Annotated in this window: 903 protein-coding genes, 22 tRNA genes, 1 other RNA gene, 2 pseudogenes and 1 riboswitch (2 of these 929 only partly in view); of the genes and pseudogenes, 543 read left to right on the plus strand and 385 right to left on the minus strand. The window is 45.6% G+C overall.

Annotated elements, in window-relative coordinates; genetic code table 11:
- The 4 genes in view from C2757_RS01215 to hemL are tightly spaced (at most 53 nt apart) and all read left to right on the plus strand, a layout consistent with a single transcriptional unit that may run on beyond the window.
- Positions 1-66 carry the end of a CopD family protein gene (locus C2757_RS01215; RefSeq protein WP_215375084.1) on the plus strand. 360 nt of this gene lie to the left of the window's left edge, so the window shows 66 of its 426 coding nt (coding positions 361-426); the start codon falls outside the window, past its left edge; the stop codon is at positions 64-66.
- A gap of 45 nt (positions 67-111) precedes the next feature.
- The gene (locus C2757_RS01220) at positions 112-1,566 is read left to right on the plus strand and encodes a class I SAM-dependent RNA methyltransferase (RefSeq protein ID WP_215375087.1); all 1,455 of its coding nucleotides are present in this window, start codon (positions 112-114) and stop codon (positions 1,564-1,566) included.
- Between the two features lie 53 nt (positions 1,567-1,619).
- Positions 1,620-1,790, plus strand: coding sequence for a rubredoxin (locus C2757_RS01225; RefSeq protein ID WP_071464595.1), 171 nt, complete (start codon positions 1,620-1,622; stop codon positions 1,788-1,790).
- A 6-nt stretch (positions 1,791-1,796) separates the two neighbouring features.
- Positions 1,797-3,119, plus strand: coding sequence for a glutamate-1-semialdehyde 2,1-aminomutase (gene hemL, locus C2757_RS01230; protein WP_215375089.1), 1,323 nt, complete (start codon positions 1,797-1,799; stop codon positions 3,117-3,119).
- Positions 3,120-3,150: 31 nt separating this feature from the next.
- Here the strand turns inward: hemL and C2757_RS01235 are convergent, their stop codons facing one another.
- Both C2757_RS01235 and C2757_RS01240 read right to left on the minus strand, forming a co-directional pair.
- Positions 3,151-3,990 carry a symmetrical bis(5'-nucleosyl)-tetraphosphatase gene (locus tag C2757_RS01235; RefSeq protein ID WP_215375092.1) on the minus strand — a complete coding sequence of 280 codons (840 nt, stop codon included), beginning with the start codon at positions 3,988-3,990 and terminating at the stop codon, positions 3,151-3,153.
- A gap of 40 nt (positions 3,991-4,030) precedes the next feature.
- The gene (locus C2757_RS01240; protein WP_215375094.1) at positions 4,031-5,503 is read right to left on the minus strand and encodes a deoxyribodipyrimidine photo-lyase; all 1,473 of its coding nucleotides are present in this window, start codon (positions 5,501-5,503) and stop codon (positions 4,031-4,033) included.
- Positions 5,504-5,570: 67 nt separating this feature from the next.
- On the opposite strand from C2757_RS01240, the gene C2757_RS01245 reads away from it, so the two are divergent.
- From C2757_RS01245 to C2757_RS01295, 11 genes are all read left to right on the plus strand, one after another.
- Positions 5,571-6,380 carry a YdcF family protein gene (locus C2757_RS01245; protein WP_215375097.1) on the plus strand — a complete coding sequence of 270 codons (810 nt, stop codon included), beginning with the start codon at positions 5,571-5,573 and terminating at the stop codon, positions 6,378-6,380.
- 127 nt (positions 6,381-6,507) lie between these two features.
- Positions 6,508-7,047, plus strand: coding sequence for a YqgE/AlgH family protein (locus C2757_RS01250; protein ID WP_370623903.1), 540 nt, complete (start codon positions 6,508-6,510; stop codon positions 7,045-7,047).
- Positions 7,040-7,453 carry a Holliday junction resolvase RuvX gene (gene ruvX, locus C2757_RS01255; protein ID WP_215375102.1) on the plus strand — a complete coding sequence of 138 codons (414 nt, stop codon included), beginning with the start codon at positions 7,040-7,042 and terminating at the stop codon, positions 7,451-7,453. Before C2757_RS01250 ends, ruvX begins: the two co-directional genes overlap by 8 nt.
- A 2-nt stretch (positions 7,454-7,455) precedes the next feature.
- Positions 7,456-7,956 (plus strand): bifunctional pyr operon transcriptional regulator/uracil phosphoribosyltransferase PyrR, encoded by a 501-nt coding sequence (gene pyrR, locus C2757_RS01260; RefSeq protein ID WP_215375105.1) that lies wholly within the window; start codon positions 7,456-7,458, stop codon positions 7,954-7,956.
- Complete coding sequence (locus tag C2757_RS01265) at positions 7,956-8,912, plus strand: aspartate carbamoyltransferase catalytic subunit (RefSeq protein WP_215375108.1); 957 nt, start codon at positions 7,956-7,958, stop codon at positions 8,910-8,912. Before pyrR ends, C2757_RS01265 begins: the two co-directional genes overlap by 1 nt.
- 20 nt (positions 8,913-8,932) lie before the next feature.
- Entirely contained in the window at positions 8,933-10,306 is a 1,374-nt protein-coding gene (locus C2757_RS01270) for a glycosyltransferase (protein ID WP_251366764.1), read from the plus strand.
- An 8-nt stretch (positions 10,307-10,314) separates the two neighbouring features.
- Positions 10,315-11,235, plus strand: a complete 921-nt coding sequence (locus C2757_RS01275) for a DUF6492 family protein (RefSeq protein WP_215375111.1) — start codon at positions 10,315-10,317, stop codon at positions 11,233-11,235.
- Positions 11,236-11,259: 24 nt separating this feature from the next.
- Positions 11,260-12,063 (plus strand): DUF5672 family protein, encoded by an 804-nt coding sequence (locus C2757_RS01280; protein ID WP_215375114.1) that lies wholly within the window; start codon positions 11,260-11,262, stop codon positions 12,061-12,063.
- Positions 12,060-13,424 carry an O-antigen ligase family protein gene (locus C2757_RS01285; protein ID WP_215375117.1) on the plus strand — a complete coding sequence of 455 codons (1,365 nt, stop codon included), beginning with the start codon at positions 12,060-12,062 and terminating at the stop codon, positions 13,422-13,424. The genes C2757_RS01280 and C2757_RS01285 overlap by 4 nt, the downstream gene beginning before the upstream one ends.
- Positions 13,421-14,326, plus strand: coding sequence for a hypothetical protein (locus tag C2757_RS01290; protein WP_215375120.1), 906 nt, complete (start codon positions 13,421-13,423; stop codon positions 14,324-14,326). The genes C2757_RS01285 and C2757_RS01290 overlap by 4 nt, the downstream gene beginning before the upstream one ends.
- A 4-nt stretch (positions 14,327-14,330) precedes the next feature.
- Positions 14,331-15,233 carry a glycosyltransferase family 2 protein gene (locus C2757_RS01295; RefSeq protein WP_215375123.1) on the plus strand — a complete coding sequence of 301 codons (903 nt, stop codon included), beginning with the start codon at positions 14,331-14,333 and terminating at the stop codon, positions 15,231-15,233.
- Here the strand turns inward: C2757_RS01295 and C2757_RS01300 are convergent.
- Together C2757_RS01300 and C2757_RS01305 are read right to left on the minus strand one after the other, a co-directional pair.
- Positions 15,220-16,077 (minus strand): hypothetical protein, encoded by an 858-nt coding sequence (locus C2757_RS01300; RefSeq protein ID WP_215375126.1) that lies wholly within the window; start codon positions 16,075-16,077, stop codon positions 15,220-15,222. The genes C2757_RS01295 and C2757_RS01300 overlap by 14 nt on opposite strands.
- Positions 16,074-16,856, minus strand: a complete 783-nt coding sequence (locus C2757_RS01305; RefSeq protein ID WP_215375129.1) for a hypothetical protein — start codon at positions 16,854-16,856, stop codon at positions 16,074-16,076. Before C2757_RS01305 ends, C2757_RS01300 begins: the two co-directional genes overlap by 4 nt.
- 105 nt (positions 16,857-16,961) lie before the next feature.
- Here C2757_RS01305 and rfbB point away from each other — a divergent pair, with 105 nt between their 5' ends.
- Genes rfbB through waaC form a run of 5 tightly spaced genes read left to right on the plus strand, consistent with a single transcriptional unit; the run spans position 16,962 to position 21,553 of the window.
- On the plus strand, positions 16,962-18,020 hold the full coding sequence (gene rfbB / locus C2757_RS01310; protein ID WP_215375132.1) for a dTDP-glucose 4,6-dehydratase: 1,059 nt from the start codon (positions 16,962-16,964) through the stop codon (positions 18,018-18,020).
- A 22-nt stretch (positions 18,021-18,042) separates the two neighbouring features.
- Complete coding sequence (rfbD, locus tag C2757_RS01315; RefSeq protein WP_215375135.1) at positions 18,043-18,993, plus strand: dTDP-4-dehydrorhamnose reductase; 951 nt, start codon at positions 18,043-18,045, stop codon at positions 18,991-18,993.
- Between the two features lie 11 nt (positions 18,994-19,004).
- Positions 19,005-19,934, plus strand: a complete 930-nt coding sequence (gene rfbA / locus C2757_RS01320) for a glucose-1-phosphate thymidylyltransferase RfbA (protein WP_215375138.1) — start codon at positions 19,005-19,007, stop codon at positions 19,932-19,934.
- 2 nt (positions 19,935-19,936) lie between these two features.
- Positions 19,937-20,497 carry a dTDP-4-dehydrorhamnose 3,5-epimerase gene (rfbC, locus tag C2757_RS01325; RefSeq protein WP_215376748.1) on the plus strand — a complete coding sequence of 187 codons (561 nt, stop codon included), beginning with the start codon at positions 19,937-19,939 and terminating at the stop codon, positions 20,495-20,497.
- A gap of 57 nt (positions 20,498-20,554) precedes the next feature.
- A complete protein-coding gene (waaC, locus tag C2757_RS01330; RefSeq protein WP_251366765.1) occupies positions 20,555-21,553 on the plus strand; it encodes a lipopolysaccharide heptosyltransferase I in 999 nt (332 codons plus the stop codon).
- A gap of 1 nt (position 21,554) precedes the next feature.
- Here the strand turns inward: waaC and C2757_RS01335 are convergent, their stop codons facing one another.
- Positions 21,555-23,174 carry a TolC family protein gene (locus tag C2757_RS01335; protein WP_215375144.1) on the minus strand — a complete coding sequence of 540 codons (1,620 nt, stop codon included), beginning with the start codon at positions 23,172-23,174 and terminating at the stop codon, positions 21,555-21,557.
- 118 nt (positions 23,175-23,292) lie between these two features.
- Here C2757_RS01335 and C2757_RS01340 point away from each other — a divergent pair, with 118 nt between their 5' ends.
- The 4 genes from C2757_RS01340 to trmB are packed head-to-tail and all read left to right on the plus strand — an operon-like array spanning position 23,293 to position 26,398.
- The gene (locus C2757_RS01340; RefSeq protein WP_215375147.1) at positions 23,293-24,138 is read left to right on the plus strand and encodes an undecaprenyl-diphosphate phosphatase; all 846 of its coding nucleotides are present in this window, start codon (positions 23,293-23,295) and stop codon (positions 24,136-24,138) included.
- Between the two features lie 22 nt (positions 24,139-24,160).
- Positions 24,161-24,619: a DUF2721 domain-containing protein gene (locus tag C2757_RS01345; RefSeq protein ID WP_251366766.1), complete on the plus strand. Its 459-nt coding sequence runs from the start codon at positions 24,161-24,163 to the stop codon at positions 24,617-24,619.
- 35 nt (positions 24,620-24,654) lie between these two features.
- Positions 24,655-25,590 (plus strand): UDP-glucuronic acid decarboxylase family protein, encoded by a 936-nt coding sequence (locus tag C2757_RS01350; RefSeq protein ID WP_215375150.1) that lies wholly within the window; start codon positions 24,655-24,657, stop codon positions 25,588-25,590.
- Between the two features lies 1 nt (position 25,591).
- Entirely contained in the window at positions 25,592-26,398 is an 807-nt protein-coding gene (trmB, locus tag C2757_RS01355) for a tRNA (guanosine(46)-N7)-methyltransferase TrmB (protein ID WP_215375153.1), read from the plus strand.
- Positions 26,399-26,422: 24 nt separating this feature from the next.
- Here trmB and nusB read toward each other — a convergent pair whose 3' ends face one another.
- Genes nusB through ribBA form a run of 3 tightly spaced genes read right to left on the minus strand, consistent with a single transcriptional unit; the run spans position 26,423 to position 28,629 of the window.
- Positions 26,423-26,935: a transcription antitermination factor NusB gene (nusB, locus tag C2757_RS01360; RefSeq protein ID WP_215375156.1), complete on the minus strand. Its 513-nt coding sequence runs from the start codon at positions 26,933-26,935 to the stop codon at positions 26,423-26,425.
- 8 nt (positions 26,936-26,943) lie between these two features.
- Positions 26,944-27,456: a 6,7-dimethyl-8-ribityllumazine synthase gene (gene ribH, locus C2757_RS01365; RefSeq protein WP_215375159.1), complete on the minus strand. Its 513-nt coding sequence runs from the start codon at positions 27,454-27,456 to the stop codon at positions 26,944-26,946.
- A gap of 33 nt (positions 27,457-27,489) precedes the next feature.
- Positions 27,490-28,629, minus strand: coding sequence for a bifunctional 3,4-dihydroxy-2-butanone-4-phosphate synthase/GTP cyclohydrolase II (gene ribBA / locus C2757_RS01370; RefSeq protein ID WP_215375162.1), 1,140 nt, complete (start codon positions 28,627-28,629; stop codon positions 27,490-27,492).
- Between the two features lie 375 nt (positions 28,630-29,004).
- Between ribBA and C2757_RS01375 the strand changes: the two genes are divergently transcribed.
- The 5 genes from C2757_RS01375 to C2757_RS01395 are packed head-to-tail and all read left to right on the plus strand — an operon-like array spanning position 29,005 to position 32,272.
- The gene (locus tag C2757_RS01375; RefSeq protein ID WP_215375165.1) at positions 29,005-29,631 is read left to right on the plus strand and encodes a hypothetical protein; all 627 of its coding nucleotides are present in this window, start codon (positions 29,005-29,007) and stop codon (positions 29,629-29,631) included.
- Complete coding sequence (locus C2757_RS01380) at positions 29,628-29,957, plus strand: hypothetical protein (protein WP_215375168.1); 330 nt, start codon at positions 29,628-29,630, stop codon at positions 29,955-29,957. Before C2757_RS01375 ends, C2757_RS01380 begins: the two co-directional genes overlap by 4 nt.
- Positions 29,950-30,501, plus strand: a complete 552-nt coding sequence (locus C2757_RS01385) for a GspH/FimT family pseudopilin (protein ID WP_251366767.1) — start codon at positions 29,950-29,952, stop codon at positions 30,499-30,501. The genes C2757_RS01380 and C2757_RS01385 overlap by 8 nt, the downstream gene beginning before the upstream one ends.
- A gap of 16 nt (positions 30,502-30,517) precedes the next feature.
- Positions 30,518-31,633 (plus strand): bifunctional diaminohydroxyphosphoribosylaminopyrimidine deaminase/5-amino-6-(5-phosphoribosylamino)uracil reductase RibD, encoded by a 1,116-nt coding sequence (gene ribD, locus C2757_RS01390; RefSeq protein ID WP_215375174.1) that lies wholly within the window; start codon positions 30,518-30,520, stop codon positions 31,631-31,633.
- A 9-nt stretch (positions 31,634-31,642) separates the two neighbouring features.
- Positions 31,643-32,272, plus strand: a complete 630-nt coding sequence (locus tag C2757_RS01395; RefSeq protein WP_215375177.1) for a riboflavin synthase — start codon at positions 31,643-31,645, stop codon at positions 32,270-32,272.
- 8 nt (positions 32,273-32,280) lie between these two features.
- Here C2757_RS01395 and queC read toward each other — a convergent pair whose 3' ends face one another.
- From queC to tolQ, 7 genes are all read right to left on the minus strand, one after another.
- Positions 32,281-33,024, minus strand: coding sequence for a 7-cyano-7-deazaguanine synthase QueC (gene queC, locus C2757_RS01400; protein ID WP_215375180.1), 744 nt, complete (start codon positions 33,022-33,024; stop codon positions 32,281-32,283).
- 12 nt (positions 33,025-33,036) lie between these two features.
- Positions 33,037-33,768, minus strand: a complete 732-nt coding sequence (gene ybgF / locus C2757_RS01405; protein WP_215375183.1) for a tol-pal system protein YbgF — start codon at positions 33,766-33,768, stop codon at positions 33,037-33,039.
- Positions 33,769-34,275, minus strand: coding sequence for a peptidoglycan-associated lipoprotein Pal (gene pal, locus C2757_RS01410; protein ID WP_215375186.1), 507 nt, complete (start codon positions 34,273-34,275; stop codon positions 33,769-33,771). It abuts the gene before it with no gap.
- Positions 34,276-34,441: 166 nt separating this feature from the next.
- Complete coding sequence (tolB, locus tag C2757_RS01415; protein WP_215375189.1) at positions 34,442-35,752, minus strand: Tol-Pal system beta propeller repeat protein TolB; 1,311 nt, start codon at positions 35,750-35,752, stop codon at positions 34,442-34,444.
- Between the two features lie 3 nt (positions 35,753-35,755).
- Positions 35,756-36,574, minus strand: coding sequence for a cell envelope integrity protein TolA (gene tolA, locus C2757_RS01420; protein WP_215375192.1), 819 nt, complete (start codon positions 36,572-36,574; stop codon positions 35,756-35,758).
- A gap of 15 nt (positions 36,575-36,589) precedes the next feature.
- On the minus strand, positions 36,590-37,009 hold the full coding sequence (gene tolR / locus C2757_RS01425) for a protein TolR (RefSeq protein ID WP_215375194.1): 420 nt from the start codon (positions 37,007-37,009) through the stop codon (positions 36,590-36,592).
- A gap of 6 nt (positions 37,010-37,015) precedes the next feature.
- Positions 37,016-37,672: a protein TolQ gene (tolQ, locus tag C2757_RS01430; RefSeq protein ID WP_215375198.1), complete on the minus strand. Its 657-nt coding sequence runs from the start codon at positions 37,670-37,672 to the stop codon at positions 37,016-37,018.
- A 76-nt stretch (positions 37,673-37,748) separates the two neighbouring features.
- Here tolQ and glyA point away from each other — a divergent pair, with 76 nt between their 5' ends.
- Positions 37,749-38,993, plus strand: a complete 1,245-nt coding sequence (gene glyA / locus C2757_RS01435) for a serine hydroxymethyltransferase (protein WP_215375201.1) — start codon at positions 37,749-37,751, stop codon at positions 38,991-38,993.
- A gap of 31 nt (positions 38,994-39,024) precedes the next feature.
- The gene (gene nrdR, locus C2757_RS01440; protein WP_215375204.1) at positions 39,025-39,471 is read left to right on the plus strand and encodes a transcriptional regulator NrdR; all 447 of its coding nucleotides are present in this window, start codon (positions 39,025-39,027) and stop codon (positions 39,469-39,471) included.
- A 74-nt stretch (positions 39,472-39,545) separates the two neighbouring features.
- On the opposite strand, the gene adk is transcribed toward nrdR, so the two are convergent.
- From adk to C2757_RS01470, 6 genes are all read right to left on the minus strand, one after another.
- On the minus strand, positions 39,546-40,211 hold the full coding sequence (adk, locus tag C2757_RS01445; protein ID WP_215375207.1) for an adenylate kinase: 666 nt from the start codon (positions 40,209-40,211) through the stop codon (positions 39,546-39,548).
- 104 nt (positions 40,212-40,315) lie between these two features.
- Complete coding sequence (gene kdsB / locus C2757_RS01450) at positions 40,316-41,074, minus strand: 3-deoxy-manno-octulosonate cytidylyltransferase (protein ID WP_215375210.1); 759 nt, start codon at positions 41,072-41,074, stop codon at positions 40,316-40,318.
- 23 nt (positions 41,075-41,097) lie between these two features.
- A complete protein-coding gene (locus C2757_RS01455; protein WP_215375213.1) occupies positions 41,098-41,277 on the minus strand; it encodes a Trm112 family protein in 180 nt (59 codons plus the stop codon).
- A gap of 20 nt (positions 41,278-41,297) precedes the next feature.
- Complete coding sequence (gene lpxK / locus C2757_RS01460; RefSeq protein WP_215375215.1) at positions 41,298-42,380, minus strand: tetraacyldisaccharide 4'-kinase; 1,083 nt, start codon at positions 42,378-42,380, stop codon at positions 41,298-41,300.
- A 20-nt stretch (positions 42,381-42,400) separates the two neighbouring features.
- Positions 42,401-42,868 (minus strand): biopolymer transporter ExbD, encoded by a 468-nt coding sequence (locus C2757_RS01465; protein ID WP_215375218.1) that lies wholly within the window; start codon positions 42,866-42,868, stop codon positions 42,401-42,403.
- The gene (locus C2757_RS01470; RefSeq protein ID WP_215375220.1) at positions 42,868-43,500 is read right to left on the minus strand and encodes a MotA/TolQ/ExbB proton channel family protein; all 633 of its coding nucleotides are present in this window, start codon (positions 43,498-43,500) and stop codon (positions 42,868-42,870) included. The genes C2757_RS01465 and C2757_RS01470 overlap by 1 nt, the downstream gene beginning before the upstream one ends.
- Before the next feature lie 313 nt (positions 43,501-43,813).
- Here C2757_RS01470 and xseA point away from each other — a divergent pair, with 313 nt between their 5' ends.
- The 3 genes from xseA to C2757_RS01485 are packed head-to-tail and all read left to right on the plus strand — an operon-like array spanning position 43,814 to position 45,599.
- Positions 43,814-45,040 carry an exodeoxyribonuclease VII large subunit gene (gene xseA / locus C2757_RS01475; RefSeq protein WP_215375223.1) on the plus strand — a complete coding sequence of 409 codons (1,227 nt, stop codon included), beginning with the start codon at positions 43,814-43,816 and terminating at the stop codon, positions 45,038-45,040.
- A 56-nt stretch (positions 45,041-45,096) separates the two neighbouring features.
- The gene (locus tag C2757_RS01480; protein ID WP_215375226.1) at positions 45,097-45,339 is read left to right on the plus strand and encodes a type II toxin-antitoxin system Phd/YefM family antitoxin; all 243 of its coding nucleotides are present in this window, start codon (positions 45,097-45,099) and stop codon (positions 45,337-45,339) included.
- Positions 45,336-45,599 carry a Txe/YoeB family addiction module toxin gene (locus C2757_RS01485; RefSeq protein ID WP_215376754.1) on the plus strand — a complete coding sequence of 88 codons (264 nt, stop codon included), beginning with the start codon at positions 45,336-45,338 and terminating at the stop codon, positions 45,597-45,599. The genes C2757_RS01480 and C2757_RS01485 overlap by 4 nt, the downstream gene beginning before the upstream one ends.
- A gap of 3 nt (positions 45,600-45,602) precedes the next feature.
- On the opposite strand, the gene murB is transcribed toward C2757_RS01485, so the two are convergent.
- Entirely contained in the window at positions 45,603-46,640 is a 1,038-nt protein-coding gene (murB, locus tag C2757_RS01490; protein WP_215375229.1) for a UDP-N-acetylmuramate dehydrogenase, read from the minus strand.
- 90 nt (positions 46,641-46,730) lie between these two features.
- Here murB and C2757_RS01495 point away from each other — a divergent pair, with 90 nt between their 5' ends.
- The 10 genes from C2757_RS01495 to C2757_RS01540 all read left to right on the plus strand — a co-directional run bounded on the left by C2757_RS01495 (position 46,731) and on the right by C2757_RS01540 (position 52,082).
- Positions 46,731-47,216, plus strand: coding sequence for a YajQ family cyclic di-GMP-binding protein (locus tag C2757_RS01495; protein ID WP_215375232.1), 486 nt, complete (start codon positions 46,731-46,733; stop codon positions 47,214-47,216).
- A gap of 67 nt (positions 47,217-47,283) precedes the next feature.
- Complete coding sequence (locus C2757_RS01500) at positions 47,284-47,586, plus strand: BrnT family toxin (protein WP_215375235.1); 303 nt, start codon at positions 47,284-47,286, stop codon at positions 47,584-47,586.
- Positions 47,570-47,842 carry a BrnA antitoxin family protein gene (locus C2757_RS01505; protein WP_215375237.1) on the plus strand — a complete coding sequence of 91 codons (273 nt, stop codon included), beginning with the start codon at positions 47,570-47,572 and terminating at the stop codon, positions 47,840-47,842. The genes C2757_RS01500 and C2757_RS01505 overlap by 17 nt, the downstream gene beginning before the upstream one ends.
- Before the next feature lie 29 nt (positions 47,843-47,871).
- Positions 47,872-48,804 carry a site-specific tyrosine recombinase XerD gene (xerD, locus tag C2757_RS01510; protein ID WP_215375240.1) on the plus strand — a complete coding sequence of 311 codons (933 nt, stop codon included), beginning with the start codon at positions 47,872-47,874 and terminating at the stop codon, positions 48,802-48,804.
- Between the two features lie 40 nt (positions 48,805-48,844).
- Positions 48,845-49,480: a glycerol-3-phosphate 1-O-acyltransferase PlsY gene (gene plsY, locus C2757_RS01515; protein WP_215375243.1), complete on the plus strand. Its 636-nt coding sequence runs from the start codon at positions 48,845-48,847 to the stop codon at positions 49,478-49,480.
- Position 49,481: 1 nt separating this feature from the next.
- On the plus strand, positions 49,482-49,853 hold the full coding sequence (locus tag C2757_RS01520; RefSeq protein WP_215375245.1) for an MAPEG family protein: 372 nt from the start codon (positions 49,482-49,484) through the stop codon (positions 49,851-49,853).
- A 32-nt stretch (positions 49,854-49,885) separates the two neighbouring features.
- The gene (gene folE / locus C2757_RS01525; protein WP_215375247.1) at positions 49,886-50,680 is read left to right on the plus strand and encodes a GTP cyclohydrolase I; all 795 of its coding nucleotides are present in this window, start codon (positions 49,886-49,888) and stop codon (positions 50,678-50,680) included.
- Positions 50,681-50,684: 4 nt separating this feature from the next.
- Positions 50,685-50,900, plus strand: a complete 216-nt coding sequence (locus C2757_RS01530; protein WP_215375251.1) for a hypothetical protein — start codon at positions 50,685-50,687, stop codon at positions 50,898-50,900.
- Between the two features lie 193 nt (positions 50,901-51,093).
- Positions 51,094-51,402 carry a high-potential iron-sulfur protein gene (locus C2757_RS01535; RefSeq protein WP_215375254.1) on the plus strand — a complete coding sequence of 103 codons (309 nt, stop codon included), beginning with the start codon at positions 51,094-51,096 and terminating at the stop codon, positions 51,400-51,402.
- 137 nt (positions 51,403-51,539) lie between these two features.
- The gene (locus C2757_RS01540; protein WP_215375256.1) at positions 51,540-52,082 is read left to right on the plus strand and encodes an HPP family protein; all 543 of its coding nucleotides are present in this window, start codon (positions 51,540-51,542) and stop codon (positions 52,080-52,082) included.
- A 27-nt stretch (positions 52,083-52,109) separates the two neighbouring features.
- Here the strand turns inward: C2757_RS01540 and C2757_RS01545 are convergent, their stop codons facing one another.
- Positions 52,110-52,250 carry a hypothetical protein gene (locus C2757_RS01545; protein ID WP_215375259.1) on the minus strand — a complete coding sequence of 47 codons (141 nt, stop codon included), beginning with the start codon at positions 52,248-52,250 and terminating at the stop codon, positions 52,110-52,112.
- A 190-nt stretch (positions 52,251-52,440) separates the two neighbouring features.
- On the opposite strand from C2757_RS01545, the gene C2757_RS01550 reads away from it, so the two are divergent.
- From C2757_RS01550 to galE, 5 genes are read left to right on the plus strand one after another with little or no spacing between them, the layout of a single operon-like run.
- Positions 52,441-53,928 (plus strand): mannose-1-phosphate guanylyltransferase/mannose-6-phosphate isomerase, encoded by a 1,488-nt coding sequence (locus C2757_RS01550; RefSeq protein ID WP_215375262.1) that lies wholly within the window; start codon positions 52,441-52,443, stop codon positions 53,926-53,928.
- 35 nt (positions 53,929-53,963) lie between these two features.
- Positions 53,964-55,091: a GDP-mannose 4,6-dehydratase gene (gene gmd / locus C2757_RS01555; RefSeq protein WP_215375265.1), complete on the plus strand. Its 1,128-nt coding sequence runs from the start codon at positions 53,964-53,966 to the stop codon at positions 55,089-55,091.
- On the plus strand, positions 55,091-56,065 hold the full coding sequence (locus C2757_RS01560) for a GDP-L-fucose synthase (protein ID WP_215375268.1): 975 nt from the start codon (positions 55,091-55,093) through the stop codon (positions 56,063-56,065). Before gmd ends, C2757_RS01560 begins: the two co-directional genes overlap by 1 nt.
- A gap of 8 nt (positions 56,066-56,073) precedes the next feature.
- The gene (locus tag C2757_RS01565) at positions 56,074-57,129 is read left to right on the plus strand and encodes a hypothetical protein (RefSeq protein ID WP_215375272.1); all 1,056 of its coding nucleotides are present in this window, start codon (positions 56,074-56,076) and stop codon (positions 57,127-57,129) included.
- Between the two features lie 5 nt (positions 57,130-57,134).
- Entirely contained in the window at positions 57,135-58,133 is a 999-nt protein-coding gene (gene galE, locus C2757_RS01570) for a UDP-glucose 4-epimerase GalE (RefSeq protein WP_215375275.1), read from the plus strand.
- Between the two features lie 24 nt (positions 58,134-58,157).
- Here the strand turns inward: galE and C2757_RS01575 are convergent, their stop codons facing one another.
- From C2757_RS01575 to C2757_RS01585, 3 genes are read right to left on the minus strand one after another with little or no spacing between them, the layout of a single operon-like run.
- Positions 58,158-59,324: a glycosyltransferase family 4 protein gene (locus C2757_RS01575; protein WP_256438127.1), complete on the minus strand. Its 1,167-nt coding sequence runs from the start codon at positions 59,322-59,324 to the stop codon at positions 58,158-58,160.
- A complete protein-coding gene (locus C2757_RS01580; protein ID WP_215375281.1) occupies positions 59,299-60,588 on the minus strand; it encodes a lipopolysaccharide biosynthesis protein in 1,290 nt (429 codons plus the stop codon). The genes C2757_RS01575 and C2757_RS01580 overlap by 26 nt, the downstream gene beginning before the upstream one ends.
- A gap of 1 nt (position 60,589) precedes the next feature.
- Positions 60,590-61,588 carry a glycosyltransferase family 2 protein gene (locus C2757_RS01585; RefSeq protein ID WP_215375283.1) on the minus strand — a complete coding sequence of 333 codons (999 nt, stop codon included), beginning with the start codon at positions 61,586-61,588 and terminating at the stop codon, positions 60,590-60,592.
- A gap of 188 nt (positions 61,589-61,776) precedes the next feature.
- Between C2757_RS01585 and C2757_RS01590 the strand changes: the two genes are divergently transcribed.
- Positions 61,777-62,808 (plus strand): glycosyltransferase family 9 protein, encoded by a 1,032-nt coding sequence (locus tag C2757_RS01590; RefSeq protein WP_215375285.1) that lies wholly within the window; start codon positions 61,777-61,779, stop codon positions 62,806-62,808.
- Positions 62,805-63,899 (plus strand): glycosyltransferase, encoded by a 1,095-nt coding sequence (locus C2757_RS01595; RefSeq protein WP_215375287.1) that lies wholly within the window; start codon positions 62,805-62,807, stop codon positions 63,897-63,899. Before C2757_RS01590 ends, C2757_RS01595 begins: the two co-directional genes overlap by 4 nt.
- On the opposite strand, the gene C2757_RS01600 is transcribed toward C2757_RS01595, so the two are convergent.
- Complete coding sequence (locus C2757_RS01600) at positions 63,896-65,203, minus strand: exopolysaccharide biosynthesis polyprenyl glycosylphosphotransferase (protein WP_215375289.1); 1,308 nt, start codon at positions 65,201-65,203, stop codon at positions 63,896-63,898. The two genes, C2757_RS01595 and C2757_RS01600, sit on opposite strands and share 4 nt — an antisense overlap.
- A gap of 311 nt (positions 65,204-65,514) precedes the next feature.
- Here C2757_RS01600 and C2757_RS01605 point away from each other — a divergent pair, with 311 nt between their 5' ends.
- The 5 genes from C2757_RS01605 to C2757_RS09035 all read left to right on the plus strand — a co-directional run bounded on the left by C2757_RS01605 (position 65,515) and on the right by C2757_RS09035 (position 70,098).
- Positions 65,515-66,678, plus strand: a complete 1,164-nt coding sequence (locus C2757_RS01605) for an O-antigen ligase family protein (protein ID WP_215375291.1) — start codon at positions 65,515-65,517, stop codon at positions 66,676-66,678.
- A 173-nt stretch (positions 66,679-66,851) separates the two neighbouring features.
- The gene (locus C2757_RS01610) at positions 66,852-67,718 is read left to right on the plus strand and encodes a Wzz/FepE/Etk N-terminal domain-containing protein (RefSeq protein ID WP_215375293.1); all 867 of its coding nucleotides are present in this window, start codon (positions 66,852-66,854) and stop codon (positions 67,716-67,718) included.
- 114 nt (positions 67,719-67,832) lie between these two features.
- Positions 67,833-68,333 (plus strand): SDR family NAD(P)-dependent oxidoreductase, encoded by a 501-nt coding sequence (locus C2757_RS01615; RefSeq protein WP_251366805.1) that lies wholly within the window; start codon positions 67,833-67,835, stop codon positions 68,331-68,333.
- 188 nt (positions 68,334-68,521) lie between these two features.
- Entirely contained in the window at positions 68,522-69,850 is a 1,329-nt protein-coding gene (locus tag C2757_RS01620) for a flippase (protein WP_215375297.1), read from the plus strand.
- A 125-nt stretch (positions 69,851-69,975) separates the two neighbouring features.
- The gene (locus tag C2757_RS09035; RefSeq protein WP_256438128.1) at positions 69,976-70,098 is read left to right on the plus strand and encodes a hypothetical protein; all 123 of its coding nucleotides are present in this window, start codon (positions 69,976-69,978) and stop codon (positions 70,096-70,098) included.
- A 269-nt stretch (positions 70,099-70,367) separates the two neighbouring features.
- Here C2757_RS09035 and C2757_RS01625 read toward each other — a convergent pair whose 3' ends face one another.
- Positions 70,368-70,868, minus strand: a complete 501-nt coding sequence (locus tag C2757_RS01625) for a class I SAM-dependent methyltransferase (RefSeq protein WP_215375299.1) — start codon at positions 70,866-70,868, stop codon at positions 70,368-70,370.
- Positions 70,793-71,185 (minus strand): hypothetical protein, encoded by a 393-nt coding sequence (locus C2757_RS01630; protein ID WP_215375301.1) that lies wholly within the window; start codon positions 71,183-71,185, stop codon positions 70,793-70,795. The genes C2757_RS01625 and C2757_RS01630 overlap by 76 nt, the downstream gene beginning before the upstream one ends.
- 297 nt (positions 71,186-71,482) lie before the next feature.
- On the opposite strand from C2757_RS01630, the gene C2757_RS01635 reads away from it, so the two are divergent.
- The 11 genes from C2757_RS01635 to C2757_RS01685 are packed head-to-tail and all read left to right on the plus strand — an operon-like array spanning position 71,483 to position 83,542.
- Complete coding sequence (locus C2757_RS01635; protein ID WP_215375303.1) at positions 71,483-72,403, plus strand: glycosyltransferase; 921 nt, start codon at positions 71,483-71,485, stop codon at positions 72,401-72,403.
- On the plus strand, positions 72,400-73,455 hold the full coding sequence (locus tag C2757_RS01640; RefSeq protein ID WP_215375305.1) for a hypothetical protein: 1,056 nt from the start codon (positions 72,400-72,402) through the stop codon (positions 73,453-73,455). Before C2757_RS01635 ends, C2757_RS01640 begins: the two co-directional genes overlap by 4 nt.
- Before the next feature lie 7 nt (positions 73,456-73,462).
- Positions 73,463-74,650, plus strand: a complete 1,188-nt coding sequence (locus C2757_RS01645; RefSeq protein WP_215375307.1) for an EpsG family protein — start codon at positions 73,463-73,465, stop codon at positions 74,648-74,650.
- Positions 74,651-76,207, plus strand: coding sequence for a hypothetical protein (locus tag C2757_RS01650; RefSeq protein ID WP_215375309.1), 1,557 nt, complete (start codon positions 74,651-74,653; stop codon positions 76,205-76,207).
- A 12-nt stretch (positions 76,208-76,219) separates the two neighbouring features.
- The gene (locus C2757_RS01655) at positions 76,220-77,902 is read left to right on the plus strand and encodes a hypothetical protein (RefSeq protein WP_215375311.1); all 1,683 of its coding nucleotides are present in this window, start codon (positions 76,220-76,222) and stop codon (positions 77,900-77,902) included.
- Entirely contained in the window at positions 77,895-78,326 is a 432-nt protein-coding gene (locus tag C2757_RS01660; protein WP_215375313.1) for a GtrA family protein, read from the plus strand. The genes C2757_RS01655 and C2757_RS01660 overlap by 8 nt, the downstream gene beginning before the upstream one ends.
- A 36-nt stretch (positions 78,327-78,362) precedes the next feature.
- Positions 78,363-79,061: a glycosyltransferase family 2 protein gene (locus tag C2757_RS01665; RefSeq protein WP_215375315.1), complete on the plus strand. Its 699-nt coding sequence runs from the start codon at positions 78,363-78,365 to the stop codon at positions 79,059-79,061.
- Positions 79,058-79,681, plus strand: a complete 624-nt coding sequence (locus tag C2757_RS01670; protein ID WP_215375318.1) for a phosphatidylinositol-specific phospholipase C/glycerophosphodiester phosphodiesterase family protein — start codon at positions 79,058-79,060, stop codon at positions 79,679-79,681. The genes C2757_RS01665 and C2757_RS01670 overlap by 4 nt, the downstream gene beginning before the upstream one ends.
- Before the next feature lie 2 nt (positions 79,682-79,683).
- Positions 79,684-81,738 (plus strand): uridine kinase, encoded by a 2,055-nt coding sequence (locus C2757_RS01675; protein WP_215375320.1) that lies wholly within the window; start codon positions 79,684-79,686, stop codon positions 81,736-81,738.
- The gene (locus C2757_RS01680) at positions 81,735-82,490 is read left to right on the plus strand and encodes an HAD family hydrolase (RefSeq protein ID WP_215375323.1); all 756 of its coding nucleotides are present in this window, start codon (positions 81,735-81,737) and stop codon (positions 82,488-82,490) included. The genes C2757_RS01675 and C2757_RS01680 overlap by 4 nt, the downstream gene beginning before the upstream one ends.
- A gap of 17 nt (positions 82,491-82,507) precedes the next feature.
- The gene (locus tag C2757_RS01685) at positions 82,508-83,542 is read left to right on the plus strand and encodes a class II aldolase/adducin family protein (protein ID WP_215375326.1); all 1,035 of its coding nucleotides are present in this window, start codon (positions 82,508-82,510) and stop codon (positions 83,540-83,542) included.
- A 142-nt stretch (positions 83,543-83,684) separates the two neighbouring features.
- On the opposite strand, the gene C2757_RS01690 is transcribed toward C2757_RS01685, so the two are convergent.
- Positions 83,685-85,067, minus strand: a complete 1,383-nt coding sequence (locus C2757_RS01690) for a hypothetical protein (protein WP_215375328.1) — start codon at positions 85,065-85,067, stop codon at positions 83,685-83,687.
- 134 nt (positions 85,068-85,201) lie between these two features.
- Here C2757_RS01690 and C2757_RS01695 point away from each other — a divergent pair, with 134 nt between their 5' ends.
- Genes C2757_RS01695 through C2757_RS01765 form a run of 15 tightly spaced genes read left to right on the plus strand, consistent with a single transcriptional unit; the run spans position 85,202 to position 99,938 of the window.
- On the plus strand, positions 85,202-86,005 hold the full coding sequence (locus tag C2757_RS01695) for a glycosyltransferase family 2 protein (RefSeq protein ID WP_215375331.1): 804 nt from the start codon (positions 85,202-85,204) through the stop codon (positions 86,003-86,005).
- On the plus strand, positions 85,996-87,015 hold the full coding sequence (locus C2757_RS01700) for an NAD(P)-dependent oxidoreductase (protein WP_215375334.1): 1,020 nt from the start codon (positions 85,996-85,998) through the stop codon (positions 87,013-87,015). Before C2757_RS01695 ends, C2757_RS01700 begins: the two co-directional genes overlap by 10 nt.
- On the plus strand, positions 87,012-87,758 hold the full coding sequence (locus tag C2757_RS01705) for a sugar phosphate nucleotidyltransferase (RefSeq protein WP_215375337.1): 747 nt from the start codon (positions 87,012-87,014) through the stop codon (positions 87,756-87,758). Before C2757_RS01700 ends, C2757_RS01705 begins: the two co-directional genes overlap by 4 nt.
- Positions 87,748-89,658 (plus strand): lysylphosphatidylglycerol synthase transmembrane domain-containing protein, encoded by a 1,911-nt coding sequence (locus tag C2757_RS01710; protein ID WP_215375341.1) that lies wholly within the window; start codon positions 87,748-87,750, stop codon positions 89,656-89,658. Before C2757_RS01705 ends, C2757_RS01710 begins: the two co-directional genes overlap by 11 nt.
- Positions 89,645-90,217, plus strand: a complete 573-nt coding sequence (locus tag C2757_RS01715; RefSeq protein WP_215375343.1) for an HAD family phosphatase — start codon at positions 89,645-89,647, stop codon at positions 90,215-90,217. The genes C2757_RS01710 and C2757_RS01715 overlap by 14 nt, the downstream gene beginning before the upstream one ends.
- A gap of 20 nt (positions 90,218-90,237) precedes the next feature.
- The gene (locus C2757_RS01720; RefSeq protein ID WP_215375346.1) at positions 90,238-90,612 is read left to right on the plus strand and encodes a GtrA family protein; all 375 of its coding nucleotides are present in this window, start codon (positions 90,238-90,240) and stop codon (positions 90,610-90,612) included.
- A 7-nt stretch (positions 90,613-90,619) separates the two neighbouring features.
- The gene (locus C2757_RS01725) at positions 90,620-92,338 is read left to right on the plus strand and encodes a hypothetical protein (RefSeq protein WP_215375348.1); all 1,719 of its coding nucleotides are present in this window, start codon (positions 90,620-90,622) and stop codon (positions 92,336-92,338) included.
- Positions 92,339-92,379: 41 nt separating this feature from the next.
- Positions 92,380-93,147: a glycosyltransferase gene (locus tag C2757_RS01730; protein ID WP_215375351.1), complete on the plus strand. Its 768-nt coding sequence runs from the start codon at positions 92,380-92,382 to the stop codon at positions 93,145-93,147.
- Positions 93,148-93,159: 12 nt separating this feature from the next.
- Positions 93,160-94,125, plus strand: a complete 966-nt coding sequence (locus tag C2757_RS01735) for an NAD-dependent epimerase/dehydratase family protein (protein ID WP_215375354.1) — start codon at positions 93,160-93,162, stop codon at positions 94,123-94,125.
- 8 nt (positions 94,126-94,133) lie between these two features.
- A complete protein-coding gene (locus C2757_RS01740) occupies positions 94,134-95,420 on the plus strand; it encodes a nucleotide sugar dehydrogenase (RefSeq protein WP_215375357.1) in 1,287 nt (428 codons plus the stop codon).
- A gap of 7 nt (positions 95,421-95,427) precedes the next feature.
- Positions 95,428-96,303: an SDR family NAD(P)-dependent oxidoreductase gene (locus tag C2757_RS01745; RefSeq protein WP_215375359.1), complete on the plus strand. Its 876-nt coding sequence runs from the start codon at positions 95,428-95,430 to the stop codon at positions 96,301-96,303.
- 34 nt (positions 96,304-96,337) lie between these two features.
- Positions 96,338-97,348 carry a Gfo/Idh/MocA family protein gene (locus C2757_RS01750; RefSeq protein WP_215375362.1) on the plus strand — a complete coding sequence of 337 codons (1,011 nt, stop codon included), beginning with the start codon at positions 96,338-96,340 and terminating at the stop codon, positions 97,346-97,348.
- Positions 97,305-98,315 carry a GHMP kinase gene (locus C2757_RS01755; protein WP_215375364.1) on the plus strand — a complete coding sequence of 337 codons (1,011 nt, stop codon included), beginning with the start codon at positions 97,305-97,307 and terminating at the stop codon, positions 98,313-98,315. Before C2757_RS01750 ends, C2757_RS01755 begins: the two co-directional genes overlap by 44 nt.
- Positions 98,315-99,028: a nucleotidyltransferase family protein gene (locus tag C2757_RS01760; protein WP_215375366.1), complete on the plus strand. Its 714-nt coding sequence runs from the start codon at positions 98,315-98,317 to the stop codon at positions 99,026-99,028. The genes C2757_RS01755 and C2757_RS01760 overlap by 1 nt, the downstream gene beginning before the upstream one ends.
- Complete coding sequence (locus C2757_RS01765; RefSeq protein ID WP_215375370.1) at positions 99,021-99,938, plus strand: glycosyltransferase family 2 protein; 918 nt, start codon at positions 99,021-99,023, stop codon at positions 99,936-99,938. Before C2757_RS01760 ends, C2757_RS01765 begins: the two co-directional genes overlap by 8 nt.
- A 205-nt stretch (positions 99,939-100,143) precedes the next feature.
- On the opposite strand, the gene C2757_RS01770 is transcribed toward C2757_RS01765, so the two are convergent.
- Positions 100,144-101,010, minus strand: a complete 867-nt coding sequence (locus C2757_RS01770) for a formyltransferase family protein (RefSeq protein ID WP_215375373.1) — start codon at positions 101,008-101,010, stop codon at positions 100,144-100,146.
- Positions 101,011-101,269: 259 nt separating this feature from the next.
- Here C2757_RS01770 and rffA point away from each other — a divergent pair, with 259 nt between their 5' ends.
- The 7 genes from rffA (at position 101,270) to C2757_RS01805 (ending at position 108,010) form a co-directional block, all read left to right on the plus strand.
- On the plus strand, positions 101,270-102,400 hold the full coding sequence (rffA, locus tag C2757_RS01775; protein WP_215375376.1) for a dTDP-4-amino-4,6-dideoxygalactose transaminase: 1,131 nt from the start codon (positions 101,270-101,272) through the stop codon (positions 102,398-102,400).
- Positions 102,401-102,489: 89 nt separating this feature from the next.
- On the plus strand, positions 102,490-103,890 hold the full coding sequence (locus C2757_RS01780; protein ID WP_215375379.1) for a DUF2029 domain-containing protein: 1,401 nt from the start codon (positions 102,490-102,492) through the stop codon (positions 103,888-103,890).
- A 238-nt stretch (positions 103,891-104,128) separates the two neighbouring features.
- Positions 104,129-104,728: an SIS domain-containing protein gene (locus C2757_RS01785; RefSeq protein ID WP_215375382.1), complete on the plus strand. Its 600-nt coding sequence runs from the start codon at positions 104,129-104,131 to the stop codon at positions 104,726-104,728.
- Between the two features lie 18 nt (positions 104,729-104,746).
- Complete coding sequence (locus C2757_RS01790; RefSeq protein ID WP_215375384.1) at positions 104,747-105,274, plus strand: HAD-IIIA family hydrolase; 528 nt, start codon at positions 104,747-104,749, stop codon at positions 105,272-105,274.
- On the plus strand, positions 105,275-105,991 hold the full coding sequence (locus tag C2757_RS01795; RefSeq protein WP_215375387.1) for a transaldolase: 717 nt from the start codon (positions 105,275-105,277) through the stop codon (positions 105,989-105,991).
- A gap of 16 nt (positions 105,992-106,007) precedes the next feature.
- Positions 106,008-106,979, plus strand: a complete 972-nt coding sequence (locus C2757_RS01800; RefSeq protein WP_215375390.1) for a glycosyltransferase — start codon at positions 106,008-106,010, stop codon at positions 106,977-106,979.
- Positions 106,980-107,020: 41 nt separating this feature from the next.
- A complete protein-coding gene (locus C2757_RS01805) occupies positions 107,021-108,010 on the plus strand; it encodes an NAD(P)-dependent oxidoreductase (protein ID WP_215375393.1) in 990 nt (329 codons plus the stop codon).
- 42 nt (positions 108,011-108,052) lie between these two features.
- On the opposite strand, the gene C2757_RS01810 is transcribed toward C2757_RS01805, so the two are convergent.
- Complete coding sequence (locus tag C2757_RS01810) at positions 108,053-109,072, minus strand: tyrosine-type recombinase/integrase (RefSeq protein ID WP_215375395.1); 1,020 nt, start codon at positions 109,070-109,072, stop codon at positions 108,053-108,055.
- Between the two features lie 80 nt (positions 109,073-109,152).
- Between C2757_RS01810 and C2757_RS01815 the strand changes: the two genes are divergently transcribed.
- From C2757_RS01815 to C2757_RS01825, 3 genes are all read left to right on the plus strand, one after another.
- Positions 109,153-109,395, plus strand: coding sequence for a hypothetical protein (locus C2757_RS01815; protein ID WP_215375397.1), 243 nt, complete (start codon positions 109,153-109,155; stop codon positions 109,393-109,395).
- The gene (locus C2757_RS01820) at positions 109,392-109,841 is read left to right on the plus strand and encodes a hypothetical protein (protein ID WP_215375399.1); all 450 of its coding nucleotides are present in this window, start codon (positions 109,392-109,394) and stop codon (positions 109,839-109,841) included. The genes C2757_RS01815 and C2757_RS01820 overlap by 4 nt, the downstream gene beginning before the upstream one ends.
- A gap of 109 nt (positions 109,842-109,950) precedes the next feature.
- The gene (locus tag C2757_RS01825; protein WP_215375401.1) at positions 109,951-110,856 is read left to right on the plus strand and encodes a hypothetical protein; all 906 of its coding nucleotides are present in this window, start codon (positions 109,951-109,953) and stop codon (positions 110,854-110,856) included.
- Between the two features lie 145 nt (positions 110,857-111,001).
- Here C2757_RS01825 and C2757_RS01830 read toward each other — a convergent pair whose 3' ends face one another.
- Both C2757_RS01830 and C2757_RS01835 read right to left on the minus strand, forming a co-directional pair.
- Positions 111,002-112,072, minus strand: coding sequence for a glycosyltransferase family 4 protein (locus C2757_RS01830; protein WP_215375403.1), 1,071 nt, complete (start codon positions 112,070-112,072; stop codon positions 111,002-111,004).
- Positions 112,073-112,160: 88 nt separating this feature from the next.
- A complete protein-coding gene (locus tag C2757_RS01835) occupies positions 112,161-113,189 on the minus strand; it encodes a calcium:proton antiporter (protein ID WP_215273721.1) in 1,029 nt (342 codons plus the stop codon).
- 92 nt (positions 113,190-113,281) lie between these two features.
- Between C2757_RS01835 and C2757_RS01840 the strand changes: the two genes are divergently transcribed.
- Positions 113,282-113,674, plus strand: coding sequence for a sirohydrochlorin chelatase (locus tag C2757_RS01840; RefSeq protein ID WP_256438134.1), 393 nt, complete (start codon positions 113,282-113,284; stop codon positions 113,672-113,674).
- Here the strand turns inward: C2757_RS01840 and cobA are convergent.
- The 3 genes from cobA to C2757_RS01855 are packed head-to-tail and all read right to left on the minus strand — an operon-like array spanning position 113,597 to position 116,754.
- Complete coding sequence (gene cobA / locus C2757_RS01845; protein ID WP_251366769.1) at positions 113,597-114,454, minus strand: uroporphyrinogen-III C-methyltransferase; 858 nt, start codon at positions 114,452-114,454, stop codon at positions 113,597-113,599. The two genes, C2757_RS01840 and cobA, sit on opposite strands and share 78 nt — an antisense overlap.
- 9 nt (positions 114,455-114,463) lie before the next feature.
- Positions 114,464-115,051: a DUF934 domain-containing protein gene (locus tag C2757_RS01850; RefSeq protein WP_215375408.1), complete on the minus strand. Its 588-nt coding sequence runs from the start codon at positions 115,049-115,051 to the stop codon at positions 114,464-114,466.
- Positions 115,048-116,754: a nitrite/sulfite reductase gene (locus tag C2757_RS01855; RefSeq protein ID WP_215375410.1), complete on the minus strand. Its 1,707-nt coding sequence runs from the start codon at positions 116,752-116,754 to the stop codon at positions 115,048-115,050. The genes C2757_RS01850 and C2757_RS01855 overlap by 4 nt, the downstream gene beginning before the upstream one ends.
- A gap of 197 nt (positions 116,755-116,951) precedes the next feature.
- On the opposite strand from C2757_RS01855, the gene C2757_RS01860 reads away from it, so the two are divergent.
- Together C2757_RS01860 and C2757_RS01865 are read left to right on the plus strand one after the other, a co-directional pair.
- Positions 116,952-117,230, plus strand: a complete 279-nt coding sequence (locus tag C2757_RS01860; protein ID WP_215375412.1) for a type II toxin-antitoxin system RelE/ParE family toxin — start codon at positions 116,952-116,954, stop codon at positions 117,228-117,230.
- Between the two features lie 7 nt (positions 117,231-117,237).
- The gene (locus C2757_RS01865; protein WP_215375414.1) at positions 117,238-117,543 is read left to right on the plus strand and encodes a HigA family addiction module antitoxin; all 306 of its coding nucleotides are present in this window, start codon (positions 117,238-117,240) and stop codon (positions 117,541-117,543) included.
- Positions 117,544-117,610: 67 nt separating this feature from the next.
- On the opposite strand, the gene C2757_RS01870 is transcribed toward C2757_RS01865, so the two are convergent.
- Both C2757_RS01870 and C2757_RS01875 read right to left on the minus strand, forming a co-directional pair.
- Positions 117,611-117,982 (minus strand): hypothetical protein, encoded by a 372-nt coding sequence (locus C2757_RS01870; RefSeq protein WP_215375415.1) that lies wholly within the window; start codon positions 117,980-117,982, stop codon positions 117,611-117,613.
- A gap of 29 nt (positions 117,983-118,011) precedes the next feature.
- The gene (locus C2757_RS01875; RefSeq protein ID WP_215375417.1) at positions 118,012-118,236 is read right to left on the minus strand and encodes a hypothetical protein; all 225 of its coding nucleotides are present in this window, start codon (positions 118,234-118,236) and stop codon (positions 118,012-118,014) included.
- A gap of 177 nt (positions 118,237-118,413) precedes the next feature.
- On the opposite strand from C2757_RS01875, the gene C2757_RS01880 reads away from it, so the two are divergent.
- The 4 genes from C2757_RS01880 (at position 118,414) to C2757_RS01895 (ending at position 121,107) form a co-directional block, all read left to right on the plus strand.
- Positions 118,414-118,992, plus strand: a complete 579-nt coding sequence (locus C2757_RS01880) for an HdeD family acid-resistance protein (RefSeq protein WP_215375419.1) — start codon at positions 118,414-118,416, stop codon at positions 118,990-118,992.
- A gap of 33 nt (positions 118,993-119,025) precedes the next feature.
- A complete protein-coding gene (locus tag C2757_RS01885) occupies positions 119,026-119,202 on the plus strand; it encodes a hypothetical protein (protein ID WP_215375421.1) in 177 nt (58 codons plus the stop codon).
- Complete coding sequence (locus C2757_RS01890) at positions 119,202-120,281, plus strand: acyltransferase (protein WP_215375424.1); 1,080 nt, start codon at positions 119,202-119,204, stop codon at positions 120,279-120,281. Before C2757_RS01885 ends, C2757_RS01890 begins: the two co-directional genes overlap by 1 nt.
- A gap of 109 nt (positions 120,282-120,390) precedes the next feature.
- Complete coding sequence (locus tag C2757_RS01895; RefSeq protein ID WP_215375427.1) at positions 120,391-121,107, plus strand: NYN domain-containing protein; 717 nt, start codon at positions 120,391-120,393, stop codon at positions 121,105-121,107.
- Between the two features lie 8 nt (positions 121,108-121,115).
- Here the strand turns inward: C2757_RS01895 and yjgA are convergent, their stop codons facing one another.
- Positions 121,116-121,643, minus strand: coding sequence for a ribosome biogenesis factor YjgA (gene yjgA, locus C2757_RS01900; RefSeq protein WP_215375429.1), 528 nt, complete (start codon positions 121,641-121,643; stop codon positions 121,116-121,118).
- Between the two features lie 151 nt (positions 121,644-121,794).
- Here yjgA and C2757_RS01905 point away from each other — a divergent pair, with 151 nt between their 5' ends.
- The 6 genes from C2757_RS01905 (at position 121,795) to C2757_RS01930 (ending at position 129,351) form a co-directional block, all read left to right on the plus strand.
- Positions 121,795-123,420, plus strand: a complete 1,626-nt coding sequence (locus tag C2757_RS01905) for a GMC family oxidoreductase (RefSeq protein ID WP_215375432.1) — start codon at positions 121,795-121,797, stop codon at positions 123,418-123,420.
- Positions 123,413-124,321 (plus strand): EamA family transporter, encoded by a 909-nt coding sequence (locus C2757_RS01910; RefSeq protein WP_215375435.1) that lies wholly within the window; start codon positions 123,413-123,415, stop codon positions 124,319-124,321. Before C2757_RS01905 ends, C2757_RS01910 begins: the two co-directional genes overlap by 8 nt.
- A 134-nt stretch (positions 124,322-124,455) precedes the next feature.
- Complete coding sequence (locus C2757_RS01915) at positions 124,456-125,640, plus strand: ABC transporter substrate-binding protein (RefSeq protein WP_215375438.1); 1,185 nt, start codon at positions 124,456-124,458, stop codon at positions 125,638-125,640.
- A gap of 141 nt (positions 125,641-125,781) precedes the next feature.
- On the plus strand, positions 125,782-126,660 hold the full coding sequence (locus C2757_RS01920; protein ID WP_215375441.1) for a branched-chain amino acid ABC transporter permease: 879 nt from the start codon (positions 125,782-125,784) through the stop codon (positions 126,658-126,660).
- 2 nt (positions 126,661-126,662) lie between these two features.
- Positions 126,663-128,591 carry an ATP-binding cassette domain-containing protein gene (locus C2757_RS01925; RefSeq protein ID WP_215376760.1) on the plus strand — a complete coding sequence of 643 codons (1,929 nt, stop codon included), beginning with the start codon at positions 126,663-126,665 and terminating at the stop codon, positions 128,589-128,591.
- Positions 128,592-128,622: 31 nt separating this feature from the next.
- Complete coding sequence (locus tag C2757_RS01930; protein WP_215375444.1) at positions 128,623-129,351, plus strand: ABC transporter ATP-binding protein; 729 nt, start codon at positions 128,623-128,625, stop codon at positions 129,349-129,351.
- Positions 129,352-129,406: 55 nt separating this feature from the next.
- Here C2757_RS01930 and C2757_RS01935 read toward each other — a convergent pair whose 3' ends face one another.
- From C2757_RS01935 to C2757_RS01950, 4 genes are read right to left on the minus strand one after another with little or no spacing between them, the layout of a single operon-like run.
- Entirely contained in the window at positions 129,407-129,826 is a 420-nt protein-coding gene (locus C2757_RS01935; protein WP_215375446.1) for a hypothetical protein, read from the minus strand.
- Positions 129,823-130,647 (minus strand): FAD:protein FMN transferase, encoded by an 825-nt coding sequence (locus C2757_RS01940; RefSeq protein ID WP_215375449.1) that lies wholly within the window; start codon positions 130,645-130,647, stop codon positions 129,823-129,825. Before C2757_RS01940 ends, C2757_RS01935 begins: the two co-directional genes overlap by 4 nt.
- The gene (locus tag C2757_RS01945) at positions 130,644-131,177 is read right to left on the minus strand and encodes an FMN-binding protein (protein WP_215375452.1); all 534 of its coding nucleotides are present in this window, start codon (positions 131,175-131,177) and stop codon (positions 130,644-130,646) included. Before C2757_RS01945 ends, C2757_RS01940 begins: the two co-directional genes overlap by 4 nt.
- 14 nt (positions 131,178-131,191) lie before the next feature.
- Positions 131,192-132,106 (minus strand): DUF6662 family protein, encoded by a 915-nt coding sequence (locus C2757_RS01950; protein WP_215375456.1) that lies wholly within the window; start codon positions 132,104-132,106, stop codon positions 131,192-131,194.
- Positions 132,107-132,259: 153 nt separating this feature from the next.
- Here C2757_RS01950 and C2757_RS01955 point away from each other — a divergent pair, with 153 nt between their 5' ends.
- On the plus strand, positions 132,260-132,493 hold the full coding sequence (locus C2757_RS01955; RefSeq protein ID WP_215375458.1) for a DUF3820 family protein: 234 nt from the start codon (positions 132,260-132,262) through the stop codon (positions 132,491-132,493).
- On the opposite strand, the gene C2757_RS01960 is transcribed toward C2757_RS01955, so the two are convergent.
- Positions 132,494-133,510 carry a DNA/RNA non-specific endonuclease gene (locus C2757_RS01960; RefSeq protein WP_215375461.1) on the minus strand — a complete coding sequence of 339 codons (1,017 nt, stop codon included), beginning with the start codon at positions 133,508-133,510 and terminating at the stop codon, positions 132,494-132,496. It lies immediately after the preceding gene.
- Positions 133,511-133,945: 435 nt separating this feature from the next.
- Here C2757_RS01960 and C2757_RS01965 point away from each other — a divergent pair, with 435 nt between their 5' ends.
- Entirely contained in the window at positions 133,946-134,938 is a 993-nt protein-coding gene (locus C2757_RS01965; RefSeq protein ID WP_215375464.1) for a transglycosylase SLT domain-containing protein, read from the plus strand.
- A 70-nt stretch (positions 134,939-135,008) separates the two neighbouring features.
- Here the strand turns inward: C2757_RS01965 and C2757_RS01970 are convergent, their stop codons facing one another.
- A complete protein-coding gene (locus tag C2757_RS01970) occupies positions 135,009-135,356 on the minus strand; it encodes an FKBP-type peptidyl-prolyl cis-trans isomerase (RefSeq protein ID WP_215375467.1) in 348 nt (115 codons plus the stop codon).
- Positions 135,357-135,606: 250 nt separating this feature from the next.
- On the opposite strand from C2757_RS01970, the gene C2757_RS01975 reads away from it, so the two are divergent.
- The 5 genes from C2757_RS01975 (at position 135,607) to C2757_RS01995 (ending at position 140,870) form a co-directional block, all read left to right on the plus strand.
- Positions 135,607-137,841 carry an NADP-dependent isocitrate dehydrogenase gene (locus C2757_RS01975; RefSeq protein ID WP_215375469.1) on the plus strand — a complete coding sequence of 745 codons (2,235 nt, stop codon included), beginning with the start codon at positions 135,607-135,609 and terminating at the stop codon, positions 137,839-137,841.
- 74 nt (positions 137,842-137,915) lie between these two features.
- Entirely contained in the window at positions 137,916-138,329 is a 414-nt protein-coding gene (locus C2757_RS01980) for a BLUF domain-containing protein (protein ID WP_215375472.1), read from the plus strand.
- 78 nt (positions 138,330-138,407) lie between these two features.
- The gene (gene msrP, locus C2757_RS01985; RefSeq protein WP_215375475.1) at positions 138,408-139,370 is read left to right on the plus strand and encodes a protein-methionine-sulfoxide reductase catalytic subunit MsrP; all 963 of its coding nucleotides are present in this window, start codon (positions 138,408-138,410) and stop codon (positions 139,368-139,370) included.
- Between the two features lie 2 nt (positions 139,371-139,372).
- Positions 139,373-139,945, plus strand: a complete 573-nt coding sequence (locus tag C2757_RS01990) for a lipocalin family protein (RefSeq protein ID WP_215375478.1) — start codon at positions 139,373-139,375, stop codon at positions 139,943-139,945.
- A 1-nt stretch (position 139,946) separates the two neighbouring features.
- On the plus strand, positions 139,947-140,870 hold the full coding sequence (locus C2757_RS01995) for an MBL fold metallo-hydrolase (RefSeq protein ID WP_251366770.1): 924 nt from the start codon (positions 139,947-139,949) through the stop codon (positions 140,868-140,870).
- Positions 140,871-140,882: 12 nt separating this feature from the next.
- On the opposite strand, the gene C2757_RS02000 is transcribed toward C2757_RS01995, so the two are convergent.
- A complete protein-coding gene (locus C2757_RS02000; RefSeq protein ID WP_251366771.1) occupies positions 140,883-141,737 on the minus strand; it encodes a hypothetical protein in 855 nt (284 codons plus the stop codon).
- On the opposite strand from C2757_RS02000, the gene C2757_RS02005 reads away from it, so the two are divergent.
- The gene (locus tag C2757_RS02005; protein WP_215375480.1) at positions 141,729-142,499 is read left to right on the plus strand and encodes an SDR family oxidoreductase; all 771 of its coding nucleotides are present in this window, start codon (positions 141,729-141,731) and stop codon (positions 142,497-142,499) included. The genes C2757_RS02000 and C2757_RS02005 overlap by 9 nt on opposite strands.
- Positions 142,500-142,507: 8 nt before the next feature.
- Here C2757_RS02005 and C2757_RS02010 read toward each other — a convergent pair whose 3' ends face one another.
- Positions 142,508-143,056, minus strand: coding sequence for a DUF2889 domain-containing protein (locus tag C2757_RS02010; protein WP_371817024.1), 549 nt, complete (start codon positions 143,054-143,056; stop codon positions 142,508-142,510).
- A gap of 98 nt (positions 143,057-143,154) precedes the next feature.
- Between C2757_RS02010 and C2757_RS02015 the strand changes: the two genes are divergently transcribed.
- Both C2757_RS02015 and C2757_RS02020 read left to right on the plus strand, forming a co-directional pair.
- A complete protein-coding gene (locus tag C2757_RS02015; RefSeq protein ID WP_215375483.1) occupies positions 143,155-143,880 on the plus strand; it encodes a pseudouridine synthase in 726 nt (241 codons plus the stop codon).
- Positions 143,881-144,195, plus strand: coding sequence for a 4a-hydroxytetrahydrobiopterin dehydratase (locus C2757_RS02020; protein ID WP_215375486.1), 315 nt, complete (start codon positions 143,881-143,883; stop codon positions 144,193-144,195). It abuts the gene before it with no gap.
- Here C2757_RS02020 and C2757_RS02025 read toward each other — a convergent pair.
- Positions 144,192-144,407: a hypothetical protein gene (locus tag C2757_RS02025; protein ID WP_215375489.1), complete on the minus strand. Its 216-nt coding sequence runs from the start codon at positions 144,405-144,407 to the stop codon at positions 144,192-144,194. The two genes, C2757_RS02020 and C2757_RS02025, sit on opposite strands and share 4 nt — an antisense overlap.
- Before the next feature lie 90 nt (positions 144,408-144,497).
- Between C2757_RS02025 and msrQ the strand changes: the two genes are divergently transcribed.
- The 3 genes from msrQ to C2757_RS02040 are packed head-to-tail and all read left to right on the plus strand — an operon-like array spanning position 144,498 to position 146,347.
- Complete coding sequence (msrQ, locus tag C2757_RS02030; RefSeq protein WP_215375491.1) at positions 144,498-145,100, plus strand: protein-methionine-sulfoxide reductase heme-binding subunit MsrQ; 603 nt, start codon at positions 144,498-144,500, stop codon at positions 145,098-145,100.
- A 25-nt stretch (positions 145,101-145,125) separates the two neighbouring features.
- A complete protein-coding gene (locus tag C2757_RS02035) occupies positions 145,126-145,446 on the plus strand; it encodes a hypothetical protein (RefSeq protein ID WP_251366772.1) in 321 nt (106 codons plus the stop codon).
- A gap of 58 nt (positions 145,447-145,504) precedes the next feature.
- Positions 145,505-146,347 carry a peptidyl-prolyl cis-trans isomerase gene (locus C2757_RS02040; RefSeq protein ID WP_215375493.1) on the plus strand — a complete coding sequence of 281 codons (843 nt, stop codon included), beginning with the start codon at positions 145,505-145,507 and terminating at the stop codon, positions 146,345-146,347.
- 43 nt (positions 146,348-146,390) lie between these two features.
- Here the strand turns inward: C2757_RS02040 and C2757_RS02045 are convergent, their stop codons facing one another.
- Genes C2757_RS02045 through fdxA form a run of 4 tightly spaced genes read right to left on the minus strand, consistent with a single transcriptional unit; the run spans position 146,391 to position 149,114 of the window.
- Positions 146,391-146,879, minus strand: a complete 489-nt coding sequence (locus tag C2757_RS02045) for a dihydrofolate reductase (protein ID WP_215375495.1) — start codon at positions 146,877-146,879, stop codon at positions 146,391-146,393.
- A 19-nt stretch (positions 146,880-146,898) separates the two neighbouring features.
- Positions 146,899-147,693, minus strand: coding sequence for a thymidylate synthase (locus C2757_RS02050; RefSeq protein ID WP_215375498.1), 795 nt, complete (start codon positions 147,691-147,693; stop codon positions 146,899-146,901).
- Positions 147,694-147,730: 37 nt separating this feature from the next.
- On the minus strand, positions 147,731-148,777 hold the full coding sequence (locus tag C2757_RS02055; RefSeq protein WP_215375501.1) for an NAD(P)/FAD-dependent oxidoreductase: 1,047 nt from the start codon (positions 148,775-148,777) through the stop codon (positions 147,731-147,733).
- Between the two features lie 13 nt (positions 148,778-148,790).
- The gene (gene fdxA, locus C2757_RS02060) at positions 148,791-149,114 is read right to left on the minus strand and encodes a ferredoxin FdxA (RefSeq protein ID WP_071464719.1); all 324 of its coding nucleotides are present in this window, start codon (positions 149,112-149,114) and stop codon (positions 148,791-148,793) included.
- A gap of 118 nt (positions 149,115-149,232) precedes the next feature.
- Here fdxA and C2757_RS02065 point away from each other — a divergent pair, with 118 nt between their 5' ends.
- Positions 149,233-150,237 carry a D-glycerate dehydrogenase gene (locus C2757_RS02065; protein ID WP_215375504.1) on the plus strand — a complete coding sequence of 335 codons (1,005 nt, stop codon included), beginning with the start codon at positions 149,233-149,235 and terminating at the stop codon, positions 150,235-150,237.
- Between the two features lie 16 nt (positions 150,238-150,253).
- Here the strand turns inward: C2757_RS02065 and C2757_RS02070 are convergent, their stop codons facing one another.
- The 5 genes from C2757_RS02070 to C2757_RS02090 form a co-directional block, all read right to left on the minus strand.
- Positions 150,254-150,547 (minus strand): hypothetical protein, encoded by a 294-nt coding sequence (locus C2757_RS02070; RefSeq protein ID WP_068322073.1) that lies wholly within the window; start codon positions 150,545-150,547, stop codon positions 150,254-150,256.
- Positions 150,548-150,559: 12 nt separating this feature from the next.
- Entirely contained in the window at positions 150,560-151,876 is a 1,317-nt protein-coding gene (gene glp / locus C2757_RS02075; RefSeq protein ID WP_215375507.1) for a gephyrin-like molybdotransferase Glp, read from the minus strand.
- Positions 151,873-152,478 (minus strand): molybdenum cofactor guanylyltransferase MobA, encoded by a 606-nt coding sequence (gene mobA, locus C2757_RS02080; RefSeq protein ID WP_215375509.1) that lies wholly within the window; start codon positions 152,476-152,478, stop codon positions 151,873-151,875. The genes glp (C2757_RS02075) and mobA overlap by 4 nt, the downstream gene beginning before the upstream one ends.
- Positions 152,478-153,605 carry a GTP 3',8-cyclase MoaA gene (gene moaA, locus C2757_RS02085; RefSeq protein WP_215375512.1) on the minus strand — a complete coding sequence of 376 codons (1,128 nt, stop codon included), beginning with the start codon at positions 153,603-153,605 and terminating at the stop codon, positions 152,478-152,480. The genes mobA and moaA overlap by 1 nt, the downstream gene beginning before the upstream one ends.
- A 92-nt stretch (positions 153,606-153,697) precedes the next feature.
- Positions 153,698-156,322 (minus strand): Rne/Rng family ribonuclease, encoded by a 2,625-nt coding sequence (locus tag C2757_RS02090; RefSeq protein ID WP_215375515.1) that lies wholly within the window; start codon positions 156,320-156,322, stop codon positions 153,698-153,700.
- 464 nt (positions 156,323-156,786) lie between these two features.
- Between C2757_RS02090 and C2757_RS02095 the strand changes: the two genes are divergently transcribed.
- From C2757_RS02095 to sppA, 3 genes are read left to right on the plus strand one after another with little or no spacing between them, the layout of a single operon-like run.
- A complete protein-coding gene (locus tag C2757_RS02095; RefSeq protein WP_215375518.1) occupies positions 156,787-157,797 on the plus strand; it encodes an RluA family pseudouridine synthase in 1,011 nt (336 codons plus the stop codon).
- Positions 157,798-157,832: 35 nt separating this feature from the next.
- On the plus strand, positions 157,833-158,504 hold the full coding sequence (locus tag C2757_RS02100) for an HAD-IA family hydrolase (protein ID WP_215375521.1): 672 nt from the start codon (positions 157,833-157,835) through the stop codon (positions 158,502-158,504).
- Between the two features lie 39 nt (positions 158,505-158,543).
- Positions 158,544-159,491, plus strand: a complete 948-nt coding sequence (gene sppA, locus C2757_RS02105; RefSeq protein ID WP_215375524.1) for a signal peptide peptidase SppA — start codon at positions 158,544-158,546, stop codon at positions 159,489-159,491.
- Positions 159,492-159,511: 20 nt separating this feature from the next.
- Here the strand turns inward: sppA and C2757_RS02110 are convergent, their stop codons facing one another.
- Positions 159,512-160,282: an SAM-dependent methyltransferase gene (locus tag C2757_RS02110; protein WP_215375526.1), complete on the minus strand. Its 771-nt coding sequence runs from the start codon at positions 160,280-160,282 to the stop codon at positions 159,512-159,514.
- Between the two features lie 27 nt (positions 160,283-160,309).
- Positions 160,310-160,918: a Maf family nucleotide pyrophosphatase gene (locus C2757_RS02115; protein WP_215375529.1), complete on the minus strand. Its 609-nt coding sequence runs from the start codon at positions 160,916-160,918 to the stop codon at positions 160,310-160,312.
- Between the two features lie 43 nt (positions 160,919-160,961).
- Here C2757_RS02115 and C2757_RS02120 point away from each other — a divergent pair, with 43 nt between their 5' ends.
- The 18 genes from C2757_RS02120 (at position 160,962) to C2757_RS02205 (ending at position 176,999) form a co-directional block, all read left to right on the plus strand.
- Positions 160,962-161,540: a DUF177 domain-containing protein gene (locus C2757_RS02120; RefSeq protein WP_215375533.1), complete on the plus strand. Its 579-nt coding sequence runs from the start codon at positions 160,962-160,964 to the stop codon at positions 161,538-161,540.
- Positions 161,541-161,642: 102 nt separating this feature from the next.
- A complete protein-coding gene (rpmF, locus tag C2757_RS02125; protein ID WP_011902241.1) occupies positions 161,643-161,822 on the plus strand; it encodes a 50S ribosomal protein L32 in 180 nt (59 codons plus the stop codon).
- A gap of 83 nt (positions 161,823-161,905) precedes the next feature.
- A complete protein-coding gene (gene plsX / locus C2757_RS02130) occupies positions 161,906-162,919 on the plus strand; it encodes a phosphate acyltransferase PlsX (protein WP_215375536.1) in 1,014 nt (337 codons plus the stop codon).
- Positions 162,916-163,902: a beta-ketoacyl-ACP synthase III gene (locus C2757_RS02135; protein WP_215375539.1), complete on the plus strand. Its 987-nt coding sequence runs from the start codon at positions 162,916-162,918 to the stop codon at positions 163,900-163,902. Before plsX ends, C2757_RS02135 begins: the two co-directional genes overlap by 4 nt.
- Positions 163,903-163,926: 24 nt before the next feature.
- Entirely contained in the window at positions 163,927-164,862 is a 936-nt protein-coding gene (gene fabD / locus C2757_RS02140; RefSeq protein ID WP_215375542.1) for an ACP S-malonyltransferase, read from the plus strand.
- A 39-nt stretch (positions 164,863-164,901) separates the two neighbouring features.
- Entirely contained in the window at positions 164,902-165,645 is a 744-nt protein-coding gene (gene fabG, locus C2757_RS02145; RefSeq protein ID WP_215375545.1) for a 3-oxoacyl-ACP reductase FabG, read from the plus strand.
- Positions 165,646-165,747: 102 nt separating this feature from the next.
- Positions 165,748-165,987 (plus strand): acyl carrier protein, encoded by a 240-nt coding sequence (gene acpP, locus C2757_RS02150; protein WP_028819177.1) that lies wholly within the window; start codon positions 165,748-165,750, stop codon positions 165,985-165,987.
- 21 nt (positions 165,988-166,008) lie between these two features.
- On the plus strand, positions 166,009-167,256 hold the full coding sequence (fabF, locus tag C2757_RS02155) for a beta-ketoacyl-ACP synthase II (protein WP_215375548.1): 1,248 nt from the start codon (positions 166,009-166,011) through the stop codon (positions 167,254-167,256).
- Between the two features lie 50 nt (positions 167,257-167,306).
- Entirely contained in the window at positions 167,307-168,755 is a 1,449-nt protein-coding gene (locus C2757_RS02160; protein ID WP_215375551.1) for a DegQ family serine endoprotease, read from the plus strand.
- A gap of 136 nt (positions 168,756-168,891) precedes the next feature.
- A complete protein-coding gene (lepA, locus tag C2757_RS02165) occupies positions 168,892-170,697 on the plus strand; it encodes a translation elongation factor 4 (RefSeq protein WP_215375554.1) in 1,806 nt (601 codons plus the stop codon).
- On the plus strand, positions 170,697-171,503 hold the full coding sequence (lepB, locus tag C2757_RS02170; protein WP_215375557.1) for a signal peptidase I: 807 nt from the start codon (positions 170,697-170,699) through the stop codon (positions 171,501-171,503). Before lepA ends, lepB begins: the two co-directional genes overlap by 1 nt.
- Before the next feature lie 6 nt (positions 171,504-171,509).
- The gene (gene rnc / locus C2757_RS02175; RefSeq protein ID WP_215375560.1) at positions 171,510-172,301 is read left to right on the plus strand and encodes a ribonuclease III; all 792 of its coding nucleotides are present in this window, start codon (positions 171,510-171,512) and stop codon (positions 172,299-172,301) included.
- 44 nt (positions 172,302-172,345) lie between these two features.
- Positions 172,346-173,239: a GTPase Era gene (gene era / locus C2757_RS02180; RefSeq protein WP_216863945.1), complete on the plus strand. Its 894-nt coding sequence runs from the start codon at positions 172,346-172,348 to the stop codon at positions 173,237-173,239.
- Positions 173,240-173,245: 6 nt separating this feature from the next.
- Entirely contained in the window at positions 173,246-173,980 is a 735-nt protein-coding gene (gene recO, locus C2757_RS02185) for a DNA repair protein RecO (RefSeq protein WP_215375566.1), read from the plus strand.
- A gap of 12 nt (positions 173,981-173,992) precedes the next feature.
- Positions 173,993-174,739, plus strand: coding sequence for a pyridoxine 5'-phosphate synthase (locus tag C2757_RS02190; RefSeq protein WP_215375569.1), 747 nt, complete (start codon positions 173,993-173,995; stop codon positions 174,737-174,739).
- Positions 174,736-175,128 carry a holo-ACP synthase gene (acpS, locus tag C2757_RS02195; protein ID WP_215375572.1) on the plus strand — a complete coding sequence of 131 codons (393 nt, stop codon included), beginning with the start codon at positions 174,736-174,738 and terminating at the stop codon, positions 175,126-175,128. Before C2757_RS02190 ends, acpS begins: the two co-directional genes overlap by 4 nt.
- A 31-nt stretch (positions 175,129-175,159) precedes the next feature.
- Positions 175,160-176,233: a beta-N-acetylhexosaminidase gene (nagZ, locus tag C2757_RS02200; RefSeq protein ID WP_215375575.1), complete on the plus strand. Its 1,074-nt coding sequence runs from the start codon at positions 175,160-175,162 to the stop codon at positions 176,231-176,233.
- 28 nt (positions 176,234-176,261) lie between these two features.
- The gene (locus C2757_RS02205; RefSeq protein WP_215375578.1) at positions 176,262-176,999 is read left to right on the plus strand and encodes a carbonic anhydrase; all 738 of its coding nucleotides are present in this window, start codon (positions 176,262-176,264) and stop codon (positions 176,997-176,999) included.
- A gap of 72 nt (positions 177,000-177,071) precedes the next feature.
- Here the strand turns inward: C2757_RS02205 and efp are convergent, their stop codons facing one another.
- Together efp and earP are read right to left on the minus strand one after the other, a co-directional pair.
- On the minus strand, positions 177,072-177,632 hold the full coding sequence (gene efp / locus C2757_RS02210; protein ID WP_114637212.1) for an elongation factor P: 561 nt from the start codon (positions 177,630-177,632) through the stop codon (positions 177,072-177,074).
- 86 nt (positions 177,633-177,718) lie between these two features.
- Positions 177,719-178,789 carry an elongation factor P maturation arginine rhamnosyltransferase EarP gene (gene earP / locus C2757_RS02215; protein ID WP_215375581.1) on the minus strand — a complete coding sequence of 357 codons (1,071 nt, stop codon included), beginning with the start codon at positions 178,787-178,789 and terminating at the stop codon, positions 177,719-177,721.
- Here earP and uvrC point away from each other — a divergent pair.
- The 5 genes from uvrC to C2757_RS02240 all read left to right on the plus strand — a co-directional run bounded on the left by uvrC (position 178,788) and on the right by C2757_RS02240 (position 182,192).
- A complete protein-coding gene (gene uvrC, locus C2757_RS02220) occupies positions 178,788-180,722 on the plus strand; it encodes an excinuclease ABC subunit UvrC (protein ID WP_215375584.1) in 1,935 nt (644 codons plus the stop codon). The genes earP and uvrC overlap by 2 nt on opposite strands.
- A gap of 33 nt (positions 180,723-180,755) precedes the next feature.
- Positions 180,756-181,331 (plus strand): CDP-diacylglycerol--glycerol-3-phosphate 3-phosphatidyltransferase, encoded by a 576-nt coding sequence (pgsA, locus tag C2757_RS02225; RefSeq protein ID WP_215375587.1) that lies wholly within the window; start codon positions 180,756-180,758, stop codon positions 181,329-181,331.
- A gap of 116 nt (positions 181,332-181,447) precedes the next feature.
- Positions 181,448-181,523: transfer RNA gene (locus tag C2757_RS02230), tRNA-Gly, on the plus strand.
- Positions 181,524-181,571: 48 nt separating this feature from the next.
- Positions 181,572-181,645 (plus strand) — tRNA-Cys (locus C2757_RS02235).
- An 85-nt stretch (positions 181,646-181,730) separates the two neighbouring features.
- The gene (locus C2757_RS02240; RefSeq protein WP_215375590.1) at positions 181,731-182,192 is read left to right on the plus strand and encodes a hypothetical protein; all 462 of its coding nucleotides are present in this window, start codon (positions 181,731-181,733) and stop codon (positions 182,190-182,192) included.
- A gap of 60 nt (positions 182,193-182,252) precedes the next feature.
- On the opposite strand, the gene lexA is transcribed toward C2757_RS02240, so the two are convergent.
- Entirely contained in the window at positions 182,253-182,972 is a 720-nt protein-coding gene (lexA, locus tag C2757_RS02245) for a transcriptional repressor LexA (RefSeq protein WP_215375593.1), read from the minus strand.
- 63 nt (positions 182,973-183,035) lie between these two features.
- Between lexA and C2757_RS02250 the strand changes: the two genes are divergently transcribed.
- From C2757_RS02250 to dnaB, 6 genes are all read left to right on the plus strand, one after another.
- A complete protein-coding gene (locus C2757_RS02250) occupies positions 183,036-184,079 on the plus strand; it encodes an asparaginase (RefSeq protein ID WP_215375595.1) in 1,044 nt (347 codons plus the stop codon).
- A 134-nt stretch (positions 184,080-184,213) separates the two neighbouring features.
- Complete coding sequence (gene rpsF, locus C2757_RS02255; RefSeq protein WP_215375598.1) at positions 184,214-184,588, plus strand: 30S ribosomal protein S6; 375 nt, start codon at positions 184,214-184,216, stop codon at positions 184,586-184,588.
- 59 nt (positions 184,589-184,647) lie between these two features.
- Entirely contained in the window at positions 184,648-184,941 is a 294-nt protein-coding gene (priB, locus tag C2757_RS02260) for a primosomal replication protein N (protein WP_215375601.1), read from the plus strand.
- A 13-nt stretch (positions 184,942-184,954) separates the two neighbouring features.
- A complete protein-coding gene (rpsR, locus tag C2757_RS02265) occupies positions 184,955-185,227 on the plus strand; it encodes a 30S ribosomal protein S18 (protein ID WP_028819198.1) in 273 nt (90 codons plus the stop codon).
- Positions 185,228-185,240: 13 nt separating this feature from the next.
- Positions 185,241-185,693 carry a 50S ribosomal protein L9 gene (gene rplI / locus C2757_RS02270; RefSeq protein WP_215375604.1) on the plus strand — a complete coding sequence of 151 codons (453 nt, stop codon included), beginning with the start codon at positions 185,241-185,243 and terminating at the stop codon, positions 185,691-185,693.
- Positions 185,694-185,717: 24 nt separating this feature from the next.
- Entirely contained in the window at positions 185,718-187,157 is a 1,440-nt protein-coding gene (gene dnaB, locus C2757_RS02275; RefSeq protein ID WP_371817025.1) for a replicative DNA helicase, read from the plus strand.
- Between the two features lie 90 nt (positions 187,158-187,247).
- Here dnaB and C2757_RS02280 read toward each other — a convergent pair whose 3' ends face one another.
- From C2757_RS02280 to C2757_RS02330, 11 genes and pseudogenes are all read right to left on the minus strand, one after another.
- A complete protein-coding gene (locus C2757_RS02280; RefSeq protein ID WP_215375607.1) occupies positions 187,248-187,514 on the minus strand; it encodes a hypothetical protein in 267 nt (88 codons plus the stop codon).
- Between the two features lie 93 nt (positions 187,515-187,607).
- Positions 187,608-187,991: pseudogene (locus C2757_RS02285) on the minus strand (C40 family peptidase); the annotation flags it as partial.
- A gap of 124 nt (positions 187,992-188,115) precedes the next feature.
- Positions 188,116-189,762 (minus strand): PhoH family protein, encoded by a 1,647-nt coding sequence (locus C2757_RS02290; protein ID WP_215375613.1) that lies wholly within the window; start codon positions 189,760-189,762, stop codon positions 188,116-188,118.
- 232 nt (positions 189,763-189,994) lie between these two features.
- Positions 189,995-190,462, minus strand: coding sequence for a peroxiredoxin (locus C2757_RS02295; protein ID WP_215375616.1), 468 nt, complete (start codon positions 190,460-190,462; stop codon positions 189,995-189,997).
- A gap of 37 nt (positions 190,463-190,499) precedes the next feature.
- Entirely contained in the window at positions 190,500-191,417 is a 918-nt protein-coding gene (locus tag C2757_RS02300; RefSeq protein ID WP_215375619.1) for a polysaccharide deacetylase family protein, read from the minus strand.
- Positions 191,418-191,429: 12 nt separating this feature from the next.
- Entirely contained in the window at positions 191,430-192,476 is a 1,047-nt protein-coding gene (locus C2757_RS02305) for a bifunctional UDP-4-keto-pentose/UDP-xylose synthase (RefSeq protein WP_215375622.1), read from the minus strand.
- Between the two features lie 38 nt (positions 192,477-192,514).
- Positions 192,515-193,384 carry a formyltransferase gene (locus C2757_RS02310; protein WP_215375625.1) on the minus strand — a complete coding sequence of 290 codons (870 nt, stop codon included), beginning with the start codon at positions 193,382-193,384 and terminating at the stop codon, positions 192,515-192,517.
- The gene (locus C2757_RS02315) at positions 193,385-194,347 is read right to left on the minus strand and encodes a glycosyltransferase (protein WP_215375628.1); all 963 of its coding nucleotides are present in this window, start codon (positions 194,345-194,347) and stop codon (positions 193,385-193,387) included.
- Positions 194,348-194,397: 50 nt separating this feature from the next.
- Positions 194,398-195,561 carry a DegT/DnrJ/EryC1/StrS aminotransferase family protein gene (locus tag C2757_RS02320; protein WP_215375631.1) on the minus strand — a complete coding sequence of 388 codons (1,164 nt, stop codon included), beginning with the start codon at positions 195,559-195,561 and terminating at the stop codon, positions 194,398-194,400.
- A gap of 15 nt (positions 195,562-195,576) precedes the next feature.
- Positions 195,577-197,286 (minus strand): glycosyltransferase family 39 protein, encoded by a 1,710-nt coding sequence (locus C2757_RS02325; protein WP_215375634.1) that lies wholly within the window; start codon positions 197,284-197,286, stop codon positions 195,577-195,579.
- Positions 197,286-197,663, minus strand: a complete 378-nt coding sequence (locus C2757_RS02330; protein ID WP_215375637.1) for an Mth938-like domain-containing protein — start codon at positions 197,661-197,663, stop codon at positions 197,286-197,288. Before C2757_RS02330 ends, C2757_RS02325 begins: the two co-directional genes overlap by 1 nt.
- 79 nt (positions 197,664-197,742) lie before the next feature.
- Between C2757_RS02330 and C2757_RS02335 the strand changes: the two genes are divergently transcribed.
- The 7 genes from C2757_RS02335 to oxlT all read left to right on the plus strand — a co-directional run bounded on the left by C2757_RS02335 (position 197,743) and on the right by oxlT (position 205,220).
- Positions 197,743-198,999: a pyridoxal phosphate-dependent aminotransferase gene (locus C2757_RS02335; protein WP_215375640.1), complete on the plus strand. Its 1,257-nt coding sequence runs from the start codon at positions 197,743-197,745 to the stop codon at positions 198,997-198,999.
- Complete coding sequence (locus tag C2757_RS02340; protein ID WP_215375643.1) at positions 198,996-200,306, plus strand: homoserine dehydrogenase; 1,311 nt, start codon at positions 198,996-198,998, stop codon at positions 200,304-200,306. Before C2757_RS02335 ends, C2757_RS02340 begins: the two co-directional genes overlap by 4 nt.
- A 19-nt stretch (positions 200,307-200,325) precedes the next feature.
- A complete protein-coding gene (gene thrC / locus C2757_RS02345; protein WP_215375646.1) occupies positions 200,326-201,768 on the plus strand; it encodes a threonine synthase in 1,443 nt (480 codons plus the stop codon).
- A 35-nt stretch (positions 201,769-201,803) separates the two neighbouring features.
- Positions 201,804-203,030 (plus strand): gephyrin-like molybdotransferase Glp, encoded by a 1,227-nt coding sequence (glp, locus tag C2757_RS02350; protein ID WP_215376778.1) that lies wholly within the window; start codon positions 201,804-201,806, stop codon positions 203,028-203,030.
- A gap of 18 nt (positions 203,031-203,048) precedes the next feature.
- Positions 203,049-203,306, plus strand: coding sequence for a molybdopterin converting factor subunit 1 (moaD, locus tag C2757_RS02355; protein ID WP_215375649.1), 258 nt, complete (start codon positions 203,049-203,051; stop codon positions 203,304-203,306).
- 1 nt (position 203,307) lies between these two features.
- On the plus strand, positions 203,308-203,769 hold the full coding sequence (gene moaE / locus C2757_RS02360) for a molybdopterin synthase catalytic subunit MoaE (protein ID WP_215375652.1): 462 nt from the start codon (positions 203,308-203,310) through the stop codon (positions 203,767-203,769).
- Between the two features lie 182 nt (positions 203,770-203,951).
- A complete protein-coding gene (gene oxlT, locus C2757_RS02365) occupies positions 203,952-205,220 on the plus strand; it encodes an oxalate/formate MFS antiporter (RefSeq protein ID WP_215375655.1) in 1,269 nt (422 codons plus the stop codon).
- A gap of 74 nt (positions 205,221-205,294) precedes the next feature.
- Here the strand turns inward: oxlT and ggt are convergent, their stop codons facing one another.
- Complete coding sequence (gene ggt / locus C2757_RS02370; protein ID WP_215375658.1) at positions 205,295-206,893, minus strand: gamma-glutamyltransferase; 1,599 nt, start codon at positions 206,891-206,893, stop codon at positions 205,295-205,297.
- Between the two features lie 116 nt (positions 206,894-207,009).
- Positions 207,010-207,252: a GIY-YIG nuclease family protein gene (locus C2757_RS02375; RefSeq protein ID WP_215375661.1), complete on the minus strand. Its 243-nt coding sequence runs from the start codon at positions 207,250-207,252 to the stop codon at positions 207,010-207,012.
- 94 nt (positions 207,253-207,346) lie between these two features.
- On the opposite strand from C2757_RS02375, the gene clpB reads away from it, so the two are divergent.
- The 4 genes from clpB (at position 207,347) to C2757_RS02395 (ending at position 213,389) form a co-directional block, all read left to right on the plus strand.
- Positions 207,347-209,950 (plus strand): ATP-dependent chaperone ClpB, encoded by a 2,604-nt coding sequence (clpB, locus tag C2757_RS02380; RefSeq protein WP_215375664.1) that lies wholly within the window; start codon positions 207,347-207,349, stop codon positions 209,948-209,950.
- A gap of 53 nt (positions 209,951-210,003) precedes the next feature.
- Positions 210,004-211,242, plus strand: a complete 1,239-nt coding sequence (locus tag C2757_RS02385; RefSeq protein WP_215375666.1) for an MFS transporter — start codon at positions 210,004-210,006, stop codon at positions 211,240-211,242.
- A gap of 294 nt (positions 211,243-211,536) precedes the next feature.
- On the plus strand, positions 211,537-212,835 hold the full coding sequence (gene aceA / locus C2757_RS02390; protein WP_215375669.1) for an isocitrate lyase: 1,299 nt from the start codon (positions 211,537-211,539) through the stop codon (positions 212,833-212,835).
- A gap of 113 nt (positions 212,836-212,948) precedes the next feature.
- Positions 212,949-213,389 (plus strand): HIT family protein, encoded by a 441-nt coding sequence (locus C2757_RS02395; RefSeq protein WP_215375671.1) that lies wholly within the window; start codon positions 212,949-212,951, stop codon positions 213,387-213,389.
- On the opposite strand, the gene C2757_RS02400 is transcribed toward C2757_RS02395, so the two are convergent.
- The 5 genes from C2757_RS02400 to C2757_RS02420 are packed head-to-tail and all read right to left on the minus strand — an operon-like array spanning position 213,386 to position 217,738.
- Entirely contained in the window at positions 213,386-213,817 is a 432-nt protein-coding gene (locus C2757_RS02400) for a DUF1841 family protein (protein WP_251366774.1), read from the minus strand. The two genes, C2757_RS02395 and C2757_RS02400, sit on opposite strands and share 4 nt — an antisense overlap.
- Positions 213,804-214,460, minus strand: coding sequence for an endonuclease III (gene nth / locus C2757_RS02405; protein WP_215376781.1), 657 nt, complete (start codon positions 214,458-214,460; stop codon positions 213,804-213,806). Before nth ends, C2757_RS02400 begins: the two co-directional genes overlap by 14 nt.
- A complete protein-coding gene (rsxB, locus tag C2757_RS02410) occupies positions 214,460-215,152 on the minus strand; it encodes an electron transport complex subunit RsxB (RefSeq protein ID WP_215375674.1) in 693 nt (230 codons plus the stop codon). Before rsxB ends, nth begins: the two co-directional genes overlap by 1 nt.
- Positions 215,153-215,205: 53 nt before the next feature.
- Positions 215,206-216,498 carry a polyhydroxyalkanoate depolymerase gene (locus C2757_RS02415; RefSeq protein ID WP_215375677.1) on the minus strand — a complete coding sequence of 431 codons (1,293 nt, stop codon included), beginning with the start codon at positions 216,496-216,498 and terminating at the stop codon, positions 215,206-215,208.
- A gap of 40 nt (positions 216,499-216,538) precedes the next feature.
- Complete coding sequence (locus tag C2757_RS02420; RefSeq protein WP_215375679.1) at positions 216,539-217,738, minus strand: amino acid aminotransferase; 1,200 nt, start codon at positions 217,736-217,738, stop codon at positions 216,539-216,541.
- Positions 217,739-217,970: 232 nt separating this feature from the next.
- Here C2757_RS02420 and uvrB point away from each other — a divergent pair, with 232 nt between their 5' ends.
- The 8 genes from uvrB to fdx all read left to right on the plus strand — a co-directional run bounded on the left by uvrB (position 217,971) and on the right by fdx (position 225,541).
- Positions 217,971-220,052, plus strand: coding sequence for an excinuclease ABC subunit UvrB (gene uvrB / locus C2757_RS02425; RefSeq protein ID WP_215376786.1), 2,082 nt, complete (start codon positions 217,971-217,973; stop codon positions 220,050-220,052).
- A 137-nt stretch (positions 220,053-220,189) separates the two neighbouring features.
- On the plus strand, positions 220,190-220,759 hold the full coding sequence (locus C2757_RS02430; protein WP_215375682.1) for a Fe-S cluster assembly transcription factor: 570 nt from the start codon (positions 220,190-220,192) through the stop codon (positions 220,757-220,759).
- A gap of 27 nt (positions 220,760-220,786) precedes the next feature.
- Positions 220,787-222,046, plus strand: coding sequence for an IscS subfamily cysteine desulfurase (locus tag C2757_RS02435; RefSeq protein ID WP_371817026.1), 1,260 nt, complete (start codon positions 220,787-220,789; stop codon positions 222,044-222,046).
- A gap of 30 nt (positions 222,047-222,076) precedes the next feature.
- Positions 222,077-222,463 (plus strand): Fe-S cluster assembly scaffold IscU, encoded by a 387-nt coding sequence (gene iscU, locus C2757_RS02440; protein WP_215375685.1) that lies wholly within the window; start codon positions 222,077-222,079, stop codon positions 222,461-222,463.
- A gap of 2 nt (positions 222,464-222,465) precedes the next feature.
- Positions 222,466-222,789: an iron-sulfur cluster assembly protein IscA gene (gene iscA, locus C2757_RS02445; protein ID WP_215375688.1), complete on the plus strand. Its 324-nt coding sequence runs from the start codon at positions 222,466-222,468 to the stop codon at positions 222,787-222,789.
- Positions 222,767-223,294, plus strand: coding sequence for a Fe-S protein assembly co-chaperone HscB (hscB, locus tag C2757_RS02450; RefSeq protein ID WP_215375691.1), 528 nt, complete (start codon positions 222,767-222,769; stop codon positions 223,292-223,294). The genes iscA and hscB overlap by 23 nt, the downstream gene beginning before the upstream one ends.
- Before the next feature lie 17 nt (positions 223,295-223,311).
- Complete coding sequence (gene hscA, locus C2757_RS02455; protein ID WP_215375694.1) at positions 223,312-225,177, plus strand: Fe-S protein assembly chaperone HscA; 1,866 nt, start codon at positions 223,312-223,314, stop codon at positions 225,175-225,177.
- Positions 225,178-225,202: 25 nt separating this feature from the next.
- Positions 225,203-225,541, plus strand: a complete 339-nt coding sequence (gene fdx, locus C2757_RS02460) for an ISC system 2Fe-2S type ferredoxin (RefSeq protein ID WP_215375696.1) — start codon at positions 225,203-225,205, stop codon at positions 225,539-225,541.
- 145 nt (positions 225,542-225,686) lie between these two features.
- Here fdx and C2757_RS02465 read toward each other — a convergent pair whose 3' ends face one another.
- From C2757_RS02465 to C2757_RS02490, 6 genes are all read right to left on the minus strand, one after another.
- The gene (locus C2757_RS02465) at positions 225,687-227,030 is read right to left on the minus strand and encodes a sulfate adenylyltransferase subunit 1 (RefSeq protein ID WP_215375699.1); all 1,344 of its coding nucleotides are present in this window, start codon (positions 227,028-227,030) and stop codon (positions 225,687-225,689) included.
- The gene (gene cysD / locus C2757_RS02470) at positions 227,030-227,953 is read right to left on the minus strand and encodes a sulfate adenylyltransferase subunit CysD (protein WP_215375701.1); all 924 of its coding nucleotides are present in this window, start codon (positions 227,951-227,953) and stop codon (positions 227,030-227,032) included. Before cysD ends, C2757_RS02465 begins: the two co-directional genes overlap by 1 nt.
- Before the next feature lie 39 nt (positions 227,954-227,992).
- Positions 227,993-228,721, minus strand: a complete 729-nt coding sequence (locus C2757_RS02475) for a phosphoadenylyl-sulfate reductase (RefSeq protein WP_215375704.1) — start codon at positions 228,719-228,721, stop codon at positions 227,993-227,995.
- Positions 228,718-229,512, minus strand: a complete 795-nt coding sequence (locus C2757_RS02480; RefSeq protein WP_215375706.1) for a sulfite exporter TauE/SafE family protein — start codon at positions 229,510-229,512, stop codon at positions 228,718-228,720. The genes C2757_RS02475 and C2757_RS02480 overlap by 4 nt, the downstream gene beginning before the upstream one ends.
- A gap of 15 nt (positions 229,513-229,527) precedes the next feature.
- Positions 229,528-229,692 (minus strand): hypothetical protein, encoded by a 165-nt coding sequence (locus C2757_RS02485; protein WP_215375708.1) that lies wholly within the window; start codon positions 229,690-229,692, stop codon positions 229,528-229,530.
- Between the two features lie 106 nt (positions 229,693-229,798).
- Positions 229,799-230,575, minus strand: coding sequence for a ferredoxin--NADP reductase (locus tag C2757_RS02490; protein WP_215375711.1), 777 nt, complete (start codon positions 230,573-230,575; stop codon positions 229,799-229,801).
- 168 nt (positions 230,576-230,743) lie between these two features.
- Between C2757_RS02490 and C2757_RS02495 the strand changes: the two genes are divergently transcribed.
- On the plus strand, positions 230,744-231,226 hold the full coding sequence (locus tag C2757_RS02495) for a disulfide bond formation protein B (RefSeq protein ID WP_215375714.1): 483 nt from the start codon (positions 230,744-230,746) through the stop codon (positions 231,224-231,226).
- A gap of 78 nt (positions 231,227-231,304) precedes the next feature.
- Positions 231,305-232,279, plus strand: a complete 975-nt coding sequence (cysK, locus tag C2757_RS02500; RefSeq protein WP_215375717.1) for a cysteine synthase A — start codon at positions 231,305-231,307, stop codon at positions 232,277-232,279.
- A gap of 67 nt (positions 232,280-232,346) precedes the next feature.
- Here the strand turns inward: cysK and lysS are convergent, their stop codons facing one another.
- The 4 genes from lysS to C2757_RS02520 form a co-directional block, all read right to left on the minus strand.
- Positions 232,347-233,897 (minus strand): lysine--tRNA ligase, encoded by a 1,551-nt coding sequence (gene lysS / locus C2757_RS02505; protein ID WP_215375720.1) that lies wholly within the window; start codon positions 233,895-233,897, stop codon positions 232,347-232,349.
- Between the two features lie 12 nt (positions 233,898-233,909).
- Positions 233,910-235,014 (minus strand): peptide chain release factor 2 gene (gene prfB, locus C2757_RS02510; RefSeq protein ID WP_215375723.1). Its coding sequence is split into 2 segments (ribosomal slippage): positions 233,910-234,941 and positions 234,943-235,014, totalling 1,104 coding nucleotides; the frame shifts between segments, so codons are not numbered across the junction.
- Positions 235,015-235,042: 28 nt separating this feature from the next.
- Positions 235,043-236,800 carry a single-stranded-DNA-specific exonuclease RecJ gene (gene recJ / locus C2757_RS02515; RefSeq protein WP_215375726.1) on the minus strand — a complete coding sequence of 586 codons (1,758 nt, stop codon included), beginning with the start codon at positions 236,798-236,800 and terminating at the stop codon, positions 235,043-235,045.
- Positions 236,797-237,765: a hypothetical protein gene (locus tag C2757_RS02520; protein ID WP_251366775.1), complete on the minus strand. Its 969-nt coding sequence runs from the start codon at positions 237,763-237,765 to the stop codon at positions 236,797-236,799. Before C2757_RS02520 ends, recJ begins: the two co-directional genes overlap by 4 nt.
- Positions 237,766-237,832: 67 nt before the next feature.
- On the opposite strand from C2757_RS02520, the gene C2757_RS02525 reads away from it, so the two are divergent.
- The 5 genes from C2757_RS02525 (at position 237,833) to C2757_RS02545 (ending at position 243,764) form a co-directional block, all read left to right on the plus strand.
- Entirely contained in the window at positions 237,833-239,095 is a 1,263-nt protein-coding gene (locus tag C2757_RS02525) for a lipoprotein-releasing ABC transporter permease subunit (protein ID WP_215375731.1), read from the plus strand.
- A complete protein-coding gene (locus C2757_RS02530) occupies positions 239,088-239,783 on the plus strand; it encodes an ABC transporter ATP-binding protein (protein WP_215375734.1) in 696 nt (231 codons plus the stop codon). The genes C2757_RS02525 and C2757_RS02530 overlap by 8 nt, the downstream gene beginning before the upstream one ends.
- A 20-nt stretch (positions 239,784-239,803) precedes the next feature.
- A complete protein-coding gene (locus C2757_RS02535; protein WP_215376792.1) occupies positions 239,804-240,640 on the plus strand; it encodes a TatD family hydrolase in 837 nt (278 codons plus the stop codon).
- A gap of 55 nt (positions 240,641-240,695) precedes the next feature.
- Positions 240,696-243,125: a DNA internalization-related competence protein ComEC/Rec2 gene (locus tag C2757_RS02540; RefSeq protein ID WP_215376795.1), complete on the plus strand. Its 2,430-nt coding sequence runs from the start codon at positions 240,696-240,698 to the stop codon at positions 243,123-243,125.
- Positions 243,126-243,224: 99 nt separating this feature from the next.
- Positions 243,225-243,764 carry a hypothetical protein gene (locus C2757_RS02545; RefSeq protein ID WP_215375736.1) on the plus strand — a complete coding sequence of 180 codons (540 nt, stop codon included), beginning with the start codon at positions 243,225-243,227 and terminating at the stop codon, positions 243,762-243,764.
- 91 nt (positions 243,765-243,855) lie between these two features.
- On the opposite strand, the gene C2757_RS02550 is transcribed toward C2757_RS02545, so the two are convergent.
- Positions 243,856-243,932 (minus strand) — tRNA-Met (locus tag C2757_RS02550).
- A 170-nt stretch (positions 243,933-244,102) separates the two neighbouring features.
- On the opposite strand from C2757_RS02550, the gene C2757_RS02555 reads away from it, so the two are divergent.
- Genes C2757_RS02555 through radA form a run of 3 tightly spaced genes read left to right on the plus strand, consistent with a single transcriptional unit; the run spans position 244,103 to position 247,918 of the window.
- Positions 244,103-246,043 (plus strand): potassium transporter Kup, encoded by a 1,941-nt coding sequence (locus C2757_RS02555; RefSeq protein WP_215375739.1) that lies wholly within the window; start codon positions 244,103-244,105, stop codon positions 246,041-246,043.
- 11 nt (positions 246,044-246,054) lie between these two features.
- Positions 246,055-246,546: a hypothetical protein gene (locus C2757_RS02560; protein WP_215375742.1), complete on the plus strand. Its 492-nt coding sequence runs from the start codon at positions 246,055-246,057 to the stop codon at positions 246,544-246,546.
- 7 nt (positions 246,547-246,553) lie between these two features.
- Positions 246,554-247,918: a DNA repair protein RadA gene (gene radA / locus C2757_RS02565; RefSeq protein WP_215375745.1), complete on the plus strand. Its 1,365-nt coding sequence runs from the start codon at positions 246,554-246,556 to the stop codon at positions 247,916-247,918.
- Between the two features lie 4 nt (positions 247,919-247,922).
- Here the strand turns inward: radA and prmB are convergent, their stop codons facing one another.
- Genes prmB through dapD form a run of 3 tightly spaced genes read right to left on the minus strand, consistent with a single transcriptional unit; the run spans position 247,923 to position 250,820 of the window.
- Complete coding sequence (prmB, locus tag C2757_RS02570; protein WP_215375748.1) at positions 247,923-248,819, minus strand: 50S ribosomal protein L3 N(5)-glutamine methyltransferase; 897 nt, start codon at positions 248,817-248,819, stop codon at positions 247,923-247,925.
- A 16-nt stretch (positions 248,820-248,835) separates the two neighbouring features.
- Positions 248,836-249,987 (minus strand): succinyl-diaminopimelate desuccinylase, encoded by a 1,152-nt coding sequence (dapE, locus tag C2757_RS02575; protein ID WP_215375751.1) that lies wholly within the window; start codon positions 249,985-249,987, stop codon positions 248,836-248,838.
- A gap of 5 nt (positions 249,988-249,992) precedes the next feature.
- Positions 249,993-250,820: a 2,3,4,5-tetrahydropyridine-2,6-dicarboxylate N-succinyltransferase gene (dapD, locus tag C2757_RS02580; RefSeq protein ID WP_215375754.1), complete on the minus strand. Its 828-nt coding sequence runs from the start codon at positions 250,818-250,820 to the stop codon at positions 249,993-249,995.
- A 173-nt stretch (positions 250,821-250,993) separates the two neighbouring features.
- On the opposite strand from dapD, the gene smc reads away from it, so the two are divergent.
- The 3 genes from smc to ligA are packed head-to-tail and all read left to right on the plus strand — an operon-like array spanning position 250,994 to position 257,607.
- Complete coding sequence (smc, locus tag C2757_RS02585; protein WP_215375756.1) at positions 250,994-254,515, plus strand: chromosome segregation protein SMC; 3,522 nt, start codon at positions 250,994-250,996, stop codon at positions 254,513-254,515.
- Positions 254,516-255,583, plus strand: a complete 1,068-nt coding sequence (locus C2757_RS02590; RefSeq protein ID WP_251366776.1) for a cell division protein ZipA C-terminal FtsZ-binding domain-containing protein — start codon at positions 254,516-254,518, stop codon at positions 255,581-255,583.
- 8 nt (positions 255,584-255,591) lie between these two features.
- Positions 255,592-257,607, plus strand: coding sequence for an NAD-dependent DNA ligase LigA (ligA, locus tag C2757_RS02595; RefSeq protein ID WP_215375759.1), 2,016 nt, complete (start codon positions 255,592-255,594; stop codon positions 257,605-257,607).
- Between the two features lie 5 nt (positions 257,608-257,612).
- Here the strand turns inward: ligA and C2757_RS02600 are convergent, their stop codons facing one another.
- Together C2757_RS02600 and map are read right to left on the minus strand one after the other, a co-directional pair.
- Positions 257,613-260,201 (minus strand): [protein-PII] uridylyltransferase, encoded by a 2,589-nt coding sequence (locus C2757_RS02600; RefSeq protein ID WP_215375761.1) that lies wholly within the window; start codon positions 260,199-260,201, stop codon positions 257,613-257,615.
- 4 nt (positions 260,202-260,205) lie between these two features.
- Positions 260,206-261,042 (minus strand): type I methionyl aminopeptidase, encoded by an 837-nt coding sequence (map, locus tag C2757_RS02605; protein WP_215375764.1) that lies wholly within the window; start codon positions 261,040-261,042, stop codon positions 260,206-260,208.
- Between the two features lie 268 nt (positions 261,043-261,310).
- Between map and rpsB the strand changes: the two genes are divergently transcribed.
- From rpsB to C2757_RS02685, 16 genes are all read left to right on the plus strand, one after another.
- On the plus strand, positions 261,311-262,060 hold the full coding sequence (gene rpsB / locus C2757_RS02610; RefSeq protein WP_071467757.1) for a 30S ribosomal protein S2: 750 nt from the start codon (positions 261,311-261,313) through the stop codon (positions 262,058-262,060).
- Entirely contained in the window at positions 262,060-262,944 is an 885-nt protein-coding gene (gene tsf / locus C2757_RS02615) for a translation elongation factor Ts (RefSeq protein WP_215375767.1), read from the plus strand. Before rpsB ends, tsf begins: the two co-directional genes overlap by 1 nt.
- A gap of 186 nt (positions 262,945-263,130) precedes the next feature.
- Positions 263,131-263,841: a UMP kinase gene (pyrH, locus tag C2757_RS02620; protein WP_215375770.1), complete on the plus strand. Its 711-nt coding sequence runs from the start codon at positions 263,131-263,133 to the stop codon at positions 263,839-263,841.
- Positions 263,842-263,852: 11 nt separating this feature from the next.
- Positions 263,853-264,413, plus strand: coding sequence for a ribosome recycling factor (gene frr / locus C2757_RS02625; protein ID WP_215375772.1), 561 nt, complete (start codon positions 263,853-263,855; stop codon positions 264,411-264,413).
- A gap of 26 nt (positions 264,414-264,439) precedes the next feature.
- Complete coding sequence (gene uppS, locus C2757_RS02630) at positions 264,440-265,213, plus strand: polyprenyl diphosphate synthase (RefSeq protein ID WP_215375775.1); 774 nt, start codon at positions 264,440-264,442, stop codon at positions 265,211-265,213.
- Positions 265,214-265,242: 29 nt separating this feature from the next.
- Positions 265,243-266,070, plus strand: coding sequence for a phosphatidate cytidylyltransferase (locus tag C2757_RS02635; protein WP_215375778.1), 828 nt, complete (start codon positions 265,243-265,245; stop codon positions 266,068-266,070).
- 5 nt (positions 266,071-266,075) lie between these two features.
- Complete coding sequence (gene ispC / locus C2757_RS02640; RefSeq protein WP_215376801.1) at positions 266,076-267,266, plus strand: 1-deoxy-D-xylulose-5-phosphate reductoisomerase; 1,191 nt, start codon at positions 266,076-266,078, stop codon at positions 267,264-267,266.
- An 8-nt stretch (positions 267,267-267,274) separates the two neighbouring features.
- Positions 267,275-268,405 (plus strand): RIP metalloprotease, encoded by a 1,131-nt coding sequence (locus C2757_RS02645; RefSeq protein ID WP_215375783.1) that lies wholly within the window; start codon positions 267,275-267,277, stop codon positions 268,403-268,405.
- A 5-nt stretch (positions 268,406-268,410) separates the two neighbouring features.
- Positions 268,411-270,753 (plus strand): outer membrane protein assembly factor BamA, encoded by a 2,343-nt coding sequence (gene bamA / locus C2757_RS02650; protein WP_371817037.1) that lies wholly within the window; start codon positions 268,411-268,413, stop codon positions 270,751-270,753.
- Positions 270,754-270,770: 17 nt separating this feature from the next.
- On the plus strand, positions 270,771-271,298 hold the full coding sequence (locus tag C2757_RS02655; RefSeq protein ID WP_215375785.1) for an OmpH family outer membrane protein: 528 nt from the start codon (positions 270,771-270,773) through the stop codon (positions 271,296-271,298).
- A gap of 5 nt (positions 271,299-271,303) precedes the next feature.
- Positions 271,304-272,362 carry a UDP-3-O-(3-hydroxymyristoyl)glucosamine N-acyltransferase gene (gene lpxD, locus C2757_RS02660; RefSeq protein ID WP_215375788.1) on the plus strand — a complete coding sequence of 353 codons (1,059 nt, stop codon included), beginning with the start codon at positions 271,304-271,306 and terminating at the stop codon, positions 272,360-272,362.
- Positions 272,363-272,410: 48 nt separating this feature from the next.
- A complete protein-coding gene (gene fabZ, locus C2757_RS02665) occupies positions 272,411-272,860 on the plus strand; it encodes a 3-hydroxyacyl-ACP dehydratase FabZ (protein ID WP_215375791.1) in 450 nt (149 codons plus the stop codon).
- Positions 272,860-273,657, plus strand: a complete 798-nt coding sequence (lpxA, locus tag C2757_RS02670) for an acyl-ACP--UDP-N-acetylglucosamine O-acyltransferase (protein ID WP_215376807.1) — start codon at positions 272,860-272,862, stop codon at positions 273,655-273,657. The genes fabZ and lpxA overlap by 1 nt, the downstream gene beginning before the upstream one ends.
- An 8-nt stretch (positions 273,658-273,665) precedes the next feature.
- The gene (gene lpxB, locus C2757_RS02675; RefSeq protein WP_215375793.1) at positions 273,666-274,871 is read left to right on the plus strand and encodes a lipid-A-disaccharide synthase; all 1,206 of its coding nucleotides are present in this window, start codon (positions 273,666-273,668) and stop codon (positions 274,869-274,871) included.
- Positions 274,868-275,461: a ribonuclease HII gene (gene rnhB, locus C2757_RS02680; protein ID WP_215375796.1), complete on the plus strand. Its 594-nt coding sequence runs from the start codon at positions 274,868-274,870 to the stop codon at positions 275,459-275,461. The genes lpxB and rnhB overlap by 4 nt, the downstream gene beginning before the upstream one ends.
- A gap of 3 nt (positions 275,462-275,464) precedes the next feature.
- Positions 275,465-276,289, plus strand: a complete 825-nt coding sequence (locus tag C2757_RS02685) for an RNA methyltransferase (RefSeq protein WP_215375799.1) — start codon at positions 275,465-275,467, stop codon at positions 276,287-276,289.
- A 15-nt stretch (positions 276,290-276,304) separates the two neighbouring features.
- On the opposite strand, the gene C2757_RS02690 is transcribed toward C2757_RS02685, so the two are convergent.
- Complete coding sequence (locus C2757_RS02690; protein WP_215375802.1) at positions 276,305-277,132, minus strand: pyruvate, water dikinase regulatory protein; 828 nt, start codon at positions 277,130-277,132, stop codon at positions 276,305-276,307.
- A gap of 106 nt (positions 277,133-277,238) precedes the next feature.
- On the opposite strand from C2757_RS02690, the gene ppsA reads away from it, so the two are divergent.
- Complete coding sequence (gene ppsA, locus C2757_RS02695) at positions 277,239-279,644, plus strand: phosphoenolpyruvate synthase (RefSeq protein WP_215375805.1); 2,406 nt, start codon at positions 277,239-277,241, stop codon at positions 279,642-279,644.
- A 59-nt stretch (positions 279,645-279,703) separates the two neighbouring features.
- Here the strand turns inward: ppsA and C2757_RS02700 are convergent, their stop codons facing one another.
- The 5 genes from C2757_RS02700 to smpB form a co-directional block, all read right to left on the minus strand.
- A complete protein-coding gene (locus C2757_RS02700) occupies positions 279,704-280,603 on the minus strand; it encodes a peptidase (RefSeq protein WP_215375808.1) in 900 nt (299 codons plus the stop codon).
- Between the two features lie 61 nt (positions 280,604-280,664).
- Positions 280,665-281,465, minus strand: a complete 801-nt coding sequence (locus C2757_RS02705; RefSeq protein WP_215375811.1) for a transglutaminase family protein — start codon at positions 281,463-281,465, stop codon at positions 280,665-280,667.
- 15 nt (positions 281,466-281,480) lie between these two features.
- Positions 281,481-282,458 carry an alpha-E domain-containing protein gene (locus C2757_RS02710; protein WP_215375814.1) on the minus strand — a complete coding sequence of 326 codons (978 nt, stop codon included), beginning with the start codon at positions 282,456-282,458 and terminating at the stop codon, positions 281,481-281,483.
- A gap of 17 nt (positions 282,459-282,475) precedes the next feature.
- Positions 282,476-283,888 (minus strand): circularly permuted type 2 ATP-grasp protein, encoded by a 1,413-nt coding sequence (locus tag C2757_RS02715; RefSeq protein WP_215375817.1) that lies wholly within the window; start codon positions 283,886-283,888, stop codon positions 282,476-282,478.
- A gap of 141 nt (positions 283,889-284,029) precedes the next feature.
- Complete coding sequence (gene smpB / locus C2757_RS02720) at positions 284,030-284,482, minus strand: SsrA-binding protein SmpB (RefSeq protein ID WP_215375820.1); 453 nt, start codon at positions 284,480-284,482, stop codon at positions 284,030-284,032.
- A gap of 25 nt (positions 284,483-284,507) precedes the next feature.
- On the opposite strand from smpB, the gene C2757_RS02725 reads away from it, so the two are divergent.
- The 5 genes from C2757_RS02725 (at position 284,508) to C2757_RS02745 (ending at position 289,822) form a co-directional block, all read left to right on the plus strand.
- Complete coding sequence (locus tag C2757_RS02725) at positions 284,508-284,939, plus strand: type II toxin-antitoxin system RatA family toxin (RefSeq protein WP_215375822.1); 432 nt, start codon at positions 284,508-284,510, stop codon at positions 284,937-284,939.
- Positions 284,932-285,282 (plus strand): RnfH family protein, encoded by a 351-nt coding sequence (locus tag C2757_RS02730; protein ID WP_215375825.1) that lies wholly within the window; start codon positions 284,932-284,934, stop codon positions 285,280-285,282. Before C2757_RS02725 ends, C2757_RS02730 begins: the two co-directional genes overlap by 8 nt.
- Before the next feature lie 26 nt (positions 285,283-285,308).
- Positions 285,309-286,775 carry an IMP dehydrogenase gene (gene guaB, locus C2757_RS02735; protein ID WP_215375828.1) on the plus strand — a complete coding sequence of 489 codons (1,467 nt, stop codon included), beginning with the start codon at positions 285,309-285,311 and terminating at the stop codon, positions 286,773-286,775.
- Between the two features lie 25 nt (positions 286,776-286,800).
- Positions 286,801-288,408 carry a glutamine-hydrolyzing GMP synthase gene (gene guaA / locus C2757_RS02740; protein WP_215375831.1) on the plus strand — a complete coding sequence of 536 codons (1,608 nt, stop codon included), beginning with the start codon at positions 286,801-286,803 and terminating at the stop codon, positions 288,406-288,408.
- A gap of 154 nt (positions 288,409-288,562) precedes the next feature.
- Positions 288,563-289,822, plus strand: coding sequence for a site-specific integrase (locus tag C2757_RS02745; RefSeq protein WP_215375834.1), 1,260 nt, complete (start codon positions 288,563-288,565; stop codon positions 289,820-289,822).
- A 580-nt stretch (positions 289,823-290,402) separates the two neighbouring features.
- Here the strand turns inward: C2757_RS02745 and C2757_RS02750 are convergent.
- Positions 290,403-290,846 carry a DUF6641 family protein gene (locus tag C2757_RS02750; RefSeq protein ID WP_215375836.1) on the minus strand — a complete coding sequence of 148 codons (444 nt, stop codon included), beginning with the start codon at positions 290,844-290,846 and terminating at the stop codon, positions 290,403-290,405.
- 178 nt (positions 290,847-291,024) lie between these two features.
- Here C2757_RS02750 and C2757_RS02755 point away from each other — a divergent pair, with 178 nt between their 5' ends.
- The 3 genes from C2757_RS02755 (at position 291,025) to C2757_RS02765 (ending at position 293,044) form a co-directional block, all read left to right on the plus strand.
- Entirely contained in the window at positions 291,025-291,573 is a 549-nt protein-coding gene (locus C2757_RS02755; RefSeq protein ID WP_215375839.1) for a hypothetical protein, read from the plus strand.
- Between the two features lie 137 nt (positions 291,574-291,710).
- Positions 291,711-292,163 carry a hypothetical protein gene (locus C2757_RS02760; RefSeq protein ID WP_215375842.1) on the plus strand — a complete coding sequence of 151 codons (453 nt, stop codon included), beginning with the start codon at positions 291,711-291,713 and terminating at the stop codon, positions 292,161-292,163.
- Between the two features lie 218 nt (positions 292,164-292,381).
- A complete protein-coding gene (locus C2757_RS02765) occupies positions 292,382-293,044 on the plus strand; it encodes a tyrosine-type recombinase/integrase (protein ID WP_371817027.1) in 663 nt (220 codons plus the stop codon).
- Between the two features lie 2 nt (positions 293,045-293,046).
- On the opposite strand, the gene C2757_RS02770 is transcribed toward C2757_RS02765, so the two are convergent.
- A complete protein-coding gene (locus C2757_RS02770; RefSeq protein WP_215375844.1) occupies positions 293,047-293,583 on the minus strand; it encodes a hypothetical protein in 537 nt (178 codons plus the stop codon).
- 130 nt (positions 293,584-293,713) lie between these two features.
- Here C2757_RS02770 and C2757_RS02775 point away from each other — a divergent pair, with 130 nt between their 5' ends.
- The 10 genes from C2757_RS02775 to C2757_RS02820 all read left to right on the plus strand — a co-directional run bounded on the left by C2757_RS02775 (position 293,714) and on the right by C2757_RS02820 (position 301,296).
- A complete protein-coding gene (locus C2757_RS02775) occupies positions 293,714-294,082 on the plus strand; it encodes a hypothetical protein (RefSeq protein WP_215375847.1) in 369 nt (122 codons plus the stop codon).
- Between the two features lie 67 nt (positions 294,083-294,149).
- Positions 294,150-295,349, plus strand: coding sequence for a class I SAM-dependent methyltransferase (locus C2757_RS02780; RefSeq protein ID WP_215375850.1), 1,200 nt, complete (start codon positions 294,150-294,152; stop codon positions 295,347-295,349).
- Between the two features lie 35 nt (positions 295,350-295,384).
- Entirely contained in the window at positions 295,385-296,368 is a 984-nt protein-coding gene (locus tag C2757_RS02785; RefSeq protein WP_215375853.1) for a hypothetical protein, read from the plus strand.
- 196 nt (positions 296,369-296,564) lie between these two features.
- Positions 296,565-297,362: a ferritin-like domain-containing protein gene (locus tag C2757_RS02790; protein WP_215375856.1), complete on the plus strand. Its 798-nt coding sequence runs from the start codon at positions 296,565-296,567 to the stop codon at positions 297,360-297,362.
- A 27-nt stretch (positions 297,363-297,389) separates the two neighbouring features.
- Positions 297,390-298,097 carry a hypothetical protein gene (locus tag C2757_RS02795; RefSeq protein WP_215375859.1) on the plus strand — a complete coding sequence of 236 codons (708 nt, stop codon included), beginning with the start codon at positions 297,390-297,392 and terminating at the stop codon, positions 298,095-298,097.
- A 28-nt stretch (positions 298,098-298,125) separates the two neighbouring features.
- A complete protein-coding gene (gene queE, locus C2757_RS02800) occupies positions 298,126-298,779 on the plus strand; it encodes a 7-carboxy-7-deazaguanine synthase (RefSeq protein WP_215375861.1) in 654 nt (217 codons plus the stop codon).
- Between the two features lie 16 nt (positions 298,780-298,795).
- Positions 298,796-299,260 carry a 6-carboxytetrahydropterin synthase QueD gene (gene queD, locus C2757_RS02805; RefSeq protein ID WP_215375864.1) on the plus strand — a complete coding sequence of 155 codons (465 nt, stop codon included), beginning with the start codon at positions 298,796-298,798 and terminating at the stop codon, positions 299,258-299,260.
- Positions 299,261-299,719: a tRNA adenosine(34) deaminase TadA gene (gene tadA / locus C2757_RS02810; RefSeq protein ID WP_215375867.1), complete on the plus strand. Its 459-nt coding sequence runs from the start codon at positions 299,261-299,263 to the stop codon at positions 299,717-299,719. It begins immediately after the preceding gene.
- Positions 299,716-300,660: an LD-carboxypeptidase gene (locus C2757_RS02815; protein ID WP_215375870.1), complete on the plus strand. Its 945-nt coding sequence runs from the start codon at positions 299,716-299,718 to the stop codon at positions 300,658-300,660. The genes tadA and C2757_RS02815 overlap by 4 nt, the downstream gene beginning before the upstream one ends.
- A gap of 69 nt (positions 300,661-300,729) precedes the next feature.
- The gene (locus tag C2757_RS02820; RefSeq protein ID WP_215375873.1) at positions 300,730-301,296 is read left to right on the plus strand and encodes a heme-binding protein; all 567 of its coding nucleotides are present in this window, start codon (positions 300,730-300,732) and stop codon (positions 301,294-301,296) included.
- A gap of 11 nt (positions 301,297-301,307) precedes the next feature.
- Here C2757_RS02820 and C2757_RS02825 read toward each other — a convergent pair whose 3' ends face one another.
- From C2757_RS02825 to C2757_RS02845, 5 genes are read right to left on the minus strand one after another with little or no spacing between them, the layout of a single operon-like run.
- Entirely contained in the window at positions 301,308-302,177 is an 870-nt protein-coding gene (locus tag C2757_RS02825; protein ID WP_215375875.1) for a 23S rRNA (adenine(2030)-N(6))-methyltransferase RlmJ, read from the minus strand.
- Between the two features lie 6 nt (positions 302,178-302,183).
- Positions 302,184-302,975 carry a phosphatase PAP2 family protein gene (locus tag C2757_RS02830; protein ID WP_215375878.1) on the minus strand — a complete coding sequence of 264 codons (792 nt, stop codon included), beginning with the start codon at positions 302,973-302,975 and terminating at the stop codon, positions 302,184-302,186.
- A 5-nt stretch (positions 302,976-302,980) separates the two neighbouring features.
- Positions 302,981-304,240, minus strand: coding sequence for a glycosyltransferase family 9 protein (locus tag C2757_RS02835; RefSeq protein WP_215375881.1), 1,260 nt, complete (start codon positions 304,238-304,240; stop codon positions 302,981-302,983).
- Between the two features lie 17 nt (positions 304,241-304,257).
- On the minus strand, positions 304,258-305,301 hold the full coding sequence (locus tag C2757_RS02840; RefSeq protein WP_215375883.1) for a lysylphosphatidylglycerol synthase transmembrane domain-containing protein: 1,044 nt from the start codon (positions 305,299-305,301) through the stop codon (positions 304,258-304,260).
- Positions 305,302-305,350: 49 nt separating this feature from the next.
- A complete protein-coding gene (locus C2757_RS02845) occupies positions 305,351-306,847 on the minus strand; it encodes a glycosyltransferase family 39 protein (protein WP_215375886.1) in 1,497 nt (498 codons plus the stop codon).
- Between the two features lie 47 nt (positions 306,848-306,894).
- On the opposite strand from C2757_RS02845, the gene C2757_RS02850 reads away from it, so the two are divergent.
- The gene (locus C2757_RS02850; RefSeq protein ID WP_215375889.1) at positions 306,895-307,692 is read left to right on the plus strand and encodes a DUF3047 domain-containing protein; all 798 of its coding nucleotides are present in this window, start codon (positions 306,895-306,897) and stop codon (positions 307,690-307,692) included.
- A 12-nt stretch (positions 307,693-307,704) separates the two neighbouring features.
- On the opposite strand, the gene C2757_RS02855 is transcribed toward C2757_RS02850, so the two are convergent.
- Positions 307,705-309,987, minus strand: coding sequence for a cation-translocating P-type ATPase (locus C2757_RS02855; protein ID WP_215375892.1), 2,283 nt, complete (start codon positions 309,985-309,987; stop codon positions 307,705-307,707).
- A 52-nt stretch (positions 309,988-310,039) separates the two neighbouring features.
- On the opposite strand from C2757_RS02855, the gene C2757_RS02860 reads away from it, so the two are divergent.
- The 12 genes from C2757_RS02860 (at position 310,040) to C2757_RS02915 (ending at position 320,941) form a co-directional block, all read left to right on the plus strand.
- Positions 310,040-310,234, plus strand: coding sequence for a heavy-metal-associated domain-containing protein (locus C2757_RS02860; protein ID WP_215375895.1), 195 nt, complete (start codon positions 310,040-310,042; stop codon positions 310,232-310,234).
- A gap of 116 nt (positions 310,235-310,350) precedes the next feature.
- A complete protein-coding gene (gene apbC / locus C2757_RS02865) occupies positions 310,351-311,439 on the plus strand; it encodes an iron-sulfur cluster carrier protein ApbC (protein ID WP_215375897.1) in 1,089 nt (362 codons plus the stop codon).
- A 32-nt stretch (positions 311,440-311,471) separates the two neighbouring features.
- Positions 311,472-311,993 carry a DUF3305 domain-containing protein gene (locus C2757_RS02870; RefSeq protein ID WP_251366777.1) on the plus strand — a complete coding sequence of 174 codons (522 nt, stop codon included), beginning with the start codon at positions 311,472-311,474 and terminating at the stop codon, positions 311,991-311,993.
- Positions 311,990-312,505: a DUF3306 domain-containing protein gene (locus tag C2757_RS02875; RefSeq protein WP_251366778.1), complete on the plus strand. Its 516-nt coding sequence runs from the start codon at positions 311,990-311,992 to the stop codon at positions 312,503-312,505. The genes C2757_RS02870 and C2757_RS02875 overlap by 4 nt, the downstream gene beginning before the upstream one ends.
- Before the next feature lie 11 nt (positions 312,506-312,516).
- Positions 312,517-314,607 (plus strand): 4Fe-4S binding protein, encoded by a 2,091-nt coding sequence (locus C2757_RS02880; protein ID WP_215375902.1) that lies wholly within the window; start codon positions 312,517-312,519, stop codon positions 314,605-314,607.
- Positions 314,604-315,248 carry a molecular chaperone gene (locus C2757_RS02885; protein WP_215375904.1) on the plus strand — a complete coding sequence of 215 codons (645 nt, stop codon included), beginning with the start codon at positions 314,604-314,606 and terminating at the stop codon, positions 315,246-315,248. Before C2757_RS02880 ends, C2757_RS02885 begins: the two co-directional genes overlap by 4 nt.
- Positions 315,249-315,362: 114 nt before the next feature.
- Entirely contained in the window at positions 315,363-315,584 is a 222-nt protein-coding gene (locus C2757_RS02890) for a twin-arginine translocation signal domain-containing protein (RefSeq protein WP_215375907.1), read from the plus strand.
- Between the two features lie 56 nt (positions 315,585-315,640).
- The gene (locus tag C2757_RS02895) at positions 315,641-318,619 is read left to right on the plus strand and encodes a formate dehydrogenase subunit alpha (protein ID WP_215375910.1); all 2,979 of its coding nucleotides are present in this window, start codon (positions 315,641-315,643) and stop codon (positions 318,617-318,619) included.
- Between the two features lie 27 nt (positions 318,620-318,646).
- Complete coding sequence (fdh3B, locus tag C2757_RS02900; protein ID WP_215375912.1) at positions 318,647-319,303, plus strand: formate dehydrogenase FDH3 subunit beta; 657 nt, start codon at positions 318,647-318,649, stop codon at positions 319,301-319,303.
- Positions 319,303-319,542 (plus strand): hypothetical protein, encoded by a 240-nt coding sequence (locus tag C2757_RS02905; protein ID WP_215375915.1) that lies wholly within the window; start codon positions 319,303-319,305, stop codon positions 319,540-319,542. Before fdh3B ends, C2757_RS02905 begins: the two co-directional genes overlap by 1 nt.
- A 43-nt stretch (positions 319,543-319,585) precedes the next feature.
- Positions 319,586-320,641: a formate dehydrogenase subunit gamma gene (locus C2757_RS02910; protein WP_215375917.1), complete on the plus strand. Its 1,056-nt coding sequence runs from the start codon at positions 319,586-319,588 to the stop codon at positions 320,639-320,641.
- Positions 320,642-320,650: 9 nt separating this feature from the next.
- Positions 320,651-320,941: a hypothetical protein gene (locus C2757_RS02915; protein WP_215375919.1), complete on the plus strand. Its 291-nt coding sequence runs from the start codon at positions 320,651-320,653 to the stop codon at positions 320,939-320,941.
- A gap of 8 nt (positions 320,942-320,949) precedes the next feature.
- Here the strand turns inward: C2757_RS02915 and C2757_RS02920 are convergent, their stop codons facing one another.
- Together C2757_RS02920 and C2757_RS02925 are read right to left on the minus strand one after the other, a co-directional pair.
- On the minus strand, positions 320,950-321,657 hold the full coding sequence (locus C2757_RS02920) for an ATP-binding cassette domain-containing protein (RefSeq protein ID WP_215375922.1): 708 nt from the start codon (positions 321,655-321,657) through the stop codon (positions 320,950-320,952).
- A complete protein-coding gene (locus tag C2757_RS02925; protein ID WP_215375924.1) occupies positions 321,650-322,345 on the minus strand; it encodes an ABC transporter permease in 696 nt (231 codons plus the stop codon). Before C2757_RS02925 ends, C2757_RS02920 begins: the two co-directional genes overlap by 8 nt.
- Between C2757_RS02925 and C2757_RS02930 the strand changes: the two genes are divergently transcribed.
- Genes C2757_RS02930 through cls form a run of 3 tightly spaced genes read left to right on the plus strand, consistent with a single transcriptional unit; the run spans position 322,344 to position 324,840 of the window.
- Positions 322,344-322,613 carry a hypothetical protein gene (locus C2757_RS02930; protein WP_215375927.1) on the plus strand — a complete coding sequence of 90 codons (270 nt, stop codon included), beginning with the start codon at positions 322,344-322,346 and terminating at the stop codon, positions 322,611-322,613. The two genes, C2757_RS02925 and C2757_RS02930, sit on opposite strands and share 2 nt — an antisense overlap.
- A complete protein-coding gene (locus C2757_RS02935) occupies positions 322,613-323,365 on the plus strand; it encodes an endonuclease/exonuclease/phosphatase family protein (RefSeq protein ID WP_215375929.1) in 753 nt (250 codons plus the stop codon). The genes C2757_RS02930 and C2757_RS02935 overlap by 1 nt, the downstream gene beginning before the upstream one ends.
- Positions 323,362-324,840 carry a cardiolipin synthase gene (cls, locus tag C2757_RS02940; RefSeq protein ID WP_215375931.1) on the plus strand — a complete coding sequence of 493 codons (1,479 nt, stop codon included), beginning with the start codon at positions 323,362-323,364 and terminating at the stop codon, positions 324,838-324,840. The genes C2757_RS02935 and cls overlap by 4 nt, the downstream gene beginning before the upstream one ends.
- Here the strand turns inward: cls and C2757_RS02945 are convergent.
- On the minus strand, positions 324,837-326,021 hold the full coding sequence (locus tag C2757_RS02945) for a CaiB/BaiF CoA-transferase family protein (RefSeq protein ID WP_215375934.1): 1,185 nt from the start codon (positions 326,019-326,021) through the stop codon (positions 324,837-324,839). The genes cls and C2757_RS02945 overlap by 4 nt on opposite strands.
- Positions 326,022-326,030: 9 nt before the next feature.
- Positions 326,031-327,200, minus strand: a complete 1,170-nt coding sequence (locus tag C2757_RS02950) for an acyl-CoA dehydrogenase family protein (RefSeq protein ID WP_215375942.1) — start codon at positions 327,198-327,200, stop codon at positions 326,031-326,033.
- 205 nt (positions 327,201-327,405) lie between these two features.
- Here C2757_RS02950 and C2757_RS02955 point away from each other — a divergent pair, with 205 nt between their 5' ends.
- From C2757_RS02955 to C2757_RS02965, 3 genes are all read left to right on the plus strand, one after another.
- Positions 327,406-327,909 carry a YqaA family protein gene (locus tag C2757_RS02955; RefSeq protein ID WP_215375944.1) on the plus strand — a complete coding sequence of 168 codons (504 nt, stop codon included), beginning with the start codon at positions 327,406-327,408 and terminating at the stop codon, positions 327,907-327,909.
- 54 nt (positions 327,910-327,963) lie between these two features.
- Positions 327,964-328,740, plus strand: coding sequence for a 3-hydroxybutyrate dehydrogenase (locus tag C2757_RS02960; protein ID WP_215375947.1), 777 nt, complete (start codon positions 327,964-327,966; stop codon positions 328,738-328,740).
- Between the two features lie 107 nt (positions 328,741-328,847).
- Positions 328,848-329,441, plus strand: a complete 594-nt coding sequence (locus tag C2757_RS02965; RefSeq protein WP_215375950.1) for a urate hydroxylase PuuD — start codon at positions 328,848-328,850, stop codon at positions 329,439-329,441.
- Between the two features lie 81 nt (positions 329,442-329,522).
- Here the strand turns inward: C2757_RS02965 and C2757_RS02970 are convergent, their stop codons facing one another.
- Positions 329,523-330,686, minus strand: coding sequence for an NAD(P)/FAD-dependent oxidoreductase (locus C2757_RS02970; RefSeq protein WP_215375953.1), 1,164 nt, complete (start codon positions 330,684-330,686; stop codon positions 329,523-329,525).
- A gap of 54 nt (positions 330,687-330,740) precedes the next feature.
- Positions 330,741-330,908 (minus strand): rubredoxin, encoded by a 168-nt coding sequence (locus tag C2757_RS02975; RefSeq protein WP_215375956.1) that lies wholly within the window; start codon positions 330,906-330,908, stop codon positions 330,741-330,743.
- Between the two features lie 153 nt (positions 330,909-331,061).
- Between C2757_RS02975 and C2757_RS02980 the strand changes: the two genes are divergently transcribed.
- On the plus strand, positions 331,062-332,162 hold the full coding sequence (locus C2757_RS02980; protein ID WP_215375958.1) for an alkene reductase: 1,101 nt from the start codon (positions 331,062-331,064) through the stop codon (positions 332,160-332,162).
- Between the two features lie 45 nt (positions 332,163-332,207).
- Here the strand turns inward: C2757_RS02980 and C2757_RS02985 are convergent, their stop codons facing one another.
- The 5 genes from C2757_RS02985 to C2757_RS03005 all read right to left on the minus strand — a co-directional run bounded on the left by C2757_RS02985 (position 332,208) and on the right by C2757_RS03005 (position 335,179).
- Positions 332,208-332,384 carry a hypothetical protein gene (locus C2757_RS02985; RefSeq protein WP_215375961.1) on the minus strand — a complete coding sequence of 59 codons (177 nt, stop codon included), beginning with the start codon at positions 332,382-332,384 and terminating at the stop codon, positions 332,208-332,210.
- A 13-nt stretch (positions 332,385-332,397) separates the two neighbouring features.
- Positions 332,398-332,940: a cytochrome b gene (locus C2757_RS02990; RefSeq protein ID WP_215375964.1), complete on the minus strand. Its 543-nt coding sequence runs from the start codon at positions 332,938-332,940 to the stop codon at positions 332,398-332,400.
- Positions 332,941-333,023: 83 nt separating this feature from the next.
- Positions 333,024-333,212: a hypothetical protein gene (locus C2757_RS02995; RefSeq protein WP_215375967.1), complete on the minus strand. Its 189-nt coding sequence runs from the start codon at positions 333,210-333,212 to the stop codon at positions 333,024-333,026.
- A 23-nt stretch (positions 333,213-333,235) separates the two neighbouring features.
- Positions 333,236-333,988, minus strand: a complete 753-nt coding sequence (locus tag C2757_RS03000; RefSeq protein WP_216863908.1) for a hypothetical protein — start codon at positions 333,986-333,988, stop codon at positions 333,236-333,238.
- 45 nt (positions 333,989-334,033) lie between these two features.
- Positions 334,034-335,179, minus strand: coding sequence for an alpha-hydroxy acid oxidase (locus C2757_RS03005; RefSeq protein ID WP_215375970.1), 1,146 nt, complete (start codon positions 335,177-335,179; stop codon positions 334,034-334,036).
- Between the two features lie 131 nt (positions 335,180-335,310).
- On the opposite strand from C2757_RS03005, the gene C2757_RS03010 reads away from it, so the two are divergent.
- The 3 genes from C2757_RS03010 to C2757_RS03020 all read left to right on the plus strand — a co-directional run bounded on the left by C2757_RS03010 (position 335,311) and on the right by C2757_RS03020 (position 337,867).
- Complete coding sequence (locus tag C2757_RS03010; RefSeq protein ID WP_215375972.1) at positions 335,311-336,216, plus strand: DMT family transporter; 906 nt, start codon at positions 335,311-335,313, stop codon at positions 336,214-336,216.
- 126 nt (positions 336,217-336,342) lie between these two features.
- A complete protein-coding gene (locus C2757_RS03015; protein ID WP_215375975.1) occupies positions 336,343-337,491 on the plus strand; it encodes an aminotransferase class V-fold PLP-dependent enzyme in 1,149 nt (382 codons plus the stop codon).
- Positions 337,492-337,600: 109 nt separating this feature from the next.
- Positions 337,601-337,867 (plus strand): protein tyrosine phosphatase, encoded by a 267-nt coding sequence (locus C2757_RS03020; RefSeq protein WP_215375978.1) that lies wholly within the window; start codon positions 337,601-337,603, stop codon positions 337,865-337,867.
- A 108-nt stretch (positions 337,868-337,975) separates the two neighbouring features.
- Here C2757_RS03020 and C2757_RS03025 read toward each other — a convergent pair whose 3' ends face one another.
- The 3 genes from C2757_RS03025 to C2757_RS03035 are packed head-to-tail and all read right to left on the minus strand — an operon-like array spanning position 337,976 to position 339,906.
- Positions 337,976-338,866 (minus strand): NAD(P)H-hydrate dehydratase, encoded by an 891-nt coding sequence (locus tag C2757_RS03025; RefSeq protein ID WP_215375980.1) that lies wholly within the window; start codon positions 338,864-338,866, stop codon positions 337,976-337,978.
- Positions 338,867-338,909: 43 nt separating this feature from the next.
- Positions 338,910-339,644: an ABC transporter substrate-binding protein gene (locus tag C2757_RS03030; RefSeq protein ID WP_371817028.1), complete on the minus strand. Its 735-nt coding sequence runs from the start codon at positions 339,642-339,644 to the stop codon at positions 338,910-338,912.
- 58 nt (positions 339,645-339,702) lie between these two features.
- Positions 339,703-339,906: a hypothetical protein gene (locus C2757_RS03035; protein WP_215375983.1), complete on the minus strand. Its 204-nt coding sequence runs from the start codon at positions 339,904-339,906 to the stop codon at positions 339,703-339,705.
- A 208-nt stretch (positions 339,907-340,114) separates the two neighbouring features.
- Between C2757_RS03035 and C2757_RS03040 the strand changes: the two genes are divergently transcribed.
- The 3 genes from C2757_RS03040 to C2757_RS03050 are packed head-to-tail and all read left to right on the plus strand — an operon-like array spanning position 340,115 to position 342,757.
- Positions 340,115-340,972 (plus strand): LOG family protein, encoded by an 858-nt coding sequence (locus C2757_RS03040; protein WP_215375985.1) that lies wholly within the window; start codon positions 340,115-340,117, stop codon positions 340,970-340,972.
- Between the two features lie 40 nt (positions 340,973-341,012).
- Positions 341,013-341,525 carry an ion channel gene (locus tag C2757_RS03045; protein ID WP_215375988.1) on the plus strand — a complete coding sequence of 171 codons (513 nt, stop codon included), beginning with the start codon at positions 341,013-341,015 and terminating at the stop codon, positions 341,523-341,525.
- A 14-nt stretch (positions 341,526-341,539) separates the two neighbouring features.
- A complete protein-coding gene (locus C2757_RS03050; RefSeq protein WP_215375990.1) occupies positions 341,540-342,757 on the plus strand; it encodes an aminoacetone oxidase family FAD-binding enzyme in 1,218 nt (405 codons plus the stop codon).
- Between the two features lie 11 nt (positions 342,758-342,768).
- Here C2757_RS03050 and C2757_RS03055 read toward each other — a convergent pair whose 3' ends face one another.
- Both C2757_RS03055 and C2757_RS03060 read right to left on the minus strand, forming a co-directional pair.
- Positions 342,769-343,539 (minus strand): TerC family protein, encoded by a 771-nt coding sequence (locus C2757_RS03055; protein ID WP_215375993.1) that lies wholly within the window; start codon positions 343,537-343,539, stop codon positions 342,769-342,771.
- Between the two features lie 112 nt (positions 343,540-343,651).
- Positions 343,652-344,047 (minus strand): group II truncated hemoglobin, encoded by a 396-nt coding sequence (locus C2757_RS03060; RefSeq protein WP_215375996.1) that lies wholly within the window; start codon positions 344,045-344,047, stop codon positions 343,652-343,654.
- A gap of 104 nt (positions 344,048-344,151) precedes the next feature.
- Here C2757_RS03060 and C2757_RS03065 point away from each other — a divergent pair, with 104 nt between their 5' ends.
- Entirely contained in the window at positions 344,152-344,694 is a 543-nt protein-coding gene (locus tag C2757_RS03065) for a hypothetical protein (protein WP_215375999.1), read from the plus strand.
- 51 nt (positions 344,695-344,745) lie between these two features.
- Here C2757_RS03065 and C2757_RS03070 read toward each other — a convergent pair whose 3' ends face one another.
- Together C2757_RS03070 and C2757_RS03075 are read right to left on the minus strand one after the other, a co-directional pair.
- Complete coding sequence (locus tag C2757_RS03070; protein ID WP_251366779.1) at positions 344,746-345,003, minus strand: TIGR02450 family Trp-rich protein; 258 nt, start codon at positions 345,001-345,003, stop codon at positions 344,746-344,748.
- The gene (locus C2757_RS03075; RefSeq protein WP_215376002.1) at positions 344,988-345,299 is read right to left on the minus strand and encodes a hypothetical protein; all 312 of its coding nucleotides are present in this window, start codon (positions 345,297-345,299) and stop codon (positions 344,988-344,990) included. The genes C2757_RS03070 and C2757_RS03075 overlap by 16 nt, the downstream gene beginning before the upstream one ends.
- A 136-nt stretch (positions 345,300-345,435) precedes the next feature.
- Between C2757_RS03075 and C2757_RS03080 the strand changes: the two genes are divergently transcribed.
- From C2757_RS03080 to mmsB, 3 genes are all read left to right on the plus strand, one after another.
- On the plus strand, positions 345,436-346,485 hold the full coding sequence (locus tag C2757_RS03080) for a fumarylacetoacetate hydrolase family protein (protein ID WP_215376005.1): 1,050 nt from the start codon (positions 345,436-345,438) through the stop codon (positions 346,483-346,485).
- Between the two features lie 209 nt (positions 346,486-346,694).
- Entirely contained in the window at positions 346,695-346,883 is a 189-nt protein-coding gene (locus C2757_RS03085) for a hypothetical protein (RefSeq protein ID WP_011903187.1), read from the plus strand.
- Between the two features lie 100 nt (positions 346,884-346,983).
- Positions 346,984-347,868 carry a 3-hydroxyisobutyrate dehydrogenase gene (gene mmsB / locus C2757_RS03090; protein ID WP_215376008.1) on the plus strand — a complete coding sequence of 295 codons (885 nt, stop codon included), beginning with the start codon at positions 346,984-346,986 and terminating at the stop codon, positions 347,866-347,868.
- Positions 347,869-347,882: 14 nt separating this feature from the next.
- Here the strand turns inward: mmsB and selD are convergent, their stop codons facing one another.
- From selD to C2757_RS03120, 6 genes are all read right to left on the minus strand, one after another.
- Positions 347,883-348,923: a selenide, water dikinase SelD gene (gene selD, locus C2757_RS03095; protein ID WP_371817029.1), complete on the minus strand. Its 1,041-nt coding sequence runs from the start codon at positions 348,921-348,923 to the stop codon at positions 347,883-347,885.
- 55 nt (positions 348,924-348,978) lie between these two features.
- Positions 348,979-349,521 (minus strand): TlpA disulfide reductase family protein, encoded by a 543-nt coding sequence (locus C2757_RS03100; protein WP_215376013.1) that lies wholly within the window; start codon positions 349,519-349,521, stop codon positions 348,979-348,981.
- A 34-nt stretch (positions 349,522-349,555) separates the two neighbouring features.
- Positions 349,556-350,665 carry a transglutaminase family protein gene (locus C2757_RS03105; RefSeq protein WP_215376017.1) on the minus strand — a complete coding sequence of 370 codons (1,110 nt, stop codon included), beginning with the start codon at positions 350,663-350,665 and terminating at the stop codon, positions 349,556-349,558.
- 78 nt (positions 350,666-350,743) lie between these two features.
- Positions 350,744-352,009: a DEAD/DEAH box helicase gene (locus tag C2757_RS03110; protein ID WP_215376020.1), complete on the minus strand. Its 1,266-nt coding sequence runs from the start codon at positions 352,007-352,009 to the stop codon at positions 350,744-350,746.
- 103 nt (positions 352,010-352,112) lie between these two features.
- Positions 352,113-352,550 (minus strand): YbgC/FadM family acyl-CoA thioesterase, encoded by a 438-nt coding sequence (locus tag C2757_RS03115; protein ID WP_215376023.1) that lies wholly within the window; start codon positions 352,548-352,550, stop codon positions 352,113-352,115.
- Between the two features lie 16 nt (positions 352,551-352,566).
- Positions 352,567-353,004, minus strand: a complete 438-nt coding sequence (locus C2757_RS03120) for a GNAT family N-acetyltransferase (RefSeq protein ID WP_251366780.1) — start codon at positions 353,002-353,004, stop codon at positions 352,567-352,569.
- 163 nt (positions 353,005-353,167) lie between these two features.
- Between C2757_RS03120 and C2757_RS03125 the strand changes: the two genes are divergently transcribed.
- Positions 353,168-353,749, plus strand: a complete 582-nt coding sequence (locus C2757_RS03125) for a hypothetical protein (protein ID WP_251366781.1) — start codon at positions 353,168-353,170, stop codon at positions 353,747-353,749.
- Positions 353,750-353,830: 81 nt separating this feature from the next.
- Here the strand turns inward: C2757_RS03125 and C2757_RS03130 are convergent, their stop codons facing one another.
- Positions 353,831-354,649, minus strand: a complete 819-nt coding sequence (locus C2757_RS03130; RefSeq protein WP_215376026.1) for a substrate-binding domain-containing protein — start codon at positions 354,647-354,649, stop codon at positions 353,831-353,833.
- A gap of 76 nt (positions 354,650-354,725) precedes the next feature.
- On the opposite strand from C2757_RS03130, the gene modA reads away from it, so the two are divergent.
- The 11 genes from modA (at position 354,726) to C2757_RS03185 (ending at position 362,489) form a co-directional block, all read left to right on the plus strand.
- Positions 354,726-355,496: a molybdate ABC transporter substrate-binding protein gene (modA, locus tag C2757_RS03135; protein WP_251366782.1), complete on the plus strand. Its 771-nt coding sequence runs from the start codon at positions 354,726-354,728 to the stop codon at positions 355,494-355,496.
- A gap of 162 nt (positions 355,497-355,658) precedes the next feature.
- A complete protein-coding gene (locus tag C2757_RS03140) occupies positions 355,659-355,904 on the plus strand; it encodes a FeoA family protein (protein ID WP_215376029.1) in 246 nt (81 codons plus the stop codon).
- Positions 355,897-357,810, plus strand: coding sequence for a ferrous iron transporter B (locus C2757_RS03145; RefSeq protein ID WP_215376031.1), 1,914 nt, complete (start codon positions 355,897-355,899; stop codon positions 357,808-357,810). Before C2757_RS03140 ends, C2757_RS03145 begins: the two co-directional genes overlap by 8 nt.
- 42 nt (positions 357,811-357,852) lie before the next feature.
- On the plus strand, positions 357,853-358,650 hold the full coding sequence (locus tag C2757_RS03150; protein ID WP_215376034.1) for a transporter: 798 nt from the start codon (positions 357,853-357,855) through the stop codon (positions 358,648-358,650).
- Positions 358,651-358,670: 20 nt separating this feature from the next.
- Entirely contained in the window at positions 358,671-358,952 is a 282-nt protein-coding gene (locus tag C2757_RS03155) for a SemiSWEET transporter (RefSeq protein ID WP_215376036.1), read from the plus strand.
- A 34-nt stretch (positions 358,953-358,986) separates the two neighbouring features.
- Entirely contained in the window at positions 358,987-359,679 is a 693-nt protein-coding gene (locus C2757_RS03160) for a fumarylacetoacetate hydrolase family protein (RefSeq protein ID WP_215376039.1), read from the plus strand.
- 30 nt (positions 359,680-359,709) lie between these two features.
- Positions 359,710-359,868 carry a DUF5993 family protein gene (locus C2757_RS03165; protein ID WP_215376042.1) on the plus strand — a complete coding sequence of 53 codons (159 nt, stop codon included), beginning with the start codon at positions 359,710-359,712 and terminating at the stop codon, positions 359,866-359,868.
- A complete protein-coding gene (locus tag C2757_RS03170) occupies positions 359,865-360,428 on the plus strand; it encodes a disulfide bond formation protein B (RefSeq protein WP_215376045.1) in 564 nt (187 codons plus the stop codon). The genes C2757_RS03165 and C2757_RS03170 overlap by 4 nt, the downstream gene beginning before the upstream one ends.
- Positions 360,429-360,440: 12 nt before the next feature.
- Positions 360,441-361,439: a tripartite tricarboxylate transporter substrate binding protein gene (locus C2757_RS03175; protein WP_215376048.1), complete on the plus strand. Its 999-nt coding sequence runs from the start codon at positions 360,441-360,443 to the stop codon at positions 361,437-361,439.
- A 100-nt stretch (positions 361,440-361,539) separates the two neighbouring features.
- Positions 361,540-361,998: a hypothetical protein gene (locus C2757_RS03180; protein WP_215376051.1), complete on the plus strand. Its 459-nt coding sequence runs from the start codon at positions 361,540-361,542 to the stop codon at positions 361,996-361,998.
- 26 nt (positions 361,999-362,024) lie between these two features.
- Complete coding sequence (locus C2757_RS03185) at positions 362,025-362,489, plus strand: glycine zipper family protein (RefSeq protein WP_215376054.1); 465 nt, start codon at positions 362,025-362,027, stop codon at positions 362,487-362,489.
- Positions 362,490-362,518: 29 nt separating this feature from the next.
- Here the strand turns inward: C2757_RS03185 and C2757_RS03190 are convergent, their stop codons facing one another.
- The 5 genes from C2757_RS03190 to trxA all read right to left on the minus strand — a co-directional run bounded on the left by C2757_RS03190 (position 362,519) and on the right by trxA (position 368,094).
- A complete protein-coding gene (locus tag C2757_RS03190; RefSeq protein ID WP_215376057.1) occupies positions 362,519-363,910 on the minus strand; it encodes an MATE family efflux transporter in 1,392 nt (463 codons plus the stop codon).
- 3 nt (positions 363,911-363,913) lie between these two features.
- Positions 363,914-365,632 carry a glycosyltransferase family 39 protein gene (locus C2757_RS03195; protein WP_215376060.1) on the minus strand — a complete coding sequence of 573 codons (1,719 nt, stop codon included), beginning with the start codon at positions 365,630-365,632 and terminating at the stop codon, positions 363,914-363,916.
- Positions 365,633-365,721: 89 nt separating this feature from the next.
- A complete protein-coding gene (locus tag C2757_RS03200) occupies positions 365,722-366,069 on the minus strand; it encodes a type B 50S ribosomal protein L31 (RefSeq protein ID WP_114637034.1) in 348 nt (115 codons plus the stop codon).
- Between the two features lie 163 nt (positions 366,070-366,232).
- Positions 366,233-367,495: a transcription termination factor Rho gene (gene rho / locus C2757_RS03205; RefSeq protein WP_215376063.1), complete on the minus strand. Its 1,263-nt coding sequence runs from the start codon at positions 367,493-367,495 to the stop codon at positions 366,233-366,235.
- Between the two features lie 272 nt (positions 367,496-367,767).
- Positions 367,768-368,094 carry a thioredoxin TrxA gene (trxA, locus tag C2757_RS03210; protein WP_068948270.1) on the minus strand — a complete coding sequence of 109 codons (327 nt, stop codon included), beginning with the start codon at positions 368,092-368,094 and terminating at the stop codon, positions 367,768-367,770.
- A 110-nt stretch (positions 368,095-368,204) separates the two neighbouring features.
- On the opposite strand from trxA, the gene C2757_RS03215 reads away from it, so the two are divergent.
- Positions 368,205-371,195 (plus strand): PD-(D/E)XK nuclease family protein, encoded by a 2,991-nt coding sequence (locus C2757_RS03215; RefSeq protein ID WP_215376066.1) that lies wholly within the window; start codon positions 368,205-368,207, stop codon positions 371,193-371,195.
- A complete protein-coding gene (locus C2757_RS03220; RefSeq protein WP_251366783.1) occupies positions 371,192-374,725 on the plus strand; it encodes an exodeoxyribonuclease V subunit beta in 3,534 nt (1,177 codons plus the stop codon). Before C2757_RS03215 ends, C2757_RS03220 begins: the two co-directional genes overlap by 4 nt.
- A 4-nt stretch (positions 374,726-374,729) precedes the next feature.
- On the opposite strand, the gene C2757_RS03225 is transcribed toward C2757_RS03220, so the two are convergent.
- Both C2757_RS03225 and C2757_RS03230 read right to left on the minus strand, forming a co-directional pair.
- The gene (locus C2757_RS03225; protein WP_215376069.1) at positions 374,730-375,077 is read right to left on the minus strand and encodes a BrnA antitoxin family protein; all 348 of its coding nucleotides are present in this window, start codon (positions 375,075-375,077) and stop codon (positions 374,730-374,732) included.
- The gene (locus C2757_RS03230; RefSeq protein ID WP_215376072.1) at positions 375,058-375,330 is read right to left on the minus strand and encodes a BrnT family toxin; all 273 of its coding nucleotides are present in this window, start codon (positions 375,328-375,330) and stop codon (positions 375,058-375,060) included. Before C2757_RS03230 ends, C2757_RS03225 begins: the two co-directional genes overlap by 20 nt.
- Before the next feature lie 384 nt (positions 375,331-375,714).
- On the opposite strand from C2757_RS03230, the gene C2757_RS03235 reads away from it, so the two are divergent.
- The 3 genes from C2757_RS03235 to C2757_RS03245 are packed head-to-tail and all read left to right on the plus strand — an operon-like array spanning position 375,715 to position 377,695.
- Positions 375,715-376,218 carry a LexA family transcriptional regulator gene (locus C2757_RS03235; protein WP_215376074.1) on the plus strand — a complete coding sequence of 168 codons (504 nt, stop codon included), beginning with the start codon at positions 375,715-375,717 and terminating at the stop codon, positions 376,216-376,218.
- Entirely contained in the window at positions 376,215-377,522 is a 1,308-nt protein-coding gene (locus tag C2757_RS03240) for a Y-family DNA polymerase (RefSeq protein WP_215376077.1), read from the plus strand. The genes C2757_RS03235 and C2757_RS03240 overlap by 4 nt, the downstream gene beginning before the upstream one ends.
- 32 nt (positions 377,523-377,554) lie before the next feature.
- Positions 377,555-377,695: a hypothetical protein gene (locus C2757_RS03245; RefSeq protein ID WP_215376080.1), complete on the plus strand. Its 141-nt coding sequence runs from the start codon at positions 377,555-377,557 to the stop codon at positions 377,693-377,695.
- A 362-nt stretch (positions 377,696-378,057) separates the two neighbouring features.
- On the opposite strand, the gene ffs is transcribed toward C2757_RS03245, so the two are convergent.
- Positions 378,058-378,156, minus strand: an RNA gene (gene ffs / locus C2757_RS03250) — signal recognition particle sRNA small type.
- 32 nt (positions 378,157-378,188) lie between these two features.
- On the opposite strand from ffs, the gene dnaX reads away from it, so the two are divergent.
- The 13 genes and pseudogenes from dnaX to C2757_RS09040 all read left to right on the plus strand — a co-directional run bounded on the left by dnaX (position 378,189) and on the right by C2757_RS09040 (position 393,297).
- Positions 378,189-379,856 (plus strand): DNA polymerase III subunit gamma/tau, encoded by a 1,668-nt coding sequence (gene dnaX, locus C2757_RS03255; RefSeq protein ID WP_215376082.1) that lies wholly within the window; start codon positions 378,189-378,191, stop codon positions 379,854-379,856.
- A gap of 67 nt (positions 379,857-379,923) precedes the next feature.
- Entirely contained in the window at positions 379,924-380,244 is a 321-nt protein-coding gene (locus C2757_RS03260) for a YbaB/EbfC family nucleoid-associated protein (protein ID WP_215376085.1), read from the plus strand.
- A 3-nt stretch (positions 380,245-380,247) separates the two neighbouring features.
- Positions 380,248-380,862, plus strand: coding sequence for a recombination mediator RecR (gene recR, locus C2757_RS03265; RefSeq protein ID WP_215376088.1), 615 nt, complete (start codon positions 380,248-380,250; stop codon positions 380,860-380,862).
- 237 nt (positions 380,863-381,099) lie between these two features.
- Entirely contained in the window at positions 381,100-382,527 is a 1,428-nt protein-coding gene (locus C2757_RS03270; RefSeq protein ID WP_215376091.1) for a carbohydrate porin, read from the plus strand.
- Between the two features lie 180 nt (positions 382,528-382,707).
- The gene (locus tag C2757_RS03275) at positions 382,708-384,174 is read left to right on the plus strand and encodes a TolC family protein (RefSeq protein ID WP_251366784.1); all 1,467 of its coding nucleotides are present in this window, start codon (positions 382,708-382,710) and stop codon (positions 384,172-384,174) included.
- A gap of 11 nt (positions 384,175-384,185) precedes the next feature.
- On the plus strand, positions 384,186-385,433 hold the full coding sequence (locus tag C2757_RS03280) for an efflux RND transporter periplasmic adaptor subunit (protein WP_215376094.1): 1,248 nt from the start codon (positions 384,186-384,188) through the stop codon (positions 385,431-385,433).
- Between the two features lie 9 nt (positions 385,434-385,442).
- The gene (locus C2757_RS03285) at positions 385,443-388,496 is read left to right on the plus strand and encodes an efflux RND transporter permease subunit (RefSeq protein ID WP_215376097.1); all 3,054 of its coding nucleotides are present in this window, start codon (positions 385,443-385,445) and stop codon (positions 388,494-388,496) included.
- A 48-nt stretch (positions 388,497-388,544) separates the two neighbouring features.
- A complete protein-coding gene (gene surE / locus C2757_RS03290; protein WP_215376100.1) occupies positions 388,545-389,318 on the plus strand; it encodes a 5'/3'-nucleotidase SurE in 774 nt (257 codons plus the stop codon).
- 29 nt (positions 389,319-389,347) lie between these two features.
- Positions 389,348-389,971, plus strand: a pseudogene (locus C2757_RS03295) (protein-L-isoaspartate(D-aspartate) O-methyltransferase); the annotation flags it as partial.
- 22 nt (positions 389,972-389,993) lie between these two features.
- A complete protein-coding gene (locus C2757_RS03300; protein WP_371817030.1) occupies positions 389,994-390,788 on the plus strand; it encodes a peptidoglycan DD-metalloendopeptidase family protein in 795 nt (264 codons plus the stop codon).
- A gap of 17 nt (positions 390,789-390,805) precedes the next feature.
- Positions 390,806-391,627, plus strand: coding sequence for a 3'-5' exonuclease (locus C2757_RS03305; protein WP_215376106.1), 822 nt, complete (start codon positions 390,806-390,808; stop codon positions 391,625-391,627).
- Positions 391,620-393,050, plus strand: a complete 1,431-nt coding sequence (gene rlmD / locus C2757_RS03310; RefSeq protein WP_215376108.1) for a 23S rRNA (uracil(1939)-C(5))-methyltransferase RlmD — start codon at positions 391,620-391,622, stop codon at positions 393,048-393,050. The genes C2757_RS03305 and rlmD overlap by 8 nt, the downstream gene beginning before the upstream one ends.
- A gap of 124 nt (positions 393,051-393,174) precedes the next feature.
- Positions 393,175-393,297: a hypothetical protein gene (locus C2757_RS09040; RefSeq protein ID WP_255539780.1), complete on the plus strand. Its 123-nt coding sequence runs from the start codon at positions 393,175-393,177 to the stop codon at positions 393,295-393,297.
- Between the two features lie 94 nt (positions 393,298-393,391).
- Here the strand turns inward: C2757_RS09040 and C2757_RS03315 are convergent, their stop codons facing one another.
- Positions 393,392-394,093 (minus strand): Bax inhibitor-1 family protein, encoded by a 702-nt coding sequence (locus C2757_RS03315; protein ID WP_215376111.1) that lies wholly within the window; start codon positions 394,091-394,093, stop codon positions 393,392-393,394.
- 269 nt (positions 394,094-394,362) lie between these two features.
- On the opposite strand from C2757_RS03315, the gene ndk reads away from it, so the two are divergent.
- The 15 genes from ndk (at position 394,363) to C2757_RS03390 (ending at position 411,356) form a co-directional block, all read left to right on the plus strand.
- Complete coding sequence (ndk, locus tag C2757_RS03320) at positions 394,363-394,788, plus strand: nucleoside-diphosphate kinase (RefSeq protein ID WP_215376114.1); 426 nt, start codon at positions 394,363-394,365, stop codon at positions 394,786-394,788.
- A gap of 41 nt (positions 394,789-394,829) precedes the next feature.
- Positions 394,830-396,038 carry a 23S rRNA (adenine(2503)-C(2))-methyltransferase RlmN gene (rlmN, locus tag C2757_RS03325; RefSeq protein WP_215376117.1) on the plus strand — a complete coding sequence of 403 codons (1,209 nt, stop codon included), beginning with the start codon at positions 394,830-394,832 and terminating at the stop codon, positions 396,036-396,038.
- A gap of 27 nt (positions 396,039-396,065) precedes the next feature.
- The gene (ispG, locus tag C2757_RS03330) at positions 396,066-397,334 is read left to right on the plus strand and encodes a flavodoxin-dependent (E)-4-hydroxy-3-methylbut-2-enyl-diphosphate synthase (RefSeq protein WP_215376120.1); all 1,269 of its coding nucleotides are present in this window, start codon (positions 396,066-396,068) and stop codon (positions 397,332-397,334) included.
- Positions 397,335-397,364: 30 nt separating this feature from the next.
- Positions 397,365-398,684, plus strand: coding sequence for a histidine--tRNA ligase (gene hisS, locus C2757_RS03335; protein ID WP_215376123.1), 1,320 nt, complete (start codon positions 397,365-397,367; stop codon positions 398,682-398,684).
- A gap of 60 nt (positions 398,685-398,744) precedes the next feature.
- Positions 398,745-399,404, plus strand: coding sequence for a tetratricopeptide repeat protein (locus C2757_RS03340; protein ID WP_215376125.1), 660 nt, complete (start codon positions 398,745-398,747; stop codon positions 399,402-399,404).
- On the plus strand, positions 399,404-400,558 hold the full coding sequence (gene bamB, locus C2757_RS03345; RefSeq protein WP_215376128.1) for an outer membrane protein assembly factor BamB: 1,155 nt from the start codon (positions 399,404-399,406) through the stop codon (positions 400,556-400,558). The genes C2757_RS03340 and bamB overlap by 1 nt, the downstream gene beginning before the upstream one ends.
- Positions 400,555-401,919: a ribosome biogenesis GTPase Der gene (der, locus tag C2757_RS03350; RefSeq protein WP_215376131.1), complete on the plus strand. Its 1,365-nt coding sequence runs from the start codon at positions 400,555-400,557 to the stop codon at positions 401,917-401,919. Before bamB ends, der begins: the two co-directional genes overlap by 4 nt.
- Positions 401,920-402,063: 144 nt before the next feature.
- On the plus strand, positions 402,064-402,303 hold the full coding sequence (gene hfq / locus C2757_RS03355; protein WP_215376134.1) for an RNA chaperone Hfq: 240 nt from the start codon (positions 402,064-402,066) through the stop codon (positions 402,301-402,303).
- A 25-nt stretch (positions 402,304-402,328) separates the two neighbouring features.
- Positions 402,329-403,537, plus strand: coding sequence for a GTPase HflX (gene hflX, locus C2757_RS03360; protein WP_371817038.1), 1,209 nt, complete (start codon positions 402,329-402,331; stop codon positions 403,535-403,537).
- The gene (gene hflK, locus C2757_RS03365; protein ID WP_215376137.1) at positions 403,527-405,029 is read left to right on the plus strand and encodes an FtsH protease activity modulator HflK; all 1,503 of its coding nucleotides are present in this window, start codon (positions 403,527-403,529) and stop codon (positions 405,027-405,029) included. The genes hflX and hflK overlap by 11 nt, the downstream gene beginning before the upstream one ends.
- On the plus strand, positions 405,029-405,898 hold the full coding sequence (gene hflC, locus C2757_RS03370; protein ID WP_215376140.1) for a protease modulator HflC: 870 nt from the start codon (positions 405,029-405,031) through the stop codon (positions 405,896-405,898). Before hflK ends, hflC begins: the two co-directional genes overlap by 1 nt.
- Before the next feature lie 20 nt (positions 405,899-405,918).
- A complete protein-coding gene (locus C2757_RS03375) occupies positions 405,919-407,079 on the plus strand; it encodes an ATP phosphoribosyltransferase regulatory subunit (RefSeq protein ID WP_215376143.1) in 1,161 nt (386 codons plus the stop codon).
- A gap of 69 nt (positions 407,080-407,148) precedes the next feature.
- Complete coding sequence (locus C2757_RS03380) at positions 407,149-408,489, plus strand: adenylosuccinate synthase (RefSeq protein WP_215376145.1); 1,341 nt, start codon at positions 407,149-407,151, stop codon at positions 408,487-408,489.
- A 58-nt stretch (positions 408,490-408,547) separates the two neighbouring features.
- Positions 408,548-410,764 (plus strand): malate synthase G, encoded by a 2,217-nt coding sequence (locus C2757_RS03385; protein WP_215376148.1) that lies wholly within the window; start codon positions 408,548-408,550, stop codon positions 410,762-410,764.
- Positions 410,765-410,840: 76 nt separating this feature from the next.
- On the plus strand, positions 410,841-411,356 hold the full coding sequence (locus tag C2757_RS03390; protein WP_215376151.1) for a hypothetical protein: 516 nt from the start codon (positions 410,841-410,843) through the stop codon (positions 411,354-411,356).
- Here C2757_RS03390 and C2757_RS03395 read toward each other — a convergent pair.
- Entirely contained in the window at positions 411,322-411,837 is a 516-nt protein-coding gene (locus C2757_RS03395) for a hypothetical protein (RefSeq protein WP_215376154.1), read from the minus strand. The genes C2757_RS03390 and C2757_RS03395 overlap by 35 nt on opposite strands.
- Positions 411,838-411,907: 70 nt before the next feature.
- Here C2757_RS03395 and C2757_RS03400 point away from each other — a divergent pair, with 70 nt between their 5' ends.
- From C2757_RS03400 to C2757_RS03410, 3 genes are read left to right on the plus strand one after another with little or no spacing between them, the layout of a single operon-like run.
- Positions 411,908-413,155, plus strand: coding sequence for an MFS transporter (locus C2757_RS03400; protein ID WP_215376156.1), 1,248 nt, complete (start codon positions 411,908-411,910; stop codon positions 413,153-413,155).
- Positions 413,156-413,178: 23 nt separating this feature from the next.
- Positions 413,179-413,862, plus strand: a complete 684-nt coding sequence (locus C2757_RS03405) for a dienelactone hydrolase family protein (RefSeq protein WP_215376159.1) — start codon at positions 413,179-413,181, stop codon at positions 413,860-413,862.
- 23 nt (positions 413,863-413,885) lie between these two features.
- Positions 413,886-414,383, plus strand: coding sequence for a hypothetical protein (locus C2757_RS03410; RefSeq protein WP_215376162.1), 498 nt, complete (start codon positions 413,886-413,888; stop codon positions 414,381-414,383).
- A gap of 12 nt (positions 414,384-414,395) precedes the next feature.
- Here C2757_RS03410 and C2757_RS03415 read toward each other — a convergent pair whose 3' ends face one another.
- Positions 414,396-415,745 (minus strand): APC family permease, encoded by a 1,350-nt coding sequence (locus C2757_RS03415; protein ID WP_215376165.1) that lies wholly within the window; start codon positions 415,743-415,745, stop codon positions 414,396-414,398.
- 21 nt (positions 415,746-415,766) lie between these two features.
- Positions 415,767-415,853: transfer RNA gene (locus C2757_RS03420), tRNA-Leu, on the minus strand.
- A 157-nt stretch (positions 415,854-416,010) separates the two neighbouring features.
- On the opposite strand from C2757_RS03420, the gene rnr reads away from it, so the two are divergent.
- From rnr to C2757_RS03435, 3 genes are read left to right on the plus strand one after another with little or no spacing between them, the layout of a single operon-like run.
- Complete coding sequence (gene rnr / locus C2757_RS03425) at positions 416,011-418,398, plus strand: ribonuclease R (RefSeq protein WP_215376168.1); 2,388 nt, start codon at positions 416,011-416,013, stop codon at positions 418,396-418,398.
- A 25-nt stretch (positions 418,399-418,423) separates the two neighbouring features.
- Entirely contained in the window at positions 418,424-419,179 is a 756-nt protein-coding gene (gene rlmB, locus C2757_RS03430; RefSeq protein ID WP_215376171.1) for a 23S rRNA (guanosine(2251)-2'-O)-methyltransferase RlmB, read from the plus strand.
- Positions 419,180-419,227: 48 nt separating this feature from the next.
- A complete protein-coding gene (locus tag C2757_RS03435) occupies positions 419,228-419,413 on the plus strand; it encodes a DUF2892 domain-containing protein (RefSeq protein ID WP_215376174.1) in 186 nt (61 codons plus the stop codon).
- Between the two features lie 23 nt (positions 419,414-419,436).
- Here C2757_RS03435 and tal read toward each other — a convergent pair whose 3' ends face one another.
- Complete coding sequence (tal, locus tag C2757_RS03440; protein ID WP_215376177.1) at positions 419,437-420,399, minus strand: transaldolase; 963 nt, start codon at positions 420,397-420,399, stop codon at positions 419,437-419,439.
- Positions 420,400-420,501: 102 nt separating this feature from the next.
- Here tal and rpiA point away from each other — a divergent pair, with 102 nt between their 5' ends.
- Entirely contained in the window at positions 420,502-421,212 is a 711-nt protein-coding gene (rpiA, locus tag C2757_RS03445; RefSeq protein WP_215376180.1) for a ribose-5-phosphate isomerase RpiA, read from the plus strand.
- 214 nt (positions 421,213-421,426) lie between these two features.
- Here rpiA and C2757_RS03450 read toward each other — a convergent pair whose 3' ends face one another.
- Together C2757_RS03450 and argA are read right to left on the minus strand one after the other, a co-directional pair.
- Complete coding sequence (locus C2757_RS03450) at positions 421,427-421,699, minus strand: oxidative damage protection protein (protein WP_062308940.1); 273 nt, start codon at positions 421,697-421,699, stop codon at positions 421,427-421,429.
- A gap of 32 nt (positions 421,700-421,731) precedes the next feature.
- Complete coding sequence (argA, locus tag C2757_RS03455; RefSeq protein WP_215376183.1) at positions 421,732-423,096, minus strand: amino-acid N-acetyltransferase; 1,365 nt, start codon at positions 423,094-423,096, stop codon at positions 421,732-421,734.
- A gap of 53 nt (positions 423,097-423,149) precedes the next feature.
- Here argA and hrpA point away from each other — a divergent pair, with 53 nt between their 5' ends.
- From hrpA to C2757_RS03510, 11 genes are all read left to right on the plus strand, one after another.
- Complete coding sequence (gene hrpA / locus C2757_RS03460) at positions 423,150-427,157, plus strand: ATP-dependent RNA helicase HrpA (RefSeq protein WP_251366786.1); 4,008 nt, start codon at positions 423,150-423,152, stop codon at positions 427,155-427,157.
- Positions 427,158-427,216: 59 nt separating this feature from the next.
- The gene (locus C2757_RS03465) at positions 427,217-428,227 is read left to right on the plus strand and encodes a cytochrome D1 domain-containing protein (RefSeq protein ID WP_215376185.1); all 1,011 of its coding nucleotides are present in this window, start codon (positions 427,217-427,219) and stop codon (positions 428,225-428,227) included.
- A 9-nt stretch (positions 428,228-428,236) separates the two neighbouring features.
- A complete protein-coding gene (locus C2757_RS03470) occupies positions 428,237-429,016 on the plus strand; it encodes a polysaccharide deacetylase family protein (RefSeq protein ID WP_215376188.1) in 780 nt (259 codons plus the stop codon).
- Between the two features lie 24 nt (positions 429,017-429,040).
- The gene (locus tag C2757_RS03475; RefSeq protein ID WP_215376191.1) at positions 429,041-430,012 is read left to right on the plus strand and encodes a sterol desaturase family protein; all 972 of its coding nucleotides are present in this window, start codon (positions 429,041-429,043) and stop codon (positions 430,010-430,012) included.
- 53 nt (positions 430,013-430,065) lie between these two features.
- Entirely contained in the window at positions 430,066-430,935 is an 870-nt protein-coding gene (locus C2757_RS03480; RefSeq protein ID WP_215376194.1) for an EI24 domain-containing protein, read from the plus strand.
- Entirely contained in the window at positions 430,928-431,791 is an 864-nt protein-coding gene (locus tag C2757_RS03485) for a molybdopterin-binding protein (RefSeq protein ID WP_255539782.1), read from the plus strand. The genes C2757_RS03480 and C2757_RS03485 overlap by 8 nt, the downstream gene beginning before the upstream one ends.
- 216 nt (positions 431,792-432,007) lie before the next feature.
- On the plus strand, positions 432,008-433,423 hold the full coding sequence (gene glnA / locus C2757_RS03490) for a type I glutamate--ammonia ligase (protein ID WP_215376196.1): 1,416 nt from the start codon (positions 432,008-432,010) through the stop codon (positions 433,421-433,423).
- A 26-nt stretch (positions 433,424-433,449) separates the two neighbouring features.
- On the plus strand, positions 433,450-434,571 hold the full coding sequence (gene glnL / locus C2757_RS03495; RefSeq protein WP_371817039.1) for a nitrogen regulation protein NR(II): 1,122 nt from the start codon (positions 433,450-433,452) through the stop codon (positions 434,569-434,571).
- Positions 434,568-436,019: a nitrogen regulation protein NR(I) gene (gene ntrC, locus C2757_RS03500; RefSeq protein ID WP_215376199.1), complete on the plus strand. Its 1,452-nt coding sequence runs from the start codon at positions 434,568-434,570 to the stop codon at positions 436,017-436,019. Before glnL ends, ntrC begins: the two co-directional genes overlap by 4 nt.
- Positions 436,012-436,860, plus strand: a complete 849-nt coding sequence (gene xth, locus C2757_RS03505; RefSeq protein WP_215376202.1) for an exodeoxyribonuclease III — start codon at positions 436,012-436,014, stop codon at positions 436,858-436,860. The genes ntrC and xth overlap by 8 nt, the downstream gene beginning before the upstream one ends.
- A gap of 28 nt (positions 436,861-436,888) precedes the next feature.
- Positions 436,889-437,494: a glutathione S-transferase gene (locus tag C2757_RS03510; protein WP_256438137.1), complete on the plus strand. Its 606-nt coding sequence runs from the start codon at positions 436,889-436,891 to the stop codon at positions 437,492-437,494.
- A 15-nt stretch (positions 437,495-437,509) separates the two neighbouring features.
- Here C2757_RS03510 and C2757_RS03515 read toward each other — a convergent pair whose 3' ends face one another.
- Genes C2757_RS03515 through C2757_RS03530 form a run of 4 tightly spaced genes read right to left on the minus strand, consistent with a single transcriptional unit; the run spans position 437,510 to position 443,747 of the window.
- Positions 437,510-439,648 (minus strand): M3 family metallopeptidase, encoded by a 2,139-nt coding sequence (locus C2757_RS03515; RefSeq protein ID WP_215376204.1) that lies wholly within the window; start codon positions 439,646-439,648, stop codon positions 437,510-437,512.
- Between the two features lie 29 nt (positions 439,649-439,677).
- Positions 439,678-440,532 (minus strand): bifunctional methylenetetrahydrofolate dehydrogenase/methenyltetrahydrofolate cyclohydrolase FolD, encoded by an 855-nt coding sequence (folD, locus tag C2757_RS03520; protein ID WP_215376207.1) that lies wholly within the window; start codon positions 440,530-440,532, stop codon positions 439,678-439,680.
- Positions 440,533-440,551: 19 nt separating this feature from the next.
- A complete protein-coding gene (locus tag C2757_RS03525) occupies positions 440,552-441,196 on the minus strand; it encodes a response regulator transcription factor (protein ID WP_215376210.1) in 645 nt (214 codons plus the stop codon).
- 34 nt (positions 441,197-441,230) lie between these two features.
- On the minus strand, positions 441,231-443,747 hold the full coding sequence (locus C2757_RS03530; RefSeq protein ID WP_215376213.1) for a PAS domain-containing sensor histidine kinase: 2,517 nt from the start codon (positions 443,745-443,747) through the stop codon (positions 441,231-441,233).
- Positions 443,748-443,952: 205 nt separating this feature from the next.
- On the opposite strand from C2757_RS03530, the gene aceE reads away from it, so the two are divergent.
- Genes aceE through lpdA (C2757_RS03545) form a run of 3 tightly spaced genes read left to right on the plus strand, consistent with a single transcriptional unit; the run spans position 443,953 to position 450,050 of the window.
- Positions 443,953-446,649 (plus strand): pyruvate dehydrogenase (acetyl-transferring), homodimeric type, encoded by a 2,697-nt coding sequence (gene aceE, locus C2757_RS03535; protein ID WP_215376215.1) that lies wholly within the window; start codon positions 443,953-443,955, stop codon positions 446,647-446,649.
- A 14-nt stretch (positions 446,650-446,663) separates the two neighbouring features.
- Positions 446,664-448,253 carry a dihydrolipoyllysine-residue acetyltransferase gene (gene aceF / locus C2757_RS03540; RefSeq protein ID WP_215376218.1) on the plus strand — a complete coding sequence of 530 codons (1,590 nt, stop codon included), beginning with the start codon at positions 446,664-446,666 and terminating at the stop codon, positions 448,251-448,253.
- 9 nt (positions 448,254-448,262) lie between these two features.
- The gene (lpdA, locus tag C2757_RS03545) at positions 448,263-450,050 is read left to right on the plus strand and encodes a dihydrolipoyl dehydrogenase (RefSeq protein WP_215376221.1); all 1,788 of its coding nucleotides are present in this window, start codon (positions 448,263-448,265) and stop codon (positions 450,048-450,050) included.
- 70 nt (positions 450,051-450,120) lie between these two features.
- On the opposite strand, the gene C2757_RS03550 is transcribed toward lpdA (C2757_RS03545), so the two are convergent.
- On the minus strand, positions 450,121-450,675 hold the full coding sequence (locus C2757_RS03550) for a phasin family protein (protein ID WP_215376224.1): 555 nt from the start codon (positions 450,673-450,675) through the stop codon (positions 450,121-450,123).
- A gap of 207 nt (positions 450,676-450,882) precedes the next feature.
- Between C2757_RS03550 and C2757_RS03555 the strand changes: the two genes are divergently transcribed.
- Together C2757_RS03555 and C2757_RS03560 are read left to right on the plus strand one after the other, a co-directional pair.
- A complete protein-coding gene (locus tag C2757_RS03555) occupies positions 450,883-451,770 on the plus strand; it encodes a DMT family transporter (protein WP_215376226.1) in 888 nt (295 codons plus the stop codon).
- Positions 451,771-451,868: 98 nt separating this feature from the next.
- Positions 451,869-452,888, plus strand: coding sequence for a serine hydrolase (locus tag C2757_RS03560; RefSeq protein ID WP_215376229.1), 1,020 nt, complete (start codon positions 451,869-451,871; stop codon positions 452,886-452,888).
- Position 452,889: 1 nt separating this feature from the next.
- Here the strand turns inward: C2757_RS03560 and C2757_RS03565 are convergent, their stop codons facing one another.
- From C2757_RS03565 to C2757_RS03620, 12 genes are all read right to left on the minus strand, one after another.
- Positions 452,890-453,714 carry an IclR family transcriptional regulator gene (locus C2757_RS03565; protein ID WP_215376232.1) on the minus strand — a complete coding sequence of 275 codons (825 nt, stop codon included), beginning with the start codon at positions 453,712-453,714 and terminating at the stop codon, positions 452,890-452,892.
- A 93-nt stretch (positions 453,715-453,807) separates the two neighbouring features.
- Positions 453,808-454,842: a quinone-dependent dihydroorotate dehydrogenase gene (locus C2757_RS03570; protein ID WP_215376235.1), complete on the minus strand. Its 1,035-nt coding sequence runs from the start codon at positions 454,840-454,842 to the stop codon at positions 453,808-453,810.
- A gap of 9 nt (positions 454,843-454,851) precedes the next feature.
- Positions 454,852-455,598 (minus strand): arginyltransferase, encoded by a 747-nt coding sequence (locus C2757_RS03575; RefSeq protein ID WP_215376238.1) that lies wholly within the window; start codon positions 455,596-455,598, stop codon positions 454,852-454,854.
- Complete coding sequence (gene aat, locus C2757_RS03580; RefSeq protein ID WP_215376241.1) at positions 455,595-456,332, minus strand: leucyl/phenylalanyl-tRNA--protein transferase; 738 nt, start codon at positions 456,330-456,332, stop codon at positions 455,595-455,597. Before aat ends, C2757_RS03575 begins: the two co-directional genes overlap by 4 nt.
- A gap of 10 nt (positions 456,333-456,342) precedes the next feature.
- Positions 456,343-456,903, minus strand: coding sequence for an NUDIX hydrolase (locus tag C2757_RS03585; protein WP_215376243.1), 561 nt, complete (start codon positions 456,901-456,903; stop codon positions 456,343-456,345).
- A 9-nt stretch (positions 456,904-456,912) separates the two neighbouring features.
- Positions 456,913-458,739: a bifunctional anthranilate synthase component I family protein/class IV aminotransferase gene (locus C2757_RS03590; protein WP_215376246.1), complete on the minus strand. Its 1,827-nt coding sequence runs from the start codon at positions 458,737-458,739 to the stop codon at positions 456,913-456,915.
- A gap of 32 nt (positions 458,740-458,771) precedes the next feature.
- Positions 458,772-459,347 (minus strand): peptidylprolyl isomerase, encoded by a 576-nt coding sequence (locus C2757_RS03595; protein WP_215376249.1) that lies wholly within the window; start codon positions 459,345-459,347, stop codon positions 458,772-458,774.
- A 63-nt stretch (positions 459,348-459,410) separates the two neighbouring features.
- The gene (locus C2757_RS03600) at positions 459,411-460,037 is read right to left on the minus strand and encodes a 2-hydroxychromene-2-carboxylate isomerase (RefSeq protein ID WP_215376252.1); all 627 of its coding nucleotides are present in this window, start codon (positions 460,035-460,037) and stop codon (positions 459,411-459,413) included.
- Between the two features lie 5 nt (positions 460,038-460,042).
- Positions 460,043-461,365, minus strand: a complete 1,323-nt coding sequence (locus C2757_RS03605) for a replication-associated recombination protein A (RefSeq protein ID WP_215376254.1) — start codon at positions 461,363-461,365, stop codon at positions 460,043-460,045.
- A gap of 7 nt (positions 461,366-461,372) precedes the next feature.
- The gene (locus C2757_RS03610; RefSeq protein WP_251366788.1) at positions 461,373-461,852 is read right to left on the minus strand and encodes a DUF3429 domain-containing protein; all 480 of its coding nucleotides are present in this window, start codon (positions 461,850-461,852) and stop codon (positions 461,373-461,375) included.
- Positions 461,853-461,879: 27 nt separating this feature from the next.
- A complete protein-coding gene (locus C2757_RS03615; RefSeq protein ID WP_215376256.1) occupies positions 461,880-462,734 on the minus strand; it encodes a 3-hydroxybutyryl-CoA dehydrogenase in 855 nt (284 codons plus the stop codon).
- Position 462,735: 1 nt separating this feature from the next.
- A complete protein-coding gene (locus tag C2757_RS03620) occupies positions 462,736-463,443 on the minus strand; it encodes a glutathione binding-like protein (protein WP_215376855.1) in 708 nt (235 codons plus the stop codon).
- A 104-nt stretch (positions 463,444-463,547) separates the two neighbouring features.
- Between C2757_RS03620 and yaaA the strand changes: the two genes are divergently transcribed.
- Positions 463,548-464,324 carry a peroxide stress protein YaaA gene (gene yaaA, locus C2757_RS03625; protein WP_215376259.1) on the plus strand — a complete coding sequence of 259 codons (777 nt, stop codon included), beginning with the start codon at positions 463,548-463,550 and terminating at the stop codon, positions 464,322-464,324.
- Positions 464,324-465,535 (plus strand): DUF2863 family protein, encoded by a 1,212-nt coding sequence (locus C2757_RS03630; RefSeq protein WP_215376262.1) that lies wholly within the window; start codon positions 464,324-464,326, stop codon positions 465,533-465,535. The genes yaaA and C2757_RS03630 overlap by 1 nt, the downstream gene beginning before the upstream one ends.
- Before the next feature lie 64 nt (positions 465,536-465,599).
- Here the strand turns inward: C2757_RS03630 and C2757_RS03635 are convergent, their stop codons facing one another.
- Complete coding sequence (locus C2757_RS03635; protein WP_215376265.1) at positions 465,600-465,977, minus strand: hypothetical protein; 378 nt, start codon at positions 465,975-465,977, stop codon at positions 465,600-465,602.
- A 13-nt stretch (positions 465,978-465,990) separates the two neighbouring features.
- Complete coding sequence (locus C2757_RS03640; protein WP_215376267.1) at positions 465,991-466,980, minus strand: malate dehydrogenase; 990 nt, start codon at positions 466,978-466,980, stop codon at positions 465,991-465,993.
- Positions 466,981-467,123: 143 nt separating this feature from the next.
- On the opposite strand from C2757_RS03640, the gene C2757_RS03645 reads away from it, so the two are divergent.
- The 24 genes from C2757_RS03645 to C2757_RS03760 all read left to right on the plus strand — a co-directional run bounded on the left by C2757_RS03645 (position 467,124) and on the right by C2757_RS03760 (position 489,524).
- On the plus strand, positions 467,124-467,867 hold the full coding sequence (locus C2757_RS03645) for a GntR family transcriptional regulator (RefSeq protein ID WP_251366789.1): 744 nt from the start codon (positions 467,124-467,126) through the stop codon (positions 467,865-467,867).
- A 132-nt stretch (positions 467,868-467,999) separates the two neighbouring features.
- Positions 468,000-468,419 carry a succinate dehydrogenase, cytochrome b556 subunit gene (gene sdhC, locus C2757_RS03650; protein ID WP_215376273.1) on the plus strand — a complete coding sequence of 140 codons (420 nt, stop codon included), beginning with the start codon at positions 468,000-468,002 and terminating at the stop codon, positions 468,417-468,419.
- A gap of 24 nt (positions 468,420-468,443) precedes the next feature.
- Positions 468,444-468,809 carry a succinate dehydrogenase, hydrophobic membrane anchor protein gene (gene sdhD, locus C2757_RS03655; protein WP_215376276.1) on the plus strand — a complete coding sequence of 122 codons (366 nt, stop codon included), beginning with the start codon at positions 468,444-468,446 and terminating at the stop codon, positions 468,807-468,809.
- Positions 468,810-468,813: 4 nt separating this feature from the next.
- The gene (gene sdhA / locus C2757_RS03660) at positions 468,814-470,592 is read left to right on the plus strand and encodes a succinate dehydrogenase flavoprotein subunit (protein WP_215376278.1); all 1,779 of its coding nucleotides are present in this window, start codon (positions 468,814-468,816) and stop codon (positions 470,590-470,592) included.
- Between the two features lie 16 nt (positions 470,593-470,608).
- Positions 470,609-471,313: a succinate dehydrogenase iron-sulfur subunit gene (locus C2757_RS03665; protein ID WP_215376281.1), complete on the plus strand. Its 705-nt coding sequence runs from the start codon at positions 470,609-470,611 to the stop codon at positions 471,311-471,313.
- Complete coding sequence (locus C2757_RS03670; protein ID WP_215376284.1) at positions 471,310-471,579, plus strand: succinate dehydrogenase assembly factor 2; 270 nt, start codon at positions 471,310-471,312, stop codon at positions 471,577-471,579. Before C2757_RS03665 ends, C2757_RS03670 begins: the two co-directional genes overlap by 4 nt.
- Before the next feature lie 82 nt (positions 471,580-471,661).
- Positions 471,662-472,975, plus strand: a complete 1,314-nt coding sequence (gltA, locus tag C2757_RS03675; protein ID WP_215376287.1) for a citrate synthase — start codon at positions 471,662-471,664, stop codon at positions 472,973-472,975.
- 17 nt (positions 472,976-472,992) lie between these two features.
- On the plus strand, positions 472,993-474,402 hold the full coding sequence (gene leuC, locus C2757_RS03680) for a 3-isopropylmalate dehydratase large subunit (RefSeq protein WP_215376290.1): 1,410 nt from the start codon (positions 472,993-472,995) through the stop codon (positions 474,400-474,402).
- Between the two features lie 10 nt (positions 474,403-474,412).
- Positions 474,413-474,622 (plus strand): hypothetical protein, encoded by a 210-nt coding sequence (locus C2757_RS03685; protein ID WP_215376293.1) that lies wholly within the window; start codon positions 474,413-474,415, stop codon positions 474,620-474,622.
- Positions 474,623-474,646: 24 nt separating this feature from the next.
- Entirely contained in the window at positions 474,647-475,294 is a 648-nt protein-coding gene (gene leuD, locus C2757_RS03690) for a 3-isopropylmalate dehydratase small subunit (RefSeq protein ID WP_215376296.1), read from the plus strand.
- A 21-nt stretch (positions 475,295-475,315) separates the two neighbouring features.
- Complete coding sequence (gene leuB, locus C2757_RS03695; RefSeq protein WP_215376299.1) at positions 475,316-476,386, plus strand: 3-isopropylmalate dehydrogenase; 1,071 nt, start codon at positions 475,316-475,318, stop codon at positions 476,384-476,386.
- 32 nt (positions 476,387-476,418) lie between these two features.
- Positions 476,419-477,576 carry an aspartate-semialdehyde dehydrogenase gene (gene asd / locus C2757_RS03700; RefSeq protein ID WP_215376302.1) on the plus strand — a complete coding sequence of 386 codons (1,158 nt, stop codon included), beginning with the start codon at positions 476,419-476,421 and terminating at the stop codon, positions 477,574-477,576.
- Entirely contained in the window at positions 477,576-478,952 is a 1,377-nt protein-coding gene (locus C2757_RS03705) for a FimV/HubP family polar landmark protein (RefSeq protein ID WP_215376304.1), read from the plus strand. The genes asd and C2757_RS03705 overlap by 1 nt, the downstream gene beginning before the upstream one ends.
- 18 nt (positions 478,953-478,970) lie before the next feature.
- Positions 478,971-479,801: a tRNA pseudouridine(38-40) synthase TruA gene (gene truA / locus C2757_RS03710; RefSeq protein ID WP_215376307.1), complete on the plus strand. Its 831-nt coding sequence runs from the start codon at positions 478,971-478,973 to the stop codon at positions 479,799-479,801.
- A gap of 17 nt (positions 479,802-479,818) precedes the next feature.
- Positions 479,819-480,496 (plus strand): phosphoribosylanthranilate isomerase, encoded by a 678-nt coding sequence (locus tag C2757_RS03715; protein ID WP_215376310.1) that lies wholly within the window; start codon positions 479,819-479,821, stop codon positions 480,494-480,496.
- 30 nt (positions 480,497-480,526) lie between these two features.
- Positions 480,527-481,720, plus strand: coding sequence for a tryptophan synthase subunit beta (gene trpB, locus C2757_RS03720; RefSeq protein ID WP_215376313.1), 1,194 nt, complete (start codon positions 480,527-480,529; stop codon positions 481,718-481,720).
- A 7-nt stretch (positions 481,721-481,727) separates the two neighbouring features.
- On the plus strand, positions 481,728-482,531 hold the full coding sequence (trpA, locus tag C2757_RS03725) for a tryptophan synthase subunit alpha (RefSeq protein ID WP_215376315.1): 804 nt from the start codon (positions 481,728-481,730) through the stop codon (positions 482,529-482,531).
- Positions 482,531-483,418 (plus strand): acetyl-CoA carboxylase, carboxyltransferase subunit beta, encoded by an 888-nt coding sequence (accD, locus tag C2757_RS03730; protein ID WP_215376318.1) that lies wholly within the window; start codon positions 482,531-482,533, stop codon positions 483,416-483,418. The genes trpA and accD overlap by 1 nt, the downstream gene beginning before the upstream one ends.
- 4 nt (positions 483,419-483,422) lie before the next feature.
- On the plus strand, positions 483,423-484,748 hold the full coding sequence (folC, locus tag C2757_RS03735; RefSeq protein WP_215376321.1) for a bifunctional tetrahydrofolate synthase/dihydrofolate synthase: 1,326 nt from the start codon (positions 483,423-483,425) through the stop codon (positions 484,746-484,748).
- Positions 484,749-484,751: 3 nt separating this feature from the next.
- The gene (locus tag C2757_RS03740) at positions 484,752-485,507 is read left to right on the plus strand and encodes an SPOR domain-containing protein (protein ID WP_215376323.1); all 756 of its coding nucleotides are present in this window, start codon (positions 484,752-484,754) and stop codon (positions 485,505-485,507) included.
- Positions 485,507-486,073, plus strand: a complete 567-nt coding sequence (locus C2757_RS03745; protein WP_215376326.1) for a CvpA family protein — start codon at positions 485,507-485,509, stop codon at positions 486,071-486,073. The genes C2757_RS03740 and C2757_RS03745 overlap by 1 nt, the downstream gene beginning before the upstream one ends.
- A 3-nt stretch (positions 486,074-486,076) precedes the next feature.
- On the plus strand, positions 486,077-487,615 hold the full coding sequence (gene purF / locus C2757_RS03750) for an amidophosphoribosyltransferase (protein WP_215376329.1): 1,539 nt from the start codon (positions 486,077-486,079) through the stop codon (positions 487,613-487,615).
- Between the two features lie 60 nt (positions 487,616-487,675).
- A complete protein-coding gene (locus C2757_RS03755; protein WP_215376331.1) occupies positions 487,676-488,884 on the plus strand; it encodes an O-succinylhomoserine sulfhydrylase in 1,209 nt (402 codons plus the stop codon).
- Positions 488,865-489,524 (plus strand): bifunctional 2-polyprenyl-6-hydroxyphenol methylase/3-demethylubiquinol 3-O-methyltransferase UbiG, encoded by a 660-nt coding sequence (locus tag C2757_RS03760; protein WP_251366790.1) that lies wholly within the window; start codon positions 488,865-488,867, stop codon positions 489,522-489,524. Before C2757_RS03755 ends, C2757_RS03760 begins: the two co-directional genes overlap by 20 nt.
- On the opposite strand, the gene C2757_RS03765 is transcribed toward C2757_RS03760, so the two are convergent.
- From C2757_RS03765 to C2757_RS03780, 4 genes are read right to left on the minus strand one after another with little or no spacing between them, the layout of a single operon-like run.
- The gene (locus C2757_RS03765) at positions 489,514-490,620 is read right to left on the minus strand and encodes an ABC transporter ATP-binding protein (RefSeq protein WP_215376334.1); all 1,107 of its coding nucleotides are present in this window, start codon (positions 490,618-490,620) and stop codon (positions 489,514-489,516) included. The two genes, C2757_RS03760 and C2757_RS03765, sit on opposite strands and share 11 nt — an antisense overlap.
- Entirely contained in the window at positions 490,620-491,276 is a 657-nt protein-coding gene (modB, locus tag C2757_RS03770; RefSeq protein WP_371817031.1) for a molybdate ABC transporter permease subunit, read from the minus strand. The genes C2757_RS03765 and modB overlap by 1 nt, the downstream gene beginning before the upstream one ends.
- A 21-nt stretch (positions 491,277-491,297) precedes the next feature.
- Positions 491,298-492,110 carry a sulfite exporter TauE/SafE family protein gene (locus C2757_RS03775; protein ID WP_215376337.1) on the minus strand — a complete coding sequence of 271 codons (813 nt, stop codon included), beginning with the start codon at positions 492,108-492,110 and terminating at the stop codon, positions 491,298-491,300.
- A 3-nt stretch (positions 492,111-492,113) separates the two neighbouring features.
- Positions 492,114-493,355: an FAD/NAD(P)-binding oxidoreductase gene (locus C2757_RS03780; RefSeq protein ID WP_215346930.1), complete on the minus strand. Its 1,242-nt coding sequence runs from the start codon at positions 493,353-493,355 to the stop codon at positions 492,114-492,116.
- Positions 493,356-493,501: 146 nt separating this feature from the next.
- Here C2757_RS03780 and C2757_RS03785 point away from each other — a divergent pair, with 146 nt between their 5' ends.
- The 18 genes from C2757_RS03785 (at position 493,502) to C2757_RS03870 (ending at position 508,797) form a co-directional block, all read left to right on the plus strand.
- Positions 493,502-494,362, plus strand: coding sequence for an MBL fold metallo-hydrolase (locus tag C2757_RS03785; protein WP_112205044.1), 861 nt, complete (start codon positions 493,502-493,504; stop codon positions 494,360-494,362).
- A 50-nt stretch (positions 494,363-494,412) separates the two neighbouring features.
- A complete protein-coding gene (gene soxC / locus C2757_RS03790) occupies positions 494,413-495,768 on the plus strand; it encodes a sulfite dehydrogenase (protein WP_215376340.1) in 1,356 nt (451 codons plus the stop codon).
- Positions 495,752-496,834 (plus strand): c-type cytochrome, encoded by a 1,083-nt coding sequence (locus C2757_RS03795; RefSeq protein ID WP_112205040.1) that lies wholly within the window; start codon positions 495,752-495,754, stop codon positions 496,832-496,834. The genes soxC and C2757_RS03795 overlap by 17 nt, the downstream gene beginning before the upstream one ends.
- Positions 496,835-496,911: 77 nt before the next feature.
- On the plus strand, positions 496,912-497,364 hold the full coding sequence (gene soxY / locus C2757_RS03800; protein ID WP_112205038.1) for a thiosulfate oxidation carrier protein SoxY: 453 nt from the start codon (positions 496,912-496,914) through the stop codon (positions 497,362-497,364).
- 54 nt (positions 497,365-497,418) lie between these two features.
- The gene (gene soxZ, locus C2757_RS03805) at positions 497,419-497,727 is read left to right on the plus strand and encodes a thiosulfate oxidation carrier complex protein SoxZ (RefSeq protein ID WP_112205036.1); all 309 of its coding nucleotides are present in this window, start codon (positions 497,419-497,421) and stop codon (positions 497,725-497,727) included.
- Between the two features lie 44 nt (positions 497,728-497,771).
- A complete protein-coding gene (gene soxA / locus C2757_RS03810; RefSeq protein WP_215376343.1) occupies positions 497,772-498,584 on the plus strand; it encodes a sulfur oxidation c-type cytochrome SoxA in 813 nt (270 codons plus the stop codon).
- A 19-nt stretch (positions 498,585-498,603) separates the two neighbouring features.
- Entirely contained in the window at positions 498,604-499,242 is a 639-nt protein-coding gene (soxX, locus tag C2757_RS03815; protein WP_215326897.1) for a sulfur oxidation c-type cytochrome SoxX, read from the plus strand.
- 45 nt (positions 499,243-499,287) lie between these two features.
- A complete protein-coding gene (gene soxB, locus C2757_RS03820) occupies positions 499,288-501,018 on the plus strand; it encodes a thiosulfohydrolase SoxB (RefSeq protein WP_215376346.1) in 1,731 nt (576 codons plus the stop codon).
- A 22-nt stretch (positions 501,019-501,040) separates the two neighbouring features.
- The gene (locus C2757_RS03825) at positions 501,041-501,478 is read left to right on the plus strand and encodes a DsrE family protein (RefSeq protein ID WP_215326917.1); all 438 of its coding nucleotides are present in this window, start codon (positions 501,041-501,043) and stop codon (positions 501,476-501,478) included.
- Positions 501,479-501,490: 12 nt separating this feature from the next.
- A complete protein-coding gene (locus C2757_RS03830) occupies positions 501,491-502,447 on the plus strand; it encodes an MBL fold metallo-hydrolase (RefSeq protein WP_215346934.1) in 957 nt (318 codons plus the stop codon).
- A gap of 59 nt (positions 502,448-502,506) precedes the next feature.
- Positions 502,507-502,824 (plus strand): hypothetical protein, encoded by a 318-nt coding sequence (locus C2757_RS03835; RefSeq protein ID WP_215326928.1) that lies wholly within the window; start codon positions 502,507-502,509, stop codon positions 502,822-502,824.
- A 20-nt stretch (positions 502,825-502,844) separates the two neighbouring features.
- Positions 502,845-503,966, plus strand: coding sequence for a YeeE/YedE family protein (locus tag C2757_RS03840; RefSeq protein WP_215376349.1), 1,122 nt, complete (start codon positions 502,845-502,847; stop codon positions 503,964-503,966).
- Entirely contained in the window at positions 503,908-504,429 is a 522-nt protein-coding gene (locus tag C2757_RS03845) for a YeeE/YedE family protein (RefSeq protein ID WP_215376352.1), read from the plus strand. Before C2757_RS03840 ends, C2757_RS03845 begins: the two co-directional genes overlap by 59 nt.
- Position 504,430: 1 nt before the next feature.
- Complete coding sequence (locus C2757_RS03850) at positions 504,431-504,877, plus strand: DUF6691 family protein (protein ID WP_215376355.1); 447 nt, start codon at positions 504,431-504,433, stop codon at positions 504,875-504,877.
- Positions 504,878-504,925: 48 nt separating this feature from the next.
- Positions 504,926-505,270 carry a TIGR01244 family sulfur transferase gene (locus C2757_RS03855; RefSeq protein ID WP_215376358.1) on the plus strand — a complete coding sequence of 115 codons (345 nt, stop codon included), beginning with the start codon at positions 504,926-504,928 and terminating at the stop codon, positions 505,268-505,270.
- Between the two features lie 28 nt (positions 505,271-505,298).
- Positions 505,299-506,372: a tRNA 2-selenouridine(34) synthase MnmH gene (gene mnmH, locus C2757_RS03860; RefSeq protein WP_215376361.1), complete on the plus strand. Its 1,074-nt coding sequence runs from the start codon at positions 505,299-505,301 to the stop codon at positions 506,370-506,372.
- Between the two features lie 8 nt (positions 506,373-506,380).
- The gene (locus C2757_RS03865) at positions 506,381-507,091 is read left to right on the plus strand and encodes a queuosine precursor transporter (protein ID WP_215376364.1); all 711 of its coding nucleotides are present in this window, start codon (positions 506,381-506,383) and stop codon (positions 507,089-507,091) included.
- A 98-nt stretch (positions 507,092-507,189) separates the two neighbouring features.
- A complete protein-coding gene (locus C2757_RS03870) occupies positions 507,190-508,797 on the plus strand; it encodes an ABC-F family ATPase (RefSeq protein WP_215376367.1) in 1,608 nt (535 codons plus the stop codon).
- A gap of 26 nt (positions 508,798-508,823) precedes the next feature.
- Here C2757_RS03870 and C2757_RS03875 read toward each other — a convergent pair whose 3' ends face one another.
- The 4 genes from C2757_RS03875 to C2757_RS03890 are packed head-to-tail and all read right to left on the minus strand — an operon-like array spanning position 508,824 to position 512,321.
- Positions 508,824-509,090: a DUF1289 domain-containing protein gene (locus C2757_RS03875; RefSeq protein WP_215376368.1), complete on the minus strand. Its 267-nt coding sequence runs from the start codon at positions 509,088-509,090 to the stop codon at positions 508,824-508,826.
- On the minus strand, positions 509,087-510,262 hold the full coding sequence (locus C2757_RS03880; RefSeq protein ID WP_215376370.1) for a GNAT family N-acetyltransferase: 1,176 nt from the start codon (positions 510,260-510,262) through the stop codon (positions 509,087-509,089). The genes C2757_RS03875 and C2757_RS03880 overlap by 4 nt, the downstream gene beginning before the upstream one ends.
- Entirely contained in the window at positions 510,259-510,648 is a 390-nt protein-coding gene (gene gloA, locus C2757_RS03885; protein WP_215376374.1) for a lactoylglutathione lyase, read from the minus strand. Before gloA ends, C2757_RS03880 begins: the two co-directional genes overlap by 4 nt.
- Before the next feature lie 2 nt (positions 510,649-510,650).
- Positions 510,651-512,321 (minus strand): electron transfer flavoprotein-ubiquinone oxidoreductase, encoded by a 1,671-nt coding sequence (locus tag C2757_RS03890; protein WP_215376377.1) that lies wholly within the window; start codon positions 512,319-512,321, stop codon positions 510,651-510,653.
- Between the two features lie 156 nt (positions 512,322-512,477).
- Here C2757_RS03890 and C2757_RS03895 point away from each other — a divergent pair, with 156 nt between their 5' ends.
- The 18 genes from C2757_RS03895 (at position 512,478) to C2757_RS03980 (ending at position 531,463) form a co-directional block, all read left to right on the plus strand.
- Complete coding sequence (locus C2757_RS03895; RefSeq protein ID WP_215376379.1) at positions 512,478-513,179, plus strand: CoA transferase subunit A; 702 nt, start codon at positions 512,478-512,480, stop codon at positions 513,177-513,179.
- A 46-nt stretch (positions 513,180-513,225) separates the two neighbouring features.
- Positions 513,226-513,876 carry a CoA transferase subunit B gene (locus tag C2757_RS03900; RefSeq protein ID WP_068321494.1) on the plus strand — a complete coding sequence of 217 codons (651 nt, stop codon included), beginning with the start codon at positions 513,226-513,228 and terminating at the stop codon, positions 513,874-513,876.
- A gap of 35 nt (positions 513,877-513,911) precedes the next feature.
- Positions 513,912-515,777 carry an alpha/beta fold hydrolase gene (locus C2757_RS03905; protein ID WP_215376382.1) on the plus strand — a complete coding sequence of 622 codons (1,866 nt, stop codon included), beginning with the start codon at positions 513,912-513,914 and terminating at the stop codon, positions 515,775-515,777.
- Positions 515,778-515,793: 16 nt separating this feature from the next.
- Positions 515,794-517,800, plus strand: a complete 2,007-nt coding sequence (locus tag C2757_RS03910; protein ID WP_215376385.1) for a bifunctional (p)ppGpp synthetase/guanosine-3',5'-bis(diphosphate) 3'-pyrophosphohydrolase — start codon at positions 515,794-515,796, stop codon at positions 517,798-517,800.
- Positions 517,801-517,831: 31 nt separating this feature from the next.
- Positions 517,832-519,085, plus strand: a complete 1,254-nt coding sequence (locus tag C2757_RS03915) for an MFS transporter (protein WP_215376388.1) — start codon at positions 517,832-517,834, stop codon at positions 519,083-519,085.
- A gap of 76 nt (positions 519,086-519,161) precedes the next feature.
- Positions 519,162-519,238, plus strand: a tRNA-Val gene (locus tag C2757_RS03920).
- A 111-nt stretch (positions 519,239-519,349) separates the two neighbouring features.
- Complete coding sequence (thrS, locus tag C2757_RS03925) at positions 519,350-521,272, plus strand: threonine--tRNA ligase (protein WP_215376390.1); 1,923 nt, start codon at positions 519,350-519,352, stop codon at positions 521,270-521,272.
- A 42-nt stretch (positions 521,273-521,314) separates the two neighbouring features.
- The gene (gene infC / locus C2757_RS03930; protein WP_215376865.1) at positions 521,315-521,839 is read left to right on the plus strand and encodes a translation initiation factor IF-3; all 525 of its coding nucleotides are present in this window, start codon (positions 521,315-521,317) and stop codon (positions 521,837-521,839) included.
- 151 nt (positions 521,840-521,990) lie between these two features.
- Entirely contained in the window at positions 521,991-522,188 is a 198-nt protein-coding gene (rpmI, locus tag C2757_RS03935; RefSeq protein ID WP_011902674.1) for a 50S ribosomal protein L35, read from the plus strand.
- 25 nt (positions 522,189-522,213) lie between these two features.
- A complete protein-coding gene (gene rplT / locus C2757_RS03940) occupies positions 522,214-522,579 on the plus strand; it encodes a 50S ribosomal protein L20 (RefSeq protein WP_011902675.1) in 366 nt (121 codons plus the stop codon).
- A 25-nt stretch (positions 522,580-522,604) separates the two neighbouring features.
- Positions 522,605-523,651: a phenylalanine--tRNA ligase subunit alpha gene (gene pheS / locus C2757_RS03945; RefSeq protein WP_215376393.1), complete on the plus strand. Its 1,047-nt coding sequence runs from the start codon at positions 522,605-522,607 to the stop codon at positions 523,649-523,651.
- Between the two features lie 22 nt (positions 523,652-523,673).
- Positions 523,674-526,130: a phenylalanine--tRNA ligase subunit beta gene (pheT, locus tag C2757_RS03950; protein WP_215376396.1), complete on the plus strand. Its 2,457-nt coding sequence runs from the start codon at positions 523,674-523,676 to the stop codon at positions 526,128-526,130.
- A gap of 49 nt (positions 526,131-526,179) precedes the next feature.
- Positions 526,180-526,503, plus strand: a complete 324-nt coding sequence (locus tag C2757_RS03955; RefSeq protein WP_215376399.1) for an integration host factor subunit alpha — start codon at positions 526,180-526,182, stop codon at positions 526,501-526,503.
- Positions 526,481-526,831 carry a MerR family transcriptional regulator gene (locus C2757_RS03960; RefSeq protein ID WP_215376402.1) on the plus strand — a complete coding sequence of 117 codons (351 nt, stop codon included), beginning with the start codon at positions 526,481-526,483 and terminating at the stop codon, positions 526,829-526,831. The genes C2757_RS03955 and C2757_RS03960 overlap by 23 nt, the downstream gene beginning before the upstream one ends.
- 25 nt (positions 526,832-526,856) lie before the next feature.
- A tRNA-Pro gene (locus tag C2757_RS03965) sits at positions 526,857-526,933 on the plus strand.
- Positions 526,934-527,322: 389 nt separating this feature from the next.
- Positions 527,323-529,203, plus strand: a complete 1,881-nt coding sequence (locus C2757_RS03970) for a carbon-nitrogen hydrolase family protein (RefSeq protein ID WP_215376405.1) — start codon at positions 527,323-527,325, stop codon at positions 529,201-529,203.
- Between the two features lie 406 nt (positions 529,204-529,609).
- Complete coding sequence (locus C2757_RS03975) at positions 529,610-530,557, plus strand: alpha/beta fold hydrolase (RefSeq protein WP_215376408.1); 948 nt, start codon at positions 529,610-529,612, stop codon at positions 530,555-530,557.
- Between the two features lie 621 nt (positions 530,558-531,178).
- Positions 531,179-531,463: an H-NS family nucleoid-associated regulatory protein gene (locus tag C2757_RS03980; RefSeq protein ID WP_215376410.1), complete on the plus strand. Its 285-nt coding sequence runs from the start codon at positions 531,179-531,181 to the stop codon at positions 531,461-531,463.
- Positions 531,464-531,545: 82 nt separating this feature from the next.
- Here C2757_RS03980 and C2757_RS03985 read toward each other — a convergent pair whose 3' ends face one another.
- Positions 531,546-532,244: a helix-turn-helix domain-containing protein gene (locus tag C2757_RS03985; protein WP_215376412.1), complete on the minus strand. Its 699-nt coding sequence runs from the start codon at positions 532,242-532,244 to the stop codon at positions 531,546-531,548.
- A 300-nt stretch (positions 532,245-532,544) separates the two neighbouring features.
- Between C2757_RS03985 and C2757_RS03990 the strand changes: the two genes are divergently transcribed.
- From C2757_RS03990 to bamC, 9 genes are all read left to right on the plus strand, one after another.
- Positions 532,545-535,400, plus strand: a complete 2,856-nt coding sequence (locus C2757_RS03990) for a 2-oxoglutarate dehydrogenase E1 component (RefSeq protein ID WP_215376414.1) — start codon at positions 532,545-532,547, stop codon at positions 535,398-535,400.
- Positions 535,401-535,440: 40 nt separating this feature from the next.
- Positions 535,441-536,640, plus strand: coding sequence for a 2-oxoglutarate dehydrogenase complex dihydrolipoyllysine-residue succinyltransferase (gene odhB, locus C2757_RS03995; protein WP_215376416.1), 1,200 nt, complete (start codon positions 535,441-535,443; stop codon positions 536,638-536,640).
- A gap of 12 nt (positions 536,641-536,652) precedes the next feature.
- Entirely contained in the window at positions 536,653-538,089 is a 1,437-nt protein-coding gene (gene lpdA, locus C2757_RS04000; RefSeq protein ID WP_215376418.1) for a dihydrolipoyl dehydrogenase, read from the plus strand.
- Entirely contained in the window at positions 538,090-539,193 is a 1,104-nt protein-coding gene (zapE, locus tag C2757_RS04005) for a cell division protein ZapE (protein ID WP_215376420.1), read from the plus strand.
- Between the two features lie 9 nt (positions 539,194-539,202).
- On the plus strand, positions 539,203-540,054 hold the full coding sequence (locus tag C2757_RS04010) for a 3',5'-nucleoside bisphosphate phosphatase (RefSeq protein WP_215376422.1): 852 nt from the start codon (positions 539,203-539,205) through the stop codon (positions 540,052-540,054).
- Positions 540,055-540,079: 25 nt separating this feature from the next.
- Positions 540,080-541,282 carry a tryptophan--tRNA ligase gene (locus C2757_RS04015; protein ID WP_215376424.1) on the plus strand — a complete coding sequence of 401 codons (1,203 nt, stop codon included), beginning with the start codon at positions 540,080-540,082 and terminating at the stop codon, positions 541,280-541,282.
- 52 nt (positions 541,283-541,334) lie between these two features.
- Positions 541,335-541,856, plus strand: coding sequence for a bifunctional 2-polyprenyl-6-hydroxyphenol methylase/3-demethylubiquinol 3-O-methyltransferase UbiG (locus tag C2757_RS04020; RefSeq protein ID WP_251366792.1), 522 nt, complete (start codon positions 541,335-541,337; stop codon positions 541,854-541,856).
- 76 nt (positions 541,857-541,932) lie between these two features.
- Entirely contained in the window at positions 541,933-542,805 is an 873-nt protein-coding gene (gene dapA, locus C2757_RS04025; protein WP_215376868.1) for a 4-hydroxy-tetrahydrodipicolinate synthase, read from the plus strand.
- Positions 542,802-543,950 (plus strand): outer membrane protein assembly factor BamC, encoded by a 1,149-nt coding sequence (gene bamC, locus C2757_RS04030; protein WP_215376428.1) that lies wholly within the window; start codon positions 542,802-542,804, stop codon positions 543,948-543,950. Before dapA ends, bamC begins: the two co-directional genes overlap by 4 nt.
- Positions 543,951-544,019: 69 nt before the next feature.
- On the opposite strand, the gene C2757_RS04035 is transcribed toward bamC, so the two are convergent.
- A complete protein-coding gene (locus C2757_RS04035) occupies positions 544,020-544,196 on the minus strand; it encodes a hypothetical protein (protein ID WP_215376430.1) in 177 nt (58 codons plus the stop codon).
- Between the two features lie 102 nt (positions 544,197-544,298).
- The gene (locus C2757_RS04040; protein WP_215376433.1) at positions 544,299-545,537 is read right to left on the minus strand and encodes a cupin domain-containing protein; all 1,239 of its coding nucleotides are present in this window, start codon (positions 545,535-545,537) and stop codon (positions 544,299-544,301) included.
- A 52-nt stretch (positions 545,538-545,589) separates the two neighbouring features.
- On the opposite strand from C2757_RS04040, the gene C2757_RS04045 reads away from it, so the two are divergent.
- Positions 545,590-546,195 carry a peptidylprolyl isomerase gene (locus C2757_RS04045; protein WP_215376871.1) on the plus strand — a complete coding sequence of 202 codons (606 nt, stop codon included), beginning with the start codon at positions 545,590-545,592 and terminating at the stop codon, positions 546,193-546,195.
- A gap of 7 nt (positions 546,196-546,202) precedes the next feature.
- Here the strand turns inward: C2757_RS04045 and cysE are convergent, their stop codons facing one another.
- Both cysE and C2757_RS04055 read right to left on the minus strand, forming a co-directional pair.
- The gene (gene cysE / locus C2757_RS04050) at positions 546,203-546,961 is read right to left on the minus strand and encodes a serine O-acetyltransferase (protein WP_215376435.1); all 759 of its coding nucleotides are present in this window, start codon (positions 546,959-546,961) and stop codon (positions 546,203-546,205) included.
- 23 nt (positions 546,962-546,984) lie between these two features.
- Positions 546,985-547,737, minus strand: a complete 753-nt coding sequence (locus C2757_RS04055) for an RNA methyltransferase (RefSeq protein ID WP_215376437.1) — start codon at positions 547,735-547,737, stop codon at positions 546,985-546,987.
- Positions 547,738-547,875: 138 nt separating this feature from the next.
- On the opposite strand from C2757_RS04055, the gene C2757_RS04060 reads away from it, so the two are divergent.
- Positions 547,876-548,664, plus strand: coding sequence for an inositol monophosphatase family protein (locus C2757_RS04060; RefSeq protein ID WP_215376439.1), 789 nt, complete (start codon positions 547,876-547,878; stop codon positions 548,662-548,664).
- Positions 548,665-548,684: 20 nt separating this feature from the next.
- On the opposite strand, the gene C2757_RS04065 is transcribed toward C2757_RS04060, so the two are convergent.
- From C2757_RS04065 to C2757_RS04075, 3 genes are read right to left on the minus strand one after another with little or no spacing between them, the layout of a single operon-like run.
- On the minus strand, positions 548,685-549,473 hold the full coding sequence (locus tag C2757_RS04065) for a UDP-2,3-diacylglucosamine diphosphatase (protein ID WP_215376441.1): 789 nt from the start codon (positions 549,471-549,473) through the stop codon (positions 548,685-548,687).
- Complete coding sequence (locus tag C2757_RS04070; RefSeq protein ID WP_215376443.1) at positions 549,470-549,973, minus strand: peptidylprolyl isomerase; 504 nt, start codon at positions 549,971-549,973, stop codon at positions 549,470-549,472. The genes C2757_RS04065 and C2757_RS04070 overlap by 4 nt, the downstream gene beginning before the upstream one ends.
- Positions 549,973-550,779: a M48 family metallopeptidase gene (locus tag C2757_RS04075; RefSeq protein WP_215376445.1), complete on the minus strand. Its 807-nt coding sequence runs from the start codon at positions 550,777-550,779 to the stop codon at positions 549,973-549,975. The genes C2757_RS04070 and C2757_RS04075 overlap by 1 nt, the downstream gene beginning before the upstream one ends.
- An 87-nt stretch (positions 550,780-550,866) precedes the next feature.
- Here C2757_RS04075 and cysS point away from each other — a divergent pair, with 87 nt between their 5' ends.
- The 22 genes from cysS (at position 550,867) to C2757_RS04185 (ending at position 573,475) form a co-directional block, all read left to right on the plus strand.
- Positions 550,867-552,285 (plus strand): cysteine--tRNA ligase, encoded by a 1,419-nt coding sequence (cysS, locus tag C2757_RS04080; RefSeq protein WP_215376447.1) that lies wholly within the window; start codon positions 550,867-550,869, stop codon positions 552,283-552,285.
- Positions 552,270-552,941 carry a DNA-3-methyladenine glycosylase gene (locus C2757_RS04085; protein WP_215376449.1) on the plus strand — a complete coding sequence of 224 codons (672 nt, stop codon included), beginning with the start codon at positions 552,270-552,272 and terminating at the stop codon, positions 552,939-552,941. The genes cysS and C2757_RS04085 overlap by 16 nt, the downstream gene beginning before the upstream one ends.
- Positions 552,942-552,950: 9 nt before the next feature.
- Positions 552,951-553,922 (plus strand): acetyl-CoA carboxylase carboxyltransferase subunit alpha, encoded by a 972-nt coding sequence (locus C2757_RS04090; RefSeq protein WP_215376451.1) that lies wholly within the window; start codon positions 552,951-552,953, stop codon positions 553,920-553,922.
- Positions 553,888-555,186, plus strand: a complete 1,299-nt coding sequence (gene tilS / locus C2757_RS04095) for a tRNA lysidine(34) synthetase TilS (RefSeq protein ID WP_215376452.1) — start codon at positions 553,888-553,890, stop codon at positions 555,184-555,186. Before C2757_RS04090 ends, tilS begins: the two co-directional genes overlap by 35 nt.
- An 83-nt stretch (positions 555,187-555,269) precedes the next feature.
- Complete coding sequence (locus tag C2757_RS04100) at positions 555,270-556,520, plus strand: aspartate kinase (RefSeq protein WP_215376454.1); 1,251 nt, start codon at positions 555,270-555,272, stop codon at positions 556,518-556,520.
- Between the two features lie 84 nt (positions 556,521-556,604).
- Positions 556,605-556,699 (plus strand) — tRNA-Ser (locus C2757_RS04105).
- Positions 556,700-556,975: 276 nt separating this feature from the next.
- Positions 556,976-558,310 carry an amidohydrolase family protein gene (locus C2757_RS04110; RefSeq protein WP_215376456.1) on the plus strand — a complete coding sequence of 445 codons (1,335 nt, stop codon included), beginning with the start codon at positions 556,976-556,978 and terminating at the stop codon, positions 558,308-558,310.
- Positions 558,311-558,817: 507 nt separating this feature from the next.
- Entirely contained in the window at positions 558,818-559,651 is an 834-nt protein-coding gene (locus tag C2757_RS04115; protein WP_215376458.1) for a hypothetical protein, read from the plus strand.
- Between the two features lie 41 nt (positions 559,652-559,692).
- Complete coding sequence (locus C2757_RS04120) at positions 559,693-560,178, plus strand: ion channel (RefSeq protein WP_215376460.1); 486 nt, start codon at positions 559,693-559,695, stop codon at positions 560,176-560,178.
- Positions 560,179-560,371: 193 nt separating this feature from the next.
- Entirely contained in the window at positions 560,372-561,508 is a 1,137-nt protein-coding gene (locus C2757_RS04125) for a linear amide C-N hydrolase (RefSeq protein WP_215376462.1), read from the plus strand.
- A gap of 318 nt (positions 561,509-561,826) precedes the next feature.
- Entirely contained in the window at positions 561,827-562,585 is a 759-nt protein-coding gene (locus C2757_RS04130) for an enoyl-ACP reductase (RefSeq protein ID WP_215376464.1), read from the plus strand.
- Between the two features lie 2 nt (positions 562,586-562,587).
- Complete coding sequence (locus C2757_RS04135) at positions 562,588-562,902, plus strand: hypothetical protein (RefSeq protein ID WP_215376466.1); 315 nt, start codon at positions 562,588-562,590, stop codon at positions 562,900-562,902.
- Positions 562,903-562,908: 6 nt separating this feature from the next.
- Positions 562,909-563,571 (plus strand): CoA transferase subunit A, encoded by a 663-nt coding sequence (locus tag C2757_RS04140; RefSeq protein WP_215361793.1) that lies wholly within the window; start codon positions 562,909-562,911, stop codon positions 563,569-563,571.
- A gap of 11 nt (positions 563,572-563,582) precedes the next feature.
- Positions 563,583-564,254, plus strand: a complete 672-nt coding sequence (locus tag C2757_RS04145) for a 3-oxoacid CoA-transferase subunit B (protein ID WP_215376469.1) — start codon at positions 563,583-563,585, stop codon at positions 564,252-564,254.
- Between the two features lie 4 nt (positions 564,255-564,258).
- A complete protein-coding gene (locus C2757_RS04150; protein ID WP_215376472.1) occupies positions 564,259-564,813 on the plus strand; it encodes a GNAT family N-acetyltransferase in 555 nt (184 codons plus the stop codon).
- A gap of 222 nt (positions 564,814-565,035) precedes the next feature.
- Positions 565,036-567,294 carry a DUF3141 domain-containing protein gene (locus tag C2757_RS04155; RefSeq protein ID WP_215376475.1) on the plus strand — a complete coding sequence of 753 codons (2,259 nt, stop codon included), beginning with the start codon at positions 565,036-565,038 and terminating at the stop codon, positions 567,292-567,294.
- A 2-nt stretch (positions 567,295-567,296) separates the two neighbouring features.
- A complete protein-coding gene (locus tag C2757_RS04160; protein WP_215376478.1) occupies positions 567,297-568,709 on the plus strand; it encodes a bifunctional enoyl-CoA hydratase/phosphate acetyltransferase in 1,413 nt (470 codons plus the stop codon).
- Positions 568,710-568,736: 27 nt separating this feature from the next.
- Positions 568,737-569,951, plus strand: coding sequence for an acetate/propionate family kinase (locus C2757_RS04165; protein WP_215376481.1), 1,215 nt, complete (start codon positions 568,737-568,739; stop codon positions 569,949-569,951).
- A gap of 61 nt (positions 569,952-570,012) precedes the next feature.
- Positions 570,013-570,168 (plus strand): hypothetical protein, encoded by a 156-nt coding sequence (locus tag C2757_RS04170; RefSeq protein ID WP_215376484.1) that lies wholly within the window; start codon positions 570,013-570,015, stop codon positions 570,166-570,168.
- A 56-nt stretch (positions 570,169-570,224) separates the two neighbouring features.
- Positions 570,225-570,650, plus strand: a complete 426-nt coding sequence (locus C2757_RS04175; RefSeq protein WP_215376487.1) for a histidine phosphatase family protein — start codon at positions 570,225-570,227, stop codon at positions 570,648-570,650.
- A 9-nt stretch (positions 570,651-570,659) separates the two neighbouring features.
- A complete protein-coding gene (locus tag C2757_RS04180; RefSeq protein WP_215376489.1) occupies positions 570,660-572,207 on the plus strand; it encodes a CHAD domain-containing protein in 1,548 nt (515 codons plus the stop codon).
- 266 nt (positions 572,208-572,473) lie between these two features.
- The gene (locus tag C2757_RS04185; protein ID WP_215376492.1) at positions 572,474-573,475 is read left to right on the plus strand and encodes an alpha/beta fold hydrolase; all 1,002 of its coding nucleotides are present in this window, start codon (positions 572,474-572,476) and stop codon (positions 573,473-573,475) included.
- On the opposite strand, the gene C2757_RS04190 is transcribed toward C2757_RS04185, so the two are convergent.
- Complete coding sequence (locus C2757_RS04190) at positions 573,472-573,648, minus strand: hypothetical protein (protein ID WP_215361817.1); 177 nt, start codon at positions 573,646-573,648, stop codon at positions 573,472-573,474. The two genes, C2757_RS04185 and C2757_RS04190, sit on opposite strands and share 4 nt — an antisense overlap.
- 637 nt (positions 573,649-574,285) lie before the next feature.
- On the opposite strand from C2757_RS04190, the gene C2757_RS04195 reads away from it, so the two are divergent.
- The 7 genes from C2757_RS04195 (at position 574,286) to C2757_RS04225 (ending at position 577,022) form a co-directional block, all read left to right on the plus strand.
- Positions 574,286-574,861 carry a phasin family protein gene (locus tag C2757_RS04195; protein ID WP_215376495.1) on the plus strand — a complete coding sequence of 192 codons (576 nt, stop codon included), beginning with the start codon at positions 574,286-574,288 and terminating at the stop codon, positions 574,859-574,861.
- Positions 574,862-575,034: 173 nt separating this feature from the next.
- Entirely contained in the window at positions 575,035-575,214 is a 180-nt protein-coding gene (locus tag C2757_RS04200) for a hypothetical protein (RefSeq protein WP_215376498.1), read from the plus strand.
- 1 nt (position 575,215) lies between these two features.
- Positions 575,216-575,512, plus strand: a complete 297-nt coding sequence (locus tag C2757_RS04205) for a hypothetical protein (protein WP_215376501.1) — start codon at positions 575,216-575,218, stop codon at positions 575,510-575,512.
- A gap of 21 nt (positions 575,513-575,533) precedes the next feature.
- On the plus strand, positions 575,534-575,995 hold the full coding sequence (locus C2757_RS04210) for a Smr/MutS family protein (protein ID WP_215376504.1): 462 nt from the start codon (positions 575,534-575,536) through the stop codon (positions 575,993-575,995).
- Positions 575,996-576,027: 32 nt separating this feature from the next.
- Positions 576,028-576,369: a YqjD family protein gene (locus C2757_RS04215; protein WP_215376507.1), complete on the plus strand. Its 342-nt coding sequence runs from the start codon at positions 576,028-576,030 to the stop codon at positions 576,367-576,369.
- Between the two features lie 6 nt (positions 576,370-576,375).
- The gene (locus C2757_RS04220; protein ID WP_215376510.1) at positions 576,376-576,744 is read left to right on the plus strand and encodes a phage holin family protein; all 369 of its coding nucleotides are present in this window, start codon (positions 576,376-576,378) and stop codon (positions 576,742-576,744) included.
- Positions 576,741-577,022 (plus strand): YqjK-like family protein, encoded by a 282-nt coding sequence (locus tag C2757_RS04225; RefSeq protein ID WP_215376512.1) that lies wholly within the window; start codon positions 576,741-576,743, stop codon positions 577,020-577,022. The genes C2757_RS04220 and C2757_RS04225 overlap by 4 nt, the downstream gene beginning before the upstream one ends.
- 20 nt (positions 577,023-577,042) lie before the next feature.
- Here the strand turns inward: C2757_RS04225 and C2757_RS04230 are convergent, their stop codons facing one another.
- On the minus strand, positions 577,043-577,561 hold the full coding sequence (locus C2757_RS04230; RefSeq protein WP_215376515.1) for an adenine phosphoribosyltransferase: 519 nt from the start codon (positions 577,559-577,561) through the stop codon (positions 577,043-577,045).
- 2 nt (positions 577,562-577,563) lie between these two features.
- On the opposite strand from C2757_RS04230, the gene C2757_RS04235 reads away from it, so the two are divergent.
- Complete coding sequence (locus C2757_RS04235; RefSeq protein ID WP_371817032.1) at positions 577,564-578,130, plus strand: 5'-methylthioadenosine nucleosidase; 567 nt, start codon at positions 577,564-577,566, stop codon at positions 578,128-578,130.
- A gap of 7 nt (positions 578,131-578,137) precedes the next feature.
- Positions 578,138-579,811 (plus strand): AMP-binding protein, encoded by a 1,674-nt coding sequence (locus C2757_RS04240; protein ID WP_251366793.1) that lies wholly within the window; start codon positions 578,138-578,140, stop codon positions 579,809-579,811.
- 9 nt (positions 579,812-579,820) lie between these two features.
- Here the strand turns inward: C2757_RS04240 and C2757_RS04245 are convergent, their stop codons facing one another.
- The 4 genes from C2757_RS04245 to C2757_RS04260 form a co-directional block, all read right to left on the minus strand.
- Positions 579,821-580,684: a transporter gene (locus C2757_RS04245; RefSeq protein ID WP_215376517.1), complete on the minus strand. Its 864-nt coding sequence runs from the start codon at positions 580,682-580,684 to the stop codon at positions 579,821-579,823.
- Positions 580,685-580,709: 25 nt separating this feature from the next.
- A complete protein-coding gene (locus tag C2757_RS04250; RefSeq protein ID WP_215376520.1) occupies positions 580,710-581,249 on the minus strand; it encodes a hypothetical protein in 540 nt (179 codons plus the stop codon).
- Between the two features lie 2 nt (positions 581,250-581,251).
- Positions 581,252-582,568, minus strand: a complete 1,317-nt coding sequence (locus C2757_RS04255) for a U32 family peptidase (protein ID WP_215376523.1) — start codon at positions 582,566-582,568, stop codon at positions 581,252-581,254.
- 98 nt (positions 582,569-582,666) lie between these two features.
- A tRNA-Asn gene (locus C2757_RS04260) sits at positions 582,667-582,742 on the minus strand.
- Between the two features lie 21 nt (positions 582,743-582,763).
- On the opposite strand from C2757_RS04260, the gene thiD reads away from it, so the two are divergent.
- Positions 582,764-583,645 carry a bifunctional hydroxymethylpyrimidine kinase/phosphomethylpyrimidine kinase gene (gene thiD, locus C2757_RS04265; protein WP_215376526.1) on the plus strand — a complete coding sequence of 294 codons (882 nt, stop codon included), beginning with the start codon at positions 582,764-582,766 and terminating at the stop codon, positions 583,643-583,645.
- On the opposite strand, the gene thiE is transcribed toward thiD, so the two are convergent.
- The 9 genes from thiE to C2757_RS04310 all read right to left on the minus strand — a co-directional run bounded on the left by thiE (position 583,642) and on the right by C2757_RS04310 (position 592,674).
- Positions 583,642-584,568 (minus strand): thiamine phosphate synthase, encoded by a 927-nt coding sequence (gene thiE, locus C2757_RS04270; RefSeq protein ID WP_215376528.1) that lies wholly within the window; start codon positions 584,566-584,568, stop codon positions 583,642-583,644. The two genes, thiD and thiE, sit on opposite strands and share 4 nt — an antisense overlap.
- Before the next feature lie 4 nt (positions 584,569-584,572).
- Positions 584,573-585,409 (minus strand): thiazole synthase, encoded by an 837-nt coding sequence (locus C2757_RS04275; protein WP_215376531.1) that lies wholly within the window; start codon positions 585,407-585,409, stop codon positions 584,573-584,575.
- A 3-nt stretch (positions 585,410-585,412) separates the two neighbouring features.
- Entirely contained in the window at positions 585,413-585,610 is a 198-nt protein-coding gene (gene thiS / locus C2757_RS04280; RefSeq protein ID WP_215376534.1) for a sulfur carrier protein ThiS, read from the minus strand.
- A complete protein-coding gene (locus C2757_RS04285; protein ID WP_370623917.1) occupies positions 585,601-586,752 on the minus strand; it encodes an FAD-dependent oxidoreductase in 1,152 nt (383 codons plus the stop codon). The genes thiS and C2757_RS04285 overlap by 10 nt, the downstream gene beginning before the upstream one ends.
- A gap of 11 nt (positions 586,753-586,763) precedes the next feature.
- Entirely contained in the window at positions 586,764-588,674 is a 1,911-nt protein-coding gene (thiC, locus tag C2757_RS04290; RefSeq protein WP_251366794.1) for a phosphomethylpyrimidine synthase ThiC, read from the minus strand.
- Between the two features lie 36 nt (positions 588,675-588,710).
- Positions 588,711-588,819: riboswitch (TPP riboswitch) on the minus strand.
- 84 nt (positions 588,820-588,903) lie between these two features.
- Positions 588,904-589,737 carry an NUDIX hydrolase family protein gene (locus C2757_RS04295; RefSeq protein WP_215376537.1) on the minus strand — a complete coding sequence of 278 codons (834 nt, stop codon included), beginning with the start codon at positions 589,735-589,737 and terminating at the stop codon, positions 588,904-588,906.
- 226 nt (positions 589,738-589,963) lie between these two features.
- Positions 589,964-590,038: transfer RNA gene (locus C2757_RS04300), tRNA-Arg, on the minus strand.
- Between the two features lie 179 nt (positions 590,039-590,217).
- A complete protein-coding gene (locus tag C2757_RS04305) occupies positions 590,218-591,450 on the minus strand; it encodes an MFS transporter (protein WP_215376540.1) in 1,233 nt (410 codons plus the stop codon).
- A gap of 3 nt (positions 591,451-591,453) precedes the next feature.
- A complete protein-coding gene (locus C2757_RS04310) occupies positions 591,454-592,674 on the minus strand; it encodes a CaiB/BaiF CoA-transferase family protein (protein ID WP_215376542.1) in 1,221 nt (406 codons plus the stop codon).
- Between the two features lie 78 nt (positions 592,675-592,752).
- Between C2757_RS04310 and C2757_RS04315 the strand changes: the two genes are divergently transcribed.
- Positions 592,753-594,741: a DNA topoisomerase IV subunit B gene (locus C2757_RS04315; protein WP_215376545.1), complete on the plus strand. Its 1,989-nt coding sequence runs from the start codon at positions 592,753-592,755 to the stop codon at positions 594,739-594,741.
- Positions 594,742-594,908: 167 nt separating this feature from the next.
- Positions 594,909-597,203 (plus strand): DNA topoisomerase IV subunit A, encoded by a 2,295-nt coding sequence (gene parC / locus C2757_RS04320; RefSeq protein ID WP_215376886.1) that lies wholly within the window; start codon positions 594,909-594,911, stop codon positions 597,201-597,203.
- On the opposite strand, the gene C2757_RS04325 is transcribed toward parC, so the two are convergent.
- Positions 597,200-598,159 carry an XdhC family protein gene (locus C2757_RS04325; protein WP_215376548.1) on the minus strand — a complete coding sequence of 320 codons (960 nt, stop codon included), beginning with the start codon at positions 598,157-598,159 and terminating at the stop codon, positions 597,200-597,202. The genes parC and C2757_RS04325 overlap by 4 nt on opposite strands.
- Before the next feature lie 56 nt (positions 598,160-598,215).
- On the opposite strand from C2757_RS04325, the gene C2757_RS04330 reads away from it, so the two are divergent.
- The gene (locus C2757_RS04330) at positions 598,216-598,866 is read left to right on the plus strand and encodes an NTP transferase domain-containing protein (RefSeq protein ID WP_215376551.1); all 651 of its coding nucleotides are present in this window, start codon (positions 598,216-598,218) and stop codon (positions 598,864-598,866) included.
- On the opposite strand, the gene C2757_RS04335 is transcribed toward C2757_RS04330, so the two are convergent.
- Positions 598,863-599,321: a RidA family protein gene (locus C2757_RS04335; protein WP_215376554.1), complete on the minus strand. Its 459-nt coding sequence runs from the start codon at positions 599,319-599,321 to the stop codon at positions 598,863-598,865. The two genes, C2757_RS04330 and C2757_RS04335, sit on opposite strands and share 4 nt — an antisense overlap.
- A 177-nt stretch (positions 599,322-599,498) precedes the next feature.
- Here C2757_RS04335 and C2757_RS04340 point away from each other — a divergent pair, with 177 nt between their 5' ends.
- The gene (locus C2757_RS04340; protein ID WP_215376556.1) at positions 599,499-599,861 is read left to right on the plus strand and encodes a cytochrome c; all 363 of its coding nucleotides are present in this window, start codon (positions 599,499-599,501) and stop codon (positions 599,859-599,861) included.
- A 17-nt stretch (positions 599,862-599,878) separates the two neighbouring features.
- On the plus strand, positions 599,879-600,232 hold the full coding sequence (locus C2757_RS04345; protein WP_215376559.1) for a cytochrome c: 354 nt from the start codon (positions 599,879-599,881) through the stop codon (positions 600,230-600,232).
- A gap of 72 nt (positions 600,233-600,304) precedes the next feature.
- On the opposite strand, the gene C2757_RS04350 is transcribed toward C2757_RS04345, so the two are convergent.
- On the minus strand, positions 600,305-600,943 hold the full coding sequence (locus tag C2757_RS04350; RefSeq protein ID WP_215376562.1) for a GntR family transcriptional regulator: 639 nt from the start codon (positions 600,941-600,943) through the stop codon (positions 600,305-600,307).
- A gap of 94 nt (positions 600,944-601,037) precedes the next feature.
- Here C2757_RS04350 and scpA point away from each other — a divergent pair, with 94 nt between their 5' ends.
- The 8 genes from scpA to C2757_RS04390 are packed head-to-tail and all read left to right on the plus strand — an operon-like array spanning position 601,038 to position 610,118.
- Complete coding sequence (scpA, locus tag C2757_RS04355) at positions 601,038-603,224, plus strand: methylmalonyl-CoA mutase (RefSeq protein WP_215376565.1); 2,187 nt, start codon at positions 601,038-601,040, stop codon at positions 603,222-603,224.
- Positions 603,225-603,240: 16 nt separating this feature from the next.
- Entirely contained in the window at positions 603,241-604,266 is a 1,026-nt protein-coding gene (gene meaB / locus C2757_RS04360) for a methylmalonyl Co-A mutase-associated GTPase MeaB (protein WP_215376567.1), read from the plus strand.
- Positions 604,267-604,276: 10 nt separating this feature from the next.
- Positions 604,277-605,809, plus strand: a complete 1,533-nt coding sequence (locus C2757_RS04365) for an acyl-CoA carboxylase subunit beta (protein ID WP_215376570.1) — start codon at positions 604,277-604,279, stop codon at positions 605,807-605,809.
- A 15-nt stretch (positions 605,810-605,824) separates the two neighbouring features.
- Positions 605,825-607,861: an acetyl-CoA carboxylase biotin carboxylase subunit gene (gene accC / locus C2757_RS04370; protein WP_251366795.1), complete on the plus strand. Its 2,037-nt coding sequence runs from the start codon at positions 605,825-605,827 to the stop codon at positions 607,859-607,861.
- Positions 607,862-607,876: 15 nt separating this feature from the next.
- On the plus strand, positions 607,877-608,344 hold the full coding sequence (locus C2757_RS04375; RefSeq protein WP_215376573.1) for a VOC family protein: 468 nt from the start codon (positions 607,877-607,879) through the stop codon (positions 608,342-608,344).
- Positions 608,345-608,377: 33 nt separating this feature from the next.
- Positions 608,378-609,109, plus strand: a complete 732-nt coding sequence (gene tsaB, locus C2757_RS04380; RefSeq protein WP_251366796.1) for a tRNA (adenosine(37)-N6)-threonylcarbamoyltransferase complex dimerization subunit type 1 TsaB — start codon at positions 608,378-608,380, stop codon at positions 609,107-609,109.
- Positions 609,106-609,621, plus strand: a complete 516-nt coding sequence (rimI, locus tag C2757_RS04385) for a ribosomal protein S18-alanine N-acetyltransferase (RefSeq protein WP_215376576.1) — start codon at positions 609,106-609,108, stop codon at positions 609,619-609,621. Before tsaB ends, rimI begins: the two co-directional genes overlap by 4 nt.
- Positions 609,618-610,118, plus strand: coding sequence for a DNA polymerase III subunit psi (locus C2757_RS04390; protein WP_215376579.1), 501 nt, complete (start codon positions 609,618-609,620; stop codon positions 610,116-610,118). Before rimI ends, C2757_RS04390 begins: the two co-directional genes overlap by 4 nt.
- 15 nt (positions 610,119-610,133) lie before the next feature.
- Here C2757_RS04390 and lplT read toward each other — a convergent pair whose 3' ends face one another.
- Positions 610,134-611,453: a lysophospholipid transporter LplT gene (gene lplT / locus C2757_RS04395; protein WP_215376582.1), complete on the minus strand. Its 1,320-nt coding sequence runs from the start codon at positions 611,451-611,453 to the stop codon at positions 610,134-610,136.
- A gap of 50 nt (positions 611,454-611,503) precedes the next feature.
- On the opposite strand from lplT, the gene alr reads away from it, so the two are divergent.
- A complete protein-coding gene (gene alr, locus C2757_RS04400; protein WP_371817033.1) occupies positions 611,504-612,619 on the plus strand; it encodes an alanine racemase in 1,116 nt (371 codons plus the stop codon).
- 71 nt (positions 612,620-612,690) lie between these two features.
- Here alr and C2757_RS04405 read toward each other — a convergent pair whose 3' ends face one another.
- Positions 612,691-613,578, minus strand: a complete 888-nt coding sequence (locus C2757_RS04405) for an outer membrane protein assembly factor BamD (protein ID WP_251366809.1) — start codon at positions 613,576-613,578, stop codon at positions 612,691-612,693.
- Positions 613,579-613,598: 20 nt separating this feature from the next.
- On the opposite strand from C2757_RS04405, the gene C2757_RS04410 reads away from it, so the two are divergent.
- The 7 genes from C2757_RS04410 to C2757_RS04440 all read left to right on the plus strand — a co-directional run bounded on the left by C2757_RS04410 (position 613,599) and on the right by C2757_RS04440 (position 621,211).
- Positions 613,599-614,639, plus strand: a complete 1,041-nt coding sequence (locus C2757_RS04410) for an RluA family pseudouridine synthase (protein ID WP_371817034.1) — start codon at positions 613,599-613,601, stop codon at positions 614,637-614,639.
- A complete protein-coding gene (gene pgeF / locus C2757_RS04415; protein WP_215376588.1) occupies positions 614,636-615,397 on the plus strand; it encodes a peptidoglycan editing factor PgeF in 762 nt (253 codons plus the stop codon). The genes C2757_RS04410 and pgeF overlap by 4 nt, the downstream gene beginning before the upstream one ends.
- Positions 615,398-615,505: 108 nt before the next feature.
- The gene (phaC, locus tag C2757_RS04420; protein ID WP_215376591.1) at positions 615,506-617,137 is read left to right on the plus strand and encodes a class I poly(R)-hydroxyalkanoic acid synthase; all 1,632 of its coding nucleotides are present in this window, start codon (positions 615,506-615,508) and stop codon (positions 617,135-617,137) included.
- Between the two features lie 41 nt (positions 617,138-617,178).
- Entirely contained in the window at positions 617,179-617,919 is a 741-nt protein-coding gene (locus C2757_RS04425) for a 3-ketoacyl-ACP reductase (protein ID WP_215376594.1), read from the plus strand.
- Positions 617,920-618,036: 117 nt separating this feature from the next.
- Positions 618,037-618,597, plus strand: a complete 561-nt coding sequence (phaR, locus tag C2757_RS04430; RefSeq protein ID WP_215376597.1) for a polyhydroxyalkanoate synthesis repressor PhaR — start codon at positions 618,037-618,039, stop codon at positions 618,595-618,597.
- A gap of 2 nt (positions 618,598-618,599) precedes the next feature.
- Entirely contained in the window at positions 618,600-619,958 is a 1,359-nt protein-coding gene (gene rimO / locus C2757_RS04435; RefSeq protein ID WP_215376600.1) for a 30S ribosomal protein S12 methylthiotransferase RimO, read from the plus strand.
- 68 nt (positions 619,959-620,026) lie between these two features.
- Positions 620,027-621,211 carry an acetyl-CoA C-acyltransferase family protein gene (locus C2757_RS04440; RefSeq protein WP_215376603.1) on the plus strand — a complete coding sequence of 395 codons (1,185 nt, stop codon included), beginning with the start codon at positions 620,027-620,029 and terminating at the stop codon, positions 621,209-621,211.
- Here C2757_RS04440 and serB read toward each other — a convergent pair whose 3' ends face one another.
- Complete coding sequence (gene serB / locus C2757_RS04445) at positions 621,212-622,102, minus strand: phosphoserine phosphatase SerB (protein ID WP_251366797.1); 891 nt, start codon at positions 622,100-622,102, stop codon at positions 621,212-621,214.
- A gap of 11 nt (positions 622,103-622,113) precedes the next feature.
- Complete coding sequence (gene mfd / locus C2757_RS04450) at positions 622,114-625,656, minus strand: transcription-repair coupling factor (protein ID WP_215376605.1); 3,543 nt, start codon at positions 625,654-625,656, stop codon at positions 622,114-622,116.
- 23 nt (positions 625,657-625,679) lie between these two features.
- Between mfd and ispD the strand changes: the two genes are divergently transcribed.
- The 9 genes from ispD (at position 625,680) to C2757_RS04495 (ending at position 634,916) form a co-directional block, all read left to right on the plus strand.
- Positions 625,680-626,429, plus strand: coding sequence for a 2-C-methyl-D-erythritol 4-phosphate cytidylyltransferase (gene ispD / locus C2757_RS04455; protein ID WP_215376608.1), 750 nt, complete (start codon positions 625,680-625,682; stop codon positions 626,427-626,429).
- Positions 626,430-626,446: 17 nt separating this feature from the next.
- A complete protein-coding gene (ispF, locus tag C2757_RS04460) occupies positions 626,447-626,950 on the plus strand; it encodes a 2-C-methyl-D-erythritol 2,4-cyclodiphosphate synthase (protein ID WP_215376611.1) in 504 nt (167 codons plus the stop codon).
- Between the two features lie 79 nt (positions 626,951-627,029).
- Positions 627,030-627,116 (plus strand) — tRNA-Leu (locus C2757_RS04465).
- Positions 627,117-627,178: 62 nt separating this feature from the next.
- Positions 627,179-628,510: a trigger factor gene (gene tig, locus C2757_RS04470; RefSeq protein ID WP_215376614.1), complete on the plus strand. Its 1,332-nt coding sequence runs from the start codon at positions 627,179-627,181 to the stop codon at positions 628,508-628,510.
- Positions 628,511-628,547: 37 nt separating this feature from the next.
- Positions 628,548-629,177, plus strand: a complete 630-nt coding sequence (gene clpP / locus C2757_RS04475) for an ATP-dependent Clp endopeptidase proteolytic subunit ClpP (protein ID WP_215376617.1) — start codon at positions 628,548-628,550, stop codon at positions 629,175-629,177.
- A gap of 17 nt (positions 629,178-629,194) precedes the next feature.
- Positions 629,195-630,556 carry an ATP-dependent Clp protease ATP-binding subunit ClpX gene (clpX, locus tag C2757_RS04480; RefSeq protein WP_215376620.1) on the plus strand — a complete coding sequence of 454 codons (1,362 nt, stop codon included), beginning with the start codon at positions 629,195-629,197 and terminating at the stop codon, positions 630,554-630,556.
- Positions 630,557-630,734: 178 nt separating this feature from the next.
- Positions 630,735-633,167, plus strand: coding sequence for an endopeptidase La (gene lon / locus C2757_RS04485; protein WP_215376623.1), 2,433 nt, complete (start codon positions 630,735-630,737; stop codon positions 633,165-633,167).
- A 106-nt stretch (positions 633,168-633,273) separates the two neighbouring features.
- Positions 633,274-633,349 (plus strand) — tRNA-Val (locus C2757_RS04490).
- A gap of 103 nt (positions 633,350-633,452) precedes the next feature.
- On the plus strand, positions 633,453-634,916 hold the full coding sequence (locus C2757_RS04495) for a peptidylprolyl isomerase (RefSeq protein WP_215376626.1): 1,464 nt from the start codon (positions 633,453-633,455) through the stop codon (positions 634,914-634,916).
- Positions 634,917-634,920: 4 nt separating this feature from the next.
- Here the strand turns inward: C2757_RS04495 and C2757_RS04500 are convergent, their stop codons facing one another.
- Complete coding sequence (locus C2757_RS04500) at positions 634,921-635,577, minus strand: arylesterase (RefSeq protein WP_215376628.1); 657 nt, start codon at positions 635,575-635,577, stop codon at positions 634,921-634,923.
- Between the two features lie 62 nt (positions 635,578-635,639).
- On the opposite strand from C2757_RS04500, the gene C2757_RS04505 reads away from it, so the two are divergent.
- The 3 genes from C2757_RS04505 to C2757_RS04515 are packed head-to-tail and all read left to right on the plus strand — an operon-like array spanning position 635,640 to position 641,133.
- Positions 635,640-636,302, plus strand: a complete 663-nt coding sequence (locus C2757_RS04505) for an ABC transporter ATP-binding protein (RefSeq protein ID WP_251366799.1) — start codon at positions 635,640-635,642, stop codon at positions 636,300-636,302.
- Positions 636,303-636,323: 21 nt separating this feature from the next.
- Positions 636,324-640,358, plus strand: coding sequence for a phosphoribosylformylglycinamidine synthase (gene purL, locus C2757_RS04510; RefSeq protein WP_215376633.1), 4,035 nt, complete (start codon positions 636,324-636,326; stop codon positions 640,356-640,358).
- Complete coding sequence (locus C2757_RS04515) at positions 640,303-641,133, plus strand: spermidine synthase (protein ID WP_251366800.1); 831 nt, start codon at positions 640,303-640,305, stop codon at positions 641,131-641,133. Before purL ends, C2757_RS04515 begins: the two co-directional genes overlap by 56 nt.
- A gap of 59 nt (positions 641,134-641,192) precedes the next feature.
- Here C2757_RS04515 and C2757_RS04520 read toward each other — a convergent pair whose 3' ends face one another.
- Together C2757_RS04520 and C2757_RS04525 are read right to left on the minus strand one after the other, a co-directional pair.
- Positions 641,193-643,778, minus strand: a complete 2,586-nt coding sequence (locus C2757_RS04520; RefSeq protein WP_215376636.1) for a bifunctional aconitate hydratase 2/2-methylisocitrate dehydratase — start codon at positions 643,776-643,778, stop codon at positions 641,193-641,195.
- Positions 643,779-643,923: 145 nt separating this feature from the next.
- Positions 643,924-644,112, minus strand: a complete 189-nt coding sequence (locus C2757_RS04525) for a superinfection immunity protein (RefSeq protein WP_215376639.1) — start codon at positions 644,110-644,112, stop codon at positions 643,924-643,926.
- 122 nt (positions 644,113-644,234) lie between these two features.
- Here C2757_RS04525 and C2757_RS04530 point away from each other — a divergent pair, with 122 nt between their 5' ends.
- The 4 genes from C2757_RS04530 to ftsB are packed head-to-tail and all read left to right on the plus strand — an operon-like array spanning position 644,235 to position 648,432.
- A complete protein-coding gene (locus tag C2757_RS04530) occupies positions 644,235-645,896 on the plus strand; it encodes a CTP synthase (RefSeq protein ID WP_215376642.1) in 1,662 nt (553 codons plus the stop codon).
- A gap of 10 nt (positions 645,897-645,906) precedes the next feature.
- Positions 645,907-646,770, plus strand: a complete 864-nt coding sequence (gene kdsA, locus C2757_RS04535; protein WP_215376645.1) for a 3-deoxy-8-phosphooctulonate synthase — start codon at positions 645,907-645,909, stop codon at positions 646,768-646,770.
- A gap of 30 nt (positions 646,771-646,800) precedes the next feature.
- Complete coding sequence (gene eno, locus C2757_RS04540; protein ID WP_215376648.1) at positions 646,801-648,087, plus strand: phosphopyruvate hydratase; 1,287 nt, start codon at positions 646,801-646,803, stop codon at positions 648,085-648,087.
- Between the two features lie 12 nt (positions 648,088-648,099).
- Positions 648,100-648,432, plus strand: coding sequence for a cell division protein FtsB (ftsB, locus tag C2757_RS04545; protein ID WP_215376651.1), 333 nt, complete (start codon positions 648,100-648,102; stop codon positions 648,430-648,432).
- Between the two features lie 10 nt (positions 648,433-648,442).
- On the opposite strand, the gene C2757_RS04550 is transcribed toward ftsB, so the two are convergent.
- Positions 648,443-649,408 carry an Hsp33 family molecular chaperone HslO gene (locus C2757_RS04550; protein ID WP_215376655.1) on the minus strand — a complete coding sequence of 322 codons (966 nt, stop codon included), beginning with the start codon at positions 649,406-649,408 and terminating at the stop codon, positions 648,443-648,445.
- 55 nt (positions 649,409-649,463) lie between these two features.
- Between C2757_RS04550 and gltX the strand changes: the two genes are divergently transcribed.
- From gltX to C2757_RS04570, 4 genes are all read left to right on the plus strand, one after another.
- Positions 649,464-650,870 carry a glutamate--tRNA ligase gene (gene gltX / locus C2757_RS04555; protein ID WP_215376657.1) on the plus strand — a complete coding sequence of 469 codons (1,407 nt, stop codon included), beginning with the start codon at positions 649,464-649,466 and terminating at the stop codon, positions 650,868-650,870.
- Positions 650,871-650,948: 78 nt separating this feature from the next.
- A tRNA-Ala gene (locus C2757_RS04560) sits at positions 650,949-651,024 on the plus strand.
- 34 nt (positions 651,025-651,058) lie between these two features.
- A tRNA-Glu gene (locus C2757_RS04565) sits at positions 651,059-651,134 on the plus strand.
- A 37-nt stretch (positions 651,135-651,171) separates the two neighbouring features.
- A tRNA-Asp gene (locus C2757_RS04570) sits at positions 651,172-651,248 on the plus strand.
- A 52-nt stretch (positions 651,249-651,300) separates the two neighbouring features.
- Here the strand turns inward: C2757_RS04570 and C2757_RS04575 are convergent.
- Together C2757_RS04575 and C2757_RS04580 are read right to left on the minus strand one after the other, a co-directional pair.
- Positions 651,301-652,008 (minus strand): M48 family metallopeptidase, encoded by a 708-nt coding sequence (locus tag C2757_RS04575; RefSeq protein ID WP_215376660.1) that lies wholly within the window; start codon positions 652,006-652,008, stop codon positions 651,301-651,303.
- A gap of 127 nt (positions 652,009-652,135) precedes the next feature.
- Positions 652,136-652,744, minus strand: coding sequence for a hypothetical protein (locus C2757_RS04580; protein ID WP_215376663.1), 609 nt, complete (start codon positions 652,742-652,744; stop codon positions 652,136-652,138).
- A 150-nt stretch (positions 652,745-652,894) separates the two neighbouring features.
- Between C2757_RS04580 and hyi the strand changes: the two genes are divergently transcribed.
- From hyi to C2757_RS04605, 5 genes are all read left to right on the plus strand, one after another.
- Positions 652,895-653,674: a hydroxypyruvate isomerase gene (gene hyi, locus C2757_RS04585; RefSeq protein WP_215376665.1), complete on the plus strand. Its 780-nt coding sequence runs from the start codon at positions 652,895-652,897 to the stop codon at positions 653,672-653,674.
- A gap of 27 nt (positions 653,675-653,701) precedes the next feature.
- Complete coding sequence (gene glxR, locus C2757_RS04590) at positions 653,702-654,601, plus strand: 2-hydroxy-3-oxopropionate reductase (protein WP_215376669.1); 900 nt, start codon at positions 653,702-653,704, stop codon at positions 654,599-654,601.
- A gap of 6 nt (positions 654,602-654,607) precedes the next feature.
- Positions 654,608-655,195: a YqiA/YcfP family alpha/beta fold hydrolase gene (locus tag C2757_RS04595; protein ID WP_215376672.1), complete on the plus strand. Its 588-nt coding sequence runs from the start codon at positions 654,608-654,610 to the stop codon at positions 655,193-655,195.
- Between the two features lie 79 nt (positions 655,196-655,274).
- Positions 655,275-655,844, plus strand: coding sequence for an HNH endonuclease (locus C2757_RS04600; protein ID WP_215376675.1), 570 nt, complete (start codon positions 655,275-655,277; stop codon positions 655,842-655,844).
- Between the two features lie 92 nt (positions 655,845-655,936).
- Positions 655,937-656,851 (plus strand): DUF3108 domain-containing protein, encoded by a 915-nt coding sequence (locus C2757_RS04605; RefSeq protein WP_251366801.1) that lies wholly within the window; start codon positions 655,937-655,939, stop codon positions 656,849-656,851.
- Here C2757_RS04605 and C2757_RS04610 read toward each other — a convergent pair.
- The 7 genes from C2757_RS04610 to mltG all read right to left on the minus strand — a co-directional run bounded on the left by C2757_RS04610 (position 656,848) and on the right by mltG (position 662,369).
- Entirely contained in the window at positions 656,848-657,375 is a 528-nt protein-coding gene (locus tag C2757_RS04610; RefSeq protein ID WP_215376678.1) for an ion channel, read from the minus strand. The genes C2757_RS04605 and C2757_RS04610 overlap by 4 nt on opposite strands.
- A 33-nt stretch (positions 657,376-657,408) precedes the next feature.
- Positions 657,409-657,921 carry a hypothetical protein gene (locus C2757_RS04615; protein WP_215376681.1) on the minus strand — a complete coding sequence of 171 codons (513 nt, stop codon included), beginning with the start codon at positions 657,919-657,921 and terminating at the stop codon, positions 657,409-657,411.
- A gap of 78 nt (positions 657,922-657,999) precedes the next feature.
- The gene (locus C2757_RS04620; RefSeq protein WP_251366705.1) at positions 658,000-658,692 is read right to left on the minus strand and encodes an ankyrin repeat domain-containing protein; all 693 of its coding nucleotides are present in this window, start codon (positions 658,690-658,692) and stop codon (positions 658,000-658,002) included.
- A gap of 8 nt (positions 658,693-658,700) precedes the next feature.
- Positions 658,701-659,492, minus strand: coding sequence for a TatD family hydrolase (locus tag C2757_RS04625; protein ID WP_215373075.1), 792 nt, complete (start codon positions 659,490-659,492; stop codon positions 658,701-658,703).
- A 31-nt stretch (positions 659,493-659,523) separates the two neighbouring features.
- The gene (locus C2757_RS04630) at positions 659,524-660,663 is read right to left on the minus strand and encodes a DNA polymerase III subunit delta' C-terminal domain-containing protein (RefSeq protein WP_215373078.1); all 1,140 of its coding nucleotides are present in this window, start codon (positions 660,661-660,663) and stop codon (positions 659,524-659,526) included.
- Positions 660,664-661,302 (minus strand): dTMP kinase, encoded by a 639-nt coding sequence (gene tmk / locus C2757_RS04635; protein WP_371817010.1) that lies wholly within the window; start codon positions 661,300-661,302, stop codon positions 660,664-660,666.
- A 5-nt stretch (positions 661,303-661,307) separates the two neighbouring features.
- Positions 661,308-662,369, minus strand: a complete 1,062-nt coding sequence (mltG, locus tag C2757_RS04640) for an endolytic transglycosylase MltG (protein ID WP_215373081.1) — start codon at positions 662,367-662,369, stop codon at positions 661,308-661,310.
- A 143-nt stretch (positions 662,370-662,512) separates the two neighbouring features.
- On the opposite strand from mltG, the gene C2757_RS04645 reads away from it, so the two are divergent.
- Positions 662,513-663,385: a folate-binding protein YgfZ gene (locus C2757_RS04645; RefSeq protein ID WP_251366706.1), complete on the plus strand. Its 873-nt coding sequence runs from the start codon at positions 662,513-662,515 to the stop codon at positions 663,383-663,385.
- Positions 663,386-663,407: 22 nt separating this feature from the next.
- A complete protein-coding gene (locus tag C2757_RS04650) occupies positions 663,408-664,265 on the plus strand; it encodes an NRDE family protein (RefSeq protein ID WP_215373087.1) in 858 nt (285 codons plus the stop codon).
- A 2-nt stretch (positions 664,266-664,267) separates the two neighbouring features.
- On the opposite strand, the gene C2757_RS04655 is transcribed toward C2757_RS04650, so the two are convergent.
- Positions 664,268-664,759, minus strand: coding sequence for a PaaI family thioesterase (locus C2757_RS04655; protein ID WP_215373090.1), 492 nt, complete (start codon positions 664,757-664,759; stop codon positions 664,268-664,270).
- Between the two features lie 55 nt (positions 664,760-664,814).
- Here C2757_RS04655 and C2757_RS04660 point away from each other — a divergent pair, with 55 nt between their 5' ends.
- From C2757_RS04660 to C2757_RS04680, 5 genes are all read left to right on the plus strand, one after another.
- Positions 664,815-666,281 carry a YdiU family protein gene (locus C2757_RS04660; RefSeq protein WP_215373092.1) on the plus strand — a complete coding sequence of 489 codons (1,467 nt, stop codon included), beginning with the start codon at positions 664,815-664,817 and terminating at the stop codon, positions 666,279-666,281.
- Between the two features lie 29 nt (positions 666,282-666,310).
- Positions 666,311-666,733 (plus strand): peptide-methionine (R)-S-oxide reductase MsrB, encoded by a 423-nt coding sequence (gene msrB, locus C2757_RS04665; protein ID WP_215373095.1) that lies wholly within the window; start codon positions 666,311-666,313, stop codon positions 666,731-666,733.
- Between the two features lie 24 nt (positions 666,734-666,757).
- A complete protein-coding gene (locus tag C2757_RS04670; protein WP_215373097.1) occupies positions 666,758-667,306 on the plus strand; it encodes a septation protein A in 549 nt (182 codons plus the stop codon).
- The gene (locus C2757_RS04675) at positions 667,303-667,587 is read left to right on the plus strand and encodes a BolA family transcriptional regulator (protein WP_215373100.1); all 285 of its coding nucleotides are present in this window, start codon (positions 667,303-667,305) and stop codon (positions 667,585-667,587) included. Before C2757_RS04670 ends, C2757_RS04675 begins: the two co-directional genes overlap by 4 nt.
- A 115-nt stretch (positions 667,588-667,702) precedes the next feature.
- A complete protein-coding gene (locus C2757_RS04680) occupies positions 667,703-668,431 on the plus strand; it encodes a peptidylprolyl isomerase (protein ID WP_251366707.1) in 729 nt (242 codons plus the stop codon).
- Between the two features lie 6 nt (positions 668,432-668,437).
- Here the strand turns inward: C2757_RS04680 and C2757_RS04685 are convergent, their stop codons facing one another.
- From C2757_RS04685 to C2757_RS04700, 4 genes are all read right to left on the minus strand, one after another.
- Positions 668,438-669,697, minus strand: coding sequence for an MFS transporter (locus C2757_RS04685; RefSeq protein ID WP_251366708.1), 1,260 nt, complete (start codon positions 669,695-669,697; stop codon positions 668,438-668,440).
- A complete protein-coding gene (gene aroC / locus C2757_RS04690; protein WP_215373105.1) occupies positions 669,609-670,724 on the minus strand; it encodes a chorismate synthase in 1,116 nt (371 codons plus the stop codon). The genes C2757_RS04685 and aroC overlap by 89 nt, the downstream gene beginning before the upstream one ends.
- Before the next feature lie 54 nt (positions 670,725-670,778).
- Positions 670,779-671,234, minus strand: coding sequence for a CBS domain-containing protein (locus C2757_RS04695; RefSeq protein WP_215373108.1), 456 nt, complete (start codon positions 671,232-671,234; stop codon positions 670,779-670,781).
- Between the two features lie 86 nt (positions 671,235-671,320).
- Positions 671,321-672,169: a YhjD/YihY/BrkB family envelope integrity protein gene (locus C2757_RS04700; RefSeq protein WP_215373113.1), complete on the minus strand. Its 849-nt coding sequence runs from the start codon at positions 672,167-672,169 to the stop codon at positions 671,321-671,323.
- Between the two features lie 22 nt (positions 672,170-672,191).
- Here C2757_RS04700 and wrbA point away from each other — a divergent pair, with 22 nt between their 5' ends.
- The 3 genes from wrbA (at position 672,192) to C2757_RS04715 (ending at position 673,485) form a co-directional block, all read left to right on the plus strand.
- Entirely contained in the window at positions 672,192-672,791 is a 600-nt protein-coding gene (gene wrbA / locus C2757_RS04705) for an NAD(P)H:quinone oxidoreductase (RefSeq protein WP_215373116.1), read from the plus strand.
- A gap of 5 nt (positions 672,792-672,796) precedes the next feature.
- Complete coding sequence (locus C2757_RS04710) at positions 672,797-673,186, plus strand: DUF2069 domain-containing protein (protein ID WP_215373119.1); 390 nt, start codon at positions 672,797-672,799, stop codon at positions 673,184-673,186.
- 113 nt (positions 673,187-673,299) lie between these two features.
- Complete coding sequence (locus C2757_RS04715) at positions 673,300-673,485, plus strand: hypothetical protein (protein WP_087909997.1); 186 nt, start codon at positions 673,300-673,302, stop codon at positions 673,483-673,485.
- 50 nt (positions 673,486-673,535) lie between these two features.
- On the opposite strand, the gene C2757_RS04720 is transcribed toward C2757_RS04715, so the two are convergent.
- Positions 673,536-674,717: an MFS transporter gene (locus C2757_RS04720; RefSeq protein WP_215373122.1), complete on the minus strand. Its 1,182-nt coding sequence runs from the start codon at positions 674,715-674,717 to the stop codon at positions 673,536-673,538.
- 137 nt (positions 674,718-674,854) lie between these two features.
- Between C2757_RS04720 and C2757_RS04725 the strand changes: the two genes are divergently transcribed.
- Positions 674,855-675,124 carry a serine/threonine protein kinase gene (locus tag C2757_RS04725; RefSeq protein ID WP_215373124.1) on the plus strand — a complete coding sequence of 90 codons (270 nt, stop codon included), beginning with the start codon at positions 674,855-674,857 and terminating at the stop codon, positions 675,122-675,124.
- Between the two features lie 3 nt (positions 675,125-675,127).
- Positions 675,128-675,907 carry a polyphosphate kinase 2 gene (ppk2, locus tag C2757_RS04730; RefSeq protein ID WP_215373127.1) on the plus strand — a complete coding sequence of 260 codons (780 nt, stop codon included), beginning with the start codon at positions 675,128-675,130 and terminating at the stop codon, positions 675,905-675,907.
- Here ppk2 (C2757_RS04730) and C2757_RS04735 read toward each other — a convergent pair whose 3' ends face one another.
- The 5 genes from C2757_RS04735 to C2757_RS04755 form a co-directional block, all read right to left on the minus strand.
- Entirely contained in the window at positions 675,908-676,810 is a 903-nt protein-coding gene (locus tag C2757_RS04735; RefSeq protein ID WP_215373129.1) for an alpha/beta fold hydrolase, read from the minus strand.
- 47 nt (positions 676,811-676,857) lie between these two features.
- Positions 676,858-679,863: an ABC transporter substrate-binding protein gene (locus tag C2757_RS04740; RefSeq protein ID WP_215373130.1), complete on the minus strand. Its 3,006-nt coding sequence runs from the start codon at positions 679,861-679,863 to the stop codon at positions 676,858-676,860.
- A 74-nt stretch (positions 679,864-679,937) separates the two neighbouring features.
- Positions 679,938-680,435, minus strand: a complete 498-nt coding sequence (locus C2757_RS04745; protein ID WP_215373132.1) for an arsenate reductase ArsC — start codon at positions 680,433-680,435, stop codon at positions 679,938-679,940.
- Positions 680,436-680,620: 185 nt separating this feature from the next.
- On the minus strand, positions 680,621-681,025 hold the full coding sequence (locus C2757_RS04750; protein WP_215373135.1) for an ATP-binding protein: 405 nt from the start codon (positions 681,023-681,025) through the stop codon (positions 680,621-680,623).
- Between the two features lie 26 nt (positions 681,026-681,051).
- Complete coding sequence (locus C2757_RS04755; protein ID WP_215373137.1) at positions 681,052-681,393, minus strand: STAS domain-containing protein; 342 nt, start codon at positions 681,391-681,393, stop codon at positions 681,052-681,054.
- 223 nt (positions 681,394-681,616) lie between these two features.
- Here C2757_RS04755 and C2757_RS04760 point away from each other — a divergent pair, with 223 nt between their 5' ends.
- Positions 681,617-682,924 carry a PP2C family protein-serine/threonine phosphatase gene (locus C2757_RS04760; RefSeq protein ID WP_215373139.1) on the plus strand — a complete coding sequence of 436 codons (1,308 nt, stop codon included), beginning with the start codon at positions 681,617-681,619 and terminating at the stop codon, positions 682,922-682,924.
- Positions 682,925-682,926: 2 nt separating this feature from the next.
- Here the strand turns inward: C2757_RS04760 and C2757_RS04765 are convergent, their stop codons facing one another.
- The 13 genes from C2757_RS04765 to C2757_RS04825 form a co-directional block, all read right to left on the minus strand.
- The gene (locus C2757_RS04765; protein WP_215373141.1) at positions 682,927-683,184 is read right to left on the minus strand and encodes a hypothetical protein; all 258 of its coding nucleotides are present in this window, start codon (positions 683,182-683,184) and stop codon (positions 682,927-682,929) included.
- Positions 683,185-683,205: 21 nt separating this feature from the next.
- Positions 683,206-683,886 carry a DUF3313 domain-containing protein gene (locus tag C2757_RS04770; protein ID WP_215373143.1) on the minus strand — a complete coding sequence of 227 codons (681 nt, stop codon included), beginning with the start codon at positions 683,884-683,886 and terminating at the stop codon, positions 683,206-683,208.
- Between the two features lie 79 nt (positions 683,887-683,965).
- The gene (locus C2757_RS04775; RefSeq protein WP_215373145.1) at positions 683,966-684,355 is read right to left on the minus strand and encodes a hypothetical protein; all 390 of its coding nucleotides are present in this window, start codon (positions 684,353-684,355) and stop codon (positions 683,966-683,968) included.
- 269 nt (positions 684,356-684,624) lie between these two features.
- Positions 684,625-685,419 (minus strand): hypothetical protein, encoded by a 795-nt coding sequence (locus C2757_RS04780; RefSeq protein WP_215373147.1) that lies wholly within the window; start codon positions 685,417-685,419, stop codon positions 684,625-684,627.
- 386 nt (positions 685,420-685,805) lie between these two features.
- Positions 685,806-687,287, minus strand: a complete 1,482-nt coding sequence (locus tag C2757_RS04785) for a DUF1254 domain-containing protein (protein ID WP_215373150.1) — start codon at positions 687,285-687,287, stop codon at positions 685,806-685,808.
- 125 nt (positions 687,288-687,412) lie between these two features.
- Complete coding sequence (locus C2757_RS04790; protein WP_215373152.1) at positions 687,413-688,198, minus strand: hypothetical protein; 786 nt, start codon at positions 688,196-688,198, stop codon at positions 687,413-687,415.
- Positions 688,199-688,639: 441 nt separating this feature from the next.
- A tRNA-Arg gene (locus tag C2757_RS04795) sits at positions 688,640-688,716 on the minus strand.
- A gap of 35 nt (positions 688,717-688,751) precedes the next feature.
- Positions 688,752-688,828, minus strand: a tRNA-Pro gene (locus C2757_RS04800).
- Positions 688,829-688,918: 90 nt separating this feature from the next.
- Entirely contained in the window at positions 688,919-689,443 is a 525-nt protein-coding gene (locus C2757_RS04805) for a chromate transporter (protein ID WP_215373153.1), read from the minus strand.
- On the minus strand, positions 689,440-690,012 hold the full coding sequence (locus tag C2757_RS04810) for a chromate transporter (RefSeq protein ID WP_215373155.1): 573 nt from the start codon (positions 690,010-690,012) through the stop codon (positions 689,440-689,442). The genes C2757_RS04805 and C2757_RS04810 overlap by 4 nt, the downstream gene beginning before the upstream one ends.
- On the minus strand, positions 690,009-690,836 hold the full coding sequence (locus tag C2757_RS04815) for a hypothetical protein (RefSeq protein WP_215373157.1): 828 nt from the start codon (positions 690,834-690,836) through the stop codon (positions 690,009-690,011). Before C2757_RS04815 ends, C2757_RS04810 begins: the two co-directional genes overlap by 4 nt.
- Before the next feature lie 46 nt (positions 690,837-690,882).
- Complete coding sequence (gene ppk2, locus C2757_RS04820) at positions 690,883-691,788, minus strand: polyphosphate kinase 2 (protein WP_215373159.1); 906 nt, start codon at positions 691,786-691,788, stop codon at positions 690,883-690,885.
- Positions 691,789-691,852: 64 nt separating this feature from the next.
- Positions 691,853-692,641, minus strand: a complete 789-nt coding sequence (locus C2757_RS04825) for a 1-acyl-sn-glycerol-3-phosphate acyltransferase (protein ID WP_215373161.1) — start codon at positions 692,639-692,641, stop codon at positions 691,853-691,855.
- A gap of 106 nt (positions 692,642-692,747) precedes the next feature.
- On the opposite strand from C2757_RS04825, the gene C2757_RS04830 reads away from it, so the two are divergent.
- The 4 genes from C2757_RS04830 to C2757_RS04845 are packed head-to-tail and all read left to right on the plus strand — an operon-like array spanning position 692,748 to position 695,965.
- On the plus strand, positions 692,748-693,554 hold the full coding sequence (locus C2757_RS04830) for a UDP-2,3-diacylglucosamine diphosphatase (protein ID WP_215376915.1): 807 nt from the start codon (positions 692,748-692,750) through the stop codon (positions 693,552-693,554).
- On the plus strand, positions 693,551-694,579 hold the full coding sequence (locus C2757_RS04835) for a glycosyltransferase family 1 protein (RefSeq protein WP_215373163.1): 1,029 nt from the start codon (positions 693,551-693,553) through the stop codon (positions 694,577-694,579). Before C2757_RS04830 ends, C2757_RS04835 begins: the two co-directional genes overlap by 4 nt.
- Positions 694,580-694,590: 11 nt before the next feature.
- Entirely contained in the window at positions 694,591-694,995 is a 405-nt protein-coding gene (locus C2757_RS04840) for a diacylglycerol kinase (RefSeq protein ID WP_215373165.1), read from the plus strand.
- A gap of 43 nt (positions 694,996-695,038) precedes the next feature.
- A complete protein-coding gene (locus C2757_RS04845; protein ID WP_251366709.1) occupies positions 695,039-695,965 on the plus strand; it encodes a GNAT family N-acetyltransferase in 927 nt (308 codons plus the stop codon).
- A 39-nt stretch (positions 695,966-696,004) separates the two neighbouring features.
- On the opposite strand, the gene ppx is transcribed toward C2757_RS04845, so the two are convergent.
- The 7 genes from ppx to C2757_RS04880 all read right to left on the minus strand — a co-directional run bounded on the left by ppx (position 696,005) and on the right by C2757_RS04880 (position 702,436).
- Positions 696,005-697,567 (minus strand): exopolyphosphatase, encoded by a 1,563-nt coding sequence (gene ppx, locus C2757_RS04850; RefSeq protein ID WP_256438114.1) that lies wholly within the window; start codon positions 697,565-697,567, stop codon positions 696,005-696,007.
- A gap of 100 nt (positions 697,568-697,667) precedes the next feature.
- Positions 697,668-697,880, minus strand: coding sequence for a GDCCVxC domain-containing (seleno)protein (locus C2757_RS04855; protein WP_251366710.1), 213 nt, complete (start codon positions 697,878-697,880; stop codon positions 697,668-697,670).
- A 50-nt stretch (positions 697,881-697,930) separates the two neighbouring features.
- Complete coding sequence (locus tag C2757_RS04860; RefSeq protein ID WP_215373170.1) at positions 697,931-699,676, minus strand: alkaline phosphatase; 1,746 nt, start codon at positions 699,674-699,676, stop codon at positions 697,931-697,933.
- 89 nt (positions 699,677-699,765) lie between these two features.
- Positions 699,766-701,208, minus strand: a complete 1,443-nt coding sequence (locus C2757_RS04865) for a DUF2252 domain-containing protein (RefSeq protein ID WP_215373173.1) — start codon at positions 701,206-701,208, stop codon at positions 699,766-699,768.
- 63 nt (positions 701,209-701,271) lie between these two features.
- Positions 701,272-701,712 (minus strand): tautomerase family protein, encoded by a 441-nt coding sequence (locus C2757_RS04870; protein ID WP_215373176.1) that lies wholly within the window; start codon positions 701,710-701,712, stop codon positions 701,272-701,274.
- A gap of 21 nt (positions 701,713-701,733) precedes the next feature.
- Positions 701,734-702,234, minus strand: coding sequence for an arsenate reductase ArsC (locus C2757_RS04875; RefSeq protein ID WP_215373179.1), 501 nt, complete (start codon positions 702,232-702,234; stop codon positions 701,734-701,736).
- 25 nt (positions 702,235-702,259) lie between these two features.
- Complete coding sequence (locus C2757_RS04880) at positions 702,260-702,436, minus strand: hypothetical protein (RefSeq protein ID WP_215373180.1); 177 nt, start codon at positions 702,434-702,436, stop codon at positions 702,260-702,262.
- A 418-nt stretch (positions 702,437-702,854) separates the two neighbouring features.
- On the opposite strand from C2757_RS04880, the gene C2757_RS04885 reads away from it, so the two are divergent.
- Positions 702,855-703,349, plus strand: coding sequence for an MgtC/SapB family protein (locus tag C2757_RS04885; RefSeq protein ID WP_251366711.1), 495 nt, complete (start codon positions 702,855-702,857; stop codon positions 703,347-703,349).
- Positions 703,350-703,433: 84 nt separating this feature from the next.
- The gene (locus tag C2757_RS04890; RefSeq protein ID WP_215373182.1) at positions 703,434-703,634 is read left to right on the plus strand and encodes a hypothetical protein; all 201 of its coding nucleotides are present in this window, start codon (positions 703,434-703,436) and stop codon (positions 703,632-703,634) included.
- A gap of 26 nt (positions 703,635-703,660) precedes the next feature.
- Here the strand turns inward: C2757_RS04890 and phoR are convergent, their stop codons facing one another.
- From phoR to C2757_RS04930, 8 genes are all read right to left on the minus strand, one after another.
- On the minus strand, positions 703,661-704,959 hold the full coding sequence (phoR, locus tag C2757_RS04895; protein ID WP_215373184.1) for a phosphate regulon sensor histidine kinase PhoR: 1,299 nt from the start codon (positions 704,957-704,959) through the stop codon (positions 703,661-703,663).
- Between the two features lie 64 nt (positions 704,960-705,023).
- A complete protein-coding gene (gene phoB, locus C2757_RS04900) occupies positions 705,024-705,737 on the minus strand; it encodes a phosphate regulon transcriptional regulator PhoB (protein ID WP_215373186.1) in 714 nt (237 codons plus the stop codon).
- Positions 705,738-705,751: 14 nt separating this feature from the next.
- The gene (gene phoU, locus C2757_RS04905; RefSeq protein WP_215373188.1) at positions 705,752-706,459 is read right to left on the minus strand and encodes a phosphate signaling complex protein PhoU; all 708 of its coding nucleotides are present in this window, start codon (positions 706,457-706,459) and stop codon (positions 705,752-705,754) included.
- Between the two features lie 13 nt (positions 706,460-706,472).
- Positions 706,473-707,309: a phosphate ABC transporter ATP-binding protein PstB gene (gene pstB / locus C2757_RS04910; protein WP_216863957.1), complete on the minus strand. Its 837-nt coding sequence runs from the start codon at positions 707,307-707,309 to the stop codon at positions 706,473-706,475.
- Positions 707,310-707,317: 8 nt separating this feature from the next.
- Entirely contained in the window at positions 707,318-708,184 is an 867-nt protein-coding gene (pstA, locus tag C2757_RS04915) for a phosphate ABC transporter permease PstA (protein WP_215373190.1), read from the minus strand.
- A complete protein-coding gene (pstC, locus tag C2757_RS04920; RefSeq protein ID WP_371817011.1) occupies positions 708,181-709,170 on the minus strand; it encodes a phosphate ABC transporter permease subunit PstC in 990 nt (329 codons plus the stop codon). The genes pstA and pstC overlap by 4 nt, the downstream gene beginning before the upstream one ends.
- Before the next feature lie 85 nt (positions 709,171-709,255).
- Complete coding sequence (pstS, locus tag C2757_RS04925) at positions 709,256-710,278, minus strand: phosphate ABC transporter substrate-binding protein PstS (RefSeq protein WP_215373192.1); 1,023 nt, start codon at positions 710,276-710,278, stop codon at positions 709,256-709,258.
- Positions 710,279-710,422: 144 nt separating this feature from the next.
- Positions 710,423-711,436, minus strand: coding sequence for a CorA family divalent cation transporter (locus C2757_RS04930; RefSeq protein WP_215373194.1), 1,014 nt, complete (start codon positions 711,434-711,436; stop codon positions 710,423-710,425).
- 113 nt (positions 711,437-711,549) lie between these two features.
- On the opposite strand from C2757_RS04930, the gene C2757_RS04935 reads away from it, so the two are divergent.
- Together C2757_RS04935 and C2757_RS04940 are read left to right on the plus strand one after the other, a co-directional pair.
- Positions 711,550-711,969, plus strand: coding sequence for a hypothetical protein (locus C2757_RS04935; RefSeq protein ID WP_215373196.1), 420 nt, complete (start codon positions 711,550-711,552; stop codon positions 711,967-711,969).
- A complete protein-coding gene (locus C2757_RS04940; protein WP_215373198.1) occupies positions 711,966-712,937 on the plus strand; it encodes a hypothetical protein in 972 nt (323 codons plus the stop codon). Before C2757_RS04935 ends, C2757_RS04940 begins: the two co-directional genes overlap by 4 nt.
- On the opposite strand, the gene C2757_RS04945 is transcribed toward C2757_RS04940, so the two are convergent.
- From C2757_RS04945 to C2757_RS04960, 4 genes are all read right to left on the minus strand, one after another.
- On the minus strand, positions 712,927-713,919 hold the full coding sequence (locus C2757_RS04945) for an alpha/beta fold hydrolase (protein ID WP_215373200.1): 993 nt from the start codon (positions 713,917-713,919) through the stop codon (positions 712,927-712,929). The genes C2757_RS04940 and C2757_RS04945 overlap by 11 nt on opposite strands.
- Positions 713,920-714,025: 106 nt before the next feature.
- Positions 714,026-714,508: a histidine phosphatase family protein gene (locus tag C2757_RS04950; RefSeq protein WP_215373202.1), complete on the minus strand. Its 483-nt coding sequence runs from the start codon at positions 714,506-714,508 to the stop codon at positions 714,026-714,028.
- A 38-nt stretch (positions 714,509-714,546) separates the two neighbouring features.
- Entirely contained in the window at positions 714,547-714,723 is a 177-nt protein-coding gene (locus C2757_RS04955; RefSeq protein ID WP_215373204.1) for a hypothetical protein, read from the minus strand.
- Positions 714,724-714,842: 119 nt separating this feature from the next.
- Positions 714,843-715,367, minus strand: coding sequence for a GNAT family N-acetyltransferase (locus C2757_RS04960; protein WP_215373206.1), 525 nt, complete (start codon positions 715,365-715,367; stop codon positions 714,843-714,845).
- Between the two features lie 318 nt (positions 715,368-715,685).
- Here C2757_RS04960 and C2757_RS04965 point away from each other — a divergent pair, with 318 nt between their 5' ends.
- On the plus strand, positions 715,686-715,850 hold the full coding sequence (locus C2757_RS04965; RefSeq protein ID WP_215373208.1) for a hypothetical protein: 165 nt from the start codon (positions 715,686-715,688) through the stop codon (positions 715,848-715,850).
- Between the two features lie 12 nt (positions 715,851-715,862).
- On the opposite strand, the gene glmM is transcribed toward C2757_RS04965, so the two are convergent.
- From glmM to C2757_RS04985, 4 genes are all read right to left on the minus strand, one after another.
- The gene (gene glmM, locus C2757_RS04970) at positions 715,863-717,206 is read right to left on the minus strand and encodes a phosphoglucosamine mutase (protein ID WP_215373209.1); all 1,344 of its coding nucleotides are present in this window, start codon (positions 717,204-717,206) and stop codon (positions 715,863-715,865) included.
- A gap of 31 nt (positions 717,207-717,237) precedes the next feature.
- Positions 717,238-718,104: a dihydropteroate synthase gene (gene folP, locus C2757_RS04975; RefSeq protein ID WP_215373210.1), complete on the minus strand. Its 867-nt coding sequence runs from the start codon at positions 718,102-718,104 to the stop codon at positions 717,238-717,240.
- A 15-nt stretch (positions 718,105-718,119) separates the two neighbouring features.
- Entirely contained in the window at positions 718,120-719,997 is a 1,878-nt protein-coding gene (gene ftsH / locus C2757_RS04980) for an ATP-dependent zinc metalloprotease FtsH (RefSeq protein ID WP_215373212.1), read from the minus strand.
- 166 nt (positions 719,998-720,163) lie between these two features.
- On the minus strand, positions 720,164-720,838 hold the full coding sequence (locus C2757_RS04985; RefSeq protein ID WP_215373214.1) for an RlmE family RNA methyltransferase: 675 nt from the start codon (positions 720,836-720,838) through the stop codon (positions 720,164-720,166).
- A 126-nt stretch (positions 720,839-720,964) separates the two neighbouring features.
- On the opposite strand from C2757_RS04985, the gene C2757_RS04990 reads away from it, so the two are divergent.
- A complete protein-coding gene (locus tag C2757_RS04990; RefSeq protein WP_215373215.1) occupies positions 720,965-721,591 on the plus strand; it encodes a YhbY family RNA-binding protein in 627 nt (208 codons plus the stop codon).
- Positions 721,592-721,620: 29 nt separating this feature from the next.
- Here the strand turns inward: C2757_RS04990 and C2757_RS04995 are convergent, their stop codons facing one another.
- From C2757_RS04995 to gloB, 7 genes are all read right to left on the minus strand, one after another.
- Complete coding sequence (locus C2757_RS04995; RefSeq protein ID WP_215373216.1) at positions 721,621-722,100, minus strand: DUF4149 domain-containing protein; 480 nt, start codon at positions 722,098-722,100, stop codon at positions 721,621-721,623.
- Positions 722,100-722,576, minus strand: coding sequence for a transcription elongation factor GreA (greA, locus tag C2757_RS05000; protein ID WP_215373218.1), 477 nt, complete (start codon positions 722,574-722,576; stop codon positions 722,100-722,102). Before greA ends, C2757_RS04995 begins: the two co-directional genes overlap by 1 nt.
- A gap of 57 nt (positions 722,577-722,633) precedes the next feature.
- Positions 722,634-725,897, minus strand: coding sequence for a carbamoyl-phosphate synthase large subunit (carB, locus tag C2757_RS05005; RefSeq protein WP_215373219.1), 3,264 nt, complete (start codon positions 725,895-725,897; stop codon positions 722,634-722,636).
- Complete coding sequence (carA, locus tag C2757_RS05010; protein ID WP_215376933.1) at positions 725,897-727,084, minus strand: glutamine-hydrolyzing carbamoyl-phosphate synthase small subunit; 1,188 nt, start codon at positions 727,082-727,084, stop codon at positions 725,897-725,899. Before carA ends, carB begins: the two co-directional genes overlap by 1 nt.
- Before the next feature lie 239 nt (positions 727,085-727,323).
- Positions 727,324-729,207, minus strand: coding sequence for a propionate--CoA ligase (locus tag C2757_RS05015; RefSeq protein WP_215373221.1), 1,884 nt, complete (start codon positions 729,205-729,207; stop codon positions 727,324-727,326).
- A gap of 27 nt (positions 729,208-729,234) precedes the next feature.
- The gene (locus C2757_RS05020) at positions 729,235-730,638 is read right to left on the minus strand and encodes a transglycosylase SLT domain-containing protein (RefSeq protein ID WP_215373222.1); all 1,404 of its coding nucleotides are present in this window, start codon (positions 730,636-730,638) and stop codon (positions 729,235-729,237) included.
- Positions 730,638-731,447, minus strand: a complete 810-nt coding sequence (gloB, locus tag C2757_RS05025) for a hydroxyacylglutathione hydrolase (RefSeq protein WP_215373224.1) — start codon at positions 731,445-731,447, stop codon at positions 730,638-730,640. The genes C2757_RS05020 and gloB overlap by 1 nt, the downstream gene beginning before the upstream one ends.
- Positions 731,448-731,483: 36 nt before the next feature.
- Between gloB and C2757_RS05030 the strand changes: the two genes are divergently transcribed.
- The 5 genes from C2757_RS05030 to dnaQ all read left to right on the plus strand — a co-directional run bounded on the left by C2757_RS05030 (position 731,484) and on the right by dnaQ (position 737,946).
- Positions 731,484-732,266, plus strand: coding sequence for a class I SAM-dependent methyltransferase (locus C2757_RS05030; RefSeq protein WP_251366712.1), 783 nt, complete (start codon positions 731,484-731,486; stop codon positions 732,264-732,266).
- Positions 732,267-732,269: 3 nt separating this feature from the next.
- The gene (gene rnhA / locus C2757_RS05035; RefSeq protein WP_215373226.1) at positions 732,270-732,731 is read left to right on the plus strand and encodes a ribonuclease HI; all 462 of its coding nucleotides are present in this window, start codon (positions 732,270-732,272) and stop codon (positions 732,729-732,731) included.
- A 120-nt stretch (positions 732,732-732,851) separates the two neighbouring features.
- Positions 732,852-734,141: an efflux RND transporter periplasmic adaptor subunit gene (locus C2757_RS05040; RefSeq protein WP_215373228.1), complete on the plus strand. Its 1,290-nt coding sequence runs from the start codon at positions 732,852-732,854 to the stop codon at positions 734,139-734,141.
- Positions 734,138-737,236 carry an efflux RND transporter permease subunit gene (locus tag C2757_RS05045; protein ID WP_215373229.1) on the plus strand — a complete coding sequence of 1,033 codons (3,099 nt, stop codon included), beginning with the start codon at positions 734,138-734,140 and terminating at the stop codon, positions 737,234-737,236. Before C2757_RS05040 ends, C2757_RS05045 begins: the two co-directional genes overlap by 4 nt.
- A complete protein-coding gene (dnaQ, locus tag C2757_RS05050) occupies positions 737,236-737,946 on the plus strand; it encodes a DNA polymerase III subunit epsilon (RefSeq protein ID WP_215373231.1) in 711 nt (236 codons plus the stop codon). Before C2757_RS05045 ends, dnaQ begins: the two co-directional genes overlap by 1 nt.
- 13 nt (positions 737,947-737,959) lie before the next feature.
- Here dnaQ and C2757_RS05055 read toward each other — a convergent pair whose 3' ends face one another.
- The 4 genes from C2757_RS05055 to C2757_RS05070 form a co-directional block, all read right to left on the minus strand.
- Positions 737,960-739,051 carry a tartrate dehydrogenase gene (locus C2757_RS05055; RefSeq protein ID WP_305849438.1) on the minus strand — a complete coding sequence of 364 codons (1,092 nt, stop codon included), beginning with the start codon at positions 739,049-739,051 and terminating at the stop codon, positions 737,960-737,962.
- Positions 739,052-739,092: 41 nt separating this feature from the next.
- The gene (locus C2757_RS05060; protein ID WP_215373232.1) at positions 739,093-739,752 is read right to left on the minus strand and encodes a SprT family zinc-dependent metalloprotease; all 660 of its coding nucleotides are present in this window, start codon (positions 739,750-739,752) and stop codon (positions 739,093-739,095) included.
- Positions 739,753-739,830: 78 nt separating this feature from the next.
- A complete protein-coding gene (locus C2757_RS05065; protein WP_371817012.1) occupies positions 739,831-740,808 on the minus strand; it encodes a Bug family tripartite tricarboxylate transporter substrate binding protein in 978 nt (325 codons plus the stop codon).
- Positions 740,809-740,828: 20 nt separating this feature from the next.
- Positions 740,829-741,950: an NADH:flavin oxidoreductase/NADH oxidase gene (locus C2757_RS05070; RefSeq protein ID WP_215373233.1), complete on the minus strand. Its 1,122-nt coding sequence runs from the start codon at positions 741,948-741,950 to the stop codon at positions 740,829-740,831.
- 163 nt (positions 741,951-742,113) lie between these two features.
- Between C2757_RS05070 and C2757_RS05075 the strand changes: the two genes are divergently transcribed.
- Complete coding sequence (locus C2757_RS05075; protein ID WP_215373234.1) at positions 742,114-743,634, plus strand: CoA-acylating methylmalonate-semialdehyde dehydrogenase; 1,521 nt, start codon at positions 742,114-742,116, stop codon at positions 743,632-743,634.
- A gap of 68 nt (positions 743,635-743,702) precedes the next feature.
- Here the strand turns inward: C2757_RS05075 and C2757_RS05080 are convergent, their stop codons facing one another.
- The 22 genes from C2757_RS05080 to rpsO form a co-directional block, all read right to left on the minus strand.
- Positions 743,703-744,188, minus strand: a complete 486-nt coding sequence (locus C2757_RS05080) for a DUF1178 family protein (protein ID WP_215373235.1) — start codon at positions 744,186-744,188, stop codon at positions 743,703-743,705.
- A gap of 65 nt (positions 744,189-744,253) precedes the next feature.
- Positions 744,254-744,853 carry an NUDIX domain-containing protein gene (locus C2757_RS05085; protein ID WP_215373236.1) on the minus strand — a complete coding sequence of 200 codons (600 nt, stop codon included), beginning with the start codon at positions 744,851-744,853 and terminating at the stop codon, positions 744,254-744,256.
- 118 nt (positions 744,854-744,971) lie between these two features.
- Positions 744,972-746,471, minus strand: a complete 1,500-nt coding sequence (gene nuoN / locus C2757_RS05090; RefSeq protein ID WP_215373237.1) for an NADH-quinone oxidoreductase subunit NuoN — start codon at positions 746,469-746,471, stop codon at positions 744,972-744,974.
- A gap of 10 nt (positions 746,472-746,481) precedes the next feature.
- Complete coding sequence (locus C2757_RS05095) at positions 746,482-747,948, minus strand: NADH-quinone oxidoreductase subunit M (protein WP_215373238.1); 1,467 nt, start codon at positions 747,946-747,948, stop codon at positions 746,482-746,484.
- Between the two features lie 24 nt (positions 747,949-747,972).
- Complete coding sequence (nuoL, locus tag C2757_RS05100; RefSeq protein ID WP_215373239.1) at positions 747,973-750,030, minus strand: NADH-quinone oxidoreductase subunit L; 2,058 nt, start codon at positions 750,028-750,030, stop codon at positions 747,973-747,975.
- Between the two features lie 2 nt (positions 750,031-750,032).
- On the minus strand, positions 750,033-750,341 hold the full coding sequence (gene nuoK / locus C2757_RS05105; protein WP_215373240.1) for an NADH-quinone oxidoreductase subunit NuoK: 309 nt from the start codon (positions 750,339-750,341) through the stop codon (positions 750,033-750,035).
- Positions 750,338-750,985: an NADH-quinone oxidoreductase subunit J gene (locus tag C2757_RS05110; RefSeq protein ID WP_215376942.1), complete on the minus strand. Its 648-nt coding sequence runs from the start codon at positions 750,983-750,985 to the stop codon at positions 750,338-750,340. Before C2757_RS05110 ends, nuoK begins: the two co-directional genes overlap by 4 nt.
- Positions 750,986-751,006: 21 nt before the next feature.
- Positions 751,007-751,498 carry an NADH-quinone oxidoreductase subunit NuoI gene (gene nuoI, locus C2757_RS05115; protein WP_215373241.1) on the minus strand — a complete coding sequence of 164 codons (492 nt, stop codon included), beginning with the start codon at positions 751,496-751,498 and terminating at the stop codon, positions 751,007-751,009.
- An 11-nt stretch (positions 751,499-751,509) separates the two neighbouring features.
- On the minus strand, positions 751,510-752,583 hold the full coding sequence (nuoH, locus tag C2757_RS05120; protein WP_215373242.1) for an NADH-quinone oxidoreductase subunit NuoH: 1,074 nt from the start codon (positions 752,581-752,583) through the stop codon (positions 751,510-751,512).
- Between the two features lie 8 nt (positions 752,584-752,591).
- Complete coding sequence (nuoG, locus tag C2757_RS05125; RefSeq protein WP_215373244.1) at positions 752,592-754,907, minus strand: NADH-quinone oxidoreductase subunit NuoG; 2,316 nt, start codon at positions 754,905-754,907, stop codon at positions 752,592-752,594.
- Between the two features lie 31 nt (positions 754,908-754,938).
- Positions 754,939-756,237 carry an NADH-quinone oxidoreductase subunit NuoF gene (nuoF, locus tag C2757_RS05130; RefSeq protein ID WP_215373246.1) on the minus strand — a complete coding sequence of 433 codons (1,299 nt, stop codon included), beginning with the start codon at positions 756,235-756,237 and terminating at the stop codon, positions 754,939-754,941.
- Positions 756,234-756,740, minus strand: a complete 507-nt coding sequence (gene nuoE / locus C2757_RS05135) for an NADH-quinone oxidoreductase subunit NuoE (protein ID WP_215373248.1) — start codon at positions 756,738-756,740, stop codon at positions 756,234-756,236. Before nuoE ends, nuoF begins: the two co-directional genes overlap by 4 nt.
- A gap of 23 nt (positions 756,741-756,763) precedes the next feature.
- On the minus strand, positions 756,764-758,017 hold the full coding sequence (locus tag C2757_RS05140; protein ID WP_215373250.1) for an NADH-quinone oxidoreductase subunit D: 1,254 nt from the start codon (positions 758,015-758,017) through the stop codon (positions 756,764-756,766).
- A gap of 3 nt (positions 758,018-758,020) precedes the next feature.
- Positions 758,021-758,620, minus strand: a complete 600-nt coding sequence (locus C2757_RS05145) for an NADH-quinone oxidoreductase subunit C (RefSeq protein WP_215373252.1) — start codon at positions 758,618-758,620, stop codon at positions 758,021-758,023.
- 3 nt (positions 758,621-758,623) lie between these two features.
- Positions 758,624-759,106, minus strand: coding sequence for an NADH-quinone oxidoreductase subunit B family protein (locus C2757_RS05150; protein ID WP_011902891.1), 483 nt, complete (start codon positions 759,104-759,106; stop codon positions 758,624-758,626).
- 5 nt (positions 759,107-759,111) lie between these two features.
- Positions 759,112-759,471: an NADH-quinone oxidoreductase subunit A gene (locus C2757_RS05155; RefSeq protein ID WP_011902892.1), complete on the minus strand. Its 360-nt coding sequence runs from the start codon at positions 759,469-759,471 to the stop codon at positions 759,112-759,114.
- A 109-nt stretch (positions 759,472-759,580) separates the two neighbouring features.
- Positions 759,581-759,665 (minus strand) — tRNA-Leu (locus C2757_RS05160).
- Between the two features lie 86 nt (positions 759,666-759,751).
- Positions 759,752-760,096, minus strand: a complete 345-nt coding sequence (gene secG / locus C2757_RS05165) for a preprotein translocase subunit SecG (RefSeq protein WP_215373254.1) — start codon at positions 760,094-760,096, stop codon at positions 759,752-759,754.
- 22 nt (positions 760,097-760,118) lie between these two features.
- On the minus strand, positions 760,119-760,877 hold the full coding sequence (tpiA, locus tag C2757_RS05170; protein WP_215373256.1) for a triose-phosphate isomerase: 759 nt from the start codon (positions 760,875-760,877) through the stop codon (positions 760,119-760,121).
- A gap of 15 nt (positions 760,878-760,892) precedes the next feature.
- Positions 760,893-761,891, minus strand: a complete 999-nt coding sequence (locus C2757_RS05175; protein ID WP_215373257.1) for an NAD(P)H-quinone oxidoreductase — start codon at positions 761,889-761,891, stop codon at positions 760,893-760,895.
- Between the two features lie 33 nt (positions 761,892-761,924).
- A complete protein-coding gene (gene pnp / locus C2757_RS05180) occupies positions 761,925-764,105 on the minus strand; it encodes a polyribonucleotide nucleotidyltransferase (RefSeq protein ID WP_215373259.1) in 2,181 nt (726 codons plus the stop codon).
- Between the two features lie 268 nt (positions 764,106-764,373).
- The gene (rpsO, locus tag C2757_RS05185; protein WP_011902897.1) at positions 764,374-764,643 is read right to left on the minus strand and encodes a 30S ribosomal protein S15; all 270 of its coding nucleotides are present in this window, start codon (positions 764,641-764,643) and stop codon (positions 764,374-764,376) included.
- 209 nt (positions 764,644-764,852) lie between these two features.
- On the opposite strand from rpsO, the gene C2757_RS05190 reads away from it, so the two are divergent.
- A complete protein-coding gene (locus C2757_RS05190; protein WP_251366713.1) occupies positions 764,853-765,455 on the plus strand; it encodes a YSC84-related protein in 603 nt (200 codons plus the stop codon).
- 31 nt (positions 765,456-765,486) lie between these two features.
- Here C2757_RS05190 and C2757_RS05195 read toward each other — a convergent pair whose 3' ends face one another.
- From C2757_RS05195 to C2757_RS05220, 6 genes are all read right to left on the minus strand, one after another.
- Positions 765,487-767,034, minus strand: coding sequence for a 2-isopropylmalate synthase (locus tag C2757_RS05195; RefSeq protein WP_215376947.1), 1,548 nt, complete (start codon positions 767,032-767,034; stop codon positions 765,487-765,489).
- Between the two features lie 226 nt (positions 767,035-767,260).
- Entirely contained in the window at positions 767,261-768,121 is an 861-nt protein-coding gene (gene pssA / locus C2757_RS05200; protein WP_215373261.1) for a CDP-diacylglycerol--serine O-phosphatidyltransferase, read from the minus strand.
- Between the two features lie 26 nt (positions 768,122-768,147).
- The gene (locus C2757_RS05205; protein WP_215373262.1) at positions 768,148-768,795 is read right to left on the minus strand and encodes a phosphatidylserine decarboxylase; all 648 of its coding nucleotides are present in this window, start codon (positions 768,793-768,795) and stop codon (positions 768,148-768,150) included.
- A 55-nt stretch (positions 768,796-768,850) separates the two neighbouring features.
- Positions 768,851-769,867, minus strand: coding sequence for a ketol-acid reductoisomerase (gene ilvC / locus C2757_RS05210; RefSeq protein WP_215373264.1), 1,017 nt, complete (start codon positions 769,865-769,867; stop codon positions 768,851-768,853).
- A 52-nt stretch (positions 769,868-769,919) separates the two neighbouring features.
- Entirely contained in the window at positions 769,920-770,411 is a 492-nt protein-coding gene (ilvN, locus tag C2757_RS05215; RefSeq protein WP_011902903.1) for an acetolactate synthase small subunit, read from the minus strand.
- Positions 770,411-772,198: an acetolactate synthase 3 catalytic subunit gene (locus C2757_RS05220; RefSeq protein WP_215373266.1), complete on the minus strand. Its 1,788-nt coding sequence runs from the start codon at positions 772,196-772,198 to the stop codon at positions 770,411-770,413. Before C2757_RS05220 ends, ilvN begins: the two co-directional genes overlap by 1 nt.
- Positions 772,199-772,390: 192 nt before the next feature.
- On the opposite strand from C2757_RS05220, the gene C2757_RS05225 reads away from it, so the two are divergent.
- From C2757_RS05225 to C2757_RS05240, 4 genes are read left to right on the plus strand one after another with little or no spacing between them, the layout of a single operon-like run.
- Positions 772,391-772,960 carry an RNA polymerase sigma factor gene (locus C2757_RS05225; protein WP_215373268.1) on the plus strand — a complete coding sequence of 190 codons (570 nt, stop codon included), beginning with the start codon at positions 772,391-772,393 and terminating at the stop codon, positions 772,958-772,960.
- Positions 772,957-773,418, plus strand: coding sequence for a DUF3619 family protein (locus C2757_RS05230; protein ID WP_215373269.1), 462 nt, complete (start codon positions 772,957-772,959; stop codon positions 773,416-773,418). The genes C2757_RS05225 and C2757_RS05230 overlap by 4 nt, the downstream gene beginning before the upstream one ends.
- A 15-nt stretch (positions 773,419-773,433) precedes the next feature.
- Positions 773,434-774,048, plus strand: coding sequence for a DUF3106 domain-containing protein (locus C2757_RS05235; RefSeq protein ID WP_215373271.1), 615 nt, complete (start codon positions 773,434-773,436; stop codon positions 774,046-774,048).
- Between the two features lie 26 nt (positions 774,049-774,074).
- Complete coding sequence (locus C2757_RS05240; protein WP_215373273.1) at positions 774,075-774,611, plus strand: RDD family protein; 537 nt, start codon at positions 774,075-774,077, stop codon at positions 774,609-774,611.
- Here C2757_RS05240 and C2757_RS05245 read toward each other — a convergent pair.
- From C2757_RS05245 to C2757_RS05270, 6 genes are all read right to left on the minus strand, one after another.
- Positions 774,594-777,092 carry an ABC transporter permease gene (locus tag C2757_RS05245; protein WP_215373274.1) on the minus strand — a complete coding sequence of 833 codons (2,499 nt, stop codon included), beginning with the start codon at positions 777,090-777,092 and terminating at the stop codon, positions 774,594-774,596. The genes C2757_RS05240 and C2757_RS05245 overlap by 18 nt on opposite strands.
- A gap of 66 nt (positions 777,093-777,158) precedes the next feature.
- Positions 777,159-777,797 carry a membrane integrity-associated transporter subunit PqiC gene (locus C2757_RS05250; protein ID WP_215373276.1) on the minus strand — a complete coding sequence of 213 codons (639 nt, stop codon included), beginning with the start codon at positions 777,795-777,797 and terminating at the stop codon, positions 777,159-777,161.
- Positions 777,794-778,726 (minus strand): MlaD family protein, encoded by a 933-nt coding sequence (locus C2757_RS05255; RefSeq protein WP_215373278.1) that lies wholly within the window; start codon positions 778,724-778,726, stop codon positions 777,794-777,796. The genes C2757_RS05250 and C2757_RS05255 overlap by 4 nt, the downstream gene beginning before the upstream one ends.
- A complete protein-coding gene (locus C2757_RS05260; RefSeq protein ID WP_215373280.1) occupies positions 778,723-779,499 on the minus strand; it encodes an ABC transporter ATP-binding protein in 777 nt (258 codons plus the stop codon). The genes C2757_RS05255 and C2757_RS05260 overlap by 4 nt, the downstream gene beginning before the upstream one ends.
- Entirely contained in the window at positions 779,499-780,665 is a 1,167-nt protein-coding gene (locus C2757_RS05265) for an ABC transporter permease (RefSeq protein ID WP_215373282.1), read from the minus strand. The genes C2757_RS05260 and C2757_RS05265 overlap by 1 nt, the downstream gene beginning before the upstream one ends.
- A 180-nt stretch (positions 780,666-780,845) precedes the next feature.
- Positions 780,846-780,922, minus strand: a tRNA-Arg gene (locus tag C2757_RS05270).
- Positions 780,923-780,940: 18 nt separating this feature from the next.
- Here C2757_RS05270 and greB point away from each other — a divergent pair.
- Positions 780,941-781,441, plus strand: a complete 501-nt coding sequence (gene greB, locus C2757_RS05275; protein WP_215373283.1) for a transcription elongation factor GreB — start codon at positions 780,941-780,943, stop codon at positions 781,439-781,441.
- Here the strand turns inward: greB and C2757_RS05280 are convergent.
- Genes C2757_RS05280 through C2757_RS05295 form a run of 4 tightly spaced genes read right to left on the minus strand, consistent with a single transcriptional unit; the run spans position 781,438 to position 785,704 of the window.
- Entirely contained in the window at positions 781,438-783,846 is a 2,409-nt protein-coding gene (locus C2757_RS05280) for a bifunctional (p)ppGpp synthetase/guanosine-3',5'-bis(diphosphate) 3'-pyrophosphohydrolase (protein WP_215373285.1), read from the minus strand. The two genes, greB and C2757_RS05280, sit on opposite strands and share 4 nt — an antisense overlap.
- 15 nt (positions 783,847-783,861) lie before the next feature.
- Complete coding sequence (rpoZ, locus tag C2757_RS05285) at positions 783,862-784,065, minus strand: DNA-directed RNA polymerase subunit omega (RefSeq protein ID WP_011902918.1); 204 nt, start codon at positions 784,063-784,065, stop codon at positions 783,862-783,864.
- Positions 784,066-784,110: 45 nt separating this feature from the next.
- Positions 784,111-784,749 (minus strand): guanylate kinase, encoded by a 639-nt coding sequence (gmk, locus tag C2757_RS05290; protein WP_215373287.1) that lies wholly within the window; start codon positions 784,747-784,749, stop codon positions 784,111-784,113.
- Positions 784,750-784,765: 16 nt separating this feature from the next.
- Positions 784,766-785,704 carry a YicC/YloC family endoribonuclease gene (locus C2757_RS05295; RefSeq protein WP_215373289.1) on the minus strand — a complete coding sequence of 313 codons (939 nt, stop codon included), beginning with the start codon at positions 785,702-785,704 and terminating at the stop codon, positions 784,766-784,768.
- A gap of 52 nt (positions 785,705-785,756) precedes the next feature.
- On the opposite strand from C2757_RS05295, the gene rph reads away from it, so the two are divergent.
- The 3 genes from rph to hemW are packed head-to-tail and all read left to right on the plus strand — an operon-like array spanning position 785,757 to position 788,269.
- Positions 785,757-786,497 carry a ribonuclease PH gene (rph, locus tag C2757_RS05300; protein WP_215373291.1) on the plus strand — a complete coding sequence of 247 codons (741 nt, stop codon included), beginning with the start codon at positions 785,757-785,759 and terminating at the stop codon, positions 786,495-786,497.
- 6 nt (positions 786,498-786,503) lie between these two features.
- On the plus strand, positions 786,504-787,094 hold the full coding sequence (gene rdgB / locus C2757_RS05305; protein ID WP_215373293.1) for an RdgB/HAM1 family non-canonical purine NTP pyrophosphatase: 591 nt from the start codon (positions 786,504-786,506) through the stop codon (positions 787,092-787,094).
- Positions 787,094-788,269, plus strand: coding sequence for a radical SAM family heme chaperone HemW (gene hemW, locus C2757_RS05310; RefSeq protein ID WP_215373294.1), 1,176 nt, complete (start codon positions 787,094-787,096; stop codon positions 788,267-788,269). Before rdgB ends, hemW begins: the two co-directional genes overlap by 1 nt.
- A gap of 58 nt (positions 788,270-788,327) precedes the next feature.
- Here the strand turns inward: hemW and C2757_RS05315 are convergent, their stop codons facing one another.
- Complete coding sequence (locus C2757_RS05315; RefSeq protein ID WP_215373296.1) at positions 788,328-789,134, minus strand: enoyl-CoA hydratase/isomerase family protein; 807 nt, start codon at positions 789,132-789,134, stop codon at positions 788,328-788,330.
- Between the two features lie 9 nt (positions 789,135-789,143).
- Positions 789,144-790,133, minus strand: coding sequence for a tripartite tricarboxylate transporter substrate binding protein (locus tag C2757_RS05320; RefSeq protein ID WP_215373298.1), 990 nt, complete (start codon positions 790,131-790,133; stop codon positions 789,144-789,146).
- Between the two features lie 77 nt (positions 790,134-790,210).
- On the opposite strand from C2757_RS05320, the gene C2757_RS05325 reads away from it, so the two are divergent.
- Positions 790,211-791,446: a CaiB/BaiF CoA-transferase family protein gene (locus tag C2757_RS05325; RefSeq protein ID WP_215373300.1), complete on the plus strand. Its 1,236-nt coding sequence runs from the start codon at positions 790,211-790,213 to the stop codon at positions 791,444-791,446.
- A 10-nt stretch (positions 791,447-791,456) separates the two neighbouring features.
- Here C2757_RS05325 and C2757_RS05330 read toward each other — a convergent pair.
- Positions 791,457-791,546 (minus strand) — tRNA-Ser (locus C2757_RS05330).
- Between the two features lie 124 nt (positions 791,547-791,670).
- On the opposite strand from C2757_RS05330, the gene pgi reads away from it, so the two are divergent.
- Both pgi and C2757_RS05340 read left to right on the plus strand, forming a co-directional pair.
- Positions 791,671-793,170, plus strand: a complete 1,500-nt coding sequence (pgi, locus tag C2757_RS05335; RefSeq protein ID WP_215373301.1) for a glucose-6-phosphate isomerase — start codon at positions 791,671-791,673, stop codon at positions 793,168-793,170.
- Between the two features lie 8 nt (positions 793,171-793,178).
- A complete protein-coding gene (locus C2757_RS05340; RefSeq protein ID WP_215373303.1) occupies positions 793,179-794,576 on the plus strand; it encodes a phosphomannomutase/phosphoglucomutase in 1,398 nt (465 codons plus the stop codon).
- A gap of 19 nt (positions 794,577-794,595) precedes the next feature.
- Here C2757_RS05340 and C2757_RS05345 read toward each other — a convergent pair whose 3' ends face one another.
- Positions 794,596-796,404: a ShlB/FhaC/HecB family hemolysin secretion/activation protein gene (locus tag C2757_RS05345; RefSeq protein ID WP_215373305.1), complete on the minus strand. Its 1,809-nt coding sequence runs from the start codon at positions 796,402-796,404 to the stop codon at positions 794,596-794,598.
- A gap of 54 nt (positions 796,405-796,458) precedes the next feature.
- Between C2757_RS05345 and nadA the strand changes: the two genes are divergently transcribed.
- The 4 genes from nadA (at position 796,459) to C2757_RS05365 (ending at position 799,148) form a co-directional block, all read left to right on the plus strand.
- Positions 796,459-797,586: a quinolinate synthase NadA gene (nadA, locus tag C2757_RS05350; RefSeq protein WP_215373307.1), complete on the plus strand. Its 1,128-nt coding sequence runs from the start codon at positions 796,459-796,461 to the stop codon at positions 797,584-797,586.
- Positions 797,587-797,610: 24 nt separating this feature from the next.
- Positions 797,611-798,465, plus strand: coding sequence for a carboxylating nicotinate-nucleotide diphosphorylase (gene nadC / locus C2757_RS05355; protein WP_215373308.1), 855 nt, complete (start codon positions 797,611-797,613; stop codon positions 798,463-798,465).
- Between the two features lie 75 nt (positions 798,466-798,540).
- On the plus strand, positions 798,541-798,831 hold the full coding sequence (locus C2757_RS05360) for a type II toxin-antitoxin system RelE/ParE family toxin (RefSeq protein ID WP_215373310.1): 291 nt from the start codon (positions 798,541-798,543) through the stop codon (positions 798,829-798,831).
- Between the two features lie 8 nt (positions 798,832-798,839).
- Entirely contained in the window at positions 798,840-799,148 is a 309-nt protein-coding gene (locus tag C2757_RS05365) for an addiction module antidote protein (RefSeq protein ID WP_215373311.1), read from the plus strand.
- Here C2757_RS05365 and nadB read toward each other — a convergent pair.
- The 4 genes from nadB to C2757_RS05385 all read right to left on the minus strand — a co-directional run bounded on the left by nadB (position 799,145) and on the right by C2757_RS05385 (position 805,996).
- The gene (nadB, locus tag C2757_RS05370; RefSeq protein ID WP_215373313.1) at positions 799,145-800,800 is read right to left on the minus strand and encodes an L-aspartate oxidase; all 1,656 of its coding nucleotides are present in this window, start codon (positions 800,798-800,800) and stop codon (positions 799,145-799,147) included. The two genes, C2757_RS05365 and nadB, sit on opposite strands and share 4 nt — an antisense overlap.
- A gap of 92 nt (positions 800,801-800,892) precedes the next feature.
- Positions 800,893-803,787 (minus strand): formate dehydrogenase subunit alpha, encoded by a 2,895-nt coding sequence (fdhF, locus tag C2757_RS05375; protein ID WP_215373315.1) that lies wholly within the window; start codon positions 803,785-803,787, stop codon positions 800,893-800,895.
- A gap of 21 nt (positions 803,788-803,808) precedes the next feature.
- Entirely contained in the window at positions 803,809-805,611 is a 1,803-nt protein-coding gene (locus tag C2757_RS05380; RefSeq protein ID WP_215373316.1) for an NAD(P)H-dependent oxidoreductase subunit E, read from the minus strand.
- 166 nt (positions 805,612-805,777) lie between these two features.
- The gene (locus tag C2757_RS05385; protein WP_215373318.1) at positions 805,778-805,996 is read right to left on the minus strand and encodes a hypothetical protein; all 219 of its coding nucleotides are present in this window, start codon (positions 805,994-805,996) and stop codon (positions 805,778-805,780) included.
- A gap of 140 nt (positions 805,997-806,136) precedes the next feature.
- Between C2757_RS05385 and C2757_RS05390 the strand changes: the two genes are divergently transcribed.
- Positions 806,137-806,730 carry a DUF1080 domain-containing protein gene (locus C2757_RS05390; RefSeq protein ID WP_215373319.1) on the plus strand — a complete coding sequence of 198 codons (594 nt, stop codon included), beginning with the start codon at positions 806,137-806,139 and terminating at the stop codon, positions 806,728-806,730.
- Here the strand turns inward: C2757_RS05390 and C2757_RS05395 are convergent.
- Positions 806,727-807,047 (minus strand): YciI family protein, encoded by a 321-nt coding sequence (locus C2757_RS05395; protein WP_371817013.1) that lies wholly within the window; start codon positions 807,045-807,047, stop codon positions 806,727-806,729. The genes C2757_RS05390 and C2757_RS05395 overlap by 4 nt on opposite strands.
- Before the next feature lie 209 nt (positions 807,048-807,256).
- Here C2757_RS05395 and C2757_RS05400 point away from each other — a divergent pair, with 209 nt between their 5' ends.
- On the plus strand, positions 807,257-807,430 hold the full coding sequence (locus tag C2757_RS05400) for a hypothetical protein (protein ID WP_215373321.1): 174 nt from the start codon (positions 807,257-807,259) through the stop codon (positions 807,428-807,430).
- A 180-nt stretch (positions 807,431-807,610) separates the two neighbouring features.
- Positions 807,611-808,234, plus strand: coding sequence for a hypothetical protein (locus C2757_RS05405; protein ID WP_215373323.1), 624 nt, complete (start codon positions 807,611-807,613; stop codon positions 808,232-808,234).
- A gap of 69 nt (positions 808,235-808,303) precedes the next feature.
- Here the strand turns inward: C2757_RS05405 and C2757_RS05410 are convergent.
- A tRNA-Ser gene (locus C2757_RS05410) sits at positions 808,304-808,394 on the minus strand.
- A gap of 57 nt (positions 808,395-808,451) precedes the next feature.
- Positions 808,452-810,425: an acetate--CoA ligase gene (gene acs, locus C2757_RS05415; protein ID WP_215373325.1), complete on the minus strand. Its 1,974-nt coding sequence runs from the start codon at positions 810,423-810,425 to the stop codon at positions 808,452-808,454.
- A 200-nt stretch (positions 810,426-810,625) separates the two neighbouring features.
- On the opposite strand from acs, the gene C2757_RS05420 reads away from it, so the two are divergent.
- Genes C2757_RS05420 through C2757_RS05440 form a run of 5 tightly spaced genes read left to right on the plus strand, consistent with a single transcriptional unit; the run spans position 810,626 to position 814,787 of the window.
- Positions 810,626-812,149 carry a fumarate hydratase gene (locus tag C2757_RS05420; protein ID WP_215373327.1) on the plus strand — a complete coding sequence of 508 codons (1,524 nt, stop codon included), beginning with the start codon at positions 810,626-810,628 and terminating at the stop codon, positions 812,147-812,149.
- A 31-nt stretch (positions 812,150-812,180) separates the two neighbouring features.
- Entirely contained in the window at positions 812,181-812,987 is an 807-nt protein-coding gene (gene murI / locus C2757_RS05425) for a glutamate racemase (protein WP_215373328.1), read from the plus strand.
- Positions 812,984-813,670, plus strand: a complete 687-nt coding sequence (locus C2757_RS05430) for an energy transducer TonB (RefSeq protein ID WP_215373330.1) — start codon at positions 812,984-812,986, stop codon at positions 813,668-813,670. The genes murI and C2757_RS05430 overlap by 4 nt, the downstream gene beginning before the upstream one ends.
- Positions 813,671-813,678: 8 nt before the next feature.
- Positions 813,679-814,371: a MotA/TolQ/ExbB proton channel family protein gene (locus C2757_RS05435; RefSeq protein WP_215373332.1), complete on the plus strand. Its 693-nt coding sequence runs from the start codon at positions 813,679-813,681 to the stop codon at positions 814,369-814,371.
- A gap of 2 nt (positions 814,372-814,373) precedes the next feature.
- Complete coding sequence (locus C2757_RS05440) at positions 814,374-814,787, plus strand: biopolymer transporter ExbD (RefSeq protein WP_215373334.1); 414 nt, start codon at positions 814,374-814,376, stop codon at positions 814,785-814,787.
- A gap of 9 nt (positions 814,788-814,796) precedes the next feature.
- Here the strand turns inward: C2757_RS05440 and C2757_RS05445 are convergent, their stop codons facing one another.
- The 7 genes from C2757_RS05445 to C2757_RS05475 form a co-directional block, all read right to left on the minus strand.
- Complete coding sequence (locus tag C2757_RS05445; RefSeq protein ID WP_251366714.1) at positions 814,797-815,276, minus strand: hypothetical protein; 480 nt, start codon at positions 815,274-815,276, stop codon at positions 814,797-814,799.
- Between the two features lie 51 nt (positions 815,277-815,327).
- Complete coding sequence (locus C2757_RS05450; RefSeq protein WP_215373336.1) at positions 815,328-816,548, minus strand: TAXI family TRAP transporter solute-binding subunit; 1,221 nt, start codon at positions 816,546-816,548, stop codon at positions 815,328-815,330.
- A 12-nt stretch (positions 816,549-816,560) separates the two neighbouring features.
- Positions 816,561-817,400 carry a phosphate ABC transporter substrate-binding protein gene (locus C2757_RS05455; protein WP_215373338.1) on the minus strand — a complete coding sequence of 280 codons (840 nt, stop codon included), beginning with the start codon at positions 817,398-817,400 and terminating at the stop codon, positions 816,561-816,563.
- The gene (locus tag C2757_RS05460) at positions 817,397-818,185 is read right to left on the minus strand and encodes a phosphate ABC transporter substrate-binding protein (RefSeq protein ID WP_215373340.1); all 789 of its coding nucleotides are present in this window, start codon (positions 818,183-818,185) and stop codon (positions 817,397-817,399) included. The genes C2757_RS05455 and C2757_RS05460 overlap by 4 nt, the downstream gene beginning before the upstream one ends.
- A gap of 2 nt (positions 818,186-818,187) precedes the next feature.
- A complete protein-coding gene (locus tag C2757_RS05465; protein ID WP_215373341.1) occupies positions 818,188-818,961 on the minus strand; it encodes a DUF4239 domain-containing protein in 774 nt (257 codons plus the stop codon).
- Positions 818,962-818,983: 22 nt separating this feature from the next.
- Positions 818,984-822,478 carry a filamentous hemagglutinin N-terminal domain-containing protein gene (locus C2757_RS09055; RefSeq protein WP_215373343.1) on the minus strand — a complete coding sequence of 1,165 codons (3,495 nt, stop codon included), beginning with the start codon at positions 822,476-822,478 and terminating at the stop codon, positions 818,984-818,986.
- A 112-nt stretch (positions 822,479-822,590) separates the two neighbouring features.
- Positions 822,591-822,679, minus strand: a tRNA-Leu gene (locus C2757_RS05475).
- A gap of 132 nt (positions 822,680-822,811) precedes the next feature.
- On the opposite strand from C2757_RS05475, the gene C2757_RS05480 reads away from it, so the two are divergent.
- From C2757_RS05480 to purU, 4 genes are all read left to right on the plus strand, one after another.
- Positions 822,812-825,271, plus strand: a complete 2,460-nt coding sequence (locus tag C2757_RS05480) for a penicillin acylase family protein (RefSeq protein ID WP_215373345.1) — start codon at positions 822,812-822,814, stop codon at positions 825,269-825,271.
- Positions 825,272-825,357: 86 nt separating this feature from the next.
- Complete coding sequence (locus tag C2757_RS05485) at positions 825,358-825,771, plus strand: surface-adhesin E family protein (protein WP_215373347.1); 414 nt, start codon at positions 825,358-825,360, stop codon at positions 825,769-825,771.
- Positions 825,749-826,135 (plus strand): hypothetical protein, encoded by a 387-nt coding sequence (locus C2757_RS05490; RefSeq protein ID WP_215373349.1) that lies wholly within the window; start codon positions 825,749-825,751, stop codon positions 826,133-826,135. The genes C2757_RS05485 and C2757_RS05490 overlap by 23 nt, the downstream gene beginning before the upstream one ends.
- A 58-nt stretch (positions 826,136-826,193) precedes the next feature.
- Positions 826,194-827,048: a formyltetrahydrofolate deformylase gene (gene purU / locus C2757_RS05495; protein WP_215373351.1), complete on the plus strand. Its 855-nt coding sequence runs from the start codon at positions 826,194-826,196 to the stop codon at positions 827,046-827,048.
- A 6-nt stretch (positions 827,049-827,054) separates the two neighbouring features.
- Here purU and soxA (C2757_RS05500) read toward each other — a convergent pair whose 3' ends face one another.
- The 6 genes from soxA (C2757_RS05500) to C2757_RS05525 are packed head-to-tail and all read right to left on the minus strand — an operon-like array spanning position 827,055 to position 831,797.
- Positions 827,055-827,834, minus strand: coding sequence for a sulfur oxidation c-type cytochrome SoxA (soxA, locus tag C2757_RS05500; protein WP_251366715.1), 780 nt, complete (start codon positions 827,832-827,834; stop codon positions 827,055-827,057).
- A 6-nt stretch (positions 827,835-827,840) separates the two neighbouring features.
- Positions 827,841-828,170: a thiosulfate oxidation carrier complex protein SoxZ gene (locus C2757_RS05505; RefSeq protein ID WP_215373353.1), complete on the minus strand. Its 330-nt coding sequence runs from the start codon at positions 828,168-828,170 to the stop codon at positions 827,841-827,843.
- Entirely contained in the window at positions 828,167-828,655 is a 489-nt protein-coding gene (locus C2757_RS05510; protein ID WP_371817014.1) for a SoxY-related AACIE arm protein, read from the minus strand. The genes C2757_RS05505 and C2757_RS05510 overlap by 4 nt, the downstream gene beginning before the upstream one ends.
- The gene (gene soxX / locus C2757_RS05515; RefSeq protein WP_251366717.1) at positions 828,652-829,092 is read right to left on the minus strand and encodes a sulfur oxidation c-type cytochrome SoxX; all 441 of its coding nucleotides are present in this window, start codon (positions 829,090-829,092) and stop codon (positions 828,652-828,654) included. Before soxX (C2757_RS05515) ends, C2757_RS05510 begins: the two co-directional genes overlap by 4 nt.
- A 28-nt stretch (positions 829,093-829,120) precedes the next feature.
- Positions 829,121-831,337, minus strand: coding sequence for a molybdopterin cofactor-binding domain-containing protein (locus tag C2757_RS05520; protein ID WP_215373357.1), 2,217 nt, complete (start codon positions 831,335-831,337; stop codon positions 829,121-829,123).
- A gap of 10 nt (positions 831,338-831,347) precedes the next feature.
- Positions 831,348-831,797, minus strand: coding sequence for a (2Fe-2S)-binding protein (locus C2757_RS05525; protein WP_215373358.1), 450 nt, complete (start codon positions 831,795-831,797; stop codon positions 831,348-831,350).
- Positions 831,798-831,948: 151 nt separating this feature from the next.
- Here C2757_RS05525 and C2757_RS05530 point away from each other — a divergent pair, with 151 nt between their 5' ends.
- Both C2757_RS05530 and C2757_RS05535 read left to right on the plus strand, forming a co-directional pair.
- Positions 831,949-832,296 carry a CidA/LrgA family protein gene (locus C2757_RS05530; RefSeq protein WP_215373359.1) on the plus strand — a complete coding sequence of 116 codons (348 nt, stop codon included), beginning with the start codon at positions 831,949-831,951 and terminating at the stop codon, positions 832,294-832,296.
- Positions 832,289-833,017, plus strand: coding sequence for an LrgB family protein (locus C2757_RS05535; RefSeq protein ID WP_215373361.1), 729 nt, complete (start codon positions 832,289-832,291; stop codon positions 833,015-833,017). Before C2757_RS05530 ends, C2757_RS05535 begins: the two co-directional genes overlap by 8 nt.
- Positions 833,018-833,020: 3 nt before the next feature.
- Here the strand turns inward: C2757_RS05535 and C2757_RS05540 are convergent, their stop codons facing one another.
- From C2757_RS05540 to C2757_RS05560, 5 genes are all read right to left on the minus strand, one after another.
- Entirely contained in the window at positions 833,021-833,335 is a 315-nt protein-coding gene (locus C2757_RS05540; RefSeq protein ID WP_215373362.1) for a HigA family addiction module antitoxin, read from the minus strand.
- Between the two features lie 8 nt (positions 833,336-833,343).
- Positions 833,344-833,622: a type II toxin-antitoxin system RelE/ParE family toxin gene (locus C2757_RS05545; RefSeq protein ID WP_215373364.1), complete on the minus strand. Its 279-nt coding sequence runs from the start codon at positions 833,620-833,622 to the stop codon at positions 833,344-833,346.
- Positions 833,623-833,719: 97 nt separating this feature from the next.
- Positions 833,720-835,051 (minus strand): ATP-dependent RecD-like DNA helicase, encoded by a 1,332-nt coding sequence (locus tag C2757_RS09060; RefSeq protein ID WP_215373365.1) that lies wholly within the window; start codon positions 835,049-835,051, stop codon positions 833,720-833,722.
- A 69-nt stretch (positions 835,052-835,120) separates the two neighbouring features.
- The gene (locus tag C2757_RS05555) at positions 835,121-836,578 is read right to left on the minus strand and encodes a cyclic nucleotide-binding domain-containing protein (RefSeq protein ID WP_215373366.1); all 1,458 of its coding nucleotides are present in this window, start codon (positions 836,576-836,578) and stop codon (positions 835,121-835,123) included.
- Positions 836,579-836,656: 78 nt separating this feature from the next.
- Positions 836,657-838,327 carry a GGDEF domain-containing protein gene (locus tag C2757_RS05560; RefSeq protein ID WP_215373368.1) on the minus strand — a complete coding sequence of 557 codons (1,671 nt, stop codon included), beginning with the start codon at positions 838,325-838,327 and terminating at the stop codon, positions 836,657-836,659.
- A 136-nt stretch (positions 838,328-838,463) separates the two neighbouring features.
- On the opposite strand from C2757_RS05560, the gene C2757_RS05565 reads away from it, so the two are divergent.
- The gene (locus C2757_RS05565; protein ID WP_215373369.1) at positions 838,464-839,189 is read left to right on the plus strand and encodes a response regulator transcription factor; all 726 of its coding nucleotides are present in this window, start codon (positions 838,464-838,466) and stop codon (positions 839,187-839,189) included.
- A 182-nt stretch (positions 839,190-839,371) separates the two neighbouring features.
- Positions 839,372-839,674 carry a PilZ domain-containing protein gene (locus tag C2757_RS05570; RefSeq protein ID WP_215373370.1) on the plus strand — a complete coding sequence of 101 codons (303 nt, stop codon included), beginning with the start codon at positions 839,372-839,374 and terminating at the stop codon, positions 839,672-839,674.
- 15 nt (positions 839,675-839,689) lie between these two features.
- On the opposite strand, the gene C2757_RS05575 is transcribed toward C2757_RS05570, so the two are convergent.
- The 6 genes from C2757_RS05575 to C2757_RS05600 all read right to left on the minus strand — a co-directional run bounded on the left by C2757_RS05575 (position 839,690) and on the right by C2757_RS05600 (position 849,399).
- Positions 839,690-841,084, minus strand: coding sequence for a TolC family outer membrane protein (locus C2757_RS05575; protein WP_215373372.1), 1,395 nt, complete (start codon positions 841,082-841,084; stop codon positions 839,690-839,692).
- On the minus strand, positions 841,084-842,310 hold the full coding sequence (locus C2757_RS05580) for an HlyD family efflux transporter periplasmic adaptor subunit (RefSeq protein ID WP_251366718.1): 1,227 nt from the start codon (positions 842,308-842,310) through the stop codon (positions 841,084-841,086). The genes C2757_RS05575 and C2757_RS05580 overlap by 1 nt, the downstream gene beginning before the upstream one ends.
- Positions 842,310-844,217, minus strand: coding sequence for a type I secretion system permease/ATPase (locus C2757_RS05585; protein ID WP_215373374.1), 1,908 nt, complete (start codon positions 844,215-844,217; stop codon positions 842,310-842,312). Before C2757_RS05585 ends, C2757_RS05580 begins: the two co-directional genes overlap by 1 nt.
- A gap of 102 nt (positions 844,218-844,319) precedes the next feature.
- Complete coding sequence (locus C2757_RS05590; protein WP_215373375.1) at positions 844,320-847,892, minus strand: Ig-like domain-containing protein; 3,573 nt, start codon at positions 847,890-847,892, stop codon at positions 844,320-844,322.
- A 58-nt stretch (positions 847,893-847,950) separates the two neighbouring features.
- Positions 847,951-848,265, minus strand: coding sequence for a PilZ domain-containing protein (locus C2757_RS05595; protein ID WP_215373377.1), 315 nt, complete (start codon positions 848,263-848,265; stop codon positions 847,951-847,953).
- Positions 848,266-848,457: 192 nt separating this feature from the next.
- Positions 848,458-849,399, minus strand: coding sequence for a tetratricopeptide repeat protein (locus C2757_RS05600; RefSeq protein ID WP_215373378.1), 942 nt, complete (start codon positions 849,397-849,399; stop codon positions 848,458-848,460).
- A 208-nt stretch (positions 849,400-849,607) separates the two neighbouring features.
- On the opposite strand from C2757_RS05600, the gene C2757_RS05605 reads away from it, so the two are divergent.
- Positions 849,608-851,884: a CHASE2 domain-containing protein gene (locus C2757_RS05605; protein ID WP_215373380.1), complete on the plus strand. Its 2,277-nt coding sequence runs from the start codon at positions 849,608-849,610 to the stop codon at positions 851,882-851,884.
- Positions 851,885-851,915: 31 nt separating this feature from the next.
- Positions 851,916-852,707 (plus strand): 3',5'-cyclic-nucleotide phosphodiesterase, encoded by a 792-nt coding sequence (locus C2757_RS05610; RefSeq protein ID WP_215373382.1) that lies wholly within the window; start codon positions 851,916-851,918, stop codon positions 852,705-852,707.
- Positions 852,708-852,756: 49 nt separating this feature from the next.
- Here the strand turns inward: C2757_RS05610 and C2757_RS05615 are convergent, their stop codons facing one another.
- The 8 genes from C2757_RS05615 to C2757_RS05650 all read right to left on the minus strand — a co-directional run bounded on the left by C2757_RS05615 (position 852,757) and on the right by C2757_RS05650 (position 878,887).
- Complete coding sequence (locus C2757_RS05615; RefSeq protein ID WP_215373383.1) at positions 852,757-865,059, minus strand: VCBS domain-containing protein; 12,303 nt, start codon at positions 865,057-865,059, stop codon at positions 852,757-852,759.
- 126 nt (positions 865,060-865,185) lie between these two features.
- On the minus strand, positions 865,186-867,009 hold the full coding sequence (locus tag C2757_RS05620; RefSeq protein ID WP_215373385.1) for a FecR domain-containing protein: 1,824 nt from the start codon (positions 867,007-867,009) through the stop codon (positions 865,186-865,188).
- Positions 866,999-868,918 (minus strand): tetratricopeptide repeat protein, encoded by a 1,920-nt coding sequence (locus C2757_RS05625; RefSeq protein ID WP_215373386.1) that lies wholly within the window; start codon positions 868,916-868,918, stop codon positions 866,999-867,001. The genes C2757_RS05620 and C2757_RS05625 overlap by 11 nt, the downstream gene beginning before the upstream one ends.
- A gap of 3 nt (positions 868,919-868,921) precedes the next feature.
- Positions 868,922-869,815: an ATP-dependent Clp protease proteolytic subunit gene (locus tag C2757_RS05630; RefSeq protein WP_215373388.1), complete on the minus strand. Its 894-nt coding sequence runs from the start codon at positions 869,813-869,815 to the stop codon at positions 868,922-868,924.
- A complete protein-coding gene (locus tag C2757_RS05635) occupies positions 869,815-871,539 on the minus strand; it encodes a LuxR C-terminal-related transcriptional regulator (protein ID WP_215373390.1) in 1,725 nt (574 codons plus the stop codon). The genes C2757_RS05630 and C2757_RS05635 overlap by 1 nt, the downstream gene beginning before the upstream one ends.
- 37 nt (positions 871,540-871,576) lie before the next feature.
- A complete protein-coding gene (locus tag C2757_RS05640; protein ID WP_215373392.1) occupies positions 871,577-872,794 on the minus strand; it encodes an HlyD family efflux transporter periplasmic adaptor subunit in 1,218 nt (405 codons plus the stop codon).
- Between the two features lie 32 nt (positions 872,795-872,826).
- Positions 872,827-877,131, minus strand: a complete 4,305-nt coding sequence (locus tag C2757_RS05645) for a peptidase domain-containing ABC transporter (protein ID WP_215373394.1) — start codon at positions 877,129-877,131, stop codon at positions 872,827-872,829.
- Positions 877,132-877,153: 22 nt separating this feature from the next.
- Positions 877,154-878,887: an efflux transporter outer membrane subunit gene (locus C2757_RS05650; protein WP_215373396.1), complete on the minus strand. Its 1,734-nt coding sequence runs from the start codon at positions 878,885-878,887 to the stop codon at positions 877,154-877,156.
- A gap of 178 nt (positions 878,888-879,065) precedes the next feature.
- Here C2757_RS05650 and C2757_RS05655 point away from each other — a divergent pair, with 178 nt between their 5' ends.
- Entirely contained in the window at positions 879,066-880,685 is a 1,620-nt protein-coding gene (locus C2757_RS05655) for an HD domain-containing phosphohydrolase (RefSeq protein ID WP_215373397.1), read from the plus strand.
- An 18-nt stretch (positions 880,686-880,703) separates the two neighbouring features.
- Here the strand turns inward: C2757_RS05655 and C2757_RS05660 are convergent, their stop codons facing one another.
- From C2757_RS05660 to C2757_RS05690, 7 genes are all read right to left on the minus strand, one after another.
- Positions 880,704-882,281 carry an adenylate/guanylate cyclase domain-containing protein gene (locus C2757_RS05660; protein WP_215373399.1) on the minus strand — a complete coding sequence of 526 codons (1,578 nt, stop codon included), beginning with the start codon at positions 882,279-882,281 and terminating at the stop codon, positions 880,704-880,706.
- A 185-nt stretch (positions 882,282-882,466) separates the two neighbouring features.
- Positions 882,467-885,442, minus strand: coding sequence for an EAL domain-containing protein (locus tag C2757_RS05665; RefSeq protein WP_215373401.1), 2,976 nt, complete (start codon positions 885,440-885,442; stop codon positions 882,467-882,469).
- Positions 885,443-885,614: 172 nt separating this feature from the next.
- Positions 885,615-886,391 carry an SUMF1/EgtB/PvdO family nonheme iron enzyme gene (locus tag C2757_RS05670; RefSeq protein WP_215373402.1) on the minus strand — a complete coding sequence of 259 codons (777 nt, stop codon included), beginning with the start codon at positions 886,389-886,391 and terminating at the stop codon, positions 885,615-885,617.
- Positions 886,392-886,443: 52 nt separating this feature from the next.
- Positions 886,444-886,519, minus strand: a tRNA-His gene (locus C2757_RS05675).
- Between the two features lie 52 nt (positions 886,520-886,571).
- On the minus strand, positions 886,572-887,669 hold the full coding sequence (dusA, locus tag C2757_RS05680; protein WP_251366720.1) for a tRNA dihydrouridine(20/20a) synthase DusA: 1,098 nt from the start codon (positions 887,667-887,669) through the stop codon (positions 886,572-886,574).
- A 100-nt stretch (positions 887,670-887,769) separates the two neighbouring features.
- Complete coding sequence (locus C2757_RS05685) at positions 887,770-888,030, minus strand: hypothetical protein (protein WP_215373404.1); 261 nt, start codon at positions 888,028-888,030, stop codon at positions 887,770-887,772.
- Between the two features lie 21 nt (positions 888,031-888,051).
- Complete coding sequence (locus C2757_RS05690) at positions 888,052-888,435, minus strand: translational machinery protein (RefSeq protein ID WP_215373405.1); 384 nt, start codon at positions 888,433-888,435, stop codon at positions 888,052-888,054.
- A 169-nt stretch (positions 888,436-888,604) separates the two neighbouring features.
- Here C2757_RS05690 and C2757_RS05695 point away from each other — a divergent pair, with 169 nt between their 5' ends.
- Positions 888,605-890,233: an FMN-binding glutamate synthase family protein gene (locus C2757_RS05695; RefSeq protein WP_215373407.1), complete on the plus strand. Its 1,629-nt coding sequence runs from the start codon at positions 888,605-888,607 to the stop codon at positions 890,231-890,233.
- Between the two features lie 13 nt (positions 890,234-890,246).
- On the opposite strand, the gene C2757_RS05700 is transcribed toward C2757_RS05695, so the two are convergent.
- The 10 genes from C2757_RS05700 to scpB all read right to left on the minus strand — a co-directional run bounded on the left by C2757_RS05700 (position 890,247) and on the right by scpB (position 902,966).
- Positions 890,247-891,143, minus strand: a complete 897-nt coding sequence (locus C2757_RS05700; protein ID WP_215373409.1) for a pseudouridine synthase — start codon at positions 891,141-891,143, stop codon at positions 890,247-890,249.
- A 123-nt stretch (positions 891,144-891,266) separates the two neighbouring features.
- Positions 891,267-892,259, minus strand: a complete 993-nt coding sequence (locus tag C2757_RS05705) for a tripartite tricarboxylate transporter substrate-binding protein (RefSeq protein WP_215373411.1) — start codon at positions 892,257-892,259, stop codon at positions 891,267-891,269.
- Positions 892,260-892,405: 146 nt separating this feature from the next.
- Positions 892,406-894,223 (minus strand): translational GTPase TypA, encoded by a 1,818-nt coding sequence (gene typA / locus C2757_RS05710; RefSeq protein ID WP_215373413.1) that lies wholly within the window; start codon positions 894,221-894,223, stop codon positions 892,406-892,408.
- A 77-nt stretch (positions 894,224-894,300) separates the two neighbouring features.
- Positions 894,301-895,212 (minus strand): tRNA pseudouridine(55) synthase TruB, encoded by a 912-nt coding sequence (gene truB / locus C2757_RS05715; RefSeq protein WP_215373414.1) that lies wholly within the window; start codon positions 895,210-895,212, stop codon positions 894,301-894,303.
- A gap of 4 nt (positions 895,213-895,216) precedes the next feature.
- Positions 895,217-895,597: a 30S ribosome-binding factor RbfA gene (gene rbfA / locus C2757_RS05720; protein WP_215373416.1), complete on the minus strand. Its 381-nt coding sequence runs from the start codon at positions 895,595-895,597 to the stop codon at positions 895,217-895,219.
- 5 nt (positions 895,598-895,602) lie between these two features.
- Positions 895,603-898,347 carry a translation initiation factor IF-2 gene (gene infB, locus C2757_RS05725; protein ID WP_215373418.1) on the minus strand — a complete coding sequence of 915 codons (2,745 nt, stop codon included), beginning with the start codon at positions 898,345-898,347 and terminating at the stop codon, positions 895,603-895,605.
- A 13-nt stretch (positions 898,348-898,360) separates the two neighbouring features.
- The gene (gene nusA, locus C2757_RS05730) at positions 898,361-899,842 is read right to left on the minus strand and encodes a transcription termination factor NusA (protein ID WP_215373420.1); all 1,482 of its coding nucleotides are present in this window, start codon (positions 899,840-899,842) and stop codon (positions 898,361-898,363) included.
- Positions 899,839-900,330, minus strand: a complete 492-nt coding sequence (gene rimP, locus C2757_RS05735) for a ribosome maturation factor RimP (protein ID WP_215373422.1) — start codon at positions 900,328-900,330, stop codon at positions 899,839-899,841. The genes nusA and rimP overlap by 4 nt, the downstream gene beginning before the upstream one ends.
- A 186-nt stretch (positions 900,331-900,516) precedes the next feature.
- Positions 900,517-902,289, minus strand: coding sequence for a 23S rRNA pseudouridine(2605) synthase RluB (gene rluB, locus C2757_RS05740; protein WP_215373424.1), 1,773 nt, complete (start codon positions 902,287-902,289; stop codon positions 900,517-900,519).
- Positions 902,289-902,966 (minus strand): SMC-Scp complex subunit ScpB, encoded by a 678-nt coding sequence (scpB, locus tag C2757_RS05745; protein ID WP_215373426.1) that lies wholly within the window; start codon positions 902,964-902,966, stop codon positions 902,289-902,291. The genes rluB and scpB overlap by 1 nt, the downstream gene beginning before the upstream one ends.
- A 323-nt stretch (positions 902,967-903,289) precedes the next feature.
- On the opposite strand from scpB, the gene C2757_RS05750 reads away from it, so the two are divergent.
- Positions 903,290-904,081: a patatin-like phospholipase family protein gene (locus tag C2757_RS05750; protein ID WP_251366813.1), complete on the plus strand. Its 792-nt coding sequence runs from the start codon at positions 903,290-903,292 to the stop codon at positions 904,079-904,081.
- Between the two features lie 22 nt (positions 904,082-904,103).
- Here the strand turns inward: C2757_RS05750 and C2757_RS05755 are convergent, their stop codons facing one another.
- The 5 genes from C2757_RS05755 to C2757_RS05775 form a co-directional block, all read right to left on the minus strand.
- Positions 904,104-904,751 (minus strand): C40 family peptidase, encoded by a 648-nt coding sequence (locus tag C2757_RS05755; protein WP_215373428.1) that lies wholly within the window; start codon positions 904,749-904,751, stop codon positions 904,104-904,106.
- Positions 904,752-904,897: 146 nt separating this feature from the next.
- The gene (locus C2757_RS05760; RefSeq protein ID WP_215373430.1) at positions 904,898-906,535 is read right to left on the minus strand and encodes an ABC transporter ATP-binding protein; all 1,638 of its coding nucleotides are present in this window, start codon (positions 906,533-906,535) and stop codon (positions 904,898-904,900) included.
- A complete protein-coding gene (locus C2757_RS05765; protein WP_215373432.1) occupies positions 906,532-907,557 on the minus strand; it encodes an ABC transporter permease in 1,026 nt (341 codons plus the stop codon). The genes C2757_RS05760 and C2757_RS05765 overlap by 4 nt, the downstream gene beginning before the upstream one ends.
- Complete coding sequence (locus C2757_RS05770; RefSeq protein ID WP_215376969.1) at positions 907,554-908,618, minus strand: microcin C ABC transporter permease YejB; 1,065 nt, start codon at positions 908,616-908,618, stop codon at positions 907,554-907,556. Before C2757_RS05770 ends, C2757_RS05765 begins: the two co-directional genes overlap by 4 nt.
- 11 nt (positions 908,619-908,629) lie before the next feature.
- Positions 908,630-910,498, minus strand: coding sequence for an extracellular solute-binding protein (locus tag C2757_RS05775; RefSeq protein ID WP_215373434.1), 1,869 nt, complete (start codon positions 910,496-910,498; stop codon positions 908,630-908,632).
- 50 nt (positions 910,499-910,548) lie between these two features.
- On the opposite strand from C2757_RS05775, the gene fabI reads away from it, so the two are divergent.
- Genes fabI through C2757_RS05800 form a run of 5 tightly spaced genes read left to right on the plus strand, consistent with a single transcriptional unit; the run spans position 910,549 to position 915,492 of the window.
- Positions 910,549-911,334 (plus strand): enoyl-ACP reductase FabI, encoded by a 786-nt coding sequence (fabI, locus tag C2757_RS05780; protein ID WP_215373435.1) that lies wholly within the window; start codon positions 910,549-910,551, stop codon positions 911,332-911,334.
- The gene (gene chrA / locus C2757_RS05785) at positions 911,331-912,659 is read left to right on the plus strand and encodes a chromate efflux transporter (protein ID WP_215373437.1); all 1,329 of its coding nucleotides are present in this window, start codon (positions 911,331-911,333) and stop codon (positions 912,657-912,659) included. The genes fabI and chrA overlap by 4 nt, the downstream gene beginning before the upstream one ends.
- A gap of 34 nt (positions 912,660-912,693) precedes the next feature.
- Positions 912,694-913,578, plus strand: a complete 885-nt coding sequence (locus tag C2757_RS05790; RefSeq protein ID WP_215373439.1) for a MaoC family dehydratase N-terminal domain-containing protein — start codon at positions 912,694-912,696, stop codon at positions 913,576-913,578.
- Positions 913,579-913,596: 18 nt separating this feature from the next.
- Positions 913,597-914,442, plus strand: coding sequence for a CoA ester lyase (locus C2757_RS05795; RefSeq protein ID WP_215373441.1), 846 nt, complete (start codon positions 913,597-913,599; stop codon positions 914,440-914,442).
- Between the two features lie 60 nt (positions 914,443-914,502).
- Positions 914,503-915,492 carry a tripartite tricarboxylate transporter substrate binding protein BugD gene (locus C2757_RS05800; RefSeq protein ID WP_215373443.1) on the plus strand — a complete coding sequence of 330 codons (990 nt, stop codon included), beginning with the start codon at positions 914,503-914,505 and terminating at the stop codon, positions 915,490-915,492.
- An 80-nt stretch (positions 915,493-915,572) separates the two neighbouring features.
- Here the strand turns inward: C2757_RS05800 and C2757_RS05805 are convergent, their stop codons facing one another.
- From C2757_RS05805 to C2757_RS05815, 3 genes are read right to left on the minus strand one after another with little or no spacing between them, the layout of a single operon-like run.
- A complete protein-coding gene (locus C2757_RS05805; protein WP_215373445.1) occupies positions 915,573-916,193 on the minus strand; it encodes a hypothetical protein in 621 nt (206 codons plus the stop codon).
- On the minus strand, positions 916,193-917,440 hold the full coding sequence (locus C2757_RS05810) for an exo-alpha-sialidase (RefSeq protein ID WP_215373446.1): 1,248 nt from the start codon (positions 917,438-917,440) through the stop codon (positions 916,193-916,195). Before C2757_RS05810 ends, C2757_RS05805 begins: the two co-directional genes overlap by 1 nt.
- Positions 917,437-919,158 carry a glycosyltransferase family 39 protein gene (locus C2757_RS05815; RefSeq protein ID WP_215373448.1) on the minus strand — a complete coding sequence of 574 codons (1,722 nt, stop codon included), beginning with the start codon at positions 919,156-919,158 and terminating at the stop codon, positions 917,437-917,439. Before C2757_RS05815 ends, C2757_RS05810 begins: the two co-directional genes overlap by 4 nt.
- Before the next feature lie 181 nt (positions 919,159-919,339).
- Between C2757_RS05815 and C2757_RS05820 the strand changes: the two genes are divergently transcribed.
- From C2757_RS05820 to C2757_RS05840, 5 genes are all read left to right on the plus strand, one after another.
- Positions 919,340-919,672, plus strand: coding sequence for a c-type cytochrome (locus C2757_RS05820; protein ID WP_215373450.1), 333 nt, complete (start codon positions 919,340-919,342; stop codon positions 919,670-919,672).
- A gap of 11 nt (positions 919,673-919,683) precedes the next feature.
- Positions 919,684-920,958, plus strand: coding sequence for an NAD(P)/FAD-dependent oxidoreductase (locus C2757_RS05825; protein ID WP_215373451.1), 1,275 nt, complete (start codon positions 919,684-919,686; stop codon positions 920,956-920,958).
- A gap of 116 nt (positions 920,959-921,074) precedes the next feature.
- On the plus strand, positions 921,075-921,527 hold the full coding sequence (locus tag C2757_RS05830; protein ID WP_216863879.1) for a phosphate-starvation-inducible protein PsiE: 453 nt from the start codon (positions 921,075-921,077) through the stop codon (positions 921,525-921,527).
- Positions 921,528-921,584: 57 nt separating this feature from the next.
- Entirely contained in the window at positions 921,585-922,289 is a 705-nt protein-coding gene (locus C2757_RS05835; protein WP_215373453.1) for a pirin family protein, read from the plus strand.
- Between the two features lie 102 nt (positions 922,290-922,391).
- Positions 922,392-922,746, plus strand: partial view of a DnaJ C-terminal domain-containing protein gene (locus C2757_RS05840; RefSeq protein ID WP_215373454.1) — the 5' end (the start) only. 626 nt of this gene lie beyond the right edge of the window; only the first 355 of its 981 coding nucleotides appear in the window; the start codon lies at positions 922,392-922,394; the stop codon falls past the right edge of the window.

Consider the following 922,746-nt stretch of genomic DNA (forward strand, 5'->3'; position numbering starts at 1 on the left):
TGGTTTAATGAAGTGCCAGTCATTCTGTTAGTTGTCATCGTTGCTCTCGTTCTATTTAAGCCCTAGATCGACGGTTTGAATTTCCCCATCTTTTTCTAGACTGTTAGTCCCATGAGATTTTTTGTTGTTTGTCCAGGTGGTTTAGAAGTACCGCTTGCTCAGGAGCTTGCAGAAATTGCACAACGTCCTGATTCCAAGGCCTTAGGCGCTTGGGTAATAGACCCAACCCCAACAAGCCCGACCGGCGGGATTGGTCTTGCAGCGCCGATTTCTGCTGCGATGGCCTTAAATCTCCATTCCAGAATCGCCAGTCGCGTTTTATTGCAAATGGCACAAGCACCTTATCGGCAAGAAGAAGACCTGTATAAATTGGCGAGTGGCTTGGCGTGGGAGGATTGGTTCACTTCGCGGCAAACCTTACGTGTGGATGTCACAGCCCATCGCTCACCACTTAAGAGTCTGAACTTTGCAACACTTAAAATTAAAGATGCCATCGTCGATCGCTTACGTGATGTGACGGGAGATCGCCCTAGCATTGATACTGCCTTTCCGGATGTACGTGTGCAAGCCCATCTCACTGCAACCCAAATTACGATTTATTTAGACACCTCTGGTGAAGCATTATTTAAACGTGGGTGGCGCGATGAAAAAGGCGATGCCCCCCTCAAAGAAAATTTGGCTGCCGGCATATTGTCGATTACTGGCTGGAAGCCTGGACAATCGTTATTTGATCCTATGTGTGGCAGTGGAACCTTTTTGATTGAAGCTGCTCAGATTGCTTTGGCTATACCTTCGGGAGCCATTCGAGCAGGGATATATGGCGATGATGCTAAGCCTAGCAAATTGGCTTACCGCCCACTGGTCACATCGGCTCATGGTTTTGGATTTCAGAGGCTCAAGCCCTTTCAAGAAGCTGCTGAGCAAAAGCGTTGGACTAATCTGAAGGATGCTGCACTTGAGCAGATATTAGAAAAGCGTAAGCAATACCCCAATACTGATGCATTGAAAATTAGTGGTGGTGACATCAATGAAAAATTGGTTTCCATGTTCAGGGGCAATTGGCAAAGAGCGCAATTACCAGATCAACCGATTGTTCGTCAGGTTGATGCCTTAGCCAGTAAACCTCCGGCCAATGCTCATGATGGTGTGATGTTATTAAATCCACCCTATGGTGAGCGTCTTGTCATTAAAGGTGGTAGAGGCATAAAGGGTGATGATCGTGACTCTAGAGATATCGAGGATGATGTTGAGCCTGAGAATCGCTTTGAAATGAATTTAGAAACAGGTCGTCAGAGTGCCAAGCGTTCTAGTCGAGAGTCCTTAAAGAAACTCCAAGCTCAGGAAGAGCAAGATCCGAAGTTTGTGGAATTCTTACGCCAATTTGGCCAGCATCTCAAAGATAGCTTTGGGGGCTGGAATGTGTTTGTATTGACTGCAGATATGGCTTTACCAGGACAGTTGCGGATCAAAGAGTCTAAGCGAACCCCTTTGTTTAACGGCCCCTTAGAGTGTCGGCTATTTAAATTTGAAATGCATGCCAAGCGTCCTTCTTCTGATGAGGACTAAACCCCTAAAATGAGATGAAGTAATCTTTCAAAAGAATCGAGCGGAGAGTAAAGATGGAATTTAAAACGTATATGTGCCTGATCTGTGGCTGGGTCTACGATGAGGCGGCAGGTTTGCCAGATGAAGGAATTGCACCAGGCACCCTCTGGAAAGATGTTCCGATGAATTGGACCTGTCCAGAGTGCGGAGCTCGTAAAGAAGATTTTGAAATGATGGCGATTTAGTTCGGAATGCATGGCGAGGAATTCACAGTGGCAACAGTAGATCAAAATGAAGCCTTATTTGCGCGCGCACAAAAGACGATTCCTGGTGGGGTGAACTCACCAGTACGAGCCTTTCGTCAAGTGGGCGGTACACCGCGTTTTGTGACTAAAGCCAAAGGCCCTTACTTTTGGGATGCAGAAAATAAGCGTTACATCGATTTGATTATGTCTTGGGGTCCGATGATTGTCGGCCATGCAAACCCAGAGGTAGTTGAGGCGGTACAAAAAGCAGCTGAAACCAGTTTTAGTTATGGCGCTCCAACGGAGGGCGAAATTGAGTTGGCAGAACGTATCTGCGCATTAATGCCCAGTGTTGAGCAAGTGCGAATGGTCTCGAGCGGTACGGAGGCGACTATGAGTGCCTTACGCTTAGCACGAGGTTATACGGGTCGCGATCTGATTATTAAGTTTGAAGGTTGCTATCACGGACATGCAGATAGTCTTTTGGTGAAGGCAGGCTCTGGCTTGTTAACCTTTGCAGATTCTACTCAGAACGCACCATCTTCTGGTGGTGTCCCACAAGATTTAGTGAAACACACTTTAGTGTTGCCATACAACGATATAGCAGCGATTGAAGAGGTATTCAAAAAGCAGGGCGATCAAATTGCAGCAGTGATCATCGAGCCAATTGCTGGCAATATGAATTTGATTCAGCCCTCAGCGGAATTTTTATCCGCAATTCGTAGTCTCACCAGTAAGCATGGCAGTGTGTTGATCTACGATGAAGTGATGACGGGGTTCAGAGTAGCTTTAGGCGGTGCTCAGTCTTTGCAGGGAATCACCCCAGATCTCACTTGTCTGGGTAAGGTGATGGGTGGCGGTATGCCGATGGCAGCATTTGGCGGCATAAAAGAGATCATGTCTAAGTTAGCCCCCTTGGGCAATGTTTATCAGGCTGGAACTCTGTCTGGAAATCCTGTGGCGGTTGCAGCTGGATTGAAAACGCTGGAGATTATTTCTCGAGAAGGATTCTTTGAGTGTTTAACAGGTCAAACGCAAAAGTTGATGGCTGGATTAAAGCAGGCAGCAGATGCAGCAAACATTCCATTTGCGGTAGATAGTGTTGGCGGTATGTTCGGCTTCTATTTTTCTAAAGAAGTGCCCACCTCTTATGAGGCAGTAACAAAAAGTGATATTGAGGCCTTTAAAAAATTCTTCCATCTGATGTTAGATCAAGGCGTCTACCTTGCGCCCTCAGCCTATGAGGCTGGTTTCACATCGATTGCGCATGACAACGAAGTGGTGGATGCTATCGTTGCTGCTGCTCAGAACGCATTTAAAAAACTCTGAGCAAAATAGATTTAGCAATACAACGCAGTTACTACATTCTGAGTGGATGGTCATAGCCAGCCACCTGAATGATCTGCAATGCCTTAGAGTCTTTATTGGTATCTGACATTTCCATGGCGGTGAGCTTGCCGCCCCAGACGCACCCAGTATCAAGGCCAATCACATTGTGGCGTCGCAGTAGACCTAGTGTCGACCAATGCCCAAAATAGATCAGGGTATTGGCAGTTTTTCGCTTAGGTGCTTTGAACCAAGGAAGGTAGCCACGAGGACCACTTTCTAAACCTTCTTTGCTGATAAATTCCATCTTACCGCCGGGCGTACAAAAGCGCATACGAGTAAGCGCATTGGTTATGACACGTAAGCGTTCGTAGCCCTTTAAGGAATTACTCCATTTGCTTGGCGTGTTGTCATACATATTGGCCAAAAACTTCTGATAGGATTTATCGCGCAGAGCCTCTTCAACTTCATGAGCGCATTTAATCGTTTGTTGGAGATCCCACTGAGGTAATACGCCTGCATGTACGGCTAGCACTTTGCCATTCGTCAGGGCCATAGGTCGATTGCGGACCCAGTTGATCAACTCTTTGCGATCAGGTGCTTTTAAGATTCGATCAACGGTGTCTAAACCTTTAGTCTTGCGTATGCCTGCATCGATCGCTAGAAGATGAAGATCATGATTGCCTAAAATGCATTCAGCACGACCAGATTCTTGTAAAGATTTGAGCAGTCTAAGCGTTCCAAGAGAGTCTGGACCGCGGTTCACCAAGTCCCCCAAAAAGATCAACTTCGATTTCTTGGGAAGCTTCTTCAGGAGGTTTTTGAGTGAAGGTGCGCATCCTTGGATGTCACCAACTGCGTAAATCTTAGTCATGCTGTATCTTAAAGCGGAATTGAATTTCTTTGAAGAATTGCTAGCTAATTTTTTTAACTACGCTGTAGCGTAGCAAAGTTTTTTGGCGAGCTTCGTCATGATCAACAATTGGCATTGGATAGTCCTTGCCGATGACAAGCCCAGCAGCTTCTAATTCTAGGTGACCAGCCTTCCAAGGAGCATGAATGGTTTTAGAAGAGAGCTTTTCTAGTTGTGGAAGGTAGCGGCGAATGAACTTGCCTTCAGGATCAAATTTTTCTGATTGGGTAATGGGGTTGAAGATGCGAAAGTAGGGTTGAGCATCACAGCCTGATGAGGATGCCCATTGCCAGCCGCCATTATTGGATGAGAGCTCAAAGTCATTGAGATGCTCGGCAAAATAAGCTTCACCCCAGCGCCAGTCAACTCCGAGGTCTTTCGTTAAAAAACTGGCAACCACCATCCGCAGGCGATTGTGCATATAACCGGTTTGATTGAGTTGACGCATGGCAGCATCCACCAGGGGATACCCCGTTTTTCCTTCGCACCAAGCGCTAAATAATTTCTTAGCAGTAGCACCACTCTCCCAGACGATCTTTTCATAGTCTGGCTTAAAAGATTCACCCTGAGCAAGGCGAGGGTGATTGGCTAAAATCATGAAATAAAAATCTCGCCAAATCAGCTCACTCAACCAAATCGTTGCACCCATACTGCCAGCAAGCATGCGACGATGTGCTTCGCGAACTAGGCCCCTAATCGAGAGCATGCCAAAACGCAAATGGGTGGACAGATAACTCACACCTTTGATAGCAGGAAAGTCTCTGCCGATTTGGTATTGATCAATTCGAGAAAGAAAGTCTTCCAGAAAAGCCTGCCCACCCTCTGAGCCTGGTGGTAGATAGGCTTCAATCCCTGTGGCACAAAATCCCATGGACTCAAGGGAAGGAAGCCCCAAATCCAATTTTTTAGGGATTGCTGCAAGTTGCCCTGACTTGGGAATGCATTCATGTGCTGCTAAATCTTTTTCTTGTAATGTTTTGAGCCAATTATTTTTATATGGCGTAAAGACTGAGAAGACGGTGTTCGAGTTTGTGAGAATTTCTTTTTTCTCAAAAATCACTTGGTCTTTAAATTGCTCAAAATCGATATTAAGATCGTTCAGAGTTGTCTTTATAGAATCATCTCTAGCAATAGCTGATGGCTCATAGTCTCGATTGGCAAATACTGCGTTGACTCCAAGTTCTTGAGCGATTTGAGGAATGCACACGCCTGGCTTCCCAAAACGCACAATCAGGCCACCACCTTGCGCTCTTAGTTCTTGATCACTTTGTTCTAGGCCTTGCCAAATAAAGTCAACGCGACGATCATGTTTTAAGCCTTTGGCATCGAACTCCCCCTGTAAAAGGGGTTTGAGGATGTCGGTATCAAAGATAAAGGTAAGCCAGACTTGCTTGGCCTCTTTGAGGGCGCTAGATAGCGCCGCATTGTCATAAAGACGCAGATCACGACGGAGCCAAACAAGAGCTTTTTGCATAGCCTCTATATTAGGGCTAATTTCGAGGCAGTGCAGGCCCTAACTACGGGTAAGATCGGTACTCATAATGGATACGATCTTCTTTACTCTCTCGAAAGTGGTGCAATTTTGCATAGAGCCGCTGAATTGGGTTCTCGCCTTTGTCGTCCTTAGCCTTCTATTTTTATCTCTACGAAAACCAGAGCTTTGTAGGCGATTCCTAGTATTAGCACTCATCGATCTTCTGGTGATTGCTTGGTTGCCTACCTCAGAGTTCTTGTTGAGAACGCTTGAGGATGCGTATCCCAAAACTAATATCAATCAGATAGCTGAGGGCGATATTGGGGGAATCATTATTTTGGGCGGTGCAATTGAAGGCGGTGAAATTGCTGTAGATCGAGGTGAGATATCGATTTACTCTTCTGCGGAGAGAGTGACCAAGGCATTTGAGTTAATCCGAAAATTTCCGAATGTTCCGTATATTTTTAGTGGCTACTCTGGAAGACTTTCTCCAAAAGGCCTCTCCGAAGCCGATGCTTTTAAGAAATTGACCCAAGAACAGGGCTTAGATGAGCATATGGCCCATTATGAGAACCAATCTCGTAATACCTATGAAAACATGCTCTACATGAAGCCAATGATTCAAGAGTTGGGGGCAAAAAATGCAGCAGGAGACTCCAAGCCTTGGCTACTCATTACTTCTGCCAGCCACATGTATCGATCTGTAAAAATTGCTCAGAAGCAAGGAATTGAGGTAATTCCGATATTGGTTGATTATCAGACCGCAAATCACCTTAGATGGACTTCATTTGACCTAGAGGAGGGTGTTCAGAATTGGAATAAATTGGTCCATGAAGTGGTGGGGATTGTTGCCTATTGGCTTACTGGAAAAATCTAGAGTATCTGTAAAATAGACCCATATGACTTCGGCCAAAAAAGCACCCCTTGCTTCAGATCTAGGATCTTCGCCAGAGTCTTCAATTTCTTTTTCTGCTGACCATCTAGCGAATCAATTCTTGATTGCGATGCCCGGAATGGTTGACCCTAATTTTGCAGGCACAGTCATCTATCTTTTTGAACATACTGAACGAGGTGCAATGGGTCTCGTGGTGAATAGACCTACTGAACTGGATCTTGGAACCTTGTTTGACAAGATAGAGCTCAAATTAGAAATTGCCCCATTATTTGATCAGCCAGTCTATTTTGGTGGTCCAGTACAGGTTGAGCGTGGCTTCGTCTTGCATGAATCCAATCCCAATCCGTCCTATAGCTCTTCGCTCATTATTCCTGGCGGTTTAACCATGACTACGTCTAAGGATGTACTTGAGGCTGTAGCCTCAGGAAACGGACCCCGTAAGTTCTTAATGACTTTAGGTTACGCTGGATGGAGTGCTGGGCAGCTTGAAGAGGAAATTACTCTGAATGGCTGGATCAATGTACCTCTCTCTCAACACCAGATGGCAGACATTATTTTTGACACCCCCTACAGTCAGCGCTATGAGAAAGCGATGAGTCATTTGGGCTTTGATATCTCCCATCTCTCGGGCGAGGCGGGGCATGCCTAGTTCAAGTGCTGGACCAATAACGGTCGTGGCTTTTGATTACGGCACTCGTCGTGTAGGGGTGGCAGTGGGAAATACCGAACTAAAGGCAAGTCAGGCCTTAAAAACAATTGTTGCGGCTAATGCCGATGTCCTTTTTCAAGAAATTGAGAGTATTTTGAAGGAGTGGCAGCCAGGACAAATCGTGGTGGGTCTACCTACCCATCCTGATGGGGCTGAGCATGAGATGACTGCGAAAGCAAAGCGTTTTGGCAATCAGATCCATGGCCGTTTCAATTTGCCCGTAGCCTGGGTGGACGAGCGCTATACCTCAGCAGTTTTAGAGGGAGATTCCCAGATGTACGACAATCTAGATGCGCATTCTGCTGCGCTCATCTTGGACCAATATTTTGCAGAACATCGGAAATAAGAATGAATGCTGAATCTCTTTACCAGAAGCTGTTAGAAAACTTGCGCGTTAGATTGCAGTCCGATACTTTTGAGCTTGCTGGATTGGCAATGGGCGGAGCTTGGATTGCTGAGCGTTTAGCGCAAGATTTAAATTTGCCGCACTTTGGTGTGATTAATGTTGCCTTTCATCGGGACGATTACGCAGAAAAGGGAATGACTGCTTTAAGAACGGCGAGCACACTTCCTACCCAGCTGCCTTTTGATGTAAATGGGGCAAAAGTGATTTTGATTGACGATGTCTTGTTGACGGGTAGAACCGTCCGAGCGGCTCTGAATGAATTGTTTGATTTTGGTCGGCCAGATCAAGTGGAGTTGATGGTTTTGGCAGATCGCGGTAGACGTGAGCTACCAATCATGGCTAATTTTGTGGGAGCAGAAATTCAGGTTCCAGATCAACAGATTTTGGTCTTAGAAAAAGATACAGCTGGTAAGTTCAACTTTCAGCTCGAGGAGCGTGAATAATGAATTCAGTAAATCAATTTAATTCTGCTGGTGAGTTAACGCATCTCCTGACATTAGAGGGTCTCCCAAAAGAGCAAATTCTGCATATTCTAGATACTGCAAAACAGTTTGTCAGCGTGACAGATCCAGCTCGTGAGGTTAAAAAAGTTCCCTTATTGCGTGGCAAAAACGTATTTAATCTCTTTTTTGAGAACTCTACTCGCACTCGCACTACATTTGAGATTGCTGCAAAACGTTTATCTGCGGATGTCATTAATCTGGATATCTCCACCTCATCTACCGCTAAAGGTGAAAGTCTTTTAGATACGATCGATAATTTGGTGGCAATGCAGGCAGATATTTTTGTAGTTCGCCACAGTGTTTCTAAGGCGCCAATTGAGATTGCTAAGCACGTACCTTCTCATATCCACGTAATTAATGCGGGCGATGGTAGTAATCAGCATCCCACCCAAGGTTTGTTGGATATGTATACGATGCGCCACTTTAAGAAAAATTTCAATGGCTTAAAGGTCGCAATTGTTGGTGATATTGTGCATAGTCGCGTAGCTAAATCGAATATTCATGCGTTGACCACACTAGGTTGTGAAGACATTCGCGTGATTGGCCCTGAGAGTTTGTTGCCGAGCGATTTAAATATGTTGGGAGTAAAAGTCTTTCATAGTATGGAAGAAGGACTTAGAGATGTTGATGTGGTCATGACCTTGCGCATTCAAAAAGAGCGCATGGAAGCTGGTCAGGTGCCCGAGGGAGATGCATTTTTCAAGCAATATGGCCTTAACTCTGCTCGCCTAGCCTTAGCAAAGTCAGATGCGATCGTGATGCATCCAGGGCCAATGAATCGCGGAGTTGAAATTGACTCTGCAGTTGCTGACGGACCTCAGTCAGTAATCTTGAATCAAGTGACCTTCGGTATTGCTGTTCGCATGGCGGTCATGTCTATCGTAGCGGGCAACTAAGCTAAGTTATTACAGTTAGCGTGAGAAAGCACACTGAAACCTTGCCGACTAAAAATCGTTGGTTAATTTTGTCTCATGGTTTTAATATGGATGGGCGAGCTGCAAGTCAGACAATCACTGATAAGATTCCTTACCTATTGGAAGCTGGAATTAAGCCGGTTGTTTTTAGTGCAATTACCGGAATTCAAGATCAGCGGTTCCCTCATCGTCAATTTTTAGCATGGGGACCTGCGGCATTTCGATTTGATTTCCGGCATTGGATTGCCAATCAATATGGTCGCGGCCTTTTGTATAAGTTGCTAACGCGCAGCGTCTCAATTCTGCTGGCCCCTTTCATTGGCCTAGAAAAGTTTTTTCTGGGCTATTCAAGCCAGTGGTCCTGGGCGATGCCAGCGTTCACGCATGGTCGCCAATTGATTCGTGATGGCAAGATTGATGTGGTGTACTCAACAGGAGGTGCATGGTCTGCTCACTTAGCTGGCTTATGGCTAAAAAAAGTAACAGGCGTAAAGTGGATTGTAGAAGTTCATGATCCCCTGGTTATCCGTAAGAGTCCAGTTGATGCGGGTTCAGAAAGACCCAAAAATCGTGATGCCCAATTTAGGCAATATTTAGAAAGGCAAATCATTCGCTATGCTGATTATGTTTGGTGGTTCACTGAAGGCGCAGTCCATTACGCTAAAGCACGTAACCCCAATCTCAATACCCAAGGAAACGCTCGCGGATTTACGGTGCTTCCAGGTGCAAATCCACCCGGTGGAATCATTACATCCAAGGCACATCAATATAGCGACACGCTCAATCTTTGTCATTTTGGATCGCTAGCAAAAGATCGCTCACTTGCAACTATCCTCAATGCGCTTAGTTCACTTTTAAAAAAATATCCTCACGCAGGACGGCATATTCGTGTGCATGCATATGGCGCTCCTTTAGATGTACTGACTCTTGATGCCATAAAGCAATACGGTTTTGAAGATGTACTGCTTGCGCATGGTCGACTAGAGAAGGATTCGGTATCCGGCAAATCGGGACGAGAGCGGGTGGTTGAAAAAATGCAAGAAGCAGATGTTCTGATTTTGTTGCATGGTAATGATGAATGGTGCGCCGAGTACATCCCCTCTAAATTCTATGAATACCTCTGGACGGGTCGTCCGATTTGGGGGATTGTTCACCATAACCCTCAACTTGATCAGATGCTCTCCAATAGGGGTGCTTATTTGAGCCACGAGGGAGATCTTGAGGGTATCAACATGACGCTAGAGAGAATTTGGTTGGATTGGGAGCAAAAGCATCTTCCAACTCCAACTGGTGAAGCTATAGGCGTTAACCAAGCGGTCGCTACAATCTTAGGTATTGTGCAAACCCCAGTAAATTCTTTGAATCACCACTCTTGAAGATCACCATGTTGAATTTTGTTCTGTACTGCTGTACTTTTCGTAAAGATCTCAAGCGAACGATTAAGCTTGCAGAGAGTATTCGCAGGCATAACAAGGGCAATATGCCCTTTTACATTTCCGTCCCTTTAGAAGATGTCGATCTTTTTAAGGAGTATCTAAAAGATTACAAAGTCATCATCTTTGACGAAAAAGATATCTTTAAAGCAAATCCAAAGTTAAGTATTGAGCAGTTGTATTCCATTCGGGGTGGTCTAAGACAGCAAGTCATTAAGTCTGAATTTTGGAGACTTGGAATTTCTGAAAACTATTTAGTGCTCGATTCAGACTGCATCTTTATTCGTGATTTTGACGAGAGTGATTTTATATTTAGTGGCGATATCCCTTACTCTGTCATACATGAAGGGCGTGATGTCCTTCAGGCGACTGAACGATTTGGTCCAAAAAAGATTAGGCAACATTTCTTGGCAGACCGTGAACCCATTAAGGCTGCCTTGGGTCGAAGGGGCATCACTTATGATTTTGGCTATGCTCCTTTTTTATGGAGCCGGAAGGTTTGGGAGTCCCTAGATAATAACTACTTGACCCCAAATGGCATGAATTTCCTAGATGCTGTTTTGCTCTGTGGCTCAGAATTTACCTGGTATGGTGAATCTCTCATCAATTTCCGAGCTATCCCCATTTATCCACGTGAGCAACTGTTTATGCATTATCACTATGAGCATCAGCTGTGGGCTGACCAAGTTTTGGGCTACAAGGAGGATATCCTGGCTCATGATTACTTGGGGGTTGTCTATCAGTCTAACTGGGAGAGTTGGGGGGATTATGGGCCCTCTAATAAGAGCCTTGCTTCTATGGTGTGGAGGTCAGTCAAACGTGTCCTCAAGAAAATTCAATTTAAGCTCTCTCTGCTTCTAGGTTTTATTTAATTGATTCACTCTAAATAGCAAGCAATGCTGAATTTACCTAACGTTACTTTGCTATGTGTAGAAACACGCGATCCACAGTTAGCGCATTGGGCCATTGATCAATGCTTGAGTGGCACCCAGTTTGCTAAGATTGTATTAATTACTGATCTTAAAAATCTAAGAAATAGAAGGCCAGATATTGAGTATGTTCAGGCCCCTCAAATCAGAACTACGAAAGATTACTCCGAACTCTTATTGACGGATTTAGATCAATACGTCGTAGGTACGCACGTTTTAGTGATTCAGTGGGATAGCTTTGTGATTCATCCAGAGCAATGGACGGATGAGTTTCTTGCTTATGACTATATTGGGGCTGTATGGCCTCACCACCCTCAGAGCCCCGTGGGTAACGGTGGTTTTTCATTGCGCTCACTAAAGTTGCTACAAGCTATTAAAAAACCGGGATTTATCAAGCGTCATCCAGAAGATTATTGTATCTGCGTAGATAACAGGACATTTCTAGAAAAAGAGTATGGCGTCCAGATTGCGCCTGTAAATCTTGCTGAACAATTTTCAGTTGAACGTTCACCATGGCATAAAGCTTTTGGTTTTCATGGATTCTTTAATTTTGGCAGGGTATTAAGTGATCAAGCTTTAAGCACCTTTATCGATGCCCTTCCAGAGAATTACTTAAATGGCCTTGATGCCTATGATTTAGTGGCGCATCTTCAGCAAGAGGGTAGATTGAGAATCGCAAAAGAGATCGCTAATAAGGTACGCTTTAAATGGAAAATGCGTAAGCACTACATCAAACTAAAATGGTGGCAAATAGCTAATAACTATCTATGAATATTACCGAAAAACAATTAGCTAATATTTCAGTAGCTAGCGTATGCGCTCTACTTTGTATATGGGTTTTGCCGGGAACAATTGTTCTTAGACATGTCTTGCTCTGTATTGGGTGCATCGCCGGTATTTTCTTAATTAGGAAGAATTGGGCGCAATTAATTCAGCCAAGATTCAATTTAATCCCTCTGGGTGCAATTGCCGCATTGTTTTTTTGGGTTGGAATTCATTATTGCTTTTTCTCTTTAAACTCCGAGCTGGAGCTGAGCGAAATAAAGGGTTTATGGCTTAGAAGTCTTGCAGGTTGCATTATGGCAATAGGCTTTGCAACTGCCCTTAGTAAGCACACTCATTTGCGTAAATATTTTTATGTAAGTATTTTTGCAGTGCCATTTTTCAATCTTGTTAGTTACGTAGTTGCATGTATACAAGTCGGCGGATTTGTTAAGCCAATCGATTTTTTCCAATTCTATTTCGCCAAAATTGAGACTGCCTATTTTGGGGCAATAGCAACAGCAGTTGCAGTAGCCAATCTTGTCCACTTATTATTTACTAAAAATAGAAATAAAGATCATCTGCAGATAGCGCTTTATTTTTTAGGAATTGCTCTTGTAGTGCTCTCAGACTTAGTTGCAAATACCAAAAATGGCATAGCTATTAGTCTCAGTCTTTGCATTTTACTTTCACTAATTATTTTAGTTAAAGCTTGTCTTAGTTATAGGAATTCCAAAAAAGTTGCGTTGACAGTGTTGGCCCTAATGTTACTTTTAATGGCTCTAGTTTGGCAGGGACATAAATCATTTGCATTTGGAGGCTGGGACACAATTTTCGAAGACGTAAAAGTAGCTATCGATATTGATAAAAATACTCAGTGGCAGCGAGGTGAGGGAACCGTGGAGCCTCCCTTGAATTCATTAGGTATCCCAGCAGTCATGAATACCTATTCACGCTTCTCATGGGGTGCAGTAGGGGTTCGATTGATAGGCGAGTATCCATTGGGCTATGGATCTATTAATCAATCCTTCAACCGTCTGCAATCCTATGCAAATATTTATCATGAGCACGGAGGTCAAGTGCACAGCGGCTGGATAGATTTTGGTTTAGCCTTTGGGATTCCCGGATTGATTCTAATATTTTTGGCTTTGATTTTGATCATTTATTATGGGGTGAGACAAAGTAACGACCTTTCGCTGATGACCGCAATATACTGTCTGATGCTGGTTCCATTTGGTTTAATTGCTGAGATTTCATATAAGCAATATTTCGAAGCAACCCTATTTTTTCTAGCATTTTCAGCAACTATCGTTGCCATCTCTCCAAAAGCACACGAAGAATCCAGTCCTAAATATTATTTAGATTTATGAAATTAGATCAAAGCCTACCCAAAAAGTTAGCAATAGCTGTTTGTTGCCATTTCAATGAATCTAGACTTATTTATTTAGATAGGGTCACTAAGGAATTTGCTAGTCTGGGGTCTGAGGTATTGGTAACCATTGTCACTAATACCTCAGATGCGAAAGAGTTGGGGAAACTCAACTCTGTTATTTCTGGCAAAGGGTTTGAATATCAAATATTTACCCCTGATACTTTAGGTCACCCATTACTGTTGACCTGGGCACACTTTGCGGTCTTCAAGGAACTGCTCAAGGATGAGTCATTTACCCACTTTATGTATTTGGAGGATGACACTCTGATCACCAAAGAAAATATCCTTTACTGGCTAGAGAGTAGAGAGTTATTGCGACCCTATTCCTTAATCCCATCCTTCCTGCGTGTGGAAAAAAAGGCAAATGACCATCAATGGTACAGCTCCGATTGCCCAAAACCTTTTTTCATTTATGCTTTACCAAGGATCAAGGTGCAAGAGAATTTAGGATTTATTAATTTCCCAGAGCTATATCAAGGAATGTACTTACTAGATCGTATGCTTATGCAGGAGCATTTTCAGGGCCCCTCTTATAATCCTAATTTTGGTGTTTGGGGAATCCAGGAGAAAGCTGCACAGGGGGTGACATTTTTAAATGTCCCTAAAGGATATACCACTAGAAATCTCATTCCTTACGCATTGAACGACTTAAAAATTGATACACGCTGTCTTATCCATCACTTGCCAAATAACTATGCTCAACCAATGCCGGGTAGTAAGGCTGTATTAACAATGGAAGTAAATAAGCTATTGACAAGCTGGCCGACTAAAGAGTTTCTAGCATTAAAGTCGCTAAAAAAATATATCCGATCCCGTTTTAGAGTAAATTCGATTTCCTGAGTATATGTTTAGAAATATTTGCTTCATCAACAACTATAACAACGAGTTATATATTCGCGAGTGTTTGGATTCTGTTTATTCTCAATCGCATCCATTTGATGAGGTGCTGGTGGTTGATGATGGATCTACAGACTATTCCTTAAAAATCATTGAGGAATTTTCCTCCAGACGCCCTAATTTGAAATTAGTTCAAAAAGAAAATGAGGGCCAATTTTCAACATTTAATGCAGTGTTGCCTCTTCTTGCGGATAATTCGCAAATATTTCTACTTGATGGGGATGATGTTTATCCTTTTGATTACTTGGAGAAAACAATATCGTTGATTGGTTCTAGCTCATGGGATTTTGCATTTTGTGAGCAGCAAAAATTTAACAGTAAAGTATCTACCCTTTTATCTTCGGTTAGAAGTAATGAGTCTGCGGGTTTCTTATCTTCGACTTCTGCGCTGGTTAGATCCAGAGGGTGCTGGATTGGAAATCCAACTTCATGTATTTCATTATCGTCAGACCTCTACAAGAAGATTTTCCCTTATCCATATTTTCAGGATAAAAGTTTTTGGGCTGATAATTTAATTATCTATGCATCATCTATCTTGGGTGCAAAAAAAATTCATTTGCCCTCTTTGGGTATTGGCTACAGAATCCATGCATTAAATGATAGTAAAAAAAAGTATTCTTCTGCAGATATAGCCACAAGAGAATTTGCAATTGAAAGGGCTTTCAGTTGGTATTGTCAGAAATATTCCATACCTCGGTATCCTGGTATCTTTGAGTTTTTTAAGGAGTATGCGCGGCTAGATGCCCATTGGAAAAAACGATTAGATTTGCCCAGTATGTACCGAATGCTAAATCGTTTGATACGAAATTCAACTACCCAATTTTTTGCAAATAAATCTATACGCAATTAGGTAGGTATTTTTTTAGTGGCTTAAGAACGGATTCTGGCAATTGATTCTGTTCTTTATTGCTTAACTTCGTTTTCCGGTCATATAAATCTGTGCCAGAGAGAATCTTTTGCTGAATTTCCTCTTTGGATAAATTTTTGTATTGACTTAGGTTTTCGACATCACTGATTGCCATAATTTTGGCCATAATTTTGCCCTCATCCATAAAGTATGAGAAGTGCCAGCCAGCATTTGTGATGTGCTTCAGATCATCTTTATGACTTCTTAGTTTATGCGGTAACAGTTGTTGAAGTGTCCCCAGGTTTGCAAAAATAGAGCCATAAAACTGATCTTCTGGGGCAGCATTTTTAATGTTGTAGTAGAAAAAAAGTTGCTCACAACTAAAGCAAAGCTTATTTTTTAAAGCACCAGGATTGCTCAGAGCGCCAACAGCTTCAGTAATCGCTTTCTCATTTGGAAATTCATCCAGGTCGCTAAAGATCACAATATCCGTTGGTTCAAAACGATTGAGTGGTCTTAGGGTTGAATTGCGTTGCGCATCTTGAATCTTCCATAACAAACGATTTTTACGGTTTCTATAGCGTAATCGCTTAATTAACCATTCGAAGGAATTAAGATTGATGTGCTCGCGATGGTAAATAATCTTTTCTGCAAAAGGAAGGGTTGCAATGAATTCATCGCTCAGTAAGAACCTCTTTTCCTTGCCAGAAAAGTCAATATTTGCTTCACAGATGATGAAGTAATCAACTGTATTTCCGAGGTATTCGAGACGAGCCTTTAAAAGATCTAACTCGTTGTAGAAGAGAAATGCATCTAGAAGCAAAGGTATTTTTGAGGCTGGATTCACTGCTTAGAAAACTCCGAAAGAAAGCGCATTGGATCCGTAGGATTTAGATAACCCTGCTCTAGGTGCAAGGAAAGCCCTGGAATGCAGACCCCTAAGTACCGCTTTGGTTTAGACCAAAACTGTAGACGACGCGGAATTTGCCTAATAAATCGTGACTTGGGGAGTAATGGTTGCTTGGTAATGACGCAGAAGTTATCAAAGTCAAAATCTTTCTTAGCAGTTTTTGTGATTGACCAAATATCAGCATCGGCTTTTAGAGTTTTTCCGGTAACCGCAAAAGTCATGGTGGTGGAATTAGAGGTTCTCCAGATTTGGGTTGCCCCCTTCACGATTTCTGTAGATTCAGAATATCGATTCGCCTTGGCGTAGGGATTCATGGGCATTCCAGCAACCTTGTATTTATCAGAGTGATCGTAGAGCGTGACGTAATCAAAATACTGCAAGCCTTCTTCAATCGCCATTGATGCTTCAGGTAGATGGAGGTAATCATCTTCTGCAAAATAAAAAATATCTTCATCTTTAGCGAATTCCAAAGCAAGCTCATAGAGTTTCCAGAAAGAACCTGGGTTGCCTAGTTGGGTTTCGATAAGCTGATCAAATCGATAGTCTGACCTTAATCGAGATAGTAGGGCTTCATCACAGTTATCTGCAACGCAGATAAACTCCCAGTCTTTAAAAATCTTGGTCAGATTATTTAGGGAGTCAAATTTATTAATTCCTTCAACCTTGACTTTTGGATATCCCTTGCTGCTGATACGAAAAAGAACTATTTTGCGCATAGGATCGAGCTAATTTGTTTTAAAATCATAGGTTTATAGATAAATAAGGGATTTCATGGCTATAAGCGATGATAATCTAGGGCAGATCAAATAATAAGGTTTTTAATGATTTTAGTAACTGGCGGCGCAGGGTTTATTGGGGGCAACTTTGTTTTGGATTGGCTAGCAAATCCAGCCTCTGAAGGTATTGTTAATCTTGACAAGTTAACCTATGCAGGTAACTTAGCTACTTTAGACCATTTGAAATCAGATGCTCGCCATATATTTATCCATGGCGATATTGCCGATAAAGAACTGGTTACTAAATTGCTCCTCAAATATCGGCCAAGGGCTATAGTGAACTTTGCAGCTGAAAGTCACGTAGATCGCTCGATTCATGGCCCCGCTGAATTTGTGCAAACCAATATTGTTGGTACATTCAATTTATTGGAATGCGCTCGTGAATATTGGAAAACTCTTGAGGGCAAAGAAAAAGAGGGCTTTCGTTTTCATCATGTATCGACTGATGAAGTGTACGGATCACTCTCAGTAACAGATCCTGCTTTTACGGAAAAAAATTCTTATGAGCCAAATAGCCCTTACTCTGCATCAAAGGCGGCCTCTGATCATTTGGTGCGGGCATGGTTTCATACCTACGGATTCCCAGCGGTAACAACCAATTGCTCAAATAACTATGGGCCCTATCACTTCCCAGAGAAATTGATTCCTCTTGTTATCTTAAATGCCCTCAATAGCAAGCCTTTGCCAATCTATGGCGATGGTCAGCAGGTGCGGGATTGGCTGTATGTTGGTGATCATTGTGCTGCTATTAGAGAGGTGTTAGCAAATGGCAAATTGGGTGAGACCTACAATATTGGCGGCTGGAATGAAAAAGCCAATATTGACGTAGTAAAAACGATTTGCCATATTCTGGACGAGCTCAAACCCCGTGCTGATGGGAAGAGTTATGCCGAGCAAATTAGTTTTGTCAAAGATCGTCCTGGGCATGATCGCCGCTACGCAATTGATGCAAGCAAAGTTGAACGTGAGCTGGGTTGGCGGCCTGCTGAAACCTTTGATACCGGTATTCGTAAAACGGTGCAATGGTATTTAGATAATCCCAGTTGGGTTGAGGGCGTAGTCAGCGGCTCTTATCGCGATTGGCTCAATCAGCAGTACAACTAATTGATTCATGAAGAACGGGCAAATGAATATTCTCGTTTTCGGTAAGGATGGTCAGTTAGGCAGGGCCTTTCAAAAACAATTAAGTGCAAATCAGTACTCTCAAGCTCATATTCAGTATGTAGGGCGCCAAGAATGCAATCTTACTGACCCAATTGTCATTGCTAATTTATTAAATCACGTCAACCCGAATCTCATTATTAATGCTGCTGCTTACACCGCAGTCGATAAGGCTGAAGAGGAGTGTGAGATAGCGTTTGCCATTAATGCCAAAGCGCCTGAGCTCATGGCTCGTTATGCAGTAGAGCACAATGCCACTTTTTTACATTACTCAACAGACTATGTTTTTGACGGCACTAAGGAAGGCTTATATACCGAAGAGGATGCTCGTAATCCTTTAGGTATTTATGGCAAGAGTAAAGCAGCGGGTGAAGAGGCAATTGAAACGGTTTTTGCGAGATCGACACAAGGCCAGTACGCGATCTTCCGCACGAGTTGGGTCTATGGCGATGGCGGCAATTTCATCAAAACCATTTTGCGTCTTGCAAAAGAGCGTGAAGCACTGAATGTCATTGTAGATCAATACGGAGTACCAACAAATGCTGAGTGGTTGGCAAAACTGAGTCTTTATTTCGTTTTAGATCAAGGCCTCCGTCTCAGAAAATTTCCATCGGGTATTTATCATGCGGTTCCTGCTGGTGAAACCACTTGGCATGGTTTGGCACAACTGGCAGTTCAAATTGCAGCTGATGCTGGCGTTGCGCTTAAGGTGGATGCTGATGCAATTAAGCCTATCCCAGCAGTGGAATACCCCCTACCAGCCCCTCGGCCTCAAAATTCTCGTATGAATAACGCTAAATTAGCTAAAGCCATAGAGCAGATTGGGGATATGTCAAAATTACAACACTGCAGGCGTCTTTGGGATGACGAGGTGAAGACATATGTTGCCCAGCTTGCCCAAGATAAACTCATTTAAAGGCTAAAAGTATGGCGGTAAATCGTAAGGGCATCATCTTGGCTGGGGGTTCTGGAACGCGTTTATATCCAGTGACTCAAGCAGTTTCGAAGCAGCTGATGCCTGTATACGATAAGCCAATGGTCTACTACCCATTAAGTACCCTGATGTTGGCTGGTATTCGAGATATTTTATTGATCTCCACTCCCCACGATACCCCCCGTTTTTCTGAGCTTTTAGGTGATGGTTCGCAATGGGGTTTAAATATTGAGTATTGTGTGCAACCCTCACCAGATGGTCTTGCTCAGGCATTCACTTTAGGTAAAAACTTTGTCGGCAATAATCCAAGCGCTTTGGTGTTGGGCGATAACATTTTTTATGGTCATGAATTAGTGGATCAATTGGATAGCGCTAACAATCGAGTATCCGGTGCCACTGTGTTTGCTTATCACGTGAATGATCCAGAGCGCTACGGTGTAGTGGAGTTCGATAAAGACTACAAGGCGCTCTCAATTGAAGAAAAGCCGGCCAATCCCAGAAGTAATTATGCTGTTACGGGCCTCTATTTCTATGACAATCAGGTGTGCGACATTGCTGCTTCAATTAAGCCTAGCGCCCGTGGAGAGCTGGAAATTACTGATGTGAATCGTGCCTATCTTGCTAAGAATGAACTAAGTGTAGAGATCATGGGTCGCGGTTTTGCATGGCTGGATACGGGCACTCATGACTCATTATTAGACGCCGCTGGATTTATCGCTACATTACAAAAGCGCCAGGGCCTTATGGTTGCCTGTCCGGAGGAGATTGCTTACCGTCAGGGCTGGATTACTGCAGAGTTAGTAGAAAAAGTGGCTGCTCAGCTCAGTAAAAATAGTTATGGACAATATCTCCAGAAGATTTTGAAGGAGTTCAACAGCTCAGCCCAGCCAATTGCTTTGTCTGTAAAAAAGGCGGGTAAATGAGCATGCCCTCTAAGCTCCAAGTAACAGCTACTGCGATTCATGACGTGTTAATTATTGAGCCAAAGGTATTTGGTGATGAGCGTGGTTGGTTCACCGAATCTTTTAACGCCATTGACTTTGCAAATGCGACTGGTTTAGATGTCGAGTTTGTACAAGATAACCATTCTTTTTCTCGCCAATGGACTTTGCGCGGTCTTCACTATCAGCTTGAACAAACCCAGGGAAAATTGGTGCGTGTTGTAGCGGGTAGTGTGTTTGATGTCGTAGTGGATATTCGCAGGGACTCGCCGAGCTATGGCAAATGGGTCGGAGTTGAGTTGAGCGCTCACAATCATAAGCAAATTTGGATTCCTCCCAAGCTCGCCCATGGATTTTTGGTGCTCACGGAAACCGCTGAGTTTGTTTATAAAACTACGGACTACTATCACCCACAAAGCGAAGCCTGTTTGGTATGGAATGATCCAAGCATTGGCATTGAGTGGCCTTTGCCATCCGGGGTCACTCCTAATTTAAATACTAAAGATGCCGCTGGCTTACTTTGGGATGCTGCGCCGAAGTTTTAAGCTCCCATGGGCAATCTATCCGTAAATAATTCTACCGGCTCACCAAAAATTTTATTGGTGAAACTCTCCTCGCTTGGGGATGTATTGCACAACTTACCGATTGTTTGGGATTTACGTGCTCGCTTGCCCGATGCGCAAATTGATTGGGTGGTTGAAGAGGGTTACGTACATCTGCTTGAACCACTCTTAACAAAGGATGGATTTAAGGGGATTGATCACATTATTCCTTTTGGTCTGCGTCGCTGGAAAAAGCATCTTTTCAAGCTCGAAACCTGGCGGCAATTCTTTGCATTTAAGAAGCAGTTACAAGCCACCCAATATGACTACGTGATTGAAACTCAAGGACTCTTAAAGTCAGCCTTGGTTTGTGCGCTGACTAATAAATCTTCCAATACTGTTGTCGCAGGATTAGCAAATGCCACTGAGTACTCTGGATATGAACCGATTGCCCGCACTTTTTATAATCAATGTGTTCAAGTTCCCATTCACTGCCATGCGGTAGATCGCTCACGCTGGGTCATGTGCTCTGCCTTTGATTGGCCTTTGCTGGGTCGCGAAGATACTCCTTCATTCTATGCGGATTTATTTGCACAATCGCTCGCTGAACAGACTGTGGAGGGCATCAAAAAGCCTTATGTATTGTGCTTTCATTCAACGGCTAGAGAAGCTAAGCGCTGGTCAAATGAAAACTGGATTGAGTTGGGCAAAGCACTCTCCAGTCGTGGCTACCAAATCGTCTTACCTTGGGGTAGCCCTATTGAAAAAGAAATCAGCACTCACATTGCCAAACATATTCCAGGGGCGCTAGTTCCTCCAGCATTTTCAATTGAAGAGGCCTTCTCGGTCATTGCTGGTGCAGTGCTGACGGTTGGCGTAGACACCGGCCTGACACACTTGGCTGCCGTCTTAGGAAAACCAACAGTAGAGATTTATTGCGATTCACCGCGTTGGAAGACCGAGGGCTACTGGGCAAAAAATATTTGCAATGTTGGTGATATCAATAATCCACCAAGCGCTACTGAGGTAGTGAACGCCTCATTAAGTTTGTTGCCCTGATCTAGCGAAGTAGGGTATTGATCGAGATTAAATCTTCATCCGTCAATGCTGCTGCATGGGCTTTTAGCTTAATAGCATTAAGAATCGTGTTGTAACGAGCCTGCTGGAGTTGTGATCTTGTGGTGATGAGCGTATCGAGTGCGATTAAGACATCGATATTGATCAAGGTACCCACCTGAAATCCTAGCTTGCTAGATTCCAAGGCGGAGCTTGATGAACGCTCGGCAGCTTCAAAAGCTTTCACACTCGCAAGTCCGCCATAAAAGCCTGTAAATGCTGTTCTAGTGCTTTGGGCTGCGGTACGCCTTGCATTGTCATAGTTTGCCTTTGCCTGATCGACTAGAGCAGCATTTTGACGTATCAAAGAAGTGTTATAGCCACCAGACACTAAAGGGATGGTCATTTGTAGGGCGATCGTATTGTTATATACATTGGTGTTTGAAGGTGTATAGCTATTCGGTGTGCCATTGGAGGTGTTGTAGCCGCTAGTACCTACAAAATTCAGGGATGGATAGTTCAGGGCTTGGGCTGCACGATAAGTGCTTTCCGCAAGACTGACTGAAAGTTGATTCGCTAATACGTTAAAGTTTGCGGCTTCTGCTTGGTTAATCCAGTCTTCCATTGTTTGCCCTGGAGGCAATTGTGGATTGACCGATTCAGCAATCGGAATACCTTTGTTGTCTTTGCTTTTTGATCGCGGGTCTCTTAGAACCCCATCAATTTTCGCTTCCTTCACCAATGGCTTTAGAGGGCCAACAGGATGTCCCACAAGTTGTTCAAGGACGCCACGCTTCACAATCAAATCTGCTTGTGCAGCGATTTCTTGTGAGTTTGCTAAATCGAGCGCCGCTTGGGCAGTATTGACGTCCACAATCGTCGCCAAGCCAGCATCAAATTTGGCTTGAGCAATATCGAGCTGTTGCTTGATTAAATCCTTTTTATTGCGATAGAGCTCAACATTATCTTGACTGGTCAGGGCATCAAAGTAGGCCTGTGAGACACGAATAATGAGATCTTGTTGCGCCAAATAAAAACGCATATCTGCAATCTTAGTATTCAGATCACCTTGTTTGAATGCTTCAAAGGCGGCAACGTTAAATACGGGTTGCGTTAAGGTGACTGTGTAACTCTTTTGATCAAATACCCGTGAGTTTCCAGGATTGTTAGAGACCACAGTGGTGTTTGCGCCGTGTTGATAGTAGCGCGTACCTATAGGTGTTGCATTCGCCTGCGGCAACAATAATGAGAGGCCTTGCCAATAGAGCTCTTTGCTTGCTTGATAATTAAATCGAGCGGCATTTAATACTGGGTCACTAAATGCCGCCTCTTGATAAAGCTGAATAAGGTCTACTAATTGACCTTTGCTATTACTCGCTTTGTTGCCAGTCACGTTCGATGGCGCAGAAGTACTCGGAAGTGCCGTCTTCGGAGGCATCAAAAATTGAGGTGGTTGCTCTAAGCCAATGAGGGTTGAGGCACTCATTGGAGTTGGTAGAGCAGGTCTTGCAGCATCATTCGGGCTCTGGGCATAAGCACCTGCAGACCAATAATGGAGTCCGAGCGCCTGACCTAGGAGCAAGCCAATAGTGATTTGAGAGCGGCGAAAACGGGCTTTGGTCATCTAATTCTGATACGGTTCATGTGCCATGGAGTTTAAGGCTAATTTATACAAAGCGCCTATTTGGCTGCTATTTTTGCCAAATTCTATGAGATTTGCTCCGAGCCTATAAAATTTGACTATGGATCTTATTTTATTGTTTAAAGCAATTATTCTGGGTGTGGTCGAGGGCTTCACGGAGTTTTTGCCAATCTCTAGCACCGGGCATCTTATCTTGGTTGGTGATTTGCTAGATTTCAATGATGAGCGCGGTAAGGCTTTTGAAGTCATTATCCAGTTTGGTGCGATTTTGGCTGTTTGCTGGGAGTTTCGTAGCAAGCTCCTAAAGGTTGTCTCATCTTTTGCTTCTAGTGCCGCTTCCCGCCGCTTTGTTCTCAATTTAGTGATTGCATCTGTTCCAGCGATGGGCTTAGGATTTTTCTTCGGCAAACATATCAAAGCAGTTTTGTTTTCTCCTATTCCTGTAGCAAGCGCTTTTATTGTGGGTGCTCTGATTATCTTCTGGGCCGAGCGTCGTCAAGAAAAAATCACCACCACTAAAAATCATATTCATTCAGTGGATGATCTCTCCCCACTGGATGCTCTTAAAGTTGGACTAGCTCAATGTGCCGCACTTATTCCCGGTACATCACGCTCGGGTGCAACTATCATCGGCGGTATGTTGTTTGGCATTCCCCGTGCAGTTGCTACTGAGTTCTCATTTTTTCTGGCAATTCCCGTGATTGGTGGTGCAACTGCCTATGAGTTATTAAAGCTATGGAAGTCGCCAGTTGCATTTACTGGTGAGTTTGCGTTAGCTACATTCATTGGTTTTATTGCTGCTTTTATTTCGGCATTTATTTGTGTCCGTTGGCTCATACATTACGTGGCGCACCACAATTTCATTCCGTTCGCGTGGTACCGAATTGGCTTTGGCCTCTTGGTCTTGATTACGGCCTATACGGGCTTGATTGCTTGGTCACACTAACTAACAAAAACTGAATGGAATCATGATGGATGTATCCATAGACGCAATTACTAATAATATTCAGCTGGCACTTGCCCCAGTATTTTTATTGACTGCAGTAGCTACGCTCATCAATGCAATTTCGACTCGTCTTGCTAGAACGGTTGACCGTATGCGGTCCATTCAGCAAAAGATTCAGGATGGTCTAGTGGCTGATCAGAATATTCTGAATCATATGCGGATTGAAGCCAAGGAGGCGCAGGTAAGAGGGCGTTTGTGTACGCTGGCTATCTTTTTTGTTGTTTTAAGCGGAATCTTTATTTCTCTTACGGTATTAGAGCTATTCTTTTTTCAAGCTGGTGCTGTCCACTCAATGAAAACAGATTATGTCATTTGGACTTTTGTCCTTGGCCTGATTTCATTTATGACCTCTTTATCCATTGTTTTAGGAGAGGTGGTCTATGCGTATTGGTCTGCCGGTTGGAATTTGTATGGTCGTTAAAATAATCTCAATTCTAAAAATAATCAAAAATAACTATGAATAAAATCCTCATCACTGGCGGCGCTGGCTTTTTGGGCTCTCACTTAACCGAGAAGCTCCTTAAAGAGGGCAATGACGTTTTAGTAGTGGATAACTACTTTACTGGTAGCAAAGCGAATTTGGCACATTTGTTACCTAATCCTAAGTTAGAGTTGATGCGCCATGATGTGACCTTTCCGCTCTATGTAGAAACCAATCAAATTTATAACTTAGCGTGCCCAGCATCACCGGTGCACTATCAATATGATCCTGTGCAAACTACCAAGACCAGTGTGCATGGCGCTATCAATATGCTGGGCTTAGCTAAAAGAACCAGAGCACGTATTTTGCAAGCCTCAACCAGTGAAGTCTATGGTGATCCAGAAGTGCATCCCCAACCAGAGGAATACTGGGGTAAGGTCAATCCCATTGGTATTCGTTCTTGTTATGACGAAGGCAAACGCTGTGCAGAAACTCTGTTCTTTGACTATAACCGTCAGCATGGTTTAGACATTAAGGTAGTTCGCATCTTTAATACCTATGGTCCGCGCATGCATCCCAACGATGGTCGGGTAGTGAGTAATTTCATTGTGCAAGCACTGCAAGGTAAAGACATTACGATTTATGGCGATGGCCAACAAACCCGAAGTTTTTGTTATGTCGATGATCTGATTGATGCCATGGTCAAAATGATGAGTACAGAAGTGGGCTTTACTGGCCCAATCAATATCGGTAACCCAGGTGAGTTCACCATGTTGCAATTGGCTGAAGCAGTCCTCAAACTCTCAGGCAGCAAATCAAAAATTATTCATCAGCCATTGCCATCGGATGATCCGAAGCAACGTCAGCCTAATATTGAGTTGGCAAAAGCTAAGCTCGGCTGGCAGCCGAAGGTGAATCTTGAAGATGGCCTTAAAGAGACGATTGCTTATTTTAAAAAGGTTGTAGCCTAAGTTGGTTCAGCAAGAGCAGGAAGGCCTGGAAAAACGCTTTGAGCGGATTCGATCCTTTGTGTTGCGGGCTGGTAGGACTACTGCTGGTCAGCAGCGTGCGATTGATGAGCTAGGGCCAAAGTATCTTTTGCCTTTTCAGGAACAAACCTTAGATTTAGTTGCTGCATTTGGTGGCTCAGCGAATCCGAAGATTTTGGAAATTGGATTTGGCATGGGCGAGACTACTGCCAAGATTGCAGTCACTCGAAATCAAGATGATTTTTTAGCAATTGAAGTGCATACCCCTGGCGTGGGTGCGCTGCTGAAATTGATTGGTGAAAATCATCTCACTAATTTGCGTTTGATTCGTCATGATGCCGTCGAAGTCTTAGAAAAAATGATTGCCCCGAATTCTTTAGATGGCATTCATATTTATTTTGCTGACCCTTGGCATAAGAAACGCCATCACAAACGTCGCCTGATTCAGGCGGGTTTTGTGGCTTTACTAGTTTCTAAATTAAAGTCTAGAGCATATCTTCACCTGGCCACAGATTGGCATAATTACGCGGAACAAATGCTGCTGGTATTAAATGCTGAGCCTACTTTGCAAAACACCTCTACCGAATTAGTGAAAGTAGAGACTTTTACTCAAGAAGATATTGCCAAGACTGGTGAGGTTGTAAATGAATTCAAGCCCAGCTTGGATCAATTGAACTCCGAGCATTTGGGATATGTGGATAGACCATCTTATCGACCCATTACGAAGTTTGAGACCCGCGGCATCAAATTAGGCCACGGTGTTTGGGATCTGGTCTACCAGAAAAAGTAGGTCAGCAATTCTCATCGGCAGTGTTTAGCCTGCCGTTACCTCGGCCCTGCGCAGTGATTGTGCGAGTAAATCGAGTACACCATTGACATATTTATGGCCATCGGTCCCGCCAAAGGTTTTAGCAAGCTCAACCGCTTCGTTAATAGCTACTTTGTAGGGTACAGAAAGATCTGCTGCTAATTCATAAGTGCCAATGAGTAGGGCGGCATGCTCTACAGGCGATAGTTCATTGATGGGGCGATCGAGTGCCGGTGTAATGATGGCTTCTAATTCGTCTGATCTTTCCAGTACACCCTGAAAAATGCCTTCAAATAAATCTAGCTGACAACGTTTAAACGCAGGATCCTCTGCCAATTGTTTTGCAATTGCTGCGCTATTCGGTAGGCTACCTGCGCGGCGCACTACCAGACTTTGATACACGCCTTGCAAGGCATATTCACGAGCACGACGACGTGGCGTCAGCGAGCGTTTAGGGGCTGCTGATTTTGTTTCCTTCTTTCCTGAAGCATTAGAAGGAGTGAGCGTGGATTTAGGCATGAGAAAAATTATTCTTCGCTAGGATTGATTTCAAAATCGATATCGGGGGTGAGTGCCAAAGCGAGGTTGGCCATTTCTACTACAGCCTTGGCGCAATCTGCCCCTTTGATAGCAACCCGAACTTGTGCTTGTTCATCGGTGTCACAAGTCAATACCCCGTTAGCAATGGGCAAACCAGAATCAATGGAGACGCGCGTAATACCAGAGGCTGATTCATTAGAAACGAGTTCAAAGTGATAAGTTTCACCCCGAATGACTGCGCCCAAGGCTACTAAGCCTTCAAACTCACCCGTTTCCGCAAGTTTTTGAAGTGCAAATGGGATTTCCAGTGCCCCTGGAACGGTTACCAACTTGATATCTGATTGAGAGACTCCCAAGGCGATTAGTTCGGTGATGCAAGCATTGGTCAGAGCAAGACAATGCTCTTCATTGAAGCGAGCTTGCACAATACCAATGCGCAGATCTTGACCGTTGAGGTCTGCTTCAAGAACGCCTACAAAATCATTATTGGGGCTAGTCATGATGAGTATTTTCTAGATAAATTTCTGCAGAGTTTAGGGTGTAACGGGTTTGTAAGCTTGATAACCAGTTACTTCAAGTTTATAGCCAGATAGGCTTGGAACTGGATTTGGATTCGCAAGCAAGCGCATTTTGCCAACCCCAATATCTTTTAGGATCTGAGCGCCAATGCCATAGCTTCTAAAGTCAGTCTTACGTGACAGAGGTTTTTTAACTTCATCTTTTGACTGATTAAGTTTCTGAAACTGTGCCAGCCAATCTTGATCCCCCGGTGCAGCGATACCAGCTGCATTTAAGAGTACTGCGACACCAGCGGGTGCGGCTGCAATCTGCTGTAGTGCCTGCGCAAGCGGCCAAGAGTGTGTGCTGGCCTGTGAGTCTAGGAAGTCTAAGGCAGTGACTGGTTCGTGCACACGTACTAAAGTTTCTTGAGATTCCACTGGCTTGCCGTGTACTAATGCAATGTGGATGCAGGAGCTTGGGGTATCGCGATAAATAATGCCTTGGAACTTGCCCCAAGGGGTAATAAATTCACGGGTACCTTCGCGCACCACAATACTTTCATGTTGGCTACGATACTGAATTAAATCGGCAATGCTGCCGATCTTTAGTTGATGCACTTTGGCAAACTCCAGCAGGTCAGGTAAACGCGCCATACTGCCATCGTCTTTCATGATTTCACAGATCACTGAGGTTGGAGAGCAACCCGCCATGGCTGCAAGGTCACAGCCTGCTTCAGTATGGCCAGAACGAATCAACACACCACCAGGTTGAGCCATGAGAGGAAAGATATGACCAGGTTGCACTAAATCACTCGGCTTAGCATTCGGCGCAACAGCAGTTTTAATCGTTAAGGCACGATCTGCAGCAGAGATGCCTGTAGTCACTCCAGTAGCGGCTTCAATGGAGACCGTGAAATTGGTTCCCATCGAGGTACCGTTATCCCGCACCATCAATGGTAGGTTTAATTGCTGGCAGCGTTCACGAGTGAGGGTGAGGCAAATGAGGCCACGACCGTGCTTAGCCATAAAGTTCACTGCTTCTGCAGTGACGTGATCAGCCGCTAGGACAAGATCACCCTCGTTTTCGCGATCTTCTTCGTCTACGAGAACGACCATCTTCCCAGCGCGTAGGTCGGCAATGATTTCTTCTGTGGATGCAAGGGTATTTGGCATAGCCCTCTATTTTAAGCTGAGCAGGCACTGAAGTGAGGTCCTACTGGAATATGTCAACTTTCAGACAGTAAGAGCTACCGAGAGGTCTTTTAAGGGCGTGCATACCCCCTGAAAATGCTGCCATGTGCTCAAAGAACCCCTTGGCTTCCCATATTAGTAAAGCTACAGGTTTCGTTTTGCTAGAAGTCTTGGTGGCAATGAGCCTAATTCTAGGGGTGTGGATGAGTTCCTTAGGGGCTTATCAACGCTTGGTTCTGCATAACGCTCAAACAGAAAATAAGAGAGCTCAGCTGAGAAGAGAGCTCGATACCTTCGAAATGAGATCGCAGGCTCGGGGAGTAATCCATACAAAGAATCTCAAGGTGAAAGGTCTAAATGAATCTTCTCGAGTGTCTAGTCGCAATCGCACTCAGTATGCTACTTCTCAATCCGCTATTAAAAACCAGCGCTGATTTAGTGGCTAAGCAAGTTGAGTATGAAAAAAGACAAATACTGATCTCTGAAGCGGAACGAGCATTTGAGTTAATGGGACGCGCAATACGCATGGCAGGCTATCGTAATATTCATTCTCAGCAGCAGCGTAAAAGCGCAGAACACTTTATTCAGATTCAGAAAAAATTAGGTTATCGAGGTTCTGATGCATTAATCGTTCAGCATGAGCTTTCAGCGGGAGTGGATTTTGATTGCATTGGTAATGTGCTCAATCTCGAGCGCACCAAGAATGGTTTAGCTCGTCAAGGATTTTTGGTAGATAGACAAGCTGGCATTGCCAAGGGTATGAAGGTTAATGGCGGCTCCTTGATTTGCCAATCATTGGATCGCCAAGGTCGTATACAGAATACCACCTTGATGAATGGTGTGAACTACCTATTGATTGAGGAACTTGCTAATGCAAATTCAGCATTGACCCAAAAGCGATTTAAAGTGACCCTGCAAATGACTGATGGAGCCCTATTAAATATAGACTTAGAGCGGACTTTTAGCGCAAGAAATCTGCCATGATTCTCGCCTGGGTAATCTCCTTGCTGCTACTTTGTGCATCCCTAGTCTTGCACCTCGAACGCTTAAGCGCACTACAGATCATTACAGTCCAAACCATCGAACAATCTCAGCAAAATTTTATTGCTGCAGAAATAGCAGTTGCTAATTGTGAGAGCAATCTCACTACGCTAGCCTCATTAAATGAAAATGCCTGCTTCATCCAGTCAATTGGTAAAAATATTTGGCGAATTACGAGTCAGCATAAACCTGGAATTGAAATTCATGTCGCTCTAGATGAAAAGTCTGGGATGGTTACCCGCATCAATTGGCGGCAAGTTTTTGAATAAGCATCGTTCAGAGGGCAGTAGCTTGCTCGAATTAATGGTAGTGATACTCATTATTGCCATCGTTGCTATGAGCACAATGCCACTCTTACAAAAACAAATTGCCGAACGAGAAATCAACTCTGTAGCGAGACGATTTATTGCGCACGCCCATTTTGCTCGGCAACAAGCAATGACGCTTGGTGAATCCGTGTTGCTCATTCCATCCTCTAAATTGGGCTGGGATGGCGGCTGGGTAGTACAGAGTGGTTGCACTGCTAAGGTGGTGACATCGACCTGCATCCCTAAATTTTGGTTTTCTCAAGGGGCTATAGATCCTATCTACTTTAAGGGCGGAGGTAGGCAGTTTGTTGACCCTCACTCTGGCAAAAGCGGTATTTTGTTTAATGCCACAGGCGCTGCTAAAACCGGTCAAGGAGGTTTTGTGGCCAATCGACTCATCTTGGGCCATCACCGGGCTCCCAGCCTTGAGCGCCACTTAATTTTGAGTAGTGGCGGGCGCTGGAGAATTTGTGATCCAGCCAGGGATGCCAAGCGTTGCCATTGAATGGTTTAATAGATGCATGTACAGCGTAGTTGACCACCAATTCATGAGCGAGGCTTTGGCTGAGGCTCAAAAGGCACTTTATTTATCCAATCCTAATCCACGGGTGGGTTGTCTGATTGTTAAAGATGGCCAAGTCATTGGCCGTGGCTTTACCCAAAAGGTAGGTGAAGCACATGCAGAAGTGCAAGCCTTGGCAGATGCTCAATCTCAAGGGGTAGATCCAGCTGGCTCAACCGTTTACGTCACTCTAGAGCCATGTAATCACACTGGTAGAACGCCGCCTTGCGTTGATGCTTTGATTGCTGCTAAGCCAGCTAAAGTAATTGTGGCGATGAGTGATCCCAATCCTTTGGTAGCAGGGAAAGGACTGGAAAGGCTAAGGGCATCTGGTATTGAGGTGCATTGTGGTTTATTGGAGTCAGAAGCCCAAGCACTCAATCGTGGCTTTATATCGAGAATGACTAGAGGGCTTCCTTGGGTGCGTATGAAAATTGCTGCTAGCTTAGATGGTAAGACTGCATTACCCGATGGCAAGAGCCAATGGATTACCGGACCGCTTGCCAGAGCTGACGGCCATCACTGGCGTGCGCAAGCTTGTGCGATTATCACGGGTGTCGGTACCGTCAAAGAAGATGATCCTTCTTTGAATATCAGGGAAGTGGTGACAGCACGTCAGCCCGTCAGAATCATCATTGACTCCAAATTAGAGACACCGTCGAACTCCAAGATACTGAATAATCTTGATCAATCCAAGGTTCTCATTGTGTGTGCCAATCTAGATTCAACCGAGAGACGCGACAAAGCAAAGGCTTTTACCGATCGTGGCATTGAAGTGATTGCGATGACCAATGCATTTGGCAAAGTAGACTTGCCGAAGCTGTTTTCCTACTTAGCCAAAGAGCGCGAGATGAACGAGATCCATATTGAGTCTGGGTTTAAGCTCAATGGATCCATGCTCCGAGAAAACTGTGTAGATGAGTTATTGCTCTACTACGCCCCATTTTTTATGGGTGAGGGTATTGGAATGGCAAATGTAGTACCACCTTCTACTTTGGATCTGTCTAAAGATTGGGAAGTGTTAGATCAACGATTGTTTGGTCCCGATTTAAGACTCAGACTCATTAAGCACTAAAATCTTTCTATGTTTACAGGAATCATCACGGCAGTTGGTCAAATTACAAGCGTTCAAGCTAAGGGCGATGGTTTGCAATTGGTAGTGGAAGTACCACCAGGCTATTTAGAGGATGTTGCCTTAGGCGACAGCATTGCTATTCAGGGTGCGTGCATGACCGCAACTCAATTTCAAGGCAATACTTTTGCTTTAGATATTTCTCGTGAGTCGCTGAACAAAACTATTGGCCTAGATCGAGTTGGCCCTGTCAATCTCGAAAAAGCAATGCGTCTCAATGATCGTTTAGGTGGTCACTTGGTTAGTGGGCACGTGGATGGTGTGGGTAAGGCCGCGCATTTTTCACCAGTCGCTAACGATGCCTATGGTTCCTGGCTGCTTCGTATTGAGGCTCCAAAAGAGCTGGCCCCTTTTCTGGCCTATAAGGGATCGATTGTGGTGAACGGTGTTTCACTGACTGTCAATAAGACCGAAGATACACCGAGTGCTTGTATTGTGGATATCAACGTCATTCCACATACATTAGAAAACACTACCTTAGGTAACTTGCAGCAGGGTGATGCAGTCAATTTAGAGATTGATTTGATTGCACGTTATGTGGCACGTATGCTCGAGACACAAGTAAATACCCAAGCTAAATAATTCTGAATTTATTTATTTTTACGGTAGCGAGTAGGATCACTCACATTGGCTTGTTGAAAACCTGTTTGGCGTAAACGACAAGACTCACACTCACCACAGGCTTCACCTAAATCATTGGCTTGGTAGCAAGAAACCGTTTGGGAGTAATCAACCCCCATGGTGTTGCCCAACTGGATGATTTCAGCTTTGGTTAAATTGATGATGGGTGCATGAACCCGAAAGCGATTCTCATCATTGATGGCCTCTACACCAGCTTTGGTGGCTAGGTTGGCCATGTGCTCAAAAGACGCAACATACTCAGGGCGGCAATCTGGGTAGCCTGAGTAATCCACCGCATTGGCCCCATAGAAAACATCTAAGCCACCTAATGACTCTGCCCATCCCAAAGCTAGTGATAACAGAATGGTATTGCGTGCGGGCACATAGGTAATCGGAATTTCTTGATCTTTACCTGGTGTGGTTGGCACCGCAATGGATGAGTCTGTTAAGGCTGAGCCGCCAAAACGAGTCAGATCTAAATTAACTACCTCATGGCGGACCACCCCAATTTGCTTAGCAATATGTTTTGCAGCTGCTAGCTCGGAAGAGTGGCGTTGTCCATACCCTACTGAGAGGGCATAAGGTGAATAACCTAAATCTTTGGCTAAGGCGAGAACCGTTGTGGAGTCTAGGCCTCCGGAAAATAGGATGACCGCAGGTGCTCCGGGTGAACGCGGTGCCAAATTCTGGAAGGCTGCGGACAACTTAGACATGGATTGCTGATCTTACTTCGTTGCTGCTAGCAATTGCTGCGCATCTTTAGCAGCTTCTGTGTCAGGATATTTAGCAATAATGTCGCTAAACGTTTTTTTAGCAGCTGCTTTATTGCCGCTCTCGAGTTGAGAGTTACCCAAAGTAACCATGGCCGCAGGAATGCGTGGATGATTGGGATATCGCTTAATCAAGCTTTGCAATTGGCTGATAGCGCCAGCGTAGTCTTTATTGGCATACTTACTATTACCACTCCAGTAAAGCGCCAGTGGTAGGTAGGGGCTCTTGGGATATTTAGCAGTAAACGCTGCAAAACCATCTTCGGCTTTTTTCAGATTGCCTGCCTGAAATGCTTTCAAAGCATCGTCATACGCTTTTTTCTCACCCGGCTGTACTGTGCCGCTAACACCTTCAATGGTAATAGTGCGGGGCTCAAAGTTGCCTAGGCGGTTATCCAGATCTTGATAGTAGGTTTTTTGACTATTGCTAATGTCTTCACCTTGCTTTTCAAGTTCTTCAATCTTGCCGCGCAGCTCAGCGTTATCTGCTTTGAGCTTATCAATTTGGCCTTGCAACTCCAGCTGAGTGGTTGCGAGTGATTTACGGAGATCCAAAATCGCTTTGCGTGCTTCATCATCTGAAAACAGCGCCCAAGCACTATTGGAAGCACATAGACAAACAAGGGCGACACTTAAACAAAACGCTCGTGAGAGCGTTTGTTTTGGAGAATTGAAAAGCATCTTCATTTAGTTGGTGATGTAAACAATATCAGCGCGGCGGTTTTCTGCCCAAGCTGCTTCAGTGTCACCCTCGGCTTTTGGCTTCTCTTTACCAAAGCTCACGGCTTCCATTTGATCATCAGAGACACCCATCAAGTTCAAGGATTTGCGTACTGCATCTGAACGGCGTTGGCCAAGGGCCAAGTTGTACTCAGCGGTACCGCGCTCATCGGTATTGCCTTGAATGATGATCTTCTGCTTTGAATTAGCTTTTAAGTAGCTTGCATGAGCAGATAACATTTTTTGATATTTAGTCTGAACCGTGTACTCATCAAAACCGAAGTAAACACTCTTCTCAAACAATGGGCTGCTCGGATCATTCCATGGCTGTGAGCCAAATTTGCCACTGCCACTGCCGTTACCACCAGCACCATCAACATCATCAAGCTTCACGCTAGAGCATGCTGCTAACAAGAGTGCGCTGATACCAATCAGGGTGAGTGTGGCGGCACGACGTGCGATAGAAATCTTCATGATCTTTCCTTTTCATACAGACTAACTACAAAGTGACTACTTAGCCCAGTCAATATCTGAGCTGATAGTCAATATTATGCCCCTAAGAGTGCAAAAAGTGAGGATTTCGCCCTAAAAGCGGGATGTCAGAAAGGATTTAGATTAAGCCTTTGCCTAGCGCCAAGACTTAATCCATAAATGGACCCCAGGATGGCTGACGCACATCAGACCCTGGAATGCTGAGAACTTGTTTTGAGTTGCCATCTACTGAGACAGCAGCCAAGACGCGCTTGCCATTGACTTTTGTCGAATACAACACATAGCGTCCATTGGCTGCGAATGAAGGGGATTCATCGCTAGTGCCATCGGTTAAGGCTTGAGAGTCACCGGTTGCTAAATTCAGAATATATAAACGATAAGCGCCGCCAATATTGGCAATATAGGCTAAGTACTTACCATCTGGAGAAACGCGGGGTGATGTGACAAAGCCTTGTTTGTAAGTAATGCGTTTTGCACCTTCAACCTGTTCGCCCTCAGCGCTCATACGATAAATCTGCGGATTACCACCGCGATCGCTTGTGAAATAAATATAACGACCGTCGGCAGAGTACTGTGGTTCAGTATCAATCGTGTAACCACGAGTGAGGCGATGCAAGCCTGTACCGTCAGCATTGATTCCATAGATTTGGGTGTTGCCATCTTTCGAAAGCGAGATTGCTAACTTCTTGCCATCAGGTGACCATGCCGGTGCGCTGTTATTGCCTTTCTGATTAGAAAGAGAAATACGACGGCCGGTTGCAAGTTCATGCACATAAATGACTGGCTTGCGATCTTCAAAAGAGACGTAGGCCACCTTCTTGCCATCCGGTGACCATGATGGAGAAATAATGGGCTCGCCACTATTCATGGCATTGCGAATATTTTGACCATCCGCATCGGAGATCACTAAGCGATAGCGCTTGCCATCCTTGATGACATAAGACAGACGGGTCGAGAAGACACCGCGCTCACCGAGTAATTTGAAGATGATGTCATCGGCAATTTTGTGGGCTGCTGCACGCAGATTATCAGCACTGGAGTCCAGCTTTAAGCCACCCAAATTTTGTGATTTACGAATATCAAACAGTTTGTAGTGGATTTCAAACTGGGATGGCCCTGTTTGCACTACGGAGCCAACCACTAGGGCATCGGCGCCACGAGCAGACCAAGACTTGTAGTTGGGTGTACCCTCATCGCTTTCAACGGCATTCCCATTTTCAGTATTTTTAAAGTAACCACTACGTGCCAAATCTTGACGAATGATTTCAGTGACACTGGTAGGTAATTTATTTTCATCTTTGAAGCGCATCACTGCGATTGGGTACAGTGATTGACCAACGCCTGTGATTTCAATATTCATCTGAGCTAATGCAGGGGTTGCCATACCAATCAGGAGCGCAGCAACTAGTGCAGTGTGTGATTGCCATTTCGAAAGCATTTTTTTCATCGACTGCAGCATGCATTAGTCCTTGGGTTTAAAGGTCAGTTTTACTTCGCGTTGGGGAATTTTGCCATTGTCATCTTTCGGCAAACTTTCTGCACGAGAAAGTGCTAGTAAGACTGCGCGATCCCAACCGGGATTGCCGCTTGAGCTTAAAACACTCGTACTCAAGATGGCGCCATCTGGAGCTAGGTTGACCTGGATGACTGCTGCGGGGTTGCCACTGACAGATTCCGCATTAAACACTATGAGAGGTTTTACCTTCTTGATGACTTTGTCAGTCCAGCCAGGAGGGGCATTGCCACCGCCACCAACACCGCTACCCACCGTGCCACCACTACCGCCCTCGGCACCCGCAGCGGCGCGTAAACGGGCTAACTGATCAGCGCGAACTTTCTCGGCAGCAGCATTCGCTTTGGTTTCTGCTGGAGAGGGTGCTTTAGGAGCTTCAGCTTTCTTAGGCTCTTCCTTCTTCGGTTTTTCCTTCTCCTTCGGTGGAGGAGGTTTGACGGCTTTTGGAGTCTCCTTCACTACTTCTTTTTTAGGAGGCTCTTTTTCCACAATCTTTTTCTTAACTGCAATATCAGCCGCTTCTTCTTTTGCAACAGTTTTGACTTCAGGCTCCTGAATTGAGCTTACTTGAATTGGAGTATCGACAAGCTCTACTTCAATTCCGGATGGCGTTTGTGATTTCCAGTTAATGTTGAACATGAGAAAAGCAAGCAAACCAAGGTGAACAAAAAGAGAAAAACTAAAAGCGCGTTTCGTGCTTTCTTGTTTGGTAAATCGTCCGCGCTTAAAAAGGTTGTTAGGCGGCTGAAGTGCGGGTGTACTGTTCATTAAGGCTAATGTCAGTTATTGGGTCTTTACTGCTAAAGAAATTCGTTTAACACCATTCTCTTTGAGCGTGGACATTACATCCATTACAACCCCGTACTTAATATCTCTATCGCCCGCAATCATGATGGGCTGATCAGCAGATTTTTCTGCTTGTGAGCGTGCAAAAGCACCAACCTCAAATTTATTTAAGTTTTGAGCTGGTTCACCCTCTTTTTGAATTGTGATTTTTTCATCAGCATTAATTGTCAAAAAAATTGGAGGGTAGGGTTGAACCTTGGCACCGCCAACAGTGGGTAAGTTCACGACGCCAGGATTGACCATTGGCGCAGTAACCATAAAGATCACCAGTAATACCAACATCACATCGATATAAGGAACGACGTTGATGTCGGACATTGCCCGACGTTTTGATTTGCGTAAAGAAGATGCGGCCATATTGAATTAGCGACCTGCAGTTTGACGTTGCAAGATGTTGGTGAACTCTTCAATAAAAGTTTCAAAACGAATTGCAAGACGATCAACATCTGTTGCGGCGCGGTTATAAGCTACTACCGCAGGAATGGCTGCGAACAAACCAATGGCGGTTGCAATGAGCGCCTCTGCAATACCAGGCGCTACAGCAGAAAGAGTTGCATTCTGAACATTAGCTAAGCCGCGGAAGGAGTGCATGATTCCCCAAACAGTGCCAAAGAGACCAATGTAAGGTGAGACAGAGCCAACGGAAGCTAAGAAAGGGAGGTTTGCTTCAAGGCTATCCATTTCACGCTGGTAAGTTGCTTTCATCGCGCGACGGGCAGCATCAATTTCACGTACTTTCATGAACTCTTGCATGCCAGCCTCAAAGATATGCTCCAGGACAGCATCGCTGCGGGTATTACGCTGTGCAGACTCTAAAAGGGTAGCCAGATCCCCGCCAGACCAAAAGTCACGCTCAAAGCGCTCGGTATCTCGTCTAACCCCCCGTAAAACCGCCGTTTTCTTAAAAATGATGGTCCAGGAGGCAATCGACATGCCCAGCAATAACAACATGACCAACTGGACTAATAGGCTGGCATTGAGGACTAGGGAGAGGAAGGAGAGGTCTTGAGTAGTGGTCATGGTGGATTTTGTATGATGTAGGTTGATTTTACTAAGTTAATTCACTCAGCAATCGAACTTCATCAGGATTATCACTATGTTTGACCGTCAGCACACCTTAGCCAAAACCGATCCCCAATTGTGGGAAGCCATTCAGAACGAAAATCAGCGTCAAGAAGACCATATTGAGCTGATTGCTTCTGAGAACTACGCCTCGCCGGCGGTAATGCAGGCGCAGGGCTCTCAGCTAACGAATAAGTATGCTGAAGGTTATCCAGGCAAGCGTTATTACGGCGGTTGTGAATTTGTGGATGTTGCTGAGCAATTGGCGATTGATCGTGTGAAAGCGCTCTATGGGGCTGAAGCAGCAAATGTGCAGCCCCATTGCGGCGCATCTGCTAACCAAGCAGTGTTCTTGGCTTTCTTAAAACCTGGCGATACGTTTATGGGAATGAGCTTGGCAGAAGGTGGGCACTTAACACATGGTATGGCACTCAATATGAGCGGTAAGTGGTTCAATCCAATTGCTTACGGCTTAGACAAAAATGAAGAAATTGATTACGAGCAAATGGAGCGTTTGGCGCGTGAGCACAAACCCAAATTGATTATTGCTGGTGCTTCTGCCTACTCAAAGAAAATTGATTTCGAGCGCATTGGTAAATTAGCAAAGGAAGTGGGCGCGATCTTTATGGTGGACATGGCTCACTATGCAGGCCTGGTTGCCGCGGGGGTTTATCCAAACCCAGTACCGCATGCAGATATTGTTACCTCTACTACCCATAAGAGTTTGCGTGGTCCCCGTGGCGGCATCATCTTGATGAAGGCTGAACACGAAAAGGCTATTAACTCTGCGGTCTTCCCGGGATTGCAAGGCGGCCCCTTAATGCATGTGATTGCTGCTAAAGCAGTCGCCTTCAAAGAAGCGCAAGAGCCAGGCTTTAAAGATTACCAAAAGCAAGTAGTAGCCAATGCCAAAGCACTTGCAGAGACACTCATTTCTCGTGGATTGCGTATTGTTTCTGGCGGCACTGATTCTCATGTGATGTTGGTCGATTTGCGTGCCAAGAAAATGACTGGCAAAGAAGCTGAGCGTGTATTGGGCGAGGCACACATCACTTGCAATAAGAACGGCATCCCCAATGATCCAGAAAAACCGATGGTGACTAGTGGTATTCGTTTGGGATCACCAGCAATGACAACCCGTGGCTTTAAAGAAGCAGAAGCACGACAAGTGGGTAACTTCATTGCAGATGTTTTGGATAACCCAAACGATCCAGACAATATTGCTAAAGTGCGCGCTCAGGTTTCTGAGTTAACCAAGCGCTTCCCTGTATACGGTTAAGCAAACTCACTCCTAGAAAAAAGAGAATCTCTTGCGCTGCCCTTTTTGCCATAACGACGATACCCAGGTGCTTGATACCCGGGTATCCGATGAGGGCGATACCATTCGCAGACGCCGCCGTTGTGCCAAATGCGACAAGCGTTTTACAACCTATGAGCGGGTAGAGTTAGCGCTCCCAGCCATTGTCAAAAAGAATGGCAGCCGGGTGGAGTACAGTCACGACAAACTCGTCGGCTCAATCAAATTGGCCTTGAGAAAACGCCCAGTTTCTTCGGATTCCGTTGATGAATCAATTGCCCGAATTGAAGAAAAGTTACTCAGCCTTGGTGAAAAAGAAATTCCGAGTGAGCGGGTAGGTGAGTTGGTAATGCGTGAACTCAAGCGCCTAGATAAAGTGGCTTACATTCGCTTCGCCTCTGTCTATCGTAGTTTTGCCGATATTGAATCTTTTGAGAGTGCGCTGAAAGAGCTTAAGTAAAGAGCAATAGAGAGCTCAAGAGTTGAAATAAAAAAGGACTGCAATGACAGTCCTTTTTTATTGAGTAGAGTTTTTTACTTCAAAACAGCAAAGATAGAAGCAGTGATATCTTCAACATTGCCAGTACCGCTGACTTTGCGATAGGCTGGCGCCTTTACTTTATCGCTGGGGCTCGCTTGAGCAGCCCAGGATGAGTAATAGTCAACGAGTGGACGGGTTTGATTGTCATAAACCTGTAAGCGCTTACGAACAGTTTCTTCTTTATCGTCATCCCGCTGAATGAGGTCTTCACCAGTGACATCATCCTTACCAGCCACTTTGGGCGGGTTGAATGTGATGTGGTAGGTGCGGCCTGAAGCGGGGTGTACACGGCGACCGCTCATGCGATCGATGATGGCATCAAATGGCACATCGATTTCTAAAACGTAATCGATAGGTACACCAGCATCTTTCATTGCTTGTGCTTGCGGGATCGTTCTTGGGAAACCATCAAACAGATAACCTGTGCTGCAATCAGGCTGTGTGAGGCGATCTTTAACAAGACCAATAATGATGTCGTCAGAAACTAAACCGCCAGCATCCATAATTTTTTTAGCAGCCACTCCCAGTTCAGTGCCTGCTTTGACAGCAGCACGCAACATATCGCCAGTGGAGATCTGTGGAATTGCAAACTTTTCGCAAATGAACTGAGCTTGTGTGCCTTTTCCAGCACCTGGTGCACCGAGCAGAATTAACCGCATTGTTTTCCCCTTAGAAGAGCTGTCATTGTCCCGTATTTTGTTGGGATCTTGTATTGCTAATGCTTAGGATTATCCCCGAGAAGCTTGGGGGATTGGTGAAAAGTCTATTTGCCCAGAATTTGCCTGATGCGCTCCAGATCTTCCGGGGTATCAACCCCCGCAGGAGGAGCTTCTGAGGCCTTGTAAACAGCGATGCGGTAGCCATTCCACAGGGCCCGGAGCTGTTCTAAAGCCTCTGCTTGTTCAGGGGGTGCCGCCTCTAATTGAGTGAAGGCCTGTAAAAAATCGGCACGATAGGCATAAATGCCTAAATGGCGCAAATGCTCAGTCGCTGACTGGTGCCCTGCATCTCGAATAAACGGAATAGGCGCTCTAGAAAAATACAAAGCTTCGCCTGCGCGATTCAATACAACTTTGACGACATTAGGATTGTTTATCTCAGATCGATCGGTAATGGAGACGGCGACAGTCGAGATGGCACATTGAGGATTGTTGTCTAAAGTTTGCGCAACCTGGTTAATTAACTCTGGCGGAATCAAAGGCTCATCCCCTTGCACGTTAACAACGAGTGCATCACCGGGTAGCTTGAGTTGTTGTGCAATTTCAGCGATGCGATCAGTGCCAGTAGGATGATCGGAGCTGGTCAGCAAGCAATCAATTTGATTCGCCTTGCAGGCAGCCTCAATCTCAGCAGAATCGGTTGCAACTACTACGCGCTGGGCTTGCGATTGCTTTGCACGCTCGGCAACTCGAACCACCATTGGTTTACCACCGATATCTGCCAGCGGTTTGCGGGGCAAGCGAGTGGAACCCAGGCGTGCTGGTATGACTACCAAAAATGTTGGGGTTGCGTTAGTGCTCATTCCGTTATTTGAAGAGGAATGGCTTAAAGAAATTCGTCAGCACTAAGGGTTCGTGCTTCATCTACCAGCATCACAGGCACATCATCCCGAATCGGATACGCCAGGCGATCAGCCTTGCAGATGAGTTCATGCTTGCTGGCGTCTAAGTGCAAAGGACTTTTGCACAAAGGGCACACTAAAATTTCGAGTAGGCGTTTATCCATGATTTTCTAAGTTTAGTGCTTTATAAGTTATAGCTACGGGGATCTGGTCTTTGCAAAATCGATTGCATCCAGTCTATCAAGTTATCCGGAAGATTGAGAGTCATCGGTACCACCCAAATCCGCTCATCGGTAATAGCGGCACATTTCACAGCATCTTTTTCGGTAATAAGGATGCATTGGGCATTCATTTCGGCAAAAAACTCTGGTGTATACGTGGCATGGTCTGCGAGCGGAATGCGTTTTCCTGTAATGCCCTGTTTTTGAAGGGCATTAAAAAAGCGCTGCGGATTGCCAAGCGCGGCAACGGAAGTGATTTTGGCTGGCAGAAATTCAGCTGCAATCTGCTCAAACGTTTGTGTATTGCTTGGGTTGATCAGTTGATAAGGAGTACCCAAGTTGCCTAGCAGGGTAAAAGCACGCCGTCCTTCAAAGTATTCATCCAGTAAGCCGCTTTTATTGCCACCAGTGGACTCGGTCATTAGAGTCGCATCTCGGCCACGCTGAGCAGGCTCACGTAGTGGTCCTGCAGGCAAGAGAAAGCCGTTGCCTTCACCACGACCATCACGCACGACAAACTCAATATCGCGGCCACCTTCGCGTGCTGGCCAACGCACTAAGCCACTATGTTGCAAACCATCATCACTAATGATGACATTCACTTCAGGTGAGTGTCTCAATAAAGACTTAATGCTTTGCTGACGTTTTGGAAAAACCCAAATCGGAAATTGATCATCGGTTCGTTTGGCAATTAAAACAGGCTCATCGCCAACTTGCTGCGGATCAGAATTGCTATGCACTTGCGTCGGATGAATGAGTGCAGAGCCATAACCCCTGCTAATGATTCCAGGCTTCCAACCAAGTTGCGCTAAGCGCTGTGCTAATGCAATCACAATCGGAGTTTTGCCGGTGCCACCAACGCGAATATTACCCACGATGATGATAGGCACAAGTGCGGCTTGATTATGAGTGAGGCCTAAGTCATTAATCAGCTTGCGTATGCGCAGAACTGAACCATAAAGCCAAGATAGTGGCCAAAGCAGCAGGGCGGTAGGCCCACGTCTTTCCCAAAACTTCGGAGCTTTACGGAAAAAGGTGCGTGCCATGATGAAAAATTTCTCTATGCTTATTTTTGAGTTTGGCTGCTAAACACAATATTGGAGAGATTGGCATCACGCGCAGCCTCTAGAGCACTCATGACGGCCTGATGGGGTGCTCTCGCATCAGCATCGATGTTCACTTGCAAGGTATTAGCACCTTCTTTTGAGGCCCCACTTTGATTGGCTAGCTGGGTTAATGCGCTACTCAATTGGCTACGGTCTGTGACCTTGCCATTGATCGCAAAGCGACCATCACGACTTACTGCAATATGCACTTGTTTGTTATCCGCCTGACTTTGACTGCCGTTTGCAGTTGGTAAGGTGATAGCTAGTTCTTGATAGCGTGTAAAAGTAGTAGAGATCATGAGGAAGATCAGTACGACTAACAACACATCAATAAATGGAATGAGATTGATTTCTGGCTCAGGTGCAGCTTCTGGGGTGCGAAGTGAAAAACCACCTCTGGATGAAGAGTGCAAAGTGAACCTGCTCACTACTTTGCATCCCTTGAGTACAGTTTTTTAAACAACTGACGGGTGAATTCTTCACACTCGCGTTGACGTTGATTAGCAATGGCTCTTAAGCCACGCCATGCAGCGAGTGCAGGAATCGCAATGAGTAATCCAAAGGCAGTGTTGTACAGCGCTACTGAAATACCATGAGCTAATTGTTGGGGGCTACCAGCGCCATTGATCGCCCCTTGACTACCAAAGATTTCGATCATGCCAACAACAGTGCCAAATAAACCCAATAAGGGAGCGATTGTTGCAATCGTTGCTAGCGCACCTAGGTACCGGTCTAACTTGAACCAAGTCGTTTGCGCGACCGCTTGGAGTTCTTCTAGCGCCGCTTCAGCGTTGTTACCAGCAAGTTTCTCTTTGAGAACACATGCAAGCAGAGGGCTAGCAGGAGAGAGTTGAGCAAGCGCGCTAATTTGTGCATCTGTTGGTTTATTTTCTTTAAGCAATTGATTGCAAAGGCTAAAAGCAGTTTCTAGACAATTTTTTGGGAAAATATGGATTTGTCGCAAATACCAGCTACGTTCCAAAACAATGGCTAGGCCAACAATCGAAATGATTAAAAGAGGCCAAATCGGCCAACCAGCGGATAGTAAGATGGAGTACATAAGCTCAGTACTTTAGCTGAATTAAAAAGCGGGTTTCAGAAGATAAGCTGTGGATAACTCTGTGCAAAACTTTTTCAAGATGGGGTGCTAAGTCCTTGATTGCTGGTAAAAGGGATCGGAAGGGGTAAGTAGGCCTCTAATCTGGCCACCAAATTTACCGATATAAATCAATTGCTTGTAATTTATTTGTTGGATTTATGAGACGTTTTGGGTCAGTAATTACTTACTTGTGGAGACTGAGTCCTAAAAGAATGGCTTGCTGTGGATATTTATTGGCGTCTGAGCTAGATGCCCTTGTGGATAAAGAGAAAAAATGACCGAAATATCAAGGGAAATACTCACTGTTGGCGATCTCAACCGCGCCATTGCTGGTTCTTTGGAGGATCGTTTTGATACTGTTTGGGTTAGCGGGGAGATTTCGAACTTTAAGGCCTACGACAGTGGGCACTGGTATTTCTCATTGAAGGACGAGGAAGGTCAAATTCGCTGTGTGATGTTTCGGGGTCGCAATGGCCAGGTCGGTTTTATGCCCCAATCAGGTGATTTGGTGGAAGTCAGTGCCAGCCTCGGAATGTACGTTCCTCGGGGTGACATCCAGCTCACCATTCAAACTTTACGACGCGCTGGCATGGGTGGCTTATATGAAGCTTTCTTGAAACTCAAAGCCAAGTTAGCCAAAGAGGGTTTGTTTGATGAAGACCGTAAACGAGAGATTCCAACGCATCCCCGCTCGATTGGCATTATTACTTCGCCACAAGCGGCTGCATTAAAGGATGTCTTATCTACTCTCGCAAGACGCGCGCCACATATTCCGATTGTGATCTATCCAACCTTGGTGCAGGGTCCCGATGCACCTGCAGGAATTATTGCCGCACTCAAAGCAGCTGAAAAGGAAAATGCAGTCGATGTGATTTTGTTAGTACGAGGTGGTGGCAGCATTGAAGATCTTTGGGCATTTAATGATGAACAACTGGCTTATGCGATTGCAAACTCCCCTATTCCAGTAGTGAGTGGCGTCGGACATGAGACCGATTTCACAATCGCCGATTTTGTTGCCGACCTGCGAGCCCCAACCCCAACGGGTGCGGCAGAGCTAGCAGCACCCAGAAAAGATCAGCTTCTCCAAGAATTAGATGCGATCAAGCAAGCATTGCTACAACGAGTGAATCAACGGGTAGAGCGTGAAGCGCAAACCTTAGATCAGCTTGCACTCAGATTAAGTCATGCTTTACCCAATCCTGATCGGATGCGTGAACAAATTACGAGTTGGCAGCAACGTCTGAATCAAGCATGGTCTGTTCGCATGGAAAACTGGAAGCGTAATCAAACCCATTACCAATCCCAATTAGAGATTCTCAATCCACAACGAACACTTGAGCGTGGCTACGCAGTTATTTTGAGTAAACATCAACAAGAAGGCAAAGAGCAATTACACGCAGTGCGCAAGCCAGGTGAACTCAATACAGATCAAGGATTTGAAGTGCGCTTGGCTAAAGGAGAGGTGCAGGTACGTTTCTCAGAGGTGGTTGTGAATAGCTAAAATCTAAACTTGACAAAACGTACGTTTTTACGTACTATTTGAATCTGGAGGAATTTATGACGACATTAACTGCAAGTGAGGCTAGGGCGGGCCTATATCGCCTCATTGATCAGGCTGCAGAATCACATAAACCTGTGGTGATTTCTGGAAAGCGGGCTAACGCCGTCCTGATTTCAGAGGAAGACTGGAGCGCAATTCAGGAAACCCTTTATTTAATGGCTATCCCTGGCATGAGAGAGTCCATCAAAGATGCTATGGCTGAGCCGCTCGCTAAGAGTAAAAGGGTATTGAAATGGTGACTTGGAATTTAGTATTTTCCAAGTACGCTTTAAAAGATGCTAAAAAATTATCTGCTGCCGGATTAAGGGATAAGGCACAAAATTTACTTGATATTTTGGAAGTTGATCCACTGCAAAATCCACCCCCTTACGAGAAATTAGTCGGCGATCTCAAGGGCGCGTATTCACGGCGCATTAATATTCAACATCGCTTAGTTTACGAAGTCTTTCGTAAAGAAAAAACAGTTCGAATATTAAGGATGTGGACTCATTACGATTAATACCTATAAGATATTAGGCTCTATTTCTAGGCTCACACCAAACTCATTGCGTACTTTATCTTGAATGCATTTAGCAAGACCTAAAATATCTTGTGCAGTGCCATTGCCATGGTTGACTAATACTAGGGCTTGTTTTTCATAAACACCGACTTCACCCATCCGCTGGCCTTTAAAGCCGCATTGATCAATCAGCCAGCCCGCAGCTAACTTGCGCTTACCAGGTACATCGGGATAGGACACCAGCCCCATATATTTCTTAAGCAAGGTCTCGTATTGCTCATTGGGGACGATAGGGTTCTGAAAGAAGCTACCGGCATTACCAATCAGTTTGGGATCGGGTAATTTATGCGTACGAATTTTGCACACCGCTAGGAAAACTGCTTCGGCAGTCGGAGTGGGTTTGCCTTCAAAGTATTTTGCTAAATCAGCGTAATGAATTTTGGCTTGCCAGGCTTTAGGAATTTTAAATACGACTTTAGTAACAATAAAGCGTTGGGGATTTTTCTTAAAGTAGCTATCCCGATAAGCAAATTGACAATCTTCTTTGCTCAAAGAGATAAAGGCATTTACCTTGCTATCAAAGGCTTCAATGCTGTGTATATAGTCGGCTATCTCAACACCATAGGCACCGATATTCTGGATGGGTGCGGCGCCAACGGTGCCTGGGATGAGTGCAAGATTCTCAAGGCCAGGTAGATTGTTTTCTAGTGTCCAAGCAACAAACTCATGCCAGTTCACTCCACCACCTACTAAAACAACTGTGGCATTTTGATCGGAACTCACAATCTCTTGCCCGATGATGTTCATGAGCAGGGTTACACCAGGCAATACTGTGGGCAAAATTACATTACTGCCGCCGCCTAGTACTCGCCATGCTGAATTTTGCGTCAGGATCTCCCCCATCACCGCCGGAATTTGCTCGGGCGCGCTAATGTCGTAGGCAAGCTCAGCAGTCGCATCCAGACCAAAGGTGTTACGACCCTTTAAGCCCAAATGGGGCGTCAATTTTGCTGGTGCAGGCGCATTGGGGGTGGAGTTCATGCCACAATCTTATTCGAATGTCTGCCAAATCCGCAGATAATTGCCAGAATATGCAAGAGATGACTCGTAGAAATTAACCAGGAGTAAGAAATGCCCTCATTTGACGTAGTTTGTGAACCCGATATGGTTGAGCTCAAAAATGCGATTGAGCAGTCTAATAAAGAAATCACCAATCGTTTTGACTTCAAAGGTTCTGATAGCCGTGTAGAGCAAAAAGATGAAGCGCTCATTCTGTATGGTGATGATGATTTCAAATTGGGCCAAGTGCGCGATGTGCTGATTAACAAAATGGCAAAGCGCAATGTGGACGTGCGTTATCTTAAAGATGACAAAACGGAAACCATTGGTGGTGATAAGCGCAAGCAAACCATGAAGATTCAAAAAGGGATTACTTCAGAGTTGTCTAAAAAAGTTGTGCGCATCATTAAAGATAGCAAGATTAAAGTACAAGCCAGTATTCAAGGTGATGCTGTGCGTGTGACAGGTGGCAAACGGGACGACTTGCAAGAAACCATGGCACTTCTGAAAAAAGAAGTGACCGAAGCGCCCTTGGGCTTTAATAATTTCCGTGATTAATGGTTTTGTTGGTATCGCAATAACCATTTGCGCTTTAAGAGAATGTATATTATGATAATATACATAAATGATAGACTTTGATCGCGTTACTGGGTTTCAGTGGGATACGGGTAATGCTTATAAGAGTACTGAAAAGCATTCTGTAGCTCAGGGCGAGGCTGAGGAAATTTTTTTTAATCAGCCTCTATTGATTGCGGGAGATGAAAAACATAGTTCAGACGAGAGGCGCTACCTCGCGCTTGGCATAACAACGCTTGGAAGGCTGCTCTCGGTGGTGTTTACCTTGCGCAAGCAGGAGACTCTTATCCGGGTAGTTTCTGCAAGACCAATGAGTAAAAAAGAAAGGGCATTTTATGAAAAAGCCTGCTAAGACAATTCCAAAGTTTAAGAATGAGAAGGAGGAGCGCTCCTTTTGGGAAAAGAATGACGCTGCGGACTATTTTGATTTATCAAAAGCTACTCACGTCACCATGCCCAATCTTAAGCCAACTACTGCTTCAATTTCTCTGCGTCTTTCGCAAAGTTTTTTGGAGAATATTAAATTACAGGCAAATAAGTTGGACGTGCCCTACCAATCATTAATGAAGATTTGGCTAGCTGAAAAACTGGAAGAGGTCACTAAGTGAATTCCAGAATGCTCGATCTCTAGCGAACTATGGCAGCTTCTATGGATGCCGAAGCGCAAATAGCCCCAGCAAGCCAAGAGGCGATTGAACGCTTTTGTGATGCCTGCTGGCTAGAGGATGGTCTAGCGCAGAATAGTTTGGCGGCATACCGAAGAGACTTACTGCTATTAGCGCAGTGGCTCTACAAAAATCATCAAACTGATTTATACGCTGTTACCGAAAAAGACCTCACTGCCTACATTGCACATCGTAGGGCTGATAAAGCCACCACTGCTAATCGACGCCTCACCGTGTTTAAGCGTTTTTATCGTCACGCTTTGCGTATTAATTTAGTCAAGAGTGATCCATGTATTGGATTACGTGCCGCTAAGCAGGCACTGCGCTTTCCGAAAACCTTAAGTGAGGATCAGGTCACCGCTTTACTCAATGCCCCTGATATTGAAACCCCATTGGGATTACGTGATCGCACGATGTTAGAACTCATGTATGCCAGCGGTCTACGTGTTTCAGAAATTGTTTCTCTTAAAACGGTAGCGCTTGGATTAAATGAGGGTGTAGTGCGTGTCGTGAATGGCAAAGGTGGTAAAGAGCGACTCGTCCCATTTGGCGGCGAAGCAGGGCAGTGGCTGCGCAGGTATTTAGCAGAGGCCAGAACACCGCTGCTTGAGGGAAAAACGACTGATGCGGTATTTGTGGGGCGCCATACCGGTACGGGCTTAACGAGACAAGCATTCTGGGCCTTAATAAAGCGTTACGCCACCCTAGCCAACATCCCAGTTGCCTTATCACCCCATACTTTGCGCCATGCCTTTGCAACCCATTTGCTGAACCATGGTGCAGATTTAAGGGTAGTACAGCTATTGTTGGGGCATGCCGACATCTCAACTACCCAGATCTATACCCATGTGGCTAGAGAGCGCCTCAAATCAATTCATCAGCAACACCATCCCCGTGGCACTTAAAACGTAAATCCCTTACGCAATAAGTGATTAAGATAGCACCATGACTTTTGATCTCGATATCTTGCTCATCCCGATTGCCTATGTGATCGGCTCAATCTCATTTGCGGTGGTGGTCAGTAAGTGCATGCGTTTACCAGACCCTCACACCTATGGCTCTGGTAATCCAGGCGCAACCAATGTATTGCGCACTGGTAATAAATTGGCTGCAGTGCTCACTTTGATGGGCGATGCTCTGAAAGGTTATTTTGCAGTGATGCTAGCCAGAGTACTTTTAGGTGATCAGTCTTTAACTTCCACACTGAGCTCTTGGATTTTATGTGGTGTCGTGCTTGCAGTATTCTTAGGTCACCTCTTTCCGATCTTTCATGGCTTTAAGGGCGGTAAGGGCGTAGCAACTGCTTGCGGCATTCTGTTTGGCGTCAATGTTATTTTGGGACTCGCCACCCTTGGCACTTGGATCATTGTTGCCGTCTTTATGCGTTACTCCTCTTTAGCTGCATTGGCTGCTGCCATCTTTGGCCCCATCTACTTTGTATTTTTGTTTGGCTTTCAGCCCATGGGCATTGCCCTATTGGTAGTTTGTCTATTACTCATTTGGCGACATCGCAGCAATATTCGTAATTTAATGAATGGCACCGAGAGTCGCATCGGTACTAAAAAAGATCTGAAAGCCTAATATGACTATCGCCTACGCTTGTGTCCTCTTCATGGGATTATTTCCTTATGTGGCTGCAGGAATTGCCAAAAAAGGTTTTGATAACTATGACAACAGCATGCCAAGGCAGTGGCTTGCTAAACAAACGGGGTTTAGAGCGAGAGCCAATGCTGCCCAAGCTAATCTCTTTGAATCACTCCCACTCTTTTTTGCTGCAGTGATTATTGCCAGCATGAGCCATGCGCCACAAGCCAGAATAGATTTATTGGCCCTGGGCTTTGTAGCAGCCCGCATTGCGTATTTAGTTTGTTATATTGCCAATTGGCCAACCACGCGATCGATTGTTTGGTTGGCTGGGCTTGCCTGCGTAGTCGCTCTTTTCTTCCAGATTTAAAATCCAAAATAATTCAATACAAAGACAAACTCATGACGACGCCGACAAAAAAAGTAGCCAGCAAGAAGACTCCTGCGAAAAAGGTAGCGGCTAAGAAGGTCGCCGTAAAGAAAGCCCCTGCAAGAAAAACGTCAGTAAAAAAAGAAGATGGTGGCTTGCCTCTATCAGTGGTGATTCGTCGCCGCATTCAGGCGCAAAAAGCCCGCTTTCATGCCAATGACAATATCTCGCAATTTATTCAACCCGGTGAGTTAGAGGGCTTGATGGAGGAGGTGGCCCAGAAGATGGAGGCTGTCTTAGAAAGCTTGGTGATTGATACGCAAAGTGATCACAACACCAGAAATACTAGCCGCCGTGTAGCCAAGATGTATGTACAAGAAGTGTTTAATGGCCGCTATGTAGAGCAGCCTACCCTAACCAAGTTTCCAAATGTAAGCCGTTTAAATGAGCTGATGATCATTGGCCCAATTACGGTTCGTAGCGCGTGTTCTCATCATCTATGCCCCATCATGGGCCGCATCTGGATTGGGGTTTTGCCAAGCAAGGCCTCAGCTCTGATTGGTTTATCAAAGTACTCCAGGCTGACAGAGTGGGTGATGTGCAGACCACAGATTCAAGAAGAAGCCGTAGTTGAGTTGGCGGACATGCTGGAGAAAAAAATTAAGCCGATTGGTGTGGCCATTGTGATGGATGCTGATCACTTCTGTATGCAGTGGCGCGGTGTTAAAGACCGCGACTCAAAGATGGTGAACAGTGTGATGAGAGGCGCATTCCTAAAGGACTCCAATTTGCGTCGTGAGTTTTTATCTTTATTGGAAAAGCGTTAATTTGATGCGAATGTGTGTTGAAAAATCTCTTGTTGCGGTATTGAGCTTAGGCCTTGTCGCATGTGGTGGCTTTCCGACAACACATCCAGATGCAGCTAAAAATACTCCAGCCAACTACAAGGCAGACCTTAAAGATTGTGCGCAATCCTACCCAGAGACCCCCGATGGTGTTTATCTCAAGCAGCGTATTACCTGTATGAAGCTAAAGGGCTGGCAATAAGGCGCTTGACCGGAGATTTTGGGTAACTGTATTGGGATTATTTGCTTGAGAACAATTCTCAACTATAAATCTATATAAATCAGATACTTAGACTATCTGTAGCAAGTCAAATTCTTCTCCACTATGATCTCCCTTAGCTTTATAGGTGCATATCAGTTGCACGCCATCCACTGTTTTATTTTTTGGAGAATCCATGAAAAATAGTCGTCGCCAATTTATGATTTTGTCCGCTGCTGGTGCTTGCACCTTGGCTCTGAACGGTAAAGTTCAAGCCCAAGCAATGGTTGCTGAAACTGATCCACAAGCTGCTGCATTGGGTTACAAAGCAGATGCTTCCAAAGTAGATAAAGCCAAGTTTCCTAAGTACGCTGCTGGCCAACAATGTTCTAACTGTGCTTTGTTCCAAGGTAAGGCAGATGCTGCTGCTGGTGGTTGTGCCTTGTTTGCTGGTAAGCAAGTTGCTGCTAAAGGCTGGTGCTCTGCATACGCTAAGAAGGCTTAAAAAACTTTCACTTCAAGCAGCCAAATGTTTCAGTATTTGGCAAATTAAAAAGACTGCTGGCTTACACCATGCAGTCTTTTTTCTTTTAACACCTTCAATCTCATAAAAAATCAAAGTACTAGTCAAGAAGAGTTTGCATGAAATATTCATTGAGTGATCTGATAAGACATTACGCCTTTTACCTAGGCGGAGACCAGCCCCAAGTATCTTGGGCGGAACGCTTACGTTCAGTGTGTGGTGCATTCTTGGGTCTTGCGTTTGTATTCATGACGGCTAAGTTTTTAGGTGAGCGCAGTGGCATTGATGAATGGTTGATGGCTTCTTTGGGCGCCAGTGCTCTGTTGGTGTTTGCTTTACCAGGTAGCCCGATGGCTCAGCCATGGGCGGTAATTGCTGGAAACACTCTATCTGCTTTGATTGGCATCACCAGTCTTCATCTGATTGGCGAACCATTGCTCGCTATGCCGGTTGCGGCAGCGCTATCGATAATGGGAATGTTTATCCTACGTTGCTTACACCCACCCGCAGCGGCTGTTGCTCTCATCGTAGTTTTAGGTGGGATTGGCCACTACCGCTATGCTTTTTTTCCGGTCATGGTCGACTCTATTTTGCTGATATTGGCTGGGGCGGCCTACAGTAATTTGACAGGTAAGCCTTACCCCAATAAACCCCCTAAATAGGGTGCTCATTACAGCCCTCAGGCTAATTTATTGAATCTTGCTGGCTGCAATCGAAACGATGCAGTCTTTAATGCCGTAATTCTGAAATTTTCCTGCATTTTCCTTGCGCACAGACTGTCCGCATTCAGTTACTGAATTACGCAGCTTAATTTTCGGGATATTGCTCATTTGAAGGCTCCTTAAATTCGTTTTAGTTTTTACCGATAACTAGGCGCTATTTTGCGCCTGTAGGCTATCAATGGGGATTTTAATTAATTCCAAGGGTTTGCCAAATAGGGGCAATAAACCCTATAAAATCGAGTTTTCTTATAAAAAAGCAGATTAATTGCTTTGAACCATTTATGGCTCTAGTTATTCTATGACTTTAATTGTTCCAGTCATTTTGTGCGGTGGATCTGGCACTAGGCTCTGGCCTTTGTCCCGCTCGGGCTTTCCAAAGCAATTTCTAGTTCTCTCAGGGGATGGCTCATCACAAAGTCTTTTTCAACAGGCCGTTGGCAGAATAAATTCTGTAGCAAACTCCACAATCACTTTAGGCAATACCTTGGTCGTCACCAATGAGGACCATCGCTTTTTAGTCTTAGACCAGTTGCGTGAGATGAAATCGGTGCAGGCCACTTTATTGCTTGAACCAATTGGCAGAAATACAGCGCCTGCTCTTAGTCTGGCAGCATTTTCTGCGCAGCAATTGGCTAAAGATCAAAAACAAGATCAAGATCCGATTTTAGTGATCACTCCAGCAGATCAAACTATTCAAAATCTCGCAGCCTTTACAAAAGCTTTGCGAGATTGCATTGCAACTGTTGAGAATTGTGAGAAAACAATTGCGATTTTAGGTATTACACCCACTGCACCAGAAACAGGTTACGGCTATATTCAACGCACGGCTAGCAAAGATCAGCACAATGCGTATAGTGTTGAGCGCTTTGTAGAAAAACCTGATCTGATCAAAGCCCAAGAGTATTTAGCCGATGGCAGCTATTTGTGGAATAGCGGCATGTTTGTTTTAAGGGCCAGCACTTGGTTGGCAGCTTTACAAGAATTTCGTCCGGATATTTTTGAAGCTTCCCAAAAGGCATGGCTAAGTAAATCCGAAGACAGTGCAGATGGCGTAGGGTTTGTACGCCCAGGCAAGGATACATTTAAGGCTATTCCCAGTGAGTCGATTGACTATGCTGTGATCGAGAAGTGTCCGGGATCAAGTTTCCCGATCAAGATGGTTGAACTAGATGCGGGCTGGAATGATCTCGGTGCTTGGGATGCGGTATGGCAGGTTGGTAAGCAAGATCAAGATGGCAATGTTACTAGCGGCGATACCTTGCTAACCAATGCTAAAAATTCTTTAGTGCATGCCAGCAGTCGTCTAGTTAGCGCAGTGGGTATTGAGAATTTAGTGATCGTTGAAACTGCAGATGCCGTATTAGTAGCTGATCGCAGCAATAGTCAGGATGTTAAAAATATCGTCGCACAATTAGATGCTCAAAAGCGGGAGGAAAAAAATCTGCACCGCAAAGTGGCAAGACCTTGGGGCTGGTATGACAGCGTGGATGAGGGAGATCGCTTTAAGGTGAAGCGCATTCAGGTAAAGCCTGGCGCAAGTCTGTCATTGCAGATGCATCACCATAGAGCAGAACATTGGATTGTGGTGAAGGGTGTCGCAGAAATTACTAACGGTGATCAAGTTATCACGCTAAATGAGAATCAGAGTACATTTATTCCCCAGGGGCAAACCCATCGATTGGCTAATCGCGGCACAGAACCCCTAGAGATTATTGAAGTGCAATCCGGCAGTTACCTGGGTGAGGACGACATTGTGCGTTTCGAAGATACCTACGGCAGAAATTGATTAATATGATTCAATATTTAGAAGAGTAAATCGTTATGTCCAAGCAAAAAGTCGCGCTTATTACTGGCATTACTGGCCAGGATGGTTCATACCTTGCCGAGTTCTTATTGGAAAAGGGCTACATCGTTCATGGTATTAAGCGTCGCGCCTCTTCTTTTAATACCGAGCGTATTGATCATATTTACCAAGACCCTCATATTGATCATCAAGATCTGATTTTGCATTATGGTGACTTAACCGACACCAGTAACTTAGTGCGCATCATTCAAGAGTGCCAGCCCGATGAGATTTATAACTTGGGTGCTCAGTCTCACGTAGCAGTGTCTTTCGAATCCCCTGAATACACGGCTGACGTTGATGCGATGGGACCGCTGCGGATGTTAGAAGCTATTCGGATATTGGGATTAGAGAAGAAGACCCGTTTTTATCAAGCATCCACTTCTGAGCTATATGGTTTGGTGCAAGAGATTCCACAAAAAGAGACGACACCGTTTTATCCCAGAAGTCCCTATGCGGTAGCGAAGATGTACGCGTATTGGATCACTGTGAACTATCGCGAAGCTTATGGAATTTATGCCTGTAATGGCATTCTGTTTAACCATGAGTCTAAGCGCCGTGGCGAAACCTTTGTCACCAGAAAGGTTACTCGTGGCCTAGCGAATATTGCCCAAGGTCTAGAAAAGTGCCTGTATATGGGTAATATCGATGCCCTGCGTGACTGGGGTCATGCAAAAGATTATGTCCGCATGCAATGGCTCATGCTTCAACAAGAACAGCCAGAGGATTTTGTGATTGCGACTGGTGTGCAGTTCACCGTGCGTGAATTTATTACCCGTAGCGCAAAACAGTTGGGCATTACCCTCAAATTTGAGGGTAATGCAGAAAACGAAAAAGCTGTCGTTGCGGCAATTGAAGGTGATAAAGCCCCAGCATTAAAGGTGGGTGATGTGATTGTGCAAATTGATTCGCGCTACTACCGTCCTACTGAAGTGGAAACCCTCTTGGGCGATCCAACGAAAGCTAAGCAAAAACTGGGCTGGGTTCCGGAAATTACTCTCGATCAAATGATTGTAGAAATGGTTGCGAACGATCTTGATAAGGCTAAGCAACATGCTTTATTGCTCATGCACGGACACAGCGTTTCAGTTGGCACTGAAAAGTAATGACCTTAGATCTCCATCAAAAGATTTATGTAGCAGGCCATCGTGGAATGGTAGGCTCTGCCATTGTTAGAAATTTAGTAACGCAGGGATATACCAATATTGTTACGAGAACCCATGCTGAGTTAGATTTATGTAATCAAGCGGAAGTTAAAGCATTTTTTGAACAAGAAAAGCCTGACCAGGTCTATCTAGCTGCAGCTAAAGTTGGCGGCATCTATGCAAACAATACTTTTCCAGCAGAGTTTATCTATGGAAATCTGATGGTGCAAAACAATGTCATTCATCAGGCCTTTATCAGTGGTGTCAAAAAACTATTGTTTCTAGGTTCAAGCTGTATTTATCCGCAATTGGCCGCTCAGCCAATGAGTGAGGATGCTTTGCTAACCGGCAAGTTGGAGCCAACGAATGAGCCCTATGCCATTGCTAAAATTGCGGGTATCAAAATGTGTGAGAGCTATAACCGGCAATATGGCCAGTCTCATGGCATTGATTACCGTAGCGTAATGCCAACCAATTTGTATGGCTCAGGCGATAACTACCATCCCGAGAATAGCCACGTCATCCCTGCATTAATTAGAAGATTTCATGAGGCAAAAGTTACAAATGCACCAGAAGTATTAATCTGGGGAACAGGAAATCCTAAGCGAGAGTTTCTGTATGTAGATGACATGGCTGCTGCTTCAGTATTTGTGATGGATCTGACTAAAGAGATCTATGATCAACATACGTCGCCGATGCAAAGTCATATCAATGTAGGCTTTGGATCGGATGTCACGATTTCTGAATTGGCAACTGCAGTTGCAAAAGCCACGAGCTATTCTGGGAGAATTGGTTTTGATTCCTCTAAGCCTGATGGCGCCCCAAGAAAGTGGATGGACTCATCACGCTTAAACCGTTTGGGATGGAAAGCCACGATTGGTTTGAGTGCTGGTTTAGAAAAAGCTTATGCCGATTTTCTAAAAAACACAGCCTAGAGAATCCCTTGAAAATAGGATTTCATACCAATAGCTTATCGTTTCGGGGTACTGAGATTGCCGTTTTTGATTACGCTTTCCATAATCAAGCACTACTAAATAATGATTCGATTATTTTTTATAAAGCAAGCAGTCACAGCGAGTCTGAGGTTGTAGATAAGTTTAAAAAACATTTCAAGCTCATTCCTTACGAGAGCATCGATCAGCTATCGAAACTGGCAGAACAAGAAAAACTCGATCTAATGTATTTCATTAAGTCGGGAGAGCGCGATGGCGATATCATTACTAGCGTACCTTGTGCGATTCATGTTGTATTTCCAACCAAGCTAGAAGAGTTCCATGGTGATAAGTTAGGTTTTGTCTCCGAGTGGCTCGCCAAAGAGCATTCCAATGCACAGCTTCCTTTTGTGCCGCATATGATTGATTTACCCGATATAGAAGGCGATCTACGGCAAGAGTTGAATATTCCAAAAGAAGCTACTGTTCTGGCTTGCTATGGCGGTCAAGATAGTTTTAACTTACGCTTTGTGCAAGAGGCAATCGTTAAAGTAGTAGAAAAAAGAAAAGATCTATTTTTTCTATTTATGAACATCACGCCATTTGCGGAACATGAAAGACTGCGCTTTTTGCCGGGCTGTACCCAAATGGATTACAAGATGCGTTTCATCAATACGGCTGATGGCATGATCCATGGGCGAGGAATAGGCGAGAGCTTTGGCTTGGCATGCGGAGAGTTTTCTATCAAGAATAAACCCGTGATGACCTACGCCTTATCTCCTCAGCGAAGTCATATTGAGATCTTGGGAGATAAAGCCCTGCTCTACAAAGGTCCAAAAGACCTAGAGATGATGCTATTAGCATTTAATCAAAATGTGCAGCATGAGCGTAACTGGGATGCTTATAGTGAACATTTTTTACCAGAACCCGTAATGAAGAAATTCAAAGAAGTCTTTTTAACGGGCCCCAAAATAGATCTGAGTCTCAGTGCTATGGATCGACTGGCAATTCAAGGCTATCGCTTTAAAAGAAAACTGCGCAATCTTACTAAAAAACTGTATCTATAAAGACTATGAATATTTTGCTTACTGGGGGTTTAGGATTTATTGGCAGCCACACTGCTGTTGTACTTGCTCAGCAGGGGCATCAAGTAGTCATACTAGATAACCTCTGTAATAGCCAAATGGAAGTTTTAGCTAATCTTGAGTCAATTACAGGTAAAAAATTGCGCTTCTACGAGGCCGACATCCGGGAAGGGCTGGCGCTTAGGAAAATCCTTTCGGATAATCAGATTGAGGCCGTGATGCATTTTGCTGGTCTAAAGTCAGTTGCTGAGTCCGCCCAGGACCCCTTGAAGTATTACGACAATAATGTCTGCGGAACGATCAATTTAATTGAGGCGATGCAAGCTGAGAAAATCAATAAATTCATTTTTAGTTCTAGCGCCACCGTCTATGGTGTGCCACAGTATTTGCCTTATGACGAAGATCACCCTTTAGAGCCTATTAATACTTATGGAAAAACCAAACTACAGGTTGAGGAAATACTACAAGACTTGGTGAAGTCTGATCCGAGTTGGTCAGTAGTTGCCTTGCGCTACTTTAATCCGGTAGGAGCCCATGAATCTGGACTCATTGGCGAGTCTCCAAAGGGGGTTCCTAATAATTTGATGCCCTATATTTGTCAGGTTGCCAGCGGAAAATTGCCTCATCTTAATATCTTTGGCGATGACTATGAAACCAAAGACGGCACTGGTGAGCGTGACTATATTCATGTGATGGATCTCGCAGAAGGCCATGTAGCAGCGCTCAATTTTGTCAATCAGCATCCTGGTTTTCATGCAATCAATTTGGGGACTGGTGTTTCGTATAGTGTCTACGACCTAATTGGCGCCTTTGAACAAGCGGCTAACTCCACGATTGTTAGGAAAGTACAGCCGCGCCGTAGCGGCGATTTAGCCATCTATTACGCTAAAGCAGATAAGGCCAAAAATCTCTTGGGCTGGCAAGCTAAACGTGATTTACAGGTAATGTGCAAGAGCGGCTGGAATTTTCATAAACAGAAGAGTTAGCTAGTAGTAAAAACTAAGTCAGTGCTATTTATTTAGAATACTCAGAATTGGTTGCAATACCTCTGACCATTGGTAGGCTTTGGATTTCTTGATTGCAAGATCCCGCATATCTCTTTTTGCATCGGGCGCAAGCGAAAAGAAGTATTTCAGACCTCGTGCAATATCAGCACTTGTTCTTTCTACAAAAATGCCATCTTGACCATTAGTGACGTAGTCTTCTAACCCACCTACTTTGGTGCACAGAACGGGGAGGCCGCATGCGAGTGCCTCGATACCTACCAGACCAAAAGATTCGTATTCAGTAGGCAAAACAAATAGGTCGGAAGCTTGAAAAAGTCTTACTAGTTCTGCTCCATGGACGCCTGGTATGGCTGAAACAACAGACTCTAAACCCAAACCCCTTGCTTTGGATAAAAGCTCTGAGGAGTCATCGCGACCGACTACAAGATAATGAAATTTAACCCCGTTTTGCTCAATCAACTTGAGTGCTTCCAGAACAATAAGACAGCCTTTGCGCTTAATTTCATTCGTCACCGTGAGAAAGATGACGGCATCTTCAGGAAAGCCGATTGAATTACGAATTTCTGTTTTGGAGCCATCCGCTGGATAAAAGATGGAAGAATCAACGCCATGCGGTACAACATGGATTCGATTCTTTGCTGGAGGATAAAAACAATCAATCTCTGATTTTGTCCTCTTCGATGGCACCAAGATCTGTGATTGATTCCTCAAAAAAATACTTGCTTCACAAAAGATATAAAACCAGTGCTTAGGATTAAGGAGCCATTTAAAAGAGCCTCGTTTCAATCGTTCAAATTGGGCTGCTATATGACAGCTACCCGCCATCACCAAATCTGCGGTAAACAGCGCGCAGGGCGCACTGATAATGCGACTTTTTAACTTATTTGCTAGCTTGGCCTGCCGTCCTGCTTGCAGCATCCAGTGAGCCGTATGAAACATATCCCAGAGCAGGTGATTGGATTTCTGGATTCGAATGGTATGCACTTTGCTACATAGTGGGCGAAGTGAATCATCTATCTCTGAGCAGATGACCTGAATCTGGTAATTGTTGTTGAAGAGAAACTTCAATACCTCAGCCATAACGCGCTCAACCCCACCTGTATATCCAATCGAGGGATAGACTATCGTGACATCACTTGTTGCGCTATGGTGCTGTGTGGAGTCGCTCATAAATGCCCTGTTTTAGAATGAGGGAGTAGGACAGTATCAAAAAAATACTGACTGCAACGATGCTAGCCATAAATATACCTATATAGCCATATAAAGCAGTGAGCCACCCAGATAAGAAAATTTTCAAAGCAATAATGCTGATTAACCAAGGGCCCAATCTCACAGAGACCATTGGAAATTGCAAAAAGATCTGCATCAATGTCGTCGATAGCGTTAAGAAAAGTAACAGGCCAGATAGTACAAAGACTATTGGATAATCTATCTCAATATGCCCCCATAGCATTGACAAAGATTGACCCCAGCTAAAAAAGACGGCGGAGTATAGAAACCCAACTCCTAAAAAAATGAGATAGGCAGCGTTTATTTTTTTAGTGGCAAGTCTTTTATCAACACTCTCGACCTGCACAACAAAGCCGGCGATTACAGGAGTCAGAGCTGCGGCCAGTAGGCCCACCCCCAAGAGTTGAAAACGGGAAATAATATTTACTTTTGCGATATCTTGGGGCTCAAGAAAAAAACCAGACAGATAAACATCCGAGCCAATCAGCATGGTCATGCCGATTTGAACAACCCATAAAATCCAGCCTTCCTTACACAGGGTAAGCCCAATTGATTTGAGTTGAGCCCAATGATTTTTTGCCGTGAAGTAAATTTCTGAAAACTGCCATCTGGTGGTGGATAGATATAGTTTTGTAACCAGTGGGATGTAGATCAAGCACGTGATAAAAAAACAAAATACGAGGCTTGTCAAGCTCCAATTAAAAAAATACGCCAGGGCGTAAATAATAATTTGTATGATCGAACGTAAAGTCTCAATCAGACCAACGATCGCAGTATGAAGGTGCGCAAGTAAAGCCTGAGCTGAAACGGTCCCCAAGATTGTGGCAGAGGAGCAAAAAATTGCGAGATTACGAAGTCGCTCTTCTTCGGTTGAATTTCCAAAAATAAAGCTGTATCCAAATATGCCAAATATAACTACGACGAGAACAAAAATTGTCATCAGTAAGGCGGCTGTATAGAGTAGTCTTTGTTGTTGTGACTTTTCAGTTTGAATATGTCTTCCAATTCGAACTCGCATGGCACTAATGTATCCAAAATCTTGGCTGGTAATCAGCGAGTAGATTGCAAAGAGCCATGCCCACAATCCAAAGTCTTCAATATTGAGAAGGCGCCCAAGTAAGAAAATATTGAGAAAGCTAGCAGCAAGTCCGCTTACTCTGGCTAAGAGATTGGCGGAGGCGCCATGAAGTAATGCTTTAGACATCTTAGTTACGAATTCTATTCATGCCGGCAATGATGACTTTTTTTGCTAGGGCGTACGGTAACAGAGCTACGGCAATCATCCACGCGATATAAAGAAGGCGTTTTTTTAGTGAGAAGCCTGGCCAGTAGAAGATTGAACTAAATCCATCTTTTAAGCATTGAATCCTAGAGTCTTTTGGAATCGGATGATCCTGTGGCGCGACTCGTAATGAGATTAACCGCAGTTTGATTTGAGCAGGCATTGCATACTGAGGCGGTTCAGAAACCAAATCTACTTTGGATAAGGCTTCATATACTAAATTTTGGGTCTTCACAGCCAGTTCAACCGCCTTTGATGGAATGGAAGGGCTATTGTTCATAACAAAGGTATTCACAGGTTGGGTTTTGTGATGAATTCGATAAAACCCACCGTAACGCTTTAGGCTATGAACTTTCCCGCTGAAAGGAGCTACCAAAGCGGGCAATGTATCTGCGCCTATTTTCCAGTCATGTTTGGCCATTGGAAAAAAATTGATTAACGCTGATCTTCTATAAGCATTTCCGCTTCCAGGAGGGCTAGCGTAATTACCAAATTTTTTGATGATGGGTCGCACATCACCGTCATGGAGCGTTTCAGGAAAGAGGCTGCCAATCTGATTGCTGTCATCATCTATTAAGGCAAGCCGCCATTGCACTTTAGTAATTGCTCGATCTTTGAAAACGTCCACAATCTCTTTGATTGTATTGGGCAGCAAAAGATCATCGGAATCCAGAAAAATAAGGATTTCTCCACGAGCCTCCTTAAAGCCGGTATTGTAGGCGCTGCCTTGTCCTCCATTGGCTTGAGAGATAACCCGAATTTGGCCCTTAAAAGACTCGGCTAGTTTGATTGATTGGTCTATTGAGCCATCATCAACCAAAATAATCTCGACATCAGGGTAGGATTGGGAAATGGCGCTTTGAATGCACTCTGCAAGAAAGCGTTCATAGTTATAGTTATTAATTAAAACAGAGACCAGCATTCAATGGTTCCGGATTGAGTTGGATAAGCTGTACAAATTCATTTTACGTGAAGTCAATGTGATTGGGCCCTTTAAATCACTATACTGATTAATAATCATTATTAAAGTATTGCAAGATAAAATAGGGCTTTAAGGGTAATTTGATTTGGCTAGTTTTACGGCTTTTTGAATAATGGACTGAATTTATCATGAAGATCACGCTTGTAAAGCTCGGTGGAATTGGCGATATCGTTCAGCTTGCCATTGCCCTCTTTGCTTTTAAGAAAAAGTTTCCGGCTGTCAAGGTAAGTTGGATCACTAGTCAGTCAAATGCAGCGCTGATTGAAGCTTTTGAAATTGCTGATCAAGTTATTGCCATTGACGACAAAAAAATATTTTTTGGCAATCCCCTGAATAGGGTAATCCATTTATTTTTGGCTGCATTGAAAATTACTAAACTTTCTTATAGTAATCAAAAAATTGTTACAGCTTATGTTGATTGGCGATATCGCTTGCTTACGGCATGCATGTTTTGGATTCCAAGTATTGACTTTCCACAAAAACAATTTAACCCCATGCTGCAATCGAGAAATCGCATTTATGAATACTGGCGGCTTTTACATTCATCTAATGCATATCCTGAGACGGATTTGAATGTTGCAAAAGCTACACTAGATTTTGGGCATTCATTTATATCAGAATATGAACCTCTACAGAATTTATCTGGACTTGATAAAAATACTTATGTTGTTTTGGTCCCAGGAGGAGCAAAAAATATACTTCGAGACGATGGCTTGCGAAGATGGCCAATTTCTCATTATGTAGAACTGGCTAAAAAATTAATTGAGCAGAACGAGACAGTGCTTATCGCTGGCGGTCCAGAAGACCAGTGGGTTAGAGATGATTTTATGGGTTTACCCGTCGTTGACTTAGTTGGTAAAACATCCCTCTTAGAGCTTATTCATTTATTAAATGACTCTAAATTGACGGTAGTGCATGACACAGGACCTATGCATCTAGCATGTTTAACTCAAGCGCCTATGATTGCTTTATTTGGCCCTACGCCAATGAATGCCATATTACCTTTAGGTAGAACTAGAACCGTTGGGATTCAGTTGGGCAATCAAGTTGCCTGCTCACCTTGTTACGATGGAAAAAACTATGCAGATTGTCATGATGCTGTTTGTATGAAATCGATTAGCGTCGATTCTGTCATGCAATCTATTAGAGAGTTGATTTGAAGGTTGCGATCGTTCATTACTGGTTAGTAAACATGCGGGGCGGGGAAAAAGTGCTCGAAGCGCTTTGCGAACTCTATCCCGATGCCGATATTTATACTCATGTTTATGATTCAAGTGCCATTTCAGAAACGATTAAGCGTCATCGGATCAAAACGAGTTTCATACAAAGGCTGCCGAACGCTGTTGCCTGGTACCAAAATTACTTACCCTTGATGCCTTTAGCATTGTGTTTCTTAAATCTCAAGCAATATGATTTAGTGATCAGTGCGGAATCAGGGCCTTCTAAAGGCGTGCGGTTAAGTAAAAATGCACTTTTCATTTGCTATTGCCATTCGCCTATGCGCTATGTTTGGGATTTATTTGATGAGTACTATCGTTCAGTAGGCTTATTTAAAAAAGGGATGATGCTCTTGTGCATGAAACCCTTGCGTATTTGGGATCGCTGGACGGCCCAAAGAGTAGACCAATTTGTGGCAAATTCCACCACGGTGCAGCGCAGAATCCAAAATTGTTATGGTCGCGAATCGATTGTTATTCATCCACCGGTGGATTTAGAGGCCTTTCAGATCTCCTCCAAGGCGGATGATTACTACTTATTATTTGGTCAAGTCATTCAATACAAGCGACCTGATTTGGCAATTGAGGCATTCAATGCTTCAGGAAGAAAGCTGATTGTGGTGGGGCAGGGCAATATGCTCAAAGATTTAAAGAAAATTGCCAAATCAAATATTCAATTTATGGGACGATTGGAAGACTCCCAGATCCAAAAGTTGGTTTCCCAATGCAAGGCCCTTATATTTCCCGGCCTAGAAGATTTCGGCATTATTCCTGTTGAAGTCATGTCCTCAGGTAGGCCTGTGATTGCCTATGGGCAGGGCGGGGTGCTAGATACAGTAATGGATGGTGAAACCGGAATTTTCTTTGCAGATCAAACGGTAGCCTCTTTAAATGCAGCTATCGATCAGTATGAAAACACAGCAGATCAATTTATCCCAGAGATTATTAAAACCTCAACTGAGAAATTTTCAAAAATGCAGTTCAAGTTGAAATTTACAGACCTGGTCAAAAGTCTCCAGAGTCAGTCCCGCTAGACATGACGTCGATTTCTGGAAAAAGGCTCAATCGCAGTTAGCAGGATGATTTTAAGATCTAGAGCTAAAGACCAGTTTTCAATATAGAACAGGTCATACTCAATGCGTTGGTTTAAATCGGTATCACCCCGCAGTCCATGAATCTGTGCCCATCCCGTAATGCCCGCTTTGACTAAATGTTTTTTGGCATAGTTGGGAATCTCATTAGCAAATTGCTCGATAAATTCTATGCGTTCAGGGCGGGGGCCGACGATCGACATTTGGCCGCGGAGTACATTAAAAAATTGGGGTAGTTCATCCAGGTTGTACTTTCGTAAAAATGCTGAAAAAGAATCCACGACCTTATTCTGGGCCCCACCCCATTGCACTCCTGCTTTTTCAATATCTACTGGCATTGAGCGGAATTTCAGCATTTCAAAAGGTTTGCCGTTAAGGCCTACACGTAGTTGCCGATAAAAAATCGGACCAGGAGAATTCAGTTTTACTAGTGCCGCCAAAGTAATAAAGACTGGCGAAAACAAAATACAAAAAACAAGAGATAAGAAAAAATCTTCAATATTCTTGAGATACAAGCGATTACCCACAAATGGTGAGCTAGAGATATCAATCATAGGGACACCCGCTACCTCACTAATGCCATGATTGAGTAGGCGATGCATAAATAGATCGGGGCTAAATTTAATTTTGGCTGAACTATTCGATAAGTTTTTCAGGATCTCTTTAAATTGACCGGCTTCATCCAGGGTAAGGCAGACCCAAATTTCATCAAGTTGAAGGCGGCTTAATTCTTGTAATTGCTCTCTATCTACTCTTTTAAGATGGGTTTGGATTTTGTAGTCAGAGTAGTTATCTGCTGCAATGTATTCAATTAATCTTTGGGATGCTGCGTTTTCGCCAATAATCGCGATTGAGGTCTGCTTATAGGATTGAATCAGTTTATGCCGAATGAGGTGGCTGTAAATGAGGTCTTGCGAAATTAAGAGTACCCAAGTCAGCAATCCCCAAAGCACAAGCCACACTCGAGAAAACAATAGGCTACTTTGGGTCAGCAAAATAATCAGTAGGACCAAGGCAAAGGTTTGCCACCATTGGCGACTTAATTGTTTTAAGCGCCCAAAGCCATCGAAAAGGGGTTTAGATAGAACTCCGCCCCCAGTCAAAATAAAGATAAAGCCGCTAAATAAAATCACGATCCAATAAAACTGATTGGGAAACGGCTTATCGAAAAATCGAATATGCAGACTCCCCAGGCCCGAAAAAAGGATTAGGCCCAGACTGAGCAGGCGGTAGACTAAATTAGGCATGGGCTGGAAGGTGGCCGGTAGGGGCTATTTTCAATATCATTTTTTTGTAAATTTTATGAGGACTTTGCTAAAATCGGCCGATGGCAGCTTCAACATCAAAAAGTAATGCGAGCAATCCTTCGAATTTAAACACGAATCCTCATCCATTCGAAGTGTTTGCCCGAAAATCTTACCTCTGGATGGTTGGTCTCTACATCTGTTTAGTGTTTAATGAGTTTATTAAAAGGCCGGTAGACTTTTTGGCACTGGCTTTGATCCTCTTTGGCCTGCCTCTAATTTCCTTGCAAAATGCCAAACTACTTTGGCAAACAATGAGAAGCTCAAAGGCCAATCAGTTAGTTACGGGCAGCTTGGCTATGATGAGTGCCTTATTTCTGCTGGGGACTGCAACTCAAATTCCGCAGTTAGATGGTTTGGTGGCCTTTGGCGCTCAGTATGCTGTTCATATTGGGCTAGCCATAGTTGCCTTATTAGTCATTCCACTAAATCAACGCAGTCTCCAATACTTTGCGAACGCTTGCATGATGGCACTTATCCTATTAGCCGCATGCGACTTAGGGTATCACGGATTACAAGTCCTGAACAATCAGCCGATTGGCATCGACTTCACGCATCGCTGGTTTGGCGACGGCTATGTGTTTCTTACTCCTTTTTTGTTGGCCCGTATATTTGGGGGCAATGGCCATTTGCACCATCAAAATATCAATCGACAATCCCTATTCTTGATGAGCCTCATGATTGGACTTTTATTAATAGTGATCATGTTGAGCGGGGGTACGGGCGCTAGATCAACTTATGGAATTTTGGCTTTAGAGCTACTATTTTTTATCAGCATTTGGATCTTGCGCAAAAGATCCATGACTCTTAGCGGCGAGCCTAAAAGAGTTTGGGTTGTAATAGGGCAGACAATCGTTTGGGTTCTTGTACTCGCTAGCGTTCTAATAGCCCTCCGTTTTTTGTTCTCTGTACTAGCCCCACATTTATTTGACGGCACCCTCAATCGCAGCCTGCAAATTGCGGATCGTGTCCAGAATGCTTGGTTGCCCGGTATTGATCTCATTATTCAGGCCCCATGGTTTGGCCACGGCTTTGGCAGGCTGGCCTGGGATAGTGCTTTTACCCAACTGCAATTAAATCACCCTCAGATTCAAAACGTTGAGAGCCCTCATAATTGGTTCTTAGCGAATGGTTTTTTTGGGGGTATATTTGCAGTTCTTGCGCAGCTTCTGTTTTCTGGAGCCGTGCTCTGGTCTTTGTATAAATCGTTTACCCGCTCTCAGCTAAGTCAACAGGCTCAATTGACTAAATATTGCATCCTAGGGCTAGCGGTAAGTTTCTTCAGCTTTTATTGCTTGCGAGGTCAAGTAGAGTTTACGATCTATAAATACCTTTGTATTACGCTGATAGGGTTTGGCCTTACTCAGGCTCTAGATTATCAATCTGAGCATGGCCAAAAATCCCAAAACCCCCTTTAAAATGAGTGATAGAGGCTAGTGAGACTTCAATGGCTGCCTATCGGGCTTCGAAAATTATGGAGCTGGGAAAATAAATGTGGCTAGTAGCCTGAAATAAGCCCCCTAAAGGCTCAATAAAGTTTTGGGTTAAGTTATTATCAATGATTATTTAATTAATAATAAATATCTGAAATATGGATAGTCTGACGCCAAACTCAAAAACTTCAACAATCCAAGCTCAAGACGAGTCAGAAATTTCCCTGCTAGACATCCTGCGCTTTTTAAAGGGCGCCTATAAAACGATTTTCGTTTTTGGTGTCCTCGGCATTGCCCTCTCCATTGCTTACCTGGCAATCACCCCTAAGCAATATGAAGCAACAGCCCAAATCGCGATGGCGCAAATCGGCACCGCTAACGTTAATGTGAATCCCCTAGGGACTAATATCGAGGAGCCCGCCCTCTTGGTTTCTAGGATGTCCCTTCCAACCAGCTATACGCCACAGACTATTGCTGCCTGTGGGCTAGACGATAGTGGCAATGCGGGAGCAATCCCAAGCAAAAGCATGAAGCTGGCCCCTGCCAAGGGCGCTGCCAACGTGGTCGAACTAAAGACCTTTGGCCCCTCCCAAGAAGCTGCTTTAAGCTGTGCAAACGCAATTTTTGAGCTGATTAAAACCACCCAGTCTCAAATTCTGATGCCCTATATTGAAGAGGCGAAGAGTAAGTTGGCTGATGATGAAGTGCGCCTTGCTAAAGCTAAGGATTTGGTGGCTAGGGCAGACAAGTCTGGCTCAGTCATGAGCGCTGCCTATCTGTCAACCAGAGACGAGATTCGTTACTACCTAGATGAGATAACCGCCTTAAAAAATGTGGTGACTAGTAGTCAAAACCGCATGACCCATTTGGTCGCCCCAATCTATGCGAGTGATTTGCCGATCTCCCCCAAAAAACGCATGGCTTTAGCTGGCGGTCTCTTTGGTGGTCTCTTTTTGGGCTTACTGATTGCGCTGGCAAGGCAGGTAATTACCAGGATTAAGGGCTATGCGGATGGGGTCTTATGATGGTAGGCCAATTGCAAACTGGGGCCCGGGATCGGGCATTAGCGGGCTTAAGGTTTCAATTGGGTGTTAAGTAAGTCGTTTTCAATCTAATAACCAAAAGTAATCTTTGTGAATATGCTATTGACCGGTGCTGCTGGGTATATTGGTAGTCATGCCGCAGTAGTGCTATCGCAGGCCGGTCACGAAGTGGTGTTGTTGGATAACTTTTGCAATAGCCAAAAAAGTGTTTTAGAGCGACTCCAGAAAATTTTAGGTAAAGCCTTGCCTTGTATTGAGGCAGATATGCGCGATGCCGATATTGTTGAGAAGGTGTTACGCGAATACGATATTGACGCTGTGATCGACTTTGCAGGATTAAAGACGGCGGGCGAATCTGTAGCAAACCCTGTATTGTATTACGCTAATAACGTACAAGGTTCAATTAGTCTTTTGCAAGCGATGCAAAAGGTCGGCGTTAAAACCTTAGTATTTAGTTCTAGTGCGACGGTTGATGGTGAGCCTCAGTACTTACCATACGATGAAGACCATCCAACAAAACCCATGAATCCCTATGGCCAATCTAAGTTGCAAGTTGAAGAAATTCTGCGGGATTTAGCTGCCTCCGACGCTGACTAGGAGCTAGAATATAAGAGGTTCTAAATTTAGAAATATTTAGGTATCAATACATTACCCCATCTTTTGAGAAAAAAAGTTCTTAAGCCCCAAAGTACTTGATGATTTAATAAATTTATAAAGTCTATCAACTTCATGATGTTCTCGACATTCTTAAAAGATATTAAATTATTACTTTTGGCGGAAATAGAATGACGTTAAAAACGCAGGATCCTTGGTGGCTGAAAATAATGCCACTCTCTTTGCGAAAATCATTAGTCGGGCGAAATAATTTACATGCCATGCTCCACAACATTGGTTGGCTGTTCCTTGATAAATTGTTGCGGGCTTCTTTGGGAATTATTGTCGGTGCATGGATCGCAAGATATCTTGGTCCAAGTCAATTTGGTAATTTATCGTATTGCATCGCATTTATTGCCATATTCCAGGCTATTGTGAGTCTTGGTCTGGATGGGATTGTTGTTAGGGAGCTGGCTAGCCATAAAGACAACCAAAATGAAATGCTGGGTACAGTGTTTTGTATGCGGATTCTGGCAGGTTTAGTTTGTTGGTTTTTTGTTGTGCTTGGGTTCGGCATGATAGATGGATTTTCTAGCAATAGCTTCCTCATCGTAATGATACTAGGCGCAAGCTTAATTTTTCAGGCATCAGACACGGTAGATCTCTGGTTTCAAAGTCAAAGTCAAAGTCGTCGAACGGTAATTGCAAAATCATGCGCATATTTGGCTTCAAATATTTTTAAAGTATTTCTGATTTTAATAGACGCCCCATTAGTTGCCTTTGCGATAGCAATTGCTTTAGAGTCAGCACTGAATGCGCTTGGGTTATTTATCGCTTATCGCAGATTTCCTATGAATAATAGTTGGAAGAATCAATTCCAAAGATGGGGTTTTCTACTCCATGAATCGTGGCCATACATTCTGAGCAGTCTAGCAATAATGGTTTATATGAGAGTAGACCAAATTATGGTCAAAAATATCTTGGATGATTCTGCTTTAGGTCTTTATGCTGCTATGTTGCCAATATCCAGCATTTGGAATGTTATTCCAATGTTAGCGTGCATCAGTCTCGGTCCATATATGGCGAGAAAAAAGCTCGAAGGCATAAAGTATTTTAATGCCTCTCTATTGCTGGTGTTCAGATTATTCTTAGCTATGAGCATAGGAATTTCAATTCTTATTGCTATTATTGCGAAGCCGTTACTAGTTTTGCTTTACGGATCCTCGTTTGAGGCAGCAGGTGATATTTTAAGTATTTACGTATTTACTAACGTTCCAATTTTCTTGGGGCTTGCTCAAGGTATTTGGATACTTAATTATAAAAAATCACATGTAATGCTTTTCCAGACTTTTATTGGTGCGTCAGTATCCGTCATGGGAAATTTATTTTTAATTCCAATTTTAGGGTTGCAGGGAGCTGCAATCACGGCAGTATTTTCTCAATTGTGTTCAGCAGTCCTTGTGAATATTATTTTTTCAAAGGATTTATTTTTTATGCAGCTTGGGATAAAGAGGCAATAAAAAATATGATCATCAAATTAGTCTAAGTTTATTGATTTCGCAAAATTCTCACCGCCGTAGGCACAGGCTTTTTAGGCGTCCACCTAACTGAGAAGTTCCTTTAAAAAAGTAATGATGTAATGGGAGTGGATAACTACTTCACTACCTCATTTATTGCCCAATCCTTGTTTAGAGCAAATGATGAACTCAGAGCAGGGCTTACTTGCCCAGTCAATATTGGCAATCCTGGTGAATTTACGATGCTGTAATTGGCTGAAACGATTCTCAAGCTCTCCGGTAGTAAATTTAAGATCATTCATCAGCCACTGCCATCAGAAGATCCTAAGCAGTGTCAACCGAACATCGAATAAGCTAAAGCAAAGCCTGGTTGGTAGCCTAAGGCCCATCTTGAGGACAGTCTAAAAGAGACGATTGCTTACTTTAAGAAGGTTGTGGGGTAAGTGCATTGAGTAAGCTTGAATTAAAAATAACAGCTTGACTTAAGTTTGTTTGGTTTTAGTTAATTGCAAGTGGGCAATTAACCAACTTTCTTTGTAAACCCAACCAGATGGCTAACGCTATTCTTTGAGCCTAGACTCCCCAGCAATTTTTTTAAAAATGATTTTGTAATTCTTGCGTAATTTAATAATAGCGGCCATTTTTCTGGTAAGGGGTACATTTGTGGAAAAAATTGATATTTTATTTCTAGAAGACCGGCTGTTTTTAATGCAAGATTTAATGATCTTTCCGTAAAAAAATGTAAGTGAGACTTTGTATCATATGCAATTGTTGATGACTCTTCGGATTTTCCAAGTGGTGTTGAGAGAAAAATGAAGCCACCCTGGGTGAGTTTGCCGCTTAAGTTTTTAAGTGTTGTTATTGGGTCTTCGAGATGTTCTATGACTTCGATCATATAAATTAGATCCACTTTTTCCTTCAGATCTTCAATTTTTTTAATGTGAGTTAATTGATATTTGGAATAAAGTTCAGAGCAAATGGGGTTGGATTCAATGCAGTAAATAACACACTTATCGCCCAAATTTTTTTAATAGATCTTGAGATGTGAGCATTTCCAGCTCCAAAATCAAGAAGTTTGATTGGTAAACTATTTTTAGCTAAACGCTTGTTAAATAATTTAAGCAGTCTAATATTTCTCTCGTTATAAATACGTAGAAACTCATCCGATTCGTCCTCAATATTTGTGGCGCGTTCGCAAATGCCCTGAGCTTCTTTTTCAATTGGCGTAAATAAGTGGCCACATATTATGTTGGAGCATTCGTAAATACTCTTTTTATGTTTAGAATTAAAAATAAACTGAGCAGGGAAGCTACATATTGGACATTTTTGGTATTGCATTTGTTGCCTCGATTAAAAATAGCATTCAATTATAATGTACAGGTACGTTGAATGTTTAATCTTCCATTTATCTATGCCAATTAAATTAAGTGGATCATAGTCCAGAAAAAATACATGTCCTATTTATATCATTTTAAAAATCCTAGACGTTTAATTGGGCTAGTAATTATGCGCTTAAACACCTGGGTTGAGAGAGCTAGGCGAAAGCGATTCTTATATCAGGGTAATGTTAACAAAGTTTCGACAAAGCATGGATCTATACGAATACTACTTTGCTATAACCGTGTATCACACCATATGGCTGAATTTGTAAATATTGCTTTGCGGAAACGTTATCCAAATATTGAGGTTTTTGGTTGTGGACCTAATAATGAATTTCATATTTCAGATGGGCCCAGATCGCACAAAAAGATTGCTGAACTAGCTAATCGACTAAAGGTGGATGTATTTTGGGAGATTGAAAGCGGCCATGTAAGCAAGGAGTTTCAGTTTATTAGAACTTTCCCACCAATTTCAGCTATTAAATTATGGTGGGTTAACGATAGCCACCAATTTCTTGATTTAATGGTTGCGAAGGCGCCATATTTCGATAGAGTTTTTGTTTCTATGAAGGACGATGTTCAGGCCTTTGGTAAAAATGCTTTCTGGCTTCCAGGGAGCGCCTCATTGGATGTGGCGCTAGATTTCAATGTACCACGAGTTCATGATATTTCTTTCGTCGGATCTTTGGATTCAGTCCATTCAAGGCGCGTTGAAATGATAAATAAGCTTAAGGTGGATTTTCCACAAATAAATATTAAAAATAATTTATTTATGGATGATATGGCCTTTGAGTACAGCTCCACCAAAATTGTTTTTAATCTGAGTCTAAATCGCGATTTAAATTATAGGGTTTTTGAGGCGCTTGCATGTGGCGCCCTACTTTTAACAGATCGGATTGGTAACGGTCTTTTAGATTTATTTGAAGATGGAAAGGACATTATTGTTTATGACACTTATGAGGACCTTTGTCAAAAAATTAAATATTACCTACAGCATGAGGATGAGCGAAAAGCAATAGCAAAATCAGGACAGTTAAAAGTTAAAAAATACCATACTGTTGATAACAGAGTTGATGCGGTTATTAATCAATTGTCTGATATATTTAATGAGAAATATGGACTAGCGCCCAATCATTCCAGTTTTATTAGTAGTAATTCGTCGAAAGCGCTTTCATGAAAAAAGATAACCCCATTCAGTTGCATTTTTGCACTTCACTCGGAGTAAGTAGTCTTCCTAAGCTTTTGGCTCTTTATTGGTCCTTATTACGCCATAGTGCAAATCCATTTGTTTTTTGGATTCTATGTGATGGCGATGAGGTCTATCGGCTTTTATTCAAACTAAACTTAGAGCACGTCCGCCTGGTCCCGCTAACAGAGTTTGAAAAAACTGATATTGAACTTTATTCGGTTAAGCGTGATAGGGATGTGTTTGAATATAACTGCACTCTTCGACCTTGCTGGATGCTTTACCTACTCTCATGCAACTCTGAAATTCAATTTCTGACATATATGGATACGGACCTGTACTTTTTTTCAGACCCCCTATGCCTATACGATCAACTTGATAATTGTTCTGTATTACTGTCAGAGCATCGATTTTCAAAGCTAGCTACTAGGTTGGGTATGACCCCTAAGATTTCTGGAGTTTTTAACGCTGGATGGCTTACTGTAAAAAATGACAAAATAGGGCATGAGGCTTTGCTGTGGTGGCGAAAACGCTGTCTAGAGTGGTGTCGACGTTTTTATGAGGACGGTAAATTTGGCGAACAAAAATATCTTGAAAGTATGCCGGAACTGTTTCAAGGGGCTGTAGCATTGAATAGACTCGGTGGAAATGTTGCGCCTTGGAATGTAAGCGATTACCTAGTATCGGCAGATGAAATCAACCGAGTGTATGTTGATAATGAGCCACTGATTTTCTTTCATTTTCATGCATTGCAGATGGAGGGAGAGTTTTCTTTCAAGGTGGTCAGGGAGGTTGGTAAAAATGTGGTTCAGCTAACCAACCCAAGTTATGTACTTAGCGGCAGGCAAAAGCAATTAATCTACAAGCCCTATATTGCAGAAATGAAAAGAGCAATAAGACTGGTTCGGGATATTCGATTTAATAAAGAGGAAGTGACAATCGAGGAGGATGCTGAGTCTTCATGGAATTTTAAAAAAATGATGATCAGGACAAAGGCCCAATTAACGCGTTTAAGATCAATAATACTTTATATGACTTTATAATCATTAGATGTTGTTGCTAAATCCCATTAAATTAAAAAATATAAGGATAAATATATCTTTACTGGGATTATTAATACCCATTTTCAGTCTAGCGCTACCAGCCATTTTTTTAAATATAGTTTTTTTAATTTCTGGATTTATTTTTATATTAAGGAGAGGTTTAGTTTCATGTATTGCCTATTTATTTTTTGGGATTTCTACTCTTATTTCGGTGTATTCTTCAAGAAAAATATATGCAACTAATGGCGATGACTTTATTCGATATTATGAAAATTATGAATTATGTAGCAATACATTAAGTGCTTGTATGCAAAATAAAGGATCAGAGTATATCCTTTATTTTTTATACTGGATCCTTCCAGAGAGTTTACAGCCAATTCAGTTATTATTTATTAATTCTACAATTATTGGCTTGGCTACATATTATGTTATTATATCTAGAATTGATAAAAATAAAACAACTTTAAATCTGTTGTTTATATTATTTAATATTTTTTTGGTAAGTGGCGCTTTTTTTTGGGGTACTCAATTTACTAGGGCCGCTTTAGCATGTTTATTTTTGTGTTATTTTTTAATCAATAAAAAAATAATATTATTTTTCCTAGCTTTATTTACTCACTCCACCACCTTATTGGCATTTATTATTGCTTTATCGGTTAAATATCGTGTAATTTTTTTTGGAAGCTTTTTTGCCTTAATTATTATATATTTAGATAAACAAATATTATATAAAGTTATAGATTTAATACCTCATTTCCTTGTAGAATTGGAGTCAAAAACTATTTTCTTGAAGTTGAATATTAATGGTGATAACATTGATTTAAGTAAGGATATATTATCGTCACTCCCTATTTATTTTCTAGGCTATTGGTACAGCAGGAGCGGATTATTTGCTCATGCTTGGATTTTGATGGCAGCATCCCACATTTTTCTCTTTAGTTTTCCACTCGTTGCTATAAGACTCTATTTGATAATTTTTTTTAGCGGGCCAATGTTGATTGCCTCCATAATAGATTTTAAAAAAATTAAATTGGCATCCAATGAAAATCATATTATGATTTTTTTATTATTCCAAATATACGTAATATTAGTACTGTTATATAGAATCTATTATAGGTATCTTATGGGTCTAGATAGTGACTTCGGATTATTCAGCACCTATTCACCATTCTTGCCATTGATTTATAAATTCTAAATGAGGACATCGCCATATCTTAACAATAAAATTTCTATCTTATTGTTTTCCCTATTAATTTTTATAAAACTATTGATAAATCCTCACTGGGGATATGACGAATATGGAGCAGTGATAACTTACATTGAATTGGATGATCCCGCAGTTAAAGCAGTCTATTCTGAGTACTTTAGTCATTTAATTCAAAATGGTAATAAATTAGATTGGCTTAAAGATTTTTTTCTTTATTTATTCGTAGTTCCACTAAGGTGGACCTATGCCTTAGGACTAAGTCCGTGGCTTAACTTTGCTAGAATCTCGGCTGTTAATTGGGAGTACCTAAGGATATTTTTACTATTTCCATATTTCTTGCTGTCCATTTTGGGTCTAGTGCTTGTTCAAAGGTCTGTTGGATCCAATAGGACTGCCTCATTTTACTTTGTTGCCCTAATCTTATTATCAGCACCATTTACGCATTGGATCTTAACCTTTACATCATATTCCTATCATCTATTTTGCTTCGGCCTACTTTTAAATGCCTATCTAAAAACCCAAAATAATGCATGTGGAAAGTATTTCAATATTTCATCAGTAGCGAATTCATTGGTTGTGTTGTTTAATTATCAATATTTGGCTATCGTTTTTATTTTGGGAGTTAGTAATTTTATTGAAAATCCAAAAGATTTTTTTACTAAATCAAGGTATAAAAATTGGGTTATGCCTTTTATTTTTTGTCTATCGTCTGTGATTTTTTTACTTCTTCGTAGCGTAATCTCTGGCAAACATACTTCACCAGCATATGCTGCCCTCCCTGATAAAATTGAAGGTGATTATAATTTTTTAAATCATATTTCCGGAGTAAACCAAGTTTTAGATTTTCTGATCTTGAGTTTTTTTGATGTTATTAATTACTTTTTTGAATTAAGATTATCTTTATTTTTTGGCATATTAATTGCAATATTTTTAATATTAACAATTATAAAATTATATGTTTCAAATAAAAATAAATTAATTATAAAGTTTTCTATCATATTTATAATTGGTCAATATATTCTATACTTAAGCGGTGTAGTTCCGCTATCGCCAACAAGACATCAATTAATTTTATTTTTGCCAATAATTCTTTTGATATCTGTAGCACTGCAAGGTATATTTGATGGTTTTAGTGCATATAAAATGAATTTATTAATTCCTTTTATATTTCTTTTATTTGGCGCTTTATACCAGATTGATCACATTATTAAAATGCCAAGAGGCACTTCATTAAACTCCCTTGAGAGTGCACTTTACTCCCAGGGGGTGCAGTCATTGATATTGGCTCCATGCGATTTTGAGCCTATACTCCATCAGGATATTAGGGTTAAATACGATCCGCTCTATAGATGTGGACCTAAAATCTTTAAAACTTTAGATCCAGCACTTGATCGCATTGCTGTTTGGTCTCTGGTACCGCTGGATCTATCTCTTATCGCCTCCTATGTGAAAGATTTTAGTTCTGAGAAATGGTTCATTCAGTCTTACGATGGAGCTCAACAGTTCGGTAATATTGGCTTTTTATATATTGCTATAAAAAAATAAATATTTTCTTTTATGCAAATAGTCATTCCCATGTCTGGTTTCGGCGAGCGCTTTCGACGAGCTGGCTATACGATTCCAAAACCGCTTATTGAGGTTGATGGTAGGCCAATTATTGGGCATGTGATTGATTTGTTTCCAGGCGAAACAGATTTTATTTTTATATGTAACAAAGAGCACCTCGATAATAGTGATTATCAGATGGCTCAAACCTTAAGCAAACTTTGCCCTTCGGGTCGAATTGTGGGGATTCCCCCCCATAAGTTAGGGCCTATTAATGCGGTGCGACAAGTAGAGCACTTGCTTGATCCAAATCTTCCCGTAGTGGTGAATTACTGTGATTTTTCCTGCTACTGGGATTGGAGTCATTTTAAATCCTTTGTGTTGCGAACATCTTGTGCTGGGGCAATCCCAGCGTATAAAGGGTTTCATCCGCACACTTTAGGCGGTACAAACTATGCATATATAAAGGAGGAGCCCTGTAGGCAGGGTGTTGTGTCATGGGTCGCCGATATTCAAGAAAAGCAACCCTTCACCGATAATCGCATGCAAGAGTTTGCTTCTAGTGGAACTTACTATTTTTCTAGCGCAAAAATCATGAGCGAGTCATTTAGGGAAGTTATGGTGCAAAACCTCAGTGTAGGCGGCGAGTTTTACGTTAGCCTTGCTTTTAAGCCCATGTTAGCTCAAGGCAAGAAAATCGCAGTGTATCCTTTACAGCATTTCATGCAATGGGGAACGCCAGATGATCTCTCGGAATATAACTCTTGGTCCGCCACATTCAAGCAATTAAAAGCCCATCAGGAGGCGCCTTCTGTCTCTGGTTCATTGGTTATTCCGATGGCAGGCATGGGTAAGCGTTTTGCTGATGAGGGTTATAGCCTCCCAAAACCCCTGATCCCTGTCTTTGGGAAAGCCATGGCAGTACAAGCAATCACAGATTTACCTCGCTCCAAATACCAATCCCTTGTATTACGAGCTGATATGCCGGGGCTCACTGAAATTAAAGAATCTCTCAATGCGAAATTTCCTGAGGCAATTTTAACTATGGTGCCTGAGATCACTGAGGGTCAAGCATGCACGGCACTCATTGGATTGGATGCTCTAGAGAAAATAGATGCTAGTGATTTATCGCCCATTACTTTTGGTGCTTGCGACAATGGCGTATTGTTTAATCAAAAAGCTTACCAGGCACTTATTAACAATTCTGATATTGATGTCATCGTTTGGGGTGCTAGAGGTCACACCAATGCTATTCGTAAGCCAACTATGTTTGGTTGGATTGATGCAAAAGATGATGGATATATCAATGCTATCTCTGTTAAAACACCTTTAGCCTCACCGGTGACGGACCCAATTGTCATTGGTACTTTCACCTTCAAAAAGGCGAATGAAGCAAGGAGCGCCATTAACAGGTTGATTGCCCGCGATGGACGCATCAATGGCGAGTTCTATTTAGATTCTTGTATTAATGATGCAATTGCCATGGGCCTACGCTGCTATCTGTTTGAAGTTGATAGCTTCATTTCTTGGGGGACTCCCAATGATCTCAAAACGTTTGAATATTGGCAGTCATGTTTTCATAAATGGCCTCATCATCCCTATAGTCTTAAACTTGATTCTAGGGTAAGCCAATCTGCCTTTGAGGGGCTAGCTATGCGTTTTGCACCGCTAGCGCCATCGCTATCACATGATTAGACGCGAAATAGCTATCTTTTTGGTCGTAGGAATACTTACAGTAGCCATTGATTTTTCAGTCTATTACAGCCTAATTTATTTGGGATTCGACAGTGTGAATATCGCCAAAGGTATGGGTTTTATCGGAGGTTCCATATTTGCTTATTTTGCTAATCGCTTTTGGACGTTCAAAGACCAAGATACTCGTTCCGGAAGCATCCTTAGATTTGCCATGGTTTATATCGTTGGCTTGAATGCCAATGTTTTAATCAATCATTTCAGTATTTTCATGTTCAATCATTTCGCTGGCCACAATGATTATTCAAGAGTGATTTTTTGTGCATTTGTATTGGCAACGGGGATATCTGCTGCCCTAAATTTTCTGGGAATGAAGTTTTTTGTCTTCTCGAGTCGATCCAGGGCTTCACCTTCTTTTCCGGCCTAATGCTTGTTTTTTCGTTAATCTTTTAAATTCCCCCTTGTGAATCTTTCTCTCATCATTCCTTGTTATAACGAAGTAGAGAATTTGCCGCTCTTATTGGAGCGCTGCTCAACTTTATCCGATAAATCTGATATTGAAGTAATCTTAGTAGATAACGGCTCTACTGATAATAGCCCTGAGGTGCTTGAGAAGCTTCTTCCGAGATACCCGCACTGCCGTGCTGTTCGTGTGCCAGTGAATCAAGGCTATGGTTTTGGTATTTTATCGGGACTCAATGCCGCCAAGGGAGACGTATTGGCTTGGACACATGCAGATATGCAAGCAGACCCTAAGGACGTTCTGAGGGCTTTTGAATTTTTCAAGCTTCATGGCAATCATATTTACGTCAAGGGTCAGCGCATTAAACGCCCTTTAGTGGATGTTTTCTTTACCGCCAGCATGAGTGTATTTGAAACCTGTCTATTGCAAACTAAGCTATGGGATATCAACGCTCAGCCCAATATGTTCTCTAAAGAATTTTTTGAGAGCTGGCGAAATCCACCGCATGATTTCTCTTTAGATTTATATGTCTACTTTAAAGCCCGTACTCAAGGTCTGCCTGTTTATCGTTTTCCCGTAGAATTTGGTGAGCGCGCTCATGGAGTTTCCCACTGGAATGTTAATTGGGCATCAAAAATGAAATTTATTCGCAGAACTATCGACTTTAGTTTTGAGCTAAAAAAGAGGCTGTCCAAATGATGTTTATCTCTCATCGGCGCAACACGATTGAGGAATTAAATGCTACGCCACTAGAATTTGGTGTTGAGGTAGATATTCGCTCGAATAATGGACGCTTAATTATTCATCATGATCCACTCAAGGAGGGGATCGATTTTGAAGGATGGCTTAAATGCTATAAACATCAAACCCTAATCCTCAATGTCAAGGAGGAAGGTTTGGAAGCTCGCCTCATTGAGCTTATGCAGAAATACCTTATTTCGGACTACTTCTTTTTAGATCAGTCCTTCCCTTTTCTAGTTAAGTGGTCTAAGTTGGGGGAGCGTCATTGCGCTGTTCGCGTTTCAGAATTTGAATCGATTGAAACTGCGCTTGCCTTGGCGGGCGAGATTGATTGGGTTTGGGTTGACTGCTTTACCCATTTTCCCCTTTCTAGCGAAGATGCTAGAAGATTGAAGGGCGCTGGCTTTAAGCTTTGTTTGGTCTCGCCGGAGCTGCAAGGCAGACCATTTAGTACGGAAATTCCGTTACTAGTTAATTTGTTGCATGAGCGATCTATTTGTGCGGATGCCATTTGTACGAAGCAAGCTGAATTATGGAAAGAGTGTCTTAAGAAAATAGCGATAAGAGGTGGGCAGTAAATATGAAATTAGTCCTGAGCTACTTCAATAATCCGCTATTTATTTCCGGAATGATGCTAAGGCTTTCTTTAATTGCTTTTGTGCTGCCTGCGCCTGTTAGTGACTGGTATGTCCCATTTCTAAGCAGTAGTATTGGCAACTTTTCCTTGGACCCGTGGCAAGGATGGCTTGCTCAAGGTGGAGTCCCAATTGCTTTTCCATATGGCTATACGATGTGGCTATTTTTACTCCCCTTAAGCCTATTTTGCAAAGCGGTATCAATTCCCGTGATCTATGGTTATGGTTTTAGCCTGGTTGTTGCTGATTTTGGTTTACTCATACTGTTGCGTAAATTGTTTAATACCAAAGAGGCAATGCTACTAGCGATCTACTGGCTCTCCCCCATTAGCTTGATTGCAAGCTATTGGCTTGGCTATAACGATATCGTGCCAGTATTTTTATTGGTATGGGCTATTTACTGCATGAAAGAGCGCCGCCTTGGCTTGTCTGGCATTTTACTGTTTGCTGCCATCTCCGCTAAGCTAAGCATGGCCTTAAGTCTACCTTTCTTTCTAGTTTATCTTTTTCATAATCGCGCTTTACGTCAGATGTTCAGTCGCTTTCTATCTGGGGTTGCAGCGGGTTTTTGCCTCTTTTTCTTACCATTTTTATGGTCTAACGCTGGCTTATACATGCTCGCAAGTAACCCTGAGTTAGAAAAAATCTACCAACTTTCAATCAGCCTGGTCCGCAATACCGTAGTTTATTTGGTGCCACTATCTTATCTTCTTATGCTTTATGTGGCTTGGAGAGTTAAGCGCATGAATTTTGAACTCTTTAATGCCTTTTTATGGATAGCATTTTTATTGGTGGTCCTGTTGACGCCAGCATCGCCGGGCTGGTTTATTTGGATACTACCGTTACTTGTAGGCTATCAAGTCTCTAGCGATCGAGCTGCGATTTATATCACATCACTTTTTTCAATTCTTTATGCTTTGAGTACAATACTCTTTACTGGCGCACATCAACTTGACTTTATCTTACCTGCACTGGGGATAACCAACCTTTCTTTACCAAGCACTCGCCTAGCCTCCTTAACTCATACTGCTCTCGTAGCTACAGGTATTGTTTTAGCAGTGCGCATTTGGCGCGAGACTATTAGTCGAAATGATTTTTTTAGACTCAGTCGCAAGCCTTTTGTGATTGGCATAGCAGGAGATTCGGGTGCTGGCAAGGATACCTTTTCAAATGCTATCAGCAACCTTTTTGGTTCGCATTCTGTTGCTGCTATCTCTGGTGATGACTACCACTTATGGGATCGTCATCAACCTATGTGGCAGGTTATGACACATATTAATCCAATGGCTAACGATCTAGAGAGTTTTGCCATAAATTTAATTTCGTTAACCGATGGCAGATCTATTCAGGCAAGTCACTATGATCACAATACTGGGAAGATGGGTCGGCCATTTACAGTTCGTAGCAACGACATTATTATTGCTAGCGGACTACACGCCCTATATCAGCCGATTTTACGTGAATGCTATGATTTGAGTATCTATTTAGATATCGATGAAGAATTACGCACTTATTTCAAAGTGCAACGCGATGTGAACATGCGTGGCTACACAATAGAGCGCGTTCTCGAGACGTTAGCCAAACGTAAACCAGATTCTGAAAAATTCATCAAACCACAAGCAGCCTATGCAGATCTAGTTTTTAGTTTGCACCCAATACACTCTACGACTCTCTTGCAGGCAAGTGAGCAAAAACCTCCACGATTAAAGCTTGTGATTAAATCTCGTCATGGCTTTAATGAAATCTCGCTAAAACGCGTGTTGATAGGTATTTGTGGATTGCATGTTGATATGAGTACTAATCATGAAGCATCCGAGATCAACCTGAGTATTGAGGGGGAATCAACGGCGGAAGATATCAAATTGGCTGCTGTTCTTATTTGCCCTCGAATCTTCGAATTTTTGGATCTTGAGCCTCAATGGCAAAATGGGGTTCTTGGCCTGATGCAGCTCATCACTCTATCCCATATCAATCAAGCACTTACTAGAAGATTCATATGATTAAAATCAATGCCCAAAATCGCTTTACAAAACTGCCTAATGCCGTTTTGTTTGATACCGACAACACTCTTTACCCATACGATCCGGCCCATGCAGCTGCGCAACAAGCCATCAAGGAAAAAGTAATGAGTACTTTTTCTATTGGCGCTAAAGATTTTGATACGGCCTTTTGTGAGGCACGCAAACAAATTAAAGCTCGTCTGGGTCTAACTGCATCGTCACATAGCCGCTTACTTTACTTGCAGCGTATGTTAGAAATTATGGGATTAGGATCTCAAGTACTACTGGCACTTGATTTTGAGCAGACCTATTGGCGCACTTTTTTAGCCAATGCAACCCTTTTTAATGACGTAAAAGAAGTGCTGGATGATCTTCGTCTGCTGGGAATCCCAACTGCAATCGTGACTGATCTGACTGCGCAAATACAATTTCGTAAAGTGGTTTATTTCGATTTAGACCGCTATTTCAACTACATTGTGACGAGTGAAGAAGCTGGGTTTGATAAACCCCATGAAGCCCCTTTTCTAATAGCTTTAGAGAAAATGCAGCCTAAGGGTAATTGTATTTGGATGATTGGTGATAATCCAATTAATGACATTCAGGGCTCTAAAGAAAAAATTAATGCGGTGACCCTGCAAAAAATACATGATGGTGTTGAGTTAGGTAGGGGTCCCAATACCCCTGATGCTAGCTTTACCGATTTTAAAGATCTACGTCATTTGCTAACCAAAATAGCTAGCGTAACTGCTTAAAGACAGACAATCTATTTATGACAATGCTTGAGCGAGATATCAAAAAACTCTGCACAGCGCTTGGTAGGGACCCTCTTCTCGTCCAAGGGGCTGGTGGTAATGTGTCCTGGAAAGAGGGTGATACTCTCTGGATCAAGGGATCTGGCACCTGGTTGGCTAACGCCGAACAAGATGACATTTTTGTCCCAGTTAAATTGCCTGAGCTATCTTGCGCTTTAATGGTTAAAGATTTTAATGTACGCCCACAGCTGATTTGCGAGCATACTCTGCGGCCATCAATCGAGACTACCTTGCATGCCCTGATGCCCCAAACTATTGTGATACATCTGCATGCTATACATGCTTTGACTTATCTTATTTATAAAGATAGTCAAAAAATTATCAGTGAGTTATTTGATAAAATAACAGATGAGAGGCTCCATGTTGCTTTTGTTCAGTATCACAAGCCGGGACCCTATTTAGCGCGAGCGGTACAAGAAGCACTAATAAACAAGCCGAATGCCAACATCGTCTTTTTAAAAAATCATGGAATTGTCATTGGGGCAGACACCATTGGTGAAATAAAAAAATTACTTGATGCATTGTTAGCAATATGCGCCCCAGAAGAGTTTCAGAATAAAGAATTAAGTCAGCAAACATTACCCAATGTTCCGCATGAGCTAACAGGGGAGTATGAATGTTTTGCGGATATTAACGTCCAAGCCCTCGCAATTAATTTAGATCTTTATAAAAGATTAGAGTCAGATTGGGCGCTCTTTCCTGATCACGTTGTATTTCTTGGCCCCAAAGCATTTACATATTCTTCTTGGGATCATTTTTTGGAATCCCAAAAAGAATGTCATCAGCCGCCAGAACTGATTTTTATTAAAAAAATTGGGGTTTTTAATAAAAAGAATGGCTTTAGTTTGGCCAAATCAGTTCAATTGCGATGCTATTACGATCTATTGAGTTATATAAAAAACGATGCAAGTTTGAGCCCATTAAATGCTGATGAAGTGGAAGCGTTATTAACTTGGGATGCTGAGAAACTTAGGCAACAAATGTCAAAGTAGGGGTGAAAGTAGGCTGGATACAAAAAATAATCAGCCCAAAGTTAAGAGTATTTAATTAAAAAAATTCATTTACATGGTAACTTATCATCTTAATGATTAATTAAAAAAAATTATTAATAGATGAATTTGATATTCAACTACTTTAATCAGAGTAGAAAATAAACACCTGATCGCTACAGGATCCGTAGTAATTAAGCTTTACTTTTTTACCCAAAGATTCAAGGTTGTATGGATTTTGTATATTATTTCTTGAAAATAATATTATCGTTGGTTCATCACCAATCTCAGATCCCAAATGAAGTTTTTCTGTGTGAGTTGGAAATAGTTTTTTTGTCCTATATCCAAAATCTAGTTTATTAATAATTACTTTTGATTCAATATTTGGAATGGAATTTCTCAGGCAGGCTTCAGTTTCATTTAAACCTCTATAGAATTCAATCGAACTCATTTTCTCTGAAATTTGCCTACTTGTATAAATAATATTTTTGTATGAATTAAATCCTACTATCAATACTAATAGAAATATGAGAGCTCTAGTCTTGCCTGAATTGATGCAATTAATTTTATAATCAGAAAAACAAACTATCAGCGCTGGAATAAAGGGAAACCAATACCAAACATACATTGTATTTGTTGAAGAAGTTAAGATTATTGAAACAACAAAAAAAGCATAAAAAATAATAATATTAAGTTTATTGTTTTTTTGAAATAAAACAAATGTAAGGATTACTAGTAAGAGCGGATTTAAAAACATTTGCGAAAAAGAGCCTAGCATTACATTATCCCAAGCCCAGTTCAATGAAAATAAATTGGCTCCAATTTTTTCCAAGGAAATTTTATTGAGGATGCCGCTTGAAATATCACCACTTACATTGCTTGAGGATGTTAAGTGCATTAAATAAAGATCGATATTTAATGGATTGGATAGCCATAATCCCAGAGCAAAATATAATATATAAATTGGGAATTTCTTTGCGGGAACTTTAACTTTCAATATGAGTAATAAATAATAAAATAAAATAAAAGGGGCTATAGTTATTTTAATTCCCAAACCCAGTCCTAAAAGAACGTTAGATAATTTTAGTTTTCTGTATTTCAAGCAAAGCAAAGACAATGTGCAAATAAATACAATTAAAATTTCAGGGCCAACTAGTTTTCCTGTCCAAAATGCATATGGAAATGAAATATATAATAAGAAATATATTAATCTCCCAATTTTATCTTCAATTAATATAGGAATTAATAATACTGGCGTTATAAAAAATAATAAAAATACTAATCTTATTAAAATTTTATAGTGAAATATTTTTAATAAAAACCAATAGATTGAGCCGTAATCAATTGGTGGGGGCTGCCTATCTAAAAGACTAAAGCCATGAGAGACTCCAATATAATTAAGTTCATCTGGAACCATGCTTAAGGTATTTGCAAAAATAAATACTTGAAAAGTGATATATATAATCAATAGTATTAAAAAATATTGATCAAAAATATTTTTTGAAAGACTTATTTTATCTTTTATCATTTGTAATGCTGATTTTATCTATGAATGTTGAAATATAATATGTTTTATTTTTTAATAATTTAAGCGATTGTATTGCAAGAATTCATTTGGGTCCTAGATTTCTGGGCCATAAGCAAACTTTTATAAAACTATCGATGGAAAATTTTCTTCTTGTTGTGCCAACTTTTAATTGTGAAAAGCAAATTTCTAGGGTTGTTGAGCAATTCGCTTTATGTGGCGCCTCTGTATTCAAGGAAATGATCATTATCGACAATAGGAGTGAGGATGGCACCATTGAGGTCTCAAAGGCAGCAATTGAGCGATTGGCACAATCTAAGATCTCAATTTATTTAAATGATAAAAATTTTGGTCTTGGCGGCTCTCATAAGGTAGCTTTTAATTACTGCCTTTCCATGGGCTATGACGGAATAGTCATATTGCATGGTGATGATCAGGGAAGACTGATGGACATAATCCCTTATATTTTAGATCCGTCATTCCCTGATGATCAGTGTTTATTGGGCGCAAGATTTATGTCGAATTCTAAAGTGTCTGGCTATAAAAAAATACGAACTATTGGGAATATTATTTTTAATATCTTATACACCATGGTTACAAGGTCTAAGGTCTATGACATGGGCTCGGGCCTAAATTTTTTTAGCTCGAAAGTTATCTCTAGCTTTGACTACAAAAAAATGCCAGATGATTTAACGTTTAATAATGCATTCCTGCTTGCGCTTTTAGCTAACCGCCAAAAGATAAATTTTTTCCCCATTTCTTGGCGCGAAGAAGACCAGGTATCAAATGCCAAGTTGTGGAGTCAATCGTTGAGATTGCTCAAATATCTTACCCTGTATTTGCGTAATCCATCGCTTTTGATGAGCACTGATTTTTCGAATCCATCTAATAAGTTTTATTCATCAAGTAGAGTTCCAATGTTAGGTGAGATATGCAAATAAAGATTGTTATTACCGGTGGTGCTGGTTTTATTGGCTCACAGCTTGCTGCCAAGCTTGTTGGTTTAGGTGGTTATGAGGTTGTAATTATTGATAACTTAGCCGATGGGCACGTTGATAATCTGCTTAATAGCAGAGGATTAATATGTCCCTTGGTAGTAAAGGATGTAAGAAGTGGTGGAATAGCAGATGATATTAATGGTGCAGACGTTGTAATTCACCTTGCTGGCACTTCATCGTTACCACAATGTCAAGTTGATCCAGCCTTTGCATACGATAATAATGTTACTGGTCTTGCAAATTTATTGGAAATTTCAAGAAGAGCTAATGTGAAAAGAGTCATATTCTCATCAACTTCCGCAGTTTATGAAAATAATATAAAAATACCTTTTTCCGAGATGGATCATGTGCATCCAAATCTAATTTATGCTTCAAGTAAGTTGGCAGGTGAGCAACTCTGCAAATCTTTTGCAGAGACTTACGGTCTAGATGTTGTTGTGGCGCGATTTTTTAATATTTTTGGCGAGCATCAAGATATACATAGAGCAATGCCACCTTTCATATCTTATTTAGCAAAGGAGGCATACTTTGGAAGAGAGCCAGTCCTTTTTAATAACTCAAGTAGCTCAAGAGATTATGTATATGTTGATGATGTTTTGGAGTGCCTAATGCGTATGATGGGCGCGCGCACTAAATTTAAGGGTGATATTTTTAATGTTTGTACTGGAATTGCATACTCAGTGCCGCAGATCGTTGCCTTGTACTCAAAAATTTCAAATAAAAAAATAATCCCACTCTACAAGGATGCAAATCAATTTTGGGATAAGTTTCCAGCATTATTTGCTGCTGATGGTTTGAAACTAAGCAGGGATCGAATTGAAGCTGAGGTGTATAAGAATTCGGTTGGAGATATTCAAAAGACTTATGATTTTTTTGGTTTTAAAGCATCCACAACTTTAGAGGCGGGGCTTAAAAAAGTTTACGAATTCTCTTTGGCTAATTTGGCAAAATGAATCTCGTAATAATGGCTGCTGGTAGGGGTAGCCGGTTTTTGCATAGAGGTATCTATACGCCTAAGCCTATGGTTAAGTTTTTGGGTAAGCCACTTTTTTGGTGGGCCACCCAAAGTGCGCTCACAGGTGCCTCATTTGCTAGTCTTCATTTTGCTGTATTACGCGAGCATGTTATCAGTCATGCAATAGATAAGGCAATCTTGGCATGCTACCCAAGCGCCAATATTAAGGTGATTGATTCACTTACAAATGGTGCCGCGTGTTCTGCGGCGCAGGTTGTTCAAAGTTTTAAAAACATCAATAGCCCAGTGGCATTTGTTGACTGCGATCTCGCCTTTTCATTTTTAAAATTCCAACCCTTATCATCATCTTTAATTAAAAATTGCGCTGCAAATTTGTGCGTATTTGAATCCGTAAATCCTGCATACTCTTATATTAAGCTTGATGGTTCGGGTAATATTACTGGAACGGTTGAAAAAAAAGTGGTGTCAAGGTATGCAATTGCAGGCCTATATTTTTTTTCAAGCATTAGATGCTTTTTAGACTCATACAATTCATATTGCAGTCAATCACATTACCCTGAGTTATATATGAGTGGAGTATTCAATGAGATCTTAGCGCGTGGCGGGTTAGTTGAAAGGATCCCGCTGCTAACACACGTTTCATTAGGAACTCCCGAGGAGTTGTTGATTGCTGAAAATAATGCAATTAATCTGCCAGCTTGGTTTAGTTATGAAGATTGATTTTTTTGTCATCGGAGCAATCTTATTTTATCTGGGGCTTATGGTCAGGGGAGTTAGGTGGCAATTACTTCTGCCGGCAGATGGAGTTCTTATAAAAAGTCGATTAGTGCTCTATTGCTCGATAGGTGGGCTAGTTAATGGAATTCTACCCTTTCGGGTTGGCGATCTTCTTAGGGCGACATTACTTTCAAAATTTGAAAATGTTCGGATCATATCCTCTTTAGCCTCAGTCTTTATTGAGCGGATGACAGATTTGGCCGTCCTTTTATTGATTGTAGGCCTATATAAAATGTTTTTTAACGGAACGCTAAATGGTGGGGATATTTTTATTGCAATGGCCATCTTGCTTGGGCTCTACTGGGTTGCAATTAGTTTTAGTAAGCGCTGCAGAAAAATTGTCTATTTATTTTCCTCAATTTGGAATGAGCGGATTAAAAGTTTAATTTTAGATTTTTTATGGACAATCATCAATCAAATAAATCATGCTCGATTTTTGACATTCAGATATATCTCACTAACAATAATAATGTGGACCTTATATGTGTCTTCATATTTCTATTTTTACAAGTCACTTCAGATTTCACCATTTATTGAAGTATGGGATCTATTTCATGGTGATCCAATACGTGAGGCATTAAAGACGAATCTCATTTTTGGGGGGTGGGACCTGGTAACAACATTATTAATGCTTTATTTGCTTTTACCGGTTTTATTAACGAGTATATTTTTGATGCTCAGAATCGAGTTAAGACGCAGACTTGGCAATTTGAAGTTACTTAACGCCGCTTCTTCTTTTACAACAATGGTTGCAGACGGAGTTCCAATGGCATTTTCGGGATCCCAGGCTTACCAGAGGTTTTTAATAGCCTATTTCTCTGGCGAAAATACTCCAATAAATAGATTAGGAGAGGCTAAGACTTTCGATGCTAATTTGACAATTACCAGATTATTTTCCGGAGGGTCCGGAGCTGTAACTGCAGTTGTAGAGGCTAAAGGACATCTAAGTATCATGAAAATGGCTGAAGGAGAGTTGGCCTCAAAGCTTATCTCTGAATATGAGTGGCTTAAATCTACTGCAACATATCTCCCGGTAGTAAATGTTCTTAAAGTCGAAGTTTTAAAAAATTTCACCTCATATATGATGCCATATGAACCGGGAGCTTTAGATTTATATGAGTGGTTACATACAGCCCATATAAATAAGGGCAAGAGTATTATGATTCAAATTATTGACTCAATATCAACTTATCATAAAAATAATTTGAGGCAGCAGGATGAGTCGATCCAAAATTTATTGCAAGAATATTTAAACGAAAAGTTAAGAAAAAATTATTTTTACACAAAATCGATGCTTGAGAACTTTTTTAATTTAGAAAGTTTTTTTATCAACGGGGATAAGTATTCATTTGAGGAGTGGGATTTTTTATTAGATTTTGATAGACTAAAAACGTTTTTTTTGAATACCCAGCAATCTGATATTCATGGCGATCTCACTATTGAAAATATTATTATGAGACCTGATGAATCGTGGATGCTGATTGATCCAAACCCGCTCACTTCATACAAAAGCCCGCTAATGGATTGGGCGAAGCTGTTGCAGTCCTTAAATATGGGTTATGAATTTTTAAATAGACAGAGTAATTGTGATTTTGATTCTCGATCTATTAAATTTATTAGTAACAAATCACATGTTTATCATGAGTTACACAATATTCTAATAGAGCGATTAAATTTTGAATATGGCAATATCGGTGTGAGGGAAGCAAAGCTTCATGAAATAATTCACTACCTTAGATTGATTCCATATAAATTCAAAAAAAGCGAGGAAGGTGGAATGCTTTTTTTTGCAGTTACATGCAAGTTAATAAGAGACTTTAAGGTCACATATGCCATTACTTGAGGCGGTACTTGTGGATTTTGATGGGACTTTGGTGGATAGCGAGTTGGCAAATGCCAGTGCTTACGCATCTGCACTAGAGGAATTTGGTTTTTTAAAGGAGGCTAGCGAGATTATCGGAGTGATTGCCGGAAGACACTGGAGTCAATTTTTGCCAATTATTATGGGTGAGCATTATTCGGTCGAAATCGGTAAAAATATTTCGGAATTGAAGAGAGAAATTTATCCAACTTTTTATGCTGAGATAACACTAAACCTTCCTCTATTAAGTCTTCTGGAGACATTGAAGAAAACAATTCCAATTGCAATAGTATCAAATAGTACTCGAGAGTCTATTTTGAAAATCCTCAATTTTTTAGATATTGAACATATTTTTGATCAAATAATTTCTGCAGATGATGTCAGTAGGCCAAAGCCGGAGCCAGATATGTACGAATATGCACTGAAGCAAATGGGTGTATCTGCATCCGGGTCGCTAGCTTTTGAGGACAGTACTACTGGTTTTTTAGCTGCTAAAGCGGCTGGAATACCCTGTATAAATTTCTCCAGCTATAACTTTTAGGGTATTGGATCCGATAGTTAATGATTCTATTCATAAAACGGATTATTAAATTTGGCTTGATTTCAGGAATGGGCTTTATTTGTGACTTATTAGCGTACTTTCTCTTTTTAAGTGCAAATTTTGATCCTTTTAATGCAAATATTTTAAGTTCTGCTTTGGCGGTAAGTTTTGTTTATATGGTTGCTGGGAGGTTTATTTTTATAGAAAATAAACTGACATTGGTTAAGTATATTTTTTGGTTACTATATCAGTTGATAAATATTATTTTATTTTCATTTACAATATCAATGTTAGTTAAAATAGGCATACATCCAATTATTTCAAAGCTGATTATCATACCTTTTAGTTTCCTCTTAAATTATATGGCTATGAAATTAATTTTAAATAAAGCCTAATTTAATTATGCTTAATTCTTTGAAAGAAAGGTACTTAAATAACAGCAATTTATTAAATATATTGCTATCTGTGATGTATTTAAGTATTACCTTGATTTTTCTATATCTCTCTATTTTAGCTAATAGCGATCTTTTAGGTGGAAGACATGAATTATTTGTGGATGAAAGAATTACCTTTGATGGCGTAAAAAAAATTCTCCATCCAATCAATTTTAAAAACTTTTTATGGTCAATCTTAAACGGCGGTGATCAAAGGTATGGAAGGATTCTTTGGAATTCAATTGCTTTTTTTGCATTTATTCCGGATTTAATTTTCGGATCTTCAGGCCAAATATTTTCCGGGCGAATACTTCAATCTTTTTTGGTAATATCAACATGCCTAGTTTTTTCGTTTGGGCTGCTTAGGACTTGGCTATTTAGGATAATCTTAGCGCTTTCTTTGTATACATTGCCATATGTTGATTACTACGCAACAATGCCAAAGCCAGAGCCCCTGCAGACATTATTTTTGGCTATATTTATTTTATTTTTATTTAAATATAAATTTAATTTTGGTTGGCATTATATATTTGCTGGGCTTGCTTTTGGAGCGAAAATTTCAACCTTATTTCCATTGGTTGCAATAATCCTATTTTCCTTATACACATACAGATTTAGCAGCAGGTATTTTAGAGTTTATCTTGTGACTACAGGATATTTTTTAATTGGCCTTGCAGTTGCAGTGCCTATTTTAATTCCGCCAATACTATTTATTATTATCGGATTTTATATTACTTTAAAGATTAATAGAGAAATTAATATTAAACCCCGAAATTTTTTATATTTAATATTATTAACTATCACTTCAATATTAATCTTCTATAATAATGGTATTCATGCTTGGTTAAACGGCACTTTTTACAATACTAGTCATGGCGCCGATAGATTGAGTACTGGCTTTATCGAGTGGATCAATTACTTTCTTGATGTGTGGTTTATTTCACCAATTACTACAAACATTGCATTAATTACATCATTATTCATTTTCCTTTTTTTGGGAAATTCAAGATTTACTTTTGCAATAATATTATCTGGTTTTGCATCGATTTTTGGAATATTTTTGTTCTCACATCGACTTTGGGGCTTTTATTTATATCCTGGAATGGTTATTTTAATATTTGGAGTTTTATTGGCGATTGAAAATAAATTTTTGGTTTATAAAAGTTATTCCTTTAGACTTCTTAGTTTTACTGCCTCAATCATTTTTTTATGTTTATTTTTGCAAATTATTTTTATTTACTGGATGCCGAATACTATAAAAAACTTTTATGTTTTGAGTGCCAGAACTAAGAATCAAGACTATATTTTTGATAGCTTGTCTTATGCGGAAGCCATTGAGACTTTGGGAAATTTAAGTCGCGAAAAGGGACGCCCAATAAATGTTATGTATTCGCCTGCACTATTTTGGGTTGAGTCAACTGCTAATTTCACTACCGAAGAGTTTTGGGGGCCCTATATAAGGTGGAGTGAGCCTTTTGATGCAGTTTTTTTGCATCGTGACAGCACGCCGCAAGGTCCAAAATTTCCAGTGGATTCCCCTCTTTATCAAAGCTATTTATATGAGCAGCAAGGTTATAAAGACCATGTTGTATTTGAAAGAGGGGCATCATGCAATCTAAAGCCGTGTTTTTATCGTGCATCCACTATGCCTAATGGTGGTCAAATTCTAATTTACATAGGCAAGTAATTTATGCTGTTTTTAACTACCGTTAAATCATTTGAGTCTATATGGATATAGATCTATCAATAATCACTGTGAACTATAATTCTGGCGATGATCTTGAAAAAACTGTTAAGTCAATTTCTCCCCTAATTAGTTTCTTAAATGCAGAGTATATTTTAATTGATGGTTTTTCAGATGATGACAGCTATTCACGCTTAATAGACCGCAATGTATTTGATGTAGCTATCTCTGAAGTAGATGGCGGAATATATGATGCGATGAATAAAGGGATAAAGCTTTCTCGAGGGAAATGGATTTGGTTCTTAAACAGCGGTGATTTAGCTTTAAAGTCTGCAAGATGTTTAAAGACCTACTTGGACTCGGGCAATAAAAGCATTAATTTACTGTACGGAAATTTTATGACCGTTTCTGGGTATGAAGTTGATCAAAATTTGAATCTTAGAATGCTTTTAACCGGAATGCTAAATCATCAAACTATTGTTTATAGGCGAGATATATTGGATTCCTTTGATTTAAATTATGGCCTGTGTGCGGATTTTGCCCATCTACTTAATTCTTTTCAAAAAATTTCCCCCCTAAAAATTGATGCACCTCTTGCTGAATATAATCTTTACGGGAAGTCATCACGCTTTACTAGGTCTGATAGGGTAAAAATTTGGTTATATCGCTGCAAGGCTTTTTACAATTCAAGCCTACCATTATTGTTTAGGTTAACAGGTATGCTATTTAGCTTAGGAGTATGTTCTATTAAGGCGTTTTTCCCGCTTTGTGGCTCCAGAACTCTTGAATTAAGAAAAAATATCAATAAATAGAGAGTAATAATTATGTCAGTTTTTGCTGTTACCGGGTGTGCAGGCTTTATTGGAAGTAACTTGGTGGATAGGCTCCTGCAGAGTGGCCATGAGGTTGTCGGGGTGGATAACTTTTCAACTGGCCAAATCCATTTTTTGGAGGACGCCTTGTTAAATCCTCAATTCAGGCTAATAAAAGACGACTTGTTGAATCTGGATGCCCTGAAGATTGCTTTAGTAGGTTGCGATTTTGTATTTCATTTGGCTGCCAATGCTGATGTACGTTTTGGGACAAATCATCCTCGCAGGGATTTGGAGCAAAATACTATTGCTACATACAATGTTCTAGAGGCCATGCGTTTTAATGGTGTTAAGAAAATTGCTTTTTCTTCAACTGGTTCAGTCTATGGTGAGTCGCCTTTGATTCCTACTCCAGAAAATGGTCCATTTCCCATCCAAACATCCCTTTATGGGGCATCTAAGGCTGCGTGTGAGGGTTTAATTTCTGCCTACTGCGAGGGTTTTGGATTTCAATCTTGGATTTTTAGATTTGTCTCTATTTTGGGCGAGCGATATACGCATGGACACATTTTTGATTTTTACCAAAAGCTAAAAAAAGATCAGACTTGTTTGGCAGTTTTGGGAAACGGCAAACAGCGAAAGTCTTACCTCTATGTTCAGGACTGTATCGATGCCATTATGGTGGCTATTGATAAAGCAGGTGAAAAAGTCAATATCTTCAATTTAGGTGTAGACGGCTATGTTGAGGTTAATGATTCCATTGGTTGGATTTGCAAGGAATTAGGAGTTAGCCCAAGGCTTGATTATTCTGGGGGGGATAGGGGTTGGATAGGCGATAACCCATTCATTTTTTTGGAAACAAATAAAATCCAAGCGCTAGGCTGGAAGCCAAGGTTTGATATCGAGCAGGGGGTAATACGAACGGTTCAATATCTAAAGAATAATGAATGGGTATTTGATGCGCGGGGCCGGGAGTGAGAGTGTGCGTGCAGGGTCTTTGGCATCTGGGTTCGGTGACGGCGGCATGTTTAGCATCTGTTGGGCATGAAGTAGTAGGATTTGACCCAGATAAAGCCATAATTTCCTCTCTAATTGAAGGTAAGGCTCCGCTCTTTGAGCCCGATCTGAATCCTCTTATTTCTGAGGGTATACAGAGCGGCAAACTTCGATTTACAGGCAATATGAAAAATGCATGTGAAGATGCAGAGATTCTTTGGGTTAACTTTGACACCCCTGTGGATGAGGATGATGTCGCGGATGTTGATTTTGTAATAAATCAAATTAAATCTGCTGTGATGTTTCTTTCTGATGGCGCATTGGTTTTGGTGTCTTCGCAGCTACCGGTAGGCTCAATAGCAGCCCTAGAGAAATTTTCTAAAGAGCATATACTTGATAAGCATATTTCATTTGCAAGCTCTCCTGAGAATCTAAGGCTTGGCAATGCTCTGAAGGTTTTCCTTCATCCGGATAGAGTTATCGTGGGCGTTCGCTCCCCTGAGGATCGTACCATCCTTGAAGAATTGCTATTTCCAGTCACTAAGCAAATAGAGTGGATGTCTGTTGAGTCTGCAGAAATGACTAAGCATGCAATCAATTCCTTTCTCGCTACCTCGGTAACTTTTGCGAATGAAATTGCAGCCATTTGTGAGCTGGTAGGAGCTGATGCTAAAGAGGTTGAGTTGGGTCTTAAAACAGAGAGTCGTATTGGGCCTAAGGCCTATTTATCACCTGGGGGGCCTTTTGCTGGAGGTACCTTAGCGCGAGATATTGAATTCCTGGGAAAAATTAGTCAAGAAAGGCGGCTCTCTACACCTTTGCTATCTTCTGTGAGGTTGAGCAATGATGCGCATAAAAAATGGGTGCAGCGCAAGCTGCTTGGGTGTTTTCCAGATTTAAGCGGCCTTCGGGTTATGGTGTGGGGTCTCACTTATAAAGCTGGCACTGATACTTTGCGAAGATCTCTTAGTGTTGAGCTAATCGATTGGCTGTTGGGTCAAGGCGTGTGTGTGCAGGTTTATGACCCTGCCGTTAAAGAATTACCAGTTAACTGGGCTAATCGAGTCAAAAAATGCGCTAGCGCTCGCGAGAATTTGGAGGAAATGCAGGTATTAGTAGTTGGAACAGAGTGGCCCCAATTCAAAAATGAGGCGCGCATATTATCTGAGTTTGCGCAATCTAATTTATTGATAATAGACCCTAATCGCCATTTACAGGGATGTCTCGGGGACGCCGACTTTCCCTATTTATCGGTTGGTTCTCGGCAATTAATTTGAGACTCAAATGAAAAAAATATTAACAAATAAGGTAGCTATCATTACGGGAGCTAACCAGGGCCTTGGATTAGAAATTGCAAAGAAATATGCTGCTGCAGGATCAAATCTTATGTTATGTGCCCGCAATGGCGCTTTACTAGATAAGGCTTTAGAGGAAGTGAAAAAGTATGCCGCAAAAGATCAAGTTGTTTTGGCTCTGCAGGCAGATATTTCAAGGGAAAAAGAAGTAAATGATGTGGTTGACTCAACACTTAAGCAATTGGGTGCATGTCATATCCTGGTAAACAACGCAGGGATATATGGGCCTAAGGGCAACATTGAGGAAGTGGATTGGGTTGATTGGATGAGGGCTATTGAGATTAATGTTTGCGGATCTGTATTAATGTGCCGGAAATTGATACCCCACTTTAAAAAACAGCGGTATGGCAAAGTAATTCAATTATCTGGCGGTGGTGCAACTAATCCATTGCCAAAAATTAGCGCTTATGCAGCATCAAAAGCGGCGATTGTGCGATTTGCAGAAACTCTTGCTGAGGAGGTTAGTGGATTTGGGGTTGATATAAATTCACTTGCTCCAGGTGCGCTAAATACCCGTATGCTCCAAGAAATTTTACTAGCCGGCCCAGACGTAGTTGGTCAAGACTTTTATGAGAGATCTTTAAAGCAACAAGAATCAGGAGGTGCTTCAATAGATCTAGCGGCAGAGCTAGCGCTATTCCTGGGTTCATCCCTCAGTGATGGTATTACAGGAAAATTAATTAGTGCTGCTTGGGATAATTGGAGAGAGTGGCCTGACCACATTAATGAACTTGAAAGTTCTGATGTTTATACTTTGCGAAGAATTATTGGTCGTGATCGAAATATAAGCTGGGGCGATAATTAAGCAATATCAATTAGCAATTTAAGAATAGGGTTAGATGACTATAGATTCGCATATATTTAAAGTAGGCATTATTGGGTGTGGGCTAATAGGCCAAAAAAGAGCAAATTCATTAGGCACTGCCGGCAAGTTAATCGCTTGCGCTGATGTTGCTGTTGATAAGGCTGTGGCACTCGCTAATCGTTTTAATGCCAGATCATTTAGCGACTGGAAAGATTTAATTTCTATTAATGAGATTGATATTGTGATCGTCTCTACGCTGCATGACTCTTTGGCAGAAATTACTTTGGCAGCGGTTAATGCTGGAAAAAATGTATTAGTGGAAAAGCCAGCCGCAAGAACTAGTGCTCAGTTAGAGGCAATTCTTCTAGCATTGCAGAAAAGTAAATCTAAGGTTCACGTAGGATTTAATCACCGCTACCATCGAGCGCTAAGAAAATCCAAAGAGATTGTTCTTTCTGGTGCTTTGGGTGAGTTAATGTTTATACGTGCACGCTATGGACATGGCGCACGTTTGGGGTATGAAAAAGAGTGGCGCGCCGATCCTAAGTTATCGGGTGGAGGAGAGTTAATTGACCAAGGCCCTCATTTAATCGACCTCTCACGTTGGTTTTTAGGTGATTTTTCTGAAATTGATGGTTTCGCTAATACTTTTTATTGGGATATGCCAGTTGATGACAATGGATTTATGTTGTTAAAGACGCCAAAAAAGCAAGTGGCTTTTTTACATGCCTCTTGTACTGAATGGAAAAATCTTTTTTCGATGGAGATATATGGCAGGGACGGAAAATTAGATATAACCGGATTGGGTGGTAGCTATGGGTTAGAGAGGCTAACTTATTACAAAATGCTTCCTCAGATGGGGCCACCAGAGACCACATCGTGGGAGTATCCCATGGGGGATGATTCATGGGCTGTGGAGATGGCTGAATTTTATGATGATATTCGTTTAGATCGCACTCCATCAGCAAGTTTGAATGATGCTTATCAGGCCCTAAAAATTATTGAAAAAATTTACAAGGATTCTGGATATGATCATTGCGCGTAGTCCTCTTCGTATCACCTTAGGAGGGGGTGGAACTGATTTAGCTTCCTATTATGAAGATCATGGGGGTTTCTTGATTGCGGCAGCAATAGATAAATATGTTTATGTAACTGTCACGCGTCCTTTTACAGAAGGTATTTATCTTAAGTACAGTCAGTTAGAACATGTTGAGAAAATTGCGGATGTGCATCATCCAATTATTAGGGAGGCCTTAGATGCGATGGGTTTTCGTACTCCACAAGTAGAAATTACGACACTTGCGGATATTCCTGCGGGCACTGGCCTTGGTTCCTCAGGTAGCTTTACCACCGCCTTACTTAAAGCGCTTTACACCCATCGCAAGCGGCATATACATCAAGAAGAATTAGCTGAGTTGGCCTGTCATATTGAGATCGAACGTCTTGGAGAGCCAATTGGTAAACAAGATCAATATATTGCGGCAGTAGGAGGTTTAACTTGCTTCACTTTCCATAGAGATGGAAAAGTTACGGCTGCCCCCTTAATGATCAGCATGGAGACTATGTTTGATCTTGAAGATAATCTACTACTCTTTTTTACTGGATTTTCTAGAAGTGCGAGCGGTATCTTAAGAGATCAAAAGGTAAGGTCGCAGAAGAATGATGCGGATATGATTGCGAATCTTCATTATGTAAAAGATTTGGGGCTTCGAAGTAAGGCGGCGCTAGAGGGTGGCGATACCAATTTATTTGGCGAGCTCATGCATGAGCACTGGGAGCATAAAAAACGCCGCTCAGGCGGCATGAGTAATTTGCAGATAGACGACTGGTATCAATTGGCGATAAATAATGGTGCGATTGGTGGAAAGTTGGTTGGTGCCGGAGGTGGTGGATTTTTGATGTTTATGGCAAAAGACCGCAATCAATTGCGCAAGGCTATGTCCACCGCCGGACTGGAGGAAGTGCGCTTCAAATTTGATTTTGAGGGCGCCAAAGTTATGATGTCTTCCTAATGTTCCCCGTTGCAATATTGGCCGGCGGTTTGGCAACACGCCTCCGCCCTATAACCAATCAGATTCCTAAGTCGCTTGTTGAGGTGGCTGGGCAGCCATTTATCTTTCACCAACTAGAATATCTTCGTAAGCAAGGTATTGACTCAGTTGTTTTGTGTATTGGATTCTTGGGTGAAATGATTGAGGATTTTGTGGGTGATGGGTCGAGATGGGGCATGAACATTAGTTACTCTCTAGATGGGCCATCTCTTCTCGGAACGGGAGGTGCAATTAGACAAGCACTACCGTTGCTGGGAGATCATTTTTTCATTCTATACGGTGATTCCTATCTGCCCGTTGATTTTTCTGCGGTGGAAAAAACCTATATAAATAGTGGCAAAAGAGGATTAATGACTGTGCTAAGGAATCAAAATCGATGGGATAAGAGTAATGTCGAATTTAGCGCTGGTCAGATTGTTGAATACAACAAGTCAATGATTAGACCTGAAATGCATTACATCGACTATGGGTTGGGGTTATTGCAGCGATCTACGATTGCAACTTATTCTACTCTGCAGTCATTTGATCTTTCGAAAGTTTATAATGATTTATCCTTATCTGGTGAATTAGCTGGTTATGAAGTTTTTGAAAGGTTTTATGAAATTGGCTCTCTTCAAGGTATTGAGGACACCCAATCCTATCTGATTTCCAATTGCAGGCCGTCGAATGATTGATTTATCTGTCGTTATCCCTATATACCGGTCTGAAAATTCTATTAGAGAGCTTCACCAAAGATTGGTAGATCAATTAAATAAGATTTGCATTGAATTTGAGATAGTTTTTGTTGAGGATTGCGGCGGGGATAATTCGTGGAATATCATCAAAGAGCTTGTGGCGGATGATGTTCGGGTTTGTGGAATGCGAATGAGTCGAAATTATGGTCAACATAACGCTTTGTTGGCTGGCATTAGGGCTGCACGTGGAAATTTGATAGTTACTGTTGATGATGATCTTCAGCACCCTCCAGAAGAAATCCCCGACCTCTTAACAGAACTTCAAAAAGGGTTTGATGTAGTTTATGGCTTCCCTCAAACGGAGCAGCATGGGTTTTTTAGGAACATAGCATCGCAAATCACAAAAATTGCACTACAAAAATCGATGGGAGCCCAGACTGCTCGCCATGTCAGTGCTTTTAGGGTATTCAAGACAGAGCTTCGCGATGCTTTTAAGGACTTCACCGGCCCATCTGTAAATATCGACGTATTATTAACTTGGGGTGCAGCTAAATTCTCAGCAATACCGGTCAAACATGACGAGCGAAAGTACGGAGCATCTAACTACACTACACGAAAGTTGATACAACATGCAATTAATATGGTAACTGGCTTTTCAACCATCCCCTTAAAAATAGCTGGAATACTGGGATTCTTTTTTTCAATTTTTGGCATTCTTGTACTTGCTTATGTTTTAAGTCAATACCTTCTCCATGGATCGATTGTTCCTGGTTTTGCATTCATCGCATCAATTGTGGCAATATTTTCTGGCGCACAGTTATTTGCTTTGGGAATTATGGGTGAATATTTGGCTAGAATTTATCAGCGAACTATGGAGAGGCCTGCATATGTGATAAGGGAGTCTGTATAGGCGCGAGTAAGGAGTCTGTGTATCGCCTAAAAGAGTCTAATCTGGTTGGCAAGCATGCTACGCTAGTGAGTTAAGGTATAAATTTGGTTTTTTATTACGGATGTTATCTATCCCCTTAGGTATCGCGATTAATCTGCATAAGTGCAATTAGATATTGACGCAAAAAGCATCATTCTTAGTGATGCGTTTAGAGATATTTTTTGGCTTAGGCGTTTGAAAATCTAATTCGAAACTTGGAGAGTGGAAGAAAGGGGGATCTTATGCCATTTTCTTCGATGTAGGCCTCAGTTATTTTTAAAATGCCCTCCCCGCATATGATGAAAGGCTCACCATTTCTTAGAAATATAATTTTTCCAGGGTCTCTATTTTCAATTTTTAGATCAGCAGACTCTTCGGCTGTGATGATGCGAATTAGTTTTCCATCATAAATTGTTGATGCTCCGCCGTATGGAAACCCTACAGCATCAATTAATCTGCGGATTTCCCCCGCTTTTTTACTCCAATCAATTTTATAGTCCTCTTCATTACGCCATACACTATAACTAGATTCACTTTCAACTTGTTCTGATGCTTTTAGAATTTCGCCCTTCAATAAACTTGTGAGAACAAAATCTGCGCATTTGAGATAGTTCTCATGATTAATTTGAATAGCATCATAGATTTTTATTGGATAAGAAATTTTAGATTTATGCTGTGTAATGATTGCGCCAGTATCGTAGTCATTTGCACCAAATAATGCAGTAACACCTATTTCTGTTTCTCCGTTTATCAAAGCGTTCACTAATGGGGCAAAGCCTCTATATTTTGGCAGGAGAGAATCATGAAAAATAATCAAATTCTCGGGTGAATGATTAATTAACCAGCGCCAAGATATTGCTAAAGCATATTTCGTTTTAATTCCTGAAAATTCTGACTTCTTAATGTACCGAATTTTCTCTTTCTCACAAAAATTTATAATCTCATCTTCAAAATCTTTTGTAATCGCCTTATCGCTCCCAACTACTACCAAATTAAATAGGGGCCTATATTTTTTTGACATTACTTTTAAAAAATTAAAGCCTTTCTCGGTCATTAAAAAAAATGTTACCGAATTTTCTTGATTCAGATATTTTTTAGGGGCTATCTCGTGGGGCATTAGCTATCAATAAGGTCGTTGTAGTTGTAATATTAAATTAAGGTTAAACTAGTGATAGGGGTATATAAATTCTTTAATAGAAATACCACATTAAATAATTGGGGTTGTCACCAATATAACTATTTGTAGTAGTGTACGGTAATAATAAGTTCGCAAAAGATCATTTATCAAATATTAAAAAAGCCAGATAGAAATAATGATTCCATTTAATAAGCCCCATCTAACTGGTGATGAACTGGATAATATCAGTAAGGCCCATTTAAATGGGCAATTAGCTGGGGATGGGGCGTTCACAAAATCCTGCAATGCTTGGCTTGAGAAGTCAATTGGTTGCGAAAAAGCATTGCTAACACATTCGTGTACTGGCGCACTGGAAATGGCGGCCATTCTTGCAAATATTCAACCGGGCGATGAGGTAATTATGCCCTCCTATACATTTGTATCAACGGCCAATGCTTTTGTATTGCGTGGGGCAATCCCGATTTTTGTTGATATAAGACCCGATACTCTTAACTTAAACGAAAAACTTATCGAATCATATATTTCATCAAAGACAAGGGCTATTATTCCAGTTCACTATGCTGGTGTTGCCTGTGAGATGGATCGAATTATGGAGTTGGCTAATTTACATAATTTGCTGGTTATTGAAGACGCTGCTCAGGGTGTTCAAGCCACCTACAAAGGTAGGTCTCTAGGTGGAATTGGAAATTTGGGTGCGGTAAGCTTTCATGAGACTAAAAATATTATTTCGGGTGAGGGTGGAGCACTTTTAATTAATGATACAAAATTAGCCGAACGCGCTGAAATTATTAGAGAAAAAGGCACAAATCGCAGTCAATTTTTTCGGGGGCAGGTAGATAAATATACATGGGTGGATATAGGTTCCTCTTACCTACCTGGGGAAATGGTTGCAGCTTTCTTGTTGGCACAAATGAATAAGGCCGAATCCATTACAAAGCGTCGTCTGGAAATATGGAGTCGATACCACGAAGCTTTTGGGGGACTTGAGAAAATCGGCCGCATTAGGAGGCCTATAGTGCCAGAATGGTGTGGTCATAATGGACATATTTACTATCTTTTAATGCGAAATTTAAAGGATAGAACAAATTTTATTAGTGCGATGCGTCAGCGTAATATAAATTGCGTTTTTCATTATGTTCCCCTTCACGCCTCTCCGCAGGGAAAGAGGGCTGGTAGAGCTTACAGTAACTTGTCTGTGACAGAGGATATTGCTGATCGGATAGTTAGATTACCCTTATGGATCGGGCTTGAGACAAAGCAGGATTACATTATTAATCAGGTACTGGATGTATTAAAAGCAATTTGAAATGGGAGAGTTTTTCTTAACGAAAAGCGATGTAGTAGGCTGTAAATGAAATTTAAATGAATAAGTGCAAATTAAACAACGAGGGATAAGTGTCCAACAAATCGTCAAAGAGAATTCAGTTTGGTTTATTGCTAATTACAGCAGCGATCGTTTTGTGGGTTATTTTTGAATCTCATAATTTACGTCCCATAGCCGACGATTACTGTTTTGGGGCAATGTCAGGGGAATTTGGCCTATTTGGCGGAGTCGTTCTCATGTGGAATGTATGGTCAGGCTTTGTATCGCAAAACTTCATAACATTTCTTTTGGTGGGCATGCCTCTTGCATTTCTACCTTTTGATATTGCCTCTGCTATTTGTTTTATTTTTACTGCATTTGGTATGGGTGCAGTAGTGCTTGCTGTGAATAGGTCGATTCAATCGCCATTGAAGCTGGGTTTGGGCTGGCTAGTTTTTATAGCTTTTTTGTGGTGGACGTTTCTGTGGACAACCTTTGCCTTAGGTATCCAAAATACAAATCTTTCCACGGCAAATGACTACAATCTACGCTCTATAGTTAGCGCCTTAACATTCTGGCAAAATGTTAATTCTGCATACGTTATGCCACTACAGATAATATTCATTGCATTAGCAATCGGTTGGTCTTTCTCCAACCAAAGACGCTATCCATATTCTTCATTTTTGATTCCTCTAGTTATTGGGGTTTTCTCTGGCGGCGTTGCACCAGTGCAAATGGTTTCATTGCTGCTGGTTGCCTGCATGATTGCTGCATGTATATTTTTCATGCCTAAGACTAGAGATTTGAATCGTAATTTTTGGATTATTTTAAGTGTCGCGATTTTGGTTAGCGGGCTTATTTGTGGATTATTTTCACCGGGCAATGCTGTACGATCAGCGATCCTTAAGCCAAATTTTGAATTTACAGTTGAAAGGATCGTACTTCTTCTTAAGGTCACTTCAAAACAGGGTATTGGAAACTGGCTTAGGGGTTATTTTAATATTGGTAGTCTAATAATTTTAATATTGGCTACCGGCTATTCATTTTTTTCATTGACACGCAATAATCAAGAGCGTGCAATAAAGATTCTCGTTGTTGCAGCTTCATTTAGTTTGTTTGCTTTGGTGCTTAGTTTGGCAACAAGGCTTTCCCAAGAATTTAGTGGCATTGCTTACTGGCATCACACGAGCTCTTTGGTTTGTGTATTCATCTCGATCATTTTTTTTGGTATCTGGATTGGCATAATTATTAAAGGCGTCAACAATTTCTTTGTTGGTCGAGGCATGTGCGTTTTTTTCATATTTGCCCTAATTGTTGGAATTATGGCAAATATGAAAATGGTTGAGAGTATTGAATTGCGGCATGCGGCTTGGGTAAAAGGCCCCGCATCCATTAACGGGGTTATTGATACAGATAATCCAGAAGAGTTTCAGATGGGGTGTTGGCGCAAGCTTAATTCTCAAAGATCTCACCCAATTACACGTTCACCGTAAGTGTTGTGTTATCTGGGCACAATCTTCAAATACTTTTATCTTCACTAACACTTTATTGAAGCAAGTGAATTTTTTATGCCCATAGGCTGCATTCTGAATTTACTGCGTCTAGTAGACAATATATCTATGTAATTATTATAATTGATTATCAATGCTGAAAATAATAGGAAGCATTTAAGGAATAGAATAAAATGTTACCTAATAAATCATCTAATTATAAAAAACAAAGGGCTATTTTATGAGTTATGCAAAGCAACATTTAAATGAAGCGGTTGAAATCATCGAAAAAATGGATGTAGCCGCAATTGAAAAAATGGCAGATCTTTTAGCTCAAGTTAAAACAGATAGTGGCCGAATCTTTTTTTTAGGTGTAGGAGGTAGCGCGGGAAATTGTTCGCATGCCGTAAATGATTTTCGGAAAATCGTTGGCATTGAGTCTTATGCCCCAACTGATAATGTATCAGAGTTGACTGCGCGTACAAATGATGAGGGATGGGCTTCAATTTTTATTGAATGGCTAAAAGTTAGCAAAATTACCCCTAAAGATATGCTATTCATTTTTTCTGTTGGCGGCGGTAATCTAGAAAAGAATATCAGCCCTAATTTAGTTGAGGCTTTGAAATTTGCCAAGTTAATCGGCTCTAAGGTAATCGGCGTTGTGGGTCGTGATGGGGGGTATACCGCCCAAGTTGCCGATGCTTGCGTGATTGTTCCAACGGTGAACGCTGATAATGTGACCCCACATTCAGAGGCTTTTCAGGCAGTGGTATGGCACCTCTTGGTTTCGCACCCCAAGTTAAAAGCAAATCAAACTAAATGGGAGTCTACGGCTAAATAAGCTGCAGATATAAATCCATTGAGGCGTGCAGTTTTTTTAGATCGGGATGGGGTAATCAATCGGGCAATTGTGCGCGATGGTAAGCCCTATCCTCCAGCCTCCTTAGAAGAGCTAGAAATTTTACCGGGAGTTCACGAAGCCCTCCAAAAACTACATGATGCAAATTACTTATTGGTAGTAGTAACCAATCAACCCGATGTAGCGAGGGGCATATCTAAGAGGGAAGATATTGAGCTAATGAATGCTTTTTTATCATCTGAATTACCAATAGATGATTTTAAGACTTGCTATCATGATGGCGGGGATAAATGTGATTGTAGGAAGCCGTTACCCGGCGCATTAGTTGAAGCGGCTCAAGAGCACAATATCGATTTATCTAAAAGCTTTATGGTTGGAGATCGTTGGCGCGATGTTGAGGCGGGAGCCTCTGCTGGGTGTAAAACCTTTTTTATCAATTACCGTTATGCGGAAAAAAAACCAGATGCACCTGATTTTATTGTGTCATCTTTATTGGAAGCAAAAAAAATTATCCTTGGAGAGTTTTAAATGAAAAAAGTAGAAGAGTTAAAAGTAAAGATTTTTGCTGATGGAGCCGATAAGGCAGGGATGCTGGAGATGTATAAAAAGCCTTTTGTAAAAGGTTTAACTACCAATCCTACTTTAATGAAAAAGGCGGGAGTTATAGATTATCGAGCATTTTGCAAAGATATTCTCACATCAATAAATGACAAACCACTCTCGTTCGAGGTGTTCTCTGATGATTTTGCAGAAATGGAACGTCAAGCATTAGAGATAGCCAGTTGGGGCGATAATGTTTACGTAAAAATCCCCATTACCAACACTAAGCAAGAATATTGCTATGCGCTAGTTGAAAAACTTGCAAAACAAAAGGTTAAATTGAATGTAACGGCGCTAATGACTCTTGACCAGGTGCGTAATGTGGTAGCCGCTCTTGATCCAAATATCCCTAGTTATGTTTCAGTCTTTGCTGGTCGTGTAGCTGATACTGGATATGATCCAGTACCACTGATGACCAGTGCCGTTGAAATATTAAAAGCCGCACCTGCAGCTGAATTAATTTGGGCGAGTCCGCGTGAGTTGCTGAATATATTCCAAGCTGACGAAATTGGATGTCACGTTATTACCGTTACTAATGATATTCTCAAGAAATTATCTCTTGTTGGTTACGACTTAAATGAGTACTCCCTTGATACTGTTAAGATGTTTTATGCAGATGCGGTAGCCGCTGGCTTCAAGCTTTAATTAAAGTCTGGTTTAAATGCCCCTTTTATTAAGTGTAGTTATAACTTCATTTAATGAAGGGGTTAATCTTGATAGATTATTCCAGGATCTTTCAAATCAAGATTTTGATAAAAATTCCTATGAAATACTGTTTCTTGAGGCAGGAAATTATTCTAGAGAATGTGCAATAGAGAAACTTGGTTTTTCATCTAGTCTTTTGAGGTACTGGAATATACCAGGATTATCTAGAACTGCTGCCTTAAACTTTTTGGTAAAAGAGTCGACTGGAGATTTAATTGTTCGGCTTGATGCCAGAACTCATATTGACCCAGATTACCTAAGTAAGATCTACGTACTTTCGCTTTGGGAAAATGTTGCTAATGTTGGTGGTGTTCAGGTTCCGATTGGCGAATCTGAAGAGCAAAAAAAGATTGCGTTAATAATGTCACACCCTCTCGGGCTGGGTGGCGGGAAGTTTCGAAACACAAGCTATAGAGGTAAAGTTGATTCACTTTATTTGGGAGCCTTTAGTCGAAAATATATGCCAAACCAGCCCTGGTTCGATGAAAGACTACCAAAGATTAGCGAAGATTCTGACTTAAACTTTCGAATTCGACAAATGGGCGGTGAAATTGTTCTTGATTCAAGCATTATTGCTTGGCACTACCCCAGGGAAAGTCTAAAAACTTTTTTTAGACTTTGTTTTAATTATGGCGTTGGCCGCGCTTTATTTCTAATTAAACACCGGCAATTTTCTGCGCCACGGCAGCTAGTGCTTCCCTTCGCTTTTTTGATTGCATTGTCATTGTTGGGATTGGGCATAATTTACCCATTCCTATATTCAATATTGTTGATTGGCATCTTTACTTACCTAGCCCTCATTCTTTTTGTTTCCTTCAGATTCCGAGATAGAAGTTTTCAAGATATATTTTTCCTTGCCTCAGGCTTTGTGGGATGCCATTTTTTCTGGACGATTGGATTGTTTTACGGATTGATAACTTATAGATAATTTTTTTATCCACATTAAATACAAATGGCAGTAAACATAATATGAAGATAAATATAATCGGTGGCAGTGGCTTTATTGGTACAAGACTATCAACGATTTTTAACAAAAAAAATGTAGCCTTTACCATCGTAGATAAAGTAATAGGAGCATCTTTTCCTGCATTGACTCATAACGTAGATATCCGATCGTTGAAAGATTTAAGGGCATCAATTGATCTAAATGCGGCGGTGATAAATTTGGCAGCAGAACATCGCGATGACGTAAGCCCTCGAAGCTTATATGATGAGGTTAATATCGAGGGCGCGCGAAATATCTGTGAAATTGCCAATGAGATGGCGGTTAATAAAATTATCTTTACTAGCTCAGTAGCTGTATATGGTTTTGCCCCCCTAGGAACCGATGAATCTGGTGCGATTGCCCCTTTTAACGATTACGGTCGTACTAAGTGGGAGGCAGAGCAGGTTTATAGGCAATGGCAATCTGAGGATCCCCAAAAGCGAACTTTGGTCATCATTCGCCCAACCGTAGTTTTCGGGGAAAGAAATAGGGGGAATGTATTTAATTTGCTGAGGCAAATTGCCTCTGGTAAATTTATAATGGTTGGCAATGGCTTAAACCGCAAGTCAATGGCCTACGTTGAGAATGTCGCAGCATTCTTAGAGTATTCATTAGATTTCAAACCGGGTATACATATCTACAACTACATCGATAAGCCAGATTTCACGATGAATACACTAGTTGGTCATGTCAATAAGTTATTGGGCAGGTCTTCTGAGATTAAATTTAGACTGCCATTTTCTCTTGGGCTATTGATTGGGTCCAGCTTTGATCTAGTTGCAAAAATTACCGGTAACAAATTTCCCATTAGCGCGATTAGAGTTAAAAAGTTTTGCGCTAATTCAGTATATGAATCAGCTATAGAATCAACTGGTTTTATTCCTCCTGTGCCTTTAATAGAGGCGATTGAGAAGACAGTTCGCTTTGAGTTTATTGAAGACCATAAAAATGAGCGGGTTTTCTATTCTGAATAGTGATTGCACTAATTGATCCCCCTTTAATTTTTGGAGAGAGTATCAAACTTGGCAATTGCCGTGCTCAAGATATCTCATAACCGTATCTGTCTTTGACCATCTTCCACGCTGCATAATGATTGGCATGCTTGCTCCCGAATTTAGTAAATCCTGAGCGGCACCTACTCGCATAGAGTGGCCGCTGATGCCCTCAATTGCCGATTCATCTAACCCCGCTTTTCTTGCAATTCTCTTATAAATTCGGTTAATCTGACCAGCTCCAATATTGGCGCTGAAATCTAGCGCGCGATTTAGGCCGCAATACAACATTTCCTGCCCTTCAGGAATTTCCTTCATCCACTCCATTAATGACTGGTGTGCTCTTTTCCTTAGATGTAGCCATTTCCCGGTAGCGTCCTGATCAGTTTTACTTTTTCTCAGAAGAATGGATGATGTTTCAATACCATTCTTAATGTTGATTTTGACATCCTTGACTTGTAGAGACACTAATTCACTACGTCTGCATAAGGTGTCATAGGCTACTAGCAATAAGGCGCGATCTCGAATGCCTCTAATGGAATCATCGGTAGCTAATAACAACTTTTCCAAGGTGTCGGCATTAATGCTGCCGGCCTGGCTGGATGAGCGCCCGAGTTTGCGATGCATTCTGCGCATCTCTAAAGTAACATCAGGATCTTTGGTGGGATCATCAAAGCGATTCAGTTTATGAATAGCAGAAAGACCGCACAAAGCTCTGCGAATGCTGGCGGATGATCTACCGCTTATGGTTAGTTTGCAAATGTACCCAACAATTAAATGAGGCTCTGCAGGTAAGGCATTGGCATTTTTATCATCACAAAAATAAACGAAATCAGTAAAGTCAGCCCTATAGGCTCGAATGGTAGAAGGTGCATAAGCACCCTCAATTTTTATGATGGTTTCTTGAAGAAGCTTGGTTGCTCGATCTAAGTCTGAGAGTGCGCTTTCTTTTTCTAAACCTTGATTGACCTTGCCAACTAGCTGCAGCCTTCTTTTAGCTGGACTTTTAGGTGCGGATTGTGCAAAATCTTGATTATTAAGCATTTTTTACCTCATTTGGTTATTTAATTAATCAAATTAATTATTAAATTAGTCATTATGACTAATATTAGACTATTATTTAAATGATTACAAGTGCACAAATTCGCGCTGCTAGAGGAATGTTGGACTGGTCTAGGAAAGACTTGGCCCAATATTCGGGACTTAGTTTTGCCTCGATGATGCGTTTGGAGTCATTTGATGGTGTTCCATCCAGTAATTTCAAGACTTTAGAGGCCATAAAGTTCGCATTTGAAAAAGCCGGCATCGAATTCATTGGGACCCCTGATGATCGCCCTGGGGTGCGACTTAAAAATCCCGTGTCATGAAATCCCCCACTTCAGAAACTTACACGCAGTTAAACAAAGTAGTTACTGACGCTCGATTTCCTCAAAATACCACCAAGATTGAGGCAATTTTGTCAGCAGCATTTCAGCAAATTGAAGACAATTTAAAGAATCCATACTTTTTGCATAAGGGGTCACGACCCACACGCGATGGCTTTGGTGCCGATCTTCCCAAAGGTCAGCGTGACGAAACGATGCTACGTAATCTTTTGATTGCTGAGTTATTTCGCTCTTGGCAATTAGCTTTTAATGAGATCCCAGAAATTAATAACAAAGGTTATCCCGCAACCAAGTTTGTAGTGTTTGCGGAGCAGATTTTTTACTTGCTGGGGATCGGAAAAATTGAAGATCATCTCGAAGAGTTCCAGTCTTTTCGCGCCAAAAGCCTTGCCCAAATTGATGTAAATGAGTGTCAAGTAAAAAAGTAGTGGGTTATTTCACAATAATTCAAAAACATGCTTCATGCCGGGGGGTATGGCGCTCTATATAGGTTCGATTATCTAATCTCCCATTAACTTCCTAAATAGGAGATTAGATATGAGTGATCATATAAAAGGTCAATCCACAGGACCTAAAACAGTGGATGGTAAAGCAGTATCTTCTCAAAATGCGCGCAAGGATTCGATTTTTGTGCAAGGCTATTTACCCTGGGAAAACATCGATGAAAAGCAGCAGCAGTTTTTGGCAATGACAAAGCAATGGAATGCCAAAGATCCCAGTCGTCAGATGCTCTTGCGCAGCATTGAGCAATGTCAGCTTGGGATCGAGCGCATGATGTACATTGAGCGCAAGAAAATCCAAGGCCTCATGCAATCGACCACAATCGCTTACCAATTTTGTGAGCGAGCCGGCCTTTCTGAAAAAATTGCCCATGTATTGCCGGATTGGTTTTTTCTAGAAGACGGCGAGTCGGAAAAACAGCGTGCAGTAAAAGTGGCTCACATTTATGATGAGACGGCTGAATTCAAGGCGCGCTATTCAGATCAACTGGCGGCTAGGGTAAAAGATGTCTACCCAGCATTATTTACATATGTCATGCATAGCCAAAAGGAGGGCGCCTCATTTTTAATGACTTTGGGCCAGCGCTATAAAGAGTCAGCGGTTACTCTGAACCTGGGCGCCCTGATGAACGAACTCAAAGAGCGTTGGGAGTTTCATTTTATTTGGGCCCAGGAGCCAGCACGCTATCAGACGATTATTGATGGGCTACGGGCCGAGCAAATGGAGCAAGCGATTGATCTGGATAAGTCGCAGCGCTATGCGACCAACCTGCAAAATCGCATGCTCAAAGGATTCTCAGCACTAGCGGCGCTCGATCAACATGAGCTGCTGATGAAAAATCAGCAACAGATAGCAGCTCAGTTAGAAAATGCTTCTAATCCTGTATTGGAAATGGCGCCAAAAGAATCTGCGACTAAAAAGCCGGATTCTGGGCAGAAGTAGATGGTAGTCAGTAGAACCTAGTAAAACAGGATGGGTGTTTGGCGAAGTTAAGCTAAACACCCATTTTGCAAAACGAACTATCTCAATTTTTGATGCGCAGAGGAGGGGAAGTGCCCGCTAATGCCATATATCACCCTGATCTGGCTTAAACCCTCATCCACCCCGGAGTCTTAAAGCGCACAACCCTTCTATAAACCCAGATGTACGATCCAACAAATAGCGCACATGCACCCATCAGAATAGGGGTAGATTGTGACCATAGAACTGCTGGTGTTACAGATAGTCCCGCCAATATCCAAAGATAGGGCGCTGTTCTTGCATTCGCTGAGAGCGCGCTATCAAAATGGGTTGCTCTCAATATCCGTCTATAAATTAAGGTATGAAAGTGAATACCATCCGGCGCACCTGCATTCTTGCCCTGATGAATCTTTCTTCTGTAGATTGAAAAAAGTGTTTCCATAATTGGGTAGCCATTGATCAGTAGAGCAAACCAAGGGGATATTTCGGGATGTTTGTAGCAAAGCCAAACGCTCAGACACGCAATCCAAAAGCCAATTAAGTAAGCACCACCATCACCCAGGAAGATCAGCCCTTGCGGATAGTTCCAAATAAAGAATCCTAAGATGGCCCCGGCCATTACAAGGCTTAAAAAAATAATAGTTGTATCACCCAGGGTATAGGCAACATATCCTATCGCCAGGAGCGTAATGATGCCAACCATACTTGATAGCCCGTTAAAGCCATCAATGATGTTGTATGCATTTGCAAGCCCTGTGATGGCAAAAATCGTCAGTAGCGTTCCAAAAAATGGAATGGTAAATAGCAAATCAACAAAAGGAATACCTAAAGAGGTGATTTGTGGGCCCAATACATAAATGAAGCAGGCGGCAGATACGGCAGTAAAAAATAGGCGCTGTCTTACACTGATTTTCTTAGTTAAATCTTCTGTGAGGCCAATCGCAAAAGTGGGGATTGCACAGGCTAGTAGTGTGAGTTCTGCGTTACCCAAGCCGAGATCAAATGTTTTGATCAAAATTGCTGCTAAGAGACCAAGGACAATGCTGATGCCCCCTATTCTGGGAACTGCCGCTTTATGAAACTTTTGAGGACCAGTAAGATCTGAGTCTGCTGAAAACCGCTCATGCAAATGTTTAAAACGAATAATCAATAGCGTTATAACAAAGGAGGTCAGAAAGGCGGCTAATAATCCAGACATCCTGTCATTATAGTTTTAATTATTATTTATTGAATGAATTTCTCGGTTTTTGCGTATTAGGCTCTGATTTTTACTACCTTGGTGGCAATCAGGGTACCAAGCTCAAGAATAAATACTCAAAGAAAATGATCAGGTGAACCACGCCCTGCAGTAGGGTCGTTCTGCCAATGGCCAGCGTTAAGGCGCCAATAAAGAATGTCAGATACATCAAGGTCATATTCAGATCACTAATACCCAAACTCAGCGGTATGTTGTAGTAGATGGCAATAGCTGCAATCGCCGGAATGGAGAGCCCAATGCTGGCTAATGCTGACCCTAGCGCTAAGTTCAAGCTGCTTTGCAGTCGATTTGCTTTTGCTGCCCTCACAGCTGCAAAGCCTTCTGGAAGTAGCACTAACATTGCTATCGCGATACCGACAATCGTCTTGGGTGCACCTGCGGCATTCACTCCAGCCTCAATTGCGGGGCTGAGTAATTCTGCTAAACCTACGACAATGATGAGTGAGGCAATGAGCAATATAACGCTCACTGCAGTCTTCGTATTACTAGGCTTAGGCGCATGGAAATTGATATCGTTTTTCTTATCTTCTACTTGAGGTAAGTAATAGTCCCGATGACTAACAGTTTGGAAGAATAAAAATGCAGCATACAGTGCAAATGAAGCTATGCCTGCAAAAGCCAATTGACTCTTGGTAAAGTCTGGGCCCGGCGTGCTGGTAGTCACAATTGGCATCACTAGAATGAAAGTTGCCAGAGCGGTAAGTACTGCTAGCGCAGAGTTAGTTCCTTCATTGCGAAAAGACATCTCGTGATGATGCAGGCCCCCAATAAAAATACATAAGCCAATGACACCATTGATCACAATCATCACCGTTGCAAAAACTGCATCACGTGCAATGAATTGAGAGCCATCGTGACCTGAGAGCATCATCGAGATGATGAGGGACACTTCAATAATGGTGACGCTAATCGCCAGCACTAAAGCGCCATAGGGCTCACCGGTTTTATGGGCAACCACTTCCGCATGGTGCACCGCGGAGAGCACACCAGCAATCAGGGCTACCGCCATGATGGCAATGAACCAAGTTTGACTGGCTAGAGAGTGAAGTAGTTCCATAAAAATACCTTATCTAATCGATGCAAATACGTTTATAAGTATTTAGGGTTAAGCTTACATCCTGAAGATTACTGCAGTTCATTGTTGCGGCTATTAAAAATTATTCAGTAAAGAAAACCCATATGAAAGCTATTATCCTATTTGGTCATGGAGCCCGCGATAGTCGGTGGCGTGAGCCATTTGATCGCTTGGCAAGCCTTTGGCAGCAACAGCAGTCTGGCACCCCAGTGCAGCTGGCTTTCTTAGAGATGATGCAGCCTAGCTTGGCAGAGGCAGTGGCCAACTTAAGCGCTCAGAGTGCCACGCAGATTACAGTGGTGCCAGTATTTTTTGGGCAGGGCGGCCATTTAAGAAATGATTTCCCCGTTCTACTCGATGCCTGCAAGGCGCAGTTTCCGAATATCGTTTTAAGCGCGACGCCTGCGGTTGGAGAGGACTCCAGTGTATTGCAAGCCATCGTTGATTTTGGAGTTAGAGCCCTCTAAGTTTTCTGCAGACTCGATATTAGTGGATCTGAGTGATTCACCGACCAAAATCAGCGCTGGAGAGTGGACATTAAACCAATGCTCCGCTTTTCCTTGAGCAAGCTCACCTAAAGTGCTAACCCATTGCCGTTCACGAGGGGTACTTACCGCTTCTAATATTTGAACTGGGGTATCTTTCGTGTGATTGCGTTTTTGCGAGATCAGTTGTTGGGCAATCTTAGCAGCATCTTTGCGACCCATGTAATACACCAGGGTATCAGCACTAGGATTGCTGATGGGTTGTTGCACTTTTTGACCTTGCTCTTCTTGGGCGCCCTCAGTTGCTTGAGCGAGGGTCACAAAAGCCACGCTTCGCGAGACGCCTCGCAGGGTGAGCGATTGCCCAATGCTGGCAGCGCCTGCCAATGCTGCAGTAATACCCGGAACGATCTCTACAGCAATCCCCGCTTGATGAAGGGCTTGAAGCTCTTCATCAGCCCTACCAAAGAGCATCGGATCTCCACCCTTAAGGCGAACAATCGTTTGATATTGTGAGGCAGCATCGACTAAACGCTTATTGATAAATTGCTGAGCGGAAGAAAGTTGGCCACAACGTTTACCCACTGGTACTTTTATGGCATTGGGGCAGAGAGCTAACATCTCTTCATCTACCAAGGCATCATGAAAGACGATATCCGCCTTGGCCAGGAGCTTGGCGCCTCTGACAGTAATCAAGTCTGCTGCTCCAGGGCCAGCGCCAACTAGATAAACTGTACCCAGAGTTGAAGAATGTTTATTCATGGACAGTGCTTAGCTTGTTGCAAGTAAGGATCTCTTACCGCGCCAACTGTTTTGCGTAGTCACAGAGAATAAGTCAAATTGTTTTAAAGCCACATCCACATTTTGGTCTGGACGTAGTGCAAAACTGTCAAAACCAACACGTGCACCTTGCAATAATTGATCAATCAATACATCCCCAATCGCACGAATTTCACCTTGCCACTGGAAGCGATCACGCAATAAAGCTGCGGTACTGAAGCTTCTGCCATCTCTAAAGATGGGAAAGTGCGCTGCCACGAGAGGCCATACCTTTTTGCCTTCTTCAACCAGCTCAGCATGTTTCAAGATATCGTCATCAGCGGCAAACCACACGCCAATATGACCTGTCTTTGCTTTGCTCTGAATATCAGATTCTTTATGGTGCTGTACCCACCAAGCAAAAGGCACTAAAACATTCTGTTTGCCATGTTCTAGATCGGGTAAGCCACCTTCATCCTGGCTTCCGTTCCAGATGAGCCACTCATTAGGTATAAGACTGGGTTTTCCACCTTTTGGGAAATACAAAATTTGCTCATGTGCAGCAATTACAGTGCTATTACTTACATTAGCTTGGCTCATGCAGAATCCCCCGCAACTTCTACCTTCTCTTTCTTCTTGGCATTCTTATAGGAAGCTTCTTTGAATGGGGTCACGCCTAGACGGCGATAAGTGTCAATAAATGATTCATCATCACTGCGTTGCTCTACGTAGGTATTGATGATATTGGTGATGACGTCCGGAATCTCATCGGCGTAGAAGGAGGGTCCAATGACCTTGCCAATAGCGGCATCATTACCTTGCTCGCCACCGAGAGTGATTTGATACCACTCTTCACCGTCTTTATCGACACCAAGCACCCCGATATTGCCAACGTGATGGTGGCCACAAGAGTTAATGCAGCCTGAAATATTGAGGCTGATATCGCCCAAATCAAACAAATAGTCTAAATCGTCAAAACGTTCCTGAATAGCCTTGGCAATCGGTAGTGATTTAGCATTGGCCAAAGAGCAGAAATCGCCGCCAGGGCAAGCAATGATGTCAGTAAGTAAGCCTACATTCGGTAGCGCTACTTTTTGTTTCTTGGCTTCTTGCCAGAGCGCATAGAGTTTTTCTTGCTCTACATCAGCAAGTACTAAGTTTTGTTCATGAGTGGCGCGCAATTCACCAAAACTATATTGGTCTGCCAAATCAGCAATTGCTAGCATCTGTGCAGTAGTAGCATCACCAGGTGCAACTGTGCCATGGGGTTTGAGTGACAAAATCACACTGGCATAACCAGGCACTTGATGAGGTTTGACATTGCGCTCTAACCACTTACTAAATGCAGTTTTATCTGCCTCGCTTGCGGTATGGATGACTTGCTCATTGGTAAGCGCATTTAAGTTCTTATAAGCTGGCTTAGTAAAGTGCTTGGCAACGCGATCCCATTCTGCTTGAGTGAAGTTGTCATCGCTATCTTTATTAAATAGCCACTCACCTTCAACTTGGCGGGCAAATTCTTCGGGGCTTAAAGCCTTTACTAGAATCTTGATACGAGCCTTATACAGATTGTCTCTACGACCAAAGCGGTTATATACGCGGAGCAGGGCAGTCAGGTAGCTAGGCAATAGTTGCCATGGCAAGCCTGTCTTGATGAGTGAGCCCAAGATCGGCGTACGACCCATACCACCACCAGCATAGATATCAGCGATGAGCTTACCTTGCACATCTTTTTTGAGTTCAATACCAACATCATGACAAAGCAAAATCGTGCGATCTTCTTTGGCGCCATTGATTGCAAATTTAAACTTGCGCGGCAGATGGGCAAACTCAGGATGCAGTGTTGACCATTGACGGAGTAATTCACAGATGGGGCGCGGATCAACATATTCATCACCAGCGACACCAGCAAAGGCATCACTCGTAATATTGCGAATGCAGTTGCCTGAAGTTTGAATGGCGTGCATTTCTACTTTGGCTAGCTCAGCCAAAATATCAGGTGTGTCTTCTAAAGCCACCCAGTTGTATTGAATGTTTTGACGGGTGGTGAAGTGGCCATAGCCACGGTCATACTTTTCAGAAATCAGCGCCATAGTGCGAAGCTGCTTGGAATTAAATAAGCCATAAGGAATAGCCACCCGCAGCATGTAAGCATGGCGTTGGTGATACAGACCATTCTGTAGTCGCAACGGGCGGAACTCTTCTTCGGCTAGTGTGCCATTGAGGCGCCTAGCTACCTGATCGCGAAATTGGGCAACCCGTTGATTTACAAGGGTTTGGTCAATATGGTCATATTTGTACATAGCCCTATATTGTCTAGGAATATGGTTATTACTTCAAATACTGAAAAGTCCGTTCTATATAACAGATTGGGTATAAAGCTCACCTAAAATTTGAACAAACAGGTTCTGTTCCAGTGGGGCTGGCTGGTAATGCGGAATCAGCAAAAAGTGATAAATATTCCACTTTACAGATTCTGTTATACAGAATATCATATTGCATGATCCGTTCTTTCTCTTGTGCGCTGACAGAAGACTTATTTAATAACAGACCATCACGCAAGTTTGGAAACATTGAAAGGGTGGCTCGACGCAAGTTATTGCAATTACATGCAGTCATTGATTTATTGGATTTGAGAATTCCTCCTGGAAATATGCTGGAGTCACTCAGCGGAAAACGCAAAGGGCAGCACAGTATTCGCATCAATAGTCAATGGCGTATTTGCTTCATCTGGAAAGAAGATGGGGCTTATCAGGTAGAAATTGTGGATTACCACTGAGGATAGGATGAAAACAAAATTACTCGATGAAATTCACCCTGGTGAAATTTTGCTAGAAGACTTTATGAAACCCATGGGTATCACTGCTCGCCAGCTAGCGGCAGATATTGATGTATCCCCAAGTCGTATTAGCGAAATTGTTCACGGTACCCGCCCCATTACTGCTGATACAGCCCTTCGTCTCGGACTGTTTTTCTCGATGGAGCCGCGCTTTTGGTTGAACTTACAGTCTGAGTACGATATACGAATGGCCAAGAGAAATCTGCAAAACGTAATTGAGCCGCGTATCCGCGTCTTCCAAATGGCCGCGTAGTTGCTAAATGAAAAAGCCCCGATTGAATGGGGATCCGTATTCTCTGTATTAAGCGTGCTTAGCTCGCTTAAAACCGAAACTCCCGATAGTGCCGATAGAGATTGGCAATGGAGGCAAATCCCAAAGTAACCATGAGGATGGCAAAAACGTAGTCAGTCGTTAAATAGGTAAAGATGCCAGCTTGAATAAGAACTACTGCTCCAATAAAAGCGGCAATCGCGCCAATTACAACCAGTTTGAAGTTGGGAATAAAAGCACCTAAGGTAATGGCAATAAAGACGAGATAGAGGTCGGAGACTAGTTGATCGGCTGTCACAAACACCGTATTGGTAAATTCAGGGTTGGTAAATTTACCCAAGACAGCAATGATGAGGATAACCCCCAAAACAACGAAGTTTAGTGTTGCCTTGCTCAGAATGGTTTTGAGTTGTTCATTCATCTTATTTCTTTGCTGGTCTATTTATCTGCTTAGCCAGCACTGCCGCTAAATACTAGGCTGATGCCGATCCACAGCAGAACAAAAGCCACCAAGATTGTTAAGCCTATTTTTTTCAAGAAATATTCCAGGCTGTCCATATAGGCTTCGTCGTTGCGACCAAAGTACTGATCAAAGCGTTTCCACACCAGGCGACCCACTACGAGTGGCAGGAGCATGGCAACAATGCCAAGAATGACGGTAAGAGTGTTATCCATTGGGGGTATTGGTTATTTTGTAAAAGGATACAGAATACCCGTATTTATAGGTGCTCAAGCTTTCGGGTTCAGCTGACCCTTACTTCTACTAGCTCAGTACCGATTTGGGCGATTTTGTCAGATTTTATTGATACAGTAGAGACTTCTTGATGTATTAACCACTGAGAGGGCATAAATATGGCTGAACTGAACACAGCACAGATTAACGAAATTCGCACTAAGGTTTTAGGTGCGGCAGCAAATGTGCCAGGCGCACTAATTGGCATCGGTATTTTATTGATCGTGCTCGGCATGATTGGTGTTGCAGGCCAAGTATTGTTCTCCTTTATCTCGGTTAACGTCTTAGGCATCTTTTTGTTTGCCGGTGGTGTACTCCAGGGCATTCATGCATTTCAATCCAGCGGTTGGAAGAGTGTTGGCATCCAGATCATCTTTAGTATTTTGTACATTGCTGGCGCACTTTATGTTTGGGCGTTCCCAATTCCAGCACTTGAAGCTATTACCCTTTGGCTCGCAGCGATCTTTTTTGTGACTGGCGTGCTACGTTTAATTTCAGCTTTTCAGCATCGTCAGTTTAATGAGTGGATTTGGTTGGCGCTTTCAGCGGCGATCTCCATTTTGATGAGTGTATTGATCATGAATAACTTCCCAGCAGCAAGTTTATGGTTGCCTGGTTTGTTGATCGCGATTGAGTTGCTCTTGCAAGGTTGGTCATTGTTATTCTTAGGCATTGCAGCGCGCTCGATTGTTAAGTAATTTGTACGGTAATCTGGGCAGAAGGGCTTTCCAATGACCATGAAAAAGACCGATCTGTATAAAAACTTGGCTCTGGTGACTGCGCAGCGTATAAAAAACGCTGCCAAGACACCGAAGCTCACTGCAGCAGATAAAGCAAAAACCAAAAAAGAGCTGGCAAGTGCTAATCCCTTGCTAGCTTCTTTAATGGGCAAAACTAAAGCGAAGTAGTGCAGTCAAAAAACCATTTTCTGCTGGTCGATTTCTTAAAGACTTTTGCCGCTTTCACCATCATCTTGCATCACCTCTCGAGCTATGGCCAGATCGCAGAAGATGCGCGGTTAGTTCTGCCAGGGGCGATGAGTTTCTTATTTGAATATGGTCGCTATGCGGTACAAATCTTTTTAGTGATGGGCGGTTACCTTGCGGCGCAGTCTTTAAGCAAGACTAGTAATCTCAAAACTCCTCAGGATGTTCTGAAGACGATTATTAATCGCTACTTGCGCCTGTTCGCCCCATATATTGTGGCGCTGCTATTGACCATCGCCTGTGCATGGGTAGCGCGTTTTTGGGTGCAAGATGAATTCGTTGGCCAATCTGAAACGTTTGGTCAATTGCTAGCCCATTTATTTTTCTTGCAAGGCATCTTAGGCTTGGACGCCATCTCTGCTGGTGTTTGGTATGTAGCGATTGATTGGCAGCTCTATGCCATCTTGGCTTTAATGCTGGGCATGTTTCCAGGCTTTCGATCTGTGATTTGGATCTTGATGGTCTTGTGCGTCACTTCCTTGCTCTACTTCAATCGCTTAGGGGAGTACGAAAACTATTTCATTTACTTTATCGGGGCCTATGGCTTAGGAGTACTTGCCCAGCTTTGTAAAAATTACCCAGATCCATTGGTGAACCGTTTTGCCAGAATCGTGTTTGTCTTTATCGGCGTGGCGATTGTGATTGCGAGTTTTCAGCAATTTTGGCTAAGAAATATCCTAGCGTATCTCGTGGCAATCGCACTCATCTTTTTTGGCGACTGGGCATACAAGGATCAAGCCCGAGATCACAAGCCAATTGAGCCACATAAACTCTTTAATGCGATTTTGTGGAGCAGTCGCAGATCGTATTGCGCATTCTTATTGCATTTCTCATTTATTCTGTTAGCCAACAGTCTCTACATAGGCTGGGGCATGAGCCGCTTGCATGATGGTGCTTTAGCGCTCGCACTAATGATGATGGCATTGGTAGGTAGTTGGATGGCTGCCAATTATCTCTACCGCTGGGTAGAAGTGCCTTCACGTAAATTAAAAATTGACTGATTAAATTACGTAGATTTAATACCACTCTTAGAATAAGTTAATTGATCTATTAAATTATGAGTGTAAAATTACAGATACGACTCACCCTATAACCGTTTGATTTATTCAAATGCTTTTGGGGCGGCAAGCCACCTTCGGGTGGCTTTGTCTTTTTAAGGATGGCAAAAATATTAAAACTATTGTTTATATTGATGGTTATAACCTTTACTATGGGTTGTTACGAGGCTCAAATCTAAAATGGCTCAATATCGTAAATTTATTTGCAAGCTATGTTTTAGATAAAACCGCTCTTCTGGTTGAGGTGCGGTATTACACTGCGCCTGTTTTGGGCAGGATGTCAGATGACCCTAGGTCTACTCAGCGACAGCGTCAATACCTGCAGGCCTTAAAAATAATGCATCCTAAGACCTTGATTGTCATTGAAGGGAAAATATTGGCTAGCAAACCACATCAAAGATTGGTAAAGCCGATTCCTCAGGCGCCTGAATTACAAATTGTTCAGGTTTATGACTTTAATGAAAAAAAGACGGATGTTAACTTGGCCTCCGATCTCATAACAGGGGCATGGACAAGCGCCTATGATCAAGCAGTAATTTGTTCCAATGATTCTGATTTAGAGGGAGCATTGGCGGCAGTTAAGCGGCATCACCCCAAATTGCGAATAGGAATTGTGGCACCAATTCGAAGCGGGGATCATCGTCATATCTCTGGCGATTTAGCAAGAAATGCTGATTGGAAAAAAATTCTCAGCGTGCATCATATTGCCGCCTCACAACTACCATTAAGCATTCCAAATTCAAAGCTTACAAAACCAGAGTCTTGGTAGAGTTAACCTTAAAGCCCCATATCTTTTAACACCCGAAAGATTTCGCGATACGCTTTAGGCGGTTTGTTTTGCTCTTTTTCTCTGCGCGCATTCCGAATTAGGGTCCGCATATTCTGAATATCCATATCAGGATATTGCTCAATCATCTTAGTAAAAGCTTCGTCGTTAGAAATTAGGCGATCACGATAGCTTTCTAAAAAATGGAGCTTGGCAGTTTCTGCTTTGCTGACCCCTTGAATCGCATCTAACCTTTTTTGAATGGCATCGAGTTCTTCTTCATCCAAGAAGCGCATGAGTTTGCCAAGGTATTGCTTATGACGACGAATCGCTTCAAAACTTTTGATCTTATTGGTTTCAGCAATCGCTACTTTGATCGCTTCATCCAGAGGAATGGTTTTTAGGGCATCGCTACTTAAAGCCGCTAGGACTTCCGCCAATTTCTGGCGCTCAGTCATTTGGCGCTTGAGCTCAGACTTGCTAGGGCCCTCATCGACCTCATCTAGCTTGGGCGTGCGATTCTTCTCATTAATATGCATCTGCTCATTTTAGACGGGTATTGAGCTATGCTGGCTAGAGGCTCGATTTTTGGGTTTGGTAAATAATACGCATTAGAGAAGCCCTAAATAAATACAAAATAGGTATTCAATAGGGCATCCAGCGAATATCGTTTTATCTGACGTAAACCATATGACACAAGCAAATACCTACGACTACATCATCATTGGGGCAGGCAGTGCCGGCTGTATGCTGGCCAAGCGACTGACTGAGAATCCCAACAAAAAGGTGCTGCTTATTGAGGCAGGTAAAAACGATCACTACATCTGGATTCATATTCCAGTAGGGTATTTGTATTGCATTGATAACCCCAGAGCCGATTGGCGTTTTAAAACGGTTGCGGAAGAAGGGCTGAATGGCCGCTCACTGCTTTACCCCCGTGGCAGAGTGCTAGGCGGCTGTTCTTCAATCAACGGCATGATTTATATGCGCGGCCAGGTGGGCGATTATCACTCTTGGGTTCAAGCTACTGGAGATGAGTCTTGGTCTTGGCAAAATGCATTGAGACGCTATAAAAAGTTTGAGGATTATCACAGCGGTGCTAATGAGTGGCATGGCAAAGGTGGTGAGTGGACGGTCTCGAAGCAACGCCTGCGCTGGCCCATCATGGATAGATTTAGAGAAGCTGCGGTGCAAGCTGGCATTCCCTCATCAGATGACTTTAATCGTGGCGACAACTTTGGTGTTGGTTACTTTGATGTGAGTCAGCGCGCGGGCTGGAGACTGAATACCTCCAAAGCATTTTTAAAGGATGCGGTGAAGCGTAGCAATCTCACGGTGATTACTGAGGCAGTCGTCACCAAACTCAAGATGGATCCTCAAACGAAAAATTGTTTGGGCGTGGAGTACCTCAAAGACGGCGCTGCTGCGCAAGCTCTTTGCGCCAATGATGATGCCAGTGAAGTCTTGTTGTGTGCTGGAGCAATTGGCAGCGTGCAAATCCTAGAACGCTCGGGTATTGGCTCCGCTAGCCGTCTATCTGCATTAGGCATTCCAGTGGTTGCCGATTTACCGGGCGTTGGTGAGAATCTACAAGACCACCTTCAGTTGCGCATGGTTTATAAAGTCAATGGCATCAAGACACTCAATACCAAGGCTAACTCTTGGTTTGGCAAGATGATGATTGGCTTGGAATACTTATTGAAGCGGTCGGGTCCCATGTCAATGGCGCCTTCCCAATTAGGCGCATTTGCTTACAGTTCGCCCGAACAACCGAGTGCCAATGTGGAATATCACGTACAACCTCTTTCGCTTGAAAAGTTTGGCGAAGACTTGCATGCGTTTAACGCCTTTACTGCCAGCGTATGTAATTTACGACCCACTTCAAGAGGTAGTGTGCATATTAATTCTGTAGATCCAGAAGCGCCACCAGTAATTCACCCCAATTATTTATCCACAGAAGAAGATCGCAAAGTTGCGGCAGAGTCTTTGCGCTTAACTCGCAAGATTGTGGAAAGTCCTGCATTAGCACCCTATTCTCCTGAGGAATACAAACCGGGTGTGCAATATCAAACTGATGCAGACTTGGTAAAAGCAGCGGGTGATATTGGTACTACGATTTTTCATCCAGTAGGCACTTGTAAAATGGGGCGTGATGATGATCCTATGGCTGTGCTCGATTCTCAATTGCGAGTGAGAGGCATTGGCCATTTGCGTGTGGTGGATGCTTCTGCAATGCCGACCATTACTTCAGGTAACACCGCCGCTCCAACCATGATGATTGCGCAGCGCGTTGCGGAGTTGCTCACTGGTGAATAGCTCACACAAAAGTCATCAGCTACCTCTCAGCCATCTTTTATTAGCACTAGCTATTGTGGCGGTGTGGGGTACAAACTTTGTGGTCATTAAAGTCTCCTTAAGAGAATTTCCACCATTTCTGTTTGCGGCGCTGCGTTATATCTTTGCTTTATTACCGCTCGTATTTTTTGTCCCGCGACCTAAAGCCTCTTGGAAAAATCTCTGTCTGTATGGTTGCGCCATTGGGGTGGGGCAGTTCGGTGTGATGTATTTCGCGATTGACGGCAAGATTTCACCGGGCTTGGCCTCTTTAGTCATTCAGACCCAAGTATTTTTTACTATTGGCTTTGCGATGTTTTTTGCCAAAGAGGGTTTGAGGCTCTATCAAGCGGTAGCCGTAGCCATTGCCATGACGGGTTTGGGGATTATTGCGCTGCACACGGATGCTAATACAACTTTCGTCGGTTTGGCCTTGGTGCTGTTTTCAGGATTTTCCTGGGGCGTAGCCAATACCGTGAGCCGCCGCGCAGGTGCGATCAATATGTTCTCTTATGTGGTTTGGGCCAGCGCCTTTTCGATACCGCCACTTCTCTTGATTTCCTGGTTCTTCGAGGGTGGCACAGAGGGCATGGCTAGCGCAATGACTTCTGCCACCGCCTGGGGTTGGGCAGGAGTCCTGTGGCAGTCTTGGGCCAATACGCTCTTTGGATATGCCGCTTGGGGTTGGTTGCTTTCAAAACACCCGGCTGCGGTAGTCGCACCAGCACCCCTATTGGTGCCCATCTTTGGAATGGGGGCTTCCGCCTTTTTCTTGAGTGAGCCACTGCCCCTATGGAAGATGATGGCTGCAGGGTTAGTGATCACTGGCTTGATTATTAACTTGTTTTGGCCCAGCCTGAAAAAGGGCCTTGCCAAAGCATAAGCCCTGGGTAATGTAAAACCCTAATAGATACCCCTTTTTTTGCCCTAGCAATCACAGTAAGATAGTTCTTCGTTATTTGTAGTGCCTATAAAAAAGTATTTATTTAATTAGTAATTTTTAGTCATGGAGACTTTATGAATATTCGTCATCACATCTTTGCGGTAGCTGCTGCTGCAATGCTCACAACCGGCGCTTACGCTGCCGATATCAAATTAGGTGTAGCAGGTCCGTTTACAGGCGGTTCATCCTCAATGGGTGTCAGTATGCGTGACGGCGTGCGTCTTGCAACAAAAGAAATCAATGCTGCTGGCGGTATCGATGGCAACAAGATTGTTTTGATTGAGCGTGACGATGAAGCAAAAAATGAGCGTGGTGTGCAAATTGCGCAAGAGCTGATTAATAACGAAAAAGTGGTTGCCACTTTGGGCTACATCAATACTGGTGTTGCATTGGCTTCCCAACGTTTCTATCAAGATGCCAAGATTCCGGTGATGAATAACGTTGCTACTGGTTCTATCTTGACCAAGCAATTCCCCAATGCCCCAGAAAACTATGTTTTCCGTAATGCTGCAGCTGACAACATTCAAGCACCAATGATTGCTAAAGAAGCAGTTGAGAAGCGCGGCTTGAAGAAAGTCGCAATTTTGGCTGACTCTACTAACTACGGCCAATTGGGTCGTGAAGATTTGGAGAAGGCATTAAAAGGTTATGGCGTGACTCCAGTTGCTGTTGAGAAATTCAATATTGGCGACGTGGATATGACCTCACAATTGCTAAAAGCAAAAAATGCTGGTGCTGAAGTAATTTTGACTTACGCAATCGGACCTGAGTTGGCGCAAATTGCAAACGGTATGGCGAAGTTAGGTTGGAAAAAACCAATGATCGGTAGCTGGACATTGTCTATGGCTAGCTTTATTGATACAGCAGGCAAGAATGGTGATGGCGCAACAATGCCACAAACCTATATTCAGTCACCATCCACCACTGCTAAGCGTAAGGCATTCCAAGAGGCTTACTTAAAAGAGTTCAAGCCAAAAAATAACAACATCCTTTCTCCAGTTTCTGCTGCTCAAGGTTACGACTCTGTATACCTTTTGGCTGCAGCGATCAAGCAAGCTAAGAGCACTGAAGGACCAAAGATTTTGGCAGCCTTGCAAGATCTCAAAACCCCAGTTGATGGTGTTGTGATCACTTACAACAAGCCATTCTCTGCAACTGACCACGAAGCCATCAAGGCAAAAGACGTTGTTATGGGCGTGGTTGAGAACGGTCGCGTTGAGTTCTTGAATGCTGAGGACGCAACTCCTAAGAAGAAGTAAGTAACTTGCTGAGCGGGCAAAATTGCATCAATATTTTGCACTGCAACATTTGTTAAAACAAAGCGCCGCCCACAAAGCGGCGTTTTGCTTACAATGTCGGATTCGTTAATAAAACAGTATTAAGTATATTTAGGCCAAAAAATGGACATGCTTGCACAAATCCTCTCGAGCGGTATCGCAGTGGGGATGATCTATGCGGTTATCGCTTTCGGTTTCCAGCTTACTTTTGCCACTTCAGGCACATTGAACTTCGGTCAGGGTGAAGCCTTGATGTTGGGTGCCCTGGTTGGTTTGACCTGCGTTGATACCTTTGGCATCAACTATTGGGCAATGATTCCGATTGTGTGTATTTTCGGAATGATTCAAGGTAGCTTTGTTGAGCTTATTGGTGTGCGTCCTGCCATCAAAATCAAATCCGAATTTGGTTGGATTATGTCTACCATTGCACTCGGTATTATTTTTAAGAACGTTGCTGAAAATATTTGGGGTCGTGATGCATTGCCATTCCCATCCCCGCTTCCAATGGAGCCAATGAATTTCTTGGGAGCCAATATTCTCCCAATGGAAATTTTGGTGGTTGTTGGTGCACTGGTCATGATGTTATTGGTAGAGTTCTTTAACCGTAAAACGATTTACGGAAAAGCAGTTGTGGCAACTGCAAACGACCGTGATGCTGCAGGCCTAATGGGTATTAACACCAGCATGGTCATTACCTTCTCTTATGCATTGTCCTCATTGACTGCAGCCTTCGCAGGTGTATTGATTGCACCATTGACTTTGACTGGCGCGACCATGGGTGGCGCTCTTGGTTTGAAGGCCTTCGCGGTGGCGATTATTGGCGGCTTATCTAGCGGTCTCGGAATCATTGTGGGTGGATTGATTCTCGGTATTGTGGAAACCGCTACTGGTTTTTACATCTCTACTGGTTACAAAGATGTTCCAGGTTTGATCTTGTTATTGCTGGTGTTGGCATACAAACCATCTGGTCTCTTCGGCAAATCTGCGATTAAGAAAGTTTAATGATGAAATTGAAGTCTCTATTACCCATATTAATTGCAATAGTCGGCCTATTTTGTTTGCCACTCTTTGTTCATAACCCGTATTACATCCACTTAGCAGAAACCATTCTGATCTACACCATTCTGTTATTTGGTTTAGATATTGTTGTGGGATATGTTGGGCAAGTATCTTTGGGTCATGCTGCTTTGTTCGGTATTGGCTCTTACACGGCCGGTATTTTGTTCTTCCATTTTGGCTTACCAATTTGGGTCACTATTCCAGCATCGATCATCGTGACTGCAATCTTTGGTGGCATCTTGGCATTGCCGGCCCTTAAGGTGATTGGTCCTTATCTAGCGATGGTGACTTTGGCGTTTGGCACCATTGCACAGATTTTGATTAACGAGATGACTTGGTTGACTGAAGGCCCATTGGGTATTAAGTTGACTCGCCCTGAGCTCATGGGTGTACCAATGACTAAAGCAGAGTATTTCTGGTTGGTATCGGTCATTACGATTCTGGCGCTCATCGTGATCGATCGTTTTGTGAAATCCCAAATGGGACGTGCGTTTGAAGCATTGCGTGATAGTCCGATTGCTTGCGACTGTATGGGTGTTTCTGTATATCGCTTTAAGGTGATTGCATTCGTGATCAGTGCAGCCTTTGCTGGTTTAGCAGGTTGCTTGTACGCTTACTCCGAGCAGTACATTTCTCCGAACACCTATAACAATGAATTAGCAGTGCTGTTCTTGCTGGGCATCATCATGGGTGGACGCAAGTCTCGTCTGGGCGCGGTAATTGGTGCTGCCATTATTGTGTTGTTGCCGAAGTTGCTAGATGACATCTTCTTGTTCCGTATTGTGGCTTCCATCATTGCTATTGTGGTGGTGCTAGGTGCTGCAATGGCCTTGTCTAAAAAAGTGACTACTCCAAAACGCGTGGCTGTGCCTATTGCTGGCGTAGTCGGTTTAGCGGCGTTCTCCTTCTGGCTCAATAGTATTTCTGACTGGCGCCTGAGTATTTTCGGCTTCATGATTTTGTTGGTGGTGTACTACTTGCAAAACGGTATTGTTGGTTTTGCGAAGAGCTTCTACCAGTCTATTGCAGGCAAGGCGAAGACTACTCGTGGTGGCGATGCAGAGGTAGTGGATGATTCCATCAGCTTTATTAGTGCTGTAGGCAATCAAAATGCTGGCGCAGAACTTCTCAAGGTGGATTCTGTATTGATGCAGTTCGGTGGCCTGAAAGCCTTAAACAATGTTGACCTCAGCATTAAGCGCGGCACCATTCACGGTTTGATCGGTCCGAACGGTTCCGGTAAGAGCACGATGATGAACGTCTTGACTGGTATTTATGTGCCTACCGCAGGTAACGTTCTTTATGCGGGTGAGAGTGTTGTTGGCAGAACTTCTTCTGACATTGCTTTGTCCGGTATTGCTCGTACTTTCCAAAACGTTCAGCTCTTTGGTGAAATGACCGCCATCCAAAATATTTTGGTTGGTCTGCATCACACCTTCAAGTCCAATATGGTGGAAATTGCTTTGCACCTGCCACGTTACAAGCGTGAAGAGGCTGAAGCACATGCTCGCGCAATGGCTTTGCTCAAGTTTGTTGGCTTAGACGACCTAGCAAACGAAGAAGCGCGTAACTTGCCATACGGTAAGCAGCGCTTGCTAGAAATTGCTCGTGCATTGGCCCTTGACCCAGAATTGCTCCTCTTGGATGAGCCAGCTGCTGGTCTCACTGCTCCCGATATTCAAGAACTCTTGCGCATTATTCGTAAGATTCGCGATAACGGCATTACCTTTATCCTGATTGAGCATCACATGGACGTGGTGATGTCAGTATGCGATACCGTTTCTGTATTGGACTTCGGTCAGAAGATTGCAGAAGGTAAACCCGCTGAAGTTCAGGCAGACGAGAAGGTGATTCATGCCTACTTGGGTACTTAATCACTAGAACAATATTGAATCGGTAAATACCATGTTATCTATTAAGAATCTTGAAGCCGGCTACGGCAAAGTCAAAGTCCTCCACGGCATCAATATTGATGTCCCTAAAGGTCAGGTGATTACTTTGATCGGCTCAAACGGTGCCGGTAAAACGACCACCATGCGGGCAATCACCGGCATGATTAAACCCACTGCTGGCGAAGTAACTTTGGGCGGTGAAAAAATTGACGGTTACGACTCTCATAAAATCGCCCGTTTAGGTTTAGCGCACAGCCCTGAAGGCCGCCGTGTCTTTACAACCATGTCAGTGACTGACAATCTATTGCTAGGTGCATTCCCACGTTTTACTGGTAGCCGTCCAAAAGGCGATATCAAGAATGACTTGGAGAAGTCCTTAGAGATGTTCCCGCGCTTAAAAGAGCGTCGCAATCAATTGGCAGGCACTTTATCTGGTGGTGAACAGCAGATGTTGGCAATGGCGCGTGCCGTGATGTTAAATCCCGAGATTATTCTCTTGGATGAACCGTCAATGGGCTTAGCGCCAATCTTGGTTGAGGAAGTGTTTAAGATCATCTCCAGCCTCAAGTCTCAAGGTGTCACCATGTTGTTGGTCGAGCAGTTTGCTGCCGCCGCTCTAAACGTGGCGGACTATGGTTATGTATTGGAGAACGGCAAGATTGCAACCCATGGCCCAGCTGCAAAACTCAAAGATGACCCAGCTGTTAAAGCAGCTTACTTAGGTGGTGCAGGTGGCCACTAAGCAATAGCACTGATGCGAACAAGAAGCCCTCAGCGTATTAGCACTGAGGGCTTTTTTACTTCTGGGGGCCTGAATATTTTCTGAAGCCATGGATCAAAAAGATGGCAGTAAATAGCAGGCCAATCATCCAGTGAGTCTGAATCACTTCATCTCGAATATCTGCAGGACCGTAATACAGTAAAGCACCTGTGATTACCAATGCACCCAAAAAACCCAACTGACTAAAGCCACTCAACCTTTTCTTTTGAGATTTGAAGCCTGCTTTCAGATGAAATGGTAGGACTGAGCCCAAAGCCAATATCGCCAGCATGGCAGCAATCCCATGGGTAGCCAAGACGGTGTGATTGCCCAGCCAGCTTTTCTGAATCCGAAACTCGTGGCCCAGTAAATAGAGGCAGCCCGATAGTGAACAAGCCAGCATACTAGTGAGCACAAATGATCTTTGCCAGTTTGGCATCTTCCCTAAGCGACTCATGCGGTGATCTTGATAGCTTGTGCGTTAAAGTAATCGAAACAAGGATGATTGGGTCGTTTCGAGAGAGCAAGTACTTTAGTAAGTGCATCTGCGTACACACATTCACTCGCGATGATGGAAAAGGATTCAGAAAAATGAAAGTAGATGTCATTTGCCTCTTTTGCCATGGGATTGATGATGTGACTTGGTTTTCTATCTCTATGGGCAAAGTAGAGAGCGCTGGTTGCAATGGCGCCATTGTGTAATGTGCCAATATCAATCAAATGCTGTGGTGAACTTGGATTGCGGATTTGGATTGGCCTTGGTCTGTTACCAAATACGCGTAGATCGCCGCCTGCATTAACGCACCCAGAGGAGACGCCGTTTTGTATCAATACCTCAACAGCTTTATCAACTGCAAAGCCTTTAGCAATGCCACCTAGATCTAAACAAACAGGTTTGCTCACTTGAATTTTCTCAGGCTTTATCAATTGAACATCTTCAATGCCACCAAGTGAGTGATTAAATACATCAATATTTCGGGGTAATAGACCCGCTTCTACCAATCGATGCCCAATACCGCAATTAAATAAGCCACCTGACTGCGTATAAATGTCTTGAGCAATTCTTAATACTTGAGCGGTCCAAGGATGAATATCGATAGGTTTGATATGGGCGTAGCGATTGATTTGATTCAGCTCGCTGAGTGGATCATGAAAACTCATTAAGTCTTGAACTTGTTGGATTGCCTCAAAGGCTTCATCCATTGCATTTTGGCAACTCTCTAACTCAATCGAGATCTCAACAAAGGCCCCCAGTAAGGGCCGAGCGCGCGCCTTCATTTTTCTTTGAGCGCTAGTTCATATAAAACGCTGACACGTTTCACGCCATCAGTGATGTGTTTGCATGAGAGGGTGGCACCACCAATATTTTGGATATCCTGATTTAACTTAATAGGATCTTTAGCAGTCTTACCGGTAAATTGTGTCCGCCATTGGGCTTCAGCGACTTCGTATCCATAGGATTCAACATATTCTAAAATCTCGATACCCAAGATGCTGCCGTTAGGTGCTATCCCAACAGCGTAGGTAATCATTTCATGCTTGCCAACCACTTCATCGACGATCAACCAGCCGCCATTCGCAGTTTTCCAGATGCGCTCACCTTGAAAAGGATGGCGAATGCTAGAAGCAGCTCTTAGCTTGTCTTGTAAATCATCCGTAATCAGGATAGGTGCTTTAGTCAGCGGCTTATTGGGAAATAAAATTTTCTGTGCCTGGTCTATGGAGACATAAATTTTTGCCTGGGCAATGATCGGTACACTGACCATTGCCAAGCCCACCATCGCAACAGGATTAGGTTTCCAGTTCATCAAATGTGTTCTGATTAGTTGATTGGAAAACCGACTTTGACGATAAATTCATTCACGGTATGGCTATCCCAAACCCGAGCATCTGAACATTCCGCTTCACCGCCACCCATGCAGTTTCCGCCTGCTAATTGATAGCGCCAAGCACCAGTCACCCACCAGTCTTTAGCGGCATAGTGGACATTGGGCCCTACAAAGGTGGCGCGCTGTACCTGGTTACGGAGATTAAGCTCTGAATAGTCGTTATGAAAGCGTGCCTCTACCCCGGCAGACCACTTTGGAGCAAAGCGATAGCTGGCACCCACTAAGAAGTCGAGCATCGACTCGGGAACATTGCCATTTTCAATAAATTTCAGCCGCTCATTGGCTACTACAACGTTACCAGCGAGGATGAGACGGTCATCAATGAAGTTGGATTGCAATAAGAGTCTAGCTTCAAGCTCATCTTTATTTCTGCCCCATGTAGGCTCGAGATAAAGACCAACACCAACGGGGGAGGTTACTGGATTGGTGATGCGATAAATTGCTTCTAATGAGCCGCCCTCGATGCCACTTTTTCTATAAGGGGTCGCAGGGTCATGCGAGGAGGGAACGGCATAACCACCTGTACAGGTAGATGCATCTTCACATGCCTCTGGATTGGTGTAGTTCTGATTGGCGTTGGTGTAATAAGAGTTGATATAGCCAGCGACTTGTAACTCATTGGTGAGACCGTACTCCAATTCAGTTCTGGCAGTCCAAGCTTCATAAGTTCCGGCAGCCTGTTGTTGATTTAACTGTAGGCGTTGTTCAAACTCCAGTTTTCCTTTGGGTTGAAGGTCTAAGGTATAGATCCAACCAAATACACCTTCACCTGCATGGGCAAATGAAAGGTGTAAAGCAGTTGCAAGAATGAAGCTAAAGGCAATGAGTCTTTTGATGGTTAATTTCATGATGATATGAGTTTGGTGGTTGAAAAATATAATTGAGAATGGTTCTCAATATATCACCAAATAAGAATGATTCTCAATTGAAGAAATGACCACGAGCCTATAAATGGCAAGCTTTGTAGGGCTTATTACATTTGCTTGTAAGATTTCTGAACAATGAATGCAGAAGCTTTAGAAAAACTTGTATTAATGAAAATGCCATTTGGAAAATATGCAGGGCGTGCATTGGCTGATTTGCCTGGAAATTACTTAGCGTGGTTTGCGCGCGAGGGTTTCCCTAAAGGGGAGTTAGGTCAACTGCTGGAGTTGATGCACACGCTTGATCATAACGGCCTGCGAGGTCTATTGGCACCCATTAAGGCAGCGCATGGCATCAAGCCTAAGGCGTAATTACTGAGAGTGAATAATTGCAGTGACGCGATTACGTTCGTAGGTCACGGTTGCAGAGTCTGGCGGACTGCTTTGAATTAAGGTAACTTTGGTGGCCGTTTGAGATTCAATCTGCGTTTGAATCTTGTTGGCAAGCTCACTATTGCGGTCGTATTGAATCTGAATGCTCGCAATCCGACCCGCCTGAATGTTGCTAACAACTTGCTCTACCTTGGCAGCAGAGTAGTCGTCAAAAAAGACGGGATACCAGCCGCCAATCTTTGCCTTGCCAGGCTTAGTGGTCATATCCTTGGGTTTGGCAGCATGATTGACATTCGTCATTGGTAAATGAAAATCAATCCCTGTTTTTTCCATAAGCTCCTGATAAGAAATCGGCGGAGTCATATTTGCATCGTTGGTGTTTTCAATCCAATAGGCCCATGCTACATTTTTACTAGGGTCATAAACCAATTTATATAGATGGCTCGGAACAGTTACATGGCCGCTACCAATGCTTCCACTATTTCCGATAGAGCCCGTAAAGACATAAATTTCACCAGCGGCTCTTTTGACATACTGCCTTGTTGGCTCTTCTACGTTCTTGGCCCAAATGCCCTGATTGTTTTGTCGCGCTTGGGGCATCATGTTGGCCAATGAAAAGGATTGCGCCATGGATCGTTCATTATTCATATCGCCTGCTGGCACATTGTGGCCTCGGTCATAGCCGCTGCCACGGTAGTCAGACAGCAAAGCTCTTTCTGCAAAAGGCAGCCTGGCTTCTTCATAGAACTGATTCGTTCTGCGAGGGTGAGGAGCCAGCCATTGCTCGCGACTCAGCTTTTCCACCGTATAGATAGGCTTCTTATCCGCCGGAGAGTAATAGATGGCAAAGCTGTCAAAGCAAAGATCACGTCCAGCCTGTGAGCTGCTAGGGATCTGTTGCGCGGGGAAGAGATCTTTGCATTCATCAAATAAGGCATAAGCGCTGAAGGGCGCACTGAAGATTACGAAGATGAGAAATTTACGGAGAGCTTTCATGAATCGTCAGTGTAGGGGGTTCTCAGCAAAGTAAATTCTTTTCTAGAAAAATGGAAATCACTTTAGAAATAATGCTTTGCAGCAATTTTATAGGGCTACTACCCGTAGAAATGCATTTGGCTTTCAACACTAGATGTGCCATTTTTATGGGCGATTTTTTCTTTCAAATCGTAAAAAAGTCAGAATTTGACGGTTTTTTTACAGTATGAAATAAGTATCCCCTAACATTCCTAAGTAATTGATTTAAATAGATTTATATAAGATTTCAGCATACATATACGGGATCTCCCGTATTTCAAGACCTAAAAGTTATGGAAAGCACTTTCTTTATTCTTGACTTGATATAAGAACCTTCTTAGGATGACCCATGTTTTTTACATATTGCGCTGCAACATAGTCCAGTAGTTCAGATTGTGTAGTGTCGCAAATTTATAAATGAGTAAATGTTTATCCAACAATTTGAGTGAGATGCAAGAAGCGCCACCGGCCATCACGTCGATACCGGCAGCTAAAGAATTGCTTGCACACGCTATGGCCCCGATCTATCAGGTCATTAACGGCATCCTCATTTTGGCTGTATTCATGATTGTGGGACTCTGGCTTTCAGGAAATGGCACCAATGCCGGCGCCTTTGATTTGGCTCGTGTCTTAGTGCCTGATGAGGCTCGCCACATTGTCTGGAGCAATGGCTTTGGCATGTTGGAGCAATACAAAACTTCCGATGAAGCTGCCCAAACAGTCGATACTGGTATTGCTGCTGTGGTCTATAGCAAGGCAAGTCCAGCCTCAACGGGCCTATCTAGTGCTAAACAGCAGACTGTAGCGCTCCTAATGCCCTCAGTAGCCCAGTTGCAGGTGAAGTCGATTTCCCATTTGGCAGACCGAATTCCAAGTTCAAAAATGGATCCCCAGGCTTTAGATAGCAACTTAATGGGCTCCATTCAGAATCAGCGCGCAATTGCGGATTTCTATGAGAAGAAATACAAACTCGATCGCGCCAAGATTGAGGAGTACGTCTCTAATACGATTTTGATTGCGAAAGAAGTCAATATTGACCCCGTCTTATTGCTCGCCGTGATTTCTGTTGAATCAAACTTCAACCCGAATACTAAGAGTCAAGCTGGCGCCGAAGGTTTGATGCAAGTGATGACTGCGGTACATAAAGATAAGTACGCGCTGTATGGCGGTGCAACCGAGGCGGTTAAGCCTGAAGTCAATATCCGTGTAGGTGCTTATATTTTGAAGTACCTGATTGCAACTGCGGGTTCCTTGCGTAATGGTTTGAAGTACTACGTGGGCGCTGCTAATGCTGAGGATGATGGTGGCTATGCAGACAAGGTGTTGGCGGAAAGAAATCGCCTGATCTCCTTATGTCAGACTCGCTCTGCTAATCGCTTGACCTTAAATGGCAAAGATTTGCGCTCTTAACAGGATCACAGGTTTCAATAAAAAGGCCACCCTCGGGTGGCCTTTTGCATTCTGATTGGGTGCAAGGGCATTAATTGACGCCGTGCAATTCCACATCAAATACCAGCGTGGCATTGGGAGGAATGACTCCACCAGCTCCGCGCGGACCATAACCCATTTCAGAGGGGATGATGAGGGTTCGTTTGCCACCAATCTTCATACCGGCAACACCTTCGTCCCAGCCTTTAATGACATGGCCAGCGCCAAGTGGAAAACTAAAGAGTTGACCGCGATCTAATGAGCTATCAAATTTTTGGCCCTTATGATCCGGGGCATTTTCGTCATATAGCCAGCCGGTGTAGTGCACGTCAACGTGATTGCCGGCAGCTGCTTCTTTGCCATTACCTACAACGGTATCGATTTTCTGGAGTTCGCTCATGATGATTTTCCTATTTGGCTGATATTGACTCGTCAGTATATTACTGGCTCAGTCGGTGAATTCCCTTACATGGGCGATTATGGGCAACTTTGAGGTGCAAATCTGGCATTTTTGTCATACCCCATGATTTAAAATAGAAGTCTCAACTCCTTGGTGGTGGGCAAGCTAAAAGCGGCTTACTTAAGGCAGATGTGAGGGCGGCCAGGTCAAATCCTAGCCCGGTAAATTGTTCAATATTGAGGAAACGTTCATGGCTTCAGAGAAATCAAAGATTATTTACACGCTCACAGATGAAGCGCCATTTTTGGCGACCTGTGCATTTTTGCCCATCATCCAAACTTTCACCGCACCTGCTGGTGTAGAAGTTGTAAAGAGCGATATTTCTGTTGCGGCCCGTATCTTGGCTGAATTTTCTGACTGCCTTAGCTCTGAGCAAAAAGTTCCTGATAATTTGGCCGAACTCGGCAAGATGACTTTGATGCCAGACACCAACATTATTAAGTTGCCAAACATTAGTGCGTCTATTCCTCAGCTGTTGGCAGCTATTAAAGAGTTGCAATCCAAAGGTTACAAGCTCCCAGATTTCCCTGAAGATCCTAAAACGGATGAAGAGAAGGCGATTCGTACCCGTTACTCTAAGTGCTTGGGTAGTTCCGTGAACCCAGTCTTGCGCGAAGGAAACTCTGACCGTCGTGCTCCTCCCGCTGTAAAGCGTTATGCACGTAAAAACCCTCACTCCATGGGTGAGTGGAGTCAAGCTTCCCGTACGCACGTTTCACATATGCATGGCGGCGACTTCTACTCTAGTGAGAAGTCCATGACGATGACCAAGGCATGTGATGTGAAGATGGATCTGGTTACCAAGAGCGGCAAGACCATTGTTCTTAAACCTAAAGTCTCTTTGTTGGCTGGCGAAATTATTGACAGCATGTACATGAGCAAAAAAGCACTCTGCGAGTTTTATGAAAAAGAAATCGAAGATGCATATAAGACCGGCATGATGTTGTCCTTGCACGTCAAGGCAACCATGATGAAGGTGTCGCACCCAATCGTATTCGGTCATGCCGTCAAAATCTTCTACAAAGAAGCGTTTGAAAAACATGCCAAATTGTTTGAAGAGTTGGGCGTGAACCCGAACAATGGTATGAGCAGCTTGTATGAAAAGATCAAGACGCTGCCGGAGTCTAAGCGTGAAGAAATCATTCAAGATCTGCATGCATGTCACGAGCATCGCCCAGCATTGGCGATGGTAGATTCTGCTAAAGGCATCACCAATCTGCATTCCCCAAGCGATGTGATCGTAGACGCTTCAATGCCTGCCATGATTCGTGTGGGCGGCAAGATGTGGGGTGCTGATGGTCGTTTGCATGATACCAAGGCCGTCATTCCAGAAAGTACTTTTGCACGTATCTATCAAGAAATGATCAATTTCTGTAAGACCCACGGCAACTTTGATCCAAAGACCATGGGTACTGTGCCGAATGTAGGCTTGATGGCTCAACAAGCAGAAGAATATGGTTCACATGACAAAACCTTTGAGATTCCAGAAGCAGGTGTAGCGCGGATCGTGGCTGATGATGGCACCGTGTTGCTCGAGCAAAATGTGGAAGAGGGTGATATCTGGCGTATGTGCCAAGTGAAAGATGCCCCAATTCGGGATTGGGTCAAGTTGGCTGTCAATCGTGCCCGCCTTTCTAATACCCCCGCAGTATTTTGGCTGGATGAGTACCGTCCTCATGAAGCAGAGTTGATCAAGAAGGTCAAGACCTATCTCAAAGACTATGACCTTGAAGGCGTTGATATTCAGATCATGTCCCAGACCCGTGCAATGCGTTACACCCTAGAGCGCGTCATTCGTGGCAAAGACACGATTTCTGTTACCGGAAATATTTTGCGTGATTACCTCACTGACTTGTTCCCGATTATGGAATTGGGTACCAGCGCCAAGATGCTCTCCATCGTACCTTTGATGGCGGGTGGCGGCCTCTTTGAAACCGGTGCTGGTGGTTCAGCTCCAAAACACGTCCAACAGTTGGTTGAAGAAAATCATTTGCGCTGGGATTCACTTGGTGAGTTCTTGGCTTTAGCAGTATCTCTCGAAGATATTGGCGATAAAACTGGTAATCCCAAAGTGAAGATCTTGGCTCGTACCTTAGATGAAGCGACTGGTAAGTTATTGGATAACAATAAGTCACCTTCACCACGTACTGGCGAGTTGGATAACCGTGGCAGCCAATTCTATTTGGCGATGTACTGGGCAGAAGCTTTAGCTGCGCAAACCGAGGATAAAGAATTGCAAGCCTACTTTGCACCTTTGGCGAAGTCCTTGCAGGCTGATGAGCAGAAGATTATTAGTGAGTTCAAAGCCGTTCAAGGTAAGCCAGCAGATATTGGCGGTTACTTTATGGCTGATCCAGCCAAATTGGAGGCTGTAATGCGTCCAAGCGCCACTTTTAATGTAGATTTGAAAGCTGTCAAAGCTTAATGATTAAGCTACTCTGAATGTGAAAGGGCAAACTCTCGGGTTTGCCTTTTTCTTCAAAGCGCCAATATCCTCCTATGCCAAAATCACAAGACCTTGTTGAGCTGAGTTATTTGAGCGAGTCTGTCTCAGACATGTCTTTCTTGGGTTTAATGCGCCTACTGGAATCGGCTAGGGCATTTAATTTGAAGTGCGGCGTTACAGGAATTTTGTTTTACGACAATCAACAGTTTGGCCAGATCATTGAAGGTGAGCGCGCCAACATTATGAAAATTTGGAAGCGCATTCAGGAAGACAAACGCCATCATCGCATTGAGTTACTCGAGATTCGAGAGATTTCTGAGCGAAGCTTTCCAGATTGGTTATTGCGCTTTTATGGAGGCGAGACTCTCATCAAAGACTATCCTGCGCTGGCAACCATGGTTGGTGGCATGGATCAACATAGTCGTGCCCTCATGAATAAGATGCGAGCCGCCCATCTGGGTCAGTAAATTGCAGCATTTAATGAGTAGCAAGCAATAAGTGACCATCAGTAGCAAAATGGAGTGATTCAACAGATAGGGCCAATCATGCGATTTATCGATAAGACTATTCTTCCTGGCGATATCACTCCTCAAGCCGTTTTTGAGCAGCGCCGCTCCCTCATTAAAGCCGCTGCAGCTGGAAGTTTTGGTGCCGCCCTGACCCCTTGGTTTTCCAGGCAGGCTTTTGCAGCAAACCCCGATAAATTGGCAGCGACACTCAATCCAACTTACTCATCCAAAGAGGAGATGACTCCGCTAAAGTACGTCACCAGCTATAACAACTTTTACGAGTTTGGTACTGACAAGGCTGATCCTGCAGAGTATGCAAATACCTTACAAACTCGTCCCTGGACCATCTCGATTGAAGGCTTAGTCAAAAAACCGCTGACCTTAGATATCGATGCACTACTAAAAATAGCGCCCATGGAAGAGCGTATCTATCGCATGCGCTGCGTTGAGGGTTGGTCTATGGTGATTCCTTGGGATGGCTATTCACTTTCAAAGTTAATTACCAAAGTAGAGCCGCTTGCTTCGGCTAAATATGTGGAATTTGTTTCCTTGGCCGATCGTAAACAAATGCCTGGAGTCAAAAGCAGCATCATTGACTGGCCTTATCGCGAAGGCTTACGCATGGATGAGGCAATGAACCCACTCACCTTACTGACATTTGGTTTGTATGGCGAGGTTCTCCCAAAGCAAAATGGAGCACCAGTTCGCATTGTGGTGCCCTGGAAATACGGTTTCAAAAGTGCCAAGTCGATTGTCAAAATCCGGTTTACTGAAGAGATGCCTAAGACCAGTTGGAATCAAATTGACGCACGCGAATACGGCTTTTATTCCAATGTCAATCCGCAGGTAGATCATCCGCGCTGGAGTCAGGCAACGGAACGTCGCATTGGTGATGCTAAAGGAGTCTTTGCCCCTAAGATTAAAACCCAAATGTTTAATGGTTATGCTGAGCAGGTAGCAAGCATGTATACCGGCATGGATTTGAAGAAGTACTATTAACCATGATCAATATCCAAGCCGCTGTATTAAGCCTTTTTCTTCTTGTACCTTTATCTGCCTTTAGCCAAAGCAGTGGACAAACTACTGATGTACCCGTTAAAACGATTGCAACTCTCGATGTGCCTAAATATCTAGGGACTTGGTATGAGATTGCCAAATTTCCGAACTGGTTTCAGAAGAAATGTGTGAGCAACACTAAGGCAGTGTATTCAGCAAGACCGGATGGTAATTTAAAAGTGCTTAATAGTTGCAAAACTGCTGATGGTGCCACCTCTGAGGCAGAAGGCACTGCGCGACAGATAGGCGCCCCAGATTCTCCGAAGTTGGAAGTTCGGTTTGCCCCAGCTTGGCTTTCATTCTTGCCGATGGTTTGGGGCGATTACTGGGTGATCGATCTAGACTCTCAATACCAGGTTGCTGCAGTGAGTGATCCGCGCCGTGAATATCTTTGGGTGCTCTCCAGAACGCCTCAGCTTGACAAAAAAGTCTACGAAGATCTGTTACAGCGACTGCAGACTCAGCAGTTTGACGTGCGCAAGTTAGAGCTCACCACTCAGTTAACCATTAAGAACTAAAGTGCCAAGTAGTTTATTGCCCCCAGGGATTGAAGTCTTTGAGCGAGGTTGGCTCTCAGCAAATAACATCTTTCACTTTGGAGAGAAAGATGTTTCTCTGGTGGATAGTGGCTACTGTGCTCATCAAAATCTCACCATAGATTTAGTTCGTAATGCGCTCAACAAGCATGGCTTATCCCATTTAAATAAAGTAGTGAATACGCATTTGCATTCCGATCATTGTGGCGGTAATGCTGCTTTAGCCACGGCATTTCATTGTCAAATTGCTATTCCAGCGGCTGAAGCGTCGGCAGTTCAGGATTGGAATGAAGATTTACTCAGTTATCAAAACTTGGGACAAGAATGTCCACGATTTATACATCAAGGACTTCTCATCCCCGGCCAAGAAATATTGTTAGGGCGCTATCCCTGGAAAATATTGGCTGCCCCAGGACATGATCCCCACTCAGTGATGCTGTATCAAGCAGAGCACCGCATTCTGATTTCTGCTGATGCACTGTGGGAGGAAGGTTTTGGGGTCATTTTTCCGGAGATGTGGGGTGAGCCAGGATTTGAAGAAGTAGCCCAGACTTTGGATTTAATCGACAGTCTTCAGGTCGACTTGGTAATTCCAGGACATGGCAAGCCATTTACTGATCTGGAGAAATCCCTGGCAACTGCCCGATCAAGATTGGATTACTTGGCTTCTGACCTTGATCGCAATGCTCGCCATGGCGCCAAAGTTTTGCTGAAATATAAACTCATTGAATGGCGCTCCAAAGGCCTTGATTTGGTCAATGAGTGGATTGCAAATACACCGGCGTTACAGAGCGCGGCCAAGCAACTCAATATGGATACACCAGAGTTTGAGCAGTGGTTAGTGCAGGCCTTGGTCAAATCAGGTGCAGCCCAAGTAGAAGGCCAGACTCTAGTAGATCTTGCCTAATAAGTGGCGACCCTAAAAATTGAATGACAACTTGCTGTAAAGGGACCAATCATATTGTTGATAGGTTTGCACAACTTGTTTTGCAAATCCCACTGCAAATAAGAAATTTTGATTAACTCGATGCGTCACCATTGCATCGATTGGCACAAACCAACCGCCACCAGCGGAGTTGTAATTAATGCCGTTTTCATCCCAAAAACGAATCTGTGTGCTTGGACTTAGGTTAATTCCTATGGTCGGATATAGCTCTAAGCGCCTTACTAAAGCGGGAGGGGTTGAACCCGGCGCAGCCTTGGAATCAAAGCCGTACATATAGCGTGTCAAGGGTGAGAAATCTGAGAGCACACTGGAATCAGAATTTTTCGGCCTAAATGAAGTGCTTAGTTGTGGCCCTACAGCCCATTGCCCTGGAGTTTGGAGTGGTGCGATTACTCGGGCACCGGCATTCCCTAGCCAACTTGGTAGGCCGCCCCAAACTGTGAACATGGCGTAGCTAGGTGTATAGGTACCAGTTGATTGGTTAGCTTGTTGGGGTCCGTAGTTCGAGGTATAGGCAGTGTCTAACCTAGCGGTACCATGCCAGTCACCAATATTTAGTGGGTTGTAGTAGCGCAACTTCAAGGTATCACTATAGTTCTCTGAGCCCAGGTAATCGTGGTAACCCCAAAACTCTAAGATATGGTCTTGAGAATGCTCTTGTGAGGCGTTGATCAGGCCAAATGGAAGAGTGCTCACAGATCCATCCGCATAGACCCAAGATCCTTGTATCAATAGGACGGAAACAATAAGGGTGCGCAAGAATGTCATATAAGCATTAATATTAAATGACAAATATTTAACATCCAAAAAAGAGGAAGTATGGAACATACTGTTTTAGTGACTGGGGCTACTGCTGGGTTTGGTGAGGCGACTGCAAGGCGCTTTTTGGCGGGTGGTCATAAAGTGATTGCGGTAGGCAGAAGAATGGAGCGTTTAGAGGCTCTCAAAGCATCCTTACCTGCTGACCAACAACAAAAACTGCACACAATGACTGTAGATGTTTGTGACAGCACTAAAGTGGATGCCCTAGCAAGTGCATTGCCAGCGGAGTTCTCTAAAGTGACTGTCTTAGTGAATAACGCGGGCTTAGCACTTGGGCTTGAGCCAGCACATAAAGCATTTTTAGAAGATTGGGATCGCATGATTGATACCAACATCAAAGGGCTAGTGCATATGAGTCGTGCATTTTTGCCAGGCATGGTCGAGCGTAAATGTGGCCATGTGATTAACTTAGGATCGGTAGCTGCAAACTATCCTTATCCGGGTGGGAATGTGTATGGCGGCACTAAAGCATTTGTCAAACAATTTAGCCTTAACCTGCGGGCTGATCTGATCGGTACTCCAGTGCGTGTCACCTGTATAGAGCCAGGGATGTGTGCTGGTACAGAATTTTCGAATGTGCGCTTTAAAGGTGATGATGACAAGGCGGAGAAGGTCTATACCGGAGTGAAAGCCTTAAGTGCTGACGATGTTGCTGAAACCATTTACTGGTCTGCGACCTTGCCTAGTCATATGAACATTAATGTTCTAGAGGTGATGCCAGTTCAGCAGGCTTTTAATGCCTTTAATGTGCATCGCGGTGACTTCTAGGTAGTGATTTACTTCTTCCACTGATAAAACTGGGGATAGACGCGCATCACTACTGGGCCATCAAAATCCCAAGACTTACAGGTTCCTAAATAGAGGGGCGGCTTACTCTCATCGTCATCAAACAGCGCACCAGGAATCGACTGATAGGCAGCTGTAGCCATATTGTTGAGAAGTTCGCGCAAATGGGTGCAACCTTTGGTTCCACCTAAGTGCGTTTCAATGGTTTTGCGCCAACCTTTGCCAATGCGCGCGCCAATCAATCCATCCATTGGTGGAATGACTTCAGGACATTCTGGATGGGGATGGCTATCCATCGCTACTTCAATATTTTGAATAGTGAGGTGATCATCCACCGTGATGCGTATCCACATATCGTGAATAGCTTGACCGGGTTCCCAAGTTTTGGAGCCAGTAACAAAGGGATGAGATTTGATATCCACGAGATGACCCTCAATATCCCATAGACCATCTTCTCTGGCGTAGCCTTGAAACGTGACTGTGCGAGTATGGAGTGGGTTGCGGGGTTTTGGATCAGAAAGCATAGTGAATAAAGACAATCAAGGGCTCTTCAAGGGCAATAATGCAATCATAATCAATTGGGCTTTCAGCTGCCCAGAAGTCTAAAATGCAGTCTCTATAGTATTCTGTTTAGCATATGGCAAAACCCATTTCCCTCGAAAAGATTCTTTTTAGCCAAGGCTTTGGAACGCGTCGCTACTGTAGTGATCTGGTGTTTGCAGACTTGGTGAAAGTAAATGGGGTGTTAGCAGAAGATCCCGAGGAACGTATTGCGACCGAAGGGTTGGTTTTAAATGTGGCAGGCCAAGATTGGGAGTACCACGAGAAGGCCTATATTGCCTTTAATAAGCCGCCCAATTATGAGTGCTCACATAAAACCACCCATCACCCTAGCGTTTATAGCCTCCTGCCAGCACCATTTGTAGAGCGGGGTTTGCAATGTGTGGGCCGTTTGGATTTTGACACCACAGGCTTGTTATTAATCTCCGATGATGGCCAGTTCATTCATCAGATGACGACCCCAAAGAAAAATATTGGGAAGGTCTATGAGATCACGACACCTGATCCCATCACGCCGAGTCAAATTGAGCATCTATTGAGCGGAGTAGTTTTGGATGATGATCCAAAACCCTGCTTTGCTACTGCTTGTCAGCAGATTTCTGAAAATGTTCTGGCAATGACGATTGTGGAAGGGCGTTATCACCAAGTGAAGCGCATGATGGCTGCGGTTGGTAATCATGTGGCCAAACTACACCGGGTACAAATTGGTGCCTATGTCATGCCTACGGAGCTGCTTGAAGGTGAATGGTGCTGGCTGTATCCTGATGATTTGAAACAACTATCGCAAAGTGTGAGTTCCTAAATGAAGCCATCCCCATTGCCACAAGGTTTCGACTTCCAAAGAAGTACTCCGTCTTGGGTACTGGATAGCTCTGGAAAAAAGCTTTGTAGAGAATTGACCTTCTCTAATTTCAAGCAAGCATTTGAATTTATGAGCTTGAGCGCTCAGTATGCCGAGAAGATTAATCACCATCCCGATTGGTCGAATTCTTGGAATAAGGTGAGCGTAGAACTCACTACGCACTCGCACCAAGGATTGACAACGCTAGATATTCAGATGGCACAGGCCATGAATACATTTGCTGCGCAAGTACTTGCGCAAGAGTCTAAAGATTAATGCTCTTCACCCTCATGATCTTCTTCATTTAGACTCATCAGAATCGTGGCAAGCAAGCCGTAGACTACTTCAGTGGAGATCATCCCATCTTCATCCAGATCATCAATTAAGTCATTGAGACGATCTTCGGTGGGTTCATTCAACAAAGCCATTGCGCATTCGCAGCCATAGTCAAAATCTTCATCAGTTTGGTTTTGGTCGATGTCGGTCATGTTTATCCTTAATTGAGACCTCAGCATAGCAAATTAATTCAAGATTTGACAGCATTACCTTAGGATCTAGGGCTCGTTTAGTATTCATCTATGAAGTATTTCAAGCCTCTCTTATTTATCCTTTCTTTACTGCCATTGGGGCGCTTAGTATGGCTAGGTCTTCAGGATGACTTAGGGGCAAATCCTATTGAATTTGCCACCCGCTCTACCGGTACTTGGGCACTAGTCTTTCTCTGTATTACCTTGGCAATGACACCCTTACGTTTACTGACAGGCCAGGCTAACTTCATCAAGATGCGCCGTATGCTGGGCCTCTTTTGTTTCTTCTACGCAAGCTTGCATTTTCTGATTTGGTTTTGGCTTGACCAAAATCTGGATCTGCAAACGATGTGGGCTGATGTTCTCAAACGTCCTTTTATCACCATGGGCTTTGCTAGCTTTGTTTTACTCATCCCTTTAGCAATTACTTCGAACCATTTTTCTGTCCGTGCTTTGGGAAGGCGCTGGAGCGTCTTGCATCGACTGGTATATGTGATTGCCTGTACAGCGATCATTCACTATTGGTGGCATAAGGCGGGCAAGAATGATTTGCAGACCGTCTCTATTTATGCCGCAGTCATTTTTGTATTGTTATTGTGTCGGTTGCCTTGGGTGCGAGAGCATCTAGGGGTTATTCGTAATTCATTCAAATAGACGCTATCTCACCTACAATCGGTCAATGAACATTAAATTAATACTTGCAGCTTACTTAGGCTTGCTGAGCTTGGCCTTGGCCGCCCAAAGTGGACCACCACCGGGGTCTATTACTTATTCGCCATATACGCCTGAGCAATTAAGGGAATTTAATAATCAACCTATCTCTTTGACTGAGGGCCCTTTTGGTCCGGTAAATACTCCGCCGCAAGACAGAGTTCAAGCCAAACAAGCTCCTGGAGATTCAAAATACTATAGTCAACCTGAGGGCGAGGAAGAGGCTGAAGCCACCGAAACCCAATCAGCTGATCCCTATACGCCCAGCGAGCCTATTTATCGGTTTTAGCTATACGCTACTGTTAACATTGAGACACTTTTTTAGAAAGATAGAAAGATTAAGCTCAATGAATACCGTTAACTCCTTGTTTAAATCTCAGCTTCGCTCACTATTGATTGCCGGTCTTTTATCTAGTGCGGTGATGGGTGGCGCATACGCTCAACAAAGCGGTCTTCCAATTAATGCGGCCGCTTCTGTGAATGGCATGATCATCACCAATGATATGGTTGAGCAGGGAATCAAGATGGCGCTCTCTCAGGGTCAGAAAGATTCGCCCGAGTTGCGTCAAGCTGTAGTCCAGAAATATATTGAAGTCTTACTACTTTCTCAGCGCGCTGAGAAAGATGGTCTTGCAGATTCTGAAAGAGCAAATACACAGTTGATGTTAATTCGTCAAAACTATTTGGCTGATCTTGAGCTATCCACTTTTATGGCAAAAAATCCCATTACTGATGCCGACGTTCAGGCTGAGTACAACAAGGAGATCGCATCGCTAGGTCCACAAGGTATGTTGGTGGAATACAAGGTAAGTGATATTGCTGTTGCCACAGAAGCTGATGCACAAGCCGCCTTAAGCCGAATTAAAAAGGGCGAGCCTTTTGATAAAGTTGCTAGAAGTGTGTCTCTGGCACCCAATAAGGTGCAGGGCGGAGCGATCGGCTGGGTTCAGGCTGGACAAGTTTCTCCGCAAATTGCTGCAGTCTTAGTAAACCTGGGTAAGGGCCAAGTTTCTCAGTCCCCCATTCAAATGCAACAAGGTTGGTATTTGATTAAGCTTGAAGATAAAAAATCTAGTAAGCCACCTTCTTTTGAGCAAGCTAAAGCGGCCATTCGGAATGGTATGGCACAAAGAAAGCAAATGGATTTCTTATCTCAGCTCGCCAAAGATTCTAAGATCGTAGTTCAGTAAGGGCAATCTTAGGCATGAAAAAAGGGCTCCTCGGAGCCCTTTTTTATTTGCGCTTCAGAGTGATAAAGCTGAAGGTAATGTCGCCCTCTGATCCCGGAGTGCGCTCCATCTCATGCCATGAAGCGGGGTCGGGGACTTCAAAGAAAGTATCACCGCCATCTACATCCATATTAATTTCTGTCAGGTAGAGTGTGTCGGCTATAGGAAAAGCTTGTGTAAACAGTTGCTCCCCGCCAATCACAAATACCCGCGGTGAATCGCTCAGGAGCTGAAGAGCTTCATCTAGAGAGCCGGCTAACTCAGCACCATTCAGTTGAAAGTTGGGATTTCTGCTAACTACGATATTGCGGCGACCAGGCAGTGGGCGACCAATGGACTCCCAGGTCTTGCGACCCATGATGACTGGATAGCCCATGGTCACGCGTTTAAAAAACTGCAAATCTGCAGAGATCTTCCAAGGCATTTGATTGTCACGACCAATGACGTGATTGCGAGAGCGGGCCACGATCATGGAAATAGCAGGCTGGGTCATCAATTGCTTTCTGAAAGTCTTAAATAGCTACGGGAGCTTTAATATGGGGATGTGACTCATAGCCGGTAATTTCAAAATCTTCAAACTCATAGTCGAAGATAGAGTCTGGCTTGCGCAAGATATTGAGTTTAGGCAATGGCAAGAAATCCCGTGAGAGCTGCAGATCGACTTGCTCTAAATGATTGCTATATAAATGGCAATCGCCACCAGTCCAAATAAAGTCGCCTACTTCTAGATTGCATTGCTGAGCCATCATGTGCGTTAGTAGCGCGTAGCTAGCAATATTAAATGGCACGCCTAAGAAAATATCTGCGCTACGTTGATAGAGTTGGCAAGAGAGCTTGCCATCAGCTACGTAGAACTGGAAGAAAGCATGACAAGGAGCCAAGGCCATCTGCGGAATATCAGCTACGTTCCAAGCAGAAACGATAATGCGTCGTGAGTCTGGGTTTTTCTTGATGGTTTCAACTACTTCAGCAATCTGATCAATGTGCTTGCCATTAGGTGCTGGCCAAGAGCGCCACTGATATCCATAAATTGGACCTAGTTCACCATCTGGTGCTGCCCATTCATTCCAAATAGAGACGCCACGTTCTTTGAGCCAGTTATTGTTAGTACTGCCTTTGAGAAACCAGAGTAATTCATAAATGATGGACTTGAGGTGTAGCTTCTTTGTGGTAACCATGGGAAAGCCATCCGCCAGATTAAAGCGCATCTGGTGCCCAAACACCGAGATCGTTCCTGTACCTGTCCTATCGGACTTTTGAACGCCCTTGGCAAGGACTTCCTTCATGAGATCGTGATATTGGCGCATAGATATATTGGCGAAAAATGGGTAATGAAGAGATAGCTTACTCGAATGTGGCGGGGCTTACCCCAAGCATCCGATGAAGCTTAGGCGATGTGGTGGTGTACTGGAGCTGGATGGGTTTCTCAGGGTTAAGGTAGGCGGCCGCAGCAAAGGCTGCCAATGCCGCCTCATGAAAGCCTGACAAGATGAGCTTTTTCTTGCCCGGGTAAACATTGATATCACCCACGGCATAAATTCCAGGAATACTGGTTTGAAACTTCTCCGTATCAACAAGCACTTGTTTGCGATCAATATCCAGACCCCAGTCTGCGATAGGCCCGAGTTTTGGGGAGAGGCCAAAAAAGATGAGAAGATCATCTACCGGGATGCTTTGATCGGCACCGTCAATATTTCTGACAACAATACTGTCAATACGATCACCTGCAACTGCATATTCTGTAATTTGCCCAATCAGTAATTGCATCCGTTGATTAGCGCAGAGCTCACGCATCTTCGCAATCGATGCAGGAGCTGCTTTGAAGTCATCGCGTCGGTGAATCAAAGTCACACTCGCCGCTTTATCAACAAAATAGAGTGCCCAATCTAGCGCTGCATCGCCACCACCACAAATGACTATCCGCTTGCCATGAAATTGTTCAGGGTGTTTGACGTGATAGAAGAGCTGCTTGCCAGCAAATGCTTCAATACCTTCTAGGTTCAACGTGCGGGGCTGAAAAGCACCAACCCCTGCAGCGATAAAGACTGTTTTACTGAGGAAGTGCTCTTCTTTTGAGGTGCTGATCAGAAAGCGGCCATCCGCTTGTTGCTCGAGCCGCGTAACCTCTTGCCCCAAATGAAACTGGGCGCCAAAGGGTTCGATTTGTTTGAGAAGGTTTTGGGTCAGTTCGCGACCTGTGCAGACCGGAATTGCTGGAATATCGTAAATGGGTTTATCGGGATATAACTCAATGCATTGACCACCTGCTTCAGGTAATGAATCAATGACATGGGCTTTAATTTCTAGAAGGCCTAGTTCGAAAACTTGAAAAAGACCCACTGGCCCTGCGCCAATAATGACGGCATCGGTGTGAGTGGGTGAGCTCAACACAAAGTCTCGAAAATTACTTTACGAGTTGATCGAGTTTATTTTTAACGTCTTTCCACTCATCCGCATCAGGCAGTGCGGCTTTAGACTTCGTAATCGAAGTCCAAGATGGAGAGAGTTCAGCGTTCAGTTTGATAAAAGCTTGTTGATCACCGGGAACATCATCTTCTGCATAAATGGCATTAACAGGGCACTCGGGAACGCAAACGGCGCAGTCAATGCACTCATCCGGATCGATTACGAGAAAATTGGGGCCTTCACGAAAGCAGTCAACTGGGCAAACATCAACACAGTCGGTATATTTGCAGCGGATGCAAGATTCGGTAACAACGTAAGTCATGGTAGTTTTATTTCAAGAGCCCAAAAAAGGGGTTAGCCAGTTTTAAAAGATCAATTTTAGCCGAAATAGCCTATTTTTCAGGCAAAAGGGTCAATTTACTTCAGGTAAAGTTCCTCCTATGAATACACCGTCAAAATCCCAAACAAAACCTAAAATCCTCGTTGCTAGGGCAATATTCCCCGAGGCTTTGGCCAAGCTCCAAGAGTCCTTTGAGGTTCGATCCAACCAAGCGGATCAGGTTTTTACCCCTACCGAGCTCCAAGCAGAGCTTGCTAAGGTTGTAGGGGCATTGGTGGCTGGTAGCGAGCGCATCGATGCAAATGCTTTATCGCAAGCAAAAGATCTGAAGGTGGTAGCCAATATCTCAGTGGGTTATAACAATTTTGATGTACCTGCGATGACTGCTGCTGGTGTCATGGCAACTAACACTCCTGATGTACTTACTGATACAACAGCAGATTTTGGTTTTGCTTTATTGATGGCCACTGCCAGACGGATTACTGAGTCTGAGCATTGGGTTAGAGCAGGCGAATGGAAAAAGTGGTCCATCGTCAACAACCCACTTGGAATGGATATTCATCACAGCACCATCGGCATTATTGGAATGGGTCGTATTGGGCAGGGCATTGCAAAACGTGCCTTAGGTTTTGGGATGAATGTGATTTATCACAATCGGAGTCGTCTCTCCGAAGCCGATGAAAAAGCCTGTGCTGCAAAGTATGTATCTAAAGAAGAATTACTCCGCACCGCAGATCATGTGGTCTTGGTTTTACCCTATACCCCAGAGAATCATCACACCATTGCTGCTAAAGAGATTGCATTGATGAAACCAACTGCAACCCTGATAAACATTGCGCGGGGAGGTATCGTGGATGACTTGGCTTTAGCTCAAGCTCTCAAAGATAAAGTGATTTTTGCAGCTGGACTAGATGTATTTGAAGGTGAGCCTACCGTTCATCCGGAGTTGCTGAAATTAAGTAATGTGGTCTTAGCCCCTCATATTGCAAGCTCAACAGAGAAGACCCGCAGGGCGATGGTCGATTTAGCTATTGAGAATTTGCGACAAGCGATTGATGGCAAAAAGCCACCAAGCTTAATTAATACTGAAGTATTTAAAGCGTAGTTAAATCTAGCTGAAATTATTCAGCTTCGATTTCTTCAGGAAGTTCGCGCATGGCCAATTCAATACCACCGAATTTTCCTGCGACCCAGTTGTAGACTTTGCAAGCAATCCACAGCAAACCAAACCCTAATAAAGCATTGAGGATGAGGGCTGAGAGCACTGTAAATCCTGGAATCGCTCCATCACGAATGAAGGCAACAAACAGCGCTAGTAAGACGATGGGTACTGAGAAGCACAGGTAAACCAAAACGAGTGTTTTAGCTGTGTGCATTGGGTCTAGAAAGACGAGTTCTTTTTTGGTAAGTTTCATGATGACGCAATCTTAAAGCAGTCCTTCAAAAAGCGCCACATCTACCCACTCACCAGCAGCAACATTTCCTTGGTCGTGAGCAAGGATGACAAAGCAATTCGCCTCACTCATGGAGCGTAAAATCCCTGCGCCTTGGCTGCCAGTGAGTCGAACTGTTGGCTTACCATCCTCGCCACGACTGAGAATGGCCCGCTGAAACTCGGTACGACCCGGTTTTTTGCGAATTGCTTCTGTGCAGATTGCCTGAGTCATTGGCACATCTGTATGGCTTGCCCCATTGAGTTGGAGAAGGGCTGACCTGACAAATTGGTAAAAGGTCACCATTACTGCAACAGGATTACCAGGTAAGCCAAAGAATAGGGTTTTGCGCGCAGGAGATTTGCCAGCAAGGGCCTTCAGAATGCCAAACGCCATCGGACGGCCAGGTCGCATGGCAATTTTCCAGAAGCCAACATCCCCTAACTCTTGCATGATTTGTTTGGTGAAATCCGCCTCACCAACTGAAACGCCACCCGAAGAAATCAAGACATCTGCTTTTGCCGCCGCCTCACAGAAAGCATTCTTAAGGGCGCTGGGATCGTCACGAACAATGCCGCAGTCAATGATTTCAAGATTGAGGCGATTGAGTAAACCTGACAGGCTATAACGGTTACTGTCATAGATGCTGCCTATATCCAATGATTCACCTAGGGTGCGCAATTCATTTCCAGAAGACAGAATGGCTACCTTGAGTTTGCGCCTTACTTTTAAGGCCGCAATACCGAGTGAGGCTGCTAAACCCAAATCCGAAGGACGCAATAAACGACCAGCAGAGATAGCAGGTTTGCCAGTTTGCAAATCTTCACCGCGGAGGCGACGATTATCTCCACGTTTTAATTGAGCTTGTTGAAAGGTAATCTGAGTCTCAGTCATCTCAGTAGTCAATTCTTGTGGAATAACCGTGTCACAATTTGCTGGCATGACTGCACCAGTCATGATCTTCAGGCACTCACCGGTCTTGAGGTTGCCCTCATAAGGCTTGCCAGCAAAGGCGGTGCCAACAACCTGCAGTGCGATCTCAGGAGTATTGGTATCAAGACATTTGCCATCAAATGCAAAGCCATCCATAGCAGAGTTATCTGCTGCAGGAACATCGATTGGAGATAGTAGATCTTCTGCCAAAATACGATTGATCGCTTGATCTAATGCAACGATTTCAATATCTGCAGGATCTGAAATCGCTTGAGATTCATTTAAGAGTTCTTCGACTAACCGAGCAATGGCTGCGCGTGCCTCATCGACATGTAGCGATGAAGTCAGAAGAATAGGGTTGTTAGGCGAGTGCTTCATAAGGAGACTTGCTCTAAAGCTTTGAGTTCCTCGGGGGTGTTGACATTTGCAAATGCATGAGCTTCCTCAAATACAACAGTGCCACTGCGCAGCTCTTTGAACCAACGATCAATCTTGAGATCACCTTTTTGTAAAAAGATTTCTAAAGATTCATGCAAGTTGGTGCGCATCAAACAAAACACAGGTTGTGCCCACACCTTCCCATCAGCTTCTTTGCTTGAGGCGTAAACGAGTTGATAGTTACCTTGTTCCAGTTCATTAGCCATCCGAGAAGCCAAATCAAGGGGTAGCATGGGTGAATCGCACGGGGCACTCAATAAATATTGGGTCTTGCAGGCGCTTAGACCGGCCGAAAATCCGGCCAGTGGGCCAGAAAAGTCGGGAGTCTCGTCCATGATGACGGGGTAGCCATAAGCAGCATATTTTGTAACGTTGCGGTTGGCATTAATCAGCATGGGGCCAACTTGTTTCTTGAGGCGCGTAATCGTCGAATCAATCAGTGGCTTGTTATGAAAGGGGATAAGCCCTTTATCAATACCGCCCATACGCTGCGCACGTCCGCCAGCCAAGATGAGTCCAGTAATGTGTTCAGCTGAAATCATCAACCACCGATATAAGACATTTCGACCTTGCGACTACCTGTCGATAAGTTAGCAGTATGGGAGCCCCGAATCTCAGAGTAATGATCATCGCGTACTGACCAGGTATTCATGATCGCGTTGGCAATCTCTAAATCACTTTTACCAGACCGCAACATGGTTTTGAAATCAAAGCCTTCATTAGCAAATAGACAGAGATACATTTGCCCATCAGTTGAAATGCGAGCGCGCGTACATTCGTGACAGAAGGTTTGGGTCACGCTAGAGATCACGCCAATTTCACCAGAGCCATCCACATAGCGCCAGCGCTGGGCAACTTCACCAGAATAATTCGCATCAACAGGTTCCAGCGGGAATACTGCATGGATTTTGGCAATAACTTCTTTTGAAGGTAATACCTCTGCCATATTCCAGCCATTAGAGCTACCCACGTCCATGAATTCAATAAAGCGCAGAATAACGCCGCTACCCTTAAATTGCCTAGCCATCGCAACAATCTCATGATCGTTCGTTCCTTTTTTCACGACCATATTGACCTTGATATTTTCAAAGCCCACTTCTTTTGCGGCGGCTATGCCATCCAAAACATCGGCTACTGGAAAGTCAACATCATTCATTTTTCTAAAGACAGCATCATCTAGGCCATCCAAGCTGACTGTAAGTCTTTGTAAGCCTGCCGCTTTTAAAGCAGCAGCTTTCTTGCGCAGGATGCTGCCATTGGTGGTGAGAGTGAGATCGAGTGGCATGCCTTCAGGCGTACTCAATTTCGCTAGCATCTCAATCAGTACCTCTAAATTCTTACGCAGCAATGGTTCGCCACCAGTTAAGCGAATCTTCTCAACACCTAGCGTGGAAAAGATAGTAGCTAGGCGGGTGATTTCTTCAAAGCTAAGTAATTCTTGATGGGCGAGATAGGGGTAATTGTGATCAAACACTTCTTTAGGCATGCAATAAGTGCAGCGGAAGTTACAACGATCGGTTACAGAAATGCGTAGGTCATGTAAAGTGCGACCGCGCTTATCCAAAGTCTGGCCGTGAGGCGCAAGCAGTTGTGCGCCAATAGACGGCGTAAGGCCTTTGCCTTCATGAATACGAATGGGAATTACTTTGGGGTTAACTTTTTCAACCATGATCTCAATTATGGCTGTGAAACGGGGTTTCTGCCAAACCGCCCAATATCCTTTTGGGATAAAAGGCGGTCTGGAGAAAAAGCTGTAAGGCCTTAAACCGTTTTTTCTTGACCGCCGGTTTCAACTAAAACCATTGGACCTTCAGGACGGGCAGCTGCAGGCTTTGGTGCTCTGCCTAAGTTGATTGACTCAGGCTGAATCTGATTTTGTGCTTCCGCATGCTTGGAGGCATCGGTGGCAACCCAAATCATGCCGGCAGATTGCACAACATTATGTAAAGGCGTTTCTTCTAGCGCTTGGAAGGCAACCTTCGGAAGTTCTGGAGCTGGTTTAGCAATCACTTCAACCTTGGCGGCAGCAGCTACTACAGCAACGGGTGCTGCAGTTTGCGTTGGTGCTGCAGCAGAGCTTTGAGCTGGACGATTTGATTGACGTGGAGCACGTGGTCCTCGACCTTGTCTTTCAGTTTTTTCAGCTGCTGGTTTTGTATTTGAAAAACTGCTCACAATATTCTGAATTGGCATTGATGCAGATGCACCAGCCATACCAACAGGAGGGCCAGCAAACGGGCTAGCAGATGCTGCTACAGATGAAGATGCATCACCATTCTCAGCGCGCTCACCGCGATCATTTCGGTTGCGACCACGACCACGACGGTTGCGACCACGACCACGACGCTCTTCACCTTCAACAGCCGGTGTTGCCTCATTGCCAGGAGCTGCTTCGCTTGCAGGTGTTACTGCCGCTGCATTTTCTTGACGTTCTGGTTTTGGACCGTTCTGGTTATTGCGATTGCGGTTATTACGATTGCCGTTGCGATTGGTGTTGCCTTCGCTAGCACCTTCAGCAGCATTTGCCGCCGGACGCTCTGTACGCTCGCCGTTGCGATCATTACGCTCACCACGACGATTGCGACCACGATTGCGATCACCACCATTGCCGTTGCGACTTTGATTGCGTCCACGTGTATTGCTTGGCGCTGGCTTCTCTTCGACTACTGGTGTCGATGAGAATAGTTTTTTGATAAATCCAAATAAACCACCAGAGCTTTCAGCTTGAACTTTTTCGGTGCGGGCTGGACGCGGTTGACTCATTGGTGCGGGTTGAGTAGGAGTGATGCCCTTAACTGCAGCCTCAGGGCGTGCCTTCACATCAGCATCTTTGCGACTTACTGTGGTGTCGGTTTCCAATTCACGAGCAGCTTCTTCAGCCATCACGTAGCTAGCTTTTTGGTCATCTAGACGTGGATCGTCATGACGCAAACGCTCTAACTTGTAATGTGGCGTTTCTAAATGCTTGTTTGGAACCATCAAGACGTTCACTTTGAAGCGCGTCTCGATCTTGATGACTTCAGCACGTTTTTCATTCAAGAGAAACGCAGCCACTTCGACCGGTACCTGTGTATGAATCGCTGCTGTGTTTTCCTTCATCGCTTCTTCTTGAATAATGCGCAGAACTTGCAATGCAGATGATTCGGTATCACGGATATGACCTGTGCCGTTACAACGCGGGCAAGTGACGTGACTACCTTCAGAAAGGGCAGGGCGCAAACGTTGGCGTGACATTTCCATCAAGCCAAACTTGGAGATCTTACCCATTTGAACGCGGGCACGATCATGGCGCAGAGCATCGCGTAAGCGGTTCTCAACATCTTTCTGAGCCTTGCTCGATTCCATATCAATGAAGTCAATCACGATCAAACCACCCAAGTCACGTAAACGTGCTTGACGAGCGATTTCATCGGCAGCTTCTAAGTTGGTACGCGTCGCAGTTTCTTCAATGTCAGAACCACGGGTCGCACGAGCGGAGTTTACGTCCACAGAAACCAAGGCTTCAGTGTGGTCGATCACAATAGCGCCGCCAGATGGTAATGGCACTGTGCGTGAATACGCGGTTTCAATTTGGTGTTCAATTTGGAAGCGTGAGAACAAAGGCACATCGTCGTGATAGCGCTTTACGCGTGGCAAATTGTCTGGCATCACCACCGACATAAATGCTGCAGCTTGTTCGTAGATATCATCGGTATCGATGAGAATCTCGCCGATATCAGGCTGGAAGTAATCGCGGATTGCACGAATCACTAAGCTAGATTCGAGGTAAATCAGTAATGGCGCAGAGTTGCCTTTAGCGGCTTCATCAATCGCCTTCCACAGCTGCATGAGATAACTTAAGTCCCACTGCAATTCCGTAGCATCGCGACCAATACCAGCAGTACGAGCAATGATGCTCATGCCATCTGGTACTTCTAATTGAGACATCGCTTCACGCAGTTCTTGACGGTCTTCGCCTTCAATACGACGGGATACACCGCCTCCACGTGGATTGTTTGGCATTAATACCAAATAACGACCAGCCAGGGAGATAAAGGAGGTGAGGGCAGCACCTTTTTGGCCACGCTCTTCTTTTTCTACCTGAACAATGATTTCTTGACCTTCGCGCAGGGCATCCTTAATGGAAGCATTGCGGACGTCGATACCCTCTTTGAAATAGGCTCTAGCAACTTCTTTAAATGGTAAGAAGCCATGACGCTCTTCACCGTAGTTGACAAAGCACGCCTCCAGGGAAGGTTCAATGCGGGTAATAACACCTTTGTAAATATTGCCTTTGCGTTGTTCACGACCGGCAGCTTCGATATCAATATCAATGAGTTTTTGACCATCAACGATGGCAACTCGCAACTCTTCTTGTTGAGTTGCATTAAACAACATGCGTTTCATAACACTCTCCTATGGGGGAGGTTGTCGATGCGCGCTGCGTTAGGGGACAAGTTCAATGCCGCTGAGGACTGAGCCTAAGGCGGTATAGGAGTGTGGATCAAGCCAATCTGGGCATCTTTTACCCAGCTCACCAAGTTAACGGTTGGTTAATTCGGTGCCACACTTGACGATCGCCGCAGAGACCTCCTTTAGGTCATCAATGCAGGCGCGCGCCTGAAAACTGTCTTCTAATCGCGGGTCGCGGCATACGGCACACCAACCCTGCGCCTCATTACAACGGGGGAGGGGCAACCCCGGGAGTCTTTTAAAGGGCGACTCCAAGCTCCACGATTCAAGCCTGACTTCAGGCTGGGATCAAGCCAATAAATTGGCTAGAGCGTTGATTATACGGCACAAGTTGAATGACAATGGGGTATTGTTGAGTCCCTTGTCTTCCTCTGTTGAGGGGGCAAGAGAGATAAATCATGAAACCAGAGCCATTAAGTAAGCCAAAACCCACCCCAAATTCCGCCCCAGCAGCAGTTCATCTGCAGACTATTGGACCGGAGGAGGCTGGTCAGCGTTTAGATAATTATTTGCTGCGCTGGGCCAAAGGGGTCCCCAAAAGCCACGTTTATCGGATTATTCGCTCCGGTGAGGTGCGGGTAAACAAAAAACGTGCCGAGCCAACGACTCGCCTGGTGGAGGGGGATGTAGTACGAGTGCCGCCCGTCAGAATCGCCGAGCCAGCCCAAATGGCCGCAGTGAACTCTGCTCAAACCAAATCCCGAGCTCATGGTTACTCAGACAAAATGCCGATCCTGTTTGAGGATGAGGCCCTTTTGATTGTAGATAAACCTCCTGGATTGGCGGTGCATGGAGGATCTGGAATTGCTTTGGGCGTGATTGAGACCTTACGCATCACCCGCCCAGAACTGAAGTTTTTGGAATTGGTCCACCGTCTAGATAGAGATACTTCCGGAGTGTTGCTGCTGGCAAAGAAGCGTAGCGCTTTAGTAGAGCTGCATCGCCAAATCCGTGAGGGACAAACTGATAAACGCTATTACTTGCTGGCCCATGGAGAAATCGTGCAGGGTACTCAGAGCATGCAACTCAAATACCCATTGCATAAATATTTATTAGCGAATGGCGAACGCCGCGTGCGAGTAGATCCTGAGGGGCTTCCCAGTCATACCGCTTTGCGAGTTACAAAAGTCTTCAAGCATGATGAGGTGGCAATGACATTGGCTGAAGCGCAGCTTAAAACGGGGCGTACCCATCAAATTCGGGTGCACTTGCAAAAGCTAGGCCATGCCATTTTGGGTGATGATAAGTATGGCTTTGAAGAGCAAGATAAATTGATTAAATCCAAACGACTTTATCTACATGCGCACTTGGCAGGCTTTACTCATCCGCGTACCGGTGAAAAAATGCGCATTGAATCACCGCTCCCCGCGGAGTTTGCAGCCATGATGAAGAAATTTGAGTTGTCATAATTGATTAATACAGTGAATCATTCGAACCCAAAATAATGCAAGTAGATACCTCAAATCGACGCTATGACCTGATTGTGTGGGATTGGGATGGAACCATCATGGACTCAACCCCCACGATCGTGCAATGCATTCAGCAAGCTTGTCGTGACTTGGGTTTTAAAGAGCCGGATGACGCTCTCGCAAGTTCAGTGATTGGTTTGGGGATTCAGGATTCCTTGCGCAGAGCAGTGCCCTGGATCGAGCCAGTACATTTTCCAAAGTTGACTGACCGCTTTCGTTATCACTACTTGGCTAAAGATCATGAGCTGGATTTATTTGTGGGCATTCGTGAGCTATTGGAAAATTTGCGTGCCGATAAATACCTTTTAGGCGTTGCCACTGGTAAATCCAGAGTAGGCTTAGATCGCTCGCTTAAGCATCACCAAATTGGGCATCTTTTTCATGAAACCCGCACTGCTGATGAATCCTTTTCAAAACCGCATCCCGGGATGTTGCTTGAGTTGTCTGATGCCACTCAAGTGCCTACACGTCGCATGTTAATGATTGGTGATACCACGCATGATTTGGATATGGCTTCGAATGCGGGGGTGGATGCGATTGCAGTGACTTACGGCGCACATCCACTCGATACCCTGAAGACTTCAAAGTCATTGGCACATGTTGATGATGTCGCACAGCTATCACAATGGCTTAAAGAAAATTTATAACGAATTGATATCTTAATTAGTCAGACTAAGGAAGCAAAAATGGAAAATAATCAAAACCCTAATTGGGAGCGACAAGCGCTTGAACATCTCTTATTGGAGAATCTCAAAGAGACACGCAAGGCACGCCGCTGGAGAGCGGTTCTCCGAGTATTGACCCTGTTGGTCTTTGTGGGTGTGATTTTGGCTGTGTTTGATTTCCATCTTCCGGGTCGCGGTATGGCTGTCGAGAAGCACACAGCGATGGTGACTATGGAGGGTGAAATCTCTTCAAGCTCGATGGCCAATGCAATGGATATTAATTCTGCGCTGGTAGCTGCATTTGAGAATGAGCATAGTGCTGGAGTGATACTACGCATCAATAGTCCAGGCGGCTCACCAGTTCAAGCGGGGATGATTAATGATGAGATTCATCGCTTGCGCAAGCTCTATCCAAATAAGCCCTTGTATGTGGTGGTTGAAGATATTTGTGCATCGGGTGGTTACTACGTTGCAGTTGCGGGCGATCAGATCTTGGTAGATAAAGCCTCCTTAGTCGGTTCAATCGGTGTAATCATGGAAGGCTTTGGCTTCACTGGCTTGATGGATAAATTGGGCGTGACGCGGCGCATGATTACTGCAGGCTCTAACAAGGGCATGATGGATCCATTTAGCAAAGAAGATCCCAAGCAAGTGGAAATGGTCAAGACCATGATTGATGAAATTCATCAGCAATTTATTCAGGTGGTGAAAGAAGGTCGTGGTACGCGCTTGAAAGAAACACCAGATTTATTTTCAGGTCGGATTTGGAATGGCGAGCAAGCCGTTAAGCTTGGTCTAGTAGATGGTTACGGTACAGTTGATTCAGTGGCGCGGGACATCTTTAAAGCCCCTGATGTCCTTGACTACACCATGAAAGAAAACTTTGCTGAACGCGTCGCGAAGCGTTTTGGTGCTGAGGCTGGAGCTGCTGCTGGTAAAGCTTTAGTAAAGACACCAGATCTGAAGTAAATACTTCAACAGCAAATCTTTTAGGCCAGCAGTAGAAATACTGTTGGCCTATTTTGTAATGGGGCACAAGCAGCCTCATTCGGAAAGCGCTTACGCCACTCTGCAATGGATAGAGTGGAAATCATTTCAGATTTGAGGGTAAGGTCTACGCCAATGCATAGCAATGTTTGTGGTGCTAATGCCTGGAGACACGCCATCAGCATCGCGGTATTGCGATAAGGTGTCTCAATCCATACTTGGGTTTGCTCGAGTTTGCGGGATTCCACTTCAAGCTGCTTGAGTCTAGCGCTGCGATCATGGGTGTCATGCGGCAAATATCCCTGAAAAGCAAAGCGCTGACCATTGAGGCCGCTTGCCATCAGGCCCAACAAGATCGAGCTCGGTCCCACCAAAGGCTTTACTTGAGCGCCGAGCTTGTGTGCTGCGAGTACCAATTCTGCTCCAGGATCCGCCACACCAGGTACGCCTGCTTCAGACATTAAGCCCATGTCATTTCCAGCCAACAATGGCTTGAGCAAATCTGCAGGTTTTACTGCATCACCATACTTTGCATTACGCGCAGCACCACGCCACTCACCCATTTGCATTTCTTGAATAGTGCAATTGAGTGGTGAAACGCTATCAATAGCTTTTAATAAAGCACGTGCTGTTTTTGCATCTTCCACAATCCAGTGTTTGAGTTTTGCGGTTTGTGTAATCGTTTCAGCTGGTAACACCCAAGGCAGTTGTTCGTTACGCGCATCATCCCCTAGGGTGTTGGGAACTAAAAACAGTGTGCCGAGTTTTGCCATGAAAATTTCTGCCGTTCTCTTAATCTGTTAGTTTCTTGCGGGGATTGCAAAACCAGCTTCACGTAATAAACCCGTAAGTGCAATCAGCGGTAGTCCTATGAGGGCGGTGGGATCATCACTCTTGATGGATTCAAGCAGGCTAATGCCTAAGCCTTCTGACTTTGCGCTACCGGCGCAGTCATAAGGCTCCTCTGCAAGCAAATAGCTTTCCAAAATCTCATCGGAGAGTTTGCGAAAAGTCACTTCAGTAGGAATGCTCAAAGTAGTTTGTGTATCGCCCTTCATCAAGCACAGCGCTGTATGAAAAGTCACTGTTTGACCACGCATCAGTTGGAGTTGCGCCATCGCTCTTTCGAAATTACCGGGCTTACCAATTGCCGCACCACATAAATCGGCAACTTGGTCAGAGCCGATCACCCAAGCTTGAGGATGCTCTTTAGCAACTGCCGTAGCTTTTGCGTTTGCAAGGCGCAGGGCTAATTCGAGAGAGCTCTCGCCAGTAAAGGGGGTTTCATCTACCTTTGGTGAAACGACGTCAAACGGAATGCGAAGACGTGTCAATAATTCGCGTCGGTATACCGAGGTCGAGGCCAGGATGAGTGGCGAGTTTTGGGATGCGGTGGTGGAGATGCTCATTGCTGAATGTACTTTCAGAGTGACCTTGATTTAGACTGATGCCATGAATCGTAATCAAGTTTTACCTCAAGTTCAGCTATCTTCGGAACCTAGTGCTTTGAAAAGGGTTGATTTTTGTGCGCCCCAGTCTTATCAGGGGGCTGGATTTTTGGCGATTTCAGAAATGCCCAGACTTGCGCAGGAGGCCTCCACTGTCATTGCCGGCGATGGCTTTGATTGGCAAATGCAGACCTATTTTGAGGATTCTCCGGCTAGCGATCCCCACCAAATTCTGGATTTGGACCTAAACGGCCGAATTCACCTGATTTGTCAGCGTTGCCTGCAAGACTGCGCCATCGATTTAGCTGAAAAGCGCCGCTTTATCTTTGTGGCTACTGAGGCGGAGGCGGATGACTACCCTATGGAGGATGAGGAGCAGGAGCCCCTGGTGGCAAGCCAGCATTTCAACCTCCTAGAAACGATTGAGGACGAGATTTTGCTGTCTTTACCCTTGATTCCAAAGCATCCAGACGGGTTTTGTGAGCCACATGCCTCAGTTTTTGGGATTGATGAGGCAGATGAGGGGGCTGATGAGCGAGAAAACCCCTTTAACATCTTGAAAAATATGAAGAAAAACTCATAAGCTGAGGCTGCGTTTGCCTGTTGTTTTGAGTGCCATATGCAGAAAAATCAAGCATTTAGACGCATTTACATGTTAGAATGTCGCCTTGCTTAGGAGTTCATTATGGCCGTTCAACAAAATAAAAAATCACCATCCAAACGTGGCATGCACCGTGCGCACGACTTTTTGACCGCACCTGCTACGGCTGTTGAAGCCACAACTGGTGAGGCTCATCTGCGCCACCACATCTCACCAAACGGCTACTATCGTGGTCGTAAAGTGGTTAAAACCAAAAACGACTAATTCTTTTAGTCTAAATAGATAGAAGCGGCTCCAGAAAAAGCCGCTTTTTTCTTAATAAATCACTTGCAGCAATCAATGAGTTTATGAGCGTTACTCTAGCTATTGATGCCATGGGCGGAGATCATGGAGTCGTAGTTACGGTTCCTGCCGCCTGCGATTTTCTAGAAAATCACCTAGATGCAAAAGTCGCTTTAGTTGGCGATGCAGATTTAATCAAGCAAGCCTTAAATAAATTACCCGGCGTTCCGATGGAGCGCATTCACATTATTCCCGCGAGCGAAGTAGTCTTGATGGATGATCCCATCGAGGTCGCTTTGCGTCGCAAAAAAGATTCTTCCATGCGCGTTGCGATTGAGCAGGTGAAAGAAGGCCAGGCAGATGCTGTGATCTCTTCTGGCAATACTGGCGCGCTGATGGCGATCTCTCGTTACATTCTGAAAACACTTGATGGTGTTGATCGTCCTGCCATTGCAACCGCGATTCCCAATGAGCTCGGGCGCGGCACGACCATGCTAGATCTTGGGGCTAATGCCGATTGCGAGCCAATGCACTTGGTTCAGTTTGCCCAAATGGCCAATGTGATGGTGCAAGTGGTTGATGGCAAGGCAAATCCCTCTATCGGCTTACTCAATATCGGTGAAGAAGTGATTAAGGGGAATGAGGTAGTCAAGCAAACGAGTGAGTTGCTACGCCAAACCCAATTGAACTTTTATGGCAACGTAGAAGGTAATGATATTTTTAAGGGCACAACAGACATCGTTGTGTGCGATGGTTTTGTGGGCAATGTAGTGCTAAAAGCCAGCGAAGGCTTGGCCAAAATGATGAGCGGCATGATTCGTGAAGAATTTAATCGCTCGCTGATGACAAAGCTTATGGCGATTTGTGCCATGGTGCCATTGCTCAGGGTTCGTAAGCGCGTTGATCATCGTCGCTATAACGGTGCGGTACTTTTAGGGTTGCGCGGTTGTGTGATCAAGAGTCATGGCTCTGCAGATCGTTTTGCCTTTGGTTTTGCTTTGGATCGCGCCTATGAGGCAGCTAAGAATCGCATGGTTGAGCGTATTGCTCAAGCCTTTGTGGTGGAGACAAAAGAATGACTATGTTTGCGAGAGTGGCAGGAACAGGAAGCTATTTACCCGAGCAGCGCCTGACTAACCAAGACTTGGTGGAGCGCCTTGCCAAAACAGGATTAGAGACCAGTGATGAATGGATTAAAACTCGTAGCGGCATTGCTGCGCGTCACTTTGCTGCCGATCATGAATTAACCAGTGATCTTGCGGTGAAAGCTGCGCAAGCTGCATTAGAGAGTGCTGACATCACTTCTGAAGATTTAGATCTGATTATTTTGGCCACTTCTACACCAGACCATTTGGGCGGTTTTCCGAGTACGGCCTGTGTTGTGCAAGATAAGTTAGGCGCTCATACCGCATGCGCTGCTTTTGATGTTCAAGCAGTTTGTGCTGGTTTTACCTATGCACTTGCAATTGCAGATGCCTTTATTCGTGCGGGCTCTTACAAAAAAGTATTAGTGATTGGCGCTGAAACCTTCTCTCGCATTTTGGATTTTCAGGATCGTGGTACTTGTGTCTTGTTTGGCGACGGCGCTGGGGCAGTGGTACTCGAAGCCTCCAATGAGCCTGGAATTTTATCTACGGCATTGCATGCAGATGGCAGTCAGCGTGACATTTTGTGTGTTCCTGGTCGCTCTAGTAATGGTCAAGTACAAGGCTCACCATTTATGACTATGGATGGTCAGGCGGTATTTAAATTAGCTGTCAAAGTATTGGAGCAAGTTGCTCACGAAGCCCTAGAGAAAGCCCATTTGAAGGCGGAGCAAATTGATTGGCTGGTGCCACATCAAGCGAATATTCGGATTATGGAAGGTACCGCTAAGAAGATGGGCATGTCGATGGACAAAGTGATTGTGACGGTGCATGAGCACGGCAACACTTCTGCTGCCTCGATCCCTTTAGCATTAGATGTGGGTGTACGCTCTGGTCAAATTCAACGTGGTCAACATCTGTTATTGGAAGGTGTTGGTGGTGGTTTTGCATGGGGCGCAGCTGTACTCAAGTACTAGTTTATTTTTTACTGAATTAACACTATGACATTTGCATTCGTATTTCCTGGCCAAGGTTCACAATCTGTTGGCATGCTCAATTCCATTGCGGATCGTGCTGAGGTGCGTGCAACTTTGCAGGAGGCCTCTGAGGCTTTGGGTGAAGATATTGCAAAGTTAATTGCTGAAGGCCCTGCTGAAGCATTGTCTTTAACGACCAACACTCAACCAGTGATGTTGACTGCTGGTGTCGCTTTCTATCGCGCCTGGTTGGCTGCCGGTGGCGCTACTCCTAAAGTCATGGCAGGTCATAGTTTGGGTGAATACTCCGCTTTAGTTGCAGCAGGCGTAATTTCTTTTAAAGATGCTGTTCCATTGGTGCGTTTTCGTGCTGATGCGATGCAAAATGCTGTACCAGTTGGTACTGGCGGCATGGCAGCGATCTTGGGTTTGGATGATGCAACAGTCATTCAAGTTTGTGCAGAGGCAAGTACTGCCTCTGGCGACGTGGTTGAGGCAGTAAATTTCAATGCCCCAGGTCAAGTGGTAATCGCGGGTGCAAGCGATGCAGTGAATAAAGCCTGTGAGTTACTCAAAGCTGCAGGCGCTAAGCGAGCATTGCCGCTACCGGTTTCTGCACCTTTTCACTCTTCTTTATTGCAGCCTGCATCAGAAAAGCTCAAAACGTATTTGGCAGACATTGAATTTAAGGTGCCAACTATTTCTGTGATTAACAACGTGGATGTGGCTATTTTGAATGACCCTGTTGCAATTAAAGATGCCTTAGTGCGTCAAGCAGCAAAGCCTGTACGCTGGCATGAAACCATACAAGCGATGGCAGACCAAGGAATCATTCAAGCGGTGGAATGTGGTCCAGGTAAAGTCTTGGCTGGTTTAACCAAGCGAATTAACGATCAAATGACAGGGGTGCCTGTATTTGATGAAGCCAGCTTGAACGAAGCTTTGGCTACTCTAAAATAATATCTATCCTAGATTATCTCGATATAGCGGAAGACAAATATGAATCTCGACTTAAGCGGACAAATTGCCTTAGTCACTGGCGCATCACGCGGCATCGGCCAAGCCATTGCAGACGAATTAGTTAAGTGCGGCGCAAAAGTGATTGGTACTGCAACTTCAGAGAGCGGTGCAAAAGCAATCGATGAGCGCTTAAAGTCTTCAGGCGGCTCTGGCTTGGTATTGAATGTCACTGAACCAAATGCGTGCGAAAACATCATTGAGCAGATTGTTAAAGAGTATGGTGGCATTCATATTTTGGTGAATAACGCTGGCATCACTCGAGATAACTTAGCGATGCGTATGAAGGCAGATGAGTGGACCGATGTGATCGATACCAATTTGAGTTCAGTATTCCGTTTGTCTCAAGCGGTCTTACGCCCTATGATGAAAGCACGTGGTGGTCGCATCATCAATATCACCTCCATCGTTGGACATATGGGTAATGCTGGCCAGGCAAATTATGCGGCTGCAAAAGCAGGCGTTTCTGGAATGACTCGTGCCTTAGCCCGTGAAATTGGTAGCCGGAATATTACGGTCAATTGCGTGGCTCCAGGGTTTATTGATACAGATATGACCCGCGCTTTGAGCGAAGAGCAGCAAAATGCACTAAAAGTGAACATTCCGCTGGCCCGTTTGGGCAGTCCGGAGGATGTGGCCCAGGCTGTGGCTTTTTTGGCCTCTCCAGCCGCCGCTTACATTACGGGTAATACCCTACACGTCAATGGCGGCTTGTATCTAGCCTAATAGCAAAGTAAGGATTTTGTCATTTTTGGGCGAATTTGCGAATTCGGTCCACCAAGCTGATAAAATCCTTTTCATCGTTTTTTACAACCCCTGGGGAAATTAATGGACAACATCGAACAACGCGTTAAGAAAATCGTCGCCGAGCAATTGGGCGTCGCAGAAGGAGATATCAAGAATGAATCTTCTTTCGTGAACGACCTAGGCGCTGACTCTCTTGACACTGTTGAGCTGGTTATGGCTTTGGAAGATGAATTCGGTATCGAGATTCCTGATGAGGAAGCCGAAAAAATCACCACAGTTCAGCTCGCGATCGACTTCGCTAAATCTAAAGCTCAGGGTTAATTCCCTAGCCTAGGTATTACTGTGTCAGCATCAAATGGCCGACGCCGGGTAGTAGTTACCGGCCTTGGCCTCATCTCACCTGTTGGCAATTCAGTTGATGTAGCTTGGTCTAATTTGCTTGCGGGCAAATCTGGCATCGCTACGATTACTAAATTCGACCACACTCCACTGAGCGTGCATTTCGCTGGAGAGGTGAAGGATTTCAACGTAGAAGAATATGTCTCTGCTAAAGAGGCACGCCATATGGATACCTTTATCCATTACGGCATCGCGGCTGGCACGCAGGCCATTCGGGACAGCGGTCTAGAGGTCACCGAGCAAAACGCTGAACGCGTTGGTGTCATGGTGGGCTCCGGTATTGGTGGCTTGCCGATGATTGAGGAAACTGGGGCAGAGTTATTGGCTCGCGGTCCCCGTCGTATTTCTCCATTCTTTGTACCGGGCTCCATCATTAATATGATTTCTGGTCACCTCAGTATTTTGTTTGGTCTTAAAGGTCCAAACGTGGCTGCAGTGACTGCATGTACTACTGGTTTACACAGTATCGGATTAGCGGCACGTTTAATTCAGTATGGCGATGCGGATGTGATGGTTGCTGGTGGTGCTGAGTCAACCATCTCTGCATTAGGGATCGGCGGCTTTGCTTCGGCAAGAGCACTCTCTACTCGCAATGACGATCCTGCGACTGCTTCACGTCCTTGGGATAAAGACCGTGATGGTTTTGTTCTTGGTGAAGGCGCTGGCGTTGTTGTGCTGGAAGAGTATGAGCATGCCAAAGCACGTGGCGCAAAAATCTATTGCGAATTGCTTGGCTTTGGTATGAGTGGTGATGCGTATCACATGACTGCGCCAAATATGGATGGCCCACGCCGTTGTATGGTCAATGCGATGCGCGATGCGGGCTTAAATCCGGATCAAATTCAGTATCTCAATGCGCACGGTACCTCTACGCCCTTGGGTGACAAGAATGAAACCGAGGCAATCAAAGCCGCTCTTGGCGATCATGCTAAAAAAGCACTGATTAACTCTACCAAGTCGATGACGGGTCACCTTTTAGGTGGCGCTGGCGGTTTGGAGTCTGTTTTCACGATTCTGGCGCTTCATCACCAGAAATCCCCGCCCACCATCAATATCTTCAATCAAGATCCTGAGTGCGACTTGGACTACTGCGCCAATACTGCTAGGGACGTGAAGATCGATCACGCCGTCAAAAACAACTTTGGCTTTGGTGGTACTAACGGCACCTTGATTTTTGGTAAGCTGACCTAATATCCTCTTTATCTCCATTTTTTGGTTTTCACCAAGTAGGTCATAGCATCATGAAAAAGTACTTTATTGCGCTCTTGGCTATTTTGAGTCTTGGCCAAATATCATTTATTGCACCAGCGATTGCTCAAAATCCTCGAGTCACGATTCCGGATTTTGCCGACTTGGTTGAGCGCGCAAGTCCTGCTGTAGTCAATATTCGGACCACTGAAAAAGTGATGGTTCAGCAATCTCAAGGCGGCATTCCTGGAATGCCTGAGGATCAAGCAGAATTTTTCCGTCGCTTCTTTGGTGTACCTATTCCTGGAATTCCGAATGGGCCAAAACCAACACAGCCAAACCCTAGCAAACCACAAGAGGCCGATCGTGGCGTTGGCTCTGGTTTCATTATCGAATCAAATGGTTTGATTCTGACTAATGCTCACGTTGTTGAGGGTGCAACGACCATTTATGTCACTCTAACTGACAAGCGTGAGTTCAAAGCAAGGTTGTTGGGTATGGATAAGCGTACCGATGTAGCAGTGGTAAAAATTGAAGCGCGTGATTTACCAAAGTTGCCTTTAGGTGATTCATCTAAGGTGCGAGTGGGCGAGTGGGTCTTGGCCATTGGCTCCCCATTTGGCCTTGAAAATACAGTGACTGCGGGTATTGTGTCAGCCAAGAGTCGAGATACTGGTGATTACCTGCCCTTTATTCAGACTGACGTTGCAGTCAATCCCGGCAACTCTGGCGGCCCCTTGCTCAATACTGCAGGTCAAGTAATTGGTATTAACTCTCAAATCTTTAGCCGCTCTGGTGGCTATATGGGAATTTCATTTGCGATTCCAATTGATGAGGCGATGCGCGTTGCCGATCAACTGCGCACGAACGGCAAAATGACTCGAGGTCGTATTGGTGTGGCCTTGGGTGAGATGACTAAAGAGGTTGCAGAGAGTTTAGGTTTAGGAAAACCGCATGGTGCTTATGTGCGCAATGTTGAACCGAATGGCCCGGCAGCAAATGGCGGCATTGAAGCGGGAGATGTCATTCTTGCTTTTAATGGACGTGATATTGCAAAGTCAACGGATTTGCCGCGAGTGGTTGGTGAAACCAAGCCAGGAAGCACTGCTACTGTTCAAGTGTGGCGTAAGGGTGCAACACGCGATTTGACAGTCACTGTGGCAGATACTGACTCTGCACAGGTAGCTACCAAAAAGCCAGATGTCCCTAATGCCAATAGTAATAGTGCGAATGCTTTCGGTGTTGCGGTAAGCGACGTATCAGATAGCAAAAAGAAGGATCTCAATATCAAAGGTGGTGTGGATGTGACCGGTTTAGGGGAGGGCTCTCTGGCGCGAGCTGGTGTTCGTCCTGGGGATGTGATTATTCGCATTGCCGACACCGATATCACCGGAGTAAAGCAGTTTGAAGCCCTGGTTAAAGGCCTTGATGCCAATAAGGCCGTTCCAGTCTTTATCCGCCGTTCTGACAGCACTCTGGTCATCCCAGTAAGACCAAAATAAGCCCTTTTTAGGCTGAAAAATAGGGTTCGGCGCCTTTTAGGCGCCACCCATTACAATTCCCTTAAGACGGCTTTTTGCAGCGCATCATCGTGGTGCGTTCTGACAAGGCGTTTTTTGAATGAGCTATTAAGACGCTATGGATTTAATCCGCAATTTTTCTATCATCGCCCATATTGATCACGGCAAATCGACGCTTGCGGATCGCATTATTCAACTGTGTGGCGGCCTTTCTGATCGAGAAATGGAAGCCCAGGTCCTCGATTCAATGGATATTGAGCGCGAACGCGGCATCACTATCAAAGCGCAAACGGCAGCTTTAAATTACAAAGCCAAAGACGGCAAGATTTATAACATCAACCTGATTGATACCCCAGGGCACGTTGACTTTTCATATGAGGTCAGCCGATCTTTATCGGCTTGTGAGGGTGCCTTATTAGTGGTTGATGCTAGTCAGGGCGTTGAGGCGCAAACAGTTGCTAACTGTTACATGGCGCTTGAGTTGGGCGTTGAAGTTGTGCCGGTACTGAATAAGATTGATTTACCCCAAGCTGATCCTGAGCGCGCCAAAAAAGAAATTGAAGACGTCATTGGTATTGATGCATCTGAAGCCGTCACTTGCTCAGCAAAAACCGGTTTAGGTGTTGCAGATGTCATCGAGGAAATGATCGCCAGAGTGCCTCCACCAAAAGGTAACGCAGCCGATCCATTGCAAGCGTTGATCATTGACTCTTGGTTTGATAACTACGTGGGTGTGGTGATGTTGGTACGCGTTGTGAACGGCACACTCAAACCCAAAGAAAAAATTACTTTAATGGCTAATGGCTCAAGCCATTTAGTAGAGCACGTCGGTGTGTTTAGTCCAAAGTCAGTCGATCGTCCAGAGCTATCTGCTGGTCAAGTGGGCTTTGTGATTGCTGGCATCAAAGAATTAAAGGCTGCCAAGGTTGGAGATACCGTTACGCATTCTCCAGGGCAGCAAGGTCGAGTTCCTGCGGCTGAGCCGCTGCCCGGCTTCAAAGAGGTAAAACCCCAAGTCTTTGCCGGCTTATATCCAGTTGAGGCCAGTGAATACGATCAGCTGCGCGAGTCTCTTGAAAAACTCAAGCTGAACGATGCATCACTCTTGTATGAACCAGAGGTCTCACAAGCCTTGGGTTTTGGTTTCCGTTGCGGCTTCCTAGGTTTGCTCCACATGGAGATTGTGCAAGAGCGTTTAGAGCGTCAGTACGGCATGAATCTTATTACGACTGCGCCAACCGTGGTGTATCAAGTACAGCAGTCGGATGGCACGATCTTGATGGTCGATAACCCATCCAAGATGCCTGAGACCAGTAAGGTTGACACCATTATGGAGCCGATCGTAACGGTCAACCTCTACATGCCACAAGAGTATGTCGGTTCGGTCATTACCTTGTGCGTTGGCAAGCGTGGGATTCAAACGGGTATGAATTACCTCGGACGCCAAGTGCAACTGACTTATGAGTTACCGATGGCAGAAATTGTGTTGGATTTCTTTGATCGCTTGAAGTCTATTTCTCGCGGTTATGCCTCCATGGATTATGAATTTAAAGAATATCGTCCTGCAGATGTAGTGAAGGTCGATATCCTCATTAACGGTGAACGTGTTGATGCGCTCTCAGTAATTGTGCACAGAAGCAATAGCCAGCATCGTGGTCGCGAAGTAGTTTCTAAGATGCGCGGCATTATTCCGCGTCAAATGTTTGATGTAGCGATACAAGCAGCAATCGGCAGCAATATCGTCGCTCGTGAAAACGTCAAAGCCTTGCGTAAAAACGTCTTGGCCAAATGTTATGGCGGTGATATTTCCCGTAAGCGCAAGTTATTAGAAAAACAAAAAGAAGGTAAGAAGCGCATGAAGCAAGTTGGTAACGTTGAGATTCCACAAGAAGCCTTCCTGGCGATTTTGCAGGTGGAAGATTAATGAACTTCGCTCTCATTCTCTTGATCTTGGTAATTGTTTCAGGCATTGCTTGGGTGGCTGACAAGATGTACTTTGCCCCCCAAAGAAAACTTGCCGGCATTGATCGTATGCCATTGTGGCTGGAGTACACGGCAGGTTTCTTTCCGGTCATCTGCGCGGTATTTGTACTGCGCTCTTTCATCGTGGAGCCATTTAAGATTCCATCTGGGTCGATGATCCCAACCTTGCAGATTGGCGACTTCATCTTGGTAAATAAATTTACCTATGGCATTCGTCTGCCGGTCATCAATCAAAAGATAGTGGATTTGGGTTCACCTAAGCGGGGTGATGTGGTGGTATTCCGTTATCCACGTGATGAGTCAGTTGATTACATCAAACGAGTTGTTGCTCTACCAGGTGATGTTATTACTTATCAAGATAAGCGTCTAACAGTAAATGGCCAAGCATTGCAATACAGCGGTGGTGAGACCTATCTTGATCCAGAGAATATGCGTTACGCCAAGCGCTATACAGAAACCTTTCCAGCAGATTTGGGTGGCAATCGCCATGAGATCTTGAATGATCCTGATCGCCCATCTGCCGTATTTCCGACTGAACGTTTTCCGGGTGTGGAGTTCTGTCAGTACCAACAAGCAGGTTTGACTTGCACAGTTCCACCGGGGCATTACTTTGCAATGGGTGATAACCGCGACAACAGTGCTGATTCTCGCTACTGGGGCTTTGTGCCAGATAAGAATATTGTTGGCAAAGCTTTCTTTGTCTGGTTAAACCTGGGCAACTTAGGTCGTATCGGTGGCTTTGAGTAATCCACTATGAACGCACGCGCCGTCATTGACACCATGCCCTTGCAAGAACGCTTGGGCTACAGCTTCAAGAAGCCGGAGCTCTTAAACCAGGCCTTGACTCACCGTAGTCATAGCAAGAGAAACAATGAGCGCTTGGAGTTCTTAGGTGACTCTATTCTTAACTGCGTCGTTGCGGATTTACTGTACGAGCGTTACTCCGATTTGGATGAGGGTGATCTATCGCGCGTGCGCGCTAATCTAGTGAAGCAACAAGCTTTATATGAGATTGCACAAACTTTATCGCTATCTGATTATCTGCGCTTGGGTGAGGGTGAATTGAAGAGTGGCGGTTTTCGTCGCCCCTCCATCTTGGCCGATACGCTCGAGGCAGTAACCGGCGCAATCTTTTTAGACGGTGGCTTTGATGCTGCTAAGGCATGCTTACGCAAGCTATATTCCGTAATCTTGGTGCATGTGGATCCCAAAACCTTGGGTAAGGATGACAAAACACTTTTGCAAGAGTGTCTACAAAGCTATCAGCTGCCTTTGCCAACTTATAACGTAACTGGCACTACTGGCGCTGCCCATAATCAGCAGTTTGAGGTGGAGTGCCTGATTCCTAGTTTGCGGGTTTCTGTAAAAGGTGAGGGCGCGTCTCGTCGCGCAGCTGAACAATCCGCCGCAAAAACAGCGCTGGTAGCGGTACTGAAAGCGCTGCCGCAGGAATCTCGTAAACCAAAGAAAACTCGGTCAGCGAAGAAAAAAGCAGCAAAAAAAGAAGCTACTGAAGAGCAGTTAAACCTCAAGCTGAAGGGCTAATCGTGTTTAGATGCGGCACCATCGCCATTGTTGGGCGTCCCAATATGGGTAAATCCACCTTGCTCAATGCTTTGGTTGGTCAAAAGATCAGCATTACTTCTCGTAAGGCCCAAACCACACGCCATCGAATTTTGGGCATTCAGAATCGTGAGGAAGCTCAATTTATCTTCATTGATACCCCAGGTTTTCAGACACGTCTGATGAATACCCTCAACAAGGCGTTGAACCGAACGGTGACTACCGCTTTGCAAGATGTCAATGTGGCTTGCTTCGTAGTTGAAGCAGGATATTTTGGTGAGGATGACAAGAAGGTATTGAAACTTTTGCCAGATGATTTGCCAGTCGTTCTGGTTCTGAATAAGCTTGATCTGTTTAATAGCCGTTTTCAGACGCCATCCGAGCGTGATCAAGCGCTGCTGAACTTTATGAAAGAAATGTCTAAACCTTGGTGTGAGTTGGGTGGGCATGAAGATCAGAAGTGTGAGTTCGCAGAAATCGTACCGATGAGCGCCAAGAGTCCTGGTGATATCGAAAGACTCCTGGATGTATTGGAAGGCTATTTACCTGAGGCACCTGCGGTCTATGATGGCGATACGATTACTGATCGCAGTGAACGTTTCTTAGCCGCTGAAATCTTGCGCGAGAAAGTATTTCGCTTTACTGGTGAAGAACTTCCCTATACCAGCACAGTCGTGATTGATCAATTTAAGATGGATGGCAAGATGCGCCGCATTGCGGCAACCATTTTGGTAGATCGTGATAGCCATAAGGCTATGATAATTGGCGCAAAGGGCGAGCGTTTGAAGAAGATCTCCACCGATGCCCGCATCGATATGGAAAAGCTCTTTGATGGCAAAGTCTTTTTAGAGACCTGGGTCAAGGTGAAGCGTGGCTGGGCTGATGATCGCGCTGAATTACGGGCGCAGGGTCTGGAATAAATTCTGATGGCCTCAATTCGTGTTGCTGACGAACCTGCTTTTGTATTGCATAGCATCCCTTATAAAGAGACCAGCTTAATCCTGGATGTTTTTACGCGGTCTCATGGCCGGATGGCCCTCATTGCTAAAGGCGCCAAGCGCCCACACTCAGTTCTTCGCCCGGTATTGCAGCGCTTTCAACCGCTACTCGTTTCTTGGAGTGGTAAATCAGAACTGCGTACCCTAACCAAATCTGAGTGGGTGGGCGGTATGCCTGCTCTAGTAGGTGATGCATTGTTGTGTGGTTTCTATCTCAATGAACTACTCGTGAAGTTTTTAGCGCGTGAGGACGATTATGAAAAACTCTATGACCGGTATGCGGAAACTATTAATGCATTGTCAAATCTTGAATTTGAATCCAAGGGCTTAGAGGAAATTTTGCGCCCATTCGAGCTCTCGCTGTTACAAGAGACTGGATATGCCGCCGCTTTGGACCGCTGTGTAGAAACTAATGCTGCACCTGAAGCTGATACCCATTATGTGTATCAGCCAGAGCGTGGAGTACGACCAATGCAGGGCGATGATCCAGGGCACTGGCCGGTGTTGGTGGGCAAATCTCTTTTAGATATTGCAGCGGGGAATTTTTCAGATTCACAGACGCTTTCTGAGAGCAAGCAACTCATGCGCTTTCTACTGAGTTTGCATCTACAAGATCAAGTATTAACTACCCGCCAAATTTTGATTGATTTGAAGAAAATCTAGTAATCTACAGTCATGACAGCCCAGCACGCTCTAGAACTTGGTATCAATATTGACCATGTCGCCACTCTGCGAAATGCACGGGGTACGGTCTATCCCGACCCCATCAAAGCCGCCCAATTAGCAGAAAAGGCCGGAGCTGATTTAATTACTCTGCACTTACGCGAAGATCGTCGCCATATTCAAGATGCGGATTTATTCGCAATACGTCCTCTAATCAAAATACGTATGAACCTGGAGTGCGCTGTTACTCCTGAAATGATTAACATTGCTTGCAAGGTCAAGCCACACGATGTATGTTTGGTGCCTGAGAAGCGCGAAGAGGTGACTACTGAGGGTGGCCTCGATGTTTTGGCTTACTTCGAGGCAGTGAAGGCCGCCACAAAGCAATTGCAAGATGCGGGTATTCGAGTGTCTTTATTTATCGACCCTGATGAAAAACAAATTCAGGCGGCTAAAGATGTCGGTGCTACTGTAGTGGAATTACATACTGGCCGCTACGCGGATTTATCAGGCCAGGAACAAACGAACGAGTTAGAGCGCATTCGCAAGGCGGCTCAGTTTGCTAAACACATCGGCTTGAGGGTCAATGCAGGTCACGGACTACATGAAGGCAATGTCATGCCAATTGCAGGGATCACTGAATTATCAGAGCTCAATATTGGTCATGCCATTGTGGCCGAGGCAGTATTCAAGGGTTGGCAAAAAGCCATCACTGATATGAAGGCTCTCATGGTTCAAGGTAGAAATCTTCAAAAATGATCATCGGCATTGGTACAGACATTCTGCAGATTGAGCGCTTACAAGCGGCTTATGATCGCACCAATGGTCGTCTAGCAGAAAGAGTTTTGGGTCCTGATGAGATGTTGGTATTTCAGCATCGCCTTGCCCGTAATCACAAGCGTGGCATTGCTTTTCTAGCGACACGTTTTGCAGCCAAGGAGGCGTTTTCTAAGGCGATTGGTTTAGGAATGCATATGCCAATGACTTGGCGGTCCCTGCAAACCTTAAATGAGCCTAGCGGTAAGCCGGTGACCTCTTATTCAGGGGCGCTAGCCAAATTTATGGAAGACAAAAACTGGGAAGCCCAAGTTACCGTAAGTGATGAACAAGACATGGCAATCGCGCATGTGATTGTGACGCAAAAGTAAATGCAGGAAATAAAAATATATAGAGGAAGAGATGAGTAAATCCACCATGAATCCAGGCCCAGTAACCTTAGATGTGGTCGGTCAGGTTTTAAACGCTGAAGATCGCCGTCGCATCTTGCATCCTTTGACTGGTGGCGTGATTTTATTTGGCAGAAACTTTGCCAATCGCAAACAGCTCACTAAACTTACTGCTGATATTAAAAAATTGCGTCCTGACGTTCTCATCTCGATTGATCACGAAGGTGGGCGAGTGCAGCGTGCTAAGACGGATGGCTTTACCCATCTGCCAGCCATGCGTAAGTTAGGCGAGTTATGGGGTAGAAAGACTAAATCGAGTCACGCTGCGGAATCGGCAGCGCTAGCAATGGCAGCGGCAACGGCCTGTGGCTTCGTTTTAGCTACTGAGCTACGTGCTTGCGGTGTCGACTTTAGTTTTACTCCAGTACTCGATCTCGATTTTGGTCGTAGTGGGGTGATTGGCGATCGTTCATTTAGTCGTGATCCCCAAATTGTCTTTGCCCTTGCAAAGAGTTTGAATGAAGGTTTGCGCTTGGGTGGTATGGCGAACTGCGGCAAGCACTTTCCAGGGCATGGTTGGGCTGAGGCAGATTCTCACGTGGCCATTCCAGTCGATGAGCGTCCCTTAAATGAAATTCTGAATGATGATGCTAAGCCTTATGAATGGTTGGATTTAAGTTTGGCGGCTGTCATGCCTGCGCATGTGATTTACCCCATGGTCGATCAAAATCCCGCAGGCTTCTCAAAGATTTGGCTGCATTCCATCTTGCGACAAGAGCTGGGCTTTGAAGGCGTAATCTTTAGTGATGATCTTTCTATGGAGGGGGCGAGTGTTGCGGGCTCTGTAGTGAAGGGTGCTGAAATGGCCTTAGATGCAGGTTGTGATGCAGTGCTGATTTGTAATCGTCCGGATTTAGCCGATCAGTTGCTCAATGGCCTCAAAGTCTCTAAAACCAAGCTTGAAGAGTCTAAAAATCGCTTAAATCGACTCATGCCAACAGTCACTGAAATGTCATGGGATACACTTCATAATGAACCTGAGTATCAACATGCCAAAGGTTTACTCAAGCAATTTCATCTAATCTAACAGTGCTTGTATTTATGGAGACAGCAATATGAAAAAACGTTTTATTGCCTTAGCCTTATTTGCATCATCAACAGTAGTTTTTGCTGCCGGTGGAACATCATGGGGTTACGAAGGAAAAGTAGGTCCCGATAATTGGGGCAATCTTAGTCAAGAATTTGCTACTTGTAAGGTTGGTCAACAGCAAGCACCGATTGATATCCCAACGATGTCTGCTACTAAAGCAACGGCACCAATCAAAACAAATTACAAAGCTTCCGCTGGTGAGATCATTAATAATGGTCACACTATTCAAGTGGCATTATCTGATGCAGGTGGCGCAAATCTTTCCGGTGTGGATTACAAGTTTTTGCAAACCCATTTTCATGCACCAGGCGAAGAAAAGGTCGATGGAAAATCTTATCCATTTAATGCTCACTTAGTTCATCAGAGTGCTGATGGTAAGCTGGCAGTGATTGGTGTTTTCTTTAAAGAGGGTGCTGAAAATCCTGTATTCAAGGAGGTGTTTGCTCAAATGCCGGATAAAGAGGGTAAGGTGGCCCTTAAAGGCAAAATTGATCCCGCAGGCCTCTTACCAAAGTCACTTGCTTATTACAGCTACGCCGGTTCTTTGACCACTCCTCCATGCAGTGAAGGCGTGACGTTTTATATTTTAAAGACGCCGATGGAAATGTCTAAGGCACAGTTGGAGCAATTTAAGAAGCTCTATCCAATGAATGCCCGTCCAACATTTCCATTGAATGGTCGTAAGATTACTGAAACTAACTAATTAGTTGAGGTGCTTAATTCAGTAATAAAAAAGCCCGGCATGCCGGGCTTTTGAACATCTGTAGTTTGCTAATTAGTTAGCGCGACTACGATATTCACCTGTACGAGTATCGATCTCAATCTTGTCACCAGTGTTGCAGAACAATGGTACTTGCAATTCATAGCCAGTAGCCAATTTTGCGTTCTTCAATACCTTTCCTGAGCTGGTATCGCCTTTAACTGCTGGCTCGGTATAGATGATTTCGCGAACAAGTGAGTTAGGCATCGCAACAGAAAGTGCCTTACCTTCGTAGAACACCACTTCGCAAGGCATGCTTTCTTCGAGGTAGTTCAATGCATCACCCATGAACTCTGCTTCAACTTCGTACTGGTTGTATTCCGTATCCATAAATACATACATTGGGTCAGCGAAGTAAGAGTAGGTGCACTCTTTCTTATCGAGGATCACTACATCAAATTTGTCATCGGCTTTGTAAACACCTTCGTTTGGTGCGCCAGTTAACAAATTCTTAAATTTCATTTTCACAACTGAGGAGTTGCGGCCTGAGCGGCTATATTCGGCTTTCAATACGACCATGGCATCAGTGCCGATCATGACTACGTTACCAACGCGGAGTTCTTGTGCTGTTTTCATCTTGCTATTCCTGGGTGCAGAGTGATTTTTCTGCGGTTTTTATCAAAAACAAGATTGTAACCGCCCGCACGCCTTTATTGCAGGGCCTAGGCTATAAAGCGCAGTAGGCGTGCAGGCAAGCCGCCATCCCCCTGTTTTGTCAGTAGATGGGTACGCCAGGCTTTGGCATGGCCATTCCAGTCATTGAGAGACTTAAACCATTCGCTAGGCATTGCCCAGGTCATTGCAGCAATGGTGGCCAATCTCATTTCTTGGCTAGCGTTTTCTAGGTATAGGTCTAAAAAGGCCGCTAATTTCACTTCATGTGCACGATCTTCTTGGGGGTAGATATGCCAAATGAATGGTTTACCAGCAAGCTGAGCGCGGATGAATGAATCTTCGCCTCTGACGATATTGAAGTCACACTGCGATAACACCCAGTCATATTCATCTTGAGACACAAAGGGCATGGATAAGAGTTGTATGTTTGAAGGTAAATCAATAGCTTTCTCGCCATAGAGATTTAAGAGTTCAGCATGGCCATGGGTCAGTAAGACATCAATGTTTTCCCCAAGGCTAGCTAGGTCCTCAAGCCATTTGTGCAAGGGTGCGCCTGGATAGCAAAAAATACTGATGCGTTTTGCTTTGGGGCGCAGTTTGAGCCAGATCTCTTTTAGGCTCTTTGGGATTTGGTGGGCAACTACACCCCCCTCAGAAGGTATAGGGTCTAGTAGCAAACCTCCAACGCCATCTTGAAAGCCTGGAAAGAAAAAATACTTTGGAATGCCGTGCGATTGCGGGGATGCCTTGCCATGAAATTCAGCGACCCAAGGCTCTGCACTCAAATACTCAAGATTGATGATGATGGGTTTGACGGAGGCAATAAAGAGCCCTGCAAGATAGCGTTCTGGTAAATCACAGCCAAATGCTTCAATAACCACATCTGGAGTTTGAATTGGGTGGCGTGCGTTGCTATAGCTTGCTTCCCATGGCTGAATATCGATTTTGTGCCCCAGAGCTTCATCGCTGCCAGAAGCGAGTAAATTAAGGGTTGGCAAGTCATCGCAGAAAATACGGACTTCTTGGCCATGAATGCTGGATAAGCTTCGGGCCAGACGCCAACAAATACCAGCATCACCATAGTTGTCTACGATTTGGCAGAAAATATCCCAACGCATGAGCAATTCTTCTTTTGAAAACCTTCAGCAGGACGTTAAACGGCTACCCGGATTGCCGGGGGTATATCGCTTCTTTGATGAAGCAGGGCAGATTCTGTATGTTGGCAAAGCACGTCATCTCAAAAAACGGGTCTCCAGTTATTTTCAAAGCAAACAGCTTTCACCACGAATAGCGCTCATGGTGGGCAAAATCGCCCGTTATGAAACCACAGTAACACGGACTGAAACCGAAGCCCTCATTCTAGAGAACAATCTCATTAAAGAGTTGGCTCCGCCATTCAACATTCTCTTTAGGGATGATAAGTCCTATCCCTATGTGATGTTGACTGGTCATCCATTTCCAAGGCTAGCGTCATATCGTGGCAAAGTCGATAAGCGTAATCATTACTTTGGCCCCTTTCCGAATTCTTGGGCAGTACGCAATAGTGTGCAAATTCTGCAAAAAGTATTTCGTTTGCGAACTTGCGAGGACTCTGTCTTTAAGAACCGTAGCCGCCCTTGTCTATTGCATCAAATTCATCGCTGTAGCGCCCCGTGTGTTGGGCGTCTTAGTGCCCAGCAGTATGGTCAGGATGTAGCCCAAGCGACCCGTTTTCTGGAGGGTGACCATAGTCGGGTTTTATCTGAGCTTGAAAAAGAAATGCACATTCACAGTGAAGCGATGGAATTTGAAATGGCTGCAGTGCTCCGTGATCGCATTGCAGACCTTTCGAGTGTGTTGCAGCAGCAGTCTATGGATACGGTTGCTGAAGGTGAGGGCGATGTTGATGTGATTGCGGTTGCACAAATGGAAGGTATGGTTTGTGTCAATCTCGCCATGATTCGTGGCGGTCGTCACTTAGGGGATCGGGCTTATTTCCCAAAGGGGCTCCGAACCACCTCTGGTGAATTACCATCTCCGCCAGAAATTTTAGAAGCCTTTATTGCGCAACATTATTTAGAGGAGACTGCAGAAGAAATTGCCACCGATGCCTCATCTCGCGCAACAACGAATTTAATTCCGCCAGTATTGGTGTTAAATCATCCACTACAGTCTATTAGTGATGATGTCTCAAAGCTGAGCGATGCACCCCCTGAAGATCTGCATGAGTTGCTCAACGCGCAGGCTGGCAGAAAAATTACCTTCCTACATCAGCCTCAAGGGCAAAGGCGCCATTGGCTGGCAATGGCTGAAGGCAATGCCAAACTTGCATTAACCAAGCGCTTAGTAGAGACAGGCGGCCAATTAGCAAGAGCACGCGCTTTGGCAGACATTCTGGCGCTTGATTTAGAAAGTCTCGAACACTTGCGTATTGAATGTTTCGACATTAGTCATACCTCTGGTGAAGCAACGCAAGCTTCTTGTGTAGTTTATGCAAAGAACGCTATGCAATCCAGTGAGTATCGTCGCTTTAATATTAACGACATTACACCTGGTGATGATTATGCGGCGATGCGCCAAGTCTTACAAAGGCGCTATGCAAACTTCCAAGAACTGCCACTTGATAAAATTCCACAAGTAATTTTGATTGATGGCGGCAAAGGTCAAGTCGAGATGGCCAGGCAAGTTCTTTCAGAATTTGGTATGGATGTCGGCCTGATTGTTGGTGTTGCTAAAGGCGAGGGTCGTAAAGTGGGCTTAGAAACTTTGATCTTTGCTGATGGGCGCCCCGCATTAGAGTTGGGCATTGATAGCGCTGCATTGTTGTTAGTGGCACAAATTCGGGATGAGGCTCACAGATTTGCCATTACTGGTATGCGTGCTAAGCGTGCCAAAGCTAGAACAGTCTCTCGTTTAGAGGAGATTGAAGGAATTGGTGCCAAACGACGTCAAAAACTTCTAGCCCGTTTTGGAGGCCTAAAAGGGGTTGCCAATGCCAGTATTGAGGAGATTGCCAGTGTTGAGGGGGTCTCACTGACTTTGGCTGAACAAATTTATCGTCAACTCCACTAAATTATTCACCTCCACTTGGTTTATGCTTATTCCATGCCATTCAATATCCCCATTGCCTTAACTTGGTTGCGTGTTGCAGCAATACCCTTGCTGGTCGCCGTTTTCTACTTTCCCAATACTTGGTTCACTCCTTTTGAGAAAAATCTTTTAGCAACGATTATTTTTATTTTTGCCGCAGTGACAGATTGGTTAGATGGATTTCTGGCGCGCCGCATGCAGCAGGAATCAGCGTTTGGTCAGTTCTTGGATCCTGTTGCAGACAAATTGATTGTGGCGGCAGCGCTCTTGGTGCTACTCAATATGGACCGTGTACAAGTTTGGGTGGCGCTGATTATTATTGGCCGCGAAATTACGATTTCGGCATTACGAGAGTGGATGGCTTTATTGGGTGCAGGTAAAAGCGTAGCGGTACATATGGTGGGTAAATTGAAAACCACTGCTCAACTCATTGCGATTCCATTTCTGCTGCTGAACGATACTTTGTTCGGATGGTTGGATTGCGCCAGAATTGGTACATGGTTGATTTGGGTGGCTTGCTTTTTAACGCTTTGGTCGATGTTCTATTACATGAAAAAAGCCTTGCCTCAGTTGGCCGGCAAAATCGACTAATACTTCTAAACCCCTGCAGGATGGGGATGAGCGGTAGATTTCAATGGGCGGATTTTTGGTTTCCAGCGGGAATAATGCTTTCTTCGCGATTGTTTGCTAAACTACTGCCCTGTTATGCGGGAATAGCTCAGCTGGTAGAGCGATACCTTGCCAAGGTATAGGTCGGGAGTTCGAACCTCCTTTCCCGCTCCAAGTTCGATGGGAAGCCCTCAAAAGCTTCCCATTTTTGATTCGGATACTGGCGCGTTGGCCGAGTGGTTAGGCAGGAGCCTGCAAAGCTTCGTACGGGGGTTCGATTCCCTCACGCGCCTCCAGTAATTTCGCTTGACGAAATGGGGGCATCCCCTAAAATACTTTCAGTCAGATCAGTTGGTAGCGTCCACTATTCAAAAGCGAAACATGATTAAAATTCATACCTTTAAAGTCAGCGCATTAGCATTGTTCTTATCCGCTTTGTTAGGCGCATGCGCAAGCTCCGGTGACTCTGCCACAGGCACTCCTGCTGAAGTTCAAGAAACACAAGCTCAGCTCTTAGGAGATATGCCTCTGCCAGCCGCCTCAAAAATGATGGGCTCAGATTCTTTAATAATTGGTCGTGGCGATAACTGGGTGGGTCGCGTAGTGTTGTCGGGTGTACAAACACCAACCGATATTTATGCATTTTTCCAATCAGAATATCCAAGAGCTGGTTGGACTACCGTGAGTGCCGTGAAATCGAAAACAAGTATTTTAGTTTTCACAAAAGGTGATCGCACGGCGACCGTCGAGCTCAATGAAGGCCCATTCACTGGACCTAAAACGATCATCACTATTACTTCGTCACCTAAGAATGCCAATGTGGTGGCACCTACCCGGAAGTAATGTAGTGGCGAACTAATGAAAAAGGCCTCCAGTGGAGGCCTTTTGCTTTAAGCGGTTTGCTTATAAGCCTTCAGCCCTTATGAGGCCTACTGCTTGACCTTCAATCGCAAAGTTGGGCTGACTGGAATCAACCAAAATGTTTTTGAAGTCGGGATTTTCTGCTTGCAGTTCAATCACCATGCCATTGGCGGTTTTCTTTTGCTGCCAACGCTTCACAGTGACTTCGTCATCTAAACGTGCAACCACGATATCACCATTGCGCACTTCAGTCGTTTTTCTAACGGCTAAATAATCACCATCCAAAATACCGGCATCGCGCATGCTCATGCCTTTTACTTTTAATAAGTAATCAGCACCTTTACTAAATAAACTTGGATCAATTGGTACATGTTTTTCAACATGCTCAACTGCCATGATGGGTGAGCCAGCTGCAACTCGACCAATTAATGGCAGCGTAAGTTGTTGTAGGGCGCCAGATGGCAATGACATCTGGCGATATTGATTGGTGTGGTGTGTTTGGTTGAAACGTTGTGGAATGCGAATGCCACGAGAGGTACCAGGTGTTAATTCGATATAACCTTTTTTCGCTAAGGCGCGGAGGTGCTCTTCAGCAGCGTTAGCAGATGCAAATCCCAGTTGGGCAGCAATTTCTGCGCGCGTGGGTGGAGAGCCGCTCTCATCGATGGCCTTCGTAATTAATTCCAAAATCTCACTTTGACGGGAAGTGAGTTTGGGGAGGGCAGTCAGCTCCTCTGGAAAATCGACTGTATTTATGTCCATACTGGGATTGTATACAGCACTATTTGATATTTCAAGCACTTTTGCTGGGGGGATAATGGAAGGATGAATCCAAGCTCAGCTCCAGTCGAAAAATCTCCGCACATTTTGATCTTGGGGATGGGCGGCACGATTGCAGGTTTGGCGCTAAACCCGGAGTTGAATCCAAGTATTTACCAGGCGGGAGAGTTGGGGGTGGAGGCCCTCTTAGAAAAGGTTAAACAGGCTATTCCAGAGAGGGTGAAACTGGTTTCTCGCCAGATAGCGAATATCGATAGCCGCGACTTAAGTGAAGAGCTGCTAACCCTATTGGGCCTAACTGTTAGGGAGGCACTGAGGGATCCAGCAGTGCAGGGCATTGTGATCACCCATGGAAGCGATACCGTTGAGGAAGCAGGTTTTTTCTTATCAGCAACTTGCGGCAAACTTGCTGAAAAATTTGGCAAAAGAGTGGTTTTTACGGGCGCCATGCTCCCGGCAAATGCACCCCAGGCTGACGGACCCATAAACCTATTGGATGCCTTGAAATGGGCCTCAACTGCTCCAGAAAATTGTCCTGGTGGGATATTTGCGGTCTTTGCCGGCAAGGTTTGTCTGGCTCGAGATTTGGCAAAACGCCACACTTCGGCACTCAATGCCCCTTTAATGGATTCCCCATCAAGCCCTATTGGCCTGATCAACCCTTCTTGGTTATCTAGGCTAAAGGCTGTTGAGGCTGCCTGCGGCGAGGATTTACCAATTCCACAACAGTGGCCTTGGGTGGAAATTTTGACCAGTCATGCAGGCGCTAGACCTGAAATGATGGAATTTTTAATCCATTCTGAGGTTCAGGGTCTAGTGTTGGCGGGGACAGGTCTTGGCGGCCTGCATCAGGCCTGGAGCGAACCCTTAAAGCGCGCCGCAGCCAAAGGTTTGGCTTTAGTGAGAACTTCACGCACAGGCGCGGGTATGGTCATGGGTGATGCTGAGTTTGGTTTGGCAGCAGACAGCCTTTCTGCCCCTCGGGCGCGAATTGCGCTTCAACTCGCATTAAATGCTGCAAATGTCGATAAATCCCTGACTTGGCAGGATTTTTTTGCTAGAATGGTGGTCTTGCCTGATTTTAGGTAAGTGCTGAAAAGCAGTTTTTAAAGTGTTGTACGTAATACCTACAATTTGTTACTACCTTGTCACACTGGCGCTAACTTTAAAACCATCGGAAGTTAGCAAGACGCCCAGGTGACTTTATCCTTAAGGAGTGTTAGATGCGTCATTATGAAATCGTCTTTATCGTCCATCCGGACCAAAGCGAGCAAGTGCCTGCGATGATCGATCGCTACAAAGCTACATTAGCAGCTGCGGGCGGCAAAATCCATCGTATGGAAGACTGGGGTCGTCGTCAGATGGCTTACATGATCGACAAGCTTGCTAAAGCCCACTACGTTTGCATGAACATTGAGTGCGACCAGAAAACTCTGGAAGAGCTCGAGCATGCGTTCAAATTTAACGATGCTGTTTTGCGTCACCTCATCATCAAGACTAAGAAAGCTGAAGTAGAGCCTTCCATCATGATGAAAGAAGTGCAACGTGAAGAGGCGCGCAAATCAGCTCAATCCGAAGCTCCTGTAGCAGCGGAATAAGTTAGAAATTTGAAGAGGAATACACGGACTAGAAAACGTATCAGAGAAGCGGAGCGGCGTTGAATCATTTCACCCTCACTGCAATCTTGGTATCTAAAGACGCGATTCGATTTACACCAGCAGGAATACCGGTGATGCATTGCCAGCTAGAACATAGCGGTCAAGCAAACGAGGTAGGAGTGGCAAGGAAAATCTTGATGAGCGTTGAAGCCATTGCAATCGGTCCCATACAAAAGGATCTAGAGCAAATGGATTTAGGAACTGAGGCAGTGTTTGAAGGATTCTTAGCCCCGAAGACTCTACGTAATCAAAGACTCGTTTTCCATATTAACCACATTCAATTGAAAAATTAAAGAGGAAATCATCATGGCGTTTGGAAAGAAACCCGATTTCAAAAAGAAACCAGCTCAGAACCCATTGTTCAAGCGTAAACGTTATTGCCGTTTCACAGTTGGTGGCGTTGAGCAAATCGATTACAAGGATGTAGACACATTGAAGGACTTCATTGGCGAGAACGCCAAGATCACTCCTGCGCGTTTAACAGGCACAAAAGCAAAATATCAGCGTCAGTTAGACACTGCTATTAAGCGTGCTCGTTTCTTGGCTTTATTGCCATTCTCCGATCAACACAAGAAATAATTGGGAGCCCTCAATGCAAATCATTCTTTTAGAAAAAGTAACAAACTTGGGCAACCTCGGCGACGTTGTACGCGTTAAAGACGGTTTCGCTCGTAATTTCTTAATCCCACAACGCAAAGCCCGTCGTGCTACTGAAGCAGCTATTGCTGATTTTGCGCTGCGTCGTGCTGAGTTGGAAAAATTGGCTGCTGAGAAATTGGCTGCAGCTGAAGCAGTTGGCATAAAGCTCAAAGACCTGGTTCTTGAAATTGGTCAAAAAGCAGGTGTTGACGGTCGTTTGTTTGGTTCCGTAACCAATCACGATATCGCTGATGCGTTGAAAGCCAAAGGTTTCATGATTGAGAAAGCTTCTGTTCGTATGCCTACCGGCCCATTGAAGATGGTTGGTGATCACCCTGTAGCGGTTGCTGTTCATACCGATGTAGTGGCTGACATCACGATTCGTGTAGTTGGCGAGCAAGCGTAAGTTTTAGGTCTGTAAATTAGCCTCATGGCTGAATCTCGTTCTCGTTCCCTGATGCCAAATCCCGGCATGATGGGTCCTGGGGATGCAGTCGTGCAGGCTTTAAAAGTCCCACCACACTCTGTAGAAGCCGAGCAATCACTGCTCGGCGGTCTACTGATCGATAACACCGCCTGGGATCGTCTCGGTGGCGTGTTAACGGATAAAGATTTCTATCGTCCTGAGCATGCTTTGATCTATAAGGTCATTGCCCGTTTGGTTGGTGACAATCATCCCGCTGACGTCATTACGGTTCATGATGCAATTAAATCTGAACAGGGTGGCGACTTAGTCAGTGTTGACTACCTAAATTCTCTGGCGCAAAACACACCTAGCGCTGCAAATATCAAAGGCTACGGCGACATCGTTCGTGACCGCAGTATTCTGCGTCGTTTAATTGAAGTTTCAGACAACATTGTTAATTCTGCTTTTGTACCAGAGGGTCGTTCAGTAAGAACGCTGTTGGATGAGGCTGAATCTCGTATTTTGCAAATCGGTGAAGAGGGTAGTCGCAAAGCGGATTACCTTGAAATCGAACCACTTCTAAGAACAGTAGTTGCTCGTATCGATGAGTTGTATAACCGCCAAGGTGGTAGCGACATTACGGGTATAGCTACTGGCTTTATTGATTTAGATAAGCAAACTAGCGGCCTGCAAAAAGGCGACCTCGTAATTGTTGCTGGAAGACCCTCGATGGGAAAAACGGCTTTCGCACTGAACATTGCCGAGAACGTTGCCTTGGCTGAAGGCTTACCGGTTGTAGTGTTTTCGATGGAAATGTCCGGAGAGCAATTGGCTTCCCGTTTACTGGGTTCAGTAGGGCGCGTTGATCAAAGCCGTATGCGTACCGGTAAGTTGCAAGATGATGAGTGGCCACGTGTTACTGATGCAATCGCTCGTTTAAGTAATACCCAAATTTTGATTGATGAGACTGGCTCTTTATCCAGTTTAGAGTTACGTGCCCGTGCCCGTAGAATTGCCAGAAACTTTGGCGGCACTTTAGGTCTAGTAGTGATTGATTACTTACAGTTGATGAGTGGTTCTGGTTCTGAAAATCGTGCCACTGAGATTTCTGAAATCTCTCGCTCACTCAAATCCCTCGCAAAAGAATTGCAATGCCCAGTAGTGGCACTCTCACAGTTAAATCGCGGCCTTGAGCAGCGCCCCAATAAACGCCCAATCATGTCTGATCTGCGTGAGTCAGGCGCTATCGAGCAAGATGCTGACTTGATTATGTTCATCTATCGTGATGAGGTATATCACCCAGACACGACTACCGATAAAGGGATGGCAGAGATCATCATCGGTAAGCAACGTAACGGCCCAATCGGTACAGTACGTCTTAGCTGGCAAGGCCCATATACCAAGTTTGATAATCTGGCGATGGGGTCTATTGGTTATTCTTCAGGTGGTTACGAGCCGTTTTAAATTCCTGCGACTAAATAAAACTACAGTAAGAAATAAAAAGCCTCGCAATGCGAGGCTTTTTTCATCGAAGGACAAAAATTTTAAATCGCTTTACTTGCCGCCTTCACACTTCTTGATCGAGGCAGCTTTGGCAGCACCATATAAAGGCTTGCCATCCTTGCTCACAGCTTTTACTTCGCAATCATCGGGCTTGGCATCACCCATACATTTTTTGATGGAGGCATCCTTTGCTGCGCCATAGAGTGGCTTGCCGTCGTGACTAACTGCCTTGGCTTCACACGCAGCCTTATCAGCAAATGCAAAACTCGGAAATGCGAAACTCAATACAACACTCAATGCGATGATGATGTTCTTCATATTGCTCCCTTTTAGTAAAAGACTGCGTTGAATGGCTACTTAAACACTCTAATCAATATTCAATTGTTTGTGAATATAGGGTAATCGATATTAGGGGGCTATACGTCTAGCCTCAGTAAATTTAGCGGCCCAGTAAGGTGAGGTGATGTAATCAAGGCGAACCGTGCCACCTGCGCTCGGGGCATGTACAAATCTTCCTTGACCCACATAAATCCCTGCATGGGAATATTTTTCACCAGTGGTGTTGAAAAATACGAGGTCTCCTGGTGCTGGAGCTTGACCTTCAATGCTTCTGCCTTGGCTGCTCATCAGTTGAATCGTGCGAGGCAACTTAATGCCCGCTGCTTTGTTGTAAACGTAGACGATGAGCCCACTGCAATCAAAGCCACCTTTTGGGGTATTGCCACCATAACGGTAGGGCACATCCACCAAGCCCACAGCCGCAATCGAAATATCTTCGGTACCAACGCTGGTGTCTTGTTTAAATTGAGCAACTTTTGACGGACCTGAGTTACCCCGAAAAACACTACAGCCACTGAGTACCAGCAGAGTACAAATAAAAATGCCGCACCCTATGAGAGTGCGGCATGAGAGGGTTTGCTTAGAGTGCGTCAGCAGCATGATCCGCAAGACGTGAACGTTCACCGCGTGCCAGAGTCACATGCCCACCATGGCGCCAACCTTTGAAGCGGTCCACGACATAGGTAAGACCAGATGAGCCTTCAGTTAAGTAAGGAGTATCGATCTGCGCAATGTTTCCTAGGCAAACAATCTTTGTTCCAGGACCCGCACGGGTAACGAGCGTTTTCATTTGCTTTGGCGTTAAGTTTTGCGCTTCATCAATAATGACGAACTTACTCACAAAGGTTCTGCCGCGCATAAAGTTCATGCTCTTGACCTTGATGCGCGAACGAATGAGTTCTTGAGTTGCAGCGCGACCCCATTCGCCAGCATCGTCATTGCGCTGGAGCACTTCTAAGTTGTCATCGAATGCGCCCATCCATGGCTGCATTTTTTCTTCTTCGGTGCCCGGTAAGAAACCAATGTCCTCGCCTACTGGAACGGTTGCTCGAGTAATGATGATCTCGTTATAGCGTTTACTATCCAGCACTTGTTCTAGACCTGCAGCCAGCGCTAACAAGGTTTTACCAGTACCTGCTTGACCTAAAAGGGTCACAAAATCCACATCTGGGTTCATGAGCAAGTTCATGGCGAAGTTCTGTTCACGATTACGTGCAGTTACGCTCCAGACATTGTTTTTCTGATGAGAAAAGTCTCTGAGCGTTTGCAGGAGAGCCGTTTTGCCGTTGATCTCCCTAACATGGGCATAGAAGGGAGTGGAGCCATCCGGATTTTCTTGATACACAAATTGATTGACTAGCATGCTCGGTACTGCGGGACCAGTAACTCGGTAATACATCGTGCCAGACTTAGAGTCAGCCCAACTTTCCATATCTTTGCCATGCTTAGGCCAGAAGTCAGCAGATAAAGCCATCACTCCGGAGTACATCAAGTCACGATCTTCTAATACTTGGTCATTGAAGTAATCTTCAGCAGGTAGACCAAGTGCACGCGCTTTAATACGCATATTGATATCTTTCGATACCAATACCACTTCTTGACCATTGCGAGTTTTTTGTAACTCGCTCACTACGGCCAAAATCATGTTGTCACCTTTGCCCTCTGGGAGTCCCTCGGGCAAGGCTTGAGTGGCGAGTTTGGTTTGGAAGAAGAGGCGACCAGAAACATCTTGGTTACCAAGCTTGTTTAGGGGAATGCCATCATCTAATGTGCCACTAGTACCGGCAATCAACTGATCTAAAGATCTGCTGACTGTACGAGCATTACGTGCAACCTCAGTCATCCCTTTCTTGTGGTTGTCTAATTCCTCAAGAGTGGTCATCGGTAAATACAGATCATGTTCAGAGAAGCGGAACAATGAACTAGGATCATGCATCAACACGTTGGTATCGAGGACGAACAAACTTGGGGGTCCAGTGCGCACAACGCGTTTAGGCTTAGCTGGTGCGGCAGCCTTATGCTCATGGCGAGCGGGACTACGATCCGCCTTAATTTTTTCCAAGGCTACTTCAGCTGCAGATAAATCTTCTGCCACATCATTAGTCCAATCGGAAGTTTCCATCACTACTGGTTTTGCTGGGGCGGGACGTTTCTTCAAATCTGGAGTGTCTTTGCGACTGAGTTTTACTTGATCAGCAATTTGAGTTGGGATGGGTGGCAATGGCATGGACTCTCCTAAAAGAAAAAACCGCCATGCGGAGTGCATTGGCGGTTTATTACGAAACTGGTTGCAATGATTTCTAAAAAACGGAGGGGGTTATTCCCCGAACCTGTTCTGAAATATTCAGGTTTCTGATTCAAACGGCTTGTCAGACTTTCCCGTCGTTTACGGTGCATATGAATTACTTTACCCCAAATTTTAGGGTTTGCAAGCACCTCGGAACAAATTGTTGTAAAAATTACTTGGTAGCCTGGGCCGCTTGTAATACCTCTGTCACATGACCAGGAACTTTAAGTCCACGCCACTCTTTTACGAGCTTGCCAGAGGAGTCAAAAAGGAAGGTGCTACGCTCGACTCCACGGACCTGTTTGCCGTACATATTTTTCATTTTCATGACACCAAAGAGTTGGCAAAGCTTTTCTTCAGTATCGGCAACCAGTTCAAATGGCAGCTCTAATTTGCTGCGAAAATTATCATGAGACTTGAGGCTATCGCGTGATACGCCAACGATCAAAGTATTGGCTTTAGTAAATGCCTCAATATTGTCACGAAACTCACCTGACTCAGCAGTGCAACCTGGAGTCATATCTTTAGGGTAAAAGTACAGCACCAATTTTTTGCCTTTAGCGGATGCGGGAGAAAAAGTCAGTCCTGATGTTGCAGGAATGGCGCACTCTGGCATGGATTGACCGATAGCTACTGTCATGATGATCCTTTGTTATTTGCTACTAAGTAAGTCTAAATTAGTGATTCTGAATAATCAGCTCGCCACTGCGGTTTGGTATTTCACCCCAGGTGACGGGTAACACGGCTATTTTATCGAGTTGCTTGGTCGCTTCCCAGGATTTATGCAGTTCACCCATAGTCACTAGATCATGGCCTTGAGCTAGCCATCCAGCTAAGAGCCGTTCAAAGGCTGGCAATAGCTTTTGCCCCTCTAGTTCAGCATGTAAGGTGAAAACCTGATCATTGGGGTTGCTTTGCGTGATCTCTAAGAGTTTTTTGACTGCGCCGAATTCATCTGCGCCATTGATCCCAATGAGTTCATCAAAAGTGGGTAAGGTCGTGGGATATTGCACATGCCTTGCTTTGCCTGCAGGTAGCGCCAATCGATACGGCATGAGATTGGGTTCAGCCCTGCCATCGGATGAGTAGGCGATACCCCATTGATCCAGTTGTTCAAATGCTACTTCGTTCATTTGCCAGCCAGCAGCACCATAAGTTACTGGCACATGACCAAAAATTTCAACGAAGCGATCCCAACTTTTTTGCATCATTGCTTTGGTCCATGCGGAGTCTTGATCGCGCACTGCGTCTTGCCAAGCTACATGGTCCCAAGTATGAATACCAGTTTCATGACCGGCTTGGTCAATTGCACGCATTTCTGCAGTAGCTTGTTTGCCAATATCTGGACCTGGTAGGAGGACACCATAGAGGAGGGTTTTAATGCCGTAGTGCTCAACGACAGAAGTACGGCTCACTTTTTTCAGAAAGCCTGGGCGGAAGACCCGCTTTAAGGCCCAACCAGTATGGTCGGGACCCAGGCTAAACAAGAAGGTAGCCTTCAGGCCAAAGCGCTTGAGTGTGCGGGCTAGATTTGGGACACCTTCTTTGGTGCCACGTAAGGTATCAACATCAACCTTGAGAGCAATCTTTGCCATGAACCCCTGTACTTATTCTGTATCGACTAAAGAGCGGGCTTTTTCTACGTCTTGACGATAAGCTTCAAAAATATTCTTGAGGGCATCTGTCATCGAAGTAGTTGGCTTCCAAGCTAATTCACTCATCGTGTTATCAATCGCTGGAACACGGTTTTGCACATCTTGATAACCTTCACCGTAATACGCGCCTGATGTTGTTTCAACAATCTTAACTTCATTTGCGGTCTTGGCGTATTCAGGAATACTGCGAGCAATCTCTAACATTTGATTAGCAAGTTCACGTACTGAGTGATTATTTTTTGGATTGCCGATGTTGTAAATCTTGCCGTTAGCCACGCCATCTTTGTTATCAATGATGCGCATCAATGCATCGATACCATCATCCACATAAGTGAAGGCGCGCTTCTGCGCACCACCATCAACAAGGTTGATAGGCTCGCCACGCACAATATGACCTAAGAACTGAGTCACTACGCGGGATGAACCTTCTTTTGGTGTGTAGATACTATCTAGACCAGGGCCAATCCAGTTAAATGGACGGAACAGAGTAAAGCGCAGGCCTTCCATGCCATAACCCCAAATCACACGATCCATGAGCTGCTTGGAGCAAGCGTAGATCCAACGTGGTTTATTGATGGGGCCATAGACCATATTGGATTTGGCAGGATCAAATTCACTGTCCTCGCACATGCCATAAACCTCGGAGGTTGATGGAAATACCAAATGCTTTTTATATTTCACAGCAGAGCGGACGATTGGCAAGTTCGCCTCGAAGTCTAGCTCGAATACTTTCAATGGTTGTTGTACATAGGTTGCGGGAGTGGCAATTGCCACTAAGGGCAAGATGACATCGCATTTACGGATGTGATACTCCACCCATTCTTTATTAATGGTGATGTCGCCTTCAAAAAAATGCATGCGCGGATGGTTAATCAAATCACCGAGACGGTCATTTTGCATATCCATGCCGTAGACATCCCAATCGGTTGTCTCCAGAATGCGTTTTGAGAGATGGTGACCAATAAAACCGTTCACACCAAGAATGAGTACTTTTTTCATTGTTACTGCCTCGTTTTAATCTAATTTGTATTTCATGCTTATTTGCTTGCCGGAAACCATTCCAAAATTTCTACTACCTGGCGGTCCCCGCAGATGCCGAATACCTGATTATCAACCACTTGGATGCCACAAACCCCAAGATTGAGATGCTCAGGAATAGGCTGATTGAGACTCGTTTTGGCCACAATCATGGTTTTGCCTGCATATTCTGTAAACGCACCTGGATAAGGGGGCGCAACCGCCCTGACCAGGTTGTGAACCTGCGCAGCAGTTTGATTCCAATGAATTTGCCCGTCGGCAGGCTTTCTGCCGCCAAAATAACTACCTTTTTTGAGCTCATTAGGCTTACGGGGTACTTTCCCAGCAATCAGGCTGGGAAGAACTGCTTCAATCACTTTTACCGCCGCTTGGCTGACTTTGCCGAAAACCTCGGTGGCGGTTTCATCGGCACCAATAGTCACTGCAACTTGACCAACAATATCGCCGGCATCTGGTTTTGCTTCCATGATGTGTAAGGTGGCACCAGTTTCGGATTCGCCATTCAGAATCGCCCAATTCACTGGTGCGCGGCCACGGTACTTTGGTAGTAGCGAGCCGTGCATATTCAATGCAGCAATCTTGGCGCACGCCAAAATCTGCGCAGGGATCATGTGTCGATAGTAGAAAGAAAAAATGTAATCCGGTGATAGTGCTTGCAGCTTAGGAATTAAATCATTTAATTTACTTGCACTTGAAGTGATGCAAGGAATATTTTTTTCTTCGCAGAGTTTTGCTACGCTACCGAACCACACATTCTCATTAGGATCATCCTGGTGAGTGACTACTAGATCAACCTGAATACCTGCATTGAGAAGTGCCTTGAGGCAATTGACACCAACATCGTGATAAGCGAAAACGACTGCGTGCAATTATTTTTTCTCTAAAACAGTTTGCACCACATAACGTGGACGATTACGGATTTGCTGGTAGATGCGACCAATATATTCACCCAGCAAGCCAAGCCCAAAGAGCATCACGCCAATGAGAAAGAAGGTTAGGGCAAAGAGGGTAAAGACACCTTCAACCTCAGCGCCTAGAAGGAAGCGGCGGACCAAGAGGTACACAAACAAGCTACCAGCAGCGAGTGAGAGCAACATGCCGAGGATGGAGAAAATCTGCAAAGGCATGATCGAAAAGCCAGTGACCAAATCAAAGTTCAAACGAATGAGTTGGTATAGGCTGTACTTCGACTCACCAGCAAAGCGCTCTTCATGCTTGACGGTGATTTCGGTAGGGTTCGCAGCAAAGGTATAAGCTAGCGCCGGAATAAAGGTGTTGTTCTCATCACATTGTCGAACGAGGTCAACAATCCGACGGCTGTAACCACGCAACATGCATCCTTGGTCAGTCATGGTGATACGCGTAATTCTTTCACGTAGACGATTCATCAAACGTGAAGCAAATTTTCTGAAAAAGCTATCGCGACGATCTGCACGAATCGTGCCAACATAATCATGACCCTTGATTAATTGATTTGCGAGAGCATCAATTTCTTCAGGGGGATTTTGTAAGTCAGCATCTAGGGTAATGATGTATTCACCCTTGGCGTATTCAAAGCCCGCCATGATGGCCATATGTTGACCAAAGTTGCTATGAAATAAGACGGCGCGAGTGACATCAGGGCGCAATTCAACTTGCTTAGCCAAAATCCCTGCTGAGCGATCTTTACTGCCGTCGTTTACAAAAACGATTTCGTAAGAAAGTTGGTGTTTGCCAGCCAGGGCATCTAAGGCTGGGTAGAGGCGATCAAAGAGGGCTTGAAGACCATCTTCCTCGTTATATACGGGGATAACAACGCTGAGCTTTGGATTGGCAACTAAATTAGCAGTCATGGCGCAATTTTGCCTGATTCTGGGTTTCAAACCCTTAAAACTGAATATGACTAGTTTTTACGGTGTTTCTTGAGGATTCCCACTAGTTCGCTGGCAATGCGAGTGATGTCTGCATCTGCCATGCCTGGGAAGAGTGGGAGAGTCAAAATAGAGCGCCCGATGCGCTGAGCATTAGGGGTATCACTTGTCTTGTAGCCCAACTCTTTATATAAAGTAAAGCTGGTGATTGCTGGGTAGTGCACCCCAGTACCAATGCCCAATTCTTTCAATTCAGTCATGACTTGAGCACGATCAACATTGAGCTCATCAAGTGGCAGGACCACTTGAAACATATGCCAATTGCTCTCAGTAAAGTTTTCCACTGGGAGTTCTATTTTGAGAGTTTCTAATCCAGCAGACTTCAGTTCAGCACGGATCGCATCGAAGTATTGGCGCGCTAATGCAGCGCGACGTGCTTGATACGCAGGTAATTGTTTCAGCTGTTGCAAGCCAATCACCGCATTCACATCGGTGAGATTATCTTTACCACCTAATACATCAACGTCCATACCATCCATACCCTGACGGGTTAGGCCTTGGAGGCGGAATTTTTCAGCTAGCTTGGCTTCATCATCATTATTGAAAACCAGGCAACCGCCCTCGACAGTGGTGAGGTTCTTATTGGCTTGAAAGCTAAAGCTCACGAGATCTCCGAAGCTGCCAATCTTCTTGCCTTGCCATTGTGAACCAAAGGCTTGAGCGGCATCTTCAATCACGCGCAGATTATGTTGTTTAGCAATTGAATAGAGCTGATCCATATTGACTGGTAGACCTGCAAGATAGACTGGCATGATCGCTCGTGTTTTTGGTGTGATCGCTGCCGCTACTTTATTGAGATCAATATTGCGTGTATGTGGATCAATATCAATAAAGACCGGTTTTGCACCAACGCTCAAGATAACATTGGAAGTTGCTACCCAAGAAATTGGGGTGGTAATCACTTCATCACCTACACCAATACCAGCAACTTGTAATGCAATCTTCATAGTCGCTGTGCCATTCGCAAAGCAGCGTACTGGACGACCACCAAAATATTCACTCAGTGTTGCTTCAAACTCGGCCAGTTTTGGTCCAGAAGTTACCCAGCCAGAACGCAATACTTCTGCAACTGCATCAATCGTTTCTTGATTGAAGCTTGGGCGCGTAAAGGGGATGAATGCAGGACTGGTGGACATGGGTCTTATATTACTTTACTGCGGACCGTTTGCCAGGTTGGATGTGTCGGGGTGTTTCACGATCACCCTGCGAGAGTCTCGATCTACTTCTTGCATGGGCAGATTTAGCTCCTGAAGTGCGACATACTGCTCAGGAACCATTAAGGCATACGCTGTAGGGTCTTCTTTCCAGCGAATGATGAAGGCATCTAGGCTTGGCATCCAGAGCTCTGGCTCTTGATTGACGCCAAACTCCAGTTCATCTGGAGATTCAACCATGATCATGGTTCTACCAAGATAAAACGGCACCGTGTGATCTAACAGCCGTACAGAATAGAAGTTCACTTTTTCTGGAATGGATGCTTTTACTCGGTTAGCAAGATCAATACCAGAAACCGCACGACCTAAGCTTTCATGACCAGTTCCTGCAATGATGGCGCAGAGAAAGAATCCACCAGCAAAGCTCACAATACTTTGTAGACCATTGCGCTTGGATTGAAGTGCCGCAAACAGACTAAAACTGATGAGTGCAATGAGTGCTGCAATGACCCAATAGGTATATTGCGCATAAGCTTCAATTTCATCAGGCCTTGCTTGTTTGCCGATGTCAGATAAAAAGAGAAAGCCAATGCAACCGAGGGTTGCAAAACCCAGGGTTTGTAATTTCCAAGGTAATCCCATGGAATTGGTAAAGCCCAATAAACGATCTAGTCGATTGCCGATCAATAATGCAAGGGCAGGAAAAATAGGAATGATGTAGCCCGGCAGCTTTGAGTGTGAGACGCTAAAGAAAACAAAAATCACCACAAACCAACAAGTTAAGAGTCGACCGCTGGAGAATTTGGTGATGTCATGTTTGCGCTCAGACCACGCTTGCGCAATTGCTCCAGGAATTTGCAATACCCAAGGCAATAAACCAATGATTAGTAGTGGGACAAAATAATAAATTGGGCCTGTTCTGCTGTGTGCATCCTGAGTGAAGCGTTGTAAATGCTCATGGATGAAGAAGAACTCTAAAAATTCAGGATTGCGCTGTGCTACCAAGATAAACCAGGGCGCAGTGACCGCTAAAAACAAAACGATGCCACTGAATAAACGAATACGCGTCCAAATTTTCCAATCCCATGCGCTCACAGAATAAGCAATAAACACCATTGCTGGAATGGCTGCACCAATCAATCCCTTGGAAAGCGTGGCAAGCCCCATCAGGATCCAACAGACCCACATCCAATTGCGACGATGTAGTGTGTTGGGCGAGGTTTGTGCCAATAGAACGCTGCACAGTGCGGCGACCAAAAGGGACGATAGACCCATGTCCAAAGAATTGAAGTGACCGCTAATCACCCACATAGGGCTGGATGCAAGCACTACAGCTGCTAACCATCCAGCTCTCGCACTATAGATGCGTGCGCCTGTAAAGCCAATCAACAAAATCGTCAGGAAGCCGGTGAGTCCGGTCCATAAGCGCGCTTGCCAATCACCAATGCCAAACACTTGAAATGCTGCTGCGGTCGCCCACATTTGCAGGGGCGGTTTCTCAAAATATTTATAGCCGTTGTAACGGGGTGTAATCCAATCACCCGTAACCAACATCTCGCGCGCAATTTCAGCATAGCGTCCCTCATCGGATGGAATGAGGTGGCGGTAGTTCAGTGTGCCAAACCAGAGCAAGCCATAAATAATGACGAGCAATAAAATTTTGCCTGGGTGCAAAGCGGATGATTGTCGAATTTGCCCAAATTGCATTAAATGGGCTCCACAATTAAAGCCAGCAGTACTTGGCGTCCTTCGCCAACCAAAATGTTGTAGGTGCGGCAAGCGGCTTGAGAATCCATGATTTCAAAGCCAATTTTTGCTGAAATGAGGGCTTTTAAGAGTTCTGGTTTGGGAAAGCGCTGTTTCCGCCCAGTTCCAATCAGGATCAATTCGGGCTTGAGGACAACCATTTGTGCAAAATGGTCTGCTTCTAGAGTGTCAAATGACTGCACAGGCCACTCATTGATTGCCCCGTCAGAGCTCAATAAGACAGCATGGGCATAGGGCGTCCGGTTGATTTCGACGTAACCATCCCCGTAGCCGGTGATCGTATTTGCTCCGGAATAGGGGTCAGATTGAAGCTTCAAGTGGACTCTCTGTCATAATTATGTGGATTATAGCTAGCTGTTTTTTCCAAGATTTCAAGAACTTACCCTTAAATTTATTGTGAAACCCATCCTAAAGTCCCAAAAACTCAATCACGTCTGTTATGACATTCGTGGGCCGGTGCTTGAGATCGCTCAGCGCATGGAAGAAGAGGGTCACAAACTCATCAAATTAAACATCGGAAACGTAGGGGTTTTTGGTTTTGATCCTCCCGAGGAGATTCAGTTGGACATGATTCGAAATTTGAGTAATGCCTCAGCATATTCTGACTCCAAAGGGATTTTTGCTGCTCGTAAAGCCATCATGCAGTATTGCCAAGAAAAAGGCATTCAAGGCGTAATGCTTGATGATGTCTATACCGGCAATGGCGTTTCTGAACTCATCGTTCTATCGATGAATGCATTGCTCAATGATGGCGATGAAGTCTTAGTGCCTGCGCCAGACTATCCACTGTGGACTGCTGCAGTGAGTTTATCTAGTGGCACACCAGTGCACTATCTTTGCGATGAAGCGAATGACTGGGCACCAGACTTAAATGATCTGCGTAAAAAAATTACACCACGTACCAAAGCGATTGTCGTGATTAATCCCAATAATCCAACAGGCGCAATTTATTCCAAAGAAGTATTGCTAGAGATTACAAAAATTGCTCGTGAGCACGGCTTAATTTTGTTTGCTGACGAAATTTACGACAAGATGTTGTATGACGAGGAGAAGCATATCTCCTTGGCTTCTTTGTCTACCGATGTGGTAGTAATAACTTTCAATGGCCTCTCTAAGAACTATCGCTCATGCGGCTACCGTGCAGGCTGGATGGTGGTTTCTGGGGATAAAGAGATGGTGCGCGACTATATTGAAGGCCTCAATATGTTGGCCTCGATGCGCTTATGTGCAAATGTGCCAGGTCAGTATGCAATCCAAACTGCCCTTGGTGGTTACCAAAGCATTAATGATTTGGTAGCTGAAGGCGGGCGCCTTGCAAGACAACGTGATCTTGCTTGGAAGTTGATTACAGAAATTCCCGGTGTGACTTGCGTTAAACCTAAATCTGCTTTGTATTTATTTCCAAAATTAGATCCCGAGATGTACCCGATTGAAGATGACCAACAATTTGTTGCGGATCTTCTGAAAGAGGAGAAAGTATTGTTAGTGCAGGGCTCTGGTTTTAATTGGGGCAAGCCTGATCATTTCAGGGTGGTGTTCTTACCGCATGAAGATGTGCTTAAAGAAGCGATCAGCCGTCTCGCGCGTTTTCTGGAGCGCTATCGTAATAAACATGGCCGCAAGGCTTCTTCAACCGCATCAAAGGCATCATGAAACCGATTCAAGTTGGTCTATTAGGTATTGGCACTGTTGGTGGTGGCGTATTCACCGTGCTCGAGCGCAACCAAGATGAGATAACCCGTCGTGCGGGCCGTGGCATTCGCATTAATACTGTAGCTGATCTTAATGTTGAGCGTGCCAAAGAGATCGTGAAAGATCGTGCACAAATCGTCACTGATGCGCGTGCCGTCATCAATAATCCTGAAATCGATATCGTTGTGGAGCTCATTGGGGGCTACGGTATTGCTAAAGATTTGGTTTTAGAGGCGATTGCTGCCGGTAAGCATGTTGTGACGGCAAATAAAGCCTTAATTGCTGTTCACGGTAATGAGATTTTCAAAGCTGCTCATGCCAAGGGTGTGATGGTTGCCTTTGAGGCAGCAGTTGCTGGAGGCATTCCGATTATTAAAGCCTTGCGTGAAGGCTTAACTGCTAATCGTATTGAATGGATTGCCGGCATTATCAATGGCACAACGAACTTCATTCTTTCTGAGATGCGCGATAAAGGTTTAGATTTTGAGACTGTGCTGAAAGAAGCGCAACGTCTTGGCTATGCCGAAGCAGATCCTACTTTTGATATTGAAGGTGTTGACGCTGCTCACAAAGCAACCATCATGAGCGCAATTGCATTTGGTATACCGATGCAATTTGATAAAGCCCATATTGAAGGTATTACTAAATTAGCCGCAAGTGATATTTGCTATGCAGAGCAGTTAGGTTATCGCATTAAGTTACTTGGTATTGCTAAGAAATCACCAACCGGTGTTGAGTTGCGTGTGCACCCGACCTTAATTCCCGCAAAGCGCTTGATTGCAAACGTTGAGGGTGCTATGAACGCGGTTCAAGTGTTTGGCGACGCCGTCGGCACTACTTTGTATTACGGCAAAGGCGCTGGTGCTGAGCCTACTGCTTCTGCAGTGATCGCTGATTTAGTAGACATTACTCGCTTGCTGAGTGCGGACCCTGAGCATCGTGTTCCATACTTGGCATTCCAGCCAGATGCAGTGCAGGACACCCCCGTATTGCCGATTGGTGAGATCTCTACAAGCTATTACTTGCGTATGCGGGTAGCGGATCAGGCTGGCGTGTTGGCTGATATCACCAAGATCTTAGCTTCACATGGTGTATCAATTGATGCGCTCTTGCAAAAAGAAGCCGACGAAGGTGAAAGTCAAACAGATTTAGTTGCGTTGACACATGAGACCAAAGAGAAGAACATGCTTGCCGCAATTAAAGAGATCCAGAATCTCAAAACGGTTGCAGGCGAAGTTGTGAAGATTCGTTTAGAAAATCTGTCTTAAGCAAAATTCAGCAAAATCCATGCGTTATCAATCTACTCGTGGCAACAGTCCACAACAATCTTTTCTAGAAATTCTCTTGGGAGGATTGGCGCCGGATGGCGGATTGTATTTACCAACCCAATATCCACAAGTCACTCCAGCGCAATTAGATTCATGGCGTAGTTTGTCCTACGCTGATCTGGCTTATGAAGTATTAAGTCTGTATTGCGACGATATTCCTGAGGTAGATTTGCGTACACTTTTGCGTAAAACATATACAGAGCAGGTGTACTGCAATGGGCGTCCTCAAGATAACGCTAAAGACATCACACCTTTGCATTGGTTGGGTGAAGAACATGGCACACGCATTGGTTTGCTCAGCCTTTCAAATGGCCCAACACTAGCCTTTAAAGATATGGCCATGCAATTGCTCGGCAATCTGTTTGAATATGCCCTAAAGAAAAAAGGGCAACAACTCAATATCTTAGGCGCAACCTCTGGTGATACTGGTAGTGCTGCTGAATACGCGATGCGTGGCAAAGAGGGTGTGAAAGTATTTATGCTCTCACCCCGCGGGAAGATGAGTTCATTTCAGTCTGCGCAGATGTATTCCTTGCAAGATCCCAATATTTTCAATTTAGCGGTAGAAGGGGTCTTTGACGACTGCCAAGATATTCTTAAAGCGGTAAGTAATGATCACGCCTTTAAAGCCAATAATCAGATTGGTACTGTGAACTCCATTAACTGGGGTCGTGTAGTGGCTCAAGTGGTTTACTACTTCCAGGGTTATTTACTGGCAACTGCATCCAGCTCTGAGAAAGTATCTTTCACTGTACCGTCTGGTAACTTCGGTAACGTATGTGCTGGCCATATTGCTCGCATGATGGGTTTACCAATTGCGCACTTGGTTGTAGCAACCAATGAGAATGATGTTTTGGATGAGTTTTTCCGGAGTGGCGTGTATCGTGCACGCAAGTCCGCCGAGACTTTACATACATCTAGTCCATCGATGGATATTTCTAAAGCGAGTAACTTTGAGCGCTTTGTCTTTGACTTCATGGGTCAAGACGGCAAGGCTACTGCGGCGATGTTCAAGCAAGTCGATACAAGCGGTGGCTTTGATATCTCTCAAGATGCAGTCTTTAAAGAGTTGGGTAAGTATGGCTTTCAATCGGGTCGCAGTACTCATGCCAATCGCCTAGAAACAATCCGTGATATCGATAGCCGTTATGGCGTCATGATTGACACCCATACTGCTGATGGCGTGAAGGTAGCTCGTGAGCATCTACAAGCAGGTGTTCCTATGCTCGTGCTAGAGACTGCCTTGCCTATTAAGTTTGAAGAAACGATTCAAGAAGCTTTGGGGCGTCCTGCCGAATGCCCGCCTGCATTTAAAGATATTAAATCGAAGCCGCAGCGCGTAGAAAATATGGATGCTGATGTGAATCAGGTCAAAGCATTTATTACGACCCATCTCAGTTAATACACAAGCAACTAATCGCTATGACTAAGCCTCCCATGTTGACTGCACAACAGGCCTTGGATCATTTGCTGTCGCATGCTAAGCCAGTCGGCGAGACTGAACAAGTTGCAATGCAAGCTTCCTTAGGTCGTGTTCTTGCTGAAAACGTCAGCAGCTTAGTCGATGTGCCTCCACTGGATAACACCTCGATGGATGGCTACGCTGTTCGTACTGCAGATACTCAAAATCCCGGTAGTGTTCTCAAAATTGCACAACGGATTCCGGCTGGATCGATGGGTACTACTTTAGAACCAGGCACTGCTGCCAGAATTTTTACTGGCGCGCCAGTTCCGCCTGGTGCGGATGCTGTAGTCATGCAAGAGGATTGCAGTATTCCTGAAGGTTTAACTGATCAAGTACAGGTCAATATCACTCCATCATCGGGTCAGTGGATTCGTCGAAAGGGCGAAGATCTCACTGCAGGTAAAACAGCCTTAACTGCAGGCACTTTTTTGCGCCCACAAGAGCTTGGCGTTGCTGCCTCTGCTGGTCTGACGCATTTAAATGTAAAGCGTCGTGTCAGAGTGGCCGCTTTCTTTACTGGTGATGAGTTAGCTCTCCCTGGTGAACCACTGAAGCCAGGTGGCATCTATAACTCCAATCGCGATACTTTATTGGCATGTCTAAAGGCTTTGGGGTGTGATGCCACAGATTTGGGAATTGTTCCGGATCGGCTAGATGCAACTAGGGCAGCATTACGTAAAGCAAGTAAAGATCATGATTTGATTATTACGTCTGGTGGTGTATCGGTTGGAGAAGAAGATCACATTAAGCCTGCAGTGACGGCCGAAGGGAGATTGGACTTATGGCAGATTGCAATCAAGCCTGGCAAGCCATTAGCATTTGGTGCAGTTCGTAAATCCGATGAGGTAAAAGATGGCGAAGCGTGGTTTATAGGGCTGCCTGGTAACCCAGTCTCAAGCTTTGTCACTTTCTTACTATTTGTGCGACCCTTTATTTTGAAACTACAAGGTCGTGAAGTAAAACAGCCGCAGTCTTATTTGATGCGGGCAGATTTTGATTGGTTAAAAGCAGATCGTCGTAACGAATTCCTGCGCGTGAAGCTTAATGGCAATGGTGGCTTGGATATATTTCCGAATCAAAGCTCTGGCGTCCTTACCAGCGCATCTTGGGGTGATGGCTTGGTTGATTGCCCTCCCAACCAGCCAATCAAGGCCGGTGACCTAGTGAAATACATCCCCTTTGATGCACTCCTCAAATAATCGGTTTACGATGAGTTCATGAAAATCGAATTACGCTTCTTCGCATCACTGCGTGAAACGCTTGGCGTCTCGCAAGAGAACATCGCTTTACCGACTGCAGTAAAAACGATTGCTGACCTCAGAATGCACCTCATTGATCGTGGTAATCCATGGTCTGAAGTCTTGGCTGAAGGTAAGGTGTTGCGCTGTGCACTCAATCAACATATGGTTGATGAAAGTACGGCATTGATTGAGGGCGCGGAAGTGGCATTCTTTCCGCCGGTTACGGGGGGCTGATATGTCAAGCTCAATCCGCATCCAAGAAAATGATTTTGATATTAGCGCTGAAATAGCGGCGCTGCGCAAAGGCGACCCAAGGGTGGGTGCTGTAGTGAGTTTCTTGGGCACAGTGCGTGATATGAATGACGGCAGCCAAGTAAAGGGGATGACCTTAGAGCACTACCCTGGGATGACTGAAAAAGCCCTCCAAGAAATTCTGGACCAAGCAAAGTCCCGTTGGGATACTTACCAGACTCTAGTGATTCATAGAGTTGGACCATTACTGCCTGAAGATCAAATTGTTTTAGTGATAGTGACCAGCGCTCACAGAGGCGAAGCATTTGCTGCCTGTGAGTTCATCATGGACTACTTAAAAACCGCAGCCCCCTTTTGGAAAAAAGAAGATACCCCGCAAGGTTCACGTTGGGTCGATGCCCGGATTACCGATGAAGCTGCAATGGCTCGTTGGAAGAAGAACTAATTCCATTTTCTTTGCCGTATTAGATTCTCTAGTGAGGTTTTTATTGGTGCATCAAGTTGCACCAAAATAAGCACTTCTGCACCATCTAAGAGAATGCCTTAGTAATTACCCGTAAATTTAGATCAAAATGCATTAACAAAAGTTTTTAGAAATTTTGATTAAACAAAACCTAGGAGATTCTCATGACAGCAGCAGCATTGAGCACGGAAAGTACTAGTAGCAACCCCTTGAAGTCGAAATGGGTGCAATTGGCTTTAGGCGTAATTTGTATGATGTCCATATCTAGCCCTCAATATGTGTGGGCATTATTTACCAAGCCAATCATGGGGCAGCTTGGCGTTACTTTGACAGAACTGCAAATAACATTTTCTATCTTGATTGTGTTGCAAACTTTCTTCTCGCCTTTCCAGGGTTACTTAGTCGATAAATTTGGTCCTCGTCTTTTGTTATCCATTGGAACAATTCTGACGGGCGCAAGCTGGGTTCTTTCAGCCAACCTGACTACCGTATCGCACCTTTACATTACCTATGGCGTTTTGGGTGGATTGGGGACTGGTATTGTTTACATCGGTGTTGTTGGTTTAATGGTTCGTTGGTTCCCAAATAATCGTGGATTTGCGGTGGGTATGGTTGCTGCTGGTTATGGTATCGGCGCATTGCTGACTACTTTCCCAATTTCTGCGAGTTTGACTGAGACCGGCATTCAGGGCACGTTGACATTCTTTGGTTACATCATTGGCGCTGTTGGTTTGTTGGCTGCGCAAGGTATTCGCGTTCCTCATGCTGATCGTCTGCAAACGGCCGATCAGATAGAGGCTGCTGCAACGGGAGTTCCACCAAAGACAATGTTGAAGACACCAGTTTTTTGGCTAATGTTTTTGATGATGTCCATGATGTCTACATCGGGTTTGATGGTGATCTCTCAAATGGGTGCGTTTGCAAAAGACTTTGGTATTACATCGGCCATGGTTTTTGGTATGGCCGCCTTACCTTTAGCTTTAACAATTGATCGCGTTACCAATGGTTTAACTCGACCAATATTTGGTTGGATATCTGACCGCATTGGACGCGAGTACACAATGACGATTGCCTTTGGTTTAGAGGCTATTGCCATGTTTGCTTGGGTAATGACACGCTCTGACCCTGTGTTGTTCGTATTGCTGTCGGGTATTGTGTTCTTTGGCTGGGGTGAGATTTTCTCTTTATTCCCATCTACTTTGACTGATACCTTTGGTCAAAAGCATGCCACTACAAACTATGGTTTCCTGTACATGGCTCAAGGTGTTGGTTCCATTATTGGCGCTCCAGTTGCAGCCTATATTCATGGTGTAACTGATAGCTGGCTTCCCGTGTTTGGCATCATGATCGTATTAGATGCTACAGCAGCTATTCTTGCATTCTTTGTGCTCCGCCCAATGCGTGCAAAGTATTTGAAGACACGCACCGCATAAGCTGTCATTAGGAAATAGAAAAAGGCTACCAAGTTTGGTAGCCTTTTTTAATGGCACTAGATAATTATTCGATACTAGAACGAGCTCACCGCGCCATCACTTCTAGGATCCCATCCTCCTTGTAGTGTGCCTGATGGATCGCGAATAATACAGCCTGCATGACCAACAGTTTCATCAAAGGCATCTAACATTTCTATCTCATGACCCAAGGCATGAAGCTCTTTTGCTACCCAAGGGTTAAAACGCGATTCCAATTTCAGGCTATCACTCGTTTGGCCCCAAGTTCGCCCGAGAAGCCAGCGGGGGCGACTGATAGCATCCTGTGGATTGAGTCCATAAGTAGCTGTGCGTGTAAATACTGCGCATTGAGTTTGGGGTTGGCCATCTCCACCCATCGTGCCGTAAACCATGGAGCGACCATCCTTGAATAAGGCCAATGCCGGATTCAGGGTATGGAATGGTTTGCGGTAAGGCTCGAGATGATTGAGGGTTTTGGGATCAAGGGAAAAACTGCAACCACGGTTTTGCCAGTTGACGCCTGGGCTAGGAAGCACAATGCCAGAACCAAACTCGTGATAAATACTTTGAATAAAGGAAACACAATTGCCATCTCCATCAATCACGCCCATCCAAATGGTGTCAGCTGGACCTTTGCCCTGACCCCATGGAAGCGCTCTCTCTGGATCAATATTCTTAGCAAGTTTTTTCAAAAAAGCAGGGTCTAAGAACGATTGCGCATGTTTTGTCATGTATGCGGGATCGGTTACGAATTGATCTCGTACCTTAAATGCTTGTTTGGTAGCTTCAACACAATGATGAACATATTCGGCACTATCAACCTTAAATCGTTTTAAGTTCAACTGGTCCAAGATGCCGATAATCATTAATGAGACCACACCTTGCGTAGGCGGCGTCATGTTATAGACCTTGCCCATACTGTGTTTTAGCTCAAGAGGGTCTATGAGTTTTGCCTTGTGACGTTGTAAGTCGTCTAATCTCAGTGGACTTCCTAAATCAGTGAGTTCTTTGGCCAGCGATTCAGCCAATTCACCACGGTAATAGTCATCACTTCCTTTTTTGGCAATCTGCCGTAAGGTTTTTGCAAGACGCTCTTGCTTAAAGATGCTTCCGACAGTTGGGGCTTTGCCGTTTACTAAAAAAGTCTCTGCAAATCCTGGGATAGGGCTAAGCTCCTGAGCCTTCTTTGCAGTTAGGCTCGACTGGCTGAAGGTGACAGGTGTTCCGGCTTCGGCATAGTGAATCGCATCAGCAAGAAGACGGGCAAGAGGGAGTTTGCCACCCAGCCCTTGTTTAGATAGCTGATGCGCTGCTCCCCAGCCGGAAATAGTTCCAGCAACTGTATTGGCGGCTACTGCACCACGAAATGGGATGGCCTTAGTGATGCCACGTTCTGCATACCATTGTTTAGTGGCCAATCCAGCAGCTGCTCCACAGGCATCAATTCCACCCATTGCTTTGCCCGGAGAATGAATGACCCAGAAGGAGTCTCCGCCAATAGAGTTCATATGGGGATAGACCACAGCGATAGTTGCAGCAGCAGCCACCATGGCTTCTAGGGCATTGCCACCTTCTCGCAAAACTGATAATGCTGATTCTGAAGCTAAGGAGTGTGGCGCAACCGCCATTCCTCTAATTCCCCATTTTGGTTGCATATTTCATCTCCAGTTCAATAATGAATTTTGTTATGTCCGTATTGTATGGCTCATGCATATAGTCGCCTGACTTGTTATGCACAAATTTGGTTAGCCTAATTAAGCTGTATTGGGATTTAGCTTTTAAAGAAATTCAGCTTTTCAGACCTTTGTAAACGCTTTAAGCGGAGCTCGGCTTTAGAGGCTTCAGATCGATCCGGGTGCTCTTGGGTAGCCAAGAGGATGACTGGTCTACGAGACCTGGTATAGCGCGCACCTTGTCCTGAATTGTGGGCTTCCAGGCGATGTTCTAAACGGTTAGTGATGCCCGCATAGTAGCTGCCGTCAGCACATTCTAAAAGGTAAACAAGCCAGGTCAAAGTAGGGGTAAATTCGCTGAAAAAGAGGGTGAAAAAGCCTTGAATTTTGGCATATTGTCCTTATATTCTATAGATAGATATCTGGAGTTTAAAAATGAGAATAGATAAATTAACAACCAAATTTCAAGAGGCACTTAGCGAGGCTCAAAGTATCGCTCTAGCCAAAGACAATCAATATATTGAGCCTGCCCACGTTCTACTGGCAATGTTGCGTGATTCTGATGGCGCAGCTAAAAGTTTATTAACCCGTGCTGGCGTTAACGTTCCAGGCCTGGAAAAAGGCGTAGAAAAGGTGATCAGCAACTTGCCAGAAGTCCAAGGCACTAGCGGTGAAGTTCAAGTAGGACGTGAGCTGAGCAATTGGTTGAACTTATGTGAAAAAGAAGCCAATAAACGTAATGACCAGTTTATTGCTGGTGAACTATTTTTGCTGGTAGTTGCGGATGACAAAGGTGAGCTCGGTAAAGTGGCTCGCGAGAATGGATTAAATCGTAAATCGTTAGAAGCGGCTATTGATTTAGTGCGCGGAGGAGAATCAGTGAATAGTGCAGATGCCGAAGGTCAACGTGAAGCCCTCAAAAAATACACGGTCGATTTAACAGAGCGTGCTCGTATGGGTAAACTTGATCCAGTGATTGGTCGTGATGATGAGATTCGTCGCACCATTCAGATCTTACAGCGTCGCGGTAAGAATAACCCTGTGCTCATTGGTGAGCCTGGTGTTGGTAAAACTGCAATTGTGGAAGGCTTGGCACAACGTATTGTGAACGGCGAAGTTCCTGAGACTCTAAAAGATAAGCGCGTCTTGGTCTTAGATATGGCCTTGCTCCTAGCGGGTGCAAAGTATCGTGGAGAATTTGAAGAGCGCCTCAAAGCTGTTCTCAGTGATGTTGCTAAAGACGAAGGTCAAACCATCATCTTTATCGATGAAATTCATACGATGGTTGGTGCTGGCAAAGGTGATGGTGCCATGGATGCTGGCAATATGCTGAAGCCTGCCTTAGCGCGTGGTGAATTGCATTGCATCGGTGCAACCACTTTAGATGAGTACCGTAAGTACATCGAAAAAGATCCTGCACTAGAGCGCCGTTTCCAAAAAGTGATGGTAGAAGAGCCGAGCGTTGAGGCAACCATTGCTATCTTGCGTGGCTTGCAAGAGCGTTATGAGCTACACCACGGTATTGAGATTACCGACCCAGCGATTGTGGCTGCTGCAGAGTTATCCCATCGTTATATCACTGATCGTTTCTTGCCAGATAAAGCAATCGACCTCATTGATGAAGCCGGTTCACGTATTCGAATGGAGATTGATTCCAAGCCTGAGGTAATGGATAAGCTTGATCGTCGCTTAATACAGCTAAAAATTGAGCGTGAAGCGGTTAAGAAAGAAAAAGATGAAGCTTCTCAAAAACGCCTTGGTTTGATTGAGGATGAGATCAAGCGCTTAGGCGCTGAATATGCTGACCTGGAGGAAATCTGGAAAGCAGAGAAGGGCGCTGTGTTGGGTGCTGCGCATCTCAAAGAAGAAATCGAAAAAGTACGTGCCGATATTGTGAAGTTGCAACGTGAAGGCAAGCTTGAGAAAGTTGCCGAGTTGCAATACAGCAAATTACCTGAGTTAGAGGCAAAGCTGAAATCTGCTGCCGCTGCGGAAGCAAAGGGCGATAAAGACGGCGTAGTGAAAAATAAACTCTTGCGTACGCAAGTCGGTGCCGAAGAAATTGCCGAAGTGGTTTCTCGTGCTACGGGTATCCCTGTATCAAAAATGATGCAAGGCGAGCGCGACAAACTGCTCAAAATGGAAGAGTTGCTACACAAGCGTGTGGTTGGTCAAGAAGAAGCGATTCGGGCGGTTTCTGATGCCATCCGTCGTTCCCGTGCTGGTTTATCTGAGGAGAATCGTCCATATGGATCATTCTTGTTCTTAGGGCCTACCGGTGTAGGTAAGACTGAGCTATGCAAGGCTTTGGCTGGCTTCTTGTTTGATAGTGAAGATCACCTCATTCGGATTGATATGAGTGAGTTCATGGAAAAGCATAGCGTTGCTCGTTTAATTGGTGCGCCTCCCGGTTATGTTGGTTACGAAGAAGGTGGCTACCTGACCGAGCAAGTGCGTCGCCATCCATACAGCGTCATTCTGTTTGATGAAATCGAAAAAGCACATCCTGATGTCTTTAACATTCTCTTGCAAGTGCTCGATGATGGCCGTTTGACGGATGGTCAAGGTCGTACTGTTGACTTTAAGAACACTGTGATTGTGATGACCAGCAATATTGGTTCGCATTTGATCCAATCTATGGCAGACAAGAAGCAATCTGAAATTAAAGAAGCGGTATTTGAAGAGCTGAAGAATCACTTCCGTCCAGAGTTCTTGAATCGAATCGATGAGATCGTGGTCTTCCATGGTCTTGATAAAGGCAATATTGCGAATATCGCTAAGATCTTGCTCAAAAACTTGTCTGATCGTTTGGCAAAAGTGGATATGCAGCTTGAAGTTTCTGATGCTGCCTTGAATAAGATCGCTGAAGTAGGCTTTGATCCAGTATTTGGAGCGAGACCGCTGAAGCGCGCCATTCAGCAACACATTGAGAACCCAGTCTCCAAGATGATTTTGGAAGGCAAGTTTGGTCCTAAGGATGTGGTGCCTGTTGATGTGGATAAAAAAGGTGAATTTAGTTTTACCAGGCAAGTGCACTAAGCAGTAAGCAATGGAGTTCAGCAGAAATCTTTCTGCGCCAGTAAACTCGGTACATGACTGTTGCCCTCACTAGTAGGCGTGCCAGTGATGTCCGGGTTATTGCTCTCATTAGCCTAGCGCACGGCAGCTCTCACTTCTTTCATCTGATTCTGCCGCCCATGTTCCCATGGCTAAAGGCAGATTTTGGCTTTAACTATGCTGAGCTTGGATTGCTCATGACCATTTTTTTTGTGGTCTCTTGTATGGTTCAAGCCGCTTCTGGTTTTTTAGTTGATCGCATTGGAGCGCGCCCTGTTTTATTTGCTGGGATTGGACTCTTGGTATTGGCCGCTCTCATTTACTCTCAGAGTGTGGGTTACTGGACTTTGGTTTTGGGTGCAGTAGTTGCTGGTTGCGGTAATGGTATTTTTCATCCAGTCGATTACACACTCATTAATCATAAAATTTCTCCAGCTAACTTGCCCTATGCCTATTCTATTCATGGACTCGCAGGCTATCTAGGGTGGGCCGCTGCCCCAGCCTTTATGGTGGCTGTGACTACGCTATTTGATTGGCGTATTGCCTTCTTGGCTGCAGCAGCGCTTGAAGCTTTGATCCTCGTAACGCTTTGGCTCAATCGTGCACGTTTAGTAGATGACGTTCATGCACGCAGAGCAGAGTCTGAAAGTAAGCATGCTGAAAATAATCCAGGTGCTGCTCCACTGACTACCTTTGGCTTTATGAGGCTACCTGCTGTTTGGCTTTGCTGGATTTTCTTTTTCTTCAGCATGGCGGCAACCACTGGGCTGCAATCATTTGCACCGACTGCGCTTTTTAAAATTTATGATCTTGCAGTCAGTTCCGGTAATTATTATTTGACTCTCATGTCAATTGGTGGTGCGGGCGGAATGTTGTTAGGCGCTTTTCTTGCTACTCGCCTGAAAGTACCAGAAAGAATTATCACTCTGTGCTTCACTGTCAACATTGCGATGGGATTACTGTTGGCAAGCGGCTTCGTGCCCTTAGAGATCATTGTGTTGGCTTTTATAGTGATCGGTCTTGGTTTAGGTATTGCTGCCCCATCTCGTGACCTGATGATTCGTAATGCAACACCGTCAGGCTCGTCGGGTAGGGTGTACGGGATTGTGTATTCGGGGATAGATTTGGGTGCCGCCTTAAGCCCTCTGATGTTTGGCATATTCCTAGATAGCGGCCTGCCAAAACTATTATTTATTGGCGTTGCCGTTCTCCAGCTCATGATCATTTTGACCGGATTTAAGGTATCTACTCTTGGGCATGCTAAATCTGCTTGAACAGTAGGCATTAGCTTCCACAATATGAAATGTCATTACGCTGCGTAAAATGCAGTGCAATATATTCTGCTGGAGTTCATTTCAAACAGTGATCTAATCTTTCGCATTATAAAAATAAAAAGATAAGTTACTGTTTTTAATAGTTTTATTATTTTTGCAAATACTGTAAATTTTTCTTGCTAGCTTTCTTGAAGTGTCTAAACTCTTATATAAGACATAAGACTTGATTGGCTTCTTCATCAGTCCAAATGGTCCAACATTATTGAAGTACCTGTTTAACTTAGGGAGAAAAACATGGCAGATCGCAAAGCAGAAATTGCAGCAATTCAAAAAGATTGGGATACCAACCCACGTTGGAAAGGTATTACCCGTGGCTACACAGCAGAAGACGTTGTTCGTCTGCGTGGTTCATTAAAGATTGAGCACACATTGGCTAAGCATGGAGCTGAGAAGCTTTGGGACTTGGTAAACAATGAAGCTTACGTTAACTGCTTAGGTGCTTTGACTGGTGGTCAAGCAATGCAGCAAGTTAAAGCAGGTATTCAAGCAATTTATTTGTCTGGTTGGCAAGTTGCTGCTGACGGTAACTCTTATGCAGCGATGTATCCAGACCAATCTTTGTATCCAGTGGATTCAGTACCTAAGATGGTTGAGCGTATTAATAACTCATTTCAACGTGCTGATGAGATTCAAACTGCTAAAGGCATTAACCCAGGCGATGCTGGCTATATTAATTACTACGCACCAATCGTTGCCGATGCTGAAGCGGGCTTCGGTGGTGTATTGAATGCATTTGAATTGAGTAAAGCATTGATCAAGCAAGGTGCTGCCGGCGTTCACTTCGAAGACCAATTGTCTTCAGTGAAAAAATGTGGTCACTTGGGCGGTAAGGTATTGTTGCCTACAGCAGAATCTGTACAGAAATTGATCTCTGCACGTTTGGCCGCAGACGTAATGGGCGTGCCAACCATCATCTTGGCCCGTACCGATGCTGAAGCGGCTGATTTGTTGACTTCTGACTATGATGAAAACGACAAGCCATTCTTGACAGGCGAGCGCACACCAGAAGGTTTCTACAAGACTCGTAAGGGCTTGGACCAAGCGGTTTCACGTGGTTTAGCTTACGCTGCTTACGCTGATATGGTTTGGTGTGAAACAGGTACACCTGATCTTGAATTTGCTCGTCAATTTGCTGAAGCTATTCGTGCGAAGTTCCCAGGCAAGATGTTGGCTTACAACTGCTCACCATCTTTTAACTGGAAGAAAAACTTGGACGATGCAACGATTGCGAAGTTTCAACGTGAGTTGGGTGCAATGGGTTACAAATATCAATTCATTACTCTCGCTGGTATCCACTCGATGTGGTACAACATGTACGACTTGGCGCAAGACTACTCTAAGCGTGGCATGACTGCATACGTTGAGAAAGTTCAAGAGCCAGAATTCGCTGCACGTGATCGTGGTTATACCTTCGTTTCACATCAGCAAGAAGTTGGTACTGGTTACTTCGACGACGTTACTACCGTGATTCAAGGTGGCAAGTCTTCTGTAACTGCACTGACTGGTTCTACTGAAGAAGAGCAGTTCCATTAAGAATCCCTAAGTAGTACGTAGTAGCAGCGCAGTACTACTGTGCCTTTACTGCCGCGGCATCTAAATTACCCCACAAGGGTGACTTAGATGCCGTTTTCGTATACATTCTTCCCATGGCAAATTGCACACTTTGTAAAGATGATCTCAAGCCCGAAGAGGGCCAGTTGATTTGGCGTGGTGATGACTGTCGTGTCATCCTCGTAAATGATCCTGATCTGCCAGGTTTTTGCAGGGTGATCTGGAATCGACATGTCCCTGAGATGACAGATCTGAGCTATGGTGAGCGTGAGCACCTCATGACTTTAGTGTTTGCCGTAGAAGAGGCAATACGTCACATCATGCATCCCGATAAGGTGAATGTTGCTTCACTAGGAAATATGGTTCCGCATATTCATTGGCATGTCATCCCGAGATATAAAGACGATGCTTTTTATCCCAGCACTGCTTGGTCTCAAAGAGTTCAAGAAACTCCCGCAGCTGTTTTAGAGGAGCGAAAAAGAAAAGCTGCCCAATTACCTGATGCAATTAAAGCGGAGATTGCTTCTTTAATTTAGGCTAGTTTTTTAAGCGCCTCGAGATATTTGTCTGGACTAAGCTGCCCACCGTCGCGCTGGGCTTCCCACATTACCTGCCCTAAGCATTCCATCATGAGGTGTTGTGCCTCGTGTTTTGAACCTGTTTTTTGAGTCAGTTTTTCAGCAATCTCCCGAATACCTGGCGGCTGATTGATCGAGATCTGTTCGCTAATCGAAAGGTGCATTGAAAGATGTAAGAAGGGGTTGGTTTCTCCCCGTTCTGGTGTGTAGTCCTGCTCTAAAGCGCCCTCAGGATCGGAGAGGATGGCATGGTATTCAGGATGTTCTGCCATCCAATCGCTAGCCATAGTTTCCATGGAATCAAGAATGTGACCATCCGTTTTCTTCTTCCAAGTGTCGCAGAAAAAGCGTCGCACCTCTTCACGGGTTGGATTAAATATTGCCACGAACTTTTCCCTTGCCAGTTTTTTGTTTAAAGCTACATAGTGGCTCAACTATACATTGGGCGCAATCTGGATTGCGTGCTTTGCAAGTGTATCTGCCATGCAAAATAAGCCAATGATGGGCATCCAAAAGATATTCTTTGGGCACCCGTTTTAGTAATTGTTCTTCAACCTTCGCCACATCTTTGCCCGGTGCTAAGCCGGTTCGATTCGACACTCTAAAGATATGAGTATCGACTGCAATAGTGGGCTGCCCAAATGCGGTATTGAGAATCACGTTTGCTGTTTTTCGACCTACCCCTGGTAGAGCTTCTAATTCTTCCCGAGTTTGCGGCACTTCTCCTGCGTGCTGATCGATTAACAAGCGACAAGTTTCTTGAATATGCTTGCCCTTAGAATTAAATAAACCAATGTGCTGAATAAAGGGCCTTACCCCTTCCTCTCCCAAATCTAATAGGGCTTGTGGAGCATTGGCAATCTTGAAAAGTTTGCGCGTACCTTTGTTGACTGAGACATCTGTTGCTTGTGCGGAGAGTAAAACGGCAATAAGTAACTCAAATGGGGAGGTGTACTCGAGTTCTGTGGTGGGTTTTGGATTATTGGCCTTGAGTTGCTCAAAAAAAGCTCGCCGTTTTTCTGGGTTCATCATTTTTGTTGTTGTGCCCGAGTAATAGCTGCAGCAATGATGGCGCGTTTGCGTTCCTGTTCTTGCTTTTCTGCATCCGATCTTGGCTGGTCAGCATTTACTGCTGCTAATTTTGCGGCTGCCTTTTTAGCTAAACGCTCATCGTTATCTTTTTTCTCTCTATCAAGACGTTGCTCTCGATCGTGATAGCGTTTACGCGAAATATCTGCCAGATCGCTTGACCATGCGTTCCAACCAGTTTGACCACCGGTGACATCAATCATGCTGATGCAATCGACTGGGCAGGGCGGAATACACAAATCACAACCAGTACACCATTCCGTGAGAACGACGTGCATTTGTTTGGAAGCTCCCACAATGGCATCAACTGGGCATGCCTGAATACATAAGGTGCAACCAATACATTTTTGTGGGTCGATGAAGGCTATCGGCCTAGGACGTTCTATACCGCACGCAGGATCAATTGTGGGGTGCAGCTCAAAGGTGTCTTGGGGATAGATTGGAGCCAGAATCGTGCTGAGCCTTTGAATGCCTTCAACGCCTCCAGGAGGGCACCGATTTGGTAGTGCTTCACCGCTAGCGAGAGCTTCAGCATAGCCTCTGCAATCTGGATAGCCGCATTTCGTGCATTGGGTTTGAGGAAGGATATCCTCCAAGCGATCAGTAAGTTCGTTCGCTTGTGCGGTTTTCATTGCTGGACGAATACATCAAAAAAGTGAGGGCCTTAGCCCCCACTCATTGGTATTTAGTTAGAGCCTTCTAAGCTAGGCGGTCTAGTGTGATTTCTTTTATTCACGACTTGGTGGTCACGAATAAAGGATTTAATTTTTGGATACACCTTTTCGCGCCAGCGACGTCCAGAAAAAATACCATAATGTCCTGCACCAGCTACTTCATAGTGGTCTTTGTGTTCTTTAGGGATGCCAGAGCACAGGCCGTGCGCTGAGCGGGTTTGACCACTTCCGGAAATGTCATCTAGCTCACCTTCAACAGTAAGCAACGCAGTCTTTTGAATATCTTGTGGCTTCACGAGATCGCCTGCAACTGTCCAAGTGCCATTTGGCAAAGCATAGTCTTGGAACACCGTCTTGATCGTATCTAGATAAAACTTCGCATCTAAGTCTAATACCGCGTTGTATTCATCATAGAAACGAATATGTGCATCAGTATCTTGCTCATCACCACGCACGAGATTTTGGAAATAGTCCCAATGGGATTGCAAATGGTTTTGTGGGTTCATGGCAATAAAGCCAGTGTGTTGTAAGAAGCCTGGATAGACTTTGCGACCAGCGCCAGGATAAGATGGCGGCACTTTATAGATCACATGGCTTTCAAACCAGTCGTAAGACTTTTGCTCGGCCAAGTTGTTTACCGCTGTTGGTGATTTACGGGCGTCAATTGGGCCGCCCATCATGATCATCGAAGCTGGAGTTGCTTCGCCAGCAGAAGCCATGAGTGAGATAGCGCCCAATGTCGGAACTGTTGGCTGACAAACGGAGATCACATGCAAATCTTCTGCGCCAATGTGGCGGATAAATTCTTGGATGTAATGCACATAGTCATCGAGACCAAAGTCGCCATCTTCCAGTGGAACATTGCGCGCATCTATCCAGTCGGTGATATAGACCTTGTGATCTTGTAAAAGCGTGCGTACGGTATCGCGTAGCAAAGTGGCGTGGTGCCCGGACATTGGAGCAACTACCAATACAGAAGGATCATCTTTCAGTGCCTTGATGGTTTCAACATCATCAGAAAAGCGTTTAAAGCGCACTAAATTGCAGAATGGTTTTGAGAGCTTAGTGACCTCATGAATAGCAACCTCATGACCATGAGCCATTACAGAGCGAATACCAAATTCGGGTTTTTTGTAGCTCTTACCTAAGCGGTAGAGCAATTCATAGCTGGCAGCTAAACGTTCGGATCCCGGAACCTTAGATGCTGGGTTAGAGGCATTGATGAGCGCTTCAGAGGCGGCGCGTGCCCATGAACTCATGGGTTGAAGCAATGCTTTTTGGAACTCGTGTAACTGATATAGCATGGAACCTCCGGTAATTCTGTTAACCGCTTATGACACCTTGTTAGGCCAATACGCGGGCTATTGCTTTTACAACTTTATCAATATTTTTTGTGTTGAGCGCTGCAACACAAATACGTCCAGTGGAGAGGGCATAAATACCGTCTTCTTTCTGAAGGCGCTCAACTTGCTCAGCCGTTAAGCCTGAGTAAGAAAACATTCCGCGTTGCTCTTCGATGAATGAAAGATCTTCTTTCACACCAGCGGCAGAGAGTTTTTGAACTAGCTCATGACGCATTGTTTTGATACGAGTACGCATCTCAGCCAACTCATCTTCCCAAAGCTTACGAAGTTCTGGTGAAGTTAATACCGCTGCTGCAATTGCAGCACCATGAGTTGGCGGATTGGAATAGTTTGTGCGGATGACGCGCTTTAATTGTGACATCACACGAGCTGATTCCTCTTTGCTTTCAGTCACAATCGATAGGGCGCCAACACGCTCACCATAAAGTGAGAACGATTTTGAGAAAGAACTGGAAACAAAGAAGGACATGCCGGATTCAGCAAAGAGGCGCACTGCCAGACCATCTTGTTCAATGCCTGCCGCAAAGCCTTGGTAAGCCATATCCAAGAAGGGAATCAGACCCTTCGCTTTGCAGATATCAATCACTTGACGCCATTGCGCTTCAGTAATGTCTGCACCAGTTGGGTTATGACAGCAGGCGTGCAAAAGAACAGTGGTGTTCTTTGGGAGGGACTCTAAAGACTTCACCATGCCAGTGAAATCTACGCCGTGTGTCTTGCTATCAAAGTAGGTGTACTCAACAACCTCAAATCCAGCAGCCTCAAAAATACCGCGATGGTTTTCCCATGTTGGGTTGCTAATGGCGCAAGGTGCATTGAGGTTGAGGCGCTTAATAAAGTCTGCACCAACACGTAAGGCGCCTGTACCGCCGATACATTCAGCTGTGACAACGCGACCATCTTTGAGTAGTGCAGAGTTCGTACCAAACAAAAGATTTTGAACGGCGCTGTTGTAGGGATTTGGACCTTCGATTGGAATGTAGCCGCGAGGTGAATGCTTGGCAACAAGCTCCTCTTCTGCTTTAACCACTGCTTTTAGTAAAGGGATCTTGCCTTCGTCTGTGTAATACACACCAACACCAAGATTTACTTTGTCAGAACGTTGATCTGCAACGTAGGCTTCTGTGAGGCCAAAAATAGGGTCTTTAGGGGCTAACTGGACAGAGGTAAACAGGGTCATTGGGGTCAAAAAGGTTGTTTAGGGAGGGTTTTACTCGTAATTGACGTTAAATTGAGTTTAATTGTCTGTTTTTGAAGTCAGGATCAACTATTTCCAAATAAAAACGGCAAAATCATTGTTTGTACAAAATTCGCTGTGAAGACAACTCACAGATGAAATGATAGCCGAGATGCCCCCTAAGTCCCCCAAAATTGAACCAAATTCTGCGATAAAAGAAGAGCTCAAGAAACCCATGGCCGATCCCTTGGGTGAGGCGGGTCACGACCTTGATCCGGCTAAATTTGTCAGTTTTCCAGACTCGCCTTATCAGCTTTATCAGCCATTCCCACCAGCAGGGGATCAGCCAGGGGCGATTCAGGCCTTGGTCGAAGGGATTGAAGACGGCTTAACCTTCCAAACCCTCCTAGGTGTGACTGGGTCTGGAAAGACCTTCACTATGGCCAATGTGATCGCCAGGACTGGACGCCCAGCCATTATTTTTGCCCCAAATAAGACCTTGGCTGCTCAACTCTATAGTGAATTTAGGGAGTTTTTCCCTAGAAACGCGGTGGAGTACTTCGTCAGTTACTACGACTATTACCAGCCTGAGGCCTATGTTCCCCAGCGCGACCTCTTCATCGAAAAAGATTCATCGATTAATGAGCACATCGAGCAGATGCGCTTATCGGCAACCAAGAGTTTATTAGAGCGTCGTGACGTCATAATCGTAGCAACTGTTTCTGCAATCTACGGCATTGGAAATCCCGGTGATTACCACAGTATGGTGATGACACTTCGTCCTGGCGACAAAATGAGCCAACGCGATATTTTGATGCGCTTGATTGCGATGCAATACGACCGTAACGAAACCGATTTCAAGCGCGGTGTATTTCGGGTACGCGGTGACACGATTGATATTTTTCCAGCTGAGCATAATGAATTGGCTGTCCGCGTTGAATTATTTGATGACGTTGTCGAGAGTTTGCAATTCTTTGACCCGCTTACTGGCAAGATCCGTCAAAAGATTCCGCGCTTTACGGTATATCCAAGTTCGCACTATGTCACGCCACGCGAAACGGTTCTGAAGGCAATCGAAACGATTAAGACTGAATTGCGCACACGCTTAGATGAGTTTGTGAAGGATGGTAAGTTAGTAGAAGCGCAACGCTTAGAGCAGCGTACCCGCTTTGATCTGGAAATGCTCAATGAATTAGGTTTTTGCAAGGGGATTGAGAACTATTCCCGCCACCTATCAGGGGCTGCCCCCGGTGAGGCCCCACCTACCCTGGTGGACTATTTACCAAACGACGCCTTGATGTTCTTAGATGAGAGTCATGTCCTGATTGGACAGCTCAATGCGATGTATAACGGCGATAAATCGCGCAAACATACTTTAGTGGAATTTGGCTTCCGCTTGCCTTCAGCAATGGATAACCGCCCACTTAAATTTACAGAGTTCGAAACAAAGATGCGTCAAACCATTTTTGTTTCTGCAACTCCTGCTGATTACGAAAATACCCATCAAGGTCAAGTCGTTGAACAAGTAGCGCGACCAACTGGCTTAGTTGATCCAGAAATTGAAGTGCTACCTGCAAGCACGCAAGTAGATGATTTACTCGGTCAGATTCATGAACGTGTCAAAGTGGGTGAGCGTGTTTTAGTGACTGTACTGACGAAACGCATGGCTGAGCAGCTAACTGATTACCTTTCTGATAACGGCGTAAAGGTACGTTATGTCCACTCTGATATTGACACCGTTGAACGCGTAGAAATTTTGCGTGACCTGCGCTTGGGCGTATTCGATGTATTGGTAGGTATTAACTTGCTACGTGAAGGTTTGGATATTCCAGAGGTATCTTTGGTGGCCATTTTGGATGCCGATAAAGAGGGTTTCTTGCGTTCTGAACGCAGCTTGATTCAGACGATTGGTCGCGCAGCCCGCAATGTACGCGGTAAAGCCATTTTGTACGCTGATCGGATTACCGATTCCATGAAACGCGCCATGGGCGAGACTGAAAGACGCCGTACCAAGCAAATTGCCTTTAATAAGCTCCACGGCATAGAGCCCAAAGGGGTGCAAAAGCGCATTAAGGACATTATTGATGGCGTCTATGACGTCAAGGAGAAGCGCCAGGAGATGCAGGTCGAGCAGGAGCGGGCGCGCTATGAGGATATGAGTGAGAAGGACCTAGCGGGTGAAATCAAGCGTCTAGAGAAGCAAATGAATGCCGAAGCCAAGAATTTGGAGTTTGAGAAGGCCGCCAGCACCCGTGATCGCCTCACTAAGGTCAAGGAAATGGCCTTTGGGGCTCGTTCCCGGGACTCTATAGGCTGATTTTCTGGATTCCATCAGGGTTATTTGGGATAATTCCCGAGCAGTTTGCTGGGTCATATGGTAAAGTTGAGTGGAATGGTCGGGTATTACCCACCTGACTGTTAGCTGTCCATAACAATCCATTACCAAGGTGACATATGAGACTTACCACTAAAGGCCGTTTTGCAGTAACCGCAATGATCGATTTAGCCCTGCGCGAAGCGCATGGTCCTGTAACTTTGGCTGGAATTAGCCAGAGACAAAAGATCTCCCTTTCCTATCTAGAGCAATTGTTCGGCAAATTACGCCGCTTCAATATTGTTGAGAGCACTCGCGGACCTGGGGGTGGATACACCCTAGCGCGCAAATCTGACGAAATCAGTGTGGCTGACATTATTGTGGCGGTTGATGAGCCATTAGACGCCACTCAATGCGGCGGAAAAGGCAATTGTCATAGCGATGAAGATCAACACGGTCACTGTATGACTCATGATCTCTGGAGCAACCTGAATCTCAAAATGGTTGAGTACTTAAGCTCGGTGAGTTTGCGCGACTTAGTGCAACAGCAAGAAGGGCGCGGAGTAGTCATTCAGGATATGCGTCAAAAGAAAATCAAAGTTGAAAGTAGTAAGGCTGCAAAGACAGCCCCAGCACTTGCAGCGAAAAAAGAAGTTCCCGCTAAGGCGCCGCTAGTGAATTCTGTATTTAATCTGGCGCGCCAAAGTTAATAGAAGTTATTCAACAATAAGTAAATCATGAACGCACCACAAGACCTGCCACAGCAACCGGTTCCGATGTTTAGTCCTAAGCACTTTCCCGTGTATATGGACTATTCAGCTACTACCCCAATTGATCCTCGGGTCGTCGACAAAATGTTGCCGTACTTGCGTGAGCAATTTGGTAATGCTGCTTCTCGCAGTCATGCCTACGGCTGGGCTGCTGAAGAGGCTGTCGAGTGGGCGCGTTCAGAGGTTGCCCAACTTGTACATGCCGATCCAAGAGAGATCGTTTTTACCAGTGGCGCTACCGAGAGTATTAATTTGGCCCTCAAGGGTGCTGCGCATTTTTACAAAGATCGTGGCAATCACATCATTACCGTTAAAACTGAGCACAAGGCTACTTTAGATACTTGCCGTGAGCTTGAGCGTGAAGGCTATGAAGTAACCTATTTGGATGTATTACCAAACGGCTTGATTGATTTTGCACAGCTAGAATCGGCGATGAAGCCTGGCACGATTTTGGCCTCAGTCATGTATGTCAATAATGAAATCGGTGTAGTGCAAGACATACCTCGCATCGGCGACTTATGTCGCTCACGTAACGTGATTTTTCATGTCGATGCAGCACAAGCGACTGGCAAGGTAGAAATCGATCTCGAAAAAATCAAAGTTGATTTAATGAGTTTTTCTGCCCACAAGACTTATGGTCCAAAAGGTATCGGCGCCTTGTTTGTGCGTCGCAAGCCCCGTATTCGTATCGAAGCTCAAATTCATGGTGGTGGTCATGAGCGCGGTATGCGCTCTGGCACTTTGGCGGTTCACCAGATCGTCGGTATGGGTGAAGCATTTCGCATTGCTCGCATTGAGATGGCTGAAGAAAATAAGCGCATTCGTGCACTGCGCGATCGCTTGTTAAATGGCTTAAAAGATATTGAAGAAGTCTATGTCAACGGCGACATGGACCATCGTGTTCCCCATAACCTCAACATTAGCTTTAACTATGTTGAAGGGGAATCTATGTTGATGGCACTCAAGGACTTGGCAATTTCTTCCGGTTCAGCTTGTACATCTGCGTCTCTAGAGCCTTCTTATGTATTGCGTGCTTTAGGTCGTAATGATGAATTGGCTCACAGTTCAATTCGTTTTACTCTTGGCCGCTTTACCACTGAAGAGGAAGTGGATTTCACGATCAAGTTGGTAAAAGAGAAGATTGCTAAGTTGCGTGAGCTTTCACCACTGTGGGAAATGTTTAAAGACGGAATCGACTTAAGCACGATTCAATGGGCTGCACACTAAAAGATATAGAGAAATTAAAGAGGAAATACCATGGCATATAGCGACAAAGTCATCGATCATTATGAAAACCCCCGTAACGTTGGCTCCTTCGAAAAGGGTGACGATAGTGTTGGCACTGGGATGGTTGGCGCGCCAGCTTGCGGCGACGTCATGAAACTACAAATCCGCGTAAATGACCAAGGTGTGATTGAAGATGCTAAGTTCAAGACTTACGGTTGTGGTTCTGCAATTGCATCTTCTTCACTGGTTACCGAGTGGGTTAAAGGAAAAACTTTAGATCAGGCTTTGGAGATTAAGAATTCTTTGATTGCTGAAGAGTTGGCATTGCCCCCTGTAAAAATTCACTGCTCAATCTTGGCAGAAGATGCTATCAAAGCAGCAGTCGCTGATTACAAAGAAAAGCATCCTGCACAATAATCATGTCAATTACCTTAACTGACAAAGCAGCTGCACACGTGAAGCGCAACCTTGAGAAGCGCGGCAAGGGGTGTGGCTTGCGTTTGGGTGTTCGCACTACGGGTTGCTCTGGTTTAGCTTATCAATTGGAGTATGTTGATGAGCCCGCAGCAGAAGATCAAGCATTTGAATCCAATGGCGTCAAAGTGTTTGTTGATCCAAAAAGTTTGGCGTATTTGGACGGCACCGAGTTGGATTTTGTACGTGAGGGTTTGAATGAGGGCTTTAAGTTTCAAAACCCAAATGTAAAAGACGAGTGTGGTTGTGGCGAATCCTTCCGCGTCTGACGATTACTTTCGCTTCTTTGGCCTAAATCAGCAATTCAAAATCGACTTAGCTGCCTTAGATCAGGCTTATCTGTCAATCCAGAAAGAAGTTCATCCCGATCGTCATGCTCAGGGTAGTGATGCGGAGCAGCGCTTGTCGATGCAGATGGCAACTTTAGCGAATACTGCCTTTCAGACTCTCAAAAATCCTATTCAGCGCGGCCTCTACATCTGCCAACTACACGGGGTTGATGCCAAGCTCGAAACCAATACCGCGATGCCAGCAGCCTTCCTCATGAAGCAAATGGAATGGCGTGAAAACCTTGATGAGCAAGCAGAGGATCTACCGGCCTTGGAAAATCTGATGGCAGAGGTAGAAGTTGCCAAGGAAGATACTCTGGCAGAAATTACCCAGGCCATCGATGGCGCTAAAAATTATCAGCGTGCTGCCGAACTATTGAGAGGCTTACTCTTTATTGATAAGTTCGCTATTGAGCTTGATGCTGCTATTGCAGCACTAGCCTGAATTACACTCGAGTTCTTATGGCCTTATTACAAATTTCTGAACCCGGTAAGTCTCTTGCACCCCATCAGCGTCGCATTGCCGTGGGGATCGATTTAGGGACTACCAATTCTTTGGTGGCCATCGTGCGCGATGCCTTGCCTAAAGTGCTGCCGGATTCCCAAGGAAGAGAGCTGCTCCCATCCGTAGTGCGTTATCTGCCAAACGGCAGAACTCAGGCTGGTTTTGAAGCGCTTGAGAGCGTGGTGATAGATCCTAAAAATACGATTGTTTCAGTGAAGCGATTCATGGGCCGTGGTGTGCAAGACGTAGAACATATTGAAAGCACGCCCTACGATTTTGTTGATCAGCCTGGCATGCTAAAGCTAAAAACAGTGGCTGGTGAAAAGAGTCCGATTGAGGTTTCAGCGGAGATCTTGGCGCGCTTACGTCAGCTAGCTGAAGACTCTGTGTCAGATGATATTGTGGGCGCAGTGATTACTGTGCCTGCATATTTTGATGATGCACAACGTCAAGCAACTAAAGATGCTGCCAAGCTAGCTGGTATTGAAGTGCTTCGCCTGCTCAATGAGCCAACAGCAGCTGCTATTGCCTATGGTTTAGATAATGCCTCTGAAGGCGTTTACGCTGTATATGACCTAGGCGGTGGCACCTTTGATATCTCCATTCTGAGAATGAGTAGAGGTGTGTTTGAAGTGCTCTCGACTGGTGGAGACTCAGCCTTAGGCGGCGATGATTTTGACCATCGTCTTTATTGCTGGGTCATTGAGCAAGCTAAATTGCCCCCCTTATCCATTCATGATCACAGCAAACTGCTGCAAGCCTGTAAACAGGCTAAAGAGTCACTTAGCCATAACCCCTTAGCGCGTGTTCATGAAACGCTTGCTGACGGTACTGTAGTGAATGTCGGTGTGAGCCAGGCTCAATTCTTTGAGATCACTCAAAACTTAGTTGCGAAGACCCTCACAGCTTGTAAAAAAGCTTTGCGTGATGCCGGCTTGAAGTCTGAAGATATTAAAGGTGTCGTGATGGTAGGTGGTTCTACTCGCATGCCGAATGTGCAGAGGGCTGTTGGAGAGTTGTTTGGAACTAAGCCGCTCAACAATCTCAATCCTGATCAAGTAGTTGCGCTGGGCGCGGCAATGCAGGCTGACCTCCTTGCGGGTAATCAAAGCAAGGATGATCAGTGGCTCTTGTTAGATGTCATCCCACTGTCTCTTGGTCTGGAAACCATGGGCGGCTTGGTAGAAAAAATTATTCCACGCAATACGCCCATTCCGGTTGCTAGAGCGCAAGACTTTACGACTTTCAAAGACGGTCAAACCGCATTGGCGATTCAAGTAGTGCAGGGTGAACGTGAACTGGCGCAAGACTGCCGCTCTTTGGGGAGATTTGAGTTGCGCGGTATTCCGGCGATGGCCGCTGGCGCTGCAAGAATTCGGGTAACGTTTCAGGTGGATGCAGATGGTCTATTGTCTGTAAGTGCGATAGAGCAAGGCTCTGGCGTCCAAGCATCGATTGATATTAAGCCCTCCTATGGATTAACGGATAGCGAGATTACTCGCATGTTGCAAGATGGTTTTGCAGCGGCAAAAGAAGATTTACTCGCAAGATCATTGAGAGAAGAACAAGTCAATGCTCAACGGTTGCTGGATGCAGTGCAAACTGCATTGGCTAGCGACCGAAATCTTCTGAGTGCAGTAGAGCAAGAGGTGATTGATCATGAGATGGCCGCTTTACAAAAGATTCTGAATGAAGAGACTGATAGTGCGGTAGTTCGCAAGGCGGTTGATCATGCTGCTAAAGCAACCGATGACTTTGCGCAAATGCGTATGAATGCCACCATACAGAAAGCATTGTCTGGTAAAAATGTTGCTGAGATTTAAATCCTAAAGAAAATCAAAAAGAATCATGACCCAAATCGTTGTATTACCCCATAGTGAATATTGCCCAGAAGGGGCGGTAGTAGAAGCTGCACCTGGCACATCGATTTGTGAGGCCTTGCTAGAGAATGACATTCCGATTGAGCATGCTTGCGATATGGTCTGCGCCTGCACCACTTGCCACGTAATCGTGAAAGAGGGCTATCAGAGCCTAAACCCTCCGGATGAAAATGAGGAAGATTTACTTGATCGCGCTTGGGGCCTCAATCCTCAATCTCGTTTATCTTGCCAAGCCATTGTTGCCAGGGAAAATTTGGTGATTGAGATACCGAAATATTCCATAAACCATGCCAAAGAGAATCATTAATGCACCAAATTAAAGCATTACCGCTCAATTTGATGCAAAGTCCTGTCATAGCTTTGTCATAGAGGACTAATATGAACTTGTAGTTTGTTCTTTAAGTAGTACCTCCAAAAAACTCTTTCAAGCCATCCTTCGGGGTGGCTTTTCTTTATTGCGCTATTGCTTCCCGAATCATGCCTGCTGCAACTGTATGGTTGGTTGCTTCATCGATCAAGATAAATGCACCAGTGCGTGGTGATTGATCGAATAGGTCTGCAACGATGGGCTTTTGCAAAATAAAATCGACTCTTCCAATTTCATTGGTAGAGAGAGCCTGAACATCGCTTGCATGTGAGAGAGTTTGGACATCCAATACTTTCTGGATATTTTTGACTTTTGCCCCAACTGTATTAGTAGTATGACGCAAAGCATATTTACGGCTTAATGACAGCGGCTCACTATCAAGCCAGCACAAATCTGCTGAGAGTTGTTTGCTCAGTACTGGTGGTTTGCTATCTTCCGCGCTAATAAATAGTGATCCACGGGAGACGTCGATATCCTCAGACAGTTGAATTGCAACCGCTTGCCCAGTTTGTGCAGAATCAACAGAATTATTACCATTGGTTTGCTCATGACTGGCACGATTGCCTAAGTAAATCTCAGCAACAGTAGCCTCTGAGCCAGCAGGCAGTACCTTAATTTTTTGACCCTTACGAATCGAGCCAGATTCAATTTCACCAAGGTAGCCTCGGAAATCATCTGACGCACTGCCGTCTTGACGGGCTACATATTGCACGGGGAAACGGAGAGCGAGTTTTTCAGATTCAGGGCTAGTATCAAGACTTTCCAACCACTCAAGCAGGGTTTGGCCTTTATACCAAGGAGTATTTTTACTGGCAGTAACGACGTTAGCGCCAAGCAATGCAGAAATCGGAATCAAACTTGGTTTAGGTAAGCCAATCTTTTGGGTGAGATCTTCAATTGAAGTCTTGATGGTGTTAAAGACTTTTTCATCAAAATCAAATAAGTCCATCTTGTTGATGGCAAAGACTACATGACGGAGTCCCAATAGATGAACAATCGCTGCATGACGTTTGGTTTGCGCTAACAAGGTTGCTGGAGTGGTATTAAGGTCAACGCGGGTTGCGTCAACCAAGATCACAGCCACATCGGATTGCGATGCGCCAGTAACCAAATTGCGGGTATATTGCTCGTGGCCTGGGGCATCAGCAACAATAAATTTACGCTTTGGGGTTGAGAAATAGCGGTAAGCCACATCAATGGTGATACCTTGCTCGCGCTCAGCCTCAAGACCATCCGTCAAGAGGGCTAAATCAACGCCGGCGTCAGATGACGTTACACGAGCATGCTTGGTTTTGGAAAGAGATTCCAGTTGATCTACCAAAATAGACTTAGTGTCATACAGTAAGCGGCCGATGAGTGTACTTTTGCCATCATCGACGCTACCAGCAGTAATGAAGCGCACAACGTTTTGATTTTGATTGGTAGTCATTAGAAGTAACCTTCTTTCTTGCGGCGCTCCATGGAGGCCTCATTCGTTTGGTCATCCATGCGGGTTGCGCCACGTTCGGTAATTTCAGTAATTGCAGTCTCGGCAATAATTTCGAGTGGGTTGGCTGCAGTGCTCAATACCGGGCAGGTGCAGCTAATATCCCCAACAGTCCGGAAGCGCACACTGAGAATCTCGCTAATATCGCCAGGGGCTTTTGGTGTCACATCGGTCACAGGCACTAAAAGATTGTTCTTCTTCACGACTTCACGTTGATGGGTGTAGTAGATGCTTGGAAGTTCAAGCTTTTCTCGGGCAATGTATTGCCAGATATCGAGTTCTGTCCAATTGGAGATTGGGAATACACGCATGTTCTCGCCTTTGGCGATGCGAGCGTTGTAAAGATTCCAGAGTTCAGGGCGCTGTGCCTTAGGATCCCATTGACCAAATTCATCGCGGAAGGAGAAGATGCGCTCTTTGGCGCGAGCTTTTTCTTCATCGCGACGAGCACCACCCATCAGAGCATCAAATTCATGTTCGGCAATGGCTTCTAGCAAAGTCACTGCTTGTGCGGCATTGCGTGAGTCAGTTTCTTTGCGTAATCGCACAGTACCCTTTTTGATGGAGTCCTCAACGTGACCAACAATCAGCTTTACACCGGTCTTTTCAACTACGGCATCGCGATAAGCGATGACTTCAGGGTAGTTATGACCAGTATCGATATGCAATATTGGAAATGGCAGCTTCACAGGCCGATCACCAAATTGAAAAGCCTTACGTGCTAGATGAAACATGACGATAGAGTCTTTGCCACCCGAGAAGAGCATGGCTGGGTTGGAGCACTGTGCTACTACTTCACGAATGATATAGATCGACTCAGCTTCAAGCCAATCTAAATGATCATCCAGTAATTTTTGTTCTGACATTCTGTAAATAGTTTCTGCTAAGTTTTAATGGTGAATGAATTATTGATTGACGTGCAAGCCACATTCTTTGCTATCGCTTTGTAGCCACCACCAGCGGCCAGCACGAATATCTTCATCCTTCTTCACCTGACGAGTGCAGGGCTCACAGCCAATGCTGGGGTAGCCCTTCAAGTGCAAAGGGTGAATCGGTACATCTTCTTGTTGGATGTAGGCCCAAATATCGGCCTCACTCCAATCAAATAAGGGATTGAACTTCGCAATGCCTCTTGCATCATCCAGTTCTTCTAAATTGAGTTCGGTGCGAGTGGTTGATTGCTCACGGCGTTGGCCAGTGATCCAGGCATCGGCACCAAGCAACGCTGCATTCAGTGGTTTGATCTTGCGTGCACCGCAACAGGCTTTCTTGGGCTCTTCACCATCGTAAAAACCATTCATGCCATATTGATCTACAAAGGCTTGTACATCGGAATCTTGAGGGTAGACTTTTTCAATGCTGACGCCATAATGATTTTCAGTCGTTCTAACCATATCCACAGTTTCTTGATGAAGACGGCCGGTCGCTAATGTGAATAACTTAATCTTGGCACTAGCCTTAGCAATAGCATCGGTAATCACCATGTCTTCTGCAGCGAGACTGGTTGCAAAGCGAACATCAGAAAAGCGATTGGAAATACCTACTAGACGCTGCTTGAGAGCAGCAGACTTTTCAGCAAGCTGATCTGGCGTTAGGGTGCTTGGTGGAATTGACCAAAATTCTGGGGTAATCATGAGGAAACTAACTTAATTCCAACTAAAAATAAGGTTGCGGCCAGAGTTGTTCTGGTCACTTTTTCTGAAAGCGTGCTTGAGAGTTTAGCGCCAAGCCAGATTGCTGGTACCGATCCAATTAATAAACCAAACAGTAAATCAAAGTGCACATTTCCGAGCCACCAGTGCCCTAAACCAGCTAAGGCAGTGAGGGGAACCGCATAGGCAATATCAGTGCCAGCAACTTGTGCAGGTTTTAAGTAAGGATAGAGAACCAATATCAAGGTTGCGCCAATTGCACCTGCGCCAATGGAGGAAACTGTTACTAAGACACCAATCACCGCTCCAACAATAATGGTCGCTGCTTTCAAGTTTGTGCCGCTTGGTAAAAAACTAGGATTTTCTTGCACCCATTTCAAAATTTTTGCTCTGAAAAGTAGGGAGCCTGCAGTGAGTAATACAGAGATACCAATGGAAATGCTAATGATGTGATTGAAATTCTTAGAAACGGGGCCTATAAATTTCAAAGCCACGATAGAGATGATTGCGGTTGTTAGGCTACCCATGCAAAGCAGACGAACAATATCCCAGCGAACATTTCCATGAAGCCGATGTGCTGCTGTACCAAAACCTTTGGTAATTGCAGCAAATGCCAAATCAGTGCCAACCGCAGTAGTCGGCGCAACTCCAAAAATAATGGTCAGCAATGGCGTCATCAGGGATCCGCCCCCAACACCAGTCATGCCAACCAAGAGGCCAACAAGCGCGCCAGAAATAATGAATTGAGAGGAGTCTATAAAAAATTGAATCATGATCTTTTTTCCTGTTTATGCGAATGACTGTTCGAATTCTTCGAGCTTGATGGCATTCATCAGAAAAAGAATTTGGCGTTGAAAGTTTTTACGTTCTGCAACTTTGTCATGGGGCAGACGATCATGCTCCCTTAATAGTTGGGTAATGACAGGGTTGTAATGCTCACGGACCGGGGACATCGAAATTCCTTGGTAAATATCTTGTTAGGATCAATGTACCAAGGGGTCTATATATCTACAAGGAATATATAGCGATATCTAAATTACTTTAAGGTATATAGATTGTTTACTTCTCTACGAACGCACGTTCAAAGACGTAATCGCCCATTTGGCCAAGGCTTGGTGAGACTTTAAAGCCCTTGGCATCTAACATCTCTGAGGTTTCTTTAAGCATGGATGGGCTGCCACAGATCATTGCACGATCTACTGCTGGATCAAGTGGTGGCAAGCCAATATCTTTAAAGAGTTGACCAGATTCAATTGCAGTAGTGAGACGACCAGTATGTTTGAATGCTTCGCGTGTCACAGTTGGGTAGTAGATCAGTTTTTCACGAATGAGTTCACCAAGATACTCATCTTGAGTAAGTTCATCTCTGATGTAGTCGGCATAAGCCAATTCGCTTACTAAGCGCACGCCATGAATCAAAACTACTTTTTCAAACTTATCATAAGTCTCCGGATCACGAATGATGCTCATGAATGGCGCCAAGCCAGTGCCAGTACTAAATAGGTAGAGATGCTTGCCTGGATTTAAATCATCCAATACCAATGTACCAACGGACTTTTCGCTTACCAAGATAGGGTCGCCAACTTGAATCTTCTGGAGGCGTGATGTCAGTGGACCGTCTTGAACCTTAATGCTCAAGAATTCCAAATGTTCTTCATAGTTAGGGCTGGCAACGCTATAGGCGCGTACTAATGGTTTGCCGTCTACTTCAAGGCCAATCATCAAGAAGTGGCCACTACGAAAGCGCAAGCCCTTATTACGGGTGGTAGTAAAGCTAAAGAGGGTGTCGTTCCAGTGGTGAACAGTCAGAACGGTTTCGGTGTTGTATGCGGCCATAAATGCGTATTGGTTAAAAGAGGCAAAACGATGATTATCCCATTCTTAGAGGTCGATTTCAGGACCAATCCTCTGAAAAATAGGACTCTGTAGTGATATAGATCAGACTTTTAGTAATAAAGAGCCCGAATTTAAGGCCTTCTACATAGAGCCCGCTATTATTTGAATATGACTCGATCCCAATGCCTTTGTCTCTCCTTATTTAGCTTCGGACTGGTGGTCTTTGCAGTCACTCTGCAGCAGACCGGTTATCAGGGCGTCAGTTTTTTACCTTGCCCTTTATGTGTTTTGCAAAGGGTTGGATATCTTGGAGTGGGCATTTCCTGTTTGCTAGCCGCTGGTATTGCGCCTCTCAGAAAGTTTTTCCATGGCATAGCCATCTTGGCGGCGGGGTATGGGGTAATGATCGCAGGGCATCATGTTTGGCTCTTATCCCATCCTGGCGATTCTTGTGGCATCGATCCACTCGAGACATGGATTAACCAATTTCAATTAGCCAATGCCTTGCCTTGGCTATTTAAGGCCGATGGACTTTGTTCAGCAAAGCTTCCAGCTATTCTAGGTTTGCAAGTGCCAGAATGGTCTTTGCTTTGGTTTGGAGTGTTGTTATTGATACTGCTATTCACTTTCTTTAGAAAATCTCGTGCTTAGCTAATAACAATCCCATCTTTTACAGGATTCGTTTTAACCCATAAGATCTACACATACTGATTGCATTGAGGAATATTGATGACTTACTTTACTGATAACTCCCAGACCATTGGTCGCACACCTTTAGTTCGTCTAAACCGCGTGACTGATGGAGCAAAAGCGACTGTGCTCGCCAAGATTGAAGGCCGTAATCCTGCCTACTCTGTGAAGTGTCGTATTGGTGTAGCAATGATCAATGATGCCCAAGAAAAGGGTTTGCTTGGGCCGGGCAAAGAACTGGTTGAACCAACCAGCGGCAATACTGGGATCGCATTGGCTTTCGTGGCTGCAGCTCGTGGTATTCCACTGACGCTCACCATGCCAGAGACGATGAGTATTGAGCGTCGCAAGCTGCTCACTGCTTTGGGGGCAAAAATTGTTTTGACTGAAGGCCCTAAAGGCATGAATGGTGCAGTTGCCAAAGCCAAGGAGATTGCAGAGTCCGATCCTAAAAAGTATGTATTGCTCCAACAATTTAGTAATCCATCGAATCCGGCGATTCATGAAAAGACCACCGGCCCAGAAATTTGGGAAGACACCGATGGCAAGATAGATGTATTTGTTGCAGGTGTTGGAACAGGTGGCACTATCACTGGCGTTGGCCGTTATATTAAAAATACTAAGAAAAAAAATATCGAGGTAGTAGCGGTAGAGCCGACCACGAGTCCGGTGATTACTCAGAAACTTAATGGTGAAGAGATCAAGCCAGCTCCACACAAGATCCAGGGCATTGGCGCTGGTTTCGTTCCAGATAATCTTGATTTATCTGTAGTGGATAAAGTTGAGCAAGTGAGTAATGAAGAAGCGATTGAATTTGCTCGCCGCATTGCTAAAGAAGAGGGCATTTTGGTGGGTATCTCCTGCGGAGCTGCAGCTGCAGTGGCTGTACGTCTTGCCAAAAGGCCTGAGTACGCAGGTAAAACAATCGTTGTTGTTCTGCCAGACACTGCTGAGCGTTACTTGAGTTCAGCCTTGTTTGAGGGTGTGTTTGATGAAAAAGGTTTGCCAGCGTAAGGAATTTATTGCTATTGCTGGGCAATAAAAAAGGCACCCTCGGGTGCCTTTTTTATTTTGAGAATGATTACTCTTCTTCACGACGTAAGTGCGGAAACAAGATCACGTCACGAATATTTGGTGCATCAGTAAGTAGCATAACCAAACGATCGATACCAATACCGCAGCCACCAGTTGGAGGCATGCCGTATTCAAGGGCGCGAATGAAGTCATGATCAAAGTACATTGCTTCTTCGTCACCAGCTTCTTTTTGCTCTACCTGTTTGCGAAAGCGATTGGCTTGATCTTCTGCATCATTGAGTTCTGAGAAGCCATTGGCAATCTCGCGACCTGTGATAAATAATTCGAAGCGCTCTGTAATACCAGGGCGGGTATCTGACTCTCTAGCAAGTGGGCTCACTTCAATTGGATAGTCAATGATGTAGGTTGGCTCCCAAAGATGCTCTTCAGCAACCAATTCAAATAAAGCAAGTTGCAGGGCGCCGATACCTGCGTTCTTGAGTGTTGGGGCATCTGGATTCTCGCCACCCTTTTTCAATTCAGCGCGAATGAAGTTAGCATCAGCTAATTGAGCCACTTCGTAGTTCTTGCCGGACTGACCGCAATACTTGAGAATTGCTTCATTAATCGTTAGGCGATGGAATGGCTTGCTTAAATCCAGTTCACGACCTTGATGGGTCAACACTGCGGTACCCTGCGCATCAATCGCTGCTGCACGAATCAAACCTTCTGTGAAGTCCATCAACCAACGGTAATCTGTATAGGCTGCATAGAATTCCATCATGGTGAATTCTGGATTGTGACGTGGGCTCACACCTTCGTTGCGGAAGTTGCGGTTGATTTCAAAGACGCGTTCAAAACCACCGACTACCAAACGCTTGAGGTAGAGTTCCGGCGCGATACGCAAGAACATTTGCATGTCGAGTGCGTTGTGGTGGGTAATGAATGGCTTAGCTGCTGCGCCACCTGGAATGGGGTGGAGCATGGGGGTTTCGACTTCCATGAAGTCGGCGTCAAGCATATGGCGACGTAATGAAGCAATCGCATTGCTGCGGGCTTTAAAAGTATTGCGACTCTCTGGATTCACAATGAGGTCTACATAACGCTGACGATATTTGGTCTCAAGATCAGATAGGCCATGGAATTTATCTGGCAAAGGACGCAGCGACTTACTCAACAAACGCAAATTGCTGCACTCAACGGAGAGCTCGCCTTTGTTGGTCTTAAAGAGATTGCCTTCGGCCGAAATAAAGTCGCCCATATCCCAGTGCTTAAATGCACCGTGGGTATCGGCTCCACTAAGTTCATCGCTGATGTAGAACTGAATTTGACCACTGCGATCTTGAATGGTGGCAAAGCTTGCCTTACCCATCACGCGTTTGAGTACCATTCGGCCAGCCATCTTTACATGAACTTTCTTCGCAGCCAGTTCTTCTTTGGTGAGGCTGTCATAGTGCGTATGCAAATCTGCTGCTAAATGGGTCGGCACAAAATCATTCGGAAAGGCAACCCCGTTCTCGCGTAACTTGGCCAGTTTTTCACGACGCTCTGCAATGATGTGATTTTCATCCACCGCTTCTGTAGCTGGTGTAGTGCCTAAATTGGTTTTATCGTTCATATAGATAGGTAATTAAACGCCTTGCTTCAGGCTGGCTTCGATAAAGGCATCGAGATCTCCATCCAATACTTTTTGGGTATTGGAGATCTCGACGTTAGTGCGTAAATCTTTAATGCGGCTTTGATCCAATACATATGAGCGGATCTGATGACCCCAGCCTACATCCGTTTTGCTGGCCTCCAACTTGTCTTGTTCAGCGCGCCGCTTTTGCATCTCATGTTCGTATAAGCGTGACTTGAGCATGGTCATGGCTTCTGCACGGTTACGGTGTTGGCTACGGTCGTTCTGACACTGCACCACAATGCCTGTGGGCATATGGGTGAGGCGTACTGCTGAGTCAGTTTTATTAATGTGCTGACCACCAGCACCCGAAGCACGATAGGTATCAGTGCGGATGTCGGCAGGATTAACTTCAATTTCAATCGAGTCATCAATCTCTGGATAAACATAGATCGATGCAAAAGAGGTGTGGCGACCATTAGAGGAATCAAATGGGGACTTTCGTACTAAGCGATGTACGCCAGTCTCGGAGCGAAGGTGTCCGTAAGCATATTCACCATCTACTTTGATGGTAGCGCTCTTGATACCCGCAACATCACCATCAGATTCTTCCAGGATTTCAGTTTTGTAGCCCTTACGTTCGCAATACTTGAGATATTGGCGATACAGCATGCTAGCCCAATCGCAGGCTTCTGTACCGCCAGCACCTGCTTGAATATCAATAAAGCAATTACAGGAGTCCATCTCATTGTGAAACATGCGGCGGAACTCAAGATCGTTAATGATCTTGCTGTAGGTTTCAACATCTAACTCAATCGCAGCAATCGTATCGAAATCACCTTCTTCTTTAGCCATATCAAAGAGCTCCAGAGCGCTGGTGATATTGGTATTTAAATCAGTGAGAGTAGCAACCACGCCATCAAGCAATTTCTTTTCTTTGCCGAGGGCTTGCGCTTTCTTTTGATCATCCCAAATAGTGGGATCTTCTAGTATCGAGTTGACTTCAGTAAGGCGACGTGACTTTACGTCGAAGTCAAAGATACCCCCGAAGAGCTTGCTCACGGGTGAGCAGATCGGACAAGGTATTTGAAATAGTGTTTAGTTGTTCAGCTTCCATCCCCTAATTATAAGGGGGTTATTGCACTCTACTTGGAGATTGCGTGGCTCTCGTCATGTGCCTCAATCATGAGTTGGATACGGGCCTGTCCTTGGTAGCGATCGGTCACTAGCCGATAAGCCAGTTTGGCTTTAGCTGGCAGGCTTTGGGTACGATTGAACCAAACCCCGGTGATTGGCTTGTTGCCAGGATTCCCGCCAATTGGCTGGAGCATCAGACGCAGGTGCTTTTCTTTCATGAGGCTTTGTTGGGCAATCTCAAACTCTCCATAAAATACTGGCTGCGGAAAGCCTTGGCCCCAGATTTCTTCGGCAAGAAGATCGGCAATTTCAGGAGTGAACTCAGAAGCTTCTAGGGCGCCATCATGAGCATGGCGCCGCTCTAGTAATTCATCATTCAAGAGGCTGCTTGCTACTTCCTGAAAACAAGCATCAAACTTATCAAAATCACTTTTGCGTATAGTTAAGCCGGCTGCCATTGCGTGGCCACCAAACTTCAAAATGAGACCAGGTTCACGTTTAGAAACTAAATCTAAAGCATCGCGCAAATGAAATCCTGTTAGTGATCTGCCTGACCCACGTAGCTCCTCACCTGTATTGCCATCAGCTGGAGCAAAGACAATGGCAGGGCGATTGAAGCGCTCTTTTAGGCGTGAGGCCACAATGCCAACCACCCCTTGATGCCATTCTGGATTCCAAAGGCAGATGCTGGTGCGCTGTGCAATGGTTCCAGCCAATTGATCTTCAGCAAGGTGCGCAAGTGCTGCTTCTTGCATACCGGTTTCAATGACCCGCCGTTCGCGATTAATGCGATCTAGTTCTTGGGCCAGCGTCATCGCTTCTTCAGCGTTATCTGTCAGTAGTAAACGTATCCCTAAAGTCATATCCGCTAAGCGCCCAGCAGCATTAAGGCGGGGGCCAATGGCAAAGCCCAAGTCAAAGGCATTGGCCTTACGAGGATCTCGTCCTGCAGCCTGGAATAAGGCTTGTATACCGGGCTGTGAAACTCCGGCCCGTATTCGTTTTAAGCCATTAGAGACCAGCACGCGATTATTGCGATCTAGTTGGGCAACGTCGGCAACAGTGCCTAAGGCAACGAGATCTAATAAGTTTTCAACTTTAGGTTGTGTTTCGTTGGTAAATTTTCCACGCTGACGTAGTTCGGCACGCAAAGCAACTAAGAGATAAAACATCACGCCAACCCCAGCAAGTGCCTTGCTTGGAAAACTACAGCCAGGTTGGTTGGGATTGACGATAGCGGTCGCATTTGGAAGGCGATCACCGGGTAGATGATGATCAGTCACAATCACTTCCATACCAAGCTCGCGAGCACGGTCGACACCAGCTTCACTAGCAATGCCGTTATCAACAGTAATCAGATATTTGGGTTTGGGGATTTGTTGTGCGGCAAGCTCAACTACTTCAGGTGTTAAGCCATAACCCATCGTAAAGCGATTCGGTACCAGAAACTGAATGGGAGTTTCTGCTCCACCAAGCATCCGTAGGCCACGCAGACCTACTGCACAAGCAGTAGCACCGTCACAGTCATAGTCTGCAACGATGAGCATAGGCTCTTTACGCTCCAGGATATCTGCCAATAAAGTTGCTGTGTTGAGGCAATTCTTGAGCTCGGTGGGAGAGATGAGGTTTTTTAATTCGAGTGAGAGTTCTTCGGGGGATTCTAGGCCTCGAGCCGCATAGAGTCTGGCGAGTAGTGGGTGTAAACCGCTTTGCTGTAACCAGCTTGCCGTGCGCTCTGAAAAGGGGCGTTGCGAGAAAAGACTCATGAAGAAATGATCTCTTGCCATGTCAGGGGTTCTGCTTTTTTCCAGAATGCCCATGATTTTTTATTTAGGTCTTTAATGGTGAAGCATCGCTGACGTACTTTTCCATTCGGGAAATCAATCAGCAGCACTTCATCTAATTCTTTATTTAGTAGTGCAGCACTCAATGTTGGCCAGATCGTTGCTGGATGCTCGAGCCAGGCAAACGCACCCGCCATCTCATGACCACTCAATTGATTTGAGTAAGGAAGGCTCAATAGCTTTGCCAAACCAGCAAGCAGGGGGTGAGGCCCATAAAGATGGCGCGATTGTTTTATTACCTCAGGGATTTGCACATCATTCAATTTACCAATACCACTAATCCATAAAGAATTAATACTCGGCATGCCGCGCTGTTCACGCTCTTCATTTACGGAACCAATATGCCAAAGCATTTGGATTTCATTTTGGAGTTTGCGCCAGCGCTTTGCGATGCCCGTCTCATTCGTATCTCGTGGCATCCACCAATCAATATTACGACCGTGGGCTTGATCGACACTATAGCTAGCTAGGCTAGCAAATGGACCCGCTGGAATAAACCAATAGCGCTCTCCTTTAAACAAGACAGGACTTTGAAAATCTTCTTCAATAAAAGGTAGGGCAACTTTCAGGAGTTCAGCAGATTCAGTTGCCGTCAGATCAATCTGGTTTTGTCCCATCAAAATCAGATGATCTCGCGTTGCATGTAAATGAACGGGTTGTAAGCAAGCGATGACTTCCTCAGGATTCATTGCCTCCGTACTTTGACCTAAGAGCAAGACTGGGGCGATAGGCGCTAGATTCCCCAGTAAGAAACGCTCATGTGGCAGTCCTATGGTTGGGCGATCTACAAGCTTAGATCCTTCATCCATGTCATATGCGTCCTCACCTGACAACAACAGGGTAAAACGCCTTAGTTGGCTTTGGGAGGAGGTTGGATGTGCAGTCATTCCCCTGATTTTAGGTGGCATTTAAGAATTCCATCGGTTTGTCTGTGCAATTGTCTAAACTGTGGCTATGTTGAGACTTCCTATTGAGCTAGAAATTGGCCTGCGTTACACCCGATCCAAGCGCCGCAAGACCGTGGGTAAGCGTGATGGCTTCCTGTCCTTTATCTCGGGAATATCAACCGCCGGTATCGCCTTGGGGGTAGCTTCCCTCATTGTTGTCCTCTCGGTCATGAATGGCTTTCAAAAAGAAGTTCGTGATCGCATGCTCTCCGTTCTGTCCCATGTAGAAATTACTGCGCCAGAAGGCTTGGCAGATTGGCAACCCATCGCCCTTAAAGTTGCTGCTCAGCCGCATGTGGTTGGTGTGGCCCCAATGGTGAGTTCACAGGGATTACTTAGCCGCGATAACGTGATGCGAGGCGTTGCAATTCGTGGAATTTTGCCCAGCGAAGAAGGAAAGGTTTCGGATCTACCAAAACAATTTGTTGCTGGCAGCATTAATGATCTGCAAGCAGGTGGGTTTGGTGTTGCATTAGGGGCACAACTTGCAGCTTTAGTAGGTGCTCATGTTGGTGATCGCGTGAATCTAATTGTTCCAGAGAGTGATTTAACTCCAGCAGGTGCAATGCCACGGATGCGTACTCTGCAAGTAGTGGGTATTGTGGATAGCGGCCATTATGAGTACGACAGCTCCTTAGCGATCATGCACTGGAAAGACGCTGCCGCCTTATTGCGCTTGCATGACCCATCAGGTTTGCGTATTAAGGTAGACGATATGCAACGTGCTCCAGAGATAGCTACTCAATTGGCTGCGATAGTTCCACAAGCGCTATGGGTCACTGATTGGTCACGCTCCAACCGCAATTGGTTTGCTGCAGTTCAAACTGAGAAGAAGATGATGTTCATCATTCTGACTTTGATTATTGCGGTGGCGGCTTTTAATTTAGTCTCAACGCTAGTAATGACTGTCAATGAAAAGCAAGCAGACATTGCGATTCTGAGAACAATGGGCGCGAGTCCAGGATTGATTCAAAGAATCTTTTTAATTCAAGGTCTTGCTATTGGCATTATGGGTTCATTAGCCGGCGTGGCCTTAGGTTTATTAATAGCACTTAATATCGATGTGATTGTTCCGGCTATTGAAGCAATCTTCCGCGTGCGTTTCTTGCCTCGCGAGGTGTATTTCATTAGCGAGTTGCCATCGGATGTGAGGATGGGTGATGTGCTTACTGTTGGATTAATGGCTTTTGGATTGTCGGTATTAGCCACGCTGTACCCAAGTCGTCGTGCTGCCAAAGTTCAACCTGCGGAGGCATTGCGTTATGAGTGACCAGAATAATTTAGTGCTTATAGCAAGAGGACTGGCGAAGACCTATGGTCAAGGCCCTACTGCAGTTGAGGTGCTAAAGGCAGTTGACTTAGATGTTGCCCCTTCAGAGAAGTTGGCGATCGTAGGCTCTTCAGGTTCAGGCAAAAGCACGCTATTGCATCTCTTAGGTGGTTTAGATACTCCGAGCGCAGGCTCTGTGGTGCTTGCAGGCTCTCATTTAAATCAGCTATCAGTGAAAAAATTAGACCAATTGCGTAATCACAGTCTGGGTTTTATTTATCAGTTCCATCACCTCCTAGATGAATTTAGTGCGGTGGAGAACGTAGCTTTGCCCTTGCGGATTCGGGGCTTGGGTAATGACGAGTCTATGGAGCGAGCTAGTAAGATGCTTAAAGCAGTTGGATTGGCAGCCCGAGAACTTCATACCCCAGGCGAACTCTCTGGTGGGGAGCGTCAACGAGTGGCTGTTGCAAGAGCTTTAGTCGGGAATCCTGTTTGCGTGTTAGCGGATGAGCCAACAGGTAATTTAGATACTGAAACAGCTGATGGAGTATTTGACTTGATGTTAAATATCGCTCGCGATCAGGGCACTGCCTTTGTGATCGTGACGCATGATCCAGTTCGCGCTAAACGTTGTGATCGTATTTTGCATCTAGAGCGCGGAGTATTAAAGCCATTTTCCCAGTGATGGCGACAGTCAATCAGCCAATGTGGATTGATACTCACTGCCACTTAGATGCGCCAGAATTTTTAGGCTCACTACCATCGATTATTTCTGCAGCAAAAAATAAGAATGTTCAAGCCATTCTCTTGCCAGCAGTTAAAGCTGCTGACTGTCAACACGTGAGAAGCTTGGCAGCTGAATTTGGAGTCGAGCTACCTGGATTGGTGTACACCTTAGGCATCCATCCCTTGTATACCAATCAAGCTCATGAGAATGACATTGCCATTCTGGAGGGGCAAATTACGCAATCGCTTGGGGATCCGCGGTTTGTAGGTATTGGTGAGATAGGTTTGGATTATTTTGTAGAGGGCCTAGATCCTCACAAACAAGAATATTTTTTCAATGCACAACTCGATTTAGCGCAACAGTTTCAATTGCCAGTAATTTTGCATGTTCGTCGCTCCCAGGATGCCATCCTTAAAGGTCTACGTCGTCGCAATATACCAAGCGGTATTGCTCATGCATTTAATGGTAGCTTTCAGCAGGCAGAGCAATTTATTGAATTAGGTTTTAAGTTGGGATTTGGTGGCGCTGCAACTTACGAGCGCGCTTTACAAATTAGAAGACTCTTAGCAGAACTGCCAATTGAAAGTATTGTGACTGAGACCGATGCACCTGATATTCCGCCTGCATGGTTGCGAGAAGAGGGTGTTGCATTTAATGAGCCGGCTTTTCTACCGCGTATTGGAAGAGAGTTGGCATCTATTCGTGGTCTGAGCGATGATGAATTTGCATTAGCTGTGTGGCGCAATGCCATGCAAGTTTTACCCCGCTGGTCGGCACTATGTGCTGGCTTTGCAAACCCCAAGCTAGCCTCTTAATTCCTTGCGCTTAGCTATTACGGCGTTTATCGCCGGGGGATCGCTCCTATTATTTTTGCCGCATGTTCCCGCAAACTGGGCATTTGGATGTTCCCTTCTCGGGGGAATCCTATTTGGTTTCATTTGTATTCCTAGATCAAAACCCTTATTGCGTCACATGCTAGTGATTGCCCTCATGTTTGTCTTCGGGTTTGCGTGGAATGCTCGATATGCAGAGAATCGACTTAACAATATTCTTGCGGTGGAGTTGGAGGGTAAAGAGTTAACGGTAGAAGGGCGCGTAGTAGGTTTGCCCCAAGGTAATGCTGATGGTGCAAAGTTTGCATTTGAAATTGAGCATCTTCTTTTTAATGGCGAATATCAGGATCAATTTCCGGGGCAGGTTTATTTAAGCTGGCAACCCGCTTGGAGAAATCCAGAGGCCATTCCGGAAGTGATTCCAGGTCAACGCTGGAAATTTAGGGTCAAGTTAAAAAGACCTTATGGTTCTTTGAATCCCTTTACCTTTGATTTTGAGCGCTGGGCATTCCATCAGGACTTTGGTGCCAATGGTTCTATTCGTTCTGGCGAGTTAATTCTCATGAAAGATATTGGGATTACAGAATTTGTATTGCGAATGGAGTTAGCACGATGGGAATTACGCAAAAAGATTAAATCACTCCTGCCGGCAGACGCACGCTATGCCGGTGTCATTATTGCTTTAGTGATGGGGGATCAAAATGCCATCAATCAGGAAGACTGGCAGGTATTTAATGCAACAGGAATTGGACATCTCATCTCCATCTCAGGTTTACATGTGACGATGTTGGCTGGGGTAGGAGCATCGATCGCTGGATTTATTTGGCGACGCCGTTCTTTACCTCTAATCGTTCCTGTCAGCAAGGTTGCGGGAGTGTTTGGATTTCTGACTGCATTTGTCTATGCCTGGTTGGCAGGGTTTCAGATTCCTGCACAGAGAACGATGTATATGGTTGGAGTCGTCGCATTTGCGCTTTGGTCTGGCCGAAATCCACGCTCCTTTGATATTTGGTGGTGGGCACTCGCTTTAGTTTTAATAATTGATCCTATGGCGCCATATACACCAGGTTTTTGGCTCTCATTTGGCGCTGTTGCAGCAATCTTATTTGCGATGGGCGATTCAGTGGGATTGCTAGGCATTCCCACTGGAAAAGAGCTGCAGATTCATTGGACTCATCGCATGATTCAGGCTCTTCGTGAAGCTTCTCGAGTGCAAGCAGTGGTCACTATCGCATTACTACCGTTTACTTTGTATTGGTTTTATCAGGTATCGGTGGTCTCGCCATTGGCTAATGCATTTGCTATACCTCTAGTAAGCTATGTTGTGACTCCTTTAGCCATTGCTGGAGCATTGTTACCCGACTTTATTGGTCGTTGGCTCTTGCTACCAGCGCATGCTGCCATGGAATATTTGGCCATAGCTCTGGATTGGATGGCAGGGTGGTCTTGGTCGGTAGTCTGGGCAAGACAGCCTGGGTGGTGGGTATTGCTCCTCTCAGGCTTAGGAATTATTTACGCTATTCGTCCAGGGGATTTAATGAGTAGTTGGAAATCACGTACCTTAGCCTTATGCTTATCTATACCTTTGTTTACTCCAATTTCTCAGTGGTGGACTAATGCCTCTTTATCCGCAGGTGAATTCAGAGCAACAGTGCTAGATATCGGTCAAGGTACTGCAGTTTTGATTGAGACTCGGAATAAAAAGTTGCTATACGATACTGGTCCTATACAGGGTAAGAAAGATGATGCTGGACAGCGAGTCATCCTTCCTTATTTTCGCGGTAGAGGCATTGATCACATTGACCGAATGGTCATTAGTCACAGTGATAGTGATCATGTTGGGGGTGGAGCTACCTTGTTAAAACATATTCGATTTGATTCAATGATGGGGTCACTACCTTCTAATAATTCTTTGCTGGAAAATTTCCAGGCGAGGAAAATTCCTAGCCTACCTTGTCGTTTTGGACAGCACTGGGCATGGGATGAAGTGGATTTCATCGTTTGGCATCCGCACGAAGAGACCCTCTTTGCGGATCAATACTCTAGAAAACCGAATGAAATGAGTTGTGTACTTGAGATACGTAATCAGGAAAACTCTCTTTGGTTAACTGGTGATGTTGAGAAGCAGGGCGAAGCAGAAATTACTGAACGATTAAATTTGATCAGACTAACTGAACTGGGTAAGCGAAAAATAATTTTTATGGCTCCACACCATGGCAGTAAAACATCTTCTTCATTGGAATTGCTTAAAACCTTAGAGCCTGATTATGCTTTTGCCCAAAACGGTTACCGTAATCGATATGGTCACCCCCATGCCACAGTTACAGCCCGATACAAGGACTTAAATATGCCTTTTTATCAATCTCCAATTACTGGAGCTCAGATTTGGACCTTTAATAAAGGCGGGCCCTCAGTGCAATTTTGGAGGCCTTCTACAAATCGCTTGTGGCATCGAAAGGTAGATTGATAGAGCCAAAAAAGAAAGTTTTAATGCCAATTGGTCTATGGTGGAGGAGTCCTCTTTGATGACGTGCTAGTATGCTTTTAAGAAATAAAGGGGATTTAAATGTTCAGAATTATTGCTTTGCTGATAGTGGCTATTGGTCTAACGGCCTGCGCTAATAACGATAAAGTTGTGAGTAAGTGGGAAATTAACGATGTGTATAACTCGACCACGGTTAGCGTTAATCCAAGTAATGGCATGAAAACTTTCCAAGGGCCGCCCATCAACACAATGGACGCTGCTAATACCTATGAGATGTTTAGCTTAAGAGCTGAACAATCACAGCAAGGCGTCAAGACTTACCAACTTTGGGTAACACTAACTTACTTCTCACCTTGGCGCTATTACGAATCTGCAAACTTACTGAATAAACCTGCAAGTACTTTTAATGTTGTTGCGCGGGAGGCTGGTGCATGTGAGCCACAGGGATGTATTTTCAAAGAGTCAATGACTATTCAGATGACCGATGCTTTTCTGCGCGAACGCATGGACAAGGGATTCCAAGTGACGATATCTTCAAAGACTGGGGTATCCAGTGATTTGTTTGTTCCTGCTCAGTATCTACAGGGTTACTTGAAGGCTGTTGACGGCCCCAGAAATTAGTACTGCAATCCAATTGGCCACCTAAGGGTGGCTTTTTAATACCCTAAAAAGCAAAAAGCCCTTAAAGATTAAGGGCTTAGTACGTAATTCTTGGTTGCGGGGGCAGGATTTGAACCTACGACCTTCGGGTTATGAGCCCGACGAGCTGCCAGACTGCTCCACCCCGCGTCTGAGTCTTAGATTCTAGCATTTTTTGGGCGTCCCTGTCGAGCTATTCCTCCAAAAGAAGCATATAAGAGCGGTTTTTTCTCATAAATTCGAAATTAACGAGTCTTCCAGAAGGAGTAACATACTGCCACGCGTTATGTTGAATATTTGGCCTATAAAAAGGATGATTCATGTCAGTTAGCAATCCCGAATTTTCTCACTCAGAAATATTGCGGCCTGTTCAAATCCAAGGCTCAGATCATCACCAAAAGGGTGGTTTGACTACTTTAGCTCTTGGCGCAATTGGGGTTGTGTTTGGCGATATTGGTACAAGCCCACTCTACGCGTTAAAAGTTTGCTTCGACCCTACCAACGGTATACCCATGACACCAGAGTCTATTTTTGGTGTGATTTCGATGATCTTCTGGTCTTTTGTTATGGTGGTATCGCTAAAGTATTTATTGTTTGTCATGCGCGCAAATAACCATGGCGAGGGAGGCATTCTGTCTCTGATGGCGCTTGCTTTGCGTACAGCTAAAACCAACTCAAAGCGATCCGTTGTCATCATGATTGTGGGTGTTTTAGGGGCTTGCCTCTTTTATGGCGATGCGGTCATTACACCGGCAATTTCAGTTTTATCAGCCATTGAAGGTACTACCGTTGTATCAGATAGCTTCATACCTTACGTATTGCCAATCACCATTGGGATTTTATTGCTCTTATTTCTATTGGAGAAAAAGGGTACCTCAGTAGTCGGTGCATTATTTGGGCCGGTCATGTTAGTTTGGTTTGGCTCCTTAGCGGTCATGGGTTTTTATCAGATTCAGGATGCACCAGAAATCATTAATGCTTTAAATCCAATATACGCTTTTAGATTTATGATCCAGGACGCTGGGATTGCCTTTGCAGTGACTGGTTCAATCTTTTTGGTGCTCACTGGTGCAGAGGCTTTGTATGCTGACATGGGTCATTTTGGCATACGCCCGATTAAGTTTGCTTGGTTTTTACTGGTGATGCCCTGCCTTTTAATTAACTACTTTGGGCAGGGTGCGATGCTGCTAACCCAACCTGAAACCGTTTCAAATCCATTCTTTTTGATGGTCCCAGAGTCTTATACATTTGCTTTGGTTGTGCTTGCAACTTTGGCTACTGTAATTGCTTCACAGGCTTGTATTTCTGGAGCCTACTCAATGACGAGCGAAGCTATTTTGCTTGGCTTCTTGCCACGCATGAAAATTGCGTTTACTTCAGATAAAGAAAAGGGGCAGATCTATGTTCCTTTCATCAACTGGATACTATGTTTTGTTGTGATTGGAATTGTCTTGGCATTCAAGAAGTCTGAGAACCTAGCAAATGCCTATGGTGTTGCAGTTTCTACAACCATGCTATTAACAACCCTGCTAGCTGCAGTAGTCATGAAGGCATTGTGGAAGTGGAATGCTTTCTTAGTGGCCATCATCATTAGCTGCTTTTTGATTATCGACATCGGATTCTTCACTGCCAATCTCGTGAAGTTATTCGAGGGCGGTTGGTTCCCCGTAGTCATTGCATCGATCTGCTTTTTACTCATGATGACTTGGTATCAAGGCCGTCAAATTGTGCGTAAACGTGTTCTGGATGAAGGTATTCGGCTAGATACTTTTATCACCAGCTTGTTGCAGAATCCACCACATCGTGTGGAAGGCACTGCTATCTTTTTAACTGCTCACGTCGATTATTTGCCGGTCTCCTTTCTTCATAATCTCAAACATAACCATGTCCTGCATGATCGCGTCTTTTTCTTAAAATGCAGCATTTGGGATGTACCCTATGTCAGTGACGACCAGCGACTGACGATCAAAGAGCTTGGCCCCAATATTTATGTAGTGCGCGCAGTTTATGGATTTAAAGAAACTCCAGATAGCAATCAAATTTTGGCTTTGCTCGAGAGTCAGTTTGGCCTGAAATTTGATTTGATGAACACATCATTTTTTCTCTCGCGAGACACTATTGTTCCGACTACATTACCGGGTATGGCGATGTGGCGCGAGCGCATATTTGCTTGGATGTACCAAAATGCTGGTCGCCAATCTGACTTCTTTAAGATTCCTGCAAATCGTCTAGTTGAATTGGGCGCAAAGGTGGAAATTTGAGAAGTTTGCTCATGCGCTCAAAAGTATTCCTTGGAATTTTTTTGGTAGCTTGTTCGCTTAGTAGTCTAGTCTTGGCGACTCCCGCAGAAGAGGCTGAGCTTGAGCAGCTCGATAAGATTGAGCAGGAGCTAGAGCTACAACGAGATTGGGCCAAATATCGTTGGGGTAAAGCCTCTTCCGAGTGCTATCAAAACTACTGGGTGAATTCCTGTATTAGAGATGCTCGCGCGCAATATCGCAAAGAGATTGATCCGATTACAGAACAAGAAATTGCTTTGCATGAGGTTCAGCGCAAACTGCGTAAAAGCCTAAAGGATCAGGATGATATTAAGCGTGCTGCAGAGCGTGCTTCTCCTGAAAAAGCTGCTGAGCGCGCTGATAATCAAAAAGAGTTTGAAGAGAAGCAAAAAGCAGCCGCGCAAAGGGCTGCTGATCTAGAGCAGCGCCGTAAAGATGCTCCAAAGCGCGCTCAAGAAAATAAAGCCGGCACACAACTCGACTAGGTAAATTTTGGCTAAAGTTAAAACGGTTTATGTCTGCCAGTCATGTGGCGGGACTTCTGCGAAGTGGTCGGGTCAATGCCCATCTTGTCAGGCCTGGAATACGATGGAGGAGGGCTTACCCGAGACCACCTCGAATGCTCGCTTTCAGGGCTTGGCACAATCACTACCAAGACAAAAGCTTTCTGCTATTGCAGCTGAAGATCTACCAAGATTTAGTACGGGCGTAGAAGAGTTCGATCGTGTTTTAGGTGGTGGACTTGTTCCAGGTGGTGTTGTGCTTTTAGGCGGTGACCCTGGTATTGGCAAGTCGACACTCTTATTGCAAGCTTTGGCCGAAATGAGTGCATCTGGTATGAATGTGCTCTATAGCAGCGGTGAAGAATCTGCAGCGCAAATTGCATTGCGGGCTAAACGTATTGCTTTGGATGCGCCTCAATTAGAGGTCTTAGCAGAAATTCAGTTAGAAAAACTGATCTCAATCATGGATACCGTCAAACCACAGGTATTGGTGGTGGACTCTATTCAAACTTTATATTCAGAAGTGCTCAGTTCGGCTCCTGGCTCTGTGGCGCAAGTACGGGAGTGCGCTGCGCAGTTAACCAGGGCAGCAAAATCGAGTGGCATTTGCGTATTGATGGTGGGCCATGTGACGAAAGACGGCCACCTTGCAGGCCCCAGAGTTCTGGAGCACATCGTGGATACGGTTTTGTATTTTGAGGGCGATACGCATTCCTCGTTTCGATTGGTGCGTTCAATCAAGAATCGTTTCGGGGCCGTGAATGAATTAGGTGTTTTCGCCATGACTGAAAAAGGTCTGCGTGGCGTCACTAATCCTTCTGCAATTTTCTTATCGCAACATGAACAAATGGTGCCAGGAGCTTGCGTCTTAGTAACGCAAGAGGGCAGTAGACCGTTATTGGTTGAAATTCAGGCATTGGTTGATACCGCGCATGTTCCTAATCCACGGCGCTTGGCTGTTGGCTTAGAGCAAGCCCGCCTTGCTATGCTCTTGGCCGTCTTGCATCGCCATGCAGGTATCGCATGTTTTGATCAGGATGTTTTCTTAAACGCGGTGGGTGGAGTAAAAATTTCTGAGCCCGCGGCTGACCTAGCAGTGCTCTTGGCGATCCAGTCATCGATTCGCAATAAGGCTCTGCCCAAAGAGCTGATCGTCTTTGGTGAGGTGGGTTTGGCTGGCGAAATCCGTCCATGCCCACGGGGTCAAGAACGTCTTAAAGAGGCTGCCAAACTGGGTTTTACTGTCGCCATTATTCCCAAGGCCAATATGCCTAAGACGAAGATTCCAGGCTTAAAAGTAATACCAGTAGAGCGGATTGATCAAGCGATAGCAGCAGCAGCTGAACTCAGTTAATTTATTAACGTAGGTCTTCTGCTTGTATGAGGAGTACTTGCTCTTCTCCAGCGGAAACCTCCATCCAAATTGCTGGAATTTGTGGGAAGGCTTTCTTAAAGTTCTCATACTCATTGCCAATTTCTAGCAGGATGGCACCGCGCTCAGATAAGTAATCTGGCGCATGAGCGATGATTCTTCTGATTAAATCCATGCCATCTTCACCACCCGCTAAAGCCAAGGCAGGCTCGGCGTGATACTCAGCGGGAAGTACGCTCATTGAATTTGCATTCACATAAGGGGGATTGCAAATAATGAGGTCGAACAGGTTATCTTCATTGGGCTCTGGCAATGCATCCCATAAGTCACCATTGAGTAGTTCGATTTGAGAATTCAAACTATGACGATCAACATTACGAGCTGCCACCGAAAGTGCCGGCATGCTGATGTCACAAGCGCTCACCCGAATATCAGGGCAGGAGAGAGCTAATAAAATAGCTAATGAACCATTGCCAGTACAAAGGTCTAAAGCTTTACCATCTGCTGGTAACCAAGGCTCTAATGAGCCATCTGCAATGAGTTCGGCAATCCATGAACGAGGAACAATACTTTGTTCGCTACAGAAAAATGGCACACCCATCAGCCATGCTTCACCTAGGATGTAGGCCAGAGGTTTGCGGGTGGAGATTCTTTCGTTGGCAACTGCAAAGGCTTTTTTATACTGCTCATCTGAGATGGAATCTCCAAGGTGATCCAGGGTCTCTGCAGGACTTAAATGAATTTGCTTGCTGGTAATCCATAAAGCTTCGCTATGGGCATCAATCGCGCCATGCCCATAATGCAAGTTTGCTGCTGCTAGTTTTTGAGAGATTAGCTCAATACACTGATTGACTGTAAGGGGTGGTTGAGGCTCAGGGTCCATGATAGGCTATCTTAGATTAGGCAATAAGCTGCTCAAGAGTCTTGCGATAAATATTCTTTAGCGGCTCAACATCATCAACATTGACGCACTCATCAATTTTATGACTCGTCGCATTGATAGGCCCGAATTCCACTACCTCTTTGCAGATCTTGGCAATAAAGCGGCCATCGCTAGTCCCGCCAGTTGTTGATAACTCAGTCTCAATATTTGTTTCTGCTTTGATAGCTTGGCGTAAGGCGCCTGCTAGGTCGCCATCACCAGTAATAAATGGACTGCCACCCAAGACCCAATCAATCTCAAAATCAATGCCAGCATTGCTTAAGATCTTTTCTAGGCGCTCGCGCAATTGTTCTGGCTTGCTCTCAGTGGAAAAGCGGAAATTAAAATCAATGACTAGCTCGCCAGGAATGACGTTGTTTGCACCAGTACCTGCGTGGATATTGGAAATCTGAAAACTGGTCGGCTGGAAGTATTGATTCCCTTTATCCCACTCTGTTTCTACCAGGGCTGCAATTGCTGGTGCAGAAAGATGAATGGGGTTTTGACCTAAGTGAGGGTAGGCGATATGCGCTTGTATGCCTTTTACCCTGAGCTTGCCTGATAAAGAACCACGACGACCATTTTTAATCATGTCGCCTAGTTGGTCGACTGAAGTAGGTTCACCAATGACGCAATAATCTAAGCGCTGACCGTGCTTTTGTAAGCGTTCACACATGATGACTGTGCCATCGTTCGCTGGCCCCTCTTCATCGCTGGTGATTAGAAAAGCGATCGAGCCTTGATGATCGGGATGGGTAGTAACAAACTCCTCAGTTGCAACAACAAAGCCCGCCAAGGAAGTTTTCATATCCGCAGCGCCACGACCATAGAGCATGCCATCACGAATAGTTGGCGTGAAGGGATTGCTAGTCCATTTTTCGAGGGGGCCAGTAGGGACCACATCGGTATGGCCAGCAAACATCAAGACCTTGCCTTGATCGCCCGCTTTACCTTTTTTGATTGCCCACAGATTAGTTACCTGAAAGTTATCGGGACCACTCACAACACTTTCTGTATGAAAGCCAGCTGCTTGCAATCGTTTAGCAATCAATTCTTGGCATCCACCATCAGCTGGCGTAACGGAATGGCAGGCAATGAGAGCTTCGGCTAGCTCAAGGGCGGCACTCATAAAATTTAGTCGCGCAGTAATTCGTTAATAGCTGTCTTTGCTCTGGTTTGAGCATCCACTTTTTTAACGATGATGGCTGCATATAGACTGTACTTTCCGCAGGCTGAAGGAAGCGAGCCAGGAACTACCACTGAGCCAGCAGGAACGCGACCGTAATGCACTTCACCAGTTTCGCGATCGTAAATTTTGGTGCTTTGGCCAATGTAGACGCCCATAGAGAGCACAGCATTCTCTTCAATGACAACACCTTCAACCACTTCGGAGCGGGCACCAATAAAGCAGTTATCTTCGATGATTACCGGGCCGGCTTGGATTGGCTCCAAAACACCGCCAATGCCAACACCACCGGAAAGATGAACATTTTTGCCGATCTGGGCACAAGAACCGACTGTTGCCCAAGTGTCGACCATGGTGCCTTCACCTACATAAGCACCAATATTGACGTAAGAAGGCATGAGCACGGCGTTTTTGCCAATGAATGAGCCACGGCGTGCCATAGCAGGGGGTACAACGCGAAAACCGCCAGCAGCAAAATCGGCAGCCGTGTAGTTCTGGAACTTACTAGGAACTTTGTCATAAAACTGGGTATAGCCACCAGCGCCCATCGGAACGTTATCTTCTAGGCGGAAAGACAGTAAAACTGCTTTCTTAACCCACTGGTTTACTTCCCACTTGCCCACGTCACGACGTTCAGCAACCCGAATGGTGCCTGAATTGAGGCCTTCCAAGACGGCATTAACTGCGCCGCGGACATCGCTAGGAGCGCTGTCTGGAGAGAGGTTTGCGCGGTTTTCCCAGGCTTGTTCGATGATGCTTTGTGGTGATTGGCTCATGCTTTTCAGTTAACTATCAGATTGTTAAGGGATTTTGTCCCCAAAGGTAGATTTATCATTATATAGATGGGGCAAAAACACGTCTGAGTAGCCCCAAGCTTGCTATCATCTTCCCACTTTAGTGTGAATTTTGACCCCTTTATCTAACCCTCCTTTCCTCCTGAAAATACGCCGTGCAACTGAAATCCATCAAACTTTCCGGCTTTAAGTCTTTTGTTGACCCAACCCATTTTGAAATGCCTGGCCAATTAATTGGTGTTGTAGGCCCTAACGGTTGCGGAAAGTCGAACATTATTGATGCTGTTCGTTGGGTTTTGGGTGAGTCGCGCGCAAGTGAATTACGCGGTGAATCAATGCAGGATGTCATTTTTAATGGTTCTGGTTTGCGCAAGCCTTCTGGTAGAGCTAGCGTAGAACTCATTTTTGATAACACAGAAGGACGCGCACAGGGTCAGTGGAGTGCTTTTACAGAATTAGGCATCAAACGTGTATTAACGCGTGATGGTAATTCTAGTTACTACGTCAATAACCAAGTTGTACGTCGTAAAGATATTCAAGATATTTTCTTGGGCACTGGAATGGGTCCAAGGGGTTACGCCATTATTGGCCAAGGCACGATCAATCGTATCTTGGAATCGAAGCCAGAAGAGTTGCGTGTTTTCTTGGAGGAGGCTGCTGGTGTTTCCAAATATAAAGAGCGTCGCAAAGAAACTGCTTCACGTTTAGAAGACACTGTAGAAAACTTAACTCGTGTTGAAGATATCTTGCGAGAGCTAGATCAACAGTTAACACGCTTGGAGAAGCAAGCTACCGTTGCTGAGCGCCATGCTGAACTTTCTGCCCAAATGAAATCGCAACAACAGCTGTTGTGGTTCGTTCGTCAGACTGAAGCCGGTAAAGAGCAAGAGCGCCATGCTAATGGCATTCGTGATACACAAGTGAATTTAGAAGAGCAAACTGCTAAATTGCGCCATGCCGAAGCTGAGTTAGAAACTATGCGTACCCAACAGTACGCTCTGCAAGATAAAGTTTCCCAAGCACAAGGTGATTTGTATCAAACGAACTCTGATGTGAGTCAGGTTGAATCTCAGATTCATTATGTTCAAGAGGCGCGTCAGCGTTTGCAACAGCAGACACAAGATTTACAGGCGCAATTACAACGCTGGACCGTGCAAGAAACAGATGCTGCTCAAGCGCAACGCACAACTGAACATGAGTTATCAATAGCAGCTGATAAAGAGCAAAGCTTATTAGCTGATTTAAGCGGCTTGCAAGAAAAAATGCCAAGCCTTGAAGAGGCTTATCAAACATCTGCACGTGAACTCAATAGCGCGCGTGATGCTTTGGCTGCAATTGAGCAACGCCTTGCAAGTTTGGGCGAGCGTATGCGCGCCATGTCCGCACAAGCAGATGAATTGAAGGGTCGTGAGACCCGTCTTACCAGTGAATTAGAGGGTATGCGTAGACCCGATGCTCAGGCCCTGCAAATGGCAATTGATCGTCAGGCAATGGCTGCGCGTAAAGTAGATGAGGCAAAGCAGCGTGCTGGTGAAACCCAGCTACGTGTGCCAGCAGCCGATGAGGCGCGAAACGCGGCTCAACAACAGATTCAGATTGCAAACCAAGAATTGGCCCAAACTGAGGCAAAGCTCACGGCCCTAACGACCCTACAGGCGAGCGTACAAGCGCAAGGCAAGATTGGTCCTTGGTTAGAAAGTAAGGGCCTCAAGGAAAGCAAGCGTCTCTGGCAAGAGCTCAAAGTGGAGAGTGGCTGGGAAGCCGCCTTGGAATCTGTATTGCGTGAGCGTTTGGCTGCAGTGACTGCAAAAAGTGTTCAAGAAACTTTGGACTTGGCAAATGATGCTCCTCCGAGCCGTTTGGCAATTTTGCTTACTGAAGACATTACTCCTGCACATACGGCAGTACCGGCAGATTTCACACCATTACTCACTCGCGTACAAAGTGCAGGCCCTGCACGCTTGACCTCTGTGCTGCAAGAATGGTTAGACAATATCTATATATCGAGCAGCCTCGAAGATGCTCTGCATCGCCGTGAAAAATTACCTGCTGGTGGTGCCTTTGTAACCCAACAAGGCCATTTAGTAAGTCGCGTGAGCGTCCAGCTGTATGCTGCTGATTCTGAGCAAGCGGGTATGTTGGCTCGTGCTCAAGAGATGGAGAGTCTTGAAAAGCAATTGCGCGCACAACAACTCATGCAAAGCGAGCTCAAGGGCGAGTTAGATCAGTGCGTAGCAAATTACCAGGCTGCACATCAGGCTGCTGAGCAAGCTCGTATAAATGCAGAGCATGCTGTTCAAGAGGCGCATGGCTTTGAAGTGGAAAGAATGCAGTTGACTCAGGCGGAAGAGCGGTACAGTCAACGTGCTGCACAAATTCAGAATGAGTTGCTTGAGTTACGTCAGCAAATGACTCAAACCAGTGCAAATCAAGAGCAATCAGCTTCAGACTTGACCCAAGCAGAAGAATCTAAGCAAGGTCTCCAAGAAAGCCTGCAAGCTGCTCAAGCAAAGCTTGAGAACTCTACGCACGAGCGCGATCGTTTACGTGAATCGCTACGCGTAGCAGAAATGGCTGCCCAAGAAGCGGCGTTTGCTACCCGCTCCTTGCAGCAACGGATTGCAGACTTACAACGTGATCAAAGTACGGCTCGTACTCAGATCATGGAGATCCAAGATAAGCATGACTTAGCTACCCAAGAGCTAGCAAGTTTGAGTGACGAAGAGGCACAAGATAAATTACAAGGTTTATTGTTAGCGCGCAGTGCACGTGAAGCGGCTCTGGCTAATGCGCGCACGGAACAAGATGCTTTGTTGCATCAGTTGCGTGAGGCTGATGAAGCTCGGATGCAGATTGAACGTGGCTTACAACCTATGCGTGACAAAGTAGTGGATTTGCAATTGCGTGAACAAGCTGCACGTTTGAACTTTGAGCAATTTGCAACCTTGCTAGCAGACGCAGAGGCTGACTTAACTGCCCTTGAGGCGAGTTTTAGCACTGATCTAAAAGTAGGGGCTTTGCAAACTGAAGTGAATCGTCTCAATACTGAGATTCAGTCACTAGGGCCAGTCAATATGGCTGCGCTTGATGAGTTGGCAAGTTCACGTGAGCGTAAACAGTTCTTAGATGCGCAATCCGCTGACTTAAATGAAGCAATGCAAACGTTGACTGACGCGATTGCAAAGATTGATGCTGAGACACGTGATTTACTGCAGGGAACCTTTGATCAGGTTAATAGTCATTTCGGAAAACTCTTCCCTGAATTATTTGGCGGTGGTCATGCTGAATTAGTAATGACAGGCGAAGAGATTTTGGATTCAGGCGTGCAAGTCATGGCGCAACCTCCTGGTAAGAAAAATAGCTCAATCTACTTGCTCTCAGGTGGTGAGAAAGCCTTGACTGCGATTGCGCTGGTCTTCTCGCTCTTCCTTTTGAATCCAGCCCCATTCTGCTTACTTGATGAGGTGGATGCGCCATTGGATGATGCAAATACCTTGCGCTATGCTCAGCTAGTAGCCAAAATGTCAGATAAGACACAGTTTTTGTTTATCTCACATAACAAGATCACTATGGAAATTGCCCATCAACTGATTGGTGTCACCATGCAAGAGCAGGGTGTTTCCAGAATTGTGGCAGTAGATATCGCATCTGCTGTATCGATGGTGGAGGCCGCCTAAGTGTACGTAGAACAAATCATGACGATGCTGGGCTTGTCTGATTTGCAATTCGCTTTGGCTGCAATTGGACTACTCCTTTTGATATTAGTAGCGGCTCTGAATTTTAAATACGCCCGCGCACGTCGCAAAGCAAGAGAGCAAGATCAGTTAATTGATGATCGCTTTGGTCGTGAGCCCAGTTTTGCTTCTGGTTTTGCAGATCCCAATGTAGAGCGGGCTGAACCAAGCTTCAGTATTCCTGCGCCAGTAGCTCTTGAATTAGTAGCTTTTACTATTGATCCTCGAATTGATTGCGTGATCACACTGCGTTTCGACGAAGCTATTGCTGGCGCAGATATTTTGGCTGAACTAGATGATTGGTCTGATTTACAAGGGCAAAATAATGCTAGATGGATATGTGAAGGATTAAATGCAGACCAAGACTCTGCAGAAGACTGGGAAGCACTCAAGCCTGAAGCTTCTTATTCAGAGTTGCAGCTTGCGATTCAATTAGCGAGCCGTCGTGGCGCCATTGGCGTCTTGGAGTTATCTGATTTTTGTTCTCGTGCCCAGGCGCTTGCTGATACCCTAGGCTCTCAAATAGATATGCCAAGTGTGAATGCGATGCTTGAGAGTGCTAAAGAGCTTGATGTGATGGCGGCAGACAGTGATATTCAATTGAGCATTAATGTGCAGTTCGATGAGCCTTGCCCATGGGGCAATTTCGATGCTCTCATGCGCCAGCGCGGCTTTAAATTAGCTCGCAACGGTAGACAATATGAGTTTTATAGTAATGGCGTTCCCATCTTTAATAGCGCTGATTTAGATCCAAACAAGCCAGTCTCGCAGTTAACCTTATTACTAGAAGTTCCCTTGGTGTCGCAAGATGAGCGCGCCTTTGAAAGAATGTTAGGCGAAGGCTTTGAAATTTCTCAGGCTGCCCATGGCCGCTTGGTTGATGACAACGGTATTAATTTAAGTGAAGCTGCGGTCATGAGTATTCGTCAGCATCTCGATGTGCTCTATGCCAATCTTGAGAAGTCCGGCGTTCCGGCTGGATCTTCAGCAGCTAGTAGACTCTTTAGCTAGGAATTACCTTGTCGACCAATAGTCCGACAAATTTAGCGGGGCGTTACGCATTCTTGCAGGAAGAGCTAGCCCGCTTAGAACATGCTTACTACGTTCTCGATAATCCTTTACTACCTGATATTGAATACGATCGACTCTATCGCGAGCTGTTAGAGATTGAGGCTACTTATCCAGAGTGGGTTACACCAGAGTCTCTTTCACAAAGAGTTGGGGGTGCCGCATTAAAAGAGTTTGATTCAGTGACTCATGAAGTGCCGATGCTCTCGCTCAATAATGCTTTTGAAGAGGCTGAGTTGATTGCCTTTGATCGTCGCTGTAGAGAAGGTTTGCATCTCGATCACGTCGCTTATGCAGGCGAACTAAAGTTTGATGGCTTAGCCATCTCCTTGCGTTATGAAAATGGCTCCTTAGTCACTGCAGCAACACGAGGCGATGGCGCCAGCGGTGAGGATGTCACTGCCAACATTAAAACGATTCGGGCCATCCCACTAAAACTAACTGGGAACAATATCCCTAAGGTGTTGGAGGTTCGTGGCGAAGTCTTTATGTATCTCAAAGACTTCGAGAAAATGAATCGACAGGCAGCTGAATTGGGCGAGAAAGAATTTGCCAATCCTCGCAATGCTGCAGCAGGTAGTTTGCGCCAGCTAGATTCTAAAATTACTGCAAAAAGACCGCTATCTTTCTTTGCATATGGCCTAGGCGCACTAGAGCCTCAATCCTGGCTGCCTAAAACCCATGAAGAATTACTGAACGCTTATGTGGAATTAGGCTTGCCAGTATGTTCTGAGCGAAGAGTGCTTCACTCAGTAGAAGAGATTCTTGCCTTCTATAACGAAATTGGCGCCAAACGCGATTCTTTACCCTATGACATTGATGGTGTTGTTTATAAGGTCAACTCCTTTGCTGAGCAAGCCAAGCTTGGCTTTGTATCAAGAGCCCCACGTTTTGCGTTAGCACACAAATATCCAGCGCAAGAAGCGCTCACCACTGTTCTGGGAATTGATGTGCAAGTAGGGCGTACAGGAGCAATTACTCCGGTCGCTCGATTGGCCCCAGTTGAAGTGGGTGGTGTGACGGTTACTAATGCCACACTTCACAATGAAGACGAAGTGAAGCGCAAAGATGTCAGAATTGGCGATACCGTATCCGTGCGTAGGGCTGGGGATGTGATTCCTGAAGTGGTTTCAGTGATTAAGGATCGTCGCCCAGCCGATGCAACAGAATTTGTAATGCCCACAAACTGTCCAGTATGTGACTCTCATATTGAGCGACTGGCGGATGAGGCAGTAGCGCGCTGCAGCGGTGGTTTATTTTGTGGTGCACAGCGCAAACAAGCCCTAATCCATTTCGCCCATAGAAGAGCGCTGGATATCGAAGGTCTAGGTGAGAAAATTGTCGATCAATTGGTCGATCATAATTTAGTTAGAACTCCAGCAGATCTCTATAAATTAGGCTTCACAGCTTTAGCCAACCTAGAGCGCATGGGCGAGAAGTCGGCTGACAACCTCATCCAAGCAATTAACCAATCCAGAAACACAACCCTAGCCAGATTTATCTTTGCCCTGGGGATTCGTCATGTGGGCGAGACCACCGCCAAGGATTTAGCAAATCATTACCAGTCGATGCATGCATTGATGGATGCCAATCTCGAAGACCTACTCACAGTAAAAGATGTTGGCCCTGTCGTTGCTGATTCGATTACCAGCTTTATGCAAGAGGCTCATAACCGAGAGGTCATTGAGCAACTACTTGCATCAGGAATGCAGCTTGCTGTAGAAGAAAAAGTCATAAGCGCGGCAGTAGCAGGCAAAACTTTTGTTCTCACTGGCACTTTCCCAACGATGACCCGTGATGAGGCAAAAGATCTCTTGGAAAAAGCAGGCGCTAAAGTAGCTGGCTCAGTCTCAAAGAAAACGGACTATGTTGTTGCTGGAGCTGATGCCGGTAGCAAGCTCACTAAAGCAGAGGAATTGGGCGTGCCCGTGATTGATGAAGTGGCCATGCTGGAGCTGCTGAAGTAATTCTATTAAGCCCCCAAGGCTTCGAGCAACTCTGTTTCTAATTGAATTTGGAGTTTGGGGTTCTTGCCAAGATTGGCAGCATCAAGCAGCAAGATATCCTCAACTCGCTCTCCCAGAGTATTGATTCTGGCGGTATGAATGGATACCTGGTGCTTAGCCAATACTCTAGAGATGGTGTAAAGCAAGCCAGTCCGATCGCTTGCAGATAACGCTAGCGTGTAGTACCTACCACGGTCATCGGGAACCATATGTACTCGGGGTTGTATCGGAAAGGTGCGGGATTGTCTGGACAGTCTGCCCATGCTGGGGTTTGGCAAAGGCTCACTCTTACTTAAAGCTTGCGTTAATTCAAACTCCACTAGTTGAATGAGATCACGATAGCTGCCACCCTCATCTACCAAATTACTGCCAGAGATTTGGAAACTATCTAAAGCGTAGCCATGGCGCGTTGTATGAATGCGTGCATCCCAAATCGAGAAACCATGTCTTTCAAAATAGGCGCAGATTCGCGCAAAGAGATCTTCTTGGTCTTTGACATAGACTGCAACTTGTAGTCCCTCACCAATTGGCGAGAGCCGAGCGCGCACAATGGGTTGCTCGCTGTTGACTTTGTTGTAAAGATGGCGAGTAAGCCACGCAATATCAGAAGAATCTTGTCTTAAGAAAAAAGCCACATCCAATTGCTTCCAAAAATCTTGATAAGAATCATCATTGATGCCATAGAGGCGCAATTTAGCTCGAGATTCTTCTTGATGCTGTGCTAATTCAGAAGAGGCATCCGGCTTTGCTCCGCCGAGCACTCTGAGGGTGGCACGATAGAGATCTTCTAAGAGTTTGCCTTTCCAGGCATTCCAAACTTTAGGGCTGGTACCACGAACGTCAGCTACTGTTAATAAGTAAAGGGCGGTGAGATGGCGCTCATCCCCCATCTTCTTTGCGAACGCCTTCACAACATCAGGATCAGTAATGTCTTGTTTCTGCGCTACTTGACTCATGTTGAGATGCTCAGCCACTAACCATACCAATAGCTCAGTATCTTTTTTATCTAGGCCATGCTCTTTAGCAAACTTGCGCATGTCGGCTTTGCCTAGTTGCGAGTGATCACCCCCGCGACCCTTGGCAATGTCATGAAATAGAGCGGCAATGACCAGGAGCCACGGTTTTTCAAAATGGGCAATGAGGCTGCTGCAAAATGGAAACTCATGCGTATGCTCAACCACCATGAAGCGTCGCACATTGCGGAGCACCATCAAGATATGTTGGTCAACTGTATAGATGTGAAAGAGATCATGCTGCATTTGCCCCACGATTCTTCTAAATGCTGGGAGATATCTACCTAAGACGCTGCTGCGATTCATGAGCTGAAAGGCCCGGCTGACGCCTTCGGGCTGCTTCAAGATTTCCATAATGAGAGCGCGGTTGATAGGGTCTTTACGCCAATGACCATCCATTTTCTGGCGCGCGTTATACAGGGCCCTAAAAATTGTTGCCGAGAGGCTCTTTACGTTTGAGGTTTGAGCAAATACCAAAAAAGTTCGCAAAATTTGTTCGGGGTGTTTTTGATAGAGCTGCGGATCTGTAATATCTAAGACACCCTGCCTCTCAATAAAGTGCTCGTTGCCTTCACCTGGAATGGAGTGGGTTGTTTTGGATTCTTGTGGGAAGAGCAGCGCTTCAATGTTCTGCAATAGAACATCATTTAATTGATTTACCGCTTTTGCAGCCCAGTAATAGCGTCGCATGATGGCTTCACTGGCTTGACGCGAAGACTCAGATTCAATCCCCATAACTTTTGCTAGAGAAGTTTGTAAGTCAAAAGCTAAAACATCCTGTCTACGCCCAGCCAACAAATGCAGATTTGCTCGTAAGGTCTCTAAGAAGCGTTGATTGCGATTCAGTTCGGTTAATTCGCGTTGAGTAATAAGGCCTGCTTGATTGAGGTCTTTGAAGGTATTTCCGAGTAGCGCAGCTTTACTTACCCAAGAGATCACCTGAAGGTCGCGCAAGCCGCCGGGGCTCTCTTTGCAATTAGGCTCAAGTGAGTAGGGCGTATTTTGGTACTTATAGTGACGCTGAATTTGTTCTGCGAGCTTCGCTTGAAAAAATGCTTTGGGATCCATTGCGGATTCAAAAGCGCTCGCAAATTCATTGAAGAGGGGTTTGTTGCCGCATAACAGGCGTGACTCAAGTAATGAGGTACGAACAGTAATGTCTTGCTCAGACTCAGAGATGCATTCACCCACAGTTCTCACGGATGAGCCAATCTCTAGGCCCGTGTCCCAACAACTTGCGACAAACTGCTCAACCTGTTTAGAGAGCGCAGCAGATTTTTTCTCATCTGCTGGAAGCAGAATCAAGATATCAATATCGGAGAATGGAAATAAGGCGCCCCTACCAAAACCACCAACGGCTATGAGGGATGCTTCGGTATTGAGGCCAACGCTATTCCATAAATGGATTAGCAATTGATCGCTGAGTTTGCAAAGCTGTTTGGTCAGTTTGCCAACAGCTTGTGTTCCTCGAAACTGGGTATAGGCAATTTCTCGAGCAGCACGCAGGCTTGCTGCATCGGTAATCTGCTGAGAATTGCCCATGGATTTATGCGCTGGCTAGAGAGGGTCTAAAAGTGAGCCCTTTGACACAGTCGGGTGGAGGATTGCTACCCTCCGACCAAGTGAGTACTTCAACACCATTTTGGGTCACCAAAAGAGTGTGTTCCCATTGCGCCGAGAGACTACGGTCTTTGGTTTTAACAGTCCACTGATCCGGCATGGTACGAATATCTCGTTTACCAGCATTGATCATCGGTTCGATGGTGAATGTCATGCCGGCAACCAATTTTTCGCCAGTACCCGGTTTGCCGTAGTGCAGAATTTGTGGATCTTGATGAAACACTTTGCCAATACCGTGGCCACAATATTCGCGGACCACAGAGTAACCAGCATTTTCTGCGTGCGTTTGAATGACGTGACCAATATCACCAAGTGATGCGCCAGGTTTTACTTGAGCTATGCCAAGCCACATACATTCAAAAGTAATTTGCGTGAGGCGCTTCGCCATGACTGAAGCCTCACCAACCATAAACATTCGACTGGTATCACCGTAGTAACCATCAGGTGTGATGACAGTGATATCCAAATTCACTACGTCACCACTCTTCAGAACTTTATCTCCCGGTATGCCATGACAAATGACATCGTTCACTGAGGTGCAGATCGATGCTGGGAAGGGTGGATAGCCTGGGGGCTGATAATTCAGCGGCGCAGGAATCGTCTTTTGGACATCACGCATGTATTCATGACAAATGCGATCTAGTTCGCCGGTAGTAATGCCAGTCTTCACGTGGGGTGCCACATGATCGAGAACTTCACTAGCTAAGCGGCCAGCTTCGCGCATCCCAAGAATGTCTTTTTCTGCTGTAAATACACTATTCATGCCTTGATTATCAACGACTTGGATAAATTCAGCAGATTGAAATTGCTTAAAAAATAGGCACCCATCCCTTTTTTAGGGCATTAAACAGGGTTGAGTAGGCTGCAGACTCATTTGTCGCCAGGGTTGGACTAGCTAGATCCTTGATATTTAAGCTATAATTTTGTTCTCGGGTCTAATTTTGGACTTGAAATCGCAAGTTGAGCCTTCCAGGGTGGCGCTTTTTAGCGCAGCTAGGACTCAACTTTAGAACCAACCCTTAGGAGAAGTTATGTCTGTAACCATGCGTCAAATGCTGGAAGCCGGTTGCCATTTTGGTCACCAAACGCGCTTCTGGTCCCCAAAGATGGCCCCATTTATTTTCGGTCATCGCAACAAAATCCACATCATCAACTTGGAAAAAACTTTGCCAATGTTTCAGGACGCCCTGAAATTTGCAAAACAAGTTGCTGCTAATCGTGGCACGATTTTATTCGTTGGCACTAAGCGCCAATCACGCGAGATTATTGCTGAAGAAGCTGCTCGTGCAGGCATGCCTTATATCGACAGCCGTTGGTTGGGCGGTACGCTCACCAATTTCAAAACTGTTAAAGGTTCCCTCAAGCGTTTGAAGGATATGGAAGTTGCCAAAGAAGCTGGCGACTGGGAAAAGCTTTCTAAGAAAGAAGCTTTGACGAATGATCGCGATCTCGACAAATTGCAAAAAGCACTTGGCGGTATCAAAGATTTGAACGGTGTTCCTGACGCCATTTTCGTAGTGGACGTTGGCTACCACAAGATTGCTATTACCGAGGCAAACAAGCTTGGTATTCCAGTGATCGCGGTGGTAGATACTAACCACTCACCAGAAGGTGTTGATTACATCATCCCTGGAAACGATGACTCCAGTAAGGCTGTAACCCTCTATGCGCGCGGTATTGCTGATGCAATCCTAGAAGGCAAAGCAAATTCTGTACAAGAAATCTTGACTGCTGTTAAAGAAGGCGAAGAAGAGTTTGTTGAAGAAGGGAAAGCTGAATAATGGCCGCTATTACCGCTGCAATGGTTGGCGAGTTACGCGCCAAAACTGATGCTCCGATGATGGAGTGTAAAAAAGCTTTGACTGAGGCTGATGGTGATATGGCTCGTGCAGAAGAAATTCTGCGTGTAAAGCTCGGTAGCAAGGCTGGTAAAGCAGCATCTCGTGTGACTGCTGAAGGTATTGTTGCTTCCTCTATTAACGGCACTACCGGTGCATTGCTTGAAGTGAACTGCGAGACTGACTTCGTTTCTAAGAACGATGATTTCTTGGCGTTTACAAATGAGTGTGCAAAGTTAATCGCTGAAAAGAATCCGGCGGACGTTGCTGCTTTATTAGCATTGCCCTTGAATGGTCAAACAGTTGATGAGGTTCGTAGCGCATTGATCGGTAAAATCGGCGAGAACATCATGCCACGTCGCTTCAAGCGTTTTGCTGGTAGCAATAAGTTGGTTTCTTATCTCCATGGCACCCGTATTGGTGTGATGGTTGAGTATGAAGGTGACGAGACTGCAGCAAAAGATGTGGCAATGCATATTGCTGCAATGAAGCCAGTAGCTTTGTCTACAGCTGATGTTCCTGCTGAATCGATTGCGATTGAGCGTAGCGTTGCTGTGCAAAAAGCTGCTGAATCTGGCAAACCACCAGAAATCGTTGAAAAAATGGTTGAAGGCTCCATTCAGAAGTACCTCAAAGAGGTTTCCTTGCTGAATCAGACCTTCGTCAAGAACGACAAGCAAACTGTTGAGCAAATGCTCAAAGCTGCCAATACAAACGTCAAGGGTTTCACGATGTTTGTTGTGGGTGAGGGCATTGAGAAGCGTCAAGACGACTTTGCAGCTGAAGTAGCTGCCCAAGTTGCCGCCGCCTCTAAAGCAACAGCGTAATACCCTGGCTTGGGGCTTGCCCCAGTAAGTCAGCAGTACCCAAAAGGGCATAGAAACGGGAGTTTCTATGCCCTTTTCTTTGATCCCCCAAGAGCCCTTTATAATTTGCCCAAGATATTAAAAAGTGCTTAAAGATCAATAAGCTAAGTACGCAAAATACTTGGCAAATTACGGAAAACTAAAAACATGCCAGCCTACAAACGCGTTCTCCTTAAATTATCCGGTGAAGCCCTGATGGGCGATGATTCTTTTGGTATTAATCCGGTCACGATCGATGCCATGGTTGCTGAGATTGCCCAAGTGGTCAATAGTGGCGTAGAGCTTGCCATCGTTATTGGCGGTGGAAATATATTCCGCGGTGTTGCTGGTGGTGCTGCAGGGATGGATCGCGCTACTGCTGACTACATGGGAATGTTAGCAACCATGATGAACTCACTTGCCTTGCAAGATGCTCTGCGTCAAAAAGGGGTAGAGGCACGCGTGCAATCCGCTCTCAGAATGGATCAAGTGGTTGAGCCCTACATTCGCCCACGTGCAATTCGGGCAATGGGTGAAGGTAAGGTAGTGATCTTTGCTGCGGGAACTGGTAACCCATTCTTTACAACCGATACCGCAGCTGCCTTGCGTGGTGCAGAGATGGGCGTAGAGGTGATGCTCAAAGCAACCAAGGTTGATGGTATCTATAGTGCAGATCCAGTGAAGGATCCAACTGCCACTTTATACAAGACCATCACATTTGATGAAGCATTAATTAAAAACTTACAGGTCATGGATGCCACAGCCTTTGCTCTTTGCCGTGACCGCAAATTACCAATCAAAGTATTTTCAATTCTCAAGCCTGGTGCATTGATGCGCGTAGTGCAAGGTGAGCCTGAAGGTACTTTGGTACACGTTTAATAGGAGGCCTGATGTCTGCAGCAGAAATTAAAAACAATACCGATCAAAAGATGCAAAAGTCTCTTGAGGCTTTGAAAACCAATTTGGCCAAGATTCGTTCTGGGCGTGCTAACCCTGGAATTTTGGAACACATTCAGGTGGAGTACTACGGCAACCCAACACCATTGAGCCAAGTTGCCAGTTTGGGTCTCGCAGATGCTCGTACTATCAACGTTCAACCATTTGAAAAGACCATGGTTGCCGCTGTTGAAAAAGCCATTCGCGATTCCGATCTAGGTTTGAACCCCGCATCACAGGGTACTGTCATTCGTGTGCCAATGCCTGCTCTGACTGAGGAGCGTCGCCGTGAATTGACTAAGGTTGTGAAGAGTGAGGGTGAAGATACTAAGATTGCGGTACGTAATTTACGTCGCGATGCCAATGAGCATCTCAAGCGCTTAACCAAAGATAAAGAAATTTCTGAGGATGAAGAGCGTCGTGCAACGGATGAAATTCAGAAGATGACTGATAAAGCAGTGATCGATATCGATAAGATTATTTCTGAAAAAGAAAAAGAGATCATGACGGTTTAAGTACCCGATTGAATGTTTAGCTTCTTATGACCCAGCACATTAGTTCCACCAAAGATATTCCAGAGGTCAGCGCTATTCCTCGCCATGTGGCAATCATCATGGATGGCAATGGTCGCTGGGCAAGTAAGCGCATGATGCCTCGGGTTGCTGGCCATTCTGAAGGTTTGGGTGCGGTTCGCAAGATCGTGCAAGAGTGCCGCAGCATTGGCGTTGAGTATCTAACGGTGTTTGCATTCAGTTCTGAGAACTGGCGTCGCCCGCCAGAAGAAGTTGGTTTCTTAATGAAGCTATTTTTGAAATCGCTCAAGGGTGAAGTTTCACGTCTTGCTGAGAATGATATTTGCTTGCGCTTGATTGGGGATCTGAGCCGTTTTGATTCTGCCATTCAAGAGATGGTGCAGTTTTCTGAAGAAAAGACTGCAGGATGCAAAGCCTTAACTTTTACGATCGCTGCAAACTATGGTGGTCGCTGGGATATCCTACAGGCCATGCGTCGCTGCATGGAGGCTAACCCCAATTTAATGCCAGAACAGGTATCCGAGGAGCTTTTACAGCCTTATCTTTCAATGGCATATGCTCCAGAGCCGGATTTATTTATTCGGACCGGTGGAGAGCAGCGCGTGAGTAATTTCTTGCTGTGGCAGTTAGCGTATACCGAGCTGTATTTCACAGACGTGCTCTGGCCCGATTTTGATGAGGCTGAATTACATAAGGCGTTTGATTGGTTTAGTCAGCGCGAGCGTCGTTTTGGTCGTACCAGTGCTCAACTTGCATCGCAGGTCATGAGTGACGCAGTTTGATGCAAGTTGCTCATTAAAAGTATCCAGCCATGCTAAAAACCCGAGTTATTACTGCTCTTGTTCTATTGGCAGTGCTCTTACCGGTACTATTTTTATTGCCGCCGGTGTACATCGGCGCCTTCTTCTTGTTTGCTCTATTAGCTGCCGCATGGGAGTGGAGTCGATTGCTTGCCCCTGAGGCGAGCCGCGCAGCTTGGCTTTACGCCTTATTCTGTTTAGCGATCATTTTATTTTTATTGGGCATGCAAAACACTGCTTGGCAGTTTGCCTTGTTGCTCTTGGCAGTCCTTTTTTGGTTTTTTATTGCCCCTTTTCTGTTGGCGCGGGGCATGAATCTTTCATTAGAAAGATTGCGTCCTTTCTACGTCGTCCTCGGCTTAATCATATTGCCCGCAACTTGGTTTGCGTTGGTATTTTTACGTGAACTGGGCTTAGTATTTTTATTGAGCTCTATGGCCTTAGTTTGGATTGCTGATATTGGCGCCTATTTTGTTGGCAAGGCTTTTGGCAAGCGTAAGTTAGCGGTGCAAATTAGTCCTGGTAAATCAGTAGAGGGTGCGATTGGTGGACTGTTGCTTTGCTATTTCTACGCTTTACTTTGCGTGATCTATTTACCAGTTGACTCCACTTTATTTGGCGCTTGGGCAATTCGCTTTGGTTGGGTACCCATGTTTTTAATGGTCACTGCGCTAGTATCTTTTAGCATCTTTGGCGACCTATTTGAATCTCAACTCAAACGCTTGGCTGGTGTGAAAGATAGTAGCCACTTATTGCCTGGACATGGGGGTGTTTTAGATCGCGTGGATGCCTTGATTCCCACAATGCCCATCGCAGCATTACTAGCGGGATTTATTTAATGTCAGTGCGTCAAGTAGCAATTCTTGGATCGACCGGATCTATCGGCGTTAATACCCTTGATGTCATTCGTGCACATCCTGACCGCTTTCAAGTCGTCGCTCTTACTGCTGGTAAACAAGTAGATCGCTTGGCCGAGCAATGCGCTGAATTTCGTCCTGCGATTGCAGTGGTTTCTGATGCAGAAGATGCAGCTCGTCTCGAAAAGTTATTGTGCGATCAAAATATTGATACACAAGTGATGTATGGCCCTCAGGCATTGGTGAGTGCAGTTACAGAGTCTGGTTGCGATACGGTGATGGCTGCTATTGTTGGGGCAGCAGGCCTGGTGCCTACATTGGCTGCAGCTAAGGCTGGCAAAAGAGTATTGCTAGCAAATAAAGAAGCTTTAGTGATGTCTGGCAATTTATTTATGGAAGCCATGAAACTTGGTGGTGGAGAACTCCTACCAATTGACAGCGAGCACAATGCAATCTTTCAATGTCTTCCAGTTCAATTTACAAAAACGCCGCACTCTAGTTTAGGTGTTGAAGAGCTTTGGTTAACCGCCTCAGGTGGGCCTTTCAGAAATACGCCGCTTGAACAGCTAAATACGATTACGCCAGAGCAGGCCTGCGCACATCCAAACTGGGTAATGGGTCGAAAGATTTCAGTTGACTCAGCAACAATGATGAATAAAGGCCTTGAGCTGATTGAAGCATTTTGGTTGTTTGGTTTACCGCTTGAAAAGATCAAGGTTTTGATTCATCCGCAAAGTGTGGTGCACTCGATGGTTCGATATCGCGATGGATCTGTGATCGCGCAATTGGGTCAACCCGATATGCGCACTCCAATTGCTTATGGCCTGGCCTGGCCTGACCGGATTGATGCCGGTGTGGCGCCTTTAAGTTTGACCCAACTGGCTTCTTTGAGTTTTGCAGAGCCCGATTTAGAGCGCTTTCCCTGTTTAGCTTTAGCATTTGAGGCAGCAAAAGCTGGGGGTACTGCAGCCACAGTACTCAATGCTGCCAATGAGATTGCGGTAGCAGCATTCTTGGATGAGGGCTTACCTTATTTACAAATTCCGGCCATCGTCGAAAAAGTGTTGCATGCGATACCCGCTGTAAATGCCGACTCGATTGAGTTGATTTTGGATATTGATGAGCAAGCCAGGGCAGTAGCTCGCGAGCATGCGCAAGCCTCCATTAAGAACCATTAGGAATTAATGTGCAGGCTTTAATTACTCTTGCTGCATTTTTAGTTACCTTAGGTGTGCTTGTGAGCTTTCATGAGTTTGGACATTTCCTCGCGGCTCGCTTATGCGGTGTCCGCGTTTTGAAGTTTGTAATTGGTTTTGGCAAGCCCTTATTCACATATGTTGCTCGAAATAAAACAGAGTGGATCATTGCTGCTATCCCTCTAGGGGGCTATGTCAAATTATTGGATGGTCGAGATCGCCAGCAAACGATTGCACCTGCAGATGAGTCAGAGGCTTTTGATCAGAAGCCGCTTTGGCAGCGTTCTTTGATTGTGGCCGCCGGCCCCTTTGCAAACTTTTTCTTGGCAGTTATTTTGTTTGCCGTGATTTATGTTTCAGGAGCGCCGCAATTACCTGCAGTCCTTAGGGCCCCACCAGACAACTCAGTAGCCGCCAGTTTGGGGGTGATGGAGGGGGATCGCGTTATCGGGTGGCAGGCTCTATCTAAATCGGATTCTGTGCCCCTTTCTGGTGAATTTGAGCCTGTTCTTAGCTGGAATACTCTGCGCTGGACGCTCCTGGATTCTTTAACAGGGGGTGATGGATTTGCTCTAGAAATAGAAGCCCCAAATGGCGATCATTTTGTGAGGCGCTTCCAAGCCTCGGACTTGCCCCATGCCACCCCCGAGCAAGATCCAATGCTTGGTATAGGCATCTTACCCAAATCAACCCCCTTGGCGGAATGGGCTGAGCTCAAATTGGGCCCGATTCAAGCTGTGGAGTTTGCGGCTAAAAGGGTATGGCTGATAACCAAGGTCTCTGTGAGGCTAATGGCTGGAATATTGACGGGGAGTACCTCCCTAAAACAGCTGGGCGGCCCTTTAAGTATTGCTGATATGGCAGGCAAATCAGTCCAGGTGGGCTGGCAGCCATTTTTTGCCTTTTTAGCACTTATAAGCATTAGCATCGGCTTGCTTAATTTACTCCCTTTTCCAATGCTCGATGGGGGCCAGCTCCTGTATGATGCATGGGAGTTGGTCGCTGGAAAGCGGATATCGATTTCGATGCAGGAACAGTTCCAGAAATTGGGATTTTTGTTATTGATTTCGTTATCGCTTCTGGCCTTGTTTAATGATTTACAACGTTATTTTTCACCTTGAATTTTCTGACTCCCTCTTTTCGCATTTCCCTTCGCCTAATTGCACAGCTTTTATTGATTGTTGCTGCAGTTCTTGGCAGCGTGAATTCCTATGCTGCAGAATCATTTGTGGTGAAAGATATTCGCATTGAGGGATTACAGCGTGTAGAGCCTGGAACTGTATTTAGCTACCTACCTGTGCAAGTGGGCGATACCTTTACGGAAGAAAAAGGCACTGAAGCTATTAAAGCTCTCTACAGCACGGGTTTTTTCAGGGACGTGCAAATTCAAGCTCAGGGTGATGTTTTGATCGTGATCATTGAAGAGCGCCCCACGATCTCACGTATTGAATTTACGGGTATGAAAGAGTTTGATCAAGAAATTGTTCGAAAGTCTCTCAAGGCAGTGGGTGTCGCCGAAGCCCGTTTCTATGACAAAGCCTTAATTGATAAAGCAGAGCAAGAATTAAAGCGTCAGTATGTAGGTAAGGGTATGTATGCGGCTGAAGTGGTTGCTACTGTCACCCCGGTAGAACGTAATCAAGTAGCCATTTATTTCAATATTGATGAAGGCCCTGTTGCCAAAATCCAGGAAATTAATTTCATTGGGAATGAAGTATTCAGCGAAAGCACCCTTAAATCCCAAATGCAATTACAGACCGGCGGTTGGCTGTCTTGGTATAGCAAAGACAATTTGTATTCCAAGCAGAAACTAACAGCAGATTTAGAAACTATTCGCTCATATTATTTAAATCGTGGTTATCTTGAATTTGTGATCGAATCTACTCAGGTATCGATTACCCCAGATAAAAAAGGTGTTTATCTCACCATTAGTATTCGTGAGGGTAAAAAGTTCACCGTTAAGGATGTCCGAATAGCTGGCGATACTCTCGGCAAAGAAGCGGAATTTATGCAGCTAGTTGTCTTAAAGCCTGGCGATACGTTTTCTTCTGCAAAGCTCACTGAGAGTACCAAGGCGATCGCTGAAATTCTGGGAACCTATGGATATGCCTTTGCCACCATTAATCCACAGCCAGATGTGCGTCGAGATTTAGCTGAGGTCGACCTCACTTTAGTGGTAGATCCTGGACGCCGGATTTATGTTCGTAATGTGGCTATCTCTGGGAATGCTAAAACACGTGATCTCGTTATTCGTCGCGAGATGCGTCAGTTTGAGAGCTCTTGGTTTGATAGTGACAAGATTGAGCTTTCCAAGAAGCGTCTGGGACGCATGGGCTATTTCACTGAAACCGATATCACTACCGAAGATGTCCCTGGGTCACCCGATCAAGTAGACGTGAAGGTTCAGGTAAAAGAAAAACCAACGGGTGCAGTAACTATTGGTGCAGGTTTCTCTTCTACAGAAAAACTTATTTTATCTGCTGGCATCAATCAAGATAATGCATTTGGAACCGGTACATCTGTTGGCTTGAACTTTTCTATGGGTAAAGTTAATCAAAGTTTAGCCCTCTCAAACTACGACCCCTACTTCACAGAAGATGGTATCAGCCGCTACACTGATCTTTTTTATCGCTCATCAAAACCGCTTTATTATGTAGGTGACCCCAACTATCAAATCAAATCTGTAGGATCAAACATCAAATTTGGCGTTCCATACACCGAGGTTGATCGAGTTTTCTTTGGAACCGGTATTGAAGGTTATCAAATCCAGACCACTTCCAATACCCCAATTCCATATTTAACCTATGCCCAAAGTTATGGAGTACCTGCACCAGGTTATCCAGGTACAGTCACGACCTATAACGTGCCCTTGACGGTTGGATGGTCGCGAGATGGTCGCGATAGTACGTTGATTCCATCTGATGGGTCTTTGCAGCAACTGTCTGGTGAAGTGGGTACACCTGTAGGAAATATGACTTTTTATCGTCTCTATGGCCAGTACCAAAAATATCACTCCTTCTCAAGAGGCAATATTTTGTCTTTTAATGGCGAAGTTGGATATGGTCAAGCTTATGGAAATAATCCTTTCCCAATCACCAAAAACTACTATGTAGGTGGTATTGGATCGGTGCGAGGCTATGCCCCTGGATCACTAGGCCCAAATTATTACAACACCACTACGGGCAGCTACCAGCCTACTGGCGGCCAATCGAAAATTGTGGCTAACGTTGAGTACACGGTTCCGGTCCCAGGCTCAGGGGTGGATAAGACGCTGCGTACCTTTGCCTTTATCGATGGCGGTAATGCTTTCGGGCAAAACATGAATCTTGTATTAAATTACTCCTATGGTTTGGGTATATCATGGATATCACCATTGGGACCACTGAAATTTAGCTATGGTATTCCGTACAATGCGGCTCCAACAGCTAACGTTCAGCGGTTACAGTTCCAAGTGGGTACTGCGTTTTAATTACAGAAGGAATGTTTATGAAGTGCTCTCTATCTTCAAAATGGATTCAGTTAAGCTTAGTTGCAGTGCTTGCAACTTTTTCCGCAACTCAAGCATTTGCGCAAGATGCTGGAACTCGGGTGGCGGTCGTAAACTCAGAGAAAGTATTCAATGAGTCCAACCTCGCCAAAGCAATGCAGACACGTTTGCAGAACGAATTTACTAAGCGACAAAATGATTTGCGTGACAGCGCTCTAAAAATTAAGACAGCTGCTGAAAAGTTGGATCGTGATGGTGCGGTAATGAATGAAGCCGAGCGCGTTCGTCGCCAGCGTGAATTGGCTGACCAAGATCGTGAACTCCAACGTAAACAACGTGAATTTACCGAAGATCTTAATCAGCGTACATTTGAAGAGCGCGCAAAGATTGCTGAAAAAGCAAACTTAGTGTTACGTCAAATTGCTGAACAAAGAAAAATTGATGTCATTGTGCAAGAGGCGGCTTATGTTAACCCTAAAGCCGATGTAACTGATGATGTCATCAAGGCTTTGAATAGTCTCAAGTAAGTTTTATGCCCACCGCCATCGAGCTGGCCGAACAGTTTCAAGCAAGCTTGGTGGGGGAGGCTTCCTCCGTTTTTTCGGGTCTTGCGCCCCTAGAGCAAGCGCAAGCCAATCAAATCTCTTTTTTATCCAATCCGCTTTATCGCTTACAGGCAAGTGAGAGTTCTGCTGGCGCCTTAATTCTGAGTCAAGCGGACCTTGAGCATCTCAATCAAAACCCAAGTGCCAGCGCCATTAAGCGCGTTTATTTTGTTGCCAAAAATCCCTATGCAACTTTTGCCAGAATGGCTCAGTATTTTGCAAAAGTAAGTGCACCCATTTATGCGCCAGGAATTCATCCGAGCGCAGTCATCGACCCCAGTGTGAAAGTTCCTGCTACTTGTCATATTGGCCCCTTTGTGCAAATCAGTGCAGGCGTCCAGTTGGGTGAGCGCGTAGCAATTTTGGGGAATACTACTGTTGCTTCGGGGGCTAAGATTGCAAGTGATACTTTGATTTATCCGAATGTCTCGATTTACCACGGCACGCAAATAGGGGAGCGCAGCATTATTCATAGTGGAGCAGTGATTGGTGCTGATGGATTCGGTTTTGCGCCTGACTTTTCTGCAGCCGGTGGTGAGTGGGTGAAGATTCCGCAAACTGGCGCAGTGGTGATGGGCGATGATGTAGAAGTTGGTGCGTCTACTTCGATCGATCGGGGTGCGATGAGTAATACCGTGATTGGTTCTGGGACCAAAATTGATAATCAAGTGCAAATTGCACATAACGTTACAGTTGGCCATTGCTGTGTGATTGCTGGATGTGCAGCCATCTCGGGCAGCACAAAGATCGGTAACTTTTGCATCATCGGTGGCGCAGCCAATTTTGCAGGTCACCTGACGATTGCCGATAGAACTACCGTTTCCGGTAATACCTCGATTATTCGCTCTATTACCGAGCCTGGCCAACACTTCACGGGGGTCTATCCCTCTATGCTCCATAGCGCTTGGGAGAAAAATGCCGCTATTTTGCGTGGCCTAGATAAAATACGTCAGCGCTTGCGTTTATTGGATAAGAGCAAGAGCTGAGCCTAAGGCTCTTTGGTAATTAAATAACAATTTTTTAGTGGGTAACTTATGAGTACAGCCAATGCGATTGATATCAATAAGATTCTGAAATTATTGCCCCATCGCTACCCATTTTTGTTGGTAGATCGTGTGCTTGAGATCACGCCACAAGTCAGTATCACCGCCTTGAAGAATGTCACAATGAACGAGCCATTTTTTCAGGGCCATTTTCCAGATTTTCCAGTCATGCCTGGCGTTCTCATTATTGAAGCTTTGGCTCAAACAGCGGCCTTGCTGACTTTTTCAGAAGAGCGTCCTGAAGGGTCAATCTATTACTTTGCAGGTATTGATGGCGCACGTTTTAAAAAACCGGTACTGCCTGGCGATCAGCTCATCATGACTGCGACTTTGGAGCGTGGGCGCGCAGGTATCTATAAGTTTGCAGTGCAAGCAACTGTTGATGGCGAGATAGCTGCTGAAGCAAATATCACCTGTGCGGTTCGTACGAAAGGGGCATGATGACTCGAATTCATGCATCTGCAGTAGTTGATAGCAAAGCTGAGTTAGCTAATGATGTTGAGATTGGCCCTTATTCAGTCATTGGACCGAATGTCAAAATTGGGGCTGGCTCTAAGGTTGGCTCACATACTGTGATTGAAGGCCATACAACTATTGGGAAAGAAAATAACTTTGCGCATTTTGCTGCAATTGGCGGTGCTCCCCAGGATATGAAATACCGTGGCGAGCCAACGCAACTCATTATTGGCGATCGCAATACCATTCGAGAGTTCACAACGATCCATACGGGCACGGCTCAAGACGAAGGCATTACCCGCATAGGTAATGACAACTGGATCATGGCTTACGTTCATATTGCGCATGACTGCCAGGTTGGTAATCACACGATTTTTTCTAGTAATGCACAAATTGCTGGACATGTTGAAGTCAATGATTGGGCGATTATGGGTGGTATGTCGGGCGTGCATCAATTTGTGCGTATTGGACAGCATGCAATGCTTGGCGGTGCTTCTGCACTGGTGCAAGACATTCCCCCATTTGTGATTGCGGCAGGTGACAAAGCCTCTCCCCATGGAATTAATGTGGAAGGCCTCAAACGCAGGGGTTTCTCCAGTGAAACCATTACCGCTTTGCGTCAGGCTTATAAGGTTCTCTACAAAGACGGCCTGAGTTTTGAAGAGGCTAAAGTAGAAATCCAAAATATGATTGTGGCAAGCGCAGCAGATGCCATGACAGTAGAAAAACTGACACAGTTTCATGACTTTATTGCCGCCTCTACACGCGGCATTATTCGCTAAGGTCTGCTTTGCCTAAGTTAGCGTGTGTTGCTGGTGAACCCTCTGGCGATTTGCTTGCGGCACCGGTCCTAAGCGCCTTAAATCAAATCCCAGATATGGCAGGTCTCGAGGTCTACGGCATTGGTGGGCCCAGAATGCAGGCTGAAGGTATGCGCTCGAATTGGCCGATGGAAACTTTGAGTGTTCGGGGCTACGTTGAAGCAATCCAGCAACTGCCTGCAATCCTAAAACTTCGTAAAGAACTCATTCAAAATCTGACGCACGAAGGTCGCCCTGATGTTTACTTGGGAATTGATGCGCCAGATTTCAATTTAGGGGTAGAGCATGATCTGCGTAAGGCGGGTATTCCTACTTTGCATCTAGTATCACCATCGATTTGGGCTTGGCGGGGAAACCGCATCAAGAAAATTGCGCAAGCAGTTGATCGAGTGCTGTGCATTTTCCCTTTCGAAACTGAAATCTACGATCGTGCAGGAGTCGCCTCTACTTATGTAGGTCATCCGTTGGCCAGTGATATTCCACTTGAGCCCAATACTAATCAAGCTAGAGAAAAACTCGAACAACAATTAAAGATTCCTAGGCATTCTTTTGACGGAGTAGTGATTGCCGTATTGCCAGGTAGTCGTAGCTCTGAGATTGAGCTTATTGCACCTGTTTTTTTCGACACTATGCAATTACTTTCCAAGAAGCTCAAAGGGCAAAAGCTGCACTTTCTCATTCCAATTGCAACACCAAGACTGCGTGCACCACTTGAGAGTCTGCTCCTTAAAGCCAAAATGCATAATCCTGATATTGACATTCATTTGCTCGATGGCATGGCAGATGAGGTTTTGGAGGCATCCGACGTTGTTTTGATTGCCAGCGGTACGGCAACCTTACAAGCGGCCTTATGGAAAAAACCCATGGTGATTTCCTATAAGGTGCCTTGGCTCACTGCTCAAATTATGAAACGTCAAGGTTATTTACCGTATGTGGGCTTGCCTAATATTCTGTGTGGTGAGTTTGTTGTACCCGAGTTATTGCAAGATGACGCTACACCCGAAAAATTGGCTAATGCAATACAAGATTGGCTAGAGCATCCGAATCAGGTTGCTGAGCTGAAATCCCGTTTTACTCAAATGCATGAAACCTTACGCCGACCAACAGGCATATTGGTTGCCCAAGCAGTTGCGCAGACGATTAGCAATCATCGGAAACAGCGAGTAAATCCATGAGCATTATTTGGGTTTGCGGGGTAGATGAGGCAGGGCGTGGTCCGCTCGTTGGCGCTGTAGTAGCTGGCGCGGTAGTGCTTGATCCAGAAAATCCTATCGCGGGCCTGAGGGATTCTAAAAAATTATCAGCCGCACGCCGAGAATACCTCTATGAACAAATCATGGAGAAGGCAAAAGCTTGGGGTATCGGTCAAGCCAGCCCAGCAGAAATTGATCATATGAATATTTTGCAGGCCACTATGCTGGCTATGCGAAGAGCAGTTGAAGATCTTGCAACCCGTATGGGTAGTTGGCCAAATAAAGCGCTGATTGATGGTAATCGTTGCCCCGAACTGCCGATTGCTGCAGAAGCAATTATCAAAGGAGATGCAAAGGAGCCGGCAATTTCCGCAGCCTCTATCTTGGCCAAAGTGACGCGCGATCGTCAAATGCAAATCTTGCATGAACGTCATCCCCATTACGGCTTTGCCCAGCATATGGGTTATCCAACTGAAGCCCACTTTGCTGCATTAAAAGAATATGGCGCTTGCGAAGAGCATCGTAAAAGTTTTTCTCCTGTAAGAAAAGTGCTTGAGTTACAAACCCACTAAGTAATGAACTTCGATCTAATCACCTCCAAAGAGAATCCTTTATTGAAGGAGATTCGACTCTTACAAGCTACTGGAGCAAAAGGTCAGAAGACCAGGATAGCTAGCGGACAAGCCTTATTAGAAGGCATTCATTTGGTGCAAACCTGGGTTGGTGACCCAGCCCTGAAAACTTTACTGACTTCTGAAGTGGGCTTGCAAAATACCGAGATCTCCGTAGCGGTCTATGAGCATTTAGAAATTTGTCCCGATACTAAGGTATATCAATTGGATAGCGCTCTTTGGGATTTACTGAGCGATTTAGTTAATGCCCCGCATATTGCTGGCTTATTGGATTTGCCTAAATCATGTTTAACGCCTCCACAATCGGTTAACACTTTTGGCGGTGATGTTGTGATCTTAGATCGCATCCAAGATGCAGGAAATCTGGGTTCTATTCTACGAACTGCCGCAGCTGCGGGTTTTACTCAAGTGATAGCCTTATCGGGTTGCGCGCATATCTGGTCAAGCAAGGTGTTACGTGCTGGTATGGGGGCGCATCGCTTACTAGATTTATATGAGGGCTGGTCAAATCAGCAAGTGTTGAGTGCGGTAACTGCACCTTTACTTGCGGCAACAGCTGATGCAGAGCAAGACCTTTTTTCCCTCAAGAAAGAGCTGCTTCATCCGGTTGCATGGGTCATGGGTAGTGAAGGGCAGGGCGTATCACTAGACCTACTTGCTCAAGCTAAGGGGGTATCGATTCCGATTGACCCTAGAGTAGAGTCTCTCAATGTTTCAACTGCAGCAGCGGTCTGCTTATTTGAGACGATGAGGGTCAGACGTAGCTAAATCCCCCAACCTGATTTAACCCAGAATTGTTCTATCCGATTTAATCGCCTGCAAAACAGTGGTGGCGATTTCTTCAATCGATTTGCTGGTGGTTAAGACCCAAGGAATAGATTGTTTTTTCATCATTGCTGTAGCTTCATTAATTTCATATCGACAGTTCTCGAGCTTGGCGTAATTGCTCCCTGGGCGCCGCTCATTCCGAATCTCTGATAGCCGCTCGGCATCAATCATCAAGCCAAAGATCTTTTGCCGGTAGGGAACCAGATCTTTTGGTAGTTGGCCACGCTCGAAGTCCTCTGGAATCAGCGGATAGTTCGCCGCTTTCAAGCCGTATTGCATTGCCAAGTACAGGCTTGTTGGAGTTTTACCAACCCGTGAGATCCCAATCAGAATGACGTCAGCCTCGGCTAGGTTTTGGTTTGACTGCCCGTCATCGTGGGCTAGGGAATAATTAATGGCCTCAATCCGGTTTTTATAGGCCTTGGTATCTGCATTGTGGTGCAGGCGGTTCATGGCATGGGTTGATTTCATGCCCAGGGCGGCCTCGAGGGGCGCCACAAAAGTCTGGAACATATCCAGGATCAGCCCATTGGCTTTGGCAACGATGGAATTGAGTTCAACGTTCACCAAAGTGGTGAAAACAATCGGTTGTACCCCATATTTACTGAAAGCCTGGTTGATGCTACTCACGGCCTCATGGGCCTTATCGACGCTATCGACAAATGGGATCCGAATATGCTTAAAACTGGCCTCAAATTGGGCCAAAATTGACTGGCTGAAGTTCTCGGCGGTGATGCCGGTACCATCAGAAACAATAAAAACAATACGGGTTTCGGTAGACATGGATTTGGCCTAAAGGGTCAGGGTCAGCACTACAATAGGGTTTATTGAAGTATGCCCCATTTTGAGTGGCCGCTTGACCAGTTTCTTTATCTTTTGAGAGTATTTTATGTCCAACCAACAGCAACAAAATAGCAGCATGGCGGATGCCTATGTTTTACCATTTGAGCAGCTTCGGATGACAGATGTAGAGTCAGTCGGCGGTAAGAATGCATCACTAGGTGAAATGATTTCTCAGTTGGCTTCTACAGGAGTTCGGGTGCCAACGGGTTTTGCCACAACAGCATTGGCATTCCGTGATTTTCTACAGCACAACAATCTCACTGAGCGTATTCAACAGCGTTTAGAGGGTTTAAATATTGATGACGTGCGTGCACTTGCTGAGGCTGGTGCCGAGATTCGTCATTGGATTGAGACTGCACCGTTTCAACCTAAATTAGAAGAAGAAATTCGTAAAGCATTTGCTGTATTGGATGATTCCGGTAAAGGTTCTTTTGCTGTACGTTCGTCTGCTACCGCAGAAGACTTGCCAGACGCTTCCTTTGCTGGACAGCAGGAGACCTTCCTGAATGTGGAAGGTATTGAAGATGTCCTGAAGAAGATTCGCGAAGTCTACGCATCGCTATATAACGATCGCGCCATCTCCTACCGCGTACACAAGGGTTTTGCCCATGCTGAAGTTGCTTTATCGGCCGGTATTCAGCGAATGGTGCGCTCTGATCTGGGCGCCGCAGGGGTAATGTTCACCTTGGATACTGAATCTGGTTTCGACGATGTAGTTTTCATCACCTCTAGCTATGGCTTGGGTGAGACTGTAGTGCAGGGTGCCGTAAATCCGGATGAGTTTTATGTATTCAAAACAACATTAGCGCAAGATAAGAAGGCCATTATTCGCCGCTCATTGGGTTCTAAGCTCATTCAAATGCAATTTGCGCCTAAAGGTTCTGCTGAGAAAGTGCAAACAGTAGATGTCACCCCAGAAAAACGTAATCGCTTTTCTTTGGAAGATGCAGATATCACTGAGTTAGCTAAGTACGCTGTCATTATCGAAAAACACTATGGTCGTCCAATGGATATCGAGTGGGGTAAGGATGGTCAAGATGGCCGTATTTATATTCTTCAAGCTCGTCCTGAGACGGTAAAGAGTCAAGCAGCTGGTCAAGCGGAGATGCGTTACAAGCTTAAGGGTAGCTCTAAGGTGCTAGCTAAGGGCCGCGCAATTGGTCAAAAAATTGGTGCAGGTCCAGTGCGCATTATTCGTGATCCAAGCGAGATGGATCGAGTTCAGCCCGGCGATGTATTGGTAGCTGATATGACAGATCCGAACTGGGAGCCAGTTATGAAGCGTGCTTCTGCGATTGTGACTAATCGTGGTGGCCGTACTTGTCATGCAGCGATTATTGCTCGTGAATTAGGCGTACCTGCGGTAGTCGGCTGCGGTGACGCTACTGATCAATTGCAAGATGGCATGATGGTGACGGTTTCTTGTGCGGAGGGTGATGAGGGTCATATTTATGATGGTCTGATCGAGATGGAAGTAACCGAAGTATCTCGTGGTGTATTGCCTGAGATTCCGGTAAAGATCACTATGAATATTGGCAATCCTCAGCTGGCTTTTGATTTCTGCCAAATTCCGAATGCAGGCGTTGGTCTTGCTCGTCTTGAGTTCATTATCAACAACTACATTGGCGTGCATCCACGTGCTGTGTTGGAATATCCGAATATTGATCCAGACCTCAAACGTGCTGTTGAGAGCGTTGCTCGCGGTTATGCAAGCCCACGACAGTTTTATGAAGATAAGCTGGTTGAGGGCGTGGCAACAATTGCTGCCGCTTTCTATCCAAAGCCTGTGATCGTGCGTTTATCTGACTTCAAATCCAACGAATACAAGAAATTGATTGGTGGATCACGCTACGAGCCGGATGAAGAGAACCCAATGCTTGGTTTCCGTGGCGCATCACGCTACGTTTCTGAGGATTTTGGTGAGGCTTTTGCTCTGGAGTGTGCCGCAATGAAGCGTGTTCGTGAGGACATGGGCTTGGATAATGTCGAGATTATGGTGCCATTCGTACGCACTATTAATCAGGCGAAACGTGTCATCGATATGATGGAGAAGTTTGGTCTCAAGCGTGGCGTTAATGGTCTTCGCCTCATCATGATGTGTGAGATTCCGTCGAATGCTATCTTGGCCGATCAATTTCTGGAGTACTTTGATGGCTTCTCCATTGGATCTAACGATATGACCCAATTAACCCTGGGCTTAGATCGAGACTCCGGCATGGAATTGCTGGCTATTGACTTTGATGAGCGCGATCCTGCAGTTGAGTTCATGATTGCACGTTCGATTGATGCCTGCCGCAAGCAGAACAAGTATGTTGGCATCTGTGGCCAAGGCCCATCAGACCACCCAGACTTTGCGCGTTGGTTAGTCGAGAAGGGTATTACATCAATCTCATTGAACCCAGATAGCGTAGTAGAAACCTGGGAAATGTTGGGTAAGAACTTAAAGGCCTAAGCAAGTCATTCAGTAGTGCAGTATGTAAAAAGGCCTAGATTCAATCTAGGCCTTTTGTTTTACTTCCCCACTTTTTTCTTGGGAGTTGCTTTTTTGGTTATGACTTTCTGAGCGGGCTTGCTTGTTTTAGTAGATAACCGAGATTTGGCAAGAGTGGTTTTGCTTGGTGGATGATTGATGGGTACGGCCCCCATTTTCTTGGCTGGAATAGAGATGTCGCTCGACTTATTGGCGCCGCTCCAGCTTGGCTCAGCAATCGAATTGAAAGCCTCTCGAAGCTTTTCTCCCCACGAGCGATGAATCATCGCAAAATAGGGATTGGAGTCATCAATGGTAACTAACTTGCTTGCTACAAAAGAGTTCTTCTCATAGACCAGCATATCCAAAGGTAGGCCCACAGAAATATTACTCTTGAGCGTCGAGTCCATGGAGATCAAGGCACATTTTGTTGCCAAGTTAAGGGGTGTGCTGAAGTTTAAGACACGATCCAAAATCGGTTTACCGTATTTAGATTCACCAATCTGAAAGTAGCAAGTCTCGGGCGTCGCTTCAATAAAGTTCCCTGCGGAGTAGATATTAAAAAGACGCGGCTTCTCACCTTTGACTTGGCCGCCAAAAATCATATTGCAATTGAATTCCAACCCAGATTGTTCAAGAGCCAAGTGATCACGCTCATAGACTTTTTTAATGGCATCCCCAACAACAACAGCAGCCTCATAGCAGCTCTTGGAGGTCCAGAGATTTTTGCCGTTAATGAGCTCACCTTGTTGAAGAATTTCTTTGACAGATTGCGTAATTGCTAGATTTCCAGAACTCATAAATGCAAAAAAACGATCATTGTTTTTTTGGAAGACAGTCATTTTTCTGAAGGTGCCGATCTGATCAACACCTGCATTTGTTCGGGTATCCGATAGAAACACCAAGCCGTCTTTTAAACAGAGTCCAACGCAATACGTCATACTAAAATCCCCTAGAGCCTTGAATAATTTCTTGGAATTATCTCTTAATTATCGAAAACGGCTATGAAGGCAGTTGTTGAATAGAGATACTGGCGCTGAGTTCTTCACCGCCACCGCCTGAACGCACCCCTTTTACTGGGGCTGCTGAGTAGTAGTCCCGACCAATAGCCAAGCGAATATGGCGAGCATCGATGAGGCAGGCATGGGTAATGTCTACGCTAATCCAAACACCTTTATCCAGGTCACTGCAAAAGTCGATCCAAGCGTGACTCGCTAGATTGGGTGACTCTTCAGCAAAGAAATAACCGCTGACATAGCGGGCTGGAATATTAGAGGCGCGACACAACCCAAGCATGATGTGAGCATGATCTTGGCATACGCCAGATTTCATGGCAAAAGACTGGGCAGCTGTAGTTGCAAAGTTGGTTTGACCAGGCGAATACGTAATCAACCCCTGAATAGCTTCAGCTAATTTAAGTACTTGATCAACTGAATTTTTTTTCGGAAGACTGTATGAAAAATAATCCAGCATTTCTTCGGTAGGTTCAGTGAGATGGGTTTGCTGAAGCAGGTAATACGGCGATATGGCTTTAGGATCATCAATGAACTCAAAAGCATCTTGGGTATGTACTTCGCCTTCTGCCTCGATCATCATCGAGGTGTAAGGGCTTTCTTGGACAAAAACATTGCACTGATTACCAAAGGCATCTGTTGAATTGCTAGCTTTAATGGGGGTGCTGATTTTCCATCGATTAATCTCCTGGCCCACTACGGAAGGCGGAGTGAGGCGCAGCTCCTGAATAGAGTAGCGCACAGGAGTTTCATAACGATATTCAGTGCGATGCCGAATTTTTAAGTGCATATTCTTTGCTAAATCTCAGTTAGTTGCTAATGGAATGAGGTAAGCGCTACTGAACTCATCGGCAATATAGTTAATGCGCTCTAAGAATGACTCAATAAACTCTTCTAAACCCTGTTCAAATACTTCATCAATGTCAGAAAAATCTAGGCTTGCCTTGAGCTTTCCAAGCAGGCGCTCAATCTCTTTAGATTGTTGATTTTTCACTTCAGAGAGCAGAGGAATCAGCTCATTGACACAGCACACCAAAGACCTTGGCATTTGTTTATTGAAGATGAGGAGTTGTGCAACCTGTTTAGGCGTGACTTGATCTGAATAGATTTGCCGATAGATCTCGAATGCAGACACTGAACGTAACAATGCTGCCCAGTGATAAAAGTCAAAGAACTCTCCATGGGTTCCTTCCTCCAAGACTTTTGCGGGGTTGAGAACTTTCAGTGTTGCTGGGTCTTCGTACTTTGTTTCCAAAATACGTGCCGTGTTGTCGGCGCGCTCAAGCAGCGTGCCCACATTAATGAAGTAGAAAGCTTCATTTTTGAGCATGGTGCCATATAGAACGCCTCTGAAGAGGTGGCAACGGTGCTTAACCCACTCCAGTAATCTACTGGGATCAGATTGATGTCTAGCCTCTAGAATGCGTTGCAATTCTAGCCAAGTAGTATTTTGGGTTTCCCATACTTCAGAGGTGATCTTGCCCCGAATAACGCGCGCATTTTCACGGGCGGCGAATAGACAAGAAACGATGCTGGAAGGATTGCTGGTCTCATAGATCATGAAATCTAAGACATTTTCACGATTGACGATATCGTATTGACTATTAAACGCATCTTCTAACTTAGAAATCGTCAGCAATTTTTTCCAGCTTTGTTCTAAGAACTCAGCAGGCTGAGGAAGTAGGGAGGTTTGATGGTTGACGTCCAACATACGCGCAGTATTTTCTGCACGCTCTGTGTAACGAGCCATCCAATAAAGACAATCAGCGGTGCGACTTAACATGTTTGCTCTTATTCCTCTTACTCTTCTAATACCCAGGTGTCTTTAGTGCCGCCACCTTGTGAGGAGTTCACTACTAAAGAACCCTCTTTGAGGGCTACCCTTGTTAAACCGCCTGGCACCATCTTGATGGTTTTTCCAGAAAGTACAAAAGGTCGTAAATCGATATGTCTTGGAGCTACGCCGGACTCTACAAATGTTGGGCAAGTAGAGAGAGCCAAGGTCGGTTGAGCGATGTATTTATCTGGATTTGCAATTAGATGCACCCTAAATTCTTCTATCTCTGCTTTGGTGGAGGCTGGGCCAACTAGCATCCCGTAGCCACCAGCACCATGCGTTAATTTCACAACAAGCTTTTCTAAGTTTGCTAGGGTGTAAGCTAAATCATCTGCCTTGCGACACTGGAAAGTGGGAACGTTATTCAGAATCGGCTTTTCACCAAGATAGAACTCAATCATCTCAGGTACGTATGGATAGATAGATTTGTCATCGGCAATACCTGTACCTATGGCATTGGCCAAAGTCACATTGCCAGCGCGATATGCGGAAAGCAAGCCCGCTACTCCTAAAGTAGAATCCGAGCGGAATGCCAATGGATCCAAGAAGTCATCATCAACGCGGCGATAGATCACATCTACTCGCTCAGGACCTTGAGTGGTGCGCATGAAGACCTGCTCGTTCTTCACAAACAAGTCCTTGCCTTCAACAAGTTCAACGCCCATTTGCTGGGCTAGATAGCTATGCTCAAAGTAGGCTGAGTTATACATGCCTGGTGTGAGTACCACTACATTGGGCTTCTTAACATCATCCGGCTTAACGGACTTTAAACATTCCAAAAGAAGATCTGGGTAATGCTCTACGGGAGCAATTCTATATTTTTGAAATAGATCCGGAAAGAGACGCATCATCATCTTACGGTCTTCTACCATGTATGACACACCTGAGGGAACCCGCAAGTTATCTTCTAGAACGTAGAACTCACCTTCACCTGCTCGCACAATATCAATACCAGCAATTTGTGCATAGATGTCACGTGGCACGCTGACGTTACGCATCTCTGGTCGATATTGCGCATTGTTAAAGATTTGCTCAGCAGGAACAATACCTGCCTTGATAATATTTTCATCGTGGTACACGTCATAAATAAAGCAGTTCAGTGCTTTAACGCGTTGACGTAAGCCAGCCTCTAATTGCTCCCATTCTTTCGCAGTGAAAATGCGCGGCACCTGATCAAATGGAATAGTTCTTTCGGAGCCAAGGTCATCTCCATAAACAGCGAAGGTAATGCCTACTCGCCTAAAAATAAGATCGGCTTCGGCACGCTTGAGACCCATGAGGGTGTCGCTTTGCTGCTTAAGCCACTCATGGAAAATTTTGTAGTGGGGACGCGCTTTGCCTGCGGCGTCGAGCATTTCGTCAAAAGGCAATTTCATAGCTATAAAACTAAAGCCTTTAAAAGATTCTGTTGGGCGGATTTGAAGCAGCTTGGTGCTATATTGCACCTTATTAGTGCATAAATGCTCGGGGAGTCAGAAATTTCCCTTGGGGCTCAGTCTACTGCACTTTTGGCAGATTTAACCGTTGAGATCACCTCTGGCGATACGTCCTTTTTGAACTTCCCATTCCCGTTCTTTGGTGGCGGCGCGTTTGTCATGTTGCTTCTTGCCCCTGGCCAGCCCAATTTCGCACTTCACATTACCCTTCGAGAAGTGCAGATTGAGTGGTACCAGGGTATAGCCCTTTTGTTCAACCTTGCCGATGAGTTTGCGAATCTCAATTGCATTCAGGAGTAATTTTCGTGTACGGGTACTGTCTGGAACAATATGGGTGGAGGCTGAGAGTAGTGGGGTAATGTGGCAGCCAATCAGGAAAAGCTCCGCCTGGCGAATGACGACATACGCTTCTTTGACGTGCACGCGACCTGCTCGGATGGCTTTGACTTCCCAGCCTTCCAGCACAAGCCCTGCCTCAAAGCGCTCCTCGATAAAATAATCGAAGAAGGCTTTTTTGTTATCGACGATACTCATAGTTATTTAGCTTCCAAGATCGATTATGGCAGACGTCTATAAGACCGTTTTAATTGGCCAATCAGCCGACCGCATGTATGGCTTGGTGACAGATGTGGCGCGTTATCCCGAGTTTTTGCCTTGGTGCGGCGGCGTAGAGATCTTTGAGCAGACTGAGACTGTTCTGGATGCCAAAATTAATATTCAGTTCAAGGGTATTACCCAGTTTTTTCATACTCGCAACATCAATCACCGCCCAGAAACGATTGATATGGTCTTTGTAGACGGCCCTTTCAAGCATTTTTCAGGACAGTGGAATTTCATCCCCTTAAGGGAGGATGCCTGTAAGGTGGAATTTAAGCTCCATTGGGAATTCAAGAGCGCCATTCTGGATAAGATCATTGGCCCTGTCTTTGGCCATATTGCCGGCACCTTTGTCGATTGCTTTGTGAAGCGCGCTGAAGAGCTCTATGGCTAAGCAAACCTTGGATCTCTTGCTATGCGATGCAAGGCAGGGTGAGCCTGTCATGAGGCCAATTCAACTGCAAATGAATGAGGATGAGTTGCCTACTGTGGGGCTTGCGCTCGTTCATGCGGGAATTGCGACAGGTGAGGATGATCCAGTCTTATCCAGAAAGGGCAGTTTTGGGGTCTTTGGCAAGCGCAAGGATTGGGATAGCCCCATTTACTCTGGAGATCGCTTGGAGCTCTATTCTCCGCTGCTAATAGACCCAAAGACCGTCCGGCGGAAGAAGGCGAATCAGAGTCAGGATGCCAAATTCCAGGCTGCCGCAGCCAAAAGAAAGGCTAGGAGGCTATAATCTGTTTTTGCGACTAGGGGTTTTGCATGCGACTCATTCAAAAAGCACTCACTTTTGACGATGTGCTCCTCGTACCGGCCTATTCTTCGGTACTTCCTCGAGATGCCAGTCTGGCTAGTAAATTAACTCGAGATATTTCACTCAATACACCACTGGTATCTGCTGCGATGGATACCGTCACGGAAGGTCGTTTGGCAATTGCCATGGCTAGTGAAGGTGGTATTGGCATCATTCATAAAAATTTAACTCCCGCTGAGCAAGCGCGAGAAGTTGCCAAAGTCAAACGCTATGAATCTGGTGTCTTACGTGACCCGATTACGATAGGCCCAGACTTTACTCTGCGCCAAGTCATTCAGCTTTCTCGCGAACATGGCTTCTCTGGCTTCCCAGTTTTAGTCGGCAAAGAAGTAGTGGGAATCATTACTAACCGTGATTTGCGCTTTGAAGAAGACTTAGATGCACCAGTAAAAACCAAAATGACTCCCCGTGAGCGTTTGGTGACTGTGAAAGAAGGCTGTACTCTCGATGAGGCCAAACGCTTAATGAGTCAACACCGCTTAGAGCGTGTCTTGGTCGTTAATGACAAATTTGAACTCCGTGGCTTGATCACAGTTAAAGATATTCTGAAAGCTACCGAGCATCCAAATGCGTGTAAAGATGGCGAAGGTAAGCTGCGCGTGGGCGCGGCGGTGGGTGTTGGTCCTGATAATGATGAGCGCATTGAGCTCTTAGTGAAAGCAGGCGTGGATGTGATTGTGGTCGACACTGCACATGGCCACAGCCAAGGCGTATTAGATCGCGTTAAGTGGGTCAAGCAAAATTATCCTCAGGTACAGGTGATTGGTGGAAACATCGCCACCGGTGATGCAGCCAAGGCTTTAGCTGATCATGGTGCCGATGGTGTGAAGGTTGGTATTGGCCCTGGTTCTATTTGTACTACCCGAATTGTTGCGGGTGTTGGTGTTCCGCAAATTACTGCGATTGTGAATGTTGCTACTGCACTGAAAGGCACAGGTATTCCACTCATTGCTGATGGTGGAGTGCGTTACTCTGGTGACGTTGCCAAAGCGTTGGCGGCTGGTGCAAGCGCTGTGATGATGGGTGGTCTTTTTGCTGGCACAGAAGAAGCTCCTGGCGAAGTATTCTTATATCAAGGACGCTCCTATAAGAGTTATCGTGGCATGGGTTCGTTGGGTGCAATGGCCGATGGTTCTGCCGATCGTTATTTCCAAAACGACATCAGCACTTCAAATGCAGACAAGCTTGTGCCTGAAGGTATTGAAGGCCAAGTTCCCTATAAAGGTAGTGTCCTAGCAATCTTGCATCAGCTCACAGGCGGCATTCGCTCTTCAATGGGTTACCTTGGTTGTAAAACCATTGCCGAGTTACATGAAAAAGCCAATTTTGTGGAAATCACCTCTGCAGGCGTGCGCGAGTCTCACGTTCATGATGTGAAGATCACTAAGGAAGCACCGAATTACCACATTGATTAAGACTGAAATTAGGGTTGCTTCTTTCGTGCACGACAAAATACTGATTCTCGACTTTGGTTCACAAGTAACTCAATTAATTGCTAGACGTGTACGTGATGCGCGGGTGTATTCAGAGATCCATCCTTATGACTGTGATCCAGAATTTATCCGTAAGTTCATTCAAGAGCAGGGTGGCAAAGGCATCATTCTCTCTGGAGGGCCTAGCTCTGTCACTGAGGACGGAAGTCCACGTGCTCCTCAAATTGTTTTTGAATTAGGTGTGCCGGTATTAGGTATTTGCTATGGCATGCAAACCATGGCAACCCAATTGGGGGGCGCTGTTGCTTCTGCGGAGTCATTAGGTAAAGCACGCGAGTTTGGTTACTCAGAAGTGCGTGCACATGGCCACACTGATTTACTTAAAGGTATTGAAGATTTTTCTAACAGCGAAGGCCATGGCATTCTCAAGGTGTGGATGAGTCATGGTGACTCAGTAACGAACCTGCCTCCATCATTTAAGTTGATGGCTTCTACTGAGTCTTGTCCTATTGCTGGCATGGCAGATGAAGAGCGTCGCTTTTACGCGTTTCAGTTTCACCCAGAGGTCACTCATACCATTCAAGGTACTGCAATCTTAGAACGTTTCGTCCATGAGATCTGCCGTTGCAAGCCTGACTGGGTGATGGGCGATTACATTAGTGAAGCTGTCGAACATATTCGCAAACAAGTGGGTGATGAAGAGGTCATTCTGGGTTTATCTGGCGGTGTAGATTCTAGTGTTGCCGCTGCTCTAATTCACCGTGCAATTGGCGATCAATTGACTTGTGTGTTTGTTGACCATGGCCTACTTCGCTTAAACGAAGGTGATATGGTGATGGAGATGTTTGCGCGTAATCTCGGTGTGAAAGTGATTCGAGTTGACGCCAAAGACACGTTTATGGGAAAACTGGCTGGTGTTGCCGACCCAGAGGCAAAGCGCAAAATCATCGGCAAAGAATTTGTAGAAATTTTCCAAAGCGAATCGGGCAAGATAAAAAATGCGCAGTGGCTTGCTCAAGGGACAATTTACCCTGATGTGATTGAGTCTGCTGGCAAAGGCAAGAAGGGCGCTCATACCATTAAGAGTCACCATAACGTTGGTGGCTTGCCTGAAGATATGCATTTGAAGTTGCTTGAACCTTTGCGCGAATTGTTCAAAGATGAGGTTCGTGAGCTTGGAGTGGCATTGGGCTTACCCCGTGAAATGGTGTATCGCCATCCGTTCCCAGGCCCAGGTTTGGGGGTTCGTATCTTGGGCGAGGTCAAAGCAGAATTTGCGAGTCTTTTGCAGCGAGCTGACGCAATCTTTATTGAAGAATTACGCAATACGATTGATGAGGTAAGTCAGAAGTCTTGGTATGACTTAACTAGTCAGGCATTTGCAGTGTTCTTGCCAGTGAAGTCTGTTGGCGTGATGGGTGATGGCAGAACCTATGAGTACGTAGTTGCACTCAGAGCGGTGCAGACTCAGGACTTTATGACGGCACATTGGGCCCATTTGCCACATGAATTACTGGGCAAAGTTTCCAATAGAATCATCAATGAAGTCCGCGGTATCAACCGTGTGGTGTATGACATCAGCGGAAAGCCACCTGCCACCATTGAGTGGGAGTAGAAATCCAGACTTAAGTTGTTGTTCTGTAACGATATTTTAGTTACACAAAAGTTACACAACCCAAAATAAGTCGTTGATTTTACTAGTCAAAGAAGCTATAGTTTTACAAATAGTTACACATAGCTGTAGCTATTCAAAACAATAGCAACTCTAAATGACTAAAAAACTAAGACAAAAAGAAGGCGAAATAGCAATATACGACGAAGCTATCATCTTCAAAAGAGGGGATGTATGGCAGTTCCGTTTATGGTTAGAAAATGAACGCAAGTATGTTAGGTTAAGTCTCAAAACTACAAAAGAGTCTTTGGCAATCGAAAAGGCTCAAAAACAGTTTGTCACTATAAAAGCACAACTAGGAGCAGGAAAAACATACTACTCACTTACGGCTAAAGCTGGAGTAGAGATGTACTTGGAGTATAGAAAAGGACATATAGGTAGAGAGACAACTAAAGGTATAGTAAAAGGTAGATACGGTACTATTAAAACTCATCTAGAACATTGGTTGGATTACATAGGAAGAGATGTAAAACTAAAAGAATTAGAGAGACTAGACTGTATAGATTATTCAGTAGAAAGGGAAAAGCCAAATAGTAAGAGACCTATAAGTCTTTCTACTATAGTTAATGAGCAGAGTACTATAAACGGAATGATGAAGTGGTTACATAGCAGAGGTGAGACATATATATCTGCTTTTGAATTCGAGACCATATCTAAAAAGAATAAGACAGAAGAAGATATAAGAAGGTCATCATTTACAGATCAGGAAGTAAGAGATATAACTGTACTGATACCAAATTATATTAGAGAAGCTAAGAAAGATATGACTAACTTAGCTAACAGAGCAAAGGTACTAGCAGGATACTATCTACTAATAGCTTCTATATCGGGACTTAGAACTGGAGAGCAGAAACAGCTTAAATGGAAAGATATAAAGTTTGAACAGATAAAGAAGAACAAGATAAAGATAGATGTAGTCAATATAACAGTAAGAAAAGAAACATCAAAGGTACGGAAAGCTAGAGACTTTTTTGTTAGAGATAAAGAGTACTTTGATGATCTCTTTAATCTGACAACTCCTACTCATATTACTAAACCATACGCAAATAACTTTGTCTTTAGTTATGATGGAAAAACAGTAGTAAGTCAAAGAGCAATTCTTTATCACTTTCATAAAATACTTAAAGAGGCAGAAGTTAGTTACAAAGGTAGAGAATTAGTACCATATAGCTTTAGACACTACTTTATTACACATAGGATAAAGAGTGGATTAAGCTATAAAGATATAGCTGATATGTGTGGCACAAGTACTACTCAAATTGAAAAGACCTACTATCATATCGACAGAGACATAAAGATAACGCAAGCATTGGCAGACTATATAGTATCCGATGAAGGCATAATAGTACCTCAATAGTATTCTAGCTATGCCTCTCGTTGATGTGGTCATCTATCTGTAAAACAGTATAAAAAACAGTAAAAACCCCACGATTTTGGCTATATTTCGGTGTTTCAATATAGTGGGGGGTGTTAGATTAAAAGTGGTGGGGGTTAGGTTCTTGGGTATGCTTGAAAACTACGCACCATTTTTTTTGTGGGTAGCATTGAAAATTTGTTGCTGGGCTGTAGCGATTTTCTGTCTATTCTTTTCTGCTTTATATGCTTTCTTCGCAGTATCAACATTACGCTTCAAACTAGCTACACGAGCCTGTTGGGGGTTAAGTGGCTTTATTGGTTTAATTGGCTTGAGGGTACTAAACTCTAAGAATCTCATACAACTATTTACCAGTACCCCCAAACAACTAAAGTACTACCCTATACTTAAAGCTAGTACCCCCACTTAAGTAAAGTACTACCCTATACTTCAGTATAGTTAAGTACATTACCTATTCCATATTGAGCCTCACCTAGCTGTTTGGCAGAGTAAGCATTATCAGCATATATCAAAGTGAATGCTGTTTGAGTTTGATTAATGCGTACCCATAGTTTGAATTGCTTCATTTCTTGAATGCCAATTTAGTAGCATTACTAACTTCACTAATACTTTCATCTAGCTCTCCATTTTCGATAGCTAACTTAATGTTCTTAAGCGTACTAATAAGCTCATCACCAGTACTTACTTCAATAGCATTAGCACCTTTCTTATTAAGCATAAGAGTTTTAGAACCATATTTAATAGCAAGATTGATCTTGCCTGTCTCATTAATCCAAAACCATTCTTTAACACGCTTTACGCTTTCAATAGTTTTTCTTTCACCAGTGTGCTTATCAGTGTAAGTTTTAAGCTGTTTAGGAGCATAAACATTACCATCTTTCTTAGCTACACAAAGATCAATTTGTTCTTGAATCTTAGAGATAATCTTATTACGGCGATGTAGTACTGGACTAATTGAAATATGTTTTTTACTAGTTACTAGTTTAAGTGTGGATAAAGTAGCCATTCTATGCTCCAAAGTAGTTGTTGAAGTAGTTAATTTACTATCAATTACTGTCAAATCCTACCATTTGCCTAAAAATTAGGCACCAGCAAACCCAATGAATATAAGGTTTTCAAGAAATTTTGTGGATAAAGTTAGGTAGCATAAATACTCCTGTAGTAAAAAATATAGGAGAAGTGGTGTGGATTCAGTTAAAGCTAATGTAAAAGAACAGGTTGTTAAATGGCTATCGAATAAAGATGAGCTAGGTCTTACGCAAGGCTTAACCGTAATGCCTAAAAAAGTATTCTACAAATATGTGCCTAAGTCTAGATATGCTGTAGATGGGAAGGTATATAGGCACTTGAATAAGGATGAGCTTGAAAAAGCAAATACTAGACTAGTACATCTAATCAATAAGCTGGTACTAAAAAATGCTTATACGAGAAATGGTAGAAAGCTGATAGCTGTAGCTAGTATTGAAGGAGACAACAGTAGCTGTATAGATTTACACAGTCACTTTCTATTAGAGAAGCCAGATAGCTACACTAACAATGAGTTTCAAGAAAAAGTATATAAGGCAATAGAGTTAAGCGGTGAATTTGAGGTAAGAAATCCAAACTATAAAGAAGGTCGAGATAGTTTAGATAATCAGTATAGATTTAAGATTGAAGAAATAGACCAAGGTTGGTCAGGATACATTACAAAAAAGATTGATAAGTTAGAGTTAAACAGACTTTACTTCTACTAGTCTAAGCATTCCAGTCCTTAAGTGACGCTTGCGGTTAATGGTTGATAAGCACTTCTAGAGTGCTTAATTAGCGTAGCTTTGCCAAAAATAAGCTAGTTGTAATAGAATATCATCAACTACATAAAAGAGATGATGATATGGATAAAAGTAAGTTTGAATCAATATTATATAGACTATCAATAAAAGCTATTCACGCATTGAGTGGTGATACAAGAGATGCTATTACAGTACAAGAGGCTTTAGAGCATAATGCTTACTTTAGACCGAATCTATATTGCGTTCAAATTTGGAAAATAGATTTCGGTGTAGATGAAAATTATTGTGATATTAAATTTATATTGTCACCGGATTTTATGATTGAAAATATGGTTCTTACATTAAGACATTCTTTACATAATTTACATTGGAATTTTAAGATTAAGAGATATGACTATGGTGAAGATAGTAATGGCAATAAAATTTATGAAGAAGATGGTGTTGATGGTTGGTTAGTGAAGAGCATTTTAGATGTAAATTATGATGGAATTGATAGTAAAGATTTAGACTTGAAAGAATTCACACAAGCAATACACAATACAGAAAGCAACTAGAAGCATTAAAACAAGCTACAAACGCTTCAAACTGATAAGTGAATACTAGGACAGCAGATTAGCGTATCAACAGCTTGTAGGGCTTGTAATTAAATCATTAAATATATGTGGCTTTAAGACAACAAGCAAATACTTGAATATAAGAAAACTAGATGTTTCATTATATTTTGGTAGTTAAGCACAGCTAAGTCATTGAATATAGGAAGAAAATTACATATATGAAAGAGATTAAAAAAGAGGTAGGAAAAACAAATACAAGAAAATATACTAATAATGTTGAAACTATTACATTAGAGGTAGATAAAATGGCAAAGCAAGCTAAGACACTAAATCAGCAAGAATTTAGACGAGTATTAGATTACATAAACACAAGAAAGCATAGTGCTAGAAATAGGACTATGCTTTTTTTGATGTATTACGCAGGAACAAGGGTTGGTGAGACCAGTGCTTTGCGTATTGAGGATGTATTGGATATTGATGGTGCTGTAAAGAGAGAGATATTGCTTACATCCGATATGACTAAGGGTAATGTAGCTAGAACTATATTTGTAAGTGACAAGCTACATAAAGAGCTAGAGTTGTATTTGAAAATAATTAATACTACAGATAGAAAGCAAAAGCTATTTTATTCACAGAAAAAGAAGAGTGATGGTTTTAGTCCAAATACACTAACACAGTACTGGCACTATCTATTTAAGAAAGTAGGTTTAGATCTTTGTTCTAGCCATTCGATGAGAAGATCATTTGCTACACAAATTAGCTCAAAAGGAGTAGGTATAAGAGTGCTTCAAAAGTTAATGGGACATCGTAGTCCGCAGACAACGATGGTTTATATTGATGCTAGTGATGATATGATGAGAAAAGCAGTAGAACTTGTTTAGTGCTACCAGCTATTCTTCATATATTCTTTTATGTCATTAGTAGCTTGTTCTAGTAGTTGATTACCATACACTCTATCGTGTTCAATAGCTAAACTAAAGTCGAGTGTAGTCATATCATAGCTATGTGCCACTTTGGTATTCTCAAACTGTTTAATTAAGCGATCGTGACTACCTAGAAAGTAATCAATGTTTCCCTTGCCATTATTAATTCCGTTATATAAATCAATAGCTAATTCAAGTTGATTGAACTTATCTTCAGTAAAGCTAATAGAAGCTATATAGTCATCTTTTAGTGCGTAAAGTATAGAACTAGCTTTGTCATCAACTCTATAAATCCTAAATTTAGTGTAGTTATCAAACTTCCCAGCTACACGAAAGCCCTCGCTAATCATTCTGCTGAAATAGTTATCATCCCAGTTCGCTTTAGTATCCTTTACTTCTTCAGCTATGCTACTTTGAGTAAGTCTTTTTATTTCAACTTTATTACGCTTCGTAAATTCATCAACTAGTAGAAATTTGCCATACTGGTAATTTTTCATTCTGTTGTACATATTATTGATCCCTAGAGCAGTAAAGTAGGCTTGATTCTTACAAATTTTAGTATTATTGACAATAGTTTTATGTTTTAATGGTTTTATCTTGGAAGTACTTACTTAAAAGGAGAGGCAAATGGGATTTTTTGACGAGTTTGGAACACCATCGGACATAAAGCCAAATAAGAAGTTAGGCACAAAGGAAATGTTGACGAATGGAATTAAAGATCAATTAGCTTTGCTAAATGGTGAAGAGGTACTCAACAATAAAGGTGAGCTGATCAGAAGTTGGTTTAGAGACGGAAGATTCATGCCGACAGTTGGTATTTTTGGTTTATTTGATGGTAAAGCTCTATCTTTCAAAAAAGGTGGAGAGATTGCTATGTTAGAAAAATTTCAAAAAGCATTTGAAGCTGGTGAGTTTGATAAAATGGTCTCAGTTGTTGATAAGAAGCGCCAGGCTAATGCAGAAAAATTAACGCAAGCTAGGGCTAAGAAAAAGTAAAAATATTATTGATGGAATTGGGTGTAAATCATATGCCCAATTTCATTACAAAATATAGAAAGTAAAAGTGATATACAAAAGCTGGGACGAAATACCAATAGTAAGTAATGATCAACATGATCAAAAATACCTCGATATACTTAAAAAACATAATTTAGACAAGATAGAAATTGTAGTGCCCTTAAAAGGCAGATATACAAAATCAAGAAGGTGGGAAGAGTCTGAGCTAGAAGAGATAATAAACGCATGGATTAATAAGACAAGCATCACATTTGTTTCAGCTTGCCTTAATAGAAATCCACAAGATATGATTTACAAGTTATTGAAATATTGTAAAAGTAAAGGCATACCATTTACTCAAAAGGAAAGATCTGAAAGTAGTAAAAATTGGACAGAGCAAGTAAAAAATTGTGCTGTAGAGTTATTTGAGTCAGGGTTGCCAGCTTGGAAAATAGCGACAACCTTTAGGGTTGATTTCGAACATGTAGAAAAAGAGTTGTTCTTAAAGAGAAATCATTATGGACATGATAAGAAAAATCCATTTGGAATTAATACTGACCATAAGCAACTTGTTAATGAAGAATATATAGAAAATTCTAATATTCAAATTAAAAGAGTTTTTGAACCTTACGCAGGTGAAGGAAGATTCACAAAGATATTGCTTACTTGTAGCACAATTAAAGAGATTATTTGTATTGAAAGCAACAAGGAGACTGCCGATGTTTTCAGATCATCTGTAAGGGATAAAAGAGTCAAATTTATAGAAGACGATAACCTTACTTATTTTCAAGACAAATCTTTAGGTAAATTTGATCTAATAGACTTAGATCCATTTATTACATGTAATGAGCAATTAAAATATGTATGGGACAGACTGAATAATAAGTCTCTTCTTTGTGTTACTTTTGGTGGTGAATATAGAAGAAGTTTTATTTCTACAAATAGGAAATCAATTAGTAATAGATATGGTTTTACAAACTTTGAGATTCCTAATAAGGACTATCTTGAGATCGTACCTAGTTACTTCATTGGTTATGTAGCAAAAATGGCAGTGGAAAACAATTTTTACTTTGATATTGTTCGAGCAGTTAGATACGCTAATAATTGTCGATTTTGGTTGCGTACTACAAAAAGCAATTCAATTTACTGTACTAATTGGCTCTCATCAGTAGCTAGAGTTGAAGATGGAGGGACTTTATTCAAGAGTCTTCAAATGCCTAGATTTAAGGAAGTTAGAAGTGAAATTGATAACGCAAGGTTATTATGAATAAAAGTACTCTATATCAACATGCTACATTAGTAATGAAAGTAATTATCGATAAAATGATATTACTTTCAGAGGAAACACTTAACTTCAATACACCATTAGATAAGCATTGGCTAGATTTAGATTCAGCAATAATTCTATTAACTGGCAAAGGTTATTCTATAGCTGAGATTCCAAGTGACATTCAAGGAAGAAAAAACTTCTGGCTATCTAGAAGTGCGATTGCTTTTGGAATAGAAAGAGCTTCTACTGGATTGCTTTATCAAAATATACAGCCTTTTATTGATGAATTAGTTTCAAGTGCTTTTATCCAAACTGATAATTTCAATAAAGTTAGTGATCAGTGGATATATGAGAATCCACACTACTTGCCAGTTCTAATGCATGCTATAGGAGCCTTCAGCAAAAGAGATCTTCAAAAAGATATAGGTACTGGTACGGCTAGTGATACTGGAATATCAAAACCAGTAAGCAAAAAATTAGCCGCATTAATAGATGTTGTAGATAAAAAAACTATCCCAAATCAAGTTCAAATTAAAGAGCGAATTAAATCTACAACAGAAGGAATTGTTAGGGACTTAGTAGGAAGATTATTACTAGAGGATTTTGTGGCTCAAGCACTTAAGAAAGAGAAAGTACCTTTTCTTAGAGAAGATGAGTACGATGGAATAACTGGTGTTGTATATGATTTTAGAGCTGATTTTGTTATACCTGAACCAACCAATCCTAAGGCATTTATAGAGGTTAGAAAAAGTAGTGCTGGGCATGCTAGTTTATATGCTAAAGATAAGATGTTTTCTGCTATCAATTGGAAGGGTAAACATAAAGATTGTCTTGGGATAATGATTGTTGAGGGTCCTTGGACTCAAACTACGCTTGAGACTATGTGTAAAGTCTTTGACTATGTTATTCCTGTGGAAAGATCTTATGAAGCGGCAAAAAAAATAAGAGCATATCTAGATGGTGACTTATCAGTAAGGCGCTGGTTAATACAGTTTGAAATTAAGAAGTCAGAATAGTTACGCGATGTGTAACCACATTAGAAATATTGTTTAATACAATAAGGTTCACTTTGAAAGTCAAAACTTACAGTATTGGTTTACTTACACAAAAGTTACACAAATGAAAAAGTCACCTATATCTTATTGTTCTATAAGTGGTTTTTTTAATGTAACTATTGAGTGGGAATAAATCAGATTTGGTTTGTACTGGTATATGCCTGAATTACGTCAAACCGCACTTGAACTTTTAGCTGTCATAGACCCCGCAAGAAAAGTGGCGGGTGTTCAGGAATTATTTGCTGATTACCATCAGCAAAAGATAGAACTCAACACAACAGAAGTTTTTAATGCCCAAGGTCTTGAACTTCCTGGCAGACCAGTAAAACCTCAATTAATTCCTCCTTTAGAGGTTCCTAAGCGATCGATGGCAACTCCGGAGGGAAGAGTTTCTTTACTGCATTCCCTTGCCCATATTGAATTTAATGCGATGAATCTCGCTTTGGATGCGATTTGGCGCTTCCCTGAGATGCCAGCGCAATACTATGCAGATTGGCTCAAAGTTACCAAGGAAGAGGCATATCACTTTAGTTTGATAGAGGGGCACCTACAGTCGCTGGGTTTTGCTTATGGCGACTTCCCAGCTCACAACAGTCTGTGGGAGATGGTTGAGAGAACGTCTGACGCAATCATTGCCAGGATGGCGCTTGTTCCAAGAACCATGGAGGCAAGAGGTTTAGATGCGGTTCCAGCGATTCGAGATCGCTTCAAGCAAATTAAAGATATTCAGGTAGTTGAAATTTTAGAAATCATCCTGAGGGATGAAGTTGGTCACGTATTGATAGGCAATCAATGGTTTAATTTCTTGTGCGCAAAAGAAAATATTTCTCCAATTCAAGCATATCGGGAATTGGCGAGGGCTTATCGCGCCCCTACCATGCGAGGCCCTTTTAATTTGGAAGCACGCAAACGTGCAGGTTTCACCCAAGAGGAATTAAGTTTGCTGGGTACGTAGTATGAATATCCATATTGAGGAGGTTTTATGAATCTAGCGCTTCGCGTATTTGCTGCAGTATTCCCATTGATATTGACAGCCTGCATCTCCTCTCAACCCTATCCAGAGGGAGCGGTCTTGCCTGCGCCAATAACTCCTCCAAAAGTTCGGGCTCCAAAGGTTGGTCAAGAATGGGTTTATACGGTGAGGAATGTTTTTAATCAAGCCGTAGTCGATACCGTGACTGAACGAGTAGTGTCGGTTGGTAAAGAAGTTCGCATAGAGCGCATTGGAGAAAAAGCCGGACGCCTGCCAGATGAAATTCAGTCTCCTTGGGGTTATGTTTTACAGGACCCACATTGGAGTCCACCACAGGTATTTCAGCAGGCAATGCCTTTATGGCCGGAGCAGTTAGTTCCTGGATGGTCGGGTTTCTACCGAACTCGCTATCAGGCTCTTGGCTATCCTGACTCCAGTTACTACTGGGGGCTCAATGTTAATGCTATTGAATGGGAGCGAGTTTCAGTACCAGCTGGACAATTCACCACTCTCAAATACCAAAATGGGGCGCCCTATTTTGAGAGTAACGATGTTTTTAGAATTGCGAATTATCGTCAAGAAGACGTCTGGCTTTCCCCGGAGATTGGCCGCTGGGTGATCCGCAGAGCTTATGGGCGTTACATTACTGCAGGCGTATATTGGGCTAACGCATATTGGGAAGATTATCTGGAGTGGGATCTAGTCTCCTGGAAGTAGCTAAAGCGCTTAAAATAGGTATATTGCTATGTATACCGTTAAAGAACTTTTCCCAACACTTCAAGGTGAAGGCGCCCAAGCAGGGCGTGCTGCGGTATTTTGTCGTTTTGCTGGTTGTAATTTATGGAGCGGACGCGAAGAAGATCGTGCGACCGCAGTCTGTCAGTTTTGCGATACCGATTTTGTAGGCAGTGATGGTGTTGGTGGAGGCAAATTTGAGACTGCCCAAGATTTAGCGGATGCAATAGAGGCTTCCTGGAAAAGCACTTCAGCTGGACCACAGCAGCGCTACGTTGTATTTACTGGAGGCGAGCCACTGCTGCAATTGGATGATGCGTTGATTGCGCAGCTTCATCTCAAGGGTTTTGAGATCGCGATAGAAACTAATGGCACCATTAAGGTTCCTAAAGGTATTGATTGGGTTTGTGTTAGCCCCAAAGCGGGTTCTGATTTGATTGTGTTGCAGGCAAATGAGCTCAAGTTAGTTGTCCCACAGGAAGCGGAAGAATCATTAGAAAAATTAATGGCGCGCTTTGAGAAGATGGATTATCGCAATCGATTCTTGCAGCCGATGGATGGACCTAACCTCAAAAGCAATACGCAATTAGCGGTTAGCCTCTGTCAAAGGCGCCCCCTTTGGAGGCTGAGTCTCCAATCCCATAAACTAATAGGTATTCGCTAGAACGTGATTGAGCTTAATGACCAGTAAACAACCTGCAATTTCTATTACCCGCCGTCTTGAATTTGATTCGGGTCACCGTATTCCTAACCATGACGGCCAGTGTAAACACTTGCACGGACATCGCTATGCTATTGAAGTCACTTTAACGGGAGAGGTGGCTGATCATCCTGGAAAAGCGGATGATGGTATGGTTCTCGACTTTGGCGATATCAAGCGTTTGACCAATCAATATATTGTTGACGTTTGGGACCATGCATTTCTTGTGGCAAAAGAAGATGAGGGCTTAGTTGCCTTCTTGGCCACCTTGCCTAATCACAAAACTGTAGTGATGGAACATGTGCCTACTGTTGAGAATCTAGCCAACACTGCATTTGCTATTTTGAAACCTGTTTTTGTAAAAGCTTTCGGCGGACGCCTCGAACTTTCTGCGCTTCGTTTATATGAGACACCCAATTGCTGGGCTGATGTACATCGGTCCTAAATGAGTCAAGCTGAGCTCGATCGCCAGTTTATGCAGCAGGCTCTAGAGCAAGCTAATTTAGCTGCTCTTGCAGGCGAAGTGCCTGTGGGCGCAGTACTTGTGCGTAATGGTCAAGTCATTTCCAAGGGGTTTAATCAGCCCATTACCCATCATGATCCTAGCGCCCATGCTGAAATGCTAGCTCTGAGACAGGCAGCTTTATCTGAGAAAAATTACCGCTTACCTGGCACCACTCTATATGTGACTCTTGAGCCATGCGTGATGTGCGCTGGTGCGATCTTGCATGCGCGGGTTGAGCGTATCGTGTTCGGGGCTACTGACCCCAAGACCGGTGCTGCTGGGAGCGTTTTAGATGTATTCTCATCAAAACAAATCAATCATCAGACTACTGCAGAGGGTGGAGTGATGGGCGAAGAGTGCGGTCAATTATTGCGGGATTTCTTTAAGGAGCGGCGTTGAAAGCGATTCACTTGATTGCACCTTCTGGAGCGAGCTTGGATGATAAAAGTCCTTTAGCAGGTATCGACTGGCTGAAGCATCAAGGTATAGCCATTGAGAATGCAGAGTGTGTAAAGCGAGTGCATGAGCGCTTTGCTGGAACTGACGAGGCACGCTTAAATGAATTAAATGGCCTATCCAAATTAAATCCAAAGTCAGTTGTAATGGCGATGCGTGGAGGCTATGGCATTCATCGTTTACTTCCGAAAATTGATTGGGCCGGGATCGCCAAGTCGATTGAAAATGGCTTACAAGTTTGTGGACATAGTGACTTCACAGTCTTTCAGTTGGGTTTGCTTGCAAACACTGGCGCTATGACTTTGGCTGGCCCAATGCTCAATTATGATTTTGGAAAGCTAGACGAAAGTGCTAATCCTATTGCTCCTGACACATTCATGTGGGAGCACTTTCAAAGTGCCATTCAGGAACGAAAACTGGATTGCACTGTATCGGCCCCCCAATCCTTTTTAGGAAAATCAAGTTCTGGTTCCCTTTCAGGGATCTTATGGGGCGGCAATCTCACTGTATTGGCTGGCTTAGTCGGAACCCAATATTTGCCATCTGAGCAGCAAACAAAAAATGGCATTTTATTTTTAGAGGATGTAAACGAGCACCCCTATCGGATTGAGCGGATGCTCATGCAATTGCTAGATGCAGGTGTGCTGAGTAATCAGTCTGCAATTCTATTGGGGGGCTTTTCTGCCTATCGTTTGTACGATAACGATCGGGGCTACTCATTAGAGCGGGCAATCGAGGCGATTCGCACCCGCCTCTCTGACGCTATCCCCATCTTGACGGAATTGCCGTTTGGTCATCAAGCCAATAAGCTAACTTTGCCCGTTGGTGCAGGCGCTAGCCTCAATTACAGTGCTACTGGATTTACTCTTAAGGCCAATTGGTAGATGGCTCTTATGCGCCCCTTGATCAGAGGTACACTATTTCTGATTGTGATTCTATTTGCAGGAGCTGTGATGGCAATTGAAGAGCCGCAATTTACTGTTTTGGAAAAAACAGCCCCATTTGAGCTGAGATCTTATGCACCAATGATCTTGGCCGAGGTTCAGGTCGAGGGCGACTTAGATGAAGCCTCAAGTCAGGGCTTTCGGTTAATTGCAGCCTATATTTTTGGGCAGAATCAGGTCAGCGAGAAAATTGCGATGACTGCACCAGTAGCGGTTGAAGAGCAATTACCTAAAAGCGCCAAGATTGCTATGACTGCGCCAGTCAATATCGAAGCCAATTCTGGGAAATGGACTGTTTCATTTGTCATGCCTTCTGAGTACACCATGGAAAGTTTGCCAAAACCGCTAAACCCGAAGGTTCAGATTCGTCAGATACCTGCAGTAAAGCGTGCTGTAATCAATTTTTCTGGTTTTTACAACGAGAACAAGGTCGCTGAAAGAACTCTAGAGCTTGAGCAATGGATGAAAACTAGAAATCTCCAGCCGATAAGTGCGCCCAAATTTGCTCGCTACAATCCGCCCTGGACTTTGCCATTTCTGCGTCGTAACGAGATCATGATTGATGTTCGTGACTAAAATGAGCAGCTCTAAGCTTCAAAACTCTTCAGTAAGAACTGAGCCCCACCACCGATACCTAAGGCCTTAGTCAAGACGGGTAGCGCTTCTGCTAATTGTTTTTCTAGAGTCCACGGCGGGTTAATAATGAACATACCACTGGCTTGTAGCCGCCTTTCACCAGGTGCATTTTCAACCCGTAATTCAGTATGAAGCCATGAGCGTTTATGGCTGCTTGCAATCTTTTTGAGACGATCTGGTAGCGCAGCCGACTCTCTTCTGGAAAGAATCGGATACCAAATAGCATAACAACCGGTAGCAAAACGTTGCAGAGCTTCTTCCATCGCTGTTTCGAGATACCGATAGTCTTGTTTGTCTTCATAAGACGGATCAATCAAGACCAAGCCGCGTCTGCTGGGAGGCGGCAATAGACCTTTAAGTCTTGCAAAGCTATCTTCAGCATAAACATCAATCTGTTTGGCTTGTTTTAGTTGGCCAATATTGTGACGCAGAATATCAATTTCTTTTGGGTGTAGTTCAAACAGCTTGAGTCTGTCTTGCGGCCTAAGTAGGCGCGCCAAAATAAAAGGGGACCCTGGATAGGTATCAAGTGCATTCCCGCTGCTTTCTGCTTGAATGAGGTCGAGATATCTCTGAACACCCTCAGGAATAGAGTTGCCATCTTTAATGAACTTGAGGAGTCGAATAATTCCACCTTCAGCTTCCTTGCTTACCGCTGCAAAACCATCCTTCAGGCTATATACGCCAGCACCAGCATGAGTATCGACAATGGTGAGTGCGCCAGGCTTTTCTTGTAGGTACTCAACTAGATGAATTAGGGTCAGATGCTTCAGTATGTCTGCATGACTGCCAGCATGAAAAGCATGTCGATAACTAAACATATTGAATTACTTTGACTTTGGGGAAGTGAAATTCAATTGCGCTTTAATGAATAGGGCTAGCGTGATGAGCAAAATGACTACCGATGCGTATTGCAATGGTAGATTTAATTCATGATCCATGATTTGTGTCAGATGCGCATAAATTGCAACTACACCGCCTATGGCAACTAGGCGAAGCCATAACCCATTAAATAATAAGTATCGGTTGGGTATTAAATTAGTCAGAATTGCTCCAAGCATTCCGCACCACATACCAAATCCTGCACCACCAAGCACATCAGTAAGCCAGTGTGCTCCCACTGCATTGCGCGATAGACCAACTAAAGCTGCAATCACAAATAAAATCAGCATCGGTCTGCGCTTATCTTTTTCGCAAGAAAAATACAGAGCAGTAGCGATAGCAAAGGCTGTGAGAGTGTGGCCTGATGGAAAGGCTTTTTGGAGCAGGGGTTCACCCAGGCGATGGAAACTCCCATCTAGCAATACTCCTGCAGGCCTTGGCAAATCAAAAAAGTTTTTAAGCGAAGTACTTGCAAGTGCAGAAATTGCGCCAGCAATGATACCTGCTGTTAAAGCGCGAGGCGCTAACAATATCAATGGGAATGCAATGGCAAATGTGCCCCAACCATTACCCAAAAAGGTGAACCATGCCCACAGAGTATCAGGTAGAAACTGGGTGTAGTGGTTGATAAATAGAAAAGTGACGCTCTGAAACTCACCCAAATAGATTGCCAAGGCAAGCGCCAATGGCAGTAGCGGAATCAACCAAGCATATACAGAAACGACCCGATTGCGCATTCGGTTTAACGACCTTTTGCCTGATCGGCCGCTTGTAGTTGAATATTCACCTTCTCCAAAACTTGAGTCACGCTAATTGCTTGCATGCAAACATTATCGTGACAGGGGGTTTTGCGATGATTGGCTGCACTGACGCAGGGTGAACAGGCCAAGTTCGCAGTGATTGCAATCGAGTTACCAATTGAGCCATACAGGGCTGGTGTTTCTGGGCCAAAGAGGACCACTGTTCTTAGTGCTGTAACAGCTGAGAAGTGACCCGGACCAGAATCATTGGTGACCATCACATCAGAAAGGGTGTAAAGCGGGGGCAATTCTGCAAAGCTTACTTGTCCTGCAAAGTTCAATGCATTTTTGACATTGGCAACCACGCGTACCTTTTCAACGTAAGCCAATTCAGCAGGGGAGCCAGTGATCAATATCAGATCATGCGGATATTGCTGATGAACGCCTTGAATTAACTCCGAGAAACGCTGCTGCGCCCAGCGCCGTTGTGGCAATAGATCGCTAGCATTGGGATTAATCAAAATTAAGCGATGCTTGCCATAAACATATTCAATGCCAGCCTCTTTGGCCAATTTCTCAATCCGCTCACGAACCTTTTCTAGTGCTACTGGATTAATCACAGCTTGCTCTAAACGTACTTCAGAATCCGGAATCTGAATTTTGCTGAATGGCACTTCAATCTTGTCAGCAAATGCCGCATGAATTAACGACAAAAAGTTCTTAGTGATATGGATGTGTGGGTTGTAATGTACTTTGCGAGTGAGCATGCAACCACGCCATAAACCCTCACCGTGAAAGATATGGTATCCCACGCGACGTCTTGCACCGCATAAGCCAGTGAGTAAAGCGGTAAATCGGGAGAACAACTCCAAATCAATCACAGTGTCAATGCGATGACGGCGGGCAACGATTAGAAAGCGGAGAGTATCTTTAATCAAGCCACCTAAGCTAGATGAATCAATTGTGAAAATATTCTCAGGTTTAACAGTATTTAATAAAGTCAGACTCGCGCGATTGCTTTTGAAGATCAAAAAGAAGAGTTCAGCTCCACGCGCTTGGGCATTACGCATCGCAGGATCAACCAAAATAGCACTTCCCATTTCTGAGAGCTCAATAAACAGTAGTTTTTTGGGGGCCTGAGGCTCACGACTCAAAAGATTCCGGGCGCTATCCATGAGCGCTACCAGCGGAGTGGCGATCGCACAAAGCGGTACGCCGACCCAATGATCAATGGCACGCATGGTATTGACGCTAATAGTCATATTTTTATTCTGAAGAATTATTTTCGTTTTAGTAAAAAGTATGCGCCAGGTAATACCGATAAAACAGTGATGGCGCCATAACTAATGGATGCAATTACAGTGAGGGAAGGATTGACGCCCCATAAGGCTAGCACTGAAGAGAGGGTGGCCTCACGTAATCCCCAGCCAGAAATACTAATAGGTAACATCAGAAGTAGGCTGAGTGCTGGTAGGCCAATCATTAAGCTGGAGATAGGTGCTTCCGCACCATAGGCTCTGAGACAAAAACTAAATGCCAGAATAATGAAACTGTGGATGCCAATTCCAAACAGGGCCTGAGCAATATTCATTGGCCATGAAAATGCCAACTGAATTCCTGGCATGGCTTTGTTCATATGTAATCGGTCTAAAAGTTTTTGTAGCAATTGTCGGCTAGGAGTCCATGCTAATACTAAGGCAATGATCACTCCAGCGAAGAGCATGACAGCCATGACTGCATAACCTAAATCTTGACCCCAGGCGGCTAAAGTAGCGCCTCCAAGAATCAGGCCTAAACCACCAAGTAGATTATTTCCAGCCAGGCCAAGAAGTCTGTCTACTAGCGTCATTGCAAAACTCAAGCGTAGTTTAGGTGTTGCATGCCCCAAATCTACTGAATGATGCAATTCTTCATCTAACGCTTTTGTTTCGGCGAGCTTATCGCTATTCGTAAAGTGGGTAGCTGTGATTGCGCGATAACTATCGCCCCCTAGAGTACTTGGCAAACCTTGGTTAATAAGTCCGCCTGCAAAATACAGAGCGACATAACTTTTTAGACTTCCGTGAAAGCCAACACTGCGCATTAAAAATCCCCAGCGAAGACCACCACAAATAAAAGCGCAGCAGATTGCTACTGCAGCAGCAATTAACCAAGCTGGCTCCATCTTGATTTCTGAATGGAGCAGGGTATGCCAATCAATTCCACTAGTTGCCTTCCAGAGTAGGGCAATCGATAACAGAATGCGGATGGTTGGCCATGCACGTTTCAGAATTGATTTCCACCCGGAAGGGGTTTTGGGGGTGGTATTGGCTGATGAACTCATAGGCGTAAGGATAATGGTTTGGGCGCCTAAGGTCCTGAATTTACGCTAATTACTTGCTCGCCGGGGGTCCCTGCCAGTTACTACAAAGGCTAAAGTCAAATTTTGACAATACCTGGCCAAAGCGCTCGATTTCTAAGGCCTCTAAAGGTTCGCAACGCTCAAAGGCTGACTGATTACCAACAGGGGGTGGGAAGGCCATCCCAGACCAGTTGATTAAGAGGATATTTGCCCCCTTTGGTAACTCCCCGAACCAGAGGTCGAATTGATCTTTTCTTTCATCTAATACAAATACTGGCGTAGGTTTTGCATACCAAGCAGCTCGACTTCCGAGCGTCCAATTCTGCACGGCAATGCCCTCAGCTTTATTCGCTTCTACTAAGTTGGCAGCTTTTTTTCCGGCAATTTTCCAGCCATACAAATCTGCAATAGGATTTGCTTTGACGACAGTTGAGGAAATGCCACCAGACAAAACAAATCCAAAGCCAATGAGGCATAGTGCAATCTGAAAGATGAATAGAGCTCGAATGATTTTTCGGTGTTGCACCGACCATGCTTTAGCTAAACCAATTCCGGCAAAGGGCGCTAGACAAAACCATGCTGGTGTTGTCCAGTGAGGTAAGCCACCACCACCAGAAAGACTCGCAAAGACCACAAAGGGAATAAAAAAGAATCCCAGCAATGACAGCAAAGAAAGTTTTGTTGCGTGCATGCAATCTTTGAGAAAGAGGTAGCTGCCTACGATCAATAGTGGGCCGAAAGCAATAATCTGAATGCCAAGGAAAGCTGCCAATCGACGCCATAACCAAGTACCACCACTTCCATGGGCAATTTGGTATTTAAATGAAATCCAATCATTGACCCAGTTCCAGTACAGCACCGGAGCAATAAACAATAGTGCCAGCAGGATTGCCAACCACAACCCAAGTCTTCCTATCCAAGGTTTTCTGCGGGCACTAATAAAGACAAGCAATAGAGCAAAAGCAGTAAAGATGGCGGTGTATTTACTTAAGCCTGCCAAGCCCAATAAAGCACCAGTCAATAGCCAGTCTCCGATAGTGAAGTGGTCTTGAATCAACCAACGCAGCGCCATATACATGAGACCAAGACTCAGGGGTGCAAGCAAGGTATCGGGTAATAGACCAATTGCTAGAACATGTGGCATTGGCGCAGCGATGATTGCAAGCACTGCCATTAGTCCACAAGTATTGGCTGATGGGAGTGCGCTGGTGAGGTATCCCGAATTACGCCCCTGAATAAAGTGGTGAATTTCCAGTGTGACTTGAAAAACCAATAAACAGGAGATGATCCAGAGTAGCTCGGGAATAATACGGATGAGGCCCTCTGTTGAGGTGAGAACTACTAATGGCCACTGAATCCATCCGACTAGGGGTGGGTGATCAAAATAACTCCATGCCAGATGTTCGGCATACAGGGCATAGTGCGCTTCGTCGACTGAGAATTCAATCGAAAACCCTAAGCCAAAATGCACAATCGCTGCTAAACAGATGCAGATTGCAGCCCAGCTTGTAGGTGATTGATGGCGCATGCTTGGATTTTAGACTTACTTGGACGATTCTTTGGGACAATTGAGTCATGCTGAAATCCCTTTGTTATCTCTTCTTGACTTATCTTATCGCGACCTTGCTTGGCTGTGCAGGCCCTGGAGGGAGCTCCGTTCAAGATGAGTCAGGTCAGGCATTGAATATCAATCAGTTGCCGGCCCAGGAAGAGCTGCCTAAATTTTCTGCTGAGACGGCCCGCGAAGGGATGCCAAACGGTTGGAATTTTTACCGAATAGCCCCCTACAAAAAGAATACTGTCTATCGTCTGGAGAACTATCAAGGCAGAACGGTCTTGAGTGCTAACTCTAAAACATCTGCCTCTGGATTGGCGGTAAAGCTGCGGCCACGTTCAGCAAGCAATTTATGGCTGCAATGGGAGTGGAAAGCAACCAATGCAATTCCTAATGCAGACAATGCTGATGGTCCAAGTGACGATGCGCCTTTGAGAATCTTAGTGGCTTTTGATGGAAACAAATCGAAGCTCTCACTTAAAGAGCGTCTGAACTTTGAGATGGCCAATTTAATTAGTGGTCAAGAAATGCCATACGCAACCCTGATGTATATCTGGTCTGGTAAAACCCCAGTTGATACCATCATCACCAATGCACATACCAGCCGCATCAAGATGATTGTGGTCGACTCGGGTTGGGATGGCCTGGGCCAATGGCATCAGCATCAACGCGATCTGGCAGCTGATTACAAGCGCGCTTATGGTGAAGCACCTGGCGAAGTAATTGGTATTGCATTACTCACTGATACCGACAATACCAAATCAGAGACCCGTGCTTTTTATGGTGATATAGAGCTGGTCCGTAAAAACTCAAAATAAGCACATCAAAGTCTAACGTTGAGTAGGATGCCAGCGCTTAAGCAATAAGGCATTGCTGAGTACACAAAAGCTTGAGAGGGCCATTGCGCTTCCAGCAAGCATTGGAGAGAGATAGCCTAAAGCGGCTAAAGGTATCCCGGTTGCATTGAAGATAAATGCCCAGAATAAGTTCTGCTGAATCTTTTTCCAAGTTCTCTTAGAGATATCAATCGCATCTGCAACTAAGGTAGGATCACCGCGCATCAAGGTGATGCCAGCTGCTTGCATAGCTACGTCAGTCCCAGTAGACATTGCCATTCCCACATCAGCTGCAACTAGAGCAGGAGCATCATTAATTCCATCGCCAATCATGGCTACCCATGCTTGCTTTCCATCAATCCCAGAAGATTGCAATTTGCGAATGATGTCAGCTTTGTTGCTAGGTAGGATCTGCGCAAAGACTTCATTGATTCCAATGGATTGACCTACACGATTTGCAGCAGCAGTGTTATCTCCCGAGATCATGACTGTACGGATCTGCATTTGTTTTAAAGAAGTAATTGCAGCTTGAGCATGATTTTTGAGTTCATCACCAAAACCCAAAATAGCAATTGGTGACGAAGTGAGTTCGTTCATCAAAATAGAAACGGTTTGTCCATTCTCAAGACAGGACTGCGCTTTAGCTAATATCAGTTTGTAGTGTGGATTAGATTCCAAAGAAGCAAGACTTTGTAGACATAAGTTTTGACCAACCCAGGGTCCTGAGCTGGGTTTGCCACAGATGCCTACGCCCGAAATTGCTTTGCTTTCAGTAGGTGAAATTGGGGTAACCCCTTTTTGTTTGGCCGTATCCAATAAGGCCTTTGCTAATGGGTGCTCGCTACCCATCTGCAAGCCCGCTGCACTGGCCAAAATGGCATCTCGAGCGGCGCTATTCATCATCTGATCAAGCGGAATAAGCTCGAGTAAGTGTGGCTTGCCAATGGTGAGTGTGCCGGTCTTATCAAAGGCCACAATATTTAAGCGATGCGCTAGCTCTAATACCTGAGGATCTTTAATCAAGATACCAAAGCGTGCCGCAACTCCAGTACCTGCCATGATGGCAGCAGGCGTTGCCAAACCCAGAGCACAAGGGCAGGCAATCACTAGGACTGATACTGCGCGTAAGATCCCAATCGCCGCTGAATCCCAATACAGCCAGTTTGTAATTCCGGTGATCAGGGCAATAACAAGTACGCTCGGAACAAAAATAGCGCTTACCTGATCTACCAACTTTTGGATTGGCGCTTTTTGGGTTTGCGTGTCTTCAACTAAAGAAATGATTTTTGAGAGAACACTCTCTACGCCAACAGCTTGTGCCTCAATAACTAATACACCTTCACCGTTTAAAGAGCCGCCTATTACTTTGTCGTTGATCAATTTTTTAAGTGGAATACTTTCTCCAGTAAGCAAAGATTCATCCACGTGACTACTGCCTAAAAGGATTAAGCCATCCACAGGAATGCGCTCTCCTGGTAAAACCAAAATACGATCTTGAGGAAATACATGTTCTAAGGGCAGATCGCGATATTGATCTAGGGCCACTCCATCTTGAATAACAAGTTCCGGGTGAAGCACCTTGGCATGTTCTGGCCATAGCTTTTGTAATGCACTAATTGCTTCACTGGTTTGCTGCTTTGCTCTGGCCTCTAACCACTTTCCTAGAAGAACCATGCAAATGATCACCGCAGAGCCTTCAAAATACAACTCATGGCTGGTAAGGGGATTGGCGATCATTTCATATACGCTCAAACCATAAGCGGCGCTGGTGCCTAGCGCAACTAGTAAATCCATATTGCCCACACCGGACAGAAGCGCTTTAAAGCCAGACTTATAAAAGCGCCAACCTAAAAAGAATTGCACTGGACTTGCCAATAGAAGTTGCCATTTTGGAGAGAGTGACCAATGAATGCCAAATGGCATGAGAAGCATAGGTAAAAATAATGGGGTCGACAAGGCAAAGCTGAGTAATACTCTGCCGAGACCATCGCTACCCCAAAAATTTTGTGCAGGTTTTATTTGTGCACTTTGATGGGGAGAGCTTAAATGTGCCTCATAACCTGTTTTTTTCACCGCAGCGATAACATCCTCGATTTTGCTCAAAGAGGATGTATTCAGGCGAACTCTAGCTTGTTCGGTAGCCAGATTGACACTCGCCGCCTCTACTCCGGAAATTTTGCTGAGGGCTTTTTCAACGCGACCGACACAAGAGGCACAAGTCATTCCGCCAATGTCTAGGGTGAATAAGTCTGAGGAGTGCTCTTTTGGGATACTCATATATAGAAGATAATCTACTGCATTGACCTACATTTACTACAAAAGGGCTTATATGTTGAGTTTAAAAGTGTCTGGCATGACCTGCGGTGGGTGCATCAACGCAATTACTAGGGCAATTCAGGCTCAAGATCCACGGGCTCAGGTTCAAGCAGATTTGGTATCTCAAATCGTAAATTTGGAGACATCCCTATCATCTGCACAGGCTAGCGAATTGATCACTGAAGCGGGTTTCCCGGTTTCCCAGTAAATCCTAGTCCGCCTCAGCAATTTTTCGTGGGTGCGGTTAATCTAAGCGGTATTCAATAAAAATAGACTCAGCAGTTCCGGGATCGCTCCTGGATTTGCGTATCAAAGGAGAAGGTAGTGTCCGTTACTGTAGAAGCTGTGCAAGGTGCCATCAAAGGCTTGGTTGATCCAAATACTCAGGTCGACTTTGTAAGCGCTAAAAACCTAAAAAATTTACGTGTGGATGATGGCGACATCTCTTTAGATATTGTTTTAGGATATCCAGCCAAAAGTCAGTTTGATGCTATTCGTAAGTCTGTCATTAACGCCGTCCGTGAATTACCTGGCGTAAAAAATGTCAGCGTTAATGTCAGCAGTCAAATCTTGGCGCATGCTGTGCAACGTGGCGTAAAGCTTTTGCCAGGCGTGAAGAATATTATTGCTGTGGCTAGTGGCAAAGGTGGTGTTGGTAAATCCACTACTGCAGTGAACTTGGCTTTGGCGCTCTCCGCTGAGGGCGCTCAAGTTGGCATCTTGGATGCAGACATTTATGGCCCAAGTCAGCCGATGATGCTGGGCATTACTGGCAGACCAGAGTCTGTTGAAGAAAATACTATCGAACCAATGGAAGGTCATGGCCTGCAAGCCAGTTCAATCGGTTTCTTGATTGAGGATGATGCACCGATGGTATGGCGTGGCCCTATGGTTACCTCAGCTTTAGAGCAGTTACTTCGCCAAACCCGCTGGCGCGATTTAGATTATTTAATTGTCGATATGCCACCAGGCACTGGTGATATTCAACTCACGCTTTCGCAAAAAGTTCCTGTCACGGGTGCAGTCATTGTTACCACTCCGCAAGATATTGCTTTGCTCGATGCGCGCAAGGGCCTAAAGATGTTTGAAAAAGTTGGAGTACCCATCGTTGGCATTATTGAAAACATGAGCACTTATGTTTGTACGCAGTGCGGCCATGAAGAACATATCTTTGGCAGTGGTGGCGGTGAAAAAATGTGTCAAGAGTATGAGGTTGATTTCTTGGGCGCATTGCCACTCAATCTGTCCATTCGTGAGCAAGCTGATGCTGGACGTCCGACTTTAGTAGCGGACCCTGATGGAGCAATCAGCGGTATTTATAAAAACATTGCTAGACAAGTCGCTATTCGGATTGCTACTCTATCGAAAGATATGAGCAGCAAATTCCCGAGTATCGTGGTTCAAAATACCTGAGGTCCTGAGCCGTTATGCGCTTTGCAGTAATCATGCGTAAGCAAAATTTGGATAACCCATGGGTGTCACATCGCTGGGTTCCGCAGGAGGTATTGCCTGATTTTGGTCAATTTCATTCTCAGGATAATTCTAGCAATGCGATCTCTGGTCAATTTCTGGGGCGTGACAAAGATGGTGAATCTTGGTTATTTACTGGATTTGAGCTAAATCTTTTTCTTGATGAAGCTGAGGGCTATTACCTCAACGTTTCCGCAACCACTCCTTGCTGGTTCGTGATGTGGCGCCTAGAGGAAGATATCGCCCGCTATATTGACCCGCAATCACTCTCAGTTGCTCAAGAGGAAAACACTATTGCAGTACCGCATCGCATTTGCGTGAGCTATAACGAAGCTGCTCGCTTGCTTGATGGTGGTGAATCTGTAGATACGATCGCGATGAGTGATGAACATGCTTCTTGGCTACAAGAGTATGTCAATGAGCACTATCGACCTGAACCCAAGAAGCGTCATAAACCAGCCTCATTCAAAGGCGCAGAACGGCCAGTGGAGGAATGATGGCAGATGGCTTTCTCAGTCGTTGGTCGCGCCGCAAAGTTCAAGCAGATAAAGCGGACGAGCCTATGCAGCCAGCCAAAGAGCTTGCTGAGAAGTCAGTCCCTCCGGCCGAAGAGGAAGAAGCGCCCCCACTTGCAACGCTCGAGGATGTGGAAAAGATTGATCGTTTTGCTCCCGACTTCTCCGCATTTATGCAGCCTAATGTTGATCCGGCGGTACAGCAGGCAGCCCTTAAGAAAATGTTTACAGATCCACACTTCAACATCATGGATGGTTTAGATATCTATATTGACGACTATTCCAAACCAGATCCTTTGCCTCCGGGAATGCTAGAGAGAATGGCGCAAAGTGATATGCTCAAGCTCTTTCAGAAGCAGGCTGAGCCCTCAAAGTCTGAAGGGCAGAAAAGTACTCAGCACCTGACTTCCCAAGATCAAACTGATTTAACATCCACTCCAACTGTAGAGCCTGACGCTGCACAAGCTGAGCCAGTACACAAGAAAAACACATAAGAAGATCTTCAATGAGTCAAAAATTAGTTTGTAACTGCAATGGCACTATGCCTCTAGATCAAAAGGCTTTGGGTGTTCCAGTACACCAATCTTTGTGTAGGCAAGAGGTCGGCTCATTTTTAAAAGCACTAGATGGCGCGGATTCTATTGTTGTCGCCTGTACACAAGAAGGTGCTTTATTTACTGAGTTGGCAGAACAATCAGAGAAACCATTGGTAGCACCCTTACGTTTTGTCAACATTCGTGAGGTAGCCGGTTGGACTCAAGAAGCGAAATCTTCAGGACCGAAGATAGCTGCTTTACTTGCTTTAGCCGATATGGCTGAGGCTGAACCCGTACCTGTAGTGAATTATGAAAGCCAGGGTAGGTTACTCATTATTGGGGCAGGCTCTCAAGCTCTGCCTTGGGCAGAAAAGCTGAGCCAATCCTTAGATGTATCGGTTTTATGCACAGAGCCTGGGGACCTTCCTTTGGCGCGAAGCTATCCGATTTATAGCGGCGAGGTGACAAAGTTAGATGGTTATCTTGGGAATTTCCTAGTTGCTTGGGATTTACAAAATCCCATCGATCCAGAGATGTGTACTCGTTGTGGCGCATGCGTGGTGGCGTGCCCAGAAAATGCAATCAATCTTTCTTATCAAATCGACCTTGATAAATGCCAGTCTCACCGCGCTTGTGTCACAGCATGTGCAAGTATTGGCGCTATTTCTTTTGAGCGTACTGAACGGGCACGTGATGCTGAATTTGATTTGATACTCGATTTGCGTACAAACCCCAAAATGCGCATGAGTCAGACTCCAAAGGGGTATTTTGCTCCAGGTAATGATCCGCTTGAGCAGGCTTTACTAGTAAATCAATTGGTAGAGATGGTTGGCGAATTTGAGAAGCCAAAATATTTTATTTATCAGGACAAGATCTGTGCTCATGGCCGTAACGGTAAAGTGGGTTGCAGCGCTTGTATTGATGTTTGCTCTACTGGTGCTATTGCTTCAATATTTAAGAACGGTCAAGGTAGTGTTGAGGTCAATCCCAACCTGTGTATGGGTTGTGGGGCATGCGCAACCGTTTGTCCATCAGGAGCGATGCGCTATAACTACCCCAGCGTATCGCATCAAGGTAAAGAGTTAAAAAACCTAGCCAGTGTATTTAGTGCTGAGGCCAAGAAACTTCACCTCACCACTGCACCTAGTTTACTTTTGCATACTTTGACAGCGGGCACTCAGATGATTGATGCCCTTGGCCGATCTGCGCATGTCATGCCAAAGCAATTTGAAGGCTTGCCTGCATTTGTGATTCCATACGCCATTGAACACATCGCATCCACAGGGTTGGATTTATGGCTGGGTGCACTTAGTTATGGCTTCTCTGAGGTAGTGCTCTTATTAAGTGGCGATGAAGATCCGGCTTACCGCTTGGCACTGGAGGAGCAATCCCAATTAGCCAATGCCATCTTGCAGGCTTATGGCTTTGATGATCGGGTTCATCTGGTGATGGCAAATTCTGTAGATGACTTGCAAACCGTTTCAAATGCAATGGGTTCACTGCGCCAGCGAGGTGCTTTGAAGGCGATTTGTACTCCAGCTAGCTTTGGCTTGTCTGATCAAAAACGGGAGGCTCTAGAAGCGGTTTTGGAACATCTAGAAAAACAGGCTAAGACAACATTGCCAGAAGCAGGAGCGCCACTTCCAAAAACTTCATTGCTCGGTGGTCTCGCGATGAATGCGGAATCTTGCACTTTATGTATGTCTTGTGTAAGTAGTTGTCCTGAGGGTGCACTCTTGGATAACCCTGATGAGCCGATCCTGTCTTTTATTGAAAAGCAATGCGTGCAATGTGGCATCTGCGTACAAACTTGTCCTGAGCAGGCTTTAGCCTTAGATCCACGTTTACGCAAAGTAGAGCAACGCAAACAAAAGGCTGTGTTGAATGAGGCCCAAGCGTTTCATTGCATTAGTTGCGGTAAACCATTTGGGACCTCAAAGATGATTGATCTGATGCTTGCTAAGCTAGGCGCTCATGGTGCTTTTGCAGGGGCGGCGATGGATAGACTCAAGATGTGTGGTGATTGTCGAGTGGTAGATATGGTGAAGAAAGAAACATGACAGACTCAACTAATGCAAAAGAAAATTCAGTAACTGAAGTGGGTGAGGTGGGTTTGCCGGAGGATCTAGCAAGAGCAGATCTATATGGATTGATTGCCAGATTGTTTCATTTGCCGCCAGATCAAACGCTTCTAGATCAAATTGCTGCCACTGCTGATCAGCAAGATGCAGCCGACAGCGCTCCTTTGGCGAAAGCTTGGATGGATCTTGTCGAGGTGGCCAAAAATAACCCCGCCAAAGCCTGGCACGATGAATTCGACCTCAACTTCGTTAGTGTGGGTAAGCCGAATGTGGTGCTTAATGGATCTTTTTATATGGCAGGACACTTGAATGAGCGGCCATTAGTCAATATTCGGAGGGCGCTTGAGGAATTTGGTCTTGAGGCCTCAGAAGAAGTGACTGAGACCGAAGACCATATCTCAGCCTTGTGTGAAGTGATGCGCTATCTCATTGCTGGAGATGACGTGGAGGTATCAAACCTTACTAACCAAAGGGTTTTTTTCAATGAGCATATTCGCCCTTGGTATGACGATCTTTGTAATGCAATTGAAGATATTCCAGAGATGCATCTCTACCGCCCAATTGCCGTTTTAACAAGAGAATTCATGGCAATCGAAGGGCAAAGTTTTGACATGATTTAATGTTGCGGCGCAATATTAAATATCGATAATTGCATAGTGTTACACCTATATGTCAAAAGTGCGAATTCCTATTACACTTGACGAAGATCAAGAATAATTTATTAGGAGCAAGCCATGAGCACTAAATCCAAAGCTGCTTTAAGCGAAGAGAACAAGCCGTCACGCCGCAAGTTTTTTGTAGGCGCAGGTGCCGCAGTCGGTGCTGTTGCCGTCGCTTCACAAACTTCCATTGGTAAAGCTGTGATTCAAGAGATTGGCAGCACTGTAAAGAGCAAGGCTGATGGGCAATCTATTACAGCCCATATGCGTAAATATTACGAAAGCACCATGATTTAACTGTTGCTACATTGATAAAAAACTAAATAGATAAAAAACTTTCTCAGGGACAACATATGAGTCTGACTCGTAAATCAAATACCCCACAAAGCAGTCGTTCCGCAACACGCCTGATTGGTAGTTTGTCACGCGGCTTAAAAGCTGCCGTGCCTACCATGGACCGTCGCACGTTCTTAAAGCGTTCTGGTGTTGGTGTTGGTGCAGGTATTGCTGCTAGCCAATTAAGTTTGGTGCAAAAAGCATCGGCTGAGCCAAGCAAGGCAATGCTTGATGGCAAGGGCAAGATTGAAGTTAAACGATCGATTTGTACTCACTGTTCAGTGGGTTGCGCGGTTGATGCCACTGTTGAGAATGGTGTTTGGGTTCGTCAAGACCCGGTGTTCGACTCTCCAATTAATATGGGCGCTCATTGTGCCAAGGGTGCTGCTTTGCGTGAGCATGGTCATGGAGACTATCGTTTGCGCTACCCAATGAAGTTGGTCGATGGCAAGTACCAGCGTATTTCTTGGGATCAAGCTCTCACTGAAATTACTGCTCAGATGAAGAGCATACGAGAGAAATACTCTCCGGATGCGATGTTCTTTATCGGATCATCAAAACACAACAATGAACAGGCCTACTTGCTCCGTAAGTGGGTCTCTTTCTTTGGAACAAACAATACAGACCATCAGGCTCGTATTTGTCACTCAACTACAGTGGCCGGTGTAGCAAACACCTGGGGCTATGGTGCGATGACCAATAGCTATAACGACATGATGAATGCTAAGGCAGCTTTGTACATTGGCTCCAATGCTGCTGAAGCTCACCCAGTTTCCATGTTGATGTTATTGCATGCAAAAGAGAATGGTTGCAAAGTGATTGTGGTGGATCCACGTTACACCCGCACTGCTGCGAAGTCAGACCAGTACGTGCGTATCCGCTCAGGAACTGATATTCCTTTCTTGTTTGGCGTGCTTTATCACATCTTTAAAAATGGTTGGGAAGATAAGAAGTACATCAATGACCGTGTTTATGGCATGGAAGAGATTCGCAAAGAAGTCATGGAGAAGTGGACTCCTGCTGCTGTTGAAGAGGCTTGCGGCGTTCCAGAGGCACAGGTTTATCAAGTAGCAAAAACCATGGCCATGAATCGTCCGAGCACGGTTGTGTGGTGTATGGGTCAAACCCAGCACACCATCGGTAATGCCATGGTTCGTGCATCGTGCATCTTGCAGCTGGCTTTGGGCAACGTTGGTAAGTCTGGCGGCGGTACGAATATTTTCCGTGGTCACGATAACGTTCAAGGAGCGACTGACGTTGGTCCTAACCCAGACTCGTTGCCTGGTTACTATGGTTTAGCGGCGGGTTCATGGAAACACTTTGCAACAGTTTGGGGTGTTGACTACGAGTGGATTAAAGGTCGTTATGCACCAGACATGATGGAGAAATCTGGTACGACAGTATCTCGTTGGGTTGATGCTGTCCTCGAAAAGAACGACATGATTGATCAGCAGACTAACGTTAAAGGTTTGTTCTTCTGGGGTCATGCGCCTAACTCACAAACTCGTGGCCTCGATATGAAGCGTGCGATGGATAAGTTGGATCTCTTAGTGGTTGTAGACCCATATCCAAGTGCAACTGCGGCAATGGCAGCGATGCCCCCAGCAGAAGGTCAATCCGTTAATAAGAATCGCAACGTTTATTTATTACCCGCAGCTACGCAGTTTGAAACTTGTGGAACAGCAACCGCATCTAACCGCTCGTTGCAGTGGCGCGAAAAAGTCATCGATCCATTATTTGAATCTGTCCCTGACCATGTGATCATGCAAGCGTTTGCAGACCGCCTTGGTTTTGGCCAAGAGCTGTCTTTGAATTACAAGATGTTGAGCTCTAAGTTCGCTGGCAAGCAGTGGAGAGAGCCACAAATTGAAGACATCTTGCGCGAGATTAATCGCTCTTGCTGGACCATTGGTTATACCGGTCAAACTCCTGAGCGCTTGAAGGCGCACATGAGAATGGTTGCGACATTCGATCCGAAGACACTGAAGTCCCGTGGAGGCGTTGATCCAGTAACTGGTTATGACACCACAGGCGACTACTATGGATTGCCTTGGCCTTGCTATGGAACAGCGGCAATTAAGCATCCTGGTTCACCAAACCTCTATGACACGAGCAAGAGTGTCATGGAAGGCGGCGGTAACTTCCGTGCCAACTTTGGTGTTGAGCGTGACGGAGTGAGTTTGCTGGCTGCTGACGGCTCTTGCTCTAAGGGTGCTGCGATCACTACTGGTTACCCAGAGTTTGATCATGTATTTATGAAGAAGCTGGGTTGGTGGGATCAGTTGACTGACGATGAGAAAAAACTCGCTGAAGGTAAAAACTGGAAGACTGACTTGTCTGGCGGTATTCAGCGGGTTGTGATGAAAAATGGTTGTCATCCTTTTGGTAACGCTAAAGCGCGTGCGATTGTGTGGAACTTTCCTGATCCAATTCCAATTCACCGTGAAGCCCTTTACAGTACCAACGCACCAATGATGCGTAAGTACCCGACCATTGACGACAAGAAAAATTTCTGGCGTCTACCAACTCTGTATAAGACTGTTCAAAATCAGAACTTGAATAACAAGTTGTATGAGAAGTTCCCAATTATTTTGACCTCAGGTCGTTTGGTTGAGTATGAGGGTGGTGGAGACGAAACCCGGTCTAACCCATGGTTGGCTGAGTTGCAACAAGAAAACTTTGTCGAAATTAATCCTAAAGCGGCTGCAGATCGCGGTATTAAGAACTGGGATTACGTTTGGGTGAAGTCACCTACAGGTGCCAAGATCAAAGTGCGCGCATTGGTGACTGAACGCGTAGATCAAGGAACTGCTTTTGTGCCATTCCACTTCGCTGGTTGGTGGCAGGGTGAGGATATTCGTAAGTACTACCCAGAGGGTGCTGCACCAGTAGTACAGGGTGAGGCGGTCAATACGGCCACTACTTATGGTTATGACATGGTCACAATGATGCAAGAGACCAAGACCACCATGTGCCAAATCGAAAAATTTGCCTAAGTTAAAAAATAAAGTCAGGAGAACACAATGGCAAGAATGAAATTTATCTGCGACACAGAGCGATGCATTGAATGCAATGGCTGTGTCACTGCTTGTAAAAATGATAATGAAGTGCCTTGGGGCGTGAACCGCCGCCGCGTTGTTACGGTAAATGACGGCATCATTGGTCAAGAAAAATCTGTTTCAGTAGCTTGCATGCACTGTACAGATGCGCCTTGCATGGCCGTATGTCCAGTAGACTGCTTTTATCGTACCGATGAAGGTGTAGTTCTGCATGACAAAGATATTTGTATCGGTTGTGGCTATTGCTCCTTAGCTTGCCCATTTGGTGCGCCTCAGTTCCAGAGTAAAGGAGCATTTGGCTCACGTAGCAAAATGGATAAGTGCACATTCTGTAGCGGTGGCCCTGAAGAGAATGGTAGCGTTGCTGAGTTCGAAAAGTATGGTCGTAACCGTTTGGCAGAAGGTAAGTTACCTTTGTGCGCAGAGATGTGTTCAACCAAGGCGTTGATTGGTGGTGATAGCGATATTATTTCCAGCATCTTTAATAATCGTGTAGCTACTCGTGAGAAAAACGGCAAGTATCCTGGCTCCAAAGCATTTGGCTGGAATACTGCTTACGGCGGACCTGATACTCCAGCGCCGACCCCAACGCCTGCTGCAAAAATTCCAGGAGCTCAATAATGAAACTGACTTTCAAAACCTTGGGTTTATGTTTTGCAGCAGTCGCTTTGTTGGCTGCGTGCTCTGAGCCTCCAGAAATTGCAGCTAAAAAAGCCAAGCGTCCTGACGTTGCTCCTTATATGGGCGCAAACAATGGCTTTATGACAAAAAATTGGACGCCTGGAAATCAGGCAAGCTGGACTGAATCGATTGATAAGCGCAATCAAGGTCAGAACGAATACAGTCGTATTAAGAATTAACTAAACAATAATAAATAAAACGAAAACGTTTAAGGACATGTGTATGAAACGATCATTCTCTAAAGTTCTACGCACTTTGGTAGTGGCGGCTGGGTTGTCACTCACATTAGCTAGTGGAATGAGCTTTGCTGAGCGTGCGCCGATGGCACCCCTACCTTCCCCAAGTGGAGTAGACGTGCCTCCTAGATCAGTGCCTGCCGATCCCAGCGCTTTAGCGAATGGTACTCAGGCTCAGTCCCAGCCTGCCAATCCTTCCATCTTTATTGCACCAAATAGTGATCCACAAAACTATGTGAGCATCCCAGATAAACAGGCAGGTGTTTTGATTCAGCGCGCTGGTCAAGAGTGGCGTGTGATTCGTAACGGCATTATTACTGTTTACGGTGGTTGGCTATTGGCAATTGCTTTCTTTGGCATTGTTGCGATGTACACCCTAAAAGGTTCTATTAAGTTGCACGAGCCATTGTCAGGTATCAAAGTGAAGCGTTTTAGCGCCTTTGATCGCTTTACTCACTGGGCAATGGCTTTTAGTTTCTTGGCCCTTGCGTTTACAGGCTTGATGATTTTGTACGGCAAATACTTTGCGATGCCGCTCATGGGTGGTGTCGCCTATGGTTCATTCCTCATGGTTTGCAAAAATATTCATAATTTCACTGGCCCACTATTTACTTTGAGCATTGTGATTTTCTTCTTACTCTTTGCTGGTAAAAATATTCCTGAAAAGGGCGATTTAAATTGGCTCCTAACCTTTGGTGGGATGCTTAGCGGTAAGCATGTGCCTGCTGGGTTTTTCAATATGGGTGAAAAGTTCTGGTTCTGGTTTGGTATGACCTTCCTAGGTTTGATAATTTCAGCTTCAGGCTTTGTACTCGACATGATTGTGCCGTTTATGCAAATGGAATATTTACGTGGCACGATGCAAATTGCGAACGTAATTCATAGCACTGCTGCAATCCTGATGACGACGATGGCTATGGGCCATATCTACATCGGTACGATTGGTATGCAGGGCTCAATTGATGGTATGAAGACTGGTTATGTCGATGCAACATGGGCTAAAGAGCACCATGAGCTCTGGTACGACAAACTCAATAAATAAGGACAAGCCATGAAAAAGATCATTGCTTTTACACTCTGCGCATTTGCTTCGGCCGCAGTTTTCGCAACCTTGCCGCCATTGAGTTCTGAGGCGCAAGAAGCTGCTAATTTGGCAAAAGCCAAAACGGCATATGGCGATAAAGTGGGCGCCTACAAGTTATGTTTAGCGCAAAATAAAGTTGCCGATCAATATCGGGTTCCCGGAACGGCTGCTCCAGCCGCTTGTACTGCGCCGCCACCATTTGTACCGCCAGTTGCTGCTGCTCAAGCTGCACCCGCAGCTCCAACCGCTGCGAAGTAATAGCGAAGCTAGCCGTTTAATAATTCTTGATGTAGGAAGCGTTTAGCGGCTTGTGTTTGCGGATCAGAAAAGAAGGGGCCTACGGGTCCCTTTTCTTTTATTTCGCCCTGATCAATAAAGATGATGTGCTGTGCAAGTCTTTGTACTTGAGCAAGTTGGTGCGAAGAAAAAATGACATCCGATCCCTGGTGATTAAATTGACGAATCATATCTTCTACTTGTTCAGTGGCATTTGGATCAAGGTTGGCTGTTGGCTCATCTAGTAAAACTAAGTTGGGCCTTTGTAAGATGGCCCTTGCCAGACAAAGCTTTTGTCTTTCACCGGCAGAGAGTTTGTGTGCGGGGCTGTCTTGTAGTTGTCCAAGTCCAACTTGGCGAATGACTTTATCAATATCAGCTTCCGTAATGCTGCTATCTGCATCACGCACGATGGCCAGATTGGTTTTAGTTGATGCTTTAATTAATGGAGTGTGATGTAAAACTAAGGCAGTTTTGCGAGTAAATGAAAAGCTGACCGTGCCAGTGTCTGGTTTGATTAGCCCATCTAATAGCTTGAGAAGAGTGGTTTTGCCCGCTCCATTGGGGCCGATGCAAGCAGTGATCCGGTCGGCTGGAATGAGGGCGTGGGGGATATTGAGAATCACTCGGCCATTGCTTTGGACGGTGACATCTCGAAGTTCAATGGAGCGCTCAAATGAATTGCTTGAATTAGCCATAGCGACGCTCCGCTACTTGTCGCACTGCGTGAGTAAATAAATTGGCACACAACACAATTCCAAGGAGAACGATTCCTAAGGCAAGTGCTAATGGAAGATCCCCCTTGCTAGTCTCTAGTGCAATTGCAGTTGTCATGGTTCTAGTGGAGTGATCAATATTTCCGCCAACGATCATGACGGCGCCCACCTCAGAAATTGCTCTTGCAAGTCCAGCAAGGATGGCAATCGTTAGGGAGAAGCGGCAATCCCAAATAAGCCACTTAAATCGTGCAAGAGCAGGTAATCTGAGGCTCAAGAAGGTATCTCGATGGATTCTCCAAGAATCCTCTAGGATTTGGCGGCTTAGGGCTGCAATTAAGGGGGTTGTGAGCAGGATTTGGGCGACGATCATGCCCTTCACAGTAAATAGCCATCCCCAGGCTCCTAGGGGCCCTGTGCGAGAGAGTATTAGGTAAACAATGACACCAATGATGACGGTGGGAACCCCCATGAGGGTATTGAGGACCACAATAATCCATCGTTTGCCACTAAATTCTTCGGTCGCCAAGAGGGCGCCAATGGGCAGACCAAGGAATGTGCCAATCAATAAGGCAGTCAAGCTAACCTGTAGGGAAACCAAGACGATGCCCAATACTCCAGCATTTAAATTGGCAAGTAAGTTCAAGGCGTCTTGAAAAGCGGTCAACATGCGCTTGATTCTATCAAGTCAATGGCAAAATGGCTCTAATGAGATTTTTAGGCGTATTTTCCGACTAATGGCTGAAGTAGTTTGCCTCTGTAATGAGGTCCTCGATGTTGACTTGCGAGAGTATCTCGACACCCATCCCATCGACTCGATAGAAGAGTTACGGGAGCAAGCATCTATTTGCAATAAATGCATGCAATGCCAGGATTTGGTTGAGGGTGAAATCTATCTGGCACGTGTCCGGCGACAACGAGCAGCAGGACAGTTCTAATGATGGAATATAGCGGCACTCGCTTTACGGTGATGAGTATGAATGTGCATAAGGGCGTATCTGCCCTGCACAGACATTCGACCATATATCAATTGCGCCAAAAAATGCGCAATCACTACCCAGATCTCCTTTTTCTTCAAGAGTTGCAGCAAGAACATCGTGGCCGAGTGCGGCGCTATGGCCAATGGCCTATGACAGAGTTAACCCATTTTCTTTCTGAAGATTTTTGGCATGACTGGCACTATGGAAAAAATATGGAGTATCCAGAGGGTCATCATGGCAATGCAATTCTTTCAAAGTATGCATTGCACAAGGGCTTGAATTACGACATCTCTGCATATCGATTTGAGAGGCGGGGATTGCTACACAGTGTGACCCAGTTCAATGGTATGGATCAGCCAATACATTGCTTTTGCGTTCATCTTGCTTTATTTGAGCGGGGGAGAGAGCGCCAGCTAGAGCAAATTATTGGATATATTGAAGCATTGGCTCAAAATGGACCAACCATTGTGGCTGGTGACTTTAATGATTGGCGTAATCGAGTGAGCGCCCCAATGAAGGCGGCCGGTTTTGATGAGGTCTTTGAGGCATTAACTGGCGCGCCAGCGAAAACGTTTCCAAGCATGAAACCGATTCTAGCGATGGACCGAATTTATGTGCGCGGTTTAAAAATTCACTCTGCCCAAATTTTGCATGAGTGGATGCAATTATCAGATCATTTAGGCATTACTGCGGAACTGGAAATCGAATGAACAATTTATTAATCGCTTTACTACCTTCAGCACTGCAGTTGAATTTAGATTTCATACTGTTCATCCATTTTATTTTAGTCACCATATTTATTGGTGTGATTATTTCCGTGCGCAGACCGGTGGGTGTGGCATTTGCCTGGATTTTTATTGTCGTGACATTCCCAGTGTTGGGTATTAGTCTATACATACTCATAGGTGATCGTCCAGTAGGGCGTAGTCTTACTCGAAAAATCAAGCGAATGAATCATGAATACGCTCAGATCACTGAAGAGATGCGACAGGCCTATGCAGGCGATCGAGAGCAGTTGCCGCCAGAGAGTAGGGCCATTAGTCTCCTAGCAGAATCAAAAAACGGTACTCCAGTCGTTGCTGGAAATCTACTGGAGCTGCATACCGATTCATTAAAAATATTGCAGTGCTTTATTGATGAGATCAATCAAGCCCAAAAAAGTTTGTATCTAGAGTTCTATATTTGGGCTTTAGGAGGCGACGCCGATCTGGTTGGAGAGGCATTAATTGCTGCCGCAAAACGGGGCGTAGTTTGCAAGGTACTACTGGATTCATTGGGTAGTAAAGATTGGTTCAAGTCAAAATGGCCAGCCCGTTTTCGTAATGCCGGAATTCAGGTTACTGAGGCAATGCCTATTCAGGTTGGACGCTTCCAGTTTCGCCGTGCTGACTTGCGTTTGCATCGGAAGATTTTTGTAGTGGATGGCGCCATTGTTTGGACTGGCAGTATGAATATGGTGGATCCACGAACATTTAAGCAAGATTCAGGCGTAGGTAAGTGGGTCGATGCCATGGTGAGGGTCGAGGGGCCGATTGCCTCGCAGTTTGAGCTCACTTTCTCTTTTGACTGGAGCGTTGATAACCCCAAAGTCACTCACTTTAATGATCGCAATCCACCAGCAACCCCAATTGCAGGCGCAGCAATTGCTCAACAGCTTGCCTCAGGGCCGGTTTATCGTGACGATATTTTGTATCAGGTAATGCTATCGGCCATTATTGATGCCCGGGAAGAGTTAATTATCACAACACCGTATTTCGGCCCCGATGATGGTTTGTTGCAGGCCATGATGGCCTCTGCAAGACGGGGCGTCAAAGTGACTCTCATCGTGCCAAAACTCAATGACTCCACCTTGGTTGCTTGGAGCAGTAAAAGCTACTACGCTGATCTGATGGATTCAGGAGTGAGGATTGCTGAATTTCATGGTGGATTACTGCATACGAAGAGCTTGCTGGTAGATAAAAAAGGAGCTATCTTTGGATCCGTTAATTTTGATCAACGCAGTCTACGTTTGAACTTTGAGATTAGCCTCATGGTATACAACGTAGATTTTTGTACCAAGCTTGAGAAATTAATTGAATCCTATCTAGCCCAATCAGATTATGTAGACCCAATTCAATGGGCTAAGCGACCACGCTGGATGCACTATTTAGAAAATGCAGCCCACTTAAGCTCGCCACTACTCTAAATTGCGCCACTTGCGCGCATGGTGGCAATATCAGAGTCGGCTAAACCCAGTTCTTTCAGAATGGCATCAGTGTGCTGACCTACAGCGGGTATGGGATCCATACGATAGTCGTAACTATCGTTTAATCCTGGAGGCAATAGGGCGGCAATGGGACCATTGGGAGTGGCTACCTCTGTAAATCGCTCACGCGCCTTCAGTTGCTCATGTTTCCACAAGCCTTCCATGTCATTCAGATGCGCATTCGCAATTTGCGCTTGATCTAATCTGGCGATGAGTTGTTCGGAAGTGAGCTTACTAAAGCAGGCATCAATAATTTGCAAGAGTTCCGCCCGTTTTTCATTGCGCTTAAAGTTTCTGTCAAAGCGTTTATCTTTTGCAAGCGCTACATTCTCTAATACGATCTCACAAAACTGCACCCACTCACGTTCATTTTGTAAACCCAACATCACCGTCTTCCCATCGCCCGCCTTAAAGGGGCCGTAAGGATAAATAGTGGCATGCGACGCCCCATTTCTGGGAGGTGGGTTTGCACCTTGATAGGCGTAGTAGAGCGGAAAGCTCATCCACTCACTCAGCGATTCCAACATCGAGATATCAATCACGCTGCCCTTGCCGGTTTTGCCTCTTTGCAATAACGCAGCCAGAATATTGGTATAGGCATACATACCCGCAGCGATATCTGCGATGGAGTTACCGGCTTTACTGGGGGTTTCTGGAGTGCCAGTCACAGATAAAAAGCCTGCCTCGCTCTGAATTAATAGATCGTAGGCCTTTTTATCGCGATAAGGACCATTGTTGCCGTATCCAGAGATGTCACACAAAATAAGCCCTGGGTTATCTTGATGTAATGCCTCTGGAGTCAGCCCCATTCGTGCTGCTGCACCGGGCGCTAGGTTTTGTACCAAAACATCTGCAGTTTTAAGCAGTTTCTTGAGGGCAGCAATGGCTGGAGCTTGCTTTAAGTCCAGAGTGAGACTTTCTTTAGAGCGATTGACCCAAACAAAGTGAGAAGAGAGTCCCTCTACTTGCGTGTCATAGCCTCTGGCAAAGTCACCACCACCAGGGCGCTCTACTTTAATAACACGTGCACCTAAGTCAGCCAGTTGGCGAGTACAAAAAGGCGCGGCAATCGCATGCTCCAGCGAAACAACGGTAATGCCATCTAATGGACGAATGCTCATGGGGATGTACTAGAAGGATCTTGGTAAGCCAAGTACATGCTCAGCAATGTATGAATAGATCAAGTTGGTGGAAATCGGAGCCACTTGATACAAGCGTGTTTCTCTAAACTTGCGTTCAACATCATATTCATTTGCGAATCCAAACCCACCATGTGTTTGTAGGCAAACGTTTGCCGCTTCCCAGGAGGCTTTAGCAGCCAAGTATTTCGCCATATTAGCCTCGGGACCGCAGGGGAGATGTTGATCAAAGAGTTCGCAAGCTTTAAAACGCATGAGATTTGCCGCTTCCGTTTCAATATAGCTATCGGCAATCGGAAATTGAATCCCTTGATTCTTGCCAATAGGACGATCAAACACCACGCGGTCATTAGCGTAGCGCCGGGCACGATCGATAAACCAATAGGCATCCCCAATGCATTCTGCGGCAATCAATACCCGTTCTGCATTGAGCCCATCAAGAATGTATTTGAATCCCTGACCCTCAGTGCCAATTAAGTTTTCTGCTGGAATCTCTAGATGATCAAAAAACACTTCATTGGTTTCGTGATTCACCATATTGGCGATGGGTCGAACTTCCATCCCTTTACCAATCGCATCTGCGAGATTGACGATAAAGATCGACATGCCTTCAGACTTGCGATTCACTTCATTGATCGGCGTGGTGCGAGCCAATAAAATCATCAGATCAGAATGTTGAATACGAGAGATCCAAACTTTCTGACCATTCACAATGTACTTGTCACCTTGTTTGACTGCTGTCGTTTTTAGCTTAGTGGTATCTGTTCCGGTAGAGGGCTCAGTAACCGCCATACTTTGTAGTCGTAATTCACCGCTGGCAATTTTCGGGAGGTACATTGTTTTCTGTGCCTCAGAACCATGACGCAGTAATGTCCCCATGTTGTACATCTGCCCATGGCAGGAACCAGAATTACCACCGGAGAAATTAATCTCCTCCATGATCACGGAGGCTTCCGCTAAGCCTAACCCTGAACCACCATATTCCTCTGGAATTAAAGCAGCTAACCAGCCCGCTTCAGTCATGGCATTCACAAACGCTTCAGGGTAAGCCCGCTCATAATCAATTTTTTGCCAGTAGGCAGAATCAAAATGGCTGAAGAGGTCTCGCAAGGCCTCACGCATATCCTGATATTGGTCAGGCTTGGGAATGGGGTGATTCATGACAGTCTCGATTAATAGTGATCTTCTTATTTGGATACTAGTTTAAGCAAGAATGGAAATTTCTGGAAAATAGGCAAAATAGGGTGAAAATAGGCTACACACTAGCTCAGATCGATATTGACATGCAAAGCAATCACCAGGCCATCTCCATCAACCTTCTTCAAGCCCAGCTCACCAATTTGCAACAATTTGGAGCGCTGGTTTAATGGACCAAGCACTTCATCACTTTTTTGGGTGGTTCGGCTTACCTTCCGTTGGGTTACCGGCAGTTTTTATTAGCGCCTTTGCTTCTGCAACTTTGCTACCAGTGGGTTCAGAGCCCATCCTGTTTGGATATATCTCGATTAATCCGCAGATGTATTGGGCGGCTATCTTGCTTGCTACGGTTGGCAATACTTTGGGTGGAATGTTGGATTGGTGGTTGGGGTTTGTTGCTAGCAAGAAAATTCAGGCTATTAAAGTAAGTACCGAAGGGCGTCTACGTTTTTGGCTAAAAGAATGGGGGCCAAAGCTATTACTGCTATCTTGGCTACCTGGCTTTGGTGATCCTTTGTGCGTAGCCGCAGGCTGGCTTGGCCTAGCTTGGTTCCCCTGCATGATTTACATGTTTATTGGTAAATTACTGCGCTATTTGACAATGACGTGGCTCCTCACTTTAGTGCCTGACAGTGTTTGGCATCAATTGGGGCGCTGGTTACATTTGATCTAAATACATTCGTTGTATGCTACGTTTTTTATTCCCTAACATGGCGAGACTATTGATATGACTTATTTAAAAGGCAAAACAGCTTTGGTAACTGGATCCACGAGTGGTATTGGTTTGGGTATGGCAATTGCTTTGGCTAAACAGGGTGTCAATATTATGGTCAATGGTTTCGGTGAAAAGGATGCAGCCATTGCATCGATCAAGGCACATGGTGTTGAGGTGGACTATCACGGTGCAGATATGAGTAAACCTGCGGAGATTGAAGATCTCATCAAGCAAACTGAAAAGCGCTTTGGTTCATTAGATATTTTGGTCAACAATGCTGGCATTCAGTACACGGCAAACATCGAAGATTTCCCAACAGAAAAATGGGATGCCATTATTGCGATCAACTTGAGCTCAGCATTTCACACGAGTCATCATGCGTTACCTGGAATGAAGAAGCGTAACTGGGGTCGTATTATTAACATTGCATCAGTTCATGGCTTAGTAGCTTCCACGCAAAAAGCGGCCTATGTTGCAGCGAAACACGGTATTGTTGGTTTGACTAAAGTGACTGCATTGGAGAATGCACACACTGGCGTGACCTGTAATGCGATCTGCCCAGGCTGGGTCTTAACGCCGCTTGTGCAACAGCAAGTAGATGCTCGTGCTGCTCGCGAAGGAATTTCGAATGAAGCTGCTAAGAAAGCACTGGTTTCTGAAAAGCAGCCATCCGGTGAGTTTGTCACCCCTGAGCAATTGGCTGCTTTAGCAGTATTCCTGTGTGGCCCAGATGCCTCCGAAGTCCGCGGTGTTGCTTGGAATATGGATGGTGGCTGGACCGCGCAATAAGAGCTAAAGCGTTGTTTTAAAAGGGATTTCTGAAAATTTGCTGGATGAAACAAATTCACTAGAATCGTTTATAGTTAAACCCATCATCACACATTGGAGATTCATTCATGGCATCAATCTTGACCTCTTTGGGACGCACCGTATTGGCTGGTTTTGTGCTTCTCATTCTCATCATCTTCGCTTTAGGTGGCAACTTTAGTTCTGCTGAATTGCCTTTCATGTTCCGTTGGCTGCACGTGATGTTTGGTGTGATGTGGATTGGCTTGCTCTGGTACTTTAACTTTGTACAAATTCCTTCTATGCCAAAGATTCCGGATGAGCAAAAGCCTGCGATTGGTAAAGTGATTGCACCAGCAGCCTTGTTCTGGTTCCGTTATGCAGCACTCTTTACAGTATTGACTGGTTTGATCCTTGCGGTAGTGAATGGCTATGCTCATCAAGCATTTACATTACAAGCACCATTCCGCGCAATTGGTTTGGGTATGTGGATTGCCTTGGTAATGGCTTTCAACGTTTGGTTCATTATTTGGCCAAACCAGAAGCGTGCCCTAGGTATTGTGACTGTTGATGCTGATGTAAAAGCCAAATCTGCTCGCATTGCTATGCTGACATCCCGCCTCAATACATTGCTCTCTATTCCAATGTTGTTCTTGATGGTTGCTCAATCACACAATACAACTTGGTTTGTGATCGTTTCATAATCATTGCCGCGTTTTAAACAAAAGACACAAAAAGGCCCGCAATGCGGGCCTTTTTGCTTGCTTAAACAAGAATATTGAGCGCTACAAAAGCGGGGGAAGCTCTTTTGTCAGTACTGCGCGTTGTACAGTAGCTGTTCCCATTAAGGCGAATCCTAAGAGCTTGCCATCGACAGACTCAAAACGTGCTTCAACCCCACCTTCAATTGCGGTCGTAGTCCATTGACCAACAGCGGCTTTGGCCGGGGGTGATACAACAGTGGGAAGGGCAGGGGTCTTTACCATCACTGGCATTGCTGGATAGCTGACCGGTGTTGGCTGACCAATTAAAGTGGGTGCTAGCGCTCTTGCTGCCTGCATGATGGGCATCACATAAGGAAGTACTAATCCCTCAACTTCTGCGCAATCGCCTAAGGAGTACACATTACTGGCGCTGGTTTGTAGGTCACGATTGACTTCAATGCCAACACCAGTCTGAATCCCAGCTGCTTTCGCTAAATCTAATCTAGGCTTTAGGCCAACTGCAGACAGTACAACATCACAAGTAATCGTATGACCATTGGTTAATGTGATTTCCAGTGCAGTGCCATTCCGATTGACGGTTTGAACGGTTGTCGAGAAGTGCCAGTTCACGCCTGCTTGACCAAGTTTATCTTGCAAGGCTTTAGCGGCAGCCTCTGGTAATAGTCGGCCTAATACTTGTGGGGCTAAGTCAATCACATCTACTGCGTAAGCACCGAGCACTAAATCATTCGCAAACTCACAGCCTATTAAACCTGCACCCAGAATAGCGACTTTCTGTTTGCCTGCTATCGCTGTTCGAAACTTTACATAATCTTCCAGGTCATTCACTGTAAGTACTTCATTTACCGCATTTCCTTCCAATGGAATCCGAATTTGATCTGCACCTAAAGCCAATACTAATTTTCCATAAGCAATTTCACCCTTGCTAGTTTGAATAACTTGCTTGGCGGTATCTATTGCATTGACTTCTGTTTCTGAGAGCAGGTCGATTTCTAATTGAGTTGCCATTGCTTCCGCGCTAGTCGAGATTAATTGCGCAGCATCTTTTTTTCCTGCAAGGGCAGTCGAAAGCATCGGCTTAGAGTAAAAGTATCCTGGCTCGCGAGTAATTAAAGTGATTGGTGCTGATTTATCAAGCTTGCGGATTTCACGAACAAGAGTGTAGCCAGCTAGACCGCTGCCAATAATGACGATGGCGGAGGATGGATTGGTATGTAGAGTCAAGGAGGGATCCCGTAGTAAGACTACTAAAAATGAAGATGGCTAAAAGCGAAAGTATTAGCTTACCTGAACCATTTCAAAGTCAGATTTGGACACGCCACAATCAGGGCACTCCCAGCTCTCTGGAATGGCCGCCCAGGGGGTACCAGGGGCGATGCCGTCATCAGGTAGTCCCTGAGCCTCGTCATAGATGAAACCGCATACGATGCATTGCCAAATTTTCATATTGGATCCTTATTATCAATCTTTTAATTTTAAATTTATTCTCAGTTTTTTTCTTGCGAGGGTAGATTTCTCATCATCAGCAAAATTACCTAATTCTTGTTACAGTAAGCCTCCCATATCCTTAATAACTACTTTCCAAATAAAGGTCTTTCAATGTCCGGCAAAGAAATCATGTTTACCCCAGTGAGCCTTGGCTCAATTCAACTGAAGAATCGTTTGGTAATGGCGCCATTAACCAGAATGCGCGCAGTTGCGGGTGATGTGCCCAATCCTTTGGCAAAGACTTACTATGCGCAGCGCGCAAGTGCAGGATTAATCATTACTGAAGCAACCCAAATTTCTCCGCTCGGCATGGGCTATCCAGCTACCCCCGGTATTTATTCTGCAGAGCAAACTGCTGCTTGGAAAGAAATCGTTGAGACAGTCCATACAAAAGGCGGTTCAATCGTTGCGCAGTTGTGGCACGTTGGCCGTATTTCTCATTCCTCTTTACACCCAGAGCAAGGTCTGCCAGAAGCGCCTTCAGCAATTGCGCCTGCAGGACAAACTTATGGTGCCGATTGGAAGTTGCACGACTATGAAACTCCAAAAGCCATGACTCTCGATGATATTGTGCGTCTCCTGAAAGAGTTTGAAGCTGCAGCGCAAAATGCCAAGGCTGCTGGTTTTGATGGGATTGAAATCCATTCAGCGAATGGTTATTTGTTGGATCAGTTCCTGCAAGATAAAACCAACCAACGCACCGATCAATACGGCGGCTCAGTTGAAAATCGTCTGCGTTTGTTGGGTGAGGTAATTGAAGCGGTCAGTAAGGTATTCGCTAGCGATCGTATTGGTGTGCGTTTGTCTCCATACGGAACATTTAATGATATTGGTGATAGCGATCCAGTTGGACTATTTAGTGCGGCGATTCAAAAACTCAACGCTTATAACTTGGCTTATGTGCACATGATTGAGCCACGAGCTACTAGCGCAGGTGGCGGTGAGCAAGTCAACGAAGAAGCACCAATTACCTCTGAGCTCTTCAGAGCCGCTTATCAGGGCAAGTTCATCACTGCTGGTGGTTACGATCAAGCCTTGGGCGAGAAGGTCTTGGAAGAGGGCTTGGCTGACGCTGTAGCTTATGGCCGTCTCTATATTTCAAATCCGGATCTTGCGGAGCGCTTTCAGAAAAACGCACCCTTAAATCCTTATTACCGCGCTACTTTCTATGGCGGTCAAGAGGCAGGCTACACCGACTACCCAACTCTTTAAAAGAACTCGAGTTCACAGATAATCCCCACACCTCGGTAGTGGGGATTATTTTTTGTCTTCAGAATCTTTGATCAGCCCGTATTGATTGGCAATCAGTATGAGGGCAATGGAGATGATGCCTAAGGCAAAAAACTGCCATTGATGCAATATTGCCGTTCCAATCACTGTCATTAGTGCGGTCCAGCCGACGACCAACTTGCCTTTTTTGGATAGTGGTTTCATGTACATATTCTTTCTAGGTATTTGCTTTAATTTTATTCAACATGCGGCGTAGGGTGTCATCCTTTAAGACGTAATGGTGCCATAAAGCCGCGAGGGCATGGATACCAACCAAGAAGAAGATAGCGTTACCCAAAAATTCATGGGCTTCCTTAAATAGGTCTTTTACCTCAGGGTTTGGTGAAATCATTTGAGGCCAAACCCAACTCAGAAAGTGAACCTCTTTACCGCCTGCCTGCAGAAAAATCACACCCATAATTGGGAGTGCGAGGAGTAGGGCATATAAAACCCAGTGCATCAATTTAGCAAGGGTGAGCAGAATGCGATTGGGATCAGTGGGCTCAGGGGCCCCGAAAATACAGCGCACAGTCAATCGTCCAATCATTGCTACAAAGATTAGTTGCCCAAAGAAGGCATGAATGGTCTTGCACAGTTCTCGCGGTTCGCTGCCTTTGGGAAACTGGCCCTTGAGTTCAATAACAGCGAGTGCTGCAAGCACTAGCAGGAAAACAAACCAATGAAAGAAGATGGAGGCGGGGTGATAACGAGTGCTGGACATATAAAACAATCAATAGAGCGTTAATAGACCTTCATCATAATCAAGCTTTTAAACACCAATGGGGCCGTGGGTAATGCTGAGGCTTAATTCAATCTCATCTTGGCACTGAGCTCATTTGAGGCCCCCCGTTTGTCCACTTGGGAGAGTCTGAGCGCCTCCGCCTCAAAATCACGCTGACCAGGATGAAATTCATCATCATTTTGCAGGTCAATCACATAGGTCCAAACAAGCTCACGGCCACGATTCTTATAGACATCTACTACACGTTTCATATTGACCGCCTTTAGGGTGAAGCTTAATTGCTGCTGGTAGATGATGCCGATGATTTTTGGGGGTTCAGTAACTTTTGCAGAGTAATCAGGTTGCGCGGCTCAATTCGAATGACGCCACCTCGAGGGCTATCAATATCTGCGATTAAGAAAAACGATACCGCAATGACAAAAGGAAAAATCATGAAGAGGGTAATGTTCTTCTGGAAATTTCTGGCTCCAAAGCCAACCAATAAATTTGCACAGATGGCAATTGCGCCCATTAAGGTCCAGGCAGTATAGGGAATGCGGTTCCACCAAGCGGCTTGCACATATCCCTGTGAGTTCAGAACATCATTCATTCCGGAAGTTACGAGCGCAGTCATTGCAGTTGGATTGGAGCGTGCCATTGGTAGCACAGCATTCCAAAGTTCGCTTTGTAGCTCATCCGTTTTTTGACCAATTGCAGTGATTTTCTCTGGATCCTGAACTGTGTAAAACAGAATACGTTGATCCAAATATTGTTTTAGTAATTCTTTAGTAGCTGCCGCAGATGGCCCAGGCAATAAGTCGGCCCTTAAATATTCAGTGCTAATCGCATTCGCCTCACCTTCTTCGAGACGCTCACGTTGATCATGTCGATCAATCGCCATGGAAAAAGTAAAGCCAATGATGAGACCCAGCAAAGTGAGGGTAGCCGTCTGGATGATGCCAAGATCCTCTGAGGTTTCAGTATCTTTGGTGCGGTAAGGGCTGAGCGCTGCATTGCCAATCCAAACTGCAATAGCAAAGATAAGCAATGCAATTGCAAAGAATGCGAGCGGGTGATTTAAGAGATTAAAAATTTAAAAGGTTCCAGGATACAAAATATCTTTAGTCACGTTTTGAATATCGCGATGACCAGTAAAAGCCATGGTGATATCCAATTCATTTTGGATGATCTCTAAGCATTTGGTAACGCCTGCTTCACCCATTGCACCTAAGCCATATAAGAATGGACGGCCAATCATCGTACCGCGTGCGCCTAATGCCCAAGCTTTGAGAACATCCTGGCCAGAACGAATCCCGCCATCCATCCACACTTCAATATCTTTACCCACGGCATCCACGATACCTGGGAGTGCTGCAATACTAGAAATAGCGCCATCTAATTGACGACCGCCGTGGTTTGAAACAATCAGGGCATCAGCACCGGAGTTTGCTGCGAGACGAGCATCCTCTTCGTCCAAAATGCCTTTAATAATGAGCTTGCCGCCCCAGAGTTTCTTAATCCACTCCACATCGCCCCAATTGAGGCCTGGATCAAATTGTTCGGCTGTCCAGGAGGAGAGGGAGGACATGTTTCCTACCCCGGTCGCGTGACCAACAATATTGCGGAAGGTTCTGCGTGGTGTCATAGCCATCCCCAAGCACCAACGTGGCTTTGTAGCCATATTGATCATATTGGCGATAGTCAGTTTGGGTGGTGCGCTCAGGCCGTTCTTAAGGTCTTTATGGCGCTGACCTAGTATTTGTAAGTCTAGTGTCAGTACCAGAGCAGAGCACTTGGCAGCCTTAGCGCGCTCAATGAGACGCTCAATAAAGCCACGATCTTTCATGACATAAAGCTGAAACCAAAAAGGCTTAGTTGTCCGTTCTGCCACATCTTCAATAGAGCAGATACTCATCGTTGATAGGCAGAAAGGCACGCCGAATTTTTCCGCGGCTTTGGCTGCCAATATTTCACCATCGGCGTGTTGCATCCCCGTAAGACCAGTTGGTGCAAGAGCTACTGGCATCGTGACTTCTTGGCCGACCATGGTAGTTTTGGTCGTGCGGTTAGTCATATCTACAGCAACGCGTTGACGTAATTTAATCTTTTGAAAATCAGACTCATTTGCCCGATAGGTTGACTCAGTCCAAGAGCCAGAGTCTGCATAGTCGTAGAACATCTTTGGGGTGCGCTTTTGGTGGAGCACTCTTAAATCTTCGATATTGGTAATGATTGCCACTAGCTACCCTTCTAATAATTGCTTTTGATTTGACGCTTTTTGCTAAGTTAAGCTCTATCTTAGCAATACCTACGATTTGTTTCTACAATGTGAGATTGTCCCGTAATTGGGACCCCAGCCCCACCTCCTGAATGCACCAACTGAACCTTGCCACTATCTCCAATTTATTGATTGCCACCGCCCTATGGGCTGGTAATGCGATTGCGGGACGAATTTTGGTCTCTAGCGCTGCAGTTTCCCCGGTGACTTTGAGTGCGGTTCGCTGGGGTTTAGCTGCATTACTGTTATTGCCTCTGGGTTGGCGTGTTTTTGCTCCCCAAAGTGCTTTATGGCAAAACAAGAAACGGTTTTTACTGTTAGGCCTATTTGGTGTTGGAAGCTATAACGTTCTCTTATATCTCGCCCTAGAAACTTCTACCGCAATCAATGTGACTTTGATTGGTGCCAGTATGCCGATTTGGATGTTATTTATCGGCGCGGTTTTTTATCAAACCAAACCTAGTGCGTTGCAGTTGCTGGGAGCAGTAGTTTCTTTATTGGGAGTAGCAATTGTTTTAACTAGAGGTGAATTAAGCACCTTACTCTCGATGCAGATGGTTGCTGGGGATCTCTTAATCATGTTGGCCACCATCTTGTGGGCCTTCTACAGTTGGATGTTAAGTCGTCCCGGAACCAGTACCGAGCGCCAATGGCCGTGGGCTCAATTTTTAATGGCACAAGTTTTTGTCGGTTTGTTGTGGACGGGATTTTTTGATGGCTTTGAGATTGCTGCTGGCGATGCGTATTTGCATTTGAATCTCTGGACAGCCTCCTTAATTCTGTTTGTTGCGGTAGGCCCATCACTGATTGCATATCGCTGCTGGGGATTGGGTGTCAATGGAGCAGGGCCTACGGTTGCTGCTTTCTTTGCCAACTTCATCCCTTTGTTTACGGCAATTTTGTCGGCTGCCATGCTGGGAGAGCCCCCGCAGTTATTTCATGGTGCGGCATTTGCTTTGATCGTAGGCGGGATTGTGATTTCCGCCAGGAAGCAGTAATTCTGGGAAAAGGCCCAGAAAGGGGTCTAAATAGACATTGGACACAGGGTTTTGAGCAGATTGCCCAAAAAACGTGCCAAATCGTTATCATTTAGGGCTAATCACAGAAATCCCTAGGAAATTACTATGCCAGGTTTACTCCCCAACGTTGATCCAGACGGTTTATTAGAGTTCTCGGTTGTTTATACCGATCGCTCCTTAAATCACATGTCTGAAGAGTTCAAGCGTGTAATGGTCGATATTTCCAGCGTCCTGAAAGATGCCTATAACGCCAGCTCTGCAGTGATTGTTCCCGGTAGCGGTACTTTTGGCATGGAAGCTGTTGCTCGTCAATTTGCTAACAATGAAAAATGCTTAGTCCTACGCAATGGTTGGTTTAGCTATCGTTGGACCCAAATTTTTGACTTAGCCAATATCACCAGTGATGTCACAGTCATTAAAGGTCGTCAATTAGAGGCAGCTACTCAAGGTGTATTTGCTCCGGCCCCAATTGAAGAGGTAATCGCCTTTATTCAAAAAGAAAAGCCAGCAGTAGTATTTGCGCCGCATGTGGAAACCTCTGCAGGCATCATCCTGCCTGATGATTACCTCAAGGCAGTCGGCGAGGCAGTTCGTTCCGTTGGCGGCTTATTTGTTTTGGATTGCATCGCTTCCGGTGCCATGTGGGTGGACATGAAGGCCTGCAATGTTGATGTCTTGATTACTGCACCCCAAAAAGGTTGGAGTAGTTCACCATGCTGCGCATTGATTGCTTTAGGTGATAGAGCGCGTGAGAAAATTGAAAGCACACAAAGCAGTAGCTTCTCTATGGATCTCAAGAAGTGGTTGCAGATTATGGAAGCTTATGAAAAGGGTGGCCATGTGTATCACACCACTATGGCGACAGATGCACTGAAGATCTTGCGCAATGTGATGAAAGAAACCCAAGCATTGGGCTTTGCTGCATTGAAAGCCAAGCAAGTTGAGCTAGGCTTAAAGGTTCGTGAGCTCTTGGTATCCAAAGGTTTTCACTCTGTGGCTGCTGCAGGATTCCAGGCCCCTTGTGTTGTGGTGAGTTATACCAAGGACCCCGATATTCAATCTGGTAAAAAGTTCATTGCCCTCGGTTTGCAAACTGCTGCCGGCGTACCTCTGCAGTGCGACGAAAGACCGGACTTCCGCACCTTCCGTATTGGTCTATTTGGGCTAGAGAAGTTGGCCCATGTCGATCGTACCGTGGGTCATTTGGCTGGGGCACTAGAGAAAATTACTGAGGCTGAAGCCCAACCTGCGTAAGTACTTCACTACGGGAATAAGGGCCATCTTTGATGGCCTTTTTCTTTTGGCCTTTTTGACAAATTTTTGGGTATTATTGAAGCATGTACAAACCCTCTTGGAGAATCATATGATTTCTCGTATTGCTCGTTTTAGCTTGGCCACCCTAATTGCTGCTGCGATTGGTGTTTCCCCAATTTCAGTGATGGCTGCTGATCCTGCGCCAGCACCAGCTCCAATGGCTGCCCCGGCCGCTGCTCCTGCTGAAGCACCGATGAGCAAAGCTGCCGAGAAGAAGGCTGCGAAAAAAGCCAAGAAAGAAAAGAAAGCTGAGAAAAAAGCCAAGAAGAAGTCTAAGAAAAAAGCTAAGGCTGCTGCAGAGCCAGCCGCACAGTAATTCTCGTTTTTAAGCCTCAACTCTTTGGGGCAGTAGTTTCACCAGAGTCATCAATCTTATTTGGGGTTGATGACTTTTTCTTTAGTTACTACTGTATTTGATTTGTAGCTACTCTTGCGCCCATTGGTTGAGTAAACGACGCATTTCTAAAATCGTTTCAGAGGGTGTTAAGCCCAACGGGCCAATACCTTTGGCAACCAGACTATCAGCAGCTGTGGCATGAAGTTGAACAGCGAGCTCAGTAGATTGCGATAGATTGAGTTGATGCCGAACCCCTTGAACCGCAATTGCTGCAATAGTTCCAGTCAGGGCATCTCCCATGCCACCAGTTCCCATGCCAGGGTTGCCTGCCTGGCACTCCTGGAAGGAGTGGCCAGGGGAGGCTATCAAAGTGTGTTGACCCTTTAAGACAATGATGGACTGCGTGAGAGACAGTAATTTTTCCAAAGCACTCAGGCGATCAATCTGAATAATTTCAGCAGTGCAATGGAGAAGCTTAGCTGCTTCCCCAGGGTGTGGCGTCAGTACAGATTGGCCTGGGAACATTTGATTGCGCGCTTGAAGTGCATTCAAGAGCTCAGGAGACTGAGCAATGAGATTAATGGCATCAGCATCAATGACTAAAGGGATCTTGGGGTAAGCCAGCGTGGCTTTTAACCACTCCGATGCTTGTACAGATGTTCCAAGTCCAGGACCAATTGCAATGAGGTCTGGCTGAAGGTTTACCAGAGCCGCTTGAGGTTCGGGGTTTGCTAACTGAATCATCAGCTCAGGAGAATTCATCATTGCGTGAGCAGAGGCTGGATCGAGCATTTCGAGAATAGTCCAACCTGCACCTAAATGCAGGCATGCATTACCTGCAAGCAAAAGGGCGCCCGCCATTCCGGGTGCTCCCCCAATGAGCAGGGCTTTACCGGCATTGCCTTTATGTTCGGCTGGAAGGCGCCTTAAATTTTTGGCTAATGACAGCGTATTAAGTGGATTACTTTGCAGACTCATTCTTCTAGTATCGCTCTGATTACGTCGTCTGGAAATACAAGGCTTAGTCTGCCACTTTAGCGCCTTGAATATGGTGATGTTGCATCGCTTCCGACACAAATCCTGACTGCTTGAGCTCGGCAATCAGTTCGCTTAAATATGCTGTTATATCTTCAAAACCTAGCCTGGCTTTTGGAATGCCAATTGCTTGATTGATCACCATAAAGCGCCCAGGAAGCATGCGTAAGCCATCGTAACGTTTAGCATCACTTTCTAATTGTTGTTTGACACCAGCAGCAACATTGCCTATGCCTGACATGAAATCATCCACTACAGCTTGTGAGCTAACCGCTCTGAATAGTCTGGCATGTTGAATTTCTCGGGTGAGGTAAAGATCGTAAGCACTCCCTTTACCCACAACGATTTCGCTACCGGCCACATCTACCTGATCGTTACTTTGCAAGGGGGAAGAGACTTTCACCATATAAGCACCCTCAATCTGAATATAGGCTGGGGTATAGCTAATATCCGCACCCCTGACAGGATCAATTGCCACAAACACTAAATCAATATCGCCACTTTTAATACCATCGACGGTTGCACCCGCAGTCTTAAATGGAATCAGTTGTAAGGGCAGCTTGATGCGTTGCGCAATCTCATTGGCAATATCAATCGTCACGCCACTCAATTTACCGGCGGCGTCTTCATTGGCTAGCAATGGATTTCCGAGATTGATACCAACACGCAGTGTGCCGCTAGGAGCAAAAGATTTGAGGGCGCTAGAGTTCATCATTGACATAGTGAGAATGTGATAAAAAAAACCGCGGCGGACCGCGGTTTCAGTGTGCCTAGGAAAATTATTTCTTAGCGTCGGCTGCAGGAGCTGCAGTTGGAGCAGCAGGAGCAGCTGCAGGTGCATCTTTCTTCGCTTCTTCAACATGGGTTGCCTCTGCGCCATGCTTCTCGCCGCCCATATCAACGTTACCGTCGCCTTTGAGGAGTAAATAGGCTGTGGCACCAACTAATACCAGTACCATGATGATGATTGAACGGTTGCTCATTGCTTTTCCTTCGGTTTGGTTGAAATTGAGGCTATCTTAACCCTAGCAAGACAATGGGTAAATCCCATAAAGCCCTAAGTCCTTGTTATTAGAGATCCATTAGGTATAAACACTAATTTTTGCTGCTCATATTGGGGTTAAATCACTGACCCATTAGCGTCAAATCCAAAGGGTAAGATGGGTTAACGCCGATCTTGAAAGTAATGAAATGAGCCCAAAGCTGCCCATGAATAACGCGCAGACCATTAGCGACTTCTTGACGCTTGCGCCGCATGAACTCTCTGAAGAAACTTCTGAAGAATCCTCTAAGTTTGCGTTTGATGACGAAGCATTTTTAGCGCGCCGAGAAACTATTGGCATTCGTTTTGAGCTCGAGCTCTTAAAGCCGGAAATTTTATTGCACGAACACGGCATCGATCACACCATCACAGTGTTTGGCTCTACCCGTTTTGTTAGTCGTGACAAAGCCCTCGAAATGGAGAAGGGCGCGAAGACTCTTGAAGAGCAAGAGATCGCTAAGCAAGCCTTGCTTCACAGTCACTATTATGAATCCGCCCGAGAGTTTGGTGGTCTAGTTGCTCGATATAACGCTACACAAGAGTTAGAGTCAAACAAGTTGCATATTTGCACTGGTGGCGGCCCCGGGGTGATGGAGGCTGCCAATCGGGGCGCGTTTGAAGCAGGGGATAAAACCATTGGTTTCAATATCAGCCTGCCTCGTGAGCAGCATCCCAATCCTTACATTAGCCCCGGACTGAACTTTCGTTTTCATTACTTTGCATTGCGCAAAATGCATTTCATGTTACGGGCACGGGCAATTGTTGCCTTTCCAGGTGGCTTTGGCTCATTTGACGAACTTTTTGAGGTCCTCACCTTAATGCAGACCAAAAAGGTGGTGCGCTTCCCAGTCATTCTGGTGGGTAGGGAGTTTTGGACCGGGATGGTGAAGTTTGATCAGATGGTGGAGTTTGGCGTGATCGATGAGTTAGATATGCAAGTGATTCATTTTGCAGAGACCGCAGAAGAAGCTTGGAGCATTATCCAAAATCACTATCAATTGAACTAGGCTGGGGACCAGGCAGTTGTAAAATGGGCAAAAGACTGATATGAATCCCACAAGCTCCAGTATTTCCAACTCTCTAGATCTGCCCAGTTATGCGGTCGGTACCGCCATACTGTTATTGATCATGGTGTTTCATGGCATCGTATTGCTGCAAATCAGTAAGCGCTATGAAGTAAAAACGTTTCTCTATTTAGCGGAAAAGAAATACTCTGAAGTAACACTGTGCTTCTATGTGAGTATCTTTGGCTTGTTTCTGATGCACATCACTGAGATTATTCTTTGGGGAATTTCTATTTACGCACTGAATTTACTACCCAATCTTGGCCAAAGCATTCTATTTAGCGGTAGTACTTATACCGCGATGGGCTTTATGGAGGATATTTTGCCCGATGGCTGGAAGATGTTAGCAGTCATCATCGCTTTCTCAGGCATGTTTGCGTTTGCATGGACTGCATCAGTAATGATTTCCATGACCAAAAATTTCCGTCAGGCCTACACCAAGAGTCATATGGAAAAACTCAATATTGCTTCTGAAATTATTGATCGATTTAAGTAAGTGATGAGTCAGACATGAGTAAGATATGGGATGCCATCATTATTGGTGGCGGTGCCGCTGGCTTATTCTGCGCTGGTGTGGCAGGCCAGCTAGGCAAGCAGGTTCTAGTCTTGGACCATGCTGAAATACTGGGTGAAAAAATCCGCATTAGCGGAGGAGGACGTTGCAATTTCACAAACTTGCACAGCAGCCCTACAAACTTTCTCTCTTTGAATCCCCATTTCGTTAAAAGCGCTCTAGCTCGATATCCTTCAAAAGAATTTATTAAGCTTGTCAGTAGCTATGGGATCAACTATCACGAGAAGCACCAGGGGCAATTGTTTTGCGATGATTCTGCTAAGCAGATTATTGATTTACTCATGGCAGAATGCGCTAAAGGAAGGGTCACCATTCGTAACCCAGTGGTGATTGAATCCATTGCACAAGATCAAGAGCATTGGTTGGTGCAAACCAATGCAGGCTCTGAAAAAACCAAGTCCGTGGTGATGGCAACAGGCGGCTTACCTGTTCCGGCGATTGGCGCTACCGCATATTCATTGGATATTGCCAAGCAATTTGGATTATCGGTAGTTGATCCAAGGCCCGCATTAGTACCACTATCTTTTACTGCAGATACCTTTGGGGATCTCTATGACTTAGCTGGCCTTAGCCTTCCCGTCAGAATTGCTTCAGGATCCAAGGGCCACCGTTATGGAGCTTGTCGCTTCAATGAAGATGTATTGCTAACCCACAAAGGCTTATCTGGCCCCGCTGTTTTGCAAGCAAGTAGTTATTGGGTAGAGGGTGAGCCCATTCATATTGATTGGCTAGGAGCCATAGAGGTGGCAGGTGGATTCAATTGCGATGCACTCTTTGCTGATGAGGACAATCGTACTAAGCTCACCGAGACGATTCTTGCTTCTGTCTTGCCGCAACGCTTAGCTAAAGCGTTTGCAGAACAGAAAAATCTATTGGGACGTAAGTGGGCTGAGGTATCGAAAAAAGATCGTCAAGCCCTGAAAGAGTTATTAACCAACTGGTCTGTAAAACCTGCAGGTACTTTAGGTTGGAAAAAGGCCGAGGTAATGTTGGGTGGTGTAGACACTAAAGATCTGGATGGTCAAACGATGATGTCACGCCAACATACAGGTCTATTCTTTATCGGTGAATGTGTCGATGTCACAGGCCATTTAGGAGGTCACAACTTCCAGTGGGCCTGGGCCAGCGGTTTTGCTTGCGCGCAGGCACTCTAAGCTAATAATCCTTAATCGAGTTTTTGCAGCTTTTTTTGCTTCTTCTTTTCACGAGAGCGGATATTGAGTAACTCGACAAATAATGAGAAAGCCATGGCCACATAGACGTAGCCTTTCGGAATATGCACACCCATACCCTCAGCAATCAACACAACGCCAACTACCGTTAAAAAGGAAAGTGCCAAAACCTTGATTGAGGGGTGATGGTGCACAAAGTCGCCGATGGGTTTGGCAGCAATCAACATCATGAGTACGGAAGCCAACACTGCTGCAATCATGATGCTGATGTGATCGACCATTCCAACTGCAGTAATCACGCTATCGAGCGAGAAGATGATATCGAGTAAGCCGATTTGCACGACAGAGCCCAGGAAGAGGGCGAACATCGATTTATTAGCGTTGACTCCTGAGACGCTGCCAGCTTCATCGTGTCCACCAATTTCTACTTCACTATAAATTTCCTTAGAGGCTTTCCAAATTAAGAAGAAGCCACCTAATAGTAGGATCAAATCTCTGCCACTAATGGCATGATCTGTAATGGTAAATAGGGGGTTAGTTAGGCTCATGACCCTAGACAGACTCAAGAGCAGCAAGATGCGAGTCACCAAAGCGAACATTAGACCAAAGCGCCGCACTCGTTCACGAATCTCAATTGGTAATCGGTTCGCAATGACGCTAATAAAAATGATGTTATCGATCCCTAGAATAATTTCTAGAGCTGAAAGTGTTAAAAATGCTATCCAAGCGTGGGGATCACTCAGGAGTACTATAAAACTTTCCATATCGATGATATTTTCTTAAAGTGGGTTCTAGAGAAGTGTATCGAAGTGCGGCGAACTATTCATGGGGCTGCAGATGCCCGCAGAAATACTGAGGGTAATAGCGAGTACGAGATCAGTTAGGCTGATTTCTCATCCAGTCGGCTGTATTAAAAAAAGACTCTTCTAGCTGCTTGGCCACATTTCCTACAATGCCGCAGTCCTCTAGTGCTTGGTACATACAGGCGAGCCATTGATTGCGCTCTTTGAGGCCAATTTTGAAGGGGAGGTGTCTTGCCCGCAGCATCGGGTGCCCATATTTAGGTGAATAGATGTCCGGACCTCCCATCCAGCCAGTCAGAAAGAATTTGAGCTTCTCCCGAGAGTTGGAAAGATCTTGGGGATGCATGGCTCTAAGATCGGTAAAACTGGACTCCAGAGCCATCAAATCATAGAAGCGGTCCACCAGCTCGTCGACCTTGTCGATCCCACCAATAGCCTCATAGATACTCTGGGTCTGTTTTTCACTCATCAGTGGATTTTAATGCTGGAAATGAGGGGAATTGGCAGTTTAGCTATTTCGGTATAGAGTGGATGTGAAGGATTTGATTAACACCTACTGGATAGGAGCTAAAAATGGATGCAAAAGAATTACAGAAATGGCAACGCGAAAAAGCCAAAGAGCTATTTGATTATTCCCATACCTTGCTAGAAGCAGCGAAAAAACTCAGCGAGCACCATATTGCTGAGATGGAGTGGGGTATGAAGAATGCCTTAGAGAGTGCAAAGTCTGCTGCTAAAAATGATCTTGCAAAGTTGAAAGACTTGCAAGCTGATGCTGCAAAAGAAGCTGCTAAACGTGCAGCGATGTATCAAAAGAAAGTGAAATCAGTACTCAAAGAGTTGGGTGAGGGTGCCGCTGATGAAACTGAGAAGCAGCTTGAGAAAGTACGCGCTTCCTTGGTGACATGGCTTGAGGATGCAGAAAATAAGATGCCTGCTCATGCAGAAAAACTTTCTAAGGTCGTGAATGAAATGTCGACTACTGGTCAGAATATGTTCAAAGAAGGGCGTCGTATTGTGAATGAAGTAGCAGATGCTGCCGAAAAGAATATTGATGAATTAGTGAAGAAGTCTTCGGGCCCTAAGAAATCAGGCGCTAAGTCCGCTGACGAATAATTCCTCAGAGCAGCGCCAAACCAAAACCGCCTCAGAGTTTGAGGCGGTTTTTTATTTCCAGCCCTGAATCCAAAGCGAGCTGTTCGTCAGATCCCGCCACGCAATTCGAGTAACTTTTTTTGTCATGACTGCTTCTATCTCGACCCACTCAATCTTTTCATTTGAAGGCTCCGGCAGAATCACCTTGCTGACTAAAAAATGTTTTTGCTTGGCAATAGGTTTGACTGCGGTCCATTTAGTGAGTAGTAATTTTTTAGGGCTCAGCGGATTCATCGAAGCGGATGGATTCTCAATCACAGGGCAGTGCATTGATATTGTTGACCTTGATTTACCAATGAGCCTGATGCAGGGGCAAAGGTCGTATTAGATTCTTGAATGACTCCAGGGCATCGCACATCAAAGTAGCTTTGATTACCCAGACTGCCGCAATAATCCAATTTCAGATCTTGAAATTCCATTACTGCTTTCCGCAGAATCATCGTAGCCTTTACCTCAGTCGCCGAGTGACAGGACCAGGTCGAATAGGACTCACGTTCACAGGCCGTCAGGGCGAGGCTGACGGCAAGCAGGGTGAGGCGAGTGAGTTGTAAGGCAGGCTGGATCATGGGTCAAGCATAGTCAAAATTGACCGATTCTGCAGAACTTCATCCCCATTTTGAATTTGGTATTACTATTTATGACAGATTGTTTGCCTAAACAACGCATAAAAATTAGAAATCAAGATTCTTTAAAGGAGACGCTGTGGATACAAATCGGAGAGATGCTCTGAAGTTAGGTGCATCAGCTGCTGTGAGCAGTATGTTTATTTCAAATGTGATGGCCGCCCCTGGCGATCAACAAAAAATTGTGGTCGAGCCAATGACTGGCAAAGCCGGATTACGAATCGCCAACTATCTACCAAAAATGGGGGCCACTTCTCGTTTAGGCTTGGTGACCAATGATGGTTTTGTGGTGGATATTCCTGCAGAAGCCGCTCGTCAAAAAATGGAACTGTCATTTGACCCCACCTCGATGATTTCCTTAGCGGCTTCTGGTAATCGTGGTTTGGTGGAATTAGCTGCAATCTTTAAAAACCGCAGCGCCAATCTTGCCAATGTGAATCAAGTCATCTTGTTGTCACCCATCCCGAAGCCACAGAGCAATATTTATTGTGTGGGCTGGAACTATCTTGACCATTTTGAAGAAGGCCTACAAAACCGCGAAGACAAGACAGTGAAAGAGTATCCAAAGGTGCCCGTGCTCTTTACTAAAGGCACGCAAACCATGAATGGTCCGTTTGATCCCATTCCTTATGATGCTGGCATCTCAACCATGATTGACTGGGAGGCCGAGCTTGCTGTCGTGATTGGTAAAAAGGGCAAGAATATCTCCGAAGAAAACGCTATGGATTACGTGTATGGTTACACAGCCTATAACGACACGACTGCACGCGATATTCAGCAAAAGCGCCAGTCAGGTCAATGGTTCAAAGGTAAGAGTTTGGATGGGCATGGTCCGATGGGTCCGTGGGTAGTGACGGCTGGCGGAGTGAACTTGCAAGACACTCGCATCATCTGTCGAGTGAACGGCGTTGAAAAACAGAATGCTAGTTATAAGCAGATGTACTTCAAGATCCCCGCGATTATTGCCGAGCTATCACGTGGTTTGACATTATTACCAGGCGACATTATTGCTACAGGAACACCATCAGGTGTCGGCTACAGCAGAAAGCCTCCAGAGTTTTTAAAGCCAGGCGACATGGTGGAAACGGAAATTACAGGTGTCGGCATTATTCGCAACAAGATTGCTTAAGCAAAAAATTAGGGTGGGCTGCTAATAGCAGCCCAGTTTTTTGTGGCAAAGCAGCAAAAGATAAACCAGTAGTTTTTGGGATTTATTTGCCGATTTACACCCCAATTTAAGCGTTATCCCTGATGAAATAGTGCATTTTCTGGTGTTTTTATGGGGATATACTGACTCCGTTGTTAGTTTAAATATTTATACGATTATTGGGAGACGAGATGTCACAACACGATACATTGTTGGCTGCTTTTGAAGCATACAAAGCTGAAAACGAAAAATTCATTGAAAAAGGTATTAAGGCATCTGCTGCACGTGCTCGCAAGGCTTTGCAAGAGATTGCTGGTGCATGTAAAGAGCGTCGTAAAGAAATTACTGCAACTAAAGAAGCAATGGAAGCGAAGAAGTAATTCTTACAAAAAATAGATTCGCAAGCCTAGCTTTCACGAGCTAGGCTTTTTTCTTTTTAATCTCTTTATAAATGAATCAACAGACACGAATAGTCAAGTTATGAAAATCGGATTTATTGGTTTAGGCAATATGGGTTTACCAATGGCCCTCAATTTATTGAAGGCGGGACATCAAGTCTTGGGATTTGACTTAGTAAAAACCCAATTGGATGCCTTTGCTGCTGCTGGTGGACTGGTAGCCCCTGATGCAGCTACTGCGGCAAAAGATGTCGAGGTGCTCATTAGTATGCTGCCGGCCTCAAAGCATGTGGAGGGTTTGTATCTTGGCCAGACAGGTTTGCTAGCGAGCACCAATTCCAATACCCTACTTATTGATTGCTCAACTATCTCTCCAAAAGTTGCGCAAGCAGTCGCTGCAAAAGCAAGGGCAGCAGGTTTTGCCATGATCGATGCACCTGTCTCTGGAGGAACTGCAGGTGCGCAAGCTGGCACCTTGACCTTTATCGTGGGCGGTGATGCAAAAGCTGTAGAGCGAGCCCGCCCATTATTAGGGGCAATGGGTAAGAATATTTTTCATGCGGGGGCTAGCGGTGCAGGGCAGACCGTTAAGGTCTGCAACAACATGTTGTTAGGGATTCAGATGCTTGGCACTAGTGAGGCCTTACGTTTAGGGATTGCTAATGGCATGGACCCTAAAGTGTTGTCTGACATTATGGCTAAAAGCTCTGGCCGTAATTGGGCTTTAGAGCTTTACAACCCTTGCCCTGGAGTGATGGAAAATGCGCCTGCCTCAAAAGGCTATGCTGGTGGCTTTGGGGTCGATCTGATGCTCAAAGATTTAGGCCTTGCGGCTGAGAATGCTGATGCCCTCGATGCCAATATTCCTTTAGGGAAATTGGCTCAAGCATTGTATGCAGCCCACAGCAAAGCCGGTAATGGACAGCTCGATTTCTCGAGCGTCTTTCATCTTAAAAAAGTAAATTGAGTTTTTGAGAATTTCTAGGAAACGATGAGCGGTTTCTCTTGGGCTTTGCCCATTTGCCCAATCACGCGTGCACCCAAGAAGTGATGGTGATTGAAGATCTCGAGTACCGCTTGAACGCTATCAGGGCTACAAGAAACGAGTAAGCCACCACTAGTTTGCGGATCAGTCAGTAAAGCCTGTTGTGCCGGAGTAAAGCTTGCTGGGAGGTCTACTTGAGATCCATAGCTTTGCCAATTGCGCTCAGATGCACCTGTGATAATCCCATCGTCAGCCAGTGATTGAACATTGGAAAGCAGGGGCACCTGACTCCAATCGATATGGGCAGTACAGCCAGAACCTTTGGCTAACTCTAGAGTGTGGCCGGCTAAACCAAATCCTGTGACATCAGTCAGCGCATGTACGCCAGCGAGCTTGGCTAAATCAGGCCCAGCAATATTGAGTTTGGTGGTATTAGCAATCATCTCTCGATAACCATCAGGGCCAAGCAAATCCTTTTTCAAGGCTGCAGACAGAATTCCGACGCCCAACGGTTTTCCTAAGATCAAGACATCACCAGGCTGTGCGCTGGCATTACTCTTTACTCGCTTAGGATCGACGAGACCAATCGCTACCAAACCATAAATGGGCTCTACGGAATCAATCGTGTGCCCACCAGCAATCGGAATGCCAGCACTGCGACATGCTTCAGAGCCGCCCTCCAAAATTCGGGCAATCGTTTGATTCGATAAGACTTTAATGGGCATACCCACCAGGGCAAGTGCAAATAGCGGGATGCCACCCATGGCGTAGATATCGCTGATGGCATTGGTCGCGGCAATCTTTCCGAAATCAAACGGGTCATCCACAATCGGCATGAAGAAATCGGTAGTTGCAACAATCGCTTGAGATTCATTAATTTGATACACCGCCGCATCATCTGAAGTTTCAATACCAATCAGCAGTTCCTTGGGGAAGGGCAGCTGCGGAACATTCTTGAGGATTTCAGAAAGGACGCCAGGAGCAATCTTGCAGCCGCAGCCACCACCATGGGATAAGGAGGTAAGACGAGGTTCCATTGCTTTACTGGAGGTATTCATGGTTGCAGGGTATCAGAAGAGATGAGAACAGGGGTTATTGACGTAAAAGAGCATCGATTTTGCTTTTGACTTCATTGCTATCAACGTCTTCAATTGCACCAATCCAGACACCTTCTATTTTTCTTGTTTTACCCACCAAGAAAGTTGTTGGGATCCCACGTGCTTTCCAAGTTTTATAGGCAATGCTATTACGATCAAGCAATATCTCCATAGCGTTTTCTGAAATGCCATTCCCTTTTAAAAACTGAAGGATGCGTGGTTTCATTTCTGCGAGATTCACTGCTATGACGACGAGCCCCTTGGGCCCATATTTTTCTTGTAGCTCCGTGAGCTCCCCAAATTCTTCACGACATGGCTCGCACCAGCTTGCCCAAAAATTCACTACGACAACTTTGCCTTTAAATGCGCTGATATCAACCGGCTTGCCGGACAGGTTATTGAGTTGTAGTGGAGGGGCCTGTGTCAAGCCCACGGTGGATGCTGACCTCCATTGCGCATGAGCGTTGCTAGGAAAGCAGAATGGCAAAGAAAAAGCCAGTGCAACAAGAAGATTGGTGGCTGTCTTTCTAAATGACATGATCTTGAATCGATTTAAACCAATACTGATTCAATTAACCAATTCGGCGACTCGTAATCTTGTACTGGAAGTTATCTGGATCAAGAGAGTCAAAACGACCTTCCATATTTTCAGCTTGTGGGTACATTAAGAAGGGGATATCACCTTTACTGCCAAGTTTAGAGCCTGGTAGAGCAATGTCATGATCGTAGTTGTAGGCCATCCAATTCATTTCCCAATTACCAAAGAGATAGTCACGAATCGCTAATACTTTTGGATCAGTCACTGCAAGACCGCCAGTTTCTTCAAGAATCACTTTACGGACGTCTGCTGGATCAACGGGTACCCAACCATAGCCAGAAGCGTAGAACTCAGCGCGGCAATGCTGGGCTTTAGTGATCTCTCCAGATTTACCAAGGCTCTTGTAGCCCCGAGCAGAGTCAGCAATACGGATGCCATAGACATCGCGTGCAGGAATTCCAGCAGAGCGGGCCATTGCAACGAATACTGCGTTGATATCTGCGCATTTGCCACCGAGATTATTTGTTTCTAGCATGAGCTTGACATCGCCTTGACCGCAACCACGAGTCTTGGGATCGCGATGGGTGTTATCCACTACCCAGTTGTAAATCGCTTTGGCTTTTTCTACATCCGTTGCATTCATGGGGGCTTTTGCAAGAGCCTCTTGTGATTTTACTTTTACGATGCCATCAGTCGGCAAGTATTTAGTGGGGCGAGTCCAGAAACGCTGCTCTTCTTTTGACAACTTCAACGCAGGGTTAGGAGTGGATAATTCGAGATTGCGGTTACGTGTGCTCACTAATATCGAAACTTTGACACTGTGGTTGGTAGCTGATTTATCCCATTTGGTCCAGAGCATACGAGCTTGTTTATTCGGAGTCTCATAAATTTGATTGATTGCCTTAGGGTCACTCGCTTCAGGTCGGATAGCAAGGGTTCTAAAGTAGTTGGTATCTAAAACCAATGGCAATGGAATCCAAGTTTGCGCAGCGCCATCCGGTGACTGTAAATTCACTTCAGTCACGATTTCGTAGGTAGTCCACTCGAGTGAAGATTGGGCTAATGCACTTGAAATAGGGCTAAATGCTGGGAGAGCTAATGCACCAGCAATGGTTTTGATGGCGGAGCGACGGGTAATAGTCATCTGGTCTCTTTGAATGTAGTCTGGATCAATATAAAAAGTAGAACAATATTTTGTTATTTTACTGAATAGCCTCATGAATTAACGATTAAAACTTCGCTTAGGTGGGCTGCTACGTTTGGCTGGCGCCGCACCAGAACCAGCCGTTTTTGGCTTTCTCGATTGTTGATGTTGTTGGCTGCGCAACTGAATTGGCTGAGCTACTGCATTTGGATCCGGCTCAAATCCCGCAATGATCTCTTGCGGCAGTTTTTGCTTAATCAGCTTTTCAATATCTCGTAGCATCTGATGCTCATCTACACAGACTAAAGAAACTGCAACGCCATTGGATCCTGCACGACCAGTGCGTCCAATACGGTGGACATAGTCTTCTGATACATTCGGTAGGTCATAGTTCACTACATGGGGTAATTGGTCAATATCAATACCGCGCGCAGCGATATCGGTCGCCACGAGAGCAGTCAATTTTCCTGCCTTGAAATCTGCCAGCGCTTTAGTGCGAGCTGTTTGACTCTTATTGCCATGGATGGCCATACTCGTGATGCCATCTTTTTCTAATTGGGTGACAAGCTTATTAGCGCCATGCTTGGTGCGTGTAAATACTAAAACTTGCTTCCAATCATTCGTTTTAATGAGGTGCGCCAGTAAGGGATGCTTTTTGCTTCTATCAACTGGGTGAATGAGCTGTGCAATCGCTTCGTTAGTGCTGTTGCTCCGCGCTACCTCAATTAAAGCAGGGGAATTGAGTAGGCCATCAGCTAGTGCCTTGATCTCGGTCGAAAAGGTAGCAGAGAACAAGAGGTTCTGACGTTGCTTTGGTAACGCAGCCAGAATCTTTTTGATATCGCGCAAGAATCCCATATCCAGCATGCGATCTGCCTCGTCTAAGACAAGAATTTCAATCTCATTTAGTGAGACACATTTTTGCGACATCAAATCAAGTAGTCGTCCCGGTGTAGCAACCAAAATATCTAGGCCAGCAGCAATAGCTTTAATTTGGGGATTCGCACCAACACCACCAAAAATCACTGTGGACTTAAGACCCGTGTACTTACCGTAGGTAACAACTGATTCTTGAACCTGTGCCGCCAGTTCGCGAGTAGGTGTCAAAATGAGAACGCGCAGTAGACGCTTGCCTGAGTTTGATTTGCTAGTGCTAAGGCGTTGCAAAATCGGTAGCGTAAAGCCTGCAGTTTTGCCAGTACCTGTTTGTGCAGCCGCTAAAAGATCGCCGCCTTGCAGAACGGCAGGAATAGATTTCGCTTGAATTGGGGTGGGGCTGGTGTAGCCTTCTTCTGCAATAGCGCGAAGAATGGGTTCTGATAAACCAAGATCTGTAAATAACATAAGGGCCAATAAAGTATTGACCCGTATTCAATTAAACGACTATCCCGGTCAATGGGGTGAGCTGCCACGCTAGAGCGTTTGCAGTAAGAGCCCCTATTTTAAGTCATTGGGTATGGTCTACCAAAAAGAGCCAGTCAGGTAAGGCTTTGGGCTTAAGGGTGGTCGTGTCTACACAAACGATATGTAGCGTTGCGCTTGCAATGACTTGCATCTCCTCGACGCCTTCATTGAGAACTTTTCGCTGGGCATTTTGTTTAACGACAACTTGAGAGCGCCCACGATGTTCAATCGTTTGATCAATATAAAGTAAATCATCAAGGCGACCTGGTTTATAAAAATGCATACTCAGTTCACGCACCGGTAGCAAGATGCCATGTTCATTAATGAGGATAGTCGGGGTCAGATCACGCTGCGCCAACCATTGCGCACGACTGCGTTCAAAGATTTCAAGATAGCGGCCGTGATAAACAAATCCAGCAGCATCAGTATCGGAATAGCAAACGCGGTGGATATACGGAGTAGGTGTGTGGGTAGTATTCATCAGGTGATAAGGCGGATTAAGTATTCTGTGGCAATAAGAGCATCATATTACGATGGGGAATGCCGGCCTCATCATAGACAGGACCGTCCGCAACAAACCCGTGCTTTTCATAAAAGGGTATCGCATATGCCTGAGCATGTAATGACAGTGTCTGCAGACCTTCTGCTTTTGCTAAATCCATGAGGCTACTTAATAATGCTGTGCCAATGCCCTGTTTCCGAAAGGCAATCAGTACTGCCATTCGACCAATTTGGGCTTGATGAGTATTTATTTTGACTAAGCGTGCAGTGCCGACACCTAGGGTATTTACGTAAGCTAAGGCATGCCGAGACGGAGGGTCAAATTCATCGATCTCCATGGCTTCGGGCACACCCTGTTCCTCAATAAACACTTCCCTGCGTATCGAGAAAGCCTCTTCAAAGGCTTGCTGCCAGGATTTAATAACAATTTCCACCTTGATCCATGCTCCAAATAGGGATTTTTCCCTAATGTACCAAAGCGTAGGGGCTTATCAGGGGCTTGTAGGAATATGACAGGCAGTCATGTTTCCATGGTTACAATGAAATCAGGTGCCTATTGGGCTCCGTTTGAACCCTTTTAATTGCTTAGGAGTTATCTTGAAAAAATCATTACTTGCTGGTTTGTTTGTTGCCGCTGGCCTAGCTTTTGCAGCATCTGCATCTGCTCAGCTACCTGCAAAAATGTTGCCATTGGCAGCCGAAGTTGCTGTGCTGACAGCTACTGTAGATTCTGTTGATGTAAAGAAGCGCATTGTTGTGTTGAAAGATGCTAACGGTAATTTGGTACAAATGAACGTTGCTAAATCTGTAAATGATTTGGATAAAGTTAAAAAGGGTGATGTATTTGTTGTTGAGCATGCCCAAGCGATTGCAATTGGTTTAACTGCAGCAGGTAAAGATGCTAAGCCAGGTGTTTCTGGTGTGCGTTCTGTATCAGTAGCTGGCAAAGGTTCTGCTAAGCCATTTGAAGAAGTGACTGACACTGTTTATGCAACTGTAAAGATTTCAACAATCGATCAAAAAACCCGTATCGTGACTTTCACATTGCCAAGTGGCGAGAAGCAAAAAGTGAAAGTGGATCAGGCTGTTTTAGGTCTTGAGAAATTTAAAGCGGGTGATGACGTCATTGTTGAGTTTGTTGACGACACAGCAATTGGTTTCGTAACACCGAAGAAGTAATCTACGCCTACTGGTTTAAGCCAGAAAGCAGTAAAAAAGCCCGCAAATGCGGGCTTTTTGTTTGGCATAAAGTATGCCTAACTATTTTTTAGGATTCGGGAAGAAGAGTTGTTCGCCACCAATTTGATAGCTAGCAATTACATCTTGACCATTTTTAGAAATCAGCCAATCAATAAAGGCTTGGCCTTCCGCTTTTTTCACATGCGGGAACTTTGCTGGATTTACCAACATCACACCATATTGATTGAATAACTTTGGATCCCCTTGAACCAGAATCACGAGATCACCTCGGTTCTTAAAGCTTAACCAGGTTCCTCTATCAGCCAAAATATAAGCGTTCATAGCGGAAGCAGTATTTAGGGCTGGGCCCATGCCTGAGCCTGTTTCCTTATACCAAGAGCCCGTCGGAGTAATGCTGGCACCTTTCCAATAGCGTAGTTCAGCAGCATGCGTACCGCTCTTATCACCACGCGATACAAATGGCGCTTGTGCAGCAGAAATTTTTTGGAGAGCGACTTGAATATCTTTGCCGCCACCTACTTTGGCTGGATCCGATTTAGGTCCAATCAAGACGAAATCGTTGTACATCACTTCATTGCGTTTGGTCGAATAACCTTCCTGTACAAAAATCTCTTCTGCAGGCTTATCGTGCACAAACACGACATCAGCATCTCCACGACGACCAATATCTAAAGCCTGCCCAGTTCCAACCGCAACCACCTTTACATCAATTCCGGTCTTCATTTTGAAGATTGGCAAGATGAAACCAAATAGGCCAGACTGTTCGGTGGATGTGGTGGAGGACACCACAATGCTCTTCTCTTGAGCTAGAGCAGGCGTGATGAGTAAGTTGCATACGGCAATCGTGATGGCCAATAAACGGCAGGTGGTGAATGTCATGAATCTGTGTCCTGATTTGTTTGGGTGACGAAAGATGGAAGAGATAGTTTACCTCTGCTAAATAATATAAACTGACTTGAAAATTTTACTTGGGGCTGCATTGCGTAAATTTATTTTATCCCTCGTCTTTTTCCTTTCTCAAGGGCTCTACGCTCAACCGGTAACGGTTGCTGTAGCCGCAAATATGAAAGAGGCTTTTGCCGAGATCAATGTCGCTTTTAAAACAAAAGGGGGCTCTGACTTGAGGGTGGTCTATGGATCATCTGGAAACTTTGCTGCTCAGATTATGAATGGAGCACCCTTTAACTTGTTCATATCCGCAGATGAGCATTTCCCGCTGGAGCTTTATCAGCAGGGCAAGACAGTGGATGAGGGAGCAATTTATGCCATTGGTAAATTGGCGCTGATTGCAAAGAATTCTTCTGACATGAAGTTGCTCGATAGTAAGGCTGATTTAGCAAGAGCTATTTCCAAAGCAAATAAGATCGCGATTGCTAAGCCGGAATTGGCGCCATATGGTAAGGCTGCCGTTGAATATCTCAAGGCTGAAGGCTTGTTGGACCTTGCTAAAGAGAAGTTAATCTATGGCGACAATATTGGTGTGGCAACGATGTATGTTGTCACTGGTGCTGCTGATCTGGGTTTTACTGCGCTATCGTTGGCAAAGTCTGCGGAAGTTTCTAAAGATACGAATTTCATTTTAGTGAATAGCAAGCTCTATGAACCTATCAAGCAGCGCATGGTCTTAATCAAAGGCGCACCCCGAGAGGCGATCGCTTTATATCAATTTATTCAAACTCCTCAAGCGAAATCGATTCTGCAAAAGTACGGTTACAGCACCCCCTAAGTTTTCTCTCGACCCCAATTAGCGACTTTCTTTTGTTGCAGATCAAGCTCCATTGAGTCAAGAGGGTTCATCATGTGCTGAACAATGCTGATTTTCCATGAATGATATTCATTCTCATTTGGGGATATAATCGCGCTATAAGCCACTAAATAAGCAGATTGCATGAATTTGGATCAAGTCGAACTCGACGCTCTGTACCGTGTTATCAAGGTCATTGCCCCTCAGGGTGCCCCTCAAATAAAGGGTCAGTTGGAAGATATTGGGTTCTTACCGGGCGAGCAGGTTTCTGTTTTGCGCAAAGGTCTGCTTGGCAAAGGTCCTTACATGGTTCGAGTGGGCACCTCGACATTTGCATTGCGTCAATCTGAGGCGCGCATGATCTCGGTTGAATGTGCACCCCATGCCTGAATCTAAAATTCATTTTTTCCCCAATGAGCCACTCATTGCGCTTCTGGGAAATCCAAATTGTGGAAAGACTGCACTCTTTAATTTACTCACTGGCAGTCGTCAGAAGGTAGCAAATTATTCTGGTGTGACGGTTGAGCGCAAGGAAGGTCTGTTAAGTCTGAGCTCTGGCAAGCAAATCCGAATTCTCGATTTACCGGGCGCCTATAGTCTCTATCCGCGTTCTCTCGATGAGCGGGTTACCTGCAATGTATTGCTAGGTAGGGCAGAAGGGGAGAAGCGTCCTGATTTAGTCATCTGCGTACTGAGCGCAATGAACTTGCGGCGCAATCTGCGTCTAGTCCTTGCAGCCAAGCGTTTGGGCTTACCTTGTATCGTAGTTCTGAATATGCTTGATATTGCCAAGCGCCAAGGCTTACAAATTGATACAGCTGCACTCTCACGTCAATTGGGTTTACCAGTACTGACGAGTATTGGCATTCAAACTGATGGTGCAGATGAGATTAAACATTTCTTATCCAACCTAGATTGGCGCAATCTGAGTGCATATCAAACGGGTAGCAGTGATGCCACGCTAGAAAATGCCGCATCCCATATTGCGCATACTGAATCAGACAATGTGCAAGTCCAGAAAATTCTGCAAACTCTGAACTTAGATCAAATTATTCCTGATCATCTCAGTGATCGCTTGGATTCAGTATTACTCCATCCGGTGTTTGGCCCGATGATTTTGGTGACGCTCCTATTCTTTATCTTCCAGGCCGTATTTAGCTGGGCAACTTTGCCTATGGACTTGATTAAGGCAGGTGTAGAGTTGCTAGGTGGTCAAATCGCAGAGATCATGCCGAATACTTGGCTACGGAGTTTATTGATTAACGGTATTTTGGCTGGTCTTGGCGGAGTCATTATCTTTTTGCCGCAAATCTTGATTCTGTTCTTCTTCATTCTCTTGTTAGAAGAGTCTGGTTACTTGCCTAGAGCTGCCTTCTTGCTAGATCGTGTCATGGGATCGGTAGGCCTATCAGGCCGATCATTTATTCCCTTGTTATCGAGCTTTGCCTGTGCTATTCCGGGCATCATGGCAACCAGAAGTATTTCTAATGCGCGCGATCGCTTGGTTACCATTTTGATTGCGCCCATGATGACCTGTTCGGCACGCCTACCCGTGTATGCCTTACTAATCTCCGCCTTTATTCCCGAGAAAAAACTTTGGGGGAGTATCGATCTACAAGGATTAGTACTGTTCTCGCTGTATCTAGCGGGAATTTTGGGTGCGATGGCAATTGCTTGGATATTGAAACATTTTACGAGTACGCAATTCAGGATGAATGCACTGATGATGGAGTTGCCCAGCTATCACCTGCCACGCTTAGGTAATTTGGCGATGAGCTTGTGGCAACGTGCAGAGATCTTCTTGCGTAGAGTCGGCGGCATCATTTTGTTCATGACTTTGGTTTTATGGGTGTTATCGAGCTTCCCACTTCCACCGGAGGGCGCTACAGGCTCAGCGATTGAATATAGCTTTGCCGGTATGCTGGGTAAATTATTAGCCCATATTTTTTCACCGATTGGTTTTAATTGGGAAATTAGCATTGCCCTTGTGCCAGGCATGGCTGCGCGTGAAGTGGTGGTGAGCTCATTGGCAACCGTATATGCCTTATCTACCTCCAGTGCAGATGCGGCAGAAGCACTGATTCCCTTAATCTCCTCAAGCTGGTCTTTAGCTACCGCACTTTCTTTGCTCGCTTGGTTTGTCTTTGCGCCCCAGTGCTTATCGACGATTGCTGCAGTCAAACGGGAAACGGGTGGTTGGAAGATTCCGATCATCATGGTGAGCTACCTGTTTGGCTTAGCTTATCTTGCTTCGTTTATTACTTACCATACGGCAATTTCTCTTGGTCTAGGTTGAGCGGTTAAGCAGAGGTTAGGTAAAGCATTAAAATAATGGGCTATGTCTATTAATGCAAACCTAGCCGTTAAAATTTTTCTGCGTCTATTAGTGCTAACCGTTTGTTCTGGCTTACCAGTTGTCGCCTTTGCAGTTTTGCAAGATGAGATTCAGGTCTATGACAATGAAATTAATGCAAAGGGTGAGGCTAGTCTCGAGATTCACGTAAATAGTACCCCGCGTGGGGTGAACACACCCTCATACCCTGGCGAGGTGATGAATAACAATGGAGTGCGTGTTACACCAGAGCTTGCCTATGGTCTAGGTAATGACCTCGAAGCAGGACTCTATATCTCCTATGTTAATTACAACAATCAGTTTCAATATGCTGCTACAAAAGCGCGCCTGAAATGGTTGCCGATTCGACAGGATAAGGGAGATAGTTTCTTTGCGGGTGTGAACTTCGAAGTCTCAAATGTGCAGCCACAATTTGATGAGTCTCGCTATAACGGCGAAGCCCGTTTCATTATCGGCAAACAATTTGATGAATGGCTCTTCTCGTTCAACCCGATTATTGATATGCCGCTGTCTCAACCATACGTTCATCACGCGCCATATTTTTCAACTGCAACCCGTCTCTCTCGTGAGGTGATTCCGGATTTAGCGCTGGGTGTCGAGTATTACTCTAATCTGAATCAAATTGGCCAACCGACCACCTATCAAAACACTCAGCAATTGGGTTTCTTGATGATGTATTACGATGGCAAGCCGCTTGCATTCCAAGCAGGTATCGGCAAGGGCTTTACCAATAGCACTGACTCCTTAACCCTGAAGGCCATTTTTTCTATTCCTTTGGATTGAGTCTGAGTTAAAGTTTGCCAATGAATCTTGAATCTCACCAGATCGAAATCATTGGTTACTGCGCGGCATTCCTGACCACGATTGCATTCTTACCCCAGGCCATCCAGTCCTGGCGCACCCGGGACTTATCAGGTGTTTCCTTGGGAATGTATTGCTTGTTTACTGCTGGGGTAGGGCTTTGGTTGGTCTATGGGCTGATTATTGAGAAGTGGCCCTTGATATTGGCTAATGCTTTAACGTTTGCTTTAGCTCTCAGCATTTTGGCTCTCAAATTGCGTCATACTTTGAAACAGCAGAAATAATCATTCATTGAGAATATCCTCTAGAGAAGATTTTATGAGTTCAGAATTTGTCATTGACCCACCAGCAGTAGTTTCTCTTCCAGTGACGGGCGATACCCGTCGCTTTCCAGTTAATCGCATTTTCTGCGTGGGTCGCAACTATGCTGATCATGCGCGTGAGATGGGTCATGATCCTGACCGTGAACCACCATTCTTTTTTATGAAGCCGGCTAGCGCCATCGTGACTGATGGTAAGGATATGGCTTATCCCCATTTATCAAATGATGTTCATCACGAAATCGAAATGGTAGTTGCCATCGGTAAAGGTGGAGAAAATATTTCTGCGGATCATGCCTTAGAGCATGTCTATGGATACGGTGTTGGCTTGGATATGACTAGACGTGATCTCCAAGGCGAAGCTAAAAAGCTTGGCCGTCCTTGGGATACTGGCAAAGCATTTGATCAAGCCGCTCCCTGCGGCGCTATTACCCCAGCCGCACAATGCGGACATCTAGGTGAGGGCGTAGTCAAGTTACTAATCAATGGACAAGTGCGCCAAGAGGGTAATCTCAATCAACTGATTTGGGATGTTCCGGAAACGATTGCCTATCTATCCACCTTATTCACCTTAGAGCCTGGCGATTTAATTTTCACTGGCACCCCCGCTGGAGTCGGCCCCGTCAAAAAAGGGGATGTACTAGAGGCTAGCATTGAGGGCTTGGAAAGCTTAAAAACCACTATTCGTTAGTTGGTCAAATAGCTGAGATAGAATTGCCCCATGTATATGTTCCTACCTTTTCTGACAGCGTTCATTGGACTGATCTTAGTCTGGTTTGAGAAGCGTATTGCAGCATTATTCGTTTTGGCGATTACTGTCGGCATTCTGATGGTCTGGTTCCGCTTTCATGCGAATTCTCATTTGAATATTAGTCTGTGAGTAAAGCTACTCTTCCTTCTCTTGCTGCCCTAGGTAATCAACTGTCTCTGCTGGCAGTGATTAGTGTTTTATCGTATGCCTTTGTTGATCAACTGTATTTTGGCGAGATGCCTTGTCCGCTTTGTTTGATGCAGCGCGTTGGTTTTGTCATCATTGGCTTTGCAATCGTTCTGAATATTCGTTGTGGTGCCCACAGTGCGCATTACGGCTGGGCTATTTTGGGCGGACTAGTCGGCATGATGGTTTCATTACGCCAAGTGTTCTTGCACATTCTGCCCGAAGACAAGGGATTTGGCAGTACTTTCTTGGAATTGCATTTTTACACCTGGGCCTTTGTAGGCTATATGGGCCTCTTGGCTGGTCAGGCGATCTTATTGATGCTGCCCAATCGTGAGGTGCGTTCACGTTCTTGGTTTGCCAACACTCTAGTGATTGTTTTTATTATCTTGGTGTTCGGTAATTTACTGTCTACATTGCTCGAGTGTGGTGTTGGTCCTTGCGCTGATGATCCTGTCAAATACGATGGCTGGTTTTGGTTGCGTAGTCGACTGGGTTTCTAATTCCATTTAGTGATGCCATTATCTAGGCTGCTGCAAAGCCTTTTCCTTGTTTGCTTCTTGGTATTTAGCGCTGCCAATACCCAGGCCCAAGTCAAGTCTTCACAAGGCTCTTGGCCAAATCAACCGATTCGGATTATTGTTACCTTCACTCCGGGTGGTGCACCCGATATTCTGGCGCGTGTTTTAGCGGAAAGTTGGCAGCAAAGTCTTGGCGTCCCGGTCTTAGTGGAGAATCGTCCAGGCTTTGGCGGCAATATCGGCGCCGATCTAGTGGCTAAGAGTGAGCCGGATGGCTATACCTTGCTGATTGGAACGGTAGGGATTCATGCGATTAATGGCGCTCTTTATGAAAAGCTATCCTATGATCCTGTGAAAGATTTCACGCCCATCAGTTTTTTGGCAAGCACGCCCAATGTATTGATTGTGAACAAGCAATTGGGAGTGAGCAATCTTCATGACCTTATTGAGTTGGCTAAAGCTAAACCGAATCAACTCACCTTTGGCTCATCTGGTGTTGGTACTTCCTTGCATATGTCTGGTGAGTTATTTAAGGACGTAGCAGGAATTCAAATTCGCCACATTCCGTATAAGGGGCGTGCACAATCCTTGCCTGATTTAGTCAGTGGTCGAATTTCGATGCTGTTTGATAACTTATCTTCCTCGTTGCCCTTGATTAAAGCGGGGGAGGTGCAAGCCTTAGGAGTCACTACCTTAAAGCGTTCACCAGCTGCGCCAGATATTCCAACCTTTGCAGAGCAGGGTCTGCCGGGATTTGAGGCGGTATCTTGGTTCTCTTTAATGGCTCCAGCTAATTTATCGCCAGCGATTCAGAAAAGACTCAATCGATTAACCCGCCAGACATTGGATAGCCCTGATGTAAAAAATCGACTCTTGGCAGGCGCGCTAGAACCCGCACCTGGAAGCCCACAAGAACTGAGTAGATTGATTACAGCAGAGTCTCGTAAGTGGAGTAGAGTGGTATTACAGTCTGGAGCTAAATTAGATCAGTAATATTTTCTTTACTTGTCAGCTTGACCAGATTTGAAGCGTTAAAAGGTGAGAGGCCTGTAAAAACTGGCTCAGAAGTGTGGTTCACAAAATAGGGGCAATCATGAAACAGCTCAATAAATTCAGCATCTTAGCGATGATCTGCACAGCCTTGCTGGCATCTATCCCCATAGCGGCAAAAGCTGGCAATGTGGGCTGGAATGTTTCAGTTGGCGGCGGTTATGGTGGCGGTTGGCGTCCAGCAGCTTATGGCCCAGGGTATGGTCCTGGTTGGGGTGCAGGATGGGGGCCAGGTTGGCGAGGCAATTGGGCTTATGGTGGCGGCTATTACGGTCCTTATGCTGGCTACTATGCTCCGCCAGTTGTATATGCACCGCCTGTAGCTTATTTGCCGCCTCCTCAACCGATGGTATTGGCAGCTCAGCCACAACCTGCAGTTTGGTATTACTGTGAAGCAAGTGGTAAATATTTTCCTTATGTACAAGACTGCCCAAGTGGCTGGCAAACCCAACCCGCAACACCGCCAACCAGTAATGCTCAAGCAAAACGTCCACAGTACTAACATTTCACAATATTTAAAGGTTTGATATGACACGATTTTTTCGCACTGCAGTGCTCGCTGCATCTGTACTCGCTTCATTAACTGCCTGCGTCTCAGCACCAACAGGACCAACCGTCGCCATCATGCCGCGCGAAGGTAAACCATTTGAAGTATTTCAACAAGAAGATCAACAATGTCGCGATTTTGCAGTGAACGCAATTAAAGACACCAGCAATGCGGCATTAAAAGAAGGCGCAACCAGTGCTGCAATCGGTGCAGCCTTAGGTGCAGCAGCTGGCGCGGTGATTCAGGGTGGAAGCAGCCAAAATATTGGCACCGGAGCGGGCATTGGTCTTCTGGGGGGTGCAGCAATGGGTGCGATGAACTCAGCAGGTAAACAAAATCAAGCGCAGGTGCAGTACAACATTGCTTATCAGCAGTGCATGTACTCTAAAGGCAATCAAGTGCCAAGTTATGCAGCACCAGCAACAGGTTCACCAGCGTATCGCTAGAGCGATCAGTCAATAAATCTGACTGAGGTTCAAACCTCAACCGGCGGATGCGTTCTTTCATAGCGCTCCGCCGTTTTTCTAAAGAGGTAGAGCAAAAAGCAGGCAGCTAATCCTAGGCTAATGCTGTTACCAGCCCAAAAGCCATTAGCACCTTGTAAGAAACTTGGCACATTACCAAATACATTAAAGCCCATTAGGTATCCGCCACCAAGGCCTACTCCCCAAAGAGAACCTGCGTAAATAAGCATCGGCCAAAACGCAATACGATAAGCACGCAAGATAAATGCTGCAGTGATTTGTAAAGCATCAAAGACTTGATAAAACGCGATAAATAAAAATAGCGGGATGGAGAAAGCTTTTACCTCTGCAGGCGGGTCATACAAATCCAATAACTGCATTCTGAAAAACCACACTGCAATGCCGATGGTGATGCAGGTGGCAGTTGTAAAGACTACAGAGGACCAACCAATCTCTTCAGCACGCTCGGGCTTGTTGGCGCCAATCGATTGCGATACCAAGGTCATAGTCGCAATCGAGAGTGAGAGTGGCACCATGTACATGACGGTGCCCATATTAGCCACAATTTGATGTCCTGCTAATGCGGTAGTGCCTAAGCGGGCAATAAACAGTGACATAAATGTAAATGAAGTCACCTCAATCAAATAGCTAAAGCCGATTGGGGCACCCAGTCTTAGGAGCGTCCAAATGCGTTGCCAATCTGGCATGCTAAAGCGCGCAAAGATTGCAAAGGGCTTGTAAAAACGATCCAAGATGACAAAGCCTAAGGTCATCAATAGCCAAGACCAGTTAATGATGACCGTAGCTACTGCGCAACCAGGGCCGCCCATGGCCTCAATCCCAAAACCACCATAAATAAATAGCAAGTTCAGTGGCAGTTTTAATCCTAAGCCAATCAGTTGCACGACGGTAATCACGGCAGGGCGCGAGACCGCATTGTGTAATGCCATTAAAACGCGCATGCCCATACTGGCAGGCAAGCCAATTGCTAAGATGCTGAGGTACAGTCTTGCCTTGCCTTCAATATCCGGACTAATTTGGGAGATGGCTAAGAGATGATCGGCATTGAGTAAGACATAGCAGCCTAATATTGTCAGACCTAAAGCCAACCAAGTAGCTTGGCGTACTTCTTCGCCGATTTCGGAATAGCGTTTTGCGCCAAAGAGTTGACCCGCAATCGGTGCTAGGGCAGAGACCACTCCAGTTAAGCCAACATAGATGCTAATGAAGATGGCAGAAGCCATTGCCAGTGCAGCCAAGTCTTCTGCTGAGTAGCGTGCAGTCATGGCAGTATCTAATACACCAAAGGCGATGACCGCTAATTGGCCAATCAGCAAGGGGCCAGCAAGTTTGAGTAGGGATGGAACATCCTCGCGCAGGCGCGATAGCTTAAAGTGCAGCACTATTTACTCCGGTGTGACTTCGTAAAGACGTAGGCGTTCATCGCGGTCAGCAGCGCGACGGTCTTCCCAAATGAGGTGGAGTTTTTTATTATTCAGCTTTGCATACGCCTTGGCTTCGGTCTGATTGTGGGTCAGCATCCAAGGGCAATCGGGATCATCACGCAAGGTCAGCTTAGTGAAGTAACTAAATGACGCTAACTGTGCAGGGCCAATGCTGCTGGTATTAATACAGCCACCACCTGAAGGCACTACTTGAGCTAAGCGTGCAGATACCTGACGATAGGTTTTGGCGTAGTTAATAGTGGGTAACCAAAGTGTCATCAACAAGACCCACATTAAAGTAGTGCCAGATGCGGAGATGATGAGGCAACGCCAGATTTCTTTAGGGGCACGTGAAGTTCTCCAACGCACTACCGCAAGCCAAGCGCCAGTAATGACAAGTGCCACCACAAAGGCGAGCAAATTAAATTGAAATTGAAAACCTGGCAACAATCTTGCTAAGTTGGCTGCGGTCGATTCTGGATAGCCAGTGACCTTAGCAAGCCAAATGACCCAAATAGCAATCGCGATCAGCGTAAAGCTGAACATCGCGAACCAATCGATAAAACTAATCATGCTGCGCTTGAGAACGGGGAGGCTAAAGGCAGCAATGATCGAGAGGCTTGGAATCAAAATGAGTAAGTCATGTTCATTGGCCTCAGAACGGAACAAGACATAAATCAAACTGCCGATAAATAAACTCAGTGGAATACACAGGTGCGGTGCGCGCCAAGCTCCTGCATCTTTAGCGCGGCCCCAGTGTGCTAGTGAGATCATCGCTAAAGGCCAGATTGGCCAAGCGTAGGCCCAAAAGTTCACACTCAAGAATCCGATGGATTCAATCGATGGGAAAAATTGCATGTCTGGTAAATTGCGCCAGCCTTCTTCAGCAATATGACGCCATTCGGCTGGTAGAGCAGTGAGGTACCAAAGGGCTGGCCAGATCGCAAAACCAATCAATCCAATGACTGTGCTCGTTACGGTCCAGCGAAAACGCAATTTAGCATTGCTTGCAATCACCGCCATGATGGTGGCAGTGACAATCATCAAACTTAAAGTGAGATTGCTTGAGAGTGCCACGATGGCAATCCCAAGTCCCGTCCACAAGCCGCCTTGCCAGGGCTTATCTAAGCCACGCACTGTGCCATAGAGCACGATGCTAATACCCATCAATTGGGCCATCATCGGGGTCGTCTCATGACCACGCTGTGCAAGACCAATGCAAGCGAGGAAGATGAGTAATGCCCCATCAGCCAAAGTCATGCCATAACTCTTAGAGTCTGGTTGACCGCCAACAGCCAGTGCCATCGGTTGTACTTCGCGACGACGACCTAATAGATAAGTGGCATACCAAATCGCCAGCGCTGCAGCAAAGAAGCAGATGGCAGAATAAATTCGGGCAGCATTAGCAGCACCAATCCAAGGGCCAAATAATTTAATGAGTGTGGCACCCATCCAATACGGAAGTGGTGCTCCTAGTGAAACATCTCGACCTGCTATATGGGGAACTATCCAATCAATGGAGTTGCCCCGAAACAAAGTCCACATGCCACCAAAGCCGATGGCATCTTCATTCTTCCAGGGATCCCGAAAGAAGAGACCAGCAAAACCATAGACCAAGGTCAGCGCAAAAATAATGATGCGCGGAATCGATCTAGTGGCAGCGGCGGTAAGTTTGACCATGGGCGAAGTTCAAAATAAAAAAGGCAGCAAACGCTGCCTTGATTATCTCGCAGAGAAGGGCATTGCCATACCCTGCGAATGAAAAGGTATTAAGCCTTCTTCTTTGCTGTCTTTTCAGCAGCTTTAGCTTCTGCAGCAGCCGCTTTTTTCTCAGCAGTCTTCGCAGCGCCATCACCAGTTGCCTTAGCAACGGCTTTGGTACCGAATTTCTGACGGAATTTCTCAACACGACCAGCGGTATCCATGATTTTCTGGGTACCAGTATAGAAAGGGTGTGATTCAGAAGAAGTCTCGATCTTGGCCAATGGATATTCATTGCCATCTTCCCACTTGATTGTCTCTTTAGTGGACATAGTGGAGCGAGTCTTAAAGCTGAAGTTGTTGGAAACGTCTACAAAGACGATTTCACGATATTCGGGGTGAATGCCAGGTTTCATTTTGAGTCCTATGAGCGGGTAGCCGTTTAAGTTATTGACAAGTTCTTAACCTAAATACTTTCCCAAGTTAAAAGCAGTAAAGGCGAAATTATGCCATGAAATCAACAACAAAGCGCATCTTTAGGGTCTAAAAAGGGCTAAAACAGCCCTCTAGACCCCTAAATTAGCCTCCGCGACGCATTAGGTCGAAGAATTCGCCGTTGTTTTTAGTCGATTTGAGCTTATCGACGATGAAATTCATCGCCTCGATATCGTCCATATCAGCCAGCAATTTACGCAATACCCAGATCTTCTGGAGGTTCTCAGCCTTGACCAAGAGCTCCTCACGGCGGGTACCAGATTTATTGAGGTTAATCGATGGGTAAACACGACGCTCAGCCAAACGACGCTCAAGATGTACTTCCATATTGCCTGTACCTTTGAACTCTTCGTAGATGAGGTCATCCATACGGCTACCGGTTTCGATCAGAGCAGTAGCGATGATGGTGAGTGAACCGCCTTCTTCAATATTACGGGCTGCACCAAAGAAGCGTTTTGGACGTTGTAAGGCATTAGCATCCACACCACCGGAAAGGACTTTGCCTGATGAAGGAACAACTGTGTTGTATGCACGAGCAAGACGCGTAATCGAGTCAAGCAAGATGATCACATCTTTACCCATCTCGACTAAACGCTTGGCTTTCTCAATCACCATCTCGGCCACTTGAACGTGACGCACTGCTGGTTCATCAAAAGTAGAGGCAACAACTTCACCGCGCACGGAGCGTTGCATTTCGGTTACTTCCTCAGGGCGCTCGTCTACGAGCAGAACAATCAAAATGGCTTCAGGATTGTTGGCTGCGATTGCATGTGCAATATGCTGCATCATCACGGTCTTACCAGACTTCGGTGATGCCACAATCAAGCCGCGCTGACCATAACCAATCGGCGAGATCATGTCGATGATGCGGCCTGTTAAGTTCTCTTCAGCCTTGATGTCACGCTCTAAAGAGATGACGCGGTTCGGGTGCAGGGGCGTTAAGTTCTCGAACATGATGCGGTTCTTGAGCGCTTCTGGCGCTAAACCGTTGATCTTGTCTACCTTGACCAATGCAAAGTAACGCTCACCATCTTTCGGGGTACGCACTTCACCTTCAACGCTGTCACCAGTGTGCAAGTTAAAGCGGCGGATCTGTGCAGGAGAGATATAAATGTCATCTGGTGAAGCCATGTAAGAGGCTTCAGGAGAACGTAAGAAACCAAAGCCATCAGGCAAGACCTCTAAAGTGCCGTCGCCAAAAACGGTTTCACCAGCCTTGGCGCGTTTCTTCAGAATGGCAAACATCAATTCTTGTTTGCGCATCCGCTGGGTGTTTTCAATTTCCAAGCCAGCTGCCATTTCAAGCAGGGCAGATACGTGGAGGCCTTTGAGTTCAGTTAATTGCATGTGGTTCTCGGGTGCTGATAAAGATAAATAGGGGAAAAGAGTTTTGGGGTGTTGCTGCGCTGATTGAGATCACGCAGATGTGGGAAAACAGAATTTTGGAATTTGCTAAAAGAAGGGGGAGGTAAATTGCTGGAAAGGAGTGCGTTTCTTAAAAATCCTGAAAGCACTGAACTACTGTTAAACGCAATACTACACTAAAAAACGGGTCTGACAAGTACTAGAAACAGGTAAAAACCACAGGCTCAGCTAGTGAACCTGTGGTCTGAGACGATTTACAGATGACTATCAATAAATGCAGTCAACTGAGATTTGGCCAAAGCGCCTACTTTTTGAGCAGCTACTGTGCCATTTTTAAATAGGATCAGGGTCGGAATGCCGCGGATATTGAACTGGGCAGGTACGCCTTGGTTCTCATCCACGTTCATTTTGGCAATTTGCAACTTGTCGCCATATTCACCGGAAAGCTCTTCCAGGATGGGGCCAATCATTTTGCAAGGACCACACCACTCAGCCCAGAAGTCGAGCAGAACAGGTTTATCGGACTTGAGGACGTCTTGTTCGAAGGAGGCGTCAGTTACATATTTAATGCCGGCACTCATGAAAATTCCTTGTTTAAGCTTATTTAGCGAGTTATTTAATTGTGGCGTTACAACGCTTATATTAGCAATAAGCGACACACTCTGCTCAAAATAGATAAATTACTCCATTAATGTCCCAGCCTTTTCCCACCATTTCTGATCAAAAGCAAGTGCAGCAATGGGCAATTACGCCTGATGCCAGCGCGCTTGAGCAGTTAGCAAAAGGGATATGGCATTGTGCGCTGCAAACCAAACAACGCCCCTTAGTGGTGCTCAGTACTGCAGGCCCGTTAATTGGCGTCAGGGCAGCACTTGAAAGGCACCGCCCCCCAGAGCTTGATCCCAAGATTGCTTTCTTACCGCAAGTGATTAGTTTTGCAGATTGGTTGGAAGCAGCGCCAGGCGCATGGAGATTTCCAAAAAAGCAAAGTGATTTAGAGAGATGGCTATCGGTCTACATCAATCTGCGTAAGCACCCCAAGCTCAAAGCTTGGTTTAAAGCAGAAAGTGATTCGGGTGCGTGGGGTTTAGCAAAGTCCGTCATTGATGCGTGCGACATTTTGTCCGAAGCCATCATGGTGCAATTACAGGCAGAATTAAATCAACTCATTGAGACTAATACGCTCGATGCAGAAGTATGGTCGCAACAACTAGGAGTCATGTTAGAAAAAATCATCGCTCAATCTTATCCAACGCTCTCTCGAAAAGTTGTTGATCAAGAATCAGAAGTGCTGCTGACCTTCTGGCGTTATTTGAGTAGCGCAGGGGATGCTGTATTTCGTAAACAATTTGCGATGGCAGCCCATTTACAGACAGCCAAAGCCAATCAAGATCAGGCTCGCCCCTTCATTTGGGTACAGACTGCAGACCCCAAGCCAATTGATCAAGAGCTGATTCGTCAGTACTTAAGTGACTATGCTCAATTCGCCCCTGTAGTCGATGTCTCATTGGATTGGCAATCCGTTGCTCTATGGTCTGAAGCACTAGCTGGAGTGAGTGCCGACGGTGAATTAGCTGAACTCACAGCCGATCAAGAGCAGCAACTGCAACAGAACATTCAAGCGGCACACTATCAAGATTGGCGTTTGATTTCTGCAAGGCGTTTTGAAGAATTGGCTTGGGCCGCAACCAAAGCGATTGAGTCCCATTTAATTGCTGGCAAAACCAATATTGCATTAGTGGCACAAGATCGTCTAGCTGCAAGAAGGGTGCGCGCACTCTTAGCGCGCTTAGGCCCTGCATTAAATATTCGTGATGAGACCGGCTGGAAGATTGATACCACGAGAGCTGCTGCGGCAATGAATAGTTGGTTAGAGCTGATACGTGCTCCCAAAGAGGGTCCAACAGCTAGTGCCCTGCTCGAGTTTCTCCAAAACCCTTGCTTAGATATCGCCGCCTGTTTAGAAAAACCACCTGAGCTTTGCATTGGCCTAGTAGCGCAGCTCGAAGACATCTTGATTGCCAGTCAAGCAAAAGCAGGTTGGGAAACTTTCTACCTCGCCATCGAGCGCGCGAATGCATATGCAGCTACCCACGAGGCATCGCCCAATGAATCTTTATTAAAGCTGCTGCAATTTATCCGTGAGCGCCATCATGCTTGGCAAGCGTTAAACCTCAATTGCGCAAATGCGTATGCACTCTTGCAGCGTAATTTACAAGACACTGGCATGGCCCAGTCTTTGGAGAAAGATGCCGCAGGCAAGCAGTTACTAGAGGTGATGAACAACTTTGATCTGGGATCAAGTGATTATCAAAGGGTAGCCATGCGCCTACCGGAGTGGATTAGCCTGATTAAATCTGCGCTGGAAGATGCCTCTTATGAAGAAGCGGGTAAAGAAGCAAAAGCAAACTTGAGCATCTTGCCGCTGAGCTCAACCCGCTTAAGAGTATTTGATGCAGTCGTAGTCATCGGTTGTGATGAGCAGCAATTGCCGGCGTTCTCTGAGCCACCATTATTTTTCTCAGATGCATTAAATCGTCTACTGAAAACTTCAACGATCAATGCGCAGTATGTACAACAAGCACGCGATTTCTCGCAACTCTTAATCAGTTGTGCCAATGTCGATTTGCTTTGGCAAAGTAAAAGTAAAAATGGTGAACCACTCAGACCTTCAGCCTGGATACAGCGCTTACAAATCCAGTTACCCGCTTGGAAGGTAAACCTTGCTAAGCCAGATGCGTATAGTGGCCTAGCTAAACCTGTTGAGCAGGCAGTTGCCAGCCTAGAGCGGGATTTGCCTTTGCCACTTTCCGTGAGTCCCAGTGCCTACAAGGCCTTGAGAGATTGCCCCTATAAATACTATGTGCGCAGTCTCTTGGGTCTAAGAGAAGCCAAAACATTTGAAGACGGCTTTGATGCTTCATTAGCGGGGCAATCTTTGCATGCCTTGCTACGCAATTTTTATCAGGCACTTAAGACTGAAGAACAAAAAGCAGGTTCACCCATCATTGATAACATGTCCGCGCGGCGTGCATGGATGGAGCGTGAGTTATCGGCGATTTCTGAAAAAGAATTTAAGCGCATAATTGAGGGTGACAGCAGAGTGCTAGGGACCTTACGGGATTGGCAAAAACAAATCCCGAGTTTTGTCGCCTGGCAACTGCAAAGAGAGAGTCAAGGCTGGCGTTATCACAATGCAGAGCATAAGGTTGGATTTGATCTGCATTTTGTTGGCCTTGATGGCGAACATCGCATCATTCGTATTGAAGGGCGCGCCGATCGTTTTGACATCAATCTTCAGAACCCAGAACAAGCAGAAGTGATTGATTACAAAAATCAGTCTATGGCCAAGATTAAAAAGCGGGCCGAGCATGTCCTGGATGACCCACAGCTACTCATCTATGCTCGCGCCGCCAATGAAAGCCCCACCAGCGCCCATCTGCAGGGGCGCCAGGTCGATCATGCCCAGTGGGTATCACTCAAAGTGGATATCAAGCGCGATAAAAAACTACAGAGAGCACTAGAGATCGAAGATGTTTCTCAATTAATGCCTCAGTTTGATCAGCAAATTACCGTAGACATGCAAAACCTGTGGTCCAGAAAGCCTATGACGGCATTTGCACCAGATGGTGTCTGCAAATACTGTGAAGCAAGAGGAATTTGCAGAAAGGGGATGTGGTGAAGCAGTTTAATAATGCCATCGCCTGTGACCCGAATAAATCGGTGATTGTTTCTGCCTGTGCGGGCAGTGGCAAAACTTGGTTATTGGTCGCACGCATGATTCGACTCTTGCTTGCGGGTGCTAAGCCATCGGAAATTCTGGCATTAACCTTTACACGCAAAGCTGCCCAAGAAATGCGTGATCGGCTTTACAGTTTGCTCGAGCAATTTTCAACTATGAGTGATATAGCGCTCATGGAAGAATTGTGCAAAAGAGGTTTAGACAATAACGAGGCTAAAGCATTGCTGCCCCAGGCCAAAGGGCTCTACAGTAAGGTACTTGCAAGCCCCCAGTCGATTGTGATTGATACCTTCCATGGCTGGTTTGGCAGATTATTAAACGCAGCTCCGATCTCAGCAGAAGTGCAGCCTGGCTTTAGTTTGCGAGAAGACGGTAAAAGACTCTTAGAAGAGTGCTTAGATGATTGGTGGGGTGACCTGCCGCCGGATCTGAGGGCGCACTATGACATTTTGCTGAAACAGTTGGGCGCAAGCAATACCGAGAAATTCTTGATGGGCAATTACGGCCTGATGAAGCAAAGAGGTGCCTGGACTTTCTTTGTTGAGGCATGCAAGAAGCAGGGCGTTACCCCGATAGAGCACTTCCAGCAATTCTTACCGAGACTTCATCTAGAAAATCCATTGCTGCGGATGTGGAATGCACCTACTGCTAGAGCAGATCTCGAGTTTTTAGTACGCTGCTTTGTGCACAGCAGCAAGCAAGAGTTGGCTTTTGTCCCTCAATTAGTCAATGCACTCGAGTGCATGCAGAGGGGTGGTGATGTGATGGAAATCGCTGCGACCTTGCAAACAGTCTTTTTAAATGGTGATGGTGAGCCACGCGATAACACCAACCGAGCCCTAAGCGCGGTTCAGGAATACCTCAAAGCTGAAGGCCAAGCACATCTGCAAGATGATCACGTGGCCTACAAACAAGCTTGGGCACAAGCATTTGTAGAGTACCTCGCTTGGCAAGCAGAAAAAGATATCTATGAACTCAATCTGGCATGGTTTGCCATGAGTGAGCGCATGATGGATCATGCAGCTGCAGCAAAAGAAGCCATGCGCGTGCGTGACTTTGATGATTTAGAAATCGGTGTCAGTAAATTGATGGCCGACTACGCTAATGCAGCCTATTTGCAGGCACGACTGGATGCTAGATACAAACACATCCTAGTAGATGAGTTTCAGGATACGAATCCATTGCAGTGGCAAATTTTGCGTTCATGGTTTGAGGCTTATGGCCAAGCCAAAGATAAGCCGAGTGTCTTTATTGTGGGCGATCCTAAGCAATCAATTTACCGCTTTCGCAGAGCAGACCCCCGTTTGTTTTCCAGTGCCAAAGCATTTTTACAGTCAGAGATGGGTGCGGTAGCACTAGATCAAGACACTACACGCCGCAATGCGCCCAAAATTAATACCGCAGTGAACGAGACCTTTGCGCCATCGCAATTGCCGCCTACGTATGAGTTCCATGAGCAAGATACTTTGTGGGAGCCATTATTTGAGGGCTTGCCAAATGCGCCCTATGCCAATGAAGGTGAGGCAGCGCTCTTACCGTTAGTGCCATACGTCAAAGAAGAGTTGGCGCCGCGAGAGGGTAATGCCTTTGATGCACCGATCACCGATGTCAATCAAACCGTGGCAGCAACCCAGCGCTATGCAGAAGGCCAGGCGATTAGTCGATTGATTCATCAAGTCATGGCAACACAGCAGGTGATTGATGAAGAAGAGGGTCGTAAGTTTTGGCGTCCCGCTAGAGAAAGCGATTTTCTATTGCTAGTGAAGCGCCGTAAATATTTACCGCAGTTTGAAAGGGCTTTGCGAGAAGCGGATCTAGCCTATGACAGTTCTAGACTGGGTGGACTACTCAATACCCTCGAGATTGACGATTTAATTGCATTACTGACTGTGTTGTTGTCGCCGCGCCATGATTTACCGCTCGCGCAAGTGCTGCGCAGCCCCATCTTTGGCTTTAGTGATCAGCAAATGCAAAGCCTCAGTATTGCCAAGGCGAATCATCCACAATATCGATCTTGGTGGGATGTTCTACAAGATAGCCCAGATGCCTTTGCGCAAAGAGCAGCCCGCTTTTTAGAGCATTGGCGGGTATTAGCAGAGCGTTTGCCAGTGCATGACTTATTAGATCAGATTTATCAAGAGAGCAATTTACGTGTGGCGTATGCAAGTAGTGCGCAGCCTTTGGCTCGTGCGCAGGTCATCGCCAACCTCGATGCCTTTTTGGAGCTTTCTCTCAATCAAGATGGTGGCCGTTATCCTAGTTTGAGTCACTTTATTGATGAGATCAATGCCATGCGTCGCAGCGATGATGATGAAACTCCAGACGAAGGCGATGTAGAGGCAGAATCCGATATTGAGCTCGCAGAAGTCGATGAAGATAGCGAGATGTCAGAGGAAGATAAGCATAAGCGCGTACGTCTGATGACCATTCATGGTGCCAAAGGATTGGAATCTCCCTTTGTGATCATTTTGGATGCTAATCATACGGTAGGCGCTTCTGATCATTCTGGCGTTTTACTAGAGTGGTCACCCAATGAGCGCAGCCCATCACACCTATCGATGTATACCAAGGCCAGCTTAACTTCACCGCGCAGTCACATTCGGGAAGAGGAAGAGCTCATTAGTCAGAATGAGAACTGGAACTTGCTCTATGTCGCAATGACTCGTGCCAAGCAAGGCTTATGGATTAGCGGAGTAGCAAAAGAGCCCACTACCAATAATCCGACTGGCCTAGATCCAAAATCTTGGTACGCCAGAGCACAGTTTGGCAAGCTGCCTACTTTAGAGTGGATTGAGGACAGTGGTGATAAAGCAGAGCAGTCAAAAAATCAAAGCGTAGCAAAAGCAAGCGCACCAATTAAAGATGTCGCTTCTGATATCTTTAGCATTGAAGATTTTCAGATTGCATGGGAGCCAGCAAGGCTTAGCCATCAACAGCAGTTGCTGGATATTGAAAATGGCACCACTGTGCAAGCTAGTGCGCCCGCAGCAACCGAACCCGACCCAGAAATTCTGGAAGAGGGCACGAACTTTCATAAGCTATTGGAGTTCCTGACTCCAGACTCTAGCAATCAAACAAAGCCGCCCATCCCAAGTGAGCAAGAACTCATCAATTGGTTAGGCGTAGATCAAGAGCATGCGAAAACATTGCTCACTCGCACTAAAACAGTCTTAGATACTCCAGAGCTCAAACGCTATCTCACATCAGGCGAATGGCTGCAAGCTTGGAATGAGCTCGATATTGCTAGTGAAGCTGGCAAGAGCTATCGCATGGACCGTCTAGTGGAGTTTGATGATCACCTCGTCATCATTGATTACAAACTCACCATTCCTAAAGTCGGTAGCGATAAATACGAACAATATCGCAAGCAACTCCAAAACTATCAGGCTGAACTCACCCGCATCCGTGGAGATAAGCCAAACAAGGCTTATTTGATTTCTGCTGAAGGCGAGATCGTCGAAGTGAAGTAAGTGCTTAAGCAGCAGCTTTGAACTTGTTAGCGATCAAAGCGCCTTTATTGAGCTTCTTTTCAACGGTCGAGATGGATTTCGATTCTCTTTTTACTTCGCCAAGCACTTGGTTGATAAATGTTTGCCAGCCTTCACCTTTAGACTTATAAAAGTCTAAAACATCTTTATCAATTCTGAGAGTGACTTGCTCTTTGACTCCGCTACCCAAGGGTCTACCACGACCACGAACTAGTCTAGGTCTGATTTTCTCCCACTCTTCATCGGTAAATGGAAGGCTATCTGGATCTGACATCGCCGCTTTTGTAACTGCAGCATCTTCTTCGGCACTCAGCCTAATTAGTTTCTTCTTCATAGATCTTCATCTCACGGTTATTTGCTTTTCGTAAACTGATGATTCTCATCGTTGCTTTCGACTCAACATAAACTACGCAATACAGACGTTCATGCATTGCGGCCAAGGCAATGCATCTTTCTTCACCGTAATTCTTTCTTTCATCGATCCAGCTTAAGGCTGTATTCCAATCAAGTAGACTTGCATCTGAGAGGGGTAGGCCATGTTTTCTGAGATTTGAATCATTTTTTGCCGAATCATAAGTGAATTTCATCGGAAATATTGTAGTTACGTTAAATCATAACATCAATGAATTAATATAACTACAAAAATTATGGGAATTCTCAGAAAAGTCCACTAGAATGTTAAATAAAGCACTATTATCAAATCATGGAACGCCCGCCCCTCATTGAACTAGTAGAACTTGTGCAGCCTTGGATTTACCGCGCCAGCATTTATCTGTCAAATGCCTTTTTAGATGACCCAGCCATCCTGGCGTTTGCTTTTTGTTGAACAAACAAAAAGGATAAGAGGGCAGCGCTAGACCACCTTCGGGTGGTTTTTTGTTGCCTAAATTTTGAGTAAATAGTCCTAAAACAACAAAAACAGGCTCATTTTTGCGGTTTTTACATATACTGTATAAACATACAGTATATTAATGACTATGACGCAAGTAAGCACCCCCGAAAATGTAACCCTCAGCCAGGCACCACAGGTCTTGGCAGGACATTTTGCTAGCTGTGAGCTCAAGTTACTGAGTCATCGGATTTCGGCTGGATTCCCCAGCCCAGCGGCAGATTACGCCGAAGAGGGCTTGGATCTGAATCATTACCTGGTGCAGAACAAACCCGCTACCTTCATGTTCACCGTAAAGGGAGACTCCATGCTCGGCGCCGGAATTTGTGATGGCGACAAAGTGGTAGTAGATAAAGCGCTCAAACCGAAACATAAAGACATCGTGGTGGCAGTCGTTGATGGTGAGTACACCATCAAGCGTCTCTATCAATTGCGTGGCCGCATTGAGCTCCAACCAGAAAATCCTAGCTATCAAGCCATTACTTTTAATGAAGGTAGTGAGTTGCAAATCTGGGGAGTAGTTGTTGGTGTTGTGCGTAAGTACAGCAATGCCAGCACGCGTTATCAGAAAGAGGCCAAGAGATGAGCTCGTCTTCCACAAACTCTTTATTTGCTTTAGTAGATGTCAACAACTTCTACGTTTCATGTGAGCGCGTCTTCCAGCCCAAGTTAGCAGAAGTGCCGATGGTAGTGCTCTCGAATAATGATGGCTGCGCAGTCGCACGTAGCGCGGAAGTCAAGGCCCTAGGCGTCAAGATGGGTACCCCTTGGTTTCAGATGGAAGCTTTAGCAAAAAAGCATGGCATCAAAGCCTACTCATCAAACTACACCTTGTATGGTGATATGAGTAGTCGTGTTGTGCAAGTCTTAAGAAAATTCACGCCCAACCTCGAGGTCTACAGCATCGATGAGAGCTTCTTGCAAATTGAGACTGTGCTCAAGCAATACGCAAACACCATTGAGCTTGGGAAAACCATCAAGCAGCAAGTAAAAGACACAACGGGCTTGCCAGTCTGCGTGGGCATTGGTGCGAGCAAGACCTTAGCGAAGCTGGCTAATCACTTAGCCAAGAAACACAAACAGTTTGCTGGAGTCTGCGATGTCAATGCCATGGCTAAACCAGAGCTTTATCAGTGGATGAGCGAGACTGAAGTGGGTGAGGTATGGGGTGTTGGCAGACAAATCGCTAAAAAACTCAAGGCTCAACATATTCAGAGCGTGTTCGATCTCTTGCAGGCCTCGCCCCAAGCGATGCGTCAGCAATTTGGCGTCGTGATGGAGCGCCTTTGCTATGAGTTACGCGGCATCTCTTGCTTGCAGCTTGAGGAAGTGGCGCCAGCCAAACAACAAATCATTGCCTCACGCAGCTTTGGCAAGTTGGTCACCAGTCAGATAGAGCTTGCTGAGTCCGTTGCTACCCATGTCGCCCGCGCAGCTGAAAAGCTCAGAACGCAAAACAGCACTACGGGTGCACTCACGGTATTTATTCAGACGAATCCGTTTAAGCAAAATGAACCGCAGCATCATCAAAGCGTCACCATTCCACTGGCTAATCCAACAGATAACACGCTGACATTAACCAATGCAGCCTTAGCAGGTCTGAAGCAAATTTATCAAGCTAACTTTCGATATAAGAAGGCAGGCGTGATTCTGAACCTCATCAGTGATAAGCCCACCATGCAGCAATCACTCTTTGATGATGTCGAGAGCAGAGGCAAATCAGCCAAGCTCATGAAAGCTGTGGATGAAATCAATAACCGTTTTGGTAATACCGCCATCAAATCGGCAGCTGCAGGTACCAACAGAACTAAACAAGCCTGGCAAATGCGCTCAGGCAATAAATCACCTAACTACACCACGCAGTGGGATGAATTACCGGTAGCTAGATAAAAGAACCCCAACGACATACAAAGGAGAAGCAAATGGACATACTAAATAACTTTAATGGCATCTCATTGGCAGCAATTATGGTGCTGTCGTACTGTGCAGTGCTGAAGAACACCAAGCGTCATGAAAGTGCCACAAAACAGGCATTTAATCGCAAGTCCCACTCGGGGATTTAAGAGATAAGTCTAAAAAACATATTGCTGTAGCAGGTTTTTTCGGGGAATAAGGAAATCACGGACTCCTTATTCCCTTATTTATTCTTGGACCTAGGAGAGCGTTATGCTTTCCTACACTCAATTCAGCCTTAATCACTACCCATCATCATCTCAATCCTCTACGCTGAACTCTTATATATAGAGGAGATTAGCTTTGCGAGTTTCTATTGAGTGTTCCCACAGGCGATTACAGCTATTTAAGATTCATTTAGATGCCCGCACTGTTCTAGTTTTGGCAATCATTTGGATGATTTGGGGAATTCTGAGGATGCTGAAAATCTTCTAAATCAGTCCATTTTCAGTGCTTATATATGGGAAGAAGGGTGGATGAGCCAAACCCCCGGCACTGGCAGAAATTGGGTTTGGCTGCTTCGTTCCCGACCTGACCAGGTTATCCAACCCACCATGCGGGGAGGCCCATCCACTTCCATTTTAGCTTGTTAGAATGTAAGACATGACTGCCTTAGCATTAGCCCGTTCGTGGCGCCCTAAAACATTCTCTGAGCTAGTAGGACAAGACCATGTGGTTAAAGCCTTAACGCATGCTCTAGATCAAGGTCGTTTGCATCATGCCTGGCTCTTTACCGGTACGCGTGGGGTAGGTAAGACCACCATTGCCCGCATTATGGCCAAAGCGCTCAATTGCACTGGCGCTGATGGCTCAGGCAAGATGACTTCTGAACCTTGCGGTAAATGCCCAGCTTGTATGGAAATTGATGCTGGTCGTTTTGTTGATTACATTGAGATGGATGCTGCCAGTAATCGTGGTGTTGATGATATTGCTGCCTTACTAGAAAAAGCGGCTTACGCACCCAGCAATGCACGTTACAAGGTTTACATGATTGACGAGGTGCACATGCTCACCAATCATGCCTTTAATGCCATGCTCAAAACATTGGAAGAGCCTCCAGAGCACGTCAAATTTATTCTAGCGACAACGGATCCCCAAAAGATCCCCGTCACTATTTTGTCCCGTTGCTTGCAGTTCAACCTCAAGCAAATGCCCGTACCGCTCATCGTTGAGCATCTTGAAAAAGTCCTTGCTGCTGAAACAGTTGGCTACGAAGTCAATGCACTACGGGTACTGGCTAAAGCAGCCCAAGGCTCAATGCGTGATGCACTCTCTCTGACAGATCAAGCAATTGCTTATGCTGCAGGTAAGGTAACTGAAGAGTCAGTACGCGGCATGCTTGGCACACTCGATGATGCGTATCTCATTCGTATTCTGGATTGCCTCATTGCCAAAGATGGCGCAAGCCTCTTAGCGGTCGCTAATGAAATGGGTGAGCGCAGCATGTCTTTCTCATTAGCATTGCAAGATCTCTCCAGCCTCTTGCAAAAGATTGCTGCAGCACAAGTCGTACCAGAGTCTGTATTAGAGGATTGGCCAGAAGCAGGGGAGATTCGTCGCCTAGCTACGCAACTCACCAAAGAAGAAGCGCAACTCTTCTATCAAATTACGATTACTAGCCGTCCTGATTTATCACTCGCACCCGATGAACAAACCGGCTTTGCGATGACCTTGCTACGCATGTTGGCCTTCCGCCCAGCAGGCACTGGTGGCAACGGAGGCAGCGGTTCTGCTCCAACACCTTCAGCACCACCAGCCAATACTGCTAGACCTTCATCTACTGCATCAGCAGCCAGAACTGCAGCACCTGCAGCAGCTGCACCAGTGAAGGCTGCAGTTCCAGTCCCAGCGCCTGCCCCAGCTCCCGCACCTGCTGCCAGCGCAGCAGATCGTCCAGATTGGCATGGCTTGATGCGTCAATTACCTGTGAAGGGCATGGTGCAGCAATTGGCTTTTCAGACTGAGCTACAAGATTGGAATGATTCTGCCACTGGAGTGCGCGCCACCATTGTGACGCCAATGCCGCAGTTGGCTTCTGAAGCATCGATTGCCCGCTTGGCTGATGCTCTTACTGCGCACTTTGGTAAGCCAGTGAAGATCGTGATTGAAAAGGGTGAAGTCGAAGGCAAGACGGTTGCTAAGGTCGATGCGCAGATTCATCAAGAGAAAAGAATGAACGCTGAGCAAATGATTGCAGCTGACCCCTTTATTCAGCAACTCGAAAAAGAGTTTGGTGCCAAAGTGGTTGGTGGTTCAGTCAAACCCTTGTAATGCGCTCACTCTAATACAAGCTCTTTAATTTAAATAGCAATACTCATAAGCACTAAGGAATAAAGCGATGATGAAAGGTGGACTTGCTGGCCTCATGAAACAGGCCCAGCAGATGCAAGAGAAGATGAAGGTAGCGCAAGAGCAATTGGCTGCCCTTGAAGTTACTGGCCAAGCTGCTGGCTTAGTCAAAGTCACCATCTCTGGTAAATACGAAATGAAGCGTGTCCAGATTGAGCCAGGCGCAATGGACGATCGCGAGATGTTGGAAGACTTAATCGTCACTGCTTATACAGATGCTTTTAAGCAAGTAGAGGCAGCAAGCGCGCAAGTCATGTCCGGTGCCACGGCAGGGATGCCAATGCCTCCTGGCTTTAAGTTGCCGTTTTAATTCATGGCACGTCATGAAGCACCGGTAGATGCTCTGGGTCGATTGATCGAGGCCTTGCGCGTCTTGCCTGGAGTAGGGCCCAAGTCTGCGCAGCGCATGGCCTTCTATTTATTGCAACATGATCGTAATGGCGCAGCAGTACTTGCCCAATCCTTAGGTGAAGCAGTTGAGACTGTAGGTCACTGCGCACGTTGTAATACGTTTTCTGAAACCCAAATTTGTAGCACTTGCGCTGATGAGCGCCGTGATCCATCACTGCTCTGTATTGTCGAAACACCCGCTGATCAAGTGATGGTGGAGCAGACACTGAGCTTTAAAGGGAATTACTTTGTGCTCATGGGCCGTCTCTCGCCACTCGATGGCATGGGCCCAAATGAAATTCATTTTGATCGTTTGCTGACGCGCATTGAAAATCCGGATACCGGTATTCCGATTCGGGAAGTGGTGTTAGCCACGAATTTCACCAGCGAAGGCGAGGCAACTGCCCATTACATTGGTGAGGTACTCAAGGCGAAGGGCATTAAAGTTACTCGTATCGCAAGGGGTATTCCGGTAGGGGGTGAGCTCGAATATGTTGATGCGGGCACCCTCGCTAGAGCGTTGCTCGATCGACGTTAAGAGTTTCAACGAGCCTAGTTTGTTGGGTTCATGACCACGTCACAAAACTAACTTAGTGTTGTAGATTTCCATCGCAATGGCTCTTCATGAATATTCTTCAGTGCTCATTCAAGAGCATCTTTTCTTGCCCTAAACCCGTTTTTTTGGGTCCAAATGAGCTGGAATATCACAGATACCAGCAATTCTAGTAAATGAGATTCATTATCATTTACAATCCTATCACTTTTAGAATTTCCTATGCCAGCTACTATTCAATATTCCGCCACTGTTGTATTGCGAGGTAAGCGCTTATTTGCGATTGCCTTGCTAGGGGCGTTGATGGCTAGCATCTTCTCACCTGTGGCAAATGCAGTCTCGCCAGTGAGCGATGAGCCGATTGTTGATAGTCAAGAAGCAGTATTGGGTGAGACCGAGCAGTGGAGTATTCATGGACAAGCGACTTACATTGCGCAACAGAAAAATAATTTCAACTCTCCTTACTATGGAGAGAACAGTCTCTTAAACAAATCTGAAGGTAGCGGTGGTAAGAGCTACTCTTTGAGCGCAACCGCATTTGTTGGTACTCGCCTGTGGGAAGGGGCTGAGGTTTACTGGAATGGTGAGATGTTTGAAGGCACTCCATTCGGTGGCCAGTTGACTGGTTTGGGTGGCTTTCAGAATGGTGAATTACAAAAGGGTGCGTATGCTCCGCCGATCTATTACACCGCACGCGCATTTTTGCGTCAGACCTTTGGCTTAGGTGGCGGTAAAGAACATATTGAAAGTGAAGCCAATCAATTGTCAGGCAATCTGGATAAGAACCGTATTGTGGTGAGCTACGGTAAATTTGCCACCTTAGATTTCTTTGATGACAATACCTATAGCCATGATGGCCGCACACAGTTTCAGAACTTTGCGATTTTCTCGATGGGCGCCTATGGCTACGCGGCGGACACCAAAGGCTATACCTACGGTGGTGTAGTCGAGTGGTATCAAGACAATTACATCTTGAAGTTCGCACGATTGGCGATGCCAACCGTGCCCAATACCGCTCAATTGGACTACTCGCTGTCTAAAGATTACAGCAATCAAGTGGAGCTCACGCGTTCACATGAACTATGGGGTCAGCCTGGTGCGGTGAGAGGTTTGTTTTATCAACAGCGTGCTTTTATGGGTAATTACCAAAACGCGATTAACCTGGCTCAGCAAACCAATTCACCGCCGCCGAATATTGTCAATGTGCGCCAAGCGGCAACCAATTCTTGGGGTTATGGCTTGAACTTGGAGCAAGCAATCACTGAGGATATTGGTGTGTTTGGTCGTTGGAGCTGGAATCCAGGAACTACAGAAACCCAAACACTCGATATTAGTAAGTCGCTTTCGGGTGGCTTGAGTATCAAGGGATCCTCTTGGTCAAGGCCAGATGACACCGTGGGTCTGGGCTTTGCCGTGAACGGTATCTCTGCCTCGCAAATTACTTATTTGCAACAGGGCGGCATGACTGCGTTTATTGGTGATGGCAAGTTAAGCTACAAAACCGAACAAATTTTGGAGACCTATTACAGTGCTAAGGTCTATAAGGATCTCTATCTTTCTGCGGACTATCAGCGCATTGCTAACCCCGCTTACAACTCAGCACGCGGCCCAGTCAATTTCTTTGGTATTCGGGCGCATATTGAGATGTAGGTTCGCCGCAGCCGAAATCAGTGCGGTAGAGGACGGTTTATAAGTCCTTAATCCCTTTAGAATCAGATAGATAGGGATTGTCAAAATACTTACTTTTTTGCCTAGTACCCTATAATCGGCCTATTATTCCAATTAGATGTTTTTTGATAAATTCATCGTCTTTACCGATTTGAGTCACCTTTGATTAAAAGCAATAAAAACAACAGCGGCCATACTTCTGTAACAGGTTTTTCTGTTCGGGTTTTTGCCTTCAGTTTTTGTTGCTTATGTGCCGTTCCGTCCCTCGCACAAAGTGGGGTTGGATCGGTGCAGGTATTAACGAGCAGTGATGCGGTCATGACTCCGCCAACGACAGAATCCTATTTGCCAAAGGCGCCACCAGATAGAAGAATGCTGGCGGATTCAAAAACGATTAATCAAAAAACCAGTCCCAATACTTTTGACTTACGTCAGTTGTGGAATGAGCTTCGTAGTAATAACCCACAACTCATTGCTGCACGTGAAACCTACTTAGCAGCAAAAGCAACGGTTCCACAAATTGCTGCACCAGACAATCCACAAGTCGGTTTGATTTGGTCTGGCATGCCTGTGGGCTCAGCATTTGCATTAGGAACTGCGGGTACTAACCCCGCTGGTAACAGTGGCTACTCATTTGCTCAGCCGATTAAGTTTCCGGGCAAGAAATCACTCGCTTCCGACATCGCAGATAAGGGCGCAGAAGCATTGCAAGCCCAGAATGAGAATCTCTATCTTCAGCTCGGCGCACAGTTATCAACCTTGTACTTCAGTACCTTGTCTGCACAACGCCAATTACAAGTATTAAGTGACACGGTCATTCGTACTGAACTCATTAAGAATATTGCCAAGGCGCGTTACTCAAACCATGCGGCTGCTTACGTTGAGTATCTGAATGCTCAAGTGGCCCAAAGCTCTGCTGAGTCTGACAAGTTCATTCTTGAGAAACAATTAACGGTTGCCTATAAAAATATCAATGCACTGATTGGCCGTGATCCACGCGATAAGCTCATCCTTGCATCTGATCATGGCTTACGTGCCACGCAGGTACCTACCTTAATCGAGTTAGAGAACTACGCTGAAGGCGCCCACCCAGTGCTCAAAAGCTCTGGTTTGCAATTAGAAGCTGCCAAAAAAGGGGTAACGCTTGCGAAAACTGCCTACTTGCCTGACTTTCAGGTGGTGGCGAGCTCTTACACTCCCCGTGGACCATTTACCTCTAATAATGGCGCTGCTTACTATCAGTTTGAAGTGGACTTAGTGATTCCTTTGTACTTCTTTACCAAAGAGCGCTATGGGGTAGAGCAGGCGATGCGCAGCAAGGCGGCTGCTGAGGCTTCAGATATCTCTAATCGTCAGCAAGTCATTCTGGGCGTTGGCACTGCTTATGCTGCATATGAGCAAGCCAAGCGCTATACCGAGTTCTTAAAAGATCGCCAAGTTCCTCAAGCTGAAGCTGCGTATCGTGTGGCCTTAGCTCAATATGCCTCTAACGGCGCAGGCTTTACGGATTTATTAACAGCACAAGTGCAATTGCGTAGCCTAGAAATTCAGCTCGCAATTGCCCAAAGTAATTTATTGCAATCCAAGGCAAATCTATTTGCTGCGGCTGGCAAAGATCCCATTGATTAGGTCATAGGCATATGTTCAAAAAATACTTAGACAAACTGAAGCCCTATCTAGAAAAGCTCCAACCCCTTGCGCATACTTTGCGCGAGAAGGGCATGCACTTCTATCGTCATGTTGATGGCTTGGCAAGAAAGTACTGGGCTCAACCCCGTTTTCGTCTGGTTTCTTATTTAATCATCGCTCTGATCCTTGGGGTGAATATTGGCAAGATGATTGCGCCTCCTGCACCGGATACCAGCGCCTCGAAGAAAGTGATTGATGTAGAAAAAAACGGCATTATTAATATCAATTTACCGGGAGTTGTTTTATCGCCCGATAACTTTGAATTTATGCAAACTGCAGAAGGTTCTGCACCAATGTATTTATCTGTGCCGGGCCGCTTAGCGTTCAATGCAGAGCGCTTAAAAGTCATCTCTGCAAGAGCACCAGGTCGAGTAGAGCGGATCTATGCTTTTGACGGTGCCATCGTAAAAACAGGGCAAGCCTTAGCCGATTACTTCAGTCCTGATTATGTTTCTGCGCAAACTGAATTTATTCTTTCCTCCAAGATGGTTGCTGCTTTGCAAAAGAATCAAGTCAGCGGCTTGTATCAAGACGCACAGTCCACGGCAGAGGCGGCAGCAAACCATTTGCGTGTGCTCGGGGCGAGCAATGAAGATATCAATCGCCTGCGCACTACTGGTCAAGCCTCCCCAACCTTTCCGATTCGGGCACCAATTGATGGTGTAGTCATTAAGCGTGCGGTTGATCCAGGCGCTTATCTCAATACCGGCGATATTTTGGCCACCATTGCCGATCCGAAGAACCTCTGGTTTTTAGGCAATGTGTACGAGCAAGATGTTGGGAAGATCAAAGTAGGGGATACTTTCCGTCTCAAAGTGGAGTCCTATCCCGATCGTGAATTTATCGCCAAAGCCAACTATGTTGGCGCTGCCATTGATCCAGTCACGCATGCGCTAGTGGTACGTTGTGAGATTGATAACAGCGATGGTCTGCTCAAGCCGGAGATGTTTGTGAGCGGTACTCTGGAGATTGGCAAAACCGAAGCGGTGGTTATTCCGACATCTGCTGTGATTCAGGGAAGAAATATCCGTTACGCCATTATTAAAACTGGCGATACTTCATTTAGTCGCCGTCCAATCTATGGCTTTGCTTTAAATGCAAATGAATTTGCTGTAACCGATGGTTTAGAAGCGCACCAAACAGTTGTCACTAAAGGTGCTACCTTGCTAAACCAACGCTTCTTGCGCGAAGAAGACTAAGGTTTTTTCATGAATATTAATACCGTCCTGCGCCGACGCCTGCTGATTATTCTGTTGGCGATTGGCTTATTGATAGCTGGTATTCATAGCTTCTTAAAACTCCCTTTACAAGCTTATCCGGGCGTTGCACCATTGACAGTGCAAGCTATTGCTCAGTGGCCCGGTGCAAGTACGGCACAGATTGAGCAACAAATTACCATTCCCGTCGAGAATGCCTTAGCGGGTATTGCTGGGGTGCAAGCATTCCGCTCCGTATCGCTATTTGGTTTATCAGTGGTGACGGTGAAGTTTAAAGACGGTGAAGATAACTTTAAAGCCCGCCAGCTCATTAACAGTTCGCTGAACAATTTGAACTTACCTACGGGCGCCACCATTGCGATGAGTCCAGACTCTGATGCAACGGGTGAGATCATGCGCTACGTCTTGCAAAGTGAGTATGCCTCTCCGATGGCACTCAAAACCTTGCAAGATTATGAGATTTACAAAGAGTTAAAGCATATTCCAGGTGTGCCAGATATCTCCTCTTTTGGCGGCAAGACTCGCCAATATCAAATCATTATTAAACCGGGCAGCTTGCAGGCGAAAAATGTCACCTTGCAACAGTTGGTTGACGCGGTAACCAACTCCAACATTAACGTGGGTGGCGGTCTTCTACCCATTGGTGAGCAACAGTTGGTGGTCCGTGGCGTCGGCTTGCTGCAAAACGTTGATGACATTAAGCGTATTGTGCTGACTGTCAATAATGGTGTTGCTGTTCGCGTAGGTGATGTTGCGGATGTGGTGGTTGGCAATGCATTACGTCAGGGCATGTTCCAGTATCAAAACAATCCGGATGCCGTAGAAGGTGTGGTTCTGCTAAAACGCGGTGAGAATGCCTCCGAAGTGCTCGATCGCGTTAAAGAGAAAATTAAAGAGATCAATCTTTCTATCTTGCCGCCTGGTATTGATATTTTCCCGTTTTACGACCGTCAAGTGCTTCTCGATATCACCTTAGAGACTGTGAAGCACACACTATTCTTCGGTATCTCTTTGGTCTTGATCATTCTGTATATCTTCTTGGGTAATTTCAAAGCAGCAGCAGTGGTGGCTGCGGTGATTCCACTAGCCTTGTGCGTGTCCTTTTTTAATATGGACCAATTTAAGGTCCCAGCCAATTTGATTTCTCTCGGAGCAATTGACTTCGGGGTGATCGTGGATGCTGCGGTGATCGTGATGGAAAACGTCATGCGCCACCTCGAAGAAAGACGCACTAAGCTAAATCAAAGCATTGTGTTGGGTACCAGTGAAGTGCAGCGTGCGATGGTCTTTTCAACCGGCATCATCATTACCGCCTATTCACCTCTCTTTTTAATGGGCGGTGTGGAAGGCATCATCTTCCGCCCAATGGCATTCACTATGGGCTTTGCATTGCTTGCCTCGATTATTTTGAGCTTGACCTTCGTGCCTACGATGATCTCGTATATCTTTAAGGAAGGTGAAGAGCACCATCCGCCGAAGTTTGTAGACAAGTTGTTGGTCCGCTATAAAAAGCTTTTACGCTATCTGGTGGATAGACCTAAACAAGTGTTGTTGACGGCTATTGGTGTCTTGCTTCTTACAGTGGTGGGCGCTACACAGCTGGGTACCGAGTTCTTGCCTACTCTAGAAGAGAATAATTTGTGGATTCGGGTGACGCTACCAAACACCGTGGATTTGAAGTACTCCGTCGAGTTGGCCAATCAATTGCGTAATGAATTCAAGAACAATCCTGAAGTGAAGTATGTTTCAGTACAAATTGGTCGCCCCGATGATGGTACTGACCCCACCGGCGTATTTAACCAAGAATATGGTATTTACTTTAAGTCACCACAGGATATGCCTCCTGGTGCAGGTAAGAAGCAGTTGATGAAGCGCCTTGAAAAGTACTTGGCGGGTATTCCGGGATTGGACTACACCTTCTCACAGTACATTCAAGATAACGTGAACGAGGCACTCTCAGGCGTTAAAGGCGAAAACTCCGTCAAAATTTTCGGCACAGACCTAGAGATATTAGATCGACAAGCACGGGATGTGATTAAGCAATTGCGCAAAGTGCCAGGCATTGCGGATGAAGGTATCTTTACCGAGTTAGGGCAGCCAACTTTGAATGTTGAAATCGACCGAGAGAAGTGCGCGCGCTTTGGTATTAATGTCAACGATATCCAAACGCTCGTTGCTTACTCGATTGGTGGTGCGCCGATTACCAATATTCTAGAAAATGAAAAAACCTTTGGATTGGCAGTGCGACTCAATAAAGAAAGTCGTAATACGGTCGACTCCATTGAGCAACTTTTAATCGATACACCGGATGGTAGTCGCGTGCCCTTATCCATGGTCGCCAATGTGGCAGTGGCTGATGGCCCGTTTTACATCTACCGTGAATCTGGACGTCGTTATATCGCCGTTAAATTTAGCGTACGGGGTAGAGACCTTGGTAGCGCTGTAACTGAAGCGCAAAAATTGGTGAATGCCAACATCTCTTTACCAAGTGGTTATCGCATCACCTGGGATGGCCAGTTCAATCAGATGAAAGTAGCACAAAAGAAGCTGATGATGATCGTGCCTTTGACCTTGCTTGCGATTGCATTGCTGCTCTATAGTGCCTTTGGCAATTTCCGTGATGCTTTCATTGTGCTGTTGAACGTACCGTTTGCAGCGATTGGCGGCATTCTGATTCTGCTGCTCACTGGAGAAACCTTCAGTATTTCAGCCGGCATTGGATTCCTATCGCTCTTTGGAATTGCGATTCAAGACGGTGTGATTTTGATTTCTTATATCAATAAGCTCTCCAAGTCGGATCACCACTCCATTAAAGATACGATTGTCGAGGGCGCCTCCTTGCGGATGAGGCCGGTATTAATGACTGCACTCTTGGCGGGTCTAGGCCTTTTGCCAGCAGCGATGTCCCATGCGATTGGTTCTGAGGCACAACGCCCATTGGCGCTCGTCATTGTGGGTGGTATGGTGACAACGACCTTGCTTACCTTGCTTGTGCTCCCAGTACTCTATGCTTGGATCCGCTCGCGGGAGCATCGTTCGGCATAAGTTGCGGTATTTCCTGAGCTAAATCCAAAATCATTGGATAATTGAACGATGCATATTTTGATCTCCAACGATGATGGCTATTTGGCTCCAGGCCTATTAGCCCTAGTAAACGCAGTGCGTCCATTGGGTCGTATTACCGTGATTGCTCCAGAGCAAAATCACAGCGGCGCTTCTAACTCTTTAACCTTATCTAGACCCCTCTCGATTCATCGAGTGGCTGGTGGTGAGCGTGATGGCTTCTTCTTCATCAACGGTACACCGACTGACTGTGTCCACGTGGCCATGACCGGTTTCTTAGACGAGAAGCCTGACCTTGTTATCTCTGGTATTAATCAGGGTGAGAACATGGGTGAGGATGTGCTGTATTCAGGAACGGTCGCTGCCGCCATTGAGGGGGTGATGTTTGGTGTGCCCGGCATCGCATTTTCTCAAATTGATCGGGGCTGGAATCGTATTGAAGATGCTGCCAAGGCTGCGCATGATGTTGTTGCACAAATGCTCGTTTCCAATCTGGCACGTGCTGAAGGTACAGCTACATTGCTCAACGTCAATATTCCGAATCGTCCTTATGCAGATTTGTATCGTTGGCGCGTGACCCGCTTGGGGAATCGTCATCACTCACAGCCGGTAGTAGTGCAAGATAGCCCGCGAGGCGAGAAGATCTATTGGATTGGTGCTGCAGGGCACGTCAAAGATAATTCTGAAGGCACTGATTTTCATGCGATTGACGATGGCTGCATTTCGATTACACCAATGCAATTGGATTTAAGTCATCACGCACGCTTAGCGGCGATGCGTGCTAACGGCTGGGATCGCGGTTGAAGGCACCCATCGAGCGTTTTGCCGCTTATCGCCAAGCACTAGCAGCCAAAGTACATGCTAGCGGTGTAAAGCACGGTAAAACTTTAGAAGCGATTGCTACTGTACCGCGCCATGCATTTATGGATGCCGGTTTACATGCACAAGCCTATGAAGATACGGCACTGCCGATCGGTCATGAGCAAACGATTTCTAAGCCATCGGTAGTAGCGCGCATGATTGAGCTATTGCATAAACCACGTCATCCATTGGGTAAGGTTTTAGAGATTGGTACTGGTTGCGGTTATCAAGCAGCGGTACTCAGTTTGCTAGCAGAAGAGGTGTACTCGATTGAACGGATTCGTCCTTTGCACGATATGGCTAGAGCAAAATTGCGCCCTTTTCGGATCAATAATCTGCGCCTCATTTATGGCGATGGTATCTTGGGTCTACCCCTAGCTGCTCCCTTTGATGGAATCATTCTGGCCGCGGCGGGTTTAGGTATTCCAGACGCTTTATTGGATCAATTGGCGATTGGCGGCCGTTTGGTTGCCCCAGTTGCCAAAAATGAGAAAGAGCAGCAGCTCATCATGGTCGAGCGGATGAGCTCCCAGCGCTATCAAAGAACTGTGCTGGACGAGGTCTTTTTTGTCCCCTTACAATCAGGGGTAGTGTGAGATCAAGTGAGATCTATTCAGAATGAAGCCAATATCGATGCTAAACACCCTGTTTAAAAGTTGCCTAGTCGCGCTACTGGCTGTCTCCTGCTTTCTCATAGTCGGCTGTAGTACCACTCCTAGAGCAAAGCCAGCAAATGTGATTGACCGCACTGGTTCTTCAGAGCCAGCACCTCCTGGTTACTATCGTGTGAAGAAGGGTGACACCTTGGCACGCATTGCTTTAGATCATGGTCAAGCACCACGAGATGTTGCACAGTGGAATACGGCATTGAACCCAAGCTTCAACCCAAATGTCATTGAGGTGGGTGATTTGATTTTGGTGAAGCCACCAACAGCATCAAAAGTAGCTAAGGCAACAGAAAAAGCCCCGGACAAGACTGCAGATAAGAAGCCTTCAAGTGACAAAGTGGATACACCCGCACCAGAATCCAGCAAGCCTGACGTTGTTGCTGAACCTGGCATTCGTTTATCTTGGCCTGCAAAAGGCAAGGTTACTGCAGAATTTAACGAGACCAACAAAGGCATTGATATCGCTGGCAAGGTTGGTGAGCCGATATTGGCAGCCTCTGATGGCAAGGTGGTTTATGCCGGTAATAGCTTACGGGGCTATGGAAACTTAGTCATCATCAAACATGACAACACTTATCTCACAGCCTACGCGCACAATAGCAAGCTCTTGGTGAAAGAGGGCGATACCGTGCGTAAGGGCCAGAAGATTGCTGAGATGGGTGATACAGACAGCACCATGACTAAGCTTCATTTTGAGTTGCGCGTTAACGGTAAGCCAGTCAATCCAACACCGTATTTACAGTAAGGGTTTGGCAAAAGCCTATGGCCACCGTACTGGTATTTGATATTGAAACCATTCCTGATGTTGCGGGATTGCGTCGTCTAGAAGACTACCCAGCCACCATGAGTGATGCCGAAGTAGCTGCCGCTGCCATGGCTGAGCGTGCCGCCAAAACAGGTAGTGAATTTTTACCTTTATATCTACAAAAGATTATTGCGATTTCTTGTGTGATTCGGAGAACTACGAAAGAGGGCTTGCCTCAACTCAAGGTAGGCACCCTCGGAACACCGCAGGATGATGAAAAGGTCTTAGTTCAGGCTTTCTTTGATCTCATTGAAAAGTACACACCGCAATTAGTGTCATGGAATGGCAGCGGCTTTGATTTGCCAGTACTGCATTACCGTGCGCTCGCGAATCACATTCAAGCACCACGCTACTGGGAGATGGGTGAGAGCCAAGAAGCCGATAGTCGAGATTTCAAATGGAATAACTACATTAGTCGTTATCACATGCGTCACCTAGACATGATGGATCTACTGGCTAAATTTAACGGCCGTGCAAATGCACCCTTGGATGGTTTAGCAAAGCTTTGTGGCTTTCCAGGCAAGATGGGTATGGATGGCAGCCAAGTCTGGCCTGCTTATCAAGATGGCAAGATTGATGACATCCGGCGCTATTGCGAAACTGATGTGGTCAATACCTATCTCATGTATTGCCGCTTTCAGTTGTTGCGTGGTGGCTTTTCATTAGCGGAGTACCAAGAAGAAATCGCTTTTGTAAAAGCCTATTTAGAAAAAGCTGCCAAAGAGCCGAATGGCGCTCAGTGGCAGGAGTACCTCCAAGGTTTTACTGCGGATGCGTAGAGGTGAGAAGCCAGTCAATATCATCGTGACTGAGCCAATACAAGTTGAAGCACTCGATTTAGATGCCCAAGGCATTGCCCGTTTAGCCCCTAATGAGGAAGAAATCATTCAAGGCCAAGGCGGCAAGGTCATTTTTATTCAAGGTGCACTGCCGACTGAGAGGGTCACCTACGTCATTACCCGAGACAAGGCTCGCTTTAGTAAAGCCAAGGTCCTCGATATTCTTAAACCTGCGGTATTCAGAGCTGAGCCTAAATGCAAAGCCTTTGGTGTATGCGGCGGTTGCACCATGCAGCACTTGGATATCCGTGCGCAGGTTGCCATGAAACAGCGCGTGCTCGAAGATGATCTGCAACACATTGCCAAAGTAAAGCCCTTAGAAATTTTGCGCCCCATGGGTGGCCCCACCTGGGAATACCGTCATCGCGCTCGCCTGAGTGTCGTCAATCGTTCAATCAAAAAAGGCACAGTACTGATTGGTTTTCATGAGGGCAAGAGTGCATATGTAGCCGATATGACGGCTTGCGAAATTTTGCCTAAGCACGTATCGGATTTATTGCCCGAGTTGAGAAAGTTGGTGATGGGCTTATCGATTGTGGATCGGATGCCGCAGATTGAGATTGCAGTCGGTGAGCCGGAAGATCCGAATGATCCGTCAAAATCTAAACCAGTCACCGCCTTGGTATTTCGCAATCTATTGCCTTTGACGCCAGAAGATGAGCAGCAGCTCCGTGATTTTGCAGACGAGCATCAAGTGTGGATTTGGTTGCAATCCAAGGGTATTGAAACCGTAACACCATTTTACCCAGAGACTGGCAAGCTCTGTTATCGCTTACCCGAATTTGAAATCGAGATGCCGTTCAAGCCCACAGACTTTACCCAAGTCAATCACATGATGAATCGTGTATTAGTGAGTAGGGCGATTCGTTTACTTGAAGTGGAATCTAGTGATCGCGTGCTCGATTTGTTTTGTGGCATTGGTAATTTCACTTTACCGCTTGCCAGAAAAGCACAGCAGGTCTTGGGGATCGAGGGTCTTGAAACCTTAACGAATCGAGCTAATGCAAATGCTGAACATAATGGTTTAGCAAAGCAAGTGAGTTTCATGCAAAGTGATTTATTTGAAGTGACGCCAGAGACGATTGCATCTTGGGGCAAAGCAGAGCGCTGGTTGATGGATCCACCCCGAGAAGGGGCGCTGGAGATTTGCAGATCCCTTGCGCAACTACAGTTGATGAAAAGTGATCTCCTTCCAAAACGGATTGTGTATGTCTCTTGTAATCCCAAGACCTTAGCTAGAGATGTGGAGATTTTGTGCCATGAGGCAGGCTATATCCTTAGCAGTGCAGGAATTGTGAATATGTTTCCTCACACCTCCCATGTAGAGTCTATGGCGGTATTTGATCTAGCAAAGAGTCACTAAATCCCGGATTGAGAACGATTTTTACGGGTTTTAGCACTAAATGGGTGCAAATCAGTTTTTTGCGGTGCAATATGGTTTTAGGACGTTTCGCTAGAGGGGTACATTGGAATCGTGCAGAGAAATCTTGCTGCTAACCAGTTTTCCCGAAGAGGAGTTGATCATGAAGGCCGCAGATAGCATCACTGTTGTAGTGATCTTAATTGCCCTGTCTTGCGCTGTTCAAGCTTTTGTTACCTACCTAGAATAAAGCTTGAGTAAAACAAAAGGCGCCCGAGGGCGCCTTTGGCAATATGCGATAGCAACGGAGAGTTGCTAGGTAACTTTGACTCTCTGAATCTCGCTTAGTCTCGGTTACCGCCAACAATACCCAATAGGGCTAGTAAGTTGGTAAAGACGTTGTAGACATCTAAGTAAATAGCCAGAGTAGCCATGATGTAGTTAGTCTCACCACCGTTGATGACACGCTGCACATCAACCAAGATGAAGGCTGAGAAGATGGCGATTGCGAGAACCATCACAGTCAACATCAATGCTGGCAACTGCAACCAGATGTTGGCCAATGAGGCAACGATCAGCAGTAGTACGCCCACCATCAACCACTTGCCCATGCCAGCAAAGTCACTCTTGCTCACGGTAGCAATCGTTGCCATCACAGCAAAGATTGCGGCTGTGCCACCGAAGGACAGCATGATGAGCGCAGCGCCATTGCTATAGCTATTGAGGGTGTAGCCGATCAGGCGGGACATCATGATGCCCATGAAGAAGGTGAAGCCCAACAAGAGTAGGACACCTACGCCAGTCTCTTTGTTCTTTTCAATAGCCCAAAAGAAACCGAATGCCACCGCCATAAATACGATAAAGCCGATAAAAGGGCTGCCAGAGAATAAGTCCAGACCCATGGCAACGCCAAGCCACGCACCAATCACGGTAGGTACCATGGATAGTGCCAAGAGGGCATAGGTATTACGTAGGACGCGGTTGCGTACCTGTACTGTGCTGATCGAGCTGGTTTGCCCGAAGCCGTAAGAGTTCAGATCACTCATATTGACTCCTTCTGTCTAGTGATTACATAAGCCCATCAAGGGCTGTTGACATTAAGTATAGACAAAAGAGCCAAATTTCAAGAACCTTAAATAAAGACCTACAAAACAAGGGCTTATGCCCAGTAAATTCAAGGGCTTAGCCCTACTTGTCTAGGGGTAAATACCGCTAAGCAATGTATAATTTGGGGGTCGTTGGCGTAGGCAGGGCGATTGAGCCCAGATTCTTAGCCACCCAACAAATAACTTTGAAATCACTATTGGAGTATTGCATGGCAATTGAACGCACCCTTTCTATTATCAAACCTGATGCTGTCGCTAAAAACGTCATCGGCAAAATCTATGACCGTTTCGAATCTGCTGGTTTGAAGATTGTCGCGTCCAAAATGGCGCATCTCTCCCAATCTGAAGCGGAGCAGTTCTACTCGGTTCATAAAGAGCGTCCTTTCTTCAAAGATTTGGTGAGCTTCATGATTTCTGGTCCTGTGATGATTCAGGTATTGCAAGGCGAAGGCGCAATTGCAAAGAACCGCGATCTGATGGGCGCAACCGATCCTAAAAAAGCAGAGAAAGGCACAATTCGTGCTGACTTTGCTGACAGCATCGATGCAAATGCGGTACACGGTTCTGACGCTCCTGAAACAGCTGCAGTGGAAGTTGCATTCTTCTTCCCTGGCATGCAAGTTTTCAATCGTTAATCCGCTGTATTCCTAAAGCTATTGATTAATAAGTAGTCGCATTGACCTCCCCGCGCGTAAATCTCTTAGATTTTGACGCCGACCAAATGGCGGCGTATGTCGCGGGGTTGAATGAAAAGCCCTTTAGGGCAAAACAACTCATGCAGTGGATACACCAACGTGGTGTATCTGATATCAACGATATGAGTGATCTGGCAAAAAGCTTTCGAGCAACCTTGCTAGATAAGGCTGAAGTTCTTTCCCTGCCTGTTATTAAAGATGAGCACGCCCAAGACGGTACCCGTAAGTGGTTGCTAGATGTTGGGGCCGGTAATGCGGTGGAGTCAGTGTTTATTCCTGAGGATGATCGCGGTACTTTGTGTATTTCTTCCCAAGCAGGTTGCGCAGTCAATTGCCGCTTTTGTTCCACTGGCCATCAAGGCTTCTCACGCAATCTCACTTCCGGTGAAATCATCGGTCAGTTGTGGTTCGCTGAACATCTCTTGCGCAGTGATCCAGAAGCGATTCGCAGAATAGAAAAATACCCCACTCCAGGTTGGGAGCACACTGGGCGCGTCATCTCCAATGTGGTGATGATGGGCATGGGTGAGCCCTTACTCAATTACGACAATGTTGTTTCTGCTTTGCGTTTGATGCTTGATGACAGGGCCTATGGTTTGTCACGTCGTCGCGTCACGGTTTCGACTTCAGGTGTGGTACCAATGATTGATCGCCTCGCCCAAGATTGCCCAGTTGCACTGGCCGTATCTTTGCACGCACCGAACGATGCCTTGCGTGATCAGTTGGTGCCACTCAATCAAAAATATCCCTTACGTGAATTGCTCGATGCTTGTGAGCGCTACTTACCATTTGCGCCAAGAGACTTTTTGACATTTGAATACTGCATGCTTGATGGCGTGAATGATTCGGATATTCAAGCAAAAGAACTCGTGCGCTTACTCAAGAACATCAAGTGCAAAATTAACTTGATTCCATTTAATCCATTCCCAGAATCTGGCCTCAAGCGCTCCTCAGCCCAGCGGGTTAACGCCTTTGCTAGCATTCTTTTGGATGCAGGCATGGTAGCTACTGTGCGCAAGACTCGCGGTGATGATATTACTGCCGCCTGCGGCCAGCTGGCAGGCGATGTTGTAGATCGCACCCGAGTACGTGAACGCGCTGTTCATAAAGCCGAGATCGATATCGCCGAAGTTGAGTCAGATGAACAGCCGAATGAGCAGCCCATTGAGTGGCTTAAAAAATTAAATTAAACATGAGACCCTGATCAATAGATTCCCATGAGCTCTAATCATTCTTTACCACCGTTTCCCTTAGGACCATCTCCTAAGAGAGCAACTCGTCAGGCGAAGGTTGCGTGGAAAACGAACATCATTACTGTTGGTGGTGATGCACCCGTGCGCGTGCAGTCAATGACCAATACCGATACGGCAGACGCAGTAGGGACAGCCATTCAGGTAAAGGAATTAGCACGTGCGGGTTCAGAGATGGTGCGCATTACTGTCAATACGCCAGAAGCTGCAGCAGCTGTTCCCTATATTCGTGAGCAGCTAGATAAGATGGATGTGTTGGTGCCATTGATTGGCGACTTCCATTACAACGGCCACACCTTATTGAATGATTTTCCGGATTGCGCCAAAGCGCTGTCGAAGTACCGCATTAATCCCGGTAATGTGGGTAAGGGCGCCAAGCGTGACCCACAGTTTGCGCAAATGATTGAAGCAGCTTGCAAATACGATAAGCCGATTCGGATTGGGGTGAACTGGGGCAGTTTAGATCAAGAGCTACTAGCCTCCATCATGGATAGCAATGCAGCCTTGGAGAATCCAAAGACTGCGCAAGAAGTGATGATTGAAGCGTTGATTCAATCAGCATTGCAATCAGCAGAAAAAGCCCTTGAGTTGGGTATGAACCCTAATCAAATTTTGCTTTCTTGCAAAGTGAGCAATGTTCAAGACTTAGTAGCGGTCTATCGCGATCTTTCACGTCGCTCTGACTATCCACTGCACCTTGGTTTAACTGAAGCCGGCATGGGTAGTAAAGGGATTGTGTCTTCTACTGCAGCAATGGGCATTTTGTTGCAAGAAGGCATTGGCGATACGATTCGTGTTTCGCTCACGCCTGACCCAGGTGCACCACGTGAGAATGAAGTGATTGTTGCCCAAGAGATTTTGCAAACGATGGGCTTACGTAATTTCACGCCTATGGTGATTGCTTGTCCTGGTTGTGGCAGAACGACCAGTACCACTTTTCAAGAGTTGGCAGCCAACATCCAATCCTATTTACGTCAACAAATGCCTGTCTGGAAGAAAACCCATCCTGGCGTTGAAAACATGAATGTGGCTGTGATGGGCTGCATTGTGAATGGCCCAGGGGAGAGTAAGCACGCTAATATCGGTATTTCCTTGCCGGGAACTGGTGAAACGCCTGCTGCACCAGTTTTTGTGGATGGGGTAAAGGTAAAAACCTTGCGTGGTGAGAAAATTGCAGAAGAGTTTCAGGTCATCGTCGATGAATACGTTAAACAGAACTACGCTGCCAAAGCCTAATAGATCCAAATTAGTAGAACAAGAATAAAAATGACTGATCAAACCAAAGTTCAAAAGACGCAAAAGATTAATGGCGTACGCGGCATGAATGACTTACTGCCGGCAGATGCTGCACAGTGGGCGCATCTTGAGCATGTTCTGCGTGATTTGACACGTGCTTATGGCTATGAGTTTTTAAGAACACCGATTGTTGAGGCAACAGCAGTATTTCAACGGGGGATTGGCGAGGTTACCGACATTGTTGAAAAAGAAATGTATTCCTTTGAGGATCGACTCAATGGCGAGCAACTCACTTTGCGTCCTGAAGGTACTGCAGCGCTAGTGCGCTCTGTGATTGAGAATAATTTGTTGTATGAAGGACCAAAGCGCCTTTGGTATACCGGCCCCATGTTCCGTCATGAGCGTCCACAGCGCGGCCGCTATCGTCAGTTTCATCAATTTGGTATTGAGGCACTAGGCTTTGCTGGCCCGGATATCGATGCGGAAATTATTCTCATGGGTCAACGCCTCTGGGATGAGCTTGGACTCAAAGGTGTGCGCCTTGAGATCAATTCTCTTGGTCAAGCCAATGAGCGGGCTGAGCATCGTGCTGCTTTAGTGACTTACTTTGAGAGTCATCAAACGCAATTGGATGAAGATTCACAGCGTCGCCTCATGAGCAACCCCTTACGCATTTTGGATTCTAAAAATCCTGAGATGCAGGGATTGATCGAAGGCGCACCCAAGTTATTGGATTTCTTAGGAGAAGAATCGCTAGCGCACTTTAATGCTGTGCAGGCTTTACTCAAAGCCAACAATATTCCTTGCAAGATTAATCCGCGCTTAGTGCGGGGTTTGGATTATTACAATCTCACCGTATTCGAATGGATCACGGATGAGCTCGGCGCACAAGGTACGATTGCCGGCGGCGGCCGTTACGATCCATTGATTGAACGCATGGGTGGTAAATCAGCCCCTGCTTGCGGCTGGGCGATGGGTATGGAACGCGTCCTCGAACTCATGAAAGTTTCTGGTTCTTTGCCAGAAACCCAGGCACAGTGCGATATTTTTGTATTGCATCAAGGTGGTGAGACCCTCACAACCGCCATGATCATTGCCGAACGATTGCGCAGTGCTGGTATCGACACCATTCTTTTCTGCCCTCCAGATGGCCAAACTGCCAGCTTTAAGTCCCAAATGAAAAAAGCGGATGCTAGCGGCGCTGCTTTTGCAGTCATTATTGGCCCAGATGAATTGGCTAAGAATGAGGCTGGACTCAAAGACCTGCGGGGCACTGGGGAGCAAAAAGCCGTACCTCTGGATGGGGTACTAGAGGCTGTAATTGATGCCTTAGTAGGCAGCTCCGAATAGAATGAGTCTATTCATTGCATGCAATCGTCATAAATTACCTATTAATCAGCTTGGATTCACATGCCTTTAGATCTAGAAGAACAAGAACAGTTAGACCAACTTAAAGCGTTTTGGCAAAAATACCGCAACCTCATTACTGGGGTGTTGACTGCCGCTTTATTGGCTTATGCTGCTTATAGTGGCTATCAGTGGTGGCGCAATAGTCAGGCGCTAGAGGCATCCAAGCTTTACGAGACGATGGTTGTCGCCATTGCCAAAGGCGATAAAGAAGTGACAATGCGTGCTACTAATGACTTGCAAAAAGATTTTCCACGCACTCCCTATGCTGCAATGTCCAGCCTAATTGCTGCTCGCATTGCAGCAGATGCTGGGGATAGCACCCAAGCAACTGAGTATTTGCGTTGGGCTGCGAAGAATGCCTCCAATGATGGCTATCTTGCTTTAGCAAAATTGCGCTTAGTGACACAGTTAATTGAGCAGGGCAGTGAAAAAGACTTTGCAGAAGCCGATCAGATCTTGAAAGAAACCCCGATTGCAGGCTTTGAGGCTCTATGGCTAGAGCGCCGTGGGGATTGGTACTTAGCCCAAAAGAAAAACGCAGAAGCAAAAGTCAGCTATCAAGATGCCTGGAAGAAATTGGACCAAGCTAAAGAGTTCCCTGAAGAGGCGCGTCGTCTCTTGAAGGTGAAGTTGGATGCCGTAGGGGGAGTAGCGCAGTGATGATTTCACAAAAGCAAATAACAAGATTTGCCGGTATTGCACTGCTAGCGAGCTTCATTGCGGTTGCTCTAGTCGGTTGTTCAGGTAACTCACGTGTACGCAAGCCAGCAGAGCTGGTTGCTGTAACGAATCAATTTGATATGCAGCCAGTCTGGTCGACCAGTGTTGGCGCTTCTGAAGGTTTTAATTTCCACCCAGTCGTTGCGGGTGATGCTGTCTATGCAGCTTCACAACGGGGCAACTTGGCCAAAATTGATTTAGCGAACGGCAATAAAGTTTGGGAAGTTTCAGTGCCTGAGCGCCTCTCCATTGGCCCAGGTTCGGATGGCCGTACTACGGTGGCCGTGAGTACCAAGGGTACTGTTTATGCCTATGACGACACTGGCAAAGCACTGTGGAATGTGAATGTTGGTAGCGAAGTATTGAGCGAGCCAATTGTGGCTGCGGGCATTGTGGTTGTGCGCGCCTTAGACAACCGGTTTATTGGTTTGGATGCGCTTACTGGTGCACGCAAATGGACTTATCAACGTCAACAATCCTCACTGTCATTGCGGGTGGGTTATGGCATGTTGGCAATCGGCAATGAAGTGATTGTCACGGGCTTTGCGGGCGGACGCTTTGGCATGATTGCGATTGCGAATGGTGGCTTGATTTGGGAAACACCAGTTTCTTTCCCAAAAGGCTTCTCTGAAATTGAGCGTTTAAATGATGTGACTGCTAAGCCTAGTATGGAAGGCGATATTATTTGTGCAGTTTCTTATCAAGGCCGCATTGGTTGTGGTCAAGCCCGGACTGGCGCACTTCTCTGGTTTAAGGATTACTCAAGCTATACCGGCACTTCACAAAGTGCAGAGCTGGTATTTTCTGCCAATGAAAAATCCTATGTCACCGCATTTGCCACCAAGGACGGTAATCAAGTTTGGGAAAACACCCAACTCGTGAACCGTGATTTAGGTGAGTCCTTAGCGATTGGTAGGGTGGTATTGATGGGGGACGCACAAGGTTATGTGCATGCTCTGAATCAAGCCACAGGCGAAATGGTTGCACGCATGCGTCACGATAGCAGCCCCATTACCGCCGCTCCAATTGCAGTGGGCGGCCTCATCTTGATTCAATCTCAGGGTGGAAAAATTGCGGCGTACAGTCCTAAATGAATCCAGTCATCACTATTGTCGGTCGTCCCAATGTCGGAAAGTCCACACTCTTTAATCGCCTGACCCGCTCACGCGATGCATTGGTTGCAGACTTTTCTGGTTTAACGCGGGATCGTCACTACGGTAAAGGTCGCATTGGCGAGCGCGCATTTATTTGTGTAGATACCGGCGGTTTTGAGCCTGTCGCAAAGACCGGCATTGTTGCGGAGATGGCCAAGCAAACCAAACAAGCGGTTGCTGAATCTGATGTGGTGATTTTCTTGGTCGATGGTCGCCTTGGTATGGCGCCACAAGATCGCGTGATCGCCGATTTCTTAAGAAAGACTGGTCGCCCAATTATTTTGGCGGTGAACAAAACTGAAGGCATGCAAGCAGGGGTTGTTACGGCTGACTTTCATGAGCTCGGCTTAGGCGAGCCTTTCCCAATTTCTTCTGCGCATGGCGATGGCGTTCGTGGTTTGATCGACGATGCCCTAGATGCCTTGGGTATTGAAGAGCCAGACGAGGAAGAGCAGGCAAACGATCCGAACCGCCCCATGAAGATTGCTGTCGTGGGCCGTCCTAATGTGGGTAAATCCACGCTCATCAATAAATTGATTGGTGAAGAGCGCGTGATTGCATTTGACATGCCCGGTACAACACGCGATGCAATTGAAGTTCCTTTTGAGCGTAATGGCAAGCCTTATATCCTCGTAGATACCGCAGGCTTACGCCGTCGTGGCAAAGTATTTGAAGCGATTGAGAAGTTCTCAGTGGTTAAAACCTTGCAAGCGATTGCTGATTGCAATGTCGTGATCTTGATGCTCGATGCTCAACAAGATATCTCTGAGCAAGATGCACATATTGCCGGCTTTATTGTTGAAGCTGGTCGTGCTTTAGTAGTTGCTGTGAACAAGTGGGATGGCCTTGATGCCTATGTAAAAGAGCGTGCCCGTTTAGAGATCGCACAAAAGTTGCGTTTCTTGGATTTTGCGAACGTGCATCCAATTTCAGCTAAGAAGGGTACTGGTCTGAAAGAGCTCTTTAAAGACGTTGATGCTGCTTATGCCGCAGCGATGGCGAAATTGCCAACTCCACGTTTAACACGAATCTTGCAAGAAGCTATTGAGCATCAACAGCCAAAACGGGTTGGCATGGGTCGACCAAAATTGCGTTATGCACACCAAGGGGGTATGAACCCTCCGATTGTGGTGATCCATGGAACCTCCTTGAGTGGTGTAACGGATAGCTATAAGCGCTACCTTGAAGGACGCTTTAGAGATGTCTTCAAATTACGGGGCACGCCCCTGCGTATCCAGATGAATACCGCTAAAAACCCCTATGTAGATGAGGACCAGGGCAAAAAAGGTAAAAAGCGCTGATTTTGGGCTTGATTTTTTTAAAATTAGGCTCAATATAGAGTGTTCAGTAGCTGTAAAAACACCTTGTTTGCAGTAAATTATTTTTCATTAAAAGCAAGACTCCCAAAATAAAAAACGCATCAGAAAAGATAAATAAGGAGCAGTATGAATAACAAAATTCAATTACTACAAGATCCATTTCTCAATGCATTGCGCAAAGAGCATATTCCTGTTTCGATCTATTTGGTCAACGGCATTAAGTTGCAGGGCAATATTGAATCCTTTGATCAATATGTTGTGTTGTTGCGCAATACGGTGACCCAAATGGTTTACAAACATGCAATCTCCACGATCGTTCCTGCTCGTGCGATTGACTTTCGCATAGAAGAAGCTAGCTCTGTATAAAACAGGTGTAGATGCGGCTCGCGCCATCCTGGTTGGGGTAGATACCGGACGCGAAGATTTCGCAGATAGCATGGCCGAACTTAGCCTATTGGCTGATAGTGCTGGCTCTATACCCGCAGCGAGTGTCATTGCCCGCAAAGGTCGCACCGACCCTGCTTTATTTATTGGCTCGGGTAAGGCCAATGAGCTCAAACGGGCTTTGGAAGAGCATGATGCTGAGCTCGCAATCTTTAATCATCCGCTTTCCCCAACGCAGCAACGTAACCTGGAGCGTCATCTAGGTCGCCATGTGATGGATCGCACGGGCTTGATATTGGATATCTTTAGTCAAAGAGCGCAAAGCCATATTGGTAAGACGCAAGTAGAGCTGGCGCAAGTGCGTTATCGCATGTCTCGACTAGTGCGAGCATGGAGCCACTTGGAGCGTCAGCGTGGTGGTATTGGTGTGCGTGGTGGTCCAGGTGAAACGCAGATGGAGCTTGACCGCCGTATGCTGGCAACCAAGGCCAAGCGTCTAGAGCTTGAACTAGAAAAACTGCAGCGCCAACAAAGAACTCAAAGAAGGGCGCGCAATCGCAAGGATGTGTTCTCGGTATCCTTGGTCGGCTATACCAATGCCGGTAAATCAACGCTCTTTAATGCCTTAACTAAAGCAGGGACATATGCCGCTGACCAGCTCTTCGCCACCCTAGATACCACTTCCAGAAAAGTACATTTAGAGGATGTGGGCTCGATTGTGGTCTCAGACACCGTCGGATTTATCCGAGATCTGCCTCACCAGTTAGTTGAGGCCTTTAGAGCTACTTTAGATGAAACCATCCATGCAGACCTGATTTTGCATGTGATTGATGCCTGTAGCCCAGTTGCTAGAGAGCAAAAGGCAGAAGTAGAGGCAGTTTTAGAGGAAATTGGAGCTGACCACATCCCGCGGATTGAGGTCATGAACAAGATTGACCAGATGCCCCAAACCTTTACCCGTGGGGCAGTTTTGGAGCGGGATGGGGAGGGCTTTCCGAGCCAGATTTTCCTATCAGCCAAGACCGGCCTGGGCCTGGATTTACTACGCTCAGCCCTCGCGGAATGCTCTCAAATGACTGATAGAATAAGGGTCGAGCACAACCGTGCCAAGAAGCAATTGGCCCCGGACGAGTTTTTAGAGCCTTTACCTGAACGACCAGCAACTTCTGAATTTAATCCGATTCCCAACCGAAGCTATTTTCCTAATGATGCGTAAATTTACAGGCCTGTTTTCGGTCAATGACCCAGGTTGGGGTAATACCCCCAATACCGGATCTAAAGATGCCAAAGATGGGCAGGGAAATGAGCAGGCGCCAAAAGTAGAGCCCGATAGCAATAAACCGGTAGAGACTCAGCCAACACAGCAACCCACTAAACCCAGTGGCCCACCAGACTTAGATGAGCTCTGGAGAGATTTCAATGACAGGATTGCTGGAATTTTTGGCGGTCCAAAAAAACCTGGCCTAGGTGCATCACCCAGTAAGCCTGCTAACAAACCGAATAGCACTGATATTCCACCACCATCACAGCGAGGCAATGGTGGTAACGGTAGTAATGGCGGTAATGGTGGTGTGCCAAATTTCAATTTCACCAATCCATTTGGTTCGAAGGCCAGTGTCTTGATTGGCGCTGCCGCAGTATTCTTCATTTGGGTTTGCAGTGGCTTTTTCATTATTCAAGAAGGTCAAGCTGGCGTCATCCTGACTTTCGGTAAATATGACTACACCGCTAAGCCAGGTATTAATTGGCATCTGCCTTGGCCGATTCAGTCAGAAGAAACCGTGAACTTATCTGGCGTGCGCTCAGTGGAAGTAGGGCGTCCAGTATTAATTAAGGCCACCAATCAAAAAGATTCATCCATGCTTACCGAAGATGAAAACATCATCGACGTGCGCTTTGCTGTGCAATATCGCTTAAAAGATCCAACCGATTATTTATTCAATAACCGCGATCCAGATACTGCAGTAGTTCAAGCCGCAGAAACTGCTGTGCGAGAAATCGTTGCTCGGAGCAAGATGGATACCGTCTTATATGAAGGCCGCGAAAAGATTGGTATTGATTTGGCGAACTCTATTCAGAAAATTCTGGATAGCTACAAGACCGGCATTTATGTAACTAGCGTCACAGTACAAAATGTTCAGCCACCAGAGCAAGTGCAAGCAGCATTCGATGACGCAGTGAAAGCTGGTCAAGACCAAGAACGATTAAAGAGTGAAGGGGAGGCCTATGCCAATGACATTATTCCCCGTGCAAAAGGCACTGCGGCCCGCTTAATTCAAGAGGCTGAGGGTTATAAGGCAAGGGTTGTGGCAACTGCGGAAGGCGATGCCACCCGCTTCAAGCAAATTTTGGTGGAGTACGCTAAGGCACCACAGGTCACACGTGATCGCATGTACATCGATAGCATGCGCGAGATGTATAACAACGTAACGAAGATTTTGGTCGATACAACGAAGAGCAATAGCCTCTTGTATTTACCTTTAGATAAGATCGTTGCTCAGGTCAGTGCGGAAAGTGCGCAGGCCGCCAATACTCAAGTCAATCCATCCAGTACAGCCACTACCCCAACTGGCAGCGTGACTGTGGGCGGAGCGACTGGTAGCACTGCAACTACGGCAGCACCAACTACGACTACTAACACTTCATCATCAAGCAGTACTACTGATAAGCGCGATGGTCTGCGCAGTCGTGATCGGGAGTCCCGATAATGAATGCTAATCGCCTTATTGCAGCTGCCATTGCATTCATTGTCTTGATGTATGTGTTGTCATCCAGCATCTTTATTGTCGATCAGCGCAAATTCGCAGTGGTGTTCTCTTTTGGGCAGATCGTGCGCGTCATTGAGGAGCCGGGCCTGCGCGTTAAGCTGCCAGCCCCATTTGAAAGCGTTCGTTTCTTTGATCGCCGTATTTTGACGATTGATAATCCAGAGGCAGAACGCTTTATTACTGCTGAGAAGAAGAACTTATTAGTCGATTCTTATGTGAAGTGGCGCATTGTAGATCCTCGTAAATTCTTCATTAGTTTTAAGGGTGATGAGCGTTTAGCGCAAGATCGTTTAACTCAGTTAGTGCGCTCCGCTTTGAACGAAGAGTTCACTAAACGTACAGTTCGGGAATTGATTTCTGATCAGCGCGAAGAAGTCATGCAAGGGATTCGGAAAAAGGTTGCTGATGACGCGAATGATATTGGTGTTGAAATTGTCGATGTGCGTCTAAAGCGGGTTGATCTCTTGGCTGAAATCAGTGATTCTGTTTATCGTCGTATGGAGGCAGAGCGCAAGCGAGTTGCGAATGAACTGCGTTCTATGGGCGCGGCAGAGTCAGACAAGATTCGTGCCAATGCAGAGCGCCAACGCGATACGATTTTGGCTGAAGCTTACCGTGATGCCCAGAAGATCAAAGGAGCAGGGGATGCTAAAGCTACAGCCCTCTATGCCGAGGCATTCGGGCGCGATCCTCAGTTTGCTCAGTTCTATCAGAGTTTGGAGGCCTACCGGAGTTCTTTCAAGGATAAGAAAGACATCATGGTGGTTGAGCCAAACGGTGAATTCTTTAAATTCCTGCACAAAAAATAAGAAAGTGAATAATCCACATCATGAATCGTTGGTTACTTCCTGAAGATATTGCAGACGTTTTGCCAGCCCAGGCTCGCAAGGTGGAGACCCTGCGTCGTACGATTTTGGATCTCTATCAATCCTACGGATATGAATTAGTCACGCCTCCAATCTTGGAGTTCTTAGATTCTTTATTGACTGGCACAGGTTCAGATCTCAATCTACAAACATTTAAGTTAGTCGATCAGTTGTCAGGACGTACCCTAGGTTTGCGCGCTGACATGACCCCGCAAGTGGCTCGGATTGATGCGCACTTATTAAACCGTACTGGCGTTACTCGTCTTTGCTATGCAGGCTCGGTTGCCCACGCACGTACTCCAGTAGGAAGCTTAGCGCGTGAAGAGTTGCAGATCGGTGCTGAAATCTACGGTTGTGCTACTTGGGAGGCTGACTTTGAAGCCATCACACTGTTACTAAAGACGCTATCAACTGCTGGCCTGGAAAAGGTTTACCTCGATTTATCTCACGCTGGCATCCTGACTGGTATCTTGGCTGAACAAAAGCTCGATAGAAATGCAATTGAGTCTCTCTATGATTTATTGCAAAGCAAGGATCGTCCTCGCCTTAGCCAATGGGCCTCTTGCTTACCAGCGAAAACTACCGAAGCACTCATGGCCTTAACTGAATTAAATGGTCCTTGTGCTGAAGTCTTAGTCAAAGCTAAAAAAGTATTGCCTCAGCATGCAGCCATTGATCAGGCTCTCGCTGATCTGGAGCGTTTAGTCTCTGCCGTCAGTGCATCCAGTGGTCTAGAGCTCAGCATTGATTTGGCGGATCTGCGCGGCTATCAGTATCACAGCGGTGTGATGTTTGCTGCTTATGTCGATAAGCATCCGCAGCCGATTGCAAGAGGCGGGCGCTATGACCATGTAGGCCAGGCCTTTGGTCGCTCACGTCCTGCTACTGGATTCTCATTAGATTTGCTGACCTTAGCAAGCTTGTCGCCTCTATCAGTGCGCAAGTTGGCGATTGCTGCCCCTTGGATCAATGATGTCGAGCTAAATCAAGCAATTGATGCTCTGCGCAGTCAAGGTGAGGTGGTCGTTCAGTTGATGGCTGGTGAAACTGCCGATGCTGCCGAATATGAATGTGATCGTGAGTTAGTCAAGCAGGGTAACTCTTGGGTAGTAAAGAAGAAATAAATAAAAGTAGTACCGCATTATTAAGCTGAATCATTAACCTATTTTGTAATTATCTTTTTGGATTTCACTATGTCTTCAAAGCAGCAAGCTAAAGGTCGTAATGTCGTTGTCATTGGCACCCAGTGGGGTGATGAAGGCAAGGGCAAGGTAGTGGATTGGTTAACCGATCATGCTCAAGCGGTAGTACGCTTTCAGGGTGGTCACAATGCTGGTCATACGCTGATCATCGGGGATAAGAAAACCATTTTGCGCCTCATTCCATCCGGAATTATGCACAAAGAAGTCATTTGCTACATTGGTAACGGTGTGGTTCTCTCTCCTGAAGCGCTCTTTAAAGAAATCGGTGAACTTGAGGCAGCTGGCTTAGATGTTCAGTCTCGTTTGAAGATTTCTGAGGCGGCTACATTGATCCTGCCTTATCACGTAGCCATCGATCATGCGCGCGAGAAGAAGCGTGGTGAAGCCAAGATTGGTACTACTGGTCGCGGTATCGGACCTGCCTATGAGGATAAAGTAGCGCGTCGTGCCTTACGCGTGCAAGATTTGTTCTATCCAGAAAAATTTGCTGAGCAACTCCGTGAGAATTTGGAATATCACAACTTCATGTTAAGCAACTACTACGGCGCTGAACCAGTGAATTATGAAAAGACGCTTGCCGAAGCCATGTCGTATGCAGAACGCCTCAAGCCGATGGTAGTAGATGTCTCTAGCGAACTCTATGCTGCAGGACAAGCTGGTCAGAATTTGTTGTTCGAAGGTGCGCAAGGTACATTGCTCGACATTGACCACGGCACATATCCCTATGTGACTTCAAGCAACTGCGTAGCAGGGAATGCCGCTGCTGGTTCAGGAGTAGGGCCAGATTCATTGCAATACATTTTGGGTATTACTAAGGCATATTGCACTCGAGTTGGCGCAGGTCCGTTTCCAAGCGAACTTTATGACCACGACAATCCTGCTAAACAAGATCCCATTGGCGTGCGTTTAGCTGAAGTTGGTAAAGAGTTTGGTTCTGTAACAGGCCGTCCCCGTCGAACTGGTTGGTTAGATGCGGCAGCCTTGAAGCGTTCAATTCAGATCAATGGTCTTTCTGGCCTATGTATTACAAAGCTAGATGTATTGGATGGTTTAGAAACTATTCGTTTATGCGTTGGTTACACCCTCGATGGCAAGAAACTTGACGTATTGCCACGCGGTGCCGAATCCGTTGCCCGTTGCGTGCCAATCTATGAAGATTTTCCAGGCTGGCAAGGCACTACTTTCGGCATCCGTGAGTGGAGCAAGCTACCAGTAGAGGCGCAGAACTTCCTGCGTCGGATTGAGGAAGTAGCCGGCAAGCCTATCGCGATGGTCTCCACAGGTCCAGAGCGCGATGAAACCATTTTGCTCCAGCATCCTTTCCAGGATTGATGGAAAATTATCGATTACCCATTTTTTAACATTCGCATTAGAGACAAAGGTTTACAACATGACTGCGCGTACCACCTGCAATAGCCTTCAAGTAGCAACTCCACTTTATCGTTTTATCGAAGACAAAGTTCTTCCTGGAACTGGTATCAAGAGTGCAGATTTTTGGAAGGGCTTTGATCAAATCGTTAAAGACTTAACGCCAAAGAATGAGGCCTTGCTCGCTAAGCGTGATCGTATTCAGGTGGATTTGGATAAATGGCACCAAGCCAATCCTGGCCCAATCAAAGATATGCCAGCTTATCGCAAGTTTCTAAAAGATATCGGCTATTTGGATGAAGTTCCAGGTAAGGTTCTTGGCACAACACAAAATGTAGATGATGAATTAGCACTACAAGCAGGTCCTCAATTAGTGGTGCCTGTTCTCAATGCGCGTTATGCATTGAATGCTGCCAATGCACGCTGGGGTTCTTTATATGATGCTCTTTACGGCACAGACGTATTGTCCGAGGAAGATGGCGCAACGAAAACTGGTGCTTACAACCCCATCCGTGGTGCTAAGGTCGTAGCCTATGCCCGTAATTTCTTGGATCAATCTGCGCCATTGGCCAAAGGCTCTCATAAAGATTCAGTGGCCTACACAGTGGACGGCAATCAGTTAGCAGTCAAACTCAAGGATGGCAGCACAACTGGTTTGGCTGATGAAAAGCAATTTGTAGGTTATCAAGGCGATGCTGCAGCTCCAAGCTCAATTTTGTTGCGTAATAACGGCATTCACATTGATATTGAAATCAATAAGTCCAAAACGATTGGTTCAGGTGATCCTGCTGGTATTAATGATGTGATCTTAGAAGCAGCGCTTTCGACTATTCTGGACTTAGAAGACTCGATTGCTGCAGTGGATGCAGACGATAAAGTACTCGCCTATGAAAATTGGCTAGGTATTTTGAAGGGTACTTTGGTTGAGGAAGTAAAGAAGGGTGATAAGACTATTACCCGCACACTCAATCCAGATCGCAAGTACAAAGCAGGTATTGGTGCCGTCGATGCTAAAGATGGCGTGGTGACTTTGCATGGCCGCTCACTCCTTTTCCTGCGTAACGTTGGCCACTTAATGACCAACCCAGCCATTATTACTGGTGATGGTAAAGAGATTTACGAGGGTATCTTGGATGCTGTAGTTACCGTATTGATTGCTTTGTATGACATCAATCGTCCTGCTAACCAAGCGATTGGTAATACTCGCAAGGGATCGGTTTACATCGTGAAACCAAAAATGCATAGCCCAGAGGAAGTCGCTTTTGCGAGTGAGCTCTTTGGTCGTGTTGAGAAATTACTGGGTTTACCAGCAGATACAGTGAAGTTGGGCATCATGGACGAAGAGCGTCGCATGAGTGCAAACATTAAGGCTGCAATTGCTGCTGCAGGTGCGCGCGTAGCCTTTATTAATACTGGCTTCTTAGATCGTACTGGCGATGAAATGCACACTGCCATGTATGCCGGTCCAATGATGCGCAAAGGGGATATGAAAACCAGCAAATGGTTATCTGCCTATGAGCGTCGTAACGTATTTGCAGGTCTGGACTGTGGCCTTCGTGGTCGCGCTCAGATCGGTAAGGGCATGTGGGCTATGCCTGACATGATGAAAGCCATGGTTGAGCAGAAGATTGTTCATCCAAAGGCTGGTGCTAATACTGCTTGGGTACCATCACCAACGGCTGCGACTTTACATGCACTCCACTATCACCAAGTGAACGTTGCGGCTCTTCAAAAAGAAATGGAAAAGCTCAATACCGCTGCAGAAGCAGAAGCATTGATTGATGACTTATTGGCTGTGCCAGTTGTTGAAAAAGCAAATTGGTCAAAAGAAGAGATCGCCCAAGAGTTGGATAACAATTGCCAAGGCATCTTGGGTTATGTAGTACGCTGGATTGACCAAGGTGTTGGTTGCTCTAAGGTTCCTGACATCCATAACGTAGGCTTGATGGAAGATCGTGCCACTTTGCGCATCTCTAGTCAGCATATTGCCAACTGGTTGTTGCACGGTATTGTGACTAAAGAGCAAGTAAATGAGGCTTTGCAGCGTATGGCTAAGGTAGTCGATGGTCAAAACGCTGGTGATCCGCTTTACCAACCGATGATGCCGAATTACCAAGACTCTTTTGCTTATAAAGCGGCAAGTGATCTCATCTTCAAAGGTCTAGAGCAGCCTAATGGCTACACAGAGCCATTGCTACACGCTTGGCGTTTAGAAGTAAAGAAAGCGCAAGCGAAGTAATTCAGGTTGATCTGTCAAAAAAAATGGATTTGTCGAGAGGCAAGTCCATTTTTTATTTGCCAATCTTATCAAGCACATGTTTAGCTTCTTTAATCTCTTCTCTCGATCCCATCCCGTCTTTTCCTTTCGGATGCATGATGGTGGTAGAGATGCAGCTGGCTTTAAGGGTGGGGCAGGTGACTGTGTGGTGAGATCCATTGCGATTGCTGCCAATCTTCCTTACTTACAAGTCTATGAAGATCTACGTGAGGCTAATGCTCGGTACGCGAACGAGCGAGATAACAAGCTTTCAAGACACCTCACGCGGAAAGGTTCATCGCCCCGTAATGGAAATCATCGTAATGTCTTTCATGATTACATCCTGAGTCATGGCTTTGAGTGGGTACCGACGATGAAAGTAGGCGCCGGATGCCAAGTGCATTTGAGGCCTACTGAATTGCCAACCGATACCCTCATTGTGAAGGTATCGAAGCATCTCACTGCCGTCATTGACGGAGTGATTTATGACACTCATAACCCTTCAAGAGGGGGAAATCGTTGTGTCTATGGGTATTACATTAAGAAGAAGTCAAATCTTCACGACCATACTTGAGATTCCAAGCTTTTTTGTAGGCATCGGTCATGCCGAACATGCCTGAGGTAGTCCAGGCCAAAGAAAATAATCCTGTAAACGCAATAAAAAACGCTAAGCTTTTCCATCCCATTGGTAGAGTATCTGCCTGAAAGCCAACGGTGGTGTAGCAACTGCCTGCAAAAAGCAAAGCCTCTACACCATCTTTCATGAGGCCTAAGCCCAGTAAGAAAAAGCTCCACAGAATAATTTCAGTGATGTGAACTAGGGCGATAAAGAAGAATGACGCATAGAAGTGCATGAAGACACGATTGTATTGACCAAGTTTCAAATTTGAGTCAGTCTTGATTTCAAAACGCATGATAATGTGATTGAGCAGACTGCCATGAAAAACTAGGATGATTAATAGACCGAGAATGCCAAAGAAGATATCCGTGATCAATGGTATGAATGGAATGCCTAGCAAGGAGGAGTTGGCTAGTGGGTCTGAAATGATTGACATAAGGGGTGGTCTGCAAATATTGGTATCAGAGGTGATAATGTCATATTGACCAGTGTGTGTAAAGTAGACCTTGAGCCAGCCTTCCAACCTTTTTGATTCCCCCAAGCGAGAACGTTTTTTTCTCCTAGCTTTAGCGGGAATTCAGTTCACACATATCTTGGATTTCATGATCATGATGCCTTTGGGGCCTCAGTTCATTAAAGCCCTGTCCATCAATACCCATCAGTTTGGACTGTTACTTTCTTCTTATACATTTGCGGCAGCGATAGCAGGGGTATTTGCCACCTACTATATTGATCGTTTTGAGCGTAGAGGACTGTTGTTGCGTCTTTATGTCTGCTTTATCGTGGCGACGGTTGCCTGTGGATTTGCACCGGACTATCACTCACTGTTTATTGCTCGAGCTTGTGCAGGTGCTTTTGGTGGAATCTTAGGATCTCTAGTGCAAACTATTGTGGCTGACTCCATTCCGTTTGAGCGGAGGGGTAAAGCCTTGGGTACGGTTATGGCGGCATTCTCCGTCTCAACGGTTGCAGGTGTGCCGCTCAGTTTGTTCTTAGCTAACCATATTCAATTTCTAGGATGGCGCGCCCCCTTTATTTTCATCGGTCTAATCTCCATCATTATTTTGATTATTGGCTATCGCAATATTCCCAAAATATCTGGACACCTCCATCATATTCACGAAGGCAGTCGCTGGAAGCAAATTTATGACATCGTGATCGCCCATCATCACTTGCGAGCCTTTTTATTCATGGCTTTAATTATGTTGACGGGATTCTCGGTGATTCCCTACATTGCGCTTTATCTCACCTCTAACGTCGGTGTTGCGGATTCTTATATCTCGTTGATTTATCTCTGTGGTGGTGTGGCGACATTAATGAGTTCGAGATACATCGGACATATGGCTGACAAGTATGGCAAGGTCAAAGTGTTTCGATTCTTGGCGATTGTGAGCTTAGTTCCCCTGATCGTGACTACCAATTTAGTTCCGGTGCCTTTGTGGATGGTATTGATTAACTCTACAGCTTTTTTCATCCTGATTTCAGGGCGGATGATCCCCGCGATGGCTATGGTGAGCCAAGTGGTCACCCCTCAAATTCGGGGAACCTTTATGAGTTTGGTGGGTTCAACGCAAATGCTTGCTTCCGGTATTGCTTCTGTAGTGGCGGGCATGATTGTGACGATTCGGCCAGACGGCATGATGGAGCATTACAACCTAGTGGGCTATGGGGCAGCCCTCTGTGGTTTGCTGACATTTTGGCTGGTAGGATATATTCATACTGATGCCAAAATTCCTGCAGAAAATAACGCTTAAGAAAACAGAAATAGGGAGTGCACATGATTCAATTTAAAAGGCCAGATGGTCAATTGCTAGAGGGTTATCTAGTCGAGCCAGCTGGTTCAACTGATGCCCCTGGAGTCGTCGTCATTCAAGAATGGTGGGGCTTAGATGATGAAGTGAAGTCTGTAGCAGATCGTTTAGCTAAAGCAGGTTACCGCGCGCTCGTCCCAGATTTATATCGTGGTAAGTTGGCGCTCGAAGCGAATGAGGCTGAGCATTTGATGGGTGATCTGAACTTTGGAGACGCAGCAGGTCAAGATATTCGTGGCGCAGTTCAATATCTCAAAGCGACTGGTAGTAAAAAAGTAGCAGTCACTGGATTTTGTATGGGCGGCGCACTAACCGTACTATCTGCATGCAATGTTCCAGAGTTAGATGGCACGGTAGTTTGGTATGGCTATCCACCGCTAGAGTATGTTGATGCTCAGGCGATTACGAAGCCGATGCTAGCCCATTGGGCCTTGCACGATGATTTTTTCAGCATTTCGGGGGTAGATTCACTCGAGGAAAAACTCCAGCAAGCGGGTGTTCATTATGATTTTGAGCGCTATGATGCCAAACACGCTTTTGCTAACCCAAAATCTGATGTGCGAGGCTTGCCGCCTTTGCAATATAACGAAGCGGCAGCAAAGCTAGCTTGGGATAGAACTATGGAGTTCTTGAAGAAGAACCTGACTTAACTAAAAACCGAAGTGAATTTGTTATGCATCTTTTCTCAGAAAATCTCGCCATTGAAGTAGCTAGCTACTATCGCAATATTGTTTTGGGTCACGGCGCCACTCCAAAGGTATTTACGATGGTTAATGGCGATGGCGATCAGTATTTATTCTTTATTGATGATTTGCAGATGGAGAGGGTCGACGAAGATCAGTTCTTAGCCTATATCGTGCAACAGCATGATGCACTCACTTATGCTCGGGGAACTTTGGTTATTGTCGATCAGTCCCAGCAATTTATTGAGTTTGCAGTGGTAGATAAGGATGATCAGCAGGCGATTGTTTGCTCCGCAGAGCTCACGCGAGATCTGGAGGATAAGCCTATTGCGTTGTCAGAGTTTGAGAAGACTTTAGTAAAAAGAGAGTCCATTGTTTTTGGACATCTTTATGATCCTGTAAAGCTTTCAGACGAAAAAACCGAGGATTATGAAAGTCTTTGGGAAGAAATGAAAGCCAAGATCTTGCATCGCTCAATGGCGATTTAAAAAAGCTTGAATTTAATCCAACTTGTGTTTTAGATAACTTCTAGAAAGTGCCTCAAGGCCAAAAGATCCAAAGAGGGCTAAGGCCAATGCGATTGCGCTACCAGGGGCGCTCTCGACCACGTTAATAAATAGCGTAGTAAACAAGCTGAGGTTCACCACAATCGCAGTCCATAAGGGCCAAAGTTTGGCGCCCGTTTGCTTCCGTACCTTGATGTGGCCATAAGTAATGGCTGCATAAACCAATAAGAAGGCTAGACTAGCCATCTTGCCAACTACATCCAATGGAAATGCTAGCACTAAGGCAATCACAATGAATGAAGAAACGCTTAAAGCACGGATTTGTGTTTTTAAAACAGCCCCACCCAGAATCTTGGAGATCGAGCTTTTTCTGGCCATGTCTGCGGCAATATTCGATGCTGCAAAAATCGTGGCATTGAGTGCTGCTGCACAAGCTAAAAGTGCAGAGGCGGCGATGATGCTAAAGCCCAGCTTTCCAGCAACCATTTGAGCGGCATCAGCTAGTACATGCCCATTAAATTGGAGCATTTGTGCTGGACTCATTAACAGCACTACGGCGGTGCTCACCAATACATAGGCTATTGTTACTAAGATGAGTGCCGAGAACATCGCTAATGGCAGTTCTTTTTGCGGCTCACGCATTGCATTAGAGGAGTTGGTTACCACTCCGAAGCCCTGGTAGTTGATATAGAGGATCCCAGTAGCAATAGCGATGCCATTCATAGACCAGCCAGACGCTTCAAAGTTGCTGACATTGGCAATATGAATGCCACCAGCAGAAAACAGAAGCAGGGCGACGGTGACAAAACCGATTGCAATGGTTTCAGCTTTACCAACAATATCGGTGCCCAGTAGATTGATTCCCGCACACAGCACAACAATGACTGCACCTATGATTTTGACTTCGAATGCTGAGAGATTTCCGCCGGAAATGGTGTTGGCGTATTCAGAAAATCCACAAGCATACAGTGCTGCTGCAATCAGATAAGCAATATATTGAAATGAGTTGAGCCCCCCTGAAATCAGTCCATCGCCAAAGCTCATTACGGTAAAAGTAGCTGCTCCGCCGCTACTCGGAAAGGTGGCACCCAATTTGGCATAAGAGTAGACCGAGAAAGAGGCTGCAATTGCTCCCAATAAGAAGGCGATTGGTACATGGGTACCAGCATGTGCACTAGCGGTGCCAAGCAAAGAAAAGAGACCAGCGCCCATCATCCCGCCTATTCCTAGGGCGGTAGCAGAAAAGAGGCTAATTTCTTTGCCCTTTGCGCTGGTTTTCTTTAATAGGCTGGAGTTCAAGGTTTCTTGCTTAGCTAGGGTTGCATTTGCTTCATTTAACCCCATATAGGGTCTATGGAGAGTGTTTGGTGCCCAGGAAGGGACTCGAACCCCCACAACCTTACGATCGCCAGCACCTGAAGCTGGTGCGTCTACCAATTTCGCCACCTGGGCATGCCTCTATTATAGGGGGATGGGCGTTTTTAGGCTTTTTGAACGCCATTTTGGCTTTTTCAGATTGGTCTTAGTGGTTTGATACAGTAGGCCTATTCATAACAAAAATAGATATCAACAGATATATAGTAAGGGCATGTATTGCCGAAGGAATTAAATGCGTAAAGCAAAAGACTTGGTGCCGCGAGAGGCTGATCGTTTAGGAACAGTCCAGGGTCACCGAGATGGATTTGGGTTTGTAATCCCCGACGATGGTGGGGAAGATATTTTTCTCTCTGAACGAGAGATGTCCCGTGTAATGCACGGCGATAGAGTGAACGTCAAAGTATTAGGAACAGATCGACGTGGTCGTCCTGAAGGGCAAATTGTTGAAGTCGTTCTGCACGCGAATAAGGTAGTCATTGGCCGTCTCTTGAATGAAAACGGTGTCTTGATTGTTGCGCCAGAAGATAACCGCATTGGTCATGACATTTTGATTCCGCCAAAAGGACAGGGACAAGCAAAATTAGGTCAGGTAGTTAGCGTAGAAATTATTGACTATCCAGATAGCTATCGCCAAGCGGTTGGCCGCGTGGTTGAGGTCTTGGGCGAGATTGATGACCCTGGGATGGAGATCGAAATCGCTGTACGCAAGTATGGTGTGCCACATGAGTTCTCAGCTGCTGCTATGAAAGAAGCTGCAGCGCTTCCCGATACAGTTCAGCAGGCCGATTTAGAGGGTCGAGTAGATTTACGGGACATTCCATTGGTCACCATTGATGGTGCTGATGCGAGAGACTTCGATGATGCGGTATATTGCGAACCCATCATGTATGGCAAAACTAAAGCCTGGCGTTTGATTGTTGCCATTGCCGACGTTTCCCATTACGTCAAACCTGGACATCCCTTGGATGACGAAGGCTTGCTCCGGGCAACCTCAGTCTACTTCCCAAGACGTGTCATTCCGATGCTCCCAGAGAAGATCTCTAATGGCTTGTGCTCGCTCAATCCTGATGTAGATCGTCTTTGTATGGTCTGTGACTCCGTAGTAGATAACAACGGTACAGTCTTGGCCTACCAGTTTTATCCAGCAGTGATGCATTCTGCACAACGCTTTACCTATGACATCGTTTGGGAAATTCTCTCAAATAGTAAAGGGCCTGAAGCAGCGCGTTTTGCGCAATTCCGTCCCTTATTGGGCAATCTCTACTCTTTATTTAAGATTCTCCTGGCTGCGCGCGAGCGACGTGGCGCAATTGAATTCGAGACGACTGAGACCCAAATCATTAGTAATGAGCTGGGCAAGATTCTGCGTATCGAACCACGCTTGCGCAATGATGCTCATCGTTTAATTGAAGAGTGCATGCTAACGGCGAACGTCTGTGCTGCCGACTTCATTGAGAAGAATAAACATCTGAGTCTTTACCGTGTACACGGTGAGCCCTCCGAAGAGAAGTTGGTGACTTTGCGTCAGGTGCTGAGAACCTCTGGTTTGTCACTAGGCGGTGGCGAGAAACCTAAGCCACGCGATTTTGCAAAATTGATGCGTGAAATTAAAGATCGTCCTGACGCTAATATGTTGCAATCTGTAGTATTGCGCTCCATGCAACAAGCGATGTATCAGCCCGATAATGAAGGCCACTTTGGCTTGGCTTATCCAGCGTATTCTCATTTCACAAGTCCGATTCGCAGATATCCTGACTTGCTGACCCATCGCGTGATCAAGTCCATCTTGCAAAAGAAGCCTTACGCTCCCGTTATTCCGCCGAACGTGCCATTGAATTTGACACTGCCACGTAAAGGTAAGGGTCGTGAGAATGCAGTCAATGCCAAGAAATCCCAAAATGATGCCAAGGCTGTCCCAAGCAAAGGCGTTAGAACGCCGAAGGGCGGTAATGCTGCTTTACCTATTTGGGGTCAGTTAGGAGTCCATTGCTCATCCAATGAGCGCCGTGCTGATGAGGCATCGCGAGATGTTGAGGCTTGGCTCAAGTGCTATTACATGCGTGACCATCTTGGTCAAGAATATGCAGGATCAGTAACTAGCGTTGCCAACTTTGGATTGTTCATTCAGCTGGAAAACCTATTCGTTGAGGGTATGGTCCATGTCACCGAACTTGGTGGAGATTACTTCCAATACGATGAGGCACGTCAAGAGTTGCGCGGTGAACGCACTGGTATTCGTTATCGCTTAGGCGATCGCCTGCATGTATTGGTGAGCCGTGTCGACCTAGATGCCCGTAAGATCGAATTTAGTCTAGTTAAATCCGTTGGGGCTGATGCGAGTGGCGCCTCTAATCGCCGTCAATTGCTCTTAGCGGCTGATACTGGCAGACCTAATAAAAAAGCAGCATCTAAAAAGACTCGCCCTGCGAATAAGACTCCACAAAAGCCCAGCGGCATTAATGTGAATGCTGCTAAGTCTGCTGGAGCGTTGAGTGCCACCCAATCGAAGAGCAAGGCTAGTCGCAAGAACGGCAAAGGCAATAAGCCCGGTAGAACGCCAGGGAAGGCTGCTGGAAATAAGCCTCCAGTGCGCAATACCCGAGCGGCTCGTCGTAAATAAGAACAGTAGAGAATAAGCACATCAGATGAAACAAATATTGGTTGGCTTTCATGCGGTACAAGCGCGCTTACGCGTTGACCCAGATAGTCTTAAGGCGGTCTATTTTGACCCTAGTCGTCGTGATCGACGTATGGGCGATTTTTTAAAACAAGCAGAAGAAATCTTAGGTGAGCGTTTGCATGCAGCAGATGCAGAGCGTTTACATAAATTGACTGGCCATGATCGTCACCAAGGCGTCGTTGCCTTAGCTGAAAAGATGACCATAGCGCGCACCATTACAGAAGTGGTGGAGGATGTCGAGGAAGCGCAGCAAAAGCCACTCTTCTTAGTTTTGGATGGCGTTACCGATCCCCATAATTTTGGTGCCTGTTTGCGTGTAGCCGATGGTGCTGGTGTCAATGCAGTGGTGATTCCTAAAGATCGTTCAGCATCCATCAACGCTACCGTCAGCAAAGTCTCTAGCGGCGCATCTGAAGTGATGCCCGTGATTACCGTAACCAATCTCGTTCGGAGCATGAAAGAAATGCAAGAAGCGGGTGTTTGGTTAATTGGCACTGATGATGAAGCTCAAAAATCGATCTACGATATTGATCTGACAGGCCCGATTGCGATCGTGATGGGCGCTGAAGGTGAAGGCATGCGCCGCCTCACTAAAGAAACCTGTGATGAACTTGTCCGTATCCCGATGCAGGGAGTGGTGGAGAGTTTGAATGTATCGGTGGCCAGCGGTGTATGTCTCTATGAGACATTAAGACAACGTCTTGCTAAAACCAAAAAATAAGCCTAAGCTGAATTTAGTACTTACTAAATACATACTTAAGGGGTTGATATGAAATGCAATATTGGTCACACTGAACGCGTTCTACGGATGACAGTTGGCGTTACCCTAATGGGTTTAGCTGGATTTGGGATTACTGGCCCTTGGGCTTGGATTGGAATTATTCCGCTATTGACTGGAATGATTGGCAATTGCCCCCTTTATAGTTTGATTGGCATCAGTACTGCCAAAAAATAAGTAGTTCTATTACTAGCAAGGCTCTACGCAAGTAGGGCTTCTAGTTTTTCTGTGTCGATACAGAAATTACGAATACCTTCAGCCAATTTCTCGGTGGCCATTGCATCATTATTCAGTTGTAAGCGGAAGCTTGACTCATCTAGTTTTAATGGGGTGATCTGTGCATTCAAAGCGCTAGTGGCATCCAATTTCTTGCTAACGCTAGCAGTATTCGCGCTCAACTCTGCCAATAGCTCTGGGCTAATAGTTAGTAGGTCACAGCCTGCTAGTTCAAGGATCTGGCTGGTATTGCGAAAACTCGCACCCATGATTTCAGTAGCAATGCCAAAGTGTTTGTAGTATTGGTAAATGCGTTTGACAGAAGTCACACCAGGATCATTGGCGCCGCCATGATTGGCATCACTCCAGCTAGTACCAAGCTTTGCTTTATTCCAATCGGTAATGCGACCGACAAATGGAGAAATCAATTTGGCATTGGCAGCGCCGCATGCGGCAGCTTGCACTAAAGAGAAGAGCAGGGTCATATTGCAATGAATACCGGCAGACTCTAATTCTTTTGCGGCAGCAATGCCTTCCCAAGTGCCAGCTAACTTGATCAAAATCCGCTTGCGATCAATGCCATGAGATTCGTACAGGGAAATGAGGTGTTTCGCTTTAGCGACTGTTGCCTTTGTATCAAAGGAAAGACGTGCATCGACTTCAGTAGAAACGCGGCCAGGAACAATTTTTAGAATCTCTAAACCAAACGCTACCAAGATATAGTCCACTAGGTCTGTCGGACTCATGCCTGGGTGTGCAGCCTTAACGGAGTTCACCAAAGATTGGTAATTGCTTTGCTGTGCCGCCTTGAGAATAAGGGATGGATTGGTCGTGGCATCTTGCGGCTGAAACTCTTGCATGCGCTCAAAGTCACCTGTATCTGCTACAACGGTCGTGAATTTCTTGAGCTGCTCAAGTTGACTGGATGTAAGGGCGGTGCTATTCATGGCTTATGGGTCTAAAAGAAGTCTGCTTTGGAAGGTTTCTGATGAATATCATATGATAGATGCATTCATTACTCAGTTCTAGTAAAGGCGTTTGGCGGACACATGACTCAGGATCAATTAAAGCAAATGGTGGGTGAAGCAGCTCGGGATGAGGTTCTCAAGCTGGCTGCTGGACAAATTTTAGGTGTGGGTACTGGCTCAACTGCCAACTTTTTCATTGATGCCTTAGCCCCCCACAAAGATCATTTTGCAGGTACGGTTTCCAGTTCGAATGCCACTACTGAGCGACTGCTCAAGCATGGCTTCAAAGTGCTAGATCCCAATGATGTCGTCAGCCTTCCAGCTTATGTTGATGGCGCCGATGAAATCGATCCTGCTGGCCACATGATCAAAGGGGGCGGTGGGGCGCTGACTCGAGAAAAGATCATTGCCTCCATGGCTAAGCAATTTATTTGTATTTGCGATTCCTCTAAGCAAGTGCCGGTACTCGGTAACTTCGCGCTTCCAGTAGAAATCATTCCTTTGGCAAAGGGTGTGGTTGCTAGAGAGCTGGAAAAGCTTGGCGGTAAAGTAACCTTGCGCCCAGCCAAAAGTATTCGGGCTGATCTCCAACAAACCCCTAGTGAGCCCTTTGTGACAGATAACGGTGGTTGGATTTTGGATATTACTGGATTGAAGATTAGCGACCCTATTGCTTTAGAAGCTCAAATCAATCAAATTGCAGGCGTGATCACGGTTGGACTCTTTGCCAAAGAAAAAGCGGACATCTTGTTGGTCAGCAATACCTCTGGCGTGGAAAGAATCGTCCTCTAGAAAGTAAAAAACCCGACGGGGTATGCCCATCGGGTTGTTTGCCATGGTTTGCATGGCGCAGGCACTCGGAAGGTATTTAGTTCCTTAGCCTATAAGCACATAGATGTGCTTATTCTTAAATGGCTTTCGCCAATGTGGCGGGGCACTCAAACTGCCTCACCACAATTACATCCTATGCCTGTGTTTTGACTGTGTCAACACTCCAGATCAAGATTTACTCAGCTGGTGGAACGTAACCCTGTGCCATATCTGCACCACCCTCAAAGAAGTATTTCTCGACCTGCTTCAGAAGGTACTGGCGAGCACGGGGATCGGCCATATTGAGGCGATTTTCGTTAATTAACATGGTTTGCTGCTTTAACCAGGCAGCCCAAGCTTCTTTAGAAACTTGATTCCAAATCTTTTTGCCAAGCTCGCCAGGAAGCGGAGCAAAATCCATTCCTTCAGCCTCTTTGTTGAGCTTGATGCATTGAACCATGCGTGCCATCTGTAATGCCTTTCTGAATAATTGCTTTTTACTTATAAATCTTTAGTTAAGACCATGGACTTGCGGTCCCAGTTGTAAATTTGCTTTCTTTCTTCAGGTAAGTCATCTACCGTTGCCCTCTTAAAGCCACGCTTTAAGAACCAATGTTCTGTTCTCGTGGTGAGTACAAACAATTTTTTAATACCTTCTTGTTTGGCGCGCATTTCAATACGCTTTAATAAACGTTCGCCGTCACCGGATCCTTGAACATCTGGATCGACTGCTAGGCAAGCCAATTCACCAACACCATTGGGGAAGGGAAAGAGGGCTGCGCAACCGAAGAGTACGCGGTCATGCTCAATCACTGAAAAGCGCTGAATATCCCGTTCAATCACATCTTGCCCACGGGCCGCTAAGATGCCTTCCTCTTCTAGTGGCATCGTTAATTGCAAGATGCCGCCAACGTCGTCTTGGTTGGCCTCGCGCAAGTTTTCAATATCGGAAGAGGCCAGCATCATGCCAATACCATCATGGGTAAAGAGCTCTTCCAGTAGAGCACCATCTTGATTGCAAGGCAGGAAATGAACACGGCTCACCCCAGCCCGTATCGCACGGCCCGAGATATTAAGCAGACTCTTCATGCTAACGCCAATATCTTTATGCTCATGCATATAGTCTTGCAACTGCGGTAAGGACAGCTCAGTAATGAGATCGCCTTCCTGATCGTGAAGCCCTTCAAATTGACTTAAGAAAATCAACTTATCAGCCTTCAGTGCAGCAGCAGTGAAAGCAGCCACATCTTCATAGGCGAGATTAAATGCTTGACCCGTTGGTGAAAAACCTAAAGGAGAAAGCAAAACAATCTTATTGCTATCTAACGATAACTTGATAGAAGTGGAATCCACCTTACGTACTAGACCTGTGTGAATATAGTCAACACCTTCGACCACGCCGACTGGCATCGCAGTGATGAAGTTTCCTGAGATCACAGAAATGCGAGAGCCAGCCATCGGGGTATTGGGTAAGCCACGACTAAATGCCGCTTCGATATCCAGACGTAATTCACCGGCAGCTTCTTTAACGCACTCTAGTGCTGCCGCATCCGTAATGCGATAACTGTTTATTGAACTCTTACCAAACTTGCTCTTAATCTTGCGCAACATCAGTTGCTCTTCGATTTGAGGGCGGATACCGTGAACCAGGACGATACGCATACCCATGGCATGCAACATCGCGATGTCCTCAATGAGGTTCTCAAGACCCGCTTCTTGAACTAACTCACCCGCGAAGGCAATGACAAAAGTCTTTTCGCGGAAGCTATGAATGTAAGGGGCAACGTCGCGTAACCATCCTACAAATGGGAAGTTGGAGGTAGATTCAGTGGCGCTGAGCGCCTGGTTCGGTGCATTTGTTGGCATAGTGAGAAAATTATAGGGTGCAAGAGCCTATAAACCAACAAAAACCCAAAGCAATGCCAAAGCCTGTGCCTGCTTCCAACACCCAGCGTAGGCTGGAAATCCGCTTTCCAGAGGAGTTGCCGGTATCGGGTCAGCGTCAGCTGATCAAGGATGCCTTGCTGAGCCATCAGGTGGTCATTGTGTGCGGTGAAACAGGCTCAGGTAAGACCACGCAATTGCCAAAGATCTGTTTAGACCTGGGTAGGGGGACCATCAATGGTGGCAAATTGATCGGCCATACCCAACCCCGCCGAATTGCAGCGACTGCCACAGCCAAACGCATTGCCCAAGAACTGGGCTCACCCATCGGTCAGGATGTAGGCTATCAAGTGCGGTTTGCAGACAAGACTAGCAATACGGCTTCAGTCAAGTTGATGACGGACGGCATCTTGTTGGCCGAGACACAGCGCGATCCTCAGCTTCGCGCCTATGACACTCTTATCATCGATGAGGCCCATGAACGTAGCCTGAACATTGATTTTCTGCTGGGGTATCTACGGCAATTACTGACCAAGCGGCCAGATCTCAAGCTGATCATTACCTCAGCCACCATTGATGCCCAGCGTTTTGCAGAACACTTTGCAATCAACGGCACTGTAGCGCCAGTCATTGAGGTCAGCGGTCGACTCTTTCCAGTCGAGCAGCGATATGCACCGCTAGAGCCCGATGCGAATTCAACTGGGAAGCCAGATGGCAAAAAAGAATCTAAAGTTGCCAAGGAAATTCCTGAAGCGGTTACTGAAGCAATTACTCATCTCTGGCAAGAAGGGGCTAGTGGGGCTGGCGATGTCTTAGTCTTTCTACCAGGTGAGCGTGAGATTCGGGACTGTGCAGAAGCTCTGCGTAAAGACCACATCCTCCAGCAACGCTTTCATCCAGAGATTCTGAGTTTATTTGCGCGCCAATCTGTTGCTGAGCAAGAGCGGGTATTTAATCCAGGTAATGGCCGCCGCATCATCCTGACCACTAACGTTGCTGAAACATCCTTAACCGTCCCCAATATTCGTTATGTAATTGATAGTGGCTTGGCGAGAGTCAAGCGCCACTCTTACCGTAATAAGGTAGAGCAATTACAGATTGAGCCGATTTCACAAGCAGCTGCTAATCAGAGAGCAGGGCGTTGTGGACGTGTCTCTGATGGTATTTGCATCCGCTTATATAGCGAGCTGGATTATCAAAGCCGTCCTAAATTTACCGATCCTGAAATTTTGCGCAGTTCTCTAGCAGCAGTCTTGCTGCGCATGAGCTCACTGCGCTTACCAAAGATTCAGCATTTCCCTTTCATTGATAAGCCGCTTGGCAGGGCTATTACTGATGGCGTACAACTATTAGATGAATTGGGTGCGATTGAATATGATGAGAAGGACCAAGTTGATGGCAAGGATCTGAACAATAGTTTCAAACTCACTCCGATTGGAAAGCAATTAGCTGATTTACCACTAGATCCTCGCATTGGCAGAATGCTTCTTGCTGCCAAAGAACAAAATGCCTTAAAAGAAGTCACCATTATTGCCTCCGCATTGGCCACCCAAGATCCCCGTGAGCGACCAATGGATCAAGGTGCAGCAGCAGATCAAGCGCATTTGCAGTTCGCCGATGAACGCTCTGAGTTCTTGAGTTTTGTGAAGCTCTGGAACTGGTACCAAGATGCTTTGCAACACAAGCACAGCAATCGCCAATTAGAAAATTTATGCAGAAGCAAGTTCTTATCTCCACGACGTCTTCGTGAATGGCGTGATGTCCATGGTCAGTTGCATACCATGCTCGGTGAAAAGGGCTGGAAAGAAAATGGCCTGCCTGCTACCTATGAGCAAGTTCACTTGTCATTGCTGACAGGTTTGCTTGGTTATGTGGCTAAAAAAGAGGAAGACGAAAAGTCTCAAGACCGCAATAGTAAGACTGGTGGGTATGTCGGAGCCCGTGGCATTCGGCCATTCATCTGGCCTGGCTCCACCATTGGAAAAAAGGCAGGTGCCTGGATTTTGGCTGGTGAATTGCAAGAGACAAACCGAATGTATGCTCGCACGATTGCGAAGATTGAGCCGCAATGGGTTGAGAAAGTCGCCGCCCATCGCCTAATTAAATCGTTAAGCGATCCATTTTGGGATAACCGTCAGGGTGAAGTACTGGTGTTTGAGCGGGGAACCCTATATGGTTTGCCAATCTACCATGGTCGCAGAGTTCGCTATGAGCCGCACAATTTTTCAGAGGCACGTGAGTTATTTATTGGACAGGCCTTAGTTCAAGAAGAGCTGTTTGGTCGCATGGAATCGCCAGCGCTACAGCGAGAAATTGAAGCGGATGCCAAGAGAAAATATCCCGGGCAATTTGGTTTCTTCTGGCACAACTGCCGTTTGATTAAAGAAATTGAAGCGCTAGAGCATCGCTCACGTCGTCCCGATGTTTTGGTCGATGATGATTTGCTGTTTGCTTTTTATGAATCTCGCCTACCTAAAACGATTTGTAATCGGGAGGGCCTCAAAGCGTGGCTGCAAAAAGAACCTGAACTTGATACCCAGCTTAGACTGGAAAAAGCAGACTTAATGCGGCATGAGGCTGCAGGTATTACCGTAGATCGTTATCCCAAGAAGCTTCTGGTGGGTGGGGCAGAACTCAACCTGACTTATCACTTTGAGCCTGGTAGCCCCAAGGATGGCGTGACTTTGGTGGTGCCGCTCACACAACTCAATCAAGTCGATGGCCGCCGCTGTGAATGGTTGGTGCCAGGTATGTGTGAAGAAAAGGTATTGCTACTACTCAAATCTCTTCCTCAGAAGCTGCGCCGTCATTGTGTTCCATTGCCTGACTATGCCAAGTCATTTTTAGAGCGTACATTAGATGCCAAGCAATTTGGAGTTGGTGACTTTCTGGATAGTCTCATCAGTGATATTCGTAAAGAACGTGGACTGGAGATTAAGCGCACAGACTTTAGACCAGAATCCTTGCCGCTGCATTCCGCAATGAACTTTCGTTTGGTTGATGAACATGGACGACAGCTAGAAGTGGAGCGTAACCTTGCACGCCTTCGCTCAGAGTATGGCGAAACTGCTCGCAGTGCTTTTCAGGCGATTGCACAAGAGACGGCGCAGACAGAGTTAGGGGTAGATGCGCCTAAAGTTAGCGCTAATGCAGATGCAAAAGCCCGCTCAGTAGAGCAATCAGGCTATCGCTCTTGGGAATTTGGCGAGCTTCCTGAAACCCTTGAGATCCAAAAGGGGAGCAAGACCCTATTTGGCTATCCGGCCTTGGTGGATCGGGGGGATTACTGTGACCTAGAGGTATTTGATGATCTAGTCGAGGCCAGAAAGCAGCACCAGCAAGGATTGCGCAGATTATTTTCACTAAGTAATAGAGACACGCTCAAGGCACTGCAAAAACAATTGCCTGGTATTCGGGAGCTAGGATTGCTCTTTATTAATATTGGCTCAGTCGATGGCTTGATCGAACAAATTATTCATCTTGCAGTCGAGCGGGCTTTCATGATCGATCCTCTGCCTGTGAATGCTGAGCAATTTGCAGAGCGCTTACAGGCCGGTAAGCCACGCTTAGCACTCATTGCACAAGAGATTTCTAAACATGCCTTAGCTGCGCTTAAGGCCTATGCTGATTTGCAGAAGAAGATTGCTAGTGCTAAAGCAGCATCTCCAACTGCCTACGCTGATATTCAAACGCAACTCCAGGGTTTAATCTTTGCCAAGTTTGTAGCACAGACTCCCTATGCTCAGCTTGTGCACATCCCCCGTTATTTAAAAGCCATCGCACTCAGAATTGATAAGTTGCGCTCCAACCCGACTCGTGATGTCCAGTGCCAAAAGGATTGGGAATCGGTTGCAAGACCATGGCAAAAGTTGCTTCAGGGCAGCAAGGGTTCAGCAGCCTATGCCATGAATGAAGACCCTGCGCTACAAGATTTTCGTTGGCAACTCGAAGAGTTGAGGGTGGCGCTCTATGCTCAGGAGCTCAAAACCCCAACGCCAATGTCTTTAAAGCGCTTGGAAAAGGTTCTGGCTAGCTTGCGCTAGGTCAATTCGAGTTAAACGGAGGGGCATTAAAACCTGCTTGCATTGCTTACAATAGAGGGATGCACACATTTATCACGATTAGTAGATTTCACAGAATTACAGCCTTACTGGCTTTACTCTCCGTAAACGGGGTTTTTGCACAAACTAGCACTTCTGTAGCCGAGCCCAAGATTGCCATTATTTTGAACTCTGGTGCTGCCTCGGTGAGTCTGATTGATATGCCCACTCGGCAAGTGATTAAAACCGTTCCAGTTGGTAAAGAGCCACATCATTTGATGATGACCCCAGATCAAAAAACATTGTTGATTGCCAATGCTGCAGGCAATGATGTTGTTTTAATGAATCCAACTACCGGTGAGTTGACCGGAAAAATCCCAAACATCATTGATCCATACCAAATTGGGTATTCACCTAATCACAAATGGTTTGTGGCAAACGGCAATCGTTTGGATCGTGTCGACATCTATGCTGCCAATAGTGCTGATCTGAAATTAGCCAGTTCAGTGAAACTAGGCAAGACCCCAAGTCATATTGCATTCACTTCAGATAGCAAAATTGCATTTATCACACTGCAAGACTCGAGCGAACTTGCAGCGATTGATTTAGAAACTCAAAAAGTACTTTGGGTAATTCCCACGGGCAAAGTTCCTGCAGGCTTATGGATGACACCTGGTGACCAGTACTTATTGATTGGCATAACAGGTGAAGACTATGTTCAAGTCATTGATTGGAAGACCCGCAAGGAAGTGAAGCGCATCCCAACTGGTAAGGGTGCTCATAATTTCCGGCCACTTGGCGATAAAAAGCATGTATTCGTCAGTAATCGTATTGCATCAACTATCAGTCTGATTAATATGCATACCTTAGAGAAGGTGGGTGATATTACCGGCTTGCCCTCTGGTCCAGATGATATGGAAATTACGCCGGATGGAAAAACCTTGTGGGTGACCTTTCGCTTTTCCAAAAAGGTTGGAGTGATTGATATCCCTACGATGAAATTACTCACCGTGATTCCCGTTGGGAAATCGCCGCATGGCGTATTTTTCTACCCCAGAGCCTCCTGGGAATAAATCTTCATCATGAAGTGCAAAGCCCTCATTCGTTTAACAGCCGCATTCGTATTCGGCTGTTTTGCATTGAGCAGTGCCGCACAAACAAGCAGTTGCAATAAAACGGTTTACCTCACATTTGACACTGGCAATATGTCTGTTGCTGAAAAGGTGGCAGAGATTCTCAAGCGCCAAGATGTCAAAGCCACTTTCTTTTTAGCAAATGAAAAAACCTTTCGTGGCGACTTCTCCCTAGATGATTCTTGGAAAGCATTTTGGCAAGAGCGTCTTAAGGAAGGTCATCATTTTGGTAGCCATACCTACGATCATGTGTATTTTGTGAAAGATGGGCCCAAGGGGCAAGTCTTTGAGAAGCCTCAATTTGGCCCCAAAGCGGGCGAGACTATTTTGTATAACGAGGCTGCCATGTGCAAAGAGATTCGTCGGGTAGATCTTCGTTTTATTGAGCTAACCGGGCAGCCTATCCAAAAAATCTGGCGAGCACCAGGTGGCAAAACTTCACCAACCCTCATTCGGATGGGGGATATGTGCGGCTATCAGCATATTGGCTGGGCAGCAGCTGGCTTTTTAGGGGATGAGCTCAACTCAGATAAGCATCCCAATAGTTTGCTTCTAGAGAAGGCGAGTCGTGATCTGAAGGATGGCGATATCACGATGGCTCACTTAGGTATCTGGTCTAGAAAAGATCCTTGGGCACCTGCCGTACTGGAGCAACTGATTGTGAATCTCAAAGGGCGCGGCTTTTGCTTTGGCTTATTACCCAAGTCAAGTCTACCCTCACACAAATAAACTAGAGATCAGTCAAAATAGGGCATGGACTTTATTTCGATAACCTCCTTAATCTCTGATGCTTACGGCAGCGTTCAGGAATTCATTTTTTCTAATGTAGTTGGACCCTTGCTGTATCAGTTTGATTTGATGTCTTGGGCTGAAGATGTTTTTGATGGCATTGATTGGTTCTTGTTTGGCTGCGTACAGGTTTTCTTGATTGTGCTTGTACTGAGAACCTGGGAACATTTTGCCCCTGCTGAGAAACAAGAGCGTTTTTCTAAAAGCAGCAGGGCCGATGTTTTTTATACCCTGTTCCATCGCTTGGGAATCTTTCATGGCTTGATGTTTATTGCTTTATCAGGATTCTTTTTTCAAATCGATTCAATCTTGCATGACTTCCGCTTTGATCGCTTGAATGTCGAAAACTGGTGGCCTAGCATCACCTCTATTCCAGTAGTCAGTTTTCTGATTTATCTCGTCTTGCTCGATTTCTTTGACTACCTCTATCATCGCGCCTCACATGCCTTTAATTGGTGGTGGCAGCTACATGCTTTGCATCACAGCCAAACTGTGATGACTGCTTGGTCTGATAATCGCAACCACTTACTTGATGACATCATGCGTGCGGTCTTCTTATCTTTAATTGCCTTGATATTCGGGGTGCCTCCAGGTCAATTTATTATGCTGGTCGCGCTAAGCCAATTTATTCAGAGTTGGCAGCATGCCAATATCAAATTGCACCTCGGTGTAGGGCGTTATGTATTGATATCCCCGCTGTACCATCGCATGCATCATGCCGTGGGCTATGGTCATGAGGCCAAGGGCAAACCGGGTGTGCTTGGAGGTTGTAACTTCGGCATTCTGTTTCCGTGGTGGGACATGCTTTTTAGTACGGCGATCTTTCCGAAGGAGGTCTATCCTACAGGAGTCAGAAACTTAGCTGTATCGCAAAATATTTTGACTCAGCAGTGGCAAGGTCTCGTCCACGCAGTAAAAGAGTTATTACCAAAGTAAATATAGGCACTCACTGAGATGAAGTTCTCAGGTGAAGTGCAAGAGGAGTATGAATGGTTGGATTGCCGCAAGTCTTTAGATCCTTTGGTTTGGCCTTGGTGGGAACAATGCATCCAAGAATGCTATGGCTAAGCCTGCGACCATTTTTGATCGTCTCGGTGCTATGGGGTTGCCTCATCTGGTTGACCTGGACTCCCGCCTTAGAAGCTTTGAGTATTTTCTTAACCACCTCCATGTTTACGAGCTGGATACAAGAAGGCTTAATTTGGGCCGGCTTTGAAAATGCTCGAGCATTTATCGCTCCTTTATTTTTTGTGATGCTGATTATTCCCTTGATCACAATTAGCTTATTGGTATTTGTTGCGTTTTCAACTGTGCCAACGGTAGTAAAGATTGTCGTGCGTCAATCCCACTATCAAGATCTAGAATCCAAACATGGTGGCAGCTTCTTTGGAAGCCTGGTCTACAGCTTATGGTCTGCCTTGATTTGTTTAGCCTTAGTGATGTTGACCTTACCCGTTTGGTGGGTGCCTCCACTAGTCGCAGTGCTACCACCATTGTTGTGGGGATGGTTAACGATGCGCTTAATGTCCTACGATGTATTGGCCAAACATGCCAGTACTCAAGAGCGCGATCAACTACTAGAAAAATACCGCTGGCCTTTACTCACAATGGGTATTGTTTCTGGCATGTTGGGTGCTGTGCCAACTTTCTTCTGGGCAACTTCTGCATTGGCTTTAGTATTGTTCCCGATCGTGAGTTTTGTCGCTTTATGGATTTATTCTTTGATCTTTGTATTTGCAGCTTTATGGTTTAGCCATTTCTTATTGGATGCTCTCAAAGAGTTACGACAGGATGAATTGGATCAAGCCTTAACGGTGCCCACGCGTGTAGTTGAGACGGAACTTCCTTACCATGGTTGATGCACTTAAAAAAGTTGAAATCGATAACCCCGCCAACGAGGCAGAGACTGCACGCCGTTTTGGTTTGATTGTGATTGGCGATGAGATTCTCTCTGGCCGTCGTCAAGATAAGCATATGGCTAGCTTGATTGACTTACTCAATGAACGTGGTCTAAGTCTTTCTTGGGCCAAGTATGTGCCAGATGATCCAGAGCAAATTACAGCCACACTGAAAGACAGTTTCGCTAGTGGCGATGTCGTGTTTAGTACTGGCGGTATTGGAGCAACACCAGACGATTACACTCGCCAATGCGCGGCATTAGCATTGGGCACTAAATTAGAGTTGCATCCCACAGCGCAAGAACTCATTGCGGGGCGCATTCAGTCGATGGCAGAAGGGGACCCGATTAAATCTGATCTCAATACTCCTGAGAATCAGCAGCGTTTCAAAATGGGCGAGTTCCCGATCGGTAGTGAAATCATTCCCAATCCCTATAACCAAATACCGGGCTTTCGGATTTCGGAGCATCACTTTGTTCCTGGCTTTCCGGTGATGGCTGGCCCCATGATGGCCTGGTGTTTGGATAATCATTACAAAAGCCTCTTCCATCAGGAGAATTGGGCGGAGCAGAGTTTCATCGTGCCCAAGGGTATTGAGTCGACTTTGACCCCCTTAATGGAGCGCATCCAAGAAAACTTCCCTGGGGTGAAGGTCTTTAGCCTGCCCTCAGTAGGCGACCCTAGTAAAGGTGGCGTATACGCTCAGCGTCATATTGAATTGGGCATCAAAGGCAACGCAAACCTCCTCGAGAGCGCTTGGCTTGCTCTTCGAACCGGCACCCAAGAACTGGGATACGAGATCCACGATATTAGCTAGTCAGTCATATACCCTTATTGCACCAAATTAGTGCTATAAGGGTATTTTCAGGGTGTCAAACCCGTAAATGAGCACTTAATTAGTGCAATAATGAATGTTCCCATTTGTTTGCTTCAGTAAATTACATACATCCAATAGGCATGTTTGGTGCCTGGAATAAACAAGGGTGTATGCCTTGAGTTTGAATTCCGAGTTTAGTTAATAGAGGAGATTTGCATGACGAAGACCGTCGCTGATGTGATGAAGTTAGTTAAAGAGAAAGAATGTACTTTCGTTGATTTCCGCTTTGTGGATACAAAAGGTAAAGAGCAGCATGTTTCTGTACCGATCTCCGCGTTTGACGAAAGCAAGTTTGAAGATGGTCATGCATTTGACGGCTCATCCATTGCTGGTTGGAAAGGGATTGAAGCATCTGATATGTTGCTCAAACCAGATCCAACAGCTGCTTACATTGACCCATTCTATGAAGAGCCAACCTTAGTGTTGACTTGTGATGTGATCGAGCCATCCGATGGCAAAGGTTACGACCGCGACCCACGCTCTATTGCAAAACGCGCCGAAGCGTATTTGAAGAGCACTGGTTTAGGTGATGCTGCTTACTTTGGTCCAGAGCCAGAGTTCTTTATTTTTGACGGCGTTCGTTGGGGTGCCGACATGCAAGGTTGCTTCGTGAAGATTGATTCTGAAGAAGCGCCATGGTCATCAGGTCTTGAAGTTGAAGGCGGTAACACCGGTCACCGTCCAGGTAAAAAAGGCGGTTACTTCCCAGTGGCTCCAGTAGATACATTCCAAGACATGCGTTCTGAAATGTGTTTGATTCTCGAATCATTGGGTATTCCAGTTGAAGTACATCACCATGAAGTTGCTGGCCAAGGCCAAAACGAATTGGGTACAAAGTTCAGCACATTGGTACAGCGCGCTGACTGGACTATCTGGCAGAAATACGTGATTCAAAACGTTGCTCATGCTTACGGCAAGACAGCAACCTTTATGCCTAAACCAGTAGTGGGTGATAACGGTTCTGGTATGCACGTTCACCAATCTGTTTGGAAAAACGGTGAGAACTTGTTTGCTGGTAATGGTTACGCTGGTTTGTCAGAGTTTGCTCTCTACTACATTGGCGGCATCATTAAGCACGCTAAGGCATTGAACGCAATTACCAACCCAGGTACAAACTCTTACAAGCGTTTGGTTCCAGGCTTTGAGGCTCCAGTGAAATTGGCTTACTCAGCACGTAACCGTTCTGCCTCTATCCGTATTCCACACGTTTCTAGTCCTAAGGGTCGTCGTATCGAAACCCGTTTCCCAGATCCATTGGCTAACCCATACTTGGCATTCTCTGCCTTGTTGATGGCTGGTTTGGACGGCGTACAGAACAAGATTCATCCAGGTGAAGCTGCTGACAAGAATTTGTATGACTTGCCACCAGAAGAAGATGCAAAGATTCCAACCGTTTGCGCAAGCTTGGAAGAAGCATTGGATGCCTTGCAGAAAGATCATGAGTTCTTGACTCGTGGTGGAGTATTTACAGAGTCCATGATTGATGCGTACATCAATTTGAAGATGGATGATGTCACACGTTTCCGTATGACTACTCATCCAATCGAATTTGATATGTACTACTCCCTGTAAGCGAAGGAGAGAACTTGAGCGCAGGTCTGTTGCGCAATTCGTTCAAGGGAGCAGCCACGGCTGCTCCTTTTTTTCCGACATTGCTTGATCAGATGCCCAATGCCATCCTGGTATTTGAGGCTCAGAGCCAACAATTGGTTTACGTGAACCCAGCTGCGGAATCTGCACTGGACCTCTCGCGCAAATCACTTGAGGGTCAGTCTGTGCACGCTTTATTTGGGGATAACAGTGCTTTGAGTGACATGATTGCTGAGGTGAGAGCAGGTCATGTCTCGGCACAACGTCAAGAAATGGTTTTGCATTCCCTACCCAGTAGTATTCATCAAGAATCAACCCCAGCACATGTAGTCATTGCAGCGCTCGAGGATCCCGAGCTCATCATGATGGAATGGTTTCCGATCGACCAGCAATTGAGAAGTGAGCGTGATGAGCGTGTTACACAGCAGGTAGAAGCCAACAAACAGTTAATGCGCAATCTGGCGCATGAGATTAAAAATCCTTTGGGCGGTATTCGGGGTGCGGCTCAGCTCTTAGAGTTTGAGTTACCGGAAAAGGGTTTACGTGAGTACACCCAAGTCATTATCAAAGAGTCAGATCGTTTACAGACCTTAGTTGATCGTCTTTTGGCGCCACATCGTAAAGCGCACGTGATAGAAGCATTTAATGTGCATGAAGCGCTTGAGCGCGTCCGCAGCCTAGTATTGGCAGAGTTTCCCAAGGGTTTAAAGATCATCCGCAATTACGACACCAGTCTTCCAGACATTCTTGGTGATCGTGAACAACTCATTCAAGCTGTACTGAATATTGTGCATAACGCAGCACAAGCGCTTTCAGATGAGATTAAAGCGGGTGTTGCGCAGATTGAACTCAATACGCGGGTGGCTCGTTCAGTCACGATTGCTAAGCACCGTTATAAGTTGGCCATGGATTTGCACGTAATTGATAACGGTCCCGGTATTCCGAAAGAAATTATTGAGCGTATTTTTTTCCCACTAGTATCTGGACGAGAAGGGGGTAGTGGCCTGGGCCTTACCCTCGCACAAACCTTTGTTCAACAACACCGGGGCTTTATTGCTTGTGACAGTCGCCCTGGACGTACTGATTTTCATATTCAAATTCCATATCGCAGTCAGGAGAAAGCATCATGAAACCAATTTGGATCGTTGACGATGATCAATCCATTCGTTGGGTCTTAGAAAAAGCCTTGGCACGTGAAAATATTCCGCATAAGAGCTTTTCAAACCCCAATGATGTGCTCAACGCTTTAGAGAAGGAATCTCCTCAGGTATTGATTTCGGATATCCGTATGCCGCGCGGCAATGGTTTGGATTTATTGCAGCATGTCAAAGCCAGTCATCCAAATTTACCAGTGATTATCATGACGGCATACTCTGATCTGGATTCTGCGGTGTCCTCCTTTCAAGGTGGTGCATTTGAATACCTCACCAAGCCTTTTGATATTGAAAAAGCAGTGGAGTTAATTCTTCGTGCGGTAGAGCAAAGTACTCGAAATGAGGCAGGCACTAAAGATTTGACGGGCTGGCGGCAAGAGGCAACCGAGATCATCGGTCAAGCACCCGCCATGCAAGAAATCTTCCGTGCCATTGGTCGTTTAGCGCAGTCGCATGCCACAGTTCTGATTACTGGTGAATCTGGTACGGGTAAGGAGCTTGTTGCACATGCTCTGCATAAGCATAGCCCTAAGGCAAAAGGCCCATTTGTATCGCTCAGCACTTCCGCTGTTCCAAAAGATCTATTGGAGTCAGAGTTATTTGGCCATGAACGTGGTGCTTTCCCAGGTGCGCAGACATTACGTCGTGGACGTTTTGAGCAAGCCGATGGCGGCACACTCTTCTTAGGTGAAATTGGTGATCTGCCATTTGATTTACAAACACGATTATTGCGTGTGTTGTCCGATGGCCATTTTTATCGCATCGGCGGTCAAGATCCTATCAAGGTAAACGTTCGTGTGATTGCCTCTACCCATCAGAACCTGGATGCTCGTGTAGCAGCAGGCTTCTTCCGCGAAGATTTATTGCATCGTTTGAATGTCATTCGTTTAAGAATGCCTTCATTGCGCGAACGCAGTGAGGATATTCCGATGTTGGCGAGACATTTCATGCTCGCTTGCGCAAAATCCTTAGGCGTAGAGCCCAAGAAGCTTTCAGATGAAGTCCTGAAAGAAATTGCTGCAATGCCATTTCCAGGAAACGTACGTCAATTAGAGAATCTATGCCATTGGCTTACCGTGATGACACCTGCCAATGTGATTGGCGTTACTGATTTACCTGCTGACATCATGGCGGAAGCTGGTGAGCAGCCTGTTATCTTGCAGGGCGAGTCTTCTAGTTCAAATCCGGCTATTGCAAAAGTAGCTACTGGCGATTGGGAGAATGGTCTTGGACGTTTGGCCGTGAAGATGTTGCAGGATGGTGATACTGAGGTCTATGACGCCCTATGTGCCCGCTTTGAGAAAGCAGTATTGCAAGCAGCGTTAGAGGTAACCCGTGGCCGTAGAGTGGAGGCAGCACAACGCCTAGGTATCGGCCGCAATACCATTACTCGTAAATTGCAGGAACTGGGGATCGATGACTGATTCAATCCGCATTGCTGCGTGGAATGTAAATTCTTTAAAAGTTCGCCTTCCACAGGTACTTCGCTGGTTGCAAGATCAGGAGCAACAAAAGCAAGCCATTGATGCCTTGTGCTTACAAGAGCTCAAGCTCACGGATGATAAGTACCCACATCAAGAGCTTGAGGCTGCTGGCTATCTCAGCTTGGCAGCAGGGCAAAAGACTTATAACGGTGTAGCAATCATTGTGCGCAAAGCTGCCTTGGCAGCTATTGCCTCGGATGTGCAAACCACTTTTTTAAAACCCATTCGGAATATCCCTGGTAGCTCTGATGAACAGCAGCGCATTTTGGCTGCGACCATTCCATTTTCAGGAACCCAACCCATTCGACTAGTCTCCGCATATTTTCCGAATGGACAATCACCCGATAGCGATAAGTTTGCTTACAAGCTAGACTGGTTAAATAGGTTACAAAGCTGGTTAACATCCGAATTAGAGCAGAGCCAGCGCTTGGCTTTGCTGGGCGACTTCAATATTGCACCAACCGATGAAGATGTTCATGATCCCAAAGCTTGGGAGGGGCAGAACTTAGTTTCACCACCTGAAAGAAATGCATTCCAAGAGTTATTAAATCTGGGGCTGCATGATTCATTCAGAATGTTTGCACAAGCACCCAAGACCTATAGCTGGTGGGACTATCGCATGATGGGTTTTAGACGCAATGCTGGGATGCGTATTGATCACATTTTGCTGAGTGAACAACTCAAAGAAAAGTGCAGTGCTAGCATCGTAGATAAAGAGCCTAGAACTTGGGAGCAGCCTTCAGACCATGCTCCGGTGATAGCAACTATTAAAAAAATCTAAGCGCATTTCAGTGACTAGTGCATCTATGATGCCAATTTTGTACTCCTACCGAAGATGCCCTTATGCTATGAGGGCGAGGATGGCTCTTCAATACGCTGGCATTGCGTTCGAGCATCGAGAGATTGCTTTAAGGGATAAACCCAAATCGATGCTACTAGCATCGCCCAAGGGAACTGTTCCAGTGCTGTGTGTTGATGGTCAAGTCATCGATCAAAGCTTGGATATTATGCGCTGGGCACTGGACAAATCAGACCCCGATGGCTGGAAGAGTGTCGATGAGCAGATTGCTGAAAGTTGGATCGAGAAGAATGATGGCCAATTCAAGTTGCTGTTAGATCAATACAAGTATCCCAATCGCTACCCAGAGCTCAATCCAGAAGAAGTTTTAATTGCAGCAATGGAGATGATGTTAAAACCCATCGAAACTGCGCTACAGGCAAATCAATATCTATTGGGCAACAAAGTGTCTTGGGTAGATATTGCTATCTTTCCATTCATCAGGCAGTTTGCCGCCGTTCATCCGGAAAGATTTACACAGTTGCCATTGCCGGCTACTCAAAAATGGTTAGAGCAACTGATTCAATCACCATTATTCAATTCTGTAATGGAGAAGTATCCCACTTGGGTGGATTAGTCAGTACAAGACAGCCTACGCTAAGCCACCATGTCGAAGTAGAGCATCAATACTGGGCTCTCTGCCACGGAAGGCCTTGAAAGATTCGGCCGCAGGACGACTGCCACCCACTTCCAAAATCTCTTCTCGGTAACGAGTTCCTGTTTCGGTATCGAGCACGCTACCAGTGAGTTTTGCAGCTTCCTCAAAGGCGGAGTAAGCATCAGCTGAGAGCACCTCTGCCCATTTGTAGCTGTAATAACCCGCTGCATAACCACCAGCAAAGATATGGCTAAAGGAATTGATCCAACGAGAGATTTCTGGTTGCGTAATGATGTTGTATTCATCAGCAATTTGACGTGAAACATCAAGTACGGCATGGCCTTTAGCATCCTGAGCATCAAAGCGAGAGTGCAAGCGCCAATCGGTTAAGGACATCACAATTTGACGTAGGGTTGCAAAACCATTCTGAAAATTCTTAGCAGCAATCATTTTCTCAAAGAGTTCACGCGGTAACGGCTTTCCTGTTTCTGCATGTGCAGTCATTTTTTCTAACACTTCCCATTCCCAGCAGAAGTTTTCCATAAACTGACTTGGCAGTTCAACTGCATCCCATTCCACGCCATTAATTCCGGAAACGCCTAATGCGCCTACTTGGGTAAGTAGGTGATGCAGTCCATGACCACTTTCATGGAAGAGGGTAATCACATCATCATGGGTAATAGTGGGTTGACGCAATATCCCATCGACTTTGACTGGCGCAGCAAAGTTGCAAACTAGGTAAGCAACCGGAACTTGGATTTCACCGTTGGCAAGTTCTCTGCGACCACGAGCATCATCCATCCAGGCACCGCCACGTTTCCCGGGGCGAGCATAGGGATCTAAATAAAAATAGGCCTGAATCTTTCCTGCTAGATCTTTTACAACAAAGGACTGCACATCTGCATGCCAAGTAGGCAAGTCAGCAGCCTCAATCTTCACGCCAAAGAGCGTCTGAATCACTTGGAATAAACCATCCAATACCCTGGGAAGTGGAAAGTATTGCTTAAGCTCGTTTTCAGAAAAAGAATAACGAGCATGCTTCAAGCGTTCTGCAGCAAAAGGAACATCCCATGGCTCAAGGCCATTGCTCGATTCACTGGCGAGTCCCAACTCTGTTTTTGCATACTCACAAAGTTCTTGCCAATCTTGCTGGGCAAATGGTTTTGCTTTATTGGCAAAGTTGGTTAAAAAGAGATCCACTTCATCAACACTGCTTGCCATCTTAGGCGCTAAGCTCAGAGCCGCATAATTCGCAAAGCCCAACATGCGTGCCTCTTCATCCCGCAGTCTGAGTTGCTCGAGCATGTTAGCCGTGTTATCCCAAGCCAGATCACCCTTGGCATATTGGGGGGCTAACTCGGATGCGCGTGTGACATAGGCTTCATACATGAGGCGACGTAAGTCGCGGTTCTCTGAGTACTGCATCACGGGATAGTAAGAGGGGAAGTGGAGGGTAAATGCCCAACCTTTCAAACCTTTCTGCTCTGCAGTATGTGCAGCGGCAGCGATAGTATCTTCTGGAAGACCAGCCAGGTCTGCTCTGTTTGTAATGAGATGGACGAAACCATCAGTTGCGTCTAAAACATGATCTGAAAACGCTTTACCCAAGGCTGCTTGTTGATCCTGAATTTCGGAGAAGCGCAATTTATCAGCATCATTTAATTCTGCACCACCAAGACGAAACTCTCGCAAGGAGTTTTCAATCACTTTCTGTTGCGCGCGGCTGAGCTGCGCATATTCAGGACTGTTCTTCAGTTCCTTAAACTTCTGATAGAGCGCCAGATTTTGTCCAAGACTGGACATGAATGCTGTAACCTCCGGGAGTATCTCTCCATAGGCAGTCCGCAGCTCTGGGGTATCGGCAACACTATTGAGATGGGATATCACACCCCATGATCTGCCCAATGCTTCCGTTGCATCCTCTAAGGGTTCGGCTAACTGATCCCAAGTAGCCGGAATGTGAGAATTGGTTGCAGCATCCACCGATTCTTGTGCATGCTTGAGCAAAAAGCGGATTGCTGGTGCAATGTGCTCAGGCTTGACATCTGAATAAGCAGCGATGCCTCGACCAAAGGTCAGCAGGGGATTATTTTGTAAGGCAGGGGGTAAGCTAGGAAAGAAGGTATTTGTCATACCCTCTAGCTTAATGGATCTCAGCCAATCTAAGGCTTAGCTGCCTTTTCGGCAGCTTCCAAGGTATTCATGAGCAGCATAGTGATTGTCATTGGACCAACGCCACCAGGAACGGGGGTAATCCAGCCGGCTATGTATTTAGCAGTATCAAAATCGACATCACCACAAAGCTTGCCGTCCGGAAGACGATTGATACCCACATCAATGACAACTGCACCAGTTTTCACCATATCGCCTGAAACCATTCTCGGTTTTCCGGTAGCTACTACCAGAATGTCTGCATCTTTAGTGTGGTGAGCGAGGTCACGGGTCTTACTGTTACAAATTGTCACAGTGGCACCTGCTTGCAAAAGCAACATAGCCATTGGCTTGCCCACAATATTAGAGGCACCAACAATGACAGCCCGCGCGCCACGAATCGGATAATCAATACTCTCCAGAATCTTCATGCAACCATAGGGTGTGCAAGGTTTAAATTCTGGTTGGCCAACCATTAAGGCACCTGCATTGGCAACGTGAAAGCCGTCCACGTCTTTATGAGGGGCAATCGCCTCCAAGACACGCTCAGCTGCAATGTGTTCAGGTAGGGGGAGCTGTACCAAGATGCCATGAATTGAGGGATCCGCATTCAGGGTAGCAATACGAGCGAGCAATTCTTCTTCACCAAGCTCTGCAGAGTAACGCTCTAACACCGAATGAAAGCCGACTTCTTCACAGGCTTTGACCTTATTGCGCACATATACTTGGCTAGCAGGATTGTCACCAACGACGATGACTGCTAATCCAGGTCGAACACCCTTCGCCGTCACAATAGCCCCTCGAGCTGCGATCTCAGTGCGGATTTTTTTAGAGAGTGCGTTACCGTCTAGTAGTTGGGCAGGCATTGCGGTCGAGATATTCTGATTAGTTAGGCTGGGGATCGGATAAGGCTAAGCGGAGCAGGTCCGCTACGGTATTGACGTTCAATTTTTCCATGATGTTGGCACGGTGCGCCTCAACAGTCTTAATGGAGATGCCTAAGTCATCGGCAATTTGCTTATTCAGACGACCGGCTACGATGCGCTCCAAAACTTGGCGTTCACGACCAGTCAATTTGCTCAGCAGGCTCTGCGTAATTTTGCGTTGACTTGCTTGTGAGTAGTCCACTCTGGCTTTTGCAAGCATGCGATCGACTAAACCACAGAGATCATTTTCTTTAAAAGGCTTTTCAATGAAATCGACTGCACCACGTTTCATAGTGGACACTGCCATAGAGACATCACCGTGACCAGTAATAAAGGCTACAGGCATTGGTAGATTTTCACTAATCAAACGCTCTTGTAATTCAAGGCCAGACATTCCTGGCATACGCACATCCAAGATGGCGCAAGAGATGGTGGACTTATCGGTGCTTTGTAGAGACTGTAAGAAACGTTCTGCGCTTGCGTGACAACGAACGACGTAGCCATTGCTTTCTAGAAGCCAGGTAAGAGAATCGCGGACAGCCTCATCATCATCAACAACATATACAACTTCGGCTTGGTTGGGTTTGGCAGTGGCTAAGTTCATTTTGGGTCTCGCGTGGTGATTCAGACTACGAAAATTATGCATTTCCAATGGAATCCGAAGATTCTATGGGTAGAAGTATTGTAAAGGTGCAGCCGACCAGCTTGGTGTGTTCAGAATCCATAATATTGGATGCCCAGAGGCGTCCGTGGTGGGATTCAATGATGGAGCGGCAAATATTCAGCCCCATGCCCATCCCATCGGTTTTGGTACTGAAAAACGGCTCAAACATGCGTTCAATCACCGATTCGGCGATGCCACCCCCAGAATCAGTTACCCGAATTCTGAGCATGGCCGGAAAAATATTGGTGTCCAAGTCAGCGCTAATCTTGACGGGTGGGGCTGACCAGCGCGAGGACAGGGGGTAGGCCTCCCGCATACTATCCAAGCCATTTTTGAGCAGGTTCACTAATACTTGCAATATCAGAACAGGATCAAGGCTAACTTCACGTAAATTTGCAGCAATATTTGATTCAATGCTTAAGCGATGACGATTGGCTTCAATTTCTACTAAGCCCACTGCGTCGTTGATGATGTCAGCTATTGAGGATGTTTTGCGTTGCGATTCACTACGCTTTACAAATCCTCTAATGCGTTGAATGATGGTACCTGCACGATGAGCCTGTTCTGAGGCTTTCTCTAGCGCTGGCAAAACTTCTTTATTTAAATTAGGATCAATATTGCCATCTAAACGCTTGGCGACACCCATGCAGTAATTTGAAATTGCAGAGAGTGGCTGATTCAATTCATGGGCAAGGGAAGAAGCCATTTCACCCATTGTGGTGAGACGACTCGTAAATTGCATCCGTTCTTCTTGTTGACGCGCTAACTCTTCAGCTTCTTTGCGGATGGTGATGTCGGTAGCAATCTGCAACTGAGCGAGCTCACCATCTACCCATGGGATCACGCGTCGACGCACCTCATACCAGTGGTTGCCATCTTCGCTGAGCTGAATTTCCTCTGACTCAGATTCTTGATATAAAAAAGAGGCGGGAATAGATGGCGCAGATTCGTGCATATCTTCAGCGATATCATGCAGCGTTTTAATGGTATTGATATCGCCTGCTAATTTAAAATGCCCTTCAGAGTCATTGCCAAAATTTTCTCGGTAGAAGCGATTCGCAAACAAAAGTTCATTGGTTTCTAGATCCACTACGGATACCGCTGCATCTAGACCCTCGAGAACTGTGGTGAAGCGATCTTGTGAGGCCGCTAACTCTTCGCGAATCCTTTTGGGCTCAGAGATATCGATTAAAGAAGTAACCCAGCCGGTTTGTTTGCCTTTTTCATTAATTAAAGGTGCAATGAAGGTACGGGTTTCAATGAGTGTGCCATTGCGCCGCAAAATAGCTCCCTCAATACCCTTTTTGGAGACAACTTCAGAGTTCAAGGCCCGATTCATCTTCTCGGACAACTCTTCACGTCGAGCGTCTGGCCAGAAGGGGAAAGGGGGCTTCAGTCCAATGAGCTCTTCAGGGTTCCAGCCAGTCATTTCGCAGAATGCGCGATTGACATAGGTAATACGTTTATCCATATCATGCGCACGTATACCAACTGGTGTAGAGTTTTCCATCGCATTTCGAAAGCTCGTCTCTTTACGCAAACTGGCTTCCGCCTCTTGACGAACTTGCATCTGTTTTAAGACTGACCACAAACTCCAAATCACGAAGGAACTCAACCCCAACAGCACGCCAATCAACATTCGAAAGGTTAAATTTGTTGGCGGAGGATAGGTATCAATTCGTAAGGTCAGGTTTGGACTCAGTACTCCAATATCCAAACTCGTTTGGTTGCTAAAAGATCTTTTAGGTGTCCCGCGATCAGAGGAAATAGACAAAATGCGTTCATCATCTGCCAGCAAGGTAAAGCGGTAGTGGGCTTTTAGATCGGATGGAATAATATCCAACACTCCTTGGGTGGAGTAGAGCACAGCTAGGTATCCAATAGCCTCACCGCCCACGATATTGGGCACTACTTGCCAGAACACGATGCTGCTCTCTTTTGCCAATGGGTCCTGACTAGGAATATCCAAGCTCATGAATTTACTAAATGCAGCTCTGCCAGTAATTTTGCTTAATTCAACCGTACTGTTTAGTGCGCTAGTGCTAGCTTGGCCATTTTGTGTATTGCCAATCCAATTACTATTCTTGCTGCCTTGTGGGGCCATCCATTGATTCTGCAGATTTTGATTCAGTGAAATGATTTTGATGATTTCATGGTTGCTTAGTGCAAGCGCCTCTGCTTGCTCAAAAGCAATTTTGTTCAGCTTGACTTGATCTTCGGTAGCAGCCAGTTCGCGATTAATACTGGTGAACGCTTCTAGATTATTGGCAAAGCGCAATTGGATGCGTTGCTTAGCAAACGACAGTTCACGAAATAGGGCGGCTTCTTGTTGATTCTTTTCTTGTAAGTGCAAAGTGCCCAGAATGATGCCCATGACTACGGTAAAGAGCACGATGGCAATCAGGGGGGTGTAAACGAGCCTAAATCCCCGGATTTTTCGGAGCCATTTAAATGGACTAAAGAGAATGCTAATCAAAGCCGTAAATTTCATGAATGAGGGTCATTTTGCCTGATTACGTGCTTAGAAAGCCATTTTTCCCCATTAAATCAGCATCTTATTTGCGCTGCAATAAATTACCACATTATGAGAAATATTATCATTATGTGGGAAATTGCTTGTTTACACCCATATACCTTCCTAGAATGTTGTCTATAAAGTTGCTACATACAAGTGAAGTACTTATTGGAGACAAGTTATGGCTGCAGTTCCAGAGCAGATATTAGGTAAGCAAAATTCTCAGGATGTAGACCCTGGAGAAACCCAAGAATGGTTGCAGGCCTTAGATGGTGTCATTCATAACGAAGGCGCTGACAGAGCGGCTTACTTAATAGACCAGCAAATTTCTCATGCACGGGTCAATGGTGTCGTCCAACCTTTCCATGCAGAAACTCCTTACATCAATACGATCCCAGTTGAGAACCAAGCTCGGTTACCTGGTGATCAAAATATTGAGCACCGCATTCGTTCCTACACTCGGTGGAATGCAATGGCAATGGTCTTGCGTGCCAATAAAGATACAAACGTAGGCGGACACATCTCTTCTTTCCAGTCAGCAGCAACTTTATATGACGTTGGATTTAATCACTTCTGGCATGCCCCATCACCAGAACATGGTGGCGACCTAATTTTTGTTCAGGGCCACTCTGCACCAGGCGTTTACGCACGTGCTTATATGTTGGGCCGTTTATCAGCCGATCAGTTAAATCACTTCCGCCAAGAGGTTGGTGGCAAAGGGATTTCAAGCTATCCACACCCTTGGTTAATGCCGGACTTCTGGCAGTTCCCTACGGTATCGATGGGCCTTGGTCCGATCATGGCTATTTATCAAGCGCGTTTCATGCGTTACTTGCAAGACCGTGGCTTTATTAAGAATGAAGGTCGCAAGGTCTGGGCATTCTTGGGCGATGGCGAAACCGATGAACCTGAATCCTTGGGCGCTATTGGTATGGCCGGCCGTGAAAAGCTAGACAACCTCATCTTTGTGATTAACTGTAATTTGCAGCGTTTGGATGGTCCAGTACGCGGTAACGGCAGCATTATTCAAGAGCTTGAGAGTGAGTTCCGTGGCGCTGGTTGGAATGTCATCAAGGTGGTGTGGGGCGGCCATTGGGATGCCTTATTTGCGCGTGATAAAAAGGGTATCTTGATGCAACGTTTGGGCGAGATCGTTGACGGTCAGTACCAAACTATGAAATCAAAGAATGGTGCCTATGTCCGTGAGACCGTTTTCAATACGCCAGAGCTCAAAGCTTTAGTAAGTGATTGGAGTGATGATGAAATTTGGCAACTTAATCGTGGTGGTCATGATCCGCATAAAGTCTATGCAGCCTTTCATGCAGCGGTAAATCACAAAAATCAACCTACCGTTATTTTGGCTCACACCATTAAAGGTTACGGTATGGGTGGCTCCGGTGAGGCAATGAATATTGCGCACCAAGCGAAGAAGATGAACGACGACGACGTTCGCCGATTCCGCGATCGTTTTGAAATTCCCGTTAAAGACGAAGACCTTGATGAGATGCCTTTAGTTAGCTTTGCTGAAGGCAGCCCTGAATTGGAGTACATGAAGGCGCGCCGCCAAGAGTTAGGCGGTTACTTGCCGCAGCGTCGAACCAAGGCAGAGAGTTTGCCTGTACCAGCATTAGATGCATTTGCACCATTGTTGGAAGCAACTACTGAGGGTCGCGAGATCTCCACTACGATGGCTTTTGTCCGCATGCTCAATACTGTGGTGCGAGATAAAACCATTGGTAAGCGTGTAGTGCCGATTGTTCCAGATGAGTCCCGTACCTTTGGTATGGAAGGCATGTTCCGCCAACTCGGCATTTGGAACCAATTAGGCCAGCTTTACACCCCAGAAGATCACGATCAATTGATGTTCTATAAAGAGGATAAGACTGGTCAGATCTTGCAAGAGGGTATTAACGAAGCGGGTGGTATGTGCGATTGGATCGCCGCTGCAACTTCTTACTCTACACATGGCGTGCCCATGTTGCCTTTCTATATCTTCTACTCGATGTTTGGTTTTCAGCGTATCGGCGACTTAGCCTGGGCGGCTGGTGATATGCGTAGCCGCGGCTTCTTGTTAGGCGGTACTGCGGGTAGAACCACCTTAAACGGCGAAGGCTTGCAACACGAAGATGGTCACAGTCATCTTTGGAGTGGCGCAGTGCCAAACTGCATCAGCTACGACCCAACTTTCTCGTTTGAATTAGCAGTAGTGATTCAGGATGGTATGCGTCGTATGTTGGAAGTGCAGGAGGACGTTTATTACTACGTCACATTGATGAATGAGAACTATGCACATCCAGCGATGCCTAAAGGTGCTGAAAAAGACATCATTAAAGGAATGTACAAGCTCAAGTCAGTTGGTGACGATAAAGCGAAGTTGCGCGTTCAGCTCCTTGGTTCTGGCACCATCTTCCGTGAAGTGATTGAGGCTGCTGAGTTATTGCAAAAAGATTGGGGTGTAGCATCGGATTTATGGGGTTGCCCAAGTTTTACTGAGTTGGGTCGCAATTGGAATGCAGTACACCGCTCCAACTTGCTCAACCCAACTGCGGCGCCAGCTTTGTCCCATGTGGAAAAGTGCCTCAAAGATACTTCTGGCCCTGTGATTGCTGCAACCGACTACGTCCGTTTGTTTGCTGAGCAAATTCGTCCAGCAATTCAGCACCTAGGTCGCCGCTACGAAGTATTGGGTACGGATGGCTTTGGTCGTTCTGATACCCGTGAAAAACTCCGTGACTTCTTCGAAGTGGATCGTCGCTGGGTGGTTGTGACTGCCTTGAGATCTTTGGTGGATGCAGGCCAGATGGATCGTCAAAAACTGGCTGAAGCGATCAAGAAGTATGGCATCGACACTACTAAACCAAACCCAATGACGGTTTAAAACGAGATCAATTCATGAGTCAAATAATCGAAATCAAAGTCCCCGATATTGGTGACTATAAAGATGTGCCTGTTATTGAAGTGTTGGTGAAGGCCGGCGACAAGATTGAGAAAGAGCAATCTATCGTTGTACTGGAGTCTGATAAAGCAACGATGGATGTTCCCTCATCCCACTCTGGGCTTGTGAAAGAAGTGAAGGTCAAAGTGGGTGACAGCCTCTCTGAAGGATCTGTTGTGATCACTTTGGAAGAGGGCGCTACAGCGGCTACTCCAGCTCAAGCAGCCCCTGCTCCAGTTGCAAGCCCTGCAAGTTCTGGTGGTACACCTATGGAGATCAAAGTCCCCGATATTGGTGACTATAAAGATGTACCCGTGATTGAAGTGTTGGTGAAGGCCGGCGACAAGATTGAGAAAGAGCAATCTATCGTTGTACTGGAGTCTGATAAAGCCACTATGGATGTTCCTTCAACACACTCCGGCGTTGTTAAGGAAGTCAAAGTGAAAGTCGGCGACAACCTATCTGAGGGATCAGTGGTCTTGATTCTGGAAGGTGGATCTTCAGCTGCTGCCCCTGTAAGTGCACCAGCTGCAACTACAGCACCTGCACCCACTAAGGCAGTTGAGCCTCCAATTGTTCGTGCTCCAGCACCGCCTCCGGTGAGCAATGTAGCCCCAGCGGTGGATGCTGCGTTAAGTCATGCAAGTCCATCCGTACGTAAATTTGCGCGTGAGTTGGGCGTGACCATTACTCAGGTTAAGGGATCTGGCCCTAAGGGGCGCATTACTCAGGAAGATGTACAAGCTTTTGTGAAAGCCGCAATGAGTGGTGGCGCTACCAGTGCCTCAGCATCCAGTGGTGGCAGCTTGGGCGGTCTCAATTTGATCCCATGGCCAAAAGTGGATTTCACAAAGTTTGGTGAAATTGAGCGTCAACCCTTAAATCGAATTAAGAAGCTTACTGCAGCGAACCTTGGCCGCAATTGGGTGATGATTCCTGCGGTAACTTATCACGAGGATGCAGACATTACTGATTTGGAGGCATTCCGTGTGCTTACCAATAAAGAGAATGAAAAGAAGGGTGTCAAGATTACGATGCTCGCATTCTTAATGAAGGCTGCAGTTGCTGCTTTGAAGAAATATCCCGAGTTCAATAGCTCGCTCGATGGCGATGATCTAATTCTCAAAAAATATTTCAATATCGGCTTTGCTGCAGACACGCCAACGGGATTGGTTGTGCCGGTAATTAAAGACGCAGATAAAAAAGGTATCTTTGAGTTGGCTAAAGAGACTTCTGAGCTGGCTGCGCTTGCCCGTGATGGTAAGTTAAAGCCTGATCAGATGCAGGGCGCGAGCTTTACGATCTCCTCTTTAGGTGGCATTGGAGGAACTTACTTCTCTCCAATTGTGAATGCTCCTGAAGTCGCTATTCTGGGCGTTAGCAAAGCTGCCATGAAACCCGTTTGGGATGGTAAGCAATTTGTGCCACGTCTGATTTGCCCATTATCACTCTCTGCTGATCATCGCGTGATTGATGGCGCATTAGCAACTCGCTTCAATGTGTATATTGCACAACTTTTAGCCGACTTCCGTCGTGCTTCGCTGTAAGGAGAATTTATGGCTAAGCAAATGATCCTCGTGCCTGATATTGGCGATTATTCTGATGTTCCAGTAATTGAAGTGCTGGTTAAAGTTGGTGATGTAGTTGAAAAAGAGCAGCCACTGTTAGTGCTCGAATCTGATAAGGCGACGATGGAAGTTCCAGCTGACGCTGCGGGAACCGTCACTAGCATTTCAGTAAAGTTGGGTGACAAGGTTAGTAAAGGCACAGTGATTGCTGAGATTGAGGCAAGTGCTGCTGCCCCTGTAGCTAAGCCTGCTGCTGTGGCTGCACCAGCTGCCACTTCATCTACTCCTGCTGCGGCTCCAGCCCCAGCCCCCGTTGCTGGTCAATACAGTGGCAAAGTGGATCATGAATGTGAAGTATTGGTACTCGGTGCGGGCCCTGGTGGCTATAGCACGGCATTTAGAAGTGCTGATTTGGGTATGAATACTGTTTTAGTAGAGCGTTACGCTACCTTGGGTGGCGTGTGCTTGAACGTTGGCTGTATTCCCTCAAAAGCTTTGCTGCATACCACTGCGGTGATGGATGAAGTCAAAACCATGTCTAAGCATGGCATCACTTTTGGTGAACCCAAGATCGAGATTGATCAACTGCGTGGCTATAAAGATTCTGTGATTGCTAAATTGACCGGTGGATTGGCTGGTATGGCAAAAGCCCGTAAGGTCAAAACCGTGCGTGGCTTAGGACGATTTTTAGACGCTCATCACGTTGAAGTGGAATTAACCAATGGCACTGGTCAAGACCTGACTGGCCAAAAAGAAGTAGTGCGCTTTCAGAAGGCCATTATTGCTGCAGGCAGTCAGCCTGTGAAATTGCCATTCTTGCCAGAAGATCCCCGAATTGTGGATAGTACTGGCGCTTTATTACTCAAGAGTATTCCGAAGCGCATGCTCGTGATTGGCGGTGGCATTATTGGTTTAGAGATGGCAACCGTGTACAGCACGCTTGGTTCACGCATTGATATTGCAGAGATGATGGATGGTCTGATGGCTGGTGCTGATCGCGACCTAGAAAAAGTCTGGGAGAAGTTTAATGCCGGACGCTTTGAAAAAGTCATGCTGAAGACGCGCGCTGCTAAAGCGGAAGTGAAATCGGATGGCATTCAAGTGACTTTTGAAGGCGAGAATGCCCCAGCAGAACCACAAACATATGATTTGGTATTGGTGGCGGTAGGTCGGACTCCAAATGGTAAGAAGATTGATGCGGGCAAGGCCGGTGTTCAGGTGGACGAGCGGGGCTTCATTTCAGTGGATAAACAAATGCGCACCAATGTGCAAAATATCTTTGCTATTGGGGATATTGTTGGTCAACCCATGTTGGCACACAAAGCAGTGCATGAAGGTCATGTCGCTGCTGAAGCTGCAGCGGGTGAAAAGTCTTACTTTGATGCCAAGCAAATCCCATCCGTTGCCTATACAGACCCTGAGGTAGCTTGGGCTGGTTTAACTGAGGAGCAGTGTAAAGCTCAAGGCATTGCCTACGAGAAGGGGCTCTTCCCATGGGCTGCAAGTGGTCGTGCAATTGCAAATGGTCGTGATGAAGGTTTCACCAAATTGATATTTGATGCAGCCACCCATCGCATTATTGGTGGCGGTATTGTCGGAACCCACGCAGGTGATCTGATAGGTGAAGTCTGCTTAGCCATCGAGATGGGTGCTGATGCGGTAGATATTGGCAAAACTATTCATCCACATCCCACGCTAGGTGAGTCTGTGGGTCTGGCAGCTGAAGCAGCGCATGGGCACTGTACAGATTTACCACCAGTGAAGAAGAAGTCCTAAATAGCTGAGCCAGTTCAAAAGAAAAAGCCCCGAGTAATCGGGGCTTTTGCATTACAGGAGATCAGGTAAATTATTTCTTTTTTGCAGCTTTCGTTGCGGTATCTGCAGCTTTCATCACAGTGTCAGTAGCCGTGCTGAGATTTGTTTGTGCTACCTCAACCGCGTGCTTCACTGCTTTCTGGCTAGTTTCAAACACATTGTTTGCAGAAGCAATTGCTTGCTTCATTGCCTGCACCGCTGCATCGGAACCGGCGGGGGCATTCTTCGTCCACTCTTCTACCAATGCATTGATTTTTTCTTGACCTGCTTGAAATTCTTTTTCAGCAGACTTAGTGAAGTTGTTTTGAGTCTCATGAGCCAACTCGTACAAGTGGCGGCTATAAGCCATAATTTTCTCTGCCATAGGCTGCACTGCTTCAGCTTGATGGGCTAAGAGCTGCTGGATATCTTTAACTTCTAAAGCTTTTCTTGCGCTAGTCATGCTGTCGCTCAAACTTTGTTTGGCAATATGCATATTGAGTTCAACGAGTTTCTCAATACTCTGGAGCGCTTGATTGGTCAAACCACTCAAGGTTTCTAAATTGGCTTTTTGCGCTGCTGCGATTTGTTCTGGTGTTAAGTTCATTTCAATCCCTTTCATTTGGATTTGCGTTCAATTTTCGCTTGAGGTCTATGTCTGACTGTATAGGGTTTGGAGGAATTTTACATCATTAATATTGCGTCGCAGCATAAAGAATCATGACTTCGCCTTAGTGAGTAACAGAGTCACCATAACAAAAGAGCCTAAAATCAATGATTCAGTTCAATCCCCCCAATTTTCAGCAAGAGATTCATGAAGCTTAGTTTAGATAATGCTATTGCACCGTTTTTTGTGCTGATTTGGAGTACGGGATTTGTCATCGCACGGTTGGCGATGCCATATGTTGAGCCAGCCACATTTTTGTTTTGGCGTTTTGCAGGCGTTCTAGCTGCCATGGCAGCACTCAGTCTGATTTGGCGAATCACTTGGCCGAGTTGGTCGCAAATGAAGCATATTGCGGTTGCTGGCATCTTGTTGCAGTTTGGTTATTTACTCGGGGTTTGGTTTGCAGTACGACTCGGAATGACTGCTGGCTTAGTGGCCATTATTGTTGGTCTACAACCGATCTTGACAGCGTGGTTTGCGGCATGGGTTTCAGAAAAAGTGACTCCACGCCAATGGATAGGCTTGGGGTTTGGCTTTGCGGGTGTGGCTTTGGTAGTGATGGAAAAAATTGGCTTTGCCCATATTCCATTTGCTAGTTATGTATTGGCCGTCATTGCCTTACTCTCAATTACTTTTGGCACCCTGTATCAGAAAAAGTATTGCCCAGTGTTTGATCTGCGAGCAGGCTCGTCCATTCAGTTTGGCGTATCAGCCGTCCTCTGTTTTCTTTGCATGTATTTCTTTGAGTCTGGCGTGATGGTCTGGAATGCTTCGGTCATTGGTGCTTTGCTTTGGGCTATCTTTCCGCTATCCATTGGATCGATTAGTTTGTTATTTATGATGATTCGTAAGGGGGCGGCTACCAAAGTCACCAGCTTGCTGTATCTCACACCACCAACCACGGCATTGATGGCTTGGTTCCTATTTGATGAGCCATTTACCGCCATGATGGCTGTCGGTCTGGGCTTAACGATGACTGGGGTGGTTCTGGTTAATGCCCGTCAAACCAATACGGTAGCTACGATTGCAGAATAGAACACCCCAAAATGTCCAAGATGGGGCGAATAAACCCTTTCTGACATTAGAAATTAATTATCATTCGGTATGTTGAAAGTTTTGGAAGGTATTTTGGGATGCGTTTGAATCGATTTTGGCCATTTGCCCTAGCTTTGCTGATCGGCTTGACTGCCTCTGTAAATGCACCAGTATTTGCAGCTAGCAAAGATAAGGATAAAGATAAGCAAGCCAAATCGAGCAAGGTAGTTGTAAAGACTGCTAAATCGCCTAAGAGACCTAAGACAGTCCGAGTGACTGTTACGCGTTCGAATGCGCCAGTGGTTGCCGGACCACCATCTCTTGCCACTGCTCTAGGATTACGCGGTCAGCATGATGAGCTCAGCCTCAAATCTAGTGTTGCAATGGTTGTCAACCAAGACACTAAAGAAGTGTATTTTGAAAAAAATCCGAGCGTTAGCCTGCCGATTGCATCCATTACAAAATTAATGACAGCAATGGTTGTCTTGGATTCCAAGTTGCCCATGGATGAGACCATTGTGATTAATGCGGACGATGTTCACATTTATGCCAAGTCTCGCCTAGCTGGTGGAACTGTACTCACGCGTGAAGAAGCGCTCTTACTGGCGCTGATGTCTTCCGAGAACCGTGCAGCATATACCTTAGGTCGTAACTATCCAGGGGGTATTCCAGCGTTTGTGGATGCGATGAACCGCAAAGCAAAAGACATTGGGATGGACCATTCGCATTTTGCGGATCCTACTGGCCTGATGAGCGAGAACGTTGCTTCAGCCGAGGACCTCACCCGCATGCTCAATGCCGCGTATCAATACAAGACGATTCGTGAGTTCTCTACTTGGCCTGATTTGACGATGGTGATTGCAAATCGCCCGCAAAAATTCCTAAACACGAATCGCTTAGTGCGTTCTGGTGATATGAATATCGGATTGCAAAAGACTGGCTTTATTAATGCCGCAGGCAAGTGCCTGGTTATGCAAGCACGAGTGAACAACACACCCTTATTGCTGGTCTTCTTAGATTCTGTTGGAACCCAATCGCGTTTCGCAGATGCGGTGAGAGTGCGAGATTGGTATGAACGTATGCCTTCAGGCGCTCAACCTATCCGTCGCTTAATGTAATTTAGGCTGGAGCACCAGGCTCAGAGGACTTGGGTTTGAAGCCCATCCCCTTGGAGATCTGGAGGGCGGTGTCTTGTAGTGCCTTTAGCCAGTCAGCTTGCATGCGGTCTGTTGGAGCGCTCAGTGATAAGCCAGCAACCAATTTTCCTGAGTCATCCAAAATCGCTGCAGCTAAACAGCTCACGCCGAGCTCAAGTTCTTCATCATCACGTGCATTGCCATCTCTACGCACTTGATTGAGTGCAGTTTCTAGTTTGGCTAAATCAGTGATGCTATTGCGAGTATGACCAGAAAGCCCTGTACGTGTCACATAGGCGCGCACTTGGTTAGGGTCATCACTTGATAGGAATAGTTTTCCGACTGAGGTCAGGTGAAGCGGGGCACGTCCACCAATGGCTCGAACTACTTGCATGCCAGAGCGTTCGCTATAGGCACGATCGACATACACAATTTCATCACCTTGGCGAACGGATAAATTGACAGTCTCACCTGTAAGCTTGTGAAGGGTACGCATGGGTACTTGTGCAGCTTCACGAACAGAGAGTCGTGCTTTGACTAAGTTACCAAGTTCTAGCAGTTTTAAGCCAAGTCGATAAGTGCCGCCATCGCCACGCTCAACCAGACGACAAGCAACCATGTCATTCAAAATTCGGTGGGCAGTGGAGGGATGCAGAGCAGTTTGCTCAGCCAAATTCTTGAGGCTGCAAGATTCTTCTTGCTCGGCTAAGGCGTCGAGCAAGTTCATCATGCGATCGAGCACCTGGATGGCAGTTTTGCCAACTTCGCCAGTATTTTTAGCAGTTTTGATCGGTTTGGTCGTACTCATAGCCCTTATTGTATCGATTTCAGAGCTAATTGCATATTATGAAATCCCATTTTATGGATTTGAGGCTGGAAAAACACCCACTTGGGCTTGGGATCAGGGCTGTCTGAGCGCCTTGGCACACTCATTCACAAGATCCGGGCCTCGGTAGATGAGGCCGCTATAGAGTTGAACTAAAGACGCTCCAGCCATGATTTTTTCCCTGGCATCTGCCCCCGACATAATGCCGCCTACGCCAATGATTGGCAGAGTGTTTCCTAATCTGGCTTTGAGCGCCCTAATTACTTGATTCGATGCTGCCCGAACTGGCGCGCCTGATAAGCCGCCCGTTTCTTGCCCATATTGCATACCTTGAACTGCATCACGTGCAATCGTAGTGTTGGTGGCGATGATGGCATCGATTTGAAACTCCATTAATAGGTCAGCAATTAAATGGATGTCTTCTGTATTTAAGTCAGGCGCAATTTTCAAGAAGAGCGGTTTGCGCACACCATAGCGATCACATAATTCTTGCCGAGCTTGATCTAACTTGCTGAGTAATGAGCGCAACATCTCTTCGCCTTGGAGTGCTCTCAGATTCTGGGTATTCGGGGAGGAGATATTGACTGTAATGTAGGAGGCAATCTCATAAACAGCCTGCATCGCCAAGATGTAATCGCTTGCCGCATTCTCAATCGGCGTATCTGCATTCTTGCCGATATTCATCCCCAAGACACCGCCGGATTGCCAAAAGCTGGAGCGACGTACACGTACTACGCAAGCATCAACCCCATCATTATTAAACCCCATGCGATTAATAATCGCCTGGGCTTCAGTGAGCCGAAACATGCGGGGCTTAGCATTGCCAGCTTGTGGGCGAGGAGTGACTGTACCAATCTCTAAAAATCCAAAGCCAAGCGCAGCGAGAGCATCAATATGCTTACCATCTTTATCCAGACCCGCAGCTAAACCGACAGGGTTCGAAAAGGTGATGCCGCAAAGCGTTTGTGGATCAGCTATGGGTTTGGTAACAAGGCGCTCAAGCAAACCCCAGCGTTGTGCACGATCTAAGTTACTGAGCGTCAGGTTATGCGCTTGTTCAGGATCTAGACAAAAGAGCCAAGGGCGTAAAAGAGAATAGCGATCGATCATGGGTAGATATTATGACCCACTCAATGCTTGCCAGTGGTCATCGATCAAACCTTCCATCGGTTGATAGTTCACCTTATAGGACATCTTCTCACTCTCTTGAATGTAATAGCCGAGATACAAATAGGGTAGGTTCAGCTCTTTAGCTTGAGCAATTTGCCACAAGATACTGAAAGTTCCGTAACTGGCTGCGTGTTCCGAGGTATCAAAGAAGGTATAAACCGAAGAAATGCCTTGCTCGAGGATGTCAATCATGCTGACCATACGAAGACGGCCGGGATGGGAGTCGTGGGGTCCATCACGGAACTCCACGATGCGTGAGTTCACCCGGCTTTGCAATAAGAACTGCATGTATTGATCTTGATCATCGTTATCCATTTCACCGCCAGCATGACGTGCATTTTGATAGTGCTGATAGAGCTGGTAGTGCTCTTCTTGATAACCTAAGTTCAACACAAACGCCTGTAATCCAGAATGTTTTTTCCAAGCGCGACCTTGGCTCCGAGAGGGAATAAATTGATTCACCAAAATGCGGGTAGCAATGCAGGCTCTGCAGTTGTCGCAATAAGGGCGATAGGTATAGAGACCACTCCGACGAAAACCCGCATTAAGTAATTCGTTATAAATATCCGCATGAATCAAATGAGATGGAGTGGCTACTTGTGAGCGCGCCATTTTATTTAGCAGATAGCTACAAGGGTAGGGCGCAGTTGCATAAAACTGGATTGCGGTCAGCGGAAGTTCTTTAAGCTGGGTCATAGCCAGTGGGTCAAGATGGTTTTATCAAAGGTCCAAGATCCTTCAATCTTAGTTTGATTTAGAGATATTTGCAGCGCTTCCAGAAATTCTTTTCTCGGAATAGGCGTAGCGCCCAAGGAGCTAAGGTGGGCTGTCTCTTGTTGGCAATCGATCATCGCAATGCCATTTTGTAAGCACCAGGCACTTAAGGCCGCTAAGGCTATCTTGGAGGAGCCAGGTTTGCGGCTGAACATGGACTCACCAAAAACCATACCGCCAAAGGAGACGCAATACAGGCCGCCAATGAGTTGATCTTGCTCCATGACAGCAATACTATGAGCATGACCTTGTTCATGCAGTGCGGTATAGGCATCCATGATTTCATGGGTAATCCAAGTGCCATCCTGATCTTTACGCTCACTGGTCGCGCAAGCGCGGATTACCCCACTAAAATCCATATCGACTTGAACTTGTGCTTTTGCATCTTGGCAAAACAAACGAATGCATTTTTTCAGAGAGTCACTGCACTTAAAGGCGCTTGGCTTTAAAACCATTCGAGGATCGGGTGACCACCACAAGACCGGTTGATTATCAGAGTACCAAGGAAAAATACCGAGTTGATAAGCCCGAGAGAGCTGTCCAGGATAAATACGTTCACTCACGGCAATGAGGCCAGGAACGCTGGGGTCAGGATCAGCAGCTAAGAGTGGATTAGGAAAAGGGTCATGAGGGCCCAGCCAAGCAATCTGGCTCATAGTTCACTCACTACACCCTCTCGGAGGGCAAGACATCGCGACTGCGAACATGAAACTCTTTGCCCGCTTGAAGAAGACCAGCAGCCCGATCTGCAAAGAACCACTCTAGCGTCTGCTTAACAGTTGGGAAAGCCAAGTTAGCCCAAGGGATTTCATGTTCATAAAAGAGTGCTACCTCAAGACTCTCTTCGCCAGCAGAAAACTCGGGAGTAGGCATAGTGGCTAAGTAGAAAAGATGCACTTGCTCAGCATGGGGAACATTTAATAAAGAATAAAGCGGACCAATTTCCACTTGGGCGCCAGCTTCTTCAAGTGTTTCTCTAGCAGCGCCATGGCTAGTACTTTCACCAAGCTCCATAAAACCTGCCGGCAATGTCCAATAACCATGACGCGGTTCAATGGCACGCCGACACAGTAACACCCGTTCACCATAGACGGGAATGCTGCCAACGACATTGCGCGGATTCTGATAATGAATGCTGTGACAAGATTCACAGACATGGCGTTCACGAGAATCATCTGCGGGGATTTTGATCGTCAATACAGCAGCGCAGTTTGGGCAATACTTCATATTGACTTTCTAAAAATGGGCTTTGATGACGCCGCGAAGCGCATTTGTAAGAATAATCTCATCTGCCATTGAAACATCATTAATAGTCAGGTTGGCTTCACGGGCATTGAAATTGGGATCAGCAAGGACGGCTGCACGCATGACACCGGGTAATAGACCTGCTGAAACTGGAGGGGTAAGCCATTCCACGCTTCCTTGGGGTTTAACAAAAATGCTAGTTCTGCCGCCTTCAGTGACAAAGCCCTGTTCATTGGTAAAAATGGCGTCAAAGCCGCCTAACTCAACTGCCTTTTGCCATGCTTGATCGTAAAGAATGCGCTGAGTAATCTTGTGGGCTAATAAAGCATCTCCAGAAAACATCTCCACATCAGCGGACAAAACATCTTTTGCCCAAAAGATCTTTACTGACCCCTCAATAGCATCGAGTGGAGACGTGTTCACAGAACATTCTCCATTTGGGGCCAGATCCAAGCGAAGTCGGTAGCGCAAATTGCTTTTAAGGCCCGCACAAGCAGATTCGATTAGCGTTTGCGCATTTGCTCGATTAAAACCGATGCCCAAAGCTAGCGCAGAAGAATGCATGCGATCTAAGTGCGCCGAAATTCTTTGGGGTGTTCCTTCATGGATGGCGATGGTTTCAAATAAACCACAGCCACTAGGCAATTGCATCAAGAAGGCAGACTTGATGCGGCATTCTTGCCACTCTTTTTTAGCATCAGAGTCAATCGTGATGCCTGCTCCAACACCGAGTGTGAAGGCGGCAGCATGGGATTGCTTATCCTCTTCGATCTCAATGGTGCGAATCGGCACGCTAAAGGCAAAGTTGTCGTTGGGATCAAGCCAGCCCAGTGCGCCACAGTAGTAGCCGCGATCAGAAGATTCGAGCTCTTGAATAATTTCCATACTGCGTTTTTTGGGGGCACCTGTGACCGATCCGCAAGGAAAGACTGCTTTCAGAATATCGAGTAGGGTGGTATTTGGTTTGATTTGTCCTTGGACGGTGGATGTCATCTGCAAGACATCACCATGACGAGCAACCTCAAAGAGTTTGGGAACGGTGACAGTGCCTGGCATTGAGATCCGACTCAGATCATTGCGCAAGAGATCCACAATCATCACATTCTCTGCCTGATTTTTTGGGTCTTCTGAGAGTGCGCTTGCCACTTCAGATAGGGCGCTGGCAGTGCCTTTCATGGGCATGGCTTTTAAGATATTGCCTTCACGAGCAATGAAGAGTTCAGGGGATTGGGATAAAAGGTAACGAGAGTCATGGGCAATATAGGCGCCAAACCTGCCAGGTTGTCGCTGTCGTAGCAGGCTATATAAGGCGAGGGGAGAGCCATAGGCCTTCCCGGTGATACGGTAGGTATGATTAATCTGATAGGTATCACCGCTGCGAATATATTCCTGGATCGTTTGAATATCTTGTGCAAATTGCGCTTCAGTAAGAGATTCCTGCTGATCAAGCACGCCCGCAAGCTTCTCTTTGGAGTCGAGTTGCTCTATTCGATGGGCAATCAGGGTATCAACAGCTTGCTTGGAGAGTTTTTCAAACTTAGAAAAAGACCAAGCCTCAATGAGTGGGTGTGCTGCAGAAGCATTCTCTCGATGCTCTGGCAATCGCTGAAGGCATTGACCCAGTTCGTAGGCAAATGTAGCAAGGACATACTCACCTCGAGATAGTGATACCGATATTTCCCTTAAACATTGTTCAGTAGCGGCAAAGTCATTTGTTTGATCGTCACTTGGCAGAATGCGCCAGTAATGTAGTGGATTCTCATAGAGTCGACTGCTTGGTTCAGCCGCTGTACTTTGCGCATCATCGAGCAAAATCATCGCGGCTAACCTAAGATCTATGAGTAAATTATTTACTTCAGAATAGTGGCAGACTCAATGATGACGGGCTTGGTTGGAACATCAGCCATTCTGCCCATGCGAGGCGCTGGAGCAACCATCGTTGGTACTTTACGAATGGCGTCAATCGTTTGTGTGCCAGAGATCACCTTGCCAAACACGGTGTAGCCACTGCCCATTGCATTTGGGTAGTCCAGACCAGGATTGTCTTTAACGTTGATGAAAAATTGCGCAGTCGCAGAATCGGGATCCGAAGTGCGTGCCATCGCAATGGTGTACTGATTGTTTTTCAAACCATTATTTGCCTCAGACACCACCGGAGCATCAGTAGGTTTTTGAACGAGATCAGGGGTAAAGCCTCCACCTTGAATCATGAAGCCATCAATCACACGATGAAAGACAGTGCCGTTATAAAAACCGCTTTTGACATAGTTGAGAAAATTAGCAGTCGTCTTTGGCGCTTTATCAGCATCTAACTCAACTACGAAATTACCCATAGTGGTTTTAAATTCCACTTTAGGTCCGGCAATAGCCGCTTGACTTGCAAAACAGCTAACAATGAGAACAAGGCTGGCAAAAAGCTTACGCATAAGAGCTCCAATAATTAATAGAAGTGAGTGTGGATGATTGTATTCAAGAGTCTGGGAGTCTAGTTAAGCTAGACCATTGGGAACATTTCCGGCGTAGACGTAGGAGGCTTCATCAAACATCCCCGGTCGCGCCAGATAGTCCAAAGCCCATTCAATGGTATCGACGCCCCAAAAACAGTGATGATTGAGGATCAATGCGGGCACACCAAAAGCGCCATCTGCCTTCGCTTGATTGGTATTGGCAACGAGTTGCGCTTTGACTTCAGGGTTATCCGGTTTTACGGTATCTGCTGGCAAACCTAAATAAGAGCAAAAATCCGGCCAAGATAAATTCGGATCTTTGCCTTCCACCCAAACATAGTCAAAGGCCTTTTCAACCATAGGCCAATCTGCTTTTTGTTCAATGAGTAGTCGCTGGGCTGCCACTGTCATGAATGGGTGATGCTCCGGAAAGCGAAAGGGAACTCCCAACTTTTCAGCTTGCCATACACAGAATTGATAGGTGTGCGGACGCTTAGCAGCAACCTCACCAGGCCCTTTATTCTCTGTGGCTCGAAAGAGTCCACCAAGCAGAATGGGCACGGGAGTGATATCGAGTTTGTGTTCCAAACGATTTCTTTGCTTGATATATAAATAAGCAAAAGGAGAGATGATGTCGTAATAGAGGGTAGCCACTATTTTTTCACTCATGTGACTCAATCTCCCGATTTCTTTTTGGACTCTTCATCCAACTTACGTAAGAAGGTCATCTTCTCTTTGATCTGACTTTCTAAGCCCCGTTCAACAGGCTCATACCAATGCGGGGCTTGCATGCCTTCCGGTAAATAAGATTCACCGGCAGCATAAGCATGGGGTTCATCATGAGCATAGCGATACTCTTTGCCATGACCCAGTTCTTTCATGAGTTTGGTCGGCGCATTACGCAAATGATTGGGAACGGGTTTAGATTGATCTTGCGCAACATAGGCACGGGCAGCATTAAAAGCCTTGTAGCTCGCATTACTCTTGGAGGCGACCGCCAAATAGACGACTGCTTGACCCAAGGCAAGCTCGCCCTCTGGAGAGCCAAGGCGCTCAAAAGTTTGTGCAGCATCGTTAGCCAATTGCATCGCCCTGGGATCAGCCAAGCCAATATCTTCCCAAGCCATACGAATAATGCGACGCGCCAAATAGCGAGGATCAGCCCCACCATCCAACATCCGGCAGAACCAATAAAGTGCAGCATCGGGGTCAGAGCCGCGCACTGATTTATGAAGCGCGGATATCTGGTCATAAAACTGATCACCACCCTTATCAAAGCGACGGGCCTGAACAGTGAGCGCATTTTCAATAAAGGCTTGGTCAACCGTAGAGACTTCCGAGTTTGGTGTAAAGACAGCATTACGAATTTGTTCAACGAGATTGAGAAGGCGACGCGCATCACCATCAGCATGGCTGATGAGTATATCGATTGCACTATCTTCAAATTGCACTTGCGGCATAGCATGTTGCTGCGCACGCTGAAATAATTGCTTCAACTCAGTAGGACTTAAGGATTTAAGAACATAGACTTGAGCTCGTGATAACAAAGCAGAGTTCACTTCAAAAGAAGGGTTCTCTGTAGTCGCGCCAATAAAAGTAAATAAACCAGATTCCACATGGGGCAGCAGAGCATCTTGTTGGCTCTTGTTAAAGCGATGAATTTCATCGACAAACAAAATGGTCTGCTTGCCATATTGCGCCATATTTTGTTGGGCGAGCTCAATGGCTTCTCGAATTTCCTTAACCCCTGCCAATACTGCTGAGATGGCGATGAACTCTCGATCAAATGCTTTAGCTGAAAGGCGTGCCAGGGTGGTCTTACCAACACCTGGTGGGCCCCAAAGAATCATGGAGTGGGGTTTGCCAGAGGCAAACGCTAGATTGAGTGGCTTACTGGCGGCGAGTAAATGGGTTTGTCCGATGACTTCAGCGATGGTTTTTGGACGCAGTGCTTCCGCTAACGGTGGCGGTGGGGTGCTGTCAAACAAACTACTCATCAAATCATCATGCTTGAATAAAAAGAATCACGATGGCTGCCCAAGTTAAACAAGCTGCAGCGATATAAGTTAGACGATTGCGAATGGTCATGAAAGCAGCGCAAGCAGCTTCATCAGAAAAGTAATATCGATAAGTATTCTGATCAATATTGCGTTGGATGATTAAAGTGGATGCCAAAATGAGCAAGCCAACTGGAATATAAATATGCAGGGCAAGCCAAGCAACCAGTGCTGGAATCACACCCCAAATCCAAGCATTGCGATCAATCCAACGATCACCGCAAGGCGCCTTACCTAAGGTATGTAAATTGGCACCCCAATGGATCGCACCCATGAATGCAGTAATGACAGCGCCATAACCAGCAAGGGATTCTGCGCTGAGATAATTTAATGGGGTGGGTGCGAGCTGCACCAATAAAGCAAGACCGATAAACGGAATGAGTCCTGCATAAGCCAGTTTACGTACGAGGGGTGTAATAGGGTTCACGGGTATTCGAGAGGGTCAGTGCTTTAATTATTTATCATAACGATAAACACCGCGACCTGTTTTGCGACCGAGATAACCCGCAGCTACCATTTCTCGTAAAAGGGGGCATGGGCGGTATTTGGAGTCGCTGAAATTCTCAAAATAGACTTCCATCACTGCTAGGCAGGTATCTAAGCCAATCAAGTCTGCTAAAGCTAGTGGACCGATTGGTTGATTGCAGCCTAGCTTCATACCAGCGTCAATATCCTCTGGGCTGGCTAGGCCTTCGGACAATACAAAGAAAGCTTCATTAATCATCGGCAGCAAGATACGGTTCACCACAAAGCCTGGCGAGTTCTTCACGGTAATGGGCTCTTTGCCTATGCGCTTTGCCATTTCAATAATTGCTGCATGGGTTGCATCACTGGTTTGCAAACCACGAATGACCTCAACTAGAGCCATGAGAGGAGGTGGGTTAAAGAAGTGCATACCAATGAAACGCGCTGGATTGGAATCCAGGGCAGCAAGCTTAGTAATAGATAGGGAAGAAGTATTGGTAGCGATGATGGCATCTTTGCCAACGATCTCATCGACTTGCTTCAGAATCTTTTCTTTAATCGCTTGGTTTTCAGTAGCAGCTTCAATCACCAAATCCAAGCCTTTGAAGTCCGCATAAGAGGTGCTCCCCTTAATGTGTTTTAGTGCTGCATCTTTTGCTGCAGTTGTTATAGATTCTTTTTTAACAAGCCGATCCAAGCTTTTGCTAATTTGTTCAAGACCGCGTTGAACGGCAGCTTCATTAATATCAACCATGACAACATCTAGGCCTGCAACCGCGCAAACTTGCGCAATTCCATTGCCCATTGTGCCTGCACCGATTACACCGACTGATTGAATCTTCATGCTATTTCCTTTTTTGATACTGCGTTGAACCAAACAATTGCTCTCTCGCTTTGTCATCAGTCAAGGGCTTGCGTAGTGCTGTCAACACTGCGCATCCGCGTTTTACAGCGGGACGTTCACCAATCATCTCGAACCACCGCTTGAAATGGGGATAGTCGTGGATATCTATTCCCTGATTTTTCCAATTCCGCGTCCATGGATAAATGGCCATATCGGCAATAGAGTAACTTTTCCCAATAATATAAAGATTATCTTTCAGTTGCGTGTCGAGAACCCCATATAAACGCTTGGCTTCATTGGTGTAGCGATTGATGGCGTATTCAATTTTCTCAGGCGCATAGAGACGAAAATGGTGGTTTTGCCCAAGCATGGGGCCCAATCCACCCATCTGAAACATCAGCCACTCTAAGACCTCATACTTAGCGCGAGTGGACTTGGGTAAAAACTTCCCAGTCTTCCCAGCCAGGTACAGCAAAATTGCACCCGACTCAAATAGATGAATGGGTTTGCCATCTGGGCCATTTGGGTCAGTAATGGCTGGAATCTTATTGTTGGGACTGATTTTTAAAAATTCAGGCTGAAATTGATCGCCAGCCCCAATGTCAATTGGGTGTGCAATCCAATCTCGATCTAGGCGGTAACCGCATTCTTCGAGCATGATGTGCACCTTATGACCATTTGGGGTGGGCCAGCTATAGACATCAATCACATTTTTGGATTGCTTTTGTGGCATGGTTTTATCCTTCGGGGTCATTTAGGGCAGAGGAAACAAGGAGTCGCTAGAATGGTAAAAATACATTTATAAATTGTGCCATGCTGATCGTACTCTCCCCCGCAAAATCCCTCGATTACAAGACCCCCGTTAAGCTTAAGACGTCTACCTTGCCGGAATTTGTCTCAGAATCGGCAAAGTTGATTGCGGACTTGAAAAAACTATCCCCCCAAGAGATTGCTGATTTGATGGGTTTGTCTGATCAGTTGGCAGCCTTAAACGTTGGCCGTTACCGCGATTGGTCTAAAAAATTTACTGAAGAAAACAGCAAACCTGCGATCTACGCATTCGATGGCGATGTTTATGATGGCTTTGATGTCAAAACCCTTGATGCCAAAGCAATCCACTTTGCGCAAGACCATGTTCGTATTTTGTCAGGACTCTATGGCGCTCTGAGACCCTTGGATTTAATGCAGCCCTATCGCCTGGAGATGGGCACCGCGTTTCAAAATGCGCGCGGCAAAGATCTCTACGCTTTTTGGGGTAACCGAGTGACCAATTCTTTAAAACAGATTTTAGAAAAGCAAAAGAAACCCGTATTGCTCAATTTAGCCTCTGAAGAGTATTTCAAAGTCCTACAAGCCAAAGAACTCGATTGTCCAGTGATTTCTCCCGTGTTTCAGGACGGCAAGGATGGCAAGTACAAAATCATTTCGTTTTATGCCAAACGGGCTCGTGGGCTCATGGCTCGGTATGTTGTGGAGAATCGCATTACAGACCCAGCACACTTAAAGGGCTTTAATTTGGATGGTTATAAATACTTTGCTGCAGAATCCAAGTTGGATAAGCCTATCTTTAGAAGGGCGGAGAGAAAATAATGGCTTTACATCGCACCAAATCCTCGCAGCGTAGTTCTCCTGAAGTTGAAAAGCTTGTGTCAGATGCTATTTCCTTGGCAGCTTCCGGTAGTCAGATTGAAGATCGTTTTTGGGAAGATCGTCTCAATGTTCGTTTGATGCGTTTACTTAAAAGCCAAAATCAAAATGTGATTGATGCTGCCTTAGATCAAACATTTCGTATTAATACGGTTGCATTTGAAGTGCTTGCAGACACGGCGGAAACTTTGGCAGAGTCTCTCAGAATGGAGCATGAAGGGCAGGAGTGGGATGTGCTGTTATTGGCAATGCCCATCGTTGCACACACGCGCTATCAAATTCCTTCGGGACCATTGCCATCTAGCATCATCGAGGCTACTGCTCAAGCGCTCAATACCGCTATCGCAGCACCAGAAACGCGCCTAGCAATTGTTCCTTGGCTCTATAGCATCGACCAAATGCCACATTCCCATTGCCAAACTCGGGTCTTAACTGAAGCGTTGGCAAATGCAGCGATCTGCAATAAAGATGTGAAATTAGAGTTACGCGATATGTCCGAGACGATTGCAGTGCTCGCCGATCCCCGATTCATCATTGCTGCATTGAGTGCGCCGAGTGGTTCACCAATCTTTCGTTGGCAAGCCGAGCCGCCAGCACGTCAAGAGCGCGGTGTCAGTTTGATTGGTTGGCAAAATGCAATGCAAGAGCCGATTGCATCTCTCTTACCAGGCTGTGAATTTGAGTTGCTATTGCCAGAGTCTTATTTCACTAACTGCCGTTTAGCAGATAAACATGTTCGACCCTTAAGTATTCGTGCAGCTGTTAACTTCTTGGAAAGCGGCCTTGGCATTCTGCCGGCTGGTCTATCTTGCGTGGTCGGCGCCTTTGGAGAAGATCAGGCGGATGAATACCGTATCTCTTTTAGTGCCAAAGGCTCTTCTGAAATCATGTACGGTGTGATTTGGCCCCTGTACGACCGCGAGAGCGTGGCGAACGATGCCTTAAACGATGTCTCGGATGACGAGAGTCCGATTAAAAAGATTTGTGATGCCTTGCATGATGCTGGGGTAGAGGATGTATTCCGCCACGCTATGCTCTTTGATCCAGAGTTATGTGATGACTGTGGCGCTCCCTTATTCCCCGATCGCTCTGGTGAAGCAGTGCATGCAGAGATGCCTGAAGACACCCCATCACAACAACCTTTATTTCATTAACAGAAACGTCAAATAAAAAGCCGAGAGATTCTCGGCTTTTTTATTGAATTAACTCGATGCAAGTTTAGTTCTGTACGAAGGGCTCCGCATCAGCAAACAGATGAGGTAATTTGCCTGCTCTCATTTCTGGGGTTTGACAGAAATCAGCAAGTCTTACGCCAGCTTTGATGTTAAACAGCATTGCCTTGTTGCCCAGTACAACTAGATCATGACCACTATTCATGTTCTTATAGCGTAAGCTACCTGGCAAGGAAGTTTGACGATCTAAGTCATACGTCTTGGCTTCCCAGGTGAGACGAATTTTCTCAACGGTTCCAGAGGTCTTGAACTGTTTACTTTCGCTACAAGTCCATGTGAATACTTCTTCACTAGCAGCACTTACATTGGCAGATCCAGCTAGACAAGCAAGTGCAATGCTGATGTTGAGAAGGTTTTTCTTCATGTGATTTTTGTCCTTAAGAGAGCAAGTGCTTAACGCCAGCTTGTTCTTCAAGCAATTCGTTGAGGGTGTGGTTCATACGCTCGCGGGAGAATTCATCGATCTCTAGACCTTCGATCATCTTGTATTCACCGTTTTCGCAAACCACTGGGAAGCCATAAATGACTTCGGCTGGAATGCCGTATTCGCCCTTAGATGGGATACCCATAGTGACCCACTTACCATTTGTGCCTAGAACCCAGTCACGCACATGGTCAATTGCTGCATTGGCTGCAGAAGCGGCTGAAGACAAGCCACGCGCTTCAATAATTGCTGCGCCACGCTTACCAACGGTAGGGATAAATACATCTTTGTTCCATGCTGCATCATTGATAGAGTCTTTTACTGACTTGCCATCAACAGTTGCAAAGCGATAGTCTGGATACATTGTTGGGCTGTGATTACCCCACACCACGAGCTTCTCAATATCGGCAACAGGCTTGTTCAATTTGGTGGCCAATTGTGAGAGCGCACGGTTGTGATCGAGGCGCAACATTGCTGTGAAGTTTTTTGCAGGAATATCTGGTGCAGACTTCATTGCGATGTAAGCATTTGTATTTGCTGGATTGCCAACAACCAATACTTTGACAGTCTTCTTAGCTACTGCATTTAATGCCTTGCCTTGAGCTGTGAAAATTTGTGCGTTAGCAGAGAGCAAATCTTTGCGCTCCATACCAGGGCCGCGCGGACGTGCGCCAACTAAAAGAGCGACGTCAATATCTTTAAACGCAGTCATTGGATCAGAGTGCGCTGTCATACCTGCCAATAGTGGGAATGCACAGTCTTCCAATTCCATCATGACACCTGCCAATGCTTTTTGAGCTTTCTCATCAGGAATCTCGAGCAACTGGAGGATGACGGGCTGATCTTTGCCCAAGAGGTCGCCATTGGCGATACGGAAGAGGAGGGAATATCCGATTTGACCGGCTGCACCGGTTACGGCGACACGCATTGGGGCTTTTGCCATTACTAATAACTCCACAGGAAGGTTAATTAATCGATACTTTTCTATTATCCATTCAAGTGCACGTACTTTCGGATTACACTGTCACAGATGTCTTATATAAGACTAGAATTACCCTGAATTTTATCCAATTGATTTCGTCTGGAGTGAATTTGTCAGATATAAATTTGCCTGTAGCCTCATTTAGCCCTCTGTACGAGCAGATTAAGGCGATGATTTTGGCTAGCCTGCAAGCCTCTGAATGGCTTCCGGGAGAGGCTATTCCCAGCGAAATGGAGTTGGCAGCCCGATTCGCGGTCAGCCAAGGTACAGTCCGCAAGGCGATTGATGAGCTGGCCTCTCAAAATCTATTAGTCAGACGTCAGGGGAAGGGCACTTTTGTGGCCACCCACCAAGAGGATGACTGGCAATATCGCTTTTTGCACCTTGCCCCCGATTCTGGGATGAAATTTCACCTGGCCAATCGCTTCCTGGTATGTACAAAAACCGAGGCCAATGCTTACGTAGCCAATTTGCTGAAATTAAAGGCAGGTGACCCGATTATTCACATCGACCGAATTCAGAGCTATGCGGGGCAACCCATTGTTTTTGAAGAGATTTGGTTGCCAGGAGTACGTTTTACTGGGCTTGATCTTGATACCCTCAATGCTTGGCATGGCACTGTTTATGGCTTGTATGAGAGTCAATTTGCGACCCATATGGTGCGCGCTGAAGAAAAAATCAAAGCGATCGCTGCTGATGAGACCTTAGCTCGACATTTGCACTTAGCCCCAGGCGCGCCGTTACTTTCTGTAGAAAGGGTGGCCTTCACCTACGGGAATAAACCAGTAGAAATTCGGCATGCAAGATATGACACTTCTGAACAGCATTACGAGAACAAGTTGAATTAGCCTTATCCGTTAAAACCCCTAATTAACCCCTAAAAACCCTATAAAATCCCCAACACCCCTAAGGTTTCCAATAGAATATGTTGCAACACAACAAAGTCACACTGAACCTCCACCTAAAGATAGAGATTGCCCATGGTTGATGCACAGCAAAACGTAAAAAAAGATAGACCGGTTTATCGCAATATTGGTCTTGCCCAGTTAGTCAAATATCGCCTTCCTTGGGCTGGCAAAGTTTCCATCCTCCACCGCATTAGCGGAGCAGTGCTCTTCCTTTTATTGCCCTTCATCTTGTATCTCTTTGATCAAAGTCTGGCATCTGAAGTGAGCTACCAACACTTCCAGGCATTTACTAGCAGCTTCTTGGTCAAAATCATTTGCTTAGGCTTGATCTGGTGTTTCTTGCACCACTTCTGTGCTGGTATTCGTTACCTCTTGCTCGATTTAGAAATTGGCGTAGAGAAGTCTGAGTCAAATCGTTCAGCGATCTTCGTATTGTTCCTTGGCTTAGCTTTGACTGCGGTCGTAGGTCTCAAATTATTCGGCTTGTACTAAGCGCACATCTTTTAAGGAAATCACATGCCTATTTATCAGATTGGACCAAAACGCTTAGTAGTAGGCGCTCATTACGGTCTTAAAGAGTGGATCATCCAGCGCGTGACAGCGATTGTGATGGTGGTGTTCACCGTTGTTTTACTCGTGGACTATTGCATTACTGGTAGCGCGACTTATGAAGGTTGGTCTGCTTTGTTTAGCAACCAATTTATGAAGTTATTGACGCTCTTAGCATTCATCAGCTTGTTCTACCACGCTTGGATTGGTATCCGCGATATCTGGATGGATTACATCAAGCCTGTCAGCATTCGTTTAACACTGCAAGTGTTAACTGTTCTGTATCTAGTAGCCTGTGCGGCTTATGCCGTACAAATTTTGTGGAAAGTGTAATTCGATGACTGCAATTCAAAAATCATTGCCACGCCGCCGTTTTGATGCGGTGATTGTTGGTGCGGGTGGTTCAGGTATGCGCGCTTCTTTGCAGTTGGCTGAAGCCGGCCTCAATGTTGCTGTACTAACTAAAGTATTTCCAACACGTTCACATACGGTTGCTGCACAAGGCGGTATCGGTGCTTCATTGGGCAATATGAGTGAAGATAATTGGCACTATCACTTTTATGACACGATCAAAGGATCTGACTGGTTAGGTGACCAGGATGTGATCGAGTTTATGTGTCGTGAAGCTCCAAAAGTCGTTTACGAGTTAGAGCATTTCGGTATGCCTTTCGACCGCAATCCAGATGGCACGATTTATCAGCGTCCATTTGGCGGTCACACCGCAAACTATGGTGAGAAGCCAGTGCAACGTGCTTGTGCTGCCGCTGACCGTACTGGCCACGCGATGTTGCATACCTTGTATCAACGCAACGTGCGCGCTAAAACCAACTTCTTCGTTGAGTGGCTTGCGCTCGATTTGATTCGTGATGACGACGGTGATGTGGTTGGTGTTACTGCCCTTGAAATGGAAACCGGTCAGGTTTACATCTTGGAAGCCAAGGTGGTGATGATGGCAACTGGTGGTGCGGGCCGTATTTGGGATGCATCTACCAACGCATTTATTAATACCGGTGACGGTATGGGCCTTGCAGCCCGCGCAGGCATTCCATTGGAAGACATGGAGTTCTGGCAATTTCATCCAACTGGCGTTGCTGGTGCAGGCGTGTTGTTGACAGAAGGTTGTCGCGGTGAAGGCGGTATCTTGCGTAACAAGGATGGCGAACGCTTCATGGAGCGTTATGCGCCAACTTATAAAGACTTAGCGCCACGCGATTTCGTATCTCGCTGTATGGATCAGGAGATTAAAGAAGGGCGCGGTTGCGGCCCGAATGGTGACTACGTTGTGCTTGATTTGACCCACATCGGCGCAGAAACGATCATGAAGCGTTTGCCTTCTGTATATGAGATCGGCATTAACTTTGCAAACGTTGACGTGACCAAAGAGCCAATTCCGGTAGTGCCAACTATTCACTATCAGATGGGTGGAATTCCAACCAATATTCATGGTCAAGTTGTAGTGCCAGCCAATGGTATTCACAATGAAATCGTTAATGGACTGTATGCGATCGGTGAATGCTCATGTGTATCTGTGCACGGCGCTAACCGCTTAGGCACCAACTCATTGCTCGATCTCTTAGTATTCGGTCGCGCAGCGGGTAACCATATCGTTGGTCTTGATCTGAAAAATCGTGAATTCAAACCATTGCCTGCTAATGCTGGTCAGCAAACTTTGGAGCGCATTGCGAAGTTGGATAACTCCACTTCTGGTGAATACGCACAAGACGTTGCGAACGATATTCGTAAGTGCATGCAGAAATATGCTGGCGTGTTCCGTAACCAAGAGTTGATGGACGAAGGCGTTCGTCAAATGGCGAAGTTGACTGAACGCGCTAAGCACCTTTGGGTTAAGGACAAGTCTGAGATTTTCAATACCGCGCGCATTGAAGCCTTAGAAGTGGCCAACTTAGTTGAGACTGCAAATGCAACCATGATTTCTGCGGCAGCTCGCAAAGAGAGTCGTGGTGCACACTCACATGATGATCATCAACATCGTGACGACGAAAATTGGATGAAACACACACTTTGGTATAGCGAAGGCAATAGACTGACTTACAAGCCAGTTGTATTGAAGCCTTTGACAGTTGAGTCCTTCCCTCCAAAAGAACGTACTTTCTAAGCAAGAGAGATAAAGAATGAGTGATATCCGTATATTTGAAATTTACCGCTACGATCCAGATGTCGATGCAGCGCCACGCATGCAGCGCTATGAGTTAGAGCTCACTGGCGAGCGGATGTTGTTGGATGCTTTGATTTCTTTGAAGAAACAAGACGAAACGATTTCTTATCGTCGTTCATGCCGTGAAGGTGTGTGCGGCTCAGATGCGATGAACATCAACGGTAAAAATGGCTTGGCCTGCTTGACTAATATGTTGACTTTGCCAAAGGTCATTACATTGCGCCCATTACCTGGCTTGCCAGTGGTGCGTGATTTGATTGTCGACATGACTTTGTTCTTCAAGCAATACTTATCTATCAAGCCTTATTTGGTAAATGACAATCCCGCTCCAGAAAAAGAGCGTCTCCAGAGTCCTGAAGAGCGTGAAGAGTTGAATGGTTTATATGAGTGCATCTTGTGCGCATCATGCTCAACCTCATGCCCATCTTTCTGGTGGAATCCAGACAAGTTTGTTGGCCCAGCTGGTTTATTGCAGGCTTATCGTTTCATTGCTGATAGTCGCGATGAAGATACGGCACAGCGCTTGGACAACCTTGAAGACCCATACCGTTTATTCCGTTGTCACACCATCATGAATTGCGTGGATGTCTGTCCTAAGCATTTGAACCCGACGAAGGCGATTGGCAAGATCAAGGAGTTGATGGTTCGTAGGGCAGTATGACCCTCGGCAATGCAGAGTTATATCGCTTAAAGAGTGATGCCCGCAGGGGTTTACTAGAAAACGACCTAATTCTGCAGCGTTTTTTTGAGCGCTACGGCACTCAGTTAAGCGTAGAAGATGGAAAAGTTTTAAGCCAGTTATTAGCTTTAGATGACAACGACTTGATGGATTTACTCATTGGGCGCAAAGACTCTGTAGCAAGCCTGGAAAAGGAGATGCAAACAGACTCCTTTAAAGCTTTATTACAAAAGCTGAGAGAGAAGTAAATCAGCTTTTTGGTGCAGTAGTAGTGAAAGCATGTGATCGAATAGTGTATTAATCATAATTTTGAATGACTAAGGATTAGAAATGATTGAATCGGACATCAAGGCAAAACTTTCGTTTTCAGATGGCACACCAGATATTGATCTGCCAATTTATAAAGGGACAGTAGGTCCTGATGTAATCGACATTCGCAAGCTCTATGGTCAGACTGGTAAGTTCACTTACGATTCAGGCTTTTTATCTACTGCTTCCTGTAACAGCAAAATTACTTATATCGATGGCGATAAGGGTGAGTTGCTCTACCGTGGTTACCCGATTGAAGATCTTGCCGCAAACTGTGATTTCTTGGAAGTTTGCTATCTCTTGATCAATGGTGAGTTGCCTAACGCCACTGAGAAAAAAGATTTTGATGAAATGGTCATGCACCACACGATGGTTCATGAGCAAATGCAATTCTTCTTGCGCGGTTTCCGTCGCGATGCGCATCCAATGGCAGTATTGACTGGCTTGGTTGGTGCAATGGCAGCTTTCTATCACGATCAAATTGATTACAGCGATCCGAAGGCACGTGAAATTGCGCAGATTCGTTTGATTGCCAAGATGCCAACCTTAGTTGCGATGGCCTATAAGTATTCAGTAGGACAACCATTTATCTATCCAGATAATTCTTTGTCATACACCGCTAACTTTATGCGCATGATGTTTGCTACACCATGTGAGGAGTACAAAGTCAACCCAGTATTGGTACGCGCTTTGGATCGCATCTTCATTTTGCATGCAGATCATGAGCAAAATGCATCTACTTCTACTGTCCGTTTGTGCGGCTCTTCAGGTACCAATCCGTTTGCAGCAATCTCTGCTGGTATTGCTTGTCTCTGGGGCCCAGCCCACGGTGGTGCTAACGAAGCTTGCTTACAGATGTTGAATGAGATTCAAGCTCAGGGTGGCGTAGATAAGATTCATGAATTCATTGCTCAGGTAAAAGATAAGAACTCTAGCGTTCGCTTGATGGGCTTTGGTCACCGCGTTTATAAAAACTTCGACCCACGCGCTAAATTGATGCGTGAGACTTGCTACGAAGTATTGAATGAACTTGGTCTGCAAGATGATCCATTATTCAAGTTAGCCATGACTCTTGAGAAGATTGCTTTAGAGGATGAGTACTTTGTTAGCCGTAAGCTCTATCCAAACGTAGACTTCTACTCCGGTATTGTTCAACGTGCACTTGGCGTTCCAACAGAAATGTTTACCTGTATTTTTGCTTTGGCAAGAACAGTGGGTTGGATTGCGCAGTGGGAAGAGATGATTACTGATCCAGAGTACAAGATTGGTCGTCCACGTCAGCTTTATGTTGGCGAAACTTCACGCAAAGTTCCGAACATTACTGTTCGCAAATAAGGGGTTCAGGCTTACTCATGTCACGTACGCTTTATGACAAATTGTGGGATGACCACGTTGTTTACTCAGAAGAGGATGGCACAGCGACGATCTATATTGATCGTCAATTGCTGCATGAGGTAACTAGTCCTCAAGCCTTTGAGGGTTTGAATTTAGCAGGCCGTCCAGTTTGGCGTATCTCTGCCAATTTGGCAGTCTCTGACCACAATGTGCCAACCACAGACCGCTCTGAAGGTATTGCAGATCCAATATCGAAATTACAAGTTGATACCTTGGATCAAAACTGTGATGCCTTTGGTATTACTCAGTATAAGATGAACGATGCCCGTCAAGGTATTGTTCACGTCATTGGACCAGAGCAGGGCGCAACTTTGCCCGGTATGACAGTGGTATGCGGTGATTCTCATACCAGTACGCATGGTGCATTTGGTGCTCTAGCGTTTGGTATTGGAACTTCTGAAGTCGAGCATGTTTTAGCTACGCAGACCCTGCTCATGAAAAAGAGCAAGAATATGTTGGTGCGGGTTGATGGTCGCTTGCAGCCAGGTTCCACTGCAAAAGATATCGTTCTGGCCGTGATTGGCAAGATTGGTACAGCAGGCGGCACGGGCTACACCATTGAGTTTGCTGGTGAAGCAATTCGTATCCTTTCTATGGAAGGTCGCATGACTGTCTGCAATATGGCTATTGAGGCGGGTGCACGCGCTGGCCTAGTTGCTGTTGATGAAACCACTATTGAGTACATCCAAGGTCGTCCATACTCACCAAAGGGACCAGCTTTATTGCAAGCCTTGCAGTATTGGAGAACTTTGCACTCTGATCCAGATGCAAAGTTTGACGCTGTAGTCGAATTGCGCGCTGAAGAAATTGCGCCCCAAGTCACTTGGGGTACTTCACCAGAGATGGTGCTTGCTATTAGTGATCGTGTTCCAGATCCAGAAAAAGAGCGTGACCCTAATAAGCGTTCTGCGATGGAGCGTGCCTTGGAGTATATGAATCTCACTCCCAATACCCCATTAAGCAGTATTTCTGTGGATAAAGTATTTATTGGTTCTTGCACTAATAGCCGTATTGAAGATATTCGGGCAGCCGCTAAAGTAGTAGATCGTATCGGCAAAAAGGTTGCGGCTAATGTGAAGTTGGCGATGGTTGTTCCTGGTTCTGGTTTGGTGAAAGCCCAGGCAGAGCGCGAAGGTTTAGATCGTATTTTCAAGGCCGCTGGCTTTGAGTGGCGCGAGCCAGGTTGCTCAATGTGTTTAGCAATGAATGCCGATCGCCTTGAGCCTGGCGAACGTTGTGCCTCTACATCCAACCGTAATTTTGAAGGTCGTCAAGGCAATGGCGGCAGAACCCATTTAGTCAGCCCTGCAATGGCTGCTGCTGCAGCGATTGAAGGTCATTTTGTTGATGTTCGTAAGATTTCATAAGGGTATCGAGATGAAATTTTCTCCAGTTTCTTTAATTGCTAGATTAGCAATAGTTGGTCTTGTAGGTTTGATCATTGCTGCTTGCACGAACACCATGGAGGGTATGGGAAAAGATTTGCAGACGATGGGCAAGTCGATGGATAGCAGTTCTTCAAGCAATACCCAAAACAATCAGTCTCAAACTAAGGGTAAGGACGTTGTCGTTACTCCGGTGAAGTAAACATTTAGAATTTAAGTCGGAATTATGGAAAAATTTACGGTCTATAAAGGTTTGGTTGCTCCGTTAAATCGCGAGAACGTGGATACCGACGCCATCATTCCTAAGCAATTCTTAAAGTCCATTAAGAAAACAGGCTTTGGTCAAAATTTATTTGATGAGTGGCGCTATCTTGATCATGGTGAGCCTGGGCAAGATTGCAGCTCGCGTCCACTCAATCCCGACTTTGTACTGAATCAGTCTCGCTATCAGGGTGCCGGTATTCTGCTGGCACGTAAGAACTTCGGTTGCGGCAGTTCTCGTGAGCACGCTCCATGGGCACTTGACCAGTATGGCTTTAGGGCAGTAATTGCCCCGAGCTTTGCCGATATTTTCTATAACAACTGCTTTAAAAACGGTCTTTTGCCGATCGTTTTGACAGAATTGCAGGTTGACCACCTCTTTAATGAAACCATGGCGTTTAGTGGTTATCAATTAACTATCGACCTTGAGGCTCAGCAGGTCATTACCCCTGATGGGACTGCCTATAGCTTCGATGTAGCCCCATTTAGGAAGTTTTGCCTTCTCAATGGCTTGGACGATATTGGCTTAACTCTGCGCCATGCAGATAAAATCAAGGCTTATGAAGCCGAGCGCATTCTCAAGATGCCTTGGCTTGCGACTCAGTTGCCGTAATTTTAGATTTAAAGGCCTCTCATGAAAATTGCAGTTCTACCGGGCGATGGTATCGGCCCGGAAATCGTTGCTCAAGCTGTACGAGTCTTAAATGCGCTCGGCCCAAAGTTTGATTTAGAAGAAGCTCCTGTTGGTGGGGCTGCCTATGATGTAGTAGGTCATCCTCTGCCGCCAGCAACCCTAGAGCTGGCTAAAAAAGCTGATGCAATTTTATTCGGAGCAGTAGGCGACTGGAAATACGACACACTCGCTCGCGAATTTCGTCCTGAACAAGCTATCTTGGGTTTGCGCAAACACTTAGAGTTGTTTGCCAACTTTAGACCGGCAATTTGTTATCCAGAGCTCACTGCAGCATCTAGCTTGAAGCCAGAAATTATCGGTGGTTTGGATATCTTGATCGTCCGAGAACTCAATGGCGATATTTACTTTGGTCAGCCCCGTGGCATTCGTACATCTGAGTTGCCACTCTTTAAAGGTGCCCGCGAAGGTTTTGACACGATGCACTATAGCGAGCCAGAAGTGGAGCGTATTGGTCGTGTTGCTTTTGAAGCAGCGCGTAAACGTAGTAAAAAAGTCTGCAGTGTGGATAAGGCAAACGTATTAGAGACCTCCCAGTTATGGCGTGAAGTCATGATCAAAATCTCTCAGGACTACCCTGATGTTGAGCTTTCCCATATGTATGTCGATAACGCGGCAATGCAGCTGGTAAAAGCACCCAAGGCATTTGACGTAGTGGTTACCGGCAACCTCTTTGGCGATATCTTGTCAGATGAGGCAGCTATGCTTACCGGCTCAATTGGGATGCTACCTTCGGCATCTTTGGATAAGAACAATAAAGGCTTGTATGAGCCAAGTCATGGTTCTGCACCGGATATCGCTGGCAAAGGCATTGCTAATCCTTTGGCAACTATTTTGTCTGCAGCAATGATGCTGCGCTATTCATTGGGAATGCCTGCAGAAGCAGATCGAATTGAACGGGCCGTTCAAAAGGTATTGGCACAAGGCTTACGGACTGCAGATATTTATACCGAAGGCACTCAAAAGGTCTCTACTGTACAAATGGGTGATGCAGTGGTGGCAGCACTCTCTTAAATCAATAGTAAATATTCATTAGATAGTTAATCATGGCAAATACAAATACTCCATTAGTAGGTTTAGTCGGCTGGCGTGGCATGGTTGGAAGCGTGCTCATGGATCGGATGCTGGCTGAAAAAGATTTTGACTTGATCGAGCCTGTATTTTTCAGTACCAGCCAAGCTGGCGGAGAAGTGCCTTTAATTAATGGCATAAAAGTCAGCAAGAGCGAAAGCGCTTTGCAAGATGCAAACGATATTCAAGCGCTGTCACGCTGCGACATCATTTTGACTTGCCAAGGTGGTGACTACACCAATGAGATCTTTCCAAAGCTGCGCGCTGCCGGCTGGAATGGCCATTGGATTGATGCTGCTAGTGCGCTGCGGATGAAAGATGACGCGGTATTGGTTTTGGATCCTGTAAATCGCCCAGTGATCGATAAGGCTTTGGCGGCTGGTGGTAAGAACTGGATTGGCGCTAACTGCACCGTGAGCTTGATGATGATGGCTATGGGCGGTTTAGTAAAAGCTGACATGGTTGAATGGATCAGTGCAATGACTTATCAAGCAGCATCTGGTGCTGGTGCACAGAATATGCGCGAACTACTGCTGCAGATGGGTGCATTGCGCGATAGCGTTGCTACTGAGTTAGCGGATCCATCCTCTTGGATTTTGGACATTGATCGCAAAGTCACTGAGACCTTGCGTTCAGCAGATTTCCCGAAAAAGAATTTCCGTAACACGGCTTTGGCTGGTAGCTTGATTCCTTGGATCGATGTGCCAGTAGAGAATGGTCAAACCAAAGAAGAGTGGAAGGGTGGCTCTGAATTCAATAAGATACTTGGTCGTCCAGCATTCCGCACGCCAGGAAGCATTCCGATTGATGGTTTGTGTGTACGCGTTGGTGCGATGCGTTGCCATTCACAAGGTCTGACTGTGAAGTTGAAGAAAGATATTCCACTTAAGGAAATCGAAACTATCTTGGCTAACGATAACCAGTGGGTCAAAGTTGTGCCAAATGATCGTGAAACCACTGAGCGTGACTTATCGCCTGCAGCTGTTAGCGGTACTCTGACAGTGCCAATTGGCCGTCTACATAAAATGGCCATGGGTCCAGAGTACTTGGGCGCATTTACAGTGGGTGACCAGCTGTTGTGGGGTGCTGCCGAGCCATTGCGCCGCATGCTCAGAATTTTGCTCGAAAAATAATGTTGAGAACTTGCCAACTGAGCTTTGTCAAAGCTCTTTGCTTTATTTGGCTAAGTTGGTCTTGTGCTGCCTGGGCAATCTCGCTGGGTTCACCACAACTACAATCCAAGACTGGCGAACCGCTTCGCGTAGAAATTCCCATTCGGGTAGCGGCAGACGAGGAGAGCGCTCTCAATAGTCTCAAGGCACAAACTCCCAATAAGGCTGCCTATGAGCGTCTGGGAATTTCCTCAAAAATTTTAGAGCTCAACCCCCAAGTTTCGGTGTATCGCAATCGCCAAGAAAAATTGATGATCTTAGTCGAGACGGTCAACCCAGTTCCGCTCTCAGAAGATCCATTTGTCGATGTATTAGTGAATCTCAATTGGGCAAGTGGAAGCATTACCAAAACTTACACATTGTTATTGGGCGATGTGCAGAAGGTTCTAGTTAAGCCTGGTCAAACTCTATCGGAGATTGCAGCATTGATGGCTCCACAGCTAGACGGTGCCACATTAGATCAGGCGATGATGGCTTTATATAAAGCGAATCCTGATGCTTTTGCTAGCGGCAGTATTAATCGTTTAGCTGCTGGTGCTGAACTCAATAAGCCGAGCCAAGCGCTTCTGCGGTCCATTAGTCCTGCAGAGGCGAATCAATTTGTGGCAGAGGCGAATGCACAGTGGCGAGCCGAGCAGGGGGCGGCTGGAGCTAACCCCGACTCTAAGTCTGGTAGCACTAAAGTAGCTGAACTGACTCCAAAAGATCGTCTGAAGATCGGCTCTAGTGCAGATAGCAACGAAGAGCGTCGCTACACCGAAGAGCTTGTAGCTCAAGAGAAACAATTAGAGCAAGCTAAAGCTCGCGTAGCAGAGTTAGAAAAGAATGTTGCCGACCTGCAGCGATTGCTCGATAAATCTAAAGAGAAGAAGGCTGTTGACGATCATTTTGGCTTAGGCGCGGCAGGCCCAGCTATTTTGGCGATTACATTAATTACATTAACGGGTTTATTGCTATGGGGCTTTGCGCGTAATGCACGTCGCTCTGAGTTGGGTGATTTTCAGGCGGCAAGCATGCCGGCAGATACTCACCACAAGCTAACTCACGCTAATTATGAAATGCCTGAGCGTGCCAAGGCACTCTTTGCAGGCATCGATTTAGATCTTTCCAAACCAGCAGTAGACCTGCCATCAACACCACCTGCTCCGATCCTAAATCCTTTGGCTGATACTTTGCGTGTCAAATTAAATCTTGCGCGTGCATACATCACGATTGAAGATTTCTCGGCTGCTAGGAGATCTTTAGAAGAGGTGCTACAAGTTAGTAATGCTGTAGACCCAACAATCACGATTGAAGCTCAAGGCTTGTTAGCGGAGCTCTCACATCGCAATGCCTAAGCTCATGGGCGTATCGCAATGCGCATAGCCCTAGGCCTTCAGTATGACGGTAGCCCCTATGCTGGGTGGCAAGTACAACTGAATCAACTCACCGTTCAGGGCGAACTCGAAAAAGCCATTACTGCATTCATTGGAGAAGAGGCTTGTAGGGCTCAGCCAGTCCACACCATCACCGCTGGCAGAACGGATACAGGTGTTCATGCGCTCGGTCAAGTAGTGCACTTTGATGTGAATGTAGAGCGCGAAGTATTTTCTTGGGTAAGGGGGGTGAATTCTTTTTTACCGTCATCGATTGTGATCAATTGGGCTAAAGAAGTTCCAGAAGAATTCAGTGCGCGTTTTTCTGCACACGAGCGAACCTATGTTTATGCATTGCATGCAGGACCTTGCCGTTCACCAATGATGAGTGCGCGCGCCGGCTATGTGATGCTCGCCCCAAATAAATGGTTTGATATTGCAGGCATGAAAAAATCAGCAGAGTGTTTAATCGGCGAGCATGACTTTAGTTCGTTTCGATCTTCAGAATGCCAAAGCAAAACTCCGATTAAAACCATGTACTCAATCGAAATTATTTCTGATGAGCCATGGTTGTATTTTCGGATTCGGGGAAACGCATTCCTGCACCACATGGTGCGTAATTTAGTGGGATGCTTTCTGCAAATTGGACAGGGTAGACAACGACCTGAGTGGATGGCTGAGGTTTTGGCTGCTAAGGATCGAAAAGTGGCTGCCCCCACCTTTATGCCTGATGGCCTCTACTTAACCAAGATTGCTTATCCGGCTGAGTTTGAGATACCCGCACCTTGGTTAAAAAACTCATGGTTGCCTGCCGAGATAACGAAGCCCTAAGGCCTTATCATTCATTTATGGGCTTATTGACATACTCACCGGGACGAACCAGGGTCAAAATCTGTGGTTTACGGACTGCGGCTGATATTGACGCAGTAGTTGCCGCAGGAGCAGATGCGGTTGGTTTTGTCTTTTATCCCCCCAGCGTGCGTGCTGTAAGCCCCAATATTGCTGCTCAGCTCATTTCCAGACTCCCAGCAGGCATTGATGCCGTCGGTTTAGTAGTGAATGCCACAGACGAGCAATTTGCCGCTATTAAGGCATCCGCCCCAATCACTTTATGGCAGTTTCATGGGGATGAGACCCCAGAGCGCTGCATTGAGCTTGCAGACGGCCAGCCCTGGATGAAGGCCGGCCGTATCGGGGAAGGCTTCGCGTTTGACGAATTTTCCCTACAATATGGGGATGCAAACGCTTTGCTGCTAGATGCCCTCGTTGAGGGATACGGTGGTGGAGGCGTTCCTTTTGATTGGCAAGGAATTCCACAGACATGGGTAAGCGAAAACGCGCCTCGGGTCGTTTTGAGTGGTGGATTGAACACGCACAACGTGGGCGAGGCGATTGCTCGCCTGCATCCTTGCGCAGTTGACGTCTCTAGTGGCGTAGAAAGCAGCAGGGGTGTTAAAGATCCTGCGCTCATCGCTCAATTTGTAAAAGCAGTGCGCGCAGCAGATGAGAAATCATCATCCCAATAATTTGCTGTAAATAAATCAAAAGAGGTAGCTATGTACGACAAGCCAGATGCACGTGGACACTTTGGTCCTTACGGTGGCGTGTTTGTTTCTGAGACATTGATGTATGCCCTCGATGAACTCAAAGAAGCTTATGCAAAGTATCAACATGACCCGGAATTTATTGAAGAGTTTCATTACGAACTGAAACACTTTGTCGGTAGACCATCGCCGGTATACCACGCTAAGCGTTGGAGTGAGATGCTAGGCGGTGCACAGATCTATCTCAAGCGTGAAGACCTTAATCACACAGGTGCTCACAAGATTAATAACGTCATTGGTCAAGCAATGATGGCTAAGCGCATGGGTAAACCCCGCATCATTGCCGAGACCGGGGCAGGTCAGCATGGCGTTGCTACGGCTACCATCTGTGCTCGCTTTGGGCTCGATTGCACTGTGTATCAAGGCTCAGTGGACGTCGCCCGTCAAGCGCAAAACGTCTATCGCATGAAGTTACTTGGCGCCAAGGTGGTTCCTGTGGAGTCAGGCACTAAGACATTAAAAGATGCACTCAATGAAGCCATGCGGGATTGGGTTACCAATGTTGAAAATACTTTCTACATTATTGGCACAGTTGCAGGTCCCCATCCTTATCCAATGATGGTCAGGGATTTCCAAAGCGTGATTGGTGAAGAGTGCAAAGTGCAGATGCCGGAGATGACTGGTCGTCAACCGGATTACGTACTCGCCTGTGTTGGTGGTGGGTCAAATGCCATGGGTATCTTCTATCCCTATATTGATTTCCCAGAAGTGAAATTGGTGGGTGTAGAAGCAGCAGGCCATGGTTTAGGTAGTGGTTTGCATTCAGCTGCCCTGTGTGTTGGTAAGCCTGGTGTCTTACATGGCAACCGTACTTACTTGTTACAAGATGAGAATGGTCAGATTTCTGAAACCCATTCAGTCTCTGCCGGTATGGACTATCCTGGTGTTGGTCCTGAACATGCATGGTTAAAAGATTCTGGTCGTGCTGACTATGTGGCGATCACCGATGAAGAGGCGCTTAAGGCATTTCATGACTGCTGTCAGATTGAGGGCATTATTCCTGCGCTAGAGTCTGCTCATGCAATTGCATATGCATGCAAGCTTGCTAAGACATTGCCAAAGGATAAAACCATTCTGGTAAACCTTTCTGGTCGTGGCGATAAAGATATGCATACCGTCGCACAAGCAACTGGCTCTGAAGGTTAAGAAAGATATGTCCAGAATTACTGCACTCTTTAAAGAGTTAAAAGCGAGCGGCAAAAAAGGATTGATTCCTTTTATCACTGCAGGTGACCCTGACCCAAAGCAGACTGTTGAGTTAATGCATGCACTAGTGCGTGGTGGCTCTAGTGTGATTGAGTTGGGAGTTCCGTTTTCAGATCCGATGGCTGATGGACCTGTGATTCAGAGATCATCTGAGCGTGCCCTGACACATGGCGTGACACTGCATAGTTGCTTAGAGATGGTAAAAGCATTTCGTAAGAACGATGCTCATACGCCAGTGGTCTTAATGGGTTATGCAAACCCCGTTGAACAAATGGGAGCAGAGCGTTTTGCTACAGAAGCAAAAGCTGCAGGTGTTGATGGTGTTCTGGTGGTCGACTACCCACCAGAGGAATGTGTTGATTTTGCAGCCCGCATGCGAGTAGCAGGTATTGACCCCATCTTCTTGCTAGCACCCACTTCCTCTCATGAACGGATCAAAGAAGCTGCCAAGATCGCATCAGGCTATATCTATTACGTTTCTATGCGTGGGGTTACGGGCGCTTCCCATCTCAATACTCAAGATGTGGCCAGCATCATCCCTAAGATTCGCGAAGAGACCGATATTCCGATTGCTGTCGGCTTTGGTATTAGCGATGCAGCCAGTGCCAAGGCGGTATCCCAGAGTGCTGATGCTGTGGTGATTGGCAGCCGCATTATTCGTCTTTTAGAGGATGCACCCCCCGATCAAGCAGTACAATCACTTGAAGCCTTTATTCGAGAGATTCGCGACGCATTGGATAGTGAAAAGTAATGAGCTGGATAGACAAGATACTCCCACCCCAAATTCAACATACTGATCCTGCGAATCGCAAGTCAGTACCAGAAGGATTGTGGGTTAAGTGCCCAAGCTGTGAAACCGTTCTTTACAGCACTGATATTGAAGCTAATCTTTCAGTCTGTCCAAAATGTAGCCACCACATGCGCATCGGCGCACGCCAACGCCTAGAAAATTTACTAGACCCCAAGGGTCGGTATGAGATTGGCGCAGATATTTATCCAGTCGATCCACTGAAATTTAAAGATTCTAAAAAATATCCTGATCGCATTAAAGAGGCTAATGATGCTTCTGGTGAATCGGAAGCCCTCATCGTCATGGGTGGAAAAATTGAAAACATTCCAGTAGTGACTGCTTGTTTCGAATTCCAATACATGGGCGGTTCAATGGGCTCAGTAGTGGGCGAGCGCTTTGCTCGTGGCGTTCAAGAGGCGATTGCAAAGAAGTGTGCCTTCATTTGTGTAACAGCTACTGGTGGCGCCCGTATGCAAGAAAGCTTGTTGTCACTCTTTCAGATGGCCAAGACCAACTCGATGTTGACCTTGCTTGCCAAAAAAGGTTTGCCTTATATCAGCGTGTTGACTGACCCAACGATGGGCGGAATTTCTGCTAGTTTCGCCTTTATGGGTGATGTCGTGATGGCTGAGCCTAAGGCCCTGATTGGTTTTGCTGGTCCACGTGTGATTGAGCAAACTGTGCGAGAAAAATTGCCCGAGGGATTTCAGCGCTCTGAGTTCTTGATGCAAAAAGGTGGCATCGATATGATTGTTGACCGTCGTCAAATGCGCGGTGAGATTGCCCGCTTGTTAGCACTCTTGCAAAAACTTCCTGAGCCTGCGATAGCGGGTAGCGCAGTCGTTTAAGCGCTTGAGTACCGCGCACCAAACCCCCATTCTTTTTTCTAGCCTAGAGGCTTGGCTTAGCCACCTCGAAACTGCTCACCCAGTCGGCATCGATATGGGCCTAGACCGAATTAATCGAGTCAAGGCGGCATTGGATCTCCATTTTGATTGCCCAGTCATTACAGTTGCCGGCACGAATGGCAAGGGTTCTACATGCGCATTTCTCGAGAGCATTCTGCTGGCTTCTGGTTATCGTGTGGGCTGCCATACTTCACCACATCTTCTGAAATTTAATGAGCGCGCACGTATCAATGGGCAAGATGTCAACGATGCACTTTTACTAGAACACTTTGCCGCTGTTGAAAAAGCACGCGTGAGCCTGGTAGACGCTCCCACCTTAACTTATTTTGAGTTCACCACCTTAGCCATCATGCATTTGTTTGCTAAATCCAATGTAGATGCCGTGATATTAGAGGTTGGGATGGGCGGTCGCTTGGATGCGGTAAATATCGTTGATGCAGACTGCGCTATTGTGACCAGCATTGATATTGATCATGCGGAATTTTTGGGGACGAATCGCGAGCAAATTGGTCTTGAGAAGGCGGGTATTTTCCGCCCCGGCCATATTGCTATCTGCGGTGATCCTGTTCCCCCGCAATCATTAATCGATCATGCAGAAAAACTGGCTTGTGATCTTTGGTTGCAAGAACGTGATTACAACTTTCAGGGGGACAAGCAACAGTGGGGTTGGGCTGGACGGAATAAACGTTTTAGCGGCTTGGGCTACCCAGCGCTGCGTGGCGCCAATCAGATTCTGAATGCCTCCGCAGTCATTGCTGCACTGATGGCATTGCACCAGCGTTTACCGGTTAGCGCCCAAGATATTCGCAATGGTTTTGCCATGGTAGAGCTGCCTGGACGCTTTCAAGTCTTGCCCGGTCAACCTACCGTCATTTTGGATGTTGCCCACAACCCACATGCCGCTGCCACCTTGGGCCAGGGGCTTGATAAGATGGGTTACCACCCCTATACCTATGCTGTTTTCGGGGCCATGGCAGATAAAGATATTGAAGGGGTTCTCAAGCCCTTACTCGGAATCGTGGATTTTTGGTTTTGCACCGATTTACCGACCCCTAGGGCGGCAAGCGCCAAGGTCCTGGCGCAAAGGCTCGAGGCTTTGGGTGTGAAGCCTCAAAACGGCTCTGATGGCGGTATAGAGTGCTTCCCAGATCCTGCTGCAGCGTATCAAAAAGCGCTCTCAAAAGCGGGTGAGGGTGATAGAATTGTGATCTTCGGATCCTTCTATACCGTTGCAGGCGTAATGTCTTACCGAAACAACCAGGCCCACTGATCCATGATTCGTTTACCGAGCTTCTTTAAGCGAAAAACACAGGCTGACGACCTTGATTTAGGTTCGGCGGGAAAGCGTTCCGCTAAACGTCCAGCTCCACGAAGTTTTCAACGTGCTGCTGAAGCTGAAGAATTAGCCCTTACTGAAGATCCAGAACAACAAAAAGCGCGCCATCGATTGATTGGTGCTGCAGTTCTGGTGCTAATTGCTGTTGTTGGTTTGCCACGCATTTTGGATAACAAACCGAAGTCGGCGCCGAATGACATCGCAGTCAATATTGTTACGAGTTTGCCAATTCCGGGAGCTGATGCAAAGCTCGAAGACAAACCCAAAGCTGAGATAAAACCCGAGACTAAGCCAGAACCAAAACCAGAGCCTAAGGCTGAAGCAAAAGCTGCACCTGCACCAAGCAAAGGTGCTGTATTGGGTTTAGCTGCGGGTGAAGAGGTTGTTGCCGCACCAGCCAAACCGAAGGCTGAAGAAGCTAAACCAAGCGCCAGCAATGCGGCAAGTGGGTCTAGTAAGTATGTCATTCAGATTGGCGCGTTTGCTTCTGAAGATCGAGCGAAAGGCTGGATCACTAAGCTGAAGGACCAAAAGATTCCAAATTATGTAATGAATAAAAATGGCGTAGATGGTGTCAAACTCTACGTTTTAAGAGCCGGTCCCTTTACGGATAAGGAAGCTGCCGAAGCAGCTGAAAAGAAAATCAGGGCAATGGGTCTTTCACCAAGACTTGTTGAGACAGGCAAGCAGTAATGGAATACTTATCCACCCTTAAGCTAACATCGGTGGATTATTTCACCCTGGTAGTTCTGCTGGTCTCCGCCTTGGTAGGCATCTCCCGAGGATTGTTCAAAGAAGTACTCGCATTAGCCTCATGGTTTGCGGCCGCATGGGTGGCGTATCACTACACCAATTATCTTTCTACAGAATGGCTCTCAACATTCCATTTGGATGAGCTGTTGAGTCTCGGTTTGAGTTTTCTGATTCTCTTTATCCTGACACTGGTTGTCTGTGGATTATTTGGTGGTGTAGTGCAAAAAATTATTCTGTCGGCAGGTTTGAGTTTGACCGATCGGTTTTTGGGTTTGGTCTTTGGCCTTGCCCGCGGTGGCTTGATTGTGGTCATTCTGGCTACGCTAGCTGCTTTAACGCCTATACCGCAGAGTGCGGCATGGAAAGATGCAATTACAAGACCAGCAATGGATATGGCAACCGGTTTAATTAAAGGTTGGCTACCAGCTGACTGGGCAAAGCAGTTGGGTGATGCAATGCCCAAAGTAACTCCCACCATTACTCCTAAATTAACAATAGGAATCTAAGATATGTGCGGCGTCGTCGGAACTGTTTCCCACTCCCCAGTGAATCAACTGCTCTATGACGCTTTGTTGCTCTTGCAACACCGTGGTCAAGATGCTGCTGGTATCGCAACAATGAACGGTAATTCGTTCACCATGCATAAAGCCAATGGTTTGGTGCGTGACGTTTTCAGAACGCGCAATATGCGTAGCTTAGTAGGTAACGCGGGCATCGGACAAGTTCGCTATCCAACTGCTGGTTCAGCTAGCAGCGAAGAAGAGGCGCAACCTTTTTATGTGAGCGCTCCGTACGGCATTATTTTGGCGCATAACGGTAACCTCACCAATGCACCCAGTTTACGTGTCGAGATGGCTTATCGTGATCGTCGTCATATTAATACTAGCTCTGATACTGAAGTGCTGCTAAATGTATTGGCGGATGAGCTACAAAAAGAAACAAATAGTGCAGCGCTCGATGAAGGCGCCATGTTTAATGCTGTAACTGGTGTAACAAGTCGTGTGAAGGGCTCTTACGCGGTTGTTTCATTAATTGCTGGCTATGGTTTGCTGGCATTTCGTGATCAATATGGCATTCGCCCACTGTGTATTGGGCGCATTGATACTCCGCAAGGACCTGAGTGGATGATTGCTTCTGAGTCAGTTGCCCTTGAAGGTCTTGGTTTTACTTTCGTGCGCGATGTGAACCCTGGCGAAGCAATTTACATTGATTTAGATGGTAACTTTTACTCACGTCAGTGCGTACCGAATGCCATTCTGACTCCTTGCATATTCGAATACGTATACATGGCGCGTCCAGACTCTACGATTGATGGTGTCACTGTTTATAACGTTCGTATGCGTATGGGTGACTATCTTGCAGAAAAGATTCGTAAAGAAACCAATGTTGATGAGATTGATGTAGTAATGCCAATTCCAGATTCAAGTCGCCCTGCAGCAATGCAGGTTGCTAAGAACTTAGGAGTTTCTTACCGAGAAGGCTTCTTTAAAAACCGCTATATTGGTCGCACCTTCATCATGCCTGGTCAGGCCGTACGCAAAAAGTCTGTACGTCAAAAACTCAATGCTATGCGGATTGAGTTTAAGGATAAGACGGTACTCATTGTGGATGACTCAATTGTTCGTGGTACCACTTCATTTGAGATCGTACAAATGGCGCGTGAATCTGGTGCCAAGAAAGTGATCTTCGCCTCTGCTGCGCCTCCAGTGCGCTTTCCCAATGTGTATGGCATCGATATGCCAACCCGAAGTGAGTTAGTGGCTTATGGTCGTACCGATGAAGAAATCAATAAGATGATTGGTGCCGATCAATTGATCTATCAAAGCGTTGAGGATATGAAGCAAGCAGTGAGGGATATTAATCCGAATATCAAGCAATTCGAAGCTTCTTGCTTTGATGGAAATTACATCACTGGCGATATTACGGAATCCTATCTTGATGCCTTAGAGGCGGCTCGCAATACCTCAGCCGCAAAGGCTGATCGTCAGCGGGACTCCAGTGACTTTGCTCGTTCCCAGCTCCACTTGCATTTAGCAACCGAAGACTAAAAAGCCACAGGGAATTGCCTCAAGCGAGGCAATTCTGCAATTCGGTGTCAAAATAGCAAGATGAAGAGCAAAACTACCCGCAAAAAACCGGATTTTTCGAAACTGGCATTAGAGACCTTAGCTGTCCGTGCTGGCACACGTCGCACTGCCGAATACCAAGAGCATTCAGAGGCGATGTTTCTCACTTCGAGCTTTTGCTTTGATAGTGCTGAATTGGCTGCTGATGGTTTTGCAAATGCAGATAAAGGCTTTATCTATTCTCGCTTTACAAATCCCACAGTGAGCATGTTTCAAGATCGCTTGGCAGCGCTTGAGGGTGGTGAGGCATGTATTGCTACTGCTTCGGGTATGTCTGCCATTCTGACGATGGCAATGGCTCATCTCCAAGCTGGCGATCATGTGGTGTGCTCACGCTCTGTATTTGGTGCAACGATTCAACTGTTTACAAATATCTTGGGACGATTTGACATCACAACGACGTATGTCGATTTGGCTGATACCAAGTCATGGCAAGCTGCTGTCCAGCCCAATACCAAATTGTTTTACTTAGAGACGCCATCTAATCCTCTAACAGAGATTGCGGATATCAAAGCCATCTCTAAGATCGCCAAGAAAGCTGGTGCGTTGTTTGCAGTAGATAACTGCTTTTGTACACCAGCTTTGCAAAAGCCCTTGGCTCTGGGCGCTGATGTAGTGATTCATTCAGCAACGAAGTACTTGGACGGCCAGGGCAGAATGGTTGGCGGTGCGATTGTGGGTAGCAATGAGTTTGTGATGGGCAAGGTATTTCCATATGTCCGCACAGCAGGTCCAACACTATCTGCATTTAATGCTTGGGTCTTTCTAAAAGGCTTAGAGACTCTTGAGCTTCGTATGAAGCAACAGAGTCAGAATGCACTTGCCTTGGCGCAATGGCTTGAGAAGCAATCAGGAGTTGAGCGTGTTTACCATCCTGGCCTCGCCTCGCATCCTCAGCATGCTTTGGCCAAGCGTCAGCAAAAAGCTGGTGGAGCAATTGTTTCCTTTATTCTGAAGGGTGGCAAAACTGCGGCCTATAAGCTCATTAATCAGACTAAGCTCTGCTCCATCACTGCCAATCTAGGTGATACACGGACAACGATTACGCATCCTGCAAGTACTACGCATTGTCGTGTGACTCCTGAGGCACGTAAGGCAGCAGGCATTACGGATGGCTTGGTACGTATTGCAGTTGGACTTGAAAATATCAATGACCTGAAGGACGACCTCGTTGGCGGACTTAAAAAATAATCAAGTTCATCAAGACAAGGCTATGAGTTTTGCCGATGCAACCCAGTTCTGGAATGAACGCTTTGATAAAGACGAGTTTATCTTCGGAAAAGAACCGAATGAGTATCTAGTTGAGACTGCAGCACGATATCTCAAGAAAAATGACAGAGTACTCTGTATTGCTGATGGCGAAGGCCGAAATGGCGTTTGGCTAGCCAAGCAAGGTATGCAAGTTGTTGGATTTGATGCTTCTGACATTGCATTAGTTAAGGCCAAGCAGTTTGCCAAAGATAATCAAGTCGAAGTTGAGTATTTATTCTCAGACACAGACAGCTTTGACTGGCAAGCGAATGCCTATGATGCAGTTGCCGCCATCTTTATCCAGTTTGCTGATCCTGCGATGCGAGAGCGCATTTTTCAAAATGTTTATCAGACACTAAAGCCTGGTGGTATCTTCATTCTTCAGGGCTATACACCGAAACAGCTAGATTACAAAACGGGTGGCCCTTCGGCAATTGAACATCTTTATACCGAGGAGTCCATTCGAGGGCTTGTAAAGAATTTTGAAGTACTCGAATTGGTTTCTTACGAGAAAGTACTCAATGAAGGCGCTAGACACTCAGGGATGTCTGCGCTATTAGGCCTGGTAGCTAGGAAGTAAAGCGCCTGGGATCATTAATGAGGCGCAAAGGCATGATGTGAATCTTGCTAGCATCCATTTCCACATAACTTTTCTTGCCGATCTCTAAGCCCAAGCGCATTACTTCAGCAGCAGAAGCTTCCCATGTGATCGCATGGCCACCTTCCAACGTGCGCAATTGAATAACCGCAATTTGTCCTAAGGTGCTAATGTGCTCAACTTGCGCCTCGATGGATGTTGAGCTCAGCGTTGATTGAAGACTGATCCCTTCGGCTGGAATCACCCATGCCACAGGGGTATTTGGCGGTATCTTACCCTTATCAATTACATTGAAAATGTGTGAACATCCATTCCAGCTTAGCTGTCCCGCTGTGAAGATGCCTGCAAACATATTATTGATACCAACCAGTTCCGCTACCCTTGAATTTCTGGGTTTTTGAAAGAGAGTTTGGGGTGCTGCCGTTTGGAGGCCAATACCCTGATCAATAACAGTGATGCGATCAGCCAATAAATCTGCTTCGCGAAGATCGTGAGTGACTAAGAGTATTGGGATATTGAAATCTTTACGCAATTGAGCAAGCGTTCTATAGAGCCCTTGACGTGTTGGTGCATCTACAGCTGAAAATGGCTCATCTAATAGCAGGATCTTTGGAGATCTCGCAAGTGCCCTGGCTAATGCAACACGCTGTTGTTGACCGCCAGACAGTTGATCGGGCATGCGCTCAGCCAACTCTCCAATGCCCATTCGGTCTAACCATTCTTGGGCTTGCGCTTTGCGTTGCGCGGAATCTGCTATCAAGTTATGAAGCGGAATGCATACATTCTCTAACGCGGAAAGATGTGGAAAGAGGGCGTATTGCTGGAATAAAAATCCACACGAGCGTTCGGCAGGGCTGAGTGCGGTGCTAATGCCGTTGATTTCATTTGCCTCAAACCAAAGCTCGCCATCGCATTCAATTTTTCCACTCTCGGCGTGATTGAGGCCCGCAATCGTTCGCAATGCCGTCGTTTTGCCGCTACCAGACGGGCCTACTAGGGCATGAAGTTCTCCAGGAGCGCACTCTAGGATGAGCTGCAAAGGATTCGGGGCGGTTTGTGAAAGCTTTACTTTGAGCATTAGCTTTTCCACCCCTGAGTTCTTGATGGACGGCGACCAAAGATGCCATACGATATGGCAATCGCCACAAGCGATGTGCCAAGCAAGATTAAAGAGAGCATTCCGGCACCAGTAGTATCAAAACTCTGTACTTTGTCATAGATCGCGATAGAGACGGTTTTAGTCTCCCCAGGGATTGCTCCGCCGACCATGAGAATTACGCCAAACTCGCCAAGGGTGTGTGCAAAGGTCAGAACTGCTGCACTGGTAATGCCGCGCCAAGCGAGTGGCAATTCAATCAAGCGAAAAATTTGCCAGCTTGAAAGACCGCTGACTTGGGCTGCTTCAATAATCTCGGGATGAATAGATTCAAATGCTCGCTGGATCGGTTGTATAGCAAAGGGAAGATTCACAATCAAGGAGGCAATCAAAATGCCTGTAAATGAAAAAACCAATGGAATTCCAAAGATACTTTTGCCACTCAGGCCAAGTAAAAGGTAATAACCTAAAACGGTAGGGGGTAGAACTAGGGGGAGAGCTAAAGCGGCCTCAACCCAAGACCTACCTTTACCCATACTCTGAAGTGAACGGGCGGCCCATACTCCAAAGGGGAGAATAAGGACCAAGGTCCATAGCGCTAGCTTGAGGGATAAATACAGGGAGTCAATATCAATCACACTTCAATTGTATTGCCATAATTATTTAACAAGGCATTTATAAATCAGGCTTAGTGCGACAAAAAAAGTAAAGATAGAAAAAATTTGCTGAACTCTTGGCCCGCTAATATTTTTTTCCAATACCTTGCCGATCAATAGACCAAACAGGGATCCAATAGCAAAGGGTACGGCAATGGAAAAATCTAAAGTGCCAGATGCAAGTGATATGGCTGCTCCACCCGCCGAAACAATTGCTAGCACTCCTAAAGAAGTCGCCACAATTGCCTTCATCGGAAGGTCAGTGAATTTTTTTAAAGATGGCACGATGATGAAGCCACCACCAACACCAAGTAGGCCCGATAAAAATCCTGCACATGCTCCTGCCATCATCAGCGATCTGGCGCAAGGGACAGACCAAATTAATTTACCAATCGATTGATCGAGCTGACAGGGCGGCGGTTTAATAATCTCTGGAGGATTTCCAGAAATCACTTGTGTTGCTTGTATAAACATCCTGGCAGCTACATAGATGAGTACCCCACTAAAAATCAATAGCATCGGAGTATTTGGAGCGCGATGTGCAACCCATAAGCCCAATGGAGATAATATGAGTCCGAATATCGCCATGAACATCGCAGCTTTGTAGCGAAGTACCTTAGCGTTTAAGCCAATGATTGCACCCACGCCAGCAGACAGGGCAATGGCAGTTAGGGCAATCGGCCCCGCTTGCGAGATTGGCATATGAAAGGCAAAAACCAGCAACGGAACGGAGAGAATTCCACCACCTGCGCCGGTGAGCCCCATTAATATGCCAACAAATACTCCGAGTGCAGGAGCGATTAAATAACTTTCCATTATTTAGTTTTCAAAAGGACGAGCCAACCACTCTCTACCTTTCAGCATTGCATTCCAGTACAGCCATGGCAGCACATCTTTTTTCAAGATCCATCCTAACTTCGTTGCTTTTAACGGATTGATCAACCAAGGGAAAGTTGGCAAGAGCTTGCCGCCAAAACCAAATTCAGCAAGCACAATTTTTCCTCGCTCCACGGTAAGCGGGCAGGAGCCATAGCCATCATATTTCAGTGGCATTGGCTGCTGATGTTTATGGGCAAGGAGATTTTCAGCAACGACTACCACTTGTTTTCTGGCTGCAGCAGCTGTTTTTGAATTTGGTGATGAGCAGCAGTCGCCAAGTGCAAAAATATTTGGGTAGCGTGTGTGCTGCAAGGTAAATTGATCGACCTCCACAAAACCAGTCGCATCTGCTATGGGGCTATCTTTGACGCAATCTTGCGGCCCCTGAGGGGGAACTACATGCAGCATATCAAATGATTTCTCAACCTGAGTCACATTGCCGTCGGCATCTTTGACTGCAAAGATCGCCTTTTGATTTGGCCCATCTACAGAGATAAGGTTGCAGTTAAAGTTCAGAGTGGCATTATATTTTTGGACGTACTCCATTAAAGGTGGGACGAAGTCGGCTACACCAAACAAAGCTCCGCCAGCATTATTCAGTTCCACTTCAATATTTTTTAACTTCCCTTGCTTTTCCCATTCATAGCAAGACAAATACATTGCTTTTTGGGGGGCGCCTGGGCATTTAATTGGCATAGGTGGCTGGGTAAAGATAGCTTTGCCAGACTTCATTTGTTTTACCAACTCCCATGTATATGGAGAGTAGTCATAACTATAGTTTGAAGTGACACCATTTTTACCGATTGTCTCAGTCAACCCGGGAATTGCATCCCAATTGCTTTTAAGACCTGTCGCAACTGCTAAATATTGGTATTGAATAGGCGATCCATTCGCTACCATGACTTCATTTGAATCGGGTTTAAAACCGGTGATCTTGTCTTGTATCCAAGTCACGCCAGAAGGAATCAGGTTTTTGGTTTTACGTTTGCTATCTCTCACATCAAACGCGCCACCACCAACTAAAGTCCATGATGGTTGATAGTAGTGTGCATCCGAGGGTTCAATAATGGCGATGCTTAGAGATTTATCACGACTTTTCAGGCTTGCCGCCAATCCTATCCCTGCTGCACCACCGCCTGCGATAAGCACGTCATATTTTGTATTTTTTTGCTCTCTATTCATTTTTATCCACTTTCTTATTCAATGGTTATATAGCAATATTATCTATATAACTAAAAGTAATATCTATATAAGGGTTAGTTATTAGTGTATTTTTACCAGCATTATTCAATAATTGCACTAAGAAATATTACTTAGGTGAGCAGAAGATGAACCCCGTTGTAAAAGGATTTTTTGATCCAGAGACTTGGACCGTAACTTACGTTGTTTATGAAAAAACAGGCTCTAGTTGCATCATCATTGATTCAGTTCTCAGTTATGACCCCAAGTCGGGTCGCACTCATACCAAGTTGGCCGATGAAGTCATTCAGTTTGTAGAGAAAAACCATCTCAAGACGGAGTGGATTCTTGAAACCCATGCGCATGCAGACCACATTACTGCAGCACCTTACTTAAAATCAAAGCTCGGCGGCAAAGTAGCGATTGGTGATCACATATCAGCAGTGCAGGGCGTGTTCAAAGGCATTTTCAATCTCGAAAATTCATTTTCCACAGATGGTTCGCAATTTGACCATTTACTAAAGGATGGTGAAGAGATTCACTTTGGCGACCTTAGCTTAAAAGCACTGTTTGTACCCGGTCACACGCCTGCCTGCATGGCTTATCAAGTAGGAAATGCTGTGTTTGTGGGTGACACGATGTTTATGCCAGATGTTGGGACTGCGCGTTGTGACTTCCCTGGTGGTGATGCCCATGTTTTGTATCGGTCTATGAGGAAGATTTTGAGTCTTCCACCTGAGACACGATTATTCATGTGTCATGACTATCCGCCAAATGAAAGACCAGTTCAATACGAAACTACCGTTGCAGAACAAAGAAAGTCCAATATTCACATGCATGATGGAATCTCAGAAGAGCAGTTTATTGAGATGCGAACCAAACGTGACGCAACTTTAGAGATGCCTGTACTCATTCTCCCGGCTATCCAAGTCAATATTCGGGCTGGTGAATTTCCACCTAAAGAAGCGAATGGAATGACTTACCTCAAGATTCCAGTTAACGCTGTTTAAAGAATTCCAGAACCGAATTTAGTGCTTATATTTACAGGAGTTTTTCCTTAATGTCAGATCCAAAACGAAGAGGCCAAATTCAGCAGGCCCCTGAAAACTTTTTGTCTCAAGATTTAATTGCAGACCTCAATCAGAATGGCATGGATGACACTCGTCGTGGTTTCATGCGCAATGGATTTATGGCTGCTTTGGGAGGTGCGGTAGGTCTAGGCGCATCCATGAACGTGCTAGCGTCAGCAGAAGGTGATCCAGCAATTCTAGAGAAGCAGGTATGGCAAACCACGCTTGGTAAAAATGTTGCGACTATGCCATATGGGACTCCCTCAATTTACGAGGCTAATTTAATTCGTCGTGAGTCTCCTGGATTAACGAGAGTTTCTGCGGCATCAGTGGCATTTACCCCATTGCAGGGGCTATTCGGAATCATTACCCCAAACGGCTTGCATTTTGAACGGCAGCATCAGGGCTGGTACAACATTGATCCGGAAAAGCATCGTTTGATGGTCAACGGTTTGGTAAAACATAATCGCGTCTTTACCATGAATGATTTGATGCGTCTGCCGTCTGTCTCGCGCATTCTCTTTATTGAATGTGGGGCTAATACTGGTTTGGAGTGGGGTAACGTGGCTGTACCTACTGTGCAGTACACCCATGGCATGCTCTCATGTTGTGAATTTACTGGCGTGCCATTGGCTGCTCTCTTAGAGGAGTGTGGTGCTGATTTAAAGCAAGGTAAATATTTATTGGCAGAAGGTGGTGATGGTTCTGGTATGACTCGAACCATAAACTTAAGTGATGTATTGAATGAAGCAATCGTCGCCTGGGGTATGAATGGTGAAATGCTACGCCCTGAAAATGGCTTCCCTTTACGCCTTGTAGTTCCTGGTGTTCAGGGGGTAAGTTGGGTGAAGTGGTTGCGTCGCTTAGAGGTTGGAGATATGCCATATGCAACGAAAGATGAGGCGGTCCACTACAACGATCTCATGCCCGATGGTATGGCACGTCAGTACACCTCTATTCAAGAATGTAAATCAGTCATTACTACTCCTTCAGGTGGTCAGCAATTACTCGATAAGGGGTTCTATAACGTCAGTGGTTTGGCATGGTCTGGAAGAGGCAAAGTCAAAAGAGTAGATGTATCTTTTGATGGTGGAAATAATTGGAAGACAGCACGCCTAGAGACTCCAGTCTTAAGTAAGGCCCTTACTCGTTTCAATATTGATTGGGTGTGGGATGGCTCCCCTGCAATTTTGCAATCTCGCGCGATTGACGATACTGGCTATGTTCAGCCATCCATCAAATTATTAAGAGATGTCCGTGGAACTCGCTCGATCTATCACAATAATGCTATTCAATCATGGAAGGTTGGCACTAATGGGGAGGTTAGCAATGTTCAAGTTGGCTAAATTTGCAAAATCTACTCTGTTTGTTGCAACAACGTGTTTTGTGATTGGCTCTGCAGTTGCCCAGAATTCTAGTACACGTTTTCCTGGCATTGGTAGGGTCGCTACACCAGCAGAAGTTGCTGCTTGGGATATTGATGTTCGACCAGACTTCAAGGGGCTTCCAAAGGGTTCTGGCTCAGTAGAGCAAGGGCAGAAGCTTTGGGAATCTAAGTGCTCTGTTTGTCACGGAACTTTCGGTGAGTCTAATGAAATCTTTACGCCCATTATTGGTGGGACAAGCGCAGATGATATTAAGACGGGTAGGGTAGCCTCACTATCCGATAGAAAGCAGCCTCAAAGAACAACCATCATGAAGGTGGCTACTGTTTCCTCGTTATGGGATTACATTTATCGAGCCATGCCGTGGAATGCACCACGCTCATTAACACCAGACGATACCTTTGCCTTAGTGGCATATCTTCTCAGTATGGCTGAAGTTGTTCCCGATGACTTTGTGCTGAGCAATACCAACATTGCTGAAGTCCAAAAACGGATGCCTAACCGCAATGGCATGACTTTAAAACACGGGATGTGGAATTCAAAAGGCACTCCTGATGTTCATGCAACTGCATGTATGCATAACTGCGTGCAATTTGTGCAAATTGGTTCTGAGTTACCTGATTACGCAAGAAATGCTCATGGAAATATTGCTGAGCAGAATCGTCAATATGGCCCATTTCGTGGCTCCGACTCCACTAAACCACCTTTGGCAAAGTTACCTGGAGCTGCAGGCGAAGGTTTGGCACATGCGTCTGAGACACATGCAATTAGCAAGGGCCCCGCAGCATTGTTTAAAAGCGAGAACTGTACCGCCTGTCATGCGATGAACAGCAAGTTAGTTGGTCCTTCTGTTGCCGATATCGCTTCTAAGTATCAAGGTCAGAGCGGAGCTTTAGACAAGTTAATGGCTAAGGTGAAGAATGGCGGCTCTGGGGTTTGGGGTGCCATTCCGATGCCTCCACAGGCTCAATTATCGGAAGAGGATCGCAAGACATTGGTTACTTGGGTGCTGTCTGGAGGGAAATAGGACATACCCTAGCAACAACTAGAATGATTGACTAGAAAGTAATATATTCACGTAGAGAGCTTAATAAAGGAGTTTTTATGAATCAGCAGCGACGCAGTGTATTGAAGTATTCAGCCGTATTTGGCTTGATGGCTTCTGCAGGCCTTATTAGTTTGGCGCAAGCACAAGAGTGGAATAAAGCCGCTTTTGAAGGCAAGGGCTTAGATGATGTTTTCAAAATTTTAGGCGCTGGCAGTCCCGACAAATCAGCAGCCATTACCTTGAACGCTCCTGATATTGCAGAAAACGGTGCAGTTGTTCCGGTTGGCATTACAACTACGCTCAAAGCTGATCAAATGGCAATCTTGGTTGAAAAGAACCCGAGTGCCTTGGCTGCTCAATTTTTTATCCCTGCCGGAACTGAGTCCTTTGTGACGACCCGTATCAAGATGGGTCAAACCTCTAACGTCTATGCATTGGTAAAGGCAGATGGCAAGTGGAGTATGGCCGTCAAAGAAGTAAAGGTAACTCTCGGCGGTTGTGGCGGTTAAGCACGTAAGAGCCCAGCGAAACATTTAACTAATTACTAATTACAAGAGGAACATATGTCTGATCCAATGCGCGTTAGAGCAGCCGAGAACGGTGGAATTGTGGATGTAAAAATTTTAATGAAACATGACATGGAGTCAGGTCAGCGCAAAGATGCGGCCGGAAAAGTCATCCCTGCATGGCATATCACTACCATTAATGTGAAAGCAAATGGTAAAGATGTATTGAATGGCCAATTTGGTCCAGCTGTTTCCAAAGACCCATTTTTGAACTTTAAGTACAAGGGCGCTAAGGGCGACAAGATTGTTGTGAATTGGGTGGACAACAAGGGTGATAAGCGTACTGATGAGGCAACTGCTTCATAAGCAATACATCTTTAAGTGCCTTCATTGTTCTGAAAGGGTTACAAATGCAGCGTAAATTCACCTTGGGCTTGACCTTAGGAATACTGGCGGCCAGCATGTCGCTTTCATCTTTGGTCTTTGCGCAAACGGCAACGGATGAAATCGCAAAATATCGCGAAATGATTGCTGATGGAAATCCATCCGAGCTTTATGAGGCGGCAGGTGAAGATTTATGGAAAACACCTGCTGGCCCAAAGAATGCCACACTGGAGAAGTGTGACCTAGGTCTTGGGCCAGGGGTTGTTAAGGCTGCAGCGGCACAGTTGCCACGCTACTTTAAAGATACAAATAAGGTCCAAGATCTTGAGTCTCGCCTCATGACCTGTATGCAGAAGCTCCAAGGACGCAACCCTCAGGAAATGGTGGGCGCTCCCTTTCAAAAAGGGCCAAAGAAAGATATGGAGGCTATTGTTGCTTACGTGGTGACCTTATCTAAGGGTGACAAAATTAAAGTTAGCACCAATCACCCTAAAGAAAAAGAAATGTACGAACTTGGTAAGCGTGCATTCTATTTCCAAGGTGGCCCAATGGATTTTTCTTGTGCTTCGTGTCATGGCGAAGATGGCAAGCGGATTCGTTTGCAGGATCTACCTAATCTAACAACTCAGAAGGGTGCTGCATTAGGTTGGGGTTACTGGCCGGCCTATCGTGTTTCCAGCGGTCAATTTTGGACGATGCAACAACGTTTAAATGATTGTTATCGCCAACAACGCTTCCCATTTCCTATTTACGCATCTGATCTCTCCATAGCGCTATCCATGTATATGGCTAAGAATGCCAATGGTGGCACTGTTGAGACACCTGGTTTGAAGCGCTAACGGACGAGAGATAGAGAAAATGAAAATAATGAATATCAAATCCCTCCTAGTTATCGGCGTTTTTGCCTTGGTTTCAGTTGCAACTCAGAGCTCTGTATTTGCTCAACAAGCCAACGATCCTAAATTCAATAAGATGATGAAGGATGGTTTTAGAGCGGAGGGTATAGCTGGATTAGATCGCATTCAACAGGACGAGACGCAAAAGTTTTGTTCTGACCCTGTCTTTGCAGGTAGCGTAAAAGGTCAAGCAATGCGTGAAAAGATTCAGAAGATCAACATGGATAGTATCAAACAGCCTTCTGATGGAAAATACATCGGCGACTGGAAGAAGGGTGAAGCGATTGCTCAAAGTGGTCGCGGTGCTACGTGGACAGATAAGGCCGATACTCCAATCGGAGGTGGTTGTTATAACTGTCATCAAATCGATAAGAAAGAGATCTCTTATGGAACGATTGGACCAACCCTGTGGAATTATGGAAAGTTACGTGGTAATTCACAGGAATTAATTGTGTATACCTGGAACCGTATTAATAACTCCAAGGCTTATAACGCTTGTAGCAATATGCCTCGATTTGCACACTTTAAGCTCTTAAATGAACAGCAAATTCAAGATTTGATGGCGTTGCTGCTGGATCCAGCTTCACCGGTAAATCAATAAATATGAACAACAGGCCGACAGGCCTGTTTTCACAAAGGGAATCTTATGTCTTTAAGTCGTCGTGATTTTCTGCAGGCTTTAGCGATTGCTTCAGCAGGCGGATTGAGTTTGCAATCCAATTTTGCTGGTGCGCAAGTTTCTGCTCAAAAGTTTTATGATCTGCCAAAATTTGGCAATGTCCATCTCCTGCATTTCACGGATTGCCATGCACAATTATTGCCAATCTATTTCCGTGAGCCGAATGTAAATCTCGGTATCGGTGCTCAAGAAGGTAAGACGCCCCATTTAGTGGGAGAGTACTTTTTAAAAGCAAACGGTATACCGGCTGGTACGCGTGATGCACATGCATTTACTTATTTAGACTATGTTGCCGCTGCACAAAATTACGGCAAGATGGGCGGTTTTGAGCATATGGCAACTCTAATTAAGCAATTAAAGGCAGAGCGTCCAGGTGCGCAGTTGCTAGATGGTGGTGATACATGGCAAGGATCAGGAACCGCACTCTGGACCAATGGTCAGGATATGGTAGACGCAGCACTGGCCTTAGGTGTTGATGTGATGACCCCTCACTGGGAAATGACGCTTGGTGAGAAGCGCGTGATGGAAATCGTGAATGGCGACTTCAAGGGAAAAGTTTCTTTCATTGCTCAGAACATTAAGACATCTGACTTTGGGGATATGGTCTTTAATCCCTATGTCATGAAAAATATGAATGGAGTGCAAGTTGCCATTATTGGACAAGCATTTCCATACACGCCAATAGCCAATCCACGCTATTTCACCCCTGATTGGACTTTTGGTATTCAGGAAGAAAATCTACAAAAAACTATTGACGAAGTAAAAGCTAAGGGTGCAAAGATAGTTGTTCTCCTTTCTCATAATGGAATGGATGTTGATTTAAAGATGGCGTCACGCGTGAGTGGATTGCATGCTATTTTAGGCGGTCATACGCATGACGGAGTGCCCATTCCAGTACAGGTAAAGAATCGTGGCGGTATGACTTTGGTAACCAATGCTGGCTCAAATGGTAAGTTCTTAGGCGTATTAGATTTTGATGTCAAAGGTGGAAAGCCAGTAGATTTTCGTTACAAGCTATTGCCCATCTTCTCCAATATGATTCCTGCTGACCCTGCGATGTCAAAGTTGATTGCTAAGGTAAGGGCACCCTATGAAGCCAAGCTAAATGAAAAATTAGCAACTACCGATGGTCTGCTCTACCGTCGCGGTAATTTCAATGGCAGCTTTGATCAATTAATCTTAGATGGTTTGATGTCTCAGAAAAATGCGGAGATTGCATTTTCACCAGGGTTCCGCTGGGGAACAAGCCTGCTACCTGGCCAAGCGATTACTCGCGAAAATCTTCTCGACCAAACTGCCATTACTTATCCCTACACCACAGTAACGAATATGAGTGGTGAAATGATTAAGACGATCCTAGAGGATGTGGCTGATAATTTATTTAACCCAGACCCTTATTATCAACAGGGCGGCGATATGGTGCGTGTTGGCGGCATGCAATACACCATCGATCCCGTCCAAAGTGCTGGAAACCGCATCTCTGATATGCGTCTGAATGGGAAAGCTATCGAAGCTAGCAAGACCTATAAGGTGGCAGGATGGGCTCCGGTGAGTGAGGAGGCTAAAAATGCAGGTGGCGAGCCAATTTGGGATGTCATTGAACGACACCTCAGGGATGTGAAGGTGGTGAAGGCTGTAAAACTCAATGAGCCAGTGATTAAGGGTGTTTCTGGTAACCCTGGTATGGCCCCAATCTAATGATTGATTCGAAGGAAATTTGATGAAGAAAATCGTCAATCTATTTTTAGCTGCCTTACTTGCAATTGGGTTTGGTTCAGCAGTATTCGCGCAACAGACTGGCCCCACTAAAGTTGTGTACCACATCGATGATGCCGAAACTCAAGGCTTAAAGGGTTTGCGAAATATTCGCAATCATCTAGATACTGCCCCAAACACGATCATCATTGTTGTTACTCATGCGAATGGTGTAGATCTTTTGATGGAAGGTGCTAAGGATAAGAAGAACAATATTGAATACGCGCCTCTAGTTTCAGCATTGAAATCCCGCGGTGTGAAATTTGAGGTGTGCGAGATTACCTTAAAGAATCGTAATTTCAAAAAGGATCAATTTGTTCTTGATGCCGATTTCACGCCATCTGGAGTGGTGCGGGTTGCGGATCTTCAATATAAGGATGGCTTTGCCTACATTAAGCCATAAGCAGTTTTTGTCATGATTTGTTTCATCCGCGCTTGGACGGGGATTCTTGGGTCCCTTATCTTTTTGGGGGCCGCTTTTGCGCAGTCCGCTGGAGCGCCAGATAATGTCCAGCTCAAGCCAATACAAGTTGCTCCTCATACCTATTTTGTCCAGGGGCGCCCCGAAATGGGAAGCAGTGCAAATCAGAACTTTATTTCTAACGCTGGTTTTGTGATCACGCCAGAGGGTGTAGTGGTGATGGATGCTTTGGGATCACCAATACTTGCCCAGAAGCTCTTAGCCGAAATTAAGAAGATCACCAATCAAAAAGTTGTGGCAGTGATTGTGAGTCACTATCACGCTGATCATGTTTATGGATTACAGGAGTTTAAGAAAATTGGTGCAAGCATTTATGCTCAGGGTGAGGGCAGAAATTACCTGTCTTCTGAAACAGCAAAACAACGTCTTATCGCTTCTCGCATTGATTTTGCTCCTTGGGTTAATGCAAATACAAGGCTGATATCAGCTGATGTCTGGATTGATGAAAAAAAGAGATTGAATATTGGCGGAGTAGAATTTTTGATCACTAGGGTTGGTCCTGCCCACGCTCCAGAAGATCTCATAGTGTATGTGCCCTCAGAAAAAGTGCTTTTTGCTGGAGATTTAGTATTTCGTGGGCGAATTCCTTTTGTGGGTAACGCTGATAGCAAAGGCTGGTTACTGGCTTTGGATGAAATTGAAAAGCTCAACCCCAATGTCGTCATTCCAGGTCATGGAGCGTACTCTGTCAAGCCAGTTGAGGATATCGGCTTTACTCGCGCTTACCTTAAATACTTAAGAGAATCTATGTCAGCAGCAGCAATTAATATGGATCCCTTTGAAGAGGCTTATCAACAGGTGGATTGGTCTGAATACGAAGGTATGCCTTTATTTAGATCGGCCAACCGCATGAATGCGTATAACGTTTATCTATCCATTCAGGCCGAATAGGGCGAAATTAGTCACTTAGCTCTAAAATGGTGGTTTTAGCCATAAATCACTGATTTGTAATGACATTCACCGCATTTATTCGTAGGTCTTTTGTATTGGCCTTGATCTCTATTGCTAGCTCTAGTTTTGCGAGTGCAAACCTAGAAAATGGGAAAGCAATTGATCAGCAGAAGTGCTACGCCTGCCATGCAAAGAAAACAGGCTTTGGTAATGGCGACATGATTTACACGCGATCTGATGGCAAGGTGAACTCTCTTCCAAAACTAAAGTCGATGGTAGAGCGTTGCAATACTGAATTGCGCCTGGATCTTTTTCCGGAGGACGAGGCTGATGTAACTGCCTACCTGAATAAACAGTTTTATAAATTTAAACCTTAATTTTTCTGAATCTAATCACCATGGATGTTGTTGATATTTCCTCTTTAGGCAAGTCTGTTCTTTGGGCAACTTTTGCCATTACTTTTGCGTTGGGCATGGTGATGCAAAAAACAGGTTTTTGCAGTATGGGCGCCATTACTGATGTTTTCATTATTGCCAGCTGGAAACGCCTGAGGCAGTGGTTCTTAGCGATCGGCGTTGCGATCCTTGGCTTTACCTTTCTCTCATACTTGGGTCTGATTGATCCACTAAAAACAATCTACACGGGCAATAAGTTTTTATGGCTTTCAACTATTGTTGGTAGTGTTTTATTTGGGCTCGGTATGGTCTTAGCCTCGGGTTGCGGTAGTAAAACGCTGGTTCGTATTGGTGGAGGCAATCTTAAGTCAGTCATTGTGTTTATGGTTCTCGGCTTAACTGCTTATATGACTTTGCGAGGTTTTTTGGGCGTTATTCGCATCAACACCTTAGATGCAGTATTTATTACATTCGCTACCCCTCAAGATTTACCCAGTCTGCTGAGCGATTCGCTTGGAATCGAGCGGGCTCGCTTGCACCTAGTACTTGGCCTGATTATTGGCTTTGCGTTTATTGCTTTTGCCCTGGTTAATAAGGCTTTTAGAACTGGTGAGAATCTTTTTGCTGGGATCGCGGTCGGCATTGCCATCACGGCTGTTTGGTGGGTTTCAGGCAATCTTGGTCATGTTGCGGAAGATCCCAATACGCTTGAGGAAGTCTTTTTATTGACGAATTCTGGCCGCATGGAAAGTCTTTCCTTTGTGGCTCCTTATGCATATTCTTTAGATTGGTTGATGTTGTATAGCGATACCTCTAAGGTTTTGACTATCGGCATTGTTGCAGTTGTAGGGATGATTTTGGGTTCTGCAGTGGTGGCAGTGCTGACGAAATCATTTCGTTGGGAATCCTTTCGCAATCCAGAAGATACCGCCAATCATTTGATTGGTGCTGCCTTGATGGGGTTTGGCGGAGTTACTGCCTTAGGATGCACTGTTGGCCAAGGATTGAGTGGCATATCTACTTTGGCCTTGGGTTCTCTCTTGGCCTTGCCAGGATTCATTTTCGGTGGCTACCTGGGCGTTCGTTACTTGCAAATGCGCTTGGCACCAAACCCTTGTAACTAATTATTTAGAGATCGGAACACATAGCATGCAAATCGACTGGTTAACCTTCTCGCCTATTCCATCTTTACTTGGTGGAATGATTCTTGGAGTAGCTGCAGCTCTCTACGTGCTTCTTCATGGTCGAATTCTGGGGATTAGCGGGATCGTATCGGGCTTGCTGCATCCCAAGGCAGGGGATATTGTCTGGCGCTTAAGCCTAGTACTCGGCTTACTATCAGCTCCATTGTGGGCAGCCCTCATATTTGATATCAGGCCGATCATTCAGATTGATTCAGATTGGTATGCGATCTTATTGGCAGGATTGTTAGTTGGTTTTGGTGCTCAATACGGCTCAGGCTGTACCAGTGGTCACGGTATCTGTGGCTTATCTCGCTTATCACCCCGTTCATTGGTCGCCACACTCTCTTTTATGAGTGCAGGCTTTTTAACAGTATTTGTTTTACGTCATTTCATCGGAGGCTAATATGAAAAAAAATCTTGGTCTCTTCAGTCAGTATGCGATTGGCGTACTGTTTGGTTGGGGATTGATCATCTCCGGAATGAGTAATCCACAAAAGGTATTGGGCTTTTTGGATATTGCTGGATTGTGGGACCCTTCTTTGATATTTGTCATGCTTGGTGCGATATTGGTAGGTTTGGCAGGTTTTTACATCGTTAGCAAGAGAAGCGAAGCCTTTTTTGGTGGTGCATTACATATTCCCACTAGACGTGATATCTCAAAACCTTTAATTGTTGGCAGCTTTATTTTTGGTATTGGCTGGGGCATTGCAGGTATTTGTCCCGGCCCCGCTCTTGTTGCTTTTGGGGCTGGATACTTAAAGGCCTTTGTATTTATTATTGCAATGTTGGCTGGCATGAGAATCTGCGAAAGATTCTTTACTGCACACAAGCAAAAGCCAGGGCAAGCGTAATTTAGTGTCGTATGAATTTTTTCAAAAATCTTTTAAAAAGAGGATGCAATGAGTCTTCCCATTTCTTGTCATAACGATCAATTTGGAACTCTTGGTCAGATTGACCCAAGTCATTTGGCTGAGATTGTTCAACAAGGCTATAAGAGTGTGATTAATAATCGTCCCGATGGTGAGGGTGGACCCGACCAGCCTAAAAATGCAGATATCCAGGCTGAAGCTGAAAAGCTTGGTTTGCACTACGCATACTTGCCAGTCGTTTCTGGTGCATTTACTCCAGATCAAGTAGTTGAAATGGCGCGTCTTCTGAAAACCATGCCTAGTCCCGTATTGGCATTCTGTCGATCAGGAGCACGCTCTACCAATTTGTATCACCTTGCATTGCAAGTAGGTTAACTTTTTAGTTAACCAACCAGTAAAAGGCATGCAGCCCAGCAATCCACACATCTTAAAGTTAGAACATTTTCTATCTGAATTAGATCGCTTTGACATTGTCATTGATGTTAGGTCACCAGCAGAGTTTGCCTTAGACCATATTCCTGGATCTGTAAATTATCCCGTGCTGAGTAATGAAGAACGGATTGAGATCGGCACTCTGTATAAGCAGGTCTCTCCATTTGCAGCTAAAAAACTGGGTGCCGCATTCGTTTCTCGAAATATCTCTCAACACTTGGAAACCCATTTATTGGAATTTCCACGCGAGTGGCGTCCGCTGATTTATTGCTGGCGTGGTGGCGAACGTAGCGGGGCGTTTACGCATATTCTTAATCGCATTGGCTGGAAAGCGCTGCAATTGGAGGGTGGTTATCAAGGCTTTAGACGGACAGTGATTGATGGTCTAGAGCAGGCCGCAAATGCCTTCACGTTTCAGGTCATCTGCGGTATGACCGGCAGCGGTAAAACCAAAGTGCTACAAGAAATTGGTGCACTCGGTGCACAGATTTTGGATCTAGAGGGATTGGCAGTCCATCGAGGCTCGGTGTTAGGTAACGAACCCAATATTGAGCAGCCCTCACAAAAAGCTTTCGAAACTGCTTTATGGAATGCACTCCGCAAGCTGGATCCATCAAAACCAGTTTTTGTAGAATCCGAAAGCAAGAAGGTCGGTGGATTGCATATACCGGATGCGCTGATGGAAAAGATTCGCAATGGTGCTTGTATTGAGTTGCGTTCGAGTACGCAAACTCGTGTCTCTTGGTTGATCAGCGAATACCATCACTTCTTAATCGATACAGATAATTTCAAGAATAAGTTGGCTTTATTAACAGCGCATTATGGAAAAGTGCGAATTGCTAAATGGAATGAGGCGATTGATGCGGGTAACTTTCCGGAGCTTGTTGAGGAGTTACTAGTCAAGCACTATGACCCTTCCTATCAATCCTCGATTGTGCGGAATTTCCCGCAATACAAGATTGATAACTTTGTGCAACTTGAAAACGATAGTGATGAGGCGTTTTTACAGGCTGCCAAGGCACTCATTTTGAAGGCGAACGCTTAGCTCTCAGCATGGATTCGCCAAAACGACACCATCGTTATTACGATTTAATTCTGGCTGCGTTTGTGGTGGTCTTACTGTGCTCCAACTTTATTGGAGCCGGTAAAGCAGCAATTGTTGAGCTTCCATATTTTGGCGCCATCCCTTTTGGTGGTGGCATATTGTTCTTCCCGATCTCCTACTTTTTTGGCGACATCCTTACCGAGGTTTATGGCTACGCTTATGACCGCCGTGCAGTATGGGCAGGTTTTGCTGCTCTTGCATTTGCCGCGGTGATGGCGCAGATTGTGATTGCCTTACCAGTCGCCCCAGGTGCTTATATGGCGAACTATCAGCAGGGATTGGAAACGGTTTTTGGTAACTCCTGGCGTATTGCTTTGGCTTCGATGTTTTCCTTTTGGTGCGGCAGCCTTAGTAATAGCTATGTACTTGCCAAAATGAAAATCCGTACCCGGGGCCGTTTCCTATGGTTACGTACCATTGGCTCAACCGCGATAGGCGAGCTAGTGGACTCTTCTTTGTTCTATATGTTGGCCTTTTATGGCATTTGGCCGACGCATGAGATCCTGCAGTTGGCTTTGGCCCAATATGTGCTGAAAACCTCCTGGGAAGTTCTAGCAACCCCGCTAACCTATTGGGTGGTGCATTTTCTCAAGCGCAAGGAAAATGAGGATTACTACGATATTCATACGAATTTCACCCCATTTAGGGTCAAAGTCTAAATTCGCCTTCTGTCTTCCTAACCCGTTAAAATAACGGTCTTTGCCCTCAATGCTGGGGGTATCTATTGAATTGAATTTCAGAAAGCTAGAAAACATCCGTGTTGTCCGCATCTAATATCACCATGCAGTTTGGCGCAAAGCCTTTGTTTGAAAACATTTCCGTGAAGTTTGGCGGCGGTAATCGTTATGGCCTGATTGGTGCCAACGGTTGCGGTAAATCCACTTTCATGAAAATTTTGGGTGGAGAGCTAGAGCCCACCAGCGGTAACGTCAGTTTGGATCCCGGCATTCGTTTAGGTAAATTACGTCAAGACCAGTTTGCCTATGAAGATGTGCGTGTGCTCGATGTCGTGATGATGGGTCATGAAGAGATGTGGAAGGCTGCAGCTGAGCGCGATGCAATTTATGCCAATCCAGATGCGACTGATGAAGATTATATGAAGGCAGCCGAGCTCGAGGGCAAGTATGCCGAGTACGGGGGCTATACAGCGGAAGCCAAGGCAGGGGAGTTATTGCTCGGTATTGGTATTCCAATTGAGCAACACACAGGCCTGATGAGTAACGTTGCCCCTGGTTGGAAGTTGCGTGTATTGCTAGCCCAAGCATTGTTTTCTGATCCAGATGTGCTCCTCCTCGATGAGCCAACTAACAACTTGGACATTCACTCCATTCATTGGCTTGAAGATATTCTGAATCAAATCAAGAGCACCATTGTCATCATTTCTCATGATCGTCACTTCCTCAATGAAGTCTGTACGCATATGGCTGATATGGACTACGGCACATTGAAGGTCTACCCAGGAAACTATGACTCCTACATGCTGGCATCGGTTCAGGCGCGTACACAACAGTTAAGCAATAACGTCAAAGCCAAAGAAAAAATTGCTGAATTGGCTGCTTTCGTGGCTCGATTCTCTGCAAATGCTTCTAAAGCGCGTCAAGCAACTTCACGTCAACGTCAGTTAGAAAAAATTGAAGTAGTGGAAGTAAAGCCATCCTCACGTCAAAACCCGTTCATTCGCTTTGATACCGAGAAAAAACTCCATAACATGGCGGTTGAGTGCAATGCGCTGACTAAGGCTTATGACCGCACCATCTTTAAGAACTTTAAGCTTGGTGTTCGTGCGGGTGAAAAGATTGCCATCATTGGTCAGAACGGCGCTGGTAAGACAACGCTTCTCAAAACCATCTTGAGTAAACGCTTTGATGGTATCGCTGCGGATAGCGGTGACGTCAAATGGGCTGAAAATGCTAATGTTGGTGTGATGCCTCAGGACAATACCGAGATGTTCGCCAAGGACGAGCTACTGATGGATTGGATGAATAATTGGCGCAATACTGGGGACGATGATCAAGTGATTCGTGGCACCCTGGGCCGCTTACTATTCTCAGGTGACGACATTGGTAAGTCTGTCAAAGTACTCTCCGGTGGAGAGAAGGGCAGAATGATTTGGGGCAAGCTTATGCTCCAAAAATACAACGTGCTGGCAATGGATGAGCCAACCAATCACATGGACATGGAATCAATCGAGAGCTTACAAATTGCGCTTGAGAAATTCGATGGCACGCTCATATTTGTTTCTCATGACCGCGAATTTGTTTCTGCTTTAGCCAATCGCATCTTGGAAGTGAAGATGGACGGCACTGTGGTGGATTATTCTGGTACTTACGAAGAATATCTACGCAGCCAAGCGCTAGAAGGTTAAGTTGTCAAAAGGCTAAGAGGGTGGGTCTATGCAGACTTATTCTCTTTAGCTTGTCTCTGAAAGCGCATTGCAGTCCCATCTTCACGAATGCGTTTCCACACTAAGGCTTTTTCTTCGTCTGAGAAAAACACCCAGTTGCTCACTTCACCAAGGCTACGTCCACACCCTTGGCAGATCTCGTCATAGAGGGTAGTACAGACACCTATGCAAGGAGAATCGGATTCTGCATCTCCTGTCGATAAGGAGTGCGAGCCATCTTGGGCTTGATTGAGTTTGCCGTTTTCGGAGGTCATGCTTCTACTTTAGTGGATTTCAGCGGATTGTGCTCGTTGAGCTCGTCTACATAGGCGCCAATGCCTTGCTGCTCGCGTTGTAAAAAATGTTTTACAGCTTGCGCAAATTTCGGATCTGCAATGTAGTGTGCGGATTGAATAGTGGTTGGTAAAAATCCTCGCGCCATTTTATGTTCACCTTGGGCGCCGCCTTCAAAGATTTGAATGCCCTCAGTAATGCAGTACTCAATGGCTTGGTAGTAAGCCGTTTCAAAATGAAGATTCGGCACATGTTCTACTGCGCCCCAATATCTTCCAAAAGCCTTGGAAGCCTCTTTATCAACGACTAATAGAGATGCTGCAATGGGGCGTCCTTCTCTTTGGGCCAAAATCAGATGGAGATTCTCAGGCATGCGCTCAGCCCACAGTTTAAAAAAGGCCTCATTTAAATAGGGCGAGGATTGATGATCTAGGTAAGTATTTTCATAGCAGCTGTAAAAGAATTCCCAGTCCTGGTCAGTAGATGATCTGCCGGGTATATGTCTAAAAGAAATGCCTTCTTTAGCCACCAGCTCGCGCTCACGTCGGATATTTTTACGACGCTTCATGGTGAGAGCGGCCAAAAATTCCTCAAAATTTTTGAACTCTTGGTTGTGCCAATGAAACTGCACTGAATCACGCAACATAAAGCCCTGTTGCTGAAGGGCCTGGAGCTCAGCTTCTGTTGCGAATAGCACATGAGCGGACGAGAGCTCATTATGGATAACTAAGGCTTTTAGACCTTCAATGATTTTCTGGTGCAAGACTTCGTTATCTTCACCTGCGGCCGTTAATATGCGGGTGCCTGGGACAGGTGTAAATGGAATTGCACATAGGGCTTTAGGGAAGTACTGCATGCCATATTGCTCATATGCTTGCGCCCATGACCAATCAAAAACAAATTCTCCGTAGGAGTGCTGCTTAAGGTATAGCGGCATGGCAGCAACCAAGCGACCATGATGACGAAGTACTAAGTGGGCTGTTTGCCAACCTGTATTGCCACCAACGCATCCCGTTTCTTCAAGAGTGCTTAAAAATTCATATTTGGTGAAAGGGCCCGTATCTTGCCCAGTCAGCGCATTCCACTCTGAAGCAGATAGACTAGATAGTTGATCGAGGATTTCTAATTGATATTGACCTGAGTCAGATGTCATGAATGCTGAATCAATTCAATTTTGTAGCCATCGGGATCAGTAACAAAGGCAATGATGGTGTCGCCACCGGCTACAGGACCAGCGGCTCGAGTGACATTGCCGCCAGCTGCTTTAATTTTGTCGCACGCCGCGTACGCATCGGGCACACCGATAGCGATGTGGCCATAGGCTGTGCCTAGCTCATAGGAAGAAACACCATAGTTATAGGTCAATTCAATCTCTGATTGGCCATCGGCATTGCCTTTGCCATAGCCAACGAAGGCGAGCGAGTATTTCTGTTCAGGGCGGTCAGTAGTGCGCAGTAAGTTCATGCCGAGTACTTTGGTATAAAAATCCAGAGAGCGATTGAGATCGCCAACTCTAAGCATAGTATGAAGAATCATCATGATTACATCTCCGCGTAGTTCGGGCCACCACCACCTTCGGGGGTAATCCAAATAATATTTTGAGTAGGATCTTTGATATCACAGGTTTTGCAATGCACGCAGTTTTGCGCATTGATTTGCAAGCGGGCTTTACCATCGGTTTCGACGTATTCGTAAACACCGGCAGGGCAATAGCGTTGCTCGGGACCAGCATAGGTCTCCAGGTTAATGTCTACTGGCACTGCATCATTTTTAAGAGTCAAATGAATAGGCTGGTTTTCGGCATGATTGGTGTTGGAGATAAATACTGAAGACAGGCGATCAAAGGTAATCTTGCCATCAGGCTTTGGATAATCAATGGGCTGATGTTGAACGGCAGGCTCGAGGCATTCATGATCAGCATGTTTGAGGTGCACTGTCCAAGGTACATTGCCGCCCAAGAGTTTTTGCTCTAGGCCAACCATCAGAGTGCCTAAGTAAAGTCCTTTTGACATCCAGGACTTGAAGTTACGTGCTTGATTGAGTTCGGTATGTAACCAGCTATTTTGGAATGCAGCAGGGTAGGCAGATAGCACATCAGCAGAGCGATTCTCGCTGAGCGCTGCGACCGCAGCCTCTGCAGCCAGCATGCCAGTCTTGATTGCGGCATGACTGCCTTTAATGCGTGATGCATTGAGGAAGCCTGCATCACAACCGATTAATGCACCACCAGGAAATACTGTTTTCGGTAGGCTATTTAAACCGCCAGCCGTCAGCGCCCGAGCACCGTAAGCTAGTCGTTTGCCACCTTCAAAAGTTTCCCGAATCTTTGGGTGTAATTTATAACGTTGGAACTCTTCAAATGGGGAGAGATAAGGGTTCTTATAGGAAAGACCCACCACCAAACCAACAGCTACTTTGTTATCTCCTAGGTGATACAGGAATGAGCCACCGTAGGTATCGTTTTCTAATGGCCAGCCAGCGGTATGCACGACTAAGCCGGGCTTGCTCTTAGAAGGTTCAACCTCCCACAGTTCTTTGATACCCAGGCCATAGCTTTGGGGATCGGCATCTTTGTCTAATGCCATCTTCGCAATGAGTTGCTTGCCGAGGTGACCCCGTGCTCCTTCAGCAAAGAGGGTGTACTTAGCACGCAATTCCATACCCAGCTGAAATTGATCGGTGGGATTACCTTCCTTATCTAAGCCCATCGAGCCAGTGATCACACCACAAACTGCGCCTTGCTCGTTGTAGAGAATTTCTGCTGCAGGAAAGCCTGGAAAAATTTCAACCCCAAGATTCTCAGCTTGTTGACCTAACCAGCGAGTGACATTTGCTAAGCTAACAATATAGTTGCCTTCATTCTTAAAGCAATGCGGCAACATCCAATTGGGAACTTGATAAGCATTGTTTTCAGTCAAGAAGAGAAATTGATCAGCAGTCACCTCTGTATGCAGAGGTGCTCCCATGGCTTTCCAATCGGGAAAGAGTTCTGTCAGTGCTTTAGGGTCCATTACCGCGCCAGACAGAATGTGTGCACCAATTTCAGAGCCCTTTTCGAGAACACAAACACTAATGTCTTTTCCGGAGTCATTGGCCAATTGTTTGGCTTTGATTGCCGCTGATAAGCCTGCAGGGCCGCCGCCAACAATGACTAAGTCATAGTCCATGGACTCCCTGGGTCCAAATTGCTCTAGCAGCTGTACAGCATCCATTCAAATTCTCCGAAATTCTCAAAAATAGGGTTTTTAGCCATGTTAGTTTAGTTCGAACTGCGAAAACCCCAATTTGTGCCATGACTGGCTGGGCTTACACCCCTAAAGCGTTATGATTGCTTTATTACCCATATCAGCAATATTAGGACGGAAAAGATGAACAAAACCTACCCATCGGCAGTAGATGCCTTGCGGGATATCTTGAAAGACGGGCAAAAAATCGCAGTTGGCGGTTTTGGCCTGTGCGGAATTCCTGAATCACTCATTCAGGCGGTCAAAGATTTGGGTGTGCAGAATTTAACTGCAATTGCAAACAACGCAGGGGTTGATGGTTTTGGATTAGGTCTCTTACTTAATTCGCGTCAAGTTAAAAAGATGGTGGCATCTTATGTTGGTGAGAACAAAGAGTTTGAGCGCCAATACTTAGCAGGTGAGTTGGAGTTGGAATTCACACCACAAGGAACCTTGGCAGAAAAATTGCGTGCCGGTGGTTGCGGCATTCCTGCGTTCTATACCAAGACCGGTGTTGGCACTTTGGTTGCTGAGGGTAAAGAAGTGAAAGAATTTGATGGCGAGAAATACATCATGGAGCGCGCGATTATTTCTGACATCTCTTTAGTGAAAGCTTGGAAAGCAGATAAGTCTGGTAACTTGGTTTATCGCTACACCGCACGCAACTTCAATCCAGTCGTAGCAATGGCAGGCAAGATCACTGTGGCTGAGGTAGAAGAGATTGTGGAGAACGGCAAACTTCACCCCGATGAAATTCATACCCCCGGTATTTATGTCCATCGCCTGGTGCTGCATAAGACTCCAGAGAAGCGTATTGAGCAGCGCACGATGACGGCAAAAGCGTAACTACCCATTAAAGAAGTAATAGAACAGAATATTTAGGAAGATTGATATGCCTTGGACTAGAGATGAAATGGCAGCCCGTGCTGCTAAAGAACTAAAAGATGGTTACTACGTGAACTTGGGTATTGGAATGCCAACCTTGGTAGCAAACCATGTGCCTAAAGATATGGAAGTATGGCTGCAATCCGAAAATGGCTTATTGGGTATCGGCCCATTTCCAACAGAAGAGACCATTGATGCTGACTTGATTAATGCTGGCAAACAAACAATTACGACTTTGCCAGGCTCATCCATTTTTTCTTCTGCTGATTCCTTCGGCATGATTCGTGGCGGCAAAATCAATATTGCGATTTTGGGTGCGATGCAAGTAAGCGAGCACGGTGACTTGGCCAACTGGATGATTCCAGGCAAGATGGTCAAAGGTATGGGTGGCGCAATGGACTTGGTGGCCGGCGTAAAGCACGTAGTTGTTCTGATGGAACACGTTGCCAAAAAGAAAGATGGCACAGAAGAGCTTAAGATTTTGCCTAAATGCACATTGCCTTTAACCGGCGTAGGTGTCATTAGCCAGATCATTACTGACCTCTGTGTTCTAGATATCACCCCTAAGGGGCTTAAGCTCACTGAATTAGCTCCGGGAGTCACTAAGGAAGAAGTGATTGCCAAAACGGGTGCCCCTGTTGATACAACAGGTTTCTAACAGCAGTCACTATTTAATGAAATAATGGAATCGCCATGTCGGGATTCCATCACTCACATTCTCATAAATCAGTGCATCAGACTAGCTCTGTTGCCGATCCTTCGCTGCATGCCCATAAAAAAGGGGATGCTCAACATAGTCATAGTAAGCAAGCGTCCAATCAAAATCTGCTTTTAATTGCCTTAATACTCACTTTAGGCTTTTCAGGTGTAGAAGCTGCCGCAGCATACTTTGCAGGTTCATTAGCTCTGATTTCAGATGCAGGGCATATGGTTACCGATGCTGCTGCTTTAGGTTTAGCTCTGTTGGCCCAAATTATTTCGCGTCGACCCCCATCGCCCAAACACTCATTCGGATTTGGCAGGGCAGAGGCGCTCGCCGCATTTGTGAACGGCATCTGCATGTTGGGCTTAGTAGCGTGGATAGTGTCTGAAGCGATTAGTCGCTTTTTTACTCCGCATCAAGTCGATGGTTTAACAGTGTCAGTGGTTGCTGCCATTGGCCTACTCATGAATATTGTGGTTGCTTGGGTGTTATCCCACGACAAGAAGAGCGTCAATACTCGTGCAGCTTTAGTGCATGTGATGGGCGACTTGCTAGGTTCTGTAGGCGCCTTATTGGCTGGTCTCGTCATTCAATTCACAGGTTGGATGCCTGCGGACGCATTGATATCCATATTAGTTTCCTTGTTAATTCTGAAATCAACCTTTTCGATTTTGGGTGAGTCCTATCACTTCTTAATGGAAGGTGTGCCTTTGCATATTGACTACTCCCGGGTTGGTAAAGACCTCAAGGGAGTGCCTGGGGTTTTGGCTGTGCATGATTTGCATGTCTGGGAAATGACCCCTGGCTTTCCGGCATTGATTGGTCATATTGAAATTGCCAATATGCAGGAGTGGCCGCAAATTATGTCCCGTATCAATACGATGTTGTTGAATGATCATGGCATTGATCATGTCACCCTTCAGCCTGAGCAGATTGGTGAAGAGGAGCATAGTCATGATCATTGCATGAAAGAGCATGCACCAACAAGCGCTATCAAACATCATGGCGATACCTTTTATGTCCAGTGCGTGAGTGGCGATGCCAGTCATCGGATGGCTTATCACGCTTGGGGAGACCCTAAAAACCCACGAGTATTGATGTGTGTCCATGGCCTAACAAGGCGCGGGAGTGACTTTAAAACTCTGGCTGAAGCCATGTGTGATGACTATTACGTTGTGTGCCCCGATATCGTTGGTAGGGGAGACTCGGATCGTTTAAGCAATCCTATGCTCTATGCAGTTCCACAATATGTTGCAGACATCATGCAACTCATTAAGACACTTGGCGTAACTCAAGTTGATTGGCTGGGCACTTCAATGGGCGGTTTGATTGGCATGGTCTATGCCGTGATGCCAAATTCTCCAATATGCAGAATGTTAATTAACGATGTCGGCCCTAAAATTGAAGCTGAAGCTATCACGCGCTTGGGTTCTTACGTTGGACAGCCATTCGAATTTACCAATCGGGCGGAAGCACTTGAGCGTTTAAATGCAATTTGCGCTACCTTCGGTGAGCACACCGCTCAGGAGTGGGAAATCTATAACGGGCCAATGCTACTAGAGCGCAATGGTAAGTGGATCATGCATTACGACGCTGATATTGCTGTGCCATTTGCTGCGGTGAATCCAATGATGGCAAAAGCTGGAGAGCTAGCCATGTGGCACGCCTTTGAACAAATTCATATTCCGATTCTGATTGTGCGCGGTGCTCAATCTGACTTGTTATCTGCGCAGACAGTAGCCAAGATGTGTCAAGTCAATCCGCATGCCCGTAGTATCGAAATTCCGAATGTGGGCCATGCTCCTGCATTTGTGAAAAAAGAACAAATTGCAATAGCCAAAGAATTCTTCAGTTAACTGTTCATAGTTGCCAATGGCAAACACTCCTAGTTCATCAGAAAAAACTGCTCTATTCAACGATGCCTGGTATGGCGAGCCAGCAGAAGTTCACGCAGCTGGGGTTTCCCAAATCCTGCAAAGCCTCAATTTAGACGAGGCCACATTAAGAGCTGCGCACAATATTGGGCGTACACATGGCAAAGAAGCGCTCACGAAATTAATTGGTGAAGAATCCGCAAAACTCTTGATCGGCTATCGTGGTCTACGTCAAGCACAGGCAAAGTTGCTCCGCGAAGACGGAGCCACCAATCTTACCGGTCAAGAAGAAATGCTCCGTAAGATGTTGTTGGCCTTTGGTGATGATCTGCGGGTAGTTCTCATTTATCTTGCCTCACGTTTACAAACCCTTCGCTGGGTAATTCAAGAAAAAATCACCATGCCTACAAGTTGGGCGCAAGAGATTCTGAATATTGATGCCTCCCTAGCGAATCGCTTAGGTATTTGGCAAATGAAGTGGGAGATGGAAGACTTGGCCTTTCGGGTAATGTCGCCTGAGGTCTATCGTGACATTGCAAAAATGTTAGACGCCAAAAGAATTGAGCGCCAAGCATTTATCGATCGAATTGTCTTGCAACTACAAGAAGAGTTGCATGCAGCTCATATTGATGGCGAGGTTTTGGGAAGGCCTAAGCATATTTATAGCATCTGGAAAAAGATGCAGGGTAAGTCACTCGACTTTGCAGATCTTTACGATGTAAGGGCATTCAGAGTATTGGTTTCAGATGTGAAGTCTTGCTATGCAGTATTAGGAATTGTGCATAACGTTTGGCAACCTGTGCCACGAGAGTTTGATGACTACATCGCACGACCAAAACCCAACGGCTACCAATCACTGCATACGGTGGTCATGAATGACGATGGCACTGCGTTTGAAGTCCAGGTGCGTACGCAAGAGATGCATCAACAGGCTGAATATGGTTTAGCAGCGCATTGGCGCTATAAAGAGGGCGCTTATGCAGGTATGGCTAGCCCGCCAAAGAGCAATAAACTAGGCGCCACTCATCAGGAAGGCACGCATAGTGCTGAGGTTGCCTACGAGCGACAGATCGCTTGGGCAAGACAGTTGATCTCTTGGAAAGAAGATGCTTGGGAGCAACTCAAGCATCATGAGATTGATGACCATATTTATGTACTTACCCCTTTGGGCAAAGTTATTTCATTAGAAAAAGGTTCAACGCCGCTTGATTTTGCGTATGCGGTACATACCAGCTTAGGTCATCGTTGCAGGGGTGCACGGGTCGATGGTGCGATGGTGCCCTTAGAGACTGCATTACAAAATGGTCAAACCATTGAAATCATTGCCGTTAAGCATGGTGGACCATCGCGCGACTGGATTAGCCCTGACAAACACTATCTCCGCTCCCAAAGAGCGCGTTCCCGAGTACGTGCTTGGTTTAATGCGCTCGACGATGAAGAGGGTGGCACTAAATCCACCGATATCAAATCTGAAGCTGTCACTGAAACCAAAACACCCGCACCCGATATTGTGCTGCGCACGAGTACACGTAAGACAGGTCAAAGTGGTGATGTGCTCGTTGTAGGCGTAGATTCCTTGTTGACGCAATTGGCCCGCTGCTGCAGGCCAGTGCCACCAGATGCGATTGCTGGATTTGTGACTCAGGGTAGAGGGGTATCGATTCATCGACGCTCCTGTAAAACATTTAGAGGTTTATTGGAGCGAGCACCCGAGCGTGTTATTCAAACCGCATGGACCTCCAGCACTGCTAATGCGGAACAGGATCAAAAAAAGGTGTTTCCTGCAGATTTAGTTGTCACTGGTCTAGATCGCCCGGATCTCATGAGGGAGTTGTTTGAGATTTTGACTAGGCAGGGCGTGCATGTGATTGATCTGCGTAAGTCTGCCAAAAAGGGGCTGGCTCAAATTCTATTGACTGTTGAGGTCAAGGATTCTGAAGTCCTGCGTGTAGTTCAAAATAGCTTGGAAGAGGTTAAAGGGGTAACCCAAGTTCGCCGTCGGTGATACAGTAAACGAAATACTTTACTGGCTTCGCATGCAATCACTTTCCCGCTCACAATTTAAAGTACTCAGCCTCTCTGCTTTAGGGGGTGTTCTCGAGTTTTACGATTTCATCATCTTTATCTACTTCGCTCGGACTATTGGCGCCTTATTTTTTCCCCCATCGATGCCTGAGTGGTTAAGTCAGTTGCAGACATTTTGTATTTTTGCTGCCGGTTATTTGGTGAGACCTGTGGGCGGAATTATCATGGCGCATTTTGGTGATACGCGTGGTAGAAAAAAGATGTTTACTCTGAGCATCTTCCTGATGGCCGTCCCCACTTTATTCATTGGCTTGATGCCAACTTATGTAGACATTGGGATCTACGCTCCTTTGCTTTTGCTCTTATTCAGAATGTTGCAAGGTGCAGCGATTGGCGGAGAGGTGCCTGGTGCATGGGTATTTGTTTCTGAGCATGTGCCACGTAAATACATTAGCTTTGCTTGCGCTGCTTTGACTGCAGGTTTAACAGGCGGCATTTTCTTGGGTGCCATGGTAGCTTTGGCAATCAACACTATCTATAGCCCACCAGAAATATTAGGCTTTGCTTGGCGTATTCCTTTTTTAGCGGGAGGCATTTTCGGGATCGTTGCTGTCATGCTGAGGCAATGGCTGCACGAGACCCCGGTCTTTCAAGCAATGCAAAAAGACATTGTGCGTAATGAGATGCCACTAAAGCGGGTCTTACTTGAACAAAGACCAGCGGTTGTTCTGACCGCATTAGTTAGTTGGGTTTTGGCCGCATCGATTGTCACTATGATTTTGATGACACCCACTTTATTGCAAACGGTATTTAAGGTTTCTCCAAAGCTAGCGTTGGAGGCTAATGGCGTTGCGACTGTCTGCCTATCAATCGGTTGCTTGGTGTTTGGAGCGCTCGCTGGAAAGTTTGGTGTTGGTAGGGTGATGTCATTCGGATCACTTGGCCTTATTTTCAGTGCGCTGTTGCTATACCAGCAAGTCAATATCTCTCACGAGCATTTATTGTTGCTGTATGGCCTCAATGGTTTTTTTGTGGGTGTGATTGCTTTGGCTCCGACGGTAGGTGTTTTGTCTTTTCCACCGGAAGTGCGCTTTTCAGGGCTATCCTTCTCTTACAATATTACCTATGCCATCTTGGGTGGCCTCACACCCATCTTCGTCAGCTTGCTGATTCCTTTTTCCAGTATGGCGCCAGCCTTTTATGTTGCGGCTTTAGGACTGCTGAATTTCGGTATTGGCCTGTATCTTGCAAAGAAACAGTTTTAACGGTTCTCAATAATCCGCCTGGATTGATATTGGCGATGCACCTGGATGTGGGTCAATAGGGTAAAATCCTCCTTTTAGGCTCGTAGCTCAGCTGGTTAGAGCACCACCTTGACATGGTGGGGGTCGTTGGTTCGAGTCCAATCGAGCCTACCAACGAATAAGACCCAATGGGGAAACCCAAGGCGCGGATGCCCAAAAGCTGCCGCGCTTTATTTTTAGATGTGTGAAGTAAGGGCGAAGTTCAGTAAATAAGATGGAGTCATCATGCTTGTAGTAACGCTACCCGATGGATCAAAACGTGAATTTGAGGCCCCAGTTCGCGTTGCGGATGTCGCTCAAAGTATCGGTAGTGGTTTGGCAAAAGCTGCCCTAGGCGGCATTGTTGACGGCAAGATGGTTGACACCAGCTTTGTCATTGATAAAGACAGTCAATTAGCCATCATCACGGACAAGAGTCCTGAGGCCTTGGAGATTGTGCGTCACTCGACTGCACACTTGTTAGCTTACGCCGTCAAAGAGTTATTTCCAGAGGCGCAAGTCACGATTGGTCCAGTGATAGACAATGGTTTTTATTACGACTTTTCTTATCATCGTCCATTTACACCAGATGACCTAATAGCGCTAGAAAAGAAAATGACTGAGCTCGCTAAAAAAGACGAGCCAGTAGTCCGTAGTGTGTTGCCCCGTGATGAAGCAGTACAGTTTTTCAAAGATCAGGGCGAGCATTACAAAGCCGAAATTATTGCCAGCATTCCACAAAATGAGGATGTGTCCTTATATGCGGAAGGTCAGTTCACTGACTTATGTCGCGGCCCCCATGTGCCTTCTACAGGAAAGCTGAAAGTCTTTAAGCTTATGAAGCTGGCTGGCGCTTACTGGCGTGGCGATAGCAAAAATGAAATGTTGCAGCGGATTTATGGCACTGCTTGGTTGCGTAAGGAAGATCAAGATGCCTATTTGCATATGCTTGAGGAGTCCGAGAAACGTGATCATCGACGCCTTGGTAAGCAGCTCGATTTATTCCATTTCCAAGAAGAGGCCCCAGGCTTAATTTTCTGGCATCCAAAAGGCTGGTCTATTTGGCAAGAGGTTGAGCAATACATGCGTCGCGTGTATCAACAAGAGGGTTATCAAGAAGTCAAGGCACCACAGATTTTGGATCGTGGTCTTTGGGAAAAATCTGGTCACTGGGAAAACTACAAAGAAAACATGTTCACGACTGAGTCAGAAAATCGTGCGTATGCATTAAAGCCGATGAACTGTCCAGGTCATGTGCAAATTTATAACTCTGGTTTACATAGCTATCGTGAGTTGCCATTACGCTTTGGTGAGTTTGGCCAATGCCACCGTAATGAACCATCGGGTGCTTTACATGGTTTGATGCGTGTGCGCGGTTTTACTCAAGATGATGGGCATATTTTCTGTACAGAAGATCAGATTCAATCTGAAGTCGCTGCATTCGATAAAGCAGTACGCGCGGTTTATCAAGATTTTGGTTTTACCGAAGTGGCTGTAAAGCTCGCTTTACGTCCAGCTAAGCGTGTTGGTGATGATGCTATTTGGGATAAAGCAGAAGAGGCCCTCCGTGGTGCATTAAAGGCTTCCGGCCAAGAATGGGAAGAATTGCCAGGCGAGGGTGCTTTTTACGGTCCGAAGATCGAATATCACCTCAAGGACTCTATTGGCCGGACTTGGCAGTGCGGCACGATTCAGGTCGATTTCTCCATGCCAGCCCGTTTAGGGGCTGAATATGTGGCTGAAGACAATAGCCGCAAGACTCCAGTCATGCTTCATAGGGCAATTGTGGGCTCCTTAGAGCGTTTTATTGGTATTTTGATCGAAAACCACGCTGGAAACATGCCGGTTTGGCTAGCTCCAACCCAGGCTGTAGTCCTGAATATCTCCGGAAATTCTGCTGCATATGCACAACAAGTGCAGCAAATGCTGAAAAAACAAGGGTTTAGAGTTGAATCCGATTTGCGGAACGAGAAAATTACGTATAAAATACGCGAGCACGCATTACAGAAGATCCCATTTTTGCTTGTTGTAGGGGATAAAGAATCTGAAAGTAATACGGTGGCCGTTCGTGCCCGTGGCGGAGTGGATTTAGGTGTAATGCCCCTTGATGCCTTCGTTGCCCGACTCCAGCAGGATATATCCCAGAAAGTCGGACCCGAGCCTAGCTAGGGGTAGACCGGTTTTTATTGTTTTTTTAAAGGAATTAAGAAGATCGCTACTGAAAAATTGCAGCGCATTAACCGGGAAATTACTGCTCCTGAAGTGCGTTTGATTGGAATTGATGGAGAACCCATTGGTGTAGTTAAGTTGAGTGAAGCCCTGGCTTTAGCGGAAGAGAAAGATACCGACTTGGTTGAAATTGCTCCGACAGCTGAACCACCTGTAGTCCGGATCATGGACTTTGGCAAATTCAAGTACCAGGAAGCGAAGCGTCAGCATGAAGCTAAGCTGAAGCAAAAAGTGATTCAGGTGAAGGAAGTGAAATTCCGTCCCGGCACAGATGATGGTGACTATGGTGTGAAGCTACGCAATCTAATCCGCTTTTTGGAAGATGGCGATAAGACAAAGATTACGTTGCGGTTTCGGGGTCGTGAAATGGCCCACCAGGAAATCGGAGCAAGAATGTTGGAACGTTTGAAGTTGGACTTACAAGAGTTTGGCCAAGTTGAACAGTTTCCAAAAATGGAAGGCCGCCAGATGGTGATGGTATTGGCCCCCATTCGTAAGGCTAAGTAAAAAGACAATTCCTTGGAACGATCTTTTTCTTATGTAGGGAGGTGCCCGAAGTGAATCACTGAGGGTGCCGGTAGTTAGAAGTGCTTCTGGGTACAGGAAGAGTGACCGTCGGTTACCACCTATGTTGCACAAGTAGAAGAAGGGGTGCTTTATGCCCAAGATGAAGAGCAAGAGTAGCGCGAAGAAGCGCTTCACGGTTCGCGCAGGCGGAACGATCAAACGAGGTCAGGCTTTCAAACGCCACATCCTCACGAAGAAGACCACAAAGAATAAGCGTCATTTGCGTGGTTCCACAGAAGTTGCGAAAGCTGACGTTAAGTCAATTCGCTCCATGCTTCCTTACGCTTAACCTCAGACTAAATTAGGAGAATTCAATGCCAAGAGTCAAACGTGGGGTTACAGCAAGAGCCCGTCATAAAAAAATCACTGATGCCGCAACCGGTTACCGCGGTCGTCGTAAAAACGTATTCCGTATTGCTAAGCAAGCGGTTATGCGTGCTGGTCAATATGCCTATCGTGACCGTCGCAACAAGAAACGTGTATTCCGCGCTTTGTGGATTGCTCGTATCAACGCGGCAGTTCGTCAGCATGACATGACCTATAGCGTATTCATGAATGGTATGAAGAAGGCTGCGATCGAACTCGACCGCAAAGTGCTTTCTGATATGGCCATTGCTGACAAAGCGGCTTTTGCTGCTTTGGTTACTCGGATCAAATCCGTAGTAAACGCTGCAGCTTAATCTTAGTTTTCTAAACTAAGCTGCAATGGTTTCTCTCGACCAAATTGTCGAGGATGCTAAACGTGATTTCCTCGGAGCTGCCGATGCGGCAGCTCTTGAGGACGCGAAAGCCAAGTATCTCGGTAAGTCAGGTGTTCTCACTGAGCGTTTAAAAGCGCTTGGTGGAATGTCGCCTGAGGAGCGCAAGAGTGCTGGCGCCCAAATTAATCAAATCAAAACCCAAGTAGAGGCGGCATTGCAAGAGCGTCGCCAAGCTTTGGCGGATGCTGTGTTGCTGCAACGTCTAGCGGCAGAGTCCATCGACGTCTCTATGCCTGGTCGTGGCCAAGCAGTGGGAAGCCTGCATCCCGTGATGCGCACCTGGGAGCGGGTGGAGGAGATCTTCCGTTCGATTGGTTTTGATGTAGCAGATGGCCCTGAAATTGAAACCGATTGGTTTAATTTCACAGCCTTAAATAGTCCAGAGAATCATCCTGCGCGCTCGATGCAGGATACTTTTTACATTGACGGCAAAGATGGCAACGGAAAGCCACTGCTATTGCGTACTCATACGAGTCCAATTCAGGTGCGCTATGCCAGTGAGCATGTCAAAAAATATGCTCATGCAGATGTCATGCCGCCAATTAAGGTGATTGCACCAGGCAGAACCTACCGTGTGGATAGTGATGCAACGCATTCCCCGATGTTCCATCAAGTTGAAGGCTTATGGATTGCCGAAAGCGTTTCATTTGCGGATCTCAAAGGGGTCTATACCGATTTCTTGAGAACCTTCTTTGAAACGAATGCATTGCAAGTGCGTTTTCGTCCTTCGTATTTCCCATTTACAGAACCTTCTGCTGAAATCGATATGGCCTTTGGGAGCGGCAAACTTGCCGGCCGTTGGCTAGAGATTTCTGGAGCGGGGCAAGTGCATCCTAATGTATTGCGCAATATGGGGATTGACCCTGAACGCTACACTGGCTTCGCATTTGGCTCTGGTTTAGAGCGCTTAACCATGTTGCGTTATGGCGTTGATGACTTGCGTCTGTTCTTTGAAAACGATTTGCGCTTCTTGGCGCAGTTTCCTGCATAACAAATACTAATTAGATCGCGCTATGCAATTTTCTGAATCTTGGCTCCGTCAGTATGTGAACCCATCACTCGATAGTGATGCATTAGGTCATGCCATGACGATGGCTGGCCTAGAAGTAGAAGAGCAACATTCCGTAGCCCCAGCATTTACCAAAATCGTAGTTGCACAAATTTTATCTGCTGAGCAACATCCTGATGCTGATCGCCTACGCGTTTGCAAAGTAGATGCTGGCACAGGTCAGGAATTGCAAATTGTTTGTGGCGCACCCAATGCCCGTGCTGGGATCAAGATTCCATGTGCCCTAGTCGGCGCTGAGCTGCCCCCAGCCGAAGCGGGCGGCAAGCCTTTTATGATTAAAGTAGGTAAGCTGCGTGGCGTTGAGAGTCAAGGCATGTTGTGCTCAGGTCGCGAGCTTGGTCTTGGTGAAGATCACGAAGGCATTCTTGAGTTGCCAGCCGATGCGCCTGTTGGCGAAGATATTCGTAAGTATCTTGACTTGGATGACCAGGTTTTTGTCATCAAGTTAACCCCAAATAAAGCAGACTGCTTGTCTTTGCTAGGTATGGCCAGAGAAGTCTCTGCAATCACTGGCGCTACTCTCTGTAAACCTCAATGGCAGACGCCCGCAGTATCAATTGATGAGAAACGCAAAGTGACTGTAGAAAATACTGAGCTCTGCGGACGTTTTGCTGGCCGAGTCATTCGTGGCGTGAACCCACAAGCTAAAACCCCTGATTGGATTGTGAAGCGTTTATCACGAGCGGGTCAAAGAAGTATTTCTGCATTAGTTGATCTTTCTAACTATGTGATGTTAGAGATGGGTCAACCTACTCATGTGTTTGATATCGATAAGCTCGAAGGTGACATTACTGTGCGTTGGGCTAAGACTGGTGAAACGCTAGAGTTGCTCAATGGTCAAACAGTAAGCTTGCAGGGTTTAGATTCAGCCGGCAAATTGCAGGATGCTGGTGTAGTAGCTGATCAAAATGGTCCCGTTGCTCTTGCAGGGATTATGGGTGGCAACCATTGCGCTGTATCTGACAACACCAAGAATATTTATGTTGAAGCAGCCTATTGGTTGCCTTCAGCAATTCAGGGTCGTGCCCGTCGCTTTAATTTCAGCACAGATGCGGCTCATCGTTTCGAGCGTGGTGTCGATCCACAAAACACAGTGAACTGCCTAGAGTACCTAAGTTCTCTGATCATAGAGGTATGCGGCGGTCAAGCCGGCCCGATAGATGATCAAGTACTCAATGTACCCGAGCGTAAAACAGTCAATATGCGTTTAGCACGCGCTGAAAAAGTCATTGGTATTCCGCTTACTAAAGAAGTGGTTGCCGATGTGTTTAAGCGTCTCGGTTTTGAATTCAAGCAAGAGGGTGATGTCTTTATTGTTACCCCTCCAAGCTATCGTTTTGATATTGAAATTGAAGAAGATTTAATTGAAGAAGTTGCACGTATGTACGGCTTCGAAAATATTCCTGACCAACCTCCAGTGGCCTCGCTCAAAATGAGTGCTAAAGCTGAAGCGAAGCGGGGTATTCATTTGCTACGTCAGCGTTTGGCATTGCAAGGCTATCAAGAGGCCGTGAATTTTGGATTTACTGATCTTGAAAGTGAGCAACGCCTTGCTGGTGCACAAGAACAAGACCTCATTAAAGTACTCAATCCAATCGCTAATCAGTATGGCGTGATGCGCAGCACTTTATGGGGTGGTTTATTAAACAATCTCAAGGCCAACTTAAATCGTGGCGCTGGTCGTGTAAGACTTTTTGAGCTTGGCCGTGTATTTAAGCGGGATTCCAGCGTTCAAGAAGAGCCTGGCAAGGTGGCTAGCTTTGTACAGCCCCAGAAGATGGGTGGCTTGGCTTACGGAGCGTTTGTACCAGAGCAATGGGCAAGTGCTAATCGAGTAGTGGATTTTTTTGATGTGAAGGGCGATTTAGAGCGAGCTCTGGATCCTTTGCATTTTGTTACCGAAGCTGCACAGCATCCCGCATTGCATCCCGGTCGTTCTGCTCAAGTCTTTCTTAAAACCAAAGCCAACAACATTGCAGTAGGCTGGATTGGTGAATTGCATCCAGGCTTACAACAGGCTTATGAGCTTCCACAGGCGCCAGTACTTTTTGAAATCGATTTAGAGCCGATCAGAGAGCTGGGCTTACCCCAGCCAGAAGAATTAAGTAAGTTTCCGGCAGTGCAACGCGATTTAGCTGTAGTTGTAAAGCAAGCTGTTTCAGCGCAATCGTTATTGGATGCGATGACAGCCTCTAAGCAAAATTTTGTCCGCACGATTGAGCTCTTTGATGAGTTCAAGCCAAAGGCTGGCTCAAGCAGCATGGCTGAAGATGAAAAGAGTTTGGCGTTCCGTGTGACCTTGTTAAATTCGCAAGAAACGCTACAGGATCCCCAAATTGATGCAGTTATGGCCGCTTTATTGGGCGCAGTCGAAAAAAAGTGCGTAGCTCGTCTGCGCTAGGTTTAGTATTACGAAAACATCAAATAAATTGTTATAAAAGAGACTGGCAATGAGCGAAATCAATACCAACGACACTGTTACCAAAAATGAATTATCAGAAGCGCTCTTTGATCAGGTAGGCTTAAATAAGCGTGAAGCAAAAGATATGATTGATGCTTTCTTTGATCGCATTGGTCAGTCCCTTGAATCTGGTGTTGAAGTAAAAATCTCCGGCTTTGGTAATTTCCAGTTGCGTAATAAATCGGCTCGTCCTGGCCGAAACCCAAAGACAGGCCAAATGATTCCAATAGCGGCAAGACGTGTAGTTACTTTTCACGCAAGTCAAAAGCTGAAAGATGTAGTGGAGTCACATGCTCGAGAAAACCGAGTTTGATGCCAGCTCGGCCTTACCGAGCTCTCAACTTCCCCCAATACCCGCTAAGCGCTATTTCACCATTGGTGAAGTGGCCGAGTTGTGTGGCGTCCGTTCCCATGTCCTGCGTTACTGGGAGCAGGAGTTTTCACAACTGAGCCCCCAAAAGCGTCGTGGCAATCGCCGCTACTACCAGCATCATGAAGTCGTATTGATTCGTAAGATTAGAGCGCTGCTTTATGAAGAGGGATTCACGATCAGCGGCGCCAGAAACCGTCTTGATGAAGTCCGCGGCGAACTGCGTTTGCGCGAAGAACTGCAAGCGGTTCTGCAGATTCTGTCTAAATAGTTACTGATACAATTTTGTCTTTCGTCGGGGCGTAGCGCAGCCTGGTAGCGTACATGCATGGGGTGCATGTGGTCGGAGGTTCAAATCCTCTCGCCCCGACCAAAAATACATATTAAAATCAATGACTTACAAATATGTTTTTAGTTTTGGTGGCGTTTTAGTGTCATTTTGATTCTCTTGCCCCCTTATTTCTTCCATTTTTTGAATTCTATTTACCTCTTCAACCTGCTTAATCTAGACGGGTTAAAAACTCTAATCTCGGCAAAACTCAGTTGTATTGGGGGCTCACTTATGACCGCATGTCTAAAGTTAGCAGTCATTCAAATAAAGCCTTTTTGTAGGGGGCTGTCAGGCAATTATCGGCCACTAGTAGCCCCTCGAGCAGAGGATTGAGAGGCTCTAATGGATGAGTTCAACCAAAAAGGTTATGAAGAAATGCTATATTTGAAATCATATTTCAACCGAGCTCTTTTAAATTTGTCTTCGCCTAAATGAAAAAAATATTCCTACTTCTGTTTTTATTAATAACGATATCTTTTTCAGCAATTCATGCTGCAGAAATTAAAGTGGCAGCGGTTGAATTTAATCCGGTCGAGCAGAATCTTCAGGGCAACATTGATGCAATAGTGGCTAAAGTAACTGCTGCCTCTCAGAATGGTGCTCAATTAATCGTTTTGCCCGAGGTTGCTGCAACTGGTTGGATTATCGCTAGCAAAAATGACTCGGATACTATTCCAGGAAAAGCTACTGCTGCGATGGAAAAGATAACGAAAAAATATAATAACTATGTTGTAGTTGGTTTATATGAAAACGATCCTATAACTGGATTAACGCACAATGCAGCCGCTCTGATCGGGCCTAAGGGCTATATTGGCAAGTATCGAAAAAATCAAATTCCAGAGGGGGACTTTAATACTGCTGCGCCAGGTAATTTAGGTTTCCCAGTATTTGATACTGACATTGGCAGAATAGGAATCCTCATTTGTTTTGATGACAGTCGGCTGCAGTCTTTATTGATTCCAAGTCTACGAGGCGCAGACATTTTAGCGATGCCGATTGGCTCAGATACTACGCCTAAGTTTGAAAAAATGAGTAATGGTAACCATTCAACGATTGCAAATATAGCCACCTTATCCCCTTGGATTGGAATCAATACGGTTGCAACTAATCAAGCTGGTTTAGTGAAGATCCCGAAACTTAATTTTGTTGATCAGTTTACCGGCGGATCTTCCATATGGAGCGCCACCGGTAAACAACTTGCTAGCTCGAAGGCGGGTACATGGACAAAGCCTGAAGAGCCAACCATCATTTATGCCAAGATAGATACCAGCAAGAAAAGTGAACAAAAAGAATTTTGGTTAAAACATCGTCGCCCAGAACTATATGGCATCTATAACTTATACAAGGCACCTGTCGATCCTGTTGCCAACAATACGCAAAATCAGATCGCAGCGCTTTTGTTGCAATATGAGTCAATTAATGGCGATGTAGATGCTAATGCAAAAAAAGTAGATAGCTTAATCAAGGCCAATCCCAATGGATTTAATCTCGCGGTATTACCGTTCAATTCATTTCTGGGCAAGGTGACTTTAGATAAAAATAATATCGCCAAATATGCTGAGACTCTTGATGGTAAGAGCGCCTCCCTGGCATCTACGTTAGCTAAAAATTACAGCACCTATCTTTTGTTTTCAATGCCTGAAGTTAATAATGGCAAGTACTATGAAACTGCAGTCTTGTTTGATTTCAACGGAAAGCAAGCTGGTATTTATCGCAAGTCCCATCTGAACGATAGCGAAAGGCAGTGGGCCATAGCTGGTAATGATTTACCAGTATTTAATACCAATGATTTGGGTAGGTTAGCAGTAATGCTAAATGATGAAGTGCGCATTCCTGAGCTAACTGAAATCTATGCCTTAAATCGAGCGGATCTGATTTTGATTCCAGCAATGTATGACGGAAAAAGCTATGGCGGAGAGGTTAATATTCCTAAAGGCTTGGTGCCTGAGGCCAGTAACCGTGGCATGTACATGTGGTATGACATCGCTAAATATTCTCAGGCTTACACATTAGTAGCTAATTATTTACCAAAAGAAACCAATGGTTTTAATGCGAGTGCCTTGTACTCATTAGTACCAGAGGGTGGTTACTATCCACCAAATATCGCCCCTAATAAAGAGGCTGCCTATCAGGTCTCATTTACAACACATTTACAAAACAATTTATGGATTGACCAGCAAAAGTTAGTGGTGGGTAGACGCTATGAACTTGCGGTACCTCTAACTTTAGATTCCCAAGGAGCGTGTCTTAAAGAGTGGCGAAAAGATTCCACCAATAGAGAAGCATGCCCTAAAGTAGCTAGCGGAAAATAAATCCAGAGACCGACAACACATTTGCTTAGACACCGAGCAGACCACCCGCAGACCCAATCTTTATAGGGGTCTGTCATGGGCTTCCGCCCTCATAATCCTTTGGTCCTAGATTCAAGTCCTGATGGGACAACAAAGAAACGCTTAAACTATCCTCAGTTGTTTTTTATTTGCGACCATCTCTTATGGGTCGGAAACTGTCCAATGGGGTGAGTGGACCCAGATATCTCAAATCGGTCAAAAGGAGTCAGGAAGGATTCAAACTCGCGGCCAACAGATTTATCTCTTACTGAAGTAGCTTCTATCGAGCTGATTAGGTAGATTACGAAAAATGCCTTCTACATCACAAAATCAGGCAATTGACGTGGATAATCCACTAAGATTTAGGTATGAATGACCGGAGAAATTAATGAATTCAATTTACAACCGCATGGTTTTAGCTAATAAAGTGTCGATAAAAACACTATTTGTAATTTTTGCCGTTCTTATTGCTGCCCTGGTGATAAGCGCTTGCGATAAAAAGTCATTTAAGGCCGAGGTTAAGTATGCGCAGGTTGGGGATGTCAAATTGGCTTATTACACCCGCGGAGAGGGCCCACCACTACTGATGATCAACGGCTTTCTTTCCACAATGTCTTTGTGGGATCCTGCTCTTTTAGCGGAGTTATCAAAAAATAACCAACTTATTATTTTTGATAACCGGGGTGTAGGCTTATCCACCGATACAGCTGAAAACAACACGACCATGGAACAAATGGCTGATGATGCTGCGGGCTTGGCCAAAGAACTGGGTTTCAAAAAGGTCAATATACTTGGTTGGTCAATGGGCGCTCGGATTGCGCAACAGTTTTTAATTAGGCATCCAGATGTGATTAATAAAGCGGTTTTAGCTGCCGCTAATCCGGGCGGTAGTTTTCAGATACCTGCCTCAGAGGACGTCGAGAGTAAATTGAATAACCCCAACATTCCGGAGATGGAAAAGTTGGGTTTAGTTTTTACAGACAATGCAGTAGGAAAATTGGCTGCCACTGAAGTTTTGGGGCGCATCAAATTAGCAGTAGAAAATGGAGTGCTGCCGAATGACTTTAAGGTCTCCAAAGAAACAACCGTGCGTCAAGATCGGGCGCGCACCACTTTATGGAGTAGCAACCAGAGCAATTTCGAAGATCTTAAAAATATTAAAACCCCAGTATTAATCACTGATGGCCGTTACGATGTAATTGATATTCCAAAAAACTCACAGTTAATTGCTAGTCAGATACCGTATTCTTGGCTGGCATATTACGACGGAGGTCATGCGTTCTTGTTTCAGCAATACGGACGCTTTGCAGAAACTGTAAATGCATTTTTAAAATGAATTAGGTTTCGCGCCGTATTAAGTGCAACCTTCGGGTGGTTTTTTTGCTGACGGACTCTTATGGGTTGGACTCTGCTATCTAGATTGAATTGGTATGAATGGCTACTTTATAACCTAAAGCAGTTTAACGGAAGCATGGTCTTCGGATGCTTCAATCTATAATTTGGATGTTGGTTTGGAATTGAAGGCATTAAATGCAATCCATAATTCTGGTGGCGTTTTGGTGGCGGTCGTGTGCCAATTTATGACGAATCATGATGAGCGACATCGGCTGCAAGCCTTATAGAACTTAGTCATGGGCTATCATGATCGGTCGTCGAATAGGTTCAAATCCTCTCGCCCCGACCACGAATTCCTGCCTCACTCCAACATTCACGTCTTAGTGATTCTCAATTCAGTAGCCGTGAGCCTGTTTTAATTCCTGATTTACTTAAAAATTCACCATAATCGATTATATTAATTATAAATATTATGTAGATTAAGCATTATTTATTCTATTAAAGCCTTGAAATTAAAGGTTAATATGAATATATTGCTAGATTAATAAATCTATATATAATTAGCCTATTAATAGTATTAAAGCTATTTCAAATAACCTATTATTCGGAGAAAAAAATATCAATGCCTTCTTATAAAGACCTATTAGCTCAGCGCGAGCAGTTAGATAAACAGATTAAAGAAGCAATTGCCCTTGAAAAGGCTGACGGCATCGCTAAGGCTAAAGCCATCATTGAGCACTATGGCTTAAGTGCATCCGATCTATTCAGCCGTAAAGCCGGCGGTAAAAGTGCAGGTGGTAAGGTAGCCCCTAAATACCGTAACCCATCCACAGGCGAGACTTGGACAGGTCGCGGTAAGGCTCCGAAGTGGATTGATGGTAAAGATCGCAGTAATTACCTGATCTAATCTAGATTCACCCAGTTTGAGTAATAAGGCCGCATTTGCGGCCTTATTGCATTGATGCCCTAGGATTAGCTTAGACCGTGGCTTATGCGCATTTTTTGGATAATGCCTCTATAAAGATGGGCTCTAGCAGTTCATGCCAGCCGCCCTGAGGCCAAGATTGATCGGTCTCTGGATTGGTCGCTGGGTAGGGAATAATGAGTGGGTTGAGCTCAATTAAGTCATTTTCCAACGCTTCTTCGAGATTTTCACCAAGCGCTAGCCTTTTTCCGTGATTCTCATCGGCGAGGGCCAAAACTCCTGGGTGGAGTTTGATAAAACCTTCATCTACTAGGATAGGAATCTTCTGTGTGTCCCTGTTTTTGCTCAGATAATGGATTAAATGTACTTGTTCCACAGGCGGAATGAGGGCATCTAAAAAGATCAAATCTGGAGCGATTGAGACAGCCTTCATGAGTCCTTCTAGGCTATCTACGGATACTTCCATTTCTACCTTCAGTTGCCAATCTTGAATGGATTCCAGAAGGTCCTGACTGTTTTCTGATCTACGGAATATGCCCATTGCAATACAGTGTTGGCTGGTTTTTTGGCGCATTGCACGTTTACGCCGCTGTAATTGCTGGTCTAAAGAGCTGGCAAGAATTCTTCTGTGCCCGCCACGGGTTTTCCAGGCAACCAATTCGCCCAATTCCACCATTTTTTGTACAGTGCCCAGTGACACCTGCAAAATCTTGGCGCTCTGCCTAGTGCTGAGATATTCCATTTCCGGAGTAACAGTTTTCATATTTCCCTTAATTTCATTAATTCACTTGAAGATTTAGAGAATAAAAATCAACTCCAGCAGAATCTGCCAGTAAATCTTTAAAGCCCGGTAGGAAAGTTCTTATTCATTTCCTGCGAATAGGGAAATACCCCTGAAACCCGTCAAATCAGGGAAAGCCCTTTATGGATCAATGGTTAATCGTGTTAAATTACTGTCGTAGTACCAGTATTTGCATAGAGCAATTCGTGAAGCGGTACAGCCGTGTAGCGGATGGTTATAACCACAGTTTTTATTCGGGAAACCCGATGAAAGGTGAGCATCATGATGCAGGAATCAAGAGATAACTCCTATCTCTTTGGCGGTAACGCACCCTACGTAGAGGAACTCTACGAATCCTACTTGCAGGATCCCGGCTCTGTTGCGGATCACTGGCGAGCCTATTTTGATAACGTGAAACAAGTCCCGGCGGTCGACGGCTCTTCTCGAAACGACATTGCCCATGCGCCAATTGTTGCTTCCTTTGCAGAGCGTGCCAAGCAAGGTCCAATCAGAACAATTTCTGATTCAGCTGACTCCGTGATGGGGCGTAAACGCGTTGCAGTTCAGCAATTAATTGCCGCATACCGAAATGTGGGTAATCGCTGGGCCAATATTGATCCCTTGAAGCGCACTGAGCGCCAAGATATTCCGGAATTAGATCCCGCCTTTTATGGCTTTAGTGATGGCGATATGGATATCGTCTTCAACACCAGCAATACATTCTTCGGCAAAACCGAAATGACTCTGCGTGATTTATTGCAGGCATTACGCGAGACTTACTGCGGCACGATTGGTGTCGAGTACATGTTTATTGCCGATCAAAAAATCAAGAAGTGGTGGCAAGAAAAGTTAGAGTCGATTCGCTCGACCCCACAATTCAATGTGGAAGAGAAACGTCAAATCCTTGATCGCGTTACTGCAGCCGAAGGCTTAGAGCGCTATCTTCAAGCGAAGTATGTTGGTCAGAAGCGCTTCTCATTAGAGGGTGGCGAGAGCTTTATCGCTTGTATGGATGAGCTCATTCGCGGTGCTGGCAGCATGGGCGTTCAAGAGATCGTGATTGGTATGGCCCACCGCGGCCGTCTCAACGTGCTCGTCAATACCTTGGGCAAAATGCCTAAGGACTTGTTTGCCGAGTTTGAGCATAAGGGCCCAGAGACTTTACCTGCGGGTGATGTGAAATATCACCAAGGTTTCTCAAGCGATATCTCTACCCCAGGTGGCCCAGTTCATTTATCACTTGCCTTTAACCCATCGCACTTAGAAATCGTGAACCCAGTAGTGGAGGGTTCTGCGCGCGCTCGTATGGAGCGTCGTGGTGACTTGTTGGGCGAACAAGTGATGCCAGTATTAGTGCATGGTGATGCGGCGATTGCTGGTCAAGGCGTCATGCAAGAGACTTTGATGATGTCTGAGGTCCGGGGTTATTCCACTGGCGGTACTGTTCACATCGTTATTAATAACCAAATTGGTTTTACCACTTCAGATCCGCGCGATTTGCGTTCTAGCTTGTACTGTACTGACATCATGAAAGTGGTGGATGCCCCGGTATTGCATGTAAATGGTGATGATCCTGAAGCAGTAGTGTTGGCTACGAAGCTAGCCCTTGAGTTCCGCATGAAGTTCCATAAGGATGTAGCGATCGATATCGTTTGCTTCCGTAAATTGGGTCATAACGAGCAAGACACTCCAGCGATGACGCAGCCTTTGATGTACAAAATCATTGCTGCACACCCTGGAACACGTAAGGTCTATGCAGATAAGTTAGAGGCTCAAGGGGCATTGCCTGCTGGGACTGGCGATTTGATGGTAAAAGAGTACCGCTCCGCCATGGATGAAGGTAAGCAAACTTCTGATCCAGTCCTGAGTAACTTTAAAGGCAAATTTGCAGTGGATTGGGCGCCATTCTTAAATAAGAAGTGGACCGATGAGGCTGACACCGCTATTCCATTGACAGAGTGGAAGCGTTTGGCTGAAAAGATTTCAACTATTCCAGAGAACTTCAAGGCACATCCCTTAGTCGCCAAGGTTTATAACGACCGCGCTGCAATGGGTCGTGGTGAAGTTAATGTTGACTGGGGTATGGGCGAACATATGGCTTTTGCCTCCTTGGTTGCCAGTGGCTACCCAGTTCGCTTATCTGGTGAAGACAGTGGCCGTGGAACCTTTACTCACCGCCATGCGGTATTGCATGAGCAAGATCGTGAGAAGTGGGATACCGGTACTTATATTGCACTTCAGCATGTCACTAAAGATCAAGCCCCGTTTGTGGTGATTGACTCGATTCTTTCAGAAGAGGCAGTGCTTGGCTTTGAGTATGGCTATGCCGCTGCTGAGCCAAACACCCTGACAATTTGGGAAGCCCAGTTCGGCGACTTTGCCAATGGTGCTCAAGTAGTGATCGACCAATTCATCGCCTCAGGCGAAGTGAAGTGGGGTCGTGCAAATGGCTTGGTCATGATGTTGCCTCATGGTTATGAAGGTCAAGGTCCTGAGCATTCCTCTGCACGCCTAGAGCGATTCATGCAATTGTGTGCTGATACCAATATGCAAGTGATTCAGCCAACGACAGCGTCACAGATCTTCCACGTATTGCGCCGTCAAATGATTCGTCAGTTCCGCAAGCCGCTGATCTTGATGACTCCAAAATCATTGCTTCGCAATAAAGAAGCAGCATCTCCTTTATCGGAATTTACTAAGGGTGGCTTCCACACGGTATTGGGTGAGCGTGATGAGGCGATCGATCCAAAACTGGTAACCCGTTTGATTATCTGTTCTGGTAAGGTTTATTACGACTTGGCTAAACAGCGTACTGAGAAGAAAATCACAGATGCGGCCATCATTCGTCTAGAGCAGCTTTATCCATTCCCGCATAAAGCATTGACTGCTGAGTTAAAGAAATATCCAAAACTAGAAGAGGTGGTGTGGTGTCAAGACGAGCCACAAAACCAAGGTGCATGGTTCTTCGTGCAACACAATATTTTGGAAAACATGTCTGATGGTATGAAGTTGGCTTATGCAGGCCGTCCTGCATCCGCTTCACCTGCTTGTGGTTACGCACATCTCCATCAAGAACAGCAGAAGGCTTTATTAAATGCGGCATTTGCCAAACTTAAAGGTTACGTGATTACGAAATAATCGTTTTCATCACTCAACATATACATCACTAGGATTAATCATGGCTATTTTCGAAGTTAAAGTTCCACAACTCTCTGAATCTGTTGCTGAAGCAACTTTATTGCAATGGAAAAAGAAGGTCGGCGATGCCGTTGCTCAAGACGAAATCTTGATCGAAATTGAAACCGACAAGGTAGTTCTGGAAGTGCCAGCACCTTCAGCCGGCGTTCTCACTGAAATCGTAGTTGGCGATGGTGGCACAGTTGTTGCTGAGCAGTTGATCGCCAAGATCGATAGTACTGCGGTAGCTTCGGCTCCCGCTGCTGCTCCAGCAAAAGCTGCCGCACCTGCTGCTGCCCCAGTGGCCGCAGCTCCAGCAAAATCATCAGCAGCCGCAGCAGCACCTTCCGCCGCTAAGATTTTGGCTGAAAACAATATCAGTGCTGGCCAGGTTTCTGGTTCTGGACGTGATGGTCGCATTACCAAAGGGGATGCTCTGAATGCAGCCGCTGGCGGGACAAAGTCTGCAGCTATTCCAAGTGCGCCAATTCCGATGGGTGACCGTCCTGAAGAGCGTGTACCAATGAGCCGCTTGCGTGCTCGTATTGCTGAGCGTTTGCTTGAGTCACAAGCAAATAACGCCATTTTGACAACCTTCAATGAAGTCAATATGGCACCAGTGATCGCAATGCGCAATAAGTACAAAGATCAATTTGAAAAAGTTCACGGTGTGAAGTTAGGCTTTATGTCTTTCTTTGTGAAAGCAGCTACCCACGCTTTAAAGAAATTCCCACTGCTAAATGCCTCTGTTGATGGTAACGACATCGTTTATCACGGCTACTTTGATATTGGTATTGCCGTAAGTTCACCACGTGGCTTGGTTGTACCTATTTTGCGTGATGTTGATCAAATGAATTTGGCTGACATCGAAAAGAAAATTGCTGAGTTTGGCGCTAAGGCGCGTGATGGTAAGTTATCTATTGAAGAGCTGACCGGCGGTACATTCTCCATTTCTAATGGTGGTGTCTTCGGTTCCATGCTCTCCACACCAATCATCAATCCTCCGCAATCTGCGATCTTGGGTATTCATGCCACTAAGGACCGTGCTGTAGTTGAGAATGGTCAAGTGGTTGTACGCCCAATCAACTATCTAGCCCTCTCTTATGATCACCGCATCATTGATGGTCGCGAGGCAGTGCTTGGTTTGGTTGCTATGAAGGATGCGTTGGAAGATCCTTCACGCCTTCTCCTTGATTTGTAAGAAGGGAAGATCATGAGCCAAGCTTTTGATGTACTCGTAATCGGTGGTGGCCCCGGTGGCTATATTGCCGCCATTCGCGCAGCACAACTCGGTTTCAAAGTTGCCTGTGCTGAATCCAATAGCTATGATGATCCTAATGGTGAGCCACGCTTAGGTGGAACCTGCTTGAATGTGGGTTGCATTCCCTCTAAGGCCTTGCTAGCCTCTTCTGAAGAATTTGAGAAGATTGGCCACCATGCTGCTGATCATGGTATCAAGGTGGGTTCTGTCAGTATCGATTCTGCAAAGATGGTGGCACGTAAGGACGATATTGTTACAAAGATGACTGGCGGTATTCAGTTTCTGTTCCGCAAGAACAAAATCACTTTACTCAAGGGTCATGCCTCTTTTGAAGGTAAAGGTGCTGATGGCTATCAGGTCAAAATTGACGGTAAAGATAAAGAAACCGTTACAGCGAAGAACGTCATCATTGCAACAGGCTCTAAAGCACGTCATTTGCCTGGCTTAGCGGTTGACAACGTGTTGATCTGCGATAACGAAGGTGCTTTGAAGTTTGATTCCGTGCCTAAGAAATTAGGCGTCATCGGTGCTGGTGTTATTGGTTTGGAGCTTGGCTCCGTATGGCGTCGTCTTGGCTCAGAAGTCACTGTGCTTGAAGCATTGCCATCATTCTTGGCGGCCTGCGATGTGAGCATTGCTAAAGAAGCCCAAAAGCTCTTCACTAAGCAGGGTTTAAACATCAATATGGGTGTGAAAATCGGCGATGTGAAAGCAGATAAGAAAGGTGTAGTTGTTAATTACACCGACAGCGCTGGTAAAGCTGCCAAATTAGAATGCGATCGTTTGATCGTTTCTGTTGGCCGTGTACCCAATACCGATAAATTAGGATTAGACAAGATTGGCCTCAAAGTTGATGAGCGTGGTTTCATTCCCATTGATGATCATACCTGTGCGACTTCGGCCCCTGGTGTTTACGCTGTAGGTGACGTGGTGCGTGGACCCATGTTGGCTCACAAAGCAGAAGACGAAGGTGTTCTGGTTGCTGAAGTGATTGCAGGTCAAAAGCCGCATATCGATTACAACTGCATTCCATGGGTAATCTATACCGATCCTGAAATTGCTTGGGTTGGTAAAACTGAGCAGGCTTTGAAAGAAGCTGGCATTGCTTACAAGGTTGGTCAATTCCCATTCGCAGCTAACGGCCGCGCATTAGGAATGGGGCGTTCTGATGGTTTCATCAAAGTATTGGCTGATGCAAAGACCGATGAAATCCTCGGTGTTCACATCATTGGACCGAATGCCTCTGACTTAATTGCAGAAGCTGCTGTAGCAATGGAGTTCAAAGCAGCCGCAGAAGATATTGCTCGTATCTGTCATCCGCATCCAAGCTTGTCAGAAGTGATGCGTGAAGCTGCATTAGCGACGGATCAACGCGCATTAAATATGTAATTGAAAACCATTGAGTTTTACCAACAAGAATTAAAGACGCGCGGGTATCACACCGATCCCGCGCAGCTTCGCGCTGTAGAGCGTCTCCAGCAGTGCGAAGATGAGTGGATCGCCTATAAAGAGATCCGTAGTAATAACCTCAAGAAAAAGCTTTTTAAACCTAAGCTACCCCGTGGTATCTATCTATGGGGTGGAGTAGGGCGTGGCAAGTCTTTCTTGATGGACTGCTTTTATGCGGCATCCCCTTTAGAAAAAAAGATTCGGATTCATTTTCATGAGTTTATGCGTGAGGTGCATCGTGAGCTCCACGAGCTCTCGGGTTTATCAGACCCGCTAGATGAGCTTGCTAAGCGGATTTCGAATCGCTATCGCCTTATTTGTTTCGATGAGTTTCATATCAACGATATTGCTGATGCAATGATTCTGTATCGCTTGTTGAGTGCGCTATTTGAAGATCGTGTGCAATTTGTGATGACGTCTAACTACCGTCCCGATCAGCTCTATCCCAATGGCCTGCATCGCGACCGCTTAATTCCGGCGATCAAATTGCTGGAAGAAAAACTCGATGTTTTAAATGTGGATGCAGGCAATGACTATCGCCGTGTACAGATGGCGCAAGTCGAAGCCTATCTCACCCCAGTGAATCAGCAGTCTGAGGATCGTTTGCTGCAGATGTTTCAAACGCTCATTGGTAATCAACAAGAGACTGAAAGACCTGTTTTGAATATTGAATCTCGTGAGCTGCGCCCACTCCATATGGCTGATGGTGTAGTGTGGTTTGATTTTCAAACCCTGTGTTGTGGACCGCGTTCCCAAAATGACTATTTAGAGATCGCCAAACAATTTCACACGGTCATTCTTTCTGGGGTACCGTACATGCCACCGAAAATGACGAATGAAGCACGCCGCTTTATTTGGCTCATTGACGTTTTATACGACCATAAGGTCAAACTCATCATCTCGGCAGAGGTACCGGCTCCGGATCTCTATACCGAGGGCCAAATTACCGCTGAATTCTCCAGAACCGTGTCCCGCCTCATTGAGATGCAGTCTCGCGACTACCTGGACGCACCGCGCCGGGTAATTGATACCAGCTTGACCTAAAATAGGGTCATGAGTAGCTTTTCCCCCATAAATGCCGATTTGCATTGCCATTCAGTGATTTCTGATGGCACCCTGACACCTGAGATGCTTGCCGAGCGCGCTAAAGCGAATGGTGTGCATTTATGGGCGTTGACGGATCACGATGAGTTAGGTGGTCAGAACCGTGCTAGAGCTGCAGCCAATGCATTAAAACTAGATTACTTGGCGGGCGTTGAGATTTCTGTCACTTGGATGGGTGAGACCATTCACATTGTTGGGTTAGGGATTGATGATCAACATGCGGGAATTATCGAAGGCTTACGAATGACGCGCGATGGTCGGGGTAATCGCGCCAAGCTGATTGCCGAGCAGCTATTAAAGGTCGGTATACCAGGAGCATATGAAGGCGCACTTCATCACGCTGGTAATCATGATCTGATTTCAAGAACCCACTTTGCGCGTTTTTTAGTGGAGGCGGGTGTTTGCAAAGATACCCAACAAGTATTTAAAAATTATTTGGTTGAAGATAAACCAGGCTATGTGCCACATATGTGGGCCAATCTGGATAATGCAGTTGCTTGGATTAAGGCGGCTGGTGGCGTTGCGGTGATTGCTCATCCGGGTCGCTATAGTCGACTTAATGCTATGCAGATGGATGAGCTTTACAAACACTTTAAGGATATCGGCGGCCTAGCCATTGAAGTCATCACTGGTAGCCATACTCCGGATCAATATCAAGCCTTTGGAAAGATTGCCCAGCAATATGGTTTCTTGGCTTCCCGCGGTTCTGATTTTCACAGTCCTGATGAGAGCCATATCGATTTAGGTAACTTACCCCTTTTACCGGACCACCTCACACCCGTGTGGTCCGCATTTCACTAATTCATGACAAAGACAAAGAATAAAGATGTTTGCTGAACGCGTTCTCTCCGGTATGCGACCTACTGGTAATTTGCACCTTGGCCACTACCATGGTGTGCTCAAGAACTGGGTGCGCTTGCAGTCTGAGTATCCCTGCTTCTTTTTTGTTGCTGACTGGCATGCGCTCACGACTCACTATGAAACTCCTGAGGTGATTGAACAATCCGTTTGGGATATGGTGATTGATTGGTTGGCAGCAGGCGTTGACCCTAATCAGGCAACCTTATTTATTCAAAGTAAAGTTCCTGAGCATGCAGAGCTATTCCTGTTACTCTCCATGGGAACCCCATTGGGCTGGCTTGAGCGGGTGCCTACCTATAAAGATCAAATTGAAAAATTAAAAGAGAAAGATCTGCAAACCTACGGATTTTTGGGGTACCCCTTGCTACAGGCTGCTGATATTTTGATGTACCGCGCTCAATTTGTTCCTGTTGGCGAAGACCAAGTTCCCCACGTTGAGATGACAAGAGAAGTGGCGCGTCGTTTCAACTATTTATATGGTCGTGAACCTGGTTTTGAAGAAAAGGCCTTAGAGGCGGTGAAGAAGTTAGGTAGCAAACGCGCCAAAATGTATGCAGAGTTACGCATTGCCTATCAAGAGCGTGGCGATGATGAAGCACTAGAGCAGGCTAAAGCCTTGCTGCAAGAAGCGCAAAGTTTGTCGATGGCTGATCGAGAAAGACTATTTGGTTTCTTAGAGGGTGCTCGCAAAATTATTCTTCCTGAGCCACAAGCTTTGCTGACTGCAGCAGCTCGTATGCCTGGTATCGATGGCCAAAAGATGTCTAAATCTTATGGCAATACGATTAGCATTCGCGAAGAACCTGAAGAGGTGATTAAAAAGATCCGCACCATGCCTACAGATCCTGCTCGAGTACGTAGAACCGATGCTGGTGATCCTGCACGTTGTCCGGTTTGGCAGTTGCATACCGTCTATTCAGATGAAGAAGTAAAGCAATGGGTTGAGAAGGGCTGTAAATCTGCGGGTATTGGCTGCCTTGAGTGCAAGCAACCCGTGATTGATGCGATTTTGTTAGAGCAACAGCCGATGTTTGAGCGTGCCCAAAAGTATTTGGATGATCCTAGCTTATTACGCTCCATCATTGCTGATGGCTGTGATCAAGCGCGCAAGGTTGCCCAAGAAACAATGCGTGAGGTCCGTGAAGCAATGGGCCTTGCATACGACTAAGGCTGTAGACTTGCCCATTTCACACGAAGCAATTTTGGACGCCTCTGCGTGGGTGCAACGTTTTGCTGCTCTTATTCCAAAAAACGGGGAAGTTTTAGATCTGGCTTGTGGATCTGGGCGACATTCTAAATTTTTGGCTGATCTGGGATATTCAGTGTTGGCAGTGGACCAAGATATTTCTGCCGTCTCTGATTTAAAGTTGGCTGCTGTTACCCCGAAATGCCTAAATCTTGAGCAAGATATCTGGCCACTAACTGAAATCCAATTTAGTGGAATTGTGGTGACAAACTACTTGTATCGGCCCCATCTGGACCAGTTGCCTGCAATTCTCGAAAAGGATGGAGTTTTGATCTATGAAACCTTCGCCCATGGGAACGCGGAATTTGGCAAACCCTCAAACCCCAATTTCCTCTTAAATTCAGGGGAATTACTGTCTTTTGCACACCGTCATGGCCTGCACGTCATAGCGTATGAGGATATTTATGTGGATCAGCCCAAAGCAGCCATGGTTCAGCGCCTTTGTGCTGTAAAAGGGGCGTTAAAAGGCCACATTCCGTTACAATTTCAAGCTTAAGACAGTCAAAATCGGTATATATACGTTGGCAAATACAGTTCAATCTCCAGGCGGTAAAAAGACCATTTCTGGCAGCATGCCAGCTATTGTTACGCCAATGCATGAAGACGGTAGCTTAGATTACCCAGCTTTGCGACACTTGCTTGATTGGCACGTCGCTGAGGGTTCCGACGGAATCGTGATTGTCGGTACCAGTGGAGAATCTCCAACTGTTTCTGTAGAAGAGCACTGTGAATTAATTCGGGTTGCAGTCGAGCATATCGCGGGCCGCATTCCAGTAATTGCTGGAACCGGTGGAAACTCCACTACAGAAGCAATTGAATTAACCCAGTTTGCTAAAAATGTTGGTGCTGATGCGAGCTTGCAAGTTGTGCCTTACTACAACAAGCCAAGCCAAGAGGGCATGTATGCCCACTTTAAGAAAATTGCAGAGTCCGTCGATCTACCAGTAATTTTGTACAACGTCCCCGGCCGTACCGTAGCAGATTTGGCTGGTGAGACCGTAGTGCGATTGGCTGGCGTGCCAGGCATCATCGGTATTAAAGATGCTACCGGTAGTCTGGAGCGCGGTACCTTGTTAATTGCGGATCTACAACGTGTTGGCCATCGTGATTTCTCGGTATTTTCTGGTGATGACCTAACTGCAGCAATGCTGATGCTCATGGGTGGCAAGGGAAATATATCCGTCACTGCCAATGTGGCTCCACGCCTGATGCATGAGCTATGTGTTGCAGCGATGTCAGACGATGTGAAAAAAACACGTGAGATTCAATACAAATTATTAGCAGTGCATAAAGCAATGTTTATAGAGGCAAATCCCATCCCAGTGAAATGGGCCCTACATGAAATGGGTAAGATCACTGCGGGCATTCGCTTGCCGTTAACCCCTTTGAGCGCTACTTTACGTGAGCCCTTGAAGGCAGCATTAAAACAGGCTAACTTGATATGATGAATTTGATGCAAATCCTTCGCCGCTATTTAGCGATTCTTGGTCTGATGATGACCATTGTTGCTGGATTAACTGCCTGTAAATCAGTTACTAGCAACGACACTGTGGATTACAAAGCTAACGGAGCAGTCCGTGGACCCAATTTGTCTTACCCACCAGATTTGATCACTGCTCAAGCAGATCGTCGTTACATTGTTCAAGATGGCACTGCCACGATGTCAGAGTACAACGCAGCCTTGAAAAAATCTGTCCAAATGCGCAGCAATGTGATGACCGGTATTCCGGGTATGCGGATTGCGCGTGATGGTGAGCGTCGCTGGTTGGTTGTTGATAAACCAGCAACAGAACTCTACCCACAAGTAAAAGATTTCTGGCAAGAAAATGGTTTTCTATTAGTGGTGGATTCTCCATCGACAGGCATTATGGAAACTGACTGGGCAGAAAACCGCGGCAAGATTCCACAAGACTGGCTTCGCTCCACAATAGGCGGCGCCTTAGATTCAGTCTACGACACTGGTGAGCGCGATAAATACAAAACACGCTTAGAGGCTCCAAAACCGAACGAGACTGAGATTTATATTACGCAAAAGGGTGCGCTAGAGAAGTGCGTAACTGATACCACTGGCTCATGCCTTTACACCATTTGGACGAGTCGTCCTAATGATCCAGAATTAGAAGCGGTCTTCTTGGCTCGTTTGATGGAGCGCCTTGGTATGACTCAAGAGCAAGCCAAGGCAATGGTGGCTACTCCTCTGGGTCCAAAGACTCCAAAAGCAAAATTAGTTGAAGAGGGTACTAATACCGCATTCATCGAGTTGGGCGCAGGTTTTGATCGTTCTTGGCGTGATGTCGGCTTGGCCCTGGATCGTTCCAACTTCACGGTTGAAGATCGTAACCGCTCTGCTGGTGTTTACTACGTGCGTTACGTAAACTCAAAGAATATCGAAGAGTCTAAAGGCTTCTTCTCTAATCTGTTTAGTAGTAAAGACGACTCAAAGCTGAAGGCTAAGAAATATCAAGTGGTTGTTAAGAGCACAGGTGAAAATTCAGCAAGCGTTTATGTGCAAGATGCTGATGGCAAGCCAGAGAATACTCCTGCTGGCATCCAATTACTCACTTTGCTGACGGATCAGCTAACCAAGTAAATTGACTCACAAATTCTGGGAGCAATAAAAAAGCCGCTGTGAAGCGGCTTTTTTTCTTCAAGAAGAAGATTACTTCTTAGCGTCAGCAGCAGGAGCAGCTGGTGCAGCAGGAGCAGCAGCAGGAGCTTCAGCAGCAGGAGCAGCAGGAGCAGCAGCAGGAGCTTCAGCAGGTTTTGCTTCTTCTTTTTTACCGCAAGCGGCCAAAGCGATAGCGAACATTGCAACGAGTACGAGTGACTTCTTCATTTGTAATTTCCTCTTAAAAATTAAACAACAATTACCGGTAATTGTGTCGAAAATTCCAAGGGATTATCCCTAGGTGATTTCCAGTATTTATTATAGCCATGTCTATATTTCATCCTCAAAAACAAGCCAGCCCGCGAGGTAGGCTTCGTAGAGGCTACCCCCTGAAGAGCCCTTAAGGTTCGGATTTAAAAGCGATTTTTCGGCCGATAGAGTTTGCCAGGCGCGTGCCACATCATTGGCTTGGCCGCGACTCACATTCTCCCCATTGCAAAACACGGTTTTTCCCAGGCTAAGGATGCGAGTCTGGGGGCTGCTCACCAGTCTAGTTGAAGCTAAATGACGGGCAAATTTTGCAGGACTTAATGGCTTGTTTGGGCCATTAAAAAAAGCCTGTTGTTTTGGCTCGGATAGATAGGCAGTGATCCCCGGTAAAAAACGATCTACCTGATCTAATTTCAACTGTTTGAGTTTGACTGCAATTTGCGCAATAAGTTCTTCGGGCAATTGCTCAGCATGAGTAGTTGCTTTCTGTCTTGGGTCTGCAAATTTTTTCTCTAACTCTGGAATATCTTCCAGGGATTCTGCCAAACGCCACAATCCCTCTTGAAGTAATTCTTTGTAACTGGGTGAGCGAAATCCAACTGACCAGGTTTGGCATCCTGCATCTAAAGCAATGCCATCATGCGCAATATGGGGCGGTAGATACAGCATATCTCCTGGCTCTAATACCCAGTCATGTTCTGCCTGAAAGTTCTGCAAAATTTTCAGAGGCAAGTTTGGCTCGAGGCTTAAATCTTTTTGCTCTGATACGCGCCATCTTCTTCGACCTGCCATCTGAATTAAAAACACATCATAGGAATCAAAATGAGGTCCAACACCACCACCAATTCCGGCAATGCTGATCATCAAATCATCTAGGCGGGCATCGGGGATAAAGCGAAACCAAGACAGAATCCTGGCTGCGTCAGGGTGGTGAGCCTCCATGCCCTGAAGAAGCAGTGTCCAGTTTGGTTTGCTGGTTGATGGGATCGTTTTTTTGCTAAATGGCCCTGTTTCAAAGCTCCATGGCTTCGCTTGAATTAATCTGGATTCAACTTGCTCCTGATTGGCTAGTTTGTAAAGTTCTGCGGCCGAAATGGGGCTGTCTAGAGTTTCATGATTCTGGCTTGCCAGTGCAAATGCAGGGATGGCACCACGGACTAAGAGGGGCTTTTTATGCCAATACCGATCCATGAATGCCTGAGGGCTAATTCCGCCAAATAGGGCCCATGGCTCATTTAGGGGCAGGTTTTTCGGTGCCCGCGGGGGCTGATAGGGCTTGCTCAAGTAAAATGCAGTCATAAGTAAAAGCTGAATATAAACTCATTAAAAACATATGTTCGACAGAATTCGCATGAAGATTGAAAAAAACACCATCGTATCCCTGCGTTACAAGCTAACCGATGCCCAAAACAATGTGATCGAAGAGCCTGATTCTCCGATGGTATACCTGCACGGTGGCTATGAGGGTACTTTCCCGAAAATTGAAACCCTTTTGGATGGTCAAGATATTGGTTATGAAGCTACGATTCAACTCGAGCCCAGCGAGGCTTTTGGTGAGTATGATCCAGAGCTCTTGAAGATCGAGCCCCGTACACGCTTTCCAGAACCACTTGAAGTGGGCATGCAATTTGAAGGTGTTCCCGACGCTGATGCGGAAGAAGACTCCGATGCACACGATGAATCAGACTCCGATGACGAACCTTTGATTTATACCGTTACCGATGTTGCAGACAATCAAGTAGTACTTGATGGCAACCATCCCTTAGCAGGTATGGCGCTGCGTTTCTGGGTGCAGGTAGAGGATGTTCGTGCGGCTACAGATGAAGAGATTGCGAACCGTCACCCAGCCGGTGGTGAGGGCTTTACTTTTGGTATGCCGAACGATGATGCTGACGAGGATGAATTCCCTGGAACTGCCTTAGGCGCAAGTACGCATAATCCCCGCACACTGCACTAAATCAAAGTTATTCTTTAAGCCATTCTTTAATGGCATCGAGGTCCCGCTTGGTATCGCTTTGACCAGGAGCCTGTGCTGGCGCGTTACTGAGCTTAGCCAAGGCTTTTTCAAGAGCCGCAATCTTGGCTTCTTGCTCAATGGTGGCATCAATCAAACCCTTGAGTGCCATGGATACGGGGTCATCCACATTTGGTGTGACACCATAAGCAGAAAAATATTCTTTGGTTTTGCTATCAGGACTTTGTGGTAAATCTGGATGCAAGACGCGCGCCGGTATACCAACAGCAGTAGCGCCTGCCGGAATTTCTTTTAACACCACAGCGTTTGAACCAATACGTGCGCCATCACCCACAGTAAAACCGCCGAGTACTTTTGCACCTGCACTCACAACGACACCTTTACCCAGAGTTGGGTGGCGCTTAACGCCCTTATAAAGTGATGTGCCACCGAGAGTGACGCCTTGGTAGATGGTGCAGTCATCACCGATTTCAGCAGTCTCGCCAATCACAATTCCAAGACCATGATCTAAAAATACGCGACGACCAATCTTGGCCCCCGGATGAATTTCAATGCCGGTAATAAAACGCGCAAACATGGAAGAGACCCGTGCAATCCATTTTAGGTCCAGATTCCACAAGAAGTGCGCGATACGATGAAAGAACACCGCATGCAGACCTTGGTAGCAAGTAATCACCTCGAGACGGTTTCTGGCAGCAGGGTCTCTGGCAATAATGGAGTCGACTTGGTCGAATAGGGAATTAAACATATTTTGATTTTAACGGGATGCGCTTATTTTCTCAGGAGCATCTGTTTTGCGATCCCACGCAGTAGATCAATTTCTTCTTTGTGCAGGCGGCTACGGGCAAATAAGGCCTGTAAGCGGGGCATGAGTTTCTTGGGGTTGGCCGGATCAAGATAGCCAATAGCCTCTAAACCTGCTTGCCAATGGTCTAGCATTGCCGCAACCGCAGCTGGGTCTGCCAAGTCCGCCTGACTCTCTCGATCGCATAAAAGGGATGGGGTGCTAGATTGGCTATGCAAAGTGTGTCTGAGTGTGTAAGCGCAGACCATGAGGGCTTGGGCTAAATTCAGGGAGGGGTATTCAGGATTGGCATCTAGCCAAACACGATGGGTGCACAAAGCTAGATGATCGTTATCTAAACCAGTTCTCTCTGGACCAAAGAGAAGAGCCACTTTTCTATCAAGCGCAATGTTTTCTTGGATTAGACCCAGGGCTGATTGCCAATCGAGGGCTGGAGGACCAAATTCGCGATCGCGACTTGTGAGGCCAAGAACGAGTGAGCAACCTTGTACGGCCGCCTCTAGGGAAGTGGATTCTTGTGCATGCTCCAGAATATCTCCCGCGCCACTAGCCAAGGCAATCGCATCGGACTCTTGAGCAATACCTTTGGTTTTGGGATTGATCAGGTGGAGGGCGCCAAATCCCATTGTCTTTAATGCACGTGCAGCTGAACCCACATTTCCGGGGTGACTGGTTTCAACCAGAACCCAGCGCAGTAATTGGGATTTCTCAGTATTCATGGGCTCGTTAATGGGTTCAAATAGGTATCGCGAGGGTGGGGCGTGCTAATCGTTTAGAATCAGGGTATTAGCTTCGTATTGTCATGCAGTTTGAACAATATTACAGGCTCGTTCTTATTTAATTTGTCCACCAATACTATGCATCCCATGTTAAATGTGGCCGTCAAGGCTGCCCGTCGTGCTGGAACCGTGATTAACCGAGCTTCTCTTAATTTGGAGCGCTTGCAAGTTGATCGTAAGCAACACAATGATTTTGTCACCGAGGTGGACAAAGCCGCAGAAGCGGCCATCATCGAAACTCTCAGTGAGGCCTATCCAACCCATGGATTTTTGGCCGAAGAAACAGGTGAGCACAATGCTGATGCTGAGAATGTTTGGATCATTGATCCATTGGATGGCACAACCAATTTCATTCATGGCTTTCCGCAATATGCAGTCTCGATTGCATTGTCAGTTAATGGCGTGATTCAACAAGCAGTAGTCTATGACCCCACACGTGATGAGCTATTCACTGCAACCCGTGGTGCAGGCGCATATTTGGACCGTCGTCGTCTCCGCGTTGCCACACAAGATCGTTTGGCGAATGCTTTGATTGGCACTGGCTTTCCGTACCGTGAAGATCAAGATCTCGAAAAGTACCTGAAGATATTTGCAGAGATGACGCGTCAATGTGCTGGCTTACGCCGCCCTGGTGCCGCTTCCTTAGACTTGGCCTATGTGGCAGCAGGTCGCTACGATGGTTTCTTTGAGAGCGATCTTAAGCCTTGGGACATGGCAGCAGGCGCCCTGATCATCACTGAATCTGGTGGCCTGATCGGTAACTACCGTGGTGAAGAGGGCTATCTGAAGAGCGGTGAAGTCATGGCAGCAAACCCACGCATCTTTGCCCAGATGGTGCAAAGCCTATCGAAGTATTCAAAGGCTTAATCAGACAACCTGCGGCTTGTTCAGGCTTTGATTAAGTCAACGTAGCGCACACCTTGGGAGTCGATCTGCAAAGCGCTAGCGCGCGGTGCAGTGCTCTCTGGGTGATCTAAATCCCAGTCAGATAACACCCAACGTTGCCACGCTTGCTCACCCAAGTGCTCATGATGATGGGCAGGCAAATGGGTATGACCATGAATCAATTGATTGCCAGAGTGTTGTTTTAGCAATTCAGCGCAAGCTTGTAAGGTCACATTTGTACGAATGCGATTCCTTTGGCTTGAGGCGCTGGCTGCACGTTGGTATTTTGTGTAGCTGTTACTGCGTAGATGATCGGCAATCGAGCGTCGCAAACCCAGTGGTAGTTTTAGGAATAATTTTTGCAGCCAAGGCTTTCTGACCCAACGACGAAATACTTGGTAACCAATATCTGCGGTACACAGTGAGTCACCATGAGCAATCACATATTTCTGATTAGCAATATCAATCACTGAGGGATCGGACAACAAAGTCATACCCGTATTTTTTAAGAAAGTACTGCCAATCAAAAAGTCGCGATTACCGTGGACGTAATAGATTTTGGTTTTGGTAGCTAGGTTTGCCAGCGCACGTTTCACTTCTTGCTGAAATGGTGAGTTGATAAATGCATCATCACCTACCCAATATTCAAACAAGTCACCCAAAATAAAGACAGACTCTGCCTGAGGCGCTTGTTTTTCACAGAAGTCAAAAAAGCGTTGCGCCGTCAAGGGCATTGACGGCGTCAGGTGGATATCCGAAATGAGCAGGGCGCTCGCGTATTGCGGGATCATTCCTCGAGAACGGTCGCTTTCTCAATCACTACGTCTTCAGCTGGAACGTCTTGGTGAAATCCTGAGCTGCTAGTTTTGACTTTACGGATTGCATCCACAACATCCATACCATCAACTACTTTGCCAAAGACAGCATATCCCCAGCCTTGCGCATTTTGAGCGGTGTGATTTAAAAAGTCGTTGTCATTTACGTTGATGAAAAATTGTGCGGTTGCAGAGTGTGGGTCGCTGGTACGAGCCATGGCTACGGTGTAACGATCATTCTTCAAGCCATTATTAGCTTCATTTTCAATTTCAGCGCCAGTCGGTTTTTGTTTCATGCCCGCAGTCATACCACCACCTTGAATCATGAAGTTATTGATCACGCGGTGAAAGATGGTGCCATCGTAATGACCACTCTTAACGTATTGCAAGAAATTCGCAACGCTCTTTGGAGCTTTTACTGCGTCTAAGCTTAATGTGATGTCGCCATGATTGGTTTTTAGCAATACTTTAGTCATTATTTGGATCTACTTTCTGGAGGGTTAGTGGATGGAATGGTGGAAGGTGTCTTATTCGTTTTACTAATCAGGTTCATTAAAGCCTTGGCTCTATTGGTATAGAGGCGTTGATTCAGCTGAGTAGACTCGGCTGCGTTTTCATAAGCTTGTGAGCCAAGGCGAACATAAATCTCGCCCAAATTTGCTGAGGCAATTGCATAGCTTGGGCGCAGCTTTAAGGCGAGTTCTAAATAGTCTCTCGCTTCAATCCATTTATCTTGACTTGCTGAAATGGCAGCAAGGTTGTTATAGGGCTCCGGCAACTCCGGAAACTGCTGGGTAATTTCAATGAGCGTCTTTTTGGCCTGATTCAGATCCCCCATCTCAATTTGGATGCGGGCCTTTAAAAAACGCAGCTGAACATTTTTGGGTGATTTCTTGATATGGCTATTGATTAGCGTGATGGCTTCTGGAAACTGGCGCGCCTTGACCAATTTCTCGACATCCGATGGCACTGCATTTTTAGTGACGGGATCTGGTTCAATAATTAGGAATGATAAAAATGGCAAGGCTACCGTTTCAGAGAGTTCTGGGTTCTGGGGATCAAAGGGTGTATCCGTCGATAGTCTAGGCGGATCATTTGGGCTATAGCTTCCTAAATAGGGGCTATTAGGACCGCATTTCAGTTCCTGTGTAGTAGTTGCCTTAATTTCTGCGTTAGCAAGCTGTTGACCGGGGGTACTGCAGCCCGCAATAAATAGCAGGGCAGCAAGACCAGTCATGATCTTTAGGAGGACAAGGCGAGGCGCTGGGATGGTTGCGGGCATAGGGGAAGGGGTATAAAACTGGCTCATTCGATATACTCAGCGCTCAGTCTAACAAATTGGCGCTACTTGCCCAACCTTTATAGCCCTATGCTGCAAATCTATAACACCCTTTCCCGTTCAAAACAGGTCTTTAAGCCCATAGTGCCTGGGAAGGTGAAGATGTATGTCTGCGGAATGACGGTTTACGACTTCTGCCACATAGGCCATGCCAGGGTCATGATCGTGTTTGATATGGTGGTTCGCTGGTTGCGTGCCAGTGGCTATGAGGTGCAGTATGTGCGCAATATTACCGATATCGACGACAAGATTATTAACAGAGCGGTTGAAAATGGTGAACCTATTTCAGCTTTGACCAATCGCTTTATTGCTGCCATGCATGCCGACTCAGATGCATTGGGCTTGATGCATCCCGATCAAGAGCCTCGGGCTACAGATTACATCCAGCAAATGCAAGGCATGATTGGCAAGCTGATTGAACATGAATTGGCTTATCAAGTCGATGATGGCGATGTCAATTTCGCAGTGCGCTTGTTACCTCGTTATGGACAACTCTCTGGAAAATCTTTGGATGAGCTCAATGCGGGAGAGCGCGTAGCCATTATCGGTGGCAAACGTGACCCTTTGGATTTTGTCTTGTGGAAAAGTGCCAAGCCTGAAGAGCCTGCCGATACCCGATGGGCATCACCATGGGGCGTAGGTCGTCCAGGCTGGCATATAGAGTGCTCAGCCATGTCATGCGATTTGCTAGGCGATCATTTTGATATTCATGGTGGCGGTGCAGATTTGCAATTTCCCCATCATGAGAACGAGATTGCTCAAAGTGAGGGCGCCTTATACGGTCAACAGCGCAAAGAGGACGATGCTCCCTTTGTGAACTACTGGATGCACAACGGACATATTCGGGTCAATGAAGAAAAGATGTCAAAGTCTTTGGGCAATTTTTTCTTGATTCGGGATGTGCTCAAAAGCTTTGATGCAGAAGTTATCCGCTTTTTTATGCTGAAAGCGCATTACCGTAGTCCTATTAATTACAGCGATGCCCAGCTAGAAGAGGCTCGCTCTGGTTTGGTAAGGCTTTACACGGCACTGGCTCATGCACCGAGCCAAGTGATGACACTTGATCCACAGAATCCTTGGGCCCAGCGTTTTGCGCAGGCAATGAATGATGATTTCAATACTCCAGAGGCAATTGCAGTCCTCTTTGAGTTGGCTAGTGAAGTAAACCGTGCACAAGGTGATAACAAACAACAGCTCGCTGGCGTCCTGAAGTCTCTTGGCGGCATTTTAAATTTCTTGCAGCGTGACCCTACTCAATTTTTGCAATCAGACATCAAAGATGAGGGCGGCTTAAGCGCTACTCAAATTGAGGAGCAGATTTCCCAGCGGGTTGCTGCTAAACAAGCAAAAGACTTTGCTCAAGCTGACTTGATACGTAAAACCTTGTTAGAACAAGGCGTGGTATTGGAAGACAAGCCAGGTGGTGTGACTGAATGGCGAAGAGCGTAGTGGCGGCCGTAAAAGAAAAGCCTCTCTTTGAAGCAGTCGCTCCAGATTACTGGGAACAGGCTTGTCGCGAGCTCATGAAACAAGATCGCATTCTTAAAAAATTGATTCCAAAATACGGCTCTGGATTTTTAGTCACTCGTGGCGATGCATTCACAACATTAGCGCGTGCCATTGTGGGGCAGCAAATTTCAGTAGCAGCTGCCCAAGCCGTTTGGGATAGGGTGGTGATTGCAAGTAAGAAAAAAATTCATCCTAAAAATATCCTCGCCTTAACTGTTGAAGAATTACGTGCGGCGGGTTTATCTGGTCGTAAGGTGGAATACATCCGTGATTTGGCGGACCATTTCGATTCTGGCCGCTTGCATGCCAATCAGTGGAAAGACATGGATGATGAGAGCGTGATTAAGGAGTTAAGCGATATTCGGGGAATTGGACGCTGGACAGCCGAAATGTTCTTGATTTTCAACATGGTGCGCCCAAATATCCTCCCTCTGGATGACGTGGGCCTCATCAAGGCGATTTCCCTCAATTACTTTAGTGGAGAGCCTGTCAGTCGCCATGAAGCCCGTGAGGTGGCTGCTAATTGGGCCCCGTGGCGAACGGTTGCCACCTGGTATATGTGGAGAAGTATCGACCCCATACCGGTTGAATATTAAAATCAGGCTATGAAAACGACTTTCCTAGATTTTGAGCAACAAATCGCCGAACTAGAAACGAAGATCGAAGAGCTCCGTTTTGTACAAGACGAGTCATCGGTGGATATTTCTGATGAGATCAAAACGCTTTCTGAAAAAAGTCAGCAGCTTACCAAAGACGTTTATGACAATCTCACGCCTTGGCAAGTTTCACAAGTAGCACGTCATCCACAACGTCCTTACACCTTAGATTATGTGAATGCCTTGTTTACTGATTTCCATGAATTGCATGGGGATCGTACTTTTGCAGATGATCAATCGATTATTGGTGGACTAGCACGATTTGATGGCCAGGCTTGTATGGTGATCGGTCACCAAAAGGGCCGCGATACCAAAGAGCGTGCACTGCGCAATTTCGGCATGAGTCGTCCTGAGGGTTATCGTAAGGCCATGCGCCTGATGCGCCTTGCAGAAAAATTTAGTATCCCCGTATTTACCTTTGTAGATACACCGGGAGCATTTCCTGGGATTGATGCAGAAGAGCGCAATCAGTCTGAAGCGATTGGTCGGAACCTTTATGTGCAAGCAGAGTTGGAAGTGCCCATCATTGCCACGATTATTGGTGAAGGAGGCTCTGGCGGAGCCCTAGCAATTGCGATGGGTGATGTTGTATTGATGCTCCAGAACTCCACCTACTCGGTGATTTCCCCTGAAGGTTGCGCGTCGATCTTGTGGAAGACCGCAGATAAAGCTTCTGAAGCTGCTGAACAACTGGGCTTGACTGCCCAAAGAATTAAAGCCTTGGGCTTAATTGATAAGATCGTGCCAGAGCCAGTTGGCGGAGCCCATCGTGACTACGACACCATGATGGCAAACATGCGCAAAGCATTGAGTGAGTCACTGAAAACCTTTGATAGCATGAAAGTAGATGCACTACTTGAACGTCGTCATGAGCGCCTTATGAGTTATGGCAAGTTCAAGGAAATCACAGCCAAGTCCTAAGACAGTAAAGCGAATTGCGGTTGCCTTGAGTGGCGGCCTCGATTCGGTTGTGCTGCTTGATACAGTTTGCAAAGCGCAGACTAAAAACAAATCAACAGAGATTTACGCTTTTCATATTCATCATGGCTTACAAAAACAAGCAGATGAATGGCTGATCTTTTGTGAAAAGCTTGCAAGTAAATACAAGATTCATTTTGACTTCCGATTGCTGCATCTTGCTGGCAATGCAGAGCAGGGCAATATCGAAGCAAGGGCACGAGCCGGGCGCTACGAAGCCCTGACCGATCTGTGTTTGGAATATGGCATTGAGGACCTGCTCTTAGCGCATCATCAAAATGATCAAGCAGAAACGGTGCTCCTGCAACTTCTACGAGGCTCGGGAGTGGCTGGCTTAGCGGGCATGCCCTCAGATCGAGAGCTCATCAGCCCAGAGGGCAAGATCACCTTATGGCGACCTCTTTTAAATCAAAGCAGAAACGAGCTAGAGGCTTACGCTAAAGAGCACAAACTCAAATGGGTAGAAGATCCTAGCAATCGCAATTCTCAATTTCGTCGCAATGCGATTCGTAAATCCATTATTCCTGCATTGGAAAAATTACAACCAGAAGCCATTGCTAATCTGGCACGCAGCGCAAATTTACTTGGTGAAGCGCAAACCTTACTGGATCGATTGGCCACGCAAGATGGCAAAACGATTCTGCATAAAAATAGACTTCAACTTAACCCACTGCTTGCGCTAGCGAAACAGGACTTGCCAGCAGCGAATAATGTCTTGAGATATTGGTTAAAAATCAACGCGCTTGCCATGCCATCACAAGAGCGTCTCTGTGCATGGTGGCGTGATTTAGAAACTGTGCAGCCTAGTGCTCAGCTAGAGTGGGTGCACGATGAGAAGATCATTCGTTTGTGGCGGGGCGTTTTACAGATTGAAGATCTCAAAGCCGGTGAGTGGGTGTTCAAGGCGATTTCTGCCAGAAGCAAGTCTGCTGGCTTGCCAGCTCAATGGGTCATGGATGCGCAGAAAAATGGGCTAATTACGCAAGTAGAGCGATCTGGTGCAGAGAGAATTCAGATCAAGCCCAGTACCCCACGCAAGACCCTCAAGAATCTCTTTCAGGAGGGGAATGTTCCTCCGTGGGAGCGCCAAGCGCCACTACTGTATATCGATGGCGATCTGATTGCCGTGGCAGGGGTGGGCTTGAGTTATCCGCATCTCGTGCATTCTGGCCCTAGGCTGCTACCCGAGTGGCGCCAGAAGGCTTAAAAGGTTTAAAACCCTGTAAAATAAGCCCTTTTTGATCCTCGGGAAATTGATTTCCTGCTACAGATAGAGAAATAGACGCTTTTATGGCTTTGATTGTTCATAAATATGGTGGCACCTCCATGGGCTCAACAGAGCGCATTGCGAATGTCGCCAAACGGGTTGCCAAGTGGATGCGCGCCGGACACCAGGTGGTGGTCGTGCCTTCTGCAATGTCCGGTGAGACCAATCGCTTGCTCGGTTTAGCTAAAGAGATTAATCCCGATGCTAATCCACGTGAGTTAGATCAAATTGCTTCAACCGGAGAGCAGGTTAGCTCTGGCTTATTGGCATTGGCTTTAATGCGCGAAGGTATTGATGCGGTCAGCTACGCCGGTTGGCAAGTGACTGTGCATACAGACTCTGCCTTTACTAAAGCCCGTATTAAAAGTATTGATGACAAAAAAATTCTGGCTGACTTAAAAGCGGGTAAAGCAGTCGTCGTGACCGGATTTCAAGGAGTTGATCCCGATGGGAACATCACCACCTTGGGTCGTGGCGGTTCAGATACTTCCGCAGTAGCAATGGCTGCTGCTCTCAAAGCAGACGAGTGCTTGATCTATACCGACGTTGATGGCGTATACACAACTGACCCACGGGTTTGCGAGGATGCTCGTCGTCTCGATAAGATTACTTTTGAAGAGATGCTAGAAATGGCTAGCTTAGGCTCAAAGGTATTACAGATTCGCTCTGTGGAGTTTGCTGGTAAGTACAAAGTTAAAACCCGGGTTCTGTCTTCGCTGACAGACCCTTTGATGCCCTTAGACATTGAGATGAAGTCGGGCACCTTGATTACATTTGAAGAGGACAGCACTATGGAAGCCGCAGTTATTTCCGGCATCGCCTTTGCGCGTGATGAAGCGAAGATTACCGTTTTGGGGGTTCCTGATCGCCCAGGTATTGCTTATCAAATCTTAGGCCCAATCGCCGATGCGAACATTGATGTAGACATCATTATTCAGAATCAATCGGTTGACGGTAAGACCGACTTCACCTTTACTGTGCCACGTGCTGATTATCAAAAAGCATTGGATTTACTCAAGAACACAGTGCAAGCACACATCGAAGCAAAAGAAATCTCAGGCGATCCCAAGGTCTCTAAAGTTTCCGTTGTAGGCGTAGGTATGCGCTCTCATGTTGGCGTAGCTAGCAAAATGTTCCGTACCTTATCGGAAGAGGGCATCAATATCCTCATGATCTCTACGAGTGAAATCAAGATTTCAGTTGTGATTGACGAGAAGTACATGGAGCTAGCAGTAAGAGCCTTACATAAAGCATTTGAGCTAGACCAGAAGTAACAAAAAACACAGTTAAACGAGACTAAAGCCCCAAATAGGCCTTAATCCGTTAAACTGTGGGGCGTTGTAAATAGTAAGAAATACGGAGACGTGGCCGAGCTGGTCGAAGGCACTCCCCTGCTAAGGGAGCATCGGGGCTAAAACTCTGATCGGAGGTTCGAATCCTCTCGTCTCCGCCAAGTCAATAGGCGGAATAAGGGTTTGTAGAGATACAACACCCTTGTTACCAAAAGCGTTACCAAAGCCATCCTACGGGGTGGCTTTTCTTTTGGCTCTGTGTTGCCATTTTCGGCTAATAGCGGTCTTTAGGGCCGAAAAGATAGCTTTCTTTTATGAGATAGCAGATATCTTCTTAAAAGCAATAAAAGTTGTGTATATTGATTTTGTTCCAGAAGCCAAATACTGCATTTTTAGAGTATTTGGTAATCAAATAAACCAATAACACTCTAAAAATTATGACAACAACTATTAAATGCTTGATGGTAACCGGCGCTCTAATCAGCGCAGCGGCTGCAGTTGCGCAACCTGCACCACAATCCACGGCGACCTTGTATGAAAACGTGCGCGTGTTTGATGGCGTGTCTGAAAAACTGACAGCTCCTACAAACGTTTTGGTTGTTAATAACCTAGTAAAAACTATTTCTAGTAAGCCAATTCAGATCCCTGCTGGTACAACAGCAACTGTGATTGCTGGTGGTGGCCGTACTTTAATGCCAGGATTAAGTGATGCCCATACCCATATTTGGTTGACTCCTCCAATGGAGACCCTTCTTAAGGGTGATGTTAAACAGCTCAATGCAATAGCGTATGAGACCGCTAAAGAAATGCTATTAAATGGCTGGACAACCGTACGAGATATGGCGGGGCCGGTATTTCAATTGAAGAGCGACATCGACGCTGGGAAAGTTTTGGGCCCTCGGATTTATCCAAGCGGCACCATGATTACCCAAACATCAGGGCACGGTGATTTTAGTTTTCCTGAGGAACTGCCACGTAGCTTTGGTGGCGGCCTATCTATTGGTGAGAAGCTACGTGTTTCATCTGTTGTTGATGGACGCGCTCAAGTGCTGACTGCCACAAGATTTAATTTACGCAATGGCGCATCCCAAATTAAATTAGCTACTAGTGGTGGTGTTTCTTCAGCTGATGACACTCCAACTGTACAAGAATTTACCTCTGACGAAATTAAGGCGGCAGTTGAAGCAGCCTCTGATTTTGGTACTTATGTTTCAGTTCATGCCTATAACACCACTTCAATTCGTCGCTCGGTTGAGGCGGGCGTGAAGGTAATTGAGCATGGTCAATTGCTTGATGAGCCAACTGTTAAGTACTTAAAAAACAAAGACGTATGGTTGAGCACCCAAAACTTTGAAGAGTTTCATCCGCCATACACTCCATTTCAGATCTACAAAGAACATCAGGTTGTAATGGGTGAAAACAACGTATTCAAATGGGCACTGCAGAACAACGTTAAATTAGCTTGGGGTACAGATTTCTTCTTCCAGCCTGATGGAGTGGTTCAGAACATCCAGTTGGCCAAAATGACTAAATGGATGACGCCAGCTCGCGCTCTGAAGATGGTGACCCATGACAATGCGCAGATGTTTGCTTTATCTGGTCCTCGCAACCCATACACAGAAGGAAAATTGGGCGTAGTTAAAGAGGGTGCTTACGCGGATTTGCTTTTAGTGGATGGTGACCCAACGCAAAACCTAGAGATCGTTGCAGATCCCGCTAAAAACTTCCGAGTAATTATGAAAGATGGCAAGATCTTTAAAAATACTCTGTGATCTATAGTTGCTTGGCTGCCTTATGAATAGAACCCGCTTCGGCGGGTTTTTTGTTTGCAAAAGGCGGCTATGGACAGAGAACAGTCTAATTAGTGAGATTGCCTTAGTGTCTCAAGTCGGCAAATAACAGGCTCTCATTAGTTGTGATGGGGCGTTTTTCGCCAAAGTTAATGGTGCTTCAAGGGTTGATAGAGATACAACACTTTTGCTACCAAAAGCGTTACCAAAGCCACCCTAAGGGGTGGCTTTTTCATGATGTGATCAATTAATTAAATCAACAGATTATTGAGAGGTTATAAAACTTTTCCACTCTTAAACTTCTGATTTAGCCATGTACTTTTATTGGGGGGCCAATCCTTATATTAATTAGGTCCAGACACCATAATTTGCCTCAAAAGAGCGCAATTAGGTTTATTAAGATGAATTTGCCTGCTTTGGTCAATCTCTGTGTAGCTCGACTTTGGTATATTCACACTTATTGTTCGTGCTCCCTAGAAGACCCCATAAATGATCGAAACGAGATTAAGCATAATTAGTGCATCATTATTTTCAATAGCTGCATTATTTGCTGCTATTAATCCTGTTCATGCGAATGATGGACTTACCCCTATTCGTAAGGTTTCAGATGCATGGAGTTTTGAACTTACCCCATATCTATGGGCGCCAAGTATTAACTCTACGCTCAATTACAAAGATAAATACCTTCAGACTGCAAATCTAAATACGAATAATATTATTGCTAACCTGAAGTCTGGCGCAATGATTGCCGGTGAGATTCATTATGGCAACTGGGGTGTAATGGCAGATGTGGTCTCTGCAACTTTGCAAAAAACTTCTAGTACAACAGTTACACCGCAAGCTCCATATACTTATCAGCTAGCTACCAAAGCAACACTTCAACAGACCATCCTCACGGGCGCCGCTACATATAATTTGCTGAATAACCAAGATGCTAATGTGGATGGTTTGTTGGGCGTCCGTTGGGTTGGAGTAACAGCCACTTTGAATGTTGCGGTAGATGGTGTTTCGCCGCCCTTAAATGGTGAGTCAAAGACCATGAGCACTGCCGATCCAATTGTGGGTTTCAAGGGTCGTTACCGTATTGCTAATTCTTCCTGGTATGTCCCTTTCTATGCCGATATTGGTAGTGGTGGTGGCACAACTAATGTGACATGGCAGGCTATGCTTGGTATCGGAAAAACAGTGGATAAAGGGATTGATGTTTCATTGATTTATCGTGGTTTGTACTATGACATGGATAGCACAAAGACGAATGGTCAGGGCCTGCTTCAAAAGACAACTTTCCAGGGTCCGCAATTGTCGGCAACTTTCAACTTCTAATGCTTAGTGTACCAACTTAAATCTTATGGGTTGTGGCTAATATGACCTTTCAAAATCCACTGCCACTATTGATATTTTATGCGAACCATATTTTTGGTGAAAAGATTGATGTTTTTATAATTACAGCAATTTTAATTTTTTCTCTGCATAGTTTTTTTATTCTTTTGGTTGCTAATAGGTTTCAATATTTCGTCAATTCATCTTCTGATTCTTCGGGGAAATATTTCAGATTTATCGTCTACACGATTGCAATGCTTTTTATTATGATGTCTCACTTGATGGATCTGCTTTATTTTTCCTATGTCATGGACTGTATGAAAGTATTTTCAGATCCACTAACTGCCTTCTATTTTGTGGGAGAGATGTATACCACTCTTGGTTACGGAAACTATCAGCTTGGCCCTGAGTGGCGCGGACTACCCTTTGTTATCGGATTTACTGGGCTTTTCTCAGCCTCAATTTCAGGGGCTGGATTGTTTACTATGCTCCAATACTTGGGAAAGTCCCCATTTAATAAATCTCAGTAATGGCAGCCTGATGATGAAATGGGTTGGAATATTTTTTAGCCAGCCGATACTTAATCTCCCTAGAGAGAAAACTATGACGCAAAGGCAGCCACAAATCAGCTCACTTTGAGTAGCGGCAAAACTGTCAAAATTATTTAATATGTAATTTCCTGATGCTAGTATATTTATTCTTTTAATCCACATCAATTCAATTATGAAAACTTTCAAATCCTTTGGTAGTCTACTATTAGCCTCCTCTTTGATCTTCTCCTCTATAGGAAATGCGGTTGCTTGCACTTCTTTGATGATGACGGATCTTAACGGCAATGCTTACCATGGTCGAACCTTGGAATTTAGTTCGATTATCCCAACGGCGATGACCTATTTTCCCGCTGGTACAAAAATTGAGTCTGTTACACCCTCAGGCAAGCAGGGTAAGACGTTTAATACCAAGTATGCGATTTTAGGAATGACCGCCCAAGCTCTTCCTACATCCAAGCAGGTAACTTTTGCTGATGGCATGAATGATCATGGCCTCAGTTTTAAAGTCAATTGGTTAAATTCAACCACTGGAATCCCTGTTACCGCGGAAGACTCCAAACTGTTATCTATTACTGATTTCGGATCATGGACCTTGGGTAATTTTAAAAATGTAGCGGAATTAAAAGCAGCTCTTGAATCCAAAGAAACAGAATTTTGGTTGCCAGTTATAAAAGACTTTAGCCCCAATCCATTTCCTCAACACTATAACTTTGTGGATAAAACAGGAGGTAACCTAGTTATAGAGTTCACCAATAATAAGATGAATGTGTATGACAATCCTGTTGGGGTAATGACAAATGGACCTGATTTCCCATGGCATTTACAAAATCTGAACAACTATACGTTTACAAACGTAGATAAAAATACCGGTCAGTTAGGTAAGATGCCATTGGCAACTCAAGATTCTGGGATTGCTCTGACTGCATTGCCATCTGCACAAACATCACAAGGTCGTTTTGTAAAAGCAGCTTTCTATGTGAATTATGTTCGAAAAGGGAAGACTCCTGATGAAGCAATGAATCTTCTGGCCCACGTCATGAATAACTTTGATCGTCCATATGATTTAACTATTGATGGGGCTGGTGGCTCAGGTGACGGAATACGTGGCAAAGGTTTTTCAAGTGAAGTTACCTTGTGGACTACGATGAGTGATTTAAATCGTAATCAATATTATGTACGCAGTATTAATGCCATGAATTTTGCTGTGGTTGATATGAATAAGCTTAAGAGCATTAAGCAAATTAAGTCAATCTCAAGCTACGATGTAGATAAAGCAGGTGCTGATCTATTTGTTGTATTAAATCAGTAAATACGTTGATGAGTGAGAATAAAGCCACCTTCGGGTGGCTTTTGTTTGGATGTCTCCAATGGGTCGTTAGCGGACATTGCGGAGGTATTTTCAGACTGGCCTGCAACAGTGACTTACTATGCTAACTGTATGGGGCTTAAGTAAACGCATAATGAAGCAGTAAATGAGATATCTATAAACATAAATTGTTATTAAATGTTCATAAGATTGACATACATCACTCTAAATTCGTTTAGTAGATATACCGCATCAATTTCCTCAGCCTTTAAATTGTCATATTTAAGATAGAACATTAAGTATCCGCAATTTTTAGGTGCAATGATGCTTAAAGGCAAAAAAGGTATTGTATTTGGCGTAGCCAATGATAAAAGTATTGCGTATGCCGTTGCTAAAAAGCTCCGTGAGGATGGGGCATTGGTTCTTGCATCTTGCCTTAACCAAAAAGCCTATGAGCTAGTTTCTCCCAGTTTATTGAGTCTGGATATTCCTGTTCAACCTTGCAATGTTGAGGATCATGAGCAGTTAAAAGAATTTGTTAGAGATGCTGCCGAGCGTTTTGGAGATTTTGACTTTATTGTGCATTCCATTGCATGGGCGCCATTAGAAGATTTGCATGGCAAAGTAATTGATAGCTCAAGTTCAGGATTCTCCAGGGCAATGGCAATCTCATGCCATTCATTTGCTGTAATTGCCCATCTTTGTGTGCCGCACATGAGCTATGGCGGCAGTATGGTGACGATGAGTTACATTGGTGCTGATGAGGCCGTTCCGCATTATGGATTAATGGGCCCCGTTAAGGCTGCTCTAGAATCCTTGGTCAGATATATGGCGCTCGAATTAGGCCCGCAAAATATTCGCGTTCATGCAGTATCTCCTGGCCCGATCATGACCCGCGCAGCTTCTGGTATTGAGGAGTTTGACACATTGATGAAGCGAGCAATTGAGAGAGCTCCATTATCTCGCCTAGTCACTACAGATGAGGTTGCCACTTTAACGGCCTTCTTATGTGATGACGGTTCAAGCGGTATGACAGGTCAAACCATTTACGTAGATGGCGGCTGCCATGCGGTGGCATAAGCATGCTTCCCCAAACTTCTCTAGAGGATGCCAGGCTTGATGATGATATTCATCAGTTAAATGTAGAGATAGTGAGGCTTGCATACTTTTTGAATATTGACATTAAAAACGAAGCAGTAGTTGAAAGGCTTCTAGAAAATAATTTGCCAAATGATCATGAGCATTTTTACAAATTAGCCACTCTTAAGGGGTTAATCTTGCTTAGAGGGCATATTCACCAATTAAGACAAGAGCATGGCGTTCCTGATGGTAAGAGCCCTTTAGAAGAGGAGATCTTTCAGAGGCTCAATTTAGGCCATTATGAAAATGAGTGTTAATTTGTTATGAAAAAAGCAATTGCAGTTGAAACAGCTGTTGAAATGATTCCTCATGGAGCATCATTAATGATTGGCGGATTCATGGGAATAGGATCTCCACATCGCATGATTGATGCCTTAGTCGCAGCGGGTACTTCCGATTTAACTATCATCGCTAACGATACCGGCAAGCCAAACTACGGTATTGGAAAGCTCATCTCTAGTGGGCAAGTTAAGCATGTGATCGCTAGTCATATTGGCTTAAATCCAGAAACCCAAGCCAAGATGTTTAGTAAAGAGCTCACAGTAGATCTTGTGCCTCAAGGCAATTTAGCAGAGCGGATACGAGCGGCAGGATATGGTCTTGGCGGTGTATTGGTTCAAACAGGTATCGGAACCTTGGTTGAGGAGGGTAAGCGAGTTATTGAAATCAATGGCGAAAATTGGCTTTTAGAGCTTCCCATTGCTGCTGATTTTGCGCTCATACATGCTCATCAAGCAGACTATCTTGGCAATCTGGCGTATCAGCTAACAGCAACTAATTTCAATCCAGTAATGGCAATGGCTGCAAAAGTGGTGATATGCGAAACCAATGAGATTGTTCCGGTTGGAATGATTTCCCCTAATGACGTTATTACTCCAGGGGCAATTGTGACTGAGCTCATTTCTATGCCACATAGGCATCACTAAGAGATCTATTCATGAAAAGTACTCTTACTCCAAATGAAGTTATTGCACGGCGTGTTGCGCAAGAGTTTGCTGAGGGCATGCTCGTCAATCTTGGCATTGGATTACCAACGCAAGTTGCCAACTACCTTCCTAAAAACATGACAGTCTTTTTGCAGTCAGAAAACGGTCTCATTGGCCTTGGTGCTAGACCGCCAGAAGGCATGGAGGATGATGACTTAACCGATGCAGGCGGCACGCCAGTAATGGCAATACCAGGAGCAGCCAGAATAGACTCCGTGTTTTCTTTTGGACTGATTCGTGGAGGGCATCTAGACATCACGGTGCTTGGTGGATTGCAGGTTGACGCAGAAGGACGGCTAGCTAATTGGATGATTCCAGGCAAGATGGCTCCAGGAATGGGCGGGGCAATGGATCTGGTATCTGGTGCAAAAAAAGTGATTATCGCTATGCAGCACACAGCCAAAGGCGTTCATAAAATTGTTGAGAAATGCAGTTTACCCTTAACTGCTACGCGTCCAGTCAGTTTGATTGTGACTGAATTGGCAGTGATTGAGCCGACACCGGCCGGGTTAATTCTTAAGGAGTTGGCGCCGGACGTAACGATAGATGAGGTCATTGCAGCAACAGGGGCGCAATTAATTATTTCCGATGATATTCATGAGATGAATTTTCTGGAGATTTAAATAAATGGAATTAACCTCAAATAATGAAGCTCTAAATTCACGGTTTATAAAAAAATGGACGCTTGCTCATGGTGGCGAGTACGATATCAGGCTCATTTCTATACATGATCGCAATGCAGTTCTCGATTTATTTGAGCATTTATCTGCTCAAAGCCGATTTTTTAGATATGCACATGCTATGTCGACCTTGCCCGAGCAACTGCTAGATCAAATCATTCATGCAAGCACACCCAATGACTTCGCGTTGGGAGCCTATATAAAAAATCCAGACTGGCCAATAGAACGCTTGGTTGGAATTTCTCGATATGTGCGCGATACAAATAGCACCAGAGCAGAATTTTCTCTGTCTGTAAGTGATGATTATCACCATGAGGGTATCGGCTCACACCTAATGCAGGGGATTTTAGATTGCGCAAGATTAAATGGTTTATCAGAGATTTATGGGTATGTTCTAAAAGAAAATCACGATATGTTGGTATTAATGCGCCATCTAGGCTATGAATTGCATACCGATGAAGATGATATGAAGATGTACATCGCCATAAATCAAACAATTTAAGTAGTACCCACAGACAGTGTCACAAAAGCTACATGAATCTGACACTATATAAATCTAAAGTGAAAAATTCAATTCGAATTTTCGAGTAAATGAGAGGCAGTTATGTTTGATTTTAGCCAATACAATCCCATCAATTCTTATAGAAATATTCTGCAAAAGAGTATGCGCTCCGCCGAATTATCTCGTCAAGATCAAAAACAATCCCTACATAAAATCTCAGAGTTGACATCAATTCATAGTCAAAAACTGCAACAGGTTGCCCTCTCAGAATCTAAAAAGATTGAAAAGTTGCTCGAGGAAACAAAAGAAAGGGTAAGTTCATTGATGACTTCAGAGCCACGCGCTCTTTGGGGGATGTGGCAGGAGTATTTAACTGACTCTACACAACGTAGTGCTTTGGTTTTTGAGACTTTGCGCAAGCGTGGGAATGTATACCTCGATCACGTAGAGTCGGGTATGCCGCCAGTCTTAGATTTTGCTTATGAAGTCATTATTGATGGCAAAGAATTAAGTTCGCCAGTAAATTATTTATTACTCAAAATAACGCCTCCAGCAGGGGTCGTCATTGATGAGAAGCGTGCACCAGTCATGATTATTGATCCTAGAGCAGGTCATGGCGCAGGTATCGGAGGATTTAAACCAGACAGCCAAGTAGGCGAGGCTTTTGCCGATGGCCATCAAGTTTATTTCGTTGCATTTAGACCGATGCCTGAGCCAACTCAAACGATTGCAGATGTCCGTGATGCCGAAATTATCTTCTTAAAACATATTATTGAGCAGCATCCGCATTCACCTAAGCCTATTGTGATTGGTAATTGTCAAGGCGGTTGGGCGGCAATGTTGATAGCAGCGGCCGTTCCTGATTTGATGGGCCCAATTGTTCTAAATGGTTCACCGATGTCCTATTGGGCGGGTAAGGTTGGTGATAATCCCATGCGCTATACAGGAGGAATGCGTGGCGGAGCAATGTCTGCATTAATGTTGGCTGATATTGGGAATGGTTTATTTGATGGCGCTAATTTGGTAGCCAATTTTGAATCTTTAAATCCTGCAAACAGTTTCTTTGGTAAGTATTACAAGCTGTATTCGAATGTGGATTCAGAAGCTCAGCGCTTCCTGGACTTTGAAAAATGGTGGGGCGGCTACTGCTTCATGACTGAAGCTGAAATGCGTTGGATTTTAGATAATCTGTTTATCGGGAATAAATTAGCAACCGGCGATGCAGTTCTAGGTATGGAGCGTGTAGATCTTAAGGCAATAAAATCACCTATTATTGTGTTCGCTTCCCATGGCGATAACATCACGCCTCCACAGCAGGCTCTCAATTGGATTCCTGATCTGTACGCAAGTGTTGAAGAGGTTAAGGCGCGTGGTCAAAGAATCGTCTATATGCTTCATGACTCCATTGGTCACTTGGGCATTTTTGTTTCTAGTCAAATAGCCGGACGAGAGCACGTAGCCATTACCGACACCGTTCGTGCCATTGAAGCTTTATCACCCGGACTTTATGAAATGAAGTTAGATGATGAAGAGGATCGAGTACATATTCGGTTTGAGCCCCGCGGAATGGGGGATATCCTTGCTTTGGGTGATGGCAGAGATGATGAGCAGTTATTTACTGAAGTAGCTCAAATGTCAAATATCAATACTGAGCTATACGATCGTTTTGTGCGTCCAGCAATTCAGAATATGGCCACCCCAGAAACTGCGGAGCTTATTCGTGAGTCTCATCCCCTGAGAACGCAACGTGTTATTTTCTCTGATAAGAACCCAATCATGCCCATGCTTGATAAGGCGGCAGAGTCGATTGTTCGGGAGCGAAAGCCTGCAAGTATAGATAATCCATTCATCATGGCTGAAAAGGTGGCTAGTGAACTCATCGAAACTCAGTTAAATCTGTATCGCAATATGCGTGACTCAATGACAGAAACAAGCTTCTTTTCTATTTATTCTTCGCCAATGATTAAGGCCTTTATTAGCCCTAAAGATTCTGGCATGCCGAAACGCACCACTGTGGATGTCCGCCAGATGCCTGAAGTCCAACATGCATTGGAGAATGTTGATAAAGGCGGCTTGGCTGAAGGGGTAGTTCGCATATTGCATCTATTAAATGATGCCCGTGGATATGTTCGTAGAACACGTTTAGAGCGCGAACTGATTGCTTTGGGCCACTCTAAATTATTCCCTGATATGGATCATGAAGATATTGTCAAAATAGTCCACCAACAAGCACTGATCGTAGATTTTGAGCCAAAGTTGGCAATGTATACACTCCCAGTTTTGCTCAATACACAAACTGCGAAAAAAAAGGCGCTGAAATTAGTAATGGATATTGCTGGCCCACGAGACACAATGCATCCATTTGCATTAAAAATGTACGGACAAATTGAAGAGTTGCTTCAACATAAGACTGTACCTTCTGAATCTACAGTTGTGAATAATGAAGAGGGCCCTTTGCAAGATGATGCCAGGGCTGAATAATCATGAATGCACCGGTGAATGGATTAAAAAATCGCACATGGGATGAGCTTAAAGTAGGGGATACTGCCTCAATTGAAAAGCTGGTGACATCGCGTGACTTATTTTTGTTTGCTCATGCTTCGGGCAATCTTAATCCGTTGAATATTCCTCATCTTGATCTAGAAAATGAGGTAGGTACCTCAGCAGTTGCTCCATCCATGTGGCTTGGTTCACTGATTTCTAGTGTCTTAGGCAACATTCTTCCGGGGCCTGGCACCCTTTACCGCTCTCAGGATTTTGAGTTTATGGGAAGAGCCCATGTAGGTGATCTCTTAAAAATTACGGTAACTTTGCTGGAAAAGAGTAATAGTCCAAGTGTGATGTTTGGCACCACTGTGATGGGACAAAATGGTGATTGCATTGCATCTGGTAAGGCTATTGTTGATGCGCCATTACAGAATATCTATTTAAATCCTACTGAATTACCAGGCTTGTTAATGGATCAACATGATCATTTCGATAAATTGATTTCAGAGGCTAAAAAATTAGAGCCTATGCTGACTGCGGTAGTTTGCCCAGACGATTCAACTTCTTTAATGGGCGCTGTTTTAGCTATGAAGGAGGGGTTAATAAGCCCTATTTTGATTGGCGCACGTAATCAAATTCAAAAAGCTGCCGATGAAGCTCATTTTGATATCAGTAATATAGAACTAATTGATATTGCCGACCATAAATCAGCGGCTGCAAAAGCTGTTGAGTTAGTTCATCAACAAAAAGCATCAGCAATTATGAAAGGCAATTTACATTCAGATGAATTGCTGACGCAGGTGGTGAAGAAAGACGGGGGATTACGAACCCCGAGGCGGATATCACACGTTTTTGTCTTAAACGTAGCTAGTTTAGAGCAGCCATTATTCATCACTGATGCGGCCATCAATATTGCGCCTGACCTTCCAACTAAAGTAGACATCATTCAAAATGCCATTGATCTGGCAAGGGCCTGCGGCATTAAATTGCCCTATGTTGCTGTTCTTTCTGCGGTGGAGACCGTCAGCTTTAATATTCCCTCATCCATGGATGCTGCTATCTTGGCCAAAATGGCTGATCGTGGGCAGATTACTGGCGGCTTAGTTGATGGACCTCTGGCTATGGATAACGCCATAGATGTGGGTGCAGCGAAGACCAAGCATTTAACTTCACCGGTAGCTGGGAAGGCGCAAATATTGGTCGTGCCTAACTTGGAGGCAGGCAATATGCTAGCTAAGCAATTGACATTTGTCTCTCATGCGCAGCCTGCTGGATTGGTGCTTGGTGCACAAGTACCCATCATGTTAACAAGTCGTGCTGACAATGAGCGTGCCAGACTCGCCTCTTGCGCTTTAGCTCAGCTGTACCATGCATTTCTTAAAAATGGATATTCCACCTTTACCCTTTAGCATTGCTAACTAATTAGTTTCTAAATTATGGACAATGAAAAGAATTTACGTGGTCAAGCAATACTTACTATCAATGCAGGCTCCTCATCTATCAAATTTTCGGTATTCTTACTACCTCAGCTAAACCAGATTTTGGTAGGTCAGATAGACGATATTGGTGGAGATGCTCGCTTTACGGTAAGGTGGCATTCAGACAACAATCAAGTTAGTCTCAATTGGCCTAATGCTACCCCACCAAAAAATCATCGCGAAGCTTTATCCGAGTTGATTAATTGGTTACATCGCACTGCCAATGAAATTGAAATTATTGCAGTGGGCCATCGTGTTGTTCATGGGGGCCAAAAATATAGCGCTCCAGTTATTGTTACTGAAAAAGTCATGAAGGACTTAGAGGCGCTGGTGATTCTTGCTCCGCTTCATGAGCCCCATAATCTTGCTGGAATTAGAGCTGCTCAAGAAAGTTTTGGAGCCATTCCTCAAATTGCTTGTTTTGATACAGCGTTTCATCGTACACATTCATTTGTGGAGGATTGTTATGCTATCCCGCGATATTTTTATGACCAAGGCGTTTGTCGTTATGGCTTTCATGGCCTATCGTATGAATATATAGCAGAGCAACTAATGACGAAGTTTCCCGGCGAGTCCGGTGGTAAGGTAATCATTGCTCATTTAGGGAACGGTGCCTCAATGACTGCATTAAAAGGCGGTGTTTCTATTGCTTCTACAATGGGGTTTTCCTCATTAGACGGATTGCCTATGGGCACACGCTGTGGAGAAATTGATCCAGGCGTATTGCTGTATATGATGCAACGTGAAGGTTTAAGTGCAAATGAGATATCAGAGATCCTTTATAAAGAATCTGGGCTAAAGGGATTATCAGGAGGTCTTTCGAATGATATGCGTACCCTCGAGGCATCCGCTCTTCCCGAGGCAAAAGAAGCTATTGATTATTATGTTAGGGAGGTAAAGCGTGAAATTGGCGCACTAACAGCACTAATGGCAGGCTTGGATGTCATCGTCTTTACCGGTGGAATTGGCTCAAACTCAGTAATGATTCGAGAAAGAGTCTTAAGTGAAATGTCTTGGATTGGCATTGATTTGGATAGGGAGTCTAACCGCAATGGAGGGACAATTATTTCTTCAAAGGCGTCCAGGGTCCTTTGCTTGAGAATTAATACTGACGAAGAACGCGTTATAGCAAGACATGCATTTGAATTAACTAAGAAGATGTGTGGTGTTTAGTTATTTTAAAAAAACAATTTACACAGTGAATGGTTGCTTTATGAGTTTATATAATGACATCTTGAAAAAGTTAAGAAAAACCGGAGTCTTAGATCTTATGGAATATAGAAAACTTTCCAGAAAAGAGATTGATGAGCTGGGTGATCATATCCGATATTGGTGTACCTATGGAGACGGGAAGTTAGAAAAATTAGGTAAAGATAAAAAGGCAAAATAGGTATGTCTAAATCATTATTCCTCCTGTGACATGCGAAAGCTGTCACGGGTGGGTTAATGATTCAGGACATCGATAGGCCTTTGTCGGATAAGGGCATTAGAGATGCAAATAAGTTAGCCAATAAGCTAGTCAAAAAAAGCATATCCTTTGATTTAATACTTCTAAGCCCAGCAGTTCGTACTATCACTACAGCACAGATTATTTCAAATGGCTTGCGCTCATCGCATTCCCATTTGGTAACAAATGATGACTTATATGGCGCCGAAACCATGATGCTTCTGAAAATTATTTCATCTGTCTCAAAGAAAATAGATTCGTTAATGATTGTTGGGCACAACCCAGGGCTTATGAATCTGGCATCATTCATGGCTGGTGAACCAATTGCCATGTCTACTTGCTCGCTAGTTAAATTTACATTCGACTTTAAAGATTGGCATGATATTTTTACTCAAAGAGCAGCCAAATTAAGTTTATTAAATTAGTGGCTAACTATGACAGTTGAAAATACCAATGAGTTCGAAATCAAACTCCTTTTCCCCGGAGATCAACTAGAGGCCATTGAAAAGCTGATTATTTCCAATGGCGGCATCCGTCGACAGCATTTGCAAGCTGCCTATATTGACACTTCAGATTTCGCATTAACTCGAGCAGGCTTTGCATTTCGTCTGCGAAAAGAAGGTCGTCAATGGATTCAAACACTAAAAGCTTCCACTCGAAACCCTCTGGAGCGCCTTGAGGATAATGTGACATTGTCGGCCGTGGGCAAAGAGATGCCGGAGTGGAATCTAGATCTTCATCAAAATCACGAAGCAGGCCAACTTTTGCGCAAAAAATGCCCAAATTTGAAGCCAGATGATTTACGAGTGAGTTATCAAACAGATATTTGGCGTAGAAAAGCGCTTATAAACACTCAGCTTGGGTCTCTGGAGTACGCATTAGATAGTGGCTTTATTTATTCTCAATTAAATGATTGTGTGTCCAGCATCAAAGTGCTGGAATTAGAAATTGAGCTCAAAGCGGGTGAGCCTCTCGATGTTCTTTCCCATGCAAAAAATTTGATCAAGAATCATGGCGCTTATATCGATACCCGAAGCAAATCCGAGCGTGGATTTTTGTTGGCCAATGGTTTGCAGGCTAGTCCTGCAATGAGGGCCAAAGCAATATCCCTAAATAAGGCGAAGAATGCACAAGAAATTATTGCCTGCTTAATTGACTCGTGTCTGCAGCAAGTCTTGGCAAACCAGAGCGCACTAAATGCTGAGTTAGATCAGTATTCAGAATACCTACATCAACTGAGGGTTGGATTGCGCCGACTAAAGGTGCTCTTCAAGTATTTAGCCAGACATGATATTCATTTAGGGGATGAGGGGCTTGAGGCTTTCAAGAGAGCTTTCGATCAGCTGGGAGGCTATAGAGACAGTGATTATGTGACAGGCACGTTAAATCCAATTCTTTTATCCCTCGGAGGTCCTGAAATTAAGCTTGCCAGCATCAAGGAATTACCAAACCCTTGTTTTATTACAAAAAATAGTGAGTTTCAATTGATGTTGGTAGATGTAATGTCGATTAGCTATCTTGGCGCATCCATAAGTGCTGATCCAGAAGATAGAAGGGGCGATAAAGAGCAAGTAAGGCTGGTCAGAAAAACGATCAATAAACTATTGGATGGTGGATTTTCTTTTGTGGCTGATAGGGCATCGCGATTTTCTGAATTGCAAGACGATCAAATTCATTCTGTCAGAAAAAAGATGAAATTTATACGCTACTCCCTAGAATTTTTTAGGGACTATTGCAATAAGAGCAAGTACGCAAAGTTTAATAAATCAATAGCGGATGCGCTGGAATATTTTGGATTATTTAATGATATGTGTGTAGCAATTTCACGCATTGAGGCTCTTACGCAAGATGATCCTAATATGCTATTTGCACTCGGTTGGCTAAAGGCTGAGCGTCAACGAGTTAGATCGCTATGTGGAAAAAGTCTTAAGAAGCTTGTACGTATGGATCCAGCTTGGGGGCTTAAGACGCTGAATACCTAAATATGGCGATAACGAGTAGTCACAGTTGTAGATAACTTAATGACAAACGCTTCTGAATTAAAACAATGTCATAAGCGCAGAAGCAGCCATTTCCAATCAAACCAAAGTTAGCTGATGCAGGCGCAAGCTTTATACCGCCTCATTAACGGTGTTTTAACTATTTAATTTCACAATTTGGTGCACTTTAAGTAATTCTGTCATGAACACTCTATACATTGAAAGCAAAGAAGTCTATTGGTCAGAGAAATATTGATGGTTATGATTTTATGAAGAAGAACATTTTGGATGTTTTGAGGGAGATTAAAGCGGGGGTAATTAAATCTATTCAATTGAATGGCCAAAAACCTGTTACCACTATTGCTCAAGACGCTCATGATGTTGAGATATGCGTTCACGAACCTGCTATCGAGTTTGTGCCCATTGAGGATAATCCTGTAATAAGCTGTCAGCCATTAAGAATGGCGGCTAGCACTCCGCCGGAGACTAGATTCTTTACGATTGAGGATCCGGAATATCCTCGAAAAATTGCCTATACCGTATCGGGTGATATGGATGGAGATAATATTTTAATTTGTCTCCCTGGATTACTCGAGACCAAAGAGTCGTTTATGGTCATTCATGCTTATTTTCTTAAATTTGAAAATTGTAAAGTCATTAGTGTCGATTTTTTGGGCAGAGGTGAGTCTGATTACATTAAGGAGCATGGCGATTACAAAATGTCACTATATCTATCCGATGTAAGTAAGTTAATTCAAGGCGCTATTTTGAATGAGGGTAGGTCGAAAAAAAAGATTACTGCCCTTGGTACCAGTATGGGCGGGATCTTAGCTATGTACCTTACCAAAATATTGAACAAAAAGATTGATGGAATCATCTTGAATGATATTGCGCTGACAGTTAATTGGACATCCCTATACGCTCTGTATAAATCGATGAAAAATGATCTGGGCTTCAAGGAGGTGCGGGCACTAGCGAAAGATTTAAGCGTTGATCAAAAAGCCATTTCTGATGTTCAGCTTCCAGGGCATTTTGATCTTTCATACAAAGCAGATGTTTGGGGTATGAACTTTCATGAGGCCTTAGAGGGCTTTAAAGGAAAAGTGGGCTTGATTTATGGTGCAGAGTCCAAGATTTGTACTAAGCAGCGCGTAGAAGGTGCCAAGAGCTTTATCCCACAGATAGAAACTCTTAAAGTTCCGAATGCAGGGCATCCAGCGCCATTTAATCTTTTAGTCTGCGACTTTATCCAATCTCAGATAGGCGTTTAATCCTCCGGCATCCTATCTAATTTATAAACACCATTTTTTAATTCAGAAATGGTTTTGCCCATTTCTGAGAGCATCATTCTCTGCCTTTTTTCAATTAGTAGTTTTTTGACTTTGAATTCTTCGCTGCATTCAAAGTCAGGGTCGTTTAGTTCTTTTTCCTTGGGTGGTTTCATGCAAATAATCCTTAAAAAGCTCAGCCGAAGCTAAGATAAGTCGTCATGACAAGGCGCATTTCTTATGGGCAGCAATTCAATCATCCGTCTTAAATATTGCGAATTGATGAAATGCATATGAATTTTTTTGAGTATTTACCCTCAAATACAAATCTCTAGGACCCGAGTTTGTATGCGATCAGGGTTGGCTAATAACAAGAATTTTTCTGGCACTAAATCTGGTGAGTTTTAGCTCTTTTGCCATTCCTCCGCCATTTTTTGTATCCATAATGTGCTTACCATCTCGCTTACCAGTAAAACATGGATTTTAGAGTGTTTGAATGGATTCCTTAGGAGTAGTGTCTACCTTCAGGGATATATAGATAAAGGGTTTAATGGGTATTGGTAGACTTGGTAGGAGGGGCAAAACCTAGATCTCGTCTCCGCCACTATTTCGCTTAAACCAACACTTGAAAAACCATCTTATTTAGGTGGTTTTTTCATTTCTGAGCCCATAAATCCCCATTTTTGACCCTTTTATTGCTGTTTTTGGCTATTTGTTGCATTGCCGCAAATAAATGTTGCAGCACAACATATTTCTTTATACAATGGTGCATCGCAACAAATTTTGTACCTCTACTTAAATAAAGGAATCATCATGTTTCAAAATCAATTAAACGATCAAATCGCTCAAGCTCAAGCTAAAGCTGTTGAAAACGCTAAACATTTGGCTCAAGTAGCTGTTGAAAGCGCACAAGAGTTGGCAGAAATCAACCAAGCTGCTGCTAAAGATGCTTTGGCTGCTGCTCAAGATGCAAGCACACAATTGTTAGCTATCAAAGATCCACAGCAATTGACTAAGTTGGCTCAGCCAGAAGTTGCTCAAGAAGCTGCTAAGTACGCTGCTGCTTACCAAGCTAAAGTAAACAAAGTAGTTCGCAATGGCAATAAAGAAGTTGCTCAAGTAGTTGACTCATCTATTGATGATGCACGTGACGACTTAGTGAAGTTCGTTAACGAAGCTACTAAAACAGCTCCTGCTGGTGCTGAAGCTTTTGTATCTGCATTCAAAACTGCATTCGATGCTTCTATTCAACAATTTGACCAAGTTCGCGCAACTGCATCTGATGCATTCGTAAACTTTGAAAAGAGTGTTGATGCTGCATTGTCAAACATTCAAGGTCAATACGCTGCTAAGTCTTCTAAGAAGGCTCCAAAGTTAGCTGCTGAATAAGCTAGTTCGACCGGTATTACCAAAGCCGCCTCCGGGCGGCTTTTTTCATTTCTATTCCCGCTAATTCTCTAATTTCTTGGCCTTAGCCAGATCTAGGGTTATTCCTAATACTATACTTTACAACTTCACAACTTCACAACTTCTGTGGTATAGTCTTTTTACTGGGGGAAGAAATGAAAAGACAAGTACCAAAAACACATCAAGCCTTAGACTGGGTAGGGAAGGGCATGAGTCCTGCTCAGGCAGCAAGAAAGATGGAGATTTCAGAATCCAGTGTGTATGCCGCTCTCAGAAAATCGCGAGCAAAAGAAGTCGGATGCTGTCCAACCTGTGGTCACAAAATTAGGAATTAAGATGAAAAAGTACATATTGGCTGTTGTATCAATTTCTGTTGCAGCAATTGCGTACGCAAATACCGTGACGGATTCTTCTGCACTCGTAAATCAGCAGTGCAAGATTTCTGCTGAGGCGGTATCAACTCTCAAGGGATTGCGTTATGGCAACACTTCAATTCGCAAGGATGTAGCAAGCCTGATTAATCATCATTTAAAGACTCAAGAGAATCGTGACTTGGCGCAAAAGACCTTGAATATGATGGTGGATGACAAAACGACCGACGTTGCTTCTCTAGAGAATAAGTACTGCTCTTGACGTTTTCTTGGTATTCGTGAGGTGACTCTGACTGCACAGTGCCCTGATTGCGGTAATGCGCGTGGATTGTTCAATCAATGCCCGCATTGTGGCTCTGAGATTCAGCCCGATCTCAGTACGGATGTTGTCGAAATCAATATTAAACAGGGTGCCCCAACGGTAGAGGAGGCTCTAGAGCTCTTAACCGAGCACCTACGTCAATGCTCAGAACTTGGTATTAAGGCGATCGTCCTTATTCATGGTTATGGATCGAGTGGAGAGGGTGGCCGGATTAAATGGGCTATTCAGGATGCCCTGGAGAGTAATCGCTATGCAGACCGCGTAACAGAGTATTTCTTTGGGGAGAGGGTGGCTTATGGCACTGACTCCTATCATGTGCTCCTCAAGCGCCGACCTGGCCTAAAACAATACCTCAAGCGCTTCAAGGAGGGTAATGCCGGAATGACTGTTTTATTGTTAGGCACGTCACATAGAAATGCTTAGAATAGGTATATCTCCATTCAATGAGTATCCAAATGAGTGCTAAAAAGCCAGAACATCACGTAACAGAAGAAGCGGTAAGTCCCGCTGCAGATCAACTGATTGTTGAATTTAAATCCCTCATGGCTGATGCAGAAGCTCTGATACATGCAACTGAGGGTCATGCTGATGGCGCACTTGGTTCCATTCGATCGAAAGCACTAGAGACCCTTGCTAACGCTAAAGAGAGTCTCTCAGGTATTGAAGGTCAATTAAGCGATAAGGCTAAAGAAGCAGCAGCTAGCGCAGATGATTTTGTACACCGTAAGCCCTGGGAGGCAGTTGGGGTTGCTGCAGGGCTAGGTCTATTAATTGGCCTGCTGATTCATCGTCGCTAAACCAATATGTCCCAAGAAAACCTACTTTCATCTATTAAGAATCTTGCGGCCACTGGCGCATCCATTGCCCAGACTCGACTCGAGCTGCTATCTGTTGATGTGCAAATTGCCCGAAACAAATTCATTAGCCTGTTGGTGATGATTGTGTGCGCTTTATTCTTCCTTTTCTTCGGCTTAGTCATGCTGGCGCTATTTATCGTAATCTACAGTTGGGAGTCTGATCGAATGACTGCCCTCGGCTTGCTTACTGGCGCCTTTATATCCATCGGACTGATCTTGGCAGCCTTAATTACACAATCTTTGCGCACGATGCCCAAGTTATTTGAAGCCTCTATTGCTGAATTGGCTAAGGATCGTGAGGCTCTCTCAAAATGAGTGAGCAGTTAAAAGCGCTAGAGTTGCGTCGCCACCAGCTGATGCTGCAGGCTAATAAAGAGCGTAAGGAATTTGGTGAACACTTTGAGCCCTGGGAAAAGCCGCTCTCATGGGCCGATAAGGGCGTTGATGCCATTCAATTTCTGAAAAGTAATCCGATTCTTTGGACTAGTGCATTTGCAGCGCTGGCCCATTACAAACCCAAGTTGGCTGGCAAGGTAATCGCAGTGGGTTGGGGTGCAGTCAAACTGCTCAAGGGTGCAAAGAAGCTTATTTAAGTTCAGCAGGGATCATTCTGTTAACTTGTCAGCACCGATTTGTTACTGATGCCATTTTGGTCAAGTAGTTGTTTCCCATTTAAAAAGCTAATTTCAAGCAAGGTAATTGCGCCACCAACTTGAAATCCTGCGCTACGTAATAACTTATCTGCTGCAATGATCGTGCCACCTGTGGCCAGAACATCATCAATAATTAAGACTTTTGCATTAGCAGGCAGGGTAGATTGCTGAATTTCTAGCGAATCAGAACCATACTCCAGGCCATAGAATTCTTTATGGCTTGCCAGGGGGAGCTTATTGGGTTTTCTGGCTAGAGCCAAGCCTTTGTTGGTGACATGCGCTAAGGCTGAGCCAAAAATAAAGCCACGGGATTCAATACCCAAAATATGGGTGTAATCAAAGCCTTGTGCAAGCCCCGCCATTTGGGCAATCGCATTTTGGAAAGCTGCTGGATTAGCTAATAAGGGGGAGATATCTCGAAACATAATTCCCGGTTTTGGGAAGTCGGGCACTCCGGGTAGATAATCTAATAAATTCATGAATGGCAGATATGAAAACAGAATTACTTATTATCACAGCATTAGAATCCGAGCTCAACTCGGATGCTCTTCCAGCAGGCCTGGAGATTATTTACTCTGGAGTTGGAAAAATTAATGCGGCATTGATGACCGCTAAGGCGATTCATCAATTTAATCCAAGCAAAATCATTAATTTTGGTACTGTCGGAAAGATTAACCCCCAGCTCGATGATTTGGTCGGCATTGGAAAGGTCATTCAACGTGACATGATGGCAGAACCTCTAGCGCCGCGTGGGGAAACACCATTCTGTAATCGACCTTCAGAATACCTTTCTACTGGAGAGTATGTATGTGGATCGGGCGACAGCTTTGTTACAGGCAAAGATCCTTGGTTACTTAGCCAGGGAGTGGATGTGGTGGACATGGAGTTATTTGCGATAGCCTACGTTGCCAATCACCACCAGATTCCATGGCACTCCTATAAATATATTTCTGATGATGCGAATGAGAACTCAGGTGATGTCTGGCATCAAAAGGTAAATCACGGTCAAGAATTATTCTTAAATCAACTCAAGCAAATGTTAAGTTAAGAAGCGAATGGCTGAGATATCTAAGCCCTGGTTAAAGCACTACCCAGAAGGCGTTCCACATGAGATCGCACCGCTAGAACATACTTCGCTGATAGACTTCCTCGATCAATGTCTTGAGCATTTTAGTAAACGCAAAGCCGTTGAGGCGATGGGTAAGTTTTTCTCATACCGAGAGCTCGATAAACTTTCAAAAGACTTTGCCTCATATCTGCAAACGCTTCACCTAGAAAAGGGTGCAAGGGTGGCATTAATGTATCCCAATGTCATTGAGTATCTGGTTGCCATGATTGGCACACTGCGGGCAGGTTATGTAGTCGTGAATATCAACCCGCTGTACACGGCACGAGAACTCGAAGCTCAGCTAGAAGATAGTGGGGCAGCAGTTCTAGTAATGATGGAGAACTTTGCGCACGTTTATCAACAAATCAAGCCATTAGCTTGCATTCAGAAGGTGATTGTCAGTAGCCCAGGGGACTTAATGGGTTTCAAAGGGCATTTGATTAATTGGATTGCAAGAGACATCAAGAAGCTGATTCCCCCTTGGGAATTTACGCATATTGCATTTAAAGAGGCTCTCAAAACCGGCAGCCAGCATCATTTCATACGGCCCTCTATTGACTTAGATGACATTGCCTTTTTGCAATACACCGGAGGCACGACAGGCACTTCAAAGGGTGCCATCTTGCTTCACAGAAATGTTTTATCCAATGTGATGCAGATAGAGGTTTGGCTTGATCCAGCACTTAAACAAAAACCAGAACAACAGTTAGTCTTTCTGTGTGCATTACCGATGACCCATATTTTTGCGCTTACTGCATGCGCTATGCTGGGTATTACTAAAGGTGGCTTGCTGGTTTTAGTGCCTAATCCACGCGACATTACTGGCTTTATCAAATTGCTCATCAAGCATCCGAATATTAATATCTTCCCCGGTGTCAATACACTATTTCATGCGTTGATACATCGGCCAGAGTTTAAGAAGGTCAAGCTACCCCATCTATTAGTGACGATCGGTGGTGGTATGGCGGTGCATCAAAAAACAGCTGATCATTGGCAGGCTCTAACAGGAGTACCCATTGCACAAGGCTATGGCCTCTCAGAAACCTCTCCTGTAGTGTGTGTGAACACGCCTTTGGAAAAGCATTTCACAGGGCATATTGGCATGCCCTTACCCAGTACACAGCTTGCCATTTTGGATGATGACGGAGTTGAGCTCCCACAAGGCACTCCCGGTGAAATTGCCATTAAGGGTCCTCAAGTCATGGCAGGCTATTGGAATAAGCCCGATGAGACTAAGCACTGTATGACAGTAGATGGTTTCTTTAAGTCTGGTGATATTGGACTCATTAGCCCTGAAGGCTACGTCGAAATTGTTGATCGTAAGAAAGACATGATTGTGGTGGCTGGATATAAGGTGTTTCCAAACGATGTAGAAGATCACCTAGTACAAATGAATGGCATTAAAGAGTGCGCTGTGATCGGCGTACCGCATCGCAAATTGGGCGAGATTGTCAAAGCTTATGTGGTGAGAGATAACCACCATCTGACGGAAGCCGATATCTTGCAATACTGCAAAGAGCATATGACGAGCTACAAACGACCCAGAAAAGTGGTCTTCATTAATGAGCTACCAAAATCCATCGTGGGTAAGATCTTGCGCCGAGAGCTTAGAGATCAATAAGTCGTATTCTTAATCCCAACGATATTGCCAAGATACGCCAAGTGCGTTGTAGCTAGTATTGGTATTTGAGTAAACCCCAGTGCTGCCGGTTAAGCGAATTGAGTTATGTTGATTAATGGGATAGGAGAAGGTGCTCCCAAAGCGCCAGTTTTCTTGTGCGCTTCCTGCTGGTAAACCATTGACATATTTTTGCCCCCCAAAGAAGTAGGTGGCATCGCCAGAAATCCAAGCGGTATTGGGAAAGTAATAAATCACATGGGTTTCAGTGGAATAGACTGGATTCTGGGAAAGAGTGTTGCTCCCCAGATAGTTTGTATTGCTCGTAAAAATGGAAGCCATGCCGGCTAATTCAAAACGCCATGGACCGACTGCTTGTGATGCTCCAATTCCAGGCTGTATGACAGAACGATTTCCACCAACATTGACTATCTGATTATTGTTGTACTTCCCCCAAGGAATCGTTGCCGCCAAACTAGCGCCAATAATGAGGTCTTGTTGATAGTTTTTAAAATCATTGAGTGAGAGCGCGGGTGCACCATATAAATTGACTGAGGCCTTGATGACGGGGTCTGAAAGGCCTTCGGCAGATGCATTGATTGCTTGGCCACTGATAGTACCGGTACCCGATAACTCTGAGTAGGGGAGTACGAGGCTCAATCTTCCTGATTGACCGGCAACGTCAATCACATGGGTAAGACTAACTGCTTCAGTGGTTAATGTATAGGAGCCGCTTTTTGCTTGGGCAATGCCGCCAGTGATAAAGCTCATTCCAATGGGAGCATTGGAATACGCACGCGCTTCGATTTCTTGAGCCTGGGAGGAGGTGGATGCCAATCCAAAGACGCAGACCCAGAAAAGATTTCTGAGCAACACGCTAAGACTGTGCCCCCTAAAAAAACTAATGCTCAACAGATTTCTTTTTACCAAACAAAATGCTCACGGTTGCATTCGAACCTAGAGCCATCTTCATGCCGATGAAAACCAAATATGGCCATACGATCAGCCAATAGACAATAGACATGGCCAATACTTTTAAAGGGTTTCTTTCTCCAAATGCGGAGAGAGAATTAAAAAAGCTCTTACCATGAAATAGACCCTCAACACCAGCTTCAACATAGTTCAGAGCGAGTACCACAATGATGTACAGAAGCGACTCGTAAAATAGCGACTTAATAATGCCATTCGATTTAGTAATGTTGATTGGAAATATGGCTTGTGCAATCAACATAAATTTGGCACAGAGGCCAGCTTTAATCATTGCAATGCCAAAAATGGAGAGTGGTATCGGGCGCTCATCTAGCGTTGTAGCGCCTAAGAAAGCAAGTGCACAAAACCAGGCACCGAAATATAAGGTGAGCGCTAAAGCCTGCTTTGCTTCATTCTCAATCTTCTGTTTGAAGCCTTCAGAATGGCCTGGAGCAGTGCTAGGTGTATTCATGATTAGGCGTTACAGCAAGATTCGCCGCTAGAGCAGGAGGAGCTTACTTCAATAGGAGCAGGCTCTTGGGTGTAGCGTGCAATAAAGGCATGTTTGCTTCTTAATGGGAGCTTGATCCACACAAAGTGACCAGATCCCGGTGCAACATCAATCGGCTCACCATTGAGATTCCACATGGCGTCTAAAACAATATCTTGATTTCCTTGTGGTTCGATGATTTCGAGTTTGTCACCAATCGCAAAGCGATTTTTGACATCAACTTTGACGCGACCTGTAGCATCAACTTCCAGAGTCTCGCCAACATAGAGGCTTCTACCGGAGAGAGAGTGGCCTCTCATATAGAGCTGGTAATCCTTATCGTGGTGACGCTCATAAAAACCATCGGTGTAACCACGATTAGCTAGACCTTCAAGGTTACCAAGCAGGGTGGTATTAAACGGTTTGCCAGCAACCGCATCATCAATCGCTGAGCGATACGCTTGGCATGTACGAGAGACGTAATAAGGTGACTTGGTGCGACCCTCAATCTTGAAAGAGTCCACACCCATTTTGGTGAGTCGCTCGATATGTTCCACCGCACGCAAATCTTTTGAGTTCATGATGTAAGTGCCATGCTCATCTTCTTCCATTGGCATCAATTCATCAGGCCTTCTGGCTTCTTGTAGGAGAACGACATCACCATTGCTATTTTGCTGCCCAGGCTTCACCTTGTAGTCCCAGCGACAGGCATTAGTGCAAGCACCTTGGTTGGAGTCGCGATGCGACATATAGCCCGATAAGAGGCAGCGGCCAGAGTAGGCAATACATAAGGCACCATGCACAAATACCTCAAGTTCCATCTCAGGGCAGTCTTGACGAACTTCTTCGATCTCATCAAAAGAAAGCTCACGCGACAAGATGACGCGACTAATTCCAACTGAGCGCCAGAACTTAGCAGATGCACCATTGACAGTATTTGCTTGTACCGATAAATGAACAGGCATATCAGGCCAAGCTTCTCTCGCCATCATGATCAAACCAGGATCAGACATGATGAGCGCATCGGGTTTTAGGGCAACGACTGGCGACATATCCTTGATATAGGTGCGCGTCTTTGCGCCATGCGGCAATAAGTTAGAAACTAGGTAAAACTTTTTTCCCAATTCATGGGCGGTATCGATGCCTTGTTTGAGCACTTCGATCTTGCCAAAGTCATTATTACGAACCCGCAAGGAATAACGTGGCTGACCAGCATAAATTGCATCTGCTCCGAATTCAAAAGCGGTGCGCAGCATAGCTAGGCTGCCGGCCGGTGCTAAAAGTTCTGGCGTCTTATTCATGGGCTCTATTTTAGTGTGGGGAGGCACTTTCGGGTTGACTTCAAGTATCAAAGTGTCACAAAAAGAAAAAACCACCTAAAAAGGTGGTTTTCAATGTTTGGCTCCTCGACCTGGGCTCGAACCAGGGACCTACGGATTAACAGTCCGGCGCTCTACCGACTGAGCTATCGAGGAATAAGCCGATATTATAGCAAGATGCGCTCACCTCATCCCACATCCGTACAGATCCCCAAAGTACTGACTATTGCTGGCTCGGACAGTGGCGGCGGGGCAGGCTTACAGGCTGACCTCAAGGTCATTACAGCTCTAGGCGGATTTGGCATGTCGGTGATTACTGCCATTACGGCACAAAATACGCTGGGCGTGACACGGATTCAGGATGTGGATTTGGATGTCGTTGAAGCACAAATGGATGCGGTTCTATTGGACATCGGCGCAGATATTGTCAAGATTGGGATGTTGGCTAGCCCAGAAATCGTGCGCACTGTCGCTCAATCTTTACGTCGCCATGGCATCAAACGCATTGTGCTTGACCCTGTATTGCGCGCTACTTCAGGTGCAAGTTTGGGTGGTGATGACACGGCACAGGCGATGATTGCTGAGTTATTTCCGATGGCAACACTGATCACTCCCAATATGGATGAGGCTGCTTTGTTATTAGGTCACGATATTACTGGAGCGAATGATTTCCAATTGGCCGCACAAGAATTACTCGAGATGGGGCCACAAGCGGTATTGATCAAAGGCGGACATTTGGATGCAACGCATACTCAAATCACGGATTTTCTGTTGTGGAAAACGCTTGAAGATGGACTCGAAGTCATTCAATCGAAGGCGTTCAAACACGATCGCGTTGATACACTCAATACCCATGGCACAGGTTGTTCTCTAGCTTCAGCGATTGCAACCTATTTAGCTGACGGTCATGATTTGAGTCATGCAGTGGCAAAGGCGATAGCTTATGTGGAAGCAGGTTTGGAGGCAGGTCGTTTCTTAAGTATTGGCGAGGGTCCAGGACCCCTGTGGCATATGCACGATTTCTACCCAACAGCCATGCCTGGAGAACCCAAGTCTTAGTTGCGCATTAATTCTTGTAAGTGTTTGACTGCCGCTTTTGGATCTTTAGCTTCAGTGATTGCTCTGACCACTGCGATAGAGCCAACCCCACTTTTGGCTACTGCACGAATACTATCTTGATCAATGCCACCGATGGCAACCAGTGGATAGTGGCTCATAAGTTTGGCATATTGATATAAACGACCCAAGCCTTGTGGGGCAGTAGCCATCTTCTTCAAATTCGTAGGGAAGATTGCGCCCATGGCAATATAGCTCGGGCAAAAACGGTCGGCATAAGTCATCTCAGCATAACCATGCGTGCTCAAGCCTAGCCTTAATCCTGCAGACCGAATTTCTGCAAGGTCAGCTGTCGCTAAATCTTCTTGACCTAAGTGAACGCCGTAGGCTCCAGCATCAATCGCTTCATCCCAATAGTCATTGATGAATAGCAGGGTCTTGCTTCCCTCAACGGCTTTCACCGCTTCCCGAATTTGCTTGCGGATTTTGGATTTGTCATCTGACTTATAGCGTAACTGTACAGTTGGTAGTTCTGCTTCGACCATGCGCTTGACCCAATCTGCATCAGGCATCACACCATACAAGCCTAAACGCTTGGGGCATTCTGCAAAGGCATTGGGGTTCATATTGCGAGTCCATGGCAGTAAATCAAAATGCTCTGGACGATTAGGCCACTTCAGAGCATTAAATCCACCATCACCTTGGGCCATACGTGACCAAGCTTTACCTAGGGTCTTTGCATCAGATTCAATAAACCCCATCTCAATGGCAGCCAGGGCACCAGCGAGCTCGTAATGATCGGCTGCTGCTTCATTATCAATTCTTGGGGGTGGTCTATCTAGAGTAAACCGAGGAATCGGCAGACATAAATCATCATTGCGATGGGCAGCAACAATTTGATCGGCAAGATCGCGAATGAGGCTCATGAGATCAATCTACTGAATGGGGTGAAGTCTGATGCCAAAACGGCGTTCCTACCAGAGGAGTGCTAGCTTGAGCAGACGCTTGTGGTTTCATGGCGCCAGATAGATATGCTGCTCTACCTGCATCAACCGCCATTGCAAACGCTTTTGCCATTACTACAGGATCATCTGCCAGAGCCACAGCCGTATTTAATAAGACGCCATCAAAGCCCCATTCCATGACTGCACAGGCGTGTGATGGCAGTCCTAGACCAGCATCTACAAGTAGCGGAACTCCAAGACGATCGCGCAAGAGTTTCATAGCATAGGGATTCAAAGGCCCTTGGCCAGTACCTATGGGTGCGGCCCATGGCATCACTGCCTGACATCCCACATCGACTAAGCGCTGGCACAAAATAAGATCTTCAGTGCAATAAGGCAAAACCTTAAAACCATCTTTAATTAAAGTCTCCGCAGTTTGGACTAAGCGTAAAGTATCTGGTTGTAAGGTGTAATCGTCACCAATCAGCTCTAACTTAATCCAATCGGTCTCAAATACTTCACGGGCCATCTGCGCCGTTGTAATCACTTCTTGAGGGCTGTGACAACCTGCAGTATTAGGCAAAACAGGTACGGCCATCTTTTTCAAGAGATCCCAAAAGCCACTGTGTGCCTCAGTTGTAGAGCTACCTTGCCGACGCAAGCTCACGGTAATCATCGCTGGATTGGATGCTGAGACAGCGTTCTCCAATACTTGCGGTGAAGGGTAGCGGGACGTACCCAGCAACAAACGACTCGCAAAGCGCTCGCCGTAAAGAATCAAGGAGTCAGTCTCATTGAGATGATTGGATAAAGTTGCTGTCATCAATTAACCACCAGTAACCGGGGCGATGACTTCAATGTGATCATTCTCATTGAGTGCAAATTCTGCATGCTGAGTCTTGGGAACAAAATGTAAATTGACGGCCACGGCATAGGGTGGCTTAGCATCAATAAGCGCCAAGGCATCTGAGATCATGCTTCTTTGAGGAAGTTCATATTCCGTTTGATTGACGATTACACGCATACAGCCACTTTCTCTTGCTTGGATTGATAAATCACGCGCAAACCCAACTCTGTTGCGGTATGGCTATCACCCAAAGCAAGAAGCTCTAAGGTGCAATCTAAGATGGCTGGCGAAATCATAAAACCATGACGATATAAGCCGTTGATCATGATCAAATCAGCAAGCCCTGTATCTTTACGAGATTGAATCTCTGGAAGATTATTTTTCAAGGTGGGGCGGCATTGAGTCGCCATCTCTAAAATGCGGGCTTCAGCAAATCCACTGTGAACGGTATAGACAGCGCTGAGTAATTCCATGGCTGAGCGCACACTCATCTCTGAACGATCATCAGACTCGATTTCAGTAGCCCCAACGACATAAATATCATTTTCCTTGGGGGCGATATAGATAGGGTAGCGCGGGTGGATAAGGCGGGTTGGCCTTCTCAACTTGACCTCGGGAGCATGCAAGCGAATCACTTCACCCCGTACCCCTCTCAGACTATTGCTTGAATTTACCCAGGCTTCTTTTGCACCTGTGCCGCGACAATCAATCACGGCTCGAAATGAAATATCTTTGCGCAGATCTTCTGGATCAATAGTGGTATTCCAATGGCACTGAACATGCAAATTTTCTAACTCAATGCGTAGTGCATTTAATAGCTGTCGATTATCGAGTTGACCTTCATCAGGTAAATACAATCCCTGTTTAAATCGATTGGCAACACCAGGCTCAAGATTATGGACTGCAGCAGCATCCAGTTTTACGACTGACTTTAGTTGTGCATTGTTGCGACAATTTTTTTCAAGATGGGCCGTAAATCGCTCAGCCTCACTGGCATCTTGATGGTGCCAGAGGATTAATGTGCCGTCTTGTTGAAAAAATACGGGAGTTGAGAGCTGTTCAATCAATTCTTTCCAGCGCGGCAGACTATGAATCCCCATGCGCACTACAGAATCTTCGGTAATTGCCGATTCTGCCAGCGGAGCCAGCATGGCTGCGGCAATACGAGCAGCTGACCCGCTCGCATCGCTACTACCTTGCTCAAAAAGATCAATCTGAGCACCTTTCTGAGCAAGAGCAACTGCCAGTAGACGGCCCATTAGACCGCCACCGACAATGGCGTACTTGCTGTTCGAAAAGGTTGCGCTATTCACAATCAATACCAACTCGTTTATTGATAAATCTCGCTGCCACGCTTACGAAACTCGATAGACTTTTCTTCCATCGCCTTCACCACTTCTTTCGGATTACCATCCGCATCTAAAGTTGCAGCATAGTCACGCACTTCTTGGGTGATCTTCATCGAGCAGAACTTCGGTCCGCACATTGAGCAGAAGTGCGCAATCTTGGCGCCTTCCGCTGGCAAAGTAGCGTCGTGATATTCCCGGGCACGTTCAGGATCTAAGCCCAAATTAAATTGGTCTTCCCAGCGGAACTCAAAACGGGCTTTGGAAAGAGCGTTATCACGTACCTGTGCACCCGGCAAACCTTTGGCCAAGTCAGCGCCATGCGCTGCAATCTTGTAAGTAATGATGCCTTCACGGACGTCTTCCTTGTCCGGCAAACCCAAATGTTCCTTAGGGGTGACATAGCACAGCATGGCAGTGCCATACCAACCAATTTGGGCTGCACCAATACCGCTGGTAATGTGATCGTAACCAGGGGCAATGTCTGTAATCAATGGTCCAAGGGTATAAAAGGGAGCTTCCAAACAATGCTTGAGCTCTTCAGTCATATTCTCTTCAATACGCTGCATAGGAACGTGACCAGGACCTTCAATCATCACCTGAACATCGTGTTTCCAAGCTTTAGCAGTCAATTCACCTAAGGTGTGGAGTTCACCAAATTGAGCGGCATCATTCGAATCGGCAATACATCCTGGACGCAATCCATCACCTAAGCTGAAGGACACGTCGTAGGCTTTCATGATCTCGCAGATTTCATCAAACTTGGTGTAGAGGAAGTTTTCCTTATGGTGCGCTAAACACCATTTGGCCATGATGGACCCACCACGAGAAACAATCCCGGTGATGCGATCTGCAGTCAGTGGCACATAGCGCAATAGGACGCCTGCGTGAATGGTGAAATAATCCACACCTTGTTCGGCTTGCTCTACTAATGTATCGCGGAACATTTCCCAAGTCAGGTCTTCGGCAATACCACCAGTTTTATCCAATGCTTGATAAATCGGAACAGTACCAATTGGAACTGGTGAATTACGAATAATCCACTCACGGGTTTCATGAATATGTTTACCAGTAGAAAGATCCATGATGGTATCTGCACCCCAACGAATCGACCACACCATCTTTTCCACTTCCTCATTAATCGAGGAGGTAACAGCAGAGTTACCCAGATTGCCGTTGATCTTTACGCGGAAGTTACGACCAATAATCATCGGCTCTAATTCTGGGTGATTAATATTGGCAGGAATAATGGCGCGTCCTGCAGCAATTTCAGAGCGTACAAATTCACCAGTAACCTGCTCTGGTAGGTTGGCGCCATAGGACTTGCCGGGATGTTGCTTGAGGAGCTGTTTGTAAGCAGGGTCTTTACGCAGTTGCTCAAGGCCCATGGATTCACGTAGGGCAACGTATTCCATTTCTGGAGTCACAATGCCTTTGCGGGCGTAGTACATTTGACTGACATTGTTGCCCGCTTTAGCCACTCGCGGTGCACTAATATGGGCAAAGCGGAGATTCTGGGTGGCTTCATCTTTAGATCGTGCAACGCCATACTCAGAGCTAGGGCCTGCAAGTTGCACCGTATCGTTGCGTTCTGCAATCCAAGCATCCCGTAATCTTGGCAAACCTTTTTCAAGATTGATCACAATTTCAGGATCACTGTAAGGACCTGACGTGTCATAGACCGGCACAGGGGGATTGGGCATCAACTCCTCACCAACGCGCGTTGGCAATTGCTCAATCATGCGTACCGGTGCTTTGATATCAGGACGTGAACCTTGTAAATAGGTTTTAGTCGAAGCGGGGTAGGCGAACTTTTGACCAAAGTCGCGCTCCAAACTTTTTAAGCTTGGAATTTCATGTTTGACATTTTTATTTGTAGGGTTGCTATTGCTCATGTCCATCTCCGAAAGTTTTAGATGGACGAAACCGGGTGTCGGTCTGATGTAACTCCCCACGCCAGCATTACCTGGATCGGGTTAGAGGGTCTTTCTCAGCGCCTCCAAGCAGCTTCTGCTCAAAAGGGCACCCCTGTTTCATCCTTAATAAGGATTTAACCACGAATTCTGAATTTGGCGCATGACTTCGATCAAGCAGGGCAAAGCGCCTCAGGAAGAGTCAATATACCTATTTATTGCGCCGCAAAATAAAATCAGCAGTCACAAAAGCGGCATCGCTAGTAAATTCATCGGCCAAAATGCGGGCAGCAGCCTCAGCAAAAGAGATTTCAATAAAGCCGCTGACCTCACCATCATGATTGGTTGGGACAAAATTCTCTGGCAATTCTAGGTCGTAAACAAACAATTGCTCATCATGAAAGCCTCGACCAGGGATTGGTCTTCGCATATGAATTTTGCCCACTGGCTCAACTTGCTCAGCAATATGCAATGGCACTCCTGCCTCTTCCCATAATTCACGTTTCGCACAAACCCATGGGGTTTCATCAGCCGAGATACCGCCAGCTGCAACATTGTCTAGTTGCCCTGGATCAGTCGACTTCGACTCACTACGCCGTCCCAACCAAATGGAGTCAGACTTGGTATAGCCGTTAATGTGCGTTGCCATACTCCGAAATCCAAATGTGCGAAAGGCTGCACGCTCCAGATGGAAGAGTTGATGTCCGTTTTGATCAAGCCAAGCAAATTCTTCGTTGCGCCATCCCGGAATGTAACCGCCTAAACGCATTCTCTCGGCCAATTGATGCAAGCTGATTGAGAGATCATTTGGGCCACTCCCTTCAACCGTCATGCGATCGTTACCTATCGAAATGTGTGCAATCGGGTCATTGCGTAAGGATTCTTGCAGATAGGGAATAAATTCTGGATTTAAGTGACCAATGAGCAGGTCGACCTCGGTACCGCGCGAAAGGTAGAAGGGTAAAAATTCCGATGGGGCAGAGCGAGCCGTGTTTTGGAGCATTTCCTCTAGGGCTGCGAGTGTGCTGGTTGAGAGGCTGGTCATGTGCGCAAGTTTAAGTGAACTTGCTGAACTTAGGGTTTTTGTCAATGATTTCCGACAGAAAATTTCAAGAAGCCATTAAATAAAAATTGCTACGCATCTGCAGCAATTAAAAACACAATTCTTGCTAATTATTTAAGCAAGCCAGGTCACTCCATACAAATCTACGACTTACGAAAACTTTTAAGGATTTATCCACATTGCCTGTGGATAAGTTTTGGTGATTTTGTGGTCCCGCCGACAGGAATCGAACCTGTATCCCACGCTTAGGAGGCATGTGCACTATCCATTGTGCTACGGCGAGTCTAAATAAAAATAAAAGTGTGTTAAAGAAAATGTACAAGCACTACCAACCGCATAATGCCCACACTTGATTGGTAATCGCCAGCATCATATCTGGTGCATAGTACGCAGAAAATATCAGCAGCAAGACGAATAAGGCAAAACTATAAAACACCCAGCGCCATAAAGAAAAGCTTTTTCTCATGCGTGGACTGTTCTCGTGATGGCGCGCTCTTGAACGGGTAGGTTTACCAAGAATGCAAAGACGCCAAGGCCAATAGCAATTTCCCAAACGATCAAATAGGAGCCAGTACGATCAAATAGGTAACCCCCCAAAAATGCACCACAGAAGCTACCCAGTTGATGCGAAAAGAATATTAAGCCCGAAAGCATCGTGAGGTACTTCACACCAAAGATTTGCGCCACAATGCCGTTTGTTAGGGGAATGGTAGAAAGCCATAGAAAGCCCATGATGGCGGCAAACACATAGGTGCTTAATGGGCTAGGTGGCAGCCAAATAAATGCAGCAATCGCTATAGAGCGGCCAATATATATCCCTGACAGTAAATAGCGTTTTGGAAAGCGCTGACCAAAGATGCCCGCGCTGTAGGTGCCAAAGATATTGAACAAACCAATTAAGGCAAGTGCAGTTGTTGCTACAGCAGGCGCACCCACAGCTGGGTAGTTCGCTGAAAGATCTTTGAGATAGGGAGCTAAATGTACGGCAATGAATACCACCTGAAAGCCACATACAAAATATCCTAAAGTGAGTAGACGAAAACTGGGGTTGCGCAATGCCTCTGCTAAGGCCTGCTGTATTGTTTGATCACCAAGTTGATGGTTGTGGACAAAGTTTTTCTCCCGCAACATAAATGCAGTGGGAATCATGAGACTTGCCATCAGCGCTAATAACAATAGTGCGTCTTGAGCACCAAAGTTACTCAGTAAACCTTGCTCAGCTGGAATCATTAAGAATTGACCAAATGAACCTGCGGCCGCTGCAATGCCCATAGCCCAAACGCGTTTATCAGCTGAAACATTGCGACCCAAAATTCCATAAACAACACTGTAAGTGGTGGCGGTTTGGGCTAATCCAATCAGCAAGCCACCGGCAAGCGTAAAGTTCAAGGCGTCAGTAGAGATTGCCATGCCAGCTAAGCCCAGCGCATAGAGAACACCACCAGCCACCATGATTTTGAAAGCGCCATAGCGATCTGCCAAGGCGCCGGTGATTGGTTGAACTGCTCCCCAAATCAGGTTTTGCAGTGCAATGGTGAGCGCAAAGGTTTCTCGACCCCAGCCGTTGGTCATCGTAATGGGCAAATTAAATAGGCCAAAACCATGGCGTATACCCATCGATAGCGTCACCATCAAGCCGCCATAAATGAGGACTTGTTTCATGGACAGGGATGGTTTTGAGATTGAGTTAGTCATGTTCTAAATCACCCCTTTCGCACGCAATGCATCAATTGCATCACGATCTAGATTGAGGTGATCCATCAAGATTTCCTCGGTGTGCTGTCCAAGCAATGGTGGTGCTAAGCGGACTTCCGTTGGTGTTTTAGAGAATTTCATCGGACTGGTAACCAACTTCAGATCCCCAATGGTTGGATGCATCACCTGTTGCAGAATATTTCTGGCAAGAATTTGTTCGTTTTCAAATACTTCTTTGACATTATTAATGGGGCCACAAGGAACCTTGGCTTGTTCCAATATAGAAATCCATTGGGCTTTAGTTTTTTGGCGAGTCATCTGCTCAAGCAAGGGGACGAGTTGATGGCGATGTTGCACCCGTAGCGGATTTGTGATGAAGAGAGGGTCTTCTGCTAAGTGCGCTTGGCCACCAACAGTCACAAATTGACGGTATTGGCTATCGTTGCCTGCTGCCACAATGATCCAACCATCAGACGTTGGAAAAGTTTGATAGGGAACAATGACAGGAGATGTATTGCCTAAGCGCTTCGGTAGTTGATCTGCAGTCAGGTATGCGCTGGCTACGTTCGCCATCATGGCTACCTGGGTATCGAGCAAAGCCATATCGATAGATTGACCTTCTCCCGTGTGATCGCGATGCACTATGGCTGCAAGAATCGCGGTAGTAGCATACATTCCTGTAAACAGATCGGCGATAGCAACACCAGATTTTTGTGGACTACTGCCAGGAATATCTTCAGCTTCTCCGGTAATGCTCATGATGCCGCCCATACCCTGAGTGATGAAGTCGTATCCAGGACGTTGTGCATACGGTCCGGTTTGACCAAAACCGGTAATTGAGCAAAAGATTAGATTGGGTTTAATCTTTTTGAGACTTTCATAGTCCAAGCCATACTTTACTAAGTCACCAACCTTAAAGTTTTCCAGCACAACGTCAGACTCAAGCACTAGTTGACGAATAATTTCTTGACCTTCGGTAGAACTGATATCTAAGGTGATAGATCGTTTATTACGATTGCTCGAAATAAAGTAGGTAGATTCGGTAGTCTCCTGACCGCTGTCATTTTTAGCAAAAGGAGGTCCCCAGCTACGTGTTTCATCTCCGCTGCCTGGGCGTTCGACTTTAATGACGTCAGCACCCAAATCAGCCAAATTTTGTCCACACCACGGCCCCGCAAGTACCCGGCTTAGGTCTAAAACACGAATATGACTTAAGGCTCCCATGACCTGATTTTGGCATGGATGGCAGGGGATTACGTGAAATTTCGGCTTAGACTTCAGACATGGCTACAATTTCCGCGCATGGCTACTCGTAAAACTTCCGAATACAGTGAATCGTCAATTCAGGTCTTAAAAGGCCTAGAACCAGTCCGTCAACGGCCTGGGATGTACACCCGAACTGATAACCCCTTACATATCATCCAAGAGGTCTTGGATAACGCTTCGGATGAAGCATTGGGTGGTTTTGGTAAGCACATCACTGTCACGATGCATGCTGATGGCAGTGTTAGCGTAGAAGATGATGGCCGCGGTATTCCAGTGGGAATGCACCCGACTGAAAAACTACCCGTAGTGGAGATTGTGTTTACCCAGCTTCATGCTGGCGGTAAGTTTGAAAAAGGCAGTGGTGGAGCTTATGCCTTTTCAGGTGGTTTGCATGGTGTTGGTGTCTCCGTCACTAATGCATTGTCGAAACGATTAGAAGTGACTGTCTGGCGCGATGGTCAAGTTTCAACCCTGACATTTGCAGATGGCAAAGTCATTGAAAAACTCAAGTCTTCTGCCTCTGGCAAAGACGATAAGTCACACGGTACGCGAGTACGTGCGTGGCCAGATGGCAAGTATTTTGATAGCGCCTCTATTCCAATGCCGGAATTGATTCGTCTATTACGCTCCAAGGCAGTTTTATTGCCAGGCGTCAAAGTCACCCTGATCCAAGAAAAAACTGGTGATAGTCAAACTTGGCAATATGCCCAAGGTTTGCGTGGCTATTTGAATGAAGCCATTGCACAAGCGGGCCATGGCCCCGAAGTCATTCCCCCATTTGAGGGTGAGCAATATGCCAGCGGGACTGGCGATGATGATTCTTTTGCGGAAGGCGAAGGCGCTGCATGGGTAGTGTGCTGGACTGAAGATGGTGCACCCGTCCGTGAAAGTTACGTCAATTTGATCCCAACACCAGCTGGCGGTACTCATGAGAGCGGATTACGCGAAGGCCTCTTTAATGCCGTGAAAAGCTTTATTGAAATGCACGCCTTACAACCGAAGGGTGTGAAGTTAATGCCGGAAGATGTTTTTGCAAGAGCATCCTTTATTTTGTCGGCGAAAGTGTTGGATCCGCAATTTCAGGGGCAGATTAAAGAGCGCTTAAATTCTCGTGATGCTGTGCGCTTAGTTTCCGGCTATGCAAAATCTGCTCTAGAGCTGTGGCTAAATCAACATGTCGATTACGGTCGCAAGTTAGCAGATCTCGTGATCAAGCAAGCCCAAGCACGAACCAGGGCAGGGCAAAAAGTTGAGAAGAAGAAGTCTTCTGGCGTAGCTGTGCTGCCCGGCAAACTCACTGATTGTGAAAGCCAAGATATCTCGATGAATGAGATTTTCTTAGTGGAGGGTGATTCTGCGGGTGGTTCAGCCAAAATGGGGCGCAATAAGGAGTACCAGGCAATCTTGCCATTGCGCGGCAAGGTGCTCAATACTTGGGAAGCCGAGCGAGATCGCCTCTTTGCGAACAATGAAGTCCATGATATTGCCGTTGCCATTGGCGTTGATCCCCATGGTCTCAATGATGATCCTGACCTCTCAAACTTGCGTTACGGCAAGGTGTGCATTCTTTCTGATGCGGACGTTGATGGCGCCCATATTCAGGTACTCCTCCTCACGCTGTTCTATAAGCATTTCCCAAAATTAATTGATTTGGGTCACGTCTATATTTCAAGACCACCACTCTTTCGGGTAGATGCACCTGCACGCGGTAAAAAGCCAGCACAGAAGATCTATGCGCTGGACGCTAGTGAATTGCAAGCGATTGAAGATAAGCTACGCAAAGATGGCGTGAAAGAGTCTGCCTGGCAAATTTCTCGTTTCAAAGGTTTGGGCGAGATGAGTGCTGAACAATTATGGGACACCACATTAAACCCCGATACCCGTCGTCTCTTGCCAGTTACTTTAGGCTCTTGGACCGAGGATGAGACTTTTAAAACGATGGACATGCTAATGGGCAAATCCGAATCTAGTGCAAGACGCGATTGGCTTGAAGAGCGCGGCAATGAAGTCGAGGCAGATATTTAATGGCAATCAAGAAAACCCCCGGCAAGAATCTCACCACAGAACAAGCCGATTTATTCTCCAGTCCCATTGAAATGGATATTGTTGAAGTGCAAGAGGCGCCTTCAAGCAAAATATCCTCCGATTCAAAAGGCGGCAATGGTCCTAAAGATCCCCATGATCCAAAGACCATGGATCTGAATGAAGATAACAAAGATAGTTTGACGCTAGCGGTCTATGCTGAGCGCGCATATTTAGATTACGCCATTAGCGTTGTTAAAGGCCGTGCTCTGCCTGAGGTTGCCGATGGTCAAAAGCCAGTTCAGCGCCGCATTTTGTTCTCGATGAGTGAGATGGGTTTGCGTGCTGACGCTAAACCGGTCAAGAGTGCGCGAGTCGTTGGAGATGTACTCGGTAAGTTTCATCCGCACGGCGACCAATCCGCATACGATGCATTAGTTCGTTTAGCCCAAAGCTTCTCATTGCGTTATCCACTCATTGATGGCCAAGGAAACTTTGGATCGCGTGATGGTGATGGTGCGGCAGCAATGCGCTACACCGAAGCTCGCCTAACCAAAATTGCAGGTTTGCTGTTAAGTGAAATTGACGAAGGAACAGTGGATTTCGCCGCAAACTACGACGGTTCTTTCCAAGAACCCAAGTTATTGCCAGCACGATTGCCATTTGTTTTACTCAATGGTGCCTCTGGTATTGCAGTGGGTATGGCTACAGAGATTCCATCCCATAACCTTCGTGAAGTTGCCTCTGCTGCGATTGCCTTAATGAAGTCGCCTAAGTTATCTACAGCGGATTTGCTACCCATCATGCCTGGGCCAGATTATCCAGGCGGTGGACAGATTATTTCCTCAGGCGCTGAGATTGCACAGATCTATGAGACAGGTCGTGGCAGCATTAAAGTGCGCGCCCGTTGGTCAGTGGAAGAGTTGGCCCGAGGTCAATGGCAAATAGTAGTAAACGAATTACCACCAGCCACTTCATCGCAGCGGGTTCTGCAAGAGATTGAGGAAATTACCAATCCAAAAGTGAAGGTTGGTAAAAAAACCCTGACTCCGGAACAAAACAATCTCAAGTCGACTATTTTGAATGTGCTTGATGGCGTTCGCGATGAATCTAGCAAGGATGCAGCGGTTCGTTTGGTATTTGAGCCCAAGAGTAAAAATATTGATGTGAATGAGTTTGTCAACCTCTTATTGGCCCATACCTCACTGGAATGCAATGCGCCAATGAATTTGGTGATGATTGGTAACGATGGTCGCCCGCGACAAAAGGGTCTCAAAGAGATTTTGACTGAGTGGGTAGAGTTCAGGGTTGCTACTGTCACGCGTCGTACCCAATACCGTTTGGGTAAAGTCAAAGACCGCATGCATATTTTAGAAGGGCGTTTAACCGTGCTTCTGAATATTGATAAGGTCATCAAGATCATCCGTAATAGTGATGAGCCCAAAGCTGATCTGATCAAAGAATTTAAACTGAGTGATCGTCAGGCAGAAGACATCTTGGATATTCGCTTGCGTCAGCTGGCCCGTCTTGAAGGTATCAAGATTGAGCAAGAGCTGAAAGAGCTGAAGGCTGAACGTGATGATTTAGAAGGCCTCTTGCAAAGCGACGCAGTACTGCGCAAGCGTATTGTGAAAGAGATTGAATCTGATATGAAGGATTTTGGTGATGAGCGCCGGACCCTCATTCAGGAAGATAAGCGTGCTGTTGCAGAAACCAAAGTCATCGATGAGCCCGTCACAGTGATCGTTTCGCAAAAAGGCTGGGTTCGTGTGCGCCAGGGTCATGAGCACGATCAGACGCAATTCGCCTTTAAAGCTGGTGATGCCATGTATGCCACCTTCGAGGTCCGCACGGTAGATGTCATACAGGGCTTTGGTAGTGATGGTCGTGTGTATACCGTCCCTGTGAGCGAGCTCCCTGGAGCCCGCGGTGATGGTTCGCCATTAACGAGTTTCGTGAACTTAGCCCCTGGCTCACAAATGGTTGCTTACTATGCTGGTCAGATGGATGACTTGGTTTTGTTATCGACTAAAGCGGGTTACGGATTCCTGGCCAATGTCGCAGATATGAGTACCCGCAATAAGGCCGGTAAATCATTCATCAGCGTTGATGCCAAGCATCCAGGTGATGCACCACTGGGTGCCGCCAAGGTGCAAGTGGGTATGAAACAAGTCGCTTGTTTATCTGCGGCGTCTAAATTACTCGTCTTCCCATTGGATGAACTCAAACGTTTACCAACTGGTGGTAAAGGAGTGATTTTGATGGGGCTGGACGATCAAGAATCTCTAGCAAGCGCGATTGCAGTTGGCCCAGATGGCGCTACTTATTCTGGTGCTGGACGCGCTGGTAAACCCACTGAATTAAGCCTGGATGCTAAGACGCTGAAATCGTTTGCTGGTAATCGAGCTCGTAAAGGACACTTTGTTGAGCCGCGTCTCAAAGACGGCAAACTCACAGCCAACTAAGTTTTCTGAGGAACGCTGATGCCGTATTTCACGGCAATGACTTCTGCCAGAATCGATACAGCGATTTCTGGTGGAGTGAGAGCGCCAATATAAAGTCCAACCGGGCCATACAGTCGATCAAGCTGTTCTGGTGAAAGGTCAAACTCTAAAAGACGCTCTTTGCGTTTTTGAGTATTCTTGCGACTCCCTAAGGCGCCGACATAAAAGGCCGGTGAACGTAGGGCCTCCAGTAAAGCCATATCGTCCAGCTTGGGATCATGGGTTAATGCCACGATAGCCGTATGAGAATCTACCCCGATCTCTAGCAATACATCATCTGGCATCCCCTTGATAAAAGTGACGTCACTGCGATTGAGTCCTTCGGCATATTCTTCACGTGGATCAATCACGACGACATCAAAGTCTGATGCAAGCGCAAAATCTGCGGTGTACTGTGACAGTTGCCCGGCGCCAATAATCACCATGCGCCAGCGTGGTCCATAGCTAGTGGTAATCTCATTTTCAGTGCAGATAAATTCATCATGGCGTGATCCGCTCTCGAGAGTGGATTTACCGGTACTTAAATTGACGGTGCGACGGGTGATTTGATGCGCAGATATTTGCTCAAGCAATTTCTCTAAAACAGCCAGCTCTGGTTTTGGTTCGACAAGAAGGCGGAGAGTTCCACCACACGGTAAGCCAAAGCGTGCTGCTTCTTGTTGACTCACGCCGTAGACCACCATCTCAGGAACATCGCGATTCAAAATTTCCGATTGCACGCGACGGATTAAGTCATCCTCCACGCATCCTCCAGAAACGGAGCCTGCTACTTGTCCATCTTCGCGAATAGCTAACCATGAGCCAACGGGGCGGGGTGCCGATCCCCAAGTTTGGACAATGGTCGCAATGGCTACCGGGTGTCCAGACTTAAGCCAAGAGACGGCGGATTGGAGAACGCTAAGGTCGGTGCTATTCATGCAAAAGTTCGTCTTTTATTGTTTATTGTTCTAGATTCCTATTTATTATCACTCTAATGACTTCTTTGGGTAAGCCAACTCACTCTGTTCCATTGCGTTTAGCTGTTCTCCTTCTGGCAGCGGGAGAGGGAAGTCGCCTGGGTTCGATACCCAAAGGATTGCTGAAAAAAGATGGTCAATCCTTATTGAGGCGCTTCTTTCAGGCCATCAAACCATTTTCCCCTGCTGAGTTTTTGGTAATTACAGGATTTCATGCACCAGCTATTGAATCGGAGTTGGCCTTACTCCAGAATGAAATGAATCTTCATGCATCGGTCATTCGCAATTCACATCCACAGCAAGGCCAATCATCTTCGGTCCGCTTGGGTATTGAATCCCTTCGTGGCGACTACGATGCTTTGCTGATTGCCCTATCTGATCAGCCTGAAATTTCTCATACTGATATCACTGCATTACTGAATCAATTTGAAGGCCGTGATGTAGGGAGCGAAATTATTTTGCCGATTGTCGACGGGCAACGTGGCAACCCAGTATTGTTTTCTAGGAAAGCAATTGGGGAGATATTGGCCGAACCAGGCATGGTCTGCCGAGTCTATATGGATGCACATCCAGAACTAGTTCAAGCCTTTGAAACTCATCGAGCGGCTTATATTTTGGATGTCGATTCAGAGGCCGACATCCAAAAACTGAACTTACAGTGCCCTTAAATTTCTGCGATTAATTCAATTTCAACACAGGCACCAAGGGGAATTTGGGCTACCCCAAATGCACTCCGAGCATGTTTGCCTGCATCGCCAAATACTTCAAAGAGCAATTCTGAGCAGCCATTGATGACTAAATGTTGTTCTGTGTAATCAGCGGTAGAGTTCACTAAGCCCATGACTTTGACAATGCGCTTAACTTTATCCAATGATCCCAAGTGATTTTGCAAGGTAGCCATCAAATCAATCGCAATGGATCTCGCGGCAGATTTGCCCGTTTCGGTATCCATATTCTCTCCAAGTTTTCCAACCCATACCTTGCCATCTTTCTTGGCGATATGACCAGACAGAAAAACAGTGTTCCCAGAAGTTGCGGCCATGACGTAGGCAGCAGCAGGAGGGCCTGGAGGGGGTAAGTCAATTCCCAGGGATTTGAGGCGGTCAAGAATGGCGTTGCTCATGATTTTGTGTCCAGATTGGGTAGATCTTGAATCTTACTGGGAAGCGGTTTTCTTCTCTATTTTTTTAGTGTTTTCTTGGATTTTTGCCCCAGAAATCCCTAAAGAATGGTGAAGGAACGGTCTCTCCGCTATACTCTTGCAAATTGATTTAAATCAAACTCATTAATAATGATTTCTATGAAAAAACTAACAATTCTTCCTCGATTGCTTATTGCTGGTTTGGCTTTTGCTGCTGTTGCTGCTCAAGCTGATGAGGTGAAGGGCAGTGCTGCTGCTGGTAATGCCAAGGTTTGGCTTTGCACTGGTTGCCACTCCATTCCAGACTATCGTGCTGACTATCCTTTGGTTTACAGAGTGCCAATGCTCGGCGGACAAAACGCTGGTTACATTGCTACAGCATTGGCTGAATACAAGAAGGGTGAGAGAAAACATCCAACGATGCGTTCCATCGCTGCAAGCTTGTCAGACCAAGACATGGCTGATATCGGCGAATACTATGCTGCGCAAACTGCCAGCTCACCTAACAACCCATTGAAGTGATATTTAGAGGCATTTTTATGAAAGTCGCACTAGTTACTGCAGTATTGCTATCGAGCATTGGTTTGACGAATGTTGCCATTGCTGCCAATGCAGATAAAGGTCAAGCCCTAGTTGAGAAAGCCAATTGTGCTTCTTGTCATGGCGCTGGTCTGAATGCACCAATTTTGCCTATCTACCCTAAGCTTGCAGGTCAGTATCCAGATTACCTGTATTACGCCCTGAAGGCTTATAAGGTTGGAAATGCCAACGCTCAATTTGGTCGCAATAATGCGGTAATGGGCTCCCAGGTACAGGCATTCTCTGATGCGGACATGCAAGATATCGCCGCATATATTTCTTCGTTGCCGGGAAATTTCGTGATTAAGAAATAAGCACGACAAACCATCTTGATTCAAAGGCTTAGATTAATACTCTAAGCCTTTGTTTTTTATAGGTTTAATACCTTATCGTAAAGCCTCTAGGCCTCTGGAAAAGTGCTTCCGCATGGCGGCTTCCGCTGCTAACTCATCACGCTTGAGGATGGCCCTGAGAATCTCACGATGCTCTAGCAGTGAGCTTTGCAGTCTTCCAGTACTCGTTAATGAGTCTTTCCGATGGAGTTTGAGGACTTTTCGTAAGTCTGCAATCACGCCATTCATCCAGCGATTACCTGCAATTTCTTGGATTAACTCATGAAATTTGCCATTAATTTCAAAAAATTGCTCGATATCACGGTCAGCAGCTGCCTTTTCAAGACGATGGTGCAAATGATCGAGTAGGTTGAGCTGATCCTCGCTAGCTTTTGTAGCAGCCTCGCGCGCGGTTTGACACTCTAAAAGCGATAGGACAGTGAAAATTTGCTCCAGATCCTCTCGATTGACTTCAGTAACGTAGGCTCCACGACGCATCTTCATCGTGATCAAGCCTTCAGAAGCTAGTACCTTAATGGCTTCTCGCATGGGTGTACGGCTAATGCCAAACTGCTCAGCCAAAGCTTGCTCATCTAGCCAACTGCCTGGAGCTAGCTGTTTGCTAAAGATTTGCTCCCGTAGCCGGTCAGCCACATCTTCATAAAGGGGTCTGTTAATAAGTTTTGTATTCATAATTATGAATACATGATAGCTAGACAAATGAGCAATAGTCAAGCAAAATTGCGAAATTCGCTAGGAATGCAACAACCCACACCAGGAGTGTTTTGTGAGTTCAGATAACAACAGTTCATCAAAAAATCCATGGCCTGCAGTACCAGATAGCAATTTGGAAGCCTGGAAAAAATCTGCGCAGAAATCTGCGCCCAATGGTGATGTCAACAGCTTAGGCTGGAACACCCCAGATGGCATCCAGCTGAAAGCCTTGTATACGTCGGCTGATACTGAGGGTCTGAATTACACGGATACATTGCCAGGATTTGAGCCGTTTGTGCGCGGCCCACAGGCGACGATGTATTCAGTGCGCCCTTGGACGATTCGTCAGTACGCAGGTTTTTCAACGGCACAAGAATCCAATGCGTTTTATCGCAAAGCGCTAGCAGCTGGTGGTCAAGGTGTTTCCGTCGCATTTGACTTAGCAACACATCGCGGCTACGACTCTGATCATCCTCGTGTAACGGGTGATGTGGGTAAAGCAGGTGTAGCGATTGATTCAGTAGAAGACATGAAAATTCTGTTTGATGGCATTCCATTGGACAAAGTTTCTGTTTCTATGACCATGAATGGTGCGGTACTTCCAGTGCTCGCAGGTTACATCGTTGCAGGTGAAGAGCAGGGTGTGAAGCAGGAGCAACTTTCAGGAACTATTCAGAACGATATTCTGAAAGAGTTCATGGTGCGTAATACCTATATTTACCCGCCAGAGCCCTCAATGCGCATTATTGGCGACATCATTGAGTACACCGCAAAACACATGCCCAAATTCAACTCGATTTCGATTTCGGGTTACCACATGCAAGAGGCTGGTGCTAACCAAGTATTGGAATTGGCTTTCACCTTGGCTGATGGTAAGGAGTATGTAAAAACTGCTTTAGCTAAAGGATTGGATGTCGATGGCTTTGCTGGTCGCTTGTCGTTCTTCTTTGCGATTGGTATGAACTTCTATTTAGAGGTCGCAAAATTACGGGCCGCCAGATTATTGTGGTGGCGCATCATGAAGTCATTTGAGCCAAAGAACCCAAAATCGTTGATGTTGCGTACCCATTGCCAAACATCTGGTTGGTCACTAACGGAGCAAGATCCCTATAACAACGTGGTGAGAACAACCGTCGAGGCGATGGCTGCAGTATTTGGTGGCACACAGTCATTACATACGAATTCATTTGATGAGGCAATTGCTTTACCTTCGGAATTCTCTAGCCGCATTGCACGAAATACTCAATTAATTCTTCAAGAAGAAACCCATATCACGAGTGTTATCGATCCTTGGGCTGGTTCTTACATGATGGAGAACCTGACACAGGAAATGGCTGATAAAGCTTGGGAAATCATTCAAGAAGTCGATGCAATGGGCGGCATGACTAAGGCGGTTGAAAGCGGTTGGGCCAAATTGAAGATTGAGGCTGCTGCTGCTGAAAAACAAGCCAAGATCGATTCGGGCTCCGATGTCATTGTGGGTGTCAATAAATACAAACTCGCAAAAGAAGATCTGGTCGATGTCTTGATGATCGATAACGATCGCGTCCGTGACGGACAGGTTGCTCTACTTCAAGAGATCAGAGCAAAACGAGATACTAAAAAAGTAGAAGCCGCATTAGATGCACTCACCAAAGCAGCCGAGAGCAATACCGGCAATCTGTTGGAATTAGCCGTGCATGCGATTCGCTTGCGTGCCACGGTTGGTGAGGTTTCTGATGCATTAGAAAAAGTTTACGGGCGCCATCGCGCCGATACTCAAAAGGTGACCGGTGTGTATGCAGCTGCCTATGACTCAGCCGAAGGTTGGGAAAAACTCAAAGAAGAAATTGCGGACTTCGCAAAAGACTTTGGTCGACGCCCACGCGTGATGATTGCCAAGTTAGGTCAAGATGGTCATGACCGAGGCGCTAAAGTCGTAGCAACTGCTTATGCGGACTTAGGCTTTGACGTAGACATTGGACCTTTGTTCCAAACCCCCGAAGAGTGCGCACGCCAAGCTATTGAAAATGACGTGCATGCATTAGGGGTTTCAACTTTGGCTGCAGGCCATAAAACTTTAGTGCCTGCCATCATTGCGGAATTGAAGAAACAGGGATCAGATGACATCATTGTGTTCGTTGGTGGTGTGATTCCACGACAAGACTACGAGTTTCTCTATGAGGCTGGAGTCAAAGGAATCTATGGCCCAGGCACACCGATTCCGGCTTCTGCCAAGGATGTGCTTGAGCAAATCCGCAAATCTGTAAAACCAACTTAATTGCAGATTGCAAAGCATGCTGGAAGCTGCTGACCAGGATTTAGTCAAAGATCTTACGGGTGCACCATCGCCTCAACAGCGTCGTGCATTAGCGAAGATCATTACCTTGCTGGAATCCACTCGGCTAGATCATCGCAAGCGTGCAGACGACGTTCTCAATACCTTGCTGCCAAAGACAGGAAAATCATTTCGCCTTGGGATTTCTGGAGTGCCGGGTGTTGGTAAATCCACGCTCATTGAAACTCTTGGTTTGTATCTCATTGAAAAGGGTCATCGTGTTGCTGTCATGGCAATTGACCCATCTTCAAGTCTTTCTGGCGGCTCAATCTTGGGTGATAAAACCCGCATGGAGCGACTCTCAGTCTTAGAAGATGCATTTATTCGACCTAGTCCCTCTTCCGGCACCCTAGGTGGCGTTGCCGAAAAAACTCGCGAAGCGATGCTAGTTGCGGAAGCTGCAGGTTTTGACATCATCATCGTCGAGACTGTTGGCGTGGGTCAAAGTGAAATTGCTGTGGCTGGTATGACCGACATGTTCCTTTTATTGCAATTGCCTAATGCAGGCGATGATCTTCAAGCGATTAAAAAAGGCGTTATGGAAATTGCAGATCTGATTGCAATTAACAAGGTCGACATTGATCCAGATGCAGCGATGCGAGCGCAATTATTTATTACTAGCTCACTCCGCTTACTGGGCTTTCAAGGCAATCCAGACCATGCTTCCCATCACCAAGAATTTTGGCATCCTACCGTCATTACCCTCAGCGCCCTCGAAGGCAAGGGCGTACCTGAGCTGTGGGACAAGGTGAGCCATTTTGAAAAATTACAAAGAGCGAATGGCAAGTTTGAGAGTCGTCGCAAGCAACAAGCTGGTGCATGGATGTGGGATCGCATTGATGCAGGATTAAAAACAGCGTTTCGAAATAATCCAGCAGTCCAAGAGTTATTACCAATCTTAAGTGCACAAGTAAATCAAGGAACTATGGCAGCTTCAGTGGCAGCAAGACGCCTATTGGAGTCCATGGGACATGAATTTTTCTAAGGAGTAGGAAATGAAGGACATCATTCAACAACTAGAAGCTAAGCGCGAACTTGCCCGATTAGGTGGTGGGCAAAAGCGCATTGCGGCTCAACACTCGAAAGGCAAATTGACAGCCCGTGAGCGCATTGAGTTGTTGCTAGATGCTGGCACATTTGAAGAGTGGGATATGTTTGTAGAGCATCGCTGCCACGACTTTGGGATGGCTGAGCAAACTGTTCCAGGTGATGGCGTTGTGACTGGTTATGGAATGATCAACGGCCGCTTGGTGTTTGTGTTCTCCCAGGACTTTACTGTGTTGGGTGGCTCACTATCAGAAGCCCATGCAGAAAAGATCTGCAAAATCATGGATCAGGCCCTAAAGGTCGGCGCTCCAGTTATTGGATTAAATGACTCTGGTGGTGCTCGTATTCAAGAGGGTGTTGCATCTTTGGGCGGCTATGCAGAAATTTTCCAACGTAACGTGACTGCCTCTGGCGTGATCCCACAGATTTCCTTAATCATGGGACCATCTGCGGGTGGTGCTGTCTATTCACCAGCGTTAACCGACTTCATCTTCATGGTCAAAGATAGCTCCTATATGTTCGTGACTGGTCCAGAGGTTGTCAAAACAGTGACTCATGAAGACGTTACTGCTGAGGAGTTAGGTGGTGCAGTAACGCACTCCACCGTTTCCGGAGTCTGTGATTTAGCGTTTGAGAACGATGTTGATGCCATCATGATGCTGCGTCGCTTCTTTAATTACCTACCGCTTTCGAACCGCGAGAAACCACCGCTCATCAAAGGTGCTAATCGCACAGAAGAACCCGATTTCTCTTTAGATACCTTAGTGCCATCCAACCCAAATCAGCCTTATGACATGAAAGAGTTGATTGAAAAGATTGTGGACGATGGTGAGTTTTTTGAATTGCAGCCTGACTATGCCAAGAATATTGTGATTGGCTTTGCTCGGATGGAAGGTCGCTCCATTGGTATTGTGGCGAACCAACCATTGGTGTTAGCTGGTTGCTTAGATATTAAGGCCTCCATTAAGGCAGCCCGTTTTGTGCGTTTTTGCGATGCTTTCAATATTCCCGTAGTGACTTTGGTTGACGTTCCAGGATTTATGCCAGGAACTGCTCAAGAGTACGGCGGCATTATTAAACATGGCGCTAAGTTGTTATATGCCTATGCCGATTGCACAGTACCGAAGGTCACTTTGATCACTCGTAAAGCGTATGGTGGTGCCTATGATGTGATGGCATCTAAGCATCTTCGAGGAGATGTGAACTTTGCCTGGCCTTCAGCTGAGATTGCCGTGATGGGTCCTAAAGGAGCAGTGGAAATTATCTTCCGCGAAGAAAAATCTGATCCTGAAAAAATTACTGCCCGTGAAGCAGAGTACAAATCTAAGTTTGCGAATCCATTTGTAGCAGGGCGTCGTGGTTACATTGATGATGTCATCTTGCCGCATGAAACACGTAAACGCATTGCCCGCTCATTGGCAATGTTGAAAGACAAAGACTTGAAGAATCCTGCCCGTAAACACGGCAATATTCCTCTGTAAAGGCGCAAACCCATAATGACTACCACTATGTTTAAGAAAATACTCATTGCTAACCGCGGCGAGATTGCTTGCCGTGTTATGAAAACCGCTAAAAAGATGGGCATCAAGACGGTTGCTGTTTATTCCGAGGCGGACAAAGAAGCGCGTCACGTACAAATGGCTGATGAGGCTGTTTGCATTGGGCCGGCGCCATCACGGGAATCCTACTTGGTGATGGATCGGATTATTCAAGCTTGTAAAGACACCGGGGCTCAAGCAGTCCACCCTGGATATGGCTTTTTATCTGAAAACGAGCAGTTTGCAAAACGCTGTGAAGAAGAGGGCATTGTCTTTATTGGTCCTAAATATCAGTCGATTGCAGCCATGGGCGACAAAATTGCTTCTAAGAAATTGGCATTAGAGGCAAAAGTGAATACGATTCCTGGCCATAACGAGGCGATCGCTACAACTGAAGAAGCTGTGAAGATTGCTCAAGGCATTGGCTATCCCGTCATGATCAAAGCTTCTGCTGGCGGCGGCGGTAAAGGTTTGCGGGTTGCATTTAATGATAAGGAAGCTGCAGAAGGATTTGTAGCTTGTAAAACAGAAGCTATGAATAGCTTTGGTGATGACCGCATCTTCATCGAAAAGTTTGTTGAAGGCCCACGCCATATTGAAATTCAGGTGTTAGGTGACTCACATGGCAATGTGGTGTACCTCAATGAACGGGATTGCTCGATCCAACGTCGCCATCAAAAGGTGATTGAAGAGGCACCATCCCCATTTATCGATCCCGCCACCCGCAAAGCCATGGGTGAACAAGCAGTTGCCTTGGCAAAAGCTGTGAATTATCAATCTGCGGGCACTGTTGAATTCGTTGTGGGCAAAGATAAGTCCTTCTACTTCCTCGAGATGAATACCCGCTTACAAGTTGAGCATCCAGTAACTGAATCCATTACAGGTTTAGATTTAGTTGAGCAAATGATTCGCGTTGCGGCTGGCGAAAAACTGGCCTTTAAGCAATCTGATGTGAAGCTGGATGGATGGTCCATGGAGTGCCGTATTAATGCGGATGATCCCTTCCGCAACTTCTTGCCATCAACCGGGCGTTTAGTGAAGTATCGCCCTCCAGAGTCTGTTGATGGTGTACGCGTTGACACTGGCGTCTATGAGGGCGGGGAGATTCCGATGTATTACGACTCCATGATTGCCAAATTGATCGTGCATGGTAAGGATCGCTCTGAGGCAATTGAAAAAATGCGCTCAGCATTAAATGATTTTGTAATTCGCGGTATTCATTCGAATATTCCGTTTCAGGCAGCGTTGTTGCAGCACCCCCGATTCGTCAATGGCGATTTCACTACGGGATTTATTGCTGAAGAATACCCAGAGGGCTTTAAAAAGGATTCAGTTCAACCTGTAGATCCAAAACGTCTCGCTGCTTTAGCGGCATTCATGCGTTATCGCTACCTTGAGCACATCAAGATGATTGATGGTCAATTGGCTGGTCATGAGATGGTGATTGCTAAGAAGTTTGTAGTGGTTACGGGTAAAAAATCGGGCTCTATGAATGACCCCTATGAAGTGCCGGTGCGTATTGAGCTCAAGGATGGCATTTACTCTGTATACATTGACGAAGCAGATGGCGTAAGCCGTTATGACATTGAGAGCAATTGGCGCCCCGGTCAAATTTGCTTGCATGCCACGATTAATCGCAGCAGCAAAGTGACAGCCCAAGTTGAACGAAAAGGCGTGAAGTTCTATTTGGTTCTCGATGGCGCGCAATATGAGTGTATGGTTCTAAGCCCGTTGGGTGCAGAGTTACAACGCCGTATGCCAGTTAAATTGCCACCAGATACCTCAAAATTAGTGATGTCACCAATGCCAGGATTACTTACTAAGATTGCGGTAAAGGTGGGCGAAGCGGTGACTGCTGGGCAAAAATTGGCATCCATCGAGGCAATGAAGATGGAAAACACCTTATCAGCAATACAAGATGGGGTTGTTGCAGAAATTTGTGCCAATGAGGGCGATAGTCTGGCGGTAGATCAATTGATCATTCGCTTCGAATAATTAAAAGGGTTAAAGATGTCTGCTAAGCCATTTAAGATTTTAGGAATTCAGCAAATCGCTATTGGTGGGGAGAGTAAAGAGCGTCTCAAAACGCTTTGGGTTGATCTCTTAGGCTTTGAATATAAAAGTACCTTCGTTTCTGAACGCGAAAACGTGGATGAAGATATCTGTGCAATTGGTAAAGGGGTTCATGAGATTGAGCTTGATTTAATGCAACCCTTTGATATTGAAAAAAAGCCTGCAGTTCACCAAACCCCCTTAAATCACATAGGCTTATGGGTGGATGATCTTCCCAAGGCGGTAGAGTGGCTAGCAGCTAATGGTTTGCGCTTTGCCCCTGGCGGTATACGCAAGGGTGCTGCTGGCTTTGATATCACTTTTGTACACCCCAAAGGCAACGATGAGTTCCCAATTAGCGGCGAGGGCGTACTAATCGAGCTTGTTCAGGCGCCAGCGGAAGTCATTGCACAATTGAGTTCATAATTTGGACTTGTAAATCACCAAATAAGGCTTAAAGTGGCAAATATACTGGCCATCGACACCTCAACAGCATGGTGTTCGGTGGCTTTATCTTTAGATGGGCAAGCTCCTATACTGCGACACGAATCCGTGTCTGCAGGCGCTAGCCAACTCATCTTGCCTTGGGTTGAGGAGCTCCTTCATTCTTCAAATTCCTCCTTAAAAGCGCTTGATGCGATTGCAGTTGGCATTGGCCCCGGCGCATTTACGGGTGTCAGACTGGCCGTTGCCACAGCACAAGGCCTAGGAATTTCTCATGCCTTAGCCATACTCCCCGTGATCAGTCTAGATGCGATTGCAGCACAGTTGGTCAGGACTACGACCTTTAAAAAACGGGCAGTAAATTATTTTGCAATTGCTATTGATGCACGTATGGATGAAATCTATTGGGCTAAGTATGAGCGACCCGTCAACGATTCTGACTTAGCAAAACGGCTCGGCGATATTCACTTGTGTAAGCCAGAGGATATCGATCTACATGAGATTCATTTTTTAGCTGGTAGCGCTCTCGATGCTTACGGTTCAAGAATATTTACCAATGCACCAGCCCCATTTTCTGAGACAGCGCTTGATCGTGAAATTCAATTGAGCGCATTAGGCCTGCTAGATTGTGGGCAGCAGATGCTACTTAATGGACGACAGTGTGATGTGCGTGATCTTGAGCCTTTGTATGTGCGAGATAAAGTAGCTTTCACTACCTTAGAGCGCCAAGCGGCAGTTAAACCATGAATGAGGGCGTTGCTGAACTATCCTTTATGCCAATGCAGGCACAAGATTTAGATGCAGTTTTAGCAATCGAATCTGTCTCGCATATCCATCCTTGGACTCAAGGCAACTTTGCGGATTCATTAGCTGCTGGTCATTGGGCCTATTGCATACGACCAGAACTTGCACAAGCGATCCAGGGGTCTTATCTTGACCCAGAAATTCTTTGGGCCTACTGCATCTTATTTCCTGCTGTCGATGAATTACATCTGCTCAACATTACAGTCTCACCCAAATTGCGCCAATTCGGCCTGGGTTCGAGAATCATGGCTGCTATTGAAGGTGTGGCCGCCCAGCAAAACTTTCCGAGAATCATTTTGGAGGTAAGGCCCTCCAACATCGCAGCTGTCTCGCTTTATCAAAAATTGGGTTACGAGCAAATTGGACTTAGAAAGGGCTACTATCCCGCCGATAGCCAAACTGGCAGCCGAGAAGATGCCTTGGTGATGGCTAAATCGATTAAGCTAGATCTATGAACAATACAAATTCTGCCTTTCTGAAAGAAATGGGTATTAGTGAATGGGTTTCCAGAGATGGTGGCCATGAGCAGCCACAGGCTGAGATTGCACAAGTTTCTGAGAGCGCCCCTCGGTCCCATTGGTGGTTTTTTGGTAGCAAACCTCAAGGCGAAGCAGAAATCTTGTTCCAGAATATCCTGCGTGTTTTAGCATTAAATACGCAGGAATGGTCCTGGAAAAATCCTGCGGACAAGGTCAGTGAGCTATCCGCTCCCGACAATGGTTTACCTTTAGTAGCAATTGCATTTGGTGGTCCAGCAGCTCAAAAAATCACTGGTGAGCGAGATCCATTGCCACAATTGCGTGAGACTGTTTTAGCGCTCAATAACGGGGCTGATGACGAGATTCCGGTTATTGCAACGCTGGATTTGAACCAGCTGGTTTCACAGCCCAAAGATAAGGCACTGCTTTGGCAGGATCTTCTGCTCGCTAAATCAGTGCTGCAGAATATCTAATAAAGCCTTAGAAGATTAATGTTTATGCTCGCCGATAAGGTGCATAGAGTCATACTGAGCTTGATTTCTAGCGTGGCGCTTAATGACAAGCCACATGAGTACGCTGACAACTAAGCCAAAACCAATAATGACAAACGGTACTGGAATATCGAGCCAAATTAATAGAGAGTACATTGCCAACATCATCAAGACAGAGATATTCTCATTAAAGTTTTGTACGGCAATCGAATGACCTGCAGACATGAGTACATGACCGCGATGTTGTAAAAGGGCATTCATAGGCACTACAAAGTAGCCTGCCAACCAACCTACTGCAACTAACAAGAAGTAAGCGGGCAATAAATTCAAATTGACTTTTAGTGCACCAATGGTAAACAGCGTTGTATCGGGGAGCATGTCTGAGTTATACAAAGCCATCACGCAAACTAAGAGACCCATTGCAATACCGTACGGCAAAACATTGAGTGACTTACGCAAAGGTACACGCCAGGCAGCCCAAACTGCGCCACCTGCAACACCCACAGCAGAGATTGCTTGCAAAATTGCGCCTTGGGAGAGGTTCATGTGCAAAGCTACTTGAGCCCACTTAATGACAATAAATTGCAAGGTAGCACCAGCGCCCCAGAATAAGGTGGTGACAGCCAATGAGATCTGGCCAAGGCGATCATCCCAAAGTGTTTTAAAGCAAACTGAAAAGTCTTTAATGAGTTCGATAGGATTTGCTCGTTGGGCAACATAGCGAGCTCCGGTATCTGGGATCTTCAAGTTAATCAGTGCGGCAACAACATAAATTCCCATGATGATCAGGATGGCAGATTCGGCAGGGGTATCAATGCCTGTATCAAGGGTTGGAAAGTCAATCGATAACAGGCTTTGAGAAACTGTACTGCTGATTAAAACGCCACCTAAAACGGTGCCTAAAATGATTGAGCCTACAGTGAGACCCTCAATCCAACCATTCGCGGCAACCAATTTTTCAGGTGGAAGCAATTCAGTCAAAATGCCGTACTTTGCAGGTGAATAAGCAGCGGCCCCCAAACCGACAATGGCATAAGCCAATAATGGGTGGCTACCAAAGAGCATGACCACACAACCAACAAATTTAATCGTGTTGGTGATGAACATGACATTACCCTTAGGGCGGGAATCGGCAAAGGCGCCTACAAAAGCGGCAAGTACTACATAGGACAATACGAAGAATAATTTGAGTAAAGGGGTCATCCAGGCCGGAGCGTGGAGCTGGGCCAATAGGGCAATAGCTGCAATCAGCAGGGCGTTATCAGCAAGCGACGAAAAAAATTGCGCCGCCATAATGATGTAAAAGCTACGGTTCATTCGTACAATCTAGTCATTCATTCAATTAAAACACGAAAGGGGAGGTGAAGATGGCCAGTACAGCTAATAGCTTGATAAATAGGCCCATTTTGGCATCTATTCACACCGAGGCCTTTCGGCATAATTTAAGCAGAGTTCGGGAGTTAGCTCCAGAGTCCAAGATTTGGTCGGTGATTAAATCGAGGGCCTATGGCCATTCTTTTGAGGCGGCATTGCAGGGACTAGATTCCACCGATGGCTTTGCCCTACTCAATATTCAAAATGCAGTGCGTTTGCGTGAATCTGGCTGGCAGGGTCGTATTTTGCTTTTAGAGGGCTTATTTCATGAAAAGGAATTGGCGCTTGCTGAAAAGCTGGCCTGTGATCTAGTGGTTCATTGCGAAGCTCAAGTGCGTTGGTTGGAAGAATATCAAGGCCATAAACCTTTTAATGTTTTCCTAAAAATGAATAGCGGCATGAACCGACTGGGCTTTAAACCTGCTGCGTATCGAGTTGTATTTCATCGGCTTCACGCCATTGGATGCAAGATGCATCACATGACCCATTTTGCCAATGCCGACCAGATTGATCGTCAACCAACCGTAGATGGACAGTTAGAAGTTTTTAATAAAGCGATTGAGGGTTTAGAGGCCCCAACATCCTTAGCTAATTCAGCAGCGATTCTTTGGCATCGCAATGCCTTGGGCGATTGGGTCAGACCTGGAATCATGCTCTACGGCGCTTCACCCACAGGTTTGCATGCCGATATTGAACATTCTCATCTCCAGGCGGTAATGCACTTACATAGTGAAATTATTGACATTCAGGATCTGCAAAAAGGTGATCGTGTGGGTTATGGTGGTCGATATGAAGCTCCAGAACCGATGAAAGTTGGCGTGATCGCATGTGGCTATGCCGATGGTTATCCTCGTCATGCAAAGGATGGCACCCCAGTTTGGGTGAGTGATGGTACTCAGAATGGTGGGGTGATTTGTCCCATTGTTGGTCGTGTATCAATGGATATGCTCACCATTGATTTGCGCAATGCACCCTTTGCTCAGATCAGCAGCCGCGTTGAACTATGGGGGAATCAAGTCCCAGTGGATGACGTTGCTCAGATGAGTGACACCATTGGCTATGAGTTACTTTGCGCTGTAGCGCCCAGAGTCCCCATCATCATTAAATAAATTAAATACCATTAGACAAATAAAAACCCCATTCAATTTGAATGGGGTTTTTATTTTGATGAGTAACTGTGTTACTTATTCCAGAACTGCCACCATCTGCGTTCTTTCTTGACACGCTGTCCAGTCTCTAGCATTTGGCTATCTGGGAAGTTGAGCTTAAAGACTCGGAGAGTGTCGTTGGCCAAATCCGTCATGCCCAATTTTTCATAGGACTTGTACAAAATATAGAGGGCTTCTTCAACTGCTGGTGCACGATCGTAATCACGGATAACGAGCTGCGCACGGTTCGCTGAAGCTAGATAAGCCCCGCGTTGATAGTAGTAGCGTGCCACGATGACATCAGCCTCAGCCAGTGAATTCACAATGTAGCGCATCCGATCTAAGGAGTCAGGAGCGTATTTACTATCTGGGAAGCGCTCCACTACTACCTTAAAGGATTCAAAGGCATCTTTAGCGGCTTGCGGGTCACGCTCACTTAAGTCTTGGCCAGTAAATTTACCCAGCCAGCCCAAGTCATCGTTAAAGGTAATCAAGCCTTTAAGGTAATAGGCGTAATCTAAATTGGGACTGCCTTGATGCAATTTAATAAAGCGATCGATGGCTACCAATGCTTGAGCTTGCTCTTGTGCTTTCCAATAGCAATAAGCAGCATTGATTTGCGCTTGTTGCGAGTAAGGACCAAATGGGAAACGGGCTTCGAGCTTATCGAAGTATTTACCGCATTTAGCAAAGTCGGCTTCGTTTAATTTATCGGTCGCTTCAGAGTAGAGCTTGGTTTCTGACCAGATATCGGTATCGTCTTTTTGGCCATCGCTCCCAGCACAGCCAGTGAGCAGCACTAATACAGCGATCGCAGCGAAAAGGAGGGCGCCCAGACTAAAACGGGGAAAAGTCGCTTGCTTTTTTAGAATTGATGGACCAGCAAGCCTTAAACTGGCATCTGATAGTGCGTCGGACAAAACTGAAAGGCTCTTTAAGCGTGGCATTGCCGCAAACTCCTAATTCGAATCCTGTCGATTATATCGATGAAGAGGATTTCATATCCCTAGAAATACCTTTGGAGATGGCGGGTGAACGCCTTGACAAGGTTTTGGCAGGGTCTTTACCGGATTACTCCCGTAATCGTCTCAAGTCTTGGGTCGAGGCAGGGGCAGTCATGGTTGATGGAAAAGTCACAAAAGCCCGGTATTTACTGCGCGGAGGTGAAAGCATCAAGGTATTTCCTCAAGAAATGCCTGAGCAATTTGCTTTCAGCCCAGAAAATATCCCACTAGACGTCGTTTATGAAGATGAGTCGATCATTGTGATCAATAAGCCACCTGGTCTTGTGGTCCATCCTGCAGCTGGCAATTGGACCGGAACGCTACTAAATGGACTCTTATTTCGTTATCCAGAACTAAAGACCTTGCCTAGAGCTGGCATTGTCCATCGTTTAGATAAAGACACTTCAGGATTAATGGTGGTCGCGCGGACTGCCTTGGCCCAAACTTCATTAGTTAGGCAGCTTCAGGAAAGAACGGTTGGGCGTCGCTATTTGGCTTGGGTATGGGGGGATGCTCCAAGTCAGGGCAAAGTCTTAGCTTCCGTAGGTAGAGATCAGCGTGATCGCCTCAGAATGGCGGCAGGGAGTGCACAGGGAAAACCGGCAGCTACGCTATACCGTCGTCTTGCAAAAGGGCTTTTTCAGGAACAGCCAGTGGCACTGCTGGAGTGCCGCTTAGAAACAGGCCGCACCCATCAAATCCGAGTCCACTTGGAATCTTTAGGTTTCCCATTGCTAGGTGATCCCGTTTATCGTAAAAAGACACCTGGAGCTGCTAAGTTATTGACATTTGAGCGACAGGCCTTACATGCTTTTGCTTTGAGTTTGCAGCACCCCGTATCACTAGAGTGGATGACTTGGTTTCGAATGCCCCCTCAAGATTTAATGGATTTGTTGCCGCAAGTCACCATGAGTACAGATGATTTGCCTAAAGAAGAAGCTTTACTCGCATCTTTGCAGAACGAACACAAAGCATGAGTTTTATCAAACCACAATGGCCAGCACCAGCCAATATTCAAACACTAGTAAGCACCAGAAGTGGTGGCATTAGTAATGCGCCCTATGAAACCCTCAATTTGGGTACGCATGTTGGGGATCAGCCCGCAAGAGTGTTGGGGAATCGTCAAATCCTCAGAAAGCATTTACCCCAAGAGCCACTTTGGTTAAATCAAACTCATAGCACCGCAGTCAGTACACCCAGTAGTCGAGCTCAATCACCTAATCAGCCTTTTGAGGCGGATGCCGCAGTAACGAATATTCCGGATGAAGTGCTGGTGATTATGACGGCTGACTGCTTACCTGTTTTGTTCACGAATGCGAATGGATCCATGATTGGTGCTGCTCACGCAGGCTGGCGAGGCTTGCTAGAAGGCGTCTTAGAAGAAACCGTTGGCGCAATGCTCAATCTTGAAATGGGTTCTCGCCCTCAAGATTTAGTGGCATGGCTGGGACCTGCAATTGGCCCTGAATCCTTTGAAGTGGGAGTAGAGGTGCTTGAGCGCTTTCAGTCAACTGGGCTACATGATGTCACCCAGTCTTTTATGCCAATTGAAAATAAGCCTGATCAGTATTTGGCGAACATCTATCAACTGGCACGAGATCGTCTAGAAGCTTTAGGTGTGAACGCAATCTTTGGCGGTGATTTATGCACCGTGAAGGACCAGGAACGTTTTTTCTCTTATCGCCGGGATGGAGTAACAGGTCGTTTTGCATCCCTGATCTGGATTACTCAATAAGCAATGTCTTCGGGTAATCACTAGCATATTCTGAAGGCTAGGGTTATTGCGTATAACGTTATCAGCACTATAGCTCGAGAATGTCCTTAATTAATTGAAGAGACTACTATGTTTGCAGGCATGAATACGGGTGCAACGCCATCTTTGGCGGCGCACCATATGGCACTGATTCCTCAAGAGCGTTTAGCGGAAATCCAAAAGGAATATTTCGCAGAACTAGCGCATATCGCTACCAATCCAGAAGCCATCGAAGTCAAAGACCGGCGTTTTGCTGGGAAAGCTTGGCATACTTCTTGGAGCAAGGTGATTGCAGCTACTTACTTGCTCAATTCAAAGCATTTGTTGTCTTTGGCAAAAGCGGTAGAAACCGATGAAAAGACAAAGCAGAAGATTTTGTTCACCACTGAACAGATGATTGATGCACTCTCACCATCAAACTTTATTGCAACAAACCCAGAAGTTCTTGAAAACATTATTAGCACCCAAGGACAATCCATCCAAAAAGGGATTGTGAATTTGCTGGCTGATATGAAAAAGGGTAAGGTCTCACAAACCGATGAAAGCGCTTTTGAAGTTGGTAAAAATATTGCGACAACGGAAGGCTACGTAGTCTTCCGGAACGAGTTGTTCGAGCTCATTCAGTACACGCCACTGACAGATACAGTCTTCGAGCGCCCCTATTTAATGGTGCCCCCTTGTATTAATAAGTATTACATTTTGGATTTGCAACCAGACAATTCTGTAGTGCGTCATATGGTTGCCCAAGGCCATACTGTGTTCTTGGTTTCTTGGAAGAATCCCGATGCATCCATGGCGCAGGTTAGCTGGGAAGATTATGTTGGTGATGGCGTCATTAAAGCGATTGAGGTAGTTCAAGAAATCAGCAAAGCAAAGCAAATTAATCTTTTAGGATTCTGTGTAGGCGGGACTCTCACTGCCTCTGCTCTTGCTGTGCTGGCAGCACGCAATGAACATCCAGCGGCAAGCCTTACCTTATTCACGACTTTATTAGACTTCACTAATACCGGTATCTTAGATGTCTTCATCGATGAAGGCATGGTCGAGATGCGTGAAAACACTATTGGTGGAAAAAACGGTAAGTGCGGCATGATGTCCGGCCTAGACCTCGGTAATACGTTTTCATTCTTACGCCCCAATGATTTGGTTTGGAACTATGTAGTCGAAAATTATCTGAAGGGTAATTCTCCTCCGCCATTTGATTTGCTTTACTGGAACGGTGACTCAACCAATCTTCCTGGCAATATGTACTGCTGGTACCTACGCCATACCTATTTACAGAATGACTTGGTCAAACCAGGAAAGCTCACGCTTTGTGGGGAAAAGATTGACCTTGGCAAAATAAAATGTCCAGCCTATTTATATGCCTCTCATGAAGACCATATCGTTCCTTGGCAATCGGCTTATGAGTCTACAAAGATTCTGAAAGGTAAAAATCGTTTCGTGCTGGGTGCCTCAGGACACATTGCTGGAGTGATTAATCCGCCAGCAAAGAACAAGCGTTATTACTTTGAAAATAATAAGCTTGCGGAAACCGCAGAAGCTTGGCTTGAAGGCGCAAAACAAATACCAGGCAGTTGGTGGCCTAACTACACCAAATGGCTTGAGCAATTTGGTGGAGAGCGCAAACCAGCCAGTACGACATTTGGTAGCGCGAAATACAAAAAGTTGGAAGCAGCGCCTGGCGTATACGTGAAAGAAAAAGCAGCGCCAGGAATTTAATTACAGATACAACTAACGAAGCTTATTTAAAGGGGAAACGAATGTCTCAAAAAGTCGCATACGTAACTGGTGGTATGGGTGGTATCGGTACCGCTATTTGCCAACGCTTGGCAAAAGATGGCTTCAAGGTGATCGCTGGCTGTGGTCCGAACTCACCGCGCAAGGATCGTTGGATTGGAGAGCAAAAGGCTTTGGGTTATGACTTTATTGCTTCCGAAGGCAATGTTTCTGATTGGGACAGTACTGTTGCGGCCTTTGAGAAGGTGAAAGCTGAAGTTGGACGTGTAGATGTACTGGTGAATAACGCTGGTATTACTCGCGACAGTGTATTTCGCAAAATGACTCCAGATGCTTGGAAGGCTGTGATCGACACTAACTTAAATTCCTTATTTAATGTCACCAAGCAGGTAATTGACGGTATGGTGGATAACAACTGGGGCCGCATCATCAATATTTCCTCTGTGAATGGTCAAAAAGGTCAGTTCGGTCAAGCAAACTATTCCACTGCAAAAGCCGGTTTGCACGGCTTTACGATGGCATTAGCTCAAGAAGTGGCCACCAAGGGCGTGACGGTGAACACGGTTTCTCCTGGCTACATCGGTACGGATATGGTGAGAGCGATTCGAGAGGATGTGCTTGAAAAGATTGTTGCTGGTATACCTGTGAAACGTTTGGGTACACCCGAAGAGATCGCTTCTATTTGTTGTTGGATTGCCTCCGAAGATGGTGGCTATGCAACTGGAGCTGACTTCTCGTTAAACGGTGGTATCCATACGGGTTAATGCTGCACCGCAATATTTGCTGGGTACATGAAACACGCGACACAACGTATTTACCTTTCTAGCAAACTAGAGATAAACTACGTTGATGTTGCGTTGCAGTAAAGAGTAAGGAAAATAATGGTTACCCGTACAAAGCGAGCCGGTCAAGATCGACTCATCAAGAAGTATCCGAATCGTCGTCTGTATGACACGCAAACAAGCACCTATGTGACTCTGTCTGACATCAAAGGCTTAGTCATGGCCAATGAAGTCTTTAAGGTGGTTGATGCAAAGACCGATGAGGATTTGACACGCAACATCTTGCTCCAAATTATTCTTGAGGAAGAGGCTGGCGGTGCCCCAGTATTTTCCTCCCAAATGCTTTCTCAAATCATTCGCTTCTATGGCAACTCCATGCAGGGCTTGATGGGTAACTATCTTGAGAAGACCATGCAATCTTTTGTTGATATCCACAATAAATTGGGCGATCAAACAAAGGGTCTTGGTGCTGGCAGCACACCAGAAGCTTGGTCACAAATGCTGAATCTTCAAAATCCTCTCATGCAAGGCTTGATGGGAAATTACATGGAGCAAAGCAAGGACCTATTTGTGAAGATGCAAGAGCAGATGCAAGGCTCACATAATATGTTCGGCTCATTTCCATTTACACCGCAGCCCAATAAAACCGACAAAGAGTAGTTGTGGCTGGAAAAATCGGATTTGTCTCCTTAGGGTGCCCTAAGGCCTTAGTAGATTCCGAACTCATTCTCACGCAATTGAGTGCGGAAGGTTACGAAACTGCAAAAGATTATTCTGGCGCAGATTTGGTTGTGGTGAACACTTGTGGCTTTATCGACTCCGCTGTAGAAGAAAGCCTCTCAGCCATTGGTGAGGCACTCGCTGAAAATGGCAAGGTGATTGTGACGGGTTGTTTAGGTGCTCGCAAGAATGCTGATGGTAGCGACCTCATTCAAAGCATTCATCCCAAAGTACTCGCCGTTACAGGCCCACATGCTACTGATGAAGTCATGCAAGCAATTCACTTGCACTTGCCTAAACCTCACGACCCCTTTACTGATTTGCTGCCGCCCACGGGTGTCAAACTGACGCCTAAGCATTACGCTTATCTGAAAATTTCTGAGGGTTGCAACCATCGCTGTACTTTCTGCATTATTCCAAACATGCGGGGTGATCTTGTATCTCGGCCTATTGGTGAAGTCTTATTAGAGGCAAAACGATTATTTGAGTCTGGTGTAAAAGAGCTATTAGTCGTATCTCAAGACACTAGTGCTTATGGCGTAGACATCCAATACCGTACTGGGTTTTGGGATGGCAAGCCTGTGAAGACTCGGATGTTTGATTTGGTAAATGCCTTAAATCAAATCGCCCGCGAGCATCAAGCATGGGTGAGGTTGCACTATGTCTATCCCTATCCTCATGTCGATGACATCCTGCCTTTGATGGCTGAGTTTTCTGAGTATGGTTATGGGGTCTTGCCTTATTTGGATATTCCCCTGCAGCATGCACATCCAGACGTTCTCAAAAGAATGAAACGTCCTGCCAGTGGTGAAAAAAATCTTGAGCGGATTTTGGCTTGGCGTGCCGCCTGTCCAGACTTAGTCATCCGCAGTACTTTTATTGCCGGTTTTCCGGGTGAGACTCAAGAAGAGTTTGAATATTTACTCAACTTTTTAGATGAAGCGCAAATTGATCGAGCAGGTTGCTTTGCCTACTCACCAGTTGAGGGTGCCACCGCAAATCAATTAGAGAGCCCCGTTCCTGAGCAGTTACGTGAAGAACGCCGTGCTCAATTTATGGCAAAAGCTGAAGAAATCTCGATTAAACGATTATCCAAAAAGGTTGGAAAACGCATTCAGGTTTTGATCGATAAAGTAGATGAGTCCGGCGGAATTGGCAGAAGCATTGGGGATGCCCCCGAAATTGATGGTTTAGTGCGGGTTTTACTCCCAAATAAGCCTTCAAAACGCTATCGAACTGGAGAAATCATCCGTGCAACGGTGATTGGCTCCCAAGGGCATGACCTAATAGCCGAAACTTGACTTATGCAATAAAAATGGAAGTCGTATGATTAAACAGGCCTAATTTGGGCTTAGCTAAGGGGATTGATATGAGTCGTGATGTCGTTGTCTTAAGTGCAGTTCGTTCCGCAATTGGTACCTTTAATGGGTCCCTCAGTAGCTTTGAGCCTTCTGAGCTTGGTGGCATTGTCATGAAAGAAGCGGTGGCTCGCTCAGGTGTAGATCCTGCGCTGATTAATTATGTGACTGTTGGCAATACGATCCCAACAGATAGCCGTTATGCCTATGTAGCACGCGTTGCTGCAATTCAGGCTGGCTTGCCAATGGAATCTGTAGCAATGGCTTTGAATCGTTTGTGTAGCTCTGGTTTGCAAGCCATTGTGACAACTGCACAGCAAATCATGCTCGGTGATTGTGATTATGGTGTCGGCGGTGGCGTTGAAGTAATGTCACGCGGCATGTATGGATCTCCTGCAATGCGCAGTGGTGCACGTATGGGCGATACCAAAATGATTGACTTAATGGTGGGCGTGTTGACTGACCCATTTGGTGTTGGTCACATGGGAGTTACTGCGGAAAACTTGGTTGAGAAGTGGAAGTTAACCCGTGAAGAGCAAGATGCTTTAGCGGTTGAGTCACATCGCCGCGCTGCTAATGCGATTAAGGAAGGTCGCTTTAAGTCACAAATCGTTCCAATTACCGTCAAGACTCGTAAGGGCGATGTGGTGTTTGATACGGATGAGCATTGCAAGCCAGATACCACCATGGAAACTTTGGGCAAGATGAAAGCCGTTTTCAAAAAAGAGGGCGGCTCAGTGACTGCAGGTAACGCCTCTGGTATTAATGATGGCGCAGCATTCTTTGTATTGGCTGATGCAGAAACTGCGAAGAAGGCTGGTCATAAACCAATCGCTCGCTTAGTTTCATACGCAGTAGCTGGTGTACCGAATCACATCATGGGCGAAGGTCCAATTCCTGCGACTAAATTGGCTTTAGAACGTGCTGGCTTGAAGTTGGAACAAATGGATGTGATTGAGTCTAACGAAGCCTTTGCTGCACAAGCCTTAGCAGTGACTAAAGGTTTGGGTTTAGATCCAGCAAAAACCAACGTGAATGGTGGTGCAATTGCTTTGGGCCATCCAATTGGATGCTCAGGTGCTGCGATTGCAACTAAAGCCGTGCACGAACTCCAACGCGTTCAAGGTAAATACGCTTTGGTAACAATGTGTATTGGTGGCGGACAAGGTATTGCAACTATTTTTGAGCGCCTCTAACTAGAACAGCATTAAGGCAGCATCCAAGCCGACGTGGTCAAAAGCTGCGTCGGCTTTTTCTTTCACGATTGGTTTTGCTTGGTAGGCAACGCTAATCCCTGAACCATTCATCATCAATAAATCATTGGCTCCATCGCCCATGGCAATCGCATTGGCTTTAGAGCATCCTAATTCAAGACAGGCTTGATCGAGATAGGCTGCTTTTGCGGCACCATCCACAATCTCGCCCAGCACTTTGCCGGTTAACTTGCCATCAATGATTTCTAGAGTGTTGGCTTGAGCTTGGTGAAAACCAAGTTGCTTGCGTAATTTTTCTGTGAAAAAGGTAAATCCACCAGAAACGAGCAAGGTATAGAGCCCGCGCGCATTAGCACCAGTCAGAAGCTCGGTAGCGCCAGGATTGGCCTGCAATCTTTCGCGATAAACAGCCTCAAGGCAATCAGCTGATACACCTTCAAGCAGACCAACACGTCGACGCAAACTTTCTTTAAAGTCTTTAATTTCACCGCGCATCGTCGCTTCAGTGATTTGCGCTACTGCAGATTTTTTGCCGGTAAAGTCTGCGATTTCATCAATACACTCAATATTGATGAGTGTGGAATCCATATCCATTGCAAGCACTTGAATATCAGCAGGGTACTTACTTAAAAAACATAGATCCGTATTAAATCTTGCTGCAATGCTGCGCAGCGCTTCTCTTTGTGGAACTTCCAGGAGATCCCGGCATTCCCAGCGCTCCATAAAATAGGGGCCACTGGAAATCTCTCCACCCAAGGTATGAAAGCTTTTGCCATATTGAATGGCCTGGTCTTTGATTTCAAAGACCAGCTTCTCCGCAATGGGGGCTCTTGAGAGGGCTACGATTGTGAGCTGAGGCATAGCATCAATCATAATAGGGAATGCTAAGAGGCTTTCGCAGGGCTGAGCATGGCAGATTCATTTAGGCGACGCAGTACTAGGCGAATAGCATCTAAGCGCTGCTCCAGCTTTTCAAATTCTCGATCTTTTTGAGGCAGGATCTTCAGCTTATCTTGCCCGTTGAGCTGAATATGCTTCGAACTCTGAATTAATTGAATAATTTTGAGTGGATCAATTGGCGGATTTGGAATGAATTGAATCTGAATGGAGACCGAAGAGGCATCAATCTTCTTAATACCAAAGCCCGCCATTTCGAGGCGCAGGCGATGGGTCTCATAGAAAGATTTCGCTTGATCTGGCAAGTCGCCGAAACGATCAACCAATTCTTCCCGTAAGCCCATTAATTCTGAAAAGTCATTGCATCCCGCAAAGCGTTTGTAGAGTGAGAGTCGTTCATGTACGTCAGGGCAATAATCCTCCGGAAGGAGTGCGGGGACGCCCAAATTCACATCGGTCGTTGCTTGGAGAGGCGAGAGCAAATCTGGCTCTTTGCCGCTGCGTAGTGCTTTGACTGCGCGATTAAGCATTTCCGTATATAACTGAAATCCAATTTCATGGATCTCACCAGATTGTTTATCGCCCAATACCTCTCCAGCACCACGAATCTCTAAATCGTGCATCGCCAAGTAAAAACCAGAGCCCAGTTCTTCCATGGCTTGAATCGCGTTTAAGCGCAATTGAGCTTGCTTGCTTAAGGCCTGAGGATCTGGAACGAGGAGATAAGCGTACGCTTGGTGATGGGAGCGTCCAACCCGTCCGCGTAATTGATGGAGCTGTGCCAGACCAAATTTATCGGCACGATGCATGATGATCGTATTAGCAGTTGGTACATCAATACCGGTTTCAATAATCGTCGTGCAGAGCAAGATATTTGTCCGTTGTGTAACAAAATCACGCATGACAGATTCCAACTCGCGTTCATGCATTTGGCCATGGGCAACGCTAATGCGGGCCTCGGGTATCAGTTCTTGAAGTGCATGTTTACGGTTCTGAATGGTTTCTACTTCATTGTGTAGAAAATAGACTTGGCCGCCACGTTTGATTTCTCGCAACACGGCTTCTCGGATCACGCCGTCACCTTCGCGTCGTACAAAGGTCTTAATAGCAAGGCGCTTCTGTGGCGCTGTGGCGATGATGGAGAACTCGCGTAAGCCCTCCATGGCCATGCCGAGGGTTCTGGGGATTGGCGTAGCGGTAAGAGTAAGGATATCAACTTCCGCTCTTAGTGCCTTCAAGGCATCTTTTTGACGAACACCAAAGCGATGTTCTTCATCAACAATAACTAAGCCCAGATTGGCGAACTGAGTTTCTTTAGATAGTAATTTATGGGTGCCGATAATAATATCAGCCTCACCTTTAGCGATTGCTTCAAGAGCAGCATTGATTTCTTTGCTCGTTTTAAAGCGTGAGAGCTCAACGATGCGAACGGGCCAATCGGCAAAGCGATCTTTCCAGGTGGCGACGTGTTGTTCAGCCAGCAAGGTGGTAGGAGCCAAAATAGCGACTTGTTTGCCACCCATTACCGCAACAAAACTTGCTCTCAACGCAACTTCTGTTTTGCCAAAGCCAACGTCGCCACAGACCAAGCGATCCATTGGCGTACCACTAGTCATATCGCCAATAACTGCTGCAATAGCATTCGCTTGATCCGGCGTTTCTTCGAAGCCAAAGCTTTCCGCAAAAGCAGCGTAATCATGCGCTGAAAATTCAAAGGCATGACCTTTCCGAATTGCGCGTGCTGCATAGAGACCCAATAGCTCTGCAGCTGTATCGCGAATCTGTTGAGCAGCCTTGCGTTTGGCTTTATCCCACTGGCCCGATCCTAGCTGATGCAATGGGGCAGAATCAGGGTCTGAACCTGCATAGCGTGTCACCATTTGTAATTGCTGCACGGGAACGTATAAGGTTGCATCCCCGGCATATTGAAGATGTAAAAACTCTTCAAATATCGGCTCTTCCTTAGGTGGAGCCAAATTCAGAAGCACTAAACCTTGATAACGGCCAATGCCATGTTCGGCATGTACAACTGGATCCCCGATCTTTAGTTCCGAGAGGTCCTTAAAGAGCATGTCGGGATCGGTATTCTCTGTCCCTTTAGTTTTGCGTCTTTGCCGAGCCGTTGAGGTAAATAATTCTGCCTCGGTAACGATAATGAGATTATGGGCGGGCCAAGCAAAACCATTAAATAGGGGTGCTGTTGTCAGGCCAAAGCGAGAGTCACTCTTAATGAAATCAGCAATGCTCTCAAAATTGGCTGGCTTTAATGGATAAAGCGCTTTGCCATCTTGGCCGGTAACAAAATTGCTTTCTTCTAGCAATTGGCGAATGGATTCTTTGCGTCCAGCACTATCAGTGCAAATGAGAAGGCGGTAGCTTGTATTGGCGAGCAAAGAACGCAAGCGTGACAATGGATCGGCATCTCGCCTGTGGACTGCAATATCGGGGACGGGTAAAAATTCCGAGCTATCAGAGAATTCTTTTTCTAAAGCTAAACGGGCATGGGGTTTAATGCTGGTAAAGAACTCATCGACGTTGAGAAATAGTTCTTGAGGCGGAAGAACTGGTCGATCCAGATCATGCTTAAGAAATTCGTAGCGTGAGAGCGTGTCTTTCCAAAAACTCCGAATGGATTCTTCAATATCGCCTGTGCTCACAATCCAAACAGGATCACCCGATCTAGGGAAATAATCGAAGACACTTGACTGTTCTGAAAAGAACATCGGCAGGTATGACTCAATACCGGCGCTAGGTATGCCAAGATTGGCATCTTTATAAATAGAACATCGGGTGGGATCGCCTTCAAAAACTTCTCGCCACCGACCCCTAAAAGCAGTGCGTGCTTCATCATTGAATGGAAATTCATGACCCGGGAGGAGGCGTACCTCTTTCACTGGGTAAAGGCTGCGCTGCGTATCCGGATCAAATGACCGAATTTGTTCTATCTCATCACCAAATAAATCTAGGCGGTAGGGCAGGCTAGACCCCATAGGAAACAAATCAATTAAGCCGCCGCGAATGCTGTATTCACCGGGGCGCATGACAGCACTCACGGGGTCATATCCTGCTTGCTGAAGTTGGAGCTTCAGGGCTGCTTCATTAAGCTTATCGCCTTGGCGGAAGAAAAATGTATGTCCGGATAGAAAGCTAGGTGGTCCCAGTCGTTGCAATGCAGTGCTGACAGGTACTAAAACAATATCGCAGCTGCCATTGAGTAATTCATATAGAGTCGCTAATCGTTCAGATACCAAATCTTGGTGTGGTGAAAAATGATCGTAGGGGAGAATTTCCCAATCGGGCAGAAGACGGGTTTTGAGTAAGGGTGCAAAAGCCGGAATCTCTTCGAGCAGTCTTTGGGCCTCTTGCGCTTGAGCACAAAAGATCACCATGACAGAAAAATCTTTACGGTAACGTAGGGCGGTTTCGGCAATGAGGGCTGCATCTGCAGACCCAACCAGCCCTGAAAAGGTAAAGCGCTGCCCAGCCCGTGGAGCGGGTATGGGGGGTACGAGATTTAATGCATCAGACATCTGCGCTCATTATAGAATCAGGCATGAGCTCAGGAAATCAATCTTTGAAGAAATGCCATGCTCTCCTGCCTACTGCGGGAACGGGATCTCGTCTTGGCGGTGAATTGCCTAAGCAATTCCAGGAATTGGCGGGAAAACCGATGCTCGCCTATGCGCTTGATGCATTTCTCCAATCGCCACATATTGAGTCGATTTGGATTGGGGTTTCGCCTGCATTTATCGACAATCCTATTCTGAAGACTTTTAACAGTAGCGCTAAGCCGATCCATTTTTTTCCTACGGGTGGACCGACTAGGCAGGAAACCGTCAGAAATACTCTGGCTGCTTTGCTCAAAAATGGCATTGCAGCCGATGACTGGGTTCTAGTACATGATGCTGCAAGGCCAGGTATTACACCGGCTCTCATTGAGAAATTAATTCTTGCGGTGCAAGCTTCTGACATTGGTGGCTTATTAGCAATGCGTTTGGCTGACACTTTGAAGCAAGCAGATTTAGATTCTGTGATTGCTGGCAACATCCCCCACGTTGAAAAAACGATTCCACGTGAACATCTTTGGCAAGCGCAAACTCCCCAGATGTTTGGTCTTGCCAAGTTGCACTCAGCCCTAGAGAATGCTATTCGATTGGAGGCCGACGTCACAGATGAAGCCAGTGCCATGGAGTTATCTGGTGTGAAGCCTTTCCTAATCGAGGGTGCTACGCGTAACTTTAAGGTTACGCATCCCGCGGATTGGGAATTGATGCAATTGCTATTACGTACTAGTGCTAAGTAAAGATACTAAAGATACCTATGACACAAACTCATTCTCACGTTCCACAATTTCGTATTGGCCAGGGGTATGACGTTCATGCATTGGTGGCAGAACGCAAACTCATTTTGGGTGGTGTTCACGTGCCTTACGAAAAGGGTTTACTAGGGCACTCTGATGCAGACGCATTACTGCATGCACTAACTGATGCATTGTTAGGCGCTGCTGGCTTAAATGACATTGGTCAATTATTTCCCGATACCGATCCAGAGTTCAAAGACATGGATAGTCGAATATTGCTTCGGGCAGCTCTGCAAAAGGTTCAAGCTGCTGGATTCCAAGTCGGTAATGTAGACGCCACCATCATCTGTCAAAAGCCGAAATTGGCTGGATTTTTGCCCGAAATGGTCAGAAATATCGCCGCCGACCTCTTGGTAACACCAAGCCACGTGAATCTAAAAGCCAAAACCAATGAATCCCTGGGCCATTTAGGTAGGGGTGAGGGCATTGCAGTGCATGCCGTAGCTTTGCTCTACAAGGCCTAAAAGCGCCTCAAAACCCCAAGCATTGTAGAATTACTGTCTTTAGAGTGAAGTTTAAGCTTGGCAGTGTTTGCGGATATTCGCGAGGATGGCGAAATTGGTAGACGCACCAGGTTTAGGTCCTGACGCCAGAAATGGTGTGGGGGTTCGAGTCCCCCTCCTCGCACCACAAGATTGCTACTTGGCTTGGACTTCACATATCCTGATTTCAATTAAGAGACGAGAGTAGCTGTGCAGATAGAAAATTTAGGTTCCTTAGACCGCAAAATGACTTTGGAATTCGCGCGCGCCGATTTGGCAAAAGAGCGTGAAGCCCGTTTGGCAAAAGTTGCTAAGACCATGAAGATGGCCGGCTTCCGTCCTGGCAAGGTGCCTAAAAATATCGTTGAGAAACAATATGGCATGCAAGTAGACTTCGAACTTCAGTTCGATAAAGCCTCAGAGTTGTTTTATGAGCAAAGCAAAAAAGAAGGCATCGCATTAGCAGGCCAGCCACGTCTCGAGCCAAAGAGCGAACTAGATGCAGACAAGATTGTGTTTGACGCTTTCTTTGAAGTGTTGCCAGAAGTCAAGTTGGGTGATTTCTCAAAAGCAGAAGTGACTCAATACACGACAGAAATTGGCGATGCTGAAATCGACCGTGCCATTGATGTATTGCGTAAACAGCAGGTTCACTATCACCCACGTGGTGAGGCCGGCCATCATGGCGATGGTGGCGCTAACACTGCTGCACAAAACGGCGATCAGGTGATCATTGATTTTGTTGGCAAGATTGATGGCGTTGAATTTACAGGCGGGAAAGCAGAGAACTTTGAGTATGTATTGGGCGAAGGTCGTATGTTGCCAGAGTTCGAGGCGGCTACTTTAGGTCTCAAAGCAGGCGAGAGCAAATCATTCCCATTAAGTTTTCCTGCCGATTACCACGGTAAAGATGTTGCAGGTAAAACTGCTGAGTTCACTATTACCGTAAAGTCTGTCAATTGGCCGCACATGCCAGTTGTGGATGATGCATTTGCTTTATCCATGGGCGTTACTGAAGGTGGCGTTGCAAAGATGCGCGCTGAAGTAAAAGAGAATTTAGATCGCGAAGTGAAACGTCGCATTACTTCTTTGTTAAAAAATGATGTAATGGAAAAGCTCAATACATTATGTGAGCTTGATGTTCCTAAGTCACTAGTAGCCTCTGAGCAAGAACGTTTGGTTGAGGGTGCTCGTCAAGACCTCATGCAACGTGGCGTACCCAATGCAAAAGATGCTCCAATTCCTGCGGAGTTATTTGCTGAGCAGGCCTTAAAGCGGGTTCGCTTAGGTTTGATTTTGGGTGATTTAGTGAAGAAGCAAAATTTGGCTGCTACTGCAGATCAAATTAAGGCTGAAATCGATGAACAGGCAGCCACTTATGAAGACCCTAAAGAAGTCGTTCGTTGGTTCTACAGCAATCCAAGCCGTCTCAAGGATATTGAGAATTTAGTACTTGAGGACAATGTGATTAAGCATTTCACCTCACTGGCTAAAGTAAACGACAAAGCTGTGACCTTCGAAGAGCTAAGCAAGCTAAACTAAGATCACTATCAATTCATCAAGAAAAGGGCCTTGCGCAATGAGTCAGAACCATTTTCAGTCTGAAGACCTAGAGCCAAAAGGTTTAGGTTTGGTCCCAATGGTGATTGAAACCTCTGGTAGAGGTGAGCGTGCTTACGATATCTATTCTCGACTTTTAAGAGAACGCGTAGTTTTCTTGGTTGGCGAAGTAAACGATCAAACTGCCAACTTGGTGATTGCACAGTTGCTTTTCTTGGAGAGCGAAAATCCTGATAAAGAAATTTCTCTCTACATCAACTCACCTGGTGGTTCAGTGTCTGCTGGTTTAGCCATTTACGACACTATGCAATTCATCAAGCCACATGTCAGCACCTTGTGTATGGGCATGTCTGCAAGTATGGGTGCATTCTTGTTATGTGCTGGCGAAAAAGGGAAGCGCTACGCCTTGCCAAATTCTCGTGTGATGATTCATCAGCCATTAGGTGGTGCACGTGGTCAAGCATCGGATATCGAAATCCAGGCAAGAGAAATTTTGTACCTCCGCGAGCGCCTGAATAAGATCTTGGCCGATCGCACTGGCCAGTCTATCGAAACGATTGCCAAAGACACTGATCGCGATAACTTCATGTCTGCAGACCAAGCTCGTGAATATGGCTTAATCGATAAAGTTATTGATAAGCGTCCTTAAGACAAGTCGAGATCATTTTGAGCGATAACAATACCAACGCCACATCCGAAAAAGTGTTGTATTGCTCTTTCTGCGGCAAAAGTCAGCATGAAGTGAAGAAGCTGATTGCTGGTCCATCTGTTTTCATTTGTGATGAGTGCATCGACCTTTGCACTGACATTATTCAAGAAGAAATTGCTAAGCTGCCAAAAGGAGAGGGCGACGATGCTTTGCCAACTCCCCACCAAATCCGTGAGAATTTGGATCAGTACGTCATTGGTCAGGATCATGCCAAGAAGACTCTAGCAGTGGCGGTTTACAACCACTACAAACGCTTGCAATACCTACCTAAGCCTAAAAAAGAGAAGGTAGATAAAGATGGCAAGCCAGTAGAGACGGCTGACAAGAAAGAATCAAAGTTGCCTGCGAAGGCGATGGTTGATGGTGTGGAGTTAGCCAAAAGTAATATTTTACTTATCGGCCCAACCGGTTCAGGAAAGACGCTTTTAGCGCAGACTCTAGCGCGTATGCTGGATGTTCCATTTGTAATGGCTGATGCAACCACGCTAACTGAAGCTGGCTATGTTGGTGAAGATGTAGAAAATATCATTCAGAAGTTATTGCAAGCGTGTGATTACAACGTTGAAAAAGCGCAGCGCGGTATTGTTTACATTGATGAGATTGATAAGATCTCGCGTAAATCTGACAATCCTTCCATCACACGCGATGTCTCGGGTGAGGGTGTACAGCAAGCACTGCTGAAACTCGTTGAAGGTACTATGGCTTCTGTACCTCCTCAGGGCGGTCGCAAGCATCCCAATCAGGATTTTTTACAGGTTGATACAACTAATATCCTGTTCATTTGTGGTGGCGCATTTGATGGTCTAGAAAAAGTCATTCAACAGCGCACTGCTAAGACTGGAATCGGATTTAATGCTTCAGTTCCCGGCAAAGATGATCGTGGTGTCAGTGATCTGTTAATCGAAGTTGAGCCAGAAGATTTGATTAAATTTGGCTTAATTCCAGAGTTGATTGGCCGTTTGCCGGTAGTGGCAACCTTGGCCCAGTTAGATGAAGAGGCTTTAATTCAAATTCTGACTGAGCCTAAGAATGCGCTGGTCAAACAATATCAAGCCTTACTGACGATGGAAGGGGCTGAGCTAGAGGTTCGTCATGCTGCCCTGGCCGCCATCGCCAAGAAGGCGATTGCCCGTAAAACCGGTGCCCGTGGTCTCAGATCTATCCTTGAGGGCTCCCTCATGGACGTGATGTATGACCTCCCATCTCTGCAAAATGTTCAGAAGGTAGTGATCGATGACAGTAGCATTGCTGAAGGCGGAAAACCCTTGCTAGTCTATAAACAAGATCTAGAACATGCAGATTTGAGCAAAAAAGCCTGATTTCATTGGTTTTTTGTTAATTTAGGGGCATTTTTGCCCCTTTTTTGTACTTTCCCCCCTTGAATTTTTCAAAATGCTACACATATAGGTAGTATGCTACTTATGAATAATGTCTCTATTTAGTGGTTTGTTATATCTAGAGACTTTTGAGGATTGATTACTTTGGAGGATTTGCCTTATGCCTGGCCACTTATTACTACCCTCTGAACCCATTCAACTACCTTTACTCCCTTTGCGGGATGTAGTTGTGTTCCCTCATATGGTGATCCCTTTATTTGTAGGCCGCCCTAAATCGATTAAAGCGCTTGAAGCTGCGATGGAAACTGGCAAGAATGTATTGCTAGTCGCTCAAAAAACTGCCGCTAAGGATGAGCCAGGCATTGAAGACTTGTACGAAGTTGGTTGTATTGCCAACATTTTGCAAATGCTCAAACTTCCTGATGGCACAGTCAAAGTTTTAGTTGAAGGTGTGCAGCGTGCTGAAGTGAGTCAAATTGAAGACAGCATGGGCTACTTCAATTGCGAAGCTACGCCGACTGCCATGGATTCAATCGATGCTCATGAGACAGAGGCTTTGCGCCGTGCCATCATGGCTCAGTTTGATCAATACGTTAAATTAAATAAAAAAGTTCCACAAGAAATATTGTCTTCATTGGGTGGTATCGATGACCCAAGCCGTTTGGCTGATACCATCTGCGCGCATTTGCCAGTCAAGCTAGAGCAGAAACAACGTTTGCTTGAAATGAATGATGTTGTACAGCGCTTGGAAAGTTTACTTGCTGATCTTGAAAGCGAAATTGATATTTTGCAAGTAGAGAAACGTATTCGTGGTCGCGTTAAACGTCAGATGGAAAAGAGTCAGCGCGAGTACTACCTGAACGAGCAAGTCAAAGCTATCCAAAAGGAATTGGGCGAGGGTGAAGAGGGCGCCGATCTTGAGGAGCTGGAGAAGCGTATCAAGAGTGCGCGTATGCCTAAAGAGGCTCTCAAGAAAGCCGAGTCCGAGTTGAAGAAACTGAAGCTGATGTCGCCAATGTCTGCTGAAGCAACGGTGATTCGTAACTTCATTGATACCTTAGTCAATCTTCCTTGGAAGAAAAAAACCAAGATCAATAATGATCTCACCAATGCCGAGAAAGTGTTGGATGAGGATCACTACGGTCTAGATAAAGTCAAAGAACGCATTTTGGAATATCTCGCTGTTCAACAACGAGTAGATCGTGTAAAGGCGCCGATTCTTTGTTTAGTTGGCCCTCCCGGTGTTGGCAAAACCTCTTTAGGTCAATCCATTGCGCGGGCCACCAATCGTAAGTTTGTGCGCATGGCTTTGGGTGGTGTGCGTGACGAGTCTGAGATTCGTGGTCACCGCCGTACCTATATTGGATCCATGCCAGGCAAGATTTTGACTAGCTTGACAAAAGTTGGCGTACGTAATCCTTTGTTCCTGTTGGACGAAGTGGACAAGATGGGTATGGACTTCCGCGGTGATCCTGCCAGTGCATTACTGGAGGTATTGGATCCTGAGCAAAACCACACTTTCCAGGATCACTATGTTGAAGTCGACTTTGATCTCTCGGATGTGATGTTTGTTGCCACTTCAAATTCCTTGAATATTCCCGGCCCACTCCTGGATCGTCTTGAGATTATCCGTTTGGCTGGATATACCGAAGATGAGAAGACTAGTATTGCTGTCAATTATTTAATTCCTAAACAAATCAAAAATAATGGCTTGCAAAAAGGTGAGCTCAAGATTGAAGAGGGTGCGGTCCGCAATATCATTCGCTACTACACCCGTGAGGCTGGTGTTCGCTCTTTAGAAAGAGAAATCAGCAAGATCTGCCGTAAAGTAGTCAAACTCTTGCTCTTGAAGAAAGAGTCTGCACCTGTTGTGGTGAGCGCTGACAATCTTGATAAGTTTTTATCCGTACGCATGTACGACTTTGGTTTGGCTGGTAAAGAGAATCAAGTTGGACAGGTAACTGGTTTGGCTTGGACCGAAGTTGGCGGCGATCTTCTGACAATTGAAGCAGCGGTTATGCCTGGAAAAGGTGTTATTACCCGCACTGGCTCGATCGGTGATGTTATGAAAGAGTCTGTTGAGGCTGCACGCACCGTGGTTCGCTCCAGAGCTAGTCGTTTAGGCATCACGGATGAAGCATTTGAGAAGAAGGATATCCACCTTCACTTCCCTGATGGTGCTACACCAAAAGATGGTCCTTCCGCGGGCATTGCCATTACTACTGCGCTCGTATCAGTCTTTACTGGCATTCCGATTCGCTCTGATGTTGCGATGACCGGTGAGATTACTTTGCGCGGAGAGGTTTTACCAATCGGCGGTCTAAAAGAAAAGCTACTCGCTGCTCATCGTGGTGGTATCAAGCTTGCTTTGATTCCAGAAGAGAACGTCAAGGATCTGATTGATATTCCCGATAACGTCAAGAATGCCATTGAGATTGTTCCAGTGCGTTGGATTGATAAGGTATTGGAGCTTGCCCTCGAGAGAATGCCGCAAGCCTTACCGGAACCAACTCCCGAAGAGCTGGCCAAAAAGGCTTCTGAGGCTAGTAATGTGAAGGAAAAAGCGGCTTCTGCAGAGGTTCTGAAGCACTAATAAAAGAGGGCATTTCCATCATTTTTGGCCGCTTAAAAGGGCTAGATTTGATGGAAAACCGTTATTTTTCGGGCTTTTAAGGTACAATCTCAGCTGTAATATTTTGGGGCGCTTAGCTCAGTTGGTAGAGCGTCTGCCTTACACGCAGAATGTCGGGAGTTCGAGCCTCTCAGCGCCCACCAAAATTTTTACGCATTCCTTTGCCTGTTTCAAGGCGTTCAAGCCCTCAGATCCTGCCGCCTAGTACACTCACATGGTTGAAATTTATTACTAGCGATCTAATTCATGTTTGATATTGTCCGTAAGCACCAAAAGCTTTTGCAGCTCGTATTGATGCTGTTCATTGTTCCGTCGTTTGCCATGTTCGGAATCTCCAGCTATTCCAGCTTTATGGACAAAGAAACGGACCTAGTTAAAGTAGATGGTCGGCCAATTACCGCGCAAGAAGTTGACAATGCAGCGAAGCGTCAAGCAGAGCGTGTTGGTGGTAATCCCCAAATCGCCCAAAGCCTCCAATTTCGGCAGGCAATCTTAAATGAGTTATTGCAACAACGTATTCTAGGTTTTGCCGTGAATCAATTGCGTCTGCAGGTCGGCAAGGAAGCTTTGATAAAGAGCTTGCAAAACATTCCGCAAATTCGGGCTTTGTATAGACCTGATGGCAGCTTTGATGATGCCCGCTTTAAACAACTCTTGGCAAGCAATGGCTTAAATGAAGAGCAGTTTTATGCCAGCCAAGCGTTTGATATCAAGATTGGTCAGCTGGTCAATTCAGTAGCGCGCACTGAACTTCCCAATCCAAAGTTATCCGAAATTATTTCTACTTTGTATGAAACTGAGCGCCAGGTACAAACATTGTCGTTTGAGGCCAAGAATTACTTATCTAAGGTGAATCCAACGCCAGAGGAGTTACAGGCTTTTTATACCGCCAATACCAAACTCTTTGAAAGCCCTGAATATATCGATATTGAGTACATCGTTCTCAGGGCTGACCCCAAAGAAGATGCAAAGGTCTTTAGTGAGAAAGCAGATCAATTTGCTAACCTGACCTATGACCAGGCTGATAGCCTTAAACCTGCGGCTGATAAGTTGAAGCTGGGCATTCAAACCCAAAATGGGATTACCCGCTCTGGCGCAGCTGGCCTTTCTAAAGACCATCCTCTAGCTAATCCTAAAGTGGTACAAGCTTTATTTGGCGATGATGCCGTTAAAAATAAACGCAATATTGAAGCGATCCAAGTATCACCAGGTGTTTTGGTCTCGGCTAGAGTAGTTGTTTTCCATCCTGCCCAAACTTTGCCATACAAAGAGGTTGCTGCAGAAGTGAAGCGTCAAGTTAGTCAACGTGCTGCGGAAAAACTTGCTGTTGCATCAGCAGCAGAGCGTTATGCTCAGTTGCAAAAGGATCCCAAGAACGCAACTGGTTTTGCTAATCCAATTTGGGTGTCTCGCAATAAACCTGCAAACTTAGTTGGCGCTGCATTAGATGATGTCATGTCGGCAAATCCTGATCAATTACCTGCATATGTTTCAGTCAATACACCTGGTGTTGGTACAACCTTGTATCGCGTAGATCAAGTTCGTCAACCCGCTGGTGCAGATGCAAAGGTGCACAAAGCTCAAGCCCAGCAAATTCAAGCCCTTGCTGCTCAGGCTGAGTTTGCAGGTTTCATGGCTTACTGGCGCGATACCGCTAAAGTAAAGACAATCAATCCATTAAGGCCGCCATCCACTGGGGCGGGTAGCTAAAACTTTAGCGTTGATGGAGCAGTGATTGATATGGGGCCATTGCGCCCCATACGTTTTTGTAGAGCAGGATCTGGGCTTTTTCATTCGGGTGAATATTGTCTGCCTGAAATAAATCCCTTTGTGTCGCAACCCCAGCCAAAAAGAATGGAATAAGTTCAATATTTTCTTGAGCGGCTAAACGCGGATAAATATCTTTAAATTTCCTTGCATAGTCTTGTCCATAATTTGGTGGTATTTGCATCCCAAATAACATAACCCGTGCGCCAGATAATTTACTAAGCGCTATCATTTTACGAAGATTCGACTCGGTCTGAGTAATGGAGAGCCCGCGTAATGCATCATTTGCCCCCAATTCAATCATGACAATGCCCGGCTTCTCTTGAGTCAATAATTTGGGAAGCCTACTTAGGCCTCCGGCAGTAGTCTCGCCACTAATGCTGGCATTAAAGATGCTCCACGGGCTGCCTTGATCTTGTAGCTGACGCTCTAATATTTTTGCCCAACCAGATCCTCTTTGCAGGCCATATTCGGCTGAGAGGCTATCTCCCATCAGCAATATCGTAGGATTTGCCTTTGCCAGTGTGATGAAAGAAATTAACAGGCAAAATAAGGCCATTGCTATGACATTTTTCACTAGGGTCGACTGAATATTTTGATTCATCTAATACATTGCCTTCAGGCTAGTGTGCTGCCTTATATCGGTTTAACTCCATGGACATTCCAATGAGTGTGCTTAATGCCCATCAATTAAATAAAACGGTCACAGCGAGTGATGGTGTCTTATCTATTTTGCACGACATTTCCTTTTCAATTGAGCAGGGCGAAAGCGTGGCAATTACTGGTAGTTCTGGATCCGGTAAGAGTACTTTATTGAGTCTGTTAGCAGGGCTCGACCTCCCAAGTTCTGGATCCGTCTCTTTGATGGGCCAGGACTTATCTAATCTTAATGAGGATGGCAGGGCAAGCTTAAGGGCCAAGCATGTAGGTTTTGTATTTCAATCTTTCCAGTTGCTATCCCATTTAACAGCCTTAGAGAACGTCATGCTGCCTGCGGAGCTTGCTGGGCTTGCCAATGCAAAACAGGGGGCTCAGTCCTGGCTCGACCGAGTGGGATTGTCAGCACGTTTAAAACACTTTCCTAAAACACTGTCCGGTGGTGAGCAACAGCGTGTGGCTTTGGCTCGTGCATTTATGACAAAACCAGCCATCCTTTTTGCTGACGAACCCACGGGTAGCCTAGACGAGGCTAGTGGAAAACAGGTCATCGAGCTGCTTTTTGAGCTAAATGAAGCCAATCATTCGACCTTAATTTTGGTCACCCACGACCCAGCCTTGGCCAGCCGGTGCCAACGTCAATTACAGCTTCAAGGCGGCAGATTACTGTAGGTAAAACCTTATAATCTAGGGATGTCTTTTTTCCAATTTTTACCCGGCGCCGATGCGCTTTCCCCATTCCGCCAACAGCGCCTTTTAGCCACTTTATCCTCTCAAGGTATTGAGCTGGAGTCCATTGAAGCGCGGTATCTACATTTCATATGGTCCGAGGAATCACTTAAGCCCCAGACTCAGGATGTTTTGGCCAGCTTGCTGACCTACGGGGAGCCTTTTATCTCCAAGATTGCATCTGGTAAATCTTGGTTTGGAAAAAGATCCGAACAAGATCAAGCAGCGATTGTGATTCCACGCTTCGGAACCGTTTCACCTTGGGCTAGTAAAGCAACTGATATTGCCCAGCAATGCGGCATTCCTGTTTTACGTATTGAGCGCGGTGTGGAGTTTTTCTGGAAAAGTAAAAAAGCTTTAAGTGCAGATCAAGAGCAAGTAGTAATTGCTGCAATTCATGATCGCATGACAGAGACAGTCATAGAGTCAACCGATGAGGCCAATGCCCTCTATCAAACCTTAGCGGATCGTCCTTTAAGCCGTATTCCAGTACTGACCGAGGGGCGGACTGCCTTGGATAAGGCCAATCAAAGCTTAGGTTTGGCTCTATCTGATGATGAGATTGATTATCTGACTGAAAACTTTATTCGTCTTCAGCGAAATCCAAGCGATGTTGAGCTCATGATGTTTGCGCAGGCCAATAGTGAGCATTGCCGTCACAAGATATTTAATTCCAGCTGGACCATTGACGGTGACGATCAAGAACGCTCATTGTTTGCCATGATTCGTAACACCCATCAGCTTCAACCTGAGGGAACTATTGTTGCGTATTCAGATAACTCCGCGGTGATGGTAGGTTGTGAAGCAGAGACTTGGGTTCCTCAAGGCGAGAATCACCGTTACGAAAAAGATACTCGTTTAGTTCATACCTTGATGAAGGTGGAGACCCATAACCATCCAACCGCGATAGCGCCATTTCCTGGCGCTTCTACAGGCGCTGGAGGCGAGATTCGGGATGAAGGTGCCACTGGTGTGGGCGGCCGTCCTAAAGCAGGCTTAACAGGCTTTTCTGTATCAAATCTCAATATTCCGGGTACCGATTTACCTTGGGAAGCGGAGAAGTATGGAAAACCTGATCGGATAGCAACCCCTTTGCAAATCATGATTGAAGGCCCCCTTGGTGGAGCAGCCTTTAACAATGAGTTTGGCCGCCCAATTCTTGGCGGGTACTTTCGCGTCTTTGAGCAAACCTTAGATGGCACACGTCGTGGTTATCACAAGCCTATTATGATTGCCGGCGGTATTGGCAGTATTGATTCGACTCATACTGAAAAGAAGTCTATTCAAGCAGGTCATTTACTAATTCAACTCGGCGGCCCTGGAATGCGTATTGGTATGGGCGGTGCAACTGGTAGCTCTGTTGCTACTGGGACCAATACAGCGGATCTGGATTTTGATTCTGTGCAACGGGGTAACCCAGAAATGGAGCGTCGTGCTCAAGAGGTTATCAACGCTTGTCGTGCAATGGGGGACAATAACCCGATTGTTTCGATCCATGATGTTGGTGCGGGCGGTCTATCGAATGCATTCCCTGAACTAGCAGATGGTGCTGGCTTAGGCGCCAAATTTAAATTACGTAATGTTCCACTTGAAGAGAGTGGCATGAGTCCAGCTGAGATTTGGTGTAATGAATCTCAAGAACGCTATGTACTTGCAATAGATGCAAAGGACTTGGATTTATTTAAAGCCCTATGTGAGCGCGAACGCTGCCCATTTGCAGTAGTGGGTGAAGCTACCGCTGAGCGTCAATTGCAGCTTAGCGATTCAAAACAAGCGGCAGATTCTGATGAGTCTATGCCAATCGATATGCCAATGGAGGTATTGCTTGGTAAGCCTCCTCGTATGCATCGCGATGTGCAACGCGTAGCACAACAATTTACAGAATTAAATGTTACCGATGCTGATCTGGCTAATTCCATTGCCTGGGTTTTACAGCAACCAACGGTTGCAAGCAAATCATTCTTAATTACGATTGGTGATCGAACAGTTGGTGGCTTAAATGCACGCGATCAATTTGTTGGTCCTTGGCAAGTGCCAGTGGCCGACTGTGCCGTTACTCTGATGGACTATAAAGGCTATCGCGGTGAAGCCATGAGCATGGGGGAGCGAACCCCAGTAGCAGTGATTGATGCTCCTGCAGCAGCGCGCATGGCTGTGGGTGAGGCCATTACTAATATCCTCGCTGCAGATATACGTCGCCTAGAAGATGTGAAATTGTCTGCCAACTGGATGGCTGCCTGTGGTGCCCCAGGTGAAGATGCAAAACTCTACGACTCAGTAAAAACAGTTGGCATGGAATTATGTCCTGCGCTTGGTATTTCGATACCGGTGGGTAAAGATTCATTGTCAATGTCGACAGCTTGGCAGGATGGCAATGATTCTAAGAAGGTAGTTGCCCCAGTGTCCTTAATCATTTCAGCCTTTGCTGGAGTGCAGGATGCACGTAAAACCTTAACTCCTGAATTAAAGCTCGCAGATCAGAGTGGTGTACTGGATACTGAATTGATCCTGATTGATCTAGGACGCGGCAAGAATCGAATGGCTGGCAGTATTTTGGCGCAAGTTCTAAACCAGTCCGGCAAAGACGCTCCCAATTTAGATCATCCGGAAGATTTGAAGAATTTAGCTGCAGCGATTATTGAACTGCGCAAAGAGGACAAGCTTTTGGCCTACCACGATCGCTCCGACGGTGGATTGTTGGCCTGTGTTGCAGAAATGGCCTTTGCGTCGCACTCCGGTGTCTCTATCAATGTAGACATGATTGCAGTAGATGCTGGGCAAGAACCCGATCATGGCGATGCTAAGAATTGGGCGCAACAAGTATCAGGACGTCGTCACGAACAAACTATGCGTGCCTTATTTAATGAAGAACTTGGTGCCGTCATTCAGGTGCGTCGGGAAGATCGTGATGCAGTGTTTGCGGTACTGCGTAAACTGGGTCTAAGTGCCTTTAGCCATGTAATTGGTAAACCGAATAAGAATGGTCGGATTGAGATCTGGCGTGATGCTAAAAATATCTTTGCGGAACCTCGTGAAATTTTGCAAAAGATGTGGACCAATACAAGCTACCAAATTGCACGCTTACGAGACAATCCTGCCTGTGCCGACAGTGAATTTGCTCTCTTAGACAATATTGCTGATACTGGCATCTTTCCAAAGCTGACCTTTGATGTATCTGAGGATATCGCCGCCCCATATATTCAGAAGAATGCCCGTCCTAAAGTGGCTATCTTGCGAGAGCAGGGTGTGAACTCTCATGTAGAGATGGCCTATGCCGTAAATTGGGCGGGATTTGATAGCTATGACGTGCATATGTCAGATCTTCTGACTGGTAAGGCCAAGCTAGAGGACTTTAGGGGTTTGATAGCTTGCGGCGGTTTTAGTTATGGTGACGTTCTCGGTGCAGGTGAAGGCTGGGCAAAAACCATTTTGTTTAATCAGCAGCTACGCGATCAATTCTCCACATTCTTCAATCGCCAAGATAGCTTTGCTCTGGGTGTTTGCAATGGTTGCCAAATGATGAGTAATCTCGCTGGAATTATTCCGGGCGCTCAAACTTGGCCAAAATTTACCCGCAATCAATCAGAACAATATGAAGCGCGTTTGGTCATGGCTGAAGTACTCGCCTCACCATCGATTTTCACTCAAGGTATGGAGGGTAGTCAGTTGCCTATCGCAATTGCACACGGCGAGGGCTTTGCAAATTTCAGTCATCAAGGTGACCTTGAGCAATTAAAAAAGCAGGGACTAGCCAGCTTACGTTTTGTTGATCATCTGGGCAATCCGACCGAAACTTACCCCCTAAATCCCAATGGATCTCCTGGCGGTCTAACTGGAGTTACCACGCCAGACGGTCGCTTTACCGTGATGATGCCCCATCCAGAGCGCGTATTTCGTGCTGTGCAGATGAGTTGGTGTCCACCGGAATGGTTGAAAACACCGGATGGTGCAAGCCCATGGATGCGTTTATTCCGTAATGCTCGCCATTGGGCGAATTAATCGCATGTTGCAACAAGAGATGGAGCCGGTCACTTTTTCAGAAAGCGGTGGGATTCGTTATCTACATTTCGGTAGTGAATTAATTCAAGGGGCGATGCGTATTCGTGACCCCAATGAAATTTATCTCGAATATAACCAACAAATGATGGCCTGGCTCCTGTTCTTGGAGACAAAACCAGGCATGCGAGTAGCACAACTAGGGCTTGGTACAGGTGCCCTCACCAAATTTACCCACCAATATTGCCCAGCAGTGAAATCCACGGTGGTGGAATTAAATCCTGCTGTCATTGTTTCTGCCAGAACCATGTTTTCTGTTCCTGATGATGATCGTAGACTTGAAACTCTTCAGGCTGATGCAAAACAATTTGTAAAAAATCGTCAGTATCGCAATGCATTTGATGCTGTGCAGGTTGATCTCTATGACGCCATCTGTGATGGCCCTGCAGCAAGTACCTTGGAGTTCTATAAGGGCTGTTATGAGATTCTTAGAAGCCCGGGAGTCTTGACGGTTAATTTGTTTTCTCGGCACAAAAGCTTTGACATCAATCTTCAGAATATCTGCGAGGCTTTTGATAATCGCGTGCTCCTGTTTCCAGAATCACACGATTGCAACGTTGTTGCCATCGCCTTTAAGGGGCCTCATCTCGAGGCGGAGTGGCGGGACGTCTCTGCTCGCGCGAAGTTAATCAGAGAGCAGACTGATTTGCCAACTAATAAATGGGTAGCAGGCATTAGTCGTGAAAACGCACGACAAGAATCTAAATTGTCTATCTAGTTATAGATAATAAAAAAGGCGATCCGAAGACCGCCTTTAGCTCAACTAAGAGAATTCTCTTACACAGTCACAGTATCAGCGACATCGCTAAATGATTTGATTTTGTCAAAGTTCATATAGCGATACACTTCAGCAGACTTCGCATTCAGTGACTCTACTTGCTCGAGGTATTCCTTCGGAGTAGGCAAGCGACCCAAGAGTGCAGCGACTGAAGCCAACTCAGCAGAAGCCAAGTACACCCGAGTATCAATACCTAAACGATTTGGGAAGTTGCGTGTAGAGGTGGATACTGCAGTAGAACCTTTGCGGATCTGCGCTTGGTTACCCATACAGAGTGAGCAGCCCGGTGTTTCCATACGTGCACCAGTGCGACCCAAAATGCCGTAGTAGCCTTCTTCTGTCAGAATCATTTGATCCATCTTGGTTGGAGGTGCGATCCACAAACGGGTAGGGATATCTGACTTACCTTCAAGCACCTTACCAGCAGCACGGAAGTGACCGATATTTGTCATACAGGAGCCAATGAAAACCTCATCAATTTTGTCGCCAGCAACTTCTGAGAGGAACTTCACATCATCTGGATCGTTAGGGCAGGCCAAGATTGGCTCTTTAATATCGCTCATATCGATTTCGATGATTTCAGCGTAATCTGCATTCGCATCCGCCTTGAGTAACTCAGGTTTAGCAATCCAAGCCTCCATGGCCTTAATACGGCGACCTAAAGTACGCTTATCTTCATAACCATTAGCAATCATCCACTTCATGAGGGTGATATTGGATCGCATGTATTCAATGATCGGCTCTTTGTTCAACTGAATAGCGCAACCACCAGCAGAACGTTCAGCAGATGCATCCGATAGCTCAAATGCTTGCTCAACTTTCAACTCTGGCAGACCTTCAATTTCTAATATACGTCCAGAGAAAATGTTTTTCTTGCCTTGCTTTTCAACAGTGAGCAGACCCTTTTTGATTGCATACAAAGGAATCGCATTAACCAGGTCACGCAAAGTGATGCCAGGCTGCATTTTTCCTTTGAAGCGCACCAAGACAGACTCAGGCATGTCTAAAGGCATCACGCCTGTTGCAGCAGCAAATGCAACTAAGCCAGAACCCGCAGGAAATGAAATCCCAATTGGGAAGCGAGTATGGCTATCACCGCCTGTGCCACAGGTGTCAGGAAGCAATAAGCGATTCAACCAGCTGTGGATCACACCGTCACCTGGACGCAATGCAACACCGCCACGATTTGTCATGAAGGCTGGCAATTCATGGTGGGTGCGAATATCTACTGGCTTTGGGTAAGCAGAGGTATGGCAGAAAGACTGCATAACGAGGTCTGCAGAAAAGCCTAAACAAGCCAAATCTTTTAACTCATCACGTGTCATTGGACCAGTTGTATCTTGAGATCCAACAGTAGTCATATGTGGCTCGCAATAAGTGCCGGGGCGAACACCTTGGCCTTCTGGCAAACCACAGGCACGACCAACCATCTTCTGTGCCAAGCTAAAGCCCTTCTTGTTATCAGGCGGGCTAACTGGTACACGGAATACGGTAGAGGTTGGCAAGCCAAGGGCTGCACGTGCTTTAGCAGTTAAACCACGACCAACGATCAAAGGAATACGACCGCCAGCGCGAACTTCATCCAAAATCACTGGAGACTTTAGAGAGAAGGAGGTAATTTCTTTGCCATCTTTAAATGCCTTGCCTTCATAAGGGCGCAACTCAATTACATCGCCCATATTCATTTGGTTTACATCAAGCTCAATTGGTAGAGCACCAGCATCTTCCATAGTATTGAAGAAAATTGGAGCAATTTTGGTGCCCAAGCAAACGCCGCCATAGCGCTTATTAGGAACGAATGGAATATCTTCACCAGTCCACCACAACACGGAGTTCGTTGCTGATTTTCTTGAAGAGCCTGTACCGACAACGTCTCCAACGTAAGCAATTTGGTTGCCTTTTTTCTGTAACTCGGCGATTTGCTTCATAGGGCCGCGCGCACCCGGCTCATCTGGATCGATGCCAGGACGGGGATTCTTGAGCATGACAGTTGCATGCAAAGGAATGTCTGGACGACTCCAAGCATCAGGGGCTGGAGACAAGTCATCTGTATTTGTCTCGCCTGTTACTTTGAATACTGTTAACTTCATACTTTCTGGAACAGCCGGACGGCTAGTAAACCATTCTGCATCCGCCCAACTCTGTAATACAGACTTTGCGTTTGCATTGCCTTTTTCAGCCATTTCTTGAACGTCATGGAAGTAGTCAAACATCAGCAGGGTTTTCTTCAAAGCTTCTGCTGCAGCAGAACCGCACTCGGTATCGCTCAATAGTTCAACGAGTGGCTTAATGTTGTAACCACCCAGCATGGTTCCCAATAACTCAGTGGCTTTAACGCGGGAAATTAATGGGGATTTTTCTGTGCCCTTGGCAACTGCATCCAAGAATTCCGCTTTTACCTTGGCAGCCTCATCAACACCTGCAGGTACGCGGTTGGTGATGAGTTCAACCAGTTCAGCTTCTTTGCCGGCTGGCGGGTTTACTAGCAGTTTTACTAGTTCAGCAGTTTGATCTTTGCTTAATGGGAGGGCTGGAATACCGAGAGCGGCGCGTTCAGCAACTTGGGCGTTATAGGCTTCTAACATGATGTTTCCTATGAGGTAAAAGTGGTCAATAGATAGGCCAAAAGGGAATTCTCTCCCGTTTTGATGATTATAGTTGGTAAATCAAGTCTTATATAAGAGTTTAAACCCTATAAATTTGGGTTGAAAAGGGATAAAAAGCAGGTATTTAGACCACTTGCTCCTCTTTTAAGGCCCAAACTAAGGCCAGCACCCAACCGATTAAAGACCAGCCTAAAAACAGATTTAAGGCAAATATTGCCCCTGTATTAGCCCGTTTCTTATTGAAAGCAATCGCAAATGGGAGGAAATAGAGGAGGGAAAGGACACTAATAAGGATGGCAAAGAGGAGGCGCATGGGATTATTTTGTATCTAAAGAGTACATATTTGAAGGATAAGCTATAGATATAAGCGGATATGAAATTTTCTAGATATCGATCGCTATCGTTATAATTACTTTTTCCAACAGAGCTTAAGCGATGACTAAATACGTTTTTGTCACTGGTGGTGTGGTTTCTTCTTTAGGGAAAGGAATCGCAGCTGCCTCGCTTGCCGCGATTCTTGAATCCCGCGGCCTGAAAGTCACCCTCCTAAAATTAGACCCATACATCAACGTTGATCCAGGAACAATGAGTCCGCTTCAGCATGGCGAAGTCTTCGTCACTGAAGACGGAGCAGAAACCGATTTGGACTTGGGTCACTATGAGCGCTTCGTATCCGCAAAGATGCGTAAGAGCAATAACTTCACTACAGGCCAGATTTATGAGTCTGTTATTAGTAAAGAGCGTCGCGGTGAATACCTCGGAAAAACTGTTCAAGTTATTCCACACATTACAAATGAAATTCAAGCTTTTGTTGAGCGTGGCGCAAAAGCAAGTCATGACGGCCAAGCCGATGTAGCTATTTGTGAGATTGGTGGGACCGTTGGCGATATTGAATCCCTCCCATTCCTAGAGGCCGCAAGGCAGATGAGCCTGCGCTTGCCGGTTCACAGCTGTGCTTTTGTGCACTTAACCTTAGTGCCTTATATCAGCAGTGCCGGTGAATTAAAGACTAAGCCAACTCAACACTCTGTCCAAAAATTGCGTGAGATTGGCATCATGCCGACGGTTTTACTATGTCGCGCTGATCGTCCTATCCCTGAAGATGAACGTGCCAAAATTTCCTTGTTCTCCAATGTGCGTGAAGAGGCTGTGATATCCGTTTGGGATGTCGACACGATCTATAAGATTCCAGAAATGTTGCATGCCCAAGGCATGGATGATTTGATTTGCCGAGAGCTCGATTTAAAAGCCAAGCCAGCGGATCTTGCGGTATGGGCACATCTTGTTTATGAGATGGCTAACCCACAGCATGAAGTGACTATTGGTATGGTTGGCAAATATGTGGAGCTGACTGAATCCTATAAGTCTTTGATTGAAGCCTTGCGCCATGCTGGCATCCATACTCACACTAAAGTGAACATTAATTACATTGATTCAGAAGTAATTGAAAAAGATGGTGTGGATTGCTTAAAAGAACTGGATGCGATTTTAGTTCCTGGGGGCTTTGGTAAGCGCGGGACAGAAGGTAAGATTTCAGCGATTCGCTATGCACGTGAGAATAATGTTCCCTATCTCGGGATTTGCTTAGGCATGCAGTTAGCTGTCATTGAATTTGCTCGACACGTTGCCAATATTGCTCAGGCTAATAGTACCGAGTTTGATCCCTCTGCTGAACATCCAGTGGTTGCACTGATTACAGAATGGATGGATAGAGAAGGGCGTGTTGAGAAACGCACCAATGAATCTGATCTTGGTGGCACCATGCGTTTGGGCTCACAACGCTGCCCAGTCGAGGCGGGTACCTTGGCACATCGCATCTATGGTGCAGAAGTAAATGAACGTCATCGTCACCGCTATGAAGTGAACAATACGTATGTTCCGAAGCTAGAGCAGGCTGGCATGGTGATTTCAGCTAGAACCCCCAATGAGTCATTGCCTGAAATGATGGAATTACCTGAAGCTATACATCCTTGGTTCTTCGGCGTGCAATTCCACCCAGAATTCACATCAACACCACGCGATGGACACCCTTTGTTCTCAGCCTTTATCAGCGCCGCTTTGGAACATCAACAAGCCGCTTTAAAACAGCCTGCTTAAGGGAGAATTGATGAGCACATTTAAGTTATGTGGTTTCGATGTAGGACTACAACATCGCTTTTTCTTGATTGCTGGCACTTGTGTCATCGAGTCTGAACAATCAGCCATTGATGTCGCTGGTCAATTAAAAGAAATGACTAGCGCACTGAATATCCCATTTATTTATAAATCCTCATTTGATAAAGCCAATCGCTCCTCTGGTACTTCATACCGTGGCCTTGGGATGGAAAAAGGCTTGGAGATTTTGGCTAAGGTTAAAAAAGAACTTGCTGTATCCATTCTCACGGATGTACACGACATAAGTGAGATTGCAGAAGTTGCTAAAGTGGTTGACGTAATTCAGACCCCAGCTTTTTTATGCAGACAAACGGACTTTATTCGCGCCTGTGCGCAGAGCGGTAAGCCAGTGAATTTCAAAAAGGGCCAGTTTCTCTCACCGCACGAAATGCTCAATGTAATAGAAAAAGCGCGTGCTGCTGCAAAAGAAGTAAACCTGCCTGATCAATTTATGGTGTGCGAGCGTGGCGCTTCATTTGGTTATAACAATCTTGTCTCAGATATGCGCAGCCTTGCTATCCTGCGAGAGTCAGGTGCGCCAGTAGTATTTGATGCTACCCATTCTGTTCAGTTACCCGGTGGTCAAGGTACAGCCAGTGGCGGCCAAAGAGAATTTGTACCAGTCTTAGCCAGGGCGGCTGTGGCGGTTGGAGTGAGTGGCCTTTTTATGGAAACCCATCCAGACCCAGCTAAAGCATTATCTGACGGACCTAATGCAGTGCCATTGCATCGCATGAAAGATTTATTAGAGTCGCTGGTTTCTATTGATACCGTGATTAAATCAAGCGGATCATTTTTAGAAGATAGCTTTAAATAACCCATTACATATTGTTTTAAGGAGAGGTGCATGAGCGCCATTGTTGACATCATCGGTAGAGAAGTTTTGGATTCACGCGGTAACCCGACAGTGGAATGCGATGTTTTATTAGAGTCTGGTGTGATGGGGAGAGCAGCAGTACCTTCCGGCGCCTCTACCGGATCTCGTGAAGCAATTGAATTACGTGATGGCGACAAGTCTCGCTATTTAGGTAAAGGCGTTTTAAAAGCCGTTCAAAATATCAATGTAGAAATTGCAGAAACTATTTTGGGTCTAGATGCTAGTGAGCAGGCTTTCTTAGATCACACCCTGATTGAGCTAGATGGCACTCATAACAAAGCGCGACTTGGTGCCAATGCCACTCTGGCAGTTTCCATGGCAGTGGCAAGAGCGGCTGCTGAAGAGGCAGGCTTACCACTGTACCGATATTTTGGTGGCTCAGGCGGTATGCAATTACCAGTCCCCATGATGAATATCGTCAACGGTGGAGCGCATGCTAACAACAGTCTTGATATTCAAGAATTTATGATCATGCCTGTTGGTGCAGAAAATTTCCGAGATGCGCTACGCTGTGGCGCTGAGATTTTCCATGAACTCAAAAAGATTTTGGCTGCGCAAGGTATACCCACGACCGTTGGTGATGAGGGTGGCTTTGCTCCAAACTTTAAGAGCAATCATGAGTGTCTGCAAACTATCATGAAAGCCATTGAGGGCGCAGGATATCAAGCAGGTGAGGACGTCTTACTTGCTTTGGATTGTGCCGCTAGTGAATTTTATAAAGATGGTAAGTACCATTTATCGGGTGAAGGCCTCCAACTTTCTTCTAGCGAGTTCGCGGACTATCTGGGTAACTTGGCAGACCAATTCCCGATCGTCTCTATTGAAGATGGTATGCACGAAGGTGATTGGGATGGATGGGCAGACATTACTCGCAAGCTTGGTAAGAAAATTCAACTGGTAGGTGACGATCTTTTTGTTACCAATACGCGCATTCTTAAAGAAGGTATCGAAAAAGGGATTGCCAATTCGATCTTAATTAAGATCAATCAAATTGGTACTCTGACAGAGACCTTTGCTGCCATTGAGATGGCTAAGCGTGCTAACTACACCTCGGTTATTTCTCATCGCTCTGGTGAAACTGAAGACAGTACTATTGCTGATATCGCGGTGGGTACAAACGCAGGTCAAATCAAGACAGGTTCGCTGTCACGCTCTGATCGAATTGCCAAGTACAACCAGCTCCTGCGTATCGAAGAAGATTTAGGTGATGTTGCAAGCTATCCAGGCAAGTCTGTTTTTTATAACCTAAAGCGCTAAGCACTTTTCAATATGCGTATTGTTATCTACTCTATGCTGGTATTACTCATCGTAATCCAGTACCCACTGTGGTTGGGTAAGGGTGGATGGCTTAAGGTATACGAGATGGAAAAGCAGGTTGAGCTGCAACAAGCAAAAAATAGTTTGCTGGCACTGCGTAACGCCAAACTTGCTGGGGATGTAAAAGATTTAAAGGATGGCACGCGGGCTATCGAAGAACGTGCAAGAGCCGAGCATGGCCTGATTAAAGAGGGTGAATTTTTTGTCCAGATTCTTCCTGCTGATAAGGCTTCTGCAGTTCCTATCGATGACGGCCTTAAGTCTGCATCAAATCCAAAGCAATAAGACTCAAACCCTAGTGGCCACTAGATGGTGGCCTGGTGGCATCACTGAGTAAGCTAGTTTTAAACACTTGCAGGCAATCTACTGCATCAAAGCGGTAAGGCTTTGCACAAAACTCACAGATTGTCTCAACACAGCCTTGCTCAGCCAGAATGCTTTTTACCTCTTCCTCGCCAAGCATACGCAATACGTCAGCAACTTTCGTGCGTGAGCAACGACAAGAGAATCGAATTTGGCGAGGTGGAAAACTTCTAACGCCATTTTCGGCTGACTCTTCTAGAAACAAGCGACGGAGAATCACATCGGGTGTTAAGGTGAGCAGTTCCTCATCAGTAATGGTTTCGCCCAATGTTTGAATACGAGACCAACCTTCGGCTGCCGATTGTGGGTCAAGATGCGCATGACCACCAGAGTCTGGGAGTCTTTGCAACAGTAAGCCGCCAACATGACTATCGTTTGAAGCTAGCCAAATGCGGGTCTCTAACTGCTCAGAATTCTGCATATACAGCCCAATGGCCTCTGCAGCACTGGAAACAGGCGTGATTAAGCCATTACGCTCATCTTGAAGGGCCACGATGCCTTGATAGGGGGCTTGCCCTGGTTCCCGATCAGAGGGATCCAAGGTGATAACCAGTCTGCCAGAGTGACTCGCATCCAGAAGCTCCCCAAGGCTTGCCTGATCTGAAATTTCGCTTGGATCGACCGAGAGCTTTACCGTGGCACGCATAGATAAGTCTGACTTGCATTCCACCACCAGCAATTGAATAGGACCCTTACTTTGAGCTTGAATAATGAGGGTGCCATCAAACTTGAGGCTAGCGCTCAGAAGGGTGGCTGCACCAACAAAATCACCCAGGATGCGACGAACTGCAGGAGGGTCATCACGACGCTCTAAGACAGCCTGCCAAGCGGTACTAATGGACACGATTTCCCCACGTACTGGGGCGCCATCACAGACAAAAACAAGTAATTCATTCATATTGCAAAGTATCCACGTTTTTCTATTTTGCCGTCAATCTGCGCGACCTGAGATAATGCCATTTATGCATATTCGTACTCGTTTTGCCCCCAGTCCCACGGGCTTTATTCATTTGGGAAATCTGCGTAGCGCGCTCTACCCATGGGCTTTTGCACGCCATAATCAAGGCGACTTTATTTTGCGCATTGAAGATACTGATCAGGAGCGCTCTACTCAAGAAGCGGTAGATGTCATTATTGAAGGCATGTCTTGGTTGGGTCTCGATATTGACGAGGGTCCGATCTATCAAATGCAGCGCATTGATCGCTACCGTGAGCTTGTTAAACAACTTTTGGACTCTGGTTTGGCTTATCCCTGCTACATGAGCGAGGATGAACTCAATCGCTTGCGCGATCAACAGATGGCCAATAAAGAGAAGCCACGCTACAACGGACTTTGGAGACCAGAGCCTGGCAAAACTTTGCCGCCTATTCCTGAGGGCGTAGATCCGGTAATTCGTTTTAAAAATCCACTTGGTGGTTCAGTGATTTGGGATGATGCCGTCAAAGGCAAAATTGAAATCAGCAATGATGAGCTGGACGATCTGGTGATAGCGCGTCCCGATGGAACACCGACTTATAACTTTTGCGTAGTCGTTGACGACCTCGATATGAAGATTACCCATGTGATTCGGGGTGACGATCACGTGAATAACACACCAAGACAGATCAACATCCTTAAGGCTCTCGGCGGAACGCCTCCTATATACGCCCACTTGCCAACAGTATTGAATGACTCCGGCGAGAAAATGAGCAAGCGCAATGGTGCGATGAGTGTTCGAGACTATCAAAAAGCGGGTTACTTACCAGAAGCCATTTTGAATTATTTGGCACGTCTTGGTTGGTCCCACGGGGATGCAGAAGTATTTACTAAGCAGCAATTTGTAGATTGGTTTGACTTAGAGAGCTTAGGCCGTTCGCCTGCACAACACAATCCTGAAAAGTTGCTTTGGTTAAATCACCAATATATTCAACAAGCAGATCCAAAGGTATTGGCTGAAGCAACTAAACCCTTTGCGCATCAAATTGGCATCGATACTGAAAGTGGACCCGACTTTGTTCAAGTAGTGGGTTTGCTGAAAGATCGGGCCAATACATTGATCGAGATTGCTGAAGGCGCCAAACTATTTTACTTGCCAGCTCCCAATCATTCTATTCAGGAGATTGAGAAAAATATTCCTGCAGACATCATTCCAGCACTGAAAGATTTCATAGAGGTTTTAGCGCAAACAGAGCCTTCCAAAGAGGCTTATGGAGCTGCCTTTAAGCAAGTTCTTGCAAAGCACGGCATCAAAATGCCAGCCCTGGCAATGCCAGTTCGATACGCTTTATTCGCCACCACTCAAACCCCTGCAATTGATTCTGTCTTGCTTGTCTTGGGACGTGATGAAGCAATTAAAAGGCTCTCCAAGGTAGTCCAGTAGGCAATTTGCGTATCAGGCCAAAAATAGGCTAAAATCTTGGATTGTTTTGAGTGTCTTGCGGTTTTATTGTGGGATTTCGGGGGTATAGCTCAGCTGGGAGAGCGCTTGCATGGCATGCAAGAGGTCAGCGGTTCGATCCCGCTTATCTCCACCAAGCATTCAAAATAGCCGTATTTTTAGTAGTCCATGTCCCCATCGTCTAGAGGCCTAGGACATCACCCTTTCACGGTGAGTACGGGGGTTCGAATCCCCCTGGGGACGCCAAATTTTTGGTAGTTGTACTAAGCAGTTGTTGTAATTTGGAGCGGTAGTTCAGTTGGTTAGAATATCTGCCTGTCACGCAGAGGGTCGCGGGTTCGAGTCCCGTCCGTTCCGCCAAGACATTTAAAAGCCCCTTATTGAAGGGGCTTTTTTATTTCATGGATCTGTCTTATTTGTAGTGAGGTTTAGGTGCTTGTTTATAAAGCGGCATCACAGCCGGCATGAGTTCTGTTAACTGTTCAATTCTCGTTTCACCGGAGGGATGGGTCGACAGAAACTCTGGGGGATTCTTTCCTTCTGTGGCTTTGAGCATTTTCTTCCAAACACTAATGGCTGCCTCGGGGTTGTATCCTGCTCTTGCTGCCAGTTCAAGACCGATAGCATCTGCTTCAGATTCATTTTGTCTGGAGTTGGGTAGCACTAGTGCGTATTGGGCAACTTGATTAGCCGCACCCGCTATAGCCCCATAACCGGTGGCTGAGACAACATTAAGGGCTACATTTTGAGCTACTGCTTGCGAAATTCTTTCTCTGCCGTGTTCACGCAAGGCATGGGCAATCTCATGTCCCATGATGGCAGCAATCTCATCATCAGTTAAATTGAGCTGTTCAATCAAACCAGTATAAAAAGTGATCTTTCCACCTGGAGCACAAGTCGCATTTAGTACCGGAGCATTAATCAAGCTAAGCTGCCAATTCCATTGGCGAGTGTCATCGCGAAATATTTCCGTTTGAATAATCAAGCGATTAGAAATATATTTCAAGCGATCATACGTGGGCCCAGTTGTAATGAGAATATTCTTTTCTCGCGCCTTTTGGTTTTGTTCGTTAAAGCTTGAGGCCGATATGCGGTCTACCTCGGCAGAGGAAACCAGCATGAACTGTGATCGATTGACACCTACCGCCCCCGATCTTGTGGTGTTAGCACAAGCCAGGAGTAGGGTGCAAAGAGCTATGAGAAATGCTAAGCGAATACTAAAAAACTGAAATTGCATTCACCAATCATTATTTCTTGGGTGTTGTGATGGATGCCGCCATTGCGTCATAGTAGATGACTTTTACCTGCTCACCAACGTTAACGTCTTTTAACAGCTCAGGATTCTTAACAGTCACTGTGGTTACTTTGCCGCTTGGTCCCTTCACTGAAACCAGCTTCTTTTCACGATCCACAGAAATAATGTCGGCAATGATAGTTGTCTTATTAGCAATCTTTTCAGATGGCATTTCATTGGCTTTTGATTGAGTTACTGTGCTGGTCTCAACTTTGCTGCGAATGCCATCACTTTTGGTTTTGATTAGCTCGATCGCTACAGCCAATTCATAGGTGACATTCACACGATCACCTTTTTTGATTTGATCAAAATTCGTAATTTCAGGTCCAGCAACAAACTTAGAAGTACCTTCTTTGTTTTTAAAGGTTAGGGTTCTGGTTTTCTTGTCAATCTTAACCACTTCGCCTTCATAAAGCTGATAGCGGTTTTCTACAGCAGCGGCATCAATCACCATCGGTTTTTGTGATGCAGAATCGGCTGGGGTAGTTTGGGCAAAAGCCAATAATGGAGCGGCTAATACAGCTGCCAAAACCATGGAAACGGGGGTTAATTTGATATTCATTATTTTCCTTAATTAATCATCAATCCTATCTGTGATATTAGCTCACTTTTATTAATTTTCATCCCAAAAGGGGGCGTTTGGCGCCAAGGACGCATCTCCCCATCTTTGTTAAGATCACCACTTAAATTCAAAACCCAATAAGAGTAATAAATGCCTAAATTTGCAGCCAATCTGACCATGCTTTTTAATGAAGTACCGTTTTTAGATCGTTTTGAACGGGCCTCTAGGGCTGGATTCAAGGCTGTGGAATTTTTGTTCCCCTATGCGTTTTCACCCATAGAAATCAAGGAAAAATTAGAGCGATTCCAACTAAGTCTAGTTCTTCATAACCTACCTGCAGGTGATTGGGATGCTGGCGAGCGGGGCATTGCTTGCCTTCCAGATCGTGTGGAAGAGTTTCGGGCGGGTGTAAGTAAGGCAATTGAATATGCCAAAGTTTTAAACGTTCCTCAACTGAATTGCTTGGCTGGAAAAATCCCAGCAGGCATTGATGATCATTTACTACATCAAACTTTTGTGGATAACCTCAAGTACGCAGCTACTGAGTTGCATAAAGAACATCTCAAATTACTCATCGAGCCCATCAATAACTTTGATATTCCCGGGTTCTTCTTATCCAAAACTCAGCAGGCAATTGATGTTTTAGATGAAGTCGGTGCAGAGAATGCATTTGTTCAATACGATATTTACCATGCGCAACGCATGGAAGGCGAGCTTGCCAATACCATTCAAAAATATCTCAATCGAATCGCTCATATTCAACTGGCTGATAATCCAGGGCGTCATGAGCCAGGCACTGGTGAAATTCACTATCCCTATATATTTCAACTGTTAGACAAAATTGGCTATCAGGGCTGGATTGGCTGTGAATACAAGCCAGCAAGTGCTACTGAGGTTGGGCTGGGCTGGCTTGAAGAATATCAATCATAAAAATTCATATAAAGACATGGAGACAAAATGACTGCAACATTAAAACTCGGGTTTGTTGGACTTGGCATCATGGGGGCACCGATGGCTGGCCATCTGGTGAAGGCAGGTCACGAAGTATTTATTCATACTCGTAGCAAAGTGCCTGCTGACCTTGCTAACTCATCTGCTATTCAATGCGGTAGCCCTCAAGAAGTAGCTGAAAAAGCGGACATCATTTTCACGATGGTTCCAGATACTCCTGATGTTGAAAAAGTATTATTCGGAGAGCGGGGTATAGCATCTGGTCTTTCAAAGGGAAAAATTGTGGTCGATATGAGCTCAATTTCTCCAATAGCAACGAAAGAATTTGCTAAGAAAATCAATGCTCTTGCTTGCGATTATTTAGATGCCCCAGTATCCGGCGGTGAAGTTGGCGCTAAAAACGCCACACTCTCGATTATGGTGGGTGGCGATGACTCTGTATTTGAGCGAGTCAAGCCTATTTTTGAGTTGATGGGCAAGAATATCAACCTGGTAGGCGGAAATGGAGATGGTCAAACAGCTAAAGTTGCCAACCAAATCATCGTAGCACTCAATATCGAAGCGGTGGCTGAAGCGCTCTTATTTGCCGCAAAGGCAGGAGCCGATCCTGCTAAGGTACGTCAAGCTTTAATGGGCGGATTTGCCAGCTCTAAGATTTTGGAAGTGCATGGCGAGAGAATGGTCAAGCGCACCTTTGATCCTGGTTTTCGGATTGAGCTGCATCAAAAAGATTTAAATCTTGCACTTAACAGTGCTCGAGCATTAGGGGTGTCATTACCCAATACTGCTACCGCTCAAGAGCTATTTAATTCGTGCTCGGCACACGGAGGAAAAGCCTGGGATCACTCCGCCATGGTCAAGGCTTTGGAAAAACTGGCTAATTTTGAAATTGGTCAAAAGGCTTAAGGGATTATGACTGCAAGCTTACTAGTCTATTTACATGGTTTTAGATCTTCACCGAGATCGAGTAAAGCGGTAATGACAGGCGAGGCTATTAAAGCTTTGTCGAGTCCTGAAAATCCAATTGAATGGTATTGCCCACAATTACTTGCTTCACCCAAAGCAAGTATGGATATGGTTATGCAACATATTGATGCTTCTCATGCAGATAGAGTTGTGGTTATTGGCTCATCCTTGGGTGGTTTTTATGCAAACTTTCTGGCTGAAAAATACGGGTGTAAAGCAGTAGTACTCAACCCTGCGGTTCGTGCTGCCCGTGAACTTGCACCACATGTTGGCTTGATGACCGCTTACGATAGTGATGAGCCTTTCGATTTCAGGCCAGAATATATAGAAGAGTTAAAAGCCCTACAAATTGAACGGATTTCTGATCCCAGTCGCTACTTCTTGATTGCCGCAAAAGGCGATGAACTGTTGGACTGGAAAGAAATGGCCGAGTTTTATCCAGGTGCCTATCAATTGGTCTTGGAAGGCAGTGATCATGGAATCGCAGACTACCCAGACCATCTTCCCAAGGTATTGGACTTTATCGCTGCTTAGATGATTGATTGACACAAACTTCTTCTGTAATATTAGTCAAACGATCGATGGCTTTGCCTAGGTCTAGAAAGGAGAGTTTGTGCTGAGCATCTTGAAATTAGACGCTGGTGGGATTCCCCAGGGTTGGGTGAATGCTGAAGAAGCAACAAAACATTACGCCGACAAGAGTGTTATTTGGACGCTAGGCGATCCTATCAAAAAAATGCGTGGCGGTATTTCTAGAGAAAGTGGTTTGCAATCAGTCATTGAGTTGCACTCAATCATTGCGATTAAAGGCAGTGCCAAAATTAATCTCTTTGATGTTGTTCCAGTCATCACTAAGCACAAACTTTTTAAACGAGACCGTGGTCTCTGCGCCTATTGCGGTGATGCGATCTATGAATCTCAAGCTGAAGCTGAACACATCATTCCCAATAGCCGTGGTGGTAAGTATTCTTGGATGAATTTAGTCATTTCTTGCAGACCCTGTAATCAACGCAAAGGTAATCGCACCCCTGAACAAGCAGGCATGGGTTTACTCTACACGCCATACCTTCCAAGCCTATATGAAGACATGATTCTAAAAGGGCGCAATATTCTTGCGGACCAGATGGATTTTCTGGCGGCTAACCTCCCAAAAAATAGTCGCTTACTTGAGGGCTATCTCTGAGTTTTTGGCAAACTCAACTAGAGCAATCGAACGCTGGTAAGTTTGTAGCAAGCAAATCTTGGCGCCTTCTGTTCATTGCGCTGGCGCTATCTGTGCTGGGACATCTACTACTGTTCTTTGGTCTGCCGCTTTTCCCATTTGGTTCTTCGGGTGATATACCAGATGACCTCATCATTCGAACTGAGCTCAAGCTTGAGCCTCCCAAAAAAATTCAGATGGCTAAGGCGCCAAAAAAGAAGCTTATTGCCGACGCATCTTCAAAGGGTAAATTAGAAGATCAAAAACTCATTGGTGAGCAGGGTGGCGCAGTTAATCAATCTGGTACGGCTTTTAAGCTGCCAGAGTCTGGAATCCTATATTACGATGCCTACCTTGATGGACAACCCATCCAAACCGGGGAAATTGATTGGATTGTTGAGGGTAATAGCTATCGCCTCTATATCAATATCCCTTACGCGTTTGTGGGCCCCTTTGTTTTTGAATCCAGGGGCACTGTAGATGCTTATGGCATTGCACCATCGATATATTGGTCGCAACGGGGAACAAAGCCGCCACGCTACTCACGCTTCGATCGTGATGACAAAGGGGAAGGGCAGATGTTCTTTTCAGAAAAACCTGAATTTACACCCACGATTTTGCCCGGTACTCAAGATCGTTTTAGCCTGATGTTTCAGTTTGCATCTTTGTTAAATGGCGATAGCAAGATTGATGAATCCGGCAGCATTAAAGCCATTCCAGTTGTGGATTACAACACTTTAGAAATGTGGCAATTTAAAAGTTATGGTGAGACTATTTCTGATGCGATACCGAGTTTAGGTAATGCAGTGAATCGCCATTACGCCTTAATGCAGCGTGAAAGTGATCCTTATAAGCGGCAAATTGATATTTGGTTAGCCAAAGATTTGGAATGGCTTCCAGGCAGAATCAAATCTCAAGATACAAACGGCAGGGTAGTGGAGTTAATCTTTAAGCAAAAAAGCCCTGTACCGCAAACAATGAAGCCTTAAAAGCCCGTTCCTGATTTTGGGTTTTGACTTGGACGATTTAACAATGCGCCCATCATGGAGTACAAGGCCGCTCCAGACATGGATACAGCAAATATCCCAGTAAAGGAAATGATGATCGGCAGTATTCTCCAGTGCTCTGATAGTTTGTAATCTCCATAACCAACGGTTGTATACATTTCGCCAGCAAAGTAAAACGTTTGGGGATTTGTTGGAAAAACTTTCAATCCAACACAGATATATGTCCACATCACTATCTCACTTAGGTGACTTGCAATTACCAATAGGATGGCGATGAAATATGCAATAAAGCTTCCCCCAGCAACCTTTTTCTTTATCAAGAATTGGTTAATGAAGTGATATGCACCAGCTATAGCTAATACAGCAAAGCCATGAACCGCGAGCATGCCACAGGCAAAAATAACCAATTCCCATATCTTGCCGTTGCCCATATCAATATTGATTTGATGAAATAGGGTGGCAAAACTCGGGAGGTCCGCGTTGCGAAATAAATCCAAAAGGAGCATGGCTAATTACCGAATTTCAATAGACTTGGAATACTAAGAGGACTTAGGGCTCTTTGCCGTTTGTCCAAAAGTTGACATTAGTAGTGTATAGAGTGCCGCCCCTGAAATGGCTATCGCAAATAAGCCTGAAAAAGAGATCAGAATCGGCAAAATTCTCCAACGCTCTCCAATATTGTAGATAGGGTCGTTGTGATCTAAGTTGGTATACATTTCTCCAGTAAAGTAAAAGGTCTTGATAACGCCTGGGAAGACATTGACGCTTACTATTGCATAGGTCCAGATGAATATATCTACTAAGTGGCTTAGCAATATGAGAAGTACCACAATAAAATAAATCAGGATATCGATATTTTTGGTTTTTTCACTTCCATATTTTTTGTTGAAGGCGCTCAAACAACCCATGACAAACAAGACCAACAGACCATGTATCAGCACAACCATTACCGAAACAAAGCTCATCAGCCGGATGCCAAAGTCTGTTAAACCATTCGTAATCTCATAAAACACTGTCAATACATTAGGAAGGGAGTGTAGGTATTCAATCAATTGCTTATCTCTGTTCTGATCAATTTAGTGATTCTATATCTTGTTTGACATAATAATGATTATACGCAAGTAGTCATATCAGGGCTTCGGGAGTTTAGCCTTAGGATCCCTGACATACGGCTTCTTATAAAGCTTTATCCAACGAGACCTCAGCCCATCTCCGATCCAAGGCTTCTCATAAATATCGGCAATATCAATCGCAGTAAAACCAAGTGAATTGCGCAATTGAATATCAGCGCCTTTATCAAGCAATAATTTAACCATCTGCTCATTACCAGACTGAACAGCCATCATTAAAGGCGTGGTGTCATTGAGGCTTCTAGAGTCAACTATGGCACCTTCAGATAGCAAAAATTCGGCTACAGATACTTGGCCTCTTGCGCTGGCGTAATGAAGCGGCGTCCATGCGATATGGTCAATTGCAGCATGGTTTTTCTCTACCAACCTCTTCACTAGGGGTAAGTTTCCTTGGATTGAGGCAATCATTAACGGGGTTTCACCGTTCTTATTCGATAAATCCACATCAATATTCTGATTGTTTAAGAGTACATCTATAACCTTATCGGAGTTGTCTTTAATGGCTAGAAGCAGCATGGGGTTGCCATTAGAGTCTACGGCATTTGGAGTGACACCTTTTGCTAGCAATGATCTAACCTCAGAAGCATTGTCGAATTTTGCAGCTTTTACAAAGTCATTTATCTGGTCTGCGGTTTGGCTTAAAGCAGCCTGGCTAAGGGCTAAAAAGACAGATACGGTAAGAAATTTATTCAATTGAATTCTCATAAGTATGCTTTATCTACTTGAAAACATTGATAAAAATTCTCAGATGTCTGCTTGGCCAAGGAGTCAATAGAGACACCCTTGAGTTCCGCAATAAATTCACCGACCTTGGCAACCCAGGCAGGCTCATTTATCTTGCCCCGATAAGGAATGGGCGCCAAATATGGTGAATCGGTTTCAATCAACATCCGGTCCAGAGGCACCTGCTTACAGGTCTCTTGCAAATCCTTGGCACTCTTAAAGGTCACAATTCCTGAAAAGGAGATATAAAACCCCAAATTCATTGCCTCCTTGGCAACAGCTAGGCTTTCAGTAAAGCAGTGCATAACCCCACCTATTTGCTCAGCCCCCTCTTCCTTTAGGATGCGAATAGTGTCTTCTGATGCCGAACGTGTGTGGATGATTAATGGCTTTTGTGACTGAATGGCGGCCTTGATATGGGTTCTGAAACGCTGTCTTTGCCATTCCATTGATTCATAGCTGCGATCACCCATTCGGTAGTAATCGAGACCCGTCTCTCCAATGGCAATGATTTTGGAGTGTTTTGAGGCCGTATCAACAAGGAACTCGAGGCTTGGTTCATGGGTATCTTCGTAATCCGGATGCACACCAACCGATGCATATAAATGCTCATGATCTTCAGCAAGCTTTAAAACATTGGGGAAGTTAGGCAAATTCACTGACACACACAAAGCCTTATTAACCTGGGCGTCTTCCATATTCTGGAGCACCTCAGGGAGACGCGACTGGAATTCTGGGAAATCGAGATGGCAATGAGAGTCGATAAACATAAGCCCCCATTTTAGACTGCTCTAAGCCAAATCAGGCCTCAAAGATTTGTTGGTATTGAGAAAGCAGCGCTTCAAGCTGTACTCGGTTAGCCAGTGGATGATTTTCATGCCGGCGGGCTTGCAGAAGAGATTTCCAAAAAAGATGCAATTTTGGAATCTTGGTAGATTGGGCTAAGCCTTGAATGGTAGAAAGATGCCTCGGGTAATAACGAGGTGAAGCCCCTTGTGCAACTGACTGCAAATCGGAGACCCAGCGTTGCATGGCAGCTAGCAAATAAGCATATTGAGCTTTATGGGTTTTTTCAGCTGTATCTAGCCAATTGATGCGACCACCTTGCGACATTGCCTGAAGTAAATAGCGTGTTGCCTGAATTGAAATACTCAACTCATCTTTATCGTCTTGATGATGTCTGGCAAGCAATGATTCCAAAACAGCATACGGTGCCCCGCCCTGCTCATCGTAGATCGAATCAATATCACTATCGTTCACCTTCAAACCCTTGACCCCTGCTAACTGAGAGCGCAACCACGACAATCCAATTTCACGATCAGGCCGAGGGGCAGTCAATAAGCGACAGCGGGAACGTATTGTAGGCAGAACGCGATCGACACGATCGGCCAATAGGATAAAAATGGTATTGGCAGGCGGCTCTTCTAAGGACTTCAATAATGTATTGGCAGAATCGGCACGCAGCATTTCAAGGGGGTAAATGAGGATGACTCTATTGCCGCCTCTATGAGAGCCAATGGAGAGGCTTTCAATAGCACTTCGAGTTTCTTCAATGGAAATCACTTTCTTTTCTTTTTTCTCACTAGGTTCACCATCCGAATCCTCCCGCGCAGCCTTAGTCTTTTTGGGTGGCTCATCACTTTCGTAGTTGGCAAAAGGTAAGAATTTTCGGTGAGTTTCGGGCACAAGCGCGATAAAGTCTGGATGATTGCCGGTATTAAACCAATGACAAGCTTCGCATTGCATGCAAGGACGCGCAGCAATATCTTTACTCTCACATAAAAGCGCTTTAGCTAACTCTAGAGCAAAGGTAAATTTACCGATACCGGATTGACCATGCAGCAAGATCGCATTGGGGATATTGTCAAAATCCATGCCATCCCATAATGGTCGCAGCCAAGGTGCCACTTGTTTTTTCCCAGAAAGGGATGAATCCAGCATTTAGATTTCCAATTCCAGATTCTGCAAGCCACTCCAAATGACCTCTGGAGTTTGAGTGGCATCAACCAAATGAAAGCGATTAGGATCTGCTTTAGCACGACGTAAATACTCTTGGCGAACTTTCTCAAAAAAATTCAAATCCATCTTTTCAAATTTATCTGGTGCGCGTACTTTGGATCGACGAGCTTCTGCAACTTCACCTGGCAAGTCGAATAGAATCGTTAAATTGGGTTGAAGCAATTGGCCAAGAGCTCGCCCTTGCACCCAGCGCTCAAGATCATTTAACTTTTCAAGGCTCAGCCCACGGCCTCCACCCTGATAAGCAAAGCTAGCATCTGTGAATCGATCAGAAATAACAATCTTTCCAGCAATCAGGGCCGGCTCAATAATCTGAGCGATGTGCTCGCGCCGCGCTGCAAACATCAGTAATGCTTCAGTTTCTAAATTCATGGGGGCATCTAGTAACAAAGCTCTTAATTGCTCACCCAATGGAGTTCCGCCAGGCTCTCGAGTCATTACCACCTCACGCTTTGGATAGCGCTCTTGGATTAATTTTTGAAAGGACTCTATATGAGTGCTCTTGCCTGCACCGTCAATGCCTTCAAAACTGATGAAAAATCCTGGATACATTGATGTCATAGTGCTTATTGAGAATGGAGTTTGCGTTGGTATTGGTCTACAGCTGCCTCATGCTCTTTGAGGTTATGAGAAAAGTGACTACTGCCATCTCCCTTAGCAACAAAATAGATTGCATTGCTTTTAGCCGGATGTGCGGCGGCTAGCAAGGATTCCTTACTAGGCATCGCTATTGGAGTTGGTGGTAGACCCTTGCGCATATACGTATTGTAGGCAGTGTCCTTACGTAGATCTGCTTTACGTAAATTTCCGTTAAATTGGGGGCCAATTCCATAAATGACAGTGGGATCAGTTTGCAAGAGCATTCCACGGTTAAGTCGATTCGTAAACACTGCAGACACCAAAGCCCTATCGCTGGATCGGCCTGTTTCTTTTTCGATGATGGAGGCCAGAATAAGGAGTTCATAAGGTGTTTTTAGGGGGGAATTTGTCTCCCTCTGAGGCCAGATAGTAGTTAATTGTTTTTGCATGGCTTGAGAGGCTCTGCGATAAATGACGATATCAGACTCATCAGGATCAAATATATAGGTATCTGGCAGAAATAAGCCTTCGTCACTTGGGTAATTTAAGTTGAGGGTTTGTAGGAGCGCTTTTGAGCTCATCCCTTTAGTCTGATGTATTAATTCTGGGTGAGCGTCTATCAGTGTACGCAACTGCCAGATCGTCATACCTGGAATAATTGCAATACTTTCTTTTACCCGATCGCCACGGGCAATCTGCAACAGAATATTTCCTAAACTAGCTCTTGTGGCTAAGAGATAGGTTCCCGGTTTAAGCCTAGCGCCAATAAAAAGCGCTCTAGCACTCAACTGAAATATTACTGAAGGTGTCGATAAGCCCTGCTCACTAAGTTGTGCGGCTATACTTGCAAGACCCGATTGTGCTTGGATTTTGACTTTATAAACTGCAGGATCATTAGTATTGGGGGTGCTCGGCACTACTGGCCATAAAAAGATTGCGCCATAAAGAATCGCTAATCCAGCGATGCCAGCATAGATCCACGTTTTGATAGTAGAGCCAGATGGACTTTTGCTGGAGAAAAGGCCGTTCCTCTGATTTTTTCTTCTCATCAGGCTATGATAAAAGGGTCATGATAACAGCCACCCAAAACTCCCAAATATCAGGGTCTTTGCCCTCCTCCCTAACTACCCTGCCTCAATGGGGGCTGATATTTGTGGAGGGGGCAGATGCAGCTAGCTTTCTTCAGTCCCAATTGAGTAATTCAGTTTTAGGGCTTAAGCCTACCAAGCCCACTGATATTGCCCAGTCTCACGAATCCGTCAGACTCGTTGGCTACTGCAATCCCAAAGGCAGATTATTAGCTAGCGCGTGGCTCGGACTATTCCCATCAGGCGATGATTTTGTTGATCGATTCGCTTTATTCATCTCCAAAGACTTGGCCGCTGCTACTGCAAAAAGATTGGCGATGTATGTATTGCGCTCTAAGGTTGCGGTTGTAGATGCTTCCTCCAGCTGGAATGTGTCTGGATTTTATGGATCCCCGATAGAAATAGCAGCACTACAGAACAAGGCTGAACAAGTTACCCTACGGATTCCAGATGTGCTGCTTGACCAGCAAAGCTATGGACGAGTTTTGATCGCTCAGCCAAATCTGAATCTAGATCAAAACGCTAGCGCCAATGATTCTGCATGGAACTATCTCGAGGTGATGAGCGCTATCCCACGTATTGTTTTGGCTACTCAAGAACAGTTTGTGCCGCAAATGATTAATTTTGAATCCGTAGCCGGAGTGGATTTCAAAAAAGGTTGTTACCCAGGTCAAGAAATCGTCGCACGCAGTCAATATCGCGGCGTTATTAAAAGGCGCTTGCAATTGGCGCATATCAACCAAGATATAGGGGTTACATCTATTGAGCCTGGGACAGAGCTTTTTCTCGCTCAAGAGCCTGATCAGCCTGCTGGTATGGTGGTTTTATCGGCAAACAATCCTTTTGATCCAGGAAGAATCGACTTCCAAATCGAGTGCAAGCTAGATGCGCTCGAAACTGGGGAAATTCACCTAGGAAGTACGAATGGACCTGTGTTAAAAATAGATGCATTGCCCTACCCTTTAATAGAAATATAGAGCTCCTTACTCCAAAACCAATATGTGCCTCATCCTTTTTGCCTGGAAATCTCATCCTGACTACCCCTTGGTGGTTGCAGCGAATCGTGATGAATTTTACGAGCGCGATACAGAAGGCATTGCTTGGTGGGATGAACACCCCCATCTATTAGCGGGTAGAGACCGCGCTGATGTTTTGGGTAGTCCTGGAACTTGGCTGGGCTTTACCAAGAGCGGTAAGTTTGCTGCACTAACCAACGTTAGAGCGCCTAGTGAAAAAAATCCAGATTCTCGAACTCGTGGCGAACTCTCTCTCATGTATCTCGCTGGTCAAGCTGCACCAGCGGAATTTATCCAAGAAAATGCCAAGCGCTTTCAGAACTACAACGGCTTTAATCTGCTGATGGCAGATCTGAGTAATCCAGAGAATGCGCAGATGCACTGGGTAAGCAATCGCATGATGCTGGGTCAGAATATTCGACCTCGTAAAGTCTTCCCCCATCAGCCTTTAGAAGCCGGTGTCTACGGGCTTTCGAATGCCATGTTAGATACCCCGTGGCCTAAGGTAAATCATCGCGTAGCCGCTTTTGCGCAGACCTTAGCAATGGATAGCGGACAACTCAAAAATGCAGATCAATATTTAAAGTTATTAGCAGATACCCACCATGCGAGCGATCATGAATTGCCGAATACTGGCGTTACTCGTGAATGGGAAAAAGCGTTGTCGCCAGCGTTTATTAAAACTGCTTCTTACGGAACCCGTTCAAGCACCATCCTCAGGGTTCGTAAGGATGGTCAATTTGAAATGGTTGAACGCCGCTTTGATGCTACTGGCACTGTGGGTCATGATGTGATTACAGGCGCCCTCACTACAGCCCCAGGCTCAAACTTATCAGTTTAGGTTTAATCGTTCTGTTCGCTGCGTAAATCGTCATTAATCACGCGCTCACCATCAGCATTGCGACTGGCTAGACGTTTAAGGTACTTAAATGTACCGGTTGCCATACAGCAAACTTCACCTTGATCGTTATAGAGCTTTGCTTCGCAGAAAGCCATGGTTGCTGTGCTTCTGACGGTATCTGCTTTAACACGCAGTACACCGTTGGCAGCCTGCATAAAATTATTCTTCAACTCAATGGTAACAACACTACGGTCCGCTGGATCTCCTGATCTAGCGGCCACTGCCATCGCTACATCCATCAGAGTCAATAAAACGCCGCCATGGGCAACCGCCCAAGTATTGGTATGTTCTGGCTTTAAGGCTAAGAGAATCTCACCCTTACCCATTTCAGCGCTAAGACAACGCACACCTAAGAGCTTTAAGAACGGAACGTTTAACTCTTCGCCTAAATTAGCCAACTGAGTCTGGGGATTGATCTGCACTTGTTTATTCATAGGGTTATTTTAGTAGCTTGTACCAAATTTTGGAAATCCACCTAGAATAGTTAGCATGGCCTTTCCATTACTCGGCGATGACGCCACTCATGCAGTACAACCGACCCCTATTCCCGATCCCTATTGGGTTGCATTTTCTACTTCGGCAGCAAAGTTGATCGATCTCCCACTGGGCTCAAATGATCTTCCAAAAGACTCTGCCTGGTTAGACCTTCTAGCTGGAAATACCCTGGTAACGGATGCCCATAGTTTCCCAAACCCCATTGCTACCGTGTATAGCGGGCACCAGTTTGGCGTTTGGGCAGGTCAACTTGGTGATGGTAGAGCAATTCTTCTGGGGGAAATTTCTGGACAAGAGCTCCAACTTAAAGGCGCGGGCAAAACACGGTATTCCCGTATGGGTGATGGTAGAGCAGTCTTACGTTCATCTATCCGCGAATTTTTATGTAGTGAAGCAATGCATGCTCTAGGCATTCCTACCAGTAGAGCCCTCGCAGTCGTAGGTTCTGATTTACCGGTACGTCGCGAAACAATGGAAACTGCAGCGGTATGCGCAAGATTAGCGCCGAGCTTTATCCGTATTGGTCACTTTGAGCACTACGCATCGACCAATAATATTGTGCGCCTTCAGGAGCTAGCTGATGAGTTAATCAAAGGTCATTATCAAAATGCTAGCAATCACAAAATTTCCTACTTAGAATTATTTAGACAAATCTGCGCACGCAATGCGAAGCTTGTTGCTCAATGGCAGGCAGTAGGTTTTTGTCATGGTGTTCTCAATAGCGACAATATTAGCGTCCTAGGCCTAACGATTGACTATGGTCCTTTTGGTTTTTTAGATCAGTTTCAGATTGACTTCATCTGTAACCATAGCGATCAAGCAGGACGATATGCCTATCACCGCCAACCGCAAATCATGCATTGGAATATGGCTTGTCTAGCAAGCGCCTTCATCCCCCTTCTAGCACTAGAACATTCAGAAGATGGGGCTCAGACCCTACTCAGTGAGGCATTAAGCGAATTTGCAGTGATATATGGACAGACATGGCAGGCGCTTTTTAGGGAGAAGTTGGGGCTTTTGACCACCCAAGAAGGTGATACTGACTTAATTGAAAGACTCCTCCAGGCCATGCATGACTCCAAGGTGGACTTCACAAATCTATTTCGCGGACTTTCTTCTGTAAGTGCTCGTAACACATCACAAGATGTCATTTTGCGAGACCATTTCATCGACCGTCAAGCAATTGATCAGTGGTTTAGTGATTACATTGCTCGTCTCAATGCAGAGTCCAGCGATGATATTGAGCGTAAGAAAAGAATGGATTCAGTAAATCCAAAATATATTCTGCGCAATTACCTTGCTCAAAAAGCGATCGATAAAGCTCAAGCAAAGGATTTCAGCGAGATAGCAAGCTTATTGAAAGTTCTGGAAAATCCATTCGCCGAACAAGATCAGTATGCAGCCTATGCATTACCACCATCACCAGATTGGCAGTCGGTTGAGATCAGCTGTTCATCATAAAATTATTCTATCTATTGAGCTTAAATCCTATGAAAAAAACAAATCAAGAGTACAAAGAAACATTAAGCGATATTGAATATCGCGTAACGAGAGAAGCTGCCACAGAGAGCCCCTTTTCTGGAAAATATTGGGACCACTGGGATCAAGGCCGCTATACCTGTGTTTGCTGTGGAACCCCCCTCTTTCTTTCTGATACTAAGTTTGATGCCGGATGTGGATGGCCGAGCTATAACCAGCCCGAACAAGAATCTGCGATTAAAGAAATTAAAGATACTAGCCATGGCATGATCCGGACTGAAGTGAGATGCGCCAATTGTGATGCCCATCTCGGACACGTGTTTGATGACGGCCCTCAGCCTACGGGTTTGCGCTATTGCATTAACTCAGCTTCCTTGACATTTGAGCCTAGTGGCAATGCCAAGCCAAGCGATCCGAGTAAATCAGATATCTAAAATAAATAGCTGGATAATGCTCAGATGAAATTTTTATTCGACCTATTCCCCATCATTCTGTTCTTCATCGCCTTTAAATTAGGTGATATCTACACAGCAACTATTGTTGCCATGGTTGCAACCATTGGTCAAATTCTCTGGGTTTACTATCGTCATCGCAAGATTGATGCAATGCAGTGGGTCAGTCTAGGCATGATTTTGGTATTTGGAAGTCTAACTATCTTCCTGCATGACAAAACGTTTATACAGTTAAAACCAACAGCGCTTTATTGGCTGTTTGCTGGAGCTTTATTCGTAAGTGCCCAATTTTTTAATAAGAATTGGATCCAAGTATTGATGGGCAAGCAAGTTACTCTCAAGCCCGCTAGCGCAAGTTCCATTTGGCATCGCTTAAATATGGCATGGGCAGCCTTCTTTTTCTTGATGGGTGCCCTCAACTTATACATTGCCTTTGAATACTCTGAAGAGACTTGGGTGAACTTTAAATTATTTGGGAGCACAGGATTGCTTGTGATTTTTGTCATCATCCAGGGCGTTTGGTTGGCACGACATATGGAGCATCCTACTCAATGAGTATTAATCAGGAGCGAATAAAGCGCTTTGAGCAAGATCTTCGCCAGGCCTTTGCTGTTGAGCTTCTCAATATAGAAGATGAGAGTCATCTCCATGCGGGCCATGCTGGAGCTGCTAGCGGTGGTGGACATTTCAAACTCACCATTGTTGCGCCTGAGTTTGCTGGCCTTAATTTAGTAGCGCGGCATCGCTCTATATATCAGGCCCTAGACTCCCATATTCCAACAGAAATTCATGCCCTGACTATTACAGCCCTGACTCCAGCAGAATATCAAGCTTGATTCCTCAATCTCTTTACATTACTGACCACCTTTAATCACTTTCAAAACTATGTTTAGCCCACGTAAAATATCAGTTATTAGCACTCTTATCGTCGCTCTCTTTTCGGCCAATGTTATGGCGCAAAATGCCGCCATTGTGAATGGAAAAGCGATTCCAAAAGCGCAGCTAGATAAGTTGGTCCAAAAATCTGGACAAGCTGATAATCTTCAAGTTCGTGATCAAGCACGGGAAATGCTGGTAACCCGCGAGTTAATTTTGCAAGAGGCCAATAATCGCGGCGTGATCCAAAAAGAATCTGTACGTGACCAGCTAGAACAAGCCCGTATCGGAGTGCTAGTAGCTGCAGTATTTGAAGATTATGTAGAAAAGGAAGGCGTTGCTGAGGCCGACCTCAAGGCTGCGTATGAAACTGTCAAGAATCAATATGTTGGCAAGGAATACCATGTTGAGCACATCTTGGTAGAGAAAGAATCAGATGCAAAAGCCATCATTATTCAACTGAAGTCCGGTGCCAATTTCGAAGACATTGCCAAAGCGAAGTCAAAAGACCCTGGCTCTGCTAAAAATGGTGGTGATCTTGGTTGGGTATCAGATAAAGCATTGGTTCCGGAGTTCTCAAAAGCCATGGTTCAATTAAAGAACGGTCAAACAACGGATAAACCCGTTAAATCTCAATTTGGATACCATGTCATCAAAGTTGTTGATTCTCGTGACGTGAAGGCGCCAAGTTATGAAGATATGAAAGATCAGTTAAAACAGATGATCATGGCCGATCAAAATTGGCAAAAAGCGAAGTTCACTGAAATGATGCAAAAACTTCGTGCCAAAGCAAAAGTTCAATAAAACCAATTAACTCTTTTGGTGATGACGGGGCTTGAGTTTTTGAATCGCCATCCCCGCTAAACCGCAAGCAAAGGCTGACATCACAAACACGTCTCGCGGCTGAGACAAGTCCCAAATCCAGCCAGCACATAAACCGCCGATCGTTCCGCCCAGGCCATACGATACGGTTGCCATTAAAGCCTGACCTCGAGCTTGTAGTGGGCCAGTAAACCAGCGCTGCAGCAATTTGGTAGCAGCACTATGGTGGGCAGCAAAGGTTCCCGCATGAAGTACTTGTGCAAAGATCAATACTGAGGTGATTGGTAGAAATGCAATCAAAATAAAGCGTACTACGCCAACCCCAAATGCGCCTTGCAAAACGACTTCTGGATCTAAACGACTCAATACTTTACTTTGGAAATAGAAGAAGATCACTTCTGCAAATACACCTAATGCCCAAAACAGACCAATTTGAAACTTGTTGTAGCCCAAGTTAGCAAGGTATAAAGAATAAAAAACGTATAAGGCGGCATGAGCAAAAACCATAAAGAAGCCAGATATTAAGAACCACCTGACGTCTGGATTTTTAAGAACTCCCCAAAACTCCCCCTTCACCATCACCCGTCGTTCCATTTTGGGTTCGTGCAACAAGAAGGTAACCAAAGCTAGCGCCAGCAAAACAATCGTACCAATCACTGGATATAGTTCAATAGATTTGCGCTGAAATAACTCGCCTGCCGCTAGCACCATAAAGATAAAACCAATGGATCCCCATAGTCGTAAACGACCATAGCGCTTATCAAATGAATTATCTTTAAATAGAGCATGCACTGTAGCGGACTCACCAAGTGGCATCAGACTGCTCAAGATAGTGTGCAGTACAAACATCCAGATGAAGAAGCTGAGGTAGCTGTGAAGAAAATAAATTGCTAGGAAGACAATTGAGGCCAAACAGGCGCAAAAGCGGATGATGCCAACCCGATTAGATAGGAAATCAGAAAGCCAACCCCAGGAAAAAGGGCCTATGATTCGAGTGATCTGCAGCATGGACATCAATACCGCAATCTCAATAACGCTAAAGCCCCGATCCAGGAAAAATAAGCTGGCGTATGGTGACACTAAGCCAACATAGGCAAAATATAAAAAGAAAAAGGACCCGAAGGCCCAGCGCAGAGAAGCCGTCATTGAAGTGAGAAGATCAATCCAATGTTGAACCTGGACGGGCTGCTGGAATCGGCTTAACCGGTAGTGAAACATCCGCGCATTGAGCACGGTGACGCAGCGCATGATCCATCACCACCAGCGCCAACATGGCTTCAGCTATCGGTGTCGCGCGGATACCAACGCAAGGATCATGACGACCTTTAGTTTGAACTGTGATCGGATTGCCATTCAGATCAACAGACTGTTTTGGACTCATGATGCTGGATGTGGGCTTAATGGCGATTGAAACTCGCAAGTCTTGACCAGTACTGATACCACCTAAGGTGCCGCCAGCATTGTTGCTCGCAAAGCCATCGGGATGCAATTCATCGCCATGCTCACTGCCTCGCTGTGCAACAGATGCAAAGCCAGAGCCAATTTCAACACCCTTGACTGCGTTGATACCCATCATGGCATGGGCAATATCGGCATCTAATTTATCAAATAGGGGCTCACCTAAGCCAATAGGAACATTGCGAGCACGCACCTCTATCCGCGCACCGCAGGAGTCCCCTGCTTTGCGTAACTCATCCATATAACTTTCTAGCTGTGGAATGATCTGTGCATTGGCGGCAAAGAATGGATTTTGATCAACCTGGGCAAGATCTTCAAATGGAATCTGAACTTCCCCGAGTTGGCTCATATAGCCGTAAAACTCGGTACCGAATTGTTCACGCAACCACTTCTTGGCGATAGCTGCTGCAGCCACGACTGGTGCCGTTAGCCTTGCAGATGAGCGACCACCACCACGTGGGTCACGAAAACCATATTTAAAGTGATAAGCGTAGTCAGCATGTCCAGGGCGAAAGGTCTGCAAGATATCGCCGTAATCTTGACTGCGTTGATCAGTATTGCGAATCAATAGGCCAATCGGCGCACCCGTAGTCTTGCCTTCAAAAACGCCAGACAAAATTTCTACCTTGTCTTCTTCGCTACGCTGAGTGACATGTCTTGATGTCCCTGGCTTGCGACGATCCAGATCAATCTGCAAATCTGCTTCTGAAAGCAACATCCCTGGAGGGCAGCCATCTACAACAGCCCCAATGGCGGGGCCGTGAGATTCACCAAAAGTGGTAACAGTAAAAAGGAGGCCTAAAGTATTTCCTGACATATCGACATTATGTCATCTGTCTGCGCTACAGGGGGCAGAACTGCCGTTTGAAGACTAGTTTGCAGTCTTTTCGGTATCTTCTGGCCAGTCGCGAATATAGGCCTTGAGCATGGTATTTTCAAAATCTTGGGCTTCAACCACCGATTTAGCCACGTCATAAAATGAAATCACGCCCATCAACATTTTGTGATCAACTACCGGCAAATAACGAGCATGATCGACCAACATCATGCGGCGGACATCATCAATCTCGGTTTCCATATTGCAGGTCAAAGGGTTTTGATTCATCACAGTACGAACCTGGAGGCCATCCAATTTTCCCTGATGTTTTGCTAATGCAGCAATCACTTCCCGGAAAGTCAAAATCCCCACTAATTTGTCGTACTCCATCACGACCAAAGAACCAATGTCATGCTCGCTCATGACTAATACTGCTGTTTGAAGAGCAGTCTCTGGGGCAACAGTAAATAAGGTGCTGCCCTTCACACGCAAAATGTCACGAACTTTCATTTGGTCTCCAAAACAATCGAATCAATCTATCTATTACTTCAATATATCCCCAAGCAAGCGGGGAATCAAGGCTTAAAAACCCCCTTTTAGTAACGAATAACCCTAATTACCCCACTGCGGATGCCAGGTAGATTTGCCACCAGAATTGCCCCGGCAAGGGTAATCCACCAAGTCATATAGATCCACAAGAGTCCCAAGGGGAAAATGGCGAAAGCTCCATATACCGTTTTATAGAAGGCAGTGTGCGTAAGAAAGATGGCATAACCAAACTTCATGATTTCAAAACTCAATGCTGCAATCAATGCACCCACAAAAGCATCCGACCAAAGAACATTGGAATACGGCAGAATTTTATAAACCACAGCGTATACACCCACTGCAAGAAAAATTGGCGCTACGGTTGCGGTGAAACGGAAACCAAACGATACCGCTGCAATCCAACCTTCAGAGGCACTAAACAAAATGCCGCTTAAATAAATTCCTAAACCCAGGAGCACTGGGCCTAAAAAAGTCGCACAGCTGTAGATGATGATCTTTTTAAGTAGGGGGCGATTTTTCTCAACCTTAAATATTTGGTTAAAGGCGCCCTCAATCACAGATAAAGTCATGATGGTAGTAATCACTAAACCAATCAAGCCAACATAAGTTAGACCACGTGCCTTAGAAGAAAACTGATCAAGATAAATAAAGACTTGTTGATTAATGCCACCAGGCATGTAGGTATCTAACAACCATGACCTAAATGCATTTTTCACTTGAATCACGCTGGGTAGATAGCCAATGAGAATCGTCGCAATGGTTAACATCGGCACTAAGGCCAAGGTGGTTGTAAATGCCAGGCTAGCTGCAATTTGATTGAGATTGAGGCCGCGATTGCGCTCCAAGAGCTCTTTAACCAGAGCAAGCCATAATTGAGGATTACGAATGAGGCGCATCGCCGTATCATAAGAGAAGAATATGAGCCAACACGATATTTTAGTTTTGTACTACTCCCGCTATGGGGCAACCAAAGAGTTGGCGCGCCTTATTGCCGAGGGCATTGAGAGTGTTCCCGGAGTAAATGCCCGACTGAGAACGGTCCCACCGGTTTCCACTGTCTGTGAATCAACAGAGCCAGCGGTACCTAGCGCTGGCGCACCCTATGTGGAATATGCTGACCTTCAGGACTGTATCGGCCTCGCCTTAGGCTCCCCTACCCGTTTTGGGAATATGGCGGCCCCCATGAAATACTTTTGGGATGGCAGCTCCTCGGAGTGGCTTAACGGTGCGCTGATTGGTAAACCTGCATGCGTCTTCACAAGCACTGGCAGCATGCATGGTGGCCAAGAAAGCACCCTCCTGACGATGATGATTCCACTACTTCACCACGGCATGTTCATTGTTGGCCTTCCGTATAGTGAACCCGATTTAATGACTTCAAATACCGGTGGGAGCCCCTATGGCGTTAGTCACTTAGCCCATGCTGACGGTAAGGCGCCAATCAGCCCTGAAGAGCAGCGCTTGGCCATAGCGCAAGGCAAGCGTTTGGCGCAAACCGCACTCAAGCTCTTAAAGTGACCCCTATGCTCAAGAAAATACTGGAAAAGAATCCCTACCAACTGCTGGCTACGGCTGCCTTTATAGATTTATTCATCCTCTGTGTTTGTTGGGAATGGTTTATTTCCCCACTGCGCCCGGGTGGCTCTTGGTTGATCCTAAAGGGAATTCCCCTCCTATTTGCCATCCCCGGCATTTGGAAAGGCAGGGTCTATACGATGCAATGGGCTTCAATGCTCATTCTCTTATACATCACAGAAGGTCTAGTTCGCATATTGGAGACCGGCCTCAATTTCTGGATGGCGGTCTTGGAAATCATCCTAGCAAGCACCGCATTTGTTTGCCTTCTCATCTACCTCAAGCCCATCAAAAAAGAGGCTAAAAGTTTGGCAAAAATGAAGGCTCATCAAGAGTAAATGGGCCTAAATTGGCCCATAGCCTCAGTTTGACCCTATTTTTGTAATTATTTTGACATTCCTGTCATCTCTACCGAAATCTGGTGCGTTGTATGCACATGGAGGCGACAAATATGTCAACAAGACTCAAACGTTGGGCCCGTGCAATTCAAGAAATCGACTTGTCCAAAAGGACGCCTGAGGTCGCGATTGGCTATCTAGATAGCAAATATCGTGATATTGCTTGGCGCTACATCCGCATTCTCGGCTTTGAGCGCACGATTAGCTTCATGGCCAGCAATAACTTTCATCCAGAATAAACTTGAATAAATATCCCTAAATAATTGAATTATTTAGGGATTTTGTTTTTCTATGCGTGCTTTGGGGTTCTAAATACCCAAAATACAAGCAGCAATAAGGATAAGAATGCGCATCCACCTGAAAACAGGAATGCCGCAGTTGGACTGTAGGCCTCATATAAGACCCCAAAAATGGAGGACGCTGGGAGCAACATGATGCCCGAGCACATATTGAACCAGCCAAATGCCCTCCCCGTCAGCCCTGGGGGCGCCAAATCAGCCACCAAAGCCTTTTCAACACCCTCTGTGCCTGCTTTAAAAAGGCCATAGAGCACAAATAGACCGCAAAGCCAACCCAGCGTCAGGCCTGAGTAACCCATTCCGACATAAATCAGGGCATAGATCGCCCAAGCGCAAGCAATAAAGTACTTACGGCTAAATCGATCAGATAGAGCAGATAAAGGGGTTCCGAATACAGCGGTGATCAGTGAGATTCCAGCCCAAAGCAAGGGGATTTCTTCTTGAGGCACCCCGAGTTCTCGAGCACGTAATAGCAAAAACATATCTGAGGAGTTGCTTAAGGCAAATAATCCGACCACCAAAATATAGCGCTTGAATTGGGGTGGAAATCCTGCAAGTGACCAAACAAATTTGGTGGGCGCAATGCTGGAGATATTCCGTGGAGGCTCTTTGAGGCATAAAGCCAAAACGACTGTGATCGCACCGGGAATAATTGCCCACATAAATATCTCTCGCAGCGGCATCTGAATTGCGAGCAAATAAGCTGCTAAAAGTGGGCCAATCACTGCGCCGAGATTATCCATTGAGCGATGCAGGCCAAACGTGATACCGCGTTGATTAGCAGGAACGCTTTCTGCTAATAGCGTATCTCTTGGCGAACTTCTGAGTCCTTTGCCAAGACGGTCAGCAAATCGAATGCACAAGACCCCGAACCAAGAGCCAACAAATGCAATCAAAGGCCTGCCAATAGCAGCCACCGAATAGCCAAACACAATCCAAGGTTTGGTTTTATTGGTTTTATTGACAATGACACCCGAAACCAATTTAAACAGACTCGATGTTGCTTCAGCCACCCCTTCAATTAAGCCAATTGCCTTTGGCCCCGCCATCAATACTGAGGCCAAGTACAGTGGCATTAAGGGATACAGCATTTCACTGGCGGAATCATTGACTAAGCTAATAAGGCCAATCAGCCAGACGCTACGAGGTAATGAAGCAAGGGTTTTAAGCATAAGCATCCAATTTATCATTAATTTTTACGTCAAATACATTTATGACAATAGGCTCTCATCAGGAAAAAGCTTGATACAGAGGCCAATAAATCGTAGGATGAGTCAAGCATCGGCAAACTCAATCACAGGAAAAAATCATGAGTCAAAAGAAATTAGTAAAACAGTTAATGAAAAAACTGGATAAGTTAGAGTCCGATCGCGAAAAATTAATCGATAAGCTGGCTAAGGCACTCGATAAGCTAGAGAAAAAAGAGGCCACTAAAAAGCCAGTTGCAACAAAACCAGCAAGCAAGAAAACAGCAGCGAAAAAGACTGCAGCAAAGAAAGCGCCGAGAAAAAAGCTTGCCACCAAAAAGACGGCTAGAAAGAAGACTGCTGCAAGCCCTGCTTCTGGAACTGAAGCCTAAGTCGTGAGTAAGGACTCCAAAGATAACCATCAAGCAGAATACGACGCCCAACTTCGCCTACTGCAGATTGAGTTAGTTAAGCTCCAGCGTCAGATTATTGCGGGTGGTTTACGCCTTCTGGTTATTCTGGAAGGCCGAGATACAGCTGGTAAAGATGGCACGATCAAGGTCATCACCGAGCATTTAAGTCCCCGTGAAACCCACATCGTTGCATTGAGCAAGCCCTCCTCTCGTGAAGAAGGCGAATGGTATTTTCAGCGCTACGTAGCGGAGTTGCCTTCTGCTGGTGAGTTCAATATCTTTAATCGCAGCTGGTACAACCGCGCAGGTGTTGAGAAGGTAATGGGTTTTTGCACTGATGCACAGTACAAGCAGTTCATGGGTTCTGTAAATGAATTTGAGAGCTTGCTGGTTGACTCTGGTATTCAGATCATTAAGTACTACCTTGATATTGATAAAACAGAGCAAGCCGAGCGTTTAGAAAGTAGAAAGACTGATCCCCTCAAGCAATGGAAAATTAGTCCTATTGATGAGCAAGCTCAGAAGAAATGGACCGACTACAGCATTGCTCGTGATCTGATGCTATTGCAAACGAGTAGTATTGAAGCGCCTTGGACTGTTGTGAATGCAAACAGCAAAAAACATACGCACCTCAATTTAATTGCTGACCTCTTATCTAGAGCGAGCTACCCAGGTAAAGATGAAAAGGTTCTGCAGATTGATCCGGAAATTGTGATGCACTGCCCACCACTAGGTAAAAAAGCAGCAAAGGTAGCGCCTTAATCAAGCAAAGAACTTGCGGGCTTCATTTAGCAATTCTTCAGGGAGTTCTTCAGGGATATAGTGGCCACATGGAAGCGCTTTACCAGATACCTCATCTGCGACAGCCTTCCAGTCTGCTAGCGGATGAAAACATTGGTTTACTAAACCATGCTCACCCCAGAGAACCCGTAAGGGCATTGTTAATTTCTGACCTGTCGCTCTATCAGCGCGGTCGTGAACTAAATCGATCGAAGCAGCTGCGCGGTAGTCTTCACACATGGCGTGCATGCTCTGGGGGTTACTGGCCCCAGCAAGATATTCAGCCCAACGCGCTGGTGAGAAGATGCCTGTTCCAGCATAACGACCCATATGGTTTTTTAGCCAGAACTCAGGATTGGCTGCAATCATGGTTTCAGGGGTTGGCTCATCCTGAATCAAAAAGAACCAATGCCAGTAGCCTTTAGCAAAGGCCATCGTGGTATTTTCATACATGCACAGTGTGGGCGAGATATCGAGCAGCATTAAACGCAAAACACTCTCTGGATAATCCATGGCCAAACGGTGAGAAACCCTGCCACCGCGATCATGCCCTAATAGGAAATATTGCTCGTAACCTAAAGATTGCATGAGAGCATGCTGATCTGCTGCCATCGCTCGCTTTGAATAAGTCGAATGATCTGGTTTACCGTGAGGCTTCGACGACTGCCCATAACCACGCAGATCTGAGGCAATCACGGTGTAGTTTTTGGCTAGGGCCGGAGCTATCGTCTCCCATATTGCCTTAGTCTGTGGAAAACCATGTAACAACAATAATGGTGGGCCGCTACCCCCAAATTGGTATGAAATTTCAATGGGGCCATCCTCTGCAGGTATGGCAATACTATTTTGCTCAAAGCCTGAGATCAAACAGTTTGTAGTTGTCATGCTGCCATTATGACGCAATAAACTGGCAGTAAATATATGCCTACTGCTTAAGCAAAGCTGGAATGCACATCACTTGGTTGCCCAGAAAACTCAACAGCCATAAATGGCAATGCATTATGCTCGTGCAATACTCGGTTAACCAACTCTAAAACAATTGTAGAGAGTTGATCAGCAGATTGGTCTGAGCGATAGAAGACTTGAACATGCATCTCGACACCACGCGATTCAATTTCCTCGCAAACAATCCGAATTGGCCTTGAGTGATCTACAAATGGGTTATTTCCCAATAAATCAGCAAGAGCAAATGTAATCATTTCATTGATTTGCTTTAAGTTAGCCCGAGGACTAATTTCAAAAGGAATCTCTAATCTCTCGTAGCCACCATTACTAGAGGCATTTGAAACTGTTTGTTGAATCAAAATCGAATTTGGGATGAAGTGAACCAAGCCATCCCTAGAGTGAATGCGAACATTTCGCCAGCCTAACTCTTCAACCATTCCATCAATATTATGATCCTTAGCGTTGATATGCACCCAATCACCGGGCTTAATAGCACCCTCTAATCCAATGGTAATGCCACCCAAGGCATCCAAAATGAGTTCTCTTAAAGCAAGTCCTACAACAGTGAGAATTACAGAAGAGGCGGCCAGAACTGGCAGAATATCTCGATTGAGCACATCTGTGTAGTAGAAGCCAAAGAATGTGGAATAAATTAAGGATGACACCAGAATCTTTAGGGAGCCTTGAATTGCCGTCTTCTTTGACTTTTGTTTATCGATTGCCCAGCTAATAATCAGGTTCAAAGTTGCTGCAATAGCAAAGTAATAGCATGCTGAAAAAGCATTTTGCAAGGTCAGCAGTAAAACCGAGTTCGTTTTATCTAAAATAGGGCTAAAGAATAATCCTACTTCAGAAAAGAAAACAGCCATGAATGCACACTCTAGCGTAATGAGTCTAGATAACTTCTTTCTTTCCACAAACAGACTGCTGCAAATTTTGGGGAATAAAGCACAGAGTGCGAACAAGGCGGCAATGGCAAAAGAAATGCGCCAATCCATTTTGCTACCTACATATGAGCTCAATAGAACATCTTTTTTGCGCAGACTATAGGCAGCTTTAAATTCAGAGAAATTTCGTTCACCAGAATCTGCTACAGGATTACCTAATGAATTAACAAGGTCGTTTTCGATTGCAAAGCTTACCCCTTCAGCCCGGTAATCCATTTCGGGGGCCAATACCTCAGCTTTATTCATGTGCTTGATAATTGAAGCACTATTGCCTGTATTAACCTCATCGATCACAAAACGCAATTTAGATGAATCTAAACTTTTGTGGCGGAATGCTACGGAAAGCGGTAATTGTCCTAGGGCCAGATCTTTTGCAAGTGCCTCAAATTTAAAGACGCCACGATAGCGAAACAATCTGTATTTTTCGTACTTCGTGTCAGATGACTCTAGTACTGTGAAAGAGGGGTTGTCCGTAAATAATGCCGGGAAGAATATATCATCTGCGTCGATCGCTTGACTACCGCGGAACCAAATATCCATCTCCGCAGTGAATGTCCTCTTCTCCAAATTAATAAAGCTAATCTCTTTCGGAATAAGACCAGTAAAGATAATTGGCACTAAGTCATAAACTTTGTTTTCAAGTTGGATTTGATTATCAGCCACTTTATCAGTGAAGTTAAAACGTGCAGCATCCGTTCCATACTGAAGCATGTAAGGAATCTGTTTACCATTTTTAAATGCTACTAATGTAGGGGGTACATCACGTTCATGATTTTGGTCTAAGCGGATCTGCCCAGTAAATGCACCGGCTTTTACACTATTGCTGTTAAGTGATAAAAGATAGGTTTGGAAATTTTTGCGTAATTCTTCCGGTGGAAGTTTTTTCCACTCTGGGGTTTCCATCTTTAGTTTCTCAATGAAGTTACTGAGAAGATACCCGGAATCGTAACCGTATGCATAAGCCCATGAAGGATCGGAGCGATTTTTCTTTTGGTAAGTGCCAATCAATTCCCTTGCATGTTCATCTGCCATGCTAGGTAAAAATGGGGTAACACTCATTAGGCCATTAGTGTAATAGCCTGGCGCTAACTGTTCTTTTGGAAATTTTTCAAATTGACTTGGAAACGTTGGGAGACTCGCGCCACCAAAGCCTATCAATTGACCGCTGTAGCCACTATCTTTGAGGGCTTTAACCAATTCAATAGCGTCGGCTGTCGGCAATGAAAAAGCAACATAACTATATGCTGAAACGGCTTTTACTAATTCAGAGACTTTAGCTGCATCAGCGTTCTTTGGCCAGGTCTTTAGACTAAATTTATCGCTCGAATTTTTTCCATACACTTTTTGAAAGCCTGCCGCGTAACCATTGGTGTTATCGCCCTCATAGGAGATAAAAACAATGGAATTTGCTAGCTTTGCCTTCAGGAGTAAGTTGCTAACAAACTCCGCTTGACGTTGTTGACTTGGTTGTAAGGCAAAGATCCATTTTTCATCACGATGACTGATGGGTGAGCTAATCGGCACCAGTCCTGGAACCATCCCCTCCTCAAGCGAACTTGTGTAATCCTGGTACCCAGAAGCTTGCGTCGGCCCAATCACAGCCAAGGTGCTAAAACCAGAAGCCGCACCATCAGCTAATGCAGCTACTGCGTTAGCATTACCTCGGTCATCTCGAATAACCAAGCGGACATCATTTAATATGTTCCCTGCAGCCGCCGCATCCTTGAAGCCTTGAGCCAAATCCTGGCCGATCATACGCGTAGGACCAGAGAAGTCTGCAATCGCTACAACATCAAGAAGTTCGGCTTTATTTTCTGATTGGGAGTTTATGAACTCTGCAATTTGAGTACCAGGTGGTAAGTCATAGTAATAGGTAGCACCTAAGGCAACCGCGATTACCAATGACCCAATCAATACAATTTTGAAAGCAAGAAGCTTATTGAACTTGTTTAGCTTATCGGCAAAAGGACTTTTCAGCGGTGGAATGCTGTTCTTGAACTCAATAACCTTATTCCAGGTTATTTTAAGGCGCTCAAATAAAATCATAACGGCTATCGCAATAGTAATAATTAGGCAATTTGCCGTGTAAAAACCCCAAAATTTTTGCCTTAAATTCCGTTTTAAAGTAAATTTTGATGTATTGCATTTAACTCATCTTGGAGACGGATCTTATCGAGTCTATCAAATGAGATAGCTGCCAAAATATCGATTCTGTTCTGAAGACCATTAAATAGGGATACGTAGGCAGCCTTAATTTTCATATTGCTATTGCACTGAGTCAATGCAGGATCTGGAAAATCCCAATGTGCTGTAACTGGGCTGCCCGGCCAAACTGGTGCATCTTCTCCACCAACTTTATCAGACAAAGAAATAACAAAATCCATCTTAGGTGCATCTGGAGCTGAGTAAACATCCATGCTCTTAGATTTCAATTCCTCGCCCTGGTAATTCAATTCATTAATTAACTCAACGGCAAATGGATTTAACGAGTTGCCAGGAGTCAACCCTGCTGAAAAACCTTCAAATTTATTGCTTAAGTGCATAGAGGCTAGAGCTTGTGCCATGATTGAACGGGCACTGTTGTGGTGGCACAAAAATAAAACTTTGTATTTTTTCATATAGGATATCAATCAAAACCATTAAATTGCGCCGCATTTTTGGAAAAAGCGCAAAGCACATCCAAAAAATGTCAATGTAGTCTATTGCCAAGAGATGACAGATATGTGACATCTAAATACGAAGATTTTCTGCGTCTAAAGGAGGATTTGCCCTAAAAAGGATGTATTGAGCTAAAGAAAGAAGCTTAGATAGAAACGCCGAAAGTAAGTACGTTTCTACCGTTCTTATATTGATAATTCAAACGGTTTGATAAACCCCTGATAATGGACAAACCCAATCCACCGGGTTCAGCATCCTCTAAAGATGAAGGCCTAGGCTTTGCTGGAGCATTGACAGGATCAAAGGCCTTGCCCGAGTCGCTAACCGTAATTTCGGCAGTGCCTTGAGTGCTTGTAAATGCAAGCTCTACTGGCGTCTCGATAGCAGATGTGCCACCATGCATCACGATATTCATCAGAACCTCATCAAGGCACTGATCCAAAACAATGGCTTTATTTTGAGGGACTTCAAATTGACTTGCTACCTGATGTAGCCACTCTGCTGCAGTTCTGACTTCAGAGCGCTCTGCATTAATAACTAAAGTAGCCATAGCGGGCTCAATCATTATTAATAAATTTACCCAGTAAATGCCGCTTCAGCAAGCTCTAAGCTGGTAAAAAGCGGTACTAAGGTACTAATACCAGTGGATTCAAGAGTTCCGCTAACGTGCTCGTTATCACCAGTGATTAGAACCATCTTTCCACCCTTGCCTTGCAATGATTTGGCATTCTGGATAACGAGTCGTATACCAATAGATGATAGAAAGCTAACTTGTGACAAATCTACCATAACGAAAGGTTTAGCACCAGAGGACATGGCTGCAAAACGAGTGGCAATCTCGTCTGAACCAGCACTATCAAGACGTCCATCTATCAGGATTAATCTATATGCTTCTGTGTCTTTGAAATCGATCGGCATGGTGTAATTGGGTAAAAAAATAAAGGGCTTGGAATTATTAGTGCATATAATACATGAATTCCACGTCCGTTGTGCAGTGATGCCAATAAAAACTTAAAGAGACATTTTGCAGATCCTATAAATGACTTCAACTCCAAGTCGAGCTAATAGACGAGAGTCCAGCTCTAGCCTCTCTATCCGACAATTATTTGGTACATACCTGGCTGTTGCCCTGCTGATGGCTTTGTACGAAGCAGCAAAAGAAGCCTACTTTAAAGGCCAACTAACTCCATGGGAATCACACACCATCACGGTGTTTGTTACAGCAACCTTTGCAACGATTACTGCTTTCTTTATTCGATCCAGAACAAATAAATTAAATATTGCAATAAAAGAAGCTCATGCCCAGGCTGCCGATGTCATTGATCAAATGTTCGATGCTGTCATCATCATCGATAAACAAGGATTGGTAGTTACGTTTAACCCTGCAGCAGAGATCATTTTTGAAATACCAGCATCTAAAGCGATTGGTAAAAACTTCACCATCTTGCTTGATGATCGGTTTTCGATTGAATATGAAGAACGTATCAAAAACTATTCCAGCGATAAAAATTCTCCGGTTTTAAATAGCAGCAAAAGAGAAGTATTTGGCAGACGCGCCTCTGGAGAGGTTTTCCCAATGGAGCTCATGGTTAGCAGCATGGTCATTAAAGGCCGGCTAATGTTTTTAGGGGTTGCAAGAGATGCTACCGAGTCCAAAAGGGCAGAATCTGAACTGGCTCGTTTAAGAGAAATTGAGCAACAAATCCATGACAATCTAAGGCATGAAGTATCGATAGCCGCAACAATACAGATGAGCATGATTCCACGCGGTGAAAGTCTCTACCCAGATTTGAATCACATCAAAGCTTATGGCATTACAAAACCCGCCAAAGAAATGGGTGGGGATTTCTTTGATGCTTTTTCGATCGATGAAAATCATATCGCTTTAGCAATCGGTGATGTGTCAGGAAAAGGCGTCCCAGCCGCTCTCTTTATGATTAAGGTCATGACATTGCTGCGTACTAGCATCACAAAACCCAGCGGGTTGATGGAATCAATGTTAGATGTTAATAAATCTCTCTGCTACAACAATGACAGCGATATGTTTGTCACAATGTTCGTAGCCATTATGAATATCCATACTGGTGAATTACACTACTTTAATGCTGGGCATGACAACCCACTAATTGCGGGCAAGAATCAAGAATTCAGCATGTTAAGAGGCCCTAGAAATATGATCCTAGGCATCCATGTGGCCAGTCAATACAACATTGGAAGTGCTAAATTGGAGCCAGGCGACTCCTTGGTTTTATTTACCGATGGCGTGACTGAAGCAGAGGATGAGCAAGGGCAGCTTTACTCCATTGAACGCGCGAAAAAATTACTTTCATCTGGTAATAGGATGAGCAGCAAAGCTATGGTTGATCACTTGCTGCGAGATATTGAAGTGCATGTCAATTCAATTTCTCAATCGGATGACATTACCGTCTTAGCACTCCAATACCACTAGCCCTACTCAGTGTTGGCTAAAGCCTGTATTTCTGCAACAGTGACATAGCCATTGCCGGCAGAGTCAATATATGAAAAATGATCATATATACGCGGCATGCAACCCTTTGCCTCTTCTTTGGTCAACTTACCATCATGATTCTTATCGCACTTGGCAAAGCGTTGTTTTATTTCTTGATCTTTCGTGGTGTTATCCGCAAACGCTGAGCTCGTACTCATCAAAACAATGGATGCAAACAATACTGCAATCTGTGATGTCATTGTGCGCATAATTAACCTTGCTTATTTTTTCATCGGGGTTGGGTCAGCAGCAGTTTCCAAAGCAGCTAAAACTGCCTTTTTTGCCATTGCTACAAAAGAATCCACTGATCCAGAGCCAGTTCTAAATGATTCACCTTGAACAATAACTAATCCCTCACCTAGCAACTCTTTAGATTGGCTATCGGTAATTTTGCTCTCGATCAATAAGGCTGGAGTTTTAGAATTCACACCACCTGCATAGGCAGCAGCATTAACTGCCAGGCCAATTGGGGTGAAGTTCCACGGTTGTAGGCTATCAGCTGAACTCTCTGCTCCAGTAATGCCAACAGATACTCGTGCAACACCTGGTCCAGGTGCAGTAACTATCTTAATATTGCCACGGGCGTTGACAGCATTCACCATGGAGTCTTGTAATGCAATTTGTGCTTGGCTAATCGATTCAGAACTCACTTGTGCAGTAGCACTTTGATTTAAGAAAATAGGATCCAAAATCACAGCTTTATATTGATTAGGATTTACCCCAGAAATGCGATATCTCCAAATACGTGTATCTGAGAGGCTAGTAGCCATTGGAATTAAGACGTTGTAGTTAGGTAGAAAACCTGACCTTGGCATGGCTTCAGTAGCCAACTTTGGAGCATTGCTACAAGCCATCAAAGTCACCGCAGAAATGGATGCTGCTAAAAGATTCAGTTTTTTCATGTCGCTTCCTAAAAGCCAAGTTAAGGACCAAGTTAGTGCATTGGATAAATATATGTCAGGACATCATAACGAACAATTATTAATCTAAGGGAGGACAAGGCATCATGCCGCCCGTTTTTTGATGTAGCTTAGGTTTACAGTCCGTTTGTACGGTGGGTGTCGCAGTTGGAGATGCTTTAGAAGCAGGAGTGGAGCCGACTTGATTACTCGCGCCAGTAGGAGTTGTTGTTTCAATGGCGCTTGAGGCAACGGGTGCAGACTTGGGTTTTCGTGGCTCTTCTAAACCAGCGGCCACATAGAAGGCTCTATCAGTCCCTGGGCAAGGCATCACTGCTCCAGTTTTAGGATTAACAACGTCCTTGCATTGTGGATTAGCCTCAAGCCTAGCCTCTAGTTTTGCAACAGTGCAGGCTGACAATGCCAGCGCAAGAAGACAAGAAATGGTAGATAAAAAGATAGTCTTATTCATTGAGGCATTCTAAGACAAAGAAAATGCCAATGATGAGGATATTCAGAATTTGGCCTGCCCAGCACGATTCGAACGTGCGACCTACGCCTTAGAAGCTGTAAAAATGAGCTAAAACAACTAGTTAAACAATGGTTTAAGCCTGGCTAAAAAAGGTGTTCAGTACGCACCGAGATCTGTGGTTCGGGGTGGAATACCTTGGATCCGGCTTGGCATCTACAGGCGGTTGAATGGTCGGATATCTATTTTGTCGGGTAAACCTATAAAACACATTACCGGATTACTCCAATACGACTGCGAGAGTCTCGAGTATCAATGATGGTAATAAAACCAGTTACGGGGTCAATAGTCTCACTATAGATACCCTTAATAAGATTTATGTTTGCTGGCTTTGTTAAGTCGTATCCAGATTGCTGAACTAACGCTTGTTGCTGAGCCTGTAACTCCTGCTGCTTGAGTTTGATACAACTAGGTGCAGCGGCTGAATACTTACTGGTACATTTAATAGCAAGTGCATCGTCATGCATGCCAGCCTGATCAAATGATCTTGCAGCTTCAAATGTCATGCATTCTGTTGCTTCCCATGAGGACCCAGCACTAAAACCAAATAAAACAGCAGAGCCGCCGATAGACGATGACCCCATGCAAGGAGCGGTTGGAAAATTGGATGGAGCCACTGCTGTAGCTACTGGAATTTTGGGAGCTGTATAGTTTGATGTGATCGTGGTGTTACCTGAAGTATTTCCGCTTGAGGATGCTCCCCCACTAGTTGCATTTGATACTCCACCTGCTGATGTCGATGCACCAGTGGATAAACTTCCTACTGAGCCACCTTGAGATGTTGATGCTCCAGTGGTTGCGCTAGAAGTACCGCCAAGGCCACCTGCCCCACCTTGGGATGTTGAAGCGCCAGTCGATAGACTTCCAACACTAGATACCGAGTTACTAATTGGAGATGAGGTAATTGCACCACCCGTAGTTCCTCCATCAGTACTCACTGAAACTTGAGCTAATGGCTGACTGAATACGAATACCATCAAACTTGCCAATGCAAGTTTTTTAAACATAATTGAAAATTTCTTAAGGGGGAGAGACCTACTCTAATTCGCTAGAGAGGGCGACTGTTACGCTGGATGGAAAAAGTCAAGTGCTGTAACAGTTATCAGCCTTGGTATGGGTGAACAGTACTCCATAAAAGCAGCAATAGATAGCAATCATTTAATAAGTTGATCTAAAGTGCTAATGCACAGCTGAATAGGTCTTTTATATTTGATAGAGTGTCCACTTCTGGCCGATTTGAGACTTTAAGGCCAACTCTTACTATCAGTCACTTCTCGACCCAAAGGAGACTTTGGCGGACATAACCTTCGCTAGGAGGACTTTTAAATCGCTTGGCGCGAGTTCGAATCTCTCCAGACTCGCCAGTTATACAAAATTCCTGAAGCGAGGTAAGTTAGTTCGCCAAAATAATTTCAGGTGGCTTCCACTCCCCCTCACCTGGCGGCAAGATGGATGGAGGAGTCTCTTTTGGCCAGTAAAGTCGCATAACAATATAGGTTGGACCATTGGGTGCTGGCAGCCAATTTGCTTCTTTCGACTTACCTGGCGATTTATTTTGAATGTAGATCGTCACCGATCCATCGGCATTCTTCTTTAACCCCGGTAACATTGGTGAGTTAATCAGATAGCGATTGATTGGATTTTCGATTAAGAGTTGCGTCTTGCTATCGTAGATCGTGATAGACCAAAATGCATTCACCGGTGGAAGTTGATCATTTGCAAAAGTGAGCATGTAATTGTGCTTGCTACCATCTAGCATTTCTCCTTGGCTATCCATCCGAGTCAATGGATACATGGCTTCAACTGAATCGTTTGCATAGATGCCGGCTTTTGCAACAGCAGCTCGTTTTAGCCAATCCCCATTGAAGAAAGCACGATCCCCACCAGCTAGGCCACCCACTCTCCACCCATTAAAGTCTTTACCTCCATTTGCAGCCATTTTTTCAATCTTCTCCTCACCTTCCTTCATGGCTAAAAGGATTGCAGCTTTGTGTTCGGCCGAGAGGTCTTTGAACTCAAACTTTCTGCCGGGTCCGATACCAATAATTGCTAATTTTTCGCGGATAGCATTTTCCTCAGGACCGGCTGGCGCGTACTGAAGCGCAAAGCTTAAATATTCGAAGAAATTGGTTTTCACCATCTCTTTATTGATCTTCGGAAAATCAATTTCTGGGACAGCAGCTGGAGCAGGTTGCTTGAGATAAGCCGAAAGTGGTTGCGCTTTATATCCACTTTGTACCTTAACTACATTGGGCATATCAGCTGCATTGAAAAGTTGAGTACGATAAATTGCTGCAGAAAATTGGGTGGATGATCGAAATACTTGTTTAATGCCCTGAGGTGTTTCGCCCTGCCAATCAGGCCCAACTACCATATAGTTGCCAGCCTCATTGCCCGTAGCACGGCTACCGATATAACCATAATTAAACGTATTACCATCACATAGCATCACTGCGTAATAACGCTTTTTATCTACTGCAGGCACTGATAACACCATTGGCTCTGATCTCAAATCCATAAACACAATCGAATAAGGAGTATCGCTATTGGGTGAAACTACTGTTGTATCTTTATAGGTAAAGACACGCGCCTCATTATTGATTTTATTAAAGGGAGCTTTGAACTGTCCTGAATCGCGATCAATCGCGTAGTCATACATGACTGCATAGTTCATGACGATGGGAAGTCCGTAGATGAATCCTTCTTCTGCAATCGCCTTAGTCTCTTCAAGGCTTGGTACAGGAATGCCCGCTACGGTATCTTTCTTTTCCGCTTGAGAAACGGCATCGTTCTTATTGCCGCATCCAACACTCATTACCGCCACGATGGCCACAATGATTAATCCAACAAAAGCTGAAATTTGGCGATTTTTCATGATGCCATCCCTCTTTTTCTCAAGCAGTCTATATTGATACCCCTACGCAAGGAGCGTCACCCACCCTATCAAGTGGTGGGTAAACGCGGATAAAACCTAAATCGCTGCCGCCGGTCAGTAAGACACTACTTTTTAGCGCTGGCGCCAGCGTTGTACTGGTAGTTACCTTCAAGTTGATCGAGAACGATGGTGTTAGGCGTGTTGGAATCAGCAGTCGACGTCAGAGTCATGTCCTTATCTAACTTGCGCGATCTAAATTTCCATCCCTCCGGTAAGTTCAAGCGCTTGCCAAGGGTAGGCAGGCTTTCGATAGTGTTCTTGGGATCAATCTTCAAAGACAAACTGAACATGGTGTACACAGCGCCCTCTGGAGTGACCAACTCATAAACTGTTTCGCCTGCATTGAAGAAAAAGGTATTGGTTCGCTTAGACACTAGCACCTTATAGGATGGCAGGGTTCCGGTGACGGCCTTGCTCAGGTCAGGAGTTTCGAAGAGGCCAAGCACGCGCAAGGGGATTGTGGAGATCACTCTCTCCTTGCAACCATCCCAGGCTGTGCCTGTGATGCTGTTCGCTACGAGACGGCGAGGACCATTGAAGAGGACTCCATCGCTCCCGTATTTCTTTTTCAATTCATCTGCATTCAACGCACGGAAGCGAGCGTCCATTACGTCATTAGGTGCCTCAAGGTCCTTGCCAAGAGAATTGTAGTAGTAGCCGATCCCACTGCCGTTAGCCTGGCGATTCATAAATAGAATTTCGTAGAATGCTTTGCCGCGCCAGTTTTCAATCTTGATTGGACAGGGATCTGTTAGGGCAACTTTCTGTTCAGCCATGGCCGGTGTCATGCCAACTAGCAGCATTAGCGCCAGTGCAGCTAATTTCAAAATCATGTCTGTAATTATCTTCATTTCACTCTCCTGCAAGAAGGTCGTAATATGTTCGAGATGATGAGTACATATTACTCAAAATTAGAAATAAATCTACCCTTTAAATCCCAATTGACTTAGCGAAAGAGGTGGTACAAAAAAAATAATGATGGTCACTTAATGGCCGATCTCTGCCGCCCAGTCATGACCAACTAGCCAGTTTTGAATGTCCGCATGGCATCCTATAAGAGCCATCCAACCGTTACTTAACCGGACACATCCGAGTCGGGTCGAACCGACACTCGATCGCCAGGGTCAAAATTCTATTCATCCCACTCTGTCGCTGAGTTGCTGATAGTCAACGGATCCCTCACGCTGGACTCAAGGCCACCCATACGCTAGCAAAGCTAGATCATGATCAGCCACAATCGAGCCAATGAAACAGTCTTAACCAGTCTGAGACACTATTAAATTAGAAGATTTTGGCCTGCCCAGCACGATTCGAACGTGCGACCTACGCCTTAGAAGGGCGTTGCTCTATCCAGCTGAGCTATGGGCAGTTATATGCTGGGTGTAACTAGAACAATAAGGAAAGTGGTCGGAGTACAAGGATTCGAACCTTGGACCCCCTGCTCCCAAAGCAGGTGCGCTACCAGGCTGCGCTACACTCCGACGGAATCGATATTCTACACCGAGAGGCCTATTTGGGGCAAATTCACGGTGTTTTGGGGTATTGCCGCCAGTTTTAGAATACTTTGTTGACTATAGAAATTGATGGGCTATCAAGCCAATCAGTCCTGAACCCAAGATGACGAGAGCGGGATTGATCTTAGTTCTCAGAATGCAATACAGGCTTAGCAATGCCAAGATGATTGTGGTCTCGTCAAAGATTGACGCTTTTGCAACGGCATATACACCTGAAGACATCAAGCCAATCGAGATGGGCTCCAAAGCATTTTGAATTGAGCGTCTCCAAGGACTCTCACCAAAATGTACCCACAAGCGCCCTGCATAGAAGCAAAAAATACTGGAAGGCAGGAAAAAGGAAAGTAAGACAACGCCTGCACCTAGCATCCCAGCAATTTGGAAGCCAATCACCAACACCATCAACATATTGGGCCCAGGTGCTACTTGGCCCATACTATAAATTTGGACAAACTGAGTATGCGTAATATGAAATTGTTGCGCTAATAGGGTTTGCATTTCAGGCAATACTGCTGTTCCCCCTCCGACCGCTAAGAGGGACAGAAGACTGAAAGTCATGGTTAAGTTAAACAATTGACTCATGATGATTTGCTGGGGCGATACAGATAAATTGCAATGGGTGCCATGATCAGCAACACGAGTGGCAAGCTCAACTTAGCAACACTCATCAAGGCAAAGGTAGCCGCAATAATGGCAACAGATTTGATCTTTTTCCAATGATCGCCACCAATGCGATAGGTAATGGCAGTCAATAGGCCACAGGCGCCAGCAGCAATACCCATCAGAATAATATTTGCCAATGGGTGATCTGCATTACTTGCATAGAGGATGCCTAGTGCCATTACAAAAACTGAGCCAGGCAAGATTAAGCCGAGTGTTGCGCTGATTGCACCAGAAACTCCGCGCAGATGATCGCCAACAAGAACTGCTAGATTAACGGAATTGAGTCCAGGCATTGTTTGGCTAATAGCCAAGAACGCCATAAACTCATCGGGATTGAGCCACTTGGTTCTATCTACTAACAGAATGCGTTCGTAAGCAATAATGCCGCCACCGAAACTGATGGCCCCAATTTGTAAGAAGTTAATAAATATCTTCAATAAGGATGGGGCCTGAGCTTGAGTAGCAACAGAATCCTGAGCGCTAATCATTCAGGCTTTCCATAAATTAAGGCCGTCTTGGTGCTACCACTTGCCAGCCAGCTATCAAGCTCAAGTTGCAATGCCTTGAAAAACTTGTCAGCGCGCTGATGTGCTTTATCTAGTGCGCGATTTTGATTATTGACGCGATAGGAAAAAGCCAGCTCACCAATAATAGGCTCTCCAACACTTTTCATCCAAATAGCGATCTCACAATGGGCTTGAACACCATCGCCAAAGACCAAGTTACCAAGAGGTAGGCAAGCTTCGAGGATCTTATTGGTTGCACCACCAACAATACGTAATGGCGCAGTCTTATCAATATCTAATGTAGCTAGTCCGGGAAAAAATTTACTGGTACTGATGACAGAGCGCTCAAACAAATCATCTAATGGCACAGCATCCAGAATCGAGTTATTGGAAAAGAGTTGACGTCTACTCCCTACTTTATCTCCACGCAAAATCTCTTCTTTTAAGCGAATACGATGTTTAATTTTTTTAATGGGGGCTGGATCAAAATCGGATGATTTTGCAATGTCTTCAGATCTGCACTTGAGAGTCACTTCACAGTAATCATCGACCCACACATTTTGACGAGATTCTCGTACACGCAAAATGATGTTGTTTTGTCTAAAGTCTTGTCCTGGGGTATCGAAAAAATAAATATTTCGCAAGCCCGTTGTTGCGTTGTCCAAATGATAGAAGTTGACCTTGCTCTTGTCGCAAAAGGCCAATATTTGATTACTTAATTTCGTGATATTGCTAAAGCGGTCAAGGCCATTAGGCTTGATTAACAACTTGAATTCACGATTGGTGACGGATGGATGTAGTTTCATCAAATAATCTCTCTTTCAAACGAGAGATTATCACTATCACCAATGCTTAGTAAATTTCTGGAACGTACATCTCTGGTGGGACTGGCCCACGTAGGTAGTCAGGGTTATGCACACGCGCTGGCAAGGTAATTTCAGGGTGTGGGATCTCTTGATAAGGAATCTGGTTAAGCAAGTGACTAATGCAATTTAAACGGGCTTTTTTCTTATCATTTGCAGCTACTACCCACCATGGCGCTTCTGGAATATGGGTATGTTCGAGCATCGTCTCTTTGGCCTTGGTGTAGGCTTCCCACAAACGACGTGACTCCAAATCCATTGGGCTCAATTTCCATTGTTTCAATGGATCATGAATCCGCATCATGAAACGGTTGTATTGCTCTTCATCAGAGATGGAGAACCAATATTTAATCAGGATGGTTCCGGAATTGATAATCATGCGCTCTAAGTCGGGCACCGTTCTCAAGAACTCCATGTACTCTTCATCGGTACAAAATCCCATGACTTTTTCAACGCCAGCACGGTTGTACCAACTGCGGTCAAATAGAACAATCTCTCCGCCGGCTGGAAGATGGGTTATGTAGCGTTGAAAATACCACTGCGTTTTTTCACGTTCGTTTGGCGCTGGCAAAGCAACTACCTTACACACACGAGGATTAAGGCGCTGGGTAATACGCTTGATCGCACCACCCTTGCCAGCTGAATCTCGGCCTTCAAAGATGACAGCTACTTTTACTTTATTGGCAACAACCCAGTCTTGCAGTTTGACTAGCTCGCCCTGCAAGCGAAATAGTTCACGGAAATAGGTATTACGGGGTACAGAAGAATTGCTATCACCATCCGCAGAAAGGCGATCATCATCCATTTCCATCTCGAGCTCTTCATCCATGCTATCCAGAATTTCTTCTTGAGCACGTTGATACCAGTCAGCCATCTCTTTATGCGTTGAACTCATGCGTTACCCCATTTAATGATCTATCTTTTTAGAGTATAGATATGTCACATATATTACAAATTCTCTAATTGCAGTTCTGGCTCAGGTAGCCAGCAATTTCCTCTTGGGAGTGCTGTGATAACCACTTACGATCCTGCATTTGATCAGGACTCCCTACTGCAGGTGGAAAAAACTGCAATTCCACCTTTAGATTGCGATTTTTCAAGATGCTGGCCATAGAACCCAGTAAGCCCATGTCACCCACAAATGCTGGCACTTCAGAGTGCTCACCGCTAACTCGATCAAAGTAGGCTAAGGCCAGGGTGCATATCGGAACTTGCGCCAAGACGGCAGCCTCAAATAAATTAGGCTTAAACGTTTGAACAGTCTTGCCAATCGTTGAGGTTCCTTCAGGAAAGATGCAGATGGATTGCTCTTTTAGGGCTGTTACCATTTCTCCAACCACTTGCCGTGCATGTCTAGAACTATCGCGTCTAATAAAAACAGTACCCAGCTGTTTTGCCATCCAACCAAAAATAGGCCACTTTTCTACTTCAGACTTCGCTACGAACCGGATCGGTTTAAATGAATTAATGACATGAATATCCATCCATGACACATGATTCGATGCTAATAAGTATGAAGTTTGCGGCAATGCCTGTGCATTGCTGACTTGCAATTGAATGCCAAATATTTTTAGTAAGCGTTTAGACCATCTTTGAATATGGGATTTTTTTCTGCTGGGACTAACAAATGGAAATAAGATGAAGAGCGTCAGCACCCCTCTCAAAACGTGTAGCCAAACTAAAAACCATGAAAGGATGTAAAGCCATATTGGCGTCTTTACATGGTGGATATGATGGGGAGATGTCATAAATACTATTAATAATGAATATATTGAATGATAAAGGCATCGTCATAAAAATGTCTTAAAAATGTCATGAAGCTTTCATAGAGGCTAGGCCTAATACAAACTCATGATGCATTACAGAGCTATCTGGATTTCAGACGTACACCTCGGAACATCAGGGTGTCAGGCAAACTACCTCCTCGATTTTCTAAAACACAACGAAGCGGATAAGTTCTATCTCGTGGGTGACATTATCGATGGGTGGCGACTCAAAAAATCATTCTACTGGCCACAAGCCCACAACGACGTTGTACAAAAGCTTCTGCGTAAAGCCCGTAAGGGTACTGAGGTGATCTATGTACCCGGTAACCATGATGAGAGTGCACGCCAGTTCTTTGGAATGTCTTTTGGTGATGTGAAAGTCGTTGAGGAATGCATTCACACAACGGTTGATGGCAAAAAATTGTGGGTTACCCACGGCGATCTATTTGATGGTGTGATGCAATACGCCAAGTGGCTAGCGTATGTTGGCGATACCCTCTACTCTTTCATCCTCTACATCAATCGTTATTTCAATATGTTGCGGGTCAAGATGGGTCTGCAGTATTGGTCCCTATCACAGTACCTTAAGCATCAAGTAAAGAACGCGGTGAGTTATATCGCTGACTTTGAACACATCATGGCCAGAGAAGCTCGCCTGCGCGGCTGCGATGGTGTCGTTTGTGGTCATATTCATAAAGCTGAGATTCGTGAAATCGACGGCTTACTCTATTGCAATGATGGCGATTGGGTTGAAAGCCTGACAGCCTTAGTTGAAACCCATACTGGCGAACTCAAAATTGTTCATTGGCCCTTTATTAAGGGTGAGCCCGTGGAAACTCCGGAAATTGAATTCCAACCTGCTATTCAACCACTCGTTCAAGAGGCTGCACTATGAAAATTATGATCATCACCGATGCATGGGATCCACAGGTAAATGGTGTTGTCCGCACTTTAAAACAAACACGCGCTGAACTCATTGCCATGGGTCATGAAGTAGAGATGATCACTCCAAATGGTTTTAAATCGATTCCTTGCCCTACTTATCCCGATATCGCCCTGTCCTTATTTCCTGGTAAAGAAGTAGCGCGTCGCATTAAAGAATTCGCACCCGATGCCATGCATATTGCTACAGAAGGCCCCCTAGGCTTATCTGCACGCTCTTATGCCGTGAGAAACAATCTGCCCTTCTCTACTGCGTATCACACCCGCTTCCCTGAATATGTAAAAGCGCGTACCGGCATTCCCCTTGCCATTACTTATGCATTCTTGCGCTGGTTCCATGGCCCATCCATGGCAGTCATGGCTCCAACCATTGTGGTGAAGAATGACTTAGAGAAATATGGCCTGACCAATGTAGTCTTGTGGTCACGCGGTGTGGATTTGGATATCTTCAAGATGCAAGAGTCCAAAGTCCTAAATACTGCACACCCTATCTTCTTATATGTTGGTCGCGTCGCAGTAGAAAAGAATATCAATGCCTTCTTGGAGATTGATCTGCCAGGATCAAAATGGGTGGTTGGTGATGGCCCAGCCATGGCCGGCATCAAAGAAAAGTATCCAGACATTAACTACCTAGGCGTTCTTCAGCAGCATGAACTCGCCAAAGTCTACGCTGCCGCTGATGTATTTGTATTCCCAAGCAAAACCGATACTTTTGGCCTCGTTTTGCTCGAAGCCATGGCCTGCGGTACTCCGGTTGCAGCCTATCCAGTGACTGGCCCTATTGACGTTTTGGGCAACTCTACTGCCGGCGCCATGAACGAAGATCTGCGTGAAGCTTGCATTACCGCCCTCAAGATTCCTCGTGAAGAGGCTCGTGCGCACGCAGAAAAATTCTCATGGAGAGCAGCTTCAGAACAGTTTGTGCAACATCTCAAACCCGTTCCATCTCCAGATGTGCATGTAACGGCACTCGCTTAAGAAGGCCCTGATTGAATACCCAGTACAACATCAATCAAAATCCTTACAAAGGAAATCGGGGATTAACCAGGGCTTGGCATGCAGCCAAAAACTCTTGGTGCGGTTTGGTTTACGCATTTTTAGAAGAAAGCGCCTTTAGGCAAGAATTAACCTTGTGCGTCTTACTAACGCCAGTGGCTTTTTTGCTTCCAACGACTTTGCTGGAAAAAGCCCTACTGATTTCCTCTTTAATTATGGTTTTGGTGGTGGAATTATTGAATTCTAGTGTGGAGGCGGCAATTGATCGGATCTCCTTCGAGCACCATGATTTATCCAAAAGAGCCAAGGATTTTGGCTCGGCGGCGGTCATGTTAGCCCTCATCATCGCGCTTTTGATGTGGTCTGCGGTGTGTATTCCGATTGTCTTAAAACTGTAATAAATGCCCTCTACGATCTCATAAACAAACACCAAGGCTTACTATGTCCGACATCCCGAACCCAATTGGCGCCTTCGAGATTTTCTCTCTCAGAAAAGAGAAAAAACCCAGAATTTCTAAACTGAATCCTATCAAGAAGCTTTCTAAGAAGTTAACTAAAAAGCTTTTTGGTAAAAAGTTTGCGACCAAAGCCCGCTCTGAATTAACTGCTGTTGAGGTAGCTCCGGTTGTTAGTCAAACAAGCAAAGCAAAACGCCCTGCCTTTCAGATTGAATGGGCGAGCACTCCAAGCGGCATTAAAGAAGCGCAAAGATTGCGCTATAAGGTATTTGCTGAAGAAATGGGTGCAAACCTGTCGCAAAATGCTGAGGGTTTAGACATCGATGAGTTTGATGCCTATTGCGATCACTTATTGATTCGTGATCAAGATACATTAAAAGTGGTTGGTACTTACCGCGTATTGCCGCCACACAAAGCCCAAGAAATTGGTCGCCTCTACTCAGATGCAGAATTTGATCTAAGCCGTTTAGACCACTTGCGTCCAAAGTTGGTTGAGTTAGGTAGATCTTGTGTTCATAAGGACTATCGCTCAGGCGCCGTGATTATGGCCTTGTGGAGTGGCTTAGCCCAATATATGCAGAAGAATGGCTATGAAATCATGCTCGGATGCGCCAGCATTCCGATGGCTGATGGTGGTCACTTTGCAGCCAGTCTCTATAACTCCTTAGATAGCAGCCAAATGGCCCCTACTGAGTTCCATGCCTTCCCACGTTTACCGCTACCTCTGGATAAGCTCAATGGTGGCTTAGATGTAGAAGCCCCACCCTTGATCAAGGGTTACCTAAAGCTTGGCGCTAAGATTTGTAGTGCCCCAGCCTGGGATCCTGATTTCAATACAGCTGACTTGTTAACCATGTTGCGCTTATCTGAAATCAATCCACGCTACGCAAAACACTTCCTAGGGTTGTAATTCTGCTTTCTTAAACAGGCTCTGAGTGATCGGAGCCTGTTACTTCAGATTGATTTCGTAGGTGCGGCCAATCCGGTTCCATTCGGCAGCTTCTTTTAGCAAACTAAATTCGGTCAATGGATGGGTGACAGCCCAATCTCTTGAGAGACTCACCTGGTAAGCGCCATCTTGTTCAGAAACCCTTACTTCCGGCAGATCCTCATCACTTCTACCGCGGCAAAGAACCTGAGCTAAGCGCAGGCAAAACAACATGCGCCAATCATGAAAACCAGTATTGTTTGCCAACTTGCCCAATTTGCCGGTATGCCCAATTAGTAGGGCTGCGAGGCGAGCCTGATCATTCTTAGAAAAACCAGGCATATCTGCATTACCAGCGATATAAGCTGAATGCTTGTGATAGCCATTGTGCGAGATGGATAGACCAATCTCATGCAGATTTGCAGCCCATTGCAATAAAGCAATGTTGTCTTCCCTGCTTTCCACTTCAGGCTTAGGGAGTTGTTTCAAGAAAGCTGCCGCCAATTTTCCAACACGCGTTGCTTGCTCACGATCTGCAGCATAGCGTTGCATAAACTGCTCAACAGTGACGTAGCGCATATCGTGATGTTGTGAGCGTCCTAGCAAGTCATAAAGCACACCGGTGCGTAATGCTGCATCGGTGACTTCCATCTCCTCGATACCCAGCTCATCAAAGACGGCCAACATAATAGCCAAACCACCTGGCCATACAGCCCTTCTATCATCCTTGAGACCCAATAACTCCACTTGGCTTACGTGCTCATATTTGAGTAGGTGTTTTTTCATGGCGCGCAAGCCTTCACGCGTAATCAGACCGCTGGTCGTATTGACGCGTCCCATCGTCAAGCCATCACCATGTCCATTGAAATCATTCTCGGCGATGAGTTCGGCAAGGGCCCGTGCTGTACCAGAAGAACCTACGGCCTGCTTCCAGCCGCTCTTGAGATAAGCACCAGAGATCACCTGAATCTCGCGTCTAGCGGCTAGCTCTGCCTCCTTAAATGCATGCGCATCCACATTCCCTTTAGGAAAAAAACGCATGCTATGGGAAACGCACCCGATATATAAACTTTCCATCAACTGCGGCTCATAGCCTTTACCGATGATGAACTCTGTGGAGCCACCACCAATGTCGACAACAAGGCGGTTACCTTGCACTGCTGGAACTTCATGGGCGGCGCCGATATAAATAAGACGCGCTTCCTCAACGCCCGCAATCACTTCTATCGGAAAGCCTAAGGCTTCTTGCGCTTCATCAACAAATAGTTGTGCATTTTTAGCAACCCTCAATGTATTCGTTGCAACAGCACGGACATTCGCTGGATCAAATCCACGGATGCGTTCGCCAAACCGTCGAATAGCAGTCAATCCCCGTTGATAGGCGTCATTACCTAATAATTTGTTTTCAGTTAAGCCTGCAGCGAGACGGACGGATTCACGCAAAGTATCAATCGGACGAAGTTGAGTGCCCGAAGGAGTGTTGACTGCCTGAGCCACCAACATACGAAAGCTATTTGAGCCCAAATCCACCGCAGCGACTAGGTCGTCAGATTGAATTACAGAATCGCTTGATTGAGTTGCCAAAATATTCCCTGAAATATGCTTACGCTTAGCAAATATGTCTATTTTATGAAAAAACGATGACATATTAGTGAAATTACAGCGTAATCTACAAGGTATATGGCTAGGCGGCTAGGTTTTGTTCAGCGTTTGAGCAATCAACATCGCCAAAGCTGCAAAAAATACAGCAATCGCCAGACTTTGTCTTCAAGATATTGCTGCAGGCACAGCAGCGATAGAGATGCTGAGAAGATCCACGGGGTAGCTCTAGCCTCTCTGAGGCTTGGCAATACGGACAGGTAATCGTGGAATGTTGATTTTCTAATGTGATATTCACATCCGCATTCTGACCTGCAGATATTTCAAGAATATGTCAGCACACCAAAACTATTTACTGCCAAGACCTAAGCTCTTCACCATCACTTTAAAGACTTCAGTGTTATCCATGAAACCTTTAAATTTTTCTGAGCCTGGCCCCATAGCGTTAAGCACAGCATCATCAGCGCTATGCACACCTACATCCTGACTTGACGGAAGATTGCCACCAACATGAATGGCATCCTCTTGCAACTGAAGGTATTTTGGATTGGCCACAAACTTGCCATCCTCACCTTTAATAGCAGGGACAAAAGTGCCATCTAATTTTGGATGCATCGTTTCATAATGGTCAGGATAGCTGCTGTAGAAAAAAGCCAAACGATTTGAAACGTCTACTTGGTTGGGATAGCCCTGAACATCTGCCTTTGGGTAGTTCGGAAAACCCGCCTCAGCATAGATACCCACCTTTTCACGCAAGGGACCCGGCTTTTCATCATGGACCACACCGCTGATAGAGCCGCTATGGGTATGATCAGGTGTCACGATGATTAAGGTATCGGGATGAGTTTTTGCAAAGTCTTTAGCAACCTGAACGGCATTGCTCAACATGATGGTGTCAAACGCAGCCCTCTCCCAGTCTAAGGGGTGATTGAATTTGTCAATCAAGGCCGCTTCTACCATTAAGAAAAATCCATTGGGATTTCTGGACAGCACTTCAATGGCGGATTGAGTCATCTCCGTGAGATCAGGTTGGTTTGGATACTGAGAGACGGTATTCTTTTTTAAGAAGAAACGGTCGAGAGATCCATCCATATTGTCTGGATGAAAGACGCCAAACAATTTTTGAGTTTTTTTATCCTGCGCAGCCGCGAGCAACTCTTGCTTAGTGAAAACATTTTGGTAGCCGTCAACCTTAAAGGTCTCCACTAAGTTTTTCTCATCCTTACGTTTTGATCCCTTGGAGGATTGCGGATAAAAATACGCTGAGCCACCACCCAAAATCACTTCTGCCTTGCTAGCCAATAATTGATCTGCAATATATTGCTTATCGGCACGGCGCCGAGTATGAGCAACCATGGCACCAGGGGTTGCATCCTCTAATTCCGCATCAGAGACAATGCCAACAGCCATTTTGGTATTACGCTTTACTAATTCGGAAATCGTTTCTACTTTTGGGTGCGAAAGATTATCGTCGGCTCTAGAGACATATACTCCCATGGCATTGACTGCGGTCTTATGACCCGTGGTGTAAGCACTCATGGAATTAGCTGAGTCCGTAATCAATGAATCCGAGCCAGAGGTCCCAATCATGGCAGTGCTTGGCATATCATCAAAAGCCAATCTACCTTGATACTTGCCTTGCACAATGCCTTTTGAAAGAACACGCGCTGCTGTTCTATTGGCAATTGTCATGCCATCACCAATGAAGAGAATCACATTCTTCACGCGGCGTGGGCCACTTGCATAGACATCCCAAGCTACTTGAATCTGCTCCCGACCGGCGCGGGCTACTAGGACATACTTTCCAGCCTTGGTAATTTTTACATCTCGATAAATCAGTGAACTTCCTTTGCCGTTTTCATTGGCAATAAATTGCGGCTTGCTAGTAACGAGTTTGCCTATAGGCGCGCCATTGACTTCGATCACCAGATCTTCTGGTTGAACTACATTGTTGAGCTCTACCTTGATATCAAAATGAGATCCAGCAAGAATAGAGGCGCTGTCAATCGGATAGACTGCCGCTGCAAAAATAGTGCCGCCAAAGGTGAAAGCAAAAAGAAATAAACTGGTTTTACAAAGCTGATGAATATTCATATTCGAAAAAAGCGCTTAAGTGAGGTCAAACTACAATATCAACAAAGAAGATGTCATCCTTGTGACAAGCAAATACCCAACTACTCTAGCTAGAGGGCAGATTTTCGCTTGGCAACTTTCAGTTTGCCTTTTTTGACTGCTTTGCAAAAGAGTTCATAGTCATCTTGATTTTGTTTTGCATAAGATCTAGCAAATGCATAAAGCGCTTTATTAAGCTCCTCAGATCTGCCGCAATAGCCAGCAATCACAGCAGCATCACCTGAGCGAGCATGGCCTAAAGCAAGGGCCCAGCCAAATAATTTGGCGTAATCTGGGAAGTTCTTCAAGGACACGCCCCCCGCCCCGATGTTGATACCGCCTTTCATATCCCGTAGCTGGCGTAAGTAAAAGCCTTGACTTTTGTTGATGTCAAATTGGACAGCACCGTAATTGAGGAAGATGTCAGGGGCACCTTGTAGCAATCGCTGGCCAGCTACCACACGCCGACCCATGTCGCGATAAATGGATTCTCCCAAATAAGGTGTTAGAACAGACTTCTGGGCTTCTTTGTATTGAAGAAATAGTGGATCGTTTGCACTATCACCCTCAAAATACAGAACCATACAGTTGGTGCCGACACTACCGACACCAACAACTTTGCGAGCATAGTCTTTCAAGTAGTAACGCTCAAACAAGACTTGTCGATCTGCAAGCAAGGTACTGGAATAGTTGAGTAAGGCTTTATCAATCAATGATTCCAAAGGAACGCCGAAGGCTTGTTTCTTAAAGTGCTCAATCAGTGGTGGTCGATTGATAATTTTACGGTCCTTACCTACCAGCGTTGTTAAGCTTTGCAAGACCTGTATATTTCCTTGGCCTTTGGTTTCTTTTAAATACGCATCTAATGTCTTCTGATGTTCTTTATTGAAGTGCCTGCGGATATCCTTCTCACCAATAAATACCTCGGCTAGATCTAGGTAAGGCATCTTGGCATACTCTTCCATCCGCTTTTGATATTCAGAAGTGATGCGATAAACCAATTCTTTGCTCGTTGCCTTACTACCCCCGATGCTTTCAGAGGCAATGACTGCACTAGCAACGAGTCGCTTAATGTCCCACTCCCAGCTACCAGGCAAGGTTTCATCAAAGTCGTTTATACCAAAGACCAAGCGGTGCTCAGCAGTGCCAAATAAACCAAAATTAGATACATGCATATCACCACATAATTGCACCGTAATATTCGTAGTTGGTTGATTGGCTAAGTCTTGAGCCATGATGGCAGCTCCACCACGATAAAAGGTAAACGGCGATTGCACCATGCGCTCGTACCGAATCGGGATAAGCGATTCAATCCGCTGCTTGGCTTGATTTTCTAAAATGGTGATGGGGTCAACGCGATATTTAGGTGGTGTGTATATCCCCTGCTCTGCAAAGCTGACTTTTTTGCGCAAGGCTTTGCCATCAGCCATGCGCTTCTCAATACTGGGTCGTGGGTTCTTAAACGACTCTACAGAATGCAGTACGGCATATTGGGGTTTTTTGACTGAAGACATGGGGTTTCTCGACTGGTACTTTAATCTACCAATCTTAATCCCTCTATTACAGAACTGCCTCAGTTACGAGTTGATATAGCTGAGCTTTTCTTGAATATTGGCAGGCAAAGTTGCAAACCAGACACCATCATGGCCAACGGCAGGCAATATTTGACCGTATTCGATCATTTGATTGGGTGAGAGCTCATCGATATAGGCCCAGATTTGATTGCTGGCCAATTTGGTCGTACTTTGAATGGCAATCTCAATCTCGACTAATAGTTGCTTCTTTATTTGCTCGCTTCTTCCCGCACGAATTTGTCCATTAACAAAAATGTGAGCATCTTCGAGCAATACACCCCCAATGAAGCAATCATGAATATCTAATTCTTTAAAGATGACTTGCGCAAAGTATGCCTCTGCACCAGTAACCTCTGCATGAATTTTGGTAATTGCTTGGGCGATCGTATATTTTTGATGTGTTGAAAGATTCAAGCCTGCGTAATACACACTATAGGTAGCCATATGCTTCCTTCAACAATTCAATTATTTATTCAACTTGTGGTGGATTGCGTGCAACTCATCTTTGATCTGCAAGTCATCTAATTTATCTATCGGCAGATCAAGTAAGAGCTCGATACGGTTACGTAAACCCATTTCTACTTTTCTGAATGCTGCCCACATCGCCTCATCACCCTCGGTGACAGCAGCGGGATCCATAAAACCCCAGTGAGCAGTAGCAGGATGACCCGGCCAGTAAGGACATTCCTCGCCGGCAGCAGAATCACATACAGTAATGATGAAATCCATCACTGGAGCGCCTGCGAGACCAAATTCATCCCAGCTTTTGCTACGCAACATTTCGAGTGGATACCCCATCTCTTTGGCTAGCTCTCTAGCAATGGGATGAACCTCACCGCGAGGTGTAGAGCCAGCTGAATAGCCAATAAATCGGCCGTGACTTAGCGTAGTTGCTAGCGCCTCACCAAGAATCGATCTGGCAGAATTGCCTGTGCAAAGAAACAGAATATTGTATGGACGAGTCATATGAATTGGGTATTAAATATTTATATTAAATGATCTCGTCAAGTCGTAAAGAATATTTTTTATCGACTACAAAGGGATTGAGATTGCGATCAATCCCAGGCTTTAGATTGTCTTTGGCGCGATCCTGGGATTCCGTAGTGGGCTTTGCTCCTACTTCATTGCGAAATACATTAGCTAGGTATTGGCTTAGATTGACGTCCATAGCTCCCTTGGATGCTGAAATGGTTGAATATTCCACCATCCTAGGGAGGATTTATTTCAATTTTATTAAGGGGTAAAGGAGTGCCGTAAGACCGAGGATCCCGCGGTCTGAATGCCAATTTCGCCCATCTTACCTAAGCAGCAATGCTGCATAGGTAAGAATCATTAACTGCCTAGGCGGTGTGAGAGATATCGTTTAGCGTAGGCCTTGCGAGCCTCGTACCATGCGTCCCAAATCGATAAGAGTACTTTTTTCATGACAAACCCCCCATAACAACAGATTGATCTGGACGTCCTCATCATGTAAAGACGCCGCCATAACTTCATGTGGAGTGTTATCTATTGCCATGACATAGGAAAGACGGTTTTATGACCAATTGATGTAGCTCGGATACACTGGATCTATTAGCTATCCCATAGTGACTAAAGGAAAACCCATGTGTGACTGGACTGTTTGCAGCACGATTGTCTTACGACTCGCTCTAGCCCTATTGGTTGGCATCATCCTGGGTTTAAATCGCTGGATGCACCATAAGGCTGCTGGTATACGGACCCACTCTTTGGTGGCAATTGGCTCAGCATGCGCAGTGATGCTGATCAGTGACTTCGTTCAAGATGACGCTCAGGCTGTTAGCCGCGTTCTTCAGGGTCTTATTACTGGTCTTGGCTTTTTAGGCGCTGGCGTCATTATTCGTGAGCAGCATGCCCAAAAGGTCCATGGTCTGACTACCGCAGCTAGCCTGTGGGCAACTGCCCTGATTGGGGCGGCTTTTGGTGCCGGGCAATTTGCCTTGGGCTTATTAACGCTAGGTGCGATATTGCTCACCTTAGTCCTTGGAGGCCCCCTAGAGAGGCTGATTGCAAGGCTGAATGGGGTCAAAAGAAGCTCAGAAATTTCAGGGGATCCGGACTAATCCCCCCCCTGAAATACCCAAAAAATGGGTTTTGTAATATTAATTTGATAGGATGAGTCATCCAAACAGTGAAAAACTAAGCTTATGAGCGATTATCGATACGAAGATGCAGTAAAACAACTGCAAGAAACAGGCGCCATTGGTCTCGTTGATCTTAAAAGCCTGCCCCATGAAGATCTCGTTGAGTTATTTGAAGAGATCAAGGTTTGGTGCTTATATGCCAGCGGTAAGGCTGAAAAGCTTCCAAAAGAGTCCAAAAAGAAGAAAAAGAAGAAAAAAGACTAGTTTTTCGACTATCCGCCCTATTTGGCTTATTCAGATAGGCGCTCTTTCGGAAAACGCAGCATAAAAGTGCTCCCCCTGCCTGGAGTACTCTCAATAATGAGTTGGGCTTGATGACGGCTTGCAATGTGCTTCACGATTGCCAGTCCTAGGCCTGTACCACCAGTATCGCGAGAGCGGCTCCTATCTACCCGATAAAAACGCTCAGTCAATCTTGAAATATGTTCAGAAGCAATGCCAGGGCCGGTATCGCTTACAGAGAATTCGCCTTGGTCTTGCGCAATCATTTTCCATTTCACGTGAATAGAGCCTGAATCTGGGGTATAGCGAATCGCATTGGATACGAGATTACTAAATGCAGAAAGAATTTCGCGTTCATCACCCAGGATATTGACAGCGGCTGCATTCTCAAAACTAAAAACATGCTTGCCTTGTGAGAGTGCTTCGGCATCATTTCGAAGATAAGCCATGACCGTTTCAAGATTGACTCGGGTGCTGACAGCAGGCAGTGCATTTGCCTCGAGGTTGGCTAGAGTTAGTAAATCCTCAACCAAACCCTTCATGCGCTGTGCTTGAGACATCATCATTTCAAAGTATTGATCTCGTTGTTCCCTCTCAAGATCTAAAGACTGGACCGTCTCTAGAAAGCCCATCAATACTGTAATTGGGGTTCTCATTTCGTGGGAGACATTGGCCACGAAGTCACGACGCATCGCATCTGCTTTCTGCAAATCGGTCACGTTTTGCACAAGCAATAGGTGGCGATTTTGACCAAATGGAAATACTTGTAGCATTAAACTGAGGCTACTGTCAGGGCCCATGCGCTCCATGAGCAAAGGTTCTTCAAAATCACGTTTATTTAAATATTGAACAAATTCTGGTCGACGGATTAAGAAATTAATGCGTTGCAATACATCTCTTTTGAAAATTAAACCAAAAAAACGCTCTGCAATTGCATTGCACCATTCAATCTGATCATCTTCATCCAACATCACAATACCGTTAGGTGATGCTTGAAACGCTTCAATGAAGTGATTGTGCTGTTGCTCAATGCTGCGCATTTTTTCTTTTAAGTTTTTCACTAAACGCTGCAACTTGAAAAAAACTTCTTCCCAAAATCCACCAGGAAGCGGCATGAGCTCTACTGAATCTGATTGCACGTATTTACCCAGGCGCGCCAGATTGATGTAGGAATAAATCAATGGAATGGATAAGAATCCAAGACCGACAAAAATAGCCCAAGTTGGCCCAAATTGCTCTAAGGATAAAAAGGCGGCTATCAGTGCTAAAGAAACTAAGAACAGGATGCGGGCTAAGGCAGAAATCATGGTGCAATCTTAGCCCATCTCAAGACTGCGCTAGAAATTGCATAAACAGGCAGCAAAGCCCTTTTTAACTCTCGCTTGGGGTTTTGGTGATCCGGTAACCGCTGCCTCTAACTGTCTCGATATAGTGATCACAATTAACCGGGGTCAAGGCTGCACGTAAGCGCTTGATATGGACATCTACCGTCCGCTCTTCGATATAGACCTCGTTACCCCAGACGTTATCGAGCAGATTGGTTCTAGAATGAACTCGCTCTGGGTTCGACATAAAAAATTGGAGTAAGCGGTATTCAGTGGGTCCAAGGGATACCGGCTTCGGATCGCTATCTGGCCAGATTGCCAAAACACGATGGGAGCTTGGGTCCAATTTCAAAGGTCCAATTGTTAGGGGTCCAGTGTCCTCCACTGGAGTCTGGCGACGTAACAAAGCCTTGACCCGGGCAATCAGCTCTTTCGGTGAAAAAGGCTTAGTGACATAGTCATCAGCACCAGAATCTAGACCCAAGACCTTATCTGCTTCTTCGCTTTTAGCGGTCAGCATCAAAATGGGTAGGCCTCTAGTCCGATCATTGGCACGTAGCTCTTTAGCAAATTGCACGCCAGATTTTCCGGGAAGCATCCAGTCCAAAATAATTAAGCTGGGCAAACGATCTTTCATCAAACTGATCGCAATATCAGTTTGCATGGCCTTTTCAACCTCATAACCAGCATGAGTGAGATTGATAGCAATCAGCTCAGCGATTGATGGCTCATCTTCAACTATTAGTATGCGGTGAGTCATTTGGAGATAAATTGTTAAGGCTTATTGGCTTCGCGCACTAAATCTTCGTGGGGAATGTGACGGACATCAGAGCCCTTTGCAATATAGATCACAAATTCTGCGATGTTCTTTGCATGGTCACCAATACGCTCGATCGCCTTAGCAATGCTCAACATATCGAGGCCAGTGCTGATCATATGGGGATCTTCCGCCATATAGGACATCAATTTGCGAACAAACCCTCTGAATTCATCATCGATTTGACGATCCTCAGCAACCACTTCAGCAGCCGCAATAGTATCGAGACGCGCAAAGGAATCTAAGCTACGACGCAAGGAGTTAATCGCCATCTGACCAGATAAACGAATTTCTGCAACGTTAATGTTGTGTGGTGCACCAGACTGAATCAAGTTACGAGTGCTCTTAGCAACACGCTCAGCCTCATCACCAGCACGCTCCAGATTGGTAATAGCTTTGGATACTGCCATCACCAGGCGCAAGTCACGTGCCGTTGGTTGGCGTTTCGCAATAACTTCTGTACAAGCTAAATCAATTTGAATTTCAAGATCATTCACCAACTTTTCATTCTCGATGACGACATTACAAGTATCGAGATCCATTTGTGTAAACGCACGCATGGCTGTTGAGATCTGTGACTCAACCAATCCACCCATTTCAAGCAAGCGGCTTGAAAGTGCATTTAAATCAGCATCAAATTGTGATGACAGGTGTTTATCAGGCATTTAATGTCTCCAATTAACCGAAACGGCCAGTAATATAGTCTTCTGTTTCTTTACGCTTAGGCTTGATAAAGATTTCATCCGTTTTACCATACTCCACCAAGTTACCGAGGTACATATAGGCGGTGTAATCAGAAACGCGGGCAGCCTGCTGCATATTGTGGGTAACAATCGCAATGGTGTATTCGTGCTTGAGCTCATTGATGAGTTCTTCAATTTTGCCAGTAGAAATTGGATCTAATGCTGAAGTAGGCTCATCCAACAAAATCACTGAGGGCTTCACAGCTACACCACGAGCAATACACAGACGTTGTTGTTGACCGCCTGATAGTGACAAACCACTCTGATTCAATTTGTCTTTTGCTTCAGTCCAGAGAGCCGCTTTGTTCAAGGCCCATTCAACACGCTCGTCCATCTCGGAACGGGAGAGTTTTTCATACAAACGCACACCGAAGGCAATGTTTTCATAAATGGACATTGGGAACGGGGTTGGTTTTTGGAAAACCATACCAATACGGGAACGCAGCAAATTCAAGTCTTGACCTGGGGCTAGGATGTTTTGACCATAAAAATTGATCTCACCTTCAGCGCGCTGACCTGGATAGAGGTCATACATACGGTTTAGGGTACGCAATAAGGTGGATTTACCGCAACCCGATGGCCCAATAAATGCTGTCACTTTACCCTGCTCAATATCCAAGTTAATACCTTTTAAGCCTTGGAATCCACCGTAGTAGAAATTGAGATTACGAACTTCAATCGCATTGATAGCGGCCTGCTCTGAATGTTGATTTGTTGTTTCCACTTTACCCCCTTGACTATCAATCGTATTTAAGTCAAACATTGTTTTCATATTGCTCATCATCCTTGAACCTTCTCACGGAATACGACGCGCGCCAAAATATTTAAGCCGAGAACGGCAAATGTAATTAGTAATGCTCCGCCCCATGCTAGTTCTACCCAGTTGTCATAGGGGCTCATTGCAAATTGGAAAATCACCACTGGCAAGTTCGCCATAGGTGCATTCATATTGGTGGAGAAGAACTGGTTATTCAAAGCCGTGAACAGCAATGGTGCAGTTTCACCACTGACGCGAGCAAGTGCCAATAAGATACCGGTCATCACTCCGCTTTGTGCAGCGCGCAGGGTAATCTTGAAAGCCACTTTCCACTTCGGCGTTCCCAATGCATAAGCTGCTTCACGCAAACTTCCCGGCACCAAGCGCAACATATTTTCAGTTGTGCGAACAACGACAGGAATAGCAATCAAGGCTAGAGCTACAGTACCGGCCCATCCAGAAAAGTGTCTTGCTTGTGCGACGATAAATGCGTAAACGAACAAGCCAATCACAATAGAGGGGGCTGAGAGCATGATGTCTGTAACAAAACGGGTCACCGAAGCAACGCGGCTACGATCGCCATACTCTGATAAATAAAGTCCCGCCAATACACCGACAGGCGTACTGATAAAGGTACAGCAACCCACTAGCAGTAAGCTGCCAACGATTGCATTTGCTAAGCCACCGCCATCAGAGCCTGGGGCTGGGGTGCTTGCTGTAAACAAAGACCAATCCAGAGCTGAGAATCCTTTAAATAAGAGAACGCCCAAAATCCAGAATAGAAAAATCATACCTAGGAGCATTGCCCCCATAGATAAAGTGAGTCCAATCTTATTAGCGCGTTTACGCTTTGCGAAGATTGCTGGGTTGATATTTGAAGTATTGTTCATGTTTTCATCCCTTGCTTCTTCTCCATATTGTTGAGCATCCACTTAGCGCATGCCAACACAATGAAAGTAATGATGAAGAGCGCTAAACCCAGCGCGTAGAGTGAAGAAAGGTGATTGCCAGCTTCCGCTTCACCAAATTCGTTTGCCAAAGTTGATGCAATGGATGTGCCTGGTGCAAATAATGAGGCGGATAGACGATGCGCATTACCGATCACGAAAGTAACGGCCATAGTTTCACCGAGCGCTCTACCAAGGCCCAACATCACACCACCGATAACACCAGCTTTGGTGTAAGGAAGTACAACGTTCTTAACCACTTCCCAAGTTGTGCAACCAATACCGTAGGCAGACTCTTTAAGAACCGGTGGAACGATTTCAAATACGTCACGCATTACAGACGCGATAAAAGGCAGAATCATCATGGCGAGGATTAAGCCAGCACACAAAATACCAATACCGTTGTAAGCACCTGAGAACAGAATGCCCAATCCAGGAATTTGTCCTAATGTTTCAGCAAGTGCAGGCTGGATATATTCTGCAAATAATGGAGCAAAAATAAATAAACCAAACATACCGTAAATAATAGAAGGCACCGCTGCCAGCAACTCAACTGCTGTACCGAGGGGTCTACGCAATGGACCTGGACAGAGTTCTGTTAAAAATACTGCGATACCAAAGCTCAATGGCACTGCAATCAACAAAGCAATGATTGAGGTCACTACAGTACCGTAGATCGCAATCAAGCCACCAAACTCACCATTCACAATATCCCACTCTTGGGTGAAGAAGAATGCTGGGCCGAAGGTGTGCAATGCAGGCCATGCATTGATTACGAGTGAAATCAAAATGCCCATCAATGCGATTAACACAGATAGAGCAAAGAATTGGGTAATGCCATGAAACAGGAAGTCTTGGACTCGCTGTAATTTAGCAATTCTCAGGGCCTGAGGAGTAGGCGCTGAATGTGACTGCGTGATATCCATCATAGATTAGCTTATTTAAATATTGAAACAGCCCCACAAGGGTGTGGAGCTGTTTATTGATCAATGATTAAAGATTAATCATCCAACCTTACTTAGTAATAACTTTAGTGAATACATTCTTGCGAATAAAGTCAGTTGTTGCGTCAGGCATTGGAACATAGTCCAAATCTTCGGCCATTTTCTTGCCGTCTTTGAATGCAAATTCAAAGAACTTGATCACTTCAGCAGCAGTTGCTTTGTTTTCTGGCTTCTTGTATAGCAAGATGAAAGAAGCGCCAGTGATTGGCCAAGACTTAGCACCAGAGGCATTGGTGATGAATGTGCCCATACCAGGAATCTTTGACCAATCTGTACCAGCAGCGGCAGCAGCGAAAGTAGCATCATCTGGAGCCACAAAATTACCGTCTTTGTTTTTCAAAGAGATGAAAGTCATTTTGTTTTTCTTAGCATATGCGTACTCAACATAACCGATTGCATTTTTAACGCGCGTTACGTTAGCAGCTACACCTTCATTACCCTTGCCACCAACAGTGGAAGCAGCAGGCCACTTCACGTTCGCACCAGAACCAACTGCATCTTTAAACAAAACGCTAGTTTTGGCCAAGTAGTCAGTAAAAATTGCTGTTGTGCCAGAGCCGTCAGCACGGGTTACAACAGTGATTGGGCCAGAAGGGATCTTCACGCCTGGATTCATGATGGCGATACGCTTGTCACCCCAATCAGAAATAACACCCTGGAAAATATCAGCCAATGTAGGGCCATCTAATTTGATTTCACCTGGCTTAACACCATCAACGTTAATCACTGGAACAACACCACCGATAATTGCAGGAAATTGAACCAGGCCATCCGCTTCGAGATCATCAAACTTCACTGGATTATCAGTTGCACCGAAATCTACAGTTTTTGCTTTAATTTGTTTAATACCGCCAGAGGAGCCAATAGATTGGTAATTCAAATTAGAGCCAGACTTTGCTTTGAAAGCCTCAGCCCATTTTGCATAAATTGGGTAAGGAAATGTTGCACCGGCACCGGTCATATCTACTGCAAATGCAGCCGGAGCAAGCGAGATAGCGCTAATAACTAGAGCTTTCTTCAAAAAAGATTTCATGAAAAATTGTCCTTGGATGAAAATTTCGCAACATTGCGATACATGGACAATACGATTTCACTATGACTATTTAGTGACACTAGGCCTATTTTAGATATTTATCTATATAAATCAATGACTTAAATAGTTTTCTATGACTAAAATTTAGATAATTCTTTTGAGCTTTAAGCCTGCATAAACTGCTGCACCAGCGATTGCCATGAGAACCATGATCTCATAAAAAGACCCTTTTAGACCCGGAAGATCTTCCATATTCATGCCCATGACTCCAGTAATCAAAGTCATCGGTAAGAAGATCACGGTCATGACAGACAAGACCTGCAAGTTTCTAGCATTGAATTCTGCAACGTGGGCAGCCTGTTCATCTTGAAGAACCTTGGCACGATCGTATAAGCCGTTAATTTCTTGAACTAGATATGTTAAAAGATCAACATCGTCCTGCAGCCTGCCCTTGTCATCATCCGAAAACCAATACGGTAAACGCTTGAGCAATCTATGTAAGGCAATGAGCTCTGGAGAAAAATGTCTACGTAAGCGGCTGCACTGTATACGAATTCTGCCTATGCTCTCATGCTCCGGGAATTCCCTGCCCTTGAGCAAGTTTTCCTCTAAATCATCCATATTGGCTGATAAGTAAACCAATAAAGAACGCAATTGTTCTGCCCGCAAATCTAATAGTTCGTGAAACAGTTCAATAGCCGAAGTTGGGTTGAGTTGACCGTTTCTCAGGTCAAAGCGGAGCTTATCGGTAGTTCTTAAGGGGTTATTCCGTAGAGAAATCATCAATCGTGGCGTGATGATGGCCCATAGGGTTCCCAAAGTAGCGTCCGCACTCTCATCACCGAACTCTTGGTGAAAGTCATTCATCACCATCAACAAACAATCGTCTAGCTTTTCAATCCGCTCTATACGGGATAAATTTTCACCCTCATTAATCAGGTCAACGACTCGCTCTGGAACCAGAGTGGTTTTCTCTAACCAGCGTTGAACTTGGGTATTGGATAGATTGAGATGCAGCCAAACGGAGAAGTTTGGATCATTTAACGTAGCTTCGATTTCAAATAAAGGAATCTCATAACCATTCCCCGTAGCTGGCATGGCCCAGGCAAAAACTACTCCTGCAATCGGGAAGGTGGATGGTGTTTGCGTGATTTCCATGCTCAGATTGTAAAACAGGTGTTTCGCTGATTTGAATGGGTATACGCAATTGTCACAATCTAGAGAGAGAATGACATTAAGGTTCGCAACGATTTACACAAGGTGGAGGTCTCATGAACTATCAGATAATTCCCTTAGAAATGGGCTCCATAGTGGAGCGCCACGTTTTCAAACGTGAAAACAAAGAAATCAAGTGTGGCATGGTGTGGAAGTTAGGTTCAGTGCTCACCAATATCAAGCCAAAGTTTACGAAAGCATATGATCCGGATGTTGGAATCTGCATTCAGGACATTCCCGGTGGAACAATCGGCGAAACTTATGGCGGTGAAAAAGTCATCTATTTTTCTGATAGCGTTCTAGAAGATGAACAAGACGAACTCACGGATATTTTTTACGGCATCTCCAAGAAATACTCTAAAGGGTATGCTGATGTATTCCAAGACCTCGGCTGGACTGAGGTGAGTGCAGAATCCTATATATTCGGAGAGTTGGAAGTTAAAGAGCTCAGCAATGCACTAAATGACTATAAATGAATATTCGACGCCATAAACTGATCTTTCTTAGCCTGATCTTTGGATATGCCTGCACTAGCTTTGCCCAAAGCTTTAAGTTTGTGGCCATTGGGGATATGCCATACAACCCACCCAAAGACTATGTACGTTACGAAAGATTGATTACTGAAATCAATCGACTAAAACCCAGTTTCACCCTCTTTATTGGTGATACGAAATCAGGGTCATCCAATTGCAGCGATGAATTTAACCAGCTTGTTAAAAATTACTTCAATCAATTTAATGGGCCCCTAATCTATAGCGTTGGTGACAACGAATGGACAGATTGCCACAGACCACTTGCGGGCTCATATGAGCCACTAGAGCGCTTAGCAAGGCTACGTCAGACATTCTTTCAAAATAAGATGAGTCTTGGCAAGCAAGCATTGCAACTCAGCAGGCAATCTGACCTTGATCCGCAATACAGCAAGTTTGTTGAAAATTCATCATTCGTAAAAAATGGTGTGCTCTTCGTTAACCTACATATTCCCGGATCAAATAATAATTTTGAACGCGATGAGGCTGCAAAAGCAGAGTATCGCGAACGCAATCAAGCCAATCTGAGCTGGATCAAACGAGCATTTGATCTCGCCTCAACCAAACAATATGTCGGCTTAGTCATTTTCTATCAAGCTGATATGTTCTATACCGGCAAAGAGCCAATAGATCCTGAAAGTGGCTATCGCGATACTCTACTCAGCTTAAGTAAGCATGCAGAAGAATTGAAAAAGCCAATACTGCTGATCCACGGTGATAGCCATCGACTCATCATTGATCAACCTTTAAAAACCCCTGATCAGAAACATGCTCTCGAAAATGTGCTGCGACTCCAAGTGATGGGTGCGGAACTCATTCAAGGTGTTGAAATTGAAGTAGACCCAAAGTCAGAGCAACCATTTAGCTTCACACCTATTCTGCTCAAGCAGAATATGCTTCACCCTAGCCCTTAACACCCATTTCATCTTGAATGAAGGAGCACACCTTCAGATTGAATGGCGCTGGATGTCCAGCTTCAGGAACTTCGCAAGTATTGAGATTACGTAATAGCGCGATTGCCTCCTTAACGCGCCGTTTAGTACAGATCTTTGATTCACCTCCATAAATCAGTCCGACCTTGCCTTTATAACCTTCAAGAACATCATGGAAGTTCATACCCCAAACATCTGCGCGATAAGAAAGATCAAAATGGGTGGGTAATTGCACATCCGCGATCGCCCGTTGGTCAACGCTCAGTTCATGCGCCAAATCACGTATCTCTGCGTACCCCGCTTCATTGTGCATAGACTTATATAGAGAATACAGAGATGTCCAATTGACCGTAAGCGCGATGTCGTTCAGGATAATTTCATAAATCTTGCTTTTAAAGCGCTGAGCCAAATACATGGCGAGCACACCGCCCATACTTGTTCCCAAAATAGTCAAGCGAACTTTTTTATCGCCCTTCACAAAAATTTTGGATTCTAAAAACTGGATGATGTCTGTTAAGTAAATCGACATTTTGTATTGCTCATGCGCAGCAAGGACATCAGATTCACCGCGTCCAGAGAAGTCGATACTAATCACTTTACATTCAGAAAACCGTAAAAAATAGGCGTGCAGTACGTTAAAAGAGCGCTTCGTTTCGAGGAGCCCAGGCAAACATAACAACACCTTGTTTGCATCTAGGTTTCCAGAAACAGTATAGGCAATACGTCTGGATGAACCTTCAGATTGTGTTACAAAAAATTCAGTAGTGGGCAATACTGGAGACCAATGTGGGTCTGCAATGGGTTGATCTTCCTCTATATCTATCTGAGGTTCCACTGGTGGAAGATTGATCTCAGTGATGATACTGTTGTCTACCGGGATATAAGACTCTTTCGGTACTTCTATAGCGCGCTGTGCTTGACCACTCAATAAATGTTTAAAAAAATCGTAAAGATGTTTGAGCATTAGGCTTCAGTGTTTAAAAAAATAGCAGTAAGGCTGACAAGACCACTATATGCCTAATTGATGACAGTATGGTAATTAAAGAGGGATCGCTCAACCTCAATACTCATTAATTGATAAAGGTGAATTTAGTTGACTTTTCAGTCATTACTTTGGCCCAATCTTTAAAACCAAAATTAACTTTCATTAAAGCGCAGGTTGGCATCGCAACTGATTCGCCAGCAAGGTGTGTTGCAAGATCAATCAAGCTAGGGTTGTGACCAACAATCATCAGCTCGTCGTACTTCTTACTGGCCCGAGAAATGTATTCAAGCAAAGTATTGGAATCAGCTCCATATAGGAGAGGATCAATTAAAAAATTGCTTCCCTTCATATTCAAATGGTTAATGATGATTTGAGCTGTGGTGATTGCACGAATTGCTGGACTGGTAACAATGAGATCGAAATGAGCGCCCTTTTTATGCAACTTATTACTGAGCTTACTAGCGTCCTTTAGTCCGCTCTCCGATAAAGGTCTATCCTGATCAGGTAGATCAATACCGCCAGTGATTGCTTTGGCATGTCGTAACAAAAATAAAGTTTTGGTACCCATCGTTTAGCATGCCAATCATTAGTGGAATGAGAGGAAATCTATTTTTCTTTCTTCTCTTTGCCAAGCTTTTCAAGCTTGCCATTGCCGTAGGTACACCAGTAACGAATGTCATCCCCCAGCGTATCAATTTCTTTTCGTGAGAGCTGACGATATTCAGTCAAGTCGAGCATCCCTGTTTTGCGTAACTTCTTCAAAATGTCGTTATATAAACTCATATTGCTTACCCTAGATTTATTTAGAAAGTGAATCCCCCAGTATTCGGGTTCAGTAAGCCTCTAATTGACGACTTTAGGCAGAAATCGTGACAGATTAATGACTATAAGGAAATCGGACTCTAAATGCAATTGTGAGTCGCTATATACAAGCCTGCATCCTCCTCATCGGTCTGAAGCGAGAAATCTAGATGTCGCATCAGGGCAAGCATGTCATGATTCTCTTTAACAACATAGCCATAAATTTCTGTTAAACCATTCAACTTGGCAGAATGCATGATGGCATGCATTAAATGGGAACCAATACCCTCATGGTGATAATCATCGCTTACCGATAATGAGAATTCCCCTTTTGTAGCATTGAGTTCTTGAATATACCTAGCGATTCCCACTAGACTTTCTGGTTGATTTTCTTTTTTAACAATTGCAACTAATGCAAAATTATCAGGCGAGCTTGCATGAATAATTTGAATTAACAACTCCTCTGGTAGTGTCGACATAGCATGGGCATAGCGAAAATATCGACTCTTTGAAGATAAGTGGTCAAAAAGATCCAATACTGAATCGCGATCATCCAAGGAGATTGGCCTAATTAAACATATACCTCCATGGGTCAAAGGCCATTTTTCCATAAGTGCTGCATCCATTACTTATTGCCTTGTAATTCGTTCATAAAAATAAAATGAAATTCATCTAAATACGACTTTTCATGGCTACATACTCGCCTACTCTATTCATACTACCCCCATCGCATATCAATTTCAAAGATGACAAATAGATGTCAGTTTCATGACAAGTAATAAGGATTCTGCAGTGCTGATATCCCTATTAATAAATTGTCATATTTGCTTGCTAATCTAAAGATCTACTTATGGGATATGAAGTGGAATTCTGCCGTTACTACATGCGAACAGTTTGTGCTAACAGCCCATAGGTAACCAATTTCTAATGTTCTCGAGGTCTTTATGAGTAAAGAACACCACGACAATGCGCAAGTAGAGCAAAAAGTGGATTCCCAATGGGATTCCAAATCTCTTGTGCAAAAAAGATTAATCTGGCAACACTTAGCTCAAAAGAAGATTAAGAAAGCCCTTCGATCAAAGCTTTGGCCCGGTAAGGCGCGTGACTAAAGTTTGGAAAAGTCAGGCGGTCGGTACTAAATCTGCAATGCTCTTAGCTGAACTCATTGCCAATTGGGCATCTTGAGTCTCTACCATGATGCGTAACAAGGGTTCAGTCCCCGATGCCCGAATTAATACTCGACCGATATTCTGTAGGCTCGATTCTACTGTAGCAATTTGCTGCAATAGTTGCGAATCTAGCTTCCAATCGTATCCTGGTTTGAACTTCACATTGAGCAGAACCTGTGGGAAGACATTTACCTTATCTAGTAATTGCGCGAGGCTCTTTTTGTTTTGGCTCATAGCCGCCAAGATTTGTAAAGCCGCAATCGTGCCATCACCAGTAGAGTGCTGATCTAGGCAAAGCAAATGACCAGAACCTTCTCCGCCAATGATCCAGCCCTTTTGCTTTAAAAGCTCTAAGACATAGCGATCGCCAACATTGGCACGCTCAAATCCAATACCAAGATCTTTAATAGCATTTTCCACAGCCAAGTTCGTCATCAAGGTGCCAACTGCACCACCGATTTTTTGGCCTCTATCAAGACGATCTTTAGCGAGAACATAAAGCAGTTCATCGCCATTAAATAAACGTCCACTGGCATCTACCATTTGCAAACGGTCGGCATCCCCATCTAATGCAATTCCAAGATCAGCATTCTCTTCTTTTACTTTAGCAATCAGTGCTGCCGGCGCTGTTGCACCGCAGCCGTCATTGATATTTCTGCCATCGGGTTGGACACCAATCGAAATGACTTCTGCCCCCAACTCATGAAACACATGTGGCGCAGTGTGATACGCGGCACCATTGGCGCAATCTACAACTAGCTTGAGACCCTTAAGATTAAGATCTCCTGGGAAGGTTGATTTACAAAACTCGATATAGCGACCAGCTGCATCATCCAGTCGATACGCTTTGCCTAACTCCTCAGCACTGACACAACCCATGGGTTTCTCTAGTTCAGCTTCAATAGCTAGCTCAAAATCATCATCGAGCTTATCGCCATTGGAAGAGAAAAACTTGATGCCATTGTCCTGGTAAGGATTGTGTGATGCTGAAATCACTACCCCTGCAGTTAAGCGAAGTGCCTTAGTAAGGTAAGCAACTCCCGGTGTAGGCATCGGTCCGCACAGCATCACATCAACACCAGCAGCTGCAAATCCTGCCTCCAATGCGGCCTCTAATAGGTATCCTGAGATGCGGGTATCTTTGCCAATAAGCACTTTGCAACGCTCGCCAGCTTTAGCATTACGCGACAACACAATACCTGCGGCATAACCTAAGCGGGTCATAAATTCAGGAACGATGGGAAACTTCCCAACTTCACCCCGAATGCCATCCGTACCAAAGTATTGTTTTTTCATAATGATGATTATAAAACTCTGCTGCCTGGGTTCAATCAGCCTGCACAGCCTCCCATAGTTTTAGAGAATCTACCGTTTCAGGGACATCATGAACACGGATAATTTTGGCACCTCGATCCGCCGCCATAATGGCTGCGGCAACACTGGGAGCTAGTCGGTCTTGGGTATCTTTCCCAGTTAATTTACCGATCATTGATTTACGTGAGATACCCGCCAATACCGGGAAACCCAATTTAGAAAATGCAGCAAAGCGAGCCAACATCTCCAGATTGTGATCAAGACGCTTTCCAAAACCAAATCCTGGATCTAGAGCAATGCGATTGGGGGCAATTCCGTTGTCAATCAATAACTGTGCCCGCTCTTTTAAGAAGAGCGAGACTTCTTCAATCACATTCGAATATTCTGGATTAAATTGCATCGTAAGCGGATCGCGTTGCATGTGCATTAGCACCACTCCACAATCTTGGTTAGCGGCTACTGCCTCAACAGCACCATCTTGTCTCAGAGCCCAAATATCATTCACACAATCAACGCCTGCTTTAAGCGCCTGGCGCATTGTTTCTGCTTTATAGGTATCAATGGATAGTGGCTTGCCACAATCTCTGAGCCCTTCAATGACAGGCATCACTCGATCTAACTCTTCTTGCAAGCTGACAGGTTCAGCACCTGGACGAGTGGATTCACCACCAATATCAATGAGATCAACGCCATCGGCAATCATGCGCTCAGCTTGAGCAATTGCATCAGTTGCAGACCTGTATTTACCGCCATCAGAAAATGAATCTGGAGTCGCGTTCAAAATGCCCATCACGATGGGACGCTTACGGTTGGCCAGATCAAAAAGAAAACGCCCACAACGCCATGTTGTGGGCACTTCTTGCATGCCTTGCTGGATCATGACACTCCGTGGCGCTTAGGCCGTAGCAGGTGCACTGCCAGCAGCTGGGCCAGTAGTACCAGCAGAATTACCAAACTGGGTTGCTGGTGGTGGCTTAGGTGTACGCGGTGGACGACCTTCCATAATGTCGTTGATCTGCTCCGCATCAATGGTTTCCCATTCAAGCAATGCAGCAACCATCGCTTCAACCTTGTCGCGGTTTTGCTCCAAGATAGACTTTGCTAAAGCATATTGGCTATCAATCAACATCCGAATTTCGGCATCAACTTTTTGCTGAGTTAATTCAGAGACAGTTTTGGTGCTGTTACGGCCAAAAATGCTTTCTGATTCTGTATCAACGTATACCATGGTACCGAGACTGTCGCTCATTCCATAGCGTGTCACCATGTCGCGCGCCATTTTGGTAGCACGCTCAAAGTCATTTGAGGCACCTGTACTCATTGAGTGCAAGAACACTTCTTCAGCAGCACGACCGCCAAACAGAATTGCTAACTCTTCCAACATGCGATCTTTATAAAGATTCACACGATCGAATTCTGGTAATTGCCAAGTTACACCCAATGCCATACCGCGAGGCATGATGGTGACTTTATGTACTGGGTCAGCTTTAGGAAGAACCTTGGCCACGACAGCGTGTCCAGACTCATGGTAGGCGGTGTTACGACGTTCTTCTTCACGCATTACAGCAGACTTACGCTCAGGACCCATATAGATCTTGTCCTTAGCATCTTCAAAGTCTTTCATATCGACTGCACGCTTATTACGGCGGGCTGCAAATAATGCAGATTCATTTACGAGGTTTGCCAAATCGGCACCAGAAAATCCTGGGGTGCCACGTGCCAATACTGCAGCATTCACATCTGGATCAATCGGAACTTTGCGCATATGTACTTGCAGAATCTGTTCGCGACCACGGATGTCAGGCAAGCCAACGTGCACTTGTCTATCAAAACGTCCTGGGCGCAATAGTGCTTTATCTAGCACATCGGAGCGATTGGTTGCAGCAACCACGATCACGCCACTATTGCTCTCAAAGCCATCCATCTCCACTAACATTTGATTGAGAGTTTGTTCACGCTCATCATTACCGCCGCCCATACCGGCACCACGATGACGGCCAACAGCATCGATCTCATCAATAAAGATGATGCAAGGAGAATTTTTCTTGGCGTTTTCAAACATATCACGCACACGAGATGCACCTACGCCCACAAACATCTCTACGAAATCAGAGCCGGAGATTGAAAAGAATGGAACCTTCGCTTCGCCTGCAATCGCACGCGCCAAAAGAGTCTTACCTGTACCTGGAGGGCCTACAAGCAATACGCCATGAGGAATACGTCCGCCAAGTTTTTGGAACTTCTGGGGATCTTTTAAGAAATCGACTAACTCATAAACTTCTTCTTTTGCCTCATCGCAGCCTGCAACATCAGCAAAGGTCACGGTATTACTGTTCTCATCAATGAGACGGGCTTTGGATTTGCCAAAGGAGAATGCTCCGCCTTTGCCGCCACCTTGCATTTGGCGCATCATGAAAAACCAGAAACCAATGATCAATAAAGTGGGTCCAAGGTAGTACAAAGCAGAAACCAACATATTGGGTTCATCTTCTGCTTTACCGGTTACCTGTACACCGTATTTCATCAAGGCACCAACCATCCAGATATCGCCTGGAGAGATGATGGAGTATTTACTGCCATCAGCAGGAGTGACCTGCAAAGTACGACCCTGCACATCAACACGCTTCACTTTGCCTGCTTTGGCGTCATCCATAAATTGCGAATATGTGACTTGAGTCTGGTCCTTGGGCTTATCGAACTGCTTAAAAACAGTGAAAAGCACTAAGCCCACGATGAGCCACACGCCGATTTTTTGGAACATATTGCTGTTCAAATTGATTCCTTTTCTGGATTCATCCAGGTGTTAAAGCGGATTGCTATCTCTAAGTATTTGATTCTACTACCACCCTTTTTCAAGAGCGAATGGCATATTTATTTCATAAACCCCTATTTCTAGAGGGTATTAAGGTGATTTTGGTAAATTTTTTGCCAGTTTTTGCTTATTTAGGTGGCTTGAGATTCCTACCCAACAAGAAAATCTCTGAAGAACGGGCTCTAGAAGCTTTTGGCTTACGTGAGGCAACGGTTTTAAAGACCTTTTTGAAGGACTCCACAATCTGGCTATAACCACTGCCGTTGAAGCACTTAATCAATAATGCGCCTTCTGGCTTCAGGTGGGCTTGCGCAAACTCGAGAGCAATTTCAGCAAGAAAAGCCATTCTGGCAGCATCAGCAACGCCAACGCCTGATAAGTTAGGGGCCATATCCGAAAGTACCAAATCTACCTTGCCATCGGCATCCTTCGGAAGTAAAGCTTCTAATGCAGCGAGCCCCTCCTCTTCCCGAAAGTCCCCTTGAATAAAACTGACATCAGCAATGTCTTCCATCGGCAGAATATCAATAGCAATAATTTGCCCATCTGGCTTACCAGACTCAATCTTCGGATTATGTTTACCGAGCTCAGTTAAGCGATTACGAGCGTATTGAGACCAGCTTCCAGGGGCACTCCCAAGGTCAACAATGGTCATGCCCGCTTGTATGAGATGGTCTTGCTCATCAATTTCGCTAAGCTTATAAACTGCACGTGCGCGATAGCCCTCTTTCTGGGCCATCTTCACATAAGGATCGGTTAGGTGATCCTGCAACCAACTTTTATTAAATTTATTCTTTGCCACAACTTACCCACTTTCGCCCTACATTTTCCTAGTTTCTGCGTCCTAAAGCAAAAGGAATTGACATAAAACAGCTCAAATCCCTTGTAAATAGGCGTATTTAGTCATCAATGCTCTATCATCAAGCCCATGACTGCACTTACCATTACCCCCGCACAAAGAAAATCCCTTAAAGCTGATGCCCATGATCTCAGCCCTGTTGTCATGGTTGGCGGAGATGGCTTAACACCAGCCGTAATTAAAGAGGCAAAACTCGCAATCAATCACCATGGTCTCATTAAGATTCGGGTCTTCGGCGATGACCGTGAAGCACGCATTGCAATTTATGAAGAGCTCTGCGACAAGCTAGATGCTGCTCCAGTACAGCACATTGGTAAGTTGCTAGTACTGTGGAAACCAAAAGATATGGTCGATGCAGCGTTTGCCAATTTAGATCGCTCAAAAAAACAAACCAAAAAATCCTTACAAGCACCACGCACCAAGCGCCAGCCTAATCGTGCTCCAGCGAAGTCTGGTGTGAGAACTAGCACTTCAGATAGATCTGAGCGTCGCTCTGCTTCTAATAAAGCACCATTTGCACGCGCTGCTGCTGTGAAATCGGCTACACCGAAGAAACGCGTTTTACGCTCAGAGGCTGCAGAATCTAAGATTGGTTGGTCATCCCCCGGCTATCGTAAGGCTGCTGCTGCACCAGCACCCATTAAACGCAAGAAGGTGCGCATGGCAAGCAATAAGAAGAAATCACTTGGCTCCTAATGAGCTTTGAAGTGAAGTGAAAAACGCCGCTAGTCGGCGTTTTTTATTGCACTGGCTTTCCAAATTAAAGCTATTCCCAGAAAGGCTTCGATTAAATAGATAGTGCTTGATACGCCATGCAATCTTGAAAATAAAATGGCATTGCTAGACTCCCGAACAGATAAGCCTAGATACAAAGCTTGATCACGCAAAGAATTCATCCAAGGGATCAGAATGAAGGCGGCAGCAACTGCACAGGCAAGCATGCCCAACAGAATCCAGCGAATTACACGAAATCGATTTAAGCCCTGTCGCACTAAATAATTCGCCATGACCATGAGGAAGGTGCTGAGAAAGACTCCAAGATAGGCTTGAGTCTTAAAAAGACTCGCAGCTACAAAGCCGGCAACTTGTCGATCCCCTAAAGATGAAAACAGAATTGGAACCACTAAAAAGCCAATGGCAATGAAGCTACCAACCCAAAGCCCAGAAATACACTGAAATACTCGCTGGGTACGCTGGTACAGCATTAGATGTAGCGTACCGCCAGGATTTCGACTTCGCGATTACCACCAGGTGCTTGAACTGCTACTACATCGCCCTCTTCTTTGCCAATCAAGGCGCGAGCAATGGGGGAACTAATGGAGATTTTGCTTGAAGCAATATCGGCCTCGTCATCACCTACGATTTGATAGGTGAGCTTGGTACCATCCTCGAGATCTTCTAGATCAACCGTTGCACCAAATACAATGCGGCCAGAAACATCAAGGCTAGCAGGATCAATGATTTGCGCAGCAGACAATTTACCTTCTAGCTCTTGAATGCGTCCTTCAATGAAGCCCTGTTTTTCTTTAGCAGCATCATACTCTGCGTTCTCGGAGAGATCGCCCTGGGCGCGCGCCTCAGAGATAGCATTGATCACTGCTGGACGCTCAACATGCTTTAAACGATGCAGCTCCTCTTTGAGAAGTTCTGCACCGCGTTTGGTAATGGGAATTGTGCTCATACAACTAACCTAACTTAATTACTTGCGCTAAATGCGCGAACAAAAGGTAATTTTAGATTAAATGAGCGCCCGATGTAAGGTTTGCAGTGAATAAACCTCTAAAGACTCTTTGCTGCCATTTTGAGAAGCCAGTAATCCATCCATGACCGCACGTGCTGCACTAATGGTTGTGTAATAAGTTACGCCATTAGCCTGGGCACTAGTCCGGATAGATCGAGAATCTGCAATCGCAGTACGGGTTTCATCCACAGTCGTAAATACCAAGGAAATTTCACCATTTTTAATGAAATCTACAATGTGTGGACGACCATCTTTGACCTTATTCACTAGGCGAACCGGTAAACCGGCTGCCTCAATTGCTGCAGCAGTACCCTTGGTTGCCACCATCGGAAAGCCCAATTGGTGCAAGAGTTTTGCCACTTCAATAGCCTTAGGCTTATCGCTATCTTTCACGGTCAAGAGTACTGTTCCACTTTTAGGTAGTTTGATGCCGGCACCCAATTGTGATTTGAATAGCGCTTCACCAAAGGTTTTACCAACACCCATCACTTCGCCAGTTGAGCGCATCTCTGGTCCCAAGATTGGATCAATGCCTGGGAACTTATTAAATGGAAATACCGCTTCTTTTACAGAGAAATAAGGCGGCTTCACTTCAAGCTGGATACCTTGCTGTGCAAGTGTTTGGCCAACCATGCAACGCGCTGCAATCTTTGCAAGCTGTAAACCCGTCGCTTTAGAAACGAATGGCACGGTGCGGGATGCACGGGGATTAACCTCCAGAACGTAGATGACATCTTTACCATCGACATTCTGGATAGCAAACTGCACATTCATCAAGCCAATAACATTCAGTCCTTTAGCCATCGCAGCAGTTTGGCGCTTGATCTCTTCTACGGTTTCATCCGATAAGGAATACGGCGGCAATGAACAGGCAGAGTCACCAGAGTGAACCCCAGCTTGCTCAATATGCTCCATCACACCACCAATAAATACTTTGCTGCCATCGCTGATGCAATCCACATCGCACTCAATCGCATCGTTCAAGAAACGATCTAGCAGTACAGGTGAATCATGTGACACTTTGACCGCTTCACGCATATAACGTTCAAGGTCACGACCATCATGCACAATTTCCATGGCGCGACCACCCAATACATAGGAAGGACGCACGACTAATGGGTAGCCAATCTCTTCAGCAAGCTTGAGAGCTTCATCTTCAGCGCGGGCAGTTCTGTTTGGTGGCTGACGTAGACCGAGGTCTTGCAAGAGTTTTTGGAAACGCTCGCGATCTTCCGCTGCGTCAATCATGTCTGGTGAAGTACCGATAATTGGCACGCCATTGCGCTCTAAATCTAAAGCAAGTTTCAACGGTGTTTGACCACCGTATTGAACGATCACGCCCTTGGGCTTTTCCTTCGCCACAATTTCCAAAACATCTTCGAGCGTCAGCGGCTCAAAATAAAGACGATCAGATGTATCGTAATCGGTAGAAACAGTTTCAGGATTACAGTTCACCATGATGGTTTCGTAACCATCATCACGCATTGCGAGAGCAGCGTGAACACAGCAATAATCGAACTCAATCCCTTGACCAATACGGTTAGGACCACCGCCCAAGACCATGATCTTCTCTTTATTGGTCGGACGGGATTCACATTCGCCATGTTCAGCCTCATAGGTTGAATACATATAGGCGGTATTGGTAGAGAATTCAGCAGCGCAGGTGTCGACCCGTTTGTAAACTGGGGTGACTTTTAAGCGATGGCGTGCAGCTCGTACAGAAGATGCATCAACACCAAGCAATTTAGCCAAACGGCGATCCGAGAAACCTTTTTGCTTCACAAAGCGCAACTCTTGAGCAGAAAGACTATCAATCTTACGTTGCTTAAGCTCAGATTCAATGGTGATCAACTCTTCAATTTGTTCTAAGAACCAGGGATCGACCTTGGTCTCGTTATAAATTTCATCTAAACCCATGCCCATACGGAAGGCATCTGCTAAGTACCAAATACGGTCTGGGCCTGGTTCATTGATCTCGTTAATGATGTCGTCGAGGTCGGTTGAGACTTCATCTAAACCATCAACGCCAACCTCTAAGCCGCGCAATGCCTTTTGGAATGACTCTTGGAAAGTGCGGCCGATAGCCATCACTTCGCCAACAGATTTCATTTGTGTTGTTAAACGAGAATCCGCTTGTGGAAACTTTTCAAAGGCAAAGCGTGGAATCTTAGTCACCACGTAGTCGATTGAAGGCTCAAACGATGCAGGCGTTGCCCCACCAGTGATGTCATTCTTAAGTTCATCTAAGGTGTAGCCCACAGCCAGCTTAGCTGCAATCTTAGCAATAGGGAAACCAGTTGCTTTGGAGGCTAATGCTGATGAACGGGATACACGAGGGTTCATTTCAATCACGATCATGCGGCCATCTACTGGATTGATCGAGAACTGTACGTTAGATCCACCAGTGTCAACACCAATTTCACGAAGAACAGCAATCGATGCATTCCGCATGATTTGATATTCTTTATCGGTCAAAGTTTGCGCAGGCGCTACTGTAATCGAGTCGCCAGTGTGCACCCCCATTGGATCTAAGTTTTCGATCGAGCAAACAATGATGCAGTTGTCATTGCGATCACGTACTACTTCCATCTCAAACTCTTTCCAACCCAAAAGAGACTCTTCAATCAAGAGTTCGCGGGTTGGAGATAAATCCAGACCTCGTTTACAGATTTCTTCAAACTCTTCGCGGTTATATGCAATACCGCCGCCAGATCCACCCATGGTGAAAGAAGGTCGAATAACGACTGGGAAACCAGAGCTACCAGTCTCTTGCTGAATACGTTGCTGCACTTCATGGGCCTCGTCCATAGAATGTGCAATTCCTGACTTTGCAGAACCCAAACCAATCTTGGTCATCGCATCTTTAAATTTCTGACGATCTTCTGCTTTATCAATGGCCTCTGGTGATGCCCCAATCAACTCGCAGCCATATTTTTCAAGAACACCATGACGATGTAAATCTAGGGCGCAGTTCAAGGCGGTTTGTCCACCCATCGTTGGCAAAATCGCATCCGGTTTTTCTGCAGCAATAATGCGCTCAACGACTTCCCAGGTAATCGGCTCGATGTAAGTGACATCAGCCATTTCTGGGTCGGTCATGATGGTTGCAGGATTACTGTTGACCAAGATCACTTTGTAACCTTCATCACGCAATGCTTTACATGCTTGCGCGCCAGAGTAGTCAAACTCACAAGCTTGTCCAATCACAATTGGACCAGCCCCAATAATCAGAATGCTCTTAATGTCGCTACGCTTAGGCATTATTTGCCCTCCTTCTTGCTGGCAGCATTCATGAGCTCCACAAAACGATCAAATAAATAGGCGATGTCATGAGGTCCTGGAGAAGCCTCTGGGTGCCCTTGGAAACACAGTGCTGGCTTGTCATTCCAAGCCAAACCTTGCAAGGAGCCATCGAATAAGGAAACATGAGTTACGCGAATATTGCTGGGTAATGTATTTGCATCAACCGCAAAACCATGATTTTGCGATGTAATCGCCACACGCCCTGTATCTAAATCTTTCACTGGATGATTTGCACCATGGTGACCAAACTTCATTTTTAGAGTTTTGGCGCCAGCAGCAAGACCCATGATTTGGTGACCCAAGCAAATGCCAAATGTTGGCACACCCTTTTCAATAATCTCTTTTGCAGCAGCAATGGCGTAATCACAAGGACCAGGATCTCCAGGGCCGTTTGAGAAAAATACGCCATCCGGATTCATGGCTAACACTTCTGCAGCGCTAGTTTGAGCAGGTACTACAGTGAGCTCACAACCACGCTCTGTGAGCATGCGCAAAATGTTGCGTTTCACACCAAAGTCATAGGCAACTACTTTTTTAATTGACTTAGATCTGTCTAAAGTTCTGTATGCAGGTTTGCCATCAGGACCATGTAAATCCCATTCAGCCTCGCGCCATTCATAAGGGGCTTTAGTGGTAACCACTTTGGCCAGGTCTAAACCGGCCATACCTGGAAAAGCTTTAGCCAATTCCAAGGCTTGTTTACCGAGTGTTGCAAGGTCATCACCATTTTTTCCAGCAACAATAGCGCCTGATTGGGCGCCGGTATCGCGCAAGATGCGGGTTAATTTACGAGTATCGATTCCCGCAATACCGACTACACCAGATTTTGTGAGGTAATCATCGAGCGTCCCCTCTGCGCGGAAATTGGAGATGCGTTTAGGCAGGTCCTTAATGACTAGTCCCGCTGCATGAATTTGATCAGACTCTGCGTCTTGAGGATTGACACCTACATTGCCAATATGGGGATAAGTTAAGGTCACAATTTGACGGCAATAACTTGGGTCGGTGATGATTTCTTGATAACCGGTTAAGGCGGTGTTGAACACGACTTCGCCAGCAGTTTCACCTGCTGCGCCAATGCTGTAACCGGGAAATAATGTGCCGTCGGCTAGGGCCAACACGGCGGGAGGAAAAGAAGGAAGCAAGGGTGACAAACCATCTCCAGTCCCTGCTCCATCCGACGCTCAAAACCCCCAAAAAGACCAACCCGGGGTTTATTTATGCGGGAGGTGAGTGTCTTTAAGCGCTAGGGTATTTAATTAGTTTCGAACCCTGTAATCATACCATTTTCATGCCCCAAATGCTGAGAAACCTTGCTCTACAGGCTTCTAGAGGGGATAGCCTCCTCTGACGACAAGCCAGGAGGAGGCATTTCTGAGGGGCTTTAAACCTGAGCACCATGTTCGATGATGGTTTTAATTTGCGCCAATACAGCCTGGTCTTCCATAGTGCTGATATCTCCAGGATCACGACCTTCAGCAACAGCTTGCAAAGCACGACGTACGATCTTGCCTGAACGCGTCTTAGGTAATGCGGTAACTATATAGACCCGACCAGGACGAGCAATAGCACCCAGTTGGCTATCTACTGTCTTCATACACTCTTTTTCTAAGTTGTCTGCTTTGCTTGCATCCTTTGGAATAACAAATGCAATTGCTGCCTGACCTTTGAGTTTGTCTTCGATGCCTACTACCGCTACCTCAGAAACATTTGGATGACTCGAGATACTTTCTTCAATCTCCCGTGTTCCAAGGCGGTGTCCTGCAACGTTAATCACGTCGTCAGTACGACCCAAAATAAAGAAGTACCCATCTTGATCCTTAATACCCCAGTCAAATGTAGAGTAGATCAACTTCCCTGGAATAGTTTCCCAGTAAGTGCTGATAAAACGTTTGTCGTCACCCCAAATAGTTTGCATACAACCAGGAGGCAAAGGGCCTTCAATGGCAATGACCCCTTTTTGATCAGGGCCCAATTCAGCTGAAGTAGCATCATCAAGCAACTTCATGTTGTAACCAAAAGATGGCACCCCAGGAGAGCCAAACTTGTGTGGCATGACCTCTACACCACGTTGGATAGCCAAAATTGGCCAGCCAGTTTCTGTCTGCCAATAGTTATCAACAACCGGCTTCTTAATCGCATCATGAATCCAACTCGCAGTTGGCTCATCTAGAGGTTCACCTGCTAAGAACAGTAAGCGCAAAGAGGAAAGATCATATTTCGTTAAGAAAGCAGGATCTTGTTTTTTAAGAACACGGACTGCAGTAGGAGCAGAAAACATCACCGAGACTTTGTATTTTTCAACCAGCTCCCACCAAATGCCTGCATCAGGACGCAAGGGCGTACCTTCATACATGATGGTCGCCATACCAGTCAGTAGCGGCGCATAAATAATGTAGCTATGACCAACTACCCAGCCAATATCCGAAGTGCAGAACATGGTTTCACCAGCATTGCCAGTAAAGATGTGTTTCATGGTGGAGGCAAGTGCAACTGCATAGCCACCGGTATCGCGCTGAACACCCTTCGGCTTGCCGGTGGTGCCCGAGGTATACAGAATGTATGAGGGATGGGTTGCATCCACCCACTCAATCGGCACAATATCGTTCAAATGTTTTTGACGCTCAGTGGCGTAATCCAAATCTCGCCCTGCCACTGTCGTAAATTCAGTTAAGCCGCGATTCACTATCAGAACCTTCTCTGGCTTATAGCTAGCCAAAGTAATTGCCTCATCTAGGAGAGGCTTATAGGGAACCGCTTTACCGCCACGAGCGCCCGCTTCTGCAGTCACAATCATTTTTGGTTTGGCATCATCAATTCTGGAAGCCAAGCTATGGGAAGCAAAGCCACCAAATACAACTGAGTGAATTGCACCAATACGCGCACAAGCAAGCATTGCGAAACAAGCTTCTGCAATCATGGGCATGTAGATGAGGACACGATCACCCTTTTGAATGCCATTGGCTTTATAGATGGCTGCCATCCGATTCACTTCTTCGTACAGCTCTTGATAGGTATAGGCCTTCTCAATATTGGTTTCTGTAGAAACCGCAACTAAGGCAATTTGATTCGGGCGCTCTTTTGCATGACGATCGACCGCGTTGTAGCAAAGATTGGTGAGGCCGCCCTCAAACCATTTTGCAAATGGAGGATTGTCGTAATTGAGAACTTTATTAAATGGCTTTTCCCAGTGAATTAATTTTGCCTGCTCACCCCAGAAACCATCTGGATCTTTAATGGAGCGTTCATGCTGTGCTTTATAGGACATGGTCAACCTAATAAAAAGTTACTGAAATTACGGGTTTTTGGCGGCTCCTTTATTGCTTGAAGCGGCTGAATTACCATTTTTCGCAGATTTTGCAAGTCCTGTCGATGCGGATTTATGCTGAGATGCAGCATTATTTGCAGAAGAATTACCCTTAGCAGCAAGCTTGGGGGCTACACATTTGCTATTTTTGCTGGCCTTAGCCCCCTTAACTGGTTTGGGGCATTTGGGCGCTGGTGGAGGTGGCTTCTCCAAGCTGAGGCTGGCATTGTCAGCCATGGCACTCGGAACATCGCCAGCACGATGACTGGTTTTAGGTATCAAAACTGTGGAGCCTGACTTAATTCGCATTCCCTTGGGTATGCCGTTAATCTGCCGCAAAGTATCTACGTCCACACCTAAAGTTTTGGCTGCCTGGTCAACAGATTCTGTTTTAACTACCTTGACGGCCGTCCATGATGAAAGTGGCTTAGTGTAGTTTTTCAGGTTTGCTTGAAAAATTTCCGCATGAGCAAAAGGCAGGAGAATTTGCTGATTGGCATTGCTCAATATCACCGGCTTATTAAATGAGGGGTTCAAACTCTGAAATTCATCCGGGGGAATTTCTGCTAGTTTGATTACCAAGGCAACATCGATGTCATTGCCCACATCTACGGCTACAAAGTATGGGTGATTCTCGAGCTCTGGCAGCACAATTCCATAAGCCTGGGGATCAAGAACGATTTGGCGATAGGCCATCAACTTGGGAACGTAATTACGTGTTTCACGAGGCAAAGTCAGACTCTCATAATCAGTTGGTAATCCAGCAGCGATATTGCGTTTTTGTGCTTTGACTATATTGCCAGCGCCCCAGTTGTAAGCCGCTAGAGCAAGCTCCCAGCTACCAAACTGGTTATTTAAGCGCTGTAAGTAATCAAGCGCTGCGTCAGTGGATTGCACAACATCGCGACGTTCATCCCGAAACACATTTTGGGTCAACCGAAAGTCTTTGCCCGTTGCTGGCATAAATTGCCACAAGCCTACTGCTTTGGCATTCGATTTCGCAGTCGTTACAAAAGCACTTTCAACAAATGGTAGGAGCGCAATCTCTGTCGGCATATTCCGTGCGTTTACTTCTTGGACGATATAAAAGAGATAACGTGAAGAGCGTGTCATAGAGCGGTTAACGTAATCTGGTCGAGAGCTTAACCATCTCACCTGCTCTATCTCCAGCGGTGTATTCATCGGCTCCATCTGAAAGCCATCGCGTATGCGGATCCATAAGTTATCCGAGGGAGCGTAGATCTTGCTGACGGATTGATTCTTGAGGTTTACACGGATAGCCCTAGAAGCTTTAGAGTTGGCTTTGGCAGGTGTATCTGAAGACCAGTCGCCAGTACTTGCACAACCTGAAAGTAGCGCAATGATCAACATTGCGACAGCAAGAAGGCGCATTAAAACCGGTCTTTCCAAGCCCTAATCACTGCCAATACATGGGCAGGAGTGGGCAAATCGTTTTCGCCGGAAACTTCTTTTGCCTTGGCAATCACATCTGCTTGATCGCAGCGCATAAAAGGGTTCACTTGCAATTCCTGGCCAATTGTTGTTGGTAGTGTTGGTAAGTGTTGAGCGCGCAGGGCTTTTGCTTCATCAGCCCACGAGAGAAGATTCAGATTATTTGGCTCAACTGCTAAAGCAAACCGGATATTAGATAAGGTGTACTCATGGGTACAGAACACCAGAGTATTTTTGGGTAACGCTGCAAACTTTGCCAACGATTGAGACATCTGAGTAGGCGTACCCTCAAACAGCCGACCACAACCGGATGCAAATAAGGTATCGCCACAAAAGAGCATCGGCTCAAGCACGTTGGCCTGAATGTTTGCAAAATACGCGATATGACTTAATGTATGTCCAGGAACCTCAAATACTTTGAGGCTGATGCGTGGCACAGCAATTTCAATCTTGTCGCCTTCCATTGCGACTTCGGTTCGCCCAGGAATATCGTTACCAGCAGGTCCGTATACCGGAATAGACGCTCCAAAACGGTCCAATAGATTCAGAATACCGCCAGTATGGTCTGCATGGTGATGGGTGATCAAAAGACCAGTCAGGGTGAGCTGATTTTGCAAAAGATACTCAATGACTGGGGAGGCATCGCCTGGATCGACGACCAAGGCAGAGTGTCCATCGTGGATGCACCAGATGTAGTTGTCATCAAAAGCCGGGATGGGCCAAACTTGCAATAAAGTATTCTTATCCATAGACCGATGATACCAACCCCACCTATCCCCTCGCAGATGCCTACGCCCCCATGGAGTTCATGGGAGAAATGGCTGGAATCCCCACCAGGACGCTATGTGCTGGGTTGGGAGCAAAAATGCTGCGATCAAATCGTAGCAGATGTTTTTGGCTTTCATGCGGTGCAAATTGGTATGCCCCAAATCAATACCTTAAACGAAAACCGTATGCCTCTCCAAGCGCTTTTAATGCATACGCAAGATAGTCACCAATACGCCGCTCGTTTTAATTGGCATCTCATTGAAGGCAATTACGAAGAACTTCCTTTTGCAAGCGAAAGTTTGGATTTAGTGGTGCTTCCTCACGTTCTCGAGTTTGCCGCCGATCCCCATCAAATCCTGCGTGAAGTCGATCGTGTCTTGCGTCCTGAAGGAAGGTTGATCATTTCTGGATTTAATCCGGCCAGCTTGTGGGGTGCTCGTCAATACTTAAGCAGACTGATTGGTAATCCTTACCTTCCTCGAGATGGTCAATTCATTAGCCTCATCCGCGTAAAAGACTGGCTACAACTCCTCAATTTCTCTTTAGACCGGGGTCATTTTGGTTGTTACAAGTTTCCCCTCCAAGGCCAATCCTCTATGGCCCGAATGGATTTCCTAGAATCCATGGGCAATCGTTGGTGGCCAATATTTGGCGCAGTATTCTTGCTCTCTGCCATTAAACGTCAGCAAGGTATGCGCTTGGTTGGTCAAATAGCGCCGGTTCGCATCCCCGCCATTCAACAACTCAGCCCAGCGGCAGAACGTCAGCAACTTAAAAAAGTGCATGACACAGTAAATTAAGACATGACTCAACATCAATCTAGCCAAACTCCCCATATCGTCATTTATACGGATGGTGCCTGCAAAGGTAACCCAGGACCCGGTGGTTGGGGCGCAGTCTTGCGTTCGGGGGCTCATGAAAAACATCTTCATGGCGGAGAAAAACTCACCACTAATAATCGCATGGAGATTAGCGCAGTGATATTTGCCTTGCGCGCACTAAAGCAACGTAGCACCGTTGAGTTATGGACTGACTCTCAATATGTCCAAAAAGGGGTCACGGAGTGGCTTGAGGGCTGGAAAAAACGTGGCTGGAAAACGGCCAGCAAAAATCCCGTGAAAAACGCGGATCTATGGCAGGAATTGGACGCCCTGCTACCCAACCATGATATTTCCTGGCACTGGGTTCGGGGCCATAACGGTCATCCGGGCAATGAGCTAGCCGACCTCTTAGCCAATAAAGGGGTTGAGGAGTTTCTAGGCTAGTGACTATAGAGCCCTAAGGGCGCTATTTTGACGCTCTTGTGAGAGAATGAGCAGGATAAAAATGCCTCAAAACAGCACTAGAAACGTACCAGCAACCCATAAAACCTAGAAAACGAGACTGTGTCAAAAATCGAATCCTCTCTCGACCAATTGTTTGCCAAATTAGTGCAGATCAAAAATATTGGTAAAGCGCGTCTATGCACACTGTGGAAACAGTACTCTCCGCATCTCAGTAAATTAAAAACGATTGATTACGCGACCGCAAAAAGCTTTGTCATTCAATTTAAGTGGCGCATTTTGCTAGTACTGATCGTTTTATATGTGGGCGGCAAAACATATGACTATTTTTTTCCCTCTTCCAATAAGTCTGGTGGTCCAGTCACGGTAAGCTCCATCTTAGTTGAGAAAAGAGATGTGCCATTGATCATTGACGCCACTGGCACTATCGTCTCAGCAAGCATTGTGGATATTCGCCCAATGGTGACAAATACCGTTGCCAAAATTGAAGTGAAAGATGGTCAAGAAGTTAAAGCGGGTGATCTCCTATTTACGCTAGATGATCGCAACGACAAAGCCAATTACGAAAAGCTCAAAGCTCTGGCTGATGATGCTCAAAAGCAATATCTGCGCGCCAAAGAATTGGTTGCCAAGAACTTTATCTCTAAAGCAGGTCTCGAAACCACCCTCGCCAATGCCAAGGCTGCCCAGGCCGCAGCAAGGGCCGCTGAAGTGCAGCTGTCGTTTGATTACATCCGTTCTCCGATTGATGGACGTGCCGGCATTGTCAATGTGTTCCCTGGATCATTAGTTCAAGCGAGCAACGTTGTATCAACTGCAACCAACTCCACTGCCACCTCTAGTGTTGGCTCGATGGTGACCATTACCCAGTTAAACCCAATCAACGTGCAATTCGTGATTCCGGAGAAAGATATTCCGATCATGCTCGAGAACCAGCTCGATGGCGATGCAATGGCTGTAAAAGTGACTGTTGGTGAAAGCGGTCAAAAGACCTATAACGGCAAAGTCCTTGTGATCGATAACCAAGTCGATCCTTCTATTGCCGCAGTCCGTGTCAAAGCACAAATCCCTAATGACGATAAAACCCTTCTCCCAGGTCAATTTGCCCGCGTCTCTTTAATTGCAAATACCTTGAAAGATGCCTTATCCATTCCATCGCAAGCGGTAGTCATTAATCCACGAGGTAAGTTGGTTTATGTCATCGATCAGGATGGTAAAGCAGTCTCCAAGCCAGTGAAGGTGGTGTATGAGTACCAAGGGTCTTCTGTTGTCACTGGTATAGAAGCTGGCGATAGAGTGGTAGTCGAAGGTAAGCAGAACTTACGCCCTGGCAGCAAAGTTCGTGAAGCAAAATCCGGTACGCCTTTAACCCCTAGCTCCACTCAAAAATGACACTCTCAGAGTTATGCATACGACGCCCCGTCATGACGGTGTTGCTGTCGGTCGCAACGGTGATTGCAGGTGCAGTAGCCTATATCAATATTCCTGTAGCTGCCCTTCCTAGCTTTAATACACCGGTAATTTCGGTGAGCGCTTCATTGCCAGGCGCCTCTCCAGAGAATATGGCTGCTTCGGTAGCACTGCCGCTTGAAAAAGAATTCTCAACGATTGATGGCATCTCCGTCATTAGCTCTACAAACTCTTTGGGTAGCACTAGCATTACTCTAGAGTTCAATAACGACCGCGATATCGACAAAGCAGCAGTCGATGTTCAAGCAGCACTCTTGCGAGCGCAGAAACGTTTACCGATTGAAATGACGGTACCTCCCTCCTATCGCAAGATTAATCCCGCAGATACCCCGGTTTTAGTAGTGCGCATGAGCTCACCCTCTATCAGCCTCTCTGAAATCAATCAATATGCAGAAAACTTAGTTTCCCCCAATTTATCCACCATTAGTGGTGTAGCCCAAGTTCTCGTTTATGGTGCAAAACGCTACGCAGTTCGTATTCAAGTCCATCCAGATGCTTTAGCCAATCGGAATCTAACGATTGATGACATTGCGGTTGCTGTAAACAAGGCGAACTCCAACAGTCCAGTGGGCGTATTGGATGGTCCCCGCCAGTCCATAACGATTTATGCCAATCCCCAGTTAGTACAAGCCCAAGAGTTTGGCAATCTCATCATCAGCCAAAAAAATGGTTTACCGATTTACCTCAGAGATGTTGCTGAGGTCATTGAATCCTATGAGGATGTTAAAACTTTAGCTAGCTCCAATGGTGAACGCTCTATTGCGGTAGCGGTTTTGCGTCAACCAGGAGCAAACACTGTTGAAGTAGTTAATGCTGTGAAGCAACTCTTGCCACAGCTACAAAAACAAATGCCTGAGTCAATCAAACTCACCTTACTAAATGATCGCTCTATTTCTATCATTGAAGCGATTCATGACGTTAATGTGACCCTTGCGCTCACAGTTTTATTAGTGGTCTTGGTGATCTTTTTATTCTTAAAGCATCTTGCTGCAACGATTATTCCTTCGATTAGCTTGCCGATATCCTTAATTGGCGCATTTTTCTTGTTGTACTTTCTCGGCTACAGCTTAGACAATATCTCGTTGTTAGGCATCACGCTGGCAGTAGGCTTGGTGGTCGACGATGCGATTGTGGTTCTTGAAAACATCATGCGCTATGTTGAACAAGGCATGGATCCACTGAAGGCATCGCTAAAAGGTAGCAAAGAGGTTGGCTTTACCATCATCTCAATCTCCCTCTCTTTGGTGGCTGTGTTCATTCCGCTTTTCTTTATGCCAGGACCGATTGGACTCTTGTTTAGAGAATTTGCTGTTGTGGTATCTCTCTCTATTTTGGTTTCTGCAGTGGCATCACTCACAATTGTTCCCATGTTGTGTAGCCGCTTCTTACCAAAGCCAGGTACGCATCCTAAAGAATATGCTATCAACCGAAAGTTTGATCGTGCATTTGATTGGATGCTGAAAACCTATATTCATTACCTGGACCTGGCACTCAAAAATCGTAAATGGGTCTTATGGGGTGCGATCTCCACCTTTGTGATCACAGTTATATTGTTTGTAAACAGTCCTAAGGGCTTTTTTCCGGAAGAAGACATTGGTCAAATCCAGGCTACAACAGAAGCCTCAGAAGATATCTCCTTTAAGGCCATGCTGGCATTGCAAGATCAAGCTGCCGAACTCGTCAATACCGATCCAAATGTAGAAAACTCGATCTCTGTCATTGGTGGCGGTGCAAGCTCAGGCTACAACACGGGGCGAATATTTATCATCCTAAAACCTAAGGGTGAGCGCCAAAAAATGGCTCAGGTAATGGAAGGCCTGCGTAACAAGTTCAAAGAAATTCCAGGTCTACAGGTGTATATGCGTCCTGTGCAGAACTTACAACTAGGCGGCAAGAGCAGTAAGAGTCGTTATCAATTTACCCTGCAAAGCGTGGGCTTTGAAGGGGTAAACGAATGGGCAGATAAGCTCATGCAAAAAATGCGCACTGACCCAATGTTTAGAGACGTTACGAGTGACTCTCAGCTTAAGGGCTTAAACATCAAAATTAATATTGATCGAGAAAAAGCAGCTAGTGCTGGTGTGAGTATTGCTGATATTCGGACAGCGCTCTACTCTGCCTATGGAGAAAAACAGGTTTCAACCATCTATACGCCTGTGAATACCTATTACGTCATCCTAGAAGCTGCTCCAGAAGATCGTCAATATGAAGCAGATCTCAATAAGATCTTTGTTCGTGGTCGTGCGACTGACAAGCTCATTCCGCTCTCTAGTCTAGCGAGCTACACTAGGACTGTAGGACCTACCGCTGTGAACCATCAAGGGCAAATTCCGGCAGTGACCATCTCATTCAATCTAGCGCCTGATATTTTCCTGGGTGATGCAACCAAGAAAATCGAGGAATACACTAAATTAATTGACTTACCAGCCTCCATCATCACGAGTTATGGTGGTGATGCAGCGGTCTTTAAGAGCAATCAGTCTGGTCAGTTAATTTTGATCTTCTCTGCTCTTGGCGTGATCTACATTTTGCTAGGTGTTTTGTATGAGAGCTATATTCACCCATTAACTATTCTGGCTGGCTTACCCTCTGCAGCTATTGGTGCAATTTTGGCGCTACGCATATTCGGGTTTGAGCTAACCATCATTGCTTCGATTGGCATCCTATTGCTCATTGGTATTGTGAAGAAGAATGCGATTTTGATGATTGACTTTGCATTAGAAGCGCAGCGTACACAAGGTCTTTCACCAGAAAAAGCGATTCGAGAAGCCTGTATTTTGCGTTTCCGCCCAATTATGATGACTACCTTTGCAGCGCTGATGGGCGCCATTCCTATTGCATTTGGACTGGGTGCTGGTGCTGAGTTGCGCCAACCATTGGGCATTAGCGTTGCAGGCGGACTCATCTTCTCGCAATTTGTAACACTCATCATTACTCCTGTGATCTACCTGTATCTCGATAAATATGCAGGTACCGGCCCCATGGAAATTCCAGCATCTGTTCTTGAGGGAACCTAATGCGCCAAGTCATTCTCGATACTGAAACTACTGGACTGAATCCCGCTACTGGCGATCGCATTATTGAAATTGGTTGCGTGGAAATGGTTGGGCGTCGCCTCACAGATCGGACTTTTCATTACTATATTAATCCAGAGCGCGATATTGATGCGGGTGCTTTTGCAGTACACGGACTATCCAGAGAGTTTTTATCGGATAAACCAGTCTTTGGAAATATTGTTGAACAGTTAATTGAATTTGTAGATGGCGCTGAAATTGTCATTCATAACGCGGCCTTTGACTTGGGCTTCCTTGACAATGAATTTGCTCTGCTCAAGCGCCCGCCTTTTCGGAATCTTGCCTCCAAAATTACCGATACCTTGCTAGATGCACGGCAGATGTTTCCAGGTAAGCGCAATTCTTTAGATGCCCTATGTGAGCGTTTTTCCATTAGCAATCAACATCGCACCTTGCACGGCGCGCTCTTAGACGCTCAGCTTCTTGCTGAAGTTTATGTAGCAATGACAAGGGGTCAAGAAGATCTCTCTATTGACTTAATTGATTACACCGTTGGCGCAGATGCCTCTGGTCATACCAAGCCATTGCCAACTGATCTAAAAGTCATGACGGCTAGTGATGATGAGCTAGAGCAACATGAGAAGATCCTTGCCGAAATAGCCAAGGCAAGCAAAAAGGACCCCGTTTGGAGTCCTTTGAATACCGCTAGCTAGGAAGGCTGGCCATTTAGATCGCAGCAGCAATCGCCTTACCTAAATCATCCGTCTTGGCATTGCCACCCAAATCTGGGGTTAATGGAGCTTGTCCTGGGCCTGAGGCAAGTACTTTCTCGATGGCTGTAAAAATTGCCTTGCCTGCCTCTGGATAACCAAGATGATCTAGCATCATCGCCCCACTCCAAATTTGGCCAATGGGATTAGCAATCATCTTGCCGTAAATATCCGGTGCGGAACCATGAACTGGCTCAAACAATGATGGGAACTTCCCTTCTGGGTTAATACTTCCGGATGGTGCCACTGCAATCGTACCAGTGCATGCTGGACCCAAGTCCGACAGAATGTCGCCAAAAAGATTGCTAGCAACCACTACATCGAAGCGATCTGGATTCATGACAAAGTGAGCGGCCAAAATATCAATGTGATATTTATCGGTTCGCACATCAGAAAATTTCTTTGACATCGCCTCAACACGCTCATCCCAATATGGCATTGTTATTGCAATACCATTTGATTTGGTTGCTGATGTGAGATGCTTCTTTGGACGGCTTTGAGCTAAATCAAAGGCGTATTTCAGGATTCGGTCGACGCCGTGTCTGGTAAATACAGACTCCTGGACAACAAACTCACGGTCTGTGTCTGGGAACATCTTGCCGCCAACGCTGGAGTATTCGCCTTCGGTATTTTCACGTACCACGAAAAAATCGATATCTCCAGGCTTACGATTGGCTAGTGGGCAAGGTACACCAGGTAATAGGCGTACAGGACGTAAGTTGACATATTGGTCAAAGCCACGGCGGAACTGAATCAAGCTACCCCAAAGCGATACATGATCAGGCAAGATATTGGGCATACCCACTGCGCCAAAAAAGATGGCATCGTACTTCATCAAAGTATCAAACCAATCATCCGGCATCATCTTGCCATGTTTTAAATAGTAGTCGCAGCTTGCAAAATCAAAATGATCGAACTGTATACCTAAATTAAATTTGCGATTGGCTGCCTCTAGTGCGCGGACACCCTCAGGCATCACTTCTTTTCCGATACCATCGCCTGGAATAACGGCAATTTTTGGATTCTTAAAGATTTTTTTTGCGTTCATAGTTTTATGTCTCGAAAAAATAATGTTTCTAATTAAATGTATTAACTAATCGCTCGACGAATATCATCTGTAGTTTTGCTGCCCTTGCCAACAGACTCACTATCGTGATTGCTCGTATTTTCAATAGTCTCCAGCGCCGCCTCTTCCATCCTAATATTATCCTTCGGACAAATCGGCGCGCCATAACTCGCCCACTTCTTTAGTAAAGTGACCTCATAACCACATTGACCGCACTTAGCTTTACTTCTGCTTGCATTGCTCGGTCTTGGTGGAGGAAAAACAATAGCCTGATGTGGATAAGGACCCAGCTCCTGACTAATCATCATCAGCTTCACAGTCAATTCTTCGGTAGCATGCGCCATCCTAGCTGGCCCCTCAAGGCCGACTGTTTGTGCAATCCCCTTGAAATCCTCTCCATGACCACTAAAGCAGTCATCTACAGCATGGCAGAGTTCATGCACCAAGGTATCCAATAATTGAACGGGATCATCTAACTTAGGAGAAATAAAAATCTCATTCACCCCTCCGCCTGAACGCTCACGAGGCCAACATTGACCTAAGGTCGTGCGAGGACTGCTGGAGGCAGGAAACCCGCAAGAGACTCTCACTGGCGGTATGGCGTACCCTGCTTTAGAAAACACGGGTTCAAGATGCTTAACAGCATCCTCAAGCCATGCTTCTCGTACTGAATGTTGCTTCATATTGTGTTAACTATCTAATCGAAAAAACGTAAATATCGATGATACGACAGCGACTCCTGGGCTTTGCTTGACCAGAACTTAATCCAAAGTGATGTGCGCGGCTTTGATTGCTTTGCTCCAATAGGGCAACTCTTTCTTTAGTAAAGCATCTGTTGCTGTGGGATTGAGATAGCGTAGTTCCACGCCAGCAGCATCTGCACGCTCCTTCACTTCTGGGAGCCCCAAACTTTGCTTCACGGAGTCCGTTAACTTGGCAATAACCCGGGCTGGAGTTCCTGCGGGGGCATACAAAGCTACCCAGGACTCCAATTGAAATGTGGGTAAACCAGCCTCTATGGTAGTGGGTACATTTGGCATGCCTGGATGACGAGTTTTACCAGTAACAGCTAAACCTTTGAGTTTGCCGCTTTGGATATGCTGCATCAGCGAAGGTGGCGTGGAGATAAATACTTGAACTTGACCAGCAAGGACATCCTGGATCGCTGCACCAGATCCTTTGTATGGCACATGGACCATATCAACCCCAGTGGTTTGTTTAAAGATTTCAGTACCAACATGGGAGACAGAACCATTACCTTGGGACGCGTAATTTAACTTGCCGGGATTGGCTTTTGCGTAAGCAATAAACTCAGTTAGGTTATTGACTGGCACGGATGGATGCACTGCAATCACATTCGTAGAGACTGTTAATAAAGCCACTGGTGAAAAATCTTTAATTGGATCCCAGGGCAATTTATCCATTAATGCTGGATTACCTACGTGATAGCCAGAATAGGAAATCAACAAGGTATAGCCATCTGGCTTGGCTTTAGCAACATACTGATAAGCAGTATTTCCACTAGCACCAGGTTTATTGTCCACAATCACGGGCTGCCCAATCACACGACTGAATGGTTCACTTAAGAGTCGCGCAGAAGTATCTACCAGGCCCCCAGGAGGATTGGGAACCACCAAGGTAATCGGACGATCCGGAAAGGTTTGCGCCATACCCAGCTGAGCTGCAAGCGTTACAGTAAGCGCTACTAAGGTATTGCGAAATAAACATGGGTATGTCATTGATGTCTCCACAAGTCTTTTTATCGTTGCCCAACCTTCACGCTACCAAACACAGCCTGAGCTTCTCGCGGTAAACAACGCCAATAGCGCTCATTGGCCACGACCTTGCCATCCAAGGCTGCAGCAGCTTCCCAAGCCCAGCGGGGTTTATATAAAAATGCTCTAGCCAGGGCAATTAAATCTGCATCCCCATCTTGCAAAATTGCTTCTGCCTCATGTGGATCAGTAATGAGACCTACCGTCATCGTTGGTAAGCCAGATTGCTCTTTGACAACTTTTGCAAAAGGAACCTGATATCGAGGGCCTAACTGAATGCTTTGTTTTGGTGAAATGCCGCCTGAAGAAATATGCACAAAATTGCAACCCAAGGGTTTTAATTGCTGGGCAAAATTGGCTGTCTCTTCTGGAGTCCATCCACCTTCTAACCAATCACTAGCTGAAATCCGAATACCCAATACCCCTTGATAAGCAGCCCTCACAGCGGCAAATAATTCCAAAGGAAACCGAATGCGGTTTTCAAAAGAGCCTCCGTATTCATCCTGACGTTGGTTGGAGATGGGCGATAAAAATTGATGTAAGAGGTAGCCGTGGGCGCCATGCAGTTCAATACCATCTACGCCGATACGCTGAGCTCGCTCTGCTGCCATCACAAAATCAGCAATAAGCTGTTTGAGTTCTGCCTTAGAAAGTTCATGCGGCAAACGTTCGCCTTCAAGTTGAGCAATTGCTGAGGGTGCGACCATTTGCCAACCGCCTTGATCCTGTGCAAGGAGTTGTCCGCCATTCCAGGGAGTAGCACTCGAAGCTTTGCGCCCTGCATGCGCTAATTGAATGAAGACTGGTGTTGCAGGTGCCAACGCTCTCGCACGACCCAACTTATCTTTCAATGCAGCCTCAGTGCGATCATCCCAAAGCCCCAGACAGGCTGGAGTAATTCTGCCCTCTGGGGTCACTCCGGTAGCTTCAATAATGAACAGGCCAGCGCCACCATTCAGTAAATTACCCCAGTGCATGAGATGCCAGTCCGTTGCCTCGCCATTGACGGCGGAATATTGGCACATGGGAGCCACCACAATCCGATTAGCCAACTCCAGGGGGCCACGTAGGGAATTAAGGGTGTAACTTGAAAACAGGAGACTCATGGGGTGCCTTATAAAGCCAAAAAGGGTCAAAATAGACGAAAATTACCGTAAAGCGATAGAATACTTAAAAAGCAGAATATACGAGACAGTGAAGTCCTGCCGGCTAAATTGCCCCAGGGCTTTATTTATCCAAAAACCCCTAAATTACCCTAAATAAGAGACTATGAACGCACCTCAAGCCTTTGAATCCACCGTAGATGTCGGCCACTATATTGGCGGCAACATCGTTAACCCCAAGGATGGGCGCTTTGCTGACGTATACAACCCCACCAAAGGAATAGTAGCCCGTAAAGTGGCTCTGGCTAGCCGTGCTGAAGTCGATGCTGTTGTTGCTGTTGCTCAAAAGGCTTTCGAGTCCTGGAGTCAGACCAGCCCACTACGTCGCGCACGCATTCTCTTTAAGTACCTTGAATTACTGAACGCCAATCGCGATGAATTGGCTGCCATGATTACTGCAGAGCATGGGAAGGTTTTTACCGATGCTCAAGGTGAAGTCACTCGTGGAATTGAGATTTTAGAATTTGCTACTGGCATCCCTGAATTACTGAAAGGCGACTACAGCGAGCAAGTTTCAACAGGTATCGATAACTGGGTTATGCGCCAACCGCTTGGAGTGGTGGCTGGCATCACTCCATTTAACTTTCCAGTCATGGTTCCAATGTGGATGTTCCCTGTAGCAATTGCTTGTGGTAACACCTTTATCCTCAAACCAAGCCCAACAGACCCATCTGCATCTCTTTTCATGGCCAAGCTCTTGAAAGAGGCTGGTTTACCAGATGGCGTATTTAACGTTGTTCAAGGCGATAAAGAAGCAGTAGATGCTTTGATTGAAAACCCAGATGTGAAAGCGGTCAGCTTTGTTGGCTCGACTCCAATCGCTAACTATATTTATGAGCGCTGCGCTCACTTTGGTAAGCGTTCCCAGGCATTGGGTGGCGCTAAGAACCACATGGTCATCATGCCTGATGCCGATATTGATAAAGCAATCGATGCATTAATCGGCGCTGCTTACGGCTCAGCTGGAGAGCGTTGCATGGCAATTTCAGTAGCAGTATTGGTAGGAGATGTTGCCGAAAAAATCATGCCAAAACTGATTGAACGCACCAAGACCCTCAAGGTTAAGGATGGTATGGAGCTTGATGCTGAGATGGGCCCGATCGTTTCCAAAGCTGCGCTTGAGCGCATTACTGGCTACATTGAGAGTGGCTTAGCTTCTGGAGCAAAGCTCTTAGTGGATGGCCGTGGCTTGAAAGTACCGGGCAATGAGAACGGCTTCTTTATCGGTGGCACTCTGTTTGATAACGTCAAGCCTGATATGAAAATTTACCTTGAAGAAATCTTCGGGCCTGTTCTGTCATGCTTGCGTGTGGCTAACTTTACCGACGCCCTGAATCTCGTCAATTCTTGTGAGTTTGGCAATGGTGTTGCCTGCTTTACTAGTGATGGGAATATTGCCCGAGAATTTGCTCGTCGTGTTCAAGTGGGCATGGTTGGCATTAACGTTCCTATTCCGGTCCCGATGGCTTGGCATGGCTTTGGCGGTTGGAAGAAATCCATCTTTGGCGACATGCATGCTTATGGCAAAGAAGGTGTTCGCTTCTACACCAAACAAAAGAGTGTGATGCAGCGCTGGCCTGAGAGCATTGCCAAGGGTGCTGAGTTTGTGATGCCTACCTCAAAATAAACTCTAGACTTTAGAGTCAAAAAAATAGCGATCTCCGGATCGCTATTTTTTTATCTTGCTTACTCTGACTACTGAAGCGTATTTTTAAGAACCGGAATCATGGGCATGGCCAATACGTCAATGCCCTCTTCCCGCAAAGCCTCTGCCTCATCAAGAGTAGTCTGCCCCCGAATGCTACGCTCTGGGGACTCTTTATAGTGAATCTTTCTAGCTTCTTCTGCAAATGAAGCGCCAACATCCTCTGAACGACCCATCAACTCCCTCATGCCTTTTAGAAACGCTGCCTGCACCTGAGCTTCAAGATGAGTATGGTCAGCACCAGTTAGGGCCACCACTTCACCGCTTAAGTGACCGGTATCAGCTTGGGCAACCGTTAACTCAGTAGAGGATGATTTAGCAATATGGGGAGCAGAAGGCATGCGGGTGATTTCAGTACTATCGCACACTGGGCACGCAAGCATTCCTTTGCCCTGCTGGGCAACACAATCTTCTTCAGAGGCAAACCACCCTTCAAAATGATGATCCAAAGGGCAAGCGAGGTTATAAACTTTCATAAAACCTATATAGGGGCAAAAGTACTAAATTCAATACCCCCATTTTAATCGGGTTTATAGCTCAGCTATTCAATTGGGCTTGGGCTCACTAAGCCACGGCGGTAGCGGTCAAGCCAGTACACTGAAATCGTCGTTTTGACGTCTGTAATCTCCCCAGACTCCACCCACTCAATGAGCCTCTCTAAAGGTGCTGCAAAGACGTCTAAAAACTCCTCTTCATCTAATTTGCTAGCCCCAGGCACTAAACCTTCAGCCAGATAGATATCAATAAATTCAGTGGAATACGAGATGACTGGATGGATGCGACGGATAAAGCTCCACTTTTTTGCTGAGTAACCCGTTTCTTCTTCTAGCTCACGCTTCGCACAAAACAATGGTGCTTCATTAGGATCCAATTTACCTGCCGGAATCTCAATACAAGTTTTGGCAATGGGATAGCGATATTGGCGTTCTAAAAGAACTCGGCCATCGTCCAAGACCGCAACAATTGCAACAGCTCCCGGATGCGTTAGATACTCCCGAATAGCCTCCTGACCATCCGGCAATGAAACAGTGTCACGCTTCATTTGCAAAAAGATACCGCCGTAGATATCCTCCCCAGAAATACGATCTTCGCGTAAGTGCTGGTCGCCGCCTGGTAAGTCTTCAAATGATTTTTCAGTCATAGCTAGATACCTTCATGCAAAAGAGTTTCCCCATCATACAAAACTTCAATGTCCATTGCGTGTGCCACAAACAATAAAGGCTCCAGTCAGGAGCCTTTATTGGTCAATTAAATGAATCTTAGGACCCTAATAGAGTCCGACGCATTGCATCCAAACATAAACCCATCAAGCTAGAAGGCACTATGCCAAGCACTAGTACCAAGATTGCATTCAATCCCAATATTCCTCTAGCGGCTCCTGATCCACTGACGGTCACCTCATGCTCAGGCTCATCAAAGTACATGACCTTCACGACGCGCAAGTAATAAAACGCACCAATTAAAGAGGCAATCACCGCAATAATTGCCAAGAAGGTGTGTTCAGCATCAACTAAGGCCTCAAGAACTCCAAGCTTAGCTGCAAAACCAACGGTTGGCGGAATGCCTGCCAAGGAGAACATCATGACGAGCCCAATGAACGCGTACCAAGGATGCTTCTTATTCAAACCCTTTAGACCATCTAAAGTTTCGCAGTCATAGCCTTTGCGAGACAAAGCCATTAATAAGCCGAAAGTTCCGAGTGTTGTTAATACATAAGTAATCACATAAAACAATGAGGCGCTAAATGCATGCTCATCGAATACAGACAACATGCCCAAGAGTACAAAGCCCATTTGCGCAATAGCTGAATAGGCCAACATACGCTTTACATTGGTTTGGGCAATCGCTGTAACGTTACCAACCACCAGCGAGAGGACAGCCAGCAGCACTAGCATTGGTTGCCAATCACCTAAGAGAGGTAATAAGGTATTGACCAATAAGCGGAACAATAATGCGAATGCAGCAAGCTTGGGAGCGGCAGCAATCATCAGGGTGACGGCCGTTGGTGCGCCTTGATAAACATCCGGCACCCACATGTGAAATGGCACAACACCAAGCTTAAAGGCTAAGCCAGCTACGATGAATACCAAACCAAAAGCCATGACTAGATGGTTAATTCGGGGATCAGCTACAGTTTTAAAGATTTCAATCAAATCAAGTGAGCCAGTCACACCATATAGCATCGACATGCCATAGAGCAAAAAGCCAGAAGCTAATGCTCCCAAGATGAAATACTTAATACCGGCTTCAACACTCTTCTCCTGAGTGTGACGCATTGCTACTAGCGCATAGGTTGGCAGTGCCATTAACTCCAAACCGAGATACAGAGTCAATAGATTGGCACCAGAAATCAATACAAATTGTCCAAGCAGTGCCAACAATGCCAGCGCAATAAAGTCAGGGCGGAATAAAGCTCGATCTGTGAGATATTGCTTTGAGTAAATCAAAGTAACCAAGACCGCTCCACAGGAGCAGGCTTTTAGTAAATTGGATAGTGGATCTGATTGAAATAGGTCATTCATTGCAACCAGGGTTGGATCACCTAAGCGGCCAACAAAAGCAAAAATCAAGAAAGCGAGCAGAATGATCGAGAAGAAATAAAAGAATCCAACGCCACGTGGGGTATGGAAAATATCTTGCTCAACTCCAGGAGTAGAGGCCACTCTCTCTGGAACAAAAACGCTTACCACCAACAATAAACAAGTGGCAACCAGTAAAACAAGTTCCGGCATGATGGCGTATAGGTCGAATGCTTGCATTTGCGTTTACTCAGAGTTTGCTTACAGCAACATGCTGTAGCAGATTAATTACGGCTGGATGAATGATGTCAGTAAATGGCTTTGGATAGATACCCATTCCCAGTACGCAGATGGTCAACACTGTCATCATGAAATATTCACGTGCATTGAGATCTTTTAATGCCTCAACGTGTGCATTATTGACGGCACCAAAGAACACGCGTTTTACCATCCAGAGTGAGTAAGCTGCACCGAGGATCAAGGCAGTAGCAGCCAAGATACCAATGACAAAGTCATAGTCAACTGCAGCCAAGATCACCATAAACTCCCCCACGAAACCAGAAGTTGCAGGTAAACCGCAGTTAGCCATTGCCATCAATACCGCAAAAGCGGTAAATGCTGGCATACGATGCACAACACCACCGTAATCTGCGATTTGGCGTGTATGCATCCGATCATATAAAACACCGATCGAGAGGAACATAGCACCAGCTACGAAGCCATGAGAAATCATTTGCACAATGCCGCCCTCAATACCAAGCGGGCTAAAGAGGAAGAAGCCGAGCGTTACAAAACCCATATGAGCAACAGATGAGTAAGCAACCAACTTCTTCATATCTTTTTGCACTAGCGCTACTGCGCCAACATAAATCACTGCTACCAAAGAAAGGAAGATGACAAAAGGTCCAAGGTATTGGCTAGCATCTGGGGCAATTGGTAATGAGAAACGCAAGAAGCCATAAGCTCCTAGTTTGAGCATGATGGCCGCCAAAACTACTGAGCCACCCGTTGGGGCCTCAACGTGAACGTCTGGCAACCAAGTATGCAAGGGCCACATAGGCACCTTCACAGCAAAGGCCATAAAGAATGCTGCAAATAAGAGAATTTGTTCAACAATATCTAAGCGAGCATTTTGCCAAGCCAAGATATCGAAGGTATTCGTGACGTTGTAAAGGTAAAGCATTGCAATCAAGGTCAACAATGAACCTAACAAGGTATACAAGAAGAACTTGAAGGCGGCATAAATACGATTATGTCCACCCCAAACACCAATAATGATGTACATCGGAATCAAGGTTGCTTCAAAGAATACGTAGAACAACAAGGCGTCTAGCGCACAAAATACCCCGATCATCAATCCCGAGAGAATCATGAAGGAAGCTAGGTATTGCGAAACCTTTTTATCAATAACTTCCCAGGCGGCAATCACTACAAAAATATTAATGAAGGCAGTTAAAACAATGAACCACACTGAAATGCCGTCAATACCAAGATAGTAATTAATGTCGTAACGCGGAATCCAGCTGAGCTTCTCTACAAACTGCATTCCTGGATTAGCAATATCAAAATGAATAACTAGGGGTAAGGTAGAAATAAACCCAAGGATTGCGCCGATCAGCGCTAACCAGCGAACGCCTGCAGATGGCTTCTCTGACCCATAAAACAAAATAATGAGTCCGAAAACAATCGGGGTCCAGATGGCGTAAGAAAGAGTCATAGTGGCTACTTAAGTAACAAAGGCCTAGCGAACAAAAGGCAGGTAAGCATACAAAACCCAAGCTAGCAATACTGCTAAGCCTGCAATCATTGCAAAGGCGTAGTGATAGAGATAACCGGATTGCAAATGGCGGATGACGCCGGCAAAACGCCCTACAGTGTGTGCGCTGCCATTAACAAAGAAACCATCAATCACCTTCTGGTCACCGCGGTGCCATAAGATGCCGCCTATCCAAATGAGGCCTTTCGCAAATACTGCTTGATTGAAATCATCAAGATAGTATTTGTTATCAAATAGCTTCTTAATTGGTGCAAATGCTTCGGCTACCTTAGCGGGTAATTTAGGAGCCCATAGGTAACCGATGGCTGCAGTCAATACGCCAAGGACTACGAGGAGCAGAACTGGGGAAGTAAAGGCATGAATTGCCATAGCAATCGGACCATGGAACTCTTCTTCAAGCTCTTTCATGACTGGATGACGTGCAAGATCAATAAAGATTGAGTCACCAAAATACGTCCCAAATAACAACGGCGTAATCGTATAAAAACCAATAATGACGGATGGGATAGCTAAGAGGATTAATGGCAAGGTCACTACCAAGGGAGACTCATGGGGTTTCTCGCCGGGTGCCAAACCATGATGTGCGTGATCATCACCCTGCTCTGCATGCTCATGATGGTCATGTGCATGCGCATCAGCGTGACCCCAGCGCGCTTTACCGTGGAAGACCCAGAAGTACAAACGGAATGAATAGAGTGCCGTAACAAAGACGCTCGCCATTACTGCGAAATAGGCAAAACCAGATCCTGGAATATGGCTAGCAGCAACTGCTTCAATGATGGAGTCTTTGGAATAGAAACCAGAGAAGAATGGTGTACCGATCAAAGCGAGATTACCTAGCAGCATCATGAGACAGGTAATTGGCATGTACTTCCACAGGCCACCCATTTTGCGCATATCTTGCTCATGGTGCATCCCTAAAATCACGCTACCAGCAGCAAGGAATAACAACGCCTTGAAGAACGCATGGGTCATCAGGTGGAAAATAGCAACTGGATACGCTGACACACCTAGAGCGATCGTCATGTAACCCAACTGAGACAGGGTGGAATATGCAACAACGCGCTTGATGTCATTTTGGACAATGCCCAAGAAGCCCATGAAAAGCGCTGTAATCGAGCCAATCACCAAGATAAAGCTCAAGGCCACATCAGAGAGCTCAAATAATGGTGACATCCGTGACACCATGAAGATACCAGCAGTAACCATGGTGGCTGCGTGAATCAATGCGGAAATCGGGGTTGGACCTTCCATTGAGTCTGGCAACCAAACATGCAATGGAAACTGAGCTGATTTACCCATCGCGCCGATGAATAAGCAAATACAAATTACAGTGATTAAATTCCAGCTAGTGCCTGGTAATGTTTGCGCTGCCAAAGCGGTATTTTGAGAAAAAATAACGTCGTATTGCATTGAGCCGGTGCTTGCTAGCAATAAGCCAATACCAAGAATGAAGCCAAAGTCACCAACGCGATTGACTAAGAATGCTTTCATATTGGCAAAGACAGCAGACTGGCGCTCAAAATAGAAACCAATCAAGAGATAGGACACAACGCCCACTGCTTCCCAACCAAAGAAGAGTTGGAGCAAGTTATTACTCATCACAAGCATTAACATCGCAAAGGTAAATAAAGAGATATAGGAGAAAAAGCGGTTATAGCCCTCTTCACCATGCATGTAGCCAATCGTATAAATGTGGACCATGAGCGACACAAAAGTCACTACGCACATCATGGTGGCTGTTAATGGATCAATTAAGAAACCAATGTCTAAATTGAGCTCACCCAATTGCATCCAACGATAAACGGTGCCATTGAAGTAAAAACCATCCATTACCTGGGACAACACATTGCAGGACAGTGCAAATGCAATAGTCACACCTAAGATGGTGACAAATTGACAGGCGCCATGACCAATGCGGTTACCGCCTAACTTGGTACCAAAAAAACCAGCGATTATCGAGCCAATGAGTGGCGCCAGCGGAATTGCGCAAAGAACAGGAATATTTAAGGTCAATTGCATGACTAGCCTTTTAGGTGGTCAAGATTGTCAGCATCAATGGTGTCGAGCTTACGGAACAGCACAACCAAGATTGCCAAACCAATAGCTGCTTCAGCAGCTGCCACAGTCAGAATGAAAAATACGAATACTTGACCCGCCATATCTCCTAAGTAATGAGAGAAGGCAACAAAATTCATGTTTACAGCAAGGAGCATCAACTCAATTGCCATCAGCAAGACGATGACATTTTTACGGTTTAAGAAAATACCAACGACGCTGATAGCAAATAGGATTGCACCAAGCACCAAATAGTGAGCTAGAGTGATATTCATTTCTTTTCTCCTCTAGCATCTTGTTTCGCAGCCATATCTGAACCCATTTTGACAATGCGCATACGATCAGCAGCAACGACATTGACCTGCTCATGAATATTTTGCGTTTTAGAGTCTTTGCGATTGCGTAATGTTAGTGCTACTGCCGCAATAATGGCTACCAAGAGGATCACGCCAGCAACCTCAAAGGCATAAACATAATCCACAAAAATTAATCTACCCAAAGCGAGCGTATTGTTAGCAGCGATCTCTTCAGGCATCGCCTGAACCGGCACATTTGTACCGATGAAGCTGCGAATGATCACAATCGACAACTCCAGCACAATCACTGCGCCCATTAGGAAGGCAACTGGTAAAAACTTTTTGAAATCACGGCGTAAATGTTCGATATCGAGATCTAACATCATCACCACAAACAAGAAGAGCACCATCACGGCACCAACATAAACCAGAATGAGGGCCAAACTCAAGAACTCGGCCTTGAGCAACATCCACAAGCCAGAAGCGCAGAAGAATGACAGGACTAAGAACAAGGCTGCGTGCACTGGATTGCGAGCTGTGATCACACGAACTGCCGAAATGACGAGCAAACCCGCAAATCCGTAGAAGAAAACAGAAAATAATAAGGATGGATCGAATGTCATAGTCATCTTTGCTCTATCCGCTTAGCGATAAGGTGCATCTGCTGCACGGTTAGCGGCAATATCTTTTTCGTACTTGTCGCCAACAGCTAAAAGCATGTCTTTGGTGAAATACAAGTCACCACGTTTGTCGCCAAAGTATTCAAAAATATTGGTTTCGACAATAGCGTCAACTGGGCATGCCTCTTCACAGAACCCGCAGAAAATACATTTGGTTAGGTCGATGTCATAACGGGTGGTACGACGAGTACCATCATCACGCTCTGCCGTTTCAATGGTGATGGCATAAGCAGGACATACTGCTTCACAGAGTTTGCAGCCAATGCAACGCTCTTCACCATTTTCATAGCGGCGTAATGCATGCAGACCGCGAAAGCGACTGGATAAAGGTGTCTTCTCTTCTGGATATTGAATCGTAATTTTTGGCTTAAAGAGATAACGACCAGTAATGGACATACCAGTCAAGATGTCTTTGAGCATCAAACTATCGAGGAATTGGGAAATTTTCTTAAACATGATTGATCACCTTATTTCCAGATATTCCATGGCGATACAACCCATGCACCGACAACCACCACCCAAAATACTGAAATGGGGATAAAAATCTTCCAGCCCAAACGCATAATTTGGTCATAGCGATAACGTGGCAATGTCGCCCGCAACCAAATAACGCAAGATAGGAGGAAAAAGGTTTTGCCAAATAACCAGAAGAATCCAGGAATATCGCGCAAAATCGGTAAATCAACAATTGGTAACCAACCACCTAAGAACATGATCGAAGCAACTGCCGCAATCAGAATCATGTTGGCGTATTCAGCTAAGAAGAACATCGCAAAAGACATGCCTGAATACTCAACCATGTGTCCAGCAACAATCTCAGATTCACCCTCTACTACGTCAAATGGATGACGGTTGGTTTCAGCTACGCCAGAGATAAAGTAAATCAGGAACATTGGCAATAATGGCAGCCAGTTCCATGAGAGGAAGTTCAGTCCAATGCTAGCAAAGTATCCCTGCTCTTGAGAGCCAACAATGCTACTTAAATTCAGAGAGCCGGATGTCAGCAATACACATACCAAAGCAAAGCCCATCGCGATTTCATAAGAGATCATTTGAGCAGATGCGCGCATTGCACCCAGAAATGGATATTTTGAGTTGGAGGACCAGCCCGCTAATATGACACCGTAGACACCAATCGACGAGATTGCCATGATGTATAGAAGACCCGCATTGACATCAGCAAGGACCATCTTGGCTTGGAAAGGAATCACAGCCCAAGCAGCAAATGCCGGCATGATCACCATAATCGGCGCAATGAAATAGAGAACCTTGCTAGCCTGAGTTGGCGCAATAATTTCTTTCATCAAGAGTTTTAAGGCATCCGCAATTGGCTGCAATAGGCCCAAAGGACCTACCCGGTTTGGTCCCAGACGGATATGCATCCAGCCGATCAGCTTTCTTTCCCAAAGGGTTAAGTAAGCAACACAGCCAAACATTGGCAAGACAATAATCACGATTCTCACTAGTGCCCAAACTAATGGCCAGAACGGCCCAAAAATCGCCGCGCCTTGAGTGGTGATGAGGTTCAAGAAATTATCCATCTCGCCCCTTACGCCTTGCTCACAGTTACTGGACCAAACATCGATCCCAATTTCGCACTCGCTATAGTGCCGGCAGAAATTCTGACGGCGCCTGAAGCAAGATTAACTTCTAATATCGCTGGCAGATCAACAGACTGACCTTCTTGAGTCACACGAACCGCGTCACCTTCTTTTAAGCCAAGCTCTGCAAATAATCCTGGATTCAAACCGACTTGGTTGCCACGCTTTGCATCACGAGTCAGCTGTAATGCTGGCGAGCGACGCACAATTTGATCGCCAGCATAAATATTCACATCAGCTAAGCGCTCCAGACCATTCAAAGCCAATGCATTGCTATTGGTAACGGAAGGATTTATCGCTTGATTACTTAAGCGAGTGCAATAATTTTCAGGAAGCGCTTCACCTAAAACTTCTTCGGGCAAGTTAAACAAGAAGCTATCTAGATTTAATAAACCACCAAGAACACGTAAAACTTTCCATGCTGGACGAGAGTCACCCAAAGGCTTGACTGAAGGCTGAACAGTCTGAGCTCTGCCCTCTGCGTTAACGAAAGTAGAAACAGTTTCTGTAAACGGTGTAATTGGCAGAATAACGTCAGCTACCTCAAGCAGATCGGCACTCTGATAAGCGCTCAATGCGATCACCGTATTGGCTTTTGCTAGGGCTGAACGTGCTTGCGTAGGGTTAGGCAAATCCGTATCAGGCTCAATATTCATGAGTAATACCGCCTTGCGATCACCAGAGAGAACGGATTGGACACCAGCACCATTTGCATTGACCAGTGAGGCGCCAACTGCATTTCCACCAACAGGCAAGAATCCTAAAGTAGCACCAGTCTGCTCTGCAATATATTGAGCCAAGACATGCAAGTCTGATGCCTGTGGATGGGCAATTGCAGCTGATCCAATGAATACAGCCTTGCTTGAGCCCGCAAGCAAACTATCTGCAATCTTTTGCGCTTGAGCTGAGACCGGGATATTCGGAGTGCCTGCTGGAGCGGAAACAGACTTCGCTTTCGCTACCGCTAAGGCTACTTCACTTAATGTATTGAGCCATGCGCTTGGTGCAGTAGCAATACTATTTGCTGGAATGAGCCAATCATCACCACCCGCATCAATACGCATGAGCTGTAAACCACGTTTCGCTGCGCTACGAATTCTTGCAGCCAGAACGGGTTGATCTTTACGTAAAAAGCTGCCAATGATCAAAGCACGATCAAGTTCACTGACTTTAGCAATTGGCATACCTAGCCACGGAGCGCTTGATGCCGACTGAATATCAGTTTGACGTAAACGGGTTTCAATTTGCTTGGAACCTAAGCCACGTATCATTTTTTGCAAAAGGTGCAATTCTTCAGTGCTAGAAATTGGATGGGCTAAAGCACCAATAGACTCCGGCCCACTTTCTGCAGCGATTGTCTTTAGTGAATGTGCAACATAATCAAGGGCTGACTGCCAGTCAGTCTCTAACCACTTGCCACCCTGCTTCACCATTGGCGTTGTTACACGATCAGCGCTATTTAAACCTTCATAAGAGAAGCGATCACGATCGCTAATCCAGCATTCATTAACGGCTTCATTTTCCAAGGCAACCACACGCATCACTTTGTTGGCCTTCGTTTGAACAGTTATGTTTGCACCCAAACTATCGTGTGGGCTAACTGAACGTTTGCGTGCCAACTCCCAAGTACGAGCACCATAGCGGAATGGTTTGCTGGTCAATGCACCAACAGGACAGATATCAATCATGTTTCCAGAAAGCTCGGAATCTACCGTTTGCCCAACAAAGGTTGTGATTTCTGAATGCTCACCACGATTGATCATACCCAGCTCCATCACACCAGCTACTTCTTGGCCGAATCGAACACAACGGGTGCAATGAATACAGCGGGTCATCTCCTGCATGGAGATCAATGGACCCACATTCTTATGAAACACCACACGCTTCTCTTCGTCATAGCGTGAGTTTGATTTTCCGTAACCCACTGCTAAGTCTTGTAACTGGCACTCTCCACCTTGATCGCAAATTGGGCAATCCAATGGATGGTTAATCAGCAAAAACTCCATTACGGAGCGCTGTGCTTCTACCGCTTTAGCTGAATGGGTGAACACCTTCATGCCTTGTGTCACAGGTGTTGCACAAGCCGGCAATGGTTTTGGTGCTTTTTCAACCTCGACCAGACACATACGGCAATTAGCAGCAATCGATAATTTCTTGTGGTAGCAGAAATGGGGGACGTAAGTACCGAGTTTGTTCGCGGCGTGCATCACCATCGAACCTTGCGGAACTTCTACCGTCTTACCATCTAATTCGATTTCTACCATGCTCACTTTAAGATGTCCCGTGCTCAATAACTTATAAAGGTTGTGCAGAATCTAAGCAGCGCTTATGTTCTACGTGATACGCAAATTCATCCATGTAATGCTTCAACATGCCACGTACTGGCATTGCAGCTGCATCACCTAAAGCACAAATCGTGCGACCTTGAATGTTTGCAGCGACGTCGTTGAGCAGATCCAAATCCTCAGGACGTCCTTGACCATGTTCAATACGGTGAACAATGCGCCATAACCAGCCGGTACCTTCTCGGCATGGGGTGCACTGGCCACAAGATTCTTCGTGATAGAAATACGATAGGCGCTCTAAGGCACGAACCATACAACGAGTGTCATTCATCACAATCACTGCGCCCGATCCCAACATGGATCCTGCTTTAGCAATGCTGTCGTAATCCATCGTCAGGTCCATCATCTGCGCAGCAGGAACTACTGGGGCTGACGATCCACCAGGTATAACCGCTTTCAATGCTTTGCCATCACGCATACCCCCTGCGAGCTTCAAGAGCTCAGCAAATGGCGTACCTAATGGAATCTCATAATTACCAGGATGAACAACATCACCTGATACAGAGAAAATCTTCGTACCACCATTATTAGGCTTACCAAGATCTAAGTAGGCCTGACCACCAATGGCCAAAATGAATGGCACAGCCGCAAATGTTTCGGTGTTATTGATTGTGGTTGGTTTGCCATACAAACCGAAGCTTGCTGGGAATGGTGGCTTGAAGCGTGGTTGGCCTTTTTTACCTTCTAAAGATTCCAGCAAGGCAGTTTCTTCACCACAAATATAAGCACCCCATCCTGGAGAGGCATGCAATTGGAAGGAGAAATCACTACTTAAAATTTTGTCGCCCAAGTAACCAGCAGCGCGCGCTTCTTCCAGGGCTTCTTCAAAGCGTGAATACACTTCCCAGATTTCGCCATGGATGTAGTTATAGCCAACAGTAATTCCCATGGTGTACGCACCAATGATCATGCCTTCAATCAAAGCATGCGGGTTGTAACGCATGATGTCGCGGTCTTTAAAAGTGCCTGGCTCACCTTCATCGCTATTACACACGAGATACTTTTGACCTGGAAATTGGCGTGGCATAAAGCTCCACTTCAACCCTGTTGGGAAGCCTGCACCCCCACGACCACGCAGTGATGAAGCTTTTAATTCCGCGATGATGGCATCAGGGGCTACCTTGTCATTGATGAGTCGACGAAGCTGTTGATAGCCGCCGCGACTTTCGTAATCTTTTAAACGCCAGTTGTTGCCATTCAATCCAGCCAGGATCAGTGGTTTAATGTGACGGTCGTGCAAGCTGGTCATGCTGCTTTCCCTTCTGCACGGAGCTCATTTAATAGAGCATCAATCTTTTCTTTGCTCATGAAGCTACACATCCGCTTGTCATTGACGAGCATTACTGGTGAATCGCCACAGGCGCCCATGCACTCACCCTCTTTTAAGGTAAATGTGCCACAAGGTGTGGTTTCATTAAAGCCAATACCTAAAGTATCTTTTAGATAGCTAGCCGCAGTTTCACCATGAGTTAACTGGCAAGGCAAGTTTGTACAAATCACCAGCTTGTACTTACCAATCGGCTTGGTGTTGTACATATTGTAGAAAGTAGCAACCTCTTCTACTGCAATTGTTGGCATATCTAAGATTTGAGCAACAGTCTCAATCACTTCAGGCGAGACCCAACCTAGTTCGGTTTGAGCAGCGATCAAGGAAGCCATCACAGCAGATTGCTTTTGCTTTGGGGGATATTTCGCGACGTTACGAGCAATATCTGCCAGCGTTTTATCGGATAGTTGAAGAGTACTTGTCATTAAATAATCCTTGGCACGCTGAATTAGCGGTCAATCTCCCCGAACACAATATCTTGGGTGCCAATAATGGTGACGGCATCAGCCAACATGTGGCCACGTGACATTTCATCCATGGCAGAAAGATGAACAAATCCTGGCGCACGAATCTTCATACGGTATGGCTTGTTTGCGCCATCAGAAATCAAATAGATACCAAACTCACCTTTTGGATGCTCAACTGCGGAGTAAGCCTCGCCATCTGGAACGTGAATACCTTCTGTAAACAATTTGAAGTGGTGAATCAATTCTTCCATATTGGTTTTCATATCCACACGCTTCGGTGGTGAAACCTTGTGGTTATCGCTCATCACTGGACCTGGGTTTGCTTTTAACCAAGCAATACATTGCTTGATGATGCGATTAGACTGGCGCATCTCTTCCATGCGAACCAAATAACGATCATAGGAATCACCGTTAACACCTACTGGAATATCAAAATCAAGACGGTCATAAACTTCGTATGGCTGCTTCTTACGCAAATCCCACTCGATACCAGAACCACGCAACATCGGACCAGTAAAGCCAAGTTGTAGTGCGCGCTCTGGAGTCACGATGCCGATGTTCACCAAGCGTTGCTTCCAAATTCGGTTGTCAGTCAGCAAATTGCAGTATTCATCAACATTCGCGTCAAAGCCATTAGCAAACTGCTCAATGAAGTCGAGCAAGGAACCGCTGCGGTTTTCATTGAGACGCTTTACAGCGGAAGCGCTACGAACTTTAGACTTACCAAACTGCGCCATTTGATCAGGCAAATCACGATAGACGCCGCCTGGACGGTAGTAAGCAGCATGCATACGTGCACCAGATACGGCCTCGTACATATCAAAAATATCTTCACGATCACGGAAGGCATACAAGAAAACCGCCATTGCACCAACGTCAAGACCGTGACAGCCAATCCATAACAAGTGATTCAATAAGCGCGTGAGCTCGTCATACATCACACGAATATATTGAGCACGCAATGGCACATCGACTTGCAATAATTTTTCGATTGCCAAAACATAAGCGTGCTCATTGGACATCATCGAGACGTAATCAAGACGATCCATATAAGGCACGTTCTGAATCCAGGTACGGGTTTCAGCCAATTTCTCTGTTGCACGGTGCAATAAGCCAATGTGCGGATCAGCACGCTGAATAACCTCACCATCAAGCTCGAGCACTAAACGCAATACTCCATGAGCCGCAGGATGTTGAGGACCGAAATTGAGGGTGTAGTTCTTAATTTGTGCCATGACTTAAACCGGACCTCCGTACTGCTCTTCGCGCACGATACGAGGGGTAATCTCGCGGGCTTCAATCGTGACCGGCTGATAGACAACGCGTTTAAGCTCTGGGTCATAACGCATTTCTACATTACCACTGATAGGGAAATCTTTTCGGAATGGATGACCAATAAAGCCATAGTCAGTCAAGATACGACGCAAATCATCATGACCCTCAAACAAGATGCCATACAGATCAAATGCTTCACGTTCAAACCAGTTTGCCGAACTCCAAACTGGAGTAATAGATGCAACTAATGGATAGCTATCGTCTGGCGCAAATACTCTAACGCGCAAACGCCAGTTGTGCTGCAAGGACAGCAAATGGCTCACAACACCAAAGCGCTGGCCACTCCAAGCACCATCACGGAAGTCTTGGTAATCCACGCCACACAAATCAATTAATTGTTCGAACGCAAGAGCAGGATCATCACGCAGCAACATGGCAGATTCAAAATAGGTATCTGCCTTCACAACTACAGTGACTTCACCCAAAGCAATCTCAATCGAAATGGCGCGCTGACCGAGAACCTTTTCAAGGTTGGCAGCCAATTGATTTAAACGTTCAGACATGTTTTAGGCCTTCCTTGCAATCGTGCTGGTGCGTGCGATCTTAGATTGCAACTGAATAATTCCATAGATCAAGGCCTCAGCAGTTGGAGGGCAACCAGGAACATAAATATCGACTGGCACGATGCGATCGCAACCGCGCACAACTGAATAAGAGTTATGGTAATAACCACCGCCATTGGCACAGGAGCCCATAGAGATTACCCAGCGTGGCTCAGGCATCTGGTCATAAACCTTACGGAGCGCTGGAGCCATCTTGTTACATAAAGTGCCGGCCACAATCATTAAGTCGGATTGACGTGGGGATGGACGGAAAACGACGCCAAAGCGGTCTAAGTCATAACGGGAGGCGCCCGCATGCATCATCTCCACCGCACAGCAAGCCAGACCAAAAGTCATTGGCCATAAAGAACCATTGCGAGTCCAGTTGATTAACTGGTCTGCAGTAGTAGTAACAAATCCTTCTTTGAGAACACCTTCTAATGCCATATCTATCACTCCCAGTCGAGAGCGCCCTTTTTCCAGATATACACAAATCCCACAATGAATTCCAAGAGGAAGATCACCATGGAGGCGTAGCCAAACCAACCAATATCACGCAGAGCCACACCCCAGGGAAATAGGAATGCGGTTTCTAGGTCAAACAGAATGAACAAAATGGCAATTAAGTAGTAGCGCACATCGAACTTCATACGCGCATCTTCGAACGCTTCAAAACCGCACTCATAGGGAGATAGTTTTTCAGCATCAGGCTTCGAAGGAGCTAGAATTTTTCCGAGGAACATGGGGACTAATCCCACCCCAATACCTACGAGGATAAACAGCAGAACAGGAAAGTAATTAGCGAGATTCAAAATGGTCCTGAGTTGTTTTTCTGGTAAATCGTCAAAACAGCAAATTATTAATTATTCCACTACCTACAACATTGATTTATAGCAAAAACTCCCTACAAATTCGTATTTTTGGTGCCGACGGCGAGACTCGAACTCGCACAGCCTAAGCCACTACCCCCTCAAGATAGCGTGTCTACCAATTTCACCACGTCGGCATCTTGCAAAACCTGTCAATTCTACTGCATTGCACCACTAAACTACGCCGTTTTTTGGACATCAAAATCCGTAAAAACCGACTTTTTTACTTAGGAACTGCAGGTTTTGTTGGGTCCTGCACTGGAGCGGCTGGAGCAGCTGGGGCTACCACTGGAGCTACGGTCCCAGAGAGGACGCCAGGACTGACTTCCTTTTTGTTGCCAAGCCAAGTAATTCCCAAAGTGCAAACAAAGAAGATGCCTGCAAAAATCGCGGTAGCGTGGGATAAAAAGTTAGCAGAACCACTCGCGCCAAATAAGCTGCCTGAAGCGCCAGAACCAAAAGCCGCACCCATATCTGCGCCCTTACCTTGCTGCAACAGCACTAGCAGAATCACAGCCAATGCTGAAATTATCTGCAACACGATCAATAAAGTCTTAAGCCATTCCACAATTCATCTCCAAATAAAAAATCTATGCCTGGCAAATGGCCAAAAATTCCTTGGGGTCCAATGAAGCACCCCCAACTAGTCCACCATCAATATCCGGCATTGCAAACAATTCAACGGCATTATCAGGCTTAACACTGCCGCCGTACAAAATTCCAACGTGAGAAGCAACATCCTCATCAAACTCAGCCAATTGCAGGCGAATTGCCCGATGCATATCTTGTGCCACTTGAGCGCTGGCAACCTTACCGGTACCAATTGCCCAAACAGGCTCATAGGCAATTAAGCAATCAGCCAATCGGTCTTGCAATACGCTCAATTGCTTTGCAACCTGTCCACAAACAACTTCAATCTCCCTGCCTGAATTTCGTTCATCAGCAGTTTCACCCACACAAATCACTGGGGTCATTCCACTATCTAATACTTGCAATGCTTTGGCGGCAATCAATTCATCTACTTCATGCTGCATCTGACGACGCTCTGAATGGCCAACAATGACATAAGTGCAACCCATCTGTTTCAGCATCGAGGCTGCCACTTCACCGGTATAAGCGCCAGAGATATGAGCAGACGCATCCTGTGCGCCAAGGCTCAGAAACGCTAAAGAACATTCCTTAATCAAGCTAGCACATTGCGCTAAATAGGGAAACGGTGGACAAACCGCAAACTTGCGTCCAGAAGGCATGCCACTTTCCATTCCGCGGGCAACGGTCTTGATCCAATCTTCATTACTAGCAAGATTGCCATTCATTTTCCAGTTGCCGATGACGATCAGTGGGCGCATGATGATGAGAATCTTCTAGACAGTGAGAATAATCTTGCCTACATGCTCAGAGGACTCCATCAAACGATGGGCATCTGCCGCCTGATCAAGCGTAAAAGTTTTGTAAATCACTGGCTTTAATTTGCCAGCATCTAGCAATGGCCAAATACGTGCATGCAACTGTTGCGTGATTTGCTTCTTGAATGAAACTGGACGTGGGCGCAAGGTCGAGCCAGTGATAGTTAAACGACGACGCAAAATTTGCCCCGTATTCACTTCCGCTTTTGAACCACCCATGATCGCAATGATCACAATACGGCCATCATCTGCCAAGCAATCAATCTCACGCTGTACATAGGCACCAGTCACCATATCGAGCACGACGTTGACGCCTTTACCATCAGTTGCTTTTTTAATTTCTTCTACAAAGTCTTGAGTCTTGTAGTTAATTGCTAAATCAGCGCCTAATTCAAGGCAAGCAGCGCACTTTTCATCGGTACCTGCTGTTACAAATACTTTATGACCTAAAGCCTTAGCAATCAAAATGGCTGTAACACCAATACCGCTAGATCCACCCTGAACCAGTAAGGTTTCACCCTCAGACAATTCACCACGCATGAAGACATTGCTCCAAACGGTATAAAAAGTTTCAGGTAATGATGCGGCCTCTTGATCTGTAAAACCTTTTGGATAAGGCAAGCACTGAGCAATGGGGGCTGTACACAATTCTGCATAGCCGCCACCTTGCACCAAGGCACATACCTTATCGCCAATTTTGAGACCAAAAAGATTATCAGCATGCGATAGATCACCACCAACGATCTCACCAGCCACTTCCAATCCTGGGATATCAGATGCACCTGCAGGCACTGGGTAATGGCCTTTACGCTGCAATACATCTGGGCGGTTAATGCCAGCTGCAATCACCTTAATGAGAACCTCGCCAGTTCCCGCAGCAGGAGCCACTGGATCTGGACGAGTGGCTGACACCAGCATTTCTGGTGCGCCAAATTCTTTGATTTCCATTACGCGCATAAGAGCTTCTCGCTTGTACTAGAGGATCAATGCTTAAGCTGTTTCGTCTGTAGCAGGAGCAACTTCAGCAACTGTCTCTGCATTTGCATCAGATGCACCAGCTAAAGGAGCAATTGTGCCACCCTCATCTGCCATCGCAGCTTTGAGAGACAAGCGCAAACGACCGCGCTCATCAGCAGCCAACAACTTCACACGAACCACTTGGCCTTCTGCCAAATAGTCTTTCACTTCTTTTACGCGCTCATTAGAGATTTCAGAGATGTGCAAGAGACCATCTTTGCCAGGAAGAATGTTTACCAAAGCACCGAATTCGAGCAACTTCACTACTGGACCTTCGTAGATTTTGCCAACTTCAGCTTCAGCAGTAATACCTTCGATGCGGGCCTTGGCTTCTGCCATACCTTCAGCACTGGTAGATGCAATGGTTACAGTACCGTCATCTTTGATATCGATGCTGCAACCCGTTTCTTTAGTCAAGGCTTGGATAGTTGCGCCGCCTTTACCAATCACTTCACGAATCTTATCTGGGTGAATCTTGAATGACACCATGCGTGGAGCATGAGCAGACAATTCGGTGCGAACTGAACCCATTGCTTCTTGCATTTTGCTCAAGATGTGCAAACGACCTTCTTTAGCTTGTGCCAAGGCCACTTGCATAATTTCTTTAGTAATGCCTTGAACCTTAATGTCCATCTGAAGTGCAGTAATACCATTCGCAGTACCCGCTACTTTAAAGTCCATATCGCCCAGGTGATCTTCGTCACCCAAGATATCAGTCAACACAGCAAAACGATTGCCGTCAAGGATCAAGCCCATTGCTACACCTGCAACGTGCGCTTTTACTGGAACACCAGCATCCATCATGGCTAAACAGCCACCACAAACAGAAGCCATTGAAGAAGATCCATTCGACTCAGTGATTTCTGAAACAACACGGATGCTGTATGCAAAATCTTCTGGGCTTGGCAGAACTGGAATCAATGCACGTTTAGCCAAACGACCGTGACCAATTTCACGGCGCTTAGGGCTGCCTACGCGGCCAGTTTCACCGGTAGCAAACGGAGGCATGTTGTAGTGGAACATGAAACGATCGCGGTACTCACCTTCGAGCGCATCGATGATTTGCTCATCACGGGCAGTACCCAAGGTCGCAACTACCAATGCTTGAGTTTCACCACGGGTAAACAATGCTGAGCCGTGGGTACGTGGCAATACGCCGTTACGAATTTCGATTGGACGAACAGTGCGTGTATCGCGGCCATCAATCCGTGGCTCACCATTCAAAATCTGGCTACGCACAATCTTCGCTTCGATTTCAAACATGATGTCGCTAACAGCAACAGCATCTACTTCACCTTCTTCAGATAATTTAGCCAAAACTTCTTTAGAAATTTCTTTGAGCTTGTCTGAACGAGCGCCCTTTTGACGAATCTGATATGCCTCACGCAATGGCGCTTCAGCCAAAGCAGTTACCTTAGCAATGAATGGCTCATCTTTAGGAGCAGCTTGCCAGTCCCATTCAGGTTTACCAGCTTCACGTACTAGATCATTAATCGCATTAATCGCTGTTTGCATTTGGTCGTGACCATACACAACTGCACCCAACATGACTTCTTCAGAAAGTTGATTGGCTTCAGATTCCACCATCAATACAGCAGCTTGTGTGCCAGCAACAATCAAATCGAGCTCGCTAGTAGCTTGTTCTGTACGGGTTGGGTTCAAAAGGTATTGACCATTTGCATAACCAACGCGCGCCGCGCCAACTGGACCAGCAAAAGGAATGCCAGAAACAGCCAAGGCTGCAGAAGCAGCAATCAATGCTGGAATATCAGCTGGGACGTCTGGGTTAATAGACAACACATGCACTACAACCTGCACTTCATTCAAGAAGCCCTCTGGGAACAAAGGACGTAATGGACGATCGATCAAACGGGAGATCAATGTCTCACCTTCAGATGGACGACCTTCACGGCGGAAGAAACCACCAGGGATCTTGCCTGCTGCGTATGTCTTTTCTAAATAATCCACTGTTAGTGGGAAAAAGGATTGGCCAGGCTTTGCTGACTTAGAGGCAACTACGGTGCCCATTACCACTGTGTCATCCACATTAACGATCACAGCGCCACCAGATTGGCGAGCAATCTCACCAGTTTCCATTGTTACTTGATGATTGCCCCATTGAAAACTCTTCACTGCTTTTTTAAACATTGTCATTCTGATCTTCTCCAAATTGTTCACACAAGACTCACATGAGGATTGCGCTTGTCGTGGGATAAAGCAGTGTCACGACAACACTGGAGCGTTTAAAGATTACAAGGGATGTCATTCCAGGGAGACTCTGATCAATACTCAGAAACTCATTGGAATGACACGATCCCCTACACAAATAATCTACAAGCGCCCAAAAAAACATGCCATCTGCTTAAGACTGATTCTGCGAAGAAACAACCCTAAGATAGATGGCATTGCATACCGATAAGAATTACTTACGGAGACCTAATTTCTCAATCAATGCGCGATAGCGATCCAAATCTTTGCCCTTGAGGTAATCCAAGAGGCGACGGCGACGTGAAACCATCTTCAACAAGCCACGACGGCTGTGATGATCTTTAGCGTTAGCCTTGAAATGGGGGGTTAATTCATTGATGCGGGCTGTAAGCAATGAAACTTGAACTTCAGGGCTACCCGTATCGTTTGCGCTGCGCGCGTTGTCTTTGACGATTTCCGCCGTTTTAATATCAGCAACTGCCATTTTTAATACTCCTAACTTGCGAACACATGAGCTTTCACCCAATTTGTGTCGTGCGATTAACAAAAATAAAACAAAAAAGCTTTATAAATCAAAGCCCTCGAATTGTAGCAGATGAGGACTGCAAACTAAGAGCCTACTTTGAAATATTGGTATGCTCTAGCAATCCATTGTAGTCAAATAAATAAAATATCCATATAAATCAATATCTTATGAAAATCTATCCAATTCTGCGTACTTTCCTCGCCTTGGTTATATTGGGTTTAGGCTTAAATCAAGCCACATATGCCCAATTCTCAAACCCTTTTAGCTCAGACAAAACGGTTGCCCAACAAAGGCAAGACATCCTCAAAAAGAATGACGAAATTCTGCAACATCTCTACAAGATGAGGCCAAAAGTAAAAGAGCTAATTGACCAGTCACCTGGATATGCCACCTTTAGTAACTTTGGTATGAAGATTTTGATTGCAGGTGGCGGCACTGGGACTGGAGTAGTGATTAATCAACGTACTAAAAAGCCGGTATTCATGGATATGGCTGAGGTTCAAGCGGGACTTGGCTTGGGAATTAAGTCATTCCAAAATATTTTTATCTTCCAAACCGAAGCTGCGCTCAATGACTTTGTTGACTCTGGCTGGACTTTTGGTGGACAGGTCACCGCTGCAGCTAAATACGATAAAAATGGTGATGCCTTTCAAGACGCTGTTAGCGTAGCGCCTGGTGTCTTGATGTATCAGCTCACTGATGCAGGCCTTGCTGCTGAGATCACTGGCAAGGGCACTAAATACTACAAAGATTCCGAACTAAATAAGTAAGCACTCAGATGACGCGAATAGCCGCGATAGCTTATGGCGTCATCTGTGCATTGAGCTTGGCTTGACTAGGATCATGCAATTTATTTAAGGCTGATAAATAGGCCTTAGCCGATGCAGCAATGATGTCAGGATCTGTGCCAACGCCATTCACAATGCGGCCTCCTTTTGCTAAACGCACTGTCACTTCACCTTGGGACTGCGTACCAGAGGTAATCGCGTTTACGGAATAGAGCAACTGCTCTGCCCCACTTTTGGCGATCTCTTCAATAGCATTCAAGCTTGCGTCTACTGGGCCATTACCTTCTGCTTCTGAGCTGACTTCTGTATTGCCCATCCGGAAAGTGACCCGTGACTTTGGACGCTCACCTGTTTCTGAGTGCTGACTCAAAGAAATGAAGTGGTAATGCTCACCCTCTTCTGCCGCTGCAGAATCAGACATGATGGCGATGATGTCTTCATCAAAGATTTCGGCTTTTTGATCTGCCAAGGCCTTGAATCTTGCAAATGCTTCATTTAACTCCGCCTCTGCCTCAACCGTAATACCCAACTCATGTAAACGTTGCTTGAAAGCATTACGCCCAGACAATTTACCCAAGACGATTTTGTTTGTAGACCAACCTACATCTTCAGCGCGCATAATTTCATAGGTTTCGCGGTTCTTCAAAATACCATCTTGATGGATGCCGGAAGCATGGGCAAAGGCATTAGCACCAACAACAGCCTTATTCGGTTGCACCACAAAGCCGGTTATTTGAGAAACCAATTTGGATGCTGGAACTATCTGCGTAGCGTCAATTCCGCAGACCATATCAAAATAATCCTTACGGGTACGCAAGGACATCACAATCTCTTCCAAGGCAGTGTTTCCAGCTCTTTCACCTAAACCGTTAATGGTGCACTCGATTTGACGAGCCCCGCCAATCTTCACGCCGGCCAAAGAATTTGCAACAGCCATACCTAAATCATTATGACAATGAACCGACCAAATGGCTTTATCAGAATTTGGCACGCTAGTCCGCAAAGTTTTTATGAACTCACCATACAACTCAGGCGTTGCATAGCCCACAGTGTCCGGAATATTGATCGTAGTGGCACCCTCCTTGATGACAGCTTCGACTACTCTGCATAAAAAATCCATCTCCGAGCGATAGCCATCTTCTGCAGAGAACTCAATATCTTCCGCCAAATTTCTGGCAAACCGAATGGAGCGCTTAGCTTGCTCCAAAACATCCTCTGGAGACATGCGCAATTTGACAGCCATATGCAAAGGACTAGTTGCCAAGAAAGCATGAATCCGTTTTGACTTAGCTGCCTTTAAGGCATCAGAGGCACGCGTAATATCTTTTTCATTTGCTCTGGCCAAAGAACACACAATCGAATCCTTCACTGCAGCAGCCACAGCAGAGATTGCCTGAAAATCACCTTCAGAGCTTGCCGCAAAGCCGGCTTCGATGACATCAACCTTAAGGCGCTCTAATTGGCGCGCAATGCGAACCTTCTCGTCTTTGGTCATTGAGGCGCCAGGGGACTGCTCGCCATCACGCAAGGTGGTATCAAAAATGATTACTTTATCGCTCATCATTACTCTCCGGTTCTAACTACAGTCTTTACTAATATTCAACTTGAATCTAAAAACAAAAAACCCCAGCAAATTGCTGGGGCTGGTATGTGGTGGTTAATGAATTATCTAGATTTCATCAACTCAGGCCTTACCCGCCCCAAGCTTTAGGCTTAGTGCTAGTAGAAGAAGGCTGGTTAAGGAAAAGTGCATCAACATGGAATTAATATACCCGAAAATTCCAAAATTAGCTAAAACGCTTACCGCTGAGTCGTTCCCAGCCCCAAATCACATAGCCGGAGATGGAATACACCACAAATAGACCAAAAAGGGTCAACGGCGGGTTTGAGGAGATCAAAACAAAAGTGAGGATCATTAAAACCATGACGCCAAACGGTACGCGATAGCGCACATCCAATGCTTTGCCGCTATAGAAACGGGCATTGGAGACCATGGTCAAGCCAGCGTAGACGGCTATGAAAAAGGTAACCCAAGGAATTGCTGTATCTCGGACGGGAATCTTGTTATCGTCAGCCAACCATATGAATCCGGCCATCAATGCGCCTGCGGCTGGACTAGGTAAGCCCTGAAAAAACTTTTTATCAACAACACCAGTATTTACATTGAAGCGGGCAAGCCTGAGTGCTGCGCCTGCGCAATAGGTAAAAGCAGCCAACCAACCCCACTTACCTAAATCTTTGAGAGCCCACTCATATGCAACGAGTGCTGGTGCCACTCCAAAGGACACCATATCCGCCAATGAGTCATATTGCTCACCAAATGCACTTTGGGTATTGGTCATGCGTGCTACACGGCCATCCATACCATCCAATACTAGAGACGCAAAGATTGCAATTGCCGCCACCTGAAACTGATCATTCATCGCGTTAACGATGGCAAAAAAACCACTAAAAAGTGCTGCAGTCGTAAACGCATTAGGCAGCAAGTAAATGCCTTTACCACGTGGACGAGGCTTATCGTGCACCTCTTCTACTTCATAATCAACACCATCCCCTAAAGCGTCTACCCAATCACCCTCAGACTTCAAAATGCGTTTATGTGAGAGGCGACTGCGATCTATACGGCCACGACGACGAAATGTACTCAAAGCGTATCCCGGTTAATCAATACAAATCAATCTAAGCCTGGCAGACGCGCCAAAGCCGTGTTTGTAGCAAATACTTTATCACCCACAGTAACGAGAGGTTCAGCAGTAAGAGGCAAGTAGACATCAACTCGTGAACCAAAGCGAATAAAGCCATAGCGCTCTCCGGCTTTAAGACGATCGCCCACATGGATGTAGCACAAGATGCGACGGGCAATTAAACCTGCAACTTGAACTAAGGTGACGATCTGGCCGTTAGCATCGATCACTACAGCATTGCGCTCATTTTCAGTAGAGGCTTTATCCAAATCGGCATTCACAAACTTGCCTGGAAAATATTGAATCTCTTTCACAAGGCCATTGATGGCACTGCGGTTAGAGTGCACGTTGAAGACATTCATAAACACACTGATTTTGAGTGCTTCACGTTCAGCATAAGGATCATGCGCTTTTTCAACTACGACAATGCGACCATCTGCTGGAGACAACACGAGATCACGACCCAGCGCAGGAATACGCTGAGGATCGCGAAAGAACTGTAGAACAAAAAAGAAGATGATCCAGAGCGGCCAAGACCAAGCAATACCGCCCAAAAAATGGACTAGCAAAGTCAGGGCCCCCACTAGTGCCAAATACGGCCAACCTTCTTTCGCAATAATGGGGTGCGGATACATCATCTTTGTTCTGAGCCTTTTTGGTTTACTACTTTCATTGGAATGCGGAGTGATCGGCTTAGTTCTTGGTTTGATCAACCAATTTATTCTTTGCAATCCAAGGCATCATGGCACGCAATTTTGCGCCAACAACTTCGATGTCATGCTCAGCATTCAAACGACGACGAGAAATCAATGTAGGAGCACCTGCCTTATTTTCTAGGATGAAGCTCTTTGCATATTCACCAGTCTGAATGTCTTTTAAGCACTGACGCATTGCGTTCTTCGTATCTTCAGTCACAACGCGTGGGCCAGTAACGTACTCACCATACTCTGCATTGTTTGAGATTGAGTAGTTCATATTGGCAATACCGCCCTCGTAGATCAAGTCAACGATCAACTTGAGCTCATGCAAGCACTCAAAATATGCCATCTCTGGTGCATAACCTGCTTCAACCAAAGTCTCAAAACCTGCTTTGATCAACTCTACGGCACCACCACAAAGAACAGCCTGCTCACCAAACAAGTCGGTTTCAGTTTCTTCACGGAAGTTGGTTTCGATAATGCCGGCACGACCGCCGCCATTGGCAGTAGCGTAGGACAAAGCTAAGTCACGGGCAGAGCCAGATTTATCCTGGTAAACAGCGATGAGGTGTGGAACACCGCCGCCTTGAGCGTAAGTGCCACGTACAGTGTGACCTGGCGCTTTCGGAGCAATCATGATTACATCCAAATCCGCACGTGGCTGAACTTGACCATAGTGAACATTGAAGCCGTGGGCAAAAGCCAAGGCAGCGCCTTGCTTAATATTGCCATGCACTTCTTTGTTGTAAACCTCAGCGATTTGCTCGTCTGGCAACAACATCATCACGATGTCAGCATCTTTTACGGCTTCAGCAACTTCTTTAACAGCCAAACCTGCATTCGCTGCTTTGCTCCAAGAGGCACCGTCTTTACGTAAACCAACGGTAACGTTAACGCCGGAGTCTTTGAGGTTCAATGCGTGTGCGTGTCCTTGTGAACCATAACCAATGATGGTGACTTTCTTGCCCTTAATGAGGGACAAATCAGCGTCTTTATCGTAAAAAACTTTCATGCTCTTTCCTTGTGTTGAAAATGTTGTGTTGCTTTATAAATCAGTTAAAAAATTAAACCTTCAAGATACGTTCACCGCGCCCGATACCAGAACCGCCAGAACGCACGGTCTCCAGAATCGATGCACGATCAATCGAATCAATAAATGCATCCAATTTAGCGCCATCCCCAGTGAGCTCGATGGTGTAGCTTTTATCAGTGACATCAATAATGCGGCCACGGAAAATATCGGTTGTGCGCTTGAGTTCTTCGCGCTCTTTACCTACGGCACGCACCTTAATCATCATGAGTTCACGCTCAATATGCGGTCCTTCACTTAAATCAAATACCTTCACCACCTCAACGAGGCGATTTAAGTGCTTGGTGATTTGCTCAATCACATCATCGGAGCCAAAAGTCACAATGGTCATCCGTGAAAGCGATGGATCTTCAGTAGGCGCAACGCTTAAGGTGTCAATGTTGTAGCCACGAGCAGAAAACAGCCCGACCACCCGTGACAAAGCACCGGGTTCGTTCTCAATCAATACAGAAATAATGTGTCGCATTAGAGATCCTCGCTACCCAAGAGCATTTCTGTAATGCCCTTACCTGCTTGAACCATTGGCCAAACGTTTTCTTCTGGGTCGGTCTGGAAATCCATAAATACCGTACGATCTTTTAAGCGAATTGCTTCTTTGAGTGCACCCTCAACATCAGACTTTTTCTCAATGCGCATACCAACGTGACCATAGGCCTCCGCCAACTTCACAAAGTCAGGCAAAGAATCCATGTAAGAGCTGGAATAACGCTTGTTATAGGTGAGCTCTTGCCATTGACGAACCATACCGAGATAACGGTTGTTCAAAGACACGATCTTCACAGGCGTGTTGTATTGCTTACAGGTAGACAACTCCTGAATACACATCTGGATGGAGCCTTCACCAGTAATCGCGAAGACATCCTGATCGGGGAAGGCTTTCTTAATGCCCATAGCATATGGCAAACCAACGCCCATGGTGCCTAAACCACCAGAATTAATCCAACGACGAGGCTTATCGAACTTATAGAACTGCGCAGCCCACATTTGGTGTTGGCCTACGTCAGAGGTAATGAAAGCATCGCCACCGGTGAGCTCCCACAATTTCTGGACCACATACTGTGGTTTCACAATTTGCGAAGCTTCGTCGTATTTGAGGCAGTCTTTCTTGCGCCATTCATTGATCTGATCCCACCAAGCAGCAAGCTTGTCGCCATTCTTGCGTGGACCAGCTGCTTTTAATTGCGCAGTCATCTCTTGCAATACTTCTTTGAGATTGCCAACAATCGGAACATCAACCTTCACGCGCTTGGAGATAACAGAAGGATCAATATCGATGTGAATGATTTTGCGGGGATGGCTTGCAAAGTGCTCGGTATTGCCAATCACGCGGTCGTCAAAACGCGCACCAATCGCAATCAACACATCACTATGTTGCATTGTCATATTGGCTTCGTAGGTACCGTGCATACCAAGCATACCCAAAAATTGTGGGCTTGATCCTGGGAATCCACCTAAACCCATCAAGGTATTGGTTACTGGATAGCCTAAGAGATCAGCGAACTCTTTCAACTCAGGCGCTGCATCTGCCAAGATCACACCACCACCAGCATAAATATATGGGCGCTCCGCTTCTTGTAACAAAGCAACAGCCTTACGAATTTGGCCGCTATGGCCCTTCACTACTGGGTTGTAAGAGCGCATCTCCAAAGTTTCTGGATATACAAAGGGCGCCTTGGCTGCTGAGACATCCTTGGGGATATCAATCAGGACAGGACCTGGACGGCCAGTTTGTGCAATGTGAAATGCCTTTTTCAAAACGAGTGGCAAATCTCTCACATCCTTCACGAGGAAGTTGTGCTTTACCACTGGGCGAGTAATACCAACGGTATCTGCCTCTTGGAAGGCATCTTCCCCAATTGCATAGGTTGGTACGTTACCGCTGATGATCACCATCGGGATTGAATCAGTGTAAGCAGTCGCAATTCCGGTAACTGCATTGGTTACACCCGGACCTGAGGTCACTAATGCAACGCCAACCTTACCAGTTGCACGTGCATAACCATCCGCCGCATGAATTGCTGCTTGTTCATGACGAACCAGAATATGTTCGAACTTATCTTGTTTAAAAATTTCATCGTAGATAAAGAGCACTGAACCACCTGGGTAACCCCAAACGTATTCAACACCTTCTTTGTGCAATGCATGCACGAGCATTTCAGCGCCAATCATTTCTGGGGGCGCTGCTACGGGATTTGTATTTGCTGAGTCTTTATTAGCTTTAGTAGCTAAAAATTCGGCGCTGCTTGTATTCATTTTCTTTCGTCCTTTGCAATTTTCGGCAAAAAATTGTTTGGTCTGTTCTGTCTCTTGCTTGTGGCCCGAGTTCGAACGGCGCTGCTACCGGAAAAACCACTTCGTAAATGAGAATCTAGGTAGTAAGCCCTATATTCTATAGCAATCCCCTAAAATAGCCCAATTCTTACTGATTCAGGTCTAATCCATTGCATGGCATCAGCCCAAGAACTATCTGATTTTCTGAGCAGTGTTGAACAGCGGGCTTTCAAGCAAGCGGTATATGCCGTGCGTGACGACGATGCCGCGCTAGATATTGTTCAAGATGCCATGATCAAGTTAGCCGAAAAATATGGTGATCGCCCTGCTGCTGAACTTCCACTAGTTTTCACTCGAATCTTACAAAATCGGATTCACGACTATTTTCGACGTCAAAAGGTCAGAAATACTTGGGTCACCCTGTTTTCCAATATGGGTAAAAAAACTGATGAAAACGAGGATTTTGACCCCTTAGAGTCACTTTCAGCCCCAGACGACAGTGAAATTCACCAAGACGGCTCCCAAAAAATGGAGCAAAGTCAGCTTTTACAGGCTTTGGAGTCAGAAATAGCTAAATTACCTGTACGTCAACGAGAAGCCTTCCTAATGCGTTATTGGGATGAGCTAAGTATTTCTGAGACTGCCAAAGCAATGAGTTGTAGCGAAGGTAGTGTCAAAACGCATTGTTCTAGAGCAACACAAACCTTAGCTAAAGCATTGAAATTAAAAGGAATTACGCTGTGAAACACTTTGAAGAGCAACTTACTGAGATCCAGGCTGACCAATTTGGTCGGGCTAGTGCCGCCCTGCTTAGCCATGGCGCCCAAAGCCTGCCTACTGGCATCAAAGAACGCCTCCATGCTGCTCGCATGAAAGCCCTTTCCGTCAGAAAAGCAGAAAAGGTGCGCGTCCAAACCAGAATCTTGGCTGGAGCTACCGGCAATTGGGGTTCACAGTCCAGCGGTCTATGGGATGCAATGAGTTGGGTAGCACCCCTCGCCGTTTTAGTCTTCGGACTCATTGGCATTGCTCAGTGGCAAGATAACTCTCGTATTAATGACATTGCTGAAGTCGATGCAGCCTTGCTGTCTGATGATGTCCCTCCAGATGCTTATGCTGATAGTGGTTTTATGGCCTTTTTAAAACACGGTCCACTATCTGATGCTGACGACAATGCTACAGATTCCCTATCCAGCAAATAATTAGTTATTTCATCAATGCCACTTCATTTGAAGTCTCTATTCGCTAGCCTCTCTAGCGCGCTAGTCATTGCGGTCTTTTGCTGCGGCATTACCCCTGCGATGGCCCAAACTGCTGGGAGTGCTGCTCATGGTAAATCTACCGCTATTCCAGAGAAAACACCTGACGGTACTTGGGAAAGTCTCAAGCCAGCACAACAACAGATTCTGAATCCGCTCAAAGACGACTGGGACTATATGTTGCCCGACAGTCGCAAAAAGTGGACTCAAGTAGCCAACATCTACCCAAAGATGAGCGAACAAGATCAACAACGCTTGCAGTCACGCATGGCTAGTTGGTCTAACCTATCGCAAAAAGAGCGTCGGATTGCACGTGAAAATTACCTCAGTAGCCTCAAGTTCCCAGCTGAGAAAAAAGCAGAGGCGTGGAGCGCCTATCAAAAACTCAGTGACGAGCAAAAGAAAAAATTAGCTGAAGTTGAAGCTAAGAAAAAACCGAAGGCGGTCAATGCTCCGACATTACAGCAGCATGCCATCAATCCACAGACAACCCCTCCCCCGCCTGCTCCTAAACCTAGAAGCATGACGACTGAGGGAGCTCCACCAGCCTCTGATACCGGCTCGGCTTACTAAGCCTGCTTGTATTCTGGGGGAGTACCATGACACCAACTGAACTCAAGGCTTTACCAGCACCCCATTTTTGGCGACGGGTATCGTGCTCCCTCTACGAGCAATTGGTTCTACTGGGTGTGATTTCCCTTACCTTTCTACTTCCCAATCTGGGCTTAGGCATTTTGTTTGGCGTCTCGCTGCCCAGCTGGCTTACCTTCTTATATCTCTACATCGTCCTCGGGATTTATTTTGTTTGGTACTGGACTAAATCTGGCCAAACACTGGCAATGCAAACCTGGCGCATTCGAATAATTGATCTTCAGGGTCACACCTTAAATAGACCTCAAGCCCTATGGCGCTATGTCTATAGCTCCCTGTGGATGATTCCTTGTATTGGATTGCAATGGGCATTGCATTTAGAGAAATGGCAAATCATTGAGATGCTATTTACGGTTGCACTGTTCTTATGGCCGCTCACTATCTACCTAGACCGTAGAGATTCAGCACATCGTCAAGCCTTGCCAGACCGCTTTGCCGGAACCCGTTTAGTTGAGTTACCAAAGAACCTAGTAACCCTCTCGTAGGCACTCCATCGCAGTAGCAGCCTGAATCTTTTGTCCGAAGCGATACCCTGCCAATAAACAAGCAAGCACCCCAAAGGTAATGCCCAGCGCAAGGGCTTGAAAAAAAGCATGAAATTCAATTTCTAGTACAAAGTGCCCCAAAGCCCAAGCGGCAATTCCAGAGAATAATCCGGCTAAGGCACCAGCGGTAATACCAATGACGAGCAATTCAAAACAAGCGATGCTTGCTAAGGTTTGACGTGAGGCTCCTATCGCTTTTAATACAGCGGCATTTCGATAGCGGTCATCTTGAGTAGCAGCCATTGCGGAAATTAAAACCAGGACTGCTGCTGCAATCGTAAAGCTAAACAGTAAACCCAAAGCGGCAGAGAGTTTATTGAGCACATCCTGAATTTGACGCAGGGATGTAGAAACATCAACTACCGTTAGATTCGGAAAAGATTGGCTTATCTGAAAATCCAATACTGCTTGATCGGGGGTCTGATAGTAAGATGTGATCCATGACTGTGGCAAAGCATTTAGTTGAGCAGGCGGCATGATAACGAAGAAATTCACGCGCATAGAACTCCAGTCCAATTTGCGTAATGAGGTAATGGGTGCGGTGATTTGTTCCCCAGCCACTTCAAAAGTGAGCTGATCACCCATCTTGAGATTGAGGGTCTTTGCAATACCCGTTTCCATCGAAATCTGTGGACTATCTCCAGAGATCCACTGCCCCGCAGTAATACGATTACCAGGAGGTAATTGCTCGGTATAGGATAAATTGAACTCCCGATCTACCAGCCGCTTTGCATTGTCTTCTTTAAAGTCTGCAGAAGAAACTTCGCGTTTATTAATGGCGATGAGACGGCCGCGCACCATGGGGTAGAAATCAGGCTTACTAATACCAGCCGCCACCAGTGATTGAGTAATTGCGGATTTCTGTTCGTCTTGCACATTAATCATAAATCGATTGGGTGCATCGGGAGGAATATTGCCCTGCCAAGCACTCAGTAGATCCTGTCGTAAGAGCAAGATCATTAAGAGCGCCATTAACGCGATACCCAAGGCGGTAATCTGCATGACTGCAAACCCCATTCTTCTGCTTTGCGCTGTAATAGCAAAATGGATTGAGAAGCGCTGCGTCTGGATACTTGCCAAGGCGTTTAATACCAAGTATGCGCAGCTTAGAAATACCAGAATTGCTCCGCCAAAACTGAATCCAGCCCAGAGAGCCAACTTCCAATCTTGCGCAGCGATGGCTACTAATGCAGCACAGGTGCCCAGACCACAAATGCCCACCCAAAATGAAGATGCATTGATGCTATTGAATTCTTTACGGATTAAACGTATCGGTGACACTTTTACCAGGGCCATTAAAGGCGGTCCTGCAAAGCCAAGCAACAAGAATAGTGCCAAGAGTGAACTCCACAGTACTGGCCACATGGAGATACCAGGCAGGTTCGTCAAAATCAAATTGCCCAGCAATGAAGTCAATATCAACTGAACAAGGTAGCCTAGAGCCGAGCCCAATCCAGCAGAGACAATCCCCAAAAACACAATATTCAAAACTTGTTTTTGAAGAATCCATCCTGAGGTAGCGCCAAAACATTTCAGAACGGCACAGCTGTCTGCTTGCTTGATGGCATAGCGACGTGCAGATAGCGCAATCGCTACGGATGCAACCATGGCTGTTAATACCGCGATCAAGGATAGAAAGCGCTCTGCCCGCTCTAGAGTTTTACGCAATACGGGCTGGGCATTATCAAGCGCCTCAATACGTATACCTCGCAAGTTTTGCGACTCAATGGCTGCTTTTGCCCATTGTTCATAAGCAGCGATTTGATCATCTCGACCCGCGAGCAATAATCGATAGGTCGCCCGACTTCCCGGACCAAGTAATTCTGTTGCAGATAAATCGGCTAAGGACATCATCACTCGAGGCGCAAAGTTCATAAAGCCAGCACCACGATCTAACTCACGCTCTAATACGCCTGCAATCACAAATGATTTTTGACCAAGCTGCATCTGATCACCCAGCGCTGCTTGCATGCTACCCAGCATGGCTGGATCAACCCATACGGATCCACTGGGTGGGCTAGAGATTAACGGTGTTAATGGAGAGCCGTCAGCAAGACCTTGAACTTGAAGTGCTCCGCGCAAGGGATATTGAGGACTCACTGCCTTCAGAGAGGCAAGCTTGCTCTGCTGCCCTACCGTAGCCATACTGGGGAAGACTACTGTTTGCGCTATCTGCAATTGCTTGCTGTGCGCCTGCTCAATGAATGTCTCTGGAATCGGTTGATCGGCAGCGATTAATAAATCGGCCGCCAATAACTGACGGGCATCGTACTGAAATGCCCTTTGCATGCGGTCAGCCAAAAAAGAAACACTGGATAAGGCTGCGACCGAGAGCGTGACTGCAAGTAATAAGCTGATTAACTCACTAGAGCGCAGCTCTTGTCTTAAACCTCTGCAGAAGCTTGATAGTGACTGTCTCACATTACTTGAACGAGAAAAATTTGCCAACCAAATACATTGGTTGGCATCGTATGAATTACCGAGAGATTACTTTGCAGGTGCCTGACCTAAAGGCGGCGGTAAATTACCAGCATATTTATACAGCTGGGTCTCATACTCTTTCAAGATCTCAGCCAAGGCTTGTTGTTGACCCAATACCAATGCTTCAGGGGTATTGTCTTTGAGAGCAATACGCTTGGTATAGCTATTAGCACCGATCAAGGGATTATTTTTACCGCCATATTCAACGGTTAAGAAAAATTCCATACTCACAACAGCCTCGGGCTTAACGCGATAGTCGCCATAGAAATCATTGACAGTGACCTGCAAGCTGTAGAAAGGAAAGAAGGCATTGCCTTGTCCAACCGCTGCTGAAAAAATATTGGCTTTGTTGAGCCACTGTCTCTCGGCGTTGCCAATCATCTCTGATGGGATCGCTGAATACACGTTATAGAAATCTTTTTCATAACGTTGATCACCTAAGCGATACACCAAAGACTTTCCATCAAATGGAGGTGCAACACTGACAGTGCCAATTTTTAACCAGAATGGGGTACGTGCTGTTAAAGGTGCTCCGGTGCGCTCGGGCATCACCATCCAGCTAGTTGGGGTCACCGGAGCGCGGGTTGGCAATGAGCATGCCATCAAGCCTGCAGAAAGGATGCCCCAGAATAAATATTTAATCATTTAGATGCTCCTGTCTGTCCTTGGGTACCGTTCGAAGGAAGTACGATCTTGGGAGGTGGCTCACCCCAAATCAAGCTTGCAGGTGACTGGCTAGCAATCCGGGTCAGTTCGTTGAGCTGCTCGCTGGTTTGCTTGAGGTTCTCGATCGTATATTGAGTATCGCCCTGCATACTGGTAATCGTTTGACGTAATGCCACCATCGAACCCACCAACTCTCGCATCAATACATTCAACTCATCATTATCAGTAACTTTCGCAAGGCGGCCGAGAATGACATTCATATTCTGAACAGAAACCGCTAAACCTTGATTACCCTTGCCATCTCCAGCCATGATGGTATTCAGATTAACTAGGAGTTGATCAAACTTTTGAGTGGTGCTATCAAGATCCATACCATTGAGTGTGGAAATAAACTTCTGGAGGCCAGAGAGAATTTCATCCGCCTGATTGGGCATTGAGGGAATCACTGGATACTCAGACTTCCAATTGAATACCAGCGCTGGCGTGAGGTTTGCGGGAGCCACGAAATCAAACTCGACATAGTTCACGCCCGTAATACCCATGGACTTTACCCTGGCGCGCAAATTATTCGCAACAAACTCTTGGATTTGGTCTGGGCTCACCTTATCACCATAAATTTGCATCCGCACAACGACGTATTGGCGACGCTCATTGAAAGGAACATCCCTTTCATAGATATCGCCCGATAAGCCAATCAAGGTAACCTGACCAATTTTGACGCCCCTAAAGCGCACATCCGCACCCGTATCTAAACCAGTAACCGATTGCTTGATATAGGTTTCCACCATGAAGGATTTTTGAAAGATTTTTCCCCCTCCAAAAATCAATATCACAGCAATCAGTACGGCAATTGCTGCGAGCACAAAAACACCTAAGCGAAAATAATTGGGATTTGAGTTAGCGCTCATGCTACGTCCTTGCTCATAATGCGATTAAAGAATTGATGCACCCTAGGATCCGTACTGGTATCCCGTAATACCTTAGGATCGCCTTCGGCAATAATGCCTTTAGCACCCTTGTCCAACATAATGACTTTGTCAGCAATCGCGTAAATACTGGCAAGCTCATGCGACACGATCACAAAAGTAATGCCTAAATTTTTAGATAGGTCCTGGATAGTGCTATCGAGATCAGCGGAGGTAATAGGATCTAAGCCTGCAGACGGTTCATCCAGAAAGAGGATTTTGGGATCTAATGCCATTGCCCGAGCAATTGCAGCCCGCTTTTGCATACCGCCACTAATCTCGCTCGGCATGTAGGATTCATAAGGTAGCAACCCTACGAGATCCAACTTGCAACGTGCCAATAAATCCATTTGGGTTTGGGTTAAATTGGTGTACTCCTGCATAAAGAGTGTCACATTATCCAAAAGATTCATGGAGCCAAACAATGCGCCTTGTTGATACATCACACCAAAACTGGTCATGATCTTCTGACGTGCAGCACCTTGGGCTTTAGTGATGTTTTGACCTTCGATCAAGACATCACCAGACAGGGGCTGATAGAGGCCAAAGAGGTTCTTTAATAAGCTTGATTTACCGCAACCTGAGCCACCCAAGATCACAAAGATTTCTCCGTTATTCACTGAGAAATTGAGATCCTTCATCAAAATATTTGAACCATAACCCACAGTAAGGTTTTGGACTTCAATGGCGTAGGTGGAATTATTTGGCGCGTCCATTAGAAGCCAGTCTTGTAAGAAATAAAGGCGAAAATACCGTCAACCAAAACAATCATCACGATACTGCTCACTACCGCACGCGTTGCGGAGATACCCACCGCAGCTGCGCCGGTGCCTGTCTGCATACCACGCAAGCAGCCCATTGCTGAAATGACAATACCAAACAGCGTGGCTTTAATAAGACCTGAACAGACATCTTCCACAGTCACTGCGGACAACATACCGTTATAGAAATTTACAAAAGGAATCCCGTAAATCAACATGGTGAACATGGAAGCAATTACGCTTACGATGTCGGCATACAAAGTCAAAATCGGTGCCACCAAAATGCCAGCCAGCACTCTTGGCACGACCAGAAAACGGATCGGGCTTAATCCTCCGGTTACCAAAGCATCAACCTCACTATTGACTGTCATGGTGCCAATCTCTGCCGCAAAAGCCGCAGAGGATCGACCAGCAAGCAAGATGGCGGTAATCAAAGGCCCCATCTCTCGCACAATTCCCAACGCGGCCAATGGGCCCACAAAGGAAACGGCGCCAAATTGCTGCATGCCGATAGCAGCCTGGAAAGAGAGAATCACGCCAATGAGGAAAGCAACCAGTCCCACAATTGGCAAGGCTGCAATACCTGCTTGAACAGCGGCATTGACGAAATCACCCCAACGCACATCGTTTGGGTGTCGCAAAGACCAAAAAAGATCTGCTGCAAGGTGACCAGTAAATGAGACCAAGCCCCGCGTGTCATCAATTAAGTTCTGCGCTGCCATGCCAGTACTCACCACAAAACTTCTTTGAGGTTTCACTACCGGTACCGGGAACAAATTCGCAATAGGATCAAACTCTTTTAGCAGAGGTTGATAACGAGGATCTAAACCGACAATCGAAAATGTTCCACCAGCAGCTTGCTGCATTTTTTCAAGATCGATCAGAAATGCAATACCGGCACCATCAAATGAAGAGATGGCTGTGGCATCAAAAATGAGATTGTGTTGACCAGCAGTCTTTAACCACGCATCTTGTTGTTGACGAATCTGGGTCCAGACACCTGCAAGGGTGTAGACATCCACTCTGCCGGTAATGACCACTTTTGCATTTTCAGAGTTGGACTGCTCCCACTTCGCTATCGAAGTTTTTTCAGTAGAAGAGTCAGGAGTCATTGGCATCATTAAACAAGTGGCTGGTCGTGGTTTTGATACTACAGGATTGTCACGGCATAGGCCTAAAGAAACGCCCTAGAAATAGTGCCTTAAAGCTCAAATTGAGAACCTTCCGAATATAAGGGATCTGCATGAAAGGCTAAAGAAAAACGAAAAGGGCCCAGTTTTTCAACTAGGCCCAGTATGGGATGGTGCGGCTGGCAGGAATTGAACCCACGACCCCTTGGTTCGTAGCCAAGTACTCTATCCAGCTGAGCTACAGCCGCAACATCCATAATTATGCCATGGAAGAGAAAAACTACATCACCCCTGCCGGCCACGAACGCATCAAAACCGAGCTTCTACAGCTCCTAAACCTTGATCGGCCTGAGATTGTGAAGGTGGTTCACTGGGCAGCCTCCAATGGCGATCGCTCAGAAAATGGCGACTACATTTATGGAAAAAAGCGCTTGCGGGAGATTGATCGCCGTATTCGCTTTCTAAACAAGCGCCTGGAATTCGCGGTGGTTGTCGATAATTCGGCCAGAAAATCGGGTGATGCTGATGCAGAGCAAGTCTTCTTTGGGGCTACAGTGAGTTATTCAGCACTCGAAGGACCGGAAGCCGGAAAAGAAACCACCATCACGATTGTGGGGGTTGACGAGGTAGATCTAGATAAGGGCCATGTCAGTTGGGTATCACCAATTGCTAAGGCACTCATCAAGTCTCGCTTGGGTGATTGTGTCGTGATCCAAACGCCGACTGGACCTAGTGAAATTGAAATCTTAGACGTGAAGTATCTTTAATCAGTCCGAATACGGGTGACACGTAATACGTCGTGATTGGTGCGCAAGCTGCGCATCACCTTAGAGAGATGCAGACGATCGTAGACCTGAATGGTGAAGCGAATCATCACAGAATCTTCTTTGAAGCGATCTTCCATTGATACATTCATGATGTTGGAATCTGCTGCTGTGACACTGCTCGCAACGCGAGCCAGTACACCCTTCCCTTGGCGAGTATCAATTGCTAAATCGACTTCGAATTCTCGATGAACATCCCTACTCCACTCAACCTCGACCCACTTCTCGCCATCTTTTGAAAGCATGCGCAAGGCAACTGGGCAATCATTGGTGTGCACCTGTAAGCCCTCACCCTTACCCAAATAGCCAATGATGTTGTCCCCGGGAATCGGATGACAGCAGGTCTGGAAGTGAATGGAATTACCTTCGCGCCCATCCACCAAAATCGCTTGACGTTGATGGTGATGCTGATGGACTTCGGGGGGCGATACCATCCAGTCTGCCGCGCCCAGACGCATCTGCTCTGTACCGCCCTCATCATCAATCAGAATTTTGAGGCGAATCGCCAACTCTTGTGGTGAACGACGCCCTAGGGCAATATTGACGCAGGCCTCCTCGCGGGTTTTATCCCCAGTCCAGTGCATGAGTTTTTCCCAAATATCGGGGGTCAGTAAGGCTGCATCGACCCCCTGCTGGCGCAAACTATTTGCTAATAAACGCTCGCCCAATTGCAGTGATTCTGAGTAATGCTTAGTCTTTAAGGAATGGCGAATCGATGCGCGTGCTTTACCGGTGCGCACAAAAGCTAACCAACCCGGATTCGGCTGGGAGTTTGCAGAGGTTACTACTTCAATAATGTCGCCATTTTTTAGCTCACTGCGCAATGGCAATTGCAAACCATTGATCTTGACGGCAACGCAGGTATTGCCCAGGTCGCTATGAATGGAGTATGCAAAATCTAAAGCGGTAGCGCCACGCGGTAATGCCCGAATTTGACCTTTAGGTGTAAAGACATAAACCGCATCTGGGAATAAATCAATCTTGACGTGCTCTAAAAACTCTTGAGAGTCACCACTACTATCCTGAATATCAATCAAGGACTGCAGCCATTGGTGAGCACGATTTTGGACTTCGCTCATATCTGGAGAGCCATCCTTATAGGCCCAGTGCGCTGCAACCCCAGCCTCCGCTACAGCATGCATGTCCTTGGTACGAATCTGAAACTCGACCGGCACACCTGAAGGCCCCAAGAGAGTCGTATGCAAGGATTGGTAGCCGTTGAGCTTTGGAATCGCAATGTAATCCTTAAACTTGCCAGGCATCGGCTTAAAGAGCGAATGCAAAATGCCCAGCGAGCGATAGCATTCATCAATGCTATGAACTGTCACCCGAAATGCGTACACATCTAAGACTTGCGAGAAACTCACACGCTTAGTCCGCATCTTGTTATAGATGCTGTAAAGGGTCTTCTCACGGCCACGCAAATCTGCATCGAGATTGGCTTTTGCAAAGGCCATCCGTGAAGCTTGCAAAATCTTCTCAATGATCTCTTTGCGATTACCGCGCGCCCGCTTTACTGCAGTCTCAATGACCCGAAACCGCATTGGCATGGAGTAACGAAAACTCAAGTCCTGCAAGTCGCGGTAAATAATGTTCAAGCCCAGGCGGTGAGCAATTGGGGCATAGATCTCGATTGTCTCGGCAGCTACCCTACGGCGTTTCTCCATCGGCACCGCATCGAGGGTGCGCATATTGTGCGTGCGGTCTGCTAGTTTGACGAGAATGACGCGGACATCGCGCGCCATCGCCATAAACATTTTGCGAAAGCTCTCAGCTTGCGCTTCAGCATGACTTTGAAACTCGAGCTTATCGAGTTTGGTGAGACCTTCAACTAGCTCAGCAACTTTAGCGCCAAACTTCTCAACCAAGTCTGCCTTGCTACAGCCGGTATCCTCAATCACGTCATGCAATAAGGCAGCCATGATGGAAGGTGCATCTAGACGCCAGGTAGCACAGAGCTCAGCAACCGCTACTGGATGGGTAATGTAAGGCTCGCCACTATGGCGGTACTGACCTAAGTGCGCAGTATCTGAAAACTGAAACGCTTTCTTGATCTGCGTAATCTCCTCAGGCTTGAGATATGTCAGCTTAGCCAGCAAACCTTCAATCGAGACAACTTGGTGCTTTAAGGGAAGATTGGGTGCTGAGGTAGGTCCAAATAAATGACGGCTCGACTGCGCGAGTAGACTCGCCAAAATCGATTTTTTACCACTGTCTTTGCTAGATTGAATTGCTGTATCTGAAGGTGTACTTAATAGATCAGCTTGACTTGCTACTACCGGAGTCTCTTTGGACGAGACCCCGCCTACTAATTCCGATGTTTTGCGAATGCCTAAAGGGAGCTCCACACCGGAACTCCTAAATTACAAAGGTACTTTGGTCAACATGTCACGGTCGGTAACGCCAGCAGCAACTTCACGTAATGCAACAACTGTGGCTTTGTCTCTGGACTCAACACGTGGGGAGTGACCTTGAACCAATTGGCGAGCGCGATAAGTCGCAGCCAAAACCAGTTCAAAACGATTGGGGATAGTTTTAAGGCAATCTTCTACAGTAATACGGGCCATCCTGAACTCACTTAAATTTAGCTTCAATACCTATAGGATAACTGATTAGACCCCGAGCCGCCTTAAAAGGGCTGGATTTCTGGCCATGCTGGGCCCAGAACGCAGGCGGCTAGCAGCCAAAATGTGCTTTAGATCCACCAGGGCCTGTTCAAAAGAATCATTGACCACGATATAGTCCGCCTCATGCGCATGTAATAACTCCACATGGGCTGCTGCCAGGCGCTTTTGAATGGTCGCCTCATCATCCTGACCACGATGACGCAAGCGTTGCTCTAAGGCTTCAATCGACGGGGGAAAAATGAAGATCCATTGGGCTGCAGGAATCAAGTTCCGAATTTGTTGCGCGCCCTGCCAGTCAATTTCCAATAAGACATCACTGCCCGCTTGCATTTGAGATTCGATCCACGGTTTCGAGGTGCCATAAAAATTGCCATGTACCTGCGCCCACTCTAAATAATGTCCTTGATCTCGTTCAGCCAGGAAGTCTTCTTGAGAGAGAAAGCGATAATCTTTGCCATCTACCTCTCCCGGTCTCGGTGCACGGGTTGTGATGGATAAAGACAACTTGATTCCGGCATCATCTTGCAGCAAAGCATTCACTAAAGAGGATTTGCCTGCACCGGATGGCGCAACAATCATCAACATGCTGCCTTGATAAGATGGGTTTTGACTAGCGCTTGTCATGGGAAGATTGTACGGACTATTCTAGGTTCTGAACTTGTTCACGCATCTGCTCAATAAAGAGCTTGAGCTCTAGGGCTGCTTGGGTACATTCTTCTGAGACTGACTTTGAACTCAGCGTATTGGCTTCCCGATTGAGCTCTTGCATCAGAAAATCTAAACGTTTACCCACTGGCCCTTTACCCGCCAATGCAGTATCGACTGCTTGTAGGTGTGTCTTGAGACGAGCGAACTCTTCGGCAACATCAATACGCACTGCATACAGAACTACCTCTTGACGAATGCGCTCCATCAACTCTGCGCCCGCTTTAGCCTGCTCTTGAGCAGCTAAGGCTTCAGACAAACGTTCTGTGAGCTTTTCTTGATACTGAGCCACATACTGTGGCACCTTAGGCTCAATGGTTTTCACAATCTCACGCATCTGAGTGGTGATATGGTTTAAGACGCCAACCAAGGCCTTGCCTTCAGCGTGACGACTTTCTAATAAGACGGCTAGAGCAGCCTTACCCGCTTCAATCGTGGCGGCCACCCAACCCTCTTCCTCACCGCGCGGTTCAGATACGATTCCAGGCCAGCGCAAAATCTCACCCATTCTTAATTCTGGAGCATTAGGAAAGCTCAATTGGGCTTTTTCTTGAAGTGTATAGAGGGCATCTAGACGATCTTGATTCAAAGTACCCAGGGAATGGGGATTGGCTGTCGCAGCACCGCTATTGTTATTGTTACTGCTATTGATACGCCAGGCAGCCCGAAACTCGACCTTGCCCCGCGATAGGCTTTGACTGACTAGCTCCCGTAAAGCAGGCTCAGCGCCCCGGCATTCATCCGGCAGGCGAAAGCCCAGATCCAGAAAGCGGCTATTCACAGCCCGACATTCCACCTGCAGATCAGCAACTACACCCGCTCCTAGGGAGACTTGGCGAGAAGCGCTGCCATAACCAGTCATGCTCGATATCATATGGACATTGTAGATTCTTTATAGCCCCCCAGACGAAATACAGGACAAATCCATGAGTAGCCCAAATTCAAGCACTGTCACCCGCCCAAGCGGCCGCAAACCGAAAGACTTGCGCCCCGTCACGATTACGCGCTCCTTTACCAAGCATGCGGAAGGCTCTGTTCTGATTGCCTTTGGCGACACTAAGGTGCTATGCACTGCCAGTATCTTGGATAAGGTACCCCCTCATAAAAGAGGCTCCGGAGAGGGTTGGGTTACCGCCGAGTACGGCATGCTCCCCCGCTCTACTCACACCCGCAGTGATCGTGAAGCTGCAAGAGGCAAACAGTCTGGTCGTACACAAGAAATCCAACGCCTCATTGGCCGCGCCATGCGTAGCATCTTTAATCTCGAAATTTTGGGTGAGCGCACCATTCATTTAGATTGTGATGTCTTGCAAGCAGATGGTGGCACTCGCACCGCTTCTATCACTGGCGCTTATGTTGCCGCTAGAGATGCTGTGAACCAACTACTCAAAAGTGGTGCCTTGGCACAAGACCCCATCATCGATAGCGTTGCAGCCATCTCCGTTGGGATTTATCAAGGGACTCCGGTACTCGATTTGGATTATCCAGAAGATTCTTCTTGCGACACTGATATGAATGTCGTGATGACTGGTAAAGGTGGAATGATTGAGGTGCAAGGCACCGCTGAAGGCGTTGCCTTCTCCAGGGCAGAGCTGACTGCCCTACTGGATTTGGCAGAGCATGGAATTACTGAACTTACTCAATTACAAATGGATGCTTTGCGCTAAGGCCTTATGCAAAAGCTTGTACTCGCCTCTAATAATGCTGGCAAGGTCAAAGAGTTTCAGGCGCTCTTGGCGCCCTTGAACTTTGAAGTTATTACTCAGGGATCTCTCAATATTTCTGCAGCAGAGGAACCACATCACACCTTTGTGGAGAATGCCTTAGCGAAAGCACGCCATGCCAGTGCTGCCAGTGGGCTCCCCGCTTTAGCAGATGATTCCGGAATATGCGTTCATGCATTAGATGGGCGCCCAGGCGTTCACTCTGCTCGCTTTGCTGGTGAACCCGCAAATGATGCTGCCAATAATCAAAAGCTCATTGCTGAGTTACGAAGCAAAACCGATCGCAGTGCCCACTATGTCTGCGCGCTTGTATTTGTCAAAAGCGCCGATGATCCACAGCCCCTCATTGTGGAAACGCAGTGGCATGGAGTGATTGTGGAAGAGCCAAAAGGCACTTACGGCTTTGGCTATGATCCTCACTTTTATATACCGGAACAGAATAAGACCGCTGCAGAACTTGATCCAACAGAAAAAAATGTCATCAGTCATCGCGGCCAAGCCTTGCGTCAACTGATTAAGCAATTGCAGACTCGTGCTTAATGGCTGCGCTCAATCAACCCTCCCTCGCTGCATTGCCACCCCTGGCTTTGTATATTCACTTTCCGTGGTGTGAAAAGAAATGTCCTTATTGCGACTTCAATTCTCATCAGATAAAAGAGGGCAAATCGGGATTTGATGAACAGCGCTATATCCAAGCCTTAATAAGCGATCTAGAAACGGAAATCCCGAATACCTGGGGACGCCAAGTCCACAGCATCTTTATTGGCGGGGGCACACCGAGTTTGCTCTCGGTGGCAGGTATGGATCAACTCCTTTGCGCAGTGCGTGCCCGGATGAACTTAGAACCCGGTGCTGAAATCACAATGGAGGCCAATCCCGGCTCTATTGAAGTTGAAAAACTGGCAGGCTTTGCTAAAGCAGGCATCAATCGCATTTCTTTAGGAATCCAGAGCTTTCAAGATGAGCAACTCAAAGCCTTAGGTCGTATCCACAATGGTGAGCAAGCCAAAGCAGCTGTACAGATCGCTTTGAATCACTTTAAATCCGTGAATCTAGATCTAATGTATGGCTTACCCAATCAAAGTCTCGAGTCAGCGAAAGCCGATTTAGAGACGGCTCTGTCATTTCAGACTCCCCATCTCTCTTTGTATAACCTTACTCTTGAGCCTAATACCTACTTTGCCAACTTTCCACCAAAGTTGCCAACTGATGATGAGATTGATGCCATCTTTGAGCAGAACTTAGAGCTACTGACTAAAGCGGGATACAAACGCTATGAAGTATCGGCCTATGCTCAGAAAGATCAAGAGTGCAAACACAATCTCAATTACTGGCGCTTTGGAGATTACATTGGGATTGGCGCAGGTGCTCATGGGAAAATTTCATATCCAGGAAAAATTACTCGGCAAGTGCGCGAGCGCCATCCTGAAACCTATATGCAAGCGATGGAAACTAAAGGCAATGCCTTGATTGAGCAAAGAGATATTGATGCTCAAGATCTCCCTTTTGAATTTATGCTCAACGCCCTGCGCTTGAGTGATGGTGTTGATACCAGCACTTTTAGTGAGCGCACCGGTTTACCACTCAGCGTGATTAGCAAAGGGCTTGATGAAGCCAGCAAAAAAGGTTTGCTAGATGAGAACCCCAGCAAACTCAAGCCAACCGCATTAGGCCTGCGCTATCTCAATAATCTGCAAGAAATGTTTTTAACTTAGCTGGTGAATCCGTAACGCGGGCTTACTTGCTAACTTGCTTGCTAACTTAATTGAAAACTCACTTGCCAGTCCAGACAGGTGGCTCACCCTTTAAAAATGCAGCCACGCCATTTTTAAAGTCATTGCTACCATACGTTTCACGTATCAGATCTTTGCAATCGGGTAATTGACTAATAATGATTCTGGCCATGGCGAGCTTGCTGGCTTTTTGTGTGATGGGGGCTAGTTTTGCTAAGCGCTGTGCCAAAGCATCAGCTTCGTTACCGAGCTGATCTGCTTCATAGGTCGCTAGCAAATAACCTTGTGTTTGCAATTCCTTCGCAGGAATCATTTCCGCTAACAGCAGCATACGCCGTACGATATTCATATTCAGATGCGCTACCAGCCAGGCAATATTGCCGGGATAGAGGCAATTGCCTAGGGTTCTAGCGATAGGAACGCCGAACTTGGCATCGGGTGTTGAAATCCGAAAGTCACAACAAGTGGCAATTGCTAAACCACCACCGACTGCCATGCCATCAATCACAGCAATGGTTGGCATGGGTAGCATCGCCAATGGATTTAAATAGTCATGAATTGCCTCTTCATAGCGAACGCCATCTTCACCATCTTTAAAGCTAGAGAATTGCGCAATATCGCTACCAGAGACAAACGATTTACCGCCTGCACCCCGAAAGATCGCCACCCGAATGTCCGGATTCTTAGCCAGATCCAAGCAAATGGATTTAAGACTTTCATACATACCAACCGTCATGGCATTACGTGCTGCCACATGATCAAAAGTAATGTGCGCAATCTGGCCGCGCACTTCAAGACTAACTTGAGCCACTGGGGATGCTGGTGTGTCCAAATCTTTTGATGTCATCAACTCTACTTATTCTGCTTTGATGTTCAAGCTCTTGACCAAACGCTGATACTTCGCCAGTTCTGCATTTAAGAACAAACTAAATGCTGCAGGCGTCGCAGGTCCTTCTGGTTGTAGACCCTGGGCATCTAGGGTCTTTTTGATTTGGGGATCAGCCATCGCCATTTTGACTGCATGGTCAATCTTATTCACCACCGCAGGATCCATACCCTTTGGCCCCATGACGGAATACCAATTGGTGACATCAAAACCCACAATCCCCACTTCGCCAAACGTAGGCACATTTGGCAGAATCGGCAAGCGTTTTGGTGTCGAGATTGCCAAGGCTTTTAAGCTTCCTTCTTTAATTTGCTGAAGGTTTGGTGGCAGAGTATCAAAATTCATCGTGATCTGACCACCCAGCAAATCAATAATGGCTTGACCGCTGCCTTTATAGGGAACGTGATTGAGTTGGATGCCAGCGATTTTGGCAAACAAGGCGCCTGCTAAATGTTGAGTGCTACCGATACCAGAAGAGCCATAAGTCATTTGACCAGGATTCGCTTTAGCCAATGCAATCAATTGCGCTACAGAGTTCACTGGTAGAGATGCTTTAACAACTAGTACATTGGGTACATAACCTAAATAGGTAATCGGTGTGAAATCTGTTGCAGGGTTGTATTGCACATTAGTCAATACAAAGGGTGCAATCGCATTAGAATTCGAGTGCCCAACTAACAAGGTATAGCCATCTGGATTGGCTTTAGCCACGAGGTCTGCACCAATAGTGCCTGCTGCACCAGACTTGTTCTCAACAATGATGCTTTGGCCCAAAATCTCGCCCATTTTGGGAGCGAGGGCGCGAGCCACAATATCAGTACCCCCGCCAGGTGCAAACCCCACGATTAAACGAATTGGTTTAGTGGGATACGCTTGTTGCGCGATTGACAAAAATGAGGTGCCAGCTAAGGCCAGCGCAATCAGTCCACGCAACATGAACTTAGGGGATTTGTGCAGCATACAGTCTCCAAATATTGTTTTAATTGTGTTTGATACTATTAGACATTCATTCTAAACATATAAAAACCATCGAGACAATGACGAAAACACCTATAAAAGAGGGTTCTAGACCCCTTCCCTTATCTGGGGTCCGAGTGCTGGATGTCAGCCAGGTGATGGCGGGTCCCTACTGCTGCATGCTGCTAGCGGACTTGGGTGCAGATGTCATCAAAATCGAGCCGCCCGGTACTGGTGATCAAACTCGGGGCGCTATGGGTTTCAAGATGAAAGGCTCTGACAGCATGGGCTTTTTAAATATGAACCGCAACAAGCGCAGCGTAACGCTCAACCTGAAAACCGAAGCCGGCAAGAAAGTCTTCTTTGAATTAGTAAAGACTGCGGACATCTTGGTTGAAAACTATCGTCCCGGTGTCATGAAAAAATTGGGAATTGATTATGCTTCCCTGCAATCAATTAATCCCGGCTTGGTCTACGCCAGCATTTCTGGATTTGGTCAAACGGGCCCCTGGGCTGATCGCCCTGGCTTTGATCTTATGGCACAAGCGATGTCAGGTGTGATGAGTGTGACTGGCTATCCTGATGGCCCGCCAGTTAAAGCAGGCGTTCCAGTAGCCGACATAGGTTGCGCGCTATTTGCAGTCTACGGAATTTTGTCTGCTTATATTGGCAAGACTAAAACTGGTGAAGGTCAATTTATTGATGCTTCTTTATTTGATTCTGCCTTGGCATTTTCCATTTGGGATACCGCACAGTACTGGGGTACTGGCGTTGAGCCCTATAAGCTGGGTACCGCAAACCACATGAGTGCACCTTACCAGGCCATGAAAGCCTCTGATGGTTACTTTGTGATGGGTGCTACCAATCAAAAGCTGTGGAAACTCCTGTGCGAAAAAATTGCGCGTCCTGAATTATTTGAAGATGCGCGCTTTAAAACCAATCCACTACGCTTAGCCAATCGTTTAGAACTTGCAGCTGAATTAGAAAAAACATTTACAAGCAAATCTTGCGAAGAATGGGTTAATGATCTTTTAGCAGCAGGTATCCCTGCGGGCCCGATTAATACTTATCCAGAAGCATTTGATAGCGATCACGGTCGTCATCGCAAGATGCGCATGGAGATTGATCATCCGATTGAAGGCAGTGTTCCCAATATTGGTTTTGCCGTCAAGCTGATGGGTACACCTCAGCAAGTTCGTAAGCATCCACCACTACTGGGCGAGCATACTAGTGAAGTATTGAGTGAACTCGGTATCGCAGGCGATGAACTCAAGGCTCTTGAGGCTGGCGGTGCGTTTGCACCGGAAAGACAATAATTAGAGCTGATGGCGGAAGAGGTGAGATTCGAACTCACGGAGGACTTTCATCCTCGCCAGTTTTCAAGACTGGTGCATTCAACCGCTCTGCCACTCTTCCATTTGTGTGAATCTCGGTTGGATCCAAGCCCTAGATTATAGAGAACTTTTGGTTTTCTCTTGCGAAATCCCAGTATTTTCAGTGTTTTACGGGTTTTGACATCCCTTCTTGATAAAATCCGCTCATGTCTTCTAGACCAGAAAATCTGTCCGATACCGCCCTTTTGAGCACCCATTCTGCGGTAGACATGGTGCTCGATACCGCTTACCAAAATATCAGTGCAGCGCAGTGGCAAGACCTATTCTCATTTGCGCGCAAATCCCAGTTAGAGCAATTTATTGCCGATCTGTTTGCAGGCAAGCATATTAATCAGAGTGAGGATCGCCCTGCACTACATTCTGCCCTACGCAATCTGTCTAAATCACCAGTAGTACTAGATGGCCAAGATGTCATGCCCGCTGTTACAGAGGTCTGGCGCCGTATACAGGCTCTTTGTAACCAATGGGTAGGCGTGACTGATGTAATCCATATTGGTATTGGTGGATCCGACTTCGGCCCCCGACTAGCCATTGAAGCTTTAGCCCATGTCCCTGGCATTGAGAGTCGCGGCATGCGCATGCACTTTTTAGCCAATATTGATACCGCTGAATTAGCACGCATTCTGGATCGTGCTCTGCCGCATAGCACCCGGGTCGTAATTGTTTCGAAGTCTTTTACCACCTTAGAAACTACGATGAATGCCAAGGCTGTAGTGTCTTGGCTCAAAGCTTCGGGCTGCACTAAGAGTCAAATTGCTAAATCCTTATTTGCAGTGACGGCAAATGTCCCTGCTGCTCAAGCATTTGGTGTTGAAGAAGATCATATTTTCCCGTTCTGGGATTGGGTTGGCGGCCGTTATTCAGTATGGTCTGCAGTTGGCTTACCCATTGCCTTGCAATACGGCTTTAAAACCTTTGAAGAATTTTTAGCGGGTGCCCATGCAATGGATTTGCATTTTAAGAATGCGCCACTCGAGCAAAATATTCCCGTCATCATGGCCTTGGCTTTATTGCATCAACAAGAAACTCATGACATCAAGGCTTATGCTGCCATTCCCTATGCTGATGCTCTGGACTGGTTTCCAAAATGGTTACAACAGTTAGATATGGAGAGCAATGGCAAGTCGGTTGATCGTAATGGCAAGCCGGTGAAACACTCTTCACCAGTAGTCTTTGGTAGTGCAGGCAGCAATGCCCAGCACTCCTACTTCCAACTTTTACACCAAGGTACTGATGTAGTGCCGATTGATTTCATTGCGGTTCGCAAGCCTATGAGTGATCGACCTGAGGCGCTTGCCCACCACCGCATTTTGCTATCAAACTGCTTAGCGCAGGCACAGGCATTGGCGCATGGTAAACAAGCAGACAACCCAAATGATGTGTATCCCGGTAATCGCCCTAGCAACCTACTGCTCTTACCAGAGCTCAATGCCTTCTATTTAGGTGCACTACTTGCTCTTTATGAAAACCGTACCGCTAGCTTGGGCGCAGTGTGGAATATCAATAGCTTTGATCAACCTGGCGTTGAATACGGCAAAGTACTTGCTAAACCCATCGAAAAAGCCCTGCTGGATGGCACGCCTGTTGTAGCAAATGACAATATTGATGCCGTCACAGCTGCGCGTATTAATTTATTGAACTCTTAGGATCCTCTGTGCAACTATCCCCCTCTATTTTCAAAGCCTATGACATTCGCGGGATTATTGATGAGACCTTAGATCCATCCATCGCCAAGTTTATTGGTCAGGCTTTTGGTACGGAGATGCGTGAGCTAGGTGAAACCGAGATTGTCATTGGTCGTGATGGTCGCCTATCTGGCCCCTCTTTAATAGAAGCTTTAACTGAAGGCTTACTCTCCACTGGAATTAACGTCATTGATTTAGGGATGGTTGCCACCCCGATGGTCTACTTTGCTGCCAATCAAGAAATCCACGGCAAGAAACCCAAGTCCGGGATCATGATTACAGGAAGTCATAACCCACCAAACTATAACGGCTTCAAGATGGTTCTGGGTGGCGCCGCTATCTATGGCGATCAAATCCAGGGATTACGTAAACGTATTGAAGCTAAGCAATTTTCCGAAGGCGAATCTAATAAATTTGGAACTCGCTCTACTTTTGATATCTTTCCGATGTATCTCCAGCATATCGTTGGCGATGTGAAGCTGGCTCGCCCCATGAAGATTGCTGTCGATTGTGGCAATGGTGTTGGTGGCGCTTTTGCTGGTCAATTATTTCGAGCGCTGGGCTGTGAAGTGCAAGAACTCTTTTGTGAAGTGGATGGTCATTTTCCAAACCACCATCCAGATCCTGCGCACATTGAAAACTTGCAAGATCTCATCAAAAACTTACAGACTACTGATAATGAGCTCGGCCTTGCCTTTGATGGCGATGCAGATCGCCTAGGCGTAGTAACTAAAGATGGTCAAGTAATCTTTCCTGATCGTCAAATGATGCTGTTTGCCAAAGATGTTCTTTCCAGAAATCCTGGTGGTCAAATTATTTATGATGTGAAATGCACTCGTAATCTAGCAACTTGGGTCAAACAACATGGCGGCGAGCCTTTGATGTGGAAAACAGGTCACTCTTTAGTGAAAGCCAAACTCAAAGAAACTGGTGCACCCCTTGCTGGGGAGATGTCTGGTCATATCTTCTTCAAAGACCGCTGGTTTGGCTTTGATGATGGTCTTTATACGGGCGCACGTCTTTTGGAGATTCTGTCTAAAGAGAAAGATCCAAACAAAACTCTCAATGACTTACCAAATGCTATTTGTACGCCAGAATTACAACTTACTTGCGCTGAAGGTGAGCCTTTTGCCTTACTAGAAACCATCAAAGCCAATGCGAAGTTTCCTACTTCCGAATCCATCAACACGATTGATGGTGTGCGTGTGGAATATGCCGATGGCTTCGGTTTGGCCCGGCCGTCAAACACAACACCAGTAGTGGTGATGCGCTTTGAGGCGGATAGTGAGGAAGCGATTAAACGTATTCAGGCAGAGTTTAAGACGGTATTGTTGGCTGCTAAGCCAGATGCGAAGTTACCGTTTTAATGAGCTATTGGCTAGCGGATCAAAAGGTATAACTGGCAGTAGCCCAAGCTCGGGGTTGTGTTGTGGTTCCGTCTGTATTAACGGGTTGACCAGTAGAGCTATAGAGTGGATTTTGGCCAACTTTCCAGGCAACCATTGCACCAATACCCCATCCTTCATAATCCCACTTCACCCCAAAACCAGCACCCATGAGTGAGTAGGTATTGTTGGCATTGGTTTGGCCTTGCCAGCCTGGATACAAATTCTTGTACTGTTGCACAACGCCAGCATCAAAGAAAGTGGATAAGGTGAACTTTTCATGTAATTGATGTCTCAGCTCAAGTGTAAAAATACCCCCTTGGGCCCCGCCAGACTGAGCAACTGGATAAGCGCGTACTCCATATGGTCCACCCAAATACAGTTGTTCCGCAGTGTTCAAGTTAACCGAAGAAAACTGTCCCGATACAGCAGCGTAGAGATTGGTTGTGCCATCTTCAACCAATTGCTGCGTCCGGTTCGCAGCAAAAGCAAGCTTTGTAAAGTTTGCTGGTGTGACTACACCATACTGGGTAGGCGTAGTGTTCGGAATGGAATACATCCCATAGTTAGCCTGACTAGTTGCCAAGATATCTAAATGCCCAAATATTAAAGAGACAGAACCACTGTTAACGGCTCCATGCCAAAAGCTATCGGCAATATTTCCGGAAAGACCTGCAGAAATATTATTGATGTTGTATGCACTAACAACTGAGTCAGTTAAGAAGTTGCGGTTGTTATAACTTTTAATGTCGTAGTTTAGTGAGCCATTTAAATTAGCGCCTTGACTACGAATCAAAGGATAGGCCGCACTCACACCGGTTGTCCATGCATCGCCTGCACCACCATTGGACGTATAGTTACTCACGTTCTTGTAATTTAGAAAAGTGCCTGCTAAACCCAAACGTAATCCATCTGGAGATACGGGGACGGAGATTGCGCCTTGTAAGTATTGCGATCCTTGTGAAGCAATCCCATTTAATGAGAATTGATCACCAATGCCAATGGGATTATTGATGTTGAGGGCAACCACTCCTTGGTTTGCACCAGTCGTCCTACTGCCGTAGTTATTTGCCTCCACCCTTCCCTGCACCAGCTCAGGTTGGGTTAATTGCAAACGCAGATCTGTATCCCCATCCTTTGCGCCAGGCTCTAATTGACTTGACACTATTACGCCAGGAGTTTCATTCAAAATGATTAGGGCGCGCTCAATGGAGGGCATGCTCAGTGGATCGCCCACTGGGTTGGCATAAGTAATGTATTCGGCGGCACGCTCTTTACTAAAACGCGTCGGTCCTTTGGGAGTCTCGACTACGACCTTACCCAGCTTTGCTTCGGTTACCAAAATCTTGACGACCCCACCAGCAATTTTTTGTGGGGGCAGAATTGCTTGAACGGTGTAGCCTTTTTTACGGTAATAATCTTGAATGGCATTGCAGGCATTTTGCAAATCATCAAAGCCAATATCTTTACCAAGCCATGGTTTAAGTACTGCCTGAATATCTGCCTCAGGCAGAAGCTTGACGCCCTCAAGCACGAAAGAGTTCACTGTAAAACGCACATCGCCTGCTTTGGCTTGTGTCGCCTTTTCTTGCTCCTTAGTAGTGGCTTCTGGAAGCGCTAATGGGGAAGGCAATGGCAATTGCTGCTCCAGCCCCCGCTGGAGAGCGCCGGCATCTACTTGAGCATGGGCCAAAGAAAATGCACCGATGAGGTGGCAAATAAAGGCCGCAGACAATAACCTGAGGAGGGTGGTGATTGGTGCTGCCATGGATTCAGAGACAATATTCAGAAAGGTTAAAAGTTGTGTCATTTTAGAGCTTTAAGGAGCTTTGCATCAAAACTGCCATACAGGTTAATATTTCGTATGAATTCAACTGTTAGCGCCCCCATCGCCTTTGACTACCCCCAGCAAGACTCGGCTGGGGTGACTTGCACCGCCCAAGCCTGGGCAAAGGTGCCGCCCCACCTTGCAGGATCTGAAAAATCTGTTGTCATTGCTCGGATTAAGCAACTATTGGTGGAAAAGGATGCGGCTTTGGTTGCCCACTACTATGTAGATGGCGACATTCAAGATCTCGCCATGGAGACAGGTGGTTTTGTTGCTGACTCCCTCGAGATGGCGCGCTTTGGTAAGAACCATCCTGCTAAGAATCTCATTGTTGCTGGCGTGCGCTTCATGGGTGAATCTGCCAAGATTCTGAGCCCAGAAAAACGCATCTTCATGCCAGATCTTGAGGCAACCTGTTCTTTGGATTTAGGTTGTGACGCCTCTGATTTTGCTGCTTTTAAAGCTTTGCATCCCGATCGCGTTGTCGTTGTTTATGCAAACACTTCTGCTGCTGTAAAAGCACAAGCGGACTGGATGGTGACGAGTTCATGTGCATTGGCAATTGTCCACCAATTAAAACTCGAAGGTAAAAAAATTCTGTGGGCTCCTGATCGCCACTTAGGTCGTTATATTCAAGAGCAAACTGGTGCGGATATGTTGTTGTGGAATGGCGCCTGCATTGTTCATGATGAATTTAAGGCTGCTGAATTAGAGGTGCTCAAAGCAGCCCACCCTAACGCCATGATCTTGGTTCACCCTGAATCACCACAAGCTGTTGTTGACCTGGCAGACGTTGTGGGGTCTACCTCCGCCATGATTAAGGCGGTTGTTGAAGGAACTGCTACTGAATATATTGTGGCAACCGATAATGGCATCTTGCACCGTATGCGCCAATTAGCACCACACAAGGTTTTGATAGAAGCACCGACTGCTGGTAATAGCGCCACCTGCAAGAGTTGTGCGCACTGTCCTTGGATGGCTATGAATGGCTTGCAAGGAATCTTGGATTGCCTTGAGAATGCCTCTGGTGAAATCTTCATCGATGAACCCATTCGTGCAAAAGCCTTAACGTGCATTGATCGCATGCTTGATTTCACTAAAAACCATCCTGATCTTCTCGCTAAAGCACAACATGGCTTTGTGAAAAATATTGGCGCTGCCTAACTGAAGTATTTTTGATTGAATCCCATGTTTGACCACAACGAAACTCTAGAGCAAGCGCGTCAACGCAATATTCATGATGCGCTCATGGAAGATATTGGCACTGGTGATTGGACTACCAAACTGGTTCCCAATAAACGTGTTCATGCACAATTGATCGTGCGCCAAGAGGCAGTATTGTGTGGGGTTGATTGGTTTGAGGGTACTCTCAAAAAACTTGATGCCAATGCTAAAGTCACTTGGCATTACATGGAAGGCAACCTCATGGCTGCAGACAGCAAAGTCTGTGATATTGAGGCAGATGCTCAAGCCCTACTCTCTGCAGAACGCACCTGTATTAATTTTTTGCAAACACTGTCTTGGACTGCCAGCATTACCCGGCAACACGTCGATGCGATTGCGAATGTCAGCCCCAATCCCAAGGGCTGTGCCGTACTAGATACCCGCAAGACTATTCCAGGTTTGCGCCAGGCACAAAAATATGCTGTTCGGGTTGGTGGTGGCCAGAACCAAAGGCTTGCTCTATGGCATGGCATTTTGATCAAAGAGAATCATATCGCTGCAGCGGGTAGCGTTACTGCTGCCCTGAAGAATGCTGCCGCTCTCAATGCTGGGGTAGATATTCAGATTGAAGTAGAAAACTTTGCAGAACTCGAAGAAGCTTTGGCTGCCGGCGCCAAAAGCATTTTGATTGATAACTTCAATACCGATCAAATGAAAGAGGCCGTTGCTTTGACAGCTGGCCGTGCGTTACTCGAAGCTTCTGGTGGCATTAATTTGGACCAAATGCGTGCGATTGCTACAACTGGTGTGGATCGCATCTCCCTTGGAAAGTTAACCAAGGATGTGCATGCGGTTGATTTCTCGATGCGCATCCTTTAAGGTTTTTCAGTAAATTCCCATCTAAATTACATACTTTCCTGCAGATTTAATGTATCCTATTGGCTACATTAATGAATGCTCGAAATCAGGAAAACCGAAGAATTTACAGTCTGGCTAGATTCCCTGAATGATTTGATGGGAAGAGCAAAAATTCAAGCCCGAATTAAACGTTTGTCCGAAGGAAATTCAGGAATTACAAAATCCGTTGGCAGTAAGGTCTTTGAGATGAAGATTGATTTTGGACCCGGCTACAGAATTTATTACACAAAACATGAGAATGTAATGTATCTATTACTTATCGGGGGCAATAAAAGAACTCAGGTTAAAGATATTCAGATTGCAAAATATTTAGCCAAAAACATATAGTGAATGAGATGAAAAAGACAATCACCAGCCCTTATGATGTAGCAGAACATCTACGTACCCCTAAAGAAATGGCTCTTTATCTGCAAGCATGCATTGAAGAATCCAATGGGGATGCAGCGTTTATAGCAAAAGCACTTGGCGATATAGCGCGCGCAAAAGGAATGGCTCAAGTAGCTAAGGAATCTGGGCTCTCAAGAGAAAGCCTATACAAAGCCTTGTCTGGGGATCGAATACCGGGGTTTGATACTGTATTGAAGGTACTTGCAGCTCTTGGTCTGAGCCTACATACAAAACCGACTAGCAAAGCTCGTGCTTAACTTTTCTTAAGCAAATCAGAGCCTTCTGCCTGAGGAGTCAAGATCGTTGGATACGAGACCGCCCAAGTTCCAGGGTAGTCGCGGCTGTAGTGCAATCCCCTGCTTTCTCTTCTCATCAGGGCTGACCTGACGATGAGTTCCGCACACTCTAGCAAGTTACGCAACTCAATCAGATCTCGCGTGACCTTAAAGTTGGCGTAATACTCTTGTACTTCATATCTGAGTAACTTGATTCTGTGGAGTGCCCGCTCTAGTCGGCGATTGGTTCTCACAATGCCAACGTAGTTCCACATCAAGGAACGCAACTCATCCCAGTTATGGGCAATCACCACTTGTTCATCCGCATCTTCTACTTGGCTCTCGTCCCAAAGCGGTAAATTAGGCATCATTGGCGCTTTGAGCTCTGAGATGTCTTCGGCTGCTGCCTTACCAATCACCACGCACTCCAATAAGGAGTTGCTGGCGAGTCGATTAGCGCCGTGTAAACCGGTGTAGGTTGCCTCACCAACTGCATAAAGACCTGGTAGATCGGCTCTACCTTTTAGATCGGTTACAACTCCACCGCAGGTGTAATGTGCCGCTGGAACAACAGGAATAGCCTCTTTGGTAATGTCCAGCCCAAGACTTAAGCAACGTGCATAAATCATGGGAAAATGTTCCTTGATAAATGCCTCACCGAGATGGGTCGCATCTAAGTGCACATAATCCAAACCATGCTTCTTCATCTCAAAGTCGATAGCACGGGCGACGATATCTCGTGGCGCTAGTTCATTGCGCTCATCATGCTCTGGCATAAAGCGAGTGCCATCTGGCAGCTTTAATAAACCACCCTCACCCCGCATGGCTTCAGTAATCAAGAAGGTACGATCACTAGGGTGATACAAACAAGTTGGGTGGAACTGAATAAATTCCATATTGCCAACCCGGCAACCTGCCCGCCAGGCCATCGCAATACCATCACCAGTAGCAGTATCTGGGTTACTGGTGTAGCGATAAACTTTGCCAACGCCGCCGGTCGCTAGTACCACTGACTTAGCTGGAATGGTTTCTACGCGATTGTTTTTGATATCTAGGGCGTACACACCATAGCAGCGGTTTGGCTTAGTGCGCTGTGTCTTTGCGTCGAGATGACGGTTGGTAATCAGATCGAGCGCAATCCAATGTTCCAGAATACGAATATTTTGATGTGCCTTAGCTTTATCCAGCAACACTTCATGAATTGCTTTACCAGTAGCATCGGCAGCATGGGCAATTCGGCGATGCGTATGTCCGCCCTCACGAGTGAGATGTAATCCCATTGGGCCAGTTTCATCGGCGGTAAAGGGAACGCCTTGGTCTACTAACCATTTAATCGCATCCGCACTTTCTTCAGCAATGTAACGTGCGGTCGATTCCACTACGAGGCCTGCACCGGCATCAATAGTGTCCGCTACATGAGAATCAATGCTGTCATGCTCTTTATCCACTACCCCAACAATACCGCCTTGAGCCCAAGCTGTTGCAGCCTCACCTAAACCGCGCTTTGCCATCAGAATCACTGGCTGAGTTTCAGCCATATGTAGGGCAACCGTTAGGCCAGCTAGACCTGCCCCAATGATGAGCACTGGTAACTCGGCTTGAGCCTGTGAGGGAGTGGGTTTTGAACTGGCCATAGAGGGTTCATTCTAAAGGGCAATTCAAATTAGTGAGGCCTAAGTAAAAAGGCTCCAAATTTGGAGTCTTTCTAGGATTGCTAGTTTGACGCTCAGACGTTTGAAGTCACTTTAGAGCCGCCAGGAGCATTCGTGCCATATCCCATAATCTTGGCTGCATCCCCGCCTTTGGCGAGCTTGACAGCGCAGTACTTAAATTCTGGGATCTTGCCAAATGGATCTAGGGCAGGATTGGTAATCAAGTTAGCCGCAGCTTCATAGTAAGCAAACGGAATAAAGATCACGCCTCTTGGTGTACCGTCATCCCTACGTACATGAATACCTACTTCGCCACGACGGGATTGAACGGTAATCACCTCACCAGCAGATACACCTAACTGGGTCATGTCTTCACCATTCATCGAGACGGTTGCCATTGGCTCGATGGCATCAAGCACCGTTGCGCGTCTCGTCATACTACCGGTATGCCAATGCTCTAACTGACGGCCCGTAATCAACACAAACGGGTATTCGGTATCAGGTCTTTCATTTGCGGGAATAATGTCAGCAGGAACCAGTTTGACCTTGCCATCTGGTGTCGCAAACTCATCATCAAATACGATTGGGCGTCCTGGATCTTCTGCTGACAAGCATGGGTATGTCACGCTCGATTCTTTTTCCAGACGTTCCCAAGTAATGCCCTGAATAGCTCCATGCATTGCTTGACGCATCTCGTCATAGACTTGCGCTACACCATCATCTGGCCCTTGATAGTTCCAGTTCAGACCCATCTGTTTGGCAATTTGCTGAATGATCCACAAGTCTGCCTTAGCGTCACCCGGAGGGTTGATTGCTTTCTTACCCATCTGCACCATACGGTCGGTATTACTTGCTGTACCCACCTTCTCTGGCCAGGCACTTGCTGGCAATACAACGTCTGCAAGTAAGGCGGTTTCGGTCATGAAGATGTCTTGCACTACAAGATGCTCAAGGGATGCCAAAGCATGACGTGCATGATTTAAATCAGGGTCACTCATCGCAGGGTTTTCACCTTCGACATACATGCCACGAATCTTATCTGGGTCACTGTCGGGTGCAGTGATCTTATGCATGATCTCCACAACGGTGTAGCCAGGCTTCTTATCGAGCGGTGTATTCCAGAACTTCTCAAACCACGCGTGCGCTTCTGGGTTATCAACGCGCTGATAGTTCGGGAACATCATCGGAATCAAACCAGCATCACTAGCGCCCTGCACATTATTTTGGCCACGCAGTGGGTGTAAGCCTGAGCCAGGCTTACCAATTTGACCAGTGATACTCACCAAAGCAATTAAGCAGCGGGCATTATCCGTACCATGAACGTGTTGGCTGACACCCATGCCCCACAAAATCATCGCTGACTTAGTAGTAGCAAATTCTCTGGCAACTTCACGCAAGGTCTCTGCCGGAATACCACAGATCGGCGCCATTGCTTCAGGGCTATAACCCTTGATATTTTCTTTTAAGGCTTCAAAGTTATTGGCGCGGTTCGCAATAAATTCTTGATCAGCCAAACCCTCTTCGATGATTGTATAGATCATGGCATTGAGCATTGCCACATCCGTATCAGGCTTGAACTGCATCGTGCGCCAGGCATGCTTACTGATTTCAGTCATGCGAGGATCACACAGCACAATCTTGGCGCCACGTTTTGCGGCGTTCTTAAACCAAGTAGCCGCTACAGGATGGTTTGCCGTTGGATTAGATCCAATCAAGAAAATCAAGCTGGAATGCTCAACGTCATTCACCTGATTACTTACAGCACCAGAGCCCACGCCTTCTAGCAATGCCGCAACAGAGGATGCATGGCACAGACGGGTGCAATGGTCCACATTATTGCTACCAAATCCTGTACGAACCAATTTTTGGAATAGATAGGCTTCTTCGTTACTGCCCTTTGCAGAACCAAAACCAGCCAAGACTTTTAGGCCATGCTGGTCTTTGAGTTTTTTGAGGCCGCCGCCTGCAAACTCAAGCGCTTCTTCCCAAGTAGCCTCACGGAAAATATCGGACCAGTCTTGCTTACCTTCCAGAATAGTTTCGTCCTTTGCTACACCCGCTTTACGAATTAAAGGCTTAGTTAAACGCTGTGGGTTGTGGATGTAATCCATACCAAAGCGACCTTTGACGCATAGGCGATTGTGATTGGCAGGGCCGTCACGGCCTTCTACGCTCACAATCTCTTCATCTTTAACGTTATATGTAATTTGGCAACCGACGCCACAGAATGGGCAAACAGAATCCACCTTACGATCTACTATCTGAGAGCCAATCAAACCCTTCGGCATCAATGCGCCGGTTGGGCAAGCTTGCACACACTCTCCACAGGCAACGCAAGTACTATCACCCATTGGATCGTTCAAGTCGAATACGATCTCACTGTGAGCACCACGCATAGCGTAGCCGATCACATCATTTACTTGCTCTTCACGGCAAGCACGTACACAGCGGTTGCACTGAATACAGGCATCGAGGTTTACAGCCATCGCTGGGTGGGAAATATCATTTGCCACTTTGTCACGACGCAAGGCTTTGAGCTCAGGACGAACAGTGACATCCATTTGTGCAGCCCAGGTACTGAGTTCGCCATGTTGATGTTGTTGCTCTTCTGCTGCGCTGTCACCAACCCATTTAAAGCCTTCGTCTGGCATATCGGAGAGCAGCATCTCCAGCACAAGTTTTTGACTCTTTAGTGCACGCTCACTATTGGCTTTGACTTCCATACCTGGCGTAGCACTTCTGCAGCAACTCGGAGCTAATGTGCGCTCGCCATTAATTTCGACAACGCAAGCACGGCAGTTACCATCAGGACGATAGCCATCTTTAAAGCAAAGATGTGGAATATCAATACCATGACGTTTAGCTGCCTTCAGAATCGTTTCGCCTTCATAGGAAACAATCGTCTTGCCGTCTAGCTTGAACTCAACAGTTTGTAGCTCGAGTTCTTTTGGATTGGTTGGTGCGTTCATGTTTGTCTCGTTATTCCCTTGTTATGCTACTTCTTGCGGGAAATATTTAGCAATGCAACGAATTGGATTTGGCGCAGCTTGGCCTAGACCGCAGATTGAAGCGTCTACCATCACAGTAGCTAAGTCTTCTAGTGTTTCTTTGTCCCAAGATGTGGCTTGCATGAGTTTGGCAGCTTTGCCGGTACCGACACGACATGGGGTGCATTGACCACAGCTCTCATGCTCAAAGAAATGCATGACGTTAAGAGCCATATCACGTGCTTTATCTTTGTCGCTAAAGACCATCACCGCAGCAGAGCCGATGAAACAACCGTAAGGCTGTAAGGTATCGAAGTCGAGTGGAATGTCGTTCATGGTGGCTGGCAAGATACCGCCGGATGCCCCACCAGGTAAGTAGCCATAGAACTGATGGCCATCTTGCATACCACCACAGTACTCGTCGATCAGCTCTTGAATGGTGATGCCTGCGGGCGCCAATTTGACACCAGGATTTTTTACGCGCCCACTCACGCTAAAGCTACGTAAACCTTTACGATCATGACGGCCAAAAGAGCTAAACCACTCTGGTCCACGCTGCACAATATCGCGCACCCAGTAGAGAGTTTCAAAGTTGTGCTCAAGCGTTGGTCGACCAAATAAACCCACTTGCGCAATATAAGGAGGACGCATACGAGGCTCGCCGCGCTTACCCTCAATACTTTCGATCATGGCAGATTCTTCGCCACAGATGTAAGCCCCCGCACCACGACGCAATTCAATCATCGGCAATGGGAACGGCGGATTAGCTTTGAGCTTGGCGATTTCTGCTTCGAGCAATTCACGGCAGCCGTGATACTCATCACGCAAATAGATATAGCAAGCATCAATGCCCACCACATTAGCTGCAATCAATAGACCCTCTAAAAAACGATGGGGATCACGCTCTAGGTAAGTGCGGTCTTTAAATGTGCCTGGCTCACCTTCGTCAATATTCACAGCCATTAACTTTGGTGCAACTTGATCTTTCACAATACGCCATTTGCGTCCTGCCGGAAAACCTGCACCACCCAGACCGCGCAAGCCAGAGCTTTCCATCGCCTTGATGATGCTCTCAGCATCTTGCTTGCCGTCATGAATCTCTTTTGCTAAAGCGTAACCACCTTTAGAGCGATAGATTTCATAACCAACGTAATCTGGGGAGACTGTTTGGTTTTGACCTTGAGGAGAAATGCCCTGCTCGGCTAAGGCTGCTGGCTCAAAATTGGCATCATCTTTTGCAATTGGGTGAGTCGTCAGTTTGTTCTTAACGGCGGCTACAACTTTATCTGGGGTGGCAAAGAGCACTGGGTACTGATGCACTACAGCTACAGGAGCCTGCTCGCAGCGTCCTACGCAGGGAGCTGCTTCAACTTTAATCTTGGAATTACCCAAAATGTCTGGCAATTTAGCCAAGAGATTTTGCGCGCCACCTAACTCACAAGCAATGCCATCGCAAACACGAATCAGAATATCGGCAACCGGATCATTACCGCGCACGACTTCAAAGTGGTGATAGAAGGTAGCAACTTCATAAACTTCTGCCATCGGCAAATTCATTTCTTTTGCCAAGGCAACTAAATGACGATCGTGCAAGGCACGGTACTCATCATTGAGCTTGTGTAGATTCTCAATCAATAAATCACGACGATGTGGTGCATGACCTATCAGTTGGCGCACTTCTGCAATGGAAGCATCGTCAGCCTGACGACCTTTTAACTTACTCTTACGACGAATGGTCTCCCTCAAATCGTCTGCTGTTGCAATAGCAACCGCTTTGACTTCTTGAGAAGGCTTTGGGTGATTCATAGTCTGTAGTCTCTATTTTTTATAGTTTTATTGCACTGCTATTTAGCGCCTTGGAACCGATGCGGCTAAAGCGCTAGATTAGTACATTAACCGCTTGATTTTGGGTTATTTTCCCCTTGAAGTCCTTGACGGCGCTCAAGGGAATGAACCTAGGGTTAACCCTAGGTTAAAGCATGGATGGATAAGGTCGGTCGCCAGGCGGGTTGGAGTAATCCAATTTCCGCTCATAAACCCGTGCTTTGTAGCACTCTTCATAACCCTTACTGCCGATCTGCCAGCCAATAGAAGTGCAGTCATCTTGAGCAGCCGACTCAATCGAGCCACAGCCAGAAACCATGAGGGTCAAAATGAAGGAAGAGAGGATAGATAGATTTCTTAAATTCATCCCTCAAGTCTACTTGATTCCGGACCCAAAATCGAGGATTGGATCAGGGGATCTCCAGGGAAATCTCTACTTGTGATTATTTCTGATTATCAGTAACAATGGATTGATTACTAGACACCTATAAAAGCGCGGGAGGCATTATGAAATCCTTAAAACAATCGATAGCAGCATTGAGCGTAACCAGTGCCCTGCTCTTTTGCGGGACCCCCGCCCTCGCTCAGAACTCAGATGGATTTGTGGATCTCATCGATGGCGTGAGTCTCAATGGCTGGAACATCATCGGCACTGCAAATTGGGTGATTGGTAAGGGCATGGTCGAAGGCAATAAACCCAACGGTTTTTTAGTGAGTACCAAGAACTATCAGAACTTCATTATCAAGGCTGAGTTTTGGGCGGAATCCAATACCAATAGCGGCATCTTTATCCGTTGCCAAGATCCCAACAAGGTGAATCAGTACACCTGCTATGAAATCAATATCTACGATACTCGCCCAGAGCAAGCCTATGCGACTGGTGCAATTGTGGATGTCGCCAAGGTCGACCCCGTTCCAAAAGCAGGAGGTCGCTGGAATACTATGGAGATCACTGCCAACGGCTCACATTTCAAAGTAGTGCTAAATGGTGCAGTAACCGTAGCTGATGCCCAAGACAGCAGATATCAGGATGGTCCGATTGCGCTGCAGTCCGCCGGTGGCGTTGTGAAGTTTCGCAAACTACAAATCAAGCCACTTTAATTGGCTGGCGGGAAACCCACTTTTTGCGGCCACATATTGGTAAAGACGTGGATGATGGGTTTCTCATAGACGCCAGCTTTAGTAAACGGCTCATCTTTTAACCATGCATCGACATCTGCCCTACTCGGAAAATCAATCGCCAATAGACTTCCAACAGTGGTTTTGCCGTCCTCTGATGTGAGGGGTCCTGCGAAAGCCATACGATCAGATAGCTGAGCCAAATATGCGCGATGCTCAGGTCTAACCTGCACACGAAGTTCTGCAGTTCCAGGACGATCCATTAACAAAATTGCAAAAATCATTTCATCTCCAATCATTGATCTGTTTTAGCAATATTACGCCAAATATCGTGGCTGTTGCTTTTCCCCATCAATCGTCATTATTTCCATGTGATTGATAGACATGTCAAATGAATTTGATCAGACTGCGCTCAACTTACAGATAAATGGAGCGACTGAGTTCATCACCACATCAATGAAATCGCTCTATGAGTCTTTGGGCCAAAAACCTAAACTCTTTGGAGGTAATGATGAAGATCCACCATTACGTAGCGGAAGATGATGAGTATTTTGATGAGTATGCCGATTCGCTGAAGTATCAGTTGCTAAAAGATCGCCTGATTTGGCAGCACCATACTCGCAAAGAAATCCATCTCGAGTACAAAATCTTTGATGATGATTGTGATTTCGACTACGCATAGTAGTCAGTAAGCTTGGTCAGCACAGCTTCAATCACACCACCCTGAGGTGGCTTGGCTAGGGCTTTTGCTCAATCAAACGCAAACCGCCCCAAAAAAAAGGTGTGTAGAAGTCTTTTTGGAGCCGACATATATCACTGTAGAATAAATCGACCAACAACCTACATCCATCAGAGACCAAATATGCTCGACGAAGAAAAGAAGAAACTGATTGAGGCCGAGGAGCGTTATCGACATGAAATCATCGCGAAGGTCCGCTCTGAGATGCAGTCTGCCGTTGACACTACCATTCGGATTGAAAGAAATCTCTGGGGGAAGCTGTATGAGCTGTTTAACAGCAATCTTGGCATGTGGCTCCTATCCTCCGTCTTCATCTCCGGTGGAGCCGCCCTGTATCAAAGTGCCCAACACCAATACGAGACCAAATTAGCGGTTCAAAAAGAGGTGCTCACTTGTGAGTTTGAGATCGCTAACCGCCTCAATGCCATGCGGTTTTTATTAAAAAGAGCAAAAACAGTTGGTGATGCACAGAATGCATTAACTCCTATTTCAAAGAGTTTTGGCGCTGTGAGTCCTGAGTACGAGCATGTCAATATTGCCGCCCTATTCTTTAAAGCATTCCAACTGACTGGCACGATTGATAGGCAGGTTGAAGATGGCGTTAAAGAACTGGAAGAAAAGAACCTTGAAATCCAAGCCAGCAATCCAAGTGCCATGTTTACTGAAGCTGACCGCAAAAGATTATTAGAGATCGTTCACACACTTTATACGTTTGAAAAAGAGCAAATTAATAATAGAAAAAGTTGAGTCGAGCGTATTGCTAGATTCCAGCAACAGACAATAAAAAAACCACCCGAAGGTGGTTTAGATACAGCTTGGCGGAAGGGGCGGGATTCGAACCCGCGGTAGGCTATTAACCTACGCACGCTTTCCAGGCGTGTGACTTAAACCGCTCATCCACCCTTCCGGAACCGCTAATTATACGATTCCTGAAGGATTTGGATTTAAAAGCGAGTTTAGGTAGTTATAGAGACTCTTTGAGTTGGTCCAAAATCGCTGGATTCTCTAGGGTAGAAGTGTCTTGAGTCACTTCTTCGCCTTTAGCAATCACACGCAAAAGACGACGCATGATCTTGCCTGAACGCGTCTTAGGCAAGTTATCACCAAAGCGCACATCCTTTGGTTTAGCAATTGGGCCGATCTCTTTGCCAACCCAGTTACGCAGTTCAGTAGCAAGCTTTTTCGCTTCTTCACCTGTTGGACGACCGCCCTTCAGCACAACGAATACGCAAATTGCTTCACCAGTGAGTTCGTCTGGACGACCGACTACTGCAGCTTCAGCAACCAATGGATTTGCCACTAAGCAAGATTCGATTTCCATGGTGCCCATACGGTGACCAGAAACGTTCAAGACGTCATCGATACGACCTGTAATTGTGAAGTAACCAGTATCTTTGTTACGAATTGCACCGTCACCCGCAAGATACAAAGTACCACCCAATTCTTCTGGGAAATAGGATTTCACAAAACGGTCTGGATCATTCCAAATCGTGCGAATCATAGAAGGCCATGGACGTTTCACAACCAAGATGCCACCGTTACCGTTAGGCACATCAACCCCTGCTTCATCCACAATCGCCGCCTGAATACCGGGCAATGGCAATGTGCATGATCCTGGAATCATGGGTGTTGCACCAGGCAACGGAGAAATCATGTGGCCACCAGTTTCGGTTTGCCAGAAAGTATCAGCAATTGGGCAACGTGAGCCACCCACATTCTCGTAGTACCACATCCAAGCCTCTGGATTAATTGGCTCGCCTACTGAACCTAAGAGGCGGAGCGAAGATAAGTCATAACTCTTTGGATGTACTGCTGCATCGTTGCTCGATGCTTTAATCAAAGAACGAATTGCAGTTGGTGCTGTGTAGAAAATCGTGGCTTTGTGTTTTTGAATCATTTCCCAGAAACGGCCTGCATTGGGATAGGTTGGAACACCTTCAAACACAATCTCCGTTGCACCCACTGCGAGTGGACCATACGTAATATAGGAGTGACCGGTTACCCAACCGATGTCTGCAGTACACCAGAACACATCATTTGGCTTAATGTCAAAGGTCCACTTCATTGTCAGAATCGCCCACAAGAGATAACCGCCAGTGGAATGTTGAACACCCTTTGGCTTACCAGTGGATCCTGATGTATACAAAATAAATAGTGGATGCTCAGCGCTAACCCACTCTGGCTCACACGTTGTTGACTCGTTAGCAACAATCTCTTGCATCCAAACGTCACGACCAGCAGTCATGGCAATATCAGCACCAGTGCGCTTGCTTACGATCACATGCTTTACTTTGCCGCATTCGCCGGTAGAGAGAGCTTCATCACAAATGGTTTTTAATGGCAATGCTTTGCCGCCACGGAACTGGCCATCAGCAGTAATGACTGCTACTGCACCAACGTCAACAATACGATCACGCAATGCTTGAGCTGAGAAGCCACCAAACACGACGGAGTGAATAGCGCCAATACGAGCACACGCTTGCATTGCAACAATGCCTTCGATCGTCATTGCCATATAAATGATGACGCTGTCACCAGACTTAATGCCCATTTTGCGCAGTGCGTTTGCCATTTTGCAAACACGCTCGAGCATCTCTTTATAGGAAACTTTAGTAACGGTGCCGTCATCGGCTTCAAAGATAATTGCTGTCTTATCGCCCAAGCCAGCTTCAACTTGACGATCTAAACAGTTATATGAAGCATTGGTTGTGCCATCTTCGAACCATTTATAAAAAGGCGCTTTAGATTCGTCTAAGACTTTAGTGAATGGCTTTTTCCAGAAGATATTTTCTTTAGCAAGACGACCCCAAAAACCGTCATAATCTTTTTCCGCCTCAGCGCATAGCTTGTTATAGGCATCCATCCCTGGAATGGCAGCATTCTTCACAAAATCTGCAGGTGGGTTAAAAATGCGGTTTTCTTGCATTAATGGTTCCATGCTTCACGGCCCTCTATCGAATAATAAATAATCTAGTAATAGCTACAAATAACAGGTAAAAATGCGAGAAAATATCGCAAAATGACAGTTTTCCACCCTCAAGACCTAAGAAGATAAGTGAAAACACTCGGGATTTGCTCTATGGCAAACCCTTAAAATAGGCCAAACCCTACTAATAATGTGGAAATAAGCAGAAAACCATGACAAATATCAAACAAAACGACCTCATTCAAAGCGTTGCCGATGCCTTTCAGTTCATTTCTTACTACCACCCTAAGGACTTTATTACTGCGATGGGTAAGGCCTATGAGCTCGAGCAAGGACATGGAGCTAAAGATGCCATCGCGCAAATCCTGACCAATAGCCGCATGTGTGCGGAAGGTCATCGTCCGATGTGTCAGGACACGGGTATTGCGGTGGTGTTTCTGAAAATTGGTATGAACGTGCAGTGGCCAGATGCCACTATGAGTGTTACCGACATGGTGAACGAGGGTGTGCGTCGTGCTTACCTCAATCCAGACAACATGCTGCGTGCCTCAGTCTTAGCTGATCCTGCAGGCAAACGAAAAAATACGGGCGATAACACCCCGGCAGTCATCCATTACGAAATCGTACCGGGTGATGATGTTGAAGTCATTTGCGCTGCTAAGGGTGGTGGCTCTGAAAACAAAGCCAAGATGGTCATGCTCAATCCTTCCGATTCGATTGTGGATTGGGTTCTCAAAACTGTACCAACCATGGGTGCTGGCTGGTGCCCTCCTGGCATCTTGGGTATCGGCATCGGTGGTACTCCAGAAAAAGCGATGTTGATGGCTAAAGAGTCCTTGATGGGTCCAGTGGATATTCAAGAGCTGATTGCACGTGGTGCTAAGACTCGTGCTGAAGAACTCCGCCTAGAAATCTATGACAAGGTCAATAAATTAGGCATTGGGGCACAAGGCTTGGGCGGCTTAACCACCGTACTCGATATCAAGATTATGGAATACCCAACGCATGCAGCATCCTTGCCGGTAGCGATGATTCCAAACTGCGCAGCAACCCGTCATGTGCATTTCCATTTACATGGTGATGGACCCGCAAAACTGGAGCAACCCTCTCTTGCTGATTGGCCAGATGTCACTTGGACACCGGATGTTAAACAATCCAAACGCATCAACTTAGACACCCTAACCGCCGCTGAGGTAGCGAGCTGGAAACCAGGTGAAACCTTATTGTTAAACGGCAAAATTTTGACTGGTCGTGATGCTGCTCATAAGCGCATTGCTGACATGCTGGCAAAAGGTGAAGAATTGCCGGTGAGCTTTAAAGATCGTGTTATTTACTACGTTGGACCAGTTGATCCAGTTCGCGAAGAGGCAGTTGGCCCAGCCGGACCTACGACTGCAACTCGTATGGATAAATTCACTGAGATGATGCTAGCTAAAACTGGTTTGATTTCGATGATTGGTAAAGCCGAACGTGGACCAGAAGCGATCGAAGCGATTAAGAAACATAAGTCCGCTTACCTTATGGCTGTAGGTGGAGCAGCTTACTTAGTTTCTAAAGCGATTCAGTCAGCAAAAGTGGTTGGTTTCGCTGACCTGGGCATGGAAGCCATTTACGAGTTCGATGTGAAGGATATGCCTGTCACGGTTGCCGTGAACTCTGAAGGTATTTCGATGCATAACGAGGGTCCGCGTGAGTGGCAAGCCAAGATTGCTGGTATTCCAGTGAAGATTGTCTAATTAGTTCGCTTCAGAATTCACTGGTTCCGCATTGTCACTAATAGGCGTTTTTGATTCTGGCGTTGGAGGCTTATCCATTTTGGATGAGGCTCTGCGTCAGCTTCCACAACACGACTACATCTATCTAGCAGATTCAGCAAATGCACCTTATGGCGAAAAGTCGAGTGACTGGATTGCAGCGCGTAGCTTGGTCTTATGCAAATACCTTGCCAGCCAAGGATGTGATGCGATTGTGGTGGCCTGCAACACTGCTACTGCACAAGCGATACAACAAATTCGCGCAGAGTTAGCGATTCCGATCATTGGTGTTGAACCAGGTATTAAGCCCGCAGCAATGCAATCGCAGAATGGCGTTGTCGGTGTACTAGCTACCGAGGCCACCCTTAATAGCGATAAATTCAATGCTTTATTAGCCACCCTTCCAAAGGATTGCCGCTTCGTAAAGCAATCTGGTGCAGGCCTCGTCCCTTTGATCGAAGCAGGTCAAGCAGATAGCGCACAAACTTTAGAGTTACTGGAACAGCATCTTGAGCCGATTTTGGAAGCTGGCGCAGACACCTTGGTACTCGGATGCACACACTACCCATTTCTCAAAAAAGCTATTCACCAACTCTTAGGGCAGCACATTACCCTGGTGGATACGAGTCATGCAGTAGTGAAGCAACTAGGACGACAACTGGATTCTTTGAATAAGAGTTCTGCTCATCAAGAGTACGGCTCAGTAGCATTCATTAGCAGCCAGGATGAGGAACGGCTCCTAGCAATGGCAAATGATCTGCTATCGCATGATCTCAAATCCCATCGCGTCAGTGCCGCATTGCTGGGCCAGGTTTCGTGAGCGCTATTCTTCAAAAGCTAGATGCTCATCTACCGTTCACAAAATCAGAACGGATCATCATTGCGATTGTGGTGTTGGCCCATCTCTTGCCAGCATTAGAGTTCCTACACTTCAGTAATCGCTCTGAAGTCAAAGATGATGATCGAGTTATGGCCAATCTCGTCAGCCCATCGCCTGCCCAAAGCCCCCAGGCAGCACCTACTCCAAAGACACCGCCGCCCAAACCAAAAGAAGAGCCGAAGAAGAAGGTTGAAGAAAAACCAACATCCAAACCTGTGCCAGCTCAACCCAAGGACACTTCAGCAGCGCAAAAGCAAGCAGAAAGCAAAAGCGACTCTCCCCCACCAAATGCAGCAGTCGCCCCCTCTACTGCAGGTGGGGCTAGTGGCACACCGATTCAGACCGACATTGGTAAACTGGAAGTGCTCTATCAACCGGATGCCGATGCTTACTATCCCTCGTTCTCGAAACGATCAGGCGAACAAGGTACTGCTGTAGTACGCTTGATCATTGACCAAACCGGTAGCGTTGAAGATGTCACCTTGTTGCAATCCAGTAGCTTTCCGCGTTTGGATCGTGCAGCCAGTGAAATTGGTAGACGTTATCGCTTTAAACCTTTTATAGTAAACGGCTCACCCCAAAGAATCTCCACCAATCTTTTAATCAAATTTAATCTTAAGTAAACCTGAACATGAATACACCATTTGGCATAGCAAATCTCTGGCTTGAAGGCGACTTCATTACCCGTTTTGTGGCAATTGCCTTACTCATTTGCTCGATTGTTACTTGGGTGATTTTGTTAAGCCGTTTTTGGGAATTGCGCAATTTACGCAAACTCAGGCCTGAGCTGGAGCAATTCTGGCGTGCCACTTCCTACGAACAAGGTTTGCAATTTTTTACGAATAGAGCCACCAATCCCTACTATCGGATTGCTGTAGAGGCAACTACTGCTTCTGCCCATCATCAAAGTCAGTCCAACAATCATCGCGAACTCCTGCAAACGCTGAATTACTCTGACTGGATGAGTAGAAGCCTTAAGAATACGATTGATAGTATTGCGGCAAGCTTTCAGAAGGGATTAACGTTCTTGGGCTCTACTGGAGCGATCGCTCCCTTTATCGGTTTATTCGGAACTGTATGGGGTATTTACCATGCCTTGATTGCAATTAGTAGCTCCGGTAGCGCCCAGCTGGACCAAGTAGCCGGCCCGATTGGTGAAGCCTTGATCATGACTGCCTTAGGTTTAGCGGTGGCGATTCCAGCAGTGTTGGCGTTCAATGCCATTAACCGCGCTAATAAGTTATTGGTCGCTGATCTCAACCGCTTTGGCAATGATTTACTTGCCTATTTTGTGACTGGTGCCCGCGTTAAATCCGGAGAATAAGTATGGCCTTTCATATTCACGACGACCAGAACGAGGACAGCATCATGTCCGAAATCAACATGACGCCCATGGTAGACGTCATGTTGGTTCTATTGATTATTTTCATTATTACCCTGCCCGTGATTCAGCAAGCAGTCAAAATTGAACTGCCCAAAGCCAACAGCGTGCGCAATGAAGTGAAGCCAGAGTCTGTGCAACTCACCATCGATGGCAAAGGCCAGATCTTTTGGAACAGTACCGCGATTGATTTAAAAACTTTCGATGGCTATGCAGAGAAAGCGGCTCAAAAAGAGCCGCAACCAGAGATTAACTTGCGTGCTGATAAATCCGTTAAGTATGAATACGTCGCTCAAGTACTTGCAGCTTCACGCCGCGCAGGCCTAACAAAGCTGGGGTTTGTAACAGAGCCTGATTGAGTTTTACTATTACTTGGACTGCTCTTTAGTTTTATAGGGCATCTTGCTCAGGAGGCAGACTTCTTCGCTCACATGCGTTCCATTTCCAAGACTTGCCCCCAAAATACCACCCTGAATTTTTTCTACCTTCCTTAGCTTACCGCTTATCGGATCTAAGGTAATCAGTGTAGACACTTTACCTGCCGGGTAAGCAACATTCATAATCTCTTCAGGCTCAAAGCTTGCCTCAATTGCAATCAGAATATTTGGCCTAGCCATGGTAATGCTCTTGACTTCTTGCTTGCCAAATTCGTCAGATTGATCAAGGTCGCGACCATCGAGAAATACCTTAGCCTTCTGAGTGCCTGAGGCTAAGGTGAGCTTCATTTCATATTCTTCTACATAGTCTTTTTCGGTGCGTTTGCACTGAAACTCAAGAACATCTACGCCCCATGCGGCAAGAGAGGAAACACTTAAGCAAACGCAGACGAAGGATTTTAGTAGAGTCATAAGTGAAGCAACTGAAATGCAGTAATTTCAATAGCGCCTAAATCAAAGGTGCTATGTAAATTTAGAAATGGTATTTGCAATATTGTTGATGTGGTCTGAAACACCAGATCCACTATCGTCAGCACTGGGAGTCGGAGGCTGATTATCACTGTCATCATCATCTTCACTTGCAGTGACAGCCATGACTTCCTCGGGAGCTTTGAACCATTTGAATATAACCAATAACACTGAAATCAGCGACATGACTAAACCAAAAAGGTTTTGAATCTGAGAAATCATTGCTGCAGTAATCAGGGGCTGCTTACTCGCAATGTATGCCTCAGTACCATCCGATATTGGAAAGCCAGACGGTGTCAACATCTTATCTTCTGAAATAGTGAAATTAAAACGAGAGGCTACTTGCGGGCTGTATAGGACTGGCAGTAAGGCAGCGATTGCCTTAGGATCCACGTTTTTATTGGCAAGAAGATTCAAATTAACACCTACCACCTGAATGTCTGTTGCGGGTATTGGTGGAGAAATTTGATACATATAGGCCAAGATCTTGGTATCTGCTACCCACCCCATCCGCAGTGCCAGGGATGGTGGAAAAGACATCTCTAAAAGCTGATACCCCCGTTTTTGAACCAAAAAGTCGACTATGGCTGATGGCGCATATGAAACTTGCACAACTACATCAGGGAGTCGTTCAGGCTTCATGCTGAGCAATTGCTCATCGCTAAAGTTGGTCTCAACATAGTCTACCTCGGGCATTAGGCCTGAGAAGCGCAGAATTTGATTAGAGACAATACTAGGGCCGCCATTCTTTTCACCAAGATTGACAGTCTTGCCGTGAATGTCATGAATGTTTTTGACGTCGCCCTTCACTAAGAACTGGATAAGTTGGGGTGCTATCGATGCGACTTGTCGGACATCATCGTAACCAACTGGATCAATACCTCCTTGGACAAATGCCAAGTCTAAAGTGCCACTATTCAAATCATTCAGCGCCTCAAAAGATCCCGCTGTTGGTGTAATCGTTAATGTGATATTCCTGCGGGCAGCTTCGTCTTGCAAAACTTTCGCTAACTGGTGACTCTTGGTAAGCATACCGCCGCCACTGATGCTTAACTCATAATTGCGTGGGTATAAGTCATAAGCAAATTTACCAGCCAATATTAGCAAGGCTCCAATCAGACCAAGCGCTAAACCCCTGCGAATGTGATGCTTGCTTCTCAGCCAATCAAGGGCTTTAAATAAATATTCCTCTACTTCGTTTGATGGAGTTGCCATGATTGTGATGCCCTATCTTGAGACCTGAGTTAAGCCATTCTTCACAAATATCTCTTGACCTGCTTCACTCATGCTGTAGTGGACAAAATCTTTAGCAATCTCGCTGGCAGAATTTTTGTTCACCAAGAACATATCTCTGCACAATGGGTAAAGCTTAAGTAGTAGGGTTTTGTCGCTAATTTCCACTCCATCAATCGCAACAGCCTTGACTTTATTGGTGAGATTTTTGATGGTGAGATATCCAATTCCATCGGGATCTTGAGCAACTGCTTCAGACAAGGCAACAGCGTTATCGGTAACTTTGGCATCCCGAGCAAATTTAGCCCCCCTCAGAATGACATCCTCGACAAATGCTCGCGTGCTTGATCCCTCGCTGCGGCTATACACATTAATTTTTTTATGTGGCCCGCCTAGTTGATCCCAATTTGTGATCACCCCTTCGAATATGCCATTTAGTTGCGCAAGAGAAATATTATTAATATTCATCTTCGGATGGACAACAATGGCTATACCCTCAATACCAATCAGGTGACTATGTATGTCGAGGTTGAATTCTTCAAAATTTAAATCCCGGGACATCATGGCTAAATCGATTCCGCCATTCTCCAAGGTCACGAGACCTACAAATGAGCCACCGCCCTCAAGACTTACTTTGACAAGAGGGTTCTTCTCAATAAACGGTGCAATCAGTAAAGCAATAAAACGGGTTACAGCTGTCGACCCAGAAATCATCAACTCTTTTTTTGCTCTAGCCAAAATATAAGGATAGGCAATCAGGCCGGCTAGCGCTGCTCCGCCAACACCAGCGCCAATTGCAATATTTCGGAGTAATTGACGGCGATTCATCATCATTTACCCGCTACTGGAACTAAGCCCAGCTCCTTAATCATGGCCTGCCCTTTGTTTACATCCAAACAATAGGCAATAAATTCTTTCACTTCTTTATGCGCATTAGGTGCTACCAAAAGCTGTAAGTCATTGCGAATAGGGTATTCATGTTGCTTGATGGCCTGATAAGTTGGCAAAACCCCATTGATTGCTAAAGTCTTTACTTTCTCTTTTCTTAAAAAAGTTGTTCCAACCCATCCAATGGCAAACGGATCGGTTGAGATCTCTTGCATCAAAGAATGGATTCCAGTGATCACCTTAGCCTTTAAGGTGATGTGATCATTACCAGTAACCTGCCGCTTCCAAGGCTCATAGGTGCCTAGTTGAGGATCATGACTAACGACATTGATAGGGCCAGAATATTTTCCTAAAGCATTCCAGTTGGTAATACTTCCAGTAAAAATGTCATGCAGCTGATCCAAAGTCAACTCATTGATCGGATTGGCTGGATTGACAATCGCGGCTAAACCATCGGTTGCAATTGTCACTTCTTCAATCTTGTATTTGTATTTATGTGCCCATACTTGAATATTAGGGGGCATTTGCCCAGAAGCCATACCAATATTGGTAGTGCCGTCCAAGGCAGATTTATAGCCCATGGCAGTTCCACCAGCGAGCAAAGGGATGCGAATATTGGGATGCTCATCCATATACCGCATGCCAATCTGTTGCATCAATTTCATCACTGTGGATGAGCCACGCATTTGAATGAAATGCAGATCTTTCAGATTCAAAGCATCACTGGACATCGTTAAGGCCCCAGAGAAGGAATCACGTGGACAATCGCCTCTGGAGTCACTTGACTCTCACCCACAAACAATCCCTCTAGGGCAATGACTAGGGTGAACAAAACTGCCACGCCAATAGTCACCCCGCCTACATAGGCCACCATTTTGGGTAAAGGGTTCTGTAGCCAACCAAAAATGATGAGCATAGCGACGGATATAGCTAATGCGTCCCATAAATACGATGGCACTTTGAGTCTGGCAGCAGACAAACGCGCTTCTCTCACATCTGATAATTGATTGAGGGTGGTGACAATTTCAACCCGCGCCATTTGTTGCACGGGATTTTTGGGATCCAAGAGTCGAATACCCTGGGTCAAATCTGTTAATACATTAGAGGCTTCTTCACTGCGCTCATTTTTAGCCATCAGTGGCCACTCATCAGTCACAACAGCCTGCGCATAATTTTTCAAATCACCTTGCAGCTCTGGAGCATGTTGCCCGTTAAAAGAGGCAAGCGAACGATTGAGCTTGAACATTAAAGCTGCTTCACGGGACACTAAATCTTCCACGTTCCGGTGATCGCCTTGAACGCGCACTAAAGAAAAGGCAATCAACAGTAAAGTTATGGAGGTGAATAATTTAAAGCCCTCTTCCGCGCCCTTAGCCAAATGCTCGTCAGGGTTAAGTTTATATTTCCAGCGGATGTAAAGAGGAATAGCGGTTGATAGTATTAAACCTATCACCATGATGCTGATCCCAATAACAATATTGGGCAGCGAGTGCAGAAAGCTCATCATTCTCTAGTAATCCCCAAGTCCATTAGTGGATGATAAATAAATTCAAAGTAGACATGAGATTCACTGACTCAAGACTTTCATAATAATTTTCAGTACTACGGGACCGACCCGCATTTGCTACACCAGAATTTCGTATCGATGGTACATCATCATAGGACTGAGCTAGGCTATCCCCACCCCGTATGACCGGTGCTGGCATCACTTCAGTGGCTACCCCAGGTGGAAACGCAGAAATATTTCCAGCAAAGGGATTTTGTCTCATCGCGGCAATCGCAGCAGGGTTATTGTTGACGGCATTGATACGATTGGCGTACTTACCCTCTCTTGGGGCATTCGGCTTGGTACCAGCCACAGGCTTATTTGAACCCTCTTTAGTTCCTGGCTTATCAGTGTTGCGTACGCCATTGGCGTATTTACTAACGTACTTGGTTGAGCCGGTAGTCGACTTAGTGCTGCCATCTTTACCATCCACCTTGTCCGTACCATCCTTATTGGAGCCATATTTTCTTGACTCAGAGTTGGTTCCGTCCTTGTTACTTGAACCCTCCTTATTTGCACTCTCTCGTGCTGAAGAAGAGGGACGTGCTGGTGGTGGATTGGCCGCAGCTGGAGGTGGAGCCTCAGCGGGTGCATTGGGCGCTGCTGGCGGAGTCAACTGGATACTGCCATCAGCCAAAACGCTCAAAGGTGCTGCTTTTGCTGGTGGTGCAGCCACCTCTCCTTTTGCAGCGGAAGGAGGGGCCTCTGGCGCCACAGGAGCTGCAGGGGCAACATTCGCCTCTTTAGTTGAAACTATATCTAATTTTGCTGGCGCTGGCTTTGCCACAGGAATACTAAATACTGCTGGTGGCGGAGCTGGAGGCGGTGGAGGTGGTGCAGTAACTACTGCGGGTGAAGTTGTGCCTGTTGCTGAGGTTCCTGTTGCTGAGGTGCCTGTTGCAGAGGTGCCTGTTGCAGAGGTGCCTGTTGCTGAGGTTCCTGTTGCTGAGGTGCCTGTTGCAGAGGTGCCTGTTGCAGAGGTGGCAGCACTAGCTGTGAGTGTGCCTTCATTTGCACTTACCTGTGAAGAGAAGCTAGTAATTTGTGATGATGAGATGGCTGAACTCATGATGATGGGGGTGATTGCCTGAGAATTAATGGTTTTACCCATGACACTGAAATAGCCAGAGCCACCAACATTAATAATGGTGTGCCCATCAACATTAGTAGAAAGCGTTGTTGTGTCACCTAACAATGCAATACCACCCACGGCACTACCGTTAGCATCAATCTGAGAATTACTGATAGTAAGGTTATTGGTAGCTGTTAACGCAATATCACCACCCACTCCACCTGCAGCTTGTGCAGCTTGAATGATTGCATTAGAAATTGATAGGTTCCCCGCCACTGTTGCCAGAATAATGGTGCCGCCACTTGTCAGGCTGGATGCGGAACCATTGGCCTGGATCATTAATTGCTGAGAAAGGGGGCTAGTCGAAGGCGGAAAGTAATCGATCGTTATTGCGTTTGCTGCAAGCAGTACAATTGTGCCGCCGTTACCACTAATAGTTCCGTTAGCCTGAATTAAGCCCTCTGAGTAAATAGAATCGTTTGCGGCGACCATAATTAAACCGCCCCCATGATCGCCATTGGCTTCCAATTTACTGCCTGCGCCAAGGTTGATGGTATTAGCTAGCAACTTCATATTGCCAGCGGTACCACCTACCACTGAACTGGTAGTGGAAAGTCCACCAGAAACGTAAATGGCTTGAGCTAGCAACTCAATCGCATAACCCAAGCTACCAGAGCTTGCTCCAAGTAGATCATTAAAAGCCCAAATCTTGCCTGAGATCCCCACGTTAATGGTTCCACCTTGAGCTTGTGCATATACAGCACCCGCCTGTATGGTGCTATTAATGTTAATAGTGCCGTTATCGGCGTAGAGGTATAGACTGGTTAAGGGATTGGATGAAAGTACATTGGCTAAAAAGCTGATTACCGCTGTGGAGCTCGATGCACAACTCCCGATAGGACCACACGCTGAGGTCATCGCATCTAAAGTCACATTGGTATTAGCCAGTGCATTAGTCAGCGCAATAGCTGCTGGTGCATCAATCACAATTGAAGTTGGATCGGTATACCAATTGCCATATTTGCCTTGAGGGGCTCTGGTATCAACCTCCAAACTCAGACCATAAATCACCCTACCCGCCGAGCTAGTTTCAATAAAACCACCATTACCGGATAACACACCGCCCATGGATTTGAGGATGCCAGCGACTGTGGTTTGCACTTGAGACCAAATTGCAATAACGCCACCGTTACCTGACTGGGTCGCTGACGCATCAATTAGTGCGCCCTCTTGGACAAGCACGGTTTGTGCGAGCTGATGATTGATTGCTGCTTGGCTTGCGTTAGCTTTAACACCGGCTTGAGTTGGAGAGTTGATTTGCATGCCGCCAGATACTTGGGTGTTCGCTAAGCCAACATTCACCTGTCCACCACCAGTTGCTCCGGTGGCTGTTGTCTTAGAGTTGGTCACCAGCGTAATGTCACTACCCACGAGATTAATTTGGCCGCCTTCTGCAGCCTTACTATTGGCGCTCAATTTGCCAGCTTGGTTCACGGTATTGGCAACCAGCTCTATAACACCGCCGTTATTGACGGCAGAGCTTGCTGATATACGGCCCGTATTTTTGATAACGCCGGCCATCAATTGGTTTGCCGCACCTGCTGCAAGTACAACCAGGCCGCCATTCACCTCAACGACTCGCTTATTTTCAATCAGGCCGTTATAGGTGGCAATATCTACCTTGATACTGACCAGTGAATTGCCCTTAAAGTCCAAGGTTACTTGCTCACCCGAAGCCATGGCAACGGTGCCCGAGCCCTTTTTGGCTAACAAGTAGCCTTCATTACGGACTTCAGGAGCAAGTAAGGCAATGTAACCACCCTCAACATTGGTTTTGATTTTGCCTTCGTTAATCACTGCCCCAGTGCCATTGCCTTTGAATGTCGACTTACCATCCATAAAATCTTTATCGGCGATATTCATGGTGCTGGCAACTACACCAGCGGCATTCACCTCTGCGCCCCTACCGAAAGTCACACCATTGGGATTAACAAATATCACTTGGCCATTTGCCTTGATTGCGCCATCGATCATCGATTGAGTAGCGCCAGTCACGCGATTGAGCGTCACCGCACTTGCATTGGGTTGATTGAAATTGACTGTCGCATTCTTGCCGACATTAAAACTATCCCAATTGATCACTGCACGTTGTGAACTCTGGTTCACATTCATCGTGGCAGTAGTTGGGGTTTGTGTTTGGGAAATCGTTGCGCTACCAGCAACCACTTGGCCGTTGGTCGGCAATGCAGTTGGTGCTGGTGCTAATGGGGCTGCCTGAATTACGCCAGGCAGGCAAGCCAGAAAAAAAGAAAGTGTTGATACCTGCTTAATCGCTGAGGAAAAAGTAAAGCACAACCCAGCAAGAGAACGACGGGATGAAATCCCCTTAGCAGTAGTCAAAATCATATAAAGAGTTGCTTACCCCCTGATTTTACGAAGATTTATCGTATAAATGGGGGCGGGAATGCCTAAAATCAAGGCAAAAAGCTGCAATTTAAGGGGAAATATGGTCTAAAGATGGTGCCCGAGGCCGGAATCGAACCGGCACGACTTTTTTGAGTCGGCAGATTTTAAATCTGCTGTGTCTACCGATTTCACCACTCGGGCTCGCACCAGCAGCAAAGCAGTGCTAATAAATCAAGACAAGGCAAATTTTAGCATGCGAGGACCAAAGGCCTCGGCAAGCCGCGCTTGAAAGGTTTCGGACTCCTGAAATCTAATGCCACTAAACTAGCGCTCATGAAATATCTTGGCAAATTGAGTGGCTTCGCAAGGCTAATGCGGCCGGTCTTTTTGATCCTCGGCATTGCCGTGATTACTTGTGTTGCAGTTGTTACGGTCTATTTAATTTCCGCCCACACTACCTCTTCCGGTAAAAGAAGCATCAAGAGCATTGGAGACTCAGTCACCATTACTTTTGACGAAGCTGATATTCCGCACATCAAAGCCAAGAGTCAAGCTGATGCTTTATTTGCATTAGGTTACTTACATGCTTCTGAACGCTCCTGGCAAATGGAAATCAATCGTCGTCTCGCTAGTGGCCGCCTCTCTGAAATTCTGGGAAGCGATACAGTGAAGATTGATCGCTTCATGCGCACTCTCGGTATTAAGCGTGCCGCTGAACAACAATTTGATCGTCACTCAGTAGGTACCAAGCGCTTGTTGCAAGCGTATGCAGATGGAGTGAATGCTGGCAATGCGCACTTAGGTTGGGCCCTACCAATAGAATATTTTTTAACAGGCTCTAAGCCTGGGCACTGGTCACCTACTGACAGCATCGCATGGATGTTGATGATGGACTTTGACCTTGGTGGAAATTGGAGCAAAGAGTTGCAGCGCTTAGAGCTTTCTCAATTTTTGACAACAAAACAAGTCTGGGATGTTCTGCCCCCTTATATCCAGGGTGAACCTGTTACCAACGTCGACTTTTCGAAGATGTATCGTGACTTAGGCGTCTATCCAGCAAGCGTCAAGGGTTCTAGCAGCCAGTCTCACAAACTACCCGCAAATGACCTGAGTGCGAATGATTTACCTGGTGGTAAAGATGGCATTGGCTCCAATAACTGGGCCTTAAGTGGAAAGCTCACAGCTAGCGGAAAACCTTTGTTGGCAAACGATCCTCATCTCGGTTTGTCGGCGCCGGCAATTTGGTATTTTGCTCATCTCGATGCGCCTGGCATGAATGTCATTGGAGGCACTCTCCCCGGTATACCAGCAATTATTTTAGGCCGCACCGATCAATTTGCATGGAGCTTTACGAATACCAATCCTGATGTGCAAGATTTATATATAGAGCGGATCGACTCACAAAACCCTGGAATGTATCAAGGGCCTCAAGGGCTTATGCCTTTTAAAGTTCGCCAAGAGATTATTGATGTGAAAGGTGAGCCCTCGATCACCTTTATCGTTAAAGAAACTCGGCATGGTCCTGTGATTTCGGATGCGTACGCCCGGGCTAAAAGATCGATCGATACCGATCGCTTTGCTTTAGCACTGCGCTGGAATGCACTAGACGTTGAGAACCATTCTATGGATGGCATCTTGGAAATGAATCGCTCTAAAGATTTAAATGCGTTCAAACAAGCCTTACGAAATATTTTTGCGCCCATGCAAAACATTGTGATGGCAGATATTGATGGCAATATTGCCTATCAAGCTGCTGGTGTAGCACCAAAGCGAACCCTGCATCAGGGGCTTTATGGTGTTGCACCTGCCCTGGGTTGGGACAAACAATATGATTGGACGGGCTATGTTCCTTATGATCAACTGCCTGCCAGCAATAATCCAGAGCAAGGCTGGATTGCCACAGCCAACCAAAGAATTATTGCCGCCAACGATCCCAATCCTTTAACTGCTGACTGGGACTTGCCCACTCGCTATAACCGCATCGTTGAACTGATTCAAGGAAAGTCTATGCATGATCTTGATTCAATGAAAGCCATGCAAGCTGATACCCTGTCCTTAGGCGCAACTCCACTATTAGACTTATTTAAATCCACCACTTCTTCACATCCTTTGGCGGCGCAAGCGCTAGCAGTTAGCAAGGATTTCAATGGCGACATGAAGATCGATAGCCCTGGTGCATTGATCTTTAATGTATGGGCGGATCAACTGACCCGCAATCTCTTTTCCAGACTCGGTTACTTATTTACTGACCAATATGGTGCACGAAGTTATCGCGCTGCATTAACTGAACAAGTTCAAAATCCCAATAGCCCGTGGTGCGATGACCCCAAAACACCTCAAGTAGAGTCTTGCCAAGATGCTTCGAACAATGCATTTGATAAAGCCCTTACTTATCTCAGTAAAGAATATGGCAGCAATCCCCAGCAATGGTCTTGGGGCAATGCGCATATTGCTGTCTCTGAACATCGACCACTAGGCAAAGTTCCTGTGCTTGGCAGATTCTTTAATATTCAAACCCCTTTTCCGGGTGACAGCTTTACTGTCAATGTAGGTCGATTGGAGTTAAATAATCCGAACAACCCTTATCAAACCTTACAAGCGCCCAGCATGCGTACGATCTATGACTTATCTGATCTAGAGAAGTCCCTCTTCATCTACCCTACCGGTCAATCTGGCTGGGTTCAGAGCAAGCTCTATCGCAATCTCAACTCACTGTGGGCAAAAAATGAATATTTGCCTTTACAAATGAAGCCCGCAAGCACCAAACGTCAGCTCGAACTCAATAGTCAATAAAAGTTCGTAAAATGAAAAAGAAGCTGTTTAGAATGCTTTATGAAGTTTGATTAATACACACTAGCCACTATTGAGGACATATCCCCATGAAAACCATTCGCTCACTCGCAACTGCTACCCTCGTTCTGGTAGCGATGTCTCCACTTAGCAATGCTTTTGCAGAATGGAAAGAGTTAGGCTCTAACGCAGTCATGGTGGTTTATGTCGATCTTGATACGATTCGAGATAGCGGTGAAAAAGCACAAATTATGTCCATGTTGGATTTCAAAAAGCCTGGAGTAAATCCAAATAACAAACAAACTGTTAATTCTATTGTTGGCCTCAATGAATACAACTGCCCTGAAATTAGTTATCGTCCAATCGCGTTTAACGAATTTTCTGGGAAAAAAGGCACAGGCAAAGTAGTGTCAGATAACAATACGCCGGATAGCCAGTTTGAACCCGTCATCAATGAATCATGGACAGCTGGAGTATTTAATGTTGTCTGCCAGAGACGATAGGCTTCACTCGAGGTTTTGGGTAGCACTTCTTACCTGCAGTAGCTTCCTTTGCATCCAGGGATGTGTTGCACCGATTGCTGCGGTGGGGGCTTCAGGCTCTGCAGCGGCGAGTTCAGTTGGCACTGCTGCTGCAGGCACTGCAGCAGCCTATCCTGTCACTGCAACCAGCCTAGCATCTAGCGCAGTAACCGGCAAGTCTCCTCTTGAACACGCTGCATCTGCTGCCACTAAAAAAGAATGTAACTTTTTAAATCCTTTGAGCTCCAAACCGATTTGCGTTGAAGTGACCGTACCGCCAATTACCGATAACAGCACACCACTATTAGGTCCAGCTGACTTATCCCCAGATCTAGCCAAGCAATAGAGACTTTTAGCCGTAAGAGACTAAAATTGCGCTTTACCCGATTATTACTGCTCTAGCTATGACCACAGAAAACTATTACCTCACCCTCACCTGCCCCAATAAGCCCGGCATTGTGGCCGCAGTGTCTACTTATATTTTTCAAGCTGGTGGCGATATTGAGGAAGCCCAGCAATTCGATGACAAAGCCTCAAAACGTTTCTTCATGCGCGTCAGCTTTAGCTGTCCTACCGATGCCAACACTTTGCGATCTGGTTTTGTAGAAATCGCTAAACGGTTTGAGCTCACTTGGGAATTGCGTGCAGTGAAAGATCTGAAGCGTGTTCTCATCATGGCTTCGAAACTTGATCATTGCTTAGTAGATTTACTGTATCGTTGGCGCATTGGTGAATTGCCGATGATTATCTGCGGGATTGTTTCCAATCATCCGCGTGAGGTTTATGCCAGCATCGACTTTGCAGACATTCCTTTTTACCATTTACCCGTTACCGCAGAAACTAAGCCCGCTCAAGAAGCAAAACTCCTAGAGATCGTTGCGCAATCTAAAGTGGACATGGTGATACTGGCCCGCTATATGCAAATTTTGTCAGATGACTTATCAAGCAAACTCTCTGGCCGCTGCATCAACGTACATCATTCATTCTTACCGAGCTTCAAAGGTGCCAAACCTTATCACCAGGCGCATGCCCGTGGCATTAAGCTGATTGGCGCTACTGCCCACTTTGTGACCAGTGATTTGGATGAAGGCCCAATCATTGAGCAAGACGTGACACGTGTGACGCATGGTGATACACCAGAGGATTTAGTGCGCAAAGGACGTGACTTGGAGCGTACTGTGCTTTCTCGCGCACTGCGGTACTACTTGCATGATCGTGTCCTAATTAACGGTGCTACATCAGTCGTCTTCTCCGACTAATCAGCTCTAGGGTCTAACGCCGGGGGCTTCTAGAGGCATTCCTCTGGCGCGCCACATCAGAAACAGCTCTAGCTGAGCCATTTCTGGAGAGCCATAGTCAAACTGTTGTGCACGAACGCCGCTCATGCAATTGCGTAAGCGTCGTTGTAAAGAACCTAAGGTTTGCCACTCTAAGCGATAAATCGGATAGGCATTGGGATGCCCCTGTGGAATTGGGCTACCACCAAGCTTTAAACCTGCTCGCTCCTCATGACACTGAGCGCACGATAAATTGAGTTGACCCATGCGTTCATTAAACCAACGGCGCCCTTGTTTTAGGTCTGGCTGATTCTGGGCGGTTTCTTTTACGGCAATCGGCATCCCTTTAGATTGAATCGCGATGTAAGCAGTTAGTGATAGCAGATCTTTACTCTCGTATAGAAACGCAGAAGCACCTTGCGCACCTACACGGCATTGATTTATTTGACCCTCTAAGGTTTGAAGTTTGTCTTTGATCATTTTTGGGTATTGGGCTGCAACGCCTCGCATGGATTTTTTAGCATCGCCATGACAACTACTGCAAGCAATATTCTTCTCCCCTGCTTTACTCTGCCAAAGACTCTCGCCTTCAGCAACCCAAAACATGGCTGGATTAAGAGAGGGATCGTCTTGCATCGCCTGATTTTCAGGGGACATCAATGCGTAGCTCGACTGTTTCTGGGCCTGAATCTCAACAGCCCTTGCATTTACTGATAGTAAGAGTGCGCTGCACATCAGACCAAGATACAGGCAGCGTTTTTTACTCACGATATCTTAGTTAACAGTAATGCTTGCTTGATTAATGGCCTCATAAGCATCGTCCCCGAGCCACTTAAACTCCAGAGTGCCCGACTCAACAGCAATCGTTGTAAAGATAATTAAAGGATTGGCACCAATACCTGGATAGAAGTCAGCCCTGAATACTTCTACATCGTTATAGCTGCACGTAAATACCCGAATGATGTCCCGAGGCACTAACTTACCGGACTCGGTGTACCGAAATCCAGACTCCATATCGTGCTGCGCAATTGCCCGAATCTCAATAATGGAGCCCTTTTTTGCAGTGCTGGGCATCGTAATAGAGGTGCGCGATGTTTTACTCATACCAACTCCGTGCAAGCAGAAAGCGTCACCAGGGTTTCTGCATAGCCTTGATAAAAACTGCCATTACTCATTTGGGCGATCGCCCAAACACGCTGACTATCAGCCAAGCGCACTCGGGTTGTAATGGTGGCCGTGCATGAGCGCGGCGTAAGGTAAGCAGTAAAGATATTGGGCAAAGGATTGCCCTCTGCAATCACATGAATCGCTTTGACATAATCATTTGCAGTCATCGGACTCTCAACGCTGACCTTAAGAACCACTAAATTACCGTTTTCAACCAGAGGTGGAATCACTAGGGTGACTCGCTGGTTCTCAACTTTGGCTCCGCCAGTAATCTTTTGAATAGCGGTAGCGGCATCTTCCTTTTTAGCAAAGACGATTGCTGGGCTTAAGCAGGCACCCAGCGTGAGTACGCCCAATCTTTGCATTTGGGATAGCCACGTGCGCCGAGTCATTTTAGGTAAAAAGGTCAATGCGATCTTCATGGTGAATTTTGTTTGTTAAGACTAGTTAAAAATGCCACAACATCCTCAATCTCTTGAACACTTAAGAGGGTTTGACCCACGAATTTAGGAGCAACTCGATTGAGATGTTGGGTTTTGTAATAGGACGGCATGATGGTATTCGGATTGAACTGACTAGGATCGACAAGACGGGCTCGCAGTTGAGGCGCACTCAAGCGTGCAACACTGACGCTTAACTCAGGAGCCAAATTTCCCTGAAAACGCTCCTCCGGAAAGGGCCCGCTATGGCACAAAAGACATAAACCGGTCTGCCGACTAGCAACAATTGCTCTGCCTCGAATGGGATCGCCTGGCTGCCCAGAGAGAGATTCATTGATTGAATCTCCAACTAATGTTTGAGCATTTACAAAGTTGAGGTTGAGGAAGGCTAGCAAAGCAAACGCTAGTCCATTCCTCATTCTCATCGGCACCAGTTCACTGAAATGCTTAAACCAGTTTGATGCCGCTATTTTTCAATGGCACAGTACGCAAACGTTTACCAGTTGCGCGATAAATTGCGTTTAGCACTGCTGGCGCTGCAACTGCAATCGTCGGTTCACCTACACCACCCCAGTCTTTACCACCACCTTGAATAATGATGGTTTCGACTTTTGGCATTTGGTACAAACGAATTGAACCAAAGGTATCAAAGTTCTTTTGTACTACTGCGCCATTTTCAATGGTGATTTCTTCTTCGAACAGTGCAGAGAGGCCATAGACAAAGGAGCCAGAAACCTGACGTTGTACTTGCGCTGGATTAACTACATAACCCGGATCAGTAGCAGCAACAAAGCGATGAATCTTCACTTCATTGCCATTCTTCACTGACAACTCACAGGCTGCAGCAACATAGCTTCCAAAGGATTTCATTTGTGCTACACCACGGAATACGCCTGGAGCAGCTGGTTTGTCCCAGCCAATTCCATCGGCAACCGCATTCAGAACGGCGACCGCACGAGGGTGTTTGCCCATATGCTGACGGCGGAACTCTACTGCGTCCACACCAACGGCTTCAGCCATCTCATCCATAAAGGTTTCAATAAAGACCGCATTTTGGTTTACGTTCACGCCACGCCAAAATCCTGGTGGGACATGGGTGTTACGCATCGCGTGATCAATGGTGATATTGGGGAAGCTGTAGGTGAAACCATGCTCGCCACTATCCTCAAGACCTTGGAATGCCAAAGGATCTTTACCTTTGTTCGCCTCAACGACAGCAGGACGAACTGCCGCCAAGATAGACTGGCCAGATAAGCGCATATTGACGCCAGTCACTTTCTTATTGCTATCAATAGCCGCCGTCAACTTACACATCATGACGGGATGGTAACGACCCTGGGTCATATCCTCTTCACGAGTCCAAATCAATTTAATATGGGTGCCTGGCATCTGCTTAGCAATATTGACTGCCTGAGTTGTGTAGTCCTGAAATGCGCCGCGACGACCAAAGCCACCACCGAGGTTGACTTTGTAAACGTTGCATTTGTCTGCGGGCAAACCAGAGGCAGCAATTACTGCTGCTAAAGAAGCTTCACCGTCTTGCGTTGGCACCCAGGCTTCACAAGAATCTGCAGTCCACTTTGCAGTGGCAGTTTGTGGCTCAAGCGTGGCGTGATTGAGGAAAGGATAAAAATACGTTGCTTCAAGCGTCCTCGATGCGCCAGCGATAGCTGACTTCACATCACCATTGGTGTTGTGCACAAAGGCATCATCCGCCCCAAATCCTTCTTCCAACATTTTCTTAATTGAGGCGCTAGAAACATTGGCATTTTTGCCGCTATCCCAAGTAATGTTCACTTGCTCTAAGGCGGTTTTGGCTTGCCAGAATGTATCAGCAACAACTGCTACTGCTGAATCACCAACTTGCACCACCTTCTTGACGCCCTTCATGCTCTGCGCTTTAGTAGCGTCGTAGCTTTTGACTTTGCCACCAAATACAGGCGACTCTTTAATCGTAGCCACCAACATGCCTGGGAATTTGAGGTCAATGGCATAAACCTGTTTGCCAGTAACTTTGTCAGATACACCATCAATACGATTGACTGGCTTGCCAATCAATTGCCAATCTTTTGGATCTTTCAGTGGAATCTCTTTGGGCACCTCAAGTTGAGATGCTGCAACAGAAACCTTACCGTAAGTCGTTTTACGTCCCGATGGGGTATGCGTGATCACGCTATTTTTAGCAACACACTCAGAAGCAGGCACGTTCCATTGGGAAGCGGCTGCCTCAACCAACATCATACGAGCGGCTGCACCGCCCTTGCGCACATACTGCTCTGAAGTACGAATACCGCGGCTACCGCCGGTGGAGTAACTACCCCAGACCTTATTGCGCTTGAGGTTCTCGCCTGGTGACGGATATTCGTATGTGACTTTTTTCCAGTCGCACTCGAGCTCTTCAGCAACCAACTGCGCAAGACCTGTGATGGTGCCCTGACCCATTTCTGAGCGAACGATACGAACAACAACATCATCATTCGGCTTGACGACAACCCACACACCAATTTCTGGGGTGGCGAGAGGCGCCATTGATGTTGTACCAGTGCCCATCGCTGCATGCGCTTCAGTCATCAAAGCAAAATCAAAGCCAATCACAAGGCCAGTGGCGATTGCACTAGAGCCAACAATAAATTGACGGCGGGAGGTATTTGTATTTGTAGTCATCTTGATCTCCTTATGCCTTGCTTACAGCATGAATAGCATCGCGTACTTGCTGGAAGGTGCCGCAACGGCAGATATTGGTAATCGCTTCATCAATCTGCGCATCACTAGGCTTTGGGTTATTACGCAGCAAGGCCGTTGTTGCCATCACCATGCCAGATTGGCAGTAGCCGCACTGTGGCACTTGGTTATCTACCCAGGCTTTTTGTACTTTAGAAAGTTGACCATTCTTTTCAAGACTTTCAATCGTCTCAATTTTTTTACCTTCAGCAGCAGCCACAGGCAAAGAACAGCTACGCATCGCTTGACCTTCGAAGAGCACAGTACAGGCGCCGCATGCACCAATACCGCAACCATATTTGGTACCAGTCAGACCAATTTGCTCGCGAATCACCCACAACAATGGGGTATCTGGATCGACGTCTACTTTGTATTTTTTGCCGTTGACATTTAACTCTGCCATGAGTGATCTCCTATTGATTTTTGGAATTGGAGATTCTTTCTTGCGAAATGGTCTCCTGTGTATTTTTTATACCCTACTTATGTTGTGCCTATATTAAACAAGAACCCATTTATTGCGATGCAACATAAATGCCAGCCTGTAAGATCAAGCCATGATCTCTGGTCTCGTTCAAATTCTTCTCTTTCAAAGCATTGGGGAGCTCGTCTCTAAGTTCCTCCTCCCCACTCTGCCTGGCCCTGTGATTGGCCTAGTACTTCTGGTTCTTTGGCTCGTTCTGCGCAAAGGCATCAATACAGAGTTAGCCTTGGTTGCCGACGCCTTTAGTCAGTACTTGGGTTTGTTATTTGTCCCCGCTGCAGTTGGTGTTGTACTCTTTTTGCCTGAACTGAAGGCAAATGCTCTGGCCATTGTGTGCGCCCTAGTTGGGAGCGTGATCTTAACAATAGGCTCGAGTGCTGTAGTCGTCCGTTTTTTGAGCAAGAAGGATGCTCATGACTGAAAAACACTCCATTGTGGAGATTTGGGTATACCTATCAGGCAGCCCACTCTTTGCACTCTTTCTGACCTTAGCTGCCTACCAATTGGGCTTAGCCATTTATAAGGCAAGCAAGCAAAATCCTTTAGCCAATCCGGTAGCCATTGCCATTATTTTGGTGGCCACCACGATTCAAGTCATTGAGATGCCCTACCCTACGTACTTTGAGGGTGCGCAGTTTATTCACTTCCTATTAGGATCGGCAACCGTGTCATTGGCTATTCCAATTTACCGCGGACTAGCAAGCCTCAAAGGTCGCTCTATTCCACTGATCGCCTCTTTACTGACTGGCGGTTTAATGTCAATCGTGAGTGCAGTCAGCATTGCAAAACTCTTGGGCGCTAACTCCAGTATTACTGGAGCGATGTATCCGAAATCCGTTACTGCGCCAATTGCAATGGGTATCGCTGAGCGTATCGGTGTGTCTCCTACTCTCACTGCGATCTTCGCAGTGTCCACCGGAATCTTGGGCGCAATTTTGGCGCCCTTTGTTCTCAATGCGCTCGGGATGAAAGCATGGTGGCAAAGAGGCTTTGCGATTGGTATCGGAGCGCATGGCATTGGAACTTCACGCGCCTTTAGCATTCATCCTGAGGCAGGAACTTATGCCAGTTTAGCCATGGGCATGAATGGTGTGATCAGTGCAGTTGCAATCCCGATCATTTATCACTTATTAAATCAGTAAACCTTAAGCAGCCAATAACTGCGGAATACGAGCATGCTTTACTTTAGGCTTAATCGTTTTTCTTGCCTTCCATAGATCATAGGCAGACTGTTGTGCGAGCCAAACGCTGGCACTGCCGCCATTCTTAACCCCAAGCCATGCCTCGATTCGTAAGGCCATTTCAGGAGAAATTGCAGCCCTAGCATTAAGAACACGCGATAAGGCTGGACGAGTAACCCCCAGCTGCTCTGCAGCAGTTGTCACAGTGATTCCGAGCGCAGGCAAGACATCATCTCGCAAGGTTAGCCCAGGGTGTGGGGGGTTATACATTTTTCTCATTTTTAGCATTAGTGATAGTCCTGATAATTTACCAAAACCGCATCTTCACCTTCAAATTTAAAAGTTAGTCTCCAATTTCCACTCACGACAATTGAAAAGTGACCAACTAATTTACCTTTAAGCACATGGAGCCGCCATCCTGGTAGATTCATATCCTCCCAAGAGCTTGCTTCATTCAATCTAGCCAATTGCCTAGATAAACGCGGGGCATGCATGCTTTGAATTCCTGCTTTATTCCCCGTTTCAAAAAATAACTGCAAACCTTTATGGTGGAATGATTTAATCATACCACATTGTATAGCATAGCGTTACACCAATAAAGAAAGAGTTAAGCCCCTAAATACAAAGGGTTAAGCTTCTATCATTCAACGGCGGAAACGTAAATCAAGAGCGGGGTAAGCAATTGAGATAAAAGCGTTTGATCTCTTGATCGCAACTCACATCCCGAGGCTCAATCGGTCTTTGTAATGAAATCCCCTCAATCGTTTTACAACGACTGAGTGCAACATACACCTGACCAGATGCAAATGCGCCTGAAGATAAATCCACTTTGACTTTATCGAGCGTCTTACCCTGACTCTTATGGATGGTGACAGCCCAAGCTAGCATTAAAGGGATCTGCACATAGGTACCAATGATGCTGGGTGAGATTTTTCCAGACATCATGTCATGATCGTAACGATAGGATTCCCATTGATGACCGGTTACTTCAACCGTATTGGAATAGGGTCCATTCTTGACCATCACCTTCACCTTATCAGGCAGTAATTCTCGTACGATACCGATCGTACCGTTGACCCAACGCTTCGGAAAACCTGGGTCCGTAGCTGTAAACATGACTTTTGCGCCAAGCTTAAGCGCAAGATTATTTGCTGAAGGTAAATTGCGTTCATCAACATTAAACTTACCAGTTGTTTTGCCGGTATAGACTTTGATATCGGCCTCGATTGCCCGCAAACCCGCCCCATTAATTTGATCTGCTCTTGCATTGGTAGTGGTGAGCGTAATGGTGTCCTCATCGACTACGTGATTGGGTCGATAACACTGAGCATTGAGGAGATCAATGGCCTCATCCACATCGTGATTGATTCGAATGCGATTCAAGAGTGCTGCAAAGTCAGCATCTTTTTGGCGAAAGATCTTGGAAAGCTCAACCATCGTGACTTCTTTGCGATGCAGTGCCATGGCACAGAAGAAATACGGGCCTTCATATCCCCTATCGGCTAAGACCTGCATATCGCTACTAGAGACCACTGGGGGTAACTGAAACAAATCCCCCACAAACATTACCTGAATACCGCCAAAAGGTTTACCTTTTTGGGGACCGTTCTCGCGCAAGAATAAATCCATCGCATCCACCACATCAGCACGCACCATCGAGATCTCATCAATGATGAGCAGACGAATATCTTTATAGAGTCGCTTATCGCGCAGTGGCTTGATGTCTTCTTCTGGAAAGATTAAACGGGGTGGAAGGCGAAAAAAGGAATGGATCGTAACCCCTTTAACCTGCAAGGCTGCTACGCCTGTAGGAGCAACGACAACGACATTACCTGGAATGGTTTCTCGTAGATAACCGATGAGGGTTGTTTTACCAGTCCCCGCTTTACCACTGACAAAGATATAGGGGTCATGCCTGTCAATCGCCTCAATCACCGCCTCGTAATCGGGGGTGATTTCTATTTCAGAAGAGACGGATTCAGCTGGAAGACTCATGGGCAGACAAACTATACCTTGAGTTCTCAAAACCCAAATGAAAGACTATAGAACAGAGATGGGTGCGACTTAGTGCAAACCCTTGAAGAAGAAACCCAAGATCTTTTTGGCTAAATTTTGGCTTTGCTCTCGCAAATCACCGATAGTAGAGTTATTAGCCATGGCAGCAGAATGCGCTTGACGTTTGGCAAGCAATTCGGAGATCTCATCAATCAATCTCAGATTAGATTCCAAGATGGGGGCAATATTTTCTTTTTTGATTTCAACCAATACGGCATCTACTTTTGCAAATACATCAGCAGAGCGAGGGGCGCCAGTTAATAGAGACATTTCGCCGACGCAGTCACCAGGCCATAGGGTTGCCACTGTGATGGCATTGCCATCTTTTCCGGGAACTTTGACCTCTAGCGAACCTTCAGAAACTAAGAACATGCTATCAGCCTGCTCTCCTTGACGAATCAATTGTTCACCTTTAAAACAATTAACGACTGCAGCCGTCTTGGATAATTGCATCGCCTCATTATGGCTCATTACCCTCAGAATACTGAACTCATAGATTTCATAAAAGCGATTAGAGGTTTTGGATTCGTACTTATCCAGGGTTTGCACTTCCATGGAATTACCAGTATTAATACCTGCCGCCGTCAGGAAACGCAGCGCTACTTTCATCATTCTTGAATTGGAATCAATTGGCTTTAAATATGGCTTGCACTCATAGGCCATTAAATAGGTAACGCCTCCAGACTCCAGCGATTTAATGCCGCAATACTGCCAGTTCATAAAATCAGAATCCGTATTAATGACTGATTCCAGCACCAGATTCAATACCCCAATGACTTTTTCAGAATGATTGAGGGCGTCAAGCTTGATTTCTAGTGTTCTTCTAGAGCCTCTGCCTTCTCCCTGCTTGCTTAAATTGATATAGCTCATGCCAATAAAACGGGTATTGGGAATTTTGACCAAATAATCAAAGCGATTACGTAAAGTAACCATTCTGCGATCAAACTGCACGACTTGAAAATATTGGGTGCTGCCGTTATCTGAGACTTCAATCCAATCGTTAATGGCAATCAGCCCATCCGTTTGAATCACGATACTATTCACCACATCAGAAATCATGTCCCTACAGACATAACCAATACTCAAGCCAATGGCGCCTGATGCTGCCAAAAGATTGCTTACTGAATGGTCATACAGCAAGATAAAGCCAGCCAAGCCAAACATGGCGTAGATCAAAATAGTGAAGCACTGCACTAAGATCGCAGGAATTTGTGATTTTTTGGAATGGTGGTTATAGCGAATAACAGACCTGCGCATCACTACATCGGCAGTAATGGCAAAAAGCACAAACTGAAAAATCGCGACAACATCAATGAGATTAAAAGGATGAGAGTCCGTGAAATCCGTAACAGCCCAACCCCAGATTGAGCCAGTATGAACATCTAACCAAGACAGCAAGAGCAAATTACATGCCAGTAACACCCAAACTAAGAGCTTTAGCAATAGTGTTTTTTTAATCAAACTCATGATCTTGAATTTTTAACCAAAGTTAACGTTGTCATATAAATACAAAAACGTAGTTAAAAAATCCCATTATTTTTCTCTTTATTGGGGAGTTTTTGTATACAAATGAATGGAATTTCTGCCATTCATCTTAGAGTGATACATTGCGGTATCGGCGCACTTAAATAAATCCTCTATCGAGTCGGCATCATTAGGGTAAATCGAGATCCCAATACTAATGGAGGTATTGATCGGTTCACCGGCAACTGATACACCCAATGCGATAGCTGACTGAATCTTTTTCGCGATTTCTAGAGCATCCTCTGCTGAACCAAGATCCTCCAGCAGAACTACAAACTCATCGCCACCCAAGCGGCCTAATGAGTCTGAGTCTCGAATGCAGGCCATCATGCGATTGCAGGCCGCCTTGAGAACCTCGTCGCCTGCGTGATGACCATATTGATCATTAATGCTCTTAAAATGATCAATATCAATGTAGAGCAAAGCAAAAAGAGTTTTCTCTCGGCGAGCCTTTAATATGGCTCGCTGTAAGCGATCAGCAAAGAGCGCCCTATTGGGCAGCCCAGTCAGGGTGTCATGGTGCGCTAAGTGCTGTACCTGAGATAGCGTTTCCCTCAAACGACGATTGAGGCGAAAAATATAGTACCCAATACCACCAACCACTAACAAGACGAATAATGTGCAGCCAAATGCGATATATAAAAGGGATAAATCTTTTTTGGGATTGGGGTCGTAAATAAATCCCTTTAAAGAAAAGTTTGGATCAAGTCCACCAGCTTCAATATAAATTGAAGCCGTATGCCGCCAGCGGGCTTGGTTCATAAAACCTACCGGCACAAGATCGGCTCGTATTAAGGGATTGAGTTTATCGCGCTCAAATAGAATTTTTTTATTTGTCTCTTCTGGGGCATATTTTTGAATAATTGCGGCCGCCTCATCAGGATGACTTAATATATATTCCCAACCCTGTAGGCTGGCAACCCGAAAACGCTCTGCTCTTTGGCCGTTTTTACTTAGCTCATCGCTAGTTGTAAATAGATTATCGCCGTACATATCAATGCCAATCGATCGAGGACTGTAGATATCGTAGGGAAATTTTGCTTGTGATAATCGATAGGGTTCATTACTAATATATCCTGAGATGGCACTTACAGAACCATCTATGAGCTTTTCAACCGTATCCATCCCAGGCGAGGAGTCAGTTAAATTCTTGAGATTGACTTTTTCACGCTTTAAATAAACCAGTAATTCATCTGACAAACGTCTTAATAAAATAGGCTTGCCACTTAGATCATGAATACTTTGATTATTAGTAAATCTCTTAGCGATAATTACATAAGGAGAGTGCTGGAAGATAGTAGCCATAACAACTACCGGTGCGCCCTCCTGCCTGGCTAAGAGCAAACCACTAGTACCTGTTCCATAATTTGCTCGACCAGAAACCACTTCGGTAACAACATCCTGACCGGCTTGCAAGGGCTTGATATCCACATCAAGACCGGCAGACTCGTAATAACCCATTTCTTTTGCTGCGTAATATCCGACAAATTGGTAGGCATGAGACCACTTGAGTTGAAGTACAATCTTTTCAAGCGCAAAAGCGGATGGTGAGAATAGCGCCAAACCCAATAGCATTATTGATGTGCACTTAAACAGCGAATTAAACAAGAGTCGAGTCACAAAAATGTTGGAAATGTGAATACTGCCGTATAGATAAGGCACTTTTTGATAGCGCCGACGAATCAACATCATTAAAAAAGTAAGAATTGAAAGAATAAATGGAATTAATATATATTAATTAGTAGATAAATACTAAATTCACCCAATCGGTGCATACCTATGGTTTAAAAGTACTAGTAATAGGTTTAAAACCAGTTAAACTGCGCGCATGCTTATGAATACTGACGCCAATACCAACTTGATTAAAGTTCAGGTCGTTGACCGTCAGCAGATTGCACTCTGGGGCATTGATCAACTCATCAAACAAGATGGTCGCTTTCAAGTATGCGCAACAGCTACCAATGCTGAAGATGCCCTAAAGCACGCTATCAACTCTAAACCCGATGTCATCGTCTTAGACCCTGAATTAGGCGACGAAGATGGTATTGGCCTCATCTCTACCCTAATCGATAAAACAAAAGCCAAGGTAATCGTCTATACCTCGACTCAAAATCCAACAGCTTTAGATCAATCGGTCGTTAAAGGTGCGCGTGGTGTGATCAATAAAACAGAGCCCGTGGATATTCTCTTAAAGGCCATTGAAAAGATACATATTGGCGAGCTCTGGCTTAATCGCAATGCCACCTCCCGTATCTTGTTGCAAATTGCCCAAGCGAACTCTCCTAAAGAATTGAGTCTTGAGCAGAAAAAATTGAAGACACTTACTTCCAAAGAAGAAAAAGTAACACGGGCTATTCAGCTTCATTCTGAAAAGACCTTGAAACAAATCTCTGAGAGCCTTCACATTAGCGAACATACGCTACGCAACCACCTAGCCTCGATCTACGACAAATTGGGTGTTCGTAACCGCATGGAGCTCTATGTTTTCTGTGGCAAGTTTCAAAAAACAGATAATCCAAACGCACATCCAAAGCGTCGCTCTACAGACGCTTAAGTGCTTCGCCATATTGAACTTTATTCCCTGCTCCTGGGGGTCTAATTTCATTAAGCTTTACCTACCCGTATAAGCCCCTGGGCAATTCGGTTGGTATCTACTACAGACTTTTTGACATGAGATCTTTATGATTTAACCATGTTAGGAAAAGTGTTTTTTACCAAAAATCGCTGATTGGTGAGATGAAATCAAAACCCATTCGCACCAGCGTCAGAAAGAAAACACGAGCAGTGAGGCATCCGGTCTCCTTCCCCATTTCGGTAGGCTTCTCTAAAGGGATCGTCAAAGATATTAGCACTACTGGAATTTACTTTGAGATTGATCAGAGCCAAAGTGTAGGATCTGATATCGATTTTGTATTAGATCTTGATACGCCTGGTGGCCCTATTCAAATTCAGTGTCACGGGACGGTGATCCGCATTGAAGAAATATCTGGCCGCATTGGTATTGGTGCAACGATTAATGAGACTATATTTAAAAACTAAAGGTGCATTGTCCTCTTAGTTCTTAAAGTAGATAGCAACTTTTTCAAAGTCATCTACTTCAAGACTTCCACCAAGCTGATTTAATTTTAAGTAGGCAACCAAATAGTTGTACTTTGTCTGCGCTAAATCGCGACGAGTATTAAATAAACCCTTCTCCGCCAGCAATACATCCACATTAATGCGCTCTCCTGCCAGCACACTCTTGCGCATTGACTTAACTAGCTGAGTTGCTGACTCTTGAGCAGTCGATAAAGCTTGGACCTTTTGCTTACCAGATACCACTAGGTCAAATTGCTTGCGAAGCTCAGTAACTACCTTGTCTTTAGTGACCTCATAATCTGCCTGGGCCTTTTCATAGTTAGCATAGGCTTGTGAACTGCGGGCATTGATCTCGCCACCACTAAAGATTGGTAAGCTCACTTGCACTCCCAGGTAACTTTGATTAGTGGTGTTATTAATACTGGTAACCGTATTAGATTGCTGCGTGGTTAGTGCGCCAACCAAGTTCACCACTGGATAATGACCTGCATGGTTTTTCCGATATTCTTGTTTGGCAATTTCCATATTGTTTGCGGCTGCTTTTAATTCTGCATTGCTTGCAAGTGCCTTATCTTTCCAGTCTTCAAACCGAATGGTAGGCATATTTAGGTATCGGAAATTGCCTGAAAGTTTATTTACCTTAGTAATATCCTCTACAGGTTCGCCAATAATGCTAACAAATTTGCGGCGCGCGTTCTCAACTGCATCCTTTGCATCTACTACTTTGGCATCCGCTACTTGATATGCAGCTTCTGCTTCCAACATATCAGTAATCGATGCTTCCCCACCCTGATTGAGTTTTTTTGCAGCCTTGTATTGCTCAAAGAAAGCATCTCTCTCTGCCACCTGAAATTGCAACTGATCTTGGGAAAAAAGAAGGTCCGTATAAGCCTGCAACACCCGAATCAACAAATCCTGGGTATTAAAAATAAATTTAGACTGACTAAAGTCAGCCTGAGCTACACCTTGGCGCCAGCGGGCAAAGGCTTCTAAGCTAAAGATAGGCTGAGTTAACTGCACATATGAATAATTACTTGGATAGCTCCAATTAGTCGATGTCTGTGGGCCACCGGTATACTGCGCACCCCACTGAGTTGCCCTATTCGCGCTTTGGTTATATTGCGCCGCTATCTTAGGCAATACTGCCGCTCTGCCAATTCCGTTATTTTCCATCCCCGCTTCGTAATCTTTACTAGCGGAACGATAGACCGGATCATTCTTTAGCGCCAACTCATAAGACTGCATAAGATCTAATGCAAATGCTGGCGACATTGCCAAGCCTGTAGTAAGTCCTGTAAAGAGGGTGATAGCAAGACGAAATAGCGTTCCTCTAAATGGAAAAACTGGGGATGGATTTTTTAATGCCATCATTAATCCTCGCGCATTGCTGAATGGGCTCTGTCAAAGACAGGCTTCATCAAGTAAGTCATCATGGATTGCTCACCAGTTTTCACAAAGAGTTCGACTGGCATACCAGGGCGAACCTTTAAGTCTTTTAATAATTTGGCACCTTGTGCTGTAGTAATCGCCTGTATCTTGTAATAGGGATTACCAGTTTTTTCATCAACAATGCGATCGGCACCTACCGAGATCAATACCCCAGGAATATGTGGGGTGCGATTAGTATTAAATGCGGTAAACATCATCTCCACAGGCAGATCGACGTGCACCTTATCCACCAAATGCACGGGTAGCTGCCCCTCCACAATCATGGCTTCATTTGTTGGTACTACTTCCATCAGTTTTTGCCCTGGGCTGACTACTCCACCCTTGGTAAAGATAGTGATATTGACGACCTGGCCGTTTACGGGGGATCTCAATTCGGTATTGGCCAAATCGTATTCATAGGGATTGAGCTTTTCTTGTTGCTCGCTCATTTGCTTCTTAGTACGAATGAGATTACCTTCGTCTTCTAAGATTGATGCCTTGAGTTGCAATTGCTGGCGTTCTAACTCCAACACTTTGTTCTTGGCCATATAGCCTTCAGCAGCGAGCTCACGCAAACCGACTAACTGTCTTTCCAATAAGGCGGATTGTTGTTTCTTCTGGGCAATCGCTTGTGACAAACCCTTGACTTGAGCATCCAAGCCATCAATAGTTTCTTTGGTGGCATTGGCTTGTGCTTTAGCGCTGATGGGATTGAGCTTAACCAGTACTTCACCCGCTTTGACCTGCTGACCTTCTTTGACAAAGATGTCATCGACTACTCCTGCAAATGCAGGTTGTATAGCCTTACGGTTACTGTCAGTAATGACATATCCAGATGCAGAAACACCCTTCTCTATCGGCGCTAGGAATGCCCATAAAAGTGCCCCACCAAATCCCCAAATCAGAATTTGCCAGCCCAACCAGGAGAAATACTTTTCATCCTTCTTACCAGTGCGCAAGTCATGCCACTCAACATAACCTTCTGATAGCTTGGTCATGGCAGTTGATACCGCTTGTTTGGTGATATTGGCTGCGTTACCAACTACCAATGCAGTGCTTGCTTTGAAGTCTTCGGTTTTAGATGAATTGGTTGCAGCAGTATTTGCTTGTTCCTGACTACTAGTAGAAACAGCTTGCTCAGCGCTATCTTTTTGCACAGGCTCGTTCATCACGCTGCCTCCGCTGGTTTTTCTGGTGTCGCTTCAACAATATCCACCATATCAACGGTTTCTTTAAGCACCCGTTTACGAGCAATGCGTTTACGCGGTTTGGGATCTGCAGTAGCTACTGAAGCGGCTGTAGCAGCAGTTGTAGGAGTAACAGCAGAATTGGAGGTAGCTACTTGTTCGCCAGGTCCGGCGGCTGTTCCAGGAGCTGTATTGGTAGGCTTGCCTTGCAAGGCTTGCATCACTTGTGCAGTTGGCCCAAACATACGGGCATTGCCATCTTGTAAGAGCAATAACTTATTTGTCACTTGTAGAATTGGAATGCGATGGGTAATGACAATGACTGAGGCCTTACGGGCTTGTAGTTCTTGAATGGCTCTCACTAACGCGGCTTCACCGACTTCATCCAAGTTTGAGTTGGGTTCATCTAAAACAACGAGATTCGGTTTGCCATAGAGTGCACGGGCTAATGCCAGACGTTGTTTCTGGCCACCAGACAATCCCATGCCACCATCACCAATACGGGTGTCATAGCCTTCCGGAAAATGCAAAATCATGTCGTGCACACCAGCAGACTGTGCCGCAGCAATGACATCTTCTGGTTGAAACTCTCTAAAGCGGGCAATGTTTTCACTAACAGTGCCTGGGAAGACTTCAATATCTTGGGGAACATAGCCCAAGGCCGGTCCTAGCTCATCTTTATTCCAGCGATAGACGTCAGCTCCATCTATCCGAGCGGCATTAGGGGTGGATGGCCAGATACCTACGGCTACTCTGGCTAAGGTGGATTTACCAGAAGCGCTGGGCCCAATGACACCCAGTACATCGCCTGGCTCAATCGCAAAATTGATGTTCTTGAGTACGGGTTTGGTAACACCTGGGGGAGCAGCGTACACCCCTTCCATGCTTAGATACCCCTTTGGCCTTGGCAAACTCATGCCAACAACACGGGGTGGATTATCAGCGAGGAGTTTTTTAAGGCGGTCATATGAGCTCACTACCCCACGCCACTGCTTCCAGGAGCCGATCACCATTTCTACAGGGGCGGTTGCCTTACCCAGCAATATGGTGGCGGCAATCATCATGCCGGGCGAGAGTTTGTTCTCCAGAACCAAAAAGGCTGCAAAACCTAATGCCAAAGATTGCATTAAGGTACGGAAGAACTTGGTCATTGCCCCCATCGTGGCAGCGCGTTGACTTGCCAGGGCTTGCATATGTAAGAACTTGCTATGCAAAGCAAACCAGCGATCACGCAGTGCTGGCAACATACCCATCGATTCCAAGACTTCTGCTTGGCGCAGATTATTGCTGGCGATATTGGAAGACTGAACCGATAAAGTACTCGCTTCTGATAAGGGTTCATGAGTAGCAGATTCGTTTACAAAGGCTAAGACAATCAGAATCAATACGCAGACTGAGGAAAATAATCCCAGCCAGCCATTAAACAGAAAGATCACTACTAAGTAGAACGGGAACCATGGCGCGTCAAAGAAAGCATACAGAGATGGACCGGTTACAAACTGACGAATAGTCGTTAAGTCGTTTAAAGCTTGACCTGCATTACCACCCTTGACCTTGAGATTTTGCTCAAAGGCAGCGGTATAGGTACGATGATTGAGTTCAGCATCGATTTTCTTGCCTACTTCAATTACGGTATGACTGCGAATGGCGTCCAAAGCTGCGTAGATCACATACAGCAATAAGATGATCAGGGACAACATCAAGAGCGTGAACTCGTTACGACTAGTTAGCACCCTGTCATAGACCTCCAGCATATAAATGGAGGGGACTAACAACAGCAAGTTCATGCAAGCAGTAAAAAACCCCACCGAGCGGAAGATCTTCTTGTAGCCATATAAGGCCACGAGAATCTCATTATCTGCTGGAGGGGGTTTAAGGAATTTTTGCATCTAGTTAAGAAGTCTTTTGAACATTGTAGACGCGGACTACGGAAATGGAAATGGTTAGCCGACTTTGTAAGAACAAAGCAGGCTAACCACCAAACAGACTACTTAAACAATAATTGGTGCGTGATCTGGTACTACTCCCACTACTGGAATATCTACTGTTGGCGCAGGGGCTGGGGCATCAGCTACAACCGGAGTATCAATAGTGACAACCGTGCCTGAGAATTGAGCGTCGTGAGCAATTCCAGTGCTGCCATCAACTTTTACATAGCTTGTCTGACCAAACACCAAGACATCACCATTCGCCAACAAGCCTATCTGACCATCTGACCTCAGGTTCAAGCTTGCTATACCGAGATCACCAAGAGATTTAAATTCTCCAAATTCAACCTGACCATTTGAGTTTGCATCTTGCCAGACTCCAAATGAGGAAAATTGTGTGTCTTTAGCATCCAAAACACCATCATTGTTGGAGTCATAAGATTTTGCCAAGCCCTGCAAGTCAGTCTCTCCATTTTGTGTAGAGAAGGCAATATTGAGTGATCCATCAGTTAATTGGAAAGCCAATAAACCATCCTGAGGAGCCACCCATGCTGTTGATGCAGAAGTGCCATCATGCAAGTAATCATATGTAACACCAGGCTTGCTTGACAGGTAATCGATTTGACCATCGCCATTCATATCCAGGGTAATTGGTGCCCACTTGCTTCCACTTACGGTAAATGTCTTAACACCCGATGAGTTTCCGGCATCATCAGCAATTTGGAAGGAGTAAGAAGCAGCGTCTCCAGTACCAAGCTTCCAAAACCACTTTCCTTCGGTTTGAAAATCTACTTGTGTGCTAGTAGCCACATGCCAACTATCGGCAGCGCCAATCTTGTACTCCAAATGGGTATCACCAGATAAGTTTCCTTTATTGCTGAAAATAGCACCAATCGGGGAGTCCTTTACGAAACTACCGTTTGTTATTGATGGCGCCGTTTGATCTAAAGTAAAGATAGTGCCTACTGAAGTAGAGCTGGCATTACCTGCCGCATCCGTCTGATGCACAGAATAGGTGTGCTGTCCTCCGGTGAGGTTGAAGCTAGAACCAATACCATTAGTCCAACTACCGGCATCCATCTTGTACTGCCAAGCTGCGCCACTCTCAATACCTAAGACATTGACGGTAGATATGTTTGTAATGCCATCAGAAGTATTAGTTCCAGTATCGGTAGCCAACGCTAGGCTTGGAGCTGCTGCTTGGGTATCTAATGTAAAGCTAAAGGCAGTTGCAGCTGAAGTATTGCCAGCTGCATCTACTTGGTGAACCTTAACGTTATTAAGGCCTTCTGCTGCGCTAAAGCTGCTGCTCCAAGTAGCGCCACTGTCTGTGCTGTACTCAACAGTTGCGCCAGATTCAGTACCGGTCACATCCAAAGTACCAACATTAGTAGTCTTGTCAGTGTTCGATTTTCCGCTATCAGATGTCAAAGCTACTGAAGGAGCTGCTGCTTGGGTATCTAATGTAAAGCTAAAGGCAGTTGCAGCTGAAGTATTGCCAGCTGCATCTACTTGGTGAACCTTAACGTTATTAAGGCCTTCTGCTGCGCTAAAGCTGCTGCTCCAAGTAGCGCCACTGTCTGTGCTGTACTCAACAGTTGCGCCAGATTCAGTACCGGTCACATCCAAAGTACCAACATTAGTAGTCTTGTCAGTGTTCGATTTTCCGCTATCAGATGTCAAAGCTACTGAAGGAGCTGCTGCTTGGGTATCTAATGTAAAGCTAAAGGCAGTTGCAGCTGAAGTATTGCCAGCTGCATCTACTTGGTGAACCTTAACGTTATTAAGGCCTTCTGCTGCGCTAAAGCTGCTGCTCCAAGTAGCGCCACTGTCTGTGCTGTACTCAACAGTTGCGCCAGATTCAGTACCGGTCACATCCAAAGTACCAACATTAGTAGTCTTGTCAGTGTTCGATTTTCCGCTATCAGATGTCAAAGCTACTGAAGGAGCTGCTGCTTGGGTATCTAATACAGTTGCAGTAGATTGCCCAGAACCATTGACAGAGTTACCAGCAGAATCTGTAGCGCTCACGCTTATAGTGATATTACCGTCAGCTAGACTAGATAGATCAACAGTACCATCACCATTGGCAGTAATGCTATTGACGGTAACTTCTTTGTTATAAATATCTTTAAAAGTAATGGTTGCAGTAGCATCGGCATCTAGACCTGCCAAGCTATAAGTTACGGCCGTTTTCTCACTATTGCTAGTGAGTTTATCTGCGACAGTAACCGCTAGATTTGCGCCTATGTCAGCAGAGGTATCTAATATTAGACTTGCATCGCCCCCAAGCGATGCAACATTGCCATTAGCAACTGAAAATAAACGAGCCATTGCGCCAGAGGATGTATTTCCCGCAACATCAACAGTGGTGATAGAAACACTTACTTCGCCATCAGCTAGTGTTGTTAGATCAATACTGCTTGACCCATTACCCGAGACATCCTTTTCAACTGTTGTTCCATTTTGATCAGTGAAGGTAATGTGAGCGGTTGAGCCAGTATCAAGACCTGTAACGGTGAATGGTGCAGATGCCTTATCCGATCCATTGATAACTGTTTTAGTCAAACTGGCTACAAGGTCATTACCTTCGTCAAGAATCGTATCGACTGTATAGGAAACATTAGAAGTAATCGTTCCAGTATTACCAGCGGCATCGTGAGCAACAACGCTAAAGGTGAGGTTGTGGAGGCCTTCTTTGATTGAGGCTTTATTAGAAGACTCTTTGTGATCATCATCTTTTTCAGTCTTTTCAATCTGGGCTTGCTTTGCTAAATCAGCCCCCTTGGCATTAATCGCAAAATAACCGTTACTGTCAACAGTACCACTATAAACAGTTCCATTTGCAGTAAATTTAACAACATCTCCAGCTTTAAATTCACCCCTTCCTTCAAGGGTTCCAGAAACTAAAACATCTTGGTTAACTTCTTTCGAATTAATGAATAAGTCCTTGGTTGACTCTGAACCAAATTTAATATTTTTGAACTGTGCATCTACAGAAACATCTACTGAGAAAGATTTGAGTTCGCTATTCACTACGGCCTCATTACCAGCAGCGTCGTGGGCTAGCATAGTTAGTGCAAGTGATTTTTCCCCAGCAATTTTAAAAAGATCAGCGCCCTTTACCTCAATTGCGAATCGACCGTCATCCTCAACTTTTGCTTTGTAAGCACTGCCGGAGATGCTGATAATATCTCCGCCTTTGAAATCGCCTGTTACCTTGCCTGATACAACAACTGACTCCTGTGACTCCTTGAGGTTAACAATATTGTCCGGACCTCCGATAGAGTTAATAGATATGGAAGTTTGAACAACTGTATCAACCTTGGCAGCAAAGCTAGAGCTGGCCAAAACTGCTGAGCTGGAAGCATCTGCTTTAATAAAGGCTTTAATTAATTCTGCACCTTGACCCAAAGATTCAACCTGCTCGCTGGATAGGGATATATTAAATTTTCCAGAGGAATCAACCTTACCACTCCACAAAATTGTGTTTCCCGATTCATCTGTAATGACTAGATAGGATCCAGCTGTAGCAGTACCTGAAATAGTACGATCGTTGATTGCTGATGAAAGAGTCTTATCAGAGCCTCCCACAGATGCAATTGAAACGGTATTTTTGATTGGTGCAGTTGCCATTTTTAAATCTCCTCAACTTTGTTCACTTGTTACTATTAATGGTTAAATATCTAAAGTGTTATCGGTTTAATGCCTGTAATTCTTGACTAATAATTTTGGTTCCAACTTTTACTCTGCCGTCTGCTTGCTCAACTCTGACTACTTGTGCCTCACATACCAACTTCATCTTGGCTCCTGCGGTGTCTAATTCCACCCAGAAGGAAATAATGGATCCTGGCTCTTGGTTGGCATCTAAATCTAGATAAATCCCTGTGGCACTGATATCCTGTGTAACACCTCTGATGTTTCCTGAGAGGTGCACAGGAAAAGAAGCCTTGACACGAGGAGCCCTGTCTCTCCTTGGGTTTTTTCTAAGCGGATTTACTTTGACCATGGAACAAAGAATAGATTTATTTGATCTATATCAAATGGGAGGGTGCTACTTTTCTACTAGTAGCTATGAGGGATTATTTTAGGTATCGTTTTTAGTACTAAAGAAGAGCCTCTATTAGTACAAATGAACTAGCCACCCTATCAGCTGACAGCTACTTGAGTGGGTACTCAGTTATTGGCATTGTCCAAGAGGTCAATCAGACAACTTTATTGCCTCCGCTCTACCCTCAATTGCAGATTGAAAATCGGGTTTTAGCGTGAGTGCATTATCAAATGAGGTGATTGCCTCTTTGTATTGCTTTAGATCCAATAAGGTGTAGCCACGATTATTATGCGCATCTATATAGTCCGACTTGATGGCAATGGCTCGATCAAAGTTTTTGAGCGCTAGATCTGCTTTTTTTAGACTCCTTAGCACAACGCCTCTGTTATTGAGGGCTGCTGCGTGGTTTGCATTTAAGTCTATAGCTCTGTCATAACTCTGAATGGCGGGTATAAATTCCCTTAACTCTACTAGTGCATTGCCTCGATTAAAAAAAGCCTCCACAAATCCCGGATTAATGGCAATCGCTTTACTATAGCTCTCTACCGCCTCCTTGAGCTGCTTTAAGCCTCTTAGCAAGATTCCACGATTGTTGAAGGCTTCTGCGTAATTTGGCTCAAGGCTCACGGCCAGGTCATATTGAGCCAAAGCCTCATTGCCTTTACCTAGGCTAGCTAGGGTATTGGCCATATTGTTATGCACTTGGGGGTTTTTAGGGTTTATCACCACCGCCTGCTCAAAGAACTGCATTGCCATATCAAAATTACCCATTTGGGCGGCAATAAGACCTAAAGAGTGAATCGCATCAAAGTACTGGGGCGATATTTGGAGGACTTCTTGGTATAGAGCCCACGCCTCTTGTAACTTTCCCTGCAGGTGGAGCTCAAGCGCTCTAGAGAAGATCTCAGCTACTCCGCCATCTTTCTTGGCTTGTTTATTGCTCTCGCCTTTTTTAAGCACTGCTTTCTTTTTGGGGGCTGCTTTGGGTTCAACAGATTTTTTTAGTACTTTTGTACTAACAGTAGATTTATCTTTCTTGCTAATCTCACCAGTTACAGCGGGCTTAGTAGCAGAAGTGGTCTTTTTGGGCATCTCAGGCTCGATGTGAAGTGAAAGTTTTAACAATGCAATGCTACTTATATGCTTCCAATATATCACCATGTATTTAGCATTTGTTAGATGTGTGTGCGCGTTTAACCCATTATTAATTTTGTTAGATGAATTAATTACATGAAGTTAACTGATATGATTTTTCTAAGTCATTCTGTGAATAACAATAATTACTAGAGACGCAAAATTCATGTTCAACAAATTTAAGGGAATTGCTGCGGGATTAAAAAAACGCATTCCTCGCATTAGCTTAGGCTTTGCGATTGTTGTGGTATTTGCAACTCAGGCTGGTGGATGGCTGCCACTGCCCTTTATGGATCGCTTAGATGGGATTATTTATGATGTCCGCCTGCGTTTAACCGCACCCGGTGGCGTTGATCCACGTGTAGTTATTGTTGATATAGATGAGAAAAGTTTGCGCGAGCGCGAAGCTGGCGGTGAAGGTCGCTGGCCATGGCCGCGCGATCGTTTGGCATTGCTGGTCAATAGACTCAATGATGACTACAACGTATCCCTTACAGGCTTTGATGTCATCTTCTCTGAAAGAGATGAATCCTCTGGTATTCGTACGATTGAGGGACTTGCCAATACTGAGTTTAAAAACGATGCCAGCTTTCAGTCAAAGTATTCACGCATCAAACCACTCTTAGATTTAGATGGGCAGTTTGCAGCAAGCTTTAAAGATCGCCTAGTGATTCTCGGGTATAGCTTTTTACTTCCCGGTGATAAAGATCAAAAAGGAGTGTTGCCACCCGATGTTCTAACTACTGCTCAGATTCCTTTGACGGTCGCTGACCCCTTGATGCGACAAGGATTTACAGGCAACCTAGCTCTTTTACAAAGTAACGCAACAGATGGTGGCCATATCAACCCCATCATCGACTCTGATGGCATTATTCGGCGCATTCCGATGTTAGTGATGCATGATGGTAAATATTACGAGTCTCTTGGTTTAGCAAGCGCTAGAGCATTACTAGGAAGTCTTCCTATAAAAACTCTAGATGCAGATGGGAAAGAATTTACCAATGCCCCCAATTATTTTGGTGCGATTGAATCCCTTGATGTTGGCGGTGCAATTCTTCCAGTAGATAGCCAACTTGCTAGCTTTATTCCTTATCGCGGACCTTATAAGAGTTTTGAATATATTTCTGCAAGTGATGTTCTCAATAAATCGGTTGCTAAAGAGAAGTTAGAAGGCAAGATTGTTTTAATCGGCACCACTGCTCCAGGATTGTTGGACTTAAGAGCAACTCCCGTCGGCAATGCCTATCCTGGTGTGGAGATTCATGCAAATATCATCACAGGTATTTTGGATGGCACTATCAAGCAAGTGCCTTTATGGACTAATGCTGCAAATTTAGCCTTAATTGCTTTACTCGGAATTGCACTTGCACTATTGCTGCCATGGCTTAGCCCTTTGTGGGGCACCGTTGCATCGGTTCTCGCGCTTGGATCCATGGTTGGGCTAAATCTTTTTGCCTACCAAAAAGGAATAGTTCTTCCCTTAGCCTCTCTATTAGCGGGCATCTTAGGTGTCTATCTCTTTAATATTGCCTACGGCTATTTTGTTGAGTCTAGAAGCAAACGTTTGATTACCGGTTTATTTGGGCAATATGTTCCACCCGAACTTGTTGATGAAATGGCAAAAGAGCCAGCCAATTTCAGCATGGAAGGAGAAAGTCGTGAACTCACTATTTTGTTTAGCGATGTGCGTGGCTTTACAACGATCTCCGAAAGTTTAGATGCCAAAACCCTTTCTGAATTTATTAATGCCTTCTTAACACCATTTACTAAAGTCATTTATAAAAATCGTGGCACGATTGATAAATACATGGGTGATTGCATCATGGCGTTTTGGGGTGCACCAATTAGTGATGAGGAGCATGCAAGACAAGGCGTCATCTCCGCCTTTGAAATGCTCACCGCCATGGAGGTACTCAATGCTGAATTTATTAAAAAGGGTTGGCCCCCCATTAAGGTGGGTATTGGCTTAAATTCTGGTCGTGTGAGTGTGGGCAATATGGGATCTGAAATCCGCCTTGCCTATACTGTGATGGGTGATGCCGTGAATCTAGCGTCACGCTTAGAGGGCATTACTAAAGAATATGGTGTGGCCATCATCATTGGCGATGAAACCCGAAAACACCTTCCTGACCTCATCGCCAGAGAACTAGATAAGGTAAAGGTGAAGGGCAAAGATATTGCTGTCACAATTTATGAGCCCTTAGGCTTCGCAGGAACGGTGGATCAATCCACATTAGCGGCATTAGCACTCTTTGAGCAAGCCTTGAAGGCCTATCGGGATCAATCCTGGGATAGCGCTCAGACTCAATTTGAGTTCTTATTAACCAATCACCCTGCAACTGGGGAAGTGCTTTATGAGCTCTATTTAGAGAGGATTTCCCTGCTGCGTGATAACCCGCCAGGAGATAACTGGGATGGTAGCTTCACCTTCACCAAAAAATAGCGGGCTGCGGGCTTAATAGCTAAAATACACCATGACCTGTACTTTAAGAGTTTTGGGCTGTAGCGGTGGCATTAGCGCAGACCTACGTACCACCTCCCTACTTCTCAATGAGAATATTCTCATTGATGCTGGCACTGGTGTTGGCGACCTTACCCTAGATCAATTACGAAAAATTGATCATGTATTTTTGACGCATAGTCATCTAGACCATATTTGCAGTATTCCATTTATTGCTGATGCCGTTGGGGGCTCAAGAGACAAGCCACTAAAAGTCTATGGCATCTACAAAACCATTCATGCTTTACAAGAACATATTTTTAATAATGTGATTTGGCCTGATTTCACAAAAATACCAAGTGCCAAGAACCCTTTTATTTCACTTCACTTACTTGAAATCGATGAGCCATTCAAAATGGATGGCATCTCTATTATCGCTTTACCGGTAGACCATAGCATTGCAGCCAATGCATATGCGATTAACTCTGGTAGCGGAACATTAGTCTTTAGTGGCGACACTGGTATGAGCGATGATTTGTGGAAAGCAATAAACCAACAAAAGCAAATCAAGCACATCATTATTGAAACTTCGTTCTCCGATCAAGAGGAAGAACTGGCGATAGTATCTGGTCACCTATCCCCTTCTTTATTAATGAAAGAATTAGATAAGCTTAATTCGAAGGCGTGTGATTCTAGCCTTCAAGTATGGGTTTGCCATTTAAAGCCTGATGGCGGAGATGCCATCATGCAAGAAATTGCCAGTCTATCTGAGTCACACAATATTAAGCCTCAGAAACTCACCAGAAATACCCTACTTCAGTTTTAAATCCTTCATCCCCTTTATTGCTAAAGGGGATGAATATTAACTTCTGAGATTAACCATGCCAGGTAATCTTATCGGCGTGGTTCACATCATGCACAACACCATCTGATGTAGTGATCTGCACATTGACATCGTTAACTTTAGTTGTCCCCTTGAAGAATTCCACAGTTTGAACGCCGTTAACCGTAGATTCTTGATGAGTAACGCCAGCATCCAGAACTTTTAAGGTCCAACCATCTCCAGAGACCGGTGTAGATCCTGTATCACCCAAGAATCCAGTAGCACTCTTAATATCTACTACATCTGTCCAAGAGGCCTGTGTTCCAGTAGCAGGATTACCCAACAGTGCTTGTGAATCAATCTCTGCATAATGCGAACCCGATACTCCTGCACCTGTATTAGCATTATTCACATCCATCAGATAGGTATTGGCACCAATCGTAATTGCCACTGAATCATGAGTAGAACTGCCGTCAGCAGAATCAATCTTCATTGTATTGATTAAGCTGGTGGCTGAAGTTAATAAGGCACCAAAATCCACCTTATCACCATCAGCACTGTTGAAGTCCGTAATTTTTTCAACTGCGCCTACGGTAGTTGTGAGGTCCGTAATCGCCGCATACTTAAATGTGTCTGCGCCAGTACCTCCAGTTAATGTATCTGCACCCGCTCCACCAGTAAGCGTATCGTTACCTGCATTACCAATCAGAATATTGGCGCCAGAGGTTCCTGTTATCGAGTCATTATGTGATGAGCCGATGAGATTTTCGATACTGGTGAAAGTATCTGAACCTGAGCCAGTAGTTTGTGCACCAGTTATCGACAAATTAACGGTAATGTCTGCTGTAGCACTTTCATAACTTACTGTGTCTGTACCTGAGTAACCTGTAAAGGTGTTGTTGCCACTGCTATCTGCCTGAAGGGTATCTGCACCAGATATATGACCACTAGTAAATAGCGTATTCAAGTTTGTAATTGGTGCAGCCGACGTAGTGCCTTGCACATCAATCAATACGTCATTTAGCAAATTATTAGCAGCAGTGTCAGCTGACGCAACTCGCTCATAAATATAGGTATGTCCGATACCGCCAATTGTTGCGTTAAATGCAAGAACGGTACCGGCAGATAATGAGACCTTACTCAGGAAATCTACAGCAGCAGCTACGTTTGCATTTGACGTTAGTGAAATTGCGCTTGAGCCACCAGATTTACCAAAAGTAGCCATGCCATTTGCGTCGATAGCATATTTAGTAACGGCACTGTTTGAAATGGTTAAGGTTGAAGTAGCTGACCCAGACGTACCCATGGAACGAGCGGCAGTTATAGAAGCTGGATTACCCGTTAAATCTAAGTAATCCTTTGTTAGATCAAGTCCGTTTATTACATCAAAACCAGTAAGTACGCCGCTATTTCCCGTTCCTGTCAATGACAGACTAGAGTCACCAGTTCGCTCAATAATAGTGTCTACGCCAGTATTGGCGGTAATAGTATCTGCCCCCGCTCCACCAATGACGGTATCGCCGCCTGTTCCCAACTTGATCGTATCTGCGCCACCAAATCCATAAATAGCATTGGAGACTGAAGTTGTACTGAGGTCTTGAGTATCTGCTCCAGTAGTTCCTAAAGACAAGCCAACAACGTTCGCAGCAAAAGCTGTGTTAGTCACCTGTAAGCTTCCGCTTAATAGGCTAAATTGTGCAGTTGGGTTTAAAACAGAAGAAATATCTGAGGTAATCACTGGATTATTGAAAGCCGAAGCAAATGTAGATCCCAAACTCAATGAATTTGAATCTGTGGCAACAACTTCAATACCAGAACCAGTAACAATCAGGTTATTGATAGTTGGAGTTGTAGAGATAGCTTCATCTGCACCATTGATCGTAAAGCTGACGATCTTGGTCGTGCCATCGGCACTGGTGACCGTAAATTGATCAGTCGCAGTTTGGCCGGCATTCAGATACTGGACGGCACTGTTTGCAACGGTATAGGTGTAAGTGCCACCGGCTGCTAATACCAGGCTACCTAATGGTGTGCCCACGTTGGCAACCGTTGTACTAAAGCTGCTTTGAGCGCTATCAGCATCGCTCACAGAGATCGAACCAGTTGCAGTCAGGTAGCCCGCAGAGACAGACACATCTTCAGTCACGCTTGTCACAGTTGGTGCACCGATCACGGCCGCATCGTTCGTACCAGCAATGGTGACGCTTACGACTTGGGTAGTGCCATCGGCTGCCTGGACAGTAATGCTGTCGGTGTAATTGGTACCAGCCACAAACTCATCGTGGGCGGTATTCATGGTGTAGGTCCAAGCACCATTGGTACCGATAGTGAACTTGCCATAACCATGATCACCAGCCACATTGCTCTGGGCGATAAACAGGTTGGCCGTGCCATCCACGTCCGTTGCAGTCAAAGTGCCAGAGGCAGACTGCACTGCATTGGTTTCAGTCAAGTTGGCAGTTGAGACGCCACCGATCACGGCCGCATCATTGCTACCGGCAATGGTGACGCTTACGACTTGGGTAGTGCCATCGGCTGCCTGGACAGTAATGCTGTCGTTTAATGTTGCGCCTTGAGCTAAAGCTTGAACAGTTGCATTGCTGTTATTGAGGGTATAAGTCCATACACCGCCTGTAGTAACAGCGTAAGTACCATAACCACCGGTAGAGGCTGTGCCCGAAGAGACTGCGGTAAATAAGTTTGCAGTACCGTCTACGTCAGTTGAAGTGAGTGTTCCGCTAGCTGTTGGTGTACCAACAGTTGCGTTATTAACACCCCCTGCTTCTGTTACAGAACCAGTGTTTGCTCCGCTGATCACGGCAGCGTCATTGGCGCCAACGATGCTGACGTTAAATGCTTGCGTTGTAGTTAAAGATCCATCACTTACAGATACCGTAAATGAATCTGTTGGAGTTGATGTAGCATCTAGTGCATTTACTTTCGCAGCATCTGGAATGTATAAATACTTACCGGTTGAGGATTGAATATATGTCGTTCCATAAGTGCCGGCCTTACTAACGTCATAAGTTACACCGCCAGAAACATAATTTCCGCCAGTTGTACCAGAACTTATGCCATATCGTAGAGTGGTTCCAGCATCAACGTCTGCACCAACAAGGGTTCCACTAATATTGGAGACTGCACCTAGCGAAGAACTAGTTGGGCTATCTTGTACAGAACCTGTGGTGATTGCACCTAATGTTGGAGCTTCATTAACATTAGAAATCGCTAATGTGACAGCCTTAATAGTGGTATTGCTAGCAGAATCGGAGGCAATCACATTAAAGCTATAGGTAGACTTCGCTTCGTAGTTTGGATTATCAATGATAGAAACTGCGCCAGTTGTAGCATTAACACTTAAGAAAGCAGCATCAGCACCACTCAGACTATAAGTAACCGCATTACCAGTAGCAGCATTAGAATCCGTAGCTATTGCAGTGTAAATAATCTGTCCAGCACCTGAATTTTCAGCAATTGTTGCGGCTGTTGCACTCGAGGTAATTGTTGGTGCAAGCGTATCCACAGTCACCGTATAAGCACCAGTTGCCACACTGGTATTACCAGCGGCATCAGTTGCTGTAGCGGTGTAGTTATGCACACCATCACTTACTGTACTTGGCAAGGTGAAGCTCCAAGTGCCATCTGCAGCAGCAACTGCAGATCCCTTAGATGTGCCATCTTGGTAAATCACTACTGTGCTACCTGCTTCAGCAGTGCCTTGTAATGTAGGAGTGCTGTCTTTAGTAATGTGATCACCGGCAGTGCCAGTGTCGTCTGCAAATGCCGTGATCGCTACTGCTGGTGCAGTATGGTCTACCGTAACAACATAGTTTGCTGTAGTGGTGCTATTACCCGCTGCATCAGTTGCAGTTGCAGTATATGTATAAACACCATCAGCCAAAGGAGAAGTATTAGATGTGGTGTAACTCCAATTGCCAGTAGAGCTATTAGCGGTGGTCGTGGCAACAACCACACCATTTTGCGATAGAACAACTGTGGCACCTTTTTCAGCGGTACCGCTGATAGTTGGAGTGGTATCACTAGTGAGGTAATCACCCTGAGTGCCAGTATCGGTTGCAAAACTCGTAATCGCCACTGCTGGTGGTGTGTGGTCTACCGTTAAACCGTAATTAGCGGTAGTTGCACTATTTCCAGCGGCATCTGTTGCTGTTGCGCTATAGGTATAAAGACCATCCACCAAGCTTGGAGCTGTATAGCTCCACTTACCAGAACCATCTGCAGTCATAGTCGCTACAACTACACCGTTTTGTGACAACACAACGGTAGCTCCTGCTTCAGCAGTGCCATTAATCGTTGGCGTGGTGTCATTGGTGCGGAAGTCACCAATAGTGCCAGAGTCAGTAGCAAAACCTGTAATCGCAACGGTGGTCTTGGTATCCACAGTCACCGTATAAGCACCAGTTGCCACACTGGTATTACCAGCGGCATCAGTTGCTGTAGCGGTGTAGTTATGCACACCATCACTTACTGTACTTGGCAAGGTGAAGCTCCAAGTGCCATCTGCAGCAGCAACTGCAGATCCCTTAGATGTGCCATCTTGGTAAATCACTACTGTGCTACCTGCTTCAGCAGTGCCTTGTAATGTAGGAGTGCTGTCTTTAGTAATGTGATCACCGGCAGTGCCAGTGTCGTCTGCAAATGCCGTGATCGCTACTGCTGGTGCAGTATGGTCTACCGTAACAACATAGTTTGCTGTAGTGGTGCTATTACCCGCTGCATCAGTTGCAGTTGCAGTATATGTATAAACACCATCAGCCAAAGGAGAAGTATTAGATGTGGTGTAACTCCAATTGCCAGTAGAGCTATTAGCGGTGGTCGTGGCAACAACCACACCATTTTGCGATAGAACAACTGTGGCACCTTTTTCAGCGGTACCGCTGATAGTTGGAGTGGTATCACTAGTGAGGTAATCACCCTGAGTGCCAGTATCGGTTGCAAAACTCGTAATCGCCACTGCTGGTGGTGTGTGGTCTACCGTTAAACCGTAATTAGCGGTAGTTGCACTATTTCCAGCGGCATCTGTTGCTGTTGCGCTATAGGTATAAAGACCATCCACCAAGCTTGGAGCTGTATAGCTCCACTTACCAGAACCATCTGCAGTCATAGTCGCTACAACTACACCGTTTTGTGACAACACAACGGTAGCTCCTGCTTCAGCAGTGCCATTAATCGTTGGCGTGGTGTCATTGGTGCGGAAGTCACCAATAGTGCCAGAGTCAGTAGCAAAACCTGTAATCGCAACGGTGGTCTTGGTATCCACAGTCACCGTATAAGCACCAGTTGCCACACTGGTATTACCAGCGGCATCAGTTGCTGTAGCGGTGTAGCTGTAATTACCGTCGGTTAAGGTACCCACCTGGTAGGTCCAATGACCTGTACCATCGACTACTGCAGTACCCAGCTTGGTCGCGCCTTGATATACCGTAATCAGGCTGCCAATTTCACCAACACCTTGCAATAAGGGAGTGCTGTCATTTGTAAGGTGATCGTTGATCGCGCCAGAATCGGTTACAAACCCAGTAATTGCCGTTGTATTAGGCGCTGCGATATCAATTATGAAATCCTGAGTACCAAGATTTGCAGTGCCAACTATCGAACCATCTACATTAAGTACGGTGGCAGTAGCGCTGACAGTTTGTGTGCCGCTTCCTAGCCCAGCTATATCTGACGAAGATAAGGTGTAAGTCCAATTTCCACTTGAATCTGCCACTACCGGTAAGTTGGTAATAGATCCAATGTTCAGAGTAATAATGCTATTGGCTGCCGCTACACCAGTAACGGCAACGCCACCTGCTGCTGCTTCGGCCGCATTAATATAATTGTTTCCAGAAATTGCACCATAGTGACTAGGTGTAACAACGGTAGCAGCCTGGGCATCAACCAACGCAGTAAGAGCAGCACCACTTGGCAGGGCACTTAAGCTTGTTCCATTTGTAACTGCACTAGCAATTTGTGTTGCCAAACTACCTTGAGCCGCACTACCTACCTGAATAACGCTAGTCAGAACATCAGAAATATTTCCGCTTGGATCGGCATTATTGATCGTGTTTGAAACAATGTTATTAGTGCTAACAATTAAATTGGATACGCTTGATGCAGCATTTGCAATTGTACTCAGCGCTGAGGCAGACACAGTCAATGTGCTGGCAGCGCTTGTCATTACAGTACCTAGCGTGGTTGCATTCGATAGGAATGAAGTTCCGCCAACTACTGGATCAGGAGCACTAGACAAAGCATTTGCAAATGATGTGAAGAGTGCATTAGCAGTATTAGCAGTACTAGCACCTGTTGCAGTTCCAACTAATGCAGCGGCCTGAACGATGGTGTTTTCAACCTGAACGCCTGCAGCAAATATTTTTGCCGCATTTGTATCGCCGGTTAGAGCAGCAGTTACAGGATCATAAGATGAGAGGTCAATACCAGCTGATAAGCCGAGCTGCTTAGCTAAGAGGGCTGATGCATCTTGAGCTGTTAGATTGCTATTGGCGACTAAATTGTTAATCAAAGTAGTAAGAGGAGTAACAACACTTGAGCCCCCTACCGCACTCATAGTGATTTTATTTGCAAGGCCAGTAGTGATATCAACACCACCAGTCATCACGAGATTACCCGTACCGCCAACCAAGGTAAATCCACCTGCTGCATCAGTAATGGCAAAAGCTTCACCAGCATTGAGAACACCGTCATTATTGGAGTCAGCAAATACGGTAGCTCCAACGATGTAGCCATCCTCTACGTGACCTGACGTATGGGTTGCATCCACTCCACCTACGGCAGTTTTCGCAAGATATTCAGCAGATTGCTTACCGTTTACATCGAAAGATAGCTCCTGGGAATATTTTTGCCCAGTTTTTGTATTGGTATAGCTAACTGTGAAAGTATCAGTGTGTGTATTAAAGTCACCGTGAGACTTCGTATAAGTTTGGAGCGCTTTATCTGTTAGGCTATATTTGAATTCGCCATCATCAGAAAGCGCTAATTTACCAATTAGATCATTACCAGCAATGCTATTAATGTGAATATTGCTACCTAGGGATAGATGACCCTCAGACTCAGCCTCTCCAGCACCAGTATGCTCTCCCTGGGTAACACGACCCATAGTTTTAGCGGTAACCGTCATGCTTTCAGTTTGGTGAACTCGTCCACCGTTACCATCGATAACATCATATTCAACGGTAATTGCTTTGCTGCTAGCGCCAGACATAGTTAACTTAGATGTATCAATATCTAACTGGCTGCCTGTAAGCTTGAATAAACCTAGTGGAATTGCAGTACTAATACCATCAATTTTATAGGTCACATTATCAAGACTGAGTTTTGAACCAGAATCAATATCGCCAGCATTAGCCAACAAATCAACGGACTTAAAGGCGCCAGTGATCAGTGATTCTTTAACGTTTGCAGTAACAGTGGGAGCATCATTTGAGCCGTAAATTGTGAAGCTAACGTCTTTGGTTGTCCCGTCTGTAGATCGAATGGTAAAAGTTTCAGTTCTTGAATCACCGACACCCATTGTTCTTACTTGGGCGTTATACACCTCATAGGAATAATGACCGTCAGCCTCCACTTTTAAGGAGCCAAGGTTACCCACCTTCGTATAAGTAGTGGCCTGGAATGAATTTTGTCCATCAACGTCAGCAATAGAAAGCTCACCTGCCGCTATTAGCTTAGACTTGGTGTTGTCCTGCGTAACTTCATGGGCCGTTGGACTGCCAATCACTGATGGGTGGTCTAGATTGGCAATATTGCCAAGTCTAGATAAGGTAGTTCTCTCGCTTAGGCTGAGTGACTCAGGAGTATCCGTTAGGCGTGCCTCACCTGCATTCTTAACCACATCATCGTCAATATGCGCTTCAATATTTCTGGCAGTATCAACAATTTTGTAGCTATGACCATTTAGATCGACATTGTGGGACTTAAGGCAGATAGCCTCATCAACCGTTAATTGATTCAAACGTGTTGCATCACTATCAACAACCTTAAGATTGGCGCCACTAAACCAATCATCGCCACGATGTGAATACAGATGATCTACAGTATCAGTTACCTCAAGCTTGTCTGTACCACATCCATGGTCATGGATGAATTTAGCATTCTCAGCATTTACAGTGCACTTATCTGAGATTTCGCTAAAGTCGCACTTACCTTTGAGGTTGTCATCGTTGGAGATGGCATGAATCTTGTCATTATCTAGCTTATCTGCGTAATAGACCTTTGAGCAATTCTTTATGGTGTCTGCATTGCATGAATTAATGTGTTCATAGGTATCATGAATTTCATAATCGCCTGGCTTATAGAGATTATGGAATTTGTCAGCATCTTCAGCACTTACACACCCCTTCTCTTGGCGACCTGAAATATTGATGGTTACCGTTGCACTATCGGTTGCATTATTGTTATCTTTAACCTGAACCGTATAGGTAATGCTTAATTTGTCATTACTTCCTAGGAATTCAAAATTCTCGTCATTAGCAGAGAATGTCCAATTGATCGATCCTGTCTTTCCGCCTTTACTATCAGCAGACTCAATAGCTTCAAAATTGATGCCTCCATTAGCAACGGCAGCATCTAGAATGGCGTGCAATCTTGCATTTTGAGCATCCGTGCAATTACGAATACCATCATCATGGGCATCAGGTGTTACCGACCAAGTAATTGCTGGGGACCCCACAACTGACACTGTGTGGGTATCAGATAAATCAACGTCGGTAAAACTTAAATTACCCGAAGTTCTATCAAAGTGGCAAACATGACCATGGCCATCATCATCTGCACGAGTTATAGATGAGGATGTAGTGACCAAGGAGATGACAGGCTCATCGTTAGTACCATTGATCACTACAGTGATCTCTTTGGTATCGGTTGTATTTGCAGTATCGGTTGCAGTTACGGTGTACGTGAGCGTGACAGATTCACCAGCAGCGAGGTAATCAAACGCCCCGCTATCGCTACCAAAACTCCACGCCAGATTGTGGGTTTCATTGGCATTGGCAGTCATGCCAGTTGGATTGGTCAAGCTTAATAAGCCATGTAATTCACTATTGCTTAAATCAAGGCCAGCAGTAGTACCAGTTGCAACCACAGTGCTGTTCACTTCTACTGAGACGGTATTGCTCAGATCCAGATCGGTCACTGTTAAGGTGCCGCCAGCACTTAAAACATCAAGGGCATTACCCTCGGTAAGGCTCGCACGAGCAGAGTCATCAGCCAGTGCGCCACCTTGTGTTGTCACTAAAGAGATGACTGGCACATCGTTAGTACCATTGATCACTACAGTGATCTCTTTGGTATCGGTTGTATTTGCAGTATCGGTTGCAGTTACGGTGTACGTGAGCGTGACAGATTCACCAGCAGCGAGGTAATCAAACGCCCCGCTATCGCTACCAAAACTCCACGCCAGATTGTGGGTTTCATTGGCATTGGCAGTCATGCCAGTTGGATTGGTCAAGCTTAATAAGCCATGTAATTCACTATTGCTTAAATCAAGGCCAGCAGTAGTACCAGTTGCAACCACAGTGCTGTTCACTTCTACTGAGACGGTATTGCTCAGATCCAGATCGGTCACTGTTAAGGTGCCGCCAGCACTTAAAACATCAAGGGCATTACCCTCGGTAAGGCTCGCACGAGCAGAGTCATCAGCCAGTGCGCCACCTTGTGTTGTCACTAAAGAGATGACTGGCACATCGTTAGTACCATTGATCACTACAGTGATCTCTTTGGTATCGGTTGTATTTGCAGTATCGGTTGCAGTTACGGTGTACGTGAGCGTGACAGATTCACCAGCAGCGAGGTAATCAAACGCCCCGCTATCGCTACCAAAACTCCAAGCGAGGTTATTTGTTGTACCTGCATTAGCAGCCATATCGGTTGCGCTGGTCAAGCTCAGTAAACCGTGCAATTGATCTTGGGTTAATGCCAGGCCAGTTGTTGTGCCATCGGTTACAACAGCAGTATCTACCGCGACTGTCACGGTATTGCTTAAATCTAAGTCGGTCACGGTTAACGTGCCACCTGTCGATAAAGGATCGCCCAGATTCGCTTCCGTTACGCTTTCACTTGCAGAGTCATCAGCCAGTGCGCCACCTTGTGTTGTCACTAAAGAGATGACTGGCACATCGTTGGTGCCAGTAATGGCGACGGTGACTGACTGAACTACGAAGGCTTTATTACTATCGGTGATTGTGATGTCATAAGTAACTGTCAGTTTTTCACCTTCCGCCAAGAACGCAAACTTGCTATCTTGAGCGTTAAAGTTCCAAGCGACTGTGCCAGTTCCAGTGTGCGTACTGTCAAAACTTTTAGTTGAATCAAGTTTGCCTGCGGCATTCAGCAATGTCTGAAGCTCAGTTGGAGCCTCGCTGGTGATGACATTCCCCTTCACATCAGTAATCGTAAATTTAGCGGGGCTAATAGATGCACCGTGAGTATTGCTTAAATCGAAGTCTGTGAATGTGATGTGCCCCTGCGCCTGATCCTGAACAGTTGGATCGGGTTGGCCAGCTTTAACAGCTTCGGTGAAGGCGAGATCATGGCCTGATGTATTTGCATCGCCAAGGTTACTTTCACTATCAATCTTGTTTGCAAAAATGAGGGGCGCATCATTAGTGCCCTGTACTGTGATGGTGACGTCTTGAGTAGCAATGCCTCCATTGCCGTCATTCACTTGTATGGTGTAAGTAAGGTTGAGAGTTTCGCCAGCGGCTAAAAAACTAAAGTTACTATCGGTGGCTAAATAGCTCCAGTTGATCTTACCGATACCTGTACCGCCATCAGTGCTGACTGTCGTATCAATGGTAGGGATTTCTGGAACGGTAAACGTCGCATCACTTAACGCTGATTTAAGTGCGTTGATTTCTGTGGCAGACATTTTGTTTAAATCTACCGATTGTTCTTTCGCATCTACATAAGAGATATGACTAGAGTTAAAAGTTACGCCATTAATTTCGTCTGTTAGCAGAGGACTAGAGGCTAATGTCACTGTATGCGTATCGAGTAAATCTAGATCAGAAAAGCTTACAACGCCATTAGCTGAATCAAGAGCCGTCAGGTTGGGTTGAAGATTCTGTGAATCAATGATTTGTTCAACAAAGGTTTTAGCAACATCCAAGGGGGCGTCTGTTGAACCAGCAACGTTAAAAACAGGGGCATCATTGGTACCCGTAATGGTGACTGTAAATTGCTGAACCTCAGATGTTTTCAAGGACCAAGTATTGGTGACGGCTGTATCGTAAGTTGCAGTCAGCGTCTGACCGGCAGCCAATCCATCAAAAACTTTATCTGCAACAATAAATTTCAGTTCTGCAGTAATAAGATTGCCGTTGAGAGGATTTAGCAAACCAGTGCGCGGATCAATGACATCCTTACTTTCAACTACTTGGTCTAAGGAGAATACTTGTTTGATCACCCCATCACCAGCAGGATCAGGCGTTAAGGCACTCTTTAGAGCAGCCATTTGGGCTACAGAAAAATTAGTGTCCCCAATCCCGCTAGAACTTAGCGAGCTCAGACTAACGGAAATAGATTGCTTGTCAACTGCATTGGGATCAAAGTAGTGAATCGACACTGCATTACCAATTGCCATAGTAGTATCGACAGGCAGAGTAGCTGGAGCATCAACTGTAGGAGTAAATTCGGTAACATTTTTTTCACCGGGTAATTCAGTGAGTGATGCTGCTGCGGTAGCAAGCAAGGTAGGCGCTGTTAAGACCTGGGGATCCTTGGAGGAATTAGAAACAGCTGTAGCGACAACTGGTGCATCAACAACCGTATTGGTGAGGGTGACATTATTTAGAGCGGTAACAGGAGTTGCGGTGGCATTAGCCGTTACGGTGGTTGGGCTAGCAGCAGTTGGTGCAATAGGAACAACAGTGGCTACAGGGATAGTGGCGGGGGATGCAGTAGGAGCAGCGGCAGACGGTGCTGCTGCTTGAGTATTACCAGTACTTGCTCCAGCATCTGCTGCTGTAGGGGTCGCATTTCCGGGGTTAGCAGCCCCATTTGTCATTCCAGCATCTACGGTGCCAGCAGAAGCTATTGCTGCTCCAGCACTATCTACGCCCGCACCTGTAATGCCTCCCTCAGCACTAGCTGCAATAGCCGCTGTGATTGCTGAATCACCACCAGTAGCCACCGGACTAGCGGAATTATTATTTGGATTACTAGTGGCATTTAAAAGACTGGGGCCATCTGGGGTTCCAACACTTTGTGAGGTGACTGCAACGTCTGCCCTTGCCTGTGCTGGGGCTTCAGGACCGGCCTGCTGCAAAGAGGTAATGTTATCAACGTGTTGCGCATCAAATGCCTGTTGACTTGAGGAGGTATTTGCTTCAGCCATAGCGTCTTCTTTTTAAAAAAGGAGTCAGGAAAAGATCCTGATAATGCATGACTGTATGCTGTACCACATAGCCTAACAATACTAACAATAGATATATAACTATAGTTATATATCTATTGTATTCCCTCACCGCTTAAAGACTGCCACTCCTTGAACAACGTTGTTACCAGTATTAATGTTGTATGAAAGTCCTGCAGCCTTTGCAGCAGTTGAAGTCGGGGACTGAGTGCCTCCACCATAAAAAGTAACATTTCCTGAGCCTGCGCATCCAGCAGCGCACATCGTTTGTGGTCCAGATACCTTTGTCAAATTAGTAGAAACATCGTTATAGGGGGCAGCTGCATTTAAATTACCCGTAAATGCCATGTTGTAAACGCCATATCCAGAGGATTGGTTGTTAAACATCGCTACATTGCCGTTAATTTTTGCAGTAGCGATATTGGCAGTTAAAGATCCATCATAGACAGCCCATGTACCCAGGGAGTTACCGACGGGAGTCGGCGTAGTAGCGCCAATCAGCTTGAAATTTAATACAGAGTTATTCACGGCGAATTCATTTCGTAAATTGGCCTCAGTCGTTCTATCTCCAACTATATAGTGAAAGCCATTACCTGCCGAGAGGTAAACCGGCCCCCCACTGTTGTAAAGGGCAATTTGTTGCACAGTACCATTAGCCCAACGGCCCCATGAGATGATGCCATCCACATTGCCCCCCTCCATCTGCTGGGCACTTCCAATAGAATAGATTTGCTGAGAATAGAAAGGGTCATTAACAGCAAATACACTTGGGTCCAGCTTAATTTGAGTAATGTATGCGCCCTGCCCTGAAGCTGGCAGGGGACTTGCAGACATTGCATTCAGCGTCCTAGGTTGTGCCTGACCCGTCACAAAGTTCGCATCCGGAATAATGTTATGAAGTGGAAGATGATCACTCCCTAAAACAGCAGGATTAGTTTCTGCCTTTTGCATGTAAAAGGCATAACCATCTGGAAGTGCACTACTGGTGGTAGCCTGGACTGGCAAACCATTACCTAAAGAGGGTAAGTTTAGAAGTGCTTTTGGAGTAAAAACGTTAACGGCTTGCTCAATTGCCGACGGAGGGCTGACATCAGCGCCGCCAGTCTCTGGTTGCGCAGAAGAAAGGGGCGCCGCCTCTTTGTCTGATGATTTTGTAGGCAGGCTGACCGAAGCTGCCAAACCAGGTAAGACTTTATTCTCAACCCTACCCTTAGATTTAACAGAACGTTGACCGGCGAGGTTGTCAGGCAAAAACTGAGGAGGGGCTAGTAAGAATTGAGGTTTTGAATTTCTGTCTGCGACGTGAACAAACTGATTTACGCCAACAGCTTCAGTGGTAGTTTGATTCTGAACCACAATTTTGCCTTCAAAAACACCTGCATATAGGCCATCTTTAACAGGAGTTTTATCCGGTGCAAAGCAGTTTCCCTCACACACATTGATATTAAATCCCGTACCCCGAATGCCTACGGTCGCCACTACTGCGTCAATTTTAAGATTATCTTTGTTTTCTTTGCCGATAACGCCAGAGACGGCTCTAACTCCACCCTTAACTAGGCTCAGATTCGCCTTTTCAGTACCATCAGCTTTGCCGTTGAAGTTGTAATCATTGATCTTGAATTCTGTCTGCGCTTTGAGGGCCAATATGGCGCCATCAGTCATTCTGAGCTGAGCATTGCTAGCGGGCCCAGTCACCAAGGTATCACCCACAAGAACGGCAGATCCCTTAGTTACTGGTACTTGTTGTCCACTGCGGCTTACCTTCACATCGCCAATCGCCATCAAAACACGGCCAGCCTCAGGCGCTGTCTGGGCTAAAACACCATTTGTCTGAACAGTTGCCAATACAAACACAATCAAAATAGATCTCATCAATAAACCTAGACCTATTTCAATAGCCTGTTGAAAATGAAAGTATTTTTTAGTTTGCATTGTTGGAATCCCAATCGTAGCGTAGTTTGATCGCCCCTGTCCACTGCTCGTAACCATATAACGGCAAGTTCGATAAATTGTTGAAATACGTCAGCTCTAGACGTGTTGATAAATTCTTATTGAGCTTATATTGCAGCATCAAATTTCCTGAATACAAACCATCGGTCCGAGGGGCCTGATACAACAGGTCATTAGCATCGTATTTACTTTGAGAATAACCGCCTCCTACCGTCACGGCAAGTTGAGGCATTGGTAAAAAAGTTGTTTGAATAGCCCCTCCATATATGCGCCTCCCCAAATCTGGCCTATCAGCGGTGCTATTTTGCTTAACCGTATTCAGTGAAACGTCTAAAACCGGCTTCCAAGCCGCTTTTGAAAATTCCTTTCGATAGCCCGTCGTCAAAATATTGACATTAGCGTTATAAGCGTTGTACTGGGTTGGGTACTGCAAGGTCGTTGTTCCGGCAGCTAGCATCACCGAATCCGTTGCACTAAATTGATGAGAGTATTCTGCACCACCACCATAGGTATTTGGTATTGGTGTTGCATCCATCTGAGCAATACTGGCAATTCCTGCAATTTTTAGGGAGTCGGAGCCATCCTTAAGGTTGACTCCAGTTGTTGCATTAGTCACATTGAGGTTATAGCCAGATACTTGAGAGTAGCGCTGAGAACTCACATTTGCATTGCCAAAAATTGCCACACTTGAGCTCAGGGGAAGATTGACAGCCCCTCCGATACTTTCAAAGCCAAATGCTGATTTAATAGGTGCTGCAGAATCGCCTAAAGCAACTGGTCCGATATAAGGAAGAATAATATTATTAACAGCCGCCGCCGCACTCACGTTAGTATTAATACCCAATCCTGCTTCAACGAATATGCTGTATGAAGCCTTATATATACCCTGTCTATCAGCGATTTCCTCCAGGTATTTATCAATAGTGGTAACAACAGGAGCGGGAGGATAATTTTTCTTTACTGCTAAAAACTCGGTCTTCGCCCGCTCATCCTCGCCTTGTGCAAAATATGCACGGCCTAACTCTAAGCGAACAAGATCATTATCGGGGTTATCTAGCAAGGCTCGCTCTAAAGCAAATACCCCTGTACTTGTATTACCAGAATCAACTGCAGCAACGCCAAAATAATAATCAAATAGAGGGTCTCCCATCAACTCCGGGTGCTTCACACCGAGCCCATAGGCTTGCTCGGCCTTCTTTTGCTCTATGAGAACCTTCATTTCATCGGCAACATCGGCATTACTAGTCGTACTAATGACTGCAGTAGCAAGAATCACACCATAAGTAGTGGGTCTAGCAAATGCGTATAGTCTTTGGAATGAAGCGCCCTCTAGGATAGGTCTGATCGAATGATCCCACTGACTATGATGCCTCTGAACATGGGCTTGACAGTCTTTTCTTATTTGAAGAAGGCTATTGTTCTGCCAATATTGTTTTAGTTTGGCAGCGGCTACATAGACCTCGAGAGCAAGTACGTTGATATGTTTGGTAAATAAGACAACTAAAGCCTCAAGCAGGCTTCTACACATATTCTGGAGTGCTGTGTCAACGACAATGCTTAAGGCTTTCCGATCCTGCAATACCCCGCAGGCAACGAAAAACATTTCATATAGATTCTCTTTGTTGAATTGGCTAAGGTCTATTTTTTTATAATACTTTTTTAGTTGACTCTTTAATCTTCGTTTGAGCTTTCGGGAGATTGGTTGGTATACATCCAATATGTGTCTGGTTACTGTGACAACCCCGTGACAAATGATGTCACTAGAACCCACTAAACCCTGAAGAATCAATAACGCTCCTTGATTCATACGGCGATCAAGATCATGCGCAGCAGCGCAAGCAAGCTTGATAGCCTTATCAGTGTTGAGAGATGTAATGGTTTTTTTGAACATATCTCAATTCAGAAACGGATCTTTTAATACTTGCTTATAGCAATTGATAAAAGCTGTGTGCTTTTGATCAAACTCGGCACAACGTGATGCCACTTTAAGAGTGCGGCGATGCAGTTCATCCTTATCCATGTGATAAGGACCCTGCATCTTTTCATAGAGCTCTGCTCGCACATCTAAGTATTTCGGCTCAAAGCCACTCAAACCATAAAAGACGATTTCTTCATTACTAAGGCGATAAACACCCTTGTATTGATGAGATTGCATCGCCTGAAATAATTCGGGAGGCATACCCATTTTCGCAAAGTACACCGGCACCGCTTTTTCAAAGCGCTCAAGCAATTCTCTGGCTTGAGGATTAGATTTAACATCTATCTCTTCCAAAATTTTGGCATTTTCATCTGATTTTGTAATGCGTCCACGATGAATCCCAACTGTGTATGCAGGCGCACCTCTGACCACTCCGCTTGCCAGAACAAAAATACAGGCACTCGCACATTGTCCCGTTACAAACACATGGGCTTTATTGGTACGCAGAATTTCCCCGATCTTCATGGCGGCAATACCATCACCACCAGGAGAATCGAGCAGCACAATCAATCCTGCCGGAATGGGATCTCCATTGACGTTTCCGATTGAATTGCGGATTGACTCTAAAACCTTTTTAGAAATCTGCCCCTTAATCGCCATCACAACAACACGACCTTCTTGTGTTGCTTGACCTGAGCTACTGGTAAGCTGCTTTGTAATGTTTTCTGCTGGGGCTACTGATGTTGTCTGCGCTGTCTGTGCTGTCTGTGCTGTTATGGTGAGTTGACCTCCACCCTGCACTTTTGCTTGAGCCAGATTGAGACTGGTCAACGATGCTAATAGGCTCGTTGCTATTAGTAGTGACTTCATTAAGCAGCCTCACTACCAGCAATCGCGATGCTCAAATGCTTAATCGCCTGGGCAGTCCCTAGATCTCTGAACTCAAAGCCGCCGCCCTGACTAGCCGCAATTAATCCTGAGCTAGTGAGTTCTTGGATGCACGCTTGAGCCTTGTGATGGGGCTCATTCATTTGCGTCAGGATATTGAGCAGTGGAGTTTCAGGCTCATTAGCAGCTCGCAGCATCAACTCTTTTGAGATGGGGCTTAGGCTATCGAGCATCGCTCTAAAGTCAACCTGAATACCCTCTGGCAAAGCATCAATTGCTGGCATCTGCAAGTTAAACACTCTGGAGAACGGTGCAGAGTTTGGTTTAGGCCCTAAAAGTCTCACGGCAATTTGTGAAGATCCATGATCTTGCAAGTTAGCAGCCACAATGAGGATCTGACGAGAAGCCAAGCGATCAATTCCCGCTTCGCCTATCGTGGATTTAAATGCTTCTAATGCTTTGAGGCCATATACCAAAATTGCCAATGGTCCCGCTTTGGCAATCTCAGAAACCAATCCTGCAATCCGCTCACCCTGTGATGGATAGATCTTTTCTGAGCGAGACACAAAATCACCGAACTGCAATTCAATTTGGGCAGCAAAACTAGCAAGCGCCCTGTCTCTGCGATAAGAGCCTGGAGTTCTCAATCTTAAGACTTGATAATTCTTACCGGCGACATAATTACCGATGGCATCAGTCAGGAGCGTTGCGGCAGCAGGTGGCCAAGACTCGACCGCCAACCATTGGGCAAGACCACTATCGATACCCTCGAAGGCATTACTCAAGAAAGGGAAACCACCCCAACGCAAGCTAGCATCTGGAAGCAGTGAAGAGCTTGGGCCAACGATGGCTATTGGACCAACATCCTTAACAACCACCTCTTTATTGCCTTCTTTGGATTTGATTTCCATCCAAGCGCTACTCATCGGCGCAATTTGCTTTGTCAGCAAATCAGAGAGTGGCATTTTGAGTGCTTTTGCGTGCCTGGCCAATATTGATGCTTTACGAAACGACTCTGCTCCAAAAAGTTCGGTGGCTTTTTCAGCGACTATTTCAGTATTCGAGGCAAGACCCACACCAATCAGTGGGGTTGCATTATTTCCTAGGTTACCCTCAAGATGCTGCTGGTAGTGACTTGCCCAACTTTGCAGATATTGCGCGAGATATACTGCGCGATCTGCATCATCCAGATGTGCCCTTGGGTGCCCAAACCACATCACTGAGCCGCCACCCGGCAAATAGGTCACTTGTCCATCAAGAGCATCTACCAAGCGTTCAATAATGCCCCTAAGCGCCTTCAGAAACCGATCCCTCATTGAGATCGCACTGGGATTGAGATCATTTAAATCAGAAATCGATACCGCTACTGAAGAAACTAAGCGCCAGGAATAACCCTCCGCTGACTTGCCGGTTGCTTTAGAGCTAACTTTAGTTGACTTGAGCTTCTGAACGCTGGATTTGCTGTCATCTTGGCCAGCCATAGCGGACTTCATAATCTGCGCGGCTGCAATCACTGCCTTTGCTCGGCTATTGACACCCAATTTTCTGAAGAGCACAAAGAGATGTTGCTTTACCGTTCCCGCTTCGATCTTTAGATCATCTGCAATCTCTTTATTACTCTTGCCCTCTATCAATAGATCAAGCAACTGTCTTTGTCGTGCAGACAAAGACAGTTGCTGTGCGGGTTCGCGCTTGATCGTAGTCATGAACAGAGTTGCTCTAGTCGTCTAATTTTTTCTTGAATTAACGCTCGCGCATACCTTGCTTGAAGGCAACATAGATTGGGCGTAACAAGTAACGTAAGACAGACTGGCGATCGGTCATGATGTCAGCCTGCACTGTCATGCCTGGGTCAATGCGTTTATCTTGATCATTACCAACATAGCTTTGTGGCAAGCTGACAATCACTTTGAAATAAGGCTGCTGTTTCTCATCCAATGTGCTAAATGAGGACACCATAGAAACTTTGCCCTCAATCGTGCCGTAGCGCATGAAGTCAAAAGTACCAATCTTCAAGCGAGCTGGTTGACCAATTTTGACAAAGCCGATATCCGTTGGGGATACGCGCACTTCAGCATGCATCTTGCCATCCAAAGGAATCACATTCATGAGCGTGGCACCTGGAGGAATCACACCACCAACAGTACGGAACTTCAAATCCTGTACCACGCCATCGACTGGAGATACGATATCTACGCGAGTTAAACGATCCTGCAATTTAGTCAATTGCTCTTCTGTTTGCGCCAACTCATTGGCGGCCACATTGAGCTCATCCATATTGGTCCGGCGATAACGTAGTAGCTCCGCTTGTGCGCCACTTAAATTACGCTGGGCATCCAAAGCTTGAACACGAGTATTAAGCTTTTCTCTTGCTAAGTCACCACGAATAGCGCTGACCTCAGAGAAAATCTTAATTTCATTTTGCAGTTGAGTAATCTGATCTTTTTGTGTCTTGAGCGTGAACTCTTGCTCTGCTACTAATTGTTTGTAATCTTCTGGTACTTTTGTAAAGTCAGCAGGTCTATCGCCTAGTAATGCGCGTAAACGCTCAACGCGGGTATAAAGACCCCAGTATTTAGCAGCCAAGGTTTGGTACTCAGCGCCAGCTTCAGTTGAGTTCAAGCGCATTAACACCTGACCCTCATGGACTGATTGACCATCTACCACATCAATGGAAGCGATACGACCGCCATCAACGTGTTGAATGACCTTAACCGCCTGAATTGGCATGATTTGACCTGGAGCGAGAGCCACCACATCCAAGGTTGCAAATAATGCCCATAAGAAAAAGACGCCTAGCGCATAGCAAACCAACTTCACGGTGGTTTTCATATACGCAGGTGGTGCCGCCTCTTCAAGCAAGATGGCCTTGGCAACATAGTTATCCGTACGATCCCCAAGGGTTAGCCGTGGCTGATCCTTTGACTCATCATCGGGCGGTAATGTTGGAAGTGTGCTCATAGGAAGTACTCTTATCTATTAAATGAAATGAATTAAGCTGCAGTTGGTTGTTTAAGTAATACATCAGGAGGCCCTGCAGCACGCAGATAACCTTTATCCATGACTAATAAAGTGTCAGCCAGACGAATGTGGCTTGGACGATGACTAATAAAGAGTACGGTAGCTTTGCCTTTAAGGGCTTTTAAGGTCTCCATAAACTTCTGATCACCGTAATCATCAAGGCCTGCACCTGGTTCATCAAAGAGCATGATGGGTGCACGTGTCAGGTACGCACGTGCCAGTGAAAGTTTTTGCTTCAAACTCGATGGCAATTCATTGGTGTTATCGCCAACGCGATACTCAATACCTTTTGGTAAGGCCATGATTTGTTCTAGAGCACCCGCCATATCTAGAGCCTGATAAACCTCATCATCGCTGGCATCTGGTCTTGCTAAGCGTAAGTTCTGTGCAATCGTTGCGCGGAATAGCTGCGTATCTTGCGGTGCATAGCCAATAGAGCGACGTAATTCCATTGGGTCTAATTGGCGCAGATCTACGTTATCAATCAGGATAGATCCAGCTTGTGGCTGATACATACCCAATACCAACTTGAGCAAAGTAGATTTACCACCGCCATTGGGGCCGCTAATCGCAATCAACTCGCCTGGGTTTACTCTAAACTCAACACCGATCAAAGCAGGGTCTACATTCATGGAGTAACGGAAAGAGACACGAGCAAACTCGATAGCGCCTTCCATGCCACGAGATACCAATGAAGTAGCAGTCTCTTGGCGCTCTCCCTGAATCTTCATCAAACTATCAATTTGACGTGTAGCACTTCTTACCCGCTCAATCCGCGTCATATTCGTAAAGATTGTTTGAATTGGGCTGAGCACGCGCCACATCAAGAGCATGGAAGCAATCAGAGCACCAGCGGTAACCGTTTGCATAATGACTGCCGGTACTGTTGCAGAAACGATCATCAAAGCAGACAGCATCATCACAAAATAGGAGATAGCTACCAATAGTGATGAAACTTGCTCTGCTTTATAAGATGCCATTGTGGCATTAGCTGAGATTTCTCTAAAGCGCTCTAACCATAGTTGCTGTGCACCACATTCACGAATGATGCGCATCTTGCCCACCATCTCCACGATGAATTCATTACGTTTCGTAACAGCTCTACTCACTGCTGCCACTCGATCATGAGTGACGCCTGAAAAAATCCAATAGAGCAAGGCATATACCACCACCATGATGGCGAAAATCACCAATGAGATCGGGTTCATGATGGAGAGCGCCACCAAAAATACCAAGGTTGCAGGTGACTCTAGGATGGTCGATGCTAAGGGTCCAGTAAAGAGATCACGAATGGCTTCAAAGCTTTGTAAGCGCGAGGTCTGCGAACCGACTGATGCTCTTTCGGTATAGACGGGTGACATCTTGAGCACTTGCTGCAATATCGTCGCACCAAAAAGATACTCAATACGGCCTGAAATATAGGCCAAGATTCTGGCGCGATGGCGCATAAAGTAATAACCGGCACCTAATCCAATAGCGGCACCAATGGTGAGATAAAACAAGGTATCGGTAGCGCCTGATGGAATCACGGTGCTGTAGACAACCGACAGAAATAATGGGCCTGACATCATGACCAAGCCTGATACCAAGGCAGATAAGGTAGCTTGACCTATCAATGGGCTAAAGCGCAAGAGCACGCGACCTACCCATGAACGGGTGTCGCTCACATTAATTTCGGCAATTTCGTAGAAGTAAGCACGGCCAGCAATATTGAGATCAGGCTCCATGCGCGCCTCACCTGTTGCAGAATCACCAATACGCATTTGCTTCCCGATACGGCCCATCGCAATAAAGGCTGGTCCACTATCAGGAACAAATAAACAAGGGAGCGAGCGCGGCTCGAGCATGCCTAAAGTGCATATCACTTCATTAGTTTTGTATCCCATCTGTGACATGGCATTGTGAAAGCTCGTTAAATCCAAGCTATCGGTGTAGTAAGGCAAAGACTCTGCTACTTCGCGTGCTGTGCCACGGGCATTCATTAACTTTAGTAAAAGTGCTAAACAACCTGATAGGTCTGTTTGTACCTTGAAATTATTGGCAACTGTTTCGTGTGTATGCTGCCAACGATTACTGTCAACTACACCACCTTTAAATGGTGAGTCAAAATATTCTGCATTCGGAATAGCGCGATAGTTTGCTGCAGCAGATCCCACCATGCCATCGACTTTGGAAGGGATTGCTTGAGCTGCACTTGCTTCACGAATCGAGCTCACCTTATTGGGCTCGACCTCATGCAAGTGTCCATCCTGCAAGAAGAGCGTGCGGTTTGCCAGACGCAGGAAGGATGGTCTTTGCGAAACCAATACTACGGTAACCTTGCCACGTACCGCCTCCATGAACTTCAAGAAAGTTGCGTCACCATCAGAGTCCATCACTGAGGTTGCATCGTCAAACAAGATGATGTTTGGCTGATTGGAAAGCGCCCGCACAATCGCAATACGCTGACGATAGCCAGGAGGCATTGCATCAGCTGCCGTATCTCCTACTGGAGAATCCCAACCACGGGGCATCTTCGCAACAAAGTCACCTAGACCCAACATCTTGGCAGTTTGCAAAGCACGGTCTACTCGACTTGGTTCAAATACGCTGACGTTGTCTAATAGCGAGCCTTCGAACATCAAGGCTTTCTGAGGTAGATAGGCTACGTGCTCACTGAGCTGCTCAAGCGGAATGTTTCTGAGGTCTTCGTTATCAATGCGTACTTCGCCTGTCGTTGGATGCAAGACACCAGCCATGAGCTGCAACAAAGTACTGCGTCCTGAACCTGAATCCCCTTTAATAGCAAGAAACTCACCAGGCTCTACTGTTAAAGATAAGCCGTCAAATAATTCGGTCTTACTACCCGGAAATTGGTAATGCACATTATCTAACTGCAACTTTGCAGATCGTAGTGGGCGATCAGCTACTAGAACTGCATTCTCTTCGGCTTGTGGTTTAGCTGGCAAGCCATTTTGAAGTAATGTCAGCGCTAAGTTATCGCGCAAAATCTCATCTTGTTGATATTTGGCCCACATACCGCCAAGGCGTTGCAAAGGTGCTAAAGCACGCATGCCTAACAAGATGCAAGCAGCCAATTCACCATTAGTCAGATGATGGCCAATAACCAACCATGCACCCAAGGCAACGATGAGCATGTTCATCATTGGCGAGAAGATGTTGCCAATACCTGCTGACATATCCAATGCATAAGTCACACGAGACATTAAACGGGCACAACTCTCTTGCAAGCGTTCATAGCGACGCAGCATCAATGACTCCATGGTCATGGATTTGAGTGTATGCACGTTGCTCAATGTTTCGTTTAAGAAATTGGCACGGCGTAAATCGCCCTGCTTCTGATCTTTAATCAAGATCGGATCATCGCGACCGTTTTTCCAGGTAATAAAGATGAAGACTGCGTAACCAGCAGTAAGCAGTAGACCTACCCAAGGGCTCAATATGAAGACGATCAATACATAAAGCAGAGTAAATGGTAAATCCATTAGCTGCTGAAAGGTTTGCCCCGAGTAGTGATACTTCAGAGAAGCAACTGACTTGTAGTCATCCATCACTGTTCCTGTACCCTTGCGCTCAAAGTCATGCAAAGGTTCAGCTAGAGCGCGCTCAGTAACAGCCAACATAGCCTTGTGTTCAAAACGAGCAGAAATCCAAGCCGTTGCATAAGAGCGCACCACACGCATCACAGATTCCAATGCAACCGCTATACCCACGGCAACCGCTATTAACGCCAAGGTATCCAAGGACTGATGGGGCAAGATGCGGTCATAGAGTTGCAGCATTAATAATGGGAAGGCCAATGCCAACAAATTGATCACAATGCTTGAAGCAATAATGGTGGTCTTTTCACCAGAAAATGGGGATAAATCGCCTACAGCGCGCTGCTCATTGGTAGGATTGCGGAACTGCTTGATACGCTCGCGCAATTTATCAATGTCTGCCCTAAAAGCATGCCATTCAACAGTGGCAGTTTCCACGAATTGTTGTTTGCGAGCCTTGAATAATGGGTACCAAAAACTGGGTTTTGCCTTTTGTACCCATTGAAGTGCAATTTCCTTGACATCGGCCCATGAGCTAATGGGATGCCCCTGAAAATTCTTACTGGAAGCACGAATACGCATCCATACAATGTCAAAGTCATAGCGCAATTGCTTATATAGCGCTTTACCCAAGCTTTGAAAAATGATCGTTAACCAACCCATGAAAGTTAAGATCTTTTTAAAACCTTTTTTTAGGACATTGACTACTCGCTCCATGATTTTGCTGATTTTGCTCATACCTTAGTTCGCCTTGGAGGATTTACTGTTGTGTTTTTTGTTGTGTTGCAGGTGCGTTTGGCGCTGCATCAGGGGTTTCCGGGGGAGTAACCGTATTAATGACATTAAATGGCTGCTCAGGAGATTGCAGCGGCTTCTGATTTAAAGAAACTCCGCCGGTACCCTCATACATTGGTTGCCCTGCTTTGTTGACACCTACTGCTGGCTTCTTATCAAATGCAGAATCGGCTTTGGCTGCTACCTCTCCCCAACGAGCATCTGCTGCTGGTAACTTACCGCCACCAATACAAGGATCGTTTTCGAGCTTGGTACCCCCGCCAATCGCTTTAAATAAACCAACCGAAGCTGCTAGCTGATCATTACGTGCGCCAATCGCTGCATCTTCAGCAGATAACACAGTGCGCTGAATTTCATAGAGCTGGACATAGTCCATGCCGCCCCGCTCAACCACTTTGGCGCTCATGGTGGCCAAAAGTTGCGCCCGAGTACGAGATTCATTCAATGCATCGTATTGCTTAGCAGTTAAGTTCACGCCTGCCAGCCCATCTTCTACATCACGCAATGATGCCAATACAGTATTAGCATAAGCCTCGAGTAATTCCACATTCTTGGCGCTCGCAACTTGAATCTCGGCACGACGTCTGCCGCCATCAAATACGTTTTGCACTAAGTTAGTTGAAATGTTGTAGAACAAACTCTGTGGCATGGTGAGCGTAGAGAGTAAGAAGCTGCCGTAACCGCCCGCACCAGTTAAGGAAAAAGTTGGCAATAAATTGGCTCGTGCTGAATACAAATCTGCCTTGGAAGCTTCAAGAGCGGCTTCAGCACGACGAATATCTGGCCTGCGACAGAGTAAATCAGAAGGCAGACCAGGCTCCACTGCAGGAACCTTAATATCTCTTAAGGATTTACCTTTAATCTTTAATGTCGATGGGGTTCTACCTACTAAAGCTGCCAAACGATTAAAAGCGCGCTCACGTTGAAGCTTAAGGTTAGTTACCAATGCATCGGTATTGGTTTGCAAAATTAATTGCTGGGACAAATCAATAATGGTGGCATCACCGCGATCCACTCTGCGTTGCAAGCCCTTACCAACCGTGCGGATGGCCTCTAAATTGCGCTCACCGACACTAATGCGCTCATCCAATGAAATCACCTGAAAGTACACAGTGGCAGTGTCGCCAACCAAACTCAATGCAACCGCTTGACGGTTGTACTCACTTGCTAATGCTTGAGAGAAGGCGGATTGAGTGTTGAAGCCTTTTTTACCCCAAAGATCTACTTCGTAGTTAGCAAGTAAGCCTACTTGCCATACTGGTTGACTACCCCACTGTGAAGTATTCGCAGCGTAGCCAGGCCCAAGTCCTGGTGCTTGATTCTTATACGCGCCAGTAGCGTCAATGGTTGGTGATTCGTTGGCTTTTACGACATCAGCCTGCGCTCTTGTTTGCGCAACTCTAGCGACAGCAATTCGTAAATCGTAGTTATTGGTTAATGCTGTATCGACTAAGCTATTGAGCTCTTCACTCTCGAACTCAGTCCACCATAATTCTTTTGGACGAGGTAACTGCGCCTCAACAGTGGGTGTTTTATAACTGCCTGGCATCCAACGAACATACTCAGGACCATTTGGAGCATCACCCTCATTCACAATTGGGGTCGAGCAACCAGACATCGTCAAAGAAAGACAGGCTAAATAGATTGCCAGTTGTTTCTTTTTCAAACTTTTGGAACGTAAAGGAAAGGTATCGACCACGGAAATAACTTAAGTTATATGAAGGAGGAGTCAGAATACCGACCGTATAACTTTTTTCCTATGGTAGTTATAGGTCTATTTATTTAGTATTAATCTACTAATTTGAGAGGTTCTTTACTACTAAATACAAATCTCTGCTTTTGTAGATAATGGATTCATTCAATTAAAAGATGCTTATATGACCGAAGAGACCATTAGCAAAGCACTCATGCAGCAACTCCTTAAGATTGGGTCGTCCTTAAGCAGCGAAAAGGATATAGACCAGCTTTTGGAGAACATTCTCCAGGCAGCCATGCAAATTACCAATGCGGATGCCGGCACTCTTTATAGAGTGGTGGATGAGAAGCTCTTGAAATTTGAGATCGTTCACACCAAAAGCAAGGGCGTTCACTTGGGTGGCAAAAGTAGTCATGAGATTAAGATACCGCCCCTTCCTTTATTTAAAGAAGATGGAAGTCCTGATCTAGGCAGAGTAGTTTGTTATGCCCATCACAAAGAACAAACTGTCAATATTGCTGACGCCTACAACGCAGAGGGATTTGATTTTACTGGTACTCACAAATTTGATAAGGCCAATGGTTATCGTTCTGTCTCGTTCTTAACGGTTCCGATGAAGAACCACGAATCAGAAATCATTGGTGTTCTGCAGCTCATTAATGCCACCGATTCCAATACCGGCAAAGTCATTCCCTTCTCAGCAGAAAGCCAAGAGATTGTTGAAGCGTTGAGTTCACAAGCCGCTGTAGCACTCACGAACCGAATGCTCATCTTGCATCTCGAAGAATTGTTTGAATCTTTCATTGGCTTGATTAACCACGCGATTGACGATAAGTCTCCCTACACTGGCGGCCATTGCAATCGGGTACCTGATCTCACCATGATGTTGGCCGATGCTGTCAATCGCTGTAATGCTGGACCGCTCAAGGAATTCACACTCAATGATAGCGATCGCCAAGAACTCAAGATTGCCGGTTTACTGCATGACTGCGGAAAAATTACGACTCCAGTACACGTGGTAGATAAGGCCACTAAGCTTGAAAAGATTTTTGATCGTATTCATTTGATTGAAGTTCGTGCAGAAGTAGTCTTACGTGATATTCAACTGGCTTTGGCGCAAAAGTTTATTACCGAAGAAGAAGCAGAACAACGCTGCTCCCAATTGATTGATGATTACAACTTCTTAAGTCACTGCAATATTGGTGGTGAATTCATGAAAGACCCAGACGTACAGCGTGTACATGACATTGCTAAACGCTATATCTGGCAAGATATTTCTGGCACTAATCACCCCTTCCTGAGCGATGAAGAAATTGGCAATTTGACTATTCGAGCTGGCACACTAAACAACGAAGAGCGTCAGATCATTAATCACCATATTGATCTCACAATCAGCATGCTTGAAAAGCTGCCATGGCCTAAACACCTTAGAAACGTTACTGAATACGCAGGTGGTCACCACGAAAAGATGGATGGTAAGGGCTATCCGAAGGGCTTAACGCGTGAGCAAATGTCAGTTCCAGCACGTTGCATGGGTATTGCGGATATTTTTGAGGCGTTGACCGCTAAAGATCGTCCCTATAAGAAGGGTAAGACACTCAGTGAGTCTCTAGAAATTCTCGGTAAGATGAAACTCGGTCAACACGTTGATCCAGATCTCTTCGATATCTTCATCTGGGAAAAGGTTTATGAAGAGTATGCCCTGAAGTTTTTAGATGAGAGTCAAATTGATGTGGTGGATGTTAGCAAGATCCCAGGCTATAACCCACCACCGCCTGACTATCAGTTCAGTCGGCAATAGTCTTTAGGTTATTCTTTTTTAATATAAGCGCGTATTGCTGACGCGCTTAATCTCGGCGACCGCCAATTGAGAAATGTCTCTCATTTTCTCGTGCTTATCTTGATTGAGATCGATAATCGATTCAACCTGAGCATAAGAAGATGTCACAAAGCGATCACCATTCTCTTGACTCTTTCTGAGTACACCAAATTCAATACGGCTGCGCTCATCATTGCTGAGTTTACTAATCAGATCCTTAGTAGCCCAAATGCTGCCGTGTCTTGCAAAGTCACTCAGACGAGATGCCTGGTTAATCGTATTGCCCAACACCGCAAACTCAATGTGGTTAGCCGACTGGAAGCTACCTAACCACTCTTGACCTTCATGCAAGCCAATGTTGAGCTGCAATTCTGTAAACCAGTTTTTCTTAAGCTGCCATTCAGCACTAATCTTGCGCATCGCTTGGCGTAATTCATCAGCACAAGCAACAGCGTTAAATAAATAATTGCTCTCTGCTTGCGGGAAAAAGTAATACACCACTCCATCACCCACGTGCTTGCCATGAGTACCGGTGTACTTGCGCAATATCGGCCCCATCGTCGCCCAGATCTGATTGATCAAGGCAAAATACTCATCCGGTGGCAACTCTGAGCAAATGCGGACAGAGTTCTGCAAGTCCGCTACTAAAACCGCTAAAGGCGTCATCACTGGCAAGCGTTTGCTCATCAATGACTGAATCACTTGATCCCGACGAGCTAAGAAATTGACAAGGTCATCGCCCCGCTCTTCTGCTGGGGCATGCACCACCAAGATGCCTTCGCGGAAATACACCGCGTAGACCCGATAGCAAACAATCTGACCGCGTGAATCTCTTTGAAAAAACTCAACTTCATTGACTGCTTGCTCTTGGGCTTGCTCTTCAGAAGAAAGGCCTTCTAATAGCGGCATCAGGTCTGGATCACTCTGCAGCACAAGCTTAGATAGCGACGCATAAGAAATACGTGAGCTAGCCAATTGCAATAACAAGCCCACTAAAGAGCGTTGATCTTCCATTGTCAAACATACTTCGGGTCTTGTCAGCAGGTTCAGCAAATTACGATCAGTACTTTTAGATGGTGCTGTTGCAAAACCAAAAACTGCTTTACGGGCTGGCTCATTAAACCAAGTAAGCTCAAAGTTGTAATTGAGCATGTAAGCAGGATGCGTCAGGGTATCAAGCGATATCGAGAGATTGCCCAATGAATCTGAGAAAGGTTTATTTGCATTATGAGTGCTGCGAACTGGATTGACCTGGTTGGATTTACCAATCGGCCGCATTGCCGGACGAGAGTTTGATGTCTCTAGTTGCAACTCTTGCACTTCTAGCAAAGCATCTGTTTGGGCTAGACGCTCGGCAACTTGAGCCATTGATAAGCCCTGGCTCTTCAATATTTGTACTGCCTGCACTCTTTCCAATGCGTCGTCCGGAAAAAAGCCCAATACTCTAGCCCCGCCCTCATCTGCGCTAGCAGATAGAGACTGCACAACCGGCTTGGGCAAGATGCCAAGCTGGATGTAGTTATTGAGGGTGGCACGTGATATCCCAGTTTGGTCTATCAATGCCTTGCTAGAGATCATTTATCTATCTGTCCAATAAAAATAAGTGGCCGGGAGATCATTTATACAGAAATTGAACACTTTTAGACAGTCTTTAGATGTATAAAAGTAGATAACTACTAGACAGTTAGTTGTCCAAACGCAACAAATGGGGATAATTTATAGAATTCTAAACTGTCTAAATTATATTTTAGACAGTTTATTGGCTACAGCAGGATGTTTTTAAATGCTTCTGGACTCAAGGGCCTACTGTATAGATAGCCTTGGGCATGGGTACAACCCAAATCCCTGAGTATTTGAGCTTGTTGCTCAGTCTCAACGCCCTCAGCAATAGACTCTAAATCTAAGCCTTTTGCCATAGCAATCATTGCGGATACTAAAGATGCGTCAAGACTATTAGGCGCTAAGGTTTTAATAAAATGGGAATCGATCTTCAAAAAATCAAAGTTAAAGTTTTTCAAAGATGCGAGCGATGAGTAACCGGTTCCAAAGTCATCCACACTAAATTTACAACCTGCCTCTTGCAGCATCGATATTTTGCGCAATACCCTTTGCGACTGAATCAACATCATCCGCTCAGTAATCTCCAGAACAATCTTGTCTGAAGAAATGCCAAATTCTTGCATCCAATCTAACCATTGCACTACCGAGTGATTGGATGAATGAAACTGCGCCGCAGAAACGTTTATCGCTATCGATGGCGCTTTATCAAGGCCAAGAGATTTCAGGAATATCAACACCTCTTTGAAAACCCAATTTCCAATGTCAACTATTAGACCCGACTCCTCGGCGATCTCGATAAATGCCGATGGCATCACTACTTCACCATTTGCTCGGTGCCATCTCAACAATGCCTCAGCATGAGCAATCACGCCTGTGTTTAAGTCATATATAGGCTGATATTCTAAGCGAAATTGCTTGTTCTCCATCGCAGTGCGTAGCTCTGAAATCACACTCGCACGGTAATTTGCATTGACTTGCAGGGCGCTTGTGAAATACTGGAAACCGTTTCTACCCTTTGACTTTGCTGAATACATTGCTTGGTCAGCGCCCAATAACAGCGCCTTCCCGTCATCGCCATCATTGGGGAACATCGAGATCCCAAGGCTAACGGTGACGTAAAGCATCTCTCCGTTAATTGAAATAGGCTCGCAGATATTTTTGATGATCTGACGAATAATGATGTCAGCCTTCTCGGGTCTATCGAGTTGGCCTAATAGGATTACAAACTCATCTCCACCTATGCGTGCCACAGTATCGGTATCACGCACCTCTGAACGCAAGCGCTGTGCCACTTCCTTTAATAGCTGATCACCAATATCATGCCCACGACTGTCATTCACATCTTTAAAGTTATCTAAATCAATATAGATAACCGCTAAGCTCGTTTGTGAGCGGGTTGACTGCTTGATTAATTGCTCCAGACGATCGAGCATCAGACGCCGGTTAGGCAGCCCCGTGAGCGGATCAAAATTCGCTTGTTGATTAATGAGCTCTCGCGCCTTGCGTTGATCCGTGACATCCGATACCAGAGCCACCCGCTGTAAGGGAGCGCCATCCTTATCAAAGGTTGAATAGATCGACAAGAAACGTAGCTCTTCGACGCCATCCCGCACCTTGATCCAAGCCTGCCCTTCCCAGCGCCCTGTAGCGTCAAGGGAAGTGAAGATATCGGAATATGAGCGAGCGCCGTGGCGCTTGACTAAGAAATCAGAAAACCCGTAACCCAGTAAATCATGCTCGGAGTATCCGGTCAATTCTCTAAAAGCGTCGTTGGCTAAAAGAATATTATTTTGCGCATCGCAAATAACTACCGCCTCACCCATCGCACGATACACGGCAGATGACACTTTGAGAACATCCTCCGCGCGCTTCTGCTCTGTAATATCAATGCCATAAATCACGATACGGTCTGAGGTATAAAAAGCGCCCCAAGAAATCAGTCTAGTAGAGCCGTCCTTACAAGTAGTTTGAGTTTGCATGGGAATAAATGGGGCGCCTGATTTAGCAGTCTCCTCGGCACGCTTAACCCATTCTTCTTCGATCTCTTGGCGATATTCTGCGTTTGGATAAGCCAAAGACCACCAGGCATTTGGCTCATGCAGATCCTCTGTTGTGTAGCCCAATGCTTTTGTGAAATACGGATTTACATAGTCGGTCACTTGAGTATTGAGGTTATGGGTGGCCATCAAGGCTGGCGTGTTGCCTACAATTTCTCTGAAGCGGGCCTCGGATTCCAAAATCAAATTGGAGGCCTCTGTGAGCTCACGATTCTTACGCTCAAAACTTTCAACCACTAGACCAACGGTGAGACCAATGATGCAGATAAATCCTAGATACGCCCAGATCACCATTGGGGCATGATTCGTCATTAATTGGCGGTTAAAAAATCCAGCCCCATCAAACGTACTCAGCACCGCCTGCACAAGAACAATACCGAAAAATAGCAAGGCGCCTTGACGACCGAATATCAGCCCGAAGAATGCCGCTAAAAAGATAACGCTAAATCCCCTGCCAGTAAAATCGACATACTCTTTGAGCCAACCCATGAATATCATTTGACCCAACAAGAAAGCAATCACTAAACAAATACAAAACTTAAGAATTTTTTCTTTGGGCCAATCCTGAATCCAGCGTTCAGAGAGTGTTAAAAGGATAGGCGCTATAAAGGCAAAGCCAAAAAAGTCCCCAATAAACCATTTGCGGTAAACCTCGCTCACCATTTCTGGTGCAAGCTCATTGCCCCACACTAAAAACGTGATGTTAATAGTGGTACTAATAAAGGCACCAATAAGGCTGGCGATTAACAAGCGCCCATAGTCGCCCAATGAATGAATATATTTATCAAATTTCAGGTAGCGCTGTAACACGAGGGCAGCAACGAAATAACCTAAAAGTGCACCCGTTGCCAACAGGAAGCCCATCAAGACATCATGACCACCGCCGATTTCACCGAGGACGATGCCGATAAATATAAATGGCCAATACTGCCAACCCAATAGAAGAATTATTCCTAGGCCAATACCAGCAGGCACCCAAATCACACTCTCGCCAATGACTCCAGAAAAGTACCTCAGCAAAAAGATCGCAATGACAGCTTGTGCGATTGCAGCGAGCACGGCATAAGCCACGCCCTTTTGGGTGTATGCCTGATGTGGTCGAAGAAACTGGGAAATGGTCAAGGATTTAACTAAAGTTATAGTAAATGAGTGTATGTAGTTAATATTGTCTCGCCCGACACTATAACTGAGTTATGTAATATTCCCCTTGTTAAATAACAACTTAGAAAGGGATTTATAGGTTTTATTGAATAAATTAGTATTTAAGTACTATTAATAGGATGGGATTTTAAGCCTATTGGTCTTTTACGCAGCGAAAGCCAATGTAAACCACACCTATATCCGCTGGCTTAGATTCCACATCAGACTCTTGCTGTCTATCTGGACCGTACCACCAAGAAGCACCGCGGGTAATGTATCCACTATTTCTCTCGGTAGCTGTCCACTCCCACACATTGCCACCCATGTCATACATGCCATTAACGCCCGGCTGAGTACTACCCACCAAAACATGACCCGTACCCCGGTTGAGTGCGCCTGCTGGCGCAAGCCCTTTGTAGTTGCCGCAGCCACTTAAGCAATGGGAGGGTGTTGGTGTGCTACCACCAGGAAATGGGTAACGCTGTCCTTTAATAAAGCCAGCCGGTGGATTGGATCGTTGCTCTAAGAAGGCAGCTGACGTCCACTCAGATTCAGTAGGTAAACGCTTGCCAAAATAGCGGCAAACACTCTCCGCTTCTGTTTGGTTGAGGTGTACAGCGGGTTCATCATCTTTCGCAGGAACACCATAAGGAGTTCTCCAAGTCCACCCTGGCTTTTGCACAAAACCACCTTCATAAGATAGACCGCCACCCTTCTTTTCAGCAGCACTGACAAAACCAGTAGAGGACGCAAAGGATTTGACATCGGCGATATTCATCTCGGTTTGATCCCATAGGAGATTGCCAATCTGAACTGCGGCAATGGATGAGCTGGGCGCACTTTGACTAGGCGCAGATCTGAGCATGAAATATAAAGCTACGATACTGAGGAAGACGCCAAAGAGAATTGTGGAAATATCAAATTTTTTCATGGCATTAAATCCCATAGAAAAAGCTCCCTAAAGGAGCTTTTGATGAATATTTTGGGGCGAACGACGGGGCTCGAACCCGCGACAACCAGAATCACAATCTGGGACTCTACCAACTGAGCTACGTCCGCCGTTGTAGAGGAAACATTATAGCTTTTAGCTCAAAAACCTGTCAAAAATGGCTTATTTGGCTACTTCTTCAGCAGCTTCATAGTCAAAAGCAGCCCAATCCCCAAGGGTTAGGCTGGCATCAATGAAGAAGTCTACGATCGCCGCTTTACTCTGTACTTTAGCGAGAGCGTGATGATCTGAGAGTCTTTGGCGCCAATATCTCGACCCCGCCCTACCATGCGCCAAACCTAAAATATGCCGGGTGAACGCGCCAATATAAAACGGCTTCTGTTTTGCTTGGCATTCATCAAACCAATTTAGAACCTGTTTAACCAATGCAATCTGAATTCTGTGCCACTCTGTTTCACTAAACAAATAGCCGGCTGCATCACCGTGAGTCTGAATCAAGTCATCCCAGCCTAGCAACATCGCCGGAAAATGATAAGCGGCTCTACCCACCATAAAGCCATCAAAGTCATCCCAGTGTCCAGCGATTTGCTCATTAGTCTCTAAGCCGCCATTAAGCAATACTTTGAGATGTGAAAATTGTTTTTGTGCATCAACCCTCAGTTGTGCAGCAACCTTATAATGTAGTGGTGGTTTACTGCGATTCTCTTTAGGAGATAAGCCCTTCAGCACAGCATTGCGCGCATGAATAGTCACCTGACTCGCACCTGCATCTGCTACTGCGAGAATAAAGTCGAGGGCAAATTGATAATCTTTCTCTGAAGAAGCAGCATCCATATTGTCTAGACCAAGACGGTGCTTTACCGAGATCGGAATATCCACCGCATTCTTCATTGCCCTGACACAGTCAGCAACTAAATTAGGCTCTGCCATAAGACAAGCACCAAAGGCACCCCGTTGTACCCGCTCTGAGGGACAACCGCAGTTCAGATCAATCTCGTCATAAGCCCACTTCTGTGCTAATTCTGCTGCCTTAGCCAAATCACTCGGCTCTGAACCACCCAATTGCAAAACGACTGGGTGCTGGTCTTGAGAATAATCCAAATGTCGTGGCACATCACCATGGATGAGTGCACCCGTTGTCACCATCTCGGTATACAGAGCTGCTTCCTTAGTAAGGGTGCGATGAAAGGATCGGCAATGACGATCCGTCCATTCCATCATGGGGGCAACGGCAAGACGCTTCTTTGTGGTATTGATCATGGACAGGGTTTTAATAGCTTCGCCTGTCATTTTAAATGGATACAAATAAATAAGGGCAACTTAGTCGCCCTTATTCTTAACGCGCACTGCTAAGTTCTGTTTACAGCTTGCTCAACTTTGCCTCTAACTCCACAGCAAGATCCAGAGCTCCCATATAGCCAGACTTGAGGTGTGCTGGTAAGTCGGGGTCGCCCACCATGGTGCCCAAGGTTTCAACCACGCTATAAATGATTCCTTTGGCAGCACCTGCAGCGATAGTGTTATTGGCTACTGCCTCATCAATGTGATTTACCGCATCCAGAAAATAGTCGTGACCTGGTAGACCATCTAGTCCTAATTCTTCTATCGTTTCTTTAGGCATCTTTATTCCTTAATTAAATTCTTAAAGCATCTGATCTACTTTATAGAAGAACTTGCGTGCGTGAGCAAGTATTTCTTTATCGCTAGGATGATCGACAGTTTCTACACCAACAATATTTTCCGCAATTTTAGGATCATGGTGATGGGCATGCTTAATGAGTTCGAGTTTGGCAGAGCCTGGTCCTAGAATCAGAATTTCCTTTGACTCATTGACTGCTTGAAGCACGGAATGAAGATACTTTGTATCCAAGGCTAATCTACCGCTGCCGACTTCATTGGCCTTGTGATGTAAATGGGAGTGGGAAGTTTTGCTTCTGATAATTTCAGCCTCACTAGCGTCCTGACTTAAAAACATGACGTGGGCTTCTTGGTGATCGATCCAAATAACTGCGTGATTTAATGACATATTCTTCCTATGATTAATAATGAGTCCTCCTTCAGGATACTCCTGGAAGGCTTCAGAATGATGTTTAAACCTTGATTCAGGTCAAAATCACAAGGTAGCATTTAATTCGTATACTCAAATTCTTGAGTTTTCAGTCATTTACCAAAAACACCTCATTTCTAGAGCAAATATGTCTATTTTCCCAATCCGCCTGAGCACCTTTGCCTTCAGTATTGTTGGCACCATTATTAGTGGATTTGCCCTCACTATGGGCGTCTCCGATTGGCCCCTGTTTTTGATATTTAGCTTCTTAACTGCTGTAGGTATTTATGACAGCCTACAGATAAAGCATGCTATTTTGCGCAACTACCCGATTCTGGGTCATATGCGTTTCTTGCTGGAATTTATTCGTCCAGAAATACGGCAATACTTTATCGAGGGCGATAACGATAAAACACCCTTCTCTCGAGAGCAGCGTACTTTAGTCTATTCCCGCTCTAAGGCAGTGGCCGATGAGATTCCCTTTGGCACTACTTTAGATGTGATGGCGCCAGGTTATCAGTGGATTAATCAATCGCTTGCACCAACCCATTTGCCTAGCCATGATTTCCGAATTGAGATTGGTGGTAAAGACTGTACGCAGAAATACTCAGCAAGTATTTTTAATATCTCGGCCATGAGCTTTGGCTCTTTGAGCGCTAACGCCATCTTGGCCCTGAACTTGGGTGCCAAGAAAGGTGGCTTTGCGCATGACACGGGGGAAGGCTCCATATCTCACTACCATCGTGTGCATGGTGGTGACCTGATTTGGGAAATCGGCTCTGGCTATTTTGGTTGTCGCAATCCAGACGGGACATTCAATGTCGATAAGTTCAAAGACAATGCCTTAGATGCTCAGGTGAAGATGATTGAGATTAAGCTGAGTCAAGGTGCTAAGCCCGGGCATGGTGGCATCCTGCCGGGACCTAAGGTGACCGCTGAGATTGCTGCTGCTCGCGGTGTTAAAGAAGGTGAAAGCTGTATCTCCCCATCCTCCCACAGTGCATTTTCAACACCAATTGAGATGATGCACTTTGTGCAACGCTTGCGCGATCTTTCAGGTGGTAAACCAGTGGGCTTTAAGTTATGTATTGGCCACCCTTGGGAATGGTTTGGCATTGTCAAAGCCATGTTAGAAACCAATATTCATCCTGACTTCATTGTGGTCGACGGGTCTGAAGGCGGTACCGGTGCCTCACCAGTAGAGTTCACTAACCACGTTGGTACACCGCTGCAAGATGGTTTGCGTTTAGTGCATAACACCCTAATGGGCGTGAATTTGCGCGATAAGATCAAAATTGGCTGCTCTGGAAAAATCATTAGCGCCTTCGATATGGCAGTGGCTTTTGCCTTGGGTGCTGACTGGTGCAATAGTGCCCGTGGCTTTATGTTCTCGGTAGGCTGCATTCAGGCGCAGGTCTGTAATACAGGCTTTTGCCCTACCGGTGTCACTACCCAAGACCCTGTTCGCCAAAAAGCGCTAGTGGTACCCGATAAATCTGAGCGCGTCTTTAACTTTCATAATGAAACCCTCAAGACTTTAAAAGAGTTAGTAGAGGCTGCTGGTTTAGATCATCCAAACGAGATTGATGCTTCTCATATTGTTCGACGCATTAGTAAAAATGAAGTGCGCCTTTTGTCTTTCTTGTTACCCGAAATGCCAGCAGGTCTTCTACTTAAAGACGATCATATTGATCAATCGCTCAACTTACCACGCGTGTTTGAGCTGTATTGGCATAAGGCACAAGCGAGCAGCTTCTCCGCTCACAAGCACGCCTAAGCTCTGGGTTAGCTCAGAACTCCAGTTTTTGTTGACTAGTAAAAGACCTCTGTTGCTGGGTAATGGGGTCTTTAAACGCGATCTCTTTTGCCAATAGCTGCAACGGCTTGGAAAAATCCAGCTCATACTCTTGATAGGGCGTGAGGATGGGGTAGATCTGATCATGCTTGATGGGTGCCCCTAAAGCATTGAGGTGGCAGCGTAACTGATGCTTCTTGCCGCTGCCGGGAATGAGTCGATACAAAGCCCATTCTGGTTTCGCTTGAATCAACTCAATCAAGGTATCACTATTCGGCTCACCGGGTACTTCCTGCATTTGCAAAAAATGTTCAGACTCTTCTAATCTACTGCGATACGTCATCGGGAGTTGCTTTGTCAATTCATCGGAGTAAGGGGCAATGGCTTCATACACCTTTGTGACCAGCCTGTCCCGAAATAGATTTTGATATTGCGCCCTCTCCGCTGGATTAACTGAGAACAGTACCAAGCCTGCCGTATCTCGGTCAATGCGATGTATCGGACTTAATGTCTGAATTCCTGTTGTCTTCTTGAGGCGATTGAGTAAGGTTTGATGCAAATAAAGGCCACTGGGCGTTACAGGCAAAAAATGGGGTTTATCTGCTACCAGAATATGGTCGTCTTGATACAGAATCTGCTCTTCAAACGGAATCTCTGGCTCTCGTGCCAAACGTCTAAAGTAAATGAGGTGAATATTGGCTTGGTATGGCTCACCTGCCTCCAAGGCACGCCCCTCATCATTCAATACTAGACCTTGCGCAAAGCGACTCTCCCACTCCTCTACTGCAATGTGAGGAAATTGCTTGATGAAGAATTGCAATACATTCGGATGAGACTGATCAGCGGGTAAAAATACCCGTGATGCTGAGACTCCTTCTGAATTGACTTTCACAGTGACTAGACGCTTTGACTTAGAGCTATGTATTTTAAGGGATTGAGCATATGCAATTCTGCAAGGATGAATAAAGCCGCCCGTAGGCGGCTTTATAGTCAGCAGAGTAAGCTGGTAAGAAACTTAGTCTGCGTAGATGCCCGCAGCTTTGATGATGGGTGACCACAAATCAATTTGTGCTTTGAGGTGCTTCTTCAAACCCTCTGGAGTGGCATTAGCTTGTGAAGGAATCTCTACACCCAACTCGGCCATGTGCTGTTTGTAGATTGGATCTTGAATAGCGCCTTGCAATGCTTTAGCCAATTTATCCATTTCTGCTTTTGGTGTGCCTTTAGGTGCATAGACCCCGTGCCATACCTTCACTTCAAAGTTCTTTAGACCCTGCTCATTGAGAGTCGGAATCTTATCAAAGGCCTTAATGCGCTGCATCGTCGTTGTGCCATAGGGCTTCACAGCATTTGTCGCGAGCTGGCCAGAGAGATTCGTCGTTTGATCACACATCAATTGCACTTGTCCGCCGATCAAGTCTGTTAGGGCTGGTGCTGTGCCTTTGTAAGGAACAGTCGTTAAGTCCAACTGAATGCGGCTCATGAAGAGCAAACCACACAGGTGACTGGCAGATCCAACACCAGCATTCGCATAAGCAATCTTACTAGCATTCGCTTTCATGTACGGCAAGAGTTCTTGATAGTTCTTTGGTGGCAAATCTTTATTGCCCACCAAAATCATCGGCACGTCTGCTACTTGACCGACATACTCATAATCAGTCATTGGATCAAAACCCAGGTTCTTATACAAAGCTGGCGCAGTTGACATGCCAATGTGGTGAATGAGCAATGTATAGCCATCATTTTTGGAGTTAATCACACGCTTTGCTGCAATCGTGCCACCAGCACCAGGGCTGTTATCCACAATCACTTGACCCTTGAGTTGCTTACCCATCGCGAGGGCTAATTCACGGGCAACTTTATCGGTCGGGCCACCTGCAGAAAATGGCACTACCAAGGTAATTGGACGATCACCCGGAAAGTCAGCCGCTTGAGCAGTGGTGATACCGAGTCCGGATACACATAGCGCCAACGCAGCAACACGGGAGATTAAGAGAGGTAATTTCATGGGTAGCTTCACCTTGAGTGATTAAAAATACAAAAGAGTAGTTTAGAGAATTTTTGCTCTTTATGTAAGTGAATTACAGGTAAATACGCAGAGAAACCTGTAAAAAAAGCCACCCGAAGGTGGCTTTGCTGGTCTAGCTAAAAACCTTACTCGCGTGAGGCCTTTTTGCGATCATGCTCTTTCAGGTAGCGCTTACGGACACGCACACTCTTCGGAGTGACTTCAACCAACTCATCGTCGCTGATGAATTCAACCGCGTATTCCAAAGTCAGATCAATTGGGGTAACCAAGCGAACTGCCTCATCGGTACCGGAAGAACGAACGTTGGTGAGCTGCTTACCTTTAATCGGATTCACAACCAAGTCATTATCGCGACTGTGGATACCAATAATCATGCCTTCATAAACTGGATCACCGTGTTTTACAAACATGCGGCCACGATCCTGCAATTTCCAAATTGCATAAGCAACCGCTTCGCCATCATCTTGGCTAATCAATACGCCGTTATGACGTTCACCCAAAATACCGTCTTTGGCAGGCGCATAAGAATCAAAGGTATGACTCATTAATCCATTACCACGGGTCATGGTCATAAAATCGCCCTGGAAGCCGATCAAGCCACGCGCTGGGATGCGGTACTCAAGACGGGTACGTCCTTTACCGTCACTCACCATATCCTGCAACTCACCCTTACGCTTGCCCAAGTCTTCCATCACAGCACCTTGAGTAGCATCTTCTACGTCAACCGTTAAGTTTTCGTAGGGTTCCATCTTCACGCCATTTTCTTCGTGGAAAACAACGCGTGGACGGGAAACTGCCATCTCATAGCCTTCACGACGCATTGTTTCTACCAAGATCGTGAGATGCAACTCACCGCGACCCGATACTTCAAAAACAGTATCGTCATCAGTCTCTCTGACACGCAAAGCCATATTGGACTTGAGTTCGCGATCTAAACGCTCACGGATCTGACGGCTAGTTACAAACTTACCTTCACGGCCAGCCAATGGGCTTGTGTTCACCATAAAGTTCATGGTTAAAGTTGGCTCATCAATCTTGAGCATTGGTAATGCGTCGGGTTTATCAACCGCACAAACAGTGGTACCAATTGCTAACTCTTCAATACCGTTGATCAAAGCGATATCGCCAGCAATGGCTTCTTCAACGACCTCGCGCTCCAATCCTTTGAACTTTAAAACCTGATTTACGCGGCCTTTAAATGGCACACCATCTGGGCCATTCATGCAAATGACTTCCATGCCAGACTTCACGCGACCGCGGTTTACACGACCAATACCAATTTTTCCAACATAACTGTTGTAGTCAATAGAAGAAATCTGGAACTGCAAAGGACCATCTGGATCATCATCACGGACAGGAACGTGTTCTAAGACAGCGTCAAATAATGGACGCATATCGCCTTCACGAACATCTTCCGTCATACCTGCATAGCCGTTCAAGCCGGAAGCATAAATGATTGGGAAATCTAACTGCTCTTCGGTAGCGCCGAGTTTGTCAAACAACTCAAAAGTAGCATTAATTACGTAATCAGTACGCGCACCTGGACGGTCGACTTTATTAATCACAACGATTGGCTTCAATCCGAGTGCCAAGGCTTTCTTAGTCACGAAACGGGTTTGTGGCATTGGGCCTTCAACCGCATCAACCAAGAGCAATACGCCATCAACCATGGAGAGCACACGCTCTACTTCACCACCGAAGTCGGCGTGTCCTGGGGTATCCACAATATTGATGTGTGTACCGTCATATTCCACAGCACAGTTTTTAGAAAGAATAGTGATGCCACGCTCTTTTTCCAAATCGTTTGAGTCCATGACGCGTTCGGTCATTTTTTCATTCGAGCGGAATGTACCAGATTGGCGTAAGAGTTGATCAACCAAAGTAGTTTTACCGTGGTCAACGTGGGCGATGATGGCGATATTACGAAGTGCGCGTTTAGTCATGTGAAGCTTTTGAAGTTAGGAATTGGGTTAATAGAAGGTTAGTAAATAAATAAGTCAGTTTGATTTAATGTATTGCTTTAATGCGCCTGAGAAATCAAACGCTTGGGGTGTAATACACCTGAGCGCCAATCTGCAGTGCCGATAAAGTTATGGGGAGCAGCGGTAGCGCGATAAATCCGCACTAAAGCCTCAATCGAAGGCAAATTCAGCGGTACGCGTTGGCCCATTTCGAGGCGCTTCGCTTGCTGCTCATCTACTGTTAAATGCGGTAGGGTCTGAAGCAAGGCATCGACCGGCAAAATATAGTTAGAGCTATCGTGCAATGCTTGTTGAATCGACTCTAGAGTGAAGGACTGCTCCAGGGTCAAGTGCCCTACTTCAGTTCTACGTAAACCGACCAAGTGGGCACCACAGCCCAGTGCATTGCCAATATCTTCTGCTAACACGCGAATATAAGTACCTTTACTACAAGACACTTCTAATGTCGCTTGTGGCCATTGAATATCAATCCACCGAATGTGATGAATCGTAATATCACGGGCAGTGCGCTCTAATTCAACACCTGCACGTGCGTACTCATACAAAGGCTTGCCATCACGCTTTAAAGCGGAATACATGGGTGGCACTTGTGAGATCGGGCCAGTAAATTTTGGGAGCAATGCATCGAGCGTCTGCTGGAGTTCCAGTTCGCTCGCAAAGATCGGCAAGGCAAACTCTTCAATAATTTGACCTTCAGCATCACCGGTATCAGTGCGTGCTCCAAATTTGACATTGGCGATGTAGGTTTTGTCTGCATCGAGCAAATCTTGTGAATATTTTGTAGCCTCACCCAGGCAAATCGGCAAAAGGCCTGTCGCCATCGGATCTAAGGTACCAGTATGGCCAGCTTTATCAGCATTAAAGGCACGTTTGACTGCGGTAACCGCACCCTGAGAACTCATGCCCGCAGGTTTATCCAACAACACCACACCATCGATCCGCGTAGCCATGAAATTATTGGCTCTCGTCTTTGTGATCGCTGCTGCGGTCACTATCCACAGCCTGATCGATCAGTCGAGACATTTCAATACCATGCTCAATAGAGTTGTCATAGTGGAAATGCAAAGTTGGAACTGTATGAATATGTAAACGCTTAAATAATAAAGAGTGTAAATACCCAGCTTTTTCTTGAAGTGCTTTTAATGCATGCTCAGGCTCTGCTCCCAAGACCGTAAAAAATACTTTGGCATGCGCTAAGTCGGGTGTGAGCTCAATACTTTGTAAAGTAATGAGGCCCAAACTAGGACTACGCAGTTCACGAGGGATAAGCTCGGCCAGGTCTCGCTGAATTTGATCGGCGAGACGCTGGTTACGATGCGGACTAGTCTTATGCATCTAGCTTAGAGTGAACGAGCTACTTCAGTGACTTCAAATACCTCAAGCTGATCGCCCTCTTTAATGTCGTTATAGCCTTTTAATGACAGACCACATTCAACACCGGCGCGAACTTCTTTGGCATCATCCTTAAAGCGCTTCAGTGAATCAAGTTCACCAGTCCAAACCACCACGTTGTCACGCAGGAGGCGAACGCTTGATGTGCGTTTAACCACACCATCCACCACCAAGCAACCTGCAATAGCGCCGACTTTAGAGACCAAGAAGACTTGACGGATTTCAACCATACCGGTGATTTCCTCTTTCTTGTCTGGTGTCAACATGCCGCTCAAAGCCAATTTCACTTCATCCACCGCGTCATAAATAATGTTGTGATAACGAATATCTACGCCATTGTTCTCTGCCAACTTGCGAGCTGCTGCATCTGCACGAGAATTAAAGCCGATGATGACTGCTTTAGAGGCTACCGCCAAGTTCACGTCGGTTTCGGTAATGCCACCCACAGCAGCGTGAACGATTTGCACCTTCACCTCTGGTGTAGAGAGCTTCATTAAGGATTGAGCCAAAGCTTCTTGGGAACCCTGAACGTCTGCCTTGATGATTAATGGCAAGAGTTTCGCTTCAATTGCACCCTCTTCCATGTTTTCCATCATGGTTTCGAGCTTGAATGCTTGTTGCTTAGCCAACTTCACATCGCGGAACTTACCTTGACGGAAGAGTGCAATCTCACGGGCTTTACGCTCATCAGGAACCACTTGAACAGACTCACCAGCAGCAGGCACTTCCGCTAAACCTTGAATCTCCACCGGGATAGATGGGCCAGCCTCATTACAAGGCTTACCGTTTTCATCCATCATTGCGCGTACACGACCGAAGGTAGAACCAGCCAAGAGCATGTCGCCACGTTTGAGCGTGCCAGATTGAACCAAGATAGTGGCCACTGGCCCCTTACCTTTGTCCAAACGCGCTTCAATCACGAGACCTTGTGCTGGAGCATCTTTAGCAGCTTTGAGCTCCAAAATCTCTGCTTGCAAGAGCACGTTCTCTAATAAAGCATCAATACCTTCGCCTGTTTTTGCAGACACGGGAATAAATGGCACATCGCCACCGTATTCCTCAGGAACAACCTGCTCTGCTACCAATTCGGTTTTAACGCGCTCAGAATTGGCTTCTGGTTTATCAATTTTGTTGATCGCCACAACCAAGGGAACGCCACCAGCAACTGCATGGTGAATCGCTTCTTTGGTTTGCGGCATCACGCCGTCATCTGCCGCCACCACCAAGATCACAATATCGGTTGCCTTGGCACCACGAGCACGCATCGCCGTAAAGGCTTCGTGACCCGGGGTATCCAAGAAAGTAATCATGCCGCGTGGTGTTTCCACATGGTATGCGCCAATGTGCTGGGTAATACCACCCGCTTCACCAGTGGCTACTTTTGCCGCACGAATCTTATCGAGCAAAGAAGTTTTACCGTGGTCAACGTGACCCATTACTGTGACCACTGGAGGACGTGGCAATAGTTCTGCATCATGCCCATCTGTACCAAGATCTAAATCAGGATCATCTAATTTCGCTGCATGAGCCTTATGACCCATCTCCTCCACAATGATCATGGCGGTATCTTGATCGAGTACTTGGTTGATGGTAACCATCTGACCCATACCCATTAATAACTTAATCACTTCCGCACTCTTCACTGCCATTGCATGAGCTAACTCTGCAACGGTAATGGTTTCTGGAACATGTACATCACGCACGACTGGCTCAGTAGGCACCTGGAAATTGGTGTCGACGTTCGCTTCAGCAATTTGGCGCTGCTTCTTGCGACCGCCGCCTGAGCGCCAACCACCAACACCACCAGATGAATCACCGCGAGTTTTCAGGCCGCCCGGTTTCTTGGCGCCCTCTTCTTGCCAAGTAGAAGATGTCTCAGAAGATTTAATGGTTTTACCGCCAACTTTCGCTGGAGATTTTTTCTTATCATCTGCACCCTCTGCTTTAGCAGGCTTGTGGAGAGTACCTTTTTTCGCTTCTTCAGCAGCAATTTCACTTGGTGCCTTGAGTACACGCGCTGGGGCACTCATCATGTCGCGAATAGCCAAAGCCTCAGCTTCAGCAGCAGCACGACGCACTCGAATTTCTGCTAATTCTTTTTCTTTGCTAGCGGCTAAATCTTTAGCCGCCTTATCGCTTTGGGCTTTTTTCTCAGCCGCAGCTGGAGCTTCATCACCCTTGGCATCTTTTTCAACAACAGGTTGGGCTACTTCTTTTTGACGCGCTTCTTCTGCCGCCTTCATTTCTGCTTCTTGACGAGCCAATAACTCAGCTTGACGGGTTGCTTCAGCTGCGCGCTTCTCTAATTCTTCCTCAGAAAGAATTGGCTTTGCTGGTGCTGCGGGGGTAGTTACTTTTTCTGCTACCTCTTCAACTGCAGGTGCTTTATCTCCCGCCTTGACCAACACGCGCTTTTTACGAACCTCAACTTGAACAGTGCGCGTACGCCCTGCAGAGTCTGCCTGACGAATCTCAGAATTCTCACGCTTAATTAAGGTGATTTTTTTACGAGCGCCAGCTTCAGCATTGCCGTGTGCTTTTTGCAAATGCTCGAGCAGGACTGTTTTGTCCTTCTCGGTGATGCTCTCGTCCTCAGAACTTTTATCGATACCAGCTGCCTTCAATTGCTCCAAGAGGTCAGCCGCGGTTCGTTTCAGTTCCTTGGCGAGTACTTTTACTGTTGTTGTTGCCATGCACTACTTCCTCTCATGAAGTAAACCAATGTTCGCGCGCTTTCATGATGAGCGTTTTCGCAGTTTCTTCGTCAATTTGTGTCGCCTCAACCAGCTCATCAACAGCCAGTTCAGCAAGGTCGTCACGGGTGTGGACTTGATTCTCAGCAAGCTTTGCAATCAACTCAGTAGTCATGCCTTCTAAAGAGCGCAAGTCTTGGGAAACTTCACCAATCCGCTCTTCTTTAGCTAACTCCATAGTCAATAGAGAATCACGAGCGCGGGTACGCAACTCGTTCACAGTATCTTCATCAAATGAATCAATCTCTAACATTTCAGACAATGGCACATAAGCCACTTCTTCCAAAGTGTTGAAACCTTCTTCAATCAAGATGTCTGCTACCTCTTGGTCAACGTCCAATTTGTCCATGAACAATTGACGCACAGAAGAGGCTTCTTTTTCAGTTTTCTCAGCAGACTCTTCAGGAGTCATGATGTTGATCTGCCAACCAGTCAAATCACTTGCCAAACGTACGTTTTGTCCGCTACGGCCAATGGCGATTGCCAAGTTTTCTTCATCAACCACCACATCCATCGCGTGACGCTCTTCGTCAACCACGATTGAAGAGACTTGCGCTGGAGCCAAAGCACCAATCACAAACTGGGCCGGATCTTCAGACCACAACACGATATCCACTGCTTCGCCAGCCACTTCGTTACGTACTGCAGTAACGCGTGTGCCACGAACACCAACGCAGGTGCCAATTGGGTCGATACGCTTGTCGTAAGTCACTACAGCAATCTTGGCGCGAATACCGGGGTCACGGGCTGCGCCCTTAATCTCTAACAAGCCTTGTTCCATCTCTGGAACTTCATTCTCAAATAACTTGATCAAGAACTCAGGGCAGGTACGGGAAAGTTCAATCTGGGGGCCACGAGCTTCACGATCCACTTTGAGGATGTAAGCACGCACACGGTCACCAGAACGTAAATTCTCTTTTGGAATCATTTGATCGCGACGCAACAATGCTTCAACACGGCCAGATTCAATAATCAAACCATTCTTATCAGCACGCTTTACGGTACCAGTCATGACTTTTTCGCCACGCTCTAGGTAGTCGTTCAAAATCTGCTCGCGCTCAGCATCACGAATGCGTTGCAAGATCACTTGCTTGGCAGCTTGTGCGCCGATACGGCCAAATGCCAAGGATTCAATTTGCTCTTCAATGTAGTCGCCGACTTCCATATCAGCCAATTGCTCTTGGGCTTCGAATTGCAAAATCTCTTTATCAGGCTCTTGGAGACCGGCTTCATTAGGAACCACCAACCAGCGACGGAAAGTTTCGTATTCGCCTGACTCACGGTCAATCGATACACGAATATCCACATCTTCATTGGGATAGCGCTTCTTTGTGGCCGATGCCAACGCCATTTCTAGCGCCTCGAACACAATAGCTTGATCAACGTTCTTTTCACGCGCTAGCGCGTCTGCCAACATGAGAACTTCTCGGCTCATGACTTTCTTCCTTTGAAATCAATAACAGGGACCAACCGAGTCTTATCGACCTCGGCTATAGAGAACTCCAATTGAGAGGGCTGACCATCAGCACCCTCGAACACCAAACCAAATTTCGCATCAGGTGAATTCAATTCACCAGTCAGCAAACCTTGCAACACACCACGAAAATTCTTACGGTTACCAACGGCAACACGTAGTTTTAAATCCACTTCCATTCCAGCAAAACGTTCAAAGTCTGCTGCACTCTTCACAGGGCGATCTAAGCCTGGTGAAGAAATCTCTAAGCGCTCGTAAGGGATGTTCTCAACCGGCAAGGTGTAGCTCAATTGATGGCTCACCTTCTCGCAGTCAAGCACCGTAATCAAGCGCTCGTAATCGGGGTTTTCAATCGTGACGCGCAGCAATCCTCCGGCTTCACGCTCGATATCTACTAGCGTGTAACCCAAGTTTTCCAGCTCTGCAGAAATGACCTGCTGATCTTTCACGACTACCCTTCATACCAAAATGACAAAAAAAAATGGGCTTTGAAGCCCATATTCTCGAAATTCAGAACAGGCCGACTTACGTTGATCGCAACATCAGTCGGTAACAACTAAAAACAGCAACACTCTGCTGTAAGACCAAAATTATAGCTGATTTTTGATCCCTTTCTCAGGGAAATCTATTAGAAATCAGAAGCTTTCGCCAGGATTGCGGGGTTTTCTGGGGCCCTTATTGAAGGGTTTGCGTCCTTTTGGAGCGCCCCGTTTTGGGCCATTTCCTGGGGTTTGAGGGCTTCCCGTCACAAAAGCAGACTGCCCATGATGGACTTTTTTACCTTTGTTACGGCCTTGACCGCCTTGACTACCTTGCCCGCCTTGACCGCCACCCTGTCCAGGGCGACCGCCTTGAGTACGACCACGGAATGGACCACGACCTTCAGCAGACCCGCCACCGCCAGGCTTTCCACCTCTACCTTGGTGAGTCATGCCGTTATGGCCACTCGCCAGCGTTAAGGCATCGCGTGAGCCCCAGTATGACACTGAGGTTTGCATGGGATCAGGCTGGAAATCAGCACCTTCTGGATTGCGACTTTGTCCACCAGCATTCGGGTTACGGCCTTTATCTTGCGGCTGTGGCATTTTTAGTCCTGCCGACTTCATCAGGTTATAGATACCGCCAGCTTCAATCTCTTCCCACTTGCCACGTCTTAAGCGCGGAGGCAATAAGAAAATGCCATATCGTGTTCGGATTAAGCGAGATACCGTATGACCAACTGCTTCAAACATGCGACGCACTTCACGATTACGACCTTCGGTTAAGGCAACGTGATACCAGCGGTTGGCGCCATCACCACCACCCATTGCCAGACGTAAGAATTTGGCTTGACCATCATCTAACTGAATACCGCTTTTGAGTTGCGCCGTATTGTCTTGACTCAACTCACCTAAGATACGCACTGCGTACTCACGCTCAACACCGTAGCGTGGATGCATTAAACGATTTGCTAACTCACCAGAGGTGGTAAACAACAAGAGTCCTTCAGTATTAAAGTCCAAGCGACCCACCGCGATCCAACGACCCTGCCGTGGTTTAGGCAAACGATCAAATACGGTTGGACGACCTTCGGGATCTGATTGGCTCACGATTTCGCCAGCTGGCTTGTGATACAAAATCACGCGTGGTGGCTTGGTCTGAATCTTGCGATGGACCTGCTTGCCATTAATACGTACTTGATCTGTTGGACCAATACGCTGCCCAATATGTGCTGGCAATCCATTGACTGATACGCGCCCCTGAATAATCAGATCTTCCATATCGCGACGGGAACCCATGCCAGCATCTGCTAATACCTTATGCAGCTTAACGGTATCCTCATCATCGGCATCGTCATCTAAGCCATCGAGATCGGACCAGACTTCATCGCGCAAACTCAGTGGTAACTCATCCACATTGGCAAATTGCAAGCTACTAACTTCTTCTTCAGTTGGTGCATCAGGATCCTCATCTTCACGGGAACGTTGTGCGCGCTGTGCACGTCGCTCTGCACCAGTTTGATGGGAGATTTCATGCTCATTAAAGCCATCCGGATTTTTAACTTCCTCAATTTCCGGAGCATCGAGTGCGGCATCAAATTCACCTGAAACTACTGAAGCAAATAAGGCTTCGCTATCGGCTGCATTGGGCGCTAGCTTGGCGGCAGAATGGTTGCCACCTTCGCGTGGCCCATGGTTATCACCACCCTCTCTTCGTGGGCGGTCCTTGTTAAATGGGCGCTTCTTATTAAAAGGATGCTTGCCAGTCCCTTGACGACGTGGGTTACGCTGACTGCGCTCGCCCCTCTCCCCTGCCTCACGACCCTCAGACGCTTGGCCCTCTCCATGCGATGGAGCAGCCTCAGAATGGGATGGTGTTGCCGCTGAAGGTATTGCCGGGGATGAATCGTTGTCGTTAGAACTTGTCATTAATTATTTTTTGTTTCGTCTGAAGATTCAGACTCGGGAGTAACTTCTTCTACAGCATCTTGGGTTGAAACTTCGGCAATCGCTTCATCGATCACCACAGTCTCTACAGTAGCATCGGGATCAAATTCAATAATGGCTTGACCCAACTGCTCCGCTGCAGCCATAGGCGCAGCGTCTTCTAAGATTGGCAAGCTCTGTAAATTCGTCAAACTTAAGTCATCTAAAAATTGTTTGGTGGTGGCGTATAAACCTGGGCGACCGATGGTCTCTTTATGACCAATCACTTCAACCCAACCACGATCTTCTAACTGCTTCATCACGTTGCTACTAACAGCCACTCCGCGAATCTCTTCAATCTCTCCGCGTGTCACCGGCTGGCGGTAGGCAATGATGGCTAAAGTTTCCATCACCGCACGGGAATACTTCGGTGGCTTCTCTGGCGTTAAACGATCAAGGTACTCGCGCATCGATAAACGACTCTGAAAACGCCAACCAGTAGCAATGTGGGCTAGCTCCATGCCCTTATCGTCCCAGGCACGCTGTAACTCCACCAAAGCTTCGTCAATATCTGCAGTTGTGATGTCTTCCACAAACAAGCGTGATAAATCAGCGACAGTGAGGGGTTCCTGTGCGCACAGGAGGGCTGTTTCAATAACGCGCTTGTTGTGATCGTCCATAAAAGTGGGCTATCAGGAATTTTCCTGATGAGGCTTTAAAAAGTGTATTTCAGTAATGGGTTTTAGGTGTTCTCTAGCTACTACGAACAATCCATCTCTTAAATTCTCGTTGGGGGATTGGTTCGCGCCGAAACGAAGTCCTTTTCGTTCACCGTGCACCCATTATAAGGTAGGCTCAATACAATAGCCATATGCACAATAAATCCTCAAAACTCCCGATTCCAGCCTTGATGCAGCCCGGCTCCCCAGAGCGGCGTCGCTTGCTAGGCCTCGGAATTGGCTTAGGCGCCCTGCTCGGTGGCGCTAGCTTGAGCTCTTGCAGCATGATTGGCAGCAAAAAGCCTGTTATTGGTTTGGCATTAGGCGCTGGAGCTGCCCGAGGTTTTGCTCATATTGGCGTCATTAAAGCCCTCGAAGCTCAGGGCATTCGTCCCGATATTGTGGTTGGCAGTAGCGCAGGTAGCGTCATTGCCGCCCTCCTTGCCTCTGGTGCAACAGGCAATGAACTGAATCGCCTAGCACTCAATTTAGATGAAGCCACCATAGCCGATTGGGGTCTGCCATTTGTGGGGCGCTTTGGTGGCCTCATTAAAGGTGATGCCTTACAAAACATGGTCAATCGGGAAGTGCAAAACAAAACCATAGAACAAATGCGTATTCCGCTGGGCATTGTGGCAACCGAATTGCAATCTGGCAAAGGTGTTTTATTTAGGACTGGCAATACGGGTCAAGCAGTCCGCGCATCGTGCAGCGTACCTGGTGTATTTCAACCCACCGTGATTGGCGGCAAAGAATATGTCGATGGGGGATTGGTCGCACCCGTACCGGTAAGTTATGCCAGACAGATGGGCGCCACTCTCGTGATCGCGGTGAATATTTCGTCGGAACCCGTGCATCAAGATGCTAGCGGTACATTTGGGGTGCTGCAACAAACCATCTCCATCATGCAACGCAGTATTAATCAGTATGAATTAAAAAGTGCGGATATTGCCATTACTCCACAACTAAGACAAATGAGTAGTGGCGACTTTAAATCCAGAAATGCGGCAATCCTGGCTGGCGAAGCCGCAGCACAAGAACAAATGGCATTGATTAAGGAAAAGCTGAAGGGGTAAATCAGGGCTATTGCCTACGGAATTAGAGGCTTGGAGACTTGCGCTTTAAGTTCTTCACTTCATTGAGGAGCTCTTGACGTTCAGCGTCATTCAGATTGTCGCTACCATCTAGACGGCGAGCACCATCAAAACGTTTATCCCAATAAAGACTACCAAGATCATCGACACGAACTGCAGTGCCTTTGGATGGAGAGTGAATAAATTTATTGTCACCGACATAAATACCCACGTGCGAAAAGGTGAGTCGCATGGTGTTAAAAAATACGAGATCACCTGGCTGCAACTCATCACGATTGATCGGCTTACCAACTCTGCTCATCTGAGTCGATTTGCGAGGTAATAAAAATCCTAATTTGTCTTTAAAGACGTAACCGACAAAGCTACTGCCATCCAATCCTGATTGTGGCAATTCAGAATCCCAGCGATAACGCACGCCAATGACTTCCATTGCGCGATTAATAAGTTCTTCAGATTTTCCGGAGACGGTATCAACCAAACGATCTGATACTCGAGATAAATAAGAGCGGCCCGCCTGAAACATACTTTCTTTAGGTACAGCTGTCTCAGCTGAAGTCTCAACCGGAGCATCAACAGCATAAGTTGACCAAGCAAAGCCCAAGCCCAAGGCGAGAACCAAGAGCTTTGGCAGGAGCGCTTTTTTCAATGACATCGTCTTAGTGTAACAAAGAAGTACTTCACAACCAAGACTAGACTTTTGACTCAAGTCATTGTTTATAAACATTTTTTAAGAATAAATTGTGCCCCAAAGGGGGTTAATGCACCAATTTAGCCCATTGAAATTGGGTTTCTGGGAAATTAAGTCAACTCAGCTGCAGCAAAAAGCTCTTTGGTATAGGTCTGGCGCGGGTGCGCAATCAGGGTCTCTGTATCCCCAAACTCCACCACTTTGCCGCCCTTAAGGACCATCACCTGATGTGACATGGCTCTGATGACTGCCAAGTCATGGCTAATCATCAAATACGCTAAGTTGTACTTCTTTTGGAGTTCAGTCAGAAGCGCTAGTACCTGCTTTTGTATAGATACATCCAAAGCTGAGGTAGGTTCATCTAAAACCAAAATTTGGGGGCGCAAGATCAGCGCTCTGGCAATGGCAATACGCTGTCTTTGTCCACCAGAAAATTCATGGGGATAACGCGTAAGCGCAGTGCGGTCAAGACCCACTTCTTTCAACATATCGAGCACACGAGTTTCACGTTCAGCTGCTGTGAGATTTGGGAAGTGCGCATCTAATCCCTCAGCCACAATCTGCATCACATTCATGCGCGGTGACAATGATCCAAAGGGATCCTGAAAGATCACTTGCAAACTCGCACGCATAGCACGTCGTTCTGCAGGTTTGAGTTTTTGCCAATCACTACCCAACACATCCACATCTCCAGAAACTTCTGCAGAGGAATCACCCAGCAAACCGAGCACCGCCATACCAAGAGTAGTCTTACCAGAGCCAGACTCACCAATGACGCCAATGGTTTGACCTTGCTTTAACTCAAAGCTCACCTTCTTCAATACTTTATGGGCCGGTGCTTTTTTGAACCAAGAAACCGTTTCAGAGCTGGGGTATGCAACCGAAAGTTCTTCGGTCTTAAGTAAAACGGGGGCTAAAGGCATCAAGGGTGCAAGATCACGCACGGGAGCACTATTGACCAATGCTTTGGTATAGGGATCGCTTGGATGACTAAACACCTGCTTGGTTGGGCCAGATTCCATCAGGTTACCTTGATGGAGAACTGCAACACGCTGCGCAAAGTGTTTCACCAAATTGAGATCATGTGTAATGAGCAAGATCCCCATACCGCCATGATCCTTAGATTCTTCTTGAAGATCTTTCAGCAATTCCAAAATCTGCAAACGCAAGCTGACATCTAATGCGGTAGTTGGCTCATCTGCAATCAAGAGGCGCGGCTTGCACGCTAAAGCCATCGCAATCATGGCACGCTGCCGTTGACCGCCGGAGAGTTGATGCGGATAGGCATGAAAGCGACGCTCTGGCTCGGGGATGCCGGTCTTCCTCAGCAAATCAATGGCAGCATCAACGCACTGTGCTTTAGAAATCAGAGGCTGATCGATTTGTACTGCTTCGATAATTTGATTGCCTACTGTAAATAAGGGATTGAGCGCAGTCATCGGCTCCTGAAAGACCATGGCAATTTCTCGACCCCGAATCTGGCGTATCTCTTCAATCGGCAGTGACAAAAGATCTACCGTTCCCTTACCCTCACCCTGGTTCCACAGAATCTTGCCAGAAACTTTCGCACCCTCAGGCTCAAGGCGAAGTGGAGCTAAAGCAGTAAGTGTTTTTCCGGAGCCAGATTCACCAACCAGCGCTACCCGCTCTCCAATACCAATCTCTAAATCCAAATGATTGACTGCAAATTTTTCACGACGCCCTGATCCAAAAGAGATGCAGAGGTCTTCATACTTGAGCAAGCTCATGAACGACCTCCACTCATCACACCTGTTTTACGAGAGTCAAAAGCATCGCGTAATGCCTCACCCATAAAAGTAAGCAGCAATAAGGTGGTCACTAGGACTACAAAGGTCGATAGCGAAATCCACCAAGCATCGAGATTGCCCTTACCTTGTGAGAGAAGTTCACCTAAGCTAGGCGTACCAGGCGGAACACCCAATCCCAAAAAATCCAAACTGGTTAAAGAGAGAATGGCAGCACTCATGCGGAAGGGTAAAAACGTAATTACCGGTGTCAAGCTATTGGGCAAAATATGACGCCACATGATTTGCAGATTCGTAAGACCCAAGGCGCGCGCTGCTCGGACATACTCCAAAGCACGATTCCGAAAGAACTCAGCCCGTACGTAATCAGATAACCCCATCCAACCGAACGCTGCTAAGAGAATGACCAAGAGAGAAACACTGGGATTAAAGATGGATGCAAAAATAATCAGCAGATATAACTCTGGCATTGCCGACCAAATTTCAATCAAACGTTGTGAAATCAGATCGAACTTGCCACCAAAGAACCCCATCAGGGATCCGGTAATAATGCCTACACTGACTCCTACAATGGTGAGCGCTAGGCCAAATAAGATTGACAGTCGAAATCCATAGATCAAACGCGCCAAAACATCGCGCCCACGATCATCTGTACCGAGCCAGTTCTCCCAAGATGGGGGAGCCGGATTGGGAACAGTGGAAAAGTAATTAAGGGTTTCATAGCTGTAATGAATGGGTGGATAAATTGCCCAATTACCATTACTTGTAATGTTTTGACGGATATCAGGATCTAAAAAATCTGTTGGCGTAGAAAAGTCTCCACCAAATACAGTCTCTGGTTGATTTTGGATAATCGGAAAATAAAAATGTCCTTGATAGCGCACAAGCAAGGGCTTGTCATTCGCAATCAGCTCAGCGCAAAGCGATAGACCAAACAAGACCATAAAGATCCAGAGGCTGGCATAGCCGGTACGGCTATTTTTAAAGCGCTGCCAACGACTCATGAACCACCTCCAGCGCCGAACTGAATGCGGGGATCGATATAGACGTAGCAAAGATCGGAAATGAGCTTGGTAAATAACCCAATCAAGGTAAATAAATACAGCGTTCCAAACACTACCGGGTAATCACGACGCATGACAGACTCATAGGAAAGTAAGCCAAGACCATCTAAAGAAAATAAAGTCTCAATGAGTAGTGAGCCTGTGAAGAATGCCCCGATGAATGCCGCTGGAAAGCCAGTCACCAACGGAAGTAATGCATTGCGAAACACATGCTTCCAAAGTACTTGTTTCTCAGTAAGGCCCTTTGCTCTCGCTGTCAACACATACTGTTTACGAATCTCTTCTAAAAAAGAATTCTTAGTCAACATAGTTACTACTGCAAAGCTGCCCAAAACTGAAGCTGTAATTGGAAGCACTAAGTGCCATAGATAATCCATGACCTTGCCAAATAGACTCAGCTCACTCCAGTTATCTGAAGTTAATCCGCGTAGCGGAAAAATCTGCAAGAAACTGCCCCCACCAAAGAGAACCAAAAGCAGCACGCCCAAGACAAATCCTGGAATGGCATAACCTACCAAAATGATGCTACTCGTGACAGCATCAAAACGTGAACCGTCACGCACAGCCTTGGCAATACCCAGGGGTATGGACACTAAATAGGTAATGAAGAAGGTCCATAATCCAATACTGATAGAAACGGGGAGTTTGGAGACCACCAAGCCCCAGACACTTTCATGTTGGTAATAGCTTTGGCCTAAATCAAAGCGTGCAAAACGACCTAGCATCATGAAGTAACGCTCTACTGGCGGCTTGTCAAAACCATACAAAGCCTTCACTTCCTCTAAGCGTTGCGCATCGACGCCTTGACGTCCACGATAAGTCGCTCCGGCACCAGAAGACTCCGATCCACCAGTTGCAGCACTACCTTTGCCTTTTAATTCGAGGACCATCTGCTCTACCGGACCGCCTGGGACAAATTGCACCACTGCAAAAGTGAGTGTTAATACGCCCAACAATGTTGGGATCATCAACAGCAAACGTTTCAAAATATAGACGCGCATTTGACCGTGCATTATTTAGACTCTTCTTTCCACCAATTTTGCATAATCCAAGGTTCAGCTGAATAATACAAAGGCGGTTCTGGATAATGCATCTCTTTACGATACGCGACTCTATGCGTAGGGTTGTACCACTGTGGAATGACGTAGTAACTATTCCAAAGTACGCGGTCCAAAGCTCTTGTCGCTGCACGGAGCTGCTCCCGGTTCTGGGCTTTAGTCACTTCAGCGACCAAGGCATCGACTACGGGAGATTGAATTCCAATGACATTGTCTGAGCCTTTTTCCTTAGCGGCTTGACTACCAAAGCGATCCCAAAGTTCATTCCCCGGATTTTGCGAGTCTGGAAAGCGGACTGTTGCCATATCAAAATCGTATTCATTCATGCGCTTTTGATGCAAAGCAAAGTCGCTAGTACGGATATCTACCTGCACACCCAGTTTTTCGAGGTTGCGGACATATGCGGAAATCACTCTTAAGAAGAAACCGCCATCTTCTACTATCTCAAAGCGAAAAGGCTCACCCTTCTCATTACGCAAGGCGCCATCACGGTATTGCCAACCAGCGTGCATCAGTAATTCACGTGCTTGCTTTAAGTTCTGGCGCAAGCTGCCCGGCGGCTTAGTCGATGGTGCATACGGCATCGGTCCGAAAACCGCATCAGGCACCCATTGTGGATATTTGTCTTTGAGTGGTCGCAATAATTTCAACTCCGCTTCAGTCGGTTTGTGATGTCCATCAAAGTTCGCACTCAAGTCGCTATTCTGAAAGTAACTATTAATTCGACTGTATTGATCAAAAAAGATTTGGCGATTAAGCCACTCAAAATCCAAAGCCAAGCCCAAGGCTTCACGCACGCGCGCATCTTTAAATAAAGGACGGCGCATATTCATGGCAAAACCTTGCATACCAGCACCGTTGTGATTCAAGAAGGCCTTTCTGAGTAAAGTGCCGTTATCAAACTTTGTGCCAACGTATCCTTTAGCCCAAATCTTGGCGCGATATTCCACGATGGCATCAAATTCCCCTGCTTTAAATGCTTCAAGCCGCACGGCATCGTCGCTATAAAGTTTGTAGAGGACCCGATCAAAGTTATAAAAGCCAACGCGCACGTTCAGCGGTTTACTGAGTTGATCTGCCCAATATTGCGGATTGCGTTTGAAGACAATCGATTTACCGGCCTTAAAGGACTCGATCAGATAAGGCCCACTACCAATCGGCGTCTCAAAGGCGATCTTCTCAAAAGGAGTAATGCTGCCATCTGCTTGCTTACCCCAATTGCGAGAAAAGATTGGCAAAGTTCCTGCGAGGATGGGAAGTTCAGCATTGTCATTTTTAAAATCAAAACGCACTGTTCGATCTGAAAGAATGACTGCCTCTTTGATATCGGCAAAAGTCGTTTTGTAACGTGGGTGAGCTTTGCTACTCATTAAAATATCAAAGCTGTATTTAACGTCTGCCGCTAACACGGGACTGCCATCCGAAAATTTGGCTTCTGGACGAATTCGAAAGGTCACAGATTTGTGATCTGCTGCTACCGCAATATCTTCAGCAAGCAAACCATAAATACTCGATACCTCATCCGCACTTCCCTCCGCCAAAGATTCAAACATCAATTCAATTCCGGGGGCAGTCACTCCTCGCAGGGTAAATGGATTGAACTTATCAAAACTGGTTCTTTGCCCTGGATTGGGTAAAGTCAGCGTACCTCCCCTGGGGGCATTGGGGTTGACGTAATCGAAATGGGCAAATCCGTCGGCATACTTGGGCTTGCCATATTGAGAAATCCCCTGTGCCGCCTCTGCTGTATTGACTCCAAGCCCTACTAGCAGGGCTAGCAGCAGGTATTGGGCGAGCTGGCGAATGGGCTTTAGGGTCGGCATATATGCAACAATTGTAGATAGCTAATCATATTTGAAGCAAAGGACACAACATGGGCTTTCTCTCCGGCAAAAAAATCCTCATTACCGGCCTCCTCTCCAATCGTTCAATTGCCTATGGTATCGCCAAGGCATGTCACCGTGAAGGCGCTGAATTAGCCTTTACTTATGTTGGCGAACGCTTTAAGGACCGTATCGTCGACTTTGCAAAAGAATTCGGCACCGATCTCATTTTTGACTGTGATGTTGGTAGCGATGAACAAATTGCAGCCCTCTTTCAGGATTTAGCTAAATCCTGGCCTCAGTTTGATGGTTTTGTACATGCGATTGGTTTTGCACCCCGTGAAGCCATTGCAGGCGACTTCCTCGAAGGCCTCTCTCGTGAAGGCTTCAAAATTGCACATGACATCTCTGCCTACAGTTTTCCGGCAATGGCAAAAGAAGCTTTACCTATGTTGCGCGATAAATCTTCACTACTCACCTTAACGTATTTGGGATCCATGAAGAACGTTCCCAACTACAACACCATGGGTTTAGCGAAGGCTTCTTTAGAAGCTTCAGTACGTTATCTCGCCGGCTCAGTTGGCCCTAAGGGAATTCGTGCCAACGGCATCTCTGCAGGACCAATCAAAACGCTCGCTGCCTCTGGCATCAAAGGCTTCGGCAAGATTTTGGAAGCAGTCGAACAAACCGCACCATTACGCCGCAATGTCACGATTGATGATGTGGGCAATACTGCTGCCTTCTTGTTGTCTGATCTTGCAAACGGTATCACTGCTGAAATCATTTATGTGGATAACGGCTTTAGCCAAGTCATTGGTGGAATGGAAGAAGTTTGAGTGTTCCCTTAAGCGAGGCCCTCAAGTTTTGGGCCAAACTCGGCTTTATTAGTTTTGGCGGTCCCGCTGGACAAATCGCGGTTTTGCATCAAGAGTTGGTTGAGAAGCGTCGCTGGATTTCTGAGCGGCGCTTTTTACATGCTCTGAACTACTGCATGCTCTTACCAGGGCCCGAAGCACAACAACTCGTCACTTATATTGGCTGGCTGATGCATCGTAGTTGGGGTGGCATTCTGGCGGGCACACTATTTATCTTGCCCTCACTGTTTATCTTGATTGGCCTATCTTGGGTTTATTTAAGCTTTGGGCAAGTGCCTTGGATTGCCGCCATCTTCTTTGGCATTAAACCAGCGGTGGTCGCAATTGTTTTGCATGCGGCTGTGCGTATTGGTAAGCGCACCATTCACAATCAAGCTCTGCAGTGGATTGCCTTGGGTTCTTTCATTGCAATCTTCATACTCAATTTGGCTTTTCCAATCATTGTTTTGATTGCTGCTGCGATTGGCTTTTGGGGAGGCAAACGCTACCCAGAGTATTTTTCCCAAAAGGGTGGACATGCCAATACGCAAGATCAACATTACGGTAGGGCCATTATTGATGACGATACCCCTACTCCTGAGCACGCACAGTTTCAGATTCAGAAAACCATTCGGCATAGCCTAGTCGCAATCGCATGCTGGCTTCTGCCAATTGTCATCCTGATTGCAGTCTTTGGCTGGGGAACACTCTATCCAGCTATCGCGTGGTTCTTTACTAAGGCTGCCTTGCTGACCTTTGGTGGTGCTTATGCAGTACTGCCTTATGTTTATCAAGGTGCTGTAGATCATTTTCATTGGCTCAGCGCCAATCAAATGATTGATGGTTTAGCTCTAGGTGAGACCACTCCTGGACCGCTGATTATGGTGGTGGCTTTTGTAGGTTATTTAGCCGGTTATATTCAGCACCTGATTGGCAATAGCAATCCATTTTGGTTTGGTGTACTTGGTGCGTGTGTCGCTACTTGGTTCACTTTTTTACCTTCATTCTTTTTTATCTTGGTAGGCGGCCCACTGATTGAGTCTACTCATGGAAAACTTGGTTTTACTGCACCCCTGACTGCGATCACTGCTGCTGTGGTTGGCGTGATCGCTAATCTGGGTCTCTTCTTTGCCTACCATGTGTTTTTACCTAGTGGTCTAGGAGGCTCTATCTCTTGGATATCCATCGTCATCTGCGCTTTAGCTAGCTTAGCGCTATTTCAGTTTCAAAAAGGGGTAATGACGGTGCTAGGTGGCTGCGCTTTAGCTGGCCTACTCTCTTACCTCGCCGTAGCCTTCATCGGCTAATCACTTCAAGCTCAGCTTGATGAAGATTGGCATAATGGAAAATATGCGAATCGAAGCTCAAACTATTGCCCACTTACAAGAATGGCTCGGTAAAACTGAGTCATTCCAAGATTCAGTTACGGCTGCACCAGTTCGCGCCCTATCTGCTACTTTAGATCGCGATGACCCAGCACCAAGCAAAGGCACTTTTTTACCAGAGCTGTGGCATTGGCTGTATTTTTTACCCCATGCCCGCGAATCCGATATCGGACCTGATGGCCACCCGAAGCGTGGCGGCTTTCTTCCTCCTGTTCCGCTACCACGTCGGATGTGGGCCGGTAGTCGCTTGCAATGGTTGGCGCCACTCACCGTGGGAGATGAGATTGAACGCGTCTCCACGATTGAATCTGTCACCCACAAAGCAGGACGTGCAGGTGATCTGATCTTTGTTTTAGTGAAACACCTCATCTCCAATCAAAATGGTCTTGCCATTATTGAAGAGCATGACATTGTGTATCGTGATGCGCCCGGACCAGATGACAAACCCGCGGCCCCCACTCCCGCTCCAAAAGATGCAGTATGGACAAAGACTATTACGCCAGATGATGTTTTGCTATTCCGCTACTCAGCGCTCACCTTTAATGGTCATCGCATTCATTACGATCGCAAATACGTTACCGAAGTAGAAGGCTATCCTGGCCTCATTGTGCATGGTCCCTTGATCGCCACACTGCTGGTAGATTTGGTTCGTCAACGCATTCCTGGATGCAGACTCAAGAGCTTTGAGTTCCGTGCAATTCGCCCGACCTTTGATATCAATGTATTTAAAGTCTCGGCCAAACCTGATTTAGAAAAAGATCCTAGTGGCAAGACTATTTCCGTTTGGGCCGAAGATCATGAAGCTTGGCTCACCATGCAGGCGACTGCCCAATTAGCGTGATATCAATTTAAGCTCCCTATGAATCCATCCGACTTCCCTTTAGCCTTTTGCAGCACCTTTCTGTTTGTTCCAGGCAATCGCCCTGAGCGCTTTGCAAAAGCGTTTGAGAGTGGCGCTGCTGCAGTGATCATCGATTTAGAAGATGCGGTCGCACCGGATGACAAAGAGACTGCCCGCAATGCGATTCGGGCTGCTTGGCCTAGCTTTAGCACCGAACAGAAGAGTCGTTTAGTCATTCGCAGCAACTCTCCAGGTAGTCCGTTTTATTCTGCGGATTTGATACTGGCTCAGGAGTTGAAAGCCACCTGCTTGCTCATTCCTAAATCTGAGTCTGCTGATCAGATCAATGGTGCTGCACTGATTTTGCCTAACACCACGCTGATTCCCATGATTGAAACTGCCATCGGTTTAGATCAACTCAAACAAATCGCCAATTCAAATCAAGTGATTCGCCTTGCTTTAGGTAATTTGGATTTACAGGCTGATCTTGGCATGATCTGTGATCCGCAAGAAACACAATTACAGGCTGCGCGCTATCAAATCGTCCTCGCATCCCGACTTGCGCAAATTGCTCCCCCTATTGATGGGGTTACCCCCTCAACAGATGATGAAGCGCGGATTCAAGATGATGCTGAACGGGCCAAGCGTATGGGCTTTGGTGGCAAGCTTTGCATCCACCCTAAGCAAGTTCCTACAGTCAAGAACGCCTTCATGCCATCTGAGCAGGAAATCTTATGGGCTCAGAAAGTAATCGAGGCGATTCAAACATCCCAGGGAGGTGCAGTCAAGCTGGATGGCCGCATGATTGACCGCCCAGTAGTTCTTTTGGCGCAAAGAACGCTTGCACTTGCTGGTAAACACTAAGGTCAAAAACCTGCAAAACTGGCAGAATTGGTCTACATAAAAACAAGATGGAGACCAAAATTGAAGATCAAGAATTTCCTATTTTCTGGCATTGCTAGCGCTATTGCCCTTAGTACTGCTTTGTGTGGCAATGCATTGGCGCAAAAAGACTGGCCCAGCAAGTCAATTACCTTAGTCATTCCTTTTGCCGCTGGCGGACCGACTGACTCTGTTGCACGCCTGATTGCTGTACCCATGGGCCAGTACCTTGGGCAAACTGTGGTTGTTGAGAACGTCAATGGCGCAGGTGGCACCATCGCCACCACAAAGGTTGCACGTGCCGCACCCGATGGTTACACCATCTACTTACACCATATGGGTATGGCAACTGCAAATGCTCTGTATGACAAACTCCCTTATGACCCTTTGACCAATTTTGAATACATCGGTCAAGTAGCGGACGTACCCATGGTGCTCTTGGGTAAAAAAGATTTACCACCAAACAACTTTAAAGAACTAGAGGCTTACATTAAAGCCAATGGTTCTAAAGTGACAATGGCGAATGCTGGTCCTGGTGCGGTGTCACAATTGTGCGGCCTACTCTTTCAAAGCCGTTTGGGCGTCAAGCTCACCAACGTCCCTTACAAAGGAACGGGCCCTGCTCTCACAGACTTGCTCGGTGGCCAAGTAGATCTGCTCTGCGATCAAACCACCCAAACCATTCCGTACATCAAAGATGGACGCGTGAAAGCTTACGGAACCACTACGCTCAAGCGCTTGCCTGCAATCGCCAATGTGCCAACTTTGGATGAACAGGGTCTAAAAGGTTTTGAAGTCAAAGTATGGCATGGCATGTACACACCCAAAGGTGTGCCCAAGCCAATTTTGGATAAGCTCAATGCCGCCCTAAAATTTGCCTTGAACTCTCCAGACGTTAAAAAACGTTTAGAGGACGCCAATATCGATATCGTTTCACAAGACAAAATGACACCCAATGGCTTAAAGACTCACCTTGAGTCAGAGATTAATAAATGGGGGCCCGTGATTCGTAAGTCGAATATTGCCGACTAAGATTGCGTCGCTGCATTAAAAAAGCCAGCAATTTGGTGGCTTTTTCTTTTTTGACATAGGTGGATGCCGCAATTTTTTTATTAACCAGGTCTAAATAAATAGCCAGAGCGCGCTTTATCTTTGCGTCTTTTATATAGCGCGCCCAATATTGCAATACAGGCCCAAATTGCTAAAAAAGGATCGAGTACATAGTCCCAGAGGTTCGCAGACTCATGCCAATGGGCTGCCCAGGCGATGATGGCAAGCGCAATGATCCAGACTCCTTTGGCCCAATTAAACAAACCACAGAGCAATGCAAACAACAGTACGCCGATGAAAAATGGGATCGAGCCATAACCCCAGGCGTACGGATCAACCATGCCAAATCCGAGGGCAAAGGGATAAAAGCTCAAGGCAATCACGGCAAGCACGCATTTAAAGGCCAATGGAATAGGCTTAGCTCCAGGCAATAAAGAGCCCCACAAAAGTAATAAGGTCACAATACTCAGATCCCCTGTCACGCCACGAACATAAGCAGCAAGCGGCAACTCCATTCCCAACCCTAAGGGCCAAAAGAATAGATTGCCAATCAATATCATCATGATGAATTTTGCCATCCATGGAAAAGGCTGAGATGCGGACTTTTGTAATAGCCAGATCACCACAACAGCACAAGTGATTGACATCTCCATCAAGGCTATCGTTTGCATGAAGTCGCTCATTATTTTGCCTCCTCTGCAGGTGCTACTGACTCGGCGCTACTGAGTTGGCTATGAGCCTGTTTGAGCCATGCTCCTGAAAAATATCGATGACGAATTTTTTTACGATCCCAGGTATAAACCAGATGCGCATCATTTCCATTGGCCGTAATGAGATATGGATAGGAAAATTCACGGCGTTGATCATCTGGTAATGCTGAATCGTCTTCGAGGACCTCAATGATTTGCCAATGAGATGATTGGGTATCACTCATCATCAACACCAGGCGCGAGCGACCGGCTTCAATATTATTGAGTGCCAAAATACGAACGCCATCGCTCAGCTCTACGCCTGCTACAGCTGCATTTGGATTAGCGATGGGAAGATCATCAGCCGAATGCCATGCTTGTCCAGCATTTTGAGTTTGACTCACAGGAATTTGCTTGGGTTGATGAGAGCTTCGGGTTTGACGGAAGAATGCCGTAGCATCTTGGACGTTGTTCACAAATACCAGTGGCTGAATTGCACCGCGTCCCGAACTCATCCGGCGCTTATCAATTACTTGTCCAGCATCGATCCTGAGAAACTCCCCAAAGCGGCCGATCCACTCGTGATACGCAGGCAAGCCTAAGCGGCCATCTGCAAAAGTGATCGCAGGAGATTTAACCAAAGTGCTGAGATTGATTAAAGGAGAGCTAATCAGTCGTTGTGGCTTACTCCAGGTCAGCCCTTCATCATCTGAGATCACGCTGGAGATGGAACTACCCGCCCAACCACCAATCGACACCGTAACAAAAAATAATTGCAGGCGGCCATCAGATGTTCTAGCTGGAACGGGATTGCCCAACTTAGCGATGTAACGTGACAAACCTTTTTCTGCGCTGACTCTATCCATAACCACTGTTGGCGCACCCCAGGTTGATGACTTTGGATCCAGGACTGCACTATTGATCACCACGTCTGCTGCGCCCTCGCGACTACCAGCAAACCAAAATGCCCTGATTGCCCCATCTTTCAAAGCAATCAGTGATGCGGCGTGCACCGACGGAGCACCTGTCTCGGGCAACCAAGTATCTAATGGTGTGGGTATATTGGACTTGCTGGGAACTGTAGATTGCTTGGCAGGAGCGACAGGCTGTAACTCTAATTGTTCTTTCGCTATGGTTGGAGAGTTCAAAGCAAATGGGGCCCATGCTGGACGACTATCAATGTGCAAGAAACCAATCACGGCAGCTAGCAATAAAAAACAGAGGGCAATCACACGGCTCATCTACACACATCCTTCACATTGCTCAGATCGGGGCTAGCGGCTGGTGTTGCTATCAAATATTCATTTACAAAAAGATACTTGCCAATCTGGCCTTTCAGCATTGCAATCATTTCTTCATTCGTATGGCGTGCGCGCATTTCCATTCTTTGCCCCACAATTAGACAAGATTCGCACAAGGCTGGAGGAGTCCCTAAGGGTGCATGTACCGCCACCAATGGATAAGCGCTCGTTAAAATCTGAACGTCACTTGCATCTTTAGCAGCATAGCCATGCAACTGGGCACCAGGCAGAAGTAAGCGATATTCTTCGTCTTTAGCACGATAATCGCAAGGGATCCAAACATCCTTGCCTTGCATATTAGTAATCGTTTTTACTGAATAGCGACCTAACTCCCCTTCTAGCGGCGCAAGACTACTGGTCAAGGCACAGTAAGTCAGGAAACAAGCAGCTAAGGCCAAAGTTTTGCTTCGCTTGGAGTTCAATAAGCCCGTCAAGATGATCACTAGACTAAAACCCATTAGCCCCCAGTGAAAATAAGAGTAGGTCCAAGCAATATTCTCGCCACCGAAACCCGAGAGCTGCAAATTGATGCCTACCCACAGCAAGAGCGACAACACTAAGAGCTGCAAACACAATGCAATGCGAAAGCCCCACATAGGCAATCGATTCCAATGCAATGCAATTAACGCTGCAAATGCGGGCATCACCGGCAAAAGATAACGACCAGAGCGTTGACTTGGCAAACTAAATACCAGTAAAAATGCGGCGATTAACAATAACAACAACACTTCGTTGATATCTAGGAACCGGCGGCTACGCCAACATTGCCATAAGGTAGTGATCAAGACAAAAATGAAGAAACCAGCATTGGCTAAGGTGGTGAGCAGCAAAAGCCAAATACTGTCTCCGCCCCGCAGGAGATCTAATAAGTAATTTGAGTTGCGAGCAGCAAACTTACCCGCGTTCTCACCCACAACAAACTCTTGCCACACTGCTGCTGGATAAGGATCCAAAGCAAACCATAGTGCGAATACACCCAGCGCCAATACACAGGCTATCAGTATCTTGTAGAGGTCATGAATGAGTGTTTGAGGGATACTCCACTGTCGCCAGCGCCAATAGTAGAGACCTAGTGCAAGCGATGCTGGCGCAATATAGGCAAACGATTTAGTAAACAGTCCTAAACCAAAACAAATCCCCGCAAATATAGGATAAAAGAATTTAGATTCAAAAGCCGACTTGCCCCAATAGAGAAGCGCCATGAATGGCAGACTAATCCAAAAGACTTCTGGAGGATCAGCTAAGAAGGGACGACCATAACGATAGGTCGCAAAAAAAGAAAGCCACACTAAAGCGGCTAGTAAACCAGTTTGTGTGTTTCCACTAAATCGACGCACTGCCAAACATAAGAAAAATGCTGTGAGTCCTGTGTATAAAACACTGGGCCAACGCAAGTTTTCAAGAGACCACTGATTCGCCCAAGCGGTAGTGGCAATTCCTTGCCAAAAAATAAGCGGTGGCTTGGTATTTTTGATGCCTTCCATCTCAGATTGAAGCGGCAACCAATTGCCAGCATCGGCAGTCATACGCACTATATGCATATAGGGATACTCATCCCCATTTTTAGGCGCAAATCGGCTGTCTAATCCATAAAGATAGGTGAATACACCCAGAAGCAGTATGAAGAGCGCGGAACGGTAAGAGAATGGGCTTCGCATTCCCATAGTTTATAGGGCTTGCAGCTAGGATGGAGAAAACCCAAGCCAACCATTGTTTTGCATGAGCTTATGAAAAATGAATATGAGCTAGATACTACATTCCATGTACTTCTTGATTAAGATATGGAATAGACAAAAATAGACTCATTACCCAGTAATTATCGAAATGGAGACAAACCCCATGCGAGCACCATTTTTAAAACCCGCAATGCTAGTGGCAATGTATCTTGGCCTAAGTCCCTGGTCAACTGCGGCAGCACAAAATGCTGATGCTACGAATTTGTATCACCGCGGTCTTGCCGCTACCTGCGCGAACTGTCATGGCACTGATGGCAAAGGAGTGCCAGATGGTGGTATGCCTTTAATCAATCAACTGACCAGCGAACAAATGCTGACTCAATTAAAAGCATTCAAATCGGGTGCACGTGAAGGCACCATCATGCCGCAGTTAGCCAAAGGCTACTCTGACGAGCAACTCGAAACTATCGCCAAGCAACTTGGCAAGCAACCATAAGGAAGCCCATCATGGATCGTCGACACTTTATTGGTCAAAGCGCAGCTGCCTTAGGTCTACTTGCGGGCTTCTCCGGACAGGCACGTGCTAATTTACAAAAAGCAGAAATTCTGGTGATTGGTGGCGGGTACGGCGGCGCTACAGCTGCGAAGTACCTGCGCTTGTTTTCGAATAACACTGCCAAAGTTACGCTCATTGAGCCTAACCCTACTTTCATCTCCTGCCCGCTGTCTAACCTAGTGGTTGGTGGCTCACGAACTTTAGCGGAGCTCACTACACCTTATGACAATTTAAAAAAACGTCATGGCATCAATATTCTTCAAGACAGCGTTACTAGCATAGATCCCGACAAGAAAACGGTGAAGTTGGCTTCAGGTAAAACATTGCGATATGACAAAGCCATTGTCTCGCCAGGTGTGACCTTAATGATGAATAGCATTGAGGGCTTAGCGCAAGCTAATAAGGCTGGTGTGACATTGCAAGCATGGAAAGCCGGCCCTGAAACGATAGCCATGCATCAGCAATTAGCAGCAATGCGGGATGGTGGAACATTTGCCATTAGCATTCCAGAAGCCCCCTACCGCTGCCCTCCCGGTCCATATGAACGAGCTTGCCAGGTAGCGAATTACCTTAAACAAAATAAGCCCAAGTCAAAAGTCTTGATTTTGGATGCAAATCAAGATGTGACTTCCAAAGGCGCATTGTTTAAAAAAGTGTGGGCCGAGCAGTACCCAGGCATTGTGGAATATTTACCAAAGCATAATGTCACTGGAGTAGATGCCAAAACCAAAACCATCAAACTGGAAATTCAGGATGATGTGAAAGCGGACGTATTAAATCTATTGCCTGCGATGAGTGCTGGTGAAATTGCAGTGAAAACTGGTCTAGCAAATTCTAATGGGCGCTGGGTGAATGTGAACTTCATTAATTTTGAATCCACTGCACAAAAAGATATTCATGTCCTTGGCGACTCCATCCAAGTTGCTTATGCAATGCCTAAGTCTGGACACATGGCGAATCAACATGCCAAAGTTGCAGCAGCGGCCATTGTTGCGGAGCTCAGTGGCTGGGAAGTGAATCCAGCTCCAGTACTCACGAATACCTGCTATAGCTTCGTCAACGATCGCGAAGTGGTGCACGTGGCGAGCGTTCACCAATATATTGCTGCGGAGAAGACTTTTAAACCTGTTCCTGGCTCAGGTGGGGTCTCCCCAGGACCATCAACCTTAGAGGGGGTGTATGCATGGGGTTGGGCGCACAATATCTGGGCAGACAGCCTAGGTTGACCCAAGTCAACACTTGTGAAAAAAAGGGGCTCTTAAGCCTCTTTTTTGATTCCGCTTGACCCAATAGAGAAATATACTGAGAAAAATCAATACCTAAAAATGGAGACCTCATCAATATGACCCCTAGCTCACCAAAGGATGCCTACAAATTAGAAGAGGCGATTGAAAAATGGACCGTTCCAATCGGGAACCTATTTGTTTCCTTATTTCATCGCATTGCCTTATTCGGAATTGGTGCAGCAACGGTTTGGTCTGCTGCGGTTGCTTTTCTGGGTATGGTAAATAAAGGCTCAGCCTCGATTGAAGATTTACTCCTGCTATTTATTTACTTAGAAATTGGTGCAATGGTCGGTATTTACTTTAAGACCAATCACATGCCGGTCCGTTTCTTGATCTACGTTGCGATTACTGCCGTGACCCGACTCATTATTGATTTGGTGAACACAAAGCACGAAGCAGACATGGCTATTTTGTTTATGGGCCTTACCATTTTAATTCTGGCCTTAGCCAATGCCATCGTACGTTATGCTTCCTTTAAATACCCCAGCAGATCTGGTGAGGGTGAGTAAAGTCCCATCAATACCATCAAGCTCTAACATCTTCATTTAACTTAAGAAATATTCTGAATGCTATACCTTAGAAAATCCCAAGACAGAGGCTATGCTGACCATGGCTGGCTCAAAAGCTTTCACTCCTTCTCGTTTGCTGGCTACCACGATCCCAAATTTATGGGTTGGGGAAATCTCAGAGTTATCAATGAAGATTGGGTTGCTCCTGGTATGGGGTTTGGCAAGCATGGCCATCGCAATATGGAGATCATTAGCTATGTTGTTGAAGGCGAATTGGCTCACCAAGACAGCATGGGCAATGTGGAAAGTATTCCGCCGGGAGATGTACAGCGTATGAGTGCTGGCACTGGAGTGCTGCATAGTGAATTCAATCACGCTAAAGATCAAACTACCCACTTATTACAAATTTGGATTGAACCAAACGTCCTTGAGATTGCGCCTAGTTATGAGCAGAAGACTATTCCGACCGCTGAGAAAGATGGCAAGCTGCGTTTAGTTGCTTCTCCAAATGGCGAGAATGGCGGCGTCAAAATCTTTGCTGATGCGAAAGTCTATGCAGGCCTCTTTAATGGCTCTCAATCAGCTCAGGTAGCTCTAGACCCAAATCGCAAAGCCTATCTCCATCTTGTCCGTGGATCCTTGCAGGTAAATGGCCAACAACTCCAAACGGGTGATGCCCTACTGATTGAAAATGAATCTACTCTACAAATAGATCATGGTGTCGAGGCAGAGGTGCTGTTTTTCGACCTCAATCCTCAATAATTCCCTGCCCTCACTGACGATTCCTTGGGGATTAAAAAGCAGGCGCTGTATGAATAGGAATGTAGAATTGAATATCAGCTTAATCAGGATTCAATTTAGCTCATGAAATTTAGGGATTACTACGAAACGCTTGGGGTAGCACGGACCGCTACTGAAGCAGAAATCAAAGCAGCGTATCGCAAACTCGCTCGCAAATTCCATCCAGATGTCAACAAAGAATCTGGCGCTGAAGAAAAGTTTAAAGAGATCGGGGAGGCTTATGCCGTCCTGAAGGATACGGAAAAACGTGCCGCTTATGATCGCTTTGGGGAGAACTGGAAAAACGGTCAAGACTTCACCCCTCCTCCCAATTGGAATGAAGGTTTTGAGTATTCCGATGGTGGTTTTGGTGGTGGTCACCCAGGTTATGGCGGTGGCTTTGAAGGCGACCAGAGCGAATTCTTTGAATCGCTATTTG

It is taken from the genome of Polynucleobacter sp. MWH-Svant-W18 (assembly GCF_018687495.1).
Lineage (GTDB): Bacteria > Pseudomonadota > Gammaproteobacteria > Burkholderiales > Burkholderiaceae > Polynucleobacter.

Excerpts from the sequence above, each read along its gene's own strand:
- C2757_RS03780 (WP_215346930.1), bottom strand. The coding sequence starts at position 493,355 with ATGAATAGAGAGCAAAAAAATACAAAATATGACGTGCTTATCGCAGGC.
- rimI (WP_215376576.1), top strand. The coding sequence starts at position 609,106 with ATGAATGAGGGCGTTGCTGAACTATCCTTTATGCCAATGCAGGCACAA.
- C2757_RS04685 (WP_251366708.1), bottom strand. The coding sequence starts at position 669,697 with ATGCGCTGCGTCACCGTGCTCAATGCGCGGATGTTTCACTACCGGTTA.
- ybgF (WP_215375183.1), bottom strand. The coding sequence starts at position 33,768 with ATGAAGATGCTTTTCAATTCTCCAAAACAAACGCTCTCACGAGCGTTT.
- C2757_RS03150 (WP_215376034.1), top strand. The coding sequence starts at position 357,853 with ATGTCTATTAATGCAAACCTAGCCGTTAAAATTTTTCTGCGTCTATTA.
- hflK (WP_215376137.1), top strand. The coding sequence starts at position 403,527 with ATGATGCGTAAATTTACAGGCCTGTTTTCGGTCAATGACCCAGGTTGG.
- glxR (WP_215376669.1), top strand. The coding sequence starts at position 653,702 with ATGACTGCAACATTAAAACTCGGGTTTGTTGGACTTGGCATCATGGGG.
- C2757_RS04515 (WP_251366800.1), top strand. The coding sequence starts at position 640,303 with ATGGTGCAAGCCCATGGATGCGTTTATTCCGTAATGCTCGCCATTGGG.
- pyrR (WP_215375105.1), top strand. The coding sequence starts at position 7,456 with ATGAATGCTGAATCTCTTTACCAGAAGCTGTTAGAAAACTTGCGCGTT.
- C2757_RS04015 (WP_215376424.1), top strand. The coding sequence starts at position 540,080 with ATGTTTGCTGAACGCGTTCTCTCCGGTATGCGACCTACTGGTAATTTG.
- C2757_RS04440 (WP_215376603.1), top strand. The coding sequence starts at position 620,027 with ATGAGTCGTGATGTCGTTGTCTTAAGTGCAGTTCGTTCCGCAATTGGT.
- C2757_RS04215 (WP_215376507.1), top strand. The coding sequence starts at position 576,028 with ATGAGTGCTAAAAAGCCAGAACATCACGTAACAGAAGAAGCGGTAAGT.
- C2757_RS03380 (WP_215376145.1), top strand. The coding sequence starts at position 407,149 with ATGTCTTCAAAGCAGCAAGCTAAAGGTCGTAATGTCGTTGTCATTGGC.
- C2757_RS02490 (WP_215375711.1), bottom strand. The coding sequence starts at position 230,575 with ATGGCCGCATACAACACCGAAACCGTTCTGACTGTTCACCACTGGAAC.
- dapE (WP_215375751.1), bottom strand. The coding sequence starts at position 249,987 with ATGAGTGCCGCCCTTGAGCTAGCCGAAGCTCTCATTGCCTGCCATTCC.
- sdhD (WP_215376276.1), top strand. The coding sequence starts at position 468,444 with ATGCCTATTTATCAGATTGGACCAAAACGCTTAGTAGTAGGCGCTCAT.
- C2757_RS04315 (WP_215376545.1), top strand. The coding sequence starts at position 592,753 with ATGGCTACTCGTAAAACTTCCGAATACAGTGAATCGTCAATTCAGGTC.
- C2757_RS02065 (WP_215375504.1), top strand. The coding sequence starts at position 149,233 with ATGAATACACCGTCAAAATCCCAAACAAAACCTAAAATCCTCGTTGCT.
- C2757_RS01760 (WP_215375366.1), top strand. The coding sequence starts at position 98,315 with ATGTTCCCCGTTGCAATATTGGCCGGCGGTTTGGCAACACGCCTCCGC.
- scpB (WP_215373426.1), bottom strand. The coding sequence starts at position 902,966 with ATGGACGATCACAACAAGCGCGTTATTGAAACAGCCCTCCTGTGCGCA.
- C2757_RS05490 (WP_215373349.1), top strand. The coding sequence starts at position 825,749 with ATGTTGTCTGCCAGAGACGATAGGCTTCACTCGAGGTTTTGGGTAGCA.
- rph (WP_215373291.1), top strand. The coding sequence starts at position 785,757 with ATGAGTAGCCCAAATTCAAGCACTGTCACCCGCCCAAGCGGCCGCAAA.
- C2757_RS04660 (WP_215373092.1), top strand. The coding sequence starts at position 664,815 with ATGGCCTTTCCATTACTCGGCGATGACGCCACTCATGCAGTACAACCG.
- C2757_RS03785 (WP_112205044.1), top strand. The coding sequence starts at position 493,502 with ATGAACCCCGTTGTAAAAGGATTTTTTGATCCAGAGACTTGGACCGTA.
- rfbC (WP_215376748.1), top strand. The coding sequence starts at position 19,937 with ATGCCCTCTAAGCTCCAAGTAACAGCTACTGCGATTCATGACGTGTTA.
- folP (WP_215373210.1), bottom strand. The coding sequence starts at position 718,104 with ATGATCCAGCAAGGCATGCAAGAAGTGCCCACAACATGGCGTTGTGGG.
- ppsA (WP_215375805.1), top strand. The coding sequence starts at position 277,239 with ATGTCCAACCAACAGCAACAAAATAGCAGCATGGCGGATGCCTATGTT.
- C2757_RS02905 (WP_215375915.1), top strand. The coding sequence starts at position 319,303 with ATGAAACTGACTTTCAAAACCTTGGGTTTATGTTTTGCAGCAGTCGCT.
- C2757_RS05085 (WP_215373236.1), bottom strand. The coding sequence starts at position 744,853 with ATGACTGAAAAATCATTTGAAGACTTACCAGGCGGCGACCAGCACTTA.
- serB (WP_251366797.1), bottom strand. The coding sequence starts at position 622,102 with ATGATTGATGCTATGCCTCAGCTCACAATCGTAGCCCTCTCAAGAGCC.
- lysS (WP_215375720.1), bottom strand. The coding sequence starts at position 233,897 with ATGAACGATAAAACCAATTTAGGCACTACACCAGCTACAGAAGCGGTG.
- C2757_RS03235 (WP_215376074.1), top strand. The coding sequence starts at position 375,715 with ATGACTATGACGCAAGTAAGCACCCCCGAAAATGTAACCCTCAGCCAG.
- C2757_RS01305 (WP_215375129.1), bottom strand. The coding sequence starts at position 16,856 with ATGCGCAAAATAGTTCTTTTTCGTATCAGCAGCAAGGGATATCCAAAA.
- C2757_RS01865 (WP_215375414.1), top strand. The coding sequence starts at position 117,238 with ATGAAAACAAAATTACTCGATGAAATTCACCCTGGTGAAATTTTGCTA.
- C2757_RS03975 (WP_215376408.1), top strand. The coding sequence starts at position 529,610 with ATGAATTCAATTTACAACCGCATGGTTTTAGCTAATAAAGTGTCGATA.
- sdhA (WP_215376278.1), top strand. The coding sequence starts at position 468,814 with ATGACTGCAATTCAAAAATCATTGCCACGCCGCCGTTTTGATGCGGTG.
- C2757_RS04655 (WP_215373090.1), bottom strand. The coding sequence starts at position 664,759 with ATGAATAAACAAGTGCAGATCAATCCCCAGACTCAGTTGGCTAATTTA.
- C2757_RS05790 (WP_215373439.1), top strand. The coding sequence starts at position 912,694 with ATGGAAAATATGCGAATCGAAGCTCAAACTATTGCCCACTTACAAGAA.
- soxB (WP_215376346.1), top strand. The coding sequence starts at position 499,288 with ATGTCTTTAAGTCGTCGTGATTTTCTGCAGGCTTTAGCGATTGCTTCA.
- C2757_RS01930 (WP_215375444.1), top strand. The coding sequence starts at position 128,623 with ATGTTATCTATTAAGAATCTTGAAGCCGGCTACGGCAAAGTCAAAGTC.
- C2757_RS02135 (WP_215375539.1), top strand. The coding sequence starts at position 162,916 with ATGACTATGTTTGCGAGAGTGGCAGGAACAGGAAGCTATTTACCCGAG.
- C2757_RS01530 (WP_215375251.1), top strand. The coding sequence starts at position 50,685 with ATGCGAATGTGTGTTGAAAAATCTCTTGTTGCGGTATTGAGCTTAGGC.
- C2757_RS03185 (WP_215376054.1), top strand. The coding sequence starts at position 362,025 with ATGACACGATTTTTTCGCACTGCAGTGCTCGCTGCATCTGTACTCGCT.
- C2757_RS05560 (WP_215373368.1), bottom strand. The coding sequence starts at position 838,327 with ATGATGTTGATTCGTCGGCGCTATCAAAAAGTGCCTTATCTATACGGC.
- C2757_RS01290 (WP_215375120.1), top strand. The coding sequence starts at position 13,421 with ATGAAATTAGATCAAAGCCTACCCAAAAAGTTAGCAATAGCTGTTTGT.
- nuoF (WP_215373246.1), bottom strand. The coding sequence starts at position 756,237 with ATGACCAGCTTGCACGACCGTCACATTAAACCACTGATCCTGGCTGGA.
- C2757_RS03015 (WP_215375975.1), top strand. The coding sequence starts at position 336,343 with ATGCCAGGTTTACTCCCCAACGTTGATCCAGACGGTTTATTAGAGTTC.
- C2757_RS02980 (WP_215375958.1), top strand. The coding sequence starts at position 331,062 with ATGTCCGGCAAAGAAATCATGTTTACCCCAGTGAGCCTTGGCTCAATT.
- hyi (WP_215376665.1), top strand. The coding sequence starts at position 652,895 with ATGCCTAAATTTGCAGCCAATCTGACCATGCTTTTTAATGAAGTACCG.
- C2757_RS02840 (WP_215375883.1), bottom strand. The coding sequence starts at position 305,301 with ATGAGTTCATCAGCCAATACCACCCCCAAAACCCCTTCCGGGTGGAAA.
- hflC (WP_215376140.1), top strand. The coding sequence starts at position 405,029 with ATGAATGCTAATCGCCTTATTGCAGCTGCCATTGCATTCATTGTCTTG.
- C2757_RS05685 (WP_215373404.1), bottom strand. The coding sequence starts at position 888,030 with ATGCCTAAAGAAACGATAGAAGAATTAGGACTAGATGGTCTACCAGGT.
- C2757_RS05195 (WP_215376947.1), bottom strand. The coding sequence starts at position 767,034 with ATGAGCGATAAAGTAATCATTTTTGATACCACCTTGCGTGATGGCGAG.
- C2757_RS04040 (WP_215376433.1), bottom strand. The coding sequence starts at position 545,537 with ATGACTGCATTTTACTTGAGCAAGCCCTATCAGCCCCCGCGGGCACCG.
- C2757_RS01640 (WP_215375305.1), top strand. The coding sequence starts at position 72,400 with ATGAAAAAAGATAACCCCATTCAGTTGCATTTTTGCACTTCACTCGGA.
- C2757_RS04115 (WP_215376458.1), top strand. The coding sequence starts at position 558,818 with ATGATCGAAACGAGATTAAGCATAATTAGTGCATCATTATTTTCAATA.
- C2757_RS03605 (WP_215376254.1), bottom strand. The coding sequence starts at position 461,365 with ATGAGTAGTTTGTTTGACAGCACCCCACCGCCACCGTTAGCGGAAGCA.
- C2757_RS03110 (WP_215376020.1), bottom strand. The coding sequence starts at position 352,009 with ATGTTATTTACAGATCTTGGTTTATCAGAACCCATTCTTCGCGCTATT.
- C2757_RS01715 (WP_215375343.1), top strand. The coding sequence starts at position 89,645 with ATGCCATTACTTGAGGCGGTACTTGTGGATTTTGATGGGACTTTGGTG.
- C2757_RS02025 (WP_215375489.1), bottom strand. The coding sequence starts at position 144,407 with ATGACCGACATCGACCAAAACCAAACTGATGAAGATTTTGACTATGGC.
- oxlT (WP_215375655.1), top strand. The coding sequence starts at position 203,952 with ATGACAGCAGCAGCATTGAGCACGGAAAGTACTAGTAGCAACCCCTTG.
- C2757_RS02300 (WP_215375619.1), bottom strand. The coding sequence starts at position 191,417 with ATGGCAAAGATTGCTCTCAAGGTTGATGTTGATACCTTACGTGGCACC.
- C2757_RS04780 (WP_215373147.1), bottom strand. The coding sequence starts at position 685,419 with ATGTTTAAAAAACTTGCATTGGCAAGTTTGATGGTATTCGTATTCAGT.
- C2757_RS03875 (WP_215376368.1), bottom strand. The coding sequence starts at position 509,090 with ATGACCTCCGAAAACGGCAAACTCAATCAAGCCCAAGATGGCTCGCAC.
- C2757_RS02495 (WP_215375714.1), top strand. The coding sequence starts at position 230,744 with ATGACTCGATCCCAATGCCTTTGTCTCTCCTTATTTAGCTTCGGACTG.
- C2757_RS02965 (WP_215375950.1), top strand. The coding sequence starts at position 328,848 with ATGGCATCAATCTTGACCTCTTTGGGACGCACCGTATTGGCTGGTTTT.
- C2757_RS04940 (WP_215373198.1), top strand. The coding sequence starts at position 711,966 with ATGAATATTCGACGCCATAAACTGATCTTTCTTAGCCTGATCTTTGGA.
- C2757_RS03200 (WP_114637034.1), bottom strand. The coding sequence starts at position 366,069 with ATGAAACCTGGCATTCACCCCGAATATCGTGAAATCGTCTTTGTAGAC.
- C2757_RS05400 (WP_215373321.1), top strand. The coding sequence starts at position 807,257 with ATGATGAAGATCCACCATTACGTAGCGGAAGATGATGAGTATTTTGAT.
- pstB (WP_216863957.1), bottom strand. The coding sequence starts at position 707,309 with ATGAAAACAATGTTTGACTTAAATACGATTGATAGTCAAGGGGGTAAA.
- C2757_RS05265 (WP_215373282.1), bottom strand. The coding sequence starts at position 780,665 with ATGATGCCAATGACTCCTGACTCTTCTACTGAAAAAACTTCGATAGCG.
- C2757_RS01990 (WP_215375478.1), top strand. The coding sequence starts at position 139,373 with ATGATCAATATCCAAGCCGCTGTATTAAGCCTTTTTCTTCTTGTACCT.
- C2757_RS03215 (WP_215376066.1), top strand. The coding sequence starts at position 368,205 with ATGTCCCAGCCTTTTCCCACCATTTCTGATCAAAAGCAAGTGCAGCAA.
- C2757_RS01870 (WP_215375415.1), bottom strand. The coding sequence starts at position 117,982 with ATGAATGAACAACTCAAAACCATTCTGAGCAAGGCAACACTAAACTTC.
- C2757_RS01955 (WP_215375458.1), top strand. The coding sequence starts at position 132,260 with ATGAATGCAGAAGCTTTAGAAAAACTTGTATTAATGAAAATGCCATTT.
- C2757_RS05295 (WP_215373289.1), bottom strand. The coding sequence starts at position 785,704 with ATGATATCGAGCATGACTGGTTATGGCAGCGCTTCTCGCCAAGTCTCC.
- clpB (WP_215375664.1), top strand. The coding sequence starts at position 207,347 with ATGAGAATAGATAAATTAACAACCAAATTTCAAGAGGCACTTAGCGAG.
- C2757_RS04750 (WP_215373135.1), bottom strand. The coding sequence starts at position 681,025 with ATGGCTACTTTAGTTATTAATGCAGAGCGCTCTGAAGTCAGAACTGCA.
- C2757_RS01965 (WP_215375464.1), top strand. The coding sequence starts at position 133,946 with ATGAGTAAATGTTTATCCAACAATTTGAGTGAGATGCAAGAAGCGCCA.
- C2757_RS03115 (WP_215376023.1), bottom strand. The coding sequence starts at position 352,550 with ATGAATACTACCCACACACCTACTCCGTATATCCACCGCGTTTGCTAT.
- C2757_RS03825 (WP_215326917.1), top strand. The coding sequence starts at position 501,041 with ATGAAGAAAATCGTCAATCTATTTTTAGCTGCCTTACTTGCAATTGGG.
- C2757_RS05345 (WP_215373305.1), bottom strand. The coding sequence starts at position 796,404 with ATGACACAACTTTTAACCTTTCTGAATATTGTCTCTGAATCCATGGCA.
- C2757_RS01605 (WP_215375291.1), top strand. The coding sequence starts at position 65,515 with ATGAGAAGCTCAAAGGCCAATCAGTTAGTTACGGGCAGCTTGGCTATG.
- kdsA (WP_215376645.1), top strand. The coding sequence starts at position 645,907 with ATGAGCACATTTAAGTTATGTGGTTTCGATGTAGGACTACAACATCGC.
- xerD (WP_215375240.1), top strand. The coding sequence starts at position 47,872 with ATGGCAGCTTCTATGGATGCCGAAGCGCAAATAGCCCCAGCAAGCCAA.
- queD (WP_215375864.1), top strand. The coding sequence starts at position 298,796 with ATGACCAGTAAACAACCTGCAATTTCTATTACCCGCCGTCTTGAATTT.
- C2757_RS03705 (WP_215376304.1), top strand. The coding sequence starts at position 477,576 with ATGTTGAGAACTTGCCAACTGAGCTTTGTCAAAGCTCTTTGCTTTATT.
- C2757_RS05805 (WP_215373445.1), bottom strand. The coding sequence starts at position 916,193 with ATGAGCGACTTCATGCAAACGATAGCCTTGATGGAGATGTCAATCACT.
- C2757_RS03880 (WP_215376370.1), bottom strand. The coding sequence starts at position 510,262 with ATGACATCTGACTCAGGTCAATATCAATTAGAAATCCTCGATCAACTA.
- C2757_RS02430 (WP_215375682.1), top strand. The coding sequence starts at position 220,190 with ATGAGACTTACCACTAAAGGCCGTTTTGCAGTAACCGCAATGATCGAT.
- C2757_RS02530 (WP_215375734.1), top strand. The coding sequence starts at position 239,088 with ATGAGTGACCAGAATAATTTAGTGCTTATAGCAAGAGGACTGGCGAAG.
- C2757_RS02825 (WP_215375875.1), bottom strand. The coding sequence starts at position 302,177 with ATGTTTAGTTATCGACATGCTTTTCATGCTGGCAGTCATGCAGACATA.
- C2757_RS03105 (WP_215376017.1), bottom strand. The coding sequence starts at position 350,665 with ATGACTATTACCCGTCGCTCCGCCATCAAAACCATTGCTGGTGCATTA.
- C2757_RS04125 (WP_215376462.1), top strand. The coding sequence starts at position 560,372 with ATGAAAACTTTCAAATCCTTTGGTAGTCTACTATTAGCCTCCTCTTTG.
- ribH (WP_215375159.1), bottom strand. The coding sequence starts at position 27,456 with ATGACTAGCCCCAATAATGATTTTGTAGGCGTTCTTGAAGCAGACCTC.
- rpmF (WP_011902241.1), top strand. The coding sequence starts at position 161,643 with ATGGCCGTTCAACAAAATAAAAAATCACCATCCAAACGTGGCATGCAC.
- clpP (WP_215376617.1), top strand. The coding sequence starts at position 628,548 with ATGAGTCAGAACCATTTTCAGTCTGAAGACCTAGAGCCAAAAGGTTTA.
- rluB (WP_215373424.1), bottom strand. The coding sequence starts at position 902,289 with ATGACAAGTTCTAACGACAACGATTCATCCCCGGCAATACCTTCAGCG.
- tadA (WP_215375867.1), top strand. The coding sequence starts at position 299,261 with ATGAGTCAAGCTGAGCTCGATCGCCAGTTTATGCAGCAGGCTCTAGAG.
- C2757_RS04225 (WP_215376512.1), top strand. The coding sequence starts at position 576,741 with ATGAGTGAGCAGTTAAAAGCGCTAGAGTTGCGTCGCCACCAGCTGATG.
- C2757_RS03555 (WP_215376226.1), top strand. The coding sequence starts at position 450,883 with ATGAAGCTTAGTTTAGATAATGCTATTGCACCGTTTTTTGTGCTGATT.
- C2757_RS04945 (WP_215373200.1), bottom strand. The coding sequence starts at position 713,919 with ATGCTCAAACATCTTTACGATTTTTTTAAACATTTATTGAGTGGTCAA.
- C2757_RS03065 (WP_215375999.1), top strand. The coding sequence starts at position 344,152 with ATGGATGCAAAAGAATTACAGAAATGGCAACGCGAAAAAGCCAAAGAG.
- C2757_RS03410 (WP_215376162.1), top strand. The coding sequence starts at position 413,886 with ATGCATCTTTTCTCAGAAAATCTCGCCATTGAAGTAGCTAGCTACTAT.
- mltG (WP_215373081.1), bottom strand. The coding sequence starts at position 662,369 with ATGAGAAGAAAAAATCAGAGGAACGGCCTTTTCTCCAGCAAAAGTCCA.
- C2757_RS04965 (WP_215373208.1), top strand. The coding sequence starts at position 715,686 with ATGAGTAAAGAACACCACGACAATGCGCAAGTAGAGCAAAAAGTGGAT.
- C2757_RS01560 (WP_215375268.1), top strand. The coding sequence starts at position 55,091 with ATGACCTTAGATCTCCATCAAAAGATTTATGTAGCAGGCCATCGTGGA.
- C2757_RS01675 (WP_215375320.1), top strand. The coding sequence starts at position 79,684 with ATGAAATTAGTCCTGAGCTACTTCAATAATCCGCTATTTATTTCCGGA.
- C2757_RS05440 (WP_215373334.1), top strand. The coding sequence starts at position 814,374 with ATGGCCTTTCATATTCACGACGACCAGAACGAGGACAGCATCATGTCC.
- mobA (WP_215375509.1), bottom strand. The coding sequence starts at position 152,478 with ATGATTTCAGCTGAACACATTACTGGACTCATCTTGGCTGGCGGACGT.
- C2757_RS01275 (WP_215375111.1), top strand. The coding sequence starts at position 10,315 with ATGTTGAATTTTGTTCTGTACTGCTGTACTTTTCGTAAAGATCTCAAG.
- C2757_RS03030 (WP_371817028.1), bottom strand. The coding sequence starts at position 339,644 with ATGTCAATGATGAACTCTAGCGCCCTCAAATCTTTTGCTCCTAGCGGC.
- C2757_RS01630 (WP_215375301.1), bottom strand. The coding sequence starts at position 71,185 with ATGCAATACCAAAAATGTCCAATATGTAGCTTCCCTGCTCAGTTTATT.
- C2757_RS03670 (WP_215376284.1), top strand. The coding sequence starts at position 471,310 with ATGACCCTCGGCAATGCAGAGTTATATCGCTTAAAGAGTGATGCCCGC.
- C2757_RS03895 (WP_215376379.1), top strand. The coding sequence starts at position 512,478 with ATGAACAAAACCTACCCATCGGCAGTAGATGCCTTGCGGGATATCTTG.
- C2757_RS04390 (WP_215376579.1), top strand. The coding sequence starts at position 609,618 with ATGAACAATACAAATTCTGCCTTTCTGAAAGAAATGGGTATTAGTGAA.
- C2757_RS04715 (WP_087909997.1), top strand. The coding sequence starts at position 673,300 with ATGTCAACAAGACTCAAACGTTGGGCCCGTGCAATTCAAGAAATCGAC.
- C2757_RS03980 (WP_215376410.1), top strand. The coding sequence starts at position 531,179 with ATGCCTTCTTATAAAGACCTATTAGCTCAGCGCGAGCAGTTAGATAAA.
- C2757_RS05705 (WP_215373411.1), bottom strand. The coding sequence starts at position 892,259 with ATGAAATTACCTCTCTTAATCTCCCGTGTTGCTGCGTTGGCGCTATGT.
- C2757_RS04860 (WP_215373170.1), bottom strand. The coding sequence starts at position 699,676 with ATGAATATTCATCAGCTTTGTAAAACCAGTTTATTTCTTTTTGCTTTC.
- C2757_RS03985 (WP_215376412.1), bottom strand. The coding sequence starts at position 532,244 with ATGAAAACTGTTACTCCGGAAATGGAATATCTCAGCACTAGGCAGAGC.
- uppS (WP_215375775.1), top strand. The coding sequence starts at position 264,440 with ATGACCCAGCACATTAGTTCCACCAAAGATATTCCAGAGGTCAGCGCT.
- C2757_RS02545 (WP_215375736.1), top strand. The coding sequence starts at position 243,225 with ATGTTCAGAATTATTGCTTTGCTGATAGTGGCTATTGGTCTAACGGCC.
- rho (WP_215376063.1), bottom strand. The coding sequence starts at position 367,495 with ATGCAATTAACTGAACTCAAAGGCCTCCACGTATCTGCCCTGCTTGAA.
- C2757_RS02715 (WP_215375817.1), bottom strand. The coding sequence starts at position 283,888 with ATGAAATTGCCTTTTGACGAAATGCTCGACGCCGCAGGCAAAGCGCGT.
- rdgB (WP_215373293.1), top strand. The coding sequence starts at position 786,504 with ATGCAAAAGCTTGTACTCGCCTCTAATAATGCTGGCAAGGTCAAAGAG.
- acs (WP_215373325.1), bottom strand. The coding sequence starts at position 810,425 with ATGGAACCATTAATGCAAGAAAACCGCATTTTTAACCCACCTGCAGAT.
- C2757_RS01850 (WP_215375408.1), bottom strand. The coding sequence starts at position 115,051 with ATGAGCCAAGCTAATGTAAGTAATAGCACTGTAATTGCTGCACATGAG.
- C2757_RS05420 (WP_215373327.1), top strand. The coding sequence starts at position 810,626 with ATGACAAATATCAAACAAAACGACCTCATTCAAAGCGTTGCCGATGCC.
- greB (WP_215373283.1), top strand. The coding sequence starts at position 780,941 with ATGGAAGAGAAAAACTACATCACCCCTGCCGGCCACGAACGCATCAAA.
- folE (WP_215375247.1), top strand. The coding sequence starts at position 49,886 with ATGACGACGCCGACAAAAAAAGTAGCCAGCAAGAAGACTCCTGCGAAA.
- uvrC (WP_215375584.1), top strand. The coding sequence starts at position 178,788 with ATGAGCAATTCTTCTTTTGAAAACCTTCAGCAGGACGTTAAACGGCTA.
- C2757_RS04375 (WP_215376573.1), top strand. The coding sequence starts at position 607,877 with ATGTCTGCTAAGCCATTTAAGATTTTAGGAATTCAGCAAATCGCTATT.
- C2757_RS03550 (WP_215376224.1), bottom strand. The coding sequence starts at position 450,675 with ATGAACTTAACACCAGAACAAATCGCAGCAGCGCAAAAAGCCAATTTA.
- glyA (WP_215375201.1), top strand. The coding sequence starts at position 37,749 with ATGTTTGACCGTCAGCACACCTTAGCCAAAACCGATCCCCAATTGTGG.
- C2757_RS04035 (WP_215376430.1), bottom strand. The coding sequence starts at position 544,196 with ATGAAGAAGTCACTCGTACTCGTTGCAATGTTCGCTATCGCTTTGGCC.
- C2757_RS03285 (WP_215376097.1), top strand. The coding sequence starts at position 385,443 with ATGAATATTAATACCGTCCTGCGCCGACGCCTGCTGATTATTCTGTTG.
- glnA (WP_215376196.1), top strand. The coding sequence starts at position 432,008 with ATGACGAAGACCGTCGCTGATGTGATGAAGTTAGTTAAAGAGAAAGAA.
- C2757_RS05810 (WP_215373446.1), bottom strand. The coding sequence starts at position 917,440 with ATGAGCCGTGTGATTGCCCTCTGTTTTTTATTGCTAGCTGCCGTGATT.
- C2757_RS03165 (WP_215376042.1), top strand. The coding sequence starts at position 359,710 with ATGTATATGTTCCTACCTTTTCTGACAGCGTTCATTGGACTGATCTTA.
- C2757_RS01720 (WP_215375346.1), top strand. The coding sequence starts at position 90,238 with ATGATTCTATTCATAAAACGGATTATTAAATTTGGCTTGATTTCAGGA.
- C2757_RS01455 (WP_215375213.1), bottom strand. The coding sequence starts at position 41,277 with ATGGATAAACGCCTACTCGAAATTTTAGTGTGCCCTTTGTGCAAAAGT.
- C2757_RS03510 (WP_256438137.1), top strand. The coding sequence starts at position 436,889 with ATGCCAATTTTGTACTCCTACCGAAGATGCCCTTATGCTATGAGGGCG.
- C2757_RS04995 (WP_215373216.1), bottom strand. The coding sequence starts at position 722,100 with ATGCTGTACCAGCGTACCCAGCGAGTATTTCAGTGTATTTCTGGGCTT.
- C2757_RS01245 (WP_215375097.1), top strand. The coding sequence starts at position 5,571 with ATGGATACGATCTTCTTTACTCTCTCGAAAGTGGTGCAATTTTGCATA.
- C2757_RS02090 (WP_215375515.1), bottom strand. The coding sequence starts at position 156,322 with ATGAAACGCATGTTGTTTAATGCAACTCAACAAGAAGAGTTGCGAGTT.
- C2757_RS02435 (WP_371817026.1), top strand. The coding sequence starts at position 220,787 with ATGAACGCACCACAAGACCTGCCACAGCAACCGGTTCCGATGTTTAGT.
- C2757_RS01940 (WP_215375449.1), bottom strand. The coding sequence starts at position 130,647 with ATGAAGGCGCGCGCTCGGCCCTTACTGGGGGCCTTTGTTGAGATCTCG.
- C2757_RS05820 (WP_215373450.1), top strand. The coding sequence starts at position 919,340 with ATGCGAGCACCATTTTTAAAACCCGCAATGCTAGTGGCAATGTATCTT.
- der (WP_215376131.1), top strand. The coding sequence starts at position 400,555 with ATGAATCCAGTCATCACTATTGTCGGTCGTCCCAATGTCGGAAAGTCC.
- C2757_RS02895 (WP_215375910.1), top strand. The coding sequence starts at position 315,641 with ATGAGTCTGACTCGTAAATCAAATACCCCACAAAGCAGTCGTTCCGCA.
- C2757_RS03480 (WP_215376194.1), top strand. The coding sequence starts at position 430,066 with ATGGTTGGATTGCCGCAAGTCTTTAGATCCTTTGGTTTGGCCTTGGTG.
- C2757_RS02850 (WP_215375889.1), top strand. The coding sequence starts at position 306,895 with ATGCTGAAATCCCTTTGTTATCTCTTCTTGACTTATCTTATCGCGACC.
- fdh3B (WP_215375912.1), top strand. The coding sequence starts at position 318,647 with ATGGCAAGAATGAAATTTATCTGCGACACAGAGCGATGCATTGAATGC.
- C2757_RS04120 (WP_215376460.1), top strand. The coding sequence starts at position 559,693 with ATGACCTTTCAAAATCCACTGCCACTATTGATATTTTATGCGAACCAT.
- rsxB (WP_215375674.1), bottom strand. The coding sequence starts at position 215,152 with ATGAAAACCGCACAAGCGAACGAACTTACTGATCGCTTGGAGGATATC.
- nuoE (WP_215373248.1), bottom strand. The coding sequence starts at position 756,740 with ATGACAAGTACTCTTCAACTATCCGATAAAACGCTGGCAGATATTGCT.
- C2757_RS04700 (WP_215373113.1), bottom strand. The coding sequence starts at position 672,169 with ATGCGCCTCATTCGTAATCCTCAATTATGGCTTGCTCTGGTTAAAGAG.
- tmk (WP_371817010.1), bottom strand. The coding sequence starts at position 661,302 with ATGACATCAATGTATCCAGGATTTTTCATCAGTTTTGAAGGCATTGAC.
- C2757_RS01600 (WP_215375289.1), bottom strand. The coding sequence starts at position 65,203 with ATGCCTAATTTAGTCTACCGCCTGCTCAGTCTGGGCCTAATCCTTTTT.
- C2757_RS04190 (WP_215361817.1), bottom strand. The coding sequence starts at position 573,648 with ATGAAACCACCCAAGGAAAAAGAACTAAACGACCCTGACTTTGAATGC.
- C2757_RS01380 (WP_215375168.1), top strand. The coding sequence starts at position 29,628 with ATGATTCTCGCCTGGGTAATCTCCTTGCTGCTACTTTGTGCATCCCTA.
- C2757_RS04815 (WP_215373157.1), bottom strand. The coding sequence starts at position 690,836 with ATGAAACTACATCCATCCGTCACCAATCGTGAATTCAAGTTGTTAATC.
- C2757_RS02015 (WP_215375483.1), top strand. The coding sequence starts at position 143,155 with ATGGCAAAACCCATTTCCCTCGAAAAGATTCTTTTTAGCCAAGGCTTT.
- ppk2 (WP_215373159.1), bottom strand. The coding sequence starts at position 691,788 with ATGAGTTCAACGCATAAAGAGATGGCTGACTGGTATCAACGTGCTCAA.
- C2757_RS02860 (WP_215375895.1), top strand. The coding sequence starts at position 310,040 with ATGTTGAGTTTAAAAGTGTCTGGCATGACCTGCGGTGGGTGCATCAAC.
- cls (WP_215375931.1), top strand. The coding sequence starts at position 323,362 with ATGAACAATTTATTAATCGCTTTACTACCTTCAGCACTGCAGTTGAAT.
- C2757_RS02890 (WP_215375907.1), top strand. The coding sequence starts at position 315,363 with ATGAGCACTAAATCCAAAGCTGCTTTAAGCGAAGAGAACAAGCCGTCA.
- C2757_RS03765 (WP_215376334.1), bottom strand. The coding sequence starts at position 490,620 with ATGCTCAAAGTAAAGCTTTCACAAACCGCCCCGAATCCTTTGCAGCTC.
- C2757_RS04055 (WP_215376437.1), bottom strand. The coding sequence starts at position 547,737 with ATGAATACTGAGAAATCCCAATTACTGCGCTGGGTTCTGGTTGAAACC.
- rnhA (WP_215373226.1), top strand. The coding sequence starts at position 732,270 with ATGACTCAACATCAATCTAGCCAAACTCCCCATATCGTCATTTATACG.
- ruvX (WP_215375102.1), top strand. The coding sequence starts at position 7,040 with ATGCCTAGTTCAAGTGCTGGACCAATAACGGTCGTGGCTTTTGATTAC.
- C2757_RS04735 (WP_215373129.1), bottom strand. The coding sequence starts at position 676,810 with ATGACAACTACAAACTGTTTGATCTCAGGCTTTGAGCAAAATAGTATT.
- C2757_RS01915 (WP_215375438.1), top strand. The coding sequence starts at position 124,456 with ATGAATATTCGTCATCACATCTTTGCGGTAGCTGCTGCTGCAATGCTC.
- C2757_RS02295 (WP_215375616.1), bottom strand. The coding sequence starts at position 190,462 with ATGACAGTAGCTATCGGTCAATCCATGCCAGAGTGCGCCATTCCTGCA.
- C2757_RS02920 (WP_215375922.1), bottom strand. The coding sequence starts at position 321,657 with ATGGCTAATTCAAGCAATTCATTTGAGCGCTCCATTGAACTTCGAGAT.
- C2757_RS05615 (WP_215373383.1), bottom strand. The coding sequence starts at position 865,059 with ATGGCTGAAGCAAATACCTCCTCAAGTCAACAGGCATTTGATGCGCAA.
- C2757_RS02250 (WP_215375595.1), top strand. The coding sequence starts at position 183,036 with ATGAATCCAAGCTCAGCTCCAGTCGAAAAATCTCCGCACATTTTGATC.
- C2757_RS02790 (WP_215375856.1), top strand. The coding sequence starts at position 296,565 with ATGCCTGAATTACGTCAAACCGCACTTGAACTTTTAGCTGTCATAGAC.
- accC (WP_251366795.1), top strand. The coding sequence starts at position 605,825 with ATGACTACCACTATGTTTAAGAAAATACTCATTGCTAACCGCGGCGAG.
- ribD (WP_215375174.1), top strand. The coding sequence starts at position 30,518 with ATGTACAGCGTAGTTGACCACCAATTCATGAGCGAGGCTTTGGCTGAG.
- C2757_RS01480 (WP_215375226.1), top strand. The coding sequence starts at position 45,097 with ATGACGACATTAACTGCAAGTGAGGCTAGGGCGGGCCTATATCGCCTC.
- pstA (WP_215373190.1), bottom strand. The coding sequence starts at position 708,184 with ATGAACAATACTTCAAATATCAACCCAGCAATCTTCGCAAAGCGTAAA.
- truA (WP_215376307.1), top strand. The coding sequence starts at position 478,971 with ATGCGCATAGCCCTAGGCCTTCAGTATGACGGTAGCCCCTATGCTGGG.
- rfbA (WP_215375138.1), top strand. The coding sequence starts at position 19,005 with ATGGCGGTAAATCGTAAGGGCATCATCTTGGCTGGGGGTTCTGGAACG.
- C2757_RS03130 (WP_215376026.1), bottom strand. The coding sequence starts at position 354,649 with ATGACATTCACCACCTGCCGTTTATTGGCCATCACGATTGCCGTATGC.
- pnp (WP_215373259.1), bottom strand. The coding sequence starts at position 764,105 with ATGACAATGTTTAAAAAAGCAGTGAAGAGTTTTCAATGGGGCAATCAT.
- C2757_RS04825 (WP_215373161.1), bottom strand. The coding sequence starts at position 692,641 with ATGACATCTCCCCATCATATCCACCATGTAAAGACGCCAATATGGCTT.
- C2757_RS05235 (WP_215373271.1), top strand. The coding sequence starts at position 773,434 with ATGCCACTTCATTTGAAGTCTCTATTCGCTAGCCTCTCTAGCGCGCTA.
- C2757_RS04745 (WP_215373132.1), bottom strand. The coding sequence starts at position 680,435 with ATGAAAAAATACAAAGTTTTATTTTTGTGCCACCACAACAGTGCCCGT.
- kdsB (WP_215375210.1), bottom strand. The coding sequence starts at position 41,074 with ATGAGCACTAACGCAACCCCAACATTTTTGGTAGTCATACCAGCACGC.
- C2757_RS02325 (WP_215375634.1), bottom strand. The coding sequence starts at position 197,286 with ATGCAATTTGGGCAAATTCGACAATCATCCGCTTTGCACCCAGGCAAA.
- rffA (WP_215375376.1), top strand. The coding sequence starts at position 101,270 with ATGATTCCATTTAATAAGCCCCATCTAACTGGTGATGAACTGGATAAT.
- C2757_RS04065 (WP_215376441.1), bottom strand. The coding sequence starts at position 549,473 with ATGATCCCGCAATACGCGAGCGCCCTGCTCATTTCGGATATCCACCTG.
- C2757_RS04580 (WP_215376663.1), bottom strand. The coding sequence starts at position 652,744 with ATGAATATCAAATTAACCCCCGTTTCCATGGTTTTGGCAGCTGTATTA.
- C2757_RS04255 (WP_215376523.1), bottom strand. The coding sequence starts at position 582,568 with ATGAATAAGACGCCAGAACTTTTAGCACCGGCCGGCAGCCTAGCTATG.
- C2757_RS04765 (WP_215373141.1), bottom strand. The coding sequence starts at position 683,184 with ATGACATCACAGATTGCAGTATTGTTTGCATCCATTGTTTTGATGAGT.
- C2757_RS05020 (WP_215373222.1), bottom strand. The coding sequence starts at position 730,638 with ATGCGCCTTCTTGCTGTCGCAATGTTGATCATTGCGCTACTTTCAGGT.
- C2757_RS03055 (WP_215375993.1), bottom strand. The coding sequence starts at position 343,539 with ATGGAAAGTTTTATAGTACTCCTGAGTGATCCCCACGCTTGGATAGCA.
- C2757_RS05140 (WP_215373250.1), bottom strand. The coding sequence starts at position 758,017 with ATGGCACAAATTAAGAACTACACCCTCAATTTCGGTCCTCAACATCCT.
- C2757_RS02880 (WP_215375902.1), top strand. The coding sequence starts at position 312,517 with ATGAGTCAAAAATTAGTTTGTAACTGCAATGGCACTATGCCTCTAGAT.
- C2757_RS01505 (WP_215375237.1), top strand. The coding sequence starts at position 47,570 with ATGAAAAAGCCTGCTAAGACAATTCCAAAGTTTAAGAATGAGAAGGAG.
- C2757_RS09060 (WP_215373365.1), bottom strand. The coding sequence starts at position 835,051 with ATGAGTCTTCCAGCTGAATCCGTCTCTTCTGAAATAGAAATCACCCCC.
- infB (WP_215373418.1), bottom strand. The coding sequence starts at position 898,347 with ATGGCAACAACAACAGTAAAAGTACTCGCCAAGGAACTGAAACGAACC.
- C2757_RS02465 (WP_215375699.1), bottom strand. The coding sequence starts at position 227,030 with ATGACTACCAATCAAAATCAAAACGTTGTGCGCTTCATTACTGCTGGT.
- C2757_RS03075 (WP_215376002.1), bottom strand. The coding sequence starts at position 345,299 with ATGATCCAGCCTGCCTTACAACTCACTCGCCTCACCCTGCTTGCCGTC.
- nuoN (WP_215373237.1), bottom strand. The coding sequence starts at position 746,471 with ATGCAAGCATTCGACCTATACGCCATCATGCCGGAACTTGTTTTACTG.
- C2757_RS05485 (WP_215373347.1), top strand. The coding sequence starts at position 825,358 with ATGAAAACCATTCGCTCACTCGCAACTGCTACCCTCGTTCTGGTAGCG.
- nadB (WP_215373313.1), bottom strand. The coding sequence starts at position 800,800 with ATGGCCAGTTCAAAACCCACTCCCTCACAGGCTCAAGCCGAGTTACCA.
- mnmH (WP_215376361.1), top strand. The coding sequence starts at position 505,299 with ATGCAGCCCAGCAATCCACACATCTTAAAGTTAGAACATTTTCTATCT.
- C2757_RS05255 (WP_215373278.1), bottom strand. The coding sequence starts at position 778,726 with ATGAGCGCTAACTCAAATCCCAATTATTTTCGCTTAGGTGTTTTTGTG.
- C2757_RS05575 (WP_215373372.1), bottom strand. The coding sequence starts at position 841,084 with ATGATGGCATTAAAAAATCCATCCCCAGTTTTTCCATTTAGAGGAACG.
- C2757_RS01345 (WP_251366766.1), top strand. The coding sequence starts at position 24,161 with ATGATGGATGTATCCATAGACGCAATTACTAATAATATTCAGCTGGCA.
- C2757_RS02855 (WP_215375892.1), bottom strand. The coding sequence starts at position 309,987 with ATGAGTATCCCAAAAGAGCACTCCTCAGACTTATTCACCCTAGACATT.
- C2757_RS04790 (WP_215373152.1), bottom strand. The coding sequence starts at position 688,198 with ATGAAGATAATTACAGACATGATTTTGAAATTAGCTGCACTGGCGCTA.
- C2757_RS02730 (WP_215375825.1), top strand. The coding sequence starts at position 284,932 with ATGGCTAAGCAAACCTTGGATCTCTTGCTATGCGATGCAAGGCAGGGT.
- C2757_RS02475 (WP_215375704.1), bottom strand. The coding sequence starts at position 228,721 with ATGATTACCCCAGAATTTTGGTCAATTCCACCAAGCACCCTAACGCCA.
- rlmB (WP_215376171.1), top strand. The coding sequence starts at position 418,424 with ATGAAACAAATATTGGTTGGCTTTCATGCGGTACAAGCGCGCTTACGC.
- C2757_RS05225 (WP_215373268.1), top strand. The coding sequence starts at position 772,391 with ATGGCATCAGCCCAAGAACTATCTGATTTTCTGAGCAGTGTTGAACAG.
- mfd (WP_215376605.1), bottom strand. The coding sequence starts at position 625,656 with ATGTCTGATGCATTAAATCTCGTACCCCCCATACCCGCTCCACGGGCT.
- C2757_RS03915 (WP_215376388.1), top strand. The coding sequence starts at position 517,832 with ATGCAATCACTTTCCCGCTCACAATTTAAAGTACTCAGCCTCTCTGCT.
- rnhB (WP_215375796.1), top strand. The coding sequence starts at position 274,868 with ATGAGCATTATTTGGGTTTGCGGGGTAGATGAGGCAGGGCGTGGTCCG.
- C2757_RS03960 (WP_215376402.1), top strand. The coding sequence starts at position 526,481 with ATGCTCGAGAAAACCGAGTTTGATGCCAGCTCGGCCTTACCGAGCTCT.
- fabG (WP_215375545.1), top strand. The coding sequence starts at position 164,902 with ATGAATCTCGACTTAAGCGGACAAATTGCCTTAGTCACTGGCGCATCA.
- recJ (WP_215375726.1), bottom strand. The coding sequence starts at position 236,800 with ATGAGTCTTTTCTCGCAACGCCCCTTTTCAGAGCGCACGGCAAGCTGG.
- C2757_RS09055 (WP_215373343.1), bottom strand. The coding sequence starts at position 822,478 with ATGATTTTGACTACTGCTAAGGGGATTTCATCCCGTCGTTCTCTTGCT.
- C2757_RS03225 (WP_215376069.1), bottom strand. The coding sequence starts at position 375,077 with ATGAAGAAGAAACTAATTAGGCTGAGTGCCGAAGAAGATGCTGCAGTT.
- earP (WP_215375581.1), bottom strand. The coding sequence starts at position 178,789 with ATGCGTTGGGATATTTTCTGCCAAATCGTAGACAACTATGGTGATGCT.
- C2757_RS04495 (WP_215376626.1), top strand. The coding sequence starts at position 633,453 with ATGTTTGATATTGTCCGTAAGCACCAAAAGCTTTTGCAGCTCGTATTG.
- C2757_RS03665 (WP_215376281.1), top strand. The coding sequence starts at position 470,609 with ATGAGTGATATCCGTATATTTGAAATTTACCGCTACGATCCAGATGTC.
- C2757_RS02415 (WP_215375677.1), bottom strand. The coding sequence starts at position 216,498 with ATGCTATATCAGTTACACGAGTTCCAAAAAGCATTGCTTCAACCCATG.
- C2757_RS01395 (WP_215375177.1), top strand. The coding sequence starts at position 31,643 with ATGTTTACAGGAATCATCACGGCAGTTGGTCAAATTACAAGCGTTCAA.
- C2757_RS04045 (WP_215376871.1), top strand. The coding sequence starts at position 545,590 with ATGAAGATTGAAAAAAACACCATCGTATCCCTGCGTTACAAGCTAACC.
- C2757_RS01815 (WP_215375397.1), top strand. The coding sequence starts at position 109,153 with ATGATTACAAGTGCACAAATTCGCGCTGCTAGAGGAATGTTGGACTGG.
- C2757_RS02560 (WP_215375742.1), top strand. The coding sequence starts at position 246,055 with ATGCGCTCAAAAGTATTCCTTGGAATTTTTTTGGTAGCTTGTTCGCTT.
- C2757_RS05830 (WP_216863879.1), top strand. The coding sequence starts at position 921,075 with ATGACCCCTAGCTCACCAAAGGATGCCTACAAATTAGAAGAGGCGATT.
- C2757_RS03245 (WP_215376080.1), top strand. The coding sequence starts at position 377,555 with ATGGACATACTAAATAACTTTAATGGCATCTCATTGGCAGCAATTATG.
- C2757_RS05525 (WP_215373358.1), bottom strand. The coding sequence starts at position 831,797 with ATGGCAGAGTTAAATGTCAACGGCAAAAAATACAAAGTAGACGTCGAT.
- C2757_RS01280 (WP_215375114.1), top strand. The coding sequence starts at position 11,260 with ATGCTGAATTTACCTAACGTTACTTTGCTATGTGTAGAAACACGCGAT.
- C2757_RS05605 (WP_215373380.1), top strand. The coding sequence starts at position 849,608 with ATGTTCAACAAATTTAAGGGAATTGCTGCGGGATTAAAAAAACGCATT.
- purF (WP_215376329.1), top strand. The coding sequence starts at position 486,077 with ATGTGCGGCGTCGTCGGAACTGTTTCCCACTCCCCAGTGAATCAACTG.
- pyrH (WP_215375770.1), top strand. The coding sequence starts at position 263,131 with ATGCCAGCCTACAAACGCGTTCTCCTTAAATTATCCGGTGAAGCCCTG.
- thiC (WP_251366794.1), bottom strand. The coding sequence starts at position 588,674 with ATGAGCAATAGCAACCCTACAAATAAAAATGTCAAACATGAAATTCCA.
- smpB (WP_215375820.1), bottom strand. The coding sequence starts at position 284,482 with ATGAGTATCGTCGATAACAAAAAAGCCTTCTTCGATTATTTTATCGAG.
- C2757_RS05530 (WP_215373359.1), top strand. The coding sequence starts at position 831,949 with ATGATCTCTGGTCTCGTTCAAATTCTTCTCTTTCAAAGCATTGGGGAG.
- C2757_RS05465 (WP_215373341.1), bottom strand. The coding sequence starts at position 818,961 with ATGATGAGCTTTCTGCACTCGCTGCCCAATATTGTTATTGGGATCAGC.
- C2757_RS02960 (WP_215375947.1), top strand. The coding sequence starts at position 327,964 with ATGACTTATTTAAAAGGCAAAACAGCTTTGGTAACTGGATCCACGAGT.
- C2757_RS02705 (WP_215375811.1), bottom strand. The coding sequence starts at position 281,465 with ATGCACTTAAAAATTCGGCATCGCACTGAATATCGTTATGAAACTCCT.
- C2757_RS01810 (WP_215375395.1), bottom strand. The coding sequence starts at position 109,072 with ATGCTTAATAATCAAGATTTTGCACAATCCGCACCTAAAAGTCCAGCT.
- C2757_RS04675 (WP_215373100.1), top strand. The coding sequence starts at position 667,303 with ATGAGTATTAATCAGGAGCGAATAAAGCGCTTTGAGCAAGATCTTCGC.
- C2757_RS05315 (WP_215373296.1), bottom strand. The coding sequence starts at position 789,134 with ATGACATCAAAAGATTTGGACACACCAGCATCCCCAGTGGCTCAAGTT.
- rfbB (WP_215375132.1), top strand. The coding sequence starts at position 16,962 with ATGATTTTAGTAACTGGCGGCGCAGGGTTTATTGGGGGCAACTTTGTT.
- C2757_RS02990 (WP_215375964.1), bottom strand. The coding sequence starts at position 332,940 with ATGTCCAGCACTCGTTATCACCCCGCCTCCATCTTCTTTCATTGGTTT.
- C2757_RS05015 (WP_215373221.1), bottom strand. The coding sequence starts at position 729,207 with ATGTCCTATAAAGCACAGCATGAACGCTCCATTAAAGATCCAGATGGT.
- C2757_RS02100 (WP_215375521.1), top strand. The coding sequence starts at position 157,833 with ATGCAAGTAGATACCTCAAATCGACGCTATGACCTGATTGTGTGGGAT.
- C2757_RS04650 (WP_215373087.1), top strand. The coding sequence starts at position 663,408 with ATGTGCCTCATCCTTTTTGCCTGGAAATCTCATCCTGACTACCCCTTG.
- C2757_RS04505 (WP_251366799.1), top strand. The coding sequence starts at position 635,640 with ATGAGTGTGCTTAATGCCCATCAATTAAATAAAACGGTCACAGCGAGT.
- C2757_RS01875 (WP_215375417.1), bottom strand. The coding sequence starts at position 118,236 with ATGGATAACACTCTTACCGTCATTCTTGGCATTGTTGCCATGCTCCTG.
- C2757_RS05505 (WP_215373353.1), bottom strand. The coding sequence starts at position 828,170 with ATGAGTAAAACATCGCGCACCTCTATTACGATGCCCAGCACTGCAAAA.
- nusA (WP_215373420.1), bottom strand. The coding sequence starts at position 899,842 with ATGAGCCGAGAAGTTCTCATGTTGGCAGACGCGCTAGCGCGTGAAAAG.
- C2757_RS04775 (WP_215373145.1), bottom strand. The coding sequence starts at position 684,355 with ATGAATAAGACTATCTTTTTATCTACCATTTCTTGTCTTCTTGCGCTG.
- C2757_RS01350 (WP_215375150.1), top strand. The coding sequence starts at position 24,655 with ATGAATAAAATCCTCATCACTGGCGGCGCTGGCTTTTTGGGCTCTCAC.
- C2757_RS03035 (WP_215375983.1), bottom strand. The coding sequence starts at position 339,906 with ATGAGCAACCGTTCAATCATCATCATGGTACTGGTATTAGTTGGTGCC.
- C2757_RS03485 (WP_255539782.1), top strand. The coding sequence starts at position 430,928 with ATGGTTGATGCACTTAAAAAAGTTGAAATCGATAACCCCGCCAACGAG.
- aroC (WP_215373105.1), bottom strand. The coding sequence starts at position 670,724 with ATGTCAGGAAATACTTTAGGCCTCCTTTTTACTGTTACCACTTTTGGT.
- C2757_RS03415 (WP_215376165.1), bottom strand. The coding sequence starts at position 415,745 with ATGGGGTTAAATGAAGCAAATGCAACCCTAGCTAAGCAAGAAACCTTG.
- C2757_RS03855 (WP_215376358.1), top strand. The coding sequence starts at position 504,926 with ATGAGTCTTCCCATTTCTTGTCATAACGATCAATTTGGAACTCTTGGT.
- C2757_RS03070 (WP_251366779.1), bottom strand. The coding sequence starts at position 345,003 with ATGCACTGCCCTGTGATTGAGAATCCATCCGCTTCGATGAATCCGCTG.
- C2757_RS03955 (WP_215376399.1), top strand. The coding sequence starts at position 526,180 with ATGAGCGAAATCAATACCAACGACACTGTTACCAAAAATGAATTATCA.
- C2757_RS04845 (WP_251366709.1), top strand. The coding sequence starts at position 695,039 with ATGTCCGACATCCCGAACCCAATTGGCGCCTTCGAGATTTTCTCTCTC.
- truB (WP_215373414.1), bottom strand. The coding sequence starts at position 895,212 with ATGGCTACGCGGATCGATGGTGTGGTGTTGTTGGATAAACCTGCGGGC.
- bamC (WP_215376428.1), top strand. The coding sequence starts at position 542,802 with ATGATGAATTTGATGCAAATCCTTCGCCGCTATTTAGCGATTCTTGGT.
- C2757_RS04240 (WP_251366793.1), top strand. The coding sequence starts at position 578,138 with ATGGCTGAGATATCTAAGCCCTGGTTAAAGCACTACCCAGAAGGCGTT.
- C2757_RS04525 (WP_215376639.1), bottom strand. The coding sequence starts at position 644,112 with ATGCGCCTCCTCTTTGCCATCCTTATTAGTGTCCTTTCCCTCCTCTAT.
- C2757_RS02110 (WP_215375526.1), bottom strand. The coding sequence starts at position 160,282 with ATGGCAAAACTCGGCACACTGTTTTTAGTTCCCAACACCCTAGGGGAT.
- C2757_RS01590 (WP_215375285.1), top strand. The coding sequence starts at position 61,777 with ATGAAGATCACGCTTGTAAAGCTCGGTGGAATTGGCGATATCGTTCAG.
- queE (WP_215375861.1), top strand. The coding sequence starts at position 298,126 with ATGTATACCGTTAAAGAACTTTTCCCAACACTTCAAGGTGAAGGCGCC.
- C2757_RS01295 (WP_215375123.1), top strand. The coding sequence starts at position 14,331 with ATGTTTAGAAATATTTGCTTCATCAACAACTATAACAACGAGTTATAT.
- C2757_RS02710 (WP_215375814.1), bottom strand. The coding sequence starts at position 282,458 with ATGTTAAGTCGCACCGCTGATTGTCTTTATTGGATGGCTCGTTACACA.
- C2757_RS02240 (WP_215375590.1), top strand. The coding sequence starts at position 181,731 with ATGATTAAAATTCATACCTTTAAAGTCAGCGCATTAGCATTGTTCTTA.
- C2757_RS03230 (WP_215376072.1), bottom strand. The coding sequence starts at position 375,330 with ATGAAATTCACTTATGATTCGGCAAAAAATGATTCAAATCTCAGAAAA.
- C2757_RS01655 (WP_215375311.1), top strand. The coding sequence starts at position 76,220 with ATGCAAATAGTCATTCCCATGTCTGGTTTCGGCGAGCGCTTTCGACGA.
- plsX (WP_215375536.1), top strand. The coding sequence starts at position 161,906 with ATGAGCGTTACTCTAGCTATTGATGCCATGGGCGGAGATCATGGAGTC.
- C2757_RS04990 (WP_215373215.1), top strand. The coding sequence starts at position 720,965 with ATGACTGCACTTACCATTACCCCCGCACAAAGAAAATCCCTTAAAGCT.
- C2757_RS01220 (WP_215375087.1), top strand. The coding sequence starts at position 112 with ATGAGATTTTTTGTTGTTTGTCCAGGTGGTTTAGAAGTACCGCTTGCT.
- C2757_RS01765 (WP_215375370.1), top strand. The coding sequence starts at position 99,021 with ATGATTGATTTATCTGTCGTTATCCCTATATACCGGTCTGAAAATTCT.
- C2757_RS05670 (WP_215373402.1), bottom strand. The coding sequence starts at position 886,391 with ATGAAAAAATTTGATATTTCCACAATTCTCTTTGGCGTCTTCCTCAGT.
- C2757_RS03900 (WP_068321494.1), top strand. The coding sequence starts at position 513,226 with ATGCCTTGGACTAGAGATGAAATGGCAGCCCGTGCTGCTAAAGAACTA.
- C2757_RS03475 (WP_215376191.1), top strand. The coding sequence starts at position 429,041 with ATGGACTTTATTTCGATAACCTCCTTAATCTCTGATGCTTACGGCAGC.
- C2757_RS04340 (WP_215376556.1), top strand. The coding sequence starts at position 599,499 with ATGAAAAAACTAACAATTCTTCCTCGATTGCTTATTGCTGGTTTGGCT.
- wrbA (WP_215373116.1), top strand. The coding sequence starts at position 672,192 with ATGAGCCAACACGATATTTTAGTTTTGTACTACTCCCGCTATGGGGCA.
- C2757_RS01925 (WP_215376760.1), top strand. The coding sequence starts at position 126,663 with ATGAAATTGAAGTCTCTATTACCCATATTAATTGCAATAGTCGGCCTA.
- map (WP_215375764.1), bottom strand. The coding sequence starts at position 261,042 with ATGAATAGTGTATTTACAGCAGAAAAAGACATTCTTGGGATGCGCGAA.
- fdxA (WP_071464719.1), bottom strand. The coding sequence starts at position 149,114 with ATGACTTACGTTGTTACCGAATCTTGCATCCGCTGCAAATATACCGAC.
- C2757_RS05060 (WP_215373232.1), bottom strand. The coding sequence starts at position 739,752 with ATGAAGCAACATTCAGTACGAGAAGCATGGCTTGAGGATGCTGTTAAG.
- C2757_RS03565 (WP_215376232.1), bottom strand. The coding sequence starts at position 453,714 with ATGAGTACGACCAAACCGATCAAAACTGCTAAAAATACTGGCGAAGTT.
- C2757_RS05240 (WP_215373273.1), top strand. The coding sequence starts at position 774,075 with ATGACACCAACTGAACTCAAGGCTTTACCAGCACCCCATTTTTGGCGA.
- C2757_RS03260 (WP_215376085.1), top strand. The coding sequence starts at position 379,924 with ATGATGAAAGGTGGACTTGCTGGCCTCATGAAACAGGCCCAGCAGATG.
- C2757_RS01545 (WP_215375259.1), bottom strand. The coding sequence starts at position 52,250 with ATGAGCAATATCCCGAAAATTAAGCTGCGTAATTCAGTAACTGAATGC.
- C2757_RS01550 (WP_215375262.1), top strand. The coding sequence starts at position 52,441 with ATGACTTTAATTGTTCCAGTCATTTTGTGCGGTGGATCTGGCACTAGG.
- C2757_RS02420 (WP_215375679.1), bottom strand. The coding sequence starts at position 217,738 with ATGACCCTGTTTACCTCTGTCCAGTTAGCCCCTAAAGACCCTATTTTT.
- C2757_RS01710 (WP_215375341.1), top strand. The coding sequence starts at position 87,748 with ATGAAGATTGATTTTTTTGTCATCGGAGCAATCTTATTTTATCTGGGG.
- C2757_RS01285 (WP_215375117.1), top strand. The coding sequence starts at position 12,060 with ATGAATATTACCGAAAAACAATTAGCTAATATTTCAGTAGCTAGCGTA.
- leuB (WP_215376299.1), top strand. The coding sequence starts at position 475,316 with ATGAAAATTGCAGTTCTACCGGGCGATGGTATCGGCCCGGAAATCGTT.
- rpoZ (WP_011902918.1), bottom strand. The coding sequence starts at position 784,065 with ATGGCCCGTATTACTGTAGAAGATTGCCTTAAAACTATCCCCAATCGT.
- C2757_RS02520 (WP_251366775.1), bottom strand. The coding sequence starts at position 237,765 with ATGACTGCACATCCAACCTCCTCCCAAAGCCAACTAAGGCGTTTTACC.
- C2757_RS04180 (WP_215376489.1), top strand. The coding sequence starts at position 570,660 with ATGACAGTTGAAAATACCAATGAGTTCGAAATCAAACTCCTTTTCCCC.
- C2757_RS03865 (WP_215376364.1), top strand. The coding sequence starts at position 506,381 with ATGGATTCGCCAAAACGACACCATCGTTATTACGATTTAATTCTGGCT.
- msrP (WP_215375475.1), top strand. The coding sequence starts at position 138,408 with ATGCGATTTATCGATAAGACTATTCTTCCTGGCGATATCACTCCTCAA.
- C2757_RS04710 (WP_215373119.1), top strand. The coding sequence starts at position 672,797 with ATGCTCAAGAAAATACTGGAAAAGAATCCCTACCAACTGCTGGCTACG.
- C2757_RS03450 (WP_062308940.1), bottom strand. The coding sequence starts at position 421,699 with ATGGCACGCATGGTTCAATGCATCAAGCTCAACAAAGAGGCTGAAGGA.
- C2757_RS03795 (WP_112205040.1), top strand. The coding sequence starts at position 495,752 with ATGTTCAAGTTGGCTAAATTTGCAAAATCTACTCTGTTTGTTGCAACA.
- C2757_RS02985 (WP_215375961.1), bottom strand. The coding sequence starts at position 332,384 with ATGAAACCACTATCCAAAAAAGGCAAGTTGGTCGTCGGCTGGACCGCA.
- C2757_RS03615 (WP_215376256.1), bottom strand. The coding sequence starts at position 462,734 with ATGAAGATTCAATCAGTCGGTGTAATCGGTGCAGGCACAATGGGCAAT.
- C2757_RS04220 (WP_215376510.1), top strand. The coding sequence starts at position 576,376 with ATGTCCCAAGAAAACCTACTTTCATCTATTAAGAATCTTGCGGCCACT.
- fdhF (WP_215373315.1), bottom strand. The coding sequence starts at position 803,787 with ATGAACGCACCAACCAATCCAAAAGAACTCGAGCTACAAACTGTTGAG.
- C2757_RS01880 (WP_215375419.1), top strand. The coding sequence starts at position 118,414 with ATGGCTGAACTGAACACAGCACAGATTAACGAAATTCGCACTAAGGTT.
- parC (WP_215376886.1), top strand. The coding sequence starts at position 594,909 with ATGGATCTGAATGAAGATAACAAAGATAGTTTGACGCTAGCGGTCTAT.
- C2757_RS05095 (WP_215373238.1), bottom strand. The coding sequence starts at position 747,948 with ATGACTCTTTCTTACGCCATCTGGACCCCGATTGTTTTCGGACTCATT.
- C2757_RS03060 (WP_215375996.1), bottom strand. The coding sequence starts at position 344,047 with ATGAGTGAAAAACAGACCCAGAGTATCTATGAGGCTATTGGTGGGATC.
- C2757_RS04770 (WP_215373143.1), bottom strand. The coding sequence starts at position 683,886 with ATGAAAAAACTGAATCTTTTAGCAGCATCCATTTCTGCGGTGACTTTG.
- C2757_RS04785 (WP_215373150.1), bottom strand. The coding sequence starts at position 687,287 with ATGAAAAATCGCCAAATTTCAGCTTTTGTTGGATTAATCATTGTGGCC.
- lexA (WP_215375593.1), bottom strand. The coding sequence starts at position 182,972 with ATGGACATAAATACAGTCGATTTTCCAGAGGAGCTGACTGCCCTCCCC.
- C2757_RS02480 (WP_215375706.1), bottom strand. The coding sequence starts at position 229,512 with ATGATTCAATTTTTTATAGACTCCTCTCAATTCATTATTTCTGGCGCG.
- C2757_RS05765 (WP_215373432.1), bottom strand. The coding sequence starts at position 907,557 with ATGAGTCGTTGGCAGCGCTTTAAAAATAGCCGTACCGGCTATGCCAGC.
- cobA (WP_251366769.1), bottom strand. The coding sequence starts at position 114,454 with ATGAATAAACATTCTTCAACTCTGGGTACAGTTTATCTAGTTGGCGCT.
- thrS (WP_215376390.1), top strand. The coding sequence starts at position 519,350 with ATGCTTGTAGTAACGCTACCCGATGGATCAAAACGTGAATTTGAGGCC.
- C2757_RS03085 (WP_011903187.1), top strand. The coding sequence starts at position 346,695 with ATGTCACAACACGATACATTGTTGGCTGCTTTTGAAGCATACAAAGCT.
- phaR (WP_215376597.1), top strand. The coding sequence starts at position 618,037 with ATGGTTACCCGTACAAAGCGAGCCGGTCAAGATCGACTCATCAAGAAG.
- C2757_RS02290 (WP_215375613.1), bottom strand. The coding sequence starts at position 189,762 with ATGCCATTGCCACCCATCCCAACTCAAATTGCTGATCAAGTAAAACTC.
- bamB (WP_215376128.1), top strand. The coding sequence starts at position 399,404 with ATGATTTCACAAAAGCAAATAACAAGATTTGCCGGTATTGCACTGCTA.
- C2757_RS02975 (WP_215375956.1), bottom strand. The coding sequence starts at position 330,908 with ATGAAAATTTGGCAATGCATCGTATGCGGTTTCATCTATGACGAGGCT.
- C2757_RS01615 (WP_251366805.1), top strand. The coding sequence starts at position 67,833 with ATGCTATTGACCGGTGCTGCTGGGTATATTGGTAGTCATGCCGCAGTA.
- C2757_RS03300 (WP_371817030.1), top strand. The coding sequence starts at position 389,994 with ATGAAGCCAATATCGATGCTAAACACCCTGTTTAAAAGTTGCCTAGTC.
- C2757_RS02600 (WP_215375761.1), bottom strand. The coding sequence starts at position 260,201 with ATGGGCAATTCTCAGCAGATTACCGATGCAGCAAGCCTGCGTGCTGCT.
- C2757_RS05030 (WP_251366712.1), top strand. The coding sequence starts at position 731,484 with ATGCCTACGCCCCCATGGAGTTCATGGGAGAAATGGCTGGAATCCCCA.
- C2757_RS03305 (WP_215376106.1), top strand. The coding sequence starts at position 390,806 with ATGGCCACCGTACTGGTATTTGATATTGAAACCATTCCTGATGTTGCG.
- C2757_RS05755 (WP_215373428.1), bottom strand. The coding sequence starts at position 904,751 with ATGTCATTGAAAAAAGCGCTCCTGCCAAAGCTCTTGGTTCTCGCCTTG.
- C2757_RS04145 (WP_215376469.1), top strand. The coding sequence starts at position 563,583 with ATGAAAAGTACTCTTACTCCAAATGAAGTTATTGCACGGCGTGTTGCG.
- lon (WP_215376623.1), top strand. The coding sequence starts at position 630,735 with ATGCCTGGCCACTTATTACTACCCTCTGAACCCATTCAACTACCTTTA.
- C2757_RS03395 (WP_215376154.1), bottom strand. The coding sequence starts at position 411,837 with ATGTCAATCATTTCAGACCCACTAGCCAACTCCTCCTTGCTAGGCATT.
- C2757_RS01680 (WP_215375323.1), top strand. The coding sequence starts at position 81,735 with ATGATTAAAATCAATGCCCAAAATCGCTTTACAAAACTGCCTAATGCC.
- C2757_RS05385 (WP_215373318.1), bottom strand. The coding sequence starts at position 805,996 with ATGAATTTAAGAAATCTATCTATCCTCTCTTCCTTCATTTTGACCCTC.
- pstS (WP_215373192.1), bottom strand. The coding sequence starts at position 710,278 with ATGAAATCTTTTTTGAAGAAAGCTCTAGTTATTAGCGCTATCTCGCTT.
- ggt (WP_215375658.1), bottom strand. The coding sequence starts at position 206,893 with ATGCAACCAAAATGGGGAATTAGAGGAATGGCGGTTGCGCCACACTCC.
- C2757_RS03280 (WP_215376094.1), top strand. The coding sequence starts at position 384,186 with ATGTTCAAAAAATACTTAGACAAACTGAAGCCCTATCTAGAAAAGCTC.
- C2757_RS03315 (WP_215376111.1), bottom strand. The coding sequence starts at position 394,093 with ATGAGTGATCTGAACTCTTACGGCTTCGGGCAAACCAGCTCGATCAGC.
- greA (WP_215373218.1), bottom strand. The coding sequence starts at position 722,576 with ATGAGCACAATTCCCATTACCAAACGCGGTGCAGAACTTCTCAAAGAG.
- rplI (WP_215375604.1), top strand. The coding sequence starts at position 185,241 with ATGCAAATCATTCTTTTAGAAAAAGTAACAAACTTGGGCAACCTCGGC.
- leuD (WP_215376296.1), top strand. The coding sequence starts at position 474,647 with ATGGAAAAATTTACGGTCTATAAAGGTTTGGTTGCTCCGTTAAATCGC.
- C2757_RS04425 (WP_215376594.1), top strand. The coding sequence starts at position 617,179 with ATGTCTCAAAAAGTCGCATACGTAACTGGTGGTATGGGTGGTATCGGT.
- C2757_RS01650 (WP_215375309.1), top strand. The coding sequence starts at position 74,651 with ATGAGGACATCGCCATATCTTAACAATAAAATTTCTATCTTATTGTTT.
- dnaQ (WP_215373231.1), top strand. The coding sequence starts at position 737,236 with ATGCGCCAAGTCATTCTCGATACTGAAACTACTGGACTGAATCCCGCT.
- C2757_RS03685 (WP_215376293.1), top strand. The coding sequence starts at position 474,413 with ATGAAATTTTCTCCAGTTTCTTTAATTGCTAGATTAGCAATAGTTGGT.
- C2757_RS01855 (WP_215375410.1), bottom strand. The coding sequence starts at position 116,754 with ATGTACAAATATGACCATATTGACCAAACCCTTGTAAATCAACGGGTT.
- lpdA (WP_215376418.1), top strand. The coding sequence starts at position 536,653 with ATGAGCCAAGCTTTTGATGTACTCGTAATCGGTGGTGGCCCCGGTGGC.
- C2757_RS01835 (WP_215273721.1), bottom strand. The coding sequence starts at position 113,189 with ATGGAACTACTTCACTCTCTAGCCAGTCAAACTTGGTTCATTGCCATC.
- trpA (WP_215376315.1), top strand. The coding sequence starts at position 481,728 with ATGTCCAGAATTACTGCACTCTTTAAAGAGTTAAAAGCGAGCGGCAAA.
- lpxK (WP_215375215.1), bottom strand. The coding sequence starts at position 42,380 with ATGGCACGCACCTTTTTCCGTAAAGCTCCGAAGTTTTGGGAAAGACGT.
- selD (WP_371817029.1), bottom strand. The coding sequence starts at position 348,923 with ATGGAACCTCGTCTTACCTCCTTATCCCATGGTGGTGGCTGCGGCTGC.
- C2757_RS04575 (WP_215376660.1), bottom strand. The coding sequence starts at position 652,008 with ATGCTGGTTTCCTCTGCCGAGGTAGACCGCATATCGGCCTCAAGCTTT.
- pgi (WP_215373301.1), top strand. The coding sequence starts at position 791,671 with ATGTCTTCTAGACCAGAAAATCTGTCCGATACCGCCCTTTTGAGCACC.
- C2757_RS01920 (WP_215375441.1), top strand. The coding sequence starts at position 125,782 with ATGGACATGCTTGCACAAATCCTCTCGAGCGGTATCGCAGTGGGGATG.
- C2757_RS02955 (WP_215375944.1), top strand. The coding sequence starts at position 327,406 with ATGGACCAAGCACTTCATCACTTTTTTGGGTGGTTCGGCTTACCTTCC.
- C2757_RS03175 (WP_215376048.1), top strand. The coding sequence starts at position 360,441 with ATGCCATTATCTAGGCTGCTGCAAAGCCTTTTCCTTGTTTGCTTCTTG.
- C2757_RS05455 (WP_215373338.1), bottom strand. The coding sequence starts at position 817,400 with ATGATGATGAATCGCCGTCAATTACTCCGAAATATTGCAATTGGCGCT.
- pgeF (WP_215376588.1), top strand. The coding sequence starts at position 614,636 with ATGAGTTTTATCAAACCACAATGGCCAGCACCAGCCAATATTCAAACA.
- C2757_RS02910 (WP_215375917.1), top strand. The coding sequence starts at position 319,586 with ATGAAACGATCATTCTCTAAAGTTCTACGCACTTTGGTAGTGGCGGCT.
- C2757_RS05690 (WP_215373405.1), bottom strand. The coding sequence starts at position 888,435 with ATGTCATTAAATCACGCAGTTATTTGGATCGATCACCAAGAAGCCCAC.
- C2757_RS04695 (WP_215373108.1), bottom strand. The coding sequence starts at position 671,234 with ATGAAAGTTCGTGACATTTTGCGTGTGAAGGGCAGCACCTTATTTACT.
- C2757_RS01690 (WP_215375328.1), bottom strand. The coding sequence starts at position 85,067 with ATGATAAAAGATAAAATAAGTCTTTCAAAAAATATTTTTGATCAATAT.
- tal (WP_215376177.1), bottom strand. The coding sequence starts at position 420,399 with ATGAATAGCACCGCCCTTACATCCAGTCAACTTGAGCAGCTCAAGAAA.
- C2757_RS01250 (WP_370623903.1), top strand. The coding sequence starts at position 6,508 with ATGCCCGGAATGGTTGACCCTAATTTTGCAGGCACAGTCATCTATCTT.
- phoU (WP_215373188.1), bottom strand. The coding sequence starts at position 706,459 with ATGCCTGATAAACACCTGTCATCACAATTTGATGCTGATTTAAATGCA.
- C2757_RS05395 (WP_371817013.1), bottom strand. The coding sequence starts at position 807,047 with ATGATTGGAGATGAAATGATTTTTGCAATTTTGTTAATGGATCGTCCT.
- trxA (WP_068948270.1), bottom strand. The coding sequence starts at position 368,094 with ATGAGTGCCGGCATTAAATATGTAACTGACGCCTCCTTCGAACAAGAC.
- C2757_RS02945 (WP_215375934.1), bottom strand. The coding sequence starts at position 326,021 with ATGAGCATTCGTCCATTAGATGGCATTACCGTTGTTTCGCTGGAGCAT.
- C2757_RS03405 (WP_215376159.1), top strand. The coding sequence starts at position 413,179 with ATGATTCAATTTAAAAGGCCAGATGGTCAATTGCTAGAGGGTTATCTA.
- rpiA (WP_215376180.1), top strand. The coding sequence starts at position 420,502 with ATGACTCAGGATCAATTAAAGCAAATGGTGGGTGAAGCAGCTCGGGAT.
- tolR (WP_215375194.1), bottom strand. The coding sequence starts at position 37,009 with ATGGCCGCATCTTCTTTACGCAAATCAAAACGTCGGGCAATGTCCGAC.
- C2757_RS05205 (WP_215373262.1), bottom strand. The coding sequence starts at position 768,795 with ATGATGTATCCGCACCCCATTATTGCGAAAGAAGGTTGGCCGTATTTG.
- C2757_RS03775 (WP_215376337.1), bottom strand. The coding sequence starts at position 492,110 with ATGGAAAGTTATTTAATCGCTCCTGCACTCGGAGTATTTGTTGGCATA.
- C2757_RS03390 (WP_215376151.1), top strand. The coding sequence starts at position 410,841 with ATGTTTAGCTTCTTTAATCTCTTCTCTCGATCCCATCCCGTCTTTTCC.
- C2757_RS05835 (WP_215373453.1), top strand. The coding sequence starts at position 921,585 with ATGCTATACCTTAGAAAATCCCAAGACAGAGGCTATGCTGACCATGGC.
- C2757_RS03830 (WP_215346934.1), top strand. The coding sequence starts at position 501,491 with ATGATTTGTTTCATCCGCGCTTGGACGGGGATTCTTGGGTCCCTTATC.
- C2757_RS04935 (WP_215373196.1), top strand. The coding sequence starts at position 711,550 with ATGAACTATCAGATAATTCCCTTAGAAATGGGCTCCATAGTGGAGCGC.
- rbfA (WP_215373416.1), bottom strand. The coding sequence starts at position 895,597 with ATGCATAAGACTAGTCCGCATCGTAACCAGCGTCTCGCCGATCAAATT.
- C2757_RS03145 (WP_215376031.1), top strand. The coding sequence starts at position 355,897 with ATGCCTGAATCTAAAATTCATTTTTTCCCCAATGAGCCACTCATTGCG.
- C2757_RS05585 (WP_215373374.1), bottom strand. The coding sequence starts at position 844,217 with ATGCAAAAATTCCTTAAACCCCCTCCAGCAGATAATGAGATTCTCGTG.
- gmk (WP_215373287.1), bottom strand. The coding sequence starts at position 784,749 with ATGACAAGCGCTAGTCAAAACCCATCTTATCAAGGCAGCATGTTGATG.
- C2757_RS02070 (WP_068322073.1), bottom strand. The coding sequence starts at position 150,547 with ATGAAACTTACCAAAAAAGAACTCGTCTTTCTAGACCCAATGCACACA.
- soxZ (WP_112205036.1), top strand. The coding sequence starts at position 497,419 with ATGTCTGATCCAATGCGCGTTAGAGCAGCCGAGAACGGTGGAATTGTG.
- C2757_RS02885 (WP_215375904.1), top strand. The coding sequence starts at position 314,604 with ATGACAGACTCAACTAATGCAAAAGAAAATTCAGTAACTGAAGTGGGT.
- C2757_RS01820 (WP_215375399.1), top strand. The coding sequence starts at position 109,392 with ATGAAATCCCCCACTTCAGAAACTTACACGCAGTTAAACAAAGTAGTT.
- era (WP_216863945.1), top strand. The coding sequence starts at position 172,346 with ATGGGTAAATCCACCTTGCTCAATGCTTTGGTTGGTCAAAAGATCAGC.
- cysD (WP_215375701.1), bottom strand. The coding sequence starts at position 227,953 with ATGTCAGAACAAAAATTACTGGATGATCATTTAGATTGGCTTGAAGCT.
- rpsR (WP_028819198.1), top strand. The coding sequence starts at position 184,955 with ATGGCGTTTGGAAAGAAACCCGATTTCAAAAAGAAACCAGCTCAGAAC.
- eno (WP_215376648.1), top strand. The coding sequence starts at position 646,801 with ATGAGCGCCATTGTTGACATCATCGGTAGAGAAGTTTTGGATTCACGC.
- msrB (WP_215373095.1), top strand. The coding sequence starts at position 666,311 with ATGAAAAAAACAAATCAAGAGTACAAAGAAACATTAAGCGATATTGAA.
- C2757_RS03270 (WP_215376091.1), top strand. The coding sequence starts at position 381,100 with ATGCCAGCTACTATTCAATATTCCGCCACTGTTGTATTGCGAGGTAAG.
- C2757_RS05480 (WP_215373345.1), top strand. The coding sequence starts at position 822,812 with ATGAAATATCTTGGCAAATTGAGTGGCTTCGCAAGGCTAATGCGGCCG.
- dnaB (WP_371817025.1), top strand. The coding sequence starts at position 185,718 with ATGGCTGAATCTCGTTCTCGTTCCCTGATGCCAAATCCCGGCATGATG.
- asd (WP_215376302.1), top strand. The coding sequence starts at position 476,419 with ATGGCAAATACAAATACTCCATTAGTAGGTTTAGTCGGCTGGCGTGGC.
- C2757_RS04075 (WP_215376445.1), bottom strand. The coding sequence starts at position 550,779 with ATGCCCGCAACCATCCCAGCGCCTCGCCTTGTCCTCCTAAAGATCATG.
- soxY (WP_112205038.1), top strand. The coding sequence starts at position 496,912 with ATGAATCAGCAGCGACGCAGTGTATTGAAGTATTCAGCCGTATTTGGC.
- C2757_RS03835 (WP_215326928.1), top strand. The coding sequence starts at position 502,507 with ATGACATTCACCGCATTTATTCGTAGGTCTTTTGTATTGGCCTTGATC.
- rplT (WP_011902675.1), top strand. The coding sequence starts at position 522,214 with ATGCCAAGAGTCAAACGTGGGGTTACAGCAAGAGCCCGTCATAAAAAA.
- C2757_RS05055 (WP_305849438.1), bottom strand. The coding sequence starts at position 739,051 with ATGAACGCAAAAAAAATCTTTAAGAATCCAAAAATTGCCGTTATTCCA.
- C2757_RS03525 (WP_215376210.1), bottom strand. The coding sequence starts at position 441,196 with ATGAACTTAGCCACTGCCAAACCCAACCAAGCCGAAGTTGTATATGTT.
- C2757_RS02340 (WP_215375643.1), top strand. The coding sequence starts at position 198,996 with ATGAAACCGATTCAAGTTGGTCTATTAGGTATTGGCACTGTTGGTGGT.
- C2757_RS04325 (WP_215376548.1), bottom strand. The coding sequence starts at position 598,159 with ATGAATAGCACCGACCTTAGCGTTCTCCAATCCGCCGTCTCTTGGCTT.
- fdx (WP_215375696.1), top strand. The coding sequence starts at position 225,203 with ATGACCCAAATCGTTGTATTACCCCATAGTGAATATTGCCCAGAAGGG.
- C2757_RS05510 (WP_371817014.1), bottom strand. The coding sequence starts at position 828,655 with ATGAAGATCGCATTGACCTTTTTACCTAAAATGACTCGGCGCACGTGG.
- C2757_RS05065 (WP_371817012.1), bottom strand. The coding sequence starts at position 740,808 with ATGACATACCCATGTTTATTTCGCAATACCTTAGTAGCGCTTACTGTA.
- C2757_RS04130 (WP_215376464.1), top strand. The coding sequence starts at position 561,827 with ATGATGCTTAAAGGCAAAAAAGGTATTGTATTTGGCGTAGCCAATGAT.
- rfbD (WP_215375135.1), top strand. The coding sequence starts at position 18,043 with ATGAATATTCTCGTTTTCGGTAAGGATGGTCAGTTAGGCAGGGCCTTT.
- C2757_RS04550 (WP_215376655.1), bottom strand. The coding sequence starts at position 649,408 with ATGAATGAATTACTTGTTTTTGTCTGTGATGGCGCCCCAGTACGTGGG.
- C2757_RS04160 (WP_215376478.1), top strand. The coding sequence starts at position 567,297 with ATGAATGCACCGGTGAATGGATTAAAAAATCGCACATGGGATGAGCTT.
- pal (WP_215375186.1), bottom strand. The coding sequence starts at position 34,275 with ATGAAGATTTCTATCGCACGTCGTGCCGCCACACTCACCCTGATTGGT.
- C2757_RS03100 (WP_215376013.1), bottom strand. The coding sequence starts at position 349,521 with ATGTCATTTAGAAAGACAGCCACCAATCTTCTTGTTGCACTGGCTTTT.
- C2757_RS02635 (WP_215375778.1), top strand. The coding sequence starts at position 265,243 with ATGCTAAAAACCCGAGTTATTACTGCTCTTGTTCTATTGGCAGTGCTC.
- C2757_RS01495 (WP_215375232.1), top strand. The coding sequence starts at position 46,731 with ATGCCCTCATTTGACGTAGTTTGTGAACCCGATATGGTTGAGCTCAAA.
- C2757_RS04755 (WP_215373137.1), bottom strand. The coding sequence starts at position 681,393 with ATGCCGATCGATTTCAAAGACACAGAAGCATATAGATTAATCCTGATA.
- C2757_RS05445 (WP_251366714.1), bottom strand. The coding sequence starts at position 815,276 with ATGACTCTACTAAAATCCTTCGTCTGCGTTTGCTTAAGTGTTTCCTCT.
- C2757_RS01335 (WP_215375144.1), bottom strand. The coding sequence starts at position 23,174 with ATGACCAAAGCCCGTTTTCGCCGCTCTCAAATCACTATTGGCTTGCTC.
- rpsB (WP_071467757.1), top strand. The coding sequence starts at position 261,311 with ATGTCTGTAACCATGCGTCAAATGCTGGAAGCCGGTTGCCATTTTGGT.
- C2757_RS02095 (WP_215375518.1), top strand. The coding sequence starts at position 156,787 with ATGAAACCAGAGCCATTAAGTAAGCCAAAACCCACCCCAAATTCCGCC.
- C2757_RS03180 (WP_215376051.1), top strand. The coding sequence starts at position 361,540 with ATGAAACAGCTCAATAAATTCAGCATCTTAGCGATGATCTGCACAGCC.
- cysS (WP_215376447.1), top strand. The coding sequence starts at position 550,867 with ATGCTGCAAATCTATAACACCCTTTCCCGTTCAAAACAGGTCTTTAAG.
- C2757_RS04230 (WP_215376515.1), bottom strand. The coding sequence starts at position 577,561 with ATGAATTTATTAGATTATCTACCCGGAGTGCCCGACTTCCCAAAACCG.
- C2757_RS01745 (WP_215375359.1), top strand. The coding sequence starts at position 95,428 with ATGAAAAAAATATTAACAAATAAGGTAGCTATCATTACGGGAGCTAAC.
- C2757_RS03640 (WP_215376267.1), bottom strand. The coding sequence starts at position 466,980 with ATGGCAAAAGCCCCAATGCGTGTCGCCGTAACCGGTGCAGCCGGTCAA.
- C2757_RS01705 (WP_215375337.1), top strand. The coding sequence starts at position 87,012 with ATGAATCTCGTAATAATGGCTGCTGGTAGGGGTAGCCGGTTTTTGCAT.
- lpxD (WP_215375788.1), top strand. The coding sequence starts at position 271,304 with ATGCCCACCGCCATCGAGCTGGCCGAACAGTTTCAAGCAAGCTTGGTG.
- C2757_RS05565 (WP_215373369.1), top strand. The coding sequence starts at position 838,464 with ATGCTTATGAATACTGACGCCAATACCAACTTGATTAAAGTTCAGGTC.
- C2757_RS04295 (WP_215376537.1), bottom strand. The coding sequence starts at position 589,737 with ATGACCAGCCTCTCAACCAGCACACTCGCAGCCCTAGAGGAAATGCTC.
- purU (WP_215373351.1), top strand. The coding sequence starts at position 826,194 with ATGACCACAGAAAACTATTACCTCACCCTCACCTGCCCCAATAAGCCC.
- C2757_RS02280 (WP_215375607.1), bottom strand. The coding sequence starts at position 187,514 with ATGAAGAACATCATCATCGCATTGAGTGTTGTATTGAGTTTCGCATTT.
- C2757_RS04330 (WP_215376551.1), top strand. The coding sequence starts at position 598,216 with ATGACTTCTTTGGGTAAGCCAACTCACTCTGTTCCATTGCGTTTAGCT.
- C2757_RS04010 (WP_215376422.1), top strand. The coding sequence starts at position 539,203 with ATGAGTAGCTTTTCCCCCATAAATGCCGATTTGCATTGCCATTCAGTG.
- C2757_RS01580 (WP_215375281.1), bottom strand. The coding sequence starts at position 60,588 with ATGTCTAAAGCATTACTTCATGGCGCCTCCGCCAATCTCTTAGCCAGA.
- C2757_RS05260 (WP_215373280.1), bottom strand. The coding sequence starts at position 779,499 with ATGGACGCGCCAAATAATTCCACCTACGCCATTGAAGTCCAAAACCTT.
- ntrC (WP_215376199.1), top strand. The coding sequence starts at position 434,568 with ATGAAACCAATTTGGATCGTTGACGATGATCAATCCATTCGTTGGGTC.
- C2757_RS01610 (WP_215375293.1), top strand. The coding sequence starts at position 66,852 with ATGGATAGTCTGACGCCAAACTCAAAAACTTCAACAATCCAAGCTCAA.
- C2757_RS01660 (WP_215375313.1), top strand. The coding sequence starts at position 77,895 with ATGATTAGACGCGAAATAGCTATCTTTTTGGTCGTAGGAATACTTACA.
- C2757_RS04165 (WP_215376481.1), top strand. The coding sequence starts at position 568,737 with ATGGACAATGAAAAGAATTTACGTGGTCAAGCAATACTTACTATCAAT.
- C2757_RS02655 (WP_215375785.1), top strand. The coding sequence starts at position 270,771 with ATGAAGTGCTCTCTATCTTCAAAATGGATTCAGTTAAGCTTAGTTGCA.
- cysK (WP_215375717.1), top strand. The coding sequence starts at position 231,305 with ATGACTTACTTTACTGATAACTCCCAGACCATTGGTCGCACACCTTTA.
- C2757_RS03515 (WP_215376204.1), bottom strand. The coding sequence starts at position 439,648 with ATGACAAATACCTTCTTTCCTAGCTTACCCCCTGCCTTACAAAATAAT.
- ispF (WP_215376611.1), top strand. The coding sequence starts at position 626,447 with ATGACACAAACTCATTCTCACGTTCCACAATTTCGTATTGGCCAGGGG.
- nuoI (WP_215373241.1), bottom strand. The coding sequence starts at position 751,498 with ATGTTTAAGAAAATTTCCCAATTCCTCGATAGTTTGATGCTCAAAGAC.
- C2757_RS05520 (WP_215373357.1), bottom strand. The coding sequence starts at position 831,337 with ATGACTACAAATACAAATACCTCCCGCCGTCAATTTATTGTTGGCTCT.
- ilvC (WP_215373264.1), bottom strand. The coding sequence starts at position 769,867 with ATGAAAGTTTTTTACGATAAAGACGCTGATTTGTCCCTCATTAAGGGC.
- nadA (WP_215373307.1), top strand. The coding sequence starts at position 796,459 with ATGAATTCAACTGTTAGCGCCCCCATCGCCTTTGACTACCCCCAGCAA.
- C2757_RS01540 (WP_215375256.1), top strand. The coding sequence starts at position 51,540 with ATGAAATATTCATTGAGTGATCTGATAAGACATTACGCCTTTTACCTA.
- msrQ (WP_215375491.1), top strand. The coding sequence starts at position 144,498 with ATGAAGTATTTCAAGCCTCTCTTATTTATCCTTTCTTTACTGCCATTG.
- C2757_RS04250 (WP_215376520.1), bottom strand. The coding sequence starts at position 581,249 with ATGAATACACCTAGCACTGCTCCAGGCCATTCTGAAGGCTTCAAACAG.
- leuC (WP_215376290.1), top strand. The coding sequence starts at position 472,993 with ATGTCACGTACGCTTTATGACAAATTGTGGGATGACCACGTTGTTTAC.
- C2757_RS05150 (WP_011902891.1), bottom strand. The coding sequence starts at position 759,106 with ATGGCATTAGAAGGTGTTCTCAAAGAAGGATTTGTTACTACTACTGCA.
- C2757_RS01785 (WP_215375382.1), top strand. The coding sequence starts at position 104,129 with ATGAGTTATGCAAAGCAACATTTAAATGAAGCGGTTGAAATCATCGAA.
- C2757_RS02950 (WP_215375942.1), bottom strand. The coding sequence starts at position 327,200 with ATGAATCACCCCATTCCCAAGCCTGACCAATATCAGGATATGCGTGAG.
- C2757_RS04345 (WP_215376559.1), top strand. The coding sequence starts at position 599,879 with ATGAAAGTCGCACTAGTTACTGCAGTATTGCTATCGAGCATTGGTTTG.
- C2757_RS02875 (WP_251366778.1), top strand. The coding sequence starts at position 311,990 with ATGATGGCAGATGGCTTTCTCAGTCGTTGGTCGCGCCGCAAAGTTCAA.
- C2757_RS01975 (WP_215375469.1), top strand. The coding sequence starts at position 135,607 with ATGGCTTCAGAGAAATCAAAGATTATTTACACGCTCACAGATGAAGCG.
- C2757_RS01265 (WP_215375108.1), top strand. The coding sequence starts at position 7,956 with ATGAATTCAGTAAATCAATTTAATTCTGCTGGTGAGTTAACGCATCTC.
- C2757_RS03560 (WP_215376229.1), top strand. The coding sequence starts at position 451,869 with ATGCGTTTGAATCGATTTTGGCCATTTGCCCTAGCTTTGCTGATCGGC.
- C2757_RS04205 (WP_215376501.1), top strand. The coding sequence starts at position 575,216 with ATGAAAAAGTACATATTGGCTGTTGTATCAATTTCTGTTGCAGCAATT.
- trpB (WP_215376313.1), top strand. The coding sequence starts at position 480,527 with ATGTACGACAAGCCAGATGCACGTGGACACTTTGGTCCTTACGGTGGC.
- C2757_RS01700 (WP_215375334.1), top strand. The coding sequence starts at position 85,996 with ATGCAAATAAAGATTGTTATTACCGGTGGTGCTGGTTTTATTGGCTCA.
- rnr (WP_215376168.1), top strand. The coding sequence starts at position 416,011 with ATGCGTAAAGCAAAAGACTTGGTGCCGCGAGAGGCTGATCGTTTAGGA.
- surE (WP_215376100.1), top strand. The coding sequence starts at position 388,545 with ATGCATATTTTGATCTCCAACGATGATGGCTATTTGGCTCCAGGCCTA.
- C2757_RS05595 (WP_215373377.1), bottom strand. The coding sequence starts at position 848,265 with ATGGTCAAAGTAAATCCGCTTAGAAAAAACCCAAGGAGAGACAGGGCT.
- C2757_RS05045 (WP_215373229.1), top strand. The coding sequence starts at position 734,138 with ATGACACTCTCAGAGTTATGCATACGACGCCCCGTCATGACGGTGTTG.
- C2757_RS04805 (WP_215373153.1), bottom strand. The coding sequence starts at position 689,443 with ATGAGTCAATTGTTTAACTTAACCATGACTTTCAGTCTTCTGTCCCTC.
- C2757_RS05110 (WP_215376942.1), bottom strand. The coding sequence starts at position 750,985 with ATGACATTCGATCCATCCTTATTATTTTCTGTTTTCTTCTACGGATTT.
- C2757_RS05190 (WP_251366713.1), top strand. The coding sequence starts at position 764,853 with ATGAAAATCTATCCAATTCTGCGTACTTTCCTCGCCTTGGTTATATTG.
- C2757_RS03630 (WP_215376262.1), top strand. The coding sequence starts at position 464,324 with ATGGCTTTACATCGCACCAAATCCTCGCAGCGTAGTTCTCCTGAAGTT.
- meaB (WP_215376567.1), top strand. The coding sequence starts at position 603,241 with ATGCTGGAAGCTGCTGACCAGGATTTAGTCAAAGATCTTACGGGTGCA.
- pgsA (WP_215375587.1), top strand. The coding sequence starts at position 180,756 with ATGCCATTCAATATCCCCATTGCCTTAACTTGGTTGCGTGTTGCAGCA.
- C2757_RS04955 (WP_215373204.1), bottom strand. The coding sequence starts at position 714,723 with ATGAGTTTATATAACGACATTTTGAAGAAGTTACGCAAAACAGGGATG.
- tsf (WP_215375767.1), top strand. The coding sequence starts at position 262,060 with ATGGCCGCTATTACCGCTGCAATGGTTGGCGAGTTACGCGCCAAAACT.
- C2757_RS04310 (WP_215376542.1), bottom strand. The coding sequence starts at position 592,674 with ATGGGAGCCTTAAGTCATATTCGTGTTTTAGACCTAAGCCGGGTACTT.
- ispG (WP_215376120.1), top strand. The coding sequence starts at position 396,066 with ATGAGCTCTAATCATTCTTTACCACCGTTTCCCTTAGGACCATCTCCT.
- C2757_RS03715 (WP_215376310.1), top strand. The coding sequence starts at position 479,819 with ATGGGCTTATTGACATACTCACCGGGACGAACCAGGGTCAAAATCTGT.
- cysE (WP_215376435.1), bottom strand. The coding sequence starts at position 546,961 with ATGTTTAATTCCCTATTCGACCAAGTCGACTCCATTATTGCCAGAGAC.
- C2757_RS05625 (WP_215373386.1), bottom strand. The coding sequence starts at position 868,918 with ATGTTCAAAAAAACCATTACATCTCTCAACACTGATAAGGCTATCAAG.
- C2757_RS04720 (WP_215373122.1), bottom strand. The coding sequence starts at position 674,717 with ATGCTTAAAACCCTTGCTTCATTACCTCGTAGCGTCTGGCTGATTGGC.
- mmsB (WP_215376008.1), top strand. The coding sequence starts at position 346,984 with ATGAAAATCGGATTTATTGGTTTAGGCAATATGGGTTTACCAATGGCC.
- C2757_RS03595 (WP_215376249.1), bottom strand. The coding sequence starts at position 459,347 with ATGCGTAAGCTTTTTGCCAGCCTTGTTCTCATTGTTAGCTGTTTTGCA.
- C2757_RS05770 (WP_215376969.1), bottom strand. The coding sequence starts at position 908,618 with ATGCGCGTCTATATTTTGAAACGTTTGCTGTTGATGATCCCAACATTG.
- C2757_RS01895 (WP_215375427.1), top strand. The coding sequence starts at position 120,391 with ATGCTTTTGGGGCGGCAAGCCACCTTCGGGTGGCTTTGTCTTTTTAAG.
- C2757_RS01970 (WP_215375467.1), bottom strand. The coding sequence starts at position 135,356 with ATGAGCGAACTCCAGAAAATCGATACCGTTGTAGGTAATGGCAAAGAA.
- C2757_RS01535 (WP_215375254.1), top strand. The coding sequence starts at position 51,094 with ATGAAAAATAGTCGTCGCCAATTTATGATTTTGTCCGCTGCTGGTGCT.
- C2757_RS02775 (WP_215375847.1), top strand. The coding sequence starts at position 293,714 with ATGGGATTTTTTGACGAGTTTGGAACACCATCGGACATAAAGCCAAAT.
- aceF (WP_215376218.1), top strand. The coding sequence starts at position 446,664 with ATGAGTCAAATAATCGAAATCAAAGTCCCCGATATTGGTGACTATAAA.
- C2757_RS05405 (WP_215373323.1), top strand. The coding sequence starts at position 807,611 with ATGCTCGACGAAGAAAAGAAGAAACTGATTGAGGCCGAGGAGCGTTAT.
- tilS (WP_215376452.1), top strand. The coding sequence starts at position 553,888 with ATGGCAAGTTCAAGGAAATCACAGCCAAGTCCTAAGACAGTAAAGCGA.
- C2757_RS04365 (WP_215376570.1), top strand. The coding sequence starts at position 604,277 with ATGAAGGACATCATTCAACAACTAGAAGCTAAGCGCGAACTTGCCCGA.
- C2757_RS04875 (WP_215373179.1), bottom strand. The coding sequence starts at position 702,234 with ATGACTCGTCCATACAATATTCTGTTTCTTTGCACAGGCAATTCTGCC.
- rpmI (WP_011902674.1), top strand. The coding sequence starts at position 521,991 with ATGCCCAAGATGAAGAGCAAGAGTAGCGCGAAGAAGCGCTTCACGGTT.
- C2757_RS05815 (WP_215373448.1), bottom strand. The coding sequence starts at position 919,158 with ATGCGAAGCCCATTCTCTTACCGTTCCGCGCTCTTCATACTGCTTCTG.
- C2757_RS04810 (WP_215373155.1), bottom strand. The coding sequence starts at position 690,012 with ATGATTAGCGCTCAGGATTCTGTTGCTACTCAAGCTCAGGCCCCATCC.
- C2757_RS01575 (WP_256438127.1), bottom strand. The coding sequence starts at position 59,324 with ATGAGCGACTCCACACAGCACCATAGCGCAACAAGTGATGTCACGATA.
- aceA (WP_215375669.1), top strand. The coding sequence starts at position 211,537 with ATGGCAGATCGCAAAGCAGAAATTGCAGCAATTCAAAAAGATTGGGAT.
- C2757_RS01960 (WP_215375461.1), bottom strand. The coding sequence starts at position 133,510 with ATGAAAGCTCTCCGTAAATTTCTCATCTTCGTAATCTTCAGTGCGCCC.
- prmB (WP_215375748.1), bottom strand. The coding sequence starts at position 248,819 with ATGGACCCTGAGCCTCAACCACCCCTTACAGTCAATCAGTGTATTGAG.
- C2757_RS02045 (WP_215375495.1), bottom strand. The coding sequence starts at position 146,879 with ATGACCCAGCCTGCTATTTCCATGATCGTGGCCCGCTCTCGCAATCAC.
- hscA (WP_215375694.1), top strand. The coding sequence starts at position 223,312 with ATGGCCTTATTACAAATTTCTGAACCCGGTAAGTCTCTTGCACCCCAT.
- C2757_RS05600 (WP_215373378.1), bottom strand. The coding sequence starts at position 849,399 with ATGCCCAAAAAGACCACTTCTGCTACTAAGCCCGCTGTAACTGGTGAG.
- phaC (WP_215376591.1), top strand. The coding sequence starts at position 615,506 with ATGTTTGCAGGCATGAATACGGGTGCAACGCCATCTTTGGCGGCGCAC.
- recO (WP_215375566.1), top strand. The coding sequence starts at position 173,246 with ATGGCCTCAATTCGTGTTGCTGACGAACCTGCTTTTGTATTGCATAGC.
- C2757_RS03890 (WP_215376377.1), bottom strand. The coding sequence starts at position 512,321 with ATGGATGCTGTACAGCTGCTAGAGCAATTTGGACCCAGGGAGTCCATG.
- C2757_RS04880 (WP_215373180.1), bottom strand. The coding sequence starts at position 702,436 with ATGGACGTCAATCTAAGCCAATACCTAGCTAATGTATTTCGCAATGAA.
- C2757_RS05080 (WP_215373235.1), bottom strand. The coding sequence starts at position 744,188 with ATGAAAGTTTATAACCTCGCTTGCCCTTTGGATCATCATTTTGAAGGG.
- C2757_RS02685 (WP_215375799.1), top strand. The coding sequence starts at position 275,465 with ATGAACTTCGATCTAATCACCTCCAAAGAGAATCCTTTATTGAAGGAG.
- C2757_RS02190 (WP_215375569.1), top strand. The coding sequence starts at position 173,993 with ATGACAGCCCAGCACGCTCTAGAACTTGGTATCAATATTGACCATGTC.
- lpdA (WP_215376221.1), top strand. The coding sequence starts at position 448,263 with ATGGCTAAGCAAATGATCCTCGTGCCTGATATTGGCGATTATTCTGAT.
- C2757_RS05825 (WP_215373451.1), top strand. The coding sequence starts at position 919,684 with ATGGATCGTCGACACTTTATTGGTCAAAGCGCAGCTGCCTTAGGTCTA.
- C2757_RS05075 (WP_215373234.1), top strand. The coding sequence starts at position 742,114 with ATGAACGCACCTCAAGCCTTTGAATCCACCGTAGATGTCGGCCACTAT.
- C2757_RS03025 (WP_215375980.1), bottom strand. The coding sequence starts at position 338,866 with ATGAGTCTGCAAAGTAATCCACTTAATACGCTGTCATTAGCCAAAAAT.
- C2757_RS03840 (WP_215376349.1), top strand. The coding sequence starts at position 502,845 with ATGGATGTTGTTGATATTTCCTCTTTAGGCAAGTCTGTTCTTTGGGCA.
- C2757_RS04960 (WP_215373206.1), bottom strand. The coding sequence starts at position 715,367 with ATGGATGCAGCACTTATGGAAAAATGGCCTTTGACCCATGGAGGTATA.
- thiS (WP_215376534.1), bottom strand. The coding sequence starts at position 585,610 with ATGCGTGTAATCGTCAATCAAACGGAATATGAACTTCCTCAAAGAAGC.
- C2757_RS04335 (WP_215376554.1), bottom strand. The coding sequence starts at position 599,321 with ATGAGCAACGCCATTCTTGACCGCCTCAAATCCCTGGGAATTGACTTA.
- tolB (WP_215375189.1), bottom strand. The coding sequence starts at position 35,752 with ATGCTGCAGTCGATGAAAAAAATGCTTTCGAAATGGCAATCACACACT.
- C2757_RS05610 (WP_215373382.1), top strand. The coding sequence starts at position 851,916 with ATGACCTGTACTTTAAGAGTTTTGGGCTGTAGCGGTGGCATTAGCGCA.
- C2757_RS04110 (WP_215376456.1), top strand. The coding sequence starts at position 556,976 with ATGACAACAACTATTAAATGCTTGATGGTAACCGGCGCTCTAATCAGC.
- rnc (WP_215375560.1), top strand. The coding sequence starts at position 171,510 with ATGAACGCACGCGCCGTCATTGACACCATGCCCTTGCAAGAACGCTTG.
- C2757_RS03850 (WP_215376355.1), top strand. The coding sequence starts at position 504,431 with ATGAAAAAAAATCTTGGTCTCTTCAGTCAGTATGCGATTGGCGTACTG.
- C2757_RS03385 (WP_215376148.1), top strand. The coding sequence starts at position 408,548 with ATGACTGCGCGTACCACCTGCAATAGCCTTCAAGTAGCAACTCCACTT.
- C2757_RS03195 (WP_215376060.1), bottom strand. The coding sequence starts at position 365,632 with ATGGTCAAACTTACCGCCGCTGCCACTAGATCGATTCCGCGCATCATT.
- C2757_RS05630 (WP_215373388.1), bottom strand. The coding sequence starts at position 869,815 with ATGAAGTCACTACTAATAGCAACGAGCCTATTAGCATCGTTGACCAGT.
- C2757_RS01585 (WP_215375283.1), bottom strand. The coding sequence starts at position 61,588 with ATGCTGGTCTCTGTTTTAATTAATAACTATAACTATGAACGCTTTCTT.
- gloB (WP_215373224.1), bottom strand. The coding sequence starts at position 731,447 with ATGGATAAGAATACTTTATTGCAAGTTTGGCCCATCCCGGCTTTTGAT.
- pheT (WP_215376396.1), top strand. The coding sequence starts at position 523,674 with ATGCAATTTTCTGAATCTTGGCTCCGTCAGTATGTGAACCCATCACTC.
- xseA (WP_215375223.1), top strand. The coding sequence starts at position 43,814 with ATGACCGAAATATCAAGGGAAATACTCACTGTTGGCGATCTCAACCGC.
- rpsO (WP_011902897.1), bottom strand. The coding sequence starts at position 764,643 with ATGGCAGTTGCTGATATTAAAACGGCGGAAATCGTCAAAGACAACGCG.
- plsY (WP_215375243.1), top strand. The coding sequence starts at position 48,845 with ATGACTTTTGATCTCGATATCTTGCTCATCCCGATTGCCTATGTGATC.
- C2757_RS03635 (WP_215376265.1), bottom strand. The coding sequence starts at position 465,977 with ATGAAGAAAAACCTTCTCAACATCAGCATTGCACTTGCTTGTCTAGCT.
- C2757_RS04140 (WP_215361793.1), top strand. The coding sequence starts at position 562,909 with ATGAAAAAAGCAATTGCAGTTGAAACAGCTGTTGAAATGATTCCTCAT.
- dapA (WP_215376868.1), top strand. The coding sequence starts at position 541,933 with ATGCCAGCTATTGTTACGCCAATGCATGAAGACGGTAGCTTAGATTAC.
- sdhC (WP_215376273.1), top strand. The coding sequence starts at position 468,000 with ATGGTTGATGCACAGCAAAACGTAAAAAAAGATAGACCGGTTTATCGC.
- C2757_RS05320 (WP_215373298.1), bottom strand. The coding sequence starts at position 790,133 with ATGCTGCACAAATCCCCTAAGTTCATGTTGCGTGGACTGATTGCGCTG.
- C2757_RS01750 (WP_215375362.1), top strand. The coding sequence starts at position 96,338 with ATGACTATAGATTCGCATATATTTAAAGTAGGCATTATTGGGTGTGGG.
- C2757_RS03140 (WP_215376029.1), top strand. The coding sequence starts at position 355,659 with ATGAATTTGGATCAAGTCGAACTCGACGCTCTGTACCGTGTTATCAAG.
- C2757_RS02725 (WP_215375822.1), top strand. The coding sequence starts at position 284,508 with ATGGCAGACGTCTATAAGACCGTTTTAATTGGCCAATCAGCCGACCGC.
- C2757_RS01670 (WP_215375318.1), top strand. The coding sequence starts at position 79,058 with ATGATGTTTATCTCTCATCGGCGCAACACGATTGAGGAATTAAATGCT.
- C2757_RS03530 (WP_215376213.1), bottom strand. The coding sequence starts at position 443,747 with ATGAAATTTACGGCTTTGATTAGCATTCTCTTTAGTCCATTTAAATGG.
- C2757_RS01695 (WP_215375331.1), top strand. The coding sequence starts at position 85,202 with ATGGAAAATTTTCTTCTTGTTGTGCCAACTTTTAATTGTGAAAAGCAA.
- recR (WP_215376088.1), top strand. The coding sequence starts at position 380,248 with ATGGCACGTCATGAAGCACCGGTAGATGCTCTGGGTCGATTGATCGAG.
- C2757_RS04520 (WP_215376636.1), bottom strand. The coding sequence starts at position 643,778 with ATGTTAGAAGCCTATAACGCCCAAGTTGCTGAACGCGCCGCTCTCGGT.
- argA (WP_215376183.1), bottom strand. The coding sequence starts at position 423,096 with ATGCCAACAAATGCACCGAACCAGGCGCTCAGCGCCACTGAATCTACC.
- C2757_RS04500 (WP_215376628.1), bottom strand. The coding sequence starts at position 635,577 with ATGAATCAAAATATTCAGTCGACCCTAGTGAAAAATGTCATAGCAATG.
- C2757_RS03910 (WP_215376385.1), top strand. The coding sequence starts at position 515,794 with ATGGCAAACACTCCTAGTTCATCAGAAAAAACTGCTCTATTCAACGAT.
- C2757_RS02785 (WP_215375853.1), top strand. The coding sequence starts at position 295,385 with ATGAAAGTAATTATCGATAAAATGATATTACTTTCAGAGGAAACACTT.
- nuoL (WP_215373239.1), bottom strand. The coding sequence starts at position 750,030 with ATGCAATTGACCTTAAATATTCCTGTTCTTTGCGCAATTCCGCTGGCG.
- C2757_RS05760 (WP_215373430.1), bottom strand. The coding sequence starts at position 906,535 with ATGAGCTTGCTCAAGTATGAAGACCTCTGCATCTCTTTTGGATCAGGG.
- C2757_RS03990 (WP_215376414.1), top strand. The coding sequence starts at position 532,545 with ATGATGCAGGAATCAAGAGATAACTCCTATCTCTTTGGCGGTAACGCA.
- nth (WP_215376781.1), bottom strand. The coding sequence starts at position 214,460 with ATGAACCCAGAAAAACGGCGAGCTTTTTTTGAGCAACTCAAGGCCAAT.
- C2757_RS02765 (WP_371817027.1), top strand. The coding sequence starts at position 292,382 with ATGAAAGAGATTAAAAAAGAGGTAGGAAAAACAAATACAAGAAAATAT.
- nuoG (WP_215373244.1), bottom strand. The coding sequence starts at position 754,907 with ATGGTAGAAATCGAATTAGATGGTAAGACGGTAGAAGTTCCGCAAGGT.
- soxC (WP_215376340.1), top strand. The coding sequence starts at position 494,413 with ATGTCAGATCCAAAACGAAGAGGCCAAATTCAGCAGGCCCCTGAAAAC.
- C2757_RS01905 (WP_215375432.1), top strand. The coding sequence starts at position 121,795 with ATGACACAAGCAAATACCTACGACTACATCATCATTGGGGCAGGCAGT.
- lepA (WP_215375554.1), top strand. The coding sequence starts at position 168,892 with ATGGATTTAATCCGCAATTTTTCTATCATCGCCCATATTGATCACGGC.
- guaB (WP_215375828.1), top strand. The coding sequence starts at position 285,309 with ATGCGACTCATTCAAAAAGCACTCACTTTTGACGATGTGCTCCTCGTA.
- nusB (WP_215375156.1), bottom strand. The coding sequence starts at position 26,935 with ATGCCTAAATCCACGCTCACTCCTTCTAATGCTTCAGGAAAGAAGGAA.
- C2757_RS01735 (WP_215375354.1), top strand. The coding sequence starts at position 93,160 with ATGTCAGTTTTTGCTGTTACCGGGTGTGCAGGCTTTATTGGAAGTAAC.
- C2757_RS03570 (WP_215376235.1), bottom strand. The coding sequence starts at position 454,842 with ATGATCGATCGCTATTCTCTTTTACGCCCTTGGCTCTTTTGTCTAGAT.
- C2757_RS01645 (WP_215375307.1), top strand. The coding sequence starts at position 73,463 with ATGTTGTTGCTAAATCCCATTAAATTAAAAAATATAAGGATAAATATA.
- hrpA (WP_251366786.1), top strand. The coding sequence starts at position 423,150 with ATGCCAAAGCCTGTGCCTGCTTCCAACACCCAGCGTAGGCTGGAAATC.
- C2757_RS04725 (WP_215373124.1), top strand. The coding sequence starts at position 674,855 with ATGAGTCAAAAGAAATTAGTAAAACAGTTAATGAAAAAACTGGATAAG.
- C2757_RS02385 (WP_215375666.1), top strand. The coding sequence starts at position 210,004 with ATGACTGTTGCCCTCACTAGTAGGCGTGCCAGTGATGTCCGGGTTATT.
- C2757_RS03240 (WP_215376077.1), top strand. The coding sequence starts at position 376,215 with ATGAGCTCGTCTTCCACAAACTCTTTATTTGCTTTAGTAGATGTCAAC.
- nuoH (WP_215373242.1), bottom strand. The coding sequence starts at position 752,583 with ATGGATAATTTCTTGAACCTCATCACCACTCAAGGCGCGGCGATTTTT.
- moaA (WP_215375512.1), bottom strand. The coding sequence starts at position 153,605 with ATGGTTGAAAAAGTTAACCCCAAAGTAATTCCCATTCGTATTCATGAA.
- C2757_RS05390 (WP_215373319.1), top strand. The coding sequence starts at position 806,137 with ATGAAATCCTTAAAACAATCGATAGCAGCATTGAGCGTAACCAGTGCC.
- C2757_RS04100 (WP_215376454.1), top strand. The coding sequence starts at position 555,270 with ATGGCTTTGATTGTTCATAAATATGGTGGCACCTCCATGGGCTCAACA.
- C2757_RS01520 (WP_215375245.1), top strand. The coding sequence starts at position 49,482 with ATGACTATCGCCTACGCTTGTGTCCTCTTCATGGGATTATTTCCTTAT.
- aceE (WP_215376215.1), top strand. The coding sequence starts at position 443,953 with ATGGCTGCAGTTCCAGAGCAGATATTAGGTAAGCAAAATTCTCAGGAT.
- C2757_RS02930 (WP_215375927.1), top strand. The coding sequence starts at position 322,344 with ATGCGCTTGATTCTATCAAGTCAATGGCAAAATGGCTCTAATGAGATT.
- C2757_RS03755 (WP_215376331.1), top strand. The coding sequence starts at position 487,676 with ATGAAGAGCAAAACTACCCGCAAAAAACCGGATTTTTCGAAACTGGCA.
- C2757_RS05580 (WP_251366718.1), bottom strand. The coding sequence starts at position 842,310 with ATGAACGAGCCTGTGCAAAAAGATAGCGCTGAGCAAGCTGTTTCTACT.
- glp (WP_215376778.1), top strand. The coding sequence starts at position 201,804 with ATGTTGACTGCACAACAGGCCTTGGATCATTTGCTGTCGCATGCTAAG.
- soxX (WP_251366717.1), bottom strand. The coding sequence starts at position 829,092 with ATGAGGAATGGACTAGCGTTTGCTTTGCTAGCCTTCCTCAACCTCAAC.
- yjgA (WP_215375429.1), bottom strand. The coding sequence starts at position 121,643 with ATGCATATTAATGAGAAGAATCGCACGCCCAAGCTAGATGAGGTCGAT.
- soxX (WP_215326897.1), top strand. The coding sequence starts at position 498,604 with ATGAAAATAATGAATATCAAATCCCTCCTAGTTATCGGCGTTTTTGCC.
- ilvN (WP_011902903.1), bottom strand. The coding sequence starts at position 770,411 with ATGCGACACATTATTTCTGTATTGATTGAGAACGAACCCGGTGCTTTG.
- acpS (WP_215375572.1), top strand. The coding sequence starts at position 174,736 with ATGATCATCGGCATTGGTACAGACATTCTGCAGATTGAGCGCTTACAA.
- C2757_RS03010 (WP_215375972.1), top strand. The coding sequence starts at position 335,311 with ATGCACCAACTGAACCTTGCCACTATCTCCAATTTATTGATTGCCACC.
- C2757_RS05775 (WP_215373434.1), bottom strand. The coding sequence starts at position 910,498 with ATGCCGACCCTAAAGCCCATTCGCCAGCTCGCCCAATACCTGCTGCTA.
- C2757_RS05070 (WP_215373233.1), bottom strand. The coding sequence starts at position 741,950 with ATGAGTCTCCTGTTTTCAAGTTACACCCTTAATTCCCTACGTGGCCCC.
- thiD (WP_215376526.1), top strand. The coding sequence starts at position 582,764 with ATGCGCTCACCTCATCCCACATCCGTACAGATCCCCAAAGTACTGACT.
- uvrB (WP_215376786.1), top strand. The coding sequence starts at position 217,971 with ATGGCCGATCCCTTGGGTGAGGCGGGTCACGACCTTGATCCGGCTAAA.
- C2757_RS02820 (WP_215375873.1), top strand. The coding sequence starts at position 300,730 with ATGGCAATTGAAGAGCCGCAATTTACTGTTTTGGAAAAAACAGCCCCA.
- C2757_RS05435 (WP_215373332.1), top strand. The coding sequence starts at position 813,679 with ATGAATACACCATTTGGCATAGCAAATCTCTGGCTTGAAGGCGACTTC.
- C2757_RS03045 (WP_215375988.1), top strand. The coding sequence starts at position 341,013 with ATGAATCCCACAAGCTCCAGTATTTCCAACTCTCTAGATCTGCCCAGT.
- C2757_RS05460 (WP_215373340.1), bottom strand. The coding sequence starts at position 818,185 with ATGTCCAGTGATGCTTTGAATCTGAAAGATCTGCATTTCATTCAAATG.
- C2757_RS01800 (WP_215375390.1), top strand. The coding sequence starts at position 106,008 with ATGCCCCTTTTATTAAGTGTAGTTATAACTTCATTTAATGAAGGGGTT.
- C2757_RS02205 (WP_215375578.1), top strand. The coding sequence starts at position 176,262 with ATGAAAAAACGTTTTATTGCCTTAGCCTTATTTGCATCATCAACAGTA.
- C2757_RS04200 (WP_215376498.1), top strand. The coding sequence starts at position 575,035 with ATGAAAAGACAAGTACCAAAAACACATCAAGCCTTAGACTGGGTAGGG.
- C2757_RS01225 (WP_071464595.1), top strand. The coding sequence starts at position 1,620 with ATGGAATTTAAAACGTATATGTGCCTGATCTGTGGCTGGGTCTACGAT.
- C2757_RS03575 (WP_215376238.1), bottom strand. The coding sequence starts at position 455,598 with ATGACCCAGCTTAAAGAACTTCCGCTGACCGCAATCCAGTTTTATGCA.
- C2757_RS01500 (WP_215375235.1), top strand. The coding sequence starts at position 47,284 with ATGATAGACTTTGATCGCGTTACTGGGTTTCAGTGGGATACGGGTAAT.
- C2757_RS04235 (WP_371817032.1), top strand. The coding sequence starts at position 577,564 with ATGGCAGATATGAAAACAGAATTACTTATTATCACAGCATTAGAATCC.
- C2757_RS02535 (WP_215376792.1), top strand. The coding sequence starts at position 239,804 with ATGTGGATTGATACTCACTGCCACTTAGATGCGCCAGAATTTTTAGGC.
- phoB (WP_215373186.1), bottom strand. The coding sequence starts at position 705,737 with ATGACTCACCGCATACTAATAGTTGAAGATGAGCCATCAATCGCTGAG.
- C2757_RS02000 (WP_251366771.1), bottom strand. The coding sequence starts at position 141,737 with ATGTTCCATACTTCCTCTTTTTTGGATGTTAAATATTTGTCATTTAAT.
- C2757_RS02700 (WP_215375808.1), bottom strand. The coding sequence starts at position 280,603 with ATGACGTATTGCGTTGGACTCTGTTTAAAAGACGGCTTGGTGTTTCTA.
- purL (WP_215376633.1), top strand. The coding sequence starts at position 636,324 with ATGTCTTTTTTCCAATTTTTACCCGGCGCCGATGCGCTTTCCCCATTC.
- C2757_RS04740 (WP_215373130.1), bottom strand. The coding sequence starts at position 679,863 with ATGATTTTATTTGAGCGCCTTAAAATAACCTGGAATAAGGTTATTGAG.
- C2757_RS05220 (WP_215373266.1), bottom strand. The coding sequence starts at position 772,198 with ATGAATACAAGCAGCGCCGAATTTTTAGCTACTAAAGCTAATAAAGAC.
- C2757_RS05325 (WP_215373300.1), top strand. The coding sequence starts at position 790,211 with ATGACGAAAACACCTATAAAAGAGGGTTCTAGACCCCTTCCCTTATCT.
- C2757_RS04275 (WP_215376531.1), bottom strand. The coding sequence starts at position 585,409 with ATGACAGCAACTTTATCCAATCATCTCAATGAGACTGACTCCTTGATT.
- C2757_RS05545 (WP_215373364.1), bottom strand. The coding sequence starts at position 833,622 with ATGATTAAATCATTCCACCATAAAGGTTTGCAGTTATTTTTTGAAACG.
- C2757_RS04350 (WP_215376562.1), bottom strand. The coding sequence starts at position 600,943 with ATGAATACAAAACTTATTAACAGACCCCTTTATGAAGATGTGGCTGAC.
- C2757_RS01945 (WP_215375452.1), bottom strand. The coding sequence starts at position 131,177 with ATGAACTGGAAACCTAATCCTGTTGCGATGGTGGGCTTGGCAATGGTC.
- C2757_RS02160 (WP_215375551.1), top strand. The coding sequence starts at position 167,307 with ATGAAAAAGTACTTTATTGCGCTCTTGGCTATTTTGAGTCTTGGCCAA.
- C2757_RS01240 (WP_215375094.1), bottom strand. The coding sequence starts at position 5,503 with ATGCAAAAAGCTCTTGTTTGGCTCCGTCGTGATCTGCGTCTTTATGAC.
- C2757_RS04890 (WP_215373182.1), top strand. The coding sequence starts at position 703,434 with ATGAGCGATTATCGATACGAAGATGCAGTAAAACAACTGCAAGAAACA.
- C2757_RS04175 (WP_215376487.1), top strand. The coding sequence starts at position 570,225 with ATGATTCAGGACATCGATAGGCCTTTGTCGGATAAGGGCATTAGAGAT.
- adk (WP_215375207.1), bottom strand. The coding sequence starts at position 40,211 with ATGCGGTTAATTCTGCTCGGTGCACCAGGTGCTGGAAAAGGCACACAA.
- C2757_RS02485 (WP_215375708.1), bottom strand. The coding sequence starts at position 229,692 with ATGTCCCCGGTCCGTGAGCATTACAACCCTGTCATTACCCAACTATTA.
- carB (WP_215373219.1), bottom strand. The coding sequence starts at position 725,897 with ATGCCTAAGCGTAGCGACATTAAGAGCATTCTGATTATTGGGGCTGGT.
- iscA (WP_215375688.1), top strand. The coding sequence starts at position 222,466 with ATGTCAATTACCTTAACTGACAAAGCAGCTGCACACGTGAAGCGCAAC.
- galE (WP_215375275.1), top strand. The coding sequence starts at position 57,135 with ATGAATATTTTGCTTACTGGGGGTTTAGGATTTATTGGCAGCCACACT.
- iscU (WP_215375685.1), top strand. The coding sequence starts at position 222,077 with ATGGCATATAGCGACAAAGTCATCGATCATTATGAAAACCCCCGTAAC.
- C2757_RS02870 (WP_251366777.1), top strand. The coding sequence starts at position 311,472 with ATGCGTAAGCAAAATTTGGATAACCCATGGGTGTCACATCGCTGGGTT.
- C2757_RS02050 (WP_215375498.1), bottom strand. The coding sequence starts at position 147,693 with ATGCGCCAATATCACGATCTCATGAAGGAAGTCCTTGCCAAGGGCGTT.
- gmd (WP_215375265.1), top strand. The coding sequence starts at position 53,964 with ATGTCCAAGCAAAAAGTCGCGCTTATTACTGGCATTACTGGCCAGGAT.
- C2757_RS05535 (WP_215373361.1), top strand. The coding sequence starts at position 832,289 with ATGACTGAAAAACACTCCATTGTGGAGATTTGGGTATACCTATCAGGC.
- sppA (WP_215375524.1), top strand. The coding sequence starts at position 158,544 with ATGGAAAATAATCAAAACCCTAATTGGGAGCGACAAGCGCTTGAACAT.
- lplT (WP_215376582.1), bottom strand. The coding sequence starts at position 611,453 with ATGAACCGTAGCTTTTACATCATTATGGCGGCGCAATTTTTTTCGTCG.
- C2757_RS05175 (WP_215373257.1), bottom strand. The coding sequence starts at position 761,891 with ATGCGCGTAATGGAAATCAAAGAATTTGGCGCACCAGAAATGCTGGTG.
- C2757_RS03585 (WP_215376243.1), bottom strand. The coding sequence starts at position 456,903 with ATGAAGTATTGCCCAAACTGCGCTGCTGTATTGACGATCAAAATCCCC.
- ispD (WP_215376608.1), top strand. The coding sequence starts at position 625,680 with ATGAGCTCAGGAAATCAATCTTTGAAGAAATGCCATGCTCTCCTGCCT.
- pheS (WP_215376393.1), top strand. The coding sequence starts at position 522,605 with ATGGTTTCTCTCGACCAAATTGTCGAGGATGCTAAACGTGATTTCCTC.
- moaD (WP_215375649.1), top strand. The coding sequence starts at position 203,049 with ATGAAAATCGAATTACGCTTCTTCGCATCACTGCGTGAAACGCTTGGC.
- C2757_RS02555 (WP_215375739.1), top strand. The coding sequence starts at position 244,103 with ATGTCAGTTAGCAATCCCGAATTTTCTCACTCAGAAATATTGCGGCCT.
- dnaX (WP_215376082.1), top strand. The coding sequence starts at position 378,189 with ATGACTGCCTTAGCATTAGCCCGTTCGTGGCGCCCTAAAACATTCTCT.
- C2757_RS02745 (WP_215375834.1), top strand. The coding sequence starts at position 288,563 with ATGACTAAAAAACTAAGACAAAAAGAAGGCGAAATAGCAATATACGAC.
- nadC (WP_215373308.1), top strand. The coding sequence starts at position 797,611 with ATGTTTGACCACAACGAAACTCTAGAGCAAGCGCGTCAACGCAATATT.
- C2757_RS04070 (WP_215376443.1), bottom strand. The coding sequence starts at position 549,973 with ATGACTAAAGTATTGCTAAAAACCAATCATGGCGACATCACATTAAGC.
- C2757_RS04085 (WP_215376449.1), top strand. The coding sequence starts at position 552,270 with ATGGCGAAGAGCGTAGTGGCGGCCGTAAAAGAAAAGCCTCTCTTTGAA.
- pstC (WP_371817011.1), bottom strand. The coding sequence starts at position 709,170 with ATGATGGATATCACGCAGTCACATTCAGCGCCTACTCCTCAGGCCCTG.
- frr (WP_215375772.1), top strand. The coding sequence starts at position 263,853 with ATGTCTGCAGCAGAAATTAAAAACAATACCGATCAAAAGATGCAAAAG.
- C2757_RS04185 (WP_215376492.1), top strand. The coding sequence starts at position 572,474 with ATGAAGAAGAACATTTTGGATGTTTTGAGGGAGATTAAAGCGGGGGTA.
- C2757_RS02315 (WP_215375628.1), bottom strand. The coding sequence starts at position 194,347 with ATGACTGCTAATTTAGTTGCCAATCCAAAGCTCAGCGTTGTTATCCCC.
- C2757_RS02305 (WP_215375622.1), bottom strand. The coding sequence starts at position 192,476 with ATGAAAAAAGTACTCATTCTTGGTGTGAACGGTTTTATTGGTCACCAT.
- C2757_RS04060 (WP_215376439.1), top strand. The coding sequence starts at position 547,876 with ATGCATCCCATGTTAAATGTGGCCGTCAAGGCTGCCCGTCGTGCTGGA.
- dusA (WP_251366720.1), bottom strand. The coding sequence starts at position 887,669 with ATGATCAATACCACAAAGAAGCGTCTTGCCGTTGCCCCCATGATGGAA.
- hfq (WP_215376134.1), top strand. The coding sequence starts at position 402,064 with ATGAATAACAAAATTCAATTACTACAAGATCCATTTCTCAATGCATTG.
- efp (WP_114637212.1), bottom strand. The coding sequence starts at position 177,632 with ATGAAAACAGCACAAGAACTCCGCGTTGGTAACGTAGTCATGATCGGC.
- alr (WP_371817033.1), top strand. The coding sequence starts at position 611,504 with ATGGCCAGTACAGCTAATAGCTTGATAAATAGGCCCATTTTGGCATCT.
- C2757_RS03470 (WP_215376188.1), top strand. The coding sequence starts at position 428,237 with ATGAAGTGCAAAGCCCTCATTCGTTTAACAGCCGCATTCGTATTCGGC.
- C2757_RS05250 (WP_215373276.1), bottom strand. The coding sequence starts at position 777,797 with ATGATTAAATATTTATTCTGGGGCATCCTTTCTGCAGGCTTGATGGCA.
- gltA (WP_215376287.1), top strand. The coding sequence starts at position 471,662 with ATGATTGAATCGGACATCAAGGCAAAACTTTCGTTTTCAGATGGCACA.
- C2757_RS02925 (WP_215375924.1), bottom strand. The coding sequence starts at position 322,345 with ATGTTGACCGCTTTTCAAGACGCCTTGAACTTACTTGCCAATTTAAAT.
- C2757_RS05145 (WP_215373252.1), bottom strand. The coding sequence starts at position 758,620 with ATGTCTGAACGTTTAAATCAATTGGCTGCCAACCTTGAAAAGGTTCTC.
- queC (WP_215375180.1), bottom strand. The coding sequence starts at position 33,024 with ATGTCTAAGTTGTCCGCAGCCTTCCAGAATTTGGCACCGCGTTCACCC.
- C2757_RS01235 (WP_215375092.1), bottom strand. The coding sequence starts at position 3,990 with ATGACTAAGATTTACGCAGTTGGTGACATCCAAGGATGCGCACCTTCA.
- C2757_RS04835 (WP_215373163.1), top strand. The coding sequence starts at position 693,551 with ATGAAAATTATGATCATCACCGATGCATGGGATCCACAGGTAAATGGT.
- C2757_RS03740 (WP_215376323.1), top strand. The coding sequence starts at position 484,752 with ATGATTCGTTTACCGAGCTTCTTTAAGCGAAAAACACAGGCTGACGAC.
- C2757_RS01620 (WP_215375297.1), top strand. The coding sequence starts at position 68,522 with ATGACGTTAAAAACGCAGGATCCTTGGTGGCTGAAAATAATGCCACTC.
- tolQ (WP_215375198.1), bottom strand. The coding sequence starts at position 37,672 with ATGACCACTACTCAAGACCTCTCCTTCCTCTCCCTAGTCCTCAATGCC.
- ftsB (WP_215376651.1), top strand. The coding sequence starts at position 648,100 with ATGCGTATTGTTATCTACTCTATGCTGGTATTACTCATCGTAATCCAG.
- C2757_RS02120 (WP_215375533.1), top strand. The coding sequence starts at position 160,962 with ATGAATCGTAATCAAGTTTTACCTCAAGTTCAGCTATCTTCGGAACCT.
- C2757_RS05590 (WP_215373375.1), bottom strand. The coding sequence starts at position 847,892 with ATGGCAACTGCACCAATCAAAAATACCGTTTCAATTGCATCTGTGGGA.
- C2757_RS03340 (WP_215376125.1), top strand. The coding sequence starts at position 398,745 with ATGCCTTTAGATCTAGAAGAACAAGAACAGTTAGACCAACTTAAAGCG.
- fabI (WP_215373435.1), top strand. The coding sequence starts at position 910,549 with ATGGGCTTTCTCTCCGGCAAAAAAATCCTCATTACCGGCCTCCTCTCC.
- C2757_RS02690 (WP_215375802.1), bottom strand. The coding sequence starts at position 277,132 with ATGTCTACCGAAACCCGTATTGTTTTTATTGTTTCTGATGGTACCGGC.
- ndk (WP_215376114.1), top strand. The coding sequence starts at position 394,363 with ATGGCAATTGAACGCACCCTTTCTATTATCAAACCTGATGCTGTCGCT.
- C2757_RS02395 (WP_215375671.1), top strand. The coding sequence starts at position 212,949 with ATGGCAAATTGCACACTTTGTAAAGATGATCTCAAGCCCGAAGAGGGC.
- C2757_RS05365 (WP_215373311.1), top strand. The coding sequence starts at position 798,840 with ATGAAAAAGACAATCACCAGCCCTTATGATGTAGCAGAACATCTACGT.
- C2757_RS03155 (WP_215376036.1), top strand. The coding sequence starts at position 358,671 with ATGAATCTTGAATCTCACCAGATCGAAATCATTGGTTACTGCGCGGCA.
- C2757_RS02760 (WP_215375842.1), top strand. The coding sequence starts at position 291,711 with ATGGATAAAAGTAAGTTTGAATCAATATTATATAGACTATCAATAAAA.
- C2757_RS04195 (WP_215376495.1), top strand. The coding sequence starts at position 574,286 with ATGTTTCAAAATCAATTAAACGATCAAATCGCTCAAGCTCAAGCTAAA.
- C2757_RS01885 (WP_215375421.1), top strand. The coding sequence starts at position 119,026 with ATGACCATGAAAAAGACCGATCTGTATAAAAACTTGGCTCTGGTGACT.
- C2757_RS04595 (WP_215376672.1), top strand. The coding sequence starts at position 654,608 with ATGACTGCAAGCTTACTAGTCTATTTACATGGTTTTAGATCTTCACCG.
- aat (WP_215376241.1), bottom strand. The coding sequence starts at position 456,332 with ATGAGCCAGATTGCTTGGCTGGGCCCTCATGACCCTTTTCCTAATCCA.
- C2757_RS01470 (WP_215375220.1), bottom strand. The coding sequence starts at position 43,500 with ATGTACTCCATCTTACTATCCGCTGGTTGGCCGATTTGGCCTCTTTTA.
- C2757_RS01830 (WP_215375403.1), bottom strand. The coding sequence starts at position 112,072 with ATGTCTGGATTATTAGCCGCCTTTCTGACCTCCTTTGTTATAACGCTA.
- C2757_RS02035 (WP_251366772.1), top strand. The coding sequence starts at position 145,126 with ATGAACATTAAATTAATACTTGCAGCTTACTTAGGCTTGCTGAGCTTG.
- odhB (WP_215376416.1), top strand. The coding sequence starts at position 535,441 with ATGGCTATTTTCGAAGTTAAAGTTCCACAACTCTCTGAATCTGTTGCT.
- C2757_RS03590 (WP_215376246.1), bottom strand. The coding sequence starts at position 458,739 with ATGATTTTGCTCGATGATGCGCAAAGTACAGCGGCTGAACCAAGCAGT.
- C2757_RS01770 (WP_215375373.1), bottom strand. The coding sequence starts at position 101,010 with ATGACCGAGAAAGGCTTTAATTTTTTAAAAGTAATGTCAAAAAAATAT.
- C2757_RS03435 (WP_215376174.1), top strand. The coding sequence starts at position 419,228 with ATGAAATGCAATATTGGTCACACTGAACGCGTTCTACGGATGACAGTT.
- C2757_RS02770 (WP_215375844.1), bottom strand. The coding sequence starts at position 293,583 with ATGAAAAATTACCAGTATGGCAAATTTCTACTAGTTGATGAATTTACG.
- glp (WP_215375507.1), bottom strand. The coding sequence starts at position 151,876 with ATGAAGCACTCGCCTAACAACCCTATTCTTCTGACTTCATCGCTACAT.
- C2757_RS01725 (WP_215375348.1), top strand. The coding sequence starts at position 90,620 with ATGCTTAATTCTTTGAAAGAAAGGTACTTAAATAACAGCAATTTATTA.
- gltX (WP_215376657.1), top strand. The coding sequence starts at position 649,464 with ATGCCATTTATGCATATTCGTACTCGTTTTGCCCCCAGTCCCACGGGC.
- C2757_RS04680 (WP_251366707.1), top strand. The coding sequence starts at position 667,703 with ATGGCGCAAAATGCCGCCATTGTGAATGGAAAAGCGATTCCAAAAGCG.
- C2757_RS01375 (WP_215375165.1), top strand. The coding sequence starts at position 29,005 with ATGAATCTTCTCGAGTGTCTAGTCGCAATCGCACTCAGTATGCTACTT.
- C2757_RS01340 (WP_215375147.1), top strand. The coding sequence starts at position 23,293 with ATGGATCTTATTTTATTGTTTAAAGCAATTATTCTGGGTGTGGTCGAG.
- dapD (WP_215375754.1), bottom strand. The coding sequence starts at position 250,820 with ATGAGCCAATCACCACAAAGCATCATCGAACAAGCCTGGGAAAACCGC.
- C2757_RS01950 (WP_215375456.1), bottom strand. The coding sequence starts at position 132,106 with ATGAAATTAACCATCAAAAGACTCATTGCCTTTAGCTTCATTCTTGCA.
- hisS (WP_215376123.1), top strand. The coding sequence starts at position 397,365 with ATGACTGATCAAACCAAAGTTCAAAAGACGCAAAAGATTAATGGCGTA.
- C2757_RS03375 (WP_215376143.1), top strand. The coding sequence starts at position 405,919 with ATGAATCGTTGGTTACTTCCTGAAGATATTGCAGACGTTTTGCCAGCC.
- hemW (WP_215373294.1), top strand. The coding sequence starts at position 787,094 with ATGGCTGCGCTCAATCAACCCTCCCTCGCTGCATTGCCACCCCTGGCT.
- C2757_RS01805 (WP_215375393.1), top strand. The coding sequence starts at position 107,021 with ATGAAGATAAATATAATCGGTGGCAGTGGCTTTATTGGTACAAGACTA.
- nuoK (WP_215373240.1), bottom strand. The coding sequence starts at position 750,341 with ATGAATATCACTCTAGCTCACTATTTGGTGCTTGGTGCAATCCTATTT.
- C2757_RS05450 (WP_215373336.1), bottom strand. The coding sequence starts at position 816,548 with ATGGCAACTCCATCAAACGAAGTAGAGGAATATTTATTTAAAGCCCTT.
- murB (WP_215375229.1), bottom strand. The coding sequence starts at position 46,640 with ATGAACTCCACCCCCAATGCGCCTGCACCAGCAAAATTGACGCCCCAT.
- C2757_RS01730 (WP_215375351.1), top strand. The coding sequence starts at position 92,380 with ATGGATATAGATCTATCAATAATCACTGTGAACTATAATTCTGGCGAT.
- C2757_RS02835 (WP_215375881.1), bottom strand. The coding sequence starts at position 304,240 with ATGACTATTAGCGTCAATACCATGCGTGCCATTGATCATTGGGTCGGC.
- C2757_RS03040 (WP_215375985.1), top strand. The coding sequence starts at position 340,115 with ATGAGCCCAAAGCTGCCCATGAATAACGCGCAGACCATTAGCGACTTC.
- typA (WP_215373413.1), bottom strand. The coding sequence starts at position 894,223 with ATGACTAAACGCGCACTTCGTAATATCGCCATCATCGCCCACGTTGAC.
- xth (WP_215376202.1), top strand. The coding sequence starts at position 436,012 with ATGACTGATTCAATCCGCATTGCTGCGTGGAATGTAAATTCTTTAAAA.
- C2757_RS05570 (WP_215373370.1), top strand. The coding sequence starts at position 839,372 with ATGAAATCAAAACCCATTCGCACCAGCGTCAGAAAGAAAACACGAGCA.
- C2757_RS05655 (WP_215373397.1), top strand. The coding sequence starts at position 879,066 with ATGACCGAAGAGACCATTAGCAAAGCACTCATGCAGCAACTCCTTAAG.
- C2757_RS03050 (WP_215375990.1), top strand. The coding sequence starts at position 341,540 with ATGAGTAAGATATGGGATGCCATCATTATTGGTGGCGGTGCCGCTGGC.
- C2757_RS01980 (WP_215375472.1), top strand. The coding sequence starts at position 137,916 with ATGCCAAAATCACAAGACCTTGTTGAGCTGAGTTATTTGAGCGAGTCT.
- tolA (WP_215375192.1), bottom strand. The coding sequence starts at position 36,574 with ATGAACAGTACACCCGCACTTCAGCCGCCTAACAACCTTTTTAAGCGC.
- ribBA (WP_215375162.1), bottom strand. The coding sequence starts at position 28,629 with ATGCCAAATACCCTTGCATCCACAGAAGAAATCATTGCCGACCTACGC.
- C2757_RS04530 (WP_215376642.1), top strand. The coding sequence starts at position 644,235 with ATGACTAAATACGTTTTTGTCACTGGTGGTGTGGTTTCTTCTTTAGGG.
- C2757_RS04865 (WP_215373173.1), bottom strand. The coding sequence starts at position 701,208 with ATGTCTTCAGTCAAAAAACCCCAATATGCCGTACTGCATTCTGTAGAG.
- accD (WP_215376318.1), top strand. The coding sequence starts at position 482,531 with ATGAGCTGGATAGACAAGATACTCCCACCCCAAATTCAACATACTGAT.
- fabZ (WP_215375791.1), top strand. The coding sequence starts at position 272,411 with ATGAGTACAGCCAATGCGATTGATATCAATAAGATTCTGAAATTATTG.
- C2757_RS03600 (WP_215376252.1), bottom strand. The coding sequence starts at position 460,037 with ATGAGTGAAAAAATAGTGGCTACCCTCTATTACGACATCATCTCTCCT.
- C2757_RS04305 (WP_215376540.1), bottom strand. The coding sequence starts at position 591,450 with ATGACTAACTCAATCTCAAAACCATCCCTGTCCATGAAACAAGTCCTC.
- thrC (WP_215375646.1), top strand. The coding sequence starts at position 200,326 with ATGCGTTATCAATCTACTCGTGGCAACAGTCCACAACAATCTTTTCTA.
- C2757_RS02935 (WP_215375929.1), top strand. The coding sequence starts at position 322,613 with ATGATGGAATATAGCGGCACTCGCTTTACGGTGATGAGTATGAATGTG.
- C2757_RS03970 (WP_215376405.1), top strand. The coding sequence starts at position 527,323 with ATGAAAAAAATATTCCTACTTCTGTTTTTATTAATAACGATATCTTTT.
- C2757_RS01860 (WP_215375412.1), top strand. The coding sequence starts at position 116,952 with ATGATCCGTTCTTTCTCTTGTGCGCTGACAGAAGACTTATTTAATAAC.
- C2757_RS05620 (WP_215373385.1), bottom strand. The coding sequence starts at position 867,009 with ATGCAAACTAAAAAATACTTTCATTTTCAACAGGCTATTGAAATAGGT.
- fabD (WP_215375542.1), top strand. The coding sequence starts at position 163,927 with ATGACATTTGCATTCGTATTTCCTGGCCAAGGTTCACAATCTGTTGGC.
- C2757_RS02750 (WP_215375836.1), bottom strand. The coding sequence starts at position 290,846 with ATGGCTACTTTATCCACACTTAAACTAGTAACTAGTAAAAAACATATT.
- C2757_RS02040 (WP_215375493.1), top strand. The coding sequence starts at position 145,505 with ATGAATACCGTTAACTCCTTGTTTAAATCTCAGCTTCGCTCACTATTG.
- C2757_RS05635 (WP_215373390.1), bottom strand. The coding sequence starts at position 871,539 with ATGACTACGATCAAGCGCGAACCCGCACAGCAACTGTCTTTGTCTGCA.
- yaaA (WP_215376259.1), top strand. The coding sequence starts at position 463,548 with ATGCTGATCGTACTCTCCCCCGCAAAATCCCTCGATTACAAGACCCCC.
- C2757_RS02320 (WP_215375631.1), bottom strand. The coding sequence starts at position 195,561 with ATGTCCACCAGTCCTGCATTCATCCCCTTTACGCGCCCAAGCTTCAAT.
- C2757_RS02915 (WP_215375919.1), top strand. The coding sequence starts at position 320,651 with ATGAAAAAGATCATTGCTTTTACACTCTGCGCATTTGCTTCGGCCGCA.
- C2757_RS04610 (WP_215376678.1), bottom strand. The coding sequence starts at position 657,375 with ATGCTCCTTTTGGATTTATTTCGCAACGCGGACCTCCCGAGTTTTGCC.
- acpP (WP_028819177.1), top strand. The coding sequence starts at position 165,748 with ATGGACAACATCGAACAACGCGTTAAGAAAATCGTCGCCGAGCAATTG.
- C2757_RS05555 (WP_215373366.1), bottom strand. The coding sequence starts at position 836,578 with ATGAGTTTGATTAAAAAAACACTATTGCTAAAGCTCTTAGTTTGGGTG.
- C2757_RS04870 (WP_215373176.1), bottom strand. The coding sequence starts at position 701,712 with ATGGCTACCTATAGTGTGTATTACGCAGGCTTGAATCTTTCAACACAT.
- C2757_RS01825 (WP_215375401.1), top strand. The coding sequence starts at position 109,951 with ATGAGTGATCATATAAAAGGTCAATCCACAGGACCTAAAACAGTGGAT.
- C2757_RS02020 (WP_215375486.1), top strand. The coding sequence starts at position 143,881 with ATGAAGCCATCCCCATTGCCACAAGGTTTCGACTTCCAAAGAAGTACT.
- rlmD (WP_215376108.1), top strand. The coding sequence starts at position 391,620 with ATGCGTAGAGGTGAGAAGCCAGTCAATATCATCGTGACTGAGCCAATA.
- phoR (WP_215373184.1), bottom strand. The coding sequence starts at position 704,959 with ATGATTTCTGCCTTAGCCCGCATCCTGTTCTTAGTTTCTTTAGCACTG.
- C2757_RS03020 (WP_215375978.1), top strand. The coding sequence starts at position 337,601 with ATGATTTCTCGTATTGCTCGTTTTAGCTTGGCCACCCTAATTGCTGCT.
- C2757_RS01685 (WP_215375326.1), top strand. The coding sequence starts at position 82,508 with ATGACAATGCTTGAGCGAGATATCAAAAAACTCTGCACAGCGCTTGGT.
- C2757_RS05695 (WP_215373407.1), top strand. The coding sequence starts at position 888,605 with ATGTCTATTTTCCCAATCCGCCTGAGCACCTTTGCCTTCAGTATTGTT.
- moaE (WP_215375652.1), top strand. The coding sequence starts at position 203,308 with ATGTCAAGCTCAATCCGCATCCAAGAAAATGATTTTGATATTAGCGCT.
- C2757_RS01795 (WP_215375387.1), top strand. The coding sequence starts at position 105,275 with ATGAAAAAAGTAGAAGAGTTAAAAGTAAAGATTTTTGCTGATGGAGCC.
- nagZ (WP_215375575.1), top strand. The coding sequence starts at position 175,160 with ATGAGTAAATCCACCATGAATCCAGGCCCAGTAACCTTAGATGTGGTC.
- lepB (WP_215375557.1), top strand. The coding sequence starts at position 170,697 with ATGAACTTCGCTCTCATTCTCTTGATCTTGGTAATTGTTTCAGGCATT.
- hemL (WP_215375089.1), top strand. The coding sequence starts at position 1,797 with ATGCATGGCGAGGAATTCACAGTGGCAACAGTAGATCAAAATGAAGCC.
- C2757_RS05640 (WP_215373392.1), bottom strand. The coding sequence starts at position 872,794 with ATGAGCACACTTCCAACATTACCGCCCGATGATGAGTCAAAGGATCAG.
- C2757_RS05645 (WP_215373394.1), bottom strand. The coding sequence starts at position 877,131 with ATGAGCAAAATCAGCAAAATCATGGAGCGAGTAGTCAATGTCCTAAAA.
- C2757_RS03160 (WP_215376039.1), top strand. The coding sequence starts at position 358,987 with ATGAGTTCAGAATTTGTCATTGACCCACCAGCAGTAGTTTCTCTTCCA.
- C2757_RS02115 (WP_215375529.1), bottom strand. The coding sequence starts at position 160,918 with ATGAGCATCTCCACCACCGCATCCCAAAACTCGCCACTCATCCTGGCC.
- C2757_RS04090 (WP_215376451.1), top strand. The coding sequence starts at position 552,951 with ATGAAAACGACTTTCCTAGATTTTGAGCAACAAATCGCCGAACTAGAA.
- C2757_RS03745 (WP_215376326.1), top strand. The coding sequence starts at position 485,507 with ATGGAATACTTATCCACCCTTAAGCTAACATCGGTGGATTATTTCACC.
- C2757_RS03465 (WP_215376185.1), top strand. The coding sequence starts at position 427,217 with ATGCACACATTTATCACGATTAGTAGATTTCACAGAATTACAGCCTTA.
- C2757_RS04670 (WP_215373097.1), top strand. The coding sequence starts at position 666,758 with ATGAAATTTTTATTCGACCTATTCCCCATCATTCTGTTCTTCATCGCC.
- folD (WP_215376207.1), bottom strand. The coding sequence starts at position 440,532 with ATGCCTGCCCAACTACTAGACGGTAACGCACTCTCTAAAAAAATCCGC.
- C2757_RS05660 (WP_215373399.1), bottom strand. The coding sequence starts at position 882,281 with ATGATCTCTAGCAAGGCATTGATAGACCAAACTGGGATATCACGTGCC.
- C2757_RS01935 (WP_215375446.1), bottom strand. The coding sequence starts at position 129,826 with ATGAGTCGCTTAGGGAAGATGCCAAACTGGCAAAGATCATTTGTGCTC.
- rpsF (WP_215375598.1), top strand. The coding sequence starts at position 184,214 with ATGCGTCATTATGAAATCGTCTTTATCGTCCATCCGGACCAAAGCGAG.
- C2757_RS02845 (WP_215375886.1), bottom strand. The coding sequence starts at position 306,847 with ATGCGCCATCAATCACCTACAAGCTGGGCTGCAATCTGCATCTGTTTA.
- C2757_RS04950 (WP_215373202.1), bottom strand. The coding sequence starts at position 714,508 with ATGGGTACCAAAACTTTATTTTTGTTACGACATGCCAAAGCAATCACT.
- C2757_RS01635 (WP_215375303.1), top strand. The coding sequence starts at position 71,483 with ATGGCTGAATTTGTAAATATTGCTTTGCGGAAACGTTATCCAAATATT.
- C2757_RS04930 (WP_215373194.1), bottom strand. The coding sequence starts at position 711,436 with ATGGAAATCACGCAAACACCATCCACCTTCCCGATTGCAGGAGTAGTT.
- C2757_RS04625 (WP_215373075.1), bottom strand. The coding sequence starts at position 659,492 with ATGTTTATCGACTCTCATTGCCATCTCGATTTCCCAGAATTCCAGTCG.
- tpiA (WP_215373256.1), bottom strand. The coding sequence starts at position 760,877 with ATGCGCCCACTGATCGTCATCGGCAACTGGAAAATGAATGGCAATCTT.
- C2757_RS02830 (WP_215375878.1), bottom strand. The coding sequence starts at position 302,975 with ATGCGCAATCGGGTCGTTTCTGTATATGCTTGGTTGATTCCGCTACTG.
- C2757_RS04630 (WP_215373078.1), bottom strand. The coding sequence starts at position 660,663 with ATGCTGGATTCATCCCTTTCTGGGAAAAAACAAGTGGCACCTTGGCTG.
- C2757_RS05540 (WP_215373362.1), bottom strand. The coding sequence starts at position 833,335 with ATGAGAAAAATGTATAACCCCCCACACCCTGGGCTAACCTTGCGAGAT.
- gloA (WP_215376374.1), bottom strand. The coding sequence starts at position 510,648 with ATGATGATTCTTCATACTATGCTTAGAGTTGGCGATCTCAATCGCTCT.
- thiE (WP_215376528.1), bottom strand. The coding sequence starts at position 584,568 with ATGAGCCTCATTCGCGATCTTGCCGATCAAATTGTTGCTGCCCATCGC.
- C2757_RS04830 (WP_215376915.1), top strand. The coding sequence starts at position 692,748 with ATGCATTACAGAGCTATCTGGATTTCAGACGTACACCTCGGAACATCA.
- C2757_RS05795 (WP_215373441.1), top strand. The coding sequence starts at position 913,597 with ATGAATCCATCCGACTTCCCTTTAGCCTTTTGCAGCACCTTTCTGTTT.
- C2757_RS02005 (WP_215375480.1), top strand. The coding sequence starts at position 141,729 with ATGGAACATACTGTTTTAGTGACTGGGGCTACTGCTGGGTTTGGTGAG.
- C2757_RS05750 (WP_251366813.1), top strand. The coding sequence starts at position 903,290 with ATGATTGGCAGCAAAAAGCCTGTTATTGGTTTGGCATTAGGCGCTGGA.
- C2757_RS05360 (WP_215373310.1), top strand. The coding sequence starts at position 798,541 with ATGCTCGAAATCAGGAAAACCGAAGAATTTACAGTCTGGCTAGATTCC.
- lpxA (WP_215376807.1), top strand. The coding sequence starts at position 272,860 with ATGACTCGAATTCATGCATCTGCAGTAGTTGATAGCAAAGCTGAGTTA.
- C2757_RS04150 (WP_215376472.1), top strand. The coding sequence starts at position 564,259 with ATGGAATTAACCTCAAATAATGAAGCTCTAAATTCACGGTTTATAAAA.
- C2757_RS02525 (WP_215375731.1), top strand. The coding sequence starts at position 237,833 with ATGTTGAGACTTCCTATTGAGCTAGAAATTGGCCTGCGTTACACCCGA.
- glmM (WP_215373209.1), bottom strand. The coding sequence starts at position 717,206 with ATGAAAAAACAATACTTTGGTACGGATGGCATTCGGGGTGAAGTTGGG.
- soxA (WP_215376343.1), top strand. The coding sequence starts at position 497,772 with ATGCAGCGTAAATTCACCTTGGGCTTGACCTTAGGAATACTGGCGGCC.
- C2757_RS03905 (WP_215376382.1), top strand. The coding sequence starts at position 513,912 with ATGTCGGGATTCCATCACTCACATTCTCATAAATCAGTGCATCAGACT.
- C2757_RS02995 (WP_215375967.1), bottom strand. The coding sequence starts at position 333,212 with ATGAAACGTGTAGTAGATGTCTATAAGAATCGTGGCCGTGAGCTTGTT.
- C2757_RS04135 (WP_215376466.1), top strand. The coding sequence starts at position 562,588 with ATGCTTCCCCAAACTTCTCTAGAGGATGCCAGGCTTGATGATGATATT.
- C2757_RS02795 (WP_215375859.1), top strand. The coding sequence starts at position 297,390 with ATGAATCTAGCGCTTCGCGTATTTGCTGCAGTATTCCCATTGATATTG.
- C2757_RS05380 (WP_215373316.1), bottom strand. The coding sequence starts at position 805,611 with ATGAATCACCCAAAGCCTTCTCAAGAAGTCAAAGCGGTTGCTATTGCA.